754 protein-coding genes, 6 tRNA genes, 14 pseudogenes and 2 riboswitches (2 of these 776 only partly in view) are annotated in these 922,746 nt (G+C 47.3%); of the genes and pseudogenes, 449 read left to right on the top strand and 325 right to left on the bottom strand.

Going from position 1 to position 922,746, the window contains the following annotated elements; genetic code table 11:
• On the bottom strand, window positions 1–365 hold the 5' portion of the coding sequence (locus ACJJJB_RS04820) for a PH domain-containing protein (protein ID WP_445365825.1). 133 nt of this gene lie to the left of the window's left edge; only the first 365 of its 498 coding nucleotides appear in the window; it begins with the start codon at window positions 363–365; the stop codon falls past the left edge of the window.
• A gap of 182 nt (window positions 366–547) precedes the next feature.
• Here ACJJJB_RS04820 and ACJJJB_RS04825 point away from each other — a divergent pair, with 182 nt between their 5' ends.
• The 3 genes from ACJJJB_RS04825 to ACJJJB_RS04835 all read left to right on the top strand — a co-directional run bounded on the left by ACJJJB_RS04825 (window position 548) and on the right by ACJJJB_RS04835 (window position 2,640).
• Complete coding sequence (locus ACJJJB_RS04825; protein WP_020414775.1) at window positions 548–1,435, top strand: patatin-like phospholipase family protein; 888 nt, start codon at window positions 548–550, stop codon at window positions 1,433–1,435.
• Window positions 1,436–1,508: 73 nt separating this feature from the next.
• Entirely contained in the window at window positions 1,509–2,024 is a 516-nt protein-coding gene (locus ACJJJB_RS04830) for a GNAT family N-acetyltransferase (protein WP_445365826.1), read from the top strand.
• A 157-nt stretch (window positions 2,025–2,181) separates the two neighbouring features.
• Window positions 2,182–2,640, top strand: coding sequence for a GFA family protein (locus ACJJJB_RS04835; protein WP_353375077.1), 459 nt, complete (start codon window positions 2,182–2,184; stop codon window positions 2,638–2,640).
• Between the two features lie 94 nt (window positions 2,641–2,734).
• On the opposite strand, the gene ACJJJB_RS04840 is transcribed toward ACJJJB_RS04835, so the two are convergent.
• The 4 genes from ACJJJB_RS04840 to ACJJJB_RS04855 form a co-directional block, all read right to left on the bottom strand.
• Window positions 2,735–2,811, bottom strand: a tRNA-Asp gene (locus ACJJJB_RS04840).
• Between the two features lie 48 nt (window positions 2,812–2,859).
• Window positions 2,860–2,935, bottom strand: a tRNA-Val gene (locus ACJJJB_RS04845).
• Between the two features lie 496 nt (window positions 2,936–3,431).
• Window positions 3,432–3,508 (bottom strand) — tRNA-Asp (locus ACJJJB_RS04850).
• Between the two features lie 48 nt (window positions 3,509–3,556).
• A tRNA-Val gene (locus ACJJJB_RS04855) sits at window positions 3,557–3,632 on the bottom strand.
• Window positions 3,633–3,809: 177 nt separating this feature from the next.
• Here ACJJJB_RS04855 and ACJJJB_RS04860 point away from each other — a divergent pair.
• The 13 genes from ACJJJB_RS04860 to ACJJJB_RS04920 all read left to right on the top strand — a co-directional run bounded on the left by ACJJJB_RS04860 (window position 3,810) and on the right by ACJJJB_RS04920 (window position 21,207).
• Window positions 3,810–4,337, top strand: a complete 528-nt coding sequence (locus ACJJJB_RS04860; RefSeq protein ID WP_245556722.1) for a cytochrome c-type biogenesis protein — start codon at window positions 3,810–3,812, stop codon at window positions 4,335–4,337.
• Window positions 4,334–5,560 (top strand): c-type cytochrome biogenesis protein CcmI, encoded by a 1,227-nt coding sequence (gene ccmI, locus ACJJJB_RS04865; protein WP_020414779.1) that lies wholly within the window; start codon window positions 4,334–4,336, stop codon window positions 5,558–5,560. Before ACJJJB_RS04860 ends, ccmI begins: the two co-directional genes overlap by 4 nt.
• A gap of 374 nt (window positions 5,561–5,934) precedes the next feature.
• A complete protein-coding gene (gene smc / locus ACJJJB_RS04870) occupies window positions 5,935–9,438 on the top strand; it encodes a chromosome segregation protein SMC (RefSeq protein ID WP_444945322.1) in 3,504 nt (1,167 codons plus the stop codon).
• 25 nt (window positions 9,439–9,463) lie between these two features.
• On the top strand, window positions 9,464–10,504 hold the full coding sequence (gene zipA / locus ACJJJB_RS04875) for a cell division protein ZipA (protein ID WP_020414781.1): 1,041 nt from the start codon (window positions 9,464–9,466) through the stop codon (window positions 10,502–10,504).
• 139 nt (window positions 10,505–10,643) lie between these two features.
• Window positions 10,644–12,695 carry an NAD-dependent DNA ligase LigA gene (gene ligA, locus ACJJJB_RS04880; RefSeq protein WP_445366265.1) on the top strand — a complete coding sequence of 684 codons (2,052 nt, stop codon included), beginning with the start codon at window positions 10,644–10,646 and terminating at the stop codon, window positions 12,693–12,695.
• Between the two features lie 179 nt (window positions 12,696–12,874).
• Entirely contained in the window at window positions 12,875–13,309 is a 435-nt protein-coding gene (locus tag ACJJJB_RS04885) for a hypothetical protein (RefSeq protein ID WP_445365827.1), read from the top strand.
• Window positions 13,310–13,594: 285 nt separating this feature from the next.
• Entirely contained in the window at window positions 13,595–14,041 is a 447-nt protein-coding gene (locus ACJJJB_RS04890; protein ID WP_020414784.1) for a DUF4399 domain-containing protein, read from the top strand.
• Window positions 14,042–14,097: 56 nt separating this feature from the next.
• A complete protein-coding gene (locus tag ACJJJB_RS04895) occupies window positions 14,098–15,486 on the top strand; it encodes a class II fumarate hydratase (protein ID WP_444945320.1) in 1,389 nt (462 codons plus the stop codon).
• A 269-nt stretch (window positions 15,487–15,755) separates the two neighbouring features.
• Entirely contained in the window at window positions 15,756–15,956 is a 201-nt protein-coding gene (locus ACJJJB_RS04900; protein ID WP_020414787.1) for a hypothetical protein, read from the top strand.
• Between the two features lie 4 nt (window positions 15,957–15,960).
• Complete coding sequence (locus tag ACJJJB_RS04905; RefSeq protein WP_020414788.1) at window positions 15,961–17,028, top strand: AraC family transcriptional regulator; 1,068 nt, start codon at window positions 15,961–15,963, stop codon at window positions 17,026–17,028.
• A gap of 178 nt (window positions 17,029–17,206) precedes the next feature.
• Window positions 17,207–19,000, top strand: a complete 1,794-nt coding sequence (locus ACJJJB_RS04910; RefSeq protein ID WP_444945319.1) for an acyl-CoA dehydrogenase C-terminal domain-containing protein — start codon at window positions 17,207–17,209, stop codon at window positions 18,998–19,000.
• 84 nt (window positions 19,001–19,084) lie between these two features.
• On the top strand, window positions 19,085–19,432 hold the full coding sequence (locus ACJJJB_RS04915; RefSeq protein WP_020414790.1) for an SCP2 sterol-binding domain-containing protein: 348 nt from the start codon (window positions 19,085–19,087) through the stop codon (window positions 19,430–19,432).
• A 140-nt stretch (window positions 19,433–19,572) separates the two neighbouring features.
• A complete protein-coding gene (locus ACJJJB_RS04920; RefSeq protein WP_020414791.1) occupies window positions 19,573–21,207 on the top strand; it encodes an AMP-binding protein in 1,635 nt (544 codons plus the stop codon).
• A 203-nt stretch (window positions 21,208–21,410) separates the two neighbouring features.
• On the opposite strand, the gene ACJJJB_RS04925 is transcribed toward ACJJJB_RS04920, so the two are convergent.
• The gene (locus ACJJJB_RS04925; protein ID WP_444945318.1) at window positions 21,411–23,171 is read right to left on the bottom strand and encodes a M28 family metallopeptidase; all 1,761 of its coding nucleotides are present in this window, start codon (window positions 23,169–23,171) and stop codon (window positions 21,411–21,413) included.
• 181 nt (window positions 23,172–23,352) lie between these two features.
• On the bottom strand, window positions 23,353–24,555 hold the full coding sequence (locus ACJJJB_RS04930; RefSeq protein WP_444901875.1) for a phosphatidylinositol-specific phospholipase C domain-containing protein: 1,203 nt from the start codon (window positions 24,553–24,555) through the stop codon (window positions 23,353–23,355).
• A gap of 591 nt (window positions 24,556–25,146) precedes the next feature.
• On the opposite strand from ACJJJB_RS04930, the gene ACJJJB_RS04935 reads away from it, so the two are divergent.
• Window positions 25,147–26,661: an MFS transporter gene (locus ACJJJB_RS04935; RefSeq protein ID WP_445365828.1), complete on the top strand. Its 1,515-nt coding sequence runs from the start codon at window positions 25,147–25,149 to the stop codon at window positions 26,659–26,661.
• 429 nt (window positions 26,662–27,090) lie between these two features.
• Here the strand turns inward: ACJJJB_RS04935 and ACJJJB_RS04940 are convergent, their stop codons facing one another.
• Window positions 27,091–28,215, bottom strand: coding sequence for a M14 family metallopeptidase (locus ACJJJB_RS04940; RefSeq protein WP_445365829.1), 1,125 nt, complete (start codon window positions 28,213–28,215; stop codon window positions 27,091–27,093).
• A 491-nt stretch (window positions 28,216–28,706) separates the two neighbouring features.
• On the opposite strand from ACJJJB_RS04940, the gene ACJJJB_RS04945 reads away from it, so the two are divergent.
• The 3 genes from ACJJJB_RS04945 (at window position 28,707) to ACJJJB_RS04955 (ending at window position 31,974) form a co-directional block, all read left to right on the top strand.
• Window positions 28,707–29,189, top strand: coding sequence for a hypothetical protein (locus ACJJJB_RS04945; protein ID WP_020414797.1), 483 nt, complete (start codon window positions 28,707–28,709; stop codon window positions 29,187–29,189).
• A 335-nt stretch (window positions 29,190–29,524) separates the two neighbouring features.
• The gene (locus ACJJJB_RS04950; RefSeq protein WP_444945316.1) at window positions 29,525–30,313 is read left to right on the top strand and encodes a TatD family hydrolase; all 789 of its coding nucleotides are present in this window, start codon (window positions 29,525–29,527) and stop codon (window positions 30,311–30,313) included.
• The gene (locus tag ACJJJB_RS04955) at window positions 30,310–31,974 is read left to right on the top strand and encodes an aminotransferase class V-fold PLP-dependent enzyme (RefSeq protein ID WP_445365830.1); all 1,665 of its coding nucleotides are present in this window, start codon (window positions 30,310–30,312) and stop codon (window positions 31,972–31,974) included. Before ACJJJB_RS04950 ends, ACJJJB_RS04955 begins: the two co-directional genes overlap by 4 nt.
• A 5-nt stretch (window positions 31,975–31,979) precedes the next feature.
• Here ACJJJB_RS04955 and ACJJJB_RS04960 read toward each other — a convergent pair whose 3' ends face one another.
• Window positions 31,980–33,176, bottom strand: a complete 1,197-nt coding sequence (locus ACJJJB_RS04960) for an acyltransferase family protein (protein WP_444945314.1) — start codon at window positions 33,174–33,176, stop codon at window positions 31,980–31,982.
• A gap of 166 nt (window positions 33,177–33,342) precedes the next feature.
• Between ACJJJB_RS04960 and ACJJJB_RS04965 the strand changes: the two genes are divergently transcribed.
• Window positions 33,343–34,200, top strand: a complete 858-nt coding sequence (locus ACJJJB_RS04965; RefSeq protein WP_353375085.1) for a LytR/AlgR family response regulator transcription factor — start codon at window positions 33,343–33,345, stop codon at window positions 34,198–34,200.
• Here ACJJJB_RS04965 and tcdA read toward each other — a convergent pair.
• From tcdA to ACJJJB_RS04985, 4 genes are all read right to left on the bottom strand, one after another.
• Window positions 34,197–34,997: a tRNA cyclic N6-threonylcarbamoyladenosine(37) synthase TcdA gene (tcdA, locus tag ACJJJB_RS04970; RefSeq protein WP_445365831.1), complete on the bottom strand. Its 801-nt coding sequence runs from the start codon at window positions 34,995–34,997 to the stop codon at window positions 34,197–34,199. The two genes, ACJJJB_RS04965 and tcdA, sit on opposite strands and share 4 nt — an antisense overlap.
• Window positions 34,984–35,439 carry a thiol-disulfide oxidoreductase DCC family protein gene (locus tag ACJJJB_RS04975; RefSeq protein WP_020414803.1) on the bottom strand — a complete coding sequence of 152 codons (456 nt, stop codon included), beginning with the start codon at window positions 35,437–35,439 and terminating at the stop codon, window positions 34,984–34,986. Before ACJJJB_RS04975 ends, tcdA begins: the two co-directional genes overlap by 14 nt.
• A 58-nt stretch (window positions 35,440–35,497) precedes the next feature.
• Window positions 35,498–35,962, bottom strand: coding sequence for an FKBP-type peptidyl-prolyl cis-trans isomerase (locus ACJJJB_RS04980; RefSeq protein WP_020414804.1), 465 nt, complete (start codon window positions 35,960–35,962; stop codon window positions 35,498–35,500).
• 134 nt (window positions 35,963–36,096) lie between these two features.
• Window positions 36,097–36,456 carry a globin family protein gene (locus ACJJJB_RS04985; protein ID WP_020414805.1) on the bottom strand — a complete coding sequence of 120 codons (360 nt, stop codon included), beginning with the start codon at window positions 36,454–36,456 and terminating at the stop codon, window positions 36,097–36,099.
• 334 nt (window positions 36,457–36,790) lie between these two features.
• Here ACJJJB_RS04985 and ACJJJB_RS04990 point away from each other — a divergent pair, with 334 nt between their 5' ends.
• From ACJJJB_RS04990 to ACJJJB_RS05005, 4 genes are all read left to right on the top strand, one after another.
• Window positions 36,791–37,213: an HIT family protein gene (locus tag ACJJJB_RS04990; protein ID WP_020414806.1), complete on the top strand. Its 423-nt coding sequence runs from the start codon at window positions 36,791–36,793 to the stop codon at window positions 37,211–37,213.
• A 135-nt stretch (window positions 37,214–37,348) separates the two neighbouring features.
• Window positions 37,349–38,152, top strand: a complete 804-nt coding sequence (locus ACJJJB_RS04995; protein ID WP_282951062.1) for a GIN domain-containing protein — start codon at window positions 37,349–37,351, stop codon at window positions 38,150–38,152.
• 107 nt (window positions 38,153–38,259) lie between these two features.
• Window positions 38,260–39,729, top strand: a complete 1,470-nt coding sequence (locus ACJJJB_RS05000; RefSeq protein WP_020414808.1) for a YcjX family protein — start codon at window positions 38,260–38,262, stop codon at window positions 39,727–39,729.
• On the top strand, window positions 39,729–40,871 hold the full coding sequence (locus ACJJJB_RS05005) for a TIGR01620 family protein (RefSeq protein ID WP_353375089.1): 1,143 nt from the start codon (window positions 39,729–39,731) through the stop codon (window positions 40,869–40,871). Before ACJJJB_RS05000 ends, ACJJJB_RS05005 begins: the two co-directional genes overlap by 1 nt.
• A gap of 105 nt (window positions 40,872–40,976) precedes the next feature.
• Here ACJJJB_RS05005 and ACJJJB_RS05010 read toward each other — a convergent pair whose 3' ends face one another.
• Entirely contained in the window at window positions 40,977–41,489 is a 513-nt protein-coding gene (locus tag ACJJJB_RS05010) for a hypothetical protein (protein ID WP_020414810.1), read from the bottom strand.
• 229 nt (window positions 41,490–41,718) lie between these two features.
• Between ACJJJB_RS05010 and gorA the strand changes: the two genes are divergently transcribed.
• Window positions 41,719–43,077 carry a glutathione-disulfide reductase gene (gene gorA, locus ACJJJB_RS05015; RefSeq protein WP_444945310.1) on the top strand — a complete coding sequence of 453 codons (1,359 nt, stop codon included), beginning with the start codon at window positions 41,719–41,721 and terminating at the stop codon, window positions 43,075–43,077.
• A gap of 156 nt (window positions 43,078–43,233) precedes the next feature.
• Here gorA and ACJJJB_RS05020 read toward each other — a convergent pair whose 3' ends face one another.
• Window positions 43,234–43,590, bottom strand: coding sequence for an HPF/RaiA family ribosome-associated protein (locus ACJJJB_RS05020; protein WP_020414812.1), 357 nt, complete (start codon window positions 43,588–43,590; stop codon window positions 43,234–43,236).
• Between the two features lie 481 nt (window positions 43,591–44,071).
• On the opposite strand from ACJJJB_RS05020, the gene ACJJJB_RS05025 reads away from it, so the two are divergent.
• Complete coding sequence (locus ACJJJB_RS05025) at window positions 44,072–45,070, top strand: hypothetical protein (RefSeq protein ID WP_282951056.1); 999 nt, start codon at window positions 44,072–44,074, stop codon at window positions 45,068–45,070.
• A gap of 38 nt (window positions 45,071–45,108) precedes the next feature.
• Here ACJJJB_RS05025 and thpR read toward each other — a convergent pair whose 3' ends face one another.
• Entirely contained in the window at window positions 45,109–45,705 is a 597-nt protein-coding gene (gene thpR / locus ACJJJB_RS05030) for an RNA 2',3'-cyclic phosphodiesterase (protein ID WP_020414814.1), read from the bottom strand.
• A gap of 148 nt (window positions 45,706–45,853) precedes the next feature.
• Between thpR and ACJJJB_RS05035 the strand changes: the two genes are divergently transcribed.
• Window positions 45,854–46,330, top strand: a complete 477-nt coding sequence (locus tag ACJJJB_RS05035) for an Hsp20 family protein (protein WP_020414815.1) — start codon at window positions 45,854–45,856, stop codon at window positions 46,328–46,330.
• Entirely contained in the window at window positions 46,296–46,985 is a 690-nt protein-coding gene (locus ACJJJB_RS05040; protein WP_282951054.1) for a class I SAM-dependent methyltransferase, read from the top strand. The genes ACJJJB_RS05035 and ACJJJB_RS05040 overlap by 35 nt, the downstream gene beginning before the upstream one ends.
• Here ACJJJB_RS05040 and ACJJJB_RS05045 read toward each other — a convergent pair.
• On the bottom strand, window positions 46,965–47,951 hold the full coding sequence (locus tag ACJJJB_RS05045; RefSeq protein WP_026305271.1) for a GlxA family transcriptional regulator: 987 nt from the start codon (window positions 47,949–47,951) through the stop codon (window positions 46,965–46,967). The two genes, ACJJJB_RS05040 and ACJJJB_RS05045, sit on opposite strands and share 21 nt — an antisense overlap.
• Before the next feature lie 138 nt (window positions 47,952–48,089).
• On the opposite strand from ACJJJB_RS05045, the gene ACJJJB_RS05050 reads away from it, so the two are divergent.
• The 11 genes from ACJJJB_RS05050 (at window position 48,090) to ACJJJB_RS05100 (ending at window position 63,554) form a co-directional block, all read left to right on the top strand.
• Window positions 48,090–49,946: a beta-ketoacyl synthase gene (locus tag ACJJJB_RS05050; RefSeq protein WP_444945309.1), complete on the top strand. Its 1,857-nt coding sequence runs from the start codon at window positions 48,090–48,092 to the stop codon at window positions 49,944–49,946.
• Between the two features lie 91 nt (window positions 49,947–50,037).
• Window positions 50,038–50,667, top strand: coding sequence for a helix-turn-helix domain-containing protein (locus ACJJJB_RS05055; protein WP_282951052.1), 630 nt, complete (start codon window positions 50,038–50,040; stop codon window positions 50,665–50,667).
• A 280-nt stretch (window positions 50,668–50,947) separates the two neighbouring features.
• Window positions 50,948–53,104 (top strand): fatty acid oxidation complex subunit alpha FadB, encoded by a 2,157-nt coding sequence (fadB, locus tag ACJJJB_RS05060; RefSeq protein ID WP_444945308.1) that lies wholly within the window; start codon window positions 50,948–50,950, stop codon window positions 53,102–53,104.
• 11 nt (window positions 53,105–53,115) lie between these two features.
• Entirely contained in the window at window positions 53,116–54,291 is a 1,176-nt protein-coding gene (gene fadA / locus ACJJJB_RS05065; protein ID WP_282951050.1) for an acetyl-CoA C-acyltransferase FadA, read from the top strand.
• Between the two features lie 182 nt (window positions 54,292–54,473).
• Window positions 54,474–54,558: transfer RNA gene (locus ACJJJB_RS05070), tRNA-Leu, on the top strand.
• 190 nt (window positions 54,559–54,748) lie between these two features.
• Window positions 54,749–56,062: a trigger factor gene (gene tig / locus ACJJJB_RS05075; protein WP_020414822.1), complete on the top strand. Its 1,314-nt coding sequence runs from the start codon at window positions 54,749–54,751 to the stop codon at window positions 56,060–56,062.
• A 185-nt stretch (window positions 56,063–56,247) separates the two neighbouring features.
• Entirely contained in the window at window positions 56,248–56,889 is a 642-nt protein-coding gene (clpP, locus tag ACJJJB_RS05080; RefSeq protein ID WP_020414823.1) for an ATP-dependent Clp endopeptidase proteolytic subunit ClpP, read from the top strand.
• Window positions 56,890–57,052: 163 nt separating this feature from the next.
• The gene (gene clpX / locus ACJJJB_RS05085; RefSeq protein ID WP_020414824.1) at window positions 57,053–58,339 is read left to right on the top strand and encodes an ATP-dependent Clp protease ATP-binding subunit ClpX; all 1,287 of its coding nucleotides are present in this window, start codon (window positions 57,053–57,055) and stop codon (window positions 58,337–58,339) included.
• Window positions 58,340–58,614: 275 nt separating this feature from the next.
• On the top strand, window positions 58,615–61,020 hold the full coding sequence (gene lon / locus ACJJJB_RS05090) for an endopeptidase La (RefSeq protein ID WP_020414825.1): 2,406 nt from the start codon (window positions 58,615–58,617) through the stop codon (window positions 61,018–61,020).
• A 253-nt stretch (window positions 61,021–61,273) separates the two neighbouring features.
• Entirely contained in the window at window positions 61,274–61,546 is a 273-nt protein-coding gene (gene hbs, locus ACJJJB_RS05095; protein ID WP_010132873.1) for a non-specific DNA-binding protein Hbs, read from the top strand.
• Window positions 61,547–61,670: 124 nt separating this feature from the next.
• A complete protein-coding gene (locus ACJJJB_RS05100) occupies window positions 61,671–63,554 on the top strand; it encodes a SurA N-terminal domain-containing protein (RefSeq protein WP_444945307.1) in 1,884 nt (627 codons plus the stop codon).
• A 103-nt stretch (window positions 63,555–63,657) separates the two neighbouring features.
• Here ACJJJB_RS05100 and ACJJJB_RS05105 read toward each other — a convergent pair whose 3' ends face one another.
• Complete coding sequence (locus tag ACJJJB_RS05105) at window positions 63,658–65,217, bottom strand: LysM peptidoglycan-binding domain-containing protein (RefSeq protein ID WP_445365832.1); 1,560 nt, start codon at window positions 65,215–65,217, stop codon at window positions 63,658–63,660.
• Between the two features lie 196 nt (window positions 65,218–65,413).
• On the bottom strand, window positions 65,414–66,268 hold the full coding sequence (gene gloB / locus ACJJJB_RS05110; protein ID WP_353056837.1) for a hydroxyacylglutathione hydrolase: 855 nt from the start codon (window positions 66,266–66,268) through the stop codon (window positions 65,414–65,416).
• Between the two features lie 140 nt (window positions 66,269–66,408).
• On the opposite strand from gloB, the gene ACJJJB_RS05115 reads away from it, so the two are divergent.
• Genes ACJJJB_RS05115 through dnaQ form a run of 3 tightly spaced genes read left to right on the top strand, consistent with a single transcriptional unit; the run spans window position 66,409 to window position 68,428 of the window.
• Window positions 66,409–67,197, top strand: coding sequence for a methyltransferase domain-containing protein (locus tag ACJJJB_RS05115; RefSeq protein WP_444901866.1), 789 nt, complete (start codon window positions 66,409–66,411; stop codon window positions 67,195–67,197).
• A gap of 51 nt (window positions 67,198–67,248) precedes the next feature.
• Complete coding sequence (rnhA, locus tag ACJJJB_RS05120; RefSeq protein ID WP_020414830.1) at window positions 67,249–67,686, top strand: ribonuclease HI; 438 nt, start codon at window positions 67,249–67,251, stop codon at window positions 67,684–67,686.
• Between the two features lie 13 nt (window positions 67,687–67,699).
• A complete protein-coding gene (dnaQ, locus tag ACJJJB_RS05125; RefSeq protein WP_353375095.1) occupies window positions 67,700–68,428 on the top strand; it encodes a DNA polymerase III subunit epsilon in 729 nt (242 codons plus the stop codon).
• An 80-nt stretch (window positions 68,429–68,508) separates the two neighbouring features.
• Here dnaQ and nhaB read toward each other — a convergent pair whose 3' ends face one another.
• The gene (gene nhaB, locus ACJJJB_RS05130; RefSeq protein ID WP_353375465.1) at window positions 68,509–70,044 is read right to left on the bottom strand and encodes a sodium/proton antiporter NhaB; all 1,536 of its coding nucleotides are present in this window, start codon (window positions 70,042–70,044) and stop codon (window positions 68,509–68,511) included.
• Window positions 70,045–70,423: 379 nt separating this feature from the next.
• Between nhaB and ACJJJB_RS05135 the strand changes: the two genes are divergently transcribed.
• The 8 genes from ACJJJB_RS05135 to ACJJJB_RS05170 all read left to right on the top strand — a co-directional run bounded on the left by ACJJJB_RS05135 (window position 70,424) and on the right by ACJJJB_RS05170 (window position 85,525).
• Window positions 70,424–72,130 carry a FimL-related protein gene (locus ACJJJB_RS05135; RefSeq protein WP_020414833.1) on the top strand — a complete coding sequence of 569 codons (1,707 nt, stop codon included), beginning with the start codon at window positions 70,424–70,426 and terminating at the stop codon, window positions 72,128–72,130.
• Between the two features lie 19 nt (window positions 72,131–72,149).
• On the top strand, window positions 72,150–72,959 hold the full coding sequence (gene nudC, locus ACJJJB_RS05140; protein WP_445365833.1) for an NAD(+) diphosphatase: 810 nt from the start codon (window positions 72,150–72,152) through the stop codon (window positions 72,957–72,959).
• Between the two features lie 49 nt (window positions 72,960–73,008).
• A complete protein-coding gene (locus ACJJJB_RS05145; protein ID WP_444945304.1) occupies window positions 73,009–73,659 on the top strand; it encodes a cation/multidrug efflux pump in 651 nt (216 codons plus the stop codon).
• A 47-nt stretch (window positions 73,660–73,706) separates the two neighbouring features.
• Window positions 73,707–74,858, top strand: a complete 1,152-nt coding sequence (sohB, locus tag ACJJJB_RS05150) for a protease SohB (protein ID WP_444945303.1) — start codon at window positions 73,707–73,709, stop codon at window positions 74,856–74,858.
• Window positions 74,859–74,908: 50 nt separating this feature from the next.
• Window positions 74,909–75,922, top strand: a complete 1,014-nt coding sequence (locus ACJJJB_RS05155) for a YhdH/YhfP family quinone oxidoreductase (RefSeq protein ID WP_353375098.1) — start codon at window positions 74,909–74,911, stop codon at window positions 75,920–75,922.
• Window positions 75,923–76,081: 159 nt separating this feature from the next.
• Complete coding sequence (locus ACJJJB_RS05160) at window positions 76,082–77,344, top strand: patatin-like phospholipase family protein (RefSeq protein WP_020414838.1); 1,263 nt, start codon at window positions 76,082–76,084, stop codon at window positions 77,342–77,344.
• A 422-nt stretch (window positions 77,345–77,766) separates the two neighbouring features.
• On the top strand, window positions 77,767–85,125 hold the full coding sequence (locus ACJJJB_RS05165; RefSeq protein WP_444945302.1) for an FG-GAP-like repeat-containing protein: 7,359 nt from the start codon (window positions 77,767–77,769) through the stop codon (window positions 85,123–85,125).
• Entirely contained in the window at window positions 85,109–85,525 is a 417-nt protein-coding gene (locus ACJJJB_RS05170) for a hypothetical protein (protein WP_444924693.1), read from the top strand. The genes ACJJJB_RS05165 and ACJJJB_RS05170 overlap by 17 nt, the downstream gene beginning before the upstream one ends.
• A 124-nt stretch (window positions 85,526–85,649) precedes the next feature.
• Here the strand turns inward: ACJJJB_RS05170 and ACJJJB_RS05175 are convergent, their stop codons facing one another.
• A complete protein-coding gene (locus ACJJJB_RS05175) occupies window positions 85,650–85,988 on the bottom strand; it encodes a hypothetical protein (protein ID WP_444945301.1) in 339 nt (112 codons plus the stop codon).
• Window positions 85,989–86,089: 101 nt separating this feature from the next.
• Complete coding sequence (locus ACJJJB_RS05180) at window positions 86,090–86,824, bottom strand: pseudouridine synthase (RefSeq protein ID WP_445365834.1); 735 nt, start codon at window positions 86,822–86,824, stop codon at window positions 86,090–86,092.
• A gap of 397 nt (window positions 86,825–87,221) precedes the next feature.
• On the opposite strand from ACJJJB_RS05180, the gene ACJJJB_RS05185 reads away from it, so the two are divergent.
• Both ACJJJB_RS05185 and ACJJJB_RS05190 read left to right on the top strand, forming a co-directional pair.
• A complete protein-coding gene (locus tag ACJJJB_RS05185; protein WP_445365835.1) occupies window positions 87,222–88,430 on the top strand; it encodes an RtcB family protein in 1,209 nt (402 codons plus the stop codon).
• Between the two features lie 140 nt (window positions 88,431–88,570).
• The gene (locus tag ACJJJB_RS05190) at window positions 88,571–88,789 is read left to right on the top strand and encodes a hypothetical protein (RefSeq protein ID WP_020414850.1); all 219 of its coding nucleotides are present in this window, start codon (window positions 88,571–88,573) and stop codon (window positions 88,787–88,789) included.
• 15 nt (window positions 88,790–88,804) lie between these two features.
• Here the strand turns inward: ACJJJB_RS05190 and ACJJJB_RS05195 are convergent, their stop codons facing one another.
• Complete coding sequence (locus ACJJJB_RS05195) at window positions 88,805–89,197, bottom strand: YchJ family protein (protein ID WP_282951032.1); 393 nt, start codon at window positions 89,195–89,197, stop codon at window positions 88,805–88,807.
• 173 nt (window positions 89,198–89,370) lie between these two features.
• On the opposite strand from ACJJJB_RS05195, the gene ACJJJB_RS05200 reads away from it, so the two are divergent.
• The 6 genes from ACJJJB_RS05200 to ACJJJB_RS05225 all read left to right on the top strand — a co-directional run bounded on the left by ACJJJB_RS05200 (window position 89,371) and on the right by ACJJJB_RS05225 (window position 98,132).
• On the top strand, window positions 89,371–89,898 hold the full coding sequence (locus tag ACJJJB_RS05200; protein WP_020414852.1) for a TetR/AcrR family transcriptional regulator: 528 nt from the start codon (window positions 89,371–89,373) through the stop codon (window positions 89,896–89,898).
• 41 nt (window positions 89,899–89,939) lie between these two features.
• On the top strand, window positions 89,940–91,004 hold the full coding sequence (locus tag ACJJJB_RS05205) for an efflux RND transporter periplasmic adaptor subunit (RefSeq protein WP_020414853.1): 1,065 nt from the start codon (window positions 89,940–89,942) through the stop codon (window positions 91,002–91,004).
• A gap of 42 nt (window positions 91,005–91,046) precedes the next feature.
• The gene (locus ACJJJB_RS05210; protein WP_444945296.1) at window positions 91,047–94,154 is read left to right on the top strand and encodes an efflux RND transporter permease subunit; all 3,108 of its coding nucleotides are present in this window, start codon (window positions 91,047–91,049) and stop codon (window positions 94,152–94,154) included.
• A 243-nt stretch (window positions 94,155–94,397) separates the two neighbouring features.
• Window positions 94,398–94,949, top strand: a complete 552-nt coding sequence (locus ACJJJB_RS05215; protein WP_020414855.1) for an HNH endonuclease family protein — start codon at window positions 94,398–94,400, stop codon at window positions 94,947–94,949.
• 58 nt (window positions 94,950–95,007) lie between these two features.
• The gene (locus ACJJJB_RS05220) at window positions 95,008–97,743 is read left to right on the top strand and encodes a DEAD/DEAH box helicase (protein ID WP_445365836.1); all 2,736 of its coding nucleotides are present in this window, start codon (window positions 95,008–95,010) and stop codon (window positions 97,741–97,743) included.
• Window positions 97,744–97,829: 86 nt separating this feature from the next.
• Window positions 97,830–98,132, top strand: coding sequence for a hypothetical protein (locus tag ACJJJB_RS05225; RefSeq protein ID WP_157533678.1), 303 nt, complete (start codon window positions 97,830–97,832; stop codon window positions 98,130–98,132).
• A gap of 203 nt (window positions 98,133–98,335) precedes the next feature.
• Here ACJJJB_RS05225 and ACJJJB_RS05230 read toward each other — a convergent pair whose 3' ends face one another.
• Window positions 98,336–98,650, bottom strand: a complete 315-nt coding sequence (locus ACJJJB_RS05230) for a DUF6471 domain-containing protein (protein WP_020414858.1) — start codon at window positions 98,648–98,650, stop codon at window positions 98,336–98,338.
• A gap of 148 nt (window positions 98,651–98,798) precedes the next feature.
• Between ACJJJB_RS05230 and ACJJJB_RS05235 the strand changes: the two genes are divergently transcribed.
• Genes ACJJJB_RS05235 through ACJJJB_RS05265 form a run of 7 tightly spaced genes read left to right on the top strand, consistent with a single transcriptional unit; the run spans window position 98,799 to window position 103,844 of the window.
• Window positions 98,799–99,203 carry a DUF2170 family protein gene (locus tag ACJJJB_RS05235; RefSeq protein WP_020414859.1) on the top strand — a complete coding sequence of 135 codons (405 nt, stop codon included), beginning with the start codon at window positions 98,799–98,801 and terminating at the stop codon, window positions 99,201–99,203.
• Window positions 99,200–99,895: a PspA/IM30 family protein gene (locus ACJJJB_RS05240; RefSeq protein WP_020414860.1), complete on the top strand. Its 696-nt coding sequence runs from the start codon at window positions 99,200–99,202 to the stop codon at window positions 99,893–99,895. The genes ACJJJB_RS05235 and ACJJJB_RS05240 overlap by 4 nt, the downstream gene beginning before the upstream one ends.
• 4 nt (window positions 99,896–99,899) lie before the next feature.
• Window positions 99,900–100,973, top strand: coding sequence for a potassium channel family protein (locus ACJJJB_RS05245; protein ID WP_353375107.1), 1,074 nt, complete (start codon window positions 99,900–99,902; stop codon window positions 100,971–100,973).
• Complete coding sequence (locus ACJJJB_RS05250; RefSeq protein WP_445365837.1) at window positions 100,958–101,611, top strand: YjfK family protein; 654 nt, start codon at window positions 100,958–100,960, stop codon at window positions 101,609–101,611. The genes ACJJJB_RS05245 and ACJJJB_RS05250 overlap by 16 nt, the downstream gene beginning before the upstream one ends.
• A 15-nt stretch (window positions 101,612–101,626) precedes the next feature.
• Entirely contained in the window at window positions 101,627–102,043 is a 417-nt protein-coding gene (locus tag ACJJJB_RS05255) for a DUF350 domain-containing protein (RefSeq protein ID WP_020414863.1), read from the top strand.
• 12 nt (window positions 102,044–102,055) lie between these two features.
• Entirely contained in the window at window positions 102,056–102,673 is a 618-nt protein-coding gene (locus ACJJJB_RS05260; protein WP_020414864.1) for a DUF1190 domain-containing protein, read from the top strand.
• A gap of 4 nt (window positions 102,674–102,677) precedes the next feature.
• Window positions 102,678–103,844: a glutathionylspermidine synthase family protein gene (locus ACJJJB_RS05265; RefSeq protein WP_445365838.1), complete on the top strand. Its 1,167-nt coding sequence runs from the start codon at window positions 102,678–102,680 to the stop codon at window positions 103,842–103,844.
• A 67-nt stretch (window positions 103,845–103,911) separates the two neighbouring features.
• Here the strand turns inward: ACJJJB_RS05265 and ACJJJB_RS05270 are convergent, their stop codons facing one another.
• On the bottom strand, window positions 103,912–105,549 hold the full coding sequence (locus ACJJJB_RS05270) for a hybrid sensor histidine kinase/response regulator (RefSeq protein ID WP_020414866.1): 1,638 nt from the start codon (window positions 105,547–105,549) through the stop codon (window positions 103,912–103,914).
• Window positions 105,550–105,871: 322 nt separating this feature from the next.
• Here ACJJJB_RS05270 and ACJJJB_RS05275 point away from each other — a divergent pair, with 322 nt between their 5' ends.
• The 3 genes from ACJJJB_RS05275 to ACJJJB_RS05285 all read left to right on the top strand — a co-directional run bounded on the left by ACJJJB_RS05275 (window position 105,872) and on the right by ACJJJB_RS05285 (window position 109,160).
• Window positions 105,872–107,284 (top strand): amidohydrolase, encoded by a 1,413-nt coding sequence (locus ACJJJB_RS05275; protein ID WP_282951022.1) that lies wholly within the window; start codon window positions 105,872–105,874, stop codon window positions 107,282–107,284.
• A complete protein-coding gene (locus tag ACJJJB_RS05280; RefSeq protein WP_353375109.1) occupies window positions 107,281–108,582 on the top strand; it encodes an amidohydrolase family protein in 1,302 nt (433 codons plus the stop codon). Before ACJJJB_RS05275 ends, ACJJJB_RS05280 begins: the two co-directional genes overlap by 4 nt.
• Window positions 108,583–108,764: 182 nt before the next feature.
• Window positions 108,765–109,160, top strand: coding sequence for an MAPEG family protein (locus tag ACJJJB_RS05285; RefSeq protein ID WP_444945292.1), 396 nt, complete (start codon window positions 108,765–108,767; stop codon window positions 109,158–109,160).
• A gap of 137 nt (window positions 109,161–109,297) precedes the next feature.
• On the opposite strand, the gene ACJJJB_RS05290 is transcribed toward ACJJJB_RS05285, so the two are convergent.
• The 3 genes from ACJJJB_RS05290 to ACJJJB_RS05300 all read right to left on the bottom strand — a co-directional run bounded on the left by ACJJJB_RS05290 (window position 109,298) and on the right by ACJJJB_RS05300 (window position 111,173).
• Complete coding sequence (locus tag ACJJJB_RS05290; protein WP_020414870.1) at window positions 109,298–109,591, bottom strand: YebG family protein; 294 nt, start codon at window positions 109,589–109,591, stop codon at window positions 109,298–109,300.
• Between the two features lie 359 nt (window positions 109,592–109,950).
• Window positions 109,951–110,568: a LysE family translocator gene (locus ACJJJB_RS05295; RefSeq protein WP_020414871.1), complete on the bottom strand. Its 618-nt coding sequence runs from the start codon at window positions 110,566–110,568 to the stop codon at window positions 109,951–109,953.
• Window positions 110,568–111,173 (bottom strand): DUF924 family protein, encoded by a 606-nt coding sequence (locus ACJJJB_RS05300; RefSeq protein ID WP_020414872.1) that lies wholly within the window; start codon window positions 111,171–111,173, stop codon window positions 110,568–110,570. The genes ACJJJB_RS05295 and ACJJJB_RS05300 overlap by 1 nt, the downstream gene beginning before the upstream one ends.
• A gap of 180 nt (window positions 111,174–111,353) precedes the next feature.
• On the opposite strand from ACJJJB_RS05300, the gene ACJJJB_RS05305 reads away from it, so the two are divergent.
• The 4 genes from ACJJJB_RS05305 to ACJJJB_RS05320 all read left to right on the top strand — a co-directional run bounded on the left by ACJJJB_RS05305 (window position 111,354) and on the right by ACJJJB_RS05320 (window position 113,452).
• Window positions 111,354–111,650 carry a hypothetical protein gene (locus ACJJJB_RS05305; protein ID WP_444945291.1) on the top strand — a complete coding sequence of 99 codons (297 nt, stop codon included), beginning with the start codon at window positions 111,354–111,356 and terminating at the stop codon, window positions 111,648–111,650.
• A 72-nt stretch (window positions 111,651–111,722) separates the two neighbouring features.
• Window positions 111,723–112,520, top strand: a complete 798-nt coding sequence (locus ACJJJB_RS05310; RefSeq protein ID WP_157533680.1) for a DUF6249 domain-containing protein — start codon at window positions 111,723–111,725, stop codon at window positions 112,518–112,520.
• A 10-nt stretch (window positions 112,521–112,530) separates the two neighbouring features.
• The gene (locus ACJJJB_RS05315; RefSeq protein ID WP_020414875.1) at window positions 112,531–113,085 is read left to right on the top strand and encodes a sigma-70 family RNA polymerase sigma factor; all 555 of its coding nucleotides are present in this window, start codon (window positions 112,531–112,533) and stop codon (window positions 113,083–113,085) included.
• Window positions 113,078–113,452 (top strand): hypothetical protein, encoded by a 375-nt coding sequence (locus ACJJJB_RS05320; protein WP_020414876.1) that lies wholly within the window; start codon window positions 113,078–113,080, stop codon window positions 113,450–113,452. The genes ACJJJB_RS05315 and ACJJJB_RS05320 overlap by 8 nt, the downstream gene beginning before the upstream one ends.
• 241 nt (window positions 113,453–113,693) lie before the next feature.
• On the opposite strand, the gene ACJJJB_RS05325 is transcribed toward ACJJJB_RS05320, so the two are convergent.
• Window positions 113,694–114,041 (bottom strand): hypothetical protein, encoded by a 348-nt coding sequence (locus ACJJJB_RS05325; RefSeq protein WP_445365839.1) that lies wholly within the window; start codon window positions 114,039–114,041, stop codon window positions 113,694–113,696.
• 335 nt (window positions 114,042–114,376) lie between these two features.
• Between ACJJJB_RS05325 and ACJJJB_RS05330 the strand changes: the two genes are divergently transcribed.
• Entirely contained in the window at window positions 114,377–114,730 is a 354-nt protein-coding gene (locus ACJJJB_RS05330; protein ID WP_445365840.1) for a hypothetical protein, read from the top strand.
• 927 nt (window positions 114,731–115,657) lie between these two features.
• Here ACJJJB_RS05330 and ACJJJB_RS05335 read toward each other — a convergent pair.
• The 3 genes and pseudogenes from ACJJJB_RS05335 to ACJJJB_RS05345 form a co-directional block, all read right to left on the bottom strand.
• Entirely contained in the window at window positions 115,658–116,911 is a 1,254-nt protein-coding gene (locus tag ACJJJB_RS05335) for a phosphoinositide-specific phospholipase C-related protein (protein ID WP_445365841.1), read from the bottom strand.
• A 556-nt stretch (window positions 116,912–117,467) separates the two neighbouring features.
• A pseudogene (locus ACJJJB_RS05340) lies at window positions 117,468–117,920 on the bottom strand (IS630 family transposase).
• 50 nt (window positions 117,921–117,970) lie between these two features.
• Entirely contained in the window at window positions 117,971–118,120 is a 150-nt protein-coding gene (locus ACJJJB_RS05345) for a winged helix-turn-helix domain-containing protein (protein ID WP_353375466.1), read from the bottom strand.
• Window positions 118,121–118,415: 295 nt separating this feature from the next.
• Here ACJJJB_RS05345 and ACJJJB_RS22155 point away from each other — a divergent pair, with 295 nt between their 5' ends.
• On the top strand, window positions 118,416–118,661 hold the full coding sequence (locus ACJJJB_RS22155; RefSeq protein ID WP_020414881.1) for an IQM protein middle domain-containing protein: 246 nt from the start codon (window positions 118,416–118,418) through the stop codon (window positions 118,659–118,661).
• Between the two features lie 530 nt (window positions 118,662–119,191).
• On the opposite strand, the gene ACJJJB_RS05350 is transcribed toward ACJJJB_RS22155, so the two are convergent.
• From ACJJJB_RS05350 to ACJJJB_RS05370, 5 genes are all read right to left on the bottom strand, one after another.
• Window positions 119,192–120,205: a hypothetical protein gene (locus ACJJJB_RS05350; protein ID WP_445365842.1), complete on the bottom strand. Its 1,014-nt coding sequence runs from the start codon at window positions 120,203–120,205 to the stop codon at window positions 119,192–119,194.
• A 65-nt stretch (window positions 120,206–120,270) separates the two neighbouring features.
• Window positions 120,271–120,972 (bottom strand): OmpA/MotB family protein, encoded by a 702-nt coding sequence (locus ACJJJB_RS05355; protein ID WP_020414883.1) that lies wholly within the window; start codon window positions 120,970–120,972, stop codon window positions 120,271–120,273.
• A complete protein-coding gene (locus ACJJJB_RS05360; protein WP_445365843.1) occupies window positions 120,965–122,275 on the bottom strand; it encodes a MotA/TolQ/ExbB proton channel family protein in 1,311 nt (436 codons plus the stop codon). Before ACJJJB_RS05360 ends, ACJJJB_RS05355 begins: the two co-directional genes overlap by 8 nt.
• Window positions 122,275–123,507, bottom strand: coding sequence for a hypothetical protein (locus ACJJJB_RS05365; RefSeq protein WP_445365844.1), 1,233 nt, complete (start codon window positions 123,505–123,507; stop codon window positions 122,275–122,277). The genes ACJJJB_RS05360 and ACJJJB_RS05365 overlap by 1 nt, the downstream gene beginning before the upstream one ends.
• 71 nt (window positions 123,508–123,578) lie before the next feature.
• On the bottom strand, window positions 123,579–124,193 hold the full coding sequence (locus ACJJJB_RS05370; protein WP_020414886.1) for a bactofilin family protein: 615 nt from the start codon (window positions 124,191–124,193) through the stop codon (window positions 123,579–123,581).
• Between the two features lie 1,113 nt (window positions 124,194–125,306).
• Between ACJJJB_RS05370 and ACJJJB_RS05375 the strand changes: the two genes are divergently transcribed.
• Both ACJJJB_RS05375 and ACJJJB_RS05380 read left to right on the top strand, forming a co-directional pair.
• Entirely contained in the window at window positions 125,307–125,972 is a 666-nt protein-coding gene (locus ACJJJB_RS05375; protein WP_444901845.1) for a phytanoyl-CoA dioxygenase family protein, read from the top strand.
• 556 nt (window positions 125,973–126,528) lie between these two features.
• Window positions 126,529–127,533: a hypothetical protein gene (locus ACJJJB_RS05380; RefSeq protein ID WP_444901844.1), complete on the top strand. Its 1,005-nt coding sequence runs from the start codon at window positions 126,529–126,531 to the stop codon at window positions 127,531–127,533.
• Between the two features lie 200 nt (window positions 127,534–127,733).
• Here ACJJJB_RS05380 and ACJJJB_RS05385 read toward each other — a convergent pair whose 3' ends face one another.
• Entirely contained in the window at window positions 127,734–128,177 is a 444-nt protein-coding gene (locus tag ACJJJB_RS05385) for a CopD family protein (RefSeq protein WP_444945286.1), read from the bottom strand.
• A gap of 510 nt (window positions 128,178–128,687) precedes the next feature.
• On the opposite strand from ACJJJB_RS05385, the gene ACJJJB_RS05390 reads away from it, so the two are divergent.
• The 3 genes from ACJJJB_RS05390 (at window position 128,688) to ACJJJB_RS05400 (ending at window position 136,500) form a co-directional block, all read left to right on the top strand.
• A complete protein-coding gene (locus ACJJJB_RS05390) occupies window positions 128,688–130,673 on the top strand; it encodes a VCBS domain-containing protein (protein ID WP_445365845.1) in 1,986 nt (661 codons plus the stop codon).
• A 196-nt stretch (window positions 130,674–130,869) separates the two neighbouring features.
• A complete protein-coding gene (locus ACJJJB_RS05395) occupies window positions 130,870–131,913 on the top strand; it encodes a DJ-1/PfpI family protein (protein ID WP_444945284.1) in 1,044 nt (347 codons plus the stop codon).
• 1,092 nt (window positions 131,914–133,005) lie between these two features.
• The gene (locus tag ACJJJB_RS05400) at window positions 133,006–136,500 is read left to right on the top strand and encodes a fascin domain-containing protein (protein WP_444945283.1); all 3,495 of its coding nucleotides are present in this window, start codon (window positions 133,006–133,008) and stop codon (window positions 136,498–136,500) included.
• 523 nt (window positions 136,501–137,023) lie between these two features.
• Here ACJJJB_RS05400 and ACJJJB_RS05405 read toward each other — a convergent pair.
• The 4 genes from ACJJJB_RS05405 to ACJJJB_RS05420 all read right to left on the bottom strand — a co-directional run bounded on the left by ACJJJB_RS05405 (window position 137,024) and on the right by ACJJJB_RS05420 (window position 141,440).
• Complete coding sequence (locus ACJJJB_RS05405) at window positions 137,024–138,490, bottom strand: ricin-type beta-trefoil lectin domain protein (RefSeq protein WP_445365846.1); 1,467 nt, start codon at window positions 138,488–138,490, stop codon at window positions 137,024–137,026.
• 179 nt (window positions 138,491–138,669) lie between these two features.
• Window positions 138,670–139,134 (bottom strand): 2TM domain-containing protein, encoded by a 465-nt coding sequence (locus ACJJJB_RS05410; RefSeq protein WP_020414893.1) that lies wholly within the window; start codon window positions 139,132–139,134, stop codon window positions 138,670–138,672.
• Window positions 139,135–139,599: 465 nt separating this feature from the next.
• Window positions 139,600–140,229, bottom strand: coding sequence for a maleylacetoacetate isomerase (maiA, locus tag ACJJJB_RS05415; protein ID WP_282951009.1), 630 nt, complete (start codon window positions 140,227–140,229; stop codon window positions 139,600–139,602).
• A gap of 80 nt (window positions 140,230–140,309) precedes the next feature.
• On the bottom strand, window positions 140,310–141,440 hold the full coding sequence (locus ACJJJB_RS05420; protein WP_282951008.1) for a homogentisate 1,2-dioxygenase: 1,131 nt from the start codon (window positions 141,438–141,440) through the stop codon (window positions 140,310–140,312).
• 274 nt (window positions 141,441–141,714) lie between these two features.
• Here ACJJJB_RS05420 and ACJJJB_RS05425 point away from each other — a divergent pair, with 274 nt between their 5' ends.
• The 14 genes from ACJJJB_RS05425 (at window position 141,715) to ACJJJB_RS05490 (ending at window position 153,952) form a co-directional block, all read left to right on the top strand.
• Window positions 141,715–142,215, top strand: coding sequence for a MarR family winged helix-turn-helix transcriptional regulator (locus ACJJJB_RS05425; protein ID WP_020414896.1), 501 nt, complete (start codon window positions 141,715–141,717; stop codon window positions 142,213–142,215).
• A 25-nt stretch (window positions 142,216–142,240) separates the two neighbouring features.
• Complete coding sequence (locus tag ACJJJB_RS05430) at window positions 142,241–143,431, top strand: amino acid aminotransferase (RefSeq protein ID WP_445365847.1); 1,191 nt, start codon at window positions 142,241–142,243, stop codon at window positions 143,429–143,431.
• A 93-nt stretch (window positions 143,432–143,524) separates the two neighbouring features.
• Entirely contained in the window at window positions 143,525–144,892 is a 1,368-nt protein-coding gene (locus tag ACJJJB_RS05435) for a class II 3-deoxy-7-phosphoheptulonate synthase (RefSeq protein WP_026305277.1), read from the top strand.
• 478 nt (window positions 144,893–145,370) lie between these two features.
• Window positions 145,371–145,964 (top strand): 2-hydroxychromene-2-carboxylate isomerase, encoded by a 594-nt coding sequence (locus ACJJJB_RS05440; RefSeq protein WP_445365848.1) that lies wholly within the window; start codon window positions 145,371–145,373, stop codon window positions 145,962–145,964.
• A 213-nt stretch (window positions 145,965–146,177) separates the two neighbouring features.
• Complete coding sequence (locus ACJJJB_RS05445; RefSeq protein ID WP_353375125.1) at window positions 146,178–146,483, top strand: hypothetical protein; 306 nt, start codon at window positions 146,178–146,180, stop codon at window positions 146,481–146,483.
• A gap of 459 nt (window positions 146,484–146,942) precedes the next feature.
• On the top strand, window positions 146,943–147,254 hold the full coding sequence (locus ACJJJB_RS05450; protein ID WP_445365849.1) for a hypothetical protein: 312 nt from the start codon (window positions 146,943–146,945) through the stop codon (window positions 147,252–147,254).
• A 117-nt stretch (window positions 147,255–147,371) separates the two neighbouring features.
• A complete protein-coding gene (locus tag ACJJJB_RS05455; RefSeq protein WP_020414903.1) occupies window positions 147,372–147,728 on the top strand; it encodes a hypothetical protein in 357 nt (118 codons plus the stop codon).
• A 709-nt stretch (window positions 147,729–148,437) separates the two neighbouring features.
• Window positions 148,438–148,923, top strand: a complete 486-nt coding sequence (locus ACJJJB_RS05460) for a CYTH domain-containing protein (protein WP_445365850.1) — start codon at window positions 148,438–148,440, stop codon at window positions 148,921–148,923.
• 109 nt (window positions 148,924–149,032) lie between these two features.
• Window positions 149,033–149,500 carry a GNAT family N-acetyltransferase gene (locus ACJJJB_RS05465; protein ID WP_282951003.1) on the top strand — a complete coding sequence of 156 codons (468 nt, stop codon included), beginning with the start codon at window positions 149,033–149,035 and terminating at the stop codon, window positions 149,498–149,500.
• 96 nt (window positions 149,501–149,596) lie between these two features.
• Complete coding sequence (locus ACJJJB_RS05470) at window positions 149,597–150,208, top strand: LysE family translocator (protein WP_445365851.1); 612 nt, start codon at window positions 149,597–149,599, stop codon at window positions 150,206–150,208.
• 258 nt (window positions 150,209–150,466) lie between these two features.
• A complete protein-coding gene (gene ybaK / locus ACJJJB_RS05475; RefSeq protein WP_445365852.1) occupies window positions 150,467–150,934 on the top strand; it encodes a Cys-tRNA(Pro) deacylase in 468 nt (155 codons plus the stop codon).
• 542 nt (window positions 150,935–151,476) lie between these two features.
• Window positions 151,477–151,884: a GFA family protein gene (locus ACJJJB_RS05480; protein ID WP_445365853.1), complete on the top strand. Its 408-nt coding sequence runs from the start codon at window positions 151,477–151,479 to the stop codon at window positions 151,882–151,884.
• Between the two features lie 272 nt (window positions 151,885–152,156).
• Window positions 152,157–152,342, top strand: a complete 186-nt coding sequence (locus tag ACJJJB_RS05485) for a hypothetical protein (RefSeq protein ID WP_444945278.1) — start codon at window positions 152,157–152,159, stop codon at window positions 152,340–152,342.
• A 656-nt stretch (window positions 152,343–152,998) separates the two neighbouring features.
• Window positions 152,999–153,952 (top strand): hypothetical protein, encoded by a 954-nt coding sequence (locus ACJJJB_RS05490; RefSeq protein ID WP_445365854.1) that lies wholly within the window; start codon window positions 152,999–153,001, stop codon window positions 153,950–153,952.
• A 227-nt stretch (window positions 153,953–154,179) separates the two neighbouring features.
• Here ACJJJB_RS05490 and ACJJJB_RS05495 read toward each other — a convergent pair whose 3' ends face one another.
• Genes ACJJJB_RS05495 through ACJJJB_RS05505 form a run of 3 tightly spaced genes read right to left on the bottom strand, consistent with a single transcriptional unit; the run spans window position 154,180 to window position 156,656 of the window.
• Window positions 154,180–155,115, bottom strand: a complete 936-nt coding sequence (locus ACJJJB_RS05495) for a TauD/TfdA family dioxygenase (RefSeq protein ID WP_445365855.1) — start codon at window positions 155,113–155,115, stop codon at window positions 154,180–154,182.
• Window positions 155,108–155,878, bottom strand: a complete 771-nt coding sequence (locus tag ACJJJB_RS05500; RefSeq protein ID WP_445365856.1) for a class I SAM-dependent methyltransferase — start codon at window positions 155,876–155,878, stop codon at window positions 155,108–155,110. Before ACJJJB_RS05500 ends, ACJJJB_RS05495 begins: the two co-directional genes overlap by 8 nt.
• On the bottom strand, window positions 155,856–156,656 hold the full coding sequence (locus ACJJJB_RS05505) for an iron-containing redox enzyme family protein (RefSeq protein WP_445365857.1): 801 nt from the start codon (window positions 156,654–156,656) through the stop codon (window positions 155,856–155,858). The genes ACJJJB_RS05500 and ACJJJB_RS05505 overlap by 23 nt, the downstream gene beginning before the upstream one ends.
• Window positions 156,657–157,390: 734 nt before the next feature.
• Here ACJJJB_RS05505 and ACJJJB_RS05510 point away from each other — a divergent pair.
• Together ACJJJB_RS05510 and ACJJJB_RS05515 are read left to right on the top strand one after the other, a co-directional pair.
• A complete protein-coding gene (locus ACJJJB_RS05510; RefSeq protein WP_445365858.1) occupies window positions 157,391–157,513 on the top strand; it encodes a hypothetical protein in 123 nt (40 codons plus the stop codon).
• Between the two features lie 455 nt (window positions 157,514–157,968).
• Window positions 157,969–158,676, top strand: coding sequence for an alpha/beta fold hydrolase (locus tag ACJJJB_RS05515; protein WP_444945275.1), 708 nt, complete (start codon window positions 157,969–157,971; stop codon window positions 158,674–158,676).
• A 329-nt stretch (window positions 158,677–159,005) separates the two neighbouring features.
• On the opposite strand, the gene ACJJJB_RS05520 is transcribed toward ACJJJB_RS05515, so the two are convergent.
• A complete protein-coding gene (locus ACJJJB_RS05520) occupies window positions 159,006–159,614 on the bottom strand; it encodes a short chain dehydrogenase (protein WP_445365859.1) in 609 nt (202 codons plus the stop codon).
• Window positions 159,615–159,740: 126 nt separating this feature from the next.
• On the opposite strand from ACJJJB_RS05520, the gene ACJJJB_RS05525 reads away from it, so the two are divergent.
• The 4 genes from ACJJJB_RS05525 to rho all read left to right on the top strand — a co-directional run bounded on the left by ACJJJB_RS05525 (window position 159,741) and on the right by rho (window position 163,172).
• Window positions 159,741–160,628: a LysR family transcriptional regulator gene (locus ACJJJB_RS05525; RefSeq protein ID WP_445365860.1), complete on the top strand. Its 888-nt coding sequence runs from the start codon at window positions 159,741–159,743 to the stop codon at window positions 160,626–160,628.
• A 261-nt stretch (window positions 160,629–160,889) separates the two neighbouring features.
• Complete coding sequence (locus ACJJJB_RS05530) at window positions 160,890–161,138, top strand: cupin domain-containing protein (RefSeq protein ID WP_282950992.1); 249 nt, start codon at window positions 160,890–160,892, stop codon at window positions 161,136–161,138.
• A 59-nt stretch (window positions 161,139–161,197) separates the two neighbouring features.
• Window positions 161,198–162,088 carry an alpha/beta fold hydrolase gene (locus ACJJJB_RS05535; protein ID WP_444945273.1) on the top strand — a complete coding sequence of 297 codons (891 nt, stop codon included), beginning with the start codon at window positions 161,198–161,200 and terminating at the stop codon, window positions 162,086–162,088.
• A gap of 145 nt (window positions 162,089–162,233) precedes the next feature.
• A complete protein-coding gene (gene rho / locus ACJJJB_RS05540) occupies window positions 162,234–163,172 on the top strand; it encodes a transcription termination factor Rho (RefSeq protein WP_444945272.1) in 939 nt (312 codons plus the stop codon).
• Between the two features lie 104 nt (window positions 163,173–163,276).
• Here rho and ACJJJB_RS05545 read toward each other — a convergent pair whose 3' ends face one another.
• From ACJJJB_RS05545 to ACJJJB_RS05565, 5 genes are all read right to left on the bottom strand, one after another.
• On the bottom strand, window positions 163,277–163,738 hold the full coding sequence (locus ACJJJB_RS05545; RefSeq protein ID WP_444945271.1) for a PaaI family thioesterase: 462 nt from the start codon (window positions 163,736–163,738) through the stop codon (window positions 163,277–163,279).
• A gap of 21 nt (window positions 163,739–163,759) precedes the next feature.
• A complete protein-coding gene (locus ACJJJB_RS05550; protein WP_444945270.1) occupies window positions 163,760–164,758 on the bottom strand; it encodes a DMT family transporter in 999 nt (332 codons plus the stop codon).
• A gap of 80 nt (window positions 164,759–164,838) precedes the next feature.
• The gene (locus tag ACJJJB_RS05555) at window positions 164,839–166,941 is read right to left on the bottom strand and encodes a 3-hydroxyacyl-CoA dehydrogenase NAD-binding domain-containing protein (RefSeq protein WP_444898511.1); all 2,103 of its coding nucleotides are present in this window, start codon (window positions 166,939–166,941) and stop codon (window positions 164,839–164,841) included.
• A gap of 60 nt (window positions 166,942–167,001) precedes the next feature.
• Complete coding sequence (locus ACJJJB_RS05560) at window positions 167,002–168,204, bottom strand: 3-oxoadipyl-CoA thiolase (protein ID WP_282950988.1); 1,203 nt, start codon at window positions 168,202–168,204, stop codon at window positions 167,002–167,004.
• Window positions 168,205–168,260: 56 nt separating this feature from the next.
• A complete protein-coding gene (locus ACJJJB_RS05565) occupies window positions 168,261–170,138 on the bottom strand; it encodes an acyl-CoA synthetase (RefSeq protein ID WP_282950987.1) in 1,878 nt (625 codons plus the stop codon).
• A 457-nt stretch (window positions 170,139–170,595) separates the two neighbouring features.
• Here ACJJJB_RS05565 and ACJJJB_RS05570 point away from each other — a divergent pair, with 457 nt between their 5' ends.
• Together ACJJJB_RS05570 and ACJJJB_RS05575 are read left to right on the top strand one after the other, a co-directional pair.
• Window positions 170,596–171,795: an acyl-CoA dehydrogenase family protein gene (locus ACJJJB_RS05570; protein ID WP_444945268.1), complete on the top strand. Its 1,200-nt coding sequence runs from the start codon at window positions 170,596–170,598 to the stop codon at window positions 171,793–171,795.
• Between the two features lie 27 nt (window positions 171,796–171,822).
• Window positions 171,823–172,950 (top strand): acyl-CoA dehydrogenase family protein, encoded by a 1,128-nt coding sequence (locus tag ACJJJB_RS05575; protein WP_444945267.1) that lies wholly within the window; start codon window positions 171,823–171,825, stop codon window positions 172,948–172,950.
• A gap of 76 nt (window positions 172,951–173,026) precedes the next feature.
• Here ACJJJB_RS05575 and ACJJJB_RS05580 read toward each other — a convergent pair whose 3' ends face one another.
• Window positions 173,027–173,827: an IclR family transcriptional regulator gene (locus ACJJJB_RS05580; RefSeq protein WP_020414931.1), complete on the bottom strand. Its 801-nt coding sequence runs from the start codon at window positions 173,825–173,827 to the stop codon at window positions 173,027–173,029.
• 380 nt (window positions 173,828–174,207) lie between these two features.
• Between ACJJJB_RS05580 and ACJJJB_RS05585 the strand changes: the two genes are divergently transcribed.
• A complete protein-coding gene (locus ACJJJB_RS05585) occupies window positions 174,208–175,617 on the top strand; it encodes a serine hydrolase domain-containing protein (RefSeq protein ID WP_445365861.1) in 1,410 nt (469 codons plus the stop codon).
• 584 nt (window positions 175,618–176,201) lie between these two features.
• On the opposite strand, the gene ACJJJB_RS05590 is transcribed toward ACJJJB_RS05585, so the two are convergent.
• Window positions 176,202–177,176, bottom strand: a complete 975-nt coding sequence (locus ACJJJB_RS05590) for a right-handed parallel beta-helix repeat-containing protein (RefSeq protein WP_445365862.1) — start codon at window positions 177,174–177,176, stop codon at window positions 176,202–176,204.
• A 954-nt stretch (window positions 177,177–178,130) separates the two neighbouring features.
• Window positions 178,131–179,927 (bottom strand): hypothetical protein, encoded by a 1,797-nt coding sequence (locus ACJJJB_RS05595; protein ID WP_282950983.1) that lies wholly within the window; start codon window positions 179,925–179,927, stop codon window positions 178,131–178,133.
• Window positions 179,928–180,382: 455 nt separating this feature from the next.
• Between ACJJJB_RS05595 and ACJJJB_RS05600 the strand changes: the two genes are divergently transcribed.
• From ACJJJB_RS05600 to ACJJJB_RS05610, 3 genes are all read left to right on the top strand, one after another.
• Entirely contained in the window at window positions 180,383–181,177 is a 795-nt protein-coding gene (locus tag ACJJJB_RS05600) for a class I SAM-dependent methyltransferase (RefSeq protein ID WP_444945265.1), read from the top strand.
• 52 nt (window positions 181,178–181,229) lie between these two features.
• A complete protein-coding gene (locus ACJJJB_RS05605; RefSeq protein ID WP_353375147.1) occupies window positions 181,230–181,910 on the top strand; it encodes a glutathione S-transferase family protein in 681 nt (226 codons plus the stop codon).
• 900 nt (window positions 181,911–182,810) lie between these two features.
• Window positions 182,811–185,009 (top strand): M3 family metallopeptidase, encoded by a 2,199-nt coding sequence (locus tag ACJJJB_RS05610; RefSeq protein ID WP_020414938.1) that lies wholly within the window; start codon window positions 182,811–182,813, stop codon window positions 185,007–185,009.
• A gap of 576 nt (window positions 185,010–185,585) precedes the next feature.
• Here the strand turns inward: ACJJJB_RS05610 and ACJJJB_RS05615 are convergent.
• The 6 genes from ACJJJB_RS05615 to ACJJJB_RS05640 form a co-directional block, all read right to left on the bottom strand.
• The gene (locus tag ACJJJB_RS05615; protein ID WP_444945264.1) at window positions 185,586–186,008 is read right to left on the bottom strand and encodes a hypothetical protein; all 423 of its coding nucleotides are present in this window, start codon (window positions 186,006–186,008) and stop codon (window positions 185,586–185,588) included.
• Window positions 186,009–186,246: 238 nt separating this feature from the next.
• The gene (locus ACJJJB_RS05620) at window positions 186,247–186,846 is read right to left on the bottom strand and encodes a GNAT family N-acetyltransferase (protein ID WP_353375150.1); all 600 of its coding nucleotides are present in this window, start codon (window positions 186,844–186,846) and stop codon (window positions 186,247–186,249) included.
• Window positions 186,815–187,507: an RraA family protein gene (locus ACJJJB_RS05625; RefSeq protein WP_444945263.1), complete on the bottom strand. Its 693-nt coding sequence runs from the start codon at window positions 187,505–187,507 to the stop codon at window positions 186,815–186,817. Before ACJJJB_RS05625 ends, ACJJJB_RS05620 begins: the two co-directional genes overlap by 32 nt.
• A gap of 178 nt (window positions 187,508–187,685) precedes the next feature.
• Window positions 187,686–188,696, bottom strand: a complete 1,011-nt coding sequence (locus tag ACJJJB_RS05630) for a DUF4062 domain-containing protein (protein WP_444901804.1) — start codon at window positions 188,694–188,696, stop codon at window positions 187,686–187,688.
• Window positions 188,697–189,643: 947 nt separating this feature from the next.
• On the bottom strand, window positions 189,644–191,296 hold the full coding sequence (locus ACJJJB_RS05635; protein WP_444945261.1) for an amidohydrolase: 1,653 nt from the start codon (window positions 191,294–191,296) through the stop codon (window positions 189,644–189,646).
• 112 nt (window positions 191,297–191,408) lie between these two features.
• Window positions 191,409–192,569 carry a PQQ-dependent sugar dehydrogenase gene (locus tag ACJJJB_RS05640; protein WP_020414944.1) on the bottom strand — a complete coding sequence of 387 codons (1,161 nt, stop codon included), beginning with the start codon at window positions 192,567–192,569 and terminating at the stop codon, window positions 191,409–191,411.
• Between the two features lie 187 nt (window positions 192,570–192,756).
• Here ACJJJB_RS05640 and ACJJJB_RS05645 point away from each other — a divergent pair, with 187 nt between their 5' ends.
• The gene (locus ACJJJB_RS05645; protein ID WP_445365863.1) at window positions 192,757–192,963 is read left to right on the top strand and encodes a DUF2905 domain-containing protein; all 207 of its coding nucleotides are present in this window, start codon (window positions 192,757–192,759) and stop codon (window positions 192,961–192,963) included.
• Between the two features lie 98 nt (window positions 192,964–193,061).
• On the opposite strand, the gene ACJJJB_RS05650 is transcribed toward ACJJJB_RS05645, so the two are convergent.
• Together ACJJJB_RS05650 and ACJJJB_RS05655 are read right to left on the bottom strand one after the other, a co-directional pair.
• Window positions 193,062–194,168 (bottom strand): L-dopachrome tautomerase-related protein, encoded by a 1,107-nt coding sequence (locus ACJJJB_RS05650; RefSeq protein WP_445365864.1) that lies wholly within the window; start codon window positions 194,166–194,168, stop codon window positions 193,062–193,064.
• Between the two features lie 33 nt (window positions 194,169–194,201).
• On the bottom strand, window positions 194,202–194,939 hold the full coding sequence (locus ACJJJB_RS05655) for a glycine betaine ABC transporter substrate-binding protein (RefSeq protein WP_020414947.1): 738 nt from the start codon (window positions 194,937–194,939) through the stop codon (window positions 194,202–194,204).
• 126 nt (window positions 194,940–195,065) lie between these two features.
• Between ACJJJB_RS05655 and ACJJJB_RS05660 the strand changes: the two genes are divergently transcribed.
• On the top strand, window positions 195,066–195,986 hold the full coding sequence (locus tag ACJJJB_RS05660; RefSeq protein ID WP_445365865.1) for a LysR family transcriptional regulator: 921 nt from the start codon (window positions 195,066–195,068) through the stop codon (window positions 195,984–195,986).
• 336 nt (window positions 195,987–196,322) lie between these two features.
• Here ACJJJB_RS05660 and ACJJJB_RS05665 read toward each other — a convergent pair whose 3' ends face one another.
• Entirely contained in the window at window positions 196,323–198,494 is a 2,172-nt protein-coding gene (locus tag ACJJJB_RS05665; protein ID WP_445365866.1) for a TonB-dependent hemoglobin/transferrin/lactoferrin family receptor, read from the bottom strand.
• Between the two features lie 229 nt (window positions 198,495–198,723).
• On the opposite strand from ACJJJB_RS05665, the gene ACJJJB_RS05670 reads away from it, so the two are divergent.
• From ACJJJB_RS05670 to ACJJJB_RS05700, 7 genes are all read left to right on the top strand, one after another.
• Entirely contained in the window at window positions 198,724–199,254 is a 531-nt protein-coding gene (locus ACJJJB_RS05670; protein ID WP_020414950.1) for a MotA/TolQ/ExbB proton channel family protein, read from the top strand.
• Window positions 199,254–199,601, top strand: coding sequence for a DUF2149 domain-containing protein (locus tag ACJJJB_RS05675; RefSeq protein WP_020414951.1), 348 nt, complete (start codon window positions 199,254–199,256; stop codon window positions 199,599–199,601). Before ACJJJB_RS05670 ends, ACJJJB_RS05675 begins: the two co-directional genes overlap by 1 nt.
• A 2-nt stretch (window positions 199,602–199,603) precedes the next feature.
• Window positions 199,604–203,554 (top strand): cobaltochelatase subunit CobN, encoded by a 3,951-nt coding sequence (gene cobN, locus ACJJJB_RS05680; protein WP_445365867.1) that lies wholly within the window; start codon window positions 199,604–199,606, stop codon window positions 203,552–203,554.
• 390 nt (window positions 203,555–203,944) lie between these two features.
• A complete protein-coding gene (locus ACJJJB_RS05685; protein WP_445365868.1) occupies window positions 203,945–204,559 on the top strand; it encodes a protease inhibitor BamI-like protein in 615 nt (204 codons plus the stop codon).
• Between the two features lie 246 nt (window positions 204,560–204,805).
• The gene (locus ACJJJB_RS05690; protein ID WP_444901797.1) at window positions 204,806–205,627 is read left to right on the top strand and encodes a reprolysin-like metallopeptidase; all 822 of its coding nucleotides are present in this window, start codon (window positions 204,806–204,808) and stop codon (window positions 205,625–205,627) included.
• Between the two features lie 1,267 nt (window positions 205,628–206,894).
• Window positions 206,895–207,572, top strand: coding sequence for a protease inhibitor BamI-like protein (locus ACJJJB_RS05695; RefSeq protein ID WP_445365869.1), 678 nt, complete (start codon window positions 206,895–206,897; stop codon window positions 207,570–207,572).
• 223 nt (window positions 207,573–207,795) lie between these two features.
• Window positions 207,796–208,545 carry a M12 family metallo-peptidase gene (locus ACJJJB_RS05700; protein WP_444901795.1) on the top strand — a complete coding sequence of 250 codons (750 nt, stop codon included), beginning with the start codon at window positions 207,796–207,798 and terminating at the stop codon, window positions 208,543–208,545.
• Window positions 208,546–208,825: 280 nt separating this feature from the next.
• Here the strand turns inward: ACJJJB_RS05700 and ACJJJB_RS05705 are convergent, their stop codons facing one another.
• Complete coding sequence (locus tag ACJJJB_RS05705) at window positions 208,826–209,182, bottom strand: hypothetical protein (protein WP_083922811.1); 357 nt, start codon at window positions 209,180–209,182, stop codon at window positions 208,826–208,828.
• A gap of 400 nt (window positions 209,183–209,582) precedes the next feature.
• Between ACJJJB_RS05705 and ACJJJB_RS05710 the strand changes: the two genes are divergently transcribed.
• From ACJJJB_RS05710 to ACJJJB_RS05725, 4 genes are all read left to right on the top strand, one after another.
• Window positions 209,583–211,865 (top strand): TonB-dependent receptor, encoded by a 2,283-nt coding sequence (locus ACJJJB_RS05710; RefSeq protein ID WP_282950963.1) that lies wholly within the window; start codon window positions 209,583–209,585, stop codon window positions 211,863–211,865.
• 1,082 nt (window positions 211,866–212,947) lie between these two features.
• Window positions 212,948–213,283, top strand: coding sequence for a DMT family transporter (locus ACJJJB_RS05715; protein ID WP_020414961.1), 336 nt, complete (start codon window positions 212,948–212,950; stop codon window positions 213,281–213,283).
• A gap of 126 nt (window positions 213,284–213,409) precedes the next feature.
• On the top strand, window positions 213,410–214,018 hold the full coding sequence (locus ACJJJB_RS05720; protein ID WP_282950962.1) for a macro domain-containing protein: 609 nt from the start codon (window positions 213,410–213,412) through the stop codon (window positions 214,016–214,018).
• An 82-nt stretch (window positions 214,019–214,100) separates the two neighbouring features.
• A complete protein-coding gene (locus tag ACJJJB_RS05725; RefSeq protein WP_282950961.1) occupies window positions 214,101–214,583 on the top strand; it encodes a GNAT family N-acetyltransferase in 483 nt (160 codons plus the stop codon).
• Between the two features lie 133 nt (window positions 214,584–214,716).
• Here the strand turns inward: ACJJJB_RS05725 and ACJJJB_RS05730 are convergent, their stop codons facing one another.
• Window positions 214,717–215,268: a peroxiredoxin-like family protein gene (locus ACJJJB_RS05730; protein WP_282950960.1), complete on the bottom strand. Its 552-nt coding sequence runs from the start codon at window positions 215,266–215,268 to the stop codon at window positions 214,717–214,719.
• Between the two features lie 334 nt (window positions 215,269–215,602).
• Between ACJJJB_RS05730 and ACJJJB_RS05735 the strand changes: the two genes are divergently transcribed.
• From ACJJJB_RS05735 to ACJJJB_RS05760, 6 genes are all read left to right on the top strand, one after another.
• On the top strand, window positions 215,603–216,133 hold the full coding sequence (locus ACJJJB_RS05735) for a P-loop NTPase family protein (RefSeq protein ID WP_282950959.1): 531 nt from the start codon (window positions 215,603–215,605) through the stop codon (window positions 216,131–216,133).
• A 282-nt stretch (window positions 216,134–216,415) separates the two neighbouring features.
• The gene (locus ACJJJB_RS05740) at window positions 216,416–217,189 is read left to right on the top strand and encodes a thiaminase II/PqqC family protein (RefSeq protein WP_353375158.1); all 774 of its coding nucleotides are present in this window, start codon (window positions 216,416–216,418) and stop codon (window positions 217,187–217,189) included.
• Between the two features lie 88 nt (window positions 217,190–217,277).
• Window positions 217,278–217,685 (top strand): PaaI family thioesterase, encoded by a 408-nt coding sequence (locus ACJJJB_RS05745; protein ID WP_020414967.1) that lies wholly within the window; start codon window positions 217,278–217,280, stop codon window positions 217,683–217,685.
• A gap of 281 nt (window positions 217,686–217,966) precedes the next feature.
• Window positions 217,967–219,004 (top strand): hypothetical protein, encoded by a 1,038-nt coding sequence (locus tag ACJJJB_RS05750; protein ID WP_445365870.1) that lies wholly within the window; start codon window positions 217,967–217,969, stop codon window positions 219,002–219,004.
• The gene (locus ACJJJB_RS05755) at window positions 218,994–219,452 is read left to right on the top strand and encodes a cupin domain-containing protein (protein ID WP_445365871.1); all 459 of its coding nucleotides are present in this window, start codon (window positions 218,994–218,996) and stop codon (window positions 219,450–219,452) included. Before ACJJJB_RS05750 ends, ACJJJB_RS05755 begins: the two co-directional genes overlap by 11 nt.
• A 42-nt stretch (window positions 219,453–219,494) precedes the next feature.
• Window positions 219,495–219,779: a hypothetical protein gene (locus tag ACJJJB_RS05760; protein WP_020414971.1), complete on the top strand. Its 285-nt coding sequence runs from the start codon at window positions 219,495–219,497 to the stop codon at window positions 219,777–219,779.
• Window positions 219,780–219,939: 160 nt separating this feature from the next.
• On the opposite strand, the gene pgmB is transcribed toward ACJJJB_RS05760, so the two are convergent.
• Both pgmB and ACJJJB_RS05770 read right to left on the bottom strand, forming a co-directional pair.
• Complete coding sequence (gene pgmB, locus ACJJJB_RS05765) at window positions 219,940–220,611, bottom strand: beta-phosphoglucomutase (RefSeq protein WP_445366266.1); 672 nt, start codon at window positions 220,609–220,611, stop codon at window positions 219,940–219,942.
• Window positions 220,611–222,962: a glycoside hydrolase family 65 protein gene (locus ACJJJB_RS05770; protein ID WP_445365872.1), complete on the bottom strand. Its 2,352-nt coding sequence runs from the start codon at window positions 222,960–222,962 to the stop codon at window positions 220,611–220,613. Before ACJJJB_RS05770 ends, pgmB begins: the two co-directional genes overlap by 1 nt.
• 431 nt (window positions 222,963–223,393) lie before the next feature.
• Here ACJJJB_RS05770 and ACJJJB_RS05775 point away from each other — a divergent pair, with 431 nt between their 5' ends.
• The 3 genes from ACJJJB_RS05775 (at window position 223,394) to ACJJJB_RS05785 (ending at window position 227,663) form a co-directional block, all read left to right on the top strand.
• Window positions 223,394–224,656 carry an MFS transporter gene (locus tag ACJJJB_RS05775; RefSeq protein WP_445365873.1) on the top strand — a complete coding sequence of 421 codons (1,263 nt, stop codon included), beginning with the start codon at window positions 223,394–223,396 and terminating at the stop codon, window positions 224,654–224,656.
• A 79-nt stretch (window positions 224,657–224,735) separates the two neighbouring features.
• Window positions 224,736–225,809, top strand: a complete 1,074-nt coding sequence (locus tag ACJJJB_RS05780; RefSeq protein ID WP_444901791.1) for a LacI family DNA-binding transcriptional regulator — start codon at window positions 224,736–224,738, stop codon at window positions 225,807–225,809.
• A gap of 450 nt (window positions 225,810–226,259) precedes the next feature.
• Complete coding sequence (locus ACJJJB_RS05785) at window positions 226,260–227,663, top strand: MFS transporter (RefSeq protein WP_020414977.1); 1,404 nt, start codon at window positions 226,260–226,262, stop codon at window positions 227,661–227,663.
• A gap of 206 nt (window positions 227,664–227,869) precedes the next feature.
• Here ACJJJB_RS05785 and ACJJJB_RS05790 read toward each other — a convergent pair whose 3' ends face one another.
• The 4 genes from ACJJJB_RS05790 to ACJJJB_RS05805 form a co-directional block, all read right to left on the bottom strand.
• Window positions 227,870–228,781, bottom strand: coding sequence for a hypothetical protein (locus tag ACJJJB_RS05790; RefSeq protein ID WP_444901790.1), 912 nt, complete (start codon window positions 228,779–228,781; stop codon window positions 227,870–227,872).
• A gap of 627 nt (window positions 228,782–229,408) precedes the next feature.
• A complete protein-coding gene (locus ACJJJB_RS05795) occupies window positions 229,409–230,173 on the bottom strand; it encodes an amidohydrolase family protein (RefSeq protein ID WP_020414979.1) in 765 nt (254 codons plus the stop codon).
• 152 nt (window positions 230,174–230,325) lie between these two features.
• Complete coding sequence (locus tag ACJJJB_RS05800) at window positions 230,326–231,249, bottom strand: right-handed parallel beta-helix repeat-containing protein (protein ID WP_445365874.1); 924 nt, start codon at window positions 231,247–231,249, stop codon at window positions 230,326–230,328.
• A 914-nt stretch (window positions 231,250–232,163) separates the two neighbouring features.
• Window positions 232,164–233,114 carry an alpha/beta hydrolase gene (locus tag ACJJJB_RS05805; RefSeq protein WP_020414981.1) on the bottom strand — a complete coding sequence of 317 codons (951 nt, stop codon included), beginning with the start codon at window positions 233,112–233,114 and terminating at the stop codon, window positions 232,164–232,166.
• Between the two features lie 478 nt (window positions 233,115–233,592).
• On the opposite strand from ACJJJB_RS05805, the gene ACJJJB_RS05810 reads away from it, so the two are divergent.
• From ACJJJB_RS05810 to ACJJJB_RS05825, 4 genes are all read left to right on the top strand, one after another.
• Complete coding sequence (locus tag ACJJJB_RS05810) at window positions 233,593–234,366, top strand: hypothetical protein (protein WP_444901789.1); 774 nt, start codon at window positions 233,593–233,595, stop codon at window positions 234,364–234,366.
• Window positions 234,367–234,643: 277 nt separating this feature from the next.
• Window positions 234,644–235,108, top strand: a complete 465-nt coding sequence (locus ACJJJB_RS05815; RefSeq protein WP_020414983.1) for a GNAT family N-acetyltransferase — start codon at window positions 234,644–234,646, stop codon at window positions 235,106–235,108.
• A 1,327-nt stretch (window positions 235,109–236,435) separates the two neighbouring features.
• On the top strand, window positions 236,436–238,304 hold the full coding sequence (locus ACJJJB_RS05820) for a carotenoid oxygenase family protein (protein ID WP_020414984.1): 1,869 nt from the start codon (window positions 236,436–236,438) through the stop codon (window positions 238,302–238,304).
• A gap of 42 nt (window positions 238,305–238,346) precedes the next feature.
• The gene (locus tag ACJJJB_RS05825; RefSeq protein WP_282950944.1) at window positions 238,347–240,008 is read left to right on the top strand and encodes a D-arabinono-1,4-lactone oxidase; all 1,662 of its coding nucleotides are present in this window, start codon (window positions 238,347–238,349) and stop codon (window positions 240,006–240,008) included.
• 83 nt (window positions 240,009–240,091) lie between these two features.
• On the opposite strand, the gene ACJJJB_RS05830 is transcribed toward ACJJJB_RS05825, so the two are convergent.
• A complete protein-coding gene (locus tag ACJJJB_RS05830; RefSeq protein ID WP_445365875.1) occupies window positions 240,092–240,916 on the bottom strand; it encodes an alpha/beta fold hydrolase in 825 nt (274 codons plus the stop codon).
• 192 nt (window positions 240,917–241,108) lie between these two features.
• Between ACJJJB_RS05830 and ACJJJB_RS05835 the strand changes: the two genes are divergently transcribed.
• Complete coding sequence (locus ACJJJB_RS05835; RefSeq protein WP_445365876.1) at window positions 241,109–241,243, top strand: hypothetical protein; 135 nt, start codon at window positions 241,109–241,111, stop codon at window positions 241,241–241,243.
• A 416-nt stretch (window positions 241,244–241,659) separates the two neighbouring features.
• On the opposite strand, the gene ACJJJB_RS05840 is transcribed toward ACJJJB_RS05835, so the two are convergent.
• Window positions 241,660–242,151 (bottom strand): Lrp/AsnC family transcriptional regulator, encoded by a 492-nt coding sequence (locus ACJJJB_RS05840; protein ID WP_020414988.1) that lies wholly within the window; start codon window positions 242,149–242,151, stop codon window positions 241,660–241,662.
• Between the two features lie 631 nt (window positions 242,152–242,782).
• Here ACJJJB_RS05840 and ACJJJB_RS05845 point away from each other — a divergent pair.
• Complete coding sequence (locus tag ACJJJB_RS05845; RefSeq protein ID WP_445365877.1) at window positions 242,783–246,289, top strand: indolepyruvate ferredoxin oxidoreductase family protein; 3,507 nt, start codon at window positions 242,783–242,785, stop codon at window positions 246,287–246,289.
• 25 nt (window positions 246,290–246,314) lie between these two features.
• Here ACJJJB_RS05845 and ACJJJB_RS05850 read toward each other — a convergent pair whose 3' ends face one another.
• On the bottom strand, window positions 246,315–247,001 hold the full coding sequence (locus ACJJJB_RS05850) for a ChrR family anti-sigma-E factor (protein ID WP_020414990.1): 687 nt from the start codon (window positions 246,999–247,001) through the stop codon (window positions 246,315–246,317).
• Window positions 247,002–247,008: 7 nt separating this feature from the next.
• Entirely contained in the window at window positions 247,009–247,626 is a 618-nt protein-coding gene (locus ACJJJB_RS05855; protein WP_445365878.1) for a sigma-70 family RNA polymerase sigma factor, read from the bottom strand.
• 157 nt (window positions 247,627–247,783) lie between these two features.
• Here ACJJJB_RS05855 and ACJJJB_RS05860 point away from each other — a divergent pair, with 157 nt between their 5' ends.
• The 8 genes from ACJJJB_RS05860 to ACJJJB_RS05895 all read left to right on the top strand — a co-directional run bounded on the left by ACJJJB_RS05860 (window position 247,784) and on the right by ACJJJB_RS05895 (window position 254,640).
• Complete coding sequence (locus tag ACJJJB_RS05860; RefSeq protein WP_040629362.1) at window positions 247,784–248,215, top strand: nuclear transport factor 2 family protein; 432 nt, start codon at window positions 247,784–247,786, stop codon at window positions 248,213–248,215.
• A 3-nt stretch (window positions 248,216–248,218) separates the two neighbouring features.
• Window positions 248,219–248,995, top strand: a complete 777-nt coding sequence (locus ACJJJB_RS05865) for an SDR family NAD(P)-dependent oxidoreductase (RefSeq protein ID WP_445365879.1) — start codon at window positions 248,219–248,221, stop codon at window positions 248,993–248,995.
• Entirely contained in the window at window positions 248,995–250,245 is a 1,251-nt protein-coding gene (locus ACJJJB_RS05870) for an NAD(P)/FAD-dependent oxidoreductase (RefSeq protein ID WP_353375169.1), read from the top strand. The genes ACJJJB_RS05865 and ACJJJB_RS05870 overlap by 1 nt, the downstream gene beginning before the upstream one ends.
• A gap of 13 nt (window positions 250,246–250,258) precedes the next feature.
• Complete coding sequence (locus ACJJJB_RS05875; RefSeq protein WP_445365880.1) at window positions 250,259–251,050, top strand: DUF1365 domain-containing protein; 792 nt, start codon at window positions 250,259–250,261, stop codon at window positions 251,048–251,050.
• On the top strand, window positions 251,047–252,315 hold the full coding sequence (locus ACJJJB_RS05880) for a class I SAM-dependent methyltransferase (RefSeq protein WP_445365881.1): 1,269 nt from the start codon (window positions 251,047–251,049) through the stop codon (window positions 252,313–252,315). Before ACJJJB_RS05875 ends, ACJJJB_RS05880 begins: the two co-directional genes overlap by 4 nt.
• Before the next feature lies 1 nt (window position 252,316).
• Window positions 252,317–252,823, top strand: a complete 507-nt coding sequence (locus ACJJJB_RS05885) for a DUF2878 domain-containing protein (protein ID WP_353375170.1) — start codon at window positions 252,317–252,319, stop codon at window positions 252,821–252,823.
• Between the two features lie 56 nt (window positions 252,824–252,879).
• Complete coding sequence (locus tag ACJJJB_RS05890) at window positions 252,880–253,599, top strand: hypothetical protein (RefSeq protein WP_020414998.1); 720 nt, start codon at window positions 252,880–252,882, stop codon at window positions 253,597–253,599.
• Window positions 253,600–253,710: 111 nt separating this feature from the next.
• Window positions 253,711–254,640 (top strand): LysR family transcriptional regulator, encoded by a 930-nt coding sequence (locus ACJJJB_RS05895; RefSeq protein WP_444945237.1) that lies wholly within the window; start codon window positions 253,711–253,713, stop codon window positions 254,638–254,640.
• On the opposite strand, the gene ACJJJB_RS05900 is transcribed toward ACJJJB_RS05895, so the two are convergent.
• Window positions 254,633–255,283, bottom strand: coding sequence for a cytochrome P460 family protein (locus ACJJJB_RS05900; RefSeq protein WP_445365882.1), 651 nt, complete (start codon window positions 255,281–255,283; stop codon window positions 254,633–254,635). The genes ACJJJB_RS05895 and ACJJJB_RS05900 overlap by 8 nt on opposite strands.
• Before the next feature lie 393 nt (window positions 255,284–255,676).
• Between ACJJJB_RS05900 and ACJJJB_RS05905 the strand changes: the two genes are divergently transcribed.
• Together ACJJJB_RS05905 and ahr are read left to right on the top strand one after the other, a co-directional pair.
• Window positions 255,677–256,072, top strand: coding sequence for a hypothetical protein (locus ACJJJB_RS05905; RefSeq protein ID WP_020415001.1), 396 nt, complete (start codon window positions 255,677–255,679; stop codon window positions 256,070–256,072).
• A 165-nt stretch (window positions 256,073–256,237) separates the two neighbouring features.
• Window positions 256,238–257,257, top strand: a complete 1,020-nt coding sequence (gene ahr, locus ACJJJB_RS05910) for an NADPH-dependent aldehyde reductase Ahr (protein WP_020415002.1) — start codon at window positions 256,238–256,240, stop codon at window positions 257,255–257,257.
• Between the two features lie 222 nt (window positions 257,258–257,479).
• On the opposite strand, the gene ACJJJB_RS05915 is transcribed toward ahr, so the two are convergent.
• The 3 genes from ACJJJB_RS05915 to putA all read right to left on the bottom strand — a co-directional run bounded on the left by ACJJJB_RS05915 (window position 257,480) and on the right by putA (window position 263,102).
• Window positions 257,480–257,968, bottom strand: a complete 489-nt coding sequence (locus ACJJJB_RS05915) for an AAA family ATPase (protein ID WP_020415003.1) — start codon at window positions 257,966–257,968, stop codon at window positions 257,480–257,482.
• Window positions 257,969–258,188: 220 nt separating this feature from the next.
• Complete coding sequence (locus tag ACJJJB_RS05920) at window positions 258,189–259,058, bottom strand: hypothetical protein (RefSeq protein WP_444945235.1); 870 nt, start codon at window positions 259,056–259,058, stop codon at window positions 258,189–258,191.
• A gap of 897 nt (window positions 259,059–259,955) precedes the next feature.
• Window positions 259,956–263,102 (bottom strand): bifunctional proline dehydrogenase/L-glutamate gamma-semialdehyde dehydrogenase PutA, encoded by a 3,147-nt coding sequence (putA, locus tag ACJJJB_RS05925; protein ID WP_445365883.1) that lies wholly within the window; start codon window positions 263,100–263,102, stop codon window positions 259,956–259,958.
• A gap of 141 nt (window positions 263,103–263,243) precedes the next feature.
• Between putA and ACJJJB_RS05930 the strand changes: the two genes are divergently transcribed.
• The 5 genes from ACJJJB_RS05930 (at window position 263,244) to ACJJJB_RS05950 (ending at window position 269,213) form a co-directional block, all read left to right on the top strand.
• Window positions 263,244–263,753 (top strand): Lrp/AsnC ligand binding domain-containing protein, encoded by a 510-nt coding sequence (locus tag ACJJJB_RS05930; RefSeq protein ID WP_020415006.1) that lies wholly within the window; start codon window positions 263,244–263,246, stop codon window positions 263,751–263,753.
• A 328-nt stretch (window positions 263,754–264,081) separates the two neighbouring features.
• Window positions 264,082–265,236 carry an acyl-CoA dehydrogenase family protein gene (locus ACJJJB_RS05935; RefSeq protein ID WP_020415007.1) on the top strand — a complete coding sequence of 385 codons (1,155 nt, stop codon included), beginning with the start codon at window positions 264,082–264,084 and terminating at the stop codon, window positions 265,234–265,236.
• A 236-nt stretch (window positions 265,237–265,472) separates the two neighbouring features.
• Window positions 265,473–267,488, top strand: coding sequence for an alkyl/aryl-sulfatase (locus ACJJJB_RS05940; protein WP_353375174.1), 2,016 nt, complete (start codon window positions 265,473–265,475; stop codon window positions 267,486–267,488).
• The gene (locus tag ACJJJB_RS05945) at window positions 267,488–267,931 is read left to right on the top strand and encodes an OsmC family protein (RefSeq protein WP_445365884.1); all 444 of its coding nucleotides are present in this window, start codon (window positions 267,488–267,490) and stop codon (window positions 267,929–267,931) included. The genes ACJJJB_RS05940 and ACJJJB_RS05945 overlap by 1 nt, the downstream gene beginning before the upstream one ends.
• 46 nt (window positions 267,932–267,977) lie before the next feature.
• Complete coding sequence (locus ACJJJB_RS05950) at window positions 267,978–269,213, top strand: phytanoyl-CoA dioxygenase family protein (protein ID WP_445365885.1); 1,236 nt, start codon at window positions 267,978–267,980, stop codon at window positions 269,211–269,213.
• Between the two features lie 228 nt (window positions 269,214–269,441).
• On the opposite strand, the gene ACJJJB_RS05955 is transcribed toward ACJJJB_RS05950, so the two are convergent.
• A complete protein-coding gene (locus tag ACJJJB_RS05955; RefSeq protein ID WP_445365886.1) occupies window positions 269,442–270,959 on the bottom strand; it encodes a flavin-containing monooxygenase in 1,518 nt (505 codons plus the stop codon).
• 116 nt (window positions 270,960–271,075) lie between these two features.
• Between ACJJJB_RS05955 and ACJJJB_RS05960 the strand changes: the two genes are divergently transcribed.
• A complete protein-coding gene (locus ACJJJB_RS05960) occupies window positions 271,076–272,125 on the top strand; it encodes an AraC family transcriptional regulator ligand-binding domain-containing protein (protein ID WP_445365887.1) in 1,050 nt (349 codons plus the stop codon).
• On the opposite strand, the gene ACJJJB_RS05965 is transcribed toward ACJJJB_RS05960, so the two are convergent.
• On the bottom strand, window positions 272,119–273,624 hold the full coding sequence (locus tag ACJJJB_RS05965; RefSeq protein ID WP_020415012.1) for a DUF1254 domain-containing protein: 1,506 nt from the start codon (window positions 273,622–273,624) through the stop codon (window positions 272,119–272,121). The two genes, ACJJJB_RS05960 and ACJJJB_RS05965, sit on opposite strands and share 7 nt — an antisense overlap.
• Before the next feature lie 47 nt (window positions 273,625–273,671).
• On the opposite strand from ACJJJB_RS05965, the gene ACJJJB_RS05970 reads away from it, so the two are divergent.
• The 18 genes from ACJJJB_RS05970 to ACJJJB_RS06055 all read left to right on the top strand — a co-directional run bounded on the left by ACJJJB_RS05970 (window position 273,672) and on the right by ACJJJB_RS06055 (window position 292,448).
• Window positions 273,672–273,908: a hypothetical protein gene (locus tag ACJJJB_RS05970; RefSeq protein ID WP_157533694.1), complete on the top strand. Its 237-nt coding sequence runs from the start codon at window positions 273,672–273,674 to the stop codon at window positions 273,906–273,908.
• A 634-nt stretch (window positions 273,909–274,542) separates the two neighbouring features.
• Window positions 274,543–276,012 (top strand): class I adenylate-forming enzyme family protein, encoded by a 1,470-nt coding sequence (locus ACJJJB_RS05975; protein WP_282950924.1) that lies wholly within the window; start codon window positions 274,543–274,545, stop codon window positions 276,010–276,012.
• 128 nt (window positions 276,013–276,140) lie between these two features.
• Window positions 276,141–277,289 (top strand): type III PLP-dependent enzyme domain-containing protein, encoded by a 1,149-nt coding sequence (locus ACJJJB_RS05980; protein WP_445365888.1) that lies wholly within the window; start codon window positions 276,141–276,143, stop codon window positions 277,287–277,289.
• A 3-nt stretch (window positions 277,290–277,292) separates the two neighbouring features.
• Window positions 277,293–278,333 carry a hypothetical protein gene (locus tag ACJJJB_RS05985; RefSeq protein WP_020415015.1) on the top strand — a complete coding sequence of 347 codons (1,041 nt, stop codon included), beginning with the start codon at window positions 277,293–277,295 and terminating at the stop codon, window positions 278,331–278,333.
• An 8-nt stretch (window positions 278,334–278,341) separates the two neighbouring features.
• The gene (locus ACJJJB_RS05990) at window positions 278,342–279,166 is read left to right on the top strand and encodes a hypothetical protein (protein ID WP_445365889.1); all 825 of its coding nucleotides are present in this window, start codon (window positions 278,342–278,344) and stop codon (window positions 279,164–279,166) included.
• The gene (locus ACJJJB_RS05995; RefSeq protein ID WP_445365890.1) at window positions 279,163–279,702 is read left to right on the top strand and encodes a hypothetical protein; all 540 of its coding nucleotides are present in this window, start codon (window positions 279,163–279,165) and stop codon (window positions 279,700–279,702) included. The genes ACJJJB_RS05990 and ACJJJB_RS05995 overlap by 4 nt, the downstream gene beginning before the upstream one ends.
• 2 nt (window positions 279,703–279,704) lie before the next feature.
• Window positions 279,705–280,724, top strand: coding sequence for a hypothetical protein (locus ACJJJB_RS06000; RefSeq protein ID WP_020415018.1), 1,020 nt, complete (start codon window positions 279,705–279,707; stop codon window positions 280,722–280,724).
• Window positions 280,717–282,564 carry an acyl-CoA dehydrogenase family protein gene (locus ACJJJB_RS06005; protein WP_445365891.1) on the top strand — a complete coding sequence of 616 codons (1,848 nt, stop codon included), beginning with the start codon at window positions 280,717–280,719 and terminating at the stop codon, window positions 282,562–282,564. The genes ACJJJB_RS06000 and ACJJJB_RS06005 overlap by 8 nt, the downstream gene beginning before the upstream one ends.
• A 5-nt stretch (window positions 282,565–282,569) precedes the next feature.
• A complete protein-coding gene (locus ACJJJB_RS06010) occupies window positions 282,570–284,537 on the top strand; it encodes an NAD(P)/FAD-dependent oxidoreductase (protein WP_445365892.1) in 1,968 nt (655 codons plus the stop codon).
• Entirely contained in the window at window positions 284,534–285,448 is a 915-nt protein-coding gene (locus ACJJJB_RS06015; protein ID WP_445365893.1) for an alpha/beta fold hydrolase, read from the top strand. The genes ACJJJB_RS06010 and ACJJJB_RS06015 overlap by 4 nt, the downstream gene beginning before the upstream one ends.
• Window positions 285,445–286,575: a hypothetical protein gene (locus tag ACJJJB_RS06020; RefSeq protein ID WP_445365894.1), complete on the top strand. Its 1,131-nt coding sequence runs from the start codon at window positions 285,445–285,447 to the stop codon at window positions 286,573–286,575. The genes ACJJJB_RS06015 and ACJJJB_RS06020 overlap by 4 nt, the downstream gene beginning before the upstream one ends.
• 2 nt (window positions 286,576–286,577) lie before the next feature.
• Window positions 286,578–286,832, top strand: coding sequence for an acyl carrier protein (locus ACJJJB_RS06025; RefSeq protein ID WP_020415023.1), 255 nt, complete (start codon window positions 286,578–286,580; stop codon window positions 286,830–286,832).
• Between the two features lie 22 nt (window positions 286,833–286,854).
• A complete protein-coding gene (locus ACJJJB_RS06030; RefSeq protein ID WP_282950912.1) occupies window positions 286,855–287,589 on the top strand; it encodes a tetratricopeptide repeat protein in 735 nt (244 codons plus the stop codon).
• Complete coding sequence (locus ACJJJB_RS06035; protein WP_020415025.1) at window positions 287,589–288,323, top strand: ABC transporter ATP-binding protein; 735 nt, start codon at window positions 287,589–287,591, stop codon at window positions 288,321–288,323. Before ACJJJB_RS06030 ends, ACJJJB_RS06035 begins: the two co-directional genes overlap by 1 nt.
• The gene (locus ACJJJB_RS06040; protein WP_445365895.1) at window positions 288,320–289,024 is read left to right on the top strand and encodes a hypothetical protein; all 705 of its coding nucleotides are present in this window, start codon (window positions 288,320–288,322) and stop codon (window positions 289,022–289,024) included. Before ACJJJB_RS06035 ends, ACJJJB_RS06040 begins: the two co-directional genes overlap by 4 nt.
• A 2-nt stretch (window positions 289,025–289,026) precedes the next feature.
• Entirely contained in the window at window positions 289,027–290,256 is a 1,230-nt protein-coding gene (locus ACJJJB_RS06045; RefSeq protein ID WP_020415027.1) for an ABC transporter permease, read from the top strand.
• A gap of 48 nt (window positions 290,257–290,304) precedes the next feature.
• Window positions 290,305–291,048 carry an outer membrane lipoprotein-sorting protein gene (locus tag ACJJJB_RS06050; RefSeq protein ID WP_444945218.1) on the top strand — a complete coding sequence of 248 codons (744 nt, stop codon included), beginning with the start codon at window positions 290,305–290,307 and terminating at the stop codon, window positions 291,046–291,048.
• 14 nt (window positions 291,049–291,062) lie between these two features.
• Complete coding sequence (locus ACJJJB_RS06055) at window positions 291,063–292,448, top strand: hypothetical protein (RefSeq protein WP_444945217.1); 1,386 nt, start codon at window positions 291,063–291,065, stop codon at window positions 292,446–292,448.
• 90 nt (window positions 292,449–292,538) lie between these two features.
• Here the strand turns inward: ACJJJB_RS06055 and ACJJJB_RS06060 are convergent, their stop codons facing one another.
• Window positions 292,539–294,842: a tetratricopeptide repeat protein gene (locus tag ACJJJB_RS06060; RefSeq protein ID WP_445365896.1), complete on the bottom strand. Its 2,304-nt coding sequence runs from the start codon at window positions 294,840–294,842 to the stop codon at window positions 292,539–292,541.
• A gap of 109 nt (window positions 294,843–294,951) precedes the next feature.
• On the opposite strand from ACJJJB_RS06060, the gene ACJJJB_RS06065 reads away from it, so the two are divergent.
• The 4 genes from ACJJJB_RS06065 to ACJJJB_RS06080 all read left to right on the top strand — a co-directional run bounded on the left by ACJJJB_RS06065 (window position 294,952) and on the right by ACJJJB_RS06080 (window position 301,266).
• Complete coding sequence (locus tag ACJJJB_RS06065; protein ID WP_020415031.1) at window positions 294,952–295,998, top strand: HAD family hydrolase; 1,047 nt, start codon at window positions 294,952–294,954, stop codon at window positions 295,996–295,998.
• Window positions 295,999–296,374: 376 nt separating this feature from the next.
• On the top strand, window positions 296,375–297,853 hold the full coding sequence (locus ACJJJB_RS06070) for an arylsulfatase (protein WP_026305289.1): 1,479 nt from the start codon (window positions 296,375–296,377) through the stop codon (window positions 297,851–297,853).
• 34 nt (window positions 297,854–297,887) lie between these two features.
• Window positions 297,888–298,214 (top strand): hypothetical protein, encoded by a 327-nt coding sequence (locus ACJJJB_RS06075; protein WP_445365897.1) that lies wholly within the window; start codon window positions 297,888–297,890, stop codon window positions 298,212–298,214.
• A 229-nt stretch (window positions 298,215–298,443) separates the two neighbouring features.
• The gene (locus ACJJJB_RS06080) at window positions 298,444–301,266 is read left to right on the top strand and encodes a zinc dependent phospholipase C family protein (RefSeq protein WP_445365898.1); all 2,823 of its coding nucleotides are present in this window, start codon (window positions 298,444–298,446) and stop codon (window positions 301,264–301,266) included.
• A 707-nt stretch (window positions 301,267–301,973) separates the two neighbouring features.
• On the opposite strand, the gene ACJJJB_RS06085 is transcribed toward ACJJJB_RS06080, so the two are convergent.
• Complete coding sequence (locus ACJJJB_RS06085) at window positions 301,974–302,282, bottom strand: hypothetical protein (protein ID WP_445365899.1); 309 nt, start codon at window positions 302,280–302,282, stop codon at window positions 301,974–301,976.
• Window positions 302,283–302,730: 448 nt separating this feature from the next.
• Here ACJJJB_RS06085 and ACJJJB_RS06090 point away from each other — a divergent pair, with 448 nt between their 5' ends.
• The 4 genes from ACJJJB_RS06090 to ACJJJB_RS06105 all read left to right on the top strand — a co-directional run bounded on the left by ACJJJB_RS06090 (window position 302,731) and on the right by ACJJJB_RS06105 (window position 307,098).
• Complete coding sequence (locus tag ACJJJB_RS06090; protein ID WP_445365900.1) at window positions 302,731–305,697, top strand: DUF3857 domain-containing transglutaminase family protein; 2,967 nt, start codon at window positions 302,731–302,733, stop codon at window positions 305,695–305,697.
• 109 nt (window positions 305,698–305,806) lie between these two features.
• A complete protein-coding gene (locus ACJJJB_RS06095) occupies window positions 305,807–306,187 on the top strand; it encodes a SpoIIAA family protein (RefSeq protein ID WP_020415040.1) in 381 nt (126 codons plus the stop codon).
• 39 nt (window positions 306,188–306,226) lie between these two features.
• Window positions 306,227–306,574, top strand: coding sequence for a hypothetical protein (locus ACJJJB_RS06100; RefSeq protein ID WP_282950894.1), 348 nt, complete (start codon window positions 306,227–306,229; stop codon window positions 306,572–306,574).
• A 68-nt stretch (window positions 306,575–306,642) separates the two neighbouring features.
• Entirely contained in the window at window positions 306,643–307,098 is a 456-nt protein-coding gene (locus ACJJJB_RS06105) for a GyrI-like domain-containing protein (RefSeq protein WP_020415042.1), read from the top strand.
• Between the two features lie 20 nt (window positions 307,099–307,118).
• Here the strand turns inward: ACJJJB_RS06105 and ACJJJB_RS06110 are convergent, their stop codons facing one another.
• Window positions 307,119–309,089, bottom strand: coding sequence for a DUF3604 domain-containing protein (locus ACJJJB_RS06110; RefSeq protein WP_445365901.1), 1,971 nt, complete (start codon window positions 309,087–309,089; stop codon window positions 307,119–307,121).
• Window positions 309,090–309,372: 283 nt separating this feature from the next.
• Here ACJJJB_RS06110 and ACJJJB_RS06115 point away from each other — a divergent pair, with 283 nt between their 5' ends.
• Entirely contained in the window at window positions 309,373–311,052 is a 1,680-nt protein-coding gene (locus ACJJJB_RS06115; RefSeq protein ID WP_282950892.1) for an NAD-dependent malic enzyme, read from the top strand.
• Between the two features lie 48 nt (window positions 311,053–311,100).
• Here the strand turns inward: ACJJJB_RS06115 and ACJJJB_RS06120 are convergent, their stop codons facing one another.
• From ACJJJB_RS06120 to ACJJJB_RS06155, 8 genes are all read right to left on the bottom strand, one after another.
• Window positions 311,101–312,405, bottom strand: a complete 1,305-nt coding sequence (locus ACJJJB_RS06120) for a patatin-like phospholipase family protein (RefSeq protein ID WP_445365902.1) — start codon at window positions 312,403–312,405, stop codon at window positions 311,101–311,103.
• Between the two features lie 49 nt (window positions 312,406–312,454).
• Window positions 312,455–313,246: a M48 family metallopeptidase gene (locus tag ACJJJB_RS06125; protein WP_445365903.1), complete on the bottom strand. Its 792-nt coding sequence runs from the start codon at window positions 313,244–313,246 to the stop codon at window positions 312,455–312,457.
• A 7-nt stretch (window positions 313,247–313,253) separates the two neighbouring features.
• On the bottom strand, window positions 313,254–316,550 hold the full coding sequence (locus tag ACJJJB_RS06130) for a type I restriction endonuclease subunit R (protein WP_445365904.1): 3,297 nt from the start codon (window positions 316,548–316,550) through the stop codon (window positions 313,254–313,256).
• Between the two features lie 42 nt (window positions 316,551–316,592).
• A complete protein-coding gene (locus ACJJJB_RS06135; RefSeq protein ID WP_445365905.1) occupies window positions 316,593–319,550 on the bottom strand; it encodes an RNA-directed DNA polymerase in 2,958 nt (985 codons plus the stop codon).
• A 146-nt stretch (window positions 319,551–319,696) separates the two neighbouring features.
• The gene (locus ACJJJB_RS06140) at window positions 319,697–320,392 is read right to left on the bottom strand and encodes a YecA/YgfB family protein (protein ID WP_445365906.1); all 696 of its coding nucleotides are present in this window, start codon (window positions 320,390–320,392) and stop codon (window positions 319,697–319,699) included.
• A complete protein-coding gene (locus tag ACJJJB_RS06145; RefSeq protein WP_445365907.1) occupies window positions 320,389–321,615 on the bottom strand; it encodes a restriction endonuclease subunit S in 1,227 nt (408 codons plus the stop codon). The genes ACJJJB_RS06140 and ACJJJB_RS06145 overlap by 4 nt, the downstream gene beginning before the upstream one ends.
• Window positions 321,612–323,204: a type I restriction-modification system subunit M gene (locus ACJJJB_RS06150; protein ID WP_445365908.1), complete on the bottom strand. Its 1,593-nt coding sequence runs from the start codon at window positions 323,202–323,204 to the stop codon at window positions 321,612–321,614. Before ACJJJB_RS06150 ends, ACJJJB_RS06145 begins: the two co-directional genes overlap by 4 nt.
• Window positions 323,205–323,339: 135 nt before the next feature.
• Window positions 323,340–323,531, bottom strand: a complete 192-nt coding sequence (locus ACJJJB_RS06155; protein WP_282950881.1) for a hypothetical protein — start codon at window positions 323,529–323,531, stop codon at window positions 323,340–323,342.
• 236 nt (window positions 323,532–323,767) lie between these two features.
• Between ACJJJB_RS06155 and ACJJJB_RS06160 the strand changes: the two genes are divergently transcribed.
• On the top strand, window positions 323,768–324,310 hold the full coding sequence (locus ACJJJB_RS06160; protein ID WP_444901756.1) for a hypothetical protein: 543 nt from the start codon (window positions 323,768–323,770) through the stop codon (window positions 324,308–324,310).
• Between the two features lie 378 nt (window positions 324,311–324,688).
• Here ACJJJB_RS06160 and ACJJJB_RS06165 read toward each other — a convergent pair whose 3' ends face one another.
• The 3 genes from ACJJJB_RS06165 to ACJJJB_RS06175 form a co-directional block, all read right to left on the bottom strand.
• The gene (locus ACJJJB_RS06165) at window positions 324,689–325,417 is read right to left on the bottom strand and encodes a siderophore-interacting protein (protein WP_445365909.1); all 729 of its coding nucleotides are present in this window, start codon (window positions 325,415–325,417) and stop codon (window positions 324,689–324,691) included.
• Window positions 325,418–325,431: 14 nt separating this feature from the next.
• Entirely contained in the window at window positions 325,432–325,869 is a 438-nt protein-coding gene (locus ACJJJB_RS06170; protein WP_020415049.1) for a MarR family winged helix-turn-helix transcriptional regulator, read from the bottom strand.
• Between the two features lie 228 nt (window positions 325,870–326,097).
• A complete protein-coding gene (locus ACJJJB_RS06175; protein ID WP_445365910.1) occupies window positions 326,098–327,816 on the bottom strand; it encodes a hypothetical protein in 1,719 nt (572 codons plus the stop codon).
• A gap of 544 nt (window positions 327,817–328,360) precedes the next feature.
• Between ACJJJB_RS06175 and ACJJJB_RS06180 the strand changes: the two genes are divergently transcribed.
• Window positions 328,361–328,756: a hypothetical protein gene (locus ACJJJB_RS06180; RefSeq protein ID WP_020415051.1), complete on the top strand. Its 396-nt coding sequence runs from the start codon at window positions 328,361–328,363 to the stop codon at window positions 328,754–328,756.
• A 24-nt stretch (window positions 328,757–328,780) separates the two neighbouring features.
• On the opposite strand, the gene ACJJJB_RS06185 is transcribed toward ACJJJB_RS06180, so the two are convergent.
• The 7 genes from ACJJJB_RS06185 to ACJJJB_RS06215 form a co-directional block, all read right to left on the bottom strand.
• A complete protein-coding gene (locus ACJJJB_RS06185) occupies window positions 328,781–330,160 on the bottom strand; it encodes a hypothetical protein (protein WP_445365911.1) in 1,380 nt (459 codons plus the stop codon).
• Window positions 330,161–330,168: 8 nt separating this feature from the next.
• Complete coding sequence (locus ACJJJB_RS06190; RefSeq protein WP_020415053.1) at window positions 330,169–330,549, bottom strand: hypothetical protein; 381 nt, start codon at window positions 330,547–330,549, stop codon at window positions 330,169–330,171.
• A 13-nt stretch (window positions 330,550–330,562) separates the two neighbouring features.
• The gene (locus ACJJJB_RS06195; RefSeq protein WP_445365912.1) at window positions 330,563–332,140 is read right to left on the bottom strand and encodes a hypothetical protein; all 1,578 of its coding nucleotides are present in this window, start codon (window positions 332,138–332,140) and stop codon (window positions 330,563–330,565) included.
• A gap of 543 nt (window positions 332,141–332,683) precedes the next feature.
• A complete protein-coding gene (locus ACJJJB_RS06200; RefSeq protein ID WP_020415056.1) occupies window positions 332,684–332,950 on the bottom strand; it encodes a hypothetical protein in 267 nt (88 codons plus the stop codon).
• A gap of 899 nt (window positions 332,951–333,849) precedes the next feature.
• Complete coding sequence (gene csrA / locus ACJJJB_RS06205) at window positions 333,850–334,038, bottom strand: carbon storage regulator CsrA (protein WP_353375198.1); 189 nt, start codon at window positions 334,036–334,038, stop codon at window positions 333,850–333,852.
• Window positions 334,039–335,001: 963 nt separating this feature from the next.
• The gene (gene greB, locus ACJJJB_RS06210) at window positions 335,002–335,502 is read right to left on the bottom strand and encodes a transcription elongation factor GreB (protein WP_020415058.1); all 501 of its coding nucleotides are present in this window, start codon (window positions 335,500–335,502) and stop codon (window positions 335,002–335,004) included.
• 38 nt (window positions 335,503–335,540) lie between these two features.
• Window positions 335,541–337,487 carry a S9 family peptidase gene (locus tag ACJJJB_RS06215; RefSeq protein WP_445365913.1) on the bottom strand — a complete coding sequence of 649 codons (1,947 nt, stop codon included), beginning with the start codon at window positions 337,485–337,487 and terminating at the stop codon, window positions 335,541–335,543.
• A gap of 286 nt (window positions 337,488–337,773) precedes the next feature.
• Between ACJJJB_RS06215 and ACJJJB_RS06220 the strand changes: the two genes are divergently transcribed.
• Both ACJJJB_RS06220 and ACJJJB_RS06225 read left to right on the top strand, forming a co-directional pair.
• The gene (locus ACJJJB_RS06220; protein WP_020415060.1) at window positions 337,774–338,628 is read left to right on the top strand and encodes a beta-keto acid cleavage family enzyme; all 855 of its coding nucleotides are present in this window, start codon (window positions 337,774–337,776) and stop codon (window positions 338,626–338,628) included.
• 181 nt (window positions 338,629–338,809) lie between these two features.
• Window positions 338,810–340,282: an alanine/glycine:cation symporter family protein gene (locus ACJJJB_RS06225; protein ID WP_020415061.1), complete on the top strand. Its 1,473-nt coding sequence runs from the start codon at window positions 338,810–338,812 to the stop codon at window positions 340,280–340,282.
• A gap of 203 nt (window positions 340,283–340,485) precedes the next feature.
• On the opposite strand, the gene ACJJJB_RS06230 is transcribed toward ACJJJB_RS06225, so the two are convergent.
• Entirely contained in the window at window positions 340,486–342,522 is a 2,037-nt protein-coding gene (locus ACJJJB_RS06230) for an acyl-CoA synthetase (protein WP_445365914.1), read from the bottom strand.
• A gap of 82 nt (window positions 342,523–342,604) precedes the next feature.
• On the bottom strand, window positions 342,605–342,985 hold the full coding sequence (locus ACJJJB_RS06235; RefSeq protein ID WP_282950848.1) for a tautomerase family protein: 381 nt from the start codon (window positions 342,983–342,985) through the stop codon (window positions 342,605–342,607).
• Window positions 342,986–343,651: 666 nt separating this feature from the next.
• Here ACJJJB_RS06235 and ACJJJB_RS06240 point away from each other — a divergent pair.
• Window positions 343,652–344,083, top strand: coding sequence for a winged helix-turn-helix transcriptional regulator (locus tag ACJJJB_RS06240; protein WP_020415065.1), 432 nt, complete (start codon window positions 343,652–343,654; stop codon window positions 344,081–344,083).
• Window positions 344,084–344,215: 132 nt separating this feature from the next.
• Here ACJJJB_RS06240 and ACJJJB_RS06245 read toward each other — a convergent pair whose 3' ends face one another.
• Window positions 344,216–344,590: a SirB2 family protein gene (locus ACJJJB_RS06245; protein WP_282950846.1), complete on the bottom strand. Its 375-nt coding sequence runs from the start codon at window positions 344,588–344,590 to the stop codon at window positions 344,216–344,218.
• 340 nt (window positions 344,591–344,930) lie between these two features.
• Window positions 344,931–346,244 carry a CAP domain-containing protein gene (locus ACJJJB_RS06250; RefSeq protein ID WP_445365915.1) on the bottom strand — a complete coding sequence of 438 codons (1,314 nt, stop codon included), beginning with the start codon at window positions 346,242–346,244 and terminating at the stop codon, window positions 344,931–344,933.
• A gap of 361 nt (window positions 346,245–346,605) precedes the next feature.
• Between ACJJJB_RS06250 and ACJJJB_RS06255 the strand changes: the two genes are divergently transcribed.
• Window positions 346,606–346,743: a winged helix-turn-helix transcriptional regulator gene (locus tag ACJJJB_RS06255; RefSeq protein WP_445365916.1), complete on the top strand. Its 138-nt coding sequence runs from the start codon at window positions 346,606–346,608 to the stop codon at window positions 346,741–346,743.
• A gap of 462 nt (window positions 346,744–347,205) precedes the next feature.
• On the opposite strand, the gene ACJJJB_RS06260 is transcribed toward ACJJJB_RS06255, so the two are convergent.
• Together ACJJJB_RS06260 and ACJJJB_RS06265 are read right to left on the bottom strand one after the other, a co-directional pair.
• The gene (locus ACJJJB_RS06260) at window positions 347,206–348,231 is read right to left on the bottom strand and encodes an alpha/beta fold hydrolase (protein ID WP_445365917.1); all 1,026 of its coding nucleotides are present in this window, start codon (window positions 348,229–348,231) and stop codon (window positions 347,206–347,208) included.
• 291 nt (window positions 348,232–348,522) lie between these two features.
• Window positions 348,523–348,687: a serine hydrolase gene (locus ACJJJB_RS06265; protein ID WP_353375203.1), complete on the bottom strand. Its 165-nt coding sequence runs from the start codon at window positions 348,685–348,687 to the stop codon at window positions 348,523–348,525.
• Window positions 348,688–349,042: 355 nt separating this feature from the next.
• Here ACJJJB_RS06265 and ACJJJB_RS06270 point away from each other — a divergent pair, with 355 nt between their 5' ends.
• The 3 genes from ACJJJB_RS06270 to ACJJJB_RS06280 all read left to right on the top strand — a co-directional run bounded on the left by ACJJJB_RS06270 (window position 349,043) and on the right by ACJJJB_RS06280 (window position 352,425).
• Complete coding sequence (locus ACJJJB_RS06270) at window positions 349,043–350,050, top strand: zinc-dependent alcohol dehydrogenase family protein (RefSeq protein ID WP_445365918.1); 1,008 nt, start codon at window positions 349,043–349,045, stop codon at window positions 350,048–350,050.
• A gap of 356 nt (window positions 350,051–350,406) precedes the next feature.
• Window positions 350,407–351,348 carry an antibiotic biosynthesis monooxygenase gene (locus ACJJJB_RS06275; protein WP_020415072.1) on the top strand — a complete coding sequence of 314 codons (942 nt, stop codon included), beginning with the start codon at window positions 350,407–350,409 and terminating at the stop codon, window positions 351,346–351,348.
• A 126-nt stretch (window positions 351,349–351,474) separates the two neighbouring features.
• Entirely contained in the window at window positions 351,475–352,425 is a 951-nt protein-coding gene (locus ACJJJB_RS06280) for a DUF5996 family protein (protein WP_445365919.1), read from the top strand.
• A 165-nt stretch (window positions 352,426–352,590) separates the two neighbouring features.
• Here the strand turns inward: ACJJJB_RS06280 and ACJJJB_RS06285 are convergent.
• The 4 genes and pseudogenes from ACJJJB_RS06285 to ACJJJB_RS06300 all read right to left on the bottom strand — a co-directional run.
• Window positions 352,591–353,323 (bottom strand): annotated as a pseudogene (locus tag ACJJJB_RS06285) (IS3 family transposase); the annotation flags it as partial.
• 303 nt (window positions 353,324–353,626) lie between these two features.
• Entirely contained in the window at window positions 353,627–354,328 is a 702-nt protein-coding gene (locus ACJJJB_RS06290) for a hypothetical protein (protein WP_444945192.1), read from the bottom strand.
• 24 nt (window positions 354,329–354,352) lie between these two features.
• Window positions 354,353–355,030: a hypothetical protein gene (locus ACJJJB_RS06295; RefSeq protein ID WP_444945191.1), complete on the bottom strand. Its 678-nt coding sequence runs from the start codon at window positions 355,028–355,030 to the stop codon at window positions 354,353–354,355.
• A 632-nt stretch (window positions 355,031–355,662) separates the two neighbouring features.
• Window positions 355,663–355,752: a transposase gene (locus ACJJJB_RS06300; protein ID WP_169337143.1), complete on the bottom strand. Its 90-nt coding sequence runs from the start codon at window positions 355,750–355,752 to the stop codon at window positions 355,663–355,665.
• Here ACJJJB_RS06300 and ACJJJB_RS06305 point away from each other — a divergent pair.
• Complete coding sequence (locus tag ACJJJB_RS06305) at window positions 355,717–355,866, top strand: hypothetical protein (RefSeq protein ID WP_444946944.1); 150 nt, start codon at window positions 355,717–355,719, stop codon at window positions 355,864–355,866. The genes ACJJJB_RS06300 and ACJJJB_RS06305 overlap by 36 nt on opposite strands.
• 118 nt (window positions 355,867–355,984) lie before the next feature.
• Here the strand turns inward: ACJJJB_RS06305 and ACJJJB_RS06310 are convergent, their stop codons facing one another.
• The 16 genes and pseudogenes from ACJJJB_RS06310 to ACJJJB_RS06385 form a co-directional block, all read right to left on the bottom strand.
• Entirely contained in the window at window positions 355,985–356,590 is a 606-nt protein-coding gene (locus ACJJJB_RS06310) for a hypothetical protein (RefSeq protein ID WP_282950838.1), read from the bottom strand.
• Between the two features lie 483 nt (window positions 356,591–357,073).
• Entirely contained in the window at window positions 357,074–357,565 is a 492-nt protein-coding gene (locus ACJJJB_RS06315; RefSeq protein WP_444945190.1) for an IS66 family transposase, read from the bottom strand.
• Window positions 357,552–358,373, bottom strand: a pseudogene (locus ACJJJB_RS06320) (transposase). The gene ACJJJB_RS06315 and the pseudogene ACJJJB_RS06320 overlap by 14 nt, the downstream one beginning before the upstream one ends.
• Window positions 358,374–358,485: 112 nt before the next feature.
• Window positions 358,486–358,740: pseudogene (gene tnpB, locus ACJJJB_RS06325) on the bottom strand (IS66 family insertion sequence element accessory protein TnpB); the annotation flags it as partial.
• Between the two features lie 206 nt (window positions 358,741–358,946).
• Window positions 358,947–359,102: pseudogene (tnpA, locus tag ACJJJB_RS06330) on the bottom strand (IS66 family insertion sequence element accessory protein TnpA); the annotation flags it as partial.
• 120 nt (window positions 359,103–359,222) lie between these two features.
• Window positions 359,223–360,146, bottom strand: a complete 924-nt coding sequence (locus tag ACJJJB_RS06335; RefSeq protein WP_444945189.1) for a haloalkane dehalogenase — start codon at window positions 360,144–360,146, stop codon at window positions 359,223–359,225.
• A 275-nt stretch (window positions 360,147–360,421) separates the two neighbouring features.
• Window positions 360,422–361,138 (bottom strand): hypothetical protein, encoded by a 717-nt coding sequence (locus ACJJJB_RS06340; RefSeq protein ID WP_444945188.1) that lies wholly within the window; start codon window positions 361,136–361,138, stop codon window positions 360,422–360,424.
• A gap of 33 nt (window positions 361,139–361,171) precedes the next feature.
• Window positions 361,172–361,834 carry a class I SAM-dependent methyltransferase gene (locus ACJJJB_RS06345; protein ID WP_282950834.1) on the bottom strand — a complete coding sequence of 221 codons (663 nt, stop codon included), beginning with the start codon at window positions 361,832–361,834 and terminating at the stop codon, window positions 361,172–361,174.
• A 397-nt stretch (window positions 361,835–362,231) separates the two neighbouring features.
• Complete coding sequence (locus ACJJJB_RS06350) at window positions 362,232–362,675, bottom strand: YtoQ family protein (protein ID WP_020415087.1); 444 nt, start codon at window positions 362,673–362,675, stop codon at window positions 362,232–362,234.
• A gap of 186 nt (window positions 362,676–362,861) precedes the next feature.
• Window positions 362,862–363,317, bottom strand: coding sequence for a nuclear transport factor 2 family protein (locus tag ACJJJB_RS06355; RefSeq protein WP_282950833.1), 456 nt, complete (start codon window positions 363,315–363,317; stop codon window positions 362,862–362,864).
• Window positions 363,318–363,419: 102 nt separating this feature from the next.
• The gene (locus ACJJJB_RS06360) at window positions 363,420–364,298 is read right to left on the bottom strand and encodes a choline kinase family protein (RefSeq protein WP_353375214.1); all 879 of its coding nucleotides are present in this window, start codon (window positions 364,296–364,298) and stop codon (window positions 363,420–363,422) included.
• Between the two features lie 28 nt (window positions 364,299–364,326).
• Window positions 364,327–364,992, bottom strand: a complete 666-nt coding sequence (gene pnuC, locus ACJJJB_RS06365) for a nicotinamide riboside transporter PnuC (RefSeq protein ID WP_020415090.1) — start codon at window positions 364,990–364,992, stop codon at window positions 364,327–364,329.
• Window positions 364,985–365,248, bottom strand: a complete 264-nt coding sequence (locus ACJJJB_RS06370) for a hypothetical protein (protein ID WP_282950830.1) — start codon at window positions 365,246–365,248, stop codon at window positions 364,985–364,987. Before ACJJJB_RS06370 ends, pnuC begins: the two co-directional genes overlap by 8 nt.
• A 61-nt stretch (window positions 365,249–365,309) precedes the next feature.
• A complete protein-coding gene (locus ACJJJB_RS06375; protein ID WP_445365920.1) occupies window positions 365,310–367,481 on the bottom strand; it encodes a TonB-dependent receptor in 2,172 nt (723 codons plus the stop codon).
• Window positions 367,482–367,538: 57 nt separating this feature from the next.
• A riboswitch (TPP riboswitch) is annotated at window positions 367,539–367,654 on the bottom strand.
• Between the two features lie 191 nt (window positions 367,655–367,845).
• On the bottom strand, window positions 367,846–368,850 hold the full coding sequence (locus tag ACJJJB_RS06380; protein WP_445365921.1) for an MBL fold metallo-hydrolase: 1,005 nt from the start codon (window positions 368,848–368,850) through the stop codon (window positions 367,846–367,848).
• 59 nt (window positions 368,851–368,909) lie between these two features.
• A complete protein-coding gene (locus ACJJJB_RS06385) occupies window positions 368,910–369,623 on the bottom strand; it encodes an HD domain-containing protein (RefSeq protein WP_445365922.1) in 714 nt (237 codons plus the stop codon).
• A gap of 86 nt (window positions 369,624–369,709) precedes the next feature.
• On the opposite strand from ACJJJB_RS06385, the gene ACJJJB_RS06390 reads away from it, so the two are divergent.
• Both ACJJJB_RS06390 and ACJJJB_RS06395 read left to right on the top strand, forming a co-directional pair.
• Window positions 369,710–370,303: a TetR/AcrR family transcriptional regulator gene (locus ACJJJB_RS06390; RefSeq protein ID WP_445365923.1), complete on the top strand. Its 594-nt coding sequence runs from the start codon at window positions 369,710–369,712 to the stop codon at window positions 370,301–370,303.
• Between the two features lie 851 nt (window positions 370,304–371,154).
• Window positions 371,155–372,759 carry a bifunctional AfsR/SARP family transcriptional regulator/alpha/beta hydrolase gene (locus tag ACJJJB_RS06395; protein WP_445365924.1) on the top strand — a complete coding sequence of 535 codons (1,605 nt, stop codon included), beginning with the start codon at window positions 371,155–371,157 and terminating at the stop codon, window positions 372,757–372,759.
• Window positions 372,760–372,943: 184 nt separating this feature from the next.
• Here ACJJJB_RS06395 and ACJJJB_RS06400 read toward each other — a convergent pair whose 3' ends face one another.
• Complete coding sequence (locus ACJJJB_RS06400) at window positions 372,944–373,276, bottom strand: hypothetical protein (RefSeq protein ID WP_020415097.1); 333 nt, start codon at window positions 373,274–373,276, stop codon at window positions 372,944–372,946.
• Between the two features lie 853 nt (window positions 373,277–374,129).
• Between ACJJJB_RS06400 and ACJJJB_RS06405 the strand changes: the two genes are divergently transcribed.
• Both ACJJJB_RS06405 and ACJJJB_RS06410 read left to right on the top strand, forming a co-directional pair.
• Entirely contained in the window at window positions 374,130–375,032 is a 903-nt protein-coding gene (locus ACJJJB_RS06405) for a helix-turn-helix transcriptional regulator (protein WP_444901746.1), read from the top strand.
• Window positions 375,033–375,618: 586 nt separating this feature from the next.
• Window positions 375,619–377,388, top strand: coding sequence for a DUF885 domain-containing protein (locus ACJJJB_RS06410; protein ID WP_445365925.1), 1,770 nt, complete (start codon window positions 375,619–375,621; stop codon window positions 377,386–377,388).
• 84 nt (window positions 377,389–377,472) lie between these two features.
• Here the strand turns inward: ACJJJB_RS06410 and ACJJJB_RS06415 are convergent, their stop codons facing one another.
• The 6 genes from ACJJJB_RS06415 to ACJJJB_RS06440 all read right to left on the bottom strand — a co-directional run bounded on the left by ACJJJB_RS06415 (window position 377,473) and on the right by ACJJJB_RS06440 (window position 385,233).
• Window positions 377,473–378,636 (bottom strand): acyl-CoA dehydrogenase family protein, encoded by a 1,164-nt coding sequence (locus tag ACJJJB_RS06415; RefSeq protein ID WP_445365926.1) that lies wholly within the window; start codon window positions 378,634–378,636, stop codon window positions 377,473–377,475.
• Between the two features lie 11 nt (window positions 378,637–378,647).
• Window positions 378,648–380,672 (bottom strand): acetyl/propionyl/methylcrotonyl-CoA carboxylase subunit alpha, encoded by a 2,025-nt coding sequence (locus ACJJJB_RS06420; RefSeq protein ID WP_445365927.1) that lies wholly within the window; start codon window positions 380,670–380,672, stop codon window positions 378,648–378,650.
• Entirely contained in the window at window positions 380,672–381,475 is an 804-nt protein-coding gene (locus ACJJJB_RS06425; protein ID WP_282933179.1) for an enoyl-CoA hydratase/isomerase family protein, read from the bottom strand. Before ACJJJB_RS06425 ends, ACJJJB_RS06420 begins: the two co-directional genes overlap by 1 nt.
• Before the next feature lie 9 nt (window positions 381,476–381,484).
• On the bottom strand, window positions 381,485–382,651 hold the full coding sequence (locus ACJJJB_RS06430; RefSeq protein WP_445365928.1) for an acyl-CoA dehydrogenase family protein: 1,167 nt from the start codon (window positions 382,649–382,651) through the stop codon (window positions 381,485–381,487).
• 81 nt (window positions 382,652–382,732) lie between these two features.
• Window positions 382,733–384,340, bottom strand: a complete 1,608-nt coding sequence (locus ACJJJB_RS06435; protein WP_353375226.1) for an acyl-CoA carboxylase subunit beta — start codon at window positions 384,338–384,340, stop codon at window positions 382,733–382,735.
• A complete protein-coding gene (locus tag ACJJJB_RS06440; RefSeq protein ID WP_353375227.1) occupies window positions 384,340–385,233 on the bottom strand; it encodes an SDR family oxidoreductase in 894 nt (297 codons plus the stop codon). Before ACJJJB_RS06440 ends, ACJJJB_RS06435 begins: the two co-directional genes overlap by 1 nt.
• A 204-nt stretch (window positions 385,234–385,437) precedes the next feature.
• Between ACJJJB_RS06440 and ACJJJB_RS06445 the strand changes: the two genes are divergently transcribed.
• The gene (locus ACJJJB_RS06445; RefSeq protein ID WP_020415107.1) at window positions 385,438–386,082 is read left to right on the top strand and encodes a TetR/AcrR family transcriptional regulator; all 645 of its coding nucleotides are present in this window, start codon (window positions 385,438–385,440) and stop codon (window positions 386,080–386,082) included.
• Window positions 386,083–386,262: 180 nt separating this feature from the next.
• Window positions 386,263–388,764 carry a hypothetical protein gene (locus ACJJJB_RS06450; RefSeq protein ID WP_444945177.1) on the top strand — a complete coding sequence of 834 codons (2,502 nt, stop codon included), beginning with the start codon at window positions 386,263–386,265 and terminating at the stop codon, window positions 388,762–388,764.
• Here ACJJJB_RS06450 and yciH read toward each other — a convergent pair.
• Window positions 388,761–389,084: a stress response translation initiation inhibitor YciH gene (gene yciH, locus ACJJJB_RS06455; RefSeq protein ID WP_353375230.1), complete on the bottom strand. Its 324-nt coding sequence runs from the start codon at window positions 389,082–389,084 to the stop codon at window positions 388,761–388,763. The two genes, ACJJJB_RS06450 and yciH, sit on opposite strands and share 4 nt — an antisense overlap.
• 187 nt (window positions 389,085–389,271) lie before the next feature.
• Here yciH and ACJJJB_RS06460 point away from each other — a divergent pair, with 187 nt between their 5' ends.
• Window positions 389,272–390,105, top strand: a complete 834-nt coding sequence (locus ACJJJB_RS06460) for an ion transporter (RefSeq protein WP_282950818.1) — start codon at window positions 389,272–389,274, stop codon at window positions 390,103–390,105.
• Window positions 390,106–390,238: 133 nt separating this feature from the next.
• On the opposite strand, the gene ACJJJB_RS06465 is transcribed toward ACJJJB_RS06460, so the two are convergent.
• Window positions 390,239–390,703, bottom strand: a complete 465-nt coding sequence (locus ACJJJB_RS06465) for a PaaI family thioesterase (protein WP_353375231.1) — start codon at window positions 390,701–390,703, stop codon at window positions 390,239–390,241.
• A gap of 110 nt (window positions 390,704–390,813) precedes the next feature.
• Between ACJJJB_RS06465 and ACJJJB_RS06470 the strand changes: the two genes are divergently transcribed.
• The 10 genes and pseudogenes from ACJJJB_RS06470 to ACJJJB_RS06515 all read left to right on the top strand — a co-directional run bounded on the left by ACJJJB_RS06470 (window position 390,814) and on the right by ACJJJB_RS06515 (window position 401,003).
• Entirely contained in the window at window positions 390,814–391,956 is a 1,143-nt protein-coding gene (locus ACJJJB_RS06470; protein WP_020415112.1) for a serine hydrolase domain-containing protein, read from the top strand.
• The gene (locus ACJJJB_RS06475) at window positions 391,956–392,183 is read left to right on the top strand and encodes a SlyX family protein (RefSeq protein ID WP_444945176.1); all 228 of its coding nucleotides are present in this window, start codon (window positions 391,956–391,958) and stop codon (window positions 392,181–392,183) included. Before ACJJJB_RS06470 ends, ACJJJB_RS06475 begins: the two co-directional genes overlap by 1 nt.
• A gap of 569 nt (window positions 392,184–392,752) precedes the next feature.
• Window positions 392,753–393,400, top strand: a complete 648-nt coding sequence (locus ACJJJB_RS06480) for a YiaD family glycine zipper/OmpA-like lipoprotein (RefSeq protein ID WP_020415114.1) — start codon at window positions 392,753–392,755, stop codon at window positions 393,398–393,400.
• A 388-nt stretch (window positions 393,401–393,788) separates the two neighbouring features.
• The gene (locus ACJJJB_RS06485; protein WP_020415115.1) at window positions 393,789–394,874 is read left to right on the top strand and encodes a PQQ-dependent sugar dehydrogenase; all 1,086 of its coding nucleotides are present in this window, start codon (window positions 393,789–393,791) and stop codon (window positions 394,872–394,874) included.
• 345 nt (window positions 394,875–395,219) lie between these two features.
• Window positions 395,220–395,684, top strand: a complete 465-nt coding sequence (locus ACJJJB_RS06490) for a hypothetical protein (RefSeq protein WP_445365929.1) — start codon at window positions 395,220–395,222, stop codon at window positions 395,682–395,684.
• A 355-nt stretch (window positions 395,685–396,039) separates the two neighbouring features.
• Window positions 396,040–396,588, top strand: coding sequence for a hypothetical protein (locus tag ACJJJB_RS06495; RefSeq protein ID WP_445365930.1), 549 nt, complete (start codon window positions 396,040–396,042; stop codon window positions 396,586–396,588).
• 73 nt (window positions 396,589–396,661) lie between these two features.
• The gene (locus tag ACJJJB_RS06500; RefSeq protein ID WP_020415118.1) at window positions 396,662–397,030 is read left to right on the top strand and encodes a SpoIIAA family protein; all 369 of its coding nucleotides are present in this window, start codon (window positions 396,662–396,664) and stop codon (window positions 397,028–397,030) included.
• A gap of 35 nt (window positions 397,031–397,065) precedes the next feature.
• Window positions 397,066–397,869 carry a class I SAM-dependent methyltransferase gene (locus ACJJJB_RS06505; protein ID WP_445365931.1) on the top strand — a complete coding sequence of 268 codons (804 nt, stop codon included), beginning with the start codon at window positions 397,066–397,068 and terminating at the stop codon, window positions 397,867–397,869.
• 297 nt (window positions 397,870–398,166) lie between these two features.
• On the top strand, window positions 398,167–399,540 hold the full coding sequence (gad, locus tag ACJJJB_RS06510) for a glutamate decarboxylase (protein WP_020415121.1): 1,374 nt from the start codon (window positions 398,167–398,169) through the stop codon (window positions 399,538–399,540).
• 719 nt (window positions 399,541–400,259) lie between these two features.
• A pseudogene (locus tag ACJJJB_RS06515) lies at window positions 400,260–401,003 on the top strand (sporulation protein).
• Window positions 401,004–401,138: 135 nt separating this feature from the next.
• Here ACJJJB_RS06515 and ACJJJB_RS06520 read toward each other — a convergent pair.
• A complete protein-coding gene (locus tag ACJJJB_RS06520) occupies window positions 401,139–401,873 on the bottom strand; it encodes an SDR family oxidoreductase (protein WP_444945173.1) in 735 nt (244 codons plus the stop codon).
• 114 nt (window positions 401,874–401,987) lie between these two features.
• Here ACJJJB_RS06520 and ACJJJB_RS06525 point away from each other — a divergent pair, with 114 nt between their 5' ends.
• Entirely contained in the window at window positions 401,988–402,602 is a 615-nt protein-coding gene (locus tag ACJJJB_RS06525) for a TetR/AcrR family transcriptional regulator (RefSeq protein WP_444945172.1), read from the top strand.
• 47 nt (window positions 402,603–402,649) lie between these two features.
• On the opposite strand, the gene ACJJJB_RS06530 is transcribed toward ACJJJB_RS06525, so the two are convergent.
• The 4 genes from ACJJJB_RS06530 to metH all read right to left on the bottom strand — a co-directional run bounded on the left by ACJJJB_RS06530 (window position 402,650) and on the right by metH (window position 409,275).
• Window positions 402,650–403,198 (bottom strand): DUF934 domain-containing protein, encoded by a 549-nt coding sequence (locus ACJJJB_RS06530; RefSeq protein WP_444945171.1) that lies wholly within the window; start codon window positions 403,196–403,198, stop codon window positions 402,650–402,652.
• Entirely contained in the window at window positions 403,182–404,843 is a 1,662-nt protein-coding gene (locus ACJJJB_RS06535) for a nitrite/sulfite reductase (RefSeq protein ID WP_020415126.1), read from the bottom strand. The genes ACJJJB_RS06530 and ACJJJB_RS06535 overlap by 17 nt, the downstream gene beginning before the upstream one ends.
• 510 nt (window positions 404,844–405,353) lie before the next feature.
• On the bottom strand, window positions 405,354–405,575 hold the full coding sequence (locus ACJJJB_RS06540; RefSeq protein ID WP_020415128.1) for a DUF2970 domain-containing protein: 222 nt from the start codon (window positions 405,573–405,575) through the stop codon (window positions 405,354–405,356).
• Window positions 405,576–405,579: 4 nt separating this feature from the next.
• Window positions 405,580–409,275, bottom strand: coding sequence for a methionine synthase (metH, locus tag ACJJJB_RS06545; RefSeq protein WP_445365932.1), 3,696 nt, complete (start codon window positions 409,273–409,275; stop codon window positions 405,580–405,582).
• A 393-nt stretch (window positions 409,276–409,668) separates the two neighbouring features.
• Here metH and ACJJJB_RS06550 point away from each other — a divergent pair, with 393 nt between their 5' ends.
• The 9 genes from ACJJJB_RS06550 (at window position 409,669) to ACJJJB_RS06590 (ending at window position 417,318) form a co-directional block, all read left to right on the top strand.
• Window positions 409,669–410,349: a type 1 glutamine amidotransferase domain-containing protein gene (locus ACJJJB_RS06550; protein WP_020415130.1), complete on the top strand. Its 681-nt coding sequence runs from the start codon at window positions 409,669–409,671 to the stop codon at window positions 410,347–410,349.
• Window positions 410,350–410,467: 118 nt separating this feature from the next.
• Window positions 410,468–411,058: a Fe-S biogenesis protein NfuA gene (gene nfuA / locus ACJJJB_RS06555; protein WP_020415131.1), complete on the top strand. Its 591-nt coding sequence runs from the start codon at window positions 410,468–410,470 to the stop codon at window positions 411,056–411,058.
• Between the two features lie 230 nt (window positions 411,059–411,288).
• The gene (locus tag ACJJJB_RS06560; RefSeq protein ID WP_445365933.1) at window positions 411,289–412,146 is read left to right on the top strand and encodes a patatin-like phospholipase family protein; all 858 of its coding nucleotides are present in this window, start codon (window positions 411,289–411,291) and stop codon (window positions 412,144–412,146) included.
• Between the two features lie 30 nt (window positions 412,147–412,176).
• On the top strand, window positions 412,177–413,061 hold the full coding sequence (locus ACJJJB_RS06565; protein ID WP_353375239.1) for a patatin-like phospholipase family protein: 885 nt from the start codon (window positions 412,177–412,179) through the stop codon (window positions 413,059–413,061).
• Window positions 413,054–413,929, top strand: coding sequence for a patatin-like phospholipase family protein (locus ACJJJB_RS06570; protein WP_020415134.1), 876 nt, complete (start codon window positions 413,054–413,056; stop codon window positions 413,927–413,929). The genes ACJJJB_RS06565 and ACJJJB_RS06570 overlap by 8 nt, the downstream gene beginning before the upstream one ends.
• 119 nt (window positions 413,930–414,048) lie before the next feature.
• A complete protein-coding gene (locus ACJJJB_RS06575; RefSeq protein WP_020415135.1) occupies window positions 414,049–414,924 on the top strand; it encodes a patatin-like phospholipase family protein in 876 nt (291 codons plus the stop codon).
• Window positions 414,925–414,926: 2 nt separating this feature from the next.
• The gene (locus ACJJJB_RS06580; RefSeq protein WP_445365934.1) at window positions 414,927–415,799 is read left to right on the top strand and encodes a patatin-like phospholipase family protein; all 873 of its coding nucleotides are present in this window, start codon (window positions 414,927–414,929) and stop codon (window positions 415,797–415,799) included.
• A gap of 225 nt (window positions 415,800–416,024) precedes the next feature.
• Window positions 416,025–416,900 (top strand): patatin-like phospholipase family protein, encoded by an 876-nt coding sequence (locus tag ACJJJB_RS06585; protein ID WP_282950800.1) that lies wholly within the window; start codon window positions 416,025–416,027, stop codon window positions 416,898–416,900.
• A complete protein-coding gene (locus ACJJJB_RS06590; protein ID WP_282950799.1) occupies window positions 416,884–417,318 on the top strand; it encodes a nuclear transport factor 2 family protein in 435 nt (144 codons plus the stop codon). Before ACJJJB_RS06585 ends, ACJJJB_RS06590 begins: the two co-directional genes overlap by 17 nt.
• A gap of 78 nt (window positions 417,319–417,396) precedes the next feature.
• On the opposite strand, the gene ACJJJB_RS06595 is transcribed toward ACJJJB_RS06590, so the two are convergent.
• From ACJJJB_RS06595 to ACJJJB_RS06605, 3 genes are all read right to left on the bottom strand, one after another.
• Entirely contained in the window at window positions 417,397–418,407 is a 1,011-nt protein-coding gene (locus ACJJJB_RS06595) for an endo alpha-1,4 polygalactosaminidase (RefSeq protein ID WP_445365935.1), read from the bottom strand.
• A 213-nt stretch (window positions 418,408–418,620) separates the two neighbouring features.
• Window positions 418,621–421,185, bottom strand: coding sequence for an ATP-dependent helicase HrpB (hrpB, locus tag ACJJJB_RS06600; protein WP_444945165.1), 2,565 nt, complete (start codon window positions 421,183–421,185; stop codon window positions 418,621–418,623).
• A gap of 101 nt (window positions 421,186–421,286) precedes the next feature.
• Window positions 421,287–422,858, bottom strand: coding sequence for an MFS transporter (locus ACJJJB_RS06605; RefSeq protein ID WP_444945164.1), 1,572 nt, complete (start codon window positions 422,856–422,858; stop codon window positions 421,287–421,289).
• A 358-nt stretch (window positions 422,859–423,216) separates the two neighbouring features.
• Between ACJJJB_RS06605 and ACJJJB_RS06610 the strand changes: the two genes are divergently transcribed.
• Window positions 423,217–423,678, top strand: coding sequence for a cupin domain-containing protein (locus ACJJJB_RS06610; protein WP_444945163.1), 462 nt, complete (start codon window positions 423,217–423,219; stop codon window positions 423,676–423,678).
• A gap of 140 nt (window positions 423,679–423,818) precedes the next feature.
• Here ACJJJB_RS06610 and pcp (ACJJJB_RS06615) read toward each other — a convergent pair whose 3' ends face one another.
• From pcp (ACJJJB_RS06615) to ACJJJB_RS06640, 6 genes are all read right to left on the bottom strand, one after another.
• Window positions 423,819–424,487, bottom strand: a complete 669-nt coding sequence (pcp, locus tag ACJJJB_RS06615) for a pyroglutamyl-peptidase I (protein WP_444945162.1) — start codon at window positions 424,485–424,487, stop codon at window positions 423,819–423,821.
• A gap of 106 nt (window positions 424,488–424,593) precedes the next feature.
• Window positions 424,594–425,013, bottom strand: coding sequence for an ester cyclase (locus ACJJJB_RS06620; protein ID WP_020415144.1), 420 nt, complete (start codon window positions 425,011–425,013; stop codon window positions 424,594–424,596).
• Between the two features lie 1,395 nt (window positions 425,014–426,408).
• Window positions 426,409–426,873, bottom strand: a complete 465-nt coding sequence (locus tag ACJJJB_RS06625) for a hypothetical protein (RefSeq protein WP_020415145.1) — start codon at window positions 426,871–426,873, stop codon at window positions 426,409–426,411.
• Window positions 426,874–428,335: 1,462 nt separating this feature from the next.
• Window positions 428,336–428,944: an OsmC family protein gene (locus tag ACJJJB_RS06630; protein WP_020415147.1), complete on the bottom strand. Its 609-nt coding sequence runs from the start codon at window positions 428,942–428,944 to the stop codon at window positions 428,336–428,338.
• A 227-nt stretch (window positions 428,945–429,171) separates the two neighbouring features.
• A complete protein-coding gene (locus tag ACJJJB_RS06635) occupies window positions 429,172–429,627 on the bottom strand; it encodes a hypothetical protein (RefSeq protein WP_445365936.1) in 456 nt (151 codons plus the stop codon).
• Window positions 429,628–429,855: 228 nt separating this feature from the next.
• Window positions 429,856–430,929: a 3-deoxy-7-phosphoheptulonate synthase gene (locus tag ACJJJB_RS06640; RefSeq protein WP_445365937.1), complete on the bottom strand. Its 1,074-nt coding sequence runs from the start codon at window positions 430,927–430,929 to the stop codon at window positions 429,856–429,858.
• A gap of 974 nt (window positions 430,930–431,903) precedes the next feature.
• On the opposite strand from ACJJJB_RS06640, the gene ACJJJB_RS06645 reads away from it, so the two are divergent.
• Window positions 431,904–432,287, top strand: coding sequence for a hypothetical protein (locus ACJJJB_RS06645; RefSeq protein WP_020415150.1), 384 nt, complete (start codon window positions 431,904–431,906; stop codon window positions 432,285–432,287).
• A gap of 211 nt (window positions 432,288–432,498) precedes the next feature.
• Here the strand turns inward: ACJJJB_RS06645 and ACJJJB_RS06650 are convergent, their stop codons facing one another.
• Both ACJJJB_RS06650 and ACJJJB_RS06655 read right to left on the bottom strand, forming a co-directional pair.
• Complete coding sequence (locus tag ACJJJB_RS06650) at window positions 432,499–433,752, bottom strand: NRAMP family divalent metal transporter (RefSeq protein ID WP_445365938.1); 1,254 nt, start codon at window positions 433,750–433,752, stop codon at window positions 432,499–432,501.
• Between the two features lie 4 nt (window positions 433,753–433,756).
• Window positions 433,757–434,662 carry a LysR family transcriptional regulator gene (locus ACJJJB_RS06655; protein WP_445365939.1) on the bottom strand — a complete coding sequence of 302 codons (906 nt, stop codon included), beginning with the start codon at window positions 434,660–434,662 and terminating at the stop codon, window positions 433,757–433,759.
• A gap of 185 nt (window positions 434,663–434,847) precedes the next feature.
• Here ACJJJB_RS06655 and ACJJJB_RS06660 point away from each other — a divergent pair, with 185 nt between their 5' ends.
• From ACJJJB_RS06660 to pyrF, 7 genes are all read left to right on the top strand, one after another.
• A complete protein-coding gene (locus tag ACJJJB_RS06660) occupies window positions 434,848–436,515 on the top strand; it encodes an amidohydrolase family protein (RefSeq protein WP_445365940.1) in 1,668 nt (555 codons plus the stop codon).
• A gap of 18 nt (window positions 436,516–436,533) precedes the next feature.
• On the top strand, window positions 436,534–437,670 hold the full coding sequence (locus tag ACJJJB_RS06665; protein ID WP_445365941.1) for a dipeptidase: 1,137 nt from the start codon (window positions 436,534–436,536) through the stop codon (window positions 437,668–437,670).
• 16 nt (window positions 437,671–437,686) lie between these two features.
• The gene (locus ACJJJB_RS06670; RefSeq protein WP_020415155.1) at window positions 437,687–438,271 is read left to right on the top strand and encodes a hypothetical protein; all 585 of its coding nucleotides are present in this window, start codon (window positions 437,687–437,689) and stop codon (window positions 438,269–438,271) included.
• 503 nt (window positions 438,272–438,774) lie between these two features.
• Entirely contained in the window at window positions 438,775–438,888 is a 114-nt protein-coding gene (locus ACJJJB_RS06675) for a 2-dehydropantoate 2-reductase N-terminal domain-containing protein (protein WP_425411214.1), read from the top strand.
• Window positions 438,889–439,703: 815 nt separating this feature from the next.
• A complete protein-coding gene (locus ACJJJB_RS06680) occupies window positions 439,704–440,870 on the top strand; it encodes an iron-containing alcohol dehydrogenase (RefSeq protein ID WP_020415157.1) in 1,167 nt (388 codons plus the stop codon).
• A complete protein-coding gene (locus tag ACJJJB_RS06685; RefSeq protein WP_020415158.1) occupies window positions 440,867–441,304 on the top strand; it encodes an acyl-CoA thioesterase in 438 nt (145 codons plus the stop codon). Before ACJJJB_RS06680 ends, ACJJJB_RS06685 begins: the two co-directional genes overlap by 4 nt.
• Before the next feature lie 782 nt (window positions 441,305–442,086).
• Entirely contained in the window at window positions 442,087–442,779 is a 693-nt protein-coding gene (pyrF, locus tag ACJJJB_RS06690) for an orotidine-5'-phosphate decarboxylase (RefSeq protein ID WP_444945151.1), read from the top strand.
• A gap of 259 nt (window positions 442,780–443,038) precedes the next feature.
• Here pyrF and ACJJJB_RS06695 read toward each other — a convergent pair whose 3' ends face one another.
• A complete protein-coding gene (locus ACJJJB_RS06695) occupies window positions 443,039–443,893 on the bottom strand; it encodes an SGNH/GDSL hydrolase family protein (protein ID WP_445365942.1) in 855 nt (284 codons plus the stop codon).
• A 541-nt stretch (window positions 443,894–444,434) separates the two neighbouring features.
• On the opposite strand from ACJJJB_RS06695, the gene ACJJJB_RS06700 reads away from it, so the two are divergent.
• Both ACJJJB_RS06700 and ACJJJB_RS06705 read left to right on the top strand, forming a co-directional pair.
• Complete coding sequence (locus ACJJJB_RS06700; RefSeq protein ID WP_353375257.1) at window positions 444,435–444,689, top strand: hypothetical protein; 255 nt, start codon at window positions 444,435–444,437, stop codon at window positions 444,687–444,689.
• Between the two features lie 170 nt (window positions 444,690–444,859).
• Window positions 444,860–445,222: a hypothetical protein gene (locus ACJJJB_RS06705; RefSeq protein WP_020415161.1), complete on the top strand. Its 363-nt coding sequence runs from the start codon at window positions 444,860–444,862 to the stop codon at window positions 445,220–445,222.
• Between the two features lie 839 nt (window positions 445,223–446,061).
• Here ACJJJB_RS06705 and ACJJJB_RS06710 read toward each other — a convergent pair.
• Entirely contained in the window at window positions 446,062–447,114 is a 1,053-nt protein-coding gene (locus ACJJJB_RS06710) for a DMT family transporter (protein ID WP_020415162.1), read from the bottom strand.
• A 1,771-nt stretch (window positions 447,115–448,885) separates the two neighbouring features.
• On the bottom strand, window positions 448,886–449,974 hold the full coding sequence (gene trmA / locus ACJJJB_RS06715) for a tRNA (uridine(54)-C5)-methyltransferase TrmA (RefSeq protein ID WP_444945148.1): 1,089 nt from the start codon (window positions 449,972–449,974) through the stop codon (window positions 448,886–448,888).
• Between the two features lie 54 nt (window positions 449,975–450,028).
• Here trmA and ACJJJB_RS06720 point away from each other — a divergent pair, with 54 nt between their 5' ends.
• Entirely contained in the window at window positions 450,029–450,433 is a 405-nt protein-coding gene (locus tag ACJJJB_RS06720; protein WP_444945147.1) for a secondary thiamine-phosphate synthase enzyme YjbQ, read from the top strand.
• Between the two features lie 74 nt (window positions 450,434–450,507).
• Here the strand turns inward: ACJJJB_RS06720 and ACJJJB_RS06725 are convergent, their stop codons facing one another.
• The 10 genes from ACJJJB_RS06725 to ACJJJB_RS06770 form a co-directional block, all read right to left on the bottom strand.
• Window positions 450,508–451,548, bottom strand: a complete 1,041-nt coding sequence (locus tag ACJJJB_RS06725) for a Gfo/Idh/MocA family protein (RefSeq protein WP_444945146.1) — start codon at window positions 451,546–451,548, stop codon at window positions 450,508–450,510.
• A gap of 184 nt (window positions 451,549–451,732) precedes the next feature.
• Complete coding sequence (locus ACJJJB_RS06730) at window positions 451,733–452,068, bottom strand: TusE/DsrC/DsvC family sulfur relay protein (RefSeq protein ID WP_444945145.1); 336 nt, start codon at window positions 452,066–452,068, stop codon at window positions 451,733–451,735.
• An 8-nt stretch (window positions 452,069–452,076) separates the two neighbouring features.
• A complete protein-coding gene (gene tusB / locus ACJJJB_RS06735; protein ID WP_020415168.1) occupies window positions 452,077–452,370 on the bottom strand; it encodes a sulfurtransferase complex subunit TusB in 294 nt (97 codons plus the stop codon).
• A 1-nt stretch (window position 452,371) separates the two neighbouring features.
• On the bottom strand, window positions 452,372–452,734 hold the full coding sequence (tusC, locus tag ACJJJB_RS06740) for a sulfurtransferase complex subunit TusC (RefSeq protein ID WP_444945144.1): 363 nt from the start codon (window positions 452,732–452,734) through the stop codon (window positions 452,372–452,374).
• A gap of 2 nt (window positions 452,735–452,736) precedes the next feature.
• A complete protein-coding gene (tusD, locus tag ACJJJB_RS06745; RefSeq protein WP_020415170.1) occupies window positions 452,737–453,168 on the bottom strand; it encodes a sulfurtransferase complex subunit TusD in 432 nt (143 codons plus the stop codon).
• Window positions 453,169–453,194: 26 nt separating this feature from the next.
• Window positions 453,195–453,878, bottom strand: coding sequence for a Bax inhibitor-1/YccA family protein (locus ACJJJB_RS06750; protein WP_020415171.1), 684 nt, complete (start codon window positions 453,876–453,878; stop codon window positions 453,195–453,197).
• Window positions 453,879–454,071: 193 nt separating this feature from the next.
• On the bottom strand, window positions 454,072–456,495 hold the full coding sequence (locus ACJJJB_RS06755) for an endonuclease/exonuclease/phosphatase family protein (RefSeq protein WP_020415172.1): 2,424 nt from the start codon (window positions 456,493–456,495) through the stop codon (window positions 454,072–454,074).
• A gap of 9 nt (window positions 456,496–456,504) precedes the next feature.
• Window positions 456,505–457,779 carry a glycosyltransferase gene (locus ACJJJB_RS06760; RefSeq protein ID WP_020415173.1) on the bottom strand — a complete coding sequence of 425 codons (1,275 nt, stop codon included), beginning with the start codon at window positions 457,777–457,779 and terminating at the stop codon, window positions 456,505–456,507.
• Entirely contained in the window at window positions 457,776–460,019 is a 2,244-nt protein-coding gene (locus ACJJJB_RS06765) for a hypothetical protein (protein ID WP_445365943.1), read from the bottom strand. Before ACJJJB_RS06765 ends, ACJJJB_RS06760 begins: the two co-directional genes overlap by 4 nt.
• Window positions 460,019–460,726, bottom strand: coding sequence for a TVP38/TMEM64 family protein (locus ACJJJB_RS06770; RefSeq protein ID WP_020415175.1), 708 nt, complete (start codon window positions 460,724–460,726; stop codon window positions 460,019–460,021). Before ACJJJB_RS06770 ends, ACJJJB_RS06765 begins: the two co-directional genes overlap by 1 nt.
• Before the next feature lie 368 nt (window positions 460,727–461,094).
• Between ACJJJB_RS06770 and ACJJJB_RS06775 the strand changes: the two genes are divergently transcribed.
• The 7 genes from ACJJJB_RS06775 (at window position 461,095) to ACJJJB_RS06805 (ending at window position 469,221) form a co-directional block, all read left to right on the top strand.
• Complete coding sequence (locus ACJJJB_RS06775) at window positions 461,095–462,417, top strand: TolC family protein (RefSeq protein ID WP_444945142.1); 1,323 nt, start codon at window positions 461,095–461,097, stop codon at window positions 462,415–462,417.
• 78 nt (window positions 462,418–462,495) lie between these two features.
• Complete coding sequence (locus ACJJJB_RS06780; RefSeq protein ID WP_444945141.1) at window positions 462,496–463,524, top strand: efflux RND transporter periplasmic adaptor subunit; 1,029 nt, start codon at window positions 462,496–462,498, stop codon at window positions 463,522–463,524.
• A 16-nt stretch (window positions 463,525–463,540) separates the two neighbouring features.
• Window positions 463,541–467,236, top strand: a complete 3,696-nt coding sequence (locus ACJJJB_RS06785; protein WP_445365944.1) for an efflux RND transporter permease subunit — start codon at window positions 463,541–463,543, stop codon at window positions 467,234–467,236.
• 132 nt (window positions 467,237–467,368) lie between these two features.
• Window positions 467,369–467,635 (top strand): hypothetical protein, encoded by a 267-nt coding sequence (locus ACJJJB_RS06790; protein WP_020415179.1) that lies wholly within the window; start codon window positions 467,369–467,371, stop codon window positions 467,633–467,635.
• A gap of 317 nt (window positions 467,636–467,952) precedes the next feature.
• The gene (locus ACJJJB_RS06795; protein ID WP_282950772.1) at window positions 467,953–468,441 is read left to right on the top strand and encodes a hypothetical protein; all 489 of its coding nucleotides are present in this window, start codon (window positions 467,953–467,955) and stop codon (window positions 468,439–468,441) included.
• A gap of 197 nt (window positions 468,442–468,638) precedes the next feature.
• A complete protein-coding gene (locus ACJJJB_RS06800; RefSeq protein WP_444945138.1) occupies window positions 468,639–468,860 on the top strand; it encodes a Rossmann-fold NAD(P)-binding domain-containing protein in 222 nt (73 codons plus the stop codon).
• A gap of 73 nt (window positions 468,861–468,933) precedes the next feature.
• On the top strand, window positions 468,934–469,221 hold the full coding sequence (locus ACJJJB_RS06805) for an NAD-dependent epimerase/dehydratase family protein (protein WP_445366267.1): 288 nt from the start codon (window positions 468,934–468,936) through the stop codon (window positions 469,219–469,221).
• 373 nt (window positions 469,222–469,594) lie between these two features.
• Here ACJJJB_RS06805 and ACJJJB_RS06810 read toward each other — a convergent pair whose 3' ends face one another.
• Both ACJJJB_RS06810 and ACJJJB_RS06815 read right to left on the bottom strand, forming a co-directional pair.
• Complete coding sequence (locus tag ACJJJB_RS06810) at window positions 469,595–470,149, bottom strand: hypothetical protein (RefSeq protein ID WP_444945137.1); 555 nt, start codon at window positions 470,147–470,149, stop codon at window positions 469,595–469,597.
• 469 nt (window positions 470,150–470,618) lie between these two features.
• Window positions 470,619–471,014: a putative quinol monooxygenase gene (locus ACJJJB_RS06815; RefSeq protein WP_020415184.1), complete on the bottom strand. Its 396-nt coding sequence runs from the start codon at window positions 471,012–471,014 to the stop codon at window positions 470,619–470,621.
• Window positions 471,015–471,375: 361 nt separating this feature from the next.
• Between ACJJJB_RS06815 and ACJJJB_RS06820 the strand changes: the two genes are divergently transcribed.
• The 3 genes and pseudogenes from ACJJJB_RS06820 (at window position 471,376) to ACJJJB_RS06830 (ending at window position 472,443) form a co-directional block, all read left to right on the top strand.
• Window positions 471,376–471,552, top strand: coding sequence for an FAD-dependent monooxygenase (locus tag ACJJJB_RS06820; protein WP_444945136.1), 177 nt, complete (start codon window positions 471,376–471,378; stop codon window positions 471,550–471,552).
• 231 nt (window positions 471,553–471,783) lie between these two features.
• Window positions 471,784–471,936: pseudogene (locus ACJJJB_RS06825) on the top strand (FAD-dependent oxidoreductase); the annotation flags it as partial.
• A 33-nt stretch (window positions 471,937–471,969) separates the two neighbouring features.
• The gene (locus tag ACJJJB_RS06830; RefSeq protein WP_444946924.1) at window positions 471,970–472,443 is read left to right on the top strand and encodes an FAD-dependent oxidoreductase; all 474 of its coding nucleotides are present in this window, start codon (window positions 471,970–471,972) and stop codon (window positions 472,441–472,443) included.
• A gap of 116 nt (window positions 472,444–472,559) precedes the next feature.
• Here ACJJJB_RS06830 and ACJJJB_RS06835 read toward each other — a convergent pair whose 3' ends face one another.
• A complete protein-coding gene (locus ACJJJB_RS06835; RefSeq protein WP_282950768.1) occupies window positions 472,560–473,360 on the bottom strand; it encodes a potassium channel family protein in 801 nt (266 codons plus the stop codon).
• Window positions 473,361–473,525: 165 nt separating this feature from the next.
• On the opposite strand from ACJJJB_RS06835, the gene ACJJJB_RS06840 reads away from it, so the two are divergent.
• The 5 genes from ACJJJB_RS06840 to ACJJJB_RS06860 all read left to right on the top strand — a co-directional run bounded on the left by ACJJJB_RS06840 (window position 473,526) and on the right by ACJJJB_RS06860 (window position 477,679).
• On the top strand, window positions 473,526–473,828 hold the full coding sequence (locus ACJJJB_RS06840) for a hypothetical protein (RefSeq protein ID WP_282950767.1): 303 nt from the start codon (window positions 473,526–473,528) through the stop codon (window positions 473,826–473,828).
• A 960-nt stretch (window positions 473,829–474,788) separates the two neighbouring features.
• The gene (locus ACJJJB_RS06845) at window positions 474,789–475,316 is read left to right on the top strand and encodes an SMI1/KNR4 family protein (RefSeq protein ID WP_282950766.1); all 528 of its coding nucleotides are present in this window, start codon (window positions 474,789–474,791) and stop codon (window positions 475,314–475,316) included.
• Between the two features lie 387 nt (window positions 475,317–475,703).
• The gene (locus ACJJJB_RS06850) at window positions 475,704–476,441 is read left to right on the top strand and encodes a hypothetical protein (protein ID WP_282950765.1); all 738 of its coding nucleotides are present in this window, start codon (window positions 475,704–475,706) and stop codon (window positions 476,439–476,441) included.
• Between the two features lie 260 nt (window positions 476,442–476,701).
• On the top strand, window positions 476,702–477,385 hold the full coding sequence (locus ACJJJB_RS06855; protein WP_282950764.1) for a hypothetical protein: 684 nt from the start codon (window positions 476,702–476,704) through the stop codon (window positions 477,383–477,385).
• 30 nt (window positions 477,386–477,415) lie between these two features.
• Window positions 477,416–477,679, top strand: coding sequence for a hypothetical protein (locus ACJJJB_RS06860; protein ID WP_282950763.1), 264 nt, complete (start codon window positions 477,416–477,418; stop codon window positions 477,677–477,679).
• 145 nt (window positions 477,680–477,824) lie between these two features.
• Here the strand turns inward: ACJJJB_RS06860 and ACJJJB_RS06865 are convergent, their stop codons facing one another.
• From ACJJJB_RS06865 to ACJJJB_RS06900, 8 genes are all read right to left on the bottom strand, one after another.
• Complete coding sequence (locus ACJJJB_RS06865) at window positions 477,825–478,976, bottom strand: hypothetical protein (protein WP_445365945.1); 1,152 nt, start codon at window positions 478,974–478,976, stop codon at window positions 477,825–477,827.
• A 102-nt stretch (window positions 478,977–479,078) separates the two neighbouring features.
• A complete protein-coding gene (locus ACJJJB_RS06870; RefSeq protein WP_444901724.1) occupies window positions 479,079–479,930 on the bottom strand; it encodes a DUF2971 domain-containing protein in 852 nt (283 codons plus the stop codon).
• Window position 479,931: 1 nt separating this feature from the next.
• Window positions 479,932–480,405 carry a hypothetical protein gene (locus tag ACJJJB_RS06875; RefSeq protein WP_282950758.1) on the bottom strand — a complete coding sequence of 158 codons (474 nt, stop codon included), beginning with the start codon at window positions 480,403–480,405 and terminating at the stop codon, window positions 479,932–479,934.
• A gap of 458 nt (window positions 480,406–480,863) precedes the next feature.
• Window positions 480,864–481,079, bottom strand: coding sequence for a hypothetical protein (locus ACJJJB_RS06880; protein ID WP_282950757.1), 216 nt, complete (start codon window positions 481,077–481,079; stop codon window positions 480,864–480,866).
• Window positions 481,079–481,597, bottom strand: coding sequence for a hypothetical protein (locus tag ACJJJB_RS06885; protein ID WP_282950756.1), 519 nt, complete (start codon window positions 481,595–481,597; stop codon window positions 481,079–481,081). The genes ACJJJB_RS06880 and ACJJJB_RS06885 overlap by 1 nt, the downstream gene beginning before the upstream one ends.
• A 209-nt stretch (window positions 481,598–481,806) precedes the next feature.
• Window positions 481,807–481,894 (bottom strand) — tRNA-Ser (locus tag ACJJJB_RS06890).
• Window positions 481,895–482,059: 165 nt separating this feature from the next.
• Window positions 482,060–485,077: a ribonuclease E gene (gene rne / locus ACJJJB_RS06895; RefSeq protein ID WP_444945127.1), complete on the bottom strand. Its 3,018-nt coding sequence runs from the start codon at window positions 485,075–485,077 to the stop codon at window positions 482,060–482,062.
• A gap of 625 nt (window positions 485,078–485,702) precedes the next feature.
• Complete coding sequence (locus tag ACJJJB_RS06900) at window positions 485,703–485,882, bottom strand: hypothetical protein (protein ID WP_157533707.1); 180 nt, start codon at window positions 485,880–485,882, stop codon at window positions 485,703–485,705.
• Between ACJJJB_RS06900 and rluC the strand changes: the two genes are divergently transcribed.
• Both rluC and ACJJJB_RS06910 read left to right on the top strand, forming a co-directional pair.
• On the top strand, window positions 485,881–486,876 hold the full coding sequence (rluC, locus tag ACJJJB_RS06905) for a 23S rRNA pseudouridine(955/2504/2580) synthase RluC (RefSeq protein WP_157533708.1): 996 nt from the start codon (window positions 485,881–485,883) through the stop codon (window positions 486,874–486,876). The genes ACJJJB_RS06900 and rluC overlap by 2 nt on opposite strands.
• 13 nt (window positions 486,877–486,889) lie before the next feature.
• Entirely contained in the window at window positions 486,890–487,534 is a 645-nt protein-coding gene (locus ACJJJB_RS06910) for an HAD-IA family hydrolase (protein ID WP_020415198.1), read from the top strand.
• On the opposite strand, the gene ACJJJB_RS06915 is transcribed toward ACJJJB_RS06910, so the two are convergent.
• A complete protein-coding gene (locus ACJJJB_RS06915) occupies window positions 487,509–488,123 on the bottom strand; it encodes a Maf family protein (protein ID WP_020415199.1) in 615 nt (204 codons plus the stop codon). The genes ACJJJB_RS06910 and ACJJJB_RS06915 overlap by 26 nt on opposite strands.
• Window positions 488,124–488,231: 108 nt before the next feature.
• Here ACJJJB_RS06915 and ACJJJB_RS06920 point away from each other — a divergent pair, with 108 nt between their 5' ends.
• The 21 genes from ACJJJB_RS06920 (at window position 488,232) to ACJJJB_RS07020 (ending at window position 506,116) form a co-directional block, all read left to right on the top strand.
• Window positions 488,232–488,774 carry a YceD family protein gene (locus tag ACJJJB_RS06920; RefSeq protein WP_282950752.1) on the top strand — a complete coding sequence of 181 codons (543 nt, stop codon included), beginning with the start codon at window positions 488,232–488,234 and terminating at the stop codon, window positions 488,772–488,774.
• 74 nt (window positions 488,775–488,848) lie between these two features.
• Window positions 488,849–489,043, top strand: coding sequence for a 50S ribosomal protein L32 (gene rpmF / locus ACJJJB_RS06925; RefSeq protein ID WP_020415201.1), 195 nt, complete (start codon window positions 488,849–488,851; stop codon window positions 489,041–489,043).
• A gap of 3 nt (window positions 489,044–489,046) precedes the next feature.
• Window positions 489,047–490,093: a phosphate acyltransferase PlsX gene (gene plsX / locus ACJJJB_RS06930; RefSeq protein ID WP_282950751.1), complete on the top strand. Its 1,047-nt coding sequence runs from the start codon at window positions 489,047–489,049 to the stop codon at window positions 490,091–490,093.
• Window positions 490,094–490,146: 53 nt separating this feature from the next.
• Window positions 490,147–491,091 (top strand): ACP S-malonyltransferase, encoded by a 945-nt coding sequence (gene fabD / locus ACJJJB_RS06935; protein WP_445365946.1) that lies wholly within the window; start codon window positions 490,147–490,149, stop codon window positions 491,089–491,091.
• 46 nt (window positions 491,092–491,137) lie between these two features.
• Complete coding sequence (gene fabG / locus ACJJJB_RS06940; RefSeq protein WP_020415204.1) at window positions 491,138–491,893, top strand: 3-oxoacyl-ACP reductase FabG; 756 nt, start codon at window positions 491,138–491,140, stop codon at window positions 491,891–491,893.
• A gap of 223 nt (window positions 491,894–492,116) precedes the next feature.
• A complete protein-coding gene (gene acpP, locus ACJJJB_RS06945; RefSeq protein WP_020415205.1) occupies window positions 492,117–492,353 on the top strand; it encodes an acyl carrier protein in 237 nt (78 codons plus the stop codon).
• Window positions 492,354–492,544: 191 nt separating this feature from the next.
• A complete protein-coding gene (gene fabF, locus ACJJJB_RS06950; RefSeq protein ID WP_282950748.1) occupies window positions 492,545–493,786 on the top strand; it encodes a beta-ketoacyl-ACP synthase II in 1,242 nt (413 codons plus the stop codon).
• 47 nt (window positions 493,787–493,833) lie between these two features.
• Complete coding sequence (locus ACJJJB_RS06955) at window positions 493,834–494,604, top strand: aminotransferase class IV (protein WP_353375327.1); 771 nt, start codon at window positions 493,834–493,836, stop codon at window positions 494,602–494,604.
• Entirely contained in the window at window positions 494,601–495,662 is a 1,062-nt protein-coding gene (gene mltG / locus ACJJJB_RS06960; protein WP_020415208.1) for an endolytic transglycosylase MltG, read from the top strand. The genes ACJJJB_RS06955 and mltG overlap by 4 nt, the downstream gene beginning before the upstream one ends.
• Before the next feature lie 5 nt (window positions 495,663–495,667).
• Entirely contained in the window at window positions 495,668–496,291 is a 624-nt protein-coding gene (gene tmk, locus ACJJJB_RS06965; RefSeq protein ID WP_020415209.1) for a dTMP kinase, read from the top strand.
• Between the two features lie 78 nt (window positions 496,292–496,369).
• Window positions 496,370–497,392: a DNA polymerase III subunit delta' gene (locus ACJJJB_RS06970; protein WP_020415210.1), complete on the top strand. Its 1,023-nt coding sequence runs from the start codon at window positions 496,370–496,372 to the stop codon at window positions 497,390–497,392.
• Window positions 497,393–497,518: 126 nt separating this feature from the next.
• Window positions 497,519–497,872 (top strand): PilZ domain-containing protein, encoded by a 354-nt coding sequence (locus tag ACJJJB_RS06975; RefSeq protein ID WP_020415211.1) that lies wholly within the window; start codon window positions 497,519–497,521, stop codon window positions 497,870–497,872.
• Between the two features lie 7 nt (window positions 497,873–497,879).
• Window positions 497,880–498,656, top strand: a complete 777-nt coding sequence (locus ACJJJB_RS06980) for a TatD family hydrolase (protein ID WP_445365947.1) — start codon at window positions 497,880–497,882, stop codon at window positions 498,654–498,656.
• Between the two features lie 28 nt (window positions 498,657–498,684).
• Window positions 498,685–499,311 (top strand): dUTP diphosphatase, encoded by a 627-nt coding sequence (locus ACJJJB_RS06985; protein WP_445365948.1) that lies wholly within the window; start codon window positions 498,685–498,687, stop codon window positions 499,309–499,311.
• A 131-nt stretch (window positions 499,312–499,442) separates the two neighbouring features.
• Window positions 499,443–500,423, top strand: a complete 981-nt coding sequence (locus tag ACJJJB_RS06990; protein ID WP_020415214.1) for a malate dehydrogenase — start codon at window positions 499,443–499,445, stop codon at window positions 500,421–500,423.
• Window positions 500,424–500,596: 173 nt separating this feature from the next.
• Window positions 500,597–501,118 (top strand): DUF2244 domain-containing protein, encoded by a 522-nt coding sequence (locus ACJJJB_RS06995; RefSeq protein WP_040629442.1) that lies wholly within the window; start codon window positions 500,597–500,599, stop codon window positions 501,116–501,118.
• Window positions 501,119–501,203: 85 nt separating this feature from the next.
• A complete protein-coding gene (bcp, locus tag ACJJJB_RS07000; RefSeq protein WP_020415216.1) occupies window positions 501,204–501,680 on the top strand; it encodes a thioredoxin-dependent thiol peroxidase in 477 nt (158 codons plus the stop codon).
• Between the two features lie 413 nt (window positions 501,681–502,093).
• Window positions 502,094–502,540: a helix-turn-helix domain-containing protein gene (locus tag ACJJJB_RS07005; protein WP_020415217.1), complete on the top strand. Its 447-nt coding sequence runs from the start codon at window positions 502,094–502,096 to the stop codon at window positions 502,538–502,540.
• A 111-nt stretch (window positions 502,541–502,651) separates the two neighbouring features.
• Entirely contained in the window at window positions 502,652–502,984 is a 333-nt protein-coding gene (gene yajC, locus ACJJJB_RS07010; RefSeq protein ID WP_020415218.1) for a preprotein translocase subunit YajC, read from the top strand.
• Between the two features lie 338 nt (window positions 502,985–503,322).
• Window positions 503,323–504,348, top strand: coding sequence for a D-cysteine desulfhydrase family protein (locus ACJJJB_RS07015; protein ID WP_445365949.1), 1,026 nt, complete (start codon window positions 503,323–503,325; stop codon window positions 504,346–504,348).
• A 109-nt stretch (window positions 504,349–504,457) separates the two neighbouring features.
• Entirely contained in the window at window positions 504,458–506,116 is a 1,659-nt protein-coding gene (locus ACJJJB_RS07020; RefSeq protein WP_020415221.1) for an alanine/glycine:cation symporter family protein, read from the top strand.
• Window positions 506,117–506,229: 113 nt separating this feature from the next.
• On the opposite strand, the gene ACJJJB_RS07025 is transcribed toward ACJJJB_RS07020, so the two are convergent.
• Both ACJJJB_RS07025 and ACJJJB_RS07030 read right to left on the bottom strand, forming a co-directional pair.
• Window positions 506,230–508,362, bottom strand: a complete 2,133-nt coding sequence (locus ACJJJB_RS07025; protein WP_020415222.1) for a M4 family metallopeptidase — start codon at window positions 508,360–508,362, stop codon at window positions 506,230–506,232.
• Between the two features lie 425 nt (window positions 508,363–508,787).
• Window positions 508,788–510,122 (bottom strand): glutamine synthetase family protein, encoded by a 1,335-nt coding sequence (locus ACJJJB_RS07030; RefSeq protein WP_020415223.1) that lies wholly within the window; start codon window positions 510,120–510,122, stop codon window positions 508,788–508,790.
• Window positions 510,123–510,350: 228 nt separating this feature from the next.
• Between ACJJJB_RS07030 and ACJJJB_RS07035 the strand changes: the two genes are divergently transcribed.
• The 3 genes from ACJJJB_RS07035 to cysB all read left to right on the top strand — a co-directional run bounded on the left by ACJJJB_RS07035 (window position 510,351) and on the right by cysB (window position 514,250).
• Complete coding sequence (locus tag ACJJJB_RS07035; RefSeq protein ID WP_020415224.1) at window positions 510,351–511,640, top strand: NAD(P)/FAD-dependent oxidoreductase; 1,290 nt, start codon at window positions 510,351–510,353, stop codon at window positions 511,638–511,640.
• A 527-nt stretch (window positions 511,641–512,167) separates the two neighbouring features.
• A complete protein-coding gene (locus ACJJJB_RS07040; protein ID WP_282950739.1) occupies window positions 512,168–513,070 on the top strand; it encodes a 5'-nucleotidase in 903 nt (300 codons plus the stop codon).
• A 208-nt stretch (window positions 513,071–513,278) separates the two neighbouring features.
• Window positions 513,279–514,250 (top strand): HTH-type transcriptional regulator CysB, encoded by a 972-nt coding sequence (gene cysB, locus ACJJJB_RS07045; protein ID WP_020415227.1) that lies wholly within the window; start codon window positions 513,279–513,281, stop codon window positions 514,248–514,250.
• Between the two features lie 37 nt (window positions 514,251–514,287).
• Here the strand turns inward: cysB and ACJJJB_RS07050 are convergent, their stop codons facing one another.
• From ACJJJB_RS07050 to ppsR, 3 genes are all read right to left on the bottom strand, one after another.
• Window positions 514,288–514,581, bottom strand: a complete 294-nt coding sequence (locus ACJJJB_RS07050; protein WP_020415228.1) for a hypothetical protein — start codon at window positions 514,579–514,581, stop codon at window positions 514,288–514,290.
• Window positions 514,582–514,753: 172 nt separating this feature from the next.
• On the bottom strand, window positions 514,754–516,082 hold the full coding sequence (gene pabB, locus ACJJJB_RS07055) for an aminodeoxychorismate synthase component I (RefSeq protein ID WP_020415229.1): 1,329 nt from the start codon (window positions 516,080–516,082) through the stop codon (window positions 514,754–514,756).
• Window positions 516,083–516,155: 73 nt separating this feature from the next.
• A complete protein-coding gene (gene ppsR, locus ACJJJB_RS07060; protein WP_020415230.1) occupies window positions 516,156–516,983 on the bottom strand; it encodes a phosphoenolpyruvate synthetase regulatory kinase/phosphorylase PpsR in 828 nt (275 codons plus the stop codon).
• Between the two features lie 204 nt (window positions 516,984–517,187).
• On the opposite strand from ppsR, the gene ppsA reads away from it, so the two are divergent.
• The 3 genes from ppsA (at window position 517,188) to rraA (ending at window position 521,163) form a co-directional block, all read left to right on the top strand.
• On the top strand, window positions 517,188–519,551 hold the full coding sequence (gene ppsA / locus ACJJJB_RS07065; RefSeq protein WP_445365950.1) for a phosphoenolpyruvate synthase: 2,364 nt from the start codon (window positions 517,188–517,190) through the stop codon (window positions 519,549–519,551).
• A 430-nt stretch (window positions 519,552–519,981) separates the two neighbouring features.
• The gene (locus ACJJJB_RS07070) at window positions 519,982–520,551 is read left to right on the top strand and encodes a L,D-transpeptidase family protein (protein ID WP_245556727.1); all 570 of its coding nucleotides are present in this window, start codon (window positions 519,982–519,984) and stop codon (window positions 520,549–520,551) included.
• Between the two features lie 132 nt (window positions 520,552–520,683).
• Window positions 520,684–521,163 carry a ribonuclease E activity regulator RraA gene (rraA, locus tag ACJJJB_RS07075; RefSeq protein WP_444901673.1) on the top strand — a complete coding sequence of 160 codons (480 nt, stop codon included), beginning with the start codon at window positions 520,684–520,686 and terminating at the stop codon, window positions 521,161–521,163.
• A 24-nt stretch (window positions 521,164–521,187) separates the two neighbouring features.
• Here the strand turns inward: rraA and ACJJJB_RS07080 are convergent, their stop codons facing one another.
• Complete coding sequence (locus ACJJJB_RS07080) at window positions 521,188–521,361, bottom strand: hypothetical protein (RefSeq protein ID WP_282950736.1); 174 nt, start codon at window positions 521,359–521,361, stop codon at window positions 521,188–521,190.
• A 319-nt stretch (window positions 521,362–521,680) separates the two neighbouring features.
• Between ACJJJB_RS07080 and ACJJJB_RS07085 the strand changes: the two genes are divergently transcribed.
• Window positions 521,681–523,936 (top strand): acyl-CoA dehydrogenase, encoded by a 2,256-nt coding sequence (locus ACJJJB_RS07085; protein ID WP_281166132.1) that lies wholly within the window; start codon window positions 521,681–521,683, stop codon window positions 523,934–523,936.
• A 6-nt stretch (window positions 523,937–523,942) separates the two neighbouring features.
• Entirely contained in the window at window positions 523,943–526,168 is a 2,226-nt protein-coding gene (locus ACJJJB_RS07090) for an acetyl-CoA hydrolase/transferase C-terminal domain-containing protein (RefSeq protein ID WP_445365951.1), read from the top strand.
• 24 nt (window positions 526,169–526,192) lie between these two features.
• On the opposite strand, the gene pta is transcribed toward ACJJJB_RS07090, so the two are convergent.
• The 3 genes from pta to ACJJJB_RS07105 form a co-directional block, all read right to left on the bottom strand.
• A complete protein-coding gene (gene pta / locus ACJJJB_RS07095; RefSeq protein WP_353375333.1) occupies window positions 526,193–528,358 on the bottom strand; it encodes a phosphate acetyltransferase in 2,166 nt (721 codons plus the stop codon).
• A gap of 2 nt (window positions 528,359–528,360) precedes the next feature.
• On the bottom strand, window positions 528,361–529,569 hold the full coding sequence (locus tag ACJJJB_RS07100; RefSeq protein ID WP_020415237.1) for an acetate kinase: 1,209 nt from the start codon (window positions 529,567–529,569) through the stop codon (window positions 528,361–528,363).
• A 259-nt stretch (window positions 529,570–529,828) separates the two neighbouring features.
• Window positions 529,829–531,427 (bottom strand): isocitrate lyase, encoded by a 1,599-nt coding sequence (locus ACJJJB_RS07105; RefSeq protein ID WP_444945116.1) that lies wholly within the window; start codon window positions 531,425–531,427, stop codon window positions 529,829–529,831.
• A 114-nt stretch (window positions 531,428–531,541) separates the two neighbouring features.
• Here ACJJJB_RS07105 and ACJJJB_RS07110 point away from each other — a divergent pair, with 114 nt between their 5' ends.
• The 9 genes and pseudogenes from ACJJJB_RS07110 to ACJJJB_RS07150 all read left to right on the top strand — a co-directional run bounded on the left by ACJJJB_RS07110 (window position 531,542) and on the right by ACJJJB_RS07150 (window position 543,798).
• On the top strand, window positions 531,542–532,477 hold the full coding sequence (locus ACJJJB_RS07110) for a LysR family transcriptional regulator (protein ID WP_020415240.1): 936 nt from the start codon (window positions 531,542–531,544) through the stop codon (window positions 532,475–532,477).
• A gap of 189 nt (window positions 532,478–532,666) precedes the next feature.
• Window positions 532,667–534,841: a malate synthase G gene (locus ACJJJB_RS07115; RefSeq protein ID WP_020415241.1), complete on the top strand. Its 2,175-nt coding sequence runs from the start codon at window positions 532,667–532,669 to the stop codon at window positions 534,839–534,841.
• 840 nt (window positions 534,842–535,681) lie between these two features.
• Complete coding sequence (locus tag ACJJJB_RS07120; RefSeq protein WP_445365952.1) at window positions 535,682–537,214, top strand: hypothetical protein; 1,533 nt, start codon at window positions 535,682–535,684, stop codon at window positions 537,212–537,214.
• Between the two features lie 384 nt (window positions 537,215–537,598).
• Window positions 537,599–538,003, top strand: a pseudogene (locus ACJJJB_RS07125) (transposase); the annotation flags it as partial.
• Window positions 537,945–538,376 carry a hypothetical protein gene (locus ACJJJB_RS07130; RefSeq protein WP_445365953.1) on the top strand — a complete coding sequence of 144 codons (432 nt, stop codon included), beginning with the start codon at window positions 537,945–537,947 and terminating at the stop codon, window positions 538,374–538,376. The pseudogene ACJJJB_RS07125 and the gene ACJJJB_RS07130, both read left to right, overlap by 59 nt.
• Window positions 538,377–538,759: 383 nt before the next feature.
• The gene (locus ACJJJB_RS07135; RefSeq protein WP_445365954.1) at window positions 538,760–540,940 is read left to right on the top strand and encodes an FUSC family protein; all 2,181 of its coding nucleotides are present in this window, start codon (window positions 538,760–538,762) and stop codon (window positions 540,938–540,940) included.
• 17 nt (window positions 540,941–540,957) lie between these two features.
• Complete coding sequence (locus ACJJJB_RS07140) at window positions 540,958–541,170, top strand: DUF1656 domain-containing protein (protein ID WP_169337146.1); 213 nt, start codon at window positions 540,958–540,960, stop codon at window positions 541,168–541,170.
• A gap of 2 nt (window positions 541,171–541,172) precedes the next feature.
• On the top strand, window positions 541,173–542,294 hold the full coding sequence (locus ACJJJB_RS07145; RefSeq protein WP_353375338.1) for an HlyD family secretion protein: 1,122 nt from the start codon (window positions 541,173–541,175) through the stop codon (window positions 542,292–542,294).
• On the top strand, window positions 542,272–543,798 hold the full coding sequence (locus ACJJJB_RS07150; protein WP_444945112.1) for an efflux transporter outer membrane subunit: 1,527 nt from the start codon (window positions 542,272–542,274) through the stop codon (window positions 543,796–543,798). The genes ACJJJB_RS07145 and ACJJJB_RS07150 overlap by 23 nt, the downstream gene beginning before the upstream one ends.
• A 96-nt stretch (window positions 543,799–543,894) precedes the next feature.
• On the opposite strand, the gene ACJJJB_RS07155 is transcribed toward ACJJJB_RS07150, so the two are convergent.
• Together ACJJJB_RS07155 and ACJJJB_RS07160 are read right to left on the bottom strand one after the other, a co-directional pair.
• Window positions 543,895–545,061, bottom strand: coding sequence for an alpha-hydroxy acid oxidase (locus tag ACJJJB_RS07155; RefSeq protein WP_020415248.1), 1,167 nt, complete (start codon window positions 545,059–545,061; stop codon window positions 543,895–543,897).
• A 144-nt stretch (window positions 545,062–545,205) separates the two neighbouring features.
• Complete coding sequence (locus ACJJJB_RS07160) at window positions 545,206–546,162, bottom strand: ribonuclease Z (protein ID WP_444945111.1); 957 nt, start codon at window positions 546,160–546,162, stop codon at window positions 545,206–545,208.
• Window positions 546,163–546,351: 189 nt separating this feature from the next.
• On the opposite strand from ACJJJB_RS07160, the gene ACJJJB_RS07165 reads away from it, so the two are divergent.
• From ACJJJB_RS07165 to ACJJJB_RS07175, 3 genes are all read left to right on the top strand, one after another.
• A complete protein-coding gene (locus ACJJJB_RS07165) occupies window positions 546,352–547,239 on the top strand; it encodes an arylamine N-acetyltransferase family protein (RefSeq protein ID WP_020415250.1) in 888 nt (295 codons plus the stop codon).
• Window positions 547,236–547,856 carry a flavodoxin family protein gene (locus ACJJJB_RS07170; protein ID WP_282950722.1) on the top strand — a complete coding sequence of 207 codons (621 nt, stop codon included), beginning with the start codon at window positions 547,236–547,238 and terminating at the stop codon, window positions 547,854–547,856. The genes ACJJJB_RS07165 and ACJJJB_RS07170 overlap by 4 nt, the downstream gene beginning before the upstream one ends.
• A gap of 451 nt (window positions 547,857–548,307) precedes the next feature.
• The gene (locus ACJJJB_RS07175) at window positions 548,308–548,916 is read left to right on the top strand and encodes a TMEM175 family protein (RefSeq protein WP_083922847.1); all 609 of its coding nucleotides are present in this window, start codon (window positions 548,308–548,310) and stop codon (window positions 548,914–548,916) included.
• A gap of 38 nt (window positions 548,917–548,954) precedes the next feature.
• On the opposite strand, the gene ACJJJB_RS07180 is transcribed toward ACJJJB_RS07175, so the two are convergent.
• From ACJJJB_RS07180 to ACJJJB_RS07205, 6 genes are all read right to left on the bottom strand, one after another.
• Window positions 548,955–549,395 carry a GNAT family N-acetyltransferase gene (locus ACJJJB_RS07180; protein WP_020415253.1) on the bottom strand — a complete coding sequence of 147 codons (441 nt, stop codon included), beginning with the start codon at window positions 549,393–549,395 and terminating at the stop codon, window positions 548,955–548,957.
• A 1-nt stretch (window position 549,396) separates the two neighbouring features.
• Window positions 549,397–550,551, bottom strand: coding sequence for a cupin domain-containing protein (locus tag ACJJJB_RS07185; RefSeq protein ID WP_020415254.1), 1,155 nt, complete (start codon window positions 550,549–550,551; stop codon window positions 549,397–549,399).
• A gap of 129 nt (window positions 550,552–550,680) precedes the next feature.
• Entirely contained in the window at window positions 550,681–552,054 is a 1,374-nt protein-coding gene (purB, locus tag ACJJJB_RS07190) for an adenylosuccinate lyase (protein ID WP_444945110.1), read from the bottom strand.
• A gap of 15 nt (window positions 552,055–552,069) precedes the next feature.
• Window positions 552,070–552,705, bottom strand: a complete 636-nt coding sequence (gene hflD, locus ACJJJB_RS07195; protein ID WP_020415256.1) for a high frequency lysogenization protein HflD — start codon at window positions 552,703–552,705, stop codon at window positions 552,070–552,072.
• 9 nt (window positions 552,706–552,714) lie between these two features.
• On the bottom strand, window positions 552,715–553,860 hold the full coding sequence (mnmA, locus tag ACJJJB_RS07200) for a tRNA 2-thiouridine(34) synthase MnmA (protein ID WP_444945109.1): 1,146 nt from the start codon (window positions 553,858–553,860) through the stop codon (window positions 552,715–552,717).
• 97 nt (window positions 553,861–553,957) lie between these two features.
• Complete coding sequence (locus ACJJJB_RS07205) at window positions 553,958–554,560, bottom strand: pseudouridine synthase (RefSeq protein ID WP_020415258.1); 603 nt, start codon at window positions 554,558–554,560, stop codon at window positions 553,958–553,960.
• 149 nt (window positions 554,561–554,709) lie between these two features.
• Here ACJJJB_RS07205 and icd point away from each other — a divergent pair, with 149 nt between their 5' ends.
• Window positions 554,710–555,960, top strand: a complete 1,251-nt coding sequence (gene icd, locus ACJJJB_RS07210) for an NADP-dependent isocitrate dehydrogenase (RefSeq protein WP_020415259.1) — start codon at window positions 554,710–554,712, stop codon at window positions 555,958–555,960.
• 106 nt (window positions 555,961–556,066) lie between these two features.
• Here icd and cspD read toward each other — a convergent pair whose 3' ends face one another.
• Window positions 556,067–556,369, bottom strand: a complete 303-nt coding sequence (cspD, locus tag ACJJJB_RS07215; RefSeq protein WP_444945108.1) for a cold shock domain-containing protein CspD — start codon at window positions 556,367–556,369, stop codon at window positions 556,067–556,069.
• Window positions 556,370–556,649: 280 nt separating this feature from the next.
• Between cspD and clpS the strand changes: the two genes are divergently transcribed.
• Together clpS and clpA are read left to right on the top strand one after the other, a co-directional pair.
• Complete coding sequence (clpS, locus tag ACJJJB_RS07220; protein ID WP_020415261.1) at window positions 556,650–557,030, top strand: ATP-dependent Clp protease adapter ClpS; 381 nt, start codon at window positions 556,650–556,652, stop codon at window positions 557,028–557,030.
• Between the two features lie 134 nt (window positions 557,031–557,164).
• Complete coding sequence (gene clpA / locus ACJJJB_RS07225) at window positions 557,165–559,444, top strand: ATP-dependent Clp protease ATP-binding subunit ClpA (protein WP_020415262.1); 2,280 nt, start codon at window positions 557,165–557,167, stop codon at window positions 559,442–559,444.
• A 93-nt stretch (window positions 559,445–559,537) separates the two neighbouring features.
• On the opposite strand, the gene infA is transcribed toward clpA, so the two are convergent.
• From infA to ACJJJB_RS07250, 5 genes are all read right to left on the bottom strand, one after another.
• Entirely contained in the window at window positions 559,538–559,756 is a 219-nt protein-coding gene (gene infA, locus ACJJJB_RS07230) for a translation initiation factor IF-1 (protein WP_010130378.1), read from the bottom strand.
• Between the two features lie 127 nt (window positions 559,757–559,883).
• Window positions 559,884–560,603 carry an arginyltransferase gene (locus ACJJJB_RS07235; RefSeq protein ID WP_020415263.1) on the bottom strand — a complete coding sequence of 240 codons (720 nt, stop codon included), beginning with the start codon at window positions 560,601–560,603 and terminating at the stop codon, window positions 559,884–559,886.
• Window positions 560,596–561,288, bottom strand: a complete 693-nt coding sequence (gene aat / locus ACJJJB_RS07240; RefSeq protein ID WP_444902641.1) for a leucyl/phenylalanyl-tRNA--protein transferase — start codon at window positions 561,286–561,288, stop codon at window positions 560,596–560,598. The genes ACJJJB_RS07235 and aat overlap by 8 nt, the downstream gene beginning before the upstream one ends.
• A 95-nt stretch (window positions 561,289–561,383) precedes the next feature.
• A complete protein-coding gene (gene trxB / locus ACJJJB_RS07245; RefSeq protein ID WP_020415265.1) occupies window positions 561,384–562,328 on the bottom strand; it encodes a thioredoxin-disulfide reductase in 945 nt (314 codons plus the stop codon).
• A 500-nt stretch (window positions 562,329–562,828) separates the two neighbouring features.
• Window positions 562,829–563,035, bottom strand: a complete 207-nt coding sequence (locus ACJJJB_RS07250) for a hypothetical protein (RefSeq protein ID WP_445365955.1) — start codon at window positions 563,033–563,035, stop codon at window positions 562,829–562,831.
• 733 nt (window positions 563,036–563,768) lie between these two features.
• Here ACJJJB_RS07250 and ACJJJB_RS07255 point away from each other — a divergent pair.
• From ACJJJB_RS07255 to ACJJJB_RS07285, 7 genes are all read left to right on the top strand, one after another.
• Entirely contained in the window at window positions 563,769–566,111 is a 2,343-nt protein-coding gene (locus tag ACJJJB_RS07255; protein WP_445365956.1) for a DNA translocase FtsK, read from the top strand.
• Window positions 566,112–566,204: 93 nt separating this feature from the next.
• The gene (lolA, locus tag ACJJJB_RS07260) at window positions 566,205–566,816 is read left to right on the top strand and encodes an outer membrane lipoprotein periplasmic chaperone LolA (protein WP_020415268.1); all 612 of its coding nucleotides are present in this window, start codon (window positions 566,205–566,207) and stop codon (window positions 566,814–566,816) included.
• Window positions 566,809–568,152 carry a replication-associated recombination protein A gene (locus tag ACJJJB_RS07265; RefSeq protein WP_445365957.1) on the top strand — a complete coding sequence of 448 codons (1,344 nt, stop codon included), beginning with the start codon at window positions 566,809–566,811 and terminating at the stop codon, window positions 568,150–568,152. The genes lolA and ACJJJB_RS07265 overlap by 8 nt, the downstream gene beginning before the upstream one ends.
• Window positions 568,153–568,171: 19 nt before the next feature.
• Window positions 568,172–568,546, top strand: a complete 375-nt coding sequence (gene crcB / locus ACJJJB_RS07270) for a fluoride efflux transporter CrcB (RefSeq protein ID WP_444945103.1) — start codon at window positions 568,172–568,174, stop codon at window positions 568,544–568,546.
• Window positions 568,547–568,602: 56 nt separating this feature from the next.
• A complete protein-coding gene (gene serS / locus ACJJJB_RS07275) occupies window positions 568,603–569,886 on the top strand; it encodes a serine--tRNA ligase (protein WP_282950714.1) in 1,284 nt (427 codons plus the stop codon).
• Between the two features lie 91 nt (window positions 569,887–569,977).
• Window positions 569,978–571,363, top strand: coding sequence for a siroheme synthase CysG (cysG, locus tag ACJJJB_RS07280; RefSeq protein WP_020415272.1), 1,386 nt, complete (start codon window positions 569,978–569,980; stop codon window positions 571,361–571,363).
• 92 nt (window positions 571,364–571,455) lie between these two features.
• A complete protein-coding gene (locus ACJJJB_RS07285; protein WP_020415273.1) occupies window positions 571,456–571,719 on the top strand; it encodes a hypothetical protein in 264 nt (87 codons plus the stop codon).
• Between the two features lie 34 nt (window positions 571,720–571,753).
• Here the strand turns inward: ACJJJB_RS07285 and ACJJJB_RS07290 are convergent, their stop codons facing one another.
• Complete coding sequence (locus tag ACJJJB_RS07290; RefSeq protein WP_445365958.1) at window positions 571,754–574,111, bottom strand: penicillin acylase family protein; 2,358 nt, start codon at window positions 574,109–574,111, stop codon at window positions 571,754–571,756.
• Window positions 574,112–574,405: 294 nt separating this feature from the next.
• Here ACJJJB_RS07290 and ACJJJB_RS07295 point away from each other — a divergent pair, with 294 nt between their 5' ends.
• From ACJJJB_RS07295 to ACJJJB_RS07310, 4 genes are all read left to right on the top strand, one after another.
• Entirely contained in the window at window positions 574,406–576,958 is a 2,553-nt protein-coding gene (locus ACJJJB_RS07295) for a TonB-dependent receptor (RefSeq protein ID WP_020415275.1), read from the top strand.
• Window positions 576,959–577,146: 188 nt separating this feature from the next.
• Window positions 577,147–578,430: an ergothioneine biosynthesis protein EgtB gene (gene egtB, locus ACJJJB_RS07300; protein ID WP_353375351.1), complete on the top strand. Its 1,284-nt coding sequence runs from the start codon at window positions 577,147–577,149 to the stop codon at window positions 578,428–578,430.
• A 2-nt stretch (window positions 578,431–578,432) separates the two neighbouring features.
• Window positions 578,433–579,401: an L-histidine N(alpha)-methyltransferase gene (egtD, locus tag ACJJJB_RS07305; RefSeq protein WP_445365959.1), complete on the top strand. Its 969-nt coding sequence runs from the start codon at window positions 578,433–578,435 to the stop codon at window positions 579,399–579,401.
• On the top strand, window positions 579,385–579,897 hold the full coding sequence (locus ACJJJB_RS07310) for a DUF411 domain-containing protein (protein WP_444945099.1): 513 nt from the start codon (window positions 579,385–579,387) through the stop codon (window positions 579,895–579,897). The genes egtD and ACJJJB_RS07310 overlap by 17 nt, the downstream gene beginning before the upstream one ends.
• A 74-nt stretch (window positions 579,898–579,971) precedes the next feature.
• On the opposite strand, the gene ACJJJB_RS07315 is transcribed toward ACJJJB_RS07310, so the two are convergent.
• Complete coding sequence (locus tag ACJJJB_RS07315) at window positions 579,972–581,216, bottom strand: SLC13 family permease (RefSeq protein WP_353375353.1); 1,245 nt, start codon at window positions 581,214–581,216, stop codon at window positions 579,972–579,974.
• A gap of 114 nt (window positions 581,217–581,330) precedes the next feature.
• On the opposite strand from ACJJJB_RS07315, the gene ACJJJB_RS07320 reads away from it, so the two are divergent.
• Window positions 581,331–581,786 (top strand): hypothetical protein, encoded by a 456-nt coding sequence (locus ACJJJB_RS07320; RefSeq protein ID WP_444945098.1) that lies wholly within the window; start codon window positions 581,331–581,333, stop codon window positions 581,784–581,786.
• 293 nt (window positions 581,787–582,079) lie between these two features.
• Window positions 582,080–583,069 carry a hydrolase gene (locus ACJJJB_RS07325; RefSeq protein WP_444945097.1) on the top strand — a complete coding sequence of 330 codons (990 nt, stop codon included), beginning with the start codon at window positions 582,080–582,082 and terminating at the stop codon, window positions 583,067–583,069.
• Between the two features lie 73 nt (window positions 583,070–583,142).
• Here ACJJJB_RS07325 and ACJJJB_RS07330 read toward each other — a convergent pair whose 3' ends face one another.
• A complete protein-coding gene (locus ACJJJB_RS07330; protein ID WP_445365960.1) occupies window positions 583,143–584,189 on the bottom strand; it encodes a methyltransferase domain-containing protein in 1,047 nt (348 codons plus the stop codon).
• 234 nt (window positions 584,190–584,423) lie between these two features.
• Between ACJJJB_RS07330 and ACJJJB_RS07335 the strand changes: the two genes are divergently transcribed.
• The 3 genes from ACJJJB_RS07335 to ACJJJB_RS07345 all read left to right on the top strand — a co-directional run bounded on the left by ACJJJB_RS07335 (window position 584,424) and on the right by ACJJJB_RS07345 (window position 585,594).
• A complete protein-coding gene (locus ACJJJB_RS07335) occupies window positions 584,424–585,044 on the top strand; it encodes an RNA polymerase factor sigma-70 (RefSeq protein ID WP_020415282.1) in 621 nt (206 codons plus the stop codon).
• A 4-nt stretch (window positions 585,045–585,048) separates the two neighbouring features.
• Window positions 585,049–585,243 carry a zf-HC2 domain-containing protein gene (locus ACJJJB_RS07340; protein WP_020415283.1) on the top strand — a complete coding sequence of 65 codons (195 nt, stop codon included), beginning with the start codon at window positions 585,049–585,051 and terminating at the stop codon, window positions 585,241–585,243.
• 174 nt (window positions 585,244–585,417) lie between these two features.
• Window positions 585,418–585,594, top strand: coding sequence for a hypothetical protein (locus ACJJJB_RS07345; RefSeq protein ID WP_020415284.1), 177 nt, complete (start codon window positions 585,418–585,420; stop codon window positions 585,592–585,594).
• Between the two features lie 180 nt (window positions 585,595–585,774).
• Here the strand turns inward: ACJJJB_RS07345 and ACJJJB_RS07350 are convergent, their stop codons facing one another.
• Window positions 585,775–586,695 carry a DUF2092 domain-containing protein gene (locus ACJJJB_RS07350; RefSeq protein WP_444946905.1) on the bottom strand — a complete coding sequence of 307 codons (921 nt, stop codon included), beginning with the start codon at window positions 586,693–586,695 and terminating at the stop codon, window positions 585,775–585,777.
• A gap of 267 nt (window positions 586,696–586,962) precedes the next feature.
• Here ACJJJB_RS07350 and ACJJJB_RS07355 point away from each other — a divergent pair, with 267 nt between their 5' ends.
• From ACJJJB_RS07355 to ACJJJB_RS07370, 4 genes are all read left to right on the top strand, one after another.
• Window positions 586,963–587,385, top strand: coding sequence for a hypothetical protein (locus ACJJJB_RS07355; RefSeq protein WP_445365961.1), 423 nt, complete (start codon window positions 586,963–586,965; stop codon window positions 587,383–587,385).
• A 76-nt stretch (window positions 587,386–587,461) separates the two neighbouring features.
• On the top strand, window positions 587,462–588,793 hold the full coding sequence (locus ACJJJB_RS07360; protein ID WP_020415287.1) for a TolC family protein: 1,332 nt from the start codon (window positions 587,462–587,464) through the stop codon (window positions 588,791–588,793).
• A gap of 14 nt (window positions 588,794–588,807) precedes the next feature.
• Entirely contained in the window at window positions 588,808–590,061 is a 1,254-nt protein-coding gene (locus ACJJJB_RS07365; RefSeq protein WP_445365962.1) for an efflux RND transporter periplasmic adaptor subunit, read from the top strand.
• Between the two features lie 13 nt (window positions 590,062–590,074).
• Window positions 590,075–593,221, top strand: coding sequence for an efflux RND transporter permease subunit (locus ACJJJB_RS07370; RefSeq protein ID WP_445365963.1), 3,147 nt, complete (start codon window positions 590,075–590,077; stop codon window positions 593,219–593,221).
• A gap of 977 nt (window positions 593,222–594,198) precedes the next feature.
• Here ACJJJB_RS07370 and ACJJJB_RS07375 read toward each other — a convergent pair.
• Both ACJJJB_RS07375 and ACJJJB_RS07380 read right to left on the bottom strand, forming a co-directional pair.
• Window positions 594,199–594,750 (bottom strand): serine protease external chaperone, encoded by a 552-nt coding sequence (locus tag ACJJJB_RS07375; protein ID WP_445365964.1) that lies wholly within the window; start codon window positions 594,748–594,750, stop codon window positions 594,199–594,201.
• A gap of 13 nt (window positions 594,751–594,763) precedes the next feature.
• A complete protein-coding gene (locus ACJJJB_RS07380; protein ID WP_445365965.1) occupies window positions 594,764–597,070 on the bottom strand; it encodes a S8 family serine peptidase in 2,307 nt (768 codons plus the stop codon).
• 1,190 nt (window positions 597,071–598,260) lie between these two features.
• On the opposite strand from ACJJJB_RS07380, the gene ACJJJB_RS07385 reads away from it, so the two are divergent.
• From ACJJJB_RS07385 to ACJJJB_RS07465, 17 genes and pseudogenes are all read left to right on the top strand, one after another.
• Window positions 598,261–598,656: a DUF1801 domain-containing protein gene (locus ACJJJB_RS07385; RefSeq protein ID WP_020415293.1), complete on the top strand. Its 396-nt coding sequence runs from the start codon at window positions 598,261–598,263 to the stop codon at window positions 598,654–598,656.
• Between the two features lie 397 nt (window positions 598,657–599,053).
• Window positions 599,054–599,860: a zinc metalloprotease gene (locus ACJJJB_RS07390; protein WP_445365966.1), complete on the top strand. Its 807-nt coding sequence runs from the start codon at window positions 599,054–599,056 to the stop codon at window positions 599,858–599,860.
• Window positions 599,861–600,100: 240 nt separating this feature from the next.
• Window positions 600,101–600,248: riboswitch (cobalamin riboswitch) on the top strand.
• 107 nt (window positions 600,249–600,355) lie between these two features.
• Window positions 600,356–602,206 carry a TonB-dependent receptor plug domain-containing protein gene (locus ACJJJB_RS07395; RefSeq protein ID WP_445365967.1) on the top strand — a complete coding sequence of 617 codons (1,851 nt, stop codon included), beginning with the start codon at window positions 600,356–600,358 and terminating at the stop codon, window positions 602,204–602,206.
• A gap of 37 nt (window positions 602,207–602,243) precedes the next feature.
• On the top strand, window positions 602,244–602,858 hold the full coding sequence (gene cobO / locus ACJJJB_RS07400; RefSeq protein ID WP_445365968.1) for a cob(I)yrinic acid a,c-diamide adenosyltransferase: 615 nt from the start codon (window positions 602,244–602,246) through the stop codon (window positions 602,856–602,858).
• 12 nt (window positions 602,859–602,870) lie between these two features.
• Window positions 602,871–604,385: a cobyric acid synthase gene (locus tag ACJJJB_RS07405; protein ID WP_020415297.1), complete on the top strand. Its 1,515-nt coding sequence runs from the start codon at window positions 602,871–602,873 to the stop codon at window positions 604,383–604,385.
• A complete protein-coding gene (locus ACJJJB_RS07410) occupies window positions 604,382–605,404 on the top strand; it encodes a FecCD family ABC transporter permease (RefSeq protein WP_020415298.1) in 1,023 nt (340 codons plus the stop codon). Before ACJJJB_RS07405 ends, ACJJJB_RS07410 begins: the two co-directional genes overlap by 4 nt.
• A complete protein-coding gene (locus ACJJJB_RS07415) occupies window positions 605,404–606,186 on the top strand; it encodes a heme ABC transporter ATP-binding protein (protein WP_445365969.1) in 783 nt (260 codons plus the stop codon). Before ACJJJB_RS07410 ends, ACJJJB_RS07415 begins: the two co-directional genes overlap by 1 nt.
• Window positions 606,179–606,727, top strand: a complete 549-nt coding sequence (gene cobU, locus ACJJJB_RS07420) for a bifunctional adenosylcobinamide kinase/adenosylcobinamide-phosphate guanylyltransferase (RefSeq protein WP_282950693.1) — start codon at window positions 606,179–606,181, stop codon at window positions 606,725–606,727. The genes ACJJJB_RS07415 and cobU overlap by 8 nt, the downstream gene beginning before the upstream one ends.
• A 24-nt stretch (window positions 606,728–606,751) precedes the next feature.
• Window positions 606,752–607,795 carry a nicotinate-nucleotide--dimethylbenzimidazole phosphoribosyltransferase gene (gene cobT / locus ACJJJB_RS07425; protein ID WP_445365970.1) on the top strand — a complete coding sequence of 348 codons (1,044 nt, stop codon included), beginning with the start codon at window positions 606,752–606,754 and terminating at the stop codon, window positions 607,793–607,795.
• Window positions 607,785–608,390, top strand: coding sequence for a histidine phosphatase family protein (locus ACJJJB_RS07430; RefSeq protein WP_371841300.1), 606 nt, complete (start codon window positions 607,785–607,787; stop codon window positions 608,388–608,390). The genes cobT and ACJJJB_RS07430 overlap by 11 nt, the downstream gene beginning before the upstream one ends.
• Window positions 608,374–609,186: an adenosylcobinamide-GDP ribazoletransferase gene (cobS, locus tag ACJJJB_RS07435; protein ID WP_445365971.1), complete on the top strand. Its 813-nt coding sequence runs from the start codon at window positions 608,374–608,376 to the stop codon at window positions 609,184–609,186. The genes ACJJJB_RS07430 and cobS overlap by 17 nt, the downstream gene beginning before the upstream one ends.
• A gap of 45 nt (window positions 609,187–609,231) precedes the next feature.
• Window positions 609,232–610,143, top strand: coding sequence for a cobalamin-binding protein (locus ACJJJB_RS07440; RefSeq protein WP_282950689.1), 912 nt, complete (start codon window positions 609,232–609,234; stop codon window positions 610,141–610,143).
• 91 nt (window positions 610,144–610,234) lie between these two features.
• A complete protein-coding gene (locus ACJJJB_RS07445; RefSeq protein WP_282950688.1) occupies window positions 610,235–610,774 on the top strand; it encodes a hypothetical protein in 540 nt (179 codons plus the stop codon).
• Window positions 610,775–610,903: 129 nt separating this feature from the next.
• Window positions 610,904–611,353, top strand: a complete 450-nt coding sequence (locus ACJJJB_RS07450; RefSeq protein ID WP_445365972.1) for a transposase — start codon at window positions 610,904–610,906, stop codon at window positions 611,351–611,353.
• Complete coding sequence (locus tag ACJJJB_RS07455; RefSeq protein WP_444901650.1) at window positions 611,284–611,682, top strand: transposase; 399 nt, start codon at window positions 611,284–611,286, stop codon at window positions 611,680–611,682. Before ACJJJB_RS07450 ends, ACJJJB_RS07455 begins: the two co-directional genes overlap by 70 nt.
• A 449-nt stretch (window positions 611,683–612,131) precedes the next feature.
• Window positions 612,132–613,043: an isocitrate lyase/PEP mutase family protein gene (locus tag ACJJJB_RS07460; RefSeq protein ID WP_282950686.1), complete on the top strand. Its 912-nt coding sequence runs from the start codon at window positions 612,132–612,134 to the stop codon at window positions 613,041–613,043.
• A gap of 122 nt (window positions 613,044–613,165) precedes the next feature.
• Window positions 613,166–613,261, top strand: a pseudogene (locus ACJJJB_RS07465) (helix-turn-helix domain-containing protein); the annotation flags it as partial.
• A 6-nt stretch (window positions 613,262–613,267) separates the two neighbouring features.
• Here the strand turns inward: ACJJJB_RS07465 and ACJJJB_RS07470 are convergent.
• Both ACJJJB_RS07470 and ACJJJB_RS07475 read right to left on the bottom strand, forming a co-directional pair.
• Window positions 613,268–613,702 carry an IS5 family transposase gene (locus ACJJJB_RS07470; protein ID WP_444946923.1) on the bottom strand — a complete coding sequence of 145 codons (435 nt, stop codon included), beginning with the start codon at window positions 613,700–613,702 and terminating at the stop codon, window positions 613,268–613,270.
• A gap of 52 nt (window positions 613,703–613,754) precedes the next feature.
• Window positions 613,755–613,910: a transposase gene (locus tag ACJJJB_RS07475; protein ID WP_353056824.1), complete on the bottom strand. Its 156-nt coding sequence runs from the start codon at window positions 613,908–613,910 to the stop codon at window positions 613,755–613,757.
• 299 nt (window positions 613,911–614,209) lie between these two features.
• Between ACJJJB_RS07475 and ACJJJB_RS07480 the strand changes: the two genes are divergently transcribed.
• From ACJJJB_RS07480 to ACJJJB_RS07510, 7 genes are all read left to right on the top strand, one after another.
• Complete coding sequence (locus tag ACJJJB_RS07480; RefSeq protein ID WP_444901648.1) at window positions 614,210–614,431, top strand: hypothetical protein; 222 nt, start codon at window positions 614,210–614,212, stop codon at window positions 614,429–614,431.
• A 7-nt stretch (window positions 614,432–614,438) separates the two neighbouring features.
• The gene (locus ACJJJB_RS07485) at window positions 614,439–614,954 is read left to right on the top strand and encodes an isochorismatase family protein (RefSeq protein ID WP_444946897.1); all 516 of its coding nucleotides are present in this window, start codon (window positions 614,439–614,441) and stop codon (window positions 614,952–614,954) included.
• 493 nt (window positions 614,955–615,447) lie between these two features.
• Window positions 615,448–615,972 carry a hypothetical protein gene (locus tag ACJJJB_RS07490; RefSeq protein WP_445365973.1) on the top strand — a complete coding sequence of 175 codons (525 nt, stop codon included), beginning with the start codon at window positions 615,448–615,450 and terminating at the stop codon, window positions 615,970–615,972.
• 471 nt (window positions 615,973–616,443) lie between these two features.
• Complete coding sequence (locus ACJJJB_RS07495) at window positions 616,444–617,685, top strand: S8/S53 family peptidase (RefSeq protein ID WP_445365974.1); 1,242 nt, start codon at window positions 616,444–616,446, stop codon at window positions 617,683–617,685.
• A gap of 271 nt (window positions 617,686–617,956) precedes the next feature.
• Window positions 617,957–618,592, top strand: coding sequence for an HAD-IA family hydrolase (locus ACJJJB_RS07500; protein ID WP_282950681.1), 636 nt, complete (start codon window positions 617,957–617,959; stop codon window positions 618,590–618,592).
• Window positions 618,592–619,152 carry an HD domain-containing protein gene (locus ACJJJB_RS07505; protein WP_445365975.1) on the top strand — a complete coding sequence of 187 codons (561 nt, stop codon included), beginning with the start codon at window positions 618,592–618,594 and terminating at the stop codon, window positions 619,150–619,152. Before ACJJJB_RS07500 ends, ACJJJB_RS07505 begins: the two co-directional genes overlap by 1 nt.
• Window positions 619,153–619,353: 201 nt before the next feature.
• Entirely contained in the window at window positions 619,354–620,148 is a 795-nt protein-coding gene (locus ACJJJB_RS07510) for a penicillin-binding transpeptidase domain-containing protein (protein ID WP_020415312.1), read from the top strand.
• Between the two features lie 157 nt (window positions 620,149–620,305).
• On the opposite strand, the gene ACJJJB_RS07515 is transcribed toward ACJJJB_RS07510, so the two are convergent.
• Window positions 620,306–621,190, bottom strand: coding sequence for a ketopantoate reductase family protein (locus ACJJJB_RS07515; RefSeq protein WP_444901642.1), 885 nt, complete (start codon window positions 621,188–621,190; stop codon window positions 620,306–620,308).
• A 430-nt stretch (window positions 621,191–621,620) separates the two neighbouring features.
• Here ACJJJB_RS07515 and ACJJJB_RS07520 point away from each other — a divergent pair, with 430 nt between their 5' ends.
• From ACJJJB_RS07520 to ACJJJB_RS07560, 9 genes are all read left to right on the top strand, one after another.
• Complete coding sequence (locus ACJJJB_RS07520) at window positions 621,621–621,968, top strand: hypothetical protein (protein WP_282950678.1); 348 nt, start codon at window positions 621,621–621,623, stop codon at window positions 621,966–621,968.
• Window positions 621,969–622,067: 99 nt separating this feature from the next.
• On the top strand, window positions 622,068–622,454 hold the full coding sequence (locus ACJJJB_RS07525; protein ID WP_020415315.1) for a BlaI/MecI/CopY family transcriptional regulator: 387 nt from the start codon (window positions 622,068–622,070) through the stop codon (window positions 622,452–622,454).
• Window positions 622,451–623,404 carry a M56 family metallopeptidase gene (locus ACJJJB_RS07530; RefSeq protein WP_020415316.1) on the top strand — a complete coding sequence of 318 codons (954 nt, stop codon included), beginning with the start codon at window positions 622,451–622,453 and terminating at the stop codon, window positions 623,402–623,404. The genes ACJJJB_RS07525 and ACJJJB_RS07530 overlap by 4 nt, the downstream gene beginning before the upstream one ends.
• Window positions 623,405–623,483: 79 nt before the next feature.
• A complete protein-coding gene (locus tag ACJJJB_RS07535; protein ID WP_353375369.1) occupies window positions 623,484–624,728 on the top strand; it encodes a TolC family protein in 1,245 nt (414 codons plus the stop codon).
• On the top strand, window positions 624,725–625,954 hold the full coding sequence (locus tag ACJJJB_RS07540) for an efflux RND transporter periplasmic adaptor subunit (RefSeq protein ID WP_445365976.1): 1,230 nt from the start codon (window positions 624,725–624,727) through the stop codon (window positions 625,952–625,954). The genes ACJJJB_RS07535 and ACJJJB_RS07540 overlap by 4 nt, the downstream gene beginning before the upstream one ends.
• Before the next feature lie 9 nt (window positions 625,955–625,963).
• Window positions 625,964–629,119: an efflux RND transporter permease subunit gene (locus ACJJJB_RS07545; protein WP_445365977.1), complete on the top strand. Its 3,156-nt coding sequence runs from the start codon at window positions 625,964–625,966 to the stop codon at window positions 629,117–629,119.
• A gap of 62 nt (window positions 629,120–629,181) precedes the next feature.
• Window positions 629,182–629,877, top strand: coding sequence for a HupE/UreJ family protein (locus tag ACJJJB_RS07550; protein ID WP_444886199.1), 696 nt, complete (start codon window positions 629,182–629,184; stop codon window positions 629,875–629,877).
• Between the two features lie 64 nt (window positions 629,878–629,941).
• Window positions 629,942–630,490: a hypothetical protein gene (locus ACJJJB_RS07555; RefSeq protein WP_445365978.1), complete on the top strand. Its 549-nt coding sequence runs from the start codon at window positions 629,942–629,944 to the stop codon at window positions 630,488–630,490.
• A gap of 46 nt (window positions 630,491–630,536) precedes the next feature.
• Window positions 630,537–630,872 carry a DUF6488 family protein gene (locus tag ACJJJB_RS07560; RefSeq protein WP_445365979.1) on the top strand — a complete coding sequence of 112 codons (336 nt, stop codon included), beginning with the start codon at window positions 630,537–630,539 and terminating at the stop codon, window positions 630,870–630,872.
• Between the two features lie 107 nt (window positions 630,873–630,979).
• Here the strand turns inward: ACJJJB_RS07560 and ACJJJB_RS07565 are convergent, their stop codons facing one another.
• A complete protein-coding gene (locus tag ACJJJB_RS07565) occupies window positions 630,980–631,864 on the bottom strand; it encodes an SDR family oxidoreductase (protein ID WP_445365980.1) in 885 nt (294 codons plus the stop codon).
• Window positions 631,865–631,898: 34 nt separating this feature from the next.
• A complete protein-coding gene (locus ACJJJB_RS07570; protein WP_444946888.1) occupies window positions 631,899–632,933 on the bottom strand; it encodes an alkene reductase in 1,035 nt (344 codons plus the stop codon).
• On the opposite strand from ACJJJB_RS07570, the gene ACJJJB_RS07575 reads away from it, so the two are divergent.
• Complete coding sequence (locus tag ACJJJB_RS07575; protein WP_444946887.1) at window positions 632,911–633,954, top strand: LysR family transcriptional regulator; 1,044 nt, start codon at window positions 632,911–632,913, stop codon at window positions 633,952–633,954. The two genes, ACJJJB_RS07570 and ACJJJB_RS07575, sit on opposite strands and share 23 nt — an antisense overlap.
• Before the next feature lie 264 nt (window positions 633,955–634,218).
• On the opposite strand, the gene ACJJJB_RS07580 is transcribed toward ACJJJB_RS07575, so the two are convergent.
• From ACJJJB_RS07580 to ACJJJB_RS07595, 4 genes are all read right to left on the bottom strand, one after another.
• Window positions 634,219–635,211, bottom strand: coding sequence for a zinc-dependent alcohol dehydrogenase family protein (locus tag ACJJJB_RS07580; RefSeq protein WP_445365981.1), 993 nt, complete (start codon window positions 635,209–635,211; stop codon window positions 634,219–634,221).
• Window positions 635,212–635,312: 101 nt separating this feature from the next.
• Window positions 635,313–636,158: an enoyl-CoA hydratase/isomerase family protein gene (locus ACJJJB_RS07585; protein WP_444946885.1), complete on the bottom strand. Its 846-nt coding sequence runs from the start codon at window positions 636,156–636,158 to the stop codon at window positions 635,313–635,315.
• Window positions 636,159–636,191: 33 nt separating this feature from the next.
• Complete coding sequence (locus ACJJJB_RS07590) at window positions 636,192–637,010, bottom strand: SDR family NAD(P)-dependent oxidoreductase (protein ID WP_445365982.1); 819 nt, start codon at window positions 637,008–637,010, stop codon at window positions 636,192–636,194.
• A 3-nt stretch (window positions 637,011–637,013) separates the two neighbouring features.
• Window positions 637,014–637,982, bottom strand: a complete 969-nt coding sequence (locus ACJJJB_RS07595) for an LLM class oxidoreductase (protein WP_445365983.1) — start codon at window positions 637,980–637,982, stop codon at window positions 637,014–637,016.
• Between the two features lie 258 nt (window positions 637,983–638,240).
• Here ACJJJB_RS07595 and ACJJJB_RS07600 point away from each other — a divergent pair, with 258 nt between their 5' ends.
• Window positions 638,241–639,149, top strand: a complete 909-nt coding sequence (locus tag ACJJJB_RS07600; protein ID WP_445365984.1) for a LysR family transcriptional regulator — start codon at window positions 638,241–638,243, stop codon at window positions 639,147–639,149.
• A 110-nt stretch (window positions 639,150–639,259) separates the two neighbouring features.
• On the opposite strand, the gene ACJJJB_RS07605 is transcribed toward ACJJJB_RS07600, so the two are convergent.
• A complete protein-coding gene (locus ACJJJB_RS07605; protein WP_444946881.1) occupies window positions 639,260–640,003 on the bottom strand; it encodes a glutathione S-transferase family protein in 744 nt (247 codons plus the stop codon).
• Between the two features lie 840 nt (window positions 640,004–640,843).
• Between ACJJJB_RS07605 and ACJJJB_RS07610 the strand changes: the two genes are divergently transcribed.
• Window positions 640,844–642,100 carry an anthrax toxin-like adenylyl cyclase domain-containing protein gene (locus tag ACJJJB_RS07610; RefSeq protein WP_445365985.1) on the top strand — a complete coding sequence of 419 codons (1,257 nt, stop codon included), beginning with the start codon at window positions 640,844–640,846 and terminating at the stop codon, window positions 642,098–642,100.
• A 274-nt stretch (window positions 642,101–642,374) separates the two neighbouring features.
• Here ACJJJB_RS07610 and ACJJJB_RS07615 read toward each other — a convergent pair whose 3' ends face one another.
• Entirely contained in the window at window positions 642,375–642,680 is a 306-nt protein-coding gene (locus ACJJJB_RS07615) for a TraR/DksA C4-type zinc finger protein (RefSeq protein ID WP_445365986.1), read from the bottom strand.
• A 249-nt stretch (window positions 642,681–642,929) separates the two neighbouring features.
• Here ACJJJB_RS07615 and ACJJJB_RS07620 point away from each other — a divergent pair, with 249 nt between their 5' ends.
• The 7 genes from ACJJJB_RS07620 to ACJJJB_RS07650 all read left to right on the top strand — a co-directional run bounded on the left by ACJJJB_RS07620 (window position 642,930) and on the right by ACJJJB_RS07650 (window position 649,478).
• Window positions 642,930–643,283 carry a MerC domain-containing protein gene (locus ACJJJB_RS07620; protein ID WP_026305324.1) on the top strand — a complete coding sequence of 118 codons (354 nt, stop codon included), beginning with the start codon at window positions 642,930–642,932 and terminating at the stop codon, window positions 643,281–643,283.
• Between the two features lie 18 nt (window positions 643,284–643,301).
• A complete protein-coding gene (locus ACJJJB_RS07625) occupies window positions 643,302–643,811 on the top strand; it encodes a ZrgA family zinc uptake protein (protein WP_445365987.1) in 510 nt (169 codons plus the stop codon).
• Between the two features lie 2 nt (window positions 643,812–643,813).
• A complete protein-coding gene (locus ACJJJB_RS07630) occupies window positions 643,814–644,281 on the top strand; it encodes a Fur family transcriptional regulator (protein WP_020415334.1) in 468 nt (155 codons plus the stop codon).
• Window positions 644,281–645,321 carry a CobW family GTP-binding protein gene (locus tag ACJJJB_RS07635; RefSeq protein ID WP_444946875.1) on the top strand — a complete coding sequence of 347 codons (1,041 nt, stop codon included), beginning with the start codon at window positions 644,281–644,283 and terminating at the stop codon, window positions 645,319–645,321. The genes ACJJJB_RS07630 and ACJJJB_RS07635 overlap by 1 nt, the downstream gene beginning before the upstream one ends.
• A gap of 122 nt (window positions 645,322–645,443) precedes the next feature.
• Complete coding sequence (locus ACJJJB_RS07640) at window positions 645,444–647,807, top strand: M1 family metallopeptidase (protein WP_445365988.1); 2,364 nt, start codon at window positions 645,444–645,446, stop codon at window positions 647,805–647,807.
• Between the two features lie 108 nt (window positions 647,808–647,915).
• Complete coding sequence (locus tag ACJJJB_RS07645; RefSeq protein WP_445365989.1) at window positions 647,916–648,401, top strand: DUF6702 family protein; 486 nt, start codon at window positions 647,916–647,918, stop codon at window positions 648,399–648,401.
• Window positions 648,402–648,872: 471 nt separating this feature from the next.
• Window positions 648,873–649,478, top strand: a complete 606-nt coding sequence (locus tag ACJJJB_RS07650) for a hypothetical protein (protein ID WP_282950662.1) — start codon at window positions 648,873–648,875, stop codon at window positions 649,476–649,478.
• A gap of 758 nt (window positions 649,479–650,236) precedes the next feature.
• On the opposite strand, the gene ACJJJB_RS07655 is transcribed toward ACJJJB_RS07650, so the two are convergent.
• The 3 genes from ACJJJB_RS07655 to ACJJJB_RS07665 form a co-directional block, all read right to left on the bottom strand.
• Window positions 650,237–650,452, bottom strand: a complete 216-nt coding sequence (locus ACJJJB_RS07655) for a PD-(D/E)XK nuclease superfamily protein (protein WP_282950661.1) — start codon at window positions 650,450–650,452, stop codon at window positions 650,237–650,239.
• A gap of 164 nt (window positions 650,453–650,616) precedes the next feature.
• Window positions 650,617–652,926: a TonB-dependent receptor gene (locus tag ACJJJB_RS07660; protein WP_445365990.1), complete on the bottom strand. Its 2,310-nt coding sequence runs from the start codon at window positions 652,924–652,926 to the stop codon at window positions 650,617–650,619.
• Window positions 652,927–652,968: 42 nt separating this feature from the next.
• On the bottom strand, window positions 652,969–653,691 hold the full coding sequence (locus ACJJJB_RS07665) for a DUF1826 domain-containing protein (protein ID WP_444946872.1): 723 nt from the start codon (window positions 653,689–653,691) through the stop codon (window positions 652,969–652,971).
• A gap of 630 nt (window positions 653,692–654,321) precedes the next feature.
• Here ACJJJB_RS07665 and ACJJJB_RS07670 point away from each other — a divergent pair.
• Complete coding sequence (locus ACJJJB_RS07670) at window positions 654,322–656,547, top strand: S46 family peptidase (protein ID WP_445365991.1); 2,226 nt, start codon at window positions 654,322–654,324, stop codon at window positions 656,545–656,547.
• A 50-nt stretch (window positions 656,548–656,597) separates the two neighbouring features.
• Here ACJJJB_RS07670 and ACJJJB_RS07675 read toward each other — a convergent pair whose 3' ends face one another.
• Complete coding sequence (locus tag ACJJJB_RS07675) at window positions 656,598–657,221, bottom strand: DUF3299 domain-containing protein (protein WP_445365992.1); 624 nt, start codon at window positions 657,219–657,221, stop codon at window positions 656,598–656,600.
• An 86-nt stretch (window positions 657,222–657,307) separates the two neighbouring features.
• Here ACJJJB_RS07675 and ACJJJB_RS07680 point away from each other — a divergent pair, with 86 nt between their 5' ends.
• Both ACJJJB_RS07680 and ACJJJB_RS07685 read left to right on the top strand, forming a co-directional pair.
• Window positions 657,308–658,045: an ABC transporter ATP-binding protein gene (locus tag ACJJJB_RS07680; RefSeq protein WP_445365993.1), complete on the top strand. Its 738-nt coding sequence runs from the start codon at window positions 657,308–657,310 to the stop codon at window positions 658,043–658,045.
• Complete coding sequence (locus ACJJJB_RS07685; protein ID WP_020415347.1) at window positions 658,035–659,243, top strand: ABC transporter permease; 1,209 nt, start codon at window positions 658,035–658,037, stop codon at window positions 659,241–659,243. Before ACJJJB_RS07680 ends, ACJJJB_RS07685 begins: the two co-directional genes overlap by 11 nt.
• 131 nt (window positions 659,244–659,374) lie before the next feature.
• Here ACJJJB_RS07685 and ACJJJB_RS07690 read toward each other — a convergent pair whose 3' ends face one another.
• Entirely contained in the window at window positions 659,375–660,982 is a 1,608-nt protein-coding gene (locus ACJJJB_RS07690) for a (2,3-dihydroxybenzoyl)adenylate synthase (protein WP_444946868.1), read from the bottom strand.
• A 121-nt stretch (window positions 660,983–661,103) separates the two neighbouring features.
• On the opposite strand from ACJJJB_RS07690, the gene ACJJJB_RS07695 reads away from it, so the two are divergent.
• From ACJJJB_RS07695 to ACJJJB_RS07760, 14 genes are all read left to right on the top strand, one after another.
• On the top strand, window positions 661,104–661,841 hold the full coding sequence (locus tag ACJJJB_RS07695; protein WP_444946867.1) for a thioesterase II family protein: 738 nt from the start codon (window positions 661,104–661,106) through the stop codon (window positions 661,839–661,841).
• A gap of 317 nt (window positions 661,842–662,158) precedes the next feature.
• Window positions 662,159–662,488: an isochorismate lyase gene (locus ACJJJB_RS07700; protein WP_444935834.1), complete on the top strand. Its 330-nt coding sequence runs from the start codon at window positions 662,159–662,161 to the stop codon at window positions 662,486–662,488.
• A complete protein-coding gene (locus ACJJJB_RS07705) occupies window positions 662,485–663,900 on the top strand; it encodes an isochorismate synthase (protein ID WP_445365994.1) in 1,416 nt (471 codons plus the stop codon). The genes ACJJJB_RS07700 and ACJJJB_RS07705 overlap by 4 nt, the downstream gene beginning before the upstream one ends.
• Window positions 663,878–670,516 (top strand): non-ribosomal peptide synthetase, encoded by a 6,639-nt coding sequence (locus ACJJJB_RS07710; RefSeq protein ID WP_445365995.1) that lies wholly within the window; start codon window positions 663,878–663,880, stop codon window positions 670,514–670,516. The genes ACJJJB_RS07705 and ACJJJB_RS07710 overlap by 23 nt, the downstream gene beginning before the upstream one ends.
• Window positions 670,517–670,564: 48 nt before the next feature.
• A complete protein-coding gene (locus ACJJJB_RS07715; RefSeq protein ID WP_444946864.1) occupies window positions 670,565–676,150 on the top strand; it encodes a non-ribosomal peptide synthetase in 5,586 nt (1,861 codons plus the stop codon).
• Complete coding sequence (locus tag ACJJJB_RS07720; RefSeq protein WP_444946863.1) at window positions 676,151–677,944, top strand: ABC transporter ATP-binding protein; 1,794 nt, start codon at window positions 676,151–676,153, stop codon at window positions 677,942–677,944. It begins immediately after the preceding gene.
• Entirely contained in the window at window positions 677,941–679,695 is a 1,755-nt protein-coding gene (locus tag ACJJJB_RS07725) for an ABC transporter ATP-binding protein (RefSeq protein WP_444946862.1), read from the top strand. The genes ACJJJB_RS07720 and ACJJJB_RS07725 overlap by 4 nt, the downstream gene beginning before the upstream one ends.
• Window positions 679,692–680,792, top strand: coding sequence for a saccharopine dehydrogenase NADP-binding domain-containing protein (locus ACJJJB_RS07730; protein WP_444946861.1), 1,101 nt, complete (start codon window positions 679,692–679,694; stop codon window positions 680,790–680,792). The genes ACJJJB_RS07725 and ACJJJB_RS07730 overlap by 4 nt, the downstream gene beginning before the upstream one ends.
• Window positions 680,789–681,940 (top strand): class I SAM-dependent methyltransferase, encoded by a 1,152-nt coding sequence (locus ACJJJB_RS07735; protein WP_444946860.1) that lies wholly within the window; start codon window positions 680,789–680,791, stop codon window positions 681,938–681,940. The genes ACJJJB_RS07730 and ACJJJB_RS07735 overlap by 4 nt, the downstream gene beginning before the upstream one ends.
• Window positions 681,941–681,949: 9 nt before the next feature.
• The gene (locus ACJJJB_RS07740; protein ID WP_445365996.1) at window positions 681,950–684,241 is read left to right on the top strand and encodes a class I SAM-dependent methyltransferase; all 2,292 of its coding nucleotides are present in this window, start codon (window positions 681,950–681,952) and stop codon (window positions 684,239–684,241) included.
• Window positions 684,231–685,337: a Gfo/Idh/MocA family oxidoreductase gene (locus tag ACJJJB_RS07745; protein ID WP_444946858.1), complete on the top strand. Its 1,107-nt coding sequence runs from the start codon at window positions 684,231–684,233 to the stop codon at window positions 685,335–685,337. The genes ACJJJB_RS07740 and ACJJJB_RS07745 overlap by 11 nt, the downstream gene beginning before the upstream one ends.
• Window positions 685,338–685,413: 76 nt before the next feature.
• Window positions 685,414–686,301: an ABC transporter ATP-binding protein gene (locus ACJJJB_RS07750; protein WP_444944300.1), complete on the top strand. Its 888-nt coding sequence runs from the start codon at window positions 685,414–685,416 to the stop codon at window positions 686,299–686,301.
• The gene (locus ACJJJB_RS07755; RefSeq protein ID WP_444946857.1) at window positions 686,298–689,708 is read left to right on the top strand and encodes an ABC transporter permease; all 3,411 of its coding nucleotides are present in this window, start codon (window positions 686,298–686,300) and stop codon (window positions 689,706–689,708) included. Before ACJJJB_RS07750 ends, ACJJJB_RS07755 begins: the two co-directional genes overlap by 4 nt.
• A 31-nt stretch (window positions 689,709–689,739) precedes the next feature.
• Window positions 689,740–691,884 (top strand): TonB-dependent receptor, encoded by a 2,145-nt coding sequence (locus ACJJJB_RS07760; RefSeq protein ID WP_444946856.1) that lies wholly within the window; start codon window positions 689,740–689,742, stop codon window positions 691,882–691,884.
• 99 nt (window positions 691,885–691,983) lie between these two features.
• Here the strand turns inward: ACJJJB_RS07760 and ACJJJB_RS07765 are convergent, their stop codons facing one another.
• Together ACJJJB_RS07765 and ACJJJB_RS07770 are read right to left on the bottom strand one after the other, a co-directional pair.
• Window positions 691,984–692,667 (bottom strand): VOC family protein, encoded by a 684-nt coding sequence (locus tag ACJJJB_RS07765; RefSeq protein WP_444946855.1) that lies wholly within the window; start codon window positions 692,665–692,667, stop codon window positions 691,984–691,986.
• Between the two features lie 298 nt (window positions 692,668–692,965).
• Window positions 692,966–694,855, bottom strand: coding sequence for a potassium transporter Kup (locus ACJJJB_RS07770; RefSeq protein ID WP_020415364.1), 1,890 nt, complete (start codon window positions 694,853–694,855; stop codon window positions 692,966–692,968).
• Window positions 694,856–695,179: 324 nt separating this feature from the next.
• Here ACJJJB_RS07770 and ACJJJB_RS07775 point away from each other — a divergent pair, with 324 nt between their 5' ends.
• The 3 genes from ACJJJB_RS07775 to ACJJJB_RS07785 all read left to right on the top strand — a co-directional run bounded on the left by ACJJJB_RS07775 (window position 695,180) and on the right by ACJJJB_RS07785 (window position 702,032).
• Window positions 695,180–696,820 (top strand): acetolactate synthase large subunit, encoded by a 1,641-nt coding sequence (locus ACJJJB_RS07775; RefSeq protein ID WP_282950633.1) that lies wholly within the window; start codon window positions 695,180–695,182, stop codon window positions 696,818–696,820.
• 285 nt (window positions 696,821–697,105) lie between these two features.
• Window positions 697,106–697,756: an MOSC domain-containing protein gene (locus ACJJJB_RS07780; protein ID WP_445365997.1), complete on the top strand. Its 651-nt coding sequence runs from the start codon at window positions 697,106–697,108 to the stop codon at window positions 697,754–697,756.
• A 676-nt stretch (window positions 697,757–698,432) separates the two neighbouring features.
• Complete coding sequence (locus ACJJJB_RS07785) at window positions 698,433–702,032, top strand: amino acid adenylation domain-containing protein (RefSeq protein WP_445365998.1); 3,600 nt, start codon at window positions 698,433–698,435, stop codon at window positions 702,030–702,032.
• Between the two features lie 160 nt (window positions 702,033–702,192).
• Here the strand turns inward: ACJJJB_RS07785 and ACJJJB_RS07790 are convergent, their stop codons facing one another.
• The 3 genes from ACJJJB_RS07790 to ACJJJB_RS07800 all read right to left on the bottom strand — a co-directional run bounded on the left by ACJJJB_RS07790 (window position 702,193) and on the right by ACJJJB_RS07800 (window position 705,281).
• Complete coding sequence (locus ACJJJB_RS07790) at window positions 702,193–703,428, bottom strand: MFS transporter (protein WP_445365999.1); 1,236 nt, start codon at window positions 703,426–703,428, stop codon at window positions 702,193–702,195.
• Between the two features lie 177 nt (window positions 703,429–703,605).
• Window positions 703,606–704,904: a type II toxin-antitoxin system HipA family toxin gene (locus tag ACJJJB_RS07795; protein WP_445366000.1), complete on the bottom strand. Its 1,299-nt coding sequence runs from the start codon at window positions 704,902–704,904 to the stop codon at window positions 703,606–703,608.
• Window positions 704,898–705,281: a helix-turn-helix transcriptional regulator gene (locus ACJJJB_RS07800; protein ID WP_445366001.1), complete on the bottom strand. Its 384-nt coding sequence runs from the start codon at window positions 705,279–705,281 to the stop codon at window positions 704,898–704,900. Before ACJJJB_RS07800 ends, ACJJJB_RS07795 begins: the two co-directional genes overlap by 7 nt.
• Before the next feature lie 801 nt (window positions 705,282–706,082).
• On the opposite strand from ACJJJB_RS07800, the gene ACJJJB_RS07805 reads away from it, so the two are divergent.
• From ACJJJB_RS07805 to ACJJJB_RS07825, 5 genes are all read left to right on the top strand, one after another.
• On the top strand, window positions 706,083–706,934 hold the full coding sequence (locus ACJJJB_RS07805; RefSeq protein ID WP_040629505.1) for a S1 family peptidase: 852 nt from the start codon (window positions 706,083–706,085) through the stop codon (window positions 706,932–706,934).
• Between the two features lie 64 nt (window positions 706,935–706,998).
• Window positions 706,999–707,301 (top strand): DUF1330 domain-containing protein, encoded by a 303-nt coding sequence (locus ACJJJB_RS07810; RefSeq protein WP_353375403.1) that lies wholly within the window; start codon window positions 706,999–707,001, stop codon window positions 707,299–707,301.
• A gap of 239 nt (window positions 707,302–707,540) precedes the next feature.
• Window positions 707,541–707,966 (top strand): MAPEG family protein, encoded by a 426-nt coding sequence (locus tag ACJJJB_RS07815; RefSeq protein ID WP_444946850.1) that lies wholly within the window; start codon window positions 707,541–707,543, stop codon window positions 707,964–707,966.
• Window positions 707,967–708,190: 224 nt separating this feature from the next.
• Entirely contained in the window at window positions 708,191–708,622 is a 432-nt protein-coding gene (locus ACJJJB_RS07820; RefSeq protein WP_020415376.1) for a GFA family protein, read from the top strand.
• 130 nt (window positions 708,623–708,752) lie between these two features.
• Window positions 708,753–709,559, top strand: a complete 807-nt coding sequence (locus tag ACJJJB_RS07825) for an amidohydrolase family protein (protein WP_353375405.1) — start codon at window positions 708,753–708,755, stop codon at window positions 709,557–709,559.
• A 142-nt stretch (window positions 709,560–709,701) separates the two neighbouring features.
• Here ACJJJB_RS07825 and hmpA read toward each other — a convergent pair whose 3' ends face one another.
• Window positions 709,702–710,886, bottom strand: coding sequence for an NO-inducible flavohemoprotein (hmpA, locus tag ACJJJB_RS07830; protein ID WP_020415378.1), 1,185 nt, complete (start codon window positions 710,884–710,886; stop codon window positions 709,702–709,704).
• Window positions 710,887–711,436: 550 nt separating this feature from the next.
• Here hmpA and norR point away from each other — a divergent pair.
• From norR to ACJJJB_RS07860, 6 genes and pseudogenes are all read left to right on the top strand, one after another.
• Window positions 711,437–713,008, top strand: coding sequence for a nitric oxide reductase transcriptional regulator NorR (gene norR / locus ACJJJB_RS07835; protein ID WP_445366002.1), 1,572 nt, complete (start codon window positions 711,437–711,439; stop codon window positions 713,006–713,008).
• 51 nt (window positions 713,009–713,059) lie between these two features.
• Window positions 713,060–713,326, top strand: coding sequence for a hypothetical protein (locus ACJJJB_RS07840; protein ID WP_444946846.1), 267 nt, complete (start codon window positions 713,060–713,062; stop codon window positions 713,324–713,326).
• A gap of 666 nt (window positions 713,327–713,992) precedes the next feature.
• A pseudogene (locus ACJJJB_RS07845) lies at window positions 713,993–714,100 on the top strand (IS66 family transposase); the annotation flags it as partial.
• A gap of 478 nt (window positions 714,101–714,578) precedes the next feature.
• Window positions 714,579–715,862 carry a hypothetical protein gene (locus tag ACJJJB_RS07850; protein ID WP_445366003.1) on the top strand — a complete coding sequence of 428 codons (1,284 nt, stop codon included), beginning with the start codon at window positions 714,579–714,581 and terminating at the stop codon, window positions 715,860–715,862.
• Window positions 715,859–716,644: a transglutaminase-like domain-containing protein gene (locus ACJJJB_RS07855; RefSeq protein ID WP_444946844.1), complete on the top strand. Its 786-nt coding sequence runs from the start codon at window positions 715,859–715,861 to the stop codon at window positions 716,642–716,644. Before ACJJJB_RS07850 ends, ACJJJB_RS07855 begins: the two co-directional genes overlap by 4 nt.
• An 879-nt stretch (window positions 716,645–717,523) precedes the next feature.
• On the top strand, window positions 717,524–718,348 hold the full coding sequence (locus ACJJJB_RS07860) for a hypothetical protein (protein ID WP_020415384.1): 825 nt from the start codon (window positions 717,524–717,526) through the stop codon (window positions 718,346–718,348).
• Window positions 718,349–718,452: 104 nt separating this feature from the next.
• Here the strand turns inward: ACJJJB_RS07860 and ACJJJB_RS07865 are convergent, their stop codons facing one another.
• Complete coding sequence (locus ACJJJB_RS07865; protein ID WP_445366004.1) at window positions 718,453–720,630, bottom strand: heavy metal translocating P-type ATPase; 2,178 nt, start codon at window positions 720,628–720,630, stop codon at window positions 718,453–718,455.
• 219 nt (window positions 720,631–720,849) lie between these two features.
• Between ACJJJB_RS07865 and ACJJJB_RS07870 the strand changes: the two genes are divergently transcribed.
• Window positions 720,850–721,167, top strand: coding sequence for a MerR family transcriptional regulator (locus ACJJJB_RS07870; protein ID WP_445366268.1), 318 nt, complete (start codon window positions 720,850–720,852; stop codon window positions 721,165–721,167).
• Between the two features lie 365 nt (window positions 721,168–721,532).
• Here ACJJJB_RS07870 and ACJJJB_RS07875 read toward each other — a convergent pair whose 3' ends face one another.
• Window positions 721,533–722,114: a TetR/AcrR family transcriptional regulator gene (locus ACJJJB_RS07875; protein ID WP_444901621.1), complete on the bottom strand. Its 582-nt coding sequence runs from the start codon at window positions 722,112–722,114 to the stop codon at window positions 721,533–721,535.
• Between the two features lie 113 nt (window positions 722,115–722,227).
• Here ACJJJB_RS07875 and ACJJJB_RS07880 point away from each other — a divergent pair, with 113 nt between their 5' ends.
• The 5 genes from ACJJJB_RS07880 to ACJJJB_RS07900 all read left to right on the top strand — a co-directional run bounded on the left by ACJJJB_RS07880 (window position 722,228) and on the right by ACJJJB_RS07900 (window position 725,551).
• A complete protein-coding gene (locus tag ACJJJB_RS07880) occupies window positions 722,228–723,370 on the top strand; it encodes an aromatic ring-hydroxylating oxygenase subunit alpha (RefSeq protein WP_445366005.1) in 1,143 nt (380 codons plus the stop codon).
• Window positions 723,371–723,544: 174 nt separating this feature from the next.
• The gene (locus tag ACJJJB_RS07885) at window positions 723,545–723,691 is read left to right on the top strand and encodes a TetR family transcriptional regulator (protein ID WP_083922857.1); all 147 of its coding nucleotides are present in this window, start codon (window positions 723,545–723,547) and stop codon (window positions 723,689–723,691) included.
• 63 nt (window positions 723,692–723,754) lie between these two features.
• Window positions 723,755–724,006 (top strand): hypothetical protein, encoded by a 252-nt coding sequence (locus tag ACJJJB_RS07890; protein ID WP_020415391.1) that lies wholly within the window; start codon window positions 723,755–723,757, stop codon window positions 724,004–724,006.
• Between the two features lie 173 nt (window positions 724,007–724,179).
• Window positions 724,180–725,016 (top strand): metallophosphoesterase, encoded by an 837-nt coding sequence (locus ACJJJB_RS07895; protein ID WP_353375412.1) that lies wholly within the window; start codon window positions 724,180–724,182, stop codon window positions 725,014–725,016.
• Window positions 725,017–725,131: 115 nt separating this feature from the next.
• On the top strand, window positions 725,132–725,551 hold the full coding sequence (locus ACJJJB_RS07900) for an acyl-CoA thioesterase (RefSeq protein WP_040629508.1): 420 nt from the start codon (window positions 725,132–725,134) through the stop codon (window positions 725,549–725,551).
• 44 nt (window positions 725,552–725,595) lie between these two features.
• On the opposite strand, the gene ACJJJB_RS07905 is transcribed toward ACJJJB_RS07900, so the two are convergent.
• Window positions 725,596–726,486, bottom strand: a complete 891-nt coding sequence (locus tag ACJJJB_RS07905) for a LysR family transcriptional regulator (protein WP_169337149.1) — start codon at window positions 726,484–726,486, stop codon at window positions 725,596–725,598.
• Window positions 726,487–726,601: 115 nt separating this feature from the next.
• Here ACJJJB_RS07905 and ACJJJB_RS07910 point away from each other — a divergent pair, with 115 nt between their 5' ends.
• The gene (locus tag ACJJJB_RS07910; protein ID WP_444946841.1) at window positions 726,602–727,339 is read left to right on the top strand and encodes an SDR family oxidoreductase; all 738 of its coding nucleotides are present in this window, start codon (window positions 726,602–726,604) and stop codon (window positions 727,337–727,339) included.
• Between the two features lie 92 nt (window positions 727,340–727,431).
• On the opposite strand, the gene ACJJJB_RS07915 is transcribed toward ACJJJB_RS07910, so the two are convergent.
• Genes ACJJJB_RS07915 through ACJJJB_RS07925 form a run of 3 tightly spaced genes read right to left on the bottom strand, consistent with a single transcriptional unit; the run spans window position 727,432 to window position 731,049 of the window.
• A complete protein-coding gene (locus tag ACJJJB_RS07915; RefSeq protein ID WP_444946840.1) occupies window positions 727,432–728,754 on the bottom strand; it encodes a phenylacetate--CoA ligase family protein in 1,323 nt (440 codons plus the stop codon).
• A gap of 19 nt (window positions 728,755–728,773) precedes the next feature.
• Window positions 728,774–729,631, bottom strand: coding sequence for a TauD/TfdA dioxygenase family protein (locus ACJJJB_RS07920; RefSeq protein WP_444946839.1), 858 nt, complete (start codon window positions 729,629–729,631; stop codon window positions 728,774–728,776).
• Window positions 729,628–731,049 (bottom strand): aromatic amino acid ammonia-lyase, encoded by a 1,422-nt coding sequence (locus ACJJJB_RS07925; RefSeq protein WP_169337150.1) that lies wholly within the window; start codon window positions 731,047–731,049, stop codon window positions 729,628–729,630. Before ACJJJB_RS07925 ends, ACJJJB_RS07920 begins: the two co-directional genes overlap by 4 nt.
• Before the next feature lie 178 nt (window positions 731,050–731,227).
• On the opposite strand from ACJJJB_RS07925, the gene ACJJJB_RS07930 reads away from it, so the two are divergent.
• Window positions 731,228–732,091 carry a LysR family transcriptional regulator gene (locus ACJJJB_RS07930; RefSeq protein WP_020415399.1) on the top strand — a complete coding sequence of 288 codons (864 nt, stop codon included), beginning with the start codon at window positions 731,228–731,230 and terminating at the stop codon, window positions 732,089–732,091.
• A 143-nt stretch (window positions 732,092–732,234) separates the two neighbouring features.
• Here ACJJJB_RS07930 and ACJJJB_RS07935 read toward each other — a convergent pair whose 3' ends face one another.
• Complete coding sequence (locus ACJJJB_RS07935) at window positions 732,235–733,371, bottom strand: DUF294 nucleotidyltransferase-like domain-containing protein (RefSeq protein ID WP_445366006.1); 1,137 nt, start codon at window positions 733,369–733,371, stop codon at window positions 732,235–732,237.
• A 528-nt stretch (window positions 733,372–733,899) separates the two neighbouring features.
• The gene (locus ACJJJB_RS07940; protein WP_445366007.1) at window positions 733,900–735,075 is read right to left on the bottom strand and encodes a thiolase family protein; all 1,176 of its coding nucleotides are present in this window, start codon (window positions 735,073–735,075) and stop codon (window positions 733,900–733,902) included.
• A 1,234-nt stretch (window positions 735,076–736,309) separates the two neighbouring features.
• On the opposite strand from ACJJJB_RS07940, the gene ACJJJB_RS07945 reads away from it, so the two are divergent.
• Both ACJJJB_RS07945 and ACJJJB_RS07950 read left to right on the top strand, forming a co-directional pair.
• Window positions 736,310–742,849, top strand: coding sequence for an RHS repeat-associated core domain-containing protein (locus ACJJJB_RS07945; protein ID WP_445366008.1), 6,540 nt, complete (start codon window positions 736,310–736,312; stop codon window positions 742,847–742,849).
• 11 nt (window positions 742,850–742,860) lie between these two features.
• Window positions 742,861–743,301: a hypothetical protein gene (locus ACJJJB_RS07950; protein WP_445366009.1), complete on the top strand. Its 441-nt coding sequence runs from the start codon at window positions 742,861–742,863 to the stop codon at window positions 743,299–743,301.
• Window positions 743,302–743,812: 511 nt separating this feature from the next.
• Here the strand turns inward: ACJJJB_RS07950 and csrA (ACJJJB_RS07955) are convergent.
• Complete coding sequence (gene csrA / locus ACJJJB_RS07955; protein WP_445366010.1) at window positions 743,813–743,992, bottom strand: carbon storage regulator CsrA; 180 nt, start codon at window positions 743,990–743,992, stop codon at window positions 743,813–743,815.
• Window positions 743,993–745,039: 1,047 nt separating this feature from the next.
• Here csrA (ACJJJB_RS07955) and ACJJJB_RS07960 point away from each other — a divergent pair.
• The 3 genes from ACJJJB_RS07960 (at window position 745,040) to ACJJJB_RS07970 (ending at window position 749,995) form a co-directional block, all read left to right on the top strand.
• Entirely contained in the window at window positions 745,040–746,749 is a 1,710-nt protein-coding gene (locus ACJJJB_RS07960) for an alkaline phosphatase D family protein (RefSeq protein WP_020415417.1), read from the top strand.
• Between the two features lie 241 nt (window positions 746,750–746,990).
• The gene (locus ACJJJB_RS07965; protein WP_445366011.1) at window positions 746,991–748,424 is read left to right on the top strand and encodes an aldehyde dehydrogenase family protein; all 1,434 of its coding nucleotides are present in this window, start codon (window positions 746,991–746,993) and stop codon (window positions 748,422–748,424) included.
• A 296-nt stretch (window positions 748,425–748,720) separates the two neighbouring features.
• Window positions 748,721–749,995 carry a serine hydrolase domain-containing protein gene (locus ACJJJB_RS07970; protein WP_020415419.1) on the top strand — a complete coding sequence of 425 codons (1,275 nt, stop codon included), beginning with the start codon at window positions 748,721–748,723 and terminating at the stop codon, window positions 749,993–749,995.
• 402 nt (window positions 749,996–750,397) lie between these two features.
• Here the strand turns inward: ACJJJB_RS07970 and ACJJJB_RS07975 are convergent, their stop codons facing one another.
• Entirely contained in the window at window positions 750,398–751,405 is a 1,008-nt protein-coding gene (locus ACJJJB_RS07975; RefSeq protein ID WP_445366012.1) for an aldo/keto reductase, read from the bottom strand.
• Between the two features lie 237 nt (window positions 751,406–751,642).
• Between ACJJJB_RS07975 and ACJJJB_RS07980 the strand changes: the two genes are divergently transcribed.
• Entirely contained in the window at window positions 751,643–752,548 is a 906-nt protein-coding gene (locus ACJJJB_RS07980) for a LysR substrate-binding domain-containing protein (protein ID WP_445366013.1), read from the top strand.
• 205 nt (window positions 752,549–752,753) lie between these two features.
• On the opposite strand, the gene ACJJJB_RS07985 is transcribed toward ACJJJB_RS07980, so the two are convergent.
• Window positions 752,754–753,056 carry a hypothetical protein gene (locus tag ACJJJB_RS07985; protein WP_445366014.1) on the bottom strand — a complete coding sequence of 101 codons (303 nt, stop codon included), beginning with the start codon at window positions 753,054–753,056 and terminating at the stop codon, window positions 752,754–752,756.
• 106 nt (window positions 753,057–753,162) lie between these two features.
• Between ACJJJB_RS07985 and ACJJJB_RS07990 the strand changes: the two genes are divergently transcribed.
• Entirely contained in the window at window positions 753,163–754,068 is a 906-nt protein-coding gene (locus ACJJJB_RS07990) for a LysR family transcriptional regulator (protein ID WP_444901603.1), read from the top strand.
• A 54-nt stretch (window positions 754,069–754,122) separates the two neighbouring features.
• Here ACJJJB_RS07990 and ACJJJB_RS07995 read toward each other — a convergent pair whose 3' ends face one another.
• The 5 genes from ACJJJB_RS07995 to ACJJJB_RS08015 all read right to left on the bottom strand — a co-directional run bounded on the left by ACJJJB_RS07995 (window position 754,123) and on the right by ACJJJB_RS08015 (window position 762,626).
• Complete coding sequence (locus ACJJJB_RS07995; RefSeq protein WP_444901602.1) at window positions 754,123–755,334, bottom strand: DUF3179 domain-containing (seleno)protein; 1,212 nt, start codon at window positions 755,332–755,334, stop codon at window positions 754,123–754,125.
• A gap of 395 nt (window positions 755,335–755,729) precedes the next feature.
• Window positions 755,730–757,118: an ATP-dependent RNA helicase DbpA gene (dbpA, locus tag ACJJJB_RS08000; RefSeq protein WP_282950589.1), complete on the bottom strand. Its 1,389-nt coding sequence runs from the start codon at window positions 757,116–757,118 to the stop codon at window positions 755,730–755,732.
• 252 nt (window positions 757,119–757,370) lie between these two features.
• A complete protein-coding gene (locus tag ACJJJB_RS08005; RefSeq protein WP_445366015.1) occupies window positions 757,371–760,511 on the bottom strand; it encodes an efflux RND transporter permease subunit in 3,141 nt (1,046 codons plus the stop codon).
• Window positions 760,505–762,040: an efflux RND transporter periplasmic adaptor subunit gene (locus ACJJJB_RS08010; RefSeq protein WP_445366016.1), complete on the bottom strand. Its 1,536-nt coding sequence runs from the start codon at window positions 762,038–762,040 to the stop codon at window positions 760,505–760,507. The genes ACJJJB_RS08005 and ACJJJB_RS08010 overlap by 7 nt, the downstream gene beginning before the upstream one ends.
• 184 nt (window positions 762,041–762,224) lie before the next feature.
• Window positions 762,225–762,626: a hypothetical protein gene (locus ACJJJB_RS08015; RefSeq protein WP_020415432.1), complete on the bottom strand. Its 402-nt coding sequence runs from the start codon at window positions 762,624–762,626 to the stop codon at window positions 762,225–762,227.
• A gap of 401 nt (window positions 762,627–763,027) precedes the next feature.
• On the opposite strand from ACJJJB_RS08015, the gene ACJJJB_RS08020 reads away from it, so the two are divergent.
• The gene (locus ACJJJB_RS08020; protein ID WP_353375436.1) at window positions 763,028–763,618 is read left to right on the top strand and encodes a hypothetical protein; all 591 of its coding nucleotides are present in this window, start codon (window positions 763,028–763,030) and stop codon (window positions 763,616–763,618) included.
• Between the two features lie 83 nt (window positions 763,619–763,701).
• On the opposite strand, the gene ACJJJB_RS08025 is transcribed toward ACJJJB_RS08020, so the two are convergent.
• The 6 genes from ACJJJB_RS08025 to ACJJJB_RS08050 form a co-directional block, all read right to left on the bottom strand.
• Complete coding sequence (locus ACJJJB_RS08025) at window positions 763,702–764,691, bottom strand: alpha/beta hydrolase (RefSeq protein ID WP_445366017.1); 990 nt, start codon at window positions 764,689–764,691, stop codon at window positions 763,702–763,704.
• Window positions 764,692–764,820: 129 nt separating this feature from the next.
• Window positions 764,821–765,387: a DUF1993 domain-containing protein gene (locus tag ACJJJB_RS08030; RefSeq protein ID WP_444901597.1), complete on the bottom strand. Its 567-nt coding sequence runs from the start codon at window positions 765,385–765,387 to the stop codon at window positions 764,821–764,823.
• 88 nt (window positions 765,388–765,475) lie between these two features.
• Complete coding sequence (locus ACJJJB_RS08035) at window positions 765,476–766,642, bottom strand: AMP-binding protein (RefSeq protein WP_282950582.1); 1,167 nt, start codon at window positions 766,640–766,642, stop codon at window positions 765,476–765,478.
• A 23-nt stretch (window positions 766,643–766,665) separates the two neighbouring features.
• Window positions 766,666–767,688, bottom strand: coding sequence for a methyltransferase (locus tag ACJJJB_RS08040; RefSeq protein WP_282950581.1), 1,023 nt, complete (start codon window positions 767,686–767,688; stop codon window positions 766,666–766,668).
• Window positions 767,689–767,922: 234 nt separating this feature from the next.
• Window positions 767,923–768,336 (bottom strand): GNAT family N-acetyltransferase, encoded by a 414-nt coding sequence (locus tag ACJJJB_RS08045; protein WP_020415438.1) that lies wholly within the window; start codon window positions 768,334–768,336, stop codon window positions 767,923–767,925.
• Between the two features lie 252 nt (window positions 768,337–768,588).
• Complete coding sequence (locus ACJJJB_RS08050) at window positions 768,589–769,803, bottom strand: CaiB/BaiF CoA transferase family protein (protein WP_353375441.1); 1,215 nt, start codon at window positions 769,801–769,803, stop codon at window positions 768,589–768,591.
• 723 nt (window positions 769,804–770,526) lie between these two features.
• Here ACJJJB_RS08050 and ACJJJB_RS08055 point away from each other — a divergent pair.
• From ACJJJB_RS08055 to ACJJJB_RS08065, 3 genes are all read left to right on the top strand, one after another.
• The gene (locus ACJJJB_RS08055; RefSeq protein ID WP_282950579.1) at window positions 770,527–771,357 is read left to right on the top strand and encodes a TauD/TfdA dioxygenase family protein; all 831 of its coding nucleotides are present in this window, start codon (window positions 770,527–770,529) and stop codon (window positions 771,355–771,357) included.
• 318 nt (window positions 771,358–771,675) lie between these two features.
• Window positions 771,676–772,344: a pyroglutamyl-peptidase I gene (gene pcp, locus ACJJJB_RS08060; RefSeq protein ID WP_020415443.1), complete on the top strand. Its 669-nt coding sequence runs from the start codon at window positions 771,676–771,678 to the stop codon at window positions 772,342–772,344.
• 33 nt (window positions 772,345–772,377) lie between these two features.
• Window positions 772,378–773,289 (top strand): SMP-30/gluconolactonase/LRE family protein, encoded by a 912-nt coding sequence (locus tag ACJJJB_RS08065; protein ID WP_020415444.1) that lies wholly within the window; start codon window positions 772,378–772,380, stop codon window positions 773,287–773,289.
• A gap of 94 nt (window positions 773,290–773,383) precedes the next feature.
• Here the strand turns inward: ACJJJB_RS08065 and ACJJJB_RS08070 are convergent, their stop codons facing one another.
• Window positions 773,384–776,869, bottom strand: coding sequence for a fascin domain-containing protein (locus ACJJJB_RS08070; RefSeq protein ID WP_445366018.1), 3,486 nt, complete (start codon window positions 776,867–776,869; stop codon window positions 773,384–773,386).
• A gap of 698 nt (window positions 776,870–777,567) precedes the next feature.
• The gene (ssb, locus tag ACJJJB_RS08075; RefSeq protein ID WP_445366019.1) at window positions 777,568–777,921 is read right to left on the bottom strand and encodes a single-stranded DNA-binding protein; all 354 of its coding nucleotides are present in this window, start codon (window positions 777,919–777,921) and stop codon (window positions 777,568–777,570) included.
• 355 nt (window positions 777,922–778,276) lie between these two features.
• Here ssb and ACJJJB_RS08080 point away from each other — a divergent pair, with 355 nt between their 5' ends.
• The gene (locus ACJJJB_RS08080; RefSeq protein ID WP_445366020.1) at window positions 778,277–778,480 is read left to right on the top strand and encodes a hypothetical protein; all 204 of its coding nucleotides are present in this window, start codon (window positions 778,277–778,279) and stop codon (window positions 778,478–778,480) included.
• A gap of 121 nt (window positions 778,481–778,601) precedes the next feature.
• On the opposite strand, the gene ACJJJB_RS08085 is transcribed toward ACJJJB_RS08080, so the two are convergent.
• Window positions 778,602–779,186: a DUF6940 family protein gene (locus ACJJJB_RS08085; RefSeq protein WP_445366021.1), complete on the bottom strand. Its 585-nt coding sequence runs from the start codon at window positions 779,184–779,186 to the stop codon at window positions 778,602–778,604.
• A 711-nt stretch (window positions 779,187–779,897) separates the two neighbouring features.
• On the opposite strand from ACJJJB_RS08085, the gene ACJJJB_RS08090 reads away from it, so the two are divergent.
• Together ACJJJB_RS08090 and ACJJJB_RS08095 are read left to right on the top strand one after the other, a co-directional pair.
• Window positions 779,898–780,518: a hypothetical protein gene (locus ACJJJB_RS08090; RefSeq protein ID WP_020415449.1), complete on the top strand. Its 621-nt coding sequence runs from the start codon at window positions 779,898–779,900 to the stop codon at window positions 780,516–780,518.
• Between the two features lie 1,837 nt (window positions 780,519–782,355).
• Entirely contained in the window at window positions 782,356–783,582 is a 1,227-nt protein-coding gene (locus tag ACJJJB_RS08095; protein WP_445366022.1) for a S8 family peptidase, read from the top strand.
• A 100-nt stretch (window positions 783,583–783,682) separates the two neighbouring features.
• Here ACJJJB_RS08095 and zigA read toward each other — a convergent pair whose 3' ends face one another.
• Together zigA and ACJJJB_RS08105 are read right to left on the bottom strand one after the other, a co-directional pair.
• Window positions 783,683–784,888, bottom strand: coding sequence for a zinc metallochaperone GTPase ZigA (gene zigA, locus ACJJJB_RS08100; protein WP_445366023.1), 1,206 nt, complete (start codon window positions 784,886–784,888; stop codon window positions 783,683–783,685).
• Between the two features lie 121 nt (window positions 784,889–785,009).
• On the bottom strand, window positions 785,010–786,263 hold the full coding sequence (locus ACJJJB_RS08105) for a tyrosine-type recombinase/integrase (RefSeq protein WP_445366024.1): 1,254 nt from the start codon (window positions 786,261–786,263) through the stop codon (window positions 785,010–785,012).
• Window positions 786,264–786,831: 568 nt separating this feature from the next.
• Here ACJJJB_RS08105 and ACJJJB_RS08110 point away from each other — a divergent pair.
• Together ACJJJB_RS08110 and ACJJJB_RS08115 are read left to right on the top strand one after the other, a co-directional pair.
• Window positions 786,832–786,987, top strand: a complete 156-nt coding sequence (locus tag ACJJJB_RS08110; RefSeq protein ID WP_445366025.1) for a pyroglutamyl-peptidase I family protein — start codon at window positions 786,832–786,834, stop codon at window positions 786,985–786,987.
• Between the two features lie 11 nt (window positions 786,988–786,998).
• A complete protein-coding gene (locus ACJJJB_RS08115; RefSeq protein WP_445366269.1) occupies window positions 786,999–787,499 on the top strand; it encodes a pyroglutamyl-peptidase I family protein in 501 nt (166 codons plus the stop codon).
• 861 nt (window positions 787,500–788,360) lie between these two features.
• On the opposite strand, the gene ACJJJB_RS08120 is transcribed toward ACJJJB_RS08115, so the two are convergent.
• The 5 genes from ACJJJB_RS08120 to ACJJJB_RS08140 form a co-directional block, all read right to left on the bottom strand.
• On the bottom strand, window positions 788,361–788,636 hold the full coding sequence (locus ACJJJB_RS08120; RefSeq protein WP_445366026.1) for a class I SAM-dependent methyltransferase: 276 nt from the start codon (window positions 788,634–788,636) through the stop codon (window positions 788,361–788,363).
• A gap of 311 nt (window positions 788,637–788,947) precedes the next feature.
• Entirely contained in the window at window positions 788,948–790,399 is a 1,452-nt protein-coding gene (locus tag ACJJJB_RS08125) for an SNIPE associated domain-containing protein (protein ID WP_445366027.1), read from the bottom strand.
• Window positions 790,400–790,405: 6 nt separating this feature from the next.
• Window positions 790,406–790,705 carry a hypothetical protein gene (locus ACJJJB_RS08130; RefSeq protein WP_445366028.1) on the bottom strand — a complete coding sequence of 100 codons (300 nt, stop codon included), beginning with the start codon at window positions 790,703–790,705 and terminating at the stop codon, window positions 790,406–790,408.
• Window positions 790,706–790,753: 48 nt separating this feature from the next.
• Window positions 790,754–791,413 carry a tyrosine-type recombinase/integrase gene (locus tag ACJJJB_RS08135; protein WP_445366029.1) on the bottom strand — a complete coding sequence of 220 codons (660 nt, stop codon included), beginning with the start codon at window positions 791,411–791,413 and terminating at the stop codon, window positions 790,754–790,756.
• Window positions 791,414–792,544: 1,131 nt separating this feature from the next.
• Window positions 792,545–793,093, bottom strand: a complete 549-nt coding sequence (locus ACJJJB_RS08140) for a cysteine hydrolase family protein (protein ID WP_445366030.1) — start codon at window positions 793,091–793,093, stop codon at window positions 792,545–792,547.
• Window positions 793,094–793,207: 114 nt separating this feature from the next.
• Here ACJJJB_RS08140 and ACJJJB_RS08145 point away from each other — a divergent pair, with 114 nt between their 5' ends.
• The 3 genes from ACJJJB_RS08145 (at window position 793,208) to ACJJJB_RS08155 (ending at window position 796,652) form a co-directional block, all read left to right on the top strand.
• Window positions 793,208–794,170, top strand: a complete 963-nt coding sequence (locus tag ACJJJB_RS08145; RefSeq protein ID WP_445366031.1) for a GlxA family transcriptional regulator — start codon at window positions 793,208–793,210, stop codon at window positions 794,168–794,170.
• A gap of 597 nt (window positions 794,171–794,767) precedes the next feature.
• On the top strand, window positions 794,768–795,781 hold the full coding sequence (locus ACJJJB_RS08150; RefSeq protein ID WP_445366032.1) for a cytochrome-c peroxidase: 1,014 nt from the start codon (window positions 794,768–794,770) through the stop codon (window positions 795,779–795,781).
• Window positions 795,782–796,331: 550 nt separating this feature from the next.
• Window positions 796,332–796,652, top strand: a complete 321-nt coding sequence (locus ACJJJB_RS08155) for a hypothetical protein (protein ID WP_445366033.1) — start codon at window positions 796,332–796,334, stop codon at window positions 796,650–796,652.
• Between the two features lie 291 nt (window positions 796,653–796,943).
• Here the strand turns inward: ACJJJB_RS08155 and ACJJJB_RS08160 are convergent, their stop codons facing one another.
• The 7 genes from ACJJJB_RS08160 to ACJJJB_RS08190 form a co-directional block, all read right to left on the bottom strand.
• The gene (locus tag ACJJJB_RS08160; RefSeq protein WP_445366034.1) at window positions 796,944–797,951 is read right to left on the bottom strand and encodes a hypothetical protein; all 1,008 of its coding nucleotides are present in this window, start codon (window positions 797,949–797,951) and stop codon (window positions 796,944–796,946) included.
• Between the two features lie 181 nt (window positions 797,952–798,132).
• On the bottom strand, window positions 798,133–798,426 hold the full coding sequence (locus ACJJJB_RS08165) for a PAAR domain-containing contractile injection system baseplate protein (RefSeq protein ID WP_020413592.1): 294 nt from the start codon (window positions 798,424–798,426) through the stop codon (window positions 798,133–798,135).
• A gap of 2 nt (window positions 798,427–798,428) precedes the next feature.
• Entirely contained in the window at window positions 798,429–799,007 is a 579-nt protein-coding gene (locus ACJJJB_RS08170) for a DUF6931 family protein (protein WP_445366035.1), read from the bottom strand.
• A 16-nt stretch (window positions 799,008–799,023) separates the two neighbouring features.
• Window positions 799,024–800,931 carry a type VI secretion system Vgr family protein gene (locus ACJJJB_RS08175; protein WP_282951857.1) on the bottom strand — a complete coding sequence of 636 codons (1,908 nt, stop codon included), beginning with the start codon at window positions 800,929–800,931 and terminating at the stop codon, window positions 799,024–799,026.
• A gap of 163 nt (window positions 800,932–801,094) precedes the next feature.
• Entirely contained in the window at window positions 801,095–801,583 is a 489-nt protein-coding gene (locus ACJJJB_RS08180) for an Hcp family type VI secretion system effector (protein WP_020413589.1), read from the bottom strand.
• Between the two features lie 936 nt (window positions 801,584–802,519).
• Window positions 802,520–803,464, bottom strand: coding sequence for an urea transporter (locus ACJJJB_RS08185; RefSeq protein WP_445366036.1), 945 nt, complete (start codon window positions 803,462–803,464; stop codon window positions 802,520–802,522).
• Window positions 803,465–803,954: 490 nt separating this feature from the next.
• The gene (locus tag ACJJJB_RS08190) at window positions 803,955–806,000 is read right to left on the bottom strand and encodes a S8 family peptidase (protein WP_445366037.1); all 2,046 of its coding nucleotides are present in this window, start codon (window positions 805,998–806,000) and stop codon (window positions 803,955–803,957) included.
• A 544-nt stretch (window positions 806,001–806,544) separates the two neighbouring features.
• Between ACJJJB_RS08190 and ACJJJB_RS08195 the strand changes: the two genes are divergently transcribed.
• Window positions 806,545–807,114, top strand: a complete 570-nt coding sequence (locus ACJJJB_RS08195; RefSeq protein ID WP_445366038.1) for a hypothetical protein — start codon at window positions 806,545–806,547, stop codon at window positions 807,112–807,114.
• A 109-nt stretch (window positions 807,115–807,223) separates the two neighbouring features.
• Here ACJJJB_RS08195 and ACJJJB_RS08200 read toward each other — a convergent pair whose 3' ends face one another.
• Both ACJJJB_RS08200 and ACJJJB_RS08205 read right to left on the bottom strand, forming a co-directional pair.
• Window positions 807,224–807,790 carry a carboxymuconolactone decarboxylase family protein gene (locus tag ACJJJB_RS08200; protein WP_282953520.1) on the bottom strand — a complete coding sequence of 189 codons (567 nt, stop codon included), beginning with the start codon at window positions 807,788–807,790 and terminating at the stop codon, window positions 807,224–807,226.
• A 138-nt stretch (window positions 807,791–807,928) separates the two neighbouring features.
• A complete protein-coding gene (locus ACJJJB_RS08205; protein WP_282953519.1) occupies window positions 807,929–808,591 on the bottom strand; it encodes a peroxiredoxin-like family protein in 663 nt (220 codons plus the stop codon).
• A gap of 201 nt (window positions 808,592–808,792) precedes the next feature.
• Between ACJJJB_RS08205 and ACJJJB_RS08210 the strand changes: the two genes are divergently transcribed.
• Entirely contained in the window at window positions 808,793–809,686 is an 894-nt protein-coding gene (locus ACJJJB_RS08210) for a LysR family transcriptional regulator (protein WP_445366039.1), read from the top strand.
• 173 nt (window positions 809,687–809,859) lie between these two features.
• Here the strand turns inward: ACJJJB_RS08210 and ACJJJB_RS08215 are convergent, their stop codons facing one another.
• The 14 genes and pseudogenes from ACJJJB_RS08215 to ACJJJB_RS08280 all read right to left on the bottom strand — a co-directional run.
• Complete coding sequence (locus ACJJJB_RS08215) at window positions 809,860–810,609, bottom strand: alpha/beta hydrolase family protein (RefSeq protein ID WP_040628594.1); 750 nt, start codon at window positions 810,607–810,609, stop codon at window positions 809,860–809,862.
• A gap of 315 nt (window positions 810,610–810,924) precedes the next feature.
• The gene (locus ACJJJB_RS08220) at window positions 810,925–811,821 is read right to left on the bottom strand and encodes a peroxiredoxin family protein (RefSeq protein WP_020412757.1); all 897 of its coding nucleotides are present in this window, start codon (window positions 811,819–811,821) and stop codon (window positions 810,925–810,927) included.
• A 746-nt stretch (window positions 811,822–812,567) separates the two neighbouring features.
• Window positions 812,568–813,137 carry a dihydrofolate reductase family protein gene (locus ACJJJB_RS08225; protein ID WP_445366040.1) on the bottom strand — a complete coding sequence of 190 codons (570 nt, stop codon included), beginning with the start codon at window positions 813,135–813,137 and terminating at the stop codon, window positions 812,568–812,570.
• 224 nt (window positions 813,138–813,361) lie between these two features.
• Window positions 813,362–814,105 carry a DUF899 domain-containing protein gene (locus tag ACJJJB_RS08230; protein ID WP_445366041.1) on the bottom strand — a complete coding sequence of 248 codons (744 nt, stop codon included), beginning with the start codon at window positions 814,103–814,105 and terminating at the stop codon, window positions 813,362–813,364.
• Entirely contained in the window at window positions 814,102–814,584 is a 483-nt protein-coding gene (locus tag ACJJJB_RS08235) for a VOC family protein (RefSeq protein ID WP_282953515.1), read from the bottom strand. The genes ACJJJB_RS08230 and ACJJJB_RS08235 overlap by 4 nt, the downstream gene beginning before the upstream one ends.
• A gap of 65 nt (window positions 814,585–814,649) precedes the next feature.
• Complete coding sequence (locus ACJJJB_RS08240; RefSeq protein ID WP_444946790.1) at window positions 814,650–815,066, bottom strand: cupin domain-containing protein; 417 nt, start codon at window positions 815,064–815,066, stop codon at window positions 814,650–814,652.
• A gap of 151 nt (window positions 815,067–815,217) precedes the next feature.
• Window positions 815,218–815,844, bottom strand: coding sequence for a YdeI/OmpD-associated family protein (locus tag ACJJJB_RS08245; protein WP_282953513.1), 627 nt, complete (start codon window positions 815,842–815,844; stop codon window positions 815,218–815,220).
• Between the two features lie 37 nt (window positions 815,845–815,881).
• On the bottom strand, window positions 815,882–816,349 hold the full coding sequence (locus ACJJJB_RS08250) for a VOC family protein (protein ID WP_445366042.1): 468 nt from the start codon (window positions 816,347–816,349) through the stop codon (window positions 815,882–815,884).
• A gap of 19 nt (window positions 816,350–816,368) precedes the next feature.
• Window positions 816,369–816,761: a YciI family protein gene (locus ACJJJB_RS08255; RefSeq protein WP_444901583.1), complete on the bottom strand. Its 393-nt coding sequence runs from the start codon at window positions 816,759–816,761 to the stop codon at window positions 816,369–816,371.
• Between the two features lie 53 nt (window positions 816,762–816,814).
• Window positions 816,815–817,459 carry a dihydrofolate reductase family protein gene (locus ACJJJB_RS08260; RefSeq protein WP_020412765.1) on the bottom strand — a complete coding sequence of 215 codons (645 nt, stop codon included), beginning with the start codon at window positions 817,457–817,459 and terminating at the stop codon, window positions 816,815–816,817.
• Window positions 817,460–817,567: 108 nt separating this feature from the next.
• Window positions 817,568–818,041: an SRPBCC family protein gene (locus ACJJJB_RS08265; RefSeq protein WP_020412766.1), complete on the bottom strand. Its 474-nt coding sequence runs from the start codon at window positions 818,039–818,041 to the stop codon at window positions 817,568–817,570.
• Window positions 818,042–818,354: 313 nt separating this feature from the next.
• On the bottom strand, window positions 818,355–818,699 hold the full coding sequence (locus ACJJJB_RS08270; protein ID WP_020412768.1) for an ArsR/SmtB family transcription factor: 345 nt from the start codon (window positions 818,697–818,699) through the stop codon (window positions 818,355–818,357).
• Between the two features lie 260 nt (window positions 818,700–818,959).
• Window positions 818,960–819,340, bottom strand: a pseudogene (arr, locus tag ACJJJB_RS08275) (NAD(+)--rifampin ADP-ribosyltransferase); the annotation flags it as partial.
• A 15-nt stretch (window positions 819,341–819,355) separates the two neighbouring features.
• Window positions 819,356–819,706 (bottom strand): annotated as a pseudogene (locus tag ACJJJB_RS08280) (NAD(+)--rifampin ADP-ribosyltransferase); the annotation flags it as partial.
• Between the two features lie 572 nt (window positions 819,707–820,278).
• Here ACJJJB_RS08280 and ACJJJB_RS08285 point away from each other — a divergent pair.
• Entirely contained in the window at window positions 820,279–820,767 is a 489-nt protein-coding gene (locus tag ACJJJB_RS08285) for an SRPBCC family protein (RefSeq protein WP_444946786.1), read from the top strand.
• Window positions 820,768–821,004: 237 nt separating this feature from the next.
• Here ACJJJB_RS08285 and ACJJJB_RS08290 read toward each other — a convergent pair whose 3' ends face one another.
• Entirely contained in the window at window positions 821,005–821,778 is a 774-nt protein-coding gene (locus tag ACJJJB_RS08290; RefSeq protein ID WP_444946785.1) for an SDR family NAD(P)-dependent oxidoreductase, read from the bottom strand.
• A 434-nt stretch (window positions 821,779–822,212) separates the two neighbouring features.
• Here ACJJJB_RS08290 and ACJJJB_RS08295 point away from each other — a divergent pair, with 434 nt between their 5' ends.
• The gene (locus ACJJJB_RS08295; RefSeq protein ID WP_169337102.1) at window positions 822,213–823,430 is read left to right on the top strand and encodes a M12 family metallo-peptidase; all 1,218 of its coding nucleotides are present in this window, start codon (window positions 822,213–822,215) and stop codon (window positions 823,428–823,430) included.
• A gap of 227 nt (window positions 823,431–823,657) precedes the next feature.
• Here the strand turns inward: ACJJJB_RS08295 and ACJJJB_RS08300 are convergent, their stop codons facing one another.
• Both ACJJJB_RS08300 and ACJJJB_RS08305 read right to left on the bottom strand, forming a co-directional pair.
• Entirely contained in the window at window positions 823,658–826,390 is a 2,733-nt protein-coding gene (locus ACJJJB_RS08300) for a cation-transporting P-type ATPase (RefSeq protein ID WP_445366043.1), read from the bottom strand.
• A gap of 113 nt (window positions 826,391–826,503) precedes the next feature.
• Complete coding sequence (locus ACJJJB_RS08305; protein WP_445366044.1) at window positions 826,504–827,226, bottom strand: hypothetical protein; 723 nt, start codon at window positions 827,224–827,226, stop codon at window positions 826,504–826,506.
• Window positions 827,227–827,764: 538 nt separating this feature from the next.
• Between ACJJJB_RS08305 and ACJJJB_RS08310 the strand changes: the two genes are divergently transcribed.
• Window positions 827,765–829,117, top strand: coding sequence for a hypothetical protein (locus ACJJJB_RS08310; protein WP_020412777.1), 1,353 nt, complete (start codon window positions 827,765–827,767; stop codon window positions 829,115–829,117).
• 184 nt (window positions 829,118–829,301) lie between these two features.
• Window positions 829,302–829,871 (top strand): carboxymuconolactone decarboxylase family protein, encoded by a 570-nt coding sequence (locus ACJJJB_RS08315; RefSeq protein ID WP_020412778.1) that lies wholly within the window; start codon window positions 829,302–829,304, stop codon window positions 829,869–829,871.
• A gap of 3 nt (window positions 829,872–829,874) precedes the next feature.
• Here ACJJJB_RS08315 and ACJJJB_RS08320 read toward each other — a convergent pair whose 3' ends face one another.
• The 13 genes from ACJJJB_RS08320 to ACJJJB_RS08380 all read right to left on the bottom strand — a co-directional run bounded on the left by ACJJJB_RS08320 (window position 829,875) and on the right by ACJJJB_RS08380 (window position 841,983).
• Window positions 829,875–830,507: a LysE family translocator gene (locus tag ACJJJB_RS08320; protein ID WP_020412779.1), complete on the bottom strand. Its 633-nt coding sequence runs from the start codon at window positions 830,505–830,507 to the stop codon at window positions 829,875–829,877.
• A 45-nt stretch (window positions 830,508–830,552) separates the two neighbouring features.
• Window positions 830,553–831,590: a hydrogenase expression/formation protein HypE gene (gene hypE, locus ACJJJB_RS08325; protein ID WP_026305020.1), complete on the bottom strand. Its 1,038-nt coding sequence runs from the start codon at window positions 831,588–831,590 to the stop codon at window positions 830,553–830,555.
• Window positions 831,553–832,683 carry a hydrogenase formation protein HypD gene (hypD, locus tag ACJJJB_RS08330; RefSeq protein WP_445366045.1) on the bottom strand — a complete coding sequence of 377 codons (1,131 nt, stop codon included), beginning with the start codon at window positions 832,681–832,683 and terminating at the stop codon, window positions 831,553–831,555. The genes hypE and hypD overlap by 38 nt, the downstream gene beginning before the upstream one ends.
• The gene (locus ACJJJB_RS08335) at window positions 832,680–832,928 is read right to left on the bottom strand and encodes a HypC/HybG/HupF family hydrogenase formation chaperone (protein ID WP_445366046.1); all 249 of its coding nucleotides are present in this window, start codon (window positions 832,926–832,928) and stop codon (window positions 832,680–832,682) included. The genes hypD and ACJJJB_RS08335 overlap by 4 nt, the downstream gene beginning before the upstream one ends.
• A 5-nt stretch (window positions 832,929–832,933) precedes the next feature.
• Complete coding sequence (gene hypF / locus ACJJJB_RS08340) at window positions 832,934–835,240, bottom strand: carbamoyltransferase HypF (RefSeq protein ID WP_444901577.1); 2,307 nt, start codon at window positions 835,238–835,240, stop codon at window positions 832,934–832,936.
• Window positions 835,230–835,502: a hydrogenase/urease maturation nickel metallochaperone HypA gene (locus tag ACJJJB_RS08345; RefSeq protein WP_282953498.1), complete on the bottom strand. Its 273-nt coding sequence runs from the start codon at window positions 835,500–835,502 to the stop codon at window positions 835,230–835,232. The genes hypF and ACJJJB_RS08345 overlap by 11 nt, the downstream gene beginning before the upstream one ends.
• On the bottom strand, window positions 835,484–835,987 hold the full coding sequence (locus ACJJJB_RS08350) for a hydrogenase maturation protease (RefSeq protein WP_445366047.1): 504 nt from the start codon (window positions 835,985–835,987) through the stop codon (window positions 835,484–835,486). The genes ACJJJB_RS08345 and ACJJJB_RS08350 overlap by 19 nt, the downstream gene beginning before the upstream one ends.
• The gene (locus ACJJJB_RS08355; protein ID WP_445366048.1) at window positions 835,965–837,275 is read right to left on the bottom strand and encodes a Ni/Fe hydrogenase subunit alpha; all 1,311 of its coding nucleotides are present in this window, start codon (window positions 837,273–837,275) and stop codon (window positions 835,965–835,967) included. Before ACJJJB_RS08355 ends, ACJJJB_RS08350 begins: the two co-directional genes overlap by 23 nt.
• Window positions 837,276–837,290: 15 nt before the next feature.
• On the bottom strand, window positions 837,291–838,115 hold the full coding sequence (locus tag ACJJJB_RS08360; RefSeq protein ID WP_020412787.1) for an NADH-quinone oxidoreductase subunit B family protein: 825 nt from the start codon (window positions 838,113–838,115) through the stop codon (window positions 837,291–837,293).
• Window positions 838,091–838,897 (bottom strand): FAD/NAD(P)-binding protein, encoded by an 807-nt coding sequence (locus tag ACJJJB_RS08365; RefSeq protein ID WP_445366049.1) that lies wholly within the window; start codon window positions 838,895–838,897, stop codon window positions 838,091–838,093. The genes ACJJJB_RS08360 and ACJJJB_RS08365 overlap by 25 nt, the downstream gene beginning before the upstream one ends.
• Entirely contained in the window at window positions 838,894–839,376 is a 483-nt protein-coding gene (locus ACJJJB_RS08370) for a cyclic nucleotide-binding domain-containing protein (protein WP_020412789.1), read from the bottom strand. Before ACJJJB_RS08370 ends, ACJJJB_RS08365 begins: the two co-directional genes overlap by 4 nt.
• Window positions 839,373–840,548 carry a 4Fe-4S dicluster domain-containing protein gene (locus ACJJJB_RS08375; RefSeq protein ID WP_020412790.1) on the bottom strand — a complete coding sequence of 392 codons (1,176 nt, stop codon included), beginning with the start codon at window positions 840,546–840,548 and terminating at the stop codon, window positions 839,373–839,375. Before ACJJJB_RS08375 ends, ACJJJB_RS08370 begins: the two co-directional genes overlap by 4 nt.
• Window positions 840,549–840,891: 343 nt before the next feature.
• Window positions 840,892–841,983: a hypothetical protein gene (locus ACJJJB_RS08380; protein WP_445366050.1), complete on the bottom strand. Its 1,092-nt coding sequence runs from the start codon at window positions 841,981–841,983 to the stop codon at window positions 840,892–840,894.
• 454 nt (window positions 841,984–842,437) lie between these two features.
• Here ACJJJB_RS08380 and ACJJJB_RS08385 point away from each other — a divergent pair, with 454 nt between their 5' ends.
• On the top strand, window positions 842,438–842,854 hold the full coding sequence (locus ACJJJB_RS08385; protein ID WP_020412792.1) for a YbaN family protein: 417 nt from the start codon (window positions 842,438–842,440) through the stop codon (window positions 842,852–842,854).
• A 916-nt stretch (window positions 842,855–843,770) separates the two neighbouring features.
• Here ACJJJB_RS08385 and ACJJJB_RS08390 read toward each other — a convergent pair.
• On the bottom strand, window positions 843,771–844,922 hold the full coding sequence (locus ACJJJB_RS08390; RefSeq protein WP_282953491.1) for a hypothetical protein: 1,152 nt from the start codon (window positions 844,920–844,922) through the stop codon (window positions 843,771–843,773).
• Between the two features lie 98 nt (window positions 844,923–845,020).
• Window positions 845,021–846,160 (bottom strand): hypothetical protein, encoded by a 1,140-nt coding sequence (locus ACJJJB_RS08395; protein WP_282953490.1) that lies wholly within the window; start codon window positions 846,158–846,160, stop codon window positions 845,021–845,023.
• Between the two features lie 459 nt (window positions 846,161–846,619).
• On the opposite strand from ACJJJB_RS08395, the gene ACJJJB_RS08400 reads away from it, so the two are divergent.
• Complete coding sequence (locus ACJJJB_RS08400; protein ID WP_445366051.1) at window positions 846,620–848,278, top strand: VRR-NUC domain-containing protein; 1,659 nt, start codon at window positions 846,620–846,622, stop codon at window positions 848,276–848,278.
• Window positions 848,279–848,280: 2 nt separating this feature from the next.
• Window positions 848,281–850,794 carry an ATP-dependent DNA helicase gene (locus ACJJJB_RS08405; RefSeq protein WP_445366052.1) on the top strand — a complete coding sequence of 838 codons (2,514 nt, stop codon included), beginning with the start codon at window positions 848,281–848,283 and terminating at the stop codon, window positions 850,792–850,794.
• Window positions 850,795–850,847: 53 nt separating this feature from the next.
• Here ACJJJB_RS08405 and ACJJJB_RS08410 read toward each other — a convergent pair whose 3' ends face one another.
• From ACJJJB_RS08410 to ACJJJB_RS08420, 3 genes are all read right to left on the bottom strand, one after another.
• On the bottom strand, window positions 850,848–852,815 hold the full coding sequence (locus tag ACJJJB_RS08410; protein WP_020412796.1) for a hypothetical protein: 1,968 nt from the start codon (window positions 852,813–852,815) through the stop codon (window positions 850,848–850,850).
• A gap of 386 nt (window positions 852,816–853,201) precedes the next feature.
• A complete protein-coding gene (locus tag ACJJJB_RS08415; RefSeq protein WP_445366053.1) occupies window positions 853,202–856,336 on the bottom strand; it encodes an efflux RND transporter permease subunit in 3,135 nt (1,044 codons plus the stop codon).
• Between the two features lie 9 nt (window positions 856,337–856,345).
• Window positions 856,346–857,467, bottom strand: coding sequence for an efflux RND transporter periplasmic adaptor subunit (locus tag ACJJJB_RS08420; protein ID WP_445366054.1), 1,122 nt, complete (start codon window positions 857,465–857,467; stop codon window positions 856,346–856,348).
• Window positions 857,468–857,562: 95 nt separating this feature from the next.
• On the opposite strand from ACJJJB_RS08420, the gene ACJJJB_RS08425 reads away from it, so the two are divergent.
• The 5 genes and pseudogenes from ACJJJB_RS08425 (at window position 857,563) to ACJJJB_RS08445 (ending at window position 863,224) form a co-directional block, all read left to right on the top strand.
• On the top strand, window positions 857,563–858,129 hold the full coding sequence (locus ACJJJB_RS08425) for a TetR/AcrR family transcriptional regulator (RefSeq protein WP_444904622.1): 567 nt from the start codon (window positions 857,563–857,565) through the stop codon (window positions 858,127–858,129).
• A gap of 19 nt (window positions 858,130–858,148) precedes the next feature.
• Complete coding sequence (locus tag ACJJJB_RS08430) at window positions 858,149–859,048, top strand: ABC transporter six-transmembrane domain-containing protein (protein WP_445366055.1); 900 nt, start codon at window positions 858,149–858,151, stop codon at window positions 859,046–859,048.
• 389 nt (window positions 859,049–859,437) lie between these two features.
• A pseudogene (locus ACJJJB_RS08435) lies at window positions 859,438–861,678 on the top strand (ribonucleoside triphosphate reductase).
• A gap of 2 nt (window positions 861,679–861,680) precedes the next feature.
• A complete protein-coding gene (locus ACJJJB_RS08440) occupies window positions 861,681–862,307 on the top strand; it encodes an anaerobic ribonucleoside-triphosphate reductase activating protein (protein ID WP_445366056.1) in 627 nt (208 codons plus the stop codon).
• A gap of 128 nt (window positions 862,308–862,435) precedes the next feature.
• Entirely contained in the window at window positions 862,436–863,224 is a 789-nt protein-coding gene (locus ACJJJB_RS08445; RefSeq protein WP_282953479.1) for a CLCA_X family protein, read from the top strand.
• Here the strand turns inward: ACJJJB_RS08445 and ACJJJB_RS08450 are convergent.
• A complete protein-coding gene (locus tag ACJJJB_RS08450; protein ID WP_445366057.1) occupies window positions 863,151–863,924 on the bottom strand; it encodes an FMN-dependent NADH-azoreductase in 774 nt (257 codons plus the stop codon). The genes ACJJJB_RS08445 and ACJJJB_RS08450 overlap by 74 nt on opposite strands.
• A 121-nt stretch (window positions 863,925–864,045) precedes the next feature.
• Between ACJJJB_RS08450 and ACJJJB_RS08455 the strand changes: the two genes are divergently transcribed.
• Complete coding sequence (locus ACJJJB_RS08455) at window positions 864,046–864,924, top strand: LysR family transcriptional regulator (protein WP_445366058.1); 879 nt, start codon at window positions 864,046–864,048, stop codon at window positions 864,922–864,924.
• Window positions 864,925–865,009: 85 nt separating this feature from the next.
• Here ACJJJB_RS08455 and ACJJJB_RS08460 read toward each other — a convergent pair whose 3' ends face one another.
• From ACJJJB_RS08460 to ACJJJB_RS08475, 4 genes are all read right to left on the bottom strand, one after another.
• Complete coding sequence (locus ACJJJB_RS08460) at window positions 865,010–865,219, bottom strand: cold-shock protein (protein ID WP_020412807.1); 210 nt, start codon at window positions 865,217–865,219, stop codon at window positions 865,010–865,012.
• Window positions 865,220–865,519: 300 nt separating this feature from the next.
• Window positions 865,520–866,347, bottom strand: coding sequence for an SDR family NAD(P)-dependent oxidoreductase (locus tag ACJJJB_RS08465; protein WP_020412808.1), 828 nt, complete (start codon window positions 866,345–866,347; stop codon window positions 865,520–865,522).
• Between the two features lies 1 nt (window position 866,348).
• On the bottom strand, window positions 866,349–867,317 hold the full coding sequence (locus ACJJJB_RS08470) for an SDR family oxidoreductase (protein ID WP_020412809.1): 969 nt from the start codon (window positions 867,315–867,317) through the stop codon (window positions 866,349–866,351).
• A gap of 13 nt (window positions 867,318–867,330) precedes the next feature.
• Window positions 867,331–868,674, bottom strand: a complete 1,344-nt coding sequence (locus ACJJJB_RS08475) for a flavin-containing monooxygenase (protein WP_445366059.1) — start codon at window positions 868,672–868,674, stop codon at window positions 867,331–867,333.
• A gap of 117 nt (window positions 868,675–868,791) precedes the next feature.
• Here ACJJJB_RS08475 and ACJJJB_RS08480 point away from each other — a divergent pair, with 117 nt between their 5' ends.
• From ACJJJB_RS08480 to ACJJJB_RS08490, 3 genes are all read left to right on the top strand, one after another.
• Window positions 868,792–869,796, top strand: a complete 1,005-nt coding sequence (locus tag ACJJJB_RS08480; protein ID WP_444946761.1) for an AraC family transcriptional regulator — start codon at window positions 868,792–868,794, stop codon at window positions 869,794–869,796.
• 294 nt (window positions 869,797–870,090) lie between these two features.
• A complete protein-coding gene (locus tag ACJJJB_RS08485; protein ID WP_445366060.1) occupies window positions 870,091–872,574 on the top strand; it encodes a radical SAM protein in 2,484 nt (827 codons plus the stop codon).
• A gap of 407 nt (window positions 872,575–872,981) precedes the next feature.
• A complete protein-coding gene (locus ACJJJB_RS08490; RefSeq protein ID WP_445366061.1) occupies window positions 872,982–875,219 on the top strand; it encodes a multicopper oxidase family protein in 2,238 nt (745 codons plus the stop codon).
• Between the two features lie 216 nt (window positions 875,220–875,435).
• On the opposite strand, the gene ACJJJB_RS08495 is transcribed toward ACJJJB_RS08490, so the two are convergent.
• From ACJJJB_RS08495 to ACJJJB_RS08510, 4 genes are all read right to left on the bottom strand, one after another.
• Complete coding sequence (locus ACJJJB_RS08495; protein ID WP_282953471.1) at window positions 875,436–875,870, bottom strand: MarR family winged helix-turn-helix transcriptional regulator; 435 nt, start codon at window positions 875,868–875,870, stop codon at window positions 875,436–875,438.
• A 258-nt stretch (window positions 875,871–876,128) separates the two neighbouring features.
• The gene (locus ACJJJB_RS08500; protein ID WP_282953470.1) at window positions 876,129–876,938 is read right to left on the bottom strand and encodes a MipA/OmpV family protein; all 810 of its coding nucleotides are present in this window, start codon (window positions 876,936–876,938) and stop codon (window positions 876,129–876,131) included.
• 325 nt (window positions 876,939–877,263) lie between these two features.
• Window positions 877,264–878,328 (bottom strand): FAD-dependent oxidoreductase, encoded by a 1,065-nt coding sequence (locus ACJJJB_RS08505; RefSeq protein ID WP_282953469.1) that lies wholly within the window; start codon window positions 878,326–878,328, stop codon window positions 877,264–877,266.
• 242 nt (window positions 878,329–878,570) lie between these two features.
• A complete protein-coding gene (locus ACJJJB_RS08510) occupies window positions 878,571–879,116 on the bottom strand; it encodes a MarR family winged helix-turn-helix transcriptional regulator (protein ID WP_444901558.1) in 546 nt (181 codons plus the stop codon).
• Between the two features lie 486 nt (window positions 879,117–879,602).
• Here ACJJJB_RS08510 and ectA point away from each other — a divergent pair.
• From ectA to ACJJJB_RS08565, 11 genes and pseudogenes are all read left to right on the top strand, one after another.
• Window positions 879,603–880,052: pseudogene (gene ectA, locus ACJJJB_RS08515) on the top strand (diaminobutyrate acetyltransferase); the annotation flags it as partial.
• A gap of 42 nt (window positions 880,053–880,094) precedes the next feature.
• On the top strand, window positions 880,095–881,390 hold the full coding sequence (gene ectB, locus ACJJJB_RS08520; RefSeq protein ID WP_282953584.1) for a diaminobutyrate--2-oxoglutarate transaminase: 1,296 nt from the start codon (window positions 880,095–880,097) through the stop codon (window positions 881,388–881,390).
• A gap of 112 nt (window positions 881,391–881,502) precedes the next feature.
• Entirely contained in the window at window positions 881,503–881,907 is a 405-nt protein-coding gene (locus ACJJJB_RS08525; RefSeq protein ID WP_282953468.1) for an ectoine synthase, read from the top strand.
• Window positions 881,908–881,931: 24 nt separating this feature from the next.
• Window positions 881,932–882,849, top strand: a complete 918-nt coding sequence (gene thpD / locus ACJJJB_RS08530) for an ectoine hydroxylase (RefSeq protein ID WP_282953467.1) — start codon at window positions 881,932–881,934, stop codon at window positions 882,847–882,849.
• 62 nt (window positions 882,850–882,911) lie between these two features.
• Entirely contained in the window at window positions 882,912–884,342 is a 1,431-nt protein-coding gene (locus ACJJJB_RS08535) for an aspartate kinase (protein ID WP_282953466.1), read from the top strand.
• Window positions 884,327–885,244, top strand: a complete 918-nt coding sequence (locus ACJJJB_RS08540) for a TPR end-of-group domain-containing protein (RefSeq protein WP_445366062.1) — start codon at window positions 884,327–884,329, stop codon at window positions 885,242–885,244. Before ACJJJB_RS08535 ends, ACJJJB_RS08540 begins: the two co-directional genes overlap by 16 nt.
• Window positions 885,245–885,311: 67 nt before the next feature.
• The gene (locus tag ACJJJB_RS08545; protein ID WP_282953464.1) at window positions 885,312–886,730 is read left to right on the top strand and encodes a sodium/proline symporter; all 1,419 of its coding nucleotides are present in this window, start codon (window positions 885,312–885,314) and stop codon (window positions 886,728–886,730) included.
• A 528-nt stretch (window positions 886,731–887,258) separates the two neighbouring features.
• Complete coding sequence (gene betB / locus ACJJJB_RS08550) at window positions 887,259–888,722, top strand: betaine-aldehyde dehydrogenase (protein ID WP_282953463.1); 1,464 nt, start codon at window positions 887,259–887,261, stop codon at window positions 888,720–888,722.
• Window positions 888,723–888,734: 12 nt separating this feature from the next.
• Window positions 888,735–890,408 (top strand): choline dehydrogenase, encoded by a 1,674-nt coding sequence (gene betA / locus ACJJJB_RS08555; protein ID WP_445366063.1) that lies wholly within the window; start codon window positions 888,735–888,737, stop codon window positions 890,406–890,408.
• Between the two features lie 123 nt (window positions 890,409–890,531).
• On the top strand, window positions 890,532–891,749 hold the full coding sequence (locus ACJJJB_RS08560) for a BCCT family transporter (protein WP_282953461.1): 1,218 nt from the start codon (window positions 890,532–890,534) through the stop codon (window positions 891,747–891,749).
• 63 nt (window positions 891,750–891,812) lie between these two features.
• A complete protein-coding gene (locus ACJJJB_RS08565) occupies window positions 891,813–892,526 on the top strand; it encodes a TorF family putative porin (protein ID WP_282953460.1) in 714 nt (237 codons plus the stop codon).
• 56 nt (window positions 892,527–892,582) lie between these two features.
• Here the strand turns inward: ACJJJB_RS08565 and ACJJJB_RS08570 are convergent, their stop codons facing one another.
• Entirely contained in the window at window positions 892,583–894,256 is a 1,674-nt protein-coding gene (locus tag ACJJJB_RS08570; protein WP_445366064.1) for a BCCT family transporter, read from the bottom strand.
• Window positions 894,257–894,531: 275 nt separating this feature from the next.
• Between ACJJJB_RS08570 and ACJJJB_RS08575 the strand changes: the two genes are divergently transcribed.
• The 3 genes from ACJJJB_RS08575 to ACJJJB_RS08585 all read left to right on the top strand — a co-directional run bounded on the left by ACJJJB_RS08575 (window position 894,532) and on the right by ACJJJB_RS08585 (window position 899,040).
• Complete coding sequence (locus ACJJJB_RS08575) at window positions 894,532–895,476, top strand: M15 family metallopeptidase (RefSeq protein ID WP_282953459.1); 945 nt, start codon at window positions 894,532–894,534, stop codon at window positions 895,474–895,476.
• A 221-nt stretch (window positions 895,477–895,697) separates the two neighbouring features.
• On the top strand, window positions 895,698–896,999 hold the full coding sequence (gene ectB, locus ACJJJB_RS08580; protein WP_444946752.1) for a diaminobutyrate--2-oxoglutarate transaminase: 1,302 nt from the start codon (window positions 895,698–895,700) through the stop codon (window positions 896,997–896,999).
• Between the two features lie 64 nt (window positions 897,000–897,063).
• Window positions 897,064–899,040, top strand: a complete 1,977-nt coding sequence (locus ACJJJB_RS08585) for an acylphosphatase (protein ID WP_444901555.1) — start codon at window positions 897,064–897,066, stop codon at window positions 899,038–899,040.
• 87 nt (window positions 899,041–899,127) lie between these two features.
• On the opposite strand, the gene ACJJJB_RS08590 is transcribed toward ACJJJB_RS08585, so the two are convergent.
• Window positions 899,128–900,822: a BCCT family transporter gene (locus ACJJJB_RS08590; RefSeq protein WP_445366065.1), complete on the bottom strand. Its 1,695-nt coding sequence runs from the start codon at window positions 900,820–900,822 to the stop codon at window positions 899,128–899,130.
• Between the two features lie 295 nt (window positions 900,823–901,117).
• Complete coding sequence (locus ACJJJB_RS08595) at window positions 901,118–902,179, bottom strand: DNA-binding protein (RefSeq protein ID WP_445366066.1); 1,062 nt, start codon at window positions 902,177–902,179, stop codon at window positions 901,118–901,120.
• 193 nt (window positions 902,180–902,372) lie between these two features.
• Here ACJJJB_RS08595 and ACJJJB_RS08600 point away from each other — a divergent pair, with 193 nt between their 5' ends.
• From ACJJJB_RS08600 to ACJJJB_RS08620, 5 genes are all read left to right on the top strand, one after another.
• The gene (locus tag ACJJJB_RS08600) at window positions 902,373–903,380 is read left to right on the top strand and encodes a tyrosine-type recombinase/integrase (protein WP_445366067.1); all 1,008 of its coding nucleotides are present in this window, start codon (window positions 902,373–902,375) and stop codon (window positions 903,378–903,380) included.
• A 336-nt stretch (window positions 903,381–903,716) separates the two neighbouring features.
• Window positions 903,717–904,415 carry an SDR family NAD(P)-dependent oxidoreductase gene (locus ACJJJB_RS08605; RefSeq protein ID WP_445366068.1) on the top strand — a complete coding sequence of 233 codons (699 nt, stop codon included), beginning with the start codon at window positions 903,717–903,719 and terminating at the stop codon, window positions 904,413–904,415.
• A 69-nt stretch (window positions 904,416–904,484) separates the two neighbouring features.
• Window positions 904,485–905,231, top strand: a complete 747-nt coding sequence (locus ACJJJB_RS08610; protein WP_020412832.1) for a flavodoxin family protein — start codon at window positions 904,485–904,487, stop codon at window positions 905,229–905,231.
• Between the two features lie 776 nt (window positions 905,232–906,007).
• On the top strand, window positions 906,008–907,606 hold the full coding sequence (locus tag ACJJJB_RS08615; RefSeq protein WP_445366270.1) for a thiamine pyrophosphate-dependent enzyme: 1,599 nt from the start codon (window positions 906,008–906,010) through the stop codon (window positions 907,604–907,606).
• A gap of 342 nt (window positions 907,607–907,948) precedes the next feature.
• Window positions 907,949–908,794, top strand: coding sequence for a mechanosensitive ion channel family protein (locus ACJJJB_RS08620; protein ID WP_445366069.1), 846 nt, complete (start codon window positions 907,949–907,951; stop codon window positions 908,792–908,794).
• A gap of 68 nt (window positions 908,795–908,862) precedes the next feature.
• Here the strand turns inward: ACJJJB_RS08620 and ACJJJB_RS08625 are convergent, their stop codons facing one another.
• Complete coding sequence (locus ACJJJB_RS08625; protein WP_020412835.1) at window positions 908,863–909,750, bottom strand: LysR family transcriptional regulator; 888 nt, start codon at window positions 909,748–909,750, stop codon at window positions 908,863–908,865.
• A gap of 137 nt (window positions 909,751–909,887) precedes the next feature.
• Between ACJJJB_RS08625 and ACJJJB_RS08630 the strand changes: the two genes are divergently transcribed.
• Together ACJJJB_RS08630 and ACJJJB_RS08635 are read left to right on the top strand one after the other, a co-directional pair.
• Window positions 909,888–910,616: an SDR family oxidoreductase gene (locus ACJJJB_RS08630; protein ID WP_211214920.1), complete on the top strand. Its 729-nt coding sequence runs from the start codon at window positions 909,888–909,890 to the stop codon at window positions 910,614–910,616.
• 91 nt (window positions 910,617–910,707) lie between these two features.
• Window positions 910,708–911,205: a DUF1097 domain-containing protein gene (locus ACJJJB_RS08635; protein ID WP_083922701.1), complete on the top strand. Its 498-nt coding sequence runs from the start codon at window positions 910,708–910,710 to the stop codon at window positions 911,203–911,205.
• On the opposite strand, the gene ACJJJB_RS08640 is transcribed toward ACJJJB_RS08635, so the two are convergent.
• A complete protein-coding gene (locus tag ACJJJB_RS08640; protein ID WP_282953446.1) occupies window positions 911,202–912,128 on the bottom strand; it encodes a LysR family transcriptional regulator in 927 nt (308 codons plus the stop codon). The genes ACJJJB_RS08635 and ACJJJB_RS08640 overlap by 4 nt on opposite strands.
• Window positions 912,129–912,231: 103 nt before the next feature.
• Here ACJJJB_RS08640 and ACJJJB_RS08645 point away from each other — a divergent pair, with 103 nt between their 5' ends.
• Window positions 912,232–912,825, top strand: coding sequence for an FMN-dependent NADH-azoreductase (locus tag ACJJJB_RS08645; RefSeq protein ID WP_353376213.1), 594 nt, complete (start codon window positions 912,232–912,234; stop codon window positions 912,823–912,825).
• A gap of 78 nt (window positions 912,826–912,903) precedes the next feature.
• Here the strand turns inward: ACJJJB_RS08645 and ACJJJB_RS08650 are convergent, their stop codons facing one another.
• Together ACJJJB_RS08650 and ACJJJB_RS08655 are read right to left on the bottom strand one after the other, a co-directional pair.
• The gene (locus tag ACJJJB_RS08650; RefSeq protein WP_445366070.1) at window positions 912,904–916,074 is read right to left on the bottom strand and encodes an efflux RND transporter permease subunit; all 3,171 of its coding nucleotides are present in this window, start codon (window positions 916,072–916,074) and stop codon (window positions 912,904–912,906) included.
• An 11-nt stretch (window positions 916,075–916,085) separates the two neighbouring features.
• Complete coding sequence (locus ACJJJB_RS08655) at window positions 916,086–917,261, bottom strand: efflux RND transporter periplasmic adaptor subunit (protein WP_445366071.1); 1,176 nt, start codon at window positions 917,259–917,261, stop codon at window positions 916,086–916,088.
• Between the two features lie 249 nt (window positions 917,262–917,510).
• On the opposite strand from ACJJJB_RS08655, the gene ACJJJB_RS08660 reads away from it, so the two are divergent.
• The gene (locus ACJJJB_RS08660) at window positions 917,511–918,194 is read left to right on the top strand and encodes a TetR family transcriptional regulator (protein WP_353376214.1); all 684 of its coding nucleotides are present in this window, start codon (window positions 917,511–917,513) and stop codon (window positions 918,192–918,194) included.
• 1,139 nt (window positions 918,195–919,333) lie between these two features.
• Here ACJJJB_RS08660 and ACJJJB_RS08665 read toward each other — a convergent pair.
• The 4 genes from ACJJJB_RS08665 to ACJJJB_RS08680 form a co-directional block, all read right to left on the bottom strand.
• Entirely contained in the window at window positions 919,334–919,678 is a 345-nt protein-coding gene (locus tag ACJJJB_RS08665; protein WP_020412844.1) for a hypothetical protein, read from the bottom strand.
• A 211-nt stretch (window positions 919,679–919,889) separates the two neighbouring features.
• Window positions 919,890–920,240 carry a hypothetical protein gene (locus ACJJJB_RS08670; protein WP_444946741.1) on the bottom strand — a complete coding sequence of 117 codons (351 nt, stop codon included), beginning with the start codon at window positions 920,238–920,240 and terminating at the stop codon, window positions 919,890–919,892.
• 646 nt (window positions 920,241–920,886) lie between these two features.
• Complete coding sequence (locus ACJJJB_RS08675; protein WP_353376218.1) at window positions 920,887–921,135, bottom strand: hypothetical protein; 249 nt, start codon at window positions 921,133–921,135, stop codon at window positions 920,887–920,889.
• A 1-nt stretch (window position 921,136) separates the two neighbouring features.
• On the bottom strand, window positions 921,137–922,746 hold the final stretch of the coding sequence (locus ACJJJB_RS08680) for an RHS repeat-associated core domain-containing protein (protein WP_445366072.1). The gene runs 5,422 nt beyond the window's last position; the window shows 1,610 of its 7,032 coding nt (coding positions 5,423–7,032); the start codon falls outside the window, past its right edge; the stop codon is at window positions 921,137–921,139.

Here is a 922,746-nt window from a genome sequence, read left to right on the forward strand (position 1 = left end):
TTCTTGTTCTGGAAGAGGCCTGTGTAGCCAAATAGTCCAGAGTTTCCAAATATACGGATCGATCCTTGCATAGCTGAAGGGTCGGCTGAGGCTTTTCTGAGGTCCTGCAAGGGGATTCGTGTCCTCCAGCCCAGGCGGAGAACAAACAGGTTGTTATTTTGAATGACATAGCCTCTGACCATGAACAGGGCGCCTAACAGCAGTATGGCTGGCGGTAGTGCAAGAGCGATACTAAAGAGTAGGGACGGCGTGGGTGGGGCCTTAGTCATCAGGAATAGTGGAATGGCCAGTAAGAGAGCGGCACTTATAGTACTGATTATTTTTAACTGACGGCTCCACGGGGCTTGAAAAACGGCAGATGGCATAAATTACTCAATTAAGGACAAATAGCCTGAATTCTCCAATCATAGTGCTGGTGGAATCAAGTTGGCAAAGACCTTGTCCTAAGTCAGTGGTGATATTGAGGCGGGTCTGGAGAATTTTATGACCCATAAGCCATATTTTCGGGTGTGGTATTGAGATTTTGTGTTTTTATGGCGGTTTACCTATGGCAAGTGAACTAACAAAGAAAGAATCTTTATCTGCCCTTGTAGTGGAGGGTGGCGCTATGCGCGGCATATTCGCCGCGGGTGTGTTGGATGCTTTTATCGAAGCGAATTACTGTCCCTTCGACTTCGCAATTGGAGTCTCTGCAGGCTCGACAAACCTGATTGGATACCTGGCGGGGGATTACGGGCGAAGTCGCCGGATATTGCTTGATCATGCGCGCCGTACGGACTTTATAGATTGGCGGCGTTATTTAAAAGGAGGGCATTTTTGCGATATTAGTTGGCTTTGGCATGCCTCTTACAAGGACGTGCCATTAAATATTCAAAGCTATATCGATAATGCAGTGCCTCTCTACGCGGTAACTACCAGCATCAATAGCGGTGAAGCTCATTATGTTCGAGTGACGGAAGAGAACATGCATGAAGTGTTCCCTGCGTCCTGCGCTATTCCGATGGCGTATCGTGAATTTCCCATTGTTGACGGCGAGCCAATGACAGACGGAGGGCTTGCCGACTCCATTCCGGTTATTCGTGCTTATGAGCAGGGCGCAAGGGATATTACTGTTGTGCTGTCACGCCCGTTGGGGTACCGCAAACCGGTTGGGGCGGCGCCAAAGTTTATTAAGCAGTTCTTCCACGATCACGCGCGGCTATTTGAAGCTGTCCTGGAGAGGGGAGAGCGCTACAACCGCGCTTTGGACTTTATTCAATCTCCCCCAAAAGATTGCCGCGTTTCGGTCATTGCGCCGCCGGAAGACTTCCCGGTAAAGCGCTTTACACAAGAGGCTGAGTTGCTTGAGCAAGGCTATCAAGATGGGAGGTCGCTAGGGTGGCATTTTTTGCGGGGTGAAGCGAGCGCCGCCTTTTCTGCGTCGGCAGCAGACTGAGGTCGATTTGTTTTCGCAGTTTTTTAAGGTTCAGTGATGAAGCCTTGTCGTTGCTTTTTTTATTGGGGAAGAAATGGAAATTAGGCCGGTGAGGATAGAGGATGCTGAGGGACTCTCCGGTTTTTATTCTAGTAACGCGGATCATTTGCGCCAGTGGGAGCCAGCCAGGGGGAGTGGTTACCATAGTCTTGGAGCGTGGCAGCAGAGATTACAGGGTTGGCATATAGAGCAACAGGAGGGGAGAGGAGCATACTTCCTGATCACTTTTCCGGAATCCTCCCGGGTTGTGGCTACTTGTTCTCTTACCAACATTGTTTGCGGGCCTTTTCAGGCATGTAATATGGGGTACGCGGTGGACAAAAGTTTTGAAGGGAAGGGGGTAATGTACTTATTGTGCGAATATGTAATTGCTTTCGCCTTCAAGGAGTTGGGGCTAAATCGGGTGATGGCAAATTACATGCCTGAAAATTATCGATCGGCAGCTCTTTTACGTCGGCTTGGTTTTGTGGTTGAAGGCAATGCTAAGCGTTATTTGTTGATTAATGGGCGCTGGGAGGACCATGTACTGACGGCGCTAGTTAAAGAATAAGAAGCCCTTTTAGTTTCCATAAGGTCGGATGGAGTACCAATTGGCATTTACTTCCTCGTGCCGTTATAGGAGTCTAAGGTAGGGATGGGATATTGTTGCTACCCTATTTCGATTTCAGATAAGACTCTGAATTTCAGCTTATGGTAAGGAGGAAGGAATGAATGGAAAGTGCCTCTGTGGCGCAGTCGAGTTTCAGCTGGATGAGCCACTACCAAGCCTTTATCAGTGTCATTGTTCGCTCTGCCGCAAACTGAGTGGCTCCGCATCAGATACTGCAATGTTTGTGGCGCGTGATCAGTTTCGCTGGGTGCGAGGGTTGGACAAGGTTTCTTCTTACCGCACTCCAACAGGATATCGCTCAGACTTTTGTAGCGGCTGCGGTAGTACAGTCCCCCACCTGATGAGCAACACCACGCACTTCTGGGTTCCCGCAGGATTGATAGAGGGGAGCTTGGAGAGTCAGGTAGTTGCCCATTTGCACGTGGATTCCAAGGCAGCCTGGGATCTTATCGCCGGAAATGGCGAGCACTTTGCGGAGATGCCAGATCTGGAAGAGTTAACCCGCCTGTTACATGCCGATTTCGAAAAGGCAGAAACTGAATTGGCCGAAAGTTAATATTTGAAATACTGGATAAGCTAATTATTGTTCGGTGTTTTCACAAAACACAAACAAAAAAGCCCCGCTCTTTCGAGCAGGGCTTTTTTGTATATGGCGGACCGGACGGGACTCGAACCCGCGACCTCCGGCGTGACAGGCCGGCATTCTAACCAACTGAACTACCGGTCCGCATTCCTGTTTCTCTTTATTGCTCCTGCCTGGCAAGAGTAAGAGAAGTGGTGGGTGGTACAGGGGTCGAACCTGTGACCTACGGCTTGTAAGGCCGTCGCTCTCCCAACTGAGCTAACCACCCCGTGTCAGGAGCTGCGTATCTTAATGATATTTTTTTCACGGTCAACAGCTTTTTACGAAAAAGGTTTAAAAATAATTAATGGAATAAAAAAGCACCAACTTCTGCTTAAAGAATATTTGCTGTGAAATTATTTGGTTATTTTTTGGCAGAAAGTAAATGATTGCTGTCTTTTTGTTGGGGGGTTGCCCTGGTACTAATGGGTGGAATTAAATTGGTGTTGGCGGGGAGAATAATTTTTTTGTAGCGGCCGGTTTATCTGTGCGCGGCAAGTTTTTTAAGTGCGGAAAATGATCGTAAAAATTTGCCGGTCCTTTTTTTGGTTGGGTTGTGCTTTGTTGAGGGGAAGCTTCCATTAACTTGGAGTTAGGTTTGCTCGATCTGCCGGGGTCTGTTTTTAGTGGGTGTGGTTCTAATAATGGAAGATGAAAATTAAAGGAAAGAAAAAATAATCACAAACAAAAAAGCCCCGCTCTTTCGAGCAGGGCTTTTTTGTATATGGCGGACCGGACGGGACTCGAACCCGCGACCTCCGGCGTGACAGGCCGGCATTCTAACCAACTGAACTACCGGTCCGCATTCCTGTTTCTCTTTATTGCTCCTGCCTGGCAAGAGTAAGAGAAGTGGTGGGTGGTACAGGGGTCGAACCTGTGACCTACGGCTTGTAAGGCCGTCGCTCTCCCAACTGAGCTAACCACCCCGTGTCAGGAGCTGCGTATCTTAATGATATTCTCCGCGGCGTCAACGCCTTTCTTGAATTTTTTTTTTGACTTTCAATGAGTTAAGGCAGTTAAGTGTGAAGTCGCGGGCGTGTCCGATGGCAGGTGTCGCTGTTATAATCAGCCAAATTTCCCATGGATAAAGCGTGAGAGAAGCTGTGAGACAAAAGAATTGGCTGGGCCAAATCCTTTTAGCGATGGCCGCTCTGAGTCTGTCCGTTATGGTGCAGGCGGTGGTAGAGACCGAAAAGTTATCCTCCCCGGAACTGGAAGCACGCTATCGGGTGCTGATTGAAGAGATGCGCTGTCCAAAGTGCCAGAACCAAAACCTGGCAGATTCTGATGCATCGATATCAACAGACTTGCGCCGTGAGATTCGCCGGCTGTTGGAAGAGGGTTTCACAGATAGGGAAATTATTGACTACATGGTGGCGCGATATGGGGATTTCGTTCTATACCGACCACCGGTACAGAAAAACACTCTGGCCCTGTGGTTGGCTCCGGGTGTATTCGCCTTGATAGGCCTGTTAGCGCTGATCATTATTGTGACACGCTCCCGAAGTGGAACCGGTGCGAGCCAGGATGATAACAGCGGGGCCTTGAGCGAAGACGAGCGGCGCAAATTGAAGAAACTGCTGGGTGAAGATCCCAGTGATTTGACTGATGGTGGGAAGAAGAGCAAATGACTGATATCTGGTTTGGTTTGGCGATCCTTTTGCTGGCGTTGGCCTTTGTCTTCTTATTGCCAGGGTTGCGCGCTGCAGGGACAAAACGCTCGGGCAGCAACAAGCAAGAGGCTTTAGCGGAGCTTTACCGCGAGCGCTCCCGTGAGTTACGTGCGGCTGTGCAGAGCGGGGCTATGGATGAAAAGCAGTTTGCCCAACTTGAGGCGGAAATGGCCCGTGAGCTTCTCAGTGCTCAGGAAGAGGTTCAGGCCTCCGCACCTACTAGGCGTGGTGCGGGCGCTTTGCTCGGCCTGGCGGTGGTAGTGCCGGTGGTGACAGTTGGAGCTTATATGATATCCGATCGGCCCGGTGAGGTGGCGCTCTATCGGGAGATTCTGGCTAGCCAGCAGGGGCAGACAGACGCAGAAGCTGAGAAGAGAATCACCAGTCAGCTCAAGGCGCGTATTGAAAGCCACCCTGAAGACTTGAGCACTCGTTATGTGTTGGCGCAAAGGTTGCTGGTAAGTGGAGATATTGTCGGTGCCGTTGAGGCCTATCGATATGTGGTGGAGCGGGAGCCTGAGGCGGCCTCTGTAAAAGCGGAGTTAGCCCAGGCGCTATTTTTCGCTGGCGGTTCAAAAATAACCGAGGAAATCCGCCTGTTGGTCGGGCAGGTCCTTGAATCCCAGCCCGGCAATGGCACGGCGTTGGGGTTGGCCGGGATAGCCGCGTACGAGGATAAGGAATACCGTAAAGCACAGGAGTACTGGCAGGCAGCCCTGCAACAGTTGGCACCAGGGTCGGCCGCTGCTGAAGCCCTTGCTGCGGGTGTTGCCCGGGCGGAAAAGGCGTTGGTGGATGCTGGTGAGCCGGTGGTTGTTGCCCGGGACCCTGGTGAAAAGGCAGGCCCCGAGATTCGCGTCCAGGTTAGTTTGGACAGCAGTGTCGAGGCCGAGGCTTCAACGCCTGTGTTTATCTATGCCCGCAGTGCTGAAAGCCCAATGCCGCTGGCGATAGTGCGGCTGACCGCGGGCCAGCTGCCTGCGGAGGTGGTTCTGGATGAATCTCGTGCGATGATGCCGGGCCGCTCTATTTCTACGGTCGAGTCGGTTCAGTTGGTTGCACGCCTGGCACTGCACGGCGACGCGCGTCCGGCAGCTGGGGATTGGCAGGGCACTATTAAAACCCTGCCAAAGGCCAGTTGGGATAAAGCGCAGTCCATTACCATCGACCAAAAATTGTAAGAGGTGGCGATGCGGGGCCTAATGGCCCCATCTTCTCCGTCGCTTAGAGCCGGCGCAGGGACTGTAATTTCTCGCCTTGTATTAAAGTGTATTGCGGCCAGAGAACTTGTTCGCGTCTAAATGGTCACAGGCGCACGAGGCAACGTCGTGAGTGGTTTGAGGTTGTTAATGCAAACTTACCGGGCTATTGAGTTGGCCTTGGGTACCAGTTGCAGCTTTAGAGCGATCTTGACTTGACCACAGGCCATTCCGGCCGATAATCCGCTTGAAAAGTAACTGTGAAGAATTGCGCTGAAAGCCCAGGCAGCGCCATGTACAATTGAGTGTTTGGTGATCGGGCCGGCAAAGATAAAAAATACCGAGTTTAAGAATACATGCGTCTGAAGTGCATCAAACTTGCGGGCTTCAAGTCCTTTGTTGACCCCACCACTGTCTACTTTCCTACAAACCTTAACTCGGTGGTAGGTCCCAATGGGTGTGGCAAATCAAATACCATTGATGCCGTGCGCTGGGTAATGGGGGAGTCGTCAGCGAAGAACCTGCGCGGTGATTCCATGACGGACGTCATCTTCAACGGTTCCAGTGGGCGTAAACCCGTGGGCCAGGCTTCTATCGAACTGGTTTTTGATAACTCTGCCGGCAAGCTCTCCGGTGCCTATGCCTCTTTTACAGAGATTTCCGTAAAACGAAAAGTGACGCGTGAAGGGCAGAATAACTATTACCTCAACGGTGAGAAATGTCGCCGCCGGGATGTGACAGACCTGTTCCTGGGAACCGGTCTTGGCCCACGCAGTTATGCGATTATCGAACAGGGCATGATCTCCAAGCTGATCGAGGCCAAGCCGGAAGAGCTGCGCGTTTATATTGAAGAAGCCGCCGGCATTTCCAAGTACAAGGAGCGGCGCCGAGATACTGAAAATCGTATGCGCCGCACCAATGAGAATCTGGAGCGTCTTACCGATATTCGAGACGAACTGGATCGACAACTGTCCCGGCTGGAACGGCAGTCCGCAGCAGCGGAAAAATATAGTCGCTTTAAAGAGGAAGAGCGCAGCTACAAAGCGAATTTACAAGCCCTTAAATACCGCGAACTCAACGATCAAAATACCGCTAAGCAGCAACAAATCGGTGAGCTGGAGCTGACGGTTGAGGAGTTGGTTACCCGACAGGTGAGCTGTGACACCGGCATTGAACAAAAGCGTGTTGGCTACCATGAGTTGTCCGACAGCTTCAATGAGGTGCAGGGCCGCTTTTATGCGGTTGGAGGTGATATCGCGCGCCTCGAGCAGAGTATTGCCCATGCCCGTGAACGTTCCACTCGCCTGCACTCCGACTTGGCGCAGACTGAACAGGAGTTCCGCGAAGCGGAGACCAACCTGGAAGTGGATCGAGAAAAGGCTGCCCAGTTCGAGGAGGAGCTCGAAGTAATTGTGCCGGATCTTGAAATGGTTCTCGCCGCCGAAGAGGAGTCCGCTAGTGGCTTACTTGAGGCCGAGGAGCAAATGCGCAACTGGCAAAATGAGTGGGACCAATTTAATCAGGGGGCTTCAGGTTCCCGCCAAAAGGCCGAGGTGCAACAGTCGCGCATCCAACACCTGGAGACTTCCGGGCAGCGATTGCTTGAGCGCATTAACAAGCTGATCGCAGAGCAATCCGGTCTTCAGGTCTCTGAGGATGACGAAGAGACCCTGCAGCTGAATGAAGAGCTCGCCGAGATGGAAATGCAGGCTCAGGAGCGCCGTGAAGAGACGGCTGAGCGACGCGAATCCCTGGACGGATTGCGTTCCCGCGAACAGGAGATGGCAGCTGACCTTGACCAATTGCGCTTACAACTACAGACCAGCCGCGGTCGCCAAGCCTCCTTGGAAGCGCTGCAGCAGGCGGCACTGGGGCAGGGTAAAGCTGTTGAGAGCTGGCTGCAGCAACAATCCCTTTGTGAAAGGCCGCGTCTTGCCGACCAGATCCAGGCTCAAGCCGGTTGGGAAACCGCAGTAGAAACGATAATGGGTTCACAGCTGCAGGCGGTCTGCGTGGATCAGCTAGAGGGCCTTGTTGAGGGGCTGGGTCAACTGCAGAGCGGCCAGGCAATCTTTATTGATGAGGCCAGTGTAGCGGCCCCCCCCGATTCTTCATTACCCACGCTGGCCAATGTAGTACAGGGGCCGGCCTCTCTCACCGGGCTGCTTTCAGGCATTTACACTGCTGAAAACCTTACTGACGCACTGGCGAAGCGTTCTGAGCTGCGGGCTCATGAATCGATCGTAACCCGGGATGGTCTCTGGTTGGGGCCAAACTGGTTGCGTGTAAGCCGGGCCAGCGATGCGGAGGCCGGGGTGTTAGCCCGCAAGCAGGAACTGGAGGCATTGGCACAGGAGATTGCCCTGTGTGAAGAGCAGATAGAAAGTCTCAGTGAGCAGCGTGAATCCATGCGAGGTGATGCCGTAGACTTGGAGCGCGCAATTGAGCAGTCCCGACTGGATTCCGAACAACTCGGTCGCCGTGAGGCGGAGCTTCGCAGCCAGTTGTCTGCCCGTCGTGCTCGTGCAGAGCAGATGAGCGAGCGTCGCACTCGCATTGAGCAGGAAATTGCTGAAGTGCGTGAGCAGCAGGAGCTTGAAGGTGAGTCCCTGTCTGAAGCGCGGTTGTTGCTGCAGGAAGCCGTGGAGGCTATGAGCGATGATACCGATCGTCGTGAAACGCTAATGGCGCGTCGCGAGGAATTGCGCGAAGCTTTGGATGCTGCGCGCCAGCGTGCCCGAGAGGACAAGGATCGCGCTCACGAACTGGCTATGCGCGAACAATCTGTGCGTACACAGATGGTCTCTTTGGAGCGCACCCTGCAGGTGATGAATGAACAGCTCGAGCGTCTGCGATTACGTCGCAACCAGTTGCAGGAGCAAATGGCTGAAACCGAAGACCCTTCCCAGGATTTCCAGGCTGAGCTGGAGGAGAAGCTGGGCGAGCGTATTGAGGTGGAAACCGAGCTGGCAGAAGCGCGTAAAAAGCTTGAGGAAGTGGAAAGCGGCCTGCGTGAGCAGGAGCAGGAGCGCCACAAGATTGAAGCGGCCTTACAAGGGATACGTGCACAGCTTGAGCAAGAGCGTCTCGCCGCGCAAACCCTGGAGGTGCAGCGCAATGGTCTGGTTGAGCAGCTGCAAGAGAGTGATCACGATGTAGAGCAGCTTTTAGAGCAGTTGCCCGGTGATCTCACCATCGCCCAGGTGCAGGAAGATTTGGAACTCGTGGCCGCGCGTATTTCGCGCCTGGGGCCGATTAACCTCGCGGCCATTGATGAATATAAGCAGGAGTCTGAGCGCAAGCATTACCTGGATCGCCAGTATGGCGACCTGATGGATGCGCTGGGGACTCTGGAAAATGCAATTAAGAAAATCGACAAGGAGACGAGAACCCGCTTCAAGGAGACCTTTGACCAGGTCAATGCGGGGCTGCAGGAACTCTTTCCGAAAGTATTCGGGGGCGGTAATGCCTATCTGGAGCTTACAGGTGAGGATCTGCTCGATACTGGAATCGCAATTATGGCGCGCCCACCGGGCAAGCGTAACAGTACCATTCACCTGCTATCCGGCGGGGAGAAGGCACTTACTGCGATCGCTCTGGTGTTCTCTATTTTCCGTCTGAATCCAGCACCTTTCTGTATGTTGGACGAGGTGGATGCTCCTCTCGATGACGCTAACGTAGGTCGCTACGCTCGAATGGTTAAAGAAATGTCAGAACATGTTCAGTTCATCTATATTACCCACAACAAGATCGCAATGGAGATGGCAGATCAGCTGCTGGGGGTAACCATGCATGAGCCGGGTGTATCTCGCCTGGTATCGGTGAATGTGGAAGAAGCCGCTGAGCTGGCTTCCGCATAAGAGCGTAAAAGGAGAGACGCTTAAAATGGATAACTGGCTGGTTACAATCCTGGTAGTAGTGCTGCTTATCGCGGTATTGGATGGTGTGCGCCGCGCAATCATGCGGCAGCGGGCGGCTGTAAAAGTCTCCCGAAATTTATCCAAGGCGATGCAATCTGAGGTGGACAGTGAAGCTGACCCCGTCTCAAAATCGGCCCCCAAACCTACCGCTGATGATACACCGAGCAAACCCCGTGATGAACGTGCTGAGGAGAGGCAGGCGAACAGTGAACTGCCTGGCCAGGTGCGCGTAGTTCAGCGCCGCGCAATGGAAGATGCCCTGCACGTCAACCGCCAGGTGCAAGAGAGTTTTATTTCCTCGCGTAAGCCCCTCGCAGGGAGTACACCCCAGCGCAAACTGGAAGAGCAGGGTGTGCTTGATCTGGAAGAGCAGGTACCTACCTTAATGGAGTCCATTAGTGAAGAGCAGCGTTTTGAGCCGGAACTGAATGAATCCGAGAGCCTGCATGCGATCAGTGAGGACAGGGCAGGAACCACAACTTCTCCCGAAAATGAGCCACCTGCACACCGGGATCCAGGCCCGCAAATGCCTTTGGCTGATGAGTACCCCCAGGAAAAAGTACCGGTGCGCGACGAAGTTCTTGTCATTAATGTGATGGCTCCGGAAGGGGATTACTTTGAGGGCAATGATCTCCTGCGGGTGATGGTGGCTTCGGGTATGCGTTTTGGCGAAATGAATATTTTCCATTACCACGAGGGTGGTGGAGCCGATGGAGCGGTTATTTTCAGCCTGGCAAATATCGTTGTGCCGGGCGTTTTTGATCTCGCCCAGATGGAGGAGTTTGCCACTCCCGGGGTTAGCCTGTTCCTGGCGTTGCCGGTAGAGGGGGAGGCGATCAAGGCATTTGATCAGCTGTTGTCCACCGCTTACACCATCGCCAAGTTGCTCGGTGGGGAGCTGAAAGATGAAAATCGCAGTGTTTTCACTGCCCAGACCGCTGAGCACTATCGCCAGCGTGTCATGGAATACCAGCGCCGCCGCGCATTGGCTATGGCACAGAACTGATAGCGAAAACTTTTATTTGTCAGTAACAGCGGCCCCAGGCCGCGGTGGAATCCCCTGGGGTTTTGGCCGCGGCCTGGGGCCGCTGCTGTATACCAAATTCAAATTTCTTTTTTTAACCTGTTTTTCAATTGAATTGTTGATGACCATACAAACTATTCCCAAGCAGACCCGCGATCGGGTGCAGGAGCTGCACGAACTGCTCCAGCGAGCGAATTACCAGTATTACGTATTGGATGATCCGGAGCTGCCGGATGCGGAATATGATCGACGTTTGCGGGAATTGCAGGATATTGAACAGCAGTTTCCTGAACTGCAGACTGCAGATTCGCCTACCCAGCGGGTTGGTGCTGAGCCCCTGTCCTCCTTTGCCGAGGTACGCCATGAAGTGCCGATGCTTTCGCTCGACAATGCATTTAATGATGAAGAGTTGGTGGAATTTGATCGCCGGGTATGCGAGCGATTGAATAGCCGGGGGCCAATTGAATATGCCTGTGAGCCAAAGCTCGATGGTATTGCTATCAGCCTTTTGTACCGAGATGGTGTTCTCCAGCGCGCGGCTACCCGTGGTGATGGCACCACCGGCGAGGATATTACACAAAATGTGCGAACGGTGGGTTCGGTGCCATTGCGCTTGCGTCAGGCAAAAGGGGTTGCCAGGTTTCCCGCTGTTCTGGAAGTGCGCGGTGAGATTTATATGCCCAAGGCGGGATTTGCCGAGCTGAATCGCAAGGCTGCCGCAGCGGGTGAAAAGTTGTTCGTCAATCCGCGCAATGCCGCAGCCGGTAGTTTGCGTCAACTTGACTCCCGTATCACCGCCCTGCGCCCATTAGAACTTTGCGCCTATGGTACCGGGCTGGTAGAGGGGGCGCGCCTGCCGGAGGAGCATATAGCAACTCTGGAATTGTTGGGGCAATGGGGGTTTCGCATTAATAGCGAGATGCGTGTGGCAGAAGATATCCAGGCTTGTATCGATTATCACAAAGAGCTGGGGGAGAAGCGCGAGAGCCTGCCTTACGATATCGACGGTATTGTATTTAAGGTTAATAGCATGCCCCTTCAACGGCGATTGGGCTTCGTGGCTCGGGCACCTCGCTGGGCTATGGCTTATAAATTTCCTGCCCAGGAAGAAATGACCGAGCTTCTCGATGTGGAATTCCAGGTGGGGCGCACAGGTGCGGTAACACCGGTAGCTCGGTTAAAACCGGTATTTGTCGGTGGGGTTACCGTCTCCAACGCAACTCTGCATAACCGCGATGAAATTCAGCGCCTCGGAGTTATGATTGGCGATACTGTCGTTATTCGCCGTGCTGGTGATGTAATTCCGCAGGTAGTTTCGGTGGTGGAGACGAAGCGGCCGAAGGATGCCAAGGCAATTGAATTTCCCACGCACTGTCCGGTATGTGATTCGCCTGTTGAGTCGACACCCGGTGAAGCCGTAGCCCGCTGTAGCGGTGGTTTGATTTGCAGCGCCCAGCGCAAGCAGGCCATCAGACATTTCGCCTCGCGCAAGGCCATGGATATTGACGGTCTCGGAGACAAATTGGTGGAGCAACTGGTGGATGAGGGGCTGCTGCATTCTGTTTCCGGGCTCTATCACCTTGAACTCGAACAGTTGGCGGGTCTTGAGCGTATGGGGCAAAAGTCCGCGCAAAATCTGTTGGATGCGCTGGAGCGCAGTAAAGATACCACTCTGCCGAAGTTCCTCTATGCATTGGGGGTACGCGAAGTCGGTGAGGCGACTGCGCGAAATCTGGCGCGGTATTTTGGCACTCTGGAAGCATTGATGGCTGCTGATGAAGAGGCTTTACAGGAAGTAGATGATGTCGGCCCGACAGTAGCTCACTTCGTTGCTGAGTTTTTCCAGCAGACCCATGCTCAAGAGGAAATCGAAGCTCTACGCCAGGCTGGAGTACATTGGCCAGCGGAGGAAACGGGTGGTGAGGAGCAACCTCTATCAGGGCAGACCTGGGTGCTCACCGGAAAACTCGAAACCCTTTCCCGAAGTGAAGCCAAAGACTACTTGCAGCGTCTTGGAGCCAAGGTGGCTGGTAGTGTGTCAGCAAAAACTCATCATGTTGTGGCGGGCCCGGGAGCGGGCTCAAAGCTGAACAAAGCGCGGGAGCTTAACATTCCGGTAATGGATGAGGAGGGTTTAATGGAAATGCTGCGCCAGAGGGGCTTTGAAATATAACTTCCGCCTCGTGGGTGCTGTGAAACAGTACCCGCGTTTTCCGTTAATTCCCGCTCAACATAAATGATCGCCCGCGGAGTTATGGCTTTCTTGCCGCTTCGCCGTTAAAGTGCATCTCCAAGATCTTTTTTGCCCTGGGTACCTGATGTCCGGTGGCGCTGTGGTAAGGAATGGAATTAATGCTTCAGGGCGATCAGGAATCCATAGTTTACGGTTGTATCAAAGACAGCAATAGTCTTAGCGGCGGCAGTGAACGTCGCCGGGTTAACCGCAATGCGGTCCTGGCCTTACCTGGTGCCGATGAGTGGCCTTTTCTCTGTCGCGATATGTTTTCCATCCCTACCATCAAGGTAAAGCAGTCCCAGTACCAAACTGACGTAATTCATTTCGGTGCCTCATACCGGGCCGTGGAGTATGAGTGGGATATGTGGATTCAGAAGTTTGAAGAGCTGCTGAAAAGCATGTACTGGGTGTCGGCAACTGTACATTTGGAAACTGAGTTGTCGGGAGTCCACTCTTTTAGCTGGGAGGCAGCCGGCCTCTACCATGAGCCGGGTAGTGGCGATATGCAGGTGCGCTGCGAGTGGACCCAGGAAGGGCGTGTCAGTGTCTAAGAATTTACAGCCGAGGCTCTCTGGCTAATCCTTTTAATAATCCCGTCAGCTAATATTTTCTCTATCGCCAGCTATCCAGCTGGCACAGTCGCTGTTGCACTACTAGAGTCACAGATTTTGATGTACTGGTTCGATTCGGCAACTATATTCCCAGTGAATGCCTTTCAGTGAAACGATGGTCTGGTAAAGTGCCTCTGTCATTTGGCAATAACAAAGCCAATGATTGGCAATAAAGCCGGATTATAAGAATTGGCGCCTGGGGCGCCTTATCAGGAAGGAATGATCATGATCAAAGCAAGCTCTCTACTCTTTGCCAGCGCCCTGATGCTGTCGCCGTTGTTACACGCGGCGGAGCATGAATCCAAAACCGATATGGCCAGCAAGGCGCCGGAGAATGCCAAACTCTATATTATTTCCCCCAAGGATGGCGAGAAGGTTCCTCGGACATTTACTGTGAAGTTTGGTTTGTCCGGTATGGGGGTGGCTCCGGCTGGAGTGGATAGTGAAAATACCGGGCACCACCATCTGCTGATCGACGTGGATGAAATGCCGGATATGAGTAAGCCGCTACCTGCGAGTGAGAACATTATCCACTTCGGCGGTGGCCAGACAGAGACCCAGGTCACTTTGCCGCCAGGTAAACATACTTTGCAGCTGGTACTGGGTAATTACATGCATGTACCCCATGAAAAGCCGGTGATGTCCAAGAAGATCACTATCGAAGTAGAGTGATCCACGGCATAAAACGATGGTCACCGGTGTGCCTTGGTACACCTTGAGGAAGAGCAATGAGCGACAAATTCCGCACTGAAAAGGACAGCCTCGGTGAAATCCAGGTGCCGCAGGCAGCGCTCTACGGGGCCCAAACGCAGCGTGCGGTGGAAAATTTCCCAGTCAGTGGCAAGGGTCTACCGACAGAGTTTATTCAGGCTGTAGTGCTGATTAAGAAGTCGGCGGCCGAGGCAAATCGAGACTTGGGGCTGCTGGATAAAGCGCGAGCAGCGGCGATAATCGCTGCCTGCGACAGTCTTGGCGATCCGGAGTTTGCCGCTCACTTCCCAGTGGATATTTACCAGACTGGCTCGGGCACCAGCTCGAATATGAACGTTAACGAGGTGTTGGCACACCTGGCCGGTAAGGGTAATGGGCTCGCTATCAGTCCTAATGATCACGTCAATATGAGCCAGAGCAGTAATGACGTAATCCCCACGGCAATACATGTCTCTGCGCTGCTTGCGGTGCGCGATAAATTGTTGCCCGCCTTGCGCCACTTACATACCCGCTTGTGTGATAAGGCGGAGGAAGTGCAAAGTGTGGTCAAAACCGGCCGCACTCACCTGATGGATGCGGTGCCTATGACCATGGCACAGGAAGTGGGAGCCTGGGCAGCGCAGGTAGAGGACTGCCGTGAGCGGATCCGTGGGACCATACCGCGCCTGGCGCAGCTGGCCCAGGGGGGGACTGCAATCGGCACAGGGCTAAATGCCCACCCGGATTTTTCCGAGCTGTTTGCACAAAAGCTCAGCGCTCACACCTCACAACAGTTTCGCCCCGCAGACAACCTGTTTGCCGCTATCTCAAGTCAGGATACGTCAGTAGAGCTGTCTGGTCAGCTCAAGGTACTGGCGGTGGCGATGATGAAGATCGCCAACGATCTACGCTGGATGAATAGTGGTCCCCTGGCCGGAGTAACTGAGATAGCACTTAAGGCCCTGCAACCGGGTAGCAGTATTATGCCGGGAAAGGTTAATCCGGTAATTGCCGAGTCGGCGGCCATGGTAGCTGCGCGGGTGATGGGTAATGACACCACGATTACCGTGGCCGGGCAGAGCGGTAATTTCCAGTTGAATGTTATGTTGCCACTAGTGGCCAGTACCTTGCTCGAAAGTATCCATCTGCTTGCCAATGCATCACTTCTGCTAGCGGACCGTGCTATCGCTGGCTTTACGATAAACCGGGCGCACATAGAGGAGATGTTGGGACGCAACCCTATATTGGTGACGGCGCTAAATCCTGTAATTGGTTATCTTAAGGCAGCGGAGATTGCCAAGGCCGCCTACAGCAGCGGCAGGCCAGTATTGGATGTAGCTTTGGAAATGACTGATCTTGACCGCAAGACCCTTGAAGATCTTTTGGATCCTGCGCACCTGGCGAAGGGCGGTTTGGTCGGTGAGTAACTGGGTTTCAGGCAAATATGGCGATGCCCAGCATGATTAGGGTGATAATCGCTGTCATGCACATCATCCAGCGAAATAGGCGCAACAGGGTGGCCTGATCCTCGGGTTCCAGCATTCTTCTGGGCATCCTCGCCTCCTGCGGCGTTGACAGATACCTGCCAATCCCTCACGATTCGACGCCGCGTCGGTACCTGAGACCGACAATACAATGGTAGCGCCACAGAAAGTGGTAATCTCACCGGTTTTACAATCAATTTATTCAGATCACCATGGCCAATAAAAGTCGCCGCTCCTTTATTACCAGCGTACTTGCCTGTGTCGCATTTGTCGTGGCAGCGATTTATAGCTGGGACCTGCCTGTCAGAGACGTTGTGTACTACTTCCTACTTCTTCTGGTAGTGCTGTTTGTCATTATTGTAGTTGCGATGGGGTTTGGGGCTTTGTTGAACTGGCTGCGCAGGCGAAAGTAGATAGATGGCGTCAGAAGAGGATATCCGCATACCGATTGCCTACCTGGAGCGTTTGCTGGAGGAGGCGATTCGCCATGGTTGCGATCGCAAAGAGTTACTCAACTCAGTCGGCATTGATGAAGCCGAGCTTGAGGGCGTTGCCGCTTTCTCCGCGATCAGGTACGGCCGGCTGTACCAGAGGGTAATGTGGCTGGCCCAAAATGAGTGGTTTGGCATGCTCAGTGGTGGGCGTGTGCGCTCAGGCTCTTTCCGCTTACTGTGTCTGGCAGTGGTAAATTGCGCGACTTTGCGTCAAGCGATCACACTGTGTGCCGAGTTTATGGAGATCTGTAGGGGCTTTAAGGTGAAGCCCGTGCTTGAGGGAGACCCCTCCGGGCGTGTGAGGGTAGAGATTCATGGCATTTCTTCTTTGGAGGAAGGCGAGTTTGATCAGCTGTTAGCCTCCACCAGTCCCAGTGTGGTGCGCACAACTTTGGCGGTTTGGCACCGCTTCTATTGCTGGCTTGCCGGGCGCGAGGTGCCCTTAGCGCGTCTGCACTTTTCATTCCCGTGCCCGGAAGAATTCCGCAGCCTGGCCCAGAGCGAGGCTGATGAGTTACTGTTCGAGCAGCCATTTAATGCCCTCGAATACGATACGCGCTATCTCGAGTATCCTGTTGTGCAGAGCCCGCAGATGGTCGAGGATTTTATCCGTACCGCGCCCTACCACCTGGTGATCAGCGACGGCAGCGCGAACAGTATCAAAACAAAAGTGAAAACCATCCTGAATCGGGATGTGAGTGAATCCATGCCTGCAGCGGAGGCGGTGGCAGATCGCCTCAATATGTCTGTGACAACCCTGCGCCGTCGATTGCAGCAGGAAGGGACTTCCTATCAGAAACTGAAGGATGAGTGTCGCATGGAGGCTGCTTTTCACTATTTAAGCTGCCCAGACCTGTCTAATGGACAGATTGCCGAGATGCTTGGCTTCGACGAATCCAGTGCATTTTTTCGCGCGTTTAAGAAGTGGACAGGTATCACGCCAGGTGAGTATCGGCGGGGCGGTCGCGCCGCTGCCGGCCTGGATATTTGACCGGGTTGGTCACATTTTTTCGAATTCCCGCCTCGATTTGTCACCGCTTTGGACGGATTTAGCCATAGAGAGGGCTGCCGGCTTACTACTATGATGAACAAATCCTAGTAATTAGTCACAACTATGACCGGCCAGTTTTGCGCTTGGTCCTAAACATAAACAAATTGAGGGTATCAGGATGACCGATATCAAAGTGCCACTGCGTGATATGCGTTTCGTCATGCGCGAGATGCTGGACTCAGACAAGCATTACGAGTCACTTGGATTTGAGGAGGCGACTCCTGATGTCGTAGATGCCATCCTGGAAGAGGGTGCGAAGTTCTGTGAAAACGTACTGGCACCGCTGAATCAGGTTGGCGACCAGCAGGGTTGTACCTGGAAAGACGGTGAGGTCACCACCCCGGAAGGTTTTAAAGAAGCCTATCAACAGTTCGTAGAAGCTGGCTGGCCGGCATTGCCCCACGATCCCGAGTATGGCGGTCAGGGCCTGCCGCCCTCTCTGGGCACCATCATGAGCGAAATGGTGGGTATCGCTAACTGGTCTTGGGGCATGTACCCGGGCCTGTCCCACGGCGCCATGAATACCCTGGAAGAGCATGGTACCGATCAGCAGAAGGCCGTTTACCTGACCAAGCTGGTTGAGGGTAGCTGGACTGGCACCATGTGCCTGACCGAGCCTCACTGCGGTACTGATCTGGGTATCTTGCGTACCAAAGCTGAGCCCACCGGAGACGGCTCCTACGCAATTACCGGTACCAAAATCTTTATTTCTGCCGGTGAGCACGACATGACTGAAAACATCGTGCATATCGTACTGGCGCGCCTTCCGGATGCGCCGGCTGGCACCAAGGGTATCTCCCTGTTTATCGTGCCCAAGTTTGTACCTAATGCTGATGGTTCTGTCGGTGAGCGCAACGGCGTTGTGTGTGGTTCCCTGGAACACAAAATGGGTATTCACGGTAATGCCACTGCAGTTTTGAACTTTGACGGTGCAAAAGGCTTTTTGATTGGCGAGCCCAACAAAGGCCTGAACTATATGTTCACCTTTATGAATACCGCGCGCCTGGGTACGGCTCTGCAGGGTCTTGCTCACTCAGAAATCGGCTTCCAGAAGTCCCTGGCTTACGCCAAGGACCGTCTGCAAATGCGCTCCCTGTCCGGCGCCAAGAACCCTGAAGGCCCGGCTGATCCGATCATCGTACACCCCGATGTTCGCCGTATGCTGTTGACCCAAAAGGCTATCGCTGAAGGCAGCCGCATGCTGGTTGCCAACTGTGCGCTGCTGGTAGACATTACCCACAAGGGTGACGAGGCTGCTAAGAAAGAAGCTGAAGACCAGCTGGCTTTCCTGACGCCGATTGCCAAAGCATTTATCACTGAAGCCGGCCTTGAGTCTGCCAACCTGGGCCTGCAGTGCTTTGGTGGCCACGGTTACATTGCCGAGTGGGGTATGGAGCAAAATGTACGTGATGCACGTATCTCTACTATCTATGAGGGCACTACCGGTGTTCAGGCTCTCGACCTGCTGGGCCGCAAGGTGCTGATGACTCAGGGCGAACTGCTGCGCGGTTTCACCAAGAAGGTACACAAGTTCTGCCAGGCGGAAATTGATAATGAAGCGCTTGCACCTTTCGTGACCAAGCTGCAGGAGCTGAACAAGCAGTGGGGCGATTTGACCCTGCATGTTGGTGGTAAAGCAATGGAAAACCCGGATGAAGTTGGTGCGGCTTCTGTCGACTACCTGATGTTCTCCGGTTATACCGTACTCGGTTACTTGTGGGCCCGTGCCGCCAAACTGGCCAATGAGAAACTTGCAGAAGGTACCGCTGAAGCAGATTTCTACCAGGCCAAGCTGAAGACTGCGCGTTTCTACTTCGAGCGTATTCTGCCACGTACCGCCAGCCACGCAGCGACCATGCTTAGTGGTGCGACCAACCTAATGGATCTGGACGCTGAGCATTTTGCGTTCTAATTCCACTCCCAGTAAAAAAACCGCCGGTTCTTACCGGCGGTTTTTTTTACCGGCGCCGTAGTGGTTAATAACGGAGAGATTCCGATGCAATTGCCGGATTCAGTGCAGCAGCGCCTTCGGCGTCTAGCTTGTTTGCACCCACTTGCTCGGGTACAGTTTCGGCTGCCGGACGCCTGTGATTTTTTTGTTTATATCACTGGTAGTGCCAATGACCTTGAGGTGGTATCCGAATTCGGACAAGCAGAACAGCCGGCACTAATATTAGAAATGGCTAACCAAACGCTCAAAGCAATATTGGATGGTCATTTAAACGCGCGCCATGCCTTTCTCTTGGGGGACGTTCAGTACACGGGGGATAGAGAGCTGGCGGCGGCCTTGGCAGGTTTATTTCCTGCGCGGAGTAAAAAGGGAGATATGTTTGGAGAGGCATGAAAGCGCCTCTTTTTCACTATCTCGCAAGATACTACAAACAATAAATAAATTCTCGCTGGCGCCTTTAGATGGCAGGTTTCGTCTATAAGGACGGAAGATGAGAGCAAGCGACAACAACAATCAGGAATGGGAGAAGAGAGTTGGACATTGAACGCAGCATACTCGATGTTTTTAAGGGCGCTTGCGCCAAATTTGGTGACCGACCGGCTTTTACCTGCCTGGGACGAACTCTGACGATTGGCGATATTGACACTCTGAGCGCGAAGTTTGCGTCCTATCTGCAAAATCATACAAATTTAAAGCCGGGTGATCGCATCGCCGTCCAGCTGCCCAATGTACTGCAGTATCCTGTAGTGGTTTTTGGTGCCCTGCGTGCGGGCCTCGTGGTGGTTAATACTAACCCGTTGTATACCCAGCGTGAGTTAAAGCACCAGCTAAATGATTCCGGAGCCAAGGCGTTAATCGTCCTGGCCAATATTGCCGATACTGCTTCTGCAGTGGTTGCGGAAACCGGCGTGGAAGAAGTAATTGTTACTGAGATTGCGGACCTGCACAGTCCGCTCAAGCGCACGTTGATAAATAGCGTTGCCAAGTACATTAAGAAAATGGTGCCGGAGTTTTCCTTCGCCAACCAGGTGTCCTTCCGTGAGGTTATGACTCTCGGTGCCCAGCAACCGCAGCAGGATGCTGAGCGCACACCGGATGATATTGCCGTGTTGCAATACACAGGCGGTACTACTGGCGTGGCTAAGGGCGCTATGCTCACCAACCGCAACCTGGTTGCGAATATGGAGCAGGTGCGCGAAGCGTTTGGCAGTGGCATGAAAGAGGGTGAGGAATACTATATCGCGCCTTTGCCCCTTTACCATATTTACGCTTTTACCATTCACTGCATGTGTCTCTTCTCGACTGGCAATCACTCGCTGCTGATTCCGAACCCGCGCGATATTCCCGGTTTTGTAAAAATGCTAAAAGGTCAGCGTTTCACTGGTTTTGTCGGCCTCAATACCCTGTTTAATGGTTTGATGCGTAACAAGGAGTTTGCTGAGCTGGACTTCAGTAAACTGCATTCCACAGCTTCCGGCGGTATGGCTCTGACCCGAGATACGGCCAAGCGTTGGGAAGAGATGACCGGCTGTGTGGTAATGGAAGGCTATGGTATGACCGAGACTTCCCCTGTTGTGTCCTTCAACCCTACCGATGGTGTTCAGTTAGGTACTGTTGGTATCCCGGTGCCGGGTACTGAAGTCAAAGTGGTTGATGAAAATGGTAATGACCTGCCGAATAATTCTCCCGGTGAGCTTTGCGTGCGCGGTCCTCAGGTAATGAAAGGTTACTGGCAGCGTCCGGAGGCAACTGCGGATACTATCGATAGTGAGGGCTGGTTGAATACCGGGGATATGGCGGTTATACAGGATGATGGTTACATCAAAATTGTAGATCGCAAAAAGGACATGATTATTGTGTCCGGCTTTAATGTGTACCCCAACGAAATTGAAGATGTAGTGAGTGCCCACCCGAAAGTCACTGAAGCTGCAGCGATTGGTGTGCCCGATGAAAAGAGCGGTGAGCAGGTAAAACTGTTTGTGGTGAAAGCCGACTCGTCTCTGACTGAAGATGAAGTTATTGCTTTCTGTCGTGAAAATATGACTGCCTACAAGGTGCCCAAGCAAGTGGAATTCCGCGAAGACTTGCCCAAAACGAATGTGGGTAAAATCCTGCGCCGTGAACTGCGCGATGAGGAATTGAAAAAGCTGGAAGCCGTTAGCGCATAGTGCTTAGCCGGGTGAAGTCCCGGTTAGCTATTTTCTTTAAGCCTCACTGGAAACGGTGGGGCTTTTTTATTTTTAACTGTGCCGGGTTAGTAGATGGTTTTGCAGGAGGAGACCAAGACTGAGAGAGAGGGTTGTGTAAGTAAAAGGGGAGAGAAGGTCGCGGCAGCCCTGGGGTGCCGCCGCGAATAAAGGGAGGTTACCAGTTATTTGCGTGACTCTGCACTTGCATCGCGAATCGCACGGAACTCGTTACCCTCATACCAGTTGGGCCAGTCTCGGCTGTTGGCCAGTTCTAAGCCGAGTTTCAGACCCAGCTGCAGATCCATAGCAGAACCTTTGAGGTTCCAGGAGGGGTCGTACTCGTCGCCAGGCTTGTGATAGTGCTGGCTAACGTACTCATTGCCTTTCGCCTGGGCCCATTCGCGGCCATGCTCAAAGTTGTCTGTTCCGGAATCGAAATACAGCATGGGCACGCCTTTCTTCGCCAGGCTGAAGTGATCTGAGCGATAGAAGTAGCCGCGCTCTGGGTGCTCTTCCGGAGCCAGGTAGCGACCTTGGCCTTTGGCAGAAACTTCCAGCAGCTGTTCAAGCTCGCTGCTACCGTAACCAATCACGGTGATGTCACGGGCTGGGCCCAGAACATTCATTGCATCAAAATTGATACCGGCAACCGTTTTCTCCAGGGGGGCTACAGGCTTTTCAGCGTAGTATTTGGAGCCGAGCAGGCCGGACTCTTCAGCAGTCACAGCTACGAACAGTAGTGAGCGTTCCGGGCGATCCAGTTTTACAGCTTCGGCTGCCATAGCGAGCAGGCCGGCAGTACCTGTTGCATTATCCACGGCACCGTTAAAGATCCGGTCCTCACCTTCCGCGTTCTTGTTGACACCCAGGTGATCCCAGTGTGCGGTGTAAACAACCACTTCGTCCGGGTGCTTTGTGCCGGGTAGTTTGGCCACTACGTTGCGGGAGTTGGATTTCTGCAGGCGGTTTTTCAACTGAACACTGGCAGTTACCCCAAGGGCCTTAGGTTTGAAGCCCTGGGCTTTGGCTGCATCCATTTCCTTTTGTAAATCCAGACCAGCGGCGCTGAATAGCTCGTTAGCGGCTTGGTTAGTCATCCAGGCCTCTACAGCGACACGGTCAGCATTCTTGTTTTCAGCTTCGAGACTGACTTGCGCACCGGACCAGGAGCCGCTAACCACTTCCCATGGGTAACCCGCAGCCCCGGTCTCGTGGATGATGATTGCACCGTCAGCACCCTGGCGGGCCGCTTCCTCGAATTTGTAGCTCCAGCGACCGTAGTAGGTCATAGCATTGCCATTGAACAGAGCTTTGCCCTTGGTCGCGTAACCAGGATCGTTGACCAGAATGACTGCTGTCTTGCCCTTCATATCCAGGCCGGCGTAATCGTTCCAGTTGTTTTCAGGAGCGACAATGCCGTAGCCGACAAATACCAGCTCGCTGTTATCCAGGGCGGAGGCTGCAGTTTGCCTTTGGGTGAAGGTCACCATGTCTTCAATAGGTTGCAGCTGCTGCTCGAAACCATTTCCTGAGAATTTAAGGGGAGAGGCTTCTATCTCCATCTCCACGATGGGCACCTGCTGGAACCAGCTTGGCTTGCCGGCGGCATCTACGGCGCCGGGTACCAGGCCCAGGGCCTTGAACTGTTCTGCCAGGTAAGTAACGGTCAGCTCCTCACCCTTTGTGGCAGGAGCGCGCCCTTCGAACTTGTCGGAAGCTAGGATTGCAATATGCTTGTGCAGATCAGCAGCTATGGCATCAACTTGCGCCTGCTCAGCTTTGCTGAGGGACAGCTTGGATTCAGCGGCCTGATGCTCAGCATGGGCTGCACTGTGATCTGCTTCCGGTTTGGCAGCTTCGGGGTTGCCTTTACCACAGGCGGTAAGTGCACTGCCAACGGCTATGGTTAAGCCAAGGCGGCGCCAGAGGGTGGGGATTCGCATAATTATGTCCTGAGAGTCTTGCTCAGGCATAGATTATGCCCCATTTCAACTAAACTAACGACAGCTCTGAGTGGGCGGTATAAATGGGGTGCGCATAAAAAGAGCCCGCTGCATAGGCAAGCGGGCCCAGAATAGGGATATGAACTCAGTTTTTTTTACCAAATATTTATTTACCTAAGGCTCACTCGCTGCGGAGCCATTGTCCCTCATTGGCTTGGTCCTGGTAGTTGACCCAAACTTTGTCGTAACCAGTAGCTTCTTTAGCTGCTTTTAAAGCCTGGTTGTCCTGGCTGTTAGTGGGAACCTCAAATACATACTCGCTACCAAGTGACTGGCAAATATTGGCTCCGTGGGACCAGGGGCCGATGGAGGCGCTGACCAGCCAGCTGCCATTATTCATATTCTTACAGGCAAAGCTGTACTGGTTGCTGCAATTGGCATCATTCCAGCGGCCATTACCCCACTGCATCGCGCAATCTTCATTATTAAGATTGTTGGGTTCGCTTTGGTCCCATGACCAGATGGCAGCTGCGATGCGTCCATCGGTAGTATTCATATTGTCTAGATTGATGATGTTGCGGCCAAGGGCAAAGCCTTCGCGAACATCATTGGCAGTAATTCTCTTGATACCGCCGTTAAAAATTTCCCCAATGGTGCCAATGGTGGTGCTGTCTTCCCATACTCGACCAATTTCACCGAGACCAGTGAATGCCATATTTTGCATATCACTGTTTCCAGAGCAGCCGCCATCTTTCCACAAAATTACCTGTTTGCCCTCTGCCAGTACTTGATTTTTAGTTAGGGTGTTTGGAATGCTTTTGCAGCCGCCACTGTAATAAATTCTATCGCCGAAACGGCTGTTAATCTGATTGTAAAGATCCTGATGGCGACCGTCGGAGTGATCTTCGATGTACAGAATAATGACTTCATCCTGATTTGCGCTGTCTTCGAGCCAGGCTCTTACCTCATTGAAGCCTTCGGTCGCATACTTGTCATTGAGGCTGCATAGTCCATGACAGAGCAGCAGGCGTTTGGGGTAGGAGAAAAGGCTCTCCATCTTCGCTGTCCAATGAACATCGAGTTCTATAAAGCGGGCACCCATCCGCAGTTGATCCTTGATGGAATATTCCTGCTGGGGGTCAAGGTAGCGGCAACCAACAGAGAAGTTACAAGCCCGGTACACTTCCGAATTGTAGGTATTGTGCGTACCGAGAATATTGTTCTCGCTCATAGGCGTGTGGTTGTCAATTTTCCGTTGTAGATCCAGAGCTTTACCAGTCCAGCTATTTTGAAAATCAGTAACGGTATCTGCCCAAAGGGGGGAGCAAACAAACAGCGAGATAATAGCTGTTGCCTGGATTAGCTGCATGATAGTGCGTTTCATTATTATTCTCCGGGGGAGTTGGGGGTTGAGTAGCAGTTTCATTTACTTCGTATTTTGAATAAATGAACAGCCTTGTTGATTTTTATTGGTTTATTTTTTTGAGAGTGTGAAGTAGAGATTTATTTATTATTTTTGGGGTTTTTACTATGGATAAATTTCCCTGTCTAGAAAAAGTGAAATGCACTATTGGCTTTTGGGATGTTGGTTTGGTTGCCGGGCGGTTGCGTGAATAGAAAGTTCCAATATTGAGTTGATAATGTTTTGTGGTGACTGGTTATTCTATTTTTGGTTTTTTTGGGTTAACTCAAATTTCTCTTGTTGATTGGTCAGTATTTGTATTGACTAAGCGTTCACTTTTTAGTGTATGAGAAGGGCTTGTCTGGGGACTTTTATTGCTATTTGTGAAGGCTCCCGTGTCGTGATATGCCCTTTATGCTTATTGGTAGAAAGTCCACTGTGTGGGGAAAGTGGGATGAGTCTTATCTCAATAAATACCCCCTACAATTATTATTGGCTTAGAAGATGCTTGATTCTTTGGTGGTTGTTATCGCCAGTCAGGTATTTGGGAATAACGAAGTGGAGCATTGAGCGGTGCAGCGACTCAACAAATGGACTATTTTACTGGGTTCCTTTCCCGCTACTTTTATCTTGGGCCTGGACTACACCATAGTCAGTATTGCCCTCCCTACTATTCAGCAAAGCCTCGGCGCTACATTTGTCCAGACCCAATGGATAATCAATATCTTTATGTTAATGCTCTGTATCCTGATGGCGAGCATGGGGCGTCTCGGGGATATTGTTGGTTCGTTAAAAATGCTAAATGTTGGATGGATACTGCTAGCAGTTGCTTCTCTATTGGCTGGGTTGGCAAATGATCCATTGTGGTTGATTGTCTGGCGTGGTTTACAAGGTGTTGCTATCGCCATCATTGTGCCAAATAACATAGCGTTACTGTCCCATAGCTTTGTGGAGAAAGAAGCGGGTTTTGCTATGGGCTGGTGGATGTCAATTTTGGCGATAGGTTTTGCACTTGGGCCTGTATTGGGCGGAATAATGTGCCATCTTTTTTCTTGGCGCTCTATTTTCTTTATTAATATTCCCTTTGTCTTGGTCAGTGTTGTTGTAGGGCTCTTTATGATGAGGAGCCCACAGTGTCTGGATGCAGAAAAGAGCTATATAGATTGGCGCGGTATGATTTTGCTCGCGCTAAGTGTTGGATCGTTGGTATTACTGGTGGTGGAGGGGCCTCAAATCGGGTGGATGAGTTGGCCTGCTCTGGTTCTATTGGGGGTTTCTATTATTGGTTTTTGGCTTCTGTATAGGGTTGAGAACAAATTAGAGCAACCGCTAATTCATTTTTCCTACTTTAAAAACGCTCTATTTTCTGCCTGTATACTGACTAATTTTAGTTTGTTGGTGTTTTTGATTTCTGCATTTTTCCTGTTGCCGTTTTACTTGCACGTTGTTCGCCAGGACACAACAGTGATGTCCGGATTGATACTGCTACCAATTACTTTGGTGATGGCATTAGTCTCCCCGCTTGCAGGGCGAATGGCTACAAACTCACGTCCCGCTGCGCCGATACTAATCGGTGTAATATGTATTTTGATTGCGGCCATAGTAATGACGCAATTTTCTACTCAAACAAACTTTACTACTTTATTGTTGGCTTTTGTTCCTTTTGGTATTGCCTGGGGCTTTGTCTTTAGTGCTACCGCGCCTATCGCAATAGGTGCCCTGCCTGCGAATAGTGCCGGTATTGCCACAGGTATGCTGTGGGGCATTCAGAATATTGGTGCTGCACTTGGTCTGGCTGTTACTGGTACTGTTTTCCGGTTGTTGGAAAAGCACAACTTGTTACAGTTGATAAAGGAAGATGGGATTGCTATGTCACATAGCTTTGAAAAGTATATTCAAGCTCTATTAATGAATCCTGAGCGAGTTGACCACAGTGCCGCAGGAGTTTCCAGCCAGCTCCATAGCCAAGTTGTTACAATGTTTGACCAGTCTTTCGCGAGTGCTTTTCAATCTGTAATGTGGGGGTTGGTGGTATTTACCTTTTTACTTTTGTTGATGGTTATATTTCTACTGAAAAAATCGCAGTAAGTTTTCAATATTTTTTCTGTTTTCGATTTGGGGTGATTTAAAAATTTTATGTTGCAGTCAGTCAACGAAAAGGGTTGATAAATCTTCTCATTGGAGGTTGCTGTACAAAAGTTTGTGCATCGTAGTGAATGCTATTGAAGTTAATTGTAAATGTGTTTTGATATTTGTTCTAAGTGAATAATCGTAGAGGTTGCCTTCACTATTACGCCAACATGAGTAAGCTGTATCCAGTACGTAAAGCCTACCTGGAGCGGGTAGATTTGTTTGTATTCATTGAATAATTAATGTAATAAGAAATGTCTTTTATTAAGCCGAAAACTATAGCGCCCACTCTTCTCCATGTCTCTAAACTAATATCCAGGCAGTGAGTTTTGCTTCCTTGAAAGTGGGTTCCCGGCCGTATCGGCCGGGGCCATTTGTGACCTGGTTTTACTTCAGGGTTTTTAGTACTTCACGTATCGGGTACAGGATATCGCGGGCCAGCTGTTGGCTGCGGGCTGGTGACCAGCCTTCTATGGGATCGGGGAGGTTGTCGTTGTCTTTAAAGGGCATTTCCAGAGTTAGTGCCAGGGTGCGGAATTGGTGGCCGGCCCAGGCGGTGCCAATAGTGAGGTTGGCTTCGCCAGGCTTGTCCAGCTCATAACCATGCTCAGTTTGGAAGTCAGGGCTTAGGGCCTCATAGGCCTGTTTGAAGGTCTCCTCCAGTTTCGCATGGCGTTCATCGTAGCCGGGAATACCCTCACAAGCTGCAACAAAATTGTAGGGAAGCGCTTCATCGCCATGAATATCTAAGAAAATATCCCCACCAATTTCCAGCATTTTTTCTCGCACCAGGAATACTTCAGGACTCCGTTCCATCGTTGGGTTAAGCCACTCGCGATTCAGGTTGGCACCAGCGGCATTGGTGCGCAAATGTCCTCGGACACTGCCATCGGGGTTCATATTGGGGACCACATAGAAAACGGTGTCAGCGAGCAGCTTGTGGGCCTGTGGGTTGGCATCATCCAGCAATGCTTCAAGGAAGCCCTCTACAAACCACTCGGCCATAGTTTCTCCGGGGTGCTGACGAGCAATCATCCATACCCGGTGCTTGGCAGTATCAGCATCTCCGATAGTGAGCATGGTCATGTCGCGCTCGTCGAGGGTCTTACCGAGGGTTTGCACTTTCACCCGATCGTTGCTCTGCGCCCACGCCAGCAAGTCCAGATGCCGCTCCCAGGAGTAGGGGGCGAAATAGGCGATATAAATGCTTGGTTCATCCAGGGTAACTGTAAAATCGAGGGTGTTACCGTCATAGTTGGCGCCGACTCGGAACCAGTTTTGTCTATCGTATGAGGCACATACTCGATAGTTCTCCCAGCCTTCCGGATATGCTGATTTGCCCGCATTGACGATGCGCAAGGGGTAGCTGGCCCCAACTTCGCCTTCGAGGCGAAAGTGGAACCACTGGTAAAAATCAGAATTATTGTCCTGGCGGATGGCCAGTTCTATTGGGCTGCTATCAGTATTGATGACTTCGATATTGCCGCTGTCAAAAGCACTGGTTATATACATTTAGAGAGCTCCACGCTTGTTGTTGGGCGCAGGATACAGCGGTATGGGGAATATTTCAGGAATAGGAAAGGGAATATCGCCACTTTATGGTGCGATTTCGCGCTGCCAATAATAAAAAAGCACGGTATCGAATTCGATACCGTGCTTTAGCCAATCCCTGGCGGCACCTGCTACGACTACTGCTCCCTGAAATTTCCGGTGTCGGACCCCTGGCGACTGCTCACTGCCCGGCCTGATCACAAGTGCGTCACTCCACACTGTCAGAAATCGTATACTTCTCCATGACATACCGCAGCTAGTGCTGGTTAAAGTTTAGGCAGTCTCGGTGATCAAGTGTTGTACCTTGGTGCAGATCGGCGTAAATTTGGTTATCTTCTGTCCATGCTGAATGGGGCGATAGCCCCGTTAAGAGCGTGTTGGGTTGGCAAGCTTCAATTTGAGGGCCCATGACCTTACAGAAATATTATTCAATTAGATAAATGAGGTAAGCCATGAATAGAAATATCAAACGTGGCATTGTGTTCAGCGGCTTGTTGACAATGTTAATGAACCTCAGCGCATGTGGTTACTTTCTGTATCCGGAGCGCAAGGGGCAGGCCGGTGGGCGTGTTGATCCGGCTGTAGTAATACTGGATGGTGCAGCGCTGCTTTTTGGTATTATTCCAGGGGTTGTGGCCTTTGCAGTGGATTTTACCAACGGTACCATTTACCTGCCGCCAGGTAGGAGTTCAGTCGTTGATCGGCACGTCAGTAGTGTTGAGCAAGGTGAGGTGCGTCAGGTTGTCGATGAAAAGGGACAGGCTTGGCTGGAGGTACCGGTTGAAACCTCCGCTTTAGAGCATGAGAACCTGCAGCGCTTGAGTGAAACCTTGTCGGATGTCACTGGAAGCCAAGTTGATAGTGGTGAAATTCTCTGGCTGGAGGATTCGGCAGCCTTACGGGCAGCGACGTCAACCCAGACTGCGTCACGCTAACTCCCACTGCTGTCATATCATATTTTTGATATTGATGAGCTGCCAGCTGTGTAATGGTAGCTCTCAATGTCGCCTCTGCTCTTTCTCCAGATACTTAGCCGAGCCCGGACTGAGAGTAAAGGGGTTCCAGCAAGCCGCAGACGACAGTCCCCAAGCAACCAAACTTTAATAAACAGTTTTTGGTTCGTGCTAGATGCCAGGGTGGCATTCACAGGGCTTTTTCCGGTTTTTTCTCTTTCCTAACTCGCAGTTATCGAGGGCTTTCCTCTGGAAAGGGCATTCGAGGCGAGTGGAGGGCTCCATGCTAAGATGCAGACAAAGCCGGGAATACACTCGTGAAATTTATCGATAGCCACTGCCACTTTGATTTTGATGCCTTTCAACCAGATCGCGCTCAAGTCTGGCAGCGATGTATTAATTCAGGAGTAACTCGCCTGATTATTCCGGGAGTTTGCCGAGCACAGTGGCATCCACTTACAGCTTTGACCGGTAGCCAGTCGGGATGGTACGGGGCTGCGGGTATTCATCCATGGTGGGTAGCAAAAGAATCAAACCCCGATGGGAGCCTGATTCAACCTGAAGCGCTTGGTCGGGCACTTTCTGATTACCTTAATTCGAATCATTGTGTTGCCGTTGGAGAGTGTGGCCTTGATGCAGCTATTGAGACGCCTATTGAAATTCAGGAAGCAGTATTTAGAGTACAGCTGGAAGTCGCCAGTGAATTGGAATTACCGCTGATATTGCACGTGCATCGGACACACAATGAGGTGCTGAAGCTCTTGAAACAGTTCCGCCTGCCCCGAGGAGGTGTGATCCATGCATTTAGTGGCAGTGAGCAGATGGCTATGGATTACTGGAAAATGGGTTTTTATTTGGGCATCGGTGGCACTATTACTTATGCGCGCGCGGCGAAAACCCGCCGAACTGTGTCGCAGCTGCCCATTGAGAGCCTGGTACTTGAATCCGATGCGCCAGACATGCCTATTTCGGGCAGGCAGGGGTTGCGCAACAGTCCGGAAAACCTGCCGTTAATAGCCGCAGAGCTGGCTAAGTTACGCGGTGTCTCCCTGCAGGACATTGCGGATAAGACACAAAACAATACTGAGATTTTATTTTCCTTATGAGTTTTTCTGCAGAACACTTTAAGCAGCAGTTCCCGCTTTTTGCCCAGGAAGAAAATGCTGGGCTGGTTTATCTGGATAATGCGGCCACAACCCAAAAGCCGATGCCCGTAATTAATGCCGTGCGTGATTACTATATCCATAGCAGTGCTAATACTCATAGGTCTAGCCACCGTCTAGCTCGGAAGTCCACTGAAATGGTGGAGCAGGTTCGTAAGAAGGCTGCGCAGTTTGTGAATGCCGCCAGCGAGAGAGAAATTGTATTTTGTCGCGGCGCCACTGAAGCCTTGAACCTTCTTGCCCACTGTCTTTGTAGTGACATGGAGCCTGGAGATGAAATTGTTATTTCCACTGCTGAGCACCATGCCAACATTGTTCCCTGGCAAATGGCAGCGGAACGGTATCATCTGACTTTGCGCTTTGTCCCCCATACTGCTGGTATCCCACAATTTGACCGTTTGGGTGAAGTGCTGAGCGAACGCACCCGGGTGGTTTCCCTGACCGGTGGCTCGAACTCTATTGGCCTGCGACCCGACTTGGAAGTGATCCGCCAATTGTTGCGGCGTAGACACATTATGTGGATCGTTGACGGTGCACAGTTGGCGGCCCACGAACAAATAGATGTGCAGAAAATTGGCTGTGATTTTTTTGTTTGTTCAGCCCATAAATTTTATGGGCCGAGCGGAGTAGGTTTCCTTTATGGAAGGGAGGCTGTCTTGGAGTCTATGCCCCCATGGCTGGGGGGGGGTGAAATGATCTCAGAAGTGGAACTGCATACCAGTCGCTATGCCGGCTTGCCGCATAAGTTTGAAGCGGGGACATCGCCACTGGCTGCGCTTGCCGGTCTTGGTGCTGCGATCGACTTTCTCGCCCAACAGGATCGCCGGGCGATGGAGGAGCATGAGCAGAAGCTTGTACGCTGGCTTCATCGCGAGTTGAGGGCTTCGCCAACCTTCCGTCTGATTAGCCAGGTGCACCACAACCTGGGAATTGTTGCTTTTGTGCCAGTGTATGGCAGTGCAGCTGATTTAATGCATTGGCTGGATGAGCGGGATATTGCCGTGCGTGTGGGGCATCATTGTGCGCAACTACTCGGGCGAGCTAGTGGTAACCTGGTGACAGTGCGTGCTTCCGTTGCGGCGTATAACACAGATAGTGATATTAGGGATTTTTTACAAGCACTTGAGGATTACTGTGAAGTGCAGCAGCTGTCCGCCTCGGGGCTGGAAGATGAGAGTAACAGTTGGGACCTGGATGACTTTTCCACGTTATTGTTGGAGCGCTTGACATCCCAGCGTAATTGGCAGGGGCGCTACCGCGAACTTTTACTATGGAGCAAAGTCGTGAGTGCGAAACCTGAGATCCGCAACCCGGAAAATCTGGTACGCGGCTGTGAGTCAGAGGCTTGGCTGGTACACAAGGAGAGGGAGGGGCGCCATTATTTTGGTCTTGATAGTGATAGCCGTGTGGTGAAAGGGCTTGGGGCCCTACTTCTTTCCCAAATTGATGGGCGTACCCTGGAGGAAATTAGGGCGCTTGATCTGCCCCAGCTCTTTAAGGAGTTGGGGCTTAGTAAACACCTCAGTCAATCGCGCACTAATGGCTTCTACGCCTTGTTGCGCCGTGCTTTGCACCAGATAGAAGACGGTACTGCTGAGGTTTAATGGGTTTAGCTACCCTGAGGCAAAGGATTTTTGCCCGCTGCCCCTTTCGATACCAGGGGCTTAAGGCCAAACAATAAGCGCAGCAGAGGTATCCGCCTAATGAGCAACTCGTGGATAGCCAGGCACCCGACAATTGTGATTGCCAATACAAGTAGGGGCTCAACTATTGGCCCTAAAGACAAACTCCTCAATTTAAAGATCGCCGTTACGGTTATTGTCTGGTGCAATATGTACCAGGGGTAGACTGCTTCTGTTGCATAGGGTAACCAGGAGAAAGGTCGATTGAGGTAGTGATTCCCCCAAGCCAGTACTAGCAGCAGCCAAAGCCAGCGGTTGGTATAGATAATTATCAGGTTGATAAGTGACTGACCTGGAAATGAATTTTCCTCTATTGTCCGAGTAAAAAGCAGGAACAGGCCGAAGCAAGCCGGCGCAGCAAACAGAAGGAAAATACGCAGACGTGTCAACAGTTGCCAGGGTGCCTGGCTACTCACAAGCAGGTAGCCAATAAAGAAGAATGTAAAGAACTGGGCATGGGTGTACCAGTCGCCTACTACTGCGTAGTTAATACCGCCGAAGTGTGGGAAGAGAAAGAGGCCATACAGGGTCAGTGGAAGGAGCGGCAACAATACTAGGTGCCAGGATTTGATGCCAGATATCCAATGTTTCAACAGTGATTGCTTGTTTCGCAGGTAATGGGCAACAGGGATAATGGCTAAGGTGTAGCAGAGCAGGTAGGGCAGGTACCAAAGGTGATTCCAGGTGAAACCAACATGGCTGCCAGCAAAGCTATCGGCAGGCCAAGGTTGAAAGGAGAAGTAGCGCCAAAGGAAACTCAGGTAGCCGGGCTCTATCACGCCATTGCTGAGCGCTTCATAATAGGCTTGTGGTGGCACTATAACGAGAATGCCAAACAGTAGGGGAATCAATAGCTGCTTCAATCTGCGCAGCAGGAAGCCGGTACTCCCCAACTTGTTAAACAGAAAGTGAGTCGCCGCACCGGAGATCAGGAATAGTAGCGGCATGCGCCACTGATTCACCGCCAGCATGATGAGCTGTAGAGTCTCACTTTGATTGGCACTTTTTACATGCCAGCTCCACTCGGCGACATAAGCCATTCCCAGGTGATATAAGATCAGCAGGCCAAATGCTATTACGCGTAGGGCATCGATATCGTAGCGACGACGAGAGTTGTTTTCCATTTTTTCCTTCTTATGGGCATGGTTCGAGTAGTCACTATGCTTCCCTCTTCAACACGTCGCACGCCACTACAAAGGGTCGATTGGTCCCTGTTTGGGTACCAGTGGTGGCTTTTAGGGATAAATAGCGGATAGACTGCCGCTGAAAATTCATACAGGGCTGAATTAAATGACGGTGCAGATGTACCTGGCGCGCAGACGGTTACATGAAGTGGGATTCTGGGCACTGTTTTTTCTCGTGCTGTGGCTGGTGCAGTTTGCGGTGGAATATCTCGAACATCATGGTGGAGAGTCAGGCTTCAAGCCCTGGGAGTTCCTGGTTTGGGAGGGCACCAGTATCCTGGTGATAGCCATGTTGCTTCCCTTGTTATTGGCATGGGATCGCCGATTCCCCCTGCAGAAGGGAAAGATCCGGCGCAACCTGTTGATCCATTTGCTGTTTACCCTGCCGTGGTCATTGCTACATGTTGTTGGTATGGTGGTATTGCGCACCGGGATCTATCGCCTGGAGGGTGGCTCTTATGACTTTGGCAATTGGCCTGTAGAGTTTTTCTATGAATACCTCAAAGATTTCCGTACATACGGCTTTCTACTAGGTTCAGTTTATTTGTATCGCTTCCTGCTACTTCGTTTGCAGGGAGAGGTATGCATGTTAGAGCAGCCGGATGATGGGGAGTCAGTAGATCTGATTGAGCGCCCCGAGCGGCTTCTTGTGAAAAAGCTGGGCAAGGAATTTTTAGTCAATGTGCGGGATATCGAGTGGGTAGAAGCCGCTGGAAACTACGTTAATCTGCATCTGGAAAACAGGATTTACCCTTTACGGGGCACCATGGCAAAGTTGCAAGAGCGCCTGGATCCAGATTCATTTGTGCGCGTACATCGCTCTTATATTGTGCGTCTGGACTCTATCGCTGAAATTGAGACCCTGGACAGTGGCGATGCGCGCATTCGATTGTCAAATGGACAACAGGTGCCTGTGAGTCGACGTTATCGCGATCGCCTTAGAGCCCAATTGGTGACGGCTTAACTTTTCGATTGAAGGAGTCGCTCAATCGCTTTACTGGCAGCGATAAAACCAAAGGTACCCGTGACCATAGTGGCGGCGCCAAAGCCGCCACTGCAATCCAGCTTAACCCCATCCTGCATAGCGCTCTTCTGCTGGCAAACCTGGCCATCAGGCTTTGGGTAGACCATTGCTTCACTTGAATAGATAGCATCAATGCCAAACAGGCGCTTGCGGCTTTTCTGGAAGTTATGGAATCGATACAGGTGCTGGCGTACCTTGGCCAACATAGGGTCATTGATAGTTCGCCCGAGATCAGTGCATCCAATAGCCTGGGGTGAGCATTTGCCTCCGGCGGAGCCTACGGTGATCAGGCGCAGTTTTCGCGCTTTGCAGTAGGCTATCAGAGCGGCTTTTACCCGGGCGTTATCGATAGCATCGACAACAATATCGATGGGCATTTTACCTGGATCGATTAACTCGGCCAGGTTATCTGTGGCGATAAAGTCCTCAATGGAATTGACCTGAATTTCGGGATTGATCTGCCGCAGGCGTTCCGCCATTACTTCAATTTTCATGTTGCCAATGGTGGTAGCCAGCGCGTGGCTTTGGCGGTTAGTGTTAGTAATACAGATATCGTCCAGGTCGATAAGGGTTAGGGATCCGACTCCACTGCGGGCCAGAGCTTCTGCAGTCCAACTGCCTACGCCGCCAATGCCGATGACCAACATATGAGCGCTGCTCAATGCTTCCAAAGCGCGATTGCCGTATAAGCGGCCGATACCGCCAAAGCGTTGAAGGTATTGTTCAGACTGGCTCATTGGGGTTCTCTTCCGATACTTCTTCCAGAAAGCGATGCTCGTCTGCAGCTCTTGGCAGCAGGCAACTGTTACGTCGGCCAAACCAGCGATACCGGTTACGGGCGATCAGGTCATACAGGAGATCGCGTGCGGGACGTGGAATGTATCGCAAAAGGGCAATTAAACGCCAGTAGCCGGTAAGGGAGGCTGCGATACGCAGGGCAGCATCACTCTTATGATATTGGCGGAATGAGCCATTTTCGCGCTCCAGCAAAACCATTGTTTCAAAGTCCTGCAGAGGCATTCCCAGTTTCTGGAGAAGATACTGTCCTGCGGCTGACTGCGCTCGACAGAGGGTGAAATAGTGTTCCTTGTCATACTTCAGCAGCAGGCGGCTCCAGCCGTTACAGAGGTTGCAGATGCTGTCGAAGATAACGATCTTTTTGGGAGTGGGGGGGAGCATAACTAAGGAAGGGCGGCCCAAAGGATAAAGCTGGCTCCAGTACCGCCCGGCAGATAGATTAATGCACGTGGCCGTGGTCAATTTCTTCTGCAGAGGCTTCGCGCACGGAAACCACTTCGATGTCGAAGTGCAGTTCAACGCCAGCCAGTGGGTGGTTGCCGTTAATTGTCACCTCGTCTCCGTCGATATCAATGATTTCCACTTCGATGGGGTGGCCGTCAGTGCTCTCAGCGCGGAATGCCATACCCACTTCCAGGTCTTCAACTCCACCGAATGCACTGCGTGGCATTGTTTGGATCAGTTCAGGGTTTTGCTGGCCGTATCCATCCTCAGGGGCAATAACGGCTGTGAACTTGTCTCCAGGTGCTTTTTCCAGCATTTCCCGCTCGAGACCTGGAATAATATTGCCGACTCCCTGCAGGTACTTTAGCGGCTCGCCATTGGCAGAAGAGTCGATGACTGTACCGTCTGCATCTTTCAGGGTGTAGTGAATTTCCACAACTGTGTGGTTGGCAATCTTCATGGATAATCTCTGATTTAGAAGCGTAAGTGAAGTAGCGCTTACCGCTGCGCTGGAAAACGGAAGGTAAAGGCTGTGAGGCATCAATTGTATTGAGAGGTTGGGCGCGCCGCAACATACGCGGAGCGCTCAAAAAATCAACAGGCGATGGAAAGGTCTTGTTCGCAGCCACCGTAGAGGCTGCTCGCGGTCCGAACGAGATTTTCACTTAATTGCCAAGGGAACCCCAGTTCAACCAGGCGTTCCGCAAGGTACTCAAGTAGAGCATCGAACAAAGCTGGATTCAGGCCCCGAGCAAGGAAGCTGGCCCGACTACTGCGGTCCGGTTCGGGCTGCTCTGAAAGTGCGTGGTTGAGGAATTGAGCCTGGCGGCTCTGTTGCTTACGGTGATCGCAAGTTTCGTAATTTGATAGGTGGCGGCCTATGGCCTCGTAGAATTCACTGACTGTGCGATTTACAAATTTAGCACCACCGACCTGATCTAACAGGCTGTCCATATCTCTCCCCCCGGTGAGCAGTAGGTATTTAAATAAAAAATTCCGCAGAGCCGAAAATATTGTGATGGCGATAGTGCACAAAGTGCGTTGGCTCAATGACGGTACAACATTAATTGGTGAGCAGCCTAAGACATATCCGCCTGTACTGCCAACTTGCTTTAAGAAAATTGTCATTCTGTTCGACAGGTTGTTGTACGCTTGCTTTTATGAACGCCAAATAAAAAATCGCGATTTGTGTTAGTGTTTTTTTACGCGCGACGCTGTGTTTTTATCTCTCGGTGTTAGACTGCACGATTGACCCAAGTACAAAAAAAGCAACTGAAAAGGATGATTTATGGCAAGTATTTTTACTCAAATTATAAATGGGGATTTACCTGGGCATTTTATCTGGCGCGATGATAAAGCGATTGCGATTATGACAATTGCCCCAATTAACCCGGGACACTGTTTGGTAATTCCGGTAGAGGAAATTAATCACTGGGATGATATTCCTGCTGATCTTGCGGCGCATTTAATGCTTGTTGCACAAAAAGTCGCCAAAGGCCTAAAGGCGACTTATTCACCAAAGCGTGTAGGTGTGATGATTGCTGGGCTGGAAGTTCCCCACACCCATTTACATTTAATTCCTGTGAATGAATTAACGGACTTTGATTTTTCCTTGCAAAAATCTGCTACGCCTGAACAGTTGGCAATTGAAGCTGAAAAAATCCGTACGGCTCTGAAAGAAATGGGTTGCAATGAGGCTGATTGCGCTTGATGGGAAGTTGATAAACAACTACTGACTGAATGGTCTGCTTTCTTCCTGGTGAAAGTTATTTGAAGGCGGTGCATCCAAACCAGCTTCTCAGGTAGTCTAGTAGAACGTAACGGTGATAATTACGAGAAACCTGCAATGGCAACTTTGAAAAAAGCTTTTTTGGCCCCAATACTCGCTCTGCTGGCTGTGTGCTCTGTCTACAGCACCTCCGTTCAGGCTGAGAAAATGGAAAGCAAGACCTTCGACGTCAGTGACTTTACCCGGGTGTCCCTAAAGGGGAGCTCCCATGTTGAGGTGATTCAGGCAGACCAATTTGCAGTGAGTGCAACGGGGCCGGCTGAAGCGATGCCCTACACCAAGGTGGTGGTAAAAGGCGATACGCTTGAGCTGTCGGTGGAAGACAACACCCAGCGTTGGTTTGGTGTGGTTACTATCACTCGCGATCAGGAAGTGCACTTTACTGTGAAGATGCCGAAGATCGAGGGACTTTTGGTCACAGGGTCTGGAGATGCTAATGCCGACAGCATTGAAAGTGAAAACCTGGATCTCGGAGTCAGTGGATCTGGTGCGATTTATGTTAAAAAGGCTGCCGCAGAGACCCTAAATGCATACGTAACGGGTTCTGGTGATCTGCTGGTAGACAAGGCGCTGGCAGTGAATGGAGAGGTGGCTATCACCGGTTCCGGTGACCTACATTTTCGCAGTATTACCGGGGAAAGCCTCTCCGCGGCTATCAAGGGCTCTGGGGACATGAAGGTTGGTGGTCGAGTCGCCAGCGTCAATATCAACATTATGGGTTCTGGGGACTTTGCTGGACGCGGTCTGCGCGCTGATAGTGCCTCTGGTTCGGTGATGGGGTCCGGAGACATTGTCTTAAAACGTCCACAACGGGATTCTTTCTCGGTGATGGGCTCTGGAGATGTCGCCCTGGTCGACTGATCCCGGTTGCTTATAGCCATATGCGTATTGCCTATTCAGCATTGCGCCTCCCATACGAGACCGGCTTTGTGCCGGTTTCGCTCGTTATTTAGGAAGTCACTTCCCATATGGAACCCCAGGTAGTAGAGCCTCGGCAGCAAGGCCCGGACAGCGACATAGATCAAAACAGCAGTCGTGCTAAACGCTTTAAGGAAAAGTTGCGCAACTGGGGGCGAGGAGCCCAGGAGAAGTCCCACTGGGCAGCAGAGCGGCTGTTGGATCGCCGTGTATGTATTGGGGTGACAGGGCTCAGCGGCGCGGGTAAGTCGACACTCCTTACCAGTTTGATCTATCAACTGAGTCATCCGCAAAAAGCCCAGTTACCCGGATTTGCCCCGGCGTTAAATGGTGATCTGCTCGGTGCCGAATTGAAGCCAGCCCTCGATTCGGGCCTTCCGGTATTTGACTATCAAAGTTGCCTCGATGCACTGATGTCAGAGCCACCTCGCTGGCCGCAGAGCACGCACGATGTTTCGGCTATGGAGCTCCATATTCACTTGCGTAGCCACCGGCGCTTTCGGGGCAGGGGTTATAAAACCCTGGTTCTGGAATTGCGCGACTACCCGGGGGAGTGGTTAATGGACCTGCCCCTGCTGCGGATGGATTATCGTGAATGGTGTCGTCATCAGGCGCATATCATCGGCTCTGACACCAGGGCTGGTCTGGCTCCCGAACTCGTAACACGCTTAGCTGCTCTGTCACCTCGATCTCAGGCCAGGGAAAGTGAGCTTGCGTCACTCTGGGAGGATTACAGGCGATTCCTTCAGGATTGTAGGAAAGAACGGAAGCTCAGTTACCTGCAACCTGGGCGAGCCCTTCTCGATAGTGAGGATTATGGGGTACTGCCGTTACTCGATTTACGTGAGTTAAGTGCCGATGAGTTGGCGGCGATGCCGGATGACAGTAACTACCAGGTATTGCGACGCCGCTATGAGGCCTATGTTCAGGGACAGGTAACCCCCTTCGTTGAGAGCCATTTTCGCCATCTGGATAGGCAGTTGGTGTTAGTGGATATGATTGGCACATTGTTTGCCGGAGAGCAGGCCCTCGATGATATGCGCCTGGCTTTCACTCATATCGCAGATACTTTCCGCTACGGTGAGTCCGGCTTACTGAGTAAACTTTGGCGCCCAAAAGTTAACCGGCTTCTATTTGCTGCGACCAAAGTGGACCAGGTTCTGGCGGCAGATCATGATGCGCTCCGCCAGTTACTCGGGCAGCAATTGCAGCAGACATTTACCGGTGCTAGACATCGTGGTCTTCCCATTTTTAGTGAGGCAATTGCAGCGGTGCGCTGTTCTCGGGAAGATCAGCGCAATGGTCGGCGCATGCTCGTGGGCCACGATCTCAAGGGGCGTTATTTGGGGTTTGAGAATGCAGAGATTTTCTCACGTCTTCCAAGCGAGGAGGACGGCTGGAGCCACTACACCGGTGCAGCACCTCCACAGCTGCGCCCTCCCCAGGGAATGGATTCCGGTACTATTCCCCATATCCGTGTCGATGCGCTACTGAATTTGCTGCTTGGAGATAAAGTTTGATGCAAGGTGACAATAATGAGACACAGCGGCGAACCACACGTATAGAGTCATTACAGGAACCTGAAAGAGAGGTGCCACACAGGGATACGACGCGGGTTGAAGCCTTACAAGAGGAACGGGGGGATATTCCCAGATCCATCACAACTGGAGAGTCTCTACCGGATCGTATTGCATTTTCAGAGTTGCGCCTGCCAGTTTTCCGGCTCAAGTGGTTGAAACCTGCACTTCTTTCGGCGCTTGCGCTTACGGTGGGGGTGCTGGCGTGGGAGTTGCGACAATTATATACCTGGGCGGCGGATAAACACTGGAGCCTGGGAGCCCTTGCAGGCGTGGTTATTGCGATATTTGCAGCCGTCATTGTCAACTCTGTGTGGGAGTTCTTTCGCGCTGGTCGTCCTCTGCGAAAGCTTGAAAAAACCCAGTCGATGGCTGCGGAGATGCGTGATTGTCGCAGTCACAAAGAGGCGGAGCCATTTCGTAAGCAGTTGCAGGAGCACTTTGCCAACAAGCCCCAAGGGGTCCTGCTCAATCGTGTGCTTGATGAGGCGCCGGACTACTTTGATAGCAGTGAGCTGCTCCAGCATCTCGAAGTGACCTTTCTAGACGCCCTTGACCAGGAAGCGTTGCGACGTGTAGTGCGCCACTCAACAACAACCGGTGCACTGGTGGGGTTGAGTCCGTTTGCTAGTATTGACATCCTGGTCGCGCTGCGCCAGTCACTTCGTATGATTGATGATGTGGCACAAATTTATGGGGTGCGTCCATCGCTCGTCGTGCGTTGGCGTCTCTTCAAGAAGGTACTCGCCCTTGTGGCCTACAGTGGTGCCAGTGAATATGCCATAACAGAAATTTGGCCAGAGCTGGTTGGGGATAGCGTGCTCAGCACGTTTTCGGCGCGCCTGGGACAGGGGGTTGGAGCCAGTCTGTTTGTTGCACGTATTGGTCTGGCAACCATGCAGAGCTGTCGGCCTATCCCATTTGCGGACAAGCGTCGTCCACGCCTGGGCTCCGTAATGGCACGCATTGGGCTGGGACTGAAGGAGAGGATGCCCCAGCTCTTCTCTGCTGTAGGATTTGGCCGTAAGGAAGCGGGGCCTACGCGCAAAGAGCATACAGGGTTTTCCCGTTCTAGCGGTGATTAGCTCCTCCATTTTTTCTAAAAATCGCCCAGCCCAAATATGGTATGGGGAAGGGCCTGAGCTGGGTAATCAGGCCCCTCTGTAAGAGGCAGAGCTTTCTTGGATTTTTTACTGGAACTGCTTCTTCATCAGCATGCGGGTGTGGTGCCGGTCTACCAGTTGGGCCAGGGCTTCAAAACGACGCTTAACATAAGGGGCAGGGTTGTTATTTCCCGCATCGTCCCGATATTCAACTCCAGAGCGAACGTGTTGCAATTCACGGGTTAATTCAGTGATCGCGCTAAAGATGCTTTGTGTGTCATCTTCGCTGTGAAAAACATAGGTTTGTGCAGTGTCTTTGAGGTAATTATTGCACTCATTCAACCACTCGAGGCGCTGTTCCAGAAAGCGTATGGTATTGCGGATGCCCCCTTTGTATTCGGGGTTGAAGTGCTCATTGATATACTTGTCGAGACTGCGCATGCCTGAATCGACGAACTGTTCCACCAAGCTGCTGCAGTACTTTTCGGTGAGGTAGGATGGATGGGTATTTGCGATGCTCTGAGTGCTGGTAAATAGCAGGCATAGGAGCCCGGTGGCCCGTAGAAATACTGAGATAGGAGAGTTCATATTCTTGCCCATGCGTTGCTCTTTTTTTGTGACGGTTATTCTATCCGCCTAACACGCATTATTGGTTTACGACTTTGTCCGGCGGAGTATTTTTTGTGACAGTCTTCACATGAATATCTAAAGCGCCAAAAAGTGTCAACGATTATTAAGTGAGGAGTGACAGCTTTGTTCCAAATGGTTTGTCAGATGGTAAATTTCCTTCGGCTCTTTGTTGAAAAATTAAGTGAAGTAGAGGTTTGTTTTGGCTGAATATGAGTTTGATCTTTTTGTTATCGGGGCGGGCTCTGGCGGTGTGCGTGCTGCACGCATGGCTGCAAGTCAGGGCATGAAAGTTGCTGTGGCTGAAGACCGCTACATGGGTGGCACCTGTGTCAATGTAGGGTGTGTTCCCAAAAAGTTGTTTGTCTATGCCAGTGGCTACAGTGAAAACTTTGATGATGCGCGGGCCTATGGCTGGAAAAATTCAGGAGCGAACTTTGATTGGCCTACGCTTCGAGACAATAACGCAAAAGAAATTAGTCGGCTTAACGGAATCTATCGCAACCTGCTAAACAATTCCGGTGTTACTGTAATTGATGGTCGAGCCAGCATCGCCGACCCGCATCGTGTTGTCGTTGATGGGCGTGATTATACGGCGGAGCGTATCTTGGTGGCCACTGGTGGCTGGCCATTTATCCCAGAAATTCCCGGTAGGGAATTTGTGCTGACTTCCAACGAAGTGTTTTCTATGGAGGCGTTTCCGAAACGCGTGCTCGTAGTTGGCGGTGGCTACATCGCTGTAGAGTTTGCTGGAATTTTCGCCGGCCTGGGGGCCGATACCCATCTTTCTTATCGCCGGGACCTGTTTCTTCGTGGGTTTGATCGGGATATTCGCAATTTTGTACGTGACGAGGTAGTTAAAAAAGGCATTGATTTGAAATTCAATCATCAGGTCAAAGCAATTGAAAAGCTGCAGGATGGCAGCCTGCTTGTGCATGATGAAGATGGCTCCAGCCTGAATGTAGATACGGTTTTATATGCTACTGGGCGAAAAGCTAATACGGTAGGGCTTGGCCTGGAGCAGCAAGGAGTAGTGCTTCATAAGGATGGCACCATTTCAGTGGATGATAATTTCCGCACAAATGTGCACTCTATTTATGCGCTGGGAGATGTTACCGGTGAGCCTCAGCTAACGCCTGTCGCATTGGCGGAGGCTATGGCACTAGTTAAACACTGGCGTACAGGAAACACGGCAGAAATTGATTACAACAATATCCCCACGGCGGTTTTTTGCCAGCCAAATATTGGTACTGTAGGTTTATCTGAGGAAGAGGCGCGGGATTCAGGCATCTCAGTAACTATTTTCAAATCCGAATTTCGGCCAATGCGCCACACGGTAAGTGGTAATACCGAGCGTACATTGATGAAATTAGTTGTTGACTCTAGTACCGACAAGGTAATTGGTGTGCATATGGTAGGAGATGATGCCGGGGAAATTATTCAGGGTATGGCGATAGCCTTGAAAGCAGGCGCGACCAAGAAAACCTTTGATGAAACTATTGGTATCCATCCAACGGCTGCTGAAGAGTTTGTCACAATGAGAGCGCCGGTTGGAAGCTAGGGTTTACTTGCTGGATGATGATTTCCATTAGCGACTAGGGAGCTTGTGGAGGGCAGCAGGATTTATCTGTGTTTCCCGGAAGCTTGCATCAGTTCCAACAACAAAAAGGCGGCGCGATTGCGCCGCCCTGTCTTTTTATCTCCTCGAATACTTTCCTTACTCTTCTAGTTCGGCTTCTTCGTAAAGTGCCTGGTGGCGCATGGCCTTTCTGCGTTCACTGCGCTCTTTCAGGCAGCGCTCTGCAGAGGCAAACGTATCATTAACCGCCCGGTGAATAGATTCGTTTTCACTGCTGATGGTGACTGGGTTACCGCTAATGGCAAGCTCCAGAGAGGCTCGAAATTGTCGGCCTTTACTCTTGTGTTGATGGGGGGCTTCCAGGACTACACGACTGCGAATGATGTCGCCACAATAACGTTCCAGTTTATGTAACTTTTTGGATACCGTAGTAGCCAGGGCAGCTGATTTGTCGATATCGCGGAACACAATGTTATCGTTAGGCGCAGATTTCATGGGCAAATACCTCCGGTTAAAGGAAACCATGCAGGCCGCTTATGCGGTTTGCTAAAAGAAGGTAGGGCGCCCTAGTGGGAGGGGTCGTGTCTGCAGTTGGAGCACCGAGCCGCCGGGATCGCAACGAGAGTTTGCTGATAGCACAGCTAAGGGTGTTTTACGTCCGGGTCGGGTTTCCGCTGAGTCCAGCGATCATCTCCCTGCTATCCATAATGCTTCCGCTAAAAAAAAAATCAAGCGCTATTGCAGGAAAATGTCACATAAAATTCGACGAATTATCTTTAGAGTGACTTTGTCCATGTATTTTGCGGGATTATTGAGCAGTTAAGTACGAGATGTGGACGAGAGGTCATTGCCCACGGGCTTGAGCCTGCGTAAAATTAGCTCTGGCGCACAGTAAATTTTGGAATGGTTGAGCAAAAATTAGGCTCTGCGCTTTTATCTCACGTGTGACAAAAAATCGAGAAATGGGTTCTGTACAATGGCGGTAAAGCAGTACTGCTCGCTCTTTCTAGCGGGCTTGGTAGTTTTTGGCGGGGCTGTGGCACAGGCGCAATCATCCCTGACGGTGGAAAAAAACCGGCTGGCGCGTCTTGAGCAGTCTCTCGAGAACAAGCAGGTCGAGTTAGAAGACATTGAGAATGAGCTGCTCTCCTATGAGTACAAGCTTGAGCGTGCGCAAGAGTCCCTGAGTGAGCTGCGCAAGGAGTTTGAGGAAAGTCGCCTCGAGCTGGAAGAGGCGCGTCGCATCCACGACTCCAATGGGAATTCGGATACTGAGCGCCGTTTAACCAAGGCAAAACATGGTTTCGCTATGGCGGAGCGCGGTGTGGATAGCCGTAGCCGCCGTCTCGAGTTTATTCAAGAAAATCAAAATGAGTTGCAGACCAGGCTGGCTCAGGAGCAGCAGTCGATAACTCAGACTAAGGCCAAGATTTCCGCCCAGCAGGACAAGATCAGCCAAATGGTGGACACTATGCTCGCCAAGGCTGAAGAGTCGGAGAGAAGAGCTGCTCTGGCTAGGAGTGCCAGACTTGAGCAGCCCAAGCCACCCAAGCTTAAGACTGCATCCATAGAGAAACCCAAGAAGCGTGAAGTTGCGCCCGAGCCGGAGCCGGTACCGGAATTGAAGCAGGATATAGACCCTGAATTGCTTGCCTATGTTAAGCGTGAACAGGAGCGTCTGTCGTCTTTGTTGGGCGAGCAGGATGGAGATAATAAGCAAACTTTCCGCAATCTGGAATTGCGCCCCTCAGGAAGCGAGAGAGTGCCTTTTGAGTTCCTGGGTAAGAATCAGTACCGGTTGGTGACTACAGTAGAATCGGGTAGGCAAACCTATAAAATCAATACCTGGAAATTCCGTCGCACGATTCCCGCTGAAGATGATGGTACACGCTATGTATTTGTATTTGATGCGCGACGCCTTTCAAGGCCTCGCTTAGTGATGTATCCCGAATACGTTTTGGACTCTCTGAAATAATATCCCCAGGAAGGCCCGCATTTGCGGGCTTTTTTGATTTACCTTATATCTTCTGTGCCTGACAAGCTTGTTTCGAAAAGTGGTTGATAGTGACTGCTTTCCGGGGCAGGGTTGCTTTGGTAGAGAATGATATTGTCGAGCCAAAGGGGATGATCCAGGGCAGCAGTCAATAAATTGGAAAAACCACTCCGACAGCGAGCTAAGGTTATATGGGGGCGGTAGTCGAGCTCTTCAGGTTTCATGCCTAGGTTCTCGATCAGCCTTTTGCAATCCTCATACGCTTTCAGCAATTCCGGGCTGTGCGTCAGCTCAGTAGCGAGTAATTTTGAATTGCTTTGTGGGAAGGGGGTTATTGAGCTGATACATCCTTCGAATTTCACGGTGTTTTTCGCAATTTCCTCTAACCCTTTTTGGAGTGGCAGTACTTTTTCACTTGGGGTCTGGCCGAGAAACGCCAGTGTTAGGTGCCTGTTCTGTCTGCTTGTCCAGCGTATTCTGTTGAGTGTCTCCGGGTGCATTTTCGTCTTGCAGCGCGCACATAGATTATCGAGAAAAACTTGGGTGTCGCTTGGTGGGCGGATACCGATAAATAGGCGTGAAGAAGTTTTTGAGGCCAATTTTGAATCTTTTGACATGTTTTTTCTCTTTAAGCCCTTGAATAACTATTTGTTACCCTTATCTCTGTAGTGCGGAAGGCAGCTTTTTTTAAAGTGTTTTTTGCAAAAAATGCTCGGGCTTTGTGGCGAGCGAATTCTAATATTGCTCTGAATTGAGGATATAACAATGCGTAATTTTGATTTTTCCCCCCTGTACCGCTCTGCGATTGGTTTTGACCGTATGGCCAGCCTACTAGATGCCATGACTACCAGTGAACAGAAGCAACCTTCCTATCCTCCCTACGATATAGAGTTGACTGGTGAGGACAGTTATAGAATTTCGATGGCAGTTGCAGGTTTTGAACAGTCTGAACTGGATATCCAGGTTGAGCAAAACCGCCTGACAGTATCGGGCAAAAAGCCGGATGAGTCTCCCCGAGGAAATTTCCTGCATCGGGGTATTGCAGCCAGGAGTTTTGAGCGACGTTTCCAGCTCGCGGATCACGTTAAAGTTACGGATGCGAAACTTGCCAATGGATTGCTGCATATAGAGTTGGTGCGAGAAATTCCTGAGGCAATGAAACCTCGCAAAATTGAAATCAGCGAAGGCAATTTATTACAGCATACTGATGGTGAGAAAAAGTCAGATTCAGTTGCAGCCTGATTTGTCATATGTATGCCCACTGTGCCGCCACAAGGCGGTACAGTTTTATTACCGCGATAAGTTTCGTAGTTATCACCAGTGTGATCGCTGCGCCTTAGTATTTGTGCCCACCGAATATCATCTTACCCCAGATGAAGAGCATGCCTACTACGACCTGCATGAGAATTCCATGGAGGATGAGGGTTACCACCGTTTTCTCAGTCGTTGTGCTGCACCATTGCTGGATGAGTTATTACCGGCAAGTGATGGTCTGGATTTTGGTTGTGGTCCTGCACCGCTACTAGCCAGAATTTTGGCTGATAATGGCCACAGGGTTGATTTATACGATCGCTATTATGCTCCCACCACCGGTGCGCTGAAAAAGTCTTATGACTTTATCGTTGCGACGGAAGTGGTGGAGCACCTTGTGTCGCCTGGAGATGAATTGACCTGCCTTTGGCAGAGGTTGCGGGATGGTGGAGTGATGGCACTGATGACAAAGTTGGTGATTTCACCAGAGCGCTTTGCCAGTTGGCACTATATCCGTGACCCTACACATATCAGCTTTTTCAGTGTGCAAACCTTTCAATGGCTGGCTAAAAAATTAAAAGCCGAGCTTCAGTTTGCCGATAGCGATGTCATTTTCCTGCGCAAATCAGGTATTTACCCTGAATAGTTTTGCCCGCACAGTGGTGCGATATTCACTGGGCGTTGTGGCCAGGAATTTTTTGAATAGTGCGGTAAAGTGCCCCATATCCTGGTAGCCAACTTTTTCTGCGATTTCGTTAACCGATAAGTTGCTGGACTGTAAAAGTTCCCTAGCCATATCTACCCGCACATTCTGCAGATATTGCAGCGGTGTTTGCCCGGTAGCCAGCTTAAATCGCCGGTTAAATGAACGTACACTCATGTCAAACATTTGCGCTACTTCACTCAAGCGCACTTCTGTATTGCAATGTTCCTTAAGCCAGGCCTGGGCCTGGACGATATCTTCATCCGGGTGCAAGTGCACCGCGCCCTCTGAATAAGCGATTTCTTCAAAAGGCCTGCGGATTTCGTGGGAGAAGTTCCTTTCCACATGGCTTGCGACTGCAGGTCCGTAAAGTTGACGGATCATATGCACGGTGACATCAGCGAGGGCGTTGACGCTTGCGGCACAAAAAAGCTTATCTGCCTGGGTAATAAAATACTGTTGTTTCAGCTTAACTTTGGGGTAATCGGAGCTGAAGCGATCAAAGTAATGCCAGTGTGTGGTGGCGGGCTTGCCGTCTAGTAGGCCGGCTTCCGCTAAGAAGCACACACCAGTACCCACTGCATTGATGGCGGCTCCGGCTGCTGCCTGGCTCTTGAGCCAGTCCAGGATCGGTCCGCTACGCTTAAGTGCAGGGCGTGGATTGCGCCATAGAGCGGGAATATAGATGAGATCGCTATCTGGGGCTTCGCTCAAGGCGACATCGGGCTGGAAAGTAAAGCCACAACGGGTGTTGACTGGACGTCCATCCATGCTGGCAGTTATCAGGCGCAGGGATTCTTTTTTTCCCTCCACCCGGGCACGGCTCTCGGCTCCACGCAGCATTTCAAGTGGAAGCACCGTGCCGGTCGCCAGCATTTGATCAATTAGGAGAAAGGTTACCGTTCGCATTGCATACTCAAGCGCACTTGCGCCATTGGCCAAAACACTCAATTTTGCTGGCCAGTATGCCCATAACTGGGCGGAATCGCCACCCCCTACACTCCCCAACTCGAAAATTAAGTGTTTAGTGCTTGGCTGGAGGTCAGGATGCAGCGCCTTCCCGTAATCACCGCATTTGGTGGTTTTAACCCCGCAGGACGTAGTTCCTTTCATCGGGGCTATTCCCGTTTGGTGTTGGATAAGCTGGATCAGCGAGAGCGGGCTGATATCCTGTCTGACCTTGCTGCGCTAATGGGGCTTCGCAGGGGAGCTGAAGCCGGAACTCCCCTGGATCCAGGGCTTGAGCAGCAAGTACTGCAAGGGACTCTGGTGCGAGAGCTGGAAGCGCGTTTTTATGACTACCACCGGTGTCATTTCCACCAGGCAGCAAACTTGAATAGCGCCAATGGCATCACCTTTGAGATGTCGGCGCGTCAGTTACCTCATCCCCAACCAGATGGGTGGCAGGTTGAGCCCATCGGGGGTGGCAAGGTGCGTGTGATGGCATCGAGCTTGTCGGTGATGTTGGACAGTTACCGAGAAATTCCTGTTGGCGCTGGGGGACAGTTGCCTACTGGGTTTGAGCCTGGCGATCACTACAATTCCCGCTTCCACCCCCGCGGCCTGCAACTTGCTGTGTTGGGGGCCTCTGACGCAGTGCGCTCCATGGGTATTGACTGGGAGACAGTTGTAAGGGCTGTGGGACCAGGAAATATTTCTGTGTATGCCTCCTCGGCCATGAGCCAATTGGATCACTTTGGCAATGGGGGCTTGATGCAGTCCCGTTTGCGTGGTTCTAGAGTCAGTTCCAAGCAACTGGCGCTCGGTCTGAACAGTATGCCTGCCGACTTTGTAAATGCTTATGTGCTGGATAATGTGGGATCGACAGGAGCAGTGACAGGGGCCTGTGCCAGTTATTTGTATAATCTGCGAGCGGGAGTGGAGGATATCCGCACTGGCCGTGCCAGGGTCGCCATTGTGGGGGCTGCAGAGGCCCCGCTAGTGCCGGAAGTGGTAGATGGTTATTCCACCATGGGAGCCCTGGCTACCATCGAAAATTTGCGCAAACTCTACCCGGGTGAAGTGGACTTCAGGCGAACAAGCCGCCCCTTTGGGGATAACTGTGGGTTTACCTTGGGAGAGGGCACTCAGTGGGCAATCCTGATGGATGATGCCCTGGCGTTGGAGCTGGGGGCAAATATTCATGGCTCTGTTGCGGGTGTGTACATCAATGCCGATGGCAATAAGAAGTCAATCTCCGCACCGGGTCCGGGTAATTACCTCACTATGGCCAGGGCTATGGCAGAGGCTCGATCGATAATTGGTGACGAGGCCTTGCGCCAACGCAGCTTTGTACAGGCTCATGGCTCCAGTACTCCGCAAAACCGGGTAACCGAATCGGCGATACTCGACCGCCTGGCTGGAACTTTTGGAATAGAAAAATGGCCAGTGTGTGCTGTTAAAGCTTTTGTAGGGCATACCGTAGCTGCGGCCAGTGGCGACCAGCTGATTACAGCGCTAGGCATTTTTGATAAAGGAATACTTCCGGGTATCCTGACCACTGACAGGATTGCTGACGATGTTCATCAAGAGAACCTGGATTTCTCCCTTGAGCACGTCGAAAGAGACCCTCGCTCTCTGGATCTTGCGTTGCTGAACTCGAAAGGGTTTGGTGGCAATAATGCCACTGCTGCAGTGCTTTCTCCGCATCTTACTCGCAACATGATTGAGAAACGGCACGGGAAGAAGTCCGTATCTCATTACCGCAAGAGTAACGAAGCCGTTATTGAGCGGGCGCAGGCTTACGATGCCGAGGCTAGCCGGGGAGAGCTAAATACCATCTACCGCTTTGGGGAGGGTTTGTTTGATGAAGGTGAGATTGCATTGTCTACTGAAGAAGTTGTTCTTCCGGGGCTTTCGCCGGTCTCCCTTCCTCAAGAAAATCCCTATGACGATATGGTGTAGAGTAAAGGGACGATTAATCACTAGCGCCAATTGCTGTTATTGAAGGTGTGGTGACCGGAGGGTTAAACACTCAAATTTGATAGGAAATGCAATGGCAGACATGGATGTGTCCAGTGAATCCGGCGATAGCAGTGATGTCGGTATTCGATTGAAAATGGTGCGCAATATCTACGGTATCTCCCAGCGTGAGCTGGCACGACGGGCAGGCGTCACTAATGCCACCATCTCTTTTATCGAGCAGGGGCGGGTGAGTCCGTCGGTGGGGTCATTGAATAAGATCCTGGGTAGTGTCCCAATGTCCCTAGCGGAGTTTTTCTCCCTGGAGCTTGGTAAGCCAGGCCAGATTTTCTTTCGCGCTAATGAAATGCCTGATATTGGCCAGGGAGGTGTACGCTCCCAGCTATTGGGTGGTTTTCGGGAGCATCGCAGTATGTCTATTCTGCGAAAAGTTTTTCCTGTTGGGCGGGACTCGGGACCTGACTTTGCTGCCGCCGGCGGTGAGGTAGGGGGAATAGTGGTTGCCGGTGAGCTGGAGGTTGCGGTTGGGTCAGATCTCGCGCTGCTAAGAACTGGGGATGGTTTTTACTTTAGCAGCAGGCGCCCCCATCGCTTTCGAAACCCCGGTAGCTGTGACTGTATAGTTGTCTATGCTGCGACCCCAGCTCAAGCCCTTCCTGAACCACAATCCGCTGATCTACATACTGTGTTGAATAAAGAGTAATTTGCGCCAGACGGCTGAAAAGTCAAATCAATCCGGGATAGACTAGCTCCGCTTAAAAGCTTGGCCACCGTTTCTTAGGTTGGCCATTTTCTGTACTTCGGTGCTGGTAGCGCCATTCTATTTGTAAGAAATAGTATTCAAACAATCGTTTGAATCTGGCTATACTACGGCTGACCATATTGGGCCAAAGTGTCACCGCACCCTGCGGGACGGCCTGTGGTTGCACAAAAATTCCGACCCCGGGCCCAGGATCGCGGCCCAGAATAAAAGAGGTCAATCAATGTTATTTAGTGGCAAAGCGCTCACGGTACAGATGCTGGACAACGGCATTGCCGAGCTCAAATTCGACCTTCAAGGCGAATCCGTCAATAAATTTAACCGCCAGACGGTTTCTGAATTCTCTCAAGCGCTGGATGCTATCGAAGCAGCGGATGGTATAAAAGGCGTACTGCTGACAAGCGGCAAAGGCGTCTTCATTGTTGGTGCTGATATCACTGAGTTTGGCGATGCCTTCTCTGCGGGTGCAGAGGGTGTTGCTGATCTGATGAATCAGAACAACGAAAATATCAACCGCCTGGAAGACCTGCCGGTTCCGACTGCAGTGGCAATCAATGGCTACGCGCTCGGCGGTGGCTTTGAGGTGTGCCTGGGCTGTGACTTCCGCCTGATGGGCGAGGAAGCCAAAGTTGGTCTTCCCGAAGTTAAGCTGGGCCTGATCCCGGGTTGGGGTGGCACTGTTCGTCTGCCGCGCGTGGTGGGTGTTGATGTTGCTGCTGAGTGGATTGCAGCGGGTAAAGAACAGAAGCCGGCTGCAGCGCTTGAGGCTCATGCGGTTGATGCAGTGGTGCCTACTGACAAGCTCAAAGATGCTGCGATCAAACTGCTCGAGCGAGCCATTAATGGCGAGCTGGACTGCAAGGCTAGCCGCGAGATCAAGAAATCTCCGATCCCCCTAAACGATACTGAAGCTTTGATGGCCTTCTTCACTACCAAGGCATTCGTCGGTCAGCAAGCGGGTAAAAACTACCCGTCCCCAGTAGCTGCAGTCGAGTCTATTGAGCAGGGTTACAAGTTAACCCGTGAAGAAGCGCTGAAAGTTGAGCAGGAGAAGTTTATCTTCTGTGCCCAGACTGGCACTGCCAAATCCCTGGTGGGTTTGTTCCTGGCAGACCAGGCGATCAGCAAGGTCGCCAAGGGCTGGGAAAAGAAAGCCGACAAGCCGATTGAGCGTGCGGCAGTATTGGGTGCTGGCATTATGGGTGGTGGTATTGCTTACCAGTCCGCCTACAAAGGCACTCCAATCAAAATGAAGGATATCGACCAGAAAGGTATTGACCTCGGTCTGAATGAGGCCAATAAGCTGCTGTCCAAGCTGGTTGATCGCAAGCGCCTGACCCCTGTGAAAATGGGTGAAGTGCTCAATCGCATTGAGCCAACCCTAAGCTACGATGGCTTCAACGATATCGATGTTGTTGTCGAAGCCGTGGTTGAAAATCCCAAGGTGAAGCATGCTGTATTGAAAGAGGTGGAAACCAAGGTAAGCGAAGACACTGTAATCGCTTCTAATACTTCTACCATCTCCATTAACCATCTGGCCGAGCCGCTTTCCCGCCCGGAAAACTTCCTCGGTATGCACTTCTTCAACCCGGTGCACAAAATGCCGCTGGTTGAGGTGATCCGCGGCGAGAAAACTTCCGACACCGCCGTAGCTCGCGTTGTTGCCTACGCTAACAAGATGGGTAAGAAAGCTATTGTTGTGCGCGACTGCCCTGGGTTCCTGGTTAACCGTGTTCTCTTCCCCTATTTTGCTGGTTTCTCCATGCTGGTACGTGATGGCGCTGACTTCCAGGCCGTTGATAAGTTGATGGAGCGCTGGGGTTGGCCGATGGGCCCCGCTTACCTGATGGATGTTGTTGGTATTGATACCGGTGTCCACGCAGAAAGCGTAATGGCTGAAGGCTTCCCTGATCGTATGGGTAAAAACTTCACCGCCGCTTCTGATGTGATGTATGAAGCGGGTCGCTATGGTCAGAAGAACAACAAAGGTTTCTACAATTACGAGCAGGACAAGAAAGGTCGCCCGAAGAAAGTGGCTACCGAAGAGTCCTACGAGCTGCTGAAGCCGCATGTTGCTGATCGACGCGAGTTCGAGAAAGACGAAATTATCGAGCGCATGATGGTGCCCATGGCAACAGAGCTGGCTCGCTGCCTGGAAGAGGGTATCGTCGATTCCCCGGCTGAAGCCGATATGGCACTGATCTACGGCATCGGATTCCCTCCATTCCGCGGTGGAATCTTCGCATGGCTGGACAGTATTGGCCTGGATGAATTCGTGAAGATTGCCGATAAGTACGCCGAACTGGGCGAGCTGTACCAGCCGACCGATCGTATGCGTGAAATGGCCGCAAGTGGCAAAACCTACTACGGCAACAAGTAAGGAGAATAGCGATGAGTTTAAATCCTAGAGATGCCGTAATCGTCGACTACGCGCGTACGGCCATGGGTCGCTCGAAGAATGGTGTATATCGCCATGTTCGCGCCGATGACATGTCCGCTGAGCTGCTGAAAAAATTCCTGCAGCGCAACGACAAGCTCGATCCCGCTGAGATCGATGACCTGATCTGGGGCTGCGTTATGCAGCGCGATGAGCAGGGCTTTAACGTAGCTCGCTTTATTCTGTTGCGTGCCGGTCTGCCACACACCATTCCGGCGCAAACCGTCAACCGTCTGTGTGGCTCCTCAATGTCTTCCCTGCACACTGCCGCTGCCAACATTCAGGCTGGCGTTGGCGATGTGTACGTTGTGGGCGGTGTTGAGCACATGGGCCACTTGAATATGATGGAGCATGTCAGTCCCAACCCAATGCTGGGCCGATATATGGCAAAAGCTGCAGGCTCTATGGGTATGACTGCTGAATACCTGGCGATGATGCATGGTATCCAGCGTCAGCAGATGGATGAGTTCGGTGCTCGTTCCCACCACCGCGCTGCTGAAGCTACTAGGGCCGGGAAATTCAATCGCGAGATTATTGCCATTGAAGGCCACGACGACGACGGCGTACCTTTTCTGGTTGAAACGGATCAAACTATCCGCCCCGATACTACCGTGGAAGGCCTGTCTCAGCTGAAGCCGGCTTTCGACCCGAAGCATGGCCAAGTGACCGCCGGAACCTCCTCCCAGATCACCGATGGAGCTTCTGTGATGCTGGTAATGTCTGCTGAGCGCGCTCAGGCTCTGGGTATGACCCCTATAGCCCGCGTGAAGGAAATGGCTCTGGCTGGTGTCGATCCATCCATCATGGGTTATGGCCCCGTGCCTTCCACCAAGAAGGCGCTCAAGAAGGCTGGCTTGACAATCGGCGATATCGACAAGGTCGAGCTGAATGAAGCGTTTGCGGCCCAGGCACTGCCGGTGCTGAAAGACCTGGATCTGCTTGAGCAGATGGATGAGAAGGTCAACCTGTATGGTGGCGCTATCGCTTTGGGGCATCCCTTCGGCTGCTCAGGTGTGCGGATCACCGGTACCCTGTTGAGCGTTATGCAAAACGAAGGCGGTAACCTGGGCGTGTCCACCATGTGTATCGGCCTGGGGCAGGGTATTACCACTGTCGTGGAGCGAGTCTGATCTAATTGGATCCCGAAAAAAGGCGCCTTTGAGGCGCCTTTTTTTATTTTGTGAGGAAAGTGTTCAGTAAAGTGTTGAAGCCCTCAAAATGCTGTGGCACAATCTGCACCCCTTGTCGCGATGGGCTCTTGTTTTGAGCTGAAACTCTTTACTTTTCAAAGAGTTAGCGGCGGAAAAGTTCTGGGGACGTGGTGAAATTGGTAGACACGCCAGATTTAGGTTCTGGTGCCGAAAGGTGTGGGAGTTCGAGTCTCCCCGTCCCCACCAAATTAAGAACTCTGGAGTCCGCATGACTTGCCCTGGAGGGGTGAGTGCGGGCTCCTTGTATTTGGTGTTGGCCGGAAATTGCTGTGCAATTTTGACGGCTATGCCCTAAGAGGCGGTTGGCTAAGTCCCGGCGGCCCGGTATTCGTTGGCGCTGCGGCGCGATAAAAGAGATAGTCTCACGAGGATAAACATGCAGGTTTCCATCGAAACTACTTCCGGTCTGGAGCGTCGTTTAACGGTTAATTTGCCGGCGGAAATCGTCGATAAAGAAGTGGACAAGCGTCTCCAGCAGGCCGCCAAGACTGTTCGCGTAAATGGTTTCCGTAAAGGCAAGGTACCTTTGAAGGTGGTGCGTCAGCGTTTTGGTGCTGGTGTTCGACAGGAAGTGCTTGGCGAGGTGATGAGTCGTTCCTTCTATGATGCTGTTCAAAAAGAAGAGCTGAAGCCGGCCGGCCAGCCCAGTATTGAAGCCAAGCAGACTGCAGCTGGTGAAAATCTGGAATATGTTGCCACTTTTGAAGTATATCCTGAAGTTGAGCTCTCTAACCTGGCGGAAATCAGCGTTGAACGCCCAATTGCCGACGTAACTGATGCCGATGTAAACAACATGATTGATGTGCTGCGTAAGCAGCAGTCTTCCTGGAAGGACACTAAGCGCAAAGCACAAAAAGGTGATCGTGTTGTTATCAACTTCCTCGGTCGTAAAGACGGAGAAGAGTTTGAAGGTGGTAAAGCGGAAGGTCATCAGCTGGTTCTCGGTTCAGGCCAGATGATCCCTGGCTTTGAAGAGGGTATTCTCGGCATGAAGCCAGGTGAGGAAACAGACCTGGACCTGACTTTCCCTGAGGACTATCAGGCTGAAGATCTGCGCGGTGCTGCAGTAACCTTCAATATCAAAGTAACTTCCTCCGAAAAGCCTGAATTGCCCGAGTTGAATGAAGAATTCTTCAAAGCCTATGGTGTTCAAGAGGGCGGTGAAGAAAAATTCCGTGAGGAAGTGCGCAACAATATGCAGCGCGAACTCAAAAATGCGGCGTTAAATAAAGTTAAAACCCAAGTGATGGATCAGTTGTGTGAAAAGCACCAGGTCGAGCTGCCATCAACATTGGTTGCGAATGAGGTTCGCACTCTGCGCGGTCAAATGGTTCAGCAATTCGGAGGTCAGATCAAAGCCGAAGACGCTGAGCGCATGCTGCCGGACACAATGTTTGAAGAGCAGGCAAAGCGTCGTGTAGTACTGGGTTTGGTTGTTGGCGAGATTGTTAAGCAGAACAGCCTGTCTGTAGATGCAGATCGTGTAAAAGCGAAGGTTGAAGAGTTGGCGTCCACTTACCAGCAGCCAGAAGAGGTAGTTGAATACTACTATAACAATCGCGAGTTGCTGTCTGGTGTTGAGTCAGTAGTTCTAGAAGATCAAGTTGTAGACTTTGTACTGGATGCTGCGAAGGTTGAAGAGGTACAAAGCTCCTACGACGACGTAATCAAGCCGCAGAAGCAGGGTTAATAATCTGCTTTCTCAAGGATGCAATGGCTCTCGGCTTTGCCGGGCGTCATTGCATCTCCTTCCTTTTTACCGGCTGGCTTTATCCGCCCTGACCGGTTAAGCTCTGAAGACGAATTTCTCAGCACAGGCAAATCTGCCTATCTGCTGGCCTGCCGAAAACGCCACAAAAGGAAGCAATGGTACCTATGGCACGAATTGATTTTCCCCAAGCCTCGATCGAACCTTCAGCAAGCGGACTGGTGCCGATGGTGGTGGAGCAAACTGCCCGGGGTGAGCGTTCATTTGATATTTATTCCCGTCTGCTTAAGGAGCGGGTTATTTTCCTGGTTGGACCGGTTGAAGACCATATGGCCAATCTGGTGGTTGCTCAGTTGCTATTTCTTGAAGCTGAGAACCCCGATAAAGATATCCACCTATATATCAACTCCCCTGGAGGGTCTGTTACTGCAGGGATGTCTATCTACGACACCATGCAGTTCATCAAGCCTGATGTAAGCACCATGTGTATTGGCCAGGCTTGCAGTATGGGCGCTTTCCTGCTTACTGCGGGTGCTCCGGGTAAGCGTTTTGCTACGCCCAATTCCCGGGTGATGATTCATCAGCCCAGTGGCGGGGCTCAGGGGCAGGCTAGTGATATACATATCCACGCCCAGGAAATCCTGAAGATTCGCCATCGCCTCAATGAATTGATGGCGCATCATTCCGGCCGCCCGGTCAGTGATATTGAGCGCGATACTGAGCGAGATCACTTCTTGAGCGCTGATGAGGCCAAGGAATATGGCTTAGTGGATGATGTCCTATCCCGTCGCCAAGCACTGGAAAAATAGTATTTCAACAAAAAAAATTTGCTAGTGGCGTTTTCCTATATTTGTTAATAATTTTGAGCAGACTTCCTAGTTGAGGGGCTTGAAAAATACGCCAAAAAACAGCATCTTGCTGTAATAGCTAAATTTGAAGGCCCTGGCCGGCCAGTGACCACGGAGTATTTTGATGACCGACAAAAGCAGCGGAGAAGACAGCGGCAAATTGCTGTACTGCTCTTTCTGTGGCAAAAGCCAGCAGGAAGTGCGGAAGTTAATCGCTGGGCCGTCAGTCTTTATCTGCGATGAATGTGTCGAACTGTGTACAGACATTATTCGCGAAGAGGTCCAAGAGAGTGCGGAGGGCCCGGAGGGACGCTTGCCCACGCCGCGCGAGATCACTGAGATCCTTGATCAGTACGTTATTGGCCAGGAGCGGGCCAAGCGTGTACTGGCAGTGGCTGTATATAACCACTACAAACGCCTACGCAGCAAAGCTGGTGTAAAGAGCAAGGATGAAGTTGAGCTAAGTAAGTCCAACATCTTGTTGGTTGGGCCGACTGGTAGCGGTAAGACATTGCTTGCGGAAACCCTTGCTCGCCTGCTCAACGTACCTTTCACGATTGCAGATGCTACTACTCTCACTGAAGCTGGTTATGTTGGTGAGGATGTAGAAAACATTATTCAGAAGCTGTTACAGAAATGTGACTACGATGTGGAGAAGGCTCAGCAGGGCATTGTTTACATCGATGAGATCGACAAGATTTCTCGCAAGTCAGATAATCCCTCTATCACCCGTGATGTTTCTGGTGAGGGTGTTCAGCAAGCACTTCTGAAACTGATTGAAGGAACTGTGGCCTCAGTGCCCCCTCAGGGAGGCCGTAAGCACCCTCAGCAAGAATTCTTGCAAGTGGACACCTCTAATATCCTGTTTATTTGCGGTGGAGCATTTGCCGGCCTTGATAAAGTAATTCGCGATCGCTCCGAAAAGGGTGGAATTGGCTTCAGTGCTGAAGTGAAGTCCAAGGACGGAACCAGTAATTTCGGTGAGATTCTCAGAGATCTCGAACCCGAGGATCTAGTGCGTTACGGTCTCATTCCCGAATTTGTTGGGCGGCTTCCGGTAACCGCGACTCTTGAGGAATTGGATCGTGAGGCCCTGGTCCAGATCCTGACAGAGCCTCGCAATGCACTGACCAAGCAGTACGGCAAACTGTTTGAGATGGAGGATGTGGAACTGGATTTCCGCCCAGATGCCCTGGATGCTGTAGCTACCAAGGCAATGGAGCGTAAAACCGGTGCTCGTGGACTGCGTTCTATTATGGAATCTGTCCTTTTGGAGACTATGTACGATATCCCCTCCACTGACAACGTAGCTAAAGTAGTTATCGATGAGGCTGTAATCAAGGGTGAGTCGGCCCCGCTACTCGTCTATGAAAGTGAGACCCAGCCCCAGAAAGCAGCTCCTGAAGAGTGACGCCTCGTACTTAAAAAAGCCCCAATTCGGGGCTTTTTTTATAACCTCAACTTCTTAAAAAGAAGCTCCTTTTACCATTTGAGGCCCCAATACCGAGGCGGCTTATTGGTATTCAGTTGAGTTCGGCACAAATTGGTCGCCAGATTAGACTTGTATTCCGGGCTCTCCCCCCCCATCTCTAGCAACTGAAGGGCGGTGGCCCAAATTGAGCTGTCATTTACTACAGCAGCATGATGCCGCGCCAAATACCCAGTGATAGGGCCGAGAGGAGTTCTATGGATCAGTCATCCGACACCAAACTTGAATATCCGTTGTTGCCATTGCGCGATGTTGTTGTTTACCCCCATATGGTTATCCCGCTATTTGTTGGCAGGGAAAAGTCCATAGAGGCTCTGGAAGAGGCCATGCGCAGGGATAAGCAAGTGTTACTCGTAGCCCAGAAAAAAGCATCGGAAGATGACCCTGGCGCTGAGGACATCTATCGCGTGGGCACCATAGCTAGCGTTTTACAGCTGCTCAAACTTCCCGACGGTACGGTCAAAGTGCTAGTGGAAGGGGGGGAGAGAGTAAATATTCTCGATGTAATGGAGAGGGATAACCACTTCGAGGCGACAGTAGAGCCTATGGAGACGTTTGAGTTGCCTGAGGCCGAGGCTGATGCTCTGGTGCGCTCGGTGATGACTCAATTTGAACAGTATGTCTCTGTGAGCAAGAAGGTACCCAACGAGGTCATCACCTCTCTGTCTGGGATCGATGAGCCAGGGCGCCTTGCAGATACCATTTCTGCCCATATGTCCCTTGAGCTAGCACAGAAGCAAGAGCTTCTTGAAACCTCCAGCGTTAAAGAGCGCTTGGAGCATCTGCTTGGCCTGATGGATTCAGAGATCGACCTGATCCAGGTAGAGAAGCGCATTCGTGGCCGCGTGAAAAAGCAGATGGAGAAAAGCCAGCGTGAGTACTATCTGAATGAGCAGATGAAGGCGATTCAAAAGGAGCTGGGCGAAATTACTGAAGAGCCCAATGAAATTGAAGAGCTGGAAAACAAAATTGCCGATTCCGGTATGAGTGCAGAGGCTGAGAAGAAAACCCGCGCTGAACTTGCCAAGTTGAAGATGATGTCTCCGATGTCGGCAGAAGCGTCGGTCCTGCGCAGCTATATCGATTGGATGTTAAGTCTGCCCTGGAAAAAAGCGAGCAGGGTAAGGCATGACCTTAAGAAGGCTGAAGAGATACTCGAAAAAGAGCATTACGGTCTGGAGGAGGTCAAGGAACGTATACTTGAATACTTGGCGGTACAGAAGCGCGTAAAAAAAGTGAAGGGTCCGATCCTCTGCTTGGTTGGGCCTCCAGGGGTTGGTAAGACCTCACTTGGGCAATCTATAGCTCGCGCTACCAATCGACAGTATGTGCGAATGGCCCTTGGCGGCGTGCGCGATGAAGCGGAAATTCGTGGGCATCGCCGAACCTACATCGGCTCACTGCCAGGGAAGTTGATTCAAAAAATTTCCAAAGTCGGTGTAAAGAACCCGCTGTTTCTGCTCGATGAGGTCGACAAAATGGGCATGGATCAGCGCGGAGATCCGGCCTCAGCACTGCTCGAGGTTCTGGATCCGGAGCAGAACAAGACCTTTAACGACCATTACCTCGAGGTAGATTATGACCTGTCAGATGTAATGTTCGTATGTACTTCCAACTCCATGAATATTCCCGGTCCATTACTGGATCGCATGGAGGTTATCCGTATTCCCGGTTATACCGAGGATGAAAAACTCAATATTGCCCAGCGCTACCTTGTACCAAAGCAGCGTAAGGCTAACGGCTTGAAAGACGATGAGTTGGATCTGTCCGATGAGGCAATACGGGATATCGTTCGCTATTACACTCGTGAAGCTGGTGTACGTGGGTTGGATCGCGAAATTGCCAAAATCTGCCGGAAGGTCGTGACCGAGCATGTACGCAACCCATCGGAGAAAACGGCTGTGGTCAAATCTGACCAGCTGGAAGAGTTGCTGGGTGTGCGTAAATTTGACTTCGGCCGTGCCGAAGAGGAGAACAAAATCGGTATCGTTACCGGCCTTGCCTGGACGGAGGTCGGCGGTGAATTGTTAAATATCGAAGCTTCTGCGGTTCCAGGTAAGGGTCGTATGATCAAGACCGGATCTCTCGGTGATGTAATGCAGGAGTCTATCCAGGCTGCCCTGACAGTGGTGCGCTCGCGATCGCAAGCCCTCGGAATAGGGCCCGACTTCCACGAGACACGGGATATTCACATTCATGTGCCAGAGGGTGCTACACCGAAAGATGGCCCCTCTGCGGGTATTGCGATGTGCACGGCTTTGGTTTCAGTACTCACCAATATTCCTGTGCGCTCGGATGTGGCGATGACTGGTGAAATCACTTTGCGTGGAGAAGTTTTACGAATTGGTGGTCTCAAGGAAAAGTTATTGGCAGCACATCGAGGCGGTATAAAAACTGTACTGATACCTGCGGATAATGAGCGTGACCTGAAAGATATTCCCGACAATATCCTTCAGGACCTGGTGGTGAAACCGGTCAAGTGGATCGACCAGGTGTTGGAGTTGGCACTTGAGCACAAACCCGAGTCCCTTTCGGATGAGGAATATTCTGCCTTGCAAAAGCAGGCGGAAGAGCGCTCGCAAAGATCGATCCAAACTCATTAACCTGTTACGGGGTGACTGTTGTCACCCCGTAACAATTGCAAGACCAAAACATAACCACTCTGTTGATTTTTGATGCTCGGGTTTCGTTCAACTGTCCGGAAACCCGCATGGTTCCTTGACCCGTTACCGGGCAGTTGGTATAAAACGAGGCTTATTGCCCGGCGCCAAAATTGCCGGTGGTTAAAAAGTTACTAATAGTGATACCTGGCCTGAGGGTGTCCTGAACATATTTAAAAGAACAGAGGGATTAAGCGTGAATAAGTCCGAACTGATTGAAGCAATTGCCGCGTCTGCAGATATTCCAAAAGCAGCAGCTGGCCGTGCTTTGGACGCAATGGTTGATAGCATTACTGATGCGCTTAAAAAAGGCGATCAGGTTGCCTTGGTAGGCTTTGGTACTTTTGCAGTGAAAGAGCGCGCAGCCCGTACTGGCCGCAATCCTCGCACTGGCGACCCCATCGAAATCGCCGCAGCGAAAATCCCTAACTTCAAGGCCGGTAAAGCCCTGAAAGACGCCGTAAACTAAGTTTTTCGGTGAACTTCGAGACCTTGTAAAAGATTCGAAGCTATAAAGAGGCGTGTCAGGTTGGATACGCCTTTTTTGTATCTGGTAACAGTTAAATAATTAGAGTCAAAATTCGGAGCTGAGCATGCTTCAGTCCATGCGCGATAACCTGAAAGGGACGGCAGCGATTATTGTCGCAGCTTTCTTTGGGTTCATTATGGTCATTGGGGGAATCGACTTTTTCTCAGGGGCCAGTGGTGGTGCCGCCGATGCGGTTGCCGAGGTAAATGGTGAAAAAATCACCAATCTGGATTTGCAGCGAGCGATTCAAAATCGTCGCAGTATGATCATGAGTCAATATGGGGAAAATGTCCCAGCAGACCTGATCAGCGACGAGCAGTTACGTGAACCTGTATTGCGCCAATTAATTTCAAGCTCAGTCATGCGCCAAGCTGCTTTGGAGAGCGGTATGGTTATGAGTACTGCGGCTGTTAATAAAGCCATTACCGATATTCCAGCTTTTCAGGTAAATGGCACCTTTGATCCTCAATTATATCGCGATGCTTTGCGTCGTATGGGCTATAGCACAGCCAATTTCCCTCAAATTGTCGAAAGTGATCTGGCGCTGCAGCAATATGCAGACAGCGTTACCGAAAGCGCTTTTACTACGCAAGCTGATGCCGAGCAGGTAGTGGCGGCATCAATGGAAGAGCGTGATTTCAACTATGTAGTAATGCCGGTACAGGAGCTTCTGGCCACCACTGAAGTTGGTGATGCAGAAGTCGAGCAGTTCTACCAGGAAAATCAGAGCCAATACCAGCGACCTGAGCAAGTGGCAGTTGAGTATATAGAGCTTACTCCCGCGTTGTTTGCAGCCAATATCGATATTTCAGAAGAGGATGTTCGCTCGCAGTACGACCAAGAGATTGCCAGTTTTGGCGCTGACCTTCGTCGTCGCGCAGCTCATATCCTTTTGGAGGACGCAGACCAAGCGAAGCTGGAGGAGATCCAGACCAAGCTGGATGCAGGTGAAGACTTCGCCGAACTGGCCAAAGCTTATTCAGAAGATATTGGTTCACGGGAAGAGGGTGGAGACCTCGGCTTTACTGCCGGTGATGTTTTCCCTCAGGCTTTTGAGGAGGCACTGGCAAGCTTGGAGGTTGGTCAGGTGTCTGCTCCGGTTACCACTGATAGCGGAACACACTTTATTAAGTTGCTGGAAGTTGAGGAGAGTGAGCCTCCAACTTTTGAGGAGCGTAAGGGTGCTATCGAGACCCAGTTACGTGCAGCCGCAGCAGAGAGTGAATTCGTTGATGCCCTGAGCCGTTTGGCAGACCTTGCTTATAATGCCGATAACCTGGCAGGTCCCGCCGAGGAGCTGGGAGTGCCTCTAAAAACCAGTGGCCTCTTCTCTCGAGAAAGTGGCGCTGGGGTCTTGGCTAATGGGCAGGTAGTGGAAGCTGCTTTCTCCCCTGAAGTGATGGAAGATGGTAACACTTCAGATGTGCTCAATCTTAATAACGAGCACTCCGTGGTATTACGCGTAACGGAGTCCAAGCAGGCTGGAACCTATCCGCTAGAGGAAGTCCGCGAGCAAATTGTTGAGCGTCTCAAGCGTGACAAAGCGAGCGAGCAGCTTGCTGTTCGTGCCGAAGCCCTGAAAGAAAAGCTCGCTGCAGGTGAAGATTTTGCCAAATTGGCAGAGGAGCAAGGCTTAACCTTAGAGGTCAGCGACAAAACACGTCGCGGTGGCTTTGGGGAGCGCGGAGAAATCAATACCAAGGCATTCTCCTTGGCTGCCCCGGCCACCGGCTCTGAGGAATTGTCAGTGTTTGCTACGAGCAGCGGTGATCAAGTTGTTCTGGCATTACGCGGTGTGCGGGAAGGCAATTTATCCCAGCAAAGTAAAGAGCAGCGCCAGGCGCTAATGCAGCAATTAGCCTCAGTAAATGGAGGTGCGGAACTGGCAGCTATTCAGCGTTACTTATCTGATCAGGCAAATGTCGAGCTGGCGCCAGAGAGCCAGTAACTTTGCTCAATTAGAAAAATAAAAAACCCGGCAGATGCCGGGCTTTTTATTTACAGCCTCTTTTATTTAGTTGCGATAGCAGGCGGGCGAAAGGTCAGAAAACTCAACTGTTGCTTGCGCTGTCCACAAACAGAGTGAGGCGCTGGCCTGGCTGTAAGTACTTGGATTTGGTGATTTTATTCCAGCGTAAAATATCGTCGATCTCAATACTGAACTTGTTAGCGATTCGGTAAAGAGAGTCACCGCTACGGACTTTATAGGAAACCTTGCGTGTCGTACGGTTGTTGCTAGCAGGTGTACTCCCATCATAGGCAACCAATGTCCGGCCAGGGCGTAGGGTGTCACCGGGCGCCATGCTATTCCAGCTGGCCAATTGTTTGACGCTTACGTTCATTTTCCGAGCTATAGCCCAAAGACTGTCGCCAGGTCTTACTGTATAGCTGCTCTTCTGCCCTTGGCCGGAGGATTGACGGCGTTTTACACGCTGGTCCAGAGCATACGCATACTGTCCGGCAGGGCCAGAGGCACTGGGAATCAGCAGGGTTTTACCAGCCCGGATATTGTTATTGCGCAGTTTGTTAGTCTCGCGAATGGCACTGACCGTTGTCTGGTAGCGCCTCGCAATCGTCGAAAGTGTATCCCCGCGATTAATGGTATAGCGTTGCCAGGTTACTCGCTGGTCTTCAGGCAGCTCTTTGAGCGCGGCTTCGAACACATCCTGGTTTTCAATGGGTATCAATAATTGATGGTTTCCGTTGGGGTCTGTAGCCCAGCGGTTATAGCCTGGGTTAAGTAGGTAGAGCTCATCAACTTCAATTTCAGCCAGCTCAGCGGCCTGCGCCATACCTATCTGGCTGCCGACATCAACCCGGGCGTAGTAAGGCTCATTAGCGATATCATGGAGAGGCACTTTGTAATAGTCTGGACGTGAAACCACCTCTGCCAGTGCTAGCAGTTGTGGTACATATCGCTTCGTTTCCCTAGGCAATTTCAGGTCCCAGAAGCTGGTACCAAGCCCTTTGCGACGATTGCGCTCTACTGCTCTACGAACGGTGCCCTCGCCAGCATTGTAGGCTGCCAGGGCCAGTTCCCAGTCGCTGTCAAACCGCTCCATCAGGTAATTGAAGTACTTAACCGCTGCGCGGGTTGATTCATGGACGTCACGACGGCCGTCGTACCACCAGTTTTGTTGCAAACCAAAGGAGCGGCCAGTGGAAGGGATAAACTGCCACATGCCGGAGGCGCGTGCATGAGAGTAAGCGAAGGGATCGTATGCGCTCTCAACAATTGGCAACAGGGCCAGTTCGAGAGGCAAGTTGGCCTCTTCGAGTTCTTCGACTACATGGAAGATATAACGGCGCGAGCGCTCGCTAACGCGCGCCATATAGCCTTCATTGCGGGAAAAATAGGCGATGTAATCCTGGACTTTTGAATTATCAACGCGATGATTGAGACGGAAACCTCTACGCAAACGTTCCCAGATGTCTGTAGGGGGCAGGGCTTCCTTTTCAGGTTCAGGGGTGGAGATAGTGGTGCTGCTCGCAATTTTTCTTTCAGGAGCTTCTGCAGCTTCACGCTCAGGTGATGAGCCCTTATTTGGCATCTGCGAGCATGCCCCAACCGTGGCCGCTAACAGCGCCACGGCAAAATTCTTATGAACCATGATTGGTATCCGCGAATATTTCTTTTAATTCCTCGCTCAGCTTACGCCTAGGCGTTTATTTTTTGCTAACACTGAGCATTAGATCATAGTCATATGATTCTAAATAGTAGGAATAGTTTCGGTCAACGCGACTGAATAAAATATAGACAGTTTATTCAAGTTTGATTGCTACAGGATTTTAGCTGAGGGCACTTTGTCAAAAGTGGTCTTTTAAGTCTCTCAGGCTCGAAAATACCTCAACTTCACTCAGGCTTTCAGGGTTATTGCGGCCTAAGTGTCGCGCGCCACTTTGCTTAACCTCTGGAATATCACAGCGTAGAAATGGATTGGTTTCCCTCTCCCGAATGATATTGGATGGCAGCGTAGGTTTGCCTGAAGTTCTGAGTAGCTGGCATTCTTGCAAGCGCTGGGTTACTGCTGGGTTGTCTGGTTCAACAGATTTGGCAAAGTTCAGGTTACCCAAAGTGTACTCGTGAGCGCAGTAGATTTGTGTTGCCGGCGGTAGGGTGCAAAGCCGCTGTAGGGATTGATACATCTGTTCAGGGCTGCCCTCAAACAATCGCCCGCAGCCCGCGGCAAAAAGGGTGTCGCCGCAGAAGAGATGAGTTTGCAGAGCTCCGTTTTTGCCTTGCCCCTCAAGGATCAGAGCGAGATGGTCGAGGGTGTGGCCCGGAATGCTCCAAACCCGCAGGGAAGTGCCAAGTATCTGGAGGCTGTCTCCCTCAGTAATCGTATTTGTCACACCTTTTACTGCTTTGGGTCCGTAAACAGGGCAGTGATAGTGCTTTCTCAGTTCAGCTATTCCTCCAGTGTGATCGAAATGGTGGTGGGTGATCAAAATGCCATCCAGAGAGTCGCCTTTAAGTGCCTGGATAACTGGAGCAGCTTCCCCTGGATCGACAACCCAGTGCTCGTCGCCTTTGTTGAGGTGCCAGATATAGTTGTCTCTAAGTGCGGGAATAGGTGTTATTGAGAGCATATTGATCCTGCCTGCCATCTGGGGCTGGAAACGATACCATGTAATCAGAGTGGTAGTGTGCTGAAAGCACATTTAGTGGCCTGATTTACCTTTTAAATCCATAGCAAATAACGCTACCTTATCTTGTTAAACTGCTGTTGGGTTTCGGGGTGAACCTCTGTATCGGGTGGTTTTGAGGCCAGGATATTGCTGGCTTTTAATTAGGAGATTGAATGACTGATAAGTTCAGGTCGCGGAACGACTCGGAGCTGCCGTCACTGGTAAAAGCCTGCCCGGCTCTGTCACACTGGTTTTCCAGTAGTTTGGGTCAGGAAATACTGTCCCAGCAGCTGGCGCTATCGCAACCCTTGATTGAGGGCTTCTTTGGTTACCATCTGATGCAGGTCGGAGTAACAGACGCTGTGGATTTTGCGGACTCCAGTCGTATTAATCATCGATTCCGCCTCGCTGCCTGTCCGGAGCAGAAGGGAGCTGCGCTGGTAGAGTTGGAGCATCTGCCTCTACCATCTGAATCTATAGATGTCGTTCTATTGCACCATCTGCTGGACTTCTCAGCGCACCCCCACCAGATACTCAGAGAAGCTGCGCGAGTGTTGATACCAGGTGGTCATATGTTGTTGATAGGGTTTAATCCTTTCTCTCTTCTCGGTTTGTCACGGATGCTTTTTTCTCGCGGTGCATACCAAAAGGGCAACCAAATGCGCGCTGCCCGTGTGGCAGACTGGATGAATCTCCTGGATTTACAGGCAGATAAAGTGCACCGGGGGTTCTTTCGGTTACCATTACAGCAGCGGGAGTTGCTAGCTAAAACGGCTTGGATGGAGCGCCTGGGATCCCGCTGGCGCTTGCCTTGGGGGGGCTTTTACATCATAGTCGCGCGCAAAGAGGTGGCGCGAGTACGCACCATAAAAATTAACTGGCGTACCCAGCGAAAACCCGCCTTGGTGGCCACACCTACGAGCCCCCGTGTTGCGGCGCGGGGTAAGCATCAGAAGCGCTGATCCTGCGGAGCGGTTTCGCACATCGGCTACTTTCCTAATTTGGCGTCAATTTTGAAACAAATAACTATTTATACCGATGGTGCCTGCCGTGGTAATCCAGGCCCTGGTGGCTGGGGAGCCTTGCTGGTTTATGGCGATTTGGAAAAAGAGCTATGTGGTGGCGAGTCTCACACCACCAACAATCGCATGGAGCTAATGGCGGCAATTCAGGCCCTGGAAGCGCTTAAACAGCCATGCCTGGTTGACTTGCATACGGACTCTCAGTACTTGCGCCAGGGTATTACCGGCTGGATCAATAATTGGAAGAAAAACGGATGGAAAACCGCCAACAAAAAGCCAGTTAAGAATGCTGATCTTTGGCGTCAGCTGGATGAGAGTGTTGCTCGTCACCAAGTGCAGTGGCATTGGGTAAAAGGGCATGCTGGCCACCCGGGCAATGAACGGGCGGATCAGTTAGCTAACCGTGGTATTGATGAGCTGGAGTCCTGAGGGAGAGTAGAAAATGCGTCAAGTTGTCCTCGATACGGAAACTACCGGCCTGGATCCCAAAAGTGGCCACCGGATCATTGAAATTGGCTGCGTGGAACTGATTAACCGCAAGCTGACCGGGCGCCATTACCATCAGTACATTAATCCGCAGCGGCAAGTGGAAGATGGCGCTATAGAAGTTCATGGTATTACCAATGAATTCCTTGCCGATAAACCGGTCTTTGCGCAAATCGCGGATGAGTTTATGCACTTTTGTGAGGGGGCTGAGTTGGTTATTCACAACGCTCCCTTTGATGTTGGCTTTATTAATGCTGAGTTGAGGCTGCTCGGCAATCCCCGCTGGAAAAATGTGGCAGCCCACAGCACTGTCCTGGATACTCTGGCTTTGGCGCGGGAAAAGCACCCTGGCCAGAAGAACAACCTGGACGCTCTGTGCAAGCGCTATTTTGTCGATAACTCCCAGCGAGACCTGCATGGCGCTTTGCTGGATGCGGAGATTCTCGCTGACGTCTACTTGATGATGACCGGCGGCCAGACTGACTTAATACTGGCTCAGGGTGGCGATGGGCACAATCAAGAGGATGGGGATAAAGGGCAGAATGAAGACACTTCATCGGTAATCCGTAGGCTCTCAACTGATCGTGAGCCCCTGCTTGTAGTTCAGGCAGATAGAGGGGAATTAGAAGCTCACCAATCCATGTTGGCATTACTGGAGAAATCCTCAGGCAAGCATTTTTGGTAATAAAAAAGCCCGCATAGCGGGCTTTTTTATTGTGCGATAGAAGTGAAGTAGCTGTTAGGATTTAGTGTTTTTGAATCTCATTAAATTGCGTAAACAACGCAAACCAGCGCAACAGCAGTGAGCACGATAGTGTATGGCAAAGCCATGATTACCATACGCCCGTAGGATAAACGGATTAACGGAGCCAGGGCTGAGGTGAGCAGGAATAAGAAGGCTGCCTGTCCATTCGGTGTGGCAACACTCGGAAGGTTGGTTCCTGTATTAATTGCAATGGCCAACTTGTCAAAGTGTTCACGGGTGATGTCGCCCGCAGTTAGGGCAGTCTTAACTTCATTAATATACACCGTGGCTACGAAAACATTATCACTGATCATGGACAGTATGCCGTTGGCCAAAAACAGTAAACCCGGTTGTTGTTCAGGCTTTTGTGATAGTACGAAGTGGGTAACCGGTTCAAACAGATGCTGTTGGTGAATCACCGCAACAATGGCAAAAAATACCACCAATAGAGCCGTAAAAGGCAGGGCTTCTTCAAAGGCGTGTCCAATTCGGGCCTCCTGAACAATACCATTGAAGGACGTCAAAAGCACAATGATCATCAAGCCGATAATACCCACTTCGGCAACATGAAAGGCCAATGCGAATACAAGCAGCAGAGCAACAATGCCCTGTACCCAGAGTTCAGCCACCTGTGCAGAGGTACGCTTCTTTTCTTCTTCTCTCGAATAGTTCAACAATACTTCACGCACTGCTATAGGAAGCTGGGCACCGTAGCCTAAGATTTTAGTTTTTTCCAAGAATACACAGGTGATAAGCCCAGCAAATAGGGTGGGGACAGTGACCGGCGCCATTTGCAGGAAGAATTGAAGAAACTCCCAGCCGGCTTTTTCGGCAATCAGTAGGTTTTGTGGCTCACCCACTAAAGTACAGACGCCTCCCAATGCAGTACCTACGGCACCATGCATGATAAGGCTGCGCAGGTAGGCCCGGAATTGGTCCAGGTCCTCCCGGTGGTACTCCACTACGTGTTCGTCATTCGAGTGATCATGGTCATGGTGGTGGTGGGGTTGCTGGGAGGCGACCCGGTGATAAACAGAGTAAAAGCCTACAGCTACCGCGATTAGTACAGCAGTAACTGTAAGTGCGTCTAGGAATGCTGAAAGTACTGCAGCTACTGCACAAAACAGTAGCGAGAGCATACTCTTTGAGTTCACGTGAATTAGGATCTTGGTAAACACAAAGAGTAAGAGACTCTTCATAAAGTAGATCCCGGCGACCATAAACATCAGCAGCAGGATAACTTCAATATTCTCGACTACTTCATGATAGACCGCATCTGTGCTGGTCATTCCCATAAGGACGGCCTCAATAGCGAGCAATCCTCCGGGTTGAAGTGGGTAGCACTTTAGTGCCATTGCCAGAGTAAAAATGAATTCAGCAATCAGTACCCACCCGGTAATAAAAGGGCCGCTGACATAAAGTATTACTGGGTTTAATAGAAGAAAGGCAGCTATTGTGAGTTTGTACCAATCCGGGGCTTCGCCGAGAAAATTATCCGCAAAGGCCCGGCCAAAACCGCTACCGGAAGCCGTCAGTGCATTGTTGTAAGTGTTCATCATTTACTTCCCTGGGTAACCCAGTGTTTGGGTCAAATTGAAGTGTCGGGTTGTCCCTGCCCTTTGCGGCATTTCGGGAAAGCCCTTAGCCGCGATCTTTCTTTCCCTTGTATTCAGCTGGTGAAGCTGATTGTTTTTTGGGCGTAAGCGCAAAAAAAGTGCACATCTGCACACTTGAAAGTAGCAAACGCTACTGGGTTTTCCGGAAAATTCAAGTAATTTAGGGGTTCAGAGGAGGTAGCAGAGGATTTGTCGAATATTCGGTGGAATTTATTGGCGGAAAGGTGGACTCTTTTCTCTATTGGTATAAATTGCCCTTTACTAGGCCAGAACCTTTTGTTTTGGTTATTTTTTGTTCGGTTACAGGAAGAGTGCAGCGGTGCAGTCAAAGAGTGAATTGCGCAAGATCAACATCACTTCTGTCAATGTGGTCAAGGATGAGCTGGTAGTAGCAGTAGATAACGCTACCTCTCACTTGGACAAATTTGCAGCAGATACCACCCAGAAGCAGTCACTGGAGCAATGCTTGGCAGCTCTTAGGCAAGTGAGTGGCGTATTGCAGATGGTGCAGCTCCATGCTGGAGAATTGCTTGCCCAGGAGAAAATAACTGCGCTCACCGAAGTGTTGGAAGGGCGACAGCAAGCCACAGAGGAGCTAATGGAAGCTCTGGGTAGTGGGCTTTATGTATTGGGCCGGTACCTCGATTTTGTGCAGAGTCGGGCCATAGCCAGGCCAGAATTACTGATCCCCTTTATTAATAACCTTAGGGCTGCGCGGTCCCAGCCGCCGGTACCTGAAAGTCATTTTTTTCGTTGTAACCTGGATGCCTCAATACCTGGCATGGGCGCCTCGGCAGTAATGTCCGAAGACTTGCGTAGTTTTGTCCGTAGGTTCCGGCATATGTACCAAGTTGGTCTCTTGGCATTATTGCGTGGCAAACCCCGCGGCCCGGCTTTCACCATGATGGCCCGAGCATTGGAGCGGATTGCGAGTATCACTTCTGGGCGTCCAAATGGGCGCCTGTGGGTCGTGGCTGGTGCCGCCCTGACAGGTATGGCTGCCTGTGAAATGCGTATTAGCCGTTCCAGGGTTATGGTATTCAGTATGTTTGATCGTTGGTTGCGTGCCCTGCAAAAGGAGTGTGACGCTGCTCTAGACCAGCCTGCACCCCCGATATTGCTGAAAGAATGCATCTATTGGCTTGCTCTGTCGAAGCCTGCTGAGGCTGGGAGTAAGCTTCTCGATATCTTTTCGGCAGAATCCCTTGAATATACTGAGGAAGAACTGGAAAGGGAGCGCGCGAGCCTGGGTGGGCCTGGTGCCACTGCAATTTCTGCTGTAGCTGGTGCACTGGATGAAGAGTTATCCAGTGTGCGCCGGATGCTGGATGATATTGAGCTGATCGGTATCTCCGATATCGATGAGAATGATGGACTAGCCAGCACCCTGAGACGCGTTGCTGGTACCTTGCAAATGTTGAACTTCAAGCGAGTGGGCGAGAGTCTGCGCAATGCCGTAGCTGAATACCAAAGTGCTGCAGGTGCAGGAGGTTCTGTCGCAGATTCAGCTTTACAGAAGCTCACCGGTCAAGTGTTGATGGTGGATAGTACTGTGCGGGCATTAAAGCAGAGTACCAATATTGATCTCGATGAGTACGGCCATGCGGATATTGCTTTTGAGCATAGCCAGCTGGCAGAGGCAGAGGTAGCAGTGCTTAAGGAGGCGGAAGCTGGCCTTGCGTTGATAAAGCGCGCTCTAGCTGCATATGCAGATTCCGGCTATGACCATGGCCATATCCGCAACGTCTCGACCACTCTTAACTCTGTGCGTGGGGGGTTGATCGTCTTAAACCTACAGCGCGCTGCTTCGGTGGTTGAAGGCTTATTTAAATTTGTTGAAACAGTGGTAGATCGCCACGATGCAGGTCCTGATGTTGAGCAGTCACTGGATATTTTCGCCGATGCTATTATCAGCCTTGAGTACTACCTTGGCGAGGTAAAGCTGCACCGTCAGGCCGATGTGCAATCCCTTAACCTCGCTGTGGAGAGCTTGGCTGCACTTGGTTATCCCGTAGAGACGGTTTAACCTGAATTAGGAGGCTCTTTTGGTCGAACGCTTTGAGCCCGCTGCAAATGTGTGGGCTACCCCAGATTTTTCCCAGCAAATTATTGTGGCTGAGGGGTTGGTGCTCTGTCGAGGAGACCAGTTTATCCATGAGATGGATATATTTTTGGCCGAGGCTGTAATTTCAAACCACTACCTTGGGGAGTTGGGAGGACAAAGTTGCGGTGTTCGTGTGTTATCCAGCCTGCTGGATATTCGCGGGCATGACTGGCGTAACCTGCGCAGTTTATTAACCTCCACAGACGAGCATTTATTTGCATTGGCCGGCCGCGCTCTACAGATCGCGCATTGGGACCGCGACCATCGCTTTTGTGGGCGCTGTGGGACCGCAACTCACTACCATTCCATCGACAGGGCCAGAACCTGCCCGAACTGCCAATTGACGGTTTATCCGCGAATTTCTCCCTGTGTCATTATGCTGGTCACTCGAGGAGAAGAGTGCCTGCTTGCCCGTCATGCGAATCGTAGAAATATCACCTATACCGCGCTTGCGGGTTTTATAGAGCCGGGTGAAAGCGCTGAGATAGCGCTCAAGCGTGAAGTTCGTGAGGAAGTAGGCTTAGACGTAGGTAGCTTGCAGTATATCGGTAGCCAGCCCTGGCCATTTCCCGGCCAATTGATGTTGGGATATCTTGCGGCGTGGCAGGGCGGTGAGTTGTGTCCCGATCCGAATGAAATTGAAGAAGCACAATGGTTTCACTATAGATCGCTGCCGGAAATTCCACCTGTGCAGACTCTCTCGGGACAGCTGATTCACACTTTCGTGGAGCAGGTCGCGGCGGGAAAGTAGCCGTGGTTGTTCTAACGGCTCTGCTAAGAAGTATGGAGAACAATAATTTATGTACATCTTGATCACCTTTCTGATTGCCATATTGGCATTGCTGCTTGTTTTTTGGGGGGCGCGAGTACTGTTAAGTGGAAGCTGGGTGATGGGCTTTCTGCGAGGCTCGGCGGGCTTGATCTTTTTCGGTTTGGCCCTATGGATAGTCCTGGTGGCGGCCGATGTCTTCAGTTATCGCAATCTGGCTCAAGAGCACAGCGTCGGTATTGTCTCTTTCCGAAAGGTGGCCGATCAGCAGTTCGAAGTTAAATTCGCTGATGCCGATGGAATTTCTCAGAAATTTGAGCTGTATGGCGATCAGTGGCAGTTGGATGCGCGAATGCTGAAATGGCAGGGCCATTTGGCCCGTTGGGGCATTGAACCGGCATACAGACTGGACCGGCTGAGCGGGCGTTACCTAACCTTGAGGGATGAACGAGCCCGGGAGCGATCGGTCCACCAGATCGACGGCACCAATTACGGAGTGGATGTTTGGCGGTTTGTTAAAGGTTTTGATAAAAGCCTGCCTTTCGTTGATGCCGTTTATGGTAGCGCAACCTTTCTTCCTATGGAGGATGGAGCTGTTTACGATGTTCGAATCAGTCACAGTGGGTTATTGGCAAGGCCGCTGAACAAGCAGGCAACTTCCGCCCTGGATGGCTGGAAATGATATGAGTAATAAATTTTAATGTTGAAAGGTAGCAATCTGGAGTTTAAGTGGAATTTTTAATTGAGTACGGCCTATTCCTGGCAAAAATTGTCACAGTGATTGTGGCCCTAATGATATTGATAGGCTTTATTTTTGCCAATCGCGAACAGCTAAAGGAGCGTGTTCAGGGGCATATTAGTGTTACACGTTTGAATGACCGCTATGAGCAGTTCAAAGACACCCTGCTGGAAGCGGTCATGGAAAAGCACGAGTTTGCCCATCGCAAGAAGCAACTTGCGAAGGAAAAAAAAGCTGAAGAAAAGGCTTTAGTGAAGAGACATAAGGCTGAAGCAAAGAAGAAAGCAGCAAAAGAAATTGATAGCCAGAAGCAAGAAATAGGCACTTCAGAAGCTCAGGCAGAAAAATCTGAAAAAAGCATTGCAGTGTCCTCTGAGGATCGCAGACGTATTTTCGTAATGCATTTTAATGGCGATATTAAAGCAAGTGCGCTCTCCCACCTACGAGAAGAAATTACTGCGATCCTGCAGGTGGCAAAAACGGGAGATGAGGTGCTTCTTTGCCTGGAAAGTCCAGGCGGTATGGTTGCGAACTATGGCCTTGCGGCTAGTCAGCTGGCGCGTATACGTAGCGCGGGTATACACCTCACTATTGCAGTAGATAAAGTCGCGGCTAGTGGCGGCTATATGATGGCCTGTGTGGCTGATCGAATTCTGGCTGCCCCATTTGCGATGTTGGGGTCTATTGGTGTGCTCGCACAGCTCCCCAATTTTAATCGCTTACTTAAGCGTCATGATGTGGACTATGAGCTGTTTACTGCAGGAGAGTACAAGCGCACAGTAACAATGTTTGGTGAAAATACTGAAGAAGGCCGTGAGAAATTCCAGAGTGACCTGGAAGAGATCCACGTGTTGTTCCAGCATTTTGTCAGTGAATACCGACCCAGCCTGGATATTGCCAAAGTCGCTACCGGTGAAGTCTGGTTTGGGCAAAAGGCTTTGTCCCTTGGGCTTGTTGATGAACTCAAGACTTCCGATGAGTATCTGACTCATAGTGCAGAAGGTGCTGACCTTTATCAGGTGGAGTACAAAGAAAAGAAGAATATTGCCAAGAAAATGGGGCTGGCTGCTGAGGCAGGAGTAGAGTCCGCGATGACTCGTCTATTCTCAAAGTTAGCTGCTTGGCGGCATCACGCGCAATAAATAAGCACCTCAAGCAGGGTTGAAATCTTTGATAGACAGGAAATTTTCACATGAACAATTTCAGGGATGAAAGTTTCCGGGCAATAAGGGTAGAAGAGGTTGCCGTAGGTAAGTTCGACCAGCTTTTGGTTGAAAGGCAGGTCTGTGACCTGCCAGACAACCCCTTGTTGCTTGCAGTTTCCCATTCCTCTCTGAATTTCAAAGACGCGATGTCCGCATTTGGTAACCGTAGTATTACCCGGGAGTATCCCCATACGCCGGGTATCGATGCGGTAGGCAAGGTGTTGGAGGATCATAGTGGCACTTATAAACCCGGTACGGAATTGTTGGTCACTGGCTATGATTTGGGCATGAATACGCCGGGGGGCTTGGCAGAAATGATTGCCATCCCCCCCAAGTGGGCGTTGCCTCTTCCGCAGGGGCTTACTGCCAGGGAGTCAATGACTCTGGGTACGGCTGGCCTGACAGCGGCATTGTGTGTGGAGAAGCTCCTTGAGTCTGGTGCGGTCCCTGAGGATGGGGAGGTTCTGGTGACCGGTGCTACGGGTGGGGTCGGATCGATTGCAGTGGCACTGTTAGCTAAGCTGGGTTTCCGTGTGGCGGCGGTGACAGGTAAATTGGAAGCTGCGGATTTCCTGACTAATTTAGGTGCCTGGAAAGTTCTCGATAGGGATACCTTGGCTCCATTTGCCAGTAAATCTATGGCAAAGCCTCTTTGGGCCTGGGCAATAGATACTGTAGGCGGTGAAACACTTTTCAATGTGATTAAGTCATTGGCCTATGGTGGCGGTGTTGCTGCTTGTGGAATGGCCTCCGGGGCACAATTCCATGCCAACGTATTCCCCTTTATTTTGCGTGGCATCAGCCTTTTAGGTGTCGATAGTGTTGAGCTACCAATTGAAAAAAAGAGCGCGGTTTGGCAGCGGCTTTCGAGGGATTGGTATATCGGTAATCAGCTCCGCGGGATCGCTGAAGATATTTCTTTGGAGCAGGCGCCGGAGTTTCTTGCTCGTATTCATAGGGGGCATGGAATTGGCCGTTACGTGGTAAATATGTCCCTGTAAGCAGCTTAACTTTTCGGAATAATAATTACAAAATCCAGATTTTTAACTGAGTTGATTTATAGGCTGCATATAAGCATTGGTATTTGTTTGTCCGCTTTGTTTTCAATAGCATTTTGGTAAATGCTGTTATTGGCGGTCTATTTCTGTTGGAAGAGCACATTGTCTAAAGGTAACAACGAGTCTTCATTTCTCGATGAAAACAGCGCGCTGGTTCTCTCCGGTGGTGGTGCCCGTGCGGCATATCAAGCAGGTGTACTAAAGGCCTTGGCGGAGGTGGTACCAGAGGATAATCCTCGGCCTTTTAAAATTATCTGCGGCACCTCTGCTGGTGCGATGAATGCAATGATGCTGGCTTCCCATCCCGGCACCTTCAAAGAAGCCGTTGATAGCATGTGCTCTGTGTGGATGAGCCTCAGTGTTGAGCGCGTTTATCGTACTAGTTGGTGGAGCCTTATAGGCAATCTATTTTCAATTAGCCGATCATTACTTAACCAGGGGGTGGGGCGACAAAAACCTCTGGCACTTCTCGATAATTCACCTCTGAGAAAATTGCTTAAGGAAGTTATCGACTTTCGCAATATTCAGAAAAATATCGATGCTGGGCATTTACATGCCACTTGCATTAACGCACTTTCCTACAGTGAAGGTGAGTCAGTCAGCTTTTATCAAGCTGCCGATGGCGTGAAGAGTTGGCAGCGCTTTAGGCGATTTGGTGTGCCTACCGAGCTAACCGTGGATCATTTACTCGCATCAGCAGCTATTCCAGCAATCTTTCCCGCTGTCAGAATTGAAGATATTTATTTCTGTGATGGTGCCATACGTCAAATGGCCCCGATCAGTCCCGCTTTGCACCTTGGTGCAAAGCGGGTGTTTATTGTAGGTGTATCGGATAACCGCTCCCCCATACACTGGGGTAGCCGGCGCACTGACAGGCAAATGCATTCTCCTTCAATGGCCCAGATAGCCGCCCAGTGGTTCAACGCTGCCTTCATTGACAGCCTTGAGGGGGATTTGGAGCATATGGATAGGGTCAACAGCTTGTTGGAATCTGTAGAAAAAGAGAAATATTCTGATTTGGCGCCTTTGCGCCCGGTAGAGTCTGTGGTGATTGAACCCTCGCAAAGCCTTGCCTGGCTGGGAGGGAAAAAGCTGCAGTTTCTTCCCCCTGCGCTGCGCTGGCTATTTCGCTCCACAGGTGCCACCAGTGCCGGAGGCGGTGTATCAGCTGCCAGCTATCTGCTCTTTGAAAGACCTTATATAGAGGAATTGATTGAGCTCGGATATCAGGATGCAATGTGGGAAAAGGATAAGCTAAGTCATTTTTTGCGGCCTGTAACAGAAGTTATCGAAGGTCGTAAGGGCTTGTTTGGAGTTCGAGGGAAAGATTCGGAAGGTACCCCAAATGATAACGCTCGGGAATAGCTCCAATAGCCAGTAGTTAATATCGCAAGGGAACGTTGAGAAGTATTCGGTCGATAAAAGTGGTTTGTTTCGCTATGCGTGAATTTACTGGTTGTAACAAATTCCTATCTGACCGTTTTGTTGGTTAACGGTTGCGCTTATTGGCTTATCTCTCTTGCACCTCTTGAAGTGTTCACTTGTTATGTTGGAAGTCTACATGCTTTTGTTAGTGCGCCTTCTGTGGTTGGCTTCTCAGGGTGGTGTTTTTAACTTTTGATGACGCGGTTGTGGGGGTTATTCTTGCCCGGATATTGTAAGACTAGGGCTTTTGATGAACACCCCATTAAGTAAGTTAATGAGGAATTGACTGCGCCTATTCAGGTATGCAGAATTGCTGCCTTTGTACATTTGTACCATAAAATTGGGGTCATTGGGGAAGCCAGATGTTTCATTTGAGCAATAGTAATGCAGTTCAGTACGTATTTAGATGGCTTATTTTGTTGGTCTGTATACTGCCTTTATCGCTCAAGGCTTCAAGTTTTGATTCCCAAGGCCAAGCTATTTATTTAAAGGATATCGATGGTGACGGTGACCTGGATTATTATGTCATCAGCAATAGTCGATACTTAATTTTACATGGAGATATTGCCACCCCGATTGCCTTGCCTCCCAGGCCTTCATACGTGATTTTTGCTGATGGAACTATTGCTCCGTATAGCGTGCCAGAAGATGAGCTGACGGGATTTACAAGGCTTGAGGAAAATATTGACTTCTACTACGGTGATTTTGATGGTGATTCTGTAGTAGATATCCTGTTCAGGAGCCAAAATACTAACGAGCCACCTTTTGTAGTGGTAGGTGTTTCTGGTGATGAGGTTCCGACTTCTGTTGTTTCATATTCGCGCTCTAGTGACCTCTCTGAATTACTAGCTGAATCTAATAATACGTTCTATGTTGATGACATTGATGGGAACGGACAGGACGATCTGGTTCTTAAAGGCAGAAAAGAATATCTCGTAGATACTGCCTTCCTTTCTAACGGAAGTCTTCCATCGATTGAGCAGGATATTGTTTCTTCGGGCGTAAAGACCCCCACAATGGCCGGTAGCTCTGCTGGTCAGTTCAGGGTTAATGAGTCAGGTAGTGCGACTTATTCACTTGCTATAGCAGCAGGGGTGGGTACTGCCGGTGTTGTCCCTCAATTATCTTTAAATTACCAAGGTAATACAGGTAATGGGTTACTGGGTAATGGGTGGTCTATTGGGGGGCTTTCCGGAATTACCCGTTGCCGACAAACATTGGCCACGGACGGAAAAGCTTTACCTATCAGCTGGAGTCCTTCGGACAGGTTTTGTCTGGATGGCCAAAGGCTAATTAATGTTTCCAGTAAATCTTATGGTGCGGACGGCGCACAATACCGTACTGAGATCGAATCTTTTGTAAAAGTCACATCTCACGGCAGTATAGGAACGGGTCCTGCCTACTTTACCGTTGAAAGAAAAGATGGCTCAACCAGTTGGTACGGTAATACAGCCAACTCAAAGTCTTATGCCAATGTGTCAGAAGGTAAGGTTCTCTCATGGATGCAGAACGAATTTCAGGATAGCGTTGGAAATAGGATTGAATTCGAATATGAAGGTGATTCTGATAGTGGGAAGCGAATCCACGAAGTAAGATATGCATATGGAGCAGGAGCTAATGCGGCTTCAGTCCAGTTTACTTATTCGGATAGGCCTGATTACTTACAAGCTTATACTGCCGGGTACCTTTTTAATACAACGAAACGGCTTTCCAAAATTACGTCTGCCGCTGATGGCAATACCCTGCGTGAATATAATATTAATTACCAGCTGGTAGCTGATAATATATCCAAGAATCAGACCTCCCTTATAGATAGTATTCAAGAGTGTGTAGGCAGCAATTGCTTGCCGGCACTCTCATTTGAGTGGTCTCAGTACTCCTTAAATTACGGAACTTCCAGTGGATCTGTTGATTTTACGGCAAACAAGAGCCGCTCTTTAAGAGACTTCCAATTTGGCGACTTCAATGGCGATGGATACCAAGATGTTGTTTGGTTGGAGATGGATACTGATAGTGCGAGTGATCAGGATCATCAAATTAAGTATGCATTATCAAATGGCGCATACTTAGCTCCTGCCACTTATTCAAATGGCCAAAAATATTTATTCTCCGGGGCAAATGCAAACGAGGATATCAGTATTGCGGTTTTAGATTACAATGCTGATGGCCGCTCAGATATTGCTGTATACGATGACCGCTACACCAGTAAAACTTGGCATGTCTACCTTTCTACTTATGTGGATTCCCAGTGGAAGCTTTCATCCGATCCTATTGATACCGGAGTAGGAGAGAGGGATGGTGTCTTTGTCGATGTCAACTCTGATGGTCTGTCCGATTTGGTTGTGGTGGGTGGATCAACTTTACTAGTCTATCCCTTACGGGCTAGCTCGGATCCAATTAGTTCCAAGACTTATTATCGGTTCGGCTCAGCTAAAAGCTATTCCTTAGAGTTGCCTTCCGGTAAATCCATAAGCCGTTTGACCAACTCTCCATTGAAAGCAGCTACTGCGGATTTCAATGGGGATGGTAATGTTGACATTCTGATTGCTTTGGAGAGACCTTATGTTAGCGGTTGTAAGGACCCTGACAATAAAGTGGTGGACTTGGATTTTTGCCTTGATGAAAATGGGGATTTGAAAAGCGGTTTTAAATATATGTATTCGGCAGGACCCTCTGGGCATGCGGCTTTTGTATTTAACGCTGAAACAGATAGCTACGACCTTTTTGCAAGCCTGGGAGGTAATACTGCAAAGTCTCATGTCGCAGCGGACTTTAATGGTGATGGTTTAACTGACCTGCTATTGCAGGAATCTTCTTCGTCAAATCTTTATCTCAGTACTGGGGAACAACTGGTAAAAGTAACCCCTAGCAGGTTTGCTTCAGAGCAAGCCGGAGCTCTGGACTATAACCAGGATGGGATGCTGGATGTTTACTGGCCTGATCATGATGCGGGATTGTTGCGGATAGAACTTTGGGATCCCCAGACTTCCAGCTTTGGAAAGTCTATCTTTATTCAGACTGTACCCAATAATGACGATTACCTACACATCTTTGCTGATATCAATGGGGATAATCAGCCGGATTATCACAAGATAAGCGATGAAGGCTTTTTAACATCCTATGTATCCAACTATGGGAACTCTGCAAATAGGGATATTCCCAACAAGGTATTAACCAAAATTGACAATGGGCTGGGTAATACCACTGATATCTCCTATACCAGCACCATTAGGAGTTGGTTCTATAGTCGCCTTGAAATGTCGAAAACCCTTGAAGGTAAGGAGTGTACTACTACTCCGTCTGAGAGAGATGAGAACGGCGTAGAGATCCCCGGAAGTACATATTGTTATCTAAAGCAGGCCGCTAACACGGCGGACTTTTATACTGCACTGAATGGTCCATGGGTCCTTCCGGAGGATAGTGTCACCCTAGGAAAAGATGCACCGGTTCTCGATGTGTTGATACCGATGTACTTAGTTTCTAAAGTGGAGAGTACTTCTCCAGCTGCCGGCTCCTCTCCCGGTGCTGTTGATTTCACGGCGAAAAGTGCTGTTTCATATGAATACGCACAGATGAAACTGCAGGCTGCTGGGCGAGGGATGCTGGGCTTCCAGAAGATCTCCACAACTGATGAGCAAACGGGTGTAGAGACATCCACTTACTACCGCCAGGACTACCCGTTCACTGGTATGCCCTTGCAGACTGAGGTTCGATCTGCCTCAAAGGCATTGATACGAAAGGCTGCCAATACCTGGAGCTTGAAGGGTTGGAATGGTTCTGACACCTCTGTGTATCCTTATCAGCCATTTCTAGAAAAGGTAGTAGAGGAAACCTATTCTCTTGAAAATAACGGAAGTTCACATGGTGAGCACCTGCAAACCGTTATTACAGAGAATAGTTATGATAATGATGGAAACGTTACCTCAATAAAACTGAGAACTATTGATGAGGCCACTGGTGAGCAGTTTATTAAAAATACACTCAACTGCTTCGGCGGTTCTATGGCTGCCCATCCGAGCTCACTTTGTTCCGGTGGTACTGATTGGGAGTCAGAAAAGGGGCGCTTGAGCTTTACCAGGGTAATCAACAGCCGCCCGGGCCAGGCAGATCATGTTCGTGAATCTGCCTTTACTTATCATACCGTTGGAAGTTTAAAGGGCCTGCTCCTTACTGAGGTTGTTGAGCCAAATAATGCTGAGTTTACGCAAACCACTACTTATGAATATGATGGCTTCGGTAACATTCAGAAGAAGACTTTGAGCGCAGAGGGTGAACAGAGTCGCTATACACGGACTGTTTATGATATTTCTGGGCGTTTTGCGAATAAGAATTACAATAGTCTTGAGCATTTAACAGAAGAAGTAATCAGTCGAAATGCATATGGAGCGCCCCTGGAAGTTCATGGGCTGAATGGCTTTAAGAGTTACTTTAGCTATGACGTGTTGGGCCGTGAGACTTATCGCTACGATAACTCTGGAGCGGATGCACGAACTCAATATTCACTCTGTGGTTCAGGTTGTATTACCGGTGCAAAATATAAGGTTGTAAAAAGTAACAGCACTGGATCTACCTCTGTCGAGTATATGGATGCGCTTGGAAGAGCAATTCGTACAGAAACTCAGGGTTTTGATAAAACTATTTATATTGACCAGGAATATGACAGTCTTGGCAGGGTGAAATATGTCAGCGAGCCTTACTTTTCTGGTAATGGCCGGGTTTGGAGTAAGACTGAATATGACCTGTTAGGGCGAGCAGTAAAAGTTACTGCACCTGATAGTTCGCAGTCCTCAGTTATTTATGATGGTCTCACGACTGTTACAGTAAATGATAAGGTTCAAAAGAAAACAGAGAAGAAAAATGTTCTCGGGGAGTTGGTAGAAGTTATTGATGCGCTTGATGGTCGTATCAGCTATGAATACGATAATCAGGGCAATCTTCATAAAGCCCACTCTTGGGGACTAACAAATTCGGCAGGAACACATGTTGAAGAGAATGATGGCCTCACCTATCCAATTTCTGTTGTAATTTACTACGATGATTTGGGTCGCAAGACCAGGATGTATGATCCAGATAAGGGTGAGTGGTCCTATACCTATACCAAGTATGGCGAAATCGAAACCCAGACCGATGCCAATGGTCATAAGGTCGAGTTCACTTATGATACTTTGGGGCGCAAAAAAACTCGTATCGATCGCCGCAATGGCAGCACTATTACCGGTAATGTAACTTGGCATTACGATACCGCCAGCAATGGGGTGGGGCAGCTCGAGTTGGTGGAGGACTCCATTAGCGGCTACCAAGTGCTCTATCAGTACGATGGTATTGGCCGTAACAATACACAACTGGTGGATTTCGATGGTACTGGCCCGCAAGTGGCTTATGTGACTACCACAGAGTTTGATAGTTATGGGCGTGTATCCAAAACGTATGATGCTCTGGATGACTTGTTATCCAGTGGTCAGTCTGGTACTGAAAACCATTACAATAACTATGGGCACCTTGAGAAGATCACCGATCTGGGTTCGGGGGATTTGATCCAGCAGGTGCTGGAACATACTGCCCGTGGCCAGTTAAAACGCCAGCTATTGGGTAATGGTGCAACGAATGCCTACGGATATGATAGCGAGACTGGGCGTTTGCTGACTCAGACCTCAGATGTATTGGGGGTATTCGGTGTTCAGAATATTCGTTACAGCTGGGATACACTTGGGAATTTGAAAAGTCGCCATAACCAGAGCGGCAGTAAAGATCTGAGGGAAAGCTTCTGCTACGACGCCTTAAATCGGCTGGTGAAGAGCCATATCGGCTCGGGTGACTATAACTGCTCAGGATTGGCCTCTTCTCAGCAGGATCTGCGTTACAACGCTATCGGTAATATTGTCTATAAAGCTGGCGTTGGCGATTACACATACGGAAATAATGCGGGCCCACACGCTGTTACCTCTGCTGGAGGTGTCGCCTATCGCTATGATAACAATGGCAATATGATTTCCGATGATTTTGATGGTGGTCGTAAAATTGAGTACACCACCTTTGATAAATCAGAGCGAATCGAGAAGGGAAATCATATAACCGAGTTTCTCTATGGTGTGGAGCGATCTCGCTATTACCGTAAGGATACCAATAGCACAACTGGTGAAGTCACTGAAACCTGGTATATCGGCAACATCGAGCGTATTGAAAAGTCCTCCAACCCTGGTGAAATCCAGTGGAAGCGTTACCTTGCGGGGACAGCGATCTATACCCTGACTACAAACTCTAACTATGCAGTACAGTCGACAGAAAAAGTATTCCAGTACCTGGATCACCTGGGCTCAGTAGACCTGCTCACCGATGAGGGCGCAAATGTAATTCAGCAAATGTCCTTCGATGTGTGGGGGCAGCGCCGCAATTCTTCGGATTGGAGTGCACTGAGCCAGTCTAGCCTAGCTGGCTTTGATACAGTCAATACTACGCGGGGATATACCGGCCATGAGATGCTGGATGCAGTAGGGCTCATTCATATGAATGGGCGTATCTACGACCCAAGGCTGGGGCGCTTTATGCAAGCGGATCCGTTTGTCCAGGCGGCAACGGATACCCAGATGTATAACCGCTATTCCTATGTGCGTAATAATCCCCTGAATGCTAGTGATCCTAGTGGTTATTTTCTGTCTATCCTGATAGACCAAGTTATAATCAAATCTCTGCCGGCCCCTGTAGCAGATATGGTTCAGTTATTTGGATCAATTATTACTAGCATATACTGTGGGCCTTGTTCGATAGCTTTTAATGCCTATTTTTCAGCTCAGCGTGGCTATGCTGCTACCGGTGATTTCGGTGCTGCCATGAAAGCAGGGCTTGTTTCCGGTGCGAGCTCGGCGGCATTTTACGGTATCAGTAATGCAGCTGGCCTTACTGGAGGAGAGCGTATCTTTGTTTCGGCTGCGGTAGGCGGAATAGTTTCTGAACTCCAGGGGGGTAAATTTGGACACGGCTTTGTATCTGCAGGTTTATCAGCCTGGGCGGGTCAAAGTGAGACTTTCGGGGGGGGGGGTGGTCCCACACCGGAGGGAGCAATTGTGGCAATGCTTATTGGAGGTACGTCTACTGCAATCTCGGGTGGGAAATTTGCAAATGGGGCGGTTACTGGAGCTATGTCATATGTAGCTTCTTCCATCAGGCAAGTGGGGACTGAAGGAGATGGAACTGTACCAACACCTTCCCCTGTTTTAGCTGGTAATAAAGAAAAGAGAATGGCTCTTGATGCAGAACTGGCGACAATTAATGAGAGTGCTGCACAAGAAATAGCAGATAATCCGGATGGGGTTGCTCAATGGCTGCATGACAAAGCTTACGGGATTTCCACAAGATATAAAGTGGAGCTTGGTGCGGGAGTTCGTAAATATGGGGATGGGTATGGTTTTGATCAAGTGGTAACAAGCTATCATATTGATAGTGTTTCCATTGGTAGAACTCCAAGAAGTGCTGGTTGGGCTGGGAGGTGGCATACTCATCCAGCTTCAGCCAGCAAGTTTCATTCTTGGGATTTAAGATACCCTATAATGTTTGGGGTTAATGGGTATCTTTCGAATCAACAGAGTTTATATAAGTTTAATTGGTCCTCATTCAATAACGCAATGAGCAAAGCACTACCTGTTTCTGCAACTAATGCACAAATAGGGAGATTTATCAAAGACGTAAAATCTAACGGAGGAGCCCCCTATGTCAGTGAGCTCTAAACTTTCGGTTTTATTACTATTCTTTTGTAGTAGTGCTCTCGGATATGAGAGTCTAACCACTGAGGTTAATTTTTTCTCTTTAATGGCATCTCCGGCAAAATATAAAAATAGAGATGTTGATGTGGTTGGTGTGCTGGGGCTCGGATATGGACGAGAAGGGCATCTCTATTTCTCGAGGGAGCAGTATGAGGCAGGTATTACAAATAATGCCATTAAGGTAATCCTCCCAAAGGGGTTTCAATGCTCCGGGAGCTGCGGAAAATACTATCTTTTATCCGGTACGGTGAGGGTCGACAATGGAGGGCAGTTAAGGTTTATAGATGATGTGCAGTATATTGTTTGGGCTGGTAATTATCTGTGGCCGGCTGAGAGAAAGATAGAAGAAGAGAGTGATAAGTAGGTTTATATTTGGTGGTAAATGATAGTGCCAGTTGAGTGTTATAGTAAGATGTTTAGGGCTCTCAGGTTTTTCTGAAGCCCTTTCTCCATTCCTTATTGCTTTCCCTATATATAATAAAAAACAATTACCGCATACGTAGTCTGACAAATTCAGCTGCACTACCTATGCAGGAATCACTTGTCTGAAAGTCGATGGTACGGTTTGCCGCCTGTGCTGCTAGGGCGATAGAGAGCGCGTGGGAACAGTAAGAATTTTCCGTTGAACAGGCTATGATGGCATTGTACTTGGCGCAGGACGGTTGCTTATTCATTGATTCCATTAAGTGGATATAAACCATATTGCCACTAAGAGCCTCTACCAGGCGAACAGCCTTATCTTCGTCATCCAGTGCAACGGCGCCGGTGGAGATGGCTGATAATACACACAGGCCGGCTAATTTTTTGATTGTGGTTTTGAGTTTCATTTTTTACTCGTTAGTAGTTGGTTTTTCTGTAATTGGTTATTGGAATTTTGCTGGAAAATTGGCATTACGAGCTAATAGAGGGTTCTCGGTTGCCCAAGTCTTTAATTGGTGAGATTCCAGTTTAACTTACCCAGTAGTTCTGAAAATGTCCCTTTAGGTGTCATGCTAATCTCAAATACCGTTTCACTTATCGGGTGCATTATTTTAAGTTTGGATGCATGCAGTAACAATCGTGCGCAATCATATTGTCTGGCAAAAAACCGGTTGTGTGAAGACTTCCCATATTTGGGACAACCGATAAGTGGGTGGTGGATATGCTTGAAGTGCCTGCGGATCTGGTGGCGGCGGCCGGTTTTTAGTTGGATTTCAACCAGGGAGTAACGGCTGGTGGGGTATCGATCTACTTCATAGGGTAGCTCAACGGTATCCAGTCGGCGGTATAGGGTGATTGCTGACTTGCGTGGTAGATCAGTTTTGGGGCGCTTGCGTTGATGTTTGAAATCTGCGACAGGTGGTAGAGGGTAGTCGATAACTCCCTGTTCAGGGCAATAGCCCCGGCATACTGCGAGGTATTTTTTGATGGAGTTTTCGCTTTCCAGCTGTTGCTGTAAAAGGGTGGCCATCTCACTACTTTTGCCAAAGATAATAACTCCAGAAGTAGGCTTGTCCAGGCGATGTACGGGATACAGGCGGTGACCGCTTAAGTCCCGTAGGTATTGAAGTAAAATGCGATTTTCGCTGTGGTCTATTTCTGAGCGGTGCACGAGCCAGCCCTCTGGTTTAAAGGCTGCCAGAAGGTAGTCATCCTCGAAAATGATTTCAGGTTCGTTGTTCATCCGCTAATAATATTTACCATATCGCAGGGGCATTGTATGGCGGTATGGCAATCATTGCATCTGGGGGTGTTGAGCTGCCTTCTTCTAAGGTTGTGGGGAATAATTTTCTAATAAATAATAAGGTTTAAGGTTGACATGCCTAAATTAGTGAATAAACTGCAGGGGTAGTTTAGTAACCACCTAGTTAAACGTGGACAGCAACCACGAAGGAGCCATGAAATGCGAAATGTAGATATCAGCAACCTGTTTTTTTGATCGCTTTTCATGTGCACTTGCTTGAAAAGTGATTGAGCTTTTCAAGCCGGAATTCTCTAGAGCCCTGGCATTTGCCGGGGCTTTTTTGTTTAGGGCTTTGGAGAGCTTTTAATGATTTATTGGATCAATCCAAGGACTCTATATGCCTGTAAAAATTGTACTTAATAAAAACGCATCTTCAGGTAGTGTGCCGGTAAAAATATTTACCGATAAGGTTGAGCCGGCTGCTTTAGAACAGCTAAAGAATATTGCTCAATTGCCCATTATTCATTCCCATGTGGCGGCAATGCCGGATGTTCACTTGGGGCGAGGGGCGACAGTTGGTTCGGTGATTCCTACGTTTAGTGCAGTCATACCATCCGCAGTAGGTGTGGATATTGGCTGCGGCATGAATGCGGTGCGAACTTCGTTGCATGCCCATCAGTTGCCAGACAGCCTAAAAGCATTGCGGGAGGCCATTGAGGTGAAAGTACCCGTTGGAGGGGGTCGTCATAAGATGATTACTGCCAGGGAATCTGCCTGCAAAATATTAGCTCCCGGTGTAGATAGGTTGTTTGAAAAGCATCCTGGGCTTATGAAGAAGTTGCGTCAGCCCCAGAAAACCTGGGTTACCCAAATGGGGACATTGGGTGGAGGCAATCACTTTATTGAAATTTGTCTGGATGAGAGTAATGCGGTGTGGGTGATGCTACATTCCGGCAGCCGAGGTATTGGTAGTGCAATTGGAGAGCATTTTATTCAATTGGCACGCCGGGATATGGCTGGAAATATGCAAAATATGCCAGATAGGGACCTGGCATATTTTTCTGAGGGAAGTAGCCACTTCAATGATTACATTGAAGCTGTAAATTGGGCACAGGAGTACGCCAGGTTAAACCGGCAGGAAATGATGAAGCTTGTGTTGAATAGCCTGGGGGCTTACGTGCCGAAGTTTACCTTAACGTCAGAGGCTATTAACTGCCACCATAATTACGTAGTGCGCGAGCACCACTTCGAACGGGATGTCTATGTGACACGTAAGGGGGCGATCAGTGCCCAAAAGGATCAGATGGGGATTATTCCCGGTTCGATGGGGGCGAAATCATTTATTGTTCGTGGGCGTGGGAATCCCGAATCCTTTTGCTCCTGTGCCCATGGTGCTGGCCGTAAAATGAGTCGCACCTCGGCTCGTCAGCGATTTACTCGAGGCGATCTTGAGTCTCAGACGCATGGCGTAGAATGCAGAAAGGATAAAGGTGTGATTGATGAGATACCCGCTGCCTATAAGGATATTGATGAGGTGATGAATAATCAGCTGGATTTGGTTGATGTGGTACATACGCTGCGCCAAGTGATTTGCATAAAAGGGTAGGCTTGACTGGTTCACCCTTTATGAGAACTTTGAAAAATAATGGATTTTAATTTTATGAGTGCTATTGAATTCAATTTGACAATGAATTTACCTGTCGAGTTTCCTCGGCTTTTATCGTTGATTAGGCAAGGCCAAATACTATGAAAAAATACACCCCTAAGAAAGTCGCCAAGCCTCGTAATTACGTGGCTTGTAATCCACTGCTAAAAAAAGGTGGTGCCCACACTAAGGCTAAGTCGGGCGCTCGCTTTAAAAGTAAGCAAAAAATGTTAAAGGAGGCGCGGGAGCGGAGTAGCTCCCGCGACTATTTGAGGCTATTTCACTTCCTTGACGCCTCCCTGCAATTTGTTCCCCTCTAACCCTGGTTTCTCTTTTTACTGATCGGCTTGTGGCCAACTAGGTAGCGGTTCTAGGTAGACCCAGCGTTTTTTATAGAGCTTAAATAGTGATATCTCATGGATCACATGCTCTTGATCATTCTCCGTATACCAGGCTTTAAATTCCACTACAGACTTCTTCAGCCCTGCTTTGCTTTTAATAACTTCGAGGCGTGTCCATTGAGTCTCCAGATCGTCCGCATTGAGACCCGGGTAAGTTTCTGGGTGCCATGTTTTTCGTAGGTATGCCAGGTTTCCCATCGCATAGGCACTGTAGCGACTGCGCATCAGGGATTCCGCCATTTTCGGGTAGGCCTGCCCAGACAGGTAGAGGTTACAGCAGGCTTTGAACTTTTTTCCCGAGCCACAAGGGCAGGGCTGTTCCGTCATAAATTACTCCAGTTTCAAACCGCATAAGATGTCCAGCTGGTCATCATGGGCTTTGTAAACACTTTTTAACCTTGCTTGACGCTGGCAGAGGGTAGCATGGCTTGACGTTTTCCTGGGGGGCGGTAAGATACCGACCAGCCGGTTGGTTTGGTTGAAGATGCCTGGGAGGTCATGTGTCGAGAGTCGACAAAGCTGCCATAGTCCGTGCGGCGGAAGAGGTAGTTCGAGAAAAAGGGGCGCGAAAGCTCACCCTGGACGCAGTTGCTGCCCAGTGTGGTTTGAGTAAGGGTGGGCTTATCCATCACTTTCGTACCAAACAGTCACTGCTGAAGGCGATGCTGGAGGCCGCGATTGCCAGGGAGGATGCCAGTGCAGAGACTTTCGCCGCCGCTGGTGACGATGTGTTGGCGTCACGGCTTAAAGCGATTTTCGAGCTGATGGAAGATGATGAGGGGCTGCCGCGAGCGTTGATTGCGGCAGTCGCAGAAGATCCCGCCCTGCTTGAGCCGGTCAAGTGTAACGTTATCGAAATGCGCGGTGAAATTGACAGCTCATACGGTGACCCTGAACTTGCCCAGTTATTGATTCTTGCTGCCCAAGGTATGTTCCTGGGGCGGGTGCTGGGAGTTATGGAGTCCGAGGACCCAATGTTTTCCCGCCTGCGCGAACGGCTGCTAATGTTGTCGGCAGAGCTTACCTGAATACCTGATCTTCAGTTAAATAATTTATTGGATAGTGAAATATGAAATTGTCGGTAAATTCTCGTATCTCCCTTGCCTTGGTGGTAGCGGCAGCGGCGATTCTTGCGGGGTGCTCTGGTTCTGAGGCGGATGAACAGCAGGTTGAGCGCTTGTGGCCGGTAAAAGTGGCTACGGTCACCAATGTGGCGGAAGTGGCGGATCGCCAGTTTGCCGGTCGTGTAAAGGCGGTCCAGAGTGTGGATCTCTCTTTCCAGGTTGGTGGCAAGTTAGACAAGTTGAGTATCAGGGAAGGGGAAATTATTCCTAAGGGAACCCTGATTGCTGAGTTGGATGATCGGGATTATCGCCGTCGAGTGAAGGAAGCCAAAGTAAACGTGGAGTTGCTGGAAAAAACCTTGAAGCGGCAGCGCTCCCTGGCGGGATCGAAGGTCATTTCTCAGCAGCAACTGGATGAAACAGAAAGTAACTTTGATCTGGCAAAAGTAACATTGGAAAAGGCAGAACAGGATTTGGCCTATACCCAGTTGCGAGTGCCTTTTGATGCATTGGCAACTCGACAGTTGGTAGAGAATTACACCAATGTGCAGCCGGGCCAGGCAATTGTTCGGTTGCAAAACATCTCTGAGGTGCGTATTCAGATTTCTGTGCCGGAAAAATTGTTGGCTACAGGAAATGAAGATCAAATCAGCTCTATCACAGCGGAGTTCGAGTTCCTACCCGGTCAAAAGTTTGAACTCAAATACCGTGAGCACCAGGCTGAAGCCGATAGTGTAACCCAGACTTATGTGGTTGAGCTGGGTATGCCCCGCCCCGAAAATGTACAAATTCTTCCAGGCATGACAGCTCGTGTGAACGTAAAGCTGAAAGAAGCTACCGGGGATTTCTGGATTCCATTGGCAGCAGTACAGACTGGTGCCGAAGGTAATCCATATGTGTGGCAGATTAACGAAGATCAATCAGTATCCAGGGTACAGGTGGCGCTTGGCCAGACCAATGGAGAAGCGGTTCAGATTACGGATGGTCTCACCCCTGCGATGAAGCTGGTGGCTGCGGGAGGTCAACATCTTTATGACGGTGCAAAAGTACGCAACTATGCACAACGTTAATTTTCAAATGACCTCAGGCCCTGGCAAGAGTGGGGAAGTATCGTGAAGATTTCTGATGTATTTATTCAGCGTCCAGTGTACAGCTGGTTATTGATGCTGATCTGTCTTGTAGGTGGGATCTGGGCATTGTCGGATATTGGCCGACTAGAAGACCCAGCATTTACCATTAAAGAAGCGCGGGTATTTACTCTCTATCCGGGCGCAAGCGCGCAGCGGGTAGAAGAGGAGGTAACGGAAAAATTAGAGGTTGCGATCCAACAGATGGGACAGCTGGACAAAGTGACCTCAACTTCCAGTCCGGGCATGTCGGAAATTCGCGTCCAGATAAAGGATCAATACGCTTCGGAAGAGCTGGCGCAAGTCTGGGATGAACTGCGTCGCAAGGTTAACGATGCCCAGCGTGAGTTGCCCAGTGGCGCCATGCAGTCCGTGGTTAATGATGACTTCGGCGAGGTTTATGGTATTTACTATGCGGTAACCGGTGATGGTTTTTCGCTGACAGAAATGCGCGAAATTACTAAAGCAATTCGTCGCGAGCTACTGAGTGTTGAGGGGGTAGCGAAGGTTTCCCGCTCCGGCATTATCGATGAAGTGGCCTATTTGGATATAGACGAATCGCGCCTTGCTCAGTTCGGCTTCTCGCTTGATGACCTGGCCCAGGTACTGCAGGTGGAAAGTTCCACCCAGCGTGTAGGTGAAATAGAAGGTCAGGACCTCCGAACTCGTATCGTGGTCGACAATCCAGCCAGTGATCTTGAATCCGTTCAGAATATTCTCGTGGGTGTACCGGGCTCTACTGCGATGTTGGCAGTACGGGATATTGCGGATGTATCCCTCGGTTATGACGAGAACCCGAACTTTATTGCACGATTTAATGGTAAGCCGGCCATTTTGATTGGTGTGGCCGGAGCTGAAAATACAAATATCGTAAACGTGGGAACGGCAGTGGAAGCCAAGCTCAATGAGCTTAAGCTGGGTTTGCCTCTCGGGGTAGAAATCCAGCCGGTTTATGAGCAGCACAAAGTGGTTGAGGAGAGTGTCGACGGTTTTCTTTTTAACCTGATCTCCTCGGTAGTGATTGTTACTCTGGTCCTATGCCTATTTATGGGTTGGCGCTCAGGTGTAGTAGTTGGTGTGGTACTGGGGCTGACCGTGCTCGGTACTGTACTGATTATGAACCTGTTTGGTTTGAACCTTCAGCGAATTTCCCTGGGTGCCCTGATTATCGCCATGGGTATGTTGGTAGATAATGCTATTGTAGTTGCTGAAGGCATGCTGATGGGGGTGCAGAAAAAAGAAGCACCACAGAATGCTGCTCGCCGTGTAGTTCGCCAAACTTTCTGGCCACTTTTAGGCGCCACCATTATTGGGATCATGGCTTTCTCCGGTATTGGCCTTTCCGATGATGCCACCGGTGAATTCCTCTTCTCGCTGTTCGCTGTGATTGGTATCTCACTATTGTTGAGTTGGATTTTGGCAATCACTATTACTCCTTACCTTGGCTACCACTTGTTCAAGCCGGGTAAGAATGCTGATAGTGAAGACCCTTACAGTGGCCGTTTTTACCGTATGTATGCGGGAGTCCTATCCGGTGCCCTGAATCGCCGGGGGGGCACTATCGCTTTGCTGGTTGTCGTGACCATGGTCAGTTATTTTGGCTTTGGTTTTGTCAAGCAGGGTTTCTTCCCTAACTCCAATGCTCCGCTTTTCTACGTGAATTATCTCCTGCCCCAGGGCAGTGATATTAATCGCACAGAAAATGCGCTGCAAAAAGCTACAGACTATTTATTGGTGCAGGAAGAAGTAGTTTCGGTGACTGCGGTTGCCGGTAGCGGTGCGGACCGCTTTATGCTGACCTATGCCCCAGAGCCACCTAATTCTGCCTATGGCCAGCTGATTGTGCGCACAGAGGATCGCGAGCAAATTGCTGGCCTGATAGACCGGGCTAAAGCAGAGTTGCGGGATTCCCAGCCGGAAGCGCTTATCACCTTTAAACGCCTGGTATTTGGTCCGGGTGGTGGTGCCGATGTGGAAGTGCGTATTTCCGGCCACGATTTCAACACCCTGCGTGCGCTCGCCGAAAATACTGAGCAGCTTTTCCGGGAAAATGGTCTGAAGGATATCCGCCATAACTGGCGTGGCCGAGAGCCCACGATTCGTGCCCATCTCGATAATGAACGGGCTCGTGTCGCTGGTGTCACGAATACCGATATCAGCCGAACTATCCAGTTTGCGACTGCCGGTTATCGTGTAGGGGATTTTGAAAGTGGCGACCGTATTATCCCGATTGTCGCGCGCATGCCTGAAGGTGATCGCAATCAGGTTGGCTCCCTGCAGGATCGCTTGGTGTGGAGTCCGAATGAGCAGGGCTATATTCCAGCGGGGCAATTGGTCAAAGACTTTGCGACTACCGCTGAGGAAGGTCTGATCCAGCGTCGCGACCGGGTCCCGACAATAACGATCAGTGCCGAGGCCCCGGAGGGAGTCACCGCTATGGCCGCCTTTAATCGTATTCGCGCAGGGGTTGAGGGTATGCCTTTGCCCCCGGGTTACCATACAGAGTTCGGCGGTGAATATGAGAGCTCTACGGATGCACAGAAGTCATTGGGTAAAGGGTTGCCGCTGGGATTCCTGATTATGATCCTGGTATCGATCCTGCTGTTTGGCACCGTACGCGAGCCGCTGATTATCTGGTTGGTGGTGCCCATGTCTCTGGTGGGTGTGGTGGTAGGCCTGCTGCTGACAGGCTTGCCGTTTGGCTTTATGTCACTTCTCGGCGTATTGAGCCTATCTGGTATGTTGATTAAAAATGCGGTGGTATTGGTGGATGAAATTGAGGTGCAGACTGAAGCTGGCCTGCCACGGTTGACGGCAATTCAACGCGCCAGTGTTAGTCGTTTGCGCCCGGTATTTCTGGCTGCAGTGACAACTATTTTGGGTATGTCCCCGTTATTATTTGATGCATTCTTTGCCGATATGGCAGTGACCATTATGGGCGGACTGGGCTTTGCAACGGTACTAACCCTGATTGCTGTGCCGGTGTTTTATGCGGTCTTCCATAAGGTGAAGCCCACTGAGGTGCTGGGTTCAGAAGAAGGCTCGAAAAAGAAACTGGAGTCGCAGCCCAGTTCGGAGCCAGTATCTGCCTAATCAGGTAAAAGCTGGGTAAAGCTGGCTCAATTGAATAGACAAAATTGGGGCGCAGAAAGGATAACTTTTTGCGCCTTTTTTGTTTTCGAAAAACTCCTTTCTGATTTCACTGGCAACTTCCCTGTGCTTTTGTCGTGAAATCTTATTTGAAGGGGGATCTGCGAACCAAAATTTGACAGAGGTAATATTCAAAAGCAGGGTTTTCAAGTAGGCTAGTAGCTGGATTTGATTGGTAGTAGTTGTATGAGTGTTCGATCAATTTCAAAACAGTTTACAGTGATCTGTTTCTTGTTTTTCAGTGTTACCGCACTTGCTGCACCCTACGAGCGGGCCGAATGGCTGCCACGTTGGTCAGACTTCGATAGTGACTGCCAGGATACCCGCCATGAGCTGTTAATCCGCTTTTCCCTATCCCCGGTTACCTATACCCGCAGTAACGGTTGTAAGGTGGATACCGGTTTATGGTTGGATCCCTATACCGGCAATTTTTACAGCAAGGCATCAGACCTGGATGTGGAGCATATAGTACCGTTGAAGTGGGCACATGATCACGGCGGGGCAGCTTGGAGCCGCGAGAAGAAAAGAAGATTTGCCGAAGATATTGAGAATCTGTGGTTAGTGGATGATGGGCGCAACCAGAGTAAGGGGCACAAAGGGCCCGATGAGTGGATGCCCCCTTACGAGCCTGTTGGCAAAATTTATGTTCAGCGCTTTATTTCCATTGTAGAAAAGTATGGATTGCGCTTGAGTATTGCTGAATCCAAACAGCTCCGTGCACTGGCAGGTGATAGCTAGGGCAAAAGAGATATTTTGCCTGTCATAGCGGCGGGATTTCGTATAGCATTTTCGCTTTATGGGTAATACGGCGAATATGCAGGGAAGACAACGATTACTAATTGAGTATTTTCGCCGCTGTTATCAGGCCGATAGCCACGATCTGTCGCTTTCAAATATTGCTCGACTGGCCGAAAACCGCTGTTCGTTCATTGCTGAACAGGATTACCTGAGTAGCGGTGAGTTATACAGGATTCCGTTACTGGATGCCTCTGCCACAAAGCTGATAGAGCTGACAGATGCTTACAGAAAAGAACGCCAGCTAATCTACGCTAGTTTTTTTATTTGTGGCCAGCTTTTCAGTCAAAGCGGTGTAACAAACCAACGTAAGCTTTTTGCACCTCTTTTATATTTTCCCGCCCGGATTTATCGTGAAGATAATAGTTTCGTTGAGATCAATACCACCGATCTGCGAATTAATTTTCCTGTGCTTCGGCTAACTCTTAAGCCTGATATTGACCCTGAGGTAATGGGTTCTTTTCCACAGCTTCAGTTTCCTTTGGATTCCTCTCAATTGGCTGATGTAGGGCGCTGGTTGCATGAACACAGCGTGCTCGGTGGTCTGGAGGAATTGGGTCGCTGGCCGAGTCTTCAGTCAGGAGCCCTGATTAGGGAAAAGACTAATGCCTCACAGCCAGAGCTAATCAGTGCCGCTGCAATAATCCTGGCTGATCGATCCAGAGGTTCACGTGGTGTTTTGCACGAGTTAGGGCAGCTGGCTTGTGAGCAAAATCTCCAGGTGCCGCTGCATTTAGTTTTGGGTGGGGAATCTGACAGCTTTATTGCAAGCTGCAGCGAACCCGAGATGTTACCTGGGCTATTGAGCCAGGCTCAGGAGCGAGCATTACGCAATGCGGCTCATTTCCCTCTTAGCCTTGTCTCTGGCCCACCGGGTACGGGAAAGAGCTTTACCATTGCAGCTATGGCTATAGACCAGATGTTGCATGGCGACGCTGTTTTGGTTGTGTCCAAAACACCAGAAGCCATTGATGTGGTAAGAAACAAATTACGTGAGAGCTATGGGCTCACTGAAGGCTACGTACATGCGGGGGAGCAGGGATTTACCCGCAGTTTGAAAGCGCACCTGGATACTCTGCTCAAGGAGGGTGTTGAGCCACCAAAAGAGAGTGCGGCCAAGTTGAGGCGCAGTTTGAAGGAGATTCGAAGATCACTTTGGAAAGCTGAGCGCCGTTTTTCGCGATCGCTACGGATAGCAAAATTTTTGGGGCCTGCAGGTATGGGGGCTTGGCTGGCTCGCCTGGGTGAGTCGCTACTCCGGCGGCGGCTCAATATGGACGGACTGTGGGGATTACAAGAAGCTATCGGTCAACTGCGCCAGCGTTTTGAGCAGCAGGCTGCCAGCTATATTAATGCCTGTCGCAGGGAGAAACTTGTCCGGCTATTAAACAAAGAGAGAAGTAGCCTAGTTAAATTCCATCAGGCTCTGAGGGCAAGGACCTCTAAAACCCAGGCGGAACGATTTGCCAAGACTAACATGAATTTGGTCTTGCAAGCCTATCCTATTTGGCTGGCAAGCCTGGATGAACTCAACGAGATTTTGCCATTAATGCGCGGCATGTTCGATCTGGTAATTTTCGATGAGTCCACCCAGTGTGATATTTCAAGTGCGTTACCTGCATTGTACCGAGCCAAACGTGCGGTCGTGGTTGGTGATGGCAAACAGCTGCGACATATTTCCTTCCTCCCGGTAAAGCAACAGCAGCGTCTATGGGGGGAAGTCGTTCAGTGCGGAGAACTACCTGCATCTTACAGTTATCGGGATCAATCTCTTCTTGATCTGGTATCGGACAATCTGGCTAGCCAGGATGCGGTAACCCTGCTTGATGAGCATTATCGTAGCCAGCCAGAGCTGATAGCTTTCAGTAATCACGCTTTTTACGATGATCGACTCAAAATAATGCAGGCCAGCCCTGGGAGTACCCAGGAGCTGGCCCTCTCCTTCCACCCATTAGAGGGAAGACGAGCCAAGACTGGTAGAAATAGGGTGGAAAAAGACTGGGTTATTGCTCAATTGCGTAATTATTTTGATCGCTATGATGACAATGCTTTGAAGCCTTCTATTGGTGTGTTGTCCCCTTACAGGGAGCAGGTCGATTATTTGGACAAGGAAATTTCCAAGGCTTTTTCCGCAGCAAAACTGCGAAGTTTTTCGGTACGGGTTGCTACGCCCTATGGTTTTCAGGGGGAGGAGCGCGATGTAATGCTTCTTTCCCTTAGCCTTGATGACCAATCCCTGCGGGCGGCTGCTTATCTCAATCGTGCCGATATGTTTAATGTGGCCGTTACAAGGGCCAAGGAGGAACAGCGGGTAGCATACTCCATTAACCCTGAGCTGTTGCCTCCCGGGCATCTACTGCGTCGCTATTTATCCTTTGTACCAGCTAATCTGACGGTGATGCCAAGTGGGGAGTTTTCCTGCGATTTTGCCAGGGAGGTAAGCGCGGAGCTTGATGCGGAGGGTATCGCTCACTGGATTAACTTTCCTATTGCGGGTCAGCGAGTCGATGTGATGTGTGAGTACCAGGGAGTGATCCTGGGGGTGGATCTTATTGGCTATCCGGGAGAGCACCAGCAGCATTTCACCACCCGGGTTTACAAGATACTGCACCGGGCGGGAATTCGGGTTTTGCCTCTGCCTTACTTTAATTGGATTGAGAACAAGCGGGCTTGTATCGAGCGTCTAATTGTAGAGCTTCGCGGAGCGTTGGTGGAGAGAGGCCAGCAGCTGACTTAGGCAATTAACCTGATTATGAAATGAAAGTTGCGCCGGGGCTGCTAGGCTTTAAGAAAGTCCAGTTTAAAGCCTCAATGAGTGCGCCTATGAAATTGTGGTTGTTGATTCCCTGCCTCTGGGTTTCTAGTGTGGCGGCTGTCGATATTATTGTTGTGGATGCGCAACAGCAGCAGGGTGTGCGAAGCCCAACCCTAAGTTTTTGCCAAGCGCGATTCTATGAAGAGGACAAGGGCAGGCTTTACTGTAACTGGGCAGTCAACTTTCGCTATGCCTGCTTTGTCTGGTGGCCGACCAATAAGATAATTCCGGCTGGAGCGAAGCTGGCTGAGCCAGTGGTTGTTGGCAAATGCGGTAATGGTGAGCCGGTATACAAGCTTCACCACTACTAGCAGAGTATTATTAACAGAGTGGTAATGGGCTCTAAAAGGGCGGTGCTGCACCCGAGCAAGTCTATTGAAATCAACCAGTTTTACCCAAGAATCTCTTGAGTTTTCATTCGGTGATCTGTCCCCTCGTTTCCCTGCTTAACCGGTCTGCCACTCAGGCTGAGGCAAGTGTGACCCAGTGTGCTGGCACCGGAATGAGGGAAGTGTTAGCTTTTGTCCTGCTCGGTATAGAGTCCTCGATCTTGCATTTCCCGCGCCTGTTTGAGGATTTCAGGCATGGCGCTGTCTTCAACAGATAAAGAATCAATGATGGCCGCCAGCAGATCAGCTGAAAACATGCATTTGCTCACTTTGCTACGCAAATTCTCAGTGGTCATTGAAATCCCTCTATCGGCCAGGGCCTGGGCCAGATCCCCGTAACGCATACCCTTCAAAGCCATAGAGGCGCGCACATAGCGGGCAATGGCCTGTTTGTAAGGAGCCAATGCTTGCTGATTGCCGAGGCTTTGCTTGTGGTCCATGGGCTCTACTCCGTTACAGTTGATATCACTATTGTGGTAAATACTATCCTTATGTGTATTATTTGCAACATAAGTTTGAAATAAGTTATTGACCGTCGTTTTTTTGATGCTATATTTGTGACCAATATTCCACAGCGAGGGAGTTGAGATGACCTGGAATCATGAAAACCTGCGCCAGTTGGCGGAAAACCACACTGGGTGGGTAGTCGAGTCTGAGGGTGACTGCCTCAGCATTTCTAACGATGAAGGTGTCGATGCGTTTGTCTACGTCGGGGAAAAGCAGATTGTTGTAGAGAGCATCCTGTTTCCAGTGAGCCAGGTTGATGATGTGGCTGCACTGAATGAGATGATTCTCCAGACACATCAGTTGGTTCCTTTGACGGCGATAGCCATCAAAAATATTGGCGGCCAGAGCTATTACGTTGCATTTGGTGCGCTGTCTGTGTCCAGCAAGGACGAAGTAGTTATCGAGGAAGTTGAAACCCTGTTTTCCAATGTGGGGGATTTCCTGGATTTGTATGCAGATCATTTTGAAATGGAGGGTGTAGCATGAGCCTGAGAAAAATCTGGACTGCCTTGAAAGGTGCGGTAAACGAGGGCACTGAAGCAGTTGCGGACAGCCAGTCTATCCGCATTCTCGACCAGGAATTGCGCGAGGCTAAGGCTGAATTGAAAGCTTGTGATGAGAACCTGACTAAGATCATGGCCAAGCGCAAGCTGGCCGAGAGCAAAGTGGAATCCTTACAGGCCGATATTGAGACTTACAGTACTCATGCTATCAGTGCCAGTGAGAAGGGCGATGACAGCCTGGCCCTGGAGTGTGCTGAGCGCGTTACTGAGCTTGAGGCCCAGTTGGAAACTGAGCAGAGCCTGCTGGAAGGCTTCCTGAACTCCGAGCGCTCACTGAAAGGCAATATTTCCAAAGCCAAGACCAATGTGCGCCGTATGGAACAGCAGATAGATCAGATCAAAGCGACTGAGTCCGTGCAAAAAGCCCAGGTTGCTGTTTCCTCCCGTCACATGGGTGCTAACAGCAAGATCAAGACAGCCCTGGACAGCCTGGACCGGATTAAGAGCAAGCAGCAGGAGCGTGCAGCTGAATTGGAAGCGGCGGAAGAGCTGGCCACGGAGGAGAGCGGATCTAGCCTTGATGCCAAGCTGAAGGCGGCAGGCATCAAGCCCGGGGGCCAGGTCAGTGGTAGTGATAAACTGGCACAATTGCTGGCGAGCCGCGAAAAGGCCTGATCCAGTGCTGCTATTTAAAGTGCGACGCCTTCTGGCGTCGCTTTTTGTTAAGGCAAATATAACAACCATTCTCGTTGCCGTTCTGGGCTATGTGGTCGGCAGCTATCTGCTGCTGAGTGCTGCGGGAGAAAGCGAGATTATCGCTCCCGAAAACTTTATTTACTGGCTGGTGGTTACCGCATCGACGGTCGGCTATGGCGATTTCTCACCAGTTTCACCTGCAGGAAAAATCGTGGTGGCGGGCTGGGTGATACCGCTTGGACTGAGCCTGTTTGCGATGGTAGTTACCCGGGTAGGTTTTGCGGTTTCTGAGTTTGTGCATAGAGGAAAGAGAGGCTTGCGTATGACAAGTAATGTCAATCACACGGTCATTATCGGCTGGAACGGAACCCGAACTCTGCGCCTGATTGAACTTCTGCTCTCCAAGACCAATGGCACAACGTCTGAAATAGTGCTCTGTGTAGAGGCTGATATTGAAAACCCGATGCCTGGCAAAATTGATTTTGTGCGGGTTGAATCTTTCTCCCATATCGAGAGTATGCAGCGCGCCGGACTGGCAGAAGCCGCGAGAATTATTATCGACAACCCGTTAGATGATGTAACACTCACTACGGCTTTGTTCTGTGATAAGCACAGCCCTAATAGCCATAAAACAGCCTATTTCCAAGACGAAAATGTGGGTGAGTTGCTGCGTGCGCACTGCCCGAATATCGAATGTATTCCCTCTGTAGCGGTAGAGCTTTTAGCCAAGTCTTCGCTGGACCCCGGTTCGGCACGTTTGCACCGCCAGCTTCTGGATAGTACTTATGGAATGACACAGTACAGTGTAGAGTATCGAGGGGAGCGGCCACTGCCGTTTGGTCCCCTGTTTGATCATTTCAAACAGGATTTGTCCGCAACACTGATCGCTGTCCGCCGCAAGGATGTAATAAAAATCGATGTGAATCCCGCGCTTACAGACCAGGTTAGTAACGGGGATATGCTGTACTACATCTCGGCCAAGCGGTTAGATGAAAAGCGCTGCTTCGATATAAAAATGAATGAAGGGGAAGGTGTTGGTACATGTTTACCAAACTGATTAAAAAATTTAAGGGGAAGGAAGCTCCGGTAGTAACAACGCCGGAGATTATGGGTTTGCGCCTGGGAGCCAGTTTTGAGTTGGACCCACTGGCAATTCGTCTGATCTTGGATGAACTCACCATTGAGTCCTGTTCCCCCACACAAATTATCAAAGCAGTTGGTGTGGTGGAGTTGGACGGTACATGGGTTTATCGCTTCTATACCGACGATGATGCTTGGTTGCAGGTAGTAGCTGAAGGTGGCCAGAGTGATGAGCATGTCGTGGATGTAAAGCTGTTTCACTTTTACGATACCCAGGATGTTTCTAGCCAGCAGGTTTGGGATACTCTATTAAAAGAAAAGATAGGCGCTGCCAACTACCAGCTGGATGATCGTTCCTATAGCAGGGTATGGACCTCCACTGGTGATTACCACAATCCGGTGCACATGGCTGAAAAGACCTATGAAGAGGGCGGAGACTTCTCGCAAACGGATCAATTTACCATGCTGTTCGAACGCGAACTGTCTGATCAGCGCACTGAATCTCTGTTTCTCTCCGCTGAAGAAAAAGAAGAGAATGCTGGCTATTTAAGTCGTAGCCTAGTTATCAGTACCGGTATTACACTGACCCCCTCACAGCTGACTATTCACGGATAATAAGGAGAAGTATCAATGGACCAGCCTTATGATTTACTGACTGGTATCGTTCATTTTGCGGCTTATTTTGGCCTGTCACTGGTATTTTTAATTGCGTTTAAATTCCTCTACGCACTGGTGACCCCCCACGATGAGTGGAAGTTGATTCGAGAGGATAAGAATGCAGCGGCTGCTATTGGTTTTGGTGGTGCGGTGCTCGGCTTCGCCATTGCTGTGGGTGGTGCTGCCAGCAATTCGGTGTCCATTACCGACTTCGCTACTTGGGCGGTGGTTGCGTTAATTGCTCAGTTGATTGCGTTTGCCATTATCCGTTTCGGGTTTATGCCTCGTATTGTTGAGCGTATTGAAGACGGGGAGTTGTCTGCTGGGATTATGCTGGCAGCCACAACAATTTCTGTCGGTGTCCTTAATGCTGCCTGTATGAGCTACTAAGCGGGAGTGAGGATGAAACGTACCAAAACTATCAATCTCGCGCGGATGCGCAAAGGTCGGGGAGCAAGCTTTGTTCTGCGCCCTTTGGCAATCGGTGTGGCAGCAGCCCTTGTCGGCTGCTCCTCTGATGAAGAGGTTAAAGTAGTTTCCTCAGTTGAGGACTGCGTAAATAATACCCAATTGGATGAGGCCCAGTGTGAGGCTGCCTACCAGCGCGCGCTGGAAGAGGCTGAGCGCACTGGCCCCAAGTATGCCAATCTTTCCCAGTGCGAAACGGAGTTTGGAAGTTGCCGCGAGACTAGCAGTGGTTTCTGGATGCCCCTGATGACCGGGTTTATGGTTGCTTCACTATTGGATAATGATAGGCGCCATTACTCCTCCGGTTACTATAACCCCGTCTATCGTTATTCTGCCTCTGGTTCCCGTTATTACGATCGTTTGATGACAGCGGATGGGCAGGTGATCGGTCGATACGGCAAGTCGTCCTATACGGTTGACAAGAGTGCGATGGACCCGAAACCCAAGGTAACAAAGACGGTCTCTCGCGGCGGCTTTGGGTCTGTGGCTTCAGCTAAGTCCAGCTGGGGTGGTGGTCGCTCCAGTAGTGGTTCACGGGGCTGGGGAGGCTGATTTTGTGCTGAGGTTGCCGATTGGCGAACGCCCGCGCTGGCAGGAGCGGGCTCAGGAGTTTGGGTTTCACTTCCACACAATGTATGGCGAACCCTACTGGGATGAGAGCGCCTACTATCAGTTCTCCCTGGAGCAGGTAGAAAAACATATAGAAGAGCCTACCGAAGAAATCCATCAGATGTGCCTGGATGTGGTGGCGAAGGTGCTGGAGGATGAGGAGCTGCTACGACGCTTTTGTATCCCTGAGCAACATTGGGATTTTGTACGCAACTCCTGGAAGAACGGCGACCCCAGTCTTTATTCCCGTCTTGATTTTGCCTATTGCGGGCAGGGGCCCGCAAAGCTCTACGAAAATAATGCGGATACGCCTACCAGTCTTTACGAGACTGGTTTTTGGCAATGGTTATGGTTGCAGGATAATGTGGACCGGCGGGCCCTGCCGCTGCAGTCGGATCAGTTCAATAGCTTACAGGAAAAGCTGGTTAATCGTTTCCTGGATTTACAGTTTCTCACTCCTGGTCGCGAACTACACTTTGCCTGTTGCAAAGATACTGAAGAGGATCGCGGTACTGTCCAATACCTGCAGGACTGTGCCAGTGAGGCCGGCATTACCAGCCATTTTGTCTTTATGGAAGATATCGGTTGTGATACGGATGGTTTTTTTACAGATATGCAAGACCAGGTGATTACCTGGATGTTCAAACTGTACCCCTGGGAGTTTATGTTCCGAGAGGAGTTTGGCTCTTTGCTGGGGACTAATAATGTGCGCTGGCTGGAACCGCCATGGAAAGCGATTTTATCCAATAAAGCACTGCTGCCGATGTTGTGGAAGTTATTTCCGGGGCACCCAAACCTGCTACCATCTTTTTTTGAGGATGAGCTGCACAAGGCTGCTGAATTTACTGAGCTGGTAAAGAAACCGATTTTTTCCCGGGAAGGAGCTAATATTTCCATTGTGCGTGGAGGTGATGTGCAATCCCTTTCCGGTGGCCCTTACGGTGAAGAGGGATTTGTATTTCAGGCTATGCATCCACTGCCAAAGTTTGGAAAAAACTATACGCTGATAGGTAGTTGGTTGGTGGATGATATGGCGGCTGGAATGTCTATTCGTGAAGATGGAAATATTGTGACTCAGGATATGAGCCGTTACTTGCCGCATATTATTCTCTAGGCCGGTAGTACTGCAGCACCCACTACATGTCATTTGCCGGCGATACAGTTTAGGGTATCACTTATCTTCACTGTTTCTTGGTGTTGCTCAGCAAGCCACTGGCAATCATCCCTTCAATTTTCTTACTGAGGCGCTCATAAGTGAATGGCTTTTGGATACAATCTAGTACTCCATCAGCGATTACCTCCTGAACTTTGCTATCGACACTGTAACCTGTGGAAAGTAGGGCTTTTACTTCGGGGTTAATACGGCGGAGGAAAGCAAATAATTCCTGGCCATCCATGCCAGGCATAATCATATCGAGAATCACCAGGTCCACCTGATCGCAATGTTGGCGGTAGTAGGTAATTGCCTGTTCAGCCGTAGCAAAAGCCACAACACTGTGGCCATTCATTTCAAAAAGAGTTTTTGAATAACTCCGAACAATAGCTTCATCGTCTACAACCATGATGTTCAGTTTGCACCCAGCCGAAGGCAGGTTTGCTGGAGCGCCGGGTTTTTCCGGACGGGCTTTGGAAATTGGCAGGTATAGCTTGAAGGTGCTGCCTTCTCCTTCACGGCTATGGCACTTAATTGCGCCCTTATGGAGGTGGATGGTGCCGTGCACCGCTGCGAGCCCAAGGCCAGCGCCGCGGCCACTTTCCTTCGTTGTGAAAAAAGGCTCAAAGATCCGGCGTCGCACCTCAGGTGACATTCCGGTACCGCTGTCACTAATGGTGATTAACAAGTAATGGCCGGGCTGAACTTCAAAATCAGCGATAGTTATCTCTTTTTCGATAGTGATGTTGCTGCTGGTGAAGCGTAGGGTGCCTCCATTCGGCATTGCATCTTTTGCATTGATGCCAATATTTAAAAGGGCGCTTTTTAGTTGGGCGGGGTCGCCAATTACATGGGGGCGATTAGCCTCGAGTAGTTGCTCGATACGGATACGCCGGTCGATGGTTCGGCCGAGCATAGCGCAAACGTCACGTGTAATTTCGTGAGTATTACAATCCTTCAGCTGATAATTTCCTTTGCGGGCAAAGGTGAGTAGCTGCTTGGTCAGCTCTGCTGCGTGGCGCGCTGTAGTCAGGATATGATTAGTGTATTCACTGATACGGGGGTCTTCGGAGATCTGCTGTATTATCTCTGCGTAGCCACTGATCCCGTGAATCATATTGTTGAAATCATGTGCTATGCCACCGGCCAGCTCACCGATAGCCTGCATTTTCTGGGCTTGGCGCAGCTCCTCCTCTAATAGCCGCTGCTTGGTAATATCTGTACCAATACTGAGTATGCCGCTGGGGCGGCCGCTCTCGTCGGATATAATTTTATTGGTCCAGGCAATCCAAACCCTTTTACCGCATTTGGTAATATTTTCGTTGATGTTGTAGCGGTGTTCCTGTGGGTGGTCGCAGATATCGTCAATCAGTTTACGCAAGTCACGCCCACTGGTTTCACTGGCGGGTACGATTGTGCCGACCAAGTGCCTACCAATTATCTCAGCCTCGGTGTAGCCAAAGAGTTGTTGTGCGTATTCATTGAAAGAAGTAATTCTCCCATTTCTGTCACAGCGCATAATAATAGAGTTGGCATGCTCAACCAGTTCCCGGTAGCGCTCCTCACTTTTACGCAGGGCCTCGTAAACCTGATTCGAATCCAGCTCCCGGGTTGAGGCAAGGGCTGGGGAGGGTGAGAAAATAGGTAAATTGCTCTCCTTGATCATTTGTTCTCCTCCTGAGTCACCCTTGAGTATTTTTTCACCAGAAATTGCACCACGTAGAAAAAGAAAAGTATATAGGTAGCTAATTCGTTTTTTGATCTAGCACGCAGTCTTTGCTGACACGCCGTTATTTGTAAGCGAGTTTGTAATCACGTGTTTGCGTCAATGTGATTCGGTTCAACAGTGTTTTGCGGAGCTATAGGGGCCAAATGAAATATGGTGTACCCGCTGGTAGGGCTAAAACTTTTGCACGGTCAAGTAGTGGCTACAGCGTAACAACCTGATAGCATTTACCGCTATATTCAAAACCATTGGATGATTTACTATGCAGCTGCATTCTCGAGTTTTCGGGCGCGGTGTCGTGGCTCTGTTTTGTGCCACGTTGCTGCTGTCCGCTTGCGGAGAGAAGAAGGTTGAGAGCGAGCAGAGATCCCTGGACTTCGCCCGCCTGGATGCCTTTCCCTCCACTTATTCAGTCAGTCAGTCCCGTCCGGTCCTGATTCAGGGGGCCACTTTACTCACCGGTACTGGCGAGCAACTGGAAAATACAGATCTGTTATTGGAAGGTGGCAAGATTGCCCAGGTTGGTAAAGACCTGAAGGCTCCGGAAGGAGCCCTGGTGGTGGATGGCAAGGATAAATGGGTTACCCCCGGTATTATTGATGTGCATTCCCATCTGGGTGATTATCCGGCACCCTCTATCGAATCCTCTCAAGACGGCAATGAGATGACTTCGCCCAATACTGCGCAAGTGTGGGCAGAGCACTCCGTATGGACCCAGGACCCCCAGTTCCCGTTGGCACTGGCAGGTGGCGTTACCACTTTGCAAATTCTACCAGGTTCCGCCAACCTGTTCGGCGGCCGCAGTGTAACCCTGAAGAATGTGCCCGGCCGCAGTGTGCAGGATATGAAATTCCCCGGTGCGCCCTATGGTTTGAAGATGGCCTGTGGTGAGAACCCCAAGCGTGTTTACGGTGGCAAGGGTACTTCTCCCTCAACGCGTATGGGGAATGTGGCTGGCTATCGTAAAGCTTGGATTGAAGCCAGCAGCTACAAGAAAAAATGGGAAGACTATGTAAAGAATGGCGGCGATGAGCCCGAGCGCGACCTGGGGATGGAAACCCTGGCGGGTGTGCTGAACGGCGATATTCTGGTGCACAATCACTGCTATCGCGGTGAGGAAATGGCCGTAATGATGGATGTTGCTAAAGAGTTCGACTTTAAGGTTTCTACTTTCCACCACGCAGTTGAGGCCTACAAAGTAGCCGACCTGCTGGCAGAAAACGATGTTTGCGCAGCGATGTGGGCCGATTGGTGGGGCTTTAAGCATGAAGCCTTTGATATGACCGAGGCGAATATTGCGATTGTCGACCAGGCCAAAGCCTGCGCTATGATCCACTCCGATTCCGGTGTGGGCGTGCAGCACCTGAATGAAGAGGTAGCCAAAGCGATGACTGCGGGCCGACGCGCGGGTTTTGATATCCAACCCAAGGATGCCGTTGCCTGGATGACATCAAACCCTGCTAAGGCGTTGGGTATTGAAGAACAAACTGGCAGCCTGGAGAAGGGCAAAATGGCTGATGTTGTGGTTTGGTCTGGTAATCCCTTCAGTGTTTACACCCACGTCGATCAAGTATTTATCGATGGTGAACTGATGTATGACCGCGCTGATGAAAAGCGCCAACCGCGCAGCGATTTTGAGCTGGGTATTCTCAATGCAGAGGGAGAGCGGCAGTGAAAAGAGTAGTTGTTTTTTGTGCGTTTGCCCTCGGAGTTCTGGCAGCTAGTGCCCAGGCAGAGAGCATCCTTATCAAGGGTGGCAAGGTGCATACCTTGGGGGACAAAGGCAGTTTGGAGTCTGCCGATGTACTTGTTGTCGGTGGCAAAGTGGAGCAGGTAGGCCCCTCCCTGAGCGTTTCTGCTGACCGGGTAATTGATGCACAAGGCAAAGTAGTCACTCCGGGAGTGATAGCGCCGGTTTCCGAGCTTGGTCTGGTGGAAATCAGTGCTGCCAGCTCAACAAATGATCAGTCGGTAACTGGTGAGAGTATTGGCAGTGCATTTAATCCGCTGCCCGCCTACAACCCTAAATCTACTTTGATTCCTTTCAATCGCGCAGGGGGCGTGACCAGTGCTGTAGTTTTTCCCGGTATCAGCACCTGGGATGACGGTGCTGTTGAAGCCCAGCGCGTATTCGCCGGGCGCAGCTTTGCTATTAAGCTGAATGGTGAGTTCGATAGTGTAGAAGCCAAAGATGTAGCCCAGAAGGCCTATTTAGGAGAGGCCGGTGCACAGTTAGCTGGCGGCAGTCGTGCCAATGCCTATGCCAAGGTTGAGAAGGCCTTGAGTGAAGCTAAGGAGTACCGGGAAAATCGCGCTGCGATTCGTCGTGGTGAGTGGCGTGAACTGGATTACAGTTTGGCAGATCTGGAGGCCTTACAGCCGGTGGTGAGTGCTAAGGAGCCTTTGGTCATTACCGCCAATCGCGCCAGCGATATTCTCGGTGCAATTGAGCTTGCCAAAGCCTTCAGTGTGAAACTGGTGGTGCTGGGAGCAGCTGAGGGCTGGATGGTAGCGAATCAGCTGGCTGAGGCCCAGGTGCCAGTGGTTATTGATGCTATCAATAACTTGCCTATTTCCTTTTCCAGCCTGGGTGCGCGCCTCGATAATGCGGCGTTACTTACCAAGGCAGGTGTAAAAGTGGCTATTAGTGGGCCCGACTACGCTTCTACCCACAATGTGTATCTATCTCGCCAGTCGGCCGGTAATGCTGTTGCTCATGGCCTACCTTATGAGGAAGCCCTGAAGTCTATCAGCAGCAATGTGGCTGATATTTTCAATCTGCAGGGCGGGACACTGGAGCAGGGTGCAGTGGCTGATATCGTCGTTTGGAGCGGAGATCCCCTGGAAGTTACCAGCTACCCGGAACAGGTATTGATTGAGGGTGAACCTCAATCTCTCGTTACTCGTTCTACCCGTTTGCGAGATCGCCATTTGAAGCCCACCAAGGGTCACAATTTTGGCTACCAATATTAATTTGGCCTGGCCATAGCTGTGAAGTAAAGAGCGGGTATTGCCCGCTCTTTTGTTATCTGCCTACAGGAAATTAAGACAATGAGCAAAAAAGCCTTGCTTGTTGTATAGGATCTGTGTGGCAGCAATATAGTCTTTACAGCTATATTCCAACAGTCTGATGAATAAGAAAAAGGATCGACCTAATGGCCTATGTTACGGCACTTTATACCAGTCTCTGTGCAATCCTGATTATCTACCTGGCACTAAGGGTGGTGCAGTTTCGCCGCACTAAGCGTGTGGGAATTGGCACCGGTGATGATCGCTCTAATGAGATCCGAGTGAGAGTGCATGCGAATGCAATTGAATATACACCTATAGCACTGTTACTACTTTTACTTGCTGAACTGGGTGGTTTATCACAAATTTGGCTGCATATATTTGGGATTTCATTTTTACTTTCCCGTATTTTCCACGCATATGGTCTAACTGCCGGTAAAGGTGGGACACACATGGGGCGTTTTTGGGGTACGCTGATCAGCTGGGTGGTGATATTGGCTTTGGCCATAGTTAATATTGTTCAGGCTGTGAAAGCTCTGTAAACAGCGGGCAAGAAGGGTATCGCTGGTTAGAGAGAGGTGAGCATGGCCAGCGGCACTGGTTAATCATCAAATAGTTGGGGGGCTAATAAAAAAGCCCGGCTTAACCGGGCAGAGTACAGGGATGAAACTACAAGCACTTACTGGTTGGCGGCAAAGGGAGTAACAGTTTCATCAGAGGTTTCCTCTGCACTGTCCCCTTCCAGCAGAGCCTCCGGTTTGCCTTTGCAGGCTTTGGCTAGTGAATCGCGGCGCTTGGCTAACAGCAGCCCTATTTCTTCGCCAGTCTGTTCATCAATACCTTCGATATGGCGCTCTATTAGTGAGGTGATGTTGGCAGCCAGTTCCAGCATCTTATCGTGTTCTTCAGCATCTTTTTTGTTGTCGAACATTGCTCCGTCTCGATCACATTTCCAAACAGCTACTACGGCCATGATGTGCCTCCCAATTGCCTTTCAGACATTCCAATTTTTTTGTATGACCATACAGTAACTGTATAAATATTCAGTGTCAACGCAGGGGTCGACAAATAGGCGGGAAATTAATTGCGGTCAGGAGAGAGAGGGTTGCGATAGCCTGAACACAGGGAATTTTTAAGGCTGTCATAATACCGCTTCGCTGCTCGGTGTAACCCCCCAGGTGCCGAGTTGCAAACTCCGCTATCACAGGCCCGTAAACCGGGCCTGTTTTTTTTTAAATGTAAGCGTCAATTGCCGCTTGGTTATCGAGCAGGCTTCTCGGCACTGTCTTTTGCCCTTTCTGACTCTGGGCTGTGGCCGTCAATCGAAGGAAATCAGATCGTCAATACGAGCTTTGCAGCTAGTCCGATCAGCAATAGGCCAAACAATTGCTGGATGCGGTGGCCCAGGTGCTTGCTGACTAACTGACGCTTGCGGCTGGCATGTACTGCCAAGGCGATGATGCAATACCAGAGGGTATCTATCCCGGAAGCTACTGCGGCCATTCCCAACTTAGTGGTAAGAGTCTGTTGCTCCGATACAAACTGACTGAATAAGGCAGTAAAGAACACTGCAATTTTGGGGTTAAAAAAGGCTACACCAAAACCCTGCGCGATTGCGCGCTGAGTACTTTGTTTTGGTGCCTCCAATTTGGTGGTGCTGGAGCCCGGTGCTGGTGCGCGCAGGGCCTTCCAGCCTAAATACACCAACATGGCGGCACCGGCCCATTGCAAAATACTGAACAGCAGTGGTGAGCTGGTAATTAGTACGGCTAGACCAAAAGCGGTGAGGGCGGCATAGATGGCGACACCAGCCCCATGGGCGATTGCACTGGCGAGCCCCTGCTGGAGCCCTGATGCGGAAGAGCGCATTACGATCAATAGACTGGGCCCAGGAGACATGGCCCCGAGTGCACAGATACCTGCGAGTGATAACCAACCGAGTAAATCCATTATTTAAAGCCGCCCCCTTGTGCCAGCCATTGTTTCTCTTCATCTGTAGATTCGCGGCCGAGTGCCGCGTTGCGGTGCGGATAGCGCCCAAACTGCTCAATCACTGCCTGATGAGCCAGGGCGTATCGATAGTGGGTCGCAAGGTATGGGGCAACACTTGGGTCACCCTGGTACTGTCGCTGCAACTGGCTGAAGTATGCCACGGAGCGTCGTTGCATCGGGAGTTTTTCACTGTGCTCCAGCGGCATACCCACGAATATTTGCTGAAATAGTCCGAGTCTGCCGGTGTCTCCGCGCCGTAGGATATCTTCGGTAACTTCCAGCGCGAGGAGGTCTCCCGCAAAGGCTTTCTCGTTACCGCGATAGATATTGCGAGCGAACTGATCGCATAGGAGCACCAGGGCAAGCTCGCCTCGCAGGGTTTGGCGCCAATGGGGCAGTCTTCCCTCCAGAGCCCGCTCGGTAACCCTGCCAAAGTCGCACCGTATCTCGCGATCTAACGCTGGCGTCGCTGCAAACCAGCGTTGCTGCTGCGATTTGGATGGCAAGTGGCCCAGCGTTGGGCCGCCGAACCAGAATGTCAGCACATCCACTATTGAAGACATCAACCTGAACTCGTTTTTCAGTGGTCTGGATTATTGCGACTTTTATACCTGTTGGTCCAGCCGCAGAGGGAGATGGTGCTACCGGAAAGGTGGCGCGAAAAAATTTTTATGCATCTGCATCCAAACCTGAGGCTAGTCCCGTCATAGAGGTGTACAAGGAGAAACGATCTGGAGGTCACAATGTTTACTGCGGGATCATTTAAGAAGGTACAATTTTGCGCCGTACTGTTACTGGCGCTCAGCGGCATGCAAGCGGCAGAAGCCAGGGCGGTAGAGCTGGGCTTTTCTGTGGAAGACATCCACCGGCAGCTCATTGAGAAGACTGACCGGCATTTTATGGCGAAGCTCAATGAGTGTAAGGCAAAAGCTGATTCACAGAGCATCGGATTCCCCTATCCGGTGCATGTAGCTGAGGATAAGCCTAAACAGGGCGCCACACCGAGCCCTTATTCAAAAGGTCGCCTCACAGTCATGTAAGGCCAAAAAGTGGTTTTGGGTATCCCCGACGGTGCAACAGCACATATAACGAGAATGATCAGAGAGTAAAAAATGAGAGCGAGAAATTCACAATCCATGCGGGCTGGCGCTCGCTGGCTGGTAACTCTGGTGGCTGCATTTGCCGCCCTGGGTAGCTGGGCACAGGATGACAGCACGGAGATGCCGAAGCCTCCTGCTCCACCATCGATTGATGCCGAAGCGTCCGAGCCGAACTCACGGGTGCGGATTATGCGTGATGACAACGGCGTGCTCACTATTAAAACCCAGGGTGAAGATGGCGAGCGCAGTGAAGTCAAAGTAGATCTGGGTACCGATTTTGGTGGGCCACTGAGTCAGCGGATTATTGAGAAGCTTGAGAGCAAAGGCATTCTCGACGATCGGGGCCAAGTGGTTGAGGAGGCCCTGGATCAGGTTCCGGAGAATGTCGAAATCGGTTTGACTAGGCATTACGACCACAAGGCCAGGTTTTGGGATAGGGCGCATAACACTGAGCCCTTGGAGTCCTGGCTGGTACCAATAATCGCTCTGATCTGCATTTTTGGGATGCCGGTGCTGATTGTCTGGCTGGTGACTCATAACAGCTACCGCAAGAAACAGTTGGTTGTGGAAAATATCAACCGCATGGTTGCTGAAGGTCGCGATGTACCGCCTGAGATGCTGGATATGCTCGAAGGCAACAGCCCCAGGAGTCCTGCAGATAGAGGCATCACCCTTATTGCTGTGGGTGCAGCGGTGTTTATCTGGCTGACGGCCCTGGCAGGCTTTGGTGTAGGTAGTCTGGGTTTGATCCCACTGTTTATCGGCCTGGCCCGCTTTATCAACTGGAAGCTCGATAACAAGCAGGTGTAAGGACCCGAATATGGACCTCAATGATGAGGATTTGATCAGGCGCACCGTCGAAGACGGGGACCAGCGGGCATATGCTCAGCTGGTTCGCCGCTATCAGTCACAGCTGCGATTCTCGCTCCGTCAGCTGTGTGATGGCGACCAGGGCCTGGCGGACGATATGGCGCAGGAGGCCTTTATCAAGGCCTACAAGGCGTTGCCGGCATTTCGGGGGGATGCCCGGTTCAGCACCTGGTTGTACCGTATCGCCTACAATCTCGTCATGAGCCACAAACGCAAGAATGCGCCAGATGTGGATCAGGAGGCGGTCGACAGAGCTCAAGCAGAAGAGACTGTGGAAGAGTCCCAGCAACTGGGTATGGCAAGGGATCTAAACTCTGCTATGAGTAGCCTGAGCGATGCCCAGCGTCAGGCGATACATCTGTGTATGCAGAGGGGCTTTTCCCATGAGGAGGCGGCAAGCATTATGAAGTTGCCGCTGGGTACGGTAAAATCCCATGTGAATCGCGCGAGGGCCAAGCTGCGCAGCTTGCTCCAGCCATGGCGCGAGGAGGTGGTAAATGGTTAATTTTGAACAGCGGAACACTAAGGGTGGCACCTTGAACGATGTTGCTATAGAGGGCAAAGATCCACAGTTCGATGCCTGGCTAAGCGAACAGCTGCAGTTCGATGAGCCCTACCTGGACGACGATGGCTTCTGTGAAAGCGTGATGGCAAAACTGCCTGCGCCTTCAAAGGATAGTGAGCGCCGTGCCAGCCGATCCCAATACATCGCTGTGTTGGCAGCCTCAGGAATCGTGGCCTGGCAATTTCCATTTGGTGAAGTATTGAGTGAAGCAGCGCGCCAGTCCATCAGCCTTTACAGTCTGGTTGGCGTTGGAATGCTCTCCTCGCTAGTGGTGATGGCTGGCGGTATTTTTGCTGCACGTCGCTGATTAATTCCTAATAGTAATAAATAGGGATTATCGGCCTGCCCCCACTACCAATTGGGGGCGGATAAAATTTTGCTCCTCCGCTAATTGGAACACTTTTAAATAGTGACTTCGTACTGTAGAGGGTATGCTTTTAATTTCTTCTCTCTTTTTTGTATAGCCATGGACAGCGCTATGCTCGACACGGTGCTCTGATACTGGGTTAACGTCTAACCTGCCACCACGGTGCCGGTGGATATTTTCCTCAAATGTAAATGTGGGCCTGTAGATATTTAGTCCCCCTCAAGGGCAGCTTTACAGAATTCCACAAGTCATCCTCATCATAAATTACTTTGGAAAGCAGATTTATTCCGAGTAACACACTCTTTAAGGCAAGCGCAGTAAAGTGTATATCCTCACAATCGAATTCCCTTTTTTCTTCTGAAAGAGTTAGCAATTGTTCGAAGTGCTTAAGAGTTGTCTCTGGAGCTCTGGAGAGTGTCGGGCTGGCTTTTTCGTCCCTCCCAACAAGCCCGGCAATGTTATTAGCAGCAAGGCTACCGCAATGATATGGGGTACTTGCCCTAGCTAAACAAACATTGCTGTGGATCATGAATATTTCTTTCAGTATCTCCTCTTCCGGTTCACTTTTATACAGTACAAAGTCTGGGGGCTACTCAAAATACATATTCAATATTTCAAGGAATAACTCCTCACGTGCTCCAAGGGAATTGTAGAAGTTCGAGCGGGTAATGCCGAGTGTCTCTTAGAGCGCCTTAACAGGGTAAGCTTCATCACCCTCCCTCCAGATCACATTCATGATTGTCTGTAGTGCTTCCCGATCGAGCCTCTTTACTCTACTCCTTTTTTAAATGTATGGACAAAAAACAGAGCTTCCCATATTAACTCGTCTACGGAAAGGGTTTCGAAAGAGGTAAGAGTTAATCAATGGCAGCTGGGCATTTTGGGTGTGTCCGCAGGCCACTTGATAGAGCCGCGGAAGAGGCATGGGAGAGAAACGTTAAAGGATTTATGAGATTTTCGAGTGGGCTTGATGATGAATGTCCGGAAGCTGCAACGCTGTTGAGAATGCGTGATAGATTTATTAATAAAAAACTTGATTGTTATGGAGCTAAGGCTGCTTTTGATTCGAAGTTACTGGCCAGTGGAGATTCCAGGCAGGTATTAACCAGGGTTAACAGATCCGCTAACTTTGGTGACCAGCTCAATCAGCCTGTGTTGATTGCATCAATGGAGTTTTCACGCCCCATAAAAATCAAGTGGTTGTGCTGGAGTGTATAGTGACGTTTAACCATCTAAATGAACCATCTGACCGTGCCACTGGTGTAAAGGCTGGATACCAGTTCAATCGCGGTTTAAGTTTCTATTCAAGTGAGACTTTTACTGAGAATGAAAAGTTAGAATGTAAGTGGCTAAATCAGTAGCTTTTATTGGTAAAGGTTGGTTACTTATATTCTCTGAGCGAAAAGTACATTAAATAGCCTCCTATATTGTTCTTTATCTGATTTTTCCTTGAGATACTTCACAGAAGCTGGCGGCGTACTACTGGGTCAGAGAGTAAGAGTACACTGCACTCGAGAAGCGCTGTGAATACACTCTTTTAAGCTTGAAATCGGTATCCATGCCTCATACGATCCTGAACGCAGTGTATTCCCTCTTTCCCTCTCACCAGCCACCTATAAGCCTATTCCCCAGTGAAGCTCATCGTTGATGTCGGCCATCCTATGCTTAATCCATGCCCACCCAATTGAATTAGCATCAGACTAGTCAAAACTTTTATCTATTTTAATTCGAAGCCAAGAGTACCAATATTTACTGAGGTTATTGCCATTTTCTTTTGATGGGTGTCCAGAATTGATTTGTACCTTTAGAACACCTAGTAGGGTATATGTAAAAGTGATTGATCATCAACTAAATATTACCGACAGGGTATAAAAAATAAAATTTGCTCTGCATGGGTACATGTTTGAGGAATTAAATAATTCTATCTTGAATGAAGGGGGCTTATAGCTTTTCCATTTCATTATAAAATTATATGCTGTAGAGTTTTCAAGTTGTTTTAGTGGCTTTAATAATGGATCTATTTAGCCATTCTTTTGGTCGTAATTCGAGTAACAATTTCAGTGGTTTTTTTGACGGCCGGATGGTCAAAACTATCCAGCCGGGCTCTCAGATCAGCTATCAATATCTAATGATAGGCTCTTTAGGTTATGGATGACTTGCCTCCCATTTTCCTTCCTCAGCAATATCAGAGTAATGCAACCAGACTTGATCCACTGATACAGATTCTTTTGCTTGTACTAACTTTGTATTTTTATAAGGACTGGTGGGTACAGAGAATTGATATACGCCATTGGTCTCTGCGTGACAGATGGTCATACCTTCACTCCAGATTCCCTGTGAGCTAGTGATATACCAGTCACCTTGGGCATTTTCACAAGCAAAGGATTTTATCTGAGTGCAATTCAAATCGTTGAAGCGGCCGTTGGCTCTGGATAGTGCGCAGTCTTCATTGCTTGTACTGCCAGCATTGTTCGGCTCATTGACATCCCAGCTCCATACAGCTGCTGCGATTCTGTCCGAATTTGTATTGCCCAACATATCCAGTCCGGTAGAATTTAGGCCACATTCCATAAGTATCAATAATTCGCTGGCATTAGTGGTCTTATCATCGCTGCCCCCGGATAAATTTGTCCGATCCTCTGAAACTGACATTATGCCACTCTCTGGGTTTTCCGGGCAGACACCATTGAGAACCTCATTGCGATCGTAGGAAAGTCCACCTTCGTGATTCTTGAACACCAGGCTTTGATAATTATCATCATTACAGGCGGAATTCCCAGTAAAATAAACTTGCTTGCCTGCATTTAAAATATCTCTATCAGTAAGGTCTGCTGGCACCTTACTGCAGCCCCCGTTTGGGCGATAGACCAGCTCTCCCATAGACTCTTCCACTCGTGCTATAAATTCATTGTGCTCTCCATCCATTTCATCTTGAATTTTTATCTCTATGACTTGATCTGGATTTTTGTCAAGCCAACTTTTCACTTCATTGAGCCCTTGAATTAACCTGCGATCAAATGAACTGCATCCCCAATGATTGGATGTGCCATGGCAAAGCAGGAGTTCAGTTTTCCAGGTGCTGAAGCTAAAAAATTCATGCACATCGAAGTTGATTCTGCGAACGCCCGCTTCTAGTTGATCGTTCAAGGACAGCTTTTGATTTGGATCTACATAGCGGAATGCATTGGCATACTCCTCAGCGTTAAAGGAGTTGTGTGTTCCCAGTCTGAAACCTTCTCTTAGCGGTACATCGAGATCTATATCGTTTTGAATCTTAAGCGCACGGATACGCCAATCGTTAGAATCAAGTGTGAACTCTCCCGCGGAAACAGATAGGGAAACAATAAAGTTAGTCAATAATAAGGTAGAAAAGGTGGTTGTTTTGACTATGTTATTCATCGATTAATCCAAGTTTATTCCGAAAATTGGTGGATGTGTGAGTTGGAAAGTGTGGCAAGAAATTGAGAAGTTCAGCGGGATTTCTATATCTTAAACTGAAAATAGCCTGGCTGATTTATCCGTTTCCTTGGAAAATATCTACAACTTTTAATGTAAGCTTTCGATGTCTAATTAAATTAAACATCTTTGGTATTATAAAATGTTTATTGATTTTATGTTGTTGGCTTTAAGGTTTGTTGTATCCTTTGTTGAAAGAATTAGTCATTTTTGTGGGCTTGTTGGCGTTATGGCAATATAGTAGGCGACAATTAACTTTAAGAATCTAACATGTCTTTAGTTAACGTAATTGAGCGGGCCCTTAAAGCCTTTGCTGACTTCGTTTGAGGGCCTCGATTACTTATCTTATTGTTAATCCGGCGGATAAATCGTTTAATTATGCCGCGTACTTAATTGATTTATGTCGGAAATAGGCTGCTACACACGCGGGCTTTTTTGTAACATTCTCATATGAGAAAGTACTTTGCTTTTCAGTTTCTCCATGAGTCGGGCTGGCATACTACTGTGAATGCCCCCCTTTAAGGTTACAATTCAAATACTCATCTGGATTCAGTTCAGGTGAATATGATGGTAAATAATAGATTTCTATCTCATCCTCGTGCTCTGCCAGTCAAGCATTAATGACTCGTGTATGGTGGACCCTAAGATTGTCCAGGATGAGATAAGCTTTAAGTTCCGATTTTTTGGTTAATCGCTTGAGAAAGTCAATCAGCCTATCGGCATTCATACTTCTTTCGTAAATTTGAAAACGCACTGTTCCTTGGTTTGAGATCGCGGATATCATATTGAGTGAAGTAAGCGTGGCATTCAGCTTCACAATGGAATTTTTTCCTTTTGGTGCATCGCCATGCTCATGCTGGCAATCGCTGCGAATGCCTGTTTCATCACCCCAGTAAATCTCTGCGTCTTGCTGTTTCTCATGCTGTTTAATGCCTGGGTAATCTTCCTCCATCCATTTTTAATGGCTTTCGGGTTTTGTTCATAGGCCCGTTTGGCAGGCTTCTATGGCGTAAAGCCTCGGCGCTTCAGATAATCACCGACGGTGCGAATTGGCATCTTCAAACCGCATTCAGGTTCGATTAACTCCATGACTGCCTTGCGTGCCCACAGGATATAGTCAAGCTTGAGCTGATCTGGCTGCTCATCTGAGATTTGTTTTGAAGCTTTTTTTCTCTACCGTTAGCCTGCGGTTCGTACCTTCCGGATAGCCGCGCTTTTTAGAGGCCAATGCTTTAAAGTCCTCTGCTTTACAAGCATTGATCCAATTTTGTACTACTCGACTGGAAACATCCAGTGCCAGTGTAATTTTATCGCATTATTAATATCCATTTTGATATTGTACCGAACTATAGAGATACCAGATTAGCAACCAAAAACTTTAATAGCGGTGTCTTTGTGCCTTATATAAAGGAAGAGGAACGCTTAAATTATCGAGCCGATATTTAAAATGGATTGCTATATTGACGTGGCAACACTGCTGAATACTAATCCTGGCGGCTCCTGGGTGTTTGTTATGGATAAAAATGGACGTATCTTTTGCGGTAATAAAGTCGGTGACATTCAGAATCATTCGGCATTTTTGTCTGGGCAACCAGTTGCTGCGGCAGGACATATATCTGTGGCAAATGGGAGAGTAGAACTAATTAACAATTTTAGTGGTCATTACCCACCTACCAGTAACTACATGGAGTAATTTAAGGAAGAGCTGGAAAAAACAATGTTGACCTAAGGGTGACAAAAATCCAATTTGGTATCTCTTCAAAAAATTACGCACTACGCGCAAAAAACAATCAAGATCCATTTTATACAGGGAAATGGTATCAAAGTTTTCGTGGTACAGTAATCAGGGATACTGTTGATGGTAGCTCACATACATATAATGGCCGCACTCACATTCAAGGGCAAAAACTAAGGCTTTATCCTGATGGGCCCAAGTGGCAGTGGCTTTAATGTGGGAAAGTTGAACAGGGGAATAGCGGTGGGAAGTTCGCCTCTGAATTAGTAGACTATAGTATGCGGACTAATTCTTGTTAATTGATTTTTTAAATGGCTACTTTTAAAGTCAAATTTATATGTTTTGATTAGCGTCCGAAAGTGGATGTCACTTTCGAACAGAAATTCTATTGATTGGGCCGATAAGGGATGTATTCCAATTGCCTTCTAGTCAATTATTTTTAGGTAATACTAGTGTAACTCCGAACAATTTCTTAATATCAACAACGCTTAGCCAAGCCCCAATTCACGTTCAATTTGAGCTTTCCGCCATACCGAATATTTTTGGGGGAGCTTGGCTTCCTTGGTGTTATCAGCGATGATCGCACGTCCCATGCTGGGCCAGCATAAAACGGCCAGTACTCGTGGGGCAATTACTTGAAAGACTTTGGGTGGCCCCATCAGGGTTTTTAGTTTCTGTACAAGAGGCAGCCAGGAAGCAGGGACTACCTGCTCGGCAATCGCCCATGAAGCCTGGGGTTCACTGCCTAGCTGTTTCGTAAGGGATTCGTAGCGTAGTGTCGCTGCTCGGAGAGCCGCTTGTGGAGATGCTATTATTACTGCACGTGCGCGTCGCTCTGCACATAGCAGACAGATCTCTTTGGGTAGACCACTGCGTTCAGCCAACTCTGGATTTAGTGCCCAGCCGCTGGTTTTTATATGGCACTGACATATTGAACAAGCATACTTTGGGTTGTCAGCATTAAAGAGTGAATTTACTTTCTGTGGACGTTCGCCGTTTCGCCAGTAGAGGGGATATTGATCGAAAATGGAGCTGGCAAAGTATCTTGCAAAGATTAACCAGTCGATATCGGTAACAGTTCCAAAACGGTCCTTACGCACAAGTTCAGGAATATCCAGGCTATAGAGGTGGCGCAGGCAGTGGGTGCAGGGCTTTAGTTCATCTTGTGGAAAAACTTTTTGTGCAGCAGTGTAGTCGCTACTCGCCCAAAGTGAACCTTGGTAATTGCTTAGCGATGGGCATTTAGGGGTTATATGGATTTGCCCAAAAGAATGCCCCTGCGTAGAAGGGCTTTCTTCAAGGCCAAATACAAATACCGGAATGTTACGGTAGCGCCAGCCACAGGTGAGGCTATCCAGGTCTGAGTAGTCCAGCTGAATACCAGAGCTGATAGCTTCTGCCAAACTGTTCCGACTTGGAGTATTCGTCGGTACTTTCAATAGGGGACTGTCGGCGGGAATTCCGTGATCGCTACTCTCCGGTTGACATGATGTAGCTTTCATAGGCGTGAAGCCGTGCCGCGGCTCTTGTGTTTGGTGTTTATGAATAGGCTGGAGGTTGGTTGGCTTCACAAAGCTTCCTCAAGAATTTGCAGGATATGGCTTTCAGAGTCACGTACTACCCGGAATGCCACTCTGCGAGAGCGATCCGGATCTTCTATACCATTAGCATTGAGTACAGGCCGAGCAGAGGAATAGCCTACGGCCGCAACTTTTGCGCGGACTAGTACCGCTTGAGTCGGTGGTAGCAGCGAGTGGGCATACTGCATCACCGCTCTTGATCGCTGCTGTGACAGACGCAAATTATGAAAGTAACCTTCTTCTGGTTCAGATTGTTCACCCCACTCAGAGCTTGTGTGTCCCTCTATTTGGATTGCGGCAATAGAGTCCATATATGGAGTCAGGGCAGCAATATACCTGGGTACAAATGAGGACATAATCTCTCGGGCATTGTCACTCAGAGTGAAATCCCCCGCTTTAAACAGGGCATCACTATTATTAAATGAAATGGCGAGGGTTTGCTTATCCAGGGAGGCTCCCCAGTGATCCAGGTCGTTAGCAAACTCCTGTTGCAGGGTTTGGTAGATTGCAAGTTGAGTATCGCGATAAGACTCTGCAAGCTCTCGAATCTTAGCGCGTTCATCTATTAAGGAGCGCATTACGAAGACAGCAATACAGAGAAATACCATCATCAGGCCTGCCATCATATCGGATAGGCTGATCCACTGGCTCTCGCTGGATTCGCTGTTGGAGTGGGCACTCTCAAACATGCTCCTCTCCGACGACCTGCTTCACTTGACTGTCGATACGTTTCATTTGCTGGATTAACTGGCGGAAATCCCTTGAGAACTCACCACTCAGGGTGCCTAGCGCATCACCCATCGCAGCCATTACACTCTCGACTTCGCTATGTAAGCGTTGATCCAGTAGCTCATACTGACGTTTGATGCTTACGTCTGCATTGGTCAAATCACGAGTGATCACCTGGGATAACTCAGTAATCATCTGTTGGTGAGTCTTGGCGATAAGTTGTGCGAGTTCAACCATTGATTCACGATGGCTGTTTGCAGTCTCTTGTATAATGTTGGAAAAATGTTTTGGGTCGATACTAGTAAGGACATCGGTGAGAGCAACGACCTTATTCGTCCTCTGCTCAAAAACCTTAGCCTGGGTTTCACTCAGGGAGATTAGGTGTTGAACTTGAGTGCCTAACTGCTGATTCGCTTTTTCTATTCCTTGGGTAATAGACTCAAACTTAGGTGCGATATCTGGAATAGATTGCTGCAGTACTTCAATGGATGCCTGCTGTTCATTAAGCATGACAGAGATTTGCTCGGAGTGAGTGCGCTGCTGTTCAACCAGCGAAGGAATAACGTTAAAGATCTCCGGTAATTCAGTAATACGTTGGTGCAGCTGCAAAAGGTTCTCTTGTGCACCGTTAATCTCAATCAGTAGGGATGTGGTTTGCTCACGGTAGATCGCAGCAAGCTCGGCGTGTTGCTCATGCTGATCGATTAATGCTTGCAGGGCAGGGGATACAGCCTCCAGCTGTTGAGTAAACTGCTGCAGATTATCACCCATTTGTGCGTTCAGTCCCTGATTAAACTTCTCCACAACTGAAGTTAGTGACTGTAAAACCTCTTCGCTAATACTGTGTTGAAACTTTGTCAAATCCTGTCGCTGGTCATTGATCGCTTGTAAAATATCATCTGCAGTGGCTCTGGCTGGCTGATCTTTGCTAAATATTTGGAAAATAGTGCGCAAGACCAGCGAGAGGAAAAGGCCTAAGATACTTGTCATAAAGGCGGTTTCCAGACCTTGCATAAGTTCTGAAATCGAGGTGTCGATATCAGCAAGGTCAAAACCATAGATACCAAGAATAATACCGATAAAGGTGCCCAGAATACCAAGAGCGGTCAGTAGAGATGGAGTTTCTTTTACGAAGCGTGGAAACTTGCCAAATGGGTAAAGGATCAAGGCTATAGTGCCAAGGGCAAGCATAACTATAAGAAAGGTGTCTGTTACCTGCTCAGGAGATAACTTAGTCAACCAGTGGTAGAAAAACTGGGTCATTATTGATCCTTTACAACTTTCTGCATTGTTATTTCGTGATAAAAGGGCCCGTTGGGTATTCTCCCTGTGCCCTGACTTAGAACTTTCATTTGTGGTAGAGCTTTCACTACATCGGTAATAGTGCGGAACTTTGTCTGCTTATTTCCAGCTGGTTGGATATAGGTTCCAACAAGGCCTGATGGCTGAATCTCGAAAACACCACAATTAACTGGAAGTTGCTCTTGCTTGAACAACAGAAAATGCATCACACCGTTATTGCTGAGATACTGATATAGCGTATGTGTGATTAACTGAATTTGTTCAGTGGAAAAGAAATTCAGGAGATCCCAGAGCAAAATACAATCCAGGTTTTCAGGTAGGGTGGCCTGTCGTAATGCCGCCTGTACCGCGCTATTAAAGGGTACCTTGCGGCTACATTGCCAGAGAATTGCGGAATAGAGATCTGAAATAAACAGTTCACCCACCTCACGCTGGAGGTGCTGCATATTCCTTCCGGCTTTCTTCCCTACGTCCAGAGCTTTACTGACGGGAGAGCGCTTGGTGTGCATTAATGCTTGATCAAGAGCTGTCAAAGGGAGTTCGGTAAGGCTTGTTTGTCTAAAGGCGGAGATTGCTGCTGAGGTTCCCCCCGCACGTACAGCGTTTTGTGACTTTACATTACCGTATTCAAACATCAGCTCGATAAGATCTTTACGCATGCCTTTTCTATGCAGGAGAGAGGAGCGCAGAGAAAAGTTACCCATGGTTTTCATCAGGTTGAGCGACGAGTATCGATATGAGGGTAATGGCTCCGGCAGTGCTAGGGGCTCTGAGTTAAAAGTGAAGCCGGACAAACGCTTAAAGTCAGCGGGTGCTTTAGGCATTGTGCCGGTGTACAGCATAGTATGGAAGATGGTGCCAGCTTTTAAGTGAGGTCGGATTTCCTCAATTAATTGTGCAATAAGCTCGGGTTCCATAAAGTTGAAAAGGTCCCAGCAGAGCACGACATCAAGTTTTATCCGTTGCGGCTTTCTAGTCAGGTGTTTAGTTAACCTTGTGGTTCGTGTCTGCTGGTCAAATGAGTGGATCTCAAGCAGCAGGCTACGTAAATCCTCAATAAATGTCTGGCAGGATAGTTCCAAAAAGGTTTGTGTAGTGCCAAATGAGAGACACCCTAAATCCAATACTTTACCACCTGGTTGAATCACCTCGTCCACCAAGGCGGCAATACCAAACGAATGATGCTGCAACATACTTTCACACCAAAAGCTAGAGCCCCGGCAATAGCCGGGGCTCGTATGGAGGATCAACTGAGGAAGTTAACTCAGCTCTCCTCTGTTTCCTCTTCAGTTTCCTTGGTACCGAACAGATAGTCGCTGGTATCGGATAGACGGGATGAATCACTCGCGGTTGAGCTGCTAGAAGTGTAGGAGGAATTGTTCTGGGAACGATTTGCAGGCTTATCTTCAGTTGCCGGCAGGTCTGGGTGCACCAATCGGTCTGAGAATTCCTTGTGACGTTCTTTCATTTCGGAGTCGGTATCTACCATATCCATAGAGCCGCGGAACTTACCACCGTCGTCGAGTTTGATCCGAGGGGCAATCAGGTTGCCATTTACCTGAGCAGTATTTCGGATTTCAATTAATTCATCGGCAAGTGCGTCGCCATCCAGTGTGCCTTCAACAACAATATTTTTCGCGTGGATATTTGCAGTCACTGCGCCGCCGGTACCAACAGAAAGGTTGTGGCCAACCATAATTACAGTACCGTCTACAGTGCCTTCTACATGTAGATCTTCGGTGCCGATCAACTCACCGCGAAAATTGATACCCTCACCAAGCACTGATTTGGCGCCTGAATTCGAGAGAGATGATTGCTGCTCACCAGCGCTCATGCCTGCTAGAAAAGGTGTGGAGTCATTGCTTTTGTCAGTGCTCATCTAAATAAATCTCTTCGTTGTGGAAAAAGTCAGCTATTAAATCTCTTGTAGCCAGGCCCTCGGCTGAAGTCTTATCCGTAGGCCAGCTAATACATTGAGTCGAAAAATCACGAAAGCTCAATGTGAGAACAGTGATCTCGCGATGGCAGGAGATACATGTTCATTTTTTCGCAGAAACCTGGATATCATTACGCAAATATTTTCTACTACTAGAGCTCTCTTTTTCTCCTCTCCATGCTCTTGGTATTGGAGCACTTGGCTGAATGCTAACTTCATTCAGCAAGAGGATTTACGTAGTTATGGTTTCATCCGTATATTCATCTCTGGTAGATTTTTTATACCATCCCTTAACAGCTTCAACTTTTTCACAGGTGGCTTGTGCCAAGCCAGAAATTAATTTAGGTCGGTGTGGGCATTTGCCAACAGAGAGCACACCGAGAAATTTACAAAACTTAACCCGCAACCTTTAACTGTATAAAAATAGTCCTACTACCTAATTCTAGTGACGATAAATTTCTGGGATTTCTCACCATAACGTCACATTCTTACTTTTACATTAAGGTGTAATTTGTAAGTAAATATTTACTTCTTGTTGTGGAGGGCACACTGCTTATTGTCTGCTGATGGGTATTGAGTCTTATCTGGCACATATCAATATAGATTGGATTGTTACTACCATACAGCGCGAAAGCCACCGTAAAACGGATCGGCAATCAATCAAGCTGACCTCGACTTGAATGGGCTGAATTTAGCACGGATTCCACGTTAAAAGTGTGACATAGAGCACCTTTTTGTTCGCCTTGACCTAGAGGAAGTTACATTGGTGCTTCGAATGCAGCAGTGTCAGTACCATATACTACTAAGGGGTGGGTTGCTTGGTAGGTAATATGAAATGTGGAACAATTCCTCATGCATAAGGGGTTGAAAAAAGAAGAACTTAAAAGTCTAAACCACAAAATATGGGTAGTGTCTATGCGAAAATGGGGGAAACCTATATGAAAGTTTCTGGAAATAGAAATTCCAGCAAGGAAGCACTTTCTGATCGATAACTTTTTACTCGCCCGTTGGGTGAAAAGTACATAAAATCCAGTCTCGTTTTTGGGTTGTTAAATAATGATCGGTTTGGAAAAAGGGTATTCTTTAATTAATGACATTCTTCCGAAAAGCCAGCTTGAGGTTCTTCAAAATGAGTTTGAAGATTTAAAGCTTGCTAGGGGAACTGGAGGCATACGCAATGTAGAGAAAAAGTATAGCTCTATAGCGGCCTTGGCTACATCGGACTTGATTGTAAATTTAGCGCAGAAATACTTAATTCAGCGTCCTCGATTGGTAAGGAGTATCCTGTTTGATAAGCATGAGAAGTGTAACTGGCTTGTCACTTGGCATCAGGATAAGACTGTAGCGGTCTCTTCAAAATTTACTAAGTCTGGATGGGGCCCTTGGAGTGTTAAGGATGGAGCTCACCATGTGCAGCCTCCTCTACATGTTCTTGAACAAATGATTACGATCCGTATTCATCTGGATGATACTGATGCCAGTAATGGCTGCTTGAAGCTTATTCCTGGCAGTCATCAATATGGGATTTTTCAGCAAGATGAAATATATAAATATGTTAAACTGCATAATCCGATTGCTTGTGAGGTAAAATCCGGTTCTGCATTAATTATGTATCCTCATATTCTTCACGCCTCAGATAGAGCTTTATGTCCTAAGCGCCGCAGAGTGATACACTTGGAATATAGTTGCTATGAGCTGCCAGCTGGGATTACTTGGGCATAGTGCAACTAGATTCAATTTTCAATAATGATGTACGAGTTGACACCCATTACACTACCTTGCTATCAATTAAGATGTTCGTGTTGCATGTTACCATTGTAATTAAGGTCAGAAAGCCGCGCGACGATACCTATCGGAGCGCAGTCCGCTGCTTTTACTCTCTTCTTGAAGATTGGGAAAAAAATAAGTCAACACTTAAAAATATAATTATTTACATGATGGTCGATTTTCTTGAGGGTTGGCTGGTGACCATGTTTTCCTATAAAAATCGATAATTTTTATAAATATTTTGACTAATTTAAGAGCGCTTTAAGTAGTGGCAATTGCTGATGGCTGCTTATCAATTTGTTACTTACTTGTTTCTTGTTGTGTTTTTTTCGTTTTGGAGTTGGTCTTTGTTTATTTGAAAATTTAAGATTTATTTTTTTATTGATTTCTCTGTTTGGTGGCATTTTGGCTGTTAAAATCATGCGCGGTCAGATAAGGGGTTGATTTATTTGATTGGATAGGAGGTTTTACCTTCTAAATATAAGAATGATCATGTTGAAAATGGTGAAAAATGAATAATCAAATAATAAGGTTTTTAGCTCATTGGGTGATTCTTTTTGGAGCTTTTCAAGCAAAGGCGTTTGAGCCTAAATCAGATTTATCGGTGAACTTGGAGCGTGTCCGCTATTGTCATAATTTTTGGTGCACCCGGCAGGATACTCAAACTGAGTATCTTGCTTGGGAGCAAGAAGGTGTCAGTAATACTCATCAGCTATACACTCAGATTGCAAGGTTGAGGCAGCCAGCGCGAGAAGATGTGCGGAACTTGGTATTTATTGCAGCAGGACAACAGCCTCCGGGATACGGTTCTGAAAGTGCAGTAACAGGGCAGGGGGATAACTACAAAAGAAACTGTGGTATCTCAGAAAAATCCTGTTCCCGAAACATAGATGGCCGCTCCCTTGCCCGGCAGGTTCTAGATTCAGAGCATTTTCCAGAAGATGATACCTTCTTTGCCGTAGCTTTTGATGCACAATTTAACTATTTGGTGAGTAGTGGTGAGAAATCTCGTATAGAAAGTGCCTACCTTAATTGGTTAAAGTCCAAAGCTTATGCTTCCAATCTTGAAAGCATCTACTTGGCGGGGTCATCCAGAGGTGGTTGTTTAGCAATGCGCTTGGCAAAGGCTCTGCGTAATGATCCGGACTTTCGTAACATTCGAACCATTGTTCATAGTTTTGATGGAGTCTGTAAATGGGATCAGAATGAAATGGGAGTAACTTCTTCTTTTTTCCGTAACCCGGAAAACTCAACTTATTTGAGCTACTATACTGATCTCAATGCTCAGTTCCCCTATAAAGACAATTTATATATCCGTCAACTGGCAGGCGGTGATGAAGTTATTGAATTTACAGGGGTGCACTCTTTTGTCTATACAGCAGAAGATATCAATCTAGGTTGGTATGCTCAAAGTTGGGTCAATTTGGACCATATTACTATCGATCGAGATATGTACCCAGAAGTTAGAGATCAGACCGTGGTACCATTTTTAAAGCATTTGGAAGAAGTTTTTTAATCCGTTTCGTTGATTTCAATTGATCTAAAATCCATTATTTGTATGTTTAATTGATTGGGTGTGAGGGTTGCTGTTAAGCAGCCCTCTTTACCTAACTGGAGTTTTATTTTGTAGAAGCCTAATAAGTAGGTGATTAGCTGTATTTATGCAGAGTAGCTGGTCAGTTGGTTGAGCCAATAAATGATAGTGGAGAATTCATTTTAATATAGCCAGCCTGTTCTGAAGGAAATTCCTACATATACAAATAGAACGGAGAGAAGTGTTACTGGAATTATATGATAAGCGAGAGCCTTCAGGTTTCTGGTGGACAGGTTCGGAATAATCCTGAGCCTTGCGTCAATAGCAAGGAGGAATGTAAGGCCCAATATGATTAGCTTATATGAAATAAGCCTCGAAACCGGATTTGAGAAGTTAAACCACTGGGATATATCGGGTAAGAGGCTAAAGGCTAGATAGATACCGGAAAGAATCTGTAGAAGAAGGGCGGGGATACCAATTTTCTCATAGCTGCTTTCAAACCTTGAGATAAATTCTATATCCTGACTTCTTAGGGCGGAAGGGAGGATTGTGCATGCCAGCACCAGATGCCCTCCAGTCCAAACAGTTGCACCTAGTAAATGCAAAAACAGTACTACCTCGTACATTTCTATCCCATTATTTGATCCTTTTAAGCACTATATCTATATATGATATTGGTGCCCACCAATTTCTTGGATCGTTATGATGAATATTATTGACGTATCGTTAGAGGGATTACTTCATGCGAAAAATGAGGTGGAAGTTGATGTAAGTCAAGAAGATAAGTTGGATTTTGTAGTAAGAGTCTACTAACTAATAATGCCGAGATGTCATGTACTTTGTGCATTAGTATTTAAATAATTTTCCTTACCCAACCCATTCGATAATTGCCTTACCCTGACAGGGGGGCTCATCTATTGTTATAGGTTTTTAGGTCTATGCCAATAAGTGCGTAACAGTAAGAAGCGAAGCAGGCTGGTATTTAACAAAATACTAAAAGCTTCTTTTCATGTTTTAGAGGGTTTTACTCTCTTGATCAGCCAGTAAAGATATGTGTTGCGGGGACTACTTACTGTAGGGCTACTTGTAATGAGTCAAAACTAAGAAATCCTTACTTGGCTCCCAATAGTTGATAAATGATGCTTAAAAAAGGAAAAAGTCAATTGTTCGCAATTTGGAAACTTCAGGTGCTCAATATAGAAACAATAATATTTGACCGAGTTCATAAAATAAAAAAAATGCTCTTACAATTTTATTCCAAAATAAGTGTGATTGGATCTGTAGAGAATAATATGAACCAGCTCTCTAAGCTTCTAATAGTTATTGTTTTGTCTGTTTTCGTAGTTGCCTGTAGTGGTGGTTCTAGTGACAACAAAAACAGTAATCCAGAGGTAACTAACAATGGTGGTAATACTGGGCCTAACCCAGATCCAGGCCCAGGCCCAGATCCAGGCCCAGATCCAGATCCAGATCCAGACCCAAACCATGGGGTCATTAGTGGTGGGGAAGGTTACGTTAGTGAAGATAATGTAAAGTCTGCTACTGGCATACTGATTGATAGTACAAACCCAAATAGAATTTTTGAGGAAGTTAATGAGTGGGGGAAATACGGTCGCCTCCAAGTTCTCTCAGATGGCACCTGGGCATATACTTTGGATAGTAATCTTTCTGATCCGCTTAGTGAAAATGAACTTGCTACCGATGAATTTTCAATAGCTGTGGGAGCTGGAAATGACTTTACAGTGATTGTTATCGAAGTAACAGGTGCCGATGATGCCTATACTTTCGAACCAGACTCCCCCCTGGCGACATTAATTGTAGGGAGCAGGGAAAGTGCCAATGGCATTTTGTCGCTGCATGATGTCGATGGTAATACGCCGAGCTTTTCAGAGAAAAATATAGAAAGCACTTATGGTAATTTTAACATTACCAATAGTGGTGATTGGGAATATATCCTTAATGATAAGGCGGATAGTATAAAAAGTGATGACTCAGTAAAAGATACTGTTAATTTCCAGTTAACAGATGGTGCTCAGCAATCTGTTACATTTTCTATAGTGACTGCAGACCCCAATGGGTCTGGCCCTTTTGAGCTTTCACTGGATCAAAAGCGGGAAATGCTTGATAGGCATAATCACCTTCGTCAGCGGTGTGCCAGTGGTCAATCTGGAGAAGGAGAAGGGCCTAAAACTGCTGGAAATATGCAAACTCTTTTTTGGGATAATGCCTTGGCTAAGATGGCGAAGGAGCGGGCATCGGCCTGCTATTTTGGACATCTAGGCGACTCTGCAGGTATTAGAGACTCTTTTGATAAAGTAAAAAGTGAAGTATCTTTTGTATTGCCCGGGGGTTACGTTGAAATTGGTGAGAATGTAGCCATTCATTTTACCAACCCTCCAGCATCTCAATATAATGCCGAGCAATGGGCTGGAGCGGTTCAGGCTTGGTATGATGAGAGCTATGCATATAATTGGGAGACTGGGCAGTGTCACGATGACACCTGTGGACATTGGGCTCAAGTCTGCTATGGGGAAACTCGCTATGTTGGATGTGCGGTTGCTGAGTGTGACAGTATCAATGGTGTTGATGATCCTGCATATAATGATGGCGCACATGTCACAGTCTGTAATTATTTCCCCGCAGTCGATAAGTCTGTGTTGCCTTTTGTAGATAATTTTGGGTTTGAAAATTGCAGAACTTGCCTCAATTATGATATGCCCTTTTGTGCAGATAATATGTGCACTGGCGGAATATCAAAAAATTGGAATGCATCAGGTAAAACCGACAAAAATATTGATCAGTGTACAGATGGCTTAGGCAGAGATATTGTACCTTGCAAGTTTGGAGATCATCCACCACCCGCAAAGGTTAGTGGCTTTAAATATAGGATAGATGGAATGCAAGTGTTTCTCTCCTGGAATCACACTATTGAAAATGACGGTGTGCTCCATTACGAGTTATCTCGTGATGACGAATTGCTTGTAAATACCCGGGAACCTTCATACAAAGATTCAGGTTTAGAGTTGGGGAAAAACTACCGCTATAAAGTCATTGCGGTGGATCATTCTGGTAGAAAAAGCCAAGAGCCCGCCTTCCTTGATGTTACGATAAGTAATAATTAGGTGCTTTATAAGCAGATTTTAAATACGACTAATGAGTTAATGGAAGGGAAATACGGATATTTTCATCGAAAAGGCCATTATCGACACTGCTGCTAATAAAGCATAATCAAACAGGCCGCCCCTAGTAAATTTGCACCCCAATATAGTACTTGGTATGGATTTCCTAACTGCCAATAGCCAATTCTAGATAGGCGCAATGCGCTTTTGTGGGGCGCAACCTAAAATAAACAGGTTTTCTAACCTCAACAATAAAGAGTTGGGTTTTATTTTGAAAAAAGTATTATATATCTGCGTGGCTGTTCTTTTAAGTTTAAATGCCTATGCTAGCAATGGAAAAGTGCTTGTTGTCGTTTCAGCAGCTGACCATTTGACCCTAAAAAATGGTGGTGTAGTCGAATCTGGGTATTTTGTGAGTGAGCTATCAGAAACCTTGAGGCAGCTGGAAGCTAATGGATATGAATTTGATATTGCCACACCAAAAGGGAAAACTCCTGTAATTGATGGTTTTGGCTTGCAAATGTATTTTTATAAAGCATCAGTGGTATCAAATTGGCCTCAGTACACTTTAAACCCTAAGATAAAAGCCGAGGAGGAGCGCTTAAAAGATATCGCTACAGCAATGAAATATTTCGGTAGGCTCAAGTTTGCTAATCGTTACGCAAATGACGAAGTATCTGCTTTTCTAGATGATGTTGAATACAAAATGGAGCAGCAGCAACTTACTGAAAAACCTTTGCTCACGCTGGAGTCATTGACACAATCAAAATCTTTAGAAAAATATGATGGAATCTATATTCCGGGAGGTCATGCGCCAAAAACAGATCTTCTGTTTAGCGAGGAGCTGGGGAGTATCTTAACATATTTCCATGAAACCCAAAAGCCGACTGCTATAATTTGCCATGCTCCGATAGTGTTGTTGACAGCAATGGAAGGTATCTATGATCCATTTATCCCCCTAAGTGAAGAACAAAAAAATAACTTCATTTACAAAGGATACAACATTACACTGGGTAACAAGTCTGAAGAGCTAATTCTTGAGAACTTTCTTTATTTAAAAGGCAGTCGCCTAGAGTATTACGTTGCAGAGAAAGCAAGAGAGGCTGGTCTTAAAGTAAGTAATTTTCGTGTGCCCTCAATGTCGCAAGTAATCGAAGACAGAGAGCTGGTCACTGGAGCGAATCCGTCCTCGGTATATTCACTGGCAGATAAATTTATTTATAAGTTGCAAAATAGGCAGTAGCTTACCCAGTAGGCGCACTTCATTAGCATATGCGGAATCACGATATACTAAAGTGGAGCGATCTCCTTTAATGCGTTCCTGAGTAATTTCTTACCTTGACGGTTACAGTTGTAAAGCGCAACTCTTGTGGGTGAACGTTGCCTAGCAAGACCTAATAACTGTAGCCTTCAAGACCTATCCTATGGGATAAGCCTGCCACATACAAACTTGCCCGATTTCAAGGAAAAATTATTTTTTAGAAAGAGCTCATCCCGACCTGAATTTCCTGAAACAGCTTTACGACAGCTTGGTATTTTCTTTCTGTGCGGAAGCAGATAATTTTCTTGTATCATTACTATCCATTTAAGTATTATACAAAGCCACAAAGCCACAAAGCCACAAAGCCACAAAGCCACAAAGTTGCCGGGTTGCTAAGAAGTGATTCCTTTCGGTTATTTTATTAAAGCTTAAATATTAAACCTAGATGGTGAGTCGCTTTGTTATCCCTGTAGTTCGAATCATAACGCCCACAGCTATTGTTTTGTAAATTTTGTAAAGGGCTGCGACCATTCCGATGGCTATCATTTGCAGCCTTCGCGACCGGTAAAGACATTGCGGAATTATGTGCGGACCTCCTTGAGCTTCAATCTTTCTAATGTCGCTTTAGATAAGTTTAATTCTATTTAATGGCACAAGTCAGCAGATGAATAACTGATAGGTTGATATATTGTTCGTTAATTAGAAACCGGTTGTTGTAAAATTTGAAACAATAATCTATTACCAGCTCTTTACTTTAAAAGATTCAATCCGTTATATTTTTATGTATGTTGTTGTTTTTATACCAATATTATTTTTAATATTAGGATGAAATTATTTATTCTCTATTTTTTTGTTATATTTGAGCTGGCCGGCTTAAGTTAATATTATTTTTGTGCCATTGGGGTCTCTTTAGGTTACATATCTATTGCATCAGGGTTTAGATGTTTTTTCATAGGAAATGTAATGCTCTATTGATAATTAACTTTCTCATTAATTATTTTTATTCGGTGTTAAGGGCGGGAGATCTTGTTCGGCATATCCTTTTATCAAAAAAATTAAATTTAGGATTTAGTTATGAATTTTAAGAGAGCCGGCCTGTATATCGTGTATATCATGCTTCTATTTAGCCTAATTATGCCCACGTACGCTCATGCAGGCATATGGGATAATTTCACAAGCTGGATTGCTGAAACCTGGGATAAAGTTGAGGAGAGTGCTGAAGAAACTATCGAAGATGTGGTTACTACAGTAGAGGATGCCGCAACTGCCTCTGTAGGATTCTTAGTAGACACTGGTGAATGGCTATATGATGGCCTGACAAATTCAGTTGAGGGGTCACTTGATTTTTTCTTTGGGGTAGCTGATAACTCAGTTACTGCACTAAATTATTTTGGCCTTGATGTCGATATATCTGATTGGTTTAGCACGGGGCCCCGAAACTCTGAAGATGGCGCACAGCCGTGGACTTTAGCAGACTACGATACTGGATCATACCCAGCCTATCTAGCAGCCTTTCGTGAGCGCCAGGCGGCCTATATAGAGCGAGTTTTCGATTCAGCGAGAGAGGAGCCAAATAATGACCACATGGTTCTCAGGGCTTATCTTGGTTTGCCCTTGGATAGGGCAGCATTGGCTCAGCGATTAACAGAACTTTTCACTCCGGGCAAGCATGCTTATAAAAATCCAGACATGCAGTTGATTCTATATATTCGTGTGTTGGCGGAGAGTGATGAGTACGATGACTTGATTCTAAATGAAATTAGTAAGCTCCCTTATTGGCAGGACGAAGACACCGAGCAAGTACGTGTGTATACCTCTGAAAATCATGTGCTTATGTGGCTTTCCACTAGCTGGTTGTTATGGGAAATGGAGGGATGGAATATTGGGGGCGGGCCAGAGAAAATCAAAGAGCGCCTTATACGTTATTTAGAAGTTAAAAGACGATATGGTGTTTATGAGTCTACTTCAAATACCTATAGTGGATTTTCGATATCCGCGCTATTAAATCTTTACGACTATGCCAAGGATCAGGAGATTAAGGAGCTAGCCGGGCAGGTCGCATTAATATTTCTCAATGATATAGCTATGGTGACAAATGATCTTGGCGCTGCAACGGCTGCAGATTCAAGGTCCTATGCGGGAAGCTATGGAGGAGTAAACACTATGAAAAATAGCTTCTCAGAGTATATGGCTTTAGTCACCGGCATGGGTCCACAGGAATTTACCGCTGGTAACCATATAGATATATTTGCCATGACTAGCCTTGATGTTAGCAGTGTTGCTTATAATCGTCTGGAAAAACTAAGTGGCGAGGTCAATATCAGCTATTACTCAGGCCACCCCATCACTGAGGTGGATTCGGTGTGGGCAGGTCTAGATTTGCAAGATAAGCTTATTTTTTCCCAATCTGCTGGTGCTTATGCTCACCCTGAACTGCTTGACGAAATGTTGGAATACTACCTGACGCCTGTTGCCGGATTAAATTTCTTTTTTGAAGATATTATCGTGGAATCTAATCTAGCAGATGATTTGGTGGATATGTCTGGAGTCCTGCTTACGGAGACCAGTGCGCCTTTTACTACCAGTTCTATAATTTCAGAAAAAACCTTGGATCTCTATCGCCATGGTGTAGTGCAGTTGAGCTCTTACCAAGATTACCATGCGGGCAATGCCGGTTGGCAACAACAGCCTTGGGTTGCCACAACCGGCACGCTTCAGGTTACCACACGTTCAGGAGCGGGAAATGGTGGTTGGAAAGCTGGTGGCCAGAATATGATGAATACGAACTTGCCCTATATCAAGCAAAACAAGAATGTGGCTCTGGTTTTGTACAAGCCGGCTATGGAGTTGCGCTTTATGGATGGCGTAGGTAACGCCACGGATTTTCTACCGATTGATGACTTTGTTACGGAATCAGTTAATTTAACTTGGCCAGCTGATATGTTTGATGAAACATCCAGCTTCAATAACTGGTTATTTGCAAGAGAAGGGGAAGGTTACGTAGCTGTCTATCGTCATTGCCAGGATACAAAAACCTTTATAGATCACGGAAAAACTATAGAGATTTTCAGCTGCAATGACGACGAGCAGGTTTGGGCAACCGTTGTTGGTAATACTCAGACTCATGGAGATTTTAGTAATTTTATATTCACAGTTTCACAAGCCAAGATCCAGAGCAAGTGGCGTTGGAGTTGGGCAGATAAGCGACATGTATGGGAAACTACTCTCGAGGTAGACGGAAAAACACTGGGTTACAGTTGGGAAGCCAATGTTGATGATTTAACCGACCAGGAAATGTGGAATCTGGCGGGTGCCAATAGCTCATCTACCATAGAAACGGCATCTGTACGTGGTTACCAGGTAAATGATGTAACTAGTAATTTGACTCGTACAGGCCAAGGTAACTGTGAAAGCTCCAATGATATTCTTCTACATCAAAATGTGAGCTACCATGGTTCTGATCCAATTATTTCACAAATATCGGAAGACGCTAACGGCGAGTGCTTTCTGCTGAATGTGGAGGAGCAATCTTTGGATACTGAAACTGACCACGGCGGCGAGCAAATCGATGTGGTGCATTTTCAGAATCGACGTTTTGTTGGAGGGGAAGCGGATAAAGTCTATGCCGTAGACCACGAATGGACCACAGTTCAGCTGGATTTTAGCTATACCAACCCCGTGGTATTCACTTCTGTCATTGGTATCGCCGGTCCCGACCCTGTTACGACTGAAATTCGCAATATAACCTCCAATAGTTTTGAGGTTCGGGTAGCAGAATTTTCATGGAATGATGGTGTTCACTTGCCTGAAACTCTGCATTATGTGGTGATGGAAGCCGGCACTTATACAACAGCTAATGGCGCTGAAATTCATGTGGATGCTGTATTGCTGGAAGATAATCTAACTGGTACCCCTGAGTTTCAAACCGTAGGTATTGATTTACAGGATTACTTCCTAGTAAGCCAAGTGCAAGGCAAGAATATGAATGAAACAATTGGTACTCGTATCAAGGATAAACAAACAGGTTCTTTTGACATTAGTTTAATGGTGCAAGAGGCCCACAAAGAAAAAGGAGAAAATCTGCAAGCCGTAGTGGGCTATATAGCTATTGGTAAACCCGCGGTTAAATCAATGAAAATTGCTTTAAGGGGCCACCATGGTAAATATTTGACCGCAACTAATAATGGTGGTAGTGGGCAAACAGTCAATGCCAATGCTTCAACAATCGGAAGCCATGAGACTATTATTCTCAGCGGTAATAGCAACCAGCAGGGCTGCTTTGTCGATGGTGACGATGTGTGGCTGCAAACCACCGATGGTTATTATTATGGTGCCCAAGAATGGGGAGCACTTGATGTAGCCGTTTCTGCCAGATATAGCTGGGAAACATTTAAATTAATTAATCATACGGACAGAACAGGCTGTTTGGAGGATGGTGATCGGATCTCCTTATTCAATGTCCGACATGGTAACTATATTGTTGCTGAAGAAAACGGTGGTGCAAATGCAAATCGCAAGAATCTTGACATATGGGAGATGTTTACTGTACATAACCTGATCGTGAACTGAGCAGTACGAAAGGGCACCTCAACTTGATGTGATGGGGTGCCTTAATTGATTGTACAAACCTCCTTCTGGATTGGATTTTTGCACTCAAACTAAATGAGCCCTTCATATAGGAGATAGGAGAGCTTACTTGAGTGAGGATTTCTATACGAGGACAGCTGGTCTGAGCCTGTGAATCTCTTAACTTCCAAACTTGGATGCCGACTACTCCTTGTATTGGCATTGATGATAAGGCTTCCACTTCTCCATTAGCATTAAGGGGATTTCGGAGCTTATCTTTACCTATGAAACCTGGATAGCCGCAGGTGACGGTACCTTCGGTGACTGGATGCAGTGTGAAGCTGGCGAACTGAACTGACTACTGATTTAATTGGGTATGTTAAAAGATTTCTGCATACCCAGGTTAACAGGCAGTTATACTGTAAGGCGGTCGGTCTTTGGTCAATCTTAAGACCGATGCCTTTGCCTACTGCAACAATACTCTACTTTATTCTTGACTCCTGAGAGTCCGAATAAAAAGCAACACTTAAAAGCTTGTTTGTTTCCATTCATTTACAGCATTCAGGGAAAATTTCTGTCCAGTGTCACTGCTGTTGCACTTATAAATTTGAAGTTGTTCTCCATTGTCGGCACTTGCCCCTGGTGTATCAATGCAGTATTGCCAGTCTTTGTCGCGATTTTGAATAATCCCGTTTTCCTGTACCTGCCATTTTTCTGAGTTTCCACCATCGCAATCCCAAAGGTGCATTTTGTCACCATTGTCGGCAGAGCCTGAGTTGTAATCGGCACAGTATTTATTGTTGCCTTTAGGTCTTAATTGCCCCTCAGCGGTGTAGACAAACTGTTGTTCGTTGCTCGAGTTGCAGTTGGCCAAAGTAAGGTTGGAGCCATTGCCATAGCCTTGAGAAACATTCATACAGAGATTTGGATTTTGAATGGACTGGATGCGAAAATAACCAGGTAGGCTTCTTCGCACACCGACAAAGGGTATGGCTTGGCTGGTATAGCTCGGCGTGTCATTGACAGTATTTGGATCCATGCCAATAGCGGTAGCGCCGTGTGCAACCGCGATATAGGAATAGCCAAAATCTCTATTGCTGAAATCGCCAGAGCTGCTCCACAAATGCATCAATTGTTTACTGTTCGCCGCTTCATTGGCTGTTATTTGGTAATGATCGCCGGCTTTTACATTACCGCAAAATATCCTCTGGGAGCTGCTGGAATCCATGGAGTCTATATTGCCAGAAAACTCTTCAGGATCGGCAGTATCTACATCAGGGCAGAGGAAGGCATGTAGAGGGTAGTTATCCAGCGCCGATTCCATACGACCATTGACATTACCCGATTGCCCCCCAGTGAAAATTACCAGAACTTTTTTACCATTAGTGAAAAGCTCGCTGATAGTAGGCCAGCCGATATTCTTTAATGTGCTGCGATAATTCGTTGAAGTTGAGCTTTGTTTAAGGTGATTGACCATATCCTGGTAGCTGAACTGAAGACCCCCCAACTCTTGCTTGATATATTGATCCAGCAGATAAATTTCATCCGCATACCATGCTGCAAACCAATTGCTATTCGGCTTCATGTCAATATACAGCATCAGTGGGGCATCAAGCTCATTATTGGCAAGCCATGCCTTAATGTCGTCCAGGCAGTTTTCCAGACGATCATCTCCGCCGTTACTTTTACACATATGATTGCCGATATCACTCTGACCATGGGCGACATAGGGGCCGTGGCTGCTGCCTTGCCATGGGCCGTGATCAACTACATCCAGTTCAAGGGAGCGGAAGCCCTTATCCAGCCAGTCAGTTAGTGTTTCCCCACTGGCTAAGCGCTCATAACTATTATGGGGTTGCAGGTAGTAAAGCTGATCAATGCGATGGCTGGATTGTACTTGGTCTGCTACGGCCAGTATTGTGCTAGCAAAAGCTGAAGAGCTTAACAGTGTCGTAGCTGACAAAATAAGTTTGCTGATGAAGGGCTTCGACATTGGGGTATCCGCTTATGTTGAATGTTTTTTATTGCTATGGAAATAGGTAGTTAAAGTTGGATTATATGAACAACTTATGAAGAACATATGACGCCGGTAAGCTGTAAAGAATATATCTGAACTTTTGTTGAGTTCTTCACAATTTCCGGCTTTTTAAGCGTGCGTATTTTTAATGAAAGTTAGAGTTTCTTCCCCAGCCTCTTTTCCACTTGCTTTTTTTCCCACTCGGGCCCAAATAAGCTGAATACCTCAAATACACTCATGCCGTGAGATATTAAACCTATGCCCCAGCCAAGTGCGGCCCATAGCACCCAAAAGTAACCTGGCGATGTAATCAGGTTCAGTATGAACAAACCAATTATCACCAGTACATAGGTGATTACGTGGGAATAGAATGCCTTAATGTCGCGAACGTGTTCTATAACCCGCTTTTCTCTGTCGGATATATCCTGCTCTGTATTCACTTCGCTCTCCTGTAGTTCTGATAAGTCGATTTCAAAAACAGCAGCTAAAGCTTTCCGTGATTCAAGGCTAGGGTTTTGCCCTCGCTCTATTCTCTGGATAGTCCTGATGTTGAGCCCGCTTATTCTGGCCAGTTGTTCTTGAGACCACCCGCGTTGAAGCCTTAGTTTTCTGATGATCATACAGCTCCTTTAAATTGGCTTTTGGAGATATTTATAGTGAATTTCGCAGCTGTCGGGAACGGGCATCTAGGTGACTTCCTTACGACATTATCTTTATTATCAATGAGTTAGGGCCTGGCTATGCTGTCAGTTGATAGCGGTAACCCCAACTAAAACACTCTTTTTCCCCAGGCGGTGTGAGCGTTCCATTGTAGCTCGATACCTTATCAAATATCTGCGTGACAAGTTATTTAACTACCAAACCAGCTGGAAGTATGAATGAGTTATCCTAACTGGAAAAAAATTTATGGTGACCTCTTGCGGTAACTAGGCCTGCCAATAGATATGGGTAATGAGAATTGGGTTTATCAGAGAATGACTATCTCGACAGCCGCTGGAAGTGGTATGCGCTTGTTCTTAGCGATCGGTAAAGTGGCATAAGGGCGCTTGGTTTTAACAAGTGCCCTTATGAACAACATAACGGGTCTAGAGAGTGCTATCCGGCTGATTTTCCGGACGTGCGTCGATAAACGCCGGTAGTTCATTACAGGCTTCGGCGATTTTCTGGATTTTCGGATAGTTATTCATTTCCATACCGAAGCGCTCGGCGCTATAGATTTGTGGTAATAGGCAGCATTCAAAGAGTCCAGGTTTATCGCCAGCTGCGAAGGGCTTGGGGTCTAGCTCTTGTTCCAGTGCTGAGAAACCCAAGTGAATCCAGTGCTGAATCCACTGTATTTTTTGCTCGTCACTAATCTTAAATTCAGCCTGCAGATACTTGAGGATGCGCAGATTCTGTACAGGCTGAATATCACTGGAAATAGTGTGAGCCAGTGCGCGAATGTGGGCGCGGTTTTCGCGCCCCTTTGGTAAGAGGGGCGGTTGCGGATAAGCTTCATCCAGCCACTCCAGTATGGCCATAGACTGGGTAAGGCTAAAGTCGTTCTCGTTAAGTGTGGGCACTAACCCCTGCGGGTTGAGGCTTTGGTAGCTATCACTCAGCTGCTCACCTTTTAACAGGTTCACTGGGTGGTAGTTATACTCGAGTTCTTTCAGGTTCAGGCCTATACGAACCCGGTAACTCGCTGAGGAGCGGAAATATCCGTAAAGATCCATTCTCTTTCCTTTCTTTCGTTGTTATTGCTTTGGCAACATAAATTGCCGGTTTTAAGAACACTTTTCAGTCGTGTCTCGAGTCACTCGTTTTTCCATGAATTAACATAGTCTGCCAGCTCTATCGCATGGGCGTCAGGCAGTATGTCCCACGGTGTGCGGCTATCGATCATTACCGCGACTTCGTCGGTTTCTTTCCTTGCACGCTTGGCGCCAACGGCGAAAGCTTTAGGGTGGGGTCCATGGGTAAATCCCATGGGATGCAAGGTAAGCATCCCCGGATGAATATTATCGCGGCTGAAAAAGTTGCCGCGATGGTAAAAAATCAATTCGTCATAATCATCGTTATTGTGGAAAAACGGTACCTTGAGTGCACCCGGATCGCTTTCCAGCGGGCGGGGTACAAAGGTAGCCACCACAAAACCGGGCCCAACAAAGGTAGTGTGTGCAGAGGGTGGTAGATGATAGCGGTGGCTCATAAGTGGGCGTAAATCCCGCCAATTAATTCGTACCACAAGGTTATCGCCGGTCCAGCCCCTGGCGTCCAATGGGTTAAAGGGGTAAATAATCGTAGAGAGCTGCTGGCGGGCTTTTACGATCACGCGCCATTCAGTGTCTCCCTGCTGGGCTTTAAAACCATCATCAATTTTGGGGACATCGAGAATCGCCTGATCAAAGATCGCGTTCGGGCCAAGAACGCCCCTATCTGGCAACTGGAAGTGGCCGCCAGTTGCCTCGATCATTAACAATTCCAGAGGTTCATCCAGGGTGGGAGCCAGACGCCACATGGTGCCTCGCGGCAGCACAATGTAGTCTCCATCACGAATGCTCAGGTGGCCAAAATCGCAGTAAAGGTCTCCGCTGCCATTATGTATGAAGAGCAGCAGGTCTCCATCGGCATTACGCACCAAGTGGTCCATTGGGTCACTACAGGTCCACAGGCCTACGAGGCTGTTGTTGTTGCGTAGAATTGGCTTTTGATCCCAGGGGCTACTGCCTTTGTGGACCAATTGAGTGGCATCAAAAGCATGAGGACGCAGTGGTCCCTCAAATTTGCTCCAGCCGGTCGGGGGATGGCTGTGGTAGAAATGGGTGCAGGGGCCAAAGAAACCTTCCTTGCCCATCTCCCTTTCAAAAGTATTGGCTGGAAAGTCTGCATGGGCTTGGCGGCTGGTTTCACCTTCAATGCGGGGAAAGCGTATCCACTTGTTCATGGGCGGCCTCGCTTATGCTGGGCAGGGCGCTTATCGGCAGGTGGAAAGTTGATCGTTTCTGCAACAGTGTCGCGCATATTTCTTGCGTTTAACCGGCATTGGGTTAACAAAGATGGCGCAAAAAACCCTATACTGTGCGACCAATTTTGTCCGGTGCTCCAAGTAATCCCAGCGCAATATTTGCGTGTACAGTGGTTACAATTGAAACCAATGTTAGTTAAATTGAGCATCTGGTACAACCCGGATTCCCAGACAGGCAGGTGTGAGAGCAGCCATGATTGATAACCAAAATACGCCGGAAACGGCAGTAAAGCAGGATGAGTTGCGCCTGGAAAAATTCTTGCCATACCGCCTGTCAGTACTCTCAAACCGTGTGAGTAACGCCATTTCACAAGCCTATGGTGCACGCTTCCATCTCACCATCCCCGCGTGGCGGGTGATGGCCATCCTCGGGCGTTTTCCTGACCTCTCTGCTGCAGAGTTGGTAGAGCAAACGGCCATGGACAAAGTGGCAATCAGCCGGGCTGTTTCCTCGCTGCTAAAGAACGATTACATCACCCGCAGCGAAGATCCTGCAGACCGCCGGCGTCAGGTGTTGAACTTGTCTGAGTTGGGGCGGGAAGTCTACGCGCGCATAGTGCCGCTTGCGCAGCAATACGAAAATGATTTGATCGCCTCCCTTTCCAGTGAGGAGAGGGAGCAACTGGATGGCATTATCGAAAAACTGTTGGTTCGCGCTAAAGAGTGGTCCGAGCGCGGCTTGATCGATGAATAAATAGGATAAATAAAGGAGTTTTCAGATGTTTGAGCATTTAAGCAGCCTCCCGCCAGATCCCATCCTGGGTCTATTGGCCAGTTATCGTGCGGATGAAAACCCCAGCAAAATCGACCTTGGGGTAGGGGTCTACAAGGATGAAGCCGGCCACACCGCGGTTTTGCAGGCGGTAAAGGAAGCGGAGACTCGCTTGTTACAAAGTGAGGAAACCAAAGCCTATATCGGCCCAGCCGGTACACCAGGCTTCAATTCGGTGATGCAGGAGTTGGTACTAGGCGCCGGACATCCCGCCCTGGTAGGTGGCCGCGTACGCTCTGCCCAAACGCCCGGTGGTTGCGGCGCCCTGCGTGCTTTGGCGGAGTTGATCAACCGCGCCAAGGAAGGAGCTACCGTATGGGTGAGCGATCCCACTTGGGCGAACCACGTGCCGTTGTTGGGGAATGCTGGCCTGAGTATCAAGAGCTACCCCTACTACGATCGCGCCACCAGCAGCTTGCAGTTCGACAAAATGGTGGAGACACTGAAGAACGTGGGCGAAGGCGATGTGGTCCTGTTCCATGCCTGTTGCCACAATCCCTGTGGCGCGGACCTGTCCCGTGAGCAGTGGAAAGTATTGGCGGAAATGGCCCAGAAACAGGGTTTCACTCCGTTTATTGATATGGCATACCAGGGTTTCGGTGAAAGCCTGGAAGACGACGCCTACGGCCTGCGCCTGATGGCGGAATCTGTACCTGAAATGCTGGTAGCTGCTTCCTGCTCCAAAAACTTCGGCCTTTACCGTGAGCGCGTTGGCCTGGCCATGGTGATCTATGCCAATGGTGAGAGTGCCGATAAAGGCCACAGCCAGATGCTGAGTGCAATTCGCGGGAACTATTCCATGCCACCTTCCCACGGTGCTGCGGTTGTGGAATCTATCCTTACAGATGCAGGCCTGAAAGCGAACTGGGAAGCGGAGCTTACCGAGATGCGTGAGCGCATCAACGGGCTGCGCGCAGGTTTGGTAGAAGGTCTGGCGGCTGCCGGAGCCGCAGGCGATTTCGGTTTTATCCGCCAGCAGAAAGGCATGTTCTCCTTCCTGGGCATTAGTCCAGAGCAGGTGCAACAGCTGCAAAAGGACTATTCCATCTATATGGTGGACTCCAGCCGCATCAGTATTGCCGGCTTGAGCTCCAACAATATGGAATACTTCTGCAAGGCGGTTGCCAGCGTGCTGTAAATTCGGCACATTTGGGGGTGAGCGTACTGCTCATCCCTTAAGATTTATCTAAAGAAGTAAGAGTGAAAGATGGAAGTTGAGCTAGGAGCCCCAGTGTCTGAATCCCCCACCCAAATCTGGACCCCTCAGAGCTGGCGAAACTTCACCGCACACCAACAGCCCAAATATACCTCCACCGATGATGTTACCCAGGTAGCCAAACAGCTTGCTGGCCATCCGCCTCTGGTATTTGCAGCCGAAGCGCGCGAGCTACGCCGTCAGTTGGCCCAGGTAGCGGAAGGAAAGGCGTTTTTGTTACAGGGCGGCGACTGTGCTGAATCTTTTGCTGACTTCAACGCAAACCGCATCCGCGATACTTTTAAAGTATTACTGCAAATGGCGGTGGTACTCACTTTCGCCGGTAATCTACCGGTAGTAAAAGTGGCACGGATGGCAGGTCAATATGCCAAGCCGCGCTCCGCAGATACTGAAACTGTGAATGGTATTGAGCTGCCCAGTTATCGTGGCGATATCATCAATGGTATCGACTTTACTGCGGAAGCTCGCCAGCCTGATCCCCAGCGCATGGTTACCGCCTATAACCAATCCGCGGCTACCCTCAACCTGCTGCGCGCTTTCGCCCAGGGCGGCCTGGCTGATCTGCACCAGGTACACGGCTGGAATTTGAGCTTCCTCAAGAACAATCCCCAGCGCGATAAATACGCGCAGTTGGCGGAGCGTTTACAGGAAGCCCTGGAATTTATGGCGGTATGTGGTGTTACTTCTGACAATACCCCCGCAATTCGTGAGACCGTGCTTTATACCTCGCATGAAGCACTGCTACTGGAGTACGAGCAGGCTTTGACCCGTACCGACAGCCTCACCGGCAAATGGTATGACTGTTCTGCGCATATGCTGTGGATTGGTGAGCGTACTCGCCAGCTGGATGGAGCCCATGTAGAGTTCCTGTCAGGAGTGTGCAACCCCATTGGTGTAAAAGTCGGTCCAGGCATGCAGCCAGATGAGCTGCTGCGTTTGATCGACAAGCTCAATCCTGAGAATGAAGCTGGCCGCCTCACGTTAATTACCCGTATGGGCGCAGACACCCTGGGAGATAAGCTTCCAGAACTTGTACGTGCAGTACAAAGGGAGGGCCGTTCTGTGGTCTGGAGTACAGACCCTATGCACGGTAACACCGTAAAAGCCGGCAATGGTTACAAAACCCGAGACTTCGATAAAATCCTGCGTGAAATTCGGGACTTTTTCTCAGTACATTGGGCTGAGGGCAGTCACCCCGGCGGTATTCATTTGGAAATGACCGGTGAACATGTAACTGAATGCACCGGCGGCGCATGGAAAATTTCCGAAGCAGACCTTGCCAGCTGTTATCGCACACAGTGTGATCCCCGCTTAAATGCTGATCAGGTATTGGAGCTGGCTTTCTGTGTGGCCGAATGGCTGCGCGCAGGGCGAATCGCTTAACAGCTTGGCTAAAAAGTAAATATAAAACCCCTTATTCAGGCTTTGGGCTTGGCTAAGGGGTTTTCTCTTCTTGTTCAAAAAGTCTTTTAATTCAATAGATGGGGAGTTGTAAGAGGCTTTGTAATAATAATCTTGATGACTGTTTACCCAGTTGAACCATTAGTATTAACGGGCTCTTCAAAAGCTTATTCAGTTGTTAATCGTGTGGGCTATTCCGGTAATTGGGGCTCTAATAGTCCTATACTTTTCTAGTACAATAGAGAGCGCTCAAAACTATAAAACCAGTGATGTAGCTCCAGCCAAGACTTATACCCCATTAATGGTGCCGTAGAAACAGGGGGCGGCGACTAAAATCGTGCAACATATCTTTGGCAAACTGCAGTATGCTTATCGGCAAGAAGCGCAGGCGGAATTGTCCAGATCCTGCTTCGGTCGCCCGTGTACTGGGCATTGTGTTTAATTGGTAAGCCGGGTAACTATGAAGATTGATTTCTGGTTCGAATTTGGAAGCACATATTCTTACCCCGTAGCTATGAAGATTGAAAAAATGGTGACCGAGCAAGGTGGGCACTTGGAGTGGAAGCCTTTTTTACTCGGGCCGATATTTAGCAATCAAGGCTGGCATGATTCTCCTTTCAATATTTATCCTGAGAAAGGCAAATACATGTGGAGAGATCTAGAGAGAATATGTGAAGCTGATGGCCTGAACTATAAAAAGCCAACCAGTTTTCCTCGCAACGGGTTAAAAGCTGCAAGAATAGCTTGCTTATTTTCTGGTGAAAAGTGGGTGCCTGAATTTATCCGTTCTGTATACGCTGCTAATTTTGAGCTTGATCTTGACATCTCACTTGAAGAAATATTGAAAAAATGTTTGCCTTTTTCAGATGAAGAGTCATTTACAAAAATTAAACGTGCAAATACTTCACTGGCAAAGCAAATGCTAAAAGAAAACACAGATCAAGCGAAGAAAAAAGGTATTTTTGGAGCTCCAACGTTTATGGTTGGAGATGAAATATTTTGGGGTGGCGATAGGTTGCATGCTGCTATACAGTGGGCAAAAAACAACCAGTAAATGCTTAGTATCCTTGTTCCGTTATGTAAAGTATGGCCAGCTGTACTTTCTATATCAAACTCTATTATATATTCGGAAATAACTCTGGCTCTCCTAAAGTTATCCAAATTTCGGACTTTGCTTCATTTGTGCCAGTGCCAATGGCAGAGGAATATGGCATACAGCCGGAGTAAAATGTCTGAATAAATGCTATAATTAAGTAACCGAGTAGAAATGGAAGTAAAGTTAAAGATTTATATAAATAAAATAGAGCTATCTATTGGCTCTAAAGTTATCTCTGAATCTCCAACGGAGCCGTTCACAACACAAAGACTTTTGGTTGGAAACTTTGATACAGCGTGGAGATGCATCATTAGTGCCGAGAAAAAGTTATCTATAAAAGGGCTCTTTAAGCGAAAACCGAAGGTAATTGTAGAGCCTAAAGAGATGGTTGAAGGCGGCATTTCACAAGTGGAAGAGCGTATATTTCAAGAGCTAGCATTGGCTCTGAACCCAAAAAGCGTGGAAGTACAAGTCTAGTGCTCCGGTTGTAACAAAGGAAAGCAGGGTACACAGCTCTCTCGGAACTCGGCAAGATAGTCTACACAGCACATATTGTATGTTGAACGCTTGCATTGAGCATTAATGCACTAAGAATTAAGTATGCAATCAGCAACTAAAGGTATATTCTTTATACTGGCTTTGTCCTTTTTTTGTTTGGCATAATAGATCTCTTAGAGCAATTAAAAGCAGGCGAGGAAATTAGATGGCGAGCGCCAATAATTTTCTTAGGTTTTGGGCTGGAATATCATTTTTTTACTCATTCTCTGACAGGTTCACTACTGATATTACTACTTGTGTAAAAGGATATCCTGTGAATGTTCATTGGAGGACTCTGTCGATGATGAAAGCAGCGGCTAAATAATGTACCAAATAGTGAACAGGCGAATAAGGCCAGGTAAATAGTGCTACGAACCAGCTACAACAAATGCGTATTTTATGAGTACCCAAATTACTGAATCAGGTATGAGAAGAGTTATTTTAATATTGTCAATTTTAACTATTTCTGGATGTGCAACGTCCATGAATGTATTTGAAAAAAACGTTAGAGCTAATGAACTTCAAGTTCAGGCAGAAGAAGGAAGAGTAATCAATGATTATTCTGGAGCTGCAGAATTGGAAAATAAGGCGGAAGAATTACGAAAAAACAATTCCGTTAATAAAGAAGATATTATTTCAGGTGTTTTATCCAAGGTTTTTAGCCGAATTTTTGATAAAAAGCCAAAAAGTAAATATCAAGGATGGCAATAGCGCCCGACTATTGGCAACAAAGCTTAGTTTTACGCTCAGCAAGCTGGGCCGAATGGGCTATAAATTTTGCAGTGTGAGGTTTGCTGTAAATGACGTCGTTACACTTTTTAGGTGAATATGAAACACTTTTTAGTTGTGGTATTTATAATTTTCGCTAATTTTACTATGGCTGAGGGTATGCTTGGCATTCCAGAGTCGTTCTTAGGTAAGTGGGGTGGTAGCAAAGATTCGTGTTCTGCACAGTTTCCACTCGATGTGCTTAGTATTGAAGAAAAGCGGATCATATTTTGGGAGTCTTCTGGAAAGCCCAAATTAATTATGTTTGAGAATGATGAACTAGAATTAACATTGCACATGGTGGGTGAGGGGGAAGAATGGTTGTCAGAAGAAGTATATTACCTGGATGCCAGCTCTCAGGTCCTCACCCGCAGAACAAAAAATGGAATGTTCCAATACCACAAATGTACTAGTTAGGCATAATAAGTGCATCGAGGAAGACCACTATAGTAACGCTCTGTCGGTGTACCCAGAAGAAAATATGGATTAAGCACCATTTAGTGCTACTTACACGAGCGCCAGCTGTCAGAGTGCCAAAATGAGATTTATATTGTGTTTCTTACTTGGTGTGTTTTTAACTGGATGTATGCTTGTGATTCATACTGCAATGTGTATAGATGCCAAGATTCCGAGAAAGGGTACTATGAGGTGATTCTTGAATATCCAGGACAGGAAATAATCACTAGAAAGATTGAATGTGAACGCTATTACGATAGCCAATGCAGCACCAGCGGCAACTCATGGGCATATAGAGAAGTAGGCCAAGAAAGTAAGTTTTTTTCGCAAAAAGTTACAATTAATACATTTGAGTATGGATTATTAGAGTTTAGCTTGCCTAGTTGCGATCGGTTTGTTACGGAAAAAACAATAAGTAACTACAAGAGCCTTAGTAAGGTGTTTGGAGAAACGTACTTCTTAAGATCATCAGATAAAGATAGGCACACGTATGCTACATTCAGTCTAGGCGAGGTACCGAAGAAAATTATTACTATAAATTATTCAGTCAAAGTGCGGTATGTGGGTCAAAAACAGCTAACAAGCCAATCAACTAGATACCTGTCGGAGCCGGACGTATCAGCTATACGTGGCAGTCATAGAGATTTTATGTGCTAGCAAGAAGATAGAAATGGCCATAGAGATAGAAAGAAAATTTCTAGTTGATCATCGAATTGTTTCCGATTTGACCGGTGGAATACGTATCTCTCAGGGGTATGTTAATACCGCTGATAAAACTGTAGTACGAGCCAGAGTCAAAGATGATGTAGCGTACCTGACCCTAAAAGGTGAGCTCAGAGGGATGACTTGTTCGGAGTTTGAGTATGAAATTCCGATGGAAGATGCTAGGTGTATCATCGATGAGTTATGTCGAGGTAATACCATCTTTAAAACAAGATATGAGATTCAGCACGGCAAGCACTTGTGGGAGGTGGATGTATTTCATGGCAAGAATGAGGGCCTGATTATTGCAGAAGTGGAATTGTCCAGTGAGGCTGAAGTTGTGGATATTCCGGCCTGGGTAACTGAAGAGGTTACTGGGCAGGTTCAATACTTCAACTCTTCTTTGTTGAACGAGCCTTATTCGGAATGGACAGAAGATAAGAAGTTCCTGTAGTACCGTCTGCTTCACTGGCCGGGAAAATTGACGCAGCTGTGCCGTTAAAGACAACCCATCGCTATGGGTTGCATTATGTGTTCTCCACCCAATGAATAGGAATTAGAGTTTGAATATTAGAAAAGCCGAAATGAGTGATTTTCCTCGATTATTGGAACTTGAACAGTGTGTCATTGATGCGGAGAGACCATTTAACTCTTTATTGAAGAGGAAATCAGCATTCTACTACGATATTAAAAAACTAATTGCATGTCCTGAATCCTATCTTTTGGTTGCTGAGGTTGATAGTGAAATTATTGGTACAGGTTATGCCCAAATCAGAGATTCAAAGCAATCATTAGAGCATAAATGGCATTCTTATCTTGGTTTTATGTATGTATCTCCTTGCCACAGGGGAAAAGGCGTTAATGCGAAACTAATTAACAAACTAATTGATTGGAGCAAGGGGCGAGGTATTATCGATTTTTATCTAGATGTGTATTCTGAAAATGACCCAGCTATCAGGGCGTACGAAAAAGTTGGTTTCAAACCATCATTGCTGGAAATGAGGCTTAGTCTTGATGAAGAATGTACATAGCAAGCGCATGCTGCCAGACTGGTTTTCCATTGCTCTTTTTGCCAGTTATCAATGAAAACATAATTTTTAGAACCTTTCCAGCTTTAGGGAGTATGTATGGAAAGTTATATCTTATTCTTTATAATCGCTGTGGCAACAATTTTAAGTCCAGGTCCGGGTGTTATCCTGACACTCACGAATGCCATTCGTTACGGTACTTCAGGTGCGATAGGAGGCATTCTTGGAATCGCATTCGGTACCTTTATAGTTGCAGGCATTTCGGCAACTAGCCTTGGTGTTATCTTAGCTACATCCGCAGTGGCCTTCAGTATTATGAAATATATTGGCGCTGCTTATTTAATCTATTTAGGCATAAAGTTATGGCGCTCGCCGACCAAACAAATCGAAGCCAGCCTTGGAGGTACAAAAAACAGAAAGCTTCAGTTTGCTGAGGGCCTGACGCTACAGCTTACCAATCCAAAAGCTGTATTCTTTTTCATGTCGATATTCCCCCAGTTTGTTAATTACAATTCAAATTTTGTAGGTCAATTTTTCCTGCTAGTTGTAACCTATAGTGGCTTAGTTATTATAATTCATGCCTTATACGCACACCTTGCTAAGTCGGCACGTGGTTGGCTTTCTTCTGAAAAAGGGGGGCGTATGGTTAATCGGGTAGGTGGGGGTACATTTATGTGTTTTGGTGTTGGTCTTGCGTCAGCTAGCAAGTAAAAGCACAGTAAGGCAATTATCGTGAGACATTCAGATAAATGCAAATGTCAAATAAACCCTAATAGGTTTAAAGCAGGAGTATAGTTTTCAATAAAACCATGGGTTGGTGTTTAATATGGCATGATACGGAATATTAATAAATAGTTAATCGAGACGTAATAAATAGTAAAAGTTTTATATGATCGCTATAGTAAAATTGGAAAATTTGCACCTGTCGATCCTTCTCTAAATAAAAAGTGTTGGAAGCCTGAGAGTAGAATGACCCCGGCAATTAATGCAGCTAAAAAAGCGAAAATTACCTTCAAAGTGTACGAATACACACATAACTCATCGAGTGAATCATACGGGTTAGAGGCTGCAGAAAAGCTGGGAGTGGCCGAAGCTAAGGTTTTTAAAACACTAGTAGTTATTCTTGATAATAAAGAGCTAGCAGTAGGAATAGTACCTGTTTCATCAATGCTAAACATGAAACGCATAGCTAAAGCAGCTGGAGCAAAGAAAGCCACAATGGCTGCTAAATCTGATGTGGAGCGATCCACTGGCTATGTGCTAGGTGGCGTTAGCCCGCTAGGGCAAAAAAAGAGACTCAAAACTATTATTGACTCATCGGCTAAAAATTACGCGACGGTTTATGTGAGTGCTGGCCGCAGAGGGCTTGAAATTGAGCTGGCACCTAATGATCTAGCAAGTCTTGTCAACGGGGTCTTCTCTAAAATATGTCAATAGATCCATTTATGACAATTACAGAAATAGGGCACGAAAAGGCGTTGCATTCACACTGCAAGTATTATATGTCTTCATAGCGTTAAGAGCATACATGAAACGGACCATATAGCTTGTTCTTTTTTCCTATTTTTTGGTGCTAGAGCAGAGTCTGCGTGGGAGCATGACAAAATAATTTATGAATTAAAGCAGGTGAATAAGCTGATTGATATTGGCTTGATGCGAGAAATCAACCAGCGTCTAACTCCAGGTCATTTTGGATAGATTCAAACAAGAATTAATGTCCCTAAACACTGGAAAAACTCTGAGTTGGAGATGAAAGAAGGCACAATACAGTTTTCTGTTGGGAATAAGAGTTTCTATCCCGATGCTAGAAACGAAGGGCTTCTCAGTTTTGCCATTTGTTAAGGTGGTACAAAAATCGACCTTCACTACAGGGAATTTGGAACAAATATTCAATCGGCATATAACAAATGGTTAAATAGGAATGTCTACTATATCATAAGTCGCTAAACCAAGTGTTATATGAACCAAAGGAAGTAACCATGAGCGTAAATATCAAGGAAGTTGATGGAGTAAAAATCCAACTCAAGCATAGAGCCTCATGTCACTGCGGTTCTGTAGAAATAGGGCTGGACTTACCGGAGGGACTTATAGATCTTCGGCGCTGTGATTGCTCTATGTGCCGTAGGAGAGGAGCGGTTGCTGCTTCCGTATCTTTAAATGGTATTAAAATCTTAAAAGGGGAGCAGCATTTAAAACTTTATCAGTTTAATAAAAGAACGGCGATGCATTACTTTTGTGAGAAATGTGGTATTTATACGCATCACAAGAGGCGTTCTAATCCGAGACAGTTTGGATTCAACGTGGGATGCTTGGAGGGTATAAATCCCTTAAAAATAGAGGGTATTCCAACCTATGATGGTATCAATCACCCGGCGGATCTAGAGTAAACGATACAAAAAAATACTGGTAATATATGGATTTAAAAAATTTTATCTTTAGTCAAAATGAAGGTTGTTACTGAGGACTGAAAACTGAATTTATGTATCCAGGAACATAGTCGTTGAACAGATCATATTAAATAAGCCAATGATTTTCTCATGGAAGTCCTATATAGGGCTGCTTACTAATATTTGTTATAAATGTAATTGTATCGGTTGCTAGGTTATATTACCGGATTGCTCTTAAGGCGGTAGTTAGTCTGAACAGATAAGGATTATATATGGAAAAGCTATCTCAAGAAGAGCTCAAGCAAATGTTTTGTCTTATCAGGCGATTTGCTGATACGGACTTAGATCAATTCGAACACTGGAAGTTTGATTCAGATAAGGGCAAAGTCTTCATTGAATTAGCTCTTGTCCCTAATGGTTCAGAAGACGCCTATATAGAGGTAGACCATCTACTATGAAGCCCAATTGTGTTGGTGCTCTTAACAAGCTATTGAACAATGGCCTTTGGGTTAAATCAGGCTGTATTTAATGGATAATAAATATCAGTAGCGAATATACCACCAATTCAGTTGAAAAAGTTAATGGCCCTATGATCAATGTCGAAGAGGTCATGCTAAGTTTACGTGTCAATTCCTTTTGGTATATACATGCTACTCGCTCCTCTACATCGGTAATTTTGCTTCAATATGATCTCAAATATGAGTTGAAGTATTTTTTATAAATAGGGTGACATGTGATTCTGATTAAGTATGAAGATGTTGTTTTCAGGGCAGTCAATACCGTTCAAATGAATTCCAAAATGCTGATATCGATCTTTGTGTAAGGGCTGAAAAATATGGTGCAAAAAAATGGAACATGTGGTCGTATTTCTTGTCTAGAAGTGATCTATCTAATAGAGGGAGGAAAATGAAGTAACAATGATAGAAGCGCACGCTATCTGTACTGTTGTCTCAATTATGTGGTATTGAGAATGGCTCCAGGATTGCCAATTGATAATGATTGCTTAGTATTTAGATGGTTGAGAATCGGTCTGTATATAATAGCTGCGTCTCTGGATATTAGGCTACCAACTTTTTAATTTTTAGATATCTAGGTCACATCGATAAGGGTTAAAATGAAAAGAATAGTGTTGGTATTTTTACTTTCTGTATGTGCAAATATATGTTTTTCTGATGAAGTACTAGAAATACCTGCAAATCCAGAAAAAGGTTTTAGGTATCCATATCTAATCAAAATACCTGAAACAGTTCCAGAGGATAAGAAGTTATACCTGATTGTTGAATCAAATAATACTGGAAAAGTTTCAGAAGATTTCTCCATTCATTATGAGTCTGCAAAAAATACAATTGTAGGTAATGCTGTTGGCCCCTGGCTTTCTAAAAAGTTATCCTATCCAATTTTGATGCCAGTTTTCCCTAGGCCCGAATCCCAATGGCAGGTTTATACCCATGCCCTTGATAGAGATTCTATGCAAGTAGAGTCACTGCCATATGAAAGATTGGATCTTCAACTTATAGCCATGATCGAAGATGCTAAGAGGGTCTTGGCAGAACGCTCTTTGGATCTTCAGCAGAAGATTATTCTAGCAGGGTTCTCTGCCTCCGGTACGTTTGCAAATCGGTTCTCGCTATTACATCCTGAAACTACTGAAATTGTTGTAGCAGGTGGTCTAAATGGCACATTAATGTTACCTATTGGATCTATGGGTGAGCACAACCTCAAATATCCATTGGGAATTAGCGATTTTAAGCAGGTAACAGGCAAAGAGTTTAATTTAAGTCAATGGCTTAAAATTAAGCAATTTTTGTTTATGGGTGAAAATGATACGAATGATGCCGTTGCATATGATGATGCATATTCAGAAGAAGAGAGAGTGATCATATACAAAACTACTGGAAAGGAAATCCAGCCCGAACGCTGGAATAATAGCCAGAAAATTTATTTAGAAAGTAAAGCTCGTGTAATCTTTCGCACCTTTGAAGGGGTGGGCCACGGTACTAATGGTGATGTGCATCGAGAGTTCCTGGCTTTTGTGAAAAAGAATACGCTACAAGTCTCTGGGCAGTAGTGCATGTTGGACTTATGACAATTTGGTAGCGCATAGATAAATTGTGTTGTAGTGCTTTTAATATAGTATTTAGTGCTATGCAAATAGGGCTTCATAATGTGGTTGTCGGCGCTATATAGTCTGTATTTCGATGGGGCTAAGTTGCTTTGAGAAGCCCCTAATCTAAACTACTAAACTTAAAGCTACCCCCTGTATTTCGATTAGCTACTCCTTGCTTTTAAATGCAATTATTCAATCCACACACGAGTATAAAGACGTTTTTGACCAGGTTTATCTGTAAATTTCTCTCTATCATGAAGAACTCTGGTATTGTCGAGAAACAACATATCTCCCGATTTCATAGAAAAACAAATACTATTCTTATTGCTATTTAACTCATTGTCTAATAAATCAAAGGCTAAAAGGTCATTTTCAGTTAGCAATCTCCCGACCTTCTCGTGCCCTCTTTCAATCCAGTAACGCATGTAGCGGATAGATAGCTTTTCTTCAATATAGCTAAAAATAGGGAATTTGTTGCTAAGTAAACTCTTGGTACTTCCATCACTGCCTGGAGTAACAAGGTCTCGAATGTAACTTTTATATAGGATTTTCAGTTTGTCTGGAGCTACCTTTCTTATGTTTTCATGTACCTTTGCAGCAGATACTATTTTCGTCCTACCTCCAAGAGCAGCTGGAGTAATACAGCAAAGTCCAATTATTCTTGGCTGAATCAATTTTTGCGAACTGTCTGTATGTGGGCCAGTAGCTGCTTTGGTTTGTGAAACTGGAATCGACTCATCCCTGTAACTCCTGCCAGTATTCTGAACTCTATAAAGCCTACCGTAGGTATTAACGGTGACACCTAGTGCTAAACTAAAATTTAGGAAAAGAAGATTAAGTGATTTATGATCAAGGCCGTTAATGCCTCTAATCCATGCTACTCCACTTCCTTGAAGAAGTTCTTGTTTTACATGATAGGAGAGCTTATCGAAACGTGGTGTCAGTACGGATTCGGCGCCTAGGTCTTCAATTGGATCTTTCCTTTTCGAAGCCCAATCAACCAGTGATCTGAACTCAGTGTTCCAGCCTTCTGGCCATGTGAATTTCCAGCCAGTTTTTCTTTCCAGATCTACAGCGCTCCAAGCTTGAGCGTCAGCCAGATCAGGGGGAGCTATCTCAGCCATTTGCTTGAACCTTAAATAAAAGATGTAGAGGATAGCCCTTTAGCGGACCAAAAAATTTCGGATCTAGAGTTAGATGCTCTTCAGTTACCGCCAGCTCCCTTATGGAAGGCATCTTTTTAAATCCAGCAGATTGAAGTGCTTCAAAATAATGGGTGAATGTCTTGTGCACACAGCGTACTGGTACAGTAATTCCATCTCTACGCCAAATTCTACCTTCAAAAGTAACATCTACGCCCTCAAAGTAATTTTTATCACCAAACTTGAAGTAAAATGGAGGTGATTGATTGCGCATAAAAGGTAAGCAAGGATGCGGCACTGTGAATATAAATATTCCATTAGGGCTAAGTAGTGACTTTACATTGGTCATCACCTGTGTCATTTCCTTAACTGTCAAATAGTTGAATAGAAAAATGGCAATTACTTGATCGAATTGAGTCCTGGGGTACCTGTTAAAGGTAACAGCATCTGACACTTCGTAAATTGCTTTATGTAAACCAAGCTCAGCTGCAACAGATTTCGCTTGAGAAATCATTTCAGAAGAAGAGTCGACTCCAAATACCGAAGCTGCACCGGCGTCCAAGATTATTCTAGAAACATAGCCCTCGCCACATCCTATATCTAAAAGATGTTGGCCTGTAACACTACCCAATTCCTGTAGAACAATAGGTCTTGCTGTGTAGTCACTCAGTAATATTTTCTCAGACCGTAACCAGTTTTCTGCCTGATCATTGTAAATTGACTCAGTTGATATAATATGATTCATTGTTCATCCCTTTTTGTACATTGTCCATGGAAATATACTCAGAACCTTTCATGGCTCTATCTAGTAAGCCATCCCAAAACGCCGCTCTAAGATTTAGTGCTTTTATCGCCCCATGGCGAAGACGCTTTCGCCCCTCCTCTGTGTCAGCAAAATCCAAAGCAACTTGATTAAGATTCTCTGTATGGCTGTCATCAACAAGTGTATGTACTGGGAAAAAGCAGTATTCTTCTAATTTTAAACTCTGCAAATTATTCAACCCTTTCTCTATATATGGATAAATTGAACTAACAATATGCTCAGTTCCCATGCCTATAGCCCCAATCGCCTCTTCTGTGGAACCATGAAGCAGTACATCAGATAACATTTCATACCAAACTATGCCTTCCGACTGGCAGCTTTCTGGGATATCTTGTGTCACGTGCGACTTAAATCTTTCGAATAATTCTGTATGTGATATATTGTCCACCCAGTTTTTCTTAATTCCATATTGTTCCAGTTCTCTGAGTTCGGACTCCTCATAATGTCCAGATTCCTCTTTGAGGTTTTCGAGAAGGACACTCCGATGTCTTTTTAGCGTTAGGCGCGAAATTACAGCGGCCAACATATTGATGAATCGCGAGGAATAAAATCCATACTGCTGAGCAAAATCCCCAACGGCGTGTTTAAAGTTTGGTAAGTCTCCATTGGCAAACCGTAAAAGATATGGATGGTGCACAGCCCTATGTGAAAGGGCCTCTTCGGAGAGTTGTTTTAACCAAGCTGTTTTTTGAAAGCTCATGTGAATTCCCTGATTAATTACTGATGCAGTGATTGATGTTTCTGTAAAAATAAACATATAAATTTATTACTTAATAATGTTGTTGAGATAGGGCATCCCGTAATCCTCCTATTTTCTTTACAAGCTCAAATTACTATCTGTCACATTCATGCTGTCGCTAAAAGTTGGCTTGTGCATGCTATTCATCAGGGATAATCAGTAACTTCGAACATAAGATGCCCCTCAATCTCAATAGGTGTCATTTAAAGATCAGTCGCAAATGCCCTAAAAAATATTACAGGCCACACTATAAAAATTGGCTATCAAAATAGCATTTAAATTACGAAATAAAATATGCTTATTGATTAATAGCTTGTAGTAAAATATGACGCTGCCGATCAGCCGCAATAGCCGTATTGTATGGGAGGAAAAGGCCGATAGGCGGAGTATTCATTCTGGCGCAGTTCTCTGTTTTGACTATGTGCATTTATTAGCAGTTCTTATATAAGGTGTTATCTGATTAGAAATTACCTGTCTCTTTAGTGTGATGATCTTGGTGCCACGACAAATTACTAATGAACTAATTTCTAACCTGTTCCGTTAATAATGGCGAAGACATTGCCTGTATTTTTTGAGAAAAACAGCCGGTTCAGGTACAACCAAACAGGTATGTCATTGTTGGAGAAATTATCGATAAATAGGTTAAGGGTGGTTTACCTAAGTTTATAATTGATAACCAATTGAAGGTTGTCGGGATGGAGTTAACCACTAATGCTGGCTTTGAAGATATGGTACGCCCAACAGCCAATCATGCCAGGCAGTATGCGAATGATTCCAGTAAGGGTGAGCACGTAAATTTTTATGGTGAATTTGCTTAGATCATGCGAGCTGTGGCGGGTATGAGTACAACTGCAACTGAGATGGCAAATTATCTTATCACTTTACAGTCGGGTAAGTTAGTTAAAGACCTCAATTTGCTATGGCACCAGTCATTCTTGAAGATGGGAAAACCAGAGGGTTTAACGATATCGAGAATAGGTATGCGATGGGGTGGTAAGTTATTGATAGAGGGCGACATAGGGCTCTTAGTGCAAGTGGTGCCAATGCGGGAACTGTGATTCACTACCCTGAGGACGAACTATCTATTGTCGTTTTCACAAACTTACTTGGAGGGTTACCTATTCAATTTGTAGACCGAATCGCCGCGAATATGTACCTGGATTCCAGCTATAAATTCAGCAACCAACCCCTCCGTTATTTGATATCTTGACCTATGATCAAGCTAATTTACCTGTCTCTGAAGCGAATGAATTAGGTGAGTAAGGAGTGATTTGTGACAACTTTTGTTTTGGTGCATGGAGGTTGGCAGGGAGGGTGGTGCTGGAAGCGGGTTTCAGCACTTCTGCGCAAGGCAGGTCATGACGTTTTCACACCCACCCTCACAGGGCTTGGAGAGCGCTCGCACCTCTTGAACGATAGGATTGACCTGGACACCCATATTCAGGACATTTTGGAAGTTCTTCGGTGTGAAGAGTTGTCTGACATCGTTTTATGCGGGCATTGTTATGGGGGTATGGTTATAACGGGTGTTGCTGATAAAGTACCCGAAGCTATATCTTCCCTAGTTTATCTCGATGCTTTAGTGCCAGAAGATGGGCAGAGTGTCCTGGACCTCCTTCCCAGCGACGATGCCTCCAGTTTCAAGGAGAGCGCTAGAACTAAAGGTCAGGGTTTTCGGGTGGCACCTAGCCCAGCAGAAGTTTTTGGGGTTAATGCTGAAGATCACGCCTGGGTAGATCGGCGTAATGTTGATCATCCATTAAAGACTTTTGAGCAACCTATACGCCTGGATGGCTTATGGAAACAGGTGCCTGGGCGCCTTTATATTTTTGCTACAGGTTGGAGCCCAGGTATCGGCAAGCCTTTTTTCGACAGGGCTGAGCTGGACATTGATTGGCAGGTTATGACCCTTTCATGTGGTCATTATGTGATGATAGATACGCCCAAGGAGTTGACTCAGGTGTTGATTCGTTCGACTTGATTGTCGCTATCATATCGTAATGGAGGTATGGAAAAATCAAGCGATAATTAATTAAAAGCTCAGAATAAAATTAATTGCTGTTTATTGGTCTTTCTTTGGGGTATTCTTTGTCCTATTAACCTTTCTGTATGGCTGGGCTCTATTTGCACTCGGTGGGCGGTCAAACAAGACGCAAGTCTTTGATCTGTTCAGTAAGTTTTTTTATAAAGTATTCGGTTAGTGCGAGTTTGATCTATTTTTCTTATTACAAACTAAGTAATAGCTTTAGTTCATACTTTAGTTTCCCACGCGCCCCCCTCCCGCAGGGGAGGGGGACTGAACACTCCAGGCTAGGCATCGACAAAGATTACTTCACCAGTTATAAATCCATCGACTGAACGTTCAAAAGCTTTTCCGACCAGGTGCCCCGGCACGGGCTCGAAACCAGGCATCATATCACCGTAGACATCCCAGGCTTCTTCCAATACCGTTGGATTAACCACATTGATTCGAATATCCCTGGGGAGTTCATAAGCAACACATCTGACAAAGGTATCAATTGCTCCACTGGTTGTTGCATCGGCAATTGCCATAGGGATCGGTTTGATGTTTAGAATACCGGATATTAGCGTAAAGGATCCTTTATCGGCGATATACTCTTGACCGATTCTTACAAGATTGATTTGTCCCATCATCTTGCTCATTACTGTTGTCATCCACTGTCGCTCAGTCATATCGACAAAGTTTGCGTATTCACAGAAACCAACGGTGTTTACGACAGCATCGAAGTCACCCACCGTCTTAAACAGTCGCCTGATAGAGTCTTCATCAGTAATATCAACCTGATGGTCACATCCCTTTCCCGAGCGACTCGCTGTGATAACCTTGTGGCGGCTTAACCCTGTTAAAGCGGCCTGTCCCATTTTACCTTGTGCGCCAATAAGGATAACGTTTTTCACTCTAAGTACCTGTTTTATATGAAGAATTTACTATTTGCCGCAATTCGATGCTGCTCAATTACTAGGAGAATGCTAGTTTTATTGTGATACAATGTTAAACAGTATTTATTTGTAAGAGATACAAGTGTGAACCAAATAAATCGATTGGAGGTCAAGCAGCTCCGAATATTCCAGGCATTAATATCTGAAAGAAGTGTATCTCGTGTCGCAAGCCAGATCGGCCTTACTCAGCAAGCTGTTAGTGAACATTTAAAAAAGTTGAGAGATATTTTTAGTGATGAACTTTTTCTCCGGAAAAGCAATGGACTAATTCCAACGCCGACAGCAATAAACTTAGGGAAAAAGGTTGATGCGATCCTCCAAGGGTTAGATAAATTGTTGGAGCCAGCAGTTTTTGACCCATCTAAAATAGCACAAACCTATACCATCGCTGCGACAGATTACTCCCAACAAGTGGTGCTTCCCAGCTTATTGCCTAAACTCAGAGCGCTAGCTCCCAACTTGAAAGTGGTAATACGGGATATTGCTACAGACAGACTGGAAGAGTTAATGAGTGAAGCCAAGGTGGATTTAATAGTTGCAGATTCGGATATAAATTCTGACCTGTACTCTTCTATCACATTATTTACTGATTACTATGTCTGCGTTGCGGCAAAGAGTTCGCCTCTGGTAAAGAAGAAGCTGGGTTTGGAGGAAATAGCTTCTGAGCCGCATCTTATGGCATCTCCGCTTAAGTCTGGTGCGGCAGGAATTATTGATGGTTGGTTTGCAAGGCACCGTTTGCGTAGAAATGTTGTTATGTCTACGCCATGTTTTACCACGGTTCCACAATATCTCAAGAAAACAGATATGCTTGCTTTTTTACCTAACCGGGTAGCGAGTGATTCAAACCTTGCCATTCTTAATCTGAAAAACAAGCCGGTAGAGTTTGATGTTATAGCCGCATGGCACCCTCGTTCAGATCATGATGCTTTACATAATTGGGTTGTAAACTTGTTGAGAGAGTGTGTCTAGTATTCTTTAGTTGATATTAAAGTACATAAAGGTGCGAGAGTGGTATAGGGGATTCAGGAGTTACTGAGTAAATGAGATCTTTAGAAACGCAATTTTATCGGGAAAATAAATGATTCTTGATTTTCATTCGTGCAATAAAAAGTTGAACAGGAGAGGCGCGGCGGAGAGGGTGGCATAGTAATATATCAAGCCCTTAAATGCAGAGATTTTAATAGAGCATGAGATTTTGCTATTCCTGTTGTGATGCCACGGTTTAGCTCTGTGGGTGAGCTTGCCCATTGTGATATTGAGGAGATGTATATCATTTTAAAAGCTAAAGGCACTTTGACTATCGAGGACGAGAAGACACGAGCTTCCGCTGAAGGTATAATTTTAAATAAAATAGCTGGAACCCATGGATTAGTTAATGACTTATCGAAAGAGATGGAATTGTTAATTATTCAAGCCAGTTTGAAGTGGTACCAGCTTAATAAGTCAGTTAATTTGACGGTAGAAAGTTACCAGGCTTGAATGCCTTGATTTTCATTGGAGTGACGATTTAACAACATGATTGGGAGTGGGTAAGAGTTATGAAAATGCGAAACTTCTTAAGAATGGTAATTATCGGGATTGGTTTATCTGTGGTCAATGTAGCTGCAGAAGAAGTCGAGATAGATAAAGACCTCACTATTTATTATGAACAATCGGGGAGTGGTGATACTGCCATTATTTTTATTCCTGGCTGGATGATGTCGGCAGACGTTTTTCAGCATCAACTTGCCCACTTTAAAGATTCTAAAAAGTACCGCGCGCTGGCATATGATCCCCGTGGGCAGGGCAAATCATCAAAGCCCGTCGAAGGGCACACCTATCAACAACATGCTAGAGACCTGGCTAAGTTAATAGGGACATTGGATATAGACAAGGTGATCTTGGCAGGTTGGTCATATGGCGTAACGGAGCAATTGGCATATTTGAATCAGTTTGGTTCCGATAAACTGAAAGCGATGATCATGATTGATACTGGACCAGATATAGCGGGAGCAAGCCGTGATGAGTGGGTTTGGTATCTAAATGATGATTCGGACGGCTATTCACGCTCATTTACTGAGGGCATTATAGAGGATCGAGATAATGTAATTAGTGAATTTGTGAAATGGATGCTTGAAAACCCTTCAAAGGAAAATATTGCCTGGGTTACCCAAATTGCTAATCAGACCTCTAGTAGTGTCGCTTCAATTACCAACGCGACCGGATTTTACCTGGACTATAGTGATGATCTTGTAGCATTGGAAGGTAAATTGCCCCTACTGTATGTTGTTAGAGAGGAAGTTAAAAGTGTTGCGGATAAATGGATCAAGGCCAATACACCGTCTGCCACTGCTGTTTATATGGGAAAACACATGATGTTTTGGGAGAGACCCAGAGAGTTTAATCAGGTACTCGATCAGTTTCTTTCTGCCATGGAGAATGATAAATAATATATAAGCCCCTGCTTTACTTAACTTGTGTATAGAGTGGTTTCGTGGTGATAAACACAGAGGATCAAGAAAATCTGGTTCTCTGTAGTTTTGTTTTAAAAGTTAAAGTGCTCCCCAATGGGGAATGATTTGTAAAGCGCATATTATGTCTAGAAAAATATTATCCTTAAAGGTAAAAAGAAATACGGAGCCTAAGAAGGCTGATAAAAAGCAAGAGGATACTTCTGATCCAAAGAAGCGGTTCTTAAATGGCGTAGCTATTAATCCATCTGAGCCTATTCGCCTTGAGTCAGGTTCTCAGCAACTTACGGTACGGGCGATGGATTTGATTACGCCAATTGGCAAGGGGCAACGAGGCTTGATTGTGGCCCCTCCGGGCTGTGGCAAAACCACTATCCTCAAGCATATCTGCCAAGCAGTGGGGAAGGCTTACCCCGAAATAAAGCTGTACGCTTTGCTTATTGATGAAAGGCCAGAGGAGGTTACTGACTTTAAGCGAAGTGTACCGGCAGAAGTGTATGCTTCCTCCTCTGATCATAGCTATAAAGAGCATGTGCGGGTAGCTAAAGAACTCCTTGATAGGGCTTGTAAGGAAGCCGGTGAAGGCCAGGATGTAATGATCGTGGTTGACTCGTTGACAAGGCTATCACGGGTGCATAATGCGCAGCAGAGTGGTAGGGGGCGTACAATGTCAGGTGGGATAGATGCCAGGGCTATGGAGATACCCAGAAAGCTGTTTGGCGCTGCGAGAAAGATTGAAGGTGGTGGATCACTTACGATTCTGGCAACGATACTCGTGGATACCGGAAGCCGAATGGACCAGGTGATATTTGAGGAGTTTAAGGGTACGGGAAATATGGAGGTAGTATTGTCAAAGGAAGTTGCGAGACAGCGAATTTACCCTGCCTTGGATATTGCTAAAAGCAGTACTCGCCGTGAGGAAGCCCTGTTTAACTCGAAAGATATTGCAACGATAAGAGCTTTACGAAGAACGCTTGCCGGCCTTAAGCCTGTAGATGGCACTAAAAAACTTATTGAACTCCTTAAAAAGTACCCGACTAATGCGGAGTTACTTGACCATTAATTTTTAGTTAAGTTTAGGGGGAGTATTTAGCTGCTTAGCATTTTAGGAGTTAGTTACTGAACGCCCGAGACCTTATTATGACAACTGTTAGTCAGTCGGGAGCTTCACACGTCAATTCTATGGTGTGTTTTTGCAGGATACTCTTCAATGGCTTCCCCCTCTAGTATTTCACTACCAGTTTGGTAACGCATTGTCATCTGACCAGTTGCAAGCAGAGTTCCTACGCTGTCATAAACTTCGGTATAGGAATAAAAGATTTTATGCCCCGAGCTGGTCAACTTACCTATGGCGGTTAACTGGTTGGTTTTGGCTCGACCGGTGAAATTAGTTGTTAATGAAAGCGTGAGGGATTTACGTCGACGATTTGGGTACGGGCAGTAGAGACCACAGTAGGATCCGGCAATATCAATTAACGTTGTAATAAACCCCCCATGGGGTACTCCGTGGCTATTCAAATGCTCAGGGAGTACGGTCACGCCGATCACTACACGGCCTTCCTGCCATTCATCAATTTTCACACCCAAATGATCATTAAACGGTGGTTGTTTTTTATTTTGCCAACTCATTTGGACTTACCTTTTGGGAAATTAGTTCGGAACTGGGTGCGTTCGGGCAGCGCGCAGGGTGGAGAAATACACTGTGAGCAGACCTGCTGTGACCACTATAAGAATTCCTATCAGCGCAATTGTGTTAGGCAGATGCTGCCATATCAGCCAGCCAAAAATGCCGGCAATAACTACTCCAAAATAACTGATTGGTGAAACTACACTGGGTTTTGCATAACTATAAGCTTTGGTATAGAGCCATATCGCTAATAAAACAGAAACCCCATTAAAAGCCAGGTAGGGAATAGTCCAGGTAGGTATTGACTGCCAGTAGTAGATACCCAGGGGCAGGCTACACATAAATGAGATAAGGACGTAGTAAAACAAAATAAGGCTCGACCTATCAGTACGAGACAGAATACGTGTGCCCACCATAGAGACAGCTAGAGTAATACCTGACAGTAAGCCGAAGGCGTGGCCACTGCTGATACCATGGATATCAGGTTGAAGAATCAGTGCGATACCAAGTAGTCCAAGCACAATGGGTAGCCAGCTTGTGGCGGGAATCTGTGCACGCGCCCAAAGCCAGGCTACAAGTGGAACAAAAATAGGGGCGGCATTGCGTAGTAAGCCTGCCTCCATCAATGAAATACGGCTGAGTGCATAAAAGTAGGAAAAGAAGCAGAGCCAGCCTGCAAAGCCTCGCAGTAAATGGGTTTTCCAGTGTTGTGTTATGAGCTGTTGGGGTGACTGGCGCACCAGCCAGGGAATAAGTAATAGTAAGCAGATGCTGTATTGGCTGAGAACTATTAAAGGTACTGGTACGGCGGGTGATATCCATTTACTGGCTGCGGCGGCTGTACTGGCAACCATGGCGGTGGCCAGTGCGTAACCTATGCCTTTCCAATTGTTTCTCTTAACCCTGGCTTGGATCGCTTTGTGGTGATCTAACGGTTCTGGTGACTGTTCGAGCTGCAACTCATTAAACCGCATCTGGCTCGGTCGTAGTTTCGATTCTATTAAGGTATCAGGCCTTGTCATTGTGTTGCCAATTAAAAATCTCTCAACTTTGGCAAAAAGGGTAACCGGTACTTTTACCGGTTACCCTTGAGAAGCGAATACTATCGCTGATCGTCTGCCCATTTCGCAAATGTTTTACCTTCTTTTACCAGTTGGACGAGCAATGGTGCGGGAGTCCAATTGGCTTCGCCATGTTGGTCACGGAATGTGCAAATAGTATCGTAGATCTTTTTCAGGCCGATGCTATCTGCGTAAAACATGGGGCCGCCGCGATGGGGAGGGAAACCATAGCCATAAACATACGCAACATCAATATCACTGGGGCGTTGGGCTATCCCTTCTTCCAGAATTCTGGCTCCCTCATTAATTAAGGCGAAAGTAAGGCGATTAAGAATTTCTTTATCGGAGATGTCTCGCCGCTCTATCCCATGAGCTTTGGCTTGAGCCTCTATGATTGCTTGGACTTCGGGGTCACTGGTACGAGCGCGAGTTTCTGGGTCATAGCGGTAATAACCGGCTCCACTCTTTTGGCCCAGGCGTCCCATCTCTACTAAAGCATCCGCAATGCAGTAGGTTTTGGGGTCGCCTTTTTCTGCTTCGCTCAGGCCCTCGCGGGCTTTGTGGCCAATATCGAGACCGGCCAAATCTCCAACCGCTATGGGCCCCATGGCCATGCCCCAGGATTGCATTACGGTATCTATTTGCTCCGCGGTGGCTCCTTCTATTAAACAGAGTTGCGCTTCACGGGCATAGGGCCGCAGCATCCGGTTGCCAATAAACCCATAACAGTTTCCGGCCAGCACGGGAACTTTTTTGATAGTTTTTGCCAACCGCATTGCGGTAGCGATAACATCGTCGGCGCTCTTTGAGCCACGAACGACTTCTAGAAGTTTCATAACATTGGCGGGGCTGAAAAAGTGTAACCCGATAACATTTTCTGGCCGATTGGTAGCAGCGGCGATCTGGTCGATATCCTGGTAGGAAGTGTTTGTTGCGAGAATGGTGCCGGGTTTACAGTATTGGTCCAGCTTGGAAAAAATTTCCTTTTTAAGCGTTACATTCTCAAACACAGCTTCGATAACGAGGTCTACCTCTACCAGGTCGGAATAGTCAGTGGTGCCCTGGATTAGTGAGAGGCAGTGTGTTTTTTGGGGCTCTGTAATCTTCCCCTTTTTCATACTGATACTGTAGTTCTTGTCGATTACTGCCAGACCACGCTCTACGGCAGCTTGATCGATATCCAGCAGCTTGACTGGGATACCGGCATTGGCAAAATTCATGGCGATACCTCCCCCCATAGTGCCGCCGCCAATAATGCCAATACTGTTTATTTCTCTGATAGGGGTATCTTTGGAGAGATTCTGAACTTTTGTCGCACGTCGCTCGGCAAAGAACATATGCCTCAGGGCGGCGGACTGACTTGAGAGCAGACATTCGATAAATAGATCCAGTTCTTTAGCTAGCCCTTTATCGAATGGCAGTTTAACTGCTGCCTCCACACAGGAGACAATGTTCTGTGGGGCCAGTTGACCAGGTGCTCTTTTTTCCAGTCGCTGGCGGAAATCGTCGAATAGGCCCTCTGGAATACTGGCAGGATCTATTGTGATATCCCGGACTCTGCGTGGTGGGGCTTTCTGGTCAATTAGCTCACGAGCAAAGGCGAGGGCCCCTTCGAATAGATCATCATCAACCACGTGATCGATCAGCTTCATGCTTTTGGCCTTCGCAGCCGGGATTGGGGTACCTTTGGTGATCATTTCTAATGCAGTCGCAACGCCGGCCAGACGTGGCGTGCGCTGAGTACCACCGGCCCCAGGCAATAACCCCAATTTAACTTCAGGCAGGCCGACTTTGGCAGAAGCCTGGGCGCAACGATAGTGACAAGCCAGTGCCACCTCAAAGCCCCCGCCCAATGCGGTACCGTGAATAGCGGCAATCACCGGTTTACGAGAGTTTTCGATTTCTGTAATCACCTCAGATAAGGCAGGTGCCTGTGGAGGCTTACTAAATTCTGTGATGTCTGCACCAGCAATAAAAGTGCGGCCTTCACATATTAAAACCAGTGCCTGAGAGGCATCTTCCTGGGCACTCTTGATCGCTCCCCAAATGCCTTCGCGCAGCCCGTGGGAAAGCGCGTTGACAGGGGGGTTGTTAAGTCGAATAACACCAATATCGCCAATAAGTTCATAATTTACGGTAGACATTGTTATCTCCAGATCTTAAATGACTATTAGATTGTTTCTCCTAGAGGGTCTCGCCGGTTTTTATATACGCTCTATAATCACTGCGATTCCCTGGCCAATACCAATACACATGGTGGCTAACCCGTAGCGCCCACCGCTACGCTCCAGCTGGCGTAGTGCTGTGAGTAGAATGCGGGCTCCGCTGGCGCCGAGCGGATGCCCAACTGCAATTGCACCACCATTGGGGTTTACCCTGGAGTCCTCGTAATCAATCTCGAGCATTTTCAGGCAGCCCATGGTCTGTACAGCAAAAGCCTCGTTAAACTCCATGACATCCATATCTGCCAGGCTCAAGCCTGCACGAGCCAATGCCTTACGGGTAGCCGGGACCGGGCCTAACCCCATTACTCTTGGCTCCACTCCCGCAATAGCACTGGCGAGAATACGTGCGCGGGGCTTGAGATCTACGGCCTGCCCAGCCTCCTGACTGCCAATAATGAGTGCTGCGGCACCATCGTTGATTCCAGAAGCATTTCCAGCAGTTACTACGCCGCCTTCAAATAGCGGGCGTAGCGTTTGCAGGCGCTCCAGGCTGGTATCGGGGCGGGGATGCTCATCAGTATCGACAAGGCGGGGTGGTTGCTTTCGGTCCTGTGGCACTTCAATAGGAATAATTTCATCGATAAAAAAGCCATCAAAACGCGCGCTTTCATATTTTGCTTGTGAAGCTAACGCAAAGATATCGCACTCTTCCCGCTGAATATTCAGGTCTGCGGCGATATTGTCTGCAGTTTGCGGCATGGTATGGCTGCCAAATTCTGCAACAATATCGGGATTGGTGAAGCGCGGACCCAAAGTGGTATCCGCCAGTTGCTGGGTGCGATCGAACGGGCTGCTTGCTTTGGAGAGGACCAAAGGGGCGCGGCTCATGGATTCAACACCACCGGCAATGAACAAATCACCTTCCGAGGCCCTGATGCAGCGGGCTGCATCGGCAACGGCAGATAAGCCTGAACCACATAAGCGGTTTACCGTAATACCACCGGTGGAGATCGGCAGTCCTGCAATTAGCCCGGCAAAGCGGGCGATATTACGACTGTCCTCACCGGCCTGATTGGTATTTCCGGCAATCACATCCTCAAATTGCTTGTGATCGAAATTATTACGTTCAACCAGGGTTTTAATGACATGCGCGAGCATATTGTCTGGCCTGATACTGGAAAGGCTACCTCCATGGCGACCAAAAGCACTTCGGCCGCCATCATAGATATAAGCTTGTGGCATTGTCAGTTTTCCCAATGACTGATTATTGTTTTGTGAGCAGTAGTAAATGTCCGGGCTTAATCAAACTCCAGTGCTACCGGAATATTTTCCAATGCCTCCTCTGCTACCGTTTTAGCCGAAGGTTTTTCCAGGCGAACTTTTGCAACCTGGCCCAGGGCACTATCAAAACGGGCAGAAAATTCTGCAGATATATTTTTTTCCTGAAGTGCCTGACCAATAACATATTCGGTAGCGCGATTACGCAAAGCGGGTTTGAATACCTTGGCTACTGCAGTTAGGGGGATTTCATCAATGATCTCTATCCGCTTGGGTATCGCTGCACGTTCAGAAATCTGGGTGCGGCAGTAGTCGATAAGCTGCGCTTCCGTGGGAGGATTTTCGGACGGATATAGAGTGACATAGGCCACCGGAACCTCACCGGCATAGGCATCGGGCTGTCCCACGGCAACGGCCATAGCCACGGCGGGGTGACGGCTTAGTGGCTCTTCAATCAAGGCCGGATCTATATTGTGGCCGCCACGAATGATTAAATCCTTGGCTCGCCCGGTCAGATAAAGATTGCCATCGCCATCGACATATCCCATATCGCCAGTATTAAACCAACTGTGGTCAACCCAAGCCTTGGCGTTATCCTCTTCGGAGAGATAGCCTGAAAAAATATGTGGCCCCCGTGCTAGCACAATACCTACTTCACCGGTGTTACAGGTTCTCACTAGCCGGTTTCCATCCACTTCGGCAATTTTCATTTCCATGTAGGGGAGGCGGCGGCCGACGCTGCCTTCGGGTGCTTGCATATCTGTTGGGGGGCGGGCCAGCAGGCAGCTGGACTCTGTCATGCCATAGCCGTTGCTTACCGTCACATTGAATTTTTCCTCAAACGCACTCTTAAGCGCTGCGGGTAAAGGCGAGGCCCCGCAGCCAACATCTGTCAGGCAGCTGATGTCATTGTCGCCCACAGGGATTTGCATCAAGATGCCGAGAATAGTGGGCACGGCACCAAAGCCCTGCACCCGGAAGCGGGCGACGTGATGCCACCAGTTGGGGAGCACATTGGGGGAGCGAAAACCTGATGGGGTCATTATAACAATCGTGCGGCCGGCGAGCAGAGTGCCAATGCCGGCGACCACAGTGCCGAAAATGTGAAACAGAGGAAGGCCACTGAGGGTAGCAAATCGCCCCTTACTGGATGTTGTGTCCACACTCAGTTGTGCGACAAACGCAATATTGCTGTGGGTCAGGCGTGCAATTTTAGGTCGCCCGGTTGTCCCTCCGGTGTGGAAGTAACTGGCAATTTCATCGCCTTGAATAGTTCGCCCACTAATTAAGTGGTCATTTGGCTGTTGGGCAATTGCCAATACAAAATTCTCTACCTTAATGCCGGAAGGCATGGATAGGGTACTAACCGGTTTTTTACTGATTAGTAGCAGTGCCTTCAAGGTTGGAACCTGCTCAATGACCTGCGCAACCTTTTCCCAAATCTCCTCACTGAGATCCTGCCCAAGGCTGACTAATACCTTGGCTTTGGTGGCATTCATGATCTCGGCGATATGCTCCGGTTCCAGCAATGGATTAATAGGACTGGCGATTCCTGCGGCTTGTCCTCCCCAGAGTGCGAAATGCGTTTCTGGAAGATTGGGTAATAGTAATGAAACCGTATCTGTCGAATTTATGCCGAGAGAATGGAGTAGATTGGCAGTTTGGTGAACTCTCTCGGATAGCTGTGAGTAGCTCACTGTCACACTTTCTTCATCTGGTACAGCGGTGGGAAGAAATTCGATGGCTGCATCTTGTTGGTAAAGACGGGCGGCCTGCCGAATTAAATCGTAGGTGTTTTCCCAGGGGTAACGTTGTAACAAAGGAACTTTTTCATATTCCTGGATTTCTGCAAGAGATTGCAGCATGGGACTGCCAGTGGAAGTGGACGTGATAGACATGGGGGCTTCTCTCACTATGGTTATTATGCTGATGACAATATCAAAAGTGAAATGAGCATTCCACTCTGCGGAATTCAATGGTAATGTTTTGTGCGTCGAGTGGTGATTTAAAAGCTAATTGATGGAAAATGGCGGGTAAATATATACACCTGCTATGTAAATACGCCATTAAGTAGAAAGTTGCGCCAATAGAGTTGGCTCGTTAACCGAGGACTTACTTCCGTGAGTCGGAAAAAGTCAGAATAGCGATGCTCAGATATCAATATCAGCCTGAAATTGTTTGTAGATAGGTTTACTTAAGACAAAGAGTAGGGCCCGCCGAGCCAGATCGAAAGTGAATTTATTCCGCTTGTATAAGGGAACTTCCGAATTTAGTACATGTTGATTGTGCAAGTTGGTGAAGGAAGTTAGCTGAAAAATCTCTGCCAATTGCACCCATAAAAACAGGAGCAAGCGAATGAATATAGATTTTTCCCCAGAAGAATTAGCTTTTCAGCAGGAAGTTAAGCAATTCCTGCAAGAGAAGCTTCCGGCGGATATCAGTGAGAGGACACTGGATGAAATTCCCCTGGGAAAAGAGGACTATGAACGCTGGCAAAAGATCCTGTACGAACAGGGTTGGGCTGCGACTAACTGGCCAGTTGAATATGGGGGTACCGGTTGGACGCCAACACAAAAATACATTTGGGCCAATGAGTGTGCCAACTTCGGCGCGCCAGATGTAATTCCTTTCGGTTTTAAAATGGTTGCACCAGTTATCTTCACTTATGGTAGTGAAGAGCAAAAGCAGCGGTTTTTGCCGGATATCTTGGCAAGTAATGTTTGGTGGTGCCAAGGATATTCGGAGCCAAATGCGGGCTCTGATTTGGCGTCGTTAAAAACCACAGCAGTGCGAGATGGCGATGAGTATATCGTTAATGGTACCAAAACCTGGACGACTCTGGGACACTGGGCCGATTGGATTTTCTGCCTGGTTCGTACCGGAGGCCCCGAAGTCAAAAACCAGGCCGCAATCACTTTCCTGTTAATTGAAATGAACCACCCGGGCATTACTGTATCGCCCATTATGACTTTGGGTGGCCATCATGAAGTGAATGAAGTGCATTTTGATAATGTACGGGTACCAGTGGCCAATCGTATAGGAGAGGAAGGTCACGGCTGGACCTATGCCAAGGTATTGTTGACCCATGAACGCACAGGCATTGCACGGGTTGCCACTTCCAAAAAACGTTTACAGACTTTAAAAAAGCTGGCAGGTGATACTTGTGATGGTGACACCAGCCTCCTGGAAAATCCAGCCTTTGCGCAAAAGCTGGCAGAGATTGAAATAGATCTTTTAGCTCTGGAGTTTACCGAGCTAAGAGCACTTGCGGCAGTGAGTACCGGTAATGCACCGGGGCCGGAATCCTCCATTTTGAAAATTAAAGGAACTGAAATCGCCCAGCTTATTGATGAACTTTACATGGAAACTGCGGGTTATTACGGAATGCCATTTGTCCGGGAGCAATTTAAAAGCGGATTTGATGGCGAGCACGTAGGCCCTGGAGTTATTACCAGCAGCGTGCCCCGTTACTTAAATAATCGTAAATCCTCGATTTATGGTGGCAGTAACGAAATTCAGAAAAATATTATCAGCAAGTGGGTACTTGGCCTGTAAACGCGACGTTTAATGAGGATTGGAACGATGGATTTTTCCTATAGCGAAGAGCAGCAGATGTTGCAAAGCAGTGTGTGCAAATTTATTCAACAGGATTATGACTTTGATCGTCGCAGTAAGTTAATAGACAGTGATACTGGGTTTAGTGAGGATAACTGGAAGTTATTTGCCGAGTTGGGCTGGCTAATGGTTCCATTTAGTGCAGAAGACGGTGGTCTGGGTGGTTCTGCTGTTGATTTGATAGTGGTGATGGAAGAGTTTGGTCGTGGTCTGGTGGTGGAACCCTTCCTGGCAAGTGCAGTTTTAAGTGGTGGGCTAATAGCAAACGGTGCCAACGAGGCGCAGAAGCGAGAGCTAATAAGCTTGTTGATGGAAGGCAAGTTGCAGCTGGCATTTGCATTTGCTGAGCCCCAGAGCCGTTTCAATCTTTCTGATATTACCACCAAAGCTGTAAGGAACGGAGACAGCTACGTAGTGAATGGCCACAAAGCCGTTGTTCTGAACGGTTCAGCCGCAGATAAACTATTGGTGGCAGTACGTACTAGCGGCGGCCAACATGATTGTGAAGGTATCACTTTATTATTGATAGATGCCAACACTGAGGGTGTTCACCGCCAGGGGTATGCCACTGTGGATGGGCACCGTGCGGCTGAGGTAAAGTTTAATAATGTCATGGTTCCTGTGGCAAACCGGGTCGGAGAGGAAGGAGCCGCTTTGCCAGTAATGGAACAGGCAATTGATCGGGCCACACTGGCGCTGTGTGCCGAGGCAGTAGGGGCCATGGAGAAAATATATAAAAAGACCGTGGAATACACAAAGACCCGAGAGCAGTTTGGCGTTGCCATTGGCAAGTTCCAGGCCTTGCAACACCGTATGGTGGATATGTTTACCGAATATGAGCAGGCCCGCTCTATTCTATTAATGGCAGCGTTACAGTTGGATGTGAATAATGGCGTTGCCCCTAAGGCAATTTCTGCAGCAAAAAGCCGCATTGGAAAAGCTGCCCGGTTAGTAGGCCAGGAAGCAATTCAGTTACATGGCGGTATAGGGGTTACAGAGGAGTTGGATGTAAGCCACTACTTTAAACGTTTAACCACAATCCAGTATTTGTTCGGTAGTACAGATTATCATACCCGCCGATTTGCCGGGCACTAGCGAGGCAGGCAGCTGTGAGGTGATGAGTTGTTCCCCAGGTTGGTTGCATTGCGCTACTAACCTGGGGTCAAGTTATCTAGTAGCGGATCAGCATGGCCTCTATATTACCGACCATATTCTTCAATAAGGGGGCGACTTCTTCTTTCAGGAATTCTGGACTCAGGCGGTAAGCAGGTCCGCCAGCGTTAAATGTATAAATGCGCCCCTGGCTTAATTGTAGGGGGACAGCAATACCATTAACATCGCGGTTCCAGTCGCCAAAGGAGCAACAAAAGCCGCGCTGCTTATAGCTTGCTACCGCTTCTTCAATTCCAACCTTGATTTTCGGCCAGCGCTCGCTATTCCTTTTCTCCAGGTGTCCATAAAAGTACTCGCGCTCCTCTTGTGGTAGTGCTGCCAGGAAAGCCCGTCCTGAACCACTAGTAGCTAGAGGTACACGGTTACCTATTTCGTAGCGAAAAGTCGTAACATTAGCAGCTGCACAAAACTCGACAAATATCATATCGAGTCGATCACGGTCAGACAGTCCTACCGCAGTTCCTGTGGAGTTTGCAAGGTCTTGCATAAGGGGCTTGGCAACCTGGCGAATAGCCAGATTAGAGACGAAAGAGTAACCAAGTGCTAGTACGCCGCTTCCTAATTGGTATTTTTCCAGTCGATCCGAGTAGGTCAAATAACCTAATTTTGTCAGAGTGTAGGTTAGCCGTGAAATACTGGAGCGAGGCAAGCCGGTGCGTTGGGCGATTTCAAGGTTACCCAGAAAGCCATCACCAGGTTGAAATGCCCGCAGTACATCCAGTCCTCGGGCGAGGGCTTCAATAAACTTGCGATCGGGTTCTGCGCTTTTCTTTCTTGGAAGATCACTCAACGGAGCCATGGTCTTAAATCCTGCTTCTATAGTAGCAAGTATACAAATTTTACTCCTGGATCTGAAGTTAGATACTTAGCCTCGAAGAGAAATTTAGGCCTGTGAAGGGTGTTTGGATAATAATGAGCGGTAACGAAAATTGTGGTTGTACTTGGGGGCCCAACAATGAGTCAAGATCAAGAGTATTCTGTAATACCGATATAGTTTAATTGTATTTTTTTTTGCGGCATACCTATATATACATTCTATTTATCGTATTTTGCATAGTTGCTGCTTGTTTCAAAGATGAAATTAGTGTTTGAATTCGTTACCAGTTAACTTTTCCAATTTCGATCTCATTTAGAAAAAGAATTTTAGATATGATAATAAGGCTTCTTGTTGGTGTCGTAATGGCTTTGATTGCTGGCAATAACTGTTATGCCATAGATGATAGTATTGAAAAAGAAATAAAATCAGCTCTGGTGGAGCTGTCTAATAGTAACCGCTTAATTGGCTCACATTTTGTTGCAATAGTTGATAAGAACGGGCTTGATTTCTTTTATGCCTATTCTGAAGATGGCCCTAAAGTTACAGAGAGAACGCCTATCTTAATCGCAAGTCACACAAAGTCTTTTACCAGTACTTTGATGGCTATCCTGCATAGCTCGGGCAAGTTGGATTTAGATAAACCCATATCATCTTATAAGCTCCAGTTGGGGCTTGAGGGAAAAGTTGATACTAATAAGATCAGTATTAGGGATTTACTGACCCATACGGCAGGATTTACAAGTATCCAACATACCTTTAAGTCAGCTTTTTTAGGTTATTCCGGTCCAGAGGAGCTAGTTCACTCATTAAGTGAGAATCTACTGATAGCGCCAGATTATAATTTTAGGTATTCAAATACGGGCCCGATAGTCGCTTCGATGATTGCAGAGAATGTCACTGGAAAAACTTGGGGAGAGCTAATAAAGGAGTATATTGCCGACCCGCTGGATATGAATGCGACAACGAACAACATATCCAAGGCGAGGGCAATTCTCCCATCTTTCATCACGTCTAGCGATGGCAATATCTTTAGCTCAGGGCATTTCAAGTCTGACCTTACGATGCATCCCTCAGGAGGGTTGGTTTCGACAGTAAATGATTTGGCGGTATGGCTTCAGGTAAACATAAACAAAGATAAGTTAAATTTATCTAAAAGTGATATCTTTGATGAACTTCATGAAAAGCAGGTAGGCCAATCTAAAACCTATTTCACCTATGAGCGATCTGGATACACTTTGGGGTGGGATTTGGCTGAGTATAATCAAGAGACGCTTTTGACGAGGTTTGGAAACTATGGTGGATATAGCATTCATGTATCATTTATGCCAGAAAGAGAGATTGGTGTAATTACATTCACTAATCAGGATGTGGCTTATATCTTACCCCATGTAATGGCAAACTATACTTATAACTCAATTTTAAATAAAAGAAATAGGAGTACATTATTTGAGCAAGAGATGAATCGACTGAAGAAGTCTGTTCGACGTGAGCTATTGGAAGCTCCAGATTCTGCCTTGATTGTCAGCTCCGATAATTTTCCAGATAACTTGCTTGGCACTTTTACCAATAGTAGCGATTGGCCGGAGCAAAAACTCTATATTGACAATGGTAAAGTAATGGTAAATTGGGGGGTTCTTAACGGACCTTTATTGAGAGATGGTAAAAAGTATAGGGCACATTTAGGGGCTCTTCAAAGAGATATTTCTTTTTATATTCAGGATGGAGGCGCTGTCAATTCTCAGAATGGATCTATCGAATTTATTAAAAAATAGGCGAGGTTCACGAGAGAAATATTCTTTGATGTTGTTGAATATCCCTGTGTGGTATTTAGGGTTGCTAAAAGTGCAGGCTGGGAAGAAGTTGAGAAAAGTTTTAATCTCTTAATAGTGGGTAGTATATATTTTGATTGTGGAAGTCATTGATAAAACAAATTAGCTTATCGCCCAGCTAGATGAAAATCGTTCCAAGACTAGAAAATCTAATTGTTGACCTCTGCACCTTCAATCCACTTCGGCTTTCTTGGTGCAATAGTTGCGAAATGATATAATACCCAGCTATCCCTTGGATCCAAATAAATGTCTCAGAGGAAAGAAAGTAACTGATTTTACCCTCTTAGCTAAGAGTAAGATGCTTCCTTGATCTGTTCAATCAAGGCACTTAAAATGTGCATACTCTAATAGAGATTCGTGATCAACTAAAAATAACGCTCTATAATGATTAGTAGTGATCTTTGAAGAGGTGGGGAATATAGTTCGATTGAATTAGTTCAGACCAGGCGCCTCTTTTATTTCAATACCAATGTGTTAAATTTAGTCTGAACTAATCTAAGAAGTAATATTTTTAGTCAGTTATTATCTCATTTTAAGCAAGTTGGATCAGCCGTTTCAAAGATATTATCCAGCCAGACATTACTGCCAGTGCAATCAGGGTCAAAGACATCCTTTAGATCAACTTCACTATTGCCAAGTGATGTGTTACCGACAATTTCGTTGTTTTCATCAGATTCCAGCAGTATTACTATGCCTGCACTTCCAGGAATTACAAATCCATTTTTTGTCACTAAATTATTAGATACAAGGTTATTTGATGCCCCAAAGATTTCTATACCGTTGCGACCATTTTCTGTAACAGTATTGGAGTTAACCACAGCATTATCATCCTCGATACTAATACCCTCATCATTGCCTCTCACAAAATTTGCGGTAATTATCGCATTTAGTGCCTCTATATCAATGCCATCATCTCCATTTCCGTCAACATAATTAAAGTTTACTGTTGCAAAATCGCCATCAATTTCAATTCCCTCATCCCCTACACCAATTACTCTATTTTCTGTGGCCGTATTGTTTTTTCCATCTAGAGAGATTCCCTCTCCTTGAGTAACCCCTAGCCCCATGACTACTGATCTGGAAACAATGTTGTTGTTACTTTCCAAAGTAACACCTTCAAATAAAGCGGCATGAATTTCCGTCTCTATAATGGAGTGAGATCCTCTACCTCTCGCAATCACGCCGTTTGGGCAATCATTAATCTGCCCACCTACTAAACGTGCGGCAAAACCTTCAAGAGCGATTCCCACTTCCCCCTCACCGGCATTAAAGGAGCAGGTAAGTTGTTTGTTTCCCATTGTCAAGCTGCCTGAAGGCCCTTCAATAGTTAACGCTACTGGTTTTTCGGGTGATAAATGACAATTCAGCTCCTGCAGAAGAAACTTCGGTGTTGATATGATGTCGCCACATTCTACCGCTAAAGAATTAAAAGAGATAAATATACTAAAAATGAAAGCTACAAAAGTTAAAGTGCGCTTTAAGAAGGTCAATCTATTCATCATGGTGCCTTTAAAAATCTATTTAGTGTTAAATAAATAATGATATTTTCAGTTTTCGCTAAAAACTGCCTCATTTAAATCTGCCGTTTTGTGAAATGTTTAAAAATTTGGCGAAAAATCACTTTTGCAAGGTTTTTTTAGGAAAATGCCCACGTTATAGGTTGTGATTGGTGGTTGAGAAAATCTTGAAAAAAGATATTTCCCTTTGTACATTAATTTGTCATATTAACACTCAATTTTTTTACCGGGTTTAAGATATTTATTTTTTCTTATGTTCTAATGTGGGCCTCCATTAAGATTCGTTATTGAATAATCAGGTTCTAGACATCTTCTAAAGTCTCTTTGTTAGTCCAGTTGATAGTACACCCTGAAAATTTATACATTACACTTGGGGTAAGTGAAGTTTTCTTTCAGCGTTTAACTGTAGATCTTAAACTCTTTTGTATATTTTTCTAAATAAAAATTGAAGTAATTCGACTGTTTAATAGCGTGGCCTGTTCTGAATGGTTGAATTTGGTGCTGGATTCGGTTGTGATGCTTCTGGCTAGAAAATAAATATATATTTTTTGAGTGATTAATTTTTGTAGAATTCTCGGCGAAAGTTATCCTTTGAGGAGTGGTTATCAATTGATTGATGTATGGTCTATGTTGAAGCCAACTCAATTCTAATTTTGATTGGTTAGAATTAATGACAGGTAAAATTGATTGGATGTATTTAGCTTTGTTATGAAGGTTTCAGTAATATTTCAGTACTAAATGCACTTCACTTGGCCAATTTATTCATTGGTTTTAATGTAAATAAGTGCGTGTGATTCTAGGTGGAGCTGATAAAAACTATCTTAAATAATTCATTAGCAGTTATATCTCATTACTGAAGGTATCCTAATAAAGAAGCTACTTACCTGATTAGATAAGTAGCTTCCGAAAAGTGAATATCAGTAGACTAAGTTTTCTGACTTATTGCGCTGACTCAGAATCGTTCACCCACTTGGGTTTTCCGGGAGCTATAGGGGCAAATCTATATAACTCCCAGCCACCTCTTGGATCCAAATTAAATGGGTTTGCAGTGCCGAGCCACATAAACCTGGGGTGATTGATCATTGTGCGGAAACCAAAGTTCCCGGAATTGCCAACGCCATTAAAGGTGGCTGGAATAGCTCTACGATTTGGTGAAAAGAAGCGGTAGAGCTTGCCGCCAGAGGTCTTGGGATTTGATAGCGCATCTTCCAAGAACATGAGTAGCTCCGCGGGAAGCTCGTTGGCAGGATCGGTTCCACTTTCAATCAGGCCAGCAAACTGCCGACTCACATCCAGGGTTCCCAGATACATATCGCTGCCCGTTACCCCTAGGCGCCAAGTATAGACATTAAATGGCCACCCCAAGCCGGCTCTGCCTAATTGGGGGAGGCCTGCCAGAGTATTCTTGTCAACAAACATATTGCTGTCTGGATCCCAAACCTGAACATCCTTGTAGCCATAGAGCACTTCAATCTTTGGTTTCCGTTTCTTTTTACCAAATCGATCTCCGCGGAAAACCGTTGTTGCCCTATGGGTTGCGATGATGGTTTCCAGCTCTCCAATTGGATTGTTCCAGGTTTCCCCGTAAGCGAGGACATGCGCCCTAAAGCCTCCCAGCGGGAAGTTAATCGTGCCCCAATAGAGCTTGCCGCGCCAGGAGGTAATATCACCGCCAGCATACGCACCTGCGGAAACAAGGTCTGGTTCGTACTCGGTAATGTTCCAGACTTCCTTCCACTCTTTGGCATTTTCCGGCAGGAATCCACCCTCCGGAATTTTGGGGCTCATTACAATGCCGGAGTAGGCACGGATTTGTCCCGTCTGAGCGTCGCCAGTTGGCCAGGTAGAGAAAAACAGGCGACCATCATGTACGGTGAAATTAGCCGGGGTGCTTTGCATTGTACCCACGACCTCAAACCTGAATGGATGATGGATATTGCCCATCCAGCGTAAAACCTCCCCTGTGCCACCGAGAGATTCTTGCACAGCCACACCGGTATATAGAACGCCCTCATGGTTAAGGAACTTGCGGATATTGGAGTATTGGGGAAACCGCTTGGAGCCAAGGTAGCGACCCGTACTTGCCTGCCAGGCCATCATGATGATGCTGTTGCCGCCGCCTTCACCGGCGATTCCCTCCTGAACCCCACCGGGACCGGCGAGAAATACTACGTCATCGGCATAACCGCCGGAGCGGAAGCCCAGCGTATCTTGTAGCAGGGGATCGTAAGTAGGGGTTATTTCCGTTACCTCAAGCGTACAGGTATCCATGCGATAGGCCATTGGAGCACGCCAATCACCAAGATTTTTAAGATTTGGATTCTCTTGGGCGAGTATTCCCTCTGCAAACTCACAAACCCAGCCCTGGTTGGGAGCAAAGATAGGCGTCAGTACGGCATTTGGAGAGGCCTGTGCAGTACAAGGGACATTTGCTCCTGTGCCCCAGTAGAGGAAACGGGGTGACTCAGCCATACCCCAGATCTGGGCGCCGTTGCGTTTTGGTTCACCCGCGGAGCAGACGCCATCAACCAGCTCGGGGTAGGGTTCACCAACGCCATTAAAGCACTCATCCACTGGGGCTTTGAACAGCTTATCGAACCGGGGTTTAACCCTTTTACAATGCTTGCCAGGGTGCCCCAAGGATTCTTCGCCGTTTCCGCTCCATTGTGCGTTGGCACCGGGTGCAACCAATGTCGCCAGAAATATTGAGAGTGCAAAACAAGATGTGACTTTCATAAGCATCCCTTCCTCTACTACAGACCGCTATGGCGGGTGATACTACGGGTCAAAAGGCAGGTTTGAGTAGAATATGCCAATCCACATGGGAGAGTAATATTCCCTAAAAAGTAGAGATTAGGATGTCACTAGAGGCAAGAATATTGGCTAGATTATTTCCTCCTCAATAGTACCAGTCAGATTGATATTTGAGATAGCAGGATACTATAGCGATGATGCGCTTGTTAAAATTTTGTTACTTAATGAGGTGGTCGCCAATTTTAGTGTGGGCTTGCCGATCTTTCTTAAGGCGGCTAGTACAACAGGTTGGTGTGTTATCAAATAGGGAAGGTTGTATTAGGTGCTTTATAAATTTAATTTGGTGTAACGGGAAGAGTAAGGAGTATGGTATTGGCTGTCCCTAAAATTCTCAGTATATTTTTAATCCGTCTAAAAACTGGTTTTCACTAGATAAAATGAAAGAAGAAACTGGATTCTTTGTAGGCAAATCGCTGGCTTCTTGGGATGAGGCCGGCTCCATTCATTGGGAAGTCAATAAGCAGCTGCTCGAACAAGTCTCAGACTCTAAATTTAATGCTTTGGAGAAGGATTTCGATACATTAGTAAGTGGTTATGATATTTGCGGAAAATCAGTGGTACAAATTTGCTGCAACAATGCAAAAGATCTGATATCCATAAAAAAGAAAGGAGCTGGCCGCTGCGTCGGTATTGATGGATCTCAAGCCTTTGTCGATCAAGCCAAGCTTCTGGCAAAAGCCGCGGGATATCCAGGTATGGAGATTGTATGTTCTAACATCTACGAGTTACCAGAAAAGCATATTGGTCAATTTGACTTTGCAGTTATTACCATTGGCGTACTCAACTGGATGCCGGACCTAAAGCGATTTATGCGTATTTGTGCTTCGCTGCTGAAGCCAGGCGGCTATCTTTTGATGGAGGAGATTCATCCTGTTTTGAATATGTATGAAGAAGGTAACCCTTCACAAATTGCGATGTCATACTTTAATCGAGAGCCACAGCGGGATGATCAAGGGTTGGATTATTTTAGTGGTAGGAAGTATCAGGCAAAAGAAAATTATAATTTTCACCATACATTGGCCGATGTGCTGATGGCAGCAATTGCTTGTAATCTATCATTGAAAAACTTTATAGAGCTGGGTAAGAATATTGGGAATTGGTGTGGAGATCTAGAGGAATCTGAGTTTGTGCCGCCTATGGCAATGCTGGCCAGCTGGCAGAAGCAATTCTAAATGACAAAACCGTGGCTATTGGAGCCTTATTGTTAATTACTAAGGAAAGCGAATGTATCAGTTGTTTATAGCAAATAAAAACTATTCATCATGGTCACTGCGGCCCTGGTTGTTAATGCACCACCTGGAAATTCCCTTTAATGAGCAGTTGGCGACTTTTGAAGAGGGGGGAAGCTGGGAGAAATTCCATAGTTTTTCCCCTACTGGATTGGTGCCCTGTTTGATTGATGGCGATATTACCGTTTGGGATTCCCTTGCCATAGTGGAGTATGTTGCAGAAGATTTTCCGCAGGTTTGGCCCATCGATAGACTGGCAAGAAGCTGGGCACGGAGTGCTTGCGCTGAGATGCACTCTGGTTTTTCGGTTTTAAGGAACATCTGCGCTATGAATTGTGGTTTGATTGTGGAGCTGGTTGAGATTCCACCGCAACTACAGAAAGATATTAGTCGCATTGATGAGCTTTGGCAGGAAGGCTTGCAGCGATTTGGTGGGCCTTTCCTTACCGGGGGAGAATTTACAGCGGTGGACGCCTTCTTTGCGCCAGTTGCTATCCGCGCACAGAACTATGGGTTGCCATTTAGTAATGCAGCTAAACAGTATATTGATCAGTTGCTAAGTTTACCTTCTATGAAAAAATGGATCTCAGATGCGCTGCAGGAGCCCTGGAGAGAAATGCTGCATGAGGAAGAGGCTCGAAATATGGGTGTTGTGATTGAGGACTTGCGTAGCTAATAATTATTTTTAATATTGATGTAGCATGTCACAAGCGTGATTACAGCTAAAGTCGCGTTTGTGACTGTTAAGGAAGTTTTTTTACTCAAATAGAAAGTCTTTTTCGTGGTTGTTTTACGCATTTGGGGCTTCGGGTGAGAAACACATTATTCGCCCAGTTGTTTGAAGAATCTCATACCTCTGATTCGAATGGGTCATAAAGATCAAAGATGGTATGAGCTAGCACTACATTTTTATTATCAGTGGCTCCTTATTCCGATGAAAAATTGTGGGATATTTAGTTTTTCTTTTTAGAGTTATTTAAATGTTAATTTGAGATTTAATACTCGATTTTTAATTTATTCACTTATATCGATCATTGAATCTTTGAACTGGGATTGTTTTGCCTGGTAAGGCTTCTTCACTTTTAATAAATATTAAGACCCTGCACTTTAATGGCGGAAGTAACTTCTTTAACAGTGTGTTATGTACAGTGTGTATAAATCTTCTTGAATTAACCTCTCTAAGGCCCGGGGGTGCGATTCGCTGTGTAATCAGGAGATATCAGGCCTGCTTCTTCCTTCTTTGAGCGGGAGCTGAGGCTTTGTACTGACATTTGATGGGTACAAAGAAGGCCTGAGGCTTCTTTGGTAGATAACGGATCAGCTATCTGACCATAAAGTCATACTTTTGATGCATTATAAACTATTTACTTAAAAAGTCGTTATCAAGAAAGCAGACGGAGTACTTGCCTGGGCGGCGTTTCATAGGTTGATCAGGTGTTGGAGGTTGTCGTGGAAATCTCTCTGTTTACCGCAGCTTCAGGCATCTGAGGCGGTAAAGTTGGCCTGGGTGGGGCATCTGGGGTTAAACTCTCGACCTTAAAACTATTACAAAACTCTATCTTAGAGGAGATAGCAAATGCGTCAGACAATGATCGCACTAGCCGTAGCCGCATCCCTGGCGGTTGTGGGCGGTTGTGGTGAAAAGGCAAAGCAGGCTGAGGTAGCTAAAGACACTGTGAAAGCTGAAGAGTCCATGGCTGTAACTCCAGAGCACGCCAGTAACATGCTTCTTGCTGAGTGGACTGGTCCCTACGGTGGTGTACCTGCGTTTGACAAGATGAACCTGAAAGATCTCAAGCCCGCGATTGAGAAGGGCATTGAGATCAATTTGGCTGAACTTGAGGCCATTGCTGCCAACCCAGCCAAGCCCACCTTTGCCAATACTATCGTGCCGATGGAGCGCGGCGGCGCCGAATTGGGCCGTGCTACTGCTTACTACGGAATCTGGGCCGCTAATATGTCCTCTCCAGAGTTTCGTAAGGTCCAACAGGAGTTGGCACCTCTGTGGGCTGATTACGAGTCCAAAATTTACCAGAATGAAGCTCTGTTTAATCGTATCAAGGCCATCTACGACCAGCGTAACTCGATGGATCTGGATGCTGAACAAAAACGTGTTGTTGAGCTGATCTATACCCAGTTCTCTACTAACGGTGCCACGGTGCAAGGTGAAGCCAAGGAGCGCTATGCTGAGATCAATAAGCGCCTGGCGGAGCTTTACACCAAGTTTTCCAACAACGTGCTGGCGGATGAGGAAGGCTACGATATCTTCCTGACCAAAGATCAGTTGGCCGGCCTGCCGGAGTCCTTTGTTGCAGCTGCCGCAGCGCTGGCAGAAGAGAAAGGCGAGAAGGGTAAGTACGCGATTACCAATTCCCGCTCCTCTATGGACCCATTCCTGACTTACTCCGATGATCGCGAGCTGCGAAAGCAAGTATGGACCAACTACTACAGCCGTGGCGACAATGGCGATCAGCACGATAACAACGCCATCATCGCTGAAATCCTGAAGCTGCGTGATGAGCGAGTAGGCCTGCAGGGCTTCGATAACTACGCTCAATGGCGTCTGCAGGACCGTATGGCGAAGACTCCTGAGCGCGCTATGGAGCTGATGGAGGCAGTATGGCCAGCAGCAGTTGCCCGAGTGAAAGAAGAAGTGGCTGATATGCAGGCCGTAGCCGATGCCGAAAAAGCCAATATCACCATTGAGCCCTGGGACTACCGCTACTACGCGGAGAAGGTTCGTAAAGCCAAGTACGACCTGAACTCTGATGAAGTGAAGCAGTACCTGCAACTGGACAACTTGCGCGAAGCTATGTTCTACGTGGCTGGTGAGTTGTTTAACTTCAAATTCACCCCGGTAAAAGAAGGCTCAGTGCCGGTATTCCATGAAGACGTTAAAGTCTGGGAAGTGAACGATAAGACCAGTGGCGAGCATATCGGCCTCTGGTATCTGGACCCATTCGCTCGCGCAGGTAAGCGCTCCGGTGCCTGGGCTACTATGTATCGTGACCACTCCACCTTTGATGGCAAGAAGAATGTACTGTCGTCCAACAACTCCAACTTTATCAAAGGCGCACCCGGCGAGCCTGTACTGGTAAGTTGGGATGATGCAGAGACGTTCTTCCATGAGTTTGGCCACGCGCTGCACTTCCTCGCATCCAATGTGACCTACCCAACCTTGAACAGCGGTGTACGTGACTACACCGAGTTCCAGTCTCAGCTGTTGGAGCGCTGGCTGTCCACCGATGCGGTAATCGACAACTACCTGGTGCACTACAAAACTGGCGAGCCGATCCCTGCTGATCTGGTAGCCAAGATCAAGAAAGCAGCCAAATTCAACCAGGGCTTCGCCACTACTGAGTACCTGGCTTCTGCCTTGATTGATATGAAGTTCCATACCGCTAATCCTGAAGGTATCGACCCCGACAAGTTTGAGCGTGAAACACTGGACAAACTGGGTATGCCGAAGGAGCTGGTAATGCGCCACCGCACGCCGCACTTTGGTCATATCTTCTCTGGTGAGGGTTACTCCGCCGGTTACTATGGCTATATGTGGGCTGATGTACTGACCTCTGATGCGTCTGAGGCGTTTGCTGAATCTAAAGGTGGTTTTTACGACAAGGGCGTTGCTGCCAAGCTGGTTGAACACCTGTTTGCACCGCGTAACGCTGTGGACCCCGCAGATGCTTATCGCGCTTTCCGTGGCCGTGACGCCAATATCGAAGCGTTGATGCGTGATCGTGGTTTCCCGGTACCAAAGAAAAAGGAAGGCTGAGAACTTAGTTTCAATAGCTCGTTCACGAAAAAGCCGCATCTTTTGATGCGGCTTTTTTATATGTGGCATATGGAAATATTTGACTCGCAAATAAATAATTCGTAAGCCAATAAGGGGGGCGTGAGTTTATATGCAAGCCTGAACGGGATATTAAAATTCAGGAGTTAAGCAGCAGTTTTTTCGGGCCCTCCAGCAGGCTCTGTGAATCTAGCACTTGTGCTCCTATAGTAGTTGAGCCATGAGTTGAGCCATGGTGAAATAATTTTGTTTTAACAATATAAGTTGACCAAACGTATGGCCAGGGTATAACAAGTAGGTCGGCAATAATCCCGATTGTATTGGATCATATGCGTCCTGCTGCTATAGGGCCAATCTTTCCAGCTGACCAGAGTTTCAGGCCAGCTGCCAGCATCCAGGTTGTTTTATAAGTTGATTATATAAATAGCAGGGGAGGTATTATATCTATTGTAATTTAGATAGTTCTATTGTCGTGAATTTAACCAATATTGTTGAAGCGAAAGCTAATGCTGCTGGAAATGGCAGATGAAAATATGGCTAGGATAAAATATATCCGGCTTAACTCGGAGTTTCCTTTGATCCCTTCTTTCGAGCTGCAAGTACAACCGGTGATATCAAGGCTGTAATAATAACAAAAATAAATAGATTGCCGCTCATAATATTGAAAACTTGATTGATTTCATCGATGGTCATGTTTTGTATGTAGTAACCAAAACCATACTCAAACAAAAATGTGAGAAAAGCCCAAAGTGAACCAAGTATAAAGCAGGTAATTATAGAATCTAACTGAAAATATTTTACAGCCCTGTAGGCTATTGCAAATACAAGTGCTGATAGAGTCAATCCACTTATTGGTAAAGATAGTTTCTCTCCCAAATATGGATTTAAAATACTCTCTCTAAAAAATCCATTTGCAATTGCAGCCATAACCATGACAATCCAAGCAGTAGTGGCTTTAATGAGGAACATGGCTTGACGCATTGTGTGCTATTTTATCACAGGATTCTTAAAGAGAAACTATATTATTGAATGCTTGTTTGAGCAATAGTTTTATCTGGTTCAATTTGAAAACGTTTCTTCTGAAGTAAAATAGATAAACTATCCTTAATTCCGCACTTTTTAGTAAAAATATATATTCTTGATGTCAACGATATTGGCTTGAGCTCTTCCAGTGAAAAAGATCTTGAATCTAAGGTTTTCTGATGGTATGGGTTTCAACTTAGCTGTTTAATTCTATATAGAGCCTAAGCATGTCCTTGTGTTGCAAGTCATTTTCAAAAATTGGCTGATCATAATTATTTAGGAAATAATCCCTGATGACAGCTTCCACTCTAAAGCCATGGCGCTGATAGAAAGTTAACTGATAGCCAAAAGTGCCTGTGCCGAGTTCAACTCTATGGATTCCTTTTGAGGTTAGTTCCGAAAGTGAGAATTCCAGGAGCTTAGTGCCAATTCCTTGTTTTTGTTTCTCTGGGGAAATAGAAATATTGAAAATCTCCGCAATGAATGTATCAACTCTATTTGCAACGCAAATGCCTTTAATATGGTTAGTGTCAATGGCTGCAAAGCACCAGGAACCAGGCAGATAGGAGCGTATATGTTTTTTGGATGGGTCGGCCTCAAGTAAAAGTGAGAGGGGGACATCCTTTTCTGGTATTTGAGTATATTCAATCGTATTTTGATACTTCATATTGTCATATCGTGCACTAGGGTATGTTATCGTTGTCAATGCTTGAAGAGGCTCCCCTTTCCCAGTAATTTTTTTTGCTGGATCTTTTATGGCAAAGTTACTTATCAAGTTCGACAACTTTGCCAGCATTAACGATTTCCTTATAAAAGGGGGGTAGGGTTAGGCCAGTTTCTACAGCTTGCTGCAAAGCTGCTTCGTCATTTTTTACTTTTTGGAGTTTACTGCTTATGGCGTTCAATTGCTGTAAGGGTACGACAATAACTCCAGCTCGGTCTGCAATAATAATGTCACCTGAGCAGATATGGGTTGAATCAAGGTTTACAGGGAGGCCAGCTGATGCCGGGCCGTTTCTAGCTGGTGAATTCGGTGTAACCCCTTTGCAAAACACAGGAAGTGAAAGACGTTCTATTCCTTCTAAATCTCGAACCAACCCATCAGTGACAAATCCTATCACCCCTTTGTTTTTCATCATGCCCAGCACTAAATCGCCAATTACCGCTGTTTGAGTATATGAATCTGTTGAGGCAACCACTATGTCACCAGGTTGCGCTACGTCGAGCGCTCCCAGAACACCAAGATTGTCCGCAGGGCCACATTCGCAGGTGACCGCTATACCGACTATTGAGGAGTCCATTGGTAATATCGGTTTAATAGCATGGTGTAGAGATCCGCGACCATCCATACAGTCGACAATAAATTCTGTTGGCGTATTGCGTAACACGTTTATGTCGGCCTGAGATGGGCGGGTAAAGTTACGGTGTAGCTTGAGGGTTGGGCTGTCTTCTATCATGGAAAACGCAGCTATTTAGGATTGATAAGCAAAGATATAAGTACATCAATACCAAAGTGTCAAATTACTTAATTTGTTCCTGCCACTCCTGGGAAAGCTAGTAGTAGCATCGTAAAGGGTTGGCAGTGTGAAGCATTGGATCTGTGATTAATAATTGGGAGTAAAGCTAATATGCTTATCAAGTACTTAGCTCTTCTGGATGCACTCTTCGAGAAACTCTGGATTCGATCATCTTATTATTTCCGGCTTCAGTCAAAAGCCAGTTTCCATCTCTATCAATAGATATCAAGCTTAACGCTATAAATTGAACTCGTATAGAGAATAATACTTGTTGATCTACTTTGAAATCTGAGGCATTCAGTTTACTTGATGTGGATCTATTAAATTCAGTTGCAATGAAATTGCTTACTAAATTTTCATGTGGTGAGCGCGTCAAGTATGGTGAGATGATTGAGAATAATTTACTCCATGTAGTCTCTGTTTTCCAGGTTTTATCAAGTATTTCATAATTGATACTACTTGCGTTAACAGAGTAAGTTCCTGTTATATTAATAGAGTCATGCCAATCTGCTAAGTCGGATAATGGAATAATAAACGAGCTTCTATTTAGGTTTTCGAGTTGCAATTTGAGTGAATCATTTAGCTTTCTTAAATTGTTGAGTTCTATAAGTAAATCTGGTGAGGCTGTTGAATTAGCTCTAACCCATCCTGTAGAGGGGAATATTTTTATTGTTTTATTTAAGCTAAGGGCGACTTCGCCTGGTAACTGCCTTGGGTCTGACCAAAATCGAACCAGTCTCCCACTACTAACTTTTTCTCTAAATTTATTTAGCTTTCTCTCAAGCTCTTCACTTTTTTCAGTCTTTGCTCTGGGTAGTAATTCAGGGGAGTCATGTAATAGAGCAATAACTTTGATTCCTTTGCTAACAGCATAGTCAAATTCTTTCTCAGTATAGCTAAGACCGTTATCGGCTATTGATCCATAGCGACCACCAATTATAAGCAGGTAATAGTCACAATCATCTATAACTCTCTGAATGAACTCCCATTGTTCTTCGTCTGCTGCAGGAAATAGCTCCATTCCAGCAGGGATACAATCCATTTCCATCAGGGTCTGAAGAACTTTCTGTCTCTCTTCTTTTAAATCAACATAGGTTGAGCTGACAAAAACTTGATATCTTTTATCCATACTTTAGTGTACTCAGGCTTTTGAAAGATGTTTAAATAGATTTCTGATTAACGACTGTAAAAAAGGATGTAAACATTTTGCAAATGTATGAATATTTTATAAGAACCGAAATTTGTTGCTTAGAATTGCACTGTTTTTAGAGTGTAGGATCGGTTGGTGGTAGTAAAGATATTTAATATCGTGGCTGATCACTGGCTTTATATTCAAAGAACACACTGCAGTTTTATTGCAATTCTTGAGGGAGTAAAAAGCGGTTGTGACATCTAGCACGATTTTTTCTTCCTTGTGTACTTACATTGAACATATTAAGGGGTTCAATGTATCCCCCAGATTTTATCATCAAATGGAAATCATTTGGAGACCAGCAAACTCTATCACTGTCGGCCACTTGTTAAAAGGTCCCATCTGAATATCCTGTAATCTGGTGGGCTATTTTCATCTGTTGATAATCTTTTGAAGGTGGTAAGTCAGCTTTTTCTTACAGACAAACTGTTATTGAGCTTTTTGATGTATGGCAAGATGGTTGCTATCTGCAATATGTCCAAAGTAATATCTAGATCTGATATTTGATGAAGTTAGTTGTTGATCACTTACCTTTAAATTCTGTTTTTAATAATTAGATTTATTTTTTTGGGGGGGATTAAAGTGGATTTTGATACTTTTGGTTTTATACAATCCAGGTAGGCTTTTATGAGATGGCCTGGCCGCTGAGTCAAAGACTAGGTAAGCCTGGAACCTGAAGTAGAAATGACCTGGGTATTCGAATTTAGAGCACCTAAGATTATACATGAAAACAAGTTTGCTCATTACGCTATAGCATTTGGCTTTTTTAGGTCGTTTGCGGGCTCTTCCTAAAATTCTTGAGTGCTTACTGTAACTTATTGCAAAGGTAGTTCTTCAAAAAAGTACTTTAAGCCACTGCTGTTAAGAAAAGCCCATTATTCTTATCAGAAAGTGGTTTTATAAACCCTTTCCCCCTCAACCCAGGTTTCCATTACTTTTGCTTTCCAGATTTCTTGAGGGTCTATCTCAAAGATATTCTTGTCCAGTAAAATAAAGTCTGCGAATTTTCCAGCTTCAAGGCTGCCAATCATTTTCTCCTGGTGGCTGGCATAGGCTGCGTCAAGGGTGAATGCACGTAGCGCCTGCTCCAGGGTCATTGCTTCCTCGGTGCGCCAACCATCAGTGGGATTTCCCTGGCGATCACGGCGGGTTACTGCTGCATGGAGTCCGAAAAGGGGATTGGCGGGCTCTACAGGGAAATCGGAGCCGGCAGCGATTGGTGTACCTTGATCTAATAGGGTTTGCCAGGCGTAAGCACCGATCAGGCGTTTCTCTCCCAAACGATCACCAGCCATGTTTTTATCACTGGTGGCATGGGTGGGCTGCATCGAGGCAATCAGATTAAGCTGGGTAAAGCGAGGAATATCCTTCACTTCTATGACCTGTGCGTGCTCCACACGGTGGCGAAGCTGCTTCTGGCTTTCAGCCTTATCCAGTGTCTCCAGGTGATTGAGTACGATATGGTTGGCTCTATCGCCGATGGCATGGACATTCACTTGAAAATCGTTATCGGTAGCTAATTTAAGCAGAGAGAGCATTTTGGTTTCTGGGTAGAGTAGAAGCCCTTTTTCCGATGGACGATCGTGATAGGGTTCCAGTAGCGCTGCACCACGACTGCCCAAGGCACCATCGGCCGATAACTTAATACTGCGCATATACAGTCGATCTTCGGGACCGCCGATATGGCCGGCTTTTAGCAATTTGGCATAGTTGTGGCTGTCTACTGACAACATAGGGTACATCCGCATGGGGATAGCACCTTCTTTAGATAGTTCTCTATAGGCGTTAAGAGTTTTCTCGTTAATACCTGCATCATGCACGCTGGTAAGGCCCAGAGAGAGCGCCTTGGCGAAGGCATTCTGTAGGGATTTCTTTTCTTGGGTGAGAGTGGGGGCTGGAATGGCCTTTTGTAAAAGACCCATTGCATTGTCAATCAAGATGCCTGAAGGTTCGCCTTTGCTATTCCGCAGAATCTCACCGCCTTCCGGCGATTGGGTATTTTTATCTACGCCGGCGAGACGCAGCGCTTTGGCGTTGGTCCAACCGGCATGGCCATCTACCCGCCGTAGCCAGATCGGATGATCAATTTCCAGGGCATCCAATTGGTCGCTCGTGGGAAATTGTTTGCCTGGCCAGGTGACCTGATTCCAGCCTCTTCCTAGGAGCCACTCATTGGGCGCCAAGTGTTCGGCGTGGCGCTTGATGGACTTCAGGGCTTCCTCCAGTGATTGGTCGCGCAGGTCCAGCATAGTATTGAGCTGGCCCAGGCCCAACATATGGCCGTGGGCATCAATTAAACCGGGTAGTAGAGTTTTGCCATTGGCATCAATCTTGTCTGCATCAGGATACTTCTTATTCAGCTCGGTAATGCTGCCAGTTTCCAATACCTTCCCTTGATCGAAGGCCATGGCGCTGAACTGGATCAGGGCTTTATCGGTGGTTTGATAGCCTGAAAAATTGTGTATCACTGTTACAGCTTGGGCGCTGACAGACGAAGCGGCGAGGAGTGCTACAGCCAGAACGCGGGAAAGTCGCATAGTTGATAGCCTTTTTGTTTTAATTGTCAGCTATTCTATGGCGGCTTTAGCTCTTATGGAAAGGCAAACACGGGAAGCGGAATTTACTTCCCGTTGGTGATTGCCAGCTCTCTTATTGATCGGGGTCGATACGCAGTAACCTGCCTTGAGGGCCATCGGTGATCACATAGAGGGTACCATCTGCCCCGATTTCAGAGTCGCGGACTCTCTCGCCAATCACGATGCGTTGTTCACCGGTAAGCGCATCGCCCTCGGGGTCAATGACTCTTAAGTCTTGAGTGACTAATCCTGCTGAAAGCAGGTGTCCACGCCATTGAGGGAAGGCTTTGCCTGTATATACGGTGAGGCCGCCAGGGGCATGGGTATCTATCCAGGCAAGAATAGGGGATACAAATTCCGGATCGGCAATTTTGAAGGAGATATTTGAGCCATCGCGGTAGTCCCTGCCAAAAGTGACCCGTGGCCAGCCGAAGTTGGCTCCTTTTTCAAGTCGATTCAGTTCATCGCCCGCGGCGGGGCCATGTTCATTCGACCATACCACTTTAGTCTCTGGATCAATGGCGAGCCCTTGGGGGTTACGATGGCCAAAGCTCCAGATTTCCGGTTGGGCGCCTTTCATATCAATAAAGGGGTTGTCGTCAGGTACTGAGCCGTCAGGCTTGATACGAATTACAGAGCCAAAATGCGTATGTAGGTTTTGCCCCTGTTCGCGTGCAAATATATCCAGGTATGCCTGCGGGGGATTTCCTCCATCGCCGATGGTCGCCAACAGAGTACCATCGGGTAGGAATGCAAATCGTGAACCGAAATGCCGGTCATTTGTTTTCCCCTGGGCGGCTTTAAATATTTCCTCAAAGTCTTGTAGAGTGTCGTTCTGCCACTTGCCTCGGCCGATGGCAAGACGGTTGTCTTGCGTATTGCCGATTGAGTAACTGAAAAAGAGCAAATTATCCTTTGCAAAGTTGGGACTGGCTGCCACATCCAGGAGGCCGCCTTGGCCCTCAAAGTAAACCTGAACGGGAAAGTCTACGGGATCTGAGAGGTTGCCATCTTTTATGGTGCGTATTTTTCCATTACGCTGAGTGATCAATAAAGCGCCATCCGGCAGCAGTGCAATACCCCAGGGATATTCGATAGGGCCAGCTACCTGGCTCAGCTTTACATTATCAATGACAGGAATCGCACCGCGGGATATGCGTGTATCAGCAAAACAGTTACTTGCGATAATTGCGTAAATAAGTACAACTGTTGTCGCGATTGAGATCCTTCTCACTTTGCCTCCTGAAAAATGTTTCTGGAAGTGGGGTAGTCGGTGGGCGGAAACTCTTGAAGTATATCAGCGGTGAGGCTTCCAATAGATGCGGCAGGGTTGTATGAGTAGCGCCCTCAGTATTACGCTTAAATGTATATACGTCGGTTTAGACTTCCACTGATTGAAATAGCTTGAGGAGGCGGGATAAATGGCCCGCTGGATGATTGTTGCAGGGTTTATCTTGGTGGTCCTTGGTGTGCTGTTGCATTTTGCGCCCTGGCTGTTTAACTGGTTTGGGCGTCTGCCAGGAGATATCCGCGTTGAGTCCGGACGTACACGATTTTACTTTCCCATCGTGTCCATGATCATTATCAGTTTGGTGTTAAGTTTGCTGGTGAATCTCTTTAGACGTTAGTTTTCAAATTTAGCTTGGTAATTGATTAGACAGAACGTAGATAGTGGAATGTAAGAGGAAAGTCCCCACCAAATGAGTAATTGGTGGGGAGGGTGGCTTTAGTGCATATAGCGGAAGCGCATCAGCTTGTAGGGCGGTTTTGCGTTACCAAGACCTGAACTGAAGGCCGGGTGCTGGTGCAGTTGATCCTGAGTGATATAAACCCAGCCGTTGCTTACTGCCAAGCTGTCGGGCCATGAAAGCTGCTTGTCTTGCACCAGAATTTTATAATCGCCTTTTGTGGTTAAACCTATCGCATTATTTTGCAGGTCAGTAACGAGAATCCCATTCCCCGGTGCCATCACAATGCCATCGCTTGGATTCTTTGGCCCAAATTCTTCAATGTTAGAGGCAAGCTTCTCATTGGAAATTCTATGGTCAGCCAGTAGTGCTGCAGGTAAGCGGTATAGGGTATTACCACTTAAGGTGCCGAAATATAACCACTCACCCTGATCATCCAATGCTATGGGGTTCAGGCCAAAGCGTAAGCTTTTACTGGAATTTTCTTTGGTTTTTGCTGATAACAGTACGCCATCAATCACGACATCCTGGTTGGGGGGCATAAAAGCATCGGCGCTCTCCAGTACCCGTCGTGACTGCCCTGTCTTAAGGTCAACTACAATGATCGCCGGTTTAGTAGCGCCGTTGAAGTTACCAAAAGACATATCAGCGATATAAATTTTCTGACGCTTCTCATCCAGGGCAAAATCTTGTGGGAAAGAGTTGGTGAGTAGTGAAGATCTAGAAATTTCCAGTTGCCTGTGCAATTTATTATTTACGCTATCCCAGGCAACTAATTGAGTGGGGGAATTCTCACTACCCATATCCAAAATCCAGACAATCCCTTCACTGTCGGAGTGTATGCCAATAACTGAAGTAAAACCGACCTTACCGGTTTCTGGCCCATCGGCCCAATCGCGGTTGGGGAATGGCTGTTTGGTTCCGTTGGCCATTACTTCCATCACTTTCAATTTTGGTGCATCCAAAGGGTGCATGCTTACCAGAATTCGACCACTGGGAGTGACTGCAACGCCCGCCGCACGGGAGTCCGTAAACTCTGTAACCGTCTGCAGGGCCCCTGACTCAACTGCATAGCTCGAGTAGGATGCAACGCTGCCAATTCCGAGTAGGGCAAATGCAGCAATTAAACTGTTCAGAGATTTCATATTTAACTTTCCAAGTTTGAATTTCGAGAGGTTTTATTGGGTTTTTGATCGTGTGCGGAGCTCGTCCTCTAAAGCGCTCAATTTGCTATTGCCAATGTAAAGCTGTGAGAGGTCTGCCATGGCAGCATCACCAATTCTCTGTTTGGCATCTTTGCGGACGATAAGGGTCGCTTCATCTTGAGTGCCCAATAGCCCTTTGGGTTCTTTGAGGGCACGGATGGTGTAGCGGTTATGTAGAAACTGTGGATGCCATAGAGGAATGACAGTCCACCGGTTCTCTGCAACTGCCTGCTCAAACCGGTCGAAGCAGTCTTCCTCAGATCCAGGGCGAAATTCGTAACCGGCTTTGTCGAGCCCATATGCCTGGATCATCTTTGCGGAAAAACGGCTGATGCCGGCTCCAGGATTGATACCTTGTATCAATCGCTCCATACGGTTCAGTGCCGGTTCATGCAAAAGATCTTCGATAGTGGAAACCGCTTCTTCAGGCACATACTCAGGAACTCCCCAAATACAGTAGGGCTCATAAAGCACAGACACTTTTTCTACCTGATCAAGGAAGGGGTTTAAGTAGATCTCGTGGCTGGACGGCAGCCATGCCGAAGCCAGTAGATCGATTTCCCCTTTATTTAACATGTCGAAAGCGGCCTCGTGAGAGGCAGACTTGAAGCTCACCTCGTGGCCATAAGATTGAAGAATTTTGGCGACTTCCAGAGCGCTGGCCTCATGGAATGACAATGCGATGTGACCAATACGAATGCTTTTATCCATATCTCATCTCCCTGCAATATGCGTTGCTGACCGGATAGTAGTAACTGCTGATAGGAGTATTGTGGTCTCCTATATTTGCCGGATAAACTGTCATTTATCGAAATGAATATCCGGTTTAGACGTACAATGCTTCTTGCTAACCTTTCGCTGTTTCTTCAGATTGTCGAGAAAGGCAGTCTTGTATCCGCTGCACGTGACTCAGGCCTCTCCTCCAGTACAGTATCTGAGCGTCTTGCGGCCCTAGAAGCTCATTTTGGTGTCGTCTTGTTAAACCGAACCACGCGGGCGATCAGTCTCACCGACGAGGGGCGAACTCTGGTTGAGGGAGCCAAGTTGGTTCTTGGCGAAGTTGAGGACCTGGAGTCCCGTATCCGCTTGGGGGCGCAAACCCTTTCGGGAACGATACGGATTAGCGCACCCTGTGACCTTGGGAGGGCAATTGTAGCGCCCGAAATAGACCGTTTCTTACAGGACCATCCGGCGGTTTCGATAGAGTTGCTGCTGTCCGACGGCTATGTAGATACCGTTGGCCAAGGTATAGATGTCGCGTTGAGGTTTGGATCCATCACTGACAGTTCACTGCGGGTCAGAACCTTAGGCAGTAAGCAGCGTATTGTTTGTGCCTCTCCGGCCTACCTGGAAAAGTATGGCACTCCGAAAAAGCCTGAAGATTTAATAAGCCATAACTGCTTAGTAATGCGCTTTGGGGAGAATCTGGACAATAGCTGGCGCTTCAGAGAAGAGGTTAAAGGACAGAAAAGTGAAGTTTCAAGAGCGGTCACGGTGCGGGGAGACCGGATTACCAATGACGGTGAGCTAGCTCGACAGTGGTGCTTGAATGGACTTGGTATCATTTTGAAATCTGAGCTGGATGTCGGCTCGGATATCCGAGCTGGGAGGTTGGTTAGGTTGTTAAGCGAGTACACACCCTCCGCAATACCGCTGCAAATGCTCTTTCCACCGAGTCGCGCTCAGCCCAGACGTGTGGGTGAATTTGCAGATAGGTTGGCGCAGCGCTTTAAATCAATAGAAGTAGCTAATACTTAGTTCCTGAACGGATCTTATGGGAGTGCCGGAGTATTGAATATTTAGAAAATTTCAAAAACTTATATTTTTAGAAAACAGTTAACAGCTAAAAATATTTTTTTAATCTAAATTAAAAAAGGCCGCATGGGGGCGGCCGCAAGGGACTTATAGGAGAGTAGGAGAAAGACTTCTCCAGTAATCAAAAAAAGGTCGTCCTTGACCTACTTGATTACACCTCTGAAATTGCGCAAAGCGCAGAGTGACTTGTATTTCAGGGACTTTGCTGGCCGTGACCAGCGACGGCGCTTCCTTGCGCCGCATCAATCCGGCTATCCACTAATTAGCCGGATTAATAACTTAGAAATCGTACTTAACGGATGCAGAAAAAGTGCGGCCCGGAGCAGAGTTTACGTAGATATCACTGCCTTCCTCCCAGCCAGCTACATTCAGGTAGGGCACATACTCTTTGTCGAGTAGATTGTTGACGGCCAGGTTGAGAGACATCTGCTCCATCAACTGATAACCCAGCGTCCAGTCTACAGAGCCATAGCCTGGAGCTTCTGTTTCTCCTTCATTCACCCGATCCATACGGTCCGCCCAGCGTACCAGTACCTGGCTGGAAAGTTGTGCGCCTGTGTAGCTGGCACCAATGACACCGGAAAGCGGGCTGATACTGGTGAGGTATTCGCCGGTAGTGTCGTTTTCACCGCGTTGATAGCTGGCATTTGCAAATAGCTCGAACGCTGGAGAAAGGTACCAATTCGCACTTAACTCAACCCCTTTAATCGTCACTGAGTCGATGTTTTGGTATTGGTATTGCTCAAATACGTGAGAGAAGCTGCCATCATCGTTGAAGAAAGTTTCGCTGTTTATAAGTGCAGTTTCGAGGAAGTCATCATACTCGGTGTAGAAAGCGGCAGTGCTAAAGGCAATCGGACCCAGGTGTCCACGCAGACCAAGCTCGAAAGAGTCGCTGGTTTCTGGAGACAGGTCGTCAGCTGGCAGCACCTCGTAAGCATAGGTAGAGGTTGGTTGCAGGTAGTGCTCGATATAGGCCAAATCGTAGGCCGGCACTTTGAAACCCTGGCCGTACTGGGCGAAGGCAGACAAACGAGCGTTGAGTTTGTACAGGGCTCCCAGGTTGAAGGAGGTATTGCTTTCTTCAATTGTGGCAAAAGGAGTGCCGTCAGTTTTCTCAGCGCCGTTGGGGTCCATCTCGTACCAGTCGTAGCGTATCCCGGGGGTTACAACCAGCTGGCCATTGGCAAAAGTCATTTCGTCGTTCAGGAATAAGCCCGCGCGGGAAACTTCGTTTTCCGGGAATTTGTCAGTAGTCACGTCCATGGTGGAGCTGTCTTCCACTTCGCGGTACTGGTGTACGGTACGGCGGCTTTCGGTTTTTTCCAGGTCGAGGCCATATCCCAGGGTGTGAGTTTCGCTCAGGGTCTTGCTGGCATTGGAAAGGAAGCCAATGGTGTCTTGACGGTAAAGGCTGGTCTCCCACATATCACGGATTTCGAAAACACCGAACATAGGAGCATTGATGTCCAGCTGACCATATTGTTCGTCTTCCTGTTCGGATTTGTTTTGGTACAGGCTGATATTCAGTTGGTCATAGACTGCGCTTGGGGTTTCGCTGTGGTAACGCAGTTGGTAAGCGCGGACCTTTTTATCAGAAACCGATTCTTCCTTGACGATGTTGTAGCCGTAATCAGCTAGTCCGCGGAAATAGTGGAGCAGGCCATCGGCGCTGTCGCCGGTACTTTCCTGGTTCCAGTGATCGATGCTGAAGCTGATAAAGTCCTCACCACCAAGGCTGTACTTGGCCTTGTATAGCAAGCTCTTCGACTCAATTTCGAAGGGGTCCTGGCTCTCATTGAAATTTTGCTGCTCTTCTCCTTCGCGGAAGGTGGTATGCAGCAGTTGCTCAAAATTGCCGGTGCGCAAGGCAAGAGCAGGTGATATGTGTGATTGACTGGTAATACCTGTGTACCCGGTTTTGATCGCGCCGCCGAATTGCTCACCATCCTCCAGATAGTCGCTGGCATCTTTGGTAGTGAAGACCACGATGCCGGCGAGCGCATCAGAGCCATACAGGGAAGAGGCAGCACCCTTGGCGACTTCTACCTGCTTGAGGGTATCTATTTCGATAAAGCCGCGGCCGATGATGTCATTCTGGCCATCGGCCCCATAGCCTTCGTTAACCCGCATACCGTCTTTGATAATCAGTACCCGGTCGCCACCCATGCCGCGTACCAGAATGTTTTGTGCACTGCCCGCAGCGCCGGTTACTTCAACTCCGGGCTCGTATTGGAACAGCTGATTCATATCGTTCAGCTGAAGCTGTTCAATTTCATCGGTAGTGACAACAGAAACACTTCCTGCGACATCTTTTAGCGGCTTTTCCGCGCGGCCGCTGACCACGATCAGCTCCAGTTCGCTGTTGGCTGCCGAACCTGAAGTTTCGGCATGCAGGTTAGCGGCGGATGCCAGGCCGAGTAGGGCCGCTGCAATTGGGCGAAGTTTCATGGTGTTGTCCTTGAGGTAATTTCTGTACTTCTGCTCTGGTTGGTCGGCTGTGAAGGTGTGGGTACTCACCAATGGAGCCAATTGGGGGAGGATTATAGGGATGATTTTTATAATGTAAAGCCAAATGCGAATCACTATCAATTAGATTAAATTTGACGTTTAAAGGTAGTTCCGCTAGTTTCCGCGGCCATTGATACAGAGCGAAAGTGCTGGGCTGAGGAGGCTTGCAATGAATATTTCGATAATTGAGAACCTGATGGCCGATGTGGCTGATTTATTTATGGCCCCGGTATTGCTGGCGATTCTGGTCCTTTTTATCTACTCGCTTTACGCAACGGGACGCTTCATCTCTCTATGGATGCTGCGCCGGCGCAATGCTGTCGCTTACAGTTTGGCTCTGAAGCAAGGTCGGAAAGAGGGCCTTCCAGGCTACCAGGTGCACAATTATTACGTGCGACATCCTTTGGCATGTGATGACGAGCTGGAAGTTTTTGCACTTAAAAAATTGGAAATGCTACGCATGGTCACTCGTATCGCGCCCATGCTGGGCTTGATTGCCACCATGATCCCTATGGGGCCGGCGCTGCGTGCCTTGGCCGATGGCAATATCCAGGGTATCAGTGAAAACCTGATTATCGCTTTTGCTGCTGTGATCTGGGGTCTCGCGATTTCCACTCTGACCTTCTGGCCGGCCTCGGTAAAGAAGCGTTGGTTTGCCGCTGAGCTGATTAACATTCGCAAATTGAAGGAGGCCGCCTGATGCGCTTCCTGGATGAAGATGAAGAACTTAACCCGATTCTGAGTGCGGTTAACTTGATTGATGTCTTTCTGGTGATTATTGCCGCACTGCTCATCGCTATTGCACAAAACCCGTTAAACGTTTTTTCCAACGAAAAGGTCACGGTGATCAAGAATGCCGGTGAGCCCAATATGGAAGTTATTGTAAAAGATGGGGAAGAAATCAAGCAGTACAAATCCACCGGCGAAATTGGATCGGGAGAGGGCACTCGCGCGGGTGTTGCTTACCAGATGGCAGACGGCAGCCTGGTTTATGTGCCGGAAGGAAAAGAAGAGTCCGCAAAAGACAAGGCTGTAGGGGGTAAATAGTCATGTTGAAGAAGGTGTGCATGCAATTGGCATGCTTCATCGTAATAGCCTTCACTGCGATGATGGTGCAGGCCAGCGATAAGCCCAAAGTTTTGTTGATGATGTCCAGTCATACAGCGAAAGCCAAAGGGGAGCTGTTATCTGATTTGGCTGCAGATCAGCCGTTTACCCTGGAGATTTTTAATAGCAAAGGTAAGAGTGAAGAGCAAATAGCGCAGGCTTGGGGTTCCTCCAATTTGGTGATGCTAGATGGTATCAATCCGGCACTCTCCCAATTTATGTTTGGAAAATACCAACCTCTGCTAACCCAGTACCCCAAAGTGCCAGTGGTTTCCCTGGGAGATGCCGATAACGCCTCCATGAACCAGGGGCTGACCTCTGAACAGCACCAATCCATCGCTGCGTATTTCAATAATGCTGGGCGTCAGAACTACCGGCATTTGATGCAGTTCCTCTCCGCGGGAGTCTTTGGCCTTACAGAGCTGCCTGTAGCCGATCCTATTATTGTGCCCAAGGTAGGTTTTTATCATCCGCGCCTGCCAAATCTGGTGACTGACAGCGAAGGGGATTTCTTTAAGTGGCTGCAGGTATCAGGAGAGCAGCCGGTTATAGGTCTGGCTATCCATCGCTCAGTAGTGGATTACGAGCAGCAGCAGGTTGTAGATGCAATTTTGGCTGGTCTGGAAGAAAAAGGTGCTAAGGCTTTTGCCTTTTTCTTTGAAGGTGAGGACCTGCCGCTTTCCTACCCTGATTTATTACAGGACGAAGCAGGGCAAACACGTATTGATCTGATGATCAATTACCGCTCTCTCCATTATGTGAGTAAACGTCGCGCAGAGTTCAAAAAGCTGGGCGTTCCAGTTATTCACGCTCTGAACTATACCGAGGGTAGTGAAGCGGATTACCTTGCTGATAATAGTGGGGTTTCTCCTTCATTAACCCCATTCTTCCTGGTAATGCCTGAAGATACCGGCAGTATCGACCCGGTAATTGTTGCGGCAAGCGAAGATGGCAATAAGGTTGTGATGGCAGATCAGCTCAATGCGCTGGTGGAACGCGCGTGGAGCCATGCTTCTCTTGGCTATAAAAAAAATAGCCAGAAAAAGGTGGCTACCTTTATCTGGAACTACCCTCCCGGTGAGAAGAATATTGGTGCGGCCTTCCTCGATGTACCTTCCTCCATCGAGTCTATCGCCAAATCTATGGCGGAGCGTGGCTATCAAATAGAACAGCAGGACTCCAAGACCCTGATCGACTGGGCCGGCCAATTGCTACGCCCCTATTATCGTCGTGAAGACAGCACTGCGTTGATTGATAAAGGTTTGGCTGACTGGATGCCACTTTCCAGCTACGTCGATTGGTTTGATAGTTTGCCGGCCTCTGTGCGTGACCCCATTGTGGAGCGATGGGGTAAGCCGGAAGATAACGCCATGTTGGCAGACCATAATGGTGAGCGGGCGTTTGTGATCCCACGTATGACATTGGGTAACCTGATTGTCCTGCCACAGGGGGTGCGCGCGGATAATGCAAAAGACCATGCATCCCTGTATCACGATATGAAAACCCCGGTAAACCATGCCTACCTGGCGGTTTATCTCTACGCGCGCAAAACTTTCGGGGCCGATGCCTATATTCACTTGGGGACACATGGTTCCCAGGAATGGTTAACCGGTAAGGAGCGCGGGCTCTCTGTGTTCGACGCCCCAAATTTGGCTCTGGGTAATATCCCGGTATTTTATCCCTACATTATTGATAATGTAGGCGAGGCTATGCAGGCCAAGCGTCGCGGACGTGCGACTATGATCAGCCACCTGACACCGGGCTTCGCTAAAGCGGGTCTTTATGCTGAGGTGGCCGAACTCTCTGAGTTGATTGGTAATTACCTGATTCTGGAAGAAGGGCAAACCCGGCAGAATACCCAGGAGCGCATTATCGCCCTGGCGGACAAGCTGAATATGCTCAAGGATTTAGAAATCAGCGCTGAAACCCTGCGGGCTGATTTCGATGGCCAGCTCAGTCGTCTTCAGGACCACTTGGCCCAACTGGCTGAAATGAGCCAGCCACTGGGTATCCATCGTTTTGGTCAGCTGCCCAAGTCAGAGCATCTCACCAGCACCATGCTGCAAATGCTGGGTGAAAACTTTATCTCCGCCGCCGGCCAATATGAGAGCGACCAGAGCCTGAGTTTGCCGCAGGATCAGGTGCTGGATGAACGCAATGTAGTCGCCTTGGAAGCACAGCCGGGTTATCAGCTGTTAAATGCCTACCTGGCTGGCCGTAAGTTGCCAGAACTTTCTGAAGAGCTGCAAAATTACCTGCAGCAGGGCCGGGAGTATGCCGATAACTTTGCCGGTATCGCTGAGCTACAAAACCTGATGCTGGCGCTCGACGGTGAGTACATTCCGGTGAGCTATGGGGGTGACCCTATTCGCAACCCGCAGGCAGTGCCTACCGGTCGCAACCTCATTGGATTCAACCCTGCCAAAGTGCCGTCCAAGGAGGCTTATGAGGCCGGCGTTCAACTGATGGAACAAACCATTGCCGACTATCGGGAAAAACACGGCCGTTTCCCGGATAAGCTGGCATTCTCCCTTTGGTCCCTGGAGACGATGCGCCACCAAGGTGCGTTGGAAGCGCAAATACTGCATGCGCTGGGTCTCAAGCCCAAATGGAATCAGCAGGGCAATGTTACTGGAACTGAGGTGATTCCCTATTCAGAGTTAAAGCGCCCTCGTATCGATGTGGTGATCTCTGCTACGGGCCTTTACCGCGATGCTTTCCCTAATGTGATGCTGTGGCTGGCGGAAGCCATCGATAAAGTGGCGCAGATGAAGGAGGAGAACAACTTTGTTTATCGCCACAGTCAGGCCTTACTGCAACAGCTAAAGGAAGAGGGCAGCTCCGAGGAGGATGCCCGCTATCTTTCCTCCGTGCGTATTTTCTCCAATGAAAGTGGCAATTACGGTACCGGCCTGAATGGTGCCAGCCTGGCTTCCGACAGCTGGGAGACAGACGACAAGCTGGCCGATCTGTATATGCGCCGCATGGGGTTTGCCTATGGCAAGGATGAGTCCCGTTGGAGCGAGGACCAGCGTAATGTTGCACTTTATGGCAAGGTGCTTTCCGGTACTGATGGGGTCATTTTCTCACGTTCCACCAACCTCTACGCGATGATGACCAATGACGATCCTTTCCAGTACTTTGGTGGTATGGGGCTAGCGGTGCGCAATCTCGACGGTAAGACGCCAGAGATGTACGTATCCAATCTGCGCCGTAAGGACAACATTAAAACCCAGACCCTGGGAGAGTTTGTCAATCAGGAAATGCGCAGCCGTTACTTCCATCCCCGCTGGATTGAGGCGATGCAGGAATCCGGCTATGCCGGCGCAACGGCAATTCTGGATCGCGTGAACAACATGTGGGGCTGGGAGGTGATGACCCCGGAAACCATTCGCGACGACCAATGGCAGGAGATGTTTGAAGTCTACGTGGATGATAAATACCAAATGGATATGCGTGAGTTCTTTGAGGAGCACAATGCGGAAGCCTTGGCGCAAATGCTGGAGCGCATGCTGGAAGCCGTGCGAAAGGGTTACTGGCCTGCCGATGCAGAAACGCTAAGGAAAATGGTTGAGACTTACACCGAACTCGCCAACCAGCACGACGTAGCAACAGACAATGAAAAATTTACTGATTTTGTGAATCAGCAGGCCCTTGGATTTGGTCTTGCCACGCTTGTAAGTGGCCAGACGGTAGATAATGTCGCTAACAGCGCTCCCGCGTCTCAGCAAGTAAGTGGGCAGAAACTAGAAGAAGTAAAAGAGCCAGCAGCTCAGGATAAGCCCCAGGACTTCTTGTGGTTATTACTGTTGGCAATTGTTATCACCGGATTTATTAGCGTATTTTTTGAGCGCTTTTTTGAGGAGGGAGGGCAGCGAGTGACCCATGCCTAGGCATTGGGCATTACCCTAGGCAATAAAAGCCAATCCTAAAGTCACTTTTTGATCAGTTAAGGCCAGCAATTCTTACCAGCGTTGCTGGCTTTTTTCTTTTTTGGTAAAAAAATTTTTGAGCCAATGTTGTTGTCATTTTTCAGGAACCTGTCGATATTTTTTCCTATCCAGCAGGTAAAGTCAGAGAACGCTCACAGGCTACCCATACGGGGATGACATTTTTGTGAAATATTTCTGAAAAATTAATTGCGTGGAAATTAGCATTAAGCGTCTCAGCATAGTGGTCCATGTTAAGAAAGGTTAAGTCTCGATTTTGGTGTAGCTCATTAAGTAATCAGCACTATTGGGATTTTCTCTGAACTAACATAAATATTTTGCAGTGAGAAGCTAATGAGAAAAATAATTCCACTGATTGCTCTCCTTTGTGCGGGAGGGTATTTCTTCTGGGCAAAGAGTCAAACAGATAGCCCACAACCGATTACTGAAAAACCAGTCTCACCTCCCTCCAAGAAAATTGTTCCAACTGAAACTAAATCCACTGAAGAAGTGGTAGAGATGCCTTCCGTCAATGAGCAAGAGGCGAACCCTGGTAGTGCCTTGATGTGGGCAGAATCGGATGTCGCAAGGCAGGTTTTACATGAATCAGGACGCTTGCCGATCGATTTAAATGGAGAGACATATCTTGAGGTCGATGTAGAAGCTCTAAAGAATTTATCAATTGGAGACTATGTCGATATAGAAATGCCTGGAGTGAAGGGAAGCTTCGATGCCCAGGTGGATAAAGTCCAGGAGCATGCCAGTGGTAATAAAAGTGTGCAAATGAACTTGCCCGGTTATGGCAGCGTGTATTTTGTAAATTTCACAATTGGCAAGAACTCGGTTTATGGCAATTTAACATTGCCTTCAGGCTCATACTCCCTAGAGGCGCAGGGAAATTATGCCTGGGTGGCCTCGAAAAAAGATCTAACCAGGAGTCACTTGGAGGAAGAGGTAAAATTAAAGTGAGAATTTATCTATTGTTGGGGCAGGAGTTTTCTGACCTGGCTAACAGCAAAGGGAGTGCTGTTTGAGGTACCTGTTACTGCCAGAAGCAATTGCTTTTACAGGTGGAGAAGAGAGCAGGGAGTAATCTGTTTTCCAGTTAGGGCAAGTAAATTTTGTGATTCGATCAGTTTAACTGAAGATGTAACCGGTTTCATTGGTCCGATTGCAAAGATTGGGGTAAATAATTTAATAATAAAAGGAACTGCTATGAAGCTAAGAAATAGTTTGGCTGCCGCAATAACGGCTCTCACCATCTCTGGGGCGGCAAGTGCGGAGACGATAAAAATTGCGGTTTGGTATACCGATCCTGCGGCTCAGTATACCGGGGATATTTCCGTAATGGTCGATAATCTGATCAGTACCTCTAACCGTATCTACGAAAATAATGGTCTGGATATTCAGCTGGAATTGGTAGACTCTAGAGAATATTCCAAAGAAGATCTCCTCATTAATGGGGACAACCTCAATGAATTTTCTGGCTTAGCTGAGTACTTTGCCCAGGATAGTACGCCGACCTACGATGAAATTGCGCAAGTTGCTCCCGGCCCAGTTGGGGTGCAGCGTCAACTTTTTGAGGCCGATATGGTTGCTCTGTTAGGCAAGGGAGAACCAGTTTGGGAAGATGGGAATTTTCTTGGTACTCGTTGTGGGGTAGCCTGGGGCGGAATAGGTAGTCGCGGTGTTATGGACCCTAGTGCCAAGCGCTTGGCCTATAGTTTGACCGCAGTTGATTGTGGGGGTACTGATCTTACATTTATTCATGAGTTGGGTCACAACATGGGACTGACTCATTCTCGCCAACAGGGTGATACCAGTGGTTATGTTTACCGCTGGGGGCTTGGCTACGGTGTAAATAACAGCTTCTCCACTATTATGGCGTATCCGTCAGCATTTGGAAGCGCTGAAAGACTGGATACATTTTCTGATCCAGACAAACTCTGCAACGGGTTACCGTGTGGCGAGAGAAATCGAGCTGATGCTCACAGAGCATTGGAGCCGATTATTGATGATGTAGCTGGCTATTATTAATCTACTTTTACTTTCTTGATCTGTTAAGAAGTTATTGACCGTTAACTCCATTGTTTTGGGGAGGGCTTTGCCCTCCCTTTTTTTGTTCTCTTGCTTTTTGCGTGGCTTGTTTTACAGGTGTTTTTTATCTTTTGGCGCAATTGATTGGCTTTCTTTTTTTGGTTATAACTTTATAACCATTTAAAGTCGTTAAGTGGATGAACTTCTCAATATTTTTAAGGGCCGATATTTGTTAGTTGCGATAAAGTTTGCAGTTTTTTTAAGATTTTGCGGCTGGCTCCAATTTTGCTTATTTTTCTTATCTGTGAAGTGTTTTCAAAAAAATATTTTGAGGTCTTGATACCATTCTTCGTCTGAAGCTGGTTGGGTGCGTTGAACGTTAGGTGCCGTGAACGTGGGTGGTGAATTGCCTGAGGCGGAATGAGTGGTCGCGGTGTTGTGGATCCAGCGCTAAGTGCCTGGTCTATAGTTTGACCTGAATTGATAGTGGGGCTACCTATCTTACGTTTATTTATGAGTTGGGCTACAACATAGGGCTGACTTATTCTTGTCATCCAAGTGATGCTATTGGTTATGTTTACAGCTGGAGGCTAAGCTGCAGTGTAAATAACAGCTTCTCCACCATCATGGTGTATCCACAATATACGGAAGCGCTGAACAACTGGATGCATTTTTAAACCCGGATGAAATCTGCAAAGGGTTACTGTGTGGCGAAAAAAATCGAGCTGGTGCTCACAGAGTATTGAGGCCAATTATTGATGATGTAGACGGCCATTGTTGATCTAATTTTACTCTCTTGATTTGTTAAGAAAGTACTGACTGTTAATTCTGTTATTCCAAGGAGGGCTTTGCCCTCCTTTTTTTGTTCTATTTTTCTGCCTGGTTTATTTTGCAAGTACCTTTTCTATCTTTTAGTGTAATTAATTCGATCTTTTTTTGGTTATAAATATATAACCGTTTAGGGTTGTTAAGTGGATGAACTTCTCAATATTTTTATGAGCCCATGTTTGCTGGTTGCGATGCGGTTTGCAGTTTTTTAAGCTTGGTTTTTATGATTTTACTTTGATCATTTTTATTTTTTTCTCATCTGTGAATTATTTTCAAAAAAATTTTTGAGGTCTTGATACCATTCGTCGTCTGAATCTGGTCGGGTGCGTTGGATGTTGGGTAGTGAAATTTCCTGGCTGAAAATTACGGGAATTTATTACTTCTGGAAGGTGGGGTTTCAGAAGTTTTATTTTAATAAGTGAATTTTGGGGTGTGAGCCGTGAAAAAGTTGATATTTCCTATTTTGGTGGTCTTGCTGGGAGCTGGATATTATTTTTGGCCTAAAGGGCAGTCTAATACTGAAAGACAGGTCGCAAAAGTTTCAGAGCCTAAGATATCTATTGATAGAGCTCCTGTAGAGGACTCCTTAGATGAAGTTGTTGAAGGTGAGGCGCCTGCAATGGATGAGCCTCTAGAAGAAGTTGAAAGTATTCTTTGGGAGGAGTCAGAATTGGCCAAGCAGGTTCTTCATGAGAATGGTCGCCTGCCAAAAGATCTTAAGGGTGAAACCTATCTTGAGCTTAACGTGGATATGTTGAGGAGTTTAGAGATAGGCGAGTATGTTGATATGGATCTTCCCGGTGTGGAGGGTGACTACGATGCACAGGTGGGCAATATCCAACAGCACGCAAGCGGAAACAAAAGTTTGGAATTAAATTTTCCGGGGCATGCAGGTCTGTTTGGGGCCACAATAACGCTAGGAAAGGATGTGGTCTATGCTCAGCTGAACCTACCGTCGGGCTCTTACACTATGGAGGCGCAAGATGGTTTTGCATGGATTGCGCCTAATGGTGCGTTAATACAAGGTCATGTAGAAAAAGGTGACCTACGTAGAAAGCCATCCTCTCAAGGAAAAAAGTTGGAAGGCGGAGATCTTTTAGTAGAGGATGAGCTGTAAAGAATCTAAAGGTGAGGGACATATAGTTTCGAATCTTTAGGTCGACAAGGGATATGTCTAGATGTAGCCCATAATTACCAAGAGTTTATTTTCTCGGTAGGTTAGGAAAAAAGGATAATTTCTTTTTGGGTTAGGGTGCAAAAGCACGTTTTTTGGCTGTTAATATATTTCTCTAACTGACAAAAAAAGCACGTGCATTAATAATATAAAAAGGAAGACTATAATGAGTCTCAAAAAAAGTTTAGCTGCTGCTGTTGCAGTTGCTTCAGTTTCCGCCTATGTGAATGCTGAAACTGTAGATGTTGGTATCGTATATACAGATCAAGCGGCAGCTTATACTGGCGATATTTCTGCAAAAATTGATCAGTATATTGCTTATGCCAATAACTCTTTTAAAAATAACCTTGTTGATATCCAGTTAAACTTGGTAGGCACAGCGAGAACTTCTACAGATCGACGCCCTACAGAAAGTGACATCGATACTATCACCGCGAGTAGCAGCTACCAGAACTGGCGTGCCTCAAAAAATGCGGATATGATAATTTTGCTGGGTATGGCCGAAACTGATGGTCGTTATACAACTTGTGGTATCGCCTGGGTTGGTCAAGGTAGCAATGGCACAATGTATGCTTCTACCCGTGATGAAGCTTATAGCATTACTGCCGTAGACTGTGGCTACAATACTTTTGTCCATGAGCTTGGTCACAATATGGGCTTGAGTCATTCTACTGCTCAGCAAGGTACTCCTGGTGTGTACTCCTATGGCTATGGCCACGGTGTACAAAATAGGTTTACTACGATTATGGCTTATCCGCATGTATTCGGTACTACAACCCAGTTTGATATTTTCTCAGATCCGGATTGGGTAGCCTGTGATGGTTTACCTTGTGGTGAAAGAAGAAACGGTGTTGATATCTCAAACGCATACCGTGCAATTGGCCCGATCGTAGACGATATTGCTGGTTATTACTAATCGGTTAATTTATCTCGCTGGATCATTTCATGTAAGCGCCTGTTAACACCCAGGTGTCTATATGCATTTAGTCTCACAGGCTAAAAGAAAACCAGGAGATCTTCTCCTGGTTTTCTGCTGTAAAAAAAGTTATTTAAAAATGAAATACTGATTGGGTAGCACGATACTATTTCTTTATTGGCTCCAATAAAAATAATATTAATTAACGCAAATACAAACAGTACTAAAAATCCTATCCCAACAGAAATCAAGATGGTACAAACAATAAAAATCCCCTGACTTATTTGTCGTGTACAACATCGACTGGCCCGTGATCATCGCAGTGATCCCCGTGGACATGGTGTAATCGCCCTTCCACGAGGTAATCAAAGTGGTCGCCATGGGGGATACGTTCGTGCCCACAGTCCTCCCCATGCACGTGGGTTGCGTGAGTGGCGGTCTTAACTGGATTGCAGGCATCTGGGTTTCTCTTGCTTATTTCCAGTACATGTTCATCGTAGTGACCCTGATGAGGGTGATGCAGATGCCCGTCATGTACATAACATACGTGGTCGCCGTGCTGGATGGCGGCATGGCCGCAGTGGGGGCCGTGTTTGTGGGAGTGGTTGTGTGCCTGCTGGCAGTGATTGTTGGCCATAACAGATCCTCGTATGAGATGGTGCTCAGGGCTCTTAGCATCTACTCACTAAATAGACAGCCGGATACCACCGGGTCACGTCCATTCATTAGGTGCTTAATAAGAACTGTAGGAATGCCGGTGATCTCTTTCAAAGGGATAGTTGCTGATTTACTTTTCTAAGCTCGGCGCTGCCTGGGCATTCTGGCCAAATACGTGAGCCCTCTAGTAAGCGGTGTGACTATCGTTATAGATTTGACCTCAAATGCAGCTTGCAATCGATTGCATTGGCGGATTATAGTCATCATCGCGGTGTCGTCTCACAGGACAGGTTTGGCTGGGTTTTGCAATCGATTGCATTGTTGTGCCGGCCACCAACACCAATAAATCAGATAAGAATGACGATGAGAGGGAAGTGTTGATGAATAAGAAACCTCTGGCGCGAGCAGTCTCCCTGGCGGCAGTATCACTTGGCTTCTGTAGTATCGCGATCGCCCAAGAAGCTGTTTCTCCAAGCAGTGATGAAAATCTAGTGATGGAAGAGGTGATTACTACGGGTACCCCAGGTGGTTCCGGTATGCGCAAGCTGGATGCCAGCTTCTCAATCACCACTCTGAGTGACGATGAAATAGGTAAAGCCTCCCCATCAAGTACTGCGGATTTGTTGAAGTCCATCCCAGGCCTTTGGGTTGAAAGTTCTGGTGGTGTGTCTGGTGCGAACATTGATGTTCGAGGCTTTCCTGGTGGCAGCGATGCACCGTTTGTTACGGTTTCTATGAATGGTTTGCCGTTATATCCGGCTCCGACACTCTCTTTCATGGAAAATTCCTCCTTGTTCCGTGTGGATGAGACCATCCAGCGTGTAGAAGGCCTGCGCGGTGGACCCAATCCGGTATATTCCAATGGCCAGCCTGGTCTTACTACCAACTTTATTCTGAAAGAGGGTACTGAAGAGACCGAGGGCCGCTTTAAGTACACCACCTCTGATTATGATCTTCAGAGGGCGGATGCCCTCCTGACGGGGAAGCTCAGCGAAGATGTGTACTTCATGATGGGCGGCTATGTGAGCTCTTCTCCCGGCATTCGCGATGCTGGCTTTGATGCCGAGGAAGGCCACCAGTTTACCTTGCACCTCACCAAGGAAATGGATAATGGCAAAGCCGGTTTCTATATACGCGATACCAAAGATACCGGCACCTGGTACCTGCCAAATGCCTCTTTTTTGGCAACTGATTACACTCAAGTTGGTCCCAGCAATCGCAAGGTTTCAGTACCTGTTTCCCAGGCCGACGGGAATGGTGGCTCAGAAACAAGCTGGGAAACCTTCGATATGGGTGAAGGGCGTGGCTGGGATGGCAGCGTAGCCGGTGCCTACCTTGAGCTGGACCTGGGTAATGGATGGAGTCTTACTGAAAGATTTGGACTTACCAGTGGCAATGCCGACACCCTGGGCTTTGTGCCCAATGGAGGTCCGGTCTCAATCGGTGATCTGCGATACACCGATGGTACAGCTGTAACTTCAGCTACTACAGTGTCTGGGGCAGAAGTCAGCGACGATACCCTGTTACAACAGTTTGGCGCCTGGGTAGTGCGGAAGGATATCGAGGCAACTACCAACGATATCAGCCTGTCCAAAGAATGGGACAGCTTCAAGGTTACAGCGGGCTATTATACCTCTAGCTGGGAAGTAGACGAGTGGTGGTCCCTTGGAAATCAGGATTACTATGTACTTGGTCACGATGGCGAGCAAATTGCGGAAGATATCTCCTGTGATGATGAGGAGCTGGATCCCATCCTCTGCTGGAGCTACGACCTTGAAGCTGTGGGTGATGCCCGCGAAAACGCCTTTTATCTCGCCAGTGAATTCTACCTAGGTGATTTTACTTTCGACTTAGGGGTTCGTTCCGCCAACCGTGAGACCAATTACTCCGTTGACGATGGAGAGCGCAATGGGGTCTTTACCACTTACAAGGCGGATGAAGATGGATTCGCCTACACCGCTGCAGTGGATTGGGCCTTTGCGGAAAATATGGGAACTTTCTTCCGAATTAATTCCGGCTTTAAATTCGCGGACTTTGATAACTATCGCGAGTTTGGTGGGAGCTTCCTTGCCGGTTCCGATCTAATCATCGACATCGACCAGTACGAGCTGGGCTACAAATTGCAGGACCAAGACTACTCGCTGTTTGCCACGCTCTTCTACAATGAAACCCAGGGTATGCCAGACTGCATTATTGGTAGTACCACTTGTACCCGCCTGGAAACAGAAGCCCTAGGCCTTGAGTTGGATGGTAAAGCCCATTGGGGTGATTTTACATTAGGCCTGAATGCAACCCTGCAAAAGCCGGAGATCACCAGTGGGGACTTTAAAGGTAATCAGGTGATGCGCCAGCCCGAATACCAGGTTCGCCTGAGCCAGAACTATGATTTTACCATTAACAACATTGATATGGCTGTTTTTGGAGGAATCAGTCGGGTAGGTGACCGCTTCAACGATAGCGAAAACTCAGTAACTCTACCCGGTTATACGAAAGTAGACTTGGGGGCCGTAGCCTATCTCAATGATATTACCGTACAACTGGCGGTGGATAATTTGACTGATGAGGATGGCATTACTGAAGGTGATCCCCGTGATCCCCTTGCTTCCAATGTTCGCTATATTTTGCCGCGTAATATCAAGCTAAGCGTGGCCTACGATTTTTAATCCCATACCTCTCCCAAAGGTATTTTAAGCTTTGCCGCACGAACTCCAGCGTGCGGCTTTTTTGTATCTCTCCATCGGGCACCCTTTCGACTTACCTTCCTGATAAGTAACAACTAGTGCCATCGCGCTCTTTTTTGGATGCCTTTGCCTAAATTGGTTTCCCGCCTGTATAAAAGTAATATAAGTTTCACGCCCTTTTGGGATATGAAATAGATAGACAGGAATCTTATACTATCTGTGTTTGTTATTTACTGTAATTGAATCATCAAAAATAGAGTCCATTTTTGTGATGAAATATGAGGTTTCTCTGGGGTGAAAAGCTTGAATTGTGCCTCTTAGAGGGGGTTCTTCTTATATGCACAAGTCAGATCAATTAGCAGAACCATCACTAGGTTGTTGTTATGCTGGTTGCTATCCTTCAGATAGCTATTTAAATGTTATTCACCCATGGTGCTAAAACAATAAAAATAAAATTATACGTTCCCACCGAGAATGGGAGTTATATTTATGAGCACGATGGTATCAATGCGCCTGCAATTCATAGTGCGGTGAGAATCAACCCTGATAATGGAGAGATATTCATAGTACTTAGTAGTGGTGACGTTAACCTGGCATCGAAGCTAGGATATCACTGGACCCTCTGGCAAACAGGCTACCCGGATTTTTCTCTATCGAAAGAGCCCTTCATATTTCTTTGGGTCTATTCTCTATTGGATTACTATTAATTTTAATATTTTTTTTAAAGAATTTTATAGCTGCTAGGAAAAATAAAGGGTCTGAAGCTGCGTATAAAATTAATGGCGAAGTGCTGAAGTAGGTGTTCAAATTTTACGCCTTGCAGAGGATATTTTGCGTAGGTTTTTAATTGATATAAGCACTTTCAAAAATTGCCTTCAAGACTTGAAATAGAAATATATTTTGTTGGAAGTTTATTTTTAAATGCTGATACTGTTTTTAGTAGTGAAACAATGAATTTAAAGATTGGTGGATTTTCTATATAGGATAATTATAATTTATACTGTGGTAAGGCTTATATTTGATAAGCTAATAATTTATATAAAATTAAAGGTGGTTTTGAATATATGGGAGCGTGGATTAGCTTGTTCGTAGCGGGGCTCTTTGAGATTGTGTGGGCTGTGAGTATGAAATATTCGGAAGGTTTTACCAAGTTGTGGCCATCCGTAATTACTGTCATGGCTATGTGGATTAGTTTTGCCTTTCTGTCATATTCGCTTAAATATATACCAATAGGCACATCTTATGCTATATGGGTTGGTATAGGAGCAGTAGGTGTCGCAGTACTTGGTGTTGTATGGTTCAATGAGCCAATAACGCTTGCGCGTATTGCTTGTATATCTCTTATAGTGCTAGGTGTGGTAGGCCTCAAGTTGGTTGCATCTTCGGATGTGTCTGCTTAGGTCATTATCCACTAATGAGCAATTTGGGTATCGCTACGTTGCCCGAAACTTCCCAGGCTTAAAATTACCTGGCAGTAAGCTCAGGCCTTTTGGATGGCAAACTACTGATAAAACAACAGATGCAGGATGGAATTAATGTTACCTAATAAAATCTATCTAATAGATAGGTCAAAAGACCTGGTGGAAGCCTGGCGTCAGGTTTTTGAAGGAATTGATATTTTTGAAGTTGTAGAGGGAGATTATTTTTCGATATCCGCCGATGCCATGGTGAGTCCGGCCAATAGCTTTGGAATTATGGATGGAGGTTTGGATCTTCCAATCCGGAATACATTGGGTTTTGAAGTTGAGGAGAGGTTACAGGAAAGAATCAAGTCTGATTTCCATGGTGAGCTACCTGTAGGGGCGGCAATAATAGTTCCAACATCTAATGACAGTTGGCCGTACCTTATAGCTGCTCCAACAATGCGCGTGCCAGAAGATATATCCACTACGTTAAATGCTTATCATGCTTTCAGGGCTATTCTAAATTCCGTTCAGATGTTCAATCAGTCACCTAATGGCTGTCAGATAAATTCAATTGTATGTTCAGGATTGGGTACGGGAATAGGCAACTTATCAGTTAGGCGCTGTGCGGGACATATGAGGGCGGCCTATAGTTATCTGTCCAAGCCTTCCAGGATTCCAAGTTATAATGAGATTCATGAGTCCCATAAAAAGTTACAATTAACATACTAAGATTTTTTGATAAATTTTATTGAATTGATACTGGATTTTTGTAGTTCAATATTAATGGTCAGTATTTCCGGAGCAGCTAGTTATGAATACAGTCGAATTCAGGAGGCTCAACGCTATAAACCAGAAGGAATTATTAGCTGTTCTTAATGAAGATAAACTCAGAATGCATCTGATTGATCACGCATACTTTGATGACAATTCTCTGAAACACTGGGTCGAGGCCAAACTTATAGTTGACTCTCTTCCAGGTTGTCGAGTTAGAGCTGTCTGCATAGACGGTAAAATTGCCGGGTGGTGTGGGATCCAGCCAGATGATCATGGTTATGAGCTGGCAATTGTCTTATCCCAGAAATTTTGGGGGCTAGGGATAAGTTTGTTCAAGGTTTTGATGCGTTGGGCAAATGAACTCAAACATAAAGAAGTGCTATTTCATTTGTTGGATACCAGGCCAGATTATAAAGTATTGAGTAAAATTGCGAGTCGAGTGATTAAGACATATCAACTGGGGCGCAGCTTTAACACCTATTTTATTGATGTAAGGCGTAGCCTTATGGATAGTATTTAATAATCTGAGTGGTATCCCCTAGAAAGCCCGATTATAAGGACAGTTATAAATTGGGGGGGGATGGAACTAGATGGCCAATACTAGCAGTGGTGTCACTCAACGCCGAAGATAGATACTCATTATCTTCAAAGAATTAGACCGATCCAATGTACTCACCACGTGCTGGATAATCGTTTTCTTGGACAAATTCGAGTGCTCCGATCATTTCTTTGAAATGTGGACGCACGAAAGGCATGGTTTGCACTATGGCAAAATAGAGCGTGCTATCATTCCGAACCAGAAACACACCTGGTTCAGAGAAAAGGATAGGCTTTTCGATACCTACAGAAGTGGCTCCATGACCTGATGAAAGGTAAAGGCCCCACTCTTTTGCGACTTGCAGGGGCAAATTATAGCCAATACGTAAATCAGGGTAAGCAACCTTTTCAGCCATCTTTATGGCATTATTTTTGTCGTCTGAGGATACTGCGATTGTTTTAACTCCTTTCGCAAGGAATTCAGGCGTCAAACGGCCAAGTTCCTTCAAGTAAGAAACGCAGATAGGGCAGTGAAAGCCACGATAGAACACAACCAGAGTTGCGTAACCGGGGGCGTCTTTAGATAAGTCAAATGTACCGGATGATAAGGTTTCCACGACCAGATTAGGTACAGGATGTTGGGGGGATTCGCATTGTTTTCTTCTCATTATCATTCTGTAGAATGTGTTGCAGCTGTTTGAACAAGTAGATTTTAAACTGTAAAAGTTTGGTTTAGAATCTAGACAGGCACTGTGATTTCATTGATTGTGAAGTTTTGTATAACCATAAATACATCAAGTTACCTATTTTCTGGTGAAGCGCAATTAATACTGTCGACATAGCTGTCAATATAGCTGAAATTCGGTCAGCCAGAGTAAGTGTATTTGGTTTGGTAGAAAGAAAATTGGCGCTTTTTTGGATGTTTTTTTTAATCAGTAACGCGAGATAGTATTAATATCCGTTATCGATTTTGAATTAAGGGTAAGCAGAAGTCATCATAAAATGAAGAAAGTAGCGATATTTGGAAAGCCTGGGGGAGGAAAGTCTACTCTTGCCATGAATCTGGCTGCTGTTACGGGTCTTAAATATTTCCCACTGGATACGGTAGAGTATAATAAAAATGGTGAGCGTATTTCTCCTGAAGATTTTTTGGGCGAACACTCTGAACTAATTGAATCTGATAACTGGATAATTGATGGCTTGGGTACGATGGAGTCGTTTTGGGCACGTATTGATGCAGCCGATACGCTCATTATTGTTGACTTGCCATATTATATTCATTACTGGTGGATTACTAAAAGGTTGTTAAAAAGTTGTTTTGTGAGGCCCGTAGGTTGGCCTGAGGGCAGTTCCGTTCTAAAAGGTACATTCGCAAGCTGGCAATACTTGCGATTATCACCCAGATTCTGGAGTGATGAATTATTTGATAAAATACAATCTCTAGGCGAAAACAAAAAGATATACAGGATTGAGAAGGTAGATGAGATTAATAGTTTTGCGCATCGATTTTCGAGAACTGATACTAATATTTAGCCGGTAAACTTATCAAATAAATAGGCGTATTTATGTCTAAAATACATGGTTTTGCCTATATTCAATTTTGCTTCGATTGCTTGATTGTAAAATTTTATAAGTTGTCATTCTTTGCTGCATACAAATTGATATCCCGGGTGTTGGGCAATGTCTAAGTGTTTGAGCCGGTGTTGTTTTATAACTGCAGGCCTTTCTTAGGCATTAAACTCTTCCTTTGTCTACCTCAATCAATTTCTCTTAACGGTGCTATGCTTAGTGTTTTTATTATCGGAGCATTGCCAGGTGACTCGAGACATCTTTCTAAAAGTTGGGCTTATTGTGGTACTTGCCCTAAATACTACGGCTCAATCAATTGCTTTTACGACTAAGGAAGATCGGCATAAAGCGGAGAGTTTGATCCAACAGCTTGAAAAAAAATACCTTAGTAATGAGGTGCCCATTATTATTAAAAAACTTGAGGACAATGTATTGCCAGATTCAATATTGCAAGCATTTGCGTTGGAACAGCATTTGATCATTCAGTCAGATCTTCGTAGCAATGCACTATCTTTACATCGATTTGGAGGTTCCTCAAGTCAAATAGTTCGACAGTTCTTTACTCGGCTGGTCACCGGTGAGGTTATGGCCAGTGAGCAGTTGCCAGCTCTTATCAAGGCCCTAGAGATCTCTGATAAACAAATTAACGAGTACCAACCATTAGCCGGAGCACAAGCATACCCAGCTTATACTACGTGGTTGGCAAATTATGCTATGCCTGCGGAAATTGCTGCTGCATTGTTGATCAATTTTCAGAGTTTTGGTAAAAATGTTGGACGCATGGCTAAGGCGCTTAAACAGAATAAGAAAATGTCAGACAGCCAGCTCGCATTCTTAATCAGTTTTAGAGAATTGCCCCCTGGATTTCGAGAGCAAGTAATAGATATAGTTGCCAAGGGTTTGGCTTCAGGAATAAGTGAGTTAAATATCGAAACACGTGTTAGGCTTATTCAGTCCTATGAAAAGGAATTCTGGCGAGCACTGGAAAATTCTGGTGATACCAAACGGAATTCCAATTAACCAGTTTATTGGTTCTTTATGGTAGAGAGTATCGGGAATAGATGAATTGACTAATATAATAAACTTGATATAAACAATATATTGGCTTATGAAAGACATAAAGTATTTCAATGATATGTGTGCTGGGAGGTTGCCTGAACTACTTGGTATAAAAATTATTAATTTGGATGAGTTAAAAATATGCGCAGAAATGGATATTACAGCGTCGCATTTAGCTCCAAATGGATACCTGCATGCCGGTAGTGTTGTTTCATTGGCAGATACTGCTTGTGGTATTGGCTGTATTGCAAATTTACCAAAGACTGCAACGGGTTTTACTACTATAGAACTGAAATCGAATCACTTAAGTACTGTACGGGAGGGAAGAGTAGAGTGTATCGCGAGCCCTATACATAAAGGGCGCACTACTCAGGTTTGGGATGCTGTAGTGCTTTGCCTAAAAACTGGTAAAAAAATTTCTCTCTTTCGCTGTACGCAAATGCTGTTGTACCCATAGTCCCATCTGTAGGATATTGTAGAGAAGTACCTTAATGGAGAAGTATTGATTATGTCATGGGCATATTGAGAAAAAATACTTTTTTAAAATCCCATGGCTATTAGCCGGCTTAACTGTGGCTCATAGGTAGCTTTATTCTATGTACCAATATGATTCTGGTGTGAGATTTGGTACCGCTGTGAATTTTTCTAATATAGTCATATTTTATAAAACTTTGTATGGGTTCCCAAGTCATACCACCAGTGAAGTTAATATCAAGTATATAGCCCTGGCGTTCTTTCATGATTAAAATTCTATTGTTGGTACTCACTCTCTTATTGATTTCTTTATCAACTGTTGCTAACGACCCGAAGCGAAATCAAATTGGTAGCTGGGGAGGTGTCATATTCAAAAGTGATCCTTTATTGAATTTACATCTTTTCCTGTATGAGTTGGCAAGAGATAGGGATGCTCTGGAGGAGTTCAAGAGTAATGGTGCCATCACTTCTAGTAAGATTTCCATCTTTGAGAAGGCGATTAAAGATTATCGTAAACTTGGGGCGGAAAATAATATTCATATTGTTAGGTCTGAATCTGAAATAGCAAATTTAACTGAAGCTCTGATGACCGGTAAGGGTATTGACAATAGTGAGGCAGAGAATACGTTGGGTCACCATATAAATGAGATTGCTCCATTATATAATGCAACCCTGTGGGGGAAGCACTTAGAGAAGAATCTGGAGTGGCACCAGGAGTTGCAATTTAAGCTAAAGAGGTATGGCAATAAAATATCTGCAGATCTTGAGAGATTGTTTGCTGAAGATTTAATAGTTAATACTCATACGATCAATATTACTTACAAGTCGGGCTTGCGCCAGGGGGCGACAACTTCTGCAAGAAGCCACCAAACTATCATCAATAGCACCTATCCAGATTATAGTGGCTGGTTGGCTTTGGAAATGTTCTTTCATGAACTGTCTCACGTTAGTAGTGTTGGAAGAAAAAGTACACTCCGAAGACTGATTGATAAAGAATTTGACAAGTTTGGTGTGGCTGACAAAAAGGGGATATGGCATCCGATTCAGTTTTATACAGTTGGCGAGACTGTGAGAAGGGCTGTTTCAAGGGTTGAGCCTAATTATACGGCCTATGCGAAAGCAAATGGGTTATATAGAGGACACTGGGACTATAAGGTACTTCTTGATAAATATTGGATGCCGTATCTTGATGGCTTGGTCTCCATGGATGAAGCTATAACCAATATTGCTAAAGCCCTTTCAAAAGAGAAGGGTAAAGAATTGACTAAATTTAAAATGTGGGGAAATAAAAGTGCAACCTAAAAACCTGTCTGAACATCCTGAGGGTGGAAGATATCTTGAGGTATTCAGGTCGAATGCTGTAGTTACCAATCAAGATGGGCAGAAAAGGTCTGCCCTTACACATATTTATTTTTCATTGAATAATGGGGAGGTTAGTCGTTTTCATAGGGTGCAATCAGATGAAGTATGGAACCTGTATCAAGGCGCTGGATTATATCTATATACCTGGGATGGGTTAGGTAAGGAAGTTAAGCGAACAGAGCTTTCTACACAATGTAATACTTTCTGTGATGTTATTCCTGCTGGTGTCTGGCAGGCAGCCGAACCTATCGGAGAATCGGTTCTGGTGGGTTGTTCGGTCGGCCCCGGCTTTGATTTCTCTGATTTTGAGATAATTGATCCTCGGTCAGGTACGGCCAATAAGCTACGAAGTATAGACTCCGGTTTTCAAAAGTTTATAGAGCCATAGCAATACATTTGAACTGACTGGATGTAGAGGGAGTGGATAGATATGTTTGAGCTGGGAGTTAATATTTCCTTAACTTTACTTTTTGGCTGGTCTTTAATTTGGGTTTTCCTTGCCTGGGGATTGGGAGTTGCCAACTTTGCGCAGGCACATGATAAGTTTGTAAGCTGGTTGGGCTATTGTGTTTGGGGCTTGTTAATCTTGCTGCATTTTTATGCAATATATGCTTTGTGGATGAATCTATTCCCGGCCTATTGGATGGTTATTATTCTGTTCATATCACATTTGCTCTTTGGGTTTGTTTTTGGTCGAAACCTCAGTGCTCGTTAAGAGCTCAAGTGAGATTTACCGAAGTGTACTTGCCCCTAACATGGATCTTTTCCCTCTCCACACAGAAGTGACTACCAAATATGACTATGCTCCGGTAAAGCTGAGTAGCCAGTTTCCAAACCTGCTACTCAGCTTGTATAGCGATATCTAGGGACCTTGATTAACTAACAGCAGCTGCTCTAATTGCCGAGAGAAAGAAGTCTTTTGGATCGAACATCTCTAGGCTGCCGACAATATAGTCGGCACTTCCAAGCGTACTCTCACTTCCTACACCGACAGCAGTCATTCCCTGTGCGGCCTTGATAGCCGTAACACCGGCTGCGGCATCTTCAAAGGCAATGCAGAATTCAGCTTCAACCTGCAGGCCTTGTGCGGCTGCGAGAAAAATTTCCGGAGACGGTTTGGGGGCTGATTGCTCCGGGTCTGTAATATATGAGAAGAAATCTGATATTCCCAAAGCTTGCAAAACGGCCGGAGCATTTTTACTTGCGGAGGCCAGAGCGATGGGAATTTTTCTCTCGTATAGCCAAGCCAGGAGTTTACCTGCACCTGGCAGAAGATCTTCTGGCGAGAGGCTGCGAATCAATTCCTGATAGCGACTATTTTTACGGGAGGCCAGGGCGAGCTTTGCTTCCTCACTGAAATTACCGCTCTCCCTCCCGAGAATGACTTCCAGAGAGGCCATTCTTTCAAGTCCCTTTAGTTTTTCCTCTGTGTCGTCAGCCCAGGGGCGTTGCAGGGCCTCAGCGAGTTGACGCCAGGCTTGCAAATGTAATCGGGCTGTATCTGCTATTACGCCATCCAGGTCAAAAATTGCCGCACGATAGATCATCAAGATACCTCCTCCATCGCTGCCATTTGGAAAGTTTGCTTTTGTCCGGCTGTGCTCAGCATTACTACCTCTTCGCCGTGATACAGGGTGATTGCCTCTCCGCTTACCAGGGTATAGCTGGCTTGAAGGCGATCGATTTCCAGGGCAAGCGTACGACCGCGGAATTGAAGGCGGAAACGATAGCCGTCCATCCCGTCGGGTACGTAGGGATTAAAGTTCAGTTCGTTGCCGTGCAGGCGCATTCCAGCAAAACCTTGCACCATGCACATCCAGGTACCGCCCATGCATGCGGTATGAATACCATGCTGGGTATTATTGTGATGGTTATCCAGATCCATACGCGCTACCTGCTGAAAATAGCTGAGAGCTTTTTCCGGATAACCGACTTCGCTGGCAATAATGCTGTGTATACATGCAGACAAGGTGGAGTCGTGGGTGGTGAGAGGCTCGTAAAAATCAAAATCGCGGCGCTTTTGCTCTACTGAAAATTCGGAACTTTGTAATAAAAGCCCAAGCACAACATCTGCCTGCTTACAAACTTGATGCCGATAGATAACCAGCGGGTGATAGTTCAGTAATAAGGGGTACTTTTCTTCAGGTGTCTCGGCAAAATTCCATACCGGCTTGTTCAGGAAGCCATCGTCCTGGGGATGGATACCTTCAGATTTGTCATAGGGAAGGTACATGGCCTGGGCTGCGCGGGCCCAGTTTGCAGGTTCTTCCGACTCCAGCTGGATTTTTTTAACCAAAGTTTGGCAGGCTTCCGGGTCGAAAGATTGTAGCCATTGGAAGACCTCTTCCGCATATTCCAGATGCGCACGAGCCATCAGGTTGGTGTAGAAATTGTTATCTACTAACGCGGTGTATTCGTCTGGTCCGGTGACTTCATTGATGCAGAATTGGTTGTTACGACGCGGATTGAAGTGGCCGATCTCCATCCACATCCGCGCGCCTTCAATGACTACTTCCGCACCTTTATCTCGTAGGAAATCAGTATCGCCAGTTACCCGGCAGTAGTTACGTACCGCATAGGCGATATCTGCATTGATATGGTATTGGGCGGTACCGGCGGGATAGTAGGCTGAACACTCTTCGCCACCAATTGTTCGCCATGGGAAGAGGGCACCTTTTTGAATGGCCATCTGCCGCGCGCGGGAACGTGCAGACTCCAGAATTGAGTGCCGGTATTCCAAAAGTCCTTTTGCCAATTGTGGCTGGGTATAAAGGAAAAATGGCAACACATAGATTTCTGTATCCCAGAAATAGTGGCCGTCGTAGCCGTCACCGGATAGGCCTTTCGCAGCAATATTAGTGCGCCCATCCCTACCCAGTGATTGGAATAAGTGAAACAGGTTAAAGCGAATCCCCTGTTGCAAGGCATCGTTGCCGCTGACCTGGATATCCGATTCCCGCCAAAAATTCTTCATTTCCAAGTGTTGAGCTTGAGCATGTTCTGTAAAACTATTACGCGCACAACGTTGAAGGTAGTTTTGTACCTGTGCGGCGGTTAAAGGTGCTTTGTTCTGTTCGGCAAAGTAGGCAACATATTTTGTGAGGCGAATTGGGGTATTCCGGTACGCGCTAAAGCGGTAATCCACCGAGACGCAATCTTCACTGCGGAGATTGCTGGAGGTGAAATCATTATTACTTTCACAGTGGTGTAGTGCCCCACTACAGATAGAGAAGCCGCTGCTTTTAACGAATAATGGCAAAGCGAGATAGTCGCCATCGGCAGTACTTTCAAGCCACTCAATATCTCCACTATCTATAGGTGAGGCTAAGCGGGGATCATCACTGCGATCCGCCTGGGCCAAGTCTCCGTCCAAGCGAGATTGCAAGCGTATTTCGCCATCAAAATCGAGGGGAGTTATTTCCAGGCTGACGATAAGCAGGTGCTTTTCACTCAGGGAGACCAGTCGCTGGGCGGTAAGCTCAATGGTCTTGCCGTGGGGTGAACGCCAAGTCAGCGTTCGTTTGGATATGGCGGTGGAGATATCCAGGTGGCGCTCATAATTGATCAGCTCGCCTTCTGACAAGCTGAAGCGCTCACCGTCAATCCAAATGTGAATCGATTTGCCATCCGGAACTGTCAGCATGCGCTGGTTGTTGCGAGCATAGCCGTAAGCGGATTCGCCGTAGCTGATCGGTTCACTGGCATAGACACCGTTGAGGTAGCAACCATCGGTGAATGGTTCCGGTTCATAGCCCTCTTCAAATGCGCCACGCAGACCGATATACCCGTTACCGAGAGAGAAGAGGGTGGCGTTGAGGCAATAATCCTCGGGTTGGAAGCTATTTTCTACCAGGCTCCAGGGATGAATCTCGTGTTTGACTTGTTGTTCTTGCTTCATACCACATCACAGAATCAGTTATTTAGGTTCCACCCCAAGCGGTTGCTTTTCTTGGGCAGGCAGGTTTCAGTCTATCTCCAATTGATATTATTTTGCAATCGATTGCAATTGTGAGCATGTAAAGGTTATAACCATGAATATCGACTGGATCTCATAAACAGATATATCCATAACTCATTGATATTTAAAAATAAAATAGTTTATTAGAGTGATGAACTGATTGGTTTTGTGACTGGATTGGAAGAAAGGTATCCACTTAATATTCCACATTAAATGCAATCGTTTGCATTAAGTGGGTACTTTAAGCAATACTGAGGCCTCAGGCGATGATCACGCAGGTTTCATTCGCCTCACAAAATTAGATCAAAAAATGTACAATAACAGGCTGGTACGGCTTAGCGCCTGAGCCATAGACCGATGAAGAATTTGTTATGAATAATCAGCGCATACTGCTTTCCCTATTCGCCATTTATTTTGTGTTTGCCATTCTGCTAAACAGCGTGGGCACAGTAATCATGCAGGTAATCAATACTTATGGTGTGAGTAAATCTGCCGCCAGTGTATTGGAGGGTTTTAAGGATATCCCTATCGGTGTGGTTTCATTCCTGGTGGCTTCTCAGCTGCCACGCTTGGGATTCAAGAAAGCGATGTTGATAGGTCTGGCGATTGTTGCTGTGGCTTGTACCGCTATGCCGATACTGCCGGGGTTCTGGACAGCCAAACTGCTGTTTCTGTCTGTTGGTGTCGCCTTCGCTTTGGTCAAAGTCGCTGTTTATTCAACCGTTGGTTTGCTTGCGAGAGATCGCAAAGAACATGCGAGCCTGCTAAATACCCTCGAGGGGGTTTTTATGGTGGGTGTGTTGGGGGGCTATTGGCTTTTCAGTGCGTTCATTGATTCCGCCAACCCTGGCTCAACTGCCTGGTTAAGCGTCTACTGGGTATTGGCAGCTATTTGTGCTATCGCCTTCGTCCTGCTGTGGACTACTGAAATGAATGAATCGGGGACTCGTATTGAGGGGGCCAGCCCTCGTCAGGAGTTCCTGGCAATGATCAAGCTAATGGCCAAACCGCTGGTATATATCTATGTGATTTCTGTGTTTATCTATGTGCTGATTGAGCAGGGAATCGGCAGTTGGCTGCCTACATTTAACAATGAGATTCTTAAGCTGCCGGCTGCTATGAGTGTCCAGGCGGCCAGTATTTTCGCAGCAGGCTTGGCGATAGGGCGGCTCGGTGCGGGGGCTATCATGCGGCGTCTGCACTGGTACCCGGTTCTCAATATCTGCCTGTTGGCAATGGCGCTGTTGGTAGTATTAACCTTGCCATTGTCGAGTAATGTCCAGCCAGATCCAAATATCAGCTGGTTCAATGCGCCGATAGCCGCATTTGTCCTCCCATTGATAGGCCTGTTTATGGCCCCCGTATATCCGGCGATCAACTCAGTGATGCTGAGCTCACTGCCTACACACCAGCACTCCGCAATGACCGGGTTACTGGTGATTTTCTCTGCATTGGGGGGGACAACGGGCTCACTAATAACAGGAACTGTTTTTGAGGTATTCGATGGCCAGGTGGCTTTCTATCTGTCGCTGGTTCCTATTTCAGTGATTCTTATTAGCTTATTCTTCTTCCGTCGTGCAGTGGAGCGGCAGGCACCTGGTGAGCAGGTGCTACCGGCCAGCCCGGTGACCTGATCGAAATTTGTTCCTGTTTTACAAATATTTACCACACCCCTAAGATGGCGTATTTCCCGTGAACAAGGTGAAGTACGTCATGCCGAAGGATTCCTCCTCTCCCGTATCCATGTCAGATATTGCACGGTTGGCGGGAGTCTCAGAATCCACGGTTTCCCGCGCTCTGAACAATAATCCGCTGATCAACGAAAAGACCCGGGAGCGCATTCAGCAGATTGCGCGGAGCATGAATTACAAGATTAATGAGAGCGCGCGCAATCTGCGTTTGAAGCGTAGCCATACCATTTCAGTGGTGATCAATACCGGTTGCGCGGGTGGCCAGACGTTTTCCGATCCCTTTATGCTGGACATGATTGGTGCCATTGCCGATAAATTGGCACAGTACAAGTACGATTTGCTGTTCTCTAATAGTATTGCCAGCAATGACGATTGGCACTCCTACCTGATGGGTTCTCGTCGTGCCGATGGGGTCATAGTGATTGGCCAGGGCGTGGATGACAACCCGCTGCGGGAGTTACAGAAACTGGGAGATCCCCTAGTGGTTTGGGGGGGCACCACCAAGCCGGGCTCGGAATACTGCATTGTAAGCAGTGACAACCAGATGGGGGGGCACCAGGCAACTAAGCACCTGCTTAGCCTGGGGCGCAGAAAAGTTATCTTCTTGGGCGACACCGCTCACCCGGAAATCAATGGTCGCTACGAGGGGTACCGCACGGCACTGACTGATACTGGGCTGGGTAAAACTGAACGACAGATTCCGGTGTCTTTCTCTAGTGAGAGTGGTTACCAGACAATTATCGATTTGATTGGTCGGGAGGGGCTGACTTTCGATGGGGTATTCGCAGCCAGTGACAGCATCGCCATGGGTGCAATCAAGGGCTTGCAGGCATTGGGCCATAGGGTGCCAGAAGATGTAGCGGTGGTGGGCTTTGATGATATTCCCATCGCGCCTTTCTATACCCCACCTCTCACTACTGTGCGCCAGAATATTCACCGCGCTGGCGAGTTGATGGTTGAGAAGGTTATGCGGCTTGTAGGGGGGCAAAGTGCTGAGCCAGAAGTTTTGCCCACTGAGCTGGTGGTGCGGGCTTCCTGTGGTGCAAACCCCGAATACCAGCCGGTTCAGGAGTTCTTCCAAGAGGGGCATGGTTAAAGTAACCTCTATTCCCTTATCTTTGCCAGTTATTCCCCTCTCCTCAGAGGTTTCTCTACTTGGTCCCGCAATTGAGGCTCCGCAGAAACGGTGGAGTCCATTTATCACCTCTTAGGTGGATTCCTATCGTATTTTGGTGCCGTTGGTGTCCGATGCCTACAAGCTGGGCGTGATTACCAGCATCGCTGCTATGGCAGACATTGTACCCTCATAAATATGTTGGGTACTTAACAGCATTCGTTATATTTTCGGCTTATCTATACAAATTGCGGTTGATAAAAACACCTTATAAAAATCCTCAGCAGCATGTAACTCAATGTTTCAATTTCTAGGAAGGACATAGATTCAATTGCAACCAGGATTAGATAAGTAATATGAATGCGGGAATCATCTCCTTGAGCCACACTTTCGAGATAACTTTCCTATCAAGTGGATACTTTGGTAATTAATATGGCGGAAGAAAGAACGCCTCTCACAAAGACCCAATTCTTGGGCCTGACAGCGTTAAGCCTGGCTGTATTTCTAATTGCGAATGATTTCACTGCGTTCTCTGTGGCAATACCCGCCATGGAAAAAGAGTTTAATTCTGATATCACTACGGTCCAGTGGGTAATCAATGGTTATACCCTGGTTTTTGGTGTTCTAATTATTTCCGGTGGTCGTTTGGCAGACATGTTTGGGCGCCGACGAATATTCTTTATAGGTACCGCTATTTTTGTATTTTTCTCCCTTCTGGGCGGACTGGCTGTAGATGTTTGGATGCTATTGATTTCGCGAGCATTAATGGGTATCGGCGGAGCAATGATGTGGCCGGCGATACTGGGAATGATTTATGGTTTGATGCCCGAGGATCGCTCGGGTCTTGCTGGTGGCTTGATCATGGCGGTGTGCGGAGCATCAAATGCGATTGGCCCCATGCTGGGGGGGACACTGACAGATTTACTGAGTTGGCGTTGGATCTTCTTTATTAATGTACCTATAGCAATCTTGGCGTGCTTTGTCTGTTGGCGGGTTGTAGCTGATGACAGTCCTGAAGAGGTGCGTGAGCGTATAGATTATGCCGGAGTAACTGCTCTTACAGTTTCCTTATTTGGACTGCTGGTTGCCCTGGATCTCGCTGTGGATTTTGGTTTTAAGAGTCCGTTAATAGTAGCGCTGTTTTCGATATTTTTATTGTTTATAGGCTTATTTGTGATCATTGAGCGCAACGCTGGTAAGGATGCACTGATTCCTCAGGATGTAGCGAGTAACAGCAAATTCTTTGCTGCCGGTATTGCTACTCTACTACTTTCAGTGGTTTTCTTTGCCGCACTTTTGTATGTACCGCAATTTCTAACCAAGGTTCGCGGCTACTCGGCAATGGCGTCAGGTATGGGCTTATTGCCGATGATGATCGTATTTGGCCTGGTATCTTACGTTTCAGGAAGTTTGTATGAACGGTTAGGGGCCAAGGTAATCGTTTCTGCCGGAACGGTGTGTATGTGTGCCGGAATGTTTATGTTGTCACACCTACATGAAGACACCCAATATTCCAGTATGATTCCCGGACTAATGATACTGGGAGCCGGTATAGGGCTCTTTTATTCAACCATTACCACAGCTGCAATTACTGTTGTTGATCCATCCAGGTCAAGCCTGGCCGGGGCGATTCTCTATATGTTCCAAATTGCTGGTGGTGCTCTCGGATTGGGAATGAATACCACTATTGTAGTTATGGCACCGGATTTACCAACAGGTATAGACCGTGCATTTACAGTCAATGCTTACTTGGCTCTGGCGGGATTGATAGTTTGTATTCTGTTTGTGAGTGGTAAAACTATAGAAGTGGAGATAGAGGAGGAAGGCATCCTTTAGCAATAGTAGAATTCCTTCCAAAGCCAACTATTAATTTACTTTTCTTTCGGCAGTGTCTAATTGAAAGTCGCTAATAATCGACGTGTATTGAAGTAAAATAACGTGATAGTTTGAATCCTGCCAAAACTATTAATTACCCCTTTGTGAGTGGTATGCGGCCACCCGCTGTAAGGGTGGCCTTCACGATGATTTATTGTTAGTAAAATCTAGTCACTATTGAGATATGTGTAAAGCAGATAATCATGGTACTCCTCATCTGATAATTCGGCATCTTCCTTCAGCTTCTTAATCAGTGCAATTTGTGCTGGATTATCAAAAGTTAAAGGTGCTTTTTTCAGACTTTTGGGTCTTGGCTTGATTCTTCCATCGGACCCCGAAAAATAGTACCAATCATGGGGGATTGCCACTTTTCGGTTATCATTCCCTTCGACTACTCTGGATGTTAAACCTTCGTGGTAGGTAATCATTCTCCCATCCCTCCCCCAGGTGGTCTTCCATGGTGAGAGAGATGGAATGGCTATCAGCCTTTCATCAAAACCGGAGTCTGTTAGCCAGCCTGCGGGATAAGCTATCAATCTTGAATCGCGTCCTTGATCGGATTCCCAGCCGGGGGGTACTACAATCTTGCGGTAATCACTGCCTGCTCTGACATTTTTTCCCCACAGTCTGTTACCGTGTTCATCTACATCCCAATCCCTTGGAATTGCCACGCCGCGACCATCTCTTCCTTCAAAATACCCCCATTCACTATAGGGGTAGGAAATTATCCTTCCATCATCTCCTTCTTGTGTGTAAAAACCGCGGGGATAGGCAACAATTCGGCCATCCGAACCCTCGCGGTGATCCCACTCATGGGGAAAAGTGATCCAACGACCATCGCTGCCTTTCGCAATTCGCCAATCGGCAGGGTAATGGAGTACGCGTCCATCCCAGTCATCTTGATGGTCATAATTCAATGTTTTCCAAAACGGAACATCTTCAGTATTGACATTTACACCCAGATGAACCGGCCCTGGCACTACAGCCTCAAAACCAGACTGAGCATTAACTGTGGAGGTAAAACAAAGGGAAATAAGTATGAGTAAAAGAGCTTTTCCATACAGGGCTTTAATTTTCATAAAATTGCATTTCTAACCGTAAATTTTTTATTTGTTCTTAATAGTGTGAAAATTTAGTCGATAGATAGGGTAGAGAAAGATCACATAAACCTATCATGTGGCTTTTTGGATAAAAATTCTCCTTGCTAGAGTTCATAAGGTAAAAAATCCACCCTAATATTGCATGCATAAATGCAGCAGGCAATAAGGAGTCGAACAATCGTACTTGATTTGTGGATAGGAATAGAAGAAACACGCTTAAGAATTAATATTCATAATTTTGTCTTTTGTCACGAAAGCCACATTTGTTCTTCTTTGGCAATTTCCCTCTCTAATGTCTCAACATCTTGATATTTAGGTGTGGGAAGGAGGGTAAATATTTAGGAGGTTAACTCTGCTTTGTATCTTTTAGAATGTTAGGGTTTAGAGGTTTTTTGAAGGTCTTTCTGATAAATGATTTTTAGAAATTTCTGTTGTTGGTCTTTTGGATGCTGTAACTAGGGAAAATTTCTATTTGCCGTTTAATTTTTCCTTGGATGAGGGAGTAAGGTATGGTCGTTACGGATTGAAGAAAGGTTGCAGTCCACAACGTCGCATAGTTTTAAATTATTGGGTGGGCAAAACTAATACTTACAGGGCTTTACTTAGCTACTCTTGCCCCAGATAGAATGCTTTGGCATTCTTCCAAAGTACTTTGCTGGATGCAGCTTCTCCCAATGTATCCTGAATTAATGTAATGTCTCCATACTTGAAGGGTCTTGGAGCCCTGGTGGAGGGAAGGTCAGATCCGAACATCAGGCATTCTGGGTTTGCTTTATATAAATCAGCAATAGCCGAGGCCGGTTGAAAATCCAGGCGTCCAAACCCTGTCGCTTTTACTCTTACTCCTTGCTCAGCAAGCTGTAATACTGATTTGAAACCTGCTTTTCGTAGCCCTAAATGATCGATTGAAACCTTGGGCAAGGCCAGCAAGGTTTGAATGAGTGCATCTAATTGCTGTGAATCTATATATAGCTCGACATGCCACCCAGCAACCTCATAAATTCTTTGGGCAAAGGGTGTAATTTTGGAAATATCCTCTGAACCTCCACGCCTTAGGTTAAAGCGTACCGCACGAATACCGGCCTTATTTAAGCGAAGAATAGTATTATTGTCTGTACTTGATAATAATTGAGTTACTCCAACGTAGTTTTTTCCCAATCGTGCCAGGGCATCCAAAAGGTAGGTTTGATCCTGTTTCTGGAATGATCCAGAAACAACTGCACCACCAGCCAGTTCATAATTATCGAGCTTGCTTAGGTAATCAGCAGTAGTGAATGGCTCAGGGGTGAATCCCTGGTTTGAATAAAGAGGGAATCCTGGTGCGATAATATGTAGATGACTATCGAAAATTGTAATTCTACCTTGCTTCATGTTCCCATCTAATATCTTAGTATTTAGGTGATTTTTATAAGTTTAGTCTGCCTACATTTGTAGGTCTTGTCTATATGTAAGTTTGGCCCCCATTTAAAACTCTGAGGGAGCAAGACTAAACACTTCAATAGCTTTGATATTGCTTAGCATTGTTAATCTAGGCAATCTGGATTTGATGTTTTAAAAATATTGCCTGTCCATAGATTAATGCCTGTACAGTTTGTGTCGGAAAGATCCTGTAAATCAAAGGCATTATTATCTAGTGAGGTGTTTCCAGATATTTGATTGTTGGTGCTATTGAATCCAGATATATTTATTCCAGCACGATCTGAGAAACCACTAGTTCCATTCTTGGTGACGAAATTTTGACTAACAATATTGTTTGATGCACCATCGGTTATTTCAATTCCATTGCTGTAGTTGTTGGTAACAAAATTTTGAGATACTGTTGTATGGTCTGCATTGACTTGGATTCCACTGGCACCATCAATGGCTCCCACAATGTGGTTGAGATTGACTAGGGTGAATTCTCCATTAATTGTTATTCCCTGATCACCAGCTGACTCTATATAATTTTGCAGTATTTTGTTTTTGTCGCCTCTTATATCAATTCCGTCGTCATTGCCAGTATCAATAATATGATTTCTTACAATGGTATTGCTGTCGCTATCAATAACGATGCCTTCCCTAGGGGAACTTAATATTTTGATACCTTCTATTATGTGAAATCCATCACCCTCCAGATTTAAGCCGTCAGGGCAGTTAGTAATTGTCCCCCCGGAGACAAGCCCCGAGAATCCATTAACCAGAATGCCTGCGATACCATGCTGGCTGGCTGTTTCACATATAATTTCTCCATCTCCAACCATTTGTAAGTTTCCATTTGGGCCAAAAACAGTTAGTGCGTAGGGCGAATCTTGTGTCAATTCACAAGTAAGCGGCTCAGATAGCACAGTAGTGGAGTTTATAACGTCGCCACATTCCACAGCAAAGACAAATGGCGATATGGCAAATACAGCAGCTAAAATAGATGATGTCTTACAAGTATCGATTAATGTTGAATGTTTGAATTTCACCTTGATGTCCCTCTCAGAGATGTAAATGGAAAGAAGTACTTGAGTGTCAATTTTGTCTTACATCATAGTTGAGCTGCTATTTTTCTTTAAATATCTATTCGATATAGTTTGAGTTTTATATATTCCCATACAGTTATCGTCTAAATATTTTTTCTGGGGGAGTGGTCGTTTGGCACTGTAAATTGGATCTATGATTGAGATGGTAGCGGTAGAGTCATATTTGCAAGTGAGCCCTTATGTATCGCTGTCGGGAAATACCTTTATAGTGAAATTCTTTATGAAAATTATTTTTTAAGATAATGATGAAATTGTGGTGTTTGAACGACTGATACTAATTTTTATTAAAAGCACATATTGAATTTAAGGGACCATTGCTTTGCCTCCGCAGTTTCTATAGATGATTCTTAAGTTGGCCAAAAAACTGGTACTTTAGGGTGTCATGTTGTTCGGTCTAGGCCACTTGAGATGGTATTTATTTATGTTGTTGGTCCGAATGGATAAACAATTATTGTTTTAGGTTTCAACTAAGAATTACCCTGGTCCAAAGGCTATTTTGATCGCGTGGGTATCTTTTTCTGGTTAGCTCTCCGTTTTATCCTATAAATATAATTTTGAGTCCTCGTGGTTATACTGTTGTTTTTAGTCAGGTTGTATTGTTTCGATTCTCAAAAATGTAAAAATTGAAAGGCTGGATTTTTACCTAGTCTGAATCAAGTTAAGAGCGCAAAGGAAGTAATATGGGCTTGCTTAAAATTATACTGCCGTTTACAGCTACATTCTGGGTGGCGTGAATTGTGATCGCTTTACCTGCGATAGATGTAGATAATTGGTAGGAAATGGATGTACTCGTTGAGCAAAATACTAATTGCCCCCCTGATCGGAAGGTCCAGCCAATCAGGGAATATGGCTAGTCTTTATATCGATTGAATCGCTCGTATTCGGTCTTTGTGAGCGCGTATTGATACAGAGATTTCAGGGGCAAAAATTTCCCATGAATGAATTACGCCAGGGTGAACATGTAATTCTGTGCTGACCCCTGCATTACCTAGAAGTCCAGCATACTGAATATCTTCATCTCGAAAAATATCCAGCTCTCCAACATCGATATAGGCTGGCGGTAAGTTGGTGGCATCCTTTAAGCGTGCAGCTGCAGCATAAGGACTCACTTTGTTGGAACCAATGTCTTTGCCAAGGTAGGCTTGCCAGGCAGTAAGGTTGTCGTCAAAGGTCCAAAGCACAAAGGGAGCCAGACTGGGGTTTGATGTTGTGGTTCGATCATCTAGCATGGGGTAGATAAGGATTTGTTTCGAGATGGCAGGTCCACCGCGATCTCTACTCATAATGGCTAGTGCTGCTGCCAACCCACCACCCGCACTATCTCCCATCACCGCGATTCTAGTGGAATCGACCCCCATTGATTCAGCGTGCTTAACCAACCAGCTGAGCGCGGTGTAACAGTCTTCAATAGGTGTGGGGTAGGGGTGCTCGGGTGCTTTGCGGTAGTCGACGGAGAGGAATGGCACTCCACTATCAGAAACATACTTGGCAACGGCTTTATCGTATATTTCCACATCATTGTAAATTAAGCCGCCCCCATGGATATAGAGGATTGCAGGGCCTGGAGTGGAATCTCTTTTGTGATACCAGCGTAGCAGGAGGCTTGATTCATTTGAGGCCTTGACTAGAAAATCATCTTTTAACACGTCATTGGGCATTGGATAGGTATTAAATACCATTCTTAAAACCCCTTCACCGATTTCCCGCCTTGTAATGACATCTCCTGGAGGAATCGGCTCAATTGAGTCTATCAGATCTTGGTATTTTGCAGTCGCCTGAACGAATTCCGGATCAAATGTAAAAGCCATGATCGTTATCCTTATATTTAATCTGATGAAGTATAGATAACTCTAAGCAATTGATGAGCTTTAAGCCGAGCTTGGTATGCAAGTGGTAACCACATAAGATTGACTTGATTACGATCAAGGATTTAGCGGGTTTTGGATTGCCGATCGGGATAAGTATTTCGGCTTTGTTTATATAGAGAAAGAGATCGCGCAGGCACTTAGGTGTTCGGGTTCATTGGCTTATTGAGGTGTAAGAGATTGAGAGTTGCTTCAAGAATCTGGAAAGTATTATAGCCATAGCTGGAAGGTGGTGATGCTGTTGCTTATTCGACTGTGAATATCGACATTATTGGAGTGGAAGATCTTTTACCCGAAATAACACTTGCTTACTGTAAGCAATCGCCACTGTCATCACATTACAAAAATGTTTCATTTGCGTATGTCTCTTTGCTAGAATCCGCGCCGACTTAAGATACAGCGATTTCATGGAGGATTTTGAATGAAAACCGTCGCTACATTTTGTGCAGCAATTCTGGCTGTTGCTACCGTAATTCCTACCCAGGCAAGTGCCACCTTTGAGCTTCCAAATTTTAGCCAATGCGCAAAGGTTGCAACTCAAAGTAATACTAACGATCGTGAGGTATACCGGTTTTTTTCTGATTTCTATTATGAAATAGAAGATAAAAGAGAGTATGCGATTACTGCCGTGAGGGAGTGGGCGGAGACTTATGCTCCTGGCTGCCTGGGATCAGCTACTCCGGTTGCCCTTGAGGAAATCCAGTGTGACAACTTTGTTGGCGGCGCACCGGTGTGTCGTATAGAGAGTGACACAGGAGACTATGTGATATCGAAAGATTATGTAGACTCCACTAATGTAGTGCTCTCCAAACATGACGAGCAAAATTGGCCGCAAATCCATGCTTCCAAGGATATGGATATGCTATGGATAGCAAAGCCAGAGCTGTGTTATTCAGAGCTTTTAGAATCTGGAGGTGATTCACAAGCCTATTATCTGGATGCATATAATTACCGTTACTTTGGTGATTACCGCTATGTCTTAGCCCGAACAACTCGCGATTTGGTTCAAAACATAGCAGCTCAGCCTGGCCAGTGTATGTACGACACTGTGGGTGTTGAAGCCTATAAGATGGAGTGTTCAGAGACTTCCAAAGGCACCAAAGTGTGTGCTTCAAGGCATACCAACGGCGGTTTCTTTGTCTTTGTAAGTGATGACAACCATGGAATGCATGTTATTTTCAATCGCTGGGACTAGCATCAGGCTATGACTTTAAAAGGCTTCCCTTGCCAGGGGAGCCTTAATTTTATATCTGCCAACCTCTTTTCTTATCTCCTGTTTACCGCGCGCTTCATATCCCTTAGGTAACTAGAATGGTGTTAGTCTCGCCTTGATTGCGTTAAGCGAAGGGACTTGCTTCTTTTCCAATCTGCTGATAATTTAAAAATGTGATCACATTTTTAATACACCCAAAAAATGTGACTAGAGTCATGTTTATGGGGAGGAATAGTAAGAAGGCAAAGGAATACGACTGATGCTCGATGGGATTATAAAAGCCTCTGCGGAACATAGTGTTAAGGTTGCCAGCCTGGTGGCTAAGCTGTTGCAGGCTCTTGTAGGTCATAAGCGGGAGATTGACTTAGAGCAGTTAACGGCTGTTTCCAAGAGCCTCCTGTCTGAAGGTAGTGGCTTCCATGTTTTCCTATATCTGGTTGAAGGTATTGAGGTTGGGGTAATTACTGTGTCACAGTCTGCAGCTATTTATGCTGGTGGGCACTATGGTGTGATTGAAGAGCTTTATGTTGAACCTGAATACCGCTCTAGATTGATCGGCAAGGCTTTGCTCAACAGGGTTGTGAGCTTTGCCAGGGAGCAGGAGTGGCCGCGACTGGAGGTAAGTACACCAGAGAAAGAGCACTGGCAGAGGACGATAGATTTTTACCGAAGAGAAGGGTTCGTCGATAATTCCATCGGGGAAAGACTGAAACTAAATTTGTGAAGTAAGAAAAACTCAGGGCCTGTGCTGGATAATCATCTGTTTATCTTCTTTCTGTTTATTGCTATTAAGTGTTGGCCTACAAAGTGAGGTCCTCTATTGCTATATTGAAGATCTTGCCGTTGTAATTTGACTTTTTGACGTAGAGGTTCGCATTGGTAGTTTTCTTTGGGGGAGCCTGAAATATGGTTTTGGAGCTATAGTATTCAAAAAAGAAGAGGTCAATAGAGTAAAATTTCAGGCTATAGCTAGAGTCAGGCTTTCTACTTGATTCATGCTGCCTTGCCCAATCAACTGAAAATGAATTTCTATCTGTTGTCAGCTTTGCGATCCGTGGAATAGTTACCGCAAAATTTATATATAACTACCTGTAAATTGTAAGTGGTATAAAGGAAGGAAACTGCCAGCATAACTTTTAGACGGCGAGTCGTTTTTGTTGTCGTTCTAAAATATATTTTTCCTGGATGAATGGCTGAGTGAAGCTGAATAGTGCAGATGGAGCTAATGTCTATGATAGAGGTATAGCGGGCCGTTGAGCTTTCGAGTTAGCAATAAGCTAATCGGCAAATAGGGTATCAGGTACATTGCCTGAAATTTCTGTCAATAAAAATTAACACATAAATTTCCACTTTTTCCAAGCCTCTTTTTAGATTCTCGGCACATCTATTACTCACAAAGTTTGTGGTGAATAAAATTTCTCTTGATGGTTGTATCTTTGTTTGAAGTTGCTTTGTAGAAATGAAGGCTTGATAAGGTTTTAAAATCATCAGGGGCTCTATTCAAGGATCATGCTATTTTTGTAATGACACAGAAATCAACGTCGAGATTCCTGTTTGAGCTTCCTGGTGCTTCAAATTTATTTCTTTTTGGGTGGCGGATAATTCCTTTAATAGCTTGTTTGTGTAAGTCTTGCGGGTGAGTTGCTTTTCTTCAAATTTACGAAAGTTATGATGTTATAAGCAATGGTTGCTCTTTAAAATCTTTAGATAAATGGTATTTTATTGGATATCTATTGAGGACCGATCTCTTTAATGGAGTTGTTTTCAATATTCATTTGCATGACTGTATAGTTCATTTTTAATTAATTTTTAACTTTCTCTTTTGGTGGTTTCTGTCACAGTTCCAGTCTTGATTTTTCCAGTTTAATATATTTAACTGCTTCGCTATTGTGTTTGGCAGAATAATATTTTTGTAAATATTTCTTGATTGAGTAATAAGAAATATAAAATTATCTCTCGCTGTCTGAGATCTAATTTTTTCGTTAACTGGTTCAAATAGTCCATTAAACATTGGGTCAGAAAGGCAGTCGGCCGTTTATTCAGGGAAAGTAATGAAACGTCGCGATCTTTTGAAAGCTGCAGGGGCTATCTCTGCATTACCACTTGCTGGTATGTCCTCAATGACAGCTCAGGCACGTAGCAAGATAACTGATACCGATTTTCCAGAATCCATTATGTATGGCAGCCTGGAGGATTCATCTGGACATTTATCGGTAATCCAGGGGAATTTGCCAGATGATGTTACGGGTCATTTATTGATGGCTGAGGGAATCCCCATCGCTCCTAATCACCTGACACCAAACGGAAAAGGAGCGCTTACACGACTGGATTTTAGCGGCCGAAGTAACAACTCCAATGTTGCTTATACCCGAAAAATGATTCGAACTGCTTCTGCCATTATGCAAGAGCAGGATCTTAGTGGCTTTGACAAATTTAACCTCTTGGGTGGAACTATTTATTCCAGTCCAAATCTGGGCTTCATGAATTATTGCAATACGGCTCCCAATTATATGGGGGATAATCGCTTTGCGATGAGTTATGAGGGCGGTATGCCGTACGAGTTTGACGCAACCACTCTGGAGATGATCACGCCTATTGGTGAAGTGGATGAGTGGGAATCCAGCCTGCCTCCACTACTTGAGAATCTCACACCTAAAAAGTGGCTGTTTCCCCAGATTCGCACGACAGGGCACCCTTTCTTCGACTTGGAAACCGGAGAGTGCATCACTATTAATTATGGTGGCAATATGGGTGACTCAGGTCGCTCTGGGTTTATCCGGCTGATTTCCTGGGATCAGCAGGGAGCTTTCAAAAGCTGGAATATTCGTGATCGCCAAGGGAACAATGCCTATATTGCTGCCAGCTCACACTCCCTGGGGGTAACACGCAATCACGTCGTGATTTTTGAGACAGCCGCAAGGGTTGAGTCCACACGAATACTTGGCACACGAATTGTACTGCCGCAAGAGCATCGCACGCGCTGCTGGGTGTTGCGCAAAGCGGATATGATAACTGGCCGTGAGGATATAGTTGCCGACTACTTGGAATTGGGTTTCGATACTTCCGATATTGTTTGTAACTACGATGATAGCGCTGGTGAAATTACCCTCTATGGCCAGTACATGGGGGCTATGGATAAGTCAGAGCAACTGTTCCGCTACGAGATTTTGCAGGAGGGTGGTTTGGTACCCTCTTGGCTATCTGGTTATCCTGCCGCACCGGTAGATGTTGGTGGGCTTGTCCGTGCTCGTATTCAGGTGACTTCCGGTTCTGCGAGGGAGATTAAAGAAGACTATCAGGTTATACGTGATGAGCGTCTTCTGTGGGATATGAATGACCCTGCTTACAGAGGCCACTTCCAGTTCCCCGAAACTTTTGAACACCTGTATTGGGCAGCAGTTGGCTATCGTCCCAATCTGGTTTCTATGCGTGTGTCCTGGGCCTACCGGAACTATCCAGAGCGCCACTTTGGTTACTGGGATATGCCAGAGGAAAGTCGGCCTTCAGCACTGGTTCATATGGATTGCAAGCAAATGCGTATTGCTGATGCTTATCAGTTCCCGGATGACTGTGTGATGCGCACGCCTCAATTTATGGCCAGACCCGGCTCCACGGCACAGAATGACGGTTACCTGATTGCTGCTGTGGTCAGGAAAAATCCCACCACTTCAGCTTCCAATGGCAAGGAATTCTGGATTTTTGATGCGGCTGCTTTAAGCCGTGGGCCACTTTGTATTCTCGCCAGTACTTCACTGGAGTTTGCCACCACCAACCATGCCCTGTGGGTACCCTCAATAGGGAGACGTCCCATTGCAGCTTACCGCTCAGGTTATGGAGACTTCCTTCGCGGTAAAGCTCCAGATCATAGCGGTAATGTACAAGACATTATTAACCGGGAGCTGCTGCCCCGATTCGGTTAATTCACTTATCCAATTGAAATGCAATCACAAGGAAACAAAGGCATGTACCATTTACTTTCTTCCGGGCGATGTCGTTTGTTGCGCGGGGCCACCAACTTACTTTGTGCGGCAGGTCTGTTTATTGCTGCAGGGGCTTCAGCAGCACAATTGCCACCACCCATTGAGGTTCCTGAGGTAATTAAGAATTACCAGGGTACCCAGGATTGTTTTCCAGGCGTTATCTATGATCCCTCATCGGTAGCAGAGGTTCAGGATATTGTACGCAATGCCGCTGCGCAGGGGCGTAAGGTAATGGCGGGTACTCGCCGATTTAACAGCCAGATTGATGCTGCCTGTGCAGGAAATGGTGAAGTTCAGGTCACCTTAAAAAATATGGATCAGGTGATTAGCCTGGATAAGGAAAACCGCCTGGTGACCGTTCAGGCAGGAATGCGCTTTAACGACCTGACGGCCTACCTGCGAGAGCATGAGCTAAGCGTTCCTATGGTGACAGAACTAGCCATATTTACAATTGGCGGCATGCTCGGTAGCGGCACTCACGGTTCAACTTTTACACAAAAAAGCAACATGATCTCAGACTATGTCACTGAGCTAAAAATTGTCGATGGCAAGGGAGATCTGCGTGTATTGAGTGGGGAGATGCTCAACGCCGCCCGAGTAAACCTCGGAGTCCTCGGCATAGTGGTGGAAGTCACTATTGAGGCTGAACCCGGTTATAAAGTTCAGGCCAAGGTGAAAGGGCACCGGGATGATGAAGACCTTGAGAGTGTGATACTGGATCTGGCCCGGGATAATCACTCAGCCAATGTTGCCTGGTTCCCCGGACTCGGTCGTTATACGGTAACCACCTATAATAAAGTTCCCCTGGATACCAAAGGCAATGCCTATAATGCCCAGGCGGATGTCTCTGATTTCTCTGAATACCTTTTCGGTCTTATTTTTGACAGCTTACATGAAGCTGACAGCTCTGCCTTGCAGTGCTTTGCAGCGTCCTTGCGTTATACCGCACGCTCCAGTTCTTATTTCAGGGATGTAGATAGCGGCTTTAAGAAGTTTATTAAGCCGACTGGTCATGCGGATCTGATGCAGCACTTTGTTTGTAAGGAGCCTAACAACTGCGTATGGGATAAACTACCGATTGCCCTGCAGGAAGTTGCCATTCCCTTTGAGGAGCTGCCTAACTGGATTGCGGATGTACGTCAGATTATCGCACACAGTGAGCGAACCTGCTTCCCGTTGAATGGTATCTATTTCCGTTTTGGCAAGGCTTCTGATAGCTACCTGGGCATGAGCGCCGGCCGCGATACTGCGTTTGTGGGTATTGAATATACCTTGCGCCAGCGTGGCGAAGCAGTGCCCAAGAACTACTTCGTAAACCTGGAAATTGAGCAGATGTCTCTGCGCAAGTATGGAGCCAGACCCCATTGGGGTAAGAACTCGGTGGCGATCTTCGAAAATATGCCGTCGCGTTTCCCCAAGTGGTCTCAGTTCCTGGATGCCAAGGCTGAACTGGATCCAAACAACGTATTTACTAATCCCTTCTGGGAGAGGGTGAGCGGGCAAGATCCTTTGGAAAATTACCTGACCCCGGAATGTAATGCGGAAGGCCAATGTTATTGCACGAATGACTCTCATTGTGAGTCAGGCGCAACCTGCCAGGCGGGCAACTGGTATTCTGATGCCCGTATCTGTAAGGCCGAGTAGCCGCTGATACTAAGGCTGTATTAATTGCTAAGGGGGAGCATTTAATGCTCCCCCTTTCTTTAATCATCCAAATCGACTAACGATTATTCTTCCCTGGCTATATGTTCTTTTATGAGCTGGCTAAATTGCTCCGGATTTTCCAGCGGTAGCATATGGTTTTCTGAAAGAACTTCAATTAGCTTGGCGCTGGAGATGTGGATGGCTGCAGATTTAGATACTATTCGAAAAAGAGATCTGGTATCGCTGCCAAAGGCAATAGTGGTTGGAATCTGGATTCTCGAAAGGTGGGTTTTATCCAGAGAGGGCTGTTCAGATTGATTCAATTGTAGGGGTAGGGTATGGGTATTTTCCAGTTGTTGGCTGCGGTGATTTTGCGACTGGGAAGAAAAATACCCGATCTTATTACCGGACCCGTCAATTAGGGACTCTACTGCCACTTCGAGATTCCCATCAGAAACGGCCTGGAACACCTTGCCAAACATGGCCTCGGCATCCTGCATATACTTAGCCATCTCTTCATTATCCAGGTGTCCCGGATATCCTGGTTCATACAGAAATAGGCTTTTAAACAGGGTAGGAGACTTAATCGCAGCATTCAAGGCCACATCGGCTCCATAAGACCAGGCTGCAAGATGCACGGGCTTACTGGTCTTCTCCTTAATAAATGAATTAAGATCCTCGGCATGGGTATCAATTCCAAAGTTGCCATTTGAATCTTGTCCATTTACACCAAAATGTCTCTGGGTAAAATTAACCACAGTGAATTCTTTGGGTAGGAGCTGGATGTGCGGTTCCCACATCCTCTCATCTGCAAGGGCGCCATGAAGGAGTATCAAGGTGTCTTTAGGTTTTTTCTGGGATTGATCCATTTTTTGAGTATTGTTATTGGTTTCTGAATTGTTTGTCATGACATTTAGGGCATCGATAGACCTTGGGGCTTCTTATATTTCGAGGCAACTTATTTTTTGTAAAGCTTGATTAGCATTAGGAACCCGATAGCTGCTAGGTTTACCCCAATACCCCAAGGCCTATCACTGAAAATGGCCATGGAATAATTGGCTCCCAGGCTGAAAAAGTAATTACCTCCGTGTGAGGAGTACATGAAAGCAAGGGATATTCCTGTTCCAATTTTATACATCAAGATTGGTGAGGAAAGCCATGGAACCTGGAGGAGAAAAGCGCGTGAAAGCTGTTTGGTATTTGAAGCGGATTTAGAAAATTGCAGTCCGGCATAGAGTGTATATATAAAGACAGTAAGGGCCAGGCCATTCACAATAGCCCCACCTATAGTCCAGCTACTGAAAGCAAAGAAATAATTCAGGGCTGAGACACAGCCCATAAAACCACCTCCGATAGAGGCAATGAGTAACGTCGATCTAATAAAAGTTTGCACTTGTCTTATCCTGCGGGTTTTATAAAAGGTGTAGTTTTCTAGTCGTAGGTATTTTTGCTATTTAAATTTTCATATGTTTATATCCCGCTGGGTTTGGGCAGTAAGTGAATGAGCGGATTTCTAGGTCGCTACAAATGGTGGGTGCCGGGGTATGATTCGACTTAGGTGTTTACTTGAGGGGAGCGCCTGGTTATTCCTCAGGCGCTTAAAGCGAAGTAAGATATGAACTTGCCAGCTTCGCAGGAGAGCAATTCTCTCTTACTGTCCCTTCTTTTCCAGTAACTGATCCAGTGGTAGTTCTGTTCGGTAGCGTACCTGTTTGAGGGAGAAGCTACTCTTAATATGATCAATGCCCGGTAGCTCGGTGAGCTTCTTGTCCAAGAACTCCTGGTAGGCCTGTAGATTGGGGACCACGACTCGGAGCAAGTAGTCGAAGTCTCCCGTCATTAAGTAGCATTCCATCACTTCCGGCCATTGGCCTATTACGGATTCAAAATCCTGTAATTCTTTTTTGACCTGGTGGTTGAGGGTAACCTGGATAAAGACGCTCACCGGCAGTCCTACTTTTTCCGGCTCCAGTAAGGTCACGGCACGCTTGATAAAGCCTTGTTCATTCAGGTTCTTGACTCGGCGCGAGCATGGGGAAGGGGAGAGGCAGACTTTTTCTGCCAGTTCAATATTGGGAATAGTGGCGTCCTGTTGAAGAATTTCCAGGATCTTTTTATCGATGGCATCCAGTAAATAGGCCATGGTTTTTTCCGTATCTCATCTTTCTGAACGTATACCGGGTTTCCGGCAGTCTCACTTTCAATCTGGCAAACCGGGTAACCTTCCCGTCTATTCATGTCTCCAGTAAACGGTTGGTTTTTATGAACCGATAGTGTGAATTACCTGTTAGCTTCAGTCTTCGAGCTAAGCGTGGTAAAGCCTTTGCCGTAGCGTTGCTGTGAAACGGTTTTGTCTTTGTTATAAATACTCACTCTTACCTACATCCCATGTAGCGACCAACTTAGCTGCTTTCGTCACACACCCGGTTGCTGTAGCTCTCGGGAGGTATCGGTAGACAGTAGCCCGGGTATTCAGCGCTCAAATGTGGTGGCACATCTGGGCCCTTCCTCTTCGATAGATCCTCCAAAATGTGGCATTTTGAGTGATTTGTTGCCATCAGTTGGCGATCTTTAGCGAGTTGTGTCCGTATTATGCCCTAGTCAGGCCTATTTTGGTATGACCTGCCCAGGCGGCCGATGTTAATTTTAGCGGCTAATCAAAAGCTCTGGTTTGCCTTCAAACTGCTTTACGTCCGCTGAGTTGAAACAAGTGGCCTGCAGATCCTAAGCACCCAGTAGCGAGAAAAGCAATAAAGAATACACAGGTGGTACCCATGGCAATGGTCGAAGGCGATCAGGAGCTTGGCTTTGATACGGAGTATTCCCTTAAAGCCGCATTTACTCGTGAATCTGGCCGGGTCTTTCTGACTGGTATTGACGCACTGGTGCGCCTGCCCTTGATGCAGAAGCGCATGGATGAATTGGCCGGCCTCAACACCGCTGGCTTTATCTCCGGCTATCGCGGTTCTCCCCTCGGCGGCTACGATCAGGCCCTGTGGCGCCACAAGAAGCTGCTGGCAGGGCACGATATCCATTTTGAGCCTGGTATCAATGAAGATCTGGGGGCTACTAATATCTGGGGCACCCAGCTGGTCGATCATTACCGCAAACAGGCAACACGCGATGGGGTCTTTTCGATCTGGTATGGCAAGGGCCACGGCGTAGATCGCACTGCAGACGTATTCCGTCAGGCAAATATTCAGGGTACGGCCAAACTCGGTGGTGTATTGGCCCTGTGTGGCGATGATCACACGGCTGAATCTTCCATGTTCTCTCACAATACCGACCAGATTTTTGAGTCGGTGATGATGCCGCTAATCTTTCCGGCCTCAATCGATGAATATTTGACACTCGGGCTTGCCGGTATCGCCTTATCCCGCTTTTCCGGTTTGTGGGTGGGCTTCAAGACAATTACTGAAACCGTAGAAGCTGGAGCCTCCCTGGCTGTGCCCGGTTTGCCTCAGTTTGTAACTCCCGCAGACTTTCCTGTTCCAGCGCATGGCCTGAATTATGACCCGCACCTCAACTGGCCGGCGGAGCGCTTGGAGTATGAACGTCGTATGTTGCAGGAGCGTCTGCCGGCGGCCCAGGCCTTTGCCTATGCAAATCGCCTGGACAAAACCACCCATAAAGCTGAACACAAACGCTTCGGAATTATCACTGTCGGTAAGGCCCACGGTGATTTGCTGGAAGCTCTGCAACTGCTCAATTTGAGCGAAGAAGATTTGAACAGAGCGGGCATTTCTATCTTTAAGGTCGCAATGTCCTGGCCTTTGGAGCCCAAGGGCATTGGTGAGTTTGCCGATGGCATGGAACGCCTTTTGGTCGTCGAAGAAAAGCGTCCATTGGTGGAAGATCAGCTTAAAAACCTGCTTTACGGCTGGGAGGATGGACGCCGGCCGAAAGTGATCGGTAAGAAAGACCTGAATGGCGATGATCTGCTGCCCGCTATTTGGGGATTTGGGCCAGATCAGGTAGCCAAGGCGATTGCCCGTTGGCTGTCAGATACTGATCTGGCAGAGACACTGATTCCTCTGGCTGAGAAGCTGGGTGGGAATGTACCAACTAAAGCCTGCGGTTTGCTTGCGCGGGAACCGATATTTTGTGCTGGCTGCCCGCATAATACTTCCACTAAGTTGCCAGAGGGCAGCCTGGGTAGTGCCGGTATCGGTTGCCACATTATGGCGCTGGGTAAAGGCCTGCGCACCGATACTTATTCCCATATGGGGGGTGAGGGTGCCCATTGGGTGGGCCTGCACCGTTTCTCCAGTGCCGAGCATATTTTCCAGAATATGGGTGATGGCACCTACAATCACTCCGGCTTGCTTGCTATTCGTCAAGCTGTGGCCAGCAAAGTCAATATTACCTACAAAATCCTGCTCAACGATGCGGTAGCCATGACCGGCGGCCAGCCCGCTGATGGTGAGGTGAACGCGCCAAGCCTGGCCGCCCAGCTGTTGGCAGAGGGCGTCGGGGAAGTGGTTTTATTGAGCGAAAACCCGGACCACTGGCACGAGCATCGCAACTTGTTACCGGCCCGGATAGAAGTACTGGATCGCTCAGAGCTGGATGCAGTTCAACGTCGCCTTCGTGAGACTCCCGGTGTCACTGCGATTATTTATGAACAGGTGTGTGCAGCGGAAAAACGCCGTCGCCGCAAGAAAAAGCAGATGGTTGATCCTGCCCAAAGGCTGCTGATTAACCAGCGGGTGTGTGAGGGCTGTGGGGATTGCAGTGTGCAATCCAGCTGTATTGCAGTGGAGCCACTGGAGACACCTTTTGGGCGCAAGCGCCAGATTAACCAGTCCAGCTGTAACAAGGATATGCGCTGTGCCGATGGTTTCTGTCCGAGCTTTGTGACTGTAGAGGGCGGTGAATTGAAAAAGCCACGGGTACAGTCGCTGGCCGAATCCCTGGATTCTGCCATCGCCGAATTACCGGCGGCCCCAGCTGCAGATTTACAGCAGCCACTTAGTATTCTGGTTGCAGGAATTGGTGGCAGTGGTGTACTCACCGTGGCGGCCTTACTGGGAATGGCAGCGCACCTTGAAGATAAAGGCAGCACCACCCTGTATTTCACTGGATTGTCACAGAAAAACGGTGCGGTAGTAGCCCATGTAAAAGTGGGCGCTCGCCCTGAGTCAATTACCACTGCACGAATTCGCGATGGCGCAGCTGAATTATTACTCGGCTGCGATATGGTGACGGCCGCAGGCCAGCGCCCCAAATTTGCCACCGGAAAGATGCGAGCGCTAGTTAATACTGCAGAAGTGCCGGTAGCTGCTTTCGTTCGCAATAATGAGCTGGCATTTCCGGCGGATACCACCCAAGAGAGTATTGAGTCCCTGTGCGCTGAGTATTTTGCCTTCGATGCAAATAAATACGCTCAGGCCCTTTTTGGGGATACTGTTGCCAGTAATCTAATGATTATGGGGTTTGCCTGCCAGAAGGGCCTGCTGCCTATCGGTGAAGCAGCTTTGGAGCGGGCCATCCAGTTAAACGGCGTCGCGGTGGAAAGTAACCTGCGGGCGTTCCGTGCAGGGCGCCTGCTGGCGACTGACCCAAGGGCAATTGAAAAACTGGCGGTTCCAGCGCAGCCAGTAAAAATGATTGAGCCCCAAGAGAGTGTTCAGCAGCTGATCGCCCGTTTGGCAGGTGAATTGAGTGAGTACCAAAATGCAGCTTATGCCCATCAATTCACCCGCCGTATTAAGCAGTTACATCAGGCGGAGCTGTCTCTGCAGGGCACATCCGGAGAGTTGACCCGGGCTGCGGCTAATAGCCTCTACAAGGCCATGGCCTATAAAGATGAATACGAAGTGGCGCGCCTCTACAGTGGCGACGATTTCCAGCGGCAGCTGCGCGAGACTTTCACCGGCGATTACACCCTGAAGTTCCATATGGCGCCGCCATTGCTGGCCAGGCCAGATGCCAGTGGCACAGTGCGAAAAATGCAGTTTGGTCCCTGGATGGGTAAGTTGATGCCATTATTGGCACGGGGCAAGGTACTGCGCGGTACCTTTATGGATATATTTGGCTACTCTGGGGAACGTCGCGCAGAGCGCGACTGGGCACACCAGGTGGCCCTGGCCGTAGAGGGAGTAGCAGCTCAACTCAGAGCAGACAATATTGCCACTGCGCAGGAGCTGCTAGAAATCCCGCTCAAGGTGCGTGGTTATGGTCATGTGCGTGAGCAGAAGTTTGCCTTGGTAAAAGAGCGTTGGCAGGAGCTGTTTGGGCTGTTTGTGGATGGAGATCAGGTTTCGGTGGTGGCATCCTGATAGCCCGGATCTTTCTCTGGCTATATTAACCTGGGCGGAAGGGGATCAATCGGTTGAGTAATAAACCGCTGATCCCCGTGATGGCTACCGGGGCAGCCACTGCAGAAAAGCACAGGCAGTCCTGGTCCTGGGTGGCAATTGGGCGGTGTATCTGGCCAGGTTCGCGATATACAAAATCTCCCGGCCCATAAATCCCATTGTGGTCAGAGAAGCTGCCGTTTAGAACCACTGCAAACTCTGGCCCCCTGTGGTCGTGTTCTGGCAGCTTGGCTCCCCTGCGTAGACGGTGAAAGGCGACTTCATACTCTCTTTGCCCGGTCCTCACCCGACACACTTCTAAATTGCGAGAAGCTTTTCTCCACTTGCTGCTGGGGTTTTTTTCCAGCAACTTGTTCAATACTTTTGGTAAATGTTCCATTGCCGGGACCTGCTTGATTGATAAGTCTGGTTGTCTAGCAGGTTTTTCCAGATCGGTAATCTTTTCCTGGGTCTGGTCGATACGTGCAATTAAGCATTCGAAAGCCTTGGACTTCAGGGGTTGAGCGGGGCTTTGGTTTAGCAGGGAGCCACCCAGGCAATTGAGGCTGTGGTAGTGTGAGCGACAGTCCGCGCACATCTGGATGTGCGCGGCGACTACCAGGCTAGGTCCGCGTGCCAGGCTGCCGGCTGCGTATTCCAACAGTAAGTTATTATCGGGGTGGTGGCGAATCATACGGCGATCACCTGACAAATCGAGCTTGTAATTTCTTCATTGCCAGGCGCACGCGGGATTTCACCGTGCCCAGCGGTAGGCGCAGCTCTTGTGATATTTCACTGTGGGATTTTCCCTCCATGTAGGCCTTTTCCAGGATATGGCTTTGTTCTGCTGGCAGTGCACTTAAACCGTCGGCAATATCCCGCTCATTGCGTTTATGTTGCAAGAAAAGCAGGGGCTGATTTTCCAGAGCCTCATCCCAGATGTCAGCGACATCTATATCGCCTTCCCGGTGCCGATGGCGCTGGTTGCGGCGCAGCATATCGATACGGCAATTGCGCATAATCGTATAGATCCAGGTGCTGGCAGAGGCCTTACTCTGGTCAAAGCTGGGTGACTTGTGCCATACCTTGAGCATTACCTCTTGCACCAATTCATCAGCTGCTTCGGTATTGAGTGCCTGGGTGCTACGGCTGTGGTGGAAGCCCTTAATCAGTGGAGCGAAGTGCCGAAAAACACGTTCAAATGCCTGCCTGTCACGCTGGGTACCGACCCGCGTGAGTAATGTACTCCAGTCATCTGCACAGTCCTGGGTGGCTCTCACTGCAATTCCATTGCTATTGAGTTTTTGTATCTGCGCCATCTTAGCGCTCTTTGCTGTATTGTCGATACTTACTACGCTCACTGGAAAGGTATGGATGTGGTTTTTTGAAATTTATTTTGTATCTTGCTTGTGATCCATCCTCAGTGGTTGGGCGTAGATTTAAGGGACAGAAGTGCGGGATATTGTGGAAGAGGCTATGAGCAGTCAAACGCTGGTAAAAGAACTTCAGACTTACTACCAAGATTTTTTGATGCGAGATCCAGCGGATTTATCTGCGATATATAGCGATGACGTTGTTTTTCGCGACCCACTATACCGAATTGAGGGGCTATCGGCGTTAAAAGCGCACTTTGGTGAAATGAGCCGGGGACTTACCCAGTGTCGCTTCCGCTTTGAAGAGGCATCCATTACCCATGAAAGTGCCTGCTTACCCTGGTATATGAACTACTCCCACCAATCCTTGAAAGGGGGGCGGCCGTTGCGATTGCGGGGCTGCAGCTTGGTGCGATTTTCGGATAAGGTATTTTATCACGAGGATTTTTACGACATGGGTGCAATGGTCTATGAGCAGGTGCCTCTGCTGGGTTCCCTGATTCGAAAAATCAAGTCGCGGCTGGGCCAGGGCTGACTGGTGGGTGAAATTCGTGATAAGACTGTATGGGTAACCGGCGCCAGCTCTGGTATTGGCCGTGCGCTGGCCCTGCGCCTTGCTCGGCACAATAACTTTGTAATTGCCTCCGCTCGCCGACGTGAGACATTGGTAGAGCTGCAAAAGTGCGCGCCCAGCCGCATCCAGATACTCGACTGTGATGTTGCTGACGATAATGCCATGGCGGCAGTTCCCGCCCGCCTTAATGAGTTTAGCGACCACTTGGATATGGTGATTGCCTGTGCGGGTACCTGCGAATATGACAATGATTTACAGCTTGAAAGTGCTATGTATCGACGGGTGTTTGATGCCAATTTCTTCGGTGTCATAAATACCTTGCGCATCGCTCTGCCACTGCTGAGTGTAAGCCCTGCCCCGATATTTGCCGCCCTCGGCAGTCTTTCATCGGTTGTCCCTTTTCCGCGTGCGGAGGCCTATGGTAGTTCAAAGGCTGCGCTCGATTATTTTCTGGCATCGGTGCGTGCCGATTCCTGCCATACAAACCTCAAAGTTGTATGTATTCGTCCCGGGTTTGTAGACACTCCACTGACGGCGCGTAACGATTTCGATATGCCTTTTCTAATCAGCCCGGAGCGGGCTGCAATATATATAGAGAGCGGCCTTTCAAAAGGAAAATCAGTAATCGATTTTCCCCGACGTTTGAGTTGGCCTTTACGATTTTTTGGCTTTTTTCGTTTTATTTGGTTTCGTTTTTGCACACCCAGGATAAGTAGGATTCGCACTTTAAGGAAGAATTGATGCGTATTGCCATTATTGGCAGCGGTATCGCCGGACTCACATCAGCTTACTTACTAAGCCGCAGATATGACATAACCCTCTTTGAGGAACAGGAACGCCTGGGCGGGCATACCGCTACTATCGACATACAGGAGGGTGAGCGCCAACTGGCAATTGATACTGGCTTTATTGTATTCAATGACTGGACTTACCCGAACTTTATTCGCTTGTTGGATGAACTCGGAGTTGAATCCCAACCAACTTCAATGGGATTCAGTGTGCGCTGTGATCGGGAGGGCTTTGAGTACGCTGGTAATAACCTGAATACGCTGTTTTCCCAACGCTCCAACATACTCAGTGCCGGCCACTGGCGAATGCTTTGGGATATTGTGCGATTTAACCGCGGCGCGTTACGTGATTGGCGAGAAGGGCGCTTGCACGATGGCCTGACCCTGGGCGAATACCTTCCTGCAAATGGTTATTCATCAGAGTTTGCCAATCGTTACCTGGTTCCTATGGGCTCTGCAATCTGGTCGGCTAGCGTGTCGCAGATGCTGGAATTTTCAGTCAGCTTTTTTGTACGCTTCTTTTTTAACCATGGCTTGCTCAATATAGTGCGCAGGCCTCAATGGCGGGTGATCAAGGGTGGGTCACGCTCCTACATAGATCCCCTGGCAGCACCTTATATCGACAGAATACGGCTCTCCACTAAGGTTTGTTCTGTGCGGCGTACAGAGCAAGGTGTGAAGTTATTAACTTCTGCCGGTGAACAACATTCTTTTGATGGGGTGATATTTGCCTGTCATTCTGACCAGGCTTTGCGATGCCTGGATGATGCTTCGGTTCGTGAGCAACAAGTCCTCTCAGCAATTCCCTATGCCTGTAACAAGGTAGTTTTGCATACAGATACCGCTCTGCTGCCGAAGCACAAGCTCAGCTGGTCTAGCTGGAATTACCGCTTACGCGCGGAGCAGGATCAGCTGCCAGTTCTCACCTACAACATGAATATCCTGCAAGGACTACAAACAGAAAAAACCTACTGCGTTACGCTGAATGCGGAAGAGCGAATTCAACAGGAGAAAATCCTGGCACGCTTCGAGTATGCCCATCCGCAATTCTCTGTTGCTGGCTCGCGGGCACAGCAGCAGTGGGCCAGTATCAATGGCGTAAACCGTACTTGGTTTTGCGGCGCCTATTGGGCCAATGGTTTTCATGAAGATGGTGTAAATAGCGCTTTGCGAGTGGCCGAAAGCCTGGGGGTTTGCTGGTGAAGGGGAAATTGTAGTGGAGAGTGCCATCTATACGGGCTGGGTACAGCATCGCCGTTTTTCACCTAGGCAGAATCAGTTTCGTTATAAAGTGTTTATGGTGTATCTGGACCTGGCGGAATTGGATAGCTTTTGTTCTCTTTCGCGGTGGTGGTCAACGCGGGGTTGGGCACCGGCGCGTTTTTGCAGGGAGGACTTCTTTGGTGATCCGGTTTTAAGTCTGGATGAGGCCGTGCGTCGTAGAGTGGAAGATGTTTGTGGAGAGCGTCCGCAGGGCCCTGTGCGTGTATTGGCTAATTGGCGTTATTTTGGCTACAACATGAATCCAATCACCATCTATTACTGTTTTGACGGAGAGGGCAATAAGGTACGCTGGCTTTTACTGGATGTGCACAATACGCCCTGGAATGAACGCCATAGTTATGTGTTGGATTGCCGCTCTGGAGCCCCGGTACAGAAAGTGGCATTTGCCAAAGCTTTCCACGTTTCCCCTTTTATGCCGATTACCCAGGGATACCGGTGGCGCAGTATCACTCCAGGAGATCGACTGACGGCTTATCTGCAGAATTTTGACACGAGTACCGAGGGAGAGAGTGAGCGCCCTCTATTTGATGCTGTACTGAGCTTGCGTCGCCGTGAAGTGAGTAGCGCGGTGCTCAATAGTATCCTGATCCAGTACCCATTCATGACCGCAAAGGTAATAGCCACAATTTATTGGCAGGCGCTGAAATTATGGATTAAGCGCACCCCCGTTTTTTCCCATCCGGGTAGTAAGCGTGGGACTCAGGGAGGAGAAGAGCAACTATGAAAGTCATACAACAGGACCAAAGGGAAGAGAGTACTTCTTTAGCGGGGCTATCAGAGTCATGGATGGTTCGCCTGGCCCGCAGGTTAGTGTTGAGTAAGATGCGGGTAATTGATAGGGGGCATTTGCTTATCGAGGAGGGAGTTAATAAATATCGATTTGGCCAACCTATAGATCAAGCCTGTGTTCGTGCACATATAAAGGTACTGGATGGCAGTGCATACGTACAGGTGTTACTCAATGGCACTATTGGTTCTGGTGAAGCCTACATGCAAGGGGACTGGACTTCACCGTGTCTTCTGAGTGTAATTCGTTTGATGGTCGATAACATGGATCTGATTGAGGATATGGACGGGCGTTGGAGTCAGTTACCACGAATGTTCCTGCGAGGTCTGCATCGATTAAACTCGAATAATCCTAACGGTTCGCGTAGGAATATTGCTGCACACTATGATCTGGGTAACGAATTTTTTCAGCTTTTCCTCGATAAGACCATGCTCTATTCATCGGCAATATTCCCCTCAGAGAAAACGCCGCTATTTGATGCCTCAGTACACAAAATGGGGCATATTTGCCAAAAATTACAGCTAGAGGCCAATGACCATCTACTTGAGATAGGAACCGGCTGGGGCGCAATGGCCATCTTTGCCGCAAAACACTATGGGTGCCGGGTAACTACTGCCACTATTTCTGAAGAGCAGTATGACTATGCCCAAAAGTGGGTACAAAAAGAGGGGCTGCAAGATAAAGTTTCTGTGCTCTTACAAGACTACCGTGATTTGCAGGGAAGTTTCGATAAATTGGTTTCTATTGAAATGGTGGAAGCGGTAGGGCATGAATACCATCGTAAGTTTTTTTCTACTTGCAGCCATTTGCTTAAAGATAATGGTTTGATGGTGATGCAGGCCATTACCATTCAGGATCAACGTTATCAGCAATATCGTAAAGAAGTGGATTTTATCCAGCGCTATATCTTCCCTGGTGGCTGCTTGCCATCAAACCAGGTGGTTGCTCACCATGTGGCGACAGCCACGGATATGCAGATGGTCGATCTGGAAGATATTACCATCCACTATGCACATACTATCCGCCACTGGCGCGAGGCTTTTTTGAAGCAGGTGGAAGCAATGCAAGCTCTTGGTTTTGATGAACGCTTTATTCGTATGTGGGAATTTTACCTGTGCTATTGCGAGGGTGGATTTATGCAGAGAGTGATCAGTGCCGCACAGTTTATTTTTGCCAAGCCGCGGTTTCTCGGTAGCTTTTAAAATGTGGCGATTTTTCGCCAATGCCATACTATTTGATATAGCATGGCCTCTCTGTGTGATTGTTGCCCGCCCCTGGATTGTAGTGCCTTTTACTCTGGTTAATTTGAGTATTCACCTGCTTTTCATAGCAAATCTGCGCAGGGAGCCCCTTTGGTTAGCGGGCATCTTTCTTTTCGGTGTGGGGGTGGACTCTGTGCTTTTCCATATTGGTGTGTTGCGCAATCTCAGTGGTAGCTCCTGGCCGCCGGTCTGGCTGATTTGTCTATGGTTGAACTTTGCTATGACACTGCGTTATAGCCTGGCAGTGCTGCAGCGTAATTTATGGCTGCCTGTCTTACTAGGTGGGATTTTTGGACCTTTCAGTTATTATACCGGCGCTTTACTAAACGGTACCGTGGAACTACACCGGCCCTTATGGCAGTCAGTTATGGTGCTGTCAGTACTATGGGCTGTGATGTTGCCGGTTTTTGTTCGGTTGGCACGTGCTCTGAATACGGCATCCAAATAGTTACTCTGTTGCCTCACTGATGGCCGGGCTAATCAAATATTTCTATGGGGTGAACTATGTTAGAGCTGCTGGCTGCCCTGGCGATATCAATGGCAGGCTGTGGCTATCAAGGCCAGACCTCTGCAACGGGCCTGGCATTCGATCCAGAAAGCCACAGCCTTGAATACTGTGAATATTATCTACCCGCTGAAAATGGCCAGGTACAGGTGCTGTATTTTTCAGCTCAAGGGCAATTGTTTGCTAAAAAGACATTACTGGATCATACCGGTAACCCTCATGGTGGCACGACTATGCCGGAAGTTATACAAACCGACCTTCGCCACGGGGAAGTACGTGAAGTGCGAAGGGAGCAGGGGCAATGGTTGATGCGCTACCGTAAGTCCGGCCAGACAGGTTGGAAGAGTGTAATGCGAGAGCGGGAAAGTATCGATGTGGTAGATGCTGGCTTTGATGTATATGTGCGTGAACACTGGCAGGCATTAGTGCGTGGTGACGTCCTCAAATTCAATTTTGCCTCTCCAATGCATGGGCGGGCAATCAAGCTGAGGGCGCGCAAAGTAGCCTGTAATCAAAACCAGCTGGAGAATACCTGTATCCGTGTGGACGTAGCCCAGCCATTGTTGCGACTGTTTGCCGGCGATCTCGACTTAGTTTATGACAAGGTCAGTCGTAAATTGCTTAGGTTTGAGGGGGTAGTTAATATTCTCGATTCAAGGGCACAGAGCCAACGCTTGAAAATCTTTTACCAGTACCAATCATTAGGCGGATCATTCTAAGTAAAAAGCAGCCGGGTTAATCATCTGTAATGATATATATAACTTAATCCTTGGAGTAGACCCTGCTCTAAGGTGTCACTATTTATTGGTTTAAGGGAGTGTGGCTAGAGAATGGATTTCAAGCAGGTTAGCTATTTTCTTGCGCTGGCAGATACGCTGAACTTTACTCGTGCCGCTGAGCAGTGCCATGTGTCGCAGCCAGCTTTAACCCAAGGTATTAAAAAGTTAGAAGAGGAACTCGGTGGGAATTTAGTACACCGTGAAGGCCGATATATTGAGTTGACAGAGCTAGGCCGTAGTTTACGGAGCAATTTTGAACAAATTGATCATACTCGGCAATTGGTCAACTTAACAGCCCGCGCAATTACAGCTGGGGAATCTGGTGAGCTAAATATTGGGATCATGTGTACCATTGGGCCGCAAGCTCTGGTGGGGATGTTGGGTCAATTTCGATTAAATAATCCTCAGATATCCGTGGTGATTCATGATGTCGCACCACCAGCTCTGGGAGAGCTATTGTTGACAGGTAATCTTGATGCAGTGTTTTGTCTGCCGCAAAGTGTGGCGCATTCACGAATACGCTTCCTGAAATTATTTCAGGAACCGCTGGTTTTGGCTTGTCCTCCAAACCATAATTTTTTAAGCCGAAAGTCTATCTCTATTTCTGATCTTGCCAATCAACCCTATGTTGAGCGTTTACATTGTGAATTCCGTCAGAAAGGCCAAGTGTTCAATAGCGAGCAGGATCTGGAGTTGGATATTGTATTTCGTAGCGAGCGAGAGGACTGGATTCAATGCTTGATTAGAGAGGGAGCAGGAGTCAGTGTGATTCCTCTTTACTCATTAATTAAGCCGGAGCTTGACTACCTCCCAATTACAGACCCACCATTATCTAGAACAGTAGGTCTTGCTACTACCAATAATTCTGTTTTGTCCCCAGCTCTTGAAAAATTTATTGCTGCTACATCTGGGTATGATTGGAGCTCTTTGGAAGCTAAGTGGTCAGATGATATTGTGAAGCTTTCTGCTGAGACTACTTAGCTTCTGGCAGCTTGAGTGGGGAAATCAGTGGCCGATAGAGATCCATAAAGACCATATCTTCTGTGGCATTGGCCATATGGCAGCCTGCGCAGGAAGAGATATCCATTGCTTCTGTACTGGCAGCATATGGGGGAGCATGGTGACCAAAGTTAAAATATCCCCATCCCCTGGACTCTGGAAATCTTGTTGAATCTTTTACAGACACGTCCATGCCGTTAACTTTTCCGGGAAAATAACCGCGACCGGAGGATTCGTAACGCGAACCATCGGCTTCTGTTGCTTTTCCTCCGGTAAGTTGCAGCTCTTTTAACATGATCGTTCCTTCGGGCCATTTACCATGATCCCGATGGTATTGAAAGGCTTCTGGTTGGACATAAACATTATGGTATTCTGGAAAGCTGGCATTGCCCCCGTTTAGTCCATTTGGGGTTATTGGCGAACCAATAAATACCCAGCGGCGAAACTCTTTTGGTTGAATTAACTCCAGTTTATTATCATCTGCCCACTCTGGTTCAATAATAATGTGCTCATAACTATTGGCAAATATTGCAGGGGAGTTTTTATAGTCCTCGCTTGCCGAAGTTATTGAAGAGTAAATAATCGCAGCCACAAAGACTACCTTTTTCAATATGCCGTATTCCATTCTTAGTATCCTTCAACCATTTTCAGGTGTATCACCAATGGATTTTGTGAATCCATCAATTAACTGTGAATATATGGGAGAGTTTAAAAAATGCCCAATAAGCATATGAAAAGTATTAATAAGTGATGCTTATAGTTTGAGAGACTTTTCCCAAGTGTATTTTCTTATGTAGCCAATACGAAAGTGGACGGTCTACCGCGTATGATAAGTTCTACCCTCCGAATGCTTGCTCCTGGAATTAAGGTGAGGTCCGGGTTTTCCTGTCTGCAGGGTCACACTTTTCTCCTCTTTTAGTGCTTCCTCGCTGGCGCCAACTTCAACTGAGAGCTAAACCTAAAGTAGAAATACGTGACAGCACCTCTGTCTCTAAGCACTAGCTGGAAGGGGTATCCGATGAATACTGGTATTACCGCCACTGCTGGACTCTGTATAACACTTCTTATTGGCTGTGCCGCCCAGCCGGAGCAGGTGCCTGGTGCTGGAGGAATTGTGATCGACACCTGGGGTGTCAACATGAATCAATACCAAATGGATCTTTCCGAGTGTAAGGGGATTGCCTACTCCACCTATAGCGATCAGGGCCGACGAGGCTTGGCCGGAGCCGCTGGAGGCGCAGTAGTAGGTGGGGCGCTTGGAGCTATTGTGGGTGATAGTAGCCGAGCCGCAGCAGCAGGAGCTGGTGCCGGAGCACTGGTTGGCGGTCTCTCCGGTGCGGGGAGTGCTGGGGCTGAGGCTGACCAGATCATCAAGAATTGTCTGCGCGGCCGAGGTTACCGCGTACTGAACTAAGTTCTATCACAGGAATTAGCCAGGTTTTCTCGTAGGTCCTCTGAAATTCAGCAACCTCACAGGACTTGGCTTGGGCCGGGAATATCCCGGCTCTTTTTTGTTTGGATGAGCACTGGTTTTCTGTGGTGGGAACCTGAATCAGGTTAACAGTAACGGGAGTACCTTATGCCGGAGAACAGTACCATCAATGCTTATGCAGTAATGGAAGCCGGCGGTCCCTTTCAGCCCTATCAGATAGAGTTGGGTGAGTTGGGCGCGACGGAAGTTGAGCTGGACGTACTCTATTGTGGCGTTTGCCACAGTGACCTAAGTATGATTGATGATGAATGGGGAGTATCCAAATACCCTATGGTTGCGGGCCATGAAGTCATTGGTCGAGTCGTAGCGGCGGGGAGGCAAGCTAGCCATTTTAAGCCTGGCATGGTAGTGGGATTGGGTTGGAATTCTGGTTATTGTGAGACCTGCCACTCATGCCGTTTGGGTAACCACAACCTTTGTGCTGAAGCGCGCTTTACCATTCTGACTAATGGCGGCTTTGCAGATAAGGTCAGGGCTGACATGTGCAGTCTTGTGATTATTCCTGAGGACATCGACTATGTCTCTGCGGGCCCTTTATTGTGTGGTGGAATTACAGTATTCAACCCATTAGTGCAGTTCAATATCAAGCCTACTGATAAAGTTGCAGTAATTGGCATTGGTGGACTAGGGCATTTGGCGCTCATGTTCCTTAATGCCTGGGGTTGTGAAGTAACCGCTTTTACCTCCAGTGAGCATAAAAGAAAAGAAGCACTATCATTGGGGGCCCATAAAACCCTCAACTCCCGTGATCCTGATGAGATCAAGTCTGCTTCAATGAGCTTTGACTTCATTATCTCTACAGTAAATGTCAATCTGGAGTGGGATCTTTATTTGCAAGCGCTAAAGCCTAAGGGGCGTTTACACTTTGTCGGTGCCATTGTAAATCCAATACAGTTTACACTCTTCCCAATGATATTTGGCCAGCGCTCCATCTCCGCATCTCCGGTAGGTAGCCCAGCTACCATGGAAACCATGCTCGACTTTGTCGCTCATCATCAAATCAGGCCCCAGGTGGAAATATTTCCCATGAGCCAGATTGAAGAAGCGTTCAAGCACCTGAAATCTGGCAAGTCTAAGTATCGGATTGTGTTGTCTGGAGAGGGATAGAGTACAGCTGGATAGCTGTAATCAAGTGCTTTCTCTGTATGGGTCGATATATTGACCATTAAATATGGGGTTTTTTACTGATGCTTTTCATCGATGGAGGTGTGCAGCCCCTAGTAGACTAGCTTCTGTTTAAACCGCGTGTCCAAATTAAGAATTAACGCAACTAAATTAGCTGCTGCTGGTTTTTGCGCGGGTAAAGAAAACGGTGGGATTAGGGCAGGCTCATTTTATATTTTTATTCTCTGCATAAATAGCTTTTTTGCCTTGATAAGTTTTGTAAAATCTCAGGTGAGCTTCATAAGAAAAGGTGTCTGATCTTGCTTTATAATCCTTGATCCAGCGTGTCAGCATATCAAGATTTGAATCCTGTGCCTCTTTGGATTCGTACTTATGTGGCTCCCAGGGTCTATTCCTGGCATTTTCTATACACTGTTCTATGCTGAGATCCATAAATATTATTTCTGTGGATTCTTCTACTAGAAGTTCAAGTAAATCGGTGTAGCATCCTTCTACCACCCAGTTTTCATTTTCCCTTAGAAAAACCTCTATCTTAACTCGGGATTCTTCTAAAGGCATTCTCTGGGGAGGGGAGGTGGGTAGCCATGCCAAAACATCCAAATCCAAATGAGCTAATCCTTTGTTATTTGAAAGGTGCTTAGCTAAGGTCGATTTGCCGGAACCAGAGTTTCCAAAAATTAATATTTTGCTCAATTGAAAATTCTATCTCTGTGATGAATAGGGTATTAAAAGGTAGGATCTTTAATGTATATGCTATCAGTAAGTATTGATTAAGGCCACCAGTAGTTGCTCTTTCAAGTGCACAGATAGTAACAATAAAGCACTGGCCGATCTATACATCGGCCAGTGCTAATATCTAAGTATTGCCTTTCCTGTGCCAGAATTAATCAGCTTTATGGTTGTACAACTGTTGCTATAGGGTATTTCTAGCCAGAACTCCCTTGGTCATAGCTAAATGCTCATGCTGAAGATTATAGTTGATTCCGTTGTTTGGTGAGAAGCCATAATGCTCTGCAAGTGCTGTCACTAGTACGTAGGTATAGAAGTCGCATATTGATGTGTCGCCACTAAACTTATCTGCTGCTTTTAATAGATCTTGTTTGTTTTCAGTCAGTTGCTGACCAGTTTTTTGAAACTTCATATAATCACGTGTATCACTATACATCCAGGCAATGATAATCGTGTTTCCCACGGCTGTTGGTGCAAAAAGCCCCACCACGTTAGAGGCGATCGCCAAAAAATCTCGCCGGATCATTTTATAGTATTCCCTCCAGGATGTGTTCTGTGAGGCCAGATTACTTCTCAAGCCTTTAAGTGCGATAATTGTTGCCACAACTCCATTGATCTTTGATGAAATATCATTGACGGATGACGCTAACGAAGAGGCTGAAATTGCAAAATTAATACGCCTATCTTTTTTAAGAGCATTGTTTTTATCGATTTCTTTATCTATTTCTTTCGTGAGGAACGCCGTAGAACATAACCGCTGATAATCCACTGCAGCGATCCTAAAGCGGTCTCGTAAGTTATCTAGTTGTGCAATTTGGCTGGCAGGTACTCTCGAAGTCAGGTATTCCCTGAGAAAGGAGTGGATGGCCAGGATGCAGCTCGCTTCACTGTTAAGGTCATTCCAATAAACTTGTCCATCCGCAGATCGCTCTCGACCAGATTTATAGTTATTGGCGACATCCTTATTAATAATTTTGGTCCAGGCGTCATAGCCTTTGGAGCAAAATTCAATCATCTCTTCTATTTTGGTATTAGTGAAAACGTCTGCACCCATGATTAGTCCCTTTGTCAGGTGGAGAATTTAAAGTGGAAGTCGGCACTCAGTTATATATGATGTTCTGGAAGGCCAGTTATGATGAGCAGCATAGGAGTAGTACCATAATTTGACTCCTATATGTCTTAGCCTTAAGACGGTTTAAAGGCTAACGTGGTTTCTCATGGGAATAGCCAAGGCCCGATAATCAGCTTCTACATTACCATACTTCCCTGATAAACCTATTACTCGCAGGCACATCCCAATAGTGCAGCTGATTTTCTATATTTCTTTGCCTTAGATAAATTGGTTTACATAAACTAACCTTCATTGAGCATGGCGTAAGTTGGTACTTGAATACAAAAATCGATTGGCAGATTTTTTGTACGATCGTACGGAATGTGTCTGCTACTCTATTCATTAAGCCAGAAGGCCAGTAGTATTTTCTAATGGATCTTTTACTGGCAGTTGGGTTTAGTGAGCTTTGTGTTTTTGTCCAGGACTTATGAAGAGTGAAAAAAGATATCTGATTTTCTGAATCAATTTTTTAACGATGCAGCCCGATTAAAAAATTAAAAAATAAGAAATTTTGTTATTTTTAATGTTGAAAAATACAGTATTGGTTTCATGGGTGGGACTCTAAATATCTTATTGTATCCTGCCTGTGAACTTATTAGTGGTGTATTGATGGTCAATTAGAGGTCGATTATTTCAGTGGAAATATGGCATTGCTGAAAGTCTTTATTATATTAAGCAGGGGTGCAGAAATCTAAGCGTTTTTAACTGCTAAGATTAAAAAATTAAATTTTACTGGTTTGGCGGAATAGGGTGAGACAGCCGGGAGCAAAAAAGATTTAAAAGTAATTACTTATATGGTGTAGAAAAAGCGGGCTAAGCCCGCTCTCTCATTTTTGAAGATTACTGTCCCAAAGTAAACAGCTGTGTATTGCCACCAGTGGCAACGGTATTGATGGTTTTGGTTTTCTCGGTAGCAAAACGGAATAAATAGTGGGGGCCGCCGGCTTTGAAACCGGTGCCGGAGAGGCCTTGGCCGCCGAATGGGTTCACGCCGACTACTGCACCGACCATATCCCGGTTTACGTAGCAATTCCCTACATTAACCCGTTTGAATACCGCGTCTGCTCGGCCCTCGATGCGGGAGTGCAGGCCGAAGGTAAGGCCGTAGCCGGTGGCGTTAATGCGGCGAATCATGTCTTCAAGTTCTTCCGCTTTAAAGCGTACCACGTGCAGGAAGGGGCCGAAGACTTCGCGCTTTAGTACAGAGAAGTCTTCAATTTCTACAACTTGAGGGCCGAAGAAAGTGCCTGTACCGGGCTTTTTATCTTCATCGAAGGCAAACAGCGTTTTGGCCTCTGTGCTCATACGCTCCCGATGGGCTTCCAACATGCCCAGTGCTTTGTCGTCGATTACTGGGCCGATGTCGGTATCCAGCTTGCCGGGATCGCCAAGGGAGAGTTCTTCACAGGCGCCTTTGAGCATATTGAGCAAGTTATCGGCGATTACGTCCTGTACACACAGAATGCGCAGGGCGGAGCAGCGCTGGCCGGCACTTAGGAAGGCGGATTGAATTACGTCATCTACTACCTGCTCGGGCAGGGCAGTGGAATCCACAATCATTACATTCTGCCCACCAGTTTCGGCAATCAATGGAACGATCGGGCCCTCTTTCGCTGCCAATTGCTGGTTGATCAGGCGAGCGGTCTCGGTGGAACCGGTAAAGGCTACGCCGCCCAAGCGGGGGTCTTCGATCAATAACTTACCTACGGCCGCACCGGTGCCGGTAACCAGGTGTAGTACTTTTGCTGGTACGCCAGCATCGAGCATCAGGCGGACGGCGTGGGCGGCGATTATTGGCGTCTGTTCAGCGGGCTTGGCCAGTACTGCATTACCAGCCGCCAGTGCGGCAACCACTTGGCCGGTAAAAATAGCCAAGGGGAAATTCCAGGGGCTGATAGCGACGAATACGCCACGGCCGCCTAGGTATAGTTGGTTTTTTTCACCAGTGGGGCCGGGCAGCTCCGTTGGTTCACTGAAATGCTGGCGCGCTGCATTGGCATAGTAGCGGCAGAAATCGACTGCTTCACGTACTTCGCTGATACCATCATTGAGAGTGCGGCCTGCTTCCAGGCAAATAATTGCGGCAAGTTCATTCGTCTTTTTCTCATAGAAATCGGCGATGCGATCGAGAATCGCGGCGCGCTCATTGCCGCCCATACGATCCCAGCCGATCTGTGCTTCAGTCGCAGAGGCGTAGGCTTGCTCAATCAGGTGCTTGTCGGTATTAGCGGTGTGGCCAATGACCTCGCCGGAAGCCGGATTGTAAACTGGCTCTTCGGCTTTACCCATAACACCGTTGATGATTGGGCCCCCGAGGAAATGCTTGCCGCGCTGCTTGTCCAACTCTTCCAAAAGCGGCTCTACAGAATTGGGATCGGTCAGCTCGATGCCGTGTGAATTTTTTCGTGGCAGGGCTTCTGCGCCCATATAAATATTCTCCGGTACAGGAATTTGTGGGTGGCGGTATGGGTTACAGGCCTCACTGAGGTCGAGAGTGTCCTGTACCAATGCCTCAATTGGGGTCTCCTCATCCATAAAGCGGTTTACAAATGAGCTGTTTGCGCCGTTTTCGAGGAGTCGGCGAACCAGGTAGGGAAGCAAGTCGCGGTGGGCGCCTACCGGAGCATAAACTCTCACTGGTACGCGTTTGCCGTGTACAGCTTCAATTTGCGCGTAGAGCAGGTGGCCCATGCCATGCAGGCGCTGGAATTCATAGTCAGTGCGTTCACCAGCCATCTCCAGGATCAGGCCTACGGTGTAAGCGTTGTGAGTAGCAAACTGGGGATAGATAGCATCACCGGCATCCAGCAGCCTCTTGGCACACACTTGGTAAGAAAGGTCAGTGTGACACTTGCGGGTATATACCGGGTAATCGGTCAGGCCCATCTGCTGGGCGTGCTTGATTTCGCTATCCCAGTAAGCGCCTTTCACCAAGCGAACCATTAATTTGCGGCCGGTGTCTCGACCAAGGGCGATCAGCCAGTCTGCAACATGGGGAGCCCTTTTTTGGTAAGCCTGCAAAACAAAGCCGAGGCCCTGCCAGTCCTTCAGTTCAGGGTCGCGGGCAAGTGCTTCGAAAATATCCAGGGAGATATCCAGGCGTTCCGCTTCCTCGGCGTCGATATTTAAACCCATATCATATTTGGCGGCAGCAACGCACAGGCGCTTTACCTGGGGCAGCAGTTCATCCATGACACGATCGCGTTGCAGTACGCTATAGCGAGGATGAAGGGCAGACAGTTTGATAGAGATCCCGTTAGCTTCGACAACGTCACGTTTGGTGTTGTCGTTACCGATGGCTTCGATAGCCATCATGTATGCATCGTAATAGCGCTGGGCATCGGCCATGGTGCGCGCACCCTCTCCGAGCATATCGAAGGAAAAGCGGGTGCCGGGCAGGTTTTCCTTGGGGCCGCGCTTAAGTGCCTCGTCGATAGTACGACCAAGTACGTACTGTCCACCCATGATCTTCATGGCCTGCATCATGGAGGTGCGCACCATGGGTTCGCCGATACGGCTGATCAGGCGTTTCATCCAATGGGAAGGGCGCTCGGTGATATCGGGGTCCAGCTCAACCACGCTGCCGGTAAGCATAAGCCCCCAGGTAGAGGCATTCACAAATAGTGAATCTGACTGGCCACGATGGCTGGACCAGTTGCCGGAATGCACTTTCTCAGCAATCAGTTTATCGGCAGTATCAGCATCGGGAACCCGAAGTAGAGACTCCGCCAGGCACATGAGGGCCACCCCTTCTTTGTTCGACAAGCCGAACTGCTGCAGGAAGGCGTCCAGGGTGCCACGCTTACTGCGCTGCTGGCGTGAGTGCCGTACCAGCTCGCGCGAGGTATTCAGAATTTTCTTGCGCAGGGCTTCACTGGGGCGCGGTGCGGCCAGGAGCTCACTTACACATTGGTTTTCGTCGGCATGCAAATACTCGCGTGCCTGTTCTCGGGCACTGTGTAGGTCTCCGGCGAAGTTTGTCGACATATCGTCTCCCAAGCTCTATATCTAGGGTCAGAATAAAAAACCGGATTATGTGCGAAAGTGCTTAGAATTAATCGCCATTTTGGCGCCAGTTGTGGTTAAATATCACGCCTAATTGCGTGATTGCCAGTAGGGTATTTTGTAATGTCTCGACAGTTGGAAGATCTTGATCGTATCGATCGCCAAATACTGCGTATCCTGCAACGCCATGGACGACTGCCAAACGTAGAGTTGGCACGCCGGGTTAATCTCAGTCCCACTCCCTGCCTGGAGAGGGTCAAGCGCCTCGAGCGAGAGGGATTTATCCGCGACTATGTAGCGTTGCTGGACCCGCTCAAGGTTCATGCCGGCCTGGTTGTTTACATCCAGGTGACTCTGGCTAATACAGCCACTGAGGCACTGGAAGCCTTTAACCAGCATGTGGCTGGCTTGGAGGAAGTGCAGGAGTGCCATATGGTGGCCGGTGGTTTTGATTACCTCGTAAAGATTCGCATTAAGGATATGCTTGGATACCGCCGTTTTCTCGGAGAGAAGCTGGCTTCAGTGCCGGGAGTACGCGAAACCCATACCTATGTGGTGATGGAGGAGGTGAAAACCGATACTGCCGTAGCGGTGCCGGACCCTGAGCCTAAGACCAAATCAGCCCGGCGCTGAGCCGGAAGCGCGCTTTAGGCGCGTGGTGGCCTGGAACCTATCTGGAACCTATGGGGAGTCGGCCACCGGGCAGATAATCATCAGGTAAGGTTGCCAGAGCTCGGGAAAATGACTCGCCAAAAAACTCCGTACCCGGCATGTGCTCCGTGTTGAGGTAAAACCCAATTGCTTTTCCCCACCGCTATCTTTGCTATTGATTGCGGAATTCATGGTGGAATAGGGTGAATTGGCAACCATTGTCGGTCGGTATTTTATTATCCTCGACATAACTTGTGCGCGGTGTCCCCGCCGCCGAATCAGAATGCGATAACGATAAAGTAGGTAATGTATGGATTTCTCACTGAGCGAAGAGCAGCAGATGATCCAGGACGCAGCACGTCAGTTTGCCGAGAGCGAATTGAAGCCTATAGCTGCGGAACTCGACAATACAGGTAACCGCCCTCTGATACTGGAGAAGCTCAAGGAATTGGCCGAACTGGGTTTTATGGGTATCAATATCGATCCCAATTACGGTGGTACAGGTGCAGGCACGGTGGCTTTTAGTTTGGCGATTACCGAACTGGCACGAGGCTGTGCATCCACTGCAACTACCACCTCGGTTACCAATATGGTGGCTGAAGTTATCCAGGCTGTAGGCAATGAGGACCAGCGCCAGAAGTACCTGCCAAAAATCTGTAGCGGGGAATACGCTGCGGGTTCTTTCTGCCTGACTGAGCCCGGCTCAGGTTCTGATGCTGCAGCTATGCGTACCCGTGCAGTAAAAGACGGCGATGAGTATGTGCTGAATGGCAGCAAATTATTTATCAGTAGTGCTGAATTTGCTGGCATTTTTGTTGTGTGGGCGGTTACCGACCCTGATGCCGCGAAAGGTAAAGGGATTTCCTGCTTCCTGGTTGAAGCGGGCACACCGGGGCTGATTATCGGCAAGGCTGAAGAGAAGATGGGGCAGAAAGCTTCTGTCACCAATGAAGTTTCCTTTGATAATTGCCGCATTCCCGCAAGTAACATGCTGGGTGAGGAAAACCGCGGCTTCCGAATCGCCGCGGGTGAACTTGCTGGTGGTCGTATCGGTATCGGTTCCCTGGCACTGGGAATTGGGTTGGAGGCGATGGATTGCGCCCGCGCTTATATGCACGAGCGCGAGCAGTTTGGTAAAAAACTGGCGCAGTTCCAGGGATTACAGTGGCAGCTGGCAGATAAGTACACTGAGCTCGAAGGTGCGCGCCTGTTGCTGTTACAGGCAGCTTGGCAGAAAGATGCGGGCATGGCTTTTGGCCCGGCGGCGTCCATGGGCAAACTGTTTGCCAGTGAAAAAGCCAATGAAGCTTGTTACTTAGCCCTGCAGATCCATGGTGGGGTCGGATATACCCGCGAGTACCCATTGGAGCGCATGAGCCGCGATGTGCGTATCACCACCATTTATGAGGGCACCAGTGAGATCCAGCGCCTGATCATTGCGCGTCACCTGCTTGATGTGCGTTGATTTAGTGATATAAGACCCAGAGGCTGGCTCTACCCAAATGGAGGAGTCGGCCAGTGGGCTCCATGCTTAAAATTGTCAGCAATCTTCCCTTCGCTACCGAATATCCCATCCTTACTGACAGATCCTACCTATTCTCTACTGGGAAATTCTTTTCCTGTTTTCCGGGAAAATATTTTTCAGAGCTTGTCCGCTAAACAGTACTTGCGGCCATTAAGAGTATCCGATAGCGGGTGAGAATGATGCTTGCTGACCAGGGAATCTCCGCGACTTTTTTAGCTCGCCTGGCATTTATTATATCTCTTCAGTTTTCTGTTTTCACTTATGCCGATCCACCTAATCCGGCGAGTGCTGTCACCCAAAAGGCCAATCAGACAGTTTTAAAAGAGTTGCCATTTGATAATCGGCAGGATTTTGAAAATGTAAAACGCGGTTTTATCGCGCCATTACCTGATAATGGCGTAATTAAGACCGAAAAAGGACAGCCTGTCTGGAATCTTGAAGCCTTTCAATTTGCACGGGATAAACCTGCACCAGACAGTGCCAACCCAAGTTTATGGCGACAATTACAGTTGATCTCCGAGGGTGGGCTTTATGAGGTAACTCCGCGAATCTACCAGGTGCGTAGCGCCGACCTCTCAAATATTACGTTTATTGAGGGAGAGACTGGGGTGATCGTAATGGATCCCCTGATCTCGGAAGAAACTGCGAAAGCAGCCTTGAAATTGTACCGGCAGCATCGAGGTAACAAGCCAGTGGTCGCGGTGATTTATACCCACAGTCATGTGGATCATTACGGTGGCGTACGTGGGGTGGTAAATGAGGAAGAGGTAAAATCTGGAAAAGTTAAAATCTTTGCTCCAAAAGACTTCCTGATTGAAGCGGTCAGTGAAAATGTCTTTGCCGGTAACCATATGGCGCGTCGCGCCAGTTTTATGTACGGTAATTTGATCCCAAAAGACCCTAAAGGTACGTTGGGGGCTGGATTAGGCCTGGAAACCTCTACGGGTACCGTCACTTTAATTGAACCCACCGACACTATTACAAAAACAGGAGAGACTCGAACCATTGATGGTCTGACTTTTGAATTTTTGATGGCACCGGGTTCTGAAGCACCGGCTGAAATGCATTTCTATATTCCCGAGCTAAAGGCAGTAACCGCTGCCGAAAATGCTACCCATACCTTGCATAATCTTTACACGCTTCGCGGGGCCAAGGTGCGCAATGCAAGGGATTGGTCGCGTTATTTAAATGAGACCATTCAGCGCTGGGGAGACAAGGCAGAAGTATTGTTTGCACCGCATCACTGGCCGACCTGGGGGCAGGAAAATGTTGTTAATCACCTAAAGAAACAGCGAGATCTTTATAAATACCTGAATGACCAGACCCTACGCTTGGCCAACCATGGCTATAACATGGTGCAGACTGCTGAGATGATGGAGCTTCCCCCAGAGTTGTCTCAGTATTGGGCCAACCGAGGTTACTACGGTAGTGTTAATCACGATACTCGCGCAGTGTGGAATTATTACCTCGGTTTTTTTGACGGCAACCCCGCGCGTCTTTATCCAATGCCTCCCACTGCTGCCGGCAAGAAGTATGTGCAATATATGGGAGGAGCGGCCAATATCATCAAGCAAGCCAAGAGAGATTATGATGCTGGCGAGTACCGCTGGGTGGCGGAAGTGCTGGATAGACTGGTCTCAGCCGAGCCGAACAATCGTGCTGCAAGAGATTTACTGGCCGATGCCCTGGAGCAAATGGGTTACCAACAGGAAAACGGAACCTGGAGAAACTTCTTCCTCAGCGGCGCTAAAGAGCTGCGGGATGGCATCGAGCGCCTACCGGTGCCGCTAACTGCCAGCGCAGATACTATTCGTAGTATGCCCACCGAGCTGATTTTTGATTATCTGGGGATTCGCTTGAATGGGCCAAGAGCGACAGGCAAAAAAATATCGATCAATATTAATCTTCCAGATATAAAAGAACGCTACTCACTGGTGCTGGAAAATGCAGTGTTGAACTATGGCCCTCCAGTTAATGACCCTCATTCCAGTGTCACAATAAAGCGTGAAGACTTGAATGATATTATCCTTGGTACCGCCACAATTCAGGAGAAGATGGAGGATGGTTCGATAAAAATAGTTGGGGATGTTGGCCAGTTGAAAACTCTTCTCTCCCTTATGGATCGATTTGACTTCTGGTGGAACCTGGTAACCCCAGAGCCTATGGAAAAAATGTCTTCAGGAGACTTCTGATGAGTGGTCCATTGCCAACTGTTGTTACCGTAGAAGAGGCTGGTGCGGATAAATATACGCAGATACTGCACTCGGGTCCCCATCGGTTAATTGCTGATGAGCCGGAGGATTTAGGCGGGCAAAATCGTGGACCAGGCCCTTACGAATATTTACTCATGGGGCTAGGAGCATGTACCAATATCACCGTGCGTATGTATGCAAATATGAAAAATATTCCGTTGGAGCGAATACAGGTCATCCTCTCCCATCGTAAGGTCCACCTAGAGGACGGGAAGGACTGTGAAAAAAGTTCGAAAAAAATTGATGAAATTGTGCGGGATATTACCCTGGAGGGGGAACTGACCGGTGAACAGAGGCAGCGCCTGCTGAAGATTGCTAATCGCTGCCCGGTACATCGGACTTTGACATCATCTATCACAATTCACACCCGGATTAGTTCATAAAGATCTGAAGATGAAGTTGGGAGATGCAATGCATTGAGGAGGTAATGTGAGTAAAAGCACTTTATCAGAAATGCTAAAAGGTTTTGGAAGTTTGGATGATATTGCTGCATCCTACTCGATTGATTGGAGGCAATCTATTTATGTGTGGTTGGCAGTGATGGTTGTGGTGATTTATAAGATATTTGTGATGCCCTGGAGAAGAAAAAAGAAGAATGACTTGTTTGTAGATTTGGATAATTTGAAGAACTTAAAATTGAATATTTCCAGAGATAATATCTCGAATAAGTCTAATGAGAAAGGTCCAGGCGAGTACTTTCTAAATGAGAGTGATCTGAGTTTCTTTGAGAAAAATGGATACCTCCCACCTTTTCGTGTGATTTCTTCAGATGAGGCTGAAGAACTTAAGGGGGAGGCGATGTCCAGTTTTAAAAATGATTTTGACGGGTTCAGCTTTCTTGGAAAGCTAATCCCGGAAATTGAGAAAAAACAAGGTCAGTGGAGTATTGAAAGTGCTGGGTTGTATCAGGCACTTCGAATGAAGTCATTTCGCAATTTGATGCGAAAGCCTCAGATTTCTCAACGTATGGCTAGCTTATTAGGTAAGGAGGTTATCTGCTGGCGCTCACAATTTTTTGATAAGTTGAGAGGTGGGCGGGGTACTATTTGGCATCAAAATGCTACATTCAGGGAGACTGGAAAATATGCTAAGTTGCAGCCCACTAAAGAGACAGATCCTGCAATTATACAATTAAACGCCTGGGTTGCACTCACTGATACTAATCAGGAGAATGGCTGCTTGAGGCTGTTGCCGGGATCTTTTGTCGATGCAAGAATGGATTACTTATATAGTTATGTGTTGGATAATAAGCTTTTTTACATGGCTCTGATTCCACATGCTTTTTCACATTTTTATGTCCTTTTAAAAATAGTACTTTATGGGCAGGTTTTTGATAAAGGAATGTTTGTTTTTTTGACTGCGGTTGAATTACTTGGTGAGGATTACTTTGATCGATTTGATGTGGTAGATATGGAAATGAAGGCAGGGGAGTGTTTGATTTTTTCTTCTTTAAATATGCACGCCTCTTATCCTAATATGAGCAGTAAAGAGGATCGATTTTCCTTCGTTGGGCGATGTACTGCTAATCATGTAAGGGTTGCTCCTTCCGGAAAGGACTTCTATTCAACCGCAGAGGGGTTGATAGAGTACGACTTGCCGGAAGTTTCTAATTTTCAAGTTTATGGGAGGGATAGTTATGGCTATAACAAGATTATGAAAGATTAAATTATGATTTTTAGGCTAGGGCACTAGTGTTTAAATGGGAGAGTTTTTAGGAGTTTAAATTTTACTGTATTGTGGGGAGTTGAAATCCGGTATGGTCTCATCACAGGGTTTTACTTGGTGCGCAGATGAATCTACTTTCCCGGCTAATCTCTTTCTAATTTGTTGTACTTTTTATCTGAGTGAAGACTGATAGAGGTTGGTGTTGAAAGGTCTAGAATGTACTATTTTCTAGATTTTTTTTGTTGAGTGTAGGTCCTCTGGAGGTCTATTTTTATTTGGTTTTTGGGTCTTCTTGGCTAAAAATCGTAGAATGCCATCTTCAATCGGGTTATTCAGTAAAATCTTTATATCTTCTTCATAGTTATTCAATAGGCGCCAAGGATATTTTTTACCTTGACGAGGAAGGGCGCTGTTTCCTCTTTTAACATAGCCGGAATCCAGCTCACTCATTACCGAAACATCCTCAGCGCAGTTCTCCATGTCGGTTGCGCAACAAAAATCATATTCATGTTTATCCATGTAGGCTAGGAGTCGGCAAATATAGCGAGCGGCAATATCTGCTTTTAAAGTCCAGGGTGCGTTAGTATAGCCGAAGATCCAGGACATATTGGGTACACCCTCCATCAGAACCGCTTTATAAGTTAATTTTTTTCTGGCCTCTACAAGATCATCATCCAGGTATAATTCCACTCCACCTAATACTTGTAAGTTTAAGCCGGTAGCAGTGACAATGATATCAGCGTTGAGGTGACGGCCTGATTTAAGCTGTATGCCATTTTCGGTGAGCATTTCGATTTCCTCTGTTTCCATGGAAACCTTGCCGGATTTAATTACCTTAAACAAGTCATCATTTGGTACCGCACAGAGCCTCTGATCCCAGGGATTGTAGCTTGGAGTGAAATGGCGCATATCATAGCCAGTTGGTAATCTCTTGCGAATACCACGCAAGAGCAATTTGTGCACAAATTTTGGCCAGCGTTTTGAAGCCTTAAATAGCCAGCGTTGCACTCTGATATTCCGCCAGCGAGCCATTCTAAACACCCAGGCCTTTGGTAGGAATTTCAGTAGTAGGGATGATACTTTGTCAAAGGCTGGTACGGATAATATGTAGCTGGGAGAGCGCTGCAGCATGGTTACATGCTTGGCTTTTTCCGCAAGTGCGGGAACTAGAGTAACCGCTGTTGCTCCACTGCCGATGACAATGATCGTTTTATTACAGTAGTCCAGTTTTTCCGGCCAATGTTGCGGATGGATATAGTCACCCTGAAAATGTTCTGCTCCAGGAAGCTCAGGCAGGTATCCCTGATGATGATCATAATACCCTGTACAGGAAATCAGGAAACGACAGCTATAGCTGCACCGTTCACCGGTTTTTAAGTTAATTCCGTCGATAACCCAGATTTTTTTTTCGCTATCCCAATTGGCTTTGGAAAGTTCAATGCCGAAATGAATATGCTCCTTAATGGAATATTCTTCGGCAGTATCGCTGATGTATTGTTGGATAGAGGGGCCATCGGCCAGCACTTTGAGGCCAGGCCAGGGGTGAAAATCAAAACCAAAACTGAACATATCTGAATCGGAGCGAATTCCTGGATAGCGAAATAAATCCCAGGTTCCACCGACTTGTTCGCGGCGGTCCAGAATGGCAAAACGTTTTGTAGGGCACTCGCGACTGAGGTGGCAGGCTGCGCCAATACCGGAGAGGCCAGCACCGATAATTAGTACGTCAAAATGAAGCAGTTCCAAAATCAATTACCTGGCTGATTGGTAGGTGTTTATAGACTGCGTAGAACCAATGCTGATTTATTGCTACATTGCGACAAAAAATTATCTTGAGGCGCCAGAGGCGTTTTGGAGGGGCAGTGGGAAGCGTAATACGAGCCAGTGTGCTCACGGGATATGGCGAATTAGTGGAGGCTTTGGGTGGTAATACCGCTAGCTATCTCACTGAATTCAATATACCGCAGGATATTGTGGTGTCCGACACTCGTCTCTTGTCCCATGCCGATGTTGCGAGTTTGTTGGAAGTCTCCGCACAGCGATTACAGTGTGAGGACTTTGCGCTGCGCCTTGCCTTTCATCAGGGAGTAGACAGGCTGGGGGGAATCGCTGTGATTGCCTGCAACTCTACAACGCCAAGGGAGGCGGTGGAGGCGGTAGGTAGATTTATGCCTCTGCATAGCCCGGCAACCCAATTGCGTCTGGAGCCTGTAGGCGACGGGCATTGTGAGCGCTTGGTATTTAACTTACTTGACCCAGCTTTGTCACGATTTACCCAAATCCATGAGCAGACATTGGGTAATGCATTGGCAATGTTACGTATGCTGATGGGGGCGGATGCTGCACCACAACGGGTTTTGTTGCCGCACAGTCCGATCTCCAACAGGCAACGTTATCACGAGTACTTTTCCTGTCTAGTGGAATTCCAGTCGGGCTACTGTGCTATGGAGTTTCCCTCTGACCAGTTGGATAGTCAATTGCCCTCTGCCGATCCCGTGACCAAGCGTTTGGCTACCTGCTATCTGGAGCAGCAATTTTCCTCATCAGCAGCGTCTCTGGGTACCAGAGTGCGGGAACTATTACGGCAGTTGTTGCCAACGGGAAAATATCAGGTGGCGGTGGTTGCTGATCACCTGAGCTTGCACCCCCGCACTCTACAAAGGCGCTTGGCAGATGAAAGTCTGCGTTTTGATAGCTTACTGGATCTGGTGCGTAGGGAGCTGGCGGCAGAGTATCTCTCAGATGCCAGTCTTGCATTGGGGCAGATAACGGGTTTATTAGGATATGCCGAGCAGAGTACTTTCCAGCGCTCCTGTAGGCGTTGGTTTTCCGATACGCCACGCAACCATCGGCGTCGCCTTACTCGTGCGCAAGCTTTAGAGCGTAAAGGTTTGGCTACTGCAGATCAGTAGTCTGTTAGCTCAACCTCTCCGGGGCGCCAAGTCTTTTCCAGCCAGGGGCCTAATGGGCCATATAGGCGCAAAATAACAAAGAAGCCTTTACCCGGCACTGTCTCCAGCCAGTTGTTTTCAAATCCTTTCGGCGCTACGGGACCGAAAAAAATATCGTAAGAACCATCAGTGTTTTTCTTGATACCTTTGCTCTGGCTGCTTACCGAGGGAAACTCCTGGCTTGTCTTTAGCTGGGAGCGGGTTTGGCTGTCATAAATGTTAACCGCCCAAAATGCATTGACAGGTACATCGGGTGGCAGGTGCAGTTTGTATTTCCTGGCGCCATCAAAGGGCTCTTTGTTTTCGTCGACAAAGGCAATGGCATAGTCAGAACCTTTACCTGGCTCGATGGCTGTCATCGCTGGGCTGACACCGGTGTAAGGGTAGAAGTAGCTAACACGGGCATCACTGTTAATCGTTTTACCATCGGGCCCATTGAAGAAAATATTTTTACCCGGGAAGGCCATCACCCAGGCGCTGTCGGTGCCCGGATAGATTTTGACATCGGATAATGATTTGTCTGTGCGTGGGTACCAGACAATAGATCGGGCGATGCCATTACCGATGCCAACTGCATCGGTCAGTATCTTGATCATGCGTTCATCGGGGCTAAAAGCCTTACCTTTCTCAATGCCGATAGAGGCAAACAAGCCGCGAGTTTCCGGATTTAGCATTCCTATCCATTCGTATTGGATGATCTCATTTAAGTGCTTGTAGAACTTGTAGTTGTTGGGGTGGATGGTGTTGAAGGCCTTGCCAGAGGCGCTAATAAACACCATGCGCGGAGGGTGATTCTTCTTGGAGAGGGGGTAGATCCTCAGTTTGTCTTTAACGCTCTGTACAGCTTCATCCAAGTCCTGGTTGCTGGGAGAGCGCATAAAGACCCATACCCGGTAAGAGCGAGGATATACAGGGAAGTAACCGAAGGGAAGATTGCCTTTATAGTCGGGTGGCAGGACTAGATATTTTCCTCCCCGACCCTTATCGGGGCCGGAGTTACCTATGTCTTCCGCATAGCGAAACCAGGCATCATTGAATGCGCCCATCACATTCGGTGGTGCGTGTAGAACTGTAGGGCCATCTCTCTTCAGGTCCAGGAAGGCCAGGGTGTAGATGGTGGATGTATTGCCGGTAAGGAACAGGGATTCGGAATTCATTAGTCGATCGAAGATCAGCACTTCATGGGCCGACTTGGCGCCGAGTTCGTACCCACCTTTCATGAGTGCATGTACTGATGCTCCCTGAATACCTTTCAGGAAGCTATCTACCGCGCGCATATGGTCCAGATAGTCATATAGCTTTTCAGCTGTCTCAGGGTAAGGCGCGCCGTCGCGAAACTTTAATAAACCGATACTACTCTCGACTTTATCCGGGGTGCTGATGGACTCTATGGTTTCCGGGCCGACGTCTGTGCTAGCAAATGTAGCGGGTAAGTAAAAGGTAAATAAAAAGAGGGCCATCAAAAACCCTCCGTGGATGCAAGGACGTACTTGCTGGAGAGGCAGCCATGACCGGTGGTTCAAATTCTGTTCCTCCATTGGTGAGGTTGCCTTTGAGTAGATTAATGACAGGAAAGGCAATAGCTTCCAATGCTTCAGCTGTAAGTTATTTTCCGCGCAGGGAAGCCTTTAGAAGTAAAAAGGTGTCATTTACTGGCGCGTATAAAAGAGAATTTGGCAACTACATATTAGTCGCTTCTGCTGATGGACTCTTTGTCAGTTTCAGAAGTGGCGCAAATTTATAACATGTTTTGACAGATGGCGTATTACGTAGAAATTCATGCAGGGACAAGTTGTAAAAACCTGGGAATAACACTCTCATAATATTAATTTCATCAAGAGCTTTGAGCGAATATGTTAAGTGGTCTTTATAATGGTTGATCACTTCCTGATTAAAAATGGATTAAAGGTTGTTCAGGAAAGAAAAATTTTTTGAATGAAAATGTCATTAATATATGTTTTTTTTGTCAATCGTGAGCAGTTAATCGGCTTGCTAAAGGTAGAGTGGGCAGCCATTTTTTAATTGAAATAATTGCATGAATATTCGGATTTTTTTCTTACTGGAAGATTTGTTGTCATTTTTTGTGGACGAAAAAGATTTAATTTCAGCTCATGTTAATGGTTGGGAACTTTATTCTTAGAGTTCGTTTTGTCTGTTTGTCGCGGATAGACAAAACAAAAAATGTCTAACAATTTTTGACTTTTCTTAATTTCAAGTAGCTGAATAAAAACTTCATCACAGGATTTCAAGATAGTACTTGTCATTATGGAGAGCTAACTTTATAAAATGATCGTCCCATGTAGGTGACCCCGAAAGTTTTTGAAGAGCAACTGGGGAAACCGTAGTTAAAAAATTTAGAATAATTAATTGGACTAAGAATGTTCTCGCTTGCCGACCTGTTCGATAAGGTTGTCGCTAACTCTTGGCATGGAAGCTTGGAAAGCCTGACCGGCGAAAAATTGACCCTCTCACATTGTGAGGAGGCCCTGGCCCTGTTGAAACAGGAGAGTCTAGGTCTCATCAACGGGGATAGGATTGTTGTCAGGGCACACAGCGATATTTTTACTGTAGCCGTTATGCTGGCCGCTTGGCGACTTGGACTGGCCGTAGTGCCAGTTAAAGGTGATGCGAGCGAAGCTGCGGTGCAATCTGTAGCTTCAGACTGTAATGCGAAGGTAATTTTCAAAGATGGTGATGTTGTTTCCCTAGAGACTTATCGCTCAGAGCAGAGACGTTTCGAGTTTTGTGCGCCCCCAGAGGTAACCGGGGTTGATTTGGCACTGATTATTTATACATCTGGTAGCACGGGCAGGCCCAAAGGAATAATGCTCACCCACCAGAATGTGCTGACCTCACTGGAGTCAATCACAGAGTACCTGCGCTTAACTGAGCAGGACAGGATTCTCTGTCTCTCACCTCTATCTTTTGACTACGGTCTATACCAGGTGCTATTTGCCCTCTACAAAGAGTGCACGACGGTCCTCTATGATAAGCCCTTTAATCCAGTTCATGCGTTAAAGGCACTTTCTGAGAATAAAATCACGATATTACCGATCGTTCCTGCCATGGGGGCAGCATTAGTAAAGCTGGTTTCTCTGGTGAAGCCGGATCTTTCACTGCTGAAAAGTATCACCAATACCGGCGGTCACTTATCTGAATATGTGATTCGGGCCTGGAAAGAGTACTGCCCGCAACTCAACGTTTTTTCAATGTATGGACTTACTGAGTGTAAAAGGGCCATGTACCTGGAGCCTGAGCTTTGGGAGGAGAAAATGGGGTCGGTTGGGAAACCGGTTCCCGGTCTGGATGCGCGAATTTTTCAATATGACAGTGACGCAGATAGCTATCGCGAAGTAGCAGAAAACGAAGTCGGTGAGTTGTATGTACGTGGCTCAGCGGTAATGCAGGCTTATTACGATCCGAATGCCCAGGGCGGTGCGACAATTGTGCATGGCCTGTATCGAGATGATAACTGGCTTGCGACAGGCGATTTGTTCAGCAGGGATAATGAAGGGTTTTATTATTTCAAGGGACGTTCCAAAGACCTGATCAAGCAGGCAGGATTCTGCCTTTTCCCTAAAGACCTGGAAAACCTTATTGATGCTTGCCCGCAGGTACACCTCAATGTGGTGATGGGTTCAAAAGATAAATTTCAAAGTGAAATTGCCGTTTGTGTTGTTGAACTGCATGAAAATACGCCGGAAAATCAGCAGCAGTTTAAAGTGTGGTTAAAAGAAAATCTGGATGTTGATTACACACCTCGGGAAATAAAATTTGCTGAGAGCATTCAGTTGACGGCCAATAGTAAAGTGGATAGAAAATTACTGCAGCAAGAGTTTCAGGCCTGAGTTAGAGTTTCTAATTCTGGCTATTTGCAATGATACAAAAATAAAAAGCGCTGAGACTTATTAGTCATCAATACGATTGAAACATAAGCGCATTATAAGAATGACATTGAATTTCTTTAGGGGATACCATGAACGCTTCCTTGGAAAAGCTTGTTACCCAGCTTGACCAAAATAGACAACAATTTTCAACGCCTTGTTACGTATACTCGATTGAAGATGTTGCTAATAATTATCGCAAGCTAAAGGAACAATTGGGTACATCCCTGATTTACTCGTTGAAGGCAAACAGTTGCCTCGATCTCATTGTACGCTGTGGGCATATTTTTGAGGACGGTATCGAGATCGCCTCTGTGGGGGAATTGAATCTTCTACCGAGAGGTGAGAGTCCCCGTTACATCAATAACCCTTCAGCGGACAAAAGCTTTATTCGGGCCGCCATAGCCAGTAAGTGTACTCTGGTAGTAGATAACCTTTTCCAGTTGGAAATTATCAGAGAGTTTCAGGGCAAGAGGCCGATCAAACCCCTGATATTGCGCCTGAATCCAAGCACACTCGATCAGTTTGTAGAGCCTCCAGTTGGAATCCGGAAAGATCATTTTGGTTTGAGTTGGGAAGATGCAATTCGAGCCCTTGAAATCTGTAAGGAGTATGGCCTGGACGTTGCTGGCTTCCATGTTTTCCGCGGATCATATAGTTTTGCCAAGCTTGCTAACTCTACTGCGCAAGCTGCACTAAAAATTGTAGAGACATTTGAGGATTCTCTAGGCTACCCGCTCTCGCTTGTGAACCTTGGAGGTGGCTTCAATTCGAACTGGGAGGATGAGAATTTTGATTTTAACCAATATCGAAGTCTTCTTTCAGAATTTCCTTCCCATATCAGTATTATCCATGAAAGCGGGCGGGCCATTATGGAGTCTGCTGGCTACTTTGTTACTGAAGTGCGCTATGTGAAGTCGATAGAAGGGCGCCGTTACGGTGTTTGTAACGGGGGGATGGCCCAGAATTTTCTATTGGCCAAAACGGAAAGTGCTTTCAAGCGATTCTCGCAACCCCTGGTCTTACGCGAAGGCACTGTAGTTAAACCTGAGGAAGAGGCCGGTAGCTGCTTTTTGGTCGGCACATCCTGTAACAAAGAGGATGTGATCGGTGAGGTTAAAGAGCTTGAGGTAAAGCCTGGAGACCTGGCTATTTTTAGTCATTGTGGTGCTTATAACGCGAGCTATACCGTCGCTCCTTTCCTAAGCCTGCCGTCCGCAAAATCCTACCTGATGGAGTAGTTCATGGAATTGCAATCCATTGCTGGCGGCTTTGTCGCTGACCAGCTCGCATCGATTTCGCCTGTTCCTGCGACCTTTCAGAGCCTGCTGGAGCGGGCCTGTATTCGCTTATTTGATGCCTCGATGATTATTGAAGACCCGCTGACTGACTTGGCTCCGCTTAGGGAGCCCTCAGTAAAGCAGCCTTTAGAGCAGTTTGAGCAGACCTACGTAATCGATCAGATTATTGATAGGGTGCGGGATGAAGGGCTTTCGGGGCATTTCCATGAAATGATCGGGCTTTTTGGCTCCATTATGATGAGCCTGACTGCCACAGATGAGCAATTAGCGCAGGTGAACCATTGGGTAGAGGAGGGGATTTTTGGCCACTTCTTAATGACGGACCCCGGCGGGCCCAGCCTGCAAAGTTGGAAGACTGAGCTTAAGGATAGTGACGAGGGCTTGGTACTCAATGTTAATAAGATGCATGGTATTGAAGCCCAGAAACTTGGGTTTGCCATGGTTGTAGCGAAACAGGCTGCGCGTCCATTTCCAATCACGGTGATGTTGCCCCCTGATCTTTGTGCTGAATTAAAACAGCTACCTGTTGGAAAGCCTTTCCTGGATGGCAGGCTGCAGCTTGGTAATTGTCAAGGCAGTGTGCAAGTCTCTAAAGATATGTTACTCAGTAAGGGGGGGTTGGGTAGTGTTAACCGTTTCCTTACTTTGGTTCGTCCCCGTTTTGTAAAGTCCTTGATGCACTTTGTGCTGTGGTTAAAAGATCAGGGAGAGGTAGAGCTCTCAGTTACAGATCAGGGACATATTGAATACCTCATTTACCTGTGCAACGAGCAGACTTCGGCAACGATCTTTTCAATGCACAGTGTAAACAGGGTATTAGCGACAAAGTTTGCCAGTAATGAACTGCTTCTCGATATAGTGGCTTCTGGCAAGGTAAAAAATAAGGCTCGCCAGCGTGACTTGTTGGCATTTACCAAAATGGAAGGAAGCTCCTACCGCTGCTTTTTCGAGATCTATAGCAAGGCGAAAGGGCACCGGGTATGAGTTTGTATTTGAAGTCTGCCGCTTTCACTCCTATCGAAAGTATTACTTTTTCATCGAGCGGAAGTCTCCGTAGTGCTTTTGCTCACGTCAGTGAAATTCTCTTTGAGCAGAGTACTCGTGTACTTGAAGCAATTTCCCCGGATATAAGGAAAGAGATCGGTCGCCACTTTCTTTGCTCAACAATGATCGAATTGCCCTTTACAACAGGCGCTATTGCGGAGAGTGATTTGAATGTTGTGGGAAAAGAGCAGCATGTCCCTGTGACCAGCTTTGTGAATACTTATGAATGCGCCTCGTGGGGCTATAGCCTTCGTTATTATTTAAAACAGAACCCTGATGCCCGTTATGTCATGGTCAGTATTCTGGATGCCAATGTACTGGACTTAAGTTTTTGGCAGAGTAATGAAAACTGGGGAAATAGCGGATTTGGTCTTTGTACTTTGCTATTGGAAGTGGAATCATTTGAAAAACATGATATCACTGCAAGCTGTGCTGTTACCTATAATACAACCCCCGAGTTTGCAACGATTATCCGAAAAATGGCAGCTGGTAGGGACGACCTCACATTATCATTGCCATTCTTCCCGGAAAATATTCGTCAAATTTTTACCAAATTGCTCAATGGTTTCGAGCAACTGCCCGATTTACATGACAGGTGGGGTCACTGTTTTGGTAGTGATCCCTGGTTGAATATTATCTGTCACGGTGTCAATGGTGATTTTCATCAGCCAAAAAAAATACTGGCCTGTTCTATTGCATTAAATGGCTACTACTGTACGGCAGAGGTGTGTGTTGACCAGCAGAGCACCTTTTATCTGTCGGAGGCAGTATGAGTAAATTGATAGAAATTACTGCTACGCTGGTTCGTAATCCATACCCAGATCTACCTAAGCTCTGTGCAGCCAGGACTTTGCCTTTACATAGGGAAGAGGATTTCGAAGCGATATCTATTCTTCCGGTGAATAGTAACCCGATGATGCTGAACTTTGCCGAGCACTATCGTTTGATCGTCGAGTTGCTCGGTTGTATTAAGAGTTTTGAAGCCAGGATTGATACGTACCTGCTTAGGATACAAATGCCTGCAGGTGGGCGTATGCCTAAAGAGTTTCTCGATGAGAAGGTCTTGATGTTACAGGATGTACGCGCTGAAGAGGCATTCCTTCAACGTGAAGGAAAACCATATATTGCTATTGAAGACACTCTCCCTCGGCATCCATTAGAGGCGGGGAATAATAAAATCCAAATTCGAATTGCCTGCGAGCAGGACCCTTCCGATTTACATTGGAATTTAGTGGAGGGTATTTCAACCAAATTAAAAGCCGTTGGATTTGATGCTGTAGAAACGACAGTCAAGGACAGGACCGCGTAGACATGTATATCAAAAGCCTGTGGTTGGACAATAAAGGGGAGACGGAGCAGCTAGTACAATCGCTGAATCAGTATCTGGATGGTTTTGCTGAACTTCCTGAGCTTATCTATATCGTGTCTGCCGGGGAGGCGAATGTGCTGCTCGAGCAGCGCGTAATGCAGTTTATTACGGAGCTGGAAGAGTCCGCCCACAATATTCTTTTCGTAGGTAGTGCTTGTACCAGCTTTCATGCAGCGATCCTTAGTTATTCACGGCGAGCTGAAGCAGATGCGTTGATTATCAACCTGGAGGTGGGTAAGGAACGTCAGCAGGAATGCCTGGACTCCCTGGGCATAGGCGTGAAAGCAGGACAAGATGGCCTCAGTGTAATTACCGGTGTAGCAGTCACCTGGATTACCAGAAAGTATCACGAGCAGAGCATCTGTCAGATTTCAAGTTGTGACATTTTATCGCAGTCCCCGTCATTGACTGGCGCACACGAGCTGGTAAAGAGTCTAAAGCGAATCATGTCCGTCAATTTCGATGATGCGAGTCAGGTAGTTTCCTTTGATATTGAATCCAAGTGGGCCAAAGGATTATTGAAAGGATTCTCTGGCGCAGAAAGGTCAACCTGGCTGCCAAGTATTGAAAAGGATGGCCTGCATTATTTGAGTATCAAACCGCTAGCTGAGATTAGAAAGTACTTTCTTGAGAAAAAACTTGAGAATCTTTGGCTGATAACACTCGGTGGTGGTGGTAGAGCAGGGTGTATAAAGGTAGTGAGTCCCGCAATCGACCGAGCTAGATTGCTTTCCAGATTGGTCCATACCGAGACGCTGTCTTTGGAGGATGCCTTTTCCGATTTTAGTACGGCGCAGCATATCGGAGATACGTTAGGGCAGGATTACCTTCCACATGTACGTGAAGCCTTGAGTTACCCCAAAAGAAAGTATCGGGGAAGGCACAATCAAATATTTCACTGGGTGCTAAATTCTGGCAGCTGGCGATCCCTTTTAGAGAATCAAGGAGCCAAACATGGGTAGAAATATCTACAAGGCTGATTTAAGGGAATTCAAATTCCTGATTGAAGACCAGTTTCACCAAGCCCGAACCCTGTTTGAGCACCCGCTATATAAAAATTGTACGCCAGAAATATTGGATGATATTTTGTTGCGTGGAAAGCAGTTTTCCTATCAAGTCTTAGGGCCAGGTTATCAGGAAGCTGATGAACAAAGTTGCCACCTTGTAGATGGCAAGGTTCAACTCCCCAGTGCCTTTCCTGAAATGTGGAAACGTTTCAAGGAGGAGTGGGGGAATATGGCTGCTGTGGATGGGGCACAGGATACCGGTCTGCCGCCTTTCGTTATGCAGATGCTCCTGGAAATGTTTATGGGCGCCAACCCCAGTTTTATGACATATGGAGGTTTCTGCCTGCCATCCGCCACTTTGGTAGAAAAGTACGGCAGTGATATCCAAAAGGCGCTCTTCAAGGACAAGCTGGCAACCTCCGAGTGGACTTCCTGTCTTTGCTTGACTGAACCTCAGGCTGGCAGTGACGTTTCCCTGGTGGAAACCAAAGCTACTCGCCAGGAAGATGGCACTTACTTACTAAGTGGTGAAAAATATCTGATCAGCGCCGGTATGCATGACCTCACAGGTAATACCATTTATTTTGTAATGGGCAGAGGAGAGAAAAGCGGATCAGGTACCTATGGGTTATCTTGCTTTATAGTGCCCAAATATTGGGTAGAAGAGGATGGCAGCCTGGGAGCTTTCAATCACGTGGAGTGTATATCCCTGGCTGATAAAATGGGTTTTAAAGGCTGCGCCAATACCCATCTGACTTTTGGCAAAAAAGGCCAATGTCGGGCTTATTTGTTAGGCGACAGAGAGAATGTCGGCCTACTACAGTTTCTCACCCTGATGAACCAGGCCAGGATAAGTACCGGTGTTTATGCACTGGGGATGGCTTCCTCTGCTTATTACAATGCGCTGGCCTATGCCAGTAAGCGTCTTCAAGGCAAGCGGTTCCATGAGAGTTTCAGCTCAACAGCCAGCCGTGTAAATATTGTTGAGCATGTGGATGTTCAGCGTATGTTGCTGGAGATGAAATCCAAGGTGGAAGGCTGTCGTGCGCTGATTGCCAAGTTGACCCTTTCGGAAAGTCTCCTGAAAACTTTTGCCGGTGATGCCGACAGAAAAGCGGAGATAGCCCACCATCAGGGTCTGGTAAATCTACTTACTCCAGTTGTTAAGGCCTATATCAGTGATCAGGCCTGGAGAATCTGCGAGCTGGCGATTCAAACCTGTGGTGGTCAGGGTTACTTGAAAAGTTTGGGTATTGAGCAGTATGCCCGAGATATCAAAGTGCTGGCCATCTGGGAGGGCACCAACTATATCCAGAGCCAGGACCTTATTCGAGACAAGCTCGGCCTGGGCAATTCCAGCAAGCTCTTTCAGGCATATAAGACTGAAATCGACGCATTTATTGGCAGGGCGGCAGACTTCCCACAATTCAAGGGGGAGTTTGATCATCTGAAGCAGTCCTTTGAACACTTGGAGGCAGCCCTGAAGGCTGTTCATGTCTGGGTCCGGACCAAAGAGATGTTTAAAATCCCAGCGTACAGTACACGTATCCTGCACATGATGGGGGATATTACCCTGTCCTGGTTATTACTCGAAGCCGCCTGTGCAGCCTCCAGCAAATTGAGTAAAGAAGATTCAGATAAAGCTTTTTACGAGTCAAAGATACTTAGTGCCAAGTTCTTTATTCGCAATGAGTTGCCCAGAAGCAGGTTTACGCTGGAGGTAATTCAAGACCCTGACTCTTTCTGTGGGGTCGACTCGCCGGTTTGGGCCTCACTGCTCAGTGATGTGGAGTAACTGTAATGAAAGCAGTCGAACAATTAGAAAAAGAATACGACGTTGTCATTATTGGTGGCGGTTGGGCCGGCTTGACCCTTGCGCGCCAGATAAGGCGAGGCAGTAAGGAAATCTCAATCCTTGTTGTAGAGGCCAGCGAGGAGTTTCGGGGGAAAGTTGGTGAAGCCACTGTCGAAATGACAGGCCACTATTTTATGAAGCAACTGGGGTTGGTGAACTACCTATACCGTAATCACTTACCTAAAAATGGTCTGCGTTTCTTTTATGACAAGCCTGATCACAGCTTGTCGCTCACAGAAATGAGTGAGCATGGGACTACCAGCATTCCACCGCATCCGGCCTTCCAACTGGATCGGGCCCGCTTGGAAGAAGATCTGGTGGAGATGAATCGCGCAGATGGTATTGAAGTTGTCATGGGGGTGAAGGCCAAGGCACTCAATATAGAACGAGCAGATAAACGACACTCTGTGCTGGTGTCTGCCGGGGATTACAGTTCGGAGATTTCTACACATTGGTTAGTGGACTGTAGTGGTCGAAACCGATTCACCAAAAAGCATAAAAAACTAACTCGGCAGGAAAATGTGCCTGAACACTTCTCTGCTTGGGGGCGTTTCAAGAATATCCAGGATATAGATTCCATGGGTGATGAGGCTTGGAGAAAACGGGCGTTTGGCCGTTTCCTCTCTACCAATCACTTTGCGGGGGATGGCTATTGGGTATGGTTTATCCCTTTGAGTGGTGGCTACACCAGTGTTGGTATCGTTGGAGAAAAGGCTAAATTTGAGAAACCACCTACTAAGCGCGATAGCTTCCTGAATTTCCTGGCGGAATATCGTGCGATTGCGGAGTTGTTGGAGGGTGCGGAGCTTGTGGATTTCGAGGCCTGGGGCCAGCTAGCTTATCGTGCGGACGAATTTATTTTTCCAGATCGTTGGGCAACTTCCGGCTTTGCTTCTATGTTCCTGGACCCGCTATTTAGTGGGGGGGGCGATATGATCGCCCTGTTCAATGATCATATTTCCAAATACATTCTTATGGATCTTTGTGAATCTGACAGAGATAAAGCTCAGGAAGTACTGGATCATCAGTTACCGGTTGCCAACCAAACAGTAAAAGAGTTTTACCAGGGACTTTATGCACATGTGGCTAATGTGTATCCGGTCATTGACTCCGCCGAACTGTGCTCGCCGCTACTGGCTTACAATACCGCGGCCTATTTCTTGGAAATAGCCTGGGATTATATGTCTGGAAATTACCTTGACCAGGAATACTGGCAACGCAAGAGCTACCTGCGTCGCGGCTATATGGCTCTTGAATTAATACTGCAAAAGCAGCTGATAGATACCGCTGAAGTACTCAAGTCCGAGGGGCGCTACTACCGCCGAAATGATGAGGGCTTTTTCGAATCTGGAGCCGATCATTATAAGTATTTTGTTTACTTGATGGGTACCAGTGGCAAAGATGGGTGGCGTATTGATTTAAGGGTCAAGCTCTGGGTGGAGATGTTCCTTAAAGTAATCGAAGCTAAATTGGATCTACCGATGCTTGCCAGTAGGATGGTTGTGCAGCAAAGTATTTTATTGCCGGACCTTTTGGAGAGGCCCAACCTGAATGTTGGGGACAAAGATTGGCTCCTGAATAAAATCTCAGACAAATTATCCGAAATGCTCTCCGAAGAAACCGAGTTCCCGGTTCAGGCTAAGATTAATGAAGATACCTTTCACACTGATATGGTGAACGTTGTGGACCCCTCAGGTGATCTCACTGAAGTTGAGCTTGAAAAGCTTTCTAAGAAAGCCAAGGCACTCTGGGGGCAAACTCAGGAATATATAGCCATGCCGGGTATGGTGCCTGTATTTCTGGCATTTGCTCGTAGCCAGCCTGATAGCATTATGGATTCAGTAATAGACCAGAGGAAAATGCAGGGTATGAATCGAGAAGTCTCTGAAATTAATGTTGTGGAGGCGGTGTGATTCAGGAGTTTTTTAAGGCCAGGGATGGTAAGAGCCTGGCATTTCGCTGGTTACCAGCGGATGATACTGAGACTGCACTAATTTGTATGCACGGTAGTACTTTTAGTAGCCAGTGGTATCTGATGTTTGGACGTATGTTGCACAGGCAGGGGATGACCATTTGTCTACCCGACTGGCGTGGCCATGGCAAAAGTGAAGGCCGTCCAGGTGACCTGGACTATCCAGATCAATTACAAGACGATCTGCATGATTTAATTAATCACCTGAAACAGCGCGGAGTACGTCGTATTATTTTGGGGGGTCACAGTGCAGGTTCTCTTGCGTGCTTAAGATACCTTGGGATATATGGTACCCAGGACATAGTGGGTTTCTTCGCTATTGCTCCGCCATTAACCCAGGCAGAGGAAACCAGGAAGTACGATATTGCTACCTCAGGCCTTGAGTACTTTATCCGTTACTTCCGCAAGAGAAGACATGCACGGCCGATGGCGGGTCCTGAGCAACAAAATTTGCCTAAAATAAATCTGTGGAAGTATTGGCTGGCAATGCTCTTTCCTGTTTTCAGGCGGATGGCTGTGCTGAGCTTTCCTCCAGTGGGGTCGGATGCCGGTAACCAGGGTAGAGTTCTTGATTGTAGCTTTAATCTCCTGAGCGCTTATACAATCAAAAGATATACGGATCTGTTTGCCAGTCTGGATATTCCGTGCCACATCACAGTCGGTGAGCATGATGAGGTGGTCGACGCTCATATTCTGTATACAGTGATGAACTGGTATATATCTCCCCAGGTTGAGTCTTGTCTGACCGAGATTCCAAAAGCCACGCATATGTCAGCTATTTCGGCATCGGCCAAACCACTTTCCAGCTGGTTGGATAGGGTAGTTGAGCGTCAGCTGGAGGCAAGCCTGTGAAGCAAATGGTTTACGATGTTCCGGGTGTGGAATCCGTAACTCTGGCAGTTGGAGCAGAGCTTTCCCTACTTAATTTATATCCTGCCAAATACAAAAAGTCAGAAGCTATTCCACTTGTAGATCATGACTCTGTGATTCAGCGAAGTGATCGCAATAGCTTTCATATTAAGCTTGGCAAATCATTCAGTTTGCCCCTTTATCACTTCCTCTTTAATGAACAGTTATATATAGGAAGATGTCTATCTTCTTTTATAGCGGTGGGTGCCGATAAAGTTGATCCTCATTATTTAATCGAACTGGAATACTTTGGTTTTCCGACAGGGCGAAAAAGCCTGCTGAAAAATGTCCATATGCTTTTTCCTGGCGATGAAGTGATGATTAATGCAGAAGAGCTTATTTGGCTGGATGAAACCTTGCCGGAGCAACCGGGTTTACATGCGACTTTGGTGAAACCTCAAGCAAAAGGGGATGTAGTTTACAACCTTCTGCCCAAAGTGGCTGCGGACCTGTTTTCTCCTTTCGATCATGTATTTTTTGCCGAAATTTCACAGCAACTACAAGACAATGAAGATTCGGTTCTTGAAATATCCAAAGATAGTCTGCCGAAAAATTTTGGGCTTAATAAAGAAAGGGCTGATGTCTTTAATGGAGCCCACAAGTCCAACGTAGTTGAGGGGGTTGATCTACAAGAATACACCGATCAGATCAATGGCTTAATCAAGTCAAGCTGGGAGGCTTCGGGAAGTAAAGAGTCCCTAGGTTGCTATCTGGCAGAGCAGTTTTACTATCCATTTATTCTGTTCCAGCTCAATACATTAGCTGCTGGAGCTGGTAAGGAAATCAGGGTTGTTGAATCAGCAAATCAGGAAAACAGTGTAGCGCCGGTATTTTCTTTGGACGATGCCCCAATAGTAAATGTCTATGAATCATTTCAAAGGGTGTTCTTTTACGGTAACCAGTGGCTTTCTCGCGTATGGTTTTTTATTCCACCCATGATTAGTGCCAAGATTATTAAACGGCAACAGAAATATTCCGGCGGTGAACAGCATATATGTATATATGCCCTTACTCTGGATTATTTGTTGCGATTCTATCCCTTAAAAGTTGGTAATGTTATTGGAGATTAGGTATGTCTACAGCAGTCGTAGAGAGCAAAGTACAGGAACTCTGTGAGCAGATAGCTCTTATGCTGAATGTTGATTCCGTCGATGCGGATACTCCCATCGCTGAGCTTGGTGTTGATTCACTCAATATTGTTGAAGTGATACTAATTTGTGAACAGCTTTATCCTGGAGTTATGAGTCCTGAAAATCTGGTGTTTGATGAACACACCACTCTTAAAGAAATGGATAACCAATTACTTGAGAATTCTGTCGAGATGTAAATCTCTTATAGGGGGGTAGCCCATGTTAAAGAAAGTGCTAACAATTCTAATAAGCAGCCTTTTTATCGGAAATATTGTTGCCTGGTTTTCAGGGGCAGCTCCCATAGATTTTAAAAAGGTCGCTTATAGTAAATCAGAAACAGAGCAGTTGCAGTTCCTTAAGGCGGAGCTTGAACAGGATCAATCTGACACAGAGTTGATGCTGCAGCTTGGTCAACTGTACAGCTATCACAATGAAATAGATCGAGCAGATGAGTTATTGAGCCTTGCTTACCAGAAAGATCCTGACAATATGCTGGTTAAGGCTGCCTACTTCTCTAATGACGGGAAGCTGGCCGGGGCTATGTTTGATCCCGTTATGGGGATCTACAAGCTCTATCGGCTGCGTAATGCGATGAGCCAAGTGGATGCGGCCGCAGTACAGGCGAACTCTGATTTTAATGTACGCTTGGTTCGTTTACTGACTTTCTCTTTTGTTGGTGAGATCAGCGGTCACTTTGATCGGGTCTTTGAAGATGAAGACTGGTTTAATGCGGTAATTGATGAAGACCCTGCGGCTTTACCTGCTGAGGTCAGGCAGCTGGTATATCTCGCTCTTGCCAATGCCTATTGGGTTAAGGGGCAGGAAGATAGTTCCGAGTTTAGTATAGCCTCTGACTATTTTCAGAAGGCAGAAAGTCTGGCTGACTGTCCCTCGACAATGCAGGATGCTTGCAAGCAATTAAGTCAAATGGTTGTAACCCTGGGCAAAGCCTAATGCTGGTTGAACTTAATAATGTATCTAAACGCTATGCGATGGGTGATGTTTGGGTGGATGCGCTCAAAGAAATCACTCTTTCCCTGGATAAAGGCGAATTTTTAGCTGTTAAAGGCCCGAGTGGCAGCGGAAAGAGCACCTTGCTGAATATTTTGTCTGCACTTGATCAGTGCGATTCCGGCACCGTTCAGGTAGGGGGAGTTAATGTCGGGGCGTTGGGCGAGCACAAGCGCTCGAGGTTCCGCAACCGGCATATTGGCATCGTGTTTCAGTCCTTTAACCTGATACCGGTACTGACCGCTTTGGAAAATGTGATGTATCCACTGACTCTCAGGGGGGTGAAAGATGCAAAGCCGCGGGCTTTACAGGCACTGAAAGATGTCGGTCTAGAAAAGCAGGTTAATCAGAGGCCTACACAACTGTCTGGTGGGCAGATGCAACGGGTAGCCATAGCCCGGGCGATTGTTACACGGCCCGATATTGTGCTGGCTGACGAGCCTACTGCAAATCTGGACTCAAAAACCTCTGAAAATATTATGGCGTTGATACAGAAACTGAATAAGGAGCAGGGTGTCACCTTCGTTATATCCACACACGATAATTATGTGACCAGCCTGGCTTCCAGAGTTATTACTATTCTGGATGGAAAATTAGTGGGAGATAGTCTTGCTGAAAATAGGCAGGCCAATAAATATTCAGAAACTGTTCTTGATGAGTCGGGGGTAGAGGTATGAAGTTATTTGCTCAGCAATATGCTCTGAGATTTTTTGTTATCTTTTTTATTTTAGCCAGCCATCTATCAAAAGTATGGGCTGAAGAATATATACAACCCACTGAGATTCCCCCTGAGAATAGTGAGCGGGCTTTACTGATAGCTGGATTAAATGAAAATTCCACCCCGGAACAAAAAAAAGTTGCCTACTTAGCCGAGCTGGCATTGCTCACTTCCTCGGCCGATACACAAGTGGCACAAGTGGAATTGCTGGAAGAGAAGATCACTCAATTACTGAAGTCACAGGATAATGATTCAGAACTAAGTGCCGCCCTGGGTTCAGCGATCTCGTTTCGATCCAGTTTTTATACAGACCAGCTGGCAAAGCTTTCCTTATTCTCAAGAAGGGGAAATCGCATTATGGATAGAGCTGTTAAACAAGCCCCCTTTGACTTGGGTGCCCGGTTACAGCGCGGCATCAGCTGTGCAAATATGCCGGCGTTCCTTCGTCGAGCCCGCTATGCGGTTGAAGATCTAGAACTGGTTCAGCAACAAATAGGTGGGAAATATGGCGAAGAGTTCCAGGCATTTGTCGAGTTCTACCTGGCGCAGGCCTATAGTCGTAATAAGCAGGCAGAGAAGGCCCGAAGCCTTTGGGCAAAGCTGGCGGGCTCTGAAACCAATTGGGCGCAAAAGTCTCGCCAGGCGCTGGAGAAGTTGTAACCATGACTCTGGGTTGGAAAGTAGCACTGTTAAATATCCTGAGAAATGGACGGCGTAGTCTGATTACTCTGGCAGCAGTTGTATTTGGTTGCACGAGCCTGATTATATTTGGTGGCTTTGTGCAGTCTATGTACGATGGTATGCGTGAGAGTATGATTCGTTCGCAGTTAGGTCATATCCAGGTTTACGCAGAGGGGTTCGATCAGTATGGTAAGGCTGAACCAGAGAAATACCTTATCTCCTCTGCTGACTTAGTAGAGATTAGCGATGTAATTGAAGAGCAAATCCAGGCTTTGGTGGTGGCTCCACGACTAAATTTTAATGGGCTTCTCAGTGATGGAAAACAGTCTATAGCCATAACGGGGGTTGGTATCGATGCGGAGAAAGAAGTTCTCCTTTCCTCCGCTATTCATATTGTTGCAGGAGAGGACCTGTTTCCTGAAGATGCGGCTGCTGCGCACCTTGGAGAGGGGCTGTTTAATTCACTGGATGCTGAAATAGGGGACTATTTGACCTTGTTGGCTAGCACCCAGGATGGGGCGATCAATGCGGTGGATATCCAAATTGCTGGAGTGATTAGCACTGGTGTAAAAGAGCTGGATGATCGTCTACTTCGCGTCAATTTACCTCTTGCCCAGGAGTTGCTTTATACCTCAGATGTAACCAGGCTGGTTGTCCTTTTGGACGATACCAAAATGACCGACAAAGTCGTTGGTGATTTGCAAAGGATATTTCAACAGCAGGGTCTAAAACTGGAAATAAAGAGTTGGTGGGATTTGGCTGGTTATTATCACCAGGTCGTCGGGCTATTCAATGGTGTCTTTGGTTTTATTACAGTTATTGTATTGGTAATTGTGGCTTTAAGTATCTCCAACACCATGCTGATGGCAGTGATGGAGCGCACTCGCGAGATTGGTACTATTCGAGCCATGGGGGGAACCCCCACCCAAGTGGTCGGGTTAATTCTTCTGGAATCCGTATTCCTGGGTATTATCGGTAGTCTTTTAGGTCTACTTGTAGGCGTTCTGGCTGCTAAAGGCATCACCTATGCGGAGTGGATGATGCCGCGCCCACCGGGTAGTACCCAAGATTACCCTATACGGGTATTTGTAGTTTCTGAAATTTTAATCAAAACCTTTGTCTTGGGATTTTTCATCTCTTTGGTTTCCAGTATTTATCCTGCCGTGAAAGCATCCAGAATACCCGTAGTGAATGCTCTGAGGTTTACCTGATGTTAATGCGAGCTATCCAGTGACGTGAGGCTTAGAAAGAGTATTGTGATGGAAAAATATCGCTTTGGTTTTTGGATTGTGTTTTTGCTTGCTTTCAGTCTATCGTCAAAAGCTGAAGTGACAGCGGAATACCTGGTAAATCGACTGGATGAGGTCAGGGGCTATAGGGATCAAGGATTTGTATTCGATATCACTAATATCAGCTACAAAAAAGATAAAGAGCCCCGAACAAATACGCTCAGTGTTAAAGTCTTCAATGATAAATCCCTGATTCGTTTCGAGTCACCCGCCCGAGAACGGGGCCGGACAATGTTGAAAGAAGACTCCAATATGTGGCTCTATATTCCGGGGACCCGCCGTATTATCCGAATAGCGCCTTCGCAGCGTTTAATTGGGGAGACCAGTAATGGAGATGTAGTGGGCACTAACTTCTCCAGGGACTACCGTGCAAAAATTGTTGGTGAGGAATCAGTCGAAGAGCAGGAGTATTGGTTGTTGGAGTTAACTTCGACTGCTTCCGGCGTAGCATATACCAAAGTAAAGGTATGGATGGCAAAAGCCGACGGCCATCAACCGTTAAAAAGTGAGTTTTATTCCCGCTCCGACCGCCTCTTGAAAACAGCATTTTACAAAGAGTATAAAAAGTACTCTGGCGAATTGAAAGTACACAAGATTTTGTTAGTTGATGCACTGATGCAGGATAACTATACCTGGATGAAGTTTGATAATTACCAGCTTGAAGCGCTAGATCCGGCTATTTTTCAAAAGGCTTCTCTGGGTAGGCTGAATTAAAAGAAGTAAAGATCATGGCAAATCCTAGCTTGGTCCGGCAAAAGCTGGCTATTTTTTTGTGTATTGCTTCACTACCTCCCTTAGTCATTGCACAGGAGTATGAAGATCCGTTTTCAACCGAATCTTCCGAAGCCAATCTGGCGGGTGAGCTCGGTAGTGATATGTTGGAAAATTCTGCTTCATGGAACTTTGATGTCTCTGCTATTGCCTACCACCAGCAAAATAGCGTTAGGGACAATCAATACTTTAATCCTGGAGGGTTGGTTTTTCGTGAAAGGGAGTCCCAACTGGCATTGGATTTAAGTGGCCAGTTTTCTACCGGTTCTTATTTTTCCGCTTATACACGTTTAGCTCTCGTAGGGGACTATCGAGTAGATGAATCAGGAGGTGCTTCTGATGAGTTCAGCCACTACTTATTAGAAGGCTATTTATCCTCCTATTCCTCTAATCGACGATTTGGAGTGAATGTTGGGCGCATGAAGCCACAGTGGAGCAATGGCTACAACTGGTCACCCGCAAATTTACTCAAGCCCGTTTATGATCGCCCAAACCTGGATACCGATGACCTGACCCAACAACAAGGGTGGGATATGGTTCATCTGGATTTTCGCTACGGGGATTGGAATACGGGTTTCTACTTTGCTGAAGTGGAAGATACCTTGGACCGAAATCTGGACCTTCCATTTGGCGATAGTGATTATCAGTATGCGTTGGTTTTCAACCGAGAGGGGGACCTGGATACTCGTCTGGTATTACACCAGCTAGAAGGTGGGGATATTAATGTTGCCCTTGGATTAAGTGCACTAGCTGACGATAATATCACTCTAAGGTTTGAGGGCGCCTGGGAGCACCAGCGGGAGCTAGCACTGGCAGGTGATATGCAATACGCCGACCTGCAGGATCTCGGTTACTTGAAAGCGGTTCTCGGCACCCAAGTAAGCTTAAATGATGGTTGGGATATTACGGCAGAATATCTGTATAACGAGCATGGTTATACAGCGGAAGAGTGGGATCAGGTAATTGAGCAAATAGATGTGGCTAAGCTGAATCTCACTCAGTCAGGCTTTTCCCTGACAAGCCTACAATCAACTGAGGCGCACACAGCTTTTAATTTCCTGATTGATAGCTTTGGCTTGTTATCTGTGGGGCAGCTACGACGGGAATATCTGTTTTTTATGTGGGGCAATACGCGTGTAGAGCGTAAATTCCAATATCGTCAAAGCATCCAATATAATATTGACGATCAGAGTCAATACCACAATCTGGAATTTATCCAGAATTGGACAGAACATTTCAGTACAAGGCTTCAGGCTCAAGTATTTTCCGGCTGTGATAACTGTGAATTTGGTCTGATTCCCAGTGAGCATCTACTGCGATTGAGTTTCTATTACGATTTCTAGTTTTTTTTATACTAGAGGATGTATAAATGGAATAGCAAAGTGTTCTCTGATACTTATATAGAATTAACAGGTCTATTTAGCTCAAAGTATTTAATAGTTTCCAGTAAGTAGTACTTCATATTTTTTTGCTTTTTCGAGATTGCCAGATTCACGATGAATAGAGATTATTGCCTGCAATATATCTGGTGAGGATGGGAACTGATCCAATCCTTTTTCAAGTACTGAAAGTGCCTGCAATGGTTCTTTGGCCGAGTGTAAGGCAATAGCATATACGTAGATATAACGACTATTGGTTTCCTGGGCTTCTGCAGCTTGTTGCAAAAAGTTAATTGCCTCTGAGTGGCGGCTCTGCCGTATCAAAGATAGCCCCAAGGAGTGCTGAACTGCCGCTTTGCTTTCGGCTCGATTCAGGCCTTGCCGCAGTAGTTTCTCAGCCTCCTCCTCACGCTCCTCAACTCGATACAGGTCCGCCAGATTCACGTAGGCAGGGACATAATAGGGGGCACTCTTAATTGCTCGCCGAAAAAAAACTTCTGCCTGGCTGGAATTACCTCTCTGTCTGTGTAGTTCGCCCAGGTTGACCAGGGATTCTGGGCGATCACTATTAAATAACTCTGAGGCGGTGTACTCCTTAAGTGCTGTGTAAAACTGCTTCTGAACCGGGCCTGGGTAATTATTTAGGGGCAATGATCCCAGTGCATTGGCGGCTAACGAGCGTGTTACGCGTTCACGCTCAAAGAGAAGGGGAATGCCCAGTGCCGGGCGAAATTGTGCTGGTACTCTATCCAGTGATTGGGCTAGAGCCAAACTGAGAAGCGGTTCGTTACCTTGCGCTATTGCCTGCAATAGCTGGGCGGAATGACGTGTGAAATACTGGGGGAGTAGGGTTACTGCGGTCGCCCTCGCAATTGCTGGCTGTGTGGAATCTGTAATTAGCTGGCTTAGTTTTTTCTCCCCATCGATTGCTTGGAAAAATCCTGCGTGAAGCGCTTCGCCGTAATGAGACTTGTCGGGGGCACCAAACTTTCTGTGCAGTACATCAGTTGCCCATTGGTTGGTTTGTTCCTGGTGGCAGCTGAGGCAGGCATTGGGTGTGTTTAACTTATCAGAAAGGTCTGGCCTTGGGATTCGAAAACTATGATCCCGACGGCTATCTACCTGCATATAGTTTTTTGATGGCATATGACAATTGACGCATCTTGCACCGGAGCTATTAACAGGGTGAAGGTGGTGATCGACTTGCGCAAATTTTTCCGGGAGGTGGCACTGGGAACAAACACCATCGCTACTACTGCGCAGCTGTAAGTTATGTGGTTCATGGCAATTGCTACAGGTAACTCCTGCTGCATACATTTTACTCTGCAGGAATGAACCGTAAACATAGACTTCCTCGTTAATTTGACCATCTATATGATAGAGCGGCGGTAGCAGCAGGGCGGGATTATAGTGATCCAGAAATTGGCTGCCAGCTTTTGCGCCAGGAAAGAAAGTAGTGCGCCTGGAGTGACACTGGGCACAGGTTTGTAGCTCTTGATTTTTTTGGGATACCTTATTTTTGGCAATGCCACTTTCATGGTCCATTTCCCAATTGGTCGCACTGACCGAATGCAGTTCAACAGGAAATCCAAAATTTTTGATCTTTAACTGCTTGTTCTCAGCCCATTCTAGATGTTTGGATGCTGACCCGTGGCAGGACTCACAAGCAACATTGATTTCGGACCAGCTGGTTTTAAAGCTATCGGTATTTAGGTCGTAATTTTTTTGTAGTTTTGTGGAGTGGCAGTCCGCACACATAAAATTCCAATTTTGATTGATGCCGCTCCAGTGTAGGGAGTGCTTATGTGAGATCTTCTCATCTGGATATAGGTGGAACCATCGCTGCCCCCCCTCTGCCTTGGACCGACTATCCCACGCAATACTGAGTGCCTGGAGGCGTCCGCCGGGAGACTGAATCAAGTATTGTTGCAGTGGTACTGCGCCAAATGTATAGGCAATAGGAAAATCTTTTAGCTCGCCGTTGGCCCCATCAGTATTGACGTAATAGTCCCCTTTCTTTTTATAGAAGGTGGAAGTAATACCCTCATAGGTAAAAGTTGACTGATTAAAATCGCCGAGGATACTCCCTTCATTCGCTTCCTGCATTGCAAAAGCATGGTGGGAACTTTGCCAGGCGCTGGTCTCTTCCTTATGGCAGTGAGCGCAAAATTTAGACCCTACATAAGTCGTTTCTTTATGCGCAGCTTGACCTATCTGCTGATTATGAGTTGTGGAGGTATCGAGGTTTTTAACCTTATCTACTTTGGACATACTGCGATCATTCGGCCCACAAGCAATCAGAGCTTGAAGACTCAAGAGCACGACAAGTCGGGAAATACCGCTGACTATATTTATCATAATTCTTGCGTAGTCCTGAATAACCCAGTTCGGCTCTGGGATTGCTAAAGCAAGATTAGTTCATTCGCCGCCAAAGAGTAACGTTTAACCATTAGGGTGGTTTGTGGGTATGGTCAGGATTCAAGCGTATCTGTTTGCATATGGCTTACTCGTGTCAGCATATGCCTGCTTTGCTAACGAACGTGGTAGTGCGCCACTTCCTTCATGGAATAGTACTGCTGCAAAGTCCGCTATCGTAACATTCATCGATAAGGTCACTCAGGAAGGTAGCGCAGATTTCATCCCTCCTGAACAACGTATAGCCGTATTTGATAACGATGGAACCTTATGGGCAGAAAAGCCAGCCTACTTTCAGCTGCTCTTTGCTATGGATGAAGTAAAGCGGTTGGCACCGGAACACCCTGAATGGAAGTCGGAGCAGCCTTTTGCGGCGATTCTCAACGATGACATGATCACCTTGTTGGCACAGGGAAGAACCGGTTTGGAGAAAATGATCGGTGCGACTCATGCGGATATGACCAGAGAAGAATTTAATAAAGTTGTTACTTCCTGGCTTAATACAGCCAGAAATCCGCTCACAGGAAAGCACTACATTGCTATGTATTACCAGCCAATGCGAGAGCTATTAAATTTCCTGCGCTCGAAAGGATTTAAAACTTATATAGTTTCTGGAGGTGGCGCAGATTTTATCCGTGTGTTTTCTGAACAGCTATACGGTATTCCTCCAGAGCAGGTTGTTGGTAGCCGACTGAAAGCCCGCTATGAGGATGGTGATGGCAAGCCGCGTGTTATCACTACTGATGATATCGAATTTGTGAATGATAAAGAAGGCAAACCTATCGGTATTAGTCAGATGATTGGCCGCCGTCCGATTTTTGCCGCTGGAAACTCCGATGGGGACCTGCAGATGTTGGAGTGGGTAACATCAGGCCCTGGGCCGCGTTTTGGGATGTTGATTCATCATACCGATGCAAAAAGGGAGTGGGCTTATGATCGCAATTCCAGGGTGGGACGCTTGGATAAAGCGCTAAAAGCTGCGAAACCCAATGGCTGGACGGTTGTAGATATGGCCAAGGACTGGAAGGTGATATTTCCCGTCGTACAAACCGCCGAAAAAGAGGACAGAAACGGTGAAAAAGTACATGCGCCAAATTAATCAAACCTTTCGCCAGGGAAGCATATCGAGCAGTGTTGGTATAGCAGGCACCAATGGGTAAAGACTTGTCTAATCTTGCTGTATTACCCCTCAAAGAAAGTGCAAGATTTGAACTCTGGCGCCAATAACAGGGGTCATATTCTGGATATCAGGCAAGGTGCTTTTGTTTTGATATGAGCCCGCAAAGCGAGTGATGAGGTCCGTCATGTATTCACTTTTCCTGCTGTCGCGACGAGTAGCAGTGGCTATTGGTTTACTTTGCTGTCTTCAGTGGCAAGTTAATGCTCAGCCTCAACTCGGAGAACAAAAGCAACTTGAAAAACAACCGGAGAGCCCTGCTCAAGCTCAGTCCCAGCAAGGTAAACCCCAACCTCAAATGCCAGAAAAACCAAATATCCTGGTGATCTGGGGAGATGATATCGGTATCTGGAATATCAGCTTTAACAGTCGCGGCATGATGGGGTACGCGACCCCAAATATCGATCGGTTGGCAGTTGAAGGGTTGTCATTTACCGATTACTACGGCCAGCAATCTTGTACTGCTGGGCGTGCAGCTTTCCTGGCAGGCAACGTTCCGGTGCGAACTGGAATGACCAAAGTAGGACTCCCGGGAGCCAAAGAGGGATGGCAAAAGAGTGATGTGACAATCGCTACGGTGATGAAAAGCCTTGGATATGTTACAGGGCAGTTTGGCAAGAATCACCAAGGTGACCTGGATGAGCACCTGCCGACTAATCACGGCTTTGACGAATTTTTTGGAAATCTCTATCACCTCAATGCGGAGGAAGAGCCGGAAAATCGTGACTATCCCAAAGATCCAGAGTTCCGCAAAAAGTTTGGTCCTCGTGGAGTCATAAAGTCCTTCGCTGGGGGCACTATTGAAGATACCGGCCCACTGACCAAGAAACGGATGGAAACCATTGATGATGAGACTCTTGCTGCGGCCATAGACTTTATCGAGCGTGCTCACCAGGACGGAAAGCCATTCTTTGTGTGGTGGAATGCCACCCGAATGCACTTTCGCACTCATGTACGGGAGGAGCATACAAATCTGGCGGGCCCGAACAGTAATGAATATATGGACGGTATGGTGGAGCACGATATCCTGGTAGGGAAGTTACTCAGCCTGCTGGATCGCCTGCAAATTGCCGATAATACCATCGTGTTCTATTCAACCGATAACGGTCCTCATTTCAATACATGGCCTGATGCAGCGACTACCCCCTTCCGCAGTGAAAAGAACTCAAACTGGGAGGGGGCCTATCGGGTCCCTGCCTTTGTACGCTGGCCGGGTAAATTCCCGGCAGGAACCACATTAACCGGTATTGTTTCACATGAAGACTGGTTGCCTACTCTGGCTGCTGCAGGTGGAAATCCCAATATTAAAGAGCAATTAAAGTCAGGGGTGGAGCTGGAAGGTCGGCAATATCGAAACTATGTCGATGGTTACAATATGATGGATTACTTCACCGGCAAGGCAAAGCTATCACCTCGCAAGGAATTTATCTATGTGAACGACGATGGACAGATAGTAGCCATGCGTTATGAACCCTGGAAGGCCATTTTCCTGGAAAACCGCGGAAAGGGTTTTGAAGTCTGGCGTGAACCTTTTACGGAATTGCGGGTTCCTCTTCTATTTAACCTGCGTCAGGACCCTTTCGAAAAAGCGCAGCATAACTCCAATACCTATAACGATTGGTTTATTGACAGAGCTTTTGTGCTGGTGCCGATGCAGCAGCTCGCTGCCAAATTCTTACAAACGATGAAGGAGTACCCTCCCAGTCAAGTACCGGGGTCTTTTAACCTGGATAAAGTACAAAAGCAACTCGAAGCGGGTGCCGCAGGAAGTAACTGACTTTTCCGAAAACACTCTGGCTAAAGAGCAAAGCATGAAAAAACTACATATAGCACTGTCCACTGATAGAATTGAGGAAACAGTACAAGATTATAGTACTCGCCTAAACTGCGCCCCGTGCTCTTATGTTGCCGGTGAATATGCTTTATGGCGCACCGACTCACTGAACCTATCTGTCCGCAAAGACCCAAAGTGCAGATCTGGGACTCTTAGGCACTTGGGATGGGAAGATCCGGCTGCAACCGCTTTTACCCAAGAAAAGGATGTTAATGGTATCACTTGGGAGCACTTTAATGCCCAACAGCAGGCGGATGAAATCAATAATGTCTGGAGTAGTGCTAATTATCATCCAAACAAGTAATTAATTCACGAATTTGATCAGTATTTAAATTATATTAAGAATGTTGAAAATTTAAACCAAATTATTGCTGAATGTCTAATTAAACAGACCTACCCTATAAGTCTGTGTAAAATTTGTTCGCCTTATAAATTTTGTAGGCTATGGATAAAGGATGAACAGTTAATCTTTAACTATATATAAGATCCTAAGCTTGATACAATCCTTCTTTTATCATTAAGAAGTATACCGGATGTTTGCTAGAAAAAAGGGGATAGGGGGGCAGTTTGCCTGCCTTCTTTTGGGGTTGTTGGCAACTAATCAGAGCTGGGCTTTTAAGTTAAAGAGTCATGTATTTGTTGGTCAACAAGTAATCAATGATCTTGCTGATGATGGCAAGCTGACTTTTGAAATCAATAATAATTACTATGATATCGATGTTCCAGATGATGTTTCTTCAGCGATCCTGAAGAATCAGTCCGCTTATCTGCTTGGCAATATTGGGCCCGATGCTTCTCCCGATTTTGTAGTTGGGCAGACCAGCGTTCACCCTGGAGCACTGGATAAAAATGAGGCTGGTGATGCGATAGTTCAAGAGGATAGCACGCGTTATAACACAGACGATTGGCTAAAGTACTTGCTGACCCAGAAGGACACCTCTAATATAGGAAAAGCTTATATCTATGGATACCTCGGGCATGCCTCAGCGGATGTATTCGCTCACACCTATGTAAACCAGTACTCGGGTGATATTTTTGCTATTTTTGATGGTGAAAGTTTAAATGAAAAGCGCCATATAGCTCTTGAATCTTACATTGATTCCAGGGTACCTATTCTGCGTGATCACCTCGGAAAGGTCCTCGGTGAGCCTCACCAAAGAATTGATCTCAATGATGATGAGCTGTTTGAGTTTCTTCGAGACAAGCTTATTTATGCTGATATTCCAACAGAACAGTATGGAAAAAACCCCCTGGCATCTCACTTGGCTTCAATTTCAAAGTTCAGGGAACAGCTATATAACCAAGCGATTGATGCAAATGGCTATTGGCACACCATTGATGTATGGGTAACCCAATACCTTATTAAGGATTGGACTGGTTATGAGATGCCGGAGTCAATGGCTAGTGATCTGAATAACATTGCCAATGATTTTATTGATGAAGTCAATATAGGTATCGATAAAGCTCAATCAATAAGTAATAACTTACTAAAGTACAGGCTTGATTTTGAGGGGCGTGGCTTTGATGGGGTAGCAGATGCCTTAGATAAGGTGCAAAGCTCACATGCCAAGCTGGTCAACAAAAAGCATGAGTTAGAGAAGGCCCAGCTGGACTGGCGCACAGAAGTAACGGCAAAAGGTTGTGAGTTTGCCCTTAAAACAATTGACCCCGCTGGTCTGATTGACAAGTCAATTGACCTTGATCCTATTGCTAACATGTTGGGTGTTGATGGTGTAGAGGACCTGGTAAAGTTAGCTTTGAACCCGGGGAGTCTATTTGATGGTGATGGTGATGAGCACTGGTATGCGAGAGATTTTGATATTTCAGCACATCAACTTTTCTCAGACCAATACCTCTATGAGCAGCATAGAAAAATAGAGAGCGAAGTCCCCTTTAATAGTAGATACCCTAGACATCTAACATATATGATTGATGGTGTTACAGATGTTTTGAATTTAGCACGAGAAAACACTCAGGCACCATTTATTCCTATTGCATCAAGTAATATTTTTATTCCTCTTATTAATGACAAAAAATATGATTGGAAGATGCGTGTATCTTTAGATCACAATGTTGTAGATCATTTTTGGGTTCGTGAGGCGGAATCAGAAAAAATGATAATCAGTATGCAGGCTGATAAGCTCATCTCAGATGATGTAGATGTATGCGAGAGCCTTGCAAAGACTGTTCACGCCAGCGAATATGCAGCGCTTAAAGTTATTCATGATCTAGAAGAAGAAGCCAATGATTTGGCTAAACAAAATATTGAGGATGCTAGAGAAGCTCATGCGGAAATGCAAAAAGCACAGAAAAATCTGCATGCCATTGCAGATGCCGCCATCGATCTTTTGCAGCTTCTGAATAGTAATGTTAGCCCGATCCAGTCCAAATTTGAGATGTGGAAATCAGGGGTTGATGTTGCAATGTTGGAATATACACGCACTACCGCTACCATGATGGTAAATACCATGGATAAGAATGCTAGTAGTGTAGATCCTTTAACTGATTGGGTATATTGTTATGGCCCAACTTTTATTGGGGTACCATCGCAAGTTTGTGATATTTGGCAAAATGTCGATAGTATGATCGATTCCCTGTCTGATGTTTTGACGGTTCTTGATAATGCGCCAATTCCTCTTACGGTACGCAATGCCAGAGAAGAGCTCCGAAAGGCAATTGATGGGTTAAAAGGGGAGGTAAAGGAGTATGCGATTGAAGAGGTGGAAGATGTGCTGCCCACCGAATTCAAGGAGTTACTCGACCTGCTTGATGCACCCATGACCGATACTGCGCTGAATACCTGGTATTCGAAAAATGAATCCAATACTCAGCATTTGGTTAAAATCCCAGATATGGCTTATCGAGTCACAGCAGAGATGCGCCTGGATGGTAATGGCGACTACAGTGTGAGTGAATATCCAGTAGTAGCAAATGCCATTACTTTGGCGAAACTAGCCTTGCTGGATACGGAGGGGCTGAAAGCATTAGCCAGGACTCAAGGTTTGAGCGAGTCTATTTTTAATGGATTAAGCGCTGATAATCTTGTTGCTGGTGCCTTCAAAAGCATCGACGGTAATCATCAATGGATGTTGTGTGCACCACCGTTACCAAGATCTATTGGGAGTGAGGACAAATACCGTTTCTTTGATAACTTCTCTACATCATCAGGTTTTGTGCTATGGAAAGACTGGCGTGCAAAAAATGATTTGTTTGATGGTTTGTTTAAGGGACCGTTAACCGCTGGAGTAACCAATCCTACTGTGATAGGTTTTGATTGGATTCTTGATGCAGGCTCTTCTTACAGAACACTGAATGAGAGCTTCCCATATCCAGATCGTCAATGCGCCATGCCCTAATAAGGTTGACCTCTTTTGTATCACCTTATTGGTGAGTCGAGGAGTGTAGGATAGAAAGGCCCCTAAGAGCATTTTTCTAATGGGGCCTTTCTATTAAATCTTATCTACTTTATTTAGGCAGGAATTGCCTGCCTAAATACCTGTAAAATTTTTTTCAAAAAGTACATATATTTTCTTGTTGGCTCTAAGTGTATTGGTAATTGGAGCGATACAATTGCTTTGGCGCTAATTGCTAATAAAATTTAGGAGCACTCTCATGTGAGTAATAGATGGGCTAAATTAGTAGTTTTTGAAGCCGTGCCAATTATCACCCTGACAAGTAGTGATTGTTGGTATTGAGTGCTAAATAAGCAGTAAGTTCTATAATCCCTGCGCATTCAACTGACTTAGATTGCGAGATAAAATGTCCGCCTGGCAAACTAATAACCTCCAGGGACTCTAATAGAAAGCTCAAAGTTTTAATTAGTCTCTTTGACTACTAAATAGTCATTCACAGGGCGGATATAAACCGAAGCTATGCTGAATTTTCGAATTGGTGTGTCTATTTTTGTAATATTTATAAATCGTTGTTTTAGTATATCTGTATTCGTTTGCTTCAATGACTGAAAAAGCTGCTGAGATTTTTCGTCTGTGTCACAATCATTGAAGCCTGAGAAGTTGACTATCAATCGGCCTACGAAGTTGGGTTTCATAATTCAAACTGACAGTCATTTAGAAAATCTGGATATGGCTGATGGTGGTGAGACAAAGCTGACAATAAAGACAATCTCTTTTACTCTATTCTCTGTTAATTGGCATAGCTCATAGGCTAACCTGCCGGAATAGAACTCCACAACCAGAAAAAGGATTTCTTCCTTTGTCATTTTTTCTAGTGATACTGCTTGTTCTGAGTAGTCTTGTCCTTCTAATTCTGGGAGGGAAATTGCCTCGTAATTTAGTGTCTTGGGGAGTGCTTTTATCAGGTCGTTAAATAAGATGTCAGTGCCATCCAGGCCAGGTAGAAATACAAGTTTCAAAGTCATAACCTCAGAATGCTGAACTGTTTTTACCGATAGAAATATGTCTGGGCATTTCAGTTTAGGGTTGCTACTTATTAATAGGGATGCTTGTGTGCATATATAATCTGGATATATTCAATTTTTGAATAATTGTTACAGTTGTGGATGGTTTCGAGAAGTTAAAAAGTATATTTTTTAACTTAGAGATGATAAATTACGTGGTATTTGTTTTATTGCAAACATAAGAGGTCGACCATGTTGTTTAAGGTTTTTGCCGTATTCGATTGGAAATCGATAATACTTTAATCGAAGATGTCAACTTAAGTGGGTGGTAGTTGGTATTTTAGTTCCAGGTGAGGCGGTATTTCAGGCTGCTTTTGAGTGGTAGTGAGAACAATAACTTTGAGTTGGTAGTAGATTTGTTGTCATTTTTGTTGGTGAGTATTTTTACACTTTAAAAAGAAAGATGAATATTAGAATTGTTTCGTTAGTAAAAGTGGTTTTAATTGGTTGTTTGTTGAGTGGGGCTGGAAAAATTTGGGCTGAGGAGGAAGTTGCAACCTCACCTGTACCAGGATGGGTAACAAATGTAGTTATTCCTGAAGTAAGTAAGACTCCAAATGACAAAATTCAGAATGGAGTTCATTACTTGCTGTTAGATACACAAGTTAAGGTGGGTGAGGAGAAGGCGCCAGATTATTTCTTCCGGATGGCTGAAAACATTATTAATCAAGAGGGAGTAGATGAGAGTTCGCAGATTAGCATTAACTATGATCCTGTCTATCAAAAAGTAGTTCTGCACTCTATTAATGTTATACGAAATGGAGAAGTGTTAAATAAAATCAATACAGCGCGTATGGATTACATACAGCGTGAAGAAGAAATGAGTGAATTGATTTATAGTGGCCAAATAACATTAAATATTCTTCTGGATGACATTAGGGTAGGGGATGTTGTAGAGTATAGCTATACTCGCTCGGGAATGAACCCTGTCTATCAAGGGCTATTTGCTTATAGTTTCAATCTTAACTGGTCTGTTCCATTAGAAAGTCATTTTCTTCGCATACTTTGGGAAAAGCCAAATCCTCTCCAGTACTCGATCGTAAATAGTGATTTAGAATTAAAACGACGGAATCTAGGTGATGCCAATGAGTTTATTTTACAGGATAGTAAAATTGACCCTTTGAAGTCTGATGATGATACTCCCTCCTGGTTTAGTCCATGGGGGGCTGTTTACTTTAGTGAGTCTGAGACATGGGAAGATGTTGGTATTTGGGGGAGAGGGTTGTATGAGGATGTATATCATATTAATGAAGATATCTCGAAGCTAGCAGATAATATAAAATCAAACTCATCAGATAAGGGTTCCCAGATATCGGCTGCACTAAAGTTTGTTCAGGATGAGGTGCGTTATTTAGGAATAGAGTTGGGGGAAAATTCGCATAAGCCCAGATTGGCGAGTGAGACATTAAGAAACCGCTATGGTGACTGTAAAGATAAAACCGTACTATTTCTTACTCTACTAAAAGAGTTAGGAGTTATAGGTTATCCTGCGTTAGTTAATACGGAGTCAAAGTTAAAGAATAAAATCCCTAGTGTCAGATCCTTTGATCATGTCATTACCTATTTTGAGTTTGAGGGTAAAGAGTACTGGGTAGACCCGACTAGAAGCTATCAGCATGGTGCTTTAGATACAATCCACCAACCAGACTATGGAAAAGCACTCGTACTAAGACCTGGCGTCGATAACTTAACAGAAATGCACCCGACTTTTGCAAAATTTGGTGTGTTTGTAAAGGATGAGTTCAATATTCCTACTGAAGGCTCTGTAGCATTTAAGTCAAAGACTGTTAATTATGGATGGAATGCTGAAAGACAAAGGCGAGGCTTGGCGAGTAATGGGCGAGACTCAATTCAGAATGGATATCTGGAATTTTTTGAAGGCTATTATCCTGGTATTGAAGTTGAAACTATAGTTGAATTTGAAGATGATCTTGAGAGGAATATTTTTTCTTATACCGAGCAATATAGGATTGAAGAGTTCTGGGAGAATAAGCCTGAAAGAGAGCGGTATGAAGTTGATTTTTATGCAAATATTGTCAGTTCGGCGATTTCAAAATATGATGATAGGAATAGGCGGCACCCTCTAGAATTATTGTATCCGGAGCTAATCGAGCAGATCATCGAAGTCAACTTTGAAGGGGATGATTGGTCCTTTGATAATGAGTTTTTTGAGGAAGATAACAAATTTTTCCACTTCAAGAATACCGTTGATTATCAGGAAGCCACTAAAAAACTGAGGTTAGAGTATTCATACCAAAGCAAGATTGATCATGTTAAGGCTGAAGATTACAAGTCTTACATTGAGGCAATTGAAAGGGTAGAAAATCACTTGAGCTATGGTGTCTACAAACGGTATACAAATTCTTCTATAGTAAATGAGGGCGAAGGGGGGTTGGTGTCTCAGTTGTCTGTCGCCACATTTATTTATATATATGCATCTTTCTATGTGCTGCTTATTTTTATGTGGCGTTATGAAAGGTGGAAAAATCCAGTTAAACAAGACGCGATTTATTACCCAGTTTCTCTAGGTAAGTTGATAGCGATGTGGATTTTTACTTTTGGATTATTTGGTGTCTATTGGTTCTATAGGAATTTTAAGTATATTCGGGTACAGGAGAACAGCGCAATCATGCCGGTTGCCAGAGGGATATTTAACGAATTTTGGTATTTCCCCCTTTGGAACAATCTAAAAGAGGATAGCGTAAACCGTTTTGGTGTTTCTCACTTGCCTGGTAAAAAATTGGCAATCCTATTGGCTATAATCTTTCTAGTCTCGTCGATTTTAGGACATATTACAGATTACGTCTTGCTATCCTTGCTGATAAGTGCATTAGCTATATTGCCTCTAGCAAATTATATGATTTTTGTTAATGGTGCCAAATCATCTGCAGAGATAAATAATTCCCGCTGGGGTATTAGGCATGTTCTATTGATTTTACTTGGCCTGCCTCTATATGTGATTCAAATAGGAGGCGAAGTTGGGTTGACTCCGAGCGAAGCGGTAATAGATGGCAGCGAAATTTCGGCTGATAACATTAAGTTTATGCAAAGACAGGGGATAATAAAACCAAAAGATGAAGTTGAATATTTTTATAGTGATGCCCTTTTATTTGTGAGAGATGATGGGAACGGCTTCACTCAACGTCATGTATTTTCTTATTGGAAAGAGGAAGGGGTATTACAGAAAGAAGTGGCGACTTATGACAAAGTAGAAGATATCCAGGTTGAATGGGGGGGCTTGGAGGATAATACTACGGTCACCATCCTTAGGAAGGATGGTAGTGACTTCATCCTCTATGTTTCTGGCGTAGATGGTAGGGATAAACTATTTGTCAATGCCCTGAAAGCACAATGGCAGTCTATTCAGTAATTATTTTTTAACGAAAAGGTGGTAGATAGCTTTAAGTTTAAGAGGCTGGCCGCTATCTATCCCGGTTAAAGGGTTCGGACATTGCTGACCTCAAATTAGGAATAAACAAATGATTACAACCATTGATATCGGTATACCTAATGCCCTTGCATTCAAAATATCTGGAGATATTACTGAAAGTGATATTTCTGAGGCATTTGACCAGATGAAAGCCCTTGGGGAGAAATATGAAAAGATCACAATTTACGAAGAAATAGAGTCATTCGATGGCCTGGAGTTTTCGGCAGTTGTAGAGAAGTTCAAGTACCTATTTGAGGTTGGCATCTCAAATATATGTGCCGTGGCGATTTTGACTGATAAAGAGTGGCTTAAGAAAGTTGTAGGTGTTGAGGATAAGCTGTTTCGAGGTATTGATATGAAGTGCTTTTCTCCAAACCAGCACACAGATGCGGTACATTTTTTAATGCAGTATGCACCTACTGATGATTAATTTATAGCTTGGTTTTCATTCTTGTAAGACGGTGAGTTTATGTCAGAGGCATTAGAATTGGCAAAACATTACTTTGACCTTTCAAATCAGAGTAATTTTGTCGAGATAGAAAATCTATTTGATCAGTCTTCCACATTCTGTGCGCGAGATGGCGCACTCTATCTGGGTGTGAAAGATATTATGGTGATGCAAAGGGTCCATCATGGCTCTTATAGCAAGTTAGAATGGATTGTAAATATAGTGGAGGAGGTTAAACCCGGCATTATTCGTTTTGATTTTGACTTTGAGGGCACTACTCAAGAGGGTGAAACTGTCAAAATGTCTGGCGTAGAGTTTGTAATTGTCGATAGGGGAATCATTCGACATATAGATGTTCGAAGCCAGTAAGATTGCGATCTACTGAGGTTCACGGTAGGTTGTTATGCTAACGATATTAATAATGAGGATAATCCGGAATGGCTATGGTTGTTGAGCAGATTGAAGGTTTTGATCTTGTGGGGCTTAGTACAAGAACCAAGAATGCCAATGAGGCAGATCCGGGCACTGCAAAGATTACCCCCCTTTGGGATAAGTTTGGCGCAGAAGCCGCACCAAAATTGCGTGGCACTCCCAAGGTGTATGGTGTGTATACCAACTATGAGTCAGACCACACGGGCTTGTTTGATGTCTTTGCCTGCTCCGACATGCTTTCTACGGAGATGTCAGAAGACTTTAAAACAGTTCATATAGAGCCAGGCAAGTACCTTGTATTTGGCGCACAGGGTGAGATGCCCCAGGCAGTTATCGATCTCTGGGGGGAAGTGTGGGGTCATTTCTCAGCACCGGACTGCCCTCATGAGCGAGCTTACACTACTGATTTTGAGCACTATGCAAGCCCTAACGAAGTTAAGATTGCTATTTCTATCAAATAGTAATGCAATCTTTTCGATGCTTACTGCGGCGAGTACCAGATTGGTGAGCTGAAGGCGCGCCCTTGCTGAATGAGGGGCACCTTCTCGTCCATATCAATGCCAAAACGCACCTTATCGTAGAGCGTCCAGCGAGGTGTCGGTATTTCAAGGGCGCGCAAATAGTAGACAGCGCTTTGCTTGGGGTTAAACTCCGGGTCTTTGAATAGCCCAATCAGCTGGGGTTCGCCAATAGTGTTCGAGTATTTGGCTGTGTCCAGATCAACGGTGTTACCTACAGGTGGAATCTTACCGGCACTGTCTATTTTGCGCCCACCGGACCACTTTACATTAAAGATCTTTTCCCTTGTGAGCCCGTTGTCATCCAGCCAACCTTTAATGATTTGCACTCGGTCTAAGTTAGCTCCTTGAGGGTCTTTCAATACAGCTACAAGAAAGGTCGCTTTTTGCTCCTCGGTGGCGGGAGGCAGCTTTTGCCCCATCGGTACCCCTTTTTTATAGCCATTCGCCACTATGTCTCCTTTGATATCTGCATCCGTATAGTCATAACCGCCAAAGAAGCGCACGGAAATCCGGGGACCTGTGGTGGCGAAGGTCTCCTTGCGGTTCATTGCATCCCAGATGGCTTCGCGGGTATTCTCTCTAGCCCATACACCAGTGATGCCCGAAGCGGCTTGCTCCCATCCAAAGTACTCGCCACCAACCCCTTTCAACAAGGGAAAGGCCCAGCGTTGTTTATTGCTGGGTTCCAGGGTTTTGAACTTACCGTAGAAATTATCCTGATCAGGAGTGGAGAGGCCTGTGTGAGTGTCTGTACCTGCATTGGCACCGTATTGAAAAGGGTTGGTGCCCAGGGCTTTCTCCAAGCGCAGTCCGGATTTGAGAGCCTCGCGCCAATACTCGTACTGTAAGGCACCGGGAGGTTTGGGTTTCAGGATTAGGTTACCGCGGTCCCAAAGGTCCCAATTAGCGAATTCATCCTCGGGAGAAAGGGCAGGGTGAGACTCACTCTGCCCTTTTACCTGAACAAGTTCATAGAGTGGCTCATAGCGCGCACGAAGCCGAGCCCACTCTGGAGTTAGGGGAGAGCCGTCAAACTGCTTCTCGATAAACATGCGCCCATTGGACATATTGCCGTTGTGTGGAATCGCTAATACTCGCCCACCAGTTTTATCCTCATAAGCCTTCATCCATTCCCAGAGTTTTACCGGGTTCTGGGTGTCGAAAGTAGTCAATGGCATCAGTGATTTGGTGCGATCGGCTCCATCGCGAAATATGACGTTGCGATGCAGGTTATCACCGCCATCGGCATTGACCGTCCACTCGAAAGCAATAAAAGTAGTGAACTCACCGGGTTTGTAATAGCGCTCTGCGGCGTCAACGGTTCTCTCCCAAGCGGTACGCATCCACTTGGGGTCCATTACCTGTTTGGGGAGTTTGCCTTGGGACTGGAGAACAATGACCTCGCTCTTGGCATCATTGGTGGCTTCCTCGCTGCCGGAGGCGAGAGCATCGTGCCAGCGTTTAAGGGTGGGGTCGGACATCATCTCCGGGTTGCCAGCGACTATCTCACTAATAACGCCCATGCCGTCGGAGTGATCGGTGATCATAAACCAATCATAAGGTCGGTTTAATTTTGCTTTGAGTCCGCTGTTGGAAGTAACTTCCTTTCCCAGCGCAAACTGATAAGCATCGTCCGGGGTGAGTATTGCGCCGTCCAACCCCGCGTCGACAGACCAGCCAGTATGGACATGTGTATCGCCAAAATAGACATTGCGTGCGATACGTTTGTCAGAACTTTCCTGGGCCTCTATCTCTGCTTTGATCTCCGGTGCCATGGCGGTAAGTACCTCACGCTGATTTTTTTCCTGTGAGGCTTGTTCGTTCTTTTTATTAGGTTGCTCCTCAACCTCACCATTATTTTTTCCGCAGCTATATAGGCCTGACGCGACTGACAGGGCGATCAGAATACTTTGCAGTTTTTTTATTTGCATGCCGGGCGCTCCATTGCCTGGGCAGAAAATGAGTGGCGCCGATATTGATTTCGGTACCGCCTCCTTAGGTGAAAATACAGCTAGCATAGTTGAGCGGCGTTTTTTTAGGGGCGGGTAGGCCGAAGGGTGGGTCTTGTTATATCGCGGAACAATGGATAGTCTTCCATGCCCCACTGGATTGGCAGGTTTGCGCACAATCCTGACCCGCATTAGTTAATTTAGTCAGATTGCAAAAGCTGAGCGCAATTTACTCCATCTGCCGTATCAGACTTAAAGCAGGTTTATGAGCAACAACGAAAAGCGTCCACTCTATATCCCCCACGCCGGTCCCTCCCTGTTGGAGATGCCACTGTTGAATAAAGGTAGTGCCTTCACTTTAGAGGAGAGACTTGAATTCAACCTGGCCGGGCTTCTGCCAAATAATGTCGAAACGATTGAGGAGCAGGCTCGGCGCGCTTATCTACAGTACCAGCAATGTAAGACGGGGCTGGACAAGCACATATATCTGCGAGGGATTCAGGACGATAATGAAACCCTGTTCTTTTACCTGATTGAGCATCATATTGATGAGATGCTGCCGATCATCTATACGCCCACCGTAGGGGCAGCCTGTGAGGAATTTTCTAACATTTACCGCAATCATCGCGGTCTGTTTGTCTCTTACCCAGACCGTGAATATATTGATGATATTTTGCGAAGCGCTACCAAGGAAAACGTCAAGGTTATCGTAGTGACCGATGGTGAGCGTATCCTCGGTCTTGGCGATCAGGGTATTGGTGGAATGGGTATTCCTATCGGAAAACTATCCCTGTACACAGCCTGTGGTGGTATCAGCCCGGCTTATACACTTCCCGTCACCCTGGATGTTGGCACCAATAATCGCACCCTCCTCGGCGACCCCATGTATATGGGCTGGCGTCATGAGCGCATTTCCCAAGAGGAATATGATGAGTTCTTAGAGCAGTTTATTGAGGCGGTAAAGCGTCGCTGGCCCAAGGTGTTGGTACAGTTTGAGGATTTTGCCCAGACCAATGCCATGCCACTGTTGCAACGCTACAGGGATCAAATCTGCTGTTTCAATGATGATATCCAAGGCACCGCCGCTGTCACTCTGGGGACCATTCTGGCCGCCTGCAAAACCTGGCAGGAGCCATTAACGGCCCAGCGGGTTCTGATTGTGGGTGCCGGTTCCGCCGGTTGTGGAATTGCCGAGCAGGTAGTGTCCGCTATGGTGCAGGCTGGCCTTGGCGATGCAGATGCGCGCTCGCGCATTTTTATGTTCGATCGCTATGGGTTGGTAACCTCTGATATGAAGGGGTTACACGATTTCCAGGCTGCACTGGCCCAGTCTCCGGATATCTTGGATGGGGCAGCCGAATCAGACCTGCAAAGCCTGATTAGCAAGGTAAAGCCGAGTATTCTTATTGGCGTATCCGGACAGGGTGGTTTATTTAACCAGCAGGTGATTGAGGCATTACAGAAGGGCCATGAGCGCCCGCTGGTGATGCCGCTGTCAAACCCCACCTCCCGCGCTGAAGCGACCCCTACAGAAATATATACCTGGACCAAGGGGGAGGCGCTGGTGGCTACCGGCAGCCCATTTGCCGCAGTGGAAATTGATGGACATCACCACCCGGTGGCCCAATGCAATAATGTGTATATTTTCCCGGGTATTGGCCTTGGGGTGATTGCCGCGAATGCCACGCGGGTTACCGACGGCATGTTGATGGCAGCCTCCAATGCCCTGGCAGAGCAGGCGCCAGTGGTGAAGCAGGGGGAGGGCGCGTTATTGCCACAATTGGATGATATTCGAGAGGTGAGCATTGATATCGCCAGGGCTGTGGCTGCCCAGGCACAGCTCGATGGAGTTGCGCCCAAAGTGAGCCATGAGCATCTGGAGAAATCTCTCAAGCGTAACTTTTGGCAGGCCGACTATCGCAGTTACCGCCGTCGTTCTTTCTGACCACTTAATAACAGCCCTGGCCGGGTAGTTCTACCCGGCTTTCTTCTTTTAAGCCAGTTGCTCCCCTGAGAAGAAGACTTCCGGTTGGCGCAGAACCAGATAATCCTCCCATTGGAAACCGCTGCTTAAGAACTCAATCGCAGCTCTAACGCCCGATAAGAACAAGTGCTCACAGTGTTTTCCTGGCATTGCGAAGTCCAGCCAGTGGGGGTGCTCACCGCTGGTCATCGGTTCTATAGCGATCTCTTTTACCAGTGTGTGGTACTCCGCATTCAGGCTTGCCCGCACATGGTTGTCGAGCATATTACGGCAGGTATTGATTAGCCCCATGGCAAAGCGCCCCACCTTGTCAGACCTGGGCTGGTAGTGGTCCACCTCCAGCTTGATACCAAAAGTGGGTAGCTTGGGAGTACCGACTGGCTTGTGGAAGATATCAAAGGGGAAGTTGGATACCAGGCCGCCATCAACAAACTGAATCTCTTTAGGGAAACCATTTTTAAAGAACAGCCTGGGATCGCCAATCCCTTTTATACTGCGCCAGTTCTCAGCCACTGAACTGCATTCATCCAGCTGGGGAATATCCTTCACAGTGTAAGGTTTGAAAAAGCCCGGCACAGACATGGAAGCCCGGACGAACTCGGCGGGATTCACCACATCCGGGTTACTAAAATAGAGCGGTGCCTTGGCTGGGAATACGGCTCGTGTTTCAGTGGTAATATCCGCCGCAACCAAAGCGACTTCTGCATTGCCTACTATGGGATCGGGCTCCCCCCGGTAGTGAAGGGTGGGAAACTGATTGATACGCTGGTTGAGTTGTGCCGTATTGGTAATGCCCAGCTGGCGCAGTTCCTCTTGTAGCCATTGGGTAAAAGCATCGCCAGGATTGAGGCCTTTTTCTCGCAACAGTTGCTTGCAGGTTCGTAGAGAATCGAACGGATGCAGGGCCAGGCTACTAAAAAGCCCTTTGCCTTTAAGCAGGCGTTGTACTGTTTTGCGCGCAAAACGTTCGCCGTCTTCAAAGCTGGCAAAGTCCGCCTTAGCCATAATATCCAGTAACTTTGCACTCTTACATGAGCCCGGTGTGCCTGCAGCGGCTAAAAACAGCGCATTGATGGCACCTGCAGAAGTGCCCGCAACCTTGCGAAAGCGTATGCCGGCCTTCTCAAGGATATAGGTGTAGCCCACCAGGGCAATCCCCAACATGCCACCGCCTTCCATCACCAGATCCACATACTGGAGCCCGTCAGAATCCTGCACGTCGCTAAAAGATTTACCCTCGATCGATTTCCGCGAATCTTGCCAAAGGGTATCCGCTTGGGAGATAGCACTGGTCACCCACGCTGTTTTACTCATTTCATCTTTCCCTGAAGTGGCGGTCGATTCCATACGAAAGTTAAAAATATTATCGGTTAAAAGAGTGGGGCAGGGTATCACCCAGAATCAAATTCGCCATAGCATCGAGCTTGTTTTTCGTGCCTTCCCACTTGGGCATCACTTGATTCATTAAACGGTAAAATCGCTCGCCGTGGTTGTGTTCGGCGATATGGCAGAGCTCGTGCAAAATGACATAGTCGATGCACTGGCGTGGTGCTTTTACCAGGTGGGGATTGAGGGTAATACGCCCTTGCGGTGAGCAGCTGCCCCACTGGGTTTTCATGCTGAGGATACGCAGTGGTGGGCGCCCGGAAACCCACAGGGTCTGCTCAAGCAGAGTATCCAGGCGGCGGTGAAAAATTTCTTTGGCGCGCGCCTTATACCACTCCGTCAAAAGCAGGCGCACTCTTTCGGGATCTTTTTTACGCACGGATACTTCCAGCTTGCCGCGCAGTAATTTCACCTGTTGTTGGGTGTCTTCAGGTTCAATCACTTTCAGCAGATATTGCTTGCCCAGATAGTAGTGGCTCTCGCCGCTGATATATTGCCGTGGCGTTATATATTCCAGCGCTTTGCGGAAATCTCGTAGCTGCTGGTAAATCCAGCGCCCGCGTTTTTTTACCGCTTTTAATACCGCATCGTTATCGATAGGTTCCGGTGCGCTGACCACCACACGACAGTCGGGATGCACTTTGATCAGCACTCGCCCGTTGGCCTGGGAGCGGGGTAGGCATTCAAAAGTGATGCGCTCATCCCCATAGGCAAAGCTCAGTTGCCGAGAGTTGGGGTTAGTTGGGGGGGAAGTAATGGGCACATTCATGCCGAGGTTAGTCTCCGCTTAAACCAACGCGGGTGATCTGTAGGATCATCTCCACCATTTTCTTGGCCTGCACCATACCACTGCCGATGGATTTGCACTCCATAAATAATTTGGGCATCAGCTTTTTATGGATATCCTTCTCAATATTTTGCGGGCTGATGGAGTGCTCCATTACGGACTGGGCAACCATTGTATCGATCTCGAAGGCCAGCTTGATCCACTTATCCTGTACCTGGCTATCACCAACCGCAAAAACTTCCGGCAGGTTTTTCTTGAATACACCAAAATAGGCCTGGGCGTGGCGGTTATCGGCAAAGACGTTGGGGATTTCATCCAGGTTGCGGGCTTTTACCTGGGATTCCAGCGCTTCGAACAGTAAGTACTGCTTGTGTGGGTGATCGAACAGTTTTTCCGCCTCCTCAATGGCTTGCAGCAGTAACTTGGAAAAGGCTTCCTGGGCATAGGGATCGTCGCGCAACTCCTGTTCGATCATGCGGGTTACGCGGGTTTTAATAATATCGGTTTCGTTGCGGGTTTTGTCCTCCTCCCAATCTTCAGGCCGCTCCGCTTTGCCCATTTTATTGACTTCGTATTTACCCTCGGGCTCTAAGATTTCCACCCCCACCACATGCTTATCCAACAGGTTTTTTACCTGGGCCGCGTATTGGTCATAGTCCACAGAGATTCCGGTTTGCTGCAGCGCCCATTGGCGCAAACTGGCAAATTGTTTAACCGTCTGTTTGTAGTGCTGGCGATCACTATCGCTAAAGCTTTTGTCTTCGAAGAAGGTGGCCGATTGCAGGGCTACTTTCAGGCAGGTGGTGAAGTGGGTGAGTGCTTCGTAGAAGTCCTCGCGCACTTTTAGGTTTATATCGACCAATTCACCATTGCGCTGTTCAATTTTGGGCACTATCACCTGACGCAGTTGCTCGGTGTCCTGCTTATTTTTCACACCGGCGAAAATGCCCCAAAGGTTTTTATACAGCAGGGGCAGGCGCTTGTACTCGCTGCTCATGGGGCTATAGAGCCCGGCGATATCGTCGATATCGTAACCGCCCTGGGTGCGCGCGGCCAGATCCTGGTATTTCTGCATGGTGGTATCCAGCTCTGCCAGGATGCCCCGGTAATCGATTAGCAGGCCAAATTTTTTATCCGGGTGCAGGCGGTTGACCCGCGCGATCGCCTGGATCAGGTTGTGTTCCTTGAGCGGCTTATCGATATACAGCACCGTATTTTTGGGCTCATCGAATCCTGTCAGTAGTTTGTCCACCACAATCAGCAATTTCAGGGAGTCGTCTTTATCGAAGCGCTCAATCACTCCCTGGGTGTAGCGCTGTTCATTTTGCGAGCCCACATTGTCTTTCCACCACTTCACCACCTCCGGCATCGAGGATTCATCTACCGCCTCGTTGCCCTCGCGGGTATCTGGTGCACTGATCACCACGGCTGATTCAAATTTCTGCGCTTCTGGCCAGTGTTGCTGGGCCTCATCCAGGTACTTTTTATATTGGATGGCAGTGGCCTTGCTATCGCAGGCCAGCTGGCCTTTTAAGCCCGCATCGATGTTTTTAACAAAATGGGTGGCGATATCGGTAGCAATCAGTCGAATGCGATCGTCTGCCGTGTAAATCTCTCCCTTGCGGGCAAACTTGCGCTTTAAATCTGCCTGCTGCTCCTCGCTCAAGCCCACCGTAATGCGCTCAAACCAGCGGTCAATTGCGCGCTCATTAACATTCAAGTCCGGGATACGCTCTTCGTACAGCAGTGGGGTTACGGTGCGATCCTCCACCGCCCGCTGCATGGTATAGGCATGGACTATGGGGCCGAATTTATTGGTGGTTTTGTCGTCTTTCAGCAGGGGTGTGCCGGTAAAGGCCACAAAGGCGGCATTGGGTAGGGCCTGGCGCATACGGATATGGTTTTCGCCGCCCTGACTGCGGTGGCCCTCGTCGATCAGCACAATCAAGTCGGCACTGTCGTTGCGACACTCCGGCAGGGCAGTGGCGCCGGTAAATTTTTGCACCAGCGAGAAGATAATCCGCTCATTGCCGCTGCCAATCTGCTGGGCCAAACGCTTGCCGGAAGTAGCCATGGCTGCTTCTTTGTCTTTCTTGCCCGCCAGTTCTCCACCGCTGGCAAAGGTATTGCTGAGCTGGCGCTCCAGATCCACCCGGTCGGTGACAATAACCAAGCGGCTCTGTTTGAGACTCGGCTGGAAGATCAGCGCCTTGCTTAAAAACACCATGGTGAAGGATTTGCCGGAGCCGGTGGTATGCCAGATCACACCACCCTCCCGCGCGCCGTCATTGCCGCGTTGGGCAATACGCTCCAATAGCCGTTTAATGCCGAACACCTGCTGATAGCGGGCGACGATTTTGCCGGCCTTTTTATCGAACAGGGTGAAGTAACGGACCATCTCCAGCAGTCGCTGGGGCGATAGCAAGCTGATCAACAACCGATCCTGGCCGCCCAGGGCCAGCTCGCCGCCGGCGATCAGGGTCTGGTACCAGTCCAGATCTGATGGGGAGCGCTGTTTAAACAGAGTTTGGATTTGTTCGCTGGAAAGGGGGCGGTTTTTGACCGCCAGCATTTCCTCATCGGCGATATCTTCCTCGCGCCAGGCCGCCCAGAATTTTGCCGGGGTATTACAGGTGCTGTAGCGACCCTCGGCACCGTTCACCGACAGCAGCAGCTGGCTGTAGGCGAACAATTTTGGGATTTCATCGGGGCGCTGGTTGCGCAGGCTCTGGGAGATACCCTCGTCAATAGAGGGCCCTTTCTTGCCATCCGGGCGCTTGGCTTCGATCACTACCAGGGGAATACCGTTGACGAAACACACCATATCCGGGCGGCGGGTCTCTACGCCGCTGGCGCGGGTTACGCTCAATTCCTCGGTAAAGGCAAAGTGATTGTTTTCGATGGTGTGCCAGTCGATCAGGGCAATCGTGGGGGTGGCTTTTTTGCCATCGACAAATTCGGTCACCGAAATGCCGTAGAGCAGGTGGTTGTACAGCTCTTCATTGGCTGCTAGCAGCCCTTTGTTAAGCGCTGGGTTGCACACTATGCCAATCAAATGGTCGATGGATTTTTGTGAGAGCGGCTGCTCTTTACCGGCGAAATGGAAGGTCCGTTTGCCCAGCTCCCGGCGCAGTATCTCCGTGAGTACCACTTGGTCCTGGCGCCCACTACGGGCTGCATTGGCCTCGGTGGGAGGCAAAAACGACCAGCCCAGATTGCATAACAGGGCCAGGGCGGGGATCTTTGCGGCGTATTCTTCTTGGAATTTTGGAGGGGAGTGTATCATCCTAAACTTCTCATAAATCCGTTTTAGCGAAATTCTATAAGCCTATCGATCTAGTACAGCTTCGTTTTTAAATCCCGGTGGCAGGTGTTTAAATCTATCTGTTGATGAAGGAGTTGATTTAAAGTGAAATGCTCTGAGTGCTGCAATATCTACTTCTGTAGTCAATACACAGGAATTGTCACCACCTTTAACATACAGCATGGTTTTACTTGCAGTGTTTGTAGGGCGTAGAATGCAAGAACCTCCATATTGAGATGTGTTTGCTTGCACGGTATAGCAGTGAAGATCCCTGACAGCGGATTCAAGAATGTGCTCATAGTAATTTGTATCTTTATTCCATACGCATGCGAAGAGTAGGTCAATTTCTGATTTAAAAAGGACTCTGTGAGTTATATCTGACAACTCAAAACAATTATAAGTAGCGAATGAAACTCCCCTCCATGACACTTTGTGATAGAAAGCTGTCTGGTCTGCTTTGGTATTACCGGCGTTTAACCTTAAAGCTTTGAGGAGATCTAGTTCAGCAGGGGCATAGTGATTCTTAATCCTGGCAGTAATGGCGCATGTCTTGTATTTTCCCAACTCTTTAAAAGGTAATGTTTCGATAATTAGATTATAGGCTCTATCGCCAACCACCCAATGCTCTAGACCAAAAACTAATCCTATTTGATTACGCCGAGAAAACGTAACCATAAAGGGAAGCCAGCTTACGGGGATGGATACTTCAGGCATTATAAGAATGTCGGCATTTTCCCTGATCGAGGAATTCAGAACTTCATAAAGCTGCTCTTGCCGGGTAAAAGATAAGTTGGGTTGCTGGTCTTTTCTGATGGCAGCCTCAATATTTAAATCCTTTACGATTAGGTTTGCGATAGCGATCTTAAGTTTTTTTTGTGATATGTCATCTTTGATGGAGATTTTAGATTTTTTTATTTTACCATCATGGCCTTCGTCAATTTCCACCTTAACAGGGAATGATTTTTTTTCAGTTTGGCATTGGTATTTTTCTAGAGCGTCTTGAAGCCAAGTGTTTAGATTTTTTTCATGATCTAAGTATTCGGTTAGGGTGGAAAGTTGCAGCTCATCGAAATGAAGGTGTCTCGGGGAGAAGTTAACTTTTCTCTGATTTGCCTTTTTGTCCGAAGACTGCCTAATGCTTTGTTCGCAAGTTAGGTCGCCATCATAATTAGAGTAATTTGCTAAAGGCCAGGCAACCAAGTGATGACGGATGAGGTTGGACTTTCTAAATGCCCATGAGTATTTATGTAAAGTAGAGTTGTATGAGACTAGTCTGTTCAGAGAATGTCTTGATGAGTTGAAGGCGGGCTGTTGATCTATATTTTCAAATAACGCAAATGTTAATTGCGGAAGGCGTTTGATGTCGAGTAGCCCTACAGTAATGGCCAGCGATATCTCATTATATTGTTTGAGGTCGGCTTGAATTTTTTCTGTGACAAAATTAAGCTCTTCATAAGAGTTGGAATTTATTACCTTAACTTTTTCTATTTCTATTTTTAAGTTGTTGTAGAAGGATGATATGAAGTTATAGTCTCCAGTTATTATGGCGTATTGATATAGTTTTTCCCATAGGCGCGCGAATTGCAATGCATTTTGGCCGCTAAAAAATTTCTTTGTTTGCGGCAGAACGGTATCCTTTTTGTCTAATTTGCATAGTCTATGAGCTGTGATATGGCTAGCAAGGTATCTGGATAATTCAGTCTCATTTTCTGCCAGACCCACAATGCTGCGAAGTTTGTTGGCTGACCCATTGTACAGTACATTGTATGCAAATTTATCTAGCTCTAGATCAATGTGGTCGCTAGGCAAGAATTTGAATGCGCTACTACGTTCATCTAGCTCTTGTCTAAAGATATCTAGGCCAGCTCTGCTATGTTCTTTATCATAAAATTGTAGAATCAACTTGTCTTTCTGTATTGGAAGATGATTCTTGCCTATCTTTATGGTATAATCAGATGCACCTTTTGTTGTTGATAGTGCCGCCTTTAGGTATTGACTGATAAAAGACTGTATTTGGTTTTTTGAGTCAATTTGGGGGCGCTTAAAAACCATAATAATATCATCAACATATCGCCCATAGTATGCCGGACGTACTTGATTTTCAATCATCGAATCAAATTCAGATAAATACCAGTTTGCAATAATTGATGAAGATGGAAGCCCAATTGGAATTCCTTGTTTGGAGCTGGTCGTATGCGTTTTTTCGCGGTGAGGCTGGATTACTTTGTAATATTGGCAATAAATTTTCTCTAGAATGTCTGTAAGTTGAATAGATAAGCTGTAGCGGTTTTTGTCATTTTTATAGTGTTGTTTGATTACATCTCTGACGGCTTCAAAGCTAAGATCTATGTTGTAGAAATATGACTTTAAGTCTAGTGATAGAAGTGCAACATCATCTCCATCTTTGGATGTTTTTTCGGCTTCCTGAATGGCTTGGTCTCGCCATTGATTATATTGCTCTATATATCGTTTGAAAATTTCTTGCCCTTTGGTGCCTCTTTGATCATTGGCGTAGTTTAAGGCCGATAGATGCATCCTGTTGCCATAACTATCTTTTGTCATTTGGGCTTCGAGCGCCGGGCCAGCAAAAAGGCACCAGAGCATGTCAATAATGTGTAGGTTTACTGGTAAGTTAATGAAATAATTAACTTTGTAGACTTGATATTCTTCAGAATTGCGCACATTGCTTATAAAAAGCCCATTATCTTCGTTGTGATTATTCTGTTGGAGATCCTCCTGTCTCTGTACTACCTTAGGAAGTAGATGATAATCAATTTGATGGATTAGTTTCTCAAGGATTTCATTTCCTTTTGTACTTCCACTTACGATAGCGAATACTTCTTCGCTAACAAAATTGAGGTTCTCTATCTCACTCTCAAATTTTGCTACTCTGCACTTTGCAAATAGATTTAGATTCTCATAATAAACATAGCTCTTTAAGTAAAGGTAGGCTGTTTCAATATGGCTGCTGCTTAGGTCCATCTAAATTTCCTTAAGTTTGGATTTGCACTTGCTAGTTGCGCAGTTTAAGAAAAATTACCTGTTATCTATTTGCTAGATGCTTTGATGATTTTCCAAAAAATCATTAATTGTGCCTTCTCCAATTTTATTTTCTAGCGGCGGTGCTATCAGTGCAAACAGCAACGTTTGAACTTTTTACCGCTGCCACAGGGGCAGGGGTCGTTGCGGCCGGTTTTGGGTTCTGCTCGGTGGGGGCCGGAATTGGTTGAGAGTTCCGGGGCGCGCTGTTGCAGCCAGTGGCGGTGCAGGGCGCGGGCGGCGGGTTCTATTTGAGTGACGCTGTGCTGGTGCTCTGTATCGGTGAGGGTGCCGAGGTGATCGAGGTGTTCCTCGCGGCCGTGTAGGGCGATGGTTTGCAGCTGGGTATCCAGTTCTGCGGGCAGGTTGGGCCATTGGCCCAGGTCGACGCCGCGCATATAGCCGAAGCACCACTCCTTGACGATGGCGAAGGGGGCTTCGCCCTCTCGCTCGGTGATACGAAACAGGGCGCTGAACTCTGCGGGGGTCTCTACCAGCATCATGGCATTGCTGTTCATCAGCTGGAACAGCAGCGCGGTAAAGCGCTGCATCTCCTCCTCGCTCTGCCACTCCGGTTCATTGCCGGGGCCGCCCCAGAGGGCGGAGAACCAGCGGCTGGGGGGAATCATTTCCGGACCGGAGACCAGGGCGGTGAGAAAGCCATCCAGTTCGCAGATATCCAGCACCGAATCGTCGTTGCCGTATTTGAGTAGCACGTCCTCAATAAATTCCAGATCGGCTTCACTGATGGGCGTGTCGAGATCGAGGGTTTCGCTAAATGTCATTGGGCACTTTCCAATTGGACCCGGCGCTTGCCGGTGAGCAGCTGTTGCATCAGGGCTTTTTTCTCCTGCTTTAGGCAGTCGAGTTTTTGTTGCAGGGTCTCGATTTCCCGATCGGCGCTGGATAGGGTTACGGCGATTTTTTGTTGTTCATTAAATGATGGGACCTTTAATGTTATCTTCTCAAAGTCTTTTTTTGAAATCTCTAAGAATGTAGAGCCGGAGGATTTTTTGACCAGCTCTTGTGAGTTGAAAGTCAACAGGTAGTATAGGAACTCAACTAAGAACCCTTCGCCTGGAATAATGTTTTTAAATCCTTGATTTGTTGTAATTTCTGATGTTGAAATTGCCATTACGCCAATTGTCGCCCTGGTGCAAACTAGCAAGGTCCCTTTGGGAAGTAAGGTGGCAGAGCTACTTTTCAGCGCTTTTTCAGAGATCGTTCTTTTGGTGCTATCAACATACTTGGAGTTGAGTGCGCTAACATCTGTTGGTGTTAACCACATTAGTGAGCCGCCCCAAAATTCTTTGACTTTAGTATCAGGAGTTCCCCCTGAAAAAACCTTTCCCATTTTAGAGATGGGAGTTGCTTTCCACTCCCCACTAAACCGAACCCCATTCTTATCCCGCAGGCGCTTTTTGCCGGTCAGCAGTTGCTGCATCAGGGCCTTTTTCTGCTGGCGGCTGTTGGCGAGCAGTTTTTCGCTGGTGTCGATGGCCTTATCCCAGGTAGATAGGATTTGGGAGATCTTTTTTTGTTCGGGGAGTGGTGGAAGCTTTACAGGTATGGAGATCAGTTTTTCACGAGTTAAATGGGCAATACTTGTACGAGTTGTATAGTCATCAAGTAATTTTGTTCCGGCGATACTTGCCATATAGGCCTGAAAAAACTCTGATATTATCTTTCCTTTACTTCTCAGTCTATGTAGGGCTTTTTGATAGTAAACTTCCCTTTCGTTATCGTTCCAGATTGCGCATCTACCCACTTCTCCGCCTTCACACATGATTACGTCACCGGAACGTAAAGAGAATTTCTGTATATCTTTATCACTGAAATGCATGTATTTGAGATTTGAGAGGTCAAAACTGCCCCACTGAACGTTTGAATTGCCCAGATAGGGGTGTTGAGGCTCTAACTCTTTTGCTTTCTTGTTAAGCATCTTACCTAACTGTACATCGAACAAATCGCCAACACTCTTGATGTTCCACTCCTTGGGCAATTTCATTTCATTACACCAGAGTGTTTGCTCATTTGTTCCTTGCTGTTGCAGTATTCACGAGAGCCATAACCCAACTCCTGCAAATACTGCTCCATTTCCCCCTCCAGCTCACTTAACTGGGATTTCAGCTGCTGCCGCTCGGCACGCACGGCCAGCAGGTCGACCTCTTCCTCCTCCTCGAAGGTATCCACATAGCGGGGGATATTCAGGTTGTAGTCGTTATCCTGAATTTCCTTGTGGCTGGCTACATAGGCGTATTTGTCCAGGTCGGCGCCCTGGCGGTAGGTGGCCACTACTTTGTCGATATTGTCCTGGGTGAGCAGGTTCTGGTTTTTGCCGGCTTTAAATTCCCGCGAGGCATCGATAAACATGACGCTGTCGTCCTGCTTGTCGCGGGCGAAGATCAGGATGGCGGCGGGGATGCCGGTGCCGTAGAAGAGTTTTTCCGGCAGGCCGATCACCGCGTCCAACAGGTTCTCCTCGATCAGCTGCTTGCGAATCTTGCCCTCGGCGGAACCCCGGAACAGCACCCCGTGGGGCACCACCACGCCCATGCGCCCGCTCTTGGGATTGAGGGTTTCGATCATATGCAGGATAAAAGCGTAGTCCCCCTTGGTTTTTGGCGGTACGCCGCGATGAAAGCGGCCGAAGGGATCGTTGCCGGCTTCGTCGTGGCCCCATTTGTCCAGGGAGAAGGGCGGGTTGGCGGTGACGATATCGAACAGGTCCAGGTGGCCGTTTTTGTCCAGCAACTTGGGGTTGCGAATGGTATCGCCCCATTCGATTTTGTGGTTGTCCTCGCCATGCAGGAACATATTCATCTTGGCCAGAGACCAGGTGGAGCCGATGGCTTCCTGGCCGTAGAGTTCGTACTGCTTGCTGTCGTGGTGTTCCCGCACCTTGCGCCCGCACTTCATCAGCAGGGAGGCGGAGCCGCACGTAGGATCGCAGATGCGGTCGCCGGGGCGGGGGTCGAGCAGTTCGGCGATCAGCTCGGACACTTCCGGCGGGGTGTAGAACTCACCGGCCTTTTGGCCGCCGCTGGCGGCGAAGTTCTTGATCAGGTATTCGTAGCCGTTGCCGATCACATCCAGGTTGCCCACGCGGCTGGGGCGCAGGTTCAGCTCGGTTTTGGTGAAGTCTTCCAGCAGGTGGCGCAGGATGGTGTTCTTCTGCTTCTCCTCGCCCAGCTTGTCGGTATTAAAGGAGATATCCTGGAACACGCTCTTGCCGGCGTCCTTGAGCTTGGTGCCGTTGGCCTCTTCGATGGCGTGCAGGGCCTGATCGATACGCTCGCCATTGCCGGGCTCGTGACGGTGCTCGTACAGGGTGTAGAAGCTGGCACTCTGCGGCAGTACAAAGCGCTCGCTCTTCATCATCTCCTCGATCAGCTCCGGCTCGTCGCCGTAGGTTTCCACATACTCCTCGTAGTGGTCCTGCCACACGTCGGAGATGTACTTGAGGAACAGCATGGTGAGGATAAAGTCTTTATAGGTATCGGCGCTGATGGTGCCGCGAAAGGTGTCGCAGGCATTCCACAGGGCCTTGTTGATGCTGTCCTGGCTGATTTGTTCGGCGGCGCTATTGCTGCTCATGGGGTGCTTCTTGTCCTTTGTGTACTGCTGGGGCGCTGTGGCCCAGTCGAATTCGGTTTGTGCTGGCATTGCTACGGGTGTTGTCGCGGGCGTTGCTGCTGGTATTGTTTCTCGGCCTCTGCGCGGTGGCGCCCATTATACGCGTGGTAGGCGCTGCAACTGCTTGGCAATCAGGATAGTGAGAGCCAATCCAGCGCAGATCTCTGGCATCCGGGCAGCCGGGTTATTTGGGGGCTGCTCGCCCTGGCTGTGGCGATGTTGATTGAGCGGTCGGGTGGCGTCAAGGGCATTTATACTCTGGGCGCTTTGAAGTAAAAGCAGCTTCAACAGAGGGTGCGATAGCTGGTTAATACGTAATGATCACAGTCTGATTTTCTGGTTGTTTTTTGATCTTCTGTAGTGAGCCTTCCGAATGGTTGGGCTGGGATGGCTAATCTATAAAAAGCCCTGTGCGTTAAAGGACTTTTGAGCTACTACTGGCGCCAGAGCAGTGGTTGCGTAGGAAATGGTAAAACTGTAATTGAGCTTGGCGGCGGCTTGCTAGCAGGGGGAAGGGGTTAAATATGATTCGGCATATTACAAGTATCTTGGCGAGCGTGGCTCTTTGGCTCTGTGGGAGTATGAGCCTGGCTGAGACGGAGCAAAATAAAGGAAAGTATCTTGGGGCCTTTAATGATCCGGTGGCTTATTGTCGAGTTGTGGTCAACGCGGACAACCCGGAAGAACCCTATATAGGCCCCGCAAAACCGCAGATGGTATTAACGGGTATTTACCTGGCGGCTGGTATTTCTGCGGGCGCCCCAAGGGATTGGGTTGCGGGGGGCACCTTTTGGCGTTGTATGGATGGCGGAGTCTATGCGTGTTTTATCGGTGCCAATCTTCCCTGCAAGGAAAAGGCGAATACTTCGAAGGAGCCGAGTGAAGCGATTACTGCTTACTGTAAGAGCAACCCTGCATCTAAATCTATACCGGCAGTTGTAACTGGCCGGGTGACTATCTATGAATGGCACTGTGAGAATAGCGTTCCAGAAATTACCCGACAGGCGCTGCAAGTAGATAAGCGGGGCTTTATCGCGAATTACTGGTATCGGATGGATAGACCGTGATAAATAGATATCATCGATAGAGTGGCTTGTCTTATGCAAATTGAGAGCCACTGTCACCGAGGTGGAAAAAATGCAAAGCCATTGTGAAATGCGGCCAAACTATTTTGGCGCTCAAATAATTGGTGCCAGTGCCCAGTAAGGCTTCAACAGTGGGGTGTTACTCCCCGCTGCTCTTGAGGCCTTAAAAACCTACTAACCCCATTTCTTACCTGAAAATGGATTTGTTACTAGTGGATCGGAGAAAGAAAACGTTGGACCCGGGGCACGCTGTGAATACATCCCTGTGCGCTCGTAATCGGTATTCATGTTTTAAACGCTTCCTGTTCTTTCACTCTGCTTTTTTAGTAAGAAACAAGCCCACTAATTTCACTCTTAGATCTACTCGTTATCCAGTTTTTTTGCGAGTTTATGGCCTTCATCGGAGTCCCCAAGTTTCCAATAGCTGGAGATATAAATATGGGTTTTGGGGATTTCTTTTTCCTGCTTAAAGAATTTCCGTAACTGACGCATGCTATTAAATTCGCAAGCGGCCCAGACGGCGGCTTGACCTTGGGGCCAAGGCAGTGCCTGAATTTTAGGCAGGAGCATCTCTCCGGTGGGGAGGGGATTTACCACCCAGTGCAGTTGCAGGTTTTTTGGGTGTTTGAGTAGCTGAATATCAGATTCGCTTTGGACCTCTATCACCGCATATCCACTGGCCTCATCAGGTAATTGGGCCAGGTTAACGCTGATAGCGGGTAGGGCGGTCATATCTCCGACAAGCAGAAACCAGTCGGCCTCATGGTTAACCAGCTTCTTAGGGCCTGGTCCTCCTATCTGAATACAGTCTCCAGGTTGTGCATTGGCCGCCCAATTTGAGGCCGGTCCTTGATTTTCATGCAAAGCGAAGTCGATATCGATTTCTGTCTGCCGTTGGTGCCTGATGGTATAGCTTCTCATTAGCGGGCGTTTACCTTCGCCCTTAGGGAAAACCAGTTTTACATAGGCACTTTCCTGGTCACTGGGAAAGGATTCAAACCCATCGCCGCCCAGAGTGATACGTAACATATGTTTTGAGATTTTTGTGGAGCGCAAAACGACCAGCTCTCGTGTACGTTTTTCAGCCATAGTATTTAGGCTCCTTAATCTGAAGTAGAGTGTTCGGTCAGGTTCTCGATCATAACGCTGGCGATATGGGCAAAAGTTTTTAGTTCTTTTTCGCTCAGGTTGTGGGTCATTGCAGCGATAACTTCTGTTTCCAGGTTATTCACTTTTTCAAGAATCTTTTTTCCTGCTGCTGTGGGGGTAAGGAATTGACTACGGCGATCATCGGGGTTATCAGTTTTATTGATGAGTGCGGAATGAACCAACTCATTGAGTACCCGTGTAATTTGGGCCTTGTCCTGATTCATTCGCAGAGCGATTGACCGCGCGGTACTCTGCGGATATTTGCCTATTCCCTTGAGCACGCGAATATGATTTACCGGGAGGTCAATTTCTTGCTCCTGAATACGGGCTCGCAGCTGTCTTTTGTAGGCGTGGATCAGCTGGTGCAGGATTTCATTGGCTGGGTAGCTCACAGTGATACCGCATTAGATTGATTGACTTTGTCAACTTTATTTTAAATGGTTGATAGTGTCAACTAATCTGAATGGCATCGCGTTAGAGTCGAGAGAGGATTTTCCGTAGAAGGCAAAATTAGGGGGTGAAGTTCGCAGCAAGCCCGAGCCTTAGGGAGTAATATTTGCAAACTTAAAATCGGATAAAGGGGAGGGGGAGCCCCTCCCCAGTAACAGTAGGAATCGCGTTTACCAGGTTAAGCTGATATCGGTTCCATCAAACTTTACGTCTGAGTCGTACACATATTTCAATGTGCCTTTCCAGAAGGAGCCGTGCCATTCCCAGTCGGCATCGTAGCTGACTTCATTAATCACCTTTTGACTAAAGGCTTCAAAGCTGCCGTAGCGCTCCTGGCTACCCATGATCACTACCCAGGTTTGTTCGTTCCAGTCGCAGGTAACGGTATTGGAGTCACCATTGCCACAAGGATAACGCACAGCGATATAGCCGTCGTCTTCCTTGCCGAACTTCCAGTTGCCGCTGCGCTTTTCCTCTTCAAACCCTTCCGGCCACTGCAGGGCTACGTTGGAGCCGCCAGAGTGGAACAGCTCAATTTCCGGGTAGGGATTGTATTGTATTACGGCAACATTGTTCACCTGCTTAATCTTGGGCAGGTGGTCGTTTTGCATGGTGCTATTGCCATCGCCAACCTTCGCCCAGACTGATTGGGTGCCGGTGGTGGCGATCCAGGGGGTCTGCTGGTAGCCCTGACGACCACCCCAGTAGTTCTGAATGGAGTGCATCATCACACCACCATTTTTATACATAGAGAAGTTGGCACCGGAGAGCACCGAGCTGCGGCTGAATACAGCTCCGGCCTTAGCGGCAGCGGGGGCAGCCGCTTCTGAAAGACCCAGGAATTGGTCAAAGGCCTTTAGCCCTTCATACCCTTCAAGCTGATATCTACTGGCGAACCAAGCGGTATCAGCGGCTACGTCGGGGTGGAAGTAGGCTCCCTGGCTCCAGTAGAAGGGCACACGTTCTTCGCGGGGGAAGTCGGCATAGAGACTGTTTCTGGCATCGCCGAGAGAGTGGCCTACCGAGTAATTCATATTCAGGTTTTTACCGAAATACTCAAAGACCTCATCGGTGATCTCCAGGCCAGAGGTAGCCAGCATTACACCTGCGGGGCTTGGTGTTCTTACTGACTCTTTGCCCAGGCCCGTTAACAGGTAGATGATGCGGTTGATGTTGCCGCCGGAACCGTTTCTGCGATAGCCATCGTTACTGCGGCCTGCGGCTGAAAAAAGGATGCCCTGGTCGTTAGTGACCAGCAAGATGTCCTGTAGCAAGCGTTGCGCAGCTCCTGTGGCCAGTGCGCGGATTTCTGCATCTTCAGAGAAATCGACGAGGTTAAGTAGCGCGGATAAGGTGTAGGGGTAATAGACCGGGGAGTAAAACTCGTAGAAACCGTACTGGTTTTTGACTTCCAGGTAGCGCTTTAGGCGCTTATAAGTTCTGTCATCTGCAAAGGCACCGTACTTTTCCTGCAAAAGGTACTGGGCAGAGGTGTACATGATCATGTGGTTTTCAGAGGCAAAGACATGATCCCCAGTGCCGCCTTCCTTAAACCAGAAATGGTATCCATCCAGGGCGGCAAATAGTTCGTCTTTAATTTCCGGGCGGAAAAACAGAATGCGGATCAGCCTGGTGAGGGTGAAATCTGAATTTTTTTGTCCACCATTGCGCAAGACATCCAGGTTTTTGTTCAGTGCCTCCCAGTTGAGCTCATCGCCAGTGTATGCCTGCAGGACTACAGCGGTATCATTGGTGGAAGAAACCCCCTCTTCAATATATTGCAGTTGCCTATTTTGATAGGCGCTCTCATCAAAAGACTGCGCACTTGCAGAATGTATCGCCAATCCGAATAAAATTGGGTACAGCATTCCTACTACTGGTACTTTCATCAGTACTTGTTCCTATTTAGATTTTGATTTTTGGCGTTAAACACCATAAATGTACCACTTATGTATTACAGGAATTTATTGGACTAAACGATAGGTATTTTCTGTCGGCTTGGGTTGCGATTTCGACCACTTAGGCTCTTGGTTCTCACTTTTTAAAAATTTTCGTGGTCAGTTTTTTGGTCGTCTTAATTATTTATTTTTTATGTCATGCAGATGAATTTTTTTAGCTGCTAATTGGTACAAAGTGGTATCCAAGATAAATTTGTTTTCTCAGGTAAGATAATGAGTAACCTTTTATTCGCTACTGTTTTAATTGTCAGTTTAGGTCTGAGATGAACAGCTTCGGGAAGGGAATGATTAGTTTAATAATCACTTCTTATTGGCGCCAGTTTAGTTTGTAATTGCTGTGCCAACCGATTTAGCACTTGGTGAGAAGTACTCAGGTTTATAAGGTGGCAAAGCCTGGGGGATTAAAAATTTGCTATTTTGAGAAGAATGTTTTTACAAATAGCGATGTTCGCTTTCATGCATTCGAGAATAAAAAATGAAAAAATTACTAATCTTCTTTGCGGCTGGTTGTTTGGGCGCAGTAGCCAATAGTGTTGTGGTATGGCTGTTTGGGGACTTTGGAATAACCCCATCTCTTGGTGTGTCTATTACCCCATCTTTATCCGCTGAATGGCTCTATCCCAGGGTAGTTTGGGGGGGTATTTGGGGGCTTTTTTTTATTCTTCCCTTCTTGTCATCGAAGTTGTTGTTAAAAGGCAGCATCCTGAGCTTGCTCCCCACTGCGTTCCAGCTTTTTGTGGTTTTTCCGGTGATGGCTGGAAAAGGTATGGCTGGGCTTGAATTGGGTGCACTTACCCCGGTTTTTGTATTGTTTTTTAACTGGATATGGGGAGTTGTTACAGCGCTCACAATAAAATGGGCTCAATCATAAAGCCGCTATATCTGGTTGCTGGGCTTAATTGACAAGTATTCTTTTAGCTGCGCCAAGGCCGCGACTGGTTGTCGTAGAGGGTCCATTAATCCAGTGATCAATAATCTGATGGGCAAAATCACGCCTCTGTGGCCCACTGCTGCCCTTGGTGAGTTCTCCTAGAACCCAGTGATTGTGTGCGATCCAGGTATCCCTGGCGACTGGGCGAATACTCTGGTCTGCCTCACAAAATAGCGGTAGGGATATGGTCAGGTCGCTGGTTTGGCGCAGGGTCTTTGAAGAGATACCTGGGTTTCCAAGTGTATTCCACCAGTGCCGGGCCGTATCCGGGTCGTGTCCAAATTTTTGCTTAAAAGATTTTGTAAAAGGGCTGAGAAACGGCCAGGTACCGCCTTCCAAAATACGTTCAACTATCTCTTTAGTGCTTGCCCGATCACCGAAGCTCTCCGGGTCATAAAGTACGCGGTCTTTAGCGGCGGCATGGATAGGGCTGGTGGCGTCGGCGGTAACTATCGTTTCTGTAGGCAGGGCTGCTGCGGCAATGGGCAGCAAAGATGGAGCGCCAAGGCCCAGGCAGTGAAATCTTTGCAGGCGCGTGTTGCGGTCTTGGTAGCCATCTGCAATGCCTTTAAGTACTTGTGCCAGGCGCACGTAACGCCGTGGGACCGGACGGGCCAATTTGAAGGATGCTGTACCACTAACGTAAAAATCCGTTGCATTTAGGTCACCGCAAATACCCGCGAGCCCCATAGCTGCGGATGTTACTCCAGCTTCTGCGGCGAGTTGTCCGGCGTCGCGGGCCGTGTTGTAGTCCATCGCACTCAGTACCGCATATATCGCAAGCCCCTGGCAGAGCGGGTTTTCCGCTACTTTTTGCCAAAGCCTTAAGCTGCGACGGTTGCGTGAGGCAATGCGCTCCACTGTCCAGCCTGTGATCTCCCGTTCCAGGTCCAAGGCCACCAGGCAGGTGCTGGCGAAGTCTTCCTGGGCGATAAGGTCGGTGGGATTCATCAGCAGCTGACGTTCGATCAGCTGGAGGGTATCGATAGACTCGGATCGTCCAGTGCAGTCGGCAAGTACGGATTCTGCCAGTGCATCGGCTTTTTTGCGTAGGCTTGGCGGGACCTCGCGACCGCGGGGGAGATGACCGAGCTTTCGGCGTAGAGTTTTGACCTCGCGGGTGATTTCCCTGGCTTTTTCAGAGAACTTCGCAATGACAGAATCGATTAACTGCTTTGTGCCGTTATCGGCAAAGAGTGGCAGGCCCCTGTTGCGCACCTCAACAGCCAGACGCAGGTTTGGGTTTGTAATACGATGGGCTGATAGCAAGTAGCCATCGGCCGAAATGAGATGACTGGCGAAGGCATCCAAAGTTTGACGGCGTAAGTTGGCAATAAAGTGCATTGAGGCAACTACCTGAGCGGTGCTCCCCCATGGAGCGCATGTGAGCAGGATTTCCACTCATCAAGCAGTCCATGCATGTCTTCCAGTTCCACTTCGAGTTCGAGCGCAACCTGCTCAAAGATATCCCACGCGGCAAAAACATCGGGGTGAGTTTCGATACACTCGGCCACGGCATGATCCATTGGCTCGATAGGCATATCCATCTCATCTTTTTGATGCAGGTTGGGAAGGCTGGGAATGGCCGTCTCGAGACATTCAGCGCGCACAGACTCTTTGGCGGCGTGCCACTCGGCCTTTGCCAACTGCGCCATCGCCAGTAGTACCTCTAATTCCAGCAATTTGATTTCAACACTTTCCTGTTCCGACAAGCAGCCGTCATCCGGTGGCATGGTGCTTCTCCTGTTAACGTATCAGAGGGGTAAAGAGCAGCTCTGCAGCGCCCTGGGAAGATTCATCGCTACTATCAGGGTGTTGGACTCCAAGGGACCAATAGAGATTTGCATGGCTCCGCCATGGCTGGAACCAACGGCTTGCCAGCCTCATAAATGCGATGTCAAAGCTGCTTTCGCCAATATCGGCAAGTGCGAGAGCGTCTACCTCTACACCAGGTCTTCCGCTTAACAGGCTTGAGCTTTTTCTGAATATGCCGCTGAGCCTACAAAAGGCCCCTTTGGTAACGCCGGCATGCGGTAAGTGAGAGAAGCGCACCACGGCATTTGCCTCGGCATCGCTGGAGGGGTCATGCAACTTAATGTGGCTTAATAGCATGCCGCCTTCCTGAGGAGGAGAGGTGACATTTTTTACGAAACCACGAACTTCAATAAACTCTCCGTCCAAGTGGTTACTGAGTTTGGCCAGCTCCACATTCTTACCATTGGGAAGTGCGGTACTAAACGACATTGAGGCAATACCCTTCTGCAGTTCCTTAATATCTTTTGGTATTTCCAAACCGCTCGTACTCGCGGCAAGTCTGTAGCAGGCCACATGGCTGGCAATGGCCTTGCGAGTAAGAAAGTGGGCATCAACGGCGATATCCCCAACCCGCTCAGCCAAGCCGCCGCTACCTCTCCCCAAGAGTTCTTGGATGACGTTATGCATAGCCGCCTGCGCTCCTATGAGTGCGGGCAAGTTCCGTTCTATTTCCCCTGCGAATAACAAGGAAATGTTTGTGATATTTTCCGGGTTGCCTATCAATACTGCGCTGTAAATCTGCTTTTGCCACCCCTCTATAAAATCTGTAAATTCCCTGATGATGGCTTTAACTTCGCCTATGTCATCCGTTGAGAACCCAGGTTTATGCCCTCCTGTCGACACAGCGTTATTAAATTGCGCATGCACTAAAGCCAACAGGCCGCGACACAGGCACATAATTACCGCATCGGCACCACTTTCCAGGCCTGGGTTCAGGGGTTTATCTGTATTGGGCAGGTAGGCGTTCAGGAGGCTGATATTTTCCGTGTCTCCACTCGCCAGGCCTTCCATTGATGCCTGAATATCGGCCCTTATTCCTATGTCGGCCAACCTTGTACGCAATCGCTCCACAATACTGTTGGGGACTTCCGAGCCCACCATTTCTTCGGCTTTTGCCAAGAGTCTATCCAGGCGGCTATCGATATCCATTTGTTGAAGGCCATCTTCAAGGTTGGTCGCAAATTGGTCCCTGCTTTCACTGATAGCAATACCTCGTAATACGTATAGGAACTCCAGACCCATTCGATGATCGATTTGATTTAGTTCGGAAGCATTATCTGCGCGGCTTTGTAAATTGCGAAACTCTGCATATCCAAGCCCCAGGCATAGGCGAGCCTGCTGCTCAAGCTGGTTCCAAGAGAAAGTAAGAAGTGTTTTTTGAACAGCTATTGCTTCCCGAAATAATCTTTGGAGAGCGGGATTTGGAACCTTGTAAGCTGGCAGTAAATTAAACTGAGATCTTAGTAGGGATAAATAAGTCTTGCTGGGGTGCACATTGGGCTGTGGCATCCAGGTCTCCTTACGTCACAAACGGGGTTAGTTTCTCAGTCAGGAGAAGTAATAATAGTTAATCGTAAGGTTTCTGCCTCAAGCGTTCATCGCTTGAATAGTTTTCTTTTGAGCGCTTTTAAATCAAGGCGAACAATCGCCTAGCTATTACTTGCTGATAATTAACCTTGCTAAAGATCTGTTTTTGCGCCTCTGATGAACTATTGCCGTTCTAGCTTTTTGAGGGGGCTTTGATTAACCATTTTATTAGGCAGGCGTTAATAGAGATGCCGAATACAGAAGTAATTTATTGCGATCTAAAAGCGCTTTGACTGCTCCGGCCTCTGTACCATCAGTTGACATAAGCAGAGTATCGGCACTCTGCTTAATTGGTTTGACCACAACGGTAAAGCAATAGTTAAAGATTAAAAAACAACAACTCAGGCGCCTGGAGAGTAAATTGAGAATAAGTCGGCTGATATCTTTCTTCCAGCCAGTATAAAAAACAACCACACATATTTGCTTGGCAATTGCACTATTTGTATAAACTTTAATAAGCTTGTTTTAGCTTGAACCTGAAGGCACCTTCTCTTCGATAGTTTCAATCGGCATCCAACCTAAGTACTGGTGCGCATTTTCGTAATGGTCCATTCCTACTTCCCAGGCAATAAGGGTGGCGCCCTCTGACTCTGTGGCAACTTTCCAAATTACCCTGACTAACCCACGATTTGTGGCATTTTCCGCTGTAGGAAGACAGTCTTGACAGCTAATCCATTGAGGTAACTTACTGTTCTGGCTGGGTTTACCAGCAAGGGAGATTTGGTTACTCAAAAGAAAGTTCCTCACCAAACAAATTTGAATTGTAAATAGTCTTATTGTTGCTTATTGAGGTGCCAATAAAGGTATCGATATACCCGCGGTATTGTTCACCTGTCGGCAATCATAGCATATTTGATAGTGAGACTTGCTGGTCAACTATAGGCCTACGCAGCAATAATTTGGCTTCAAATGTGAACTGGTTAAATGAATTTTTTTATTTAGCAGGGTGTCTATTAACCTTCAGCCCATAAAAGTAGTTTTTCTTTTAATTTTTCATAACCCTCAGGCCGGCCTGATTCTTATTGTTGCGTAGATTTAGGGTTGTCTGTGAGGCTATGAGATCATGTGATTATACTAACACTGTTTAATATTTTGGTGAGTTTCATAAGGGCTGTATTGTATTTTTTGGCAATTGTATAGACCAAAATATATTCTTTATTAAGAGTGCTGGCAGGTTCTGTAATAGTTAATAGAGAGGTTGTTATTAAAATTGTTGCGTATCTTGGGAATTCCTTACTCTAAAAGATCAGTAACTACCGCATGATAGGTGCTAATAATTTTGGCCCATGCTGATGTTATAGTATTTCAAGGATTTCTTCTTCGGAAATTGGTTGGGGTTTAATTAGATCTTGTCATCGGGTCAGAAGGGGCATGATCTCTTGAGAAAAACTGATACTTTACCAATATGAATATCTCGGATAAATTTTTTAGTCGCGGCAACTATTGGTGCTGAAAGATTTAAACACTGAATTCTATGCAGGGATTTCTCAGAAAAATCCTAGGCACCTAGTGTTTGATGGAAAGTAAAAGCAGAGACTTACAATGCTCTCCCGAAAGACCAGTATATATGATCTCCGTATCGCCCTAATGGGCGATAAACTTTTTTAAACTGCATATAGACCATCTGATTCTCAGCGATTTCTATTTGTCACTATCCGTTTCTTTTTGATCCGCAGATAAATTTCTTCGCGGTGAACGGAAATGGATTTGGGAGCATCCACTCCTACCTTTACCTGATCACCCTTTACTTCAAATACTGTGACCGAGACTTTTGTTCCAATTCTGATGTTTTCGCCAATTCGGCGGGTTAAAATTAACATGGTCATTTCCTATTGAACTTAAACCATAGGCAGGCTTTCCACAGTGGAAAGGCTTAAAAGTAATGTGTGAAGGAAATGCGGGGTGGTGCACGAGAACGGTAGGCGTAGAAGAAGAAAAGGCGGGCGCAACGCTCCCAGAGCCTGGGGAATCGCTCCAAGCTACTGAATGTTCTCCACTTTATTGAAGACGAGTGGGTTTCTAGCGTATTATCCATTCAGCCATTTTGATAGTTGCGTTATCAATTTGGTCAGCTGGCCCCTGGTGTTACAGCACCTTGGGTCAGCGCCTTTTACTTACTCTTACATCACGCTAGCGTTCTCCTTTGAAGGGTGGGGTTTCTAGGGAAATCTTAAGGCTTCTGACTCTCTGAGGCTTTTTAGATTATTGCCCACAGAGGTTTGCTAAATAAGCGCCTAAATCCCGATAAATATCCACCAATTCTACGCAGCTTTGACACTAAAACAAACTTAATAAAATCCAATAAGATTATTTTCGTGCCTATATTTGCCTGGTTACACTTGGATATAATTTTATTCTTGATTGATTTAGGTGGCTTTCCGTACCGGTTCTCATCTTATAAATTGAATAATCCCTCCGCTTTTCCAGGTGCTCACTGATTGGTGAGATAAAATTCAGGGAAAAGTGTTTGGAGAAGTTATGGAGAAGTAGGTGGAGCCTTCAGGGCGGGCCGATAACTGCTTATTGTAGGCTTATCCCCGGTTTACTTTATGGGTTTATTGTTTCTGGTGGGGTTAGCCTTTTTGGGGGTGTCCCGGCGTAGACAGGTGTGTGAGGAGTAGAAGGCCGTTTATAAATTCAGGAATAGGGTGGTTTATTTTTTAATTTGGACTGAAATAGAGCTTGATGTATTTTTTTATAGACAGTGAGTGAGCAGGAATAAAAGGGAAGGGATAGGTGGCCAGTGGCACTTACTTTCCCTCCTCAACAAATATGTAGAAGCGTTACTCTTCGTAACGGATTTCAGTGATATAGTAAGTCTGCCATTCTTCTCCTTGACGAATTTCTATCTCATCGTCGAGCTTTCGCCCCAGTAGGCTGCGTGCAACTGGGGAGTCCATTGAGATCAGGCCTGCTTTCACATCAAACTCATCTGGGCCGACGATTCGATAGCTAACAGCTTCACCGTCCTCATCCTCAAGCGTCACCCAGGCCCCAAAAAATACTTTTTCTTTATCTTCTGGTACCCGATCTACTACGGTGATTTCCTCCAGGCGTTTAGTGAGAAAGCGCACGCGGCTGTCGATTTCACGCAGTCGTTTCTTGCCATAGATATAATCTGCGTTTTCGGAGCGGTCCCCTAACTTGGCTGCGTCACTGACAGCCTGGGTGACCCTGGGCCGTTCTTCCTCCCAGAGGTGTTTTACTTCGGCGCGCATTCGCTGCGCGCCCTCTGCGGTGATATAGCGGGAGCCGCGCGGACGCGGCGGTCTCCATCTTCCCATAGGTTTACTGGATGCCTCTTAACTGTAGGGATGCGCTGCTAAAGGTTTTCAATGGTGATTCCTGGGCCGGCTTCTGCCAGCGGAAACTTGAATATACGACTATAGAACTCGAGTTCGCCTTCAAGTGCCATCTTGATGCTGTCGCCACTCCTGAATCCGTGTCCTTCATTGGTGAAGGTGATATAAGAAACGGGAATGCCACGCTCCTTGAGGGCTTTTACCATGGTTTCTGCCTGGTTGGGCGGTACTACCTTATCTTCCATACCCTGAAAGAAGATTACCGGGCAGCTCAGCTGCTCCACATGATTGATGGGAGAGCGCTCATAATAAATATGCTCGGCAGATGGCCAGGGGCCCACCAGTTTATCCAGGTAGCGGGATTCAAATTTGTGTGTGTCTTTGGCAAGGCTGCTCAATTCACCGATGCCATAATGGCTGGCGCCGGCCTTAAAGGTGTCGTGATAGGTGAGTGCGGCGAGTACTGTATAACCGCCAGCACTGCCGCCTTTAATTAACAGCCGTTCAGGATCTGCCAGGCCTCGGTCAACCAGGTACTCGGCACCTGCACAGACGTCCTCGACATCATAAATCCCCCATTTATCGGTGAGGCGATCTCGATATTCACGCCCATACCCTGTGCTGCCGGAATAATTTACATCCAGAATGGCAAAGCCGCGGCTGGTCCAATATTGCACTTTTAAGTTGAGGCCTGCTGAAGTGGCACCTGTGGGGCCGCCATGGCTAAATACAATCAGTGGGGGCTTATCGCCTTCGGGGGCTGAGTAGCTGGGGTTGTGTGGAGGATAGTAAAAGCCATGGACGTCGCGGTCGTTTACCGTAAAGGTAATTGCCTGGGCGTTGGAGAAGAGATTGGTTGGTAAGGTACGGCTGTTACTGCTAGCTATAGGTTCTAAAGTGCGCATAGCCGAGTCAAAAGTGACAACCGCTGGAAAACTGTCGGTGCCAGCGGCAATCATAATGGCTTTTCCATCTTCACAGTGCAGGCTTTCAATATCGCAATAGGGCTGTTCGATAGTGTGGTGCTTACCGGTGCGGGTATTCAGGGTGGCCAGATACCAGCGGCCATTCTCTGTGTAAGTACACAGAATTTCTTCCTCGCTGATAAAACCGTAGGTAGACATGCCGAATACCCATTGGGGTGTGGCGAATTCTGCATTTTTTTCCCACAGGGGAGTTTCTTGCCCCAGCTGGTACAGGTTCCACCAGTTGTTGCGGTCAGAAACATAAACCAGCTCCCCCTGTGGGGACCATTGTGGTTGAAATATGGATTCGTTCTGCCCGCCGGCCACTTGCGTGACTTCGGTAACTTCCCCTTGTGTATTCAAGTCGGCAAGGCACAGTTCGGTGGCATCCCAGGGGAGGTTGGGGTGATGCCAGCGCAGGAAGCTCAGCTTGCTGCCGTCGGCATTCAGGGCCGGGTTTGAATAAAAATCAGCACCTTCCTGTAATACTTCGGGAGTTGTATCCAGTGGTTTTTGCAGGTCGATCGCAATGATACGAGCACACGCCTCAGCGCCTTGCTCGTGGCCGCTGTCGTCTTCCTCGATACAGATCAGGCGGTTTCTTTTTTTATCCAGAATTAAGTCTGCGTAGCGCGAGCTATTTTCTGGAGTAATAGCTTCGGGCAGGGTGCTGTTGAGTTTCATGCGGTAGATACGCTGGTCTTCCGCTAACACAAAGTAGAACGTATCCCTACTCACCAGGTAGCTGCCGCCACCGTATTCGTGGGCTTTGGAGCGCACACTCACAGGGGCGGGAGTGAGGTCCTTGCGGCCATCTTTTGGGCAGTATTGCACCAGGACATTGCGGCCTTTCTCTAATGGTCGCGACTCCAGCCAGTAATAGCGCCCATCTACCAGAGTGGCTTCCCCTAGGCGCACACTGCCCTCTACAAGAAGTTCAGCGCTGATTGCAGATTTCCAGCTGCCATAGGGGGCGGTAATTGTCATGGGGACCTCGCTCATTGGTTAGTTATTTCCTTATTTGGTTTCTTGCATTCTGCCGGCCCTGTAAAGAGGGCACAAGGTGCCTTTCTAAGGGCAGATGCCTGTGATAGGCTGCAATAACCAAGCAAGCGCTTGGTGTGATCAATAACAATGATCAACTGACTTTTAGGGATACTGCCTTGAAGATCTTGTACCTGGTGACGGTGCAGATACTTCGAGAAAGGCAATCAATGGATTTTGAATAGATCCTTCGACTTGCCAGGTTGACCGCGGCCCAAATAAAGATAATTCAGGAGAGCCTGCGATGTCTGATGAAGTTGTAATTACTTGCGCCCTGACAGGGGTGCTCACCAACCCCCAGCAGCACCCGGTTCCGGTTACCCCAAAGGAAATGGCAATCTCTGCGCGGGAAGCCTTTGATGCCGGTGCTTCGGTTATGCATGTACATTTTCGTGCCCAGGAGCCGGGTAAGGGGCACCTGCCCAGCTGGGACCCGCAAGTGGCATTGGAAATAGCCGATGCGATTCGCGAAAAGTGTCCCGGTGTTATTTTAAATTTTTCCACTGGCACTATAGGCAGGGACCAGCGAGGCCCATTGGAGTGTGTACGCGCCGGCAAACCGGAAATTGCTGCCTGTAATGCTGGCAGCCTGAATTATCTGAAGGCGCGCTCTAATGGCACCTGGGCCTGGCCGCCCATGGTTTTTGATAACCCGGTAGACAAGGTGGAGGAGCTACTGGAAGTTTGCCGTGAGACAGGTACCCGGCCAGAGTTTGAGTGTTTTGATCTCGGTATCGTGCGCTCGGTGGGCATGTATGCAGATGTAGGTATGGTGGATAAGCCCAATTACAATCTGGTGATGGGGGTGGCTTCGGGAATGCCCGCAGACCCGGAACTGCTGGAGCTTATGCCGAAATATATGAAGCCAAATAGCCTGTGGCAGAGTACGGTGATCGGGCGTGAGGAAATCTGGCCCGTGCATCGCAAAACAGCGGAGCTGGGCGGGAACCTGCGCTCAGGGGTGGAAGATACCTTTTACCTGCCTGGAGGGGAGCGTACTAGCGGTAATGGCCAGCTGATTGAGGCGCTGGCTGTTATTGCGGAGGAGCGTGGCCGTAAAGTGGTATCTCCAGAGCGAGCGCGGGAAATTTTCTGTTAAGACCTTCCTATTTATGGTGATGCCGTGGCGGATGAATTTTATGCTGCGGCAGGCCCTTCCTCTTTATTCCTTTGACTCCTGCTGAAAATCAATCTGCCTTGGGGCTGCTAGTCTTATTACCAGCCTGGGTGTCGCCGGTACCATGGGTGAATAAAAAGTAAGCCGTCAAAGGGAGTGGTGGATGCAAGCGCTTCTGGACCAATTAATCAGGGTGATTGACTGGGCCAACCTGTTTCTATGGGGGGGAGTTGCCGGCATTTGGTGGTTGGGAATTTTGATCATGGCCTTATTGCCGGCCGGCCTCTACTTTTCCATTCGTACCCGCTTTATCCAGTTCAGGCACTTTGGCCATATGGTGAAGGTTATGGTGCGCGGTATCCATAAAGAGCATCCCGGTTCAATTTCTGCTTTTCAGGCATTTGCCACCAGTGCTGCGGCCCGTATTGGTACCGGGAGCCTTGCGGGCGTTGCGGTTGCCATTACTGCTGGTGGGCCGGGTGCCGTATTCTGGATGTGGATGGTGGGCTGGCTGGGGATGGCGACCAGTATGGTTGAAAATACCCTTGCTCAGGTTTACAAGGAAAAAGGGGAGCAGCCGGGAACGTTCCGCGGTGGGCCTGCGTACTACATCGAAAAGGGGCTCGGGCCAAACTGGAGGTGGTTATCAGTCACCTTTTCTATATTCCTGTTGATGTGTTACGGCTTTATTTTCAACTCAGTGCAGTCAAATGCCATGGCCCAGGCAATCAACGATGCCTGGGGAATTAACCCGCTGTTAGTGGGGTTTGTGGTGGCCTTGGTTGCGGCGATTATTGTGTTTGGTGGTATACGCTCTATCGCAAGCTTTGCGGGAATTGTGGTGCCCTTTATGGCGATCGCCTATCTGTTGGTGGCTCTGGCAATCTTGATCGTCAATATTGCCGAGTTACCAAAAGTACTCGCCACTATTTTGAAAAGTGCTTTCGGACTGACTGAGGCTGGCGCAGGTGTACTGGGGGCAGTGGTTTCCAATGGTATTAAGCGCGGATTATTTGCCAATGAGGCCGGGTTGGGGTCTTCGCCAAATGTTGGTGCTGCCGCCGATGTAAAGCATCCATTGGTGCAGGGTTATGTGCAAATGGCTTCGGTATTCCTGGATACTATTGTGATTTGTAGCTGTACGGCGGCGATTATTCTGGTTGCCGATGTTTATATGGTGGGGAATGTTGAAGGAGTAAAGCTGGCCCAGGACTCGTTAGCTAGTGAGGTGGGCTCCTGGGGAAGCGGATTTATTGCCTTTGCGCTGCTGTTCTTTGCGTTCACTTCGATTATTGGTAATTACTATTATGGTGAAACCAATATTTTTTATCTTTACCACACGCGCACCTCTATATTCTGTTATCGCATTGTTTTCCTGATATTTATCCTTTTTGGTGCCTGGGTTTCCTTCAGCGGCAGTGCCGAGAATTTTACCTTGCTTTGGCGCATGGCTGATGTGTCAATGGGATTTATGGCTTCGACAAATATCCTGGCTATTATTTTGCTTTCAGGCATTGCATTCAAAGTTCTAGCGGACTATGAAGAGCAATTAAATCGAGGAATTAAGGAGCCAGTTTTTGATGCCAGCAAGTATGATATTAAAGGGATTGACCATGAGGTATGGGATAGAAAATAAGAGTTTACATTATTAGCATCTGTAAAAGATTTATGTCCAGTAGAAATGATAATAACCACAAAAAAATAAAGTAATTAATTTTGCTCAATATCATTGATAGTTCTTACTGGATAAGCAAGACCCTATTCCAATATTTCTAAATTCTATTTTAGTGAATGGAAAGAGGGACTATCTATTGAAAGTCCCTCCATTTTATTGGGATGTTAGACAATTTCGTATTTAAATGTATATGGAGCGAGCTGTTCAGAGAGATGGTTCTGGAGATTTGAATTTCCCTGAGTGGAGACCCTGGCAATAGTTCCAAGTGTTTTATCCTGCTCTACTTTTACCTCAGTATCAGCAGTGGCAATATCTGTATCCTGGTTGAGCTGCCTGATAATACCCTCAACACATATGCGGATTTCTTCCATCTCTAGTGCAGGTTTGAATATTTTGCCAACTGCTGTAGTGGGGAGCACTGTGCGCAGTACAATTTTCTTTGGAATAGCTGCGCGTTCAGTAATGTTCTCCCTGGCGTAACTGGTAATTTCTTCCAGTAGGGTTTGGGCAGAGGAATTCATTACAATCTCATTCTCTTGGGTTGTGAGAGAATCGGCGGCATCATCGGATAACATGACATAGGCGACGGGGATTTCTCCCGCATAAGCATCAGGAGTACCTACCGCTGCCACCATGGCAACAGATGGGTGCTGACAAAGGATTTCTTCGATCAGCTTGGGTTCAATATTATGCCCGCCGCGCACAATTAATTCCTTCTTGCGGCCGGTGAGCCAAAAGTACCCATCTTCATCCTGCCTGCCCAGGTCTCCGGTATTTAACCAGCGGCGCCCCTGGTCATCGTGGACCCAAATCCCCCTGTTGTGCTCAGGATTGAGATACCCATTAAATACATTGTCACCGTAAATAATCAGGCTCCCGATTTCATTTGTCCGGCTATAACGGGTGAAATTCCCTTGTTCATCCAGCTGCGCACTTTGCATCATTTGCTGCGGTAAACGTAGCCCTATAGAACCGACCTTTTTGGTTCCATATGGGGGAGTGATGCTGCTGGCACAGGTGCCCTCCGTTAAGCCATACCCCTCGACAATCTGTACACCAGTTATTCGCTCAAAAGCATTAAATACTTCTACGGGCATAGGGGCTGCACCGCACAGGGCCATCTGCAGAGAGGATATATCGCATTGATTTACTGGCTGTTGGAGTAGGGCGGAATAAACTGTAGGTACAGCGCTAAAACTATTCACTCGATATAGCTCGATGATCCTCCAAAAATTGGTAAACACACCTTCTCCCCTGTAGCCTTGGGGAGTCATTAATACAACTTCACAGCCATTGATAAAGGCTGCAAGTCCAGTCACTATTGCTGCATTTACATGAAACAACGGCAGTCCGCAAAGAATCACCTTTCCTGGATTCATAATATCGCCTGCGACAAGGCTAATACTTTTCGCGTTGGCTAATTCATTACCGTGGGTATGTGTTGCAATTTTGGGTAAGCCTGTTGTACCTCCGGTACAAAAAAGGGAGGCAATATCATCACTATTAATACTGCGTTTGAAATTCAAACGGTTGGAATTCTGTTTTTTTATGGCCGCTTGAAATTGTATTCGTTGTTTTCCCTCCAGCGACTGCAATTGTCTGCGGTATTGATATTGTATAATTTTAGCTGCAAAACCTTTAAACCCGCGGGCGTGATAGGCGGGATCTACATGGAGAATGCTTTTAACTCCCGGCAGGTCGGTCAAGATACTCTCAATTTTTTCGAAAAGATCGGTGCCGGGGAAAGGGCTCAGGGTGACAATTGCTTTTGCTTGGCTATGCTGCAACAGCTCTTTTATCTGTTTGGCTTCCAGCAAGGGATTGATTGCCAATACTCTGGCAGATGCTTCTGCCCCCCATAAAACATAGTGTGTTTCGGGCAGGTTTGGCAGTATGTAGGCTACTGTATCGGTTTCTTCAATACCAATACTTCTAAATAAGTTAGCTGTTTGAATGATGCGCTCGGCCAGCACTTGATAGCTGATTTTTACCGGTTTTTCATAATCATGCCCAGTGAGAAAGAAAGAAACTGCAGTTTGCTGAGAGTAGCGTTCACAGGATGCCATTAATGCATCAAAGGTGTTGCCAGTAAACTTTTCCGAGATCTCTTTAAGGTGAGTAAAATCATAGCCTTCTGGTTGCTTGTCTGTTCCAAGGTAGGCTTCCAGAGCCTCGATGTCTTTCAAGGTTGAGGTGGACATAGTATGACTCCCTGTCTGCGGGCTAGCGCCTGGCAGTATTGTGTTATTCATTATTCTGGGGTGTGTGAAAGTCAGCTCAGACCTAGCCCAGTTGTCGGGCAAGCCACTCTTGCTCTTGCCCGGGCTCCGGCATCACAGCGCCTCCCTCGATAACCCAGCTTGCGGGAACATCAACAAGGTCTACCGAGCAGCGAGAGCGGGGGCAGCACAAAATCTGGGAAGCTGAGTTAACAAAGGCACTGGCCAACTCTGACTTGATTTTATCGCTACGGCCTGAGCGAATGGAACCCAGGATATGGACAATGTTTCTTGAGCGCAGGTGAACGCCTCGGCTGAATACAACTTGTACGAATTGTGCAGGTGCGCCGGTAATGGAGCAGTGCGCTTCGGTAATTGCGGATACCAATGCCTGTTGATCAGAGTCCAATAGTGGCCGTTTAGTGGAAATTGTGTATAGGGGCATTTTTATCTCCTATAAGTTGATGTGTGTTTTGAATTGCCCCGAGGCGCTTTTGGATTTCACTAAGCGTATTAGTGTCTTGCCAATAAATGCTATTTGCCTTAGCGGAGACATGCGCTTGCGATTTGTGCTTAGGAATTCTTTGCTGAGCGAATGGTCCGGGGCTGTAATGACGACCTCGTATGTATCTCTTCCTGTTACTGAACACCACTGGTCAAGCAGCCTGTATAAAAATGAGTGCCGTAAAGTATTGGTAGTTCCATCGGGTAGGGGGGCCATAAAGGTGGCCGCTGACGATTGCTTACCCTCCATAAATGCCTGATTAACTGGCACTTCCATCCATACAACCCTGGGTGCTACACGTGGGTTCATATGATCCTGATAAGCCAGATTAATGGTGAACTCCAGCTTCTGTTTTTCGTGGTTAGTTAAGGTCCCCTCGATAAAAGAGCACAAAACAATAGGTTTGAATCGCATTATCTGTCCATTAGGTTGCATTATGGAACTTATTAAGAGCCAATAAGTTCTAAAATGCAACTAATTTGTTAATAGTGAAAGCGTATCAAGCAATAACTTTTAGTTATATCTGAGCCTATTGAGAGGTTCGGGAGAGTTTTGTAATGAAACTTCCTATGAGACTATGGCGCCCTGGGCTACTACAGGACTGTTATGAGAGAGAAGAAACCCGCTGTTCAATGTGCGATCGAAGAGGCGCTTTCTGTAATTGGGGATCGCTGGAGTCTGCTTATTGTTCGCGACGTACTGAGAGGGGTGAACCGGTTTGACTCACTGCAGGAGAGCCTGCAAATTTCCAGAAATATTCTTACCCAAAGATTAAATACCCTGGAAGAAGCTGGCATTCTGGTTAAGATCCCAATCAAACCCGGAGCGCGCCGCATGCTCTATAACGCAACCCCGAAGTGCTTTGCGCTGGTTCCTACTTTGGTTTCTCTGATCGACTGGAGTGCCCGCTGGTCTGAAAAGCCAGATACACGGTGGGCCCGTGTCATTGATAAAAGGACTGGGGAGCCTGTGACAGTGGATTTGGTTGGAAATGATGGTGAGCCGGTTTCCCTGTTGGACTTGGACTTAACGTACTAGGGGCTGTTCTCGCCAGGTCGGTTGCGGGTAACCTGATTGAACTGGTTGATAATTGTCACTGCTTCTACTGCATAGCATGGGGTTACAAGATTGCTATCTGCCGGGAGACGTGTACCCGGCAGGAAAGATTATTTAGAGGGAAGGCTTGTTTATTGCCAAATAGAAAATTAAAGCGGCCTGCACTACTGCCAGAACAATCGCAATAATACGGGTACGCTGCGTAGAAGACTGCTTTAAAGCAAAAAAACCGGCGATTATATAACCAAATACCAAGGCTATTTTCACTGCAAGCCAATGGTAAATGGCCGGATTCCAGCTGCCGATAACTACCAGCGCGATAGCTGCACTTAGCAGAACAGTGTCATTCACATGGGGTATCCAGCGCAATGGAGTTTGCCGCCATGCAGTATTTCTGCTGAGATCCAGGCTGGTACGTAGTAGAAAGAGAGTGATACTCAGAACTGCGGCAAAAACATGGGTATGTTTTATCAGGGTATAACTAACCATCGATAAGGCTACTTCATTTTCCCGAGGGTAATGTCCGGAAATTGTAAATTGGAACGTGCCAGTTGAATGAGCACACGCTAGTGATGGCAGATGGTAACGAGTAAACAGTCGATCCTGCAACTGGATTAGGGGCTTAAGTAAGCCCCGATTATACGGAACTTCGATACAAGGTAGCGATACGAAACGCTTACTCTGTTTAATACGAGGCACTTTTCGGGCCAAAGGAGGTACTGACTATTATGGGATATGAGTCGTAGTAGTCCAGGCTTGGCCTGACAGAACATCTTTTGAAAAACCGGTAACTGTCAGCTCAGGTATGAACTACTACATTTAAGGTATCCTAGTCTAAGAAAACCTTAATAACTGAAAAGTCAGAACTATTCTCTGCTAGATCAATGGCTTTGATATAGTAATCAATTTCAGAAATACCTTCGGGGATATTTTCATCTATAAACTCGGGTTTCCAGGTTCGACCTTCGTAACCATTTAAATTTGGAAGCTGCCTATATATTGCATAATGGCCGATTCCATAATCATCCTGTGAGTTCTCCCATTTAAGGTGTACAGCGCCGTTCAAAATTTCATAAGTGATGCCTGTTACATCAGAAGGCGGGGTAATGTCATCACTTTTATTACAAAGCTTTTCATATCGACCTAATCCATCGTGGCATTGATCAGGTTTATCTTGAATTTGGCCGCTTGACAAAAATTCACTGCTCTTGCCCCCAACACACAAATTTTCATGGCATTGGTTGGTATCAAAATTTGCCCTACATTTTCCGCATAATCCAATTGGGTCCTCATTAAATGGTTTTTTAGATGCATCCCTTTCTGGCCAGTATGTACACACAACCTGTATGGCGCCATCTTCATAGTTTGGGTTCCCAGTACCAGCTATTCCGGTATTGCAGTTGGCGACAGCGCAACCGATATATCGAGTTTCATTATTACAAACTTGAGCCCAATGACCACAATGTTCACCATAACAAGCATTGGTTTCCCAATCATAACTAGTATTTTCGTGATACCAATCAAACACTGCACCTTTCCAGGTTGAAATGTCGTAGTTGGAAGCAGGAGGGTTGTGTGTAAAGAGAGCAATATTTTCTGTGGCATATTTTCCACCTGCCAAACTCTCACTATTGTAGGAGGTTAAATGTCTAACCGAATCATAGGCATCTCGAATACCTTGAGGCCCCCCGTAATGACCATTGTAACAACTGAGTGCTCGTTGTTTGGCCATTTCTTCAAGCGCAGGGTCCCAAAAAACTTTGATCATGTCTGAGGCTGATTCTGGTCCGTTCATTCCGCTACCTTCTCCACTGGCACACTTAGAGCGGTAGTCATTATGTGCATCCAGTAAAGCCTGTTTTTCTAACTGCGATAACTCATGAATATAGTTATCGTCTCTCGGGTCTGGCTCCGGTTCTGGCTCCGGTTCTGGTTCCGGTTCCGGTTCTGGTTCTGGTTCTGGTTCTGGCTGTGGTTCTGGCTGTGGTTCTGGGTTAGTAGGGTTGTCTAAATCAGGAGTGGGCTCACCACCTCCACCCCCACAGGCAGCAAGAAGCATACAAGCTAGTAAAAGGGGAGTGATCTTCTTTATGTTGAGTGAAATCGAAAATATTTTGGTCAAAATTTTCACAGGAATATCCATCCATACCACCCTTGGCGTTACGGGCTTAATTAAAAGGCCTTGGTAAATTCGATATATGATTTGCTTCTGCGTATTTTTTTGAGGTCATGTAAAGGCCCCTCTGTGGAAGAGCACAAAACAGTGGGTTTGGATCGCATCATCTGTCTCATGGGTTGCATTTTGGAACTAATTTAATGATTATAAGTTCCAAAATGCAACTAAAGTTATTGAAAGTGGAAGGTATATCACAATAATTTTTTGGTTTTATATGGACCAATCGGGGAGACACAGGAAAGTTTTGTAGTGAAACTTCCTCTGAGTCTATGGCGCCCTGGGTTATCACAGGACTGTTACGAGAGGGAAGAAATCCGCTTTTCAATGCGTGATTGAAGAGGCGCTTTCTGTAATTGGGGATCTCTGGAGCCTGCTTATTGTTTGTGATGCATTAAGAGGAGTAAATCGGTTTGATTCATTGCAAGAGACCCTGCAAGGTTCCAGAAATATTCTTACCCAAAGATGAAGTACCCTGGAAGAAGCTGACATTCTGGTTAAGATCCCAATCAAACCCGGTGCGCACCACCTGCTCTATAACGCAACCCAGAAATGCTTTGCGCTGGTTCCTACTTTGGTTTTTCTGATCGACTGGAGTGAAAGGCCAAATACACAGTGGTCCATTGTAATTGGTGAAAGGATGGGGGAGCCTGTGACAGTGGATTTGGCTGGAAAAGATGGTAAGCCGGTTACCCTGTTGGATCAGGACTTAAAGTGCTGGGGCCGTTACAGCCAGGTCGGTTGCGGGTAATCTGGTAGAATCCTATATTGTATTCAGACCTAAGGCTGCTATTAAGGCTGCTATTAAGGCTGCTATTAAGGCTGCTATTAAGGGAGCTAAACTATTTCTGTACGGTACTTCACGAATTGAAACAGCGAATTTGGTCCATTCATAATTGAAGAAACAGCTGTAACTTTGCTTTCCTTTGCATCAATTGTTGGTGTCCAGGAATTCTAGAACCTCCTCCATCCATGTCTCCACATATACCGGCGCCATGGCATGCCCCATACCATCCACCCACAGCGTTTTTACATTTGGAATACGCGCAGCATATTTTTTGGCATGAGCGATATCCAAGAGTGGATCTTTATCGCCATGGATAACAAGTGTAGGGACTTCCAGTTTTTCAAGACGCTGCAATCGCGAACCCGAGAGAGAGATAGCAGTGGCCTGTTGAGTGGGTAGTTGGGGGTCAAATCCCTTCCTGTGACGTAACTCGTAAAGGGTGGTGCGAGTGATATGCTCCACGTCAAAGCCCCCCTGTCCCTGGAGAAAGTGATAGGTGCTGGCCATAAGCCTAACCATGCCTTCCTCTGAGCCACTTAGCCCGTAGCGCAGAAATAACCGAAGCATGCTGTATTTAAATGCGTGTTCCACGGGGAGTTCGGGATCATTTACGTAGCCTGAAGACATAATTGAACTGAGGCTTCTCAGGCGGGCAGGGTGATGCAGAGCCATTTCCTGGGCAATCATTCCGCCCATAGAGGCTCCCATCACATGGGCCTGCTGAATTCCCAGGGTATTCATAACCTCAATATTATCCTGCATCATGTCGCTGAGATCATAAGCGGTCTTTTTACTCCAGTTATGAACGCGACTGGAAGCACCGCAACCTCGGTTGTCTGTGAGTAACACTTGGTAGCCCGCGGCGAGCAGGGGTTCATAGACCTTGGGTGGCCAATATAATGAAGAGGAGCCCATTCCATTGATTAATAGAACAGTCCCATGAACAGGTTGTTCCGCAGGGGCTTTGAGCTGATACCAGATATTGATGTCCCCGGAGCGTACTAAGCCGCTGTCGTCTGACGCCAGAGGGGGCAGTGGTTGGTTTAGGGTTCGTTGCAGGCGTTGCTCTATAGCTTCGGGAAGCGGTGGAACAGTAATGACCCAAACGACGCAGGAGAGGCCTAAAAGTAATAACAGTGCGCCCACTGTTAAAGCGATTTTTTTGATCAACGTAATCCTCCTGAGAGCACCTATCCGGTGCTGCTGTAAAGATAAATTACAAGGAGTATTGGTTGCTAGCTTCGCATAAGTAAGTCGCCGGTGTCACTCAATCCTTACGACATTTGTCATTTATTTTTTCAACGACAGGACAGCGAATGGACTGCTAGCACTATTTAGTTCTGTGCTATTGGAAATGTCATCGCACTTTTAGTGGGTTTGTTTAAGTTTGTACCGCACTGGTGCCCGCTAGACTGACAACATCCTAATAAATCAGGTCAATTAGATCTGAGCCATCATAGCCTAGTAGCCTTGAGGGTGGGGCCTGGATAAAAGATTAGTTACCTGAGTGTGATCCATTTGCAGAGGTCCAAAGATATTTTCGTTCAAATATTCTACAAAGGATTTCTTGGTAACCTGTTCGATAACAGCAGATTGGATATCGTGTCCACTATTGCTGAAATTCAAGGTGGGATGGGCTTTAGCAGTACTTTTACTGAGTCAGTATGTCCCAATGAATCATTATTTTATCTCACCTATTGAAAATTGTGAGGCTAATTCTCTGTTCAATAAGTTCTCGTTTTACATTTCGGCAAGAATTTAGAGGTATGGGGTTGATAGGCAAATATTAACCTTTTTAATGTGAACAATGTTTATGCACTCTCTGGGATTCCAATTATGTAGAGTAGCTCTAGCTTTCTCTTATTCACAGTCTCGATATCCTTGAACAATTGGCATTAGTAAGTAGACTGCCAACAGGCTTGGTGATAGCCATCACCCTGAACCGCCAGAGAAAATATCAGTAAAAAGAGGATACGGCGACATGCTGAAAGCGGAATATCGTGAACGTGGCCCAGTGCCACAGGATGTAATTGAAGCTGTTTCATTTGATGTGCCCGAATTAGAGGATGGCCAGGTTCTGTTGGAAATGCTGGCTGCGCCAATCAACCCCTCTGATGTACTCACTTTAACTGGGCAATATGGCATGCTGCCGCCGTTACCGGCTATTGGCGGCAACGAGGGTGTTGCGAAAGTGATTAAGCAAGGACCTAATGTGAGTGGCCCTGCAATTGGCCAGACTGTTCTTCTGCCGGTGGGAAGTGGTACCTGGGCTACGCATATGGTTGCAGATGCCAAAGGACTAATCCCGCTGCCCAATGATGTAGATCCTGTGCAGCTATCCATGATCACCATCAACCCACCTACTGCTTATCTTTTGTTGAGCGAGTTTGTTGACCTCAAAGAAGGGGACTGGGTGATCCAGAACGCTGCCAATTCTGGTGTAGGGTCTTATCTCACCTCATTGGCGAAGCTTCGGGGTCTTAAAGTAGTGAATGTTGTACGCCGGGCCTCCCTGGTGGAGCCATTACTTGCTGCGGGCGCAGATGTGGTATTGGTAGACGGCGAGGTTGATGGAAAGAGTCTTGCGCAAAGAGTGGAAGCTGCCACCGATGGGGCTAAGATCCGGTTGGGAATTGATGCTGTTGGCGGGATGGCGACCGCCCGCCTGGGTGAGGCGCTTTGCGAAGGTGCTACGTTGGTGAACTATGGTGCTCTCAGTGGTGAGCCTTGCCTGCTGGCTCCAGGCATTATTATATTCAAAGATATCACCGTACGGGGCTTCTGGCTGGCCAAGTGGTTTGCTACCGCCTCTCCGGAGCGACAGAAAGAAGTGTTTGGAACTATTACTGGGCTAGTGGCAGAAGGAAAATTATCCGCTCCTGTTCATGAGACCTATCCAGTCAAGGATATCAAAGAGGCCGTAAGAGTTGCGGCGGCGGGAGAACGCAATGGTAAGGTGCTCTTAGTGGGGGAGAATCTACCCAATTAAATTCTAATAAAAGACCAGCGTGAGTCTGCAGATCACAAACGCCACAGAGTTCTTGTGGCGTTTATTTACGAGATGATTTTTTGCTTAAGAGACATACTTATCTAAAACAACTTTATGATGAATGTAAGACGTCTGGCTGTATTCATTTAAGGCTTCTTGGCCGTTAGAGGACTCTTATCGCATGGCTCTTTAGCCTTGGCAATATTGCCCATTTTGCTTACCCTTATCCTTGCGTCACAATTCCTTGAGCTGAATAAGTTTATCGATTATTGAATAATGGGCACCTGATTAGACGACAGGTACCCGGAAAGTTGTGATTTACCTCATATTTCCTTGAATATCTTGGTAACTGGTTGGTGGCCAACTTTAAATCGAATGCCAGCGTAATCCTGTCCCAAAAGGTTCCTGCCTGCAGGAACTGTGACTACTGCCTATGGCATGAAAAGTTTTCTGATATAGCTCTTCATTGTGATGGGCTTATTGAAGCAAGCCTGATTGAGCCTATCGTAGGTGTTCAAGAAGAGTGGGTCCAACTATTTCAGTTCGAGGCTGTGGAACAGTTAAATATTTTTTTAAAGAAAGCTGACTTACGATCAGTCTTGTCTGCCTGTGAAGAGGAGTTTGGAGCAAAAATACAGCAGCAAGTGATTGTTAATACCAAGCAGATGACTGTTCCAGCCACTATTGTGGTCTTTGAGCGTGTTAAACCTGACCGTATTCGGGGCTATAAAAAGTGGCTTGGGAAGATTGGGGAGGCTGCAGAAAGTCATCCAGGATTTCTTGGAAGAGAACTTCTAAAACCCATTAAGGGGTTACAGGATGACTGGGTAATTATTATTCGATTTGATTCCGAGGAAAACCTCAATCTTTGGTTGTCATCTCCCATCCACAAAGTGCTTATGGAGGAAGCAGAGTCTTTTCTAGAGCGCGTACAATATAAAAAAATTGGGAGAGGTTTTGAGGATTGGCTTGCCCATGCCAGAGGTATAAAAAATAGTGCGTTGCCTCCCCAATGGAAAATGGCGATGCTCATTATTCTCGCGCTCTACCCAATTATTATGCTGATCTCAATTTGGATTCTGCCTTTAATGGAAAATTGGAAGTCAGCAATGTCACTTTTTGTTTCTAGTCTTATTAGTGTTTCAGTCCTGACTTGGGTGGCAATGCCGATTGTGACGAGGGTATTTAGTTTTTGGCTCTCTGGAGGGGAAGAGGTAAAGACAAAAACGACGATTATAGGGGCGTCTATCGTAGTCTTACTTTATTTGATGGCAATCCTTCTATTTGTATCGTTGTAAGAAGTGACAATACTCAAGCATATCTATTGTCCATGAAATCTGCCTGGTTCTGCCAATATTCTCTGCCGGGTCTATAAAGTAACTTCAGAACTAAGATAAAACTTGGATTTTCAAGAGGACAAATTCGTGAAGAATCCTGTCAATCGCTCCAAAAGCACGGATTGGCCCGACATTTCATTTGCGCAATGGTCAGAAACGGCATCAACTTTACATATGTGGACCCAAATAGTAGGAAAAATTCGCTTGGTGCAGACCCCATGGACCAATCATTCCTGGCATGTGCCACTGTATGTAACAGCAAAGGGGTTGGATACTTCGCTGATTCCATACAATGGTAAGGCTTTTACTATAGAGTTTGACTTCGTCGACCATCAATTATTGATTGTAGTCTCAGACGGTAATAGCCGCTCTATACCTTTGAAACCGCAATCTGTTGCTGCTTTTTATCGAAAGATAATGCACTCAATGAAAGACCTTGGACTTCCAGTAGCAATTTTTACCACCCCTAGTGAAGTCACTGATGGAGTCCCCTTTGAAGGGGATGAAAAGCACTGCCATTATGACCGGGAATATGCCACTCGCTTCTGGCGGGCCCTGGTACAGATGGATCGAGTGTTTAAGGAATTCCGATCTCGGTTTATTGGTAAGTGCAGCCCTGTTCATTTTTTCTGGGGGAGTTTTGATATGGCAGTAACCCGCTTCTCAGGAAGGGAAGCTCCGCCACATCCGGGTGGAGTACCTCATTTTCCCGACTGGGCTGCTCGTGAGGCCTACTCCCATGAGGTGAGTAGTGCAGGTTTTTGGCCCGGGGGAGGTGGTGTTGAAAGTGCATCTTTTTATTCTTATTGCTACCCTGCGCCAGAAAATTATTCTGCTCAGAAGGTGAAGCCTGCCTCTGCCTTTTATTCGGAAAAGCTGGGAGAGTTCATACTTTCATATGATGAGGTCAGGAATGCGAGTTCACCAGATGAATTGTTATTGGAATTTCTACAAAGTACCTATGAGGCAGCAGCTAACAGTGCTGCCTGGGATAGAAATGTGCTGGAAAAGGACTTTACACTTGAAATAAATGGGTGATTATTCCGGATTGTAGGCTGTGTTGATTTGGACTCACTGGAATATCACAGCATCTCCAGATGCTTGATTAGCGGAAGCAAGTCAATGCGCCGCTTAATAGCTGCCGAGAGTGCTATAGCCACTACACCAGTGTGATTGGCTTTTCATGGCAATACCGGTGAAAAGCAGAATGGTAGCCAGGTAACACCAGCTCGAACCAGCCCAGATATAGGTGATATCACCACACCAAACTTGATTGGGTTTTTCTACATTAAATCGACGATCAAATTTATTCGGTATATCTAAATGCTCGACTGTTGCTTTCTTATATCTATGGGCCAGGTTACTTACAAACCAAGCCGGCCTCATACATTAGCCTTCGGGCTTTAAAGCGTCCGATTGGAATTCCCTGCTCATAAAGTAAACCTACGATTGTACGACTACCTGCAGAGCTACGGCTGCGCTGAAAGAGCTCACTGATTTTGGAGCGAAGCTGCATTCTGGGCGTATCAACGACATCCTTCCGTTTCCTGTATTCGTAGTAGCATGATCGAGGTATTCCAAACGCTTTACAGACCTGTTCTACGGACTCATGCTCACTTAATCGGTCTATCAGCGCGTACAATTCATCTCGTCGGACATCAAAAGAGCGGTAACCTTTTTTAGTATCTCTTTCTCCCTTTCTAGGCGATTGATACGGACTTCAAGCTCCTGAATTTCCTGTTGCTCAGTGGTAAGTGCACTATTTACAGGTGCGTTACCCCCACGCTCTGACTCTAGCTGCTTCATCCAACGGCGGGGCCGTTGTACCAACATCCAGTGAGTGGGCCGATTCAGCTATTGAGTAACCTTGATCTACTACCAAACGAGCAGCATCTAATTTAAATTCAGGAGAAAAGGATCGACGTTGTCTACTCATTGAACGCCTCTATTTTCGGTGGCAACTTTACCACCTAAATTGGTGTCCGGGTTTAGTAAACCACTACAGACTACTTGCTGGTTTATATACGGCCTAAGCGCAAAACCCATAAGACACCCTCAATACATGCTCGGCTATCAATGGGCTTTGGGCCTCCCCTTCCTACGTTTTAGCTGGGGAATGCAGGGTTCAAATTTCCACTGGTCGTCGGTCAACTCTGACTTGAATCGGCTCACAACCACCCGTCTTTTTACTCTATGAGTGTGCGAGAATAGCCGATTGCAAGTTATGAAACAGCCTCTATTAATCTTCACTGATATTACACGGATCGACATGAAGATTCCATAAATCATAAACCCCTTGGGCTTGATCGAAGTCAATTAAATTAGGCCCCTGATCAAAATGGGTAATTGCGACAAAGGTGCGCAGGTTGGTTTCGATAGTGAACTCTCCGCCGCATTGACTGTTATCAAGATGTTGCTTGATATCAACCATTTGGTTGTCGAACGAATCGCTATAGGGGTAATCAGAGAATTCATGTCCTTCATAGATTGCTGAATCATTGACAGAAAAATACTGATCTGGAAATTCATGCCTTACCTGTGATAGCAAAAATCCATACTTTGTAATTACAAATGAGCCAGCAGCTGAAAACCCCGCATTCGTAAGCTGAGATTGATTGTCAACGACAATTTTATATTTGAGGTAGCAATTTTTTTCATCAAAATATTTTTCATTAGCATAATCGGCGTCGGATATGGCTGCTTGCATTTCTTTATTGGTGAAATCAATCCTTATCAAATCACCTTCGCCCGGAGCTCTTTGTTTTATCTCTATATTGCTATTTACGCAATCGCCCTCCTGGGCAATCAGTTCAATATTGTAGGGGTCTGAACCCCTTTGGTTATATTGATTGTCGTATGCTACGCTGGCATTCACGGCCCCTGAATTAAAACAGATCAGCGATATTACAAGTGTTACATACATTATATAGGCTTTAAGCATAATAAGTCTCCGTCTATTAATACATCAGGATTGTAAAGGTGGGGTGGGGTCGCATTCTTCAAAAGTCATTCTTGAGTGATCCACAAAAGCTTCGTTTATTTGAATAAAACCCGGTGAGTCGGGGGCATATTGAAACTCTGAATATATACTAGCCTCAATAGAGACAGGTTTGCCGCAATCGTCCTCATCTGGACTATCGCTTGGTGGATGTTTGGTTGCTAGAGTGACATCCAAGTCAAATGATTCTTCTCGTATTTCATTCTCTGGAGCTATCACGATAAGTTGTTCAGATTGGCTGAGCGAACTGTTGTTGTATCTAAGCCTGACCCGAGCTGCAGCAATCGAACTACTTTTAACGAGGTAGTTTCCTTTGACACTAAACTGCAATGACTTCAGACGAATGTTGTTTTTTGTAGGTAAGATCAAGACAAAGAAGTCTAATTCACAACTTTTCTTATCAGTAACTCCAACACTCTTTAATTCGTCAGTGAAGTTTACGTGCATATAGGGGAATCCCTCTGCATCGTTATCAATGACGATATCAGTAAACTGACAATCAAACTGTTGGTTTTGCAGTATTACTGCATAATTTACGTCTTTCAATGCTTCTTGTGCATTCGGTACGGATGTAAAACACAATATTGCAATAAAGGCGATCAATTTTTTCGGCGATAGTCGGTGCCGGTTAGTATTCTTCAACATACCAAATCCTTCTTTTCAAATAAGCTTCTAGTAAATCGCTGAATAATATATGTCTCTATTGTTAAACTTTGTCTTCGGCTTTCAGTCCAAAGCATGATGACGTGGCGGTATAGGTTACTTACCGCTACTCATAGCAATTAGCCTAATTTTTACACCTTATCTATTTAAGGTGATTCTTAGAATTGTGTGAATAATTGAGTTGTCATATCCAGCTTTCTATAGACAAAAGGATGCTATTTCTAAAACTCTCGAATGATCAGAAGCTCCTCTCTCTGGATTTTATACCTTGGATTTTCGAATTCAGCCCCTTCGCAACACCGTTACTAATTGGATCCTAAAAGTAGGTCAGCAGGTTGGACAAGTGCCATTTCAGAATTTGTGCAACCTTATTTATCGGATTCATTCCCCTGCGTATCGCCCAGCTTTACCAGCGCTCAAAGAACCTCTCGGTTGTAATTCTGCTCATACATTGCCAAAAATTGCGAAATAGGTCTATGATCAAACAGGTGCGCGCTACTTCCAGGACAGGGTCCTTTAAATGCATAATTTTTTTCCGTCAATTTTTCGCTTACACTACTCGGAGTTGGTCAACAAAAAATATTTACTTCTAGATAAACGCTTGTCACCTTTTTTCAGTAAATCCCCCTGCTCGCTTGATCAACTGCCTTGTTGAGGTGCAGGCGAATATGAAAGCGGTCGAGGACAATGGTCGCACCGGGCAAACAGTGGCCAACATCACTGCAAAAAGCCTTCCACTGTATCCAATTCACTTCTACCTACTCACCGGCGATATCAAGATCGACATCACTCATATTCCATTCAGATTGAACACCTAAGAGTTGCGAGTAGTGGTCTTCAATCTGAATGGGCTGCTTATCCTGATGTAACTGGCAGTTTCGATGAATACATGACCAATTATATTGGATTTTCACACTATTCTACGAAGAACCTCATTTAAAAACATGGAACACAGACAACTGTTGCTAACTTAAAGGTGCCATTACCTTGGTCGAGGTTTGTGATAGCTGGAGAAGCATCGCTAACTGGTCGGTAAGTTATTTCACTATACAGATCAGTCTCTACGAAAACTGATTGACCACACTGGCCTAAACCTGAAGTTGTAGTTGCGATAACATTGTCAAAACTGTCGCTTTTTATTTCTCCGGCACCAAACCAGGATTTTTGGTCTGAAAAAGTTTGGTTTTGATTGTTAACACGATTTCTCACTCTGGCTGCATTGATGGAATTAGGGCTAGTGAGATAGTTGCCAGCTGTTGAGAACTCGATTGCTGCAATCTTGTACCCTGGGAATGGAGTTATTTTATAGTCGACCTCACAAGATTTTTTTATGGTTGTTTGGCTAGTTCCACCTGCAAGAAGTGCCTGCATTTCATTCTGGAGAAAATCAAGCCTTATCACATTAGCTCCAGGGGGAGAGGTAATTGGTGTGTTCGCACAATCGAACTGTTGTTGAACCACATTAACAGAGAAGTTATTTGCATAAGAGGCGGCAGATGCCGTCGCTAAAATAGACAGCGAAAAAATAGTTAAAGCTTTCATAGTTTTCCCTTTGATAGGTTTGGCCATTTATCCTTAATAGTGCCTAATGAAAAGATAAGGATTATTAAAGATACAAAGCTACTTTGTAGCGTTAGTTAATATTTGTGACTTGAAGTAATTAATATAAATGAATGACTAACAATTAGGAAGAGGTAAATGTAAGGAAAGGCACAAGAATGCGGTCTGGCTATAAATCACATGCCATAGTCTTTTAGCAGTTATTATTTGTTCAATATTAATGCTGTAACAAATATAAATAAAATAAGTTTCATCTCAGTGATATTTGCGGAGTGGCCTTAATGGGAATGGTTTCATCAAGAAATGCCCCCTAGTCAATAATTCACAGATGTAGCAAAAAACTATTTTAAATAAACGTCACCGATCCAAGTCTTTTGTGTACACATAATGTTCATTATGTGACGTAATCAGATACTCCAGGCTGCATTTAGGCTGGGTATATTCATAGCGTTTGAAAATTAGGTTTTACAAAGAGTCATTTTTTTTGCCAATGGATACATTCAAGTTAGGCCCCTGAAGGCCCAGCCAGAAAACCCCAAAAATGAGTATCGGAAATCGATAAAGATGGTAAGGGCAAGGCTGTGGATCTTGGAAGTGCGAATCAAACTGAAGTGCAGAGCATAGTGCTCTAGCGTCATTGACCGAAGATGCCAACAGGAATTTTTTACGTGCCATCACAAAGGGTTTGATTTCCGGCTCTGTTAGATTGTTATCGATTTCCAAGTGATCATCGCTGAGGAATTCACAAAGCCCATTCCAGTATTTCAGACAGTAATTTACTGCATTACCCTGAGGGAATTTGAATAGCACTTGTAAATGGTGCTTATCCAGCCAGCACTTAAAGGAGGTCATGATGGGTTTGGATTCTTGCTGTCGTAATTCATGCCTTTGTTTCGATGATAGATGGTTGTCTTTGGCTTTCCTTTTAACCCGATAGAGCTTCTTATAAAACTGCATTGCCCGTTTTGCCAGTCCATCCCCCCTGCGCTGCTCTCGCTATGGATTTGAGTTTTCGACGGGCATGTGCATTGTAATGATTTGGGTTTACAGCTGTCTGCTCAAATAACAACTCAAAAAATGGATCAGCATCACAATGCAGCGTGCCTTTAAAGCCGACAAATCCGTCAGTTACATCATTATTGTGATCCGAGACATTATATTCATAGAGGATAGCTTCCTTTCCCGGAGGACCGCCTCGGAAACAGTAGGCATAAGATTTTCGGCTTGCTGGCCGGCCAGGTTCATTAAGAACTTGGAGTGATGTGGCATTCAAAGCCCCAATATCCTAGCCAATGACGTCATCTTTTAGCAAATTGATCAGTGGTTGTAGGGGAGTAGCACAATCGATAACAGTATGAGCCATGGTTTGATGGGTGAAACTAAAGCCGGCATGGGTCTCAAACTGTTTTTCCAGGTGATAGAACGGCTGACGATCATCAAGGTTGCTGGCTATGAGGTGGGCTAGAACGGATTCGGTAAACTTATTCTTAGGTAGGATATGCTTTGGCTTGGGAGCAATAACTATTTGGCCTGCACAGCCTTTGGGACAGGTAACCTTCACCGACAACTCGACAATCACCTCATATATTGGGGATATGTAGTTCAAGCGCTCATGACGTTCGTAATAAACGAGATTCTTTTGGCAGCCACATGCACAGGTTTTATCCTGTTCTGAGGCGGGGATTACCACCTCTTTTCTTGGCAGTTGCTCGGCAAAGATTTTCTTTGTTTTTTTATGACGCTTGTGTGTCGCAATACTAACCACATCGTCCTGGTCTTTGTCGCCATCAGCCTCGTTTTCCTCTACAGAACCTTCATCCCGAACTTCTGTACTGTTGAATAGTAACCCCTGGGGATCTTCAGGGTCTTCTTATTGCTTAGAGCGTCGACCAAAGAGAGAGCGCTATAGTTATTTGAATTGAAATAATAGCTGACTGTAAGCCTTTCCAAATCTCATTTCGCTTATAAAGGAGCCAAAATCTATTATCTTCACAATAGAGCATACGAATTTTATCGGCCTTTTTATTGCGAAAGACAAAGAGCTGACCGGGTGTCGGATCTTTGTGTAACGTATCAGCCACCAACAGCACGATACCATCAATCTGATTGAGAAAATCGATCGGCTGACGGTAAAACCAGACTTGGTGTTAAACAGCAGCCACATCGTATTTACAGGTCCATAAGGCCAGGAGTTTGCGCCAACAACATCGGACTGTTGATCACCAGCTTTATGCCATTGGGGAGCTCTAATACACCCAGGTTTCCCGTAGTGGCTGTAGGGGCTTGATATCCACGGGAACAAAGTCGGGGATATCAGACACAGGCGTTTGTCAGATAGTTTGCGGTACCAGTAGGGGAACTGGCTGTAGTTTAGGTTGTGCTTACGGGTATAAGCGCGCTTGGATTGAGAGCTTTTCTCGTAGGCGCTGACATGACTTTGCCACTGCTGCTGATTCATGGGGCTTCCCACCGAAGTTGATGGAGGGGGCATCATGCCAGTCTGCCAAAGCAAGTTGAATAATGTGGTTCATGTACCGCTTACCGATTACTTTTAGAATGTTTAGATGATAAGAAACCGGGCTCTGTATAAGCCCGGCAGCTGCAATCAAACATTTTAGTTTGTAGTTACTGGTGAAGAAAGTTTAAAGTGGGCGAGGGCCCTTTCAGCAATCTCCTTGCCATACTCCTGCACAAAATGGCCGGCCTCTTCAATCTTGAGTGGTTCCGGGCAGTTTTTGATGGTACTCCTTAGCATTTCCATTACATTTTCACCGAGCACAGCGTCTCTCATTCCAATCGCCATAAAACTATCCCCGTCCCAGTCCTTGGACCAGAATTTCCGAGCTCTAAGCCCAAGTTCTACACCCTCCATGCCGGGATCGACCGGTACAATCGATGGGAAGCGACGCACCCCGGCTTTGTACCTGTTGTCGGGATAGGGGGCATCATAAGCCACTATATCGAAGAGGTTGACTTCAGATCGGGCATCGCTTGCTATCAACCCGCCAACAGGGATTTCTGGCACTCCGACTGAGAAGTTGCGCCAATGGTAGAATCCCTCCGAGGCTCCATCTCCCGCTGCTATAGCAGTATTCATTACCAATAATCGGGTAAACCTGCCTGGCATATCCATAGGGAGTGTGAGCCCTAGAAGCCCTCCCCAATCCTGGCAAACCAAAGTGATGTTCCTCAGATCGAGGTATTCAATCAGGCGCATCAAGCTATTGCGGTGAAAGTTAAAGGTGTAAGTATCTTCGTTTATCGGCTTATCAGACCGCCCAAACCCGAAGAGGTCTGGTGCAATAACCCTATGCCCAGCTTCGACAAATACTGGAATCATTTTCCGATAAAGATAGCTCCAGCTGGGTTCTCCGTGCAGGCACAGAAAAGTTGTTTCTGCCGCTGGCTCTCCTGCATCAATGTAAGCCATACGCATGGCATCGAAGCCTTCGAGACTGTCGATATAATTTGGTTGATAGGGAAATCCGGGCAGCAGGGAAAAACGCTCTTCGGGTGTTCTTAATCGCTCAATAGACATGGGTAACCCTCTTTTGCGTGAAAAGTAGGCAAGCGACTTTGCCTTATGTTGTTATCGACTGGACCCTTTACAGCAGAATACACAACTGTAGTGAAATATATCGGTTAATCAACCGGGCATTAAGGGTCTATTTGCTCGCGAGGCCTGGCAAGATCTTTAAGGTAAAGATACTTGACTAAGTTATTGGGTACGAGACCAGGTAACCTTTAGCCCAAACTGGAAATAGGGCGTATTGGGACAGATGCCAGCGGTTAAGCATAATTCTTTGAGGGTTGTTAAGAGTCGATATTGATAAAGATTACACGATTATCAGACTCAATTCTGAGTAGGGCTTTGTCTTCAAAAAAAAGTGGGCTCTTCTTGGTAGTGCTGTAATTAGGGTTAAATTGTTTCTTTATAAACTTTACCTGATTGTTTGTTTCCCAGCTGACAGATGATGGCCCCCAGGACTCAGGCCTTATACTGTAAACAGGTGTCAGGCCATTCACAGTTAAAAGATAGAGCTCTAGAAGGTTTTCATTGAAGCCAGCATCCAGGTCTTGCTCCACTGTCAGGATATATTGCCCATTTGGAGAGGTGAGAGGATAGCCTTCCAGGGAGTATTCGACACCATTCTTTAAACTTAAAAGAATATAGTCACTGGATTCCCATAACTGTCTATATATCAATAAGTAACTATCAGCCACGAACTCGAGAGCCGAATAGGTATACTTTTCTCCTGGGGGATTTTCTTCATGGGAGTCCTGATAAGTTTTGGTTGTGCCATTTTTCAGGGTTACTATTAAAGAAAAAAGTTTGTTACGTTTGATAAGGCCCGTATTTTCAAGCAGCTTACTTTCTATAGAGCGCGCGCAGTTATGAGAATTATGAATATTGGGGCAATCAAACTTACCTTCTATTGCACTGAAGTGGACTGCAAAACTTAAGCTGGGAGTTATTACTGTAGATAGGAAGCCCAAAATAATAAGTAGCTTTTGTAGTTGACTTATCATAAGGGCTTCCTCTGCCGCTAGAGAATACTTTAATTAGATTTTTCCTTTAGCGCTAAATAGCGCCACACAGCCTTTTACTTCTATTTGATACTCTTTGAACTTGCTTTCGAGGTAAGTTTCGAGGTCTTCCTGGCAATCCTCGGTATTGGAAAAAATTCCCTTTTTATTGTAGATGGCCATTAATTTCTTTGCTGCAGTGTTCCTGGGTACACCTTTTGATAAAATCGTGGAACCAAATACAACTCCGGATTCAGAAAGTAGTGCACTAACGTGGTCTAAGGCTGATAGTTTTTCTGGCAGTTTTCCTGGGAGACAATGGAATAAATAGTTCAGAGAAATGGAATCAAATTTTTCAGTGACTAAGTCAATTTTATCCAGCACATTACAGCGAAACTGAAGTGGGCTGTACCGTGCAACTCTAGCAGCAGAAACATCCAGACTATTTTGGTTCAAATCCATCAATCCCAGCCGTACATCACCGGAGGGGAAGGTGCACTTATCGAGGAAATATCCTGTTCCAACACCGACATCCAAGTGGTTTGACGTTATGTGCTGGTTGAAGTGCTTGAGAATGCCTGGAGTGGGACATTGCCAAATAAAGCGGTTGGATAGCCCTAGAACCCAAAGATCGTACAGCCAGAGTACGGGTTTGGAGTAAACGGCTTGTCCCTGCTCAACTTCTTTTGTAACGGCCATGTACATCTCCTGCAAGTCTGACTGGAAGTTAACTATTGGTCTAATTTTGAACACTATAGTAGCACTTTTTCAGCATAAAGCTGAAGTTGATACCCGTGTAGTGAGTGGTGGTTCTAACTGTCAGGCTTTTGGTTAGCGGTATAAAGCAGCTCTTCACCATGAAAGCTAAACTCTTGCAGGTATAAACGAATGTGCCTTTTTTGTGAGAGAGTTTGGTATATACAGACTTTAATTGAATAATGCCTAAATAGTTTTTGGTTCCATTTAAGTTGGTTAGGCAAGTGAAGAACCGAATAAATAATTACAATGAGTATGAACTAGAAAAATAAAGCTGCCTGGCCTTCCATTGTAAATAGAGTTGAGAAGAGCAGCCCTATATCCAGCTGCCCTTAAGCCATTAAGCTTGAGTGGTTAAATACTTAAGAATATCCACAACCTGGTCCGGTGTTTGCGCCCAGGCTTGAGCAGCACCATCAACTTCTTTTAATGCATGTACCAGTGATTCATCATGTAGAGTGATATAGGATTTACCAAGCGCTGCGCAGTATCCAGCATCGAACGCTGCATTCCATTGTTTATATTTTTCACCAAAGCGGATAACAGCCAGGTCACAATTTTCTATGTGGTGTTTAATCCGTATCGCGTTGACCTTGGCAGACTTATGATCTCGCCAGAAGGAGTTATCTTCCACGCCAAGGCCATCGCCAGCTGCATCACTGGCATCGTGATTGGTCACCGCAGAGGAGAAAGAGATTTCCAGTCCCTGCTTATTGCAGCCTTCGATTATCTGGGTTCTCCAGTCAGAGTGGATTTCTCCAGAGAGATATACTTTCAGTTTCATAGTTTAGTTACCTGATAGTGGTAAACAATAGAGTTTGATGCTTAGGAAATGATTTTACAATATGATTTTGACTTGAAAGGAGGGGACTACTGATTGAGTTAAATAGGATGTATCAATGCGTCATTAGCGCTGAAGTATAAGACCAAAATCCCTTTTGGCTCTTACTTATTGGTGGTTAAGGTAGCCTTATGGCTTAAACACTACATTTTCTGGTACTTTTCCAGACGGCAGTCTTGTAGAGTGCAATTGAGAGAGGAGCCACTTTCCTTGCACTTTCTTTAGAATAGCGCTTTCGAGCCAGTAAACATCCTGGCTCTTGTTCTTTGCAGCAAAATTGGCCTTATTCCAATAGTTGATTGTGACTAGATCTGGCCTCTCATCAAAGTCAATAATGCTAAAGTAATTGGTTCTAACAGTATCTGACGGCTTTGCCACCTTAATTAGATCTTCAATCGTCCATACTTCACCATGTTCGAGCAAGAGAAAAGACTCAGTTACGGTGCCTCTCATACGCTCATGGTCTACATCTGATAGGTAATTTAGAAGGTTCTCGATAGTTTTGAATGCTTCAGGCTTCTCTTGCGCCTGTGCGTTACCGATTGTCAAAACAAACAACATCAATGTAAAAACAATTTTTTGCATAAGTTATATTCCTGGTTCTTAGAAGTTAATTTTTAGTAACGGGAGTGTTGATTTTACAATATTTGCTCCATCAAGTGCCTAAATTCCTTAAGGTGAGCGAAGCTATATATGTAAGGCGGGTTCCGATCGGAGCAGGCTCTTGCTGATACTGTCTATTTTTTCAGCAAAAAAATTGTTTTTTGGGATCTCAGAGCCCCACTGTACAGCATACCAGAGTAAGCTTAGATATTTGTACATTCTGCGCCAATGGTATAGGCGTTGCCAATGTTCTCGGGCCGGATTACGCCTAAGATACAGCTCGAGTAGGGATTGTTGCTGAATTCTGCTGAGCTGATGTTCCTCTATGATCACGGCGAGGTCATAGAAGCGATCGCCCATAGCCGCGTACTCCCAATCAATGGCATAAAGCCGCCTGGCCTTTCCAGCGATGAGGTTTCCAGTGCTTAGATCATTATGGCAAAGAGAGAACCCATCACCTAGCTGTTCCGCGGCAGCAATATGGGAAGGGATTTTTTGGTGAAGCTGTACTAGAGTCGGGTAGAAATCTGCTTGTTTATCAATCGAGCTCCAATATTGGTCAGCTTTATAGGATATATCCAAATGGGCATCAATTTCGGGGAGGCTGTGGATTCCATCAAGTAAATTGGCAACCTGTTCCAGAGCATCGGCATCATTTTTATTCCAAGGTCGCCCTTCAATAAAGCGGGTAACTTGGTATTGATATGCTGGGTCACTGTAGACTAAAGGAGCGCATAGCCCGGCGCTACTTGCTCTTACAAGGACGTTGGTTTCTGTTTGTCGGTTTAAATCTAGAGCACCACTGTATTGTGAATTGATACGTAGAATTAATAGCTCTTGGTTTGTCTTGAGTAGAAATGTTTGGTTCGTTTGCCCTCCTGTGAGCTGTCTGACCACAGTGGGTCTGGATTGGCTCCATAGGGGCCAGTCCTGGGGCAGCATATCATCTAGGGGGTTACTCATGACTATGGGGCGCTCGTTTCAAGACCAGTTAAATAAGAGTGGCTGCTCTATCAGTTACTGCTTCGCTCGCAGATATTTCAGACTGCCTTTCCTTTCTATAAATGGCATGCCACTGGAAAAAGCCGATGATTACTAATATTACATAAAGTGAAAACAAGGCAGCCGTGGGGTATAGGCCTCTGTCCAGGTAAAGGTAAATTGAGGCACCATCAACCACAATCCAGTAAATCCAGTTCTCTAAGACTTTTCGAGTGACCATATAAGTTGTAACTATGGCCCCTAAAGTAGTAAAAGAGTCCAGGTAGGGCAGGGCGGCATTGGTTGTATTCTCCAGAATATAGCCAAGCAACAAGGTGAGCCCGCTGACGCTTGTCAGTACAAGAAGGTGGGTTTTAAGTGGCCAACGATGAATTTTGAGATCTTGTTGTTTATCTCGATGACTACGCCATTGCCACCAACCAAAAACAGCCATTACCAGGTAAAATACCTGCAGGGCCGATTCCATCAGCAGGCTGACGTCCCAAAATAAAAAAAGGTAAATGGCTGTGCTGGCAAAAGCGGCGTACCAACAGCTGATCTTCTCACGCATTGCAAGCAGTAGGTAGGATAGGGCCAATACAACTGCAGCAATTTCCCAGGTGGACATCGCGTTGATAGAAGCTGAAATATCGCTAGTGAAATCTTGATCAAGCATCTGATGCCGCCGGTGAAAGATCCCCGTCTATAAATTTGCAAACAAAGATGGCGCGGCCAAACTGCTCATAGGCTCTGCGCAATTCTAACTTGAGTACATCTATTAGCAAATCGTAGTCCCCAAAAACCTGAGTACTCATAGTATTGGTAATTACCTTGAGTTCTGGATATTTATTGAGTCGATCAATAAATGCTTGGATGCCGGGGATATACTCATCCTTTAGTGGGTACATACTGATTTCTACTGAGAGCCTCACAACGCCTCCTATTGAAAGCAAAAGTTGGGGTGGTATAGACCACCCCCCAATGATACAACTATTAGAAAGTATAAGTACCGCTTATACCGGCGATACGGGGCTCGCCAAATTGATAATAGGCTTCTGGCGCATAGCCATTGGCAGGGTTGTTACCATATTGGTTGCTAAAATAGAAACCCCTGGTGTAATAGTCTTCATCAGTTAAGTTTCTGCCCCATAAGGACAGATCCCAATTATCACCCTGGTATGTCAGTCGGGCGTTGACTAATTCATAGGCATTAGATTTTTCATTGTGGCTATTGGAGAAGTAGAACTCGTCCTTTCCTTCCAGCTCTAAGCGCAGAACTAAGTTGGGCAGGAGAGAAATTTCGCTGCCAGTGAAAAATTGATAGCTTGGCGCATGGGCTACGTCTCGACCATCCAGGTTTACAGGTGCTCCCTGGGAGTCATCTCTTGCGTCGACATGAGAGCCGGTTATAAAGTTTTCAAACTCCGCATTTAGCCAGCCTGCAGAGGCAAAGATGCGCAGAGAATCTGTAGCAAAGTAGTTAAACTCTACTTCCAGCCCGGAAGTTTTACCTCCCGCGGCATTGGCCAGGTAGTCGTGAAAGGAAACTTCATCTTCATTAAATATGAAGACGGATTGTTTTGCCTGGATATCATTGCGATCCTGGTAGAAAGCAGCCAACTGGGCATACAAGCGGTTGTCGAACCAATTGCCTTTAATACCTATTTCGTAGTTAAGCATATGCTCAGTATCAAAATCGAAGAAATTAGGGCTAATTTCTACATTTCTCACTGATTCAGAGATGATTACACCATTGATACCGCCGGCCTTGTATCCTCGGGATACCGTCGCATACGCCATAGTATTTTCGGAGTAGTGATACTCCAGAGTGATATTGCCACCCCAGAGGTCCTCGCTGATATCCCTGGCAGTGAACAGGGAATCTGTGTAATCAGCACTTCGCTTCTCCAGGCGGAGCCCTGTCACCAGATTTAAGCTGGCGGTCAATTCAGTATTAAGTTGGCCATAAATCGCTGTGTTTCTTGTGTCAAATTCACTGGAAAAGTATTCAACATCAGCCCCAAACTCCTCATTAGAGGTTTTGGTGCGTAATAAATCCTCACGTTCTATACGCTCATATATACCTACAACCCAGCTGCTACGGCTAGAAAAGAGTTTGGATACATCAGTAGAAAGCAAGCGCAAGTCTAGGCTGATGTTATCTTTGTCGCGATGGTAATTGTCTTTTTGGCTGTATTCCCATGGGTGAAAGCCTTGATAACTCCAGTCTTCGTCGTAACCGTATTCTGTGTCTGAATCTGCGAGGCTCAGCGTGGCATCCAAATGGAATAGCTCACTCCCTGACCACTGTGCGGCTAGGGCTCCGGCCCAGGTTTCCTGTCGATCCGAGCCTGGTTCGTCAGACAGTGTTTTACGGGTGTTGTATAAGGAGAAGGCATCATAGCCGTTGTCAACATTCACATAGAGCAGAGAGAGGTCAAACTTTAGGTTGTCACTAGGCGTGTAGGCCAGCTTACTTCTTAGCACTGATTCATCAATATTGTTGGTATTATCACTGCCCAGGAATGCATTCTCTGTATAGCCATCGGATTTTTGCCTATTGGCAGCGATTCGATAACCAAGTTGATCGGCTAATGGGCCGCTGGAAATTACAGAAATATTGCGTCCATTGTATTCACTTACCTCGGCAGATACTTTTGCCATGGGTTCAGTGGTAGGAGCGGCGCTGGTCATATTGATCAGACCCGCCAGGGCGTTGGCACCATACGCAGTGCCTTGGGGCCCGCGAAGAATCTCTACTTGATCGATATCCAGGGTGCTGGCAGCGAGCCCGAGGCCGGTGAAGTCAATACCATCGATAACCAGGCCAACAGAGGGGTTCACAGGGTCTATAAATTGGCTGCGCTCGCCAATACCGCGAATTTGGATGAAGCGGCCCCGTGATGCACCGGAAGAGAAATTTACATTTGGTGCCATATTCAGGATCTGATCCAGATTGCTCGCACCCCGGGCCTTGATTGTATCGGCATTAACCACTGTCGCGCTGGTAGCCAAGTCCAACAGGTTGGTATTGCGTAATTGGGCAGTGACTACGACCTCTTCAATCCCTGCTTCCCTCGATTCAGCAACTGCCAGCCCCGCAGACAAGCTGGCTACAATGCTAACAGACCAGGCAATGGGGTGGGCTTTGAACAGATTCTTCATGGTTCTCTCTCGAATCAACACAAGTGAAAGAGACCCGGAGCGCGACGTGAGGAGGCGTTTGGTGAGGTTACCTATCCCTACGCCGGTATTAACCGGATCAGGTTCAAGGGTTTGCCCGGAAGAATCAAAAGTCTTCTGGGCATCTCAGGCCAAGGCCACCCCTTAGGTTCGCGGGCGCGATGATAGCAGAAGTTGAGGGAGGAAAGGGGTCTAAGTGTAATATTCAAGATGTCAAAATCTATATCTAATGTGTCACCCCTTCCGTATGCTAATCAAAGTATATAATCCTTTTCTCAACGTCCATGACGTGAAGAAACTTAAGAAGGAGAGATCTGCAAGTAAAGGTACTATATACATTCTGTATCTAGTAACCTAAGTAGGTGCCTCCCACTTGTCCTGCAAAGTGCGGAATAAACATGGCGTCAAAGCCATGCCAGTCACCGTATTTACTTTGTAGCTCAGGGTAAACTATATCAAAAATGGCTCGTAATTTTTTCCCTTGATCAGGTTCATAATTAATTTTAGACATCTCACGTTCTACGGTTTTACGAAAATCTACCATCATATTTCTATAGTGAATTAAATCTCTTCTATCTCCTTCGTTAAAGTGGCTGGGAATATAAATTTTTGCATTTAATTCAATCAGGCGATCGAGGGCCCGTATGTAACCGGGGTAATACCAGTCGGGCAGACCAAAAGGGGGAAATGCGTTCACGAACATCATATCTGGAGCAAATACGATGTCTTCACTTTCAATATAAAATCCATACAATGTTGTTGAGTGGGATTCAGGCATATATAGGAAGTGGACAGTTTGATCTCCAAATTTTAAAGATTTATCACCATCTATTGGGCTAGTTACAGGTAGGATTTTATTTAATGGGTGCTCCCATTCTTGGATTAGATGGTTAATATTATTATGTCCGACGACAATTTTTGGGCTTAGATGTGCTCCGCCACGGATGTGATCCAAATGATTGTGGGAGTAGACTAACCAGCGCACGGGATGTTCGGGAAAGTGTTTTTTTAGCTCATCAGAAAGCGATTTACTGAAATTTTCATTAAAGCAATCGAAAACGACTAATCCGTTATTTGTTTTCAGAATCATTGCCCGGTTCATTCCCAGACGAAAACTATAAACTCGATCACTATGTTGAACAAATTTTGAAGGTAATTCTGTAAAAGGTTCAAAATAGTCGACCGGAATCGCCTGTTTCATCATGGCTTTTCGAATCTCGGATTCACAGGCGCTGACTATGAGGGCACTAAATATTAAGAGTGTTATATTTATTAAACCTTTCTGTCTGACTTTTTCCCTTTGTCTAAAGCATCTTCTGGCTGGCTTTGAGTAATTTCTTCGGTGAGGCATAGTGACTCTCCTGACAAGTTACTTTGTAATATTGATAAATAGGAGATCTGAAAGAGTAATTAAAAAGGGGTTTCTTCTATTTTTTTTAGAAAGCCAAGTTCTACAAATGGCCTCATATAACTATGTGGTTTTCTCCCGACTTGATCGTTGAGCATGCTTTGCATACCCTGCTTAAAATCCAGTCTGGGATACTCATTAATTACTTCAGACAAGGTTTTGGGATGAATATCACTCAACCATAACCCGGCAATGTCCAGCCCTGCGGCAAAATGTAGTAGGGCAATCTCCGGGTCTTTTTTGTGCGCAATTCCAACAGAGTTGTGATGAGCGATCATCTCATGTACTAAATCAGCCTTCTCGGTAGAGATGTTATGACCAATACAAAAGGATCTTGCTGCTTGAGCTCCGTCTAGCTCAAAAGTACCACCGACATCATAGGCTGGGGTTAGTCCTATATCATGCATGATGGCACCAAGAAAGTAGACTTCTTGATCTATCACTGTCTTTACTTTGTGACTCATTGCTAAGCCGAATGTATAGCTTCTAAGGCTGTGGTTGAGGAGGAAGTCGGGGCTGCATTGAGCCACCATATCCAACGCTTTTTTACAGCTCATCGAGTCAGGAATTTGATAGACCTCTTTAGCAACATACTGAATGTGCTCCCTCTTAAGGTAGCGAATAGTGCGTGTGTAAGTTGCACTTGCACTGGATGTAACAAAGCGGCAGGCCAGACAAGGCAAAGGTGGCGGTATTTTATTCGTTGTAAGTTCCATAATATCATTTATTTTGTACCGTTTCGAACAATAAAATATGATAGGCTTTCTGCGGTGTCAACAATTATGTTCGGAGTAGTACAAAAATGAAAAAGAGAAGAGGCCGTCCACCTAAATATGATGCCACTGAGGCCCTGGAGGGCGCTCTCCAGGTATTTTGGCGCAAGGGCCTCACAGCTACTTCTTTAGATGATCTGGCTGAGTCGATGAAGATGAACAGGCCAAGTATTTACGCCGCTTTTGGTGACAAAGTATCCATTTACCGTAAAGCTTTTGCGCAGTTTGCGAATCAGCTAGGTAAAGACCTTGATGCAATATTGAATGATGGTGCTCCTTTGCAGGATGCTATGCTGCGATTCTATGGGCAGGCGCTGGAAGCTTATCTGCTAAAAGACGAATCGCTGGGTTGTTTTGCTACTTGCACTGCACCAGTGGAATCATTGGCTCATCCAGATGTTCAAGATGACTTGAAAATTTTGATTGCAAGAATTGATAGCCAACTGGAAAGACGACTCCTGCGCGCACAGGAGGATGGGGACTGGCCTATAGATCGAGACGTTCAACCGACAGCTAAATTGCTACATGCTGCCTTGCAAAGTTTGGCTATACGAGCAAGAGGTGGCGAGGCCCGAGAAACTCTGGTCGATTTTTACTACGCTACAGTCAAGATGCTGTGTTGATCCTAATGGGAATCACAATCAACATGTATAAATGCTCCTTATCTGGATTGTGCTTTAAGCACGGCATATGTAAGGAATATGTTCGATTTTTATTGGGCTTTCTATCTAAGGCAAAGATAAGATTGTTGTTTGCTATAGCATAAATTTTTAATCACTACCATGGAGCTATCAGCTACTTCAGTAGTTCGATATTTCGCCTTGCGAGAAACCTAAATTGTATATATTCGAGAATAAGGAATACAAGATGGCAGGCTGTAAGTATGTGAAACTTCTCACATGAAAGAATAAATACCCAAAAAGCATCCACATGTAATATTTGATAAGCCTCATAGGTTAATACCTGTATCATGAGGGTTGATGAATTGCTGTTCGTGAGTATTTGGCTTCAAAAGAAGGAGGTTAAAGGAAAAGTTTAGGATATTTTTATTTTTGGCAGTGAAAAATTGTAAGCTTTGAATTTGCCATGTAGGTCATGGACGTGTGATTTTTAGCTTTGGTCGGTAATTTACCTCTTGATTATTAAAAGCAAGAATTAGGCTAAAATTTCATCACTTAGTAATAGCGCGAGCTGTAAGAAGATGATTTCTTTCCTGCACCACTTTCCCATTCTATGTTCAATGACTGACGGCGAGTGATTATCGGCACGCAATTAATCTGTGAGTCATGTAAGTGGCTGTTGTTTACAGATGGCCAAATGGCTTGAGAAAATGGCAGGGTGGTTTCCCAGGCTTGTTTGCCGAATTGCTATGTTTGGCGGGGTTACCACTTGATGTATTCGAAGTTGTAAACGAATTATCTCGGTTCGCTCTCGAAACTCTTCCTAATTTATCAAGGTATCACAGCAAACAAGAGTGAGTATTTCGATTATGGGTATAACAATCCGAATGCTTGGAGAGCTGGCAGTTTATCGCGATGGGGTACCGATAAGCCTTCCCCCCTCAAAAAGAACTCGTGCACTCTTGGCATTTTTAGTACTGGCAGCTCGGCCTCATCGCCGCGATCGTTTATGTGAGATATTCTGGGAGTTGCCAGATGACCCAAGGGCATCTCTAAGGTGGTCTTTGAGCAAGATTCGCCCAATTGTCAATGATTCTTGTGGGGAGCGCCTGATAGCAGATCGAGAGAGGGTCCGACTAGAGGGGGAAGATGTCCACATTGATATAAAGTCGATAGCGCTAAAGCTAGGCGATCCTGATCTTTCGGTAGAAGAGCTTCTATCTATAGATACTGCTCTTAAAGAGCCATTTCTGGACGGAATTGATTTACCGGATCAAGAATTATTCCAGCAATGGTTACTCGCGGAGCGAGAGGAAATAGGGCGATTGCGGGGTAAGGTGCTCTCCCGTTTGTCATCTCATCCTGATGCATCACTTCCGGATCAGCTCAAGTGGGTGCGCAGCTGGGAAGCTTTGGAGCCCTATAATACCCGCGCTGCGGCTCAGTTGTTAGTTAAACTGGAGGCACTAGGTTTTACCAAAGAAGTGGCTAATGTTCGGCCAAAATTTTTGGAGAGATTTAGAAAGGCTGGGATTGCATGGTCCCCCCAGGTTTTATCATTGGGAGAGGCTAAAGATACCAATATTGATAATCAGTATCTTGAGCGTAAGCTTCTTACACAGCAAAAAGTTGGGTTCTGCAGTGCTTCGGATGGCGTTCGTATTGCCTATGCAGCTGTTGGGGATGGTTCTCCCATTGTTAAGGCGGCTAATTGGTTAAGTCACCTTGAGTATGACTGGGATTCGCCAATTTGGAGCCCTTTGTTCCGAGAGCTTTCCTCGGATCATCAATTCATTCGCTACGATGAGCGTGGTAATGGACTCTCAGATTGGGATGTTAACAATATCTCTTTTGAGTCTTTTGTGACCGACTTAGAGACTGTCGTAGATGCATGTGGTGTCGATAAATTTACTTTGCTCGGCATATCACAGGGAGCAGCTGTATCTATTGAATATGCAGTGCGGCACCCTGAAAGAGTAAAAAGTCTTATTCTTTTTGGCGGTTATGCAGCAGGTTGGCGGACAGGGGCTACTGATGCCGTAATTAAAGAGCGAGAAGCTATAATAACCCTCACTGAGACTGGCTGGGGGCAAGATAATCCTGCATATAGACAAATTTTTTCTTCGACATTTATGCCGAGTGCAAATGCAAGTGAGCTAGCCTGGTTTAACGAATTTCAACGCTTAACCACCTCTCCTGAAAATGCCGCGCGGTTCCTCTCTGTATTTGGGGATATTGACGTTCGTAATCAGCTTAAAAAAGTAAGTGTTCCTACATTGGTCATTCATTCGATAGGGGATCAACGTATCCCGGTAAAGGTGGGTTTTGATATCGCATCAAGTATTCCGAATTGTAGATTTATTGGTTTGGATAGTGATGGCCATTTATTACTTGGGCGTGAGCCTGCTTCAAAAATATTTGTAGAAGAAGTGCGGAAGTTTATTGGCAACTCTTATTGATATAAGCTAAAGCAAGACAGTATCTTTAAGAACCTTCAAATTATACAGGCAGGCCATACTTAATAGCGGCATATTGAGTAAATCATTTTTAATTTGTCAACTCTTTTCCAAATGTACTATGACAAGCAAAGCTTTGCCTCACTGTAAGTGATTGGAGCAGAGTTTTTGCTATTAAGTAAATTTTTTACAAAAGATAAACGGCCAGCTCTTGAGCGCTAAGATATCGGATTCCTGCTTGTGGATACTTGCGAATAAGATCTAAGGCAGCTGAGCGCGCAGAAGCCTCATCAGAGAATTTTTCTGGTAACTTTATGTTTGCAACTCGGTTTCCTGATTTGCAGCGAGTAACAATGATATATTGACCTCCCCATTTGCCCCAAAGTACTTCATCAGGATCTTCCTTGGGGGGAGGTGGAGGGGGAGTTTGTTCCTGTTCTTTAAAGGTTAATCCAGCTTCTGATTCCCAAATCATTTCAGCTAATTGGTTTAACTTCTGAGTGTAATCGTTGGTAGACATCATGCCCCTTGAGAATGATAAAGCGTATGCTGCATCAAGAAAAACTGCACAAGCTGGGAGTAAAAGGACTCCCTAAGTAACGCAATTATAGCGTTTCGATGGAAGATATCTAGCCCTTAAAGCACTAATTGAAGTTTGGATAGGGGTTTACATTAATTAACAAATCGCTTTTGATGACTGGAGCTGTTCCAGCCTAAGGTAGTCATAGCCCTATTATTGTGATAATTAGTCTATGAAAGGATAGTGAATACTTGTGAATTTTCAGTCAGCTTGCATTATTTCTAATAAGCGGGCCAGAGCTATAAGAGCTATATAAACCTTTGATTGGTTAGGGGCGAGTCTAGAGCTGTTATATGAGCGGTGGAGCTATTTTACTTCGATGGTCATTTATGAGGCATATACTTCAAAATTTGTTATCTAAGGTCGATATTATTGACTATAGGAAAAGGGTGGTTGGTAAAACTTATGACACTTGAAATTATATACTTATAGCGATAATTCCGGGTAAATTTACATTGCGGAAATCCAGACTTTATAAAGCACTCTTGAGGTGAGGTTGCCACTTTGAATGAAACTGGCTAGATCACTATCAAATTCAACGGTGGTTCAAACGGTGGTTCAAACGATATAGAGGTTCACTGGAGCTCGTTAACCACGTTGTCAAAGTCAATATCTATGCGGTTCACAGCCATATTCTCTCATATATTTGGAATATAAGTATGAGATTTGTGCCAAAACAGGGAGCTGATTCCTGAAGATGCATTGGGGTCGCTTTGCAGAATATTGTAACCGCGCGACTGGTGACGAATTATTGATAGAGATTCTAGTGATTTAATAGTGTGTAGAGAGGGACATGGATATTCCAATCGGTAAGGAGCAGAATAGATTTGTTAATAGAGAGGTAGTAGTTGAATGCCGGCACTGTGGAAGCCTGTTTGAGCTAAAGATGCTGTCAGTTCCATATGGGGAATCTATTGGACTCAATTTTTCGTCACCTTTGAACTTGATTATGGTGGCGGCTGGTACTGCATTAGTTAAAGGTAATCAATCAAGCTTTGAGCTAACAGTGGGGCAGACGTGGCTGGCGAGCTCCAATAGTGACTTTCGTTTGAGTAGCGATTTAAGGGGACACAGTATTATTGTAATATGCGTAGGCATTAGAGCTGCAATGATTACTAGATTCTACCAAAGATACGATAATACACTACTCCACAAAAGGAACGGGATAAATATAGACAGCTCAACACTTCCTGAAGATAAGGCGCCTATTGTTCTTCCTGGCTGTGAATTGACTCGGTTAACACTAGACTCCTTCAGACTGTTTAGCCTGTTAGGTGACGACGGTTTAAATACTCTTAAACTGGAAGAGCTACTGTTGCTTAAATTAAATAGTGATCACGGGCCAATACTTGCTGCGGAACTTCTGAATCATATAAACCCTTTACAAGAAAACTTTAGACGATTTATGGAGGAAAACTTCACAAAAAACTGGTCTGTTGCTACCTTTGCAAAGCACATTGGTATGAGTTTAACTTCATTTAAGAATATGTTCGGGCAAGTATTTAGAGAGTCATCACCTAAGTCTTGGATTAATGAACGGCGACTCCGCTATGCGGATGCTCAATTAAGGACCACCCGTAAACGACTTATTGATATTGCCCTTGACAGTGGCTTTTCCAGTCAGTCCTATTTTACACAACTGTATAAGTTAAAATATGGTGTTTCACCACTAGGGGCGAGACAGCAGTGCGGTTAAATCTCATAACGAATGAGCATTATGGTGAGATCTTTAATTGATTGCAGCTTCTTTAATGCCGAATTAGGTACTTGCTTCCTGTTGATTACTTGAGTTGAAGTAAGGTCCTTTTTGCTGATCATTAGAATGTTAGCACTTATTGAGCTTGTCTATGCGCCCCATTGAATATATGTCAAGTAAACAGATCATGAGCTTGATGGAAAGGAATACCTCCTGTAGGGCTCAAGTGCGAGTATTAAGTATTCGTAGGCGCCATTCGATCTTGGTGCCAATAGTGCCGGTAGTCGAGTATTGGCTCGAGGTTAAGTCTCATCTATCACAGGGAAGCCTGAGTGGAGTGGGACGATTCTGTTTTTACTTGCTATTTTTTTGCGATAGTTACTTAAAGTGACTCGCTTAAGCGTAGTGGTCTTGCCAGATGTTATACCTCTGGCATCTATCTTTGAATCCTTTCCATTCACCGATACTGGGTATCAGCTATATTGAAAAAAATCTGCTTGAATGCTTACTAGAAATTAAGTGTTAAGTGTTTTTAATCTGAAAGCAACTTTATTTAATTATTGATTTACAATTTGGTCTCTTCAGAATGATTAATATAAGCAGGGCAAGTTTAGGGGCGTTGGCATTTTCTTCAGCTTTGATGGGATGCACCCTAACCGAAAATAAAATCGATACGGCTGATCAGAAAGCAGTTAGTGACTCGGTATTACTCCATAAACTTGCAGATCAATATACTGATGTTTATTTAGATAACTTCCAGCCGTATGCATATTTCTCAGATATGGATCTGGACAGACATAATCTCTTCTTAAGTAATTCCCCCATAAATTCTGCTTCTATGGCTGCGGCTGAGGATAAAATACTCAAGGCTTTGGCTGAAATAGATCTAAATGGACTAAAAAGTGATCAAGAGAAGGTATTCTACTTCAAGCTGAAAGAGCGATTGGAGTCGAATGTTGGCTTAAGGGTCTGTAAGACTGAACTCTGGTCTGTTGATCATATGTTTGGCCCCCATATCATACTTGGCTTTTTGACAGAGGTTCAGCCGGTTGAAACTGCCCAAGACAGGGCAGACGCGATTGAGCGTTGGCTTGATGTGGCTCGTTATTATCAGCAAGAAATAGCTAATCTGAGTCGAGGGCTTGAGCAAGGTTACTCCGCACCCCAGAGCGTGGTGAAGCGAGTCATTCAGCAAGTTGATGGTTTGACCCAAGTACCCATTGATGAGCATCCTTTCCTGGGTTTAGCGAAGAAAGCTAAGGACCCGGAATTTGAGGCAGCATTTAAACAGGTGCTTTCAGATCACGTTATCCCCTCAATGGTGAATTATAAGAATTTTCTAGAATCCACCTATTTACCTGAAGCCAGAGCCGAGCTTGGCATCCATGCAATTCCTAATGGCCGTGAATGCTATATGGCTCAGTATCGTTCTTATACGACATTGCAGAGAACACCAGAAGAAGTTTTTGAGTTGGGTTTAAGTGCTGTCAACGCAAACAAGAGCGAAGTGGTTCGCTTAGGCAAGGAGTTCTATCAAGTAGATTCCTATTCTGAGGCAGTGGCAAGGGCCAGTGAAGATAAAACTCAGAAATTTAACAGCGCTGATGAAATGCATCAGTTTTTTGAGCGCTTGGTAGATAAGTCTAGAGATTTAACCGTAGACTTTTTCCATGAAATGCCTTTGATCGAAATGGAAGTGAAGGCCATCCCTGAACATGAGCAGGGTTCTGGTCGCAGTGCACACTATATTCCGGGCACTAAGGAGCGAAAGGCAAGATTTGGATATGACCCGACAACCTACCAGAATGAGTCATACGCTTCTGCCGAGAAGGTAACTATCCATGAAGGATACCCGGGCCATCATATGCAAATTGCTCTTGTACAGGAGCAGGAAAAGTTTCATAAAATAGAAGATGCCTTGTCTAACTCTGCTTTTGCTGAAGGTTGGGGCAGGTACTCTGAACATCTAGCGGAAGAAGCTGGGATGTATCAGTACGGGTCCACCAAAATCCTTAGGCGTGCTTGGCCTGCGCGAGGTATGGTAGCGGATACCGCAATGCATGTACTCGGTTGGAGTGATGAAAAAGTTGCGGAGTTTTTGCAGGATTCTGGCGCTTCATTTGCGAAAGGCCCGAGGACTCTGATGGACCGAATGGCAGTAATGCCCGCCCAGCTTACCTCTTATGATTCCGGTGCCCTCGAGATTTTCGCCTTGCGAGAACTGATGCAGAATGAACTGGGTGAGGACTTCGATATTAAGGACTTCCATGAGATTATTCTGAGAAATGGCAATGTCCCTATGGCCGTACTGAGTGAGCAGGTAAGGGACTTTATCGAAGAAAAGAAGAAAGGTTAATTTAGGATCTTTACTAATTCAGTCCCACACCCATGCGGGACTGAGTTATAAATAGGCTTAGCAAGAGGCTTTTATCCTGCTACTCTAAATTCCCATCTGCCTGGAAGCCAGATCCCGCATTATTTCTTCAGATCCGCCACCAATCGCATTCACGCGCACTTCACGATAGATACGCTCAATCCGACTGCCACGCATATAGCCTGCGCCACCTAACACCTGCATCGCTTCCCGGGCGCAGAATTCAAGGGTTTCTGTGGCTTGGACTTTGAGTAGAGCGATATCGGCTACCTTGAGCTGATGCTGTTGCTCCGCCCAGGCACAGAGGTCCAGATAGGCTTGGGTGGCATTGATGCGTTGAAGCATCTGGGCAAACTTGTGTCGAATCACCTGGTGATTGGCGAGGCGCTTTCCGAAAGTTTGACGCTCCTGAGCCCACTCAATGGCATCCTGCAAACAGACCCGGCTGAATTCTACACAAGAGGCGGCAATGCCCAGGCGTTCGCGATTGAAGTTGTGCACTATGGGTAAGAAACCTTGGTTCTCACCGCCAATTAGATTGCTCGCGGGCACGCGCACCTGATCAAAAAAGATACTGGCCGTATCAGAGCACCACCAGCCCTGCTTTTTATCGAGCAGCTGCCGGCTAACCCCTTTGGTATCCGCAGGGATTAAGAGCAGGGAGATACCGCCGAAGCCTTCTTCACCAGTGCGCACGGCAGCAGTAAACCAGTTAGCGCGCATGCCGCCGGTGATGTAGGTCTTTTCGCCGGTAACGATATAGTCATCCCCATCACGCTCTGCGCGGCACTGGAGATTGGCTACATCGGAGCCTGCGCCTGGTTCGGTAATTGCCAGGGAAATATGCTTATCACCACGTAATACCGAAGGAATAACCTGATCTTTTAGGGCCTCACTGCCATAGTGCAGTAATGGGGGCAGGGCAATGCCGTGGACCATCAGGCTGGCGTAGAGTCCACCGGCGCCGGGGCGGGCTAACTCCTCTGCGGCAACAATCATATGGAAGACATCGGTTTCGATGCCGCCGTAGTTTTCCGGATAACTCATCTGCAGAAGGCCAACTTCTGCGGCTTTTTTCCAAAGCTCGGCGGGTAGCTGGCCGTCTTCGTCCCATTCAGTAATGTAGGGAGTAATCTCACGGTCGACAAAGCGGCGCAACTGGGTGCGCCATTCCTGATGGCCTTCGTCATAAAAGGGGCTTGCCATACGGGAGGCATCAATATCGTACATGCTGATCTCCTTTAGGAAGTAGCGTCGCTGGGGATTTTGGCGGTTTCCGTGGGAGCGGCTTCGATCTGAACTAACAGCTGGCCACCGCGTACCTGGTCTCCTTCACAGGCGCCCAGTTTAATTACGGTACCGTCACGGTCTGCGCGCAGGGCGTGCTCCATTTTCATGGCTTCCATTAAGGCGATAGTGTCTCCCCGCTGAACGCTTTGATTGGGCTCAACCAATACCTGCACCAGGCAACCATCCATAGGAGCCGTGATGCGGCCACTGCCTTCGTTAAGTCTCGATTTGGCCGGGGCGTGGGTGATATCGACAAAATGAAACTGCCTGCCGTCTAACAGGACATACAGATTGCTTTGGTTGGCTAGGAACAGTCTCTTTTGACTAACGCCACCCAGCAGGAGTTCAGCACTATAAATTCCACTTTCTTTTTGTGATTTCTCAAAATGGACCGACTGAATCAGGAACTGCTGGTCGCCTACTGAGATTTGGTAAGAATGATCTACTAACACCAGCAGCTCACAGTTCAGGGTTTGCCCTGAAATTTCCAGTCGGTAGTTGATCGGCACGCTGTTGTCGCCACTGCGCCAGTCACTGCGACCGCTACGCCGATCCTGAGGGTTAGCTTGGTACAAGTGATTCAGTAATGTGGCTTGGGCTGCAATTACTGCTGGAACTGGTTCTGCGGATGTCAGCGTGCTGTTTTGGTCGAGAAAACTGGTATCGGCATCGCCAGCGATAAACTGTGATTCGGCCAGGATCTTCTGCAGGAAATGGATATTGTTTTTGGGGCCGATAAATTCCAGCCGGGTCAGGGCTTGGGTTAGCTTGCGCCGAGCTTCTTCTCGATCCTGCCCCCAGGCAATTAATTTGCCGAGCATGGGGTCGTAAAATGGCGTAATTTCACAACCATTTTTCAAAGCGTGGTCGATACGGATTCCTTGTCCCTTTGGCGCTACCCAGTGGAGTACTTTTCCGGCCTGGGGCAGGAATTGTTGTTCCGGGTCTTCGGCATACAGGCGGACTTCAATGGCGTGGCCATGCTGGGTGACTCTCTGCTGGGAAACGCACAGGGCTTCGCCGCGGGCCACTGCCAGTTGCCAGGCTACCAGGTCAAAACCGGTTACCATTTCTGTTACCGGGTGCTCTACTTGCAACCGGGTGTTCATTTCCAGGAAATAGAATTCGCCGCTGGGACAGAGTAGAAACTCTACGGTGCCCGCGCCTAGATAACCGCAGGCTCGCGCGGCGGCGACTGCGGCTTGCCCCATTCTTTCCCGCAGCTGGGTGTCGACCGCTGGGGAAGGGCACTCTTCGACCACTTTTTGATGGCGTCGTTGTACGGAGCAATCCCGCTCTCCCAGATGAATACAGTTGCCATGACGATCCGCAAATACCTGGATTTCGATATGGCGAGCGTTGACCAGTGCCTTTTCCAGAATTAATTCGTCGCTGCCGAATGCACTCATGGATTCACTGCGGGCGGCGCGCAACTGGGAGGCCAGTTCGCTGTCTCCGTGAGCCAGGCGCATGCCGCGCCCACCACCGCCTGCGGCGGCTTTGATCATTAACGGGAAGCCAATGCGCCGCGCCTCGGCGATCAGGGTATCGTCGTCCTGGGCACCCTGGAAGCCGGGAATACAGGGTACGCCGGCAGCGGCAACAAACTCCTTGGCTTTGCGTTTGTTGCCCATTAGTTCTATGACTTCGGCACTCGGGCCAACAAAACGCAGTTCATTCTCTTCGCAAGCGCTGGCAAATTCCGCATTCTCAGCGAGAAAGCCGTAGCCGGGGTGGACGGCGGTGGCTCGGGATTTTTTAGCCGCGTCGAGAATTTTCTGGATATCCAGATAGGACTCCGCCGAAGTCTGCCCGCCAATGGCTACGGCGATATCGGCAGTCTGTGCGTGAAGTGCATCGCAGTCCGCATCGCTGTAGACGGCGACTGTGCGATAGCCTTCCGCCCGGGCAGTTCGCATAATTCGCAGTGCGATCTCGCCTCGATTGGCGATTAACAGGGTCTCTGTTGTCGACATCAGTGCTGCCACTCCGGTGATCGTTTTTCCAGAAATGCGCGGGCGCCTTCGCGCCCTTCATGGCCTTGAATTGCACGGGAAAACTGCTGCGCAGCGCCGTCGAGCAGTTGGCCGAGGGCAGTCTCATCGCTTACCCGTGCAGCATCCAGCAAGATCTGCTTGGTCGTTGCCAGGGCGCCGGGAGCGCAGGCATTGATCGCGCCCAAGTGTTCCTGCAGCGCGCCTTCGAGGGCTTCGGAATTATCGAGCAACTGGTGGATTAACCCAATTTCCAAGGCCTGCTGTGCATTGACTTTTGCTCCGCTGAGGGCCAGGCGCCGGGCCTGGGAGAGGCCGACCCGTGCCACGACAAAGGGAGCAATTTGTGCAGGCGGTAAACCCAGGCGGGTTTCCGGAAGGGCAAAGCGGCAACTGCGATCGGCGATGGCAATATCGGCACTGCAAGCGAGCCCGAAACCACCACCCATTACGGCACCTTCCAGTACGGCAATGACTATTAAAGGGGTGCGATTAAATCGTTCCATCAGTTCACCGAAACGACGGTTTAGGTGAAAAAATACATCACTATTTCCATCGCTCGCGCCCTGCTGAGCATTGAGCATATCGGCAATATCGCCACCGGCGCAGAAGTTGTGTTCTGCACCCCGCAGTACCAACGCTCGCACCTGCGGATCTTCTTCCGCTTCTGCGAGTTTTTGCAGAAGCTCATCTACCATTTGCAAACTGATGGCGTTGCGCTGTTGCGGGCGATTTAGCGTGAGATGACGGGCGATGCCGATGGTTTCATCAATAATTGTCTCCATGGCCTGACCTCACGCGGTGGGTTTGCGTTTGCTAGGCAGTATGCCCATCAGCTTACAGATAATGCCGAGCATTACTTCATCTGCACCGCCGCCGATAGCGGTGAGACGGCTATCCCGGTAAGCGCGGTTGATTACAGTCTCCTCGATATAGCCCATGCCACCCCAGAACTGCAGGCACTGATCGGGAATAGAGCGGGACAGGCGACCAGCCTTGAGCTTGGCCATAGAGGCGAGGGTAGTGACATCTTCACCGGCTACATAGGCTTCCACCGCGCGCCAGGTTAGAGAGCGCAGGCATTCCACTTCGGTCTGCATTTCTGCGAGGGCAAAGTGGATAGTTTGATTGTCGATCAATGGTGCTTTAAAGGCATGGCGTTCGCGCACATAGTCGATGGTGCTGCTCACGCAGTTTTCCAGGCCCTTTAAATTAAGTGCGGCGCCGGCGAGGCGCTCTTCCTGGAATTGCAGCATCTGCAGCAGGAAGCCAGCACCCTCATCGCCGATGCGGAAATGTTTGGGCACTCGCACATTGTCAAAAAAGATAGGGGCGGTTTCCGATGAGCGCATGCCTAATTTGTCGAGCTTTTCGCCGATGCGTACCCCTGGCGTTTTCGCCGGAATAATGACCAGGGATTTGTTGCTGTGGGCTTTGCCTTCACTGGTATTGACCAGAGTGCAGAAAAAGTCTGCGCAGGGGGCGTTGGTGATCCACATCTTGCTGCCGTTGATCACATAGTCGTCGCCATCGCTTTTGGCAGTGGTTTTAATTGAGGCAACATCGGAACCGGCGCCGGGTTCGGATACGGCGATTGCGCCGATCATCTCTCCGTTCACGGCGGGAATCAGGAACTGCTCTTTGAGATCCTGGCTGCCGAAGTTGGCCAGGGCAGGGGTACACATGGAAGTCTGCACGGAAATCGACAGGGGCACGCCGCCACAGTGGGCACCGCCCAGCTCCTCCAGGAAAACGGTTTCATAACTGAAGTCGAGACCCAGGCCACCGAAGTCTGTGGACTTGCTGATGCCTAGCAGACCCAGACCAGCCAGTTGTTGGAAAATTTCGCGGATAGGAAAGCGGCCGGCCTTTTCCCATTCGGCCACATTGGGGTTAATTTCCTGCTGTACAAAGTTTTGTACGGTGCGCTGCAGTTCCCGGTGTTGATCGCTAAATATCATTATTGTTTTCCCTGCCTTGAAGTGTGAACCCGGTGATGGTGTGAATGGGCAACCGCACTTCCTTGTTGCCCAGGTTTTTCGTTAAAGCCTAGCTACGCCAAAGGTATTTTTGTTGAGTTTTCTCTGCTCGGCCTCATTGCAAATTTCTAGCAACATGCCTAAAAGTTTGCGCGTATCGCGGGGATCGATAATGCCGTCATCCCAGAGGCGCGCACTGCAGGCGAGAGCATCGGAATTGCCCTGCATAAATGCGCTGGTGTCGTTTTCCAATTTGTCTAATACCGCCTCATCGACATTGCCGCTGCGTTGCATTTTTTGCTCGGTGACGATGCGCATTACCTTGCCGGCCTGGGCTGCGCCCATAACGGCGGTGCGGGAATTGGGCCAGGCAAAAATAAAGCGGGGATCGAATCCGCGACCGCACATGGCGTAGTTGCCGGCCCCATAGGAGCCGCCTACGACAATGCTGAGTTTTGGTACGCTGGCATTGGCCACGGCCTGAATCATTTTGGCCCCATGCTTGATGATGCCGTTGCGCTCCACCTCGGTACCCACCATAAACCCGGTGGTGTTATGCAAAAACAGCAGTGGCGTGCCACTCTGTTCGCACAATTGAATAAACTGCGCGGCCTTGTTGGCGCCCTTGGGGGTGATCGGGCCGTTATTCCCAATAATTCCCACAGGGAAGCCTTCGATACGAATATGGCCGCACACGGTTTGTCTATCGAATTCCGGCTTGAAATCCAGCATGGCGGAGCCGTCGGCGATACGAGCCAGAATTTCGCGCACGTCGTAGGGCTTTTTGCTGTCTGCTGGAATCAGGCCGAGCAGGTCGTCGATAGGGTGCAGTGGGTCTCGGTAATCTTTTTGTACTGAGCTTTTAATGGGTGAGGGTAGGGCGGCAACAATCTCTCTTGCTATGCGAATACCATCGGCGTCGTTCTCTGCTAAGTAATCGCCACTGCCGGACTCGGTACAGTGCATTTCTGCTCCGCCGAGGCTTTCCGCATCGGCAATTTCACCGGTGGCAGCTTTCAGCAGCGGCGGCCCAGCCAGGTACATGCCGGTTTGTCCGCGCACCATAACGACATAATCTGACAGGCCCGGCTGGTAGGCGCCGCCGGCAGTAGCGCCGCCGTGTACCACAGTAACTTGCGGAATACCGGCGGCGGACATTCGCGCCTGGTTGGCAAAACCCCGCCCACCGGGAGCAAAAGTGTCGCTGGCGTACATCAGATTGGCGCCACCACTTTGCGCCAGGGCGACTATTGGTAAATGATTTTCCAGAGCGATCCGCTGCATTCGCAGGGCTTTATCCATCCCGGCTGGTGAGATGGTGCCACCTTTTACGGCATAGTTATCCACTCGAACCATGCAACGTTGCCCGCTGATCTGGCCAATACCACAAATGGCTCCGCCACCCGCACCGGTACCATCCTGGTCGTCAAACAATTTATAGCCGGCGAGGGAGCACAGCTCTACAAAAGGTGCGCCGGGGTCGAGCAATAAATTGAGGCGCTCCCTTGGCAGCAGCCAGCCCCGATCACGATAGCGGGCAGCCTTACTTTTTTCAGCTTGAACCGGACGTTGCTCAGCTTCACGAAACTGGTTGATCTGCTCGAGCATGGCAGCTTGGTTGTCATTGAACTCTGCCGAGCGGTTGTCGAGCTGGGAATCAATCGGCTGCATTAGAGCTTACCCTCCGCTTCCAGCTCTTCCACAACTTGGGGCCGGCGTTTGCGGTGGAATCCATTAAAGCGCTTGGAGTTGTTGGCGGCTTGTGGCTGCCAAAGGGGAGAGTGATGCTTGAGACTTGAGCCACCATCGATACGCAGCGTTTGTCCGGTGATATAGCTGGCGGCATCGGAAAGTAGGAAGCACACTGCCCCACTAACTTCTGCTTCTTCTCCCAATCGGTAGAGGGGAATGCTGTCTCGGAAGCCCGGTAGTAGCTCGCGCAGGAATTTGGGGTCGTAAGTATCAAAGCCGCTGGAGAGAATATAGCCTGGCGCCACGGCGTTAACTCGAACGCCAAAAGGTGCCCACTCCAATGCGGAGGTTTCGGTAATATTTTCCATGCCCGCGCGGGCGGCACCGGAATGGCCCATCATTGGCATGCCGCCGGCGTTATCTGCGGTGATATTTACGATACTGCCGCCGTGCTGTTTCATCGACTGCACAAAAACTTCTCGGGACATTAAAAAGCCACCGAGCAGGTTGCTGCGTACAACGGCATCGAAACCTCTTGTGTTGATCTGCTCAAGGGGGGAGGGGAACTGGCCACCGGCATTGTTCACCAATCCGTGAATTTGGCCCCGGGCCTGGACAATTTGCCCCACTGTCTCCTGCACTCCGTCTTCATCGCGAATATCCAGGCTGAACAAACTGCACTCGCCACCATCGTTATTGATTTCACCGGCAACCCTTTCCAGCTTGTCCAGTTTGCGCCCGATCAATACTGCATGGGCGCCGAGGCTGGCCAATTCGTGGGCGATACAGCGGCCAATACCGCTGCCGCCGCCGGTGACGATATAGGTTTGCTCGCTAAAGCTGCCTGAGCGCAGCTGGCTTTGATAGCGCATGAAAGTTTCCTTTTTTACGGCCTCACGGCTTATTCAGTTTTTATTGTTCTTGTTGGCGCTTGCGCCTGCGTGTGAGAAAACGCAGAATAGCTTAACGCTACCAAGCAAGCGCTTGGTATTCAATAGCTGGCGTCTATTTGATTTGAAATTCATTGGGCCGCTAATATTCCGGGTTAATTACCCGAAAAAGTTTTGGAGAGATACGTGCGAGAGAGTGCGCAAGTGCTGGCGGAGGTGCCGACTCAACTGTCACCACAAGAATTAATTGGTACTCTGGTAGAGCAGGGTATGCTAACTGACCCTGCCTCTCCCCGCGGACGTTTACTGAATGCCGCTGCGCGTCTGTTCGAGCAAAGGGGATTTGCCCGCACCACAGTGCGTGATCTAGCTGCGGAAGTTGGCATACTTTCTGGCAGTATTTTTCACCATTTTGCCAGTAAAGAGCAGATTCTCTGCGCGGTAATGAAAGAGGTCACCATATTTGCCAGTGCTCGAATGCGTAGTGCTGCAGAGAGTGCAGGCTGTCCGCAGGAAAAGTTGCGGGCTTGCATACAGTCTGAGCTCGAGGCTATCCACGAACAAGCCGTACCAGGATTTTCCATTCTGGTAATGGAGTGGCGCAGCTTGTCTGAGGAGAGCCAGGAAGAGGTATTGCAGCTGCGCGAAGAGTATGAGCGGATCTGGTTGGATGCAATTGTTGCGGCCAAATGCCCTGGTGATGACCCGGCACTTGTGCGGCGGCTTTTAGTTGGCGCACTAAGCCACACTTATAGCTGGTTCGAACCCAGGGATAGGGGGCTGACAATTCCTGAATTGGCTGATCGGACCTTTCATATCTTTACTCCCTGACCACAGAAAAACTGCGAGGCGCACGAAAAACTGTGCACTTTGCCTCCTTTCTTGCCAATTATGTAACCTTGAATGGTTTCCTGAGAACTGGTGCGCACCCGTTTTCTCATGAATCTTTTACCCTGCGCGCAAGATGTAAAGAATGTGACAATATGTGTCACTAGGTGACAGGAGAGGGGAATGGCGAGCCAGGAACTTTACCAGGTAGTTTCCACTGGAAGGACACTTCACGCCAAAGATTCGGATCAAGTGGTGCGGGATGCTACGAAGCTGTTTTCAATCCCAGAAGCCCAAGCTCGAAGGTTTCTATTGAAAGGGTGGGTTATCAGAGATCAGCTGGAATCTGCCCGTGCCTTGGAGTATCGCGCCGGTCTTCACAAAATTGGTTTGAGAGTGGAGGTCTGCCCTGCAGGAAAATTTGATAATCAGCAGTTAATTGCCCGTATTAAGGTAGCGCAGAGGCGCAAAGCCCAGACAGCCAAGGGGAGGTCCTTCAACAAAAATAGCATTATTGGCAGCGGCCCAGGGGTACCACCAGAGTACAGTCAGTCCCCTAAAGCTGCTGTGCAATCGGAGGGCTCAAGGACCTTAGAACCCTCAAAGGGAATAGAGCAAATTATCAGTGATAAGAAAGTTACTGTGCCCTCCGGTGTTGGCAGAGCTTTATTGGGTTTTTTGCCGGCAATAGTGCTGCCCGCTATTTTTTTGACAGTTGCTGGCCTGTGTTTGTATGGGGTCGGTTTTGCCCTCTGGCAGATTCCGCTTGCAGTATGGCAGGGCGATTTGAATGGCAGCGTTATTGTATCCAGTTTGATTGCGATTGCTGTGTGTGGTTTTCTTTTTCTGCTCCTGGCTGCGCCCTACCTGTGGTTTCCGAGAAGTGCTTGGGCCAAACTCGGTGAGATACCCCTCGATCGAGCCCAAGGTAAGGACCTTCTGCGTTTATTTGAACAGCTTTCCCGAAGAACCAGTCTGCCGAAAGTGAATGAGATTGTTCTAAGTCCCAACGCCCAGATTTTCAGCTCACCCACACTTTCCGAGGTAATACGCCAGCAATTACCACTTCATTTGGGGCTCGCCAGCGTGACGGCTCTACGTGGCAGTGAGGCCCTAGCTTTGGTGGGCCGTGGAATTGGTATCTACCAGGGGAAACTAACCGGATTATTGGCTTGGTTGGTTTTGGATGGTTTGCGCCGCCTTGAGTTAGTTCAGTGGGCTCTAGAGAACGAACGCAGTGTCCTGTGTACAAGTGGAGAGCCCAGTATTTTCCAGAAACCCTTTCATCGCATGCTGGTCATCTGTGGCCACTTTTTATTGCCTTTAGTGGAGCGTCTCGAAAACCTGCACCGATTCATTACCCGTAGTAGTGCCCGTTACCTAGAGTCACGTGCTGATCTGTGGGCGGCAGATTTGATTGGTAGTCAGGTGTTTCCGGGGTTTGCCGAAAGGTGGCACCGACTGGTGCACGCGGATTTGATTGTCTCAGAGACCGCCCGTGAGGCCGCTGCCCTGGGTCAACGATTTGAAAATATCCCTACTGCGATAGCCTGGACGTTTGAGAATCTGGACCAAGAAACCTGTAAGGCTATAGAGCTAGCCATGGGGCAGGCAAGTGATCCCTGGGATGTGTGTGAGGCGGCGGATTTAGAGCGTATTGAGGTGGTAAGCCGGCGTGACCTGGGCTCTCGTATCAAATGGGAAGTCTCTATGCCGGAGCTATTCGCCAATTTTACTGAATTGGCAATGGCCTGCACTGCTTCCAGCGCTGGGGCTGATTGCCAAGTAGTAGAAAATCGCCGCTTGCTCTGTTCCAGCCGTGAGGTAGACGAGGCAGTGCAGACTTTGGAAGAGTACTTTAATCGTCTTCCTCCGTTTTCTTTGCTGCCGTTGAGTCGACCAGCATCTAAAGAAATGCAGGAGATGGATCTGCAGGCCATTGTCGATTGGTTGCGAGGCAAGTTGGTTGATTTGGGTGAGGTGCGCGAGCGTAGCCGGATGTTGCGAACTCGTATGGCAACAATGCAGCTGGGTGCGGCAATGATTAGGAACAAGTTGCGTATCGACCCCCAGGATTACTCACTAAAAAGTGGCAGTCTTGCATCGGCTCAAGAGTTGGCTGCGCTGAAACGATCCGAATTGGAAGAGAGTGAAAAGCAGCTGCAGCATATCTATACCGCGTTTTACCAACGCTTGTGTCTGGCTCTGGTAACCATGCCGGCGAAGGAACGCCAAGAGGCGCGCAACCAACTGCGCCATCTTTCTGCATACGATTCCCTAGAGCCTCATCTGGAGCGGCTTGCCGGGTTTAGTGCCAGTTTGGGGTTATTTGCCCGGCATCTATCGCAAAACCTGTCAGAACGGGAGCTGGTGCAGAAATATCTGGCCTTGAGTGCTCGGGAATTGGATGCGACTTTCGCTACAGTAGAATCTTCTGAGTTATTGAGATCGCAGGGTCTTGGTAGTGCCCTATGTATCAAGGCTAAGCGTGAAACCCTACAGGTATTGCCGCAGCAACACCAAGAGGCATTGGCAGCTGTGCGGTCAATGGAGTCTCGTTGTAAATATGCCCGATCGGTGATTCTGGAGTATTATCAGGTACAGTTGGCAGCCTTGTTGAGACGCTGTCTGGAGCGGGAAAGGCAGCTGCAGCTGAGTCCACTTCGCCTGTTGCGAACCGTTTAACCCCCGGCCAGCTTGACCTTATAGTTCTTGGACTCGAGAAGGGTCTTGATTTCCGGGCGCTTGTCGCCTTGGATTTCAATCACACCGTCTTTCAAGGCACCACCGCAGCCACAGCGTTTCTTCAATTCTGCCAGCAGTAATTTCAATTCACGATCAGTACCTGCGATCCCGCGCACGCAGGTCACCCCTTTACCCTTGCGTCCCTTGGTCTCCCTGTGGATACGTACTATGCCATCCCCCTCATGGCGCTTTTCTGCAGAGGGTTCTTCTTTTATACGGCCGCGATCGGTGGAATAGACGAGACGATTTTCCTTGGCCATGGCTGAGGGCTCCCCGATAAACAATTGTGATTTTTGGTCGGAGCGCGATTGTGCCCGAGGTGTGGAAGAAGTCAAAGGGGACCCAGCTGACCGGCAGTGGGCCCGGTGAAAATTAGAGGCGACCAAGTTCCTCCTAAAGGTTAGAATTCCGCCGAAAATTGATAGCAGCAAGTGGTTGAGGTGATAGATGGCGTTAACAGGACGTCGAAAACTGCTCAATGAGGTGATCTTCGGTACAGATACTCCCGCCGGACGCAACTTTGATGTTTTCTTGATCTGGGCGATTTTGATCAGTGTGTCCCTGGTTTTACTGGCTTCGATTGGAGCTGTAGCGGATCGTTACGGTTCGCTGCTCATCGGTCTGGAGTGGGTCTTTACCGGGTTGTTTACCATAGAGTACTTCGCACGAATTTATTGTTCGGTGAATCGCCGTAAATATATTTTCAGCTTCTATGGAATTGTCGATCTACTCGCAATCCTGCCGAGTTATCTGGCCCTGCTCTATACCGGTGCAACCTATTTGCTGGTGATCCGCTTACTGCGGGTGCTGCGTATTTTCAGGATACTTAAGCTGGTTCGCTACCTGAGGGATGCCAATATTTTGTTGCGTGCTTTGGGGCTTGCGCGGCGAAAAATTCTGGTGTTCTACTCTAGCGTATTTGTAATGTGTATTATCTTTGGCTCCCTGATGTTTGTAGTAGAGGGGCCTGGTCATGGTTTTACCAGTATTCCCACCAGCGTGTATTGGGCAATTGTCACCATTACGACTGTAGGCTATGGGGATATTTCGCCACAGACACCACTTGGGCAGGCAATTGCGGCGATGACGATGTTGATAGGTTACTCAATCATTGCAGTTCCCACAGGGATTTTGACCGCGGAGTTGGCGGGAGAGATGAATCGCGAGCGTACCCAGCTGGCTTGCCACAACTGCAGTCGCAGCGCCCATGATCCCGATGCGGAATACTGTAAGTTTTGTGGCCACAGGCTGGAGGATACGGAGGAGGTACCTGAAGTTTGAAAATTGTCAGCTCATCAGGCCTGCCTGCTTTTTGAGCAGAGAGGGGTAGAAGCTCCGAGAGATAGGGTCACCCCTGAGTCCATGTGACCTGAGCTAAAAATTCATCAGAAAGTATTTTTCTTGTTGGGAGTGGCTACCAGTCACCTGGAACACGTACTGCCACAACCTCAGCCTTGGCGCATAAACGGCCATCGCTGGTAAGGCTACAGTGTAATACGGTTTTTTTGGGGCCGCGTCCGACAATAGAGGCTTCGAGGATTAGTGGTTTATCAATCATTGCTGGAGCCAGGTATTTGATATCGAGCTTACCGGTTGCGTACCAGATTTTCTCCCCAGTACCAACATCGCGCCCGGCCTGTACATAGCCATCAGCGATAGCCGTACAAATAGTATGGCAATCAATCACTGTGGCGATAATACCACCATTCAAATACTTTGCTGGACCAGCATTGTGAAACGGGCTGGGAGTAAACTCACAGCGGGTTTGATTCTGGCCACTCCAATAGCTCTTGATACGCAGCCCTTGGTCGTTGTCCGGGCCACAACCAAAGCAGTGGTTGCCCTGAATTTGATCCTGGATGGCGATTTCTTGAGTCATAACTGTCCCTCGCGATAGACGCGCAATACTACCGATTTGCGCCAGAGAGGGGAAGAAATTAACCTTGCGGGCTTCCAATAGAGTTACCCGAATTATCTGGACATAGATACATGGAAATATATGGCCTTTGCGCCCCTGGGTTTGAGGCACTTTATGATGCTTTCGCCAAAAATTTTCGCGAGTGTGGGGATACCGGCGCGGCCTTTGCGGTGCGCCAGCATGGAGAATTGATCTGTTCCTTATGGGCCGGTAGCGCTGATAGGGATGCCGAACGCCCTTTTACAGAAGATACTCTAGCCAATGTATTTTCTTCCAGTAAGGGCATACTCGCACTGCTTGCTATGCAACAAGTAGCTGCTGGTAACCTGGATCTGGACCGCCCTGTGGCAGACTACTGGCCGGAATTTGCCCGAGGTAAGGACAGTGTCACGGCACGCCAATTACTTTGCCACCGTAGTGGTTTGGTTGCCTTCCGTGGGCGGGTAAAGGATAGCCTGATTTATGACTGGCAAGCGGCATGTGATGAAGTGGCTCGTACTGAGCCTTGGTGGGCTCCTGGAACTCAGCAGGGCTACGCCCCTTTTTTGTACGGCTGGAGCTTGGGTGGGGTGATCGAGCGGGTAGCGCAAAAGCCCTTATTGGAACTTTATCGGGAAATGTTAGCCAAACCCCTCGATCTCGATGGGGGCTTTGGCGCTAATGGACACAAATCCCAGCGTATAGCTGATGTCAGCCCCCTCAAACAGCCGCTTCCAGAGTTGCGTGAAAATGCTATTGGTCGTGCAATAAAAGAAGATCGCAAGGGTCCGGTTTCAATGGCGTTTAGCAATCCCGTTAGCCTGATGATGGGAACCAACAGCTCCGAGTGGCGCGGAGCATTGATTCCCGCTGCCAATGGACATTTCAGTGCGCGAGACCTGGCAGCAGTGTACGGCGATCTGTCAAAGGACAACCCCGAAACTTTACCAATAGAATGGGTAAAAGAGGCTGCACGGGAGCAAAGTTGCGGCCGAGATAAAGTGCTACAGGCCGAAGTGAGTTTTGGTTGTGGTTTTATTCGCAGCAGTAACGCTGCGGATTTGCGTTTTGGTGGTCCTGAAGGCTTTGGTCATCCGGGTGCCGGTGGCAGTGTCGGATTCGCCGATCCTGAATGTGGCTTGGGATTGGGGTATGTCACAACAAGGCTGGGGCAGAGTTTGTTTATGGACCGGCGCGCGGTAGGGTTGGTGGAAACCTTATACGGGCTGCTGTGATGAGTGATGAAATTTTAAAGCTGGTTGAGCGTATTGATGAGCTGGAGAGCCGTCTCGCTTTCCAGGAGGATACTATCGCCCAACTTAATGACGTTATTGCCCGCCAGGATTTGGATATCCGGAACCTGATTGCACGCATTCGTGAGCTGGGAGAAAAGTACAGTGCGATAACTTTCGAAATGCAGGGTGGAGCAAAGCAGCAAGATGAGAAGCCGCCACATTATTAGCAGGGGATAGCTTGTAGATGTGAATGATTAAAGTCGTGCCATTGAGTTGTGGGAGTAAGCACAAATGCGTCTAAAAAAAGTTTGTCCTCTGGTGCTGGAGGTATTGACAAACTTTTCCACATGCAAACATGCTGCTGACAACTACCTGTATACACTAAAACAGCCGGTACATTAAAAATTTTGCTTTATCTAACCTGTTGTTTTTATTGGCAAAACTCAAGAGTTTAAAAAATGTGCAAAATGCTATAGGCAAGGGATTACGCCATGTGGCGCTGACCTTTGTCGATTAATGCACAGAGTTATCCACAGATTTTGTGGAAGAAGGGGGTAAACACTTCTCTAGTGGCGAAACTGCACGCTAGTGCATCGTCGTCGCAGTAATCGATGATGCGCAATGGGGACTGGTCAATAGAACTGATGATCAGTTTATCTTAGCCTTCACAATATTTCGTAGGGTCGATTCAGCCGCCGGTCAGCTAGCGTGCTGAATACTGTAGGGACTGTGCAGGAGCACTGGGCTCAGTGCATCCCAATACCCGTTTATTAAAAGTGCGTTAGGAGAACCAATAATGAAACATTGGGTAGCAATTCTTGCAATGGGCTCACTGGTGGGTTGTTCCACTTTGGACCCATACACCGGTGAGAGTAAAACCAGTAATGCCGCCAAAGGGGCAGGAATTGGCGCTGTAGCTGGTGCAATTGTCGGTGCGGCAACTGCGAGTAAGAAAGACCGTAAGAAAGGGGCTCTCACCGGGGCCTTGGGTGGCGCAGCCATTGGCGGTGGCATTGGCTATTATATGGATCGCCAGGAAATGGCTTTGCGACAGCGCCTGGAGGGCAGTGGTGTTCGTGTTCAGCGTGAGGGCGATAACATCCGTCTGATCATGCCTGGCAATATCACATTTGGTACCAACCGCTCCGATATTCGAACTGACTTTTACGATACTCTGGAATCTGTGACTGTTGTTTTACAGGAGTTTGATAAGACAGCCATCCGTGTTAGTGGCCATACTGACAGCACTGGCTCTGACGTTTACAACCAGTCCTTGAGTGAGCAGCGCGCTAATTCGGTAGCTAGCTTCTTCAGTAATAGCGGTGTTGCCTACGGTCGTGTACAGGCTGTCGGTTATGGTGAGCGTTATCCGCTGGCTAGTAATGACTCTGAATCAGGCCGCCAAGCTAACCGTCGTGTAGAGCTCGAGCTGTTGCCGCTATAAGCGGCATGAGGCTTAGTTGCCTCTAGAGTGACACTCGCAGCGCCTAACTGAATAGTCGTAGGCGCTGCGGTCCTAATTAATCCCTTTTGACCTCCTCAGTATCAATCCTCCTTTACAGATGTGGCAGGGTTGCCCTTCTACCCTTATGTTTGTTTAATCATTGACCTTACTTTCAGGCAGGGTTAGTAAACTCAGGGCTAATAGTGCCGGTAGCAAACCATAGCTGGTGGCAACAGCCATTCGTAAAGGGGGGGCGATAGGGCTTTTAAAGAGTTTCTTTTAGGTCGCTTAACTTATTCTCGCAGGTTTCTGTCTCATACAGTCTTTATTGGTTAGTCAAAAAGTGCATCTAAAGCTAAGATAGCATTTTGTCTGTTGACTGCGTCCCATGAAAAAAATACTGCTAATTAGTTTATTGCTCTCATCAGTAGTGCAAGCTGAGATTACCCTTGAACAACTAAAGGTGCCGGATGGCTTTGAACTTAGTTACTTTGCCGAAGATGTAGAGACTGCACGACAACTGGCACTTTCTGAGTCAGGTACTGTTTTTTCTGGCTCTTTCAGTGCCAAAAAGATATATGCTTTCAAAGATACAAATAACGATGGAAAAGCAGATCGGCGTTGGTTGCTCATGGAAAACTTAAGAGCGCCGACAGGGATTGCCTATAAAAATGGCGATTTGTATGTGGCCGATATTAATAAAATTATTCGTTTTCCTGATATAGATGAAAATCTTGATAAGCCAAAATCTGAAGTGGTTTATGATCAGTTCCCGTCTGATAGGCATCACGGTTGGAAATTCTTACGTTTTGATAAAAAGGGTAATTTAATAGTTCCTGTTGGAGCGCCATGTAATATTTGTGATGCAGATAAACGCTATTCCAAGATATTTTCTTTAGATCTGGCTTCAAAGGAAACAAAAGTAATCGCTAATGGAGTGAGAAATACTGTGGGTTTTGATTTTCACCCGCAGACAAATGAGTTGTGGTTCAGTGATAATGGCAGGGATATGATGGGAGATGATATCCCGCCTTGTGAAATTAATAGGGTAAGCTACGAAGGAGAGCATTTTGGTTACCCCTATTTTCATGGCGCTGATATTGCAGACCCTGAATTTGGTCAAGATAGGAAGGTTAGTGATTATTCCGCACCAGTACTAAATTTGGGTGCCCACGTCGCACCTCTGGGAATACACTTTTACCTTGGCAATCAATTTCCTGATGATTACAGGAAAAACCTTTTGGTTGCGGAACACGGCTCCTGGAATCGAAGCAAGAAGTCGGGTTATCGTGTGATGTTAGCTACTGTAGAAGAGAATAGAATCACCAACTATAAACCTGTGATTACTGGTTTTATGCGGGATGAAACGACTTTTGGACGCCCGGTGGCCTTCCTGGAGATGCCTGATGGCAGTGTGCTGATTTCAGATGATTTTGCCCATAAGATTTATCGTTTAACTTACAGTGATCATTGAACTTCAGCTGAAGTGATTTTCTATAGAAGTATTGGGTTAGGCTGCCTGTAAAGGCGGCCAACTATCTTCAATATTTCCAGTAGCCATTAATGGGGCTCTAATTGCCTTGTCGCGTGTGCTTACTCATGTTTTGCGTGGAAGACAAGCCTTGACACTAATAGCCCGGCATGCTTCATATAATTCATTGGTTGAGATGACCGGGCTTCCCTGTCAGTTGAAACCCATGAATACTGACCGGTAAACGCTTTTTTCATAATTTTTTGCTGAAAGTTTAAAATCAAAATAGGGTTCTTCCGGGTTGTGCTATTTCTACAGTAGCGACAATACGAATAATGGAGAAAGCCTGTGTCCCGTCAAGCCACCCTAATAACGCTCTCCCTGGGATTTGTCTTAATTTTCCTCAATTTGATGCCTCATATGGGACATGCAGAAGAAGGAGTATTGGGTGTGCCTACTACCAACCTGGAGATGCGTTTTACCGAAGCGGCGGTGGTAGCTCAGGTGGAGGTTATAGGAATTCATAGGGATGTAGACAGCGCTCTCTCAGAGCCGGGTGTCACAGCAATTTCAGGCTATGTTTATTCGGCTGTTCCTGAACAGATATGGAAGGGGACTGTGGCAGATCAAATCACATTTCGTTTGGGGCTGGAGTTTTGCGATACCAAGCTTGAGAAAGGGGAGCGTTATTTGATCTTTGCCAGTCTGGATAGTTATGGACGGCTACAACTGCGCAGTTGCGATGCCGCAGTGGTGGAATCTGATGCAGAGGAGCTCTTAGCAGAGCTCAATGAATTCACCACCCGAGGATAGGTGCTTTAAGAGCGCCGCCAGTAACTTTGTTGATCTAATTTTGTTGAATAGAACTGTTGGTTGTAAGTTGCCTGCTATTTACAGCAATCCAAACTCTCCAAGTGGAGGTTACCTCCTTGAAGTACGCCAATGCCGAGTTATTCTTATCAGTATTGGCGTCATCTTCTTTTAGTCGATATGCGTTGAATTACTTGGCGCTGGCGTCAAAAGGCCTTAGGGCCAGCTATTATTGCCGCAGGGATGCAGTGTGAGGCAAGCCTATAGTGCTCACTGCCGTGGGCCCAAAAGCCCAGGCGCTTAGCCGGCCTTGCAATAAGTGTTTTCCAGAAACCGCTTGGGGTCGAGAGGTCGACGTATGAAGAAGCTATTGATTCCATTGATCATTTTGTTACTGATCATCGGATACTTTATGTCTCGCAGTGGCGAACACAAGGCCAAAGAAGCCTATGACTCAATGGATCAGCCAAAGAGCGAGCAAATGAACGATAACTCCACGCCGTCGGGTAGCGGCAGTGGTAGTGATTCTTCTTCGCCTAACGGCACCACCACACCACCTGATGGCATGGGTAACCCCGATACCCAGGTGCCACAGGAATCCGATCAGACAGATCCCACACCTCCTGGGGGTAGCACTTCTACTAGCTCTGGCTCAGTTCCCTCGAGCGGCGGACCAACCCCGGAGCCTGGGGAAGCAGATGCAGAGACTGCTAGTGGCAATCCTAATGATTCAACCCCAGAGGAAGAGCCGAGCACGGCAAGCCCCGCAGGTGAAGCTGTTGATGAAGCCTCCAGTGAAGCCCAGCAAGCAGTAGAGGGTGCTGAAAATATGGAAAGTAATCCCGGTGATACCGACACGGGCACTGATGAGGGAATGGAAAGTAATTCTGGCCAGCCCCAGCAATAGATAGAACAGAAAGTAGGAACCAGGAGATCGGTGAGGGTCGCCTGTTTAGGCGGCCCAAAGCTATTTTAACAGAATGATCGAGCACAAATGGTGTCAGGGACACAAAATCCTAGAAATTCGCCCCAAGGGAAAGTTTTCTGCAGAAGATTTCCATCAGCTGGCGTCACAAGTAGATCCGGTAATCAGGGAACAGGGCAGAATAGAAGGACTAATGATCGACGCCGAGGATTTTGCTGGATGGGAAAATTTCGTCGCGATGATTACTCATTTTCGTTTTGTGCACGATCACCATAAACACATACAAAAAATTGCGGTGGTGTCCGACAACCCTGTTTTAAGTTTTATGCCGCATTTGGTTTGTCATTTTATCAGCGCAGAAGTCCGCCCGTTTAACTCGAATGAGAAGTCTGAAGCTCTGGAATGGTTGGAAAATCCGGGGTAGCATCACGCACCATCTAACGATTTTTAGGAGTAGTGGTGAGTCCAGCATTGGCCATTATCGCGGCGGCCAAAGATTACCTTGCCGCTGCTGAGCAACTTTCCAACCAACTTGACCTTCTCTGCCTGGGTGTTGAAGATCCCACAGAAATTTGTGATTTTCCGCAGGTGCTACGTTGCGGTGAGCAACTACAGTTGTGCGCGACAGGAAAAAAAGCACCGGGACCAGTGGTTGTGGACTTTGTTGGTGGGGCTATGGCGCACAGGCGTAAATATGGTGGCGGTAAAGCGCAGCCAGTCGCTAAAGCTGTTGGTATACGGCCTGGTTTTCACCCCCGTGTTTTGGATGCGACCGCAGGGCTCGGACGTGATGCCTTTGTTTTGGCATCATTGGGCTGTGAAGTCCTGATGTTAGAGCGTAACCCAGTGGTGTATTTGTTGCTGCAAGATGGCTTGAGGAGGCTGCAGGAAGCTGCAGTCCTTGATCCAGAGTTGATATTGGTGGCAGAGCGATTGTCCCTTACTGATCGAAAAGACTCTTCTGCTGACTGGCTGGCACAGCAAGCGGAAGGTTCCTGGCCTGTTGTCTTCCTGGACCCAATGTTCCCGCCACGGGGCAAAAGTGCCAAAGTAAAAAAAGAGATGGTGGCTTTCCACTATTTGGTAGGAGCAGACGAAGATGCGGATGCCTTACTTGAGCCCGCGCTTAAGGCCTGTTATTACCGTACCGTGGTCAAGCGCCCGAAGCAGGCTCCGCATCTGGGTGAAAAAAAGCCCACGCTCTCGCTTGAGGGTAAGTCCGGACGTTTTGATATCTATACCAAACATGGCGTTCCTGGCTAAGCCACTTTAAGAATGTTTAGCTGGCGGCTTATGTAACCACCGGCTAAATATCGAATCAGGTAATATCATATTGCGTCTTACCCAAAAGCAGGGTGCTCTCATTTGCTAGCTCCTTTTCCTTCCTAAACAGCTGGTTGTAGCTGGTCACAGGGTCTATGTTGCCTTGGTGCCTGGTGGCATTTTGGTTTCTACTGCTATGTTGTTGCAAAACATCCATATGTAAAAACCCTCTTGGTATAAAGAGGGGGATATGCAGCGGCCTTTCATTGATGCAGATTAATGGCAAGGAGGTTGGCTATGAGAGAGAAGTCTCCGTTCGACCTGTTTTTTGATGAGTACAATGAGGATATTCCTGAAGATCACTTTCCCCGTGACAGTATTTGTGCTTATGCCGCCGAATCCATTGTAACCAGTGAAACCTGGTCTGACGCCAAACCGGCTATGAACCTGTCGTCCTTTGTCACCACCTTTACCGAGCCCGAAGCTTTTGAAGTGGCAAAAAAGCACTATCTCAAAAATTATATCGATCATGATATGTATCCCCAGCTTTTTGCTATGGAAGCACGGATGGTGCGCTGGTTGCACGAACTTTGGAATGGCCCGAAGAATGTAGAACCCTATGGTGCAGCGACAATAGGCTCTTCAGAAGCTTGTATGTTGGCGGGTCTGGCCCATAAATGGCGCTGGCGTAAGAGGCGAGAGAAAACAGGTAAAGATGGGGGCAGGCCTAACTTGGTCACAGGTGCCAATGTACAAATTGTGTGGGAAAAATTTATGCGCTATTTTGATGTAGAGCCACGCATTGCCCCGCTTAAGCCTGGACATTACCGTTTTACCAGTGAACACCTGGATACGTTAGTAGATGAGAATACAATAGCAGTGGTGGCTATTGCGGGGCAGACATTTACCGGTGAAGATGATTCCTTCCGTGCGATCCATAATTGGTTGGATAGTTATCAGGAAACTACTGGCCATGATGTCCCTATGCATATTGATGCTGCATCCGGTGGATTTGTGAACCCGTTTTTATATCCGAATTACCACTGGGATTTTCGCCTGCCGAGAGTTAAATCTATCAACGCGTCCGGTCATAAATTTGGCTTAGTGCCGCCAGGTTTAGGTTGGATAATTTTTAGAGAGCGTGCTGTTTTTGATGAAGACTTGATGTTTTATGTAAACTATTTGGGTGGTGAGATGCCTACTGCCACATTGAACTTTAGTCGCAATGCCTCCACTGTTGCCTACCAGTATTACAACTTTATTCGTCTCGGTTTTAAGGGTTACCAGGATATTATGCAGCATACTTTGGATAACGCTCAGACTTTACGTAATCGTTTAGTTGAGAGTGGCTACTTTGAGATTATGAACAAGACTCAGCGTATCCCGGTAGTGGCGATGACTCTGAATAATAAGATTACCAATTTTAATGAGTATGATATTTCAGATAAGGTCCGTGAGCGGGGTTGGGTTCTGTCAGCTTATTCGATGCCGCCAAACGCCCAATCAGTAAATACCTTGCGAATAGTGGTGCGCCCACACCTTAATCTGAATGCAATACATGGCCTGGCAGATGACATCATTAACGCCTGCAACTGGTTGAAGCAACACGGCGGCAATGCCAGCCCACCGAAACTGCACGACCCTCGGAAGGTGGCGCCGAGTAAGTGTTAGTTTTCGTCTTCTGGTGAAAGTTGCTTTTAGGTGTTCTCTGTTATATAGAAAAATAACGTAAGATTTGAGATAAATTTTAATATCTGTTTCTTATAAAGATTTAAAAATAATAATCAATAATTATTCCTTCAGGTTATTGAAGCATACTCCAACATATATACATCGCTCACATTAATAGCCGTTAGACTGGGGCCCTGAATATTCGGTCTATATTATTATGGGATACAGACTATGAGTTGCAGGTACTCCGTAGTTTGGCAGTGGGCATACATGCAATTTTAGTTGAGGTGATCAAGGTAAAACTACTAAGAAATGTCCCTATGCCAAAGGTGGAATTTTTGAGGCCTTAGTGGCAAGTTGGGTTGAAAAGTGGGGCTAATCAGATCTTTGGGGCGCTTTATCGGTAGGGGGGAAGATTGACGATAAAAAATGATAATTTTAGCCCAGCGATTTTCTTCAATATATCGATCTAAGTTTAAAAATAGGGTTGATGGACGCTTCATAATATGATTTTTTTCAGTTTTGGGGGCGGGTCTTGCAATGTTAATGATTGGCAAACAGCAATAATTGAGAAATATCTCGAGTAAGGATATGCTTCAGCAGAATCGGATTATTGGGTTGCCTCTGATAATGATGTGCAATTAGGGGCTGTGACCAAGTATTTAGGCCATGTTAATACTCAGTATCAATTCTAACTTGTCAGTGTTTTGGGGAAGTTCATGTTTCAAAAGTTAAAGGCCTCTTTGGGTATTGGTGCCGCAAAGGTTGATACAGTATTGGAAAGTAGCAGCATACTTCAAGGCGGCGTCCTTAAAGGAAACATTCATATCGCCGGTGGAGACGTGGAACAACAGATTGATGCTATCAATTTGAAACTCTGTACTGAGGTGAAAATTGAAAATGATAACGGCGTTAGTTACCAGCAATTTGTCCTGGATCAAATTTAGGCTCTGGAACCATTTTTGATCAATGCTAATGAATCCAAGCAGTTACCCTTTGAGCTTAAATTGAATGACGAAACTCCGGTAACCGCACTTAACACGCGCAAGAACCAATGTCGGGTTTGGTTAGAGACCGTGTTAGATATTGATTTTGCGCTCGATCCTAAGGATAGAGATCTTCTGCAAGTACGGCCCTTACCTGTTGTCGAAAAGGTGATCGCGGCGATAGAGCAGGGTGGATTTAGCATGGTGAAAGCGGATGTCGAGAAGGGGTACCTGAGGGGAGGGAACTTTTCTTCAAAATCTGGATGTTACCAGGAGATTGAGTTTAAGAATTCAGGTCTTCTTAGTTCAAAAGAAATTGAACTTTCTTTTATTCTGGAGGGGGGAATGGTGCACTGCTTGGCAGAAGTTGATCGTAGATTTGGTCTGCGAGGCGATCAATATCGTTCTTTTACCTTGCATCGCGATGCCGATGAGAAGGAAGCTACTGCGGCTGTCCAATCAATATTGACACTGTAGTTAGTAGTGCCATCCATTCTAATTTGTTAAGACATTTGCATGCTGAAACCCGCGATGTGTTGATAATAGCAGGCGCTAGTCATTAAACATCGCGGGTTATTCGGTTATCAATGTTTAGCTAATTTTGCTTGACAATTATTCACTGAAATCTGCAGTGACAATCGTATCTGAGAATCCTTGATAGGCGGCCTCAAACATCTTAGCCATAGGGTCTGGGAATAGGTGAAAGTCCCCGTTTGCGAGGGACTCAACAATGCCTTTGGCTACAGTACTGGGAGCCTCTCCCTCCTCCAATCCTGCCTGCTTGGCCATATCGGTTTCTATTGGGCCTGGATGCACGCTGAGTACTTGTACTCCACGCTCTCCAAGTGTTTCTCGAAGGGCTTGAGTTATTGCGTAGCTTGCGGCCTTGGAGGCGGAATAGGTGCTCACCTGGGTGAAGGCACGCAGAGATACGACAGAATTCAATTGGACCAGTGCGCCGCGGTTCTTTTCCAGTTGAGGTGCAAAGGCCTTGGCAATCCTTACTAGCCCAAATAGGTTTACATTCAACTCGTGCTGCAGAGACTCTTCAACCTGCTCGCCGAGGGGTTCCGTAGGAGCTAGTACCCCGGCATTGTTGACCAGGATATCCAAGTCCTGGATTTCTTTTGCTAGTGCTTTTATTCCATTGCCATCTGTAACATCCAGTTGCACGGGGACTACCTTAGCACCGTATCTTCTAGTGAATTCGGCGGTGGTCCCGGGGTTTCGCACCGCCAGATAGACTTTTTTTGCTCCCTCCTCAATAAAGGTTTCCACAATGGATTTGCCAATACCGCGATTGGCTCCGGTGACCAGTGCAACTTTGCCTTGAACGGAAATACCCATCCTGATTCTCCTGTGAGTGGTTACTATCTTCAATATGTACCGATCGGTATGATTTGAATTGAAGTGTACTGATCGGTACAATATTGTCAAATGGTTTTTTGAAGAGACTTCACTATGGCGGGGCGCAGACTTGAGTTTGATAAGCCGAGCGCACTGGATGCTGCGATGCGAGTGTTCTGGAAGAAGGGATATGTGGGGACATCTTTAGCAGATTTAACCGGGGCTATGGGGATCAATAAGCCCAGTCTTTATTCTGCTTTTGGAAATAAAGAAGCGCTTTTCGTGCAGGCTTTACACCAATATTTAGAAAAACATGCCAAAGATCGCTTGGCTTATTTAAGTGACGATAAGCTGACGCTGACTCAGAGGATCTCTGGTTTCCTCCTTGCAACCGTCAGGGGCCAGTTGGCCGAAGAGACCCCTAAGGGCTGCTATTTGGCCCAGGGTCTGTCGGAGACTGCTGGAGAAGGGCTTCCCAAGGCAGCTATACAGGCCTTAAAAGCGGCTGATGAGGAGAATATGCGTTTGCTGGTGCGTTTCTTTCAGAGTGATGCTGACTCCCAATACTTGGGTTTAGATCGACAGGCGGAAAAGGTGGCTTTATACCTGGTGGCTCTGCTTCACGGCACTGCATCCCTGTCCCGGTCGGGCAGGAGCAAGTCTGAGTTGGAGGGTATCCTGGGATTTGTGCTGCGTGGCCTGGGAATCAATGAGGATGGGAAGCGGTGATCTGCCTCTACGCTGGATGGCAGGGGCAGATCTTACAAAATATTGCCTCAGAAGCGCCTACGGAACATTGGCAGGGGTTGATCTGTTCCTGTTTGGTAGCTGTCACCGAAATCACTTAGGGAGTCTTTTAAGCTGACAAGGGGCTGTTCACCCTCAAAAGCATAAGCGTTAAAGCCACAGCGTTGAAGGTAGGTAAGCTGATCCCGCATAAAACCACCCACAGCCCGCAATTCGCCTTTAAAGCCAAACCGCTCGCGCAGTAGGCGGCCGGCTGTGAAGCCACGGCCATCGGCGAAAGCAGGAAAATTTATAGCGATCAGTGGAAGTTCTACAGCCCCATCACCAATCAGCTCCGCGCCTTCCTCGCTATCAAGCCAGACGCCGATTTCATCATGGCGAGCCGCGAGAGCTTCTTGATGATCTTTCCACTGGCGCAAGGGCAGGATTACCTTGCCATCGGGTAAAGCAGACAGATCAAAATCTTCGCCAGCTTCAACTTGGGGTATCAGCTGCCACTCATTGGGGCTAACCTCGCCATTGAGGATCAGCTCGGCGGGATTGCCCGGCTGCGGGCCCAGTTTAGCTGGCTTTGGCATAGACTCTCTCCTTGAAGGGCTGCAGGCCGATGCGGTTATAGGTATCGATAAAGGGTTCTTCGGCTTGGCGCTGCTCAACATAAAAGTCGAGAATTTTACCAATCACTTCAGGGACTTCTGCGCGGGAAAAGCTCGGGCCCAGTACTTTGGCCAGGCTTGCCTCGTTGGAGGCGCTACCTCCAAGCTGGATTTGATAGAATTCCTCGCCCTTTTTATCGACGCCAAGAATTCCTATATGCCCCACATGGTGGTGGCCACAGGCATTCATACAGCCGGAGATATTCAGGTTCAGGTCGCCCAGGTCATATAGGTAATCCATATCGTCGAAGCGGCGTTGGATTGCTTCGGCCACGGGGATGGATTTGGCGTTGGCAAGGGAGCAGTAGTCACCACCGGGGCAGCAAATCATATCGGTCAGGGTGCCGATATTTGGGGTGGCGAAGCCATACTTACGCGCCTGCTGCCATAAATCATACAGCTTGCCTTGCTCCACATCGGCGAGTACTACATTCTGGTCGTGGGTGACACGGGCCTCACCAAAGCTGAAGTTGTCGGCGAGCTCTGCAATGGCGTCCAGTTGGCTGTCGGTTACATCACCAGGGGGTACGCCGGTGGGCTTGGTGGATAGCTTGATAGCGCGGTAACCAGGTACCCGATGCGGGTAGGTATTGCGTTCCAGCCAGCGGGCAAAAGCTTTATTGCCATCCGTTTGTTGCTGTAGCGCGTCCTGCGTACTGGCGCTGTCAAACTCTTTGTATTCAGGTGATGTGAAAAAGGACTTGGCCCACTGCAAAGCTTCCTGGGTCAGCTTCTCTGCACCATCTTTAATATGCTGCCACTCCTCTTCTACCCGGCGGCCAAATTCCTCTGGGCCAAGGGCTTTTACCAGGATTTTAATGCGCGCTTTGTATTTGTTATCGCGGCGGCCCAGCTGATTGTATACGCGTACAATGGCTTCCAGGTAGGACAGCAGGTCCTCTTCAGGTAGGAAGTCACGAATGGTTTCGGCAATAACCGGTGTGCGGCCCTGGCCGCCACCAACCAGCACCTGGAACCCGATTTCCTCGCCGCGCTTGATGATTTGTACGCCGATATCGTGTACGCGGATGGCGGCGCGATCCTGTTCTGAACCACTCACGGCAATCTTGAACTTGCGCGGCAGGAAGGCGAACTCAGGATGGAAGGTGGACCACTGACGGATAAGTTCGCAGTAGGGGCGTGGGTCGGCGATTTCGTCGAGGGCAATGCCGGCGTAGGGGTCTGAAGTGGTGTTGCGAATACAGTTGCCGCTGGTTTGTACAGCGTGCATTTCCACTTCGGCCAATTCGGCCAGAATAGCGGGTATATCTTCCAGCTGCGGCCAGTTGTACTGCAGGTTCTGGCGCGTAGTGAAGTGGGCATAACCCTTGTCGTAATCGCGGCTCACACGAGCGAGGCGGCGCAACTGGGTACTATTGAGCAGGCCATAAGGTACGGCAATGCGTAACATGGGGGCCAGTCGCTGAATATAGAGGCCATTTTGCAGGCGCAGCGGCAGGAATTGTTCCTCGCTTAACTCGCCAGCGAGATAACGTTCCGTCTGGCCGCGGAACTGGGCCACGCGATCGTTGATGATGGCGCGATCCCGGTCGTCGTATCGATACATAACAGCTTGATTCCATTGCCTTTGTGCGCTGATGGTGGAGAAAGGGGCGAGCCCCGGATAAATCTCCGCTGGCGCATAACATACCAGCGCTCTTATGCAATAAATAACAATATTTTCCGCTATATCTGTAACCAACGGTTATAACGGAAAAGGAATTGCTCGCATATGCTGTCTTGCGCGATAAACGGAGATTTGCTCTACTTGACTGGCCGTTCCATGCGGCTCATCTACTTTGCATAACAATAATGAGCAATCGGAGTGATTCGATGAATGAAGAAGTAGTTGTTACCCCGGAAGAAGACAATTTTGTAGACGCTATAGCCGCCGTGGCTCTAGTCGCTATTTTTGTTGCCACCTGTGTTTTCTGGGTTGCTACCCGCTAGTAACCCAATGGCCCGGAGCTAGGCATTACCGGGCCTCCTACCTTCATTTTGTTAGGATGTTAGCAAAGGCAGCGGACTAGTCCTATCGGTTTCTTTAGTCGTAGTCGCTTGATTTCTGACCACGCTCTTAGCCCATATTGCCCAGAACAGTTTTCACAATGAGAGCCAATGCCAGTACAAAAAATGTGGTGAAGAGAATACCGGCGATAACATAGTTCACCATGCTACCGCTTTGAAAATCACGCTGTCGATTCTTGTTACTCTGAACGCCGATTGCCGCGGCCAGAGTGCTGAGCACTATCTGGCCAAAACCGGGTTTACCTGCCTTTTCTTTATTATTTTCTTGCATAGGCTCACTCCTCCAGATTGGGACGTAGCCAGCGCTCCAGTTCCAGTTCGCTGACACCTTTTCGTTTGGCAAGACTTTGCAGCTGGTCCCTGCCAATTTTGCCGACATTGAAGTATTTTGCCTGGGGGTGGGCAAAGTACCAGCCACTCACTGCGGCTGCAGGCATCATGGCAAAGTGTTCAGTAAGACTGACGCCTGCATTTTGCTCCGCCTGTAGTAATTTGAATAGAGTGGCTTTTTCCGAATGATCTGGGCAGGCCGGATAGCCCGGGGCAGGGCGGATACCTTGGTAAGCCTCCTTGATCAGCTCCTCGTTGCTGAGCGTTTCATCTGCCGCATAGCCCCAATATTCTTTACGGACCAGGCGGTGTAATGTCTCGGCAAAGGATTCCGCCATACGGTCTGCCAGGGCTTTTACCATAATGGCGTTGTAATCATCATGTTTGGCTTCGTAACTCTCCGCCAGCTCATCTGCGCCGATACCGGTGGTTACTGCAAAGCCGCCCACATAATCTATTTGGCCGGATTCCAGCGGCGCAACGAAGTCCGCCAGAGAGCGGCACAGACCATCGCCGCCGCGTTTCTGTACCTGTTGGCGCATATGGTGAAGGCGGGCCAGTTCCTCGCTGCGGCTTTCGTCCTTGTAGACGATGATATCGTCGCCGACGCTATTGGCGGGCCAGAGGCCGAATACGGCACGTGCACGCAATAGTTTCTTATCGATAATCTCTTTTAACATGCGTTGGGCATTGTTGTAGAGATCGGTAGCTGCTTCTCCTACGATTTCGTCTTCAAGGATCGCTGGGAATTTACCTGCCAAATCCCAGGAGATAAAGAAGGGGGTCCAGTCCATAGTATCGAGCAATTTCTCCAAGGGGAAATTGTCGATCACGGTGAGGCCCAGCTTGTTGGGGCGTGCCGGCTGGTAGTTTTTCCAGTCGAACTCCGGTGCGGTGTCACGCGCCTCCTCGTAGGTCAGGCGGGTGTCATTGCGCTTGCGGTTGGCGGTGCGGGTGCGCACTTTCTCATATTCGGCCTGGACCTTTTCCACGAAAGCCGGGCGCAGCTCATCGGAAATCAGACTGCTGGCCACACCTACGGCGCGGGATGCATCCGCCACATACACCACTTGGTTGCGATGAAACTGGGGGTCAATTTTCACGGCGGTATGGGCTTTGGAGGTGGTGGCTCCACCGATAAGCAGGGGAATATCAAACTCCTGGCGCTCCATCTCGGCAGCTACGTGAACCATTTCATCCAGGGAGGGCGTGATTAGGCCAGACAGGCCAATAATGTCACATTCTTTGTCCCGCGCAGTTTGAAGGATGGTTTCCGCAGGGACCATAACGCCTAAATCGATTACTTCGTAATTGTTACAGGCCAGCACGACTCCCACGATATTCTTGCCGATATCGTGCACATCCCCTTTAACAGTAGCCATCAGGATGCGGCCGTTGGAGCGACTGTCCTCGGTTTTTTCCGCTTCAATATACGGTTGTAGGTAGGCTACCGCCTGTTTCATTACCCGGGCGGATTTCACAACCTGGGGCAAGAACATCTTCCCTTCACCAAACAGGTCGCCGACGATATTCATGCCATCCATCAGCGGGCCTTCGATCACATCCAGCGGGCGTGAGGAGTTGGCACGGGCCTCTTCGGTATCTTCCTCGATGTAGTTGTTTATGCCTTTTACCAGGGAGTGTGCCAGGCGTTCGTTCACGGGCAGTTGGCGCCAGCTCAGGTCCTCTTTGCGCGCAGCTCCTCCACCATCGCCTTGGTACTTGGGAGCGATTTCCAGCAGGGCCTCAGTAGCATCCGGGCTGCGGTTAAGGATTACGTCCTCGACTTTGTCTCGCAGTTCCTCTGGCAATTCGTCATAAACCGCCAGCTGGCCGGCGTTAACGATACCCATATTCAGGCCGGCTTTAATGGCGTGAAACAGGAATACGGAATGGATGGCCTCACGTACCGGGTTGTTGCCCCGGAAGGAGAAGGAAACATTGGATACGCCGCCGCTGATCTGGGCATCGGGCAGGTTTGCGCGAATCCAGCGGCAGGCTTCGATAAAGTCCACCGCGTAATTATTGTGTTCCTCTATGCCGGTGGCGACGGCGAAAATATTCGGGTCGAAAATAATATCGGTGGGATCGAAGCCGACTTCATCCACCAACACATCGTAGCTGCGCTTACAGATTTCAATTTTTCGCTCGAAGGTGTCCGCCTGGCCATCTTCATCAAAAGCCATCACCACCACAGCCGCACCATAGCGCAGGCACAGCCGGGACTTTTCGATAAACTCCTCTTTGCCTTCCTTGAGGCTGATGGAGTTCACTATGGGCTTGCCCTGAATACACTGCAGTCCGGCCTCGATCACCTCCCATTTGGAGGAATCCACCATAAATGGCACTCTGGCAATATCCGGCTCGGTAGCGGCAAGATTGAGGAACCGGCGCATAGCGGCAAATGCGTCGAGCATCGCCTCATCCATATTGAAGTCGATCACCTGTGCACCGTCTTCCACCTGTGCAGCAGCCACTTGCAAGGCGGTGTCGTAATCCTCTTCCAGGATCAGGCGCTTAAATCGGGCGGAGCCCGTGACGTTACAACGCTCGCCCACATTGACGAATAGGGCATTTTCATCGGCGACAAATGGCTCCAGGCCTGATAGACGCAGTGCGGGTTTAATTTTTGGCAATTGTCGTGGGGCCAAATCGGCCACCGCTTCGGCAATTGCGCGGATATGATCTGGAGTGGTACCGCAGCAGCCGCCGAGGATATTGATAAATCCACTGCGGGCAAATTCCGCTACGATTGCGGCGGTCTGCTCCGGGGTTTCGTCGTATTCGCCAAATTCATTGGGCAGTCCCGCGTTGGGGTGGGCGGAGACATAAGAGGCACAGGCGCCTGACAAGGCTTCCACATAAGGGCGCAATTCGGTGGCGCCCAGGGCGCAGTTAAGCCCCACAGAAATCGGTTTTGCGTGGGCAACGGAATAGTAAAAAGCTTCGGTAGTCTGGCCGGAAAGGGTGCGGCCGGAGGCATCGGTAATGGTGCCGGAAATCATAATCGGCAATTCGAAACCCAGCTCCTCAAAGAGCTGCTGCATCGCATAGATGGCTGCTTTGGCATTGAGGGTGTCAAAAATGGTTTCAATTAAGATCAGGTCACTGCCACCATCAATCAAGGCGCGGCCCGCTTCTACATAATTTTCTACCAGCTGATTAAAAGTGACATTGCGTGCGCCGGGATCATTGACGTCTGGTGAAATACTGGCGGTACGGGAAGTGGGGCCGATTACGCCGGCTACCCAGCGCGGGCGTTCTGGGGTGGAAAGTGCATCCGCTGCGCGGCGCGCAATCTCTGCGGAAGCTCGGTTGATCTCCACCACCAAGTGTTCCATATCGTAATCTGACTGGGACAGCTGGGTCGCGTTAAAAGTATTGGTTTCGATAATGTCTGCGCCGGCTTCCAGGTACTCCCGGTGGATCTTTTCAATCAGCTCCGGGCGGGTCAGGCTCAATAGGTCATTATTGCCCTTTAGGTCGCGGGGGAAGTCGGCGAAACGCTCACCTCGGTAATCGGCTTCTTCCAGCTTTTCCCTTTGGATCATCGTCCCCATGGCGCCATCCAAAATCAGGATGCGCTGTGCGAGCGTGCCATTTAGTTGCTCTAGACGTTGATCACGGGACTGCTCGGACATATACCAATCCTTATGTTGTCGATGGCGTGAGAGCCATCAATCTTAGCACAGTACTTCCACCAAAAAGGGGGCGACTTAGTGTATCAATAGGGTATCCCCACAATAACCGGTATTTTTTTGCTAAATAACAGCAATTTATGTTTATGGTTGCGCTATTCATGGGTACAAAAAAGCAGGCGGCAGTGTTGTTGCGCCTTATACACTGTTAGGACCTGCTCTTTTCAATAGCATTGATTCAGCAGTTTCAGGTAGAGAATCTAAACGGGGCTAAGGGGCAGGGAATTTCACAGTGTGACTAATTGGTGCTCTAGACTTCCCACAGTTTTTCATTCTTTGATACTGATAATCGAGTGATATCCACCAATTAATGTTTCATTTTGCTGGAGGCTACTGATGAAAATACTGATGGTACTGACCTCGCACGACCAACTGGGCAATACCGGTAAGAAGACCGGTTTTTGGTTGGAGGAGTTTGCCGCACCTTATTACATCTTTAAGGATGCGGGAGCTGAGGTGACCTTGGCGTCTCCAAAGGGCGGTCAGCCGCCACTGGACCCTAAAAGCGATGAACCGGATTTCCAGACAGCTGCAACTGAACGCTTTCACCAGGATCCGGCAGCCCGGCAAGTGCTGGCTAACACTGTGAAACTAGCTGATGTAAAAGAGCCAGATTTCGATGCAGTTTTTTATCCTGGAGGTCATGGCCCACTCTGGGATCTCGCGGAGGATCAGAAGTCTATCTCCCTTATTGAGGACTTCTTTGCTGCGAATAAGCCAATAGCTGCAGTCTGCCATGCTCCCGGTGTTTTCCGTCACACCTTGCGCCAGGATGGCAAACCGCTGGTCTCCGGTAAGAGTGTCACAGGCTTTACCAACACCGAGGAGGCTGCAGTTCAGTTGGTGGATGTGGTGCCCTTCTTGGTGGAGGATATGCTCAAAGATAAAGGGGGACACTACTCCAAGAAAGACGATTGGGCGCCCTATGTGGTGCAGGATGGCAAGTTGGTGACTGGTCAGAATCCTGCCTCATCAGAGGAAACTGCCCAGACTCTAATGGGACTGATCCTGGTTTAGGCTGGCTTTGGGAGGCGTCGAGGGACGCTCGTCACCTCCCGGCCAATACACCGGTTTCACTTGAGCGCTTCTGAGAGTAAAATACCCGACAAAGTAGCTCGGTTATTTGAGAAGGCTTATGTCAGAATTGAATGTCACCATTACCGAATCTGCGCAGGAATACCTGAAGGAACTGCTGGCCAAGCAGGACTGCGAGGGAATTGCCATTCGCATGTTTGTCTCTAACCCCGGCACACCCAGTGCCGAAACCTGCATCGCATACTGCCGCCCTGGTGAGGAAGAGGCAGATGATGTGATGATTGAGATGAATGGTCTCAAGGCATACTTCGAAGGGCGGAGTGTGCCTTACCTGGATGAGGCTCGAGTGGATTATTCATCAGACAAAATGGGCGGTCAGCTTACTATTCGTGCGCCCAACTCGCGCATGCCCAAGATTACCGATGACAGCCCCATCGAAGACCGGATCAATTACGTACTCTATAACGAAGTGAATCCCGGACTTGCTGCTCATGGTGGCCAGGTGAGTCTTGTGGAGGTTACCGAAGACAAGTTTGCTGTGCTCAAGTTTGGTGGAGGCTGTCAGGGGTGTGGCATGGTGGATATGACCTTGAAAGAGGGCGTTGAGAAAACACTGAAGGAAAAGATCCCAGAGCTTGCTGGCGTGAAAGATATTACTGACCATACCGATAAATCCCAGGCTTACTATTGATCGCAAATGCCGGGTTAGCCCGAATGGCATGATCGTCTGAGTTAAAAAGCGGCCTATAAGGTCGCTTTTTTTATTGTGCATTTTTAACTCCCATTCTCATGTTTGATGCGGCGAACGGCAGGGTGCCGCATTGCTTCCCCCTGTTTATATTTGATTTATTGACAACGCTTTTCTGTTGATGAAGTGGCGTTTTCCTTGCAGATACACTGGACTGGCGGGGAAGAAAATTTATGTTTGACCAGGTAGTGTTTGCCGGTGGCGGTGTTCGTTGTACCTGGCAAATTGGATTCTGGGATGCAGTGGCCAGTGAGATACAGATGACCCCGAAGGTGGTTAGTGCTGTTTCCGCCGGGGCTTTGGTATCGAGCCTGATCCTTATGGGGAAATCCCTGGCAGCGGTAGATCACTTTGCCTCGGAGTTTCGTAGCAATAGTAAGAACATCCACTGGCAAAACCTGTTTAAGAGTGAGCCGGTCTTCCCTCATCACGATATTTACCGTCGAGCCATGCGTAAACTATTTGCCGGCGGCCTTAAAAAACTGCGTGCGACTGCAGACTTGCGTGTCGCGGTCGCTTATTCACCAGAGTGGCTCAAGGGGCCTTTAGCACTGCTTCTGGGGATTGGAATCGACTATTCCGATACCTATATCTCACGCAGCTTACATCCGGATGGTGCCCGGCGGATTGGCTATCGGCAGTCCTTTATTTCCGTGCACAAATGCACTGATGAGTTGGAACTGGAACGGCTAATTTTAACCTCTTCTTGTACGCCCCCTTTGACACCAAGGCAGCAATTTAGGGGCGCGGAAATTCTTGATGGTGGTGTGGTGGATAGTGTGCCGGTTGGGGGCTTGGACCCGACCCCGGGTAGGGTCCTGATTTTGCTGACCAGAAATTATCCTCAGTACCCTTGGTGTTTTACCTGCCATAGGGGTGAACAGTTGTGGACTTATGTGCAGCCCAAGCAGCCTCTGTCGATCCGGGTATGGGATTTTGCAAATCCCGAGGCTTTGAACCGGGTTTTTCACGCTGGGCGCGCAGACGGCCAAGCATTCCTGGCGATGCTACTGGCAGGAGAGCACTGTTGACGATTAGCCGCGAAAGTGGAGTTGCGCGGAATGTTTGATCAGGTGGTCTTTGCTGGTGGCGGCGGGCGCTGTACCTGGCAGATAGGGTTTTGGGAGACCGTTGCTGAAAAAATTCAATTGCGCCCCCGTGTGGTGAGTGGCGTGTCCGCAGGCGCATTGATTGCAGGCCTGATTATGATTGGCAAAGCCCCGGCAGCTGTGGACTATTTTGCCTCTGTGTTTAAGGCCAATCAAAGGAATATCTATTGGCGTAACCTGTTTCGCAAGGAGCCGGTGTTTCCCCACTATGATATTTACAGGAACGGTATCAGGGCACTTTTCTCAGAACGTTTTCCTCGCCTGAGATCTGCGGCTGAGTTGAGGGTTGCCATCTCCCGGCCGCCGAGCTGGCTTCCGGTTTCCCTGTCATTGGCTATGGGAGGGGCTATTTACTACTCAAATAAATATCTGCTGCACGGGCTTCATCCCTCCGCAGCGCGACGCCTGGGGTATCACCAGGATTTTTATCGTGTCCAGGATTGTGCTGATGTAGCCGACTTTGAGCATTTGATATTGAGCTCATCTTGTACGCCACCTTTTACTCCTCGATTACGATTCCATGGTCTGGAGGCACTGGATGGTGGGGTGGTAGACAATGTCCCGGTTGGGGGAATAGATCCTGGCAAAGGCAGGGTGCTAATCCTGCTGACACGCCGTTACCCAGGTTGTCCTGATTGGTTCATCGAGCGTAGGGGGGAGCAACTCTGGACCTATATACAGCCATCGAAGTCTCCGCCGATCAGTGTTTGGGACTTTACAAATCCGGAGGGGCTGAGAAGTACCTGTGAAATGGGCCGCCATGACGGCCGACTTTTTTTACGCAATGTACTGGCAGATCGCTGTTTTTACACTGACGTGGGGAAAAGTAATGTTTGAACAGATGGTCCTTGGTGGAGGTGGCGGTCGTTGTACCTGGCAGCTGGGTTTCTTGATGGCTATTACGCAGGAGATTGAGTTGGCACCTAAAGTGATCTGTGCTGCGTCAGGTGGAGCCATGGTGGCAAGTTTCCTGTTGATGGAAAGGTGTGAGGAGGCGGCAGATTATTTCCATTCGGTGTGCAGGAACAATCAGAGCAATATTCACTGGAATAACCTTATTTCTGACGAGCCGGTATTTCCTCATTTCTCCATTTACAAAAAAGGAGTGAACCATCTGTTTTCTGGGGGGTTCGAGCGTTTATGTGCTGCTGCTGACTTGCGAGTGAGCGTAATTCACCCACCTTCATGGTTACCGTCTCCCCTGGCTTTAGCGACAGGAATTGCGCTTGATCACCTAGAGAAGCAATTTGCACAAAGACTTCACCCAACAATGGCTTTCCGGTTTGGTTTTCGCCAAATGTTTTATGGGGCGCGGGACTGCTCCAATGTGGCCGAATTAGAGCACTTAATTTTGAGCTCCTGCTGCAACCCACCCTTATCTCCCAGGCTCTATTTCAATGGTGAAGAAGCCCTTGATGGTGGGGTTGTGGGCAATGCACCGGTTGCGGGCCTTGATGCTGTAAGAGGCCGTGTCCTGATTCTCGATGCCGGGCATTTTGCTAACTTCCCAACATTTCACAGCGTGCGTAAGGGAGGTCAGCTATGGACTTACGTTCAGCCATCCCAGGCGCTACCGATCAGCGTTTGGGAATTTAGTGATCCGGAGGCTACTCGAAAAACTCTGGAGATCGGTCGTGCTGACGGACAGGCTTTCCTGAAATACCTATCCAGCGAAGAAATAAAAATCCTTTGGGGTTGGGATTAATGTGACTGCGGATCGCATTTGGCAGATAAGTATTGAAAAGGGGAATTGTCAGTACTTGGTTTGGAAAAGTAGTGATTTAGAGGCTTAGGAAGAGCCGTAAAGTTTAAAGGACGTACTCCATGTTTGATCAAGTGGTTTTTGCCGGTGGCGGTGGTCGTTGCATCTGGCAGATTGGCTTTTGGGAGTCGATCGTTGATGAAGTCCAGTTATCACCGAGAGTGGTGAGTGCAGTATCAGCAGGGGGACTTGTTGCCGGGCTGCTACTGATCAACCGTGGGCAGGATGCGGTGCAATACGTTCGCTCTGTATTCAGTGACAATCGTAAAAACGCTTACTGGAAAAATTTATTTCGTGATGAAGCGGTATTTCCCCAATACGCTATCTGTCGCAATGGGATTCGAGAGCTGTTTGATAATGGCCTGGAAGACTTGAGAACGGTAGCGGAATTGCGTCTCGCAGTTACCCGTCCACCGGCGTGGATGGTTGGTCCATTGGCACTGACCTTTGGCGCCGTAATTTATTACACAGATAAAGGTTTCCCGCGCAGCCTGCATTCCACTTCCGCCACGCGCCTGGGATTTAGGCAGACGTTTTATCGCGCCCAGGATTGCTCTGATATGGATGAGTTTGAGCACTTGATTCTCAGCTCATCCTGTACCCCTCCGTTTACGCCGCGTCTGCAGTTGAATGGGGCTGAAATACTGGATGGTGGCGTAGTGGACAATGTGCCAGTTGCCGGATTGGATGCGGGGCAGGGCAGGGTTCTGATACTCCTGACAAATAGATTTCCAGGTTATCCAGACAGCTTTACCCAACGCCAGGGTGTGCAGCTGTGGACCTATGTGCAACCTTCCAGGGTTTTACCGATCAAGGTCTGGGACTTCACCAACCCTGAGGCCGTTACCGCGACTCTGAATATTGGACGCGCCGATGGTAGGGCGTTGCTGACTCAGCTCAAATCGATTGCCCCTGAAACGAGAGTGCAGGCTTTGTAAGCGTGTTCAACCAGGTAGTCTTTGGTGGGGGTGGCGGACGCTGCTGTTGGCAGGTTGGTTTTTGGCAGGCTATCGAGGATGAGATTAACCTGGCACCACAAGTAGTCAGTGCAGTATCTGCCGGCGCACTTATGGCTAGCTTGGTATTAATGGGGCGTGGTCAGGAAGCGGAAGATTACTTCCTATCTGTAACCCAACAGAATCAGAGGAATGTGTACTGGAGTAACCTGCTGCGTAAGCCACCAGTTTTTCCCCATTATGAGATATACCGGCGTGGTGTCCGCGAGCTATTTGACGGAGGTTTCGACAAGTTATGCGCTGCTACCGACTTAAGGGTGGCAGTGACGTTACGGCCTCGCTGGATGCCCCCAGTCTGTGCCCTGGCGGCGGGCGGCACCCTCTACTACATCAACAAATACCTGCTGCGCAGCTTGCACCCCAAGCTGCCATCCAGGCTTGGCTTTCGACAGGTGTTCTACCGGGTGAGGGACTGTGCGAATGAGGCAGAACTTGAACACCTCATTCTCAGTTCCTCGTGTACTCCGCCGATTACCCCAAGGCTACGGATGGATGGTGCGCAAGTGCTGGACGGGGGCGTGGTGGACAATGCTCCAATTGATGGCTTGGAAGCTTATAAAGGGTTGGTGCTGATACTACCGACCCGCCGCTACCCACGTTTGCCCCACTGGTTCAGCCGGCGTGTCCAAGGGCAAACATGGGTTTATGTGCAGCCCTCTCGCCGGCTTCCCATTAAGTCCTGGGATTTCACCAACCCTGAGGCATTGACAGAAATATTTGAGATTGGCCGGGTCGATGGCAGGGCATTTCTTGCCGAAATAGTGGCCAAGGGGGGGCGATTTGGATTTGGCAATTAATGGACTTGCCACAGGAATACCATTGTCATTTATGCCCAGCATGATTGAGCGTATTGGGCAGGCCCATTGGTTGCGCTAAGCTGCTGATTCTATTAGCTTATGCAATTAGTTGCATATGGGTATGTGTGGCGGTTGCCTGCTGTAGTTACTCGATTATTGCAGGCAGGCTAAAAGGAATATGGGCTTGGAGTTGATCAAAAGCCCAGTGCAGAAGGTAAAGGATTTATGTTTGATCAGGTGGTTTTTGCTGGCGGTGGCGGGCGCTGTACATGGCAGATTGGTTTCTGGGAGTCAGTTGCCGGTGAAATAGGTCTTGTCCCGAAGACTGTGACTGCGGTGTCCGCCGGAGGCCTTATGGCGAGCCTAATCTTGATGGGGCGCACAGAAGAAGCCCGGGAGCACTTCTGGTCGGCATTTGCTGCCAATGATAAGAATGCTTATTGGGGCAACTTATTTAAAAAGGAATCAGTATTTCCCCAGTATGGAATCTATCGCAATGCCATGTGGGAGCTATTCCGCGAGGGCATGAGCACACTTAAAACTACAGCGGAGCTACGTATTGCAGTAACCCATCCGCCACGGTTGCTCTCAGGGGGAATGGCATTGGGTGTTGGAGCCCTGGCTTACTATGCCGACAAGCACTTGTTGCGGAGCTTGCACCCTAAGGTTGCTCTGGGGCTTGGGTTTAAGCAGGGATTTTATAAGGCGCAGGACTGCACAAGTGTGGAAGAGCTGGCGGAGTTGATCCTTTGTTCCTCTTGTACACCGCCTTTTACTCCACAAATGCGATTGCGCGGTGCGACGGTGCTTGATGGCGGAGTGGTAGACAATATACCGGTAGCGGGACTGGATCAGGAAGAGGGTCGAGTATTGATTCTGCTGAGTCGCCGTTATTCCCGTTACCCGGACAGATTTACCCGGCGACAGGGAGATCAACTGTGGACCTACGTGCAGCCCTCACAACCACCTTTTATCAGAGTTTGGGATTACACGAATCCCGAGCTGGCGCAAAAGACTTACGAGCTCGGCTTTGCCGATGGCCGGGATTTTTTACACAAGCACAAGCTTGAACGGGAGATAGTTGATGAACAATTCCAATAATTCGATAACGGAGTCAATCGCCTTGTGGCATGAGATGGTAGAAGCGCGAGACTTCACCAGGCTCCCTACTATTGTTGCAGATGATGCGATTTTTCGCTCTCCGGCTTTCTTCAAGCCCTACCACAGCTCAGCGGCGGTTTGCCTTATTCTCAATACTGTGATGCAAGTGTTTGAGAGCTTTGAATACGACCGCAGCTTTACCACTGAGTCCGGCCGTGACCTGGCCCTGGAATTCAAGGCTTCTATTGGTGAAAAAAGCCTCAAAGGCTTGGATATCATTCGCTTTGATGAGAGCGGTAAGATTGTAGAGTTTGAGGTGATGATTCGCCCACTCAACGCCCTGCAAAAGCTGGCGGAGGAGATGTCAGGGCGCCTTTCCCAATATGTGACACAGTACAAAGATAGCCAGCTGGCTTAATACTCGTCCTTATGGCACAAGCACCTGGCAATCAATCTGGGCTCTGTGCCCAGTTGCCTGCCAGGAGTGAGCGATGATTTAATTTCCTTCCTCGGTATCCAGGGAGTCGAAATAATCATATACGTCGATACCATCCATATAGGCGCCGTCGAAACCTGCATCCACAATTTTGTAAATATAGGAGTCATTGTTACCGTAAATGATATTCTGCCAGCCCTCCTTCCAGTACTCTACATAGTAGTTTCCTGATTCCCCTGGTACTTCTTCCAGTAGCCAGCTGGGTGGGTTGGTGGGCCATGAGGGGTCCCAGTAATAACGGCTATCCTGGGCTTCACCAATATTTATATAGGCAATTAGCAGCCTGCGCCCCCCATTATTTTTAACCTTGAGCTGCTCAATTTGCTCTTCAGTGTATTCTTCGCCATTAAAGAAAAAGTCGATAATTAGCAGGTCGTAATCGGTTTCGGATAACTTGTCGACAAATTCCTGGCGTGTGGAAGAGATCCGTGGATTGGTGATATTAAGGAAATTTTTGACATTCTCCAGCTCATCAATGTTGTTACTGTTTACATTGAAGGGCTCTTCAGGGTAGGGCGGAATATCGTCCAGGTCCGTATCGTCAGCGACGAAGGAGACGTAGCCGGCTTCTTCATTCTCTTGATTGGATTCGTCAATATTGCGCTCGGTATAGGCGAAATCGGTCACAAGGATTTCGCGGCCTTTATCCTTGGCTAAGTTGAGATAGTCCTGCAAGCGAGCGCTTTCGGTGCTGCTGGTGGGTTGGTCTACATCACCATTTTGCCCAAAGAAGACCGCTTCCTGGGCGATGCCATCGGTAGAGTTTACATAGGCGTTATCTACTGGGCCATTGGTCTTGGTATTGGTGTTGATCAGTTCAATACCATTTTGCGGGACAATAATAAAGTCGTCCCGGTTAATACCCTTGGCATAGTCACTAATATCCTCTACCAGATATCGCATCTCTTGATCGTAATCCACGTAGACAGGGATTACGAAGTCGGGAAGGTCGTCAAAGCTACAACCGAGAAGAAGAAATGGGCTAAGAAGGAAGGGAAGCGTCCGGTGCAAAATTCATCTCCGAAGACGTTTATTAGTGAGGTAAGGTTGTCTTGCTAATTTTTACCTATTGGCAGGGAAATGAAGACTAAGTTCCATTGAGTTTAACATTTTCCACTGACCAATCACATGCAGGCACAGATTGACAATGGGCGACTCTGCTGCTGTGTGGAAGTGCTGGATCTAAAATCCTAGCTGATCAAGCCTGAATATTGGCTTAATGGCTCACTGCGCATCCATTCTTTTCTTGGTTTTGCTAGTTGCTATTGCTGTGAGGGGATCGTCTGGCCAATAGTGCTTTTGGTACTTGATACGTAACTCTTTCTTTACCTCTTGATAGGTGTTGGCCCAGAAGTTGGCGAGATCGCGGGTTATTTGGACCGGACGTTTTGCCGGTGACAGCAGGTGGATCATCAAGGGGAATCGGCCGTCCAAAATAGCAGGCGTTTGTGCCATGCCAAATAATTCCTGCAAGCGCACAGCCAATACCGGGGGTGATCCTTCATAGTTGATTTGAATGCGCGACCCGCTGGGCACCGTGAAATGGCTGGGTGCCAATTCTTCCAGCCGCTTTTGGTGTGGCCAGGTTAGTTGACCGAGTAAAATGGTAAACAGGTTCAGTTGTTTGAGTTGCTCTAACTTATTAAAGCCCTGGAGATGGGGTAGTAACCAGTCTTCAAGGTGAGCTAAAAGCGCTGCATCGCTCCAGTCGGGTAGGGGAGTGTCGCTCAGAAGATCTGGCCCCAGCTCACACTGGCGTAGAAACTCCACCCGACTGCGTAACTGAGAAGCATCTTTGCCCCAAGGAAGTAGTGCCAAGCCTTTCTTTCTAATGGCACCCAGAAGAGCGCAACTCAGCAAGCCTTCGGGAACATCCCTGGCCGCTTGTTGCTTTAGTACCAAGCTTCCTAAAGTGATACGAGTCACTGCCTCCGCACGTCCGGAAGACTCATTCCAGTCAACACTTGTCTGCTGTTTTATCAGATCGTCAAAGCAACCTCTAAGAGAGGTTTCCGAAATAGGTGCGGCCAACTGGATTCGGGCATCACGTCCTTTCCCATCGAGTTCCGCAATTACAAGATAATCGCAAAGGGCCAGTGCATCATCATGAGTGAAATGTGCCCCCCTGCCATTGGCGAGCAGGAAGCGCCTACTGCCATCTCGGCGGCTTATGGCGATTCTATCTGGATAGGAGAGCCCCAGGAGGACGCCAGCATGGTCGACACTATCAATTGATAGTGTGCTCACCGGTTGGTTGGACGTGAGTTTATCCAGCTGAGTGCGCCAGGCCCGTGACTGCTGCCGAATTCTCTGGATAGACCCTTGATCCACTTCTCGACCTTTGGACCGTTCCTGTAGGACCTCAATGCGCTTGCTTATATCCCTGTCCCAGCGGGCCTCACCGCGGAAGATATCCCGTTCGGATAGAAGAGCTGCCATCAGGCAGGCCTGCTGTTGCAATCCCCATTTAAAACTGTGGATCATCATATGGGCAAGACGGGGATGGCAGCCGAGGGATAGCAGGGTGCTGCCGTGGCGAGTAATGCGCAGTTTACTGTCGAGTGCTCCCAACTGCTGGAGTAACTCTTGAGCCTGTGCCATAGGTCCAGGAGGAGGGGGGGCCAGCCATAGGAGCTCTTCAGCATCAGTAACTCCCCACTGGGCCAGCTCCAAAGCAACTGGAGCCAAATCACTGCGAAGTATCTCTGGAGTATTCTTCGTACTCAGGGCGTTCTGACGCTCTTTGCTCCATAAGCGCAGGCAGTGACCTGCACTGAGTCGGCCGGCACGACCACTACGTTGAATAGCCGATGCCTGAGATATACGGCTGGTGATCAAGCGATTCATCCCGGTGTTGGGGTCAAAGCGCGATTCACGCATTAATCCCGAATCCACCACGCTATGAACCCCCTCGATTGTCAGGCTTGTCTCGGCAACATTAGTGGCCAATACAATTTTACGCATGCCGGGTTTTGCTGGTGCAATGGCTTGATCTTGTTGCTCCCTGGTCAGGTCGCCATATAGCGGAACTATTATGATATCGCTGAACTTGTGGGGTTCCTCAGCGAAGCGCTCTCCCAGCGTTGCTTCGATCTGTCGTATTTCCCCCACACCGGGCAGGAACGCTAGCAGGCTGCCAGTATCATTACTGATGCATTCCAGAATTTTGCGGGTCATCAGCTGGGGAAGTTGACGTTCATCTTCCAGTTCTTCACGCCTATCGAGGTATTCAACACTGACGGGGTAGCTTCTTCCCTCACTGGCCACCACTGGTGCCTGACCCAGAATTTCAGCGACAGCATCGGTCTCTAGGGTTGCGGACATTACGAGCAACTTAAGGTCTTCCCGCAGATACTCCTGGGATTGTAGGCACAGTGCCAGTGACAGATCCGCTTGTAAGCTTCGCTCGTGAAACTCATCAAAGATCACCAAGGCAGTTTTGCTTAGCTCAGGATCAGATTGCAGAAGACGGGTAAGAATGCCTTCGGTAACCACCAGAATACGGGTTCGCCCGCTGGTTCTGCGCTCCCCCCGTACCTGGTATCCCACTGTTTCACCGGCCTTTTCACCAAGCTGGGAAGCCATTCGGGCAGCTGCTGTGCGTGCAGCGAGTCTGCGGGGCTCCAACATGATGATGTTCTTACCCCTCAGCCAGACACTATCCAGTAGAGCCAAAGGGACAACAGTAGTTTTACCTGCACCTGGTGGCGCTTGCAGCACCACATTGCTGTGTGTTTCCAGTGCTTCAAGTAACTCTGGTAGGACGGAATGTATAGGTAACTCTGGCATAGCAGAGAATTATAGTGGATTCAGGATTAAGAAGGTATGGGGTTTCTTCGCTTGTGCAAAGGGCTAGTTTTCTACGATAGAGTGTTAATTGCTGCTGAAGGCTACAAATAGGGTTCATCTTTATACAGAAATTGGGTTGTATTTTTAAAAAGTAAGCTTGCAAGGATTCCGATAAGGGATAGGCAAAGAAAAGCAATCATTACCGCGTGAAACCCGGAATGAAAAGATGTTTGACCCCATTCCAACACTTGAGAGTGTACCGAAGGATCAGGAAAGAGCTTTGTTATTTTTTTCAGAGGTTGTGCACCCGTTATAAAAGGAAGTATTTCCAGAGTACTTACTTTGTGCTCATTGGAGAGAGCTTCTTTTGAGATTTTCGAGAAAGTTCTAACACTTGCAGCGCTTAGTATTGCTCCTGTAAATGCTATTCCTGCAGCATACCAAAGGTATGTATTAGAGATGAACAATCCGTAGGCTGCACCCTTCTCTTTTTTTGGTGCGCATTGAACCGCTGCAAGGTTAGTTGAAGAATACATTATTCCGGTAGTAACCCCCATAAAAACCATTCCGATTATTAAGTAATACCAGGATAGTTTGTCGGGCATCAAAGTAAGTGATAGGACACCAGTTAAGCAGGTAAATTGTGCGATAACAATAGGGGGGATAGGGTTGAATCTATTGTTAAATATCCCTGTTAAGATTGAAGAGAAGCATAAGAAAATTGTCATTGTCAAAATAATAAGTCCGACTTTGGCGGCGTCGTACCCAAGTATGTTTTCCAGGTATAAAGGTAAAATAAACAAGAAAGATCCAAATATCATTTGGAAGCATGCTCGAGTTATAAGTAACCCCAGGAATAGCTTGTTGTGTAGCAGTTTTAAGTTGATCAATGGTTGAGGAATAGTTCGCTGCCAAAGAAGTACAGAAGTTAGAATTCCTATAGATGTTACGATGGGTAGAATAAATTGAAGACTTCTGATTCCTGTGTGAGGCACGATATTGAGTGAAAATAATATCAAAAGATACGCAATCAGAATTAGAAACCCCGACTGATAGTGGACATTGACCTCCTTATTTTGAGTGCCTCTTATTGCAAATAAATGAATAATGATAAGGCACAATAAGCAAACAGGAATGTTTATTAAGAAAGCCCATCGCCAACCCAGATGGGTAACAATAAATCCACCTAAAATAGGGCCTATTGATTGAGCGGCAGCGGTGAATATTACCAGTAGTCCTACGACTAAACCCCGTTCAGATTTGGGGAAATGGCTTTCAGCTAGAACAAAGATCATACCGAAGGAGGCCGCCATGCCTGATCCCTGTATGAATCTTCCTATTATTATGGTTCCTAGGTTTGGGGCTGCACTTGCAATCAATGATCCGACGAGGAAAATGGTTATGCCAAGCATGAGCGTAATTTTATGCCCAAATCGATCTCCAAATTTTCCAGTGGTGATAATTAATCCCCCCATGGCTATTAGATAGATATTGTTGATCCATTGCAGTTGATATATTTTTGCAGAGAAATTACGCCCTATTGTAGGGATGGCGAGGTTGATCACGGTGACATCGATATTAACGATCATTAGAGCCAGACCGAGGCCTCCCAGCACCCACCATCGATGTGGATATGGAGCGTTTTTTGAGGGATGTTCCTTTTCGTTGCTCATGTTGTCCGATCAACCATATTTATTGAAAGTTTTTTTGGGAAGGTCTTCGTTGAATAGAAGAAGTAAGATAAGTAGCTCAATAAAGGTCTAGATACTATTATGCCTTCTATATAAGTTAGTGATTTAATCTATTGTCTAAAGGTGGAGATACACAAGATTTAGGTATAGAGAGCCAAAATATAGTATTGCTGTAGTGCAAAGTTATCAGCTAGTGCTTAAGTTATCTATAGTGATACGTGACAGTTATCAATGCTATATACGCTAGTCTATTTTTCCTCTTGCCAACTTGAGAGTGTGGTATATAGGGGAAAAAAGCCCCTATCATTAAGTTGGATCAGGACTCTTAATGGAAAAGGATATGGGGCTAAATATACGACGCGTAGTGACAGGACACGATAGTGCCGGCAAGCCTGTCGTGGTTCTGGATGATAGGGGTGAACATACTGCCAGTTGGCGTCCTCATATGGAGCAGCAACAGTTCTGGACAACAGCCGATCTGCCCGTTGAGATTGACACGGCAAATAGCGATAAAGGGGCTCGTAGGGCTGGTACTACTATTGCGGGTGGCTCCATCTTTAAAGTGGTTGAATTTGGCCCAGGTGTAACGCCTCGTATTCATCGTACAGATAGTATTGACTATGCTGTAGTCCTCTCTGGGGAGATTGACATGGCTCTGGGAGAGGATAGAGAAGTTCATCTGGTTGCTGGAGATACATTGATACAGCGCGCGACCATCCATAATTGGATTAATCGAGGGACTGAGCCTTGCCGTATTGCGTTTGTTTTAATCAGTGCTAATGGGAACTCGGCAATTGGTTAATATGAATTATTTGGTTGGGCTGTAAATCTCGAATTCCATAAAATGTTTACAGGCCGATATTGTACGTCTGTAAATGTACTGGAAGGTAAAGAGGCTAATTTACCGGCGTAACCTGTGATGAATAGTTGATATAATGGACTCTATATCTGGAACCTGGATGGAATAGGCTCATTGATATCATTAGGGTGAATGAGCGCTGCTTCTATCCCCGCATGTACGCCGAGTGCGGCTGTCTCCCTGGACATACTTGGAGTGCCAAGATTTTCAGGTAATGCCGCCACGTGAGGTAATTGTGGGAGGTGAATCCAACCGGCACGTATATCTAGCTGATTTATGGCAATATAATGTAGTACACCGTACATTAAATGGTTACAACAAAAGGTGGCTGCGGTATCTGAGATATCTGCGGGAACGCCCACGCCACGCATAGCCTTAACCATGGCCCTTAAAGGTAGGGTGCTGCGGTAGGCCACGGGACCGTCGGGTATGGTTGGCTCACCCTGCATTTCTACACCGCGGTTATCCTTTAGGTTATATCGGGTAGAATCATTAAAATTTTGTGCGATTCGTTCCACTGTTATTTCTGCACGACCGCCATACTCACCCAGCATCACCACTAACTGAGGTTGTAACTCTTTTATTGCAACAGTAACAACCTCAATACTTTCAAAAAAATTATTGGGCACTAAGATTCCAGAAATTTCAGCTTCCCCTACATAGGTTCCATCTAAAACACGCATGACTGATTCTGCTGGATTTATGGGGGTGTGCCCAAAAGCTTCGAAGCCGGAAACAATGATTTTTTTCATATTTGGTGGTTCCGCTGAAATTTTCTCTCGGGCAATTGGTTGCTGACAAAGATAAAATTTATAGGCTTAAATTTACATTGGGAATTGTTTGCCCAGACCACGAAATTTAGTCTGTGAGGCCCAGTTGTTCCAGGAAGGAATACTTATCCCAGTCAACCCAACTTTCCACCATTTTGTCTTTTTCGTATAGATCAGTGTGAATACCAGTCCAGGTGGTGGTTTTTCCTGTCGGTTCGTACTGCATAAATTTACCAGTATGCTTTGCCGTCATTCGCCAACGTGTGCAAACATAGTCGCCCTCGGCCACTTGAAGTAGGATTTCCATCTTTACATCTGAAAATCCTTTATGGAATTCGGTGACAAGTTCCTGCCATTCTTTAAGTGACTTGCATGAGGTTGCACTTCCTGCATCAGGCATCTGGTGGTTCTTGTAGTTGGGCGAGAGATAGCTAGTGGCTTTATGAGGTGTGTTATCTCCCCACTGCTGGAGAAGACTCTTTGACGTTTCTTTATGATTGGCAGTCATATAATCCTCGGATGATTTGTTAGTCGGTACTGTGCCATGGCAGAAATCCAAGCATAGTGTAGGGCGTGACATTTTATAGAAAGTAGTAGCGCACTATGCCTTTCATTAAGAGGTTTTTGTGACAACTCAGGATGAGGCGTTCAACTGTTACTTAAGGTCTCTAATTTTGTTCAACAATTTTTGATATTTGGTGGAAGGCATAGTAATTCTTGTGCCATTAGATATGAAATTTGATTAATACCATGGATTTAAGTTGTGCCAATCATTGATATGTTTGTCAAAGACTGGAATGATTAAATTGGATCTTTAAGCTGCTAAGTGGATATATTTTTTAATTCTTGTAAAAGCTATCGAAATCATGATGTGTGGTTGATTTCTCCATAACCCTCTATATAAAGACTACATAAAGCCTGGGTGAGAGACGAATTTATTGGGGTTGTTATTTGAATCAATCCCTGGGAAAAATTCCTTGTAAAAATTTCCATAGTACGCCCAGCTTGCGTGAAGTAGCCTTCCTTTTGCTGATATACACCAAATAATGGCCGGCTCGCTTGTATCCATTGTGGCAGGATTTCAACTAGAAGACATCGATGTGATGTCATTGTTTTCCAGGTAATCGCATAAGCTAGCGATGCCTGATTCGGCCAGGGTAGCTTGGTATAGGGGGAAATAGTTATTGGCTATGTAATAGTGGGCATATTGATTGTTATTTCCTGATTATTGCTCGATAAATTCCAATGAGCAGGGCTTTTATCAAAGCTAAAGGCAAGCAAAACCGTTTAGTTCTTTCGGACTCCGGGATATACCCGATTGATGTATATTTTCTAGTGATGCAACTAAGCGCCGGTGATGCTTACCCAACTTTTGTGCATATAGAGAAGAGTTAACGGATGTTGCTTTGATGCGTATTGCCAGGTTAAAGCCTTCTCCAATGATATCTCTTAACTGGTTATCGAGAAACAGCTCCAATCGATTAAGGGGGTGAGCTATAAGTTTTGGAAACTGTGGAGCGTGCCAAAATTGTCCGAGTGTTGTAGGTGCCCTTAAGGGAATAAGCCCAGCTGGTCCACTGTCACGATTGGCGATACGATCTTCAATTTCTTGGAAATCAGTCAATAGTTGACTAAGGCTAGATTCGAAAATTTACCGGATTTGGAGATAGTACTGTAGAGGTACGGGAGACAGCACGGGCTTCTTACTATAACTGGATAGCTCTAGAGGCTGAATACTGATAGTCGTTGGCACTAGTGATAAAACATGAAATCTATTAACGACACTGCCATAGTCCATCGATTATTAATCCTGCAGGAACAAAGATACCCTAGTTAGAAAGTAAAATAAGAAAGGGGCCCGAGGGCCCCTTAAGGGTCTGTTCTTTGTGCGTATAGCACTTTGCTAATAGCGCAGATTGCTAATGCACTGGTTATATTCGCGGATATACACTTTACCACCGATACGAGGATTGGCATTTGCTTTGTCCGCTGCCGCGTTCATACAACCTTCTACTTGATCGCGAGTCAGGCCATAGTAACGAGGCGTAGAGTCGCGCCAATAGTAGCTAGGCTGAGAACCACGCCAGTAGTAGCGAGGCTGAGAACCACGCCAGTAGTAGCGAGGCTGGGAACCGCGCCAATACATATTTCTAGGTTGCTCATATTGACGGATACGAGTCGGAGGTTGTACTGGGTAAAAATAACGACCCTGTTCATTAAAGGCATAGAAAGTATTGCCGCTTTGATAGTAAGTTTTACCAAGTATTTGCACCGGTGATGCGCCTGCTGGCAGCTGTGCCAGACGCTCTTGCGCATAACTGAAACCGGCAAGAGAGAGTAGTAATATCATTGAAAGTACATAACGCATAACGTTTTCTCCTTCTCCCAACTTGGCAACAAGTCTACTCGAACATGTGTGCAGTCCCAACGTGCTGTTTGAGAAGTTTCATTTTTTTGTAGATTTTTTTTGTTATTTCAGGCAAAGCTTTTTTGAGTTCCCTTGTGCTGTTTATTTCGATAACTGGCAGCAGCCTCAAATAATATTCCAGACCATGAATCGACTATAGAACTTAAGTCTCGATTTATGTCAGTTTGTACGGTTGACCATGACTTTATACGTAATGCTTTTGCTTTAAAATGGGGCTAAATTGAATGATATTTGCGATGACTGGTTCGTCATGTTATTTATAAATATTTTGGAGCCATTCCGGATACCTTGATAGAGAGTAAGTGCCAAAAATGCGTAAAGCTAGGGGATTAAGAGGCCTTTTAATTCGAGTAGATGTGGTTGGGGCTGCAGTTCCAAGCTTTGGGTTGCATTGGCTAGGATGGATCCTTCACTGAATGAGCCTAGTAGAAGGCTCTTTTGTTGCAGGCTCATCAGGTGATTTTTTTAGTTGATATGAAATTATCTCGATGCGTTATTTTTTCAAAAATGATAAGCGCCTAGCCTGACAGCGTGTAAAATGATTTTTTGCTCGAAAAGCTGTGTTCATGATTGCAAGACCAGATAGCACAATTTTTTTAGATCTAAGAAGTTTTCAGTGAACTATAAATATGTATAGAAGGAGGGGATAAAACTAATTTCAATAGCATTGATGTTTGTGACTCCTTGGGTTTCTCAATCGATATGGCTCTATTTCTGCTGATTTCTACAGGGTGATAGTAATCTAGCCGAGTTGGAATTGCTTTTTTGTATTGGCGCCCCTTGTAAGTTCTTTTCATTGTGTTTTGTATAAACGCTGGAATCCAATTGAATTATAGGTTACCCGTCAGTTTCTAAGTTCTTTGGTCTGACATTGATTGTCATAAAGTTTGGTACATATTATCTATGTTGGTGGGGGTAACTTTGTTATTAATTGTTGTCTTATTTGGCAGGCTAGGCGTGCAGCTGATGGCTTTTGCTGTTCACAAAAAATGGCTTAATTCTTACGTAGGATTGGAGTTTATACGGTAATATTATTGGGGCTTTGTGTCCTGTCTATGGTGGAAATTCTTCTCAGCTCTGATCTTTTTTTCTTTGGGGTGGCTGATTTCTGATTTTGTTTGGCTGTGTTGATGGGGCCTGTCTGATTGACAATTTTAACTGTAGTGATGTCATTATTCTTGATGGCTTCCACTATCAGATTACATGAATTGGTAGGTCACTTACCAATGCTGGTAGCTGGTTTTTTAGTGATTTTTTGTGTAAGAGGAAAATCAAAGTTAATTGAATTTATGAAGTTATTTGCTTCGAGCCTGTTAACTTAAGGATTACCTTGGATACCCCGTTAGTTATCAATCAATATAATATCTCCCGCTGAGATCAATTAGGGCTTTGTAGAATAGGCCTACTCGAAGGAGCGTTCACTATTATTTAGATATAGTTTGGTCGAAACCGGCGTTGCGCAAGCTACAGTTTGAAGTGACATGCAAGCTTGTCGACAGCAGTGGGCGAATTCCAGCAGTTTTTCTTCTGATTCGTCACTCTCGATGATCAAATGCATTTCCACTCGATCACCTGTGCCAAAAACTTCCTCAGGTTTGATCCCCCCAAAATTCATTGTTGTAGAAAACTCGGTTTTTTGCTCGAGCCTCACACTGTTCAGTTTAATATCTGCTAGTTTTGCTAGCATCTCTACGTGGGACATCATGCAAAGTGCCAGTCCTGCAGAGAAATACATAATTGGTGATGGGGCACTGCCTCGACCGCCAACCGCGGTACCTTCATCACAAATCAGTTCCCAGGTGCCACCATTGGGAACATTGGAAAATATCGTAGCTTTTTTAAGGTGATGCCCCTGAGGCAATTGTTCTACGTTGATATGTGCATGGAACTTCAGTAGCTCCCCTTGTTTCACCTTGTCCAGGTGAGGTGCGGCAAACGTTAATTGTTCAGCTTCTTCCGAAAGTTTGCGAACAATTGTTGAAGAAGACATGTCCCACTTGATGGAGTCCATATTTGCCTCTCCTCAATTAATTTAAGTCCTGACCTGCGGGTCACAATGAAGGCAAGTTATTGACCTTAGAACTCGGGGCTGGGAATCATACAGATAGGGCGGAATATTAGGGTGCCTTTGATCTACTTCACAGAGTCTTTAGAGAAAAGCAGTTATAGGTATAGAGAGTAACTTAGGATTATCTTCCTGAGTCAGCTTAAAGCATCCTATCAAAACTCAAAGATTTTTCAGTCCAGGACTGGTAATGCGGTTAGCTCTGAAAGCTTATCAGCAAATTCCAGGGCATCCTCTTTTCTGGTGAAAACCCTGGCCAATACGCCCTCGTTGGCGCTGGCATGTCGAAATACCAGATTGATATGCCAGCTGGTGTAGCTTTTTTTACTGCTTGCCGAGTAGCTTGAATAGGGAATTACTTTTATTCCTCGAAAGATGCTCAGGGGGTGCCTCTCTGTCCAGCTATGCCAAAGGATTCGGTTTTCAGAAATAAACAACTTCTTTGTGCCGTCGACATAACGTGTTTTTTCGAATGAGAAGGTGATGCAAGCAAGTAGTGCAAGCAGGGTAGTGGCAATCCAGGGGAACATCGCATTGCCTTCCAGAGCGAAGCTAAGGCTCACTAGCAGCCAAACTAGGATAAATCCGCCGAATATATAGGTTAAGACTTTGTTGGACTGCAGTTCCATTATTGTGGCCCGATTTAAACCGACTAATTACATGCCTCGTTGACAGAATTAAATAGATAAAATGTAGACTTTGGCGTCACAAAATGGTAACTCCTGCTGCAGCATACTCCTGTAAATGAAGAATGTCAGCGATTGTTAGGTGGAGGACTAGGGAAGGGAGGTAGTGGGAGTTGATAGAGCGAAGGTATCAGGACCTCTAGAAGGCCCTGATACCATCAAAGGGTTTGATCAAGCGTTACGCCGCTTTAGCGGGTCATGCAGTTGCTCTGCCATTCCCAGCAGTAACGACTCGGTAGTTTCCCAATCGATGCATTTGTCGGTAACGGAAACGCCGTATTCCATATCATCCAGCTTCGGCAGGATACTCTGGTTGCCGGCTTTCAGGTTGCTTTCCACCATGATACCGATGATTGACTGGTTGCCGTCGAGGATTTGATGGGTCACATTGTCCACAACAAGGGGCTGTAATTCGTGGTTCTTGTTGGAGTTCGCATGGCTGCAATCCACCATAATATTTGGCACGATATTAGACTTGCGTAACTCCTGCTCACACATTGCAACACTTACCGAGTCATAATTTGGCTTGTCATTACCACCGCGCAGTACCACATGGCCGTATGGGTTGCCGGACGTGTGAATGATCGCAACTTGACCGCGCTTGTTGATACCGAGGAATCGGTGGGGATTAGCGACAGACTGCAAGGCGTTAATCGCCACTTCCAAGCCGCCGTCGGTACCATTCTTAAAGCCCACAGCGGAGGATAGGCCGCTGGCCATTTCTCGGTGAGTTTGGGATTCGGTAGTACGCGCGCCAATAGCTGACCAGGAAATAAGGTCTTGCAGGTACTGGGGTGAGATTGGGTCCAGCGCTTCTGTAGCGGTGGGTAACCCCAGCTCGGCGACATCCAGGAGCAGTTTGCGGCCAATGTGCAGACCTTCCTCAATCTTAAAAGAATCATTAAGATGAGGGTCGTTGATCAGACCCTTCCAGCCAACTGTGGTACGCGGTTTCTCAAAATAGACACGCATCACTATCAGCAGAGTATCTGAAACCTTATCAGCTACCGCCTTAAGGCGCTTGGCATACTCCATCGCGGCGCCCACATCGTGAACGGAGCAGGGTCCGATTACCACCATTAGGCGGTGGTCTTTGCGATCCAGGATGTCACGCACGGCGGAACGCCCTTTGGCGACAGTTGCTTCGGCGGCATCACTGATGGGGAGTTCTGATTTCAGCATCTCCGGGCTGATCAGAACTTCCTGGGAGACGACATTCAAGTCGTCGAACTGCTGTGTGGTCATAGCGTCTTCTGATTACTCTGTTCCATAGTACCGCGCTGCACTTGCAGGCGGATGACTTATCCTACTGTGCCACAAAGAATAGGGCGAGGGTTTCATTTGCAACCAAATATTTGGCCCGATTTTGGGATATTCATTTACCTTTATCCTGTGACAGTTTGGCACTTTGACAGAATTTAGGGGAGCTCAGTTGAGTCCGTTGTGGCGAATAGGGCCTGCGAACTGAGAAGATAATCACGTGCAGCTTGGGAATGCTGCCACTGAGGAAAGGAGACCTTGAGGGGGTGAACTACTCGTTCACCGGTATGGTTGGTTGGAAGGGCTGCAGTAGAAGGCCCTCTGGCTTGGTAGATTAAAAGTCACAAATTTGAACCCCTTTGAGCAATCAGGAATGAAATTGAAGTCGATGGTGTGGATGCTCTCATATGAATCTTTGCAGTTGCTTTAGGTATTAGGCTTGAATCAGCACTCAGAATCGTAGTTGGGCTCTACCTTTCCGAACATGCGCCATTCTGACTGTTTTCAAGAATGTGCTCTACTTTCGTGGCTGGATTGAGGGGAGGATACTCTGCACATGAAACGATGTTTGCGAATAATCGCTTGCCTAAAGATTGCGGAATTCTGAAGTTTCTGCCCATGGGCTTGGTGACCCATTCGGAAGGGTTAAGATGCTAATGGTCAATTGGTCAGTTTATGAAAAATAGCTTCAGGGATGATGTGGAATCAGAAATCAAACGGAATCAAGAGCCAAACGGACTGCTGAAGATCTAAGAAGGCTCGTGAGGCGTGACCTTCGCGGGAATATTTGTACTGCTTTTAACCCTCCCTTAATAAGACATTAAGTTAGTCTTGTTCTATAATTTTACTGATCTATGCTAACGCATCAATTTGCTTGCATATCTTGCTAAATTCAAATGTGGCAATCCTAGTGAATCACTGCTACCCCTTTGCTTGAATAAAACTTTGAGTAAAAAACTATGAGGCTACCGATACTTTTAATGCTAGTAATTTACTCCAGTGGCCTTATTGCCGAAACATTCAAGGAAAAAGCAGTTAGTAAAATATCCGCATATTACTGCAGTGGAAATCAAAATTTTCTTTACTGTATCAAGCCTGAGATACTATCAGACTTACAAGATTGCGTTACATATTTTGTAAAGAATACAACTGAATGTTCTTCGAAATACCTGGATTTAGGCATGAGTCTATCTGATGAAGAGCAGATGAATATTACGATGGAGTTTGGGCAGTGCTCATTGAGAGAGTTAATGAAGGCAGAAGATATAAAGGAATCGGATTTTGATGAGTGTTTTAGTAGAAACTATGATGAATCTAAACGAAGTCCAGTCCTTGATAGATAGCAAAAGGATGTATTAGCTAGCATGAGTGCATTTAAATTTTTCATGTAAAATATGCTTAGGGGAAAGTTAATATGTGGGTGTTATAAGAATAATTATTTTTCTTAGAAGTCTTAATGAGACTTCTAAGAAAAGAGTAGGGACATTAATGGTGTGTGGTATGGCGATGTTATCCATTAGTGAGGAATACTGATGGAGATTCCATGATTAGTAATCAGCCACTCAGAAAGCGCCAATAAACAAAATATAAACTAAAGCAGATCAGCAAGCCCAAGCAGGCAAAAGTATAAACCAAATACCAGCCTTTTAAGTGATACTCTCTTGGTACCCATTTACCATTCATAACCAAAATATTGAGTAATGCAAAGATTGGTGCGCAAACGAAAGATAAAGTGGTGACAAAGTCGATAAGGCTTTTTAGCTGATTGGCAAATAGGGAAATAATAAACCAGCTTATAAGGCTTAGCGTAACTAGGCTTATTATGTAGACCCTATTCTCAGAAATCTGGTTGCCACCTGAGCCTTTTAGGGCGCTTCGCCAAACTTGAGGGAATCCATCAGAGACCGCAAATGTTGTTGAAAAAAGTGCGAAAAAACAAATAATACTGATTATTAAGTGGCTCCAATCACCTAGAGATTCGGTATAAATATTGATTAGTTGTCCGGCAAAAATGCCAGCAGACTGGGATAGTTCTATACCTTTCCCAAACATTATTAATGCGCCTAACCACACAAATACTATTGCTAATAGCAAGCTGGTGAAATAACCAACTTTAAAGTCAAATACTAAAGACTTCTTAGCATACTCTCTTTCCGGAAGTTCTTTTATTTTTCGTTCTGACCAAATAGAGTGCCAAACAGAAACTTCAATAGATGTGGGCATCCAGCCGACTAAGGCAACGACAAATGCGATACTCATAGCTGGGCCTAAATCAGTCAATAAATATGTTTTAGGGGGGAGAAGGCCGTACTGACTTATTGCAGCAATGAGCGTGATTAAGCTGGCGATAGCTAGTATAAGTACCATCCATTTTAAGGATTCATTTAGCCACTTAAATTGGCCAGCAATCAGTATTCCGCATGTGATGATCAGAATGACGGAGGACCACTCCGAAACATTTAAGAAATCACCAAATAGATTCAGAGCCAAGGCTGCAGTGACAATCGTAACCGCCGCCTGTACAAAGAACATTGTTAAAAATGTGAGTACCAGATAACTATAAAAGCCCAATCGACTGTGTTTTTTGTAGCCTTCTAATAGACTCTCGCCAGTTACAGCAGCATATTCTGGACCGATTTTGAAAAAAGGATACTTGATTAAATGAGCCAGAAAGATAAATCCAATTAAAGCAAAAGCGTAATCCGCTCCTGCCCGGGTAGACTGTACGATATGAGATACGCCAATACTGCTTGCAGCCCAAATGATTCCAGGGCCCAGATTTGAGAAAGTGCGTTTAAATACATCCATTAAATTAGAACTGCTCAGAATGGTGTTTTGCAAAATAACTTTTTGCCATGTCGATAAAAGTTTTAACTTTCAAAGATAGTTCACAACGATGAGGGTAGAGCGCAAAGACTGTTAGTGGTTTTATTGTGAATTCAGGCAAAACTTCAATTAATTGCCCAGATTCGACATAAGATTTGACTGAATAAAATGGGGCTTGAATAATCCCTTGTCCTTCTGCGGCGGCTTCATTTAATAGTCTTCCATTATTGGATTGCCATGCCCAGGGAAGTTTTATTTTCTTGATTTCTTCTTTATCTAGAAATAGCCAATGGTCGCCGCGGATACTGTGGTTAAAGAACAGTAATTGGTGCTTCTTTAGTGATTCCAAGCTTTCAGGCTGTCCATTTTCTTCAACGTACGAGTCACTCGCCCAGAGTGCTAACTTGGTCTTTGCGATAGATTGGACGATATAGCTAGAATCGGGTAACTCTGGTGCGATCCTAAAAACAAGATCGATTTTATTGTCAAGTAAATCGAGAGGATCATTGCTAAGGTGAAAATCCAGAAACACTTGAGGATAAAGCTCGCGATAATTTGCGATCAATCCGGAGAAGTATTGACTGCCCAGTTCTACGCTAGTGGATATCGAAAGTCTACCCTTGGGCTCTTGATTATATTCTGACATCGCCTGATCGACGGCATGAAGTTTTTTTAGTATTGGTGAAATCTGTTTATAGTAGTTCTCGCCTGCTTCGGTTATCGATACTTTGCGCGTATTGCGCATCACCAATAGGCAGCCCAGCTCTTCCTCTAATTGCTTTATGTACCTGCCAACCATCGCTGCGGAGATTCCGAGCTCACGAGCAGCAGCTGCGAAGCTCTGCTTTTCGCAGGCCAAGCAGTAGGCTTCAAGTGCGTGTAATTTATTCATTGACTTTCCTCGCGGCCAGTCAGCTTCATCTCTTATCGTCGTGGATCGGAATTGAGTATACCGATATACCAAATAAACTTATAGTTTATACACTATAAAATAATATGGCATTTCAAATATGACTTTAGTGGCGCAAAATAGCGCGATTAGATTAAAATCCTGCAAGCCTCCCTTTAGATAACTCCATGAATATAAAGAAAATATTGACTCTGGTAGTTCTATTTATCACCACCAATAGCTACGCCTTAGCTTCCGAAGATACTCTAGAGCCAGTTTTGCTCATTAACGCCAATATAGTGGATGTTAATTCACTTAAAATCGCCAAAGATCAATCGATCCTCATCGAAGGCGACAAGATTAAGAGAATCGCTTCTACGAAGAAGCTGTCCAAAGTGAAGGGGGCGAGCGTTGTTGATTTAAAAGGTAAGTTCGTTATACCAGGTCTAATAGACGCTCATGTTCATCACGCTACAGATCCGGATGACTGGGATAAGCTTTCGATTACTACTGAGCGACTTAGATATCTGCTTCGCGGCGGCGTCACGTCTGTGAGAGATATGGGAGGCGATGCGAGAGCACTGGCGTACTTAAAACGTCAAGCTGAGGTGGATTCGATCGCGTCGCCGGATATCTACTTTTCAGTCATAATTGGTGGAGAATCCTTTTTCTCAGATCCTAGAACCATTGCATCAGCCAAAGGGCGCGAACCTGGGCACACCGTCTGGATGAGAGCGGTAGGCGAGCATTCCGATATGGATTCAATAATGCTCCAGGCTAAAGGTGCTGGTGCAACAGGCATCAAGATATATGCAGACGTTGAAGCTGAGACGGTTCCATTACTCGCTAGCGCGGCCAAAAAACACGGCTTAAAAGTCTGGTCGCATGCTTATATTGGCCCTTCCAAACCCCTACAAACCGTTAATGCTGGCGTTGAGACTATTTCACATGCCTCTGATATATCCGCACAGTTAGTTGACAACTTCAAGGAATGGCGAAGAAAAACTGCTGAACTGGATGGCTCAAAGTGGGAAGAAATCCTACAAAAAGATAGCTATTTAGATCTTTTTGACGCGATGAATGAGAATGGAACAATTCTAGATGCAACACTCACCGTTTTTGAACAAAGGAATGAATTAAACGAAAAATATAGGCTGCTTGATCAGCTTAGTACAAAAATGACACAATTTGCCTATCAAAACGGCATTACTATTGCCGCGGGCACAGATGCATTTAGTGACCTGGAAAATGACACAACACCGATGATTCACCATGAGTTGAAGCTACTCGTAGGTGAGATAGGTATGAAGCCTCTCGAAGCAATTCAAGCAGCTACTTTAAATGCCGCAAAGGTGATAGGAATCGAAGACTCTGTCGGTAGTGTTGAAGAAGGCAAGAAAGCTAATTTGGTGGTGCTTTCAGAAAGTCCCGAGAAGAATATTGAAAATAGTAAATCGATAGTTCATGTTGTAAAGAATGGTCGTTTTATCTTTATCGGCGACGACCCACAGTTGCCTTTCTCTTCTTCACGTGAAATGAATGGAACTATTTGGCTATCCGGACAGATCGGCAATCATCCTTCAACTTTAACCTTGGCAGGTGAAAGCCTGGAAGTTCAGATGCATCAAACAATGAAGAATATTGGCCAAGTTCTTGAGAGCAAAAATCTGGGTTTTGATGATGTGGTTAAATGTACTTTGATGCTCGCTGATATTGATGACTGGCCAGAGGCGAATAAAGTTTATATTCAGTACTTCAATGGAAAAAAGCCTGCAAGGAGTGCTTTTGCAGCAAGCGGACTTGCACTTGATGCAAAAGCGGAAGTTGAGTGTATTGCTTCACGAAGTACTGATTAATTCTGGCGAGGGGGTTTTATGAGCGATATAAATAGAAGAGCATTAATTAAATCTCTGGTGTCAGGTAGTCTTGGTTCTTATCTGGCTATTAACTCGGGCATATTAAATGCTTTTTCAGGGGTTGATGCAGGCAAATCAGTGTGGAATCAATACGATTCATCGATTGTAATTGATGGGCTCAGTGTAGCATTCTCGCTCAAGGAGCCTGTTTCCCAGAAGTCGCTGGGGATATTCAAAAACTCAGGGATTAGTGCCTTGAATATGACTGTTCCCTACCCAGGTGATGACTATGGAGAGACTTTAAAAAAGGTCGAAAAAACTAAAGCTATCATTGAGCATAATTCGAACTACTTAAGCTTGATTCTATCCGCATCAGATATTCTAAAAGCTAAAGAGGACAAAAAGCTTGGTATCATAATGGGATTTCAGTCAACTGAAATGCTTGATGAAACACTTTCAGGTATTTCAGAGTTTGCCAAGATGGGTGTTAAGATCATGCAGGTCTCTTACAATGGCCCTTCAATTCTTGGTAGCGGTGGTCTTGTCAAGGAGGATTCAGGAATTACCTCGCTCGGCAAGAAAGCCATAGAGATAATGGAATCAGAGAGGGTGCTGATCGATCTATCACACTCAGGAAAGAGAACTGTTGCCAGTGCCATCAGGCAGTCAAAAAGACCGATTGTGATCTCCCATACTGGCTGTAATACGATTTATAAGCATCCTCGAAATAATGACGATACAGAGTTGAAAGCAGCAGCAGACACCGGCGGCTTGGTTGGTATCTATTTAATGCCATTTTTGGAAGGCGGTGAGCATGAAATTAAGGCTGACATGGTAATTAAACATCTATTGCATGCCTATAATATATGCGGTGAAGATCATGTTGCTATCGGTAGTGATCAAGGCGTAGTGCCAGTCAACGACGGCCCTGAGTATCGGGAAAGTATTCGCAAAGAAGTTGAGCGTCGTATTGCGGCAGGAATTTCAGCGCCAGGAGAAACCCCACATCGTCCTCCATTTATTCCCGAACTGAATTCTGAGAGACGAATGGAGCTTATTGCTTATAAGCTAAGTCAAAAAGGGATCTCTGATCGAGTAGTAGAAAAAATAGTTGGTAAAAACTGGTTGCGTGTTTTTTCTAATGTATGGAATTAAAGGAAGATAAGCTTAAATGGATAAATATCTAAAATTTGATAATATTTTAACTCGGCTGGTTGCTTGTGTTACGCTTCTCTTTTCACCTTTGCTCTCTGCTGAAGAGCTTAGCACTTACTCTGAATTCCCAAAGGGTTCAAAGACTGAAGTAATTCCTTTCCCGATCGAATTTGCTTCAGATATCACCTTGAATGGTATTGAAGAGCTTGTGTTTTTACCTGGCATGTATAAACAAGAAAAAGAAGATTTTTTTAGTTATGCTTTTTCATGGACCCATAAGCCTGAGAAGAATCAAGTTATTGGAAAGACCAAAATTGAGAATTTTATAGCCTCCTACTATAGGGGGTTGTACAAAGCCGTCACTGAAGGCAAAGAATATGAGCCTGCTATTACAATTGAGCAGGTTGATGGCAAATATACTGGTCAGATAAGCTGGATTGAGCCATTTGTAACCAAAAAGGAACAGACCCTCCACTTTAAAGGGGACCAAATCCATTGTGAAAAAATTAATGAGCTTCGCTGGTTTTTCCTTGTCTCTCCACAAGATTCTTCTCATCCCGTTTGGAAAGAACTTCAGTCGATAAAACCCTCTGATTGTTAGTGGTAGAACCCTAGATTTAATCACCTCTTTGACAAATACGTCACTAAAGAGGTGATAGCGGATAGAGAGTTTGGTTTTTATAGTGAGATGCTAGTTCGTTTGTTACTGGGTCCCACAGGTAGGTAGGCCCTTGGCGCTCCCACACCTTGAGTCAGACCAGGTTATCTGCATGAGGGACTAGGACGGCTAAGCCAAAAACTCGACCCAAAAAATAGTGGACTTGGCTGCTGGTAAACTCATTTCTGTGTAAATTAGTACTTAATTTTACCGGTAATCTACCTTATTTCCATCCTTTTAAGGTCGGATAATGGCCAGCTGGGTTGCTATGTGAGGTATGCTTGTCTTGTCTTACTCTGTATTTTGTATATCCCAATTGTGTGTATTTAGCACAATTCAGTTACAGTCCTCTATACGAAAGCTAAAGTAACTGTCAATGGCAGTCCGGTATGGAAAAAAGTACATTCGATTCCATAGGGCCAAAGAAAGTAATGAGAGTTATCGCTATGGGTGCCGGAGCCCTAGACAGTTACTGCGGGGTGTACTTATTGCAGGCTGGGCACAAAGTGCTTTTTGTCGCCCGTGGAAGCAACTGCGTACTTCTAGGAAGCGTGGTTTAATGGTGCTGCTTTTTAAGGCGGGAGCCCTTTACAATTCAGATTGATGCTTCGGAGAAGGTTACTTTATTTGGGGTAGGAGGTCTGATCCTATTTTGCAATATGGTCTACGATACTGGAAGTGTCGTGAAACTTCCCCTCGACGCTGTAGATGAAAGTGCAAAGGTCTTTACTCCCGTATGGGCGCACCTCAAGGGTTAATAGAGTAGTTTAAGAGCCAGGCTTAGTAGGGCAGGGCCTCTCGTCTTTATCAATGCAAATGCAGCAGTTTTTTCAATCGAGGTCACATTTTCCCTATCTGGAATAGTTTGTCGTTGGTAATACCGTCGAGCTTCCACTCCAGCATATGAAGGCTGGGTTGCCTGCTGGAGTGCTTCATAAGATACTCGGCTCTATGTACATCAATATATCGTTTTAAAGGCGTCTTTACCCCGAGTGCCTCAATGGTGGAGTAGCGCGAAGGGGAAGAAAACTAGGTATTAACCTCGGTTAACGGCACAGTCTATACGGCATTGAAACCTTGGGTCTATCGCTGGCCCGTACCCAATCTCGTGGGGCAAGTGAAGAAGCCTTATCTCCAGATACGCTGGACGCGGGCTCACGCTGGGAAGAAGGCTGGAGAGGGGGGGGGTAGCTGCCAGATAGTCTAGATACGTCGGCGTATCTACACTGGTGACTTGGTGATTAATTTATCGTAGTCTTTACTGATAACTGATTAGTACCAAATTTACTCTGAACTAATCAGAAGTTCCCTAGGGTTTGAAATGGAACTATTGCCAAACGAAACAGCACATAATAATTAAGGCGGTGACAATCCTATGTTAAGTTTTCAATTTAATACTACAAAATCGATTATAAATGGCCCTGGTAGGTTAAATAAAATTAGTGAGATATGTGACCAACTAAATATAACTAAATTGTTAGTGGTCACTGATCAAGGTATTGTAAATTGTGGTTTGGTTGAGAAACTGAAGGAGCAATTACATAGTAAATTTTCGACCATTGTCTTTGATGAAGTTAGTGCTGATCCTAAAGAGCAGATCGTATTGTCGGCAGTAGCCTTAGCAAAGCAGCATAATGTTGATGGTGTAATTGGATTTGGTGGCGGCAGTTCAATGGATACCGCCAAAGTTGTTGCTGTTATGATGGATTCTCAGCAATCTCTAGAACAGCTATATGGGCTTGAACGAGTTCAAGGAGGTCGCGTACCCTTGGTTTTAATACCTACCACTGCTGGCACCGGTTCAGAAGTAACACCCATCGCGGTTTTAACAACAGGAGAAACCACCAAAGATGGCATCGTCTCCAAACAGTTATTGCCAGATGTTGCCTTATTAGATGCACAATTAACTCTAGGGTTGCCAGCTCATGTTACTGCTGCAACGGGCATTGATGCTATGGTGCATGCCATAGAGGCATATACGTCTAAACACAAAAAAAATGCCTACTCAGATATGCTAGCCAAGCAGGCGTTGCTATTGCTATCAAAAAATATAGAACAGGCCACACATCATGGAGAGGACATAGAAGCAAGACAAAATATGTTATTGGGTGCCTGCCTTGCAGGTCAGGCTTTTGCCAATGCACCAGTTGCCGCTGTACATGCGCTAGCATACCCATTAGGGGGGCATTTTCATGTACCTCATGGATTAGGCAACTCGTTAGTATTGCCACATGTGATGCGCTTTAATCAGAGTGATACAGCCAAGCTCTATAGTGAATTGGCGCCATATATTTGTGAACACATAAATACGTCTCAATCAGATCAAAAAGTGTGTTCTGATCTCATTATCTTTATTGAGCGGCTAATTGAACGATTAAAATTACCCCGGACCTTAAAACAGTTAGATATTGGCGAGCATCATTTAGAGATGCTCGCCACCGATGCAATGCTACAAACTCGCTTACTAATCAATAATCCGAAACCGCTGTCTCATGATGATGCACTCCTGATTTATCAGGCTGCTTATGAGGAGGCTTTGTGAGTAAGCAGGCTGTGTTACGTACAGATTATTTTTGTTTTGAAGAGTTAACTACCAGATGGATGGATAATGATGTGTATGGGCATGTAAACAATGTCGTTTACTACTCATATTTTGACACTATTGTGAATAGCTTTTTGATTAATAAAGCTGGATTGGATATTAAATCCAGTGAGAACATTGGTTATATAGTAAAATCTGAATGTAATTATTTGGCTGGTATTTCATATCCTGAAAAAATACTTGGTGCTTTTAGGGTAAATCGAATAGGCAATTCTTCAGTAGAATATGGTGTCGCAATTTTTAAAGAAAAACAAGAAAATGCATGTGCGCATGGCTCTATGACGCATGTCTTTGTTAATCGGAGTACCGAACAGCCGAGTAAAATTTCTGGTCAATTGCTAAAGGCATTACAAAGTGCATGTATTAAGAATTGAAAATTAAATATATGTATTAAGTTGGACCATATACAATACAGAACAAACGGTTTTGATAAAAGACTGCTGATTGCCTGGGGCTTTTATATGACATTTGTCTTGCCCATGTGAAAGTTTATCAGCCTATCGCCAACTAGTTTCTGGCGTTCTTTCAAGGTACGTCGGTAACTACGTAAAATGTTGAAATGAGTTTTAATAGAGCACCAGGAGAGGGCAATTAGAATTGAAGCGAAGTACCTGGGGTTGGTACATTTCTTGAGTAATTTTGGGCCGTAAACGGTACGCTTTGTATGGACATGATCCATGTTGCATGCTGGTTTTATCTTGAGAATATGCTAAGAGCCACTTACTGTGCATTGAGCCAGGCTAATTCTAGCTGCAATTTGATATACATTCTCTCTGAAACCTTGATATATTAATGCTGATAATTACAGCTTGGATGACCAGGTCATATTTATCGCTAGCGATTGGGCGAAGTTAATTGGGCTATCTGACTATGGATGATTTCAGCAAACCCTGGAGCAAATCCTTAAACACCTTGCGCATGAAGGTTTGCCTGGCGGAGTGGAAAATATTACGCTTAATCAGGTGATGAATATGCTTTCCATATTTAGAGTAAGTGGCGATCATCTTGAGCTCATTTGGGGTAATAGCTCAAAATTTGAGGTGATAATATCGCTCAAGTTTTTTTACAATATAGTGAGGCTATTTCCGCTAGGAAGTACGTTCTATGTTTTTATTGAATTTCATAGAGTTACAAAGAGGAATTGAAGTTGTTAATAGTGGCCCTGGATGTATTTACTCTGAATGAAATGAAGGATATCGTTGAATCAATAAAATCAGAAGTTAATATTTATAAAATTGGCCTACAGCTGCTTACTTCAGAAGGCCCTGAAGCTATCCGATACCTCAAGAGTCATGGAAAAACAGTATTTTTAGACCTTAAGTTACATGAAATATCTAGCTCTGTTTCATCCGCAATAAAAGCTGCAGGCAGACATGGAGTAGATATGATTACCGTCCATGCTTCAGGTGGCCAAAAAATGATGGAGTCAGCAGTAGAGGCCGCATCAGAGTTTCCCTGTATGAAAGTGCTAGCTTTAACCGTTGTAACGGGGCTAAATGATCAGGATCTGATCGATATTGGTTTTAGCCGTAAAAGCCAGGATCAAGTTATAAGGCTAGCTCAGATTGCGCAGCGTAGCGGCTGTCATGGAGTTGTTGCTTCCCCACAAGAAACGGAAGCCCTTCGAGCGCTGCTGGGTAAGGATATGATTATGGTTACCCCAGGAATTCGCCCAGAAGGCGGCGACATACAGGACCAATATAGGATTGGTACACCTGCCCATGCAATCAATAGTGGAGCTTCATATATTATTGTTGGGCGGCCTATAGTTCAGGCAGACAATCCTGAAAAAGCGGCTAAGGAAATTAACCGGCAAATATATTTGGCAGCAACAGATATATACAAATAAATGAGCTTCTTGATCCGCTTGCTGAAAGGCTGTAGTGTTCTCATGTAATTCACCGGAGTTCTTGGTGGAGGCTATGACATATTAAATATTACAATCGGCCCTATCAAGCACTTTCAACTTCGGTAAAACTCATGACAAGCCGCTGAATGTAAAATCATGTTGAGGTAGTGAAAGAAGAATCGTCTTATCATTACTATCAAGAAGGTGCTTTAAAGGCAGCCAAGTGACTGCCTTTATCTTCCGCATTAATATCAAGGAGCTATTCAGAAACTCCTGAATTGTGAAAGCGAATGTAGTTAGCGATTCGGCGGGCTGCTTTCTGTGTGGTTTTGTCTGTTGGGTGCAGTCCATCAGGTAAAGGGTGAAAGCCCTCCCATATATTCAATACCTCCGCCCCAGGGAGTTCACTGCTTAAACGGTTATAATGAAGCTCCCGCAATTCGTTATACTGCTGTTCATTCATAATCCAATGCAAACCGAATAATGCTGCGGTTGTTGACAGGTCAATATCCTCCCAAGCTGGCATTATGTCATAGATAGGCGTGATACCTTTATTGAGGGCAGTCTGCCCAACAGCTATTAATCTATCGATATAGGCATTCAGTTGACTTGTATCACATGGTTGAGCCTGGTCTTGAGGAATACCAAAGGCATCCGAGTGTAGGCAGTCATTTGCTATGGTGATAACAGCATAACTCGCATTGTATTTTACGCCAGATGGTTGGGAGGGGTCAGGTACAGCGACTCTCATTAGTGCTCGGTTAAGTTGGTTTTCATAACCAAACCAAAAACCTGGACCACAATCCGGTCCAGGGTTACAGCCTAGGCGGTTGAAGGTTGTCGCCCCAGCCTGAGCTTCATTTATAACATAACCTGATAGACTTTTCTGCCGAATAAGTGCTTGATGTAATGATAGATATTTACCGGCGCTAATCGCGATTCCGCCAAGGGGGGAATTGAAATCATCATTAATTGGTATTCTGCCATCGGTGAAAGATGCTCCAATAGTTAGGATAACGGTATCCTCTTTCATCTCAGCCAAGAGACTTTCACTTAGAATGATACTGCTAATGAAAGCAAGAAATAAAAATCCTTTATTCAATTTTAATTTCATAATAAATCCTTTTTCGTAAAAGTCGGTAGTGAAGCGTCTGGACAACTTAAACTCGATAGAGCGTGATATATCATTTGTCTAGCTTATCTTTAAAAGTATATTAAGTCATTATTTAAAATGTAAATAGCACATAAATTGACGGCTAACTCACCAATACGAGTATTCTATTAAATTGAATATGCTTCTATTTCTAAGTTTTTTGTTTGTCAGTAACGAGTAATATTATCTGAAGGTTGGTGAGCTAAACAGCTTTGTCCGTCTGACATTGTGTTATGTATGTTCTACCAACAACTTGCTTGAAGAAAACCAATAATTTCATTGATTCTTAATGGCTTCTCGATAAGATATATGGCAATGAAAGTACGGAATTATATTATCCTTCTTTCTTAATATGTGTAATAGCTAAAGGTAGCTATTGAACTTCGGTACCTTTTTGGATGGTTAGGCTGAAGAGCTTTGGAATTAAAGAAAAGGATGATATATTGATACTGCTTTTGAATTAGCTATTATGTTTCAATTAATATCAGTTAGTTGTTAGAAAATGAGTAGTATAAAAAAGAGCCTTGAAGAAATAAAGGCAAATAATAAGGAGTGGCGAAAGATAGCGTTTGCATTCTATTCAGTTGCTCATAATGATCTAAGAGAATGGCAAGAGCTACCTGATGATTTAAAGGCAAGTGAAGTCGGTGATATCTGTCAAAAATACATCGAATCTAAAGATATAAAGTATCTCGAGGAGGCAGGTCAAATGATTGCTGGTAAAAACTGGTTTATAGCGCTCGGTAGGTCATTTTGATACTTTAGACTATTTCACAAATGGAAACTTAAGAAGTCGCAGCAGCGGACCGACAAAAGGCGTCACTCAAATTCCTACGCAATTACGGACTCCTTTTGTTGGCGGCTGTATGTGACATTATGCAATTTAACTTTTAATTCTGATTTTGCCAGATATACACGAGAAGAACTATGGCCAAATACCCGGAAGCCCTTGACCACATGCTGGCAGCATGGAACGAACCTGACTCTTCTAAAGTACGCGTCCACCTTGAAAATGCTCTGAGCAGCGATGTTCGGTTTGTTGATCCGTCTATTGATGTCTCTGGCATTGACGGATTTGAGAAAAATGTCCATGAAGTAAAGTCTAAGCTTCCAGGAGCTATTTACTCTCGAACTAGTGGTGTAGACTCCCAACATGGGTTTCATCGGTACCATTGGGCAATTCATCAAAACGATAAGTTGCTCCTAGCCGGGTTTGATGTAACAGAAATAGATGAGAACGGGAAAGTTTGCTGTGTAATTGGTTTTTTCGGCGAAATTCCCGAAATCTAAGGGCGATGGCGATAGCTGTGACAACGATTTGGTGCATAACAAAACGCTGTTGTTAAAAAGCTTTCTGCTGCACTCCGAATTTGTCACAGCGTTTGACGTTAGTGCGATAATCGGAGCTTGATGTTTCTTACTGTCTAATAAGGTTTGAGTTCTATAACTGAGGTCCGGGTGGAGTCTCCTTATTAATCGTACCGCACTCTCTGGCCCTGCTAAACTTTTAAAGCAGCCTCCAAAGTCTCATTGGAGTTGAAGCCAGTATTTTGATGATATCTTCCAGCTGCTTGAGGATAGAGGAGAGTTTAAGTAACAGCATACAGCCTTTTAGGGGCTAGATAGCGATCACAAAAATTTATTATCTATTCATATGAACAGGTAAACTTTTTAGCATATTTGGGCGCTCATCTTGCACAAGAGGTAGCGGACTTCTGGTTTGCCTACCTATGATTGGCGTATGAATACGTTTTTGAATAGAAGGGTAATCAGAATTATTAGGAGTCTCGGCGATACAGGCACGGTTAGGATTGAAATCCCCATTGGCCAAGTAGTTCCAAGGACCTTTTCATTCAGTAAAAATAGCCGTCCTAGAAGCGGCTGGCACAGGCGCCTTCAATAAAGACCCGGCGAGTGATTGATTCATTTAAACAGCGCATGAATCGGCTAGTATCAATCAAGCGTTCTAGTCATAAATAGTCTGAAAGCAATAGCTTTACGTTTAAATTATGCACATTGTTTCTTACCCTGCTTCGCCACTGTTTACTTCGTGATCAGCTGTACTGTTCTGCTTAACGAGGCTTACTAAGGTACTAAGTTACCTAATAAGGCGCTGCTGCTTGAAAGCGCTATACCCCCTTAAATGAGCACGGCTTTTCATACCTAATTTCGACGACTTTTTGTTCTCGATATTGGCCGAGTAGTGAGATTCCTATTCCTGCCATGATGATGATTCCTCCAACGATTTGAGCAAAGTTGGGAATCTCTTGAAGAATCAGAAAGGCGAAGAAAGTGCCTGCTACGGGAGTGATGGCTGTAGCGATAGAGATATCGGCAGAGCTGGCCCCTCCTTGGAGTCCTTTAAACCAGGTGATCTGCCCAAAGACTATAATGATCGCGCCGTATACCAGCATCCACACCCAGAGGAATGGAGAAAAGAGGTCGTCAAAGTGATGGGGGCCAAATACAGAGAGGACAATGATCGAAAAGAGTATCACTCCTGCAAGCATGCGGAAAACTGAAAAGACGCCAATAGGGATGCGATCAAGCAGTTTCCGACTTACCTGAACGGCAATGACTCCTAAGAGTGTTGCTACAGCGGTTAAAATTTCTCCTGCTTTGGGAAGGGTTTCTAGGAATTGGTTCATTGCTGGATTTCCAAGGTTCAGCATTTTCATGCTCATTGGATCTTCCATCGGAGGTTGATGTAGCACAAAAATTGCAATAACACCAACTGTTACCACAAGAGCACCCACTATTGAGAACCCGGTGGGCTTTTCCCTGAACATTAAAAAAGCTAACAAGAGTCCTAAGGGAGCATCTAGAGTTGCAATTAAAACGACATTAGTCACCTCTGTGATCATTAGAGCAATAAAGAAGAAAGCAGGGGCAAGAACACCAGACATCAAGATAAGCACAAACATGTAAAACCAGTCTTTGAAAGGGTACTGTTTTAAGATGCTGAGGCGCCAATCTTTCCTATAGATTATTAAAAGGGTGATACCCGCCAAGAGATTTCCTGCAAACAAGAGGTTGCAAAATGATATGGGATTATTTCCATTAATGGGGTGATAGGCACCGAGCTCCCCGATTTTCGCAACAACAGAGTTGGAGGCAGCAAATATAAGAATCGAAATCCATAGCCAAAATCGGGTACTTTTTACGGTGTGTTGATTTTCCATCTGGTATCCCCTGAGTGCTACAGTAAGCTTTAGCGGATGTACCTTGCCCCTGGCTAAGTACGCCTTATCTGATAGTGGAAGTAGGTCATTCTGATCTGGATTAGTTTAGACTAAATCTCATAATCGGCTGCCTACAAGCAGTTAAAATATATCTATATATCAACGTCGGAGTGGTTATTCTTGTCAATGTCCGAGGCAATGTTACGCGTATTCCCTCGACGTCCAGTAAAATATTCGAATTTAGTTCGGAAAATTTGATTGGGGTATCTGCCTGAGCGATGGGTTCATGGACGTAATTTCATCTCTTATGCTGCTGAACGTGGAACTTACGTTGATGGTATACCATCTGTACAGTTAGGAGTTGATGTCCAAGGATTTGCTGCAAGGGAGCGGGATTGCCAACCAAAGAACTATTTCTTAGTCAACTGAAAGGACTTCCAATTAAGCCAAACGGATAAAAAACAAAGGCAGCCAATGTCAAAATCTGAGCTTTGCCTGGATTTTGAGGCAAGTATTTTAGGTATTGCACAGGTAAAGAATGATCTTTGAAGATAGACCTTACTTAAGGCAAATACAGTTCAAGAGGAATAATATTGGAAGCTTCGGCCCATATCCTTTTTGTATTCCAACCATAAATGAACTTGTTTTTTGGGTTTTCATCCAGATGTAACCATTGATACACAAGGCGCAAAGTTGAAAAAATAGTAACTGCTTTTTATTGATCTGGTGGTATAAAGAATAATTGTGAAGTGCTATTCAAGTTTGCTGCTTGCTGAGCCTGATTTGTTATCCTGGATAAATTATCCATGCAATCACGTAGGGACGAAGTTAGCCTGGTTATATTCAAAAGAAACCAAAGTTAAAGTGTAATTCTCAGCTTGATATAAGGCATTAAAGTTAAGGAAGTGATTGATACTCTCGATAATCATTCCTTCATGCTGTCACGATGTTGAAAAAGAGTGTCAGGAAGTGAAGATTTTGGTGGATGAACGCAGGGATCTCACTAAGGTATTCACTAGAGCAAAAAATGAACTTTCTGAAGTGCAGCGTTTAGGGGTAGAGAATCCTAAGTTGAAACAGGAGGTTGATATACTAGGAAAGTGGCAATGGTTTTTGCGGAGGAACATTAGCAAGATATCGATTTGTCCAGTGGTTCGATTCATAACTAGGTATCAAACTATCTTACTGGTGACTCGGAGTGAAACACAGTGGCCATTATGATTGGCTGAAGAGGTCGCGATCAGACCGAGAATACCAAGGTGATGATCTTAAGGTTCAAATCTCCCATTTTATTTATTTTTATTTCGTTGCTTTGCTTAGTTTATTGGCTGCTTAAGAAGATTGTGTCCAATAAGGCTAGATAACACCTAAGAAAGTAGATTGCTTTTTTCACGGTCACCAGGTGTCTTAAGTTATTCTGTGTTTAAACCGGTGTCAAAATTAATTTTTATCTGTAACTAATGAGTTTATTTTTCTTTTTCAATCAATTTTTAGAGGTTATGAGTGTGACTTATGAATGGTTTTTCCAAATTTTGGAACAGGTGGTTTCGTAAAATGTTATTAACGTAGGATAGGGTTAATCAAGATAGTCTATGTGATACGAGTATATGTGATGCCGAGAGAGGGAGTCACATTTTGTCGGGTTTATTGATTAGGAAAGTAAGTGTTAAATTATGAGAGATAGTGAGTAAAATTTTAAAAGCGAGCTGTGGCTAGCCCGCTAAAAGGTAAGCTTACTTATTGAGACGAATAATTTTGGAGTGTTCGCTTTTTACTTGCGTACAAGTAGTAATCCAGTTTCAGTGTGGTCCGTATAGGGGAATTGATCGAATAGAGCAAAGCGTTCAATGTGATGTGTTTGACTTAGCAACTTGAGGTTTTCCAGCTGTGTCTCTGGATTACAGGAGATGTATAGTATTCGTGGGAAACGAGCAACCATTTTGCAGGTTTCCTGGTCCAGGCCTGCACGGGGTGGGTCAACCAGTACGGTATCGAAATTATAGTTGTCCAGGTCTATGTCGGCGAGCCGGCGGAAAGGGCGGACCTTATCGATAGCCTGTGTGAACTCTTCGCTGGACAGCCGCACAATATCCAGATTATTAATACGATTTGCGCGGATGTTTTCCTGGGCGGAGTTAACAGAGACTTTGGATATTTCTGTGGCTAGTACTTTCTGGAAATTCTCACTGAGCGGAATGGTAAAGTTGCCGTTCCCACAGTATAGCTCTAGCAGATCATTGGCGCTTTCTCCGCAAGCACTTTTGGCCCAACGGATCATAGAGCGGCAGATCTCACCATTGGGTTGGGTAAAGCTACCTTCCACCTGCTTGTATTGGTATTGCTTGCCACCTATCTCCAACTGTTCGGTGACATAGTCCCGCTCCAAAACCACCTTTTGCTTTCGAGAGCGGCCGAGGATTGGGAAGCCGAGTTTATCTTGCAGTGCACGGGCTTCCTGTTCCCATATTTCATCCAGCTTTTTATGGTAGATCAGGGTAATCAGGGCATCACCACTTAGAGTGGTGAGAAATTCAGCGGAGAACAGGCGCTTGCGTAGAGTCTCACTGCTGTTTACGGCCGCCAGGACCCTTGGCATCAGTTTATTCATAAGTTCTGAGCCGACAGTAAACTCGTTAATAATAAATGGCTTCTTGTACTCGCCCTGACGATACATGGCGTAGTAGGCTACGCCGCCCTCATGCCAGACTTTGAATTCTGCACGCTGTCTGTAGTGGATGGGTGGTGAGGGAAATAGCTCTGGCTCCAGGTTAGTGAATTCCCGGTAAGCTTCACCCAGGCGCCGGGCCTTCTTGTTCAGCTGCTCTTGATAGTCGTTGGTGTTAACGCGGTACAGTGCCATATAGAATACGGTAGTCTCAATAATGGAGCGGGCGCGAATTATATAGGAATCTGTATGGCAATAGGTGAGATAGCAATCAGGGTACAAGGGCAGGGGTTACATGAGTTTACTGATCAGGTGACTGACTGGGTCTCTTATCAAGGGGCAAGGGAAGGACTCTGTACGTTGTTTATTCAGCATACTTCCGCGAGTCTGTTGATTCAGGAGAATGCTGATCCAAGTGCGCGTAGGGACTTGGAGCAGTGGCTGAATCGCTTGGTACCTGAGGATGATCGCCTTTACACCCATACCATGGAGGGGCCGGATGATATGCCGGCCCATATCAAGTGCGCTTTGACTGCAACCAGCCTCTCAATCCCGGTGCAGGGTGATCGCCTGATGTTGGGAACCTGGCAGGGTATCTATCTGTGGGAGCATCGCCACCATCACGGAGATCGGCGAGTAATCTTGCACATTTGATTGGAGACTAAGAGCGGTCCTGCTTGGCTAGTGGCTTAATGGTCATAGTTTCACAGTCTGCATTCCCTTTTCCTTTAAAAGTTGGATGTTTCGAGAGTCACTCCAACCGAACTGCAGTAGTGGTCCAGTAGTTCCTGGGTGTGAATTGCGCGTGCAGCAGCGGCGTTGCGAAGCTCAATATCTTCAGTTGTAGCCATATGACAAAAATGTTCAATCATGTAAACGACTTGGGATTTTTGGGTGTCAACAGCAAAGTGTTCAAATTCTCTGGGAGTTGCCATTCCTTGTCGTAGCGTAAAGTCTGCTGAGTAGTTGGGGTTGCCAAATACAAAGCTATCCTTCCAGTCCAAGACAAAGTCATTGAGCTGAATCAGACCGTTGTCTCCCAGGATGTTGAGGTCCATATCGCACACACCAGCGTCGTAGCCAAAGTCGAAAGTTGAGGTTTGAGCACTGGAAAATTCGATCATGCCGGTGCCACTAATAACGGCACCAGTTTCTCGGTCGCGTTTTACCGCTCCGGCAATAGATTGGATTGTTCCTGCCGGGCGCAAGAACTCTACGATAGCTCGCATGTTGTACCAGCCGATATCTGCAATTGCGCCAGTTGGTTCCAACTTTGGATTAAAGCGTATGTTGTCGCGTTCTACGACGGGGAAGAGGAAAGCGGAGTAAATGCGCTGAACATCCCCGATAGACTTCTGTTGCTGCTTGATGATCTGTTTTGTCCTCGGGTGGTGGGTGAAGTGAGTGGCATCCATAAAGGCAAGCCCTGTCGACTGGGCCTGATTGGCAATTCTGCGTGCTGAAAGTCCATTGAGGAATGGTTTTTCGCTAATCAGGTGATTGCCATTTTTGAGGGCTGCCAGACAAATCTCTTCCCTGCAGATAGTTGGGGTTGCTACATAGACAGCATCGATATCCCCTGCCTCTACAAGCTGTTGCCAGCTTTTAAACACTTTGGCAATTTTGTGTTCACTAGCGAATTTTTTGGCCCTGTCAAAGTGTTTACTTGAGACCGCGACAGCTCTGGCTCCGGTGGCTTGGTCTATCGCCTTGGCTGTTACACCGGCGATCATACCACTGCCGACGATTCCGAATCGGATATCTGGCATAACATAGATTCCTGGGTGTCTTGCTAAAAATTGCGGAGTAATTTCAGGATGTGGCTGTGAAGCGCAGTGTAGAACAAGGTTGTGCGAGGTGTTGTATGGGAGGGCTATGATCAGCCTGGCTAGATAGCCAGGCCGTTGGAGATAGTTGGCCTGGTCTGAATTCTTAGAAGTTGAATAGTAGGAGTTACAGGCAGTTGGTGGGTTTGGGTAGGCCAGCGATTTTACTGGCCACCTTGGCTGGGCTTGGTGGAAAAAGCTGCATCAGGTAGATGCTACGACCTTTGTCTGCACCCAGGTGTTGGCCGATAAATTTCACCAGGGGACGCATGGCGGGAGACAGGTCGAACTGGCGATAGAAGTCCTGTAACAGCTCGATAACTTCCCAATGGGCATCTGTCAGCTTTATGCCTTCGGCTGCCGCCAGCTGTTCTGCTACATCGGGGCTCCAATCTTTAAGGTCCCGCAGATAGCCCTCTTTATCTAGGGGAATTTCTTTACCATTAGCTGATAAGTGATCCATTTCAACTTCTACCGGAACCAGCTGACGATGGGGTTATGCTGAGTACAGAGTTTTACCCAGCCAGCATCGTCAATCATTTTGATACCTGACACAATTGCCGCCAGCTCCCGCTGGCCGCGTGCTGCGGCATCGGCCTCCAGACAGTAAACGGCTGAATTCTGTAGTGTTTGCAAAGCATCATGGCGCAGGGCATAAACGCCATCCTCGATTAGAAGTAACGCATCTCCTTCGGCAAAGCTTTGCAAGCAGTCCCGCAAGGCGCTGGAGCTGAATGGAGATTTACTGACTAAATGTAATGTCATATCAAAAGCTCAATACACATTGGTAAGAGGCAATTAAAGCGCCCGGCTGCTCAATTGTCTTGATCTCTACTCCAGGAATTTCTATCAGTTTGGGCTTAACCCCCCTTTCTGCGAGACTGCTTGCGCAAACATAGAATTGTTCCAGTCCAAACATAGGGAGTGCCAGCAGGTTTCGGCGTTGACTCTTTTGTTGGATTTCTTCCGGCGATTGGTTGCTCAGCAACTGGAATATCCCATCACCGATAAATAGCAGGTCTACTTCCTGCTCCATAGCGGCTGATGCAAGCACTGCTTCGAGACCTTCGCGAGCCAAAGCACTCCCGTAGGGAGCCGTGCGGCATAGGGCGAGAGTTTTGTTACCCATGATTAGCCTCCAAAAGTTACAAGCCGCTCAGAATTGGCTACAGCGTCAGTTAGTTGGCCTAGGCCTGCCAACTCGAATCCTTCTGCGAGGTTTGCTGATAGCTTCTCCTGTCGCTCCGCTTCCCGTTGGCTTAACACGCCGCGCCTCTGCGCTGCTGCGATGCAAATAACAAGGTCAAGATTGTATTGCCGCTGTAAATCTTGCCACTCGCCGGTTAAGTCGGCTTCATCCTGGGGGGGCGCGGCGATGCTATTGCCATTTTGTATGCCATCGCAATAGAAAAAAATCCGGTAGATTTCGTGCCCTTCAGAAAGCAGGGCTTTGGCAAAGCGCAATGCGCTTGCGGCGGACTGGGTTGAGTGGGGCGCAGAGTAGACTGCCAAGGAAAACTTCATAGCGGGCCAAATAGTAAAATGCCCCGCACTGCGGGGCATAGTATTGACTCAACAGCAGCTGCTGATTAGTCGTCGGAAGAAGCGAATCCGATGATGTGCAGCAAAGCAGTGAACAGATTCAGGATGTCCAGGTACAGGGAAGTAGTGGCCATCAAGTAGTTGGTTTCACCACCGTTGATGATACGACTGGTGTCATACAGAATGAAGCCGGACATCAGCAGGGCAATAACCCCACTCAGGGCAACACTGGCCAGCGGCATGTAGATGCCAAAGAAGCTGGCAATCACCATGCCCAGGCCACAAACTACGGCGGCAATCAGCCCTACAAACAGGAAGCCACCCATAAAACTGAAATCTTTGCGGGTTGTCAGCACATAGGCGGAAAGGGCAAAGAAGATCAGTGCGGTGGTGCCAAGGGCTTGCATAACAATCTGGCTACCCCCGGCTAGGCCCAGGTAGTGGTTCAACATTGGGCCAATGGAAGCGCCTAACAGGCCGGTGAAAGCGAAAACAACGCCGATACCGGCGCTGGAATTTGCGGTGCGCGGCAGTACAAACCAGATCAGGGCCAGGGCTCCTAGTGAGCAGATCAAGCCCATGCCACGGCCCATGCCAACGGCCATGGCGATTCCTGCAGTGACGGCACTGAAAAGTACAGTCATTGCCAAAAGGGCGTAGGTATTGCGCAACACCTTCGCCGATTCCGAGCGGTCCAGTGCGCGGGTATTTGTATAAGCTTGTGGTTGCATTTAGCGACTCCTGCTATTTAATCGATACCGGAATCATATAGCTCGCGGTGGGGACCATCAAGTCGGGAAATCCCTTTTAAGCGCTGGCTATAATTCTTGTTAAATTCGAAAAACCTCAATTTTTACAGGGTTTTAGTCGAATCTTCTCCTGCAATTAATAGGGGCATAGTGGGCCTTTTCAAGGGGATTTACGTTACGAGGGTCGAAAAGGCAGCTCAATATCCACGATTAACGGTAGATGATCAGAGGCCTGACGGGTGAGGGCAGTACGGGGAACACGCACCCTTTTTACCGCAAAGCCGGCGCTCAGGAAAATATGATCAATTCGCACTTTTAAGAAGGTACCTTTAGGTGTATGCCGGGGGGCCTGCTCTTGAGCATCACGCAGGTAACCTCCGAGGCGCTTACACTCCGCCGAGGCCGGTAGGGCGTTAAAGTCACCCAGTAAGATGCGTTCGCCTTTGCAGCGTGGGTTGCTAAGCCATTCAGGCCCCAGCAGTGCATCCACCTGACGCAATCGCTCGGCTCTGGAGAGGCCAAGGTGAGTGTTAATGATCTGGATCTTGCTGCCGTTGTGCTCAATCTCCACCCAGACTGCGCCGCGGGGTTCATCAGCAGCTGGATTAAACAAGCGCCCCTTACCTTTAGGGGGGCCTGGCAGTATCCCTTTCTTGACCAGTTTCACCGGGAGGTGGGTGAGGATGGCATCGCCGTAGCGCTCTTCGTTGAGGTTGATTGCCGGCTGGAAGTGCACATCCATCGCCAGCAGTCGCGCCAACCGTTCCGCCTGGTCCAGGCCGCCACTGCGCTTACGCTTTACATCCAGTTCCTGCAATGCCACCACGTCTGGGCGGTAGCGGGCGATTACCCTGGCTATACGTTGCGGGGAGAGGGTGCCATCCACACCCCGGCAACTGTGTACGTTATAGGTCATGATTCTTAGGGTACTTTCCGGCGACCTGTGTTCGTCCAGCTTCATCGGACGTGCGCCACGCAGATAGGCCCGGGCGGCAGAGCGTAGATCCTGCGGGCGCCAGTAGCCCAGCCCCGGATCTGGTGGCTGGATATCCTCTGGCATCAGCGCGAAAGCATGGGTCTCGTTGGGGCCAGCGGCGCCATGGCTGCCATTTTCCATAGCGAATGTCAGCGGCTGTTTTTCACTGGAACACCAGCCATACATCATGAAATCGCCGGAATCCGGATGACTGCAAAGGCTGATCATGTCGTCGATAGCCTGTTCGGGGTAGGGGTGCTCGTCCCCCATCAGCTCGCGGCCATCCTTTGGCAGACTCACCGGGCCATGTTTCCACCAGCCGTGGACAGGGGATGAGGGAGAACTTGGGTCCACCCGGTAGAGCACCAGTGGCACGTGGGCCTTCTCTACAATCATGCGTGCTACATCTGCGCGGCTGTTACCATCCAGGTCCAGGTTGTAGAGCATTGCCAGGGGCCCCAAGGCGGTCAGTGCCAGCGGGGTTTTACTGGCATCCTGTTCCGGCGCCCGCTCAAGTTCAACCTTATCCATCCATTCGCTGCCAAACAGTCGCGCCCGCTCCAGCTGGACTCCACGTCTACTCTGGCCTGGCTCGATTCGTGGTGGTTTTGGCAGTCCGGAAAGGATTTCTGAAAGGGCATCGCCAAGGCTGCGGCCATACAGCTCCTCATAGGGTTGGGTTTGTTCCTGGCCATGGTCGGAGAAGATCCATACATCGTAGTGGCGGCGGTCTGAGGCATGGGCAGCGCGCCAGATACGCGCTATGGCATCGTCTATACCCTTCAGTACCCAATGGGCGAAAGCCGAGCGAGGACCGCGGCGGTGCGATTGCTCATCGTAACCCAGTAGATTGACATAAATAATGGGCAGGCCGCGGGTAATATCGACTTTGGCGCCCATAGTACAAAACTCTCGTGTGAGGATTGTGATGCCGACCCGCGTTGGGATAAACATCAATTCCTTTATGAAGTTTTGCCCCTGCATTAAACCGCGTACGCAATCTATGAGGGAAAGAACCAGTTCCACCACGATCAAAGCGCCGGTGCGAATCAGGCTCCATAGATTACTGAGCACCAGTATGCAGATGGTTAGTGGGCTGGCACTGCGCAGTGCGGGTCCCCAGCCCTGGTCGGCGGGGCAAAAATGGGCTTCACCGGTTTTGGTTCCGGCACGGAACAGACTGAGATAACAGCTGCCACCGCTTAAAAGTGGGTCGCGCTGTTGGGTATTGATCCTTTTTTCGACTAATGCAGCCACTTCCGGATCGTACATGCGGCCAAGCTTTTGGGTCTCGTGTACCAGAAAGCCGAAGGCGGGCACCGCCTGGCGCACTCCATAGAAGAGTTCCGCTTGAACAGCGGGCGTGGTGGAGGGAACTCCAGGGTACATATGTTCTAGACGGTAATGTTCCTTCCGGATCAACCGTTTTAGGAAGGGCATGCGGCCTCTGGCCAGAGCTTTGAGTAACTCGGGGTAAGCCAGTCCATCAATCTGGATCAGGATCAGCCCCGGTGCATGGGGTTGGCGTCCACTGGTGGAGAGACCCAGTAGAGAGGCAATCCACTCACTGCGACTGAAGCGACGGCGCCAACGCCTGACGGAGAGTCCAATACGGCTTAACATTGCTCGGGATTACTGCTCCGGTGCCTGCCTCAGTGCTGCCCCAGCGGCTCCGGTTAGGCCTTCGATAATTTCCCACTGTGCCCCCATTAACTTGCATATCCTTCCCCATTGATTTGGGTGGATCCGACTTGGCTGGGTATTGTTTTTTACCAGGGGTTGGTAAAGGTCAAGCGCGCGCTGGGCGCAGCTTCTCATGGAGAAATCCCTGGCGGTGTTTACCGCCTGGTAAATTAACTCTCTGCGGCCTCCCGGAGGTAGGTCATGTAGCCAGTGAATGGCAGAGACAAAATGTTCAAGGTCGGTGTTGTTGAGTAGCCGTCCATTGATTCTGTCTTTGACCATTTCCCGGGTTCCATTGGCCTCCAGAGCTATGACTGGAACCCCGCTGGCCATTGCTTCAGACAGGACAAGGCCCTGAGTCTCTGTTGTTGAGGAAAAGACAAAGGTGTCCATGGCGGCGTACATATCTCGCCGTGATGTACCGAGAACCTTGCCTGGCATGTGTACACGTTGTAACAGGCCTTGCTGGGTGAAAAAGTCACGCAGGTCATCTTCCAGTGGCCCACTTCCCGCCAATAGGAAGTGGGTATTTTCCCGGTCGTGCATAAAGCGGGCTACTGCTTCACAGAGGAAAGGCAGATTCTTCTCCTGGCCAAATCTGCCGAGGTGTCCCACTACAAATGCTGAGTCGGGAATATGCAATTGGTTTCGGATACCCCTACCATCACCGCCGCAATATTCTTCCACGTGAACTCCAGTAGGCACCTCTGCAATAGGCGTCCGTACGCCGCGTTCATGCAGTAGCCGCACAACACTGAGACTTGGAGCGAGTACCAGGTTGGCAAGGTTAGCGTAGCGGGTAGCAATTTCTATGGCGAAACGTTTAACAACCGGGGAGCTGGCCATCACATTATGGGTGTAGTGTTCATATAGTGTGTGGTGAGTGAAAACCAGCGGTAATTCTCGTTCGCGGGCAATTCGCAGTGCCGTCAGGCCCAATAGGAAGGGGTGGTGGGAGTGGATAATATCCGGTTTGAAGTCATCGAGCCTCTCATTTAGGGCGAGAGAAAAAGGTAGAGCGATAGAGAAGTCGCTACCGTTAAAGTTTTGTATCGCATGGATCCGTAATACATGTTCCTCGCGGGCTACCTGCTCGGCGAATTCCGGGGCAATAACCAGCACTTTGTGACCGCGCTTGCGGTATTCTTCGCTGAATGCTGCGACCGAGTGCGCCACGCCACCGACGTGGGGCAGGTAGGTATTGGTTAACATCACGATGTTCATGGACTTTTCAACTCTACGGAATTCAGGCCCTCGCCAACCAGGGTGGGTGAAAAGCCGAGGGGTTTGATGGCGATAGCCGGTGCCTTTCCGTACCATTCTCCTTTCCAGGATACTTTCGGGATGGCGCCAGGAGTAATTTCCAGGGAGATGACGCCAAACCGGGTTGGTGCTGGGCCGAACAGAATAGGCTTCCTGGCAGAAGTATCCTTGAGCCATTCAGGCGGTAGCCCGGATATCAGGATTAGGGCATCCTGCTCCTCGCGAACAAAGCAGTTCCGTTGCATTGCTATCCATTCAGCTGCGGCCCAGGCGTGTTGACCATCCCCCATGCAGCCTCCTAGGGAATGGGGGTGGATGGCTTCCGGCCATTGGCCTGTGGGGGAGGCGAGTTGTGCCACACTGCGCATTAGGTCCAGGCAGCGCCGGTCGCCGGCACGCAGCAAGACCTGGGCGATATGCAGGGTCAGGTAGGCGTTGATCCCCGAGTGGATCATGTCCTGGAAGAAACCTCCGCTGACAAAGCAGTTATTGATCAGGAAGTCCGCTAGATCAGTGAGCCTGGCATCATCCGCTGGATAGAGTTGCAGGGGGTAACCGGCAACAACGGAGCCAATGGCGCCGGCATCCAGGCGGCGATTGGGAGAGGCGGGCATTGCTGCGCGGCTAATTCTCTTCTGCGCCTCGGCAAGGCTGCGGTCAATGGTGTTTTGAAAGTCACCGGCTGCGGTATTAAAACGGTGGGCGTTATCGTCGATGCCCTCCCTGGTGCAGATTGAAGCTGCGGCATGCAGACCAGCCACTCCCCAGAAGTCATCCCAGTAATAGCAGTCGTTGGGGCCCAAGTGCTCTGCGCTGAATCCGGCGGGAAGCAGACCGGCGCAGAGACTTCCGTCCTTGGGTAGGCGCTTATTGATGATCCAGCGCGCCCCCTTCAGTATTGGTTCACACCAGGCCTGTTTTAGTGGTCTGTTACTCAGCTGGCAATAGAGGTCGAAAATCCATAGAGCTTCGCCATTGGAGTCCCATTCGCCATCCTGGGAGTGGAAAAAACCATCGCGTTTTTGTCTCTGGGGAAATTGATCCAGGGCTCGCTCGGCTCTACTGGTGAGCCCAGCGAACAATAGGGATTGAATCATAAAGGCCGCATCACGGAACCAGAAACGCTTGTAGGTATAGGGCCCAGGGTAGACATCACAGGGAGAGTGAAGGATCAATGTGCGGATTGCCGAATCATATAAGAACTGGAAGTCCCTATCCGGGACCTGCAGGGTACAATGCCCTTTTAGGCTTTCTTTCCAAGTTTTCGACGGCTGGCCTGTATGAGATTCCTCTCCTAGGGGAATGGATACATCCAGTTTGAGTGGCTTATGTCGTTCAATCCGGAACATGGCCGCTGCCGTGGCCATTCCAACGTCGCACTCACCAGACATACATCCCTGTTCATCCTTCAGGTGCAAATAGATATCGCCTCCGCGATAGTTGGATGCCAAGTGTTTGTCCACTGCTTGCCCGAATTCAACAGCGGGCTGGTCCTCAATTAGCCAGCGTCTTCCGCTCTCTTCCAGGCTTACCTTGTGCACGAAGCTGACTCCTTCGGGATTGCAAGGCCGCAGTGCCACCAATAACCATCCGCTATCTCGGCAGCTGGCAGTGAGATCCATCACGCAGTGGGGTTTTCCATATCGGGTCTCAACCCGGGTACAGTTGCGCAATTTAAGGCTTTTTAGGGCTGATTCAGTCACCACCGAGATATCGTCACCTAACTCCTGGTGTTGCTCGCAGTAGGTGAGACTGGCTGGGGTCAGCACATCGCCTGTATCACTGACTACCCAAGCATCAATGGACCAGCCATCGTAATGGGGAGTGAGTAGGCCGCGAGGATCGATAACCGGCAACTCATCGCAGTCTGGTAGGCCTACTGCCGTCCAGTTGCGGTGGCTGAGGTTGCAGTGAGTAATGGAAAAAGCGCGGGGGATGAATGACTTGTCCCTTGGATCGAATTGGCGCTGGATCCAGTATGGCCAGACCCAATCCAGGTTGTGTTGGATAACCTTACTGTTGATTAGGGCGCGGGCATGAAAGACTGCCCCAGCACGCAACAGCTCAATTGGTTCGCTGACCTCAGAGGGCTCGGCAAAGCGCTGCAGGTGTGCCATTAATGTAAGCGGGTCAAGGAAACCGTGGGCAGTTGCGAATCTGCGAACGAAGAAACGCCACGGTAACCATTTCATCCAGGGCATCACAGGTCCTCTTCTTTTACGATTCGTTTTAATGCGCGCCGCGCCATGCGAGTCAGGCCGATCAGGGCGATCACTGCGAGAACAAACCCCATGATGTAGAGCGTCCACTGGACTGCGGTGCGTTCCTCCACTTTGCCAAGTGAGGCTAGATCCGCGGCGATAGAGCCCACATAGACGTTGTGTAGGGTGAGGGGAATCACTCCAAGAGTGTTGCCTAGGATAAAATCCCTCAGCCGCACCGGAGTCAGGCCGAAAAAGTAATTGGACAGCTTGAATGGAAACAGCGGCACCAGGCGAGTCAGCATAATCATCTGCCAGCCCTCCCGCCGGATGACCTCGCCAATGGTGGCGGGCTTGATGTGCGACATCACCCAGCGTGATGGCCTTTCACCAAACAGGTAGCGGGCAATAAGGAAAGCAATAGTGGCGCCGAGAACTGTGCCGGCCACCACCAGGATAGTGCCTTTAATAACCCCAAAAACAAATCCAGCCCCCATGGTGAAGATCACGCCGGGTAGCAGTAAAACGATTGCTGCGGCCACGATGAGGATATAGAGAAGGCTGGTTTGCCAACCCCGTTCATTGAGCCATTGCAGTAGTTCTATCAGCCGTTCATCCAAATCAAAATAAAAAATCAGGCTCAGTGCCCCAGCCACGGCGATCAGGCAGATGAAAAAAACGACTATTGGAAGAAACTTCGCCGCCATAGAACTGCTCGGGGAACCAACAACGGGCGGTTTTGATTGCCGCCAGTTATTAGCCTAGCCAATGGATAACGGCAGGTGAAACTTCCTTGTGGCGTGACAGTGATGGAATTGACCTCTTAGCGATTACCCATCTATTTTTTGGCCTATTCCCGTTAGAAAAGAACTGGCGTCGCCATGAGATATTAAATAAGCCAGCCTAATAAAAGCTAAGTCCATAATTGCGAAAAGAAATTTAAAAAGGGCGACAACAGGATGGCGTTGGGATGGGCCCCACAGCTTAGCGCAAGGCGATCAGCACATATACTTATTCGATCTTAATTATTTGCGCATTGACCAGTTTTGTGCCGTTGCCGGAATAGGGGTGATCGTTGTTCAAGGGCGGGTTCGCAATATGGATATTCTTCGGCGCTGCCTGGAGCTCTGCCCCCGAGCCTGTGCTTCCTTTAAATGAAGCTGTGCAAACAGCAATTAGGACCAACTTGCGAGTGCAGGGCGCTGCGCTGGAAGTTGATGAGGCTGGAGATATGGTCGAAGCGCTCAAAACCCGTCGTTACCCACGCCTTCAACTGGATGCAGCTGTGGAGCATAACCTTACTACTCAAAACTATACATTTCCTCAGGGCAGTTTGGTTCCCGATTCAGAAATTGGGCCTATTCCACCGGTAAATGTCGAAATTACCTCTGAAGAGGGAACGACCGAGTTGGTTTCACTCGGGGTCCGCCAACCCTTAACCCGCTTGTACACCATTGCTTTGGAAATCTGTGAAGGTTACGTGAGTACCGAAATGGCGGCACAAAAAGTGCGGTGGACCCAACAGGATGTGGCCTATTTAGTGAAATTGCAGTACTTCGAGGTGGGGAAAATACTCGGAGACTTACAGGCCATAGATGAGTCCATACTTTTTCTTAGTTCCTTGAGTGATTTGGTTAAGAATTATGTCGACCAGCAAGTGGCTTTGGAATATGAATTGCTGGATGTGCGAGCCCGGCTTGCTCAGCGAGAGCTAGAGCGTCAACGGCGTGTTGATGAGATGATCACCGCCAAGGAGAGGTTAAATGCGTTACTTGGCAGAAATGTAGAAACACCGTTTAGTATTGAGCACCTTTCGGTACCCCCTCCGGCTCTCTTTGATATGGGGGAGTCACTTCAGTTGGCTTTTGAACAGCGGGCTGACTTTATTGAGTCACAGCTGGCAATTGAAAAAGCCGAATACAGTTATGACATCAAGAAATCGGAATATATACCGGAAATAGATATTCAATTTCGCTATCTCAAACTTTACAACGTACGCTTGATTCCAGATGCCGAAGCTTATGTATCCCTGGATATGCGTTGGGAATTTTATGACTGGGGGAGGAAGAGGGACGAGTTGGCAAGTCGCGCGAGCAAAATTGCGGGCGCTGAGGTGCAAATGGCAGAGGTACGTAATCGTATTGAGATAGAGGTGCGGGAGAGTCTCCGTAAGCTGCGTACTGCGCAGGAATCTGTAAAAGTTGCACGTGATCTTCAAGCGGCTTACCGGGAAAAAGTCCGGGTAATGATTAATCGCTATCGGGAGCAAACCGCATTGTTGACCGATGTGCTGGAGGCGGAAACCCAGCTTGATCGAGCCAATAGCGATTACAACGGCGCTGTACTTTCAGTTTGGGGTGCCCTTGCAGAGTATGAAAAGGCATTGGGGGAAGTTTAAGTGCTTAAACCTTTAGCCTTATTTTTTTTCACATTTTTGCTTATAAGTTGCCATGGAGAACCGCCTGCAAAGCAGCCCATGCCTGTTCAGGTAGCTGTAGCGCGCACTGAGCGCGGTGCTGAAGGGTATCCCTATTCAGCTGTAGTCAATCCTTACACTCAAGTGGATGTGGCATTTAGGACAGAGGGTTATATAGAAGATATTCCAACCCGTGAGGCACAGGGAGAAATTCGGATTTTACAGGCCGGGGACTACATAACAAAGGGGGAGATACTTGCGGAAGTTAATGATGAGCAGTACCGGGATCGGGTAATTGAAGCTGCAGCCAATGTAAGTAAGGCTGAGGCGGAGCGCCGAAAGGCGGATTTAGATTACAAGCGCGCTTCAGCATTATTTGCCACAGCCAGTATAACTGCACCAGATTACGATACCGCGCGTGAAGAGTTCGAAGTAGCTCAGGCAGCGGTGGTTGGAACTAAAGCACACTTGGATAAAGCGAAGGAGGATCTGAACGATACTGTATTACGTTCACCATTAACGGGAATAATTCTACAGCGCAAGATAGAAGTGGGCAGCTTAGTACATGCACAAGCAGTGGGGTTTGTTGTTGCTGATACTTCAAGAGTGAAAGTGGTTTTTACTGTGCCAGATGTAGTGCTTAGCTATACTAAATTAGGCAGCATTCTTTCAATGCGCACACAATCCCTACCTGAGAAAATCTTTACCGGTATAGTAACTGAAGTTTCTCCAGCGGCGGAAGTTCGTACTAGGGTTTTTGCTGTCACCGTAACTGTTGCTAACTCAAATGCAGAGCTAAAAACTGGCATGGTGATGTCTCTTGCGTTGGCAAAACGAAAAAGCCCATCAAATCGGGTGGTTGTACCACTTTCCTGCTTGTTAACGAATCCAGTCAAAGGAAAAGGATTCTTTGTGTATGTTCTTGAATTAGAGAAAGAGATACTTAGGGCGCGAATTAGAAGGGTGACTCCTGGTCCCGTTCTTGGCAATAGTATCGTTATTTTAGATGGCTTGTCGATGGGGGAGCGCGTTGTTTCTAATGGGGCTGCACAGCTGCGGGATGGTGAAAAGGTAAGAGTAGTGCCTTGATAAGGAGTTGAGAAACTTGTATCAGGATGAAAAAACAAGAGAGGAAGTACTTGAAGCGGAGAGTGAGCATAGATTTAATACTGCTCGCTTCTTTGTTGATAACCCCTCTATTTCCTGGGCACTTTTAGTAGGCGTCATGCTTTGGGGGATTTTCGCTTATTTTTTTATGCCGAAGAGCAAAGATCCAGATATTCCTGTTCGTATTGCAATGGCAACAACCACGTGGCCTGGACAAAGTGCGGTCAAGGTAGAGGAGCTAGTTACCAAACAAATTGAAGATGCTATTGCTCAAAGTGAATATTTGTATCAGCCTGATGCTCGCTCTTTTGGAGTTAAGTCCTTAACTTTAAATGGTATTTCCATGGTGCAAGCCCAGCTTGCTCCTCATACGGATGTCACAAAAGCTTTTAACGACCTCAACTTGAAACTAATTGATGCGCAAAATACTTTGCCTGCTGGGGTAGAGTCTACCCAGCTGAATACTGAATTTGGTGATACTGCTGCAGTTTTGTTGGCTGTTGCTAGCCCGCCAGCGGGAGCGGATGAAATAGCTTTACGTGCTAAGACTATTCGCGAAGCCCTATCTAAAATTCGCGCTAAAAATGCCAGTAATAACAAGGAGAAAGAGAAGCAAGAAGTAGGTCAGCGTGTTAGTATGGTAGTCGCGTTACCACTTTCTGTTGCGGGTATTAATGCAGAGGCAGCACTTCAAGTTTTTTCTAACTGGATGGAGTTAGAGGGCTACGGGGCCGACTTCAAAATACTCCATGGCCCAGGTTTTGTAGGTGTGGATTTTTTCTCTGATAAAAGCGATAAGCAACTTGCAGAAGCTAGGAAATTATTTCTAACTCAGCGATTGAGCGCACAAACTTTTTTTCCCGACGCATGGCAGCCAATTATTGTAAGGGATTTAGCTAGCACTCGCGCTCGTTTGTCTATGGTAGCTGGAGCTAAGTATAGCTATCGGCAGCTGGATGATTTTTCGGAGCTTGTTGCGGCGAATATTCGCACACTTCCTCAGGTGAAGCGTGTCTTGCGTTCAGGTGTATTACATCAACAGGTTAATTTGATTTATTCCCAGGAGCGGCTGGCTTCTTATGATTTGCGTCCAGATATGATTGCTCCAATCTTGAATGCCAGGAATAATATAATACCCGGGGGTACTCTAACTGTAGAGAATATGGATATCCCTATATTTCCCAGTGGAGACTTTAATAATTATAAGGAAATTGGCGATGTCCCTGTTGCATTAAGTGAGGATGGAACCCCGGTATATTTGAGGGGGATTCTTGATGTTACGCTGGGTTATGAATCACCGCCGACTTTACTCAATTATTATATTTATAAAAATAAGCAGGGTAATTGGCATCGTCACCGCAGTATTAACTTGTCTGTGCAGATGTTAGATGGTGAGCAGATAGGTGAACTTGGCAAAGCTCTGGATAAAGTCCTTGCGCGGGTTAAGGTCGACTTGCCTCCAGATTTAATCATTGAGAGAGTGTCCGATCAGCCTCGCCAAGTTAAAGAGAGTGTGGGTCTATTTATTGAGGCATTAATTGAAGCAATTATCCTCGTGGTAATTGTTGCTTTCATCGGATTTTCAGATTGGCGTTCAGCGGTATTATTAATGATTTCAATACCTATAACCTTGGCCATGACCTTTGGTTTTATTCAGTTTATGGGCGTGGACATCCAGCAAGTATCAATTGCCGCGCTTATTATCGCACTTGGCCTGTTGGTTGATGACCCCGTAGTGGCCGGGGATGCAATCAAACGACAAATGGCGGCAGGAAAACCTTCATTTTTAGCCGCTTGGTTAGGGCCAACGTTGCTTGCAAAAGCGATATTCTTTGCAACATTGACCAATGTGGTGGCCTATTTGCCATTCCTGCTGCTCACCGGTAATCAGGGAGATTTTTTACATAGTCTGCCAGTTGTAATGGCTTGCGCTTTGATAGCGTCGAGAATTGTCTCCATGACCTTTTTGCCATTTATTGCCAACATTATATTGCGACCACCAAAGGTCAAGGAACTGAGTCTTGATCTGAAGCGTAAGCAAGGCCTTACAGGTCATTATTATCGTTTGGCTGGTTGGGCAATTGATCATCGAAAACTAGTTCTACTGACCACCACGGTTATTCTAGTTTGTGGATTTGCATTAAAAAGCCAGCTTAAAAATGCGTTTTTTCCAGATGATGTTCAATATCTTTCCTATGTGGATATCTGGTTGCAAAATGATGCCAGCATTGATGCCACAGATAGTGTGGCAAACAAGGCGGAGCAGATTATTCGTGAGACAATTGCCCAATATCAGAAAGAGATAGGGAGAGATGACTCAATTTTGGAAGCCCTAAGTACCACTGTTGGTGGAGGGGCGCCGAGATTCTGGTATACAATTAACCCGCAGCAACAGCAGCCTAATTACGGACAAATTATCATCAGGCTGAGTAACAAAGATTTGACTCCGGTGCTGGCCCCTAAGATTCAGCAGGCGCTAACTGAAAATATTCCAGGTGCCTATTTAGATGTGCGCCAGTTGCAAACTACTCCAGTGACTTATCCATTTGCAATTAGGGTTTCCGGGCGTGTTACAACTGGTTCAGTGCAGGAAGAGCAAGATATCCTCTTGCTTCGCCAGACAGCTGAAAAAGTAAAAGAAATAGTGCAGCAGTCGCCTTATGCGAGAACAGTTCGCCAGGACTGGTCAGGTGAAAGCCTGACTTTACTTCTGAATGTAATGGAGGATCGTGCAGCAATGTCTGGTGTGACCAATGCAGATATAGCACTCGCATCCTCAACCGGAATTAATGGCACAGAAGTGGCTACCTTGCGACAGGGAGATAAAGAAATACCTATTGTCGCTCGCTTACGGTTGGATCAGAGAGGTCAGCTTGAAGATATTAATAACCTCTATGTCTTCTCTGCAGATAGCGATGTTCGGGTGCCACTAGAGCAAGTAGCACAAACAAGTATCCGATTTAGAACCGAGAGAATTCATCGTCTTGAGAAATTCCGAACAATAACGGTCTTTGCTTTTCCATATGCCGGTTTTATTTCCTCTGATATTATGGCAGATATAAAAGATGAACTAGATGAACTGGAAAATACTTTACCGAGCGGATACCAGTTGCAAGTCTCTGGAGACGCGGCAAATGCGAAACATGGATTTCTGCAACTGCTGATGATTCTCTGTGTCTCTTCCAGTGCAATATTTTTGGCTCTAGTATTTCAGTTCAGTAATTTGCTTAAACCATTAGTTGTTTTTGCTACGGTGCCACTTGGAATGGTGGGCGCACTACTGGCTCTTTATGTAACTGGTCAGCCATTTGGTTTTATGGCCTTTTTGGGCATTGTCAGTCTTGTGGGAGTAATCGTCAGCCATATCATAGTGTTATTTGATTTTATTGAAATTCGTCATGCCGCAGGTGACCCCTTCCGCGAAGCCTTGCTGGATGCCGGCATTATGCGTTTGCGTCCAATTCTGATCACTATTTCAGCTACTACTTTTGCTCTGGTACCTCTGGCTGTCCATGGTGGTCCTCTGTGGCAGCCATTGTGCTTTGCTCAGATTGGCGGCTTGATCCTAGCCACTTGCGGTACGCTGTTGTTGGTGCCAGTTTTGTATACGATCATGGTCGTGGACTTGAAGTGGATCCGTTGGGAGGAACGCGGTGTAAAGGAAGGAGATGGTGACATCCCTGTGACAGCTTAATCTTCTCATTTTTTCCGTAAAGTATAAATATAGGGAATTGTCGCCGATTGCAGCTTGACGCTATCGGCATTAGCTATGTTTGGACCCAGTTCTCTCTACACAAAAATGTGAGGATTCTCCATGCGCCTTCTAATGAAAATTCTGATACCGGTAAAACCAGGTAACAATTCTATAGCTGACAAATCCATGTCTGCTGTTTTCAATGAATTTGTCGCTTCAGCAGATCCGGAGTCGTCATTCTTCTTTCTAGAGGATGGTAAGCGGGCAGCAATTTTTATCTTTGAGGAAAAACGCCAAGATAAATTAATGGCCTACAATGAAAATTTTTTTGCGGTGTTGGGAGCAGAGATCTGGGTAACCCCGGTACTAACCCATAAGGAACTGAAGAAGCATATGTAGTGGAGAACCGGATAGAACTAAATTACTTTGGAAACGTTATCCCTAGACACTAGAATTTTCGCTTGAAATTCTAATATGGATAGCTCCGGAGGGTTTTCCTGTTGCTGGCTCGTCCACGGCCATCGCAAACTAGCTATCAGCCCCGGATAACCAGGGGCCTAGGGCTTTTCAAATCAGCAATTGGATTGGGCACGAAGCTAGTTCTGAGTGCCCATATCGCTGTTTTTATTGTATTTCTAACCGTATTATTTACTCCTGTACTTTTTGCCAGTACTGCAAGTCTTGAGGATTGTAGAAAGGTAGAAGGGAGAGGGCCATTGATCAGTTGCCTGGAAGCTCACGCCGGCCTGTTAGACCTGGAAACTGTTGTGATAGCCCCGTCACTTCTCACTTATCATGGCCTTGATAGAAGTTGCTCCCGATATGCCTCGGCGGAATTATTGGGAGCTGTAGTAATTCGCTCCTCTGGGAATGTAGCTAAACAACGCAGCCAGAGAGCGCCGGCAATCAGGCATTTCGATGCTGTGACTGAGAAGGACTTTAAGGCACAAATGGCCCATAAGCGTTATCATCATATCTGTGATCGCAAGTCGCCAAAGGGGCTCTCTTCTTGCAATAAGGCAAAATGGCACTACCACCAAGCTATCTCCTGCTTACGCGCTCGTGAAGCCTGGGAAAAGCGCTGGGGTACTTGGGAAACAGCCGAACCCCACGAACGGGCGTTGGAAAATGTAAGGGCCCGGTTGAAGAATGCGGAAAGGAACCGACGACGTAGTTGTGACACAGACTTTTCCGATATTCACTGATCTGTGTTTTAAATGAATCTTATTCTGTAGCTCCTTCTATTAATTACATTCCTCGCATGAGTTGTTATGGCAAATTCCGATTAGCCCCACACGATGACTTGTTCTCAGCCCAAAGGTAAACTAACAAACAAATACTATTTTTGGGGCGCGAGTGGTCTTTTGGAAAATATCTACTATTAACTGGGGCCAGTGGCTTTGTGGGGAGTGCTTTATTACCGACTTTAAGGAGGAAGGGCTATACCGTAACCTCGGTATATCGTCAGGCAGTAGAAGGTGGCCTCCAGATAGACAGTTTGAGTGCTGAAACTAACTGGTGTAGGGCTCTGGAGAATATTAATGTGGTGATTTACTCTGCCGCCAGGGTGCATGTGATACAGGAAGTTTCTGCGGACCCCCCTTCAAGAGTTTCGAAAAGTTGATGTTGAGGTCACCTTAAAGCTGGCCAGTGATGCAGCCTCTGTTGGAGTAAGATGTTTTATCTAACTGAGTTCGATCAAGGTTAATGGGGAATCTGCTGAGTGCCGGGCTTCCTTTAATGCAGATGAAGGGCATCACCCTTTCGATCTCTATGGAATTTCCAAGAAAGAAGCAGAAGATGCCCTATTGGCGTTGGCCGAGGAGACTGGAATGGAGGTAGTGCTTATCCGAACTCCGTTAGTGTATGGGCCTGAAGTGAAAGCGAACTTTCAATCGATGATGTCATGGCTCAAGTGGGGTTTACCTCTATCACTAGGTGCAATAGATAACCGTCATAGTTTGTGGTTTCTGTTTATAACCTGATCACTACTTGTTTTGCGCTCCAAAAGGCTGCAAACCAGATCTTCCTGGTTTCTGATGATATGGACATGTCACTCTCCGACTTGTTAACCCGGCTTTCAAACGCTTTGGGGTACCGTGCCCGACTGGTACCAGTGACAAAGTCCCTGTTGATTATGGGGCTTTCTCTGCTTGGAAAAAGAGCTATGGCTGAGCGATTATGCGGTTCCCTACGGGTGAATATAAAGAAAAGCTAAGAGGTTGTTAGGTTGGAGGCCACCAGAAACGGTAGAGAAGGGGTTAAAGAAGACTGTGCGGGCGAGATAGCCAGGTCGTGCCCAGAGGGGGGGGGGGGGAGAATAGGCCGCGAACAGGGTTTGCGCGGCCCCAGTTGCGCTTACCCCTGCCGATTTACAATAGCAGCGTAAAAGCCCATTAGGTAGGATGTTGGGACCTCAACTACGGAGCGGTGACCCGACTTTGCCCTGAGCTTCACCCTGAGGGACTCTCTGCGCTTGAGCGCGCTGACTATTTGTTCTTCCTCTACAGGAACCTCTAATGTCTCTTCGAGCATGCAAGTGGTAACACCTGTGCAGTTAAGGACGCTTTTCTCTAATTGGGTCACATTGACTTTTGTTCTATCACTAAAGGTTGCGGATACGTAGTTACGCCAACTTGCCCTATAAGTTATATCGATGACCAAGCGGTAACGGATGGAACCGCCAGTTTCAGGCTCAAAAGCACGGAGTTCGTAGTAGACCAAATTGAGGTCTGAACCGTCAGTGGTCGCCTGCATTGGAGGGCCACTGTAGGCGATTCCAGGGTTCCCAATAGTACTGTGTATTGTTGTCACGCCCTGCCGGACCTCGGCAGAGCTTTTCTGTGTAAGGCTTGTTGTCGCACTGCAGCCGGCTAACAAGAGAGCCGTCAGAGTGATTGCGAGCTTGGTCATATACCTTCCCTGATGCGATGGATATTTCATGGCAAGGGAGTATCTCATATTTGGTGTCGCATGCAGGAATTAAGCCTCTTTTTTGGTCGTCTAGTTGTGGAACTCTAATTGCTCAAGATTTGTACTTTCAGGCTTGGGAAGGGGTGGGCTCCTAGTGGAGTTGCCATATTACTGGTTCTGAAGCATAGCCGCATAGCCCACTTTTCCATCCTCTGTTAACGGCATCAAATACCACAACTACTAAGTGCTCAGTGGTGACGAATGACAAATTACCGGTGATATATAGGGCAGAAAATCATGGGTCGGGAATGATAAAGCCAACAATTCTAACAAGAGCTGGAACGCCTTCAACAAAGATAGCAAAGGCTAATTTTTGTTGTAATGGTTATGTTCACCAGCTGGTTGTGCTTAATAAAGCAACCGACCAGACTGGTGAAACTTTGTCAGGTAAAATTAGGTTGTGTTGAACTCAGTGGAGTTTTCCCTCGGAACGATCAAAGCCTGCATAGGGATGGTACAGGATCGATTTCAAGCCTGAGTGGCGTTCTCTCAGCTCCTGGGGCATATCTCCCAAGTGAACAAGGCGTGTTGGCTCAGCAGCCGCCATCCACCGCTCGGCGAAGGCATCCCAGGAATCTATGTGCTTATGAGCGGACTCCGAGTCCTTGAAATGTTCATAAATAAGTACTTTCCCATCATCAGTCACATAGTACTGATAGTTCAATGTCCCACCTTCTTTTTTAGTCGCATCTACCATCTCATCGACGATAGCTTTAAATTCAGCTTCACGTCCTTTCTTGATCTTCCCTTCGATAATCCAACCAACATTGTTAAACATGCCCGCTACCTCATTACCGAAAGACATTACTACTTACACATTTGCCAAGAGAGTGAGAAATAGTGCTCTTGGTATACTAAAAACTGTGTTAACACAGCTGTATTCTAGATGGGACTATTGGATATATGGCTCTTGTCCTTTAAAAATCTCCTTGTCGGTCTCACCCCTTTCTGCGGGACAGGTGCTAGGCAATAAATCACCTCGGTCAAGAGAAGTTACAAAACTCATTGGTAATAAACAGGACACTCTCTAGAGCTGGCCAATAAGGATGACGAGTAAGTCAGGTAATATATTTTGAGCTTTTATTAGATATGAGCTATTAGTGGTTCGTAAGGTTAATTGCAGAATTTCCCCCTCGCTGATCGTGCTATCTTTTTGAAGAGGTAATTTGCCGGAACTTTATGAAGGTATTAATTGTAGATGCAGGTCCAACGGTCTTACGCTTGCGGTGGAACTAGCCCGTAGGCACATTCTCGCAAGGATCATTGATAAATGTGATAGCTCGTCAACGTTAAGCCGTGCCCTGGGTATTACCTCTCGCAGCCTTGAGCTGCTTTCTCCGTAAGACGTTTCCAGGCAGCTTATTGAGGAGGGTACTGCTATCCAAGAGGCCTACATTTATCAGGGAACACGCCTGGTTATGAGAATGCCTCTCCATTCCTGCTCCTCTTATTTTCCTATAATTCTGAGGTTGCCCCAGGATAGGACAGAGATGATCCTCTCAGCAACCTTATCGGCCATGGGGGTTCAAGTCGAATATCAGGTTAAACTCTTATAGTTCAATGAAGAGGGTAATCAGGTAGTGGCGGAACTTTCCAATGGAGAGAATGAAACGTTCGACTATATTGTAGGGGCTGGTGGTATTCACAGCGCAGTCAGGGAATGTGCCAATATTGCCTATCCGGGTTTTGATTTGAAAGAGAAATGGTCAATAGCTGATGTTGAAAACTGGCCATACTCAAAAACATTTACCTTAACACAAATGAAACCTGGTTTAGTCGCGGTATCTGTGCCGATCGGAGAGAACCGCTTTCGTTTTGTATCCAGTTGTGAGAATGCTTTGGAAGCATTTCCGCTGCCTCTGAAGATACACAAAGTTCGAAGCGAGGGTGTTTTTAAAGTCTCAGTTCGCCAAGCTGAGAGCTATTCAAAGGGCAGGATACATTTGGTTGGGGATGCCGCTCATTGCTGCATCCCAGTAGGTGGACGGGGGATGAACCTGGGGATTGCAGATGCAGTTGAGCTGGCTAAGCGTATGGCTGGAAATCCGCTGGATGGATATTCAGAGTTTCGGCAGAGGGAAGATAAAAAAGTTATAGCGATCACTGAGCGCGGTAGAAAAATCGTCACTGCGAAAACATTGGTTGCAAGAATGGAGTTCAATACAGTATTGGCGGCAGCCAAGTACTCACCATTTGTTAAGAGAAGGCTCAGCCGGTTTGTTGTAGAGTGTTAATCATTTGAACTGAAGTTTGATTCACTAATATGGCCATTATAGAATTTTCGTTGCTGGTTGGTCTTATCTATCTGGTGGGAGATATTTAAAGTTTGTATAGCGACACTGTTAATGGTCTAAAGCTCCTTTCTGACATGAGATTCTAGGGAATTGATATAGTCCATATATACATCATGATCGCGCCTGACTCCATCTGGGCTTATGCCCGCCATAATGTCGTTGATTAAATTTAATATAATTTCAGATAGTGTTTCCGTGGCGCTACTCAGTCCTTCAAGCCGTACAGATTGGCTTATATGGCTGTAAAAGAAATCTAATAGCTTTGTATCGTGAAGGTTTATGCTTAAGCAAGCCAGCTCTATTTGCCTGGCATATATTTTATACTCAGTCATTATCATTAGTCGGAATCTGGAATTTCTTGGTAGTATTTGCTTGATAATATTGATATTTACTTTGTTATTGGCCTCAAGATATTCCCTAAAGCCCATCATGTCATGCGGTGCTGGAGTTTTTTCTTTGTGTGTTGCCGATTTTATTTCGGTGGTGCAGTAGTCAGCTATGTGAACCCTAAAATAGTGGTATGCATTTTTCAGTTGTCCAATTCTTTTAATTTGTCTTAGTTTTTCCTGACGAGCAGACTGATATTTGGTGAATTCATTGAGAAGTAAGCCGAAGGTTGCAATTCCAAGTAGTGTTTCCATGGAGGTCAGCAGAAAGCCAAATTTGCTGACCGGATAAATCTCTCCATATCCCAATGTCGTAATTGTTACGATGCTGAAGTAGATACTCTTTGAAAAGCCGAGTTGCTCATTGAGGCAGGAGTTGCAGCTACTATAGATGGCAGCAAAAATAAAAATGACTGAGAAGTAACCTAGAAGTATTTTTTTCCAGGTCAGGAAGGAAAGAAAACGAGTCATTTATCCATTCCATGATCTCTAGTTTAAGGCCCTTATTTCTATTCTAGACTCTCCATGTGTAAGTAAAACATGCTTTTCCCTTAGTCATGCCCATGCGGATCAGGATTGCCGCGAGCATACCTTAGAAGACCGTTGGTGGCACCCACTGGTGGAGGTTTACTTATCATGGGAAACCTGGTTTTCGGCACCTTCACTATTCAGGGGGCAGATTCTACAATATCAAAATGCAGGCCAGCAAAGCTGGTGTGCCGTGTCTTACCCAGCGGTGAAAACAGCAAGCCGGGCTATTGCATCGCACTCGCCGGCAGCAATAGCCCCTGGTACAGCATCACAATGGCACTGTCGCTCGACAGTGGGCAGAAATTTGTCGAATCCAGCAGCACTAATGTGCAAGCGGTTGTGGGCGAGCTGGTAACCACTCTGGTCAAGCACAAACCAGAAATCCCCGACACATACAACTGCGTATAGGTGTAGTTGTATGATAGAGGCCGGACCTTGGAAAACTGCATCCTCGGCGAGTTGGTAAACCACCAGAGTGGGGCGCTGATCGGCAATTAAATTGTCATCTTTGGCGAGGCGAATAAATCAGCTCAGGCATTTGGTAATTGGGCTATTTCCTGCGCGGACGTCTCGGCCCCACTATTGCAGAGCACCCAGCGGCGGCCGCTTTGTATTGATCGAAATTACATCAGTACAGAGCGATGCAACCTTAGCTAGACGCTAAGCTCTCGCGCTACCAGTTCAGGCTTGGCCAAGGAAACTACAACCAACAGCCAGTTTACTGGTGCCAGCCAAGGGTATATTTAGGGAAATTGATGTTCCTTCTATATCTAAAGAAAGTGTATTCATTTGAGAAAGAAGGATTTCCTTAAGGTTAGTGGAGGATAAACAGTTACCGAAGATCAAACAGAAGCATATGAAAAAAATTGTTTAATCACGGAAAGAGCCAAATTTCTATTAGGTATTGGTGTGACGGCAGAGCCCGACCTCGAAGTAGGTAATTCTGTTTTCCGTGCATGTGTGGGAAGTTTGCATTTGCTTGTCCATGGTGCTTCAAAACTAACAGCTATAAAAAGTGCTAAAGCCTGGTTGGAGAAAATAGCAACAAAAGTTGAAGAGAATAAACAGCGAAGTTCTTGATGTATCCAATTGGCGTAGCCGCCCTAATATTTTGTTCTGCCTCAGTAGTTTTTATCATAGGCTTATAGGTATCCATTTTTTCTGCTGAGGGCGTGCCCAGTTCTGCGAATTCTCAAGGATAAATTTAAAGGGGAAACAATTTTGTTAGCCCCGTTTTCGAGTATTTTTGCTGAAAGGAGAGATCTAGTGAAAAGAGATAGTCTTATCTTAGCTTCTTATTGATTTAGGTAATGATAAAATTTGCCTTTAAGATTCTTCTTAATGCAGAATGTGACCTTGGTGTTACAATTGAAGGGTTTTAATATGGGACTTTCGGCAAAGTTATCTGAATATGCAGCAGCACTTGCAAGCTCTAGATATAGATTCGACCCAAATGAATTTGGGTCGGATTTACAAGCTATTTGTGAGGTCGAAAAAAGTATAGGGTTAAAATTTCCGGCAGCCTACGTTGATTTCCTCAGTGTTTTTGGAAGGGGCCCAAAGTGGTTAGATGAACTACGCGGGTTTCAGCTTATTGATGAGCTGGTAAAGTTTCAAGAGGAGGTTAGGGAAGAGTTAGAAGAGGAGGGTGATAGTGATAAATTACCAGGTAGTAGTTTCGTTTTTAGGTGTATAGATGGTGCTGAACTACTTTTCTTCGAGTGTGGTGGCGACGCTAATCCAATAGTACATGAAATAAGTTATGGAAGAGATGGAGCGGAAGTTAACCCCACGGGGGAAACATTGGAAGAGTACATAGAAATCGCAATTAGAGATCTAGTACGGGAAGCTAACGTAGATCCTAAGAAGTACATCCATCTATTTCCATACCTGTAGCGGTTCAAAGTTGATCTGACATTATCAATTTTTTCTATTGGTAGTAGTCAGGTCAGGTTTAATATACTATTACTCCCCTCTAGGCCTTTTTATCGTGATGAGTTCGTGCACTAGAATTTAGCGCATGATTCAACTTGCAGTTTGAATAACCATGTCAAAGACAGAATTCCGCTTTGAGGGTGAAATAAATATTTTATTCGACCCTCGTTACTATATCGTATTATTTTTGATTATATGCGAAAGTATTTAGATGTATAAATCGCTAATGTAAGCAGAAGTATGGCTTCCTTTAATTGTTGACCGACTATGTATGATACTTTAATATTTTTTAATCGAATTATATTCTGAAGGTTCCATTCCACAAGGATCTCCCCAAGGAGGGCGGAAGTGTCATTTATAAACGAATTGAAATCAATTGGCGATGAATTGGTTGGATATGGTGTTGCCCGTGAAACCGTCAAAGTCTTAATGACGGGTGTTGCTGCTAGGATATCTACCGATTGGAATTCTACCTTGAGAGATTTGCCTGGTCATTTGTACGAAATCACAAAGCTTAGGAAGCTTTACAGGACGGGTAGAGATGCATTGGAAAATGACAGCTATGGTGACCAATATTACGGGTCTGGACAAGGTGTTACTGTTACCCAGCAGAAGTGGTCCACGGCGACTTCTCAAAGAGGAGCCTTGAAAAATGTTGGTCTTGCATTGACACAACTTAGTGGTGCGAATGGTGAGTTGCCGCCTCCAGCCTCAAACAGGTTGATTGCGGATATAGTTATTGGAAATATCTCCGAGGAAAACTTTGAAGGGAAATTGAATAGTTATTTGGATACAGGTATCAAGAGTTTTGTAAAAAATGATATGCCAGAACAATATAAGAATAAAAACTGGGGAATTCGAGTTACTCACATAACTGATAGCGAGCAGGGTTTAAGTAGAAAGAAATTTTATTCATTTGATGCAGATGGCAATGTAACTCTAACAAAAAGTCAGGAAAAACAAAGAGAAGATATCAACGATGTTATTGGCATAATGATACTAGCTACTGATGAATATAATGAAAAGGGCAAGGACATACTTAAGAGGGAGGTTCAAGAGTTGGCCCAAAGTTTCCTGGTGGTTTAGACTTGACTTTGATAGGACACCTTCTGAATAACTACACACTAGTAAATTGTTAACGTGGACTGCTGTGCAGTCCCTTCTTTTTACCCTCTCTCTTTTTTCCATGCTTATAAACCATTTCCAGATGATTAAGAGCTAGTGTCTGATGATCTTGGTTTAACTCCGATAGGGTTCTCGTATAAATCAGGGTTTCTTCTTCACGGGCTCTGCTTGTCCCCATTCTGCACTATGCGGGGGCCTTTGGTTTTCCTCAACCGGGCACAGTGGTTGAAATAGATTTCGCCTATGGCCGGGCGGATAAACCATTTATTCGCACGGTGTTATCGCATGGGGTAGGGCTCCCAGCGCTCGACCGTGAAGATTTAATTTGGCAGCAATGCGACTCTGTACGGCAAAAGGTGGACGCCAGCGCAGAATGGAGCCGGGAAACGCACGGTGACATACGCGAGAAATCATTACGCAGAATTACAGAGGCTGCTGAAGTTAAAGCGAGCTGCGATAGCGAACATCGACAAGTGCGGGAACATTCCGTAGAAGAGGTGGCCGGCGTAAAAATAATTGAAGCCCTTGGAGCTTTACGTTTCTTATCTGCTGGCGGTCTGAACTTATCCGCTCTCGACAATCTAAATATTACAACAGCCAGTGATATTAATATTTCAGCGGGCCGTGACATAAAGGAGCAAATCGGAAATATTCGCGAATCAGTGGCCAAAGTCCGCCAAACTATCAAAGTAAAAGATGGCGGCAAGGTTTGGTTGGGCAGTGAATCTTTAAACGTGCTGAAAGTGCTAGAGGATTTAATAGGCGTAGTGTCTGCCCTGGCCGCCACCCTTGCGACTCACTCGCACCCTGGGAATGGGCAGAAGCCAACCCAAGAGGCGGCAATTAATGGGCACAAGAGCAGTGCAGATAGTTTGAAATCCCAGCTTAGCGCGGTGCGGGCTTAAGCTGGTTATACACTTAAAAGGAGAGAAGTTATGAATAATAGAGTAAACAGGTATGCCATTTTTGCCGAACGAGTCCACCTGATGAATGGTGGAGCGAAAAGCTATAGAGACTCTGCGCCAACTCAAGAGGCGGCAAAGGAGCTGGCGGAGGAGATTGCGAAATCAAAGAAGGCGGAGTTTTATTCCTGGCTGCAAATTCTGGATATTGTGACAGGCAAGTTTACTGAGTACTCGATTGAGCGGGGCGGGGTACTGGTGGAGAGGGAATACCCATGCTTAGGTGTGGGCTTGTGAATTTATAACTAAGTAAAGCACCACAGTGATCCGTGGTGCTTATCAAAATTATCACCCCGGAATCAGGAAAAGCCCCCGCATGGGATAAACGCTGTACCAGCATCGTATGTGGGTTAGAAGTTGCGAGCTAATACTGATTTTATTTTCATTGGGTGGCTTGTTCCCATTCATCCTCATCTATGATGTTGATCTCAACACATTCGTCTAAACTGCCTTCCGCTATTTCTTCACGGGTTTCAAATGAAGGATATAAATACTTCTCTGTTTTTGGACAAGAAAAAAATCTAAGGTGGTAGTCTATTTCTTGGTTAGAGTATGTATATCCTATAGCTGGCCCATCTAGCGCTTCATACCATTCACCAAATATACATATTAAAACTCGGTCATTTGGTGTTTTTTGGCGTCTATTGATTTGCCTAAACAAAGATCCAGAACGTTCATATATTTCTGCCATAGTAGATAAAAAGCTATGCATTGTAATATCGTTGGAGGATATTTCTAGTATCCCCTGAGTTATTTCTAGCAATTTTTCAAAGCTACCGAGTGTAAAAGTATCATCCTGAATGGATTTTGATATGTGGGAGTTTTGAGGAATTCTTAAGTCGTTTAAAGCTTTAATTAAAGTGTATCTTTGGTGTGCTAGCTGGATTTCTGAAAATGCATATGTGATCGAGCATTTACTAGCTTCCTTTGCAAATGAAATTAGATGTGTTGATGCAGATATTGGCCCTCCAGAATAATCGTATAGTCGTGTGTCAAAAGTGGTTACAGTACTCCCGGAAAACCAATCTTTATACATCGTTGGCTTGTTGTGAAAGGTGATCTGAAATTTTTCTTCATAAAAATTTATAAGAGAAAAAAATGTTTCTTTGTGTTGAAAAAACTGACTAAAGGCTGTCTTAGCTTGTTCGTGCTCCCAGAGTTCACGATTTCTTGATAATTCGTAATTATGTGTCTTATTGGCATTTGAGATTTGAGTGGCTGTTTGCTCACTACGAAATACAAGGGCAATAACACCAAGGACTGCAAGAAAGCCTGTACATATTTTTATTGCGGGTGAAAAATATATAAAGAAATTGTTGATGCAGTTCATAGATATGCAAGCTTCATATCTCGCACCCTCTCCGGTTGTTTGAATTTCCAGTAATATAGAAATCGTCACTATTGAAGTGAGTGTGACAATTATTCCTATATACAATGTGTATGTAAATAAGGGGTATTCCCAGAGTGAGGCGTCTTCTTTTACTTCAGATTTGGTTAGTATGCTGACCATTTTTTCGTGAAGACTTCTGTGCATATCAAGACCCTTCTTTAACATCCTTTATGTTTATCTAGAAACGGTTGCTTTAATTCTTTGTTTTCTGTGAGTGGGGGGCTTTGAGGTTCTTGTTCCCTTTTCTTATCGAAGTGGTGTGTTTGACTTTTCTATATCGAATTTCAGTTTTTTATTATGATTCTTAAATTCTTCAAGTGCCAACATGTTTAGGTCTGTATCACCCTGTGGCCCGATGTGTACTTTCTTTACGAGGGTGTCGATACCCTGAAGTTTGATGTAAGGCACTAAGCCTCCTTTCGACTTCCTGAAGTGAACTTCTGGATCTTCTTCTAGTCTTGCTCTAAATTCACTGTTCTTGCTTTCTGTTTTTGGTTTTGCGAATTTAAATATCCTTGTTTCCCTTTCATCTATGTAGTCAGGGTGTTTGTTAGTCATCTTAATTTTATTTATTTCTGCTGAATAGCGAATTCCCGGAATTATACGGTATGCTTTTTCCCAAGCAGATTCATGAATTATATATTTCTGTGGTCCGGCACCTTTTTCATAGTCTGCATTGATGCGATTTGCTAAATTTTTCCATTGGTTGATAGTCTTTTTTTTGTTGTAATTGCATTTTTCAAGTTGAAAGCCAGATATATCGTTGAGTTGAGCCATGTCAAAACCTATGCAGTATCCACCTTCTTTCGGGCAGTAACCACGCCACTGACTTAAAATGTTTTCTTCAGAGAAAGATCCAACATATATTCTACCGCCCCCATCTATATGATTTTCTTGCATTAGCTCTGAAAGAATATCTATGCTGTGATCTTTGTTACATTCACTTAGTATTTCGCTACTAAATTCACTTAGTATAGCTTCTGCGTATTTTCCTTCAGTGTGATCATTGAGGAAACGATTGTCAGTCAGCCAAAATTCACCTTCACCGATAATTCCGTGAAGTCCATTGATATCAGTGTAGTGATAGATTAATCCCACTTTACATCTGTCCTTTCGTTTTTAACTGGTTTGATAATGAGGTTTCAAAGAGTGTGAAAGCTAAAAAATGATTGTTGCCTGGATCAGCTAGTTGAAGGTCAATAGTAATTGAATCCTCTTCAAGCCTTAGAGCAAGGGAGGTGAAGTGCTTGCGAGACTGCTTGAAGTGTTTACCGTTCCATTGGCAGCTGGCTTTAACTCCTCCGGGTTGATCCTCTAAGGAGTTGTACATAATTTTTGACCCTAATTTTTTATTTTGGATTTGAATATTACAGCGGTTGCTAGATGATTCACCTAGCGTAATCTGGATGCCGTCATCAGCGCTCCTGGCTTCTATGATTTTGAGTCGATCTGATTCAATTTCTACTAGGTTATCTATCGTTGGATAGATTTCAATTTTCTTCATTGCGTCTTGGCAACCCGATAAAGCGACCAAATACGCACTTACCTTTAAAAACCCCGTAAAAATACGCATTACCAGTTCCCTCTGATTATCTGTGATCAATAATTGTGCAGCAAAAAGGGGCGTCGGTCACTCCTCCCCACGCCTGCCGATTTTGGGCACTCTTTTAGTTGATGAAATGGCACAAGAGGCTAGGGCCTGAGCTGGTGCGGGGCCTGCAGCCAATGGGGATTTCACAAAATGAAAGGTTTTGAAGAGCTTTGAACAGATTTTTCACTGATCAGAACCTCAGAATACTGGTACGGGCTACAAGGGAAGAGGGCGACAGGAGCATCTTTGTAGCTAGGGCTGGCGCGCTCTGGCTTGATTCGTAATGGCAGCGTTGGACAGGCGGTTATCTTGTGCCTTTACCTTTCTTGATCTCAGCTAACGCCTTTGAGATTGCTTTCTTTGCCTTTGTGTACGAACTTTTGGGATCTGCTTCATTGGGCAGAACAGTGAACTGTTTTTCTTTGTCGGTTAGCGCCTTGTTACTCATCGTCATGGTCCTTATCGAGATCAATGATCATTTTTCCGTCTTTGTCACTTTTGCCGGATGCCAAGCCTTCAGGCTCTTTGATCTTGCCTTTCTCTGCTCTCATTTGTTGAGCCAGCTTCTTTAGCCCAGCTTTTGCTCGCTCTTCTTTGGAAAGCCCTTTGAGCTTTTCATCATGAGCAGTATTGAAGTCTTTGATTTTGTCATTCATCAAATAATTCTCCGGGTACAGCTGTCGCTTTTGGGGTCGTACTGGAACCCTTTGTTTTCATAGTAATCTCGGACATCACTATTTATGGGGTGCATGATTTTCACATGCGTAGCGCCGAGAAGAGTGGCATAGGCGTATAGGGCCAAATAGGTTAGGTCTAAATGTGGTTCCCCAGCTTCTGGTGATTTCTCGATGTAGTCCAGCCTTAGCCCTGTAGCATGATAGGTTGGGCGCCCCATAGCGAAGCCTACTAGACGGTTCCCAGCCCAAGTAGCAGATTCAAATCGTTTAGGGAACTTGAGTTTCCAGCTTATCCAGGAAGAAGGCCAGTCCCAATCAACCTTCCGGTTGGGATGATTCTCCCAATGCCGGAAAGCCGCGTAGGAGGCGCTATCGACAAGTGCAAGGCGGGTATCCGGTAGATCCAGTGCCTCATTGGCCATTTGGATCGATTGCCGTCTGAGTTCGGTATACCTGCGCTCTAGTTCCTCGCGCATGCTTAGCTTATAGGCTGCCATATAAACTCCTTTTCAAATGGCTTTCTGCTTTTTTCTTTCAGCTTGGAGATGGGTACCGGCGCCATGAAGGCATGCACTTCCCGCCTCCCTGGCAGTAAGAGATATTTTTGCGTTGAGACTTTGTTGAGACGTAAACGAAAAAGGGCGGTACCAAGGAAATTGGTACCGCCCTTCGATGCTTGTAAGTCTATGATTTACAAGACTTTATATGGCGGTGGGGCAGGGATTCGAACCCTGGGACCTGTTACAGTCAACGGTTTTCAAGACCGCCGCTTTCGACCACTCAGCCACCCCACCAAATTGTGCTGCGCATTATACATAGCTTCGTGCTACATACAAGCGCCATTGTGATTTTTTTTAATTAGTTCAATAGGTTAGGTGGTTTATTGACCAGTCCCGACAAATACGTCGGGCATAAATAGCCGCCAGTCCCAGAGGGGCTGGCGGCTCTAGTGGCTTTACTTAGCCAGCTTCTGCAGAATTGCGGTCGCTACCATCCTCGGTGGTTACCCGTGTCGTCTGGCGGGCCAGGCGCGGATCATTGGCCGGGCGGGACAGTGAGCGCGGGCTGTGAGAGATCGCTGCAGGTTGGGCGGTGTCCAGTGGTTGCTGGGAGCCTACCTGGCGGTGCTCAGTCACAATGGCAAGTTCAAGCAGAGGCTTGGGGTTGATGCGAGGGTCATTGCTGGCACGGCCTTGAGCGGCGGGAGTGGTAACTTTTTCAGAAGCTTCAGCTTCTGCGGCCACAACTTCTACCTGGTCCGTAACTTCGCTGGTTTCGCTGTGCTGCTCCAGTATTTCTGCTACCTCATTGGCTTCGGACAATGCGATTTCCTCGGCATCTTCCGGTTCGGCCTGGGTTGCTTCTGCTGCAGTCAGAGTTTCTGCGGTTGGTGTTGCCTCAACTGCCAGTTCTTCTCTGGCTGGAGCTGTGCTTTCTGTTTCTACTTGAGTCGCAGCAGGTCCTTCAGCTGGAACTTTTACTGCAGGTTCTGGCTTGGCAGCGAGAGTTGCTTGTTCTTTTTCCTTTGTGGGTGCCGGAGTCGCTTCCGCTGCAGGGGTAGAAGCCCTTTCAACTTTTGCAGTAAATGCAGCGTAGGGTTCAGCTCGCTTGGGCTCGATAGAGGCTTCCGCTGCGACCTCAGTTTTCACAGGCGCAGGTGAACGCTCAGGGATCTCTACTGCTGGCTTGGGTTGCGCCTGGGTAGATTTTGGTTTTTGTTCCCGGCGCTCGCTCTTGCGCATGGGTGTTTCGCCATGGTTTTCTGCAGTAAATTCCTTGGACTTCCTGGCTTCGCTTTCCGCTTCATCAATGGCTTCATTGACTTCGCGATTCAGCTCTTCCTGGCTCTGGGCTACGGCAGCTGCAGCAGTATTTTCTGTGCGGCGGCCGCGGCGGCGGGCCTGTGGGCGACCGCGTACATTGCTTGGGCGGCGCGCAGGGCGCTGTTCGCCGCTATCACCTGTCTGCTCAAAGGATTCGCTAGTGCTCTCGTTCTCAGCCACTACACTGCGGCTTTCATCCCGGCGGCGATTGTCATTGCTGCGACGACGGCGGCGGCGGCGCTGACTCTCGCCACGCTCGGCGCCGGTTTCGCGATCTTCAAATTGCTTGGTCTGTTGTTTCTCTTCCCGCTGATCTTCACGTTTGGAATCATCACGGCGATCGTCTTTGCGGCGCGTAGGGCGGCCATTGCGGTTACCGCGACCACTGCGTTGGTTGCGATTACGGTTGCGGTCGCGCTGGTAATCCTTGCCGCGGTTTTTAGATTTTTGGTGCTTTTTAGGCTCTGTCTCTTCGCTCTTGAAGAGAGAGGCAATTGCAGTCATCAGGCGGCTGAACAGGCCCGGCTCTGGCTTTTTCTCCGGAGTGGGGGCAGGTGCGGTGTGGGCAATCTGCTGTACGGCCGGCTGGGCTGGAGTGCGCTGCGGCTTCTCATCTTTTTTGGTGATGGTTTCTTCCACAGTACCGGAAATCTTGTAAGAGGTTTCCAGGGTTGCGGTGTCGTCATCACGCAGACGCTGCACTTCAAAGTGCGGGGTCTCGATATCCGCATTGGGTACTACAACTACACGGGTTTTATTGCGGGACTCGATTTGGGAAATAGCCTTGCGTTTTTCGTTGAGCAGGTAGGTGGCGACATTCACAGGGGTGATGGCGCGAATTTCTGCGCTACGCTCCTTTTTGGCTTCTTCTTCCACCAGGCGGAGGATAGAGAGAGCCAGGGATTTGGTGCCACGAATAGTGCCCTGGCCGCTACAGCGGGGGCAGACGCGGAAGGTCGTTTCCCCGAGGGAGGGGCGCAGGCGCTGGCGCGACATTTCCAGGAGGCCAAAGCGGGAGATGCGTCCAACCTGTACTCGGGCGCGATCCATGCTGAGCGCTTTTTCCATGCGCTTTTCAACTTCGCGCTGGTTGGATTTGCTCTGCATATCGATAAAGTCGATAACAACCAAGCCGCCCATATCGCGCAGACGCAGTTGTCGGGCGATTTCGTCTGCTGCTTCCAGGTTAATGCTGCGGGCCGTTTCCTCGATGTCTCCACCTTTGGTGGCACGGGAGGAGTTGATGTCGATGGAAACCAGTGCCTCGGTAACATCGATTACGATAGAGCCGCCGGAAGGTAGTTTCACTTCCCGCTCGAAGGCTGTCTCTATCTGGCTTTCAATCTGATAACGGTTAAAGAGTGGAATGGCATCTTCGTAGTACTTTACTTTATTTGCGTAGTGAGGCATTACCTGGCGGGCAAATTCTGCTGCCAGTTCGAAGGCGCCTTTGTCGTCAACAATCACTTCGCCAATATCGTCACGCATATAGTCGCGAATAGCGCGGATGATGACATTGCTTTCCTGGAAAAGAAAATGCGGTGCTTTGGAGGTGTCCGCCTCTTCTTTTATGGCTACCCACAGTTTCAGTAGGTAGTTGAGGTCCCATTGCAGCTCTTCACCGCTACGACCCACACCTGCGGTGCGCACAATTATGCCCATGCCTGAGGGCACCTCAACGCTGGCCAGGGCATCGCGCAGTTCCGAGCGCTCGTCACCTTCAATGCGGCGGGAGATACCGCCAGCGCGAGGATTGTTTGGCATCAGTACCAGGTAGCGCCCGGCAAGGCTAACGAAGGTAGTTAGGGCGGCGCCTTTGTTGCCGCGCTCTTCCTTGTCTACCTGTACGATAACTTCCATGCCTTCTTTGACGACATCTTTAATCTTGATGCGGCCTTCAATGTCTTTGGGCTGCTTGAGGAAGTATTCGCGGGAAATTTCTTTCAGAGGGAGGAAGCCGTGACGCTCTTCGCCATAATCAACGAATGCGGCTTCGAGAGAAGGTTCTACGCGGGTAATCTTGCCCTTGTAGATATTGGCTTTTTTCTGCTGACGTGTTCGGTTCTCAATATCCAGGTCATACAGCCACTGGCCGTCCACCAGGGCTACACGCAACTCCTCAGGCTGGGTTGCGTTGATTAGCATTCTTTTCATGCGTGTCGTTTTCCTTGCGTTGCGCAAAGGTTTGACACCGTTGTTCGCAGACTTGCTTGTTGGCCGCCTACCGGAGAGGACCGGAAAGCGGGGCAGGGAATTGGGTGGCACTGGCTCTGCCGCAAATTCGATCTACGCGGCTTTTTGAGACGAGTGTTCGCCCATTGTTCTCACTGCAAAAACTCCGGATAAGCCTCACGATGCTGCTATCCGTTGGCGCTATTGGTTAGCACCGTTCTTCCTTAAGTACCTTTTGCTAGTACCGCCCTGTACCTGTGCCATAGGCTTCCATGGCCGGGTTGGGCGCCACCCTTCGGTCAGTTTCTAGCTGGGTGGCAAGGTTTGCGTCATCAATACGGGCTCTGTAGTTCGGCTTTTGGCCGATCTGTGTGTTCTATATTTTGTTCACCGGGCACGTGGAAGCTGGAACACCCGGGTAGCCAGTGCGGTCGCTGGCATTATTTTCTACAAAGCGGGACGCAAGTTTATGAGTCGTCCTTTCAAGCGCTGCGGGTCACGGCCCGTCTTACCTTCGCGATATTTACCCACCTAACAGTGGGCTGTTTTGCTGCTGAGGCCCCCATAGGGTTCTCGTTTTGGGAGGCACTCATCAGCTAAGTTTCTATCAATGACGCGGCATTCCCGCGCACCGGCCGAACAGCGGTATTTTCTCTGAAGCCATGGCTGTCTCTTCATGTGGGAAGTTGCCAGTGGCCGAAAACCAGCGGAATTCAGGCCGGCCGAATATAGCACGGGCAGGAGGGTGCTTCAATTGTCCCTGCTGCGGCGCTATGATGCGCGTCATGCGAAGTATACCTCCCCAAAAACCGGCTGAGGCCGATAGCCCCTCTGATACCTGGAACCCTTCTGGCGGCGTGCAGTTTTTAACTGTGCCGGATGAGTTGGCAGGGCAAAGGATTGACAACTTTTTACAGGCGCGCCTTAAAGGTGTGCCCCGTTCAAGAATCTATCGAATCCTGCGCAAGGGTGAGGTAAGAGTAAATAAAGGACGGGTTAAGGCGGAATACAAGTTGGTGGCGGGGGATGTGGTGCGTGTGCCGCCAATCCGTGCAGCCGAGCAAACTCCGGCCCCTGTTGCAGGAGAGCAGCTGCGCCAGCTGGTGAAAGAATCCATACTATATGATGATAATGGGTTAATGGTGATCAATAAGCCTGCAGGCCTTGCGGTGCATGGCGGCAGTGGCGTGCGCCTCGGCTTGATTGAGGTGTTGCGGCAGATGTATCCGCAGAGTCGCTTTATAGAGTTGGTACACCGTCTCGACCGTGATACTAGTGGTGCCATTATGGTGGCGCGCAAGCGTGCCGTTTTGCAGCATGTGCAGTCAGAATTGCGTAACGGCCAGATAGGCAAGTCTTATCTGGCGCTGGCCGTGGGCAAATGGCCTCGAGGTCGGCGGTTGGTTGAGGCTCCCCTGCGTAAAAACACCCTAAAGAGTGGGGAGCGTATGGTGTCAGTACACCCTGAGGGTAAGCCCTCAGAGACACGCTTTCAGTTGCTTGAACGTTTCAAGGCGGCCACTTTGGTTTCGGCGGTGCCAGTGACCGGGCGTACTCACCAGATCCGGGTTCACGCACAGTTTGTGGGTTGCCCTTTAGCTGGGGATGCTAAATATACCCCAGATGACACAAACCGGGAGTTTCGCTCCCGCGGGCTAAAGCGTCTGTTTCTCCACTCCGCTTCGGTCCGTTGTTCGCTCCCCAGCGGTGAGAGGGTGCATGTTGAAGCGCCCCTGCCCGGCGAGTTAGAGGCGTTGTTGAAGAAGTTGCGGGAAGAATAGGTCTGCTGGTTGTATGTTGGTTATTCTCGATTGGGATGGCACAGTTTGTAATTCTGAGTCGCGTATTGTCGCTTGCATGTTGCGAGCGGCTGAGCGGGTAGGGTTGCCGGTCCTGGCACCTGAGGCGGTAAGCAATATTATCGGACTCGGCCTGCCAGAGGCTGTGGCAACACTTTTCCCTGAAGCTGTAAGTGAGGATAAGCTGGCTTTGCGGCAGTTTTACTCAGAGGAGTGGATGGCTGCGAGGGTGGAACCCTTGCCGCTTTTCAATGGGGTGTTGGATACCCTCGATAAGCTGCTTTGTGCCGGACATCAGCTGGCAGTGGCGACAGGTAAAAGTCGCCGGGGCCTCAATCGCGAGTTCAAAGAGCATGGAATGGGGCATTTGTTTGTCGCTAGTCGCTGTGCCGATGAGACTGCCTCCAAGCCTGATCCACTGATGCTAAGCGAGTTGCTGTCTGAAACCGGCCATAAGGCTGAGGAAGCTGTCATGGTTGGTGATACGGTTTACGATTTGGACATGGCAGCGGCTATTGAGATGCCGTCCATCGGTGTTAGTTATGGCGCCCATTGCCCTACCAGGCTGCAGGAATGTCGGCCCAAGGCCATAATTGATGAGTTCTCAGGCCTGCTTAGCTGGCCGCCTTTGGTTCCCTAGTTGCTGGTGCTAGTGGGCTGATGCCGAATTCACCAAGGAAATCTACCAGGCGAATCAGGGGGAGGCCCACCAGAGTGTTGATATCTGAGCCCTCTAGTTTTTCAAAGAGCGTGATACCTAGCCCTTCAACTTTGAATGAGCCCGCGCAATCGTAGGGCTCCTCCAGATCTATATAGCGCTCTATCTGCTCCATACCGAGCTGGCGGAAGTAAACGGTGTAGATTTCTACTGAGCTCAGTTGTCTCTTGGTCGTACTGTTAAGCACGGATAACCCGGTGAAGAAGGTAACTTTGTTGCCGGAGCAGGCGCGGAGTTGGGTGATTGCCCGTTCGCGGTTACCTGGCTTGCTCAGGATGCGGCCATTGCACTCTGCTACCTGATCGGAGCCAATAATCAGCGATTGAGGGTTCTTTGGCGCCAGTGCGTGAGCTTTTTCCTCAGCGAGCCTCAGGGCTAAAGCGTTGGCACTCTCCCCGGGTTTTGCCTCCTCATTTATCTGGGGTGCAATATGTTCAAAGGAGAGGTGCAATTGCCCTAGTAATGCTCTGCGGTAGGGGGAGCTTGAGGCCAGTATCAGTGAAAGAGACATTCCAGGGGGTGTTTCCGTAATTGATTGGTCGAAGTTTGTGACCGCGCGATACTGCAGCGCCTTAATTGTTTTGACAAGGGTAGAGTGAGTCCATAGAATTGCGCGCTTATGTCGATAGCCCCCTCAAAATCAGTATTACCAAAGAGCATTGATGCTCGGAAATTGGTGCAGCGTGAACAGTATTTAGACGGTATTTTGCCGTGGGAACCACTGGATCGACTGCGTACAGCCGTGGAATCTGTGGATGGGGAGGTCGTGTCTGAATTGCAATTTGGGCGCGATCTGCAAGGTCATCTCACTGTAAACGGCAAAGTGTCGTGTACTGTTGAGCTGCTGTGCCAGCGCTGCCTGCACCCAGTGCGTGAGCAGATTGAGGCACAGTTTTGCTGGGGTATCGTTTGGTCTGAGGAGCAGGGTAAAGCCCTCCCCAAGGATCTGGATCCGGTGATCCAGGAAAGCGAGGAGCTAAACCTGCACCAGATCCTTGAAGATGAAATTTTGCTCAATCTGCCGATGGTGGCTTATCACGATGAGGAATGCGTCTCCAGGGACAGTTTTCATGTCGGTGAGGAGAAAGCGGAGGCGGGTGAGCAACGAGAAAACCCCTTTAAAGTGCTGGAGCAGTTGAAGGGTTCTTCGGGTAAGTCCTAGATTTATTCGAGGAGTTTGGGCTCGCCGGTAGGCGCCCCGGTTCCAGTGAAATTTGTTTATTTTAGGAGCTAGCAATGGCTGTTCAACAAAACAAGAAGACTCGTTCCCGTCGCGGCATGCGCCGTTCTCACGACGCCCTGGGTGCTGGTGCAACTCTCTCTGTGGACCCTACCACCGGTGAGAAGCATCGTCGCCACCACGTGACCAAAGACGGTTTCTACCGCGGTCGCAAGGTGATTGAAATCGGCGGCGGCTCCGAAGAAGAGTAAGCCTTGTCCAGCCAATTGCGATTGGCCGTGGATGCAATGGGCGGGGACTTAGGTCCCCGCTCTGTCGTTCCGGCCTGTATTAGATTTCTTCAAAATTTCCCCAATGCGCAGCTGAAGTTATTTGGCCCTCGCGCGCAGCTTGAGACTCTGATCCTTGAGTTTCACAAAACCCGATTTTCTAACCGTCTTGAAATAGTCGATTGCGCCCAGGTTGTTACGCAAGAGTGTAATCCGCTGCAGGCCGTGCGACGCAAGCGTGGCTCCACTATGGCAGAGGCCTTGAAGGCGGTTGCCAGTGGTGATGCCCAGGCTATGGTTACCTCGGGAAATACCGGCGCGCTGTTGGCCCTGAGTCGTAGCATACTGGGTAATATTGATGGCGTTCGAAAGCCCGCGCTGGGCAAATCGGTCCCTTCCGGCCACGGCTCCTGCTATCTTTTGGACCTCGGTGCGAATGTTGGTTGTAGCGCGGAAGATTTGTTGCAGTTTGCGCGTATGGGTATTGAAGCTCAGCACATTCATACGGCTATCCCCCGCGAGAGTATTGAGGTCGCTTTACTGAATATTGGCTCGGAGGCACACAAAGGGACTGCTGAGATTCGTCGCGCTTCAGAGCTGCTTGAGGCGGATCCAGAGGTCAACTATGTGGGCTTTGTGGAAGGGCACGACATATTTACCGGTTCTGTCGATGTGGTTGTCTGCGATGGGTTGATGGGAAATGTGGCGATGAAGTCCGCTGAGGGTGTGATTCGACTAATGGGTCAAAAAGCGTTCACTATCGAGAAAAAGGGGTGTTTCAAGCGTTTTTTTGGCCAATTAGCCATAAAGCTGTTGCGAAAATGGCGTACACAGGTGGAACCCGCTCGCTATAATGGCGCCAGCTTTGTAGGGGTGAAGGGCAACGTGATCAAAAGTCACGGAGGAGCCAGTAGCGAGGCTTTTTACCGGGCAATGGTGACGGCGAAGGAATGTGCTGATGCCAACCTGGCCGCCAAGGTTGGTGCCGCTATGGCCCAGGCTGGCGAGCGAAACTCAAAGGAAATGGGGTAGGAAGTACGTTCCCCCTCCTACTGAAATTTGCCAAATAGGTTTAAGGATATCTTATGACCAATGCTGCGCTTGCATTTGTCTTTCCGGGGCAGGGATCTCAGAAGATCGGTATGCTTTCTGAGATTGCTCAAGAGGCTCCCGAAATCCAGGCCACTTTCGCCGAAGCTTCAGAGGTTCTTGGTTATGATCTGTGGGATCTCTGCCAGAACGGTGAGCAAGAGGCGATCAATCTCACTCAGCGCACCCAGCCTCTTCTTTTGACTGCCAGTGTAGCCCTGTATCGCCTGTGGCGTGCCCGTGGGGGAGCCCAGCCTGCTCGTATGGCGGGGCATAGCCTGGGGGAGTGGTCTGCCCTGGTTTGTGCTGGAGTGCTGGTCTTTAAAGATGCAGTGCATCTTGTTCGGGAGCGCGGTCGTTTGATGCAGGAAGCGGTTCCTGTGGGTACAGGTGCTATGGCTGCAGTGATAGGTCTCGAAGATGAGGCTGTGGAAGCTGCTTGTGCCAGTGCTGCAGAAGGTGAGGTGGTTTCCGCTGTAAATTACAACTCTCCTGGGCAAATAGTGATTGCCGGCAATAGCGCAGCGGTTGATCGTGCTATAGAGGCCTGCAAGGCTGCCGGCGCTAAGAAAGCAATGTCCCTGCCGGTAAGTGCCCCGTTCCACACAGAGTTGATGCGCCCAGCGGCGGAGAAGCTTGCTCCCCAGATTGAAGCGGCGGAATTTAACACACCTGAAATTCCGGTTGTGCACAATGTGCATGCGGGAGTTGAACCGGATCCTGCCGCAATTAAGGCTCTAATGATTGAGCAAATCTATCGCCCGGTACGCTGGACTGCATGTACCCGCAAGATTATCGCCGATGGCGCTGCGCAGTTGGTTGAGTGTGGGCCAGGCAAGGTGCTGGCTGGATTGACAAAGCGTATTGATCGCAGTGTTGCTTGCCACAACATCGACAGCCCCAGTAATTTCAATGAGGCACTGAGAGCTACAGCGGTCTGAGTAGTGTTTTGGCGACTGCCATTGGTTGAATAAGGATAAAGCGAGTATGAGCCTAATGATTTCCCTGGAGGGCAAAGTAGCCCTGGTTACCGGTGCCAGCCGCGGTATTGGTGCGGCAATTGCAGATATGTTGGGTAGCCTGGGGGCAACAGTGGTCGGCACTGCCACCAGTGAAGGCGGTGCTGAAAAAATTAGCACGCGCTTTGCTGAAAAGGGTATCAAGGGAGCTGGTATGGTGCTTGATGTTACCAGTGCGGAGAGTATTGCCGGACTTCATGCTGCCATAAAGAATGACTTTGACGTGCCAACGATTTTGGTAAATAACGCAGGTATCACTAAAGATAACCTGCTGATGCGCATGAAGGACGATGAGTGGGATTCTGTTGTTGAAACTAACTTATCTGCAGTTTTTCGTATGACCAAAACCTGCTTGCGGGATATGACCAGGGCTCGCTGGGGGCGAATTATTAATATCAGCTCTGTAGTCGGTAGCATGGGTAATGCCGGACAAAGCAATTATGCGGCTACTAAAGCGGGTGTTGCTGGTTTTGCGCGGTCCCTTGCAGCCGAGATTGGTTCTCGTGGAATTACCGTAAATACTGTGGCTCCGGGTTTTATTGATACAGATATGACCAAGGTGTTGCCAGAAGCTCAGCGCGAAGCGCTACTTGGTAAAATCCCCTTGGGCCGTCTTGGTCAGCCCGAAGAAATCGCATCTGTGGTAGCCTTCCTGGCAAGCGATGCCGGAGGATATGTCACTGGTGAGACAATTCATGTCAATGGCGGCATGTACATGACCTGATGTTTGTTTAAAAATACTTCTTTAACTCATTGATTTTAGGAGTATTTTGTTATTTGCTGATGGTGGTGCAGGGCCGTACATTACATCCCTAAAAACTTGGGGTACAATGGCCTCTGAATTATCCAAAAGCTGTGTGAGCCGGTCGTTATCACCGTCAATTAAGTTGGTGAAATAACAATAACGACTAAAACAGATTTTTACCCACTAGGAGTTAAATTGAATCATGAGCAGCATTGAAGAGCGCGTTAAAAAGATCGTTGCTGAACAACTGGGCGTGAAGGAAGAAGACGTAAAGCCTGAAGCCTCTTTTGTTGAAGATCTGGGCGCGGACTCACTCGACACAGTTGAGCTGGTTATGGCTTTGGAAGAGGAATTCGAAACTGAAATCCCTGACGAAGAAGCCGAAAAAATCACTACTGTTCAGCTGGCAATGGATTATATCAAGGACAACCTTGGTTAATTCCTGCTGGGTAGTTTAGGCGCGAACAGCATAGTGTCTGTACGTAGCCAAGCGATTCTGAGAGCCGTTCTATGTTACATAGCGCGGCTCTCTTTTTATGAGCACTATGGAATTGTGACTGCTGGCCGAATGTTGTTTCCCTCACCGTACGGGGGGAGTGCAGCGGCCGCAAGAGTTTCGGGGGGACCGCAGTGTCGCACAGAAGAGTTGTTGTAACCGGAATGGGCGTAGTCAGCCCGTTGGGTAACACCGTAGGAGAAACTTGGTCTGGCATTCTGAAGGGGGCCATTGGCGCAGCTCCGATAGAAACCTTTGATGTTTCAGCTTTCTCAACCCGCTTTGCAGCTACGGTAAAAGATTTCGATCCCACTCCTTATATGCCCGCGAAAGATGCGCGCAAGATGGATACTTTTCTGCAATACGGTTTGATTGCAGGTATCCAGGCTATGCAGGATAGTGGTCTGGAGGTGAGTGGCGAGGGTGCCCAGCGCATGGGGACCTGCATTGGCTCCGGAATGGGTGGCATTATGGCCATCGAAGACAATGCGATGTTAATTGCGGAGAAGGGACCTCGCCGCGTATCGCCTTTCTTTGTGCCTGGTGCCATTATTAATATGGTCGCTGGTAATCTGTCTATTAAGTACGGCCTGCGTGGGCCGAACCTTGCGGTGACCACGGCGTGTACAACAGGCACTCATGCGTTGGGCCTTGGCATGCGTACGATTCAGTATGGTGATGCCGATGTGATGGTGTGTGGTGGTGCAGAAATGGTGACCACTCCTGTCGGGCTCGGTGGATTCTGTGCAGCTAGGGCGCTCTCGACACGTAACGATGATCCCCAAACTGCCAGCCGTCCTTGGGACAAAGGCCGGGATGGTTTTGTTCTGGGTGAGGGGGCTGCAGTACTTGTGCTGGAAGAGTATGAGCATGCCAAAGCACGTGGTGCGAATATCTATGCGGAATTGAGCGGTTTTGGTATGAGTGGTGATGCCCACCACATGACGTCGCCACCGGAAGATGGTGCGGGTGCGGCGCTATCTATGCAGAATGCGCTCAAGGATGCAGGCATGAATGCTGATGAGATCCAGTATATCAATGCCCATGGCACCTCCACTCCTCTGGGGGATAAAGCGGAAATCGAGGCTGTTCAGAAGGTTTTTGCAGGTAACACTGAAAAACTAGCTGTTAGCTCCACTAAGTCTATGACAGGTCACCTTTTGGGCGCTGCCGGTGCGATCGAAGCGGTATTCTCTGTGTTGGCGCTACGTGACCAAATAGCCCCGCCCACGATGAACCTCTATGAACCAGATGAGGCGTGCGCCGATATTAATTTAGTGCCCCAAGAGGCGCAGCCAACAGCCATTGAGTCTGTGTTATCCAACTCCTTCGGGTTTGGTGGCACTAATGGCTCGCTGATTTTTAAGCGAGTCTGACCCTGCCTGCCCGCCGTAGGGCGGGCAACTCTCACCCCGAGGAGAGTATGTCCAAGTTGCCGCAGTTCTACCGAAAAGGGCGCCGGGCTAGCGAACTGGTGCCCGATAGTGACTATGCAAATGGAATCCTCGAAACCATGCGTTGTCACAACGGAAGTCTGCCGCTGTGGTCTCTACACCGATCTCGGCTGGTACGCAGCTCTGCCCTCAGCGCACTGCTTCTTTCTGATATTGACCGCTTTATTAAAAAATTGGCTGCTAAATGTAGTCAAAATGCAGCAGTTGCACGACTTCGTGTAGGGTTTGTCGATGGGCGTGAGTGCTGGGACTTAGCTTTCCTGCCCCTGATGCGCGGTCTTGAAGAGGAGCTTGGTGCTCGCCTGTATCCTTGCCACACTAGGCTGCTCAGCTCGGAAAGTAAGAACTTGGGCTGCAAATTTTTGGATCGCAGTCGATATAATGCTGCGAGAGCCGAGCTGCCTGATGGTGAACGCCTCGACGGTTTGATATTTGATGATTCGGGCCGAGTAATTGAGAGCCTGCGCTGTAATCTCTTGGCGAGATTTGGAAATACTTGGGTAACTCCAAATTTGACCAGGTGTGGTGTTCATGGGGTTATGCTGGATTGGCTTTCCGGTCATATCCGGTGGCAGGAGCAGGATATGAACATCGAGACATTTTGTGAGGCAGATGAAGTGGTCCTGTGCAACAGTGTTCGCGGAGTAATACCTGTTGTCGAGATTATTGGCTATAAAAGTTGGTCGATAGGACCTGGTGCGCGGAGGTTACAGCAGTTGATCGTGGAAGCATTGTGGTGAAGAAAAAGCGGGCCGGCGCCCTCGGTAAGTTATGGAAGGCCTTTTTTGCCAGCGTTCTCCTGGCGTGCGTGCTGGTGGCAGCTTCTGCATGGGTGCTGCAGGCAGCCTTGGCGACACCGCTTCAGCTGCAGGAAAGCGGTTTACAGTTGCAGGTAGAAAAGGGCGGTAGTCTTTCGAAAACCCTCCGGGAGTTGAAGACCAAAGGTGTAATCAACTGGCCGCGCCTGGTTCTCGCCTACGCCTACTGGGAAGGTAAAACCGATATTCACTCCGGGGAATATCTGGTGCCCCACGGTAGCACTGCTATGGATCTGATTGCGCGCCTGAATAGAGGAGAGGTCACCAGTTACCGGGTGACTCTGGTTGAGGGCTGGACGTTTCGACAAGCCCTGGAAAAAATCAGGTCCGGGCGGAATATTGTAAAATCTGAAGCGGGCAGAACTGTCAGCGCTGCAGCTAAAGCACTGGGGCTTGACGAAGGCGCTGTGGAAGGGTGGATCTTCCCGGATACTTATGTTTACCGATCCGGTACTACCGATATCGAACTCCTGCGAGAAGCTTATGAGCGTATGCGGCAGGTTCTCGAGGAAGAGTGGCAGGCTAAAGGGGATGACCTTCCTTACAAGTCCCCCTACGAGGCACTGATTATGGCTTCGCTGATAGAGAAGGAAACCGGGCAGCCTTCCGAGCGCAGCGAGATTGCGGGGGTTTTTGTTCGCCGGTTGCACAAGGGAATGAGGTTGCAGACAGACCCCACCGTGATTTATGGGCTGGGAGAGGATTATGATGGTAATCTCACCCGCGCCCATTTGCGCCAATCGACTCCTTACAATACTTATGTAATCGATGGGCTTCCACCTACACCGATTGCTTTGCCTGGACGTGCAGCTATTAGGGCTGCATTAAACCCGAAGCCGGGCAGGAGTCTTTACTTTGTGGGGAAGGGGGATGGCTCCCATCATTTTTCGACAACTCTGACAGAGCACAACCGTGCAGTGCGAGAGTATCAGCTGAAGCGACGAGCGGATTACCGCTCCAGTCCAGCAAAAGGAAATTAGTTACAGTGTCGCGCGGAAAATTTATAACCCTGGAAGGGGGTGAAGGTGTTGGTAAATCAACCAACCTGAAATTTATTACCCAATGGTTAACAGACCGTAATATTCCGTTTATTCAAACCCGTGAGCCTGGCGGTACGCCTTTGGCAGAACAGTTGAGAGAATTGCTCCTGGCGAAGCGTGAAGAGCCTGTGAATCCGACCGCTGAGCTGCTGATGGTGTTCGCAGCACGTGCCCAACATCTGGCCCAGGTTATCCTACCTGCGCTGGAGCGTGGTGAGTGGGTAATCTGTGATCGCTTTACAGATGCCACTTATGCGTACCAGGGTGGTGGTCGCCAACTGGACCGGCCACTGATTGAACAACTGGAAAATACTGTACAGGGTACATTGCGTCCCGACAAAGTATTGCTTTTGGACCTCGATCCGGAGATTGGCTTACAACGAGCAGCGAATACCGGTGCTGCCGATCGTTTTGAAAGTGAGCATTTGGGCTTCTTTCAACGAGTGCGTCACGCCTATCGCAAACGTGCCGAGGCTTCACCTTCCCGCTACGCCATCATTGACGCCGGACAGCCCCTGCAGCAGGTGCAGCGGGATCTTGGCCAGGAGCTGGAGCGCCTGCTGATTTGATTCGGATATCCGCTTTCTTTGGCAAAGTGGGCGTGTTCATTTAAAAAAATTTCCTGGATCTAAACTTGGCAATTGTCAGTGTCTGAAACATTTCAACATATACCTATCCCCGAGCTGTTGCCCTGGCAGGCCTTGCAGTGGCAGCGCATTGGAGCCCAGTGGCGGGCAGGGCGCTGCCCACATGCTTTACTGCTAACAGGGCAGGCTGGCCTGGGTAAACGCGCATTTGCTGAAGCTTTTTCTGCGTTGGTGTTGTGTGAACAACCGCAGGGTGGCCAGGCTTGTGGAGGCTGTAAAGATTGCCGCTTGTGGCAGGCTGGTTCCCACCCAGACTTCCTGAGAATAGAACCGGAAAAAGCCGGTTCTCCACTTAAGGTGGAGCAGGTTCGCCAATTGGGTGATTTTGTCTCGCGGACTAGTGGCCGCGGTGGGGCGCGGTTGGTCTGGCTGGCACCGGCGGAAGCGATGAATATCAATGCTGCTAATGCCCTGCTAAAAAATCTTGAAGAACCGGCGGCATCGGTTATTTTTTTGCTGATTAGTGATTCTCCTGCTGGGCTGTTGCCAACGATCCGCAGCCGTTGTCAGTCGATTACTTTTCCCTCTCCAGCAGAGGAAGTGGCTTTGCAGTGGCTGCACAATCAAGGCCTGGAAGAACAGCTGGCACGGCGTGCGCTGGCTCTGTCTGGTGGTGCGCCCCTGTTGGCGGCTGAGTTGGCAGAGCCCCAAGCCCGTGAAGTACGTGAAAAGTTCCTGCGGGAGCTCACGAGTATTGCTGAAGGGCGCACCAGTGCTGTTGCAGTTGCCGGGCGTTGGGAGGCTCCTCCGGAGTGCACAGAAATAGAGCAGCTTCTGCAGTTTTGGCAGCAGTGGATCTCGCAAATGGCCCAGGTACGCAGTTGTGATTTGACCGGTGATGCCCAATTAATGGCGCTTTTACAGCGTTTACCTGGTGGTGGGGAGGAGGGTTTGCGTCCTCTCTTTGGGTTCTATGATCACCTACTGCAAGCGCGCAAAGGGTTAAAGAGCGGGGCTAACCCCAATCGTCGCCTGCTGCTTGAGGAGTTGATGATTCGCTGGGCAAGGCTCTTTACTGTCTAGTGCCGCTTTTCAGTAGGTTGCAAATTTATAATTACAGGTGCGAAAAAGATGAAAAAGCGCTGTTTCTGGACAGAATCAGTACGCTCAGATAAGTTAGCGCATCATTGAAGAACATTGAGGTTGAGCATGAAAGCCATGGGAGGCGGTGCCCGCAACGGCATCCTATCGCTGAAGATTCAAGACAAGTCAGTTCTCTACGCGGCTTATATGCCCTTTGTGAAGAATGGTGGCTTATTTATCAGTACCGATAAATCTTACAGTCTTGGCGATGAAGTGTTCCTGCTGCTGAGCCTAATGGATGAGCCGGAAAAGATCCCGGTGGCAGGTAAGGTGATTTGGATTACTCCGAATGGAGCCCAGGGTAACAGAACTCCCGGGATTGGGGTTCAGTTTGGCGATAAAGATAATATTGCGCAAAACAAGATAGAAACCTATTTGGCCGGTACGCTTGAGTCCAGCCGACCCACTCATACGTTGTAACTTACACATGCTCGTAGATTCTCACTGTCACTTGGACAGGTTAAAGCTCGATAAATTTGATGGTGACCTCGATGCGGTGCTTGAATTGGCGCGCGATCGTGGTGTTGGTAAGTTCCTTTGTGTTGGCATCAGCCTCGATAATGCCGACGCAGTTGTTGAAATCGCTTCTCGCTACCGCGATGTTGTCTGTTCGGTAGGTATCCATCCGCTCGATGTGGAATCTGGTTTGGCCGGTGTTGACAAGTTGATAGCAATGGCCAAACGTCCCAATGTGGTAGCGTTGGGAGAGACCGGCCTTGACTACTATTACAGTACAGAAACCAAAGATGTTCAGCAGCAGAGTTTTATCGCCCATTTACAGGCTGCAGGGAGTGCGCAATTACCGGTAATTGTGCATACCCGCGATGCACGTGAAGATACTATCGATTTGATCCGTACACATGGAAACCTGGAAACAGCTGGTGTACTGCACTGTTTCACCGAAAACTGGGAGATGGCAAGATCCGCCTTGGATCTTAACTACTACATCTCTCTGTCTGGTATTGTCACCTTCAAGAATGCTGGGGAGCTCCGCGATGTTGCGCGTAAGCTACCACTGGACCGCTTGCTGGTGGAGACTGATTCTCCTTACTTAGCGCCGGTTCCCTACCGGGGCAAAGCCAATATTCCAGCTTATGTGCGTGAGGTGGCAGAATTTATTGCCGAATTGCGTGGCATCCCCTACGAACAGCTGGCTGAAATAACTACAGAAAACTTTTTCAGATTATTCCCGCGGGCAGCCTAGCCTGATCCCGACTATAGGAAGTACCCGAATGATGAAGCAGCAGTTGCAGGTCATGCTGACCCTGCAAGATGAAATTAATACCGTGGTCAATGAAAATTGGCGGGCCCAGAATTTTGCCTGGTACCGGGCGATCTGGGTAGAGAGTGCAGAGTTACTTGATCACTATGGCTGGAAGTGGTGGAAAAAACAACAGCCGGAAATCGACCAAGTAAAGCTTGAGCTGGTAGATATTTGGCACTTTGGTCTTAGCCTGGAGTTGCAGCAGGGGTCACCTGAGAAAGTGGCTGAAACTATGCTGGGTGAAATAGAAAAGGGATTGCGGGCCCCAGGTGATTTTCGCGAGAACCTGGAATCTTTCACGCTCAATACTTTGGCCAGTAAGCAGTTCGATCTGGGTGGTTTTGCACAATTACTTGCAGATGTGGCAATGCCCTTTGCTGAACTGTACCAGCGATATGTTGGTAAAAATGTACTCAACCGTTTTCGTCAGGATAACGGTTATAAAGAAGGCACTTATATAAAGAACTGGGCTGGTCGAGAAGACAATGAACACCTGGCAGAAATTACCGGGCAGCTCGATCCTTCTGCGGCGGATTACAGTGGCCAGGTCTATTGTTCTCTACAAGAGCGTTATCGAGAAATTGCACTGGCATAATCGTTCTTTTAATGCGTTGGTTGGACGATAAAGAAATTCACCAAGAAATTGAGCCAGTAATTCTATCGCTTGAGGTGAAATTTGCACACGAGGCCCTATAATGCGGCCGCTTACAAACGAGGAGAACTATCGTGAAAGCACCTGTTCGTGTTGCTGTTACCGGCGCCGCCGGTCAGATCAGCTATTCGCTGCTGTTCCGTATTGCTTCCGGCGAGATGCTGGGTAAAGATCAACCAGTTATTTTGCAGCTGTTGGAAATCACTCCGGCATTGGAAGCGCTAAAAGGCGTTGCCATGGAGCTCGAAGACTGTGCTTTCCCGCTGCTCGCGGGTATTGTACAGAGCGATGACGCTACTGTTGCGTTCAAAGACGCTGACTACGCTCTGCTCGTAGGTGCGCGCCCCCGTGGACCGGGCATGGAGCGTAAGGACTTATTGGAAGCCAACGCTGCAATTTTTTCCGCGCAGGGCAAGGCCCTGAACGATGTTGCCTCTCGCAACGTAAAAGTTCTGGTTGTTGGCAACCCGGCTAATACCAATGCCTTGATTGCCCAGCGCAATGCGCCGGACCTGGATCCACGCAATTTTACCGCTATGACCCGTCTGGACCATAATCGCGCATTGTCGCAACTGGCCAATAAGACTGAGTCCAGTGTTAATGACATTACCCACATGACCATCTGGGGCAACCATTCCTCCACTCAGTATCCAGACCTTCACCAGGTTAAAGTATCTGGCACCCCGGCAATGGATAAAGTGGAGCAAGACTGGTACGAGAACGACTTTATCCCAACCGTGCAGCAGCGCGGTGCCGCTATCATCAAGGCACGCGGTGCATCTTCTGCCGCTTCCGCCGCTAACGCCGCTATTGACCATATGCGCGATTGGGCGTTGGGTACTGCTGAAGGCGATTGGACCAGCATGGCTGTTTACAGCGATGGTTCCTACGGTATTCAAGAAGGTTTGATTTACTCCTTCCCTTGCACCTGTAAAGGCGGCGACTGGGAAATCGTGCAAGGCGTAGAAATCAACGAATTCTCCCGCGAGAAAATGGCTGCTACAGAGCAGGAGCTGGCGGAAGAGCGTGATGCAGTAGCTCACCTGCTGCCATAATCGCAATGAATTGACAGCCTGTCGTTAGACAGGGTGGCATTAAAAACCCGCACAGCTAGTGCGGGTTTTTTTATGGTGTGACTTAAAGGTTGAACCAATGAGTCGCCCGCCGGATGTGGGCTTGGGATGCTGGCACTACACTGATTGTTAAGTGTTTGTCGGAAGCGTTTGCTATGGTCACAGAAGTCGGCCGCCACTCCTCCCGCTGTGCCTGTATTCTCTTACAGCCGAATCAATCCCTGTCGGTTTCCGGCAACTTATGGGTGTTTTTCTCTCTTGTTGCAGTCTCCTTGGGCATTAGCTTTGCCTTTGCCTTTGCTGGAGCCTGGATGATCCTGCCATTTGCCGGCCTTGAGATCCTGCTGTTGGGGGTTTTGTTTGCCTACGTGTGCATGGAGGGAACACGTCGTGAGGTTATACGAATTAATAATGAGCAGGTGGTTTTTGATTGCTGTAAGGGCTTTAGGCAGCAGAGTGTTTACCACCGCGAGTTTTCCCGAGATAAGCTGGCCCTTCTTGTTCGTATGGGGGCGAGCTCCGCTGAACCGGCCAAAGTGAGCTTCAGTGGGCCTGAGGGCTGCCTGGAAGTGGGGGAGTTCCTCACTGATGCGGAGAAGGCTGAGCTGGTACAGAAGCTGGGTCGGATCGGTATCATTGCTCGCAAGGAGCAGGAGTTTCACTTGCGTCAATTCTGATTTCTCAGCAGTACTGGCGTCCTCCCTATCCACTTTTCGATATAATCCCCGACATTATTTGTAACTACTCCCCAGGGGATTTCTTATGGCTTTTCCCAAAATCGGCAATTTAGCACCGGCTTTTACTCTTACCAACCAAAGTGGTGAGAAGGTTTCTCTTAAAGACTTTCGTGACAAAAGTAATGTTGTGCTTTATTTCTACCCGAAAGCTCTGACGCCAGGTTGTACCACCCAAGCCTGTGGTATCCGCGATAGTAGTAGTGACTTTGAAAAACTTAATACTGTGGTTCTCGGAGTCAGCCCGGATCCAGAAGCCAAGCTGCAACGTTTTATCGACAAGCACGAACTCAATTTTGACCTCCTGTCTGATGAAGATCATAAGATCGCGGACAAGTATGGCTGCTGGGGCTTGAAGAAATTTATGGGTAAGGAATACATGGGCTTGATCAGAACTACCTTTATTATTGATCAGACCGGCCGCTTGCGTCATATCATTGATAAAGTCAAAACCAAGACTCACAGCGAGGATGTCCTTAACTGGATTGGGGAGAATCTTGATTAGTTAATTCGGCGCAAGTGATAGTTTAGCGGGTGCTCTGGGTGCCTCTGGGCCCTGTTTTTTGGTGTTTGGCATGGAAAACGAGCACTGCAGCCATGTATTTCTGCCCTATACAGCACAATAAGATGAAAAAAACCGCTGTCGTCCCTTGCATTCTCAATTCTTGGTCTATACTGGTCGTTGTAAAGGAAAGGTGCGCCGGCGAGAGAGTGTGTCTCTGTGGGGTATTGCCGGAGCGGTTAGTTTAAAAATTGTACATCTCTGTGAAGGATTCGATGTCTGTTTTTGGTGCATCCCGCATCGAGTGGTAGCCCGCTGAAGAAGTTGGTGTTGGAGTGGGCAGGGGCAATCGGGATTCGCTTGATGCGGACATAGAAAAATAACTGCGGCTCACGGAACTCAAAAGGAGCAGCTCGATGAACCATACTCAGCCCGACCAGACTTCGCTCTCTGAAGATAAATCCCTTCAGCAGGCTAGGATATCCGGTGATCCGAATATCCTCGACCAGCTGCTGGCTCCCCCCGAGGCTACCAGCTTTGGCATTGCTGCCAGAGTGATCGATGTGCTTGAGCAGCGCATCGGTAAGGCCTCTCTCGCAATTCGCCCCGTTGCTTCCGACTTAAGCATGTCTACCCGGACACTGCAGCGTCGTTTACAAGAGCACAATCTGAGCTTCGCCTCACTGCGCGATCATGTGCGTTTTCGCCATGCAGTGCACTTCCTGAAGGATACTGCGCTCAGTGTTGATGGAATTTCAAGGATTCTGGATTTCTCCGACAGAACCAGCTTTACCAGCGCTTTTAAACGTTGGACCGGTATGTCGCCTACTGGCTATCGACGCCAGGTTCGCCAGCGCTTTTAAGTGGAAATTGGTTTGGCCGATCTTGCTCTGGTCGGCCCGATCCGTTGCCTCGACGGGGTAAACCCGTTAGAGTTGGCGGCAATTTTATAGGCTGACTCTTTGAGGTTTTGCATGAGCTTTTTTATTCCCTCTGCGATGGCACAGCAGGCAGCGCCGGCACCACAAGGTAATCCAATGATTACCTTGCTGATGTTTGCGGGCCTGTTCGCGTTCATGTGGTTTTTTATTATTCGCCCTCAACGCAAGCGTCAAAAGGAGCACCAGGAGCTGGTTGGTGCCCTGAAAAAAGGTGATGAAGTGGTGATGAGCAGTGGTATGCTCGGTCGTGTTGATAAGGTGGATGAGGACTACATTGTTCTGGAAGTTGCGGACAACATGTCCTTGAAATTCCAGAAAGTGGCAGTTCACGCTGTTTTGCCAAAAGGCACAATTAAAAAGATCTGATAGCCTTTTGGCTTGATCTTACAATTGTCCAGTTGAGAAAGCCCGGCGATTGCCGGGCTTTCTCGTTTCTGTGAGATTGATTCTTTGCACTCTATGTTATCCCTTATAGAAAAAATCTTTTGGAAGAGCAGTGCAAGCTAATAGTCAGCGTGAATCGAAGCCCGCGATAATCCAAAAAATAATGGGCTTTTCAGAATTATACAAAATTCAGGTGGGTACTCGAATTATGACGAAGGCTGTTTTCGTCTTTAAGTAACCCTTTCTACGACCGCAATTTTGTAAAAACAGACAGAGCAACGACGCCAATATTAGCCCTGTCCATAGAAAAGGAGTCTCTTGTGCCCAAAAGCCTGCTTGTCGAGTTGCCTGAGCGCCTTTGTCTTGGCAACCTGCCAACACCACTGCAGCCTCTTGATCGAATCAGTGAGCGTTACTCCCTTCCTTTTGGTGGCCCCAGAATCTGGGTAAAAAGGGACGATCTGACTGAATTTGGGATGTCTGGTAACAAGCTGCGAAAGCTGGAGTTTGTAGCGGCAGAGGCACTCAGCCGGGGTTGTGACACTTTGATTACCTGTGGGGGGATTCAATCCAACCACTGTCGAACAACGGCACTTGTCGGTGCGCGCCTAGGGCTTGGAGTACACCTTATTTTGCGGGGAGAGCCTGATACTTTAGTGGATGGGAACTTGCTTCTGGACCATCTCGCTGGTGCAAAAGTATCTATCTATCCGCCCAAAGAATATACAGCTGAACTTGGAAGGAACTTTGCTTATTGGCAAGAGGAATATCTGGGCCTGGGGCATCGCTCCCTTTGTATTCCCACTGGCGCTAGTGACGGGCTGGGGATTTGGGGGTACCTGTCTGCTTCGCAGGAGCTAATAGAGGATTGTCACAGCCAAGGCTTTGAGCCAGAGTATATTGTAAGTGCCACCGGCAGTGGTGGAACTCAGGCAGGTTTGACCCTGGGTTGCCAGTTGCTTCAAGTTAAAACGAAGGTCACCGGGTACGCAGTATGTGATAGTGCAGCCTACTTCGAGGACAAAGTTCGCGAGGATATCTTTCACTGGAGCCGCTTGACGGGAAACGAGATCAATCTTTCATCTCTCGAGGTTGATGTAAATGCGAATTTTATCGGGCCTGGGTATGGAGCAGCCGGTCCTGAGGTCTACCAGACAATCAATGAGGTGGCCAGCCTCGAGGGAATTTTGCTTGACCCCGTCTACACCGGCAAAGCCTTTCACGGGCTTTTACATCAGTTGCGCAATGGTAGCTATGAAGGTTGCAGCAATATAGTTTTTGTTCACACTGGCGGACAATTTGCTTTGTTTCCCTACCGGCAAAACTTTTCATTTCAAACGGTTTAACGCCCCTTTACTGTTCTAGTGCTGCGTAAGCTGCTAACCTGCGCAACAAATTACGGCTGTTGCTGTATATAAAACAATCAGAATTAATTCAGAGGAGTGGGGGGTTAGCTTGGATTCCTTTAATCAACTGCTGCTGTCATTGGACGGCATGCTCGGTTCGGCACCTTGGTTTCCCTGGGTGTTGCTCGGGGTAGGTTTCTTTTTCACCATTTATCTTGGGTTCCCGCAAATTCGCTATTTCGGGCACGCAATCAAGATCGTCCAGGGTAAATACGATAAACCTGGTGATCCGGGTGATACCTCGCACTTCCAGGCTCTGGCTACCGCGCTTTCCGGTACCGTGGGTACCGGTAATATTGGTGGTGTAGGTCTTGCTATTTTCCTGGGTGGTCCGGCCGCACTGTTCTGGATGTGGATGACCGCCTTCCTGGGTATGACAACCAAGTTTGTCGAAGTAACGCTCTCCCATAAGTATCGTATTAAAGCCGCAGATGGCTACTACGCTGGTGGCCCCATGTTCTATATGGAGCGCCGCCTCAATATGAAGTGGCTGGCAGTCTTGTTTGCCATTGCTACAGTGATCTGCTCTTTCGGTACTGGAAGCCTGCCTCAGGTGAATAATATTGCTCAGGCAATGCATGACTCCTTTGGTATTGAAAAAGCCCTGACCGGTGGTGTACTCGCCATCCTGTTGGGTATGGTGATTATTGGCGGCATTACCCGAATCGCCAAGGTGACTTCCACTATTGTTCCTGCAATGGCGCTGATCTATGTGATTGGTGCACTGGGTGTGATTTTCTACAACATAGAAAATATCGTTCCCTCCTTTGTGGCCGTTTTCCGCGATGCCTTTACTGGCAGCGCTGCAGTAGGGGGCTTCCTGGGAGCCAGCTTCGCCTATGCCTTTAACCGTGGTGTAAACCGTGGCCTCTTTTCCAACGAAGCGGGGCAGGGCTCTGCGCCGATTGCTCACGCCGCTGCGCGTGCCGATGAGCCTGTTTCCGAGGGCATGGTCTCCCTGCTCGAGCCATTTATCGATACCATCATTATCTGTACCTTGACCGGCCTGGTAATCTTGTCTTCCGGTGTCTGGAGCGAAAAACATGAAAACCTGTTTGAGGGTGCGGATACTTATGTAGTGGAAGGGCGTTATGACGAAGGTAACCCCGAGGAGGTGAAGCAGTTATTTAACTACCTCAGTAGCCAGCCCAGCGATGTGAAACCCTATAATGGCTCGGTGGTTGTAACCGATGGTCGCCCGCTAAACGCTCAGGATTTTACCTTGATCCATGCGCGCTCTATCGCTGAAGACTTGGATTTCCGGGTGGGTGAAGATGAATTCAGCGGTGTACTTAATGTGGTGGATGGTAAGTTTGCCAATGAAGATGTGGATATTTGGGGGAAATCCCTGGTGCACTCAGTAGCGCTTACCAATAAGGCTTTCCAGCGCGGTTTCTTCGGTGAGTATGGTGGCTTGATTGTTACCCTGGGAATTTTGCTGTTCGCTTTCTCTACCGCAATCGCATGGTCTTACTATGGTGATCGTTCCATGATCTACCTATTTGGCCCCAAAGCGGTTATGCCATACAGAATTGTGTATGTTATCGCCTTCTTCTGGGCGGCAATTGAGGATACGACTGTTATTTGGAATCTATCCGCTGTAGCCATTGTCATAATGACTCTGCCCAACTTGTTCGGTATTACCGTATTGGCGAAAGAGATGAAGAATACGGTGAAGGATTACTGGAAGGATCCCAGCCACAAATAGTGTGGTTCTTAGGGACTCTAACCTGAAGCGAAAAAAGGCAGCCTGATGGCTGCCTTTTTTATTGTTCGGTTCCGCTGGTATGGCAAGGGAATCGAACTCCTCAGCAGATATATTTACTCTGCTTGAGCACTCAGGGTGACACCGGAGTATGACTGATAGCCACGAATGCTGATATGCCAGGTACCGCTTTGCGGGTTGCTGATGCTGCAGCTTTCATCATTGCCCCACTTGTATGGACGGCAATCCCAGGTATTGCGAGTTGGTGCTGAACCATGGCGAACATAGAGATCTGCGTCACCACTACCGCCTGACATCGTTGCATTCAAGGTTGATGCACCACTGCCTACCTCCAGGGTGAAGTGCTGCCATGCATTCGCAGAGCCGGAAAGGTTAGTTTCCTCCCAGCCGTCTGAGTTGCCACCTCCGTCGTCACCTGTGAAGCTGCCTACCAGGCTGACACCGGAGAAGGAACTATAACCGCGTACCATGACGTAATAGGTACCTGCTTGCACGTCTGCATCGTCTATATCACAAGTCTCATTATTGCCCCCGCTGAAAGGACGACAGTCGTAACTGGAAGTAGTTGGAGCAGCGCCGAAGCGTACATAGAGATCTGCATCTCCACTTCCGCCAGACATAGCAAAGCTCAGGCCAGTAGCTCCTGCTGGAACCTCTAGAGTGTAATGAAGTTCATCACCAGAGCTGCCGGATAGGCCATCCACAGACTGACCATTTTCTAATTCACCGGGAGGGGGGGGAGGAGTATCGTCACAGGTAACACCGACAGTATTGAAGGCTGCAGTAACGTCAGCCTTGGTGTATCCCAAGTCAACAGCCGCTTGCTCAACGCCACAGGCAGCTTCGTCATAGTCAGAGTTGGTTCCCCAGTACATCTGATTGGCAAGGACGAACACATCAAACGCCGTGCGGGTATTCCAGCCAGAGGTGTTGGCTATCAGGTAGAATGCGCGGTTGTAAACCCCGGAGCTGTAATGCACATCCATGCCGTTATAGTAGTCATCGGCATGGCCGATGGAGCTTCCATCCTGGGTGGGGTCTTCAAAATAACGCAAGGCTCCACTGGACTTGAAAATCTGGGCTCCAACCAGCCAGTCGTTGCTACCGGTCATGAAGTACTCGGCGGCTTCACCTGAAATATCAGAGAAGGCTTCGTTGATACCGCCCGGCTGACCACTGTAAACAAGATTCGAGTTCTGCTCGGTGAAACCGTGGCTGACCTCGTGTGCTGTTACATCCAGGCTGACTAATGGGTAGAAGGTGTTACGGCCATCCCCAAATGTCATTTGGCTGCCATCCCAGAAAGCGTTTTCGTAATTGTTGCCATAGTGCACACGTAAACGCAGCTTCTGGGTCAACGGTGAGGTGTTATACCAATCGTTGAACATATTGAAGACCACACCTCCAAAGAAGTGGGCATCGTTCAGCGGTGAGTAGGCGCCGTTGATTTCCTTGTAATCATTATAAGGGCAGGTGAACTGGTGAACGCTGCCGCCGCTGGTACCGTGGTTCAAATCCACAGTTTCCACGTTAGTGGTATCCATGCGGCAGTTGGCATCCACTTCCATAGAGGGGAAGTCAGTGCCGTATTCATAGCGGCCAGTCTTTTGGTTGCCACCAGGGCCCTGAGCATCCTGGAACGTAAGGCCGTCCCAGTGCTTGATTACTTCGCCAGTCATGGCGTCAATGAAGTAGAAGGGGCGCCTGGGTTCTTCGCCGTATTCAACCCAGTTCACCAGATAAGCGAGACGAGCCTCATCTTGCTCATTAATGTAAACAAACAGCTCTTTTTTCTGGTTCTTGGCTTCCAGCTTCAGAACTGGCAGGGATAACGCTCCCTGCATAATTCCTTGTTGGGCTCGTTGAGTAATCTGGTGGTTCATTGCGCGATCGAGGGCGTTATCACCGTCAATAGATGCGCGGACAGTCGGTACTTCGATTTCCAGTCCTGTCAGAACGTCGCCGTGAACTTCAGTAATTAAACCCTGGCCTGAACTGGTTACGGTCTGTCCCCAAACCGGTATGCCTTTATGTGTCTGCTGATAGCGGGCAACAGTTTTTCCGCTTCCGAGGGTCCGCTCACGGACTTTTACCAGAGCCATATCGGACCCTGCGGCAGCGGTTAGCGTTTGCGGCGAGAGCATATCCGGTGTAGCGGGGATGCGATCGGCAGCCTGGGCACTTATAGCTAAAGCTAAAGTGCAGGTAACTCCTATTAGATGTTTCATTGCTAGCTTTCCCTTTATAACTTTTTATATGAAACCGGACGTCCGGGCCGGGAGATACCCTTGTGGGTTACTACAAAAAAATGGCTGGTCGGTACGGGCCGGTCTTTTAGTGCGGTAAGACAGCAGAAGATAACCAGACGTCAGAGGTGGGACCGCACATGCGGTAATGACGTACGCTTTCTCAAACCTGTTACCCGATTTTAACGGGCAACCTGAGATTACCTTGCGTACGCATAGTGGCAACAAAAAGGTGATGATAAACCTATATATTTGAATTGTTTTCGATATTTTTGCTCAGGTAGTCACAAATCAGCAATTAATATCCTGCCGGAGAAATCCGAAAGATACGCCTAATTATTCCTGCTGAATGAGTGGGGTGCCAGTTAAATATTATTTTTAAAAAAATAATGTGATCATTTTTAAGGTTAAACATTTAGAAGGAGGTACTCCCTCTCCCATGAGCTAATTACCCTGTTGAACTCCTCGTATTCATCGCGCTTAATTGCACTCCATGCTTTTACGAATTTCCTGCCAAACATTTCTGCTGCTTCTTCACACTCCAATAAAAGATTTAGGGCATGTTCTTGCGTGCGGGGTAGGGTGATGGGCTCCATGGAGCAGTCGCCCTGGTAAGGTGCGCTGGGTGCCACTTTATTGATCATCCCTAAATAGCCACAGGCGAGAGAGGCGGCAATGGCTAAATATGGATTGCAGTCAGCTCCTGGAAAGCGATTTTCCAGTCTTTTTCCTTGAGGGGAGCTGTCGGGAACTCGCAATCCAGTTGTGCGGTTGTCATAGCCCCAGTGCAGGCTGGTCGGTGCAGCCATTTCCGGAGTAAAACGTCTATAGGAGTTTACATTCGGGGCAAAAAAGCTGATAAATCCAGGTGTATATTTCTGCATGCCGCCAATAAAGTTTAAGAATGTTTCATTTTCTTTTTCATTTTTGTCAGTGAAAATATTTTTTCCGGTTTTTTCATTAATGACGCTTTGATGTAAGTGTAGTGCGCTGCCAGGCTCATCCTCCATCGGTTTCGCCATAAAGGTTGCATAAATTCCATGGCGCAGTGCAGTTTCCCTTACTGTCCGTTTAAAAGTGAAAACCTGGTCAGCGAGTCGTAAAGGGTCTCCATGCAGAAAATTTATCTCCATTTGCGCGGTGCCAGACTCATGGATAAGCGTGTCCACATCCAGGCCTTGTGCCTCACAGAAATCATACATATCCTCAATGATAGGTTCGTATTCGTTGGCCGCATCGATGCTATAAGATTGCCGGGTTTTTTCTGTGCGGCCAGAGCGACCAACGGGTGCGGAAAGTTTTTCATCCGGGTCTAAATTTCGTTTCACCAGGTAGAATTCCACTTCAGGGGCAACAATCGGCTTCCACCCTTTAGCTGAATATTTTTCTAGAACAAATTTGAGAATATTGCGTGTACTAATCGGATGGGGTCGACCATCGCGTGTATAGCAATCATGAATAATTTGAGCAGTGGGATCATTGGCCCAGGGGTTTAGGCGAACTGAATCGGGATCGGGTACCAAAAGCATATCCGTATCGGCCGGGTCTACCAGTTCGTTATGTTCATCGACGTAGTCGCCGGTCACAGTCTGAACCAGAATGCTTTCCGGAAGGCGGCTGTCCTGGGTGAGGAATTTGTCGGTTGGGGTGAACTTTCCTCTGGCATTGCCCGACATATCAGGTACCAGGCACTCCACCTCGGCGATTTGGTGCTCTGCAAGCCAGTTTGTAATCTTCCGCATCTTAGCCCCTTAGGTAAAATGACCTCTCCCTGTGGTGACTTCAGTATACGCTTGGGCGCCTGCTTGCGTTGTTGTGAGCGAGGGCTGGGGAAAGGGCGCTGCAGATTAATGTGTAGGGTTGACTATGATTGTGACAAAAAGCCTGAGTTAGTATTCAGGAGTGTGTTGTTGCTAATCTTATAAGTTAGTGCTTTTCGGGCGCTCTTATCAGCTCAGGGAATTATTTTAATGAAAGTGCTGAGTGGACATACAGAATCGTACTACGCTGCGAGTGCCAATATGGCTCTCGAATACCCCTTGCTAAATGGGGATATAGAGGCGGATGTCTGTGTGATTGGCGCTGGATACACCGGTCTATCTACGGCACTGCACTTGGCTGAGAGAGGCTATAAGGTTGCGGTGCTTGAAGCTGAGCGAATATCCTGGGGCGCTTCTGGGAGAAATGGTGGTCATGTTGGGGTGGGCCAACGCCGCTGCCAAAGTGATCTGGAGGAAATGTTTGGCGCCGATATTGCGGCCCGGCTCTGGAAGTTCAGTATCGAGGCGGTGCAACTAGTTGAGCGGTTAATTGTTAAGCATAATATCCCCTGTGATCTCAAACGCGGCATTATGCACCTGGCAGCCAAGCCCAGTCATGATAACTATCTGCGTAAGGAAGCGGAGCTGTTGCGGGATCGCTATGGCTACCAGGGGGTGCGATACGCGGATGAGCAGGAAGTACAGGAGCTGGTTGGCTCCACGCGTTATCTCGGAGCTCAAATTGATAGCGATTCGTTGCACCTGCACCCACTAAACTATGCACTGGGGTTGGCAGCGGCCTGTGTTGGGATGGGGGTAAAACTTTTTGAACACAGCAGAGTGCTGCGTTATCGAGGTGGAAGTCCCTGTGAGATCGTAACTGCCAAGGGGCGAGTCAGGTCACGCAATGTGGTGCTGGCTTGTAATGCTTACTTAGGTAAACTCGAACCGCGCATGGCAGGCAAGATAATGCCTATCAATAACTTTGTAATCGCCACCGAGCCTTTGCCCGATTCACAGGCACAAGAGTTGATTGCCAACGATCACGCGGTACAGGACACGCTTTTTGTTATCAATTACTGGAAGCTCTCAGGCGATAACCGCTTGATCTTTGGCGGTGGTGAGAATTACACGACTCGCTTCCCAGCTGATATTCGCAAGTTTGTGCGTAAAAACATGTTGAAGGTATATCCGCAGCTGGAGAGGACTCACATTGAGTATGGCTGGGGAGGGGCTTTGGCAATTACTTTGAACCGCATGCCACACATGGGCAGGCTGGAACCCCATATTTATTACAGTCAGGGGTATTCCGGGCATGGGGTCCCCACGGCTACGTTTGCAGGTAAGGTCCTTGCTGAGGCAATTGCTGGGATCGAAGAGCGCTTCGATATTATGGCCAGGATACCAACAGATACCTTTCCTGGCGGCACCCTGTTACGTTGGCCGGGGCTTGTGTTGGGTATGTTCTATCACAGTATGATGGATAGGTTTGGGCGGTAGTTGCTACCTCGGCATTTCGGAGCCTTGTCTTGCCACCAGCGAGGATGACCAGGACAATTATCTTCTTGGTGGATATCTCTATAGTCTTCTGCTCGTGAAAGGCCCCTGTATACCACTCGACTCCCGAAGAGATCGGTCTATGTCTCTAACTCTGGCTGTGCTTGTAATGGGGGTTTCCGTAGGCTCTCCCTAGCATTGTTTTTTTCAATAATCATGAGACACTCCATTGCAGGCTTAAGTTATGCGGGATGGAGCTCAATCCTATGAGTTGGATTGGCGGCGCGGCGGGCTGCTTATCGGTCATTTGGTGGAAATTTATCAGCGTATAGAGGTTGCATGCCCACCGAATGAGTTGAACGGCCTTCTAAAGTTTGTTTTGGAAGTTAGCGATGCCCAATTGCTGGTGGCGAGCCAAGAGGTATGCCTGAGTGTACTCTGGAAGATTTACGGCGGGTGCTGGGTGCCCTGCTGGAAAAGTGGTATGGCAACAAAAGGCCCGCTGGGCATGAGTATGTGGAGGGGCCTTGATGGATGCTCGACCCGATAAGTTGGTAATTGCAATTTCTTCGCGTGCATTGTTTAACCTGGGTGAGAGCCACCAGGTATTTGAGGAGCAGGGGTTACAAGCCTTTTCCCGTTACCAGATTGACCGGGAGAACGATGTGCTGGATAAGGGAGACGCTTTTCCTCTTGTTGAGAAGTTATTAAAGATTAATGAGCTGCTAGAGGGAGAGCCCCGGGTTGAAGTGATATTACTTTCCCGCAACAGTGCTGATACCGGCTTGAGGGTGTTTAACTCCATCGAGCACTATGGTTTGGATATTACCCGTGCAGCTTTTTGTAATGGCGAGAGCCCTTACCGCTATATCGGCCCCTTTGGCTGTAATCTGTTTCTGTCTACAGATGGGCTGGATGTCCAGCGTGCACTGGAGCAGGGGGTGGCTGCGGCTACCTTGGTGGCAGGTGGGAGTCGCGAGTATCGGGATGACGTGCTGCGTTTTGCATTTGATGGCGACGCCGTTATTTTTTCTGATGAGGCTGAGAGAATTTATAAGCGCGATGGCCTTGCCGCTTTTGCGAAGGCGGAGCGGGCTTCAGCCCAGGAACCACTTGGCGGGGGTCCATTTAAAGGGTTCCTTGAGGCCCTGCAAAAGCTCCAGTCGGAATTCGGCCTGGATTCCTGTCCTATTCGTACTGCCTTGGTTACTGCGCGATCTGCGCCGGCTCATGAGCGAGTGATTCGCACCCTGCGGGCCTGGAATATTCGTGTAGATGAGTCGGTGTTTCTGGGTGGGTTGCCAAAAGGCGAGTTCCTGCGTGCTTTTGGGGCCGATGTCTTTTTTGATGATCAGCCGACACATTGTGCCTCAGCCGCGGAGCATGTTGCCACGGGACATGTGCCCCACGGTATTGCCAATGCTGAAGCCTGATCAAAGAATCCCGCCAGAATGGGATTTATCTCTCAAAGTCGATTGACACTAGCTCCTCTTCACCGGATATTCATCTGTCTGTTGGCCCGGGCTCTAATTCGCTGCTATTCTTTTCGCGCATAACTCAATGTGTTTTTTATAACAAACAATTTATCTGTCAGGGTTGCGCTCGTTCTGGGGCGGGGTGATTGATAGTAAGGGAGGACCTATGAAGCTGCAGCAGTTGCGATATATCTGGGAAGTGGCGCATCACGATCTCAACGTTTCTGCTACTGCGCAGAGTCTCTACACTTCTCAGCCGGGTATCAGTAAACAGATCCGCTTGCTTGAAGATGAGTTAGGTGTCGAAATCTTCGCTCGCAGCGGCAAGCACCTTACAAGGGTCACCCCTGCTGGTGAGGCAATTCTTAAGACGGCCGGCGAAATCATGCGCAAGGTTGAGAATATCAAGCAGGTTGCGCAAGAGTTTAGTAATGACAAGAAGGGCAGTCTGTCTGTTGCCACCACTCACACCCAGGCTCGCTATGCATTGCCCCCGGTTATCAAGCTGTTTATTTCCCGTTATCCGGAAGTGTCCCTCCATATGCATCAGGGCACTCCAATGCAAATTTCAGAAATGGCAGCGGATGGCACTGCGGATTTTGCAATTGCCACTGAAGCGTTGGAATTGTTCAGTGATTTAGTGATGATGCCGGTTTATCGCTGGAATCGCTGTGTACTGGTGCCGAAAGACCACCCCCTGTGCCAGGCCAGCAAACTGGATCTTGAGGAGGTTGCAAAGTACCCAATAGTGACTTATGTATTCGGCTTCACTGGTCGTTCAAAACTAGATGAGGCCTTTCTGGAAAAAGGACTGTCACCGAAAGTCGTATTTACTGCTGCTGATGCGGATGTGATCAAGACCTATGTGCGCCTTGGCTTGGGGATTGGTATTGTGGCGGATATGGCAGTGGATGGAGAGGATGAGGATCTGGTAGCGCTGGATGCCAGCAATTTGTTTGAACCCAGCGTGACAAAGATTGGTTTCCGAAAAGGAATTTTTCTACGCGGTTTTATGTATGAATTTATCCAGCAATTTGCCCCGCATCTAACCCGTGAGCTGGTTGATCAAGCGGCACATGCTGGGAGTCGTGCAGAGGTTGATGCGCTGTTTTCTGGCATGGAACTGCCAGTTTACTAGTCCAGCTATTTAAGAGGCCATGCTTTAAAGGTAGAGGCTAGGAGGCCTCTACCTGAATCATTGGTTGCAGTACTTCTTTGGCGAACTTGAAATAAACGGTATAAATCACCGCTTCCTGGCCTTCCCGCTCAACGACAAAAAAGGGTGCGCGCTCTACTTTGTATTGCTGGGCGATTTTTATTCCGGCGCTCTGTGGGTCGCGCACATCGGCTATCAGCGTCTGGTCGATAAACTTGAGCTGATCATTTCCCTCCAGCTTTTCCTGCACGTCGCGGCACTTGGCGCAGGGAGAGCCATCGGCGAGTACTTTTTTGACCAGTGTGATCTTCACAATAAATTCCTTGATCCGTTATAAGCACCGAAATTGGAGCTATTAACCACGAATTTATCAGAAGGTCTAATAACATTGAAATATCGATCCAGGATAGGGCTATAACCAAAAACTGTAGTCTCACTACAGGAATTGGTGCCAAACGCGGAATTGTCAGCTTCCCATAATCCTATTAGCGTAAAAACTGCTCAGTGGTATCTAAAAGCAGGCGCACCTTGGCTAAGCATTCGCGATGTTCTGCCGCAGGATCCGAGTCTGCGACAATGCCACCGCCCGCTGCGCAGGTTATGCGCCCATTGCTAGCACTGAAAGTGCGGATAGCAATATTGGTGTCAGCTCGGCCACAGCTACTGACGTAGCCGATGCTACCGCAATAAATGCCACGGGGACTGGACTCAAGCTCGCGGATGACTTCCATCGAGCGCCTTTTAGGTGCTCCGGTAATCGAGCCTCCAGGGAAGCAAGCTGCGAGGAGGTCACTGTAAGCAGAGTCCTCTGACATCTCGCCGGTAACAACACTAACGAGGTGGTGAACATTCGCGAAGCTGGCTAGCTGAAACAACTCTGGTACACGCACACTGCCTTTACGACACAACTTACTAAAATCATTGCGGAGTAGATCTACGATCATTAGGTTCTCGGCGCGATCCTTGGGGCTCCTCTGCAGGGTGAAGGCTGCTCTCTGGTCCGCTAGCGGGTCGGCAACCCGGGCAGCAGTGCCTTTGATTGGTTCTGTGCGCAAGCTGTCGCCATCTGCGCGGATAAAACGCTCCGGCGACATGCTCAGTAGGCTTCCCTGAGCTAGTTCCATATAGGCAGAAAAGGGACCCGCGACCCGTGTGCGTAGGGCCAGGTAGGCACTGAAGGGGTCGCCTTCATAGGGGGCGCAAAACCTTTGCGTGAAGTTTGCCTGGTAGACATCTCCTGCGGCGATATATTCGAGAATGCGTTCAATCCGAGCGCGATATTCCTCAGCGCTGAACTCATGTTCAAATGGGGCCAGCAGGCGGAACTCCGCCGTGTTCAAAGGCTTTTCCCAGGTTATCGAGTTAAAACGCTCGGTCAATTCTTGCACTTGTCGAGGTGGGCAGGCTGGGTGGAATACCAGGTGGCAGCTGCCTAATTGGTGGTCTGCGATATAAGCCCAGCCATAGAGACCAAAAAAGCCTGCCGGTAAATCGGTAGGGCGGGTGTCCGATGGAAGATAGTTGCCCTCTACCCCAAGTTCATATCCCGCATAGCCGATCACTCCGCCGCAAAAAGGCAATTGCGAGTCCCGCTCCTGTGGGCACAGCTCGCAGGTCAAGTCATCCAGCTGTGAAAAGGGGGCTGGGCTATTTGCATGCAACTCGAGGGTGCTGAGGGGGTCGGCGCTGATGATGTCATAGCGGCCTCCACCAATGGGTCGGCCACTGTCGAGCCATACCGGTGCGGGTAGGTCGGCCACTGCGGCAAAGGCCGCTGCTGTGTTCAGGGAATAGGGCAGGGAGACAATTTGCATATCAAAACATGGCTGTCCGGAAGACGGCGCACACTACACATTTTGTGGCGGCGTGAAAAGTCCGCGTGGTTCTTTAGTCAATTCTGCGTTCGATACCGGCTTGTGACATTAAGCGCGTCGCAAGCTCCTCCACTGAAAGCTGTGTGGCATTGAGAAAAGGCACTTGTGCCCTTCGCAACATCTGCTCCACTTGGCGCACTTCGAATTCACATTGCTCCTTAGAAGCGTAGCGGCTATTGGCGCGTCTTTCCTGCCTAATTTGCATCAGGCGCTTGGGATCTATGGTCAGACCAAATAACTTGCGGCGATAAGGGCGCAAAATCTTTGGCAGTGTGGTGGAGTCCATGTCCTCCTCGGTAATGGGGTAGTTGGCAGCACGTAGCCCAAACTGCAGTGCCAGGTACAAGCAGGTGGGCGTTTTGCCGGACCGGGATACGCCGAGCAGTATCACGTCAGCCTGCTCAAACTCACTAACCCTGCGTCCATCATCGTTGTCGATAGCAAAGTGCACCGCATCAATGCGCTCACTATAGCGGCGGTTGTCGGCAATGCCGTGGGAGACATTGACGGTCTGTGCCGGGTCTCTACCGAACAGGTTGGCTAATGGTGTCAGGTAGTTTTCGAAAACATCCAGCATCAAGGCGGGACTTTGGTGTAACTGATCGCGGATCTGGTCAGAAACGATACTGGTAATAATGATCGGTTGGAGGCCCGATTCTTTAGCAGCTTTTTCAATCCGCTGAAGTGCTAGCTGTACCTTCTCGTTAGAGTCGATATAAGGCAGGGTTACCTGTTCCACATGCTGGTCCTGGAACTGGGCCAGAAGGCTGTGACCGATAGCTTCCACAGTGAGACCGGTTCCGTCGGAAATGAAAAAAGCGGTGCGCTTGTCTTTTGCCATGATTCTTCTCTATCTGTTGGCAGGTTGCCGGGCGGCGAAAAGGCGCCCAGTATAAAAGGGGTGGGACAAAAGGTCTTTTATTCCGTGATACTGAAATTTTTGTAGAAAATTTACAACATTTTCAACGTATTTTACGGGCTATTTTTTACAAGACTCATCCTTATAATCAGCGCCCACTAATACCTGATTTCAGAGGGGCTTCACTTGACGAACTTCACCATCGACTTCGCAAAACTGGGTATGGACGATGTCGACAAGGTCGGCGGTAAAAACGCATCACTCGGTGAGATGATCTCTTCACTTGCCGGTGCCGGCGTGAGTGTACCGGGCGGCTTTGCAACTACCGCGGAGGCCTTCCAGGCTTTCCTCGCCCACGAACAGTTAGAGCAGCGAATCGCCGAGCGTTTGAAAGGGCTGGACGTTGGTGATGTTGTGGAACTGGCGAAGGCCGGCGACGAAATTCGGAACTGGATTCTGCAAACGCCATTCCCCGCTCAGCTTGAAAAAGAGATTCGTGATGGATACGAGGCTTTGGGCGGTGGTGAGACGGCTGTCGCTGTGCGCTCCTCCGCAACAGCAGAAGACTTGCCGGATGCCTCTTTCGCAGGCCAGCAGGAGACTTTCCTAAACATCCGCGGAGTTGATGCGGTTTTGCAGGCGGTTAAGGAAGTTTTTGCTTCTCTCTATAACGATCGCGCTATTGCTTACCGGGTACATACGGGTTATGCGGATGTGGGGGTAGCCCTGTCTGCTGGTATTCAGCACATGGTGCGCAGTGAAACTGGTGCTGCCGGTGTAATGTTTACCCTGGATACAGAGAGCGGTTTCCGCGATGTAATCTTTATCACTGCTGCCTTCGGTTTGGGCGAGACAGTGGTGCAGGGTGCGGTAAACCCTGATGAATTTTATCTGTACAAGCCTGCCTTGGATACTGGTCGCCCTGCGATTTTGCGCCGCAACCGCGGTAGTAAAGCAATCAAGATGGTATACGACCAAAGTGGTGAGTGCGGCCGTTCTGTTAAAACTGTTGAGGTGGCAGAAGAAGATCGCCAGCGTTTTGCTCTGAATGATGAAGAGTTGACCAGCCTGGCTGTGCAAGCTCGCAAGATTGAAGAGCACTATGGTCGGCCGATGGATATCGAGTGGGCCAAAGACGGTGACACCGGTGAGTTGTTTATTGTTCAGGCTCGTCCAGAGACAGTTCGTTCTCGCGATCAGGGTACCAGTATTGAGCGTTACAGCCTGCAGGAGCGTGGAAAGGTATTGTGTGAGGGCCGCGCGATTGGCCAGCGCATTGGCGCCGGCCGGGTGCGTAAGCTGAAGTCTGTTGAAGATATGGCGGCGATGCAGGATGGTGAAGTCCTGGTGACGGATATGACCGATCCAGACTGGGAGCCAGTGCTGAAGAAGGCCAGTGCGATCGTTACCAATCGTGGCGGCCGTACCTGTCACGCGGCCATTATTGCTCGTGAGCTGGGTATTCCCGCGGTGGTCGGCTGTGGCAATGCTACCGAGCTGCTGGAAAGCGGCACTCCGGTGACCGTATCCTGTGCTGAGGGGGATACTGGTTTCGTTATGTCTGGAGAGCTGGATTTCCAGCGTGAGGAAACTGAAGTTTCCGAAATGCCGGATCTGCCATTTAAGATTATGCTCAATGTAGGCAACCCGGATCGCGCATTTGCTTTCAGCCACCTGCCCAATCAGGGCGTAGGTCTTGCACGCTTAGAGTTCATCCTCAACCGCATGATCGGCATTCACCCAAAAGCTCTGCTGGAGCTGGACAGCCTGCCGGAGGACCTGCAACAGAATATCCGTGAGCGCATTGGTGGCTATGCTTCTCCTGAAGACTTTATTGTTGAGAAGCTGGTTGAAGGTATCGCCACCTTGGCCGCTGCTTTCGCGCCTAACCGTGTCATTGTGCGTTTGTCAGATTTTAAATCCAATGAATACGCACACCTGGTTGGCGGCCAGTTGTATGAGCCTAGTGAAGAAAATCCGATGCTTGGCTTCCGCGGTGCTGCCCGTTATCGCTCTGAAGATTTCCGCCAATGCTTCGCTCTCGAATGTCGCGCATTGAAAAAAGTACGCGATGAGATGGGGCTGACCAATGTTGAAATTATGGTGCCCTTCGTACGTACACCGGAAGAGGCTGAGGAAGTTGTTGGCCTGCTTGCAGAGAATGGCCTGCGCCGCGGGGAAGGTGGACTCAAAGTCATTATGATGTGTGAGCTGCCTTCAAATGCCCTGCTGGCTGAGGAGTTCCTGCAGCATTTCGATGGTTTCTCTATCGGTTCAAATGACCTGACTCAGCTCACCTTGGGACTGGACCGAGACTCCGGCCTGGTGGCTGATCTATTCGATGAGCGCAATCCGGCAGTAAAGGCTCTGCTGTCCCGCGCTATCCAGGCTTGTAAGAAAGCCGGCAAATATGTGGGCATTTGCGGTCAGGGCCCTTCTGACCACAAAGACTTTGCCCGCTGGTTGATGGATGAAGGGATAGACAGTGTTTCCCTCAACCCGGATACCGCTGTAGATACCTGGCTATTCCTGGCGAACGAGGAAGCCTAATTTCCTCGCCGATGCGGCCCTTATTGGGCCGCTTTTCTATTTTTCAGTCTAAAACCTGGCTAAAATTTTTTTGCACAAACGCAAAGCGCCCCTGGCCAAAAATTAGGCTTCTGTTGCTGCTTCTCTCGATATCCTCGAAATTTGTCCTGTATTCTTTGTGTGAGACTTGCAGATCACACGCTACCTAAAAAATTCAAACCTCTATGCTTTTTCACCCAGAGAATTATTCATTCTAAGGCTTTGTATTTAACTCAATAGAATCGGAAGAGTCCTGAGGCAGCGCGTTAACCGGAAAAATTCGCGTATTTTGCTTTAGCACTGATTCACCAAATTGGGGATTATCCCCGGGTTGAGCTTGAAAGTGGATTCGGTTGGGCTGTTTCCCTTTCCATCCACTTCAGCAAAGCAGATAAAGTTGTTGAGGTGAGCTATGCAGTTAAGCAGACAATTAAAGATCCCCATTTTGCACATCTTCCTGATGTTATGTCTTTTGACATTGTTGGCGGTGCCCCCTGCAATAGCGAAGCCACGTGGTGGTAACTGGTTTGATGACCGAGCTGCCGCGAGGGGAGGAAGCCCGTCAATCAGGATTGATTTAAGTGAACAGCGAGCTTACTTGTACAAAGGTGGCAAGTTAGTAGGGGTATCCAGGATATCCTCAGGTAAACGCGGTTATAGCACACGCCCTGGACACTTCCGCGTTCTTTCCAAGCACCCCTATCACCGATCTTCGATTTACGGTAGTTATGTCGACAGGCGCTCGGGCCGCGTAGTGCGGTCTAATGTTAATACCCGTAAGCATCGTCGTCCTGCAGGTACTGTGTATCGTGGGGCCAGAATGAATAATTATATTCGTTTTAATGGTGGAATCGGCTTGCACGCCTCAGGCAGTGTACCCAGATACCCGGCATCCCATGGCTGTGTGCGTATGCCCCCGCATATGGCGAGAAAGTTTTATCGGCATGTGCGTGTTGGTACTCCGGTTAGGGTAACCCACTAGATGAATTTGTAACAGCGAAGGCTTGGCCGGGTATTATCAACAGTGGTGATACCCGGTATTTTTTTGTTTCCCTGCCAGCATTGCCCCAGTATCGCTATCATTCCTCTTTTCCCAATAACTGTGAGATAGCTGATGCCAATTTCTACTCCTGATCTGTGCGATGCCCATGGCGACGAGGTGCGAGTGGTTGAGCCGATGTTTGTAAATTACGGAGGCCGAGAGCGTTTCGGTGGAAAAATTGTAACCATTAAGTGTTTCGAGGATAACTCATTGGTGCGTGAACTGGTGACGGAGCCGGGCCAGGGAAAAGTATTGGTGGTGGATGCGGGAGGTTCTATGCGTAGAGCCTGTTTGGGGGATATGTTGGCAGAGAAGGCCGTGGCAAATGGCTGGGAAGGGATAGTGATGTATGGGTGTATCCGAGATGTCGATGAAATATCTGCGTTGGACCTGGGTGTTCAGGCCCTGGGAACCCACCCGATGAAAACTGAAAAGAAAGGTATTGGCGAAAGAGATCTTGCAGTTACTTTTGGCGGCGCTACCTTCCACCCTGGAGAATATCTCTATGCTGATAATAACGGCATTATCATTGCCGGTAAGTCACTAACCTGAAGTCAGATTCTCTGATTGAGCAAGTTACACAGCGGCGTTATAGGCAACGATTGGCGATATGTGTAGCCCTTTTTCTGTGGGAAAGGCAATTGCCTGCACTGGAGAGCGTGTCCTAGCGACTATCGGCCTGGTCTGCATGGAGTTTTGGGGGAATACGAGCCCTACACTGATAGGTGTTGTTGTCACAATAACTTCCATAAGAACTTCCTAAATCTACTTTTTGTTATCGGTCTTTGGCGCACAAATATATATCCTTTTGGTGAACTTTTTTTTCGCGGAACTTGTTGAATTGTTTGTTTGCCAGGGTTGCTCACCCCGTTTAGAGCGACTGAAGGATAGGTAGACTTTCCTGAACAATGGTGTCAGCTGGCGCATATCTTTACCTCCCTGCTTTCAACGTTCTCCGGCGGGTCATCCATTTCCTCAGGGCGTGGCTCCCCAGCGGAAAACGTCACCTATCATTGTGCTTTGGTAATCCTCGATATCCCGTTGGAAATGGCAGGGTATTTCGCCGTTACTGCCAGTATGGAAGGTAAAAATGAGTGAATGGCGTAAGAAGTTCTTTACCAGGCCTCTTCTCAAAGTCATTAAGCGGGTTCTTCCGCCAATTTCCGAGACTGAGCGCGAGGCGATGGAAGCCGGTGAGGTTTGGTGGGATGCCGAACTTTTATCGGGAAAGCCTGATTGGAAGCAGCTGCTGGACATGGGGCCGCCAGAGCTGAGTGAGGAAGAGAAGGCATTCCTGGATGGCCCCACAGAAGAACTCTGCCAAATGGTAAATGACTGGCAGATCAGCTTTGTCGATCACAATATCCCGGAGCATGTTTGGGACTTCCTTAGAAAAAATCGCTTTTTTGGCATTATCATTCCCAAGAAATACGGTGGTCTTGGGTTCTCCCCCACAGCACATGCCGAGATAGTCACCAAAATTTCCACCCGCAGCAATTGTGTGGGAGTGACGGTGATGGTGCCAAATTCCCTGGGCCCGGGAGAATTACTGTTATCCCATGGTACTCAGGAACAGAAAGACTATTATCTGCCTCGACTTGCGGACGGGACAGATATCCCATGTTTCGCCTTGACCAGCCCCCAGGCAGGCTCAGATGCTGCAGCCATGGTTGACCGGGGTGAGGTTTGTTATGGGGAGTATAAGGGCGAGAAAGTCCTCGGCATGCGTGTGAACTGGCACAAGCGGTATATTACCTTGGGACCGGTAGCCACGGTATTGGGACTAGCTTTCAAACTCTACGATCCAGAGCACATTTTGGGAGACAAGGAAGCGCTGGGAATTACCGTTGCACTAGTACCCACCGATACTCCCGGAATCACAATTGGACAGCGTCATTTACCAGCCATGCAATCTTTCCAGAACGGACCTAATTGGGGAAAGGATGTTTTTATTCCCATGGATTGGATTATTGGTGGCGAGGAAAATGTCGGGAAGGGTTGGGAAATGCTGATGAGTGCCCTGGCTGCAGGGCGCGGTATTTCTTTACCCTCACTGTCTACTGGCGGGGCCAAGATGGCGGCGCGTACCACAGGTGCCTATGCGCGTATTAGAGAACAGTTCAATGTGCCAGTTGGGCGTTTTGAAGGAGTACAGCGACGCCTGGCAGAGATTGCTTCTATCGCCTTCGTGCTCGATAGTGCCCATAAAACCACAACCCGAGCCCTTGACCATGGACGAAAGCCAGCGGTAATTACAGCCATAATGAAGGCTAATGCCACCTCTGGATTGCGTCATGCAGTTAATGATGCAATGGATATCCATGCTGGCAAGGCGATAATGGATGGCCCCCTGAATTACCTGGGGAATGCCTACCGTGCCGTACCGGTAGCGATCACTGTAGAGGGTGCAAATCTACTGACCCGCAGCCTGATGATTTTTGGTCAGGGTGCAGTTCGTTGTCACCCCTACTTACTGGATGAAATGTTAGCGGCGGAGAATCCAGATGAAGAAGAGGGCTTGGACCAGCTGGATAAGTTATTGCCCAAGCATATGTGGTTCCAGGTAAAGACTCTGTTACGAGGGTTTTTCCATGGCTGGACAGTAGGGCTTTTCGCCAGCAGTCCTCGCAATGTCGGCGGGGCAGCAAAATACTATCGACAATTGAATCGCTATTCGGCAGTGCTCACTTTAGTAACAGAAATTTCTTTGATGAGCCTGGGTGGAGAGTTGAAAAGAAAAGAACTGATTTCCTCGCGCTTGGGAGATGTTCTCAGCCAGCTCTATTTACTCAGCTGCACTTTGAAGCGCTTCTACGACGACGGAAACCCCAAGGATGATTTACCCCTGTTGGAATACTCCATGCGTGATGGACTACACAAGATAGAGGTGAATCTTCTTGAAGTTTTTCAGAATTTTCCTCGACCATTCCTCGGCCAGGTGATGCATTTTCTAACCATGCCCTGGGGACACAGTGTACATACCGCATCAGATCGCCAGGCTCATGCTTGCGCGGAATTATTGCTGACTCCCTCTAAAACCCGGGATCGTCTCACTAGAGGTGTATTCCTGGGCAACCCTGGTGATGGGGTGGATATTGTCGAGCAGGCATTTATAAAAGTTTGCGCGTCAGAGAGAGCTAGGGAAAAGCTCAAGAAAGGGGGAGTGCGTACCCTGAGCCGTGAGAGTGTGGATGAGGGCTTGCAGCGTAATTTGATTAGTGATGAAGAGGCTGATGCTTTGCGTGATGCTGCTGATGCCGTGGATAAGGCAATCCAGGTCGACCACTTTGAGCATTTGGGGGAGGAGTCTGGAAAGATAGAATAACGCTACGTGGAACAAAAAAAGTCCATGGAAGGCTCTTCCAAAGAGGCTCCAAGACGCTTCGCCAGTGTCGAGGAGTGTATTGATGCTCTGTTGGCAAAAGTTGGCAAGAAGGTTGTACTGGGTTTACCTCTTGGACTTGGTAAGGCCAACCATTTTGCCAACGCTCTTTATGCCCGCGCTGTTGCCGATCCCTCAATTTCCCTGACCATATTTACGGCTCTCACACTGGAACGGCCTCAGGGGGACAGCGATATCAGTCGTCGTTTTATCCAGCCATTACTGGATCGTTTATACAGTAGTTACCAGGACCTGGGGTATGTCTCACCACGCAGAAAGGAACATCTACCAAAAAATATTAATGTTATTGAATTCTTTATGGAGCCAGGTGCACTGTTGGGAAATCACTATGCCCAGCGACATTATGTAAGTGCGAATTACACCCAGGTGCCTGAAGATCTTCTGCGCTTTGGAGTGAATGTTATTGCCCAGATGGTGGCACCGATGGAGGGGGGAGGGCGTTACAGCTTGAGCTGTAATCCCGATTTGACTTTACCTTTGTTGAAACTGACAGCCAATCGGAAAGATCATCGGTTGTTCTTAGTGGGGGAGGTCAATCCGCAGCTGCCTTATATGACCGGTAGCAGTGAATTGGAAGAGAGTGAGTTTGACCTGCTGCTAGAAGGAGAGGTTTTTGATACCCCTTTATTCGCGGCCCCGGCTATCCCGGTCAGCTTTACCGAATACAGTATCGCATTCCATATTGCTAGCATGGTCGCCGATGGAGGAACCTTGCAAGTGGGTATTGGGGCTTTGGGAGATGCGGTCTGCCATGCACTGCGTTTGCGGCATAAAGAAAATGCCCATTACAGAAGTATCATTGAAAAGCTGGTTGATCGTGAATCACTCCATTACCGGAAAGATCTTCCGCTGCTTTTGGAAAGTTTTAAGCAGGGTTTGTATGGCGCAAGTGAAATGGTGCCCCATGGTTTTCTGCACTTGCGCAGGGCGGGGGTTTTGTCCCGGGAGGTTTATCAGGATGCTGGGCTGCAACAGTTGTTGGATGGGGATGAAATCACCCATACCGTAAATGAGGAAACCTTGCTCGGATTGAAGAATGCAGGTCGTATCAGTTGTCCTCTCACTCCCGAGGATACAGAATTCTTACAACGCTTTGGTATAGTCGACCCCAGCTACAGTTGGCGCGGGCACAAGCTATTAACGCCTGACGGTGAGGAAGAAGAGTGTGACCTGCACAGCGAGCATGGCCGCAGACGTCTGATTGGCAGCTGCCTGAATAAGAAACTGCGCGGCGGGATCTGGTTGCATGGAGGTTTCTACTTGGGGCCGGAATTAATGTATCGGGAGCTGCGGGATCTTTCTCCTGATGAGCGCGCGGGAATTGATATGACCGCGATTGACTTCACCAATGATCTGCAGTCCCAGGGAGAACTGAAGCGCGCCCAACGTAAACAGGCTCGCTTTATCAATTCCGCCATGATGGTCACGCTGGGGGGCGCAGTGGTTTCAGATGCGCTGGTAGACAACCAGGTCGTCAGTGGCGTGGGTGGCCAGTACAATTTTGTTGCTCAGGCATTTGCGTTGCCGGGAGCACGCTCGGTGATTGCATTACCCAGCACTCGTGTGCGCGGTGGTATATGCGAGAGCAATATTGTATGGGAGTACCCCCATGCCACTATTCCCCGGCACCTTCGCGATGTAGTGGTTACTGAATATGGCGCAGTGGACCTGCGCGGAAAAACCGATCGGGACGTAATGGTTTCCATGCTGAGTATTTGTGATAGCCGTTTCCAGGCAGTATTGTTGGAGCAGGCAAAATTCGCCGGCAAAATCGAAAAGAGTTTTGTCATCCCGCAGTCTTTTAATAACAACACCCCGGAACATATCACTGAAATTTTCTCCGTCGAAAGCACACTGGCGATATTGCCTTATTATCCCCTGGGTACAGATTTCACTGATGAGGAGGCCCTGCTTGCAGTCTCATTGCAGCAGTTGCGTGCGGCGGATCGCAGCTGGTGGCGAATGCTGATGGCAGTGATCCAGGGACGTAAAGTGTGGCATGACAAGTCGACAGGCACTGAGTGGTTACAGCGTTGTTTAGCGCGAATGGGTTACGATCATACCGAAACTTACGAGCACCGCCTGGAAGCTTACGTTGTTGCCGCTGCATTACGGAATCACATCGACAGGCGCCGCCCACTGCGTTGGGAATAAGCCGTTGCCTGCTTAGTATTGTTTTTAACCCTGATAATCACGTTGTTGCGCCTGAATTGCCGTGAGTGCGATGGTGTAGACAATATCGTCGACCAGGGCACCGCGGGATAAATCATTCACCGGTTTGCGCAACCCCTGCAGCATGGGGCCAATACTGACCAAGTCCGCACTGCGCTGCACAGCTTTATAGGTTGTGTTGCCTGTATTCAAGTCGGGAAAAATAAATACCGTTGCACGTCCAGCAACAGGGCTATGTGGTGCTTTCTGAGCGGCTACATTTTCGGTAACGGCCGCATCGTATTGTAGGGGGCCATCGATGATCAGCCTGGGCCTTTTGCGTTTGGCAATTTCGGTTGCTTCGCGAACCTTGTCTACATCTGAGCCACTGCCTGAGGTTCCTGTAGAGTAGCTGATCATGGCTACACGAGGCTCTACGCCAAATGCTTTCGCTGAATCGGCGGACTGAATAGCAATCGCTGCCAGTTGCTCTGCGTTTGGGTCGGGGTTAATCGCGCAGTCCCCATAAACCAAAACTTGTTCGGGCAGCAGCATAAAAAATATAGAGGAAACCAGCTCTTCACCCGGTGCGGCTTTTATTAGCTGCAGAGCGGGACGGATGGTATTGGCGGTGGTGTGAATAGCCCCGGATACCAGTCCATCGACCTCATCCAGAGCCAACATCATAGTGCCGAGTACTACATTGTCATGGAGCTGCTCCTTTGCGACCACTTCTGTCAGGCCCTTGCTCCTACGCAATTCCACCATGGGCTCAATATAATTGTCACGCACAGTTTCCGGATCGGTAATGTGAATTTTGTCAGAGAGTGTTAGACCTTGCTGCTCTGCGACCCTGGCAATGGTTTTTGTATTGCCGAGCAGAATAGGTTCGGCAATATCGCGCTCGGTGCAAATCAATGCTGCCCTGATGGTGCGTGGCTCTTCACCTTCGGGAAGTACAATACGCTTTTTTTTTCGGCGGGCCAGTTCCGTCAGATGATATCGGAAGGCTGGAGGGGAAAGTCTCCGGGGGCGGTTGGAAACCTGGCTCAAAGAATTCACCCAGTTTTCATCCAGGTGACTGGCAAAAAAATCTTGCACCCGGTTCACCCGCTCACGGTCATCTGCCGGTGTACGCAGGTTGAAGGTCTGTAAGTCCACTACAGTGCGCCAAGTATTGCCACTTACCAGCATTACTGGCAGGCCGGTCTCCATTGCTGGTGTGCAGAGTTTATGGACTTCACGATCCAGCCGATAACCCCCAGTTAGCAGCAGGCATCCGATTTTTACCCCGTTCATAGCTGCCAAGCAGGCCGCGGTGACTACATCAGGTCTATCGGCAGAAGTAACTAACAAAGCCCCGGGCTGAAATCGCCTGAGCATATTGGGGAGTGAACGGGAGCAGAAAGTTACATTGTGTAATCTCCGGGTCTCCAATTCTCCCCGGTTGATAAGTTGAGCATCGAAATGCCGCACCAGATCTAATGCGCGGGGAGCCAGAAGATCTGCATTCCAGGGTATACAGCCGACAATACGTAGAGGGGTTTGCCGGTAGAGGGATTCCCTGGTGATTGTGACTTTGTTTTCTGCGGGATCTTCACGTCCGGCACGCATACCTGCCGGTTGAGCACCGGGAGTATCAGTTTGCTCTTCAGGGGCTCCAACCTTATTGATAATGCAGCCCACTACACGGTTGGATTTTTCTCCGCCGAAGGAGTGAACAGCGAACTGTAACCGCTCTCGCAATTGCCTGATATCTCCACCATGAGGGCAGGCTACCAGTACTACTTCCGCATCCAGTGTCTTGGCAATCTGGTAATTGAGTTGGTTGGCAAACTGATTTTCACTGCTGGGCAGTACGCCTTCGATGACGGTCACGTCTGCATGCTGGCCGCCGCTTTGATATCGGGCCAGTATTTCTTCTAACAGATCTGGCATTTTCCCTGTAGAGACCATGGACTCAACATGTTTGGCACTGAAGGAGCGTGGAATATCCAGGTTGGAAACCTGCCGCAATATTTCGTTGGTCCGTTCAATGGTACCGTCTGGAGGCGGCGGCTCGGCCACAGGCTTGTAGAATTTAACTTCCACCTGGATACGCTCCAATGCCCGAATTAAGCCCAGGCTTACGGAAGTAATTCCGACTCCAGCGGCAAGGGGAACGAGCATCAGTGTGCGAGTGCGATGAGACATTTCTAGCGCACCTCAGATGCGAGCCTTGCGGCATCCCTGGCGATTACCCAATCCTCCCTGGTTGGGATTACAAAGATATCCAGCGTACCCGCCTTGGATATGAGCCCCTCGGCACCGAAGCGGGTTGCCTCATTGCGCTCCTGATTCAGTTGATAGCCGAGTGCGCTAAGCCAGCTAATGGTCCTATGGCGTACCCAGGAGGAGTTTTCTCCAATGCCCCCGGTAAATGCCAGGGCGCTGACCCTGCGCAAGGGCACAGTGTAGGCAGCGATATATTTAGCCAATCTATAACAGAATACCTCCAGGGCCAGGCGGGCTCCCTCGTGGCCGTTTTCCATTGCCTCTTCCAGTTCGCGACAGTCATTACTCAAACCGGATAGGCCGAGCAGGCCGCTCTCTCTATTCAGCAGCTGTTCCAGCTCGGCCAGGGAATAGTCCAGGGATTCTCCAAGGTGCAATAGCAGGCCTGGGTCCAGGTCGCCACAGCGGCTACCCATTACCAGTCCTTCGAGGGGCGTGAGTCCCATACTGGTATCCACACTGTGCCCGCCTTTGATAGCGGCAATGGAAGCGCCGTTACCCAGGTGTGCGGAAATTACGTTGGCCTCAGTAGTTGGTTTTCCCAATAGCTCGGCACTGCGCTCGGCAATATAGCGGTGGCTGCTCCCATGCATGCCGTAACGTCGAATATGGTGATCCTGGTATAGCCGGTAGGGCAGTGCGTAGAGGTAGGCATAGTCCGGCATACCCTGGTGAAATGCTGTATCGAACACGGCAGCTTGGGGTACTTGGGGAAAAGCGATCAGGGCAGTCTGGATCCCTTGCAGAGCAGCCGGGTTGTGCAGTGGTGCCAATTCGCAGCAGGAGCGAATTGCGGTCAGGACCTGCTGGTCTATCAATACTGAATCTGCGAATAACTCGCCGCCGTGGACCACCCGGTGGCCAATGGCGAGCAGACGGGCTTTTAGTCCGAGCCAGGTCCCATCAAACCGCTCAACCAGCCAACCAATCACACTTTCGCAGTCATCGCTTGGGGAGAGCGGCTGGCTGTTGTCCTCACTGCAATAACGCCAATTGAGAACTGCCCCGGAACTTCCCAGGGCATCGGCTTGACCTGATAAGTATTCCTCTCCACTGAATGGATCGAGTGCGGCAAACTTCAGTGAGGAGCTGCCACAGTTCAGAATTAGTACTAAGCCGGGGTTGGGCATAGGATGGGTGTCCCTGCGTATATACCCTAAGGCTAGCCAAGTTGGCGCAAAAGTCTTTTGAAAACATGGCTGGGGGTGAGAATAAAAAAGGGCCGCGATTGCGGCCCAAATTTAAAATGCAGAGATTAAAGCGCAGTTTGCTTCAACTGTACTTCTTCAGCAGAAACTTAACTCTCAGGCTGAGAGAAATCGTCAGCTTTTATCAGAAGAAGGCGGCTGGCGCCGCCTTAAACATACCTTTTGGGTATATAAAGAGGGCTTAGCCGAACTGGTTCATGGTGTTGTCTTTACCAGCAGCCTTCAGGGCAGCTTCACCAGCGAAGTACTCTTTGTGGTCGTCACCGATGTCAGAACCTGCCATGTTCTGGTGCTTAACACAGGCAATGCCCTGACGGATTTCTTTACGCTGAACGCCTTTCACGTAGCCCAGCATGCCTTGCTCACCGAAGTACTCCTTGGCCAGGTTGTCGGTAGACAGGGCTGCAGTGTGGTAAGTTGGCAGGGTGATCAGATGGTGGAAGATGCCTGCTTCGCGAGCCGCGTCGGCTTGGAAAGTACGGATCTTCTCATCAGCTGCTGCAGAAAGGTCAGAGTCGTCGTACTCGGCGCTCATCAGGTTGGCGCGGTCGTAAGCGGATACGTCTTTGCCTTCTTCACTCCAGGTATCAAAAACCTGCTGACGGAAGTTCAGTGTCCAGTTAAAGGATGGGCTGTTGTTGTAAACCAGTTTCGCATCGGGAACGACTTTACGGATTTCATCCATCATGCCGCCAATCTGGCCGATATGGGGCTTCTCGGTTTCGATCCAAATCAGGTCAGCACCATTTTGCAAGGAAGTGATGCTGTCCAGGATGCAGCGAGCTTCGCCGGTACCTTTGCGGAACTGGAAAAGGTTGGAAGCCAGGCGCTTAGGACGCAAAAGTTTGCCTTCGCGGTTGATTACAACGTCACCGTTAGCCAGTTCAGAAGCGTCGATTTCTTCGCAGTCCAGGAAAGCGTTGTACTGATCGCCCAGGTCGCCAGGCTCTTTGGTCACAGCGATCTGCTTGGTCAGGCCGGCACCCAGGGAGTCGGTACGGGCAACAATAACTCCGTTATCTACGCCCAACTCCAGGAACGCGTAACGAACAGCCCGGATCTTGGCCAGGAAGTCCTCGTGAGGAACGGTCACTTTACCGTCCTGGTGGCCACATTGCTTTTCGTCGGAAACCTGGTTCTCGATCTGGATACAGCAAGCACCCGCTTCGATCATTTGCTTGGCCATCAGGTAAGTGGCTTCCGCGTTACCAAAACCGGCATCGATGTCAGCGATGATTGGTACAACGTGGGTTTTATGGGTGTCGATCTTGTCCTGTACAGCCTTCTCGGCAGCCTTGTTACCGGCCTCGCGGGCAGCATCCAATTCGCGAAACAGGTCGTTCAGCTCGCGAGCATCTGCTTGACGCAGGAAGGTGTACAGCTCATTGATCAGGTGTGCAACAGAGGTTTTCTCGTGCATGGACTGGTCGGGCAGCGGACCAAATTCACTGCGCAGTGCAGCTACCATCCAGCCGGACAGGTACAGATAGCGGCGGTCAGTATTGCCTTCGAAATGCTTCTTTATAGAAATCATCTTCTGCTGGCCGATGAAACCGTGCCAGCAACCCAGAGACTGAGTGTACTTGGAGGTGTCCTTGTCGTAATTCTCCATGTCAGCGCGCATGATATTGGCAGTGTACTTGGCAATATCCAGGCCGTTCTTGAATTTGTTCTGGGCGCGCATACGGGCAACAGATTCGGGATTGATAGCGTCCCAAGTGCCGCTTTTGCTGTCACGGAGCTTAGCTACCGCGTCGATGTCTTGAGTGTAGGTGGACATGACAGTGTTTCCTTAAAACGGTGACTGCGATTAGGTGTTGAGTATCTTAGGAGGAGTGGCATAATTTGCCTAATTTATTGATTTTATTTTCACTATCGATCTGGCGAATGATGTATGCAACTGGAAAGAGCTGACCTGAACCTGCTGGTGTATCTTGATGTACTGCTGCGAGAACGTAATGTAACCCGTGCGGCAAACTATCTAGGCCTATCCCAGCCAGCTATGAGTAACGGCCTTAAGCGTCTGCGAGAGCTGTTCGATGACCCCCTTCTGGTACGCACTCGCGAGGGCATGATGCCCACCGAGCGTGCCCTGGAGTTGCAGCCGATGGTGCGAGAAGCCCTGTCCAGTATCGATCGGGTGATTCAGCCTAATCGGGATTTTGATCCGGCGAATACACGCCGAACATTTCGAATCATGGCCAGTGACTATGCAGAATCCACTTTGATTCCGCCGCTACTCAAGCAGCTGCGTGATGATGCTCCTGGAATCAGCCTGGATATCATGACCCCCAGTGATGTGAGTTTCGTTGATGTGGAGCAGGGCAAAGTGGATATGGTAATCAACCGCTTTGACAGCATGCCGCAGAGCTTCCATCAGGCTACTGTGTGGCGAGACAGTTTCTCCTGTGTGATGCGGGCAGATAACCCCATGCTTGAAGACTACAATCTGCAAAGCTATTTGAAGGCCCAGCACATCTGGGTCAGTAAAACGGGCATGGGGGTTGGGGTAGGGGTAAACCCAGAGGATGTTCAGAGGCTAGGCTGGGTGGATGAGGCTATCGGGCGCTTGGGGGAAAAGCGCGATATTTCCGTGTTTACACGCCACTATCAGGTAGCCATGCTATTGGCAGAACAGAGCGATTTGATAGTGACAGTTCCCACCCGGCTGGCGCAGCTGGCCAGCGATAATCCGAGGGTTGTGCGAAGGGATCCCCCCCTGGATATTCCACCTCTGGAACTGAAAATGGCTTGGAGCCCCTTATTGCAGCAGAGTGCGCCGCACCGCTGGTTACGCCGCCTGATCTTGGATATCGGTCGGGCTCTGTAAGTGACTGGTGAGTAAGGAAGCATGCGCCTTGTAGGTGAATGCGTAGTTTTACTGGTAAGGTTTCACGCGCCAACCGCATTCATAAAAATTTGATCTATGAATAGTGGAAATTGCGCCTATAAATTAGCGGTATGTCGAAATGGCTGTTTAGAATGCCGTAATTCCAACAATTAGCGAGAGGCCCAGGGTATGACGGAACGAGTCCAAATCGGTAATCTGCAAATCGCACCGGAACTATACAATCTGGTTAGCGAGGAGGTGATTCCAGGAACCGGGGTCGATGCCGATAAATTCTGGGGTGGGCTCGATGCCATCGTCCGTGATCTGGCGCCAGTTAACCGCGAATTACTGCAAAAGCGTGATGAACTCCAGGAAACCCTGGATCGTTGGTACACAGAGAACCCCGAGGGTGTTCGCGACCTGGAAGGGTATCGTGAATACTTGCGTGAAATTGGCTACCTGGTAGATGAGCCTGCTGATTTTGCCGCTACTACCGAAAATGTCGACGAAGAGATTGCCACTCTTGCGGGGCCACAGTTGGTGGTGCCGGTGATGAATGCCCGTTACGCACTCAATGCAGCCAATGCCCGCTGGGGCAGCTTGTATGATGCCCTGTACGGAACTGACGTGATCAGCGAAGAGGGCGGTGCGGAAAAAGGCACCGAATACAACCCTGTACGGGGTGCCAAAGTTATTGAGTTTGCTCGCAACTTCCTGGATCAGTCTGCTCCACTTACCTGCGGCAGCCACAAAGATGCTGTGCAGTACCGCGTAAATGGCTCCCTGCTGGAAGTGGTACTGGCGAATGGTGATATCGCCACCGTCAAAGATGGTAAACAGTTTGTCGGTTATCGCGGTGACAGCGAAGAGCCCAGTTGTATTCTGCTTAAACAGCACGGCTTGCACTTTGAAGTTCAGGTAGATCGGGAAAGCCCTGTCGGTAAGACTGACGATGCTGGTGTAAAAGATGTGCTGCTGGAATCTGCTTTGACCACCATTATGGACTGCGAAGATTCCGTTGCCGCGGTCGATGCCGAGGATAAGGTTGTCGTTTATCGTAACTGGCTCGGCCTTATGCGAGGAGACCTGAAAGAAACCATTAATAAAGGTGGCAAGACCTTTGAGCGTAATTTGAATGCCGACCGTGAGTACACTACTCCAAATGGCAATCAGTTAACTTTGCCAGGTCGCAGCCTCATGTTTGTACGCAATGTCGGCCACCTGATGACTAATGATGCTGTTTTATTTGGTGATGGCCAGGAGATTCCTGAAGGCATCCTTGATGGCATGATTACCAGCCTGATCGCGCTACACGATCTACGCGGCGATGGAGAGATTAAGAACTCCCGTACCGGTAGTATCTATATCGTGAAACCAAAGATGCATGGTCCGGAAGAAGTGGCTTTTGCCAACATCCTGTTCAATCGTATTGAAGATGTCCTTGGCCTACCGCGTTTCACTGTAAAAATGGGCATTATGGATGAGGAGCGTCGTACCACGGTAAACCTGAAATCCTGTATTGCCGAAGCTAAAGAGCGTGTGGTATTTATCAATACCGGCTTCCTCGATCGCACTGGCGATGAAATCCATACCTCAATGCTTGCTGGCCCGATGATTCGTAAAGGCGATATGAAACAGTCTACCTGGATCAATGCCTATGAAGAGTGGAATGTAGATGTTGGTTTAAACTGCGGCTTAAAGGGCCGGGCTCAAATCGGTAAGGGAATGTGGCCAATACCTGACCAAATGTCAGCTATGATGCACGCCAAGCTTGCCCATCCCATGGCCGGTGCCAATACTGCCTGGGTTCCCTCTCCAACTGCCGCGACACTGCACGCATTGCATTACCACAAGGTAGATGTAAACCGCCGTCAAGAAGAAATCCAGCATCGCCATCACGCCAAGCTGGAAGATATCCTTACCGTACCCGTGGCTAATAATACCAATTGGAGCGCCAAAGAGATTCAGCTAGAGCTGGATAATAACGCCCAGGGGATACTTGGTTATGTTGTACGTTGGGTAGAACAGGGTGTAGGTTGTTCCAAAGTACCGGATATCAACGATGTTGGCCTGATGGAAGACCGCGCAACTCTGCGTATTTCCTCCCAACATATTGCCAACTGGTTGAAACATGGCATTGTTAGTGAGAAGCAGGTGCGAGAAACCATGGAGCGTATGGCAGCGATAGTAGATCGCCAAAATGCGGGTGATTCCAACTACAATAATATGGCCCCTGACTTCGATAAAAGCATTGCCTTTCAAGCTGCTTGTGAATTGGTTTTCGAGGGTTGTGCGCAGCCTAATGGTTATACTGAGCCGGTTCTGCATCGTCGCAGGCGGGAATTTAAGGCTCTAAATGCATGATGATTTTGCTGCAAGACCCCTTAAGGGGTCTTTTTACTGGTCAAATCATTATGAAATCAAATCTAGCGCATACTTTAACGAGCTAAGGCGGTCGTCAGTACCCTCCTCTCTATGGGGAAGTTGATAAGAAATACCTACTAGACAAGGAAAGGGGTGCAGAGGTAATTGACGTAAGATCGTATATCCCGGGAATCTAGCAATTAGCCTTCCGGGAGACATTTACTAAAATACTGAATGAATTAGTATTTTATTTGACATATATAGATTTTGGAGGCAGTGATTATAAGTTGGGTAAGATATAATTATTCTATAATTTTGGGATAAAAACAGTTCCGTAATTTAAAAACACCCAAATAATAAGAGAGCCCTCAATTTATTTATTTGTAATATATGCATATAGAATACCTGCTAACCGAAAAAATCACATTTCATTAAGGTCAGCTGAATTAGAGTTACGAAATAGTTTCCAACAATATCAGTTTAAAAAATGATATCTATCAAAGTTGGTGTGTTGTTCAAGACACCAAGTAATCTTTAATGAAATGCTTTAAGCTATCAAGTATTATGAAAAGCTTAAGGAGCTACTTGTAGAGAATAATAACCAGGACTATATAATCTTTCACGTTGAATTCAGGTAGTTTTCTTTATAGTATATTTCAGTTTCTGTTGCAAAAAGAGGGGCGCCTCTATAAGTTGCACCTTCCTTAAATATAGTTTCCTCGTAATATTGGCTAGAGGATGCTCAAGCAATATTTTGTAGAGAAGCCAAGCCTTAAGGAAAGCTTTCGGAGTTCTTAGTGTTTTATTTTCCCTGCTTTATAGTTAGGTGTTTAATTAAACATGGAGGATGTTTTGATGATTCCTGGATTGATTCGGTGTTTAAGAACTGTATTTTTATTTAATTTTTTTTCTGCATCTATTTTTTTCAATGTAGCAATTGCGGAGTCGATTATTGATCCACCGAAGAACCCATTCTTGGCTGATTCTCCCTGGCCCATGAGCCATAGAAATCCCTACAACCAAGGGTCTTCATATTTAAAAGGTATAGAGTTAGATGATATTGCAAGCCTTCAAAAGGAGCTCTCTGAAACAATACCTGTTCCAATTATCCTTGCTTACTCTCCAATCTATGAAGTAAATGGTAAGAGAGTGGTTTGGGGAAGTACACTTGGATCTGTTTTTAAAATGGACATGAGTGGAAACCAGATAAATAGGATTGATACAAAGTTAAAAGATGAAATGACAGGAGGGCTCTCTGGTGCATATGTCCTTGTGGATAAAGATTATAAATTTTATGTGCCGGATGGCTCAAGTTTGTTGGTTTATGAGGATGCAATAAAGGGCGACCCAGGATCGGGTATAAATCTATATAAAAAGTTTGATATACCTGAGGAACTTTTGACTGCTGAGAGTGAAGTAATTGTTGGGATGAATATGACTTACGATGGTTATATTTGTCTCGCAACCTCCAAAGGGTTGGTATTGGTAATCAATAGAAGTCTAGATAAGTTCTATCATACAAAGGTTGATGAAGGTGAGGAGGTATCAAACTCAATCTCTATAGATGAAGAAGGAGGTATCTATGTTGTTTCCAGTAAAAAGATGTATCGATTTCAGTGGTCTGGAGATAGGGTGAGCGCCGACGAAGGAAAAGGAGCCTGGAAGGCAGCCTATGAAGCTGGGGGAGAGACACCTTGGCCGGGTCGACTGGGAATTGGTTCCGGCTCCACGCCCACATTAATGAATGCGGGTAATGATAAGCTGATAGTGTTTACTGATGGTCAGGAGCTTATGAATCTGGTGGTGATGTGGCGAGACCAGATACCGATGGATTGGAAACCGATTTCTGAAGAGAAAGATAGAAGAATTGCAGCGGAAATTCCTATTACTTTTGGTAATCCCAATGCGACAAGGAGTATATCTGAGCAATCGGTCTTGGTTCGAGGTGATCGAGCAGTTGTTGTTAATAATGACTATGGCTGGGATTTTTCGCGATTGCCGGGTGTTCCCCAAAGGCTTACGGTGTTGTTTTCTAATTTCCCTGAGAATGCCCCCTATGGTATCGAGCAATTTCATTGGAATTCTTACAGTCGCAGTTTGAGTAGTCTTTGGGCGAATAAAGAAATAAGCTGTCCTAATGGCGTGCCGACCATGAGCGAATCCTCTAATTTAGTTTACTGTTGGGGGCAGCGACAGGGTATGTGGACACTAGAGGCTGTGAATTGGGATACGGGTGACAGTGTGTTTCATATTCCGTTAGGATATCGAGAGAAATATAATAGTGTTTATTCAGCTGCTCAAATTGGGGGTAAGGGCGAAATAGTATCGGGTACTTTTGGAGGTGTAGTTCGTCTGCAAACTTCTAAATATTAAAGTGCTGATCAGCCCCACTTCCTCTTAAAGTAAGTAGGGTTGATCTTATCTCGTAAATACACATTTAGGTAAATAAAGCTGGCCTTAATATCATATTCCCATTAGGTATAGTGGTTTAGAGTTGATCTAACATTTATCGGTTTTTCCGGAAGTGTTCTGTCTGGCCAAATTCAGTTTACAACCCTCTCCCCAGATGCTTTTCCACCTTCAAGTGTGGCTATCGGTATGCGGCCATTACACTTTTTACTCTGGTAGTGCAATCATTATAGTAATGTACTAGAGGCTGCTTCATAACTAGCAATCGACCATTCTCGCACACTCTCGGAGTAAAAAGACAAGTAGTTGTGAGCCGATTCAAGTCAGAGTTGGCCCGACGATCAGTGGAAAGTAATTCATCCTTGCCTTCCCCAGCTAAAACGTGGGAAGGGTGGCGCGAAACCCATTGATAACCGAGCCTGTTTTGAAGGTATTTTATGGGTTTTGAGCTTATGCGCAAGAAGGAAAGAGCCTCCCTCTTATTATCTATCATCGAGTGCTTGCTGGAGATGGCTTCAATTTTGGGAAGAGCAAGTAGCTTGGTTGCAAGCCTTGAGCCAGCAACACTTGGCCGTTGTATTTTCCATTAGTCTAAGGATTGTGCAGAGATTAGAGAAGACCGAAAGTGCTTCCCGGGAGTCAGTAAAATCCATAGCTTCGGCATTTTCCATGGCGCCAGAAAGTATTCTTTTGGTTGAGAAAGAAAAAGAGCCTGTTAAGGAAAAGAGAACGGGGATTGGTGGGTGTATATAAGCATATAGAAATTGCTATTGTGGTTGTTATGTCGACATTTGTATATGCATTATTTAGCACTGCATCACCTATGGTGCTAAAAGTAGATGCAATCCCCAACGGTGCTAAATTGGCCTCTTTACACTTGCTAAATGAAGGGGATGTAGAAAGTGAAATACATTTAGATAAATTAATTAAGCTCCTATTATTAGAAGAACAAACACCTGAAGGCCAGCTTCGTGTAGTCGCAAGTATATATGAGTATCAAGAAAGTAATGGCTATGTGAATTTGGCGACTCCTACACTAATTACCTCTTATAATGTCCCGGCAGAAGTTAAGTTTATTGATTCTAGTGGCATGCCATTTAAGGTGGTGGTTACGCCGGAGATCTGAGCTGAAAAAGGGGAATATATATTTTGAATGGGTTTAGTCGTCATTGTATTTTAATTTCTCTCATCCCATTGCCTAAGAGTTATATATCCAGTGCTTGCTCTCAGGATTGCATGTCATTATTTATATTGGCATACCTTTTCGCCAAGCGATCATGGAGTATTGGAGTATAAAATTCTGACGTTCTTTGATGACAATCAACCCCCATTGACACTTTATAATACAGTCCATACTTACCATATCTATTTATAAATCCCTGATTTTATTGCTTCCTTATATGCCATACTTCTTCCTGTCAAATAAACAATCCCGTAGTTAATTAGTATTTTGGCGTCATTGAATAAAAAGGCGTAACCGCTATATCGTGAAAATTCTCGGAGATAAAGTTGCACCTGTCTCGTAATGCGAAAGAGTCGATAAAAATTGCGCTGGCTCTGGTAATTGTTTATGCCATTGCAATGGGTATTAATTGGGAGAAACCTTTTTGGGGTGGATTTGCAGTTATTGTGTGTAGCCAAGCAAATCTCGGACAATCCTTAAATCGCGCCATTTTGTGGATCTTGGGGACTCTTTTTGCGCTATTAGGCGGCTGGATAATCGTCGCGTTGTTTCCCCAGGATCGCTGGCTCTTTATGATTGCCCTTTCTACTTGGGTTGCAAGCTGCGTATATTTTCTGCAGAGATCAAAGCACCAATATTTTTGGATGACTTGTGGCTATGTCATCTTATTGTTATGGGATGCGACAGGAGGTGACTTATCAATTTCCTATGAGGAAGGCATTTTACGTATCCAGGAGTCATTGCTTGGTATTATCGTCTATGGCCTAGTCGCTGTGCTGATATGGCCGAATTGTAGCCGTGAAGAACTACATCAAGCCGCGGTTTCCCTACTAGATGCTCACCGCGCATTTGCAGATAGGTGTTTTACAAGGATTCTAGATCGAAAAAAGGTGAAAATTCGTAGAGAAAAGAGAGTTGAACTGTTAAAAGCAGATGCACGCTTACGTACTGCAATTAATGATGCCAGTTCTGACAGTTACGAAATCTGGGAATGCCGTAGGCAGTGGAATCATTTGGGATGTCGTGCAACAGCGGTTACCCAGTCGTTGCTTAAATTAGAAGAAGGTCTGGCTCTATCCAGTGATCTGGGAATAATGAAGTTTCTTCTGGGAATGAAAGACTATTTAGAGGATATGAAGAGCCGATTTAAGAGGTTGCGCTTCGCCATTGCTGAAGACCAGTTAGCAGGCAGTGCTCAGGAGAGAGTGATTAGAGGAAATATTGATAAGGTAAAGGAGCTATCAACCTCAGAGACCGCGGCAATAGCCGTGACACGACGTTCATTAAATGATCTAGAGGTTGAAACTCGAGCACTAATAAGCTCTGTCAATGATATTAAAAGTTTAGGGAGTTCGTATTTGAAATTCCCTGGTGAAGAGGGCGCATATTGGTTTGGTTTGCTGATGCCTGATCCGGATAGGCTTGCCAATGTTGTTCGTGTGCTTGTTGGTATATGGATTTCCTATCTGGCTTATTTGTTTGTTCCGGATATGATTGGCGGATTGCTAGTTGTATTGTTGATTACAATCATAGCAATCATTGCTGCTGTTAGTCCACAAATTAGATTATTTGAAACTTGTGCCTACACGATTCTAGTTTGTTTAATGTCTGCGCCATTGTACTTTTTTTTAATGCCCAAGCTTCCTGGGTATTATGCTTTGGGGTCGATGATCTTTGTCTGGACTTTTGTTATCTCTTACTTTGCGAATAAGTATTTTGGCGCTCAATCTATGATAAGGACTTTGGTTCTTATTTTTCCGCAGATCATATTCAATTTTAATAATGATCAAGTTTATAGTTTTGTTGTATATACAAACTATATATTTGTCTTGGCGATAATTTTTTGCATACTAGCTATATCAAGAAATATTCCCTTTTCCTCACACCCAGAGAGAAACTTCAAGAAAAATATAGATAGGCTTCTTGATAGTGCTGCTCGTCTCGTGGTTGAGGGCGATATACAACGTTTAAAAGATCGGTCGATATTCCATCGGCTATATGTCTTATATCATCTTAATATCGTTATGATTTCACATAAGAATATCCTCTATTGGAAAGAGGGAATCAATGAAAAGACTATTAAGGGTATGTCTACTGATCAAATGCGGAGGATTATTGATTTACTTATGCTGGTCGCCAATCAAGTAAAAATTTTATATGGAATTGATAGGTCAAAAATGAATTTAGTGGCGACAAAAAGAATGCTCCGAGAAGCATTCATATGGCGGTGTCTAGCAGGAAAAATATTTTTTTATTTGTCAGGTAGAAAACGAAGGATTCATATCGACTCATTAAAGAGAGGGTATAGGCGGATATTTGATAGGGCCAACGTCGATGTCGGCGAACTAATGGAGCTTAGAGAGTGTAGCGAACAGTCAAAAGAAGGAGTGTCTAATTTCTTGTATTTTTTGGGTGTTACGCATTGTATAAATAACTATCTGGCTGAATTTTTTCGTTTATCAGAATCAGTGGACTGGAAATACTTCTGTGAAGAGAGATGCCTCTGAACCGAATAGGTAAAAGTATGGAAAAGGTACCTCACGATGTATCTATAGGTGGGTTTTTTATTTCTCCTGTTCTGGTTGCAGGCGTACTTGGAGTTATGGCGGCATTACTTACTGCTAGGGTTCTGGATCGTTATCGTCTCTCTAGATACTTTGCAAATCCGCCAATTGTAGTTATTTCGTTGAGCATAATTTACTCAGTCTTTATTGGGTCGGTATTTGTGGGTATATGAGGGTGAAAAAGCATAGAAAATACATACTGACGGGAGGTATGGTTTTCCTTGCTCTATTTTCGTTGGTTCTCCAGTTCTGGAAATACCTTAATAATCCGTGGACAAGAGATGGGAAAGTCCAAGCGGATATAATTCAGGTTACTCCCAGAGTTTCTGGTCAAGTAGTAGAATTACCAATTCGAGATAACCAGTTTGTCAATGCAGGCGAACTCCTATTCCAAATAGATCCAAGAATCTATGAGGCTGCCTTGGCGGAAGCCCGGGCTCAATATGAAGAGGCAATTGATACCTATAACGCACAAAGGGAAAATATTCTGGCTTATGAAGCCAGACTGCGGGAATCCTCTGCAGCAATAGACCTGGCTCAGAGTAATATCAATGCTCTGGATGCGGAAATCATGAAATCCAGAGCAGAGTTTGAGCGTCAACAGGAATTACTTCCTCAACGTGCCACTTCAGTGCGGTCCCTTCAGGCTGCGCAAGCTGATTATGAATCCTCTGTGGAGTATCGTGCGGGTGCAGAGGCCAGCCTCGCTGAGTCCTTAGCTGTTTTAGAGCAGTCACAGGCAGATTTGGCGAGAGTCCGGGCGCAACTTGGTGCTCTTGGAGCGGATAATCCAGGTGTGCGTGCAGCTCTTGCGATGGTGCGACAAGCTGAACTCAATCTTGAGTACACAACTGTTACTGCGCCAGTTTCAGGTTATGTAACAAATCTGGACTTTCGCTATGGTGATCAAGCTGTGGCGAACCAACCGGCACTATCAATAGTAGATGTTAGTACTTACCGAATAGAGGGCTATTTTCGAGAGACTTTTATCCGTCGAATTTCGCCAGGGGATAAGGCAATTGTAACATTGATGGCTTATCCCCATAGGCCCCTCAAGGGTTATGTAGAGAGTATTGGCTGGGGGATAGCGCAGGATGATGGAACTGCTGGTAATGACTTGCTGCCAAGGGTAAACCCAACATTTGAATGGATTCGTCTAGCACAGCGGATACCTGTGAGAGTTCACTTAACGGAAAGGCCTGAGTCTGTTGATCTTCGTGTTGGGTTTACCAGTTCAGTGCTCATATTGAGCGATACTGCGAGCGCCGAACAAGATGAAGCGGCGCACTCTCCATAACTCCAGCTATATAAGCTCTATAAGCCAACGATTGGCTCTGGGCATTATTTATCTATTTATTGGCAGCGGCTGTATGCTGGGCCCAGACTATGTACCACCTCCCGTAACCATTGAGGATTCATGGGTTTACCAAAATGATAAACGCCTAGATATCCTGGAGGCGGTCAATCCCTTTTGGTGGCAATCAGCTTTCTCTGACCCGGTACTGGATGAGCTTGTAGCCCAAGCAATAGAAAATAATCTGGAGTTAAGATCTGCTGCTCTCAGGGCACTGCAAGCGCAACAGCTTTTGGCTATCGCAATTGGAGATCAATATCCACAAATACAGCAAATTGAAGGGCTTGTGGATCGTTCAAAATACGTTCGCTCGGGAATAACTGGAAACCTACAAAGTGAATATTATCTTAACTTTAATTTAACTTGGGAGTTGGATATGTGGGGGCAGCTGAGGCGTTTGGTGAACTCGGCTGCAGCGGATCTTGAAGCTAGTATGGCTGAATATGATGGGCTACTCATTTCTATCATTGCGCAAGTAGCTCAGACATATATCAATATACGCACCGTCAAGCGTCGAATTGAAGTAGCAAGAGAAAATATTCGTATACAGAGAGAAGGTTTAAGAATTGCAGAAGTGAAATTTCAAGCAGGTGAAGTTAGTGCATTGGATGCTGAACAAGCACAAACTTTACTGAGTAATACAGAAGCTACTGTTCCCGGATTGGAAATTATTCTCCAGCAACTAAAAAATACCTTGGCAATACTGCTTGGTATGCCTCCGCATAGTCTGAACGATATACTTTCCGTATCGCCAACGGTACCTCATGTACCCGCAATCACAGCTATTGGTATGCCTCAAGATCTCTTAAGGCAGCGCCCGGATATCCGACAGGCAGAGCGCCTACTTGCTGCTCAGGGGGAACTGATTGGCGTTGCGAGAGCTGAGCTTTACCCAAACTTTTCGATTGGGGGGTTGATCGGAGCGATCGATATCAGAGGGGGGCAGCTTAATGGTAGTAGCGATGCATGGGATATATTTTTGGAATTTGATTGGAATATCTTTAATTATGGACGACTGCGTAATAATGTCCGGTTACAGGATGCAACCTTCCAACAGCTTGTTTCAGACTACCAACAAGTTGTTTTACAAGCGCAGGTGGATGTAGAAAATGCAATAGTTGCTTATCTTAAATCACAAGAGCAACAGGTTTTCTATGAAACGGCTGCTCAGGCATCGAGGGAATCTGTAGACCTCTCATTTACACAATATATAGGTGGAGAGATAGAATTTAATACGGTCATTACAACCTTGGTTTCCAACCTTAATCAGCAGGATATACTTGTTGTCGCACAGGGTGCAGTGGCAACAAGTCTGGTGCAGGTATATTTGTCTCTTGGGGGAGGGTGGCAAATAAATGATGGACTTATGCCTTTAGAATTACTACCAGAGGAAACTATAGAGGATATGCTTAGACGTACTCATTACTGGGATAAGCTTTTAGATTAACTCATTACTATTAATCCAGATTCAGTTGTTTGATTATTCAATTGAGAATGGGCTCACTAACTTTAAAATATAAGATATGTATTCTTGATTATTAATTTAGAAATTTTTAAGCTTAGCTTTTCCGGGTAGTTCTGAGATTTTTTTTGCTCCGACCTGTTGCATTATCTGTGTTAGCTGTGCTTTCAATAGGTAAATTGCATGATCTGCTCCCTCTTTACCTAGTGCACAAACACTGTACATAAAAAAACGACCCAGAAAGCTGAATTGTGCTCCAAGAGAAAGGGCACTTGCTACATCTGCGCCCGACCTAAGCCCACTGTCTATAAGAAGTGGAATCTTACTCTGGTATGTCGTTTTAAGCTCCTGAACTAAGGGTAATGTAGCTTCTCCTTGGTCTAGTTGACGTGCGCCATGATTCGAAATAATCACTCCATCGACACCTAATGCGATTGCTTTATCAACATCGGGTTTGCTCATAATACCTTTGATGATTAGTTTGTGTGGCCAACGATCTCGAATACTTTTTAAACTGTCAAAATCCAGTGGCCCCATAGTAGCTGTATTCATAAACTCAGTGAGTTCCAATTTCTTGCTCTCTTTGCTCATATATGGAGTAAGGTTCTTGAACTGGGGCAGCCCGTGCACGAGAGTGGCTAAACTCCAATGAGGCCGGATGGCTGCTTGATAGATGTTTTTTAGTGTAAGCTTTGGAGGCATAGCAAGACCATTGTGGAAGTCCCGCGGCCTTAAACCGAAGGTGGGTACATCAACGGTAATTGCTAGATTTTGATATTGAGCTCTCTCCAAGCGCTTGAGAAGATCGGTTAGGATGGAAGGTTCAGTGGGATTATATAGTTGGTACCACGCCATTCCCTGGGTTACTTCCGCTATGCGTTCTAGTGATTCAGAGGATACGGTACTGAGAATGTAAGGAATTTCATGTCTATAGGCAGCATCTGCCAGTATGACAGGAGCATCTGGCCACATTAGTCCCTGGAGACCTACGGGTGCAATTCCAAATGGTGCGCTGTAATGGTAATCAAACAGTTTGCAGCTTATATCCGGCTCAGTCGGCCGCTTGATGTATTGCGGTGTGAATTCGACAGATTTAAAGGGAATTCGATTTCGGCTAAGGCCTATATCATCCATACAGCCTTCAGTGAGGTAGTCATAGGCAAACTTCGGAATTTTCTTTTTAGCTTTCTTCCTTAATCTTTGGCTGCTTGCGAAGTGCCGATTAAATAGTTCATTGATTTGTACCATTTGGTATTTCCTGCCCGGTTATTTCCTTCAGGTTAGCAGTTGAAGTGTGAAGTATTAGTTCTTATTGAATTGCAGGAATCTTGGAGAGTATTAATTGTATCCAGGCTTCCTGTTCTGCTTTCGGTGAAAACATAGAGCATAACTTTAAATGTGCGACCTCAGTTTTCCAGTTTTATCTAACTCGAACCGTTTAAAGTCAGAAGCTAGCTGTAGATTGCCTCTGTATACAGATTGAGCTTCGAGGTATATGTCATTAATTGAGGGAGTTATATCAGCTCTTGATTGGTATCGCGGACTGAAATGGGTCAAAATCAGGTTGGGTACAGTTGCTTGCTCTGCAAAAGATGCCACCTGCTTGGCACAGCTGTGTCCGACCTTTACAGCTTTTTCAGCCATATCATCAGTAAAAGTAGACTCATGAACGAGAAGGTCACACTCTACGCAGGCTTTTTTTAACAATTCTGGGCTGTCATTATCTCCACAGATCACAATTTTTCTTGGCTTTTGCTTTCGGTGAAGAAACTCTGTAGAAGAGTATTCCCGGCCATTATGGATAATATTAATTCCGGCTCTCAGTTTGCCCCATAAGGGCCCTTGGGGGATGCCTGCTACACACAATTTTTCGATATCTAAGGAAGCCCGTATTTTTCTCTCGGTAAAACTGTAAGCGTACGAGGGCACCCTGTGGGAAAGTTTAGTCAGGGAAATCATAAACTGTCCTTGGTCCAAGGTAGGTAATTTCTCCGAAGGAAAAAAATTCAACTCAAATGGTAGGTAGAGTTCAGTGCATGCCTGCGTAGATATAAGCCAGTCACGTATAGCCTTTGGTGCTACTACAGTCAGTGGTTTAGCTCTGCCTTGCATCCCCGCACTTGCCAATAGCCCTGGTAGTCCATAGCAATGATCACCATGGACATGGGTGATGAAAATTGCGCTTAGAGAGTTTAAGGACAGGGGAGTATGAAGGATTTGATGTTGAGTTCCTTCACCGCAGTCGATCAGGTACCAGCTTTTACCTTGACTTTCTATTAATGCGACAGCGCTTACGTTTCTGTCCTTTGTGGGAGTACCGGACGATGTACCCAAAAACAATAGTTCCAATGAGCATTTACCTCTGTTGTTGCCCCCCCCAATCATACACACGATGCCAAGTCGGGAAGAGGGAGTCATAGTTAGTATATTTGGCGATATCACAGTAACCAAGAAGCTGGGTAATCGGTGTTGACCTAAAGTAAAGTTGAGGTATTAAACTACTTTGCAAAATTGATTGGCAAAGAGGAAATGAGACAAATGACCGCAGAAACACAAAGAATCAACTTGCGAGGTTACTTGGAGCGTATCGGCTATAACCGCATGCCTGCTGTTGATTTACCGACGCTCAAGGGTCTCTTATCCCATCATGTGCGGACAATTCCTTTTGAGAATGTGACATCTTTTTTAGGGGGGGCAGTAGATATTGAAATTTCCGCTATCGAGGATAAGCTCGTACGCCACTTGAGGGGGGGATACTGTTTCGAGCAGAATGCTCTCTTGCGCGCTGCTTTGCAGCAGATAGGCTTTGCAGTTATCGGCCTTGCCGCGCGTGTCCTTTGGCAAACCCCTGTGGGACATCAACCTGCACAATCACACATGATACTGTTGGTAGAAGTAGATGAAGTCCCTTACTTGTTGGATGCAGGGTTTGGCAGTAATACACTCACTGCGCCGATGCGTTTGGATTCCACAGATCTCCAGACTACTCCCCACGGCACTTATCGTTTGACCCGAACAGATAATAGAGATTACCTGTTACAGGTAAAGGTCGAGGGGGTTTGGCAAGCTATGTATAGCTTTGATTTGAGCCCCCGTACGGCTGGTGATTATAAAATCGCCAATTGGTATTGCTGCACCCACCGGGAATCCCGCTTTGTAGAACACTTGATTGCAGCGCGGGCATTTTCCGAGGGGCGACATGCTTTGATCAATCGTCAATTGAGCTACCAGCCGATTATTGGCCCCAAAAGCGTAATAATGCTCGCCAATGTTAAGGAGCTTCGCCAAACTTTGTTGGATGTATTTGGTATTGAGGTGCCGACAGGTGCCGAAGTTGATCGGAGGCTGGCCAGTATTTTTCAGGGGCAGCCTTTCCATCAAGGTACAAAAAACGTCGGTGCAACAATCAGCAGAGTAGCCTCATGATTAAGGTGGGAGTTGTTTACCATTCAGTTTGCGGCACTACCAAGGCACTCGCAGAAGCTGTTGTAAAGGGGGTTAATAATCTAACCGGGTGTGAGGGGATAGCCTTGGCTGTTGAGGGACAGCATATACGGGCAGGGCGCTTCGATAACCAAAGAATAATGGCTCAGTTGGACGAGTGTGAGGCGATTGTGCTGGGTTCGCCAACTTTTATGGGGAATGTTTCAGCGCAATTTAAGTCATTTATAGATGCTGCCAGTGATCGTTACAGTGAGCTTAAATGGGCGGACAAGTTGGCTGCGGGTTTTACTATTGGCAGCAACTACAGTGGAGATCAGCTTAATACCATCCAGGCCCTGCAGATATTTTCCTCCCAAATGGGAATGCTCTGGGTCCCTCTCGATATCTTACCTAGTCGGGATATACAAGGGAGAAATCGAGGTGGTTGCCAGTTGGGTTTGATTGCCGTAGAGGAGAGTGGGGGTGGTATTCATGAGCTGGATCGGCTAACTGCAGTATATTTGGGAGAGCGGGTCGGGCGTGTTGTCTCTAGAGGAAATTATACCGCCAGTATTTCTACGGTCGCTACCCTGCAAAGAGAGGAGGTGGAGAGAGTTTAGAGCCAATTAATTTGGCAGTCTTCTCCTGGGAGTAGTGCTTGAATTTTGGCTACTTGTTACTCATCTATCGACCTACCAAGTGCGAAGGGTTCGTAAATACCTGTGGCGCCATATGCAATTGCAAGTGAACAGCAACCTTTCGCTGCTGGATGCTTCTCCCGCAGCGAAAGGGCTGGGAATCGATTGACCCACCAATAGCATTAGCATCAAGTCTTTTATCTTTTGAATACAGCTTGGGGACTGCATATTTAGCCAACAGTAAATGTAAAAACTATACACTTACAAAGTCGTTATCATATTGTTTAACTAATTAATTTAAAAATCCGAGTATTCAGTAATCAGAAGGTAAGGTTGAAATTATATAGCGAACAAAGGGCGACTATTTGCGCTAGCAGCGGCTAAAAGAAGGGTTTGGACTTAACTTAGTAATAGCTAGCTTTGCGCGATAGAAATGATGCAACACAAGTCCTTTTTGTCTAGTCGTATCAATGCACTCAGTGATGGCGTTTTTGCTATCGCCATGACCCTGCTGGTGTTTAACATTCAAATTCCTGACTTGGTAGATATTAAGCCGGGCGAGGATTTTCAAACCAAAATGCAGCAACAGATTCCTCATATATTTTCCTGGCTATTGAGTGTTGCAATCCTTTGTCGTTTATGGCTCAACCACAATCACTTGATGGCTGATCATGAGTCTAAGTCTGTGGGCTTTACCAGCCTTAACTTTCTATTACTTGGTGCGGTTGCTTTTATTCCTTTTCCATCGGCTTTGTTGGGAGAGTATCCAGATCAAGCCTGGTCGGTAATTTTATTGTCCATCAGTTACGCAGTTGCTGCGCTGGCAATTGCAGGAATGTGGTTTATTGCTCCAAATAGAGCGAGTGTGAGTGGGAAAAGGGTGCTATTAGTGAGCATGGTCATGTTGCTGACCAGCATTTTGGCATGTCTCTTAACAATCTTTAATCCCTATTGGGGATTGGCGCTTTGGATAACGTACGTTGTGGGTATAGCTCCATTAGCTTACCTAATGGAGCGTTATGTCTTTGTCGAGGCTGATTAGTCTCTGATGGGAAAGGCCTGTACAGTGTAATACTACGGTTAACTCTTTTGTAAGGGGCAGCCGAACTCTTGCAACATTTTAATATGAGGGATTCCGGCTTCATAAAAAACAGGCCCCTCCGTTGTAAAACCAGCTTTAGCATAAAAGCCTTTGGCATGTTGTTGGGCGTGAAGGTAGACTTTGCGATAACCATGCTGTTTAGCATGATTACAGATTGCTATTAGTAGTTGAGCACCGAGTCCCAGGCCACGGGCAGCTTTGCTAATCGCCATGCGGCCAATCTTACCATCTGTTGTCAACCGACCAGTGCCAACTGGAATGCCTGTACGAAAAACCAGGAAGTGTTGTGCGCTTTCTTCTTGATCATCCCACTCCAATTCCATGGGAACATTTTGTTCTCGCACAAATACGGCTTCTCGAATTGCCCGAATTCTCTCCCTTTCACTATTCCATTCAGCTGGGCGAATGAGAGTGTCCATTTCAGAAGTCCTCAGGTGGATAGATCAATGTGCCCTGTGCAACCAGTTGATCGAGAAGGCCGCTGACTTCGGCTATTTCCGGGAAAGCTTCGATATCATTCCAGGTTACTTCATGGGAGTCAGCGAACTGTTCGGCAAATACCAGTGGGCAGGGGAAGGCCTCACCATCAACAAACAAAGTGGCTGGTTCGCGGCAAAAGGCAGCGCGGGAGGCGGGGTTTAATACCAGTTGTACTCCCTTGGGCATCTGCTCGCGCCAATCTACTGCGTCATCTGCATCCAATGCCACTGTGTCCGGGTATTTTGCTTCAGTCATAACCGCGCCAAACCACTGGGCGATTTTTTCCGGTTGCTGCAGCCACTCGCCGAGCTGTTGTTGCAGGCGGGCAACAGAGGCGGGATCAATTTCCGCTGGGTTTTTCGCCACTTCAGCACCGGCATCGGTGTAGCGCTGGCTGTCCGGTAAATCCATAGCGATTTCAGCGGCGAGATCTTCGAGGATCGCGGCGGCGGAAGGGGCGCGGAAACCAATGGAAATTGTGGTGCATCCGCCTTCGGCTATTCCCCAGTGGCTGTATTGGGGCGGCAAGTAAAGCATATCGCCGGGCTCTAGTACCCAGCTGTTTTCTGCTTCGAATTCTTTCAGGATATTGAGGGACGTTCCTTCAAGGCGAGGATTGCTTTCATCCACCTTGGGGCCTTGTTGCCACAAACGCTTGCCTTCGGCCTGGAGAAGAAACACATCGTAGTGATCGTAGTGGGGACCAACGCTGCCCTTATCGGCGGCGTAACTGATCATCACATCATCCAGGCGCCAGTCGGGGATAAAGCGGAAGAAATCTTTCAGTTCAGCAATTTCTGACATCCACTGATCGACAGCTTGTACCAGCAGGGTCCAGTGGGTTTTAGGGAGGGAAAGAAAATCTTCTTCAGTGAATGGACCTGTGCGCAGCTCCCAGGGACCGCTCTTGCCATTCTCCAATACCAAGCGAGATTCGACCGCTTCCTCCAGGGCCATACCTGCGAGTTCTTCCCCGGAAATGGGCGACTCAAAATTGGCGAAAGCATTGCGTATCAGCAGGGGTTTCTGCTGCCAATAGTCACGCATAAAAACTTCGATGGGCATGTCGCCAAGGTGGGTAAGGGGGCTGGCCACGGTAACTCTCACTGTCAGAAGGCTGGGGTTTGTGTCTGGATATTCTGAGGCTCGGAAACTATCCAGCGTACTTTTGTATTTTTTAAAAGATGACCAGCCGCACCAGGTGCGGCTGGTAGCCGGACTCGTTTAAATTTTACGAGCCTGTTCCACGGCATTACCGATATAGGATGCCGGAGTCATTTCCAGCAGATCGCTCTTGGCCTCTGCGGGAATCTCCAGGTTCTCGATAAATACTTTCAGGGTTTCACGGGTGATACCCTGGCCACGGGTGAGGGCCTTCAGTTTCTCGTAAGGCTCTTCAATGTTGTAGCGACGCATAACCGTTTGGATCGGCTCTGCCAATACTTCCCATGAATTATCCAGGTCTTCCGCCAGGCGCTCGCGGTTGATTTCCAGTTTGCCCAGGCCTTTCATGGTGGCGGCATAGGCAATGGCGGAATAGCCCGCACCCACCCCCATATTGCGCAGTACGGTGGAGTCTGTCAGGTCGCGCTGCCAGCGGGATACTGGAAGTTTGGCTGCCAGGTGCTGGAATACGGCGTTGGCGATACCCAGGTTGCCTTCGGAGTTTTCGAAGTCAATGGGGTTAACTTTGTGCGGCATGGTGGAGGAGCCAACTTCACCGGCAACGACTTTTTGCTTGAAGTAACCCAGGGAGATATAGCCCCACACATCGCGGTCAAAATCGATCAGGATGGTGTTAAAGCGGGCAACAGCGTCGAACAGCTCAGCAATGTAGTCGTGGGGCTCGATCTGGGTGGTGTAGGGGTTCCAGGTAAGGCCCAGGGAAGAAATGAATTCTTCAGCATTTTGCTCCCAATCAATATTGGGATAGGCGGACAGGTGAGCGTTGTAATTACCTACCGCGCCGTTAATTTTACCCAGTAGCGGTACCGCTTTAATCTGTGCTACCTGGCGGCGCAGGCGCGCGGCCACGTTGGCAAGTTCTTTACCAACAGTAGACGGGCTGGCTGTCTGGCCGTGAGTACGGGACAGCATGGGTACGTCGGCAAAGTCCTGGGCCAGGTCTACGATAGCGTCAATCAGGGCTTCCATCGCAGGCAACATGACGTTGTCGCGACCGGCGCGAAGCATCAGGGCGTGGGACAGGTTGTTAATGTCCTCAGAGGTGCAGGCAAAGTGTACGAATTCGCTCACTGTTGCCAGCTGGGCATTGCTGCTGATTTTATCCTTGAGGAAGTATTCAACCGCTTTTACATCGTGGTTGGTGGTGCGCTCGATTTCCTTGATGCGCTCAGCATCTTCCAGGGAGAAGTCGGCCACAATGCTATCGAGCAGCTTGTTGGCAGCTTCGTCAAACTGCTCAACTTCGGCGATCTCTTTATGTGCGGAAAGTTTTTGCAGCCAGCGTACTTCCACTTCAACGCGGGCGCGGATCAGGCCGTATTCACTGAAAATTTCACGCAGGGGGGCAGTCTTGCTCTCGTAGCGACCATCAATAGGGGATACCGCTGTGAGTGCGGAAAGCTCAACTGTCATAGTAAATCTCCGGGATTAGTGTTCTATAGATTCGATATGTGCGATCCATTCGTCGGTCGCACGCAAAAGCTTTTTGCGTTGGAACAACAGGTGTAGGCGACGCCCACCCAGCTGTCGCCATAGTGTCGCCGAGCGAACACCGGCAAACAGCATTGAGCGAATTTGATTGGCGATACGTTGCTGTTGCAGGTAGTTAAAATCGCCAAGAACCTGAATACGAAAGCGGAAGGTGCCGAGGGTGTCACTATAGGTGCTGGCCAGATTGGAAAAGATATTTTCGTGAGTCAGTGAAAAGTGTTCGGCTTGACCCTTGGCTTTCTCCAGGCGGCTGCCGATAACGGAAAGCAGGTCCTTTTTCTTGCTCAATTGTCGTTGCAAGTAGAGGACGGAGAGTGTGTAGCGCAGGCAATCTGTGTACTCGGGATGTTGCCGGGACTGCAATATTTGTTTGGAGACCTTAAGGCCGGGCAGCAGGTGCTTTGCCCCTGCAAAAATATCCTCAGTGCGGTCGGGGTTAATCTGGAAGAGGCTGTACACCCCCGTTTCCAGTTGCGCCTGGGGCGCCGTGCCAGTTTTGGCAAGGCGCTCCACCAGAGTTGCGGATTGAAAAATTCCGGCCAGTGCCAATGCCTGATCCCGCCAGTTATTCAAAATTGCTCCTTAGTGCTTCTTGTATTTTTCCGGTATGGCGGAGCCGATGCCTGTGGCTCGCTCAATAACCGCGCCACCGAGGCAAACCTCGCCATCATACAGTACCAGGGATTGACCTGGCGTGATGGCACGCTGTGGCTCATCAAACGCTACGACCAAGCTCCCATTTTCCTGTACATGCACTGTGCAGTCCTGGTCTGGTTGGCGGTAGCGGGTTTTAGCCTGGCAGCGGAATGTTTCACCTGGTGCGGCTGCGTTAATCCAGTGCGTCTGGCTAGCCTCTAAGCCAGTTGCGTATAGCAGGGGATGATGTGCGCCTTGTGCGACAATTAATACATTGCGCTCCAGGTCCTTACCCACAACATACCAGGGTTCTTCACCGGCGCCTTTTACGCCGCCGATACCCAGGCCTTGGCGCTGGCCAATGGTGTGGTACATCAGGCCCGCATGACGCCCCATTGTTTCACCTTCCGGCGTTTCCATATCCCCGGGTTGTGCGGGCAGATATTGCTCAAGAAAGTCCTTGAAGCGACGCTCACCGATAAAACAGATACCGGTGCTGTCCTTTTTATTGTGAGTAATAAAGCCATTTTCCTCGGCAATACGTCGGACTTCCGGTTTCTCCAGCTCCCCCAGCGGAAAAAGGGAGCGGGCAAACTCTTCTTCTCCAACGGCGTGCAGGAAATAGCTTTGATCCTTGTTGCCATCGAGTCCTTTGAGTAGATAGGTGCGGCCATCTATATCACGGCGGCGAGTGTAGTGCCCGGTAGCAATCGCATCAGCCCCGAGAACCTCGGCATATTCAAGGAAAACCTTAAATTTGATCTCCCGGTTACAAAGGATATCCGGGTTGGGGGTGCGTCCTTCTTTATACTCTGCCAGGAAATATTCGAATACGTGGTCCCAGTACTCTGCGGCAAAGTTAGCGGTATGTAATTTGATACCAAGCTTTTCACAGACTGCCTGGGCATCCGCCAGGTCTGCCTTGGCGGTGCAGTATTCTGTGCCGTCATCTTCATCCCAGTTTTTCATGAACAGGCCTTCCACCTGGTAGCCTTGCTGGATCAGCAGGTGTGCGGCTACAGAGGAATCCACACCGCCGGACATACCGACGATGATGCGCTTTAGCTGTTTGTTGAGGGTGGAATCAGGCATAAGAAGAACAGTCACTACTTCACTGGCATGAAAGGGGGGCGAATTTTACCTGCGAACGCCCCATTTGACCAAGACCGCTTTGATCTTCCGTTATAGATTATCGCTTTCGGCGCGGTCGATTGCGGTTGAGTGCTGGTTTTGTTCGGGGTTTGGGGGCGCCAAAAACCTCTTCTGTTCGATACTCGCCAGGCTTTAATGAGTCGAGCTTCCAGCTGCCTATCGCCACCCGGATTAGCCGCAGGGTAGGGAAGCCGACCGCTGCAGTCATCCGCCTTACCTGGCGATTCCGCCCCTCGGAAATAGTCAGCTCCAGCCAGCTGGTTGGAATCGACTTGCGTTCGCGAATTGGCGGTGTGCGGGGCCAGGGCTCCATATCAGGCAGGCGCCTGGCCTTGGCAGGTGCGGTTCGGCCATCCTTCAGGTCTACCCCTTGCCTGAGCATATAAAGAGCATCATCAGTAATTTCACCCTCCACCTGGGCCCAATAGGTCTTGGGCATCTTCCGCTTGGGGTGGCTGATTTGATGTTGTAGCGCTCCATCATCAGTCAGCAGTAGTAAACCTTCAGAATCGTAGTCCAGGCGGCCCGCCGCATAGAATCCCTTGTGCTGGATATAGTTAGCCAGAGTGGCGCGATCCTGATCATCTGTAAATTGGCTTAATACGCCAAAAGGCTTGTTGAGGAGAATAATCTTTGCCATAAGAAAAATTGAGTATTGTAATCCAACTACAAAAATTAACCGAGGCTGCTATAATCCCGCCGTTTTTTATCCCCGCCCAATGGTCCCGGGGGAGCGGTGCAAGCAACGCTGGACCTAAAAAGTCATAGAATTTTGGGAGTTTACGCAATATGGGTCATATCCAAGTGCCGGCAGACGGCGAAAAAGTTACAGTCAATTCCGACGGTTCGCTGAATGTTCCGAATCGCCCGGTTATTCCTTTCATCGAGGGTGACGGCATCGGTGTGGATATCACCCCGGTAATGCGCAAGGTGATCGACGCGTCTGTAGAAAAAGCTTTCGGCGGCGAAAAGAAAATCGAGTGGATGGAAATCTACTGCGGTGAGAAAGCGGCAGAGACTTACGCTGGCGACTGGTTCCCGGCTGAAACCCTCGAAGCGATCAAAGACTACGTTGTTAGCATTAAAGGCCCTCTGACCACTCCAGTAGGTGGAGGCTTCCGTTCCCTGAACGTTGCCCTGCGTCAGGAGCTGGATCTGTACGTATGTCAGCGCCCGGTGCGCTGGTTCAGCGGTGTACCTTCTCCGGTTAAAGAGCCGAACAAGGTAGACATGGTTATCTTCCGTGAAAACTCCGAAGATATCTACGCTGGTATCGAGTGGAAAGCCGACACTGACGAAGCTAAGAAAGTTATCAAGTTCCTGCAGGACGAGATGGGTGTTAAGAAGATCCGTTTCCCTGAGAACTGTGGTATCGGTGTTAAGCCGGTTTCTGCAGAAGGTACCAAGCGTCTCGTGCGCAAGGCTATCCAGTACGCTGTGGACCAGGATCGCGATTCTGTAACCCTGGTACACAAAGGCAACATCATGAAGTTTACCGAAGGTGCCTTCGCTGATTGGGGTTACGAGCTGGCTCGCGACGAGTTTGGCGCTCAGCCGCTGGACGGCGGCCCCTGGCACAGCTTCAAGAACCCGAAGACTGGCAAGGAAATCGTTGTTAAGGACGTAATTGCTGACGCAATGCTGCAGCAGATCCTGCTGCGTCCGGCGGAGTACGACGTAATTGCTACCCTGAACCTGAACGGTGACTACCTGTCTGACGCACTGGCTGCACAGGTTGGTGGTATTGGTATCGCTCCGGGCGCAAACCTGTCCGACGACGTTGCCCTGTTCGAAGCGACTCACGGTACTGCGCCCAAGTACGCTGGCCAGGATAAAGTTAACCCGGGCTCCCTGATTCTTTCCGCTGAGATGATGCTGCGTCACCTGGGCTGGAACGAAGCTGCTGACCTGGTAATCAAGGGTATGGAAGGTGCTATCGAAGCCAAAACTGTAACCTACGATTTCGAGCGTCTGATGGACGGTGCTGAGCTGAAGTCCTGTTCTGCGTTTGGTGACGAAGTTATCAAGCACATGGCATAAGGTGCCAAATTGGATGCCGGGCTTTGAGGCTCAGCTCCGATAGTAAAAAGGCCCTTCACTGTGCAGTGAAGGGCCTTTTTTTGCGTGCGAACTTGCCGCAATAAGGCTAGTCGAGAGCCTCCGCTTCCTTTTCTCTCACGCTCTCGGCATAGGCCGGTTCGGAGTTTGGAATGGAAGGTTTGCTGGCAGTGGGCATATCGCCCGAGGGCACAGTAGAAATATTGGCGGCGTGGTAGCCTTTATCGCCCCTGACGATATCAAAGGTGACTTGCTGACCAGCTTTCAGGGTTCGGTAGCCTTCCATCTGAATGGCGGAATAGTGCGCGAACAGATCCTCCCCTCCTTCATCTGCAAGAATAAACCCATATCCCTTTGCGTTGTTGAACCACTTCACGGTACCGGTAGGCATAACGAATTCCCTCTAATTGCCTGAGTGACCAGTTGGCCACCTTACAGAGTTTTTATATTTATTTGACCTGCGGATTAATCGACTGCGATCCTATCTGCGATTAACGGCTGTGAACGTGCAGGCACTAACTCTTGTAGTCAACTGGTATGGGAATGTCAAGAAACGCAGGTGGACTCTGTGATGTCTCTGTGTCGTTGGTCAAATAAGGTTACAATGGCAGGTTGTTGATAGTTGCGCAGGTTGCAACATCGAGGCTTTAAAAAATTCATTGATAATTGTTATGAGTATTCCGCAGATCATTACACTAAGCTCCGATATGTCAGAGGGAGACAGTTACGACTTGGAGGATTCCGATGGCGGGCTTGCACTGGAGGAGGCGCCACCCAAGTTAAAGCAGCCTCCCATGTATAAGGTCATTATGCTCAACGATGACTACACCCCCATGGACTTTGTTGTAGAGACTTTGGAACTGTTTTTTTCAGTCAACCGGGAGCGCGCCACGCAGTTGATGCTGCAAGTACACACGCGGGGAAAAGCAGTGTGCGGTGTCTATACTCGGGATATAGCGGAGACAAAGGCCGCGCAGGTCAATCAATTCGCCCAGGAGAATGAGCACCCCCTGTTATGCGAAATTGAGGCGGATGAAAGTAAAGAAGATTGATCTTGAATAGAGCTGCTTTTAAACAAGGGTCCCGTCACCTGAAGGGAATCAGCCAGGATATAGACGCCGGCAAAGGGTGCGCGCCTACCAGCGGAGTCGGCGGGAAATATTGGCGATTAGGGTTTGAGGTTTAGATGCTCAGCAAGGACTTAGAGGTAACGCTTAATCTGGCGTTCAAGGGTGCGCGCGCTAAACGGCACGAATTCATGACCGTAGAGCACCTATTGCTGGCGCTTTTGGACAATGAATCTGCGGCTGATGTGTTGCATGCCTGTGGAGCCGATCTAAGCGCGTTGCGACGTGAGTTGCTGGAGTTCGTAGACTCCACAACGCCATTAATTCCAGAGGCTGATACAGACCGTGAGACTCAGCCCACACTCGGGTTCCAGAGGGTCCTGCAAAGGGCCGTTTTCCATGTCCAGTCATCCGGTAAAAAGGAAGTCACAGGGGCTAATGTCCTCGTTGCTATTTTTTGTGAGCAGGAAAGTCAGGCTGTTTACTATCTGAAACAGCAGAGTGTTGCTCGTATTGATGTGGTGAACTACATCACCCATGGCATTTCCCGCGTAGGATCCAGTGGTAATAATCACCACCATGGCTCCGATACGACGCCTGAACAGGTTGATGAAGAGATCAGCGGGGGTGCAGAGCCAGGTGGCTCCGATCCACTGGAAAGTTATGCGACCAACCTGAACCAAGAGGCTATCCTCGGCCGCATTGACCCCCTGGTAGGGCGTGGGCCCGAAGTGGAACGGGTAACCCAGGTTCTGGCCAGGCGCCGCAAAAACAACCCGCTGCTTGTTGGTGAGTCTGGTGTTGGTAAGACCGCCATTGCTGAGGGGCTTGCTCGCCGTATAGTGGACGAAGATATTCCTGAACCGCTCAAAGACAGCACTATTTATTCCCTTGATCTTGGCTCCCTTCTGGCCGGGACAAAATACCGGGGAGATTTTGAAAAGCGCTTTAAAGCATTGTTGGCTGAATTAAAAAAGCGCGAGCACGCAGTACTGTTTATTGACGAAATTCACACGATTATCGGTGCGGGTGCGGCTTCCGGTGGAGTGATGGATGCCTCCAATCTGCTTAAGCCACTGCTTTCCAGTGGCCAGCTGCGCTGTATAGGCTCAACGACATTTACTGAGTACCGTGGGATTTTCGAAAAAGATCGGGCACTTTCCAGGCGCTTCCAGAAAATTGATGTCAGTGAGCCTTCGGTTGAAGAAACCATCCAAATCCTGCAGGGGTTACGGAGTTGTTTCGAAGACCACCACAAGGTGCGTTTTACCGATGCGGCCCTGGATGCCGCGGCACAGCTTTCCAGTCGCCATATCACCGAGCGATTCCTGCCGGATAAAGCAATTGACGTTATTGATGAGGCCGGCGCCTACCAATCCCTGCTACCTGCGGAGACTCGGAAGGAAGTAATTGGAGTTGGTGAAATTGAGTCCGTGATTGCGAAAATGGCCCGGATTCCAGCCAAGAGCGTATCGGCATCGGATAAGGAACAGTTATCCAAATTGGACGACAACCTGAAGATGGTTGTGTTTGGCCAGGATAGTGCCATTGAGGCGCTGAGTACGGCGATCAAGCTTAGCAGGGCGGGTCTCGGTGCGGAGGAGAAGCCCATAGGTTCCTTCCTCTTCTCGGGCCCAACCGGTGTCGGGAAGACTGAGCTGTGTCGCCAGTTGGCTAAAGTGATGGGAATCGAGTTGATTCGTTTCGATATGTCCGAGTATATGGAGCGCCATACGGTTTCCCGTCTGATTGGTGCTCCGCCGGGCTATGTCGGTTTTGATCAGGGCGGACTGCTGACTGATTCTGTGACCAAGCATCCCCACAGTGTTGTGTTACTGGATGAAATTGAGAAAGCACATCCAGAGGTGTTTAACCTGTTATTGCAGGTGATGGATCACGGTACTCTGACTGACAATAACGGCCGCAAGGCTGATTTCCGCAACGTTATTCTCATCATGACCACCAATGCAGGTGCTGAGCTGATGAGTCGGCGTTCTATTGGCTTTTCAAATCAGGATCACTCCACCGACGGCATGGAGGAGATCAAGAAAATGTTCACGCCGGAATTCCGCAATCGCTTGGATAGCATTATCCAGTTCGGGTCATTGCCGCTGGATGTGGTGAAGACGGTGGTGGACAAGTTTATTGTTGAGCTGCAGGCGCAACTTGATGATTCCCGCGTAACCTTGGCTGTAGATGATGAGGCCCGCGAGTGGCTGGCAATTCGTGGTTATGATGAAAAAATGGGTGCGCGTCCAATGTCACGCCTGATTCGTGACAAGCTGCGCAAGCCCCTGGCCGAAGCTGTGTTGTTCGGTGAATTGGCAGAAGAGGGTGGGCGTGTTGCGGTCACTATCGAGGGTGATGAGCTGGCGATAAAAACTGCGGTTCCAGCCTGACTTTACCTCAGGTTCAACCGAAAAAAGCCACCTTGCGGTGGCTTTTTTTTGTCTGGACAAGCGGCCCGTAAGGCACTTCCCCAGGCGAGCAGTTTAACGGGCGCGGTAAGTAATGCGGCCCTTGCTCAGGTCGTAAGGGGTGAGTTCCACCTTGACCTTATCGCCAGTGAGGATACGAATGTAGTTTTTGCGCATTTTTCCAGAGATGTGCGCAATTACCACGTGTCCGTTTTCCAGCTTTACGCGGAAAGTGGTATTTGGCAGGGTGTCAATCACCTCGCCTTCCATTTCAATATAATCGTCTTTTGCCATGCGGCAGCAACCTTCAAATAACTTGATCAGACCATTTACCCCGGTGGCGCTTTGGCCTAGCCGCGGCTTGACGGGCGAGCATTTTGCACGAAAAGGCTGAATAGAGCAAAGGGCGTGTGCTAGTGCTTTAGAGAGACTTCAGGCTCCAGCGGTTTTCCTTAAGCATTTCAATCGGTCGAAACTGGCTTTTGTAGGCCATTTTGTGGCACTGCTCTATCCAGTAACCCAGGTAGAGATTGGGGAGTCCGAGTCGCCTGGCCCATTCAATCTGGTAGAGAATGCAGTAACTGCCCAAGCTGCGCTTGTCCTCATCCGGGTCGAAGAAAGTATAGATGGCAGAGAGGCCAGCAGTGAGCAGGTCAGTAACAGCTACTGCAACCAGCTTGCCCCTAGCGCGCAACTCAATATAGCGGGTGGCTCCCCAAGCCTGGCTCAGGAAACTTCGGTATTGCTCCCGGCTGGGTGGATACATCTCTCCGTCGGCATGGCGTTGCTCAATGTAGCGAGCATACAACTCGTAGTGCTCGTCAGTATCAATAGACTCGATGTGGAAGATATCCAGGTCTCGATTGCGTTTCCAGCAGCGGCGCTGGTTGCGATCTGGTACAAACAGGTTCACCGGCACCCTTGCCGGAATGCAAGCCCTACATGTGGCACATTGTGGGCGGTATAGGTAGGCGCCACTGCGGCGGAAACCCAGCTCGGACAGACGGTTGTACAGGCGTTGGTCCACCTCTGTCTGGGGGTCCACAAATACCGTGGTGGCCTCCCGGTCCGGCAGGTAGCCGCAGGGGTGGGGCAGCGTGGCCAGCAAGCGTACAGAATCCAGTTGCGAATATTTACCCATAAGTCCAACAAAGCTTCCAAGGCTGTGGAAATGCGGGCTGTCTAATTCCGCTTTCCAGCAATTGTTCGAAATCCCTACGGCACAATTCAATGGCCCCCAGGCTGGTCAGGTGCGGGTTACTAACCTGGCAGTCGACGAGCGGGCAGCCCCACAATTCTAATTGCCGAATGAGGTGGACAAAAGCGACTTTGGAAGCGTCTGTTTCTCTGTGAAACATCGACTCGCCAAAGAACACTTTGCCAATGGCCAGTCCATAGAGTCCTCCAACAAGCTTGCCCTCTCGCCACACCTCTACAGAGTGGGCATGGCCGAGATGATGCATATCTACGTAGGCCTGGCACATCTCATCAGTGATCCAGGTGCCATCTTCGCCGGACCTGGGCGCGCGGCAGGCATCGATGACCTCCTCGAATGCCTGGTCAAATGTAACCTGAAAGGCTCCGCGGCGCAGTACTTTGCGAAGGCTTCGCCCGATCTTAAAGTCGTGGGGAATAACTACACAGCGTGGTGAGGGGCTCCACCAGAGAATGGGTTGCTCGTCGGAGTACCAGGGGAATATCCCGCGTCGGTACGCTGCGAGCAGCCAGTCTGGTGATAGGTCACCGCCAACTGCGAGCAAACCGTTGGGATCATCCAATGCCGCTCTAGTAGGGGGGAAGTCGATATGGTTTTCATCGAGCCACATCAAGCGGCTTTGGGTATTCCTTGCCACAAGCTGACTCCTGTCCGAGGAGATGGCGGGGGTCCGGGCGGAGAGATTCCACCCGGAGTGGGAGGGTGTTACTGGGCGTCCAGGAAGCGCTCGGCGTCCAGGGCTGCCATACAGCCGGTGCCGGCAGAAGTTACAGCCTGACGGTAGATATGATCAGAGACGTCACCGGCTGCAAATACGCCGGGAATGGATGTTTGGGTGGCATTACCCTCCAGGCCGCTTTGAACGATGATATAGCCACCATTCATTTCCAGCTGACCTTCAAAGATGCCGGTATTTGGCTTATGGCCAATGGCGATAAATACACCGGACACATCCAGCTCTTTGGTGGAGTCGTCCTGGGTGCTACGAACCCGCAGTCCCGTTACGCCGTTGTCATCGCCCAAAACCTCGTCCAGAGTGTGGTGCCAGCAAACCTTGATGTTGCCGTTTTCCACTTTTTCCATCAGGCGGTCCTGCAGAATTTTCTCCGCACGCAGTTCATTGCGGCGGTGAATCAGGGTTACTTCACTGGCGATATTGGACAGGTAAAGCGCCTCTTCAACGGCGGTGTTACCACCACCTACAACTGCTACTTTTTGATCGCGGTAGAAGAAACCATCGCAAGTTGCACAGGCGCTCACACCGCGCCCCTGAAAGGCTTCCTCGGACGGAAGACCTAAGTACTGGGCTGAGGCGCCAGTAGCGATGATCAGTGAGTCACAAGTGTAAGTCTCATTGCCCTTGAGGGTGAATGGGCGCTGGTTGAGGTCAACAGATTCAATGTGATCGAAAATGACCTGGGTGTCGAAACGCTCTGCGTGTTGCTGCATTTGTACCATCAAATCTGGGCCCTGCAGATCAGGGATGCCGCCCGGCCAGTTTTCAACTTCGGTTGTGGTGGTCAGCTGCCCACCTTGCTGCATACCGGTGATAACTACAGGATTCAGGTTAGCGCGGGCAGCGTAAATGGCGGCAGTGTAGCCTGCGGGGCCCGAGCCGAGAATGATCAGTCGATGATGATTGTTGCTCATGAAATTCTCTTTAAGACTGTCGGTGTGCAAAGTTTCCCCGGCGAACCGGGTTTCACAAGTCTGGCTACTTTTTGATCAGCCGAGACTATCAAGTTGGCGGATATAATAGGCGATAGTTACAAATGGGCGAAATAGTTTGCCTTAATTTGTTCCATTGGAAAGTGCTATCTGTGAGAGAGGTGTGTGACAGAGGCTCCCCCGACAGTGGTTAAATGATGACAGATCATGTGAATAAATTACCTTAGCAAGATAAGCTAATTCATTGATATATATGAAATTATATTTAATCAAAGTTAATTCTTGGAACGGAACAAGGTTGTGCCTAAAGGTTAGGCGCCAGCCAGTTTTATATTGGTTCAGATGTTGCCCTTGGATTTTAGGTAGGGGCAGGTGGGGGCCTGAGACTGTCAGCAGCAGGATAGGGCACCCCGCCCTTATTTCAGTTTGAATGAGGCAGTCCAGACCTTCGCATCAGTGAGAGATAGTGGATGACGTTTTTTCTATCCGGCCACTTTTTGTTTTGAATCCCAGTGGACACCATCGCGCAAGCCAGCACGACCACCGGACTTGGCGGAGATCGTATCGCTCAGCCTTAAAGCCAGGTGCGATATTGTTGCGGATGGGTACAATGTCTGCACTGTGGATGTTCTTGGCGCCACAAAGATTTCCCCGGAAGTGTTGAAGTCTTCGTTAAAGACGCCAGGCATTGCCCTCCAAAAGGAATCTTTTGATGCGGTGGTGCACAAAATGGGCTTGCACTAGGTGATTAGTGTTGATCAGCCAATAGTCATTCAGGGGGCTTATTGAGATTGAAGCCTGGAGGACGGCTCATAGTTTGGGGGTTATTGCCTGGTACTGGCATTCTGCAGGCTGCTTTTATAGATTTTGTACAAAAATTCAGCATGCCAGTTCATTGTGAGTGCCAGACGTTTGATCGCTAATTTCTCTGAGAGAATCAGTTGCTATGGCACTTCAAGAGTGCTGACTTTGATGAAGTAGTACAAGTTTCTGTACTGTCTATCGTTTTAGTATGGAAGCCATACTGGGTGCTGAATTGGCCGAAGACCGCAGTAAACTGGTTGCTTTGAACCGGTTTGCGCGAAATAGGATACCGGTGAGCTTAAGACATGGGGCATCCTGGAAGGAAAGTGGGGAGGATCCATCTATCAAGGTATCTACTGCTTCTTTCGCGCATATAAGCCAAGTTGGCGAAAAACAAATGTGCACAATCCGCGAGCGAACTAACTGAATGTTACTCATAAAAAGACTAGGGTAGAGAGCTGGATAGAAAACTGGGTCAAAGTTAGATGGTAAGGCTGGCCCCAGCTGAGCTGAAAAGCTTTATATTTAGCCAATCTTCAAAAATTCGGCATAAATTTTAGACAGGTGCCGGTTTTGCTAATCATTCTACAAACAACAAATTAGTATTGAGGTAAGCCATTGAAGGCCGAAAGTGCTACTGAAGAGACCTCTGACAAGAGCGGCGCTTTGCCGGATTCACTGATCGCCCGTTTGATTCGCGAAGGCGCATTGATCAGTTTACTAGCTGGGGCGTTATTACTCGCGATCAGTCTGCTGAGTTACGACTCTCAGGATCCCGGTTGGTCCCATACCGGGCAGTCCAGTCAAATTCACAATGCTATCGGCCCAGCTGGCGCTTGGCTTGCGGATGTATGTTTGTCATTGCTTGGTTGGATGGCTTACATATTTCCATTGCTGATCGGCTTGCGCGCATACCGTATTTTGCGTGATCGCAATGCTCGCTTCCATGGTCCTCTCTTTGCCCTCAGGGTTTTTGGATTAATCCTGGTGTTGGTCAGTGGCGCAGCGTTGGCGACATTATGTTTTGCTCCAGCAGACAACCCGTTACCGTTTTCCAATGGTGGAATTATAGGTGCAGCGCTTTCCAGTGCTACCGGTGCAAGCCTTGGTTATGTGGGAGCCACAATTTTATTACTGGCGATATTTGCTATTGGCATTACCGTGTTTACAGGCTTGTCCTGGCTAAAATTGGCGGAATCTATTGGGCGCAACGTGCTGGGATTGTTTGCTCTGCTCATTAGTTTTTATAAGCGCTGGCGCCAAAAACGAACCGAGGTGCGGGTAGCGCGTGAGGCCATAGTGGTGCGCAAAGCTGCGGTAGAAGAAGAAAAGCAACGTACAGCGAAGCGAATCCCGCCGAAGATTGAAGCCACAGCACCCAAGCCCAAGCAAAGCCCGCGTGCAGCCAAAGAGAAACAGGGAGAGCTTTTTAAAAGTGGTCCTGTTACCGGTACTTTGCCGCCTCTGGGATTATTGGACCCTGCCGATCAAAACAAGAAAGCAGGCTTCTCACGAGAGTCTTTGGAGGCCCTATCCCGGCTGCTTGAGCTAAAGCTAAAGGATTTCGGAGTGGTCGCTGAGGTGGTTTCTGTTCTACCCGGTCCGGTGGTAACTCGCTTTGAAATCCAGCCAGCCCCAGGAGTGAAAGTCAGTAAAATTTCCAACCTGGCCAAAGACTTGGCGCGCTCCCTGGCGGTGATTAGTGTGCGCGTTGTGGAGGTAATTCCTGGCAAGTCAGTGGTGGGAATTGAGATTCCTAATGAGAATCGCCAGATGGTGCGTCTTAGTGAGGTGTTATCGGCAGATGTTTACGATAATGCCAAGTCGCCATTAACACTGGCCCTGGGCCACGATATTTCCGGACAGCCTGTAGTGGCTGATCTTGCGAAGATGCCACACCTTCTTGTAGCCGGGACTACCGGCTCCGGTAAGTCGGTCGGCATCAATGTAATGTTGCTCAGTCTGCTCTACAAGTCGACTCCTGAAGAGGTCCGCCTGATTTTGGTAGATCCAAAGATGTTGGAGTTGTCTGTTTATGAGGGCATCCCCCACCTTCTTACACCGGTTATTACTGATATGAATGATGCAGCCAATGGTCTGCGCTGGTGTGTTGGTGAAATGGAGCGCCGCTATAAGCTGATGGCTGCGATGGGTGTGCGCAACCTGGCAGGTTTTAACCGCAAGGTGAAGGAGGCGGAAGAAGCTGGGGAGCCACTTCTCGACCCATTGTGGCAACCGGATCCTGCTCTGAGCGTGCCCGAAGAGGATCAGACCGCTCCAGCGCTGAAATCGCTTCCCGCTATCGTGGTGGTTATCGATGAATTTGCCGACATGATGATGATCGTCGGTAAAAAAGTGGAGCAGTTGATTGCGCGCATCGCACAGAAGGCCCGTGCCGCAGGAATTCACTTGCTACTCGCGACCCAGCGCCCCTCAGTAGATGTGATTACTGGTTTGATCAAGGCAAATGTGCCTACCCGTATTGGTTTCCAGGTTTCTTCTAAAGTGGATTCTCGGACTATTCTCGATCAGGGTGGTGCTGAGCAGCTACTCGGGCACGGTGACATGTTGTACCTGCCCCCCGGCAGTGGTGTGCCTGTGCGGGTACATGGTGCTTTCGTGGATGACCATGAGGTGCATAAGGTAGTTGCAGATTGGGGGCGTCGCGGACAGCCAGATTATATTGATGGCATCATTGATGACAGCAATAACAGTATCCCAGTACCCGGCCTGCAATCTGAGGGAGGGGAGGATGAAGACCCAGAGGCTGATGCCCTCTATGATGAGGCAGTAGCCTTTGTAACAAAATCCCGGAAAGCCTCTATTTCTTCTGTGCAGCGCCAATTGCGTATCGGCTACAATCGGGCCGCGCGAATTATCGATGCCATGGAGGCTGCTGGTGTTGTTTCCCCTGCGGGGCATAATGGCAACCGCGAGGTATTGGCACCGCCTCCCGCTTAAGCTGAAGAGTCCGAAAAGGGGAGGTGGGGGTTAAGCTACAGTTCACTTGGCTGCGGCTAACCTTTAAGGAAATCAACACACTGGAATTCAATTATGAAAAGTGTTCTGCGCAACTTATTACTAAGTTTGACCGTTGCGACCAGTGCCGCCTGGGCCGATGCTACCGATGATCTCAGCAAACAGTTGCAACCACTGGCGGCGCTGTCTGGAAACTTCAAGCAGACCCTTATTGATGAGCGCGGGAAGGTAACCCAGGAGAGCAACGGTAACTTCTCTGTGCAACGGCCGGGAAAGCTCCGCTGGAAAACAGGGGAACCCTATGCGCAATTGTTGGTTACCAACAATAAAACCCTGTGGCTTTACGACCCGGACCTGGAGCAGGTAACCGTGCGGCCGGTTGACACCCGCATTAAGGAAACTCCGGCGTTGTTGCTTGGAGGCAAAGTAGAAGAGATCCGTAAATCCTTTGATGTAAATCTCAAAGATGGTGTTTATCACCTGACTCCCAAAAACCCCAAAGCCCCTTTTAAGGCAATGGAAATCCACTTTGCTAAGGATGGCTTGCCTGATTCCATGACTGTGCGTGATGGAATGGGGCAGACCACCAAAATTAAATTTAGCGGTATGAAGGCAAACCCGAAATTGTCCGATTCTATATTTAACTTTAAACCGCCAGCTGGTACCGACATTATCAAAGATGAGTGATCTGTTTCATTCCCCTCAAAGACACCAACCCCTGGCTGCTCGTATGCGGCCTAACTCTCTGGCCTCTTATGTGGGCCAGTCGCATTTATTGGGGGAGGGAAAACCGTTGCGCGAGGCGGTGGAGCGTGGTCAGCTGCACTCAATGATTCTTTGGGGGCCACCGGGAGTGGGTAAAACTACTTTCGCCCGATTACTCGCCCAGGAGTGTGATGCTCGCTTTGCCACACTTTCTGCCGTACTGGCTGGAGTAAAGGATATTCGCCAGGCAGTAGCGGAGGCCGAGCAACACAGGATGCAATCCAGCCGCGGCACTATCCTTTTTGTGGATGAGGTTCATCGTTTCAATAAGGCCCAGCAGGATGCGTTTCTTCCCTATGTGGAGGAGGGCACTGTAACTTTCGTTGGCGCCACCACCGAGAACCCCGCTTTCGAGTTAAATAATGCGCTCCTATCGAGGTGCCGAGTTTATCTGTTACGCAGCATTCCCGAAGATGATCTAGCGGGCCTTTTGCAGCGTGCATTGAGAACCGATCAACAGTTGCTCGACCGCAATACCTGTGTACCAGATGAGTTGTTGCTCAAGATTGCGCGTGCGGCCGATGGCGATGCGCGCAGTGCGCTCAATCTACTCGAGGTGGCCTGTGACCTCGCCAAAGAGCAGTCGGGACAGTTGGTTGTCGATGAAAGTGTACTTGCTGAAGTGCTCAGCGCTGATGTGCGTCGTTTCGATAAAGGTGGTGATTATTTTTACGATCAGATTTCTGCCATGCATAAGTCTGTACGTGGTTCCGATCCAGATGCTGCACTTTATTGGTTTATACGGATGCTGGATGGTGGTTGTGATCCACTTTACGTCGCCCGCAGAGTGGTGCGTATGGCCAGTGAGGACATAGGCAACGCAGACCCGCGCGCATTACAGTTAGCTCTCAACGCCTGGGATGTGCAGGAGAGACTTGGCAGCCCAGAGGGGGAATTGGCAATCGCCCAGGCGATTACGTATCTCGCTGTGGCAGCGAAAAGCAATGCAGTCTATTCGGCTTATAAGCGCGCAGTTGCAGATGTACGTCGCGAGCCTAGCTACGATGTGCCGGTCCACTTGCGCAACGCGCCCACCAAGCTGGCAAAAAGCTTGTCCCATGGAGCTGAGTATCGCTATGCACATGACGAGCCCGATGCCTATGCCGCGGGAGAAAACTATTTTCCAGAAGAAATTGCGGATCGCCAGTATTACCAGCCTGTCCCGCGGGGGCTGGAATTGAAGATCGCTGAAAAATTGCAGATGCTGCGCCGTCTCAATAGCGAGAGTGGCCAGCAGCGCTACAAATTCAAGCCATAGGTATTAGGGGGAAGCAGTAATGCAGTGGCTGGCTATTGCCGTTGGCGGTGCTCTCGGGGCAATCTTTCGCCACTTGGTTACTATATGGTGCTATCCGGTATTCAACGGTAAATTCCCCCTGGGTACCTTGGTGGTTAACCTTGTCGGTTCATTTTTAATCGGAATTGCCTATATATTGATCACTCACCGTGCAATGCTCGGGGAGGAATGGCGACTCCTGTTAATGACCGGGTTGTTTGGTGCCCTAACTACCTTTTCCACTTTCTCCCTAGAAAGCTTGATACTGTGGCACAATGGCCAGCCATTGGTGGCAATTGGCTATGTTGTCGGCAGCCTGGTGAGTTGTCTGTTAGCCACTGGAGCCGCTGTCGCCTTGGCGACACGCTATTTTTAACCCAAGTTTATTTAATTTTAAGTTGTAGGAGCCTGATAGCAGGCGAACTGGAAACGATGCTCGATCCCAAACTGATTCGCACGGATATGGACCAAGTGGCCGCAGCTCTAAAAAAGCGTGGTGTAGAACTGGATACTGCCAAACTGGAAGCCCTTGAGGAGCGCCGCAAAGAATTGCAGGTGCGCACTGAGAGCTTGCAAAGCGAGCGCAATAGTAAATCGAAAAATATTGGCCGTGCTAAGGCCAATGGTGAAGATATTGCGCCCTTGCTGAAAGAAGTGGAGTCCCTTGGGGGGGAGCTGCAAAATGCCAAGCATGCATTGACTGAGTTACAGGAAGAACTCGATGCGATCCTGTCGGCAATCCCGAACCTGCCAGATGCATCTGTGCCTGAGGGCGAGAACGAAGATGATAACGTTGAGGTTCGTCGCTGGGGGCAGCCACGCGCATTCGGCTTCGAAGTTAAGGATCATGTGGATCTTGGAACCCAGTTGGGTGGCTTAGATTTCGAAATGGCCGCAAAGCTGACAGGCTCACGTTTTGCCGTAATGTCTGGCGAGGTCGCACGTCTGCACCGAGCCTTGGCGCAATTCATGCTGGATACCCATATCGAAGAGCATGGTTACCAGGAAACTAATGTACCGGTAGTTGTGAACAGTGACTCCCTCTACGGTACTTCTCAGCTACCCAAGTTTGAAGAAGACCTGTTCAAGCTTAAAGATGAACGTGGTTTCTACCTGATTCCAACTGCGGAAGTCCCACTAACCAATATGTACAGAGATCATATTGTTGAGGATGCAGAAACCCTGCCGCACAAACTGGTTGCTCACACGACTTGTTTTCGGTCTGAAGCAGGCTCCCACGGTCGTGACACCCGCGGCATGATTCGCCAGCACCAGTTTGAAAAAGTGGAACTGGTTTGGGTAACACGTCCGGAACAATCTGAAGAGGCTCTGGAAACCCTTACACAGAATGCAGAAACCATTCTGCAAAAACTCAATCTGCCATATCGCACTGTAGTGTTGTGCGGTGGCGATATTGGCTTCGCCGCCCGCAAGACCTACGATATCGAAGTTTGGATACCTTCCCAGGATAAATACCGCGAGATTTCCTCCTGTTCTCTAGTAGGTGATTTTCAGGCCCGCCGTATGAAAGCCCGCTGGCGCAATCCGGAAACTGGTAAACCGGAGCTGGTGCATACCCTGAATGGATCAGGGCTCGCAGTGGGACGAACCCTGATCGCGGTTTTGGAAAACTACCAGCGCGAGGATGGCAGCATTGAGATTCCTGAAGTGCTGCGTCCCTATATGCGCGGCCAGGAAGTTATCTCAGCTTCCTAAGGGCAGTTATCTGAAAGGGTGGGCTTTGTGCTTGCCCTTTTTTGTTGCCGGAACTTATTTTGCTCCGCCTGCTATTTGATGGAATAAAAAGTTGCGCTATTTACCCCTCGCATTTGATGTCAGACAACGCCCCTGCCTAATAGTTGGCGGTGGTTCTATTGCCACCCGTAAAGCGCGTTTGCTCAGTAAAGCTGGTGCGCGCTTGTTAGTGGTTTCCCCAGATATTACCGATGAGCTTCGCCAACTGGTGACAGATTCAGCTGGGGAATGGTTTGAGGCTGGTTATTCTGCTGAATATTTGCAGCGAACAGAACTGGTTGTGGCGGCATCTGACAGTACGGAAGTCAATGCGCAGGTTTCTGCCGATGCGCAGGCCGTACGCTTACCCGTTAATGCAGTGGATGCTCCGGATCTGTGTACTTTCACTTTCCCGGCAATTGTGGAGCGCGGGGATCTATCTATAGGGATCAGCAGCGGAGGAGCTGCCCCGGTCCTGGCACGAAGAATTCGTGCCCAGCTTGAGGCCTTGCTATCGCCGAGTGTCGCGTCCTTGGTGGACTTAGCTTCCCGGATGCGCGCTAAAGTTAAAGCGGCACTGCCAGAAAGCCGGCGTAAGAATTTCTGGGAGTGGGTATTTGCCGGGCCCGTCGCCAGTCGAATGGAAGCAGGCCAGCTGGCAGATGCAGAGAGAGAGCTACTTGAAGCGTTACAAGAGTGGCAAGGCAGCCCCAACCCAGTAGGAGAAGTTTACTTAGTGGGTGGGGGACCAGGAGATCCCGATCTTCTTACTTTTCGTGCATTGCGCCTGATGCAGCAGGCGGATGTTGTACTTTACGATCGTTTAGTATCTCCAGAGGTACTTGAGTTGGTACGTCGGGACGCCGAACGCATTTACGTTGGAAAAAGGAAGGCGTTTCACTCGGTGCCCCAGGATGATATCAACCAGCTACTGGTTGACTTGGCGAGTAAGGGGAAAAAGGTGTTGCGCCTGAAAGGCGGGGACCCCTTTATCTTTGGTCGCGGCGGCGAAGAGATCGATAGGCTGGCTGGAGCGGGAATCCCATTCCAGGTAGTACCGGGTATTACTGCGGCTGCGGGTTGTGCGAGCTATGCGGGTATTCCCTTGACGCATCGAGATCATGCCCAGTCGGTACGATTTGTCACCGGACATTTAAAGGAGGGCAATCTCGACCTGCCTTGGAGTGATTTGGCGTCGCCAGGCCAAACATTGGTTTTCTACATGGGCCTGACAGGGCTGCAGACAATTTGTACCGAGCTGACCCGTCATGGGTTGCCACCTGAAACACCTGCAGCTCTGATTGAAAAGGGGACTACGCGGGCGCAGAGAGTGACTGTGGGAGACCTCTCCACATTGCCAGCGCTGGCAGAAGAAAAAGCTGTGCGCGCCCCAACCCTGACCATTATCGGTGGAGTCGTCAGTTTGCATGAGAAGCTGAACTGGTACCAGCCTGGCTGAGAAAGTAGCCTGGAAGACCTGCGTGGGTTAGGGTCCAGCTGAGTTTGGCACAGAACCTATACTGAGAGTAATTTTTCAGTGGGGTTTGTGGCATGCTGCTGGCGATCCTTTGCTTTTATTGCACTAATATTGTGCGCTTTTTCCTTCCGCAACAGCGGGAGTTTCCATTAGTTGATCCAGCTGACTACTATTCCCGCCGTTACACTTATCATTACCGGCAAAAGAAAGAGTTGGTGAAATGGCTGTGGATAGGGGTTTCACTGGTGATGCTATGTTTCCCACTATTGCCTTTGGTGCTTGGGCTCAGCTTCTTCACCCTTTTCCTGTCTTTTGCCATTCTCGATGAAACGGCGTGACACCCCTGTAAGAGGTGTCCTTGCAATTTTTACTTTAGTGAAGTGTGAGCTTGTAGTGGGTTTCCTGTTCAATCAGGGGGGAAGGGTTTCCCTCTACCCAGTCACGATGTCCGCTGTCGAAAAATGGGGAGAGGGGATGGCCACTCTGCCCGGTTGCCATATGGAATATTCCCAAGTCCTCACGTCCAGGTGAAATCACCATGCGCTCAGATGCCCCATGAGTGGGCGACTGGAACCGGGGCATATGTGTATCCCCCGCCAGTGCATCGCTGGGCATTGCAGCAAACCAGTTTATGGCAGGGATAGCTCTTGCAAGTGGGTGGCGAATAGTAGCCGTATTTTGAGCGCCCCAGGTTTGCTGCTGTAAAGGGCTTCCTGTTGCAGCCATTTTATCCAAGACCTGGTTCAGTGCTGCGAGTTTGAGGGCTGTCCAGGATTCAAAATCTGGATTAAGCAATTGCTGTGGTTCCTGCTGAGCCAGTGCCCAGATAGGATACTCAAATTGTCTTTTTAATTGGCCAAAAGAAAACTTGGGGTCAAACTTGCGCATGTAGGCCAGGATAGGAGCAGTGCTAAGTTCCATAAATTTAAGGCGGTAATTGCGCACAATTCGGTAGCCCACTGAATCGGCACTGGCGCGAGCGCCCCAATCCTGAACCTGCTGGTAAACTTCGCTATAGCCCTCCTGATTTTTTAAAAAACCAGCCAGGTGCTCTTGCCACCGTTGCAGGAATATAGCGCGGTCATCGAGTTGGATATTTAGTAAGCTTTGTTCGTCGAACTGCTCAAGAGCGAGCAACCCATCGCGAATTTGCTGCTGGCGGGCACCGAGGGCATAGCCGTGGTCACCCATCAATTTCAACCAGTCTCCGTCGGTTGTGCGGGCATTGGCGGTCCAGATACGGTGAGTGGGTGGATTGTAAATGCGTGGCTGCTCTTCGGTTGAAAGGTATCCATTCCAGTAGGCCTCTCCATCAGCCCAGCTGACTGAGCGACTACCATCAAAGCCAACACGACGGGGGATAGCCCCAGCCACAGTCCAGCCGATATTGCCATCCCGGTCACCGACAACAAAATTCTGGTGGGGAATGCCAATTTCTGGTCCAAGATCCAGAGCCTGTTGTGTGGTGGTGGCTGACTCAATGCGCAACAGGTTCATGTTGCCACCTCGAATATCATGGGCTATCCAGCGGTAGGCCAGCGGGACTCCACGATAGTTTTGGCCGATGACCGGCCCCCAGATTGTTTTGCGGACCTCTAGTGTCTCATCCTCTTTACCCTTAATTGCAATAGTTTCTTTCTCGAAGGTGAAGTCCCGCCAGCCATCCGGGGTTCGATATTTGGTAGCGCCCTCATTTAACTCCAGTGGGATAAGATCGCCCCAGTCACCGCCGGTATTGGTGAACCCCCAGGCTACCGCACCGTTACTGCCAGCCACAATAATTGGGCCGCCGGGTAGGGTGACGCCGCGTATTTTTCTATCGCTCCTGGGAATATTCCAACCGGCGCGATACCAGATGTTCGGAACACTTAACCCTAGATGCATATCATTGGCTAAGATGGCACTGCCATGCTCAGTCAATGTTCCACCAACTACCCAATTGTTACTGCCGTAAACTTTATCGTCGCTCTCCATCTCCTGATAAACAATAAGATCGTCCGCTTTCAGCAGTGTAGATATGGGGGTTTGGGGAACAGGGATCTCAGCTTCATTTGGGCCGAAAAGAGGGGCATCCCAAGTCCCGCCTGCAGGGAAAAAGAAAGCGTATAGGTCTTCAGGCAGGAGTTCGGCTAGCGCAGTATCGCGACGTTCAAAATTTCCTTCCTCACTTTGTAACGTCAAGTACATACTGTAAGTTGCCAGCAAGCTGTCGGCGGCATTCCAAGGGCGGGGTTCTTGTCCCAGTAATAAATACTCCCAAGGTTTTGCTCCGAGTTGAGTCAAGCCGAAATTGACCCCTTGTACATAGTGATCGAGCAACTCACGTTGATCAGAGGGCATGACAGCAATATTTCGCTCTGCCCGCTTGCGAAATTGGTGCCTTCTCACCTTTTTATCTTTTTTCAAGGCGGCTTGGCCCAGTAACTCGGATAGTTCACCTGCGGAGTTGCGGCGCAACAAGTCCATCTGGAAAAAGCGCTCCTGTGCATGCAGAAAACCCAGGGCGAAGGCGGAGCTGTTTCGGTCCTTGGACTGAATCATGACCACCCCTTGGGCATCGCGCTGGATTACGACGGGCTCCTCAAGTGAGCCAGTTTCAATTTCGCCACTCAGAATTGGCAGGCTTGATCGCCACCAGGCCCAAATGGAAACTGCAGCCAGAACAAAAATGACTGCCAAAATAATTGGTAAGCGGAACTTCCAGCTTTTTAGATAGGACGTGCGCGCCATAATTCTTCCTGCAAAATATTATTTTATTGGGTCTTGGCCATATCGGGTTAGATTACCATTCGACTTGTGCGAGTTACTACAGAACACACATTGGTAACTTTTCGTGACGTTACTTTGTACACAATTTCCCACATTAACCTGTCTTTTCGCACATTCCTTCGCAAAACTGACCAGTCACCAGAAAAAGGTCATATCGGGGTTTTAAATCCGAAAATGCGATCGTAAGATGGCGTGGAATAACAAAAATAATAAACCGAGATCATCACGCTGTATAACAATAAACGCGAGGACGCGATGATGCACGATGTTGGTAGAACCGCAAAAACCCGTCAATTTAATCTATCTATCCTCTCTGGAGCCGTTGCCTTCATTACCGCTGTCAGTGGTAATGTGCAGGCTGCTGAAATTGAAGAGGTAGTAGTTACTGCCCAGAAGCGCGCGGAAAATCTACAGGAAGTTCCAATCGCGATTACCGCTTTTACTGGAGATAATATAAAAGAGTCAGGTGTCAAAAATCTGACTGACCTGGGGAGATATACGCCAGGCGTTGAAATGCACAATGATACTGCGCTGCAGCCTACTTACAGTGTGCGTGGCATCCAAACCAATGACTGGACCGTGGGATCAGATCCCGCTGTTGCTGTTTATGTGGACGGAGTTTATACCGGTCGTGGAGCTGGTGCCGAAATCCCCCTAACCGATATCGAGAGGGTTGAAGTACTTAAAGGGCCACAGGGTACTTTATTTGGTCGCAATGCAACCGGCGGTGCGATCCATATCATCACCACTAAGCCGCAGGCAGATGACTCCACACAATTGAGTCTCACTGCAGGTAATTATGGGCGCCAGTCATCGGACTTACTGGTGAACCGCCAATTTACAGATAATCTGTATGGGCGCTTTTCTGCGTCGACCAATCGCCGAGATCCTTTTGCAGACAACTTAGCTGGCGGCTTCTCCGTAGGTGACCAGGATACCCAGACCTACCGGGCTTCTGTGTTATGGGAGCCTACTCAAGATACTGAAGTGTTGTGGCGTGCTGACTATGGCGTGATGGATCAGGGCAGTGCTTTACGTACGACTATAGTGCCCAGTCTACAGGGTGAAACAGACGTATTTGGCGATTTTGCCCTGGATACACCAACTATTGAGGATCGTGACTCTTTTGGTACCTCGCTGACAGTCACAAGCGATTTCGACAACTTCACTTTTACTTCGATCACAGCATATCGTGAATTCGATGCGCACCTCCAGCAGGACGAAGACGGCACTGCAAACCCGGATTATATGTTTGGCTCGGCCAATACGGACGATCAGAGCCAGTTCTCCCAGGAATTCAGGTTGAATGGAGCCACAGACAACATTAAGTGGACTTTGGGTGCTTCTTATTCCCAGGAGGAGGTAGACCATACAACTTATGCTTACTTCACCACCGGTTCAGTAGAATCCTTTGCTGTGTATGAGGGCGTTAAGGCCGCTTATCCTGACCTCACTCAAACAGAGCAAGAGGATATGGCGGTTATTACACGTCAACTTCTTCAGCAAGCTGGGCGTGAAGGTGTTGCCAGTGCCACTTTTGTGTATGACTTGATGCTCCAAACTGGGCAAGTAGATGCTCTACTTGCCGCCCTAGGAGCACCGAGTACGGTAACGGGAAGTATGCTGCAGGCTGATGCCGTAGTGGCGCAAATGATGGCTGGCTTTCAGCCTTGGGTTGCTTCAGATACGCCATGGAATGAGAGTGTTCGTAACACCGGGGATTATCGCTCAAGTGCCATATATGGAGATATGACTTGGAGTATCACCGACAAAATGGACCTTACGGTAGGTGCACGTTATACCTACGATCAAAAGGATTTCACGATTGAAACAGCCTATGGCAACAGTATTCCACTGTCACTTTCTGGTGGGCCAGTGCCCCTAGTCGATGGTGATGGAAATGTTATCGATGTAATCACGTTCCCAGAAATAGACCTGGGGTCTCAGCTATTTGGTATCGCCTTCTTTAATAATGGCCAGCCAGTTCTAGACTCCAAGTTGAGTGATAGCTGGAGTGATATTTCCGGTCGTATCGTGCTGGATTATCGTTGGACTGAGGAGATGATGACCTATATCTCTCTGGCTGATGGCTTTAAGGCCGGTGGGTTTAACAGCCTCAATTTTGGACCGGGCGTTGAACCCTCTTTTGATCAGGAGGATGTTGTTAACCTGGAGGTGGGTCTTAAGAGCAGCCTGTTTGACAATCGGGTACGCCTGAATGCTTCACTGTATAGCTATGAATACAAAAACTTACAGGAACTGGACCTGGTAGGCACCCCGATTCCCAGTTATAACCTGAGGAACTCCGATGCGGAGGGTACAGGTGCTGAGATAGAAGTGCAGTGGGCTGCGACAGACAACCTGTTCATTGCCGGTAATTACTCTTACTTGGATACCGAATTCACTGATTATCAAATCATCGAGGCTATTGGTGAAACGGAAGAAGACTCAAAAGTGGGTCAGGCAAGGGTTTCCACTCCAGAGAATAAATTTAATCTAATGGCAGAGTACACCGTAAACCTTGCCAGCGGAGGAGAATTTATTTTCCGTGGTGATTACAACTGGACCGATGAGCGGATTGGTTCGATTACTGATCGCACTCGTATCGTTGATGATTACCAGTTGTTTAACTTGCGAGCCGCCTGGAATAGTGCTTCGGATAATTATTCTGTAGCTCTCTGGGTACAGAACCTTACCGATGAGGAGATTGCCGGTGGCTATGGCGGCACAGGTGCGGCCATTGGCGCCAGTCCAGCGTGGCGATTTATGCCGAGAATGTATGGGGCTGATTTCACTGCACGATTTTAATTGAATATTTAATGTTAACATGATGAGAGTGCGGGCCGGTTTTACCGGCCCTTTTTTTGCATAGTTCTGTTTCTGTAAACAAACTGGCGTGATTTCATTCATGTAGGCCTGCAAGCTCGTGGGAATACACCTAAAACTGCGTATGATGATTTCAATAGAACAGAAATGTGGTGTAACCGATTATTGATATGGCAATTTTTGCAGGCGAAGTATCTTTAGAAGAAGTACAGCAGCAAATTCTTACAGCATATCGAAGAGTTCGGGGGGAGACAGAGCGTCTTGCTGAGCCTTTGTCCGCTGAGGATATGCAGCTCCAATCCATGCCGGATGCCAGCCCTACAAAGTGGCATTTGGCCCATACCAGTTGGTTTTTTGAGACCTTTGTGCTTAATTCCCGCCTACCGGGATACAGGACTTTCGATCAACACTTTCATCATCTTTTTAACTCCTATTACAACAGCTTGGGAACACCATTCACGCGATCGCAGCGCGGCTTGATTTCCCGTCCGGATATTGATCGAGTTTACGCCTATCGCAAGTCTGTAGATACTGGGATTGAGAAGCTGTTAAAAGATTCCCCGTGCTCATCAAACTTGGCGTCACTCATAGCTCTGGGCCTCAATCATGAGCAGCAGCATCAGGAGCTTTTACTAACAGATATTAAGCACGCTCTGTCGCTGAACCCTTTGGCTCCTGCTTATAGTGATGGGATACCGGAAGAGGAATCTGCAACTGCTGAGCCACTGCGCTGGTTGGAGATTCCAGGTGGCTGCTATGGCATTGGTAGTGAGGGTGAGGACTTTTTCTTTGATAACGAGGGTCCTGCCCATCAGCAGCTTGTACAGGAATTTTCCATAGCATCCCGCCTGGTAACTAATGGAGAATACCTCGCATTTATTGAAGATGGTGGTTATCAGCAACATCGCTTGTGGTTGTCGGACGGCTGGGCTTTGGTTCAACAAAATCAGCACAGACATCCTTTGTATTGGAGGGAAACTGAGAACGGTTGGCAACAGTTTAGCTTACACGGATTACAGCCGTTGAATGAGGCAGAGCCTGTACATCATTTGTCGTTCTATGAGGCTGATGCTTTTGCCACATGGGCCGGTAAGCGCCTACCCACGGAATTTGAGTGGGAGGCTGCTGCTTGTCACTTGCGCCAGCTTGATCAACTGGCTACTGCCAATCTGCTGGAAAAACGCTTCCTCAAACCTCTGCCTGCCCGTCGAGGGCAAACCCAATTCCTGGGGGATCTATGGGAGTGGACTTCCAGCTCCTACCTGCCGTATCACGGTTTTAAGGCTCGTGAAGATGCTGTAGGTGAATATAACGGCAAGTTTATGTGTAATCAGAAAGTTCTTCGAGGCGGTTCATTTGCTACGCCATCGGATCATATCAGAATCAGCTATAGAAATTTCTTTTATCCACATCAAGCGTGGCAATTTACCGGGGTCCGTTTAGCAGGAGACTAAATGTGAAAGCAGCCTTATCGTCCGTTCCAGAAAAGCAGCAACAGGATAGCGAATTTCTCAGGGATGTTCTGGAGGGGTTGGGAGGAAAAAGAAAAACATTGCCCTGTAAGTATTTGTATGACGAAGTAGGCTCTCGCCTTTTCGAGGACATCTGTGAGGTTTCGGATTATTACCTGACCCGTACAGAGGCAAGTATATTTGCCACTAATCTTAAGGATATAGCCGATAAAATTGGACCTGAAGCGCTGCTAATCGAACCCGGTGCAGGTAATTGTGAAAAAATCGAAGCACTACTTGCTCAATTGGAATCCCCAAAAGGTTACTACCCGATTGATATATCCCCAGAGATACTTCTAAATGCTGAGCGTAGAATCAAGGCGAATCAACCCGAGATGCAAGTCTGGAGTGCGGTTGGTGATTTCACTCAGCCGGATGTATGGGACCAGTTAACCCAGCTTCCCTCTCGCAAGAGAGTCGTCTTCTTCCCTGGGTCAACAATTGGAAACTTCGAGCCGGATAAGGCTGAGCAGCTACTGGAACTATTTGCTGCGAACTTAGGAGCCGGTGATGGGTTGCTTATTGGTACTGATTTGGTCAAGGATTCGGTGAGGCTTGAGCGAGCCTACCATGACAGCGAACATGTTACCGAGAGGTTCAATAAAAACCTTCTAAATCGTATCAATACAGAGCTTGAGGCAGATTTTGACCTTTCCCTGTTTGCCCACCGTGCTTTCTACCACCAACTTCGCAAACGGGTTGAAATGCACTTAGTTAGCCTGAAGGATCACAGTGTATCAGTAGCTGGAACGCGTGTGGACTTTTCCGAGGGGGAAACAATACATACGGAAAATAGCCACAAGTATTCCATCAGTGATTTTAACCAGCTGCTTGCCAGGGGTGGATTCAGGCCAATCTGTCACTGGAAAGATGCTGCTGCATCTTATGCGATTCACTATGCCCAGGCCATTTAACGTTCTGGTAAAGGTTTTTTCATTATTTGTAGTAACAGCCCTCTTTGTCAGTGCTGCTATCGCTGAGCAGGACGATGATAAAATCATCGTCTATAAGCATCCGCTCTGCTTTTGCTGCAAAAAGTGGGTTAGCCATCTGAGAGAGAATCAATTGCAGGCATCATCTGTCTTCAAAGTAGATATGCAAGCAGTAAAAAAGCAATGGGGAGTACCCAAAGGTATGGAGGGGTGTCATACGGCTGTGTGGCAAGGGCGGTATGTATTCGAGGGGCATGTGCCCGCGCAATTCATACAAAAGTTCCTGACATCGCCCCCTAAAGATAGTGTTGGCCTGATGGTGCCGGGGATGCCGATAGGCAGCCCCGGTATGGAAGCCAAAGATAAATTTGAGCCTTACAACATCTACTTGTTGTTGCAAGATGGGGATTACCGGCTCTATGCGCGCATAGAGGACCCGAGAGCTATTCAGTTAATGGATAGTAAACCTGCAGAATAAATGTCTAGATGTTTTTCCTTGGTTGTTTAAAGCCTTTCCAGATATTTAATATAATTATTTTATTGCAGCTTACTTTATTTGGATGCGTACCATAGAATCCAAAAATAGCTAATCAGTACACTGGAAATGCTCACCGGCAGCATTAAGAAGAAGAACTGCCAAAAGTTAAATGCCTTGATGCCAAATTTCTCAGCCTGTTGCAGCACAATAACATTACTTGCGGCACTGATGATAAATAGATTGCCAGCTACAGTGGAAATTGCAGAAAGTATCATTAGTGTTTGGGTTTCATGTTTGTGCAATAAATTGAGGTATATCTCAACTACAGGTACATTGGAAAACAATTGGCTGGCAAAAAAGCTAACAAAAGCAACAGTTTCTGGTTCAGCCAGATTGATGCCGCTTTCTTTAAGGAAAAACTGTAGTGACCCTGATTTTAAAAGAGAGCCTGTAACCACAAACATCGAAATAAAGAAGAAGAGGGTGGGCCAGTCGACTTCGCGTAAGATTTGCCGTCTTTTCCTGCTGGTTATGTAAATAGGTAGGCATGCAGCCAATCCGACCTGGCCTATAGTAGGGTGGTAAATGCCTTCCACATTATGCAGTACACTTCCCAAAACAATAAATACTAATAGCAGCACAGCAGATAATAGAGCGGGCCACTTTTGAGTGATCTTATTCTCCTCCCGGTACTCCCTGCTTGCCTCATAGTTGGCGATATCACTGGTTCTAAGAAAGCGTTTAAGCCATAGCATAGAGGTTAGCAGGGTTATAGCTGCAGGGATCAATATCCATTGGGCAAAGACAATAAACATATTATCGAAATTACCCGCACCGGCAATCAATATATTTTGTGGATTTCCTACTGGCGAGATCATACTGCCAATCGTTACCGTAGCACATAGAATAATAAGCAGTGGAATCAACCCCCAGTTCATATTGCGTGCCAGCATAATTGCAATAGGAACACCGATCACTGCGGCTGCGTCGTTAGTGAGTATTGCTGCACATATCGCCATGGTGATGACATAAGCTGCTAGCACCATATTGGGACTCTGAAAAGACAGGATACGCTTGCTGATTTGGGTGGATATTCCCGTGTCGTACAAAGCGGAGGCAATTGAAAAAACTGAAAACAGGTAAAGAATAAGATCCCAATCTATGGCAAAAAAAGCTTCCCGTAGGGTGATTTGCCGCATCAATAGCAGTGCTACAGCGCCAAGGGTCATGATATGCCAAATGCGAATAATAGATGGAAGCCACTGACGTGCGGCAATCAATAGAAAAATGATTGCTGAGACAAAGAGGCTTATCGACATGAGTACGGGTCCGGGCTTAGCCCCTTATAGTTGCTACGCTGGAGTCGATACTCGCCATTTTCGACAGTTCCAAAGCACCAGTCCAGGCGAAAGATTTATAAATAAGACTTAATTATGAGTTTAAACAAACCTCTTCTCTTTACGAATTTCTTCGCAGGAGATGTGGTTGCTGGTTATTTGCTTTCTGCCATACATTGGAAGGCTGGTGAAACAGGTATTGTCCTAGAGATAGGCGGGATTACCATTGTACTTCTACAAACACCTGCTGGTGCTTTTATTGATAGCACTCGTTTCAAGTATGGACTGGTTGCTAGTTGCGGCATAATTATTACTGCTGTGTCAGTTTTAATTGTCATGCTGATCAGCCGTAAACCGATTATTTACACGTCCCAGATTTTGATGGGAGTCGCGATAGCTTTTGTTGCGCGCTCAACTGTGGCGATTACTTTGGAGGTTTGCACAGAAAAGACATTTGCCCTGCAAACCAGGCGGCCAATCATGATGGTAATATTTGCGCTGCTGCAACTGCAGCTGTATAGGCATCGCCGCTGGCGCAGCTATTTTTTGTAATTTTTGTTCCAGAAACCATGCGCAAATCAGCTAAGTGCTAGTGGGTGAATGACAGCCTTAACCTCATAGATTGTCTCAATGGTAGCCGAGTCTTGACGCGCAACACCACTCCTCAAGCAGTCGTCGGTAGTTATATACTGAAAGTACCCGTATAACCTTTGTACGATACCCAAGGCGCTCAAGGCCTGATCTGATGTCGGAGGCGGTGAATTCCCGCCAGGGCCAGGGTTAGCCACTATGGATAGTGAGTTAAAAGTGTGTGGGGGATTCATTCCGCCAGTTGGACCTGATGTATGACTGAAAAGTTTACGCCTGCAACAGGCCTTGGGAACTGCCACCTTCAAACTGTATTTGGCCGCCTGCACCGGCCTTCCCCGTGGATTAATACCAGCCGTCGCTGGTATGAAACCCCTGATGGCGACTGCCTCGCTATGCACTATCCTCGTCCACTGGTGGATGATCCAGATCTTCCTTTGGTTCTGATACTCCACGGCTTGGAGGGGTCAGTAGCCTCTCCTTATGTGCAGGGGCTGATGCAATCTTTGTTGGAGCGGCACTACCAGGTAGCGGTAATGCACTTTCGCGGTTGTGGAGGTATTCCTAATCGATTGCCTCGAGCCTATCACAGTGGTGATAGTGAAGATCCTCGTTGGATGGTAGAGCAGCTGAGAGGGCAGTTGCCATCTACCCCGATTCTTGTGGTCGGTTATTCACTTGGTGGTAATGTGTTGCTGAAGATGCTGGGGGAGGACGGTATCTGCAGTCCGGTGATAGGTGCAGTAGCTGTATCTTCCCCAATGGATCTACATGCGTGTAGCCGCAGAATCAACACTGGCCTATCCAAGCTTTACCAGCGGCACTTGCTCAGTTGTCTGCGCCTCACTCTTAAGCAAAAGGCGGAAGACCCTGGTATGGCAGCTGCTTTACCGAATTTGGACGATGCTACTTACTTTGTAAACTTTCGCCGGTTTGACAATACATTTACCGCACCCCTGCATGGCTTCCGTGATGTCGATGACTATTACACCCGAGCTTCCAGCAAACGGCTGCTCAAAGAAATTCGGGTGCCAACAATGATTATTAATGCTGTAGACGACCCATTTGTGTGTCCGACTGCAATCCCACAGCAGGGTGAAGTCAGTGCGATGGTCAATCTTGAAATCAGTGAGCACGGTGGGCATGTAGGGTTTGTCGGGGGGACACTATGGAATCCGAATTATTGGCTGGAGCAAAAAATTCCCGCCTTTTTGGACTCTGCCCTAGGGCGTGGCAGATCTGGCTAAGGTTGCCGGCCCCCTATTCATTTTTAGATGTTTAGGAATACCGGCCAAATTCGGATTAGCGAATTAAGTACCCCTAGCAGCATTGTCCCTTGTTTTCGTTGCTTTGCAGCGCACGAGTAGAAAATGGCATCTCACGGCCACAGCCGGGAAATAGGCCGAAATGTTGGGAAAAGTCGCCAATATACTCAAAGTGGGGTGCCATTCGCGTCTCTGCCAGCATTCTCCATGTATTTCCACAGACAGGGAAAACGCGGCCTTTCTCAATCACGTGATGCCCATCCAAGATAAATTCGTGTGGGCAACTTGGGATGGTGCCTTTGTATACAACTGCTTGGCCATAGTCTTCACAATCCTTTTCCAGCTGTGCCAGCTTGAACAGACGGTAGGTTGCGGAATAAAAGCGCACAGAACCACAGCGTGCGGAGAGGGTCGTATTTGTAACCTCCAGCGGGCGGCTTTCCATCAAGCGACTATCGCGAAATCCACTGCTTTTTGCCAGTTCCAGGAAGTCATTCCAGTAGAGGGCGCCACCGAGACACTCTCCCACTAGCTCGGGATCGGTGCGCAGGGTGTCTGGTACACGGCGGTCTGCGTAGACGTCGGAAAAATAAAACTCCCCGCCATCCTTGAGTAGCCGGTGGAGGCCGCACAGTACGGCTCCTTTATCAGTGGACAGGTTCACAACACAGTTCGACACAATCACATCAAAACTGCCGGGCTCCAGATTAAGGTTTTCTAACTGCTCAATGTAACCATGCAGGAAGGTGACGTTGTCATAGCCAAATTTCTCCGAGTGGTAACTCTGGTGTTCGCGGGCAATTTGTAGTTGCTCATCAGTCATATCGACACCGACTACTTCGCCGCTTGGTCCAACCAATTGAGATAGTAGGTAGACATCGCGGCCGGAACCGCAGCCCAGGTCCAGCACCCGGCATCCCTCCAGCAGGGGTGGGCACACAAGCCCACAACCGTAATAGCGCGATAGGACCTCCGGGTGAATATTGGCCAGTAAAGGCTTCAACCACTCCGGGACAGTGCTGGCATCGCAGCAGGCATCAGTCTTCAAGTCCGATGAGCTTTTCAGTTGACGTCCGTAGTAGTCCTGTACAATGTCGTGCATCGGATTTTTACCTTTCGCAGAGTTGTTTTCCTATATGGCACCAAAGCGCCTTCGCTGGGATCTTTTTACCTGTGTAAGAAGTCTGTAACAAGTGCAGGATTCGCGCGACCAAGTATTAGTAACTGGCAAATGGTTAAAGTTGCCTTTTGATGTCAGTGGGAGCTGGTTGTTAGATAATCTCTGCTTTTTGGTTAATATCCCCAGTTTCCGCGTTGACATTATGAGGGAACGTAATTGAGCGATTACCTTGTCCCGGGCGCCTCCACAGAAGAAGGTGCTGAAGACTCCCTGCAAAATTCACAGTTTCTTGTGGATTTGCGCCAGCAAATGCTTCGTTTTGCCAGTTTGCAGCTGCAGGATACCCAGCTAGCTGAAGATGCTGTACAGGAGGCCCTGATGGGGGCCCTGAAAAACTCTCGCAGTTTTAATGGCCGTTCAGCACTCAAGACCTGGGTTTTTGCCATCTTGAAAAACAAGATCGCCGATGTACTACGCCAGCGTCAGCGCTTTGTGGATGCAGACCAGCTTGTACACGGCGACAGGGAGGAACATGATCATGATGAGTTATTCGATCAGACAGGTCACTGGCAGAAGGATGAGCGCCCCAAGAAGTGGGCTGATCCCGAGTCGGCGATTCACGATAAGCATTTCTGGCGAATCTTTGAAGCCTGCCTTAATTACCTGCCATCCCGCCAGGCCCAGCTATTTATGATGCGCGAGTTCATAGAGCTGGAAAGCCACGAGATTTGTGCCGCTGCCGAAGTGTCGGTGAGCAACTTGAATGTGACATTGCACCGAGCGCGCCTGCGCTTGCGTGAATGTCTGGAAGATCACTGGTTTGGCGTGGAGGGGTGAGCTGATGAAATCGTGCCGGGAAGCTACACGCCTGATGTCCGAATCCCAGGAGCGAAACCTGAATTTACGCGAGCAGGCGAGCCTAAAATTACACTTGGCAATGTGTACGCCTTGCAGGAATTTTGGCAAGCAAATGCAAGTTCTTCGTCGTATTAGCAAATCTTATGCTGAAGGCGGGCCGGAGAAATCGGAAGATTAGCCCCACCATATATTTATGGTGGGGCCCTTCCAAACTACCTGACAATTGCCCGCCTTGGGGGGGGTACATGTCGGTAGGCAATATGACCAGCCACAAAATGGGGCTGATACCAGTAGGCCCCGCAGTGCTCATAGGTCACAATACCAATTGTCACCCTTACACAGCTGGGTGGTAATGTGTACAGCCAACCGCCTACTCCAACCGCAGTCACACCCCAATATGCCGGCCCTGGGTAGGGCCAGTGACGTGGCCGCCAGGGTGGAGGATAGGGCCGGTGATGAGGGTGTATCGGTCGTACTGGGTGAAATGGTGGATGATTGGGAAACCTGCGCTCAAATTCCCCGGCCCTGAAATCGCCGTGAAAACGACCTTCAGGCATTGGTCTAAAGGTATTGAAATGCCCACCTACATTAAAATGAGCCCCAGCCCCACCAAAGTGACCGCGCGCCTCTGCGGGGGTGCTGAGTGCCGACATGAACAACCCGCCCGATAGGAGTAGCAGTGCCGCCAGCCTCGCAAAGTTAACACTGATCATTGTGCACCCTCCATTTGCTTATTTGGCTCCGCCTTCTTCAGTGGGATCTTCTTAAGTTTCTCCGTAGCTGGCTTGTACTTGCCTGTTGCCCCTGGCTTGGCCTCCATCCACTTTAAAGTGGCGAGGAAGCGGGGCTTGGATGGGTCCCGGGTATTCACTGTGGAGATACGCAGGGGTAGAGGCTGATCTCCAACCCTTATCCAGATTTCCCAGTCGAGGTTCTCCGACCGAAAAGCCCAGTGTTTGGTGCGCTGGCCATTTACCATAGGTGAGTTCACCAGAAATCCCTCTTTGATTCCGGCCCAGGCATCTGGCTTGCGTCCCCACTCAAGTAAATCGGCGAATGGTATTTCAATGCCGTAGTCCTTGGCTGCCTGGGTGAGCACCTCCGGTGTCGGTTGGGAGGCCTCTATTTCGGCAAAATAGCCATTACGAGGAGCCAGCATCGTGAACTTATTGTCGCTATGGAAGAATTGACGGGTTATTGAATCGGTGGTCAGGTCGACACGTAACTGATCGGGAGGTGTCGCCATATACATGACTTTACCGCCAATTAAGAGCTTCTGCTTATTATCCAGTACCACTTCAGTGAATATGCGGGCATTGAACATCAGCGTTTTCATACTTGCCAGGTATTTCCCCATTTGCTGTAAAGCCTCCATGGCCTTGGGGTCAATCGATTGGTTGGACTCGGCACTCTCCATTTGATTGGTTGGTGTCTGTGGCGAGTCTTTCTGACCTGGTGGCGGAGAGGGCTTGGGCACCGAGCCATTGGGTTCGGTTGTTTGGCTCTGGCTCTCTGCAGTTTCTGATGGCGGGGGGGGAGAGGGCTGGGCGGTTGCGGCAGGAACAGATATTACCAGCACTGCAAGGATCAGGGCACGAGTTAGGCCACCTAAAGGTTTCGGAGCGAGCATTTACCGGTACCTCTCAAGTCATACTCATGGCATTTAAATCAGTGTAGAGGACTTACCGGGTGGCGCAGAAAGGTGTGCTATGAGGCTGACAGGTGCAGGAGTAGCAGTGGCCTAATTTGAAAAAACGTACCAGTCAGTTTGATGGACAGCTTTAATAAAGTGACCCATTAGGCATTTTATCCTTAAAAATGAATAGCTTGGGACGAGCCTATTTGAGCTATCCTGACTTGTTTGCTAGAGTCGAGCGTAAGATTATCCAGTTTCTTTATGTCCATGAATGTTGTTCGACTGTCTTTTTTGCTGATTGCACTGCTGGTCTTCCAGACCGCAGGTGCTTTCTATGACAGTCACGATGAACTCCAGGATATCGCCAGTCACCTGCCTCTTCATCATGATGTGGACCATGAAGAGGCCTCAGGGAAGATTCCATTTCCCAGTGCTCCAAGCAACCCCGCTCTTGATAGAGATACCCTGGTATCTCAAGTTGGGGAAGAGCCTGACCAATCTGCTCCGCTGCTGGATTTTTGTAATCACTGTTGCCACTGCCATGGGAGCTCTATCACCGGGCTACTTGGCCAGGCATTCCAATCAATTTTAACGGGCAGTATCACATACCGGGAGTTGGCAAGCGCCGCGGTTCCCAGTGGTTACTTCTCACCTTTACTACGCCCACCTATAACCCAAGTCTGACCTTTCTATTGCTGCGCGAGTAAAGAGAGTCGAAAGACCCAACTCGCGTGTACGAGATGTGACTTGGGAGATATCCATGGATTTGTTTCACACGCTCATTGCGAGTGTGGTTTGTCGCCGTGCCGCCTGGCCATTGGCGGTGGCGATATTGTGTTTACCTACGCAGTCAGTATTTGCGCAGAAGGGGGAGTTGCTGACACTACCAAATGCGGTTGGGCTTACGCTCGCGCAGAACCCAGAACTTGCAATTTTTCCATTACAAAAAAGAGGGCTGGACGGTGCCGGGCAGACCGCAGCCCTAAAACCGGAGATGGAGCTGGGTGTCGAGACTGAGTACAAGCACTTCAATAACGGTGACTCGGATAATGCTCCAGATCCGGAAGACGATGCTGATAATGAGTTTGAACTGACGGTAACTCTCTCTTCTGTTGTGGAGCTGGGGAATAAGCGGCAGGCTCGAATAGATGTTGTCAATGCGCAGCGGGACCTGCTCATCGCTGATGAGCAGGCGATGGCCTTAGATCTGCTGGCGGAAGTTATCCGCCGCTATGCCCAGGTATTGGCTGCTCAGGAACTGGTGGTCTTGGCGGAGGAGAAAGTCTCGCTTGCACGTGAGGCATTGAGTGCCGTTAGTGCGCGGGTCAGCGCTGCGGCCAGTCCTGTGTCAGAGCGAATGCGTGCGGAGTCCTCCCTGGAAAAAGCCATCCTCGCCGAACAGACCGATCAAAGTATGTTGGTGTATTACAAACATGCACTCTCGGCGCTATGGGGGCAGCCGGCCCAGAACTATTGGGTGGATTCCGCCGAGCTTTATCGCTTTGAGTCGGGTGCCAGTTTTGAAGTGTTGTATGAAAGAGCCCAGGAAAACCCTGCGATTGCGCGCTTTGCCTCTGAAGAGCGTTTGCAGGCTTCAAGGCTACGGTTGACCCAGGCTAATTCAAGGCCGGATGTTGGTTGGTATGCTGGCCTTCGTGTGAATCCGGCAGTGAACGAAACTGCTGTCCTGGCAGGCTTCAACGTTCCACTTTTAACAGCCAAGCGCAACCGCGGTGCCGAACTAGAGGCAGTGGCAGAGCTAGATCAAGTCATGCTGCGCCGTGAGGCTGCCCTGTTGCAGCTCTATCCTCAGCTTTTTCTTGCCGTGACCAGCCGTGAACAGGCTCTCGGCACTGTCTCCACATTGCAGGACTTTATTATTCCCAAACTTCGCCAGGCTTTGAATGAAGTGGATCGCGCTTACCGTCGCGGTAGGGATTCTTATGTAGACCTTATTTCCGCAAGAGAAGAATTGCTAAATGCCAAGCGTGCGCGAATTGAAGCAGCGCGATCTGTACTTCTTTTTGGCGCAGAGATCGAACAATTGACCGCCAGGCCCCTGGGGCCCATGGGCGCCGATAGCAGTAAATAATTTTGGATTGAGAAATGAGTAAATCAACTTATGTGATTCGGTTGGCAATACTATTCTTTTCCCTCATTTTTTCGGGGGTTTGGCTGGTATCCCAATGCTATGCAAGCGGCAGTCATGGTGATAGCCATGGAGGACACGAAGAGCACGAAGAAGCAAAAGGCCCAAACGGAGGCCGATTATTAGAAAAGGGCGATCTCACAGTAGAGCTCCTGATTTACGAAAGCGGTGTTCATCCGGAATTCCGTGCTTGGGTTACCCGTAATGGTAACTCTCTGGAAAATGCCAGCCTTTTCGTTGAGCTGGAAAGGCTTGGCGGCCAAGTGGATCAAATCTCTTTTAGCTGGGACTCCGGCACAGCGTTCTATCGTGGTGAGGGTATGGTAAAAGAACCGCACTCTTTCGATGTTTTAGTTTCTGTTTTCCTCAATGGTGAGCGTACCGAGTGGAAATATGAATCCCATGAAGGCCGCGTACAGATCTCTGAGCAAATAGCAAAAAAGGCTGGTATTAAAACCGCAGTTGCTGGTCCAGGCTCTATTAAAGAAAGCGTCACCTTATATGGTAAAACTGCGATTGATCATCGTAGCCTAAGCCATGTGCGGGCCCGCTATCCGGGAACCGTAATTACCATAAAAAAAGCGCTTGGTGACTTGGTAGAGAAAGGGGAAGAACTCGCTACTATCGAATCCAATGATAGCTTACAAACTTATCCATTGGTTGCACCGATTAGTGGCCAGATTATCGACAAGCAGGCCAGCCGCGGTGAATTCAGTGGTGAGCGAGTGCTGTTTACCATAGCAAACTATGATCAACTGTGGGCCGAGCTCCAGGTGTTTCCCACTCGTCGCGGCCAGATTAGCCGTGGCCAGAAAGTTTCCATTACTGCTGGTGACCGCACTTTCGAGTCAACGATTACCAGTCTTGCTCCCGGTGGTAATGGCCAGCCCTTCGCGATTGCAAGGGCAGTGATTGAAAACTCAAATGATCTCTGGACAACAGATCTGATGGTGCAGGGGCAAGTTGTAACCAGTGAAAATCCTGTGCCTCTAGTGGTTGAAAACCAGGCCTTGCAGCCTTTGCGCAATTGGACAGTGGTATTTGTCAAAGTAGGGCAAGCCTACGAAGTTCGTCCGCTCAAGCTTGGACGTACGGATGGCAAGGTGACAGAGGTGCTGAGTGGCCTCAATGTGGGTGATCGCTATGTCACGGAGAACAGCTACCTGATTAAAGCGGATATCGAAAAATCCGGTGCTGCGCATAACCACTAATTGAGGCGAGAAGATGATTGAAAGCATCCTGCGCTTCTCAATTGAGCGGCGCTACTTCATTCTATCCCTGATTTTTGTGTTGGTGGGGCTAGGGATTTGGAGTTACCAGAAGTTACCGATTGATGCGGTCCCCGACATTACCAATGTTCAGGTTCAGATTAATACCGAAGCTCCTGGTTACTCGCCATTGGAGGCAGAACAACGGATTACTTATCCTGTGGAGGCGGCACTCGCCGGCCTTCCCAACCTGGAATACACCCGTTCGATTTCCCGCTACGGACTTTCCCAGGTCACTGTAGTTTTTAGAGAGGGCACAGATCTCTATTTTGCGCGTAATTTAATTAACAGTCGCCTTGGTGCGATTAAAAGCAAATTACCACCTGAGCTGGAACCAGAGATGGGGCCCATTGCCACCGGGCTTGGTGAGATTTTTATGTACACCGTGGAGGCAATGCCCGGTGCCACCCAGCCAAATGGGCAGCCCTACGACGCCACAGCATTACGGGAAATCCAGGACTGGATTATTAAACCACAACTGTCTTTGGTGCCCGGTGTTACTGAAGTGAATACCATTGGCGGCTATAACAAGCAGTATCATGTCACTCCAGATCCTCGGCAGATGCTCAATTTCGGCGTATCCATGGAGGATATTGCTGAGGCCCTACGTCGCAATAACGAAAGTCGCGGTGCCGGCTACCTGGAGACTAACGGTCGCCAACTGCTGGTGCGCTCACCGGGGCAGCTGCAGAATATTGCCGAAATTGACGGTGTGGTGATTACCAGCCGCGCTGGGGTGCCGGTCAAAATTTCGGATGTGGCCGAAGTAGCTATCGGTAAAGAACTGCGTACCGGTGCTGCCACTCGCGATGGCGAAGAAACCGTACTGGGCACCGCGATGATGCTGGTGGGGGAAAACTCCCGCGAAGTGGCCCTTAATGTTGCGGATGCTTTGGAGCGTGTAAAATCTACGGTGCCAGAAGGTATCAAGGTGGAGGCGGTTTACGATCGTACAACACTGGTAGATAAAGCCATCGCTACAGTGCAGAAAAACCTTATCGAAGGGGCTCTGCTGGTTATCGTCGTGCTGTTTCTTTTGCTGGGGAATATTCGAGCGGCCTTTATTACTGCAGCAGTGATTCCGCTTTCCATGCTTGCCACCATTTTCGGCATGGTGCAAACCGGTGTTTCTGCCAACCTGATGAGTCTCGGCGCACTCGATTTCGGCCTGATTGTCGATGGGGCCGTGATTATCGTGGAGAATGCCATTCGCAGGCTTGCGGAAGCTCAGAATCGCAAAGGTGGCAAGCTGCCCTTGCAGGAACGGCTGGAGCTGGTATTTCAAGCCACTAATGAAGTGATTCGCCCCAGCTTATTTGGTGTGCTGATTATCACTGTAGTGTATATACCGCTGTTCACACTGACCGGCGTGGAAGGCAAGATGTTCCACCCCATGGCTGCCACTGTGGTGATGGCCTTGCTGGCCGCATTGGTGCTTTCACTGACTGTTGTGCCCGCAGCGGTTGCTGTTTTCCTTACCGGCAAAATCAGTGAGAAAGAAAACAAGGTAATCGTTGCTACCAAGTCTCTGTATAAGCCACTGCTAATCGCTTCGATGAAAGTGCGCTGGCTGGTGCTTTCCGGTGCTCTTGCGCTGGTACTTTTTTGTAGCTGGCTCGCCACTACCTTGGGCTCGGAATTTATTCCTCAGTTGAATGAGGGAGACATCGCACTGCACGCTTTGCGGGTTCCTGGCACCGGTTTGGAGCAATCGATCGAGATGCAGCGCTTGCTGGAACAGCGGATTAAGGAGTTTCCCCAGGTAGATAAAGTATTTGCAAAAATTGGTACCCCGGAAGTGGCGACGGATCCAATGCCGCCTAATGTAGCCGATAATTTTGTAATCCTGAAATCCAGGGATCAATGGCCCAACCCGAAACTGTCCCAGGAACTATTGGTGGCGGAAATTGAGGAAGCTGTACGTGAGTTGCCGGGTAACAACTACGAGTTTACCCAGCCAATCCAGATGCGCTTTAATGAGCTGATCTCCGGTGTGCGTGCAGACTTAGGTATTAAAGTGTTCGGTGATGATTTGGATCAGCTGGTGACCTCCGCCAATGAAATCCTCGGCGTACTGAATGGGATAGAGGGTGTTGCCGATGCGCGAGTAGAGCAGGTGGAGGGGCTGCCAGTTCTCTCCATATTGCCGAAGCGTATTGCGCTAGCGCGCTACGGCATAGACCTACAAACCTTGCAGGATCTGGTTTCCACCGCTATTGGGGGTGAAGAGGCCGGATTGATTTACGAAGGCGACCGCCGTTTCCAATTGGTTGTACGCTTACCGGAAGAGCTACGCAGGGACTACAAGAATCTCGGTGATTTGCCTGTACCTTTACCTGCAGGCAGCCCATTGGGTAGTTACGTCCCCTTGTCTGAAGTCGCCAGTCTGGAAATGACTCCAGCCCCAAACCAGATCAGTCGTGAAAACGGCAAACGCCGTATAGTAGTAACAGCAAACGTACGTGACCGTGATCTGGGGTCTTTCGTCGAAGAGGCGAGGGCAGGTATTGAGCAGCAGGTCTCCCTGCCTGCGGGCTACTGGTTAGTATATGGAGGCACTTTCGAACAACTGGAGTCCGCGAGCACCCGCCTCTCTATTGTGGTCCCGTTAACACTCTTGGTAATCCTCGGTTTACTGGTAATGGCCTTCGGCTCGTTTAAGGATGCTTTGATTATCTTTACCGGAGTCCCTTTGGCATTGACTGGAGGTGTTTTGGCTCTATGGCTGCGGGATATGCCGTTGTCAATATCTGCCGGAGTCGGTTTTATCGCACTTTCCGGTGTGGCAGTCTTGAATGGCCTGGTAATGCTCTCCTTTATACGGCAACTGCGCCAGCAAGGAGGAGAGCTGCTTACCTCCATCATTGATGGCGCTATGATCAGACTACGTCCTGTTTTGATGACTGCACTGGTTGCTAGTCTTGGCTTTGTGCCTATGGCACTGAACGTGGGCACCGGGGCTGAAGTCCAAAGACCGCTAGCTACAGTGGTGATTGGGGGAATTATCTCTTCGACACTGCTAACTCTATTTGTATTGCCGTTACTTTATCGGATTGTGCATGGGAGAGAAGAGGTCATTAAAGAAAGTATAAAGTTGACTTAATTTTTCGTGTATCTGCCTACTTCACCTAATAAGTGGGAGGTAGGCAGAGCCTTCCTGGAAGAATCTATTTTTCCTCCAAGGTTCTTCTCATGTGCCATTTTGATTAATACTTAGACTGGTATTGATATAGACTAGGAAATTGTGACCGGGATATACACTCTTAAACTGCTTATAATCATTGATCATATTCTTCACAGATGTATTTATTAGAGTGTTAAAAATAAATTTGGGTATTTAACCCTATGTCTGATTGCTAAAATTCAGATATCATGTCTAATAAATACCATTAATAATTTTAAAAGTGGTTTAAATGTGAGGTGGTATATTAGACAGTTTTCTGTTGGTACTTATTGTTAGATGTAAAATGGCTTTCTGAGTGGTTTAATTTCTGGATCTCAGTGTCAGATATATTTTGGTGTGCTAAAAGTAGGCTTGTATCTTCTTTACTATGCCCCTCTAATCGATATTCTACTTCTTGTCATTGCGGTCGTTGATGTTAGAACTGCTGTAGTACCAACTTTCTTCTATAGCCTTACTGTAGCTTCTATTGAAGTTTTAGTTGTTTTGGTCATGATCTGATTCGCTGGGTGGATACTTAATTCGCTTATTATTTTACAGGTAGATTTAAGCCGGCCAGTCCTGGCTTAATTTGAGATATGGACTTATTGTGTTCTTAAAAGCGGTATTGGCCTGTGTTATTTCTCTGGTGCGCGCTATTTGGGTGGTAGAGGATATGAAAAAAGTCTTGTCACTTTCTGTGGGAATATACTGTAAAAATATTGGCATCCTTTTGATCCTGGCTGGAGTTTATTAGTTTGTCAAAAGGGAAAGAAAATCCTGTCATTAGGATCGTTAGCCTATTTCCTAGTATTAAAATCAAAATAGTACCAGCCGCTCAAAGATGAAAAGGCACCACTTATAAAGCGGTGCCTTTTGCTTGTCTAAGGCGAAGCCATGCTTAACTTAGTAAGCTATACCTATTGTGCTTCATGCATAGTTTCAGTAACTTCAACTCGACTTTCAACAGCCAAGCCAGACTGTTTTATCGCATTGAAAGCTTCTACTAAGTCATTGCCTTCTTTAACTTTCAAGATGGCAATGTCAGTACCGGGAAATACTGACAATACTTCCATGCCAGAAATTGACGCTACTTCTGATGCTTCAACATTCTTGCCTAATAATATTGTTATATTGCCGGTTAAAGTTGTCAGTTTGTTTGTGATTGTATTTCGTACAATTGTACCTTTGCCAACAACATCTGATGCAGAATTATTGCCGATATTGACTATCGCCATTTCGCCTTTTGTCACAACAATAGATTCTGGTGCAGCAATGGATGCTGGGACAGTTTTCAAGGATCTTTCAATCTTAAAGATACCAAAATCAGCAGAATTCGTTTTTGCTGTAGCTATGGTGTTTAGCTTCTTAATCTCTATATCTTTCTTTTCCACAGCATCAATAGCGTTTGCCTGTGTAATACCTGATAAACACATTGCAGCAGTTAAGATCGTTAATTTATTTAGCTTCATTGTATTTCCCTTCTTATTGAACAGCACGACCAAACGCTCTAAGTGATACGCCTTCTAGAACACTCTCTACTGGGTTGTTCATCAGGCCTGTTGCATCCCAATAGTTATCTGGGTCTGTGAATACGATATTAGTCTCACCTGTATCTAATGCTTTGATAGTCCAAGTTCCTTTAGCATTTTCACCATAAAATGCATTAGAAAGGAATACGGCACCATTTAAAATATAACCCATGCTATACCCATCAGCAAAGCTATAAGAAGCATCTAATAATGCCTGCTTGGAAGAAAGTAGAACACTTCTTGTACCTGAGGGGGATACCACCTCCAGCGCCAAGTCATTACCAGCGGAGGTTAGTAGACTATCATTTAAAATAGAACCCATGTGATCATTACGAATATCAAATTCGAACTGCATAGCTTCAATAATAATATCTTCTGTCACTTCGATTTGTTGGCTCACACCAGCCGCACTGTTATCTGGAATAACCGCCTCCATGGCTTCTTCACCAGCTGTTGAACCCAAACCTTGCCATTGAGTGATAATTTGTTCACCGAGACTCTCTGAGTAATCTAGAGCCATAGCAACAGCTGCACCTGCATCAACTCGACCAAAGCCATATAAGTTATTAAATTGATAACCAGCTGAGTTTTCAATCCAGCCATCATGAGCAACAAAAGTACCCTCACCAATGGTGAGTTCAACCTTTTCATTTTCAGCATCAATCACAGTGCTAGTTGAAGCTAAGATGTGACGAACATCTCGCCAGGTCAACTCTGGGTTTGCTGATAAGATTAGAGACACAACACCTGATGCATTTGGCGCAGCGGAAGATGTACCATTAAAAGTTGAAGTATAGTTACAGCTCGCATTCTCAGGGTGGCCTGGGTAATTAAATGGGAACTGGCTGGCTGCGAAGTCTTCGCCATAGGCCCCACCCCAAGCACTTATTGTGCCGCCATTAAAGCCAGAGTAACCATTAATACAGGTCATCTGGTCAGTTGTTACCATCGCGGGAGCATACCGACCATACTCGCCCGCAGGAGCTGATACCATCATGCTTGCACCAGCGGTTGAGTAACTTGTATGTTTACCGTTTGCGTTCACCGCTGCAACATTTAAGTAATATGGGTGACCATGGCTAGGCTGAAATGCCGAGTTATAGCATGTTAGGCCTAAATCATTTGCTCCGTTATCGGCACATAAAGAGCCTTCACCATTGCCGTCTTCAAAAGAATTACCGCTAGATTTCATGTTCAAAGCACCCTTACCGCCTCGAAGCATAAGATTAGGATAAGACTCAACAGCTTCATCTAGTGCAGAGTACGCAATAAATCCAGGATAGGTAATACCATAGCTACGGTTAAATGCCGAAATTTCTTCATCTGAAGAAATGCCACTTCCTGGGAATCCATGAACTAATAGATCTGTTTGCTCTATTTTTCCACTGCCTAAAAAGTTCATACCGATTAGCCCTGTGTCTGGAGAAACACCTCGGCTACCGATATTGTTCCAGCCTTTAGCCGCAATTAAGCCAGCTACACTGGTACCGTGATCACCACTATTAGAAAGACTTGTTGGATCTGTTCTGTCAGTTGCTGACTCATCCAAGTTGAGAGAGCGATTTATTAATACGTTATCTATTAAATCTTCGTGGCGAATTTCTAAGCCTGAATCTACAACAACAGCAGTTACATTTGCACCGGTTACACCTTGAGCATAAGCCGCTACAACATTCATGTCTTCGCCAGCTACAAGCTCCTCGACTTCATTTTCCTCAAAGATGGAATTAATTTCCTCGGTTGTATAAATTCCGATATCGACAAGGCCTTGCTTCATTTCATCACTAAGAGCGTAAGCTTTTTGACCTGTGTTGCGTAAATGCCATTGTTGATAGGCTAAGGGATCATTTTCTACGTTCAGGATATCAACTTTTGCAGATGCTGAGGCACCGTTTGCGGTCACGGTATAAGTAATTGAAGCGTCCTGCCCCGAGATTGAAGTATATTCAAATAGATTGCCATCTAATGTTAACTGGCCATGGCTGAATGTATAAGTGCCATCAAGCGGACTAATAGTTTCATCATTTTCTGAGAAACTAAATGTTAAAGCATCGCCATTTTGATCAGTGCCCAATAGTTTTCCTGATACAGGAATCCATTGCTTTGCCCCATCTACAGTTACATCACTAGCAGTTGGCGGAATGTCAGTAGGAGCGGGAGCAGGAGCGGGAGAAGACGAGTTACTACTGCTATCACAGCCTGATAATGTCATTAAAAGAGCTGCTTGAATCACAGAAAGTCGAAACATTTTTTTATTCATTTAAATTCCCCATTATCCCCATTATAAGTATTTATCGGGTATTGGCATTATAAACCACCTCATTAGTCTTTAGCCAACTAAACTTGGTCAGCAAAATATTGCAACCTGTCTTTAAGTGATGTTGTGACATTGAATTATCACATGGATTAAATAATGAACAACTTGAAAGGGGTGTTCGGCATTGAATTATGCTTGGAATTTCCATAGATGATAGTGGGCTAGACAGCTATGTGAAAAGGTAAGACTTTAGAGGGAATTTTTATTACCATGAATATGAAGAAATACTCACTAAAGCAATAACAAGGTTAGTAATGATGCTGTCAGAATATAGGACATGGTTAGACGTCCTTACTATCAGACTGCTCGGTGAATGAAACTACTTGATAATCCAGTTATCAAAAAATATGGATGCGAGTAGCGTCCCAATTAGGTTTCATGAATGTTGGGATATAAAGTTTCATTTAGATTGAAAGAGTTTAACTTAGATTTGATAAGTGTGAATTGTTCTGAACCGTTATCAAGTCTGGCTTATTTAGGTGTGCTCGCTTGGACTTGCTTCTACTTCAATAGGGTAGGTGAGGTCATCATTGGGCTACAAGTATGAGGTTTCCAAAAGTCAGGGGGCTTTTTTCTTGAGGTTTCAGTTAGCTAAATTTGGATAATAAATTGGTTGTCGTATTTAAAAGTGATTAAATTGAGTTAAGTAGGATTCTATTAGGTGGCCCAAGGCAAGGTAATCTGGAAATGTTATGGGGGTCAAGTTCTCATTTAAATCCATATGAGCCCTTGAATTTCTAGTGTTGATTGGGTGAAGTTGGGTTGGGCATTTAGCTTGAGGTATACAATCCTATCTATATATAGACGCACGGAGGATATCGCCGATGGCTTCTTAAACGTTTTCGATCGTGAGGTGCGCCTAATGTTAAGCTCCTCACTTCGAAGTTCATAAGTTCAAGCCTTTAGTGCTGTTTGAAATTAATAGTGAGTTTCTATCTAGGGCAAGGGTTATGGATGATGAAAGAAAAATTTATAGCAGAGTTTTATACTGCTTGATAGCGAGTTACTTATTTGTAGAAACTTTAACATTACCCTTAACGTATAAGCTCTACATGTAAGGTAATCTCAAAAATCCACCCTGTGTTAGCTGCCGTTTAAAGGGGCGCTCAGGATTTATTCGTTAGGTTAACGCTATGAAACCTACCACAATAGAAGAATTTAATGCGTCTCAGAATGATTGTGAAAGCCCTATTTGTGAAAAGCTGATGCATGAAATCAACCGAGGGCTACCTATGGCAGAAAGTAAAATCTGGCACGGACACCCCGTGTGGTTCTTGGATGGGAATCCAATAGTGGGTTATAACAAGCTGAAGGGTTCTATTAGGCTGATGTTTTGGAGCGGGGCTGACTTTGAGGAGCCGGATCTTAAGCCGGGGACAGGTAAGTTTAAGGATGCTTCTGTTTGTTATACAGGGGTTGAGCAATTAAATATAAAAGACCTGAAGCGTTGGCTGAAAAAATCTACAGAGATTCAGTGGGATTATAAGAATATCTACAAGAGAAAGGGTAAGTTGGTGCGACTTATCTAATAGGTCTTTTAAAGAAACGGCATGGTGCGCAGCTAGTATCCAAATGAGGTTGAAAATAAAGGTAGGTGGTAGTTGACGTCCTCATTATTTCCTCTCCAGATAAATCTGGAAGACACAAGGCTTGCATATTCTCGTTTTTGGGTGTTGTTGGCTCTTTCTGTGAGCTAATTGCCTAGTGAGATTGCCACTGTCTTTGGCACTTGAGTCGCTACAAACTTTGGGATAATTGCCCACCAATTTTTATTGATGATGATTGTAGTGTCAGAGTACAGTCTTTTACGATTTTCTAATCTTGTCACAATGATTCAGCTGTAAGAAGCCGCTCTAATTTGTACGATTTCTCGAAATTTGGATTATTGTTCTAGGAAGAATATTCAGCGTTTTCAGGTGGATAATAGTGACTTCATCAGATAAAGCTTCCTCAAAAGAGAGTCTCAAACTAAAAATTAAGTCGAAAAAAGAATGCGACTCTTGCGCCGAACCAGTGGTCCATAAATATGGAAACAATAAAATTTGTGTCACTGATAAGGTTGGGTTTCCTACTTTAGGTAATAAGTCTCCATTAGATCTGGTGTTGCATAGTGGTGAGGGTTTTATACCGTTGTGGGAGAAGGGTACGACTTTAAGGTGGAAGTTTGATGATGAGTCTTTAAGGTATTTTAAAAATCCAGATGAGATAAAGGACTATATTCGAATTCTTTTGGGGGAGGCACTACTTCAGTGGGGAGATGCTTCCCCGGTGAGGTTCAATGAGAATCCAAATGTTTGGGATTTTAAAATTAGGGTAGAGCCTGTAGAAAACTGTAGTGTTATCGGTTGTACTCTAGCTCGTGCTTTTTTTCCAAATCCTGGGCGGAATGAGCTAGTGCTTTTCCCCACAATGTTTGATCAAAGTCGGAAGGAACAGGTTGACACTATGATTCATGAGTTGGGTCATATATTTGGGCTTAGACACTTCTTTGCCGATGTGAAAGAGAAGACCTGGCCGAGTGTAATTTATGGTGAACATAAGCCCTTCTCAATCATGAATTATGGGGAGCAAAGTGAACTTACAGAAGCTGATAAGAATGATTTGAAAAGCCTGTATTGCTTAGCATGGGCAGGGCAGCTTACAGAAATTGATGGTGCACGAATCAAATTTGTTATGCCATACCATGAGGCTATCCTTCTTGAGCCAATTAATCATGAAAGCTCACCAGGGTAAACGAGGGGTCTAAGCATAAATAGCTTTAATATATTAAAAGCTATTTAAATTACTGATATCAAATAATATTGAATAGTAAGTTTGTAGCCCGTTAAAATTGATTGATATAAGTCCAAAAATTTCATCTGTATGCCCTGTCAGGAATCTTACCCTTGATGAGCCCGCGCCGTAGTTTCCAGCAGATAGTAGAGTCAGGCCCCTTTTTTGCATTAGTTGACATTCCAGTGCCTTTCCACTAGTTTCGCGACCACGATAAGAGGTGCCTTCTGCCCTGTGCTGGCTGAGAAGGTTAAACGGGAAGTCCGGAATTCCGGCGCTGCCCCCGCAACGGTGATCCACCAGTATTTTGAGTGGTAAGCCCGATACCGGCCTCTTCTCGAAACACGATGGAGCGGAGGGCTACCATCTCGCAATACGATCTTTCACGCTTCGTCGGCGTGCCGCATTGCTATTCCTCCCTCGATCCCATGAGCTTTTGTCCTTAGGGGTTGAAACTTGAAAAAATCTTTATTGAGCTTGAGTGTGCTGTCAGCTGTGAGTGTGCCAGTACTTGGCGAATCTACCGATAGTGCATCTTCTATTCCCGACCTGGAAACTTTAGTTGTTGTGAGCTCCCGCCAAGATGAGCCTTTGCGCAGGATCGCCACTTCGGTAACCGTATTGGATGAAGAGCAACTCAAAGCACGAGGTTTGGCTTCCTTGGCCGATGTGCTGCGAAGCGTACCTTCGGTTTCTGTCAACAACAGCGGTGGTATTGGTAAGACAACCTCGCTACAGGTGCGGGGGGAATCTGGCTTTAGAACGCTGGTCCAAATAGATGGCATCGATATTTCTGATCCAACCGGTCTCCAGTCGGGTGCTCATATTGAGCATATTATGAGCAGTAATTTGCAGCGAGTAGAATTGCTACGCGGTCCGCAAGGCATGCTCTATGGGGCTGATGCTGGTGGTGTACTGGATATCTCGACCCGTCGAGAGGATGAAGGGCAGCGCTTTGAATTATCCGCTGAGGGTGGTAGCTACGATACTGAGCGCTACAATGCCAGTGCCAGTGGAGCCAATGAAACACTGGATTACTTCCTTTCAGCTGCGGCGCTGGAAACCGATGGTTTCAATACCAGCAGCGATGACACTGAATTGAGGGATGACGACGGTTATGATAACGAGACTTTACATGGCCGAGTAGGCTGGAATATCTCTGAGCTGTGGCGAGTGGAAGCTGTAGCGCGGGATACCGATGCCTCAGGTGAATATGATCGTTGCGGCTGGCCCTCTCAGGACGATTGTAACTTTGATTTCAGCCAGGAAAGTGCTCGTGTCAGCTTGGCTCACAATGGCGAAGATGGTCAACAAGAGTTGGCCTATTCACATTCTGATTTGAAGCGCACCTACATCGGAGGGGGAACTTCCTATGAGTATGAAGGTGATATTGAAAAATTGAACCTCACTGGTTCTCATGGGTTTAGTCGCGAACATGGGATGGCCTACGGGGTGGAGCACCGTGAAGATACTTCGGGAGACTTGGACCGGGATCAGTGGGCAGTTTATTCTGAATACCGGGGAAGCTATGCCGATCAAGCCTATATCACCCTTGGTCTTCGCCATGACAACAACTCAGATTTTGGCCGCTTTAACAGTTTCCGCGCCAGCTCAGCGTACCTGTTTGAGGATGTTGCCAACGGTACTGTAAAGATAAAAGGCAGTTACGGTACCGGCTTCCGCGCTCCCAGTCTGTATGAAGTTAATCACAACGCTACCGCAACTGATCGGTTGACTTCTGAGCCACTAGAACTGCCAACACTATCGCCGGAAGAAAGTCGAGGCTTGGACCTTGGTGTTGAGTACTTTGGTGAAAATTCCCTCTATCTGGAATTCGTACTGTTTAAGCAGGTCATTGATAAGGAAATTGGCTGGAATAACGATGCGTATGGTTACCTGCAAAGCAAGGGAACAAGCAAATCCCGTGGAGTTGAATTGATAGCCGAAACTCAGGTCACTGATACTCTGCTGCTGTCAGCCAACTACACCTATACCGATGCCGAACAGGCTGATGATTCTCCACGCCCGCGAATCCCGAAGCATTTGGCTAACCTGGGCTTTACCTATAAACCGACCGGCGCTCTTAGTCTTCTGGTGAATCTACGCTCTAGTGCTGGAGCGGAAGATACAGATGGCTCCTCCATAGATGATTACCAAGTATTGGATGCTAGCGTACGTTACCAGTTGAATAACGCTACCACCGTTTACGTTCGTGGAGAAAACCTCGTGGATGAAGACTATGAGGAAGTGCCTGGGTATAACACCGCGGGTGCTGCTGCTTATGCCGGTGTGGAATTCAGCTTCTAAAGCACTCTCTATAATAGATTCTTGAACTGAGGTGACCATGTCGGAAGACCAGCAGAAAAAAAATGCCAAACACAAACAGGCAATGCAAAAACATAAGGCGAAGGTTGATGCAAATATAGCAGCGGCCGATATCCAGCGTGGAGTTGCTGTATTGCTAACTGGTAATGGCAAGGGGAAATCCAGCTCTGCTTTCGGCATGGTTATACGTGCGCTAGGTTATGGCCAGAAGGTGGGGGTAGTGCAATTTATCAAAGGCGCACAGCAATCTGGAGAGGAACTCTTTCTCAAATACCATTGCCCTGAAGTAAACCTCTACCAAATGGGTACAGGCTTTACCTGGAATACACAGGATCGCAGCAGTGATATAGCAGCTGCAGAACGAACCTGGGAGGAAGCCGGGAAAATGCTCACCGATGCCAGCTATGATCTAGTGGTATTGGACGAGTTAACTTATATGCTCGCGTATAAATACCTGGATGAATTACAGGTATTGAAAGCTTTGGCGGAACGCCCTCCAGAGCAGAGTGTGGTAGTGACCGGCCGCGGCGGTGGTAGTGCTCTGCAAGAGCTGATGGACACTGTGTCTGAAGTAAAAGATATAAAGCATGCCTTTAAAGCTGGGATCAAGGCCAGAAAAGGGGTCGACTACTAAGTTGTATTCGTTATGTCCGTATTGATGATCCAGGGCACCACCTCGGATGCTGGCAAAAGTACTCTAGTTGCGGCGCTTGCCCGCTATTTTGCCCGGCAGGGACTTTGTGTTGCTCCATTCAAGCCACAAAATATGGCGCTCAATAGTGCAGTCACTACGGACGGTGGCGAAATAGGGCGGGCGCAGGCGCTACAGGCCCAAGCTTGCGGAATAGAACCGCATAGCGATATGAACCCTGTGCTGCTTAAGCCTGCTTCAGACACTGGGGCTCAGGTGATTATCCAGGGCAGGGCGCTGGGAAATATGCAGGCCCTGAATTACCACCATTACAAATCCACTGCACAAAATGCCGTGCTGGATTCCTTTAAACGCCTTAATGATCAATATGAGCTGGTGCTTGTTGAAGGCGCGGGAAGTCCGGCGGAAATCAATTTGCGGGAAAATGATATTGCCAATATGGGTTTTGCTGAGGCGGTGGATTGCCCTGTGGTGTTAATTGCTGATATTGATCGCGGCGGTGTTTTCGCCCACTTGGTAGGCACCCTCGAATTACTGTCCCCAACTGAACGCGACCGCGTAGTTGGATTTGTGATCAACCGCTTTCGTGGCGACTTGCAGCTGCTAGAGCCGGGGCTCGAATGGTTGGAAAACTACACCGGTAAACCCGTTCTCGGGGTATTGCCATATCTCCACGACCTGTACCTGGATGCGGAAGATGCGATTAGCACCCAGCAGGCTGGTGCTGATGCTCGGCTAAAGGTAGTGGTACCGGTGCTGCCCCGAATTAGTAACCATACAGATTTTGACGCACTGAGGTTGAACCCGGATATTGACCTGCAATTTGTTAGCGTGCGTGAATCAATCCCCCCTTGCGATTGGGTTATCCTTCCAGGAAGTAAAAATGTGCGGGCTGATTTGGCCTATTTAAAAGAAAATGACTGGCCTGCACAACTGGATCGGCACTTGCGTTATGGTGGAAAACTCATAGGTATTTGTGGCGGCCTGCAAATGCTGGGAAAAGAGGTGCAGGACCCAGATGGGGTAGAAGATGTCCCCGGCAGTGAGCTAGGCCTTGGTTATCTGGATTATATAACCAGGCTGCAGCCATATAAGGCATTAATAAATGTTACCGGGTTTCTATCTCTGGGAAATCAGGATAATGACCAGGGGGATATCGCCCTTCAAGGCTACGAAATACACTGCGGGATTACAGAAGGGCCAGCTTTGCAGATCCCCGCGGTATTTCTTCATGACGAAGCTGGAAACCTTAGGCCAGATGGGGCTATCAGTGCCGACGGGCAGGTGCTTGCTACTTATGTGCATGGGCTTTTCGATTCTCCGCAAGCCCAAAATGCGCTGTTTTCCTGGGGCGGCCTAACAGGGGCTACACCGCTGAACCTGAATGTCCATCGTGAGAAGCAGTTGGATAGGCTGGCTGATTCTATTGCCGAACATATGCAGAACTCTTGGCTTAGGCAATTCGGACGAGACCAAGGTGGGGCAACATTGGAAGAGGTAAGCCAATGACAATCGCCCGTGTCAAAGCTTTGAATCTTGCCTGGTGGGTATTGCCCGCAGGGCTCACAATGAGTTTTGTTGTCGCAGTGGCCGTCGGTGCTGTATATCTTTCGCCTTCTCAAGTTGTCTCTGCTCTCAGTGGGCAAGGGGAGGGAGGTCTGGCAAAAGATATCGTTCAGGCAATTCGCTTGCCACGGGCTTTATTGGCGGCAGGAGTAGGGGCAGTACTCGCCATCTGTGGTGCGATGTTACAGGGCTTATTTCGCAATCCACTGGCTGACCCTTCATTAATTGGGGTTACTGCGGGTGCTTCCCTTGGTGCCTGTCTGGCTATTTTACTTGGAGCAGAAGTAGCCGGTGGCTTTGGAAGTTTGCCGGTGGTATCAATTTCGGCATTTTTCAGTGGCTTGCTAGCAGTGACATTGGTTTATCGGGTGGCAAAAAGTATCAATGGAACTTCGGTGGCCACCATGCTGCTGATGGGTATCGCTGTGACTGCTCTATCAGCAAGTTTAATCGGGCTGATGGAATACTTTGCAGATAATGACACGTTGCGTCGTATGAGCCTCTGGCTAATGGGTGGGCTGGATGCGGCCAGCTATCCCCGTGCTTTTCTGATTTTGGCAGTATTGTGTGGGTTGCTTGCCAGCCTGCCCGGTTTTGGTTCTTCACTGAATGTTCTTTTGCTGGGGGAATCCCAGGCACGGCATCTCGGTGTCGATGTGGAGCGGGTAAAAACCAGCTTGATCGTGCTTGTCGCTGCAGGGGTGGGAACTTCAGTTGCCGTGGCCGGCAGTATTGCTTTTGTGGGTTTGGTGGTGCCGCATATAGTGCGGTTGTGGGTGGGGCCGGATCATCGCCAGCTGTTACCCCTATCGGCGCTGGCTGGCGCCAGCCTGTTATTGGTTTCTGATACCCTCGCACGCACAATTATTGCGCCCGTCGAGATACCGGTAGGGTTGATTACCGCCCTGATTGGGGTGCCATTTTTTATTTCCTTGTTACGCAAAAACAGGGGGTCCCTCTAATGGCTCTGTTACAGGCTGAGGGAGTCACGGTAAGTGTGGACAATCGACCGCTGCTTACCGATGTATGTCTTGACGTTGATGTCGGGGAGCTGGTTTGCGTGATTGGTCCCAACGGTGCCGGTAAGTCGACACTATTGCGCGCACTTTGCGGTGAATCTGCGATGGAGACTGGAAGAGTTCACTTTAAAGGTGAGTCGCTTGCTAGTTTGCCCGCTCGCAAGCGAGCCAGGCAGTTGGCAGTTCTGCCACAAAGCAATCCGCTTTCATTTGCCTTTACGGGCCTTGAACTGGTTGCCCTCAGCCGCACGCCACACTCCACAGGCACTGAGCGAGATAGAATTATTTGTTTGGAAGCTATGGCGGCACTGGACGTTTGCCATTTATCTGGGCGTCTCTATCCCACATTGTCGGGCGGTGAGCAGCAGCGCTTGCAACTGGCACGGGTAATGGCACAAATCTGGCGTGCTGAAGATGGAGGAGATCGTTTGCTTCTGCTGGATGAGCCGGCTACCAGCCTCGATATCGCTCATCAGTACGAAATGATGAGAGCGGTGCGCGACTTTGCGCGAAGTGGTGCGGCTGTTGTGATGACGGTGCATGATCTCGCTCACGCCAGTGGTTACAGTGACCGGATCCTCGCCCTTAAGCATGGACGTAGCATGGCCTATGGTTGCCCAGAAGCGGTACTGACCGCAGAAAATATGCAGCAACTCTATGGTTACAGCGTCACAGTGGTACCACACCCGGTAACTGGTAAATCCCTGGTGGTTGCCGATGTATAACAACAGTAATCTGCACCTGATTCTCGGTGGTGCGCGCAGCGGCAAGAGCCGACTGGCACAGCAGAGTGCCGAACAGTGGCTGCAAAGTAACAATGCCGGTGGACTTAGTTACCTGGCAACTGCTACAGCGGGGGACGAGGAAATGTCTTCTCGTATCGCTCGTCATCAAGGAGACAGGGGGCAACACTGGCAAACTATTGAAGAGCCTATCGCGTTGGCTGAGGCTTTAGATGCATCCCCTAAATCTCACTGTGTTTTGGTGGATTGCCTGACGTTGTGGCTCAGTAACTGCATTCATGAAGGCGTCTGGGCGCGTGAACGCGAAGCATTGATGCAGCGTGTTGATCAAAGGCGCAATAATTCAGAAAACAATGCCGCCCCATGGATATTCGTCAGTAATGAAGTTGGCTCCGGGATAGTGCCTCTTGGGCAATTATCACGGGAATTTGTGGATGCTGCAGGCTGGTTGCACCAGGCGTTGGCGGAGCGGGCTGACAGCGTAACCCTGGCTATTGCCGGTTTACCTCTGACGGTAAAATAGATTGAGCACGAGAGGCGAAAGGTTATGTCTGATGAACTGAGCTGGCTCTATAATCCGGCACCTGCACCAGATCAATCGGCTCGAAATGCAGCTATTGCCCGGCAGAAACAATTGATAAAGCCAGAGGGCGCACTCGGCCGGTTGGAAACTATTGCTGTAGATTTTGCCGGGTTCCAGGGTAAAGGGCAGCCTCAACTTGAACGCCTATCTGTGCGTGTTTTTGGAGCTGATCACGGTATTGCAGCCCAGGGCACTTCGCAATTTCCCCAGGCCGTTACCTCAGTAATGCTTAATATTTTCTGTGAGGGTGGGGCGGCCATCAATGTATTGAGTCGAGAGCAGAATGCAGACTTTGCTGCTATTAATTTGGGTTGTGTGGTGCCCACTGAGCACCCTGAATTGATCGATGAGGTCATTGCGCCTTCTACAGCGGATTTTTCCCAAGGTAAACCCGCGATGACTTATGGGCAGCTCATAAGTGCGTTTAATGTGGGACGAAGGCACTCTACCGATAGTGATTGTTTTATCGGCGGGGATATGGGGATCGGTAATACCACCTCGGCAGCTGCAATTTTTGCTGCTTTGTTTGATTTGAAAGTTCCAGAAATCACAGGGAGAGGTACAGGTATCGGTGATGATATACTCGCCCGAAAAATTGCACTGATTGAATCTGCTTTGGAGCAGCACAGCGCTGCTCTGGATTCCCCCGTGAGTATTCTGCAAATTCTCGGTGGTTTCGAAATTGCGGCCCTGGCCGGGGCATTTATCGCCTGCGCCCAGCGGGGAACCCCGGTTCTGGTTGACGGGTTTATGGCCACGGCTGCAGCTGCTGTTGCTGGAGCTATCAATCCCTCTGTAAACCCCTGGTTCTTATTTGCGCACCTGTCGGATGAACTTGGGCACAAACTGGCCCTAGAGTGTATGGGGGTTAGTCCTATGCTCAACTTCAATATGCGGTTGGGGGAGGGTACTGGTGCTGTTCTGGCTATAAGTATTATCAGGCAGGCGCTTAACCTGCATAACAAGATGTTCACATTTAGCGAAGCAGGTGTACCGATTGAGGATTGACCTGTTACGACATGGCGCATGTGCTGGCGGTAGTATATTTCGTGGCCAGATTGATGTCTCCTTAACTGAAGAAGGTTGGGAGCAAATGTGGCAAGGACTCAGGGATCTTACCGGCCCATGGGATAGAATTATCACTTCCCCACTGGGTCGTTGCCAGGCATTTGCTGCCCAGCTGGGCCACAAAAGAAAGTTGCCAGTAGATATTGTTCCCGGTATCCGCGAAATTAGTTTCGGTGAATGGGAAGGGCAAGCGATCGACAAAATCTGGACCGAGCACAAAACCTTGTGTAATGCATGGAGCCGCGAGCCAGAAAAGCACTGTCCCCCAGGCGGTGAGCCTTTCACATCTTTCCGGTCCCGGGTGCTACAGACTATTAGCGAGCTGTCTGTGCGCTACTCGGGAGAATCTCTATTATTGGTAACCCATGGTGGCGTGATCAAGTTACTGCTGACCATTGCCAATGGTTGGGGGCCCGGTCAGATGATGTCGTTACAGGTAGGCTATGGATTTGCCGCGTCAATGGAATACGATTGCAATAGCGGGACTTTCGGGATTCCCTATCCGGGGCAGGATGCCTATGTTTATTGTCCGTAAATTTTCAGGTCTTATCCAGGCATTCCTATATGCACTGGTCTTTCTTACCCGGCTGCCAGTCGCGGGATTGTTGTACCGGGTCGATAAAGAAACAGTAGAGCGATCAATTTACTTCTATCCGTTTGTTGGGGTTGTTATTGGGCTTCTATTATCGGCCGCAGCATACCTGCTGGCCCCACTGGGAATTCAGCTACAGGCGGCAATATTGCTGGGGTTTTGGGTCATTTTAACTGGTGCCTTACATCTTGATGGTCTTGCCGATTGTACTGATGCCTACTTTGCCGGTCACAAATGTGCTGATCCTGAAGAAAGGCGCAGTCGAATCCTCACTGTAATGCATGATCCACATTGTGGCTCAGTTGCGGTTGTTGCACTTGTTGTATTTCTACTGATTAAATTCGCAGCGATCGCAACTCTACTTACAGCCGAACTGGATGCGATAGAAAACTGGATATACCTGCCGCTGGTACTGTCGCCGATGTTGGCCAGGACGGCAGCGTTATCTCTAATGAGTATTTCAGACTACGCCCGTGTGGAGGGTTTTGTTCCACCCTCTGGCTCAAAGAGAAGACGGGAGCTATTGTCTGTGGTCATTATCGTTACGGCCATCGCTTTCGCAACAGCTCCTATGGCCATCGTAGTTGGAATGGCTAGTGCTTTACCTGTGCTGATTCTTTGTTGGCGTCATTTATGGGAGAAAACTATTGGTGGTTATACCGGTGATTGTCTGGGTGGCCTGGTCGAAATTATCGAACTTACAGTACTAATTCTGTGGGTAGCTCTTGCCAGTGTTTGAAATTTGAGTGTTACAAAACAATAAATTTAGAGTTAGACGAGTTAAATGATGTCTCGCAGTATTTTCACAATCTTCATTACTACCCTGAGCCTTTTTTGGACAGGCTCTTGTTGGGCCGATAAACCAGTACGTGTACAGGATGCACGGGGGCACTGGATCGAATTGGCAGCGCCGGCAGAGCGTATTGTTGCCCTGGCTCCACATATTGTAGAAAATTTCTACAGCGCAGGTGCGGGAGAGAAGCTGGTTGCTGCTGTTAGCTACAGCGATTATCCTGAGCAGGCAAAGAAGCTGCCAAAGATTGGCAATTACAAAGCACTAAGCTATGAATCTTTGCTGGCTTTGAAACCGGATCTGATTGTCGCCTGGGGGTCGGGAAATGGCGATGAAATGATCCAAAAGCTGGATGATCTCGGGTTTACGGTATTCGTCACTGAGTCCCGAACTCTGGAAGATATTGCAAAGAATGTAAGATTTTTTGGCGAACTTGCCGGCACAAGCGAGAATGCGGACCGCACTGCAAGCGAGTGGCTTAAGAGACTAAATGAACTCCAGCATAGCAACAAGAAAAAAACACCGGTAAGTGTATTCTACCAGGTATGGAATGATCCCCTCCAAACACTCAATGGCGAGCATTTGATCAGCGATGTGATCCAAACTTGTGGTGGCCGCAATGCATTTGCTGATGCGATGGTTTTGGCGCCCAAGATCAGTATCGAATCTGTTCTTAACCGGAATCCTGAAGTGATTATTTCCAGCGGCATGGGAAAAAGCCGGCCAGATTGGCTGGATGCCTGGAAAGCCTATCCGACACTCAATGCGGTGAAAAATGATAGTCTCTATTTTGTACCCCCAGATATTATCCAGAGACATACCTTTAGAGTGCTGGATGGGATGGAAATGGTTTGTGATCACCTGGACAATGCGCGAATAAAAGTTGGCGCAGGCTCCATATAGCTAAGAATGATCTGTATTCCTCAGCAAAAATAGTTTCTACTGTCCGCTAGATATGATTTTTATATCAAAGCAGTGACGAGGCTAGGTATTTATGTGGTATCTGGTACTGGAAACAATAACAACGATTATAGTTTTTGCGATGATTATTGGAGGATTGCTAGCTATTCCTTTTGGAGCGGCTAAATTAACTAATCTTGAAAAGGGCAGAAATAACCGGTGGTCAATTTTTTGGCGTCATATCTCTAAAGATATAGCTGCTGGAAAGGTAGCCTTATTAAGCCCTTTTTTAGGATGGTTTGTCTATTATGGATTCTATCAGTTTGTAAAAGTTGGAGATGATTCCTCTGCGATTTTAGCCATTGTCTCGTGTGCTGCAATTGGCTTGTTCCTTGTTTTTCATATGGGTTTGCTTGACCGTAAATTTTTTGATTTTCATTTAGATAACATGAAATTGCTGGCTGTGAGTTTGATGTCACTTATTCTCGTTGCGCTAAATGTTTCATTTTGGTTTACAACATTTATTGGCGCTATAGCTACTATGATTTGTGCAATAAAGTATTCTGTAGAGCAGATCATTCTGGAGGCTGAGCGAGCTAGAGCCAGAGAAGAGGGGAAATCACGTAAAATCTAACTCAGCCCTCCTTTATGAAGGCTGTTAGGCTGTAGAAGCTATTGAGTTATTGAAAAAATAACTAGAGGCTGTTTCATAACTTGAAATCGGCTATTCTCACGCAATTACATAGAAAAAAGTCCAGCAATAGTGAGCCGATTCAAGTCAGAGTTAACCAATGATCAATGGAAATTGATTGAACCTTGTCTTCCTGAGTTAAAACTAGGAAAGGGAGGCCCAAAACCCATTGTTAATCGAGCTTGTTTTGAAGGCATCCTGTGGGTTTTGCGTTCTGGAGCGCGATGGAAAGATCTTCCTTCACACTATCCATCACCGAGTACATGCTGGAGAAGGCTTCAATTTTGGGAAGAGCAAGGAGCTTGGTTACAGGCATGGAGAAGATTTCTGAAGCTGTTGGATCAGCAGTCTTTGCTTAACTGGGAAGAGGTCTTTTCTGATGGCAGCTTTGCACCAGAAAAAAAAGGGGCTTCGAAATCGGGAAAACCAAGCGGGGCAAGGGTTCAAAGTGGATGGTGGTGGTCGATGGCGAAGGTATTCCACTGGGAGGCACCATTACTTCGGCCTCACCAGCAGAAGTGAAGTTATTACACCCATTACTTGATGTTACGTATAAAAATACAAAGATTCATCGCTTAGTTTATGATAAAGCGGCGGACTCGGATCCTCTTAGAGATAGCCTGTTGAGTCGTGGAATCGACCTTATCTGTCCACACAGGAGAAATAGGAAAAAAGTCTCAAGGCAGGATGGCAGAAAGCTCAGAAGGTACGCTCGCCGTTGGAAAGTTGAGAGGACTTTTGCGTGGTTGGGAAATTACCGCCGTTTAGTTATTAGATGGGAGCGATATTTGTCCACTTATCGTGCTTTTTTCTATATTGCATGCATGTTAATTACGTTAAAGAAGTTATGAAGCAGCTTCTAGGTATTGAACCGAGCATGAACTATCCAGGATTTATGAATGATAATGTGTATGTGGAATCATTTTTTTAGGCATTAAAAACTGAGAAATTTAAATGGTTATTTTTGATTCGGTTGAGGACCTGAGAAGTAACTTATTTTGGTATCTTGATAGATACTATAACCTTATAATAAGACATAGTTCACTTGGGTTCAAAAGCCCTGATGAATATGAAAGAATGGCCGCATAAGATGGCGTCTACTTTAAGGGGAGAGGCTTCTTGGTAAAATTTGATATTCAACCCTTCATAAAATTCCTTTGCTATATTCTTTGGTGTGAATTCCTTTGCTATATTCTTTGGTGTGAATTCCTTTGCTATATTCTTTGGTGTGAATTCCTAATGTGCTGCTTAAAATTTTATACGCCAAATATGAAGTAAATTTCATTTGGGTAGGATATTTATGAAGAAGATGACAACTACGTTGAGGGCAATGATTAATCAGCCAGGCCTAATTGTTGCGCCAGGGGCCTATGATTGCCTTACTGCGAAAATCATTCAGGAAGAGGGTTTCAAGGCACTTTACATGACAGGAGGTGGAACCGCTGTTACTCATGTTGGTCGCCCTGATCTTGGGTTTATTACATTGACTGAAATGGCTGCGAATGCGCGTGCTATAGCTTCAACTGTAAATATACCAGTGATTGCGGATGCAGATACCGGTTTTGGCAGCGCATTAAATGCCTATAGGACAGTCCAGGAATATGAGCGGTCGGGAGTTGCAGGATTACATATAGAAGACCAGATATTACCGAAGCAATGTGGTCACTTAGCCGGAAAGCGAGTAGTGCCAATCTCAGAGATGGTTCATAAAATATACGGAGCACTGGAAGGTCGCACTGACGATGATTTCGTTATTATTGCCAGGACAGATGCCTTGGCGGTGACAGGTATCGATGACACCCTAAAACGATGTGTTGCTTATGCTGAAGCCGGTGTTGATGCATTATTTGTAGAGGCAATTACAAGCAGGGAAGAAGTCCTTCGTGTACAGAATGAGGTGGATATACCTCTAATGTATAATTTTGGCGAACACGGTAAGTCCCCATTATTTACACATAAAGAACTTGAGGAGTTGTCTTATAAATTGGTTATTTACCCAGGAAGCCTGATGTTTTCTATGTGTAAGCTTGCCCAACGAGTATTGAGGGAACTTAAAGCGAAGGGAACAACAGAGGCTCTTATGAATGATATGTACTCTCCAAAGGAATTTTTTGAAACCATGGACTCCCAGCATTTTCAGGACCTTGATAACAAATGGAAAGCAGCGGCAGATAAAAATTTTGGAGATGAGCAAAAAGGGGCAATAAAATAGCTGTTCTTTAATTAATACAATTTAATCTTTAGGTGAGCTTGGTTTCAGATAACAGGTGCAATTGGTAAGGGAGGGCTAAGCTGGTAGAGTCTGTAACTCTCCCGACCAAGAGAAAGGCACTGATGAGCTACTACCAACTGAGCGAGAACGAACGACACCAGATTTACAGCTTAAGAAAATCCGGACACTCTCAGAAAGCAATAGCAAAATTATTAGAAGCTGTTTCATAACTTCTTTAACGTAATTAACATGCATGCAATATAGAAAAAAGCACGATAAGTGGACAAATATCGCTCCCATCTAACAACTAAATGGCGGTAATTTCCCAACCACGCAAAAGTCCTCTCAACTTTCCAACGGCGAGCGTACCTTCTGAGCTTTCTGCCATCCTGTCTTGAGGCTTTTTTCCTATTTCTCCTATGTGGACAGATAAGGTCGATTCCACGACTCAACAGGCTATCTCTAAGAGGATCTGAGTCCGCCGCTTTATCATAAACTAAGCGATGAATCTTTGTATTTTTATACGTAACATCAAGTAATGGGTGTAATAACTTCACTTCTGCTGGTGAGGCCGAAGTAATGGTGCCTCCCAGTGGAATACCTTCGCCATCGACCACCACCATCCACTTTGAACCCTTGCCCCGCTTGGTTTTCCCGATTTCAAAGCCCCTTTTTTACGGGTGCAAAGCTGCCATCAGAAAAAACCTCCTCCTAGTTAAGCAAAGACTGCTGATCCAACAGCTCCAGAAATCTTCTCCATGCCTGTAACCAAGCTCCTTGCTCTTCCCAAAATTGAAGCCTTCTCCAGCATGTACTCGGTGATGGATAGTGTGAAGGAAGATCTTTCCATCGCGCTCCAGAACGCAAAACCCACAGGATGAAAGGTGGCCTTTTGCTCTCCGGAGGTGTCTACCCGCCAAGCGCCATAAAACTGGCTGTGTAAAAAAACATGTGCTTTTAAGTGGAAAACCCTGAGCAAATCACTTAACACGTCCATAACGGCGAACACCTAAAAACCATATAGTCATACGATCTGACATGAAATATATACTTTTAAGCATTTATCATACAGATTGTGAAGATATTATACGTTCCAGGTTAAGCGCTAGCAATGCCCTGCTTACTTACCCTACATAACTTAAGAGCTTTGGATAGGAAAATACCTGATGAACTTTTTAAATAATCTAGTAGCGCCAGTTGTAACACTAGGACTTATCTCTTTCTCACTGAATTGCTTTGCCGATCAAGCTGAACCTGGTATGAAAATTGATCCTGAGCGGACTGCAATCGTAATAACCGACCCGCAGAATGATTTCTTAAGCCCTACTGGTGTTACCTGGGGTGTGGTGGGAGAAAGTGTAGAAAAAAAATACAGTTCAGAACCTTGAACGGTTAATGAAAGTTGCAGGGAAAAAGAATGTGCCTTTATTTATTTCTCCGCATTATTACTATCCTCATGATCACAAGTGGAAGTTTGAGGGGAGCCTCGAAGTGGTAATGCACAAACTTGGTATGTTCAACCGAGAGGACCCTCTAAGTTTAAACGGATTTGAAAACTCTGGAGCTGATTGGTTGGAGCAATATAAGCCATATATAAATAATGGTAAGACTGTTGTGACCGGCCCACATAAAATTTATGGCCCTGAAACAAATGATTTAGTACTTCAATTGAGAAAGCAGGGTATTGATAAAGTAATTCTTGCAGGGATGTCTGCAAATCTATGCACAGAATCTCATATGCGCGAACTGTTAGAACAAGGGTTTGAAGTGGCTGTTGTAAATGATGCAACAGCTGGTGCAAATTTGCCTGAGGGTGATTGCTACGAAGCGGCAATGATTAACTTCAAGTATATGGCTAATGATATATTAACCACAAAGGAAGCTGTTAAATTGATTAGAAAGGAATTCTAAGTAAGCGTAGGCATAATCAAGTCCATTGTTAATCTTGATTTTCAGTGAGTGATTATGCCTACAAAGGACATATATCAACATTTGATGGGTAGGCATTTTGACGAGCTGGGTTTAGGTCTGAAGTATAAAAAATCTCCTAGTTCATGAGTAGTACAGTCGATATGGACCAATTCTGCTTAAACTTCCCGAAGATTTGCCCTCTTATAAAGCATTAAGTGTCAGAGCTATTGACACATCGGGGAATACCATAAATATTGAGATCGCTTTCAGACAAAGGCGTATATACCCATGGTCTCTTCATGAGGTGATCAAATATTGTTCGTCCTGATTGCCTGTCATGATTATCTGTTCCGCTATGTATGATGTGCTTTGTATAGCGCTCCTTAAAGTATCTCCGTAATCAGAAGGAGATGGATTTTTTATGATGCATAAATAAATTGATAATTATATTTTAAATTGATTTCTGGGTTTTAATAAAAGTTAGAGAGAAATTATGTTTACAATAGACGAAAATGACTTCAATCGAACGTATGATGAAAAGCGCGACACTCTAGTTTTAAAAGATGACTTACCTGTTGCGGTTAGAGATGAGCAAGTCTTAAGGAGTCTTGGAACCGTTATATCAATCCCAGGAGTTACTTCAGGTAATGCTCTCCGCCTAAAAAATATTACAAACTCGACACTGAGGGATTATATTCCAGAGGAAGAGCATATTTGGGTCAACCCTAATTATACAAGTTATGGAACTGCGTGGGAGAAAGCTGGTTTCGAAAAGCCTGATAGAGGTCTGGGTGACTTGGATCACCTTCATTCCAAAGAATGGGCAAAAAAAGGGGGATATGGGTATGTTGTCCTGATTCCCGTCAGATCGGGCGTAAATAGAAGCGCGGGTACCCTCGAAAAGAGCCAGGTAAGTTTAACCTCAAGAAATCATAGCCTCAAAGAACCTATTTTCTACGGCAATTATATTCACTGGGGCAAAATATGGAAACTTAAAATCGATCTTAGACGTGATTGAATGCAGATTTTATAGTGTTAAATCTGATTTCAGGCTTGATTTCACAGTGACATTTTTTAGAGGGTGCTTGTCAGATGAATTCTAATCTAGTAAAGATAAACTAGGCATCATTGACCGTACTCTGGTTTCTCACTTATTGTTATCAAATAGATCTGAATCGTTCAATATCTCCTCCTGATTTTTCAATTTAAAGTCTATTCAATTGAATGTGACTTTACTCAAAATTTGTTAGCCTATCATTGCCTTTCCGTATCTTCCATGTTCCTATTTATTCACTGCTAAGAGATCCTGCCGGGGAGAAATTGCGGTGTTGTCACCCTTGGCTTGTAGTAGTCCAAACTAAAATATCCAAATAAATTCCAGTATAAAAGGAAAATAGTTTTGAATAAGGTTATATTGACGGTTCTACTGATTGTATTCAGTTTTAAAGTGCTCGCATCTGACCCGAACGTAGAGCAAGCACGAGAGTCTTTGGATACCATCAAGGAGCTTACTCCCTGGTCTTGGGAAGAGCCCATTACCCCGATATTTGATAGCTACTTAGCAGCTGATTTCGATCAATACCAGGGAAGGTATAAATCTTTATACATGGTAGAAGATCTACTGATGCATAAGTGGGGCCAGTCTATTACTGAATTTATTGTACTGGCTGAACTATTGTACACTTTCCAGCCGGAAGATTATCAGCAAGAGAATCTGCCGGCATTTGAAGCAGCTATTCATGAATTGGATGAGTTCAGGTTAGCAATTAATGAATTTTTATTGCCCTATGTGCCGAGCTACAGTCTTAAACAGCAAAGTTTAGTTAGGCATTTTGATGGAGAAGGGATCGTTATAGCGGTATTCGATTTATTTGACCCTATACGATTGAAGGAGCAGCGTGAAATGTACCCAAATATTGAGGCTGAAGTTCAATTTGGTGACCCTATTACTTTTCTGCACGGAAATACTGTGATTGATATCATCCTGGATATCGCGCCTAAGGCCACTATTGTCCCAGTGAGTACAGAGAGTAAAACTTACAACGAAGCTATGGAATACATGCGTGCTCGTGAGGATATTAGTGTTATCAACATGAGCAGGGCATTTCACATTACCGACGATCAGTTAGATCAGGAGTTTGCCGATCATTTATCCAGTATCCTGCAGACAAAAATCTTTACAAAGTCCATTGGTAATACAGGAACAGACTTGGATGGAGTAAATACAGATGTTCGTGAGCGCTTAGGTCTGCCGCCGCTTGGTAGCTTTTTCACTTACGACCTGGAGTTAATAAAATCATTTCTTGTGCGAAATGAGGGTCAGCCTGGTGATAAGAACTTAATGTTCGCGATTAATTTGCAGCCTTTTTCAAATGAGGTTTCACTGACAGCCACCGTGCCTGGGTACAATCAGTTGGCTAGTGATCGAAGCTTTGCAATCGCGGGTGATGCGGTCTACTCAGCTTCAAGCAACAATTTTGAGTCCGGTAGTTCCTTTTCCGCGCCACAACTGGCAGCAGTGAGCGTTCTTTTACTGGATGCTGCAGAACGCTATGGTTTCTCTGGGAGTGAGGCAACTCAAAGGGTAGTACAAGCACTTCAATCGACAGCAAGACACTCACATCTGGGGGCTAACAATACAGGTCTCGGTTTTGTTGATGCTCAAAGAGCGTGGCATAAGGTGAAAGGTAAGGGCAGATATAAGCCCCATCCACGTACTGCTGAAAAGTAGTCAGTAATTGATATTTAGAAGATTTCTAATCTGGCAGGGACTTCTCTGTCAGGTTAGATACTATTGGGTTCCTGCCTAGATCAAGTAATAAAGAGATAAGCTCAAAAGTGGCTCTCATCCCCAGTAATAATCGAAGATATCATTGCAAATTAATTAGTATACTATACCTTTAACCTCCCATCGAATATTCAAGTAAACGGCCTTGTCAATATTGATTGCCAAATATCCTGGCTGAATGACTTCTGGTGAATTTATATAAATGGAGAGTGTAATGGATAAGTGCTTTCTTTTTGATAATGACGGTACCTTAGTTGACAGTGAGTATCTCTGTAATATCGGTTTGGCCAAAATGTTCCATCGATACGCCATAAAGCTTGATCCGGAGGAGTTGGTTATACGCTTTAGAGGATGGAAATTGGCCAGTATTCTCGTGATTTTAGAGCGAGAGAATGAGGTGACTCTACCGGATAATTTTGTTGATGAATATCGCTCGGTAGTATCAGACCTGTTCGATAGAGAGCTAAAGCCAGTGAATGGTGTGATCAACGCTCTTGAGGCACTGAATGGGCCTAAAGCTGTGGTTTCCAGTGGGCCATTGTCTAAAATCAAGCATGCGCTAAAGCTATGTGGGTTATCTCATTATTTTGGCGATAACCTATACAGCTCATATGATGTGGGGATCTGGAAGCCTGATCCTGGTATCTATTTGCATGCTGCCAAAGAGATGGGTTATACGGCTGAACAGTGTGTCGTAGTAGATGATGGGCCCGTAGGTGTCGAAGCGGGTTCCAAAGCCGGTATGAGTACTTTCTTTTACAATCGATATAATGAAAAATGTGATATTGATGGTGTTATAAGTTTTACAACCATGAATTCACTACCAGCATTAATAAACGCAGGGATTTAATGAAGTTAAATTGGTCGCAAGACGTATATCTCAAAGCCTGGAATTTTGCAACCTTAGTACATAGTGGGCAAAGGTACGCTAGTTCGGTAGCTGGTCAAGATTTCCCGTACATTAATCATATCGGAAGTGTGGCTATGGAGTTGATCTTTGGATTAGCTTCAGATGTTAACCTTAACGGTAACCTCGCCATTCAGTGTGCTTTATTCCATGATACTTTGGAAGATACTGAGGTTGATTTTGGACTCATAAAGTTCACATTTGGTGGGGATGTAGCTGAGGGTGTTCAGGCACTCACTAAAGACGATACATTAGTTACAAAGCAGGAACAGATGCTTGATTCGCTTAAGCGTATTAAGCTTCAGCCTAAAGAAATTTGGATGGTAAAACTTGCGGACCGAATAACTAATTTATCTGAACCACCGGCACACTGGGATTCAGTGAGGAAATCTGCATTCCTACAAGAGGCAATGGTTATCTATCAACATTTACATGAAGCAAATGAGTTGCTGGGTGCCAGGCTCCAAAAGCGTATTGAAAGCTATCGAAAGTATATCGGTTAGCAAATTCTTATACCATATACCGATTTCGTACACATAGTTCCAAGACGAAGATAACTTCAGCTTCAATGAAGATTTGATTTTATTTGAGATGCCAGTCCATTGGATAACTGCTATGTTAGTGGTTTACTGGGCATTGACTGGCGGTGTTTTAGCTTGCTGACAGATTTTTAGTGCCTCAATCAAAAAAAGGTTTAGAAAATAATGAATGTCATTAAACGTTGCTTGAGAGTAGGCACTTTTTTTGCATTTTTGATTACCAGTCATGCTTGGGCTTCCGAGGATTTGATATGTGATGAGTCCTGTACATTTGTTCTTAAGAGTGAACGTGAATCCAAGTTTACAGTTATCAATCAAAGCAGGGCAGATACAAGGCTTTCACCTTTTTCCACCTTTAAAATACCCAATACCTTAATAGCCCTGGATTTGGGTGTTGTAAGTAGCTTGAATCAAGAGCTCACTTACGACCATGAGAAGTACCCAGCACAGAGGTGGTGGCCTACGGTTTGGTATGAAAAGCCACTCCCAATACGGGCTGCGTTCCAAAATTCTGCAGTTCCTATATACCAGCAAATCGCCTTTCAGGTTGGTGTGGAAAGAATGAATCAGTATTTGACAAGATTTAACTACGGAAATATGGATATTTCCTCTGGAGTGGATCGTTTCTGGTTAGATGGTAGTTTAAAGATTTCTGCTCGAGAACAGGTTAACTTCCTACATAAGTTATTTAGTGGGCAACTGCCGGTATCCTCAGATACATTGGTTTCTTTTAAAAAAATCATGCTGGTTGAGGAAACTGACAAATATAAATTCTATGCAAAAACGGGTGGAGGGCAAACCTCAAAAGGATACGCATTAGGCTGGTATATTGGTATTGTGGAATCCAAGGATAATGTGCATTACTTTGCGCTTAATATGGACGGGGATACGTTTGGTGAGGTTCAAAAGAATAGAGTTAAAATGGCTAAGCAGCAGTTAATAAAGCTTGGGATCCTTTAAATAACCCCTAATACTTCATATGCATACAATGAGTCAATATGCTAACGGACTCATTGTATTTCCTTTGTGAAGAGTTTGTGCTACAGGTTATGGAATTAGGTAGGCCAACCATTAAAAATAATTATATGTTAGTGATAAAATATATTAGAATATAATTTTAATATAGGTTTGGATATCTTGACTTGAACTCCTTTATCGCTTCGGAATTGTAAGGGGTGGGGATATTCATCTTCCTTCCGAGTTCAACGATATGGCCATTTAAGGAGGCAATTTCAGTTTTTTTATTCTCTTTGATATCCTGGTAAGTGGATGGGTAATGATTCATATCCTTTACTCTATGATAAATGTTGTCCCAAAGAGTCTCTTTACTTTGATCAAATTCAATCTTTCTTGATAAAATATCATATGACTCAAAGTATGTATTTCTTATCCTTTTAGTTATTTTTTCGTCTTCGAATAAACCTTTATAGTTCTTTAAATAAATCGCAGAGAATATATTGGTTGAGCAGTTAAAGATGGCTTTTATAGCTCTCTGCTGAGAGATCTGTTTGGTTGTAGCTATCTCAATTTCTGCATCCTTAAATACGGAATATATTTTACATGTGTGCTCACTTTTTTCTATAAGAAAGCCTTTACCTCTAATGTAAGTGAGCTGATTGCCACGCAAATTAAATCCGTCATTAACAACAGCGATGAAAGTATTCTTTTCACTTGAGCCTATAAATTCGGATATGTCAAAAATACAATTTTGCAGCAAAATATTGATTTTTGACTTGATCTTGCTTTTGGCTAAAAGGTCCAGATTTTCTTTTACATCAAAAAGCTTGGAAGTTAACAGTACAATGTCATAAGAGGTGCCGTTTTTTAATGCTTTAGAAACTGGAGGGAAATTATACTTTTTGTTATTGATGTAAAGTTGTCTTCCAACTTTTTCAGCTTTTCGGCCTATGACGTCTACATGGTACTGCGCATTGTAAAGTTTTGTAGCTATATATGAGCCAACTGAACCTGCTCCAAGAACTAATATTTTCTCGTCTTTCATGGTAACTTTTCACACTTTATGATTGATAGCACAAATTAGCGCGGGCACTTTCTGTAGATGGGTACTTAAAGTGGAACAATCAATAAGTGTAGCGCAATTAAAAGACTTTCTTCCCTTAGGCACGATATTCATTATATCTTTCTATATATGACCTGTTAACTATTCTGTACAGCGGTAATGGTTAAGTAAAGGTCAACAAGACTTGAGCTCATTTAAGTCATCAATTGTCAAAAATTTGATGTGTTTTATTTGGTATATTTCTAGGTTAAAATCGATGGTGTAAATCCTTAGTTGCGTGCCGCTAAACCCCTTGAGCTATCATCTGAGTAACTTAACTATGATTGGATTTTTTTTATTTCCACTTCCAGGTAAATTGAGTCAGTAATTAATGTATAAGCCAAGCCAGCTGGATAAAATAATGAGAGGCATAATGCTTGGTTTTATCCCTCCTACATTTGCTTTATTCGCATATATTGCATTTTTTGCCAGAGGAGCAAGAACTGCAGTGGGAGTAAGCGATGTTGGTGATTTGTTATTTCTATCTTATGGAGAAATATTAATTGCATCATATATTTTTCTTTATATTGTTTCAGCAGTACTAGGTTATTTTATTGGATGGGATGGCTTTAGGTTGGTGGCGAAAAAAACAGGTGGGATTGTTGAAAAGATAAAGTTCCCTAGGAAAGTATCGGATCGGGTATTTGGTCCCAAAGTAGATATGGATGCCAAGATAATCAGTCCGAGAGAGCGAGTGGAGATGATGCATGATAAATCGTAGTTGATATAGGTTTATACCATCAGAAAAACCTATTGACGATCGGTTTTTGACGTTCTACCATCACTTAAAGAATGATTTTCACTGTTGGAATAATGGTCTATGCGACTTGGCGATCTTGAGAAACAGGTGCTCCAATATCTCTGGGATAGAAAATCTGCGGATGCCAAACAGGTCCACTCGGACTTGAGCCGGGCCCGTGGAGGATCTCTCAATACCATCCAAAGCACGCTGGACCGCCTCTACAAGAAAGGTTTGCTGTCCCGGGAGAAGCAGGGGCATGCATTCCAATACAGCCCGGCAGTGGAGCGCTATGAGTTTGTCGGGCAGCTGATTCAAGACGTTACTCGTGAGTTTGTTGATGATGAGAACGGGCTGGTAGCCGCATTTACCTCTATCTCATCGGAACTGAGCGAAAGTCAATTAGAGCAACTGGAGCAGTTGATCGAAAGCCAGAAGGTAAAACGCCAGCAGGGTGATCGCGAATGATTTTGGGGCAGGTTGCACTCTGGCTAAACCTGCTGACTATTGCGGCGCTTGGCCTGTTTGTCGGCATTATACTGGTGTCAGCTGCCTGCCTTTCTGCTTCCCGGCATTCACTTCGCTTGTCTGCCAGTAGTCGGCGTTTACTGCTATGGAGCGCGGTATTGCTGCCGTGGTTCGCGGCTTTCTCTGCCGCTGTTATCCTGGCATTCCCAAACCTTTTAGGGGGCGTTGCATCTCTGGCGCACTGGCACCATATCAACGCTTTTAATCTCTACAGTTGGCATGGTGTTTTTACCATTGCGTTTCTTTTCCTTACCGGGTTTTTGGTGTTTCAAAGTTTTAAACGAGTTCATCGTCATTTGGCGCAGCTCCGATTGTTAATGCAACTTTGCGAAAGGGATAAGTCTGATCAGAGTATTATCCAGGCCCAGGGTCCCCAAGCTTTCACCAGTGGTCTGCTCCGTCCACAAGGGTTTTATACCAGCGGTCTGCGAGACCAGTTAACAGCGGAAGAGTTTGAGGTGGTGCGCCTACATGAGGAAGCCCATGCGCAAAAATTTGATCCTCTGAAGAAATTAATATTCGCTTTGTTTGCCAGCTTTTTCCCTACGCGTTTGGGGAATTATCTGAATCGGCAGATGGCGCTGTGTATGGAGCAGCGTGCAGACGCTTATGCCCATAGGCAGGGGTGGAGTGAGACCTTTATCGCCCAAACCCTGCTTAAGGTAACCCGTATCTCCAATGGGTTGCAGCCCAAAGAGAGAAGTTCAGCATTGGTCTGTTATTTCGCTCTTGACCAGTTGGATGCCCGTATACGTTACTTGCTGTCTGATAATAAGGGGCGCAACTTATCCCCTTTATTGTTAGCTGGATTGTTTGTAGTTCTCACTGGCACTTGCCTTGTGTCGGTGGATGCGCTCCACCACACCGTCGAAACCCTGTTCTCCCACTAAGGAAGCCGAAGTGTTTAATTGTTTGCGTTTAGTCATAACTAAAAAACCGACTATAGATCGGTTTTTTATGGCCGGGGCTGTGTTCATTTCAGTCGCATTGAGTGGGGCCCTTAGGGCAGAGCAGGGCGAGGAGTTATCGGGCCTCACTTATGAGCAGGCAATTCTTAAAAGCTTGCAAAATCACCCTGAACTGGCGGGTTACCGATATCAGTTTGAAGCTGTGGATGCTCTATCCGAGCACGCCAAGCTAGGACCACGACCGGAGCTTAGTGTTGCCGCTGAGGGGGTGGGAGAGGATAAGAGCAGCGATGGCAACGACAGTTCCCAGGTAACAGTCGGCATCAGTTGGCTATTACAGGGTGATCTCGCAGAAAAACGTGTATTGGCTGCACGCAGCAAGACTCCTGTGATTGAGGCCCAAAAGCAGGTTCTTGAATTGGAAATTGCCGCTAATACCGCGCGTTACTTTTTCCAGGTCCTGGCGCACCAGGAACGCCTGAAAATTGCTAAAACAGCTGTCGACCTGGCTCGCAATATGACCGCTGAAATTAATCGTCAGGTTAGTGTTGGCAGAACGAATGAAGCCGATGCTTTTCGGGCTGAAGTCGATTTGCAGCGTCGACTCTTAGCTGTGGAAGATGTCGAACACGAATTGGATATTGCCAGATATCAATTAGCTGCCCAGTGGGGCTCCAGAGAGCCCAGCTTTCTTGGGGTGGCGGGCTCTCTTTCCAGTGTCATTCCAGAAGTTGATTTATCTAGATTGCGAAGCTTGGTTGCGAGCAACCCAAATTTGGAAATATTCATGAGCCGCGAGCGCGTGAAGCAGGCGGAAATTGATTTGGCACGTGCAGAAGCGGGCATTCAGTGGCGGATTGATACAGGAATTCGTCGCAACGAAGCGAGCGGAGATTATGGATTGGTGGCCGGCTTCGCAATCCCACTAGGAAAGGGCGATCGCAATCGCGGCAAGGTATCTGCTTTGAGGGCGGAACAGAATCGTTTCCGAGCAGAAAGAAATGCGAAAGAGATTGCATTGGATACACAACTCTTTGTGATGACCCAAAGGCTACAGCATCACCGGCACGTGGCTGCCGCCTTGAATGAAAAGATGATTCCCAGTCTGGATAAGGCGCTCACCGCTACGCAAAAAGCCTATCGACGTGGCCGCTATAACTACTCGGAATTGGCACTAGCCCAACAGGGACTTACCGATGCGCAGCTTTCACTGCTCCAGGCACAGTACAACGCACACCTTAGCCTGATTGAAATTGAAAAACTCACCGGCCTGTCAGTGGCACAGATAAGCGAGAGCGAGATATGAGATCCGCAGTTTTTTCCAGCCTGATATTCAGTGCTTTACTTTCCTTGTTACTTAGTGGCAGCGGCAGTGTCTATGCGGCCGGAGCTGTCGCAGGGGCGGAACCGGAAAAAGGGCCCAATCGTGGGCGCATGTTGCGAGAAGGTGATTTTGCCGTTGAGCTAAGTATTTATGAAACTGGTGTTCCCCCGGAGTTTCGGGTTTGGGTGAGTAATGAAGGAGAGCTGGTTAATCCTCAGCAGGTTGATCTTAAAGTGGTTCTTACAAGGCTTGGAGATGGAGAGGATCACATCGAGTTCAGGCCCGAGGGGGATTATCTGCGTGGTGATATGGTGATCTATGAGCCCCACTCATTTGTTGTGACTCTAACAGCCAAGTACCAGGGGCAAGAACACCGTTGGCAATATGATAACTTTGAGGGGCGAACCCGTATTGAATCCGCTATTGCTGAATCCATGGAAATTGATACGGAAACCGTTGGCCCAGCCAGGATGAGTGAAACCAGCCGCGCTTACGGCAGGCTTATGGTAGACCCAGAGCAGGTACGTGAAATTAGTGCACGTTTCGACGGCTATGTAGAAGCTGTGCAGGTGGGATTGGGGGAGCGCGTTAAAAAAGGGCAACCCCTAATTGCCATTAACAGCAATCAAAACCTAAACACCTACACTATTCAATCACCAATTGCCGGTGTAGTTGTCCAGCGCAATGTAAACCCTGGTGAACAGACCGCAGGTCGAGTTTTATTAACGGTTGCCGATGATACTGCTTTGTTGGCAGAGCTGGATGTTTTTCCCTCGACACGCCCCCAGATTCGCCAGGGCGCGCCCGTTTCCGTCAATATCAAGTCCTTGGATACTCCTCTGCTCGGGGTAGTGAAACAAATTGATACTTTGATGAAACCCAACCAGGCCACCGCCGTTCGAGTGTCACTGCAAGATATTCCCGCAGGCCTCGCACCGGGTTCTTTTGTAAGCGGCGATATCCAAGTTGCTGAATATGAGGTGCCTCTTGCCGTCAAGCGTTCCGGTTTACAGGCGTTCCGCGATTTTACTGTCGTTTATGCCAAGGTGGGCGACCAGTATGAAGTGCGTATGTTGGAGTTAGGGCGTGAAGCCGGTGATTGGGTTGAAGTGCTGGGGGGGATTCGACCGGGAATCGAGTATGTCACCGGTAACAGCTACATCATTAAAGCGGACATTGAAAAGTCCGGTGCATCCCACGATCACTGAGGGTTCGACATGCTTGAGTACTTGATAAGAACCTCAATTCAAAATCGCGGACTGGTTATTGCCCTTGTGCTATTACTGTGCGGTTTGGGCATTTGGAATTTCACCCGGCTGCCCATTGATGCAGTACCGGATATTACCAATATCCAGGTGGTTATTAATACGGAGGCACCGGGGTATACCCCAAAAGAAGTTGAGCAACGGGTTACATACCCTGTGGAAAATGCAATGGCTGGATTGCCGAGCCTTGCTTATACACGTTCCGTTTCGCGGTATGGGTTGTCCCAGGTTACGGTGATTTTTGAAGATGGCACCGATATTTATTTTGCCCGCCAGTTAGTGAATGAACGGCTCACTAGTGTACGTGGTGCACTGCCTGCTGGTTTGGAGCCGGAGCTTGGACCCATCGCCACGGGTCTTGGTGAAATTTTTATGTTCACAGTGGACTCTGAACCTGGAGCCACCAATGCTGATGGCAGTGCCGTAACACCTAAGGACTTGCGTTCGGTGCATGACTGGATTGTGCGCCCGCAGTTACTGCGTGTACCTGGTGTGGTGGAAGTCAATCCGATCGGCGGGTTCAAGAGAGAAATTCTGATTGCTATAGAGCCGGATAAACTGCTGGCATTCGGCCTGACGCAGGAAGACCTGATTCGCTCGATCGAGGAGAATAATCGTAACCGCGGTGTAGGCTTTATTGAACACAGTGGCGCCCAGTGGTTGTTGCGGGTTCCGGGGCAGGCAAGCTCGTTAGAGACACTGAAGGATTTCCTGGTTGCGGAAGTGAATGGCGTTGCTGTTCGCCTTGGCGACTTGGCCAAGATCGAAGAGGGGCGCGAAATGCGCACCGGGGCGGCTACTCAGAACGGCAGGGAAGTGGTGATGAGCACCGTTTTCATGCTGGTTGGCGAAAATAGTCGCACCGTTGCAGGTGCAGTTGGTGAAAAGCTAGAGGATATCAAACAGAGCCTACCGCCTGGTATCACATTGACTGCGGTTTATGATCGTACCGGTCTGGTTGACCAGACATTGCGCACGATCCAAACCAATCTTATGGAAGGTGCGCTGCTGGTTATCGCGGTTCTTTTCCTGCTGCTGGGGAATGTTCGCGCAGCAATTCTCACTGCGCTGGTCATTCCGGTAGCCATGTTAATGACTATCACCGGCATGGTTCAGGCCCGCGTAAGTGCAAACCTGATGAGTCTGGGGGCGCTGGACTTTGGCTTGTTGGTGGATGGGGCCATCATTATTGTCGAGAACTGTCTGCGACGTCTCAGCGAATCCGCCCGCGAGCGTGGCCAGTTAGATCTAAAAGAACGGCTTACCCTGGTATTCCAATCGACGCGGGAAGTGATTCGCCCGGCCATGTTTGGTGTGTTCATTATCACGGCAGTGTATTTACCCATTTTTGCCCTGACCGGAGTGGAGGGCAAGATGTTCCATCCAATGGCTATTACCGTGGTGATTGCGCTACTTTCTGCGATGTTTCTTTCCATCACTTTGGTGCCAGCCGGCATAGCGCTGCTATTCCGCAAACCGGTGATCGAAAAGAAAAACCCTGCACTTGAGAAGTTGAATAGCATTTATCGCCCGGCCTTGGAGTTTGCACTGCGCCAGCGTGGCGTGGTTGTCGCTATTGCTGCGCTACTGGTGTTGGTTTCCGGTTATACGGCAAGCAGAATGGGTAGCGAATTTGTGCCGAATCTGGATGAAGGCGATATTGCCATGCACGCCTTGCGTATTCCCGGCACATCCTTGGAACAAGCGATTGCACTACAAAAATCCCTGGAGGAGCGGATTAAAGAGTTGCCCGAAGTGGAGCGTGTATTCGCCAAAATTGGGACTGCGGAAGTGGCTACCGATGCCGTTCCCCCAAGTGTTGCCGATAACTTTATTATCCTGAAACCCAGGTCTCAGTGGCCAGATCCGGATAAGCCGAAAGAGCAATTGGTAGAAGAGCTGGCAAAGCTGGTAGAGCCAATCCCCGGCAACCGCTATGAATTTCTCCAGCCAATCCAGATGCGCTTTAACGAGCTTTTAGCGGGGGTACGCGCGGAATTGGCGATCAAAGTCTTTGGCGATGATTTCGAGCAATTAGAGCGTTTGGGCGGTGAAATTGAAGCGGCTATAGGCAGTGTAGAAGGCGTTGCTGATATACAGATGGAGCAAACCAGCGGTTTACCGGTTCTCGCCATTGTTCCTGACCAGGCCGCACTAACCCAGTATGGGCTGGCCTTCAATCAGGTACAGGAGCAGCTGGCAACCGCCCTGGGAGGTACGGTTGCTGGCCGCTTTTATGAAGGAGACCGCCGCACCGATATTGTTGTGCGTTTGCCAGAGGTATTGCGCCAGGATTTGGATGGGCTAAAGAAACTGCCCATTCATCGACCCAATGGCAACTATGTGCCCCTGGAGGAAATTGCCAGCTTGGAACTCACTGCCGGTATCAATCAGGTTTTCCGCGAGAACGGTAAACGCAGGGTAGTGGTAACGGCCAATGTGCGGGGTAGGGATCTGGGTAGCTTTGTTGTTGATGTACAGCAGTCCGTTTCCGATAAAGTGGAAATACCACCCGGCTACTGGGTTGAATATGGCGGAACCTATCAAACCCTACAGTCTGCTACTGAACGCTTATCGATTGTAGTGCCGCTGACCCTTGTGTTGATTATGGGGCTTCTCCTGCTGGCGCTTCGCTCCATAAAAGATGCGGCAATTATCTTTACCGGTATACCCCTCGCATTAACCGGCGGTGTGCTCTCTTTAATGTTGCGGGATATCCCTTTCTCCATTTCCGCAGCCGTTGGTTTTATCGCACTTTCCGGGATTGCCATCCTTAACGGCCTGGTGATGGTTTCCTTTATTCGCGACCTGCGAGGCCAAGGTTACAGTATAGAAAAGGCCATTATTGAGGGCGCCCTGATCCGCTTACGTCCGGTCATTAGTACCGCACTGGTTGCCTCACTCGGTTTCGTGCCCATGGCGCTGAATACTGGTATTGGTTCTGAGGTACAGCGCCCACTGGCTACGGTGGTTATTGGCGGTATTGTCTCATCAACAATCCTGACACTTTTAGTGTTGCCGGCACTCTACAGAATTTTACATGGCAGGAATGCCAAGTCTGAGAGCTTACAAGATAACCCTGAAGTGGCTCTGGCTGGAGCCAGTTAACTCGGCCTGTGTACGCTTTGGTTCATAAGAATTTAGAAATTTAATAACGGGAGATAGTAACGTTGCACAATAGTTTAAAAACAGTTTTCGGCTTGATGGCGCTGATAGCAGGTATGGTGATATCTATGCCGCTATTTGCCCATGGAGTGGACGATGCTACCAAGACTTTTCTCGCCGGCAACGAAGGGGTATCTATTATTCCCTTTCTATATATTGGCGCCAAGCATATGGTGACTGGCTATGACCACCTGCTGTTCCTGGTGGGAGTCATTTTCTTTTTATATCGATCAAAAGATGTTCTTATCTATGTAAGCTTCTTTACGCTCGGTCATAGCTTAACTTTGTTATTTGGAGTGCTTAACGACACCCATGTGAATGCCTATTTGATCGATGCCATTATTGGATTATCCATTGTCTATAAAGGCTTCGATAATCTCGGCGGCTTCAAACGGGTTTTTGGCTTCCAGCCTAATACCAAGGCTGCCGTACTGATTTTTGGACTCTTCCACGGTTTTGGTTTGGCAACCAAGTTACAGGAATTCAAGCTGTCCAGCGATGGGTTGGTGGAGAATATCCTGGCCTTTAATGTCGGAGTAGAAATTGGTCAGTTTGTTGCGTTGCTGTTTATTCTCCTCGCCATCAATTATTGGCGTCGCTTTGATAGTTTCCTGCGATTTTCCACTATGACAAATACCTTACTAATGAGTGGTGGACTGATGTTGGTGGGTTACCAGATGACAGGCTACTTCGTAGGTTAGGTAGCCAGAAAGTGACTTTATAAAGTTAATTGAACAGAAAGAATATAGATTTAGAGCTTACAGAATGAATACAACTGAAATGCCAGTGCAGTCTGCACAAACACTGATTAAATCCACACTTGCTGCTGGCGTGCTTGCAGCCATTATGTTGACCACAGTAATCCTGCCAGCTGAATACAATATAGATCCTACTGGAATCGGCAGTGCACTGGGGCTGACTGAAGTAAACAGTCAAGAGCAGGAAATTGCTGTACCAGAAGTAGTGCAGCGTGGCGAGCAGTCCTTTACTTATCGGACTGACACTACAACTATTGAAGTGCCCGCTGGTCGTGGAATTGAATACAAATTTCAATTGGATAAATACGGTCATTTGGAATATGAGTGGGTAACGGAGAGTGGTGAGCTGTACTTTGATTTTCACGGCGAACCCACAGGCGATACTACCGGTTATTTTGAGAGCTTTGCTATTGCTACCGCAAATAAAATGAGTGGCTCTCTCACAACGCCTTTTGATGGTTCCCATGGCTGGTATTGGAAGAATAACGGTCAGGAATCTGTGAAAATCACTCTAAAAACAAAGGGGTTCTACGAGGTTATTGGACTCAAACAGTAACGCTTTTTTATCAACATTCGCTAAAACCGAGAAGAAAGAGAGTATTATGAACAAACTTATTCGAGTCATCTGTGTATCAGTTACCTTAGGCTTCGCAAATCTTGCTTTCGCCCATGGTGACCATGAGAGAGACAATTTTGCCACTGTATCCATGGTAGAAGCCAAGGGCATCGCCAGCCAGGAAGTAGCTCGCCTAATCAAAGAGGGTAAGCTTAACGAGTCCTGGGCTGACAAGCCGCTCAATGCCGCCATGCAGCGTGTTGACAACCAGCGACAGTGGGTTGTCAGCACTCAGGGCAAGGATGGGGGCCTGGATAAAATACTGAAAGTGTTTATATCAACGGAAGGGTACTTTCTTTCTTTTAAAGTGACTGATCGTTAAAAAATCAGTAATGTTCCTGCACTGCTGTCTGTAGGCATCGGCGCAGGAACATGACCTATAACTCTGATATGCCCAGTGCGGCTATGAGGGTAATTATAGCTCTACATTTAGACCTCTTTTTTACTGAACTGGCTAGCTGCGTTTTCAAAGAATGTCTTGAGTAAAGTTGGTTTTCTGTCCAGAAGTTGCTCTACGTGATTGGAAAGCTCAATCGTGTGCCCCCACTCGCGGGTTACAGGCCAAAGCTGTGCCAACGCATCGGCAGCTCTCTCTGAAACCCCCAAACTTAATAATCCTGACCTTGCTGCTTCATCACTAATAGGTTGATAGGTTATCTTCCTCTGCAGGACTTCAGATAATATATTTGATATATCCGTATAAGTTAATTTTTCTGCCCCAGTAAGAATATACTTCTTACCAATATGCTCGCCCGGTTCTACTAGTATTTTGGCTGCTACATCACCGATATCCTGATGGTCAACAGTAACAATAGCTGCCCCCGGTGCAGAGCCAAATGGAGCACTAATTGTGCTTTGTTGAGCAATTTCTTCTGCAGAGGCAAAGAAATTGCTGTTAAAACTGGCGGGCTGAAGAATTGTCCAGTTTAACGTTGATTCGATAAGATGCTCTTCTGCCTCTCCCAACCATCTAGCTATGTCAATTGGTGAATCCTTATCAGCACCTAAGCCGGAGATTTGTACAATATGCTTTACGCCAGCTTGCTCCGCTATACGAATAAAAGCGGCATGCTTATTAGTAAATGAAGGTTCGAATGCTGTAACCAAAAAGGCAGTCTCGATACCTTGCATAGCTTCCAGTAGTGAAGATTCATTCCCATAGTCTCCTATTACATAGCTGATATTGTCAGCTACGATTGGAGCTCTGGAAAGATCCCGAAGCAGGGCCCTGACTGGTATATTGGTGTTAGCAAAGTTTTTCAGAACGGCTTTGCCGTTATTTCCGGTGCCGCCGGTAATTAAGATTTTTTCCATGATTACACCTAAGTGAAATTGATATATTTGTAAGTTAAGAGTTTTGTGTCACTAATGAGGGGTAGTCTAAATACCCGCGTTCATCGCCAGCGAAAAATGAAGACATATCCTCTTCGTTAAAGGGGCCATTATTTGCGAGGCGCTCTACGAGGTCCGGATTGGATATAAATAAACGGCCAAATGAAATGTAATCGGCAGAGCCATCGGCAATGGCATTGTTTGCGGATTTAAGATCATACATTCCATTGGCTACGTAAAGACCGTTATAGGTTTTGCGTAGCTGGGTGTGGTCAATGCTTGGTTGGTTCTCTCTGTCCCAGGCCCGTTCCATCATCTGTAGATAGGCAAGGTTATATCTGTTCAGTTGGTTGACAACATATAGATAGGTTTTTTGAGCATTACTGTCCGTCAAGCTGATTTCCGGAGATAGCTTGATTCCAACTCTATTTGATCCCCAGACCTCACATAATGCAGAAGTTACTTCGAAGATGAAGCGAGCTCTGTTTTCTACACTGCCGCCGTAGGCATCTGTACGATGATTGGTGCTGTCGTGAAGAAACTGAGCCGGAAGGTAAGGCCCTGCAGCGTGAAGTTCAACTCCATCAAAGCCGGCTACAAGCGCATTCTTAGCTGCTTGCTTGTAATCCGCGATAATAGCTTGAATCTCATCACATGTTAGAGCCTTCGGGACTGCATAAGGCTTCTTCCCCTCATAAGTATGTGCTTCACCCTCAGCTGCAATTGGCGAGGGAGCAACAGGCGCTTGCCCGCCGATAAGGTCTGGATGTACTTCTCGTCCCATGTGCCAGAGCTGGATAAAAATTTTTCCTCCCTGACGATGTACAGTATCGGTAACCTTTTTCCAGCCCGTGATTTGCTCTTCCGTAAAAATGCCTGGGGTATTCACCCATCCAAGCCCTTGGGCTGAGATCGCGGTAGCTTCCGAGATAATCATCGCCGCACTGGCACGCTGGGCGTAATACTTGGCGTTAACGTCTGTTGGTACGCCATCTCGACCGATCCTTGCACGTGTCAAGGCAGCCATAATGATACGGCTATCAGTTTCCATATGTCCGAGCTTTCCGTGGGAAAAAAGGCTCAGATCACTGCTTTTTTTAGTCATTTCTGTTGACTCTGCTTGTTTCGACAGGACGCAGATTAGCCATACTCTCGATAAAATAATAATGGTATATTTGGATCAAAATGATAGATTTTGTGAATCGAGTATTGATATGACCCAAGAGCAGCTCAAGATGTTTATTGCCGTTGTGGAGCAGGGAAGCTTTCGTGGAGCGGCCAAGGCGATTTTCAAAACCCAGCCGACGATTAGTAATGCGGTTAAGAAGCTTGAAGAAGAATTTGGCTTTCCCTTATTTGATAGGGATAGCTATAGACCGAACCTCACAAAACAGGGGCAGGCTTTTTATCAGCAGACTAAGAGAGTTATGCAAAGCCTCGAGCAGCTCTCTGTAATGGGGCACCAGCTTGGTGCGGGAATAGAACCCAAGTTTACTGTGGTCATTAGTGGTATTGTCGAGCTAAGCCCACTTCTGGAACAGATCAAACCTATAGTGCTGTCTTTTCCTAATACGGATTTTAGTATTAGCACTGAACTATTGTCTGGCGTAATGGAGCGCATAGATGACAATGAAGCTGATCTGGCATTTGCTACTTTGTTTGGCGTTGAGAGCAAGCATGAGTGGAAGAGAATAGGGCAGGTCGAATTAGTTAATGTTGTGGCTCCTGATGTTTTTCCTGGCGATGAAATTTCACAATTGGAAGCAGCACAACTACCCCAAATTGTCGTCAGGGATACGGGCCGCTCAAAAAATAAGGGAAATATCAACTTGCTGGAAGTTGGGCGCAGATGGTTTGTTAATGACTACCACACAAAAAAAGAGCTGACCCTTGCTGGACTTGGTTGGGGTCGGATACCAAGGCATTTCATAAAGAGTGAACTGGAGCGAGGTTTGCTTGTACCTATTAGTGTTGAGGGGATTGAAGCATTTAGCAGTTTTGATCTATGTATTATTCGTAATAGAGAGCGCACTTTGGGACCAATTGCTGGTAGATTTTGGGACTCTTTTTAAGGTTGGTATATTTTTAATACATTTACAACTATAAGGGGATTAAAGCCATCTTACAAAATTGAGTGGAGAAATTGTTCTTCAAATAAGATGTCTACTTTAAAAAAATATGTTGATAAATTAATGTGAGTTGGTTGAAACAGTTCAGACTTAAAATGAAATTATCTGAGTAACCGAGGCTATCATATCAGGTCTGAACATCTACATTTTTAGCGTTATTCCCATCAATAATGGAGATTTGCGAGTTGAAATCTCTATTAGTCAGTCTTAGGGATCGATATTCACAACAACTTTCCCCATAGCTTGCCCACTTGCCAGCCGTTCATGGGCCTTGCCAATATCAGGCAAACTATAAGAAGTTTCATCAAGCACAGGTTTGAGATCGCCTGCTTCAGTAATGGCTTTTAGTGCTTTTAAGATATGTCCGTGTTCCCCACGATGATAATTGTGTAGCATCGGAATTAACATAAATATGACATGCAAAGACAAGCCTTTAAAATGAGCAGGTGTCAGGTCAAGTGCTACCATGGAAACGGTAGTAGCTACTTGGCCGTTGAGTTTTGCTGCCTCAAAAGAGTTCGTTATATTTGCACCACCGACTGAGTCGAATACTATGTCGAAGCCTGCTCCATTGGTGTACTTCTGTACATAAGACTCAACTGATTCAGTCCGGTAGTTAATCGGCGTTGCCCCCAATTTTTCAATCATTGCCCGTTGAGGATCTCCGGAGCCTGTTGAGTAAACATCAGCACCAAAGTGACGAGCCAGTTGTACAGCTATATGACCCACACCGCCCGAGCCACCGTGAACAAGAACACTTTGTCCAGGCTTAACCCCCGTACGCTGTAACCCTTCGTAGGCGGTTATGCCTACTAAGGGCAAAGCTGCTGCTTCCCGCATGGTCAGGTTCTCGGGTTTCAGGGCAATTAAGTTCGCGTCTGCAACAATATATTCGGTTAATGTTCCCGGTAAGTCAGCCAGTCCACCTGCGCAGCCATAGACTTCATCGCCCACCTGATAATCGGTAACACCTTCGCCAATCTCTTCAACAACACCAGCGAAATCCATACCCAATATTGCCGGGGCTTTCGGTGAAAGGGGTAATGCAGGTCCCATTTGGCGAATCATGGTATCTACGGTATTGACGCTGGTTGCTGATATTTTAATCCGCACATGGCCAGCTTTGGTGGTCGGCTTGGGTACTTCAGCAGCTTCAAATACGTCTGGGCCGCCAAAGGTATTTACAATCATTGCTCTCATTTTGATTCCCAGAAAGTGTACTTTCTGTAGAGTTTTGTCTAAGTGTCCGAAGTAAGTAGGGCATCGCAGTCTGTAAATCGTCGGATGCCCAATTGCTACTGCTAGTTTATTTTTTGTACATCCATAACCAGTTGGTTCCAGTTCCGCTGATTTTCAATATCGTGTTCCAACCCTTGTTCATCTGCGATAGAGAAGCGTTTTAAGGCAGGTGTTTTACTGGTTGCTTGATACAGCCAATAGGCCTCCGCTTTTAGCGCTTCATTGATAGGCTTATCGACTGACTCATAAACCGCCTGCTTACAGGCATTGATTGATTCTGCTGGAAATTGAGCAATTCTCTTCGCCAGGCTATCGACATACTCGCCAATTTCATCTGGGTCTAGTGCTTTGTTGATTGTGCCGAGCCTTTCCGCTTCGTCAGCATCGAAATCACGGGCGCTGAGAATAATCTCCAGCGCTTTACCCAGTCCTGTCTGGCGAGCCATCCTTGATGCGCCTCCCCCGCAGGGGAGGATTCCCATACCCACTTCCATTTGCATGAATTTATATTTTCCTCGGGCTGCGAAACGCATATCGAGTGCCAAGGCCAGTTCATGGCCACCACCTCTGGCGAAACCTTCTAATTTGGCGATCGTTGCCTGGGGCACCTTGCTGATGCGCTCACAGACAGTCTGTAAATCCAACAGTTGGGCTTCTTCGCGAGATACAGCTTCGTCAGACATATCTTTTAATAGCTCAGTGTCGTAATGACATACCCAAATCTCCGGATTTGCAGACTGAAACACAACGACTTTGGTCTCTCGATCCCGTTCCAGGCGCATTGCCAGGCTGTTTAAGTCGGCCAGCATTTCCTGCCCTTGAACATTCACGGGACCAAAGTCAAATGTCACAGTTAGGATTCCGTCATCTTGTTTCGCTGTGAATGTTGTAAAACCTTCATATTTCATGATGGATTCCTTTTAATTGATTGCGTTAACGTCTTAGGTATTTTTAATGCCGAGTTTGTCCAGAGTGTTCTCAATTTCTTCAATAAGTACCTTTCTCTTTTTCTCATCTAGCGCGTCTGGGTGCGGCTGGGACCAATTGCCTATGTCATTGTCAAAGTATTTACCGCTAGCGTTTGAGAACTCATCATCGAGCGCCGCCCGAACCAATATGTTGGCGCCGATGCTTAAGTCTTTCCCTTGAGTTCCGTAAGCATCTTTCACCATTTTGCTGCCCAGAAATGAGGCGGGATTGATTGCAATGAATTGTGGTGCTTTGTTGCCAAGTGATCGGGCTAGTTGAAAGGTCCACATAGTGAGAGCCAATTTACTTTGGGCATAAGCGTCGCTGTCGGATAGTTGTTGGTGACCTTTGAGCGCTTCGATGTTCACAGTTGCTTGCGCTGCAGAGGATAGATTAATAATGCGGCCATTGGCGCTAAACAGCGGCAATAGCTGTGTCGTTAACAAGTAGGGGGCAATAGCATTTACGATAAAACGAACATCGTAACCCGTGTCGGTTATTGGGTTCTGTACTTTAAATACGCCGGCATTATTGATAAGAACATCAATATTTGAATATTGAACTTTTACCATTGAGACCAGTGCTAACACATCTGATAAATTGGATAAATCTGCTCGGAATGTATCTATATGGGCCTTGGGATAGCTTTGCTTTATTGCTTCTTTTGCACTTTCTAGTTTTGTATCGCTGCGGCCATGTAAGAGCAAAGTAGGATCCTTTGCTGCCAGTATTTTTGCAGTTTCTAATCCGATACCGTCAGTACCGCCTGTCAACAAAATGGTCTTTCGCACTTGTTATTCCTTTTCATTAAAATGTGGGAGAATTAATTCCGAAATTATTCCAAGTGTTTCTTCAATATTTACCCGGTTAAATCGGAGGTTAAGAGCAACATGGTTAACTCCGATCTCTTCTCGCGATTTAAGGTATTGATATAATTGGTTAATTCCCAGTCGATATCCCAAGTGTATGGGGTGTGGTAGGGCATCCGGAGTTTCAGTTATATCAATATAGAGAGGTTCCATCACTGGCTTGTTAATGGCAGAGTTATCTCTCAATTGGCCAATAAATTGTTTTTGCGCGATATGTGGACGAGGATAGGTGATCCAACCATCTCCGTTGTTAGAGAGCCAGTCTGGGGACTGCTGAGAGGAGCCCGTTATCAATAAAGGCAGCTTTGTTTTTTCTGGTTTGGGCAATATGTCCAGATCGCCAGAAATTGCTCCAAAGTAACTCTGAAGTTGGGGGTAGGGCTCTGCTACACGGCGAATATATTTATAGCTTTCCCGGAACAGTTTCCCTCGCTCCTGATACGAAACATTCATCGCAGGATATTCTTCCGGACGATCGCCACTGGCGATCCCTAGAATTAAGCGCCCGCCTGAGATTTGATCAACAGAGGCAGCAGCTTTTGCGATATGCGCTGGGTGACGTAAGGGCAAAATGATGCTGGCTACGCCGAGGGCAATTTTCGATGTCTGGCCTGAGAGCAGCCCAAGGTAGACGAATGAGTCAAAAGTTTGACCCGCATCGCCAAAAGAAGGTACATTGAAGGGGACATCTCTAAGCCAAATCGCACTAAACCCCAGTTCTTCCGCAAGCCGAACCTTTTCAACATGATTAAGCATTGTTGGAACTGGACTCGTGGCGTAATTTTCTATGGGAACCACAAGTCCCACCGTGAGCTTACCTGGCCTAAATACAGCGTTGTAACCGGCATTGATACTAGCAAAAGAGCCACCTTGAGCTTGGTGTTGAGAGTGCACTGAGGTAGCTCCTATGCTTCTCGGATAGGAGAGGCTTGGCGGCCAAAGGTGCTAACTAGATCACTATCAGCGGCTTGGACCTGGCCATTTTTTGCGCCGCCGTTCATAAACACTCGTACATGCATCTTTTATCTCCCACAAAGCCTAGGCCAGTCGTCAATCAGTGCTGGCTCGATCTATTATTCAAGGCTAAATCATTGGAATTGGTGTATAAACGACGTATAAATGGAATCAGAATTCGGCTTTTGGAGATAATAAGTGGATACAAATGGGGTTCGGCTATTCGTGCTGGCCGCAGAGATACTGAATATAAGCTCTGCGGGGCGAAGGCTTGGATTGGCTCCCTCTGTAGCCAGCGCCCGCTTGTCGAAGCTTGAAGTTCAGCTGGGGGCGGACCTTTTTCATCGATCTACCCGCAAGGTCTCACTGTCGATAGAGGGGGAGGAGTTCCTGCCTTTTGCCCGGGAGATCATCGCACAAGAGGATGCGGCATTTGCTGCGCTGGGGCGTGGAAATTCCTCCGTGAGCGGAACACTCAGGTTTGCGGCATCGAGCACTTTCGTTCAGCGTTTTATCGCGCCTATCCTGCCTGAATTCCTGGAAAGGTACCCTGGCGTCAATGTTGAGCTGAAGCTCTCAGACACACAAGTCAGCCTTATCGAGGGTGGCTTTGATTTGGCGCTGCGCAATTATGCGGTTGAAGACAGCAGTTTAATTGGTCGGAAGCTTGCGGATGACAAGCGAGTTCTATGCGCTTCTCCCAGTTATTTGAAAAAATATGGTGTTCCCGAAAAGCCGGAAGACCTAGTTGCGCATCAGCTTTTGGCCTTTATCAATTCAAAACCCAGGAAACTCATATCTGCGAGCGATCAGACTACTTATCAATTCCCACCTTCAAACAGCAAATCTCGGGTGACTTGTGATGATGGCGCCAGCATGCGTATCGCTGCAAAAGCAGGGGTGGGAATTTGCATGAGTTCTATCTGGAATATCCAAACAGAAATTTTAGAGGGCTCCCTGGTTAGAGTGCTGCCAGAATATTATATAGATGATCAATCAGCTATTTGGCTCGTATACCCAAAGTCCAATGTTCTGACATCTAAAGTGCGAGTTTTTATTGACTACCTGGTTGAGAAAATCGGGAGCCCTCCGATCTGGGAGTGTTAGATTTTTCGCTTAAAGCAATGAAGCTAATTAATACTCGTCATGATTGCTTGCTCTTCAGCTCTTTTTTCTTGGTGTCATTCGGGTTGAGGGTTAGTGGAATAGATTTAAGACTAGTTTAGTAAGTCTTTTTCTATCCTTTCGCAAATTTCTTCCAAGTAAAAATCTCCTTGTTTTTCGAGCCCCCTGGAAATTTTTAATAGGGAATCTGGGTACTGTTCTATATAGTTTTGCTTAATAATACTGTCTCTTTCCTTAAATCGTTCATACCAGGAATTTAGTTTCTTGAAGCGGCGTGGGAGTCTTACGTCATAAAACTCGTCTAGGAACATAATTAACGGGAAGGTGACGCAATCGGCAATGGTGGGAGAGTTTCCATAAATGAATTCATGATTTTCATTGATGGCTGTCTCTAAAACATCCAGGCGTTTGATAAAATAATAGGCCCCGCTATATCCCGCATCTTTAAACTGTAACTCTCTCTCTTGAAAAACGGGACTGATGTTATAGTTCCATATTGACAGTATCGTATTTGCTTCGTCTGCCATCGTGGTTAACCTGATAACGTTGGCATAGTCGATATCACTTTCCCCGATCATGCTTGGAGTTGGGAATGCTCTCTCCAGATAGTGAATGATTGCGAGGGATTCTGTAATCGTATTTTCTTCACCTATCTTCAGGATTGGAAGTTTGCCATAGGGGTTTAGTTCTAGTACCTCGGGTGGCGGCCATTTCTTTTCGACTTTTGGATCATACTCCCTTGACTTGATATCCAGCCCTTTCTCCGCAAGATAGATATGTATCCTTCGAGGATATAGCGCCCAGGAAAAGTTATATATCTCTAAATTACTTGTCATTTCCATCACCTTTGTTAACGCGAAGTAACCAAAGACTGTCTTTGAAAACTCGATATCAAGTAACAATAAAGGTTACAATATCACTTACCGTCATGCAACATCTATCGTTACATAATGGCACTTGCTTCCCCAGGAAAAGGTTTTAACGGGTTTAGGAGCGTGACTTCTGGAGGTGCATTTATATTGCCACATTCAAACTGCTTTAAGCGCACAACCAGGTGCTTTAGTTGTATTGTTTGATACGGCCAAATTTAAAAGACCAAAAAATAAAAAAGTGTGTCCAGAATCTAAAGGTGGGATTCCAAACTCCGTGTAAGTTATGGGTGTAGCGGATAGGTGATTTTGGAGCCTGCCTGGTATGAAAGGCATCACAGTCAATTTGCTTTGGTTTACCAAAAAAATAGGATTGCCCTGTTTTGCATTTATGTAGTTTTGTCTTCACGTGTGGATACAGAGTAGAGCATCTTTCTATTCAGATCTGCCAAATAGGCTGGGCTTAATAAATAGGATTTGTAAGTTTGGTTCAGTAGGGATTCATGGAAATATATCTATAAACAGAATTGGGTTCAGAATGCTGAACAGTGATTTTAAAAAGAGTGCTTCAGTGATGGTGATCGAATTTCTGAATTCATAACATGGGAGGAGTGTTGTTTGTTTGCGAGAATATTCTATCGCCACAATTGCTTATTGTTGTGTTACACCCTCAATTTCTAATGGCTTATTTCTGGAATCGTGAAGTATCGATCCAATGATTTAGCACTAAAAGAAATTTTCTCGAACCTATTTCGTTTTTAACTCATTAAAATATATGTAGGTAGCTCCAAGACAGGAAGTTGATATATGGAACTGATATTCAATAATGCCGCACTGCGTCAAAATATTATAGGCTGCCCAGCAACCCACGCAGATGCATTCAAAGCAACTGCCGCATCCCACCGCTGCGTTATTATCGTTCGTGCAACAGGGCCAACCTGCACTCAATTACTTGAGCAGGGATATGACACAAAGGGCTTTAGGATCCATGGGAAATCATGTGACTGGGGACCAATGGCAGGCTTCGTTTTGCTGGACCCTCGGTTAAATAAACATGGGATGGGAAAAGCGGCATATAACCGGGCTCAGCATCATGAGGCTTTTACCGACCTTAACTCTGGGGCAGGTTGGACAGCTTCAACAACACCTCTTCGCTTACATCAAGAACGGGTTGATTGGCTTATTCATAATGGAAAGATTAATGTCATAAGGAAAACTCAAGATCGTTACGAGGGAGTGGCCAATCACCCCAGTGGCATTACTTTTCATTATTCACTTATCAGGGTTAACACATGCTTGGGAGATATGTGGGGTGTTTATGTTGATAAAGAAAAAAGCAGGCAGTCAGGCTTTATTCAGGAACGTGGCAATATTGTTGTTCAGTATGACACTAAGTACAAAGATATGTATGAGCCGCTGCTGGCAATGACCAACCCTGTGGAGCATCGTCATTTTCGAAATGAGCATCCCCTTAATGCAATTACCGGAGATTATGATCTATTTGCCATCTGGCCATTTAAGCAGGGCGCAAGGAGATTTGATCGATATGGAGATGATCGCCGTATTCTTGGCACTGCTCAAGCTTGGTCGCAGCGCCAACATATCGAAACTCAATTGGAGAGAAATTTCACTACTCAAGGGCAAGGCACCAAGCTGGGTAATATAACTAATCGGATTTATGAAGTAAGTCAGACACTCAATTCTACTATCGGCTGCATCCACAGCCCAAGAGCCGGAACTGGAGCTGCTCAGTGGGGGCCATTTCCTAGAAGAAATGTGCTATGGCATAGTGATGAAGCCGCACGCCCATATGTGAATGACATAGATTTACCCCTTATTGCATTTACCCCTGCCCGCAGTGAAGTGGTTATTCAAACTTTGCAGGCTTTTAAAGAGCTTATAGCAATGTGCAGAATACATGGTGTCAATGTCACCCTGGCAGAGGGCTGGGCAATGAACCCTACCAATAATAAGCCCGACCGATTGGGGCAAGGCTACGGAAGGTTTGTACCTCGAGACTGGCACTTTGGTCAGTGGATTGTTCCCTCTTGGTACAATGCTTAGTTTGCCAACTGTCAATAAAAATTCTCATTTTTTTGATAGTCATTTAAGGTAAAGGAAAATGATTTAGAGTATTCGAGAGGAGCCTCAAATAGTAGGGGTTAGGTAATTTTTAGTAATTTTGCAGGCGCTTGAGGCGGCCAACGGTTCAGGCACTCAGCCCTCTCAAGGGAGATGGAGTTCCCTAAAGTTCCCAATAGCGTGAAAACCTCTTTAAGTGGCTCATTTGAGCAATATGCTTCCTCGGGAAGATGCCCGGGTTTGATATGGATGGCCCTTATCTTCGCTCGTTGAAGTTGCGCTCTAGTAGTTCCTGGAGAGCTTTCTCTTCATAGGAAAGTTCTGCGGTGGGCCTTAATAGTAGGCGTCGCAGGCCAATAGGGTCACCGCTGATCTCACAATAGTCATAACTACCATCTTTTATCTTTTCTAGAGCCCGCTGGGTCTTACGTAACAACAGATTCTTCCGTCCGGTAAAGTGTAGGCGCTGCAGGTTCTCTTGCTCTGCGGCTGCTCGGTCCAGGTCATCAGCTAGGGCCAACTTCGTGTTAGCCATTGCCAGTCGCCCTTTTTCAAGCTCCATCCAAACTCCATCAGTAGGTCTCTTATGAGATTTAGTAGATACTGTTGGAAGAAAGATAATTGCTTTTCATTCATATAGTCTGAGGTGGGCACCCCCAGCAGTTCCTGTTCATTGTTTCGCGGCATTGCATGAACCTTTAGTCAAACTGCTCTGTTTGACTTGAAATATTTTATATATGATATAACATATCATTTTGTCAGCTGAAGTGTGGCTATCTGTCTTAAATACTCGAAGATTAAAAGGATTGTTGTGAGAGATACTTTAGGGATTTTGGCTTCTGGAGTTTGCCTGGTGCACTGTCTTTTGACCCCTTTATTACCGTTATTGGGTGGTTTGGGGATATTGGGTGCACTGCAGGACGACCAGTTTCTCCACTTGCTTTTACTCGTGCCGGTAGTGACCTTGGCTTTGGCCAGCTTCCCGGCCTCCTGTCGACGCCATCAACGCTATGCGGTAATGGTCGTGGGCTTCTCTGGGGCACTGCTATTGGTTGGGGCGCTTTACTTGGAGGGAGTATGGGAGCTAGTCGCCAGTATCCTCGGTGCTGGCTTGTTAATCATTGCCCACGGGGTAAACCAGCGCTTGATATATCGGGTGGCTTAGGTTGATTAGGTGAGGATAATGAATTTTGCACGGGTTCCGTTGGTTGCTTTGTTTGTTGCCGGTCCAGTTGCCGGAGATATGGGGGGGCATACTCACGGTGAGGCAGTAATGTACCTGGTGGCCGAGGCAGATAGAGTCCGTATCGAGTTGGGGTCACCTTCAGTCAATCTGGTGGGGTTTGAGCACGCGCCACGTAGCCATGCTCAACAACAATTGTTGGATCAGGTGTCCCTCGAACTTGCTAAGCCTGATCTTTTCCTGGAGTTTGTTGGAACCAATTGTAAGCCCCGAAGCGTGGATGTTGAGGTGCCTTATAGCTCGGAAGTTAGCAGTGATAGTTCGGTACATAGCGGTTTCCATGCTAGCTATGAATTCAAGTGTGATAATCTGGCACAGTTCAACAGCGTTATTGTTACCCTGTTCGAGAGATTTCCCGGTATTCATGGGATTGCAGTGCAATGGGTCAGCTCCGGTCGACAGGGGGCTGAACTGCTCACTGTTAAAGACAACAAACTGCAAATGAAATAGCTATGAAAGCATCCCAAATCAGACAGACCCTGAGCGTGGCAGAACAAGCCTGCCGTAGCTCAGGGGCGCGCCTGACTGAAAAGCGCAAGAATGTCCTAACCGTTTTGCTGCGGTCTAAAACCCCGCTCTCAGCCTACGAAATAGCGGAGCATTACAATAGTGACGTCGGCGACTCAATTCCTGCCATGTCAGTCTATCGAATGCTGGACTTCCTGGCCGCAGAGAACTTGGTTCACAAGCTTAATTCAGAAAACAAGTATCTGGCATGTGCTCATATTGCCTGTGATCACAGCCACCAAACCCCACAGTTTTTAATTTGCAACCGGTGTAGCAAAGTAAGGGAAATTGGCATCAGACCGGAAGTCATCACCGCGCTGCGCGATACGGTTGAAAGTGCTGGGTTTCATCTTCAAACGTCGCAGCTAGAGTTGGATTGTGTCTGTGATGAATGTAGCCGGGAAGCAGCTTAGTGGCGGCTAGTCAGTTGATACGCGGGGTACCCGCCAACGTTATCACCGGTTTTCTGGGTGTTGGCAAGACGACCGCAATCCGCCACCTTCTGGAAAGTAAGCCCGATGATGAACGCTGGGCTGTTCTGGTCAATGAGTTTGGAGAGGTGGGTGTTGACGGCGCACTTTTTGAACCGGACCAGGAAGACAGCATTTATATCCGGGAGGTACCCGGAGGCTGTATGTGCTGTGCGGCGGGCTTACCAATGCAGGTTGCTTTAAACCAGTTACTGGCCAAAGCCAAGCCCCATCGTTTATTGATCGAGCCCACGGGTCTGGGGCATCCGCGAGAGGTACTCGAAGCGCTGTCCGACGCTGTACGCGGCGGTGTTTTGAACCTTCGTGGTACGCTTACTTTAGTGGATGCCCGCTGTATAGAGGACGACCGCTATTTGCGTAGTGAGACTTTTCGGCAGCAATTAGAAGTTGCCGACCTGGTGGTTGCCAACAAGTCTGACCTCTATGGTCCTGAGGACTTGCAAAACCTTCAGCGTTTTCTCTCATTTTTAGGTGAAGGCACAGAAAAACCTCTTCAAGTGGTGGAGCAGGGGCGTATCGAGCTAGACTGGCTTCTACTTTCAAGTGGTTTCCAGGTTTCTACAGGGAATGATCACCAGCATCCGGTAAATCAGTCGGTGGATGAAGTTGAGCTATTACCGGAGTGTGGTTATCTCCGCTCAGAGAATAGTGGAGAGGGGTACTACAGCTGTGGCTGGCGTTTTAGCCCTGAATTTATATTTGACTATGATGCGCTCTTTTCACTATTCAGCGGCGCTGAAGCTGAGAGAATCAAGGGTGTATTTATTACCGAGCAAGGTGTATTTGGATTTAACAAGGCTGACAAAGTGCTTACAGTATTGGAGCTGGATGACACTTTGGAAAGCCGAATGGAGGTGATTAACCAGGTACCCTTGGGCTGGGATGAGATGGAGAAGTCCTGGATCGATGCTCTGGTAGATAATCAGGATGCAGAAACAAAAGTGTTTTATGAATCCAAATAGTTGTTAGGCCGGATATTCAAATCTGGCCTGGCTTATCGCAAATGCTTGCAAAGACCCTGATCATTTTTTGGGGACCGTGTTCTATAAAATTGTAATCTGACGTAAACCTCTGAAGTAAACCAATGAATATAAAATTACTCGGCCGCTTAACAGTGGCATGGCTTGCTATGTCCGGCTTTTCGGGCAGCTTTGCCGCAGACCCCCTAAATGTAACCGGTGATAAGTTCCGCCAGCTGGAGGAGCTGCTGCCGACACCTAATAGCTATCGCACTGCGTCGGGAGCTCCGGGTCATGCCTATTGGCAGCAGCAAGCGGACTACGATATCAAGGTGTCACTGGATGATGATAAGCAACTGATAACCGCTTCAGAGACCATCACTTACACCAATAATTCGCCAGATACACTGCGTTATTTGTGGGTGCAACTGGATCAAAATCGCTTCAAGCCTAACTCCTCTGGTAATTTGGCGAGGCCGGTTAACCTGGAAGCCATTGCCCCGGATACCATCCCGTTTAATAGTTTTCGTCATGCGGTGGTATCTGGGGAGTTTCCAGGGGGATACCAGATTACTAAAGTGGTTGACACACGGGGGAGGGAGCTTAGACATACTATTGTTGATACTGGTATGCGAATTGACCTGCCCCAGCCACTGGCCTCCGGTTCCAGTGTGAGCTTCCAGATTGGTTGGGCTTACAAAGTTGTTGAGCAAAAAGTGCTGGGTGGTCGCTCCGGTTTTGAATATTTCAAGCGCGATGATAACTACCTGTACGAAATAGCCCAATGGTTCCCGCGTATGGCCGCCTATAACGATGTTAGCGGCTGGCAAAACAAGCAGTTCCTGGGGAGCGGCGAATTTGCGCTTGAGTTTGGAAATTATCGTGTCGCTATCGAGGTGCCGGCAGATCATATCGTTGCCGCCACCGGCGTTCTTCAAAATCCGAGGGATGTGCTGACTTCCAAGCAGCGTGAGCGTTTGCGAAAGGCCCGTACTGCGAATAAGCCCGTGATGATTGTCACTAAGGACGAGGCCCTGGAAAATGAGAAAAGTCGTTCAACTGAGCGCAAAACCTGGGTTTTTGAAGCGGAAAATGTCCGTGACTTTTCCTGGGCATCTTCGCGTAAGTTCTTGTGGGATGCACAGGGTTATAAAAAGGGCGGTACCGACACAATGGCAATGTCCTTCTATCCAGAAGAGGGCACTCCTCTGTGGGATAAGTACTCTACAGAGTCCATTATTCATACAATAGACGTCTATAACCGCTACAGTTTTGATTATCCCTATCCGGTATCTATTTCAGTCAACGGCCCTGTGGGGGGAATGGAATACCCCATGATCACCTTTAATGGTCCGCGGCCAGAAATTGATGAGGAGGACCGTAGTAAGCGTACTTACTCCCGCCGCACCAAGTATGGGCTTATCTCGGTCATCATTCATGAGGTAGGGCATAACTACTACCCGATGATTATTAATTCTGATGAGCGCCAGTGGACCTGGATGGATGAGGGGCTAAACACCTTCGTACAGTTCCTGGCTGAGCAGGAGTGGGAGGAAAAGTATCCATCTCGCCGCGGAGATGCGCGAAAAATTGTCGAGTATATGAAGAGCGAGAACCAGGTTCCGATTATGACGAACTCGGAATCAGTACTTCAACTCGGTAACAATGCCTACGGAAAGCCGGCAACTGCACTGAATATCCTGCGTGAATCCATTATGGGACGTGAGCTGTTCGACTTCGCTTTCCGAGAGTACGCCCAGCGTTGGAAGTTCAAGCGTCCTATGCCTGCAGATTTTTTCCGTACTATGGAAGATGCATCAGGTATGGATCTGGATTGGTTCTGGCGCGGCTGGTTCTACACTACTGATAATGTTGATATCAGCCTTGATGCCGTACACCACTACACCGTTGGTACACAAAACCCTGAAGTGGAAGGACCTTGGAAGCGCGCTCAGCATGAACGGGAACCAGAGACTATCACTGTTATTGAGAACCGCGCGAGAAAGTTGACCCGTATCGTTGATGGTAAACCGGAATTGGAAGACTTCTATAACAAGCACGACGAGTTTGATGTTTCCAATGCAGATCGCAATAGCTACCGAAGTAAGCTGGAGGGTCTGGAGGACTGGGAAAAAGATTTACTCAAGGTTGAGAGTAATGTCTACGTGCTGGACTTTAGCAATATTGGTGGCTTGGTAATGCCCCTGTTCCTGCGATTGGAATATGAAGATGGAAGTGTTGAGGATTTGCGTATCCCCGCTGAAATCTGGACTCGCAATGCTAAGAAGACCTCCAAGATGCTGGTGAGGGATAAGAGCAAGGTGCTCAAGTCAGTAGTGCTTGATCCCCACTGGGAAACAGCAGATGTCAATGTAGAGAACAACTTCTACCCACGCCGCATTATCAAGTCGCGCCTGGAGCTATTTAAGGATGAAAAGCAGCGTAATTTGATGAAGGATTGGGATGTAGAACTTAAAGAGGCAGGTTAAACCTTGGAGAAAATTGCAGCTCACTGATAATTGGTTTGGGGAGCTGCAATTTGTGTTTTTGACGCAAAATATCCATCTGAAACATTCATTATGTATTGGTAGTAATTGATGAAAGTTTTATTTTCCTTTTTGCTGGTAGTAACGACCTCAGTAATTGCACTCCAGGTAAATGCACATCGCTATCATTTTGGTTTGACTAGCCTCTCAGTAAATGAACGCACTCAAACACTGGAGATTTCCCACCGATTTTTTGTTGCTGATATTGAAAAAGCTTTGTCAATAAGTGCCGGTAAAGAGTTGAATGAAGCACAACAACAGATGGAGAACTATGTCAATTCAAGATTCCAGGTTAGCCAGAAAAATGGCGATGTGTTAAATCTCAATTGGGTAGGTATGGAAGCCGATGTTCATGATATCTGGATATATCAGGAAGTGCCTTTGGTAGATCTTTCCAGTAAAAAATTGAGCATTAAGCAATCGATGCTGATGGAGATTGAGCGGGACCAAGTGAACACTATTACTGTAAATAATAGCAGTGAAAATAAAAGCTATACCTTAAAGTCAGGTGAGAGTAGGGTAGAGTTCAGTTTGTAATCTGATCATATACTAGTTAATCACTATGAATAGTGAGTGATATGTGGAGTTTCAGCATACCTCACTCACTCTAACCAAATTCAGTCACTTATTATGGCTGTTGGCACCGTTATACAGCTCTACTGTTGTGGCCATTAGTGATAATAGCCACTGGGTCCAATTATTATTAATCAACCTGTTTTCAATAAGTGAAAAACCTCTTAAGAATCTAAAATATCAAAACGACTGGTAAGACCTCTGAACCCTCTCAGCCGGCGGAATAAGTTCTCTATCTCGCTCTGTTCTCCTATATGCCAGGCCGTCTTTACTTTATACGAGAAGATCCATGAGAACGTAGGCGTTAAAATCCATTATTGATAGTCTCTGTAGATGTAACTTGAGACTATCTTTTGAGCGCTACAAAAGTATATCTTCAAATGGGAAATATCAGTTTATATTCAATTCGACTTTTAAATTCCAAGGGAGACACTCATGACGAAGCATTCATTTTTACTCACAGTGGTTTTGATTGCCCTTGTCTTTGTGAGATTCGAAACGTCAGCTGAAGAAGACAATCTTAATTCCATCAAAAGTGGCAAGGGTATCATTTGCAGTAATGAGTATGTCTTATGCACATCTGCCCCCTGTATTCCAGACCCCAGGAATCCGGATTCAAATGCAATATGTAGGTGTGATGTTAACAAAGGATTGAACTTTGGGTTATCAGAATGTAAAACCCGGATACCTGCGACCAACTCAAACGGCGTTAAAAAAGCCTTGTCGACATTTTCTTTCGCTCAGGCTCCTACTAAGCCTGTACTTTCCTGCCCCGAGGGTAAACCGTGGACAGATTGCCTGGATCAGCCTTGTATTGTCGACCCAATGAATCCGCTCAAGGCCATATGCACATGCAAGATTGTACGTGATAAGCCTTTTGTAACTTTTGGAGGGGATTGTGTTTCTCTGACTTGTGATACGGGTTATTGGTCAGGCGCAACTGCAGAGTCCTATCTTGAGGCAAGTAGACAGCTTATGAAGGCAGTTGATTTAGATGAAATGCCCGCTAAATACTGTGTGGGAAGGCCCCCTGAAATTTAAAAGTGATTCCTGTATCATTCTGAGCCTTTCCACGGCTTCAGCCAATCGTTAAAAATGATATTCGATTTTATCTATACGGTCCGTTGATCGTTAAATTGATTTGCTACTCGTATATATCTGCGAAAATAGATGTTTTATGTCTATGGCCAGATGTATCTCTTCAAGTCTGGTGCCTCCTAAATCAGCATTTAGACGGATACGTATCTGCGAAAGACTCCCATTTGCCTCGACAATCAGATTATTGCCCGAGCCAACCAGATTGAATATCTACTGAGCGATTGTTAACGCAGCATAAACATCTAAAGAAAAACGGAAAATTCCGGGATCTCCGCTTGTCAGTGAGTGGAATAGTCCTATTGTATTTTTCTTTCATATCTATTTAGGGTACTTCTCCCCGCAAATCAAAGGTTGGCACAATAAGAAAATTATTTAAATAGAGGCTCAAGCGGAGCAAAAACATAGTTTTTCCAGGTATATTAACCTGGCTCCTTCTATTTACTAACAAACCCCTTCAGGAACATTCCTGACTCTAGATGCGCGAAAGCTAAGTCGCGTCATGGCACTGCCGGAGCATTAAAAATGGTCCACAGGCTGTCGCTAAATAAAGAGGTGGATGGATATCTAAATTTTATATGGTGGTGATATATGACTAAAAAATCTTTACATTTTCTTCATTTTGATAAGTTGGATTGATTTTTATATTCTTTGTCAGATTTTCATTTTTCGCAGATAGGCCGAAAGTGTTGATAGGTGCTAGATTATATTTTTTCACGCACTTGCTTAAACCAGTTGAGGACTTTCTGGTGGTGCTCTTGCCCATATAAGAGAACAAAGTTACGGGTATGGTAGTTATTCTTATCTTGGAGTGCGCTGATACGTTCATCAACAAAGCCTGGTGTTAGCTCAATACCGCATTCTATCGTAATACAATGCAGCCAAGCATTAAAATCTTCGGGTACTATTGGCTGAGTCATGTTAATTCCTAATTAGACTTTTGGTAACTGCACGTCCTATGGGTGAATTTATAGAAACGCTAGAATATTTCTCAGTACTTATTGAGTACTACTCATATAAAAGAAAAACAACCGGTAATAATCATTGCCGATGGTTTTTTTTGACTGACTAGAGCTTCCCTTAATTAAAACATGCCCCGCAATCCAAGACTAAAGTTCCTCCCGGGGAGTGGAGCAAGTTCTTTCAGGAAGGATGAATGCACATAGGCTAACTCGTCAGTTAGGTTATTACCCTTGAGGTAGACTGTAAGGTTGTGCTGATTTCCTAGAAAAGTGTACGCAATCTCAGTACTCAAAAGTGTGTAAGCAGCGGTGGTAGTTTCCAGTTCTGCGACTTTGGTTTGCTTAAACGCGTGCGTAATCTCAATCCCTGCATCCCACCCATTGGAGCTATAATTTAGCATGCCGCCCAGTCGCATGGGTGGGATACGAGGCAAATTACCTCCGTTATCCAGCTTTCCACGAACAGTATCTCCCCACAATGTCAGTGTGAGAGGCTTGGATAATTGCCAGGCAAATTCAGCTTCTAGACCGTAGAGTGTCGAATCCGCTTGATCGAAAACATAAACCGGCAGTTCGCCATGATCATGACTCTCTTCTTCTTCTTCGTGATCGTGTTCTTCAAAGTCTTCACTGGTGTAGCCCGTATTGCGTTCGTAGTAGAAATTATCTATCTGGTTGTAGAATAAGTTCAGTACCCAGCCGATATTTCCTGAATGCCTGCGAAAGCTCAGGTCAATGTTGTTGGATACCTCTTCATCAACATTGTTTTCATAGTAAAAATAGGGTTCTTCTGTGTCATCATTCAGTTTAAAGAGCGCGCCGACTTCGAAGCTACTGGTGCCGATATGGGGGCCATACGAGAAAAGTTCAGCGGCGCTGGGGGCCCGTTGTGCGTGGGTAAAAGAGATCCCGGCATTGTAATTGGCGGCGATATCCCAGACCAAGCCAGCAGAAACGCTATAGGGCGTGAAAGCCAGTTTATCTAGATTTTCTCCTTCCCATTCATCATCGGCAGCTTCAACCGTGACTCTTTCGATACGGGCCCCTAATTGCCATAGGAATTCACCCGTGTGCTTTTCTTGTATCAGCCCAATTGCTGAGCTTCCTGTTGTGCTCGGCGGGGTGAAGGCCTCTTCACCTATCGCTTCAAAATCTGTAGTTTTGCTCTCCAGGGTTATTGCGCCGCGCCATCCGGCCCTTTCTTGCAGTAATAGGTTGACCCGAGCTTGAAGTGTCTGATTGCTGAATGTTGTACCGACAGCGTCGTTTTCGATTTCAGAATGTTCGTAGTCTGTGTATCCAATTCTGGTGTCCAGACCGCTCAACCATATGTTGTCCAGAGACAGTTCACTGACCAACTGCCATCGGTCCTGTTTCAAATCAGAAACTACTTCTTCTTCATGTTCATCATGATGCTCTGATTCATCATCTTCGTGTTCATCAGAGTGACCGTGCCCGGGAATACCATTAACTCGCTCCAGGCGTCCATAGGCAAGGCCGATAGATCCATTATCTAAAAACCAGTTGCCACCAATATTGAACCCGTTGCTTTCTGAATCGCTGTTCTCTAATACTCCTCTGGAATGTTCGTCATGGTCGCCCGAGGTGGGAATTTCATAGTCGTCACCTTTGCGCCAGAAACTGTCCACGTGGTATGCCAGCTGGTCATTACCGCCGGTATGAGCCAGTGAAGCTTCGCGCTCATTTGCAACAGTATTGCTTCCCAGCGAATAAGCAGTCCTGTTTTCACCAGAGGTGGGTATTCTCTCGTCTACCACATTGACTACACCACCGATGGCTCCGGACCCATAAAACAGGGTGGCAGGGCCTCGCAGGATTTCTATCTGCTCTGCGGTAATTGTCTCTGTGGCGACGATATGATCTGGGCCAACTCGGGAGGCATCAGCGCTGTCGAGTCCATTTTGGGTAATCAGAACACGGGGGCCGTTGAGCCCCCGGATGATTGGACTACTGGCTACTGGTCCAAAGTAGCTGGAATGAACTCCCACTTCATTTTTGAGGGTTTCTCCCAGAGTGGAGGCTTGTTTTCTACGTAGCTCTTCGCCAGCTACTACGGTTACAGGTTGTGCCGATTCAATAGTGGAGGCATGTAATGGTGTGGCTGTTACATCGATTTGCTCGATAACGGTGTGTTGCAGGGTAACCATGAGGGGCTCATCCTGACCGGCCTTTAGAATTATTGTCTTGTGGCTGTGCCCTGGGGCATTGATGTGGATTTCGCGGAGTTGCGAAGTATTCACCTCAAGTAAAAATCGGCCCTGGGCATCTGTTTGGGTCTGTTGTCGACTTCCCGCGACTTCAATACTGGCGCCATAGATGGGCTCTCCAGAAGTATCTAATACCTGTCCGGAAATTCCATGGGCCAAGTTTGAAAGAGTCATCAGTGCGAAAAGGTTCGCGGTAAGTTTCATGAGTTATTCCTAATAGAATTTTTACGTCCCAGTAAGCGCTCGTCATTCGTCGGCGGATCCGAAATCGAATGTGAGTAGCAGTCGCAGTTGGCCGGGCTCGACACTGGGCGAGCGGTGGATTAGGCCAAAACCTTTATTGCCCTCCCAGAGTTCGCCCTTGAGTAGAGCAACTGAGCCGCATGTCAGGTGATTGATGGAAGTTGAGGGGAATTCCTGGTTAGCCTTTAAGTCGAGCGTATTTGGGTCAATAGAGTCTGGAGTCAGCCACTCAGTCCCCGTGCCTAAATAAGTCGTAATCAATCGGCAGGGCACCCGATCTACATGAAACTTGGGGCACATTGCACCGTTCAGGGTTGTTAAACGAATACCGACTCCGCTTAGCTCGAATAGGTAACTGAACATATCTGCCAGTAACTGGATATCAGCACACAAGTGCGGGTAGGGACCAAGCTCTGGCAATGCTTCACCGAGACGCTCGATCTTGGCGGTAGGTAATAGAATCCTACGGTTGGGATGGACACCACTACTTAAGAGGGTGCGGCAATCACTGGCTATGCTACTGGACAGTTCCCGTTGCCAGATGGCCATATTGATATCAGCTTGGAAAATATCTGCTAAAACTTCTCCATTATCTGCAGATACGGCCCGACGGGTATTTGGCAGGTCTGCCACTGACAGTCCTTCCTCTTTCGGAGCCAGTTCAGCACTTGGAGCTTGTGTGATAAGTGTCTCATGGCTTCTTTCTGTAAAGTCGGTCAGGCTCAAGCTAATCTCCAATTAAGTAACTTCGGCTAATAAACACTATTTTCAGAGGCTTTAATTGCTTTGCTCTCTGCTGTGGCGGGCGGTGCAATACCTAAATTCCTCACTCACACTACCCATCCTTTAAGTTTGGCTATGATATAACATATCATATTGAGGATGGTCGGCCTAGGCAACCTCCAATATTGGGGAGAATCAAGCTTGAAGCCCGAATTCATCGGGAGTTCTGATAGCTGGAGGGAGCCCTGGTGAGGCGTATTGACCAGTGCCTGGCGCAAGTAGGTTATTCGGCGATATTCTTTTTAGCTGCAAAACTGTTTATCGCAGATTTCTTTCTTGCTGTCGTCGTAATTCACATTTTGTTCAGATTTGATTGGATCAAAATGATACAGTGTATCAATTGTGTATTTATGGTTTATCCCATTTGAGTGGAAAAGCCAGGGAAATAATGGCAATGATTGGCAGGGTTTAGCTAGGGGTGCAGCTTCGTGCCGGCCTGCAGCCGGGGAGGGTATGTTACTCTGTCAGCCTGCCGTGTTTATATGTGAATTTTCGGTGTACCGGAAAAGACAGGGTTAGCGTTGGGAATTAACCAAAATTAACCTGTTATTTTTTAAATATTGCTGAGTAAATATGAAAATCAATAATTCTATTGTTTACGGAGTTGCAACTGCTGCATTATTTGCTGGAGCGAGCTGCGCCAGCCTTGCCGCAGAGAAAGAGAGCGTTTCGACTGAAGGCATGTGGCAACCTCACCAGTTGCCTGAGCTGTCCAAAGAGCTTCGGACTCATGGCCTGGAGCTGGACCCAGCCAGCATGACCAAGCTTACCGAATTTCCAATGAACGCGGTGATCAGCCTGGGGGGATGTTCCGCTTCCTTTGTCTCTCCCACGGGATTGGTGATTACCAACCACCACTGCGCCTACGGTTCAATTTCATACAATTCAACTGAATCCAAGGATTTACTGGCTGAAGGTTTCCTGGCCGGAGATTTGTCTGAAGAGCTGCCTGCTGCACCGGGCTCCCGCGTCTACGTCACCGTTGCAATGAACGAAGTAACGGACAAGGTTAACGAACGCCTGACAGATGAGATGGATGGTGCTGCACGTTTTGCCGCTATCGAAGAAGCGGAGAAGGCGCTGGTTTCCGAGTGTGAAAAAGATCCGGGCCATCGTTGTGAGGTCTATAGCTACTACGGCGGTTTGAACTACTACCTGGTTAAGCAGCTGGAAATCCGCGATGTGCGCTTGGTTCATGCGCCGGCGTCTTCGATTGGCAAATTCGGCGGCGATATCGATAACTGGATGTGGCCTCGCCATACCGGCGATTACGCTTTCTACCGCGCCTATGTTGGCAAAGATGGTAAACCGGCTGATTATTCCAAAGATAATGTCCCTTACGAGCCCAAGCACTATTTGCCTGTAGCGGCAAAAGGGCCTAAAGAAGGTGATTTCGTGATGGTTGCCGGTTATCCGGGGCGTACCAACCGTTATCGCACTGCCCAGGAAGTGGAAAGCAACTTCAACTGGTATTACCCAAACATGCAGCGGGTACTGGGTGAATGGTCGGAAACGATTGGTGCGGCAACTGCCGACAATAAAGATGCAGAGTTAAAGTATGCAAGCCTCGTGGCAGGTTTGAATAATTACTCTAAAAACTTTACCGGTATGATGGAGGGTTACCAGCGCAGTGATCTATTGCAGCGTAAAGAAAAGCTGGAAAAAGATTTGCAAGCTTGGGTGGATTCAGACAAGGCCCGCGAGAAAAAATACCAGTCGACGATCGATGATCTTGAGGCGCTGGTTGTAGAAAAAGAATCAACCCGTGAACAGGACCTGGCCATCGATTATATGGATCGTTCAGCCATGCTGGGTGCCGCGAGCAAACTGTATCGATTGGCCAAAGAGAACGAAAAACCCGATGTTGAGCGCAAGCCGGGTTATCAGGAACGGGATCTAACCCGATTCAAAGAGGGCATGCGTCGTATAGAGCGCAGCTATCATCCATCAGTCGACAAACAGATCTGGCTCTACTTCCTGGACCGGTATCAGGCGCTCCCGAAGGAGCAGCGTATAGCCAGTTTTGATCGTTTCTTGAATATCGGCAAAGGCAATACTGACTTAGAGGCAACTCTCGACAAAATGTATAAGGAAACAGAGCTTTCCGATGTCGAGGTACGTGAAGCGTGGATCGGTAAAAAGCCTGAAGATTTTAAAGAGAGCAAGGATCCGTTTATCCAGCTGGCAATGGCCATGTACGATGACATGCTTGCCCGTGAAGAGCATGAGGAATCCATGAAAGGGCGCTTCGCCCAATTGCGCCCACAGTATATGGAGATGCTGATAGATTATTACCACTCCCAAGGTAAGCCGGTCTATCCAGATGCAAATAGCTCCCTCCGCGTGACCTATGGCCTGGTTAAAGGCTATGAGCCACCAGCCGGAACGATTAAAAAGGCTGCCGATGGTAATGACGGTAAGCAAGGTTTTGTACCTTTTACAACCTTGCGTGGTATTAAGGCGAAGTACACAGGTGAGGACCCCTTTGATGCCCCCAAAGCTTTGATGGAAGCTATCGATAAGAGGAACTTTGGCCGTTACTATGAAAAGCAGCTGGATTCAGTACCGGTTAATTTCTTAAGTACCGTAGATATTACGGGCGGTAACTCAGGATCCCCGACAATGAATGGTCGCGGTGAGCTGGTGGGTGTTGTGTTCGATGGAACCTACGATAGCATCAATGCTGATTGGGACTTTACCGATAGTACCCGGGCGATACATGTGGATATCGCTTATATCCTCTGGGTAATGGAGAATATTGACGGTGCCGGATACCTGGTTCGGGAGATGGGTCAATAGCCGACAATAGTTGAAATAGCGTCCTCGGGTGAGCAGCACTCCCCGGGGCGTTATTCTTTATAGGGATGAATCCTATCCACCTCCATACTGTAAGCTGCAGTACCGAACTCGCTTTCTTTTTTCAGCGTTCTTAGCTTCCCTTCTATAGTGAAGGGTTCGTACAGAGCCTCAATTTGAACTCCCTCAGGAAAACTGCCATGGATAACCTGGTTTGGCGGTGGGGGTGGCAGATGAATACAGGCTCCGAAATAGGGCACAAAAAGGAAGCTGGAAATTGTTAGTTCATCATTAAATTCAATCGGGACGATAAATCCGGCAATACGTATCTGTTGATTGTCAAACTCTGGTTTTATTCGGGTAGAGGTCAAAGCAGCTTGGTAACGACTTTCGTCTTCGCTTATTTCGGAAATAGTCGATGTTGTAGGCATTGAATCGGCAGCCGAGCCTTCAACAATATCATCTATGTATTCTGGTGGGTTGAGTAACGCATCCAGGTCACCTTTTGGGATTAACTCTTCCCAGCTGACTTCGCGATAATTGATATTTATTTGTTTGACTTGAGTGTGTTCTTGAACTGGGGGTGAAACTTGACTGGTTTCAACCCTAGTATCACAGGCAGCAACCAATAGCGCGGTGGCCAGGGTACAGGCTGTTGAGAGGGGGTATCTGTTCATAGCTAGGGGTTATTTACTGTATAAAATGATGTGATATATCATTATGTATATGTTTGCAAGAATCCATGCTGCAAATGAGGTGCAAGATGAATACTTTCACAACAAAATTGAAACTTGCGATTGAAGTGGAGCAGTTGCGCTTTGCCTATAGAACAGGCCCAGCAGTTTTAGAAGTCCCTTATTGGTCGCTGCCTGTTGGTGAGCAGGTATTTTTACGTGGTCGCTCCGGCAGTGGAAAGTCAACCTTCTTAAACTTATTGGCAGGTATACTGGATACAAAAATTGGAAGCCTTAAGGTTCTAGGTCTACCTCTGGGTGCACTGAGTGAACGCAAACGGGATCGTTTCAGGGCGAAACATATTGGTGTAGTTTTCCAGCAATTTAACCTGATTCCCTATTTGAGTGTGGAGGATAATATTCGTGTCGCCACCCACTTCGCTGGTTTCCGGGGCGATTTTCGAGGCAGGGTTAGGGAGTTGCTAGGGGGGCTGTGTTTGGGAGAAGAGGTTTTACCCAAGAAAGTGGTCCACTTGAGTGTCGGGCAGCAACAGAGAGTGGCAATTGTGCGGGCATTGATCAATGAACCGGAATTGTTACTGGTTGATGAGCCTACATCAGCTTTAGACCCCGAAGCGAGAGATGCATTTGTCCAGCTGTTGATGAATGCTTGTGAGCAAAAGAAATGCACACTGGTTTTTGTCAGTCACGATAGCTCCCTGGAACGACACTTCCCTTTGGTTGCGGATATGCGCGAAATAAATATTGCCTGGAAACTCAGGCCCGATTGGGATACTGCACCGGAGGCGTTGGCCGATGTTTATTAAGCTTGCCTGGCATAGCCTGATGCAGCGTAAGGGAAGTGTATCCCTGGCCGTTTTGTCTGTGGCAGTGAGTTTGATATTAGTGTTGGGTATCGAGCAGTTGCGAAGCCATACTAAAAGCAGCTTTGGTCGTACGGTGTCAGGGGTAGATCTTATTGTTGGAGCGCCCACTGGACAGTTAAATCTATTACTGTACAGCATATTCCATATCGGGAATGCCAGTAACCGTATTTCATGGGAGAGTTACCAGGAATTTGCTAAGCTCACGCAAGTTAATTGGGCTATTCCCCTATCCTTAGGAGATTCACATCAAGGTTATAGAGTGGTGGGAACCTCAACTGGATTTCTCGATCACTATCGGTATCGGAATAAGAGGCCATTGGAGCTTTCAAGTGGCCAGAATTTTGTCGATGCTTTTAGTGTGATATTGGGGGCGGAGGTTGCTCGTGAGCTAGACTACCAACTCGATGACTCCCTAACATTAGCGCACGGCTTGGTTGGAACTCATTTTACTGAGCACGATGAAAATTCATTTGTTGTTAGGGGGATACTCAAACCCACAGGTACTCCAGTAGATCGAGTTCTGTACGTAAGCTTGGCAGGGTTGGAAGCGGTCCACGGCGCTGATGTGGAGCATGATGATCTGGTGCCAGATAACATTACTGCCTTTTTGCTGGGGCTTAATTCCCCAATGGCTACATTCCAGGTGCAGAGAAAAATTAACGAATATTCCAAGGAGCCTCTATTGGCAATATTGCCGGGCATTGCATTATCGGAGCTCTGGCAGATACTGGGAGGTATTGAAAAGATATTATTTTTTGTCTCTGCGATGGTTGTTTTAGCTGCATTACTTGGCTTGTGTATCTTGCTACTTTCTACGATGCGTGAGCGAAGATCAGAGATAGCATTGCTGAGGACTATAGGATCGGGCCCATTGTTTCTATTTTTATTGATCCAGGCTGAGGCACTATTGGTTTTGCTTTTAGGTGCTGTAATCGCAGTTGCAGGGCTTATATTAGGAGTCTGGCTGGTTGAGCCGCTGTTGGCAGATCAGTTTGGAGTTTATCTTGATGGATTTAGTATGGGCGAACATACAATCATGCTTTTGGGGGCAGTGCTTGTTAGTACTTTGATAGTAGCTGCAATACCCGCTATTAGTGCATGTCGGCAGGGTTTAAGAGATAGCCACTGGGTAGGTTGAGCGGATAATTAGGCGCGGTATGGAGTATTTGCCCTCGTGTTTATTTAAAAAGTACGTCCTTTTTTGGCCAGTAGCATCACTAAACTAATCGAAATTGATTGTTCAGTGATGCATTAGGGCTAATCTACTCCCTACTGATTTTCTTGCTCCAAAAGCTTCTTCTTATCAATTTTACCTACGGGGGTAACTGGAAGGCGAGATAATACTTTAAGATGTTCTGGTAGCTTAAAGGTGGCCAGGCCTCTTTCGGTCAGGAAGTTGCGTAACATTTTTAGGGTGGGCGCATTATCTGCACATACAATAGCTGCTCCAACTTGCTCTCCTAGCACTTTATCCGGCAAGGGCATAACAGCTGCTTGTTGAATGCTGGGGTGGGCGAGTAGGTGCTCTTCAATTTCGTCGCATACAAATGTTTCCCCGCCCCGATTCACAACATCTTTGAGTCGCCCGGTAACTACAATATTGCCATTGTCCAGAATGCGTACACGATCCCCGCTGCGATAGAAGCCATCTGGGGTAAAAGCGCGTCGGTTATGTTCTTCTGCACGGTAATAGCCTCTCAGTGTATAGGGGCCGCGAGTGAGCAGCTCTCCTTCTTCTCCGGCTTGCACTTCCTGTCCGTACTCATCGACCACTTTTAGAGTATCGAGGGAGCTCATAGGTCTGCCTTGAGTATTGGTGATGGTTTCATCGTTATCTTCGTAGTGGGTGTAACATATCAAGCCTTCGGCCATACCGAATACCTGCTGTAGTGCACCGGGAAAAGCATCTATTGCAGCATTGGCGTCAGTTGGACTCAGCTTTGAGCCACCGACTTGCAGTAAGCGGAGAGAGCTTAAATCAGCATCTTCCCACTCTGTCGCTGCAGTCCAGACCTGAGCCAGTGCTGGGACCAGGGCTGTGGCGGTTACGCCGTAGCGCTCTATCAGCTCGAAGCAGTAGTCCGGGCTTGCATCTTTGGTGAATATTACTTGCCCACCCATGGATAGCGTGCCCAGAATGCCGGGGCAACCCAGTGGAAAATTATGGGCGGCGGGGAGTACTGCCAGGTAGATTTCATCTTTTCCTAAATTACAAGCGGCGGTAGCGCAGGTAATGTTGTAACGATAGTCATTGTGGGTGCGTGGAATAAGTTTCGGAAGTCCTGTAGTGCCACCGGAAACGAGGAATAAGGCTGGGGCGTTGGGGTCTACGGGAACTGGGGTGAAGCCTTGGCATTCTCTTCTGGGCAGGGGAGGGAATGTGTCATTTTCATCAGAGCTGTATATGCCTCGCAAGGTCGGAGATTGCGAAGCAATTTGTTCTATCATGCTGTGACGGCTTTCACCACTTTCCGCTCCTGAAGTGATATAGATACTGGCACCCGAGACCTGTGCAAAATGGCATATTTCATTTTGGCGATGTGCAGGCAAAGCTAGTACAGGAACCAGTCCCGCTCGAAATAAGCCGAGCAGGGCTGTAATAAAACTGACCTGGTTGCTCCACTGGAGTATTGCCCGCTCCCCAGCTTTGTAGCCTTGTACCACCAGGCCTGCGGCAATACTATCGGCCTCGTTAACCAATTCTGTGTAAGTTAATTGATCCGATAGATCCCGAACTGCGCATCGGTTGGGAAAGTTTTTCGCATTACGCGTGATCAGCTCCCAAATAGGTTGGTTATCCCAAATTCCTTGTTGCTGATAGAAAGCCTCTAGTTCCTTCGGGTGAGGCGTGTAACCATTAAGTAAATTATTTTCCATGCTGGTCTCCTGAAATGTTTGGGTGGAGCAGGCGAGTGATTTTTTGAATCTTCTTTGGATTTCTAAATTAAGAATTAACAGTTAGTATTCACGGCTTCAAATTTCTTATTGAGATAAATTTATGTCCGGCGCTTGGCTACAGATTCCTCGCCCTCAACCTAAAGCGGCTATCCGACTTTTGTGTTTGCCTCATGCTGGTGGTTCAGCATCACTTTACCGGCCCTGGGCGAAATTATTGCCAGCTTCCATAGAGTTGGTTCTCGTATGTTTACCGGGTAGGGAGCAACGCTGTAATGAAGCTATGCCCGCAGATATGCAAACTTTAATTGCTTTGTTAAGTAGGGCTATCAAACCTGTCATCGATAAACCTTGGGCAGTATTTGGGCACAGTATGGGAGCTACAGTTGCTCATGAATTGGCTCTCTCCTTGTATCGCGAAAAATTGCGCGGTCCTGAACACATATTTGTCTCTGCGCGCGAAGCGCCACAATTTCAAAAGAGTGGAAACGTACACCAGTTGAGTGATGAGTCTCTCTGCCAACAACTTATTGAACTTGGTGGTACTGCCCCTGAATTATTAGAGATTCCTGAGTTAAGAGCCCTGCTGCTTCCCACTATACGCCAGGATTATCGATTGATCGAAACCAGCAAGATGTCCTCGGACCAACTTTTAGATTGCCCCATCACCGCGATGCTAGGACGGGATGATCCTGAGTTGAGCACCGATGAAGCTCGGGGTTGGCAGCAGTGGACCAATGGTGAGTTCCAATTGAAAGAATACGCAGGTAACCATTTTTATCTGTCAGATTGTCCCGATCTGGTGGTTGGCCATATTGTTCAGAAGCTCCGCTTGGCCTAACTGCATGTAAAGTTAAGTTGGCCGTATAAAATCTTTCTGTTTCTTGTAACACTATCGAAATTAATTGCCGGGAGAATAGGGCTGTTGAGCGGCCCTATATTCTCCATCGTTCAATAGATAGCGGATCTCTGCCTCGATTAATCCGGGATCATTATTTTTGATGATGTTCGAATTATTTCTCTTTAGTAACAAGTAGCACACTCTCTCTCCACCCTGACGCCCAAATCCAAAACAAACATCCCGTTGATTTCGCAAATGATATGTTATAACGTTTCATTATTGATGGGAAGATGAACTGCTTAGGTGATGGAGTTTCTATGCAAGCAATGAAGCTGCCAATGGAATGTGAAAACCTGAATGAAATCCGCGAGGGTATCGACTCCATTGATCGCGAGATCATCAGGCTGTTGCAGCAGCGTATGGGTTATGTTCTGTCCGCAGCACAGTTCAAGCCGGATGAGTCCAGTATTCCCGCTCCGGATCGGGTTGCGTCTATGTTGATCGATCGTCGTCGTTGGGCTGAGGAAGATCAGTTATCGGCCGATTATATAGAGCAGCTTTTTAGCGGCATTATCCAGTGGTTTATCAATCAGCAGAAGCTGCACTGGCGAGCCGAGCATGGCTTGCCTGTAGAGGACGATGTATGAAAGGCCGCTCTAAATATGCCGGCCTGGAGGCGTGTCTGCAGGAAGCCAAATCCAGGTTGAGTCTGGTACAGCCAGAAGTTTTGGCATCATTTTCATTTCCGTGTCATAGGCAGAATCCGATTGGATTGTTCGCCACAAATTATCGACATGAGCGGATCGCTTCCCTGTGGGGAGCCCCCTCCAGTGATAATTATTCTGTGAGCTTTGGCTCTGCCTTTGAATTTAGTTGTGCTCCTGGAGAGTCTTGGTCTGAAATCCAAACTAGTTGGCAAAAATTATTGTCTTCCTCCGTTGTAAGTGGGGGGCACCAACCAATTTTGTGTGGTGGGTTTGCTTTTGATTGCCAAAAAGACTCCTCATCCCTGTGGCAAGACTTCCCTTCTGGGGTGCTCACGCTGCCTGAGTTGGCCCTTTACTGTGATGAGGATCGCAGTTATCTGGTAATGAATTTTATTGTGACGAGCCAAACAGACTGTAACCGCGTCGCTGAGCAAGTGAAGGCGAGGTGGCAAGCTATTTTATCCCGTAACTCTGGCTCTTCCGCGAACGACAATTTATTGCTGGGCGAGTCTGACTTTAACAGTAGTAATGAGCATCAAACGGCTTGGCAGCAGCGCGTCGTTGGTGCGGTTGAATCAATCAAGCGTAACGAGTTTCAGAAAGTGGTTCTCGCGCGTTCGGAATCTTTGGACGCGGATTGTTGTCCAGGAAGTATTCTTGGATATTTGCGAGAGGCTTATCCCGATGCCTATTTGTTTGCCTTTTCCCGAGAGCGTAGTTGCTTTGTCGGAGCTTCACCTGAGCGCTTAGCCGCAGTTAAAGAAGGGCGTGTCAGTACAGTTGCTCTGGCCGGCAGCGCACCTCGGGGAAAAGATCCGGCAAGTGATTATCATCTGGGATTATCTCTGCTTAATAGTGATAAAGACCGCTTCGAACACGACCTGGTTGTCCAACATCTCCTTTCTATTTTGCGCAAATACTGCCACAGCGTAGCGGAACCAGAACCGCCCCAACTCTGTAAATTAAAGCAAATTCAGCATTTGCTGACGCCTCTAGAGGGATTGGTGAAAGATGGCGTAAATCTATTGGATATCTTATCTGGTTTACACCCAAGTGCTGCGGTGGGGGGGCTGCCAAGGAAAAAAGCACTGAAGTACATCCGTGAAAATGAGGGGCTGGACCGCGGTTGGTACGCCGGACCCATTGGTTGGATCAATGCTGAGGGGGAGGGGGAGTTTGCTGTTGCTCTGCGTTCTGCGCTTTTTACCTCGGGCAAGGTGACACTATTTGCCGGTTGCGGCCTGGTTGAAGCCTCCCTTCCTACTCACGAGTATCGTGAAAGTTGCATCAAAATGCGTGTTATCCGAGACGCAATAAGGAGCGTATCTCTTGTCGCCGAAGCCGCAGAATAAATCAGAGCCAATCAGCCCGGCCAGTTTGTTAAAGGATTTAGTTTGTCAGGCTATTGATGCCGATATTAATGACATTAATCCGCAGGATGACTTAATTGCACTGGGGCTCAACTCAGTACAAATCATGAAGATAGCTGGCCAATTAAGGCAGAAAAAGATCAAAGTAAAATTTGCTGATCTTATCGCGGTGCCTCGATTGGAAGCCTGGCTTTCTCTACCTCAGTTGGCTACTGGAACTGAAGAAAGTACCAGTGAACATTTATCTGTGCCGGGCGCTTTTGATGAAATCACTCCCTTTGATTTGGCACCGATGCAACATGCCTATTGGATTGGACGAGACCCGAATCAATATTTAGGGGGCGTTGCCGCACATTTTTATCATGAGTTTGATGGCCAGGATGTAGTACCTGATCGATTGGAACAGGCTGTGCGCTCCCTGTTCGAGCGACATGGGATGCTGCGTGTTCAAATCCTCGATGATGGCCGACAGCAGATTCCCGCTGAAGTGAGCTGGCCCGGTTTAAAGGTTCACGATTTCAGGCACCAAACTGCTGCAGAAGCGGAGCAGAGTCTTATCGCTGTTAGGGAGCAACTCTCCCATCGGCAGCTGGATATATTGCAGGGTGAGGTTTTTGATGTTCAGCTCTCATTGTTACCTGCGGAATTAAAAGCTGGCGGCACACGCCTGCATATTAATCTGGATATGGTAGCCGCAGATGCCTTTAGCCTGCGCGTGTTACTGAATGACCTGGCCAAGCTCTACCTGAAACCAGAGCAGTCACTGGTACCGCTGAGTTACAGTTATCCGCGCTACCAGGCTGACCGCAGCGCTCTTCACTCAAAGGAAGAGCGGCAGGCTGAGAAGCAGCAGGCCAAAGAACACTGGCAGGATCGCCTGGCAGATTTGCCCGGCGCTCCTCAATTACCCACTGCAATAGGTATTGAGTCTAAAGACACTCGTCGCGTTGTTCGTCGCCACTATAGTCTGTCTGCTGATCGGAAAAACCAGCTGGCGGAATTTGCGAGCCGTCACGGTATTACTTTGTCCATGACCCTGGCAGCGGCGCTTGCCGAAGTGCTTACGGTCTATAGCGAAGAGTCAGATTTCCTGCTGAATCTCCCCCTGTTCGACCGGGAATCCCTGCACCGGGATGTCAACTCCCTGGTAGGAGACTTTACTTCTTCAATCTTGCTTGCCTGGCAGGGCAGCCTGAGTGGAACCTTCGTTGAGCGTGCACAGCGCTTACAACACAACTTCCGTCAGGATGTAGCGCACGGGAGTTATTCCGGCGTAGAGGTGCTGCGTGACCTCAGCAGACAACAGGGACAAACGGTGTTTGCGCCGGTCGTCTTTACCAGTGCGCTTGGGCTGGGAGAATTATTTGGCGAGTCAGTTCGCAGTGCCTTTGGAGATGTCAATTGGATTATCTCCCAAGGGCCACAAGTGTGGCTGGACGTACAGGTTATGGAGCTCAAAGGCGGCCTGTCCGTAAACTGGGATGCGAGGGAAGCTGCTTTTGCTCCCGGCGTCCTGGATGGCATGTTTGCGGCCTTTACGCAGTTACTGGAATGCCTGATCGGCAGCCCGGAATTCTGGGCCCAGCCGATACCATCGCTGCTGCCAGCGGAGCAAAAGCAGCAGCGCCAGGAGGTAAATTCCACAGCCAAACCATACCAGCCTCACCAATTACACGAACATTTTTTTAGCAATGCTAAAAACTGCCCTGAAGCAGTGGCTCTCTATTGGAACGGTGATCAAATCCGTTACGGGGAGTTGGCCCACAGAGCTTTGGCGATGGCTGCGTATTTACAGCTTCAAGGTGTTGAGACCGGTGATTTGGTCGGTATTTTATTACCCAAGGGGCCGGAGCAGATTATTACAGCCTTGGGCGTATTAGCGGCAGGAGCGGCTTATCTGCCGCTGGGTATAGACCAGCCACCGTTGCGTAGAGAGCGCGTGATAAAGCTTGCCGGAGCCAAGCTGGTTATAGATAACTTGTCTGTGCTCTCTGGTGTTGCGCCTTTATCCCAGCCTGTTGTGGGAGAGGTAAAAGATCTCGCCTATACCATTTTCACCTCTGGTTCTACCGGTGAACCCAAGGGCGTAGAAATTAGTCACGGTAGTGCCTGGAATACCATAGCGGACATTAACGCGCGCTTTTCGGTTAACGAAAATGATCGAGTGCTCGCCGTATCAGCATTGGATTTCGATCTTTCCGTTTACGATATTTTTGGGCTCTTGTCCGCCGGCGGAGCACTGGTATTGGTTGAAGAGGAATCCCGGCGGGATGCTGAGCGCTGGCATCAGCTGGTGTGTCAGCATGGCGTTACTGTTTGGAATACGGTGCCGGCGCTGTTGGATATGCTGTTGACCACGGGTGGTGATACTCCAGCTGGCGAGCTGCGCCTGGTTTTAAATTCTGGCGACTGGATCAGCCTCGACCTGCCGGAACGATTAAAGCGCGTAAACCCCGGTTGTCGCTTTATCGCTTTGGGTGGCGCCACTGAAGCTTCTATTTGGTCGAACAATTTTGAAGTCAAAGAAGTTGATTCCTCTTGGCGGTCTATTCCCTATGGTTACCCCTTAGCCAACCAGCAATTCAGAGTGGTGGATGCCCTAGGGCGCGATTGCCCTGACTGGGTGACAGGGGAGTTGTGGATCGGTGGTGCTGGCGTTGCCTTGGGGTATCGCGGTGCTCCCGGTATCACCGCAGCCCGTTTTGTGACAGACGAAGGCGAGCGCTGGTACCGCACCGGAGACTTGGGCCGCTACTGGCCGAACGGGTGCCTGGAGTTTTTGGGCCGCGTCGATAATCAGGTCAAGGTGCGTGGACACCGCATTGAACTCGGCGAGATTGAAGCGGCACTGACCGCGCACAAAGGGATTGCGCAAGCGGTCGCACTGCTGACTCAGCGAGGTGTGGTTGCGGTTGTCGTTCTGGAATCCAAATTATCGCAAGGGAATATCAATCCAGAAACGTGCTTTGTTGATTTGCAGCAGTTGCAGGAACCCTTGAACGACCTGCGGGAGTTCCTGACCCAACGATTGACCAGCGCCATGCTGCCCAGTGAGCTTTGCTGTCTCGCTGAAATACCTCTTACCGCCAATGGCAAAATTGATCGCGGCGGTTTACAGCAGTTTGCCGATGAATCCATAGCGCAACATCAGGCAAAGCAGAACCCACCGCAAGGTAAATTAGAGCAGCAGGTGGCTGCCGCCTGGTGCAAATTCCTCGATGTTACTGATATAGCCCGGGATGATAATTTCTTCGCGCTTGGGGGTGACTCCCTGTTAGCAACCCGTGTTGTGCGAGATCTGCGCGAGTCTGGCTTTGAAGGTGTCACACTGTCGGAATTATTTAGCCAGCCCAGCTTGGCCGACTTTGCTGCGACATTAGTTCAAGATCCAACTGAGAACCCACAGCGAAATAAAGGCACTACCGAAATTACTGTTACACCCTGGCAATCGGATAAGGCCAATCGGTACGCCGATTTTGAACCTACCGATGTCCAGCGGGCCTATTGGCTGGGAAGGGACCCGGAATTTGTTTTGGGTGGTATCGGTTGTCATTTTTATCGCGAATACGACGTTGTTGATCTCGATCTGGAGCGTTTGGAGTCTGCACTAAACGCGATGATTGCCCGCCATGAAATGCTGCGGGCTGTATTCGACAGCGAAGGTCGACAGCGCATCCTTGCCGATGTGCCGAGATTTTCCATCGATGTTACAGAGGTAGACCGCGATCCAGCTTCTGCTTTTGCGCAACTGCGACAGGAGTGCGCGGAGCAGGTGTTTGAGCCCAGCCGATGGCCACTGTTTGATGTCCGTGCGGTGCGCTGTGGGCGCAATACCCGATTGGCTATCGGTTTGGATAATTTGATTCTCGATGCCTTCAGTATTCTGCTGTTTTATCGTGAGTTAAATATTCTTTATCAGAGCCCTGAAACTCATCTACCTTCTATCGAACTCTCTTTCCGCGACTATGTGCGCAATGTATTGCCGCAAACTACCGCAGTATTTGATAGTGATCTTCCCCAAGGTCCCCTGGCTGCCGCAAAAACTTTTTGGCAGCACAAATTATCGGAGCTGCCTCCCGCGCCCCAGCTACCCATTGTACGGGAGCCGGCATCCATTGAGCGCCCGCACTTTGTGCGTCATCAACAGCATATTGATAAAGGGACCTGGCAAAACCTGGTTGCGCGCGCGGCTGAGCAGGGAATCACGCCTTCGAGCCTCCTTTTAACGGCTTTTGCCGAAGTGCTTAGTCGTTGGAGCAGTCGCCCCGACCTGAGCTTGAACCTTACCCTGTTCGACCGTCGTGAAGTTCACCCGGATATCTATCGAGTGATGGGGGATTTCACCTCCCTGACCCTGGTGGGTTACCAGCCAGAGGCCGGTGACAGCTGGTTGGTGCGAGCGAAAAAAATACAAGGGGAAGTTGGCGCGGCCCTGGAACATCGCGATATTTCCAGTGTTAGCCTGATGCGGGAATTAGCCCGCCGGCAGAGCGACGCAGAAGCCACAATGCCCGTTGTCTTCACCAGTGCACTGGGTATTCCCGGTGGCACAGCGGCACCGGAAAATGGGCCTCTGCGGGACCCCATCTGGGCCCTGACACAAACGCCGCAAGTCTGGCTGGATCACCAGGTGGTCGAAGTCGAGGGTGGCGTTTTCTTAAATTGGGATGTTGTCGAAGCGCTTTTCCCTGAGGGGATGTGCGCGGAAATGTTCCAGGCCTATATCGGCTTGCTCCAATGGGCGGGTGACGCTGAATGGGATTCCACACCGCCTGATTTATTACCCAAGTCTCAACGGGAATTGAGAACCCAGCTTGAAAAGCGTACCGCAATTGACCCAACGGATAATTTGTCGCAGCGATTTTTCCAGCAAGCAAAAGCGAATCCCGACAATATCGCCTTATATTGGGGTGACGATAATTCCCTGAGTTATGGCGTCCTGGCAGAGCGTGCTTTGCGCATCGCTGCCAGGTTATTGGAAAGCCAGGTTTCACCTGCCGAGGTGGTGGCCGTCAACCTGCCGAAAGGACCCGACCAGATTGCCGCTGTTCTTGGAGTACTCGCAGCGGGAGCTGCTTATTTACCTGTTGGTATCGATCAACCGCAGGCAAGGTGCGAGTCAATGTTGCGCCGTGCCGAGGTAAAAGTGGTACTCGACCAAAGTGCAATTCAACAGGCCGAACAGTTCGCTCCTATTGGTGAACCGATTTCTGAGCCTATTGCAACAGAACCTGAGCAACTGGCTTATATCATTTTCACTTCCGGCTCCACAGGTGAACCCAAGGGCGTCGAAATCAGTCACGGTGCTGCCTGGAATACCATTGCGGATATCAACGAACGTTTCTCTGTTGATGAAAATGATCGTGTACTGGCCATTTCAGCCCTGGATTTTGACCTCTCTGTTTACGATATCTTCGGACTGCTATCGGTTGGTGGTGCGCTGGTATTGATTGAGGAGGAGGACCGGCGGGATGCCGAGCGCTGGCATCAATGGGTATGTCACTACGGCATCACCATCTGGAATACGGTACCGGCGCTACTGGATATGTTACTCACTGTCGGTGCCGGTACACCGCCTGGCAAATTGCGTTTGGTATTAAATTCCGGCGATTGGATTGGCCTGGATTTACCCCAGCGCTTAAAACAAGTACAGCCCGAATGCCGTTTTATCGCACTGGGTGGCGCCACGGAAGCTTCTATTTGGTCCAACAGTTTTGAAGTTATAGACGTTGACCCAAGCTGGCACTCGATCCCGTACGGATACCCCCTGGCTAACCAGAAATTCAGGGTAATGGATACCCAGGGGCGCGACTGCCCTGACTGGACAACGGGTGAGCTGTGGATCGGTGGTGATGGTGTCGCCATGGGCTATCGCGGGGCGCCCGAGTTGACCGAAGCGCGCTTTGTTACGGTCGATGGTGAGCGCTGGTATCGCACAGGGGACCTTGGGCGCTACTGGCCGAATGGATGCCTGGAATTTTTGGGGCGCGCCGATAGCCAGGTCAAGGTCCGTGGCCATCGCATAGAGCTGGGTGAAATCGAAACCGTATTTAATCGTCAGATGTTTGTGCAGCGCGCGCTGGTGCTGACCACAGAAGAACAACAGCTGGTCGCTGCCGTTGTGCTTAAACCTGAATGTCCACCAACTTTTAGTACTGATGACTTGCGCGAGTACCTTCGCCACCACCTGCCGTCTTATATGATCCCGGATTTCATAGTGACTTTGCCGGAAATGCCCCTAAGTGCAAACGGCAAATTGGATCGGGCTTCAGTATTAAAGCTCGTGCATGCGGTGGAAAAACCGCAACAGGAAAAAGCGGCTGAACTGGTGACGGATAACGAGCGCCTGGTAGCCCAGATTTGGCAAGAGCTTCTTAGCCTGCCCGTAATAAACCGCGATCAAAATTTCTTTGAATTGGGTGGCGATAGTTTATTGGCAACCCGGTTTATCGACCGCCTAAAACAGCAACACCATTTGCTGCTTCCCCTCAGACGTTTATTTGCCTCTCCGAGACTGGCAGATGTTGCCGGTGCCCTAAGCGCAATGGAACCGCTAGTGGATGTTGATCCCGATACGGTGGAAGAGGGCGTGATATGAGCTTGTTGGCAATTTTATTTTTCAGCGATTGGACGGAGTTTTAACCCCATGACGGCTATGGAACTGATCGACGAATTACAAGGGCTTGGGGTGGAACTATGGACCGAGTCTGAACAACTGCGCTTTCGCGCAGCTAAAGGCCTGCTGACGGAGCAGCACAAGCAGAGGCTGCGGGAACACAAGTTACAAATTATCGAAATACTGAGCGCGGCTCAAACAGCCGCTGGCAACGACCAGGATCTGGGAGTGGTGGTTGAGGCCGATAGAGAAAATCGGCATGAACCATTCCCTTTAAGCGATGTGCAGACCGCCTACCTGTTGGGTCGACAAAATGCATTTGGCTACGGCGGTGTTGCTTGTCACGGTTACCTGGAGCTGGAATACCCGGGATTAAATCCAAAAGGTTTACAGGAAGCCTGGAACCAACTCATTGAACGTCACCCGATGTTGCGGGCGGTTATCGAGCAGGAGGGATACCAGCGGGTTCTCCCCCAAGTGCCGCACTACGAAATGAAAAGCCAGGACCTCACCGGTTTGGACGAGGAGGTTCTGGAGCTTGCCTTGGAATCGGTGAGAGATGAACTGGGCCACCGCAACTACACCATTGGTGAGTGGCCCATGTTCGAGCTGCGCCATAGCCGCACAGATAAAGGCCATATAGTGCATTTCTCTATGGATGCACTGATCGCGGACTGGGCCAGTGCGGGCATTTTATTTAATGAGCTCGATCTTCTGCTGTCTCACCCCGGCGCAGCCCTGCCACCACTGGAGATTGATTTTCGCGATTATCTCCTGGCCGAACGAAGTCTATTGGACAGCCAGGGCTACCAAAACGATCGCCGCTATTGGTTGGACCGCCTCGATCAACTGCCGACAGCACCTGAGCTACCGGTATTGCCGCCAGCCTCAGAAGTGGAATCTGTGCGCTTTAATCGCCATCACTACCGCCTGGATATTACCCATTGGCAGAAACTGAAGCAGCGAGCTGGTGCTGCTGGACTGACCGCATCAGTTGCCGTACTGGCTGCCTACGCCGCGGTATTGCAGCGTTGGAGTCGTCAGCCACGCTTCAGCCTGAGTCTTACTTTATTGAATCGATTGCCCTTACACCCTCAGGTTAATCAGCTGATCGGGGATTTTACTTCGGTCAGTGTATTGGCGATTGGTGATTCCACAGGAAAGTCCTTTCGCGATTGGGCGGCCAGTATCGGCGAGCAGCTGTTCAGTGATATTGATCACCGCTTGTTCTCCGGTGTGGAAGTGCTGCGGGAAATGTCCCGAGCGCGAGGACCCGAGGCCGCATTGATGCCGGTGGTATTTACCAGTGCTATTGGCCTGGGTGATACCGAAAAACCTGATAGCGGTAGAAAGTCCGGCAGGGGAATCACCCAGACACCGCAAGTCACCCTGGATTGCCAGGTGAGAGATGATGCCGATGGCCTGGAAATTAACTGGGACGTGCGCCAGGGCGTTTTCCCATCGGGCCTGGTAGAGGATATGTTCGCGGCCTTTACCGGCTTGTTGAATGAGCTTGCCGCTGGTGGCGATGGACAATGGCTTAGCAAATCTCCAGTCTCCTTACCCGAGTGGCAGCAACAGGAGAGGCATCAGGTCAATCAAACCGATGGACCAGTTCCCTCAGACTTATTGCATCAGGGCGTATTTGCCCAGGCAGCGGCAACGCCGGAAGCTACTGCCATTATTGATAGCAATGGCAGTGTGAGTTATGGCGACCTGGCAAAAAAAGCGGCGGGTATCGCCAAATCGCTGAGCAAAGAAGGTTTCCAGCTGGGTGGCCGCGTGGCCATTGCAATGCCGAAAGGGCGAGAGCAGATAGCGGCGACCCTCGGTGTGCTCCTGGCTGGTGGTATCTATTTGCCACTGGACGTGGCACAACCGGAAATACGGCTCAATAAATTGTTGCTCAGTGCAGAGGCGGAATACGTCCTGACACTCAGCGACCTCGCCAGCCAAATTAAGTGGCCATCAGAAGTGCAGGTGATCAGTGTAGATACCCTGGCACCTGAAACCGAGATTCCGGTAGCCAGTAATGGCGACCCGGAGCAGCTGGCTTATGTAATTTACACCTCCGGCTCTACCGGCGAGCCCAAGGGTGTGATGATTAATCATCGGGCCGCGTTAAATACGGTGATGGATATTAATCGCCGCTTCGACGTGAGCCCGGGCGATCGTATTTTGGGTTTGGCCCAACTCAGTTTTGATTTATCGGTCTACGATATTTTTGGCCCCTTAGCGGCCGGTGCGATTTTGGTGTTGCCCGATCCGGCCCGTGGTGCAGACCCGTCACACTGGGCGGAGGTCATGGATGAGTACCGGGTGACATTGTGGAACTCTGTCCCCGCACAGCTGCAAATGCTGGCCACCTATCTGGATACAGAGCCTCGGCCGCTGTCTGAATGGCGATTAGCAATGCTATCGGGAGATTGGATTCCGGTTACTTTACCGGAACATATCAGGCGCCATGTGCCCGCACTCGACCTGATCGGCATGGGTGGGGCTACAGAAGCTGCAATCTGGTCCAACTACCACCGTATTGAGCGAGTCGATCCCGCCTGGAGCAGTATTCCCTATGGCGTGCCGCTGACGAACCAGGGTTTCAGGGTGCTGGATAGCCAGTTGCGCGATGCCCCTGTGTGGGTGGCGGGCGAGCTGATGATTACTGGCCTGGGGTTGGCCGATGGTTACCTCGGTGATGCGACCCTCTCTGAACAGAAATTCTTCTTTCACCCGACGGATGGCCAGCGCCTTTACCGCACCGGCGATTTGGGCCGCTATTTGCCCGGTGGTGAACTCGAATTCCTGGGCCGTGAAGACGGGCAGGTAAAAATTCGCGGACACCGTATCGAACTGGGAGAAGTGGAGTCTGCATTATTGGTCCACCCCGCAGTATCAACAGCAGCGGCGGTAATTGAGAGGAAAGAGGGCGACTCGAGAGCGGATTTAAATCTGTTGGGCTTTGTGGAAAGTCGCCGCTTGGATGATGCCGAGCCGGCGGTTATCGATCCCGAGCTGGTAAATTCAGTGCGTCAGTTTGCGCACTACCAGGCCGGTGAGCCGGAAGCTGTCAGTGTCGGCGACTATGTGCAGGCACTTGAAGAAGCGGCCCTGTTGTCGATGCTTCATGGTTTGATGGGCCTGGGAGCATTCACAGATTGCGAGCAGGGATACAGTGCAGAAGAAATTATTTCACTAGCGGAAGTCCACGAAAAGCATCACTGGCTGGTGCGTCGTTGGTTGGACCTTCTCGTTCAGGCAAAGCTGCTCAGTTTATCCACTATCAGCGCCGCTGCTGAGGAAAAATATACGCGTACCCGGGCAGTCGACATCTCTGCTGTTGATAAAGCGTGGAAGCGCGTTGAACAGGGAATTGAAAGTGGTTTTTGTAATCGGGAATTCCTGCAATATCATCGGGATCATGTCGAGTTATTACCCCAGTTACTAGCGAATCAACAAAATCCGTTTGAATTATTGTTCCCCCAAGGCGACCAGCAGGTGGCCTTGTCCCTTTATCGGGAAGATCTTATCGCCCGCTATAACAATGCCGCCGTTGCCGCATTAATTAACCGCATTGCCGCCCAGAGCGATAGAGGGTTAACGGTTCTTGAGTTGGGTGCTGGCACAGGGGCTACCAGTGCGTCGGTTATCCCCATGTTGGATGGATATGACGTTGACTATCTATTTACCGACATGACCGCATTTTTCCTGACTGAGGCTCGCCGTCAATTTAAAGAGTGGCCTTGGGTGCGTTTCGGGTTAATGGATCTCAATACAGACTATCGCGCCCAGGGTTTGGCACCCAATAGTGCAGATGTCATTTTATGTGCCGGGATGCTCAACAGTACCCGAGATCCAGAGGCGGCAACTGCCCGTGCTGTCGAATTGCTGGCGCCCGGAGGCTGGTTAATCCTGACTGAGCCAACGGTGGATCACGCCCATATCCTGCTCACCCAGGGTTTTATGATGGACCCTGCTGGTGATGATCGCGCTTGTGGGGCGACCAAGTTCCTGTCTATCGAAAAATGGCAATCGCTGCTAAAAGCCCATGGTGCTGGCCAAGTGCTCTGCCTGCCGGAAGATGAGCATCCTTTGTCTGCTTTTGGTATGAACTTATTGGCCGCGCAGATGAAAACTGATCGGCAATATTTAAGTGCCGGGAAACTGCGGGACTTCTTAGCGAATAGATTGCCCGCGCATATGGTGCCTGCCCATTTACAAGTTCTCGACCAGCTGCCGCTCACCGCCAATGGCAAAGTCGATCGCAAAATGCTCGCCGGTTGGCGCCCTGCGACTGGCGATGCACAAGAGGCTGCCCACTCAGAGCAGATGGACCCTGTGGAAACGGCTCTCTGCAAGCTCTGGGCTAATGCACTGGGTCTCGATAATGTGGGTCGGCAGGACAGCTTTTTCGATCTCGGTGGTGACTCGCTGATTATGGCGCGGGTTGCAGGGCGCTTGTTGGAAGAGATTCCCGAGGCAAAATCGTTCACTTACGACGCCTTGTTGCGCCACATGCTCAATGGACCGACGGTTGCGGCATTGGCCAGAGCACTGAGAGTTGAGCCGGGTGCCGTTGCCGAGGAACAGGCAGACACTGATAGCGAAAACCTGGTTGCAACTACCCGCGAGGGCAGCAACTCCTTGATGGTTTCTTTCAGTCGTAAGGGCCAGGGTAAAGAGGCATCCAAAGAAGGGGCGCCGGTGCGGATTATGTTCCATGCGGCCCTGGGTACCCTGGATTATTTCCAGCACTTGGGCAAAGCGCTTGCGGCCCAGGATCTGGGCCCGGTCATCGGAATTGCCGTCGCCAATACAGAAACGTATCTGTCCATTGATGCCAAAGAGTTAATCGAGCGCACCGCTGATGATTACGCCCAAAGAATCATCGACGAGGGCTATCAGCGTTGCCAGTTAATTGGCTACTGCCTGGGCGGCCTGCTGGCAACGGAAGTTTCGCGCAGACTGCTGGAGCGCGGTGTCGATGTGATTGACCTGAGCCTGATCGACAGTATCCCAATGTTTGTCGATACCGATGAAGAGCTGGCTTTCGAAGCGATTTTTGCCCCCAACCTGAATCTCGACCCGGTAAAAGCGGTATTTGGTGAGCATATCGAGAGCGAAGATATTTCCCGCGCGATCGAGACCTTAATGCAGAAACACAACGGTCGTGTTCCTGCCGGTGCAATGGCAGAACTCGATGGTGATGCCGGGCTTAAAGCGGTAGCGGAAGCCGTGCGGCAACGCTCTCAACTCACCCAGGAACAGCGCCTTGCCGGTTATACCGAGATGGCCTCTGCCCAGGCGGGTGTGCCGGTTGAAGCCGCGATGATACCGGGGCTTTTCCGGGTGTGCCGACACAGTATGCGCGCTGCCTGTTTTGATCTGCCTCCCTATATTGGCGATATGACCTACTTGCGCTGCCAGGAAGAGCAATCCTTCGGTGTCACCGCCGGCGTAGGCCATATGGCTGCGCCTTATTGGCAGGATGTTTGTCTGGGTGATTTTGAATTAATTGATGTGCCGGGCAATCACTTCAGCGTGATGGAGCCGCCGCAGGTTGCCACGGTAGTTGAGCACTTGGCAAAACCATTACAGCGCGGTAAAGCGGGCAAATAAATGGCTGAGTACATTTCGCCAAAGTCCAACCTGCGGGAACTGATGCGTCCATTTCGTGGCCTCGTGTGGCTGGGGGTGGCGCTCGGTGCCTGTGGTGCGCTCACTTCTTTGATCCCTTTTATCGGTATCGTTGAGCTGGCTCGCCTGTTCCTGGCGCCCGATATCAGTGATATTGCCGAGGCGATTATTCCCGTTGTCTTCGCGATAGTTGCCGGGCTGGCGATGGGTTGGATCTGCACCGTGATCGGTTTGTGGTTTACCCATATTGCCGACCAGCGTATGCAGGCGGAATTGCGACGGGCCCTGGTGCGAAAATTGGGACAGGTGCCCCTGGGTTGGTACAGAGAACACACCTCCGGCGCGGTGCGCAAAGCGGTGCAAGACGACCTCGATGATCTTCACCATATGGTTGCGCACCACCAGGTGGAGTTGGCTGCAGCGTTTGTACTGCCACTGGCGGGCCTGGGTTATTTAACCTGGCTCGACTGGCGCTTGGCCCTGTTGGCAGTACTTACCCTGCCAGTTTATCTGCTGTCCTACGCCTGGATGATGCGCGGTTTTGGGGAAAAAATGCAGCAGCTGGATAGGGACTTTGCTCGGGTCAGTGCTGCGATTGTCGAATTTGTTCACGGTATTGCGGTGGTCAAGGTTTTCTCACAAACCGGCCGCGCCCACAGAAATTACCAACAGGCCGTCGAGGATTTCAGTCGCCGTTACACGGGCTGGGTGACACCGCTTGTCCGTTTGGAGGCTGTTACCTCTTTGGCCTTATCTGTGCCAGTCATTATGTTGGTGAGTTTGTCTGGGGGCGCCTGGCTGGTGGTGAATACAGGCATTCAGCCGATTGATGTTCTCGCAACAACGCTGATCGCCGTGATGATTCCCCAGACCATTCTCACCTTGAGCCAGGGACTGACCGCTCAGCAAAAAGCCAAAGCGGCCGCAGGCAGGATCGATCAATTATTGGAGGTTGCGCCCCTGGCTGTTACCTCTGAACCCAAAGAGCCCAAAGATGCAGGGCTGCTCTTTAAGCAGGTCAGCTTTGCCTATACCCAGGATCGGCCGGTATTAAGCGATATTACTTTGCGCTGTCGCCCCGGTTCGATCACAGCTTTGGTGGGGAGTTCCGGTGCCGGGAAATCCACCCTGGCCAAGCTGGTGCCCCGTTTTTATGACGTGACCCAAGGTGCTGTGCTCCTGGGGGACGTCGATATCCGTGATATTGCTCCAGACAATTTATATCGACATGTGGGTTTTGTACTTCAGGAGACCCAGCTGTTGGCAGGTACCGTAGCAGATAACCTGCGTCTTGGACGACCGGATGCCAGTGACCAGGAGCTGATTGAAGCTGCGCGCAGTGCCTGCATTCATGAGCGAATTTTGCAGTTCACCCAGGGATACCAGGCGGTATTTGGCAAGGATGCCTTTTTTTCTGGTGGTGAAGCTCAGCGTTTAAGTATTGCACGCACGCTTTTAGCAGATGCCCCTGTGCTGATTCTGGATGAAGCCACGGCTCATGCTGATCCGGAATCTGAAGCCCTGGTTCAGCAGGCATTATCGCGTTTGGTGAGGAATCGTACGGTACTGGTGATAGCCCATAAGCTGCACACGATTACCGATGTGGATCAGATTGCGGTCCTGGACGGCGGCCGCTTGGTTGAATGTGGAAGTCACCGGCAATTGTTGGCTGAGGGCAAGCACTACGCGGAATTATGGCGTTTGTACAACAGTGCCGAACAGAATGAAAAAGCAATGAGTGGTGAGGCTCAGGTTATTAGTGGAGTCTCATCATGATTCGCAGCTTGCTCGCCATTCTCGGACCTGTGCATCGCCGTGAAGTTGGCATTTATGCAGTATGGCTTCTCGCCTATGGGGTTTTGCAGGGAATTGCGGTGACACTTCTGGTGCCTCTGCTCAGTGTACTGTTGGCCTCTGAGATGGAGGCGGTTGGGTTCTGGCTGATTGCCCTGTTTTCAGTTGTCGCATTTGCCTGTGTTGCCCGTTACCAGCAGACCGTTAAAGGGGCTGCGCTGGCCATCCTGGTGTTGAAAACCCTGCACAATCGGTTGGGTGAACACCTCTCTCAACTTCCCCTGGGTTGGTTCAATCCCGAAAAAGTGGGTCGTTTATCCCGTAGCGCAACTGGGGGAACCTTGATGGTGACCAACGTCTTTGCGCATCTGTTACCCCCTGTTGTCAGCGGTGTTGTCACTCCATTGACAGTGGGGGTGGCAATGTTGTGGTTTGACTGGCGCTTGGGGCTGACCGCTTTGTTGTTCGTGCCCTTGATTTATATCGGCCACCGCTGGTCCGCCCAGTGGATAGGCGCCATGGAAACGGAAGTGGATGCTGCCGGTGCCCGCGCCAGTAACCGGGTAGTGGAGTTTGCCCGCAATCAAGCGGTACTCAGGTCTTTTGGCAAAAATGTCAGCGGTTATCCCCCACTGGAAGAGGCGATTGCCGGGCAAAGCAGAGCCGCTGGTTCCATGTTACGGCAGACCTTCCCCCGTTTGTTTGCAGGGGGATTAATGGTGCAACTCGCCTTTGCCGCAATTATTGCCGTGGGCATTTGGCTCACGCTCAATCAACAACTTCCCCCTATCGAATTGGTGGCTTTGCTAGCTTTGGCGGCCCGATTTACCGGTCCTCTGGCGGAACTCGCCGGGCGCAGTGGTCTGCTGCGCATGGCCGGTAATGATTTACACAGACTGGCCGCTATCTTTTTTGAGCAGCCATTACCTGAGCCATCTACATCACAGCCTTTTACTGCACATGGAGGACTGGTTGAGTTTTCAAATGTGAAATTCAGTTACGAGCCGGGACAATCAGTATTGAGGGATCTTTCCTTTAAGGTTTCTCCGGGCACCACCACAGCAATTGTCGGTGCTTCAGGCTCTGGAAAAACCACCGTCACCCGTTTGTTGCTGCGTTTCTTCGATACCGATCAGGGCCAGGTAAAAGTGGGCGGGGTGGATGTGCGACAACTGCGCACAGAAGACCTGATGCGGCAGATCTCTATCGTTATGCAGGATGTGTATCTGTTCAGCGACACCCTGGAAGCGAATATTCGTTTGAGCTGTCCCGAAGCCAGTGAGGAAGAGCTGGAGCGTGTGGCGAAACTGGCTGGAGTAGATGAGATTATCGAGCGTTTGCCGCAGGGGTGGCTGACCCAGGTAGGTGAGGGGGGCGCTGCACTTTCCGGTGGCGAACGCCAGCGGGTTTCTATCGCCCGTGCCCTATTAAAGGCTGCACCAATCGTTGTGCTGGATGAAGCGACAGCGGCGCTGGACCCACGCAATGAAAAATACCTGAACAGGTCCTTGAGGCAGTTACAACAGGGTTCCACTCTTATTGTTATCGCCCATCAATTGTCCACCGTGATGAATGCGGACCAAATTATCGTGCTTGATGCAGGTGCTGTGGCTGAGACTGGAAATCACTGTGAATTGTTATCAAAGCAAGGCCTTTATGCACATTTTTGGTACCAGCGTAGCCGGGCAACTGGCTGGAGCCTGGTTGAGCCCGATAAGGAGTTGAGCCTATGACAATTGCAATTTTAGGTGGTTATGGCGATGTGGGCGCAGCTGTTACGGGTTATTTACAGTCCCTGGAATTGGGCCCTTTGCATATCGGTGGTCGCAATGCACATAAACAGCCGCTATCAAGTAATTCAACAATTTCATATAAGACCGTGGACTACCTGGATGCAGCCTCTCTGGATCAGTTTGTATCTGGCTGTAAGGTTCTGATTAATTGCGCAGGACCTTCACATTTAATTGGCGACAGGGTTGCCAAGGCTGCAGCACAAGTGGGAGCAGCCTATATCGATGTTGCTGGCGATGAGGCTCTTTATGAGCAGCTCGATTCATCCTATTACCAGAGCCGTGGATTGATCGCAGTCTTATCTGCTGGCCTACAGCCGGGGCTGAGCAGCTTGCTACCGCGTTGGCTGGCGGAGCAGGAATTTTCACAAGTAGAGAAGCTGACCAGTTATTTCGGCCTGCGCGACCGGTTTACCGATGTCGCTGCCGATGATTATTTGCAAGGCGCCAACGAACAGCACAGCAAGCCCTTGGCGGCCTGGCGTAATGGTCGCCGTTTGAACGGTGTACTGAAACGCCGCTCCGATGTGGAGCTGCCTTTTTTCCCAGACACAGCCTCTGTACTCCCTTATTTAAATAGCGAAAGTGAGCGCTTGGCCAGGGGCTTATCCCTCTCTGAAGGCGATTGGTATAACGCGATTACCGGTTCTCATATTTTGTCGGCCTTTAATAGAGCCCATGGTTTGAGCCGCGATGAAGCGCGGGCAGCACTGTGTCGGGCCAGTGCTCTGGATCTGGCGGGGCGCCACCCTTACGTGGTCATGCTTTTGCAGCTTACCGGTAAATACAACGGGCAAGAGCGCACTCGCACGGCGGTGTTGCGGGGCACTGGCAATGCCGATCTAACAGCAGCGGTAGCCGCAGTTACCACTTTGGCTGTACTTCGCGATGAAATCCCAGCGGGTTGTCATTACTGCGCCCAAATATTGCCACCGGCGTCAGCGATGGAACGCATGTCGGAGATTGGGGCATTCAGTTTTTTAACCACCCTGGAAACAAGTATTGAAAATATGGAGTGCCTTGAGGAGGGAGCCATTTGAAAAACCTAACACCTCCAACTGTCAATACCGCCCATGAGGCTGGGCTGGCAGCTCTACCCGCTGAGCTGACGGTAGACAGTGGTTTGGCACAACTGCCTGCTGCAATGCAGAGGCTGGAATTCATCAGCCTGCAGGCGATTATGGAGTTGCTTTCTTCCAGCGGCGCGTTGACCGCCGAAAATGCCGGGCGCAGCAGTGACGAAATTATTAATACGCTGGATGCCGCCTGCCGACACCACTGGTTGGTTCGCCGTTGGCTGGTGGCCTTAGTTGAGCGAGAGTTTTTGAAGCTCAGTAATGGCTACTACTCCTGGGAGCAAATTCCCGAGAGTGCAGCTGGGGCAGATAAATTACCGGAGGCCTACGATGCGTTGGGATTTCCCCCCGAAATGGCTCAGTCTCACCAAAAGCTTTTGGCACATTTGGCTGAACTGATTCGTGATGAAGCCTCCATTAATCAACTGCTGTTCGAGAATGGAGAAATACTAACCGCATTGGCCGCCTACCAGAACAACTGGTTTACGACTTATCTCAATTATGCGGCGGCAAGCATTGTAAAACAGGCTGTTAAACCCGGCCCTATGTTAAGAGTGCTCGAATTAGGCGGTGGAGCGGGTCTAACCACTGCTGCAATTTTAGATACTCTGGCTGGCAGGCCGATTAATTATCGTTTTACGGATATATCGCCTCTATTCACCACCGCTGCCCAAAAGAAATTCCGCAATCACATCGGTTTGCGTTGCAGCCTGCTCGATATCAATGCGGATTTCATTGCGCAGTCAATCCCAGCAGCCGGCACCGACATTGTTGTGGCTGGCAATGTTTTGCACAACGCCGCTCATATTGGTCAGACACTACAGTGTATTCGTCGTTCTCTGGTCACTGGTGGCTGGCTGTTGTTTAGCGAATCCACTCGGGAAAACCATGCCATGTTAACGGCAATGCAGTTTCTTCTTTCCCCCGCAGAATCGGAGTCGTTGCTGGGGAGTGAAGACCGGAGAGGAGGAACCGACCAGGTGTTTATCGACAACACAGCATGGCAGGAAGAACTGGTTGTGGCCGGCTTTGAAGTTAAGTGCTTCTTACCTTCATCGACATCGCCATTATCGGTCGCGGGTCAGACTCTATTTTTTGCAAAAGCTGTTTAAGGGGCTGTGATGAAAATCGAGGTAATAACAGCAGAAATCTTAAGTGGGTTAGAGCAGTTGGGGGGAGCACCGGCATTATCCTTTGATGGCCATAAGTGGAGTGGTAACCAGGTACTGGCCTGGACAAAAGCTGTGGCAGAAAACCTGAGTGAGCAGCTGGATATTTTGCAAGGTAAAGCACTGCTGTTACCTGCCAATAGTTGCGAAGAAGCAGTTCGACTGCTTTTGCACTTGGTGGCGCTAAGGTTGGGGATCGGGTTTGAAACTGAAGCCCCGACTAATGCAGAGGGTAAGCCCCTGGCAATTAAAGTACAAACCCCAGATTTATTGGGAGTCGTTCAAGAAGAACTTTCCCTGTTGTTAACAGACAAGGGGATGATAGAGGCTGACACCGCTGAAGCAAATTTCACACTGTATAAATCCCAACAAGAGTCGCTAAGGGCTCTTCAGGGCAGGGTAGGGGTATTTTCCCCTCTCAATAAATTTGCCCGATTTGCCATTTTTGCGGCATGGAGTTGTGGGCTTGCTGTCTACTTGCAGTCGCCTGAAATCAATCCCGCAAAAGCACTGGTTATTTTGGAGCGCTCGGGGTGTAGCGGAGTAATACTGCTGGCAACCTTATTAAAGGGGTTGGTAGCACATCCCGCAATTGCCCTGACAAACCTGAAAAATCTGCAATGTCTGCTCTATGAAACTGAAGTATTGCTGCCACAACCCCTGTTGCAGAATGCTCGGCGCCTATTAGCCAGTGAGATAGCAGGTTGGGTCTGTAGCGAGACGAGTATAGAACCTGTTGCAAAGGCGGAGCAGGCGTTAACCCAAAAGCTTGAGGCCATTACTGAGAGCGTTGCGACACACCCCGCCGTCGCCAACTCTTTCACTGTGCCCTTAACCGGGGGCGACCGCTGGGCTGTGTTTGCACAAGCTAAGGTACAGGAGAAGATACGGGACAAGCCTGGCATGCCCGATATGGCTGGGTTATTTGAAGGAATTAATACCGAGCTGGATACAGAATTTGCCCATATTGACTTGGAACATGCGGTAAAGGTTACCGAACAGCTTAACGCTACCGCTTTGCTATCTATGCTGAATGCCTTTAGTCACCTGGGACTGTTTTGTGAGCAGCACTCAGTACACAGTTTGGCAGAGATACTCGAAACCCCACCGGTTGCCCAACAGCACCAAGCCTTGATTAAACGTTGGATCAGGGTTTTGCAAGAGCAACAGTTACTTAGTGCTGACGGTGACAGCTGGCGTGTCGAGGTTGATTCAGATAGCTACAGTGATACCTCTCTTGCCCAGGCCTGGGATCAATTGGAACAGGATTGGCGAGCACTCTCTGGAGCTAGCAAAACGATCGATTACGCCCGCGCTAATGCGGAGCAATTACCAGATCTGATTCGAGGCAAAGTCCAGGCTGTGCACCTGCTGTTCCCCCGTGGTAGCACTGAGTTGGCGAGTGCGCTTTACCGGGAGGGTATAGCTGCCAGGTATCAACAGCATGCAGTCAGTGCTTTATTGAAGTCCATTTTAAATAGCTGGGAAGAGCAGCCACAGCCCCTGAAAATTTTAGAGGTTGGTGCAGGCACTGGCGCGACAACCCAGGCTCTCTTACCCGTGTTGGACGATGCCAGTGACCATATTCAGTTTGATTACCAGTTCACGGATATATCTTCGGCTTTTCTCGATAGCTTTTTTGCGCAACATGGTGATCAGGAGCAACGCCCCTGGTTACACCGTGATTTGTTTGATATTGACCGTCCGTTGCGCAGCCAGGGATTTTCTCCAAATAGCTTCGACGTAATTATTGCCGGTGGTGTTTTTAATGCCGCCCATAACACAGATGCCTCACTGCGAAGAGTGGCTGAGTTATTGCGCCCGGGAGGTTGGTTCATTATGACCGAGCCAACCAGTGAGGAGTTCTGGGTGATGGCATCACAGGCGTTTATGTTGGTGGATGCCGTCGACGAACGTACGGATTCCGGTGCAACATTTCTGTCACTTTCCCAGTGGCACAATGCCCTGGAGGCTGCCGGATTAGAGTTGGCTATGGATTTGCCTGTATCTGAACACCCCCTATCCAGGCAGGGACATCGCTTCTTTGCCTGTAGAGCCAAGCAACATCAAATGCGACTGTCAGCAGATTGCCTGGCCGAATATATCGATCATTTTGATTCAGAAATTTATATCCAGGTTTTGGACCAATTGCCTTTGACTCTTGAGGGGCAGATAGATAAGGACCAATTAGAGAAATGGGCCGTGTCCATGGCTGAAAACCGAGGAGAGTCAAATGGGAATTGATAACCGCAAGCGAGTTGTCGTTGCAGGGACAGGCTTTGGCCGTATTTATCTCGAAGCCCTGACATCCACTAAATTACCCGGTCGGGATTATTTTGAATTGGCCGGTTTATTGGCTCGGGGTAGTGACTATTCTCGAAGTTGTGCCGAGCAATATGGAGTACCGCTCTATACCGAGGCAGAGCAGGTCCCCGATGATATCGATATTGTGTGTGTTGTTGTGCGTTCTGGTGCAACCGGGGGCGAGGGTTCTGAAATAGCACAATCGTTTCTTAAACGAGGCATTCATGTATTGCAGGAGCATCCGGTCCACACCAAGGAAATTACCGCCAACCTGCTAGCTGCAAAGCAGGGAAATGCGGCCTATGCCGTTAACACCCTCTACCCCAATTTGCGTCCTACCAGGCAGTTCCTGGCTGCGGCAGAATACTTGCGTCGGCATCAGCGCCTGGAAATGATCGATGCTATTTGCAACAGCCAGATGGCCTATCCGCTTTTGGATGTTATTGGTCGTGCAGTGGGAGGGCTTCGCCCCTGGTCTTTTAGCGAGCCGGTGCAACCAGAGGGCCATCCTTTTCAAAGTCTGTCGGCTACCTGTGGTGGTGTGCCCATGACTTTGCGTATTCAGAATCAGGTTCATCCACAGGACCCTGATAATCATTCCCTGCTACTACATCGGCTTGCTATAGGTGGCGAGGCTGGGGTTTTGACTTTGGCTGATACTCACGGCCCTGTGCTCTGGAATCCCAGGTTGCATTCACCAAGGGACCAAACCGGCCGGCTGATTTTAGAGGGCGAGGGTACAGAGCGGCTGGCCGTTCCCAGCATGGTTACCCTGGGCGATACGGAAATGCGTAGTTACCACGATATTTTTGCCCTCACTTGGCCGGAGGCGGTTATTGAGGCTCTGCATTCCCTTTGTACTGATATCGCACAACCCGAGAAGCGCAAGCAAAGTGGTCAATGGGCATTGAGTGTCTCAATGGCGTGGAGTGATTTAACGGCCCGAATCGGTATGCCGACTTTGATCCAGCCAGGGGAACCGGAGCCGGTATCAGTTCAGGCACTCGCGGATATTGTCGGTCAGGCTTGCGACTAGAGTTTTAAGAAAACACGAACAGCACAAAAAAAGTGATTACGGAATTTTTACTTATAAAACGGGGTTAGGAGGAGAGATGCAAAATCAATCAGGGTTGATCATCGAAGGGCTCTTTAAGACATATAAAAACGGGGTGAAGGCGTTAAACGGCGTCAACTTGGAAGTTGGCCCCGGCATGTACGGATTACTTGGGCCTAATGGTGCCGGGAAAAGTAGTTTGATGCGTACCTTGGCTACCCTGCAAACCCCGGACAGTGGTCGGATCATGCTGGATGGTGTGGATGTGCTGGCAAACCCGGACTTTATGCGCAGTAAACTGGGCTATTTGCCGCAACATATCGGCGCCTATCCTGGAATTGCAGCGCGGTCATTGCTGGAGCGTTTTGCCTGGCTCAAAGGCTTCACCGAAACAAGCGCAAGGCGCCATGAAGTGGATAGGCTATTGGAGCAGGTCAATTTGGCCGATGTAGCCGATCGAGCCGTATCAACCTATTCCGGCGGTATGCTGCGTCGTTTTGGTATTGCCATTGCATTGATTGGCGAGCCGCGCCTGATCATCGTTGACGAGCCAACCGCTGGCCTGGACCCGGCTGAACGCAATCGCTTTCACTGTGTTTTGGCGGATGTCGCGGCGGATGCCATTGTATTGCTCTCTACTCATATTGTTGAAGATATCGAAAACCTGTGCCAGCGCCTGGCCATATTGGCTTCTGGGCGTATTGTTGTTGAGGGTACAGCCCCAGAGGTAACAGACCCTCATATAGGCAAGATGTGGCAAGCACTGATTCCCCGTGGCGAATCACTTCCCGCATCCCTGCACAATATTGCCAGACCCGATGGTACCCAGGTAATCGTACACGGGGAAAAACCCGCAGACTCTCGTTTTACTGCCCACACGCCTCGCCTGGAAGATATTTATCATCTGGCTATTGAGCAGGTAAAAGACCAGCGGGAGGCTGCATGAACAAGCTGGCGCTTATTGCCCATGAGGCAAAGCTGGAGATAAGAGCTGGATTTAGCAGCGGCATCGTGGCTTTGGCCTTCTGGGGGCTGGTGATCTACCTGCTTCTGAATTTGGTCAATGCCGACTATATGCAGAAAATGGGGGCCACAGATATTCCCCGGAACTCACCGTCACTCATTTACCTGATGGGTGCGGGATGTATGTTCTTTCAGTTTTTTGCCTGGGCCTGGGTATTTTCACAACCGATTCTGCGCGATCGCAAAGCCAGTTTGCACGAAGTCATTTACACAACACCGAATTCCCTGAGCGTAATGCTTTGGGGGCGGTTTCTTGGCGCTGCGGTAATAGGAGCCATATTAAGTGCATCTGCGCTGGTAGGGTTTTTGGTCTCGCCGGTATTGGTGTGGATGGGCTTGCTGCCCGAAACAGCGATTGGCCCAGCGCCCTGGAAAGCCCTTGGATTTGCATGGATCTGGTTACAGATTCCCGCGAGCATCGGTATTGGCGCTCTGTATTTTGTCGCTACGCTGCGAACCCGCAGCCTGGCCGGTCCTTTTGGACTCGCAGCGGCTTTAATGATGTTGTGGATGTTTGCTGTGATCGTTCTTCGGGGTGGCAATATTAATCCGCAGCTGGCTGCGGTAATGGACCCCTCGCTATTTACTTTCGTTTATACGGAGGTTACTTCCTGGACTCCTCTGCAAAAATCAACCTCGCTACTGCCGTTTACTTTGGGTTCGGTACTGAATCGAATTCTATGGTGTCTTGTTCCTTTGCTTGCCTTGGCGGCTTGCCTGAAATACTTGCGAAGGGAAACACTGGTACTGGAAGGGGCTGCCAAACCTGCCCGGGCTAAGGCCGCTAAAAAGGCAGCCACTCGCAAGGTTAAAGATTTCTCTCCATCTAAGCCCGATACCGCATCGGTTGGCCGCTCCCTGCGTCAACTCATGCTGGAAGCCCGCTGGAGATTATTTCACGTATGGAGTAGTCGCGCTTGGTGGGTCGGTGTTGCGGTCCTGGTAATAATGGGGGTGGCTAGCTCGTTTACCCAGATCATCTGGCACGCTGAAGGGCCTATGGCACCGCGCTTGGAAATGCTATTGCCGCTTCTCAAGGATGTTATTTTCCTGGTTATTGCTTTTGTAATCGCCGCATTGACTGGCTTGGTGTGCCGCAGGGATCAAGTGCCTGGGTTTGACGACATGCTGTCTGCAACCCCCGCGCCCGACTACACACGATTATTTGGCGTTGCCCTTACCGTATTCGCCATGACGGTGCTGTTGGCCCTGTTGCCGGGTCTATCGGGCATTATTGCTGTGCTTCTCACCGCTCCGGCATCTGTCGATATCGTACAGGCGTTCACTTATCAATTGCTGATAGTGACAGCTCCTTTATTGGAGTTGTCGATGATGGTGCTTTTGGTGCATGCATTGTTCCGCCATGCGGGCTTTGCCTATTCCATGTCAATGTTTGTGACCTTTATTCTGGTCCTCAATCATGAGCTGGAGCTGGTGCATTACCCGCCCTATGAAGTGGGTATCACTGCTCATATTCAACTGTCAGCACTCAGTGGTTGGGAACCCTGGATCGGTTATTTATTGGCCTTGGACGGATTTAAAGTTGCGCTTGCCCTATTGATGATCGGCCTGGCTGCTCTTCTGATTCCCCGTGGACTGGATAGCCGCATGTCTCAAGGTTTTGCCTTGATACGTTCACGCCTTATGGCTCCTCAGGGTGCCCTGGTGGCTTGTTCTGCTTTATTTCTTCTCGGTCTCGGTTCTGTATTGGAAGATAAGCTGGTAGTGCAGGGCGGGTATCAATCACCAGAGCAACTCAAACAAGAAGATGCCCTCTGGGAATCTTACTGGCTGCCGAAAGCGAGTGGGTTTGGGGTGTCCGGTGGTGAACTGAATATCAATATCGACCCGGATAACCAAATACTAGAAGGTGAGTGGTTATTGCATAAAGTCTATGTCGAAGGGCAGGGCTTGCAGTTTGAATTACCCCACGGATTTGTATTGGTTAAGGCCTTAGTGGGCGGGCGTGAAGTCACACCGGATCAACGTTACGACCATATGTCGCTGCCAGTATCAGGCTGCTCTGATCAGAGTTGTAATATCAAACTGTTGTGGCAAATGAAGGCGCCGGGTTGGTCCGCAGAGGGAGAACCCTCAGGGCTGACTGCCAGTGGAGTCTGGTTACAAGCGAGCGATATTGTTCCGCGTATCGGTGTTGACCCCGAGCGTATTTTGCGGGTGCCAGCAGAGCGCGAAGCACTGAGTTTAAGCCGTGAGTTTACGCTGCCAACCGCACAGCTGGCCGCAACCCTTGAGGGCGCGGCCCCATCGGGGGACTGGCGCTGGCAGATCCAAATCCAAAGAGATAATAAAAATGTCTTTAGTGAGCAGGGCAGCACCCATGGCCCCTTGGATTTCTCCATTCAATGGGCACCCAATACGAAACTAGCGGTATTCGATGGGTTTGATATTTCCTATGATTCCGATCGCTCAAATATGGTTTCCGCCATTGCTAAAGACGTTGGCCAGATGCAGGCCTGTGTCAGCCAGCGGCTGGGTACTGATATCGAAATTAAACGGATTGCCCAATGGCCGAGAGGACTTGGAGAGACACGGGCCAGCGGTAATTTGCTGCAACTGTCCGAGGGGCCTCATTGGGATATCGCCGATGAAGGTACAGGGCGCTGGCTGCGACGGGTCGATATCGCCCGAGCCTTGGCCCGCCAGCATTTACTTGAAAGTTCGGACTTACGGCGTATTGCCGGCTCCGCGTGGCTCAGCGATGGAGTTTCTGGAGCGATTGGCCTGCTGTGTGTAGCGGAAATCGACGGCATCGAAGTGCTTGATGATGTGCTGGTTCGATACTCCGATAAGACGACTAGAGACTTGGCTGGAAGTGAGGTACCTGTTGAGCGCTTGAGCACCGCACCTATTTCCGGTTGGACTCGCTACTATGCGCCGGTGGCCGCACTGGAATGGACACTTCTGCAATCTCCAGAGTCCCTGTCCGCGTTACTCGATGACATCAAGCAGCAGAGAAATATTGAGAATGTACTGAGCGCTTATGTCGGTGCGTTACGGACACAAAATATGCTCGGGGCTCCTCTTTCATCAGCTCTGACGGTCGAGTACCTGGAGTCCGGTCAAATACGCTTGGACGGACAGCGTTGGCGCTGGGAGAAGGGTGGATGGCAACCGGTCGCACAAACTGCCAGCTACCGTTTGCTAGCCGATATCAATGAGTTAGATTCTGAGGTCATCAATGGAAAAACGCTGATCGAACGTCTGCCCTCAGAGAAAGTTCTAGCGCTGGATATCTGGCCTTCCTATCAGCGGGACCCTGCACAGAATTTACTGGCTGAGAGTTCTGAAGTATCGAATATCAATTAATAGCCTAAGTAATAGAAAGGAAATTTAATTTATGCTCAGCTTAAACCTAGATAAGAAAATACTTGCGAAACAAATTTCGCTAATATCGGCAAGTCTGCTATATGCTTCCGGAGCCTATTCTGCGGTTGAAAATACAGATAAGGAGAGTTCTTCCGACCGTGAGATGGAGGTCGTCGAAGTTACTGCTCGGCTTACTAAAGAGAGAGCCAAGGATGTTCCCTTCAGCCTAAGCGTTGTTGACGAAGAGGATTTGAAAAACCGATTGCTGCTCAATTTTGAAGATGCATTGCGCAGTGCACCTGGAGTAGATGTTTACTCTTCCAGTGGTGCGGTGGATGCAAATATCCGTATTCGCGGGGTTGGTTCACTGACTCAGGTAAATAAGGATGATGGCTCCGTTGTAGTGAACCTTGATGGCGTATCTATGCCTGCGGGAAATGTGTCACTTGGGACTCTGGATATCGAAAGATTGGAAATATTAAAGGGTCCTCAAGGGACCTTATTCGGGCGCAACAGTGAAGCTGGCGCTATTAATATTACCACTAACAAGCCAACCGAAGAGTTTGAAGCTTACGGACGTGTAGAGCTCGGAGAGGATAACCAGAGTTTATATCAAACTGTTATCAGCGGCCCATTCTCTGAATCACTCCGTGGCCGAGTAGCCATCCGACATATCAGTGAGGACCATTGGGTTGAGAATACGACTAACGGCGATCCAATGACTGAACCCAAAGACCTGGCTTTCAGAGGTAGTCTGGAATGGGATTTGGGTGCGAAAACATCAGCCTTATTTATTGCTGAGAAGCAACAACAGGAAGGCTTTCTGAACCTTCAGTTATTACAACCTTTCGGTGATGACCCTGGCAGTGAACACACACCAGGAGCTTTTGACGATAATGAAAAAACCGTTGAGCGATTTTCCACTGAAATCAATCACCAATGGGCTAATACTCAACTGACTTCTATCACTGCATTGGTCAACACGGATTTTAGTTACCTAACCGGTTTTGACCCGGAGACTATGACAGCTTTCTTTGGCTTCCCAATGGAGTATCTTCGCGGCGATAGCCAGGATGAGCAGACGATCAGCCAGGATTTACGCTTGTCCTCGCTATCTGATGCATCGACTTTCTGGGTGATTGGAATCAACTTACACGATACTGAGAGAAGCTTTGACTCTGTTAATCTGGTCTCTTACGCCAACCAATACCGGGATTATGAAACTGATAGCCAGGCTATTTATGGTGAGACCACGCTTCCTATAACTGAAGCCATTAAATTTACAGCAGGATTACGTTACACCCAAGAGAGTAAGGACTACGCCGGTGAATACGCCAGCTATGGTATGGATGGCAATTACTACATCTCGCAAGACCAGAGAGATTTGGATGATAACTATGCAACCGGGCGATTGGCTTTCAGCTACTCTCTGAGTGAGTCCACTAACCTATACACAATGGTCGCACGAGGCCATAAGTCCGGTGGCTTCAATGACTTTGCTACTCAATCAGCTGATAGCTTGGCATACCGGCCGGCAACAGTTGACAGCATTGAAGTCGGTATCAAGAGTGAAGCAGATAGTTTGAATGTAAGCGGTGCGATATTCTTTAACGTAGTGGAAGATGACCATTTGCTCGGTTTTGATCTTGTTACTGCTTCATCAGCTGCGGTGAATGCGGATACGGAGACCTTTGGTGCAGAGATTGAAGCCGATTGGTTTATTACTGAGAGATTTAGTATTGCCGGGGGCTTGAGCTTCCTTGATACAGAAATTACCAAAGATGTTTACGGCGTTTCCGGTGGTGATGTTATGGCGGGTAATGAAGTGCCCGATGTACCCAGCTGGAGTGCTAACCTGGCATTAAATTACTATCAGCCACTATCAGACTTTATGGGATTAAATGCTCCGGCTCTCAATACCAATTTGACTGTTCGCCACGTGGATGAGCGCCCGGCAGATGCGCAAAATCATTTTAACCTGGATGCTTACAGTAAGGTAGATTTACGTGTTGCACTGCAAACGGACTCTATGGAGCTCTACCTGTTTGCTGATAACCTGCTGGATGAGCAGTATCAGTTATATGGTTACACCAATGCGACATATGCGCCTGATGTCAGAATAGGGGCGCCGGCAAAAGGACGTCGTGCGGGAGTTGGGGTTCTATACCGTCTGTAATGAGGTTTCGACAGTTTAGTTAACGACTGTTTTATCTATCTTGATGGTGAGTGGATCAATCTCTGTAGAGATTGATCCACTAAATAGCTCAGAGGCTCCTTAGCTTGTTGGGTTGATTGTACTCCCATGCAATAGAGTCGGGTCCAAATTTTCTCTCAGACCACTAACCTCTATACCCGTAACTTTGGTTGTAGGCCCGGGTTTGATATTAAATATGGAATCTTGATCGGTTAAACGTCGCACAGACTGCCAGTCCTGCTCACTGACTTCCATATGCACTTTACTCAGGCCAGTAGCACCATTTTTATGATTTGTTTTTTGGGGGTATTGAGGTGGGTTGTACGGACTCACTAAAAATGGCAGTCGCTCAGAGCGAGGATAAACAAAGCGAAAACTGGTTTTTTGTCCGTTTGGTTTGGTGCGTCGCCAGGGAATTGCTCGCCCAGTTTGAACCCCTTCACGGTTCATTACTGAAAGATCATTATCAAAATCGTCACTGACTAAGGCAACATCACAAAAACCTTCCCCCTCTTGCGACCAACGTATCATTCTACGTCCCGCGCCCCGGCCAGCAAAGACATCAATCAGCCATTTGAAATAGCGAGCATTAGATGGAGATGTCAACAACTCAATAATTGCCCCTTCACTGAACCAAATGTGCGCATGCTGGGCATTTTTTTCTTTTGTGGCGTAATCCACGGTAAAACCAAGCTGGCGAAAATCCTGTACAGCTTGATGAATATCCTTAACCCAGAGTAAAACATGGCTACAGCGTGTTTTCATAATAGTGCCTAGTTGTGTGGATTAGTTTAGGGGTAATATTACAATCAAGGGAATCCTAATTTAAGGGTCGGGTCGTCATTTTCTGGTAATTAATAATGAAAATAATTTATCGTGCATTCTTATTGTTAGGTAACTGATGCCAGTTGTGGAATATGTATAATATTTCTAAGTGACTTGACGGTAAAAGGGTTTTACTTAATGGGTACTCCAGAGAGGGCTAAGATTTAATGTTCAAGTGTGAAATGAAATGCCGAAACAAGGTGGTCGCATTGTTAGCCTCACAGAAAAAATAGCGAATCTAGATCATAATATGCTCCCCCATTTCTACTGTGCGGTTTGCCGGTATTCGGAAGTATGCTATCGCACTACTTGAGTTACGTACCATGGCTGAAAATAGTCTTTCCCGCCAGGGAGGCATATTACTGTAACCATGTTTTACTGGGATTATATTTGTTCTACAAAGGAAGAACGATGCTTTACTTGGATCGATATCCAATAAATGGGTGTTGTATAATCGCCGTAGGGCTCGCTCAACATCCGGATGCTCCATATAGCCATACCGAAGAATTAAGCGGTAGCACCCCTCCCTCAGCTTGCTAATGATAAACCGGTTCCGTGGTGCAACAAGGGGTGTGTTGGCAACTGTTACGATGAGAAATAATAATTTTTCGTGAAGGACCTTATTGTGCTTAAGATTGTAAATTAGGGCATGGGGAGTATAAATTTTGTTCGTGGTCACAAATACTGCTGTACCAGGAACACGGGTTGGTGGATCTTTAAATAGGGAAGTTAAAAATGGCTCGAGTTCATAGTCTTTGCTTTTTTGATAGCGCTCTATAGCCTTTTTGCCTTCCCGCCATGTCGTCATCAGTAGTCCAATTACGGCTCCTAAGGTTATTGAAAACCATCCGCCATGGCTGATTTTGGCAATATTGGAGGTGAAGAAAGATAGATCAATGAGGATAAAGAAAATTGCACCAAGGATACAGATAGGCAGGCTGTACTTCAGGTGGTGTCGATAGACAATGGCCGCAATACAGGTTGTAGTGAGCATTGTACCACTGACAGAGACACCATAGGCTCCTGCCAAGTTAGTCGAAGATCCAAACCCCAGGACCACAATAATTACCAGAACCATCAATATAAAATTTACGCCGGGCATATAAAATTGGCCAGCAAGATCCGAGGATGTATAACGTATTGCCAAGCGAGGCAGAAAGCCAAGTTGGATTGCCTGCTTGGTAAGAGAAAATGTACCGGAAATACAGGCTTGTGATGCGATACATGTGGCTGCAGTGGCTAAGGCGATCATCGGGAAAAGCGCCCAGACCGGGTACATACGAAAGAATGGGTTGTCGGAAGAAGAGGGGTCTACCATCAGAAGGGCGCCTTGCCCCATATAGTTCAGTGTCAGAGCCGGGAAGACCAGCCCTAGCCACGCGATACGTACTGGGGTGCGACCAAAGTGCCCCATATCGGTGTAGAGTGCCTCACCACCGGTGAATACCAGCAGTACAGCTCCAAGAATCCAAAATGAGGCTATACCGTGCCCGGTAAGGAATTTGAAAGCATGGATTGGGTTTAACGCATGAATTATTTCGGGTTTTTGCACGACCCAGGTGATACCGATAGTTAATAAAGACAGAAACCAAAGAGCGGTAATGGGGCCAAATAGTTTTCCGACGGTCTCTGTTCCAAATCGCTGTAGAAAGAAGAGTCCCAGTAGAATTCCAATCGCAATAGGTAAAACCATCGGCTTAAAAATATCTCCACCAATCTCAAGGCCCTCTATTGCAGAAAGGACGGAGATCGCTGGAGTTAAAACGGCGTCACCAAAGAATAGTGCAGCGCCACAAAGGCCAGCCAAAATAACGAACTTCCGTAGATACCTCCGATCTTGTATTGAGGAAAGAGCAAGCGTCAAAAGCGCCATAATCCCGCCTTCACCACGATTGTCCAGGCGCATCACCAGGATGACGTATTTGACAGTGACAATAATCACTAGAGCCCAAAAAACTGCCGAAACGCCTCCAATGATATTCTCATGGGTAAGTGGAATACCATGTCTTTGGTGGAAGATCAGCTTAAAGGCATAAAGAGGGCTAGTGCCAATATCACCGAAAACTACGCCAAGAGCAGCAAGGGAAAGCACCCAGTGCTTTTTTACGCCTTCCGAGCGCTTTTTCATTTGCAACTCTTACAATCCGGTGTCATACAGAGGCAGGGATCAACAATGTATTGATGGAAAGGACTCCCGTTATTAATAGTTCATTCCTTTGCCCTGATGTTAGAAACCATGTAGACCGAGCGGCCTGGTCCGCTATTGGGATCCTAAGAAGATGATTATTTTGAAGCCAATTTAATTTGGAGATTTTCGTCGCTCACTGGCAGTTCTGATTTAGAAAAATACTGGCAGTCATGTTGTAGGTCAGGAGCATCTGGTGCCCCACATCCTTTGGCGTCATCCAAGTAAGTGCTGGCAAAAGTGCCAGCGATCATAGGAGCCGTATCAATGAAAGCATCCGATCTATTTATTCATGCCCTGGAGGCTGAAGGCGTCGAATATATTTTCGGTATCCCCGGGGAGGAGAACCTGGATGTACTCGAGTCTTTACGTGGCTCCAAGATCAAGCTGGTTCTAACCCGTCACGAGCAGGGTGCCGGATTTATGGCTGCTACATATGGTCGTCTGACCGGTAGATCGGGCGTGTGTTTGGCGACTTTAGGGCCAGGCGCTACAAACTTGGTGACGGCAGCGGCCTATGCCCAGTTGGGTGGCATGCCAATGGTACTTGTCACTGGCCAAAAACCCATTAAGAGTTCCAAGCAAGGCCAATTCCAGATTATCAATATCGTGGATATGATGCGTCCGCTCACCAAGTACACCAAAACGATCGTTGGTGGGGACTATGTGCCATCTTATGTCAGGGAGGCATTCAGGCGTTCAGAAGAAGAGCGTCCAGGAGCAACACACCTTGAAATTCCTGAAGATATAGCTCGTGAGCACTCCACAATGCCAGTGCTGGAAGCAAGCTATACCCGCAGGCCCATCGCTGAAGAGAAAGCTATACGCCATGCTGCAGAAGCTATCTCAGGATCACGCAAGCCGTTATTGTTAATTGGTGCCGGTGCAAATCGAAAGCTCACGGCAAAGATGTTGCGTAAGTTCGTCGATAAGCTGGGGATTCCTGCGGTAACAACACAAATGGGTAAGGGGGTCATTGATGAATCCGGCCCACACTTTATTGGTAATACGGCGTTATCTGATGGAGATTTTGTACATCGGGCGATTGAGCAGGCAGACTTGATTATCAACGTAGGTCACGATGTAGTAGAAAAACCGCCATTCTTTATGCGTCCTGGGGGAGCGGAAGTTGTACATATCAACTTCAACTCTGCCCAGGTAGATCCGGTTTACTTCCCCCAAATCGAGGTTATAGGGGACATTGCCAACAGCCTTTGGCAATTAACTGAGCATCTGAAGCCACAGGAACACTGGAGCTTTACCGATGCCCACCGTATTCGCGCTGCATTGTTAAAGCAGATTGATGAAGCTTCCAAGATTGACACCTTCCCAATCCGCCCGCAGCGATTGGTCAGGGATGTGCGGGAAGTAATGCCAGAGAAGGGCATCATTGCCCTTGATAATGGCATGTTCAAAATCTGGTTTGCTCGTAATTACCCAGCACGATGCCCAAACACGGTACTTCTGGATAATGCGCTGGCCACTATGGGGGCTGGGTTGCCCTCGGCTATGGCAGCCAAACTGGTTAACCCTGATCGTCGTGTAGTCGCAATTTGTGGTGACGGTGGCTTTATGATGAACTCCCAGGAAATAGAGACGGCAGTTCGTTTAAAGATGGACCTGATCGTACTGATTTTGCGGGATGACGCCTACGGAATGATCAAGTGGAAGCAGGCTATGATGGAGTTCAGCGATTTCGGTCTGGACTTTGGCAACCCGGATTTTGTTGCCTATGCGCACTCCTATGGTGCTCATGGTCATCGTATCGAGGCAACAGGAGAACTAAAACCAATGATCGAGAAGTGCTGTAAAGAGGGTGGGGTACATCTGATTGATGTTCCTATGGACTACAGCCATAACGATCGCATCCTCAACCATGAGATTCGTGAGTTATCCAGCAAGCTGTAATATGGGGGCGCCAGGAGGGGCTAGTTGACTTTTAGCCTCTTCTTACACTCTTATACCGCTTTTGCGTTCTATCTATTGGTCTTTTTCCTGTTATTCCTACCCCATTTTTTTGATCAAGATTAAAAGTGGGTGTCTACTGATTGCTGGAGCTTTGCCATCGGCTCGATATGAGAGAAGTTATAGTGGGAAAGTAATCACCTTCAAAAAACCAAGTGTCAAGTTTCCGAGAATTATGATAGAAGAAACTCCTTAGGGTGATGAAATCGAGCGATCAGTAATAAAGTTATGAAAATTGTTTCCATCAATGTTTCCAAGAAGAGGGTTGTTGAATACAAAGGTGAGCCGGTCACCACCGGTATTTTTAAGAAACCGGTGAAAGGTAAAGTGCTTGTTAGTAAAGGCAATCTGGAAGGGGATGAACAGGCCGACCTAAAGCATCACGGCGGCGTTGATATGGCCGTTTATGCATTTGCCAGTAACCACTATGAATATTGGAAAGGAATTCTGGACAGAAGCGAATTACCTTATGGAGCTTTCGGTGAAAATTTAACGGTGACCGGGCTTATCGAAGAAAAGATTTTTATTGGTGACCGGTTTCGTGTGGGGGATTGCCTTCTGGAGGTGAGCCAGCCAAGAATCCCTTGCTTTAAGCTCAATATGGCATTAGACAGTGATAAGGCCGTTAAACTATTCAAAGAGTACTTCAACACAGGTGTATACTTCAGGGTACTTAAAGAAGGCTATATCGGGCAGGGAGATGAACTCAGGAAAGTAAAGGAGTTAACAGGCTCTATTAGCGTAAAGTCTGTGTTTAGGGCTCTATTTGACAAAGAGTATACGCGTAGTAAGCAGATTCTTGAAACTGCTTTTCAATTACAATCCCTTTCTCAGGAGTGGCGAGAAAAAGCGAAAAAACGTTTAAAGCGGGTTAGTTAGCCCAATGCCCAGATTTTTTTAAATAATCCTCTTGTAAAATATCCTGGACCGGCAGCCGCTTTGCAGCAGTATTTTTACTTGCTTTACCAGGAGACTTGCTTATCTAACTGTTGCAGGTTTTCCTTTCCTATATCGCATCATTAGTTGCAATTTTTTAAATAAGTTCCCTGGGTAATATGGCTAATTAGGCTTGAGGTATGGCCAAGTGGATCGTGAAAGATTGTAAAGGGATCTTTCCACAGCAGTAGGAACCGTGTAACTTTTTTCATATCGACATAAAAAATAAATAGAAAATTATTACAGTTAGGCTGTGTGAAGAAGGTGTTGTAAATGGTTGAGCTGGTAATATTTAGTTCAATGATCAATCAGAAATTTAGCCTAAAGCCCTTTTGCCTATATATTCCTTATTTTCACTGCAGAGTTATTCCAGCTTGCTTGATTAAAAGATAAAACTATGGCGCAAGAACAGTAGATTTCACTTAATAATGGTGTTTGTATCACTTTGTGCGATACGTCATTCGTGATTTTTAATTAATTATTACCCTTTAGTTTGTGGATTTGGGTTTAGAGGAGGTGTTTCTAAAAATTAGGAAATTTATGACCAAATTTGAAAGACATTAAATTGAATTGAAAGTTAATTTCCAGATATTTAATAAAGATATAAAGGTAAGATTCTGTGAGTAGTCCAGTTAAAAATTCCAAAATACAGCCCCAAACCGATATTTCAGTCTGCAGTTTGATCGCACAGCAAATGCTGGAGGCCCCTGATCGATTAGCCATTATCGATGGGAGAGCCAGTGTGAGTTTTAAGCGTCTGCTTCAACGGGCCAGTGCGATCTCAGCTGAACTTGAGATTCGTGGTATTAAGCCCGGATCTTTGGTCGGGGTTTGCATGAGCCGCTCCTGGGAGCTTGTGGCAACTTTAATTGGCGTAATGCGAGCGGGGTGTGCCTATGTACCTTTAGACCCCGCTTACCCTCAAGGTCGCATTCGTTACATGCTGGAACACTCACGTGCTTTGGCGGCTATCGTGGATAATGATAGCTCTGCTGACCTATGTCGCGAAGTGGGTGAGTTAATCTGGCTCGACAAAGTGAGCGACCAAGGGGAGGAGATTTTAGATAGTCATGCCAGGCCATCAGCAAATGACTTGGCCTATGTTATCTATACCTCTGGTTCTACTGGCAAACCAAAAGGTGTTGCAGTTGAGCATCGGTGTATTGTGGCAATGTGTCACTCTATGGGTGAGTTGTTCAGTGAGAAGGAACTCCAGGGAGTATTCGCAGGGGCCTCAGTCTGTTTCGATACTTCTGTAATGGAAATATTTGGCACCTTGTCACTCGGGGGCACGGTAATACTGGGTAAGAATATACTTGATTTGCCAAACCATCCGGCAGCGGATCAAGTAAGAACCTGTGTATCTGTGGCATCGGCAATGCAGACATTACTAGCCACTGAAAAGTTACCCGAGGGGCTTCAGTGCCTGGTATTTGGTGGTGAGGCGTTAAAGCGATCCCTGGTTGAACAGGTTTATTCATTGAAACCTGGGCTGCGGGTGTTCAATGCCTATGGCCCTACTGAGGATACGGTTTACTCAACAATTACCGAAGTTGAACCAGGCATCAAGGCGATTACGATTGGAAAATCAGTGCCAGGTTCCCGTGCGTATATTTTGAATGAGTCCATGCAACCGGTTTCTTCGGGTGAAGCCGGTGAGTTGTATCTGGCTGGAAGCAAACTGGCAAGAGGGTACTTATATGATGAAATTCTCACTAAGGAGCGTTTTATCGAGAGGGAATCTAGTGACCTTATCCCGGATCGCCGCTTGTACAGAACGGGAGACCTGTGTCAGTGGACGGAAAATGGTGAGATAGAATTTCTTGGTAGAGTTGATCAGCAGGTTAAGGTCAGGGGGTTCCGTATTGAGCTTGAGGAGATAGAGTCGACGCTTGAGACTATGCCGGGTATTGAATCTGCTGCAGCGGCCGCCGTAGATGGTGGCATTGGTCAGAAAATGCTTGCAGTCTACATTGTAAGCCGGGACAAGACGATAACAGATACAGCCGTTAAAGATTTCCTGGCGCAGCGGCTTCCGAAATATATGATCCCCCAAATCGTGAGGCACTTAGAAGCATTACCTGTGTTACCCAACGATAAGCTCGATCGCAAAAAGCTGATGAAACTAGAGGAGAGCTATGCTGGGTTGGGATCAAGTGTTGATACTGAGAACAGTACCAGTGACTTGATGCAACGCCTGATCGGTTCCAGCTCAGAACAGCAAGCAATTTTACTGTCGATTATTCAAAGAGAGGTGGCCGTACTCCTTAATTTTGCAGATCCAGAAGAAGTATTACCGGAACAATCTTTTTCTGGCCTCGGTCTCGACTCTCTCACAACCTTGGAATTGGCTCGGCGTTTGAGCAATAACCTGGGCCGTTCGGTTGCTTCCCAGGCGATTATGACTTACGCAACCCCAAATGCCCTGGCAAACCACATCCTTGGTGGTTTGAGTGATAATTCAGCTAAGGATTCGAATGAAAAAGTGAATCGTGCAGCATCGGATTCACTTGCCAGCTTCCAATCGCATATACAGTCTAGCCATCCGACTTTCCAGGCTGCAAAAGCACCGTCCTGGTCTGCACTGGATAAGAGTAAGCTGGTGCAAGAAGTCATGTATATGGTGAACGACCAGCGCCGAAACCCTTACAGTAAAGTGCTGCGCACAGGTAGTGCCACTCGGGGCACAGTGAGTGATGTTTACAATGATGAAGAGCAGGAAGCAATAATCTGGACAACCAATCTATATCTTGGTCTGAACCGGGATAAGGAAGTTATGGAGGAAGCCGCTTCCGCGGTAGCGAAGTTTGGCACTGGGATGGGTACTTCTGCCGCTGCGTCAGGTCTCACAGATCTCCACCTGGAGTTCGAGACTGAGTTTGCAGAGCTGGTAGGAAAACCGAGTGCATGCTTGTTCCCTACAGGGTATACCGCCAATGTTGGAGTGGTTGCAGGTCTTCTTGGTGAAGACGATGTGGTGGTTATAGACCAGCTTTGCCATGCATCTATTGTTGATGGTGCCCGTCTCTGTGGCGCAACAATCCGGACATTCAAGCATAATGATGCCGCCGACCTGGAGTCTGTGCTTGAGTCAGAAGTATCCCCATACCGTACAGTCCTCGTTGTTTTGGAAGGCGTATACAGCATGGGGGAGGGCGCCGCACCGGTAGCCAAAATTGTTCGTACAGCAAAGAAATATGATGCGCTCGTTTTGGTGGATGAGGCGCATTCCTTCGGATTCTATGGTGAACGTGGAGCGGGCATTTGTGCCGCGCAGGGAGTTACCGACCAGGTGGATTTCATTATGACGACGCTCAGTAAGGCGCTGGGCAGTCTTGGTGGCGTTATTGCCGCGAAGGAAGAGTATGTAGATCTTTTGAGGTCATCATCAAGAGCTTATATTTTCCAGGCTTCGATCAGCCCTGCAGATATTGCCGCGGCACTGACGGCTTTGCGGAGGCTTAGCACCGATGATGGCTTACGGGAGCGGCTCTGGGATACGACACGCTATATGCGGCAGCGGTTCGAACAAGCCGGCTATGATCTGGGGACAGGAGATGGGCCTATTGTTACGCCGCACTTTAGTAACAAAGATAAGCTGTTTGCAATAGTGCAGGAGTTATATAAACGCGGTGTCCAGACATCGGCGGTTACCTATCCCATAGTGGAGAGTGGGCGTGGCCGGCTCAGGCTTATTTGCTCAGCAGCTCATACGAAAGGGGATGTGGACAAGACCGTTGAAGCCCTGATCGAGGCGGAGCGGGAAGTTGATAACTTATTGGTTGCCACAAAAGAAAAAGCTATGGACCCGAGCATAGCGCAGTCCGAAGTGGAAGATTGGGCGAATAATTTCTCCAGCTATCTTAAACGATCATTAGCAGGAGGCTCAGCCCCAACTCCAAACCTGGCTATGTCTGTAAGTGTCACTGACCAGTCTGAGCCGGTAAGGATTTTGTACTACGACGGAAATGTGACCTTAAGTGATCATAAAATATCCGGCCTGCCTTCCTGCTCAATGCTCCTAAAAAGTAGCGATGCAGTTTCCGCCTTGCACTCCTCCGATGTACAAGGGTTACTGAAAAGCATCTGTGCAGGGAGTTGTGTTTTAAATGGTCAGGTGGAGGCATTTATTTGGTTTATCGCGCGCATGGTTGATCTGCGGCGGGGTTCAAACGAGTCAGCAGCTAGCCGGCTGCCTCATGAGCAAGTTGTCTGCTAGTTGAGTCGAAAATTAATCTGGATGATTGGCCCTAGCAAATACTGCGGGGCCTCTTTTGGATGCGTTATTGGCATCCATGCCCCATATGGCTCCAGGTGCAGTTGTAGCTTTGACATCTCACTCTTGAGGAAGCTTTCATGAGACGTAAGTTACTGATTTCTCACTTCTCCACTCTGGCTAAGTTTTGCCAACCCAGCTGAATTAGTAACAGGACCAATATTGCTGCGGCAGCAGTGATAAAAAATGGCAATCGAATATTCAATTCCATCGCTCCCCCACCGACCAGGGAAATCAGACTTGCTACCAGCGTAAAGCCCGCGGTGGCTATTCCCATTACCCAGCCCTGTTCAGTTTCATCGACGCTATTGGCAAATGTCTTCAAGAGGGCGGGGTAGGCGAGCCCAAAGCAGAGATAGGCAAAGAAAATGCTCAAGTAACAAAGCCAAATTTGATTACTGAATGCAAAGACTAAAGCGCTGCCTCCCATAACCAAGGCAGATAATTTGATAACCAATGGCTTGCTCCAGCGTGATAAGACTGGCTTAACCATAAACAGGCTGGATATCGCCACAGCAATGCCCATAGTCAGCATGGCCATGCTGGTCATCAGCAAGCCTGCCTGGAACCGGCTACTCAAGTAATTGGCGATAAAGATATAAAAGCTGAGGTGTACCAGCATAAAGCAGAGGTAGGCGGGGCAAAGCCTGATTACCCCTGGGCGGTCTTTTAAATGTATGAACTGTGTAAAGAGATCCAGGAATCGCAGCTTAAGCTGCATCGGCGCCTTTCGGCTGTCATGGAAGAAGAGCAAGATTAGGCATAGGGTGACGGCGACAAGCACTAGCGCAAAGTAGAAGGGCAGTTGAATGCTGGCGATATTCCCCAGTAGTTCTCTATCTGCCAACAAGCCAGCCATGATAGGGCCGGCAACCGCGCCGGCACTCATGCCGGCCACTAGAAGACCCAGGTTCCTGGAGGCTTCCAGTTCTGTCTTGCTGGCATCAATCATTGCCGCCTGCGCTATAGGCTGGTTGCCTGCAGTGAATCCGCTGACCACTCGCCCCAGGATCAGGAGCCAGAGGCTGCTGTTAACCAGAGAGAGGATAGTTATTGCATAACCAACAAGAGCACCTATCAGGCATAGCACCATAGCATTCTTGCGCCCAATACTATCGGATAGCTTTGCGATATACACAGAGCCGACAAACCAAGCCAGAAAGAAACTACAGATAACGACGCCATAATATAGATGCCGTGTCGCCTGGGGCGTATCTGTAGGTAAGAACTGGAATTTTGTCGACATAACCAGTTCATTGATAATTGGAAAAAGGAGTCCCTGGCCCATTAGGTCAACAAATACCACAGCCAGCAGGGCTAAGCGGCACATTGAAGACATGATGGGGGCCTCGCTTCTTGTTCGGTTATCAATTCCAATAACTGAATCAAGATAGCAGTTGGGGTGCTTTGACAGGAGTATCTACTGGAGCGGTAGGGCGATTGCTACTTTGCTTTTTTCGGGTGTTGGTATGGTGGAATTGCGCTTCCTTGCGTATTTTACTGTCTGGATTATCGATCAGCAGAGTTGTCGCTGGTTTTGGCGGATTTCGATCATCCAGCTTTCGGATACACCAGCGCTTTCAGCGAAGCCCGCCCATTTATTCACGGCTGCTGCTACCTCTTCAACAATATCCATTGGCCGCTTGATGCTGATTGCTCTCCCTACGGCAAGCAAATCTTCTAATTGGAAATTGTCGCGCTTACCATTGATACTCATCTGATGTTGACTGGTCCACGCGCCCCCCGGATTGTGGGCGTAGGTTACATCGAATGCGGGCGACAGAGACCATTCGCCTTCGGGGCCCATCAGGAATGCAATGTTCTTTGTGTGATCATCTTGGTTCCTGGCTAAAACATTGAATACCATTCGGCGATATTGCTGAATCGCTTCATTCTTGGGCAAGTAGAGTTCACGCATAACGCTGAAGGCCTGCTCGTAAGAGTGGGCGCCAGCCATATTGAAATCCAGGTGCGCGATGCCGCAGAGAGATTGCATATGTAGCTTCTTGCCATTCACGCGATCGAAGCGCCGCGTCATGAAATGTGCCCGGCCGTTTTCTTCGAGAAGCTGGCAGTCTGTCATGTTAATACCAGCCTCCAAGGCCATAAGATGGTATGCGTACTCAATCCTCCCGTACCCATCGGTGGCGCCGAGTTCCAGATCCCCGGCACCATCAAATTTCAGCAGCCAGTAGTCGTAATCTTTCGGCGCGGGAACTTGGCCCGAACGTATATCCCCCTCGCTATTCATAGCAATCACCGCTTTTGCTCTGGCGCCTCCAGCGCTGGTACCCACTCTTAATATGTCTAGCAATGCCCCGGATTTCTCGGTATCACTCTTTCCAAGTTGGGCGTTCAGGTCAGTTTGCCTGTGGGTAATGGCTGCAGCTAGTTTTACCAGCTCCTCAATATTGAGATCGACAGAATCCTTAAAGCTGCCATCCACCGCGGGCTGAAATTCCAGCGCTCCCATACCACGGGTACCGGTATAGCAAAGCCGCTCAATGGGGTTAAAGCTTTCCGGAGTCCGCCCCTGCCGAGCGAGCCAGGCATCAATAACGGCATTACCGAATTTGTCGGGCAGGCAGTCTGCAAGTAGCCCCGGCAGTCCCTTAAAGGTGTCCCGATTGAGTGTGCGGAACATATAGGGTTCTAATGGAGACTCGATAGGCATGGTAATAGGGGCAATATCCAGCCTGCGCTGTAAAAACTCTGGGGCATATTCAAAAGCACCATACCCGCTGTCGTCCCAATGGACAGCGCCAACTATTTCCCCCCACAGATGCACTACTGCAGTATTTGTTCGATTTACCATTCTGGCTTATCCCTCTTTTTAATGTTTCTTGCCGGGGTCTTGGGGGTGCCTTCATCAGCCCCCTCTTTAAGGGCTTTAGTGGCGCCAGAGGCTCTGGCTCTTTGCCGCTGCTTGCCATGCATAGCAAGTTGCATGGGACTAACAGTTGGAGCTGGGAGGAAAGCTTCCAGTGCATCCAGCCGTCGAAGCACTCTCAGTGCCGCAACCAGGCTGTCGAGCCTGCCGCGACCAGCCTCTAACCCTTTGATGGTGGAGGTAGATAAGCCGGCACGCTCAGCCATATCATCCTGGGTGAGGTTCATCCGCAAGCGGTACTCTTTGAGCCTGTTGCCCAGCGTATAGAGTATCTGTTTATCAGACTGTCCGTGGAAGGCCATTGTAGCTGTTATTCCATCTGTAAGTTACTAATCAGCTGTTTAATAGCTGCTTTTTGATCTATTAACACAAGTTAAAGTTATATGCTATTAGTAGTTAAAAATCCACCTTTTAACTAGCTTAAAATTAAATTATAGGTGGAAAAGCGGCTTTTATTCAGGGTAAAGGTCAATGCCAGGGGTAAAATCGATCTCGATACCTATGTTCATAATTAAAAGTCGGGGCAGCCTCAATCTATGGTCCTCCGAAGATCCTCGTGCAGGTGAAGGTGCTTGGGGCTACTTCAGGAGGAAAAGAGCTGTAGATCCTGGAAAGGGCTTTGAGCCTTACGAGATGCGTAAACAATGATGTCAAGGAGCTTAGTCTGTTCGCGCATTGTTCACCTGCAGCAACTCCTTCCTAAGAAGCGTTTAAGCTTAGAGGGTTTAACTATAACCTGACCTGGATGGTACTTGTGCACCGTATGAAAATTCAATCTGGAGTCAGCCAGGCAATATGTATCGATAAATAAATATTTAATTTTTAACTTAGAAGCCAATATTATTCGTGGGTATGTTATTCATCTGTAGAAGAAAATATTCTTCGAGTATAAAAATTCGAAGTTCCCAAGGCTATGAATAGCTTAGAAGATACTAAATAGATAGTTATTTTTATATATCAACTTGTGAACAATTTGTACTAAGTATGGTGGGTTCCCAGTCAAGTGGAGTTGGTTATAAAAATTTAGGGAAAAGAGTGAGTCTTCGAGTAAGCTTAATAGCCGCCTTGATAGAGACGAAGTAGAAAATATGGATGTGAAAAAAATGAAGTACGTACAGGAATACATTTTTTTAGTTTTGTTTTCCCTGTCATCCACTGTCAGTGCCATTGTTATCCGTGATGATATTGAAGATGAGAATTACCAAGTACCCACCTCAATACTGCCAGCATTGGCCGACTTTCCAGGAGAAGGGCACGGGGTCCTGATTTTTCCTCAGTGGGTTGTTACCGCGGCACATGTGACCTGTTCGAAACACCCTAAGGAGATCAATATTAATAGCCGGCCGCGTAAAATTGCGTCCGTATTCGTTCATTCTGGGCACAAAATGCTACCCGAAGCCCTTATCAAAGAGGCATTAGCTACAGGTGAAGGCATTAAGTTACAGGAATTCCTCGCAATGTCAGATGATATTGCGTTAATCAAGTTGGAAGAGCCAATCAATGATGTGGAGCCAATCCCTCTCTATCGTGGCAATGACGAACTTGGTAAGACTATCCAGTTAATCGGCAAGGGAAGCACGGGTAATGGTAAAGAGGGGCCAAAACCCAATAGCCCACATCGAACTTCTTTGCGTAGAGCCTTCAATGTTATCTCCAGTGTTGATATGCGCTGGATTTCCTACACATTTGATTCGCCAGCATCTGCTGTTTCACTTGAGGGTATGGCTGGCAATGGCGATAGTGGCAGCCCGGTTCTTATCGAGGAAGAACAAGGATGGCAGCTTGCTGGTCTTGTTGCTTGGGTTTCCAGCAACAGGGATTTGCGCACGTATCACGGTGGGCGTTATGGCGATAGAGGAAATAACGTTCGCATCTCTCACTATATAGACTGGATCGATAGTACTATATCTGCCGATGAGCAGGAGCGGAGTTTAGAGTCGGCCGAAGATAAATGATTGGTTCCTATGATAATGGGAAAAGGCCTGACGGTGATCTGAGGTTAGATTTGGAGTAAGTATAATGTATGAGATGTTAGTAGGCCTGGAAGTAAGTAATGATGATATTTACCAAGCGTATCGCGATGCGATGACGCCTATATTAGAAGCGTATGATGGCTCATTTGGATATGATTTCAGGGTGTCAGAGGTGTTGAAGTCTGAAAGCAGTTTGGAGATTAATCGCGTATTTACGATCAGGTTTCCAACTGAAGAGATGATGAGCAAATTCTTCTCCGACCCTGAATACCGAACTATAAAGGAAAAGTACTTCGAGTTATCAGTGCAGAGCACTACGATTATAGCCGGTTATGAGAAGCATATTTAAAAGAGCAAAATAATTAATTTTACCTCGCAACACTTGGTATAGCTCAGTATATTAATGATTAAAGGATTAGCAATATAAGAGAGTTGGTCTTCAATGGATAAATAGACCAGCAAGCTGGAGATGCGGATAACTAGTAATTGTTCTGGTTGGAATAGTGCCATACAATTTTGGTGTTTGTTTAGTAATGTTGTTATTAAGTAAATGATAAATTTGTGAATTAGAGGATGGCCGGAGAGATCATGGAAGCAAATATTCAGTTAATTCAGCCGATAATAGCGCTAGTGATTTGGTCTCTGGTAATGTGGCTATGGATGTACGCTACGAGATTGCCAGCTATTGCCGCTATGAAAATGAAGTTAGATCCCGAGGCACCAGCTGGCACTCAAATGTCGAAACTTCCGCCAAGAGTTCGCTGGAAAGCGGATAATTACAATCATCTACTGGAGCAGCCTACTGTCTTCTATGCCATTGTGCTTTCTCTAACTTTCCTTGATGGAGCTACAGAGGTGAATGTTATTGCTTCTTGGCTGTATGTTGGATTGCGGATACTTCATAGTCTTGTCCAGGTCTTGTGGAATAAGATTGAAATTCGTTTTGTTATTTTCTTTTTATCCAATATTCCGTTATTCATTTTAGCTTTCAGCGCGGCAAAAATAGCATTCTAAAGGGAAAAGAAAAATAGGTGATTTGAACAACCCTTTTACTAAAGCCGTTTGCCGCTTCCGTTAGGTCATTATTTTTTCTGGTTGTATATAAAACGATCTATTTGGGTTGTGCTTACACTTTGGATAAACCATTTTAACCAATGAAGTGGTAAATAGTGTCAAAGGATATACTTAATTGAATTTTTCCGGTTAACTGTGGTGCTAAATATATACAGGTAAATTATATGATCGATGATAATGCAATTTCAGTCGGTGGTTGTTTATGTGGAGCTGTACGATACGAGGTGAAAGGGCCGCTGCGAAACGTAGTAAACTGTCATTGTAATATGTGTCAAAAGCTACATGGAAACTTTGGTCCCCACACAAAAGCTCGCAAAGTTAATATTAAGATAACAAAAGATGACGGGTTAGCTTGGTATAAAACATCAGACATTGCTCGCAGGGGGTTTTGCCGGGAGTGTGGCTCAGGGCTTTTTTGGGAGCCGTATGAGCTTGATGCAACTGGAATTATTGCTGGATCACTGGATGGCCCGACCGGGTTGAAAACCATGGGGCATATATTTGTCAGCGAAAAGTCTGATTTTTACGATATTGAGGATAAACATCCTCAGTTTCAACAGTCATCAAATGGCCAATTAGTTAACGACTATAAGTAGGCAGATATTGTAACTATGAATGATGTGGTTTAGTACTTTTACCGCACTACAAACTTTGTAGGATTATGCAAGGAAGCATTGGACTCCATAGAATACTTAATAGCAAACCTAATATAAGGGAGCTGCTACTATGACGACAGTAATTGATGTATGGGCTCAGCATCCAACAAAGCGTTTTCTTTCTGAGCCCTTTTTAGATACATTGAAGAGGTGGACACGACAAGACTTTGAAGAGTTGCCTCTGGAGTGGACATTGCTGGCGATGGAATCAGCGAATGTCTCCAAGGCGCTTATCTCTGCTTGGTATGGTCCTAGCGGAGCATTGATTAGTAATGAAGAAGTTCTTGCAATAACCTCGACTCACCCAGACAAATTTTCTGGGCTTGCCTCAGTTGATTTGAGAAACCCCATAGAGGCAGTTCAAGAGTTACGTAAATATGTCTGTGAGCATGACTTTAAGGGCTTGCGCATCGTGCAGTGGCTGTGGGAGCTTCCATGTACGCATCCCCTTTATTATCCACTGTATGCCGCTTGCGTTGAGCTGGATGTACCTGTTTGTTTGCAAGTTGGGCTCACAGGCCCCTTACGCAGTTCTGAATCCGGTCGCCCTATTCATATCGAAAGAGTAGCGCTTGACTTCCCAGATTTGAAGATAGTTTGTGGTCATATAGGTTATCCTTGGCATAACGAGATGATCGCTTTCGCCACCAAGTTTCCAAATGTGTATATAGATACTTCTGCATATAAACCTAAGCGATACCCCAAAGAGTTGGTTTCATTTATGAAGGCCCATGGCAAGAATAAAGTGATGTTTGGCACTAACTACCCGATGCTGACACCGGAAGCCTGCATGAAAGAGATGCATCTGTTGGAGCTGGATGAAGAGGTATCGGAGTTTTTTTTGTATAAGAATGCTGAGAGAGTTTTTAAGCTTTAGTCTGTCCGCTCTAATGACGTCGGCTTTTCAAGACTTCACCTGGCGGTAGCCTGCCTGGTTAGCGAGTCCCAACAGATGAAGCCATTGTAAGCAATCGTATAGTTTAGAATGCAAAAGTGATTTTATACTTTACTTTTATTTTCTATATATCACTATGCGGACCAAACACTTCATAAAATATCCTACCGGAATCAACTCCTAGTTCCATAAGTTGTTCCTTAATATTCTTCATGAAACCTGTTGGGCCGCATAAATAGAAATCGCCCTGGGTAATGGGCAGCTGTTCCCGGATAAAATCCAGATGCATAAGTCCGGAAAAGCTGTCTCCTTTAGCGCCTGAAGCATACCAGTAGTAGTGTTTTATGTTTGAATTGACTGAAGATAGTTCCGCAAGTCGTTCCTTGAACGAGTGTTGCTCTTCTTTCTCGCAGGCATGCAAGAACGTAATTTTCCTGCCTGGCTCTTTTTCATGTATGGATTCCAGCATGGAGAGCAAAGGAGTTAGGCCAACACCTGCAGAAATCAATACAATTGGCTTTATTGAATCTTTTAGAAAAAATGCGCCGCTTGGTGGGTAGGCCTCCAGGATATCCCCAACCTCCACAGTTTCATGTAAGTAAGAGGAGACAATACCATCTCTAGGCTGGCTTTCTCTTTTTACGCTGATTCTATAGGTTGCACTATTGGGTTTATCGGAGAGTGAATATTGACGGATCTCAAGGTATTCATGTTTTGGAGGTTTTACCCGAATTCCCAGGTATTGGCCAGGTTGATAATCAATTACACCATTTCCATCCTCTGGTCTTAAGAGAAAGCTGGTAACCAGCTCAGACTCTACGGTTTTATCCTCTACAATAAACTGCCTGGGGCCATGCCAGCCTCCGAAGGTATTTCTTGAGAAGTCATAGAGTTCATATTCTCGCTCTATTAATAACTTCGCAAATAGGTTATAAGCTCTTTGCCAAGCATCAATAACTTCTGAGGTGAATGTATCCGGCATAACCTCCACGAGAGTGGCAAGCAGATGGTCTCCTACGATTTCGTATTGCTCAGGCTGAATAAAATAGCTGGTATGCTTTTGAGCAACCCTCTCAATTAACGGATCCAGGACTGGGAGGTTGTCAATATTCCTTGAGAAAGTTGATATGGCACTGAAGAGGGCAAATGGCTGTTTACCACTTTCCTGATTGCTCATATTGAATATATTTTTTAACTCAGGATTGCAGGAGAACATTCTATTGTAGAAATACTTTGTGATATCTACGCCTGCACTATCGAGTACTGGACTTGTGGCTTTAACAATTTTGATTTCTCTAGATGTCAACATGATTTGCTCCTATATACATCTAACGGAAAATTTATCGTGGACAATCCGAAACAGAGGCATTAGTCCAATGCCTGTAAAAATTGCTGATAGTTGCGTTCAGCCAATAAGTGAGAAAGCGGCTACTTATTTCACCTCTAAAGAGAGGCTATATTGTGCGACGCAGCGGCTTATGTATCCGATTTTTATTAGTGTCGCGCTGATCACCATAAAGATATGGCCAGCGACTTGTGCCGGAAGGGAGAAATAGTGGGACATGGGGTAGCAGATAACGACAGTTACTATCAAAAAAGGAACTGACAGTAGAAGGGTCAGATTGCCAGCTTTGAGCAGAAGTTCGAAGCGTCTGCGCAGGACAGGGTTTTCAGTGTCGAGCATTTTTAACCTCTATGGCAATTTTGGTTTCGCTATATAACTAGCAAGCCCCATGCCAAAAATAAAAATGCTTATAAATCAATAAGTTGAAGATTTTTTTCGGTTTTAACATGTCATTATGACTTGATAACTTTATGTGTCATAATGACCTCAATAGATCATATGGACCTATGCATGTATGACAGATATCAACGCCAATCTCCTGTTGGAAGTAGCATTGGATCTGGCTAATAGCCTGAACAACAGCGACCGCTTTGAACGCCTGCTCTCTACTATCCGCAAAGCCATCAAGTGTGATGCCGTGGCCCTATTGGGGTTAAATGAGAATGTACTTACCCCCCTGGCGGTACAAGGGCTTGCCAGAAGAACGCTTGGCCGCCGTTTTGTAGTCAATGAACATCCGCGCCTTGCCCAGATCTGTGCCTCAGAAAATCCAGTTCGCTTCCCATCAGATTGTGATTTGCCAGACCCTTTTGATGGCTTACTACTGGATAGGGAAGGGGACTTGCCGGTGCACTCTTGCATGGGTTTGCCCCTGTATTCTGATAACCACTTGGTGGGCTTGCTAACTCTCGATAGCATGGCTTCAGATGCTTATGGCCAAATTAGTGACAGAACCCTTGAGTTGATAGCAGCCCTTTCTGCAGCAACACTAAAAACAGCTTTGGAGTTAAAAGAGCTTTCCCTTTCTGCAGAACATGCAGAACAGTTGGTAAAAGAACTGACACAGGAGGCTTTTCTACGAGATGGTGGGGAGCTCATTGGAGAGAGCCGAGTCATGAAAGCCCTGCGCAGTGATATTGAGCTGGTAGCAGGTTCTGACTACAACGTCCTGATCCTTGGAGAGACAGGTGTCGGCAAGGAGTTAGTGGCTCGCACTGTACATAGGCTCTCTTCTCGCAGGGAAAAACCACTTGTTTACCTCAATTGCGCATCCTTAACGGAGACTCTGGCTGAGGCAGAGCTTTTTGGACATGCAAAGGGCGCTTTCACGGGGGCGGATCGCGAGCGGCCAGGTAAATTCCTTCTGGCGAACGGTGGAACTATTTTCCTTGATGAGGTGGGCGAGCTACCTTTAGCTGTACAGAGTAAATTGCTGAGGGTGCTGCAAAGCGGTGAAATCCAGCCGGTTGGTAAAGATACAGTCCAGCATGTCGATGTCAGGATAGTTGCCGCAACAAACCGGGAGCTGTTGAAGGAAATAGAAGACGGAGGTTTCAGGGCCGACTTGTATCACCGTCTTTCTGTATATCCACTGGAAGTTCCACCCTTATCACAAAGAGAGAATGATGTTCTGTTACTGGCGGATTACTTCCTGGAAAAGTCCCGTAGAAAGCTGGGCTTTCGTCAACTCAGATTGTCGGCAGAGGCCTCACGTAAATTAAAGCGTTATGGTTGGCCGGGGAATGTAAGGGAGTTGGAGCATATCATTAGTCGTGCAGCCTTGAAGGCCAGAAAGGGCTCCTCTCCGTCAGAGATTGTATCGTTAACCGCTGCGCATATAGAGATTCCTGACGATATCATGGCACAGCCAGAGTTTGAGAAACCGGCTCAACCACCGCTGGAAGTTGTGAATCTCAGGTCTGCGACCGAGGATTATCAGCGCGATCTTATAAAGCATACGCTGACTAACTGTGATGGGAATTGGAGTCGAGCTGCAAAATTGCTTTCTATGGATAGAGGAAATTTGGTTCGTCTTGCAAAACGATTGGGCGTCTATATCAAGAAAGAGGTTGTGGGCGGAAAGTGATGTTATGATTGCGTAATATAAATCTCACTTTTTTACAGTTAAGAGAAAGGCATGAATAAGGATATTACGTTTTCAATGGCTATTGGATTGCTAGCTTTATTAGTTGGCGTGGTGACCTTCATGTATAACTGGCTTATTGTCGGTGGTGGTTGGGAGTATTTGGGAGTCTTCCTATTTCCAGGAAATCTAGTCTTATCTCTGTTCACAGAAGAAATAGATTTTTGGCCAAAGTTTGCTTTACAAATGAGTGGCCAGTTTTCAGTAATTTTTTCTGTTGCTTACTTGGCGAGGCGGGCTTTGAAGGAAGTCGTCAGCTAATAGAGTGCTCATAAGTTCTTTTTAAAGTTGAGTTGTTAGTGCTGCTAATTAAATAACGGTTTGAATTTTAACAGAATCTTTATTGTCTAATAGGATTGGGTGAGAGCAAGTAAGTTACTCACTTTTTGCGAGTGATTATAAATCAATCCTATTCGGCGACACACAATATATCAAATAAGTGCCAGCTAAATCAAAAGATGGAAAGGGGTTGGTCTCTACATCTTTTATTAAGCTAGATGGTATTGTTGGCTTTCAAAAAGCGGGTATTTCTTGAGGAAAGCGTATCTGGGCATGATAAATTAAATATTTTGTGAATTCTTTTAAAGATATACTCCTATACGCTCAAGTTAAAAAGACAATTACATTTTTAATGAGGATGAATGGCTGCAATGCTGTAGAGCTTTTGCTCCGCGAAGAGACGATTAACCCAAGTCATTGTAGTGCACACGCTCGACGCAAATTTGCACCAATTTCCAAGTCTACACAGAACAGGCGGACTGGCCAAGCAGGTTATGTACTTTTATAGGAAACTATATCGGATAGATTCAAAAGCCGGAGGTGATAGCTAACTGCAAAGCAGTGATGTGATTTACGGCAGGAGGAGTCCAGGCCGATTGCGGCTATCCGTAAAACAGGCTAGATGAAAAGTAATCAAAGCTACTACCCAAGTCTCCACTCAGTAAAGCCATAGAATACGGCCTAAAGCACTGGAAAGGACTTTATGAGCTTTTGAAGGGTGGCCGCATCGAAATCGAAACCAATTTGACTGAATAAAAAATCAAACCCTTCGTAAGGTATCGAAAAAACTACCTGTAAGCATCTTCACTCGAAGGGGTTGATTCACTGTACTTGCACTTTAGCTATTTTGTAAATAGCCAAGATCTACGGTATTGCTACATATAAGTATTATGTGGAGGTACTTGGAAAGTTCCACGCAATCAGTCTGTAGAGAGCTATGAAACATTACTACCCTGGAATTCTAGCCTAACAAAGTTGGGCTGGGAGAGTCGGATTGATATTTTCTGCTAACAATATAAACTATTGGCGACCCCCTTTCTTGCTAGGCATCCTTTGAATGTACCCTCAATCTTGTAATTCCTGAACTTCAAATACAATTTTATCCTGCGAGATGGTAAGATTGCTTGCAATACATTGTATAGCCGCACTCAATGTTTGTACGAATTTCACTCATAAGTGATTTCTACTACTTGAGTAACAACTAGTTAAATACAACTAAAATAGAGAACTAAGTATGAACATCAAATTAATGCCAGCTATTACTGCTGCTATTTTGCTGGCTGGCTGCTCTGCTACACAAAATACAGAGGATTCAAAGCCTAATGGGAATGATAAAACGGGTAGTTCATGGGGAATTTTAAGTTTAGATAATCTTCCATCTTGGATTCAAGATGAGATGCTGAAAGATAAAATTGTTGATAATAAGTCTTCACTTGAAGTTGAAGGTCTTAATTTCAAAAGAGAAATTTTAGGTAAGGTTGCGGCTTCAAAAAATAGTGATGGAACCTGGTATTACCTAATTGATATTGATACCTCTGTCCCAATTGAGTGTTATATTTTTAATGAATATGATGGCCCAGCAAATTCTCTTTATGGGTTGATTGATAGCAGTTTGGCTCAGGCTGAAGAGCTTAATAATAAATCACTTTCAGCCCGTTTTAACTATGCTGTTGATGTCGGCATTACCGAGAATACACCTTATCTATCACTAGATACCCTTTATTTTCTTGGCGAAAAAAGTGAAGCTGTAGCAGGGTTAATGAAGGGCTTGTCAGCGGAAGTTGATGGGAACCTACAGGTCTGTCTGCATAATCAAATGGGATACCACCAGGCTTTTGTTGATGTTTTTGAATCATTTATAGGCGTATCCACAGTAAACAATCAAAGTGCGGAGTTCTTTGAGTCTGTTCATCAGATGAAGCTTAATGATATATCTGTTGGATATAGCTATGAAAAATATACTACAGATGATGAAGGTGATATCAATATTCAAAGCAGAGCCGCCTTTATTTTCCCAGTTGATGCCAGCTCTATATCCGCTTCAGACTTTGTATCTTCTTCCTGGAGTAGGCCGGATGGTTATTTAATTAATGCTTCAGAATATTCAATTGATAATGGTGAGCTGACTTCACATTATTCAATTAAGAACCAAAATGATAAGTGGCTGGTAGGAGGTGAATTCCAGGGCAAAAAGATCAATTCTGAACTGGATTATACCGGTATGTTATTGTCAAACTTTGGTAGTTATCTTCAAACAGCCCACTTAAACGTGTCAGATCAGGATTCTGCTGAATTTTATATGTGGCTATCTGATGCGGACCCTACATCAGCACAAAAAGTCCTGGTAAGCAAGCTGACTGATAACCCCAGTGCAAACTTTAAAATGGATATAGGCCCGATTGTTATGAAATTTACCGCTGAAGACAGTGGGATTTTCAAGCAGGGAACTATGAAGCAAGGGCCGCTTGTGCTGGATATGGAATTATTGCATGTAAAAGGTGAGCCTAAACTGCCATGAAGCAGTTTTTTCCGCTCCTATTAACTTTGTTGGCACTTGATGTAAATGCACAGAGTGTTCCATTCTTTGCTGAATTGAGCACAGAGCTTGCAACTGATCAGCCTCTGCCTCTTGCTGATACTATTCACTTTGAGCTAGTTTCACCAGAGGCACAAAGGATTGCTACAGCTTTGTTGGATTGGAAGGGCATCACTGTTGAGCACATTAAAGGTGAGTCCTTGTTTATTACCATGAGAACTAAGCCGAACTTTTTTGGTGAAGTTCATGCAAAATATAGAGAGAATAGTTTTGTAATTGACCTGGATGAGGAGAGTACAAAGGATTTTACTTCCGGCTTTACAAGTGGAGTCAGTGAAAATTGGACATTAACAGAGCTGGAATCATATGTAGATGATTATATTGAATATCCTACATATATCCATGGCTTTAATATAGCTTCAGTGGTGGCTACCCAACGTAGCGGCGACTGTACGGAGTATGCGGTGCTTACTACTGCACTTGCTCGATCATTAAATCTTCCTGCAAGAGTTGTTTTAGGCACCGTAATACTTGAAGATAAAGAACAGGTAACGTCTTTTGGCCATGCCTGGGCGGAAGTATGGCATAAAGGCCAATGGCATATTCTTGATTCAGCCTTATACCGCTCTAATGCAGTTCGGCATTTTTATTTGCCGGCAAGTGAGCTGGATAAAGAAGGGCCAGGGTTTTCTTTATCATTGATGAGATCAATTCAATTGTTTCCACAGAGAATAGAGAATATTAAGGCAGTTAAAATTAATTAAATGTTATCTGTTAGCTTATCTATAAGATTTATTTCATGGTAAAATGGCCTGATCAGTGAGCTTTGCTGATCAAGCTTTTTTATATGTACTCCAGGTTTTTCTGTCACTGCGAGAGAATACCCAGTATAGCTTTTGGACTAGTGCGAAGTTACCATTCGCGGTCCAAATTTATAGGTTCCATTAGTGTCCCGCCTGCTGATACAACGGATGCTCTGAGCGGCAGGCTGATAGCTGTATAGTTCTGATTTGTTGATATTCAGTTCCATAGCAAGGTTGTAAGTCGGTTACTTCGAGATTGCCATGGGTAATGGTACTGGCCGTACACTTCAACACAGAAGATGAACTTGCCGAGATCGACGGCGTGCTTAATCTTATTACAAATTGCTGGCGTTAGGCTGCTAACAACGAATACCGGTTTAGATAAATAAGAACTTTGGGCTTGCTTTATTTAATTGTCGAATGCCGAGCTATCTCTAGACAGCCAGTATCGATATCCTCCAAAAATTATATTGTCTGTTATAGTGATTTTAATGGCACGATAATTTCAACGGGCGATATTTAATACATTAGTAAAACCACTGGAATAAAAATTGATAAGGGGGCAGTTGTTAAGTAATCAAGATGCTTATACTAAGCTTCAGTGATTTGAATCCTTGGTAAAAAGATAAACGATTATATTTTGGTTATCCTGAGCGGTGATCCAAATTTTACTATCTTGAAGTCAAAGCTGTCTTGTTTTTAGTGCTCCCTAATTCTTAGAGGTATAAGCGCTGTATTTTTTGATGTAAATAAAAATTTCTGAGTCCATTATTGAAATGCGGCCTTACTTCTCTATATTCATACTGTCAACTATATGCCTACTGTTCTGGAGAATATTCGATGAGTAAGAAATATAGAGGTGGCGCTAATATATTTATTTTATTGTTTGTCTTATTGCTATCCTTTGATGTCTTATCAGGCGAAGCTAAATCGTTTTATTCAAAGTTTGATTTTGGTCAAAGTTCTGAGGGTATCCTGGCTTCATATAAATTGGGGCATTCAGTATCTGGTCAAGAAATTATATATATTGATTATATTTGTGTTCCCGGTGATGAAAGTAAGCCTTGTATACTGGACCTGAATGGTAACTTTCCAACTGTCGAGTATGTAATTGAAGAGGGAGCTTATTTGCATGAAGTTCGCCTCTCTGGGCAAACAACAGTTGTGACCATGGGAGGAGGCCAGATTACCAGCTCTATTCAGGTATTTAACAATTCAGAATTATTTCTGCTGGGTGGAGAGATAGTATCGGTCAATGCTAGGAATACCAGTCGCGTAGTATTAGATGGCGGACAGGCATCAATTGCTCATGCATATGATAGCTCAACGATCTATAGCACTAGTAACTCACCCACAAGATCTCTATTGTCCTACCAGAATGCGTCAATCTATATCTTTGGAGCAGACTACGCGGAGGGTGAGCAGGTTCAACTGTTCTCTTTTGATAATTCAAATTTAAACCTATATGGCGAGAGATTTATCTATATATTAAGCACTAACGGTTGTGAATGGTCTGATAATAATCCTCCGGAAGGTGACCCGGGCATTTATACCAATATCTCTGGACAATGTCTTTCTGTAGGAAGGATAAGTGGAAGCCAGGTATTTATTACATCCACAGCAACAGAGAATGGGGAGGTAAGGTTTATTGACGTTGAGTCATAAACTAACTCCTGAAGGGTAAACTTCATCCGTCCCTAAGCTTTTGGGATGGATGAAGTTTAAAGCATATTACTAAGCCGAGTTCGTATATCGGATTCTACAGCAGGTCACTTCCGCATCAATCGCAATCCATTGAATACCACCAGCAGACTGGTACCCATATCCGCAAACACTGCCATCCACATGGTAGCTTCTCCAGCAAAGGCGAGGATAAGAAATATCGCTTTGATGCCGAGAGCAAGGACAATATTTTGCCAAAGTATATGGGCCGTGGTGCGTGACAAGCGTATAAAACCAGCAATTTTGCCAAGATTGTCATCCATTAAGGCAACATCGGCGGTTTCTATAGCGGTATCTGTACCTGTAGCTCCCATTGCAAAGCCGATATCGGCTCGCGCCAGTGCTGGTGCATCATTGATTCCGTCCCCAACCATACCAACTCTGCCATGACCGGCCAGGGACTCCACCTGCTGCAGTTTATCCTCTGGAAGAAGGTTGCCTTCGGCTCGATCGATGCCTACTTCGCGGGCGATGGCGTCGGCAGTATGTTGATTATCACCGGTTAACATTAGGGTTTTCACCCCTAATTCGTGGAGTTCTTCAATGGCTTTCCGACTGGACTCTTTGACGGTGTCCGCAACTGCGAACAAAGCCATTACTCCGGATTCTCCCACCAGCATAACGACTGTTTTGCCCTGGGATTCAAGTTTGCTAAGCAGCTGTTCAAGATCCGGACTACAGACCCCAAGCTCTTCTACCAAGCGGTGATTCCCCAGATAGTACCCCATATTTGCTATTTCGCCGCGAACACCCCGGCCGGCCAGGGCTTCAAAAGCCTCAACTTCATGTAGCTCTGCGTTTTCTGCGCTGAGATATTCTGCGACGGCTTTTGAGACAGGATGATCAGAACGTGAGGCCAGGCTGGCAGCTATAGTTCTGATTTCGTCAGGTTCAGCACCTGACCAGGGTTCGAAGTCGGTTACTTCGGGCTTGCCATGGGTAATGGTGCCGGTCTTATCTAGTGCAATCCAGCGCAGGCGACGACCCTGCTCGAGATAGGCACCGCCCTTAATCAAGGTGCCGTGACGGGTTGCTGCCGCTAGGCCGCTGACAATGGTGACCGGTGTCGCAATTACCAGAGCACAGGGGCAGGCGATTACCAGCAATACCAGAGACCTGTATATCCACTCCATCCAAGCGCCGCCGAAAAAGAGTGGGGGTATTAACGCTGTGGCTAAGGCTACGGCAAACACGAGGGGTGTGTACCAGCGGGCAAATTGGTCGACAAAGCGCTGCGTCGGCGCGCGGCTTCCTTGGGCCTCCTCTACCGCATGAATAATTCGGGCCAGGACAGCATCATTAGCGGCAGCGGTTACTTTGTATTCGAGCGCGCCAGATTCATTAATGGTCCCCGCAAAAAGTTCATTGCCGGCCGTCTTGTCTACAGGCAAGCTTTCCCCGGTAATTGGGGCCTGGTTAACTGCGGAGTTGCCTTTTACAACCTCCCCATCAAGGGCGATACGCTCGCCAGGTCTTACCCTGACAATGGCTCCTAAAGGTACCTCTTTTGCGCCGATCTCACGCCAACTTCCATCATCCTGCCGTACAGTGGCTGTTTCCGGGGTTAGGCTCAGTAGCTCCCGGATGGCATTTCGAGCGCGGTCCAACGATTTTGCTTCAATCAGTTCTGCCAGGGTAAATAACACCATTACCATGGCCGCTTCTGGCCAGTGTCCAATTAATATGGCGCCAGTGACCGCAATTGACATGAGCGCATTCATGTTCAGATTGAGGTTCTTAAGCGCTATCCATCCTTTTTTGTAGGTGGAGAGGCCACCGCCAGCAATGGCAGCCAGAGCCAATACAAATACTAACCAGGTATTACCGCCTTGCAGCCAATACGCCAATTCTGATGCCAGAGCTGCAACGGCTGCGGCACCAAGCAACCACCAATTGGCCTTAGCGGCTGGAGGGGCACCCTCGGTATCTTCCTCGGTAGCCAGCCTGGCATCCAGGTCGAGTGGCGTTAATACATCCAGGATCGTCTGCTCCATGCCAGCTGCATGGCCGACCGTCAGGATTCGCTGTACCAGATTGAAGTCGAGGCTGTAGATCCCCTGAATACTGGAAAGCTTGGCGCGTATCAGGCTTTCCTCGGTTGGGCAGTCCATCTTGCCAATGGAGAACAGGGAAGATTCTCCTTCTTTATTGACTGTACTATTGCCGGGTTTTTCGAGTGGCTCTGTGGGCTTTTCACAACCGCAGCCAGTATCGCGCTTTTCCATAGTCAACTCTCGGATAGCTCAAAAGGTGAGCCATTATTACTATCCCTCTAGTAACTATAGAGTCAAGGGGACACCTGCATGCCCTATATGATTGGCGAAGCCAGCTGTGAAGTGGAGGCAGTGCGTTACTACGATCAGGTGGACTCGTTACCGGAACCTGTGCGGACCAAGGATAATATATAACTTTATTCTGGAGCTCATTTAAAGCAATTTCACTGCATTCGCCACTGCCGTTCATTGGGCATGCCATTGGAAGATACTCGAAATCTGCTCGAACTCAAAGTGCAGCCAATTGAGAATTGCCTGGAAATCAATGAGCTGGTTGATGAAAACCTATCCGCCATATTGAGGATCAAATGGATCTGTAGGTACAACTTCGACAAAGTTTGTAGTAACTACGAGATCAATGTATCGACCTGGAAGCTGCAGGCACCTGTAAAGTCATGCGTATGCTTAGCGATCTCGAATTCTATGCTAAAACAGATTCCCAAGTTTGAAGGGTTTAATTTCGGAAAACTAAGCTACAGAGGTTCATGACTAAGATCTCTTAATTAAAATTCCCTAAGGTGCTCCAAGTGCTCCTGATTTTTTTAGGGAGGCCAGTGATATTAACCAGGTTATAAGGTGGGGCTAAGGGCAATGTGACCGTTCCAGTTAATCACAAATTTACCCAGCGAATAGATGGGCTTTTCTTCGATAATATCGATGCCTACAGGTTTAGAAGGTGCATGGTTCTGCATACGTCTAGATGATGGAAAAACCGTTAAAGCCCTTATTAATCAGATGCTGATAGCGCTTCAGAATGGTATCGCAATGAGGGAAGCTCAGCGTTACCGCCTAGCCTAGTCTGCTGCTTCTCTTGCCTTTACCCTACATAGAGGCAGTATAGCCTTTTGTCGTGATTAGTAAGCGCTCGTGATCAATCTTTCCAGTTCGATCAAGTGCTGTTTTTTTAGTGTCTTGAAGGTTTTTGCAGAGTAGAGCTTTTTCAAGGTGGGTTCAGATATCAAAAAATATTGAACGGCCCCAAGTAATTGGTAGATAAAGGCAAGCGGCTTTATCTCTTGAAAGTGTCCCTGTTTCTGGCTCGCTTTCACCAGTCCTTCTAGATGATCGAGAACGGGCTTTAGAAACCACTGATGGGCGTGTTCGGAGCGCTCTTTATTATCTAACAGCTCTCGCATCAGAAGAAGAATAACGCGGTGGGTTCTTTTGTCGGGTGCTGCCAGTACGTTTAATAAGTTCAACAGCTGTTCTCTGGGAGCTAGCTCATGCTCAATGTTGGGTTTCAGGTTCTCAACCAGATGGGTAACAGCGGACTCAAGTACCGCAGCATAGAGTTTTTCTTTGCTGGGGAAGTGGTGCAGCAGCCCTTGTTTGCTGATAGTCAGTTCGGCGGCGACATCATTGATGCTGGTTCCGTAAAAACCTCTCTCAGAAAAGAGAATTTCGGCCTTGAGAAGTAACTTTTCTCGTGTCTTCATTGAGCTTCAATATGGTCTGGCTAGACAGCTTGACACCTTACCGATTGGTAGGTAGCCTGTCAATAAACTTACCGATTGGTAGGTTCTGATTGCCATAACGCAAGGGATGGAGTATGGACAGACAAACAGAACTCGATCTTATCCAGCGATGCTGGGGACTGGTACAAGATAAAACCACAACCCTGGCGGATGAGACGGCCAACGCTGATACACGACGATACCGCAGCAAAGAGGTGTTCGAGCTTGAGATGGAGCATATTCATCGTCGTTGGCCATGGCCTCTGGTACATACTTCTGAACTGATTGAAGCGAATAGCCTCAAAGCGGTCGAGACGCCACTCGGCTCTTTGATTGTCAGTCGCGATGCTTCAGGCCAATGGCATGCCTTTCACAACAGCTGTCGTCATCGCGGTGCCACACTACTAGGGGAGGGAGAATGCCGGCAGTCAAAACGCATTCACTGCCCCTATCATGCCTGGTCATATACTACAGATGGCGCGTTGGCCTCGGTTCCTGGTAAGCAACAGTGCTTTCCTGATCTTGATAAGTCAGACAATGGCCTACTCGAACTGCCTGTTAAAGAAAAGCATGGATTCATTTGGCTTTGCCCTGATGGGGCTTCGGCTCCAGACCTGGATGAAGCTCTGGAAGGTATGTCGCAGTCGCTAGCGGCCCTGCAGCTCGATCAGCTCTCTGTTTTTGCGCAACATCGCAAGGTTTGGAACATGAACTGGAAAATCGTGGCAGAGGGCGGTATTGAAACCTACCACTTTTCCTATGCCCACAGCGAGAGTATTGGCCCTTATTTTTATAACAACACCGCGGTCATCGATGCCCTGGGACCCCATCTACGGGTAGTAATGCCGACCAAGGCTTTAGCTACGGTGGTGGAGAAACCCGTCGAGCAACAATCCCTGCGAGAATGCAGTCATACATTGTATTCATTGTTTCCTACCTCGGCCTTGCTGATTCAGCATCAGCATATTGACTGGGTGCAGTTCAGGCCCCTGGCCCTCGATAAAACGGCCATCGCTGTTACCACACTGGTTCCGACTGAGTTGCGGGATACCATGCGGGATCATTGGCAGCGTAACCATGATATTACTGTAGCGGTGTTGAATGAGGACTTTGAGCTAGGGGAGGGTGTTCAGCGCTCCATGAATAACGGTGCGCTGGATCGTATCAATTACGGGAGGAACGAATGGGCCCTAAAGCGGATGAATGGTTTTATTGACGACCTGTTAACGGAGAAATAGTAGGGTTATATAGCGTTTTAGAGAGTGTATTGCCTGGTTTTACAGTCATGTGTAAAACTCGGGAAAACTATAATAATTAGGCGCTCTCAGGTGCTGTAATTCTCAGGTGTTGTTGATTTGACCAATAAATGAGGCCCTTTCTCGTCCATTCGTCAGTAGAAGCGTCGACAAAGGATTTTATCCGTTGCTAGCGCTGCACTGGAAAGCCATGACCCTTCAGAGCTGATCATGGAGAAGATCGTCAAGGTCAGTCAAGTTTCTAGCAAAACCCTGTATAACTATTTTAATAACCGGGATCTGTTATTGTTGAAGCGGCTGTGAATGGTTGCTGGATATCGAGAGTAGTGAGCAGTTGCAGCAAGCTGAACCTGGGCTGGTTAGCCTTTGACCTATAGACTTAGTGCGATTGAGCAGTTTAATCTCAAGCCCGATCGAATTTGTCTTTTCTTTTCCATTTTGATTCAGTATGACAAGGGTAATGATGGAGCGAATCAGCTGAGTACAACTCTATTTAGGGAAAGCAATATCCATCTTGCTGAGAATGGTATGGCGCTGCGTGAAGGCACCATTATAGATGCCACTACTATCTCCGCTCCAACTTCGACAAGTCCGCTAAATGCGGATCTAGGGCAGTAAAAATGGAGATAACTGTATATAGAAAGCACGATTTCGAGTAAAAAGTAGCTATTTTTAGTTATGTGAAGCGTGATGTAACGCTAAAGGCTGGTTTTTCAGAGTATCCCTAAATAGTAGATACCGTACTGTAGCCTGAAGTGTTGTAGGTTTGGGTCATTGAGTGAGTATATTTCTTGAGCAAATGTCGTAACATTTCCGCAATACTTTTTATCATTGGTCTAACCATCTCTATTTGGGCTTTCTTTGCAGAGCCAAATAGTTTCAGAATCCGAGAGCAGACGATAACGATTGATTCCTGGCCAGAAGCCTGTAATAACAAGAAGGTGGCCATCCTTGCTGATTTACATGTGGGCTCTCCGTATAAAGGGGTTGATAGCCTTCGGTGGTTAGTTGATGAAGTAAATGCGAGTTTGCCTGATTTGATTTTGTTACCAGGTGATTTTGTTATCCAGGGCGTTGCAGGTGGCTCTTTTGTTTCTCCCGAAGAGGTTGCCGAGATACTGGAGGAATTGAAAGCGCCCATGGGCGTTTTCGCAGTGTTGGGAAATCACGACTGGTGGCTTGATGCCAAGCGGGTAGAGAAGGCATTCGCTGATCGAGGGATTACGGTACTTGAAGACCGATCAGCAAAGCTGAATAGTGGCGCTTGTAAGTTACGCCTGGTGGGTCTCAGTGATTTTTGGGAGGGGCCACATGATATCGCACAAGCGATGGATGGCATTGATACCGCTGAGAGCATTTTGGCTTTCACGCACAATCCCGATATATTTCCAGAATTACCGAAGCAAATCTCACTGACTATTGCTGGGCACACCCACGGAGGACAGGTTTACCTGCCATTTATTGGGCGCCCGATAGTTCCCTCTCGTTACGGGCAACGTTATGCGATAGGTCATATCGAGGAAGGTGGAAAAAACCTGTATGTAAGCCCTGGAGTAGGGACCAGTATTTTACCTGTGCGATTCCTAGTTCCGCCGGAAGTAACGCTCTTGTCTATCTCTAGTAACTAAGCGTAAGCAAGTGGGGCGTGCAGGATGATGGATTTGGTAATTCTGTTTGATCGGAATAGAGCAGGTACCTTGCCATACAATAGCAATGCTGCTTTGGACTTTCAGGATTGGCCAGATGATAACCGTTAAACGCAAGGTATTGTTCGGTGATTGTGACCCTGCGGGTATTGTATATACCCCAAGATTTTCCGACTTTGCCCTGGAGGCAACTCACGAAGCGATGTCTGTCCTGTTTGACGGCCCAGCCATTAGAAGGATGAAGCAGCTGGGCTTTATAACTCCGGTAAGAGCATTCAACTTGGAATTCCTGACCCCTGTGACTTGGGATCAGGAGTTAAAAATTCAGGTTTCTATCTCAGATATTGGCAACCACTCTTTTAGCTTCCAGCTTGAGGCTTATCTGGAGAGTGGGGCACCGGCTTTTACGGCGAACATTACCTATGTCACTTTATCTGCCTCCGACAGGGTCAAAATCCCTCTGCCAGGTCACCTTAGGGATACTTTGGCTCAAGCGAACCAAGCAAATGCACCATAAAGTAAATGGACTATAAAGGTGGTAGGTGGCGATGAAATCTGCAACTACACACTCCACTCGAAGAGGCCCTTCTCCTCGTTAAGGAAATCGAGCAAGGCCGCGAGTTTCTTCGGTTTGTTCAATCCAGTTCGGTATACGGCATGAATGTTCATTGGTGGTACATGCCATTCTGGAAGCACTTTTACCAACTGCCCGCCAGCCAATTCCTCAACAATATTGTTAATTGGCAATTGGGCGATGCCGAGCCCATTCAACGTTGCATTTTTTAATGCCTGGATGTTAGCGCAAAAGAAATTTCCGCTTACGGATAAGTTGATGGTTGAGTTAGCAGATGTCAGTGTCCATTCCGATTCCCCCGGATTGAATTGAAATCGAAGGCAGTTGTGACCCGCCAGCTCTTCAGGAAGTTGGGGCGCCCCATGCACTGCCAGATATTCTGGATTGGCCACAAGAACCCTGGTGGAGTAGCCGAGCTTGCGGCTTATTAGGCGGTCGTCCTGAATTTCTCCTACTCGGAAAGCCAAGTCGATACCCTGGGCAAATAGATCCTCGAAGTCATAGGTAAGGTTGAGAGAAACCGTAATTTTGGGCCAGCGTTTCAAAAATGGGGGCAAGACCTTTTGTGAGAGAAACTCGCCAAGAGCGGGTGGGGCAGAAACTTTAAGGAGCCCTTGTACCTGTTGCTCCATAACCAGCACATCGTGCTGAAGGGCTTTAAAATCTTCCACCAATTGAAGTGCTCGCTCATAAGCAATAGCACCGACTTCAGTTAACTCAACCCGACGGGTTGAGCGGTCCAGTAACTTTGCTTTCAGATGGGACTCCAACCGGGATATTTCCTTGCTGACTGTGGATTTCGGTAGGCCCAACTGCTCAGCCACAAGTGTGAGATTCAGGGTTTTACTGACCTGGACAAATACCGATAGGGTTCTCAAGCTTACTGTTTCTAAATCGCGAACATTCATTTTCAAATTGGGTAATTGTTCATTTATGGGTGGATAATAGAATGGCTTCGTCTTCGAAACAACATGATTCACAGGAGATTCAACCATGTCGAATGAACGAATTGCACTAGTTACTGGCTCTAATCGCGGTATTGGTCTCGAAGTTGCCAAGCAGCTCTCTGACCAGGGGGTCAAGGTAATTCTGTCTGGCCGCAACCAGGAGAAGCTTCAAGAGGTTAAAGCGGCCTGGACAGGCAAGGTAGCCCCACTGGACACCATAGAATTGGATATCACCAAGGCAAACGACAGGGCGCGAGCAGCTCAAAAAATTGCTGAGCAGTATGGCCGACTGGATATTCTAGTAAACAATGCCGGTGTGATTGTGGAAGGAGAATGGGCGCAGAATAACAGTGAGACTGTTTCCCAAGCTGATCTGCAAACCACCTTCGATATCAACTTGTTTGCTCAAATTGGCCTCACGCAGGAACTACTGCCACTACTCAAGAAGAGTAAGGCTGGACGTATTGTAAACGTTAGTAGCATCTTGGGTTCCCTGGCAGTAAATGCCGATGTTGAATCTGGCTGGAGTGCGGTAAAACCGTTTGCTTACAACGCATCTAAAGCCGCATTAAATATGTTTACAGTTTCCCTGAGCCAGAGCCTTGCAGAGACCAATATCAAGGTCAATAGTGCGCACCCCGGTTGGGTTAAAACCGACCTGGGCACCAGCGCGGCGCCAATGGAAGTTACCGACGGAGCTTCAACGGTTGTAGACCTGGCCCTGATCGATAGCGATGGCCCCAACGGACAATTTGTCCACCTCGGTGAAGAGCAACCTTGGTAAGCACCTTTCGCAATATCAATAGCCTATTTGCTAGCTACCCCTTCACATAGTGAAGGGGTAGCTAGGTGTATGCTCCATTTAAGTGGGGAAGGCTATCTGCGATCAATGATTTTTTTAACCTTGCCAGCTTTTTTACTGATTTCCCCAGGTTGTAAAATTTCTATATTGATTCTTGAGGCCGCTTCGAGCCCCAGGAAAATCATACGAAGGGTTACATCTGAACTGGTGAGGTTGCTATAAAATAGTCGTGCTAAACGCTCTTTCTCCTGCTGATTGGCAGCTTCTCTTGCTTCAATTTCGAAGGTCAAATGATCATGCCCATCGACTTTTTCGATAATGCAGTGGTAAAAGGAGCTGAGACCAGCGATAGCAGTGATGGCGTTTTCCAGCGTAATCGGATAGATATTGCCGCCATTGATTGTGAACATATTATCGAGGCGCCCCTTGATGGGCCCCAAATAGGTTCCGGGATGGCCACACTCGCAAGGGCCTCTGTGCATCTCCACCAGATCATGTGTGTTATAGCGAATCAGCGGAAGGGCTTCACGCTGCAGAGCGGTTATCACTAATTCCCCAGTGACACCATCTTTACATGGTTCTCCTGTATCGGGGTCAATAACTTCTGCATGAAAGAAATCTTCCCACACATGTAAGTTATGATGCTGGCATTCACTCGCTATTAGCCCAAGCTCAGTATTCGCATACATATTAATCAGCTTGGAGTTGAACAACTGCTCATAGCGAGCCCGAAAGTCTTCAGAGAACAGTTCACCCACCATAAATATATTGCGTATGTTTAAGGATGCCGGTGATATATCTTTCTCCAGGCAGTGGCGTTCCAGCCGAGGTAATAAAGAGGGAAGGCAGACCATATAATCCAGCTGATCCCTTTGCAGGCTCTGAAGCTGATGGTCAATCCCCAGAAATGAATCTGCGGGAATGGTGAGGCCAAATATTTCAGCGGCAGCATGACAAATCATACCACTGGGCCAGGGACCATAGGTCATTGCACACAAACATTTATCGAATGGTTCAACACCTGCAAATAAGTAGCTGCGCGCTTGAGAGATTACCGCGTTCTCAATATCTTTGCGGGTATAGGGCACTCGCTTGGGAGTGCCGGTGCTGCCTGAGGTGTGGCAATAGCGAACAATATCGTTAAAAGCCATACTCACTGTCGGCATAGGCTTTAAAAATACTTCAGAGCTTATAATCGGCAGTTGGTGTAAATCTGTACAGGTTTGTATTGCCTCTATATCAACATTGTTTTGCGCAAGTAATTCACGATAGTAGTTGGACTTTGCAACAGCCTCACTGAGCAGCTTCTTGATTTGATTATCTTTAAATGCCTGCTGTTCATTTCTAGACCGGCTATTAATGTGCAGAAAATCTGTCAGTAGTTCGTTATAGTTCATAAATACACTAACTATCTATTTATAGATATTTAACTGGTCGTTCTGCAGAGAAATGCACACGGTGTAATTCCCGCCGTTGATTGTAGTCATTTACCGCATAGTGTAAGACCTGGTGATTGTTCCAAAGCACCAGGGTGCCAGGGCGCCATTGCACTCGGCAATTAAATTCCGGTTTTTCGACGTGCTGAAACAGGTAATTTAGCAGGCCCAAGCTTTCATCAGCTGTCATACCCTCAAACTGCGAGGTAGTAGTTCGGTTCAGGTAAAGAAAAGGCTTGCCAGTTACGGGGTTTTTACAAACTGCTGGGTGTATTGCAGATTTCAACGGCATTAATTTTAGCGCCCGCTCTATACCGGACCCATCCGCATCCGAACTTTCCATTAATTTTGTTAATGGTTGCTTTTTGAGCATTAGTTCTGTGGTGTGTATCACATTGAGAGAGTTAACTACTTGCTGCATTGCAGTTGAAAGGCTCTCATAAGCAAGTGTTGAGCTAGTAAAGAGGGTATCGCCCCCCCTGGGGGGAATATCTATACCATACAAAGCGATACCTTTTACCGGATTCGAATAATAGCCCTGGTCATGATGCCAGATTCCCCCAGTATTTTTCTTTTCACCGGCCTCTTTAATGATTCTAGCAACTTGTGGATACTCCTCTGAGTGACCCTGAAAAAAGAAATAATTTTTTTGAAGTTCCCCAAATAAACTGCAGAAGTTGACAAATGCTTGAGTATCCAGGTCCATATCCCTGATAACCAATAGCTCATGCTCATGCCATAAGTTTTGCAGTGTTAGCCCTGTGCTTTGGTCCATATCGGCTAGTTCATTCGCTGGAATCTCAATGCCGAAATTGCCTGTTAAATAGTTAAAATTCATAAAATGCTCTCTACCTGGGCTGTTGTAAATTGTGACCAGTTCGCCAATTTTAATGCTTCGGGTAAACCACCTGTTGAGCGCATCATTGCGGCTCTAGCTGAGCAAAAAGTTGCTGCGCGGACAATTTCTCTTAACGTATCCAGCTGGTCGTTGACATTGTTAAGTGCGGCCATTCCACAGGGTACAAGGTCCTGATTGTTGCCTTCACACGAGAAACTCATCTGACGCACGGGTGTTGACCTGGCTTTTATTTCCTGGAACAGAGCTGACGTCAGCTGGTGAATTCCTTTACAGTGGTTGAATGATTCAACACTCAAATTGTCCGGCAGTCCTCCATTTAAGCGATGGTCCATTAAAATCAATATTTGTCGATCAAGCATCTCGGCCAGGCGATGAATAATTTCCTGCATAAATTCAGCAGAAGCCGCCAGCCCAATCGCATAAAAGAGTCCGCCATGCCAGGGGCCAGACTCAAGAATTAGGGGATTGTCGGCAACGGCAAGCGCTTCGGAACGAATTTTGGCTTCGGAGTAATCCAATAAGTCAAGACAGTGTCCCAGTATCTGGGGAGCGCAGCGAACTGAATAACGAGCTTGTAATAGACTTTTCTCACCTTCGACAATATTCGGCGATTGTAAATAGTCATGTCGGAGTTGTGTTAGCAAGTTGCCTGCTCGAGCGTAGCTGGTATGTACCTCTCCATAGTGTAAACCTTCCGAGAAATGTTCATCTCCAGCACCTATGGCCAAGGACATCAGCGCTACAGATTTAAAACAGTCCCTTAATAACTTCCTTAATTGATAATCATGCTCGATAGCCCATGAAGCCATCATGGCATTGGTATTTACCAGGCCAATTACGTCGCGGGGGCCTTTTGGCCCATGCTCAAATAGTGGAGATATGGCATGGGCCATAGAAATTAAGTCACCACTGGCACCCAGGCTGCCTTTTCGGGGGACTCTGGGAAGAGTTTCACTGTTTGCCAGCTTAAGAAGTGCTTGGTAAGTGGAAGGGTGGATACCTGACAGGCCGTGAGCTGTTTTTCGAGCTTGTAGTTTTAACGCGCGCCTGACGACCGATTTGGGTAGCGGAGCACCGATACCAACTTGTAAATATTCCAAGAGGTTGACTTGGGTATTTTTCCATTGGTCTGGGTCTAGGCGATTTCGCTCATTCTCACCATAGCTGGTGTGTAGTCCATAGATAGGGTTGTTAGTATCGCCGATCTGATCTTGTAGTAATGCATAGGAGTGTTTAACTCTGGAAATGTCTTTATCACTCGCGATGATTGGGTTGTGTAGGTATCCCCATTCATACCAAGTCTGCAAAGGAAAAGTTAAAGCCATACTGAAATTAGTTTCAGAGGATACTGCATTACTATTCGCTGCTGAGGGATAGCTGAGAGATGATGTAGACACTCTGGCTCCGGAAATTTTTTTGAATAAATAGGAAGCAAAGAAATTAACATGAGTGTAAAAACATGAAAAATAGAAGTCGGCGCTGGTTGCCATAGCCAATATCTATGGCAACCAAGAGTATGTCGATGTAGACTCGACAACTGTTTTTTAAGTTAAGTAGCTAAATAAGTTGCGCTCTATGTTCCCACACGCTGATGAACTTAATTATTTTATTGAGGTTGCAAAAACAAAAAATATATCCAGGGCAGCAGAAAGATTGGGGATTCGGCAGCCTAGTTTGAGTGCTGCTATCAAAAGGCTGGAAAGACAGCTGGGTACTGAAGTAATAATACGGGAAAAAACCGGCGTTCAACTTTCACGCGCGGGTCTTAGGCTATTAAAAAGCGCTCAGCAGCTACTAGATGATTGGGATGAGGTTAAATACTCTGCGCTGCGAGAAAATAAAGAGGCCGTTGGCCACTTCACTATCGGTTGTCACAGCTCCATTTCACTACATATGCTGCCTGATGGTCTGCCTGCTTTTATCGCACAAAACCCAGGTATTGAATTAAGCTTTCAGCATGCACTTTCTCGTGAGATTGTAGAAGCAGTGATCAGTTGGAAAATTGATATCGGTATTGTCGTAAACCCTGTATCTCATCCTGATCTGGTGATCAAGCATCTTTGTCATGATGTGGTGAGTTTTTGGCATAATCCTGAGAAAATTCAATCTAGAGACGTACTGATATATGATCCAGCACTGATGCAGACGGATTGGCTACTGAAAACCATTGCTGAAAGAAATAAATATAAACAATATATAAGGTCTTCTAGTCACGAGCTGATCACAAAAATGACATTAGAAGGAGCTGGCGTTGGTATTATTCCTGGTCGTGTTGCGCAGACACTCGGAAGAAACCAGCTTGAATGGGTGAGTGAAGACCAACCAGGTTTTAAAGATGAAATATGCCTAGTGTATCGACGTGAGATAACACATAGCCTGGGTGCTGAAAAGTTAATTGAAGAATTTAAACTTTCTAATTATAAAAAAAATTTCTATTAGGTGTAATTAAAATGAATACACTCAATTCGTAATTTTATTGGTAATATTTTGATGTGTAAGCGGCTGATGATCAATATCCATGAAGTTTGAGTGGTTTTAAATTGCATGTGATTTTGAATTGAAAAAAACATCGAGAATTCTAATTATTTAATTAAGAACGGCTCCGAAAAGGGATTGTAGCGAATGCCATGCGCTCGCCCTTGTGAGGTGGTAAATTCATCAGCCCAGCCAATGATTAGCCTGACGCTATTCGCGGCATCCTCCAGAAGCTCTGACTGTTCCGGGTTCAGCCTTAGCCAGGCACTTTGATCTCTATTGGGTGTTACGTAGGCTGAGAGAACTTTGTCAAACTCCGCACCAGTAACAATATGTGAGGCAACCCTGACCCTCAGTGCTTCTGACATTGCTTTGCGGAAATGGACAGCTCTGGTTGGGTGCAGCTTTCCCATTTCTTCCAGTTTGGAAAGTTGAGCTAGGGAACTGACTTCATCTATATCATAGAACCACGCGAGGCCTTTCAATATGAACTGAGGAGCTCGATAAAACTCTCTTTTAACTCGCTTAATGTCAGAATAGGGGGCTGGCGGTTGGAAATTTTTATCATTAATCGCAACTTCCATAGCTTGCAGCCCCTGCTTTCTCTTCCTTGTTAGAAGCGAATTAGAGCCAAACTCAATAGCTTGCTTACCTAAAACAAATTTAACTTCATCCACTAGTTCTCTATGCAGCTTCGGGTTGCCAAAAGCGTGAGCACATTCTTGAAGTCCGCTAACAATATGTTTCCGGAGGTAACGTTTAGGATCACTTGGGTATTGGTAGTACTCTTCAAGAAGCCCCGTTAGAGCAGCTGCGGTATTGGTTAGGTCAAAAATAACTCGATCTTTTTTAATTAGGCCATCTTTGTTATTCCTTTCCATCCATTTCTTTGTCACCATTCCCAGTGGATTTAACCCTCCAGTACAGAAAACAAAACCTTTTCCCGGGCGCAGTGTTTTTATACGACTGTCATTGATATTATCTAGTCGCTTTTGAACGGCGAGATTAATCTTCCTCCATGTTTCCCTTTGATTTTGGGTAATCTTGGGTACTACGATAAAAGCATCTAAGTCTGATTGAGGGCAAGCCTCGCCTCTCGCACCGGAGCCAGTTATGCAGAAAGAAAAATCGGAGGGGCGGCTATGAATTGTAAATTGATCCTTATATAGCCTTTCGATAAAGCCAACTAATTTCTTTGTCCATGATGACATCATTTGCCATGCTTTTTTTTCGTTGTCAAGCATATCTTTGATGTCAGATCTTTGCCCGTCTAAAAAATCTGCAAGACAAAGTGTGCATGTATTTATTAAAGGGCCACTTAGGGATGGGCCTGGGCATAGCTGGCTACTGTATTTGCAAGACATAGATAACCCTAAGTAAAAGAAAAGACTTTATGAGTAAAATTTCTAAAGATTGGTTTTTTAAAGAACCATATTCTTACAAGAACATACTCCCATGGATGAGAACAAACTCTCAACTAGGTGAAATTTGAGAGAGGGATGTACTAAGCCTGATTGAGAACTTACTTTATCGTGGTGTTTTTTAGTTTTTCTCCTGGCCATTCTTAATAACCGTAGTGGGAACTCCCTTTACCCCAGAGTAGAAGATAATAAGGTTAGCAGGCCCATTGCCTTCATAGCGCCCATAGTGCCACTTGTCAGTTATCTCGGCATAGGTCTTAGCCTCACCCAGGGGTTTCAATCTAAAAGGGTAACCTCATTGAAGGCGGGGATGGTAGTCTGAGTAATCAGTGGAGATTTCTATTAACTTCACTAGCGCTCCAGGTAGACCGCAGTTGCCATACCTCCTGCAGTACAGACACCAATAACTGCTTTATGCTTATCCCTTCTTCCTAACTCCAATAGGGTGGAACCCAGATAACGGATTCCCGACATTCCATAGGGGTGGCCGAGGGCAATGGCTCCTCCGTTGACATTGGTTATTTCCCAAGGAGTATCCAGTTCAGCCTGGTTATAGAGTGTAGTTACGGCAAAGGCTTCATGGAGCTCCCATAAGTCAATATCTGCCATAGCCAGGCTGTGATGCTTCATTAGCTTTTTGATAGCGGGTGCCACAGCAATACTCATTTCCTTTGGTGCAACTGCAGATAGTTGCATGCCGCGGAACAGACCAAGAATTGGTAGATTTCTCTGTGCGGCTAATTCTGCATCCATCATTACCACAGCCGCTGCGCCATCGGAGAGCTGGGAAGCGTTGCCTGCTGTAATTGTGCCGCCTGTGTTCACGGGCTCTAATGCCGTCAGGCCTTCCAGGGTGGTGTCAGGGCGAGGGCCTTCATCTTCACTCAAGGTAACGTGTTTATTACTTGTTTCACCGGTTTCCTTGCTTTTTACCGACATTACTGTCTTGAAAGGAACAATTTCCTCGGCAAATTTCCCTTCCTTGAGTGCCGTAGCCACTCGCTTTTGAGAGTCCACAACGTAGCGGTCCTGGGTCTCACGGCTAATTGAAAACTTATCGGCAACAAAGTCCGCTGTTTGAATCATGGTCCACCAGACAGCGGGAATTTTCTTCTGTAGGGGTTCGTAAACGAAATGATCAAGGTTTAAGTGAAACTGAACCAGACTAATGCTTTCTACGCCACCAGCAATACCAATTTGCATCTCTCCGGCAGCTATTCGGTTTGCTACAACCGAGGCGGCATTCAGCCCGGAACCACAATAGCGGTTGATCGTAATCCCCGGTGCCTGGGTCCCACAGCCGGCAAATAGTGCGGCATTGCGTGCGATATTGTGCCCGGTGGCCCCCTCAGGTAAACCGCATCCCAGCACTACATCTTCAATCTCGTGAGGATCTAACTGTGCTCTATCAATGGCCTCCCTTATTACATGGGCCGCCATCGGAATACCGTGAGTCTGATTGAGTGCACCACGTCTTGCTTTGGCGATAGCAGTTCTGCAATAGGCGACGACGGCGACATCTTTCATAAGAAGCCTCGGGGTAGTGGGATGAGTTGTATTTAAAGTAGATTAGACAATGAAAAGAGGGCGGTTTTGTTATTTGTGCTTGCGGGAATCCCACGAGTGATCATTCCGTCTATGTGTGATTACACGACTATAGGTCGTCACATGGATTATAGTCCTACCCTTTCTCAATCGATTTGGTGGAATTTTGCTCATCCTATTTGCTTGAGATCAGTATTGCGAGCTTTATCACGAGCACTGACAGGAGGCTACTCCATTAGTTGCGATATTGTGTGAATCTAGGTCCAACTTCCAGAGTTAACTTTTCCATCAATTAGTGGAAATCCAGCTTAATTGAATATGAGTGCTTTTCAATGAGGGGCATAGCGGAGAGAATCTGGGCCCAAATCTAACCAAGCCCGTCCAAGTGTCTGGTATTAGCTGGTAGAGTTTAAGTTTCTTTTAAATTGACTGATATGCAGTTTAAGTAGAAGTATATTTAAAGCTTGATTGAGATATTAAATATTCAAAGGGGAATTCATGAATTAAATTTTCACTTTAATCTGTTTGCTGGTTGTCGGTTCAAATGCTATCTCAGAGTCGATATGGTATCGTGGCGAAATTAATAGGATATGAACGTATGGCCAAGGAGATTTTATCGTCACCTTTGTCGGAAACACAGGGCTTAGTGATTGCAGGTATAATTACGCTTATTTTAATTCGGTGGACTTTCACCCTGAAATGCTTAAAAGTTCTCTATCGGTGGCGCTGTCAGCATATCATACAGGTGAGACGGTCGGTATTATCATTGATAAGGACCTAAATGATGATGCTTGCCATACGGCAGGCATTGACCTTAGAAAATATATAATAGATGTAGTAGTCAAGTCTGTATCACAGCATGTTGCAACCAAGCCTAACCGGATACAGAGGTAAGCAGATTTCTCAAATCCAATCTTATTATTGTATGTATCCAACGTGAACTGTAATAAATGACATGGGCTCTCACGTCTCTTGCAATACCTCTCCGTAATAAGTAGGGGGTTTCTCGTTAACCTCCTACTTTTTAGGATACCAAAAAACTCAAACCGTGTATTTCCCCAACTCAAAGATAGTCACACTTGACAGGTTACATCGATCTCTTTTGTTTTACTTCTAGTTGCCCTTTATTCGATTTCCTTTAAACTCCCGCATGATTTTCTATTCGACTCGATGTGAATAGAGCTACTTTTAATGTTGCTACTTGGCAGGTAAACGGATGCGCTTCGGGGTTGCTTTATATTTCTTCCTAATATTTCTTGTGAGTGTATCTGGCTATGCATCGGATGCAGCCGCCAATATCTCGGGTCCTACAACTAGCGCTACTGGTAGATACACATTAACTCACACAACCAAAGCCGAATACCTGAAAACTGGAATATTTTTTGCTGGCGGAGGGTCTAGTTACGGGTCTATTCCAGTTGGAAATGGCTCGACGGATATCTATACCAATGATAGTGGGATGTATACCTACAGCGCCCAAGCTGATGGGCCTTGTCTCTTGTATGACCCAACGACCCGTCGCTGTGAAGAGTATGGTGAACCACTTGTATATGGCAGCCATACTGTATATGTCACCATAACCCCAAATAAGCCTGCAAGTATCGGCTTTCAGTCTGATCTTTCCGGGCCAACGGGTTTCATTGATACTGATGGTAAATATACTTTGGTCTGGGGCACATCCAAACAAGACTCCCAAGACCCCTATGTAAGTGGTTATCAGTGGTGTCAAGAGAAAGATGGTGTGTGGCAGGCAGAAAGTTCTTGCCTTACTGTCGAGAATAATCGGCTCTCAATAGATTTTCCAACCACTACGGGTGCAATGCCATCTGGCAACTATAGATACAAAGTCCGAGCATTTGTAAGTGTTGGCCCTTATTATCAATATAGTGATTGGATAGTTTCCGATTCACTTGAGGTTAAACATTACCCTGAGGAACCTTATTGGCAAGAGCCTGGCGGTAATACTCTTCCCAGTACTAACTTTGCTTTAGGCTGGGGTATGGAAGACCCAGACTCCATTGATCACTATGAATTACGGTGGAGTGGGGACGGTATCAATTATTGGGAGATTCCTCTCAATAATGGATTGAATAGCGGAAACCCGGCTAAATTAACCTCCACGGAAGTTGATCTTGCCAATCTTATAAATCCAACAGTGCCTGAGACCCCTGATACTTTAGTACCCATCCTTGTGGATGATATTACAGTTTTTGTTCCAAAAAGTAGGGATGTAGAATACTTGGATTCCTACTGGTTCCAGGTAAGGGGTTGCAATACTTTAGGTTGCGGAAATTGGTCAACAAAGCAGTTGTCTGCGCCTGCAGCACCAGAACCCAAATTCTCATCAGATCTTCCCGACGAATTTTTCAAGACTGATCAAACCATTACCTGGGAGGACGTTGGGGCTAAAAGCTATCGGCTCAGACGTATGAAGAAGGGATGTGTTGAGAGTGAGCCCGGAAATAGCTGCTGGGAAATTGTATATTACACAACTTCCGTTTTTGAGTATTTCGTCGGAGGAGGAACACCGGGCACCTATCTTTATGAGCTAGAGGCTTGTAATGAGTTTGGAAAGTGTAGTTCTGTATCTAGTACCTGGATTAAGGTCCATAACCTCGCAAATGTAGATGGAGATCCGGCGGTGACCACTGAAGTTGTGGATACTCCGGGAAGCTTGGCCTACAGTGCAGATGTCAGTGCAACGGGTAATGCGATAGTTAAGGTTCCCCTGCAAGCCGCCCCCGGTGTTAATGGATTACAGCCAAACCTGTCTCTACATTACACCAGTGCCCGCTTCCAGAAGCGGATGACTGAAGCTCTACCGGAGGATTTTCTCGGCTATGGCTGGCGCCTGGGTGGTTTAAGTAAAATTCGTCGTTGTACAGTGAATAGGCCAAAGTACACCAAGATTCTTCTTGATGATACGGACTCACTGTGCCTGGATGGGGAGCCTCTGGTACTTGTCAGCGGTAATCACTGGCAAGAGGGAGCACAGTATCGCACATTACGCGATGGCTTCCGCTTAATTGAATTGCAAAAGACTGATAATGGGAAAGTCTGGTTTACGGTCAAGAGTCCTAATGGCTCCACTAGCGAGTACGGAGCTACACAAGACAGTCGCCTCAGAGGTGAGGAAACGACACATTTTGGCTGGACTTTAAACAAGATTACTGATGCGTTCGGCAATACGATGGAGTACAAATACCATCGCGATATTATTGAAGGCATTAACTACCCATTAGAAATTACCTACGGTAACCAGGGCGATGCAAAAATAGAGTTCCAGTACGGAACCCGAACAGATGCACCACCAGTTCCATTACAGGAGATTCCTCAAAAACAGCTGGTGCTGTTACACCATATCCGCGTGCATCTGGATGGTGTACTGCAGCGGGAATACAAGCTGATTTCAGAAGAAGAGCTTGCTGGAGAGCATTTCCGCCGCTTAAAGCAAGTGCAGTTATGCGCCTATAGTGAAGATGGTGATCGTCAGTGTTTAAAACCACTGGATTTCAAATGGGCCTTTGATGACTTGGCCCACTATGAAGATTTTGAAACTGGTATTGAACGCATCACTAACGGCCTTGACGCTCAAACTGAGTTTACCCTAAAAAGAATTTCCTCTAGTGCAGGGGAAAGAACAGTGGCTCCTTTTAACGAAGGTTCAGCCCTGTTTGGCCCTGACGGCTCTATTCCTGATGTAAGTCCAGTTACACCTAATGAGGATGAAAACTACCGTACCGTCGTTACCGAGGTAAAGCGCTCTAATGGTCATAACGGGGGTTGGCATACTACTGAGTATGCTTACCAAGGCTACGGTCTGAGTAGTGACAAAGGTTGGGGTTTTCTTGGTTATAGGGCTCAACGAATTTACGACACTGCGGCTGATATTGTTACTTACCGTCAGTACCGACAGGACTTCCCTTTCTTTGGAAAAATTGCACGCCAAATCCAGTATAAGACGGACTATCAGTTTGGTGAGATGCTGACCAATCAGCGCTTTAGTTACGATGCACTGGAGTTGAATTCTGGGGGTAATACTACTTACTTCCCTTATATCGCACAGAGAATCGATACCCTGCTGGAAGGTGATCAGCCACCGCTTGGATATGTGGTGAGTGACAGCGTTCCACAAGCCATGTCTTATGGTAATGCTGGCGACTTGTTGAGCGGAGCTGTAAATACGACTCGGGTGATCGAAACTACCCAAATCAATGATAGCCAGAGTATTTGGGGAGAGGCTCTGCCGATTTCGCAATACGGCAATGTCCGCCGCAGTATAGAGAGCACTACCGTACTGGATAACCGTGTTAACGGAAGTTGGTTGATAGGTTTCCCCAGTGCCAAAGAGCAACGTTATTTTAGTGGGGATACCTCTGGTACTCCCGACCAGCAATCCAGCAGCAGTATGACAGCCTATGGTAATACCAATAGGGTGAAAACGGCAGTCCAATACCCCGGCGATGCTAAATACCAGATGGAGGTGACTTATACCTACGATACTTACGGCAATGTGGCCAGTGAAAGCGCCAAAGGTAATGTAGATGCATCTACTAACAATGTGGACACACAAACCCGCAGTACTTCAGTAGTTGGCGACTTCCTTGATGGTCGCTATGCCACCAAACTGACCAATGCACTGCAGCACACGATTGAATTGAAGTATGACCCACGTTTTGGCAGCGTAAGCAAGATAACAGACCACAATGACCAGTCTACAAGGATTCAGTACGACCCCTTTGGTCGTGAGTCTTCGCGCACCAATACTGATAGGCTGAATACAGACAAGGTTAAGTTCGACAGCAAATACGACTTTTGCCATGGCAACTGTCCCGTAGTGAGCGAAGTGCAAGCGTCTTACTACGTGGAGACAACTTCGGACATTACCCCTGTAACAAAATATTACTATGACCAACTGGGCCGCTTGATACAGCAGGATACCAAGGCATTTTCCGGTGACTTCGTATCTCGCCGTGCAATTACGTATGACCCCCTAGGGCGTATGGATACTGAAACAGCCCCTTTCTTGGTTCCAGCTGAGGGAGGCTTTAGTGGAAGTAAGCCGATCACTCGTTACGAGTACGACCTGCGTAATCGCCTCGATTATATTCACAAGGCCGGTGGCGGCAGCGTAGATATAAACTACAGCGTCGTTAATGGCAGCAGTGGCAAAGAGGTTAAAGTTGAAGTCACTGAATCAGTGGTTGGAAATAGCGGTACAAATACGCAGGTGCAAGAGAGCTATTATGACCTCACCGGCGATCTGGCCCGTACTGTAGACGATGCCACCGGCACTGCCGTAACCACCGACTACACCTACTATGGCAGCGGTCTACCAAAAACTGTGCTGGTTAGCGGAGATACCCACGATATCGAGTCTAGCTTTGTATTTGACTATGCTGGCTTCCGTACCAGTCTCACCGATCCCAACATGGGCACAGTAACCAGTCGATATAATGCCTTTGGTGAGCTTGACCAGCAATCAGACAATAAGAATCAGAGCATTACCTATTTGTACGATAAGCTTGGTCGCTTGCTGGAACAGCGAGATGATGATGGTCTTGCTAAGTGGGAATACGATGCTACTAATTCGGTAGGTAGCTTGGCGAGCCGCAGTTATACCGAAAATGGCTCTCAGGTGTTTTTTGAGTCCTACACCTACAGGTATTCAGATGGCGAGCTGGATACTATCAATACTCAGCTGTTGGCTGGGGGAGTAAGCCGCAGCTACCAGCATCAATACGGCTACGATAGTTATGGCCGTATGAATAAAATGGTTTACCCCGGCGGGGTTGAAGCCCATTACCATTATAATGATCGCGGCTATGTACAGAGCCTCAGTAGAGATGCTGCCGGCAACAACCCCCTGCAAGCCTTTGACAGCATCAACGCCTGGGGACAGGTAGAGCGGGAGAGCTACGGCAACGGTCTGGTTACTAACCGCACTTACAATCCTAATACTGGGCGCTTGGAAACCATTAAAACCGGTGGCGGACAGGTTCAAAACAACGAGTACCGCTGGCGCACCAATGGCACCCTGGAAAGTCGCCTCAGTTACAGTGCCTCCCAGGCACTGCAGAAGCAGGAAGACTTTAGCTACGACGGCCTCAATCGCCTGCGCTACGCTACGATGCAAGTCGGTGGCGATCGCCAGCTCAGTACCCAGTACGATAAGCTGGGCAATATTCTGTCCAAGACCTCCAGTGTCAGTAACGACACCCAGGTAAGCGGCTACCAATACGGCGAGTTCGGCAATGCCGGCCCCAATGCGGTCAGTAGTGTCACCATTAATGACGTCTCCCACAGCCTGCACTACGATGCCAACGGCGCTATTGAACGCTATGATGCCGCCAGCGGCGACGACAAATGGATTAGCTGGAACGCACGGCAACTGCCCACGGAAATTGTGCTGGGCAGCAGCCAAAGTGATAGCACACCCACCGCCAGAGACCGCTTCCGCTATGGACCGGATGGCCAGCGCTTCTATCGCGAAAGCAGCTGGATGGAAGATGGCCAGCTCAAAACCGAGAAGGCCTTTATTGTGGGCAGCTATGAGGAGCAAATCCCCGCAGATGCCAGCATTCTCGCCATTGAAAAAACCACACTGGCTGGCAGTGTTCAACATATCGCCATTACGGATCTCACCGGCACCAGTGGAGAATATCAATACCTGCACCGGGACCACCTGGGCTCCATTGAGAAAATCACCGATGAAGCCGGTCTGGAGATCTTAAATCTCGCCTTTAACCCGGACGGCAGCCGCCGCCAGGGGGACTGGAGTGGGGACCTGAATCAGCAGCAACTCCAGGAGCTGCTGGCAATACAGGGCCTCACCACCAAGCGCGGCTACACCGGCCACGAGCATCTGGATAGAACCGGCCTGATCCATATGAATGGGCGTATCTATGACCCCACATTGGGCCGCTTTCTGAGTCCCGACCCGATTGTGCAGGCACCGAGCTACAGCCAGAGCTGGAACCGCTATAGCTATGTGTTTAATAACCCGTTGAGTTTTACTGATCCCAGTGGCTATGCGGCAACGGCATGGGATGAGAGGCCGCAGGAGAAAGATGATACCGCTGGATCGGGGCTTATGGACGAGGTTACAGTGTATGGTGATCCTTCAAGCAGCCCTACGGATATTTTTATTCCTTATGTATTTGATAGTAACGGGAAATTAACACCATCTAACCCCTTCAATAATGGTTTGAGGCCGAAGCTTCCAGCATCATTTATGGATGATAGTGAGGAAGAGGAAAGGGAGCAGGATGATTTCGACTGTAACAGCGATAAAGGGACTGGTTGTGTTTCTGTTACGGTTGATAAAAATGGCAATAATGCACAAAAGGGAGATTATGGTGTTTTTAGTGGTAATGCCTGCTCTCCATATTATGCTGGTTGCTACTATGCATATAAAGGTTTGTATGCAGGTGCAGGAGCTAGAAATGTTGCGACATTAAGGCAGCAGTATGTACAAAAAGTTAATGCTCTAGCTAGTAAGGCGGCTGAAATGCGTAAAGCTAGATTTTCAAGTGAGGATATTGCTAGAGCACTACACGCTGAGCGACGAGCATTGGGTATTAAGTATAAAAACCTTACTCCGCCCCATAAGCTTCAAAAGATTTATGCTCGGAATTTAGAGAGGTATGGAGATAAGCTCGGTCCGTCCATCGACTACCTCAGAGGGCGAGGTAAATCCTGGGACGATATTATTGAAAGTGCAACTAGAACTGGCGGTAAGGATTTAGGACTCTAGGAGGCAGAACATTGATTTGGTTACAGTCAAATGATAAGTACAATGAGTTAGCTGAATATGATCATGAAGAAGGTACGTTTACGATTGTGTTCCGCAATGGTCTAGGAGCAAAAATTCCAATAAAAACGGTTGGAACCTTTGCTATTTTGTCAACTGTATTTGTGGCACTTTATAAGTTTGGCCAAGAACTGTATGTTCGCGTTGGAGGCCAATGTATCCCCTTGACGGATGATGTGATAGTGACAGTGTGTGGCGAAGTGAATAGTAGACTATTAACTATCAAAAAGGCTGGGGTGGAAGTTACTTCTCTCAATTATACGTTGGATGTATCAAAGATAATTCCAGGCGACTCGACACCGTTTGTTGAAGATGAAGACTTTGATTTTGGATTGTTTGTATCCAATATCGCAACGAGCAGTAAACGAAAAAGAGTTCTTCTTGGACTAGATTAGTGGCTTAGTGCACAAAAGGCTCAGAAACTAAATTCAGGAAACCCATAAATTGAGGGGAAGGTGCTATCTGAGACGATGGTGCCACCTTGGTGACTGCTTCTTCTTGGATTGATACTAAGACGTAATGAAAGGGTCAAGAATTAGGTTTTGGATTCGAAAGTAAGGGTTTTCGGTAGAAACCAAGAGGAATGCAGGTAGCTAGGGTGGGGGGCAGAATCAGCAGGGCGTGGCAGAAAGGAAATGCCGGCAATCCCAATGCCGTGTACCCAGCATTTATTGAGCCGGGTACAGGCTTGTTGTACTGCTTCCACTGATCCCACCAAGCCTTTAAAGCGGCTTTCAAAATTTCGGTTGAGATAGAGCCAGTGTTTGGGTGAAATACCCAGCCGTTCGAGGATAGGAGGTGTGTTTTCGGCAATACACCCTCACTTCCTGGGGTCAAAGTGTCGACCGCTCCAATCGACTAACTCCAAATGGTGATCCAGCTGAAAGGGCAACCCTTTTGGCATATTCAGTAGTCCGTCTCCTGTCCCTTTTTAATGCGCCGATAAATCTCTTCACGGTGAACAGGCAGGGATTTAGGTGCGTTTATTCCTATCTTTACTTGATTCCCCTTAACTTCCAATACTGTGACCGAGACATTTGCTCCAATCCTTAAGTTTTCTCCAGTGCGGCGCTTTAAAATCAACATACTCATTTCCTATTGATACTTAAACAAGGGGTGGTCTTTCTTCGGTGGGAAAGATTGGGAGGTAACGTCTGAAGGAAATGAGAGGAGGTGCACGAGAACGGTAGGCGTAGAAGAAGAAAAGACGGGCGCAACGCTCCCAGAGCTTGGGGACACACTCCAAGCTGCTGAATCTACTCGACTTTATTGAAGACGAGCGGGTTTCTAGCGTATTATCCATTGAGCCATTTTGATAGTTTGGTTATCAATTTGGTTAGCTGGCCCCTGGTGTTCTCAGCACCTTGGGTCAGCGCCTTTTACTTACTCTTATGTCACGCTACCATTCTCCTCCGAGGGATTGGGCTTTTAAAAAACGCTTGGATCTCTTGAGTGTTGACTTATACAGCTCAACGTAATTGCGACCCAAATACCGATAAATATCTGTCAATTCTACGGAGCTTTGACATTAAAACAATCTTAATAAAATCCAATAAGATAATTTCCGCGCCTATATTTGTTGCGCTGTCGTTTAGAGTAAATTTTATTTCCCTCTAAAAATTGCGGGCTAAATTGACTCTTTTCCCTAGCTCCCAGGCTTGAGCTCAATAAAGAAAACATCAGTAATACAGCGGCTTGAAACTGTTTCCTTATGTATATAGAAAGCGTTTGATTGGCTTTGGAGATACGGCCTTCTGAGTGATAACACGCTTAAAATTTATGAGCATACTCTTCAAGGAAGTATCTCAAATCTAATAATATTGATCGATTTTCCTGGTGTTTTTTAAGAAAACTATTTGTTTTCTCCACGGATTAAAGTGCTTGTTTCCTTTCTGGGAATACCTGTCGTTACCGCATAACTAATGTTAGTGACTGTTTAAGAGGTTTAGTATCTGTAAGCGATTTTCAATTAAGGCAAACAAATTGACATTGCTGTCATTTTATTATTTTTATCTTCAATAATCCGTTTGCCCGGACTTTATAGGCCGTCAAATCTTCTTTGTTGGTACGTTCTTCTATAGAATCCGCCCCCTTTCACATTTTGCAACTCATAACTAACAGGAAGTGGGGTTTATGACTGTCTCTCGTCGTACGTTTGTCCAAGCTATGGGGCTTGCACTGTTAACACCGTTTACCGTTCGTTCTTTGGCTGCCAGCAGCAGTGAGACCTATGCGCGTTTTAATCTCGGTAGTAGCCCATTCAACTCTGAAATTGATAATGACGGCCTTGTCTTTGATCTATCCGTTGCCTCTGGAGATCCTAGCCAAACTGGTGTTGTACTTTGGACTCATATCAATCCGGCAGCGTACATATCTGGCCAAACTCTCTATATTGATGTGGCATTAGATGAAGGCTTTACCCAGCCGATTCTAAGTGCTGAGGTCAGTGCCGATGACATCACCGCCGATCGTGATTACACGGTGAATATTGACCTGGAAGGTTACTTATCACCCAACCAGAGATACTACTACCGCTTTAAGTACGGCAACCTTTGCAGCCGTACTGGTCGTTGCCACACGTTGCCAACTGGCAGCCTGGAAAGTATCAAGATGGCAGTGGTGACCTGCCAGGATTACACCACCGGTTATTACAACGCCTACAGCCACCTGGCGGATGAGGATGTCCACTGCGTGTTGCACCTGGGTGACTTTATCTATGAGTATGCGGAGTATGAAGGCTTCGAAGATTCTATTGTTCACTCCTTAGCCTTGCCTTCCGGTGGATCAGTGGCGATGAACCTGGAAGATTACCGCCATATCTATAAGGAATACCGTAAAGACAAGAACCTGCAGCGCGCAATGGAAATGCACTCGTTCATCATCACCTGGGATGATCACGAAACTGCGGATAATGCCTACTGGGACTACGACCGCGATACCCTGGGCGTACCATCTCACCCATACCAAACCGGGAATAATAACCCGGATCAGTTGCGCCAACTTCGCCGCGATGCCCAACAGGCCTGGATTGAGTATGTGCCTGCGCGGGTAAAAGTGAATGAGGCAGCCAGCCACGCTTTTGATTACCTGCAGATTTACCGCTCTTTCCAGTTTGGTGATCTGGTCGATCTCTATATGACCGACAGCCGTACCTATCGCACCAAAGAGCCTTGCAAGGACGGCACCGCCTGGGAAAATTACTGGTGCACCGACTATGAAAATGAATCCCAAACCATGCTTGGGAAAACACAGCGCGATTGGCTTATTGATGGCATAGTGAATTCATCTGCACGCTGGAAAGTTTGGGGCAACCAGACCTTGCTGGCGCAACTTGCCGGTACTGCATTGGGTCGTCCCCTGGTGTTTGCCAATTACGATGCCTGGGATGGGTACCAGTGGGAGCGCGAGAAAATTCTCTCCAGCATCAAAGACAGCAGTATCGATAACTTTGTTGTACTGACTGGCGATCTGCATTCCAGTATTACTTCGTATTTGAAAGTGAACTTCAATAATATCAACAACTGGAATTACGATAACCTGGTGGGCGTTGAGTTGATGACTCCCTCCATCTCCTCGCCAAACATGAACGATACGGTGGAGAAGGGCATTGATGTAGGTAGTGTGTTTACCTCCTTGCTAAACGGTGGAGTGCAGCTAAACAACCCACATATCAAGGACTTCGTCAGTAACATCTATGGATATGCGGTAATTGAGTTCAACCACAGTGAGCTGAACTGGACTGTTTATGACATTGATAAAAAGTCTGACAACCCGGCTGCCACAAAGAAAATTTACAAAGAGTTCAATTATGAGCCTGTGGGAATGTGGTTGACTGAAAAGTAACTCTTCTATCTAAAGCTTCTTTCCAGAATCACCACTCTTAAGAAGAGTGGTGATTCATTGATATTTACTTCTCATTAGTCCCCCTGCAATTGCCTTTCTTTTGTCGCTTCTAACCTTAACTTGCTATCTCACTGATAAGCATATCTTGGTTGATTAATGGTCGGCCGTAACCTATACACTCGGGAAGCTTATCGCCGGCACTCAGAATGCCTGCCAATCCAAAGCCACCGCTTAAAAGGAAATGATCGTGCTGCAAAAGGCATACCCTTACTATCTAGCTAATGAAGCCGTATTCGCCAATGAGGATCTAGAGGTCACCGATAAGTATTCAGGTGAGGTGGCAACCCGTGTAGCTATGGCGGATGCGAGAACTATAGACAGTGCGATCGATTGGGCGCTTCTAGCTGAGAAGCCTATGGCAAAGCTAGCTCCCTATCGCCGCCAGGAGGTACTTAATCACTGTGTTCAGCGCTTTCATGAGCGTTTCGAGGAACTGGCGGAGTCATTGTGCATTGAGGCTGGCAAGCCAATTCATGACTCCCGCGGAGAAGTTACGCGCTTGATCGACACTTTTCGGGTTGCCGCCGAAGAAACCGTACGTATCAATGGTGAGATTATCAATCTGGAGATTTCCAAGAACACCAGGGGCTACCGTGGTTTTGTCAAACGTGTACCGGTGGGCGCGTGCTCCTTTATCTCTCCTTTTAACTTCCCACTCAATCTGGCGGCCCATAAGGTGGCACCGGCCATTGCCTCGGGTTGCCCCTTTGTATTGAAACCGGCGAGCCGAACACCGATAGGCGCACTGATAATCGCAGAAATCCTGGCCGAGACCGACCTGCCCAAAGGGGCTTTTTCTGTGCTGCCCTGCCACCGGGAAGGTGCAGACCTCTTTACCGTGGATGACCGCTTCAAGCTGCTCAGTTTTACAGGTTCGCCCGCTGTGGGCTGGGACCTAAAGGCCAGGGCAGGGCGTAAGAAGGTGGTATTGGAACTGGGTGGCAATGCCGCTTGTGTTATCGATGAAAATACAGACTTAGATGACGCTTTGCAGCGTCTGATCTTTGGTGCCTTCTATCAATCTGGGCAGAGTTGTATTGGCGTACAGCGTATCTATGGGCATAAAAGCTTGTATGAAGAGCTGAAACAGCGCTTAGTGGAGAAGACGCAAAAGCTTAAGAAGGGGGATCCGAAAGACGAAGGGACTTTTATTGGTCCGATGATCTCCGAGGGGGAGGCAAAGAGACTGCACGGATGGGTTGAAGAAGCAATTAATGACGGAGCCACACTTCTGTGTGGCGGTAGCCGTGATGGCGCCATGCTCGATCCAACTCTATTGGAAGGTGTGCCTCACGAATGCTCAATAGTCCAACAGGAAGCCTTTGGCCCTGTAGCAGTACTGGAGCCCTTTGATGATTTCGATGAGGTCCTTGAACGAGTCAACGATAGTGCCTTTGGTTTGCAGGCGGGGATCTTCACCAAAGACTTATATCGAGCACAGAAGGCCTGGGATACCTTGGAAGTAGGGGGCGTTGTTATTGGTGATGTGCCCAGCTGGCGTGTGGACAACATGCCTTATGGCGGGGTAAAGGACTCAGGCCTCGGCCGTGAAGGTGTACGTTGGGCAATCGCCGATATGACAGAAGAGCGCTTGATGGTGGTGCGAACGCCTTAAGAGGGCTCAAACCTATTAACTTTGCGATTCTGAATTTTGAAGATTGTATATAACTGGGTTTCTCGTTTTAAAAACATTCCCTGAGTGCCTTTGTGCTTCGATAAATACGTTGCTTTTGAGTGCGTTTTTCTCTTCATGACTAAAAGACTCTTTGATCGATTTGATTATTTCTTTGGTCTGCACCCTATACAGAACAGTTTTATTGTATTTGAAGAAACATATAGGAAATTCACAGTAATTGCAGTAGCTGTAGTTCTCGAAACTGTATTTACTTAAACAAAATTGGAAATATCTCTATGCCAAAAAACCTAAAATCAAGAAGGCGCAGTGGAATATATTTTATAGCCTGGAGTGCAGCCCTGATCTTGGTAGTCGGTTATGTTTCTCCCTCATTTGCCAAAACCGAGGTAACACTCAATGATTTTTATCGTCCATTCGATCTTTCTGAAATCAATCAGAATAATATGCAAAGTTGGCCTTACTATAGATATACGTCCATGCATTGGGATGAGTATGGTATTTTCGGTACAGTACATATCATGGAGGCAGAAAAACCCGCCAAGCTGGAAGTCGTTAAAGAGCCCTTTAATATAAGTTTGGATATTCGTAAGGGATGGCCTTTCGTTGAGTCTCTAACTGCGACGCAAACCAAAGGTTTCCTGATTATGAAGGATAATCAAATTATTGGAGAGTTTTATGATAATGGGCTAGATCACAATCAAACTCAGCTTTTGCAGTCTTCTTCTAAAACTTACGCAGGGGTCATTATTTCAAAGCTGATTGATGAAGGTAAGATCGACCCTAATCAGTCGATTGAAAGCTATCTACCTGATTTTGCCGGTTCAAAAATTGGCAAAGCCAAAGTCCAAGAAGTACTTGATATGACCTCCGGCCTGCTGCCCGCTACGGATTATCATGTGCCCGGAGGTGAAGCCTTCTTATTTGAGATCGAACAAGGACTAAAGCCAGGCAAACCAACGGGACATCGTAATGCTATCAGGAACGCTAAGGTCCAGAATAAACCGGGTGAGGTATATACTTACAATGATAAAAATACCGATTTACTGGCCATACTAGCAGAGGAAGTTTCAGGGCACCCATTCAACAAGCTTCTTTCGGATCTCTTTAATGACTTTGGAGCAAATAGTTCTGGCTCCATTGCCTTAACGGTTGATGGAACTGCTAGTCCTTCCTATGGTATCAGTACCACCCTGCGCGACTATGCACTTTTTCATCAGTGGATCGCCCAGGGCAAGGCTCCAAAGAGTTTCTATGATTCTGTAAAGAATCTTGACAAAGACCTTCTTGGAAAATCAGAAAGTGGCAAGTCGCTTGCTAATGCACTGGGAACGCCTGTGGCATATGGTTCTCAAGCCTGGTATTTACCAGAATACAATGTCATCTACACTGCGGGTTCCTATGGGCAGTATGGGTTTAGTGATCTCAATAGTGGAATGTCTGTGGTCTTTATGCAGGACTGGGAAGACAATGCTGTACCCCCAAAATTAGTTGAAACAGTGGAACGTGCTAAATTCCTTATTAATCAGCTAGGAAAACAAAATGATTCTTAGCACAAGATTCATGTATGAACAATTCTTCACGCTTCAATTGATAATAATCTTGGAAAGACTGACAGGGCTCGTTGAGAGTATATCTAACTCTATTTTTTTAAGAATAGGTCAGGTTAAAATCAGTACTTCAACTGGACTGCTTAATATTAATTTAAATATAAAGTTATCAGTGTAAATCAAACTGAGATTGTAATTGTTACATTATGTGGTGTTTGTGTTGGTTTGGTTTTAGTGCTTCAGACTTGATCTGACAGTTATCATTTTTCATGTGATGGTCCGCCAGCTCAAGTCTGAATTAATCCAACATAGTGATACGAGATGCAGTCAGGCTATAAGATGAGTCATCCTATCAGTTGCCACACGCGCCTCTTCTCGCTTAGCTATTTATGCTAATCCTTATTCTCAAGTTGGTAGAGGAGCAGATTCATCGACAAGTTTTTCTTGACGTAGTTCTTGCCATAGTGTCTCTGGAATATTGGTTTCGAGAGCCTCAACATCCTCTTTGATCCTGCTAGGTTTACTCGCACCTGGTATAACTGCAGCTATAGCCGGATTAGCCAGAACAAACTGCAATCCAATAGCCTTAGTGCTGACTCCATACCTATCACCAATTGCTTTGATTTTAGAAACTTTCTGAACTATGTGCTTTGGTGCTGGCGCGTACTCAAAATTTGGTCCCCCAACCAAGGCTCCTGAACTATAAGGACCTCCGGCCACGATACTGAGGTCGCGTTCTATAACCTGGGGTATAACTCTCTGAAGAGCTCGAGAATGATCCAACAGGCTGTAGCGGCCAGCTAGTAAGAAGCCATCGGGGCGAGGTTCCTCAAGATCAAGAAGTATCTCAATCGGCTCCACTCGGTTTACTCCCAGGCCCCAGGCTTGAAGTACGCCTTCATCACGCAGTTTATCAAGAGCCCTGAAAGCACCTTTTCTCGCGCTTTCAAATATGCCAAGCCATTCGTCACCATAGAAATCCTGGGCTACATCGTGAACCCATGCAATCTCAATATGATCGGTTTTTAAGCGCTTGAGGCTATCTTCTATCGAGCGCATTGTTGCATCGTATGAATAGTCATTAACTATCTTATTGGGGCGGCCATACTTGAAAATATCACGCTTATCTCCAAGTTCTCTGCTGCCACTATCTTCAACTTCATCCAATATCAAGCGGCCAACTTTGGTGCTGATTACATAGTCTTCGCGTGGGAATCCAGATAGCGCCTCACCCATGCGAATCTCGGCGAGTCCGGCCCCATAGAAAGGGGCATTGTCAAAGTATCTGATGCCGCAATCCCAGGCTGACTCTACAGTTGCCAAGGCCTCAGATTCTGGAATCTGGCGAAACATATTGCCAAGAGGTGCAGTACCAAAACCGAGTTTACTGGGTAAAAGATTTCTCAATTTCACTTTGAACTCCCATCGATCAAATTCATAAATTTTGAAGGTTTTGACTAATTGGCCAGCCTGTTAAGAGTCCCAGACTAACCTGCTACTCCGCTTAACCATGCAATCTGTAAAGCGCTTCTGATTACTAGCACTTGTGCGACAGCAGTCAACGGCAGTGGCTTGAGGGGCTAGTCTGCTCTAGTTGCTTTTGATGAAAAAGCCGTCTATAAGCAATAGACTATTGATTTGGAGTCAACAATGAAGATCACCCTTCAAGAATTGCAGGTATTTACCACTGTGGTAGATACGGCTTCGATCACTTCGGCTGCCGAAAGGCTAGAGCAGACTGTATCTGGGGTAAGCCGTGCACTCGCCCGCTTGGAGAGTAAACTGGAAGCGACATTGCTTCAGCGCACTACACGGCGTTTGAAACTCACTGAAGAAGGGCAGGCTTTCCTTAAATATGCACGGGATATTCTCATCTCAGTGGAGGAGGCTGAGGAGCAAATGGCGGCTCGTCAAAAGCAGCCCTCAGGTCTTCTGCGTATAGACGCTGCCACACCATTTATGCTGCATGTAATAGCACCATTGATAAATAGCTTTCGTGCTAAATTTCCCCAGATAGAGCTGGAGCTAAACAGTAATGAGGGAATAACTGATTTGATAGAGAAGCGAACTGATGTGGCATTTCGTATTGGGAAACTTCAGGACTCAACATTACATGCCCGCCCAATAGGGACTAGTAAAGTCCGAATACTTGCTAGCCCTGGCTATTTACAACAGCATGGTACTCCAGAGAGTGCAGAAGAACTTGGCCAACACGTATTACTTGGTTTTACAAAGCCCGAATCCCTTAACAAATGGCCGCTTTATGAACGAAGCGGAGATAAACTGCAGGTTAAGCCAACGATGGCTTCATCTAGTGGGGAAACTTTACGGCACTTAGCCCTCTCAGGTGCAGGGATCGTTTGCTTATCTGATTTTATGACTCAGAGGGATCGTCATGCTGGGCGATTGGTGCAGCTATTCTCAGATCAAACCTTAGAAGTCAAACAATCCATTAATGCAGTTTATTACCGTAACACCGCGCTTTCATTACGAATTACCAGTTTTATCAACCATATTGTTGAAGAACTGGGTAAGCAACCATTTGATAAGGTTTAACCGCAGACACCCTTACTTAACACTCAAATAATCCACGGATTCCCAAAATACATAGTGCACCGGGTATTATCTATAGTTGTTAACAGTAATTAGACTTCTGATATTGGTGGTTGCTTGTTAAAGTGACATATTGCTACGTTACCGCTGGCGACTATTTTTTGTACGATAAAGATTGGTTTGAAGATTGAGCCATTGGCATGGCTCATTAAAAGCCAAAATTCAGAATTCCATTATAGTCTGCTAGGTAATTTTGATGACTATGTATGGCGTGTTGAACCAGTCCTCTATTGTCTATTTGATAAATAGCTGCACCACATTGATTACAAAAACCATATTCTTTTACTGGCCCAGACTCAAAAGAGTAAGTATTGAGCCGCTTTGATGGATCTTCAATCATTGCTGGATTTGAAGCCTCAACAAAGCTTATTCCGCGACCTGTCTTTGAAGAGATTGAGCTATTGAAAAGTTTGTAATGGATGGCCCCACAGTGACAAGTTAAGTTGTTCATCGATTTATCTCCGGAGTGGATTGGTATGGGTTTAGAGTTTACTATTTGGCAGGTCTCGATAAAGATTATCAGCAGAAAGTCATAATTAGCTTTAAGGAAACAGTCGGTGCGGCGGGAATATGATAAGTACCACTTGATTAGTGTCTTTTGTGCCGTAGTGGATCATGGCTCCCTAAGTAAAGCTGCTAGCCACTTGGGATTATCAGCGCCAACTGTGAGCAAGACATTGGTACAGTTAGAGAAAGTGTTGGGCCAGGTGTTGTTGAACCGAACTACCAGAGCACTTTCTCTTACAGAAGCAGGCAGGCTTGTATACCAGAGCGGCCAGAAGATACTCAGTGCATTTACTGACCTGGAAGATCAGGTCGCTGAGGTTGGTAGTCTTGATCGTGGTAAGTTACGCATTACTTTCCCTGAAACCATAGGGAAAACTGTGTTTAGCAAGATCTGCAATGATTTCCAAAAAGAGTACCCTGACTTTAGTCTCGAGTTAATTTTTACTCCCTTTCTCATGGATATGATTGAGGATGATATTGATATAGCCTTTCGCGTATCTGAATCATTACCAGATAGTCAGTTTTTTTCTCTACCACTACTCAATATATATCCTGTATTCGTGGCATCACCCGAATATTTAGCGAAAAATGGGTGCCCGTATTCAATAGGCGAACTCAGTCAACACAACATATTGTTGACGAGGCTAAATGGCCTTGAAGATGGATGGTTGATTGATGGGAAATATTACCAATTCAAGGGCAACTTAATTTCCAATGAAACTTACCATACCCGCTCTGCGGCATTGAATGGTAATGGTATAGCTATTTTACCCTCTTATTTCTGTAAGAAAGATATTGAAAGAGGCAGATTAATAGAGTTACTCCCTGAACTGGAAAGAAAAGATAAAACGGTAGGAGCCCTGTACAAAGTGAAACGTAAAGGTTCTAAGAAAATTGATATTTTTTTGAGTTTTGTGGAATCCAAACTGCAAGAGTCAGATGTAACCATGTGTTAAAAATAGTAAGCCTGGTAGTATATTAGACCGATGTTGCTTCTTGTTTAACTGTTATCAGGAGCTGGCTTTCTGAGTGGGTATGCGATTTACATCTGTTTCAGGGAAGAAATTTTGCCAGACAACCCAGTAAGCTTCAGATTTCATCGTTTCAACGCGTTCTAACTTCCCCACGTTACTCTCTCCGCCGAACTGTACATTAGAGATCTGGCTACCATTGTCATTATAATATGCACCAACGCTATCGAGGTCTGAATGGTAAACGATAACAATATCCCGGCCACCGATTTCTACGTTTAATAGTCCACCATGATCCTTAATGAAATCTTTTGTATAAGCTACATAGTCTTCGCCGATATTAACACCGTAAATTTTAGTTTTATTCGGCAACCTATTATCAAATTTCTTAATGGTAGGAAACGCAGGTTCCTCTTTTTTAGCTTGATCTGAGATTGCGTGAGTGAAGATCATATGCATCAGGCGATCGAAGATGGCTAAAAAGGGGTTGTCGGTAAAATTTGGTATTGGGTTCAGAAATATTTTCCCATTGGGAAACGCTTTCTCAAAAGCCCACAACGGCATCCGATAGCTGGGCCATTCGGGCATCCTCGGCCCTTTAGGGCCTGCATCTTCACGGGTGCCCCAAAACTGCTGAATTGGCTGCCCGGTTTTTTTATCCCACATCACCAAATTATTCTCGATCTGGGTCATAACACCTAAATCCAGGGCTTCCCCATCAATTTCGGGTGTGTAGGCAATTCCCATATTAGTCAGGCCACAATAGGTCATTACCACATTTTCACCAGCTAGCCCTTCCTTTGTACCGGCCACATGTGGCCGAAGAATGTGATCATCAGGGTGACCTCTAGCTTCGCCGTTAGCGTCAATTACTATCAGGCTGGTATCCGGGGATAGGTTCTCTTGGGCCTCAGCTATGGAAAAATAGCGCGCATTATGTTGTTGCGCGCGCATCATAATAGAGGGGTTGATATACCCAGAGTAGAAGGCGAAAGCAGACAGGGCACTGATGATCCAGAAAATGACATCAGAGCCAGCGCCAGAAAACCATAGCGTCAGTGCTGATACCAACCATAATATCCCTGCGGCAGTAGCAATCTTGTGCCTCCGATAGAAGGTCCACATTGTCGCTTTACGAGGAGTTTGCACAATCCACTGGCTAAGATCTGCGAGGTCGCGAAACAGACGTAGGCTTAGATAAAGGCAACCCAGTAATGATAACCAGTGGATACACTGAATAAGAAAGGCCATGGATAAAGTCCCTGACTAAACCATCAGAATACCTGGCAGAACACCTCGTCGAAAAACAGGATGACTCTGCCTGACAATCCCTGAATCACTAGGGTAGTAGAGGAGCAGGCATTAAGCGCGGGGCTTTGTGGGCACTGGTGTTCTCACAGTACCCTGCGATTATGATCGCTCCAGTTGATTGAATGCAATGCCTGGTAAAAAGACCTATCGTGGAGGTGAATTGCATCTTCCTTCGTGAGATTTCCATTGCCAAAATACCTGGGACATCTCCAGCAGCACCAGCGACCGTAGTTTTAGTGCCTGCTACCATCGGTGTAGCAATGCGTTCTTCTACTTATGTTGACTAGTAACGTGCCGCCGGCCTATAAAAGCATCATTCAATTATGTTAAATGAATTATCCTCGAATACGCCGTACCCGGAATTTACGCCCCTTCAGCTTTCCGTTTTCAATTTTCTTTAGTGCTTGTGCTGCCACATTGCGTTTAATCGCAATATAAGCCGTCTGATCCAGCACGTTTATCTTGCCAACATCTTTTCCATTTATCGGACGATCGCCGCCGGTCAGCGCACCCAGGATATCGCCGGGGCGAACTTTCTGTTTCTTGCCGCCATCGATCTGCAGGGTAGCCATCGGTGCCTGGAAAGGAGGTTCACTCAATATGCTGGCTGGTGGTGGTGTATCTGGGTCGGATAGTGGGTCCTGGGTTAGTTCCATACGAACCAGTTTGTGGCCTTCCTTCTCCGCAAAAAAGGAGTAAGCGCAACCGCGCTCACCGGCACGGCCGGTTCGTCCGATGCGGTGGGTGTGCACTTCCGGATCTTTGGCGATATGAAAGTTGATAACGGCATCCAGCTTGTCGATATCCAGGCCGCGTGCCGCCACATCGGTAGCTACTAGGATTGAGGCGCTGCCATTGGCGAAACGAATCAGCGTTTCGTTACGTTGGCGCTGTTCCATATCACCATGGAGGGCAAGGACATTAAAACCTGCCTGTTTCAGGTTATCGGCCACCTCATCGGTTTCACGTTTGGTATTACAGAAAACCAGAGTATTGATCGGCCGATCATTCAGTAGAATACGGCGGGTCATCTCCAGCCGATCGTCGAAACTCTCAGTTCGGTAAAAACGTTGCTCGATTACCTCATCACTGTGCGCAGAATCAACCTTAACCATCACTGGTTTTTGCATCACACGCGCGCTGAGCCGTTCGATTTCATCGGGATAGGTGGCGCTGAATAGTAACGACTGCCGTCCAGTAGGCACCTGCGCCAGAATAGTATCGATAACTTCCTGAAATCCCATATCGAGCATCCGGTCAGCCTCGTCAAAGACCAGCGTATCGACATGCTCTAAGGAGAGTGTTCCCTTGCGCAAGTGCTCTTCGATACGCCCCGGAGTACCAACGATGATATGGGCACCATGTGTGAGGGAGCCAATCTGTGGGCCGAAAGGCATGCCGCCGCAGAGAGTGAGAATCTTAATGTTGTGAATTGCCCTCGCCAGTCGGCGCAGTTCATGGGCAACCTGGTCTGCCAGCTCACGTGTCGGACACAGGATCAGCGATTGAACCCGAAACCGGCCGACATTGAGCCGTTGCAGCACCCCCAAACCGAAAGCCGCAGTTTTTCCGGAACCGGTTTTTGCCTGGGCGATAACATCTTTGCCATCCAGCATGATCGGGAGCGTCTTGGCCTGAACCTCGGTCATGGATTTGTAGTTGAGTGACGCCAGGTTTTTCAGCAGGGCGGGGTTTAGGGGGAGGTCGGAAAAAGGTGTGGTCAAGGTAAATCCTGGAGTCGTTAAATGTCAAATAGGCGCATTACACAAGCAGCCGGTAAAGTGAATTTCACTTTCTTAGCATTTGTTGTCGCTGCAATTTTACAGTCTGGGCAATACAAATTTTGTAAGGAATTTTAACAGTTAACCCTGGGGAAACCTATGAATCACCTTGTTCCAGCCTAAGGAACTCCCGTCCAGATTACCTTCCTACGAGAGGAGTATTGGGGCACCGCATAAACCCGGTACCCCAATTTACTAGCGTCGGCTTTGCTTACCTTCGCGAGCCTTCCATTGGTAGAACACTCCGGGCATTACTAACAGCACAAATAGCAGTGTGGTTATGGTGCCGCCCACCATGGGCGCTGCAATCCGTTTCATAACGTCTGCGCCGGTGCCATCGGAAACCATCACTGGTATCAATGAAATTAACAGTGTCAGGCTGGTCATTAGCATCGGGCGAATACGTCCGGCTGCTGCTTGGGCAACAGTCGCAGTATTGCCGCGCTCAGAGTTATTTCCGGCGGCAGATAAGTAGTGCAGCATTAATAACCCCATCTCAGCGGCGAGACCAGCCATGGCAATCATGCCGACCCATACAGCAACGCTCAGTTTGTAGTCGAGCAGGTATAGCAGCCAGAAGGCGCCGATCAGTGCCATAGGCATGGCGGTGAGTACAAACAGGGTGTCGGATAGCCTGCCTCGATGCAGATACAGGAGGAAGCACACAGCCAACAAAGTCAGGGGCACTAACCATTGCAGGCGGGACTTGGCGCGCTCCAGGTACTGGTATTGGCCGGCCCAGGCGATACGTTGCCCGGGAATCAGATTAACCTGATCGGCGACAACCTGCTTTGCGCGATTGACATAATCTGCAACGCCGATATCGCTTTTCAGGTCGACAAATACCAAGCCCACCAACTGCCCATCCTCATTGCGGATCATGGGCGGGCCGGTGCGGAAGTCCAGATCAGCCAGCTGGTTCAGGGGCACTTGGGAACCATCAGAGGCGGGGACCAGGATTTGTTCCAGCTGTTCAGGAGTATCCCGGTAGTCGCGGGCATAGCGCACTAATACATCGTAACGTTCGCGGCCTTCGATGGTCTGGGTTGCGGCCAGGCCGCCCGCTGCTGCGGCGATCACATCTTCGATATCTTGTACATTCAAGCCGTGGCGGGAAGCCCGTGCGCGATCGATATCAAAGTCCAGGAAGTAACCGCCGGTTAGACGCTCGGCGAAGACGCTTCGGGTTTGTTCTGCGGTGCGCTGGTCGCTGCGCAAAGCCTCTTCGATGGCCAAAGCAGTCTGCTCAATTTCCTCCAGGTTATCTCCAAAGACTTTAATCCCCAGCTGGCTGCGAATCCCTGTGGCGAGCATTTCAGTACGGGTTTGGATTGGCATCCACCAGATATTGGGCATACCGGGGTAGCGCAGCTTTTCATCCATTTCCGCCAGCAGCTGGTCCCAGGTCATACCGGGACGCCATTCATTCTTGGGTTTTAGGGTAATCACTGTCTCCACCATGGATAGTGGTGCAGAGTCAGTAGCACTATTGGAGCGGCCAATTTTGCCAAAGACACGCTCGACTTCCGGAAAGGTTTTCAGTTCTTCATCCATTTGCTGCAAAACTTTTCCCGCTTCGGTAACGGACATTCCGGGTAGCGCGGTAGGCATATACAGGATACTGCCTTCATTGAGCGGTGGCATAAATTCACCACTCAACTTGCTGATGGGGTAGGTCACGGAAACCAGAGCTAATACTGCGAGAGTGGCTACAACTTTGCGTTGCCGTACGCAGAAGTGAATCAATGGCTGCAGTGTATGAACTAAGGCGCGGGAAATTGGGTTTTCCCTGGTGCGAATTTTCCCGCGCATTAGCAGTACAGCGAGGGCTGGAATCAAGGTGATTGCCAATAGGGCGGCGAAAGCCATGCTGTAGGTTTTGGTATAGGCGAGGGGTTTGAATAATCGGCCCTCGGTAGCTTCCAGTGCGAATACCGGCAGGAAAGAAACCGTAATAATAATCAGGGAGAAGAAAATACTCGGTCCGACTTCCTGCATTGCCCGAACGATTAGCGTTCTTTTCTCGCCCGGAGACAACTCCTTATCGCCATCGGTTGCCAGCTTTTTGTGGATGTTATCCACCATTACCACTGCCGCATCCACCATGGCTCCAATGGCTACAGCAATACCTCCCAGAGACATAATGTTGGCGGTAAGCCCTTGTAGGGACAGTGGAATAAAGGCCAGTAAAACAGCAATCGGTAGAGTGATTACAGCTACCAATGCGGAGCGGGCGTGGAGCAGGAAAATAGCGATCACGGCGGCGACCACTAGCATCTCTTCAATCAAGGTGTTTTTGAGATTGTCGATCGCGCTATTAATCAATTGTGAGCGATCGTAGGTCACTACCAGCTCAACGCCTTCCGGTAGGCCTGCACGGATTTGCTCGATACGCTCTTTAACTCTCTCAATAACCTTTAGGGCATTTTCACCGTAGCGCATCACTACGATGCCACCTACGGTCTGGCCCTCGCCGTCCAGTTCGGCAATGCCGCGCTGCATTGCGGGCCCCAGGGTAATATCCGCTACTTGATCCAAGGTTACCGGAATCTTTGCCGCATTGACCCCGATCACTACCTCTTTGAGATCATCGATGCTGCGGATATAGCCGCGCCCTCGCACCATGTGTTCGTGGCCTGCGATCTCCAGTACCCGCCCTCCGGTATCGTTGTTACTGCGGCGAATAGCCTCGACCACTTTGCCAAGTGGGACCTTGAACATCTGCAAGCGATGGGGGTCGATTTGGACCTGGTACTCCTTTTCGTAGCCGCCAATGGAGGCGACCTCGGCAACGCCCTCGACAGAAGTGAGCCAATAGCGCAATTTGAAATCCTGCAGCGCGCGCAGCTCTTGCAGGTCGTTGTTACCGCTTCGATCAACCAGTGCGTACTGGAACACCCAGCCGACTCCAGTGGCATCGGGGCCTAGAGTAGGTTGAACATCTTCAGGGAGTTGGTCGGCTACCTGGTTGAGGTACTCCAGAACCCGTGAACGGGCCCAGTAAATATCCGTGCCATCTTCAAAGATGGCATAGACAAAACTGAGACCGAAAAAGCTCTGGCCCCGCACATATTTGACCTTGGGCAGCCCTAGCATTGCGGTGGAAAGCGGGTAGGTGATTTGATCCTCCACCAGATCCGGGCTGCGACCTGGCCAGTCTGTCATCACGATCACCTGGGCGTCAGACAGGTCCGGAATAGCATCCAGGGGAACACTGGTTAGCGCCCGATATCCGGCCAGGGCGGCGATAGCAACAAGCATCAGAGTGATCCCGGGCTTACCGGCACAGGCCCCAATAATTCGGGCAATCAGCCCTTTGGGTTCGGAATTTACCATTGTTGTACCCCTGATTTGAGGCGGCTTTCTGCCGCGATCAGGAATACCCCAGAGGTGACAATTTTATCCCCAGCCTGGAGGCCAGAACGAATCACAATCCGTTCGCTGTCACCGTAACCAGTGCGTACCTGTACGGGCTCCAGACGGCCCTGGCCCAGGTCCCGAAAGACGATACGCTTCTTACCGGAAATCAGCACTGAATCTCTGGGCACAACCAGAAGATTTCCCAGCTCGGCACTCAACATGATGTCCGCAAACAGCCCTGGCCGAAGTTCACCGTCGGTATTGGGCAGGGTCACACGTAACCGTGCACTGCGGTTGCTGTGATTCAGGAAAGGGTCAATTTGAGTGAGAGTGGCTGGGATTTCTTCATGGTAGACGTTGGTTAGACGCACCTTGGCCGGCATCCCTTTTTCTATCAGCGGCAGCTGATCTTCGTAGGCGTGGGCTTCGATCCAAACCTGGCTGAGGTCGGCAATACGAAGGAGGTTGTCCCCCTTTTTGAATGCAGAACCCGCAACAATGTTCCTCTCAATAATGACACCACCGGCAGGTGCGAAGATCGGGATATAGTCCTGAGCTTTTTGCTGTTCAACCAGCCAGTCGATTTGCTCTTCTGATAGTCCCCACAGAAGCAGGCGCCTTCGCGCCGCTTTCTCCAAGGCATCGCCACGGCGGCGCGCTTTCAGATATTCATCCTGGACGGCGAGTAGCTCCGGGCTGTAAACAGAGAACAGTACTTCGCCACGCTCAACCTGCTTGCCTTCAAAATCCGCATCCAACTCACCAATCCAGCCGTCGAAGCGCAGGCTGATATCCCGCAAACGGGTTTCGTCATAGGTCACCTGGCCGTGCAGGTGGATGGGTAGGGTGAAAGGCTGTCGTTCGACGATGCCGGTTTTGATGCCAATAGCTTGGCGCCGACCGCTATCTACCACGATGCTGCCACTTTCGAGTTCATCGTGGCTAACTGGCTGCAGGTCCATACCGCAGATGGGGCAGGTACCGGGCTCTGCAGCGCGCACAGAAGGATGCATGGCACATGTGTAGTAAGCAGTATCGGAGGCTTCCGGTGCTGACTTTAAGCGCAAGCCTTTGCGATTGGTGCTCATGTCAAAGGCCAGGTCTACATGGCGATCGTGGCCAGTTGCCACATCAACCACCATGGGCCAAGAGCCTACCATGGCTAGCTCTATCTCCCCTGAGAATACTCCGGGGCTGGTTTCATAGACTTCGGCTTGAGCACGCATTGCCGGCATGGCTCCCATGGCAGGCATCTCAGCCACTGCGCGGACTTCAGCGCCTGTAACTGGCCGGTTTTCCATATCTCTCACTTCAATACGAATCTGGTTCTTGCCAGCGCGAGGCTGAAGTGGGTCCACGGATACCGCAATCCGGAAAGGGCCAGCAGGAATAAACTCCACACTGTCGGATACAACCAATCCGGCTGTTTTCTTCCAATAGAAAGCGGTACCGACCGCCAGAAATACAGCGAAAGCAACTAAGCCCAGCATTTTTGAGCGGCTCATAACACACCTCCAGAAAAGGAAGTGATGAGTATTTGGGCGCCAAAGGCACCGACCATTTCTTTGCTACTGGGGGTAGCAATGGCTTGTTGGGAAATCAAAGGGTTCACTCCTGGAACAATCTTTCTGAAGCCCGTCAGCAACAATGAGGCTGCGGGATATTTCGCACATCAGAGAGAGGGAGTGATCAGATACGCAAGCGCAGAGTTTCAAGCCAGGTACGATTACCTGGAGAGGCATGAGAAGAAAGGGGTTCGAAGTCAGGTGATTCCGCTGGCGGAGCCAAAATCTGGGGCCACCGATAGGATGGCGGAGGTGCTAACTGGGGTAACTCAAGGTGCAGGAAGGCGGCAGTGAGAGCGACTTCATGGTCATCTAATGAGGTCTTGAGGGAGACCTGGGCATCATACTCGCAGCAATCTTCATCTGATTGAGAGCCTTTGGCCAAGTGGTCACAACAGCATTCTGCTGCCGGCTCCGGGCTATCCATCATTTCGCAAGCGAGCACGGTCTGCACCTGGAACATCAGCAGGAGCAGGGCCGCCATTGCAACTAGCTTGGCGCGGAATGTGGATGGGTAGCTCTTCATTACCTATAAATCATACAACAAGGACAGTCTGTTCGACAAAGGCGAGATAATCGAGCCCATTTTGTAACTCTAGGGCCTATGACACTAAGTAAAGGAAACGGTAGTGCGCATCCCGTTAGGGTAAATGGTTCTGCCGAGGGCTCAAGGAGCTGTAATGACTCTCGTCAATTTTGTAGAGGTCCCTCTTAGACTGCTTTCGATTGGGCTGTAAAAAGCCCAAGGAGCCGATATCGACTGGTTAAAGCCAATCTCAAAACGATATGAAGGAAAAAGGATTTGCAGTGGCGAAAAATTAGGTACTCTTCAAACGCCGGTCAGGGCTTCTAGCTTCCCTCATTGAGGCACTTGGGTTTTTCATTCTTGATTATACTTACCTATGATTGATAACTCGCTTATTGATCATGTGGCAAGGCCTTGATTTTGTGGTAGTAACAATGGCTGGAAGATGGATCTTAACTTGTCTTGTCGCATTTCTCTTTTCACTGCCCGCCCTATCTGAAGACTTTGTGACCGAACCACAAAACTACAGTCCAATCGCGAAAATGACTGATCTTTGGTTGAGGGGTGAAATATCCAGAAGGCAGATCAGGGAATTGGCCCTACGAGGGCGATATGTAAACAACTCCGAAGCCAACAATGCCTATGTATCCTTTTATCTTGATAATATGCAGATAGTGGCTCGCGGAACTTCTGTGTCTGGGCGCTCTGCGCAAATCAATATTCAAGTTAATGAATCCAAATTTGACCTGGATTATGATCTTGTATCAATGCACTTACTCATAAACGGACATGGTAGTGGCCTATCCAACGAACAAAAGTTCCTCTTGATCGTTATGAGTTACCGGCTGGCGGCGGAAGGGTGGAGCAAATCTTTGGGAGTAGATCAGATGGAAAAAAGCCTTATCTACCGCACACTGAATTATCTTTCCAAAATGCCGACAGACTACAAAATGTGGGGTATGGCTAAGGAGATCCAATATCCATTGCATTAAAGTACAATTCTTATGCTCCCAATAAAAATTTCAATGGGGCAATTGTTGATTCAATGACTTTAGAAAGTATGTTGGCCCTAAAGTTAATATGCGCTATTTGTATTGAGCCACTTGATAACTGCATTATGCTCGTTCTGTCCTATTGTAGTCATACTCAAGTGATTCCTATTGTGAACTTGGATTAACTCGAGATTTTTTTTATTTAGGCCCTGATAGTTGCTGTAAGGAGAAATACGATCTGAATCTGAGGATATTAGAAGCACAGGGACCTTTGAGGACTTTATAAGAGGTAATATGTTTGTTTGATCCAGGTCAATATTCGATTTTTTCAGAGCTAAGGTAGCACTTTTACGAATGTCTTTCTCTGGGATAATTCTGCTAAGCAATGGGTGACTAACCCTCGCGTAATTATATAAGGCTTGATCAAATTGGAGCATGGGCGCTAATAAAATAGCCCCACTGATATCTACTCTCATATTAGAGATATATGCAGCTGTTAATGCACCCATTGAACTCCCGACAATATATATATCTTCATCCTTGATTACTCCTTCTTCGATCAGTTTATCGATAAGGGAGTTAATATACTTACTATCATCGACCCCATATTTTTTGTTACCACTTGAGTCACCATGGCCGAGAAGATCTGGGACAACAACCTGGAATCCAAGAAAGCGAAAATATAGTGCTGAATTCAGCATGAACTCCTTGGAAGCACGAAACCCATGTAATAAAAATACAGTGCCAGAAAATGTCTTTTCTAAAGAATCCCTATTTAAATTAAGGTTTACAATACTTTCATTGCCATCTGCCTCAAACTTGACAGAGTATTGAAGTTTTTGTTTGTTTAAAGGTGGTCCATAATAATAGCTGATGCAAACATCTTTTTTTGCTGGGCAATACCTCTCCTTATTGAAACCTAAATCTTCAATTTTCTCTGTGGTGATTATTTCAGTAAAAGGAAAGCTCTCTGAGCTTTCTATAAGGCTGGCAATTCTCTGAGAGCAGGCAATAAGGGCCGGGCATAATATGAGGGCGGCGAATAGTATATTTAAATTAATTCTAAATTTCATTGCTATATTATTTTATATTTTCCTATTGACGATTTGGGTGTTTAATTTTGGTCTGTAAGTTAAGCAATTCTTTTGTGAAAAAGTGTGAGGTATACAGGAGTTTCTGATAAATGCTTGAATAGTTATATATTAATCGTGTTCAGGATGGTAGATCCTAAGATAAGTAAATGCATGCTGGACATAGTCCGCTTTTCCAAGATCAATCTTCTGCGCCCTTAAAATGGCATATGCTGTATTAAGATGAAAATAGAATTGGGGAAGGGCCCAATCTCTCGCATATTGCTCGCCTGTCATATCGAAAGTCATTCCATTTGGAAGCTCTAATTCGATCATTTGATCAGTACACATATCAAGCGCACCGGGTTCAAGACTGCGCAGAACTGTTAGTGCTTCGTTGATTCGTGTGCAAGCTGCTGAAATAGAACCTGGTTGAGCCCCTGCATTCTGACCTTCGCGTGCTAAGTGGTCTAAATGGTCGGGAAAAAGCTCTCTTCTCAAGCGAAATTGGGCCTCTTGAGCTTGCAGGCACGCAAAGCGTATTTGGGATGAAAGAGGGTACATATCCGGTGTGAGTCTGGCAGACAGCAACTCTTGAGCCTCTTTTTCAGGGAGCTGCTTACAGGCCTTATCCAGCCAGCTCGATAAAGCCTGTAACATTTGTATATATGTGGGTATAAGGAGGCTTGATAGTGACATGGTCATTTTCCTTTTACATTAAGGGTAGCTCCTTATCAATTAAACACAGCACTCACCCCCCTACATTGAGCACTAAAACCAGAGAGGTCTATTTATTGCTATCACTTATATGAACGATGGGAGGCACTTTGTTAGTCCTTTTGACTCTCCTCAGCCTTTCAACTTGCTTTACGATAAAGGCTCCAGGGTATTGCTGTGCAACCGATGCCAGGTTGTGAATCCTTGTCAACACTCGATTACGAATCACTTCGGGATCGGCGCTGCCGGTAAATATCAATGTAAGCTCACTTGCAGATTTACGTGTTTCCCCATTTTGGGTGAGAACCAGCTGGGCCTCCTCCACGTCATTCTCCCTTGTAGCGATATCAAGTATTTGCCCAATACTTAATAGTGCACTACATAGGCTCACATCATCGTCTGCACGCCCCTCAACCAGTAACGCTCTTGGGCGGCCACACCGACAAGTGGTTTGCTGTATTAAATCTCCTAAGCGATAGCGTATTAATGGCACCGTCCAGTCGTTACCTATCCGGGTGAGTAATGCACCCTGCTCGCTCGGCTCAATGAGCTGTCCTTCAAGCAAATGATACTTTTCCAAGTCACATTTTGGCGTGTTTATTGCAATACTATTGGTTTCCACGGAGCCGTAATCACACCAGAAGCCAGCGTTTGGAAACACGCTTTGTACAGTATCGTATTTGGCTTTCGTCCAGGGTTCAGCCATCCAAATGATCGTATGGATAGGGAGATTACCGCCTGAGTTTTTTAGCCCCTGGGCGAAGTCGGCGAGGCCTGTAGGTGCGCCAGCTAGTGTATTTACGCCAACATCTTGTAATACTTCTAACCAGGCTGTGAGTTCCGATGGGATAAATGGGCCCGTGGGTGCGCTTACTGACTGGCTTTTCTCGGCAAGGGTCTGGATAAAATAGTGGGCTCCCCACAAGCGGCCGGGATTGAAGAGGTTTAGTACTACGCTGTCTGGCCCAAGAGGTCTCCATTCCCTTAGGAGTCTCGCAGTAGCTTGGTGATAGGGAGTGTAAGTAAGTTTGGGTTTTCCGGTCGTACCTCCACTAGACATCAAGATTGCGCCGGCCGTAATTGCATTCGCTTTTGATACCTGGAGAATTTCTTCGGGGCCGCTGATGTGAAGGTCTTCAATTTTTGAGGCGGAATCCGGCACAGTCAAAGCGCCAAGCCGGGAAAGTTTTTGAGCCTGTGATAAGACTTCTTGCCAGTCTAAATGCCCAATGGACATTAGAATCTCTCCCATTGTTTAAGTTACGGCTTTATAGCTGAGACTACGGCAAAATACCCAAGTGCTTTATGACATTGAGGGTTCTCAAATCCTGCTTGATTAAGTAACTGGAATAGTTCCTCTAAAGAGAGGAGTTGCGCTCCATGATTCATGAAAAGATGAAAACTAAATAAAACTGGAGTAAGTTTGGTTATATTAAAGAGCATGTCATGAATAAGGACACTACCGCCTTTTGGCAAGGCCGCGTAAGCCTTACTCAATAGCTCTATGCTGGTGTCTGGTTTCCAATCGTGCAGCACATTGCTAAAACAGACCCCATCGCAACCAGTTGGCCAATCTTGCTTGAAGAAATCTCCCTCTACTATGCTTATCTGTTGCTTCTTAGCAAACTTATCTACATATTTTTTGGCTGTCATACAGACAGGAGCAAGATCAAAAAGAAGAGCATTGCGTTCCGGATATGCATCACAAAATGCCAATGCGATAGTGCCTGACCCAGCACCAGCATCGAGTAAGGTTTGAATATTGCTAAAGGCACCATTCTGAACCGCTGAAACAGCTGAGGCAAAACCTTGTGAGTGCATCAGGTGGGTGAAAGCCGCCGCTGAATCACCATCCATTTCATCATGTCGCCACATATCTGTTACAGAGCGACCCCTGCATTCAAGCTCGTATTCATGTTTCAGGCTGGTGAGAATCTTTTTATTAAGATGGTTTACATTATAAATATTGAACGGATCCAGGAGAACTTCTCCCCAGTAGTACTGGCTATTCCTATCCAGATACTGCTTGGCGAGTTCCGTATTTTTTAATTGATTGCGTGTAACATTGATATACCCTAAGTGTTGAAGCAGCAAGATAAACAGGTAGATTCCTTTACGGCTTAATTGCAGTTTGTTGCTCAGCTTCTCGCAGGTATCAAAGCCACCGTCAATAAGCCCAGTTATATCAAGCTGAGCTGAGACCATCAGGCAGGCAAAGGTGTAATTACCCATTAAGAGGTCCCACATTGGGGCATCTGATGTTGTAGGCGCTTTTATTTGCATCAGGCTATCCTTTTTGTCAGTAGGTGCCCAAATTCACAAGATAAATTAGCCTAAACAGCTGAAACTTTCAGTGAAGTTATCTCAATTAGATGTCTCCAGCTGAAGATAGGGATCATTTGATTAATTTTCCGTCAATGACAGTCAATAGGGCGACCGCTCCTTGATACTTATCCTTGTGTTCAAGTTTGAGTGAATCTGGGATGGCACTATGCCAGCCCTCTTTATTTGCTCAGACTACAGCTCCTTGACCATAAAGTACTTACATCCTTCTTTAGGGTATCCCTCTTGAACCCACTTAACTTCATAGCCCTGATTTTTATAGAATGGCATGGCCTGGAAGTTCAAAGTATCTAGTAAGCATTTTTTACAACCACGTTGTTTACCGGATATCTCAATTTTGCTCAATAGTTGGCTACCAATATTTTGCCCCCTTAGCTCTTCAGATACCCACAAAGTGTCTAGTAATAGCCAATCACCGAATGACCTTGCGGCTGCTCCGGCTATCACTTCACCAGAGGCATTTCTAATCTGAACAGCAAGGGGAAGCCTTTCTTTAACTTCCCAGTTTCTCCAGTTGAATTCATCAAGTTTTTTATCCAGAAAGTCGATTAATTCTTGTGCTGGGTTTTCAAGTACTTCTATATCCATTGTGATTGCCTTCCGGGCCAGAGTATAAGTTGAAAAAATTTTAGTTAATTTTTTCCGTATTTAATAAAGTTTGCTCTAAAAAATCAATCTTGATTTTGACTGCACCTGAAAGGAATACTGCCTGAAATAGCCAACCATTTAAAATAATTTTTACATGAACTGTGCTTAAGGTAATCAAGGATATGCGGAACAGGTCTCCTAATTGTAAAAGTGGTCAAGTTGATATAGATTCGATGTTGTTGTGAATTTACTTTATTGGCAAAAGATAACTCCAGCTTTTTGGAGATTGTTGATTTCTTTCTCTGTTATTCCAGCTTCAATTAAAATGTCTCGTGTATTCTCACCATAAAGAGGTGCTGTCTGGAATTCCACCGAGGGCGTACCCGGTATAGAAAAAGGCGCACAGAGGAACTCAATACTTTTGCGATCTGTACTACGGGAGTAGGGAACAGAGAGAATTTTATCGTTGTTGCGGACGTAGGGGTTGTCCAGGGCTTGTGCAATATCATAAACGGGTGCGCAGGGAACCTTACCTTCCATCTGGGCAGCCCAGTTAGCATTTGTTTTCTTCTGGAAATGATTGTCAAGCGATGCCGTTAGCTCCTCCCGGTGCTTCATTCTACTCTCGTTGGTTAGAAAACGTGCATCGTGCTTAAGAGAATCATCCCCCAGTTCTTGGCACAGAATCTCCCAGAACTTCTGTGTTAAACAAGCTACATAGAACCAGCCATCGGCGGTTTTTACCAATTGGCACGGTGCTTGTGATGCGTGTGCGGAGCGAGGCTGCTTTCCTGGAACTATCCCCTCATTGAGAAACCATAGGCCTTGATAGCACAAGCAGTTCAGTGCAACATCGAACAAGTTAGTATCAAAGTCGCCACCTTTTCCTGTAATTTCGGTACGCAGCAGTCCTGAGACTGTACACAGGGCGGCATACACGCTGCCTAATAAATCAACAACAGATACACCAACTTTGGTAGGTATTGATCCCGGCTCGCCGGTTACAGACATCCAGCCTGTTTCAGCCTGCATAAGGAAGTCATAGCCAGGCCAACTTTTCCTTTCATTGTCCCGGCCATACCCTGAAAGATGTGTACAAACGATTCTCGGGTTGACGACTTTTAACTTCCTATAAATAACTCCTAATTCTTCCGGCAGGGAACCGCGGAAGTTATCGATTACTGCATCTGATTTCTCAACAAGACTGAGAAAGACCTTTTTCCCCTCTGCCGACCTGATATCCAGGGCCAGGCTCTTCTTATTGTGCAAAGTAGACTCGCCAGATTCATTATCTTCCTGACTCTCATCAAGGAATAATGTGCCCATTCTTCTTAAGGGGTTCCCACTTTGTTTGGGATCCTCAATATTAATTACTTCGGCGCCCAGCATGGCTAACAGAGTGCCATGGAAGGAACCTGCTCCCCAGGTTTCGAAGGAGAGAATGCGCTTATTTTTTAGCGGCAACATGATGGAAATTTGAACTCTCAGGCAGTAAATGGCACACTTTTGCGGATTTTCGCAAAAGTAACTTGTATCGTTAGATTACTTATAGACCACAGTGTTTATAGATAGGCACGGACAACCCTCTAATTGCAACCTTGTGTCCAACCATCATTATCAATCTGTGGGTAAAACCCCAAGCAATAACAATAGGATACTCGATAGAATTTGTTTGAATAAAATAGTTTACCTGCTGGAATTGGGCAGCTTTTTCCAATCCTATGCCAGTATCTATATGCATCCTGGAGAAATGAATCTTTAAGTCTTTGCTCACTTCATCTCAGTAACTTTAAACTTTGTTAATTTATGTAAATAACTTTATTCTTTGGCTTTTATTTTAGTAGTTATTATTTAATTTTTAATATAGGAAGCTCGCACTGCTCGAAATAGCAATGCTAAATCATAGGTTAACTCTGTAAGTTTGAATGTTTATACCCAAAATGACCACGTATTTAGATGAAAATGACATTGAGTTCTTGGTAGTCATAGGTCAAATATGTACATAGGATGGCGTTAATATCAACCTTAAAGGGTCAGAAAATATAAGCAACTATTTGAAACAGGCTAATGATTGAATCTGTAGATGAATTGATATTATTTTAAGGAACGCCTGAAGTTCATTATATCGGGTTGATCATCTTGCTGAATAATTTATTATGCGGGTGACATCTAAAAAAAGCGATTCCTATCATGAACATCTCCCAGTATTCAAAAGGCTGTGGTGCACTCGTGGAAGGCGTACAGCTGGCCAATTTATCCGATGCCGAGCTTGGTGATCTACGCCGGGCCTTCGCCGACCATGGTGTGTTGTTTTTTCGTAACCAGTCCCTTTCCCCCGATGATCATCTAACCTTCGCCCACCGCTGGGGTGAAATTGTTATTAATAAGTTTTTCACACACACACAGGAATACCCTGGCATTGCTGAAGTACGTAAGGAAAAAGATCAGGAGACTAATATTGGCGGCGGTTGGCACACAGACCACTCTTATGATCAAAAACCCGCCTTAGGTTCCATCCTTGTAGCCAGGGAGCTACCCAAAACCGGCGGCGATACTCACTTCGCTAATCTGCAAAAAGCTTATGAAAGTTTGTCCGACGGTCTTAAGAAGACGCTGGAAACACTAAGAGCCGTGCATTCTAATGTGCATGTTTATGGTGAAGACGGTTACTACCAGTCGACAGACCTTGCTTCGCAACTTGGCGGCGTTGATGATGTGGGCGAGGCAATACATCCGGTAGTGATACAACACCCTGATACTGGGCGCAAGATTCTCTACGTCAATCCAGGGTTCACCCTTTGCTTTGAGGGGTGGACCCCGGAGGAGAGCAGGCCACTCCTTAACTACCTGTTCGCCCATGTGCTTACCAATGGATTTACCTGTCGGTTTAATTGGGAGCCTGGGTCGGTTGCATTCTGGGATAACCGCTCTACCTGGCATTCCGCGGAAAATGATTATCCAGGCCAGTTCCGCCTGATGCACCGTATCACACTTGCTGGTGGCGCATTACAGGGGGTGTGATATGAGGGTGGGTGTTAAATACACCCACCCTCAGCGAGGGCGCGTGTCGCCAGGCATTGGACGACATGCCCAGGTATAAGCCTACAGATAGGGCTTTAGTTAATGGAGCCCCAGTTCACGTCTATCTGAAAACGCTTCTGCTGTCTTTCTACAGATCTATGGTTCAAAACAGCATCTTAATTGGCATATTGTGCCAATCAAACACATCAGCAAAGTCTTTCTTTTAAGTCTGAGGCCTTAAAAGTTTCTATTCTTGAGAAATAGAATCAGACAACACATTTCTGAAGGCCAATTTCAAACTGCTCAAAGAGTATTGTCATGAAAAAGGTTTTAGTGACCGGCTTTGAACCATTCGGGCATACGCCAATAAATCCTGCAGAGTCGGTAATGCGTGTTTTGGATGGTACCCGTATTGGGAATTCAGATGTATTTGGAATCCTGGTTCCTAGTAGCTTCTTTGAGTGTATTGACGTAGTAACTAGCGCTATAGATGAGCTCCGTCCACAAATAGTGATCATGATGGGTGAATATGGTGGGCGATCGATGGTTACTGTAGAGCGAATTGCTCAAAATTTTAACGATTCTACTCGATATAACCTGAAGGACAATCGTGGCGTAGAGATGCAGGGCGCACCTACGGTTGCCAATGGACCGGTAGCCTATCGTAGTAATCTTCCTCTTAGAGCTATGGTAAGGGCAATGCGTGAAGCTGGAGTGCCTACAGATATTTCGGATAATGCCGCCACTTTTTGCTGTAATCACTTGATGTATGGCGTTTTGCACTTTATTGCCAGCAATCAGCTGGATATACGCGCAGGGTGGATTCACCTTCCGCAATTACCTCAAGTAGCAGCTTTGCCCGAAAACCTTGGTACACCCAGCATGTCCAGAGAGACCTCAGCACTTGGTGTCCATGCTGGAATAGAGGCCGCATTGCTACATACTGAGGATATTGATGTTCCTATTCCATCCAAATTTCAAGTCTAAGATTTACTGAAACTATTAAGAAGGGTTCTGACAATGGAGATTGAATGCCTTTGGGAGTGTAACGATGGATTGGGAGAAACACCCATCTGGCATGCAGAAGATACTTCTATCTACTGGGCGGATCATGTCGGCCCTTCGGTTGATTTAGCTGGGCCTCGGCGGCCATCGATTCGGCGGCTAAACATCTCTACTGGTGAAAGAAAGACCTGGGAAATGCCGGAGCAGGTAGGGTCCTTTGGTTTCCGTAAGGGAAGAGGGTTAGTTGGTGCTGCCAATACTGGGTTTTGCACCATTGACCTCGAAACAGGAGAGTTTGAGACAGTTGTTGATCCGGAACCGAATTTACCCCAAAACCGGTTAAATGATGGAAAAATTGACCGAAGAGGGCGTTTTTGGTGCGGTAGTATGGATACGCAATTGAAAGGTAAAGTCTCTCATTTATATTGTCTTGAGCCTGATTTTAGCGTGCGCAAGGTTGCTAAGGACTTTTCCTTTGTATGTTCCAATGGGATTGCCTTCGATCCGGAGGACACTCGTATGTACTTCGGCGATACCATTGGTGGTATGGTCTATGTATTTGACTTGGATATGGATGAGGGCCATATCAGTAATCGAAGGCCATTCTTTTCAGTTGAAGATCGCAAGCCCGCGATTGTAGATGGCGCAACAGTCGATGCTGAAGGGTACTATTGGTTTGCTTTGAATCTTGGCGGTAAGATTTTAAGGATTGACCCTAAGGGCCGCCTTGACCGTGAGATTGACCTACCGATCCGGAGTCCCACCTGTGTCACATTCGGTGGCGACAATTATGAAACGCTCTACGTTACTTCACAGCAATCATTTGTAACTCCTGAGGAGCTGGCCCGCCACCCGCAGCCAGGTAGTATTTTTGCTATTCATGGCCTTGGTGTTCAGGGGCTCCCGGAGCCAAAATTTGGAGCTTGAAAAGCCCACCAAATAATTTTCTAGATGCATAATCCCCCAAGATTAGGGCACCCAAACCCAGTAAGAATGGGTGTGGGTGCCCGCTTGGTGCTTGTTAGTTACCGTTTAGGTCGTAAACAACAAATTTCTCCCAGGAACCTAATGCTTTGCGATTCGCATTAGCCCGGCCATCTGATTCCGCAACGATATAGTTACCATGTTCCGGGTTGTATAAGGAAATTACGTCACCATTTTGTAAACAGCCCGAATTGTCTGAGTGATTGATCAACTTAAATGTTTCCCAGCTGTACCGAGCGGTTCTATCGACATCTAAAGCACCACTTTGTTGGGCACTGTAATAATAACCATCGGTGCTTTGCAGCCACACTTCATCCCCGTCAATCAGACAACCCTGTTGCAGGCTATTTCCTGTAAGGACAATAGTCTCATGGCTACCAATTACTGAGGCATTGGCGTTGGCTGTTTTTCCATTACCTCCATTACCTGCCGCGCCAAGATACTTCCCATGGGCTCCTTTAAGTGCCACTTTTAAGGATTTAACTGGGGGCTTTCCGACAGCCATATAACCTACAACTGCCTTTATAGTTTCCTCTTTATTACTGTTTGCCTCCTGTACCATCAGGCTCATTTCAAATGTGCCAGTTTTCTTATTTCTGACACGTGTGCTTAGTGTTTCATCCCTGTCACTACCTTGTACTTGGCTGATCAGTAAGTAATCCTGTAAGTCGACCCCGACAGTTTCAAAGTCCGGGGAGCCACTCAAATTATCTTCCAGTGCAACAGCGCCAATATGAAGCTTCAATCCATTGGCAATTGAGTAACTACCAGCCTCCATCACCACATAATGCACCACTTCCGATGTATGGATGCCGTCGTTCCAGGCAAACTCTGCAACACGCACATCGAAGCTGGTTGAAGTGATATTGCGAATCTCAGTTGTTATCGGGTCAGTGCCGGCAATACCAATGACTGAAGCAAACACCACAGGGTTTTCATAACTGAAGTCCAACTCTATAGTGGTCCATTCGTGATTTATTCCGTTAGCCTTATCAGCCTCACCACCAACAAAGCGCCGGTTAGTAAAACGCACTACATCGACCTTTTCACCTTCATGGATCAATTCCATATCTTGTGACTGGTCTTCTACGTTAATCAGATAGCATTCACCGTTATCGGCCTCTGCCATACGTAATATTGTTGGATCAAAACCGTTAAAGCTTACATTTTGATGTAAAAGCACATCGTTTGAACTCTCGCAATTACCATGACCCGTATTAGTTTCTGTGTCTGTTACATTATTGACCTGGAATCCACTCACCGAAGCCATTTCGATAGTAGATGTGTTATTAGCACTGGCCAGTTCCCACATTTCTCTATCAGTCAAATCATCTACGTTTGCTTCCCAGCCAAAACTTAAGGTCTTTCCATCGACCTCTAAAGTTGTCTCCCATACATGGCGGGTCTCTGCCCAGCTCCAGTACCATTTGCTTTTGATCTTGGCTTGCGAAACAGTGAAAATGAAATTACTAAAGCTTTCGTGAGTCTGGGTATTACCAACAACTGTTGCCCAGACTTGTTCATCAGCACTACAGCTGTAAATTTCTACAACCTCCTCATTACGAATAAAGGTTTTGGTATCCAGGCAGTGACGATAAACAGCCACATAACCATCACCCTCACGTGCAAACAGCCAGTTCTGGAAACTGGTTGTTTCATCGAATTGCTCCGTTGGCCAATGCAAATTTACTGGTGCAGTTAGAAAGTCATCTACAGGTAAAAAGTCCGTTGCTCTGTTAACACCATCCATAAAGCGCAGCTCCATCGCAGGTTTATACAAAACCAGGGCTACATTCTCATTTTGCTTTATATAGGGTAAGTGCGTGTTCATTTGCTCCTGGCCACCAGCCTTCCAGCCTCCGTATTCCGCACCTGACCGAGTGTAAACCGGTATAGTACCGGTTGTTGCTATCCAGGGCAGCTGCTGCCAACCTGCATTCCCCGCATGGAAATCCTGGTATGAGGATAATTGCACATTGCCATGGCGATACAGATCCATGGTTTTTTCTGAAATAATTGAGCTTGTGGTGAAAGGTGCACTGGTTTCAGTAAGAAGAACACCTGACATATCGACTACGTCATCTGCCAGGTTAGACTCCACAATCAAATCTTCCAAAAAGAAGTTCAGACCGGCAAGTGGATTCAGGTAATATTCCAGCATCTCATCAATGAGTTCTGGATGGGCATAGGCGCCGGCAGATTGAGAGAAAATCAACTTATCTTGGAGGTCCAACCCAGCCCATACGGTATCAACTTCAGAGATAGGATGGCCTGAAGAATAGCTTATGTTAATCTCACCATTCAGTTTTTCAAGGCGATTATAGGCAACACTGCTTACATCAAGTGTAGTCATGGCAAAAATATCCATATGGGTACTACCCGTAAAATCTTGTGGACCTTTGCCAGTAATCAAAGCGGTATATCGTGCGAACTTATTATTCAAGAAGTTAAGATCTTGGTGAACACCCTCATAGGTCCTTGAATCGACGGCTATAGCAGCACCAAGGTCGTTGGTGACCATAGCGATATCATTAAGAAAAATAAGGGCAACCTGTCCAGCCAGGATTTTAATCTCTGTATCCTGGGCATAGTCGTATAAATTTAATAATGCTGTCAGGGAAAATGGGCTATAGACATTTGAAGTGGACTCATATACTCCAAACTGCTTTTTAACCTCCAGATAACGTACGAGACGCTCCCTTAGTTTTTCGGGCCCGCCACCTATATCCCAACCTTCCATTTCAGATAGTAACCAGCTGGAAGATAGCCACATAAGTACGTGGTTTTCAGAAGTGTAAACTCGCTTTCCTTCAGTATCTTCATCCTGCCAATAAGGTAGTTTGATAATTTCACTCAGGATAATATCATCGTACTCATCACTCTCCGCCAATAGCCTAATATATTCTATCAGGCGCATATCAGGGTTTTTGTAAGCGTGCTTTCCTGGTGTAAAAAGATCGGTCAGCCCCCGAGCCAGAGCCTCTTTATCCAGTGGTAAATCAAAATAAGCCCTGAGTACATAATGATCGTTATTAGGTTCGTCTTTGGCTGAATCAAGAACGCGTTCGATATAAGCCATCTGCCGATCACGAAAGGCATTTAAATATGCAGGATGCGAGGAAGTATCATAGTCTGTAAGGCTCCACTGCCGCGCGCCGTCCTCGGAATTCTGCCCCCCCGTGGTGAACCAGTCCGATATATCGAGATCCAAGCCGAAGTAATTTAATGCCGTGACTGTACCATCAGCAACGCCGTAGAAGAAATTAAGTGAACCTTCAACCACGGTCGTTAGTCCATCGTATATCCATTCACCGGTATCTACAAAGAAACCAATTGCTGCCGTTACACCATCCTCTACCGTTGTAACTATATCCTCAATAACCTCTTCAACTCTCACTTCAACAGTGTCCCAAGTATCAACAACCCAGGTTGTAAATTTGTCCCACAATCCTGCATGGGCGTATGCTGGTAAGATTAGAACAAACATAAGTGCGATACATACACCTATTTTTTTGAGCTTCATGATCAAGTCCTATATTATTTTTTTTGACCAAATAGAAGTAACTCTTTGGAGGAAGAACATATTTTGTTAAAAATTAATCATATAATTTAGGGGGTCCCATAAGTTTCATGTGATGCCGCATATTAAATTATTATTGGCTAAAAGAAATAATGGATGCTGGCTGTTCGAACTTCAAAATTCGTTCAGCAATGTAAGACCTTGTTGTTGATCGGGTCAAACAGAGATGGCGTATAGTGAGAAACTGATCTCACGAAGCTATTAAAAGTTGTTTCTACAGTCTCATGAAATATAGCGTTAACTATTTCGTAATATTTGTGGACTTCTGTGTTGAGAAAATGACTTCGAGGGGCTCGTGCAAAAGGTTTATCTAAATCAACCTAATTAGTAGAGGCATGACTGTCGCAACTAAGATGTGGGGTGCCAAGGTGCTAGTACCTAAATTGGTCTTACTCAAGTACAGTAGATGTACTCAGTAGTATAAGCATGCGAAGTAACCACTGCCCATAAGTTTTTCTCATATTCCGGTTTTGGCGCTTTAATGAAGGGGCGAAATTTATAGTGACTTATAATAAAACCTGGATGTGCAGTAGAGTAGGGTGGTCATTTTATTGAAACTCCTTTTCATACTGATGCCGGAATTACTCAAGGGAATGATATCTGCATGCTCTATCAAGAAGGTTATAAGGGGTTAAATTTAACTAACAGTTCTCAATTTTCCAATCATCAATAATTTGCACATCCTTAATTACAATTTCCGCAGTAGTACGATCGTTGCCTTGCTGATCTTTTCTCATTCGATGCTGCAGCTTTCCTTCTAAATCAATCAGCGAGCCTTTGCGTCCATAATTAAGCAGATATTCAGCCTTGTTTCCATACGCAATACAGCGATGTGTTTCTGTCTTTTCTTGTGCTTTTCCGGATTGGCGGTCAGACCAAGTTTCACTGGTAGTGACATTGAATGCTATTGCAGTTTTTTTTGAGGCGATACTCTCAAAGTCAATTGTTACCCTGCCCATTAAGAAAACTCTATTTTTTGAGCGGCGATGTGCCATAATTTAAGTCCGTGCCAGAATTTTAATTAATAGCTTAAGGTGCAAATAGTAGGAGGCGTATAGCTATTCTGGTGTCGGGTTGTCACTTTTATTAGGCTTTTGTTGCCTGCTGGATTTGCGATCTTCATTGGAGTTCTTTTCAGTGGGAAAATTTTTATTTTTTGAGGGGATATTATTTTTCTCTAAGTTCTTTTTGGGTATATTTTTGTGGTATGACTTTATTATTATCATTTTTGCTCCTGGTAAGAGAGCATGTTGAGTTTTGTGAATAATATAGTGACTTGTTTATTTTTCGGCCTTGTCTGCTGTTGCTTCCTATTTTTGTTCAAATTAATGTTGTTTTCTCAAGGGGATAGTGCAAAAGATAGTTATTTTATATTTACGATTGATGCTGATTGCTGGATCACAGCTTCTTGCATACCTGACGTTATTTTCTTTACGTTGGCAGATTAGAGAATTGAGCAAACTGAGTATTTGCTCTATGCAAAGAATGTATGTAACAGAGACGCAGAAGTTTACTGCAGCGATGGAACCGGCATTTGCAGTAATTGCTAACTAAGTGTCGCTATACGCCAAAAGGGAAAACGCAAATTATGAAGTTAAATGCTAAGTGTACTCAATCTAATGCTGTTCAACCTGTGGCGTTTCAAGGGTATGCGTCAGGTTTAGGCTAAACTACTCTATTTATTGGGCGGCTTTCTGAACTCTGTATAATGATAATATTTTGGCCTACTATCGAAACGAATGTGTAACCATGCAACACCTCCGCCCGCTGTGCTTAACCAAACAGGATTATTCGAAGCTAGCTTTAGACCTAAGCCACCAACTGTACTCCAAAGTTCATGCTGCTGCCTACTGGGTGCTGTATTGGTAAAGGAGGCTAAGTGACAATAATTTACAGCGGTTTCTTGATTTGAAGGCACTACAATAGTGGCATCTTTGCCAAGATTTTGAAACCAAACAACGGACTTTGAAGTATCACGAATATATGCCTCGAAAGGCCTTGAGTTGGGCATTTGATCTAAAGATGGCGCATCTAAAACGACAAACTCAAATATTCCTTGCAGTGATTTCTTGGTAAATCCTGGTGTCTCCCATCTATACGCCTGATATGGAATCGCCTGAAGCGAAGAGATTAAAAAGTTCCTAAATTTCGCATTATCCCGAAGGGACTTCAGCACCTCATAAAATGTAACAGCCTCTCGATTATTATTTATAGTAAAGTGATACCCATTACTTACCTTAGATTTACTTAGGTTCCACATATTACTTACCACTGACCCTACTCACAAAAAGTAAACAAAAATTTACTTGCATTTTACATTGTTCCAGTAATTACCTTTCTTAATCATGAAAAGCCGAATGACCTAAATTGACAGCAGGTGTTGATCTCTTAGCGACACTATACAATGCGATCCAAATGTAAAATCAAATCAGGTTTCACACTTCTTTTGTCTATGGCCATACTGAACTATTTATCCGCAAGGTCAATAAGATGGTCTAAAACTAATATATTTTCAATTACTTTTTCTTTTGCACGAATTTAGCTTTATATCTGTTTTTGTTTTTTATGGTAACTGTCGTATAAGTTTGAGCTAAATTTTCTCAACAGCGTGGCAGCAGTGTGAATTCTGCTTGAGGGCTATCTCACACGTGTTAGTAACAGCTAAATGTCCTAGAACGTCATCAACAGAATAGATAGAGTAAATTATAGGCAATGAGGAGGTTTTTAGTATCAAAGGTTTTTGATATGTGACTTCCATCAAAGCAAAAAGTTACAATCGCATTGACTTTTTTTTTCATGGCGGTACGATCGCCTCATTGCAATGGATTTGAATAAAAATGGATTGCAATTGAATAATAACGGTACTTACAAAACGGAGTACCACAAGGATTGTCTTACAAGGTTGTGTGTGATAGCAGTTTTGGGCTGCTATTAGTTGACTACTGCTTTGTATCTTAGGAGTTTTCGCCTTATGGCAAGAGGCTATTTGAGAAGTTACCCGTTCTCAGTTAGGTTAAGCCCGTCTGCACTCAGTAATTTAGCGATTGTACAGTTGAATTACGCATATACGGGTGTGATGGAAATCACAACTGGAATCATTGATTTATGTGGCGCAGCCGGGACTAACCCGCACTACAATACGAGAACACCTATAAAGCATGATATTTTTCCTCAATTCGTCGGCACTCATAATGTCGCTCCAATTGTACATGGAGGAAGAGGTAGCGGTAATACGAGCCATCAACAGTTAGCTCGTGTCATTATGGCTCAAAACAATCGCTTAGCATCGTCGGAAGATGATTTTTGTGGTTTCACTATTAGGTTCAACGGTAAGCCAAACGCGGATTTTTCAGGGACATCTCGATCCTTGAATATGGGCATCGGATTTTCCAATGGAGAGCTCGAACTCTGCTTGAGAAATGCCATTATGCAAAAAGTTGCTTCCGTAATCCGTTTATACGGGTGGACCAATTTGACTTACGCTCCACCTCGAGCTGACCCTAATGCGGCCAATGCTGCACGAGGCCGCGGGATTCATGCCGCTGGACTGCTTGCCAGTATTCAGCAACTCAACCGCACACCAGCTATTTAACTTGCTCCATTTTGGAAAAAGAGTACGGTTAATATACTGATCACTTAGTTAGTGATAATGCAGATGTAGAAATTTTCTGACAAAACCCTGTTATTGGTAGCGGGTGGTTGGAGCGCCGAACAAGGAATGTTTGGCGATATACCGTCTGTAGATGGCAGGAGCTTGTATTAGTAGCTAATAGCTGAGAAGGCGTGAATTCGATACTATCATCTAAAGCTAAACTAATTACTACTGATTGGCTTGATACCTTCTGCCGAATAAATCACATTGCTTGACCTTGGACTGACAGAACACCTTCTGAAAACTACCAAATGTCAGATCAACTTTGGATTACGACAACTTAGACTGTCATTTAAAATGGAAGCTTGCCGGCAGAGTAGGGCGGCGGTATTACTACCGCACTTCCTTTACTCGTTTAGTTCGTACACTCTCGTGCCGCTCACGCATATCTGAATCAATTTATTTAGACAACCCGAAATTAACCTGAGAGTAAATGTCAATATAGCTCTATGTCAGGGGTATAGTTTTCGGAAGAGGGTTAGCGTTTAGCTCAAAAATAGGCCGTATCCCCGAATTATAGGTAATGGATTCTCCAATCAGATAGGGTTCGGATAGAAGTTATCTACGAAGGTGATGAAGTTATAGGAGACCTGAGGGAGAGCCTGTAAGCTGAATTTTCCAGCGTATAGGTAAAGATTCTCTGGGTACGAGTCATAGACTGTGTGTTGAGTCAAACCTGTGTGAGGAGGAGCACTCGACGATCTGAACACAAACGATGTATTCGAATGTTGTCCTGTCGTTCATTTCGTGCCACATCGGCGATTATTTTCCGAGGTGACCTTGGAATTCAGCCTAGGCGTTACCCTTGTCACTAGAGTCAGCGCAGGGCACGCAAGTAGCCGGATAGTAAACTTCAGCCCCCAAATCACAAAATTGCCAATTCCGGTGAGATTTTTGAATCCAAGATGAGAGGGGTAGCTGACTGGATCAAATCGGCTGCTGGAGCAATCCAGATGCAGGTACCTGGTATATCAGTATCCGCGGTTACTCTGACTACTCTGGCGTTTCTCTGAGTGCTAGTACTGAGTAAATGGGCTAACTCCCACTCGACAGGTTCCTGTGGGGTGGATAGATAGCTGTTCTACTCAAATAATGGCAGTCAGCTTAACTGACTGGCATTTTCATTTAGCACGTTGATCTCCGCAGAATCCTTTCCTAGTGATATCGCCGGCAATATCACCAATTCTGTGATGATCATTTCCACTGTTCGATTAAAGCTCGTTTTATCAGAGTGAATTACCTTCAAGCTCCAGCCTTTTCTTTAAAGCTGATAAATTTTCGAACAGTATTTTGCAGCCTTTCTGTGCACAGTGATTGGAAGGCCCTTAGTTAGCTCTATATTGGTGCAAAGACAGATAAATGAGTTTATTTAGGTGGAAGCTGTCACAAGAATAGAAAGAGGCCGGCAATCACCTAAGAAGGATACATCGGTTGCCACTACTATCCCTGTGGGCAAAATTGAAACACTGGTACTAATTTTGTCTCAATATCCAGCCATGACTTGCTCAGGCATATATCTTGCGTAAACCCTAACGTGCCCTGTCACAACAGGGACATCGGTACTAATGGTTAGGATGTCACACCCCGTCGGCTAAATCATCATGGAGAGATAATAATAATGAAGTCACTGTTGAAAAAATCCACTCTAGCAGGTGTGTTTTCACTTCTATGTACAGGCTCCTTCGCCACTCAAATGGATAACATAAGTAGCTCCCCAACAACTGACCGGATCATTGTGAAATACAAGCAGGATTCCACGATCGGACGGTCAGCGAGCATGAATCAGGAAACTGTGGAGAAAGCCTCTCGCCGTGCAGGCCACAACTTGCGCCACTTGCGGCGCATGGCGACGGGTGCACAAGTCATGCACCTGGGGAGCCGAAAAAGCCAAGCCGAGATCAACCTGATAATCAACCGCCTAAAACAAGACCCCAATATTGAGTACGCTGAGCCCGACTTGATGATGCACCCTATGGCGGTCCCTAATGACCCCAGCTATTACGACCAGTGGCACTACTTTGAAGCTGATGGCGGACTGAATTTGCCCGGAGCCTGGGATATAACTCAAGGGGAGGGCGTGGTAGTAGCAGTTATTGATACCGGTTATCTCGCTCACTCAGACCTCATGGAGAACTTGCTGCCTGGTTACGACATGATTTCGGATTCCGATATCGCTGTAGATGGGGATGGTCGTGATAGTGATGCCAGTGATCCCGGGGATTGGTATACCGATAGTTACTGCGGAAACCCACTGTATCCCGAGTTTGATAGCAGCTGGCATGGCACTCATGTGGCCGGCACCATTGCTGCCGTCACCAACAACAATATGGGTATCGCTGGGATAGCCCATAAAGCAAAAGTGCTCCCCGTTCGAGTACTCGGCCGCTGCGGCGGTTACACTTCTGATATTGCTGATGGCATTGTCTGGAGCGCTGGCGGCTCGGTTAGTGGTGCACCAGCCAATGAAACTCCGGCCCAAGTACTGAACTTGAGCCTGGGGGGCTTTGGCCTCTGTGGAAGCACAACTCAAAGTGCCATTAATACGGCCCGTAGCCTGGGCGCTACCGTTGTTGTCGCGGCGGGTAATTCTGGGCGGAATGCCTTCTGGTTTTCGCCAGCTAACTGTTCAGGAGTTATTACAGTATCCGCAGCCAACCGCTCCGGTGGGCTTGCTTACTACTCCAACTACGGCAATGTGGTCGATGTCGCTGCCCCCGGAGGTGAAACTAATTCGGTGGAATCCGATGGCGTTCTCTCTACATTAAACAGCGGCGCACGGACTCCCGGTAGTGATAGCTTCGCATACTATGCCGGTACCAGCATGGCCGCTCCACATGTTACCGGTACAGCTGCACTTATATATTCAGTCAAGCCCAATGTTACACCAGATGAGGTTGAATCCATTCTCACCAGTACAGCTCGAAGCTTTACGGGCTCTTGTCGGCGTTGTGGATCAGGCATTGTTGATGCGGCGGCAGCCGTTGAGGCTGCTATAGAGGATTGAATTGTAGAAAGGAGTAAGTTTGATAAAAGACCGGCACTTTGCCGGTCTTTTACACTTTTCCACTAAAGGATCTAGCCAAGTACAGGGGTGAGGTTAATATTCATCCTTGTTCCCATGCGGGAAATGGATCATTCAATGTCGCCCAGTATTCTTTGCCTCGTAGCACTTCGTCCTCGCTTAGCAGGCAGTCATCAAGCGCTTTTGTGATGCTGGTTTGATTCAAACTCTGGCCAATAAATACTAGTTCTTGCCGCATATCACCAAAGGGTTCTACCCATTGCTTTTTAATGGAGCTGCGATAATTCTCGTCAGTGGGCCAGTTTTCTTTGGGTATAGCTTTCCAGAACATCCCAGCGAAACCATAGTGGGCAATGCCCCCCGCTTGACTCCATTCGCCTGCAAACTCAGGGCGGGACGCCAGCCAAAAATACCCTTTGGAACGAATTAACTTGCCGTGCCTCTCAGTATTGTGCAGAAATTGATGAAATTTTTCTGGATGGAAGGGGCTACGTGCTTCGTAGCTGAAACTGCTAATGCCATACTCTTCAGTTTCAGGAACATGCTCACCTCGCATCTCTTTAAGCCAACCAGGTGCTTGCTGCGCGCGCTCGAAGTCAAATAAGCCGGTACTTAGAGCCTCGTCAATATTGACTTGCCCTTGAGAGATCGGAACTATTTTTGCCTGCGTATTTAGAGTTCGCAGAATGGCCTCTAGGCGCTCAACATCAGAATGGCCAGCTAAATCCGTTTTACTGATCAGAATGACATCTGCAAACTCGACTTGGTCGATCAGCAAATCAGTTACACTGCGTTCGTCGTCTTCGCCTAATGATTCACCAGCATCCTGTAAAAATACTGCCTCGTCATAGTCCTTTAAAAAATTGACTGCATCGACCACCGTCACCATTGTGTCCAAACTGGCAACATCAGAGAGAGAAACACCATTTTCGTCGGCAAAAGTGAAGGTTTCTGCAACGGGTAAGGGTTCAGAAATCCCTGTTGATTCAATAATGAGATAATCAAACCGTCCTTCCTGCGCAAGCTTAGTGACTTCCTCCAGAAGGTCTTCCCGCAGAGTGCAGCAAATACAGCCATTACTCATTTCAACAAGCTTCTCCTCACTACGGTTAAGAGAAACTTCGCTCTGTACTTTCGTTGAATCAATATTGATTTCACTCATGTCATTGACGATTACAGCAACTTTTTTGCCTTCGCGATTGTTCAGTATGTGGCTAAGTACGGTAGTTTTACCGGCACCTAGAAAACCTGAAAGGACGGTGACTGGGAGTTTGTTTGTATGTGCCATTAGCCTCTCTGCACTCTGAGTATTCATCCATGTGTACTAGGTTAATCAGATGGTGTGCAATGATATATCGTATCCTTAATGGGTCAAGCTATTTCATTTAGATGAGGGCAGGGCGGTAGTATTACCGCTCCTCCTTTACCCGCTTACTCCGCCCACTTTCATGCCGCTCCCGCATGTCGGAATCAATATAGCGATCGGTCGTAGCCATACTTGCATGTCCCGCATCATCGCGCACATGCTCGCGGGGGCGGTACTTCACATCTTCAGAAATACCCGTATGGCGGAGCCAGTGAACAGTAGCTGCCTTGAGATCTTCAGCATCTTCCCCTAAGCCTTCTTCAACCATCCGTTGGTGGGCAGCATCAAAGCAGTTTTGAACAATCAGGCGCACCTGTCGGGTACTGGTAACCGGTCCCTTGCCACGGGACTTGTGCACCAGAGGTGTCTGCTCATTAATGCTGGGCAGAGCAGGGAGCTGCAAATAATTTCTGTAGCGCTTCAAGGCCTTCAACATTTGGTCGCAAACAGTGATCGCCCGGCCTTTGTTACCTTTACCCGTAACGTGAAACCACCAGTTTCCGTCGCGATCTTTCTTGAAATCACCCATAACTGGTGCCGATCTTTCATCCGCAACCAACTCAGAGATTCGCAAATACATAGCGAATAGGGCGTTCATAATGAATAAAGTTCGCTCGTGATCAGTTGGTGATGTCTCGGCCATGATCTCAGCAGTTTCCAGAACATAGTCCCACTGCAAGTTGCTGATTCGGCGCACAACCTGGCTTTGTTGCTCACGTCGAACAAACTTACTTTTCTGGCGAATCAGTGCCACAGGATTGGCTGGAACCAAGCCTTCTTGATAGAGAAAATCGAAGAAGGATGATAATGCAGTAAAGATGCATTTGATCGCTGCCTGGGATGGCCGGAACTCCTTGGGAGAAGCCGTTTTACCAGCACGAAATTCAACTTTGGACACACTGACTACGAATGGCCGCCAATCGGCATTCACAACGCGCTCGCCATTTTGTGTTTTGAATCTGGCAACATTCTTAGTTCCGATCCAGGCAATTGGCGGCTCAATGCAAAACTGCACAAACTCCTCAATGTGTTCGCGCTTCAGAGTCATTATTGAAACTTCTTCAATGCGCCACGCCCATTGCAGCAAGCGCTCAAGTTCACGGCGGTAGCTATTAAACGTTGCCTGGCTACCGTTGTAGCTATAAAGAAACTTAAGCGTGAACTCCAGATCGGTATTAGCACCAGGAATCTGCTTGCTGAGATAACGGCTAGCTGAAAAGCTGGTACAGCGGAATGGATTCTCAAGATTGTTCAGGTTGTCGATGATTGGTGCTGGTGGCCGGTTGGAAGCAGACATAGAAATATGGAGTTGTTGTTGGAATGCGGTGGACTGCCAAGTAAAGTACTTAATCAGTATTCATAAAAAGCCGTTATTAATCAACAATTTATCATAATTTTGGCCAACTAAAGTACTTAATTGCACAAATATTTATCATTACAAATTGAGGCAGAAAAAACTCTGTATATGTAGGGCAGGGCAGGTTCGCTCTGGAAGTCGTGATGCAGCGTACCACACTTGCTGGCGGCGCATTCCAGGCGTGTGATATAAGAAAGAGTGTTAAGTACACTCACTCTCAATGAGAGATGCGGTGTCGCTAGGCCCTGGTCGACATACCGAGATATAAGCCTGCAGATTGTTCTTTAGTTATTGGAGACCAAGTTCACGCCTATCTGAAAAACGCTTCTGCTGTCTTTCTACAGATCTATGGTTCAAAACAGCCTCTTAATTGGCATATTGTGCCAATCAAACACATCAGCAAAGCCGTTCTTTTAAGTCTGAGCCCTCAAAAGTTTCTATTCTTGATTAATAGAGTCAGACAACACATTTTTGAAAGCCAATTTCAAACTACTCAAAGAGTATTGTCATGAAAAAGGTTTTAGTGACCGGCTTTGAACCATTCGGGCATACGCCACTAAATCCTGCAGAATCGGTAATGCGTGTTTTGGATGGTACCCGTATTGGGAATTCTGATGATTTGGAATCCTGGTTCCTAGTAACTTCTTTGAGTGTATTGACGTAGTAACTGGCACTATAAATGAGCTTCGTCCACAAATAGTGATCATGATGGGTGAATATGGTGGGCGATCGATGGTTACGGTAGAGCGAATTGCTCAAAATTTTAACGATTCTACTCGATACAACCTAAAGGACAATCGTGGCGTAGAGATGCAGGGCGCACCTACAGTTGCCAATGGACCGGTAGCCTATCGTAGTAATCTTCCTCTCAGAGCTATGGTTAGGGCAATGCCTGAAGCCGGAGTGCCTACAGATATTTCGGATAATGCCGCCACTTTTTGCTGTAATCACTTGATGTATGGCGTTTTGCACTTTATTGCCAGCAATCAACTGTATATACGTGCAGGGTGGATTCACCTTCCGCAATTACCTCAAGTAGCGGCTTTGCCCGAAAACCTTGGTACCCCCAGCATGTCCAGAGAGACCTCAGCACTTGGTGTCCATGCTGGAATAGAGGCCGCATTGCTACATACTGAGGATATTGATGTTCCTATTCCATCTAAGTTTCAAGTCTAAGACCTACTGAAACTATTAAGAAGGGTTTTGACAGTGGAGATTGAATGTCTTTGGGAGTGTAACGATGGATTGATGGATTGGGAGAAACACCCATCTGGCATGCAGAAGACACTTCTATATACTGGGCGGATCATGTCGGCCCTTCGGTTGATTTGGCAGGGCCCCGGCGGCCATCTATTCGGCGGCTAAACATCTCTACTGCTGAAAGAAAGACCTGGGAAATGCCGGAGCAGATAGGGTCCTTTACCTGCTGCGCCCAGATACTTCCCGTGGGCTCCTTTAAGTGCCACTTTTAAGGGTTTAACGGGGGGCTTTCCGTAGCCATATAAACTACAACTGCCTTTATGGTTTCCTCCTTATTGCTGTTAGCTCATGGGTGCTTTTTTGATCAGCTTTATCCACGTGAAGTTGCCAGTGCATTTCCTAGGTAGTTTCACTTATCAACCTATTGGCACGGTTCTTTTTCGGCTCACTTGTCCAAAGGTTTTTCAGAGTTGCGTGAGTACTTTGGTCTTAGGAAAAGGCTTTGATGTGCTTGGATGTTTGTATGCGAAAACACCTGGAACCTTGGAACCTTGGAACCTTGGAACCTTGGAACCTTGGAACCTTGGAACCTTGGAACACAGGAACACAGGAACACAGGAACACAGGAACACAGGAACACAGGAACACAGGAACACAAAATGGAGATTACTCGGCCGGAACTAGAGTAGATGGACGAACGATAACGATTAAGTGTTTTAGTTGGCAAAAATTAAGTACTTTACAGACGTCCAAGCGGCAAATTATAAGGAGAAACAACCACTTACAAAATATCCGATATTTGTGAATATCGGAATTAACGCAACCCATTGATCCCCCTCATGTTTTCAATTTTTTCTTGGCAGCTATTTCCGATAACCAAGTCTGGCCCTGTTTTCCGAACGATTGATCGCGGTGTTCGTACCGAACCGTGATCTGGTCAAGCTCTCCGATGATTTCCTGTAGTGCTCCCATGATGCTCTCTGTCTGTTTTAAGTCCCTGGTTGTTAGGTTAATCAGGTCGGTGTTAATGCTCGCGAGGAAGTCGCGGAGCGGCTGAACCTCGTTAGCAAAAATGGTTAAGTGCAGATCAAACGGCGCTGGGTTATCAACCAAGATTCCAGCTCCTGCACATCCGTCGCAAACTCTCCATTGCCTGTCTATGCCTATCCCTGCGATTGATCTAAGCAACGCCCTGTGGCGGGATCGTAAGTATCAGGAAGATCACAGTTGCCAGTTTCTATTAGCAATACACCGGCGCCCTTATTGTTGACGAACCAATGGCAGATCCAGGCACCCTGCTCCGTGTCATATATGGGTGACACGCCGTCATCTGAAACGGGTACGTCCAAGCTCGCACAAGCAGCACTGGGGCTAGAGAAAATGTCCCCAGGGGCGGTATAAGCTGGAGCATTGGGAATAGCAGATTAAGCTGCAATAGTTTCTTTAAGGCGGAGAGTTTCAAAGTATTCTTCAGCAGCAATAGTGGTTCTGAAATCAATCTCATCACCACCAATTTCTTCTGCTGCCTCTTGAATCTTCTCCAGATCAACACGAAAGAACTCTTTGCGCAGATTCACTGCGTTGACTCTGTGACTTCCAAATTTACGGTGCAGGGCCGTCTCAAGTGCCGGTGCATCCTCTGAGAAGATCATCGCATGTACATCAAACTTGAATGGCACACTAGCATCTCCCAACTCCTTTACCCGGTCGAGAGGATCTAAACGCCTCGTCATCCCGATTTTGTATACATTTTCACCAAAAGAGCCCACATTGCTGATGATATACACATGACCTCGTCTGGTTTGCTCTGCCATGCTCTTGGCTCGTTCCTCCTTGGCTTCGGCTTCAGCAAGTTGCTGCTCCAGTTGAGCCACCTTAGCTTCTGTGATGGCTCTCTCTCCAGAGGTGGCGAGCTCTAGCTCTTTTCTCGCTTTTTCAAGTAAGTCTCGATATAGCTTCTCTTCCTTTTCTGCCGCAGCCAATGCTGCTTTGTATTCTTTCTCAGCACGAGCTTCTTCACGCATTTGCTCTTTGATCAGCTTTTGCTCTTCCTGCTCTTCTTTCTTCTTAAGCATGTACTGGTACTGCATAGCGCACTCTTCGTACTTCAATGTCACATAATCTAGGCTAATTCCACAGCGTAGAGAAGCCACCAACTTCTCCAAGTCATTAGCCAACTTCTCAATGCGGCTCAAGGAACGATCCAAATTGGATGGCCCTACCTTGGCGATTAATAGATCACACTCAATGTTGAAAGCTCGAATGATCATTTTCATTTGACCATCAATGATTTTTTTGTCGATACGGCTATCGCCGGTGAGAGAAACCGTGCCCTCTTGGGTAAAGGCACTGCCATCTTTGATCATGGACTTTTGCTTCTCACGCAGAATTTTAATTTCAGCCGCAAAACGCTCACCGGTCTCATAGAGATATTCCGGAAATTCAAAATGACCATACTCTACAAATTCGTCCAATCGTGTATACAGATCAAGCTTTGACATCACGTCGTGTAGGTTGGCCTTGCCCTCTTCTGCTGTTTGTTTGTTTTCTGCGATGATGGTTTGTAGCTTTTGGAGGTCTATTTGATCACTCATTAACTGCTTCGCTATGTTTCCAGCATTTTTTCGCAGCTGTTGAAGGTCTTTGGTTTCAGTGTCTATTTTCTTGTAGACCTCGCGGGCCTTATTGAGGTTATCAATCATCTTACTTAAACCTGCTTTGGCCTGATTGTGCTCGGTTTTGACCGCTTCAATCGCCTCTTTGATGCTTGAATATTGCCCTATTTTTTTATCTGCTCGATTAGAGGCAATAAAATAAGCAACTCCGATTGAGGCTAGGTAAGCCAGACCTGCCCCAATGATGTAATTTGCGTCCATGCTTTCCTACCTCACGTACTCGTTAATAATGTCTTCTTTGGCCAGCCGACGATCTTCTGCTCGATCCTCGAAGCATTCTTTTGCGTATTGAGCCTCGTCTTTGAGGGCTCTTGCCTCTGCTCGTACACGTTCACGTTCAGCTCGTAAACGCTCTCGCTCGGCCTGGGCAGCCCGTCGTATCTGTGCTTTTTCTTCACGTTCAATGGCCTTGATGCGCCTGATTCGCTCCCGCTCGGCTTGTTTGCTTGCGCGATCAATCGCTTTGGCAACCTTGATCACTGTTCTGAGTCCACTGGACCTGGCCATGAAAGATCCTTTTCATTGCTTACTTAAAGTTTTACGAGGGGATTATGGCTAGTGAAAATCCACTCCGTCCAAAAAATGCGTCCCATCTACAGTGAGCACATTGGTGTAGATCTCTGTGCTGACGATCGACTTATGCCCCAATAGCTGACCCATATATTTCAGCGGCCGACCTTGTAACAGCAAATGGATGGCAAACGAATGACGAAAGGTATGGGCACTGATGGCAAAGGGCGCGCGCCCTACTCTCTTGACCAAGGCATGAATATGCCGATTGACCGTTTGCCGGCACATCGGAAAAACCCGCTCGGTTTTTTTTAAGTGTCCCGTGTAGAGGTAACTCTGGATGCGATCTTCCAGGGCGTGGTCGGTAATGGGGATGTAGCGCTTGGGTGAGCGCTGCAGGGCCTTTTGGATGGGCCGATCGGGACGCTGTTTCAGGGTTTTGAGAATGTCATAGCGGTCATCGATAAAGGACGTCGACTTAAGCGCCAACACCTCCGAGACCCGAGCGCCAGTGGTCCACATTAGATCGAGGATCAAACGAAAGGTCGGGTGTTTCTCGGCGTCGAACAGCTGCAGGACTTCGGGCTTGAGCAGATACACCGGTATAGTATCGACGGTGTCCAGGACGGTGGGCCGCTTGGCCACTAAGCGATCCCAATCGATCTGCACCGACTGAATCGGAAAGGCGACCGCCTGCGCTTCCATCGAATGAAAGTGTCGGTTGGATCGAGGGGTTGGAAACACGCTGTCGCTGTGCCTTTTTTGTACCATTTCGTCCTTGGTCCGTGGTGCAATCCAAGAGTCATTATGCGCCCTTATTTCCTTACAAACAATTGGGCTTTATAAACAAATAGCGTTTAAAAACCGATCTATGGCCAGTGGACCGTTTTACTTATATATGGTGCACTTATGATCAAATTTTCAACACATAACTCATTGGCACAGCAGTAACACCATACTTCGGTAAAACCACAGCGAGCATTTGACTTTCGAATGTACTGGGCTTTTAAGTATCCACTGGCAAAATCAGAATTCCATTTATTCGCCTAGTAACTTAATACAAGTCTTTTAATTGACGATATTTACTTAGGCCACAACTTTGCCCCCAGATCATTAGTGGTGGGTAAGTGTCACTTCTTGGATAGCAATCGTAGCGGGATAGGTGAACGACTATCTTTAGTTTGTGTAAATGAACCTCATAAAGCATGAATCAATAAGCGAGATGGAGGGGCGTCACTAGGTTCTAGAGGAGTACTGTACACCTATTGATCCAATGTCAGCGTCAGGGTGCCTCCCCGCATTAAGAGGTGTCTAGAAGGAAGCTGATCAAGCTAGCTTTCAAAGCGTTTCCAACCTGTAGCATCCGGGTTCGGATAGCTTACTTTTCCCACCTGTTTGAGGTGTTACCTGAATTTGCGTACTGATCCGCTCTTTCAAGGCAGAGATATGCGAAATCACACCAATAAGTTTGCAAGCTTGTGAGAATCTCCAAAGCCGTATCGAGTGCTTCCTCACCATGAATGGTGCCACCCAACGGGTTGGCATTGGACAGTGGTATCACGTACCGGAAATGTGGAGTCCTCCACGACCTTTGAAGTCGAAACAGATGAAATTGAATTTTAGTTTCAAGATAAAACAAGCTAAACCTCTTCACGCACATAAACTATGTGCTTTAAAAGCCAAGTCGACAATCTTTAAGTATAAAGAAATTTATCAAGAAGTAGAGCTGTTCATGCAGCTCGAAGAAGGACTTTAGGCTTATATAGCCTAAAGTCCTTAGCGATAAAGGTATAGCAGTATCGCGTGTGGTTTAACTCTAAGGTGCAGGCAAGTTAATTACTTTGCTAAGTATTCGTCAGCACTGATCACCTCTGCATAAGCAAATTGCAGTGCAGCCATATAAGCTGCATGTATATGTGCAGCGGGAATATCGACACCATTGAAGTACATGTCCCGACTGGCGCAAGCATCGTGAATAACGGTATTTTCATATCCAAAATCACTTGCCGCTCGGGTGATAGCATCGATACACATATGGCTCATCGCACCGACAATGACCAATTTATTAACACCTAGCTCATCCAAGCGCTTTTTAAGATCCGTACCTTTGAAGCTGTTAACTTCATTCTTGAGTACTACCGGCTCACCTTCAACAGGCAGAAGGCTTTTGTGAATTTTCGCACCCTCACTACCGGCAATAAAGAATGGAGCATCCTCACTGAGAAATTCATGGCGAACATGAATAACTGGCCACTGCTTTTTGCGAAACTCAGCCAGCACTTTTGCGGCTTGGTTTGACGCTTGGCCAACGCCTTCAAGAGTCCACCCTCCTCCTTCAAAGTAGTCGTTTTGCATATCGACGACGATTAGCGCTGTCTTGCTCATAAGGTTGTCCTTTGGTTGTGTCTTTGAAATGTACAAGCGCATGTTAGGGCGATGGGCTAAGATACAGACGTGGCAAGACCGACATAAAACAGGCAAGAACTGACAGGGGGGCTAGTGACCCAAACAATCCACATTGCAATACTGATGATCCCCGGAGCGGCTCGGTCGGCGACTTATGGCCTAATCGATCTGTTCCAAACCGCAAACCACATCTGTCAGGAGTCAATTCCAGAACCCAAGGCGCTATTTGAGGTATCACGCTGGCTAATTAATGACGGAAAAGTCATACCCGAGAAAAAAGGGGCTTCTAAAGACCCAAATATCGTTATTGTACCGCCGGTACTTGAAGGTCAGGAGTACATGGAGCCACCGACAGATGTCAGTACCTGGTTGTTAAAGCGACACAAAGAGGGGGCCGTAACCTGTTCCGCTTGTGCTGGGGCTTTTATGTTGGCCGACGCAGGACTATTAGATGGACGCCAGGCGACCACTCACTGGCGACTGGCCGATGACTTTAAGCAGAAGTTCCCGGATATAGAGCTGAATATCGATTCCATCCTGATTGCAGACCCGGATGTTGTCACCGCAGGAGGTGTAATGTCTTGGATTGACCTTGGGTTACATCTGGTCGGACGATACATGCCTCCCCATATAGTGATGGAGTTGGGACGTTTCCTGTTGGTGGATACGGGAACCCGTTACCAAAGTTATTACCGCAGTTTTCTACCTCCTGTAGATCATGGTGATAAAGCAATTTTAAAAGTACAGCAGCAAATTCACCGGGATTATCAACAACCAATTTCTGTTGCAGAGATGGCTCAACTAGCCAACCTGGGCGAGCGTACCTTTCTACGAAGATTTCAAAAGGTTACCGGCTATAGACCCGCCGAATATCTTCAACAGCAACGTCTGCAAAAAGCTCGCGAACTATTGGAAACAGGCACATTGCAAGTCGAACAGATCGCTTGGCAAGTGGGATATGAGGATGTCAGCGCATTCCGGAAAATGTTTCACAAACAGACCTGCCTCTCCCCTAGGGAGTATCGACAGAGATTTTCAGGTGGCTATAAAATGTAATTCTCTGAAAAGGAGGAAGAGTGGTGCTAATTGGAAAAGTAACCAATCTCACTAAAGAGATGGATCGAAGAGATTCTTGTTAAGCCCGGTAGCTTGATAGGTAGCGGAACGCCTCTATTTAGGATACGTAGACCAATATAAAATTTAAATAGATATAACAATAAGATTAAAAGCTTCCTAAAACCTCTAACTAAAAAGTTGACCACATTCAGATAGTTAAGGAGTCATTTATCGTTCGAGAAAACATTACACCACCAACCAGCTAGCAGAAATACGAATCATTTCTCTTTGGAGATACCGATAAGTATCCCCTCAACCCTACACTTCCTCGCCACCTCAGAAATTGCCCTGCAATTTTTAAAGGTAAATAGCAAGATTTCAATCTCGCCAAATCCAGTGCACTCAATGTATAGGTCAAGTTCTGAATAATATTTGAAAAATATTTTGTGAACAATTCTGGATATTCTAAAAATCAACAATTTTTTTGCTAAATCATGGTATCAGCTGAACGAGCTACCCTATATAGTGGCACCGCCTAACTTTGATTAAAAGTAGGTTAGTTTTCATTGTTTTTGGAGAAGTGGGAGAGATACCAAAGTGATTAAGAAAATTTTTTTGAAAAGAGATCTAAAGCTTTCAATCATTTGCGGCTTGATAGCGGCAGCAAGCTTGCTATCAATAACGGCCACGGCCGAAGTTGATATAAATCAATTACGTCAACAATCAAAAATTATGTTCGGCACTCTCTCAGAAACTATGCCAGGCAGTGAGAATGACACCCCAGCTATGGTTGAGCTTGGAAAAACACTGTTCATGGACAAACGGCTTTCAGTCAATGATAGCCAATCCTGTAACAGCTGCCATCAAGTAGGGAACTACAACGGTTCGGGCGTTGACAATGAAACGACATCACCGGGAGCTTTACCTGGTACCAAGGGTGATCGAAACTCTCCAACGGTCTGGAACTCAGGATTCCAGATGGCTCAATTTTGGGATGGTCGCGCAGAGGACCTGAAGGAACAGGCCAAAGGTCCAATTTTAAACCCTGTAGAGATGGGGATGCCTTCAGAAGAGGCTGTTGAGACAAAGATTTCAAAAATTGCCGAATATCAAGAAAGTTTCAAACACGCCTTTGGTAAAGAAAATGCTATCTCTTACGACAATATTGCTCAGGCCATAGCTGCATTTGAGCGCACCCTGATTACGAATGATCGTTTTGATGATTTTATGAGTGGCGATGATCAGGCCATGACAAAAAGTGAGTTAAAGGGCTTACAAACCTTTATCAACACTGGTTGTTCAACATGCCACAATGGTGCAACCTTGGGTGGAAACATGTACCAGAAGATGGGGCTAGTTAACCAATATCCACACCAAGAAGATTTAGGTCGTTATAAAGTTACAGGCCTTGAAAAAGATAAAATGATGTTTAAAGTTCCAATGCTACGCGATGTAAGCAGAAGCGCTCCTTACTTCCACGACGGGCGTGTAGAAACCATTGAGCAAGCAATTTACGATATGGCTTGGTACCAATTGGGGCAGAAATTAAGCACACAACAAGTAGATGATGTTGCAACTTTCCTAAACGCTTTAGAACATCAAGCTCATTAAGCTATTTCCCACCCTTCGGGGTGGGGCCCTTTCACTCTATTTAATTTTGGCTAGGCTCACGGATTTCAAATCACTAGCTCATTGATAACTTATAATCATTCAGCCTTGCCTATGTGTATCAGCCACATTCAGAGATAGCAGCTAGCAGACTAAACAGTTTCCTGATTGCTAACCAGTTGATAATGTATAGTGCTCTAATAATATCTATACCAAGTCGGAAAACTGAAATCCATAGGGAGACGTACAGTTTTCAGCTACCGATTTGCGGCAGCTCCATTGAATTACAGTTCACTACCTGAGCATTCACTCATCAGATGTCCTTATCCAGGATTACGGGCACGAACAATTGCGATACTTACTCAAGAGGCATTTGATTTAGCTGGTGAAAAGATGACGCGAGATGGTTTTGAGGATGATGTGAAAGTTCTCCTGGCCACGTCGACTCATTGGCTTCGTCATACTGGTGCCTCAATGGATGCAGAAAATAGAGATCTTAAAGACCTATCGGCAGACCTAGGACATGGGAAACTGTGTACTACTGATAAAGGATATGTTCACACCGATGATAAAAAGCGTGCAGTTTCAGGGAAAACGAAGCGAGTTTGAAAATAAAATATGCATCAATAGATTGCAATTAATAGAAAATAGTATTTTGAACAATGATGTATTGGTCATCGACACGCGCTATCACTTGATCTTCCCCCAGACAACTGCAACAAGTCGAGCCCTAATGATGATCGCGGCCAACAGCGGATTGCTTGAGGCCGTTGTGAAGGTACTCAGTGATGCAGCGCTTCCATTCTGGCTTGAGCTTCTCGCGGCCAGATGGGAAGAGCTTTTGTATCTCATCGAGAAAGACATTATTGCCTGACGTCTCCAAAATACTTTGCTTCTGTAGGCCCGCCCTCTTCTCAATATCGAGCTCCTCATTATGATATACGCAGATTGAGAATCTGTTCTAGCATAATGCGGGGGATGCTGGTTAGTTCTGCAAACTTATTGTGATTGATACCTTCGATATTGGTAACTACCCATCGTCCTTTTTAGGGTACGCTTGGAATTCTGGGCACAGTTCACTTAAATACGGGCTAGGATATCCTATTGCAGTAAAGGAAATTCTTCAATGATTTAAAATTAAGTGAACTGTCCCCCGGATTTTTCTTTATTGGTTAAGCAAGCTCGGATGTATTTTTCGATTACCCAAAATATTTCCTACAACTTTCCCAATTTCTTGCTCAGTGGGAAGTTGTGCTACGTCATACGCGAACCATGCCAGTGAGTCTGCATTATTCACCGCATTCATCACACCAATTTCTTGCATTTTTCTAGCCGCATTATCTTGTCCACGTAACATTTTTAATGCCTCTTGCTCAACGATTTTGAATACTTCATCACTAGACTTGTCCTTATGAATATTAAGATATAAAGGACCAAGTTTACCGATTTCTTCATCTAATTTATCCACAATGCTTCCATCATCCTTGAAGTACTCATGATCCACTGTATCCGCGAATTTATGTGTCCCCTCGTGTATCAGAGTGACGGTGCAGTATATATCACCTTTTGGCCAAATTTTTTTGAAATTCAAATGGACGGGGTGATAGTGAGGCTTCATATAGCCCCCTCCATTGAGTTTTCCCCCCAACATCGAGATTAAGCTGTTGCCCCCTTGCCATTGCGCTTTCTTCATCTTATATGTTTTTGAAATATAATTGGGCACGCTTTCAAAAATGTCCACCCACACAAAACCCGCCATATTATCCGTGGGGTCCCCCCAACCTATTTTCTTCATGACAGAAGTCTGAAGTTTTGCCACGATGGGCATCTGTTCCCTGTCTGCAAGCTCCACCCCCTTTTTCAAACCCGCCTGAGTTCTATTTAACCGAGAAATTATCGCGTTTAAACAAGGGATGTATTTTTCTGATGAACTATCTGCGGGAAGGCCGAAGTAGTAAGAAAGTAAATTATGAAATGTACCTGGAACCTTATCAGGGGTAACAAGAGCTGTGGCGCATACTTTCATCGCCCGATTCAGAATTGCCTGTGCTTCATCCAGCCAATATCCACATGATTTTTTTACTTTCGTTTGAAAGAGGGCCGATGCATCATCCTCGACCAACACGGAAAAGCTAACCCCATGCTTAATGCTGCGACTAATTAGTTTTGCCATGACGATTCTCCTATGATCCCTTATTTTTAGGTAATAACTGCAATTGATTCACACAGCGAGTAGATCATCTCGCTGCCCTATAAATAATATATTCGGCTTTATTTCACCCCTGCTTGCTCTTGGTCGACGGTTTAATCAGTTCATAATAAATACACCTTGATAAGCAATGATGACGTGAAACTTAACCGCCAATCAAAACTGTCGGACATCCGATTACAATCTTGCCGCCATGGCCAGTTGTATCTCCCATGCGGGCAGCAGGCTTCTTTTGCAGCAGTACGGTAGTGCTGCCCATAGCTACAGTATCTGGTGGTCCTACACAGGTACAGGCACTGCCAACCGTAGCTGAGGGCATTCCGCCGATAATGACCGTTGGAGCACCTGGGCTGAGGATCGGCCCGCCGACGTGAGGTACAGTACCTGTCACCATCGGACAGACATGCATATCCGTAATACGTGAAGCAGGCTTGCCCATATTTAGTCCTCTATCCTGCCATTACCGCCACGTGCCAGATCCAACCCTTGATTCATGTATCTTGCGAATCTTTTGCCGGGATCCACTGGATCAGATAAAACTGCAGCGAGAGTGACACTACCAGCGACGGCGTGTGCATAAAGATGTTCTGGCGGCTCAACCACAGGCTCACCTTCCGCCGCCAGACTTCCATGGCACCAACTCGCTGCTGTAGCAGCCCAGCTCGCTGGGGTTTTGTGCTTGGTTTTATCGCCCAGGGTTTTGCACTTTAATCGAGTCTCTTCGCTGGGTTTTTTGGCCCAGCTTTCCGCAGCGACTAATGCATTTACATTGTCTTCATCAGTTTCTGGGCTTTGAATATCCCGAGCTGCGAGACAGGCCCACCAAACAGCTTCCCGTTTGGGGAGGCCATGTGCCAATAGTTTGATCGCATCGGGATAAAGGCCCGCGTCAACCAGTTGGTTAATGCTGACCTCGGGCGCAGTATCGGGCACCAGGTGCTCTTCCGCTTCTTCACTCACCTCAAAATTTTTTAGCAGCTCCGCCGTGGTAAGTGCTTGTACTTTGATCAGGTCAGTCATTCTTAGTTAATCCCCATCAGTTGATCATAGTCACGCCGCCTTTCAGGGTAAGCATGCCGCCGCCTTTAACTTCAGCTGTAGCATCTCCCTTGCAGGAAAGCATTGTACCTTTGATGGTGATTCCCGCTGGGGTTAGCTTAATACTACTGCCCCCAACCTTTAATTCAATTGAAGCTTTTGAGGATATTTTGATAGCCCCCATAGCATCTGTGGTTTGCGATCCTTTGCTAATCTTGAGTGTGTGATTGCCTGAACCAATCGTGACAGTCTGGTTTCCTTTATCCACATTCAATTTTTGGTCACCTTTGGCAATGGTGACCACTTCGCTACCATCAGTTACGGTGATACTACGATCCTGTTTAACTTCCAGAGTTTGCTTGTTTTCTATTTTGCCAGTTTGGTCATTATGGATAACAAAGTTGTGATCCTTACCGGCTTCCATATAGATTTCTTCGTTGCCACCTTTGTCATCAAAGCGCAACTCGTTAAAGGTGCTGCCCTCATACTCGGTTTTCCAGCCACTTTGGGTGGCGGTGTAATTGGGGCCTGGATTATCGCCGTTATATACTGCACCGGTAATCAATGGTCTATCCGGGTCGCCATTAATGTAGGTAACAACCACTTCCTGGTTTACCCTGGGTACAAAGTTTGCCCCCCAGTTTTTTCCGGCAAAAGACTGCATCACTCTGACCCAGCAACTATTTTGTTGTGAGTTCCAGGGGAACTTCACTTTCAGTTGGGTGTAGGGGTCCTGAGAGCTGTCGGATGCGGTTGCTTTTACTTCCAATACACGTGCCACTTGTGGTGAGTGTATTTTCTTTGCAGAAACATTCGGCTGTGGGCGTGGCATTACCGCAGATGGAATACAGCTGAAGGTATTGTGGAAGTGGGTTTCGTTACTGTTACCGTCTGCAGCTGAAACATGCACAGACGTAATAAGATACTTCCCCTTTTCTGACGACAACGTGTGATCAAAATTAAAACGTCCGCCGGCAGTAAAGGAGGGGCAGTCACTACGTCCATGGCTGACATCAAATAGCGCTTCCTGTGCTTCCATAGCACGTTCTGCCAGTGCTTTATGGTAGCTATCAGTAAATTTGTGTTTGTGTTCACCATCAGCCTGGAAGTGGTTCAGGCCATATAAGCCGCGCATGTAGTTAGAAACATCATTCAGCTTACTGGTGGTTTTAACTTGCTGCTTATTGTCTTTGGTAGCAGTAAATTCACTGTAATCTTTGAGCTCAAAACCGCCGCCATGGTAGTTGAAGTTTCTTCTCCAGCTACTCACTGTGTTTTTTGTGGGATGGCTACCGCCTCCGTCATACTCAATTTTTTCACTTTCACAGTCGTAAAAATCTTGAGGATCATCGCAGAGTACAAGCTCATGCTGCCCTTCAGAGTGCTTGAAGTAGTAGGAAATTCCCTCTTCAGCCATTAAGCGATTGATAAATTCAAAGTCGCTTTCATCAAACTGTACACAGTATTCACGGGTGATGTATTCGGCATTTAGCTTTAAGGTCAGTTTGATAACCTTGCTGTATTCACCGAGCACTTCTTCGAGAATTTGCTTGGCGGACTTCTTTTCGAAAACTCTGTTGGAGCCTCCGAGGCTCGTGAACCACAGGCCAGGTTGAAGAATTGCGCTATAACTACGCACGCCTTCGGCGTTTACATCGTGAAGGGAGAACTGGGTAACATAGCCGTTAATATGGCGTGGTGTCTCAGAGTGGTGAATCGAAACAGTTACTGGTTTGCCGACAAGATCTTTTTGCTCAATAGCGTGATCATCAGAAAGAAGCTGTACTTCATAGCGGAATAGCTTGGAGACATGCTCCTCGCCTTGTAAGGTCGTTGCGATCAAAGCATCCGAGCCGACTGGGCTGTCGACCGTAATCATTCTTTTATCTTGATTGAGTGTAGCCATGGGCAGCCCCAACTATCCCTACGGTGCCAAATAAGAAATGAGATTTTAGAAATCTGCAGTTCTTTAGGTCAGTGCTCGTATAAGCACTCAGCTAAAGAACTGGAGGGCGGTAGCCCGCAGGTACTCTGCAGGCCACCGTTCAACCCGAAAAGAGTCGAACCAATTACAGCGGAGTCGCTGTGGTGAGGTCGTATCCAACCTTCATGTTCTTCGGGTTCTTGTTAGTCTTATCAGCGTGGTCGAGTTCGGCTTCGATTTTGGCAAAGCTCAGAGATACGGACTCTTGAGGAGCACCGCCGGCAGAAGCACCAATGCTGTAAGAGGAGATGATTACGTCAGTCAGCTTGTAAACAGCGTACTTTTCTACAGAGTTGGCGCCGGTCTGTACAACATGAATCTCTACGGGCACACCTTCGTCGCCAGTGACAGAAGACTTGAACAAACCACCGGAAGAAGCGTCAATACGCTTGGTGAAAGTGACTTCGCTCAGGCTGGGGCGAGAGGCTTCACGGTTGGAGGTAGCACCGGCTTCCATGGTGATACCGCGGCCAACACCAAAGTTGAAGCTGTCAACTTCGATCCAGTCTTCGTAACCTTTGGCGGTGACGTTGCCTTTGGTGGCTTTGTTATTGAAGTTCATGTAGATAGCCATGGGGATTCCCTCTTGGTTGGCTTTTGATGTTGGTGGTTAACCCTTTACCACGGCGATGAGTCAGTAGCTCAGTTAACGTCGCAGTGGTAACTGGGGTGATTTAAACAGAGAGAAAAGCAAAGAAAAACCATAATTTTTCGTTATTTAATCGACTCTGGCACCAATTATCCGAAGCCCTTTTACTATTGTTGGGTATATGCCCGCTGAGCGTATTCGACTCTGACACCAATTAAATATACAGAGGATTACAGTTTAATTTTCCGTCTCGCAAAAATTTAGAAGGATTTTGAAAATTTTAAGAATTGCTAGCTCTCTTATATTAATTGAAATTATTTTAATAGGGGGCGGAGTTGAACGATAAGATACGTATTGTTTGGCCGAGTGGCTCTTCGCCCGGCCCAGAGTAAGCTGAAAGTGGGTTAACGGAAGATGGTGATGTCACTGTCGTTGTGCGTCAGGATGCTGCCGGTTCCAATGACCGTCTACCAATTCCTGGAATTGATCATCACTGGTAGAATTATTAATATGGAAGAAGCTTGCCGCATTGGATTAACCAACGAAGTGGTGCTAAGGGGAACCGCTTTAAATCGTGCAGTTGCGCTGACACAGTTTATCTCTCCCCTTCCCTAGCCAGTTATTCATTCCGATAAAGGGGCTGCCATTCGCGGCTAAGGACAAGGTCTTAAAGACGGTCAGAGTATTGAAGCTGAATGCTTAAGCAACACACGGCACATGCAGCAGTTGCAGGTACCCTAAATTCTTCCGATCGTCGAACCATTATTCGGATGAGTGAAGAATTCCTTTGGAGTTACTTTCGATTTTACCGAGCTGATCAGTGGACCTATCGTCTATTCGGAGTAAGTGATTGTTGAAGAGGTTGGTGCCCTATCATGCCAATAGTTTTCGTGGTGATAGCGCTTGTTCTGATTTGCTGAATTAACGACCTATTGCTAGCTTCCTCTTTAATAACAATATAATCCAGCTGGAAATAACAAATGGAGCGCTTAAAATAATAATATCAGCACCCATAAGGGCCATCGCAATTGGAACGGTTAATACACTACCTGCAAGAGGGGCTAGCCACTGCTTACTTCCACTTGATAGTGCAATAGCACTCAGAGATGCGTTGTAGCCAAAGATTCCAGCTAGGATTAGTGTTGATGGTAAAGCTAGGAACATGGCCAGGAATGTGGCAAGCAGTCCACCAATTATGCTCCAAAGCGCATGAGACTTATTCGAAATGAAAAGTCCAACTAAAAAGCAAATACCGGTAATGGCATTGTTTTGAAATATAATCTGACCTATACCTTCAAATATCCCCCATGTTGAAATTTTTTCATTCATGGATGTTACGGCTGGCGCTAGGTCCTGTGTTGGGGCAAATATCCATATAGCCCATATCACCAGAATGTATGGTGCAGTATAAGGCGGAAGGAAAATGTGAAGCATCATAAAGCGTATGATCAAGACTGTTAGAGCGCTTCCACCAATAATTAATAAAATAGTAATTGGGGATGGATCATATAATAAGAATATGACTATACCGATCAAGGCTCCATTGTACCCCAATAATCCCTCTTCAATGTGTTTCACAGGGTAATGCAAAATTCCTGCACAAACGGTCGCTGTGATAACACCAAGTGCTGCTCCAAGAGCCATGGTAACCGAATTAACTGCTACTCCGGATAAGAATAAAACACCACTTAATGCGTTTTTTTGAAGGATGACTTGGCTTACGCCTCTGAATAGACTAACTAGATAGTATCTGATTTTTGTAGGTGTCGACTTTGTCATTGAGATTTTACAAGGGACTTTTGATGAGGTTTTTACTCTTCGGGCAATCGTCAGCAAGTGCTGCCACTTGATTTCGGTAATCTTCATTTAGGATTGCTATGTACAAACTATTGCTCCTATTTTTCTACTTGATTATGAGGTGCTCTATTAAATTATATGGTGTTCTCGAGGAAGCTTTGAAGTTAGAGTGAGGGAGGTTGTTCTCATTAAATTTCTGTCATGATGATGTGAGTAAAATGCGACGCTAGATACAGCATGTAAAGGCTACCCTCTGTGTCCAGCTGTAGTGACTACGGCACGCTAGGTGATTAGGTTGGAGCAATATGTCGCGATACGCTCGGAAACGATAACCTCAGTATGGCCCGGCCTTCGTCCTGCCAAAAAGACGAGAGAGTAATTTCCAAGTGCTGTAAAGAAATAGTCGATGCGCTATACCCTAACAAAATACCAGTCAGCTTAGCTGACTGGTATTGGGCTATATTGGTCGCCTTTTATGTTATTTGATCACAGTTACCTGGGCCGAACTGGTATGGACCCACCCTACAGAAAACTAACTGTAGGGCGGGTGTCAGCCTAATTACTGAGCACTAGCGCTAAGAGTAACGCCGGAGTAGTCTGAGTAGGCGCGAATGCTGATATACCAGGTGCCTGCATCTGGATTGCTGATATTGCAGCTTTCATCATTGCCCCATTCGTAGGGACGGCAGTCATATGCCGTGCGGGAAGGCTCTTGGCCGTGGCGCACGTAGAGGTCAGCATCGCCAGAGCCACCTTCCATAACGGCGCTCAACGTTGAGGCTCCGCTATCAACATCAATGGTGAAGTGCTGCCAGCTGTTGCTGGAACCAGTAAGGCCAGTCTGTTCCCAGTTATCGCTACCGCCACCGCCGTTACCTCCGGTGTAGCTACCTTCGAGGCTCACGCCGGAGAAAGAGCTATAGCCACGCACCATGACGTGATAAGTTCCGCCCTGCACGTTAGCGATGTCACAGGTTTCGTTGTTACCTGATGTGTAGGGGCGGCAGTCATAAGTGCTGGTAGTCGGTGCGCTGCCAAAGCGAACATAGAGGTCAGCATCGCCGCTTCCACCAGATATTTTAAAGGAGAGGTCCGTGGCATTTTCGGGGACATCCAGGGTGAAGTAAATTTCCTCACCACTGCTACCCTCGATACCGGTCTCAGTGACACCGTTTTCGAGTTCTCCGCCATCGTTACCACCACCGCCACCATCACCACCGTTGGCCATGGCTACGGCCGCAGCTGCATCGACTATACCGGTACCACAGCTGTTGCACGAAGCAGGGAAACTCCTCGCGGTGCTCGTGAGAATTGATTCGACTTCGTCTGGTGTAAGACTGGAGTCTACGGAATAAAGCAATGCCGCAGCGCCTGCAACGTGGGGCGCAGCCATGCTGGTGCCCTGGATGTAATAGTAACTGTCACTGCCGGGGTCAGTGGTGCCGTTGTTATAGGTGGAAAGAATGCCATCGGAATCGTTGGCGAAGCTCTGTGCTCCTCCTGGCGCTGCAACGTCTACCACATTGCCGTAGTTAGAGTAGTAAGCACGGCCGCCACTGCGATTAGTCGCAGCGACTGAGATCACCCCATTACAGTTCGCAGGGGTAAATTGGCTTGCATTAGTATTGCTATTACCGGCGGCTACAACAACGGTAGCGCCGAGGCTGCGAGCGGTATTGATGGCATTCTGCGTGGTAGTGCCGCAGCTGCCGCCGCCGCCAAGACTCAGATTAAGCACCTGGGCAGGATTGGCGTTGTTCGGCAGGCCACTGACAGAACCGCCGGCGCCCCAGATCATGCCATCGGCAATATCTGAGGTATAGCCCCCGCAACGGCCGAGTACGCGTATTGGGACTATCTTGGCCTCGTAGGCGACACCGGCAATGCCTATATTATTGTTGGTAACCCCAGCGATAGTGCCAGCGACATGGGTGCCGTGCCAGCTGCTGTTGCTTGAAGAGCTATCGCCGCAAGTTCCAGAACTATACCAATCACCTGGATCGGTAGCATCACTATCGCGGCCATCGCCATCCACTGAGACGAAGGTATCGGAAATCATATCGTAGCCCGGCAGAATATTGTCTGCCAGGTCGGCGTGGGGACGATAACCAGTATCGAGCACTGCAACCACTGCCCCATTGCCCTGGGTGACATCCCAGGCTGATGGAAGATTCAAACCGCCGGTGGTTTCATAGTAGTGCCACTGATTGAGATAGCTTGGGTCATTGGGTACAGCCATCGCTCGCATGATCAGATCCGGTTCTGCGTATTCAACATCCGGGTCCTGGTTCAATCGCTCGATAATTGCGTTTACTTCAGCTCTATTTTTCCGACCTTCCAGGCGCATTATCTGGGCGCCAGTAGCCATACGACGTAGGTGCTGCATTTTATGGCCGGCACGACGGGAGGCTTTTTCTACCGTTTCCTTTGCCATGATCGTAGCCCGTCCGACCTTAGCGCTTTCCTTGTACTTCACAATGATGCGATCAGTCAGCAGTGTGTTGTCCGCCTCTTCCGCATGGGCAGCGAAAGGCGCTGTACAAAGTAACGAAATTGCACTTGCCAGAGCTGTCTTTTGCAAAAGAATTTTCAATGATGATTTCATTATTGTGGTTTCTCCGAAGTTATTTTTATCCAAGTATCAAAAAATATTTTGATATTTGGATACTTCTGAACCGCCCTGTCTTAGCTAAATAAATTCGCTAAAAGGTAAACCCAAAAACTGCTCAATTTAGGACTATTTAGTTAGCCAGGGCGAAGTTGGCACCACTGTTTCATTTTTGGTGCGAATCTATAACGACTTAGCAAATATTGTCCTCATCGAAGACTCTGAAAGTGACGTGACCTACAGCGACAAATTTAAACTTTTCATAAAAAATTTAAGTGATGTGTAATTTTCCGCAAAAAAATCGTGATGTGGTTCACGGAGGATGCCAAGGAAAGAGGTTAATAAAACTCTTATGAAAAAAATTATGATTCACTTTCGTTGAAATAATATAATGTTATATCATATCAAAATAATTTTTCTTAACTAGGATTGCCAGTAGTTGGGAAGCCGCCTTAGTAGGGTAAAAAGTTGCCTTTCACATCTGAGATAGCAAAGAGTTCCTGTTGATATTTCCTCAACATTTCAACTTATTTGTCGGGGCGTGGGTCGGGATATTGCCACTGGTGTATTTTATCTTTTCGATATAAAAGGCGGTGCTGAAGAAGAATATGAATATACTCTCTCATTGCCTGAAGGATTACCCAAAAGCGAGACAGAAACCCTGGGTGTTGTTTCCCCACTTATCGAGCCCAAACAAATCGCCCTGCCCTCGGATTTTTATCTTGAAGATGAATACATCGGTTGGTATGGCTACAATCGGGAAGTTTATCTAGAGCCGAACAAAGACCAAAATGGGGCTACCCTCCACATCAAGGAGCATGACCTCTGGCATCAGTTTTTACTGATTCACAAGGGGCATGCCGGACCTGTGTTTTGGTTGTCGGCAATTATGTTGGGGGCAAGCCTGGTGTTTAGTTTGATCAGCGGATTGGTAGTTGCTTTTGCTGTACCAAAATTCAGGAAAGCTGCCGTACAGTTTACCTCGCTTGGCCTCATCTCCCTGATTATTGCTTTTTTATGGGAGGGAGCGGGATATAACTATATCTGGCATATCAAGGTTTTAAAAAAATGGCGTATCGGAGTGGTTTACCATCACAAGCAATCGACCTGATACGCCAAGGGCGTCCCATTTTATAGATGCTTTACTTTTGTTGGTTCGCCCTCTTCATTAAGTCTGATTCTGGTAAGGATTGTGAAGATGATGCGTCTTAAGTTGTATCTTAGCTAGCTGAATCCATATTCTTACTCCAGGCCATAGGCAAAAACGCATCATCAAGACTGACTTTAAGATTGTGAGTGGAATAATTTGAGAGCACTTTAAGGCTGGTGCCAACAATCACTTCTAAAACAGTCTCCTTGGTATAACCAGCTGCGAGAAACCTCTCAACCTCTTCTTCTGTTGCCCATCCACGTTTCTCATTGATAAGGATGCAGAAAGTCCGTAACGCCTCGAGCTTAGGATCACCAATTGGCGTGCCGTTGCGTAGTGCCTTGACTACCTCCTTATCAACACCAGCCATTTTGGAAACTGCCGTATGTGCAGCCATACAGTAGGTGCACCCATTCAGGCGACTATTTGTCATCAAGATTATCTCCCGCTCTGTTTCACTCAAACGAGATTTATCAAATAGCTCCATAAGCGTTAGATAGCTCTCTACCATTACGGGTGATTCAGCCATGGTGGCCATTAGGTTGGGCACAAACCCCATTTTTTTCTTAGCGGCTTCTAGGGTTTTTTTAGAGGCATCTGGAGCTGTTTCAATTGTGTATCTTGTAAAATTGACCATGAGCTTTACCTTTATATTGCTCGATATAAAATTGCATTGAATATCCACAAAGTTTTGAACCATCAAAGCAATTATCTCAAATTGCTCTGTACCTCTTTGGCACTTGTTTTGTGTTAAAGAGGTACAGATGTTGGCCCACTATGCAGCCGTAGACTGACTCAACTTATCAAGCACTGGAAATAGGTCATTCGGCTCAGGACGACGTGTATAGTCAGGATTGACTTCCGCATAGGTGATAATTCCATCAGTACCTATGACATATCTTGCGGGCATAGGTAAATTCCATTCTCCATCACGGTGGATGATTGGGAGTTCGACTTTGAACATCCTGTGGAACTCAATTACATAGGGTTGCAATGTCCAGCGGATACCAAACTTGGCAGCGAGTTCTCCTCCCTGGTCAGTAAGAATTGGGAAGCTCAATTTGTTATCTCGCTGGGATTTACGACTTTCAGCGGGGCCTTGCATGGAAATAGCTACCAGGGTTGCACCACGAGCTCTGATTTCGTCGGCAACCTCTTCCAGTGCCCGCAGCTCAATATTGCAGTAAGGGCACCATACCCCGCGATAAAAAGTTAGAATGACGGGGCCTTTAGCGAGGAGTTCATCCAAGACAACTTCTTTGCCTTCAGAGTCTTGCAATGCAAAATGTGGGACTTTCTCTCCTACTTTGATTGACTGCTCAACCTGACCACTATCAGCCAATTCCTTGGAGGACCGAGCAAAGGCTTCGAGCGCACCTGCTGGGGCCTGCTTCTTAAACACCTCTTTAAAAGCATCTAGTTTCTCTTGAAGAGACATAATCTATTCCTCTAATCGTTTAAATTTTCAGCCTGGGGCGATGGGTAAACTCCGATGTAACCAAAAGGTTACGAACATGACTCTTGAATTAGCCTTCAAGTAAGTATCTACGCCAAGCCACTATCGAGAAGATTAGTTACTTTGAAATGTGCTATAAACATGCTATTTTGAAACTCATTGTATCCACGAAGGACACAATCAATGTTTCAGCAAGCTCATTTGAACGAGATATTCGTATTTATCGCTGTAGCCGAGCATGGGAGCTTTACAAAAGCTGCAGCATCATTGAACTCAACCAAATCAGGCACGGGTAAGGCCGTTAAGAAGCTTGAGGAGGAATTGGGCCTTAAGTTATTCAACAGAACAACACGCAGTATCAGGTTGACAGAAGAAGGCAAGATATTTCTTGATGCCGCTAAACATGCGATTGAAACAATCAATGACGCTAGGTTACTGCTGAATGCTAGAAAGGATGAACCCGCTGGGCGCTTACGTATCAATTTACCGATAGGAATTGGTCGAAATATTGTAAGTGCTTTAAAAAACTTCACGCAGTTACATCCCAAGGTTACTGTCGAGGTTTCTCTTTCAGACAGCCTAGAAGATGCTATCAGAGGTGAATGGGACGTCGTTGTGAGAATCGGTAAACTAGAAGATAGTTCTTTTATCGCAAAAACATTGTGCGAATCCAAACGTATCCTGTGTGCTTCGCCAAAATATCTATCACAAAAAGGTAAACCTAAGACTTTAGAAGAGCTGAGAGAACATGACGCCCTTGTATTTCGAGCACCTACTGGAAAAGTGAGAGCCTGGTCATTTCGAGAAAATGATGGTTCAATTATTGAGTTTTCCCCTTCCCCGCTGGCAATATTTAGAGATGGACGAACTTTAATAGACGCAGTTGTTTCTGGTATGGGTATAGCCCAGGTATACGATAAAGCACTCGACTCTTCTATTCAGAGTGGAGAAGTTGTTGAGTTATTTCCGGAGAAAGTGGTGCCTGGCCCACCTGTTAGCGCACTGATTCCTAGCGGGAGAGCTATGCCTGCAAAAACAAGGGTTTTCATCGATTTTTTGAAAAATGAGCTTAATTAAGCTTACGGATACTAAATGTAATAATCCAAATACCATCTGGTGCTGGCTCTGTTGTTTGATCCAAAGGTTCCAGGAAGTCTGTAAAGCTCAGCACTACAACTTAATCCTTAGCAGACGAGTCCCCATTTTTATTGGATTCTCAGCTCCAACATTATTCTCTATTATATGTCATATTAACTAACATATCTTTGAGCCCAGGCTCCAATAACATTGCCGACATATTCAGCATCTGATTTCTTCATAAGCAAGTGATCGGCTTTATCTAAGGAAATAAAACTTTTCGGATGGTGCGCAGCGCCAAATATTTTTGCAGCATGATCAATAGAGACAGTACTATCTAGTGGTGAATGCATAACTAGTAAAGCTTTCCTTAATTCCTTAAGATTTACCAAGATGTCTGCTTCATTGATGTCATCGATAAACTGCTTTTTTAGTGTAAACTCTCGGCCAGCAAGCACCACTCTTGCCTGTCCTGTTTTATTGATGTTATCGAGCTCATCTTTAAACATATGCTGGATATGTTTAACATCACTTGGAGCGGCTATAGTAACAACAGCTTTGGCTGTCTTTAACATACCAGCAGCTTTTAATACGGCAGCACCACCAAAACTATGGCCAATTAGCAATTTTGGTGCTTCAAAGCGATTTTCAATTTCATTGTAAGCACTAAGCAAGTCCTCAACATTAGATGAAAAATTAGTATTGGAAAAATCCCCATCACTGTTGCCTAACCCAGTAAAATCAAATCTTAATACTGATATTCCTTTACTAGTTAATGATTTGCTAATAGCGCTCGCAGCAATGATATCTTTTGAGCATGTGAAACAATGAGCAAAAATTGCATAGGCCTTTGGATTCCCGGCGGAATTCTCTAATTTACCCTTTAATTCTACGCCGTCACGATTTGGAAAATTAAACTCCATAATACTATCCAATATATGTTGATTATAAGGCATTCTAATCTTAACAAAGAAAACCCCTCTCTATTATAGAAAGGGGTAAATGAGTAGGTGATAGTCTTCTATGTACCAATTGATACAAGATATGCCTGTTGCTTAGCTCGATAGAATATTCCTGCTTCATATAATCGATATCCGCTGATTTGAAGGCACTCTCACTATCTTTACCTGATCCAGTTAATATTTCCGAATCTCCAACAATGTCGCTAGCTAGAAACTGATCCTTCGCTCTCCATGGACCAATAGAAATCCTTTATAAAAACATCAATAGAAGCTTTGTTATGCAGTACTTTTAAGAGTTGGGGTAGCTTTTAAAGTCTGCGGCTTTGAGCTTTCAAAAACATGCAGGAATGTTGTAGGGTTTGGGCGTCTCCGATAATTATCTGTCTCATCGCCAAATAGCACCTTACCCTCTTCATCTAAAGCTATCACTGTCGCCATAACCGTATCTTTAGGATACCCAGGCATTCCCACAGGGGAACCATCAATGTCTTCAATACCTAAAATTTTTGCTCCCTTCAGATCTTCATCTTGAAGAATTTCAAAGTGATTAGGCAAGTCAAGTTTCCGCGCAAGATTTTGTGAATTGTCGAAGCCCTGATTTGAAATAAACTTCACACTCACATCATATTGCTTCAACTTTTCAGCATACTTCTTTACCTCTTTTAACTGGTTCATACAGAATGGGCACCAGTTTGCTCGAAAGAAAACCAATAGCGTTTTGGTCCCACCAAAAGATGATGAAGAGACATCAGTTCCATCCAATCGATTAAAATGCATTTCAGGCAGTTTCTGACCTTTTGATATAGCTTTGCTCTTTCCACGATTGTAGTAGGAAAATGACCATATATACCAATGAAGAGACACAAAGCCCAGAGCAGTAATTGCAACAGAAACATATTGAAGCAAAGACAGTGGAGCCTGATTGAAATAAAGTGTATAGGCAACTAATGCAATACCTGCAAAGTTAATCACCTGAATAACCGGTAATCTTTCTGACGTTCTTGAAATACTGAACACATTTGTTATTACCATCAAGAAAAATGGTAAAGGCAAAGTTGCTAAAAGTGCTCCTATCCAAATCGGGTTGCCCCCAGACACATAGATCATAATGCCAGCCGCTATGCCACTTAGCATATTGGATAGAATCATTGGTAAGATAAGTTTTGTTTTCATTTCAAGCTCCTAAAGCATTTGGTTAATGTTCAAAACTAGTGATCTACCATAGTGCACAGTGTTAATTTGATAATCCTCTTAATCAGAGGAACAGAGTTTCCCAAATGGACACAATCGAGCTTACTCGATAGATCCATGGCCATAAATATCAGGACTTACATCAATATGTATCTAGGATTATATGAGGTTCCTGGGATATGTCTGCTTTCAATAACTGACCTGATAAGAGGCGACCTCAGTTGTTTGCCCTGTGGGAGTAAGCTCCTTATGCGCGCTTTTGCCACCTGAGGGGACACATATCTTGCATTGCATATCTGCTATGGGATGGCCAATAAGTCAAACGATGAGATATTTGAAGCTACAGTAGTGAAAAAGAAATTATCAATGTTGCTTTGACAACGATGATCCGCATGTTAATCATGGGTTGACCCCCAATCTTATCCCTATTGAGGGAAAGACACCCCATTGTCCGCTCCAGCTACTTCAACTATTGCATGGACCTACAAAGCCGCATTTGACTTTGCCAAAGTAATTAATGGTCGTATCGCTTTCTATTCGAATCAAGTGGTAACCGAAAAGGTTGATGCCTTATCATAATATTATAAATATTGGTGATTACACCGGTATAAGATAGACGGCTATTAGAACTGTACCGATCAATCCATATGACAGCTGGAATACAAGTATTCTACGGATTTCCTTGAAGGCTTAATGCGCCCTAAAGAAAGTAGAAACTTTGCCATTTGTTATACTTCCCTACCTTTCTGCTGGCACTTGTAGCGAAGGATCACCCCGCCCGATTTAAGGGCGTCCGCCCGCATGAGCTCGAAATTCTTCTGGATGGCGTCAGCTTTGAAGAGAGGTGAGCCTGCTCCAAGTACGATTGGTGCAAGACATATCCGGTATTCGTCTACCAAGCCCCTTGCGAGCAGAGTAGCCACAAGGTCTGCGCTTCCGAAAACGAAGATATCTCTCTTCCCTGTCTCCTTCTTCAGCTTGCTAACGTGTTCGACGGCCTCGCCTTTTAAAAGGCGAGTGTTTGACCAATCGGCGGTCTCAAGTGTGCGCGTGATGACAGCTTTCTCAAGTGAGTTCATCATGTCCGCAACCGCCCCGGTTTCATTCCGCCAATGACTGGCCATCCCCTCATAGGTGCGACGTCCAAACAACAAGGTGCCGATTTCATCGCCCTGCTGAAGAGAGAAAGCTTCTAACTCGTCGCCCCACACGGTTCCGTGATGGTCCAGCGCCCAGGGCGTAGTGCCTTCAAAGCACCCGTCCAACGTCATCACATTCCAAACAACTAAACGCCTCATATCCTGTTTCTCCTAACCAAGCGCAAGCATAATCTTGAGCAACAATCGTAAAATGCAACCTTGAGATCGCGTGCAATCAACTGCAGCATAAAGTGCATAACCAATATTCAGCACGCCCGCGAGCAGACCGCCATTGAATACCGCTTTTACAAGCAACCCCTTTTTTTAAATGAGCAGATGAATCCTTCCCGTTGTAGCTGGATGATGTGTGGCAGGCACCCGTATTAGCCATATTCGTTGTGTCTCCGCCACCAATGATACGGCTGTGTCTGCTGAGTGCCGTCGGGAGCCTCTTCCCAGTTTTCCTGACGGCCGAGTGGTGTGATATCCAAAAGAGTCCACACCGTGCCAAGTGTTTCGACACCTCGGCCGTTAGTGAAATAGGTTCGATAGAGGTCCTCTCCATCGCGATAGAAAACGTTGATACCAAATCCGGTAGCCACATCGAAATCAGCGTTGAAGTTGTCCTTGGTTTCATACCAGGGGATTGCCCAACCCATACGTTTCCGGAATGCCTCTATCTCAACGATCGGCGCTTTTGAAACAAAGACGAGAGAGGTGTCTCGGGCATGCAAATGGGCAAGATGAGGGATCTGATCGGCGACCATGCAGCAGCCTTCGCACGGGCTGGGATCAGCGGGTTTCAACATATGGTGGTAAACGATTAGTTGTGAGTGGTCATCGAACAAGTCAGCCAGAGTCGCAGTGCCTCCTGGACCCGCAAAGGCATAATTTTGTTCGATCTTCACCCAACCTGAATACCGTCGCTTTTCTGCCAGCCGGTCGTGCGCTCGGGTCAGCTCCTTTTCTGCTTTGCGGAGTTCAGCCAGTTCATCCTTCCAGGCCTCTGGTGACAGGATCTGCCGGACGACTCCGGAGATCTCCTTAGTTTTCCTACTCTGAATTAAAGTCATAATCAGCTCCAGGTCTTGAGTTAAGTTGAGAAGAGTACTTCCCCATGAACTCATACCTCCTCGGCCGCCGCCTCGATCGTGGCGATATCGATCTTACTCATGGACATCATCGCCTTAAAAGCACGCTTCGCTTTGTCACGATCAGAGTTCGTAGTCAGATCCAGAAGTTGTCTCGGTGTAATTTGCCACGAGTGGCCCCAGTGGTCCTTGCACCAACCGCAAGCGCTTTCCTGCCCACCATTACTGATGATCGCCTCCCAGTAGCGGTCGGTTTCTTCCTGATTCTCGGTGATAACCATGAAACTAACCGATTCATTTGGAGTGAAACTCGGGCCGCCGTTCACGCCAATAAACTTGCGCCCGAGTACGGTGAATTCGACAGTCAGTTCACTGCCTTCCTGACCGCCGGGATAGTCGGTCACCGCTCGATTAACTCGGTCTACATGACTATCTGGAAAAGTTGCAGCGTAGAATTCTGCCGCCTTCTTTGCTTCGCCATAGTCAAACCACAGGCAGTTTACGAGTTCGGTCATATGTATTCTCCTATGCTTTGGACAGTTTGATTGTTTGCACTAATAAAAATCTTTGGTATTTACAGTCATATCGCATCCTCCGTCGGATGCTCTGCAAACCACTCGACGATTTTGGGCATCTTCATCTCAAATGGTCCGCCAATGTAAACGTTGAGAACGCCGGTGCGTTGATTGCTACGGTTTTCAAAGTCGTGCTGGACGCCGGGGGGGATCAAAATGACAGTGCCTTTTTTTGCATCGCGCCACTGCTGGCCTACCAGGAAAGACATGGTGCCTTCCAACACATAAAACAGTTCGATCTCAGCCTCATGTGAGTGCGCGCCGAAGCCTTTGGTGTTCGGCTCAATCCACCATTCCGACACTGAGCATTGATTTGCGGTCTCTTCACCGTCAGCTTTGAAAATTGCTGCAATGCGCCCCATATCGTAACTGCGTCCGCGTTCAGGTTCGATAAAGATCCCTGCTCCTGTTGTATTAGTCATGAATGACGGCCTCCGTTCCTCCCGAAGAGGATGTTCTGTTACCTCACTCAGCATGAAAAATATTGTCTAGGACCGCTTAGCCAAATCAGCGCTATACCAAAGACCGCTCTGCACGATAGTGAGTCGTGGTTTGTTCACCCATGCTTCACTTTTATCGTTCCATAGCGCCTTTGCCAGCAATTATTTTTTCGCGGAACTTCGCTATTCTCGAAATGCGTGTAGCGGATTTCTTGGCTGAACTAAGGTTAAAGGTATAGCTTCGCTGACGCCCCGGCGTTAATGCATGAAACGCTTCTGCAAGCTCAGGATCTCCATCCATGGCTTCTACCAGCTCATCAGGGAGTTCGATATCGCGTTCTGCTCTTTGGGGCTTAATACCTGCTCTAGCGTATCCTTTCGCTTCCTCGATATAAGCCCGTATGATTGGTGCAAGCTTTTCCACCTGATCATTGGCCTTCAGGAGGATCATGTGCGGATACTGCGTATTCGCGCCTCGCTTTTGAAGAACACCCTCATGATCCTTCATCAGTGCAGCATTCATAAAGCTAATGAGGAATCCCTCTCGAAATGCCCCCAGGATGACAATATTTCGACCGGCAAATATATAGCAAGGCTGCCCCCACTTAACGGACTCTTCCAGATCCATGCTCAGGCAAATCCGTTGCAATTCAGTAAGGCCAGGTTTCCATTTCTGGGTTGAGCAATCGGGCGTTGCGAAACGCTCACAACGTCCACAACCTTTTGAAAAATAATCTGCGATATCTGAAATCATGGCCATAATTGGTTGTCCCGCACGAGCAAAGTCGCACCCACTATCAAACTATCATTTTCCCGGAGTCCGATTTTGATGCCCCCTCCCCTACGGCTTCTGCCTTTGAACCCTCGTAATTCAGCATCCATGGCGTTCCATATTTATCCGTGAGTAAAGCAAAACGTTCAGCCCAAAATGTTTCGACGGGGGCCATATCTATGGCTTTTGCTTCCTTTGAGAATACGTTATAGATACGATCAAATTCCCTGAGCGATTTAGACGGAATAAAAATACGGAAACCTTGCGGTTTCTCGTACATTTCGCGGGAGTTATCAGAAGCCATCAGGGTGGCACTGCCCAGTGTCATGGCCATATTCATAACCATATCGTCGCCACCGGGCATTCTACTTTCGGGGTTGGGCGCATCTGCATTTAGGAGGGTGCCCCAGATCTTGCCACCGAGTGTCTCGGCATAATGCGTCATCGCCTCAAGGCAGTTTCCATTGAATGTCAGGTAAATGATGGGTTGCATAACTATCGAGCTCCTTTCGCTATTGTCTCAACGTCAGCTTCTGCGTTTTGATTCCATCTAAACTTGAAGTCTCATAAAGGGGGCGGACTTCAATTTCATATGCACCCTCCATGGGGTTTGGACACCGAGCTGCCCATACCATCGCTTCTTCAATATCACGTACTTCCCAAAGCCATAAACCTGATACGAGTTGCTCGAATTCCGGGAATGGACCATCAACTACTGATATTGCACTCCCATCAGATACAAGACGCTTCCCTTCTGCCGTGGGCTTGAGGCCTACCGCTATGCGTCGGATATCGGCGTCGAGAAGTTCTTCATTAAAGCGGTCCATCGCATTACAAACAGCCTGTGAGGGCAATTTGCCTGCCTCACTTGCCGCCGTAGCTTTGATCAGTACCATAACCAGCATTCAAAATTTCCTTTCATTTACGCCAACATGAATTTGGGCTGCCGGCGCTAATCTTATTGAAGGGAGAAATCTCCAGTGGTGATACTTCCATCCCGCATATAGGTCACACAAATAGTGCCACTGTCTGTCATCGTAGATTGTTGTACATGGAACCCAATAGGGATTACACCGGCACCAAAGAGGCGCTTTCCTTTGCCCAGAATCAAAGGAAAAATCAGCAATTTAAACTGATCAACCAGGTCTGCTTTGAGTAGAGTCTGGATAAAGTCAGCACTGCCCGGTACCAGTAAGTCAGGACCATTGCTGGCCTTGATTTCACGAAGTCGTGCTACCGGGTCATTACCCAGCCATTCGCTGCCTTCCCAGGTAAATTCGGGTTTCGTGCGTGAAGCGACATACCGTGTTGTGCCATCGATTTTTTTAGCCATCTGGATTTCGCCATCATCAACGCCTTCTGGTGGAGGATCAGCAGCTACTTTTGGCCAATAGGCAGCAAAAATATCGTAAGTCCGATGGCCAAGCAGCAGCTCGAATGGGGATGCGAACACATCCCCCATAAATTTACCTACACCTTCATCGAAATAGGACGCCACCCATCCACCATGCTCAAAGCCCCCTGAAGTGTCCTCCTCTGGACCACCGGGAGCCTGCATCACGCCATCCAGACTAACAAACGTGTTTACAATGATTTTTCGCACACAGTTCTTCCTTGGTGATTTTGTTGATCAAAATGGCGTCGCAAGTTGTGCTTAGGCTATTGCTTTCAATCACCATTGAGACTTGAAGAGATAGGTTATTGATCTTCTTTATTCGACTTCCACCCTTGTTGCTTCCAGGTAAGCGGCGAGATTAGAAAGAGCGCACTGCCATCCATTGCGTGTTCCGTCGATCATTCCCAAACCGACCAGAGAGGCGATCTGTATCGTCACCTGGAGTTCAGTCGCGCGCTTATTTTCGCTAATCGCCACGGTGATCAGAGAGGCACTCAATAAAGAGTCGTCTGTATATACACGCTCGGTAAAAAGCAGGCGATGCGGCCTACGGATGTCGTAGTAGTGTGTTTCGACCCGGAATTGCAGATCATTCTTTTGGCCGCACCGATGTACGTCAAGGCCTCCGGCGCGAAAGTCGTTTTGAAGAAACTCGATTGCCTCATCCTTAGAGGGTGCCCCCCATAATGAGCGGGTTTTTGGGTTTTCCCATGCTGAAAAAACCTGCTCTGCCGGTGCTTTGATTGTTTTGCTGATGGATATGGTGTCGTGCGATAACTGTTGGCTCATGTTAGCCCCTTTGCTTAATAGCGGTTCCCAGGCTACCGACTAATAGTTAGCTGATTGGATAACTATAAAAAGCAATAACAGTTAGGTCAATGGATAACTTACTAGTGGCGCAAAAGAGTAAGAGAATTGACCTCTATCTGCTCAAAGTGAAGCGCAACGACATAACAACTATGATCGGCAATGTCATAATGGGGTGCGATATGTGAACCGATCACGCCCTTTATTTCTTTAACAGAAGATCAAGTAGCCGGCTATTGGGATGGAGGGATGACCTACAGGCTTTGTAATATGGCACCCTGTATCTTTATCGTACTCAGTCATCCTGTCCTTCAGCGCCAAGTGCTTCGACAAAGCTCGCCATTCGTGCCATTCGGCCTTCCCACTGGGCCGTCTGTTTATTAATCCAAGTTTCTGCAGCTGTCAGTTGCTTCGGCTTGATCTCGCAGGTTCGCACGCGGCCAATTTTCTTGGATCGGATCAAACCCGCATCCTCCAGCACACCAATGTGCTTCATAAATGAAGGTAGTGCCATTTCAAACGGTTTAGCGAGCTCAGTGATCGATGCCGGTCCGCTGGTCAGGTGCTGAATGACAGCGCGGCGCGTTGGATCTGCTAAGGCTTGGAAGACTGTATTCAGATTTTCGTGATTGTTACCCATTCGACTAAGTATATAGGTGTAAAATCGTTAGGCAATGGCCGCAGTTTGGTAATGCCCGTTAAAATCACCCTAATAAAAGTGCTTCATCCCATCCCTATACCAGCCGTTATTTGGATGCACCGTTGTGGAAATAGAATTACTGCAGGAAAAAGCTGACATACCGATAGCAACCCGGATCACCTTATCGATCAAGGCAATGATAACTTTTCAGGTTCATCAGTGAAAAGCTTATGGCCAGTATGTTCAAGCCTGCCATCCAGTCAGTCATCAAGAGGACCTATGCCTTGTTTGGCCAGTTCTGCTATGCCGGCTTTCATGGCTTCTAGCGCTTCCTTAGGATGGCCCTGCCATTCCTTCACCTCGCCGATAACGCGTAAAGGTTTATGAGACCGGAATGACTTTGTAGGGTTACCGGGAAACCTTTTATTGGTCACATTGGGGTCGTCTTCGATTGGACCCGTCGCCTCGACGATGTAAATCCGTTCTGGCCCGTCACCCAGCGCTAGTTCCGCTCCCCAAACCGCAGCATCAAGTGTTCGCGCGAGGTAAATATGGCCGAGCGCCTTTTTGCCGAAATTCGGATTACCTCCCGGCATGAGCATATCTCCCATTTTGAGGTCCGCGCGCGTTCCGTGATAGTAAGTCCATTCACGGACTTCCGATTTAACTCGTACCCGCCCTTTCGATCGATGTGACATATAAGGGTGGCTCGGTGCACTCTCAACTAAAAGCTCGGTCGCATCCTCTATATCACCTTCCGTCTCCACGACATACACTTTCGGTGGTCCATTGCCTTCGGCGAGCTCAGCGGCCCATATGGCTGCATCCAAATTGGGTGACATGTAGGCATGCGAGGTCTCAACATTGTCACCTGCTATGCCAAATGGGCCGCCGGGCGTGACAACATCTCCTGGGCTGAGATTTTTTCGGGAGCCGTGGTAAAACTCCTTCATGCCAGAATGAACCGTATGGCTCTCTGATTCGCTGCTTGGCTGTTTATCATTCATGCTTAAGGAACCTCCATGTATTTTGAACTGGTCATGATTGGCCTAAGATCATGAGCCACCAAATTTCGATTACGCCCTGGGCAACCGCTTAAGACATTTGGGAGACTGTAATAATCCTCTCTTCGAGATAAGAGGTTGGTCCTGTTTATGAACGCCTAACCTGACCGGTTTTCCGTCAATCTAGTCATATTTTGGAAATCGTCTTTACCGGCGCTTTCGAGAGCAGCAATATCGGCATTTTTATTTCCATCATGGTTTGTTGGCCACTTCCCGTGCTTTCCTGTCGGGCAACGTGAGCTCTTAAATCAGTACTCCCGGGGCAAAATGATTGCCAGGGGCTGAAACACTGATGAGTGCGCTATCTGAGGTACAACTGAGTTGCCATATTGATTATAGTTAGCCTACAGGGTAACTATAGTGGATAACAAAATTAGGTCAACATGTCACTATTTACGGCCGAATATAGGAGGATAAGCCCCAAGTAGCCATGATATCTCTGGAGCGCAGTAAAGATATGTTTTAGTGTTAACAGAAAGCAGGCCCCCCCCTGATAAAAAGAACAAGGTATCATCGTGAGCGATTTTTCCTATCAAGCGGGTATTCGAACCAAACCTATCTCCTACACGGTCAGGGCAACACCGGAAGCGGTCTTTACTGCCTGGGTTACGCCGAGCATGGTTGAAAAATGGTGGGGCCCCGACGGTTTCACTACGCGCGTGCTCAATCTCACGGCAGAGGTTGGCGGGAGTTTTGCTTTTGAGATGACAGCTCCAGACGACAGCTCTTGCGTAATGTCTGGAGTATATCGTTGCGTCGACAGACCGAAGTTACTGAGCTTTGAGGTCCATGAACATTGCAATCTCAGCTTGCCACATGGCACCGAACCGCAAAAGAATTCGTCATTGGTCGAAGTTGTGTTCAGAAGCAGTGAACTTGGCACTGTCGTTTCGCTTACGCATACACTTCTTAACCCTGACTACGCAGAGTTGGCGGTGGTCAGCTGGGCCCAATCACTTCGAAGTATGGACGCCCAATTTTCCGGATCGGTAAATCTGATCTGAGATGGCAAGGTATATTGATGGCAGTCATGAGTCTGTACACAACTTACCACGCTCACTAATTCTTAGACTAAACGCAAGTCAGCGTACTGCAGTGGTCAGTTTACACAATTGTTCAGCCGTTCTTACTTTCCATCCCTACGGCTGGAATTAAGGTTGGCTGTCTCTCAGCACATTGAAAAGAGCTAATAGCTTTGACTTCTTAGTGAGTAGCTAGCATCAGACTCAACTTAATTGCTTTCAAGTATTAGAAAGAGCATTAAAAGCCGGTATTGAAAGGCCAGCACTATAACCACCATCTACATTAATGGCTTGACCATTTATAAATCCACAGTCACTTGCTGCTAAGAAGTGTATAAGCGCTGCGATTTCTTCAGGTTTTGCTATGCGTTGCAAAGGAACCGCGGTTTTTTCCATTGCAAGCTGTTGCTTCCCTCCTCTTGCATGAGCCATTGGTGTATCAACTGAAGTAGGGCATATTGCATTAACTCTAATATTCCTGTCTCCCAATTCGAGCGCTGCCGTTTTGGTAATACCAATGATCGCCGACTTTGAAGCAACATATGGCCCCAAATAAGGTACTCCTGATATTCCGGCAACTGACGCGATATTAATAATTGCCCCACCTTTTTTCATATATGGCGCGGAATACTTAATACTATAGAAAACCCCTAAAGTATTAACCTTAAAATTCTTCATAAAATAGCTATAACTACTATTGCATAGTGAACCGTAGCCCTCATTAATTCCTGCGCAATTAACTACGATATCAATCCTCCCATATTTCTTTTCTGTCATTTTCATTAGCTCTTCAACTTGGGGCTCTATAGAAACATCTGTTTGTATATAATGCCCTCCCCCAACCTCCTGCAATACTTCTTCTCCTCTTCTGCGTGCTGCAATAACAATTGTTGCGCCTGCCAAATAAAAACGTTTTGCTGTGCTCAAACCTATCCCAGAGCTTCCTCCCGTAATAACAGCAACTTTATTCTCCAAGCTAAAAAAATTACTCATAATGTTTGGGTCCTACCAAAATATAATTTCAGACACATTAATCGAGAGCAGCTCGAATATATATGTTTAGTATTATTGATCAAGCAGAAATTCTGAGGTGCCTCTTAATTAAATTCATTTGAAAAATAAGTGGTTGACCTATCATATGCCAATAAGCTTCACGTATTAAACTAAGTGCATTCAAGTCTGGCCCTGTGTGACTTAGCGAATCACCTCAATTGACATAACCCTATAAAGATGATGGCAATATAGGGCTGACTATAAAATTGGTTCACATTAAGAAGCATGTGGCTCTATGCTTTTTGGGAATTTATTGCAATTTTATATTGCGATTCATAATATCTGGTGAGGCTTAATGCCGGACTGAAAAATAAAACGACAACACGAACCACCTATAAATATTAAACATTATTAGAATAATGTGGAGAGGACCTGTGAGAAGTTATTTAATATCCATTTTTTGTTTGCTGTTAACGTTACCTCTTTATTTGCCGGCAGATGACGGTAGAAAATATCGTTTGATGGAGGAAATCAATTCCGATCAAGTAGATTTCAAAGATTCTCAGAAAAATAGAAAATCAATAGTAAAAAGAGGAAGGTTTAATGGTGAGTTGCGAAAAATAGTAACTGGTGATGAGTTGGAGGTTCTCATAGATGGTAAGTTATCACGATTTAAAACCAAGAATGTTAATAGGAAAAAAAATAGAATCTCTTTTGCTGCATTTGGTCAGAGGAAAGGGGATTTTGTAACGATTGCCGAGAATAATGGTAATGTTGTAGGGTCTATACAAATGTCCGGAAAGCTATACAAAGTTAGGCCGGGTGAAGGTAATACTACAGATATCATAGAGGTGCCTACCGCTACCCTGATTGATCACGATATTAATTATTACGAAGATTTCCCCATGGATGTAGGCGAAAGACCTTCAAATATTGATTCTAGCTTGGGGTCTTTGGATTCAGCCGAAAAAATTACTGTTATTGTCGCATATACCAGTAATTTTGAGAGTGACGCTGGTGATGTTGTCGCTTATATGGATCTATTGGAAGAGGAAACAAATATTTCCTTCTTAAATAGTAATGTAAATACATCCGTTGAAATTGTACACTCATACAAAACAAGTTATGAAGGTAGTGGTGACTTTTATGTTGATAGAGATTTTTTCTCTAACTCAGAAAACCCAGAAACATCTGAGTTACTTCGCCTGAGAGAAACATATAAGGCGGACATCATGATGGTATTGACCGGGAATTCTGGTTATTTCTATTGTGGCGTAGCCAGAGAGATTGGTGCAACCGAATCTACAGCTTTAGCCTTAGCCAGAGAAGGATGTGCAGCTGGATACTTCAGCTTTGCACATGAGATTGGCCATCTATTCGGAGCAAGGCATATTATAACACGTGACCCCAGTATGGAGCCTTTTTCATATGGCCACGGATATTGCAACTCTACGCCATCTACATGGAGAACAGTAATGGCTTATGGTTGCCCATCAAATACTGGAGGTCCAAGGATCCAGCAGTGGTCTAATCCAGGTGTATTTATCAATGGTGAAACCACTGGTTCTATTAATGTGGAAGATAATGCTCGAGTTTTAAATGAACGAGCATTAGAAGTTGCTAACTTCAGGGTATCTGAGGCTTCTGAGTAATATCTAAAGCGTTCAAAGTTATTTTCGCGGGTAGTTTGGCAGCTCGGTTTGTATTTTCAATGAGAACTGAGCTGTCATATCCTACCCTCTCCTATCCCACCTGAGCTGGATGGAGATAAGCATCACTCAGAGAAAATTACTGCATATACATTGACCATATCAATCAATTCCAATCGAAAGCAGATTTTAGATAAGATAAAGCCCATTGACCAACGTCATTTCTGATATCACGATTCGAGCTCGGGTCCTTGATGAGAACCACCGGTATCCAAGGGACGGGATAGGCGTATTCGAATCTGTTTCTCAATCTCGATAATTGCAAACAGCGCAACACCTACACTAACGATAAGTATCCCATCCTGTAGAGATACGGCTTCGGTGGAGAAGATGCCTTGCAAAGGCGTGAAGTAGGTGATGGCGAACTGACCTATGGTAACTACGATCACCGCTAACCATATGACCCTGGTTCCGCATACCGCTTTCCATGTTAAGGAAGTACCGTACATATTGCGGATAAAGAAAAGGTGGAATATTTCCATTACCACCAGTGTATTCATTGCCATAGTACGAGCTAGGTCGAGGGAATACTGCCGCTCAATTGCATAGGTGTAGACCCCGAATACGCCGCAAAGAAACAGGATGCTCACCAGTGCGATATGCCATATCAGTATGCCTGTGAGCAGTGGCTGGCTGCGAGGACGAGGTGGGCGGCACATGGTATTTTCTTCGGTCGGCTCGAAAGCGAGGGCAATACCGAGAGTGACCGCAGTGATAAGGTTCACCCACAGAATCTGAATAGGTGTTATCGGCAGCACCATACCAAACATCAGCGCCACAATAATGGTTGAGGCCTCCCCAGCGTTGGTTGGAAGGGTCCAACTGATTACCTTTTTGATATTGTCATAAACCGTACGCCCCTCACGTATGGCGGCGTCAATTGAAGCGAAATTGTCATCGGCCAACACCATTTCCGCAGCTTCCTTGGCTGCCTCACTCCCTTTTTTGCCCATCGCAATGCCGACTTCGGCACGCTTCAGTGCGGGCGCATCGTTAACACCATCACCGGTCATGGCAACGGTCATTCCGTGGGCCTGCAGGGCAGTTACCAGTCGCAATTTGTGTTCGGGACTGGTGCGGGCAAAGATGTCGACGTTCAACACTTCTGTTCCCAGTACCGTATCGTCGAGATTATCAATATCCACACCGGTCAGCGCATTTTCAGTGTTTTGCAGACCTATCTGTTGCCCAATAGCTATGGCGGTCGCCTTGTGGTCACCAGTGATCATCTTCACTCGGATACCGGCCCCTTGGCATTCCGCTACTGCCAGAATCGCCTCCTGGCGGGGTGGGTCAATCAAGCCAACCAGGCCGAGAAAGATCAGCGCATTATCCAGGTCAGTTTGTTCCAATACGGTATGTTCAGGTTTTACGGGCTTGGTGGCCAAGGCCAGCACCCGATAGCCTTGTGCTGCAAGTTCATTTACCCATTCCTGCCAATAAGCCTCATTCAGCGGAGCAGTGCCTCCCTCAGCGGTACGATTGCTTTCACACATCCCCAGAATCTGTTCTGGTGCCCCTTTTACTGCGATTAGCGCATGGTTTTCATGGTTATGGTCCAGGGTGGCCATGAACTTGTGTGCGGAATCAAAGGGAATGATATCTGTGCGAGTCCATTGATGGCGCGCCTCCCCGCCATCCATTCCTGCCTTGGCGGCAAACGCCAGAAGCGCACCCTCCATAGGGTCACCTTCAATAGTCCAGACACCTTCGAGCTTTCTAAGCTCTGCGTCGTTACATAGGGTTGCTACGCGGGCCAACTCGAGCAAAGGCGAAGGGCCTGATATGGAGGTCGGACTATTCTCGTTTGAGATATCCCCTAGTGGCTCATAACCAACGCCTTCTACGGTATACCGGTGCTGAAGCGTGATCACCGATACGATGTTCATCTCGTTGCGTGTAAGGGTTCCGGTTTTATCTGTGCAGATCACCGAAACCGAGCCCAACGTCTCAATGGCTGGAAGACGGCGGACAATGGCATTTCGTCTCGCCATGGCCTGCACGCCAACTGCCAGCGTAATGGTCAATACTGCCGGCAGGCCCGCCGGTATGGCTGCCACCGATAGACTCACGACGGCCATAAACAATTCGGAAAAATCGTGATGTAAAACAAATAGCCCGAAGGCGAAGATGAGCGCGGCAACTGCCAGGATAAAGAATGCGAGCCATTTGGCGAATATTCCCATCTGCTCCACTAATGGGGTTGTCAGGGTTTCGACCCTGGCAAGCATACTGCTGATACGCCCGACTTCAGTTTGGGCTCCGGTCGCTACTACCACGCCCATGCCCTGCCCGCTGGTAACATTGGTACCGCTGTAGGCCAAACAGGTACGATCACCTAGTGCAGTTTCGATGCCAACCGGATTGGTTCGTTTTTCTACGGCAAGAGACTCCCCTGTCAGTATTGCCTCCTGGATCTGCAAACCGTGAGTCTTCAACAGCCGAAGATCCGCTGGTACTTTATCACCAGCTTCAAGTAATACTATGTCGCCGGGAACCAGCTTCTCGCTATCAACGGTATATCTCTGGTTACCACGCAATACCCCAGCCCGCGGTGCCAGCATATGCCGGATAGCATCCATCGCCTTTTCAGCCTTGCCTTCCTGAATAAAGCCGATAATGGCATTGACGACAACCACGGCGAGAATTACCCCGGTATCCACCCAGTGTTGAAGCAGGCTGGTGATAAACGCAGCCCCCAGAAGGACGTAGATCAGTATATTGTCGAAGTGCGAGAAAAAACGTCGCAGCAGCCCCTTCCTCGGTGGTGCTGGCAAGCGATTGGCCCCATAGATTTTGAGCCTTGCGAGTGCTTCACTTTCGCTAATACCTGCTGAAGTCGTCTTCAGTTCGGAAAGGACTTCATTTTGTGGCAACGCATGCCAATTCTTCTCAGGTCTCATCTCGAATCCCTGGTGGATTCCATTTTATCTCCGGCTGAGAATAGCAATAACCTGAAGCCTTCTGGGCTGTGCAACATACAGGGTGCATGAGCTAGAGTTGTCTATCTGCAGATTTAAGGAATTCCATATTTCTCTGCCAGCCGATCAATTTCTGCCTTGGACCTGGAATTATCGGGGCATTTAGCCCGAAACCATGGATTTAAGTCGCTATTTGTGTTTCCAGGTGGCAAGTCTTTAACATTAAAACATCGGTCCCCAACCTCAACAAAAGTGCCTGTAGTCGTTGTATACATGGCTTCTGTGCGTTCAAGCCGCCGAACTCTATTGCGTTGCTGCGCTAACTTTCTCTCTAAAACCGGATCAAAAACTGTGGGCTGGCTTCTGGCTTCAGAGTCGCCAGATGCTTCTAATGTTGGCGTCGGCTTTTCCATACCTAGGTGATCAGGATTCTGCGGCTGATCGATTTGCTTACTGATTGTTGAAGAGGAATCTGCATTGGTTATTGATCCGCCATTGATATTAGGTGTCGAAGGCGTTACCTCTATTACATTGTTGCCGGTTGTTTCCGTAGTATAACCCTCAAGCTCCTGGGGTTTTATATGGGAAGGAGGTAGTTCGGTGTCATCCGCTCTGGGTACTTCTATTTTCTTATTCGCCAACAAGTTGATTTCAAGCGGAGACGCAATGCCTGGTGACGTATCTGGTGCAATTGACATCGGTATAATGAGCAGCCCTATATGCACAGCAACAGCAATAACCAATGATATAGCCAGTCGCCAGGCATTTACTGTTGTCTTGCTATTGCTGCACAAAGAAGCCGTTATGTTTAAATCCATTTACTTCGTGGGCCAAATACTCAGTAAATTTGATCAAAATCCTTGTTTCAAAAGGCAACTGATGATCGGTAAGCTTGGAGATAGGACTCTTTAAAGGCTCGAAAGTTCTAACTCTAATTATAAGATTACAATTTGCCTGCCGACAAAACTAATGTTCAACCTTACGTTCAACCACTATTTACTTATTGAGAACCAAAGACTGAGTGATAGAGGGAAGGCTTTCCAGATTAGACTGACGGAGAGTTTTTATTGAAAGCGAAGCTTGGTTATTACTCATATTCTCTTTTTATATATTAATTTTGCGAAATAGTTCTCACGAAAACCTAAAAACCTTCCAGGGTGAGTTAATCTTTTTGCAGACTCTTTTAGATATTATCTCAGTTGTAGGTATCGACTTGTTAAGGCAGTTGTACTTTCGGTCATACAGTATGACATTTCGAATGTTACCGACAGCAAATACCTATAAGCATTTAATAGTCATATGAGACAGCACAGTAAGAGCTGTTTAGAAATCACTAATAAAATAACAGGAATAATAATGAAAAATATCCGCATAATATGGTTGTTTCGACGCTTGCAATCGGTTTGCTTGGCATTAATGGTCAGTACTGTTTTTATGGGTTCGCCACTTGTAGCGGAAACTGATCCGTACACAATGTTGGTGCAGTTCAATCTCTATTACGATTATGAAACTGAACAACGCACCGATGATCACGCTAAATACGCCTTAGAGCTTCAGCGACGTCTTACATACTCAACACCCATTCGCTACACCCAGGTATTGGCGACACATAATAGTTATAACTCTGATGCTTATGGTGCAATCTGGGTCGGTGCAGAACAATCCCTTAGGGTAAAAGATCAGATTGATGTTGGGGCGGAAATTATAGAATTGGATTTACATCAATTCAGTGGTGAACAGGTTTTTTGTCATGGATCATTTTATTGTAACTTCTGGTTCGACCCTCAGCGTGTCCCCATTGCAACAGTACTGGGAGATTTGAGAGACTGGGCCTATAAGCAAGACCAACACGGCACTAATCGAACAGTAATAGTACATATAGAAAATGCAGTATCCTCTGGTGCTCAAACCACTTTTAAAAATCATCTTATCAGCCAAATTGGCCTGGATTATATTTACACACCGGAAGACTATAAAGAGGACTTTCCCAACGGCCTTGAAGTGGCTAATCACAAGCGAACCTCACTTCCTTCCCGTGAGCTATCAAGAGAAAAAATTCGGCAGCATGATGGCCTGAATGGCAAGAAAAGATTCGTATTTTTCTGGACAAAAAATGACAGCGATACCGATGATAATCATGAAACATTCGATGTAGTATTTGATGGCTGGGGCGGATTGAACCGGCACTGGAAAAGTGGCGACGATGATAGCCTGGACAATTGGGATGATGGCATCAACACGGTAGAGCACTACGATGTCAGTGCCACAGATAGCCGGTTTCAAAATAAAGGTCTATGGTCTTGGGGCGAGGGTGAGCCCAATGACCATGGCACAGGTGAGGACTGCGCCGCTATTAGAAGTGATGGGCGCTTCAATGACCGCCGGTGCGACCGAACCAGTGTATTTGCCTGCAAAAGACGTTTAAATGGTGCCTTGCATGCAGACGATCTAAAGGATGATGGTGCCGCAGACTATCCCCTTATGTGGTCACTGACAACAACAAAAGGCGCATGGCCAGATGGAGAGAGTGAGTGTCAGGCGCTGGGCTCCCAATGGCATTTTGACGTGCCGCGCAATATGGTGGAATCCCTAACATTAAAGGATAAGTTAGCGGTTGCTGGTGAAACGGTTGCCTGGATTGCTTACACCGACCAGGATAGCGAGGGTACGTCGGAAGGTGACTTCGTTATAACAACTGTCGACTACTAATAACTTTATGTTCTTCGCCTAACCACCACCATGTGGTTAGGCTCTCTAACCCCTCCCCCCTTCTTTCACCCTCATATGCGAGAGAGTTAAGAGGCGAGATATTTGTCGTTATCCTTAAAATTCGCCAGCTAGACTTTATCCAATCAAAATTAAGGACTAGGCACGACTTCTAAGGAACTCATCTATGCGTATTCCCGCTATCTCTCCAGATGATCTTAACGAAGAGCAGATACCTCTCTACGACGACATGAGCGATGAAATGAGTGGCTACTTCTCTGGATTCGTCAAAAAACGTAGGGATGGTGCTCTGCTTGGCCCTTGGGCACCGGCTCTCTACTATCCGCAATTTGGCAAACCCTGGTGGGAAAATATCAAAGCCATTGCCGCTAAACCCAAGCTTCCAAAGTTGGCTCGGGAAGTTGCCATCCTAGCCACCGGCGCTCACTTTAAGGCGGGATATGAACTCTATTCTCACACTGCTATCGGTGAAAGCCTTCACTTGGATTCGGATAAAATTGCCACCATTACTGCAGGGCAGCGTCCCCACGACCTGACCCGGGATGAAGGGATCGCCTACAGCATTGCTACCTCGCTTGCCTCTGGAGGCAGGCTTCCTGAGGCCACCTGGATAATGGCAGTGGACGAATTTGGGGAAGATGGGGCTGCAGAGCTGATCTTCCTGATAGCTGGATATCACCAGTTATCAGCGATTCTAAATGGCTTTGATGTTGCTATTCCCAGTGAAGATACTTAGGTCTTAGCCTCTGGCTGCAACAAAAATTCCACTACTAATCAATAAAGCTCCTGAACCACACTTCAGAGCAGGCGCCTTGTTTGAATTTCCGAATGAGAGCTTTGCCTTGATGGAAAAGTAGGCATAACCTGCCATAACACTGCCCACTGACAATGTTGCTATCGTGAAGATAGCGAAGATATCGGTTGAAGTAACACTGGTCAGGTCGAGAAATGCTGGGAAAAAGCTCGCATAGAAAAGGATAGCCTTCGGGTTGCCCAAGGTTGTTAGCAGGCCTAACAAAAAGCTCGAAAAGATACCGCCACCACTTGATTCTGGTACTTTCTCTTCATTTTTGATGGCCTTCCCTTTACCAGAAGTGAGAATCAGGTTCACTCCGAGCCAGATAAGGAATGCCGCTCCCGCATATTTAATGATGACAAAGAGGCTACCCATGGCCTCGGCCAATGTGCTTAGCCCTAGTAGAGCCAATAGGATAAATAAATAATCGCCTGCAACAATTCCGGCTGCAGCGATCAGGCCCTGACGCAGGCCTAATGTAAGGCTGCGGGATATCACTGCCAACACGCCAGGCCCTGGAATAAGGGCTAGCACCAGCATTGAAGCGAATAAAGCAAAGGAAGCTGAGATAGTCATTGTGCGTTATCAGTTGGCAATTTTCCCTGCCAGCGATTCTAGCGTTTAACAAATCCTCGGCAACTGTTCTCCGGGTAATCGCTGTAACAAACGGTCACAACCCAGGCTGTTCCGCAGTATTACCTGGGCGTAGCCCTCGCCTTCAACACGACCTATGATTTCGCAAGACGTACCCACGTCAGTTTCCCGCAGGGTTGCGATAGCCAATTCGGAAGCGCTTTCGGGAATGATGGCTACAAAGCGCCCTTCATTGGCAACATAAAGTGGATCTAACCCCAGTATTTCACAGGCTCCCTGCACTGCCTCACTAATGGGGATGCTGCTTTCCTCCAATACAAAGCTCCTGTTGGAACTCTCCGCCAATTCAACCAGTGCAGTAGCCAATCCGCCACGAGTAAGATCCCTCAGGCAGTGGATTTCAACCCCGGCCCGCAGCAGTTTGGATACAGCGCCGTTGAGGGGAGCACAATCACTCGCCAGGCTGCTTTCGAATTCAAGGCCTTCGCGGCTGGCCATTATGGAGATTCCATGACGACCAATATCTCCCGAAAGCAGAATCAGATCCCCACTGCGGATACGACTGGGGTCTATAGATTGATTGCTCTCCAGGACGCCGACTCCACTGGTATTGATGTAGATACCGTCACCTTTGCCTCTTTCCACCACTTTGGTATCGCCGGTAACCAGCTTCACTCCGGTTTTACTGGCTGCTTCTGCCATTGATATCAGCACCCTTTCCAGTATTGCCAATGGCAGTCCCTCTTCCAAAATGAGCCCACAGCTGAGGAACTTCGCTTCAGCTCCTCCCATTGCCAGGTCATTTACGGTGCCATACACCGCTAGCTCACCGATGTTGCCGCCGGGGAAAAATAGTGGAGTGATTACAAAGGAATCGGTGGTAAAGACCAACCTATCGGCATCCCAGGGAAGAGTTGCGCTGTCATGGGCTTGCGATACCCAGGAATTATTAAATAATGGCTGGATATAGTTTTTAAGCAGACGCTGCGTCATCTCTCCGCCACTGCCGTGGCCAAGCTTGACGATCTCATCCGTTTTTGTGGGCAACGGACACTGGATGTTCACGGGGTTTTTCCTGTTGGCTGTAGCGATAATAGGCGGAGCAGGCGCCCTCTGAAGAGACCATTGGAGCACCCAGAGGCTGCTCCGGGCGGCACCCCTTTCCAAAGTGGGGGCAATCTTTGGGTTTTTTCTGGCCCAACATAATTTCGCCACTGATACATTGATGACACTCGGCAGTGCTAATGCGTATGAGATCAAATTTTGACTTGGCATCCAGTGCGGCGAACGCATCATTAAACACAAGGCCGCTCTGGGGAATCCAGCCAACACCACGCCATTGCTGCGCTGAAACCTTAAAAACTCTCCTTATCAGTTCCTGTGCTTGCCGGTTGCCAGCTTGCTCTACCGCGCGCAGATATTGGTTTTGTACGCGGTAAGCACCCTGCTCCAGTTGGCTGATGCACATCAGGATTCCCTCAAGGATATCAAGAGGTTCAAATCCGGTAACAACAATAGGGATATGGTGCTTCTGTACGAGTGGCAGGTATCGCTCATAACCGGTGATTGAGCAAACATGGCCCGCTGCGAGAAAAGCCTGCACACGCGATTCTGGTGAGGAGCAAATGGAATCGATTGCTGGTGTAACCAGAAATTGCGACACAAGCATGGAAAAATTATCCAGTGCTTTATGTAGGGCTTGGGAAGCCGCTATCGCATTGGCTGCTGCAGTGGTTTCAAACCCTACCGCGAAAAAGACCACTTCCCTGGATGGATTTTGCTCGGCAATCTGCACTGCTTGTAGTGGTGAGTAGACAATTCTGACATCGCCTCCCCGGGCTTTGACTGCAAGCAGATCACTTTCCGAACCCGGTACGCGCAACATGTCTCCAAATGAGCAGAAGATAATTTCAGGTATGGATGCAATGGCAATTGCGCGATCGACCATTTCAAGAGGGGTCACACAAACCGGGCAGCCGGGACCATGAACCAGCTCCAGCTCTTTGGGGAGTAGTTGGTCCAAACGATGTCTGACGATCGCATGGGTCTGGCCACCGCAGACCTCCATTAGCGTCCAGGGCTTTGTGGTGATTTTGCGGATTTCTGTAGCTATTTTCCGAATGTTATCGCTTTGGCGATACTCATCAAGGAATTTCATGGCCTCTCCAGGGTGCCTGACTCGTCCAGAGCATCCAGGTAACGAAACACCCGCTCGGCTTCTGCTTCCTGAATCTGGCTGATAGCGATTCCCACATGGACAATCACGTAGTCACCGACTTGTGCATCGGGCACCAGCGATAAGTTGATTTCCCGTGCTATACCGCCGAATCGTACTTTGCCCATGCGCTCCAGCGGCGAGTTGCCGGTGATTTCCTCTACCAGGCCGGGGACCCCCAGACACATAGTGCTTAACCTCCCAGTGGTTGGCCGGCAGCGGCCATGCAGTGGGCATAGTACACCTGGCCAAGGGCAATACCTCCGTCATTTGGAGGTACCTGGCTGTGGGAGTGCACCGTAAAGTTGTACCGCTGAAGCAGAGAGGTAACCGTTTCTGTCAGCCGTTTATTTTGGAAAACCCCACCCGACAAAAAAATTTGCGGCTCAGCAACTTCTCCAGCTACAGACAGGATCATCTGGGCCAGGGTATTGTGAAATGCCACTGCGCGCTGCGGTAAGGATCTTCCTTCATCATAAATTAACGCACTGACACTGGGTGCCCAGTCTAGTTGCCAGCGGTTGCCCCGTTTTTGCAGATCAAATGGATAGGCATCGCGGCTTTGGATACCGCGAGCCGAGTGCTCCAATGCCTGTGCAGCCTGCCCTTCATAACTGGTATGGCTTCTGAGACCAAGCAGAGCGGCAACAGCATCAAATAAACGGCCGGCACTGCTACATTGTGGGCTGTTAATTTCCCCTTTCAACATAGTGACCAGGTTTTGCCGCTCACCGCGGGAAAAACAACGTTTGATTAAATCGTGCTGCAGGGCCACGAAGCCGGATATTTCGTACAATAGCCCGGCTGCGGACCGTCGTGGTTCACGTACGGCTTTCTCACCACCAGGCAAAGGAAAAGTCCGCAGGCTGGCAATATTTTTGACGTCAGAATCGCCATTCCAGTAAAGGAACTCGCCTCCGCGAACCACACCGTCAATATCATAACCAGTGCCATCCCAACAAATACCAAGTGCGGGGCCACTGTGGTTATGCTCTGCCATACAGGAGAAAAAGTGCGCAATATGATGTTGCACACCGAGTTTTGGGGTTGGCTTACTAAGCGCCCAGCGATGAGAGTTAAAGCCGGGGTGCAAGTCGTGAACCAGGGTATGTGGCTCGCACTGCTGAAAGGCAGTCAGATCCTCGATAGTTTTGTCGAAGCGCTCAACACTGGTGGCGTTCTCCAAGTCACCAATGTGTTGGCTGGAATAGATCCAACCGGAATGAGATAGGGCCACTGTATTTTTTTGATCTGCTCCCAACCCCAGATAAATGGCTGGGTGCTCAGTACTTTCCTGCGTAATTTGTGGGCGCATGAGTGGAAGAGGCGCAAAACCACGGGCTCGGCGCAGCATGACAGGACGATTATCAATCACCCTGAGTACGGAATCATCAAGGTGGCGCAAAATCCCGCGATTATGCATAAGGAAACAATCGGCAATTTTGCCAAGCCGGGTCAGTGCTTCATTATTTTCAGTACAGATTGGCTCATCGGCCAGATTTCCACTGGTAGCAACCAGCGGTGCACCATATGTCTGGACCAAGAGCTGATGCAAAGGCGAAGCAGGAAGCATCACCCCCAATTCTGGGGAATCAGGAGCTACCAGGTTATGTATTCGCTGCCCGGCATCAGCTTTTGCCGCTAGTAGAACAATCGGCCTTTCGGGAGACGTAAGTAAGTCGGCTTCCACTTTGGAAACCTCGCAATCCCGGTGTACGGCTTCCAGTGAAGGATATAAAAGCGCAAAGGGTTTGTGTGGACGCTGTTTCCTTTTACGCAGCTTCTCCAGTGCTGCGCCATCAGCTGCATCTACAAGCAATTGGAAGCCACCAACACCTTTTAACGCAACGATCTGTCCGCTGGATATCTCCGTCACGGCTCGTTCCAGAGCGTGCTCATTTGGAGCCAGCACTTTGCCTGTGCCATCAGATAATTCCAGTTGCGGGCCACATTCCGGGCAGGCATTGGGCTCAGCATGAAAACGGCGATCGGAAGGGTCTGTATATTCTTTGTGGCAACTGTGACAAAGGGGAAATGCAGACATGGTGGTATTGGCCCGATCATAGGGGAGCTTATCGATAATACTGAAGCGTGGGCCGCACAGGGTGCAGTTGATAAACGGATAGTTATAACGCCGGTCGTTGGGGTTTGCCAATTCGGCCAGGCAGTGATTGCACGGCGCTAGATCCGGAAGGATAAGGGTGGACTTTTCTGCATGCTTTGCACTTGCACGTATCTCAAACCCGCTGTCCCCTTTTATAGGAACGAGTTTGGTGAGGACACTAAGGATTTGACTGTGAGGTGGTTTTTCCTCCGGGACCCTGCGCAAAAAATCCGCTATATTCAGGGGATCGCCTTCTACCTCTAGCCGTACGCCACCACTATGGTTGACCACCCAACCATTGAGTTTACATTCCCTGGCCAAGCGATAGATAAATGGACGGAACCCAACCCCCTGCACCAAACCTGTAATTTCTACTTGCTGGCGTTCATTGTCCATCCTTGGCCTCGAACTGAAGATTCTCCAGGATAATGTCCTGGGCCTCGGCATGATGGATATCAGTGAGTACTTCAATTTCCAGGCGCAAACCTTCCAGGGCAGTACCGAAAATTTCCTGCTCGAAGTGCTCGCGAAGGTGTGTTGGTGAAATATGTGCCAGTGCCCCAAGGCGCAACTTAGCCCCAACGACCTTGCCATCTTCATCGGCGGAAAGCTGTTGAATCTTTTCGATCAGGTTCTTAATCAGTGATTGTTCGTGCATTGCTGACCTCCATTGTCAGCCTGTACAAGTTCAGTGATTTGTTGCTCCGCCAGAACTGCCCCCCTCTTTACTTCAGCCGAGAGGCGATTACCGCAGGTAAAGTTCTCTGCGCATATAGCGAAAATCTCCAGCCGTCGGGGCAGTAACCGCACATTCTTTCCCAGCTCTATGGCCTCTTTCAGGTTGAAGCCATGACTGGAGGTATTGCACAAGCTGGGGGCCAGCAAGTCTGCCAATCCATTGGCACGGATTAAATCTCCCTGCTTCCGCCCACTCACTTGAACCGCATCTACCAGACAAACCCGGCGATCTTTCCACTGCCCCAGTAGACCAACCATATCCCCGCCGCTTTCATAGAATTCTGCAGCATGGCCTAGGGACGTTTTTAACTTTTGAAGTAAAAAGGGCCCTACTCCATCATCACTGCGAAAGCGATTGCCCAGGCTGATGAGTAACCAGCGTTCAGAGACTTCCTGGTTGGTCATGTTGCAAATGTAGCTGCAGGAAGTGGGTTGAGCAGGAAATACAGGGGTCATAGTTACGAATGGCGCGCTCACATAAACCTTGTAACTGGTCCTCCGGCAAGTGCATAAACTTTGGCAGCATCAGGCGCAGGTCTTGCTCGATTGTTTTCTGGTTTTGTGAGGTGGGAGCAACAATTTTTGCGTGGGTTATCTTGCCCTGTGCGTTGATGCCGTAGCGGTGGTACAAAAGTCCACGTGGAGCTTCGGTAGCGGCGCAGCCACTGGCCTTCCGTGGTTTGACGGTGAGGTAGGGATGGGCTGGAGGCTGGTAATTCTCGATAATCCGCAGTGCCTCATCGAAGGCATAAAGCACTTCCAGGCAACGCACCACAATGCTCTTGAATGGGTTGGTGCAGGGCGGCCTAAAATCCAGCTCTTCTGCCACTTGCTTGACCCTCGAAGAGAGGCGGGAATAGTTAAGATTGAAGCGCGCCATTGGCCCGACCAGGTAGGCGCCGCGTTCGATCAGAATACTGTGAAGAGCGGTGCTGTGCGGTACCTGCTCTTCACGAAAATATTGCTCATAGTCACCTGCTGAAATATCCAGTCCCCTACTCGATTGAATGCGACCTTCATTCATCGGGTATTCGTCTGGATTGACTAAGGAAACAAACTCAAACTCCTGGTTGTTTTCCGGGAATGGCAATCTAGCTGACCATCGACACATTTGCTCGGCTAAATCACGAGCGGCCAATAGCTGTTCGCGCAAGCTCTCGAATTGCTCCGGAGTAGGTGTTCGATAGAAGCCTCCAACCCGGACATTGATCGGGTGGACTTCCCGCCCTCCAAGCAGTCGCAGCAGCGCATTGCCTGCTTTCTTTATCTCGAGAGCTTGGCGGACTATCTCCGGGTGATCCTTGGCCATAGCTACAGCACTGGGGTAACCGAGGAAGTCTGGCGCATGCAGCATACTGACATGCAACATGTGGCTCTCAATCCATTCCCCGCAGTAGAGCAACCGGCGCAGGGTCCTTAGCTCTGGCGTGGGCACCAAGTCCAGAGCATCTTCCATAGCATGTAGGGCACTCATCTGGTAGGCCACTGGGCAGATGCCACATATGCGGGCAGTAATGTCGGGAGCCTCAGTGTAATCACGTCCGCGCAAGAAGGCTTCAAAAAAACGCGGAGGCTCAAAGATCTTCAGCTGAACATCGTGCACTTGATCATCATCGTATCGAATAAAGAGCGCCCCCTCGCCTTCAACCCGCGCAAGATAATCAACTTTGATGGTTTTGCCTTTACCCGACACTCTTCATAAACTCCTTTAAGTAGTACGTTTTTTATTCACTTCCAGACTTTCACCTATTTTCTTAAAAGAACCTGCTAATGCATTGTAATTTCTAATATTTTCAATAATTGTTGCTTTGTCTGTACCCAGTTTTTCTGCCCACCAGTGGCAAAGAGATTCTCCATTAGGGTTTTCCTTGGGGCCATAGCAGGCATAGCAGCCACGGTTATAGCTTGGACATAGCGCGCCACAACCTGCATGGGTGATTGGCCCCATACAGGGGGTACCGTGAGCCACCCAGACACAGACATTGCCTTTCAACTTGCACTCAATACAAACGGAGTGTGCAGAAACCTGCGGTGCCCGTTGATTCAAAAATGCACTGATTACTTCCAACAATTGAAGCTTGTTGATTGGGCAACCCTGTAACTCAAAGTCCACCGGAACATGCGCAGAGATAGGTGTGGAATCTTTCAGGGTTGCTATGTAATCAGGCCGGGCATACACAACGGACGTAAATTCAGTGACATCGGCAAAATTGCGCAGAGACTGGATGCCCCCAGCGGTAGCACAGGCGCCAATAGAAACCAGGAACCTGGATTGCTTTCTGACCTTCTGAATCCTTTGTACATCATCAGGTGTGGTGATTGAGCCCTCCACCAGGGAAATATCATAGGGTCCCTCCTCCACCTTGCTGGACGCTTCCAGGAAGTAGGCAATCTCCACTTCCTCAGCAAGCAATAGGAGTTCGTCTTCACAGTCAAGCAGACTCAGTTGGCAGCCGTCGCAGGAAGTAAACTTCCATACCGCCAGCTTGGGTTTCCCCTTTTCGGTTGCTATAAGCCGTGGATCTGGAACCATGCGCGGATATCCTGGTAGCAGAATACGGGGCCGTCCTTACAGATAAAGTTTGGCCCCCATTGGCAGTGTCCGCAGAGACCAATGGCGCATTTCATATTACGCTCCATAGAAAGGTAGATAGCAGATTCAGGAACCCCTTTGCGCAGCAGCACCTGAATGCAAAAGCGCATCATAATTTCCGGCCCGCACAGGAAAGCGACCGTATTGGCGCCGTCGATATCAGAAGCCTGTAGAGGATCAGTAATGACGCCAATATGCCCAGGCCAGGCGTTGTCGCCGTGATCAACAGACATCACCACATCCAGCTTTGCTATCCAGTGTGGAATTTCATCTCCATAAAGAAGCTCTGTTGGGCGACGTGCACCGTAGAAAAGCCGGGCCCGACTGGCCTTCAGTTTCCCTTGCCAAGCCCTGTAAACGACAGGTCGCAAAGGTGCCAGGCCCAGGCCACCTGCTATAAGCAGCAGCTCCTTGCCCTCAATGCCCTGTAGTGGCCAACCTCTTCCAAACGGGCCGCGAACTCCCAGTGAATCCCCTTTCTTTAATCGCGCCAGTGCTCGAGTCACAGTCCCTTGTGCCCGAATGGTATGAACCAACAGACCCTCCTCCACTTCCAGACCACTGAATGAAATAGCAGATTCACCAGTACCAAAGGCATAGAGCATATTGAACTGGCCTGGCCCATAGACCATGGGGGGTGATGCCGGACTTTCTAGATGCAAGGTGAAGGTTCCCGGGTACTCTTCCTGCCTGTGAATCACCTTGTAGACTTCGGGGATCACGGAGTCGTACCCGGCTCAGGTGGGGTGGAGCCATAGATATCGAGTAATTGAATACGAGCGGACTGCAATCGCTCGGTTGCAATCCGGGCAAAGCGCTTCATCAATTCGAAGCCGAGACGAGGTTCTGTTTCGCACTTTTCCCGCAAGCAGGCGCCACCGAGGCGTATGCTGCGAACTTCCTCCAGAGCACGTGCATCGAAGGCTGAAATGTAAGGTGGAAAGAGCCAGGACCAGCCGAAAATATCGCCGCCGTGTAGGGTCAGCAGGCATAAGGCGCCGCGGTTAGGCACAAAGGTTTCTACCGCCACCCGCCCACTGCGGATCAGAAAGAAATGATTGGCCGGCGTATCCTCCTTAGCGAGATGTTCTCCCTCGTGGTAGACGCAGTTTTCCGCACATGAGGCAAGAAACTGCAGATCGCTTTCTGGCAAACCATGAAAGAAAGGGTGTTCATGCAGCAGGTTGGCAATAGTCTTCATGGCTGTTCCAGGTTACGAATAGTCCTGACTTCCTCTGTCAGGTCGATACCCACCGGACACCAGGTGATACAGCGGCCGCAGCCTACACACCCAGAGCTATCAAACTGGTCATGCCAGGTAGCAAGCTTATGTGTCATCCACTGCCGATAGCGTGAGCGCGTGTCTGCGCGCACCGAGCCCCCGGTGATATGGCTGAAGTCCGACGTAAAGCATGAGTCCCAGCGCTCCCAGCGCTCGGCATTTTCTCCGCTGAGGTCTGTAGTATCTTCAACGGTAGAACAGAAACAGGTAGGGCAGGCCATGGTGCAGTTGGCACAGGATAAACACCGTTCCGCCACTTTATCCCAACTGGGGCTCTCAAAATTGCGGTACAGTAACTCCTTTAGATCAGAGCTATCGAAGTGACGCGGTCCCTGTCGCATTTGAGTTTCAGCGCTTTCTATGCCCTTCTGTGCCTGCTGCTTCTCCTCTACCGTGGAGGGCTTGAGGGGTAACTGCGCCAGGATCTGCGCTCCTAACTCGGTACCGCTTTCAATCAAAAAGAAGTGGCGCTTACCCTCCAATACTTCTGTCATCGTTAGATCACTGGTAAGAGTCACGGCAGGACCTGTTTGCATAGCCGTGCAAAAGCATGTGGGAGCCGCAGTGGTACAGTTTACTGCTACGGTAAATAGCCCACTTCTTCTGTCTCGATAATTACTGTTGGGGTAGTCACTCTCTATCAGGACACGATCTTGGATAGCAATGGCGTGTAGCTCACAGCTACGCACGCCGAGGAATGCCAGCTTGGGGACGTCCTCCTTGATTTCGATAATTTGAACTTCTTGTTCCTGACGAGAGGATTTCCAAATGGGTCGATGAGGTAATTGCAGGTATTTTTTCCACGAGTGGGGCCCCACGACATAGCCAAAGTAGGCATTGTCCGTACGGCGCTTTACCCGGTAATGCCCCCCTTCTTGTTCATCAGTCCAACCTTGGGGTAGATCGGCCGACGAGAGAATCTTGCCATAAGTGATGGCCTTATCGACCAATGTAGGACCATACACCTCATATCCATGCTCGAGGATCGCTTGAATTAAGTCATCCAGGTCGGCAGCTTGTAACAGGTGTTCATAGCTATCCATATTTGCTGAATCAATTTGGCCCAGGTTAGCCATGCTGCCAACTCTCATCTTACTCACCACTGAAGCGAATAGCGCTTAGGATTGCAATTGAGAGTAGATTGATAAGGAACTCAGCTGAACAGCTAATTAGGCGGAGAATGCTTTCAAATCTTTGTCGTTAAAGTTGAAGTGGAGTCACCTCTACAGCATTTCATCCTTAGAGAGTTCCTACTGCTTGTCTGGCTTTCTAGGTAAAATAGAGGTGACACTGGAAGTATAGCGCTGGGTTGCGGAAGTTATCTTTAGGAAGAAGGTCTCAAAAAGCTGGGAATAAAGTTTAAACATATAGGGGTAATCAGCTTAGTAAGAAATTCCTATATTTCTATTGTTCATAGTTAACTAAATAATACTGCTATTGCGAAACTACGATGATATTTCCCGTTCCATCCTGAGTAGTGTAAACAGTATTACCATTAGTAGCCTGGTTGATATTTAATGCATTCGATGCGCCAGCCTGAATGACCACTACAACATTCGATGCTCCAAGCTGGTTAATTGTTGCCGTATTTAGCGAACCGGTTTGGTTGGCTACGACAGAATGAGAACTCCCTACCTGGGTGATAGACAAGGAATTATTTGCACCTTCTTGGCTTAAATAAGCTTGAATGTAGGAACCTGCTTGTAAGATTGAGACAACATTTGTATCACCAGTTTGATTAATCTCAGCAATACCGTTGGAAAGTAGTTCCTGCTCGATTATCGCGGTGTTTGATAGTCCGGTTTGTGTCGTTGAGGCAACGCTGTTAGAAATAGACCTTTGTGACGTTGTTGCGTTATTGCTGTCTCCATCCTGGCTAATTGACAACGTATTCGCTAGACCCAAGGTTTGCAGAAACTCTGCTGAATTGGAGTTACCTTTTTGAGAGACCACCACTTTACCAGAGCTTTCTTTTATCTGGCCTCCTTCTGCACTATTGTTATCCCCATGCTGATTAATTACGATCGTATTGTTTGTTGTCGTTTTCTGAACAACTGAAACCAGGTTCGAGGATTCCTTTTGACTGATTAGTAAACTGTCATTATTTGAATTTACCTGCGAGCTATAAGATTGGTTTCCACTTCCCTCCTGTAAAAAAGTTATTGCGCTGGATACAGTATTATTTTGTAGCGTTTCTGCCAGATTGTCGTCACCAACTTGATGAATTTTAACTGATGCTTCATTACTACTGTTTTGCTCAATGACTGGAATCAAATTACCAGTTCCGCTCTGGGTAGTGGAAATTGTATTATTTAAGCTGTTATTCACTTGATAAGTGGTAACGGAGTTACTGGTCCCGTTTTGGATTAATGTACTGACATTTCCATTTGTATTTGCGCCCGCTTGAATTGAGCTTGCAATATTCTCCCATCCGGTTTGATACAGATCTACCGAATTGTTAGCGGCAAAAACACTTCCATTGAACATCAGTGCGGCTATAGTCAGGAATTGAGCGTGAGATTTCATATTAACGACCTTTGTATAAAAGGGCTTCGTTTGTTCTGGCATGCTTAAAGCAAGCTCTTAAATCTGAAATGCAGCCGAATGGGTAATCGGGCGGGAAATACTTTGTAAATTTCCTTAAGATCGATCAGTAACTTCCATGCCGATTGACGCATAATGGCATTAATTCGTTAGGTATGGAGACAATAAATAAAGATTAGTGCCAGTGGCGCTTGTATGCTGTAGGAAGAAAATCCTATTTACATGAGAAGAAAGTTTGGAAATAAGAAATGACTGATAGGCCGCCCTGGATCCTGTATTGAGCTGGATTGTAGCGCCACTCTCCCTTAGTATTGGGTCAATCTAGGAGGTGGAGGTCCTATTTAATACTGGGCTTAATCAGGAAAAATCAGGGTTCTATTTGAATAGATACCTGGATTATCTTCCTTGTTCAAAATAGGGGTCAGGAGATATAACTTTGAAACAGAGCAGCGATGATATCGCTTATACATCGACGCCCCCATTGGCTAAAGGGTGGCTGCGCTGGTTGTGGGGTGCCCTAGCCTGTTTCTTTTTGATAGTGGGGATAATTGGGGTTATATTGCCGGGCTTGCCTGCAGCCGTTTTTATTGTTCTAAGTGCCTGGGCAGCTTCACGTAGCTCAGAGCGTTTGCATCAATGGATTGAGGATCACCATCTATTTGGGAACCTGATAAAAACCTGGCGGAGCGGCCATATCAGTCGTAGAACCAAGTGGCTGGCAACATTAACAATGCTATTGTCCATGGCCGTTGCCCTTCATCATTTCAGTAATCTCTACTTATTAATCTTTATCGTGGGTGGCATTGGTTGCGCAATGCTTTGGATATGGACGAGGCCTGAACCCAAAAAGTGAACAAGCATTATTCAGTGGCCTTTATAGTTTTTGGTTTCCTAACTTGTAAATGGGATATTTGTACCGAATAGATTGTGACACCTGACTCTTTATGACAAATAAAATCTTCAACTTATTACCATTAGGCGACTACCCCAAAGTAGGTATTTACCTCGTCAAAAACCACTTCAAACAGTATGAATTTGAATAAAAACAACAAAGTTAAAGATTAATGTCTCAATGTGGTTAAATTGGTGTTGTAAGCGGTTGACATTGACGTTGAGAGGAATATCCTCTGCGCCCTTCTGTTGATTGGGACGCCTGGTGTGCCCCGGCGCTCTTTATAATGGAAAAGCATCGAGAAGATCTGGCTACAAGAGCAATTTAATAAACTTTGCTCACTAGGCAATAACAACAAGGATGTTTTATGCAGGATGTGTATCAGGCAACGGAAAATTCTCTCAGTGATGAAACATATATCTATAAATCCAGTTTCACCTGGAAGATATTGTTTTTTTTGCTGCTACCTATTGAAATCTTGTCTCAATATGAAGCATTCGTTCTGAATGAATACAATCAATCGGTTTGGTGGTTGATTGCCAGCTTCATTATCTATAGCACCTATTTTGTTGGCTTTTATGGTTTGGCCTTTGCAAGGCGAATCGCCACACCGAGATTTTGGGGGTTCTTTCTGCCACTCATAATGGTGACAGACATTTATGAAATAGGGACGGTAGTTGCCACTATGAATATGGCAGTGTTGAGAAACCAGTTAATCCTGTTGTGTATTTCCCCAATTGTACTTTTTTTGTGGTTTATTATTTTTAGGTATCGCAAAGTCCTACGATACATGAAGTAAAAGCCAGCGCGTATAGTCACAAATGTCTTAGTGATTACATAGCTGGCTATTATTCAATAATAGAAACGTGGCACAAAGCTATTGCAAGTGCGTTCCCATATTGCCGGTGCCAAGTTGAGTAACGCTGATTGATTCATTTGTACCAGATTGCACGGCTGTTTCCATATTGGATGTGCCAATTTGTGTAACTATAAGACTGCTGCTAACAGTACCATTCTGGGAAAGGCTGACATCATTGAGTTCACCAATCTGATTTGCGATTAGCACACTAAAAAAGACAGAACCTGATATGCCTTGATCCACGTCTGCTGTATTTGAGGTTCCAGTTTGAGCCAAGGACGCAAAACTAGAAAGGGTTGTTAATGGCACATTTTCATTGCCCTGATCCAGGTCGGCAAAGTTAGAGGTCCCAGATTGAATAATCTGGCTTGTCGAGGAAGTTGTTGCCTCCTGGTCTACGCGTCCAGTGTTTGAATCTCCAGTTTGCACCACTACCGCCACACTGGAAACTACGGCACCCTGATCGCCCTCCTGTTCTATATTCCCAAAGTTTGATGTGCCATTCTGGTCAATGATTGCAATACTGGAAGTAACGACTTCATCCTGTTCCATGGAAGCACTGTTTGAGCTACCGACCTGGGATACTGATGCCAGGCTTGTGGTTACATCCCTGTCCTGGTCAAAATTTACAAAGTTTGAATCACCGATTTGATTCACAATAGAGATACTACTATCCACCCTTTGAAGCTGGTCTAGAAATATGTCGTTGGAATTGCCTTGCTGATTGATAAGGATAATGCCTCCGTTTATATCGTCATTTTGATTTACGACTGCACTATTCATTTCGCCACCTTGGATAATTGTGGCTGAGCTCAACGTGGCATCACCTTGCAAAAAATCCAGGGTATTGTTGTTTCCAGCCTGAGTGGCAATTACTGTACTGGTAGTTGTGCCATCTTGCTGAGTAGACGTTACTGTATTCAGTGAGCCAATCTGGGTTAGGAAGGCAGAACTTCCGTTAGTGTTGGTTGTTTGGGTTGCGGTAGAGGTATTGCTATTACCAATTTGGGTTTGAACAATAAGATTGTCGTGGACTGTTGGATCACTTTGGTCAGGATTTGCAGTATTCCCGTTTCCTTGCTGTATAACAATGGAAGTATTGTTGTTCGCTATAGCATTATTGCCAACAATCACTAATAGCGCTGCGGCTATTGATGTTAACCTTTTCATGACAAGTCCTTTTACTTCATTAACTCTCAGAGAGAAAGCTGGCTAACAATTTGGAGTAGTCAGCTGTTACGGAGACCCTTTCCAGGGATCACCCGAAACTATTGCAGGTTTGTACCCGTGTTTCCTGTACCAATTTGGATTGCAGTGATTGACTCATTGGAGCCAGCCTGACTGGCAAGGTAATCATTAGAGGTTCCAAATTGGGAGGCTAGGATACTGCTTGAGTTTGTATCGTTTTGACCGATAACAGAGGTGTTCATAGCTCCAGACTGTAACAGAATTAATGTGCTGAAAAATGCTGAGCCACTTGTCCCCTGATCTACATCAGTTTCATTCAGTGAACCTAATTGGGTAACAGAGGCAAAACTGGACACAGCTTCAGAGCCAGAAAAATCTTCACCCTGATCAAGTCTCGCAAAGTTGGAGGAGCCTGATTGAAATAGTAGCCCTGTGGTTGATATAAGTGCTTCCTGGTCAATATCTGCGAAGTTTGAATCACCAAGTTGGATAACTGAGCCAAAACTAAATGAAATGTCCTCTTCCTGCTCATTAAATGCAGTATTGTTAGTTCCTACTTGCTGAATTGAGGCAAAGCTAGCAGTAATAGTCTCATCTTGCTCCATATCAGCCATATTGGATGAACCAAATTGATTCACTAAGGCGGTACTGAATACGACATCCTGATCCTGCTCAAAGATGGTGGAGTTTGAGTCTCCCACCTGATTTACTACCGAAAGACTGAGATCAACTCTTTGTAGTTGCTCCAGAAAGACAGAGTTTCCAGAACCAAATTGGCTAACAAAAACCGCGCTTGCTGTGATGTCTTCTTGTTGTATCATCGTTGCGGTATTGGAATTACCACTTTGTATAATAACGCCAACCGTTTGAGAAATATTATTATTCTGGCTTGCATCCGCTACATGGTTATCCCCAAATTGATTGACAAGAATTAAACTACTATCGGTTGTGTTTTCCTGCGTGGTAGTTACAGTATTCATAGAGCCAACCTGAGTAAGGATGGCGGCACTGTTGGTTGTGCTTGTCGCTTGGGTTGCTGTGGAGGTGTTGTCATCCCCAATTTGGGTTTGAACAATCAGGCTATTGCTGACAGTAGGATCACTTTGATCGGGAGTTGCGGTATTTCCATTACCTATCTGGTTAATAATGGAAGTGTTGGCGACTGCAATATTGCCAACAGCGAATAGTACTGTGGCTGCGATCGGTCTTAACGTCTTCATAGTAACTCCTTTTACAATATTTTGACGCTAATAAAGGGGATACCAATCCAAAGGGGTGGACTGACCGGTGAATTGGGGCTGGTGGTAACTCCAGATTCTGAATTCAATCAGGAATAGAGCTTTCAATGGATGGGTGGCTCCCGTAACTGCTAACTTCTTGAGGCATTAGATTTGCTCAAAGCCGCACGTACAGCAGAACCATTGCGAATTTGTTTATAAATCGTGCAGTAAGCCTGGACGATCTCACCTCTTCCGACCATGGGAAAGAAGGGCCGTTTTACTGAGAAAAAAGCCTGGAGTTTGGCAGTTAACCCCCTTGGACACAGCTTGACTCTAAACCCTCTCCAAATAGCTATGCGCATGTGGTGAACGGATGGTGATTGGTGGGTCAGCCGAGGAATTTGTCCATCCAATCAACTTGCTGTATAACCATACAGTTTTTTTGTTGCCCATATCCCCATGACTGTCGCCGTAGAGCTTCCTGCTGATTACTACTTGACCAACTTCTTAACCTTGATGAAGTTTGTCACAGCCCGTTATAAATCATTGCTGTCAGCAGGAGAGGATCAATTTTACGAGCGCTTTATGTCACTTGGCATCAGTGGCCAAAAACTATATGTAAGACTTTTGTCTCGCAAAGGCGCCCCCTCATCAGCTGGGGCCTTGTTCCGTCTCAGTAAATTGCAATATGCAGAAATAGAAGATCTGGAGCATGCATGTCGGGAACTGGAGGTAAGTGGATTATTGCGACTAAACCCTCAGATATCTAACCAGGAGTTGTTACCTCTTTTCACCAAGCCTGAACTATTCAGAGCGAGTAACAAGCCTCTACCAAAAGCACTTAAGCGAGCTGACCTGATAGCTGCCCTCATGGAACATGGCGTGGATTCTGGAATACACAAATTACTGGCCGCTGATACCTTATTAGCTGTTCAGCACGCCAGTTGCTTTGAAACCTTCAAGCTTTGCTTCTTTGGCAACCTTAACCAGGACCTGACAGATTATGTTCTGCGGGATCTGGGGCTTTTCCGTTACGAAGATTATCCATTGGATCTACAAAATCTGCCTTTCCAGAACCGGGAACAGATAGATCAGCATTTGAACTATTACCATTGTCTGGATCTGGCCGAACAGGCGTTGACAGGCGAGACATCTGATATCCTCACCCTGGCAGAGCAGCTGCCATCAGGAATAACGGGGGATGCCGCGCTTCACCGGCGCCTGGATCGCCTGCGTTTAAAACTGGCCCGTCAGCTAGAGCGTATGGGTGAACTAGCGGCAGCAGATCGGCTATACAAAATGTGCCAACGGCCACCGGCTAGAGAGAGGCGCGCACGTATTGCAATTAAGAATGGCGATACTGGCAAAGGGCTTGGACTTTGTCAGCAGATTCTTGAAGCGCCTCTGGATGAAGCAGAAAAAATATTTGCCGAGAGTTTTGGCCACCGTACAGCCAAAGACCTGGATTGCGCTAAAGAATGGCCAGCGCCGAAGCGCTATCGCCCTCCTACGGAAACGATAGTCCTGCCCCAGAGTCCTGAGCGAGTTGAGATTCAGGTTGCCTTACACCTGGAACAGTTGTCAGAGGGCAATTGTTACTATGTTGAGAACTGCTTGCTAAACGGCATTCTTGGTCTCTATATCTGGGACATCTTGTTTGCATCGATACCAGGGGCTTTCTTTAACCCCTTCCAGTCTGCTCCCAGTGACTTCAGGACAGCTGACTTCTATCTTTCCCGCCGTACCCTACTTGATCAGAGGTTGGCTGAACTGGATAAAGATACCCTGCGAGAGAGGGTATGGTGTAGCTATCGCGATAAGTGGGGGATTTCCAATCCGCTGGTTGCCTGGGATGCTCTGCCCAAGGAATTAGTAACTACCGCAATGGAAAGAATACCAACCTCCCATTGGCGCTCCCTCTTCCAACGGATACTGAGTGATATTGCCCATCACCGCAACGGACTGCCGGATCTTATCCTGTTTCCTGCAGCTGGGGACTACGAACTGATAGAAGTGAAAGGGCCCGGAGATCGGCTGCAACAAAACCAGCAACGCTGGCTTACATTTTTTGCCAGCCAGCGGGTGCCCCATAGGGTAATTCACGTGGAGTGGCTATAGTCTTGAATGAAGCGGCCACAGAACTCCACTCAACGACAACCATTAGTGCTACTATACAGGCCTCATTCCTGCACCTTTCGGTTGGTGAGCTGGTCGCATTTTCCTGTCGAAGCGGCGACCTGATTAATGACGCAGGTTCCGGCCCCTCCGCCCAAGAGGGCATTCGCACACACAAGAAACTGCAAAAGAAGCGCCCCAAAGGCAGTGAAGCTGAATATCCATTGCAAGTTCAAGTACGATGTGAAGGCTATGATGTGGTTCTTACTGGCAGGGTGGATATCTTTCACCCGCAGGCAGATCTGCATACCCCTGTACAGATCGATGAGATCAAAACCACTTACTGCCCTCCTTCCAAATTACCAGAGGCTATTCGGCAGTTGCAGTGGGCTCAGCTAAAAGTCTACGGATTCTGTTACCTGTTCCAGCAAAGGCATGGGCAAGGAGGCACCGGTGAGGGCAGCGATCGTGTGGCACTGCAAATGCTCTGGTACAACCTTAAAGAGAAGAAGCCTTACCCGGAATTGCAAGAGTTCAACTGGGAAGCACTGGAGAGTTTCACCCTCGCTGCGCTTGCAGATTATATCCAATGGCACAAGAGCTGGCAGGAGCATCGTCAACAGGTGGCTACCAGTGCCCAAGCCCTGGCATTCCCCTTTCCCAAGTATCGGCCAGGCCAACGTCAGCTAGCCGTAGCCACCTATCGTTGTTTGAGAGATGGTGGCGAGTTGGTCGCAGAGGCGCCCACGGGAATCGGTAAAACCATCAGTACCCTATTCCCTGCCATCAAGGCCCTAGGAGAAAAGCAGCTAGACCAGCTGGTTTACCTTACTGCAAAAAACTCAGGACGGCAGGTGGTCAGGGAAACCGTAGAGAGCCTACATAAGCGTGGCCTAGAGTTATCCCTGCTGGAAATACAGGCCAGGGAAAAAACCTGTGCCTGTAGTCTTGGTATGTGTAGCCGCGACCAGGAGGGTGTTTGCCCACGCACAATAGGTTTTTTTGACCGATTGCCGGCTGCGCGCAAGAAACTTCTAGGCTCACCTCTTCTCTCTCCGCAACTGCTGGCAAAAGTCGCAGAAGAATTGCAGCTGTGCCCCTTCGAGCTGTCCCTGCAAATGCTGCCTTGGGCAGACCTCATAGTATGCGATTTTAACTATGTATTTGATCCCCTAGTGCGACTGACGGCTCTACAGGAGCAGAGCCAGCGCCGTGCGCTACTTGTGGATGAAGCCCACAATCTCAGTGACCGCGCCTGTGATATGTACAGTGTGACCCTGAGCCGCAAGGAAACCCGCCGTGCCGCGGCAAGCTGTAAAGGAAGTCACCCCAAGCTGCAGCGCAGCATCCAGGCACTGGTGAGGGCGATTGACCGGTGGGTTAAACAGCTTAAAGATCCTGAAGCCACCAACAAAAGCCACGCTCAATTAAACAAATCAGGCACCGAAGTGTGGGTGACTTCTCTCACATCGCCAGAAAACCAGCCGGTGACCGTTTCCAGGGCAGCCCATAAAGTGCTCTTAACAGTCAGTGAGCTATGGGAGAGCTCTCAATCACCGCCAGAGGAAATTAGCGAATGGCTAAAGTCCATTTACCGCTATGTATGTATTGAGCAAGACTTATCTGAACAACATCAAGCTCTCACTCGGGTATTTGACGCGGGCACGCCCTGGCAGGAGCAGCAGTTCAAGCTGCTTTGTTTGAATGCCGCCGGGTATATCCAGCAAACTATTCGCCAGTTTCATGGAGTTATCTTATTTTCTGCCACCTTGCGCCCGGCAAATTATATCTTTCAGCAACTGGGGGTGAACAGCTCGGCTCCATACATGAAGCTACCCTCTCCCTTTCTTCCATCACAGCAAGGCGTCTTCCTCTGTCCATATGTTGATACCCGCTATAAATCACGTAATCAGGCTACAGAAAACTTGGTAGAGATCATCGCTCGTACTTACCAGGGCCATCCAGGTAACTATCTGGTGTTTTTCCCCTCGTACCGATTCCTCCAACAAGTGGCAGTCGCATTTGAGCAAAGCTTTCCTGAAGTGGATTTATTGCAGCAGGAACCTGGGGCCAGTGAAAGCCAGCGCGCAGTATTCCTGGCAGCCTTCACTGAAGGTTCCCGTACTTTGGGCTTTGCAATTATGGGGGGAGTTTTTGGAGAAGGCGTAGACTATGTGGGTAATAAACTGATCGGTACCATCATTGTGGGTACCGGCCTGCCACAAGTTAATGAAGAGCAGGAGTTGATCCGCAAGGGTTTTGATGATGGAACCCCAAAAACGGTGGGTACTGGTTTTGATATTGCCTACCGCTATCCAGGGTTAACCAGGGTTTTGCAAACAGCAGGGCGAGTAATTCGCTCAGAATCGGATCGTGGAGTGATTGTCCTGGCTGATTATCGCTTCACTGACAGGTTTTATCAGTCACTTTATCCGGAACACTGGAATCTCGAAATATGCAGTAACGGTACAGCACTTTCGAAAAGTCTGGAGGCTTTTTGGCATAGCTGGCTGAAATAGGCAGTTTCACGAAAAAACTGGGGCAAGTAAAACCTTGCCCCAGCCGATCAGGACTAGTTCACACTTTTTGAGTGGTAAACAATCGCTTGCCAGACGTTCTGCTGCCCGCCGATGTAGTTCTCAAAGGTGGGGTTCTTGATATAGTTCCAGGCAACTTTACCGTTACCCAGATACATTGGCTCATCCAGTCCGCCCCACCCGTAATCGGTGAGTTTTACCGGCCCCTCGAGCACATTCAAATCCGCATCAATCTCCATCACATAGTAGGCTTTAGGTACCAGCATACGCATGGCCTCGCCTTTCTTGTTATAGCTACGATTGTATGGAAGGTTATCGGAAATACACTGGAATTGTGCATAGCCAAACAGGTAGCGACCATTCTTCAGGTCGACCAGTTGCGGGTCGCTAATCTGGCAATCTGAGTCTTCAGCCAGCCATTTGATGCCAACCCCCTCAATATTGCCTTCCCAATCAACCTTGGCGATACCCACGCGAGTTAAGGAAGATTTATCCAGGGCGCCGCCAGAATAGAGTCCTTGCCTTGGTATCAGTGAATAGTCACCCTCATCATATTCGATTTCCTCGAGATACGAGAAGAAGCAATTCTTATTGGCTTTATCAGCACATTGATCATCAAAGGGACCATCTCCACTGGTATCAATACCGAGTGTATCCTGTAAGAACCTATCCATATCCTCATCTTCGATGTACTTCGGTGAAACGATAACAGATAAATTAGTATTAGCATCAACTGGGACTACTGTGTGCCCTCCCCCGTTGGAAATCATTGCACTTGTTGTAGGAACCACGTGATTGTAGGTTCCTTCAAGGACAGAGGAGCCATCATCTTCCATTTTGATGGCAATTGCATTCAAGCCAGGAGAGGGATGATATTTATTCCCATCACTGGTACAGAGCGCACCAAACATTTCGTTGCCAGGGTTATAGAAAGCCCGGATATTCAGTACATGACCATGTCCACATAGCCAATACCACCCCCTACGCTCATCCCCCGTCATGGTCATTGACCAGTCATCCCGGTCGATCACTGTAAGTCCCGCAGAATAGTGAGAACCGCTAACCAGTACTCGAGCAGTCACGGAAAATGCATAACTGGTTCGTCCCTTACTGTCATCCTCAACATATAATAGTTCTTGGGTGCCAAGATGAGTGCCACCATGCATTTTATTAACGACGTAAGCATCAGGTACTTCGGACAAAGGCTTGTTATCCCACTCCATCAGCCAAATCTGATCGTTATACTTTTTCTCATTATCGGTACCTGCAACAGCGTCAAGATTGTCCTCAATCTTCATCCAGCCAATACCGTGCTCTTCAATTAGATCCTTCTTAACATCGTATCGCTCACTAGCCTTATATTCTGTGTTACACAAAACAGCAACCCTGGAGCAGTCTGCGCTAGCTGTTATACCGTGAGACTCATAACACTGTTTCAGAATCGTGGTATTGCCAGTTTGATCAAAACTTGAAGTTTCAGGGTTGTATTGGAGTTCATAGACGGAGCCATAGGTTGGATTTGAGGCACTTTGTCCTTCAGATAAGGTCGTGGATACAAACATCCTAGGCTTATCTGTATCAGTCGCGCAGGTCGCAGTGTAGCTACGAATAGGGATATCGATATTTTCTTCATCTTGCTCACTATCTGTTCGGCCAATATAGTGTGCAAGCTGGTAAACTTCCTGGGCGTTTACCATTGCATCAGGCAGGGTGATATCTGTAGCAGTTATTGTGGCAAACCCCAGATCGGAAGTAGAAACATCTCCGACCGTTACGGTTGAGGGATCATTATCTGGAAGCGGAGTGTTACTCCCAGTATCGCCGGACCCACTACCATCTCCCTGGTCTCCGCTACCCTGATCACCACCATTGTTGCTGCCACCATCCCCTACGGCTGGTGTCTCAGGTTCGGAGTCTGAAGAGCCCCCACCCCCTCCACCGCAAGCTGCCAACGCCGCGGTTAATGCCAGTACCAATAATTTCTTGCTAAATAACTTGTCCATAAACGCCTGAAGTTCGTGTTTTTTTGATTTTGAAGTTAGGTGGAGATTAAGAGATTAGTTCCAGTAAGTCGCGAAATGAAAATACGAAAAGAATTTTATTTTTTCGTGAATAATTTTCTGTGTCGCATTTAAAAAAATGAAGAAACTAAAGCCTGCCTATATCGGTGCTTTTCTGACGATATTTGTCACCTATATACAAATTGGGTGAAAAATACACTCCGCTAACAAAAAGACTCATGAAAGCAGCTGATCATACTCGCGTAGCTACTTTCCAAAGTTGACTTAAAGGGATTCCAATTTTGATTCTTACCGAGTAACCGGTAAGCTTAATGGTCAGACAATAAGCATTTAGTGATGGATCTAATAAGCACTTAGTAATGAAGGGATCACAATTGCCTCACTTCCTGAAGTAAACTTTGCTCAGTAAGTGAAGCGCTATCACTCCTAGATGTATTTTTGTACTGCCCAAAAGAAAGTAACAAAGGGATTAAGATTAGGGTAATCGGTGTAGCAAATAGCTCCCCGAATACCAGGGATATAGCCGCTGGCTTTAAATATTGGGCTTGCTCGCTGGTTTCGGCTAATAAGGGTAGCAACCCACAGATAGTAGTCACCGTAGTTAAGAAAATTGCCCTTACGCGACTTTTCCCAGCTTGAAGTAGCGCTGTTTTTACTGGTACGCCCTGCGCGTAGAGCTGATTAAATCGGCTCATTAAAACCAGGGAATCGTTAATCACTACCCCAGTCATTGCCATCATTCCAAACAAGGATAATAAGCTTACTGGGAAGCCCAACAGGCCGTGTCCAATAATTGCCCCTGCAAAGCCCATTGGAATCACCGACATAATAATCAAAGGTTGCCAATAGGATTTTAGTGGTATCGCCAACAAAACGTAGATAAGTAAAAGCGTCAGCAACATGGACTTTTTAAATCCAGCCTGTACTTCTACTATTTCGGCGAATTCACCAACGGCTTTAATTTGGACACCCGGATAAAGGCGCTCCAGTTCTGGCACCAGCTCTTCTTTTAACCGCTCCCAGTTGTTTTCCGGTGAATTGACAGAGCGATTCTGACGCCAATAGATACTGACCACTTCATCGCGATTACGTCGATAAATAACCTCGGGTTCACGCTCGTACTTAAGCTGGGCAATTTCGCCTAAGCTTACATAGCTGTTGTTATCCAGGTTAATAGGTGTAGCTTTTAACTGCTCAAGTGTTTTAGTTTCTGTTTGAGGAAAGCGAGCCAACACTAGAGTTTCTTCACCTTTATCCAACAGGCGATGTATCTCAATCTGGCCGAATGCTCCCCCTATCAGCACTGCCAGATGACTTTGATCAATTCCCAGGCTGGCTCCCCGCTCATTGACCGTAATTTTCAGCTGTCTTTTGGCAAGTTGGCTATCATCGTATACATCGTTCACACCGGGTAACTCCGCGAGTAGAGCCTTGAGGCGGCCAGCCACTTGTTTCGCCTGATCTCGATTGCTGGCAGACACCGCAATGGCAGTATCCCCCGCCGGCTCTTCCGTAAGGCTAAACTTCACTGCATAGCTTCCCTCCAGGATACCTGTTTGCAGCCGCAGCTCCTCTAAAAAGCGGTTGCTCTCTACTCTGGCCAGGGCATCATGTGTTAATTCCGCTGTCAACTCTATGGTCTTGGTGCCTTCCTTTGACACGATATATTTGCTAACAGGTGACTCCGGCAACCCATACTCCTGTTGCAACCTATTTGCGGTGCGCTTGATGGCCTGTTCAAGTTGATCGGTATTACGTTCCGTTAAAGTATTTGCAGCTCCATGCTGCATAGTGACTTTAACCGTGGCATAGCGTCCGGGAATTTCAGGGAAGAATACTGAGGCGATATGCCCCTTGAACATAGCGCCATAGGCCAGCAGCAGAAAGGTGGCAAATAGACTAATGCTTATTTTCCGGTTTGCCAGGCTCAATGACAAAAGCGGAATATATATCTTATCCGAAAATCGATTTAATAAACGGTTACATTTCTCTCTGGCAATCTCAATCCATCGTTTTATTGCGCCACTAGTTTGAGTATGTGTATTTGGATAGCTTAAATGCGCAGGTAATATAAATTTGCTCTCAATTAATGAAAATATCAGTGCAAATATCACTACAGCAGAGAATCCTGACAGCACCTTTGCCAACTCATTTTCAATCCATAGCATCGGTGAGAAGGCCGCGATTGTAGTCAATACGCCAAAAACTGTGGGCACGGCTACGGCTTCAACCCCCTTCCAGGCAGCTTCTTTGGTGTCAGTTGTATTTTGTCTCGCCTGGTGAATACTTTCACCGACCACAACGGCATCATCTACCAATATCCCCAGTACCAAAATCATACCGAATAAAGTGATATCGTTGATGCTGTAATCCAGGGAAGGAAAACCCATCAATGTAATCGCACCAGCCAGGGATATGGGAATACCTAAGGCAACCCAAAAGGCTAGCCGCGTATCTAAAAAAAGCACCAATAGCAATAAGACGATTAATAATCCCTGCAAGGCGTTGGAACTTAGCAAGTCTAATTGATCGGAAATATAGGGAGACATATCCGCCATTACATCCAACTGCATGTTCCTGGGTAATGTCGATTCCAATGATTCTAATACTGATTTTGTGGCTTCATGGATATGAAACAGGTTGTCTTTTTGGCTGGTGGATACCATCAGTGCGACTGCAGGTTGCCCTTGATATCGAACAATACTGTCGGTTTGCTCATAATCTCGCTTAACAGTAGCGATATCACTGAGTCTCACTCGTGCCGTCGATGTAGTGATAATGGGGATATTCCTCAGTTCCGCCAAGTTGTCAGCCAGGGAACTGCCCTGCAGCACAATATTTCCATTGGCCGTTCTTAATTCACCACTGCGATATTCCACTGACCACTGGCGAATACGTTCCGTTAGGTTCTCAAGAGACAAACCGTAGCGTTGAAGTTTCCTGAGGTCTGGCTCTATAGCCAATAGTTGCTTTCTTTTCCCCAGATTTGTCACTTTGGAAATAGCAGGATGTTTCTTAAGCACTCGCTCTACTCGTGAGGATACCTGCTGAAGCGAATCATTATTGTCACCACCGTAGACCATGACAAACGCCGCAAGATTCGTATATTCACTGCGATAAATACGCGGCCGCTCCGCCAATGCGGGAAAGCCTTCGATACTTTCAACTTGATTGCGAATATCTTCAATCAAACGATCCAGCTTCACATTTGTATTTTTTTTCACTACCAATGAAGCGTAACCTTTGCTTGATTGGCTGGTTATGCGCTTTATTCCTGCAACACCACTAATAGCTTCCTCAATACGCTGTGTAATGCTCTCATCGACCTGGCGGGCAGTGCCGCCGGGGTAGACAACGGAGATTTCGACTTCCGTAGGTGGAATTTGTGGAAAGCTTTCCACCCGCAGATTTTGAAAGGTCAGCAAGCCTGCAACCAGAATGAAAGCCATGAGAAGGTTAGCGGCAACTGGGTTATCCAGGAACCAGCGTGAGAGTGTTTTCATTTCCAGGCCTTAGTGGATAGTCATTGCAACCGCTTGACCTTCTACAAAGTTGGTCAAAGGAAAGCGAATAAGCTGACGATTCTGGTGGGGTCGATTCTTGTAACGAAATAGAACCGAATCCGGCCGCATATCCAGTAGCTCTATCTCTTCCAAAAGGAGTGATTGTTCAGAAACGCTCCATACTTTCCCATCTTCTGTAAGAACCGATGCTGGTGCACTGACAACATAGCTCTGCGTGTTGCCTCCAAACACTACATCAACCTGCTGATCGGCGAGCAAGGGAGTCTGGCGCTGAAAGGGGTTAGCCACTTGCAACATAAGGCTGCGCTGGCGGGTGTCCGCATCCATGATTGGGCTTAGGTAACGGACCGAGGCCTGCCATTGTTGTCCGTCAGGCGCCTCTATAGTGATTTTGCAGGGATCTTGCTGAAGGCCGTTTAACCGCTGCCAAGTCTGCTCAGAAAGCTCAACTTGGATATCCAGGTACTCACTGGCTGCTACTCGAAAGAGTACATCCCCCTCATTTATCCATTGGCCAGGATGGATTAAATCGGCAATAATCACCGAGTCAAAAGGCGCTTTAATTTGTGTATCAGCCAACCTCTGCTGTGAGGATGCGAGAGCTCCCTTCGCCGCTTCTCGATTTGCCTCTGCGGCTTTGACATGCGGCTCCAGTCGGCCAAATGATGACTTCGCTTTATCCCCTCGTTTTGCCACGTATTGACGCGTGAGTATCTCGGCCAAGTTGAGTTCAGCCTCTGACACTCTGGCTTGAGCAGCACTGAGCTCAGCCTGATAAAAAGTATCCTGTAGCGACGCCAGTATTTCTCCTTTCCTAATGAGATTGCCCGGCATTGCGTGGTTAGCAATATGGGTGACACGCCCGCTGACTGAGGCGATAACTTCAGTCGCCCAGCGGGGTTGTGTTATGCCTGTTGTTTTGACTTCAAGCTGAGCATCCGCCGGTACTGCCTCCACGACAGTAACAGTAAGGCCAAACTCTTTGGGCTTCTCCACCATGGCTGCTGGCTGTTGCTCAACCATAAGCCACAGCCCCACCAAGACCAGCAAGCTGGTGGCAGCAATACCTGCAGCCCGCCGCTTTAACCAGATTCCCGCAATTTTCATCATGCCTAGACAACTTACAATTTATGGAACACACTTGCACCATAACTTGTAAGGCATTATGATACAAGTATGTTCCATAAAGTTCGGGTAATAACTCCATGACTGATCACCTAGATGCGCGTATTCAGAAGTCACAAACTGCGATCATGAAGGCAGGTATGGAACTCCTGAGCAAAAATAGGGAGGCATCCTTTAGCGATATTGCCCGGGCGGCCGGAGTTGGGCGCACTACCCTTTACCGTCTTTATGACACGAGAGAAAAGCTGATTAAGGCGGTTGCGATTCACTGCCTGGAGGCATTTGATAAAGCGACCGAACACTTGGAAAGCGAGGCTGAATCGGCTCTGCAAGCCTTCCACCTGATGTTTAAAGCGATTTTTCCGCTGTCGGCCGAAATGGAGTTTTTAATGAAGTTGGGAGACTTTAATGAAGATGACCCAGAGCTCACCGCTATCTATGAGAAACAAGAGAGTGAAATCGCTACACTGGTGGAATACGCAAAATCTGAAGGCAGCCTGTCCAAGAAACTTCCTACTTCCTGGGTGGTAAACCTGGTAGAGGGCCTGCTTTATACATCCTGGCTAACAAAAAATGCAGAATCCATAGATCACGATACGCTGGCCGATTTAGCGTTTCACACATTTTGCAATGGCGTTGCTCGTTAACCATTGAGAGTGTTGTTAAATGACTCAGCCAGTTACCACTGTTTCAAAATCAACAGATGATGATTATACGAAAGGCAAGCACAAACATTCTTTACTTTCGATTTTTACCCGGTTTAAGTGGCGAGTATCCTTGACCCTATCGCTGGTCGTTATTGAAACACTCCTCGAACTACTTTTTCCACTTGCCATCGGCTGGGCTATCAATAGTCTATTAGAACAGTCCTATGATGGCATTTATTTATTGGCAATCTTGGGCACTATCTCTGTCCTTATGGGAAGTGCTCGAAGATTTTACGATACACGAATCTATGCACATATTTACCAGGTAGTTACGTCGGAAATGGTGGCCCGTGAAAAAACAAAAAGGCAGTCGGTGTCGACTATCACTGCACGCTCCAGTTTATTAACTGAAATTGTCGAATTCTTTGAAAATAGCCTGCCAGAAGTTATTACCGTTTCTATTGGTATGGTGGGTTTGCTCATTATCATCAGCGCTATCAATCTCAACGTCTTTCTGGCTTGCCTGGCAATTCTCGCTTTGATTATCCTGATCTATTGCGTAATCGGAAATACCAATTACCAGCTGAATGAATCTTATAATAATGAGCTGGAATATCAGGTTGATGCGCTTAAACAACCAAATGTTGAGCATGCAAAAGCCCACTTCCGGCGCCTTATGCGGTGGAATATTGAATTGAGCGACCTGGAAACTTGCACTTACTTTATATTGTGGACTGGGATAATCGCTTTATTTGTTTACGCTCCCATAGCGGCAATCGATGAGGGCCTGGTTAATTACGGATTAATAGTTGCCTTATTGATGTACGTTTTCGACTTTATCGGGAAGGTCTCTGCGTTACCACTCTATGTTCAGCAGGTTATTCGTTTGAAGGAGATTTCTAATCGGATTGGATCATAAGAAAAAGAGGCGGGAATACAGTGTCTCGCGACTGGGAGTATGAATTAGAGTCAATTTTTATCCTTGCCTTAAAAGCTGCTTCAATTAGTCGAATAGGAATCCCTGTACTCCAATCACTTAAACGAAAGGACCACTAGACAATTGTTATCTAGCAGCAAGCGTGAAACTCGCTACTACTTGTGCAACACACCACAAAATACTGCACCCTACCCCTATTACCCTAGTACTGACACCTTGATATTTAAATGTTTTTCAACTAGGCGGCTTGTCATCCAGGCACAACATAGTGTGCCAATTGAATCATAAAAGCACCATATGTAGTGATCCAGATCAAGCACTCCTCTCTTGCACTTCTTTAAGCTTCCCTCACAATCTGTGAAGGAAGGCCCATGACAAGCACCTCTACCCCTGAAATTGACAGTGCGATATCTCCTACTCAAAACCTAAGCAGTTTTCTGGTGCGAAAGCGGGATGGACGCGCTATGGCTTTTGATTCTCAACGTATTACTTCAGCACTTGTGCGAGCCGGGCGGGCTACTGGTGAATTTGGTGAGGATGAAGTTGATTGGCTAACCCAGGGCATCCTGAAAGTGATTAATCATCGCTTTGATGCAGCGACACCAGTCGATATTGAGGAAATCCAAAATATCGCCGAGCAAATATTAATCAATTGCGATTACATAGATACAGCACGGGCCTACATCGCCTATCGGGAGCGACATGCTCGCATACGTAATGATCGCCAAACACTGGTAGATGTTGGGGCTTCCATCGAAGAATATCTGGAGCAGGCGGACTGGCGTGTCGCTGCTAATGCCAACCAGGGCTACTCTCTCGGCGGCCTGATTTTAAATAGTGCCGGTAAAATGATTGCCAATTACTGGCTAAATCATGTCTATTCCCCGGAGATTGGTGCAGCCCATCGGGATGGCGATTTACACATCCATGACCTGGATATGTTGGCCGGCTATTGCGCAGGCTGGTCACTTCGCACCCTGCTGCACGAGGGGTTGAATGGGGTTCCCGGCAAAGTGGAGTCTGCACCGCCCGCCCACTTGACCAGTGCAGTTGGGCAGATCGTTAACTTTCTTGGCACATTGCAAAACGAATGGGCTGGAGCCCAGGCATTTAGCTCCTTCGATACTTATCTCGCACCCTTTGTACGCAAGGATCAGCTGGATTACGCCAGTGTGCGCCAGTGCATGCAAGAGCTGATTTTTAACCTGAACGTGCCATCCCGCTGGGGCACCCAGACTCCCTTTACCAACCTCACTTTCGATTGGGTTTGCCCTCAAGACTTGCAAGACCAAGTGCCGGTGATTGCCGGCAAAGAAATGCCATTCACTTATGGTGACCTGCAGGTGGAAATGGACCTGATTAACCGCGCCTATATTGAGGTGATGAGTAAAGGGGACGCGCGCGGCAGAGTCTTCACTTTCCCAATTCCAACTTACAATATCAGTGAGGACTTTCCCTGGGAGAGCGAAAATGCCGAGCGGCTATTTGCCATGACTGCCCGCTATGGACTGCCCTACTTCCAAAACTTTATTAACTCAGACCTCAGTCCAAACATGGTGCGCTCCATGTGCTGTCGCCTACAACTGGACCTTCGAGAGCTGCTTAAACGGGGCAATGGATTATTTGGCTCCGCGGAACAGACCGGCTCTCTCGGTGTAGTAACGATCAACTGTGCACGTCTGGGCTATTTGTATAAGGGGGACTGGGACCTCCTGCTCGCCCAGTTAGATAAACTACTGCTACTTGCACGGGATTCCCTGGAAGTGAAGCGCAAAGTGATTCAGCGGCATATGGACGCCGGCCTGTTTCCCTACACGCGTCGCTATCTTGGCACACTGCGTAACCACTTCTCCACCATTGGCGTTAACGGCATTAATGAAATGCTGCGAAACTTTAGTGAAGACCGTGAAAGTGTCGTCACAGAGCCTGGTAAAAAGCTTGCCGAGCAGTTGCTCGATCATATTCGTTTGCGAATGACAGAGTTCCAGGAACAAACCGGCCACCTCTATAATCTCGAAGCCACACCGGCTGAGGGAACTACTTACCGTTTTGCCCGCGAAGACCAAAAGCGCTATGAGGACATTATTCAGGCTGGCAGCACGGAAGCACCTTACTATACCAACTCATCCCAGCTGCCAGTCGGCTTTACCGATGATCCTTTCGAAGCGTTGGCTCGGCAGGAATCCCTACAATCCCGTTATACGGGTGGCACTGTGCTGCACCTATACCTGGGCGAACAACTGCCAGATGCCGATAGCTGCCGCCGCTTATTACAGCGCGCCCTGAAAAATTATCGGCTGCCCTATATCACAGTAACTCCCAGCTTTTCTATATGCCCAGTACACGGCTACCTGAGCGGCGAACACGAATTCTGTCCCCGCTGCGATGAGGCTCTGCTCGCTCGTGAGCAATCTTGCTGCAGCGATTAAAACCAACCACCAAGGAGAGACATCATGAATAAACCAACCTCACCACTCAAAAATGAAGAGCGCACCCGCTGTGAAGTCTGGAGCCGGGTGATGGGCTATCACCGCCCAGTTTCCTTCTGGAATCCAGGTAAACAATCGGAACACAAGGAGCGCCGCTTTTTTGTTGCTGGTAGTGACAAATAACCATGACTGAAAAGCTGCGCATTGGCGGTTTTACACCATTTACCGCTATCGACTTCCCTGGTGAATTGGCCGCGGTGGTCTTTTGCCAGGGATGTTCCTGGCGTTGCCGCTACTGCCATAATGGTGATCTGTTGCCGGCCCGCGCGCCCAGTGCCTACGACTGGGACCAGATATTGGGGTTCCTCGCCAGCCGGCAAGGACTGCTGGATGCGGTGGTATTTTCTGGCGGAGAGCCAACTGCCCAGGGGGCACTGGAAGCAGCCATTGCCCAAGCCCGAAGCCTGGGGTTTAAGATAGGTTTACATACTGCCGGGATCTACCCTCGGAAACTGAGTCGTTTGATCCCCAGTTTGGACTGGATTGGGCTGGATATAAAAGCGTTGCCGGAAAATTACCCTGCCATTACCGGGGTAGATGGTAGCGGTACAGCACCCTGGCAATGTGTAGAGCTACTAGTCGAGGCGGGAACAGCAATGCAAGTACGCCTTACCAGGCATCCTCACCTCACCAGCGATGAGGAGCTAGCTCAAATTCAGGAGAAGCTTCGCAAATGCGGTGTTCATCATTTAGAGGTGCAGCGCTGCAATACCGAGCAAGCGCTTGACCAAACTCTGAAGTTTATTTCATAGGGCTAGCAAGTTTGGCGGGCGCTTGCTGAATTGGCCTGACCTGACAAGCATCACTCGCTGCCTTGTTGATGGAACAGAGGCTGTATTAATATCCAAACTTCCCCAATAGACCCCTGCCCTAATCCACTATGGTGTTGTCCCGACAGTTCTATCGCCAAGGCCCCAGCCGGCGGGATAATTCACTGGTCTCTTTTGCCGATGTCAGAAGGCGCTTTGGCTTCAGATCTATAGCAGTTGGGCGCTGGGTAACCGATAAAGAGCGAGATCGAGCTGCGGGCCTATTTTACGATGCCCTTGTTGATTTAATGGCCATCCTCAAGGGGCCAGAAGCACTTATATCCCTAAGAGGCAGCTTGTCTTTTCAATATGGAATCGGCGGTCGGCCAGGCATGTCGGCTTTTTATGACCCTTCTGCACGTAGCTTTTCACTAGCTAAAAACGCCGGACCCGGATCTATCGCCCACGAATGGTTCCACGCGCTGGATCACCACCTTGCCCAGAAGGCATTCAGTGATACTTCTCAAAGTATGTATGCCTCAGACGCCTGGCTCCGCGGTGCGACTCCCGAACCCCACCCGCTAAATGATCTTCTTTTCGCATGCTTCAAAACCATTATGTTAGACGAGGAAGGCAGCAATCCCAGCGATCTGGTTACTGCATCCGTAAAGGCTGATAAGACAAACGGTTCCATCTATTACAGTGAGCCAGTTGAACTTTGTGCCCGTGCCTTCGAGGCATTTATCCAGGATTCCAGTATCAGCAACAACTTTCTGGTGGCGGGCTCAAAGGCCAGTAAAGAGGCCAAGCTTGGCCTCTACCCGATAGGACACCAGCGCCAGCAGATCAATCTTGCATTTGAGCAATACTTTGCTTTCTTAGGGCGAGCGCTTTGGGCTGAGTTGAATGAGAGTGAGTAAGTTGGCTTTTGAGTTTAGTAGCAAGCTCTTCGGCCAATGACTGACTTTGCAATAAAGCCTGGTTTACCGAATTTCGATGCCGTTCATCCGCAAACTCCTGGAATTCCGCATTGATTTCATGGACTTGATCGACCCCCAGGTAATGGCTCAGTGTCCTGATATGAGGACCCAAGTGATTCATGTTCTCGCGTATTCCCCCCTCTGCAAAGCCAAACTCTCCGGCAGAAGTAATTAGCACCAGAACCTTCTCCGACATAATGGGCTCAAGCGGATAGTCTCCACGGGCCAAGTCAAAGGTGAAGGTCTTGTTGATGCGTATCACCTGGTCGAACCAGGCTTTTAAAGCCGCCGGCATACCGTAGTTATACATTGGGGAGGACATTACTATGACATCCGCCTGGTCGAGTTCATTGATCAAAGTATCCGATAATGTAACCAACGATTTTTGCTCTTCACTACGCTGATCTTCTGGAGTGAATACAGAGGCAATCCAATCCTGGGTAATGAATCCTGGCGGGGTCTGGCCAACATCCCTATAGATGAGTTTATCTTTTGGTCTTAGCCCAAGCCAACGCTTCACAAAACTTGCGGCAACGGCCTTGGAGATAGAGGAGTGTTTTGGTATGTCCCTATACTCCTCCGGTACCTGAATAGTCCCGAAAATCTGGGCGCTGGCTTCAATATGAAGAAGGGTTTTCATTTACTAGACCTCGAAAAATTCATCATTTGGTCCAGCGATAGTGCAGTCTACAAGCATTCTTGACAAATGAGATATTTTTCCTTATAGATGAATTAATTTCATCTATAAGGAAGAGTAGTCCATGTATCCAAGCCTACCCTCCCTCAATTCCTTAAAGGTTTTTGATGCAGCTGCGAGGCTCGGTAGCTTCAAGAAAGCTGCAGAGGAACTCTTTATCACTCCTACAGCAGTATCCCATCAGATAAAAAGTCTGGAAGAAACGCTAGACAGCCAGCTGTTTGAGCGTAAAACCCGCGCAATACAATTAACAGAAGAAGGAAGGCTACTCGCAGAAACAACTTCACGAGTTTTTCAGCAACTTGCCGCAGCAATAGGTGAAATCGCTAACTCAAATAGTGTGATTGCTGTCAGTACAACTTCATCTTTTGCTGCACTGTGGCTGGTTCCCTACCTGGAGCGCTTTTATCAGAAGCATCCTGGTATCGAGATATCCATTTCGACCGGTGAACAGATAGATGATATTGAGCGCGACCGACACATTGATGTAGCTATTCGCTATGGTGAATTTGATCCAAAAGCCAAAAATAGCACAAGGCTTATTACTGAATCAGTGGGTATGTATGCTACGCGGAACTACTTATCAAACATAACCGACCTCGAGCAGGCACAGCTATTAGAAACCAAATGGATCAACCAATCTTTAACCCCATTCAGTTGGAAATCCTTACTTGGCGACTTCAATAAAAACCTTACCATTCGTCAATATGATCAGGAGTATCATGTCATACAAGCCGCACTAGCGAGCCAGGGGATTGCATTAGTCAGCTCCCTACTGATTCAGAATGCCTTACAGAACGAATGGTTGGTGCCATATAAAAGCACAGCAGCTACAAAGCAAAAGGCTGAAGGGCTTTCATACTGCGCAGTAATCCCAGACCGCAATATAAATAACAAGCAGGTTAGTGTGTTTCTTGATTGGCTACTTGAAGAAATAGAATAAACTATGTATACGATATCGCCCTTACGAGCAAAGCTCGAAAGGGCGATAAACAAGCCATCACTAAAAAGCAATAAGACTTAAAAATTTAGAGGCAAATAATATTTTCTGCCTGAGGGCCCTTGGCACCCTGGGTAACTGTAAACTCTACAGCTTGCCCTTCCTGCAATGTTTTAAAGCCACTGCTGGCAATGTTGCTGAAGTGTGCAAAAACATCGGGGCCGGATTTTTGTGCAATGAAGCCAAAACCTTTGGCTTCATCGAACCACTTAACAGTACCAGTCGTTGTGTTAGACATAATAAATATCCTGAGAAAATAAATTGATCATAGTTGACCTGTTGGTCGAGCGGGCAAAAACTGAGAATTTAAAAGAGACAGAACGAAGGATTATGACTAAAACCACGAGTTGAACTAAAATAAAAACTGGGCGTTTATACCAGCTATCAGGATAGTAGCACCTAGAGCTAACTCGTGTCTATAAAAATAGAAATTAAGGATAGGAATGAAGCAGATAACTCAATAACTGTATTATAAATGGCCTATTTTAAAGATTTTCCGCTCTAGCTATAGTTCACTCAGTGTCCTAGAGAGCTCTCACTAGGGAGTGCTACCTAGCTCCATACGAAAACGCCTTCTTAATTGTTTGAGAAAGGTCATCGGGGCCAGCCTGTACAAGTAGGCTCCAATCAGGCTTATATCTTTTGGAAACCAACGCTCCCTGCCCTTTTCCAATGCCGTCATAATCTGATTGGCCATCCACTCAGGGCTACGCACCGCTCCCACGGTGCTCCTTTGGTGCCGCGCCTGCCCACCATCTCCAGCTAAAGCGTTCTGCTCAATCGTTGTAGCCAGGAAACTTGGGTAAACCATTAATACACTAACTCCATCGTTCCGCACTTCCTCACGGAATACCTCAAAATACTGGTGCAATGCACTCTTGGCTGCGCAATAGCCCGCCCGCCCCAATACCGGCATCCATCCAGCCATTGAACTGATATTTACCACACAGCCTGATGCCGCTTTTAGCTCCGTAAACAAGCCTTGAGTAAGCTCTACCGGGACATGGTAATTCACCGCCATCACCTTGCGAATAACCGCGCTGGACGTCTGTGTAGAGAGGCTTCGGTGTGTAATGCCAGCATTGTTTACCAGCAGATCGACTCTTGAATGCTCATTCCGTAAGGATTGAGCCAGCTCCTCTAATGCCAAGCAGTTTGATAGGTCAACGGTATATATCCTGACTCGAACACCGATAGCCCTGAGTTGGGCCTCTCTTTGACGAAGTTTTTCAGCTGAAATATCGACCAGAACAAATTCAGCTCTATATTTTTTTGCAAGGCACAGGGTAATCGCCCAACCCAAGCCTTCGGCAGCCCCTGTAATCACAAAAGTCTTCTGTAAATTTTCCGACTGATTTGTGTCCATCTCAACTCTCCTCCACAGACAAGGGAGTTTTACTGGAGAGTGCTACTATGCCGAGTGCCCTTTCTGCAAACAGGTGAAAAACCTCTTTTGAAGTCTTCTCCGGAATAAACCCCAACTCTTCTTTTAAACGGCGATTATCCAGTACCGGCCTGTATTGCAAAAAGGCCACGTGGTCTGGGTGGGTATCCGTTAGGTGGAGGCTGTAACCCAGCCAGAGAACTGCTTTTATCAGCCATACTGGTGGTCTCATCAGTGGTTTGGACAGAATTTGTCCTATTTCCTTGGGGCTGAGACTCCCATCACCGGTTAGATTGAATATGCCACTGTTCCCAGTACTCACACCAAGCGTGAGTGCGCGGATCACATCCTGGTCCCAGATAAAGACAAAGGGGGAATTATGCCCACCGGGGTCCAGAAGTACTTTTCGGCTAAAGAGTGCGCTGATCTTATTATTGGTGTTGGCACCTAAAACGGAAGACACACGAAATACCAGTTGCTTGAGATACGGATACCGCTCACGGTATTCAGCCAGCAGCTTCTCAACTTTGCGCTTGTTATTGGAGTATCCAAATTCAGGGTTCCCCCTCAAAGGGTGATGCTCTTCGAGTTTGGGTGGATTATCCGGATAATAACCATAGGCGGCGCCACTGCTTGTTACAGTGATATGTTCAACTCCCGCGTAGAGACAGGCCTCCAATACGTTTCTTGTGCCTTCCACATCTATACGGTATTCAGCAGCGTGGTCACGTCCCGCAGCCATCACTGAAGCTAGATGAATCACATGGGTTATAGATTCGTTCTGAATTATCTTACCCAGGTCTTTATCACAGATATCATGAGCTAGAATTGGAAAACTCGCGATTCTAGTTCGGATATCAATCCCGGTCACAGGAAAAGTCTTACTCAACTGCTCCCCAAGCTGGAGACCTATATATCCCGCCGCCCCAGTAATCAAAATCCGCTTGTTCATCCTGAGGCTCCTATCAGGAAGTTGCTTCTGGCCTGCTTGTGCAGAAAACCTCATCTTGTGGCAGGAGATCTTTTTGTAAATCTGCCTTATGTGTTCTGAGTGCCCTTAAATAGGCGTCTTTGTGTACATAATACGCCATGCGCTCAAGTTCCAGATAACGTATACCGCCGTTTACACGTTTTGCCGATCTCTGCTGGATGATTTTCCTAAATCTACTAGCAGACGGTGCGCCAGAAATTAACTGACGAATAAAAAGTGCAACAAGTTCCGCTTGCTTATTGCGTCCTTCCCACCCCAATCCAGCCGCCTCCACCATACCCATCATAAAGAGGTTGTCGGACTCCGGATGGAATACATTCAGATAGAGGCTTGGTGCATAACCACTCCAGTTCAGTTCACTGTTATCGATAAACGGATAGTGCAACTTGTAACCGGTGGCCTGTACGATCAGGTCATATTCTCCACACCCACCATCTGAGAATTTCACCTTATTCCCATGCACCGATTTAATATCAGGCCTGGGATTGATATCTCCATGGCCAATATGATGCAGGAGCAAGGAGTTGACTACTGGGTGAGATTCAAAGAATTGATAATCAGGCTCTGGCAAGCCGTATTGAGATGGGCGACCCAATGAAAATTGGGTCAACGCCTTTGTAAGGCGCCGCTTAACAAAGAGAGGTAACTGTAGTTTGCCGCCCAGCTGATCGATAGGTTTGCCGGCAATGTACTTCGGCAGAAAGTAATAGCCACGGCGCAAGCTGATATCAACGCTTTTCGCTCTATGTGTTGCGTCTACAGCAATATCCGCCCCACTGTTACCACAGCCAATCAACAGGACTTTTTTCCCGGCAAAGATTTCAGAGGACTGATATTGCGCAGAATGTAGTAACTCTCCAGCAAATTGGCCCGGAAGTTCAGGCTGGTTGGGGTGGTGCAATGTTCCGCTGGCAATGAGTAGTCCGCTAAACTCCCGAGTTCTTTCTTGCCATTTTCTACGAGTGGTAATCAGCCAGTTTGGCCCGCTACGTTCACATCTCAAGACTTCTGTGTCGAACTCGTAATGGGCATAAAGACCAAATTTTCTCGCATAGGATCGGAAGTAATCACGCATCTCCCTGTGACTTGGGTAGTCAGCGACGCCCTCCCCCATCGGAAACTCAGCAAATTCGGTCATCTTCTTGGAGGAAATAAGGTGCGCCGACTCATACATTGTGCTGGTGGGGTTATCGATATCCCATAACCCCCCGACATCACTGTGCAGCTCAAAGCCAATACAAGGAATTCCATGCTTAAGTAAATTTCGAACGGTACAAAGGCCCATAGGACCGGCACCAATCACTGCATAGGGTTTCACGGCAGCTCCCTTTCCCTGTTTATTCGTTATAGCGCCAAGATAAAAGGAATATACCGTGACAAATCAATTACAGATCGTCATTATCGGGCATGTACTGGTTAATTTGGGACATTCTTGATGGATTTGACCGACACCAGAAGTGTAAACCTTCACTATACCAGGGCCTTATTCGAGGCTCTGACCAGCTTGGGTCTCACCATACCAGAGGGAGCGAGCAACTTACTGTCCCAAATAAACCAGGAAGAACGTATTCCAATTTACCTGCAGGACCTGTTGTGGGAGTCGGTAATCGAGAGTTATCACGACCCTTTATTGGGGGTAAGGCTTGGGCTTGCCATGCAAGCGAGCCAAATCGGCATAGTGGGTTACCTCCTGATGACCCAAAAAAATTTGGGAGAGGCGATAGAGCAATTGATTACCTACCATCCGCTGCTGGGCGAAGGTGGTCACTTTGAAATGCGTCGCGATGCATTTGCTGTAAACCTGTGTTACCACCCCAGCTTTTTAAGCTTTGCAAAAATCCGTGTAGAAACAGTGCTCACTGCTTGTATTGCTCAAACACGAATCTTGACTGGCGGAAAGTTTCAACCCCTCAAACTACTTCTCTCGTACCCTGCGCCTAGCCTTGCCCTACAGCAATGTTATCAGGAACTTTTACAACTACCACTTGAGTTCAATGCCAAGGTATCAGCGATTCAATTCACAGCTAAAGACTTAGCTCTACCGTTAATCGCGGCGGATAAAGAAGTCGTGGCTTGCTTAAAACCCAAAGCAGATGTTCTCTTACAGACGTTTGCCGCAAAGACCCTACACCGAAAGGTAACACTTTTACTTCAGCAGGCCCCAGGTTTAACACGTGAGAAAGTCGCCAAGCATCTTTGCCTAAGCCCTAGACATTTGGGTCGTAAGCTGCAGGAAGAACAGATCAGCTTTCGTGCTCTTCAGGATGAAGTGCGTAGTCACTATGCGAAACAATGGCTTAAAGAAGGGGAAAAAACAATTGTCGAAATTGCCTCGACCCTAGGATACTCCGATGAAAGTGCCTTCGGTAAAGCATTCCGGCGCTGGGAGAGCATTTCTCCTGGCTCTTATAGACAGAGTCTTAAACACAAGACAATTTGATTCTTCAATAGTAGAAGCCGATCTGTTCACTAATACTGGCCTTCTTGTAGCCAATTTCTTCCTCATACTCCCTCAAAAGTAAGGGCGCGCTCCATATTCGGGCGGCTATATCCCGATCATTCCGTTTAACCAGAGCAGGCGCTACAAACATCTCCATTGAAAGCGCTAAATCTAACCTCCCAAGAATAGTTAATAAACACAAGCGGCACTTTATCCGACAAAGACCCGGCCACTACACAGAGGCTATGATCAAAATTCGAACACTAGATTTTTTTTGTAAGGAGTTCGATATCAATGAAAGGCGGAATTTTTTCTAGGGCGCAATTTAGCAACTTAGGTGATTACAACTCAACTGATCCTTTTATTAAACGATTTCATGCCATCAATAAAGATATTCGGACCAGAACTTATGGCAATTTTCCACCCTTGAGGGGAAATTACGAAGATTGGAAGAGCTTTATTGAGGACGCTGTGGCCGAGGATGCCAAAGCAAGTTTTGAATTGATTGAAGCCAACCAGATACTTGCGGCCTGGGAAACTGCACTGGGTATTGGAAAAGTTTCATCATTTCCAATCAGTATCAGTGCGAGTATTACTGACATCTGTAACGCCCGGTGCAACTTTTGTGCATACCTGCCTGAACGGGTATCAAATCAGAAACTGTCATTTGATCAATTTCAAAAAGCCAACTGGCTTAAATTTTGTCGTGCTTTCAGGCCCAATGGCGGAGGACTTGGTGAACCTTTTGCCCACCCAAAAATTCTGGAGATACTGGAACAGCTTAGGGAAACTGCACCATATTTGTCTCTAGGGTCTGTCACTAATGGCTCAATTATGCGTCCAGAGGTGGCAGATATTGTCGCGCAGTATTTTTCATACCTCTATGTATCGGTAAATGCCGCGCGCAAGGAAACTTATGAATGGACCATGGCCCCATTAAAGTGGGAGCGGTTCGTAGACAATATGGATCGACTTAATGACTTAAAGCAACGACACGGCAGAGAGCGCCCATGGCTAAGGGCTGGATATGTTGTTCATAGCGGCAACCTTGATGAACTTCCGGAATTACCAGCTTTGCTACGCAGGTTTGGCTTCAAGGATTTGAACGTTAATCCAATGGTTCCGCCACCCCAGTATGGCCGCAACCAATTGCTGACTGAGGAAGCCAGTATTTTCAAGATTCCTCATAGGGCAGATTATGTTTTCCGGCAGCTTGAACAAGAGTGCGCTATCCACGGCATTGCACTTTCAAAAGCTCTTCCTAGTTTGAAGAAACTGCTTGGTGCGGCAGAAGGCGATAGAGTATGTCCACAGCAGAATAACCCCTCAATCGTAGCTACTGATAGAGAGTATCACATCACACCCAGCAGTCATAAAGTACCAGGCATGCTGAGCAATACCCCAAAGTCGCTAGTAATAACCAACAGGTTATCCAGGAAACCGATTGACAAGAAAGTTAATACTGCCAATGCCGCATTGAGAGCGAGTAAACCCAAAATCAGGCCAGTCATGGTCTCCATGCCTCAGGCGACAGGCTTAAACCTAGCAAAGGTAGTGGTAAGTAACAGTGACCTGGAGGCTATGGCGGAGACTGGTGATGGTGTGTCCTACAGCTACGAGTGGTCTGTTTTTGAGAACCAGAACCTAATTCCTATCTGCTGGGCCCCATGGAGAGCTCTCAAGATAGATATCTTTGAACGTACTCAAGTCTGCTGTAACTTTTTCCGGAAATTACCAAAATTTAAATGGACCAACGCCAAGGACTTCCATAGCGAAAAAAACATGTGGAATCACCCTTATATGCAGCATCTGCGAGAAACAATGGGTACACCTGAGGAGGTACCTTTTTGCACATTATGCAAGTCAACTGATAAAAGGCATTTAAAGAACGACAAAGAAAAACGTTCAATAATGCTGAAAAGCCAAAAAAAGTATTATGAGATTGTAGCCAAAGTATCTGGTGTAGAGCTATGTGGCAAACTTGACTCTGTAAAGTCTCCACTACCTGATTGGAGCATCAAAAGTTCATTGCCCGATCAAAGGCCAATTTCACCATACACAAAGGGGATTGATTATTACAGGTACTCAGTCTTTCAACATGGATTCCATAACATTGGTAAAGTGTTGATGCTTGCAAGAGTCCCTGCAGTCTGGGCCCCCTTTCTCGCAGAAGTCAATGAATCAGTACATATCCTAAGCCCGCGACGAGGCCAGTGTGTTATCGCTGAGGATGTGTTAAAAGCATTTCAATTTAGTAATTACAAATTCACTCGTCTCGAGCAGCAACTTCTCGTAGCTGCCCCAAGTAAGTCAGATTTGTATGATGCGGTCTGGCTTGATGGGCTTATTTTTGAAGCCTTCAGCCGTGACGAGGTACTCTTGTGGGTACGTAAGATGCTAAAAAATGGCGGGAGACTTAGAGTAATTGGCGCTCCAGGCATTGGCAAAGTTGCAGAATCAATTCTTTCTAATCCTGAAAGCTCATCAGGAAAATTAGAAACGTTACGAGCTGGCATCCAGTTTTCTGGTAAGGGCAGCTATTTCACTCAGGATGGTGTTCTAGGTGCACTCAAAAAGTATAATCTTGCTCTAGATCGCCTGATGCCGCCCTCTGGTAGCCGTATTGTGCTTGCAGATGGTGTAAAAGGCACCGAAAAGCTGAGTGAAACAGAGTTGATCAAAAAACTGGAGCTATTTGTCAGCGGCGGTGAATTAAGCCCCAAAAGGTACTTGGCAGGTATGGACCGAACAGTATCTTTTGCAGCACTAGCGGTCTAACTGCAGAAAAACTGAACTGACAAAGGCCGCCTAAATAGCTGTAAAGAGGCGGCCTTTTTCAACCGCTAGAGATTGGCAATACTGACATGCACCTGGATTAATGATGCGAATTTTTTAATGGCATATTATAGGGTGACAAATTAGGTGAAATTACTTAATTTTTTCCTTTTCTTTTAGAGAAAATTTCAGATTTAGAATTTCTACTGCTAGTGTTATTCATAAACCTGAGAACCATAAAGATCACCAATTTGAACCATGGATACGTCAGGGTCGAAAATAGACGAAGTTAATTCGTCAGGTCTTACCTGCACATGAAAAACAAAGGGCCTTATAGGTAATTAAGGGAACAACGCATTAAACACCGGCGCCAACATTGTACATAGAATATGGATATTGAGAGGCAATTCATGAGACGAGGAAATATACGTTTACTGATGGTAGCTGCTGGGGCCTGCTCACTCTTGGTCAGTAGTCTCGGGGCTGCGAATGTGGATGAGAGTGACGGTGATACGAGTAACGAAGTCACTTATTTCCAGACTAAGCTGGTAAAAGCCGAAAAAGTTTGCAAATTTGAGAATGATCTACCAATCCCAGCCACTATTGATGTTCGTGACGCTATACCGCCTTTCAATAGAGTCAACCTTACCGTTGAAAAGACTCAGGCTGATTTGGGGCTAAAATATTGTGATGGCTCCAATCAGGTGTTCCCCAAGGCAACAGTCTACGGTTTCAGATTGGAGGGAGAAAGTGAGGTACATTCCCCTGGCCCAACATTTCTAGCGAAAGAAGGTTACCCTATTTCTGTTGCCTTCGATAATAAATTGCAAGGACCCCACTTATTCCCTGTTGACACTTCCATACATGTTCCATATGTAGTCCGGAAAGATCCTGATGCGCGCCCCATTGTAATTCATCTACATGGTGGGCATACAGAACCTCGCAGTGATGGTCATCCTGAAGCTTGGTACACAAAGAATTTTGCATTTACAGGGAAAACATTTGATCTTGATAACTTCCGCTACAATTATTCGAATACTCAGGAAGCCACAACATTATGGTATCACGATCACACAGTTGGGCTCACCCGACTCAATAATTATGCGGGTACTGCTGGCTTCTATCTAATTACAGATGACCATGAACAGGAGTTGATTGCCGAAGGAAGGCTTCCAGACGATAAACATACTATCCCAATTATGGTGCAGGACAAACTGTTTAGCACTGACGGACAACTCTACTACCCAGGGGTACATGGTGAACCCTTATCACCGTTTCCCAATGTTGACATACGGCCGGAATGGCCCAACCCAACGATTCTCGATGAATTCTTTGGCAATATTATCTTGGTAAATGGGAAGGTATGGCCGAAGCACCAGGTAAGCCCTACGGTATACCGACTTCGCTTGCTTAACGCATCAGATACGCGAACCTATGTGTTTAAGTTTGAAACTGAATCTAATGATGCGGTGGAATTTTATGTAATTGGGTCTGATGGAGGGTTATTAGAGCATCCTACCAAGGTCGATCAACTGGTGATGTCTCCAGCTGAGCGGTATGATATTTTGGTGGATTTTTCGCCTTATAAAGGCAGTCGTGTTTTCTTGCGCAATGAGGGGGCTGATAGCATGTTTAAGGGATATTTTAATCCCGAATTGCCAGCTCCAAACGGCCAGACCGAACTGCTGGTCTTTAAGAAAGATGAAAGCTGGTTCTTGCTTAGGAAAGACGATGAAATAGCTCCGCCTACAGAGGTTGCCAGGGATATCTTGCGCTTCGATGTAGGGAATGATCTTGATCAGAGAGACCGTTATTTTGAAGAAGACTGTAAGCCTAACTGCATAGGGAATTTAAACCTATCCGCTGATACTCAACTAGGCAACCCGCCAATCCTGCCTCAAGTAGTCGACCGGCGCCGGAGACTATCTCTATTTCGAGTTTCGGACAACGAGGGGGACACATTAGATCACGGCCGCAGCTTGCTTATGCTAGGTACTTTTGAATTTGGCAGCCTCTCTTTTCAGGATCCGCTAACAGAGATCGTCCAGGTAGGTGCAACAGAAATCTGGGAGTTCCACAATACTACTCGCGCAGCACATCCGATTCATGTACATCTCGTAGAGTTCGATATACTGAACCGGCAGCAAGCTCTTTACGAGCTGATTGATAGGCCGCAAGTGGACCCCTCTGATCCTTTCGGACAATTGATTACTGGCGCGATTATCAACCCATTAACATTCAAGCTTACGGGGGACGAGGTGCTGCCCCAACCCAATGAGTCCGGCCGTAAAGACACTGTCATCACTCTTCCTGGCTATGTTACTCGGATCAAAGCAAATTTTGACTGTACGGGAATCGATTGTACTAACGGAGAGTATGTGTGGCATTGTCATTTGCTGTCCCATGAGGACTACGACATGATGCGCCCTATGAAAATGTATGGCAGAACTTTAGGAGATAAAAAAAGACCTATTCCTTATCCGCTGAGCTCGAGAGAGCAGGATTCAAACTTCAGCTTTCTTGAAACTCTCTTAGGTAAAAATGACGAGCCGACCCGGCCTTTCTACACCAAGAGTTTCAAGCAAAGCTTGAAAACCAGCGATGCAGGCAGCCACCTCACCTGTGAACTCACCAAGAGAAAGATGTAAGAATAGATCAATGGATGGCGGTCACGTGGCGTTCCGACTGACTGATAAATGAGACTGACAAGCATGATTTCTTAAGTATATGTTATTAAGCAATATACAAACACTTTTTACATAGTGAGCGTCGCAATTGTGACGCTCTTTTTTAGAAATCCCGCATTTTGGAGCGACACTCAACCCCACAATCAAGCAAGTCTTCTGTAAGAACAAATAACATGCTTAACCCACATTGCATAAATTTTCTGAAAGTTGATCAGCTACTGAGAAGAATACTTTCAAGTCTTCCTTGCTAATACCTTTAGTTAATTGCTGTGAGAATTCAGCTTCTATTTCTTCTATGGTTTCGAAGAATTTGTAACCTTTCTTGGTAAGTTTTAGCAACTTACTGCGACCATCATTAGGGTTGGGTACTCGCTTTACCATATCCAGACTACAAAGTTCATCTACAAGTCGGGTGACCTGTCCTTTGTCGCGTTTCAGCGTAGCACTCAGTTCAGCCAGGGTGGACTCTTCCTTAGTCCAAATTTGCCGCATGGCCCTCAGTTGTTGGGGAGCAAGCTTCATGCTCAGACGGCCAAGTTCCGGGGCTATCTGCAAGCTTAAGTCATAGCTCAAACGAAATGCAGCTTCATGAACCGTTCTGTTTTTTGCCATTGGCACAACTCCATATTCAATGGTGAGTACAGCAGGTGCGAAGCACCCGGCTCCATTATTCCTTAACTCCGTTAGTTGACAAGCAGCAATTGCTTCAATATAGATGACATATATCAACTAGATTGATTTAGAGAAGATATTGCAAAGTAAAACACCAGCAAATTTGCAGGAAGTATTAGCGGCCGTATAATCAGAATCTGCCCCTCCTTCAAAGAGATGGTTAGTTAGACAGCACTAATATGCCCCGGAAGAGTATGCCTAAAACCAGTAGTTCAACATAAGTGAAACCCGGCTCGCACTGTTCACTGCCACTATAGGGCTATTACTAATCTCATCACCATACCAAGCATGTTGAACTTTCCCCAATAGCATCAATCTGGGAGTAAAGCCATAGCCGGCTTGCAAGCCTAGTTTAGAGACAATGCCGGCATCCGCTTTATATGCAGCCCTATTTAATGTGGCTTCATCGGTATTCACGCCATAGTAATAATCCAAGGTCTTCTCACTCTGCCAACTGGCATTTAATTCAGGCTTGATAATCCAATTTCCATACTTATAAGGCAGGCTGTAGCCAGCAGATAGACTGTATCCGTCGTGGATACCGCTAATATCCTGAGACAATCCCACCTTCCAAAGACCCACTGATCCGCGGTACTCCATAGACAAACGCGCAAGGATAGCGATATCCAACTCCTCCATATCAGCGAGTTCATCACTATCACCGCGGTCTTTATCGCCTACAAAGTCGCCCCCAACTCCGAATTTCACATTAATTCCATGATTGCGATACAAATTAGCTCCTAGCTCAAAGCCCTGGAAATAAAAACGTTTATAATGGGCGGAAAGCAAAGGAAATATGCGATTTTGGTTCTCGCCCCCTACGTAGATAGACTCTGAACTAAAGGCACCAATCCCCAGCGAATAGCCGGCTTCAGCCTGCCTTGGGGACTGTTCAACTTCTTCTTTGGCCCAAACGGACTGTGACAGAATCGCGCTACAAAGTACGAAGCAGGTCCGAAAGGCCGGCGAAGTTGAAAAATGTCTGCACTTATCTCGCGTAATTGTCATGAGTTGATACCTTAATTATTATTAGTTGCAAATCCTTGTGAGCATTGTATCCATCGCAAGTGAACATTTCGCAACCAGCGTCACTTCCAAGGCAAGTTCATCGTTAAGAATTGTTTACCTGAATACGAGTCCAATACCTATTTTTGCTGATTATTGATATGGGCAGGTCCAGATGCACTTAGCATATTAAATTATGTATAGGTTGATCTTTAGCGGCCTTCACAAAAGTTGGCAACCCAAACAGGCAAAATTTAAATTTTTTTCAGCAAATCTTAAGGCTGGCTGGCATATTTACTTAACCTTCGCACAATCAGAGAACTGCTACTTAAACTGAAGTCCACTGCTTCATAAATGCGCGATGGAGAGGAGGTATAGATGATATGCATTTGGCGGAGAACCAAAATAAAGATTTTGCCAGCGGGTTCTCAGAGGATATCAGGTATCTTGCGATTTCTGTTTTCTTAACAACAGAAGCGCCCACCTTACGACGCGTATAAGAATATTGATCAACATTTCCATAGACTATAGACATTGCGGCAGCAATAGCATCTGCCATACCCAGGTTCATCCCTTTCCCGCCTACTGGAGAATGGCAGTGGGCAGCATCGCCAGCCAATAGAACACGGTTTTTACGATAGGTTTCCGCCTGCCTGATAGAAATTTGAAAGGTTCCGGTGCGCCGGACACTGCCAATATTCAGCGGTAATCGCATATTTCCCAGAGCGTCCTCAGTTGATGAGGCAATACGGGCACGATACTTCTCAATTGGCAGGATTAATGTAAATTGGCAATCTCTACCATAGAGATCAAGAGTAATCTCCTCGGAATCAAAATCTCCAACAATATCTACATCCGCAATAGACCACTTTCCTGGTAGATCTATTCCAGGGTATCCGATCTGTAGCTGCTCCCGGACGGTAGACTGGATACCATCTGCCGCAATAACCCAGTCAAACTCACCGCTGGTATTATCTGAAAAATGCACTTCTGCTTTGTCTGCACTGGTAGAGATTTTCGTTACAGAAAGATCATATTCCACCTGTACACCTTTATCCATCAAGGCATCCCTTAAAATACCCTCCGTTCGATTCTGAGGCAGCCCCAGCGGAACCCGGTCTCTATATTCGTTTCCACTATTATCCAGATAAACCAGAGTCTTCTCATCGCGCAGGACATGCATCTTTCGCAATGGCATGGCTTCTGCCAGAAACGCATCTGCAACTCCCAGGGATTTCAAAGCATCAATCGTTACCGGCATTATGCCAACGGCACGAGACAACTCTGAGGGCTCACTTTTACGCTCTACAACACGACAAATGATTCCCTTGGAGGCCAAAGCTGTCGCAGCTGTTAACCCGGTGGGACCCGCACCTATAATTAATACGTCCATATTCACGATTTTCAACCGGAAAAGTCTAGAGAAAAGGTAAATGGAAAGGATCGACAGGTATCAAGTTCGACCCGCTCTAAGAGGTTCTAGTTGAAAGCTTAGACGAATGTCCATGGGGAGTTACAGCCATAATAAGATCCATGGTTATCTATAAAATCTTGACCAGTTGCTACGATCAACCGGCAATTTCCTGATTCAAAGTAAGGCTAACTGTGCGAAACAAGAGTTTCGCACAGTTAGCCTTACTTTTTATCTTCGGATTCATTAGAAGCTTCACTGTAGCCCAGTGCAACCCCCTGCTTATCCAAAGCTGCTCCCTGCCGATCCAATACGCCGATATCCAATACTGGTGAAGCATCGATATGTTGCGCATCCATCATTTGAGCAACTCGCTGCAGCGATGCGATGATCATGCTTTGCTCCCAATCCTTCAGGTCACCAAACTGGCGAGCAAACTGGTCTTGGAGTGGGATGGGGGCATCGCGCAAAGTTTCGGCAGCCTCTTCTGTAAGGTAGGCATGCACTTTGCGCTTATCTGCTTGAGAGCGCTGCCGGTATACAAACCCCCTCTTCTCCAAGCGATCCAATATATTAGTCACTGTGGCCTGACTGAGGCTGACTTCATTCGCAAGCTCGCCAATTGTCACCTCACCCTTATTTCGAATGGCTTGTAGCAGTAAAACTTGTGGAGCGGTCAGACCTGTGGTTTTAGCCAAGTGCTTAGAGTGTAAATCTGTTGCTCTTATCACGCGCCGCAAGGCCACTAACACTTGTTCAATACTGTTCAAAGCTACCTCTCAATCTCAGAGTTAGGGTAATCCGGCAGATTATATAGGTCCGCACCATATTCACTAAGAACTTCTGATATTGCAGCGAAATGGCATCTTCTCAACATGGAGAAAACTATAAGACCGCTCCTTTCGTGTTCATTTTTTATACAAAACTGATTTCACTTGGAACTTTTCATCGCTAATCGATGGGATAAATTGAAGTCAATTTCGCACAGCAATAGGCCAAAAATCCCAAGAAACTGCACTTTCTTAGGGTAAATATTGTGACCAGCTTCGCTAAAGCAGCCCTAGACTTTAAATTTAATTTGTGTACGATGTTTAGCACTCAAAACAATTTAATCTAGATTTTGAAGAAAAAACACCGATATAGAGTGATATATAAACAAGTTGAGTAATTTTCAAGCAAATAAATATTTAGAAGTGAAATTATAATTTACTGGTAGGGAAGGTTTTTTGTCTACTCCAGAAAGTATTTTGTTAAGAATGCCATCCCTTGAGGATGGAATGGATGTTCATCGGCTGATTGAGAGCTGCCCACCATTAGATACCAACTCCAGCTATTGCAACCTTCTTCAGTGTGATCACTTTGCCAATACCTCGGTGATCGCAGAGATAGATGGAGAAGTGATGGGCTTTATTTCGGGATATATCATTCCCGACCGAACAGACACTCTTTTTGTTTGGCAGGTTGCGGTATCCCAAGTAGCGAGGGGGTTGGGGCTCGCCTCCCGTATGCTGAGAGATATTGTCGATCGCCCCCAATGCGAGTCGATTAAATTTATCGAGACAACAATCACGGAGCACAACCTACCCTCCTGGGCTCTTTTTCAGAGTGCAGCAGAGAATCTCTCTACCAATCTCCATTCCTCACCCTGGATGGACTCTATGGCTCACTTTGATGGGCAGCATGATTCCGAAATCCTCGTCCGCATCGGACCCATTACTCGAATAACTAAACTTCACAAAGAGAAGAGAATGAAAATTTTTGATGAGATTGAATCAGAAGTGCAAAGCTATGCCCGCTCCTTTCCGCGAGTTTTCAATCGCGCAAAAGGCGAGCTGATGTGGGATGAGGAGGGAAATCAGTACTTAGACTTTCTGGCTGGTGCTGGCACTCTCAATTATGGACACAACAACCCTCTGTTTAAACAGGTTCTACAGGATTACATTCAGGATGATGGCATCACCCACGGCCTCGATATGCACACCAAGGCCAAGGGTGAATTTCTACAGGCACTGAATGAAAAAATTCTTAAGCCGCGGAATATGGAATACGTGGTGCAGTTTACCGGCCCGACAGGGACGAATGCGGTAGAGGCGGCAATGAAAATTGCCCGCAATGTTACCGGGCAGCAGAATATCGTCACCTTTACCAACGGTTTCCATGGCGTAAGCCTTGGCTCGCTGGCCGCCACCGGCAACTCGCATCACAGGGATGCGGCTGGTGTCAGCCTCAATGGCACGCATCGCATGCCCTTTGACGACTATCTAGGCAAAAATATCGATACCACCGAATACCTCGACAAGGTCCTCTCAGATTCTAGCAGCGGTATTAATTCTCCCGCAGCAGTGATTGTTGAGACAGTTCAAGGGGAAGGCGGTATCAATGTGGCCAGCATCGAGTGGCTAAGAAACCTTCAATCCGTCTGCAAAAAACACGGCTTACTTTTTATTGTCGATGATATCCAGGCGGGCTGCGGCCGCACGGGCAATTTTTTCAGCTTTGAAGAGGCCGGTATCGAACCCGATATCATTACGCTATCCAAATCCCTCAGCGGCTATGGGTTGCCATTTGCGCTGGTGCTAATGAAACCAGAACTGGATCAGTGGAAGCCCGGTGAGCACAACGGCACTTTCCGTGGCAACAACCTGGCTTTTGTAACTGCGAAAGCCGCTATCGATCATTACTGGTCTGACGAAAACTTCTCACGGGAAATCAAACGTAAGGGCAAGTACATTTCCGAGCGCTTGAATGTGATTGTCAGCCGATATGGTGAGGGCAACTTCACCACCAAAGGCCGGGGTATGTTTCAGGGTATCGACTGCATCAGCGGCGAACTTGCAGGAAAGATCACCAAACTCGCATTTAAGCAGGGACTAATTATTGAAACCAGCGGAGCCGATGACCAGATCGTTAAGCTCCTTTGCCCACTGATTATCACCGATCAAAACCTTAAAAAAGGGATCGACATTATTGAATCCGCTATTCGGGAAGTCTGCGCCGGAGAGCAGGATATGCCTGAGGAAAGAGTCTTTTTTGAAGCCTGCTAGACTTTAAGGGCCTCAGAAAAGGTTCACGTAAAAAGATCCAACTGCGCAGGCTGCAAATTAAGAATATTGCTGACCAGCCAGACTCGAACACACACGAAACAGCGAAGTACCAATGATTGTCAGAAATTTACAGGAAGCTAAAAAATCCGGCCGCCGGGTTGTTTCACCGGATAACAACTGGGAGAGCACCCGACTCCTGCTTAAAGATGATGAAATGGGTTTTTCTTTCCATATCACCACTATTTATGCCGATGCTGATTTCCAAATGCACTATCAAAACCATTTGGAAGCGGTTTACTGCATTTCCGGCAGAGGTGAGGTAGAAACTCTTGAGGATGGCAAGAAGCACCCTATCGAACCTGGAACTATCTATATTCTAGATAAGCATGACCGGCACATTTTAAGAGCCTTTGAAGAAATGACTATGGCCTGTGTATTTAACCCGCCTTTGAATGGCAAGGAAGTACACAATGCTGAGGGAGCCTACGAACTTGAGGCTGATAAGATTGATGAATAATTAGTCAGTCATAGGGCAGTATCCATGAAGTACCTTCCAGATAGCTCAAGTGTTACCAGGGAAGATTGCTACCCCTCCCGAAAACCGGGCCTTCTGGGTGGTGCCATGGTGCGCAAAGATCCAATTGTGTATGGGGGCTGCCAGCCCCTCTCACCACTGACACCATCTCAACTCAAGCGCTATGCAGAGCGGGGCTTTGTTGTACTGGAGAATATATTTTCCCAGGCAGAGATTCACCTTTTTACGCAAGAGTTGACTGAGATTAAACAACGCAGTCACACTGAAAAATCGGAAGAAATTATCACCGAACCTGAAAGTAACGAAGTGCGCTCAGTCTTTCGTATCCACAAAAGCAGCCGAATTTTTAACCGGCTTTCCAGGGATCAGCGGCTATCAAGTATTGCGAAATGCATTTTGGGTGATGATGTTTATATCCATCAGTCTCGCGCGAACTACAAACCTGGTTTTCGCGGGAAAGATTTTTATTGGCACTCCGATTTTGAAACATGGCATGTCGAGGACGGCATGCCCCGTATGCGCGCACTCAGCATCTCCATTACCTTAACAGAGAACCATCATTTTAACGGTCCGTTAATGCTGATTCCCAAGTCCCACCGCCATTACATTGCTTGCGATGGTGAAACACCAAAAAGGAACTACCTCAGCTCACTTAAAAAGCAAGAACTTGGTATTCCCTCAGATAGCCAATTGAGGGCTCTGATATCCAGTGGTGGGATATCAGCTATTACAGGCAAGCCCGGCAGTGTCGTTGTGTTTGACTGCAATTTAATGCATGGGTCCAGCAACAATATCAGCCCCGACCCGAGATCTAATTTGTTTTTTGTTTTTAATGCCTTGAGCAACAAGGTGGAGGCTCCGTTTTGCGACTTACCTCCCAGGCCGGAATACATCTGTGCGAGGAAATCAATTTCTATTATCTGAAGCGAATCTCAATTCAAAGCACTCACCCAGTATTTAAGAGAAAGAAGGACCAGTAAGAGACGATGCATACGATAGAAAAGATTGGCGGCACCTCTATGACGGACTACGAAGCGGTCCGGGATAATATTATCAAAGGTGACTCCAAGGGGATCTACAATCGTGTTTTTGTAGTCTCTGCCTATGGCGGTATTACTGACCTGCTTCTAGAGCACAAGAAAAGTGGTCAACCAGGTATCTATGCCCTCTTCTCCAGCAGTATTGAGGACGATAGCTGGCTGGTTAAGTTTGATGAGCTTCGAGCAGCACTGCGGCAAATCAACGAGCGCCTTTTCGGGCATGGCGATCTTCTCGCGGAAGCCAACCTGTTTTTGGATGAAAGGCTGGAGAGCGCTAAAAAATGCCTGAGAGACCTGCAAAGCCTCTGTCAGCACGGCCACTTCTCCCTCGACGCCCACTTGGGCACGGTAAGGGAGATGTTAGCCAGCCTCGGTGAGGCCCACAGCGCATGGAACACTTCGAAACTGTTGCAGCGGGATGGTGTAAATGCCTGCTTTGTCGACCTGACTGGCTGGCGGACCAACAAGCACATTCCCCTGGATGAGCGTATCCGGGATGCCTTTGCCACTATCGACTTAAGTAAGCAGCTACCCATTGTTACCGGCTATGCCCATAGCGATAAGGGCCTGCTGATCTCATTTGATCGGGGCTACAGCGAGATGACTTTCAGTCGTCTCGCCGTCCTCACCGGGGCAAAGGAGGCGGTGATTCACAAAGAGTTCCACCTGAGCAGTGCAGACCCTCGCCTGGTGGGAGAGGGAAATGCAGTACCCATTGGCCGCACCAACTATGATGTGGCCGACCAACTGGCAAACCTGGGTATGGAAGCGATTCACCCAAAAGCTGCCAAGGGGTTGCGCCAGCAAAATATTCCTCTCAGGGTAAAAAACACCTTCGAACCCGAGCACGCAGGCACCCTGATTACTGGTGACTATATCAGTGACTCTCCACGGGTTGAGATCATTGCCGGCTGTAAAGGGGTTTATGCCCTGGAATTATTTGACCAGGATATGGCGGGTAGCATCCACGACTATGACCGCGAAGTGCTACTGGTGATCAAACGCTTCAAGGCCCATATTATTTCCAAAGACACTAATGCCAATACCCTTACCCACTTCCTCTCCACCAATCTGAAAACAATTAAGCGGATTCAGGCTGCATTGGAAGAGCATTTTCCAGAAGCCGAACTGAACCAGCGCAAAGTCGCCATAGTTTCAGCCATCGGTAGCGATATGCAAATCCCCGGCGTGCTGGCCAAAGCGGTGCAGTCGATGTCCAAAAGCAACATCCGCGTGCTCGCCATGCACCAGTCCCTGCGTCATGTGGATATGCAGTTCATCGTTAGTGAGCCAGACTATGATGCAGCCGTTCGGACTCTACACGAGGCACTGGTAGAGATTTACAATCACGGGACGGCGATATGCCTCGCATCCTGAGCCTTTGTGCCCTGCTCTTTTTATTAACTTCCGCCACCTCTATTTCCCAGGAAGCGGAAGAAAAGAAAAAAGACAGTGCGCAAAGCGAGGTCGACACCCTTGAGAGGCCCTTGTACACACCCTTCGTCGAGCGCTATATGCTAGACGAAATTAAGCAGCTGCGAATCGATCAGGCTAATGCCAAGCAAGAATTGATTCAGCAAATTGTCGATCGTGAACACAACTCTGTCGATCGAGCCGTAGCCTACGCAACCGATACGGTTACCTACTTTTTCTACTTGATAGCCGCCGCCACTTCAATTTTGGTTTTAGTTGGCTGGCGGTCACTCCAGGACATTAAAGAGCGGGTACACTCCCTGGCCGATGAGGAGATCTCAAAGCTGGTCCAGGAATACGAAAAGCGCTTGGAAGTTATAGAGAAGCAGCTTCAACAGAAAACACAGCATATTGAAGAAAACCGCGAGGAAATCGAGCTAACCCAGGAAGTGCAGTCACTGTGGCTGCGCGCCCAACAGGAATCCTCAGTGGCCAATAAGATTGCCATTTACGATGAGATTCTGCGCCTCCGCCACGAGGACGTAGAAGCCCTTACCTATAAAGCTGATGCGGTGCTGGAGCTTAACGAGCCCCAGTGGGCCGCCAATCTTTGTCACCAGGCCCTGGGTATTGATCCGGATAACAGTCATGCCTTCTACCAACTGGCATGCGCCCATACTGCCATGGGCCAATTTGATGAAGCGCTGCGTTATCTGGCTGAAGCCATCAAAAGGCGGGAAAGCTACCGCGATGAGATCCTGGTTGATAGCGCCTTACAGCCTTTAGCGGAAAGTGAAGTTTTTGAGGAACTCGACCAGGTTATTGCCAATACTCCCTCGCCGCAAAGTGGTGGCAAGGGAAGCTAGAAATATTCGGATAACCTCTGAAGACCAACCCATAAAATAATACGGGATAAAAATAATAGGATTGCCGATGATCTATTCATTTCTTGGTTTTTTACTTTTGTTCACTCTGGTCGGCCTCTCTTCTGCGATGTTCAGCCGTCAAACCAAAGCCGACTATTACCTTGCCAGCAGTGGCGTCTCCCCTTGGCTGGTGGGGTTGTCTGCTGTGGCAACGAACAATAGCGGTTATATGTTTATCGGGGTTATCGGCTATACCTACACCACCGGGTTGGCCTCCATATGGTTGATGGTGGGGTGGATTGCCGGTGATTTTCTGGCCTCCCTCTATGTACACAAGCGATTAAGGACCGCTACCAGTTCAAGTGGTGAGGTCAGCTACGCAGGTGTTCTCAGTAACTGGCACGGACAGAAGTACTCAGCCCTGCAGCGCCTGATCGGCATCATTTCCCTGCTGTTTTTATTAACTTATGCCTCTGCCCAAATGGTTGCCGGCAGCAAAGCCCTGCACGTACTGCTGGATTGGCCCCTCTGGTCCGGTGCTGTAGTTGGAGCTGTGCTTGTTTGCCTCTACTGTTTAGCTGGCGGCATCCGCGCATCCATTTGGACTGATGCGGCCCAATCCATCGTTATGATGGGGGCTATGGCAGCACTTCTAGCCGTCGCCCTTGCCAATTTGGGTGGTATCACCAGTGCGGCGATACAAATGCAGGCTATTGAAGGTTTTACCCATTGGTTTCCCGAGGGGCTCGCCTTTGCGGGCTGGGGCGGGGTGATACTCTTTGTGATCAGTTGGGGGTTTGCCGGATTGTCTGTGATTGGACAGCCCCACGTTATGGTTCGATTTATGACCCTGAGGGATTCCAGCAAGATGAACCGGGCAAGGGCTTGGTACTATCTGTGGTTTATCCTTTTCTATTGTATGGCCACCGGGGTCGGTCTGCTATCCAGAGTGTTTATTGCTGACACAGGGAGCTTTGATGCAGAGCTTGCTCTTCCCACCATGGCTATGGATTTGTTGCCCCCTGTTTTTGTTGGGCTGATCCTTGCTGGTATCTTTGCCGCAACCATGTCCACCGCAGACTCCCTGCTTCTCAGCTGCTCCGCAGCCATTACCCACGATATTCTTCCGCACAAGATTGAAAAAACCTGGTTCCTCAAGCTTGTCACAGTTGCCATAACCGGCGGCGCATTGCTACTGGCGCTCGCCAATAGCCAAAGTGTGTTCAGCCTAGTTATTTTCGCATGGTCGGGACTTGCCAGCGCATTTGGCCCCCTACTCCTGGTATTGTGCTTTGGGGGCAAGCCATCCCAGGCAACCTCTATCGCAGCAGTAATTATCGGCTTTACAGCAGCGATTACCTGGCGGCTACTGGGGTATCACGGCGTGATCTATGAGGGATTGCCGGGTATTGCAGCTGGGTTAGCAGTGCTATATCTGGCCAGCCTGAACCGCCAAACCTCCACTTTACGCGAGGCAAACAGTTAAATTCACTCAAAGTAATTCTGGGGAGGTAGAGCCTCCCCACCTGCCAGACCTTCACCAGCTAGAGCCTCCTCCCCCAAAAGCGACAAATTCTATCTCCTGCCGCCCAAAGCCCCTCCTTACGGGCACCTGACTTGATCCCGAGATCGTCAGATTGAGCAAAATTCATACAGTACTTTTTATAGAGTTCAAATGAGATTTTTGGCCCAACCCAGCCCACTTTTAACCTTTGAAAATGCGGATTAACTCTGTAGTCGCTGAAAAATAAATCCTCCTACGAATCCGCCAGCTTTGTTGCATTGAGTGCTAACAATTAGAGTTCAAATTAAAAATATGTTACATTTTGTGTCATATCGCTCGATAAACGACTATCGAGCCTGGGCTGGAATCTGACGATTAGGGACAAATGTCTTCGTCAGACCGGCCCTTTTTTATGATGACTGGACCTTCACGATCGGCCCATTGCGCCCTTCAAGTCCATCGCCAATGAACAACCGACTGACCCTCTGTTAAAGCAGTATGGAGAGACAGATGTCACTGGACAAACAACGGAATTTTGTAGACGGCCGCTATCTGTCGAATGAGAGCGGCGAGTGCTTTGATGTATATAACCCGGCTACCAACGAGGTCAGCTATCAGGTTGAGGTTGCCGACGAAAAGGTACTCGCAGAAACCATCGAGAGCGCCAAGCGTGGTTTTGCCCAGTGGTCAGCGATGATGCCGGTCGAACGCGGTCGCATCCTGCTGAAAGCAGTAGCACTGTTGCGCGAGCGCAACGACGAACTGGCAGCTATCGAAGTGGCTGATACCGGCAAGCCCTGGCAGGAAGCCAGTGTTGTCGATGTGGTGACTGGGGCCGACTCTATCGAATTCTTTGCCGGCCTGGCCGCAGGCATTGAGGGCAATCAACAGCAAGTCGGTGAGGACTTTTACTACACCCGCCGCGAGCCCCTGGGCATCTGCGCTGGAATCGGTGCCTGGAACTACCCCTTACAAATCGCCTGCTGGAAAGCCGCCCCGGCCCTGGCCTGCGGTAACGCCATGATCTTCAAACCTTCCGAAGAGACCCCCAAAGGCGCTTTGAAGCTGGCTGAAATCTTTATTGAAGCGGGCATGCCCCCGGGTGTTTTCAACGTAATCCAGGGCGATGGCGCCGTGGGTGCCTGGCTCACTAACCACCCGGATGTCGCCAAGGTTTCCTTTACCGGCGAAGTGGGTACCGGCAAGAAAGTAATGGCCGCAGCGGCTTCCAACCTGAAAGAAGTCACCATGGAGCTGGGAGGCAAGTCCCCGCTAGTGATTTTTGATGATGCCGACATGGAGCAAGCCGTTTCTGCTGCCATGCTGGGCAACTTCTACACCCAGGGCGAAATCTGCACCAACGGCACCCGGGTATTTGTACACCGCAGCATCCACGATCAGTTCCTCGCTCGCCTGAAAGAGCGTGTTGAGCAAAACATTATTGCCGGTGATCCGATGAATCCGGACACCAACTTCGGCGCGCTGATTTCTGCCAAGCACCAGCAACTGGTGATGGACTACATCAGCAAGGGTAAAGAGGAAGGTGCGACCCTGTTCTGCGGCGGCCACACCCTCTCCCCGGAGAATTCACCTAACGGTTACTTCGTTGCTCCCACCGTATTCACCGACTGTCATGACGATATGACCATCTGCCGCGAAGAGATCTTCGGCCCGGTAATGTCGGTACTGGTTTTTGATGATGAAGACGAAGTGATCCGCCGCGCTAACGATACCCGTTTGGGCCTCGCCGCCGGCGTATTTACCCGTGATATCACCCGCGCCCACCGTGTGATCCACCAGATGCAAGCGGGTATCTGCTGGATCAATGCCTACGGTGCTTCGCCGGCAGAAATGCCGGTGGGCGGATACAAATTGTCCGGAATCGGACGCGAAAATGGACTTGCGACCCTGAATCATTACACCCAGCTAAAAGCGGTGTATGTGGGCCTGGCACCACTGGAAAGTCCATTTTAAGCGGTACCCTGTATGAGTGAGTTTGACTATATCATTGTCGGCGCCGGGTCTGCCGGCTGCGTTCTGGCTAACCGCCTGTCTGCCCAGGAAGATAAAAAAGTCCTCCTGGTAGAAACCGGCGGTAGCGATCGCAGTATCTTTATCCAGATGCCCACCGCACTATCCATTCCGATGAATACCGACAAGTATGCCTGGCAGTTTATGACTGAGCCAGAGCCGTACCTGGACAACCGCAGCATGCATTGCCCCAGAGGCAAGGTGCTCGGGGGTTCATCCTCGATTAACGGGATGGTTTACGTGCGCGGGCACGCCAAAGACTTTGATGAGTGGGCACAGCACGGCGCCGAAGGCTGGGACTACGCCCACTGTCTGCCCTACTTCAAACGCTCTGAGACCTGGGCTTTCGGCGGTGACGATTACCGTGGCGACGAAGGTCCACTGGGGGTCAATAACGGCAATGAAATGGCCAACCCCCTTTATGGAGCCTTTATCGAAGCTGGCAAAGAAGCTGGCTACGACTACACCGCAGATTACAACGGTGAGCAGCAAGAGGGCTTTGGTCCCATGCATATGACGGTAAAAGATGGAAAGCGCTGGTCTACCGCCAACGCTTACCTGAAACCGGCCATGCAGCGCCCCAATTTGACGGTATTGACCCACGCCACTGTGCATAAGGTGATTCTGGAAGGTAAACGGGCAGTCGGAATCAAACTTGAACGCAAGGGAAAGATCCTGGAATTCAAGGCGCGGCAGGAAGTCATCCTCAGCGCAGGTCCCATCGGCTCCCCTCACCTTCTTCAGCTCTCTGGAATCGGAGACCCCGACACACTGGCAGAAGCCGGTATCGAACTCCAACACGAACTCCCCGGCGTCGGCCAAAACCTGCAGGACCACCTGGAGTTCTATTTCCAGTTCCGCTGTAACCAGCCGATTTCCCTGAATGGCAAGCTCGACCCCTGGAATAAATTCCTGATCGGCGCTCGTTGGATACTGAAGAAGGATGGCCTTGGAGCCACCAACCATTTCGAGTCCTGCGGTTTTATTCGCTCCAAGGAAAACGTGGAGTGGCCGGACCTGCAATATCACTTCCTGCCGGCAGCCATGCGCTATGACGGCCGCGAAGCTTTCGATGGCCACGGCTTCCAGGTACATATCGGGCACAACAAGCCCAAGAGTCGCGGCAGGGTCAAAGTGGTGAGCAGTGATCCCAAGCAATCCCCTTCCATCCTGTTTAATTATTTACAGGAGAAAGAGGATATCGAGGGTTTCCGTGCTTGTGTGCGACTGACTCGCGAGATTATCAATCAGCCGGCTTTCGACGAGTACCGAGGCGATGAAATCCAGCCCGGCACCGATATCCAGACTGATGAACAAATTGACGCTTTCGTACGGGAATCCGTCGAGAGTGCTTACCACCCATCCTGCTCCTGCAAGATGGGCACTGATCCAATGGCAGTGGTAGACCCGGAAACCCGTGTACACGGTTTGCAGGGTTTGAGAGTTGTAGATTCCTCCATCTTTCCAACCATTCCCAACGGCAACCTGAATGCGCCCACCATTATGGTGGCGGAGCGGGCTGCTGACCTGATTTTAGGGCGCCCCGTATTGGCGCCCTCCGAGGCACCGGTAGCGACCAAGGCTACCAGCACTCAGCGACCTGGCCGCCCTGCGCGCTCTGTGAGCTGAATTTACGTCGGCGCTCTGGCAGAGATTTGACTGCCCCCTTCAAACGCGACGGGGATATTCAAATCTCGCACAGCAATGCCCTTTGGGGGCGCCGGCATACCAATAACTAGCTGGAGACTCAGCATGACAGCTTGGCTTTCCGCGGGATTATTGTTTACCTTCACGGCAATAATTTTCTCGCTGATTAAATGGGGAAATGTGAAGATGGTCGGGGTAACCCCGGTCAAAACCTTCACTTTTATAGCGATCCTTTTCACCTCCGGCCTTGATGTAGGCCTGATCATGTTCCCCCTCACCGAGTTCGGTGGCTACGCAGACTTAGCCAATAGCCCAGAATATGGTTTCACCAACCCACTCGCGATTGAGTTTGGTTTTTGGGCCTTCCTGATCTGGGGCTTCTACTTCCTCACCTGTTTTTACTTCTGCATTATCGAGCCCAAAGTTAAATTCTTTGAGTTGGGCCCAGTAAAGCTGATCAACAATGTGGTGATTATCGGAACCTGTGCTTTTACCGCCTACTTGCTGCTCAGCAACCTGCCCTGGTACCTGCCGCAAGTTGGCGATGGTGAAACCATTGTTGGCACCTTCTACCTGATCGTCTTTGCAGTGATCGCCGCTGCGGTCTACTCATCCACTAGCCTGCGCTATGTACGCTTCCTCAGCCTGGCGACTACCTGGATGTTTATTGGCCTGATCGCGGTCATGTGGGTAGGCGCCTTTACCGGTGAGAATGGCAACGTTGGAGACTTTGCTTCCACCTTTGCACTGCTCGGCGGTTACTTCGGCAATATCCACCAGTTCGTGCTGCCGTTAAATGACTACCACGAGTTCTACCTGTTCTGGTGGTTTGCCTGGAGCATTATGATTGGCCAGTTTACCTCCCGCTTTGTGGGCGGCCTGCGCACTTACCAAGTACTGGCGGCGATGCTGATCTTCCCATCCATCCCCATCGCGCTCTGGTTCACCGTGCTCTACTACTACTCCAGCCAAGGCCTGGATACCAGCGGCTTCTACAACCTGGCTATGGTGATTGTGGGTATTACCTTCGTGATCAACTCGCTGGATTCCCTGATTCGCCTGTACACCGATAATCTGGGCATGACCGTTGCGCGCCTGGGCAAGTGGAAGTACTTCGTGCTGAACCTGGCTGCAATGAGCCTGCTCACCCTATTGTTCAAGCTGGACTTCCTGCAAATCCAGTGGATCGGCGCTCTGGTGATCGGCATCTTCTTCTGCTGTCTGGGTTACATCCTGGTGAAGCGCTTTAGAGCGGTAGCAGCTATCGACTCCTCGCCTAAAGAAAACAAAGTCGACTTTAACAAGATCGAACTGGCGAGCTAACTGTTGAAATCCCCCGCCTAGTTTGGCGGGGGCTACAAAATATAAATAAGTGGTAATTGAACAATGAAATCGACGTTGAAACTTTCTGCACTCACTTGTGCTTCCCTACTGGTACTTGCTCAGCAATCCCAAGCGGAGCTGTCTTCTACTGTAAATCTGACCACCGACTACACCTTTAACGGTGTTAGCCAGACCCAGAATGACCCAGCACTGCAGGCTAGCCTGGACTACGGCTTTGATAACGGTTGGTATATTGGTACCTGGGCTTCCAACGTGGACTTTGGCAAAGGTGATGACACTAACCTGGAGTGGGACTTCTACGCAGGTAAGTTCATGCAACTTACCGACAAAGTGAGCCTGGACACCGGAATCGCTTATTACACCTATCACGGTGATAATGATTTCTCTGAAGAGTACGCTTACCCGGAAGCTTATGCCAAGTTTGGCTACAGCTCTGCACTGGGCGATTCCGAAGTCAACGGTTGGTACAGCTGGGATTACTTTGGCCAGGGTGGTGGCCACTACATTATGATGCTGGCCCATACCTTTGAGCTTGCAGAGGGTCACAATATTCGCTTCAGTGCTGACCGCTCCACCAGCGTCAATAAAGATAACTGGACCTGGGAAGGTAAAAAAGCCTACAACCACTACCGTGTAGAGTACATGACCTCCCTGAACGGCTTCGACCTCAATGTTGCAGCAGAAAACACTACTCTCGATTCTGAGAATGCCGACGAACGTATTGTTTTCTCTGTTGCCCGCACCTTTAACTTTTAAGTTAAGAATGCAAGCCGGGGCCTAAAACGGCCCCGGGGTTCCTCGCCAGGCAACTCCTAAGGCAACTCCCCTTCACTGCCCTTGCCGAGCTTCTCAGCAGATTTCATCATCACTTGTTCTTGCGCAGGCGCCCCATTTGAGTTCCGGTGTTCTTCTTTTGGCAGGCCCTCTAAAACGATTTCCTTTTCAGCCAAGGCCGGATGTAAAGCCAAGTCGTGCCGGGCAACTTTGACGATTGAGATACAAAGTAAAAGTGCGATTAGCAGTAAAGGTACACCGGCAATAATACTTGCGGCCTGCAGTGCTTCGAGCCCACCGATAAACAGCAAGGCGATTGGCATTACTGCCAGAGCAAATGCCCAGAAAATTCGATTCCACCGAAGAGGCTCACCATCGACCTCCTTCTGCACAACGGCCGCAAGAATGTGAGAAATGGAGTCAAAAGTAATAACCGTGAAGACCAGTGCGATCAGTGTGTATAGCAACACAACCAACTGGCTTGCCGGGAGCGTATCCAAAATCGCAAAGATCGTGCTATTAGCACCTTGCTGATTCAGCATTTGCACCAAATCCAACTGACCCGAGAAATGCAGGTAAACCCCGTAGTTGCCCAGCACCATAAAGAACAAGAAGCATCCGAGAGTACCAAATAATATTGAACCAAGGATCATTTCCTTGATGGTCCTGCCTCGGGAAATACGCGCAATAAAAAGGCCAATACTCGGCGCAAAAACCAGCCACCAAGCCCAATAGAAAACGGTCCACTCCTGGGGAAAACGGGTGTTGGGAAACTGCTGGAAATGAGAGAAGGATTCAGTCCAAGTGGCCATCTGCAAAAAGTTATGCAGGGCCCTGCCCAGAGAGTCCAGCCCGCTGTTAAGCATAAATAGCGTTGGGCCAACGACAAATACAAAGAATAGCAGTGCAAGGGACAGAAAAATAGTGAAGTTCGAGAGTGCGCCAATTCCCCGTTTCAAACCTGCAAGGGCACTGTAGCCAAACAACAGTGCACATATCACAAGTACGCCAATCTGAGCCCCCAGTCCGGTAGGCGTGCCAAATATCTTATAAAGCCCCAAAGTAATCAGCGGCGCAGCAATACCAAGTCGCGTAGCGGCACCTCCGAGCATCCCAAACACCAGGGAAATATCTATAGCCTTGCCAATGGGCCCATTAGCTCTCCCCTCCCCCAGCACAGGTGCAAGTGCTTGGCTAAATTTCAGGACTTTACGCTGGCGTACATAATAGAAGTAAGCAATAGGCACCGCAGGGATCAAATAAATGGACCAGGCTAATGGCCCCCAGTGAAAAATTCCGTAAGAAACTGCCCAACGGGCGGCTTCGACTGAACTCGCTTGAACTTGGAACGGCGGCTGTTGGTAGTAGTAGATCCATTCAACCATCGACCAATATAAAATCGAAGCGCCAATGCCAGAAGAAAACAGCATGGCAGCCCAGGACACAGTTGAGAACTCTGGAGCTTCCTTTTGGCCTCCCAGTTTTATCCGGCCGATATCGCTAAATGCGACATATAGCACAAACAGCATCGCCCCTATGCCAAGTAGAAGATAAAAAACACCTAACTTTTCTGTTACCAGGTCTTTCACTGCCAAGAGCCACATAGAGCCAGCCTCGGGATATAAGATCAGAGGCAGTGTTGTCACTAGCAATATTGCCAGAGCGCCCAAAAAGGTGGGCCAGTCTATTAGATCTTCCGATCCCCTATTCAATAAATCTCTCCGTATTAATTGATATTGGTGGTCAAAAGAAAAATAACATACACCAGTATCACTATTATGACTTGAGCCTTTTATAAACCCCCTACGCAACACTACCGAACATTAATACGCCAATCTTTTAGGAAGACAATGTGATGCCAAAAAGTATACTGATATGACATTCATATGGCGAAATTCACTACTAACTTTCCTTACCAAACACAGATCGGCACATATTCAAACAGCTTTGAAAGTTAAAAATTTCAAAGTAAAAGAGAAGGATCGATATGTATAAATTGGCGATCACCATTCTATTTGGCTTAGCTCTGTGGGCGTGTACAAAAAGTCCTTTAAGCGATATTGATATCTATGACTTCAGGCCTGAATCCGAAATAGGTGTTTATGATGTCTCCCAAAAGGATTGTGAGCTAATGGGATATAGGCAAGTTATCAGAAGTGATTCTCCTATCGGCTGTGGACGTCTAAAGAGAGTAGTTTTTAATTTCTATCCACTCTTACCTAACCCGACAGAAAAAAGTAATGCAACCAGTAGTAATAAAGGTGCCACAAGTATCAATCAAACAAGTACTATTAAGACCCCTGAAAAAGGGGCAATTATTGTACTTGATGTCGTTGCCGCTGAAGTATTGGATCTTTTTACAGAGCTATACCAATTGCATTTTCCGATAGAATCAGCAATACCAATTGAGTATTTCACGAAGAAAGAGCGTCTTGCAGATGATATGAATAACACGCTCGCCTTTGATTCCCGGCCCATCACCGGCGGAAATAAGTGGTCTGAGCATGCTTATGGTGTTGCCATTGATATCAACCCCCTACAGAATCCCTATCTACATATAGATAAACACTCAAAAGCAGTGGTAATCCCGAAGGATGCAGCAGAGGGTTATTTAAACCGAGCAAAATACCGGGCAGGAAAGCCGATACGCAAAGGAATGTCTGAAGATATAACTACAGTTTTTGCCAAGCATGGCTTTGCTGTCTGGGGAGGAGATTGGAATGCTCCGATTGATTATATGCACTTCCAGGTTGGTACCCGCCAGTTTATTAACCGGCTCGTTTCTTTACCGGTAAAGGAAGCAAAGCTGCTATTCAACCAGTATGTGAGCCTGCTTAATCAGTGTTTCAAAGAGAACACGCTTATCAATAACCCCACTCACCTCAGAAAATACTGTGTAGATCGGGTGACGCCTGCATTTGGTTCTCAATAATGTAACTGTGGTAAATAGCGGCTAAATTGGCGCCATATTTTTAGTAGCATATCTAAGACGTCATCTTAGAGGTACGAATCGCAAAATATCACGCCTTTATAATACAAGCTAGAAGATCCAGGCAGCGTTGTATCAAATGGCAATTTTAGCTCCCATATAAGTACCCTATTTGGGATACCACTACACTCATTTAAATAGCCAAACTTCATTAAGAGTACAGAATGAAGATTTTCGATGAGGTTGAATCGGAAGTGCAAAGCTATGCACGATCCTTCCCAAAGGTGTTCTGTCGCGCAAAAGGTGAATTATTGTGGGACCTGGATGGAAACCAGTATTTAGATTTTCTGGCTGGAGCAGGTGCACTCAATTATGGGCACAATAACGCACTATTCAAAGGGGCTCTATTGGATTACATCCGGGCCGACGGTATTACACACGGTCTGGATCTACACACCAAGGCCAAGGGAGAGTTTCTACAAACCTTTAGTGACAATATCCTTGCCCCCAGGGGCATGGAATACATCATCCAATTTACAGGACCTACAGGTACTAATGCAGTAGAAGCCGCCATGAAGGTTGCCCGCAAGGTCACTGGACGGCAAGCCATTATTGCCTTTACCAATGGTTTTCATGGTGTAAGTCTTGGTTCCCTCACAGCAACGGGAAACTCCTATCACAGAGATGCGGCAGGTATTCTACTAAGTGGTACCCATCGAATGCCTTATGACGGCTACTTGGGGAACGGCATTGACACAACGGAGTACCTGGATAAGGCACTATCGGACTCCAGTAGTGGTATCGGCTCACCAGCTGCCGTTATTGTGGAAACAATTCAAGGTGAAGGCGGTATTAATAGTGCCAGTATCGGATGGTTAAGAAATCTACAGAGTGTTTGCAGAAAACATGAATTGCTTTTGATAGTTGACGATATCCAGGCTGGCTGTGGACGAACAGGCGATTTCTTCAGTTTCGAAGAGGCGGGAATTGAGCCCGATATTATCACTCTTTCCAAGTCGCTTGGAGGTTATGGATTACCGATCGCACTAGTCTTAATGAAACCCAAGCTGGATCAATGGAAGCCAGGGGAACACAATGGTACCTTCCGCGGTAACAGCCTGGCATTTGTAACCGCAAAAGCGGCAATTGACCACTACTGGTCAGACCCTAGCTTCTCTGAAGATATAAAGCGAAAAGGCAGCTATATCTCCTCACGTCTTAACAGCATTATTAATCAATACGGCGAGGGCCTACTGAAAAGTAAAGGCCGTGGTATGTTTCAAGGCATCGACTGCGTAACAGGCTATCTGGCCAAAAGGGTATCCGAGTATGCGTTTGAACATCAGCTGATTATTGAGACCAGTGGCGCCGATGACCAGGTTCTTAAACTGCTTTGCCCCCTAACTACCAGTGATCAAAACCTTCAAGGCGGTATCGATATTATTGAAAAAGCACTTCAGGAAGTCTTTGCCAGGGAAGAAAATATACTGCAGACAATGACCAACATTGACACCTGCCGAATATAATTTATCCAGCGGACCAAGAATAGAAAACACCTAGAGCCTATAACATACATGGATGTATATATTTATGTTGAATGAGAAACAGATAAATTTAAGTAATATTCTCACTGAAGAGAATGACTATTCCAACTCCCCTTTTCTTAAAGTAAAGGAGAGAGATCTTAGCCTGCCAATAATAACTGCAGAAGCTGAAAGGTTAGGATGCACTTTCAAGTTTCATGAAAAATCTATTTACGAGATCATCAATGGGGACCTGCGAGTCCCATTCTTGAGCAACTCCCCATCAAGCTCCTGTGTTCATAGCTACTGTGCAAGAATCAAGAACATTGCAAAGAAGATGTTAACTGAGAATGGAGTGCCGGTTCCGGAGGGGAATGTTTTCAAGGATATTAAGAGCGCTCTTGCCTATTTCAAGAACTTTAATGGCAAGGTTGCCATCAAACCAAACAATGCTTCCATGGCCAGAGGTGTTACCACCGGTATTTGCACCGAAGAAGAATTCATTAGCGGCTGGGAATTTGCAGCAAAGTACAGTAAGGAAATTATTGTTGAGAAAAGCATTGACGGATATGATTTAAGGGTCTGGGTAATTGGAGGCAAAGCCGTAACAGCATTTGTTAGAATTCCTGCAAATGTAGTTGGCGACGGAATAAGCAGTATCAGGCATTTGATAGAAAAGAAAAATGAACGCAGAAAGCTCAATCCTAATCTGATTCATGACCCGATCAATCGGTTTGACTTGATCGATAGGAAGGGCCTCACTTTAGATTATGTCCCCGAGCATAATGAGCGAGTATGGCTTACAAGCGTAGCAACAGTTGGGGGGGAAATAGTCAATTTTATTGACCACGTAGATAAGGCAACACTTGAAATTGCAGAGAGGGCAGCCGCTACTTTTCCTGGAATTATACAGGCAGGCGTTGACTTGATTGTGGATACAGAAAAGGAAAATGCCAGGGCCGTTGTCCTTGAGGTTAACTCCAATCCAGATATATCTTCCCCTACATTTCCGGGATACGGCGATCAGATTAACACCCCTAAAGCACTACTTGAATATGTTTTAAAACACCCATCTGCGGCCACTGGAAACAAAAAGGCTAGCTACAATCCAGCCCCTCAATACTCTTACACCATAAGTGATAATGCATCACTTAGAGAGCTTGGAAACTCAATAAAATTTATCAAACAGGCTGCCCTAAGGAAAGGAATCAAAACTGAGGATGTAGATGACAATGTGTTTATTGCCAAAAATAAAAAACAATCGCACCTATTTCTTGGCTGCATGCCAGAAAGCACATCTTTAGTATCGCGAATAATATGCAATGATAAAAGTTTTCTCTCAAGCTTCCTGAAGTACAAAAAAATACCTTACTTCAGTAAAAATGATGTAGGTGAAAAACTAAAGATATACAGGCTGGTACTAATAGATGGTGCGGTAGTGTCCGTACTTCAAAGCATTCATGAAGGATACAAGCTAAATACAGAGCTTGGAGTAAACCATAGATGGCAGGAAGTAACCAGGGAGATACATTGCAAATTCACGGAGATTGCGAGTCATGTTATATCAGAGTTGTTCCACCCCTACCTTTCCGGGGTAACTATTATTGCCGAAGATATATCTGCATCTCCTAAAGACCAGGAATGGGCAATTAGAGATGTCACATACAAGCCCTTTCTGGCTTGGCATCACCATCCAGATATTGGTATTGGTCGAGATGTAGCTGGCGCTTTACTGGACTCTTTATTTGAAAGTGAAGATCAAACTATAACCATTCAAAAATCTATACATATCCAACTAGGTAAAGAGGTATCTTTTAAAGATCTTGCTGAAAAAATACAAAAAAGTGCGGCAAGATTTGGCATTTCAGGGTGGGCGAAAAACATCCAAAATGAAACCTTGGAAATGCTTTTAGAGGGGGCGCCCAGAGCTCTTGATGACTTTCTTACCACCTGCCAAGACCTCATGGGAGCAAACTATGGAGATATAATTCGAATTGAAGAATATAGTAAAATTCAACATTCAAGCTTTGTGGTGGTTAGCTAATGGCAACTCCTTGATTTTTTAAGAGTGATCTAGAAGGCACCTCTAGAAAAAAGTGCCTTAGAGCGCTCACCAGAGCATTACCTGTTCTTATAACCTGGACGGATGGCTTCCAGGGTCACCTTCAATATGGGGCTTATCGTCATGTGATATCCCATGGGTGCCATGACTGGGTATCTCCCAGTCCCCTTCCTTAGTCCAGGGGTCTTCCTTCGGGAAGTCTTCGATATAAATTTCCTTTTCCTCATAATCAGGCTGGTAGCGCAAATCATAATCAGCAGCTTTAACGATCGATATGCAAAGCAGGAGGGCAACAATAAGCAATGGGACTCCACCAATAACGCTGGCAGTCTGCAGAGTGTCTAATCCACCGAGAAACATCAAAGTCACCGGCATCACAGACAAAGCAAAAGCCCAAAATAGGCGATTCCATCGCGCTGGTTCCTCATCTACTTCCTTCTGCACCACAGCAGCGAGAATATAAGAGATGGAGTCAAAGGTAGTTGCTGTAAAGATAAGCGCGAGTATGGTGTAAACCAGGATGACCAGCTTACTGGCGGGAAGTGTTTTAAGCGTAGCAAAGATAGCCTCTGTAGCCCCCTGCTCATTTAATATCTGTACAACATCCAATTCACCGGAAAATTGAAGATAAACTCCGTAGTTACCCAACACCATAAAGAACAGAAAGCAACCCAGGGTACCAAAGAAGATAGAACCGACTACCATCGTCTTGATAGTCCTGCCGCGAGAAATGCGAGCAATAAATAAACCAACACTGGGTGCAAAAACCAACCACCAGGCCCAGTAAAAGATGGTCCAGTCTTGCGGGAAGTGTGTATCCGGGAACTGCTCAAACCTGGCAAATGGCTCAGTCCAGGATGCCATATGGAAGATGTTGTCCAGCACACGGCCCAAGGCATCTAACCCGGTATTTAGCATAAACAGGGTTGGACCAACAAGAAAAACAAATACCAGCAGGGCGATCGAAAGCCACATGTTCACATTGGAAAGCGCCCGAATACCCTTCTTCAGACCTACAAATGCGCTATAGCCAAAGATCAGCGTACAGATCATTAGTACGGTTACCTGGGTACCCAGCCCAGTTGGCACACCTAGCAGTTCATGAGCGCCTTGGGTAATCAAAGGAGCGGCAATCCCTAAGGTAGTGGCACCACCTCCCAGCATGCCAAACACAAACAAGACGTCAATCAGCTTGCCAATACCCCCTTGCGCCCGCTGCTCCCCCAAAACCGGCATCAGTGCTTCACTGATCTTCAATACACTGTGATTGCGTACATAGTAGAAATAGGCAATAGGTAGTGCCGGTATCAAATAAATAGACCACGCCAAGGGCCCCCAATGAAATATACCGTAAGCGACCGCCCAGCGTGCAGCCTCAGGCGTTCCCCCTTCAACCTGAAAGGGCGGAGACTGGTAGTAGTAGATCCACTCGACCATGGACCAATAGAGGATTGAGGCCCCAATGCCCGCGCAAAAAAGCATGGAAGCCCAGGATAGTGTTGAAAATTCAGGGTTCTCTTCAGGGCTACCCAGTTTGATCTGACCTATATCGCTAAATACGATGTAGACCATAAACAGAATCGCCCCAACTCCCAGCAGCAAATAAAAGACCCCTAATTTGTCAGTGACAAAATTCTTAGCCACCAGTACCCAGGCTGCGCCGACCTCAGGGTAAAGCACCAAGGGCACAGTCACCATTATCAGCAGCGCCAGCGCTCCAAAGAAAGTGGGCTTATCAATAATCTCTCTAAAGTTACTGGACAACACTTGCCTCCTGTTTGCCATAAAAAACTGCGGCAAAATAAAAGCAAGTGAGACTGTATATAAAGAACTGAAAATAAGGCGATGTTATTGAGCTAGAACTTATATAAAAGAAGGAATCAGAATGAATTGCTTTTTAGTTTTGCTTTTATGCTGGTGGATTTTATCAACATCTCACTGAAGTTCAATGCAGACTCCACTTTCTCCTCGTATATGCATTCTGGACCACGAGAGTCAACGCCTATTTTCAGCCCGCTTCTCTCATAACCTCAACGACTTGAACGTTGCCACAAGACTTTCACTTCTGAATTTTCAGGGAGTTCTCCAGCTGGGTGAACTGCCCTTGTATCATCGCCTTTTCCTGCAGCAGGATACGATTTTCATCCGCCAGCTGCTCTATGCGGTCCTTGGATAAAGTCAAATCTATTTCGAGCTTTTCCATGGACTGATATTGTAACTGTGCCTCTTTGGCGAGAGCTGAGTAGTCACTTTGCAGTTGGGCTAACTGGTTCTGTAAGCTGGTTATCTCCGTAGCTCTAGCCATGTCCAGCTTGCCCTGATCTTCAGCCTGCCTTCTAAGCACCTCGACTTCCGCTTGAGATGCTCCAATCTGTTCACATAGATCATGCTTTTCTCGATTAACTTCTGCCACCAGTGCCTGCCCGTGTTTATTCAGCAGCTCCTGCTCACTTAACTTGCGCTCGGTCAGTGCCAACTGCTCAGTAAGTATGGCGACTTGACCTTTCAACTGCTCATTTGCGGAGCGGAACTGATCCCTTTCATGCTGACGATCGCTGGCTGTTCGCTGCTGGAAATGCTCGAAGTGCTCACGGATATCACGGTTCTCGAGCCTCATTTCCTCAATGGACTCTTTCTGCTCCTGAATACGGCCCAAACCCTCTTCACGTTGAAATTCGCTCTTCTCAACTGCTTTCTGTGTATCATCTAGAGCCCGCTTTAGCTGGCGCTTTTCGGTTTCCGCAATCGCCAGCTTCCGCTCCAGCTCACGAACACTGGCCGCCTGCTTGGAGTTTTTCTCCTGAACCTCGCTGAGTTGGGCGGCTATTGATTCTTCCTGAGCCTTAAATTCCTGCTGAACCTCTTCAACTCTTTGGTCCGCCTGCCCCTGGATGCGCTGATGTAACCCTTTGAGAGCCTCCACCAGGTCCCTAGGGAGGCCGCTAACATCTGTGTCATTGGCAATCTCGCTACGCCAACGCTTTAACAGTGGCGCGATAGTGCTTTTGCTGCCAGTTCCCAGGTGAGATCGCACCCGATCTACCGTTGGCTCTTCCCCCAGGGCCTTTACCGCTTTCGCAGCCTCAACAATATCGAAATAAGTAACCCCTGCACGTGCCATTAGCCTTTCCTTAGATTATTTCGTTACAAATTACGTAATACGTAATATTACATAATACTATACAATTAACCAATTCTTGAATTTACCTTTATAACCTTCGATAATGATTCTTATCGAAGGTTATATTCATAAGAAAGCCCGCATTTCCCGTACCACCAGTACAAACAATACTTCTTAAGGTGTCTTTAAAATCATGGGAATCCAGCCCTCCCCGCCCGGGATACCCCCACTAAAAACCAGCTCTCTTAGTACAACTGGACAGGCTGACGCTCTGCTATCAGAAGAGGACATCCAGAAATACCTGCGTGCGGCCACCTCTGACAGTACGCGCAAGGCTTACCGCTCAGCTATCCGCCAGTTCGAACGGTGGGGCGGCAGGCTGCCTACCGATGGCCGCTCACTAGTGAGCTATCTGATGAGCCGGGCAGACAAGTTGAACCCTCGCACATTGGATCTGCACCTTACCGCCATTGGCCAATGGCATCTGTATCAGGGAATTCCAAATCCAGTCACCGAACCCTTGGTACAAAAGACTATGCGCGGCATTCGCCGCACGCATGGCAAGCCCAAACAAAAAGCCAAGGCTTTGAGCCTCCAACACATTGCCACTATGGCTAATCAGTTGCGCTCGCAACCGGATTCAAATAAGAAGGCAAGGGATCTCGCTCTGATTCTAATCGGCTTCTTTGGGGCATTTCGGCGTAGCGAGCTGGTAGCGATCCAGGTGGAAGACCTGGTTTGGGAGGAGGAAGGCCTGATTGTGCGTCTACCTAAATCCAAAACGGATCAAAACGGTCAAGGAATTATGCGTGCCCTCCCCTTCGGTAAACCAGAATCCTGCCCAGCTCAAGCCCTCAAAACCTGGCTAAAAGTAAGTGGTATTGTTCGTGGGCCGGTATTCAGAGCGGTTAACCGCTGGGATACAGTTCAGGACCGGCAATTAAATCCCACTGCCATCAATGACCTACTGAAGAAGCTTGGGGCAGATTGTGGATTTGACTTCATCAATGAACTCAGCAGCCATAGCTTCCGCCGCGGACTGTCTACATCTGCAGCCCGGGAAAAGGTTGGTTTTGAGTTGATCAAAAAGCAAGGTGGCTGGAAAAGTGATGCCACAGTTTGGGAGTACATTGAGGAAGGGCAACGATTTACTGAGAATGCCTCCGCGATCCTAATGAAGAAGATGGCGGAGTTACTTTAGCTGCTATGGGAGCCCGGAATCTGCCTCAGGCTCCCGAAAAAAAGCCTGCTAAATCTGTAAGCTTGAGCTGAATCGCCCTATGGGAGCACCAATACCTACCCTGCCGATCCACTTTCCATCTATCTCAGGCTGTCTACACTGACAAGCTCATAAAATCAGCCACGCTCGCCAATAAACACCTGGGACCAACTAAACTCTCCGGGCAGCAACGGGCAATATCTACTAACTAACCCTAATTACCACAGCACTCTTGTACCCAGGCGCCAAAATAGTTCTTTTTTGAGCCGTAACTTGGCCCGGGTCAGGACTTACCAGCTTTTCCTGGAGACACCAACCATGGCTAAACCCACCTGCGTCATTGTAGGCGTCGGGCCTGGAAATGGGGCCGCCTTTGCCAAGAAGTTTAATCACGAAGGCTACCGGGTGGCGCTTCTTGCCCGAAATAAAAGTTACCTAGATAAATTGCAGACTGAGCTGGGCGAGGCAAAGAGTTACATCTGTGACGTTACCAAACCTGATCAAATTGCCGATGTATTCAGCCGCATCCAAGCTGAAATGGCCCCAATCGAAACATTGATCTACAACGCTGGCTCTGGCCACTCCTGCACCATTGAAAATCTCGATATCTATGAATATGAATCGGATTGGAAGATAAATTGCCGGGGTTGCGCTCTATTCGGCCAACTGGTGACTACTGAGATGATCCAGCATGGCAAAGGAAACATCATTATTGTGGGAGCAACCGCCTCCCTCCGCGGCGGAGCGAACTTTGCTTCTTTTGCGTCAGCAAAGGCTGCGCAGCGCAGTCTTGCCCAATCGATGGCCAGGCATCTTTGGCCCAAAGGGGTACATGTAGCCTACCTGATCATTGATGGGCCGGTAAGTAAAAGTCGCACACTAGATGGAAGCACAAGAGATAATCAAACATTTTTGCAGCCACCAGATATCGCCGACACGGCCTTTTTCCTGACAACCCAGGCCAAATCCGCCTGGACTTTCGAGGTGGATCTTAGGCCCCATGTGGAGAAATGGTAACAACTATCAGCTAAGTTAAAACTGCTCATTCTGATTTGCCGGGAACCAGATTTTGCAAGGAGGCCAATAATGACCCTTAACAAGAAACAAATTGAAGAGTGTGAATCCAGCCGTTGGGACTTTTCTGACCTGAAAGCTGTATTTCTTAACTGCACTCTGAAGCCTACGCCGGAACTATCCCATACGGATGGACTGGTTACTATCTCCCGAGAAATCATGCAAAGAAACGGTATCTCGGTACAGGTACTGAGACCAGTTGACCACGATATTGCCTTCGGCGTTTACCCAGATATGACTAAACACGGCTGGGAGAACGATGACTGGCCACAGATATTTCAACAAGTGATTGAGGCCAATATCCTGGTTATAACAACACCTATTTGGCTGGGGGAAAAATCATCCATATGCACCCAGGTTATAGAAAGGCTTTATGCCAATTCATCTGATCTGAATGACCAGGGACAATACGCCTATTATGGGCGAGTCGGGGGCTGCCTTATTACTGGCAATGAAGACGGAGCCAAACACTGTGCGATGAATATCCTCTACTCCTTGCAACATCTTGGCTATGTTATCCCACCCCAAGCAGATGCAGCCTGGGTTGGTGAAGCAGGCCCTGGCCCCTCATATCTGGACCCAGGTTCTGGCGGCCCGCAAAATGACTTCACCAACCGCAACACCACCTTTATGACATGGAATTTGATGCACCTTGCGAGAATAATAAAAGATGCCGGTGGTATCCCTGCCCATGGAAATCAGCGCTCGGCGTGGGATGCAGGCTGCAAGCCCGATTTTCCCAACCCCGATTATCGATAGGGACGCCCTCCCCCGTTGATCAATCTGTGTCCATCGATTGGCGGGGAAGTGTAAATAAATCGAAGCATGATGTATCAATGCCTTACCTTGGCTCTAAGCCAGAAAGTAATAGCCTTTTGCTGAGGATATATCTAACCATTTCGTATCGCTATTGATCGGCACTATTGAAAGTTGCCCTCAGAACTTGCCACATAGAAACCAGATAGCGGTACTGCCAGTCTTATGACCAAGAAACCCAATGTGTCTGCTTCATGTCATAGGTAGTTTCACGCGCGAAAGCCAGTGGTCAATTTGCGCATTATCCATTTCGCGCTGGAGCATTCATCCTCGAAACCTAATACCATCATACTAAATATCCAACGCTCATCGCCTTAGCCTCAACCTCAGCCAAATCACTCTTTCAGGAACTCATCACTGCCCATAGAAAACTCAATCGGACACGACTCACTGACTGATAAAAAGTCACTCACAAGCAGGTGCTATTTGAAAAAACAATAGTGTAAAGCCCCAATAAAAATAACAGTTACTTTCTTTGAATTAAGGTTCATAACCATGATGACCTATTAGCCTTTATAGCAACTTAAAAATAGAAACGAACTAAACTATAAGAAACAAACGCAGAAAATCGATCAATATGAACATGCAAACAGGGATATAGAAGGCAAACTTATTTATGAGCCATTCTACAACACATCCAATATACAATGGCGCTAATGCCATAATTGATCAATTAGATGCAAACAAAGTAGATTGTATTTTTGCCTCGCCCATCGCCATTGTGGGAAGTATTCGCTGCTAGAGAAAATAAAATAAACATACGCTATTTTCGTTGTCGTCATGAACTATTGGCTGTCAGCCTTGCCTATGGATACTTTAAGGTTAAGGGAAAGCCGCAGGCTGTTTTTCTCCCTTCCACTTCCAGTCTGGGAGTATTAAACGGCTCTATGGCACTAAGGTCCTCATTACAAGAACGAATCCCGATGCTCGTTATATCACCTGATTCATTAACCTACGGTGAGGATGCTACAACCGATCCAGGTCCGGAATGGCCCTCTTTACTTGTTGATTTTGCAGGCCCAGCAATAGAGGGAGAAAGAGTCGTCAAATGGTCAAAAAAAGCAATAACTTCTTCTGATCTAGTACAAGAGCTTAATCGGGCCCAATTTATTGCAAATGCTGTCCCGCGAGGGCCCGTTTTACTTGAAGTATCTTTCGATATATTACTACATGAAGCACCCAAGTCTCTGCCTCCCGTTCTGGCTTCAAGTCCGGTAGTGGCTACAAAAAGCCAAATAGAAGAAATAACAAATCTGTTAGCAAGTGCATCATTACCTATTATTATCACAGAATATGGTGGACGAACAAAAGCTGAAAAAGAACAACTAATCCATATCGCTGAAACTCTTACAGCTCCTGTTTTCGAGTTCATGATGCCTGCGTATCATAACTTCCCCAGGTCTCACCCGCTGTATGGGTTTGAAATTACAAGTGAAATCCTCAATAAAACTGACGTCATTCTGCTCATTGGCTGTAATGCCCCCTGGCATCCTCCCCACCGGGCATTAATGCCTGATTGCACTGTCATTCATCTTGAAGAAGATCCATTAAGGCCTCGTGCGCCCTATTGGGGTTACAAAACAACCCATACTATTGCAGGTGACCGCTTTCTCAATATGAAGCAAATATCAGCCTCACTGGAAGACAAAAAAATTGATAACAAAAAGCGTGCTAATGATTGGTCACGTTATTCAAACTCAATACGGGAAAAAAACCGTAAAGATGCACAAGAAGTGTTACAAGCAACGAAACAAGGTATTCCGGCTTCAGAATTATTCCGAGTTTTACATGATACTTTACCCGAAAACTGCGCATGCATCGATGAGATTGTTGCCCAGGTTCCTCAGATGCTGAATCATTTGTACAGTACTAAATTATTTCAACAATTTAGAGGCTGGTGTGGTGCATTAGGAACCGGATTGGGCACAGCATTAGGGGTAAAACTTGCGAGCCCCGACAGGCTTGTCGTTTGCATTATTGGTGATGGCGCCTGGCACTATAATCCTGTTCCGGCTGCGCTGGGATTCTCTCAGGAATATGGATTACCGCTTTTCATCGTCTTATGTAACAACAACCAGTACTTATCGCAAACTTGGAATATACAAAAGTACTTCCCAAATGGTGCAGCAGTTAAAAATAATCATTTTGTTGGCAATCTTATACAGCCTGAACCTGATTATTGTAAAACGGTCGAGTCTTACGGAGGGCAAGGCCTGCGAGTAAAAGAGATAAGCGAGTTAAAAAAAGCTATCAACAAAGGATTGCAAAGTATTCAGACCGGGAAAACATTTTTGCTCGATGTTAAAGTTGTGCCATAAACTAGAGAACCTGTATCAACTCAGACCTGGACATGTGTCTAATTCACCTCATAATGTTAACCAACGGATGAGATGTTTCGATAACTCTCCCCGATTCCAGCTATCGATAGAAATATCCTATACTTGGTCTTTTTTGGGTGTCTATAGCCTAAAAATATGGGCATTTGGCCAATCCTATCCACATTTTTGGCAAGCTATTTACAAGATTCACAACCAAGGATAGATTGCCCGCCTTCGTAATTTTTACCAGTCCCCACCACTCTGACTTTGTATGCCCGCCTTCATCGAGAAGTCGAGCGTTGATATGGTGGCTTACCCATCTCCGTGAGGTCCCTTTTCCGAATGAAACCAGAGTTCTTGGATTACATCCTGGATAGCAAACTATTTGTCACTGTATGCCTAGTTACAGCCATTATGCTGTTGCGCGGCTTGCTTACGCTAGCCATTGCCCGAAGTAGCTGGCAGAAAGCTGATAAACGTCGCCGTATCAATACTGTACATAATATCGGCAACTTATTGCTGGTAGTCGGTTTAATGGTGATTTGGGTAAGTGAACTTCGGGATTTTGCCCTGTCTATTGCCGCTTTCTCTGTGGCAATTGTTCTGGCACTTCGTGAGGCTGTACAGTGCTTGGTTGGCGGTCTATATCAAGCCAATATGCGCTCTTTCACCGTTGGGGACTGGATTAAAGTTGGCGACCAGTTTGGTGAGGTCACCGACAGTGATTGGTTAAGCACCACACTTTTGGAAATCGACCCTCACGGACTTGGCAATGGTTATACTGGAACCACCCTTTACATTCCCAATAATGCGTTCTTCACCCAACCGGTAAAGAACCTGAACTTCATGCGTCGCTACATCGAGCACACTTTCTCAATAACTCGCGAACGCAGTGAAATAAACCCTTTTGAGGCCAAGAAGTTTATTGCAGAACGCTTGAAGGAACACTGCGATTCATTCCGGGAAGTTGCCGAGCGCTACTGCAAGCTGATTGAGAGTCGTATGGGCGTGGAGCTATCTGGCCCTGACGCGAAAGTGAGTGTTGCAACCAATGATCTTGGCCATGATGTGATCACCGCTACAATATTTTGCCCTCGTGAAGAGGCAACAAATATCGAACAGCTAGTGACCGAAGATTTTTATAATTTCTGGTTTGAGAAAACAAAAAATTTGAAGGCTGGAAACTAACAACGGCATTCTATCTCAAGCACTGGTGGATAGCTTTTCCCAGTGCTTGGGTTGCTCCCACCTACACCCTAATGATCAGCAAAAATTTCTGTTAACCATTCAATAAAAGTCCTGACTCTAGGCGACAGGAAACGATTCTGAGTAAAAACTACAGAAACCGGTTCACTTGGTGGGCGAATGTTAGGTAACACTTCTATTAGATTGCCCTCAGTTAGATCCTTTTCAACATGAAACCTGGGGAACTGGGCCAGGCCAATCCCTAATTTAACGGCATCCCGATAACTCTCCGTACCCGTTACCGTGATAGGCGCTATAGCTTCCATGGTTTCAACCTTGTCCCCAACGCAAAATGATAGCGGCGTTGACTTCCCCGTTGTTATCGAACGGAGGGCCACTGCCCGGTGATGGCTCAAGTCAAGTAGGGATTTCGGGGTGCCGTAGCGCTCAAGATAACCCGGTGAAGCACAGGTGAGTCTGTCCAGCATTGTCAGACGCCTCGCGATCAACTCACTATCGGCTAAATGACCATATCTGATCGCACAGTCCACTCCTTCCTGGACCAAATCAACCCAGCGATCCCCTTCGCTCATCACCAAAGTAATATCGGGGTAACGTTCAAAAAATTGCGGAAGCTTAGGCATAACGAAGTGGCGAGCAATTGTTCCCTGTACATCGACACGAACCTCCCCTTTCGGCAACGAGCCCTTAAATGCACCTTCCGCTTCTTCTACATCCGAAAGTATCGATAGACATCGCTGGTAATACAGCTCCCCATCCAGCGTTGCTTTTACCTTGCGTGTAGATCTCTGTAACAACCTCACACCAAGCTGCTTTTCAAGCTTATTGATCACTTGTGTAGAGGTAGATCGGGGAATGTCCAAGTCGCTAGAGGCCGCGGTAAAGCTGCCACGCTCAACGATTCGAACATAGAGTCGCATTGCATCCAGCTTATCCATATTAAGCCCATTGTTTATCTAGTTAGAACAATAGGTTCCATTTTAGCTAGATTATCTACTCAAACCACGAGCTTATTCTCTTCGGGAACATTACTCATAGAGTCACAGCTGTGACTCCAATCAGCTTGGAGGTCATTTTGGAAAAAGTTGCACTAGTCACCGGCGCTTCCAGAGGCATAGGTGCGGCTATTGCCACCCGACTGGCAAAGGACAACTTCACAATCTTGATTAACTTCGTTGGCAACTTCAATGCCGCTGAAAAGCTGTTAAATCAGATTGAAGCGGCCGGAGGAAAGGCCGTCACCGTTCAGGCAGACGTCAGTGATTCCAACGCAGTTACTAGATTATTTGAATCTGTGGAAGCCACCTTTGGTGGTATTGATGCTGTTATCAATAGTGCTGGCATCATGAAGTTAGCGACTTTAGCCGAAAGTAAAGAAGAAGACTTCGACACCATGGTTGCAGTCAACCTTAAAGGTACATTCAACACAATGCGGGAGGCCTGTAAACGCCTTAGACAAGGTGGGCGAATTATCAACTTGTCCTCAAGCGTTGTAGGCCTATATATGCCCACCTACAGTATCTACGCAGCAACCAAAGCCGCCATTGAGGCGATGACACAGGTAATGTCCAAAGAGATGCGAGGACGAAATATTACCGTTAATGCTGTTGCCCCGGGACCAACAGCAACCGAACTTTTCCTGGATGGCAAAACTGATGAGATGGTGAACAGCCTCGCCAACTTGTCTCCACTGGAGCGACTGGGAAGCCCGGAAGATATTGCAAACACGGTCGCCTTTTTGGCCGGGGAGCAAGGGGGATGGATCAATGGGCAGGTGATTCGGGTTAATGGTGGGATTATATAAATCCACCCCTAAGCCCGGCTCATTACTCGCAGCAGTTTAAGAAACTTTAGCTGCTGCTATTGATTATTTTTCTGACTTGGAAAGAAAGCCGATGTCCTCACTAATCCAGGCGTTAAACCTAAAGCACAGCAGAGATACCTTTATTGCTGCAACTATTGCCAGTGCCGCCGCCTTTACCTGCCTTGCAACAAATTTACCTCCGTGGGCAATGTTTGTCGGCTGGGTTGTCTTTTTCACCAGGCCCACCTCTATATCGAACACATTAACCAGTAGTATTTGTGTCACTTTGGGAATTTTACTCGGCGTAATTGCTTCTGTAATAAACAGTGTGTTACTGCCTGTCATGGGTAAAGCTGCCTTCGCTGCGACAGTATTTATTGTAGCTTTTATCGTGGTTTTCCTCAGAGGAAAGCCCATTATCGGCAATATTGCCGCTTGGTTTCTGGGGTTAATTACCTTTTTTGCTGCACATGCCGAGACCACTTATATAGGAATAGCCTCACTGATCGCCCCTGTTCTCCTGGGAATATCCTCAGGCCATTTATGTACCTATACACAATCCCTACCAGGAAAAAATAAAGCGGATTAATCTGCTTCCAATTCTCTTAGGCGCAGGCGAATAATTTCAGCCAGCCTTCTTGCTCCTGGGCCTGTAGTCTCGCGATCGGCAAATATCAGGTACATAGACACCTGCCTTTCATTGCCACCGCGTAAGGGCAGTGGCTTTAAGGTGCCCTCTTCCAGTTCCTGTCTAATTTTCTCCTCCGGCAGCCAGGCAAAACCATAGCCACGGCAGGCCGCGCCAATGGAGGTGGCCATATTGCTGACAGTCCAGCGTTGGGCCACATCTACCGTATGGGTCCGACTGGTTCTCTGTGAGCCTGTATCCCGCACCACCAGATGGCGATGATTGCGTAAGTCTCGCAAGGTCAGCTCTCGCCCCAATTGGTGTAAAGGATGATCCGGGTGGGCAACGGGAATGATTCGTACCGGGCTGTAAAGCAGCTCACCATTGAAGCCTTTGGGAATATGTGGGCTGATAGCGAAGTCGATCTTACCCTGCTGCAGTGCTTCAGGCCCACCGCCGATAACGGTTTCATAAACTTCAATACGGGTCTGCGGGCTTTCCTCGCCAAACTGGTCAAGACACTCCAATAATAACCAAGTGGGAAAAAAGACCTCTATGCCGATAGCAATTTCTGACTCCCAGCCAGCAGAAGCCTTACAGGCTGCAGCCTCTAAAGATGCGGCATCCTCCAGCAGCTGCCGTGCATGGCGGTACAGCATATCGCCCGCTTTTGTCAGCACTGCTTTGCGGCCACTGATAGTGAATGCGGCCACACCCAGCACAGACTCCAGTTTTTGCACCGCATAGCTTACCGAGGACTGGCTCTTATGCAGGCGTTCCGCCGCCTGGGCGTATCCTCCGCCCTCAACAACCGCTACCAAACACCGCCATTGCTCGAGCGTAATTTTCGGGTTTGAAGATGATCTGGCAAACTGATTAGTCATAAATCGGATATTTCGATAGATTTCAGTGAAATTTTCTAATTTTTAATCGAATTAACCAATGTTTCAATAGTGTTCAAGCTAATTGATTCACTAGGAACCAGTCATGACAAAGTTGCTCAATATCCAATCCAGCATGTTCCAAGCCGGAGGACAGACCTCCCAGCTGGCTGCAAAGTATATCGAGAGCTGGAAAACGAATAATCCGGATGGCGAACTAATTCAGCGTGATCTGGTGGCAGAGCCGGTGCCCCACCTGTCTCTGGAGCGCTTTCAGGCCTTCACTACCCAGGCTGAGCAGCGCACCGCAGATCAGCAAGCTATTGTTGATTTTTCGGACAAACTTATTGAAGAGATTACTTCGGCAGATGTGCTGGTACTGGGTGTACCTATGTACAATTTCACAATCCCCTCCACCCTGCACACCTACTTCGACCATATCGCCCGAGCCGGCGTCACCTTCCGCTACACAGCGAATGGTCCTGAAGGATTGCTGAAGAACAAGAAAGCAATCGTCTTTGTCGCTCGAGGTGGCTATCACGGTGACGATCATGCGCAGAGTGCCTTTCTACGTCAGTTCCTCGGCTTTGTAGGTATCACCGATGTTGAACTTGTTTACACGGAGGGGCTTGCGACCGGTGAAGAGGCAAAAGAAAAGGCCGTCGCAGCTGCAAATGAACGTATTACTGAGCTTGCTTAAACCTGCAAGTGCTACCGCATTCATTGGAAATAAAAAAGCCAGGCCCTATTATCCGGCCTGGCTTTTTCAGATATAAATTTATACAGCTTCTACAGCCTCAGTCTCATTGCGTTCAGGAGCATCAGCCTGAGATGACTCTTTATTATTAGCCTTTCTCCCAAACAGCCTCTGCACCACCACAAAGAACAAAGGAATAAAGAAGATTCCCAGCAGCGTGCCCACAACCATTCCCCCCAGTACCCCGGTTCCAATTGCGCGTTGCGCGCCAGAACCTGCACCAGTGGCTATCGCCAGCGGAAGAACTCCCAAACCAAAAGCCAAAGAAGTCATCAGGATAGGACGCAGGCGATCGCGTACTGCACGCATAGTAGCCTGCACCAGCTCCATACCATCCTCTAAGTTTTGCTTGGCAAACTCCACAATCAAAATGGCGTTCTTACTGGTTAAGCCCACAGTGGTCAACATGGCCACCTGGAAATAGATATCCCTTTCCATCCCCCGCAAGCTATTCGCCAGCACCGCGCCAAGAATACCTAAAGGCGCCATTAACAATACGGCTGTTGGTACTGTCCAGCTCTCATAAAGTGCGGCAAGGCACAGGAAAACAATCAGTAATGACAGGGTATAAAGCAGTGGTGTTTGTGCTCCGGCGGCACGCTCCTGGTAAGAAAGGCCACTCCACTCAATACCAACACCCGCCGGCAACTGAGCTACCAGTCTCTCCACTTCTGCCATGGCCTCACCAGAGCTGACTCCTGGAGCTGCCTGGCCGTTGATTTGCATGGATGGCACGCCGTTGTAGCGCTCCAGGCGAGGAGATCCGTACTCCCAGGAGAAGCTGGCAAAGGAAGATAGAGGCACCATATCGCCTTTATCATTGCGCACAGACCAAAGCTGGAAGTCTTCCGGCACCATGCGATATGGCGCATCCGCCTGCATATAAACCCGCTTCACCCGGCCGCGATCGATAAAATCATCGATATAGGAGCCACCCCAAGCGGTACTCAGCGCGCTGTTAATATCGGCAATAGACAAGCCGAGGGCCGCAGCCTTGGCGTTGTCAATTTTCACCCGGAACTGCGGCGTGTCCTCCTGGCCATTGGGGCGTACGTTAGAGAGTAATTTACTCTGCCCGGCCATCCCCAGGAACTGGTTGCGGGCAGCGGTCAGTGCTTCGTGCCCCAGATTGCCGTTATCTTTTAAGTAAAAGTTAAAGCCACCAGAAGAACCCAACTCTGGCAGAGGCGGCGGCGCAAAGGCAAAAGCCATGGCATCTTTAATTTGCATCAGCGCGCCCATAGCACGCATGGCTACTGCTCCGGCACTTTGCGAGTCCTCTTCCCGGTCGGACCAGTCTTCCATATTTACAAAGGCGATACCGGTATTCTGGCCGCTGCCAGCAAAACTAAAGCCCTGCACTGAAAATACTGACTTCACGATACCCTGCTCGTTGTCCAGAAACTGATCTTCCACTTTGCGGATAGATGCCATGGTGCGTTCCTGGGTCGCACCTACAGGTGCCTGCACCATAGAGAAGAGCACGCCCTGGTCTTCATCCGGCAGGAAGGAGCTGGGTAAGCGCAGAAACAGGAAGGCCATCACGGCCGAAAGGGCCACAAACAACAGCATAAAACGGCCGCTGCGTTTTAGAATGCCCTGCACTCCGCCCTGGTAGCGCTGGCTGCCGCGCTCAAAGTTGCGATTGAACCAACCGAAGAAGCCTTTCTCACCGTGGCTTTCCCCTTTTGAAAGTGGTTTCAGCAAGGTGGCACATAGTGCGGGGGTCAGGATAATCGCCACTAATACAGACAAGGCCATGGCAGCGACAATGGTTGCTGAGAACTGGCGATAGATTACTCCGGTAGCACCATCCATAAATGCCATAGGCACAAACACTGCCGAGAGCACTACGCCGATACCTATCAGTGCCGCAGTAATCTGCTTCATGGATTTTTTAGTTGCTTCCTTTGGTGACAACCCCTCTTCACGCATCACCCTCTCTACGTTCTCCACAACCACAATGGCATCGTCCACCAGCAGGCCGATGGCCAACACCATGGCGAACATAGTGAGCATATTGACCGAAAATCCCAATGCCGCGAGAACCGCAAAGGTTCCCAGCAGTACTACCGGCACTGCAATCGTGGGAATTAAGGTTGCACGGAAGTTTTGCAGGAACAGATACATCACCAGGAAGACCAGCACAATGGCTTCAATCAAAGTACTGATCACACCTTTGATGGAGACCTCAACGAAGGGCGTGGTATCAAAAGGTACGACCGAGGTAAGTCCCCTTGGGAAGAAAGGCTCCAGCTCCTTGAGCTTTGCTTTAACGCCTTCTGCGGTATCTAACGCATTGGCACCAGTAGCCAGGTTAATGGCAATACCCGTTGCCGGTTGGCGGTTGTAGCGGGAAATAAACTCGTAGTTCTCTGCCCCCAATTCAACACGGGCGATATCGCCAAGCCGCAGCAGGGAGCCATCATCATTGGCACGGACCACAATTTCCCGGAATTGCTCCGGGGTTTGCAGGCGTCCCTGTGAGGTAATGGAGGCATTGAGTTGTTGCCCCGGCACTGCCGGCGCACCGCCAAGGCTGCCCACGGTAACCTGGGCATTCTGTGCCCGCACTGCTGTGGCGACATCATTCGGTGTCAGGTCGTAAGTGGTCAGCTTATTGGGGTCAAGCCAAATACGCAGTGCATACTTGGAGCCGAATACCTGCACGTTTCCAACGCCCGGTACCCGGCTAACCGGGTCCACAATGGCTGAATTAATATAATCGGCAATATCGTTGCGATTCATACTGCCGTCTTCAGATACAAAGCCCGCAACCATCAGGAAACCGCCGCGGGACTTACTGACGTTGACCCCCTGTAGCTGTACCTCTTGGGGCAACAATGGCATTGCCAACTGCACCTTGTTCTGGACCTGTACCTGCGCGGTATCTGGATCGGTACCATTCTCAAATGTCAGAGAAATGGAAGCACCACCGTTGGATTGACTTGTAGCAGACATATATAGAAGGCCATCCAGGCCTTTCATATTCCGTTCCAGGATCTGTGTAACGGAGTCCTCGACCACCTTGGCAGAAGCGCCCGGGTAGTTCGCCTCAATATTGATAGAGGGCGGTGCAATATTGGGATAGCGCTCCACCGCCAGCTTGCTGATGGACAATGCACCAGCCAGCATTGTGATAATTGCCAGAACCCAGGCAAAGATGGGTCGGTTGATAAAAAAACTCGCCATAACCCCTACCCTCAGGAACCCTGCTCAGCTGTGGTTTTTTCATCGCCAATTGCTGCAGGTGGCTGTTTGTCCTCACGCTCACTCGGCTGCACCGGGGCGCCGGGGCGGATTTTCTGCAATCCAGCCACCACGACACGGTCGCCGGGCTCAAGCCCCTCTTCTACCAGCCATCGATTGCCAACTGTGCGGCTTACCCGTACTGAGCGCTGAGCAACGATATTCTCTTCATTGACCACCATGGCTGACGTATTGCCTTTCGGGTCCCGCGCAATACCTTGCTGAGGCACCAAAATAGCGTTATCGCGTACACCTCTGCCCACTATTGCACGCACATACATGCCCGGCAGCAACATGTTATCCGGGTTGGGTACAACTACCCGTAGCAATACGCTACCAGTTGAGGGATCAACACTTGCTTCGGCAAACTCGAGTTTGCCCTGGTGTTCAAACTCACCGCCATCTTCCAGCAGGATCCTGACCGGCAGATGAGTGGCATCCGCCAGTGTGCCGGCCTGGAGAGCCCGGCGAAGGCTTACCAACTCTGCAGCCGACTGAGTAACATCCACATAGATGGGGTCCAGCTGTTGCACTGTGGCCAAAGTTGCGGCCTGATTGGCCGTCACTAGTGCCCCCTGGGTTACAGAGGATTTACCAATTCGGCCCGTAATCGGGGAAGTAATTTGGGCGTAGTCCAGCTGTATCTCAGCCCGGTGCAGCTCCGCTTTAGCCTCGGCTACATCTGCACGAGCTTCCTGCAAATCCGCCTCAGCCGCATCATTTTCCTGCTTGCTAACGGCTCCATTACTTATTAAGCCTCTAGTCCGTACCGCCTTCAATCGCGCGATATTCATGGCGGCGTTGGCACGCTGTAACTTCGCGCGGGCACTGTCCACATCCGCTCGGTAAATGGCATCATCCAGCTGATAAAGCGGCTGATTTGCATCGACACGGCCACCTTCACGGAACAATTGCTGTTTTATGATGCCATTAACTTGCGGGCGAACTTCCGCCACCTTGAAAGGGGAAGTGCGCCCCGGCAACTCCCTTGTGAGGGTCACTGGCTCAGATTCCAGCGTGACAACTGTAACCTGAGGCGCCATCATCGGCGGTGTAGCGGCCTTTTCATCGCAGGCCGCAAGAACAGAGGATGCGACCAGAAGACTGATTAGCGCTTTTTTATTGAACATGGTTACCTCAATAAGGGCTGACTACCGGTATTGCGGGTCAGTTGCGGGGAAACATGAAAAGAGACAGGAAAGTCTAGTTCTAGTTGCTTGACATTTTATGTGCACGCATGAAATTCAATCAACTGTTCATCAGCGCGTAATAATCGACTAAGATGCACTTTCACCCAGTGTTTTCAAGGGTTTGCACGAATATCTCATTTAGCTACCGTGCGGCGAAATGCGGTGAATATGCGGTCAGATGAGACAAACATGATTAGAAAAGAAGCTGCAGTCCCCATGACCAAACTCAGAAAAGAGCAAACAGCGGCAACTCGTGAGCGTATTCTGGACGCCGCGATGAATGTATTTCATGAATTCGGGGTATCACATGCCTCCCTTGCAGAGGTGGCTGAACTGGCCGGGGTAACCCGTGGCTCGATCTACGACCATTTCCGCAGTAAAGCTGGATTGCTTAATGCCTTGACAGAGCGCATGGAACTTCCCGGTGAGAGACTATGTGAGACTGCCGGGAAAGAGCTGAAGGAAAACCCTTTGGGAACCTTGCGTACCCGCTGGGTTTGGTTGTTCCATGATATTGCCTGCAATGAACAGTGGCAGCGGGTCCTCGAGATTATCTTCCTACCATGTGAGGCTGTCAGTGAAGTGTGTGAATCAACCCAGCGTATCAAGCAGGGCCGTACTGCTGGCTTAGAACGCATGGCCAACTTAATGAAGATGGCAGTTACTGCAGGGCAGTTGCCTACAGATTTAGATGTAGATCTGGCGCAACAGATGCTACATGGTGGTCTTTTTGGTGTATTGGAAGACTGGCTGCAGTCTCCACGAATTGAGGATTTGGGTGAACTGGGCGAGCGTTACATCGACACGCTACTAGATATGATTCGCTTTTCTTCTACTATGCGTTTGGACAGGCAGCAGCGAACCTTGCACTGATCCTGCCTTAAATACTATAAGTTTTATGCGGTTTTTAGCTGCTAACCACATGTAGGCAGATTCCCACACCATGATTGCAAGTATCATTTCTCCTTTCCCCCCGTGAGTAGTTAAATAGCAGCCCGGTACTCTCCGGGTTTGCACACATTAGTAGAGTGAGTTTCTAAGCTTCCTCAGTGGCAGAGTCTTTAAATATTCTTGATAAGAAATAAATAGGGTAAATATCATCTCCAACAATTTCGACGGATACTTGAGTAATACCGCAATGTTCTTTCCTAGTAAGCTCAAGAAGCCTTGAGTGTAGTCGTCAACTGTTTTCTGACAGTAAGTTAAGTTTTTCTTCCGCCTTTGCGAGAGGTAAATCATAGTGATATTGGTGAGGGCGCTCTCCTTTGTTGATGGGAAGGGTCAGAAATGCATAAAAACCCGGAATCTTTTTTGAGTTAGTTCAGGCTTGATCTTATAGGCAGTGTAAGATCGTATTGAAACCTTGAATCAGAACTAGCCTTTAAGTCAGTGATCAACCAAATCAATCTTCAACTCTCTCCTCTCAGTCAAGAGCAAATTATGTGCCCACAGGGTTTACTCTTGACTGAGAGGGTTGAAGCTGGAACCCACTGCAGAAAGATTCAAATGTTAAACCTAAGCCAATCTGAGCGACTACGCATTATTACTACCAAATGATTTCAAAAAGTGCCCAGAATTCTGAGAATAATAAACGCTGGGTGTATGGTTTGCATGATTGTCAGCAGTTGCTTTCTCCTAATTACAACTAAACTGAAATTCATAGAATTACCTGCCGATTTTCTCCCTACCTAGATATAGAATCGGTCCAATATTGTTAGACAATCAGCACAGGTTCCCTCTCCCTCCCTTCTTCTGACCATAAGCCAAGTATAAAGACAATCACTGATCTGCTTTTGATTCACTTCTTAATATATGGGTGTCCTGGGTTCTCTGTTTGAGCCTACCACCATAATTAGCATAGCGCCTCTGGGGAAGCTGCTTGAAGATTACCAAGTTTATCTGCTATCACAGAAAATATACTTGTAGAACCTCCACCCATTTTTTCCGCCAAGATAACTATAGTTCGATTTGCTGTACACGCCTGGGAATTATGGCTAACCCCTTTGTCCCAACTAATTCGAAAAGAGAGGTGGATGACTTTCAGGATATTCCTTTTTTTCCAAAAACTGCTCTGCATACCCCATTATCACTTTAGCCCAAGGGCTACTACCCAACCCTTCAAAGTTAGCGGATTGGTTTTCCGGTGTGGCGAACTCACTAGGATAACCACATGTATCAGACCACAACATCGTAGGTATGTATTGATACTTAGCATTTAACTTATCAAAATTAAGTTCACCTAATGATTGCCAGACTTTGTCCTGATTACGTTTATTGAAGTCAATTGACTGGACATCGTAAATAGCTTCTTCCTGTGCATCGTAAGTACGTATCAATCGTAGGTGAACAAGACTCATATTAATTCCTTATACTTGGGTGAAACAGGTCCAGGGATTCAACATTTCGCCACTTGAGTGCTCTTTCGTGAGCAGGCATCAACTCTCCAGTTTTTCTAAACTGTGCAGACTCTTTCAGCTCATGTAGATAAAATTCAATATCATACTTAGTTGTATTTCCATTTTGCAATCGTTCAAGCATTGATCGTTCCCATTTCTGAAATTCAAGTTGTTACTTTCGAGTAAATTCTGGAAACTGATCCTTTAAAACACTATCCAAGTGACTTTCAACACGATTCAGACCCTTTTCTGTTATTCTCGGTATCCCCTTTGTAGCATCAAGTGCATCCTCTACCTTATCCTCAAGAGTCTTTCCTCCAGGTACCCTACGCGCAAGAATGCCAACAACAGCCCCTGTGACATCACCATCCAAAACATCTCCTACAGAATCTACAACTCCGCCAGGAACATCAGCATACTCAATCAATGCTTCACCGAGAGTACTATCCCCCAAATATTGTTCATTAGTCTGCTGTTTAGATAGATCCCATAGGTCACCCATGTTGTTATACGTATAGGTCATGAAATCCCAAAAAGTAAAGTCTCCTGGCCCGTAACAAACTACAGCCACACCGGAGCAACTTTCTTGTGATCCAATACCTAAAACGATAACTTCTTCAACTTGTCTCTATTTGATTGAGCCGTCCCCAGTGTCACACTCCTAAAGTTGGCACCTACTGTATTTCAAGTACTCTACAATAACTAGATCTTAACCCTATTCTCAAACGACTGAGCTTCTCACCAAAGCTTGAGCCCTATCTCAACTAAAATATTGAAAGCCACTTTTAAAGTTTGGCAGATTCAATAGAAGCTATACGACAAGCCAGCGCACCACTGAAAAGTGCTAGACACACGGTATTAGCGACTCGCCTTCCTTCTAAAAACATGCTCACTCCCACCCAACTTCTTAGTACTATTTCTTTCGGCTTTTATCAAAAATCAATATTTTGAAACTCCAAGCATCATTTCTCAGTGCATCAAAATTCCTCAGCATTATTCCAGAAAGCAACTCCGCTAGAGCGAGTGCCAGCACCGCTGCTAACACCTCAAATCTATGGGTTTTCTGAATTAGTTTCTCCCTAAGATTGAGGTTTCAAGCGGCCAGCTGGCATTGATCGCTGAGCAAAAAACGAATAGCCCCCAACAGCATTAGCTAACCGGGAGTATAGTCACATATCAATCGAGGTATTAACAACTTCTCTCTTTGCAATTTCAATTGCTTTTTCCATGTCTTCTAATGTTATCGCAACATGGTTTTCATTAGAAAAAAAGCGAAACCATTGCACACCATTTTCATCAACTCTAACCTCAAGGAAAGCTGGCTCCTCACCTTTGGAAATCTCTAAAACCAGTCCTTCACTATCCGGCACAGAACACAATTGAAAATTTGCTTTTTCTATAATCTCTGTATTTTTCAATTTACAATCCTCTACCTAAAAATCCGATAAATTCATTCGTATCCGAGTTAAAACGTGCTCCTATTCCATTATCTAATTTAAACTCCGTAACATTACCATAAGCCTTGTGTGGCTTATCAGACCTAGTGCCATTGCGCATAATATTTTTAAGAGCATCTGCCGCAGCCCGGTTCACACCTGCTTGACTACCAAATTTCTCAATCAAAGCCTTTTGAACCTGAGCTTTTGGTACATTAACTCCTAAAACATTTGGATGTTTGGTTGCGGCTCTTCCTGCATGTGTCCACCCCGCACGCTTAAACTGTGATACTGCATGCTTAAACATTGGGTTTCCAGCTAATCCACTTGTAGCTACTGTAGCTCTGCTGACAAATAAGAAAGTCCCAACTTTGATTGCCCCCCCAACAATTTGACCTTCACCGGGTATCGCTTGGAGCAATTTTAAAACTTCCCTACCGGTATTTTTTAATGCGTACCTTGAGTAATCTATAGTGCTAGGTTCATTGCCCGTAGGTAACGTAGGAATATCATCATATGGAGGGCCATCATTTAGGTAGATGGTGTCATTAATACCACCATTCTGTTCAGATAAACTAATCTGCCCAGATGAGCTAATCTCCCCCCAACCTCCACCTCCTGAAGAAGCAAACCCAGATGCACTAGGCGACTGACCCAATGAAATTACTGAATTAATATAAGTCTGGCCAGTGAAAGTTCTTCCACCCGGTCCGGTTGGGCAGGACCCGCCTTCAGCACAGGGTGGTAGACAACCTCTACTTTCTAGATTACACCTACTTCCGAAATTTACGGACATATACCCTGTCGGGTCTACAAGAGAAAGAGGGTTATTTAAAACGTAAGAATAACGGTTATAACTTTGCGAATTTTTTGGGCTTTGAATAAATGGATCAGGACTCAAAAATCTGCCAAGACTTGGATCATATACACGCCCATTCATATGAATGAGCTGAACACCATCCAAATGCTCATGATCCGTATAGCCTCGAGCCGTAACAAAGGGCACATAGTCTTCACCCTCTTCTGCGCCATTCCATAATGTATCACGCCTCTTTCCCCAGGGGCCATTTGACATCCACTGCACATCATCATTACTGTCAGCGTTAGCTCCAGATTTTGCCACTATAGAGCCAATGTGATCACGATGTTGGTAAAGGTAATAACCAGATGAAGCATCACCTTCTTGTATATATAACGCATAATCCCCTACATAATGAATTTTTTGCAGGATTCCGTTAAAGGTGGTTTCTTCATAAACACCGAGGCTCGCATAGATAGTTGAGCGGCCGCTACTATCAGTACGCTTAACACGACTCTGATCTGGGCCATACGTGATTTCGGACCAACGGGTTACACCATTAACAGTATTTTCTATGCGGGTAGGCTTGTTAAATGCAGCATAATCTACAGCACGGTGATTGTTACTGTCCTTAATTGAGCTGGTCAAACTACCATTCTGATTATAATAGTTGGTATATCCACGAGCGCTGGTTACCGCATTAGGACCCGCCCCGTTTTGACCGTATTGATAAATATCAGAATTATCATACAGTGTTTTTACATTACCCAAAACATCATAGCTAAAGTCGTTGG

The sequence above is a fragment of the Microbulbifer variabilis genome, assembly GCF_052468405.1.

Excerpts from the sequence above, each read along its gene's own strand:
- ACJJJB_RS06520 (WP_444945173.1), bottom strand. The coding sequence starts at position 401,873 with ATGGGTATTTCCGTTCAAGGCAAAGTTGCACTGGTCACCGGAGCCAAT.
- ACJJJB_RS07315 (WP_353375353.1), bottom strand. The coding sequence starts at position 581,216 with ATGTCGATAAGCCTCTTTGTCTCAGCAATCATTTTTCTATTGATTGCC.
- ACJJJB_RS08125 (WP_445366027.1), bottom strand. The coding sequence starts at position 790,399 with ATGGACGCAAATTACATCATTGGGGCAGGTCTGGCTTACCTAGCCTCA.
- ACJJJB_RS05790 (WP_444901790.1), bottom strand. The coding sequence starts at position 228,781 with ATGAAAATTAAAGCCCTGTATGGAAAAGCTCTTTTACTCATACTTATT.
- rho (WP_444945272.1), top strand. The coding sequence starts at position 162,234 with ATGTCTAGAAAAATATTATCCTTAAAGGTAAAAAGAAATACGGAGCCT.
- ACJJJB_RS06605 (WP_444945164.1), bottom strand. The coding sequence starts at position 422,858 with ATGAGCAACGAAAAGGAACATCCCTCAAAAAACGCTCCATATCCACAT.
- ACJJJB_RS07250 (WP_445365955.1), bottom strand. The coding sequence starts at position 563,035 with ATGCCTGGCGTCTTTAACGAAGACTTCAACACTTCCGGGGAAATCTTT.
- ACJJJB_RS06005 (WP_445365891.1), top strand. The coding sequence starts at position 280,717 with ATGGGTAGAAATATCTACAAGGCTGATTTAAGGGAATTCAAATTCCTG.
- ACJJJB_RS07995 (WP_444901602.1), bottom strand. The coding sequence starts at position 755,334 with ATGGCCTTTCTTATTCAGTGTATCCACTGGTTATCATTACTGGGTTGC.
- ACJJJB_RS05500 (WP_445365856.1), bottom strand. The coding sequence starts at position 155,878 with ATGAATCATATTATATCAACTGAGTCAATTTACAATGATCAGGCAGAA.
- ACJJJB_RS06115 (WP_282950892.1), top strand. The coding sequence starts at position 309,373 with ATGAGCAACAACGAAAAGCGTCCACTCTATATCCCCCACGCCGGTCCC.
- ACJJJB_RS05290 (WP_020414870.1), bottom strand. The coding sequence starts at position 109,591 with ATGGCCGTAGTAGCTGTTTGGAAATGTGATCGAGACGGAGCAATGTTC.
- ACJJJB_RS08470 (WP_020412809.1), bottom strand. The coding sequence starts at position 867,317 with ATGAACAAGCGGATTTTGATTACTGGGGCGGCGGGATATATAGGTCTC.
- ACJJJB_RS06635 (WP_445365936.1), bottom strand. The coding sequence starts at position 429,627 with ATGGAACTGCAGTCCAACAAAGTCTTAACCTATATATTCGGCGGATTT.
- ACJJJB_RS05635 (WP_444945261.1), bottom strand. The coding sequence starts at position 191,296 with ATGCGACTTTCCCGCGTTCTGGCTGTAGCACTCCTCGCCGCTTCGTCT.
- ACJJJB_RS08200 (WP_282953520.1), bottom strand. The coding sequence starts at position 807,790 with ATGGTCAATTTTACAAGATACACAATTGAAACAGCTCCAGATGCCTCT.
- ACJJJB_RS07700 (WP_444935834.1), top strand. The coding sequence starts at position 662,159 with ATGCAAGCAATGAAGCTGCCAATGGAATGTGAAAACCTGAATGAAATC.
- ACJJJB_RS06920 (WP_282950752.1), top strand. The coding sequence starts at position 488,232 with ATGTCGATAGCCCCCTCAAAATCAGTATTACCAAAGAGCATTGATGCT.
- ACJJJB_RS05350 (WP_445365842.1), bottom strand. The coding sequence starts at position 120,205 with ATGAAAGCTACATCATGTCAACCGGAGAGTAGCGATCACGGAATTCCC.
- ACJJJB_RS06575 (WP_020415135.1), top strand. The coding sequence starts at position 414,049 with ATGTTTGATCAAGTGGTTTTTGCCGGTGGCGGTGGTCGTTGCATCTGG.
- ACJJJB_RS05650 (WP_445365864.1), bottom strand. The coding sequence starts at position 194,168 with ATGAAATCTCTGAACAGTTTAATTGCTGCATTTGCCCTACTCGGAATT.
- ACJJJB_RS04930 (WP_444901875.1), bottom strand. The coding sequence starts at position 24,555 with ATGAAACGCACTATCATGCAGCTAATCCAGGCAACAGCTATTATCTCG.
- ACJJJB_RS05880 (WP_445365881.1), top strand. The coding sequence starts at position 251,047 with ATGAAAGTCATACAACAGGACCAAAGGGAAGAGAGTACTTCTTTAGCG.
- ACJJJB_RS07940 (WP_445366007.1), bottom strand. The coding sequence starts at position 735,075 with ATGAAAGATGTCGCCGTCGTCGCCTATTGCAGAACTGCTATCGCCAAA.
- bcp (WP_020415216.1), top strand. The coding sequence starts at position 501,204 with ATGGCTTTTCCCAAAATCGGCAATTTAGCACCGGCTTTTACTCTTACC.
- ACJJJB_RS07080 (WP_282950736.1), bottom strand. The coding sequence starts at position 521,361 with ATGGAAGTTATTGTGACAACAACACCTATCAGTGTAGGGCTCGTATTC.
- ACJJJB_RS08360 (WP_020412787.1), bottom strand. The coding sequence starts at position 838,115 with ATGGTTCCAGATCCACGGCTTATAGCAACCGAAAAGGGGAAACCCAAG.
- ACJJJB_RS07500 (WP_282950681.1), top strand. The coding sequence starts at position 617,957 with ATGGATAAGTGCTTTCTTTTTGATAATGACGGTACCTTAGTTGACAGT.
- ppsR (WP_020415230.1), bottom strand. The coding sequence starts at position 516,983 with ATGGCAAAAGACAAGCGCACCGCTTTTTTCATTTCCGACGGAACCGGT.
- ACJJJB_RS07610 (WP_445365985.1), top strand. The coding sequence starts at position 640,844 with ATGGAACTGATATTCAATAATGCCGCACTGCGTCAAAATATTATAGGC.
- ACJJJB_RS07720 (WP_444946863.1), top strand. The coding sequence starts at position 676,151 with ATGGCTGAGTACATTTCGCCAAAGTCCAACCTGCGGGAACTGATGCGT.
- ACJJJB_RS07760 (WP_444946856.1), top strand. The coding sequence starts at position 689,740 with ATGCTCAGCTTAAACCTAGATAAGAAAATACTTGCGAAACAAATTTCG.
- ACJJJB_RS07875 (WP_444901621.1), bottom strand. The coding sequence starts at position 722,114 with ATGAAGACACGAGAAAAGTTACTTCTCAAGGCCGAAATTCTCTTTTCT.
- ACJJJB_RS07860 (WP_020415384.1), top strand. The coding sequence starts at position 717,524 with ATGAGTAAGAAATATAGAGGTGGCGCTAATATATTTATTTTATTGTTT.
- ACJJJB_RS06400 (WP_020415097.1), bottom strand. The coding sequence starts at position 373,276 with ATGTCTACCAACGATTACACTCAGAAGTTAAACCAATTAGCTGAAATG.
- ACJJJB_RS07175 (WP_083922847.1), top strand. The coding sequence starts at position 548,308 with ATGATGCAACACAAGTCCTTTTTGTCTAGTCGTATCAATGCACTCAGT.
- ACJJJB_RS04955 (WP_445365830.1), top strand. The coding sequence starts at position 30,310 with ATGAGTTTTTCTGCAGAACACTTTAAGCAGCAGTTCCCGCTTTTTGCC.
- ACJJJB_RS05935 (WP_020415007.1), top strand. The coding sequence starts at position 264,082 with ATGGATTTCTCACTGAGCGAAGAGCAGCAGATGATCCAGGACGCAGCA.
- gloB (WP_353056837.1), bottom strand. The coding sequence starts at position 66,268 with ATGTGCTTTCAGCACACTACCACTCTGATTACATGGTATCGTTTCCAG.
- ACJJJB_RS06110 (WP_445365901.1), bottom strand. The coding sequence starts at position 309,089 with ATGCAAATAAAAAAACTGCAAAGTATTCTGATCGCCCTGTCAGTCGCG.
- ACJJJB_RS07685 (WP_020415347.1), top strand. The coding sequence starts at position 658,035 with ATGTTTATTAAGCTTGCCTGGCATAGCCTGATGCAGCGTAAGGGAAGT.
- ACJJJB_RS05760 (WP_020414971.1), top strand. The coding sequence starts at position 219,495 with ATGTTTGAGCTGGGAGTTAATATTTCCTTAACTTTACTTTTTGGCTGG.
- ACJJJB_RS06440 (WP_353375227.1), bottom strand. The coding sequence starts at position 385,233 with ATGCGCTATCAAAGCCAGCTGCGCTCAGGCAGCTTTAGCGAGCAAACC.
- infA (WP_010130378.1), bottom strand. The coding sequence starts at position 559,756 with ATGGCAAAAGACGATTATATTGAAATGGAAGGCGAGGTGATTGACACC.
- ACJJJB_RS07825 (WP_353375405.1), top strand. The coding sequence starts at position 708,753 with ATGACGACAGTAATTGATGTATGGGCTCAGCATCCAACAAAGCGTTTT.
- ACJJJB_RS06830 (WP_444946924.1), top strand. The coding sequence starts at position 471,970 with ATGAAACCTGGTTTAGTCGCGGTATCTGTGCCGATCGGAGAGAACCGC.
- ACJJJB_RS07625 (WP_445365987.1), top strand. The coding sequence starts at position 643,302 with ATGAATTTTGCACGGGTTCCGTTGGTTGCTTTGTTTGTTGCCGGTCCA.
- ACJJJB_RS05575 (WP_444945267.1), top strand. The coding sequence starts at position 171,823 with ATGGATTTTTCCTATAGCGAAGAGCAGCAGATGTTGCAAAGCAGTGTG.
- ACJJJB_RS07880 (WP_445366005.1), top strand. The coding sequence starts at position 722,228 with ATGGACAGACAAACAGAACTCGATCTTATCCAGCGATGCTGGGGACTG.
- ACJJJB_RS08560 (WP_282953461.1), top strand. The coding sequence starts at position 890,532 with ATGACAGCTTGGCTTTCCGCGGGATTATTGTTTACCTTCACGGCAATA.
- ACJJJB_RS05170 (WP_444924693.1), top strand. The coding sequence starts at position 85,109 with ATGTCAGTGAGCTCTAAACTTTCGGTTTTATTACTATTCTTTTGTAGT.
- ACJJJB_RS08610 (WP_020412832.1), top strand. The coding sequence starts at position 904,485 with ATGACCCTTAACAAGAAACAAATTGAAGAGTGTGAATCCAGCCGTTGG.
- ACJJJB_RS05845 (WP_445365877.1), top strand. The coding sequence starts at position 242,783 with ATGGCAATGGTCGAAGGCGATCAGGAGCTTGGCTTTGATACGGAGTAT.
- ACJJJB_RS06610 (WP_444945163.1), top strand. The coding sequence starts at position 423,217 with ATGGGGCTAAATATACGACGCGTAGTGACAGGACACGATAGTGCCGGC.
- ACJJJB_RS07775 (WP_282950633.1), top strand. The coding sequence starts at position 695,180 with ATGAAAGCATCCGATCTATTTATTCATGCCCTGGAGGCTGAAGGCGTC.
- ACJJJB_RS04990 (WP_020414806.1), top strand. The coding sequence starts at position 36,791 with ATGGCAAGTATTTTTACTCAAATTATAAATGGGGATTTACCTGGGCAT.
- ACJJJB_RS07295 (WP_020415275.1), top strand. The coding sequence starts at position 574,406 with ATGATGCACGATGTTGGTAGAACCGCAAAAACCCGTCAATTTAATCTA.
- ACJJJB_RS07560 (WP_445365979.1), top strand. The coding sequence starts at position 630,537 with ATGAACAAACTTATTCGAGTCATCTGTGTATCAGTTACCTTAGGCTTC.
- ACJJJB_RS05000 (WP_020414808.1), top strand. The coding sequence starts at position 38,260 with ATGGAACCCCAGGTAGTAGAGCCTCGGCAGCAAGGCCCGGACAGCGAC.
- ACJJJB_RS08310 (WP_020412777.1), top strand. The coding sequence starts at position 827,765 with ATGAAAAATATCCGCATAATATGGTTGTTTCGACGCTTGCAATCGGTT.
- ACJJJB_RS08480 (WP_444946761.1), top strand. The coding sequence starts at position 868,792 with ATGGATTTGACCGACACCAGAAGTGTAAACCTTCACTATACCAGGGCC.
- ACJJJB_RS08370 (WP_020412789.1), bottom strand. The coding sequence starts at position 839,376 with ATGAAGACTATTGCCAACCTGCTGCATGAACACCCTTTCTTTCATGGT.
- ACJJJB_RS05225 (WP_157533678.1), top strand. The coding sequence starts at position 97,830 with ATGAAATTGTGGTTGTTGATTCCCTGCCTCTGGGTTTCTAGTGTGGCG.
- ACJJJB_RS08270 (WP_020412768.1), bottom strand. The coding sequence starts at position 818,699 with ATGGGTAACAATCACGAAAATCTGAATACAGTCTTCCAAGCCTTAGCA.
- purB (WP_444945110.1), bottom strand. The coding sequence starts at position 552,054 with ATGACAGTTGAGCTTTCCGCACTCACAGCGGTATCCCCTATTGATGGT.
- cobN (WP_445365867.1), top strand. The coding sequence starts at position 199,604 with ATGTTGAAGAAGGTGTGCATGCAATTGGCATGCTTCATCGTAATAGCC.
- ACJJJB_RS08185 (WP_445366036.1), bottom strand. The coding sequence starts at position 803,464 with ATGAAGATTACCGAAATCAAGTGGCAGCACTTGCTGACGATTGCCCGA.
- ACJJJB_RS06810 (WP_444945137.1), bottom strand. The coding sequence starts at position 470,149 with ATGACCAAGCTCGCAATCACTCTGACGGCTCTCTTGTTAGCCGGCTGC.
- ACJJJB_RS07690 (WP_444946868.1), bottom strand. The coding sequence starts at position 660,982 with ATGGAAAATAATTTACTTAATGGTTACACGCCTCACCCGAAGGAACTA.
- ACJJJB_RS06360 (WP_353375214.1), bottom strand. The coding sequence starts at position 364,298 with ATGAGTAACCCCCTAGATGATATGCTGCCCCAGGACTGGCCCCTATGG.
- ACJJJB_RS06465 (WP_353375231.1), bottom strand. The coding sequence starts at position 390,703 with ATGACTCAAGAAATCGCCATCCAGGATCAAATTCAGGGCAACCACTGC.
- ACJJJB_RS06670 (WP_020415155.1), top strand. The coding sequence starts at position 437,687 with ATGGATAAATATCTAAAATTTGATAATATTTTAACTCGGCTGGTTGCT.
- ACJJJB_RS06860 (WP_282950763.1), top strand. The coding sequence starts at position 477,416 with ATGAATAATAGAGTAAACAGGTATGCCATTTTTGCCGAACGAGTCCAC.
- ACJJJB_RS05300 (WP_020414872.1), bottom strand. The coding sequence starts at position 111,173 with ATGTCTTCAATAGTGGATGTGCTGACATTCTGGTTCGGCGGCCCAACG.
- ACJJJB_RS07840 (WP_444946846.1), top strand. The coding sequence starts at position 713,060 with ATGAATAAGGATATTACGTTTTCAATGGCTATTGGATTGCTAGCTTTA.
- ACJJJB_RS06955 (WP_353375327.1), top strand. The coding sequence starts at position 493,834 with ATGTCCAAGTTGCCGCAGTTCTACCGAAAAGGGCGCCGGGCTAGCGAA.
- ACJJJB_RS08140 (WP_445366030.1), bottom strand. The coding sequence starts at position 793,093 with ATGAGCAAGACAGCGCTAATCGTCGTCGATATGCAAAACGACTACTTT.
- ACJJJB_RS08175 (WP_282951857.1), bottom strand. The coding sequence starts at position 800,931 with ATGGCTACACTCAATCAAGATAAAAGAATGATTACGGTCGACAGCCCA.
- ACJJJB_RS07765 (WP_444946855.1), bottom strand. The coding sequence starts at position 692,667 with ATGAAAACACGCTGTAGCCATGTTTTACTCTGGGTTAAGGATATTCAT.
- ACJJJB_RS06130 (WP_445365904.1), bottom strand. The coding sequence starts at position 316,550 with ATGATACACTCCCCTCCAAAATTCCAAGAAGAATACGCCGCAAAGATC.
- cobU (WP_282950693.1), top strand. The coding sequence starts at position 606,179 with ATGTATAACAACAGTAATCTGCACCTGATTCTCGGTGGTGCGCGCAGC.
- ACJJJB_RS04885 (WP_445365827.1), top strand. The coding sequence starts at position 12,875 with ATGCTTCAGGGCGATCAGGAATCCATAGTTTACGGTTGTATCAAAGAC.
- ACJJJB_RS05810 (WP_444901789.1), top strand. The coding sequence starts at position 233,593 with ATGAAAACCGTCGCTACATTTTGTGCAGCAATTCTGGCTGTTGCTACC.
- ACJJJB_RS07285 (WP_020415273.1), top strand. The coding sequence starts at position 571,456 with ATGCTGCTGGCGATCCTTTGCTTTTATTGCACTAATATTGTGCGCTTT.
- ACJJJB_RS06485 (WP_020415115.1), top strand. The coding sequence starts at position 393,789 with ATGAAAAAAATACTGCTAATTAGTTTATTGCTCTCATCAGTAGTGCAA.
- trxB (WP_020415265.1), bottom strand. The coding sequence starts at position 562,328 with ATGAGCAACAATCATCATCGACTGATCATTCTCGGCTCGGGCCCCGCA.
- ACJJJB_RS06125 (WP_445365903.1), bottom strand. The coding sequence starts at position 313,246 with ATGAATGTGCCCATTACTTCCCCCCCAACTAACCCCAACTCTCGGCAA.
- pgmB (WP_445366266.1), bottom strand. The coding sequence starts at position 220,611 with ATGATCTATCGTGCGGCAATTTTTGACCTGGATGGCGTAATAGCAGAT.
- ACJJJB_RS08300 (WP_445366043.1), bottom strand. The coding sequence starts at position 826,390 with ATGAGACCTGAGAAGAATTGGCATGCGTTGCCACAAAATGAAGTCCTT.
- ACJJJB_RS07070 (WP_245556727.1), top strand. The coding sequence starts at position 519,982 with ATGCAGTTAAGCAGACAATTAAAGATCCCCATTTTGCACATCTTCCTG.
- ACJJJB_RS22155 (WP_020414881.1), top strand. The coding sequence starts at position 118,416 with ATGGATTGCTATATTGACGTGGCAACACTGCTGAATACTAATCCTGGC.
- ACJJJB_RS04830 (WP_445365826.1), top strand. The coding sequence starts at position 1,509 with ATGGAAATTAGGCCGGTGAGGATAGAGGATGCTGAGGGACTCTCCGGT.
- ACJJJB_RS05555 (WP_444898511.1), bottom strand. The coding sequence starts at position 166,941 with ATGTCTACCGTAAATTATGAACTTATTGGCGATATTGGTGTTATTCGA.
- ACJJJB_RS05365 (WP_445365844.1), bottom strand. The coding sequence starts at position 123,507 with ATGTTGCAGCATCATTCGTTTGGTATTGCCGCCTTGGTGGACGAGGTG.
- ACJJJB_RS05690 (WP_444901797.1), top strand. The coding sequence starts at position 204,806 with ATGAAGCTAAGAAATAGTTTGGCTGCCGCAATAACGGCTCTCACCATC.
- ACJJJB_RS07930 (WP_020415399.1), top strand. The coding sequence starts at position 731,228 with ATGTTCCCACACGCTGATGAACTTAATTATTTTATTGAGGTTGCAAAA.
- ACJJJB_RS04890 (WP_020414784.1), top strand. The coding sequence starts at position 13,595 with ATGATCAAAGCAAGCTCTCTACTCTTTGCCAGCGCCCTGATGCTGTCG.
- clpP (WP_020414823.1), top strand. The coding sequence starts at position 56,248 with ATGGCACGAATTGATTTTCCCCAAGCCTCGATCGAACCTTCAGCAAGC.
- lolA (WP_020415268.1), top strand. The coding sequence starts at position 566,205 with ATGAAAAGTGTTCTGCGCAACTTATTACTAAGTTTGACCGTTGCGACC.
- ACJJJB_RS07480 (WP_444901648.1), top strand. The coding sequence starts at position 614,210 with ATGAACTTTTTAAATAATCTAGTAGCGCCAGTTGTAACACTAGGACTT.
- ssb (WP_445366019.1), bottom strand. The coding sequence starts at position 777,921 with ATGGCACATCGCCGCTCAAAAAATAGAGTTTTCTTAATGGGCAGGGTA.
- ACJJJB_RS05295 (WP_020414871.1), bottom strand. The coding sequence starts at position 110,568 with ATGGATTTACTCGGTTGGTTATCACTCGCAGGTATCTGTGCACTCGGG.
- ACJJJB_RS06755 (WP_020415172.1), bottom strand. The coding sequence starts at position 456,495 with ATGTTAAGCCGTATTGGACTCTCCGTCAGGCGTTGGCGCCGTCGCTTC.
- zigA (WP_445366023.1), bottom strand. The coding sequence starts at position 784,888 with ATGGCACATACAAACAAACTCCCAGTCACCGTCCTTTCAGGTTTTCTA.
- ACJJJB_RS07750 (WP_444944300.1), top strand. The coding sequence starts at position 685,414 with ATGCAAAATCAATCAGGGTTGATCATCGAAGGGCTCTTTAAGACATAT.
- ACJJJB_RS07555 (WP_445365978.1), top strand. The coding sequence starts at position 629,942 with ATGAATACAACTGAAATGCCAGTGCAGTCTGCACAAACACTGATTAAA.
- ACJJJB_RS08505 (WP_282953469.1), bottom strand. The coding sequence starts at position 878,328 with ATGGACGTATTAATTATAGGTGCGGGTCCCACCGGGTTAACAGCTGCG.
- ACJJJB_RS05175 (WP_444945301.1), bottom strand. The coding sequence starts at position 85,988 with ATGAAACTCAAAACCACAATCAAAAAATTAGCCGGCCTGTGTGTATTA.
- ACJJJB_RS06660 (WP_445365940.1), top strand. The coding sequence starts at position 434,848 with ATGAATATAAAGAAAATATTGACTCTGGTAGTTCTATTTATCACCACC.
- ACJJJB_RS05180 (WP_445365834.1), bottom strand. The coding sequence starts at position 86,824 with ATGAACAACGAACCTGAAATCATTTTCGAGGATGACTACCTTCTGGCA.
- ectB (WP_444946752.1), top strand. The coding sequence starts at position 895,698 with ATGAAGATTTTCGATGAGGTTGAATCGGAAGTGCAAAGCTATGCACGA.
- ACJJJB_RS06910 (WP_020415198.1), top strand. The coding sequence starts at position 486,890 with ATGTTGGTTATTCTCGATTGGGATGGCACAGTTTGTAATTCTGAGTCG.
- ACJJJB_RS04960 (WP_444945314.1), bottom strand. The coding sequence starts at position 33,176 with ATGGAAAACAACTCTCGTCGTCGCTACGATATCGATGCCCTACGCGTA.
- ACJJJB_RS05035 (WP_020414815.1), top strand. The coding sequence starts at position 45,854 with ATGCGTAATTTTGATTTTTCCCCCCTGTACCGCTCTGCGATTGGTTTT.
- ACJJJB_RS08265 (WP_020412766.1), bottom strand. The coding sequence starts at position 818,041 with ATGAGCCAACAGTTATCGCACGACACCATATCCATCAGCAAAACAATC.
- ACJJJB_RS05155 (WP_353375098.1), top strand. The coding sequence starts at position 74,909 with ATGAACAATTTCAGGGATGAAAGTTTCCGGGCAATAAGGGTAGAAGAG.
- ACJJJB_RS06375 (WP_445365920.1), bottom strand. The coding sequence starts at position 367,481 with ATGAAGAATCTGTTCAAAGCCCACCCCATTGCCTGGTCTGTTAGCATT.
- ACJJJB_RS06980 (WP_445365947.1), top strand. The coding sequence starts at position 497,880 with ATGCTCGTAGATTCTCACTGTCACTTGGACAGGTTAAAGCTCGATAAA.
- ACJJJB_RS06055 (WP_444945217.1), top strand. The coding sequence starts at position 291,063 with ATGGCAAATCCTAGCTTGGTCCGGCAAAAGCTGGCTATTTTTTTGTGT.
- ACJJJB_RS06290 (WP_444945192.1), bottom strand. The coding sequence starts at position 354,328 with ATGCTTAAAGCCTATATAATGTATGTAACACTTGTAATATCGCTGATC.
- ACJJJB_RS05115 (WP_444901866.1), top strand. The coding sequence starts at position 66,409 with ATGACTGATAAGTTCAGGTCGCGGAACGACTCGGAGCTGCCGTCACTG.
- ACJJJB_RS07340 (WP_020415283.1), top strand. The coding sequence starts at position 585,049 with ATGAAATCGTGCCGGGAAGCTACACGCCTGATGTCCGAATCCCAGGAG.
- ACJJJB_RS05795 (WP_020414979.1), bottom strand. The coding sequence starts at position 230,173 with ATGAAGCAAGGTAGAATTACAATTTTCGATAGTCATCTACATATTATC.
- ACJJJB_RS07030 (WP_020415223.1), bottom strand. The coding sequence starts at position 510,122 with ATGCGGAAGATTACAAACTGGCTTGCAGAGCACCAAATCGCCGAGGTG.
- ACJJJB_RS08180 (WP_020413589.1), bottom strand. The coding sequence starts at position 801,583 with ATGGCTATCTACATGAACTTCAATAACAAAGCCACCAAAGGCAACGTC.
- hypD (WP_445366045.1), bottom strand. The coding sequence starts at position 832,683 with ATGAAATTCCTTGATGAGTATCGCCAAAGCGATAACATTCGGAAAATA.
- ACJJJB_RS05595 (WP_282950983.1), bottom strand. The coding sequence starts at position 179,927 with ATGAAAGTCACATCTTGTTTTGCACTCTCAATATTTCTGGCGACATTG.
- ACJJJB_RS05710 (WP_282950963.1), top strand. The coding sequence starts at position 209,583 with ATGAATAAGAAACCTCTGGCGCGAGCAGTCTCCCTGGCGGCAGTATCA.
- zipA (WP_020414781.1), top strand. The coding sequence starts at position 9,464 with ATGGATAACTGGCTGGTTACAATCCTGGTAGTAGTGCTGCTTATCGCG.
- trmA (WP_444945148.1), bottom strand. The coding sequence starts at position 449,974 with ATGGCACTGTACCGCGTTAACACCAACGACTATCAAGAGCAGCTGAAC.
- ACJJJB_RS05965 (WP_020415012.1), bottom strand. The coding sequence starts at position 273,624 with ATGGCCCTCTTTTTATTTACCTTTTACTTACCCGCTACATTTGCTAGC.
- ACJJJB_RS07120 (WP_445365952.1), top strand. The coding sequence starts at position 535,682 with ATGGAGGATGTTTTGATGATTCCTGGATTGATTCGGTGTTTAAGAACT.
- ACJJJB_RS07235 (WP_020415263.1), bottom strand. The coding sequence starts at position 560,603 with ATGGGTAAATATTCGCAACTGGATTCTGTACGCTTGCTGGCCACGCTG.
- ACJJJB_RS05055 (WP_282951052.1), top strand. The coding sequence starts at position 50,038 with ATGGCAGACATGGATGTGTCCAGTGAATCCGGCGATAGCAGTGATGTC.
- ACJJJB_RS08020 (WP_353375436.1), top strand. The coding sequence starts at position 763,028 with ATGTGGCAAGGCCTTGATTTTGTGGTAGTAACAATGGCTGGAAGATGG.
- ACJJJB_RS05005 (WP_353375089.1), top strand. The coding sequence starts at position 39,729 with ATGCAAGGTGACAATAATGAGACACAGCGGCGAACCACACGTATAGAG.
- ACJJJB_RS04905 (WP_020414788.1), top strand. The coding sequence starts at position 15,961 with ATGGCGTCAGAAGAGGATATCCGCATACCGATTGCCTACCTGGAGCGT.
- gad (WP_020415121.1), top strand. The coding sequence starts at position 398,167 with ATGAGAGAGAAGTCTCCGTTCGACCTGTTTTTTGATGAGTACAATGAG.
- ACJJJB_RS06475 (WP_444945176.1), top strand. The coding sequence starts at position 391,956 with ATGAGTGATGAAATTTTAAAGCTGGTTGAGCGTATTGATGAGCTGGAG.
- ACJJJB_RS06695 (WP_445365942.1), bottom strand. The coding sequence starts at position 443,893 with ATGAAATTAAAATTGAATAAAGGATTTTTATTTCTTGCTTTCATTAGC.
- ACJJJB_RS08500 (WP_282953470.1), bottom strand. The coding sequence starts at position 876,938 with ATGACAATTACGCGAGATAAGTGCAGACATTTTTCAACTTCGCCGGCC.
- ACJJJB_RS07790 (WP_445365999.1), bottom strand. The coding sequence starts at position 703,428 with ATGTCTTCAATGTGCCGCTTAGCCCTGCTGGCTGTGGTATTTGTTGAC.
- ACJJJB_RS08255 (WP_444901583.1), bottom strand. The coding sequence starts at position 816,761 with ATGCTGGTTATGGTACTGATCAAAGCTACGGCGGCAAGTGAGGCAGGC.
- ACJJJB_RS07820 (WP_020415376.1), top strand. The coding sequence starts at position 708,191 with ATGATCGATGATAATGCAATTTCAGTCGGTGGTTGTTTATGTGGAGCT.
- ACJJJB_RS08535 (WP_282953466.1), top strand. The coding sequence starts at position 882,912 with ATGCATACGATAGAAAAGATTGGCGGCACCTCTATGACGGACTACGAA.
- ACJJJB_RS07795 (WP_445366000.1), bottom strand. The coding sequence starts at position 704,904 with ATGGTAAATCGAACAAATACTGCAGTAGTGCATCTGTGGGGGGAAATA.
- ACJJJB_RS08215 (WP_040628594.1), bottom strand. The coding sequence starts at position 810,609 with ATGGAGTTTAATTTTCCAAATCGTGACGGCGTAGAATTAAAGGGTAAA.
- ACJJJB_RS08050 (WP_353375441.1), bottom strand. The coding sequence starts at position 769,803 with ATGTTGCCGCTAAAAAATAAGCGCATTCTCTCCTTCGAAACCTGGGGA.
- ACJJJB_RS04995 (WP_282951062.1), top strand. The coding sequence starts at position 37,349 with ATGGCAACTTTGAAAAAAGCTTTTTTGGCCCCAATACTCGCTCTGCTG.
- metH (WP_445365932.1), bottom strand. The coding sequence starts at position 409,275 with ATGTCCGAGCAGTCCCGTGATCAACGTCTAGAGCAACTAAATGGCACG.
- ACJJJB_RS07385 (WP_020415293.1), top strand. The coding sequence starts at position 598,261 with ATGAAACCTACCACAATAGAAGAATTTAATGCGTCTCAGAATGATTGT.
- cysB (WP_020415227.1), top strand. The coding sequence starts at position 513,279 with ATGAAGCTGCAGCAGTTGCGATATATCTGGGAAGTGGCGCATCACGAT.
- ACJJJB_RS06120 (WP_445365902.1), bottom strand. The coding sequence starts at position 312,405 with ATGAGTAAAACAGCGTGGGTGACCAGTGCTATCTCCCAAGCGGATACC.
- ACJJJB_RS04825 (WP_020414775.1), top strand. The coding sequence starts at position 548 with ATGGCAAGTGAACTAACAAAGAAAGAATCTTTATCTGCCCTTGTAGTG.
- ACJJJB_RS07960 (WP_020415417.1), top strand. The coding sequence starts at position 745,040 with ATGACTGTCTCTCGTCGTACGTTTGTCCAAGCTATGGGGCTTGCACTG.
- ACJJJB_RS08035 (WP_282950582.1), bottom strand. The coding sequence starts at position 766,642 with ATGTCCATTGGGCATTTAGACTGGCAAGAAGTCTTATCACAGGCTCAA.
- ACJJJB_RS06655 (WP_445365939.1), bottom strand. The coding sequence starts at position 434,662 with ATGAATAAATTACACGCACTTGAAGCCTACTGCTTGGCCTGCGAAAAG.
- ACJJJB_RS06165 (WP_445365909.1), bottom strand. The coding sequence starts at position 325,417 with ATGGCTGAAAAACGTACACGAGAGCTGGTCGTTTTGCGCTCCACAAAA.
- ACJJJB_RS06245 (WP_282950846.1), bottom strand. The coding sequence starts at position 344,590 with ATGGTTAGTTATACCCTGATAAAACATACCCATGTTTTTGCCGCAGTT.
- ACJJJB_RS05385 (WP_444945286.1), bottom strand. The coding sequence starts at position 128,177 with ATGTACGAGGTAGTACTGTTTTTGCATTTACTAGGTGCAACTGTTTGG.
- betA (WP_445366063.1), top strand. The coding sequence starts at position 888,735 with ATGAGTGAGTTTGACTATATCATTGTCGGCGCCGGGTCTGCCGGCTGC.
- ACJJJB_RS06450 (WP_444945177.1), top strand. The coding sequence starts at position 386,263 with ATGGCGAGCCAGGAACTTTACCAGGTAGTTTCCACTGGAAGGACACTT.
- ACJJJB_RS05870 (WP_353375169.1), top strand. The coding sequence starts at position 248,995 with ATGCGTATTGCCATTATTGGCAGCGGTATCGCCGGACTCACATCAGCT.
- ACJJJB_RS04910 (WP_444945319.1), top strand. The coding sequence starts at position 17,207 with ATGACCGATATCAAAGTGCCACTGCGTGATATGCGTTTCGTCATGCGC.
- ACJJJB_RS05330 (WP_445365840.1), top strand. The coding sequence starts at position 114,377 with ATGGCAGCTGGGCATTTTGGGTGTGTCCGCAGGCCACTTGATAGAGCC.
- ACJJJB_RS07865 (WP_445366004.1), bottom strand. The coding sequence starts at position 720,630 with ATGGAAAAGCGCGATACTGGCTGCGGTTGTGAAAAGCCCACAGAGCCA.
- ACJJJB_RS05825 (WP_282950944.1), top strand. The coding sequence starts at position 238,347 with ATGTACCATTTACTTTCTTCCGGGCGATGTCGTTTGTTGCGCGGGGCC.
- ACJJJB_RS05045 (WP_026305271.1), bottom strand. The coding sequence starts at position 47,951 with ATGCGAACGGTAACCTTTCTCCTAATTGATCAAATGCTGGCGACCGGC.
- ACJJJB_RS06975 (WP_020415211.1), top strand. The coding sequence starts at position 497,519 with ATGAAAGCCATGGGAGGCGGTGCCCGCAACGGCATCCTATCGCTGAAG.
- ACJJJB_RS07140 (WP_169337146.1), top strand. The coding sequence starts at position 540,958 with ATGGAAAAGGTACCTCACGATGTATCTATAGGTGGGTTTTTTATTTCT.
- ACJJJB_RS06345 (WP_282950834.1), bottom strand. The coding sequence starts at position 361,834 with ATGGCCGTTACAAAAGAAGTTGAGCAGGGACAAGCCGTTTACTCCAAA.
- ACJJJB_RS06780 (WP_444945141.1), top strand. The coding sequence starts at position 462,496 with ATGCCTGTTCAGGTAGCTGTAGCGCGCACTGAGCGCGGTGCTGAAGGG.
- ACJJJB_RS07965 (WP_445366011.1), top strand. The coding sequence starts at position 746,991 with ATGATCGTGCTGCAAAAGGCATACCCTTACTATCTAGCTAATGAAGCC.
- ACJJJB_RS08605 (WP_445366068.1), top strand. The coding sequence starts at position 903,717 with ATGGCTAAACCCACCTGCGTCATTGTAGGCGTCGGGCCTGGAAATGGG.
- ACJJJB_RS08225 (WP_445366040.1), bottom strand. The coding sequence starts at position 813,137 with ATGAGGCGTTTAGTTGTTTGGAATGTGATGACGTTGGACGGGTGCTTT.
- icd (WP_020415259.1), top strand. The coding sequence starts at position 554,710 with ATGGGTCATATCCAAGTGCCGGCAGACGGCGAAAAAGTTACAGTCAAT.
- ACJJJB_RS08495 (WP_282953471.1), bottom strand. The coding sequence starts at position 875,870 with ATGGCAAAAAACAGAACGGTTCATGAAGCTGCATTTCGTTTGAGCTAT.
- ACJJJB_RS06585 (WP_282950800.1), top strand. The coding sequence starts at position 416,025 with ATGTTTGATCAGGTGGTTTTTGCTGGCGGTGGCGGGCGCTGTACATGG.
- ACJJJB_RS07615 (WP_445365986.1), bottom strand. The coding sequence starts at position 642,680 with ATGGAGCTTGAAAAAGGGCGACTGGCAATGGCTAACACGAAGTTGGCC.
- cspD (WP_444945108.1), bottom strand. The coding sequence starts at position 556,369 with ATGCCTACCGGTACCGTGAAGTGGTTCAACAACGCAAAGGGATATGGG.
- crcB (WP_444945103.1), top strand. The coding sequence starts at position 568,172 with ATGCAGTGGCTGGCTATTGCCGTTGGCGGTGCTCTCGGGGCAATCTTT.
- ACJJJB_RS05985 (WP_020415015.1), top strand. The coding sequence starts at position 277,293 with ATGGAATTGCAATCCATTGCTGGCGGCTTTGTCGCTGACCAGCTCGCA.
- ACJJJB_RS05445 (WP_353375125.1), top strand. The coding sequence starts at position 146,178 with ATGGAAGTAAAGTTAAAGATTTATATAAATAAAATAGAGCTATCTATT.
- ACJJJB_RS08485 (WP_445366060.1), top strand. The coding sequence starts at position 870,091 with ATGAAAGGCGGAATTTTTTCTAGGGCGCAATTTAGCAACTTAGGTGAT.
- ACJJJB_RS07105 (WP_444945116.1), bottom strand. The coding sequence starts at position 531,427 with ATGTCCACCTACACTCAAGACATCGACGCGGTAGCTAAGCTCCGTGAC.
- ACJJJB_RS06620 (WP_020415144.1), bottom strand. The coding sequence starts at position 425,013 with ATGACTGCCAATCATAAAGAAACGTCAAAGAGTCTTCTCCAGCAGTGG.
- ACJJJB_RS05255 (WP_020414863.1), top strand. The coding sequence starts at position 101,627 with ATGGACCAGCCTTATGATTTACTGACTGGTATCGTTCATTTTGCGGCT.
- ACJJJB_RS05980 (WP_445365888.1), top strand. The coding sequence starts at position 276,141 with ATGAACGCTTCCTTGGAAAAGCTTGTTACCCAGCTTGACCAAAATAGA.
- ACJJJB_RS08490 (WP_445366061.1), top strand. The coding sequence starts at position 872,982 with ATGAGACGAGGAAATATACGTTTACTGATGGTAGCTGCTGGGGCCTGC.
- ACJJJB_RS06405 (WP_444901746.1), top strand. The coding sequence starts at position 374,130 with ATGGATATTCCAATCGGTAAGGAGCAGAATAGATTTGTTAATAGAGAG.
- ACJJJB_RS05510 (WP_445365858.1), top strand. The coding sequence starts at position 157,391 with ATGGAGTTAACCACTAATGCTGGCTTTGAAGATATGGTACGCCCAACA.
- ACJJJB_RS05930 (WP_020415006.1), top strand. The coding sequence starts at position 263,244 with ATGTCTCGACAGTTGGAAGATCTTGATCGTATCGATCGCCAAATACTG.
- ACJJJB_RS08320 (WP_020412779.1), bottom strand. The coding sequence starts at position 830,507 with ATGACTATCTCAGCTTCCTTTGCTTTATTCGCTTCAATGCTGGTGCTA.
- ACJJJB_RS05970 (WP_157533694.1), top strand. The coding sequence starts at position 273,672 with ATGACCGGTGGTTCAAATTCTGTTCCTCCATTGGTGAGGTTGCCTTTG.
- ACJJJB_RS06355 (WP_282950833.1), bottom strand. The coding sequence starts at position 363,317 with ATGCAAAAAATTGTTTTTACATTGATGTTGTTTGTTTTGACAATCGGT.
- ACJJJB_RS06995 (WP_040629442.1), top strand. The coding sequence starts at position 500,597 with ATGGTCACAGAAGTCGGCCGCCACTCCTCCCGCTGTGCCTGTATTCTC.
- ACJJJB_RS08540 (WP_445366062.1), top strand. The coding sequence starts at position 884,327 with ATGCCTCGCATCCTGAGCCTTTGTGCCCTGCTCTTTTTATTAACTTCC.
- ACJJJB_RS05145 (WP_444945304.1), top strand. The coding sequence starts at position 73,009 with ATGTACATCTTGATCACCTTTCTGATTGCCATATTGGCATTGCTGCTT.
- ACJJJB_RS07310 (WP_444945099.1), top strand. The coding sequence starts at position 579,385 with ATGCCCAGGCCATTTAACGTTCTGGTAAAGGTTTTTTCATTATTTGTA.
- ACJJJB_RS05310 (WP_157533680.1), top strand. The coding sequence starts at position 111,723 with ATGAGAGCGAGAAATTCACAATCCATGCGGGCTGGCGCTCGCTGGCTG.
- ACJJJB_RS06135 (WP_445365905.1), bottom strand. The coding sequence starts at position 319,550 with ATGGACCTAAGCAGCAGCCATATTGAAACAGCCTACCTTTACTTAAAG.
- ACJJJB_RS05480 (WP_445365853.1), top strand. The coding sequence starts at position 151,477 with ATGAGCGTAAATATCAAGGAAGTTGATGGAGTAAAAATCCAACTCAAG.
- egtB (WP_353375351.1), top strand. The coding sequence starts at position 577,147 with ATGGCAATTTTTGCAGGCGAAGTATCTTTAGAAGAAGTACAGCAGCAA.
- ACJJJB_RS08110 (WP_445366025.1), top strand. The coding sequence starts at position 786,832 with ATGAAAAAGGTTTTAGTGACCGGCTTTGAACCATTCGGGCATACGCCA.
- ACJJJB_RS08190 (WP_445366037.1), bottom strand. The coding sequence starts at position 806,000 with ATGAAATCATCATTGAAAATTCTTTTGCAAAAGACAGCTCTGGCAAGT.
- ACJJJB_RS06880 (WP_282950757.1), bottom strand. The coding sequence starts at position 481,079 with ATGAATGACAAAATCAAAGACTTCAATACTGCTCATGATGAAAAGCTC.
- ACJJJB_RS05775 (WP_445365873.1), top strand. The coding sequence starts at position 223,394 with ATGAATAATCAGCGCATACTGCTTTCCCTATTCGCCATTTATTTTGTG.
- thpD (WP_282953467.1), top strand. The coding sequence starts at position 881,932 with ATGAAGTACCTTCCAGATAGCTCAAGTGTTACCAGGGAAGATTGCTAC.
- ACJJJB_RS07695 (WP_444946867.1), top strand. The coding sequence starts at position 661,104 with ATGTCCGGCGCTTGGCTACAGATTCCTCGCCCTCAACCTAAAGCGGCT.
- ACJJJB_RS06680 (WP_020415157.1), top strand. The coding sequence starts at position 439,704 with ATGTTAAGTTTTCAATTTAATACTACAAAATCGATTATAAATGGCCCT.
- ACJJJB_RS06550 (WP_020415130.1), top strand. The coding sequence starts at position 409,669 with ATGAAAATACTGATGGTACTGACCTCGCACGACCAACTGGGCAATACC.
- clpA (WP_020415262.1), top strand. The coding sequence starts at position 557,165 with ATGCTCAGCAAGGACTTAGAGGTAACGCTTAATCTGGCGTTCAAGGGT.
- ACJJJB_RS08290 (WP_444946785.1), bottom strand. The coding sequence starts at position 821,778 with ATGAGTAATTTTTTTAGCTTGGAGAATAAAGTTGCTGTTATTACGGGA.
- ACJJJB_RS07345 (WP_020415284.1), top strand. The coding sequence starts at position 585,418 with ATGTGTACAGCCAACCGCCTACTCCAACCGCAGTCACACCCCAATATG.
- ACJJJB_RS05460 (WP_445365850.1), top strand. The coding sequence starts at position 148,438 with ATGGCCATAGAGATAGAAAGAAAATTTCTAGTTGATCATCGAATTGTT.
- ACJJJB_RS07920 (WP_444946839.1), bottom strand. The coding sequence starts at position 729,631 with ATGAATTTTAACTATTTAACAGGCAATTTCGGCATTGAGATTCCAGCG.
- ACJJJB_RS07725 (WP_444946862.1), top strand. The coding sequence starts at position 677,941 with ATGATTCGCAGCTTGCTCGCCATTCTCGGACCTGTGCATCGCCGTGAA.
- tig (WP_020414822.1), top strand. The coding sequence starts at position 54,749 with ATGCAGGTTTCCATCGAAACTACTTCCGGTCTGGAGCGTCGTTTAACG.
- ACJJJB_RS08250 (WP_445366042.1), bottom strand. The coding sequence starts at position 816,349 with ATGCAACCCATCATTTACCTGACATTCAATGGAAACTGCCTTGAGGCG.
- clpX (WP_020414824.1), top strand. The coding sequence starts at position 57,053 with ATGACCGACAAAAGCAGCGGAGAAGACAGCGGCAAATTGCTGTACTGC.
- ACJJJB_RS07815 (WP_444946850.1), top strand. The coding sequence starts at position 707,541 with ATGGAAGCAAATATTCAGTTAATTCAGCCGATAATAGCGCTAGTGATT.
- ACJJJB_RS06250 (WP_445365915.1), bottom strand. The coding sequence starts at position 346,244 with ATGGATATTCCTGTGAAAATTTTGACCAAAATATTTTCGATTTCACTC.
- ACJJJB_RS06420 (WP_445365927.1), bottom strand. The coding sequence starts at position 380,672 with ATGTCGACAACAGAGACCCTGTTAATCGCCAATCGAGGCGAGATCGCA.
- cobO (WP_445365968.1), top strand. The coding sequence starts at position 602,244 with ATGTCGGAAGACCAGCAGAAAAAAAATGCCAAACACAAACAGGCAATG.
- hmpA (WP_020415378.1), bottom strand. The coding sequence starts at position 710,886 with ATGTTGACATCTAGAGAAATCAAAATTGTTAAAGCCACAAGTCCAGTA.
- ACJJJB_RS07410 (WP_020415298.1), top strand. The coding sequence starts at position 604,382 with ATGACAATCGCCCGTGTCAAAGCTTTGAATCTTGCCTGGTGGGTATTG.
- ACJJJB_RS05860 (WP_040629362.1), top strand. The coding sequence starts at position 247,784 with ATGAGCAGTCAAACGCTGGTAAAAGAACTTCAGACTTACTACCAAGAT.
- rluC (WP_157533708.1), top strand. The coding sequence starts at position 485,881 with ATGCGAAGTATACCTCCCCAAAAACCGGCTGAGGCCGATAGCCCCTCT.
- ACJJJB_RS08030 (WP_444901597.1), bottom strand. The coding sequence starts at position 765,387 with ATGTCACTATCAAGCCTCCTTATACCCACATATATACAAATGTTACAG.
- ACJJJB_RS06270 (WP_445365918.1), top strand. The coding sequence starts at position 349,043 with ATGCTGAAAGCGGAATATCGTGAACGTGGCCCAGTGCCACAGGATGTA.
- ACJJJB_RS08155 (WP_445366033.1), top strand. The coding sequence starts at position 796,332 with ATGTTCACACCGATGATAAAAAGCGTGCAGTTTCAGGGAAAACGAAGC.
- ACJJJB_RS05195 (WP_282951032.1), bottom strand. The coding sequence starts at position 89,197 with ATGACGGAACAGCCCTGCCCTTGTGGCTCGGGAAAAAAGTTCAAAGCC.
- ACJJJB_RS06480 (WP_020415114.1), top strand. The coding sequence starts at position 392,753 with ATGAAACATTGGGTAGCAATTCTTGCAATGGGCTCACTGGTGGGTTGT.
- ACJJJB_RS08655 (WP_445366071.1), bottom strand. The coding sequence starts at position 917,261 with ATGTTCAATAAAAAAGCGCTAATCAGTCTTCTGGTCGCATCCTCTGTT.
- ACJJJB_RS06035 (WP_020415025.1), top strand. The coding sequence starts at position 287,589 with ATGCTGGTTGAACTTAATAATGTATCTAAACGCTATGCGATGGGTGAT.
- ACJJJB_RS08160 (WP_445366034.1), bottom strand. The coding sequence starts at position 797,951 with ATGGCAAAACTAATTAGTCGCAGCATTAAGCATGGGGTTAGCTTTTCC.
- ACJJJB_RS05010 (WP_020414810.1), bottom strand. The coding sequence starts at position 41,489 with ATGGGCAAGAATATGAACTCTCCTATCTCAGTATTTCTACGGGCCACC.
- ACJJJB_RS06625 (WP_020415145.1), bottom strand. The coding sequence starts at position 426,873 with ATGCGTTATGTACTTTCAATGATATTACTACTCTCTCTTGCCGGTTTC.
- ACJJJB_RS05240 (WP_020414860.1), top strand. The coding sequence starts at position 99,200 with ATGAGCCTGAGAAAAATCTGGACTGCCTTGAAAGGTGCGGTAAACGAG.
- ACJJJB_RS06665 (WP_445365941.1), top strand. The coding sequence starts at position 436,534 with ATGAGCGATATAAATAGAAGAGCATTAATTAAATCTCTGGTGTCAGGT.
- norR (WP_445366002.1), top strand. The coding sequence starts at position 711,437 with ATGACAGATATCAACGCCAATCTCCTGTTGGAAGTAGCATTGGATCTG.
- ACJJJB_RS05100 (WP_444945307.1), top strand. The coding sequence starts at position 61,671 with ATGCTTCAGTCCATGCGCGATAACCTGAAAGGGACGGCAGCGATTATT.
- ACJJJB_RS06060 (WP_445365896.1), bottom strand. The coding sequence starts at position 294,842 with ATGATAAATATAGTCAGCGGTATTTCCCGACTTGTCGTGCTCTTGAGT.
- ACJJJB_RS07630 (WP_020415334.1), top strand. The coding sequence starts at position 643,814 with ATGAAAGCATCCCAAATCAGACAGACCCTGAGCGTGGCAGAACAAGCC.
- ACJJJB_RS08545 (WP_282953464.1), top strand. The coding sequence starts at position 885,312 with ATGATCTATTCATTTCTTGGTTTTTTACTTTTGTTCACTCTGGTCGGC.
- ACJJJB_RS05905 (WP_020415001.1), top strand. The coding sequence starts at position 255,677 with ATGAATACTGGTATTACCGCCACTGCTGGACTCTGTATAACACTTCTT.
- lon (WP_020414825.1), top strand. The coding sequence starts at position 58,615 with ATGGATCAGTCATCCGACACCAAACTTGAATATCCGTTGTTGCCATTG.
- ACJJJB_RS05750 (WP_445365870.1), top strand. The coding sequence starts at position 217,967 with ATGATTAAAATTCTATTGTTGGTACTCACTCTCTTATTGATTTCTTTA.
- ACJJJB_RS05025 (WP_282951056.1), top strand. The coding sequence starts at position 44,072 with ATGGCGGTAAAGCAGTACTGCTCGCTCTTTCTAGCGGGCTTGGTAGTT.
- cobS (WP_445365971.1), top strand. The coding sequence starts at position 608,374 with ATGTTTATTGTCCGTAAATTTTCAGGTCTTATCCAGGCATTCCTATAT.
- ACJJJB_RS08070 (WP_445366018.1), bottom strand. The coding sequence starts at position 776,869 with ATGAAGCTCAAAAAAATAGGTGTATGTATCGCACTTATGTTTGTTCTA.
- ACJJJB_RS05360 (WP_445365843.1), bottom strand. The coding sequence starts at position 122,275 with ATGACCCAGTTTTTCTACCACTGGTTGACTAAGTTATCTCCTGAGCAG.
- ACJJJB_RS07705 (WP_445365994.1), top strand. The coding sequence starts at position 662,485 with ATGAAAGGCCGCTCTAAATATGCCGGCCTGGAGGCGTGTCTGCAGGAA.
- ACJJJB_RS05020 (WP_020414812.1), bottom strand. The coding sequence starts at position 43,590 with ATGAAATCTGCGCCTAACGATAACATTGTGTTCCGCGATATCGACAAA.
- ACJJJB_RS05560 (WP_282950988.1), bottom strand. The coding sequence starts at position 168,204 with ATGCCACAAGCTTATATCTATGATGGCGGCCGAAGTGCTTTTGGTCGC.
- ACJJJB_RS07850 (WP_445366003.1), top strand. The coding sequence starts at position 714,579 with ATGAACATCAAATTAATGCCAGCTATTACTGCTGCTATTTTGCTGGCT.
- ACJJJB_RS05185 (WP_445365835.1), top strand. The coding sequence starts at position 87,222 with ATGCCTGTAAAAATTGTACTTAATAAAAACGCATCTTCAGGTAGTGTG.
- ACJJJB_RS04925 (WP_444945318.1), bottom strand. The coding sequence starts at position 23,171 with ATGCGAATCCCCACCCTCTGGCGCCGCCTTGGCTTAACCATAGCCGTT.
- ACJJJB_RS05050 (WP_444945309.1), top strand. The coding sequence starts at position 48,090 with ATGCAGCGCCTTCCCGTAATCACCGCATTTGGTGGTTTTAACCCCGCA.
- ACJJJB_RS07915 (WP_444946840.1), bottom strand. The coding sequence starts at position 728,754 with ATGAACTATAACGAACTACTGACAGATTTTCTGCACATTAATAGCCGG.
- dnaQ (WP_353375095.1), top strand. The coding sequence starts at position 67,700 with ATGCGTCAAGTTGTCCTCGATACGGAAACTACCGGCCTGGATCCCAAA.
- ACJJJB_RS06185 (WP_445365911.1), bottom strand. The coding sequence starts at position 330,160 with ATGCACTTTATTGCCAACTTACGCCGTCAAACTTTGGATGCCTTCGCC.
- ACJJJB_RS06720 (WP_444945147.1), top strand. The coding sequence starts at position 450,029 with ATGGCAATAGGTGAGATAGCAATCAGGGTACAAGGGCAGGGGTTACAT.
- ACJJJB_RS05205 (WP_020414853.1), top strand. The coding sequence starts at position 89,940 with ATGAAATTGTCGGTAAATTCTCGTATCTCCCTTGCCTTGGTGGTAGCG.
- ACJJJB_RS08460 (WP_020412807.1), bottom strand. The coding sequence starts at position 865,219 with ATGTCTAACACAACGACTGGTACTGTTAAGTGGTTCGATGAAGCCAAA.
- ACJJJB_RS05995 (WP_445365890.1), top strand. The coding sequence starts at position 279,163 with ATGAGTAAATTGATAGAAATTACTGCTACGCTGGTTCGTAATCCATAC.
- ACJJJB_RS06985 (WP_445365948.1), top strand. The coding sequence starts at position 498,685 with ATGATGAAGCAGCAGTTGCAGGTCATGCTGACCCTGCAAGATGAAATT.
- rpmF (WP_020415201.1), top strand. The coding sequence starts at position 488,849 with ATGGCTGTTCAACAAAACAAGAAGACTCGTTCCCGTCGCGGCATGCGC.
- ACJJJB_RS06865 (WP_445365945.1), bottom strand. The coding sequence starts at position 478,976 with ATGCACAGAAGTCTTCACGAAAAAATGGTCAGCATACTAACCAAATCT.
- ACJJJB_RS05570 (WP_444945268.1), top strand. The coding sequence starts at position 170,596 with ATGAATATAGATTTTTCCCCAGAAGAATTAGCTTTTCAGCAGGAAGTT.
- ACJJJB_RS07800 (WP_445366001.1), bottom strand. The coding sequence starts at position 705,281 with ATGGCCTTCCACGGACAGTCTGATAAACAGATACTCTATACGCTGGGC.
- ACJJJB_RS06335 (WP_444945189.1), bottom strand. The coding sequence starts at position 360,146 with ATGTCTATTGAGCGATTAAGAACACCCGAAGAGCGTTTTTCCCTGCTG.
- ACJJJB_RS07110 (WP_020415240.1), top strand. The coding sequence starts at position 531,542 with ATGCAACTGGAAAGAGCTGACCTGAACCTGCTGGTGTATCTTGATGTA.
- aat (WP_444902641.1), bottom strand. The coding sequence starts at position 561,288 with ATGTGGCTCGATGAAAACCATATCGACTTCCCCCCTACTAGAGCGGCA.
- serS (WP_282950714.1), top strand. The coding sequence starts at position 568,603 with ATGCTCGATCCCAAACTGATTCGCACGGATATGGACCAAGTGGCCGCA.
- ACJJJB_RS07565 (WP_445365980.1), bottom strand. The coding sequence starts at position 631,864 with ATGGAAAAAATCTTAATTACCGGCGGCACCGGAAATAACGGCAAAGCC.
- ACJJJB_RS06770 (WP_020415175.1), bottom strand. The coding sequence starts at position 460,726 with ATGGCGGCGAAGTTTCTTCCAATAGTCGTTTTTTTCATCTGCCTGATC.
- ACJJJB_RS07170 (WP_282950722.1), top strand. The coding sequence starts at position 547,236 with ATGATTAAGGTGGGAGTTGTTTACCATTCAGTTTGCGGCACTACCAAG.
- ACJJJB_RS07040 (WP_282950739.1), top strand. The coding sequence starts at position 512,168 with ATGGATGCTCGACCCGATAAGTTGGTAATTGCAATTTCTTCGCGTGCA.
- ACJJJB_RS06240 (WP_020415065.1), top strand. The coding sequence starts at position 343,652 with ATGAGAGAGAAGAAACCCGCTGTTCAATGTGCGATCGAAGAGGCGCTT.
- ACJJJB_RS08015 (WP_020415432.1), bottom strand. The coding sequence starts at position 762,626 with ATGAAGAGCTACCCATCCACATTCCGCGCCAAGCTAGTTGCAATGGCG.
- ACJJJB_RS05830 (WP_445365875.1), bottom strand. The coding sequence starts at position 240,916 with ATGACAAACAATTCAGAAACCAATAACAATACTCAAAAAATGGATCAA.
- ACJJJB_RS06160 (WP_444901756.1), top strand. The coding sequence starts at position 323,768 with ATGATTCGGCATATTACAAGTATCTTGGCGAGCGTGGCTCTTTGGCTC.
- ACJJJB_RS07740 (WP_445365996.1), top strand. The coding sequence starts at position 681,950 with ATGAAAATCGAGGTAATAACAGCAGAAATCTTAAGTGGGTTAGAGCAG.
- ACJJJB_RS06765 (WP_445365943.1), bottom strand. The coding sequence starts at position 460,019 with ATGCCCTGGATGAAATGGTTACCGTGGCGTTTCTTCGTTCGCAGATTC.
- ACJJJB_RS07640 (WP_445365988.1), top strand. The coding sequence starts at position 645,444 with ATGAATATAAAATTACTCGGCCGCTTAACAGTGGCATGGCTTGCTATG.
- ACJJJB_RS05670 (WP_020414950.1), top strand. The coding sequence starts at position 198,724 with ATGAATATTTCGATAATTGAGAACCTGATGGCCGATGTGGCTGATTTA.
- ACJJJB_RS06425 (WP_282933179.1), bottom strand. The coding sequence starts at position 381,475 with ATGGAGACAATTATTGATGAAACCATCGGCATCGCCCGTCATCTCACG.
- ACJJJB_RS07855 (WP_444946844.1), top strand. The coding sequence starts at position 715,859 with ATGAAGCAGTTTTTTCCGCTCCTATTAACTTTGTTGGCACTTGATGTA.
- ACJJJB_RS05705 (WP_083922811.1), bottom strand. The coding sequence starts at position 209,182 with ATGGCCAACAATCACTGCCAGCAGGCACACAACCACTCCCACAAACAC.
- ACJJJB_RS06750 (WP_020415171.1), bottom strand. The coding sequence starts at position 453,878 with ATGCAACCACAAGCTTATACAAATACCCGCGCACTGGACCGCTCGGAA.
- ACJJJB_RS08090 (WP_020415449.1), top strand. The coding sequence starts at position 779,898 with ATGGCAAGAGGCTATTTGAGAAGTTACCCGTTCTCAGTTAGGTTAAGC.
- ACJJJB_RS06815 (WP_020415184.1), bottom strand. The coding sequence starts at position 471,014 with ATGTCTTTCGGTAATGAGGTAGCGGGCATGTTTAACAATGTTGGTTGG.
- hrpB (WP_444945165.1), bottom strand. The coding sequence starts at position 421,185 with ATGCCAGAGTTACCTATACATTCCGTCCTACCAGAGTTACTTGAAGCA.
- ACJJJB_RS06380 (WP_445365921.1), bottom strand. The coding sequence starts at position 368,850 with ATGCCTCACCGAAGAAATTACTCAAAGCCAGCCAGAAGATGCTTTAGA.
- ACJJJB_RS05815 (WP_020414983.1), top strand. The coding sequence starts at position 234,644 with ATGCTCGATGGGATTATAAAAGCCTCTGCGGAACATAGTGTTAAGGTT.
- rraA (WP_444901673.1), top strand. The coding sequence starts at position 520,684 with ATGCCAATTTCTACTCCTGATCTGTGCGATGCCCATGGCGACGAGGTG.
- ACJJJB_RS06090 (WP_445365900.1), top strand. The coding sequence starts at position 302,731 with ATGAATATTAGAATTGTTTCGTTAGTAAAAGTGGTTTTAATTGGTTGT.
- ACJJJB_RS06105 (WP_020415042.1), top strand. The coding sequence starts at position 306,643 with ATGGCTATGGTTGTTGAGCAGATTGAAGGTTTTGATCTTGTGGGGCTT.
- ACJJJB_RS05600 (WP_444945265.1), top strand. The coding sequence starts at position 180,383 with ATGAAAGAAGAAACTGGATTCTTTGTAGGCAAATCGCTGGCTTCTTGG.
- ACJJJB_RS07440 (WP_282950689.1), top strand. The coding sequence starts at position 609,232 with ATGATGTCTCGCAGTATTTTCACAATCTTCATTACTACCCTGAGCCTT.
- tcdA (WP_445365831.1), bottom strand. The coding sequence starts at position 34,997 with ATGAGCCAGTCTGAACAATACCTTCAACGCTTTGGCGGTATCGGCCGC.
- ACJJJB_RS05370 (WP_020414886.1), bottom strand. The coding sequence starts at position 124,193 with ATGAGCACTGACAAAAGCAATGACTCCACACCTTTTCTAGCAGGCATG.
- ACJJJB_RS05615 (WP_444945264.1), bottom strand. The coding sequence starts at position 186,008 with ATGCGTCAAGCCATGTTCCTCATTAAAGCCACTACTGCTTGGATTGTC.
- yajC (WP_020415218.1), top strand. The coding sequence starts at position 502,652 with ATGAGCTTTTTTATTCCCTCTGCGATGGCACAGCAGGCAGCGCCGGCA.
- nhaB (WP_353375465.1), bottom strand. The coding sequence starts at position 70,044 with ATGAACACTTACAACAATGCACTGACGGCTTCCGGTAGCGGTTTTGGC.
- nfuA (WP_020415131.1), top strand. The coding sequence starts at position 410,468 with ATGTCAGAATTGAATGTCACCATTACCGAATCTGCGCAGGAATACCTG.
- ACJJJB_RS08350 (WP_445366047.1), bottom strand. The coding sequence starts at position 835,987 with ATGACCAACCAGGAAGTCTCTGAACGCTGGTTACTCATCAGCCTGGGC.
- fabD (WP_445365946.1), top strand. The coding sequence starts at position 490,147 with ATGACCAATGCTGCGCTTGCATTTGTCTTTCCGGGGCAGGGATCTCAG.
- ACJJJB_RS08305 (WP_445366044.1), bottom strand. The coding sequence starts at position 827,226 with ATGGATTTAAACATAACGGCTTCTTTGTGCAGCAATAGCAAGACAACA.
- ACJJJB_RS05700 (WP_444901795.1), top strand. The coding sequence starts at position 207,796 with ATGAGTCTCAAAAAAAGTTTAGCTGCTGCTGTTGCAGTTGCTTCAGTT.
- ACJJJB_RS07510 (WP_020415312.1), top strand. The coding sequence starts at position 619,354 with ATGAATGTCATTAAACGTTGCTTGAGAGTAGGCACTTTTTTTGCATTT.
- ACJJJB_RS05275 (WP_282951022.1), top strand. The coding sequence starts at position 105,872 with ATGCAGCTGCATTCTCGAGTTTTCGGGCGCGGTGTCGTGGCTCTGTTT.
- ACJJJB_RS05920 (WP_444945235.1), bottom strand. The coding sequence starts at position 259,058 with ATGGGTGCAGACGTTTTCACTAATACCAAAATAGAAGAGATGATTGAA.
- ACJJJB_RS06010 (WP_445365892.1), top strand. The coding sequence starts at position 282,570 with ATGAAAGCAGTCGAACAATTAGAAAAAGAATACGACGTTGTCATTATT.
- ACJJJB_RS07320 (WP_444945098.1), top strand. The coding sequence starts at position 581,331 with ATGAGTTTAAACAAACCTCTTCTCTTTACGAATTTCTTCGCAGGAGAT.
- ACJJJB_RS07370 (WP_445365963.1), top strand. The coding sequence starts at position 590,075 with ATGATTGAAAGCATCCTGCGCTTCTCAATTGAGCGGCGCTACTTCATT.
- ACJJJB_RS08670 (WP_444946741.1), bottom strand. The coding sequence starts at position 920,240 with ATGACCTATACGTATAACAACATGGGTGACCTATGGGATCTATCTAAA.
- ACJJJB_RS05450 (WP_445365849.1), top strand. The coding sequence starts at position 146,943 with ATGAGTACCCAAATTACTGAATCAGGTATGAGAAGAGTTATTTTAATA.
- ACJJJB_RS06350 (WP_020415087.1), bottom strand. The coding sequence starts at position 362,675 with ATGAAACTGAAAGTATATCTCTCTGGAGAAATCCACTCTGACTGGAGA.
- ACJJJB_RS05780 (WP_444901791.1), top strand. The coding sequence starts at position 224,736 with ATGCCGAAGGATTCCTCCTCTCCCGTATCCATGTCAGATATTGCACGG.
- ACJJJB_RS07350 (WP_444946905.1), bottom strand. The coding sequence starts at position 586,695 with ATGCTCGCTCCGAAACCTTTAGGTGGCCTAACTCGTGCCCTGATCCTT.
- hypF (WP_444901577.1), bottom strand. The coding sequence starts at position 835,240 with ATGGACAATGAACGCCAGCAAGTAGAAATTACAGGTTTGGTGCAGGGG.
- ACJJJB_RS06195 (WP_445365912.1), bottom strand. The coding sequence starts at position 332,140 with ATGCCACAGCCCAATGTGCACCCCAGCAAGACTTATTTATCCCTACTA.
- ACJJJB_RS07745 (WP_444946858.1), top strand. The coding sequence starts at position 684,231 with ATGGGAATTGATAACCGCAAGCGAGTTGTCGTTGCAGGGACAGGCTTT.
- ACJJJB_RS06385 (WP_445365922.1), bottom strand. The coding sequence starts at position 369,623 with ATGGAACTTACAACGAATAAAATACCGCCACCTTTGCCTTGTCTGGCC.
- ACJJJB_RS06065 (WP_020415031.1), top strand. The coding sequence starts at position 294,952 with ATGGTCAGGATTCAAGCGTATCTGTTTGCATATGGCTTACTCGTGTCA.
- ACJJJB_RS05335 (WP_445365841.1), bottom strand. The coding sequence starts at position 116,911 with ATGAATAACATAGTCAAAACAACCACCTTTTCTACCTTATTATTGACT.
- ACJJJB_RS07545 (WP_445365977.1), top strand. The coding sequence starts at position 625,964 with ATGCTTGAGTACTTGATAAGAACCTCAATTCAAAATCGCGGACTGGTT.
- pta (WP_353375333.1), bottom strand. The coding sequence starts at position 528,358 with ATGTCTCATCGCACTCGCACACTGATGCTCGTTCCCCTTGCCGCTGGA.
- ACJJJB_RS05855 (WP_445365878.1), bottom strand. The coding sequence starts at position 247,626 with ATGGCGCAGATACAAAAACTCAATAGCAATGGAATTGCAGTGAGAGCC.
- ACJJJB_RS07730 (WP_444946861.1), top strand. The coding sequence starts at position 679,692 with ATGACAATTGCAATTTTAGGTGGTTATGGCGATGTGGGCGCAGCTGTT.
- ACJJJB_RS07035 (WP_020415224.1), top strand. The coding sequence starts at position 510,351 with ATGAAAGTGCTGAGTGGACATACAGAATCGTACTACGCTGCGAGTGCC.
- ACJJJB_RS08245 (WP_282953513.1), bottom strand. The coding sequence starts at position 815,844 with ATGGCCATGATTTCAGATATCGCAGATTATTTTTCAAAAGGTTGTGGA.
- ACJJJB_RS08575 (WP_282953459.1), top strand. The coding sequence starts at position 894,532 with ATGTATAAATTGGCGATCACCATTCTATTTGGCTTAGCTCTGTGGGCG.
- ACJJJB_RS08465 (WP_020412808.1), bottom strand. The coding sequence starts at position 866,347 with ATGGACACAAATCAGTCGGAAAATTTACAGAAGACTTTTGTGATTACA.
- ACJJJB_RS08095 (WP_445366022.1), top strand. The coding sequence starts at position 782,356 with ATGAATCAGGAAACTGTGGAGAAAGCCTCTCGCCGTGCAGGCCACAAC.
- ACJJJB_RS08430 (WP_445366055.1), top strand. The coding sequence starts at position 858,149 with ATGACTCAGCCAGTTACCACTGTTTCAAAATCAACAGATGATGATTAT.
- ACJJJB_RS06145 (WP_445365907.1), bottom strand. The coding sequence starts at position 321,615 with ATGAAATTGCCCAAGGAGTGGAACATCAAGAGTGTTGGCGATTTGTTC.
- ACJJJB_RS05900 (WP_445365882.1), bottom strand. The coding sequence starts at position 255,283 with ATGGAATACGGCATATTGAAAAAGGTAGTCTTTGTGGCTGCGATTATT.
- ACJJJB_RS05745 (WP_020414967.1), top strand. The coding sequence starts at position 217,278 with ATGAAAGACATAAAGTATTTCAATGATATGTGTGCTGGGAGGTTGCCT.
- ACJJJB_RS07150 (WP_444945112.1), top strand. The coding sequence starts at position 542,272 with ATGAAGCGGCGCACTCTCCATAACTCCAGCTATATAAGCTCTATAAGC.
- tusD (WP_020415170.1), bottom strand. The coding sequence starts at position 453,168 with ATGCCCCGCAGTGCGGGGCATTTTACTATTTGGCCCGCTATGAAGTTT.
- ACJJJB_RS06460 (WP_282950818.1), top strand. The coding sequence starts at position 389,272 with ATGGCGTTAACAGGACGTCGAAAACTGCTCAATGAGGTGATCTTCGGT.
- ACJJJB_RS05325 (WP_445365839.1), bottom strand. The coding sequence starts at position 114,041 with ATGATCCACAGCAATGTTTGTTTAGCTAGGGCAAGTACCCCATATCAT.
- pnuC (WP_020415090.1), bottom strand. The coding sequence starts at position 364,992 with ATGCTTGATCAAGATTTCACTAGCGATATTTCAGCTTCTATCAACGCG.
- ACJJJB_RS08105 (WP_445366024.1), bottom strand. The coding sequence starts at position 786,263 with ATGTCTGCTTCCAACCGGCCACCAGCACCAATCATCGACAACCTGAAC.
- ACJJJB_RS05675 (WP_020414951.1), top strand. The coding sequence starts at position 199,254 with ATGCGCTTCCTGGATGAAGATGAAGAACTTAACCCGATTCTGAGTGCG.
- ACJJJB_RS06730 (WP_444945145.1), bottom strand. The coding sequence starts at position 452,068 with ATGGATCACTTATCAGCTAATGGTAAAGAAATTCCCCTAGATAAAGAG.
- ACJJJB_RS06675 (WP_425411214.1), top strand. The coding sequence starts at position 438,775 with ATGGGTGCCGGAGCCCTAGACAGTTACTGCGGGGTGTACTTATTGCAG.
- ACJJJB_RS08650 (WP_445366070.1), bottom strand. The coding sequence starts at position 916,074 with ATGGCGAGTTTTTTTATCAACCGACCCATCTTTGCCTGGGTTCTGGCA.
- ACJJJB_RS07520 (WP_282950678.1), top strand. The coding sequence starts at position 621,621 with ATGCTTGGTTTTATCCCTCCTACATTTGCTTTATTCGCATATATTGCA.
- ACJJJB_RS07515 (WP_444901642.1), bottom strand. The coding sequence starts at position 621,190 with ATGAAAGACGAGAAAATATTAGTTCTTGGAGCAGGTTCAGTTGGCTCA.
- ACJJJB_RS07455 (WP_444901650.1), top strand. The coding sequence starts at position 611,284 with ATGGTGGTGGTCGATGGCGAAGGTATTCCACTGGGAGGCACCATTACT.
- ACJJJB_RS05565 (WP_282950987.1), bottom strand. The coding sequence starts at position 170,138 with ATGTCTATCACGTCCACTTCCACTGGCAGTCCCATGCTGCAATCTCTT.
- ACJJJB_RS05655 (WP_020414947.1), bottom strand. The coding sequence starts at position 194,939 with ATGGATAAAAGCATTCGTATTGGTCACATCGCATTGTCATTCCATGAG.
- acpP (WP_020415205.1), top strand. The coding sequence starts at position 492,117 with ATGAGCAGCATTGAAGAGCGCGTTAAAAAGATCGTTGCTGAACAACTG.
- ACJJJB_RS05440 (WP_445365848.1), top strand. The coding sequence starts at position 145,371 with ATGAAGATTGATTTCTGGTTCGAATTTGGAAGCACATATTCTTACCCC.
- maiA (WP_282951009.1), bottom strand. The coding sequence starts at position 140,229 with ATGGATCTTTACGGATATTTCCGCTCCTCAGCGAGTTACCGGGTTCGT.
- ACJJJB_RS06235 (WP_282950848.1), bottom strand. The coding sequence starts at position 342,985 with ATGCCCCTATACACAATTTCCACTAAACGGCCACTATTGGACTCTGAT.
- ACJJJB_RS07675 (WP_445365992.1), bottom strand. The coding sequence starts at position 657,221 with ATGAACAGATACCCCCTCTCAACAGCCTGTACCCTGGCCACCGCGCTA.
- ACJJJB_RS06835 (WP_282950768.1), bottom strand. The coding sequence starts at position 473,360 with ATGACTCGTTTTCTTTCCTTCCTGACCTGGAAAAAAATACTTCTAGGT.
- pcp (WP_444945162.1), bottom strand. The coding sequence starts at position 424,487 with ATGAAAAAAATCATTGTTTCCGGCTTCGAAGCTTTTGGGCACACCCCC.
- ACJJJB_RS07670 (WP_445365991.1), top strand. The coding sequence starts at position 654,322 with ATGAAAATCAATAATTCTATTGTTTACGGAGTTGCAACTGCTGCATTA.
- putA (WP_445365883.1), bottom strand. The coding sequence starts at position 263,102 with ATGTCGACAAACTTCGCCGGAGACCTACACAGTGCCCGAGAACAGGCA.
- ACJJJB_RS08595 (WP_445366066.1), bottom strand. The coding sequence starts at position 902,179 with ATGGCACGTGCAGGGGTTACTTATTTCGATATTGTTGAGGCTGCGAAA.
- ACJJJB_RS05380 (WP_444901844.1), top strand. The coding sequence starts at position 126,529 with ATGAATAATCAAATAATAAGGTTTTTAGCTCATTGGGTGATTCTTTTT.
- ACJJJB_RS06140 (WP_445365906.1), bottom strand. The coding sequence starts at position 320,392 with ATGACATTTAGCGAAACCCTCGATCTCGACACGCCCATCAGTGAAGCC.
- ACJJJB_RS08170 (WP_445366035.1), bottom strand. The coding sequence starts at position 799,007 with ATGACTGACCTGATCAAAGTACAAGCACTTACCACGGCGGAGCTGCTA.
- ACJJJB_RS05590 (WP_445365862.1), bottom strand. The coding sequence starts at position 177,176 with ATGATGAATAGATTGACCTTCTTAAAGCGCACTTTAACTTTTGTAGCT.
- ACJJJB_RS05425 (WP_020414896.1), top strand. The coding sequence starts at position 141,715 with ATGATTGATAACCAAAATACGCCGGAAACGGCAGTAAAGCAGGATGAG.
- ACJJJB_RS05625 (WP_444945263.1), bottom strand. The coding sequence starts at position 187,507 with ATGATAGAAGACAGCCCAACCCTCAAGCTACACCGTAACTTTACCCGC.
- ACJJJB_RS07585 (WP_444946885.1), bottom strand. The coding sequence starts at position 636,158 with ATGAAATATGAAGGTTTTACAACATTCACAGCGAAACAAGATGACGGA.
- ACJJJB_RS06565 (WP_353375239.1), top strand. The coding sequence starts at position 412,177 with ATGTTTGATCAGGTGGTCTTTGCTGGTGGCGGCGGGCGCTGTACCTGG.
- ACJJJB_RS08240 (WP_444946790.1), bottom strand. The coding sequence starts at position 815,066 with ATGACTAATACAACAGGAGCAGGGATCTTTATCGAACCTGAACGCGGA.
- ACJJJB_RS05885 (WP_353375170.1), top strand. The coding sequence starts at position 252,317 with ATGTGGCGATTTTTCGCCAATGCCATACTATTTGATATAGCATGGCCT.
- ACJJJB_RS04965 (WP_353375085.1), top strand. The coding sequence starts at position 33,343 with ATGACGGTGCAGATGTACCTGGCGCGCAGACGGTTACATGAAGTGGGA.
- ACJJJB_RS05215 (WP_020414855.1), top strand. The coding sequence starts at position 94,398 with ATGAGTGTTCGATCAATTTCAAAACAGTTTACAGTGATCTGTTTCTTG.
- ACJJJB_RS05975 (WP_282950924.1), top strand. The coding sequence starts at position 274,543 with ATGTTCTCGCTTGCCGACCTGTTCGATAAGGTTGTCGCTAACTCTTGG.
- ACJJJB_RS08620 (WP_445366069.1), top strand. The coding sequence starts at position 907,949 with ATGAAACCAGAGTTCTTGGATTACATCCTGGATAGCAAACTATTTGTC.
- ACJJJB_RS07910 (WP_444946841.1), top strand. The coding sequence starts at position 726,602 with ATGTCGAATGAACGAATTGCACTAGTTACTGGCTCTAATCGCGGTATT.
- ACJJJB_RS07540 (WP_445365976.1), top strand. The coding sequence starts at position 624,725 with ATGAGATCCGCAGTTTTTTCCAGCCTGATATTCAGTGCTTTACTTTCC.
- ACJJJB_RS06760 (WP_020415173.1), bottom strand. The coding sequence starts at position 457,779 with ATGAACATCGTGATGTTAACCAATACCTACCTGCCCCACGTCGGTGGC.
- ACJJJB_RS08205 (WP_282953519.1), bottom strand. The coding sequence starts at position 808,591 with ATGTCTCTTCAAGAGAAACTAGATGCTTTTAAAGAGGTGTTTAAGAAG.
- ACJJJB_RS08345 (WP_282953498.1), bottom strand. The coding sequence starts at position 835,502 with ATGCACGAACAATCACTGATTAAGAACCTGATCGAAAAGATTCAACAG.
- ACJJJB_RS07415 (WP_445365969.1), top strand. The coding sequence starts at position 605,404 with ATGGCTCTGTTACAGGCTGAGGGAGTCACGGTAAGTGTGGACAATCGA.
- ACJJJB_RS06180 (WP_020415051.1), top strand. The coding sequence starts at position 328,361 with ATGAAAAAATTACTAATCTTCTTTGCGGCTGGTTGTTTGGGCGCAGTA.
- ACJJJB_RS06095 (WP_020415040.1), top strand. The coding sequence starts at position 305,807 with ATGATTACAACCATTGATATCGGTATACCTAATGCCCTTGCATTCAAA.
- ACJJJB_RS07650 (WP_282950662.1), top strand. The coding sequence starts at position 648,873 with ATGACGAAGCATTCATTTTTACTCACAGTGGTTTTGATTGCCCTTGTC.
- ectB (WP_282953584.1), top strand. The coding sequence starts at position 880,095 with ATGAAAATTTTTGATGAGATTGAATCAGAAGTGCAAAGCTATGCCCGC.
- ACJJJB_RS05485 (WP_444945278.1), top strand. The coding sequence starts at position 152,157 with ATGGAAAAGCTATCTCAAGAAGAGCTCAAGCAAATGTTTTGTCTTATC.
- ACJJJB_RS05770 (WP_445365872.1), bottom strand. The coding sequence starts at position 222,962 with ATGAAGCAAGAACAACAAGTCAAACACGAGATTCATCCCTGGAGCCTG.
- ACJJJB_RS05630 (WP_444901804.1), bottom strand. The coding sequence starts at position 188,696 with ATGGATAAAAGATATCAAGTTTTTGTCAGCTCAACCTATGTTGATTTA.
- ACJJJB_RS06190 (WP_020415053.1), bottom strand. The coding sequence starts at position 330,549 with ATGCCACCGGATGACGGCTGCTTGTCGGAACAGGAAAGTGTTGAAATC.
- ACJJJB_RS07715 (WP_444946864.1), top strand. The coding sequence starts at position 670,565 with ATGACGGCTATGGAACTGATCGACGAATTACAAGGGCTTGGGGTGGAA.
- ACJJJB_RS05105 (WP_445365832.1), bottom strand. The coding sequence starts at position 65,217 with ATGGTTCATAAGAATTTTGCCGTGGCGCTGTTAGCGGCCACGGTTGGG.
- ACJJJB_RS06430 (WP_445365928.1), bottom strand. The coding sequence starts at position 382,651 with ATGATATTTAGCGATCAACACCGGGAACTGCAGCGCACCGTACAAAAC.
- ACJJJB_RS05580 (WP_020414931.1), bottom strand. The coding sequence starts at position 173,827 with ATGGCTCCGTTGAGTGATCTTCCAAGAAAGAAAAGCGCAGAACCCGAT.
- ACJJJB_RS07945 (WP_445366008.1), top strand. The coding sequence starts at position 736,310 with ATGCGCTTCGGGGTTGCTTTATATTTCTTCCTAATATTTCTTGTGAGT.
- ACJJJB_RS04985 (WP_020414805.1), bottom strand. The coding sequence starts at position 36,456 with ATGGACAGCCTGTTAGATCAGGTCGGTGGTGCTAAATTTGTAAATCGC.
- ACJJJB_RS07290 (WP_445365958.1), bottom strand. The coding sequence starts at position 574,111 with ATGGCGCGCACGTCCTATCTAAAAAGCTGGAAGTTCCGCTTACCAATT.
- ACJJJB_RS05715 (WP_020414961.1), top strand. The coding sequence starts at position 212,948 with ATGGGAGCGTGGATTAGCTTGTTCGTAGCGGGGCTCTTTGAGATTGTG.
- yciH (WP_353375230.1), bottom strand. The coding sequence starts at position 389,084 with ATGGCCAAGGAAAATCGTCTCGTCTATTCCACCGATCGCGGCCGTATA.
- ACJJJB_RS08660 (WP_353376214.1), top strand. The coding sequence starts at position 917,511 with ATGATTAGAAAAGAAGCTGCAGTCCCCATGACCAAACTCAGAAAAGAG.
- ACJJJB_RS07360 (WP_020415287.1), top strand. The coding sequence starts at position 587,462 with ATGGATTTGTTTCACACGCTCATTGCGAGTGTGGTTTGTCGCCGTGCC.
- ACJJJB_RS07660 (WP_445365990.1), bottom strand. The coding sequence starts at position 652,926 with ATGAAACTTACCGCGAACCTTTTCGCACTGATGACTCTTTCAAACTTG.
- ACJJJB_RS06700 (WP_353375257.1), top strand. The coding sequence starts at position 444,435 with ATGAGTAGTATAAAAAAGAGCCTTGAAGAAATAAAGGCAAATAATAAG.
- ACJJJB_RS05390 (WP_445365845.1), top strand. The coding sequence starts at position 128,688 with ATGATGCTTAAAAAAGGAAAAAGTCAATTGTTCGCAATTTGGAAACTT.
- ACJJJB_RS07180 (WP_020415253.1), bottom strand. The coding sequence starts at position 549,395 with ATGGACACTCTCATTCGCCCAGCTGAATGGAATAGTGAAAGGGAGAGA.
- ACJJJB_RS06225 (WP_020415061.1), top strand. The coding sequence starts at position 338,810 with ATGCAAGCGCTTCTGGACCAATTAATCAGGGTGATTGACTGGGCCAAC.
- pcp (WP_020415443.1), top strand. The coding sequence starts at position 771,676 with ATGAAAAAGGTTTTAGTGACCGGCTTTGAACCATTCGGGCATACGCCA.
- ACJJJB_RS07810 (WP_353375403.1), top strand. The coding sequence starts at position 706,999 with ATGTATGAGATGTTAGTAGGCCTGGAAGTAAGTAATGATGATATTTAC.
- ACJJJB_RS06175 (WP_445365910.1), bottom strand. The coding sequence starts at position 327,816 with ATGAAAGTACCAGTAGTAGGAATGCTGTACCCAATTTTATTCGGATTG.
- ACJJJB_RS05850 (WP_020414990.1), bottom strand. The coding sequence starts at position 247,001 with ATGATTCGCCACCACCCCGATAATAACTTACTGTTGGAATACGCAGCC.
- ACJJJB_RS05315 (WP_020414875.1), top strand. The coding sequence starts at position 112,531 with ATGGACCTCAATGATGAGGATTTGATCAGGCGCACCGTCGAAGACGGG.
- ACJJJB_RS05585 (WP_445365861.1), top strand. The coding sequence starts at position 174,208 with ATGGCTTTGATTGCTGGCAATAACTGTTATGCCATAGATGATAGTATT.
- ACJJJB_RS07935 (WP_445366006.1), bottom strand. The coding sequence starts at position 733,371 with ATGCTTGACAACGAAAAAAAAGCATGGCAAATGATGTCATCATGGACA.
- ACJJJB_RS06025 (WP_020415023.1), top strand. The coding sequence starts at position 286,578 with ATGTCTACAGCAGTCGTAGAGAGCAAAGTACAGGAACTCTGTGAGCAG.
- ACJJJB_RS08415 (WP_445366053.1), bottom strand. The coding sequence starts at position 856,336 with ATGAAAACACTCTCACGCTGGTTCCTGGATAACCCAGTTGCCGCTAAC.
- ACJJJB_RS05430 (WP_445365847.1), top strand. The coding sequence starts at position 142,241 with ATGTTTGAGCATTTAAGCAGCCTCCCGCCAGATCCCATCCTGGGTCTA.
- ACJJJB_RS06075 (WP_445365897.1), top strand. The coding sequence starts at position 297,888 with ATGAAAAAACTACATATAGCACTGTCCACTGATAGAATTGAGGAAACA.
- ACJJJB_RS06435 (WP_353375226.1), bottom strand. The coding sequence starts at position 384,340 with ATGCAGCCGATTGATTCCCAGCTCGACAACCGCTCGGCAGAGTTCAAT.
- ACJJJB_RS04945 (WP_020414797.1), top strand. The coding sequence starts at position 28,707 with ATGAATAGAAATATCAAACGTGGCATTGTGTTCAGCGGCTTGTTGACA.
- ACJJJB_RS07355 (WP_445365961.1), top strand. The coding sequence starts at position 586,963 with ATGTCCATGAATGTTGTTCGACTGTCTTTTTTGCTGATTGCACTGCTG.
- ACJJJB_RS06570 (WP_020415134.1), top strand. The coding sequence starts at position 413,054 with ATGTTTGAACAGATGGTCCTTGGTGGAGGTGGCGGTCGTTGTACCTGG.
- ACJJJB_RS08375 (WP_020412790.1), bottom strand. The coding sequence starts at position 840,548 with ATGAGAGTTGGCAGCATGGCTAACCTGGGCCAAATTGATTCAGCAAAT.
- ACJJJB_RS07780 (WP_445365997.1), top strand. The coding sequence starts at position 697,106 with ATGAAAATTGTTTCCATCAATGTTTCCAAGAAGAGGGTTGTTGAATAC.
- ACJJJB_RS07375 (WP_445365964.1), bottom strand. The coding sequence starts at position 594,750 with ATGAAGCTAAATAAATTAACGATCTTAACTGCTGCAATGTGTTTATCA.
- ACJJJB_RS05940 (WP_353375174.1), top strand. The coding sequence starts at position 265,473 with ATGATGCTTGCTGACCAGGGAATCTCCGCGACTTTTTTAGCTCGCCTG.
- ACJJJB_RS08055 (WP_282950579.1), top strand. The coding sequence starts at position 770,527 with ATGAACATCTCCCAGTATTCAAAAGGCTGTGGTGCACTCGTGGAAGGC.
- ACJJJB_RS06050 (WP_444945218.1), top strand. The coding sequence starts at position 290,305 with ATGGAAAAATATCGCTTTGGTTTTTGGATTGTGTTTTTGCTTGCTTTC.
- ACJJJB_RS06340 (WP_444945188.1), bottom strand. The coding sequence starts at position 361,138 with ATGATAAGTCAACTACAAAAGCTACTTATTATTTTGGGCTTCCTATCT.
- ACJJJB_RS08380 (WP_445366050.1), bottom strand. The coding sequence starts at position 841,983 with ATGAAATCTCACGCTCAATTCCTGACTATAGCCGCACTGATGTTCAAT.
- ACJJJB_RS08450 (WP_445366057.1), bottom strand. The coding sequence starts at position 863,924 with ATGAAAACCCTTCTTCATATTGAAGCCAGCGCCCAGATTTTCGGGACT.
- ACJJJB_RS06915 (WP_020415199.1), bottom strand. The coding sequence starts at position 488,123 with ATGTCTCTTTCACTGATACTGGCCTCAAGCTCCCCCTACCGCAGAGCA.
- ACJJJB_RS06900 (WP_157533707.1), bottom strand. The coding sequence starts at position 485,882 with ATGACGCGCATCATAGCGCCGCAGCAGGGACAATTGAAGCACCCTCCT.
- ACJJJB_RS08210 (WP_445366039.1), top strand. The coding sequence starts at position 808,793 with ATGTTTCAGCAAGCTCATTTGAACGAGATATTCGTATTTATCGCTGTA.
- ACJJJB_RS04895 (WP_444945320.1), top strand. The coding sequence starts at position 14,098 with ATGAGCGACAAATTCCGCACTGAAAAGGACAGCCTCGGTGAAATCCAG.
- mnmA (WP_444945109.1), bottom strand. The coding sequence starts at position 553,860 with ATGCCTGATTCCACCCTCAACAAACAGCTAAAGCGCATCATCGTCGGT.
- ACJJJB_RS08600 (WP_445366067.1), top strand. The coding sequence starts at position 902,373 with ATGGGAATCCAGCCCTCCCCGCCCGGGATACCCCCACTAAAAACCAGC.
- ACJJJB_RS08335 (WP_445366046.1), bottom strand. The coding sequence starts at position 832,928 with ATGTGTCTGGGGGTCCCCGGCCTGGTAGAGGAAATCACCGGCAACTCG.
- ACJJJB_RS07770 (WP_020415364.1), bottom strand. The coding sequence starts at position 694,855 with ATGAAAAAGCGCTCGGAAGGCGTAAAAAAGCACTGGGTGCTTTCCCTT.
- ACJJJB_RS08040 (WP_282950581.1), bottom strand. The coding sequence starts at position 767,688 with ATGCAAATAAAAGCGCCTACAACATCAGATGCCCCAATGTGGGACCTC.
- ACJJJB_RS05355 (WP_020414883.1), bottom strand. The coding sequence starts at position 120,972 with ATGTTTGAGAGTGCCCACTCCAACAGCGAATCCAGCGAGAGCCAGTGG.
- ACJJJB_RS07265 (WP_445365957.1), top strand. The coding sequence starts at position 566,809 with ATGAGTGATCTGTTTCATTCCCCTCAAAGACACCAACCCCTGGCTGCT.
- ACJJJB_RS05785 (WP_020414977.1), top strand. The coding sequence starts at position 226,260 with ATGGCGGAAGAAAGAACGCCTCTCACAAAGACCCAATTCTTGGGCCTG.
- ACJJJB_RS08005 (WP_445366015.1), bottom strand. The coding sequence starts at position 760,511 with ATGGTAAATTCCGAACCCAAAGGGCTGATTGCCCGAATTATTGGGGCC.
- ACJJJB_RS06650 (WP_445365938.1), bottom strand. The coding sequence starts at position 433,752 with ATGGATGTATTTAAACGCACTTTCTCAAATCTGGGCCCTGGAATCATT.
- ACJJJB_RS08130 (WP_445366028.1), bottom strand. The coding sequence starts at position 790,705 with ATGGCCAGGTCCAGTGGACTCAGAACAGTGATCAAGGTTGCCAAAGCG.
- ACJJJB_RS08525 (WP_282953468.1), top strand. The coding sequence starts at position 881,503 with ATGATTGTCAGAAATTTACAGGAAGCTAAAAAATCCGGCCGCCGGGTT.
- ACJJJB_RS05720 (WP_282950962.1), top strand. The coding sequence starts at position 213,410 with ATGGAATTAATGTTACCTAATAAAATCTATCTAATAGATAGGTCAAAA.
- ACJJJB_RS06495 (WP_445365930.1), top strand. The coding sequence starts at position 396,040 with ATGAAGAAGCTATTGATTCCATTGATCATTTTGTTACTGATCATCGGA.
- ACJJJB_RS08420 (WP_445366054.1), bottom strand. The coding sequence starts at position 857,467 with ATGATGAAAATTGCGGGAATCTGGTTAAAGCGGCGGGCTGCAGGTATT.
- ACJJJB_RS08395 (WP_282953490.1), bottom strand. The coding sequence starts at position 846,160 with ATGAAGACGTTAAGACCGATCGCAGCCACAGTACTATTCGCTGTTGGC.
- ACJJJB_RS05895 (WP_444945237.1), top strand. The coding sequence starts at position 253,711 with ATGGATTTCAAGCAGGTTAGCTATTTTCTTGCGCTGGCAGATACGCTG.
- ahr (WP_020415002.1), top strand. The coding sequence starts at position 256,238 with ATGCCGGAGAACAGTACCATCAATGCTTATGCAGTAATGGAAGCCGGC.
- ACJJJB_RS07380 (WP_445365965.1), bottom strand. The coding sequence starts at position 597,070 with ATGAATAAAAAAATGTTTCGACTTTCTGTGATTCAAGCAGCTCTTTTA.
- cobT (WP_445365970.1), top strand. The coding sequence starts at position 606,752 with ATGTCTGATGAACTGAGCTGGCTCTATAATCCGGCACCTGCACCAGAT.
- ACJJJB_RS06500 (WP_020415118.1), top strand. The coding sequence starts at position 396,662 with ATGATCGAGCACAAATGGTGTCAGGGACACAAAATCCTAGAAATTCGC.
- ACJJJB_RS06525 (WP_444945172.1), top strand. The coding sequence starts at position 401,988 with ATGGCGGGGCGCAGACTTGAGTTTGATAAGCCGAGCGCACTGGATGCT.
- fabG (WP_020415204.1), top strand. The coding sequence starts at position 491,138 with ATGAGCCTAATGATTTCCCTGGAGGGCAAAGTAGCCCTGGTTACCGGT.
- ACJJJB_RS08235 (WP_282953515.1), bottom strand. The coding sequence starts at position 814,584 with ATGACCGAACTCGTAAACTGCCTGTGGTTTGACTATGGCGAAGCAAAG.
- ACJJJB_RS07115 (WP_020415241.1), top strand. The coding sequence starts at position 532,667 with ATGACGGAACGAGTCCAAATCGGTAATCTGCAAATCGCACCGGAACTA.
- ACJJJB_RS05840 (WP_020414988.1), bottom strand. The coding sequence starts at position 242,151 with ATGGCCTATTTACTGGATGCCATCGATAAAAAGATCCTGGAAATTCTT.
- ACJJJB_RS07575 (WP_444946887.1), top strand. The coding sequence starts at position 632,911 with ATGATACGGCTATCAGTTTCCATATGTCCGAGCTTTCCGTGGGAAAAA.
- ACJJJB_RS05260 (WP_020414864.1), top strand. The coding sequence starts at position 102,056 with ATGAAACGTACCAAAACTATCAATCTCGCGCGGATGCGCAAAGGTCGG.
- ACJJJB_RS07755 (WP_444946857.1), top strand. The coding sequence starts at position 686,298 with ATGAACAAGCTGGCGCTTATTGCCCATGAGGCAAAGCTGGAGATAAGA.
- ACJJJB_RS05665 (WP_445365866.1), bottom strand. The coding sequence starts at position 198,494 with ATGAAACTTCGCCCAATTGCAGCGGCCCTACTCGGCCTGGCATCCGCC.
- ACJJJB_RS06220 (WP_020415060.1), top strand. The coding sequence starts at position 337,774 with ATGTCTGATGAAGTTGTAATTACTTGCGCCCTGACAGGGGTGCTCACC.
- pabB (WP_020415229.1), bottom strand. The coding sequence starts at position 516,082 with ATGCAAATTGTCTCCCTGCCCTATTCCCTGAACACAGCAGCGGCCTTT.
- ACJJJB_RS08645 (WP_353376213.1), top strand. The coding sequence starts at position 912,232 with ATGACAAAGTTGCTCAATATCCAATCCAGCATGTTCCAAGCCGGAGGA.
- ACJJJB_RS05660 (WP_445365865.1), top strand. The coding sequence starts at position 195,066 with ATGCTTCTTGCTAACCTTTCGCTGTTTCTTCAGATTGTCGAGAAAGGC.
- ACJJJB_RS08410 (WP_020412796.1), bottom strand. The coding sequence starts at position 852,815 with ATGGACAAGTTATTTAGCAAGAAATTATTGGTACTGGCATTAACCGCG.
- ACJJJB_RS08455 (WP_445366058.1), top strand. The coding sequence starts at position 864,046 with ATGTATCCAAGCCTACCCTCCCTCAATTCCTTAAAGGTTTTTGATGCA.
- ACJJJB_RS06710 (WP_020415162.1), bottom strand. The coding sequence starts at position 447,114 with ATGGAAAATCAACACACCGTAAAAAGTACCCGATTTTGGCTATGGATT.
- ACJJJB_RS07655 (WP_282950661.1), bottom strand. The coding sequence starts at position 650,452 with ATGACTCAGCCAATAGTACCCGAAGATTTTAATGCTTGGCTGCATTGT.
- ACJJJB_RS06030 (WP_282950912.1), top strand. The coding sequence starts at position 286,855 with ATGTTAAAGAAAGTGCTAACAATTCTAATAAGCAGCCTTTTTATCGGA.
- ACJJJB_RS06630 (WP_020415147.1), bottom strand. The coding sequence starts at position 428,944 with ATGGACTCCATCAAGTGGGACATGTCTTCTTCAACAATTGTTCGCAAA.
- ACJJJB_RS07005 (WP_020415217.1), top strand. The coding sequence starts at position 502,094 with ATGAACCATACTCAGCCCGACCAGACTTCGCTCTCTGAAGATAAATCC.
- ACJJJB_RS05270 (WP_020414866.1), bottom strand. The coding sequence starts at position 105,549 with ATGATCAAGGAGAGCAATTTACCTATTTTCTCACCCTCCCCAGCCCTT.
- ACJJJB_RS08585 (WP_444901555.1), top strand. The coding sequence starts at position 897,064 with ATGTTGAATGAGAAACAGATAAATTTAAGTAATATTCTCACTGAAGAG.
- csrA (WP_353375198.1), bottom strand. The coding sequence starts at position 334,038 with ATGTTAATTTTAACCCGCCGAATTGGCGAAAACATCAGAATTGGAACA.
- ACJJJB_RS06885 (WP_282950756.1), bottom strand. The coding sequence starts at position 481,597 with ATGGCAGCCTATAAGCTAAGCATGCGCGAGGAACTAGAGCGCAGGTAT.
- ACJJJB_RS07445 (WP_282950688.1), top strand. The coding sequence starts at position 610,235 with ATGTGGTATCTGGTACTGGAAACAATAACAACGATTATAGTTTTTGCG.
- ACJJJB_RS05820 (WP_020414984.1), top strand. The coding sequence starts at position 236,436 with ATGAAACGTCGCGATCTTTTGAAAGCTGCAGGGGCTATCTCTGCATTA.
- ACJJJB_RS07985 (WP_445366014.1), bottom strand. The coding sequence starts at position 753,056 with ATGAACAACTTAACTTGTCACTGTGGGGCCATCCATTACAAACTTTTC.
- ACJJJB_RS08065 (WP_020415444.1), top strand. The coding sequence starts at position 772,378 with ATGGAGATTGAATGCCTTTGGGAGTGTAACGATGGATTGGGAGAAACA.
- ACJJJB_RS05620 (WP_353375150.1), bottom strand. The coding sequence starts at position 186,846 with ATGCTGGCAAAGTTGTCGAACTTGATAAGTAACTTTGCCATAAAAGAT.
- ACJJJB_RS08135 (WP_445366029.1), bottom strand. The coding sequence starts at position 791,413 with ATGGAAGCGCAGGCGGTCGCCTTTCCGATTCAGTCGGTGCAGATCGAT.
- ACJJJB_RS05805 (WP_020414981.1), bottom strand. The coding sequence starts at position 233,114 with ATGGCTTTTACATTTGATCCGGAATTCGTTCAGGCGACTGCAAAATAC.
- ACJJJB_RS05535 (WP_444945273.1), top strand. The coding sequence starts at position 161,198 with ATGAAAATGCGAAACTTCTTAAGAATGGTAATTATCGGGATTGGTTTA.
- ACJJJB_RS08445 (WP_282953479.1), top strand. The coding sequence starts at position 862,436 with ATGGTGTTGTCCCGACAGTTCTATCGCCAAGGCCCCAGCCGGCGGGAT.
- ACJJJB_RS06315 (WP_444945190.1), bottom strand. The coding sequence starts at position 357,565 with ATGCAGTTTTATAAGAAGCTCTATCGGGTTAAAAGGAAAGCCAAAGAC.
- ACJJJB_RS06390 (WP_445365923.1), top strand. The coding sequence starts at position 369,710 with ATGAAAAAGAGAAGAGGCCGTCCACCTAAATATGATGCCACTGAGGCC.
- ACJJJB_RS07645 (WP_445365989.1), top strand. The coding sequence starts at position 647,916 with ATGAAAGTTTTATTTTCCTTTTTGCTGGTAGTAACGACCTCAGTAATT.
- ACJJJB_RS06410 (WP_445365925.1), top strand. The coding sequence starts at position 375,619 with ATGATTAATATAAGCAGGGCAAGTTTAGGGGCGTTGGCATTTTCTTCA.
- fadA (WP_282951050.1), top strand. The coding sequence starts at position 53,116 with ATGAGTTTAAATCCTAGAGATGCCGTAATCGTCGACTACGCGCGTACG.
- ACJJJB_RS08085 (WP_445366021.1), bottom strand. The coding sequence starts at position 779,186 with ATGTGGAACCTAAGTAAATCTAAGGTAAGTAATGGGTATCACTTTACT.
- ACJJJB_RS06535 (WP_020415126.1), bottom strand. The coding sequence starts at position 404,843 with ATGTATCGATACGACGACCGGGATCGCGCCATCATCAACGATCGCGTG.
- ACJJJB_RS08565 (WP_282953460.1), top strand. The coding sequence starts at position 891,813 with ATGAAATCGACGTTGAAACTTTCTGCACTCACTTGTGCTTCCCTACTG.
- ACJJJB_RS08400 (WP_445366051.1), top strand. The coding sequence starts at position 846,620 with ATGACTGTCGCCGTAGAGCTTCCTGCTGATTACTACTTGACCAACTTC.
- ACJJJB_RS05040 (WP_282951054.1), top strand. The coding sequence starts at position 46,296 with ATGGTGAGAAAAAGTCAGATTCAGTTGCAGCCTGATTTGTCATATGTA.
- ACJJJB_RS06590 (WP_282950799.1), top strand. The coding sequence starts at position 416,884 with ATGAACAATTCCAATAATTCGATAACGGAGTCAATCGCCTTGTGGCAT.
- ACJJJB_RS05405 (WP_445365846.1), bottom strand. The coding sequence starts at position 138,490 with ATGTCGAAGCCCTTCATCAGCAAACTTATTTTGTCAGCTACGACACTG.
- ACJJJB_RS08025 (WP_445366017.1), bottom strand. The coding sequence starts at position 764,691 with ATGAAATTTAGAATTAATTTAAATATACTATTCGCCGCCCTCATATTA.
- ACJJJB_RS08045 (WP_020415438.1), bottom strand. The coding sequence starts at position 768,336 with ATGGATATAGAAGTACTTGAAAACCCAGCACAAGAATTAATCGACTTT.
- ACJJJB_RS04915 (WP_020414790.1), top strand. The coding sequence starts at position 19,085 with ATGCAATTGCCGGATTCAGTGCAGCAGCGCCTTCGGCGTCTAGCTTGT.
- ACJJJB_RS05685 (WP_445365868.1), top strand. The coding sequence starts at position 203,945 with ATGAGAAAAATAATTCCACTGATTGCTCTCCTTTGTGCGGGAGGGTAT.
- ACJJJB_RS06725 (WP_444945146.1), bottom strand. The coding sequence starts at position 451,548 with ATGCCAGATATCCGATTCGGAATCGTCGGCAGTGGTATGATCGCCGGT.
- ACJJJB_RS05400 (WP_444945283.1), top strand. The coding sequence starts at position 133,006 with ATGAATTTTAAGAGAGCCGGCCTGTATATCGTGTATATCATGCTTCTA.
- ACJJJB_RS07490 (WP_445365973.1), top strand. The coding sequence starts at position 615,448 with ATGTTTACAATAGACGAAAATGACTTCAATCGAACGTATGATGAAAAG.
- ACJJJB_RS07325 (WP_444945097.1), top strand. The coding sequence starts at position 582,080 with ATGACTGAAAAGTTTACGCCTGCAACAGGCCTTGGGAACTGCCACCTT.
- csrA (WP_445366010.1), bottom strand. The coding sequence starts at position 743,992 with ATGTTGATTTTAAAGCGCCGCACTGGAGAAAACTTAAGGATTGGAGCA.
- ACJJJB_RS06310 (WP_282950838.1), bottom strand. The coding sequence starts at position 356,590 with ATGAAAGCTTTAACTATTTTTTCGCTGTCTATTTTAGCGACGGCATCT.
- ACJJJB_RS08010 (WP_445366016.1), bottom strand. The coding sequence starts at position 762,040 with ATGAGCCGCTCAAAAATGCTGGGCTTAGTTGCTTTCGCTGTATTTCTG.
- ACJJJB_RS05550 (WP_444945270.1), bottom strand. The coding sequence starts at position 164,758 with ATGACAAGGCCTGATACCTTAATAGAATCGAAACTACGACCGAGCCAG.
- ACJJJB_RS08315 (WP_020412778.1), top strand. The coding sequence starts at position 829,302 with ATGCGTATTCCCGCTATCTCTCCAGATGATCTTAACGAAGAGCAGATA.
- ACJJJB_RS07025 (WP_020415222.1), bottom strand. The coding sequence starts at position 508,362 with ATGAAACATCTAATAGGAGTTACCTGCACTTTAGCTTTAGCTATAAGT.
- ACJJJB_RS06080 (WP_445365898.1), top strand. The coding sequence starts at position 298,444 with ATGTTTGCTAGAAAAAAGGGGATAGGGGGGCAGTTTGCCTGCCTTCTT.
- ACJJJB_RS05165 (WP_444945302.1), top strand. The coding sequence starts at position 77,767 with ATGTTTCATTTGAGCAATAGTAATGCAGTTCAGTACGTATTTAGATGG.
- ACJJJB_RS08635 (WP_083922701.1), top strand. The coding sequence starts at position 910,708 with ATGTCCTCACTAATCCAGGCGTTAAACCTAAAGCACAGCAGAGATACC.
- ACJJJB_RS06215 (WP_445365913.1), bottom strand. The coding sequence starts at position 337,487 with ATGAGCGAGGTCCCCATGACAATTACCGCCCCCTATGGCAGCTGGAAA.
- ACJJJB_RS05835 (WP_445365876.1), top strand. The coding sequence starts at position 241,109 with ATGAAAGCAAGGGATATTCCTGTTCCAATTTTATACATCAAGATTGGT.
- ACJJJB_RS07570 (WP_444946888.1), bottom strand. The coding sequence starts at position 632,933 with ATGGAAACTGATAGCCGTATCATTATGGCTGCCTTGACACGTGCAAGG.
- ACJJJB_RS05490 (WP_445365854.1), top strand. The coding sequence starts at position 152,999 with ATGAAAAGAATAGTGTTGGTATTTTTACTTTCTGTATGTGCAAATATA.
- ACJJJB_RS07460 (WP_282950686.1), top strand. The coding sequence starts at position 612,132 with ATGAAGAAGATGACAACTACGTTGAGGGCAATGATTAATCAGCCAGGC.
- ACJJJB_RS08230 (WP_445366041.1), bottom strand. The coding sequence starts at position 814,105 with ATGAGTTCATGGGGAAGTACTCTTCTCAACTTAACTCAAGACCTGGAG.
- ACJJJB_RS07970 (WP_020415419.1), top strand. The coding sequence starts at position 748,721 with ATGCCAAAAAACCTAAAATCAAGAAGGCGCAGTGGAATATATTTTATA.
- ACJJJB_RS05545 (WP_444945271.1), bottom strand. The coding sequence starts at position 163,738 with ATGAGTTGGCAAAATAAAAAACAACCACCGTTTAATGATCATTTGGGT.
- ACJJJB_RS05250 (WP_445365837.1), top strand. The coding sequence starts at position 100,958 with ATGTTTACCAAACTGATTAAAAAATTTAAGGGGAAGGAAGCTCCGGTA.
- ACJJJB_RS07900 (WP_040629508.1), top strand. The coding sequence starts at position 725,132 with ATGATAACCGTTAAACGCAAGGTATTGTTCGGTGATTGTGACCCTGCG.
- ACJJJB_RS06230 (WP_445365914.1), bottom strand. The coding sequence starts at position 342,522 with ATGTCCACCTCAACCTTGAAAGACATCGAGGCTCTGGAAGCCTACCTT.
- ACJJJB_RS04940 (WP_445365829.1), bottom strand. The coding sequence starts at position 28,215 with ATGTATATAACCAGTGCTTTTGACAGCGGCAATATCGAAGTCATCAAT.
- ybaK (WP_445365852.1), top strand. The coding sequence starts at position 150,467 with ATGACCCCGGCAATTAATGCAGCTAAAAAAGCGAAAATTACCTTCAAA.
- ACJJJB_RS05505 (WP_445365857.1), bottom strand. The coding sequence starts at position 156,656 with ATGAGCTTTCAAAAAACAGCTTGGTTAAAACAACTCTCCGAAGAGGCC.
- ACJJJB_RS05470 (WP_445365851.1), top strand. The coding sequence starts at position 149,597 with ATGGAAAGTTATATCTTATTCTTTATAATCGCTGTGGCAACAATTTTA.
- ACJJJB_RS06790 (WP_020415179.1), top strand. The coding sequence starts at position 467,369 with ATGAAAATTCTGATACCGGTAAAACCAGGTAACAATTCTATAGCTGAC.
- ACJJJB_RS07525 (WP_020415315.1), top strand. The coding sequence starts at position 622,068 with ATGCGACTTGGCGATCTTGAGAAACAGGTGCTCCAATATCTCTGGGAT.
- ACJJJB_RS07485 (WP_444946897.1), top strand. The coding sequence starts at position 614,439 with ATGAAAGTTGCAGGGAAAAAGAATGTGCCTTTATTTATTTCTCCGCAT.
- ACJJJB_RS07405 (WP_020415297.1), top strand. The coding sequence starts at position 602,871 with ATGTCCGTATTGATGATCCAGGGCACCACCTCGGATGCTGGCAAAAGT.
- ACJJJB_RS07100 (WP_020415237.1), bottom strand. The coding sequence starts at position 529,569 with ATGCCCAACCCCGGCTTAGTACTAATTCTGAACTGTGGCAGCTCCTCA.
- ACJJJB_RS05645 (WP_445365863.1), top strand. The coding sequence starts at position 192,757 with ATGGCCCGCTGGATGATTGTTGCAGGGTTTATCTTGGTGGTCCTTGGT.
- ACJJJB_RS04980 (WP_020414804.1), bottom strand. The coding sequence starts at position 35,962 with ATGAAGATTGCCAACCACACAGTTGTGGAAATTCACTACACCCTGAAA.
- betB (WP_282953463.1), top strand. The coding sequence starts at position 887,259 with ATGTCACTGGACAAACAACGGAATTTTGTAGACGGCCGCTATCTGTCG.
- ACJJJB_RS05305 (WP_444945291.1), top strand. The coding sequence starts at position 111,354 with ATGTTTACTGCGGGATCATTTAAGAAGGTACAATTTTGCGCCGTACTG.
- ACJJJB_RS05605 (WP_353375147.1), top strand. The coding sequence starts at position 181,230 with ATGTATCAGTTGTTTATAGCAAATAAAAACTATTCATCATGGTCACTG.
- ACJJJB_RS05890 (WP_020414998.1), top strand. The coding sequence starts at position 252,880 with ATGTTAGAGCTGCTGGCTGCCCTGGCGATATCAATGGCAGGCTGTGGC.
- ACJJJB_RS07805 (WP_040629505.1), top strand. The coding sequence starts at position 706,083 with ATGAAGTACGTACAGGAATACATTTTTTTAGTTTTGTTTTCCCTGTCA.
- ACJJJB_RS06070 (WP_026305289.1), top strand. The coding sequence starts at position 296,375 with ATGCCAGAAAAACCAAATATCCTGGTGATCTGGGGAGATGATATCGGT.
- ACJJJB_RS06000 (WP_020415018.1), top strand. The coding sequence starts at position 279,705 with ATGTATATCAAAAGCCTGTGGTTGGACAATAAAGGGGAGACGGAGCAG.
- tusB (WP_020415168.1), bottom strand. The coding sequence starts at position 452,370 with ATGACATTACATTTAGTCAGTAAATCTCCATTCAGCTCCAGCGCCTTG.
- ACJJJB_RS05190 (WP_020414850.1), top strand. The coding sequence starts at position 88,571 with ATGAAAAAATACACCCCTAAGAAAGTCGCCAAGCCTCGTAATTACGTG.
- ACJJJB_RS06840 (WP_282950767.1), top strand. The coding sequence starts at position 473,526 with ATGGGAAACCTGGTTTTCGGCACCTTCACTATTCAGGGGGCAGATTCT.
- ACJJJB_RS06045 (WP_020415027.1), top strand. The coding sequence starts at position 289,027 with ATGACTCTGGGTTGGAAAGTAGCACTGTTAAATATCCTGAGAAATGGA.
- ACJJJB_RS05455 (WP_020414903.1), top strand. The coding sequence starts at position 147,372 with ATGAAACACTTTTTAGTTGTGGTATTTATAATTTTCGCTAATTTTACT.
- ACJJJB_RS08440 (WP_445366056.1), top strand. The coding sequence starts at position 861,681 with ATGACTGAAAAGCTGCGCATTGGCGGTTTTACACCATTTACCGCTATC.
- greB (WP_020415058.1), bottom strand. The coding sequence starts at position 335,502 with ATGGGAAGATGGAGACCGCCGCGTCCGCGCGGCTCCCGCTATATCACC.
- ACJJJB_RS05725 (WP_282950961.1), top strand. The coding sequence starts at position 214,101 with ATGAATACAGTCGAATTCAGGAGGCTCAACGCTATAAACCAGAAGGAA.
- ACJJJB_RS06560 (WP_445365933.1), top strand. The coding sequence starts at position 411,289 with ATGTTTGACCAGGTAGTGTTTGCCGGTGGCGGTGTTCGTTGTACCTGG.
- ACJJJB_RS08665 (WP_020412844.1), bottom strand. The coding sequence starts at position 919,678 with ATGAGTCTTGTTCACCTACGATTGATACGTACTTACGATGCACAGGAA.
- ACJJJB_RS07580 (WP_445365981.1), bottom strand. The coding sequence starts at position 635,211 with ATGAGAGCAATGATTGTAAATACCTTTGGCGGCCCAGACGTATTTGAA.
- ACJJJB_RS05610 (WP_020414938.1), top strand. The coding sequence starts at position 182,811 with ATGCGTCAGACAATGATCGCACTAGCCGTAGCCGCATCCCTGGCGGTT.
- ACJJJB_RS05285 (WP_444945292.1), top strand. The coding sequence starts at position 108,765 with ATGGCCTATGTTACGGCACTTTATACCAGTCTCTGTGCAATCCTGATT.
- ACJJJB_RS08640 (WP_282953446.1), bottom strand. The coding sequence starts at position 912,128 with ATGACTAATCAGTTTGCCAGATCATCTTCAAACCCGAAAATTACGCTC.
- ccmI (WP_020414779.1), top strand. The coding sequence starts at position 4,334 with ATGACTGATATCTGGTTTGGTTTGGCGATCCTTTTGCTGGCGTTGGCC.
- ACJJJB_RS06415 (WP_445365926.1), bottom strand. The coding sequence starts at position 378,636 with ATGTACGATATTGATGCCTCCCGTATGGCAAGCCCCTTTTATGACGAA.
- ACJJJB_RS05220 (WP_445365836.1), top strand. The coding sequence starts at position 95,008 with ATGGGTAATACGGCGAATATGCAGGGAAGACAACGATTACTAATTGAG.
- ACJJJB_RS05945 (WP_445365884.1), top strand. The coding sequence starts at position 267,488 with ATGAGTGGTCCATTGCCAACTGTTGTTACCGTAGAAGAGGCTGGTGCG.
- ACJJJB_RS07605 (WP_444946881.1), bottom strand. The coding sequence starts at position 640,003 with ATGACAAGTAATTTAGAGATATATAACTTTTCCTGGGCGCTATATCCT.
- ACJJJB_RS06305 (WP_444946944.1), top strand. The coding sequence starts at position 355,717 with ATGAAAGCGGTCGAGGACAATGGTCGCACCGGGCAAACAGTGGCCAAC.
- fadB (WP_444945308.1), top strand. The coding sequence starts at position 50,948 with ATGTTATTTAGTGGCAAAGCGCTCACGGTACAGATGCTGGACAACGGC.
- ACJJJB_RS06150 (WP_445365908.1), bottom strand. The coding sequence starts at position 323,204 with ATGAGCAGCAATAGCGCCGCCGAACAAATCAGCCAGGACAGCATCAAC.
- ACJJJB_RS07155 (WP_020415248.1), bottom strand. The coding sequence starts at position 545,061 with ATGGTACAAATCAATGAACTATTTAATCGGCACTTCGCAAGCAGCCAA.
- ACJJJB_RS05735 (WP_282950959.1), top strand. The coding sequence starts at position 215,603 with ATGAAGAAAGTAGCGATATTTGGAAAGCCTGGGGGAGGAAAGTCTACT.
- ACJJJB_RS08165 (WP_020413592.1), bottom strand. The coding sequence starts at position 798,426 with ATGGGCAAGCCTGCTTCACGTATTACGGATATGCATGTCTGTCCGATG.
- ACJJJB_RS06705 (WP_020415161.1), top strand. The coding sequence starts at position 444,860 with ATGGCCAAATACCCGGAAGCCCTTGACCACATGCTGGCAGCATGGAAC.
- ACJJJB_RS07980 (WP_445366013.1), top strand. The coding sequence starts at position 751,643 with ATGAAGATCACCCTTCAAGAATTGCAGGTATTTACCACTGTGGTAGAT.
- thpR (WP_020414814.1), bottom strand. The coding sequence starts at position 45,705 with ATGTCAAAAGATTCAAAATTGGCCTCAAAAACTTCTTCACGCCTATTT.
- ACJJJB_RS05395 (WP_444945284.1), top strand. The coding sequence starts at position 130,870 with ATGCGCTTTTGTGGGGCGCAACCTAAAATAAACAGGTTTTCTAACCTC.
- ACJJJB_RS05730 (WP_282950960.1), bottom strand. The coding sequence starts at position 215,268 with ATGAGAAGAAAACAATGCGAATCCCCCCAACATCCTGTACCTAATCTG.
- ACJJJB_RS04975 (WP_020414803.1), bottom strand. The coding sequence starts at position 35,439 with ATGCTCCCCCCCACTCCCAAAAAGATCGTTATCTTCGACAGCATCTGC.
- tusC (WP_444945144.1), bottom strand. The coding sequence starts at position 452,734 with ATGGGTAACAAAACTCTCGCCCTATGCCGCACGGCTCCCTACGGGAGT.
- ACJJJB_RS07165 (WP_020415250.1), top strand. The coding sequence starts at position 546,352 with ATGACCGCAGAAACACAAAGAATCAACTTGCGAGGTTACTTGGAGCGT.
- ACJJJB_RS08625 (WP_020412835.1), bottom strand. The coding sequence starts at position 909,750 with ATGGATAAGCTGGATGCAATGCGACTCTATGTTCGAATCGTTGAGCGT.
- ACJJJB_RS07530 (WP_020415316.1), top strand. The coding sequence starts at position 622,451 with ATGATTTTGGGGCAGGTTGCACTCTGGCTAAACCTGCTGACTATTGCG.
- ACJJJB_RS08425 (WP_444904622.1), top strand. The coding sequence starts at position 857,563 with ATGACTGATCACCTAGATGCGCGTATTCAGAAGTCACAAACTGCGATC.
- ACJJJB_RS07205 (WP_020415258.1), bottom strand. The coding sequence starts at position 554,560 with ATGGCAAAGATTATTCTCCTCAACAAGCCTTTTGGCGTATTAAGCCAA.
- ACJJJB_RS06645 (WP_020415150.1), top strand. The coding sequence starts at position 431,904 with ATGAGGCTACCGATACTTTTAATGCTAGTAATTTACTCCAGTGGCCTT.
- ACJJJB_RS07505 (WP_445365975.1), top strand. The coding sequence starts at position 618,592 with ATGAAGTTAAATTGGTCGCAAGACGTATATCTCAAAGCCTGGAATTTT.
- ACJJJB_RS06540 (WP_020415128.1), bottom strand. The coding sequence starts at position 405,575 with ATGCAAGAAAATAATAAAGAAAAGGCAGGTAAACCCGGTTTTGGCCAG.
- clpS (WP_020415261.1), top strand. The coding sequence starts at position 556,650 with ATGAGTATTCCGCAGATCATTACACTAAGCTCCGATATGTCAGAGGGA.
- ACJJJB_RS06470 (WP_020415112.1), top strand. The coding sequence starts at position 390,814 with ATGGAAATATATGGCCTTTGCGCCCCTGGGTTTGAGGCACTTTATGAT.
- ACJJJB_RS06295 (WP_444945191.1), bottom strand. The coding sequence starts at position 355,030 with ATGTTGAAGAATACTAACCGGCACCGACTATCGCCGAAAAAATTGATC.
- smc (WP_444945322.1), top strand. The coding sequence starts at position 5,935 with ATGCGTCTGAAGTGCATCAAACTTGCGGGCTTCAAGTCCTTTGTTGAC.
- ACJJJB_RS06875 (WP_282950758.1), bottom strand. The coding sequence starts at position 480,405 with ATGCGTATTTTTACGGGGTTTTTAAAGGTAAGTGCGTATTTGGTCGCT.
- ACJJJB_RS07680 (WP_445365993.1), top strand. The coding sequence starts at position 657,308 with ATGAATACTTTCACAACAAAATTGAAACTTGCGATTGAAGTGGAGCAG.
- ACJJJB_RS04900 (WP_020414787.1), top strand. The coding sequence starts at position 15,756 with ATGGCCAATAAAAGTCGCCGCTCCTTTATTACCAGCGTACTTGCCTGT.
- ACJJJB_RS05410 (WP_020414893.1), bottom strand. The coding sequence starts at position 139,134 with ATGATCATCAGAAAACTAAGGCTTCAACGCGGGTGGTCTCAAGAACAA.
- ACJJJB_RS05420 (WP_282951008.1), bottom strand. The coding sequence starts at position 141,440 with ATGAACAAGTGGATACGCTTTCCCCGCATTGAAGGTGAAACCAGCCGC.
- rne (WP_444945127.1), bottom strand. The coding sequence starts at position 485,077 with ATGAAAAGAATGCTAATCAACGCAACCCAGCCTGAGGAGTTGCGTGTA.
- ACJJJB_RS06040 (WP_445365895.1), top strand. The coding sequence starts at position 288,320 with ATGAAGTTATTTGCTCAGCAATATGCTCTGAGATTTTTTGTTATCTTT.
- ACJJJB_RS06640 (WP_445365937.1), bottom strand. The coding sequence starts at position 430,929 with ATGACCACACAGCAGTTCGACGACTTGAATGTCGTCTCCCAGGAAGTT.
- ACJJJB_RS05495 (WP_445365855.1), bottom strand. The coding sequence starts at position 155,115 with ATGGCTGAGATAGCTCCCCCTGATCTGGCTGACGCTCAAGCTTGGAGC.
- ACJJJB_RS07365 (WP_445365962.1), top strand. The coding sequence starts at position 588,808 with ATGAGTAAATCAACTTATGTGATTCGGTTGGCAATACTATTCTTTTCC.
- ACJJJB_RS05375 (WP_444901845.1), top strand. The coding sequence starts at position 125,307 with ATGATCGGTTTGGAAAAAGGGTATTCTTTAATTAATGACATTCTTCCG.
- ACJJJB_RS06530 (WP_444945171.1), bottom strand. The coding sequence starts at position 403,198 with ATGCCAAAGCCAGCTAAACTGGGCCCGCAGCCGGGCAATCCCGCCGAG.
- ACJJJB_RS08220 (WP_020412757.1), bottom strand. The coding sequence starts at position 811,821 with ATGAAAACAAAACTTATCTTACCAATGATTCTATCCAATATGCTAAGT.
- ligA (WP_445366265.1), top strand. The coding sequence starts at position 10,644 with ATGACCATACAAACTATTCCCAAGCAGACCCGCGATCGGGTGCAGGAG.
- ACJJJB_RS06100 (WP_282950894.1), top strand. The coding sequence starts at position 306,227 with ATGTCAGAGGCATTAGAATTGGCAAAACATTACTTTGACCTTTCAAAT.
- ACJJJB_RS05235 (WP_020414859.1), top strand. The coding sequence starts at position 98,799 with ATGACCTGGAATCATGAAAACCTGCGCCAGTTGGCGGAAAACCACACT.
- ACJJJB_RS08390 (WP_282953491.1), bottom strand. The coding sequence starts at position 844,922 with ATGAAAAGGTTAACATCAATAGCCGCAGCGCTATTAGTGATTGTTGGC.
- ACJJJB_RS05320 (WP_020414876.1), top strand. The coding sequence starts at position 113,078 with ATGGTTAATTTTGAACAGCGGAACACTAAGGGTGGCACCTTGAACGAT.
- ACJJJB_RS07330 (WP_445365960.1), bottom strand. The coding sequence starts at position 584,189 with ATGCACGACATTGTACAGGACTACTACGGACGTCAACTGAAAAGCTCA.
- ACJJJB_RS04835 (WP_353375077.1), top strand. The coding sequence starts at position 2,182 with ATGAATGGAAAGTGCCTCTGTGGCGCAGTCGAGTTTCAGCTGGATGAG.
- ACJJJB_RS05230 (WP_020414858.1), bottom strand. The coding sequence starts at position 98,650 with ATGGACCACAAGCAAAGCCTCGGCAATCAGCAAGCATTGGCTCCTTAC.